This window comes from Pseudomonas sp. ABC1 (genome assembly GCF_013395055.1).
Taxonomy (GTDB): Bacteria; Pseudomonadota; Gammaproteobacteria; order Pseudomonadales; family Pseudomonadaceae; genus Stutzerimonas.
The window spans coordinates 1,779,218-2,701,963 of sequence record NZ_CP058349.1 but is presented as its reverse complement, the minus strand read 5'-3'; the positions used below and the strand labels follow the sequence as shown (position 1 = coordinate 2,701,963).

Sequence of the window (922,746 nt, the reverse complement as noted above, 5' to 3'; positions counted from 1 at the left end):
GCTGCCGGCCTGTGCCCGGTAGTTGCGGTCGAACAGATCCTCCAGTGAAATCTTCCCAGCCGCTATATCGGCCTCGAACCGCTCGGCGACCTGTTGCGCGCCTTGACGCGCCAGGTCGTAAAAGAACTGGTGGTAGTCGTCGAGCTGGACCTCGGCCAACTGCTCGCTGACCGTCTCCGCCTGGCTGACCAGTTGCTCCGCCGCACGTTCGAGGCGCTGGGTCTGCTCCTCGCTCTCGCCGGTGTCGGCACGCAACTGGTCGAGCGCCACGAACAGACTGGTCAGTCGTTCATGGCTGCTGGAGGTGCCGGTAGCGATCTGTCCGACCTGCGCCTCTACATCACCCGCCAACTCGGCGATGCCACTCAGTTGCTCGCCCGTGCCGGAAATCTGCGCGGCAGCCTCATCGAGTTCCTGCGCCTGCTGCTGGATATAGCTGACCACCGCTTCGCCCTGCTGGCGAATATCGGTCACCATGCGCCCGACTTCTTCCGTCGCGCTGGACGTACGTGCCGCCAGGTTGCGCACCTCGTCGGCCACCACGGCGAAACCGCGCCCGGCTTCTCCGGCCCGAGCGGCTTCGATGGCGGCATTCAGCGCCAGCAGGTTGGTCTGGCTGGCGATCGACTGGATCACATCCGTGATCTGGCGAATTTCCTCGGTACGCGCCGACAAGCCGTCAACCAGCCCGCGACTGGCCTCGGTCTGCTCGCTCAACTGCTGCATGCGCCCGATGGCCTGCTGCAAGGCCTGGCGCCCGGTATCGCTGCTGGCCCGCACCGACTCGGCGGCCTGCAAGGCCTCGCGGGCACGCTCGGCGCTGTCCTGGCCGGTCGCCGCGATGGCATGCGCACCTTCGGCGATTTCACCGACCGCACCGCGCTGCGAATGCAGTCGGGAAGCCAGTTGCTCGACACTGAACGCCACCCGCGCCGACGCCAGCGCGTTTTCGCAGGTATGCCGGGACAGGCGCTTGCTCAGGTCACCGAAGCCCTGGTCGACGGCGACAGGCGCCTCATCGACGGCCTTCGAGCGCAGCAGCCAGGGCCACAGCGCCAGCACCACCACGACGGCGACCTGCACGGCAACCGGGGGCTGCAACCACTGCACAGCGCACAGCAGGCCGATCAGGGCCAGGACATGCAACAGAAACATGACAGGGTGAATACGAAAGGCGGGACGCATAGCGGCGACCTCTTGTTGTTTTTGTTGGACAGGCTCCCCTATTTACCAGATACCGCCCTGCAAGAGACAGCCTTCCTTGGTAGCAGAAGGCCATAAACACAACACACGGTGCATCAGCCTCATATCCAGCCATATTCCGCCATGGACAGTGGCTCGCCATCCCCCACGATGAAGTGATCGAGCAGGCGTATATCCACATACTCCAGCGCTTCTTTCAGCCGCCGGGTCAGTTGGCGGTCGGCCAGGCTCGGCTCGGTGATACCGGAGGGGTGGTTGTGCGCAAGAATGATGGCCGCGGCATTCCAGGCCAGGGCGCGCTTGATCACCTGCCTGGGGTAGACGCTGGCACTGTCGACGGTGCCCTGAAACAGGGCCTCGAACGTGAGCACCCGGTGCTTGGCGTCGAGGAACAGGCAACCGAACTGTTCGTGGGGCTCGTGGCGCAGGCGCGCCTTGAGGAAATCGCGCACGGCCTGCGGACTTTCCAGCGCGGAGTCACGCTGCATGCGTTCGGCAAGGTGGCGCCGGGACATTTCCAGCACCGCCTGCAACTGCGCGAACTTGGCCTGGCCAAGACCAAGGTGGCCACAGAACGCGTGCAGGTCGGCTTCGAGCAATGGTCGCAGGCCGCCGAAGTCATTGAGCAGGTAGCGCGCCAGGTCCACCGCGCTCTTGCCGGCCACGCCGGTGCGCAGGAAGATCGCCAGCAGTTCGCCGTCGGAGAGGGCCGCCGGCCCATACTTGAGCAGCTTCTCCCGGGGTCGCTCGTCGGCCGGCCAGTCGCGAATACTCATCTCACCTCCTTGTGCCTGCCCCTACGCTCGGCAGCATCGGGGGGGAAACCGGCAGCCGAACAGTGCCAGGGCAGGTTCACCTGCATGGTCATCCTTCTCCCCCAACCCTCTCCCGCAGGCGGGTGAGGGGGTACTTCAATACGCATGCGCGCCTCATTGGTGCGCTGGGCGCTGTGCTATCTTATCGGCCTTTTTCAGGCTGCATGCTCGGTGAATCCGTGCGTCAGTTCACACTTCCAACAAGGCAGGTCTATGCAACGGTTGTATCGCAAGCGCATTGTCCTTGGGGTCGGTGGCGGTATCGCCGCCTACAAGAGCGCGGAACTGGTGCGCCGCCTGCGTGACCAGGGCGCCGAAGTCCGCGTGGTGATGACCCAGGGCGGGCGCGAATTCATCACCCCGCTGACACTCCAGGCCCTGTCCGGGCACCCGGTCCACCTCGACCTGCTCGACCCGGCGGCCGAAGCGGCCATGGGCCATATCGAACTGGCGCGCTGGGCCGACCTGATACTGATCGCCCCGGCCACCGCCGACCTGATCGCGCGCCTGGCCCAAGGCATCGCCAACGACCTGCTAACCACCCTGGTACTGGCCACCAACGCGCCGGTCGCCCTGGCGCCAGCCATGAACCAGGCCATGTGGGCAGACCCGGCAACCCAGGCCAACTGCGCCCGCCTGACCGAACGCGGCCTGCGCCTGCTGGGTCCGGCAGCAGGCAGCCAGGCCTGTGGCGATGTCGGCCTGGGGCGAATGCTGGAGCCGACCGAACTGGCGCAGGCCGCCGCCGACAGCTTCGAAAATGGCCTGCTGACCGGCCGCCACCTGCTGATCACCGCCGGGCCGACCCAGGAAAACATCGACCCGGTGCGCTACATCACCAACCACAGCTCGGGCCGCATGGGCTTCGCCCTGGCTGAAGCGGCGGCCGAGGCCGGTGCCCGCGTGACCCTGGTGGCCGGGCCGGTGTTCCTGCCGACACCCGAGCGCGTGCAACGTATCGATGTCGTCAGTGCCCGCGACATGCTCGCGGCCTGCGAAGCGGCGATGCCCTGCGACCTGCTGATCGCCGCCGCCGCCGTCGCCGACTACCGTCCCGAAGTGGTCGCCCCGCACAAGCTGAAGAAAGACCCCAGTACCGGCGATGGCCTGCTGCTGCAAATGGTGCGCAACCCGGACATCCTCGCCACCCTGGCCAGTCGTCCGGATCGCCCATTCAGCGTCGGTTTCGCCGCCGAGACCGAGAACCTGCTGGCCTACGCCACGCGCAAGCTGAACGACAAGAACCTCGACCTGATCATCGCCAACGATGTCGCCAACCCCAGCATCGGCTTCAACAGCGAAGAGAACGCGGTCACCGTGATCGACCGCCAACGTCATGAAACCCGCTTCGGCCAAGCCAGCAAGGGGCATATCGCCCGCCAGCTCGTGGCCTTTATCGCCGAGCGCTTCAATCGTCCCGAACACACTACTCCCCAGGCCTGAACATGCATCGACTCCAAGCCCGCATCCTCGACCCTCGCCTCGGCCAGGACTTTCCCCTGCCGCAATACGCCACCAGCGGCTCCGCCGGGCTGGACCTGCGCGCCATGTTGCAGCAGGACACGGTGATCCGACCCGGCGAGACCCTGCTGATCCCCACGGGCCTGTCGATCCATATCGCCGACCCAGGCCTGGCCGCACTGGTGCTGCCGCGCTCCGGCCTGGGCCACAAGCACGGCATCGTGCTCGGCAACCTGGTCGGGCTGATCGACTCGGACTACCAGGGCGAACTGATGGTGTCCTGCTGGAACCGAGGCCAGGGCGATTTCACCATCACCGTGGGCGAGCGCATTGCGCAACTGGTGCTGGTGCCAGTGATCCAGGCCCAGTTCGAGCTGGTCGAGCAGTTCGACGATTCCGAACGTGGTGCCGGTGGCTTCGGCCACTCCGGTCGCCAGTAACACGTGTAGGGTGCGCCACGCGCACCAGCGCCCCATGCGACCAACCCGGTGCGCACAGCGCACCCTACAACCGCAGCAGGTCCGCCTCACCGCACCAGGAGCGAAACAGCATGAGCAACAGTGTCACCCCGCACCTTCCGGCCACGATTTTCCGTGCCTATGACATCCGCGGCGTGGTCGGCGACACGCTGACCCACGAAACCGCCTACTGGGTCGGGCGTGCGGTCGGCGCGGAAAGCCTGGCCAAGGGCGAAGCCAACGTCGCCGTGGGCCGCGATGGACGCCTGTCCGGGCCGGAGCTGATCGGCCACCTGATCCGCGGCCTGGTCGACAGCGGTTGCAACGTCAGCGATGTCGGCATGGTGCCGACGCCGGCGCTCTACTACGCCGCCAATATCCTCGCCGGCAAGTCCGGGGTGATGCTCACCGGTAGCCACAATCCGCCGGACTACAACGGCTTCAAGATCATCGTCGCCGGTGACACCCTGGCCAACGAGCAGATCCAGGCTCTGCGCCAGCGCATCGAAAACAATGACCTGAGCCAGGGCCAGGGCAGCGTCGAGCAGGTCGATGTGCTGCAACGCTATTTCGAACGGATCACCGGCGATATCAAGCTGGCTCGCCCACTGAAGGTGGTGGTCGACTGCGGCAACGGCGTGGCGGGCGTCATCGCACCGCAACTGATCGAAGCCCTCGGCGTGCAGGTGATTCCGCTGTTCTGCGACGTGGACGGCAACTTCCCCAACCACCACCCCGATCCCGGCAAGCCGGAAAACCTGGTCGACCTGATTGCCAAGGTCAAGGAAGAGCAGGCCGACCTGGGCCTGGCCTTCGATGGTGACGCGGACCGTGTCGGTGTGGTGACCAATACCGGCAGTATCGTGTTCCCCGATCATCTGCTGATGCTGTTCGCCCAGGACGTGCTGTCGCGTAACCCGGGCGCCGATGTCATTTTCGACGTCAAGTGCACGCGCCGCCTGATCCCGCTGATCAAGGCGCATGGTGGCCAGCCGATGATGTGGAAGACCGGCCACTCGCTGATCAAGAAGAAAATGAAGGAAACCGGTGCGCTGCTGGCCGGCGAAATGAGCGGGCACATCTTCTTCAAGGAGCGCTGGTTCGGTTTCGACGACGGCATCTACAGCGCCGCGCGCCTGCTGGAAATCCTCAGCCACGACCCGCGCGATGCCGAACAGGTATTCGCCAGCTTCCCGAGCGACCTTTCCACACCGGAAATCAACATCACGGTGACAGAGGAAAGCAAATTCACCATCATTGATGCACTGCAACGCAACGCCCAGTGGGGCGAGGCCGACCTGACCACCCTCGACGGCGTGCGGGTCGACTACCCCAACGGCTGGGGCCTGGTGCGCGCCTCCAATACCACGCCGGTGCTGGTGCTGCGCTTCGAGGCCGAGAGCGATGACGAACTTCGACGCATCCAGGATGTGTTCCGCAGCCAGTTGCGCAGCGTAGCCCCCGATCTCAATCTGCCGTTCTGACTATTCCACCGCCTGCCACGGAGTCCCCATGAGCCTCAGCCGAGAAGTCGCAACCCAATTCGCCCAGGTGCTGTCCGAGGCGTTGCCCTATATCCGTCGCTTCGTCGGCAAGACGCTGGTGATCAAGTACGGCGGCAACGCGATGGAAAGCGAAGAACTGAAGATCGGCTTCGCCCGCGACATCGTGCTGATGAAAGCGGTCGGCATCAACCCGGTGGTGGTGCACGGCGGCGGCCCGCAGATCGGTGACCTGCTCAAGCGCCTGAACATCGAGAGCCACTTCATAGACGGCATGCGGGTCACCGACAGCCAGACCATGGATGTGGTGGAGATGGTCCTGGGTGGCCAGGTCAACAAGAGCATCGTCAGCCTGATCAACCAGCATGGCGGCAGCGCCATCGGCCTGACCGGCAAGGATGCCAACCTGATTCGTGCGAAGAAGCTGCGTGCCACACGCAAGACGCCGGAAATGACCCAGCCGGAAATCATCGACATCGGCCATGTCGGCGAAGTCACCGGGATCAACACCGACCTGCTCAATCGCCTGGTCAACGGCAACTTCATCCCGGTCATCGCACCGATCGGCGTCGGTGCCGATGGCGAGACCTACAACATCAACGCCGACCTGGTGGCGGGCAAGGTGGCCGAGGCGCTGAAGGCCGAGAAACTGATGCTGCTGACCAACATCGCCGGCCTGATGGACAAGCAAGGCAAGGTACTGACCGGACTGAGTACCGCCCAGGTCGACGCGCTGATCGAAGACGGCACCATCTATGGCGGCATGCTGCCGAAGATCCGTTGCGCCCTGGATGCGGTACAGGAAGGGGTGACCAGCGCCCACATCATCGACGGGCGCGTGCCCAACGCGGTGCTGCTGGAGATCTTCACCGACATCGGCGTCGGCACCAAGATCACCAACGTCAGCTCTTGATGCCGTCGTTCAACCGATGAAAAAGGGAGAGCCTCGGCTCTCCCTTTTTCGTGTCACTCCAGGCCGCGGAAAGAAGGCAGTAGCGCCGGGATGCCCGGGAACATGCCAATGGCGGCCATCACGCCACACAGGATGACGAAGACCAGCAGCGGGATGACCCAGCGATCGGTGTGGCTCAGGCCACGGCCTCGTTCCTTGTCTCCAACCAGGCCCAGGTTATCCAGCAGCACAGTCAGCGACCAGCCGAAGACCGGATTGACCAGCGCGGACGAGAAAATCACGATTGCAGCCGACTGCGAGGTCTTGCCCTCGCGCGTCATCTGCATGCCGGCCTCGAGCAGAGGCAGGAAGACACCGACCATCAAGGCAACACTCAACACGGGTGGCCAGATGGCAAGGTCCATCGGGTAACCCAGCAGAGCCGCCAGGATGCAGAGCACGCCGGTCAGGATGGCTCCTGCCGGGATCGGACGCTTGGCAATCGCCGCCGGGACCATGTAAGTCCCCCAGGACGATGCCAGGTTGCCCCCACCCAGGGATGTACCGACGACCTGGCGCACGGCGGCGACGCACATGGTGTCGTCGATGTTCATCAGTACCTTCTTTGCCTTCGGCGGATAATTCAGTTCCTGAAACACCCTGTGCCCCAGGAAATCCGGCGACCACATGGCGATGGCCAGCACGGCAAAAGGCGCAACCGCCACGAAGTGGTGGAACTCTGGCAACCCCAGTTTCCAGCCGGTGTCCTCGCCCCACCAGTAGGCCGGATTGAGGTTGGGCACGCCGGGCTCCGTAGAGAATTCGAACGGTGCTCCCAACGCAAAAGCAATGCAGGCCGCAAGCAGAGCCCCCAGCGGAATGGCCAGCCAGCGCATACGGATATGCTCCAGGTAGGCATACATGACAATGGTCGCGAAGATCACGATGAAGGCGATGTATGCCTTGTCGAACGTCTCGGCCCAGGCCAGCAGGCTCTGGATCTGCGATGTCATGCCGATGAAACCAAGGAAGAGCAGCAAGCCACCGCACACACCATCACTGGTCAGGCGCGCCAGCAGGCTCCCGCCACGAAAGACGCCCAAGGTGAAGCCCAGCACGCCGACCATTATGCCCAGCGCCATGGGATGACCACCGGAAGCGACAATCAGGGGAATCAAGGGAATCAGCGGCCCATGCGTTCCCGCCAGGTTGGCAGAGGGATTCAAAAAGCCGGAAAAAAGCAGTACGAAGAGAACGGCGGCAATCAGCATTTCATAGCGAGCGTTCTCGATGACGAACTCGCTGGAAAGCCCCAACGGCCCGGCGAATGCCGCCACGACAGCCGCCACCATGACGATCTTGCCAATAGTGGCCGCCATTGCGGGGACCCAGTCCTCTACCTCGAAACGATAGTCACGCCAAGGCAAATTGGGTCGCCAGCGTCTGGGCGCCATGATCTCCAGTTCATGATCAAGATAGGCAGCACGGGATTCGAATGCCTGTCTTGGCTTGTGCAATGACTGGTAGGTTTCTCTGGATTCACTCATGGCGCTTCGTCGCTCGATATAAAATCCGACGAAGATACAGGGTTATCGCGACCTTCGGACCGATACCTTGAAACTATTGATCTAGAGCCTTTCCATCTGTTATTGAGAAAGCGAAGCGATTCGACTTGTCAGGCAAACAAGCGAGAGTGACAGGCATCGCTGCAACACGATGCCCGGGCGAATACCAGTCAGATCCCGTACTGAGTACGGTAGGCCTCGACGGCTGGCAAGTGACGCTTCAACTCGGCATCCTCGGACAGGTACTGCAGCACCTGCGACAGCGAGACGATGCTGACCACCGGCATCCCGTAGTCACGCTCGACTTCCTGGATCGCCGACAGTTCGCCCTGGCCCCGCTCCTGGCGGTTCAAGGCGATCAACACGCCCGCCGCCTGGGCCTGCTGGCCCTGGATGATCTGCATCACTTCACGAATCGCCGTACCGGCCGTGATCACGTCATCGATGATCAGCACCCGCCCTTGCAGCGGCGCACCGACCAGGGAGCCGCCTTCGCCATGGTCCTTGGCTTCCTTGCGGTTGAAGCACCAGGGCAGGTCGCGCCCATGCTGCTCGGCCAGCGCCACGGCGGTGGCCGCCGCCAGAGGAATACCCTTGTAGGCCGGGCCGAACAGCACGTCGAAATCGATCTTGCTGTCGACGATGGCCGACGCGTAGAAACGCCCCAACTGCGCCAGGGCCGCACCGCTGTTGAACAGCCCGGCGTTGAAGAAATACGGACTGGTACGCCCCGACTTGAGAGTGAACTCACCAAAGCGCAACACGCCACGCTCGATGGCAAAACGGATGAATTCGCGCTGATACGCCTGCATGAAACGATTTCCCGGAAGTCTTGAATAGAGCTTTTAGCTAATTGCCAAGTGCTTGAGTTATCATACACGCACGTGTTTCTAGGGGCCATTTATGCGGATTATCAGCGTCAACGTGAATGGCATTCAGGCGGCGGTACAGCGGGGGTTGCTCAGCTGGCTGCAGGCTCAGAATGCCGATGTCATCTGTCTGCAGGATACCCGCGTCTCCGGCCTGGAACTCGATGATCCAGCCTATCAACTGGACGGTTATTTCCTCTACGCCTGCGATGCCGAGATCCCGGAGCAAGGGGGCGTCGCGCTGTATTCCAGGCTGCAACCCAAGGCCATCATCACCGGGCTGGGTTTCGAAACGGCGGATCGCTACGGTCGCTACCTGCAAGCGGACTTCGACAAGGTGAGCATCGCCACCCTGCTGATGCCTTCCGGGCATGGCGGTGACGAAAACCTGAACCAGAAGTTCAAGTTCATGGACGACTTCGGCCACTACCTGGACAAGCAGCGCCGCAAGCGCCGCGAATACATCTACTGCGGTTCCCTGTACGTGGCGCACCAGAAGCTGGATGTGAAGAACTGGCGCGAATGCCAGCAGGAGCCTGGCTTCCTGGCTCCAGAGCGCGCCTGGCTGGACGAGGTTTTCGGCACCATGGGCTATGTCGATGCCCTGCGCGAAGTGAACCGCGAAGGTGATCTCTACAGTTGGTGGGCGGACAGCGAGCAGGCCCAACTGCTCAACCTGGGCTGGCGCCTCGACTACCAGATATTGACCCCCGGCATGCGCCGCTGTGTGCGCAATGCACGCCTGCCCAGCCAGCCGCGCTTCTCCCAGCACGCCCCGATGATCGTCGACTACGACTGGACCCTGAGCATCTAGGGTCCAGCGAACGACGGCCCCGTCAATCCGGCGCCTTGATCAGCCGCCAGCAGAACGGATAACGGTAGGCGACTCCCTCGTTGGCCTTGATACCGGCGATCACCCCCAGAATGATCGCACCGATGATGACGATCCCGGCCAGGATAAAACCGATCACCACCAGCATCAGCAACAGGCTGACGGCCAGCGCGATGGCCACGGTGATCTGGAAGTTCATCGCCTCACGCCCCTGCTCCTCGATGAACGGATGCTGGTCCTTCTTGATCTGCCAGACGATCAGCGGCCCGAACAGATTACCGAAGGGGAAGACGAACCCCAGTGCCGCCGAGAAGTGGCAGAACATCGCCCACTGCCGGGTCTGGTGATCGAGTGGCTGCCGCTCCTGTTCGTTCATGTTCATGCTCTCCATTCGCTTATCCGTGGCCAGGACCAGATCAGGCCTGGTGGTCGTCATCCGACGCGAACTCCACCCGGTTCCGCCCATTGGCCTTGGCCTTGTAGAGTGCTTCGTCGGCCCGCGCCAGGATGTGTTTGATATCGCCATCGAACATGGCGATGCCGATGCTCATGGTGACGAATATACGCGCTCCGTCCACTTCGACAGCGCTCTGCTCGAGCCGGTTGCGCAGGCGCTCGGCCAGCATCGATGCCCCGGCTCTCCCGGTCGACGGCAGCAACACGGCGAACTCCTCCCCGCCGAGCCGACCGACCGTATCGCTCGCACGCAAGACTTCCCGCAGGATACGCGCCAGGTACACCAGCACCTGATCGCCCGCGGCATGCCCGAAGCTGTCGTTGACGCGCTTGAAGTGGTCCAGGTCGAGCATCAGCAGGGCACCGACGTCCTCCCCTCGGGTCGGCTGCCCCAGCGCCAACTGCATCCGTGACATAAAGGCGTTGCGATTGGCCAGCCCGGTCAAGGGGTCGGTCATGGCCATGCGTTCGAGGTCCTGCTCCCAGCGGCGACGCTCGGTGATGTCGTGGAAGATGCGCAGGTGCCCGACATGCCCGGCCCGATGCTGGACCGGAATCACGACAACTCGCAAGGTACGCCCGTCATCCAGCGCCACGTCAGCGTCCGCCTCGCCGGAAGGCCGCGACTGGAGGTCGAAGGGCAGCAGCGCCTCCAGACTGGAACCGGGCTGCCCGACCAATGCCTCTGGCGAGACGTCCAGCCCGAACATATCCAGCAGCACCTGGTTGGCCAGCAGGATATGACCGGTTTCGTCCTCGACCAGCACCCCACCCGGAAAATGCTCGATGACCGCCTGCAGCCGCACACGCACGGCAGACAGTGCCAACTCGGCCTCGCGCCGCTCGGTGACATCGACCATGGTCCAGATCACATCGCCGTCCGCGCGCCCCGGCTCCAGCAAGGCGCCCTGGATCGAGAACCAGCGCTTCTGCCCCTGGGCATCGCGCAAGGGGTATTCGACCTGCACCTTGCCGTTGTCACGAAGCATTCCGTAGATCGTGTGAAAGGCCTCATAACTCGCATCATCACCGTGGATCACGCGGAAATTCTGGCCATTGAGCGAAGCACCGCTGGCGGAGAAACGATCGACCGCACGCTGGTTGGCCAGGCGAATAAAGCGGTCACTGGAGGCCAGGAAGATCTCGGCGGCATTATTATCGAAGAGCGCACTGAGCATGTTCCGCTGGGTCACGCTCTGCGTGATGTCCAGTTGCACGCCAGCCATCCGCCGGGGCTTGCCCTCTTCGTCACGCTCAATGACCTTCGCCCGCCCAGCCGTGTGCAGGTAAACGCCATTGCTGTGACGCAAGCGGCATTCGCACTCGAAAATATCGCTATCGCCCGCCACATGCAGGCGCATCGCCTCGATCACCGCCGGCAGGTCGTCCGGATGCGCCAGTTCCTCGAATACCTGAAAGCTGCGCTGCTCGGTGCCAGTCGGCAACCCCAGCATCCTCAGCAACCGAACATCGAGGGTGACGTCACAACTCGCGAAGTCCAGCTCCCAGGAGCCCATTCCGCCGCCTTCCAACGCCAGCCCCAGGCGTTTCTCGCTTTCACTGAGCAAACCGCGCTCCTCTCGCAAACGCACGAAGAGAACGGCGATACCCAGGCTGGTCAGCAGCACGAGCAGTGTGCCGGCCAGACTGCCCCACAGGGTCGCGTCGACCTGGGCACGTACATCGCGCAACGCACGTTCACGGTCCAGACCGATGCTGACCACCAACGGGTACGCATCCAGGCGACGCCAGGCATAGTCACGCTCGATGCCATCGATGTCGGAGGTATAGCGATACTGACCGTCGCGCATGCTCGGGTCCCGGGTGAAGTCGCGCATCTGGTAGGCGAGGGTATTCATCACGCGATTCTGGAAGCTGGAGCGCGCCAGGTAACTGCCGTCGTCACGGAACAGGATCGCGACATCCTTGCTCTCGGTGAACACCAGTCGGAAATAGTCCGAGATGTAATCAGGGGAAACCGACACCACCAGTGCACCGTCGAACTCGCCCTGCCGGTACAAGGGGTACGACAGCTGGATGGTCCAGCGCCCGGAAAGCCGCCCCAGCAAGGGACGACTGATGAACAGGGCCGCGGGTCGGCCACTGGCATGCACCTTGAAGTGCTCGCGATCGGCGATGGAAACCTTCGCGCCATCCGGTGCGCCCAGCGAAGAATAAACGATGTCGCCCTGGCGATCGGCCACGGCGATCTGGGCGATGCTGCCCTTGGGGAAGATATCCAGGGCATTGCTCACCGACAGCCGGAAATAGCCCATTTCACCGGTCTGGTATTTGGTCCCAAGACTGCGGACCAGGTATTCAAGACCTGACATCAGGGTGCTCACCTGGGAGGTCAGCGCATCCGACATCTGCGCGGCCCGCAGGCGCGTCTGCTCTTCCGCATAGTTCAACTGAACACGGAACGAGTGCAGCAGGAATCCCCAGTAGAGCAGGCAGGCCAGCAGCACCAGGAGCAACGACAGGAGTACACGAGAAGAAAAACTGCGCAAGGCTGGCACTCGGCATCACCTGGAAATGTGCGTCGGAGTGGGCACGACAAGCATGCGCCAATAGATGCCGCGCCCCGAAGGGGGCACGGCGGGTATGGCATTTACGCCTGCAAGGCCGCCTGCTGAATGGCGAACAGCTCTTGCAGGCCTTTGTCCGCCAGCGCCAGCATGGCGTTGAACTGCTCGCCAGTGAACGGTGCACCCTCCGCGGTTCCCTGGACTTCGATAAAGCCGCCCGCGTTGGTCATGACCACGTTGAGATCGGTTTCCGCCGCGGAGTCTTCCAGATAATCCAGGTCCAGCACCGGCTCACCCTGGTAGATACCGACGGACACAGCGCCGACCATCTGCTTCAGCGGCTCGCCCTTGAGCCCGCCGCGCTTCTTCAACGCGGCCAGGGCGTCGACCAGCGCGACCATGGCGCCAGTGATCGATGCAGTGCGCGTGCCGCCGTCGGCCTGGATCACATCGCAGTCGATGTAGATGGTGTTCTCGCCCAGCTTGCTCATGTCCAGCGCGGCGCGCAGCGAACGGCCGATCAGGCGCTGGATTTCCAGGGTGCGGCCGCCCTGCTTGCCACGGCTCGCCTCGCGCTGGGTACGCTCGCCGGTGGCGCGTGGCAGCATGCCGTATTCGGCGGTCAGCCAGCCTTGTCCTTGCCCCTTGAGAAAACGCGGCACGCCATTCTCGACGCTGGCGGTGCAGATGACCTTGGTGTCGCCAAACTCGACCAGAACCGATCCTTCGGCATGCTTGGTGTAGTGACGGGTGATACGGATCGATCGCAGTTGGTCGGCAACACGGCCACTGGGTCGTTTCATTGGGTAATCCTGTTTCTGATGGGGGCTCGGGGCATTATATAGAGGCTGTCCGGCAATAGGTGGCGCGGCTACCCTGTGTAACAACTCAAATCGCCCACGGAAGCGCCGCGCGATCCTCTATAATCGCGCCCTTTACCCGGAGCGCCACCGATGACCCTGCCCAGCCTGCGCCTAAAAGCCAATGCCGACCGACGCCTGCGTGCAGGCCACCTGTGGGTCTACAGCAACGAAGTGGACACCGCCAGCACCCCCCTGGGCGGTTTTGCCGCCGGCGACCAGGCGATCCTCGAAACCGCGACGGGCAAGCCCCTGGGCATCGTCGGCCTGAGCCCGAACAACCTGATCTGCGCCCGCCTGCTGTCGCGCGACGTCGAGCACCCGCTGAGCAAGTCGCTGCTGGTGCATCGCCTGCAAGTGGCCCTGTCGCTGCGCGAGCGCCTGTTCGACAAGCCGTGCTACCGCCTCGTCTACGGTGACTCCGACCTGCTGCCGGGGCTGGTGGTCGACCGCTTCTTCGACACCCTGGTGGTGCAACTCAACTCGGCCACCATGGAGCGCAACCGGGAAGCGCTGATCGAGGCGCTGATCAAGGTCCTCAAGCCCAGCGGCATCTTCTTCAAGAACGACACCAGCGCCCGCGACGCGGAAGGGCTGGAGCGGCAGACCGAGGTCGTGCACGGCTCAGTGGCCGAATGGGTCGCGCTGGAAGAGAACGGCGTGCGCTTCGAAGCTCCGGTCATCGCCGGCCAGAAGACCGGCTGGTTCTATGACCACCGCATGAACCGCGCGCGCCTGGCGCCCTACGTGCAAGGCAAACGCGTACTCGACCTGTTCAGCTACATCGGTGGCTGGGGTGTGCAGGCCGCCGTGTTCGGCGCCAGCGAAGTGATGTGCGTGGATGCGTCCGCCCTTGCGCTGGACGGCGTCGAGCGCAATGCCGCGCTCAACGGCGTGGCGGAGAAAGTCACCTGTGTCGAAGGCGATGTGTTCGCAGCGCTGCGCGAACTCAAGGCCAACCAGGAACGCTTCGACGTGGTGATCGCCGACCCACCCGCGTTCATCAAACGCAAGAAAGACCTGAAGAATGGCGAAGCGGCCTACCGCCGCCTGAACGAGCACGCCATGCGCATGCTCGGCAAGGACGGCATCCTGGTCAGCGCCTCCTGCTCGATGCACCTGCCCGAAGACGATCTGCAGAACATCCTGCTCTCCAGCGCACGCCATCTGGACCGCAATATCCAGTTGCTGGAGCGCGGCGGTCAGGGCCCGGACCACCCGGTACACCCGGCCATCGCCGAGACGCGCTATATCAAGAGCCTGACCTGCAGACTGCTGCCCAGTTGAGCCTGCGTCCCTGTCACCGACCGCAGAACCAGGCCGGTGACAGGGGCGAACATGCAACCATGGTCGATGCCACTACAAATAATTCCCATTTGCCATCAGAATCCACGGACGCAAACACTCTCCGGAACCCCCTGTCGTGTCCGTCCCCAGCGAAGAACGCCTGCATCTGTTCCTGCGCCACAGGTGCGAACTGATCAACTACGCCAACGCCCTGCTCCATTCCCGGGAAACCGCCGAGGATCTGGTGCAGGAGGCCTGGCTCAAATTCGAGCGGCATTCACTGGAAGAGGTGCAGCAACCAACCGGCTACCTGTTTAGAATGGTGCGCAATCTGGCGCTGGACCATTTGCGCAGCCAACAGACGGAACAACGCTGGCTTTGCCCGCTGGAGAACGCAGAGGATGCCGTCTCCGACGCACCGGACCCGGCCAGTGCCGCACAGCAGAGCAGCTCTCTGGAGCGCCTCGAAAGCGTACTGGACACACTCGATGCAGATGCCCGCACCGCCTTCGAGATGCACCGTTTCGGCGGCTATACCCTGCAGCAGATCGCGAGCCACCTGGGTATATCGTCCAGCTCGGCCCACCGTCTGGTTCACTCAACACTGCAACGCTGCCTGCATGCACTCAAGGAGCATGGCTGATCGATGTCCGACTCACGTGAACGAGCCGAGATGCAGGCTCTCGACTGGCAGATGCGCCTGCACCAGTCGCCCCGTAACCCGCTGCTGCGCCTGCGCCATCGCCATTGGCTGGCGGCGCACCCACTGCACAAGGAGAGCTGGGACGCGGTCCACGCCATGTGGCAATTGACTGGCGAGCTGCAACCGGCAACCCGCCGCCACTGGCCCGGCAGGGGCTTGCGCACGCGCCCACTGGCCATGGCCAGCGCCGCCTGCGTCATGCTCGCGGTATTCGTCACATGGCTGGCTCTGCCCAGCCACACGCCAGGCGAAGCCCTGTCGAGCGCGGATGGCAGCCGCATCTGGTCCATCGCCGAGACACGCCTGGAGCGCCATATCGATGCGGACCGGCGCCAGGTGATCCTGCACAAGGGAGCCGCCTTCTTCGAGGTAGCACCCGACAGTTCGCGCCCCTTCACGGTGACGGCCTCAGGTATCGAGGTGCGCGTCGTGGGCACCGCCTTCGCCGTGGAATTGCAGGACAACCGCGTGCAAGTCGCCGTCGAGCATGGCCGGGTGCGGGTCGGCAGTGGCGGCAGCCACTGGCAGGAACTCGGGCCGGGGCAGATGCTCACGGTCGATCCTCAACACCTTCAGGAAGCCCGCCCTGCCGACATCATCGGGCCGATCGCACCCTGGCGGGACAACCTCCTGGTGGCCCGTAACGAAACCATCGACAGCCTGGTCACCAAAGTCGCCGCGGCCCACACCGGTTTCGTCTGGCTGCGCGACAGCACCCTCGGCCAACAGCGCGTGACCGGGCTCTACGACCTGAACCAACCCGAGCAGGCATTGGCCTCCATGGTGCGCCCGCACGGCGGCCAGGTGCGTCATGTCTGGCCCAACCTGCTGCTGATCGACACGAAAAAACACTGACGCGAAAAAAACCTGGGAAAAAAATCCGCACGCTCCGTCTTCCCCATGACATGCGAATGCATCTCATCCAGACAGGAAGAAAAGCGTGCACAATAATTTATCTGCCAAACGCCTCCACAGACTCGCCCTCGCTATCGGCCTGGCCTTCGCCGCGCCCTCCGTCCTCATGGCCGATGCCACGGACAACGTCTACCTGGAGCAACGTCACAGCTTCAACATCGCCCCACAACCTCTGCCGGAAGCCCTGCTGTCCTTCACCCAGCAGGCCGGCCTGCGCCTGAGTTTCGACAGCGGGCTGATCCCGGACGGTACGCCGTCACATGGCCTGCATGGCGAGATGAGCGTGCAGAGCGCCCTGACGCACCTGCTGGCCGGCCTCAACATCACCTGGGAACGCCAGGACGATGGCTCGCTGATGCTGCTGCCCGGCCCGGACCAGGCCAAGAGCGTGCTGCTGCAGAACACCCTGGTGGTCGACGAGGGCAGCCTGCCACAGGGCACCACCCGCTATGACCGCGAACATCTGCAAAGCATGCCCATCCGCCAGGGACAGATCGCCGAAGCCCTGCGCCAGCACCCGGCCGTCGCCTTCGACAAGAACTCGATGAGCAGCAAGACGCCGGCCGACCTGTCCGCCGAGAACGTCTCCATCAACGGCGCCAAGTACTGGGACAACCGCTTCTCGGTCGACGGCGTGAGCATGAACAACGACATCAACCCCGGCGGCAAGAAAACCCCGGCCAACTCCTCGTTCACCGACCTGCCGGCCAACACCAGCCAGGGCATGAACCTGGACGTTTCGCTGCTGCAATCGCTGGATGTCTACGACAGCAACGTGCCTGCCGAATACGGCGGCTTCACCGGTGGCGTAATCGACGCCCAGACCCGCCAGCCCAAGCGCGAACTGTCCGGCAGCCTGTCGATGAGCATCACCAAGGACAGCTGGACCGAGTACCACATCGACGACCGCTACCGCGACGACTTCTATGACTCCGGCGATGCTGACGGAAACGCCGATATCCAGCCGAAATTCCGTACGCTGACCTACCGCGCCACCCTCGAAGGCCACCCGACCGACAACATCGGCCTGATCGGCAGCGTGGTACGCCGCCAGTCGGACATCTTCGACAAGAACATCTATGCCCGCGAACAGGCCAACAACGGCGTCAGCGCGCCGACCCGCACCGACCTCTCGCAGACGGTCGACAACCTGTTCCTGAAAGGCGTCTGGCAGGTCAACGACCGCCTGACCCTGGGCAGCACCCTGAACTACGCGCCGCAGGAAGCCGAACACTTCAACATCAACACCCTCGACGGTGCCTTCGAAATGGAATCCGGCGGCCTGCAGACGATCTTCAATGCCGACTGGCAAGGCGACTGGGGTGTCTGGCACCACGTCCTCTCCTGGTCCGAGCTGGAGCAGTCGCGGCAGAACGGCGCCGACTACTTCAAGGCCTGGTACTACTCGGCGGACAAGAACTGGGCCGACCCCACTCAGCGCTGGAACGCCGCCATGGAGGGCACCTACGGCAATATCGAACAGACGCAGAAACGCCTCGGCTACGACCTCAAGCTCGACCTGCAAGCGTTCCAGATCGCAGCCACACAGCATAACGTCAAGCTCGGCGTAAGCCTGGACCGCACCAAGGCCAGCTATGGCCGCGACAAGGAGTACATCCAGGCCAACGGTGTCGACCTGATCGCCACCGGCACCTGCACCACCGCCAGCGGCCAGGTCGACAGCGAGTACTGCTCCACCTCGCCAGTACTGGCCAATACCTTCAGCGCATGGCCCAGCGGCCAGGGGCAGATGTTCCGCCGCCTGTACTACTACGTACCGGGTGAGATCGAAGTCGAGCAGGACTCCTGGGCCGCTTTCGTCGATGACAGCATCCAGTGGCGCAACCTCAATGTCCGGGCCGGCCTGCGCACCGAGCGCAACGACTTCGCCAACGACCTCAACCTCGCGCCACGCCTGGCGCTGACCTGGGACGTGCTGGGCAACGGCAACACCCGCTTGATCGCCGGCGCCAACCGCTACTACGGCCGCGACATCTTCGATATCCGCCTGCGCGAAGGCCGCGAAGGGCTGCGCTACTACTCGCTGCGCAACACCTCGACGCTGGAGTTCGGCGACCGTGTACTGGCGGCCAAGAACACCACCGACCTGTCCGACCTCAAGACACCCTACGACGACGAGTTGACCCTGGGCGTGGAGCAAGTGTTCTTCGACACGCTGTTCTCGCTGCGCTACGTGCATCGCAACGGCGAAGACCAGCTCCACCGCCGCCCGGTGAGCAACAACGGCAGCCGCCCGGACCTGGCCACCACCTACTACGAGTACACCAACGACGGCAGCACCGACAGCCGCCACTACTACCTGACCATCACCCCACTGCGCACCCTCAGCCTCTACGGGACGCACACCGACGGCTCGCTGTCGTTCAGCTGGAGTGACATCGAATCGTCCAACCGCTCCTACGACGACGACTTCGACGAAACCCTGGTGCTCTACAAAGGCAAGCCGATGAGGACCTACGAGATCCCGGTGGACAACTTCACCCGGCCCTGGTCCGCACGCCTGGTCACCAGCACACGGATTCCCGCCCTCAACCTGACCCTCGGCAACTTCCTCAACTGGCGCGACGGCTACTCCCAGGTCATCCGCAACGGTCGCACGCCCTACCAGGGTCAGAACATCTACAACTACGTGGAAAAGGACATCGGCTCGGCGCTGACCTGGGACGCGCGCGTCGGCTGGGAACTGCCGCTGGGAAAAACCGAGGCCGCATTCGTCAATCTCGATGTGGGCAACCTGCTCAACCGCCGCAACACCATCGGCAGCAGCAGTTCCACCAGCCTCACCGCCGAGATCGACTATGAACTGGGGCGCAACTACACCCTGGAAGTGGGCTACCGCTTCTGATGCCTGACCAAGGAGTCATCGTGAAACTCTTCACCTTCTGCACGCTGGGCCTCGCCCTGGCGCTGGCCGGCTGCGCCAGCAACCCCGACCGCCAGCTCGCCGAGCGGCTGGCGACCCTGCCGGCCACCGCCGGTCATGAACAGGCCAACTCGCCGGTCGCCCTGCCCATCGACGAACTGCGCCTGAACAGCCAAGCGCCAGACCGTATCGCCGTGCGCCAGGGGCCGTCGGGCGCCACCTTCCAGGACTTCGAGAACGTGCTGATCGAGCTGCGCCTGCCGCACGACGACAGTGGCCAACCGGCCATGCGCTCGCTCTCCTACCACGTCAGCCAGTCGCTGCTGGACCAGTGCAACCAGGTCTGCGGCCTGAAGATCGCTGCCGGCCAGGGCGTACCCGGCCAGTTCGTCACCTTCAATTGCGAGGGCACCCTCCTCAACCTGCGCGACTACTACCCGAGCCAGGGCAAGGAAGGCTTCTCCCTCAGCCGCGATCGCGTCAACCTGCTGGTCGGCGACCGGCCCGCCTGGTTGCAGCGCAGTATCGACAGCAACGGCCAGGGCGCTACCTTCCTGGCCTGGCAAGGCGCCGACAGGGGCTACGCACTGTTCAGCGCCTCAGCCACGGACGGCATCGCCAGCCGCCTGCTGGAACTGGCCAACTCCCTGAATGCCGGGGCACAGCCATGAGAGCGCTGCATGTGGCCCTCGCCGGCCTGCTGAGCCTGGTCGCCAGTGCGCTCCAGGCTTCGCCGCTGGTCGACACCGCCTGGCTGGAAGCCCACCTGCATGACGACAAGGTCAAGATCCTCGAAGTCAGCGTGGTGCCGGAGCAGTTCGACTTCGGCCATATCCCCGGCGCGCACAACCTGGACTGGCACACCGATCTGGTCGATCCGCTGCGCCGCGACATCGCCAGCCGCGACGCACTGCAAGCCTTGCTGCGCAAGGCCGGCATCTCCCAGGGCGACACCCTGGTGCTCTACGGCGACAACCACAACTGGTTCGCCGCCTGGGGCATCTGGGTGCTGGACGCCTATGGCCTCGACGCGGTGAAGCTGCTCGACGGTGGGCGGGTCAAATGGGAGGCCGAAGGCCGTCCGCTGACCCGGGCACCCTCCACTGCCAAACCTGGCAACCTGACCCTGGCACCGCTCTCCGAGCGGCACCGGGCACGGCTGGCGGATGTCGTCGCCATCGCCGAGGAAAAGGCGCCCGGCAAGCTGGTGGATATCCGCTCGGAAGCTGAATACCTGGGCCAGGTGATCGCACCGCCCGGCTCCACGGAACTGTCGATGCGCGCCGGGCACGTGCCGGGGGCGGTCAACGTGCCCTGGAGCCAACTGGTGAACGCGGACGGCACCTTCAAGCCGGTCGATGAACTGCGGCGTATCTACCAGGCCGTCGGCGTCGATGGCAGTACACCGGTGGTCACCTACTGCCGCATCGGCGAGCGCTCCAGTCACAGCTGGTTCGCCCTGGCCAAGTTGCTCGGCTACCCGACGCTCAACTACGACGGCTCCTGGACCGAATACGGCAACGCCGTCGGTGTACCCATCGACAACCCGTCCGGGCAGGTCTGGCGCGGCTTGTAAGCAGCCGGAAGTCATGTGCACTGCGGGGGCGTGTGTCTAAATCAGCGCGCCCTCTTGCAGACGACCGGGCAAGGCCCGAAGCTGGCGGTTTTCATGGACAGAGGACACGCCGCCCATGCTCGCAGCATCGCCCCTGAGCAGCGACATACTCCTGCACCTCGCCCTGGCGGCCCTGATCGGCGCCTGTATCGGCCTGGAACGCCAATGGCGACATCGCCTCACCGGCATGACCACCAATTCGCTGGTGGCCCTCGGCGCGGCGACCTTCACCAGCCTGTCGCTGCTGGTCGACGGCGACAGCAGCCCGACCCGCGTGGCCGCCCAGGTGGTCTCGGGCATCGGCTTCCTCGGTGCCGGGGTGATCCTGCGCGACGGGCTTTCGGTGCGCGGCCTGAGCACTGCCGCCACACTCTGGTGCTCAGCGGCGGTCGGCACCCTGGCGGGCGCCGGCCATGGCCTGCTGGCCATCCAGGTTGGCGGGTTGATCCTGCTGACCAACCTGATCCTCCATCCGCTGGCCAACCTGATCAACCGGCACACCCTGCACGCCTCGCCGGGCGAGCAGTTCTACCGTGTCGACCTGACCTGCAAGTCGAACGACGAAGCGCATATCCGCAGCCTGCTGCTCAAAGGCATCGGCCACCGCAAGCTGCGCCTGCAATACCTGGAAAGCCACGCGTTGGACGGCAGCGGCCTGGTCGAAGTCAGCGCCACGGTATTCAGCCTGCGCCGCGAGGATGAGCTACTGGAACAACTGGTGGGCCGCCTGAGCCTGGAACCGAGCATCACCGCCGCCGGCTGGCGGGCCGAGCATTCGCCAGGCTGATACGGAATGAAAACCTGGGCGGCTCATGCAGCGAGCCGCCCAGGTGTTCGCTGCGTCACTCCCCCGGTCGGAGGCTCGCCTTACCGATCCTCAGTATCGGATAACGCAGCGGTTCCAGGCTGAAACGCCCCTCGCGCAGGTGCTCGAGCAACTCCTGAGACGAGAGCCGCCCCAGGCCATCCATCATGCTCAAACGCCGCCAGCGGCCATCCGCCCCTCGAGCGAACAACGCCCCCTGAGGCCGCTCATCGGTTGCATCGACCGAAAGCACCTCATCCTGGCCATCGCCATCCAGGTCCAGCGCCATCAGGAAACATCCGGGGCGCTGGCACTTCCACGACAGGTTTCGCTCTTCCAGTAGCGCCTCGGCTCCTGGCACGGGCTCCCCCAGCCATTCGGCGGTCGCCTTTCTTGGCGCTGGCGGCTTACGCAGCGAGATCAGCCCTTGCAACGCCTCGGGCGCGTCTTGCGGATTTTCCATCAACGTCTTGAGCGCCTGGTAGCGTCGTTGCCCCGGTTCGCCGAGACGCAGGCGCAACTGTTCGAGCGAACCTTCATTCCCCCGTCCATCGAGCAGCCGCTGGTACTGGTTGGCGGCACTGAACTCCAGCGGGCTGAGCAAAGGCGTTTGCGACAACGCCATCAGGGCGGCGCTGAACAAGGCCAGCGGCGGGTTGCTGGCCACCAGCGAACCCAGCCAAGGCTGCGTTCGCCGCAGTGTCGCGATGGCCAGCGCCAAGGCGTGCAAGGCACACACCAGGGTAATCAGCACGGCGAAGAAGCGCTCGACTGTCAGCCCATACTGGTCGATCCGCAGCCACAGGGCATACCCGGCCAGGCCAGCCAGCACGGGTAAACCGAGCAGCCCCAGGCAAATGACCCCGTGCAGCCACCTCGGGTAACGGCTCTCCTGGCGGCCATCCTGAAAGACACCGTTGACCAACAGGACCTGCGCCAGCAACAACGACAACAGGATCGCCGTGGCGCTGCCCGTCTGCCAGAGCGGCTGCAAGCCAGTAAGCGGCAGGCTGAGCAGAAACAGCAGGATGATCAGCGAACTCAACGGCAGCAGCAGACGGCACAGGCCCAGCAATACCGAGCGCAGCGCGTCGATGACCTGGACACGCTCCAGACCGATCCGCAGGCCCAGGGCGAAGACCATCGGGATGCTCAGGCTGACGAACATCCTATTGAGGAACAGGCGCTTGAAAAGGTCGATCCCGAGCATGGCGAACAGCGTGCTCCACAGCCATATCAACAGCCAGAACGCCCCCACCAGCAACCCGGCCAGAAGCAGCATCAGGGCATTGTTCCAGGCATGACCGTAGAGCGCGTGGTAATCGAAACGCCAGCCTTGGCGGGTCGTCCAGGCCTGCACGAAGGGGCACAGCGTATACAGCAGCAGCCCCAACATCAGTGCACTGGCAAAACCGAACCCATAGGGCGCGTCAAATCCCCAGCGCCGGTTGAACTGCCAGACGAACCAGCCCGCCAAGGCCGCGAACAACAGGGCAGAGCCCAGCACCGGCAGCCAACTGCGGGCCTGGCGCAGACGCCCCCAGAGCAACTGCATCTGCAACCCGCCCACCAGTGCCGCCGCACACGCAGCGTAGAGCAGGGTCCGCCCGCCAGCGGACTCGACAAATCGGGCCGAGAGGAGAAACAACAGCTCCCCCTGGACCAGGCCAATGGCCAGATAGGCCCAGGGCGATCGGGAAATGCTCATGACGTGGACGCCTCCGCAAATAGGATTGCGTCTTATAAACCTTCGGCGGTAGTCACGAAAGACCAGCGCTAAAATCGCCCTCGCCTTTCCCCTCCAGCCCGCGCGGCGTAGAATCGGCCCATTCCTCGCCAGGCATCCTCCGGCAGGCTCGTGAGCCAGGCCCGGGCGGACGGTGATCCCGTACCGCCCCACGCCCACTTCCGGACGCGGCCATAGACCGCCGACCCGCTCACCCGACATATAAACGCTCATTACCTGATTAGCCGCAGGACATCGAACATGCCCGACTATCGCTCGAAAACCTCCACCCATGGCCGCAACATGGCCGGTGCCCGCGCACTCTGGCGTGCCACCGGGATGAAGGATGAAGACTTCAAGAAGCCGATCATCGCCATCGCCAACTCCTTCACCCAGTTCGTGCCTGGCCACGTCCACCTGAAGGACATGGGCCAACTGGTCGCCCGTGAAGTCGAGAGAGCCGGCGGCGTGGCCAAGGAGTTCAACACCATCGCCGTGGACGATGGCATCGCCATGGGCCACGACGGCATGCTCTATTCGCTGCCGAGCCGCGAGATCATCGCCGACTCCGTCGAGTACATGGTCAACGCCCACTGCGCCGACGCCATCGTCTGCATCTCCAACTGCGACAAGATCACCCCCGGCATGCTGATGGCCGCCCTGCGCCTGAACATCCCGGTGGTGTTCGTCTCTGGCGGCCCGATGGAAGCCGGCAAGACCAAGCTCGCCAGCCACGGCCTGGACCTGGTCGATGCCATGGTGATCGCCGCCGACGATGCGGCCAGTGATGAGAAGGTCGCCGAATACGAGCGCAGCGCCTGCCCGACCTGCGGCTCATGCTCCGGCATGTTCACCGCCAACTCGATGAACTGCCTGACCGAGGCCCTCGGCCTGGCCCTGCCCGGCAACGGCTCGACCCTCGCCACCCACAGTGACCGCGAGCAACTGTTCCTGCGTGCCGGCCGCCTGGCCGTGGAGCTGTGCCAGCGTTACTACGGCGAAGGCGACGAGTCGGTCCTGCCGCGTAACGTCGCCAGCCGCAAGGCATTCGAGAACGCCATGACCCTGGACATCGCCATGGGTGGCTCGACCAACACCATCCTGCACCTGCTGGCCGCCGCCCAGGAGGCCGAGGTCGACTTCGACCTGCGCGCCATCGACGCGCTGTCGCGCAAGGTGCCGCAACTGTGCAAGGTCGCGCCGAACATCCAGAAGTACCACATGGAAGACGTGCACCGCGCCGGTGGCATCTTCTCCATCCTCGGCGAGCTGGCCCGTGGCGGCCTGCTGCACACCGACCTGCCGACCGTGCACAGCTCGAGCATGGCCGCTGCCATCGCCCAGTGGGACATCACCCAGACCGACGACGAAGCCGTGCACACCTTCTTCAAGGCAGGCCCGGCCGGCATCCCGACCCAGACCGCGTTCAGCCAGAGCACCCGCTGGCCGAGCCTGGACGATGACCGTGAGCACGGCTGCATCCGCTCGGTCGAGCATGCCTACTCGCAGGAAGGCGGCCTGGCCGTGCTGTACGGCAACATCGCCCTGGACGGTTGCGTGGTGAAAACCGCCGGCGTCGACGAATCGATCCTGGTGTTCGAGGGCAATGCCCGCATCTTCGAAAGCCAGGACAGCTCGGTGAAGAGCATCCTCAATGACGAGATCAAGGCCGGCGACATCGTCATCATCCGCTACGAAGGCCCCAAAGGCGGCCCGGGCATGCAGGAAATGCTCTACCCCACCAGCTACCTGAAGTCCAAGGGCCTGGGCAAGCAGTGCGCACTGCTCACCGACGGTCGCTTCTCCGGCGGTACTTCCGGCCTGTCCATCGGCCACGCCTCGCCGGAAGCAGCTGCCGGGGGTGCCATCGGCCTGGTCCGCGACGGCGACAAGGTGCTGATCGACATCCCCAACCGCAGCATCAACCTGCTGGTATCGGACGAGGAGCTGGCCTCTCGCCGCGCCGAGCAGGACAAACTGGGCTGGAAGCCCGTCGCACCGCGTGCGCGCAAGGTCTCGACAGCCCTCAAGGCCTATGCCCTGCTGGCGACCAGCGCCGACAAGGGTGCGGTACGCAACAAGGCCTTGCTGGACGGCTGACCCCGGAGGGGGCTGCGGCAGCGGCAACGACAATCTTCTTGAGCAAGCGAACGGAGTGCATGAATGAGTGGTTTCCAGGCAAGCGAGCAACAACTTCCCCTGCTCTACAGCCTGGCAACCCTCTCAGACCAAACCAGGTCCGCTCTGCTCAAGCGGTTGCGTACCCTGCAGTGCCGCACCGACAGCGGTCGCCTGCTCGATGCCGACAGCCTCGCCCAGCAACTGGAGACCCTGCACAAGCAAGGCCTCATCCTGAAACTGCCGCCGCCGCAGAAACAGACCGGTGACCGCTACCGGCTGACCCCGAACCTTCGCTGTACCGTCCTGCTGCACCTGCGCCAGTCGCGGATCCTCGACAGTTGGCTGGAGCGTCTGGACGCCACACTCCCGCCGCAAGCCTGGAATGGACCGAGCCTCGAGCACCTGCACTGGGGCATATGGAGCGGCCTGCTGCGTGACGATGCGCATGCCGTCGACAACTGCCTGGGCGCCCTGAGCACCATGCTCGACCTCGACCAGTGCAACCAGGCCCATCCCTTGGGCCTGCTGCTCTCAAGCGAGCAAGGCTGGAGGCTCTACGAAACCCTCGACCAGCCCCTGCGCATGCTGCTGCTGGAAACCTGCCTGTTCTGGCACAACCAGTGCCCTGGGGAGGCGACGAAGGTCTACGAACTTGCCCTGCAACAGCCCGAACCCTCGCCACTGCTGCGCCAGCAAATCACCCAGCAGGCGCTCTACCGTGGCGACTGGGCCGCCTTCGAACGCTATGGCGCCGACTGCATTCTGCTGCCGTTGCTGCAACCCCTGCTGCAGGGCGACTCGCAACGGTCCCTGGAATGCCTGCAGGAGTGGATGGCGGCCGTGCGCAAGCAGACACGCAAGCGCAAGGTCGAGCAGCCCAGCCCGATCAATGTCCTGCACGCCCTGGCACTGATCGGCCAGGGCGACCGCTACACGGAACTGAAGCAACTGGCTCGCCAGGAGTCGAAGGGCTTTTCCGCGCCCTGCTTCCGTATCCTCGACCACATGCTCAACCAGGCCGCCAACGGCCATCAGCCCTACGACATCCATCCGCCGGCAGAACTGCCGGGCCTCGAAGGGCTGCTGAGCGCCCTGTGCCTGTACTGGCAGGACAGTGCCAACGCCAATGGCAGCAACTGGTGCAAGCACCTGCAACAGCACCGCGAGCAGCTCTCGGCCAAGGGCTACCACTGGCTGGCCGCCGAGTACGATGCCCTGATCGCGCGCCAGTTCGGCCTGCCCCGCCAGTTGCCGGACCTGCACCGTGAACAGGGCCTGACGCCCCTGCTGGAACTGCACCAGCGCAAGGAGTCCTGGCAGTACGCACTCGAAGCCCTCGGGCGCCTCAAGGCCGCACCCGCCAATGCCAGCGCTGCCGCAACGCCGCGCCAGGCACGGCTGATCTGGCTGCTCGACCTCGATCACTACTACCAGAGCCTGGAACCACGCGAACAGCGCCTCGGTGTACGCGGACAGTGGAGCAAGGGCAAGGCCGTGGCGCTCAAGCGGCTGCGCGATGAAACCGACAGCCTGGACTTCCTGCAGGAACAGGATCGCCAGGTCGCCCAACTGATCCAGGCCAGCAGCGCCTACTACGGCGGCACCCACTACGAACTGCCCGTGGGGCCGGCCCTGTTGCGCCTGATCGGCCACTCGGCGCTGTTCCGTCGCGATGCCCCGGACGTCCGTATCGACCTGGTCGCCGGCCAGCCCAGCCTGAACCTGCGGGCCGAGCAGGATGGCATCCACCTGCGGCTCGAACCAGAAGGCATCGAACAGGCCAGCGACCACTTCATCCAGTGGGAAACCCCGACACGCCTGCAGATTTACCCGGTCACCCGCGAACTGCGGCAGATTGCCGATATCGTCGGCGAGGGCCTGCGCGTTCCAAGCGCGGCCAAGGGCCAACTGGTGGACGCCGTCAGCGCCATCGCACCCTTGCTGCCGATCCACTCGGACCTGCCTGGCCTGGCTGGCAGCGTCGAGGAAATCGCCGCCGACACACGCCTCTATGCCCACCTGCTGCCCCTGGCCGAAGGCCTGCGCCTGCAACTGCTGGTGCGCCCCTTGGCCGAGGGCGGCTGGTTCCGCCCTGGGCATGGCAGTGAACGCCTGCTGGGCGAGGTCGAAGGCCGTACCGTGCAAGCGGTGCGCGACCTGAAGAGCGAACACCACACACTGCAACAGACACTCGACGCCTGCCCCGGCCTGGCCCGGGCCGACAGCGATGGCCAGGAATGGCACCTGGAGCAGCCGCAGGACGCCCTGCAAGTGCTCAGCGAATTGCAGGCGCTGGATGGCGAGCGCCTGCAATGCGTCTGGCCCGAAGGCGAACGTATGCGCCTCAAGGGCCGCAGCGGCCTCCAGCAGTTGAGGCTCGGCCTCAAGCAGCAGGGCGACTGGTTCCAGTTGCAGGGCAGCATCACCCTGGATGACGGCAAGGTGCTGCAACTGCGGCAATTGCTGGAACTGTTGCAGGCCAGCCCCGGCCGCTTCCTGAAAATCGGCGAGAACGACTGGCTGAGCATCGGCGACAGCCTGCGCAAGCGTCTCGACGAACTGGCCCACCTGGCCGAACGGGTCAGCGATGACGGCCTGCGCCTGAGCCCGCTGACCGCACCCATGCTGGCATCGCTGGCGGATGAAGTCGGTGAATTCAAGGCCGGTGCCGACTGGCAGGCCCACCTCGACCGCCTCGAATCCCTGCGTCACTACCAGCCGCAATTGCCCAGCACCCTGCAAGCCGAGCTGCGCGACTACCAGCAGGAAGGTTTCACCTGGCTGGCGCGCCTGGCGCAATGGGGTGTCGGAGCCTGCCTGGCCGACGACATGGGCCTGGGCAAGACCGTGCAGACCCTCGCCCTGCTGCTGCACCGCGCCACGCTGGGGCCGCAACTGGTCGTTGCCCCGACCTCCGTGGCGCTCAACTGGAAAGCCGAAAGCAACCGCTTCGCACCCACCCTGCAACTGCGCGACTACCAGCGCCAGCGCAGCCTCGACGCCCTCGGCCCGCGCGACCTGGTGATCGTCAGCTACGGCCTGTTGCAGCAGGACAGCGAAGCCTTCGCCACGATCCGCTGGAGCAGCGTGGTCCTGGACGAAGCCCAGGCGATCAAGAATGCACAGAGCAAACGCTCCCAGGCCGCCATGGCGCTACAGGCGGACTTCCGTCTAGTCGCCACCGGCACGCCACTGGAGAACCACCTGGGCGAACTGTGGAACCTGTTCCGCTTCATCAATCCCGGTCTGCTCGGCAGCCAGGACAGCTTCGCCCAGCGCTTCGCCAACCCCATCGAAAACGGCGAAGCCGGCGCCCGGCGGGCATTGAGGCAACTGATCCAGCCATTCATCCTGCGTCGCCTGAAAAGCCAGGTGCTGGACGAACTGCCGGCCCGCACCGAGATCACCTACAAGGTGCCGCTGTCCGACGACGAGAGCTACCAATACGAAGCCTTGCGCCAGCAGGCGGTGGACAAGCTCGCCAACACCGGCGAGAAAGATGGCCAGGCGCTCCAGGTGCTGGCGGAGATCACCCGCCTGCGCCGTTTCTGCTGCCACCCGTCACTGGTGCTGCCCGGCTCGGCATTGCTCGGCAGCAAGCTGCGGGCCTTCCAGCAGATCGTCACGGAGTTGCTGGACAACCGCCACAAGGCGCTGGTGTTCAGCCAGTTCGTCGACCACCTGGCCATCGTCCGCGAATGGCTCGACCGGCAAGGTATCGCCTACCAGTACCTCGACGGCGGCACGCCGCCCAAGGCGCGCCAAGCGGCGGTGGAGGCCTTCCAGTCCGGCGAGGGCGAAGTCTTCCTGATCAGCCTCAAGGCCGGCGGCAGCGGCCTCAACCTGACCGCCGCCGACTACGTCATCCACCTCGACCCCTGGTGGAACCCGGCGGTGGAAGACCAGGCCAGCGACCGCGCCCACCGCATGGGCCAGCAGCGCCCGGTGACCATCTACCGACTGGTCACCGAGAACACCATCGAAGAACAGATCGTCGCCCTGCACGGCCGCAAGCGCGACCTCGCCGACAGCCTGCTGGACGGCGGCGACATGAGCGGCAAGCTGGATGCGGATGCGTTGTTGCAGTTGCTCAGGGGGCAATGAGGGTATTCAGGGAGAGCTACGGCTTCAATAGAGCAAAGCCCCACCGCAACGATGGGGCTTTGTGGCACGGCATCAACCTAGGCGACATACCAGGTATCGGCAAGGGCAGGCGGCGGCACCCACTCCTGTAAAAGATCGAAATGCGCCTGTTCGAATTCGTCGATGATAGTGCTCATAGGCTTCTGGTAAGCCGAAGCATTCGTGTAGTTCGGCACGATCAACTCACTGAAACTCAGCCCCAAGTCTCCATCCTGATAGTCGCGCACGACTACATCGGCAATTGAGGTATTCCAATCTTCATCGAGGAAACGAGCGGATATGTTCAGGTCAGAATCTGAAAGACTATAGCGGATAATAAACTCCCTACCCAGGCTACTATCCAGAACCGGCCAAACACCGCTGAGCGACGGCATGTAGTTCATGGGGTTGGGTTGAACAGGGTGAAAATAAGCCGCCTGCCCCTCCAGCAATGGGACGGACTGCCCAGTTACACCCTGCACTTGGGCTCGTAACAAAACGCCTCCACCTAATACGATCAGCTTTTCAGAGTCACCTACCGGTATACGCATGACCAACCGATCGGTTTCGTCCGCATCGCCAATGATATTACTTCCCACACCGACGACAAAAGTATCAGCGCCATCGCCGCCCCATAACGTATTATTGCCAGACCGACCATCCAGAATATTGTCTCGGTCATTACCGACCAGAACATCATCAAGCGCTGAACCAATAATATTGTCGACCCCGTTTATATACAGAGTGCCACTTTGTGCCTGGTCCATCCTTAACCACCCATCCGCCCCCAGCCCTAGATTGATGCCGGACTGGTAATCGGAAAGATCAAGGGTATTGCTATATGCCCCTCCCGCCACCAGATCAATCATGACATCCGTTTCCAACTGGAGGGGGTAGGAAATTTTCAACCAATCTGACAAGGACGTCCCACTCAAAGCCTCCATGGAATAAATAAAGGCTTGATCTTCTGAATTTGTTACCGAATCAACCCAATTAATGACATAGTGCCAACTGCTTGGCTCTCCAGATTCACTGTTCGCCATGGTGATATGCAAGCCTGCCTCAAAGTCACCATAACTCAGGTAATCGTTGAACTGCGACCCGATAATATTCCGTGCGCCGCCCACATACAGTACAGCACTCTCACCCTCCTCTTGCTCCTTTTCCAATTGAAGAGCTATCCAGCCATTATTGGATACATTCAGGCTTACCCCTGTCTGATACCCCAAGAAGTCCAATGTATTTCCATAGTCACCTTGCCCAGCCAAGTCCACCATGATATCGACATTCGAGCGGACCGGTCTGGAGACGCTCAACCAATCCGATTCGGACGAGGCCTCCAGATATTCGACGGAATAAACAAACGCTTTTTCCTTTGAAGCAGGTGATGAGCCCAGATGGTTGACTGAAAACCGCCAGGTGTACAAGGCTTCAGCGTCATCCAGCCGGTCCAGGGAGATAAACAAGGCATGAGGGGTGTCGCTGTTGGAAAAGAACAGCCTGTCGTATCCTGAGCCGCCATCGATCAATGCAGCACCTGATGATTCGGCATAAGGCGGGATATATATAATGTCGTCACCGTTACCGGCATGGATAATAAAGCTCTCTTTCGCATCAGGCCAATAGTCATCTATTACATCATCACCCAAAGTCCCGACCTTTACGTCCAACTCCCGACTCAAATAAGCCACAGCACCCACAAAAGGTAATAAGCCACCTGCCTCAAAGGCATGCCCAGGCTCCAGCGCATAGATGCGAGAGACGTAATCATTGGTTGCCTGAACAAGATCGTCGTGATCTTTATCGAGGGCCGACAGTGACCTCCACCAGGAAGCAAACTGCTCTGCGGGGTTAAGTTGCTCAACCGTCTGCAAATTAGCTTTTAACGTCGCAAACAGATCATAACTGCCTTCGTACTGCTTTGTTATCCTCGGCAGACCTGGACCGCTTCCAACATTGATAGTTGCCTCTACCTGCTCCTTATCCAGCAACCACTCATTGAAGAACCGCTTATAACCCAAGAATGGGAAAAGCAGTGTACCCGCCCAGCCAGTATAATCGCCTTCAGGATAGTACTCTGGGTGCTGAAAAACCATCCGCACAGACTCACCACCATCCACAGCGCCAATACCTTCGATCGAGGGAAGGCGACCCGCATTCTGGAGTATCCGTTCAACCAGTGTAATACCAATAGCATTGGATGCACCATTGACCAAACCTTCTCCAATTCTCTCACCAAAACGCAGAAAATACTGATTAGCCGTGTAGTTGTGAATATAGGTAGCAAAGACTCCCTCGCCCTGATTTACATCCCTAGCGCCAACCATCCAAGTATAAACCTTAAGATACTCTGATTCTTCACCCGCTTCAGGCTCCGGCATAAAACTCAACAGCTTGTCATATAGAGGCTGCGCCAGACCAGGCTCAGAGGAAGATAGGCTATATTTTTCCTTGACACCCACCAACATCCGAGCCAACTCATTTCTCTGAGAGAGAGTCAGAGTAAAATCCGAATATCCGTATTCATAATTCCGTAGAGTACTCATTACCGATCATCCCTATCTTCGCTGGACTTCCATTTATAGTCAGCCACTACCGACGCCTCTATCTGCGTGCGCAGCATTCTGTCGAACTCGACAACGTCTTCCAGAGGCATTCGATCCGTTGAGAAGCGATACACCAGATTGACGGTGGGTAATACCTTGTAATCCACACTGCAAACGACGCCTCTGGGAATGTCCGGCAAACATTCCACAACAAAAGCTTGATTAAAAGGTATCGCATAGGCCTTTGAGGCCGACCGGTACCAGCCAACCTGGTCGCGATCAGGGTGCTCCGAGTTCTTGTTCGGCAAACATCCCTGCAACCCATTGTCCAGCCCCACGCGCCGGGGAAAACGGGGGTCATCACAAACGGACGCATAGTAGTCACCCTGGAACAGCCCATAAAAATCGGGTTCAGCCCGAATCAGGCGAAGCTCCCGAAGCGACGCGGCGGATGGCGTCTTGCGGTCACTCAGCCAGGCGCTGAAAGAAAAATCGATGATCAGGCTCTGCTGCGCCAGCGGGTTACCCGCGCAGCCCAACGGCTGGCTGGCATCTGGCGGCGAGGGCAGCGGGCTGTCCGCGTACGGAGCATGGGTGATGTTCAAGGTACGGATCGGCACACGCAGTACCGTTTCGCCCAGGGAAAGATAAGCTTTGCCCTCCGGGTCCGGATCAGGGCATTTCTCCGGCTCGAACACCATGGCCAACGCGGGCTGGGCCAACAGGACGAAAAGCAACACCAGGAATGATCCTGAGAGTCCCACAATCTTCCGCCATATCCATGGAGACAACGCCTGCCTCTGTAAGGACCTTAGGGTAAGACCCAAATCACCGTATCCGTAACGTCGTAAAGTACTCATTGCAGACCCTCCTGATCTTCGTTGAGCCTCCATTTATAGTCGGGCACCACCGACGCCTCGATTTGCGCGCGTAACATCCTGTCGAACTCGACAACGTCTTCCAGTGGCATACGATCCGTTGAGAAGCGATACACCAGATTGACGGTGGGTAATACCTTGTAATCCACACTGCAAACGACGCCTCTTGGAATATCCGGAGAGCAGCCCATGACAAAGGTTTGTCCAAAAGGCATCACATAATCCTGTGGATCCAATCGATACCTGCCAACCTCGTCACGATCAGGGTGCTCCGGGTTCTTGTTCGGCAAGCACCCCTGCAGCCCATTGCCCAGCCTTACGCGCCGGGGAAAGAGGTCACAGCCAGACACATAGAAGCTTCCTTGGGACAGACCATAAAAATCGGGTTCAGCCCGAATCAGGCGAAACTCCCGGAGCGACGCGGCGGATGGCGTCTTGCGGTCACTCAGCCAGGCGCTGAAAGAAAAATCGATGATCAGGCTCTGCTGCGCCAGCGGGTTACCCACGCAGCCCAACGGCTGGCTGGCATCTGGCGGCGAGGGCAGCGGGCTGTCCGCGTACGGAGCATGGGGGATGTTCAAGGTACGGATCGGCACACGCAGTACCGTTTCGCCCAGGGAAAGATAAGCCTTGCCCTCAGGGTCCGGATCAGGGCATTTCTCCGGCTCGAACTCCATGGCCAACGCGGGCTGGGCCAACAGGACAAAAAGCAACACCAGGAATGATCCTGAGAGTCCCACAATCTTCCTCCATATCCATGGAGACAACGCCTGCCTCTGTAAGGCCTTTAGGGTAAGACCCAAATCACCGTATCCGTAACGTCGTAAAGTACTCATTGCAGACCCTCCTTATCTTCGTTGAACTTCCATTTATAGTCAGCCACCACCGACGCCTCGATTTGCGCGCGCAGCATCCTGTCGAACTCGACAACGTCTTCCAGTGGCATACGATCCGTTGAGAAGCGATACACCAGATTGACGGTGGGTAATACCTTGTAATCCACACTGCAAACTACTCCCTGAGGAATGTCCGGCATGCACTCCACGATAAAAGTCTGGCCGTAGGGCATTGCATAGTTCTGAGTATCAATCCGGTATGTGCCGGACTCGTCACGATCCGGGCGCTCGGGATCCTTGTTTGGCAAACATCCGTACAAGCCATTGCTCAATCTTTCACGTCTAGGAAGTCGATCACAGCCGGGGTTATATGAGGGCCTCTGGGAGATCCCATAGAAATCGGGTTCAGCCCGAATCAGGCGAAACTCCCGAAGCGACGCGGCGGATGGCGTCTTGCGGTCACTCAGCCAGGCGCTGAAAGAAAAATCGATGATCAGGCTCTGCTGCGCCAGCGGGTTACCCGCGCAGCCCAACGGCTGGCTGGCATCTGGCGGCGAGGGCAGTGGACTGTCCGCGTACGGAGCATGGGTGATGTTCAAGGTACGGATCGGCACACGCAGTACCGTTTCGCCCAGGGAAAGATAAGCCTTGCCCTCAGGGTCCGGATCAGGGCATTTCTCCGGCTCGAACTCCATGGCCAACGCGGGCTGGGCCAGCAGGACGAAGATCAATGGCAGAAATGACAGTGATTGCGGCATGGCTTTTCTCCCTATCCATGGATATCCAACACAGGTGTACTACAAGAGCAAAAATACAAAAACGAGAATTATTCAAAATAAAAATAATCGTAAACATCTCAAGGCCGGATATGGCATCTCCTCCGAATCCCGTTGACGGAAAAGATTCGAAACATTCTGAAGCCTGCCGTCTATCACGGCACGTTGACGGCGGGACGGCAGCCTCTCTAGTCTTCGCCGCGTAACGCCGGGCCCCTCTGACGGCTGCCGCCGCCATGTCGGAGTTACAGTCTGTATAACTTCGACTGAAGGAGGGGCCTGATGAACGCCCTAGAAACGTTTTTCCTCGCTGAATTCATGGGCACGGCCGCCTGGCTGTGGCTGTCCTTTCTGGTACTGGTCTTTTCCCTGCTGGCGTTCGATCTCGGTGTACTGCACCGCGACAGCAAGCCCATCGGCGTCAAGGAAAGCCTGATGCTCTCCGCCGGCTACATCACTGCCGGCCTGCTGTTCTCGATCTGGGTCTGGTATCAGAAAGGCGGTGACTCCAGCCTCGACTACCTGACCGGCTTCCTGATCGAGAAATCCCTGTCCATCGACAACGTCTTCGTCATGGCGCTGATCTTCAGCTTCCTCGGCATTCCCCGCGAGCATCAACACAAGGTGCTGTTCTGGGGCATCCTCGGGGTGATCGTGCTGCGTGCGCTGATGATCGGCCTGGGTGCGGTGCTGATCCACCGCTTCGAGTGGATTCTCTATGTGTTCGGCGTGTTCCTGGTGGTCACCGGCGTACGCATGCTGTTCGCCAAGGTCGATGACGAACCAGACCTAGCCAACAATTTCCTCGTCCAGTTCCTGCGCACGCACCTGCGCGTCACCGACCGCCTGCATGGCCAGCGCTTCTTCGTGCGCCAGCCGAACCGCCACGGTAAGACCGTGCTCTGGGCCACGCCCCTGCTGCTGGCGCTGATCCTGATCGAGTGTGCCGACGTGGTGTTCGCGGTGGACAGTGTCCCGGCGATCTTCTCCATCACCCAGGACCCGTTCATCATCTACACCTCGAACATCTTCGCCATCCTCGGCCTGCGCGCGCTGTACTTCGCCCTGGCCGCGCTGATCCATCGCTTCGCCTACCTCAAGTACGCACTGGCGCTGGTGCTGGTGTTCATCGGCGGCAAGATTTTCCTGGTCGGCATCATCGGCAAGATTCCCGCCGGCATCTCGCTCGGCGTGACACTGGCGCTGCTGGCCGGTGGGGTGCTGCTGTCGCTGTGGAAGACACGCAACGAAGCCACTGCGCCTGTACAGGCACACGACGAGAAGTGACCGAACAAAGATAAGCAGTGCGCTCACACGAGCTGCCCGCTTCGAGCCATCGCACACGAACGGAACCGACCCGCTTCTCAAACGTCTGGCCTGGCGAAATGCTCGGCAAGTTCAGCCAGGTCCCGTTCGCCCAATTGTCCGGCCAGGTAGCGCAACTGCAGCCACGCGAGCAGGTACCCATGCCGGGCATCCGCCAGATCACGGCGAGCGTTGTAAAGCTGTGCCTGGGCATCGAGCACATCGAGGTTGACCCGCTCGCCACCCAGTACGCTTTTACGGGTGGCTTCGACCAGGGTGGCGGCGGACGCCTCGGCCATCTGGTAAGCGCGAATCTTGGCCTGGGCGCTGCGGCACAGGTTGTATTGGCGGCGCAATTCGTTGAGCGTGCCGGCGCTCTGGGCGTCCAGTTCATGACTGGCCTGCTCGAACTGACGGGCGGCCTGGCGCCGACTGGCACTGTTGGCACCCCCGGCGAACAGCGGGAGGTTGAGCTGGATACCAATGGAGTCGGTGTCGTAACGCTGGTTGTAGCTGCTTTCCGAATCGGAGCGGGTCAAGCGGCTGCTCGCGACCAGACTGAGACTGGGCATGTGGTTGGCGCGAGCCTGTTCGACCTGCTGCTCGGCCACGCTCAAGGCATGGCGCTGCGCGGCCAGCTCGGCATTGCTGGCCAGTGCAAGGTCGCGCCAGGCCTCGAACCCCTGCGGGTGCAGCGGAGGGAATCGTGGTGCCGCGAGCAATGGTGTCAGATCCTCGAGCAGCAAGGGCTCGCCAATGATCGCCTGCAATTCGCGCAAGGCGATGTCCAGCGCATCGTTCGCCTCGATCTCCTGAGCCAGTGACAGGTCATGGCGAGCCTGGGTTTCGAGCAAGTCGGTACGGGTGCCTTCGCCGCCTTCGAACAAGCGGCGATTGAGCTGCAGACGCTCGGTGTAGGCACTGCGCTGGGCCTGCGCCAGGGCGATGCGCTCCCCCGCCAGCAACGCCTCGCTGTAAGCCTGGAACAGGCGCACCATCAACTCCTGCCCGCGTCCACGCAGGCGCTCGTCGGCCAGCAGCGCACGGGCCTCGCCCTGACGGTAACGGGTCCAGGCGGCATAGTCGAACAACGGCTGTTGCAGGCTGACCACCGAAGCGTAGCTGCGATAGTCGCGCTGATTGGTGACCTCACCGGTCAACCCCTGCTGAGTGACTTCCGACTCGTTGCGGGAGTTGGTATAGCGGTAGTCCAGCCGTGGCAGCAGCGCGGCACGGCCAATGGCGCGGTGCTCCTGACCTGCCTGATGCTCGCTGATCGCGGCCTGCAAGGTCGGATCATTGCGCAGTGCCAGGGCATAGGCATCGAGCAGGCCGAGCGCGTGGGATGGAAAGCTGAGGCAGCACAGGGCCGCGAATGCAACGGCCTCAAGACAGGGGCGCATGCTCACTCCTCCGCCAATGCCAGGTGGGTACGGTCCAGCAATGGCTTGAACAGGTAGTTGAGCAGAGAGCGCTCACCCGTTCGCACAAAGGCCTCTACCGGCATACCGGGGCGGATATCCAGCCCTGCCAATTGCTGCATACCTGCATCGCTGACACGACTGCGTACAAGGTAATAAGGCTCCCCGGTCTGTTCGTCGAGCAGGCGGTCGGCCGAAACCAGGGTGACTTCACCGATCACTCTTGGTGTCTTGCTCTGGTTGAAGGCAGAGAACATAAGCTCCACTTCCAGCCCCGGACGGAGTTTGTCCACCAACTCAACCGGCGCACGGGCATCGACCAGCAATGATGCACCGGCGGGAACGATTTCCATCAATTGCTGGCCTGGCGCAATCACCCCACCCTCGGTGAACACACTCAGCCCGACCACCGTACCGCTGGCGGGCGACTGCACCTGGGTATTGAGCAATTCGAACTCGGCGCTGCGCAGACGATTGGCCAGGTCCTCGGCATTCAATTGGGTATCGGCCAGTTGCTGACGCACGTCCTTGTGGTATTCCTCCTGGCGCTGGCCACTGCGCAGGCGCAACTCCAGCGCCTGACGTTGCAACTGGCCGATATCCCCCTGCCCCTCGGCAATGGCGCCGTTGAGCTGGGCATACAGGCGCTCCTGATCGAGCAGACGGTTGCGCGCGATATAGCCTTCCCGGGCCAGGCTACGCAGGCTCTCCAACTGCTCGCGAAGGGTATCGCGCTGCTCCTGCTGGTAGTTCATGGACGCACGCAGCCCCCGCAGTCGCGCCTCGACACCGGCAAGGTTTTCCGCCAGTGCATCCAGTTCCAGGCGCAACGCCTGGCGACGGCTGTGCAGCAGTTGCCGTTGCAATGCCAGTGCGGTGGCCACCCAGGGCTCGCTCGTGCGGCCCAGTAATGCCTCGGCAAAGGCGATGTTTTCCAGTCCGTCGCGCTCGGTAATCAGCCTCGCCTCACTGGCACGGGCAGCAACGTACTGGGCCTGGAGCGACTCGTGCTGGGCGCGTGCCAGGGTCGCGTCGACCTGCACCAGCACCTGTCCGGCCCTTACCTGCTCGCCATCGCGCACGAGGATGCGCTCGATCACCCCACCACTGGGGTGCTGCACCGCCTGGCGACTGCCCGCCACCACCACGCTGCCAGAGACCGGCACCCCCTTGTCCAGCGGTGCCAGTGCGGCCCAGGCGATGAAACCACCAAAGCCGGCCAATACCAGCCAACGCCCCAGACGGGCATGACGACGCTCATCGAACGGCAGCACGCTGGCTGATGGAGAAACTGCTGAAGAACTGCTCTGCATGGAAATATCCCGGTGCATGGATACATTTTCGCGCCCCTCTCCCGAGGGAGCGGAACCGCTTCTGCTCCCCACTCCCGCTTGCGGGAGTGGGGCTGGATGAGAGGGAAATCAGGCCTTCGGCGTGCCGTAACTCATGTTCAAACTCGGCGCGACTCGCAACTGGGCCGCTGTCGTTGCGGGTGCCGGGCGGGCTGCCTGCTGCAAATCCTGTAATACGCGCGCTGCCGGGCCGAAGGCCTGCATCTGCCCTCCGCGCAGTACCAGCAGTTTGTCCGCGCCACTCAACAGGGCAGGTTTGTGAGTGATCAGTACCAACGTGCACTTGTGCCGCTTGAGCTGCTCGATAGCAGCCAACAGAGCCTTTTCCCCTTCTTCGTCGAGGTTGGAATTGGGCTCGTCGAGTACGATCAACGCCGGTAGCCCATAGAGCGCACGGGCAAGGCCGACACGCTGCTTCTGCCCACCAGACAGCCCGCTGCCGCCCTCGCCCAGCGGCGTGTCATACCCCTGTGGCAGACGCAGAATCAGTTCATGGACACCCGCAAGCTGCGCGGCGGCAACCACCTGCTCGGCATCCACCTCGGCAAAGCGAGCGATATTTTCCGCGATGCTGCCCGCGAACAATTGCACATCCTGCGGCAGATAGCCGATATGGGCACCAAGCAGCCGCTTGTCCCACTGTTGCAGATCGGCACCGTCCAGACGCACCGTGCCGGCCAGGGCCGGCTGCGTCGCGACCAGCAGGCGTGCCAGTGTGGATTTGCCACAACCGGACGGCCCGATCACGCCCAGTACCTCACCAGGCTCCAGGGCAAAGCCGATACTGCTCAGCACGGGGGTACGTCCACCGGGGGCGGTCGCCACCAGGCGCTCGACCTGCAGCCGTCCCTGCGGCGTCGGCAGCGCCATGCCCGCATCACGTTCAGGGCATTGCGCAAGCAACCCGGCCAGTCGCTCATACGCCTGGCGCGCCGAGGCCCATTGTTTCCAGGCGCCGATCACACCATCCAACGGCCCAAGCACGCGGCCCACCAGAATCGAGCCCGCGATCATCATCCCCGGCGTGATCTCCCCGGAGATCGCCAGCAGCGCCCCCAGCCCCAGCATCAACGATTGCAGGCCAAGGCGTACGCCCTTGGACCAGGCGCTGACGGCAGCAGTCTTTTCACTGGCCTGGTTCTGCAAGGATAGGAACTCGACATGCTCGCCCAGCCAGCGGGCACGCAGGTTGCCCAACATCCCCATTGCCTCGATCACTTCAGCATTGCGCAGGTTGGCCGTGGCCCGCTGCGTGGCACGGATCGACACCTTCCCGGCCTCTGCCAGCGGCGCACGTGAAACACGCTGATTGAGCCAGGCCAGCCCCATGAGCAACACCGCGCCAGCCAGGGCCAGCAGGCCCAGCCAGGGGTGGAAGAGAAAAATCACCGCCAGGTAGATCGGGAACCAGGGCGCGTCGAAAAAAGCGAACAACGCATTGCCCGTGGCGAACTGGCGCAGCGTGGTCAGGTCATTCAGCGATTGCCCGGCCGCCAGACTGCCGCTTTTCAGATTGGCCTCGAAGGCAGCCGTGTAGACACGCTGGTTCAGGCGCATATCCATCTGCGCGCCCAGGCGAATCACCACCAGGCTGCGAACCCACTCCAACGCGCCCATGAAGGCGAACAGGCCGACCACCATCAGCGTCAGCATGGCCAGGGTCATCTGATTGCCTGAGGCCAGCACCCGGTCGTACACCTGCAGCATGTAGATAGCCGGCGCCAGCATCAGCAGGTTGATGATCGCGCTGAACAACCCGACACCATAGAAGCTGCCTTTATAGGCAGACAGGGCACCCAGGATTTCATTGGAGGGGCTACGTGCTGTCATGGCATGAATTTCCTGATGGCGGAAATCGATCCGCCACGACGATATGGATGAGCCCTCCCACTTGGAGAGTGTCCCGCACGAAGCAATGTGCTTTTGTCAGAGGCACCGCCGACCTTGGCGATGCAGCTCCCCGCACGTTCGCTCGTAGTCCGGATGGCACCCAGGCTACGTTTCTCGAGCACAAGCTTGTTCATTGATTTCGGGCTCGCCGGGCATACGGGCACCCAAAACCCAAATCATGAAAATGAGAATTACTAACCTGCAACTTCGACGCAAATACCAGCCTTTTCCGCCGTTTTTCTTTGGACATGATTGACCTGCCGATGCAGAAGCGAGAGGATTTGCGAGCCCGACACAACCCTTGTCCGCTAAAACACAGGTTGTGCCGGGTATCTCAGAGGCGGGTAAAAGAGCGATCTTTTATCCGCTTTTTATTGCCTGCGATCAGGCAGCCAGCGCGAGGTCGTCGACGTATTCCTGGACACCAACCAGCGCGGCATCGGCAGATTGCACGCCGACGCTGAGAGCCGCATCGAGGTCATAGCCCTGGGCTACCAGGAAGTCCTGCAGTGCTTCGCCATCGCCTTGCATCAGGCTGTAGATGATGTTGTGCAGTTCGTTGTCCGGTTGCGGCTGACCATTCACGGTCCCATTCCCCAGTACGGACGACAGATTGTCGAAGGTGATCCAGCTCTGCGAGGTGCTCCAGACCGAACCGCTGTCATTCAGGCCGCTGCCCACTTCGATGGTATTCAGATCGCCATAGAAGGTATGGGTCGGATTGTCGAACAGGGTGTAGTGCAACTCACCGCCCGTCGCTGCCGAGGCCACGAAAGCCGCGCCAGAACCGGTATTGGACTCCAGCCCGAACTGAGTGCCGTTCTTCGGCCCCAGCAGCCAGCCGGTGTTGCCATTGAAGGAGTCGAACAGATCCCAGGGACTGAAGCCCATGTTGCTGCTCAGGTAAGAGAAATAGTCACTCAGGGAAACGACACCATCGTTGTTGTGGTCGCCGACGTCAGTGAAAAAGGCGCTATCGACCGTTACGGTAATGCTCATGGTATTTCCTCTCTTGCTTACAGTGATCTGCCAAAGGCAGGGTTGTGGCAGCAGGGCACCAGCCCCACTCCCAGATCTAGAACGAGTACTCGAAAGCCGCCGTTACCGTGCGCCCTGGTGCAGGGAAGGTATTGGTACCGGTCAGTGCCTGGTGCGGCAGGAAGTACTGGCGATCCTCGATATTGTGGATATTCAGCATCAGCTTGAAGTCGTCCACAGGACGCAGGCTGGCATAGGCGTCATAAATTTCGGCTCCAAGATAGGAATTCGACACGACCCGCCCTTGGGAGTCTTCCGGCTGGTCGCCAAACGCCAGCACGCCGAACCCCAACTCCAGACGCCGCTGGAACAGGCGCACGCCAAGGTCGGCACGCAGCTTGTCCTGGGAGATCAGCGGAGCGTAGAACGTGCCACCGCAAAGCTTCGGGCTCGCAGCCATTGCTCGATTGACGGCATTCGTATTCGGGTACTGGTCCCTCGGGTAGAGCCAGGGGTTGAAGCACTGGTCGCCTTCGTCGGTCTCGACCCTGGAGGCGACCACCCTGGCGAACCAGCCACCGGCGTCATAGTCCACTTTCAGCTCCACACCTTCGATCGTCACCGGGTCCAGCCGGTTGACGAAGGCCGCCCGCCCCAGGCCGCCCACACGGGTATCGCCTGGCATCGAGGTACCGATGTGCATGACCATCCAGTTATCGATGTGGTTGTTGTATTTCGCGACTTCGATATTGAGCCGGTCCTCCTGGGTCAGCAGGCCCTCCCAGTGGGTACGAAAACCGAATTCGTAACTGCGTGAACGCTCGGGTTCCAGGTACAGGTTCGGGTGCATGCCCATACCGATCCCACCAGGGCTCATACCGGTGATCAGCACCTCGGTCACCGCTGGCGGACGCCAGCCTTTACCCGCGCTGGCGAACAGCTCCAGCCAGTTCCAGGGACGGTATTGCACGCCAAAGGTTGGCGACCAGGCACCCGCACTGGTCTTGGCATCGAAGTGGATCGGATCGCCAGCACTCGGGAATTGCCCACCAAGGGATTTGTCGAGGATCACATCACCCTGCAAGCGGTAATGGTCGTAGCGTATACCGGCGCTCAGGGTGACCTGATCCAGCACGTCCCAACGCCCATTGAGGAAGATGCCCGACAACAGTCGCTCCCCCTCGGGCGTCAAACTGGTCTTCAACTTGCCCAGCGCGCCTTCGGAGCCTTGCGGCTTGACCTCGTCCCGTGTCACCTCCAGGCCGTAGTTCAACGCCAGTTCTCGTTCGAAGACACTCAACAGAGCCTGGTTCTGCAGGGTGTAGCCCCAGGTAATGGTGCGGTAGAAATTCTGCTTGTCGTAGCAGGACTTGCCGCTCAACTGTTCGTAGTTGACCGGGTTGAGGGCACACATGGCGATCCCGGTCGCACTCAGGTCGGCAGCACGCGGTTGCCACTGCTCCTTTTCAGTATCGACCCGATAGAGCGACGAGGTGATATTCCAGAGCGGATCGTCGGGTTGCCACTGATACTTCAGCGCAATGTTCTCGACCGTGATTTCGTCGGCCGAACGCAAGTACCAGTCATGGTCGGTGACGTCATAGCCACTGATAAAGTTTCTGACCGGCTCGACGAAGTTGTAGTCGAAGGTGGTCTGCATATAGCTCAGGCCGAGACGGTGGGCGTCGTCGATATTCCAGTTGATCTTGAACAGATTGGAGTCACCTCTTTGTCCAGAACCCTGGCTATTCAGGATATTGGGGAAGTGCATAACAGCCGGTAGCCCTGGCTGGTAATACGGATGACTGGGATCAAGCGCCCATGGCTGGGCATACTCGACTTCAGTCAGTTTTTCCTTGACGTAAATATTCTGGCCATTCTGAGTACCACTCCATCGAACATAGGAATAATCCCCATGTTTGCCTGCCTTGTAGTCATCCGTATCCGTCTGGCTGACGCCAACGAGGAAATCCAGCGTTTCTCCCATTTTCAGCGCAGCCACCAGACTGCCCTTGAAGTCGATCCCGTTGTCGTAGCGGGTAATGCCCGTCAACCCACGAAGACGAACGCCATATTCCTTGCCTTCCTTGATGATGTCGTCGGCGTCCAGCGTCCTGAAATCGGCGATCCCGCCAATCACACCGGCGCCGCCCATACCGGATGAAGGCCCCTTGGCAATGTTCACCGAGCTCAGGAACTCGGTGTCCACGTACATCTCGCCATTACGGGATTGGTAGCCACTTTCCTGATAGTTCTGGCGCATGCCATCGATCGACATATTGACCCGACCGAAATCCTGGATGCCGCGGATATTCACCGAGACAGACGGATCCTGGTAGTTCGAGGCGGTGTATACCGAACTCTCCCCCTGGAGAATATCGAGAGCGCCACGGGCGGCACTGCGGTCCATCTTTTCGCGATCGACGACACTGGTCGATTGCGCACCCGCAGGGGCAATGGCCGCCGAAGCGCCACTGACATTGATGTCATGCAGGTGCAGGGTCTGTTCGGACTCCTGGTGCCGCATCAGGGTGACCTGATGGGTCCCATCGAACCTGTAGCCAACAGGCGACGTACCGAGCAAACGCCGCAGCCCGTCGTCTAGCCCGTAGTGGCCGTGCAGCGCCTGGCCCTGAAGGCCCTGCAGACGCTCACTGTCGAAAAACACCTGTACCCCGGCTTGCTCGGCAAACACCAGCGCTGCACGATCCAATGGCTGTGCGGGTATGTCGAAGGCAATCTGCGGGTTGGCGATACCCTGCCGGGTCGGCGCAACGCCCTGCTCCGCAATGGCCAGGGCACTGCCAAACGCCAGCGACATTCCCAGCACGGCTCTCTGGGCAAGGCGCCCGGGCATATCGGCGTGACGCATCGTGTAGCGGTGTTTCATTGACTGCTGCCTCGTGTCTGCGTTGTGTCGTTCTTATGGTTAAGCGGAATGCTTTCCATTAACGACACGCGAGTCAGCGAGAGTCGGTAAAGATTTTTGAATTATTTTCCAGGGCGCCTGGAAACGTCCTCGGGCGGGCTCAGCGGAGCAGGCTGATGCGGGCCAGGTCCAGGCGTTTGAGGTGCAGCTCTCGTGTCAGGGTCTCCAACGCCGAGTCCAACGAGTCGAGCCGGAATACCCCGCTGACTTCACGCTCAGCCAGAGCCTGGCCGTGAATGAGGATATAACCAGGCCGGTAACGGTTGATCTGCTCGATCGCCTGCGCCAAAGGCACACGTTCGAAGATCAGCAGGCCACGCTGCCAACTGGTGGCGCGCTGCAGGTCGAGGTGCAACGGCGTCAGTGCGGCGCTGTCGTAATGCACGCTGTCGCCAGCCTCCAGGCGCTGATGACGGCCGGCCGCATCGACCTGCACGGCATGTTCGAGGACTCCGCTCCAGGCGCTGTCACGACTTTCCCGGCTGACCACGAAGCGAGTACCGAGCGCCCTGCTCGCCCCCCCTGCGGCACTGACGACAAAAGGTCGATGGGGGTCGGCTGCCACCTGGAAGACTGCCGTCCCCGCGAGCAACTCGATACGTCGCTGCGTCTCATTGAAATCGAGACGGATCGCCGAGTCGCTATCGAGGCTGACTTCACTGCCGTCCGCCAGGGTCAGATGGCGAACCTCACCACCGTGTGTGTAGTGGTCGGCCTGCCATTGCACCCACAGGCTTTCACGTTGCAGGCCCAGCCCGCCCAGCAGCAGGAACAGGCAGGCGGCAGCGGCCCAAATGCGCTTGCGGGGCGCTCTGCGCAAGGGGCGGGAAGTGTTCGGTCGCTGACGCATGGCGGGCATCGCCTTGCCTGGCAAGGCGCCCAGCGCGTCCCAGGTCTGGCGGGCGAACGCCAGCGCCTCGGCATGCCGGGGATCACACTCCAACCACGCTTGCAGATCTCGCTGTTGCCCCGCGGTCAGGGTCGTACCGCTCAGGCGCACAGCCCATTCGGCAGCGGTCTCGCGGATTCTGCGCGCCTGCGCATCATGGCTAGTCACCGGTATTCTCGTTCTCGTTATTCAGGCTGGTCGCGAACATGGCGTCGCGTCATTACTTGCATAGACACTTGGGACCTGCACCGACAGTAATTCGGCTTCATGGATGCTCATCCACATCGAGCAGACGCTCCATCACATGGGCCAGTGCCATGGCCAGATGCTTCTGCACTGTGCTGTCGGAGACCTCCAGCATCCTGGCGACCTGAGTATAGGTAAGACCTTCTATGCGGTTGAGTCTGAATATCTCACGCGTGCGCGGAGGCAGCTCGTCCATTGCCCGTTGCAGACGTTCAACACGCTGGCGTGCGGCAACGACATCCTCCAGGGCCCGGTCATTCGATTCGACCTCGGCCAGTTGCTCGTCTGACGCCAAGTCGGTCTTGTGGCAGCGCTGCTGGCGATGGTGGTTGATCAGCAGGTTCTGGGCCGTGCGATAAAGATAGGCGGGGACGTTCTCGATGCGCTCGCCGTGCTTCTGCTCGGCCAGGCGCAGAAAACTCTCCTGGGTGAGATCAGCGGCCAGTTGTGGGTCACGGCTCTTGCGCAACAGGAAACCCTGCAAGTCCTTGGCATGCTTCTGGAACAGACCCTTGATATCCAAATCCGACAAGCGCGAGTCCTGGGGTTGTGAATGTGAGGCGCAATCCAGGCGATGCCAAGCAACCGGCACCGACCAGGTTGGCTGGCGATTCTGCGATAGAATCGCATTTGCATACAAGACAAGCCCACCCCACCCTGCACACAACCCGCCATGAAACGCCAGGCGCCGACAGCCGCGTTCCCATGGCGGCGGGTGCAATTTTTTTCACTACACGCACGCTTGTCGCTTGAAGCCGACCTCATGCCCCCCCATATTGTGCCGACTGTCGTGTGAAGGAATTCGAACTTGAGCGATCTTTTCCCCGGGCGTCTGGCGTTGTTGGCCGAGCCATCCAACCTGGCGCTTCTCGGCCAGTGCCTGCACGGTATCGAGCGCGAGTGCCTGCGCGTCGACCAGCAGGGCGAGCTGGCACTGACCCCGCACCCCAAGGCGCTGGGTTCGGCACTGACGCATCCACGCATCACCACGGACTATTCGGAGTCGCTGCTCGAGTTCATCACGCCGACGGCCGTGGATCCCCAGGCGACTCTGGACGAACTGGACGCCGTGCATCGCTTCACCTATTCGCGCCTGGGCAACGAATACCTCTGGAGCCATTCGATGCCTTGCCCGCTGCCGGAGGAGGAACGGATTCCCATTGCCGAATACGGCAGCTCGAACATCGGCCAGCTCAAGCACGTCTACCGCCGCGGCCTGGCCGTGCGCTACGGCAGGACCATGCAGTGCATCGCCGGTATCCACTACAACTTCTCGCTGCCGGAGCGCCTGTGGTCGGTGTTGCAGGCCGCAGAAGGCGATACCCGGTCGCTGCAGGACTATCAGTCGGCCCGCTACATTTCGCTGATCCGCAATTTCCGCCGCTACAGCTGGCTGCTGATGTACCTGTTCGGCGCATCGCCGGCACTGGACACCGGCTTCCTGCGGGGGCGTGAACATCAACTGGAACAGCTCGACGCGGACACCCTCTACCTGCCCTGGGCGACCAGCTTGCGGATGAGCGACCTGGGTTACCAGAACAACGCGCAGTCCGGCCTGACCCCCTGCTACGACGCCCTGCACAGCTACACCGAAAGCCTGCGCCAGGCCGTGTCCACGCCTTACCCGCCCTATGCAGCGCTGGGCACCCACGATGCGGACGGGCGCTGGCAGCAGCTCAATACCAATGTGTTGCAGATCGAAAACGAGTACTACTCGAACATCCGCCCCAAGCGCGTCACCTACAGTGGTGAGCGGCCGATCCAGGCGCTGATGGCGCGTGGCGTGCAGTACGTCGAGGTGCGCTGCCTGGATATCAACCCCTTCCTGCCGCTGGGCATCGACATCGACGAAGCCCGTTTCCTCGATGCCTTCCTGCTCTACTGCGCGCTACAGGAAAGCCCGTGCCTGGTAGAAGGCGAGTGCGGCGCGAGTGCCGCCAATTTCCTCTCCGTGGTCAAGGAAGGCCGCAAGCCAGGCCTTCAACTGCAGCGCCGTGGCCAATCGGTTGGCTTGCAGGACTGGGCGCGGGAACTGCTGGAGGCCATCGGTCAGGCTGCCGGCCCGTTCGATGCCAGCCTGGGCGGCGACGCCTATGTACGCGCGCTGCAGGTGCAGCAGGCCAAGGTGGAAGACCCTTCACTGACCCCCTCGGCCCAGGTACTGGCGTGCCTGCGTGACGGCGGCGAGAGCTTCCGCGCGTTCTCCCTGCGCCAGAGTCGCCTGCATGCCGAGCATTTCCGTGCAGAGCCTCTGCCCGAAGATATGACGCGTGCATTCGATGAGGATGCCAGGCGCTCGTTGGAAGAGCAGGCCGCGCTGGAGCGGGACGAAAGTGGTGATTTCGACAGCTTCGTCGCGGCTTATCAGGCGAGTCTGGTGGGTATCAGCGTCTGACCGGCACTGCCTGCGTTACATATTGAACCCGGCGTTCAGAAGCGCTCGTCAAGGATCGCCGGCAAGGTGATTTCCTTGACGAAGCTGGACGCGGACAGACTCAGCGCCATGCGCGCCACCTGCACCACGTCATGCAGCGGAATCAACTCGCCGCCACCACGCTGTTCGGCCTCTGCGCGGGGAACGGACAAGTCATCGTCGGTATTCAGGTAGCCCAGGTTGAGGCAGGTCACCCCCAGCTTCTGCTGCCGATACCCTTCGCGCAACGCATCGGCGATACCGCGCAAGGCGAACTTGGACGCCCCGAAGGTCACCTCCGGACGACCGCTTTGCGGCAGGCCTGAGGTCGAGCCGGTCAGCAGGATGCGCGGAGCGGCGCTCTGCAACAGCAGCGGCAGCAGGCGCTTGATCAGCAGGATGGTCGCGGTGATGTTGCAGTCGACGATATCGCGCACCTGTCGATCCGAATCGCCGAGGAACGCATAGGCCGGGTCGAAAGCCGCCGCTTCCCAAATGCCCAGGTTGTAGACCAGCACATCCAATCCATGCTCGACCACCTGCTGTTCGATATGGGACACCGACGTTTCTAAGGCAAGGTCCGCCTCGATCCACTCGACCTGCACACCCTCTCTTGCCACCCAAGCCGTTGGCCGGCGCCGGGAAACGCCTATCAGCGTATCTCCCGCATCACCCAGCCCGTCGATCAGTGCCTTGCCCAGGCCTTTGCTTGCCCCCACGACCATGATTCTCATCGTTGCCGCCCACCGCCTATGGAAAGAACGGGATAGGAACAAAAAACACCGAGGCAATCAACGACACACCTCCCCGCGAACGACAGGCCACGCACAGAACCGATGCAATGCCGGAATGTCGAAAAACAAGCCAGTTCATTGAATCGCTCGAAACACTGCCGTCCAGGGCGGCATCTGCTTCGAACATGACCCGTCAGGGAAGCAAACAAGCCCGGCCACTCCAACACCGCAATGTCGGAGCACGGCAGCTCGGAGCAGGCTCGAAAGGGAGGCACGTCGTTATGGAATGGCTGGGTATCCGATTCCTCGAACAGATACCGGACTCCGGCTGGCAGATGCTGGGCCATGGCAGCCATGACCCCTGGTTGCTGGTCCTGGCCTACCTGGTGGCGGTGGCCGGCAGCCTCGGCACACTGGTGATCGTCGAGCATCAGCGGCAACTGGCGCACCCCGGTTTGCGCCGACTCTGGTGGGCCGTCGGCAGCCTGTGCCTGGCGGGCGGCGTCTGGTCGATGCACTTCATCAGCATGCTGGCGATGCGGGCACCGGTCGCGATCAGCTACGACCTCTCCACGACGCTACTGTCCCTGCTGGTAGCCTTCGCCGCCGCGCTGCTGGCGCTCTACTGGATGGGGCGCAGCGGCAATGCGCCCGTGCACCGCCTGCTGGCCGCACTCTTCATCGGCCTGGGCATCGCGGCCATGCACTACAGCGGCATGGCCGCAATGCGCTCGGTGGCGGTCGCGTATTACTCGCCGGGCCTGTTCGCCCTGTCCATCTTCGTCGCCGTGGCGGCCAGCCTCGCGGCCCTGCTGCTGGCCGAACTCATCTCCAGCGGAACGTCACAGGGCAAACGCTTTCTGGCGGTGGCGGCGCTGCTGATGGGCGCGGCGGTGACCTCCATGCATTTCATCGGCATGTCCGCCCTGCACCTGGTCGCCCCCGAGGGCCGCGAGCCGTTCCTGCAACATGGCACCAACAGCCAGGCCTTGGCCCTGGTCATCGGCGGTGTCACGTTCGCCATCATTCTGTTCAGCCTGATGACCGCCTGGGCGAACCGCAAACTCGACGAAAAAGACCGTGACCTGCGGCGCGTCAACCGGCTGCTGGAGCAACTCGACCGCACCCAGTCCTCCCTCGAACAGGCCGCCTACTTCGACCCGCTGACCAACCTGTTGAATCGACGCGGCTTCAACCGCGCCTTCTCCGCCCTGCTGGCCAGGAGCAGCGAGCACGAAACCATGGCAGTGATGTTCCTCGACATGGACCACTTCAAGCGGATCAACGACAGCCTCGGCCATGACGCGGGCGACCAGATGCTGCGGATCGTCGCCGGAAGGTTGCAGGCGACCCTGCGCGAAAACGACCTGATCGCGCGCCTGGGCGGCGACGAGTTCTGCGTCGTCGCCCAGGTGGACCAGGAAGAGGCGGCCAAAGCGCTCGCCCAGCGCCTGCTCAAGCACATGCAGGAACCCATGGCGCTGGGCGATCGGCGCCTGGTGGTCACCACCAGTGTCGGCATCAGCCTCTACCCGCACGATGGCACCTGCGCCGAAGAACTCCTGAAGAACGCCGACCTGGCCCTCTACCAATCCAAGGCTGGCGGGCGCAATGGCGCGCACTTCTTCGACCCGCAACTGAAGCAGAAAGCCTCGATCGACCTGCAACTGGAGGAAGGCTTGCGCCAGGCCTTGCAACAGGGTGAGGAACTGGAGCTGTTCTACCAGCCCATCCTCGGCCTGCAGAGCGGGCGACTGGTCAAGCTGGAAGGCCTGATCCGCTGGCACCATGCGCAACATGGCCTGCTGACGCCCGAGCACTTCATCCCGGTGGCCGAAGCCAACGGCTTCATCGACCTGCTGGACGAATGGGTGATGCGCCAGGTCCATATGGACATGCAGCGGCTCGACCAGGCCGGGCACACGGGGCTGTACGTTTCGCTCAACTGCTCCGCCCTCAACCTGGGCAGCGGCAACCTGCCCCAGCGTATCGAAGAGGTCATCGGCAGCGACCAGGCGCTCAGGCAGCGCATGGAGCTGGAGGTCACCGAAAGCGCGCTGCTGAGCGACATCGGCAATGCCATCGAACAGTTGAAACGTATCCGCGCCACGGGCGTGCGGGTTTCCATCGATGACTTCGGCACCGGCTACTCTTCCCTGGCCTACCTCAAGCGGTTGCCGCTGGACACGCTCAAGATAGACCGCAGCTTCATACAGGACCTGGCCTCCTGCTCGCAGAGCCGGGAAATCGTCCGGGCGATCATCGGCATGGCCCACGCTTTACGGATCGAAGTCGTCGCCGAGGGCGTGGAGCATGAGGATCAGTTGAACATCCTGCACGAGGCCTCCTGCGATCAGGTCCAGGGCTTCCTGTTCGGCAGGCCGATGCCACTGGCCGAGGTGCTGGAGAAATTCCCGCCCAACGCCCACCCCCTGGAAGCATTCGGCTGGCCGCCGGCCGTCACATCGGACATGCTTGGGACACACACCTGACCGACACGACGGCCCGAGACCTCCATGCTAGAACTCGACTCCACCCTGGCGCAGCACATCGTCGAGCGCGCCATGGCCATCCTGCCGCACAACGTCAACGTGATGGATGCCCAGGGCATGATCATCGGCAGCGGCGACCCCAGCCGCCTGCACACGCGCCATGAAGGCGCGCAACTGGTGCTGGCCAACCGGCGCGTAGTGGAAATCGACGAGCAGGCGGCGGCCTGCCTGCGCGGGGTCAAGCCGGGCGTCAACCTGCCGCTGCGCCACGCGGAGCAATTGATCGGCGTACTCGGCATCACCGGGGCACCGGACGTGGTGCGCCATTACGCGGAACTGGTGCGCATGGCCGCCGAGATGCTGGTCGAACACCGGGTGTTGCAGACCGAACGGCACTGGCAACGCCACCAGCAGGAAACCTGGCTTCGCCACCTGCTCGACCCGCAACAGACGCTCGCCGCCCTGCAAGCGGAAATAGAACGCCTGGGGCTGAACCTGGGCTGGCCACGGCAGATATGCCTGCTGCGCCTGACCGATTCGGGCGACCCACTGTCGCGCCAGACACGCCTGCTCGACGCACTCGCCGGCAAGGGCGAACACCTGCTGGCCCCCCTGGGGCGCTACGAAGTGCTCTGGTGCCGGCCCTACAGCGCCAGCCGCGACGACCAGGCCTGGCTGGCGCTGGCGGACGAACGCGAATGGGGCGTGCGCTCGCTGGCCTTGAGCGACCCCCTGAACAGCCTGGACGAACTGCGCCAGGCCAGCCTGGTGCTGCGCGACCTGCAAGCCTATGGCCAGGCACGCTTCCCCGAGCGCCGCCTGCTGCCCTTGCACGAGCTGCGCCTGCCAACGCTGCTGCATGCCCAGCGCCACAGCTGGTTGCTGCGTGGCTGGCTGGCGCCCCTGCAGCGGGTACTGGCCCAGGACACCCAGGGCAATCTGCGGGAAACCCTCGACGCCTGGTGTGCCCATGACGGGCAGATCCAGGCCTGCGCCCACGCGCTCGGCATCCACCGCAACACGCTGCGCTATCGCCTGGAGCGTATCGGCGAACTCAGCGGCCTCGACCTCAGCCGCATGGACCAGCGCCTGCAACTCTCGCTTGGCCTGGGACTGCTGGGCAGTGACGGCCCACCGCTCTCGTAGACGCAACGCAGGATTTTAATGCTTTGTACCCTCTCCCCCGGCCCCTCTCCCATGTATGGGAGAGGGGAGAAAATACCCACCCCACGGAGTTGTGCAAAAGAACAAACATAATCCGACGAAACGCAATATTTAAGTGCATCCGCACAAGGTTCAGGCAGGCCGTGTTGAGCCACAATGCCTCGCCTTTCAGCATTCACAACCGGACATGATGTCCGGCCATACAATAAAGAGGAGTCTGGCCATGGGCCTTGTCTTGATACTGGTGGCGTTGATCGTATTCATCGTGCTGTCCACCACCCGGTTGAAGCTGCACCCCTTTCTCTCCCTGCTCGCAGCGGCGATCATCGCCGGTTTCGCCTACCAACTGCCTGCCGGCGAGATTCTCAAGATCGTCAGCACCGGCTTTGGCGGCATCCTCGGTTACATCGGTATCGTCATCACCCTGGGAACGATCATCGGCATCATCCTGGAGCGTAGCGGTGCGGCCATCACCATGGCTGAAACAGTGATTCGCCTGCTGGGCCAGCGCTTCCCGACACTGACCATGTCGATCATCGGTTACCTGGTGTCGATCCCGGTGTTCTGCGACTCCGGCTACGTCATCCTCAACTCGCTGAAGAATGCACTGGCCGCCCGCATGAAAGTCTCGGTCGTGGCCATGAGCGTGGCGCTGGCTACCGGCCTGTATGCGACCCACACATTCGTGCCGCCAACACCTGGGCCGATTGCTGCCGCCGGCAACCTGGGGCTCGACGGCTCCCTGGGGCTGGTCATTCTGGTTGGGTTGCTTGTATCGGCGGTCACCGCACTGGCCGGCATGTTCTGGGCCAATCGTTTCCTGCGCCAGAACGACCGCGACCTGCTCGATGAGGCCCCTAGCGAGCTACTGAGCGAGGCCGTTGATTTCGAAGCGCTCAAGGCCCGCTATGGAAAACTGCCCAGTGCATTCCAGGCCTTCGCACCGATCTTCGTCCCTATCGCACTGATCTGCCTTGGCTCCATTGCCGTGTTTCCCAGCAAACCGCTCGGCGACGGGCTGCTCTTTGCTCTGCTGAACTTCCTGGGGCAACCGGTCGCAGCCTTGCTGGTAGGCCTGGCCCTTGCCTGCACGCTGCTCAAGAGCGACGACAAGCGCCAGGAGTTTCATAACCATGTCGCCGAAGGCCTGGTTGCGGCGGCACCGATCCTGTTGATCACGGGTGCTGGCGGTGCCTTCGGCGCCATCCTCAAGGCCACCCCCCTGGGCGACTACCTGGGCAGCACGCTGTCGGCACTGGGCATCGGCCTGTTCATGCCATTCGTTGTGGCCGCAGCATTGAAGAGTGCTCAGGGCTCGACCACCGTCGCACTGGTCACCACCTCGGCACTGGTCGCACCGCTGCTCGGCCAGCTGGGCCTGGACAGTGAAATGGGCCGGGTACTCACTGTCATGGCCATTGGCGCCGGGGCGATGACCGTGTCCCATGCCAACGATAGTTTCTTCTGGGTCGTCACCCAGTTCAGCCGCATGAAGGTCACCACGGCGTACCGCGCACAGACCATGGCCACCCTGGTCCAGGGCGTGGTCGGCATCATCACCGTCTGGCTGCTCAGCCTGGTCCTGCTGTAATCCGCTCCATTGGCGCGGCCGCCTCGTGCGGCCCGCCGTTTCAGAGGTCATCGTCATGAAAATCGTCATCGCCCCCGACTCCTTCAAGGAGAGCCTCAGCGCGCCCGACGTGGCCGCCGCCATCGCCCGAGGCTGGCAGCAGGTCTACCCTGAGGCCGAATGCCTGCTACGCCCGATGGCCGACGGCGGGGAAGGCACGGTGGATGCCGTGCTGGCGGCTGTGGGCGGCGAGCGCCGTGAATGCCAGGTCCACGGCCCGCTGGGCGATACGGTCACGGCTCACTGGGGCTGGCTGGACAACGGCACCGCCGTCATCGAGATGGCCGCCGCCAGCGGCCTGCACCTCGTGCCTCGGGCGCAGCGCGACGTACGCCGCGCCAGCAGCCAGGGCACTGGCGAACTGATCATGCAGGCGCTGGATGCCGGTGCCCGCCGGATCATTCTCGGCCTCGGCGGCAGCGCCACCAACGACGCCGGAACCGGGCTGCTGAAAGCCCTCGGCATACGCTTTCTGGATAAACAGGGCCATGAATTGCCTCCCGGCGGAGCGGCCCTGGCCCAACTCGATCAGCTCGACCTGAGCGGCCTCGACGTGCGCCTGCTGTCGGCGCAGATCGAAGTGGCGGCGGATGTCGATAATCCTCTGTGCGGCGCACGCGGCGCCTCGGCGATCTTCGGGCCACAGAAAGGCGCGACGCCGGAGCAGGTCGCCGAGCTGGACGATGCGCTCCGGCACTTCGCCCAGGTCGTCGCCTCGACGCTGGGCGAGAACCATGCAAGCTTCCCTGGCGCCGGCGCCGCGGGCGGGCTGGGTTTTGCCGCACGGACCTTCCTCAAGGCAGGCTTTCGCCCAGGGATCGAGCTGGTGGCCGAACTGTCGGCGCTGGCGGATGCCGTGGACGGCGCCGATCTGGTGATCACCGGCGAAGGCCGCATGGATGCGCAGACGCTGCATGGCAAGACACCCATCGGCGTGGCACGGATCGCACGCAAGGCCGGTGTCCCCGTCATTGCCCTGTCCGGCAGCCTTGGCGATGACTACCAGGCACTTTACAAGGCCGGTATCGAAGCCGCTTTCAGCCTGGTGCCCGGCCCGCTCAGCCTGGAGCAGGCGATGAGCGATGCGGCAACCGAGCTGCAGGCGCGATCCTGCGATATCGCCCGGTTATGGCGGGTGGCGCGGCAGGTCTGAGAACCTGTTCACGATCTGCTACGCGTCGGCCCTGCTGCGTTAAAAACAGGCTCGGACTGCTCATTTACAACCCGTAAACTCCGCGTCCTCGCCTGTTTCTGCCTTGCAGTGCTCTAGCTCGCGAGATCGTGAACAGGTTCTGAAGCACCCACGGCAACGGCCAATACCGTTCAACTCCTGAGCGGAACCTCGACCTTATCCGTCGCCACCGCCACCTGGTTGCGCCCGCCGCGTTTGGCCAGGTAGAGCCCCTCGTCCGCCCGAGACACCAGGCTCATGGGCTGCAGATTCAGGACAGGCCTGACAGTGGCGATGCCGATGCTGACACTGATGGCAGAGCCGGGCGTCGGCAACTCATGGGGAATGCCCATCGCCTCCACCGTGCGGCGCACCTTCTCGGCCTGCAGGCGCGCACCGCCGGCGGTGGTGCCCGGCATGACCACGGCGAACTCCTCGCCGCCGTAACGCGCCACCAGATCGGACGCACGGGTGCAACTGACGCTCAGCGCCTCGCCAACCCGGCGCAAGACCTCATCGCCGGCAACATGGCCATGCTGGTCGTTGTAGGCCTTGAAATAGTCCACGTCGATCATCAGCAGCGACAGTTCGCTCTGGTCGCGCAGCGCCCGGCTCCACTCGATCTCCAGGTATTCGTCGAAATAGCGCCGGTTGGCGAGCCCGGTCAGGCCATCGGACTTGATCAGCCGTTGCAGGACCAGATTGGTTTCGAGCAACTGCTGCTGGCTCTCGCGCAGGGCGCGGTAGGCCTCGTCGCGCTGCTGCAGGGTAAGGTAGGAGTTGGAGTGGTAGCGGATGCGCGCCAGCAACTCGATCACATCCGGCAGCTTGACCAGGTAATCGTTGGCCCCGTGGGCAAAGGCCATACTCTTGACCTGTGCGTCCTCCTTGCTCGACAGGACGATGATCGGTACATCATGCAGCCCCGGCGCGGCGCGGTATTGCTTGAGCAGATCGAGCCCATCCACACCGGGCATGATCAGGTCCTGCAGGATCACCGTGGGTTTGATCTGCTGCGCGACGCTCAACGCCTGCTGCGGGTCCGAACAGAAGTGGAAATCGATGTCGCACGCACCACTCAACGCTCGTCGGACAGCCTCACCGATCATTGCCTGGTCATCGACCAGCAGTACCATCATCGAACAATCGGACAGATTGCACGGATGGCTTGGATTCTCTGTAGGCTGCGACATAGTGCTCTCCGTCATCTTCATCTCGTTCATCCGACGGCAGCCATGCCGTCTGTAGCGCTCATTGACTCAAGCGTTCGATCAATCGTGTCGCGATCCGGTCCAGCGGCAGAACCTCCACCGCCGCCCCCAGCGCCACCGCTGCCTTGGGCATGCCATAGACGGCACAACTGGCCTCGTCCTGGGCGATGGTGTGAAAGCCGCGTTCGCGCATGAGCTTCAAGCCCCGGGCGCCATCGCGCCCCATACCCGTCAGCAGAACCCCCGTGGCCTCTCCTTGCCAGTGCATCGCCACACTTTCGAAGAAGACATCGATAGATGGACGGTAAACCTGGTTGATCGGTTCCGGGCGATACACCAGACGCCCATCCGAGGAGAGGTACAGGTGGTTGTTGGTACCGGCCAGCAACACCTCGCCCGGCAGCAAGGTTTCGCCTTCGCGGGCCAGGCGTACGGGTATCTGCGACTCGCTGCCCAGCCATTGCGCCATGCCGGCGGCGAAGACCTCGTCGACGTGCTGCACCAGCACGATGGCGGCAGGAAAATTCGCCGGCAGTTGCTTCAACAGTTCTACCAACGAAGCCGGCCCTCCCGCCGACGCACCGATGGCCACCAGCCGTTTACCGCGACCATCAGAGTGACGCCGAGGGATCGAGGTCACATTCCGCGCCACGCGGTGCCCGATCATCCAGGTGATGTTGTGAATCTTGCGCCGCACGATGGCGGCATCCAGCACCTGTTGCGGCCCCAGGGAAGGCGCCGCGACCACGTCCAGCGCGCCATGCCCCATGGCATCGAACACCTGGGTCATGTTGCGCTCGACATCGGAAGTGACGACCAGGATGGCGCAGGGGGTATCGCGCATGATCAGCCGCGTCGCCTCCACGCCGCCCATGCCGGGCATCAGCATGTCCATCAACAGCAGGTCCGGCAGGTCTTCGCGGCAGCGCCGCACGGCCTCTTCGCCGTTCTCGGCCACCCAGGTCAACTGGTACTCCGGCTCGGCGGCCAGTGCCCGGCGCAGCGCTTCGACCGCCAGTGGCATGTCGTTGGCAATCGCGATCTTCATTCCTGCCCCCCGCCGATCAAAGTCTGCACAGCATCCAGCAAGGCCTCGTCATGGAAGCTCGCCTTGGCCAGGTAATAATCAGCGCCCGCCTCCAGGCCACGCCGGCGGTCTTCTTCGCGGTCCTTGTAGGACACCACCATCACCGGCAACGAGCGGAGCTTCGGATCCTGCCGCACCAGGGTGACCAGCTCGATACCGTCCATGCGCGGCATGTCGATATCCGTGATCAGCAGGTCGAAATGCTCCGCGCGCAAGGCATTCCAGCCGTCCATGCCATCGACGGCCACCGCCACCTGGTAGCCGCGTCCGAGCAGCAGCTTGCGCTCCAGTTCGCGCACGGTCAGCGAGTCGTCGACGACCAGCACCCGCTTGCGGGCGACCTGGCGCTCGCCCGCGAGGTGGTCGATTCGCTCCAGATGCCCGTCGCCGAGCAGCTTGCCGACCGAGTTGAGCACGTCATCGACGTCGAGGATCAACACCGGCGTACCGTCGTGCAGGAGCGCGCCGCCCGCGACATCCCGGATCTTGCCCAGGCGCGGGTCGAGGGGCATCAGCACCAGGGTGAATTCGCCGAGGAAGGCTTCCACCGCCAGGCCGTGGAAACGCTCCCGGTCGCGAATCAACACGATCGGGATGCTGTCGTCCTCGCCTTTCGTCTCCGGGCATTGCAGCAACTGGGCGGCCGACAGCAATCCGACATGCTCCCCCTCCAGCCAGAAGTGCTGGCGGCCTTCGAGTTGCACGATATCGCTGCGCTGCAAACGCAGCATCCGCTCGATCTGCGCCAGCGGAAAGGCATAGGCCTCACCGCCGATACTGACCACCAGGGCGCGCACCACCGACATGGTCAGGGGCAGTTCGACATGGAAACGACTGCCCTCTCCCGGGACCTGTTGCAGCCTCACGTTGCCGCGCATCCGCCGCACTTCGTGCTGCACCACGTCGAGCCCGACACCGCGCCCGGACACTTCGGTGACCTGCCGGTTCATGCTGAACCCCGGCAGGAACAGGAACGCCAGCAACTCCTCCTCGCTCATCCGCTCGACCTGCTCGGCCGAGGCGAAGTTGCGCGCCACCACGGCCTGGCGAACACGCTCCAGGTCGACGCCGGCACCATCGTCGCCGATCTCCAGAACCAGCATGCCCGCCTGGTGCCTGGCACGCAGCAATACTCGCCCTTCTTCTGGCTTGCCTTTCTGGACTCGCACATCGGGCGATTCGATACCGTGGTCAACGGCATTGCGCAACAGGTGCGTCAACGGCGCCTCCAGGCGTTCGAGGACATCCCGGTCGACCTGGGTGTTCTCGCCCTCGACGTCGAGGCGCACCTGCTTGCCCAGGGAGCGCCCGAGGTCGCGCAGCATGCGCGCCTGGCCCGCCAGCACATCGGCAAACGGCCGCATGCGCGAGGCCAGGGCCAGGTCATGCAGTTGCTGCGTGCGCTGGCCGCCACGCCAGGCGAAGTCGTCGAACAGCGCCTGGTGCTCCTGCAACTGGTGCTGGCATTCGAGCAACTGGTTACGGCCTTCATCCAGCAAGGTCTGCAACACGCCATCGGCATTACCGAGCGCCTGCTCACGCAGGGATTCGAGGGTGCGGCGCAACGACTCCTGCTGGCGCTTGAGGCGCAGCAGCGAATCGCCCAGGGGCTTCATGCGCTGGAACTCCACCAGCGACTTGCCGGACAGGTCGATCAAGTGGTCGAAACGCTCGGCCGACACCCTCAGGACTCGGGAGCGCTCTTCGGTCGACACCTCGGCGACCGGTGCGGCGCTGGCTGCTCGCGGCTGCTCCGGCTCGACGGACAGGGCGATGGATGCGGCCATGAGCGGCGCCGGCGCCCCCCCCTGCAGCATCTGCAAACGGGCGGTGAGCGTGTCGGTCTGTGCCCCGATGTCGGCATCCGGCTGGGCCTGCCCGATCCGCAGGAGCAGGTCGGAGCCTTGCAGCAGCGCATCGATATGGTCGGGCGACAGGCATAACCGGCCTTCCTGGGCGGCGACGAGCAAGTCCTCCATCGCATGTGCGACCTGCACGCCCAGCTCCAGCCCGACGATCCGCGCCGCGCCCTTGAGCGAGTGCGCCGCCCGCATGCAGGCTTCGAGCTCGGCGGCATTGGTCGAGTCGCGTTCCAGCACCAGCAGGCCGGTGTCCAGCACCTGCTTCTGGGCTTCGGCCTCCATGCGGAACAGGTCCAGCAGCGAAGCATCGCGCATCTGATCCGGGGTCATACAAGGCTCCTGATCATGTCCTGCATCACCTGCGCCTCATCCAGCACGGTGATACTCCGCGTATGCCATTGCGTGACACCCGCGGTAAAACGGCTGATGGTGCGGGCATCGTCATGGCTCGCCGCGGTTATCTGCGCGAGCGGAATCCGCTGGATACCACTGACCTCATCCACCGGGGCGACCAGCGGACCGTCATCGGTTTCAAGAATGAGCATCCGGGGCGTGATGCGCCGCTCGGAACGCGAAGTCTCCGATGCAATGCCCAGCAGTGCGCCCAGTGACAGGCACGCGACCAGGGTGCCGCGCACATTGGTCACGCCCAGCAAGCCCTGGCTCGAACGGTGCGGCAACACATGGATCGGCGAGACCGGCATCACTTCGGCCAGGCAGCGCGTGGCGATGGCCAGCCATTCGTCGCCGAGGCGGAAGATCAGCAATGAACGCTGCTCGCCTTCATCCTCATGAGTATCGCCTTCGCCGTAGCTGTCGCCATCGCGCTCCAGGCTGCATCCGTACTGGTCGAGCAGGGCGATGGCCGCTGCGCCATAGACCTTGCAGTTGCGGCAGTGGATATGCCGCTCCAGCTCCGGGCAGTGCTTGTCGCCGAACACGCCGATACGGTTCCAGCAGTCATTGATCTGCGCCGACGGCAATGGAAGGACGGAGTCAGTCACGGTCGCCTACCTCCTGATGCGCGGCGCGCTTGTAGAGCCGCTGAGCACCGGCAAGATCGCCCTGTGCTTCAAGGTGAGCGGCCAGATGGGTCAAGGCCTCCGAGTGGCGCGGGTCGAGGTAGATCGCCTTCCTGTAATAACTGCGGGCCTGCTCGTCCTGCGACTCGACATCGCTGAGCAGGCCCAGCCAGTAGAACCCTTCGGCGCAAGGCCCGTGCGCCTGCATATGCTGCTCGCACTGCTGCCGGGCCTCGGCGCTGCGCCCGGCATTGGCCAGTTCGGCGACGCTGTGCCAGGTACTCGTATCCGGCACCTGGGCCGGGCGCGGCGTCGGTGGCGGTACGACGGCGGCGCTGATCCGCACCGGTGCTGGCCGGCTGGGTACGGGAAGCGGGCGCGGCGCCACAACCGGGGGCGTATACCGGGCCTTGCGCACGCCCGTCGCCACCGTAGCCGGCCTGGCAGGTGCGAAGCGGAAGGCGAAGGTCTGTGGGTAACCGAGGGCCTGCATGCCATTCTGGCTGGCCAGGCTCGCCTCGGCCGGGCCGATGAAAAGCGTGCCATCCGGCTGCAACTGGCGCTTGAGCGACTCAAGGACACGCAGTTGGGTCGCACGGTCGAAATAGATCAACAGATTGCGGCAAAAGATGAAGTCATAGGGCGCATCGTTGGCGAACAGGTTGCCATCCAGCAGATTTCCACAGCGCAGGCGCACACAATCCTTGACCCGCTCCGCCAGGGCGAAACCACCTGGCTGCGGGCTGAAGAAACGCTCGCGGAACGCCAGCGACTCGCCGCGAAACGAGTTGCGCCCATACAGCCCTCGCCGCGCCAGTGCGATGACCCGGTCGCTGACATCGAGTGCATCGATCTGGAAATGCTCGGGGGCGAAGCCCGCGTCGAGCAATGCCATGGCGATCGAATAGGGTTCCTCGCCGCTGGAGCACGGCAGGCTGATCAAGCGCAACGCCCGCGCGCCGCGCAATTGCGCATGACGCTCCTGAGCCAGGCGAGCCAGCGCCTGGAAGGACTCGGGATAGCGAAAGAACCAGGTCTCGGGCACGACCACCGCCTCGACCAGGGCCTGCTGTTCCTTGGGCGAACCACTCAGGTGCGTCCAGTAATCCTCCATCACAGGCTTGTCATTGGCCGTCATCCGCTGCCGTATGGCGCGCTCGATGACACTGCGGCCGACCGACTCGGCATCCAGCCCGATACGGGATTTGAGCAGGCGCTCGATGTGCTCGATCATCTCGTCGCCCCCTGTTCCGCAGGCTGGAACAGCAGCGCACGCAGGGCATCATCAAGCAGCGAAGCCACCTCTATACGCTGGATCAGCCCTTGGGCGCTCGGCTGCACCGGCCCCAGGTACGCGGCCTGCCCGCCCTCCAGACCGCTCGCCTGGAACGCATCCGGGGACAGGCGCAGCGTGTCGGTGGCGTGTTCGAGGATCAACCCCAGCACCGGAGACGCCTCACCCAGCCGCCCATCGAAACGCACCAGCACCAGGCGTGTACTGTTGCGCACATGGGCCGGTCGTTTGAGCACGCGCTGGCTCATGTCGAGCACAGGGATCACCCGGCGACGGTGCTCGAAGACTCCCGCCACCCACGGCGGCGCCTCGGGCACCTGCTTCAGGCGGCGTAATGGCAAGACCTCGACCACTTCATGCACGTCGAGCGCATAGCGGTCCTCGCCAAGCTGGAAGAGCAAGTACAGCCCGCCCGCGACGGACGTAGTGGAAGTACCGGCGCTGGACATAGGTCAGACCTTGAAGCGGCTGACGCCAACGCGCAGGTTATTGGCCACCTGGTTCAACTCGTCGATTGCCGCCCCGGCCTGGCGCAACGAATCCACGGTCTGGCTGCTCGCCTCGCCCAGTTGTACCAGCGCCTGGTTGATCTGCTCGGCGCCGGTGGACTGTGCCTGCATGCCTTCGTTGACCATCTGGATGCGCGGCGCCAGTGCCTGGACCTGCTGGATGATCTGCGTCAGCTGGTCACCCATCTGCGCCATTTCCCCGATGCCACGCCGCACCTCTTCGGAGAACTTGTCCATGCCCATCACCCCGGCGGACACCGCCGACTGGATCTCGCGCACCATCTGCTCGATATCGTAGGTGGCCACCGCCGTCTGGTCGGCCAGGCGCCGCACCTCCACCGCCACCACGGCGAAGCCCTTGCCATATTCGCCGGCTTTCTCGGCCTCGATGGCGGCATTCAGCGACAGCAGGTTGGTCTGGTCGGCCACTTTGACGATGGTGGTGACCACATGATTGATGTTGCCGGCCTTCTCGTTGAGGATCGACAGCTTGCCGTTGACCACATCGGCGGCGCCCATGACCTGGTGCATGATCTCTTCCATACGCGCCAGCCCCAGTTGCCCGGTGCCGGCCAGTACGGAGGTCTGCTCGGCGTTGTCGGACACCTCGCTCATGGTGCGCACCAGATCCCGCGAGGTCGCGGCGATCTCCCGGGACGTCGCGCCGATTTCAGTGGTGGTGGCGGCCGTCTCGGTGGCGGTGGCCTGCTGCTCGCGTGAGGTCGCGGCGATCTCGGTGACCGATGTGGTCATCTGCACGGAAGAGCGCTGTGCATGCCCGACCAATGTCTTCAGCTCGGCCACCATGCTGTTGAAGCCCACTTCGATGGCATTGAATTCGTCACGGCGCTGCATATCCAGACGCACGGACAGGTCGCCGCTTTCCAGCGTCTTGAGCGTATTGACGACCGTATCCACCGGGTGCGTGATCGCCCGCAGCAGCAACCAGCCACACACGCCCGCCACCGCGATGGCCAGCAGAATGGCGACCAGCAGGCCATCTTCCAGGCTGCGCACGGCATCGGCGATCTCATCCGACGCCGTATCGGACAGTGCACGATTGAACTCCGTCAGTTCGATCAGCAGGCTCTGCCCTTTCTCCCACTCGGGAGACACCTTCTCCAGGCCGGCCTGCCGGACCTGCTGCAACTGACTGGCGCGCAGTTCATCGAACAATTGGCCATGCTGCGCCAGGTAGCGCTGCTGTTGCTGCTTGAACGCCTCGACACGCGTCCGCTCGTGGTCATCGTGGGTCGTTCGTTCATAGCTCGCCAGCAACTCGTCGATGGCCTGCTCGGTGGCCACGAAACGCTCCCGGTATTGCTGCACCTGCGCGTCGCCTTCGCCGCCCGACGCCAGCAACAGCGCACGTGTATCGAGCATGTGCTGGGCCCAGGCCGCCTGCAACTTGCTGACGTAGTAAGCACCGGGGACCGACTCGTTACGCATCCCCTCCACCTCGGCTTCAATCTTGGCCAGACGCAGATGGGAAGCCCCCGCGAGCAGTATCAGGATGGCGATGACCAGCGTGAAACTGGCGATGATTCGGTTGCGTACGGTCAGGTTCATCATATCTCTCACGCTCGGACTGGCCCGGCTTGGATGCTCGATTACAGCATAGCGGCACAATGCCGTGCAGGGTACGGGCAGAGATTTATCCCCAACTACCCTGTCGGGACGGACAAGCCCCAGGTACCGCGCATTCTCTGGATGCAAAAATGTTGTAGCCCCATGGAGAGGCCACACATAATCCCCGCCGCCAGGCTGGCAAGGCACATGCGTCTCATCACCCACTGCTGGCCAGTTCTACCTCTCACACAAGGACCGTCCAATGCTTCGACGTCTCGCCCTCTTCGCCCTCCTGCTGACACTGGCTGCCTGCGCCAATGGCCGGAAAGTCGACTATGCCCATGCCTACCCGGAGGTACCACGGACCTTCAGCAAAGTGGTCGAAGTCCAGGTCATCGACGAGCGTCCCTATGTCGTCTCAGGCAACAAGAAAGGCTCTTTCGTCGGGCTGACACGTGGCAGCTACTACATTCCCTACGACGTCAACACGCGCTCGGGCGAGCCTCTGTCCAAGGAACTGCAACAATCGCTGCTGGGTGGTTTCGAACGCAAAGGCATAAAGGCCCAGGCCGCCAGTGACAAGGTCGCACATGCATCGTCCGCAGAAGCCAGGCTGTTGAGCGTTCGCGTACGCGAGTGGAAAAGCGAGCGTTTCGTGGGGGTCGTACTGACCCACGCAGTCACCGTGGAAGTATTCAATGCCCAGGGCCAGCGCCTGGCATCGGTCCCACTGCAAGGGTCGAACAATGTCTATAACTTCACCACCTCGGGCCAGAACATCCTGAGCGAAGTGCTGGCAGCCGAGCCCATACAACTGGCACTCGACGGAAAACTCGTCGAACCGGTAGAAGCCGCCACAACCGAGTCCGGCCCGGTAAGCCGCGATCCGATCCCTCTGTTCACACCGACGATTACGCGGGATGGGGTGTTCTGAGGCATCCCTGCAAGCACGGATGCCTGAGATGGCAGACGGTCGTGAAAACCGGCCATCACCGATGGCCGTTATTTGACAGAAACGTAAACGGGGGTTACTCCGCTACCAGAGCCCCCACCTGCCAGGGCTGACGCATTGAGGCCTGAGAGCAACGCCTGGCAGGAAGCAAACAGACTTATTGCCCCACCAGCCGGCTCCGCGGGGAAGTGAATCCGCTCTGCTTCCCTTACTCGGCAAGGTACTTACGCACCCGCTCATCCTTGAACAGCGCAACGACCCCGTCTGCAATCGAACCACTGAGGTCCTGCGCAACGCCCGCTCCGGTCGAGTGATTGACGGTAATGTCGAACTGCTCGCCATTTCCCAGAAGCGTCGTATAGGTCATCGTGCCCTTCCAGAAGAAAGCAATGTAATTGCTGTTCAAATGGGTGACTTTCAGGCTGATGGACTTCTCACCACCACCCTGCTTGATCTCACCATGCCGTTCCAGCTCTAAACGGGCCTGCTCGACCATTGTCTGAGTTATTTTTTGATAATCCGACTGCAACTTGATCCCGCTGTAGGAGTGAATGATCGTCGGCTCTTGCGATTCCTGAATATTCTTCACACTCACATTTCCGGAAACTGGAAAGTCTGTAATCTTCGACTCGGCCAGAGGAAAGATTGGCGGATCGAACTGCTTGGTGCCGCAGCCCACGAGAAACAGCAGCAAAGAAACAACTGTCAACCTGAAAAACATAACCCCTCCAAAGGGACTGAATAAGAAGTGACAGGATAACAAAAGCAGAAGCAACCCCACAGCACCAATAAAGCACTGCCCGGCAAAGGTGCATTCCCCAAGAAAGGACAACGCTGCCAATACTGGCTTATAAAATAAAACGAAAACAGCATTAATACTTAAAATGGAAGCTTGCTAAATCTTCCTGACTAGGCGCAACAATCCCCCACTTATCACGACGACAACCGAAAGACACTCGCAACACAAACACATGACATCAACGGATGCGCTTACCGACAAGCTCCCCCGTAGCAGCATCTTCCAACCATATATCAATTCGATTGAGGCCGATGTATTTTGTACGCGCCATGACTTTTTGACCTGCCTTACCCTCGAACTCAAAGTCAGCATACATGAAGTGGCGAGGCAAGACGTATTTCAGCTGCACACTGTGTCCCCCCGGCTGCAACATAGCTTGTTGAGGCGAGTTATTCTTATAGAAATATGTCGAAAAAGGTATATCTCCCACCTTCTTTCCGTCAACCCGTATTATATTCAACTTCGCTTGGAAGCTTATATAACTACGTTGCGCTTGCTCAATATAGCTTTCCGTTTCAAGGACCGTATATCTAGACTCATCAAGTACATCCACCGAGCCCAAATTAGAATATGCAGGCATTTCCGCGCACCCGCACAGACACAATATGGCAACTGAAAGAACCATGGAAATTTTGCTCATCCCAACCTCTTGATTTTATATTTAAGCATCAAAAATTTTTTACTTTTAAACAACCCGCAAAATCACAGCCAACCCGACTTTAATAGATGTCCTTTGAAAAACTCTACCCAAGCAACCTACAGAGCTGCGACCACACGACTATGAAATAATAAAATCCACTCTTTTTTCAAAAATCTATTTAGCCCCACAGTTCCACCCACAACCTGAATCACCTTTTTCCGCCTAGCCTCATGCAGGATTTTTTAAACCATCAAACCAACATGGTTTGATAAAACTCTGGAGCACTTCAAATCACGAAACTTACCCATCCCTTTCAAGGAAACTAAAATCAAGATTATCTTAACAGTTATCAGCACTCCGAGCCAAGACTCATTAATAGCAACTAGAATACTTTCACAAAAGCCAAACTCTCCATACCCCCATCAACCAAACCAAACCAAATAATCCGCAACAAAAAGCGACAAAAGCCCCAAAACATCCACCAACGGAGCCCATCATTTACACGTCCATTAATAGCACCAGATACAGCCTCAGAAACAACCGAACCATCTACTACTCCAGAAAAATCTTTAACGAAAACAGGTAATGCATCACTAAGATTCCTCCCAACAGCGGCCCCAACCATGGCATTTTCGCATCAGCTCCTTTTACCTGGCCGCCAATGTAAGCGTCACAAACATCAATAGACTCTGCAACAAATAAACCTTTCCATTGATTCAAGCCACCTAAAACCTCTGCAACTGTGACATCAATAGAGAAAATGACGATATCCCCGAGACTCTCGCCCAAAAATATCCACTAGACACTACGCCAGGAGTTTGGACGGAGCAAAACTAAACAGAAGGATATCCTGAGAAAAAGAACATTGAGCAATATACAAAAAACGCTCCCCACCCCATGAGAAACCTAAGAACTGGGTGAGCATCAACTTTTATAGCCCCCCCAGGAGCTATATTTATTTCTCTACCACTCAGGTATGAAAAGAAACCTTGACCAAATAATAATTGCACAACCGCAACACTATAAAATTCATTCCACTGCCCCCAAAATTTATATAAATTTAATAGCGACATCGAAAACATGGCGCATAAAATGTAAAATCTCAACTTATGCATAACAAAAAATATCACAGCCCATCTCTTCCATTTTCAACTATGACCTTCCAAGCTCCCGACACAGACAACGCATTTGACATTTTACCTGCCATGTCAGCAGACAACCCTCTAGACTTAGCATAAGCTTCAAAACCTAGCCCCAGCGCAACCTCTGTAGCAGCCCCACTAATATCTTCTTTTAAATATCCAGAAACCAAACCAAGAGGAACTGCAATATTAGCCAGGGCGGAAGAAACACCCACTGGAGACACCACCGCACCGGCAGTCAAAAGAAAGCCAACATCATCAAGTGCTTTCGCATCAGCGGCTTTAATCCAACGCAAAGTATTTACATCTGAAAAATCAATATTCGCACCACTAGCCAAGCACTCTGATGATGCACAAGGATTAAACCTAGGGGTATAAGCAACACCTTCCACTACAACAGGAACTCGGTATCCACCCCTTTCGTCCAAAGCATATCCAGTCAGCCTATCTCGATCATGAGTACTTTTCGGCGTACTGTCTGGGAGACTAACGCCCAATGAGCGACTATCCCACGCATAACCCTTGGTATTTTCCGCAACATAACGGATCGCATCTACAGAGGCCTCTGGCAATAGTTGGATAGCGCTTTTGCCATCTCCACTTGCCACCCATTCGCCACCTGTATCGTAAATACCGTCTACGGTAGCCACCATGTCTGTATTGGCATAGATGCCCTCTTCAGGAATGCTGGAGCGCCTGAGAGCGTCCTCCATTTCTTCAGCGGTAAATTTGCCTTCGCTTTGTTCAGCCAGCTTCCGGGCCAATGCCTTCTCATCCGGATGCAACTGCCGGTTATACGCCGTCGCATTCTTCGCCAGCTCCGCTGCCTTTGCCGGATCGCCGCCAGTTACCGTCGCCGCCGCTACACCGATCAGTTGCGATACAGTGAGCTCAAGCTGCTTGTCGCCCTTGATGACCCCCGCAAGCTTCTCGACCAGCAGTTCGTTGGCCCCTCCAGCCAGTGCCCCAGTCTTGAAGTCGCCACCGGTCGCCTCGCTGAGCAACCCACCGACCACCGCATGCAGTGCGATTTTCTCCGGGCTACCATCCGCCCAATCGATCCCCTCTACCAACTTACCGCTGGCGAAATCACCAACAGCATTGAACACACCGGCCTGCAACAGGTGTTGCACCTGCCCGGTCAGCGCGGTTTGCAGGTTGTCACCCAGGCTGCCACCTTGCACCGCCGTTTGTGCCACGGCCTGTACCGCACCCTGGGCTCCGAGGTACGAGCCAAACTTGGCAATGTCGCCTGCCTTGCTCAAGTCAAAGCCCTTGGTCACCTTGTTGACGTTGTCACCCGTCACACCGAAGGCTTCGTCCAGTACACCCGAGGTGAAGCCCGCAGTGATCGCCGAAGTGGCATAGCCTTTCAACGCATCACTGGAGGTTACGTCCTTGAGTACCGCGCCCAAGTTGCCACGGTTGTTTACCACGCTGACGGCGGCGTTGGTCGAGGCGCTAGTTGCAACAGCACCCGCTACAGCCCCAGCCGTACCGCTTCCTGCGGCGGCTGCAGCCATTGGCCCAACCACCGCTGCCATGACAATAGCAATAATCAGTTGCGCTGCGACACCCAGCCCCGAACTGCTGTACTTGAAGCTGTCGTGGATTTCCTTCACTTGGTGCCAATCCACGTCGCCGCGCTGTTCCATTTCCTTCAACCACGCCAGTTGCGGATCAGCCTGCACCATCGCCTCGATGGTCTGGCTTACTGTCTGCTGGTTGACATCCTTTATATCAATCCTCAGACCTTCCACGGCCTGGATCACCAGTGCGCCCTGGGCAACAAGTTCACTCTGTACCAAGGTCTCGTCGGTCGTGCCCTTACCTTTGTCTGACCGCCATACCATGCTGCTTTTGCTTTTCTCGTGACTTTCCTGCTCCAGGTCCTTCACACCTTCAAAGGTGATCTCGCCACCACTGGAAAGGGTAAGGTCTTCATCACTGGTCAGTTTCGTCGCCTGGTAGGTCTGGTCACCACCGCTGACCAGTTTCAGGTCTCCGCCCGTGGTGATCTCGCTGCCGACATGGGTGATGTCGGTACTTTCATCCCGGCGGAAGCTCTTGCTGCCGAAACTGCCCTTTTTCTTCTTCTCGTACAGCGAGTAGTCGTAGTCCTGGGCTGCCAGCAGGCTCAGGTCCTCACCCGCCACCAGGTAGGCCTCGTCGTTGGCCGCCACCTTGCTGGATACCAGGGTCAGGTCGCGAGCCGCGACAATGTCCACGCTACCGCCAGCCATGATTTCCGTCGCTTGCTGGCTCACATGGTCTTCCTGAAGCGTGACCTTCTTGACCTTGCTGTAGCTGTGCGTCTCGTCCGCCGCCGAGGCCAGCAATACGTCGCGACCGGCCGCCAGGGCGATATCGCCGCCGGCCTCGACACGGCTGGCAACCACGCTCAGGTCGCGCCCCGTGCCGATCTCGATATCCCGACCGGCACTGATCTCACCGCCCAGTTGGGTGGTGCGCTCGTTCAGGAAGCTGCTGCCACGGGACTGCTCGAAACGCTCCTCCACCGAAGTCAGGGCTACATCGCGCCCGGCGCTGATGGACAGGTCGCCACGGCTGTCGAGTACACCGCCGAGGTTGGCCACGTCGCGGCCTGCCAGCAGCTCCAGGCTGTTGCCAGCCTCGATACGCGCAGCACTGTCGACGAAGCTGTCCAGGCGATAACTGCTGCCGTTGCGCACTTCGTTCAGGGTGACGCTGCGCTCGTTGAGGATGTCGCCTTCCGTCGCGGTCAGGCTGACGTCGCGCCCGGCGATGATGCCACCCTGGGTGTTGCGGATGCTGTCTTCGGCCAGCAGCTCCAGGCGGTTGCCTGCCTCGATCAAACCGCTGTTGGCGATATTGGCCGCACTGGCACTGAGGTCGCCGCTGGCGCGCAGGGTGCCCTGGTTGAGCAGATCACCGCCGCTGATCAGGGTCACGTCGCGGCCCTGGATCAACGCGCCATTGGGTGCCAGGCGACCTTCAGCCTGGGCCAGGTAGAGCACCGGCACCAGCACTCGCTCGCCGTTCACCTCGTACTCTTCCAGCCAGACGATGTCATGGGTCAGCGCCGCCACCTGCTCGGCGGACAGGGTCACACCGAGGGACAGGCCGAGGGCGTCCTTGCTGGCGATGGCGTTGTCCATCAGGTAACGGAACATCGCTTCGTCGCTGGTCAGCCCTTCGAGGAAGCGCTGGCCGGTGCGCGCGACAATCGCCTCGCGCACCAGGCGCTGCTCGTAGAGGCCGTCGCCCAAGCGCTTCTGCGCCTGGTCAGGGTCGTAGCCAAGGTTGCCCAGCAGGTAATCCGAACTCATGAACTGCTTGAGGTCGGTGAGGGCCGGGTTGGTCTCGATCAGGTATTTGTGGGCAGGCGCGGCAACAGGTGCCGCGCCAGGTGTCGTGGCGTTACCCGTAGAGCGCTCTGGAGCCGGAATAGAAGTGCCCGGACCAATGTCAGCCTGGCTGATATCGACCTGACCTGTGGGTTTCGCTGTGACATTGGCACCCTCCGTCACGCTCACTGCCACGGATGCAGAAGGTGCCGGAGCCGTGCTGACGATGGTGCCTGGCGGCACTTGAACGGGCGCCTGCTCACCTCCTCGGACACCTGCAGTGGCACCCGGCTCTTGCGCAGAGACAGCCTGGGGATTTACCGGACCTGGCGACGTACCACCGATACCCTCGCTCAGATCGACTGCGACCGCCGAAGAAGCGCCTGGCGCACCGACAGCGACAGTGCTGCCCTGCTGCTGTTGGGTTGCCGTGCGCCCGCTGGTCTGTGTTTCGGGCGTGGCCGACGAGAGGGCGTCATCCAACTCTATCGAGGGCACCTGACGGCCTGGCAGTTCGGCTGACGGACGACTCTCCAGGGCAAGGTCGCCACCGTTACCCAAGGTGCCGCCAGTAAGCTGGATATCACTGCCTTGGCGTCCGGAATGATCGCCCACCTGACCGTCGAGCCGAAGCAGCGGGCCACTGGATAGATCACTTCCACCCAACTGCACGGTACTGGCCTCGGCCGAGGGCTTGTCGCCAGGCTGCCGCACGAGGCTACCCAAACCATCAAGGGACGCGAGTTGCCCGGCGGCGGCACTCACCGCACGGGCCTGGGCGCTGGCGCCCTGCTGACGATCCGCGACAAGCAGGCCCTGGCTACTGACGGCCAGATCCTGACGCTCGCCGACACGTATTTCGCTGGCCTGCTCCTGGATACCGGCGCTCTGTCGTTGCGCCTGGCTGACACTGGAGGAAGACAGGCTCCAGCCTTGCTGCGTGGCGGCCTGCTGTACCTGTGCAGTGCTGCCAGACTGGCCGCTGAGGCGGAAGAGGCCATTCTGTCCGGTGGGCAGGGTAAAGCCGGGCAGGGTCAGGGGGTTGACCTGTTGTTGGGAGAGGTCGGGGGGGAGTTGGGAGTTGAGGGTAACGACAGTTGTATTTTCCTCTACGACACTATCAATAAATTGTGCTTGTCCTTTTTGGTATATATCCCCATAACTGATAACACCATTATTCAGCTCATCTGAAGCACTTATTTTTATATCCCCAGAGGCCTGTATAACAGAAGACACCGAAACACCATCAGAGCCATACTGCCAAGTATCGGAAGTTAGCAAAAACCTATCAGGGTGATCTTGATTGAAACGCCAAGGTAGAACCCCAAGATCATCCGGATCATAAGAGGCCATCCCAGGGTTCCAGACATATAAATATTGCCTGCCACTTTCTTTATCAACATAAGATCGCCACACCCCGCCAATCCACTCACTCGGCATAGAGGCATCAGCCCGAACCAGGCGACCACCATTTACAACATATATATGACTATCCGCATCATTATAATTTTTATAATTATATTGCCTTAGCTCATTACTTGCGAACGCATTGGCAGTGCCATCCTTTATCCAACCACTATAATAGACTCTGACCCTAACACTTTCACCTACTGAAGCGCCTCTATTAATAAAAGAAGCCGAAGATATATTTATATCCCCGCGCGCTGAAACATAGCTACCAAAATTCTCAAAATCACCAGAAACCACATCAAGCCCACCGCCCGCATAAATATAAGATGACGGCGAGTCAACCAACACTTCAGACTCATAAACCTCCCTCAAGTAATAATCAACCGTATAATGTTTGCTTCCCATATATGTATTGTCATTAAATATAAACCCAGAAACCAATTTATTACCCAACAAAAACTCATCCTTAGCATTAAGGAATTTTTCAACACGAAAACTCATACCCTCTGCACTCTCTATAGTAGCTGAGCGATTTTCAAACAACGATGCAGATTCCCCCTGAGCATTTCTCGATAAACCAATCCCCCCCAAGCTATAAACATCCGCATACCTATTGATAAAGGTATCCACATACAGCCCCATATCTTCACCACTGAAGATCAGGCCGTTTTCGTTAAGCAGGTTGGGGGCATATAGCGCCAGGGTGCCGGAGCCGCCCAGGGTGCCGTGGTTGTTCAGGGTGGCGGCACGCAGTTGCAGGTCGCCCGCCGAGGTGAGGCGACCGTGGTTCTGCAGCAGCGTGCTGCCGGTGATACGGGTCAGGCCACCGCCGCTGATACGTGCGGCCTCAGGCAGCTCGATGGTGTCAGCAGCAAGGGTCAGATCACCCAGGCTGGTCAACTGGCCAGAACCGGTATAGCTACCGCTCAGGTCGATATCCAGCAGGCCATCGCTGGCCAGCAGGCCGTCGTTGATCCAGTTGGCGCCTTTGCCGACCAGGCTGTCGCGGGCCAGCAATTGCCCCGTCGCGCCCTGGCTGAAGGTGCCGATATCCAGGGTCAGGCGCCCGGCCTGCAGGATGTTGTCGTTATGCCAGGTATCGGCGGTAAGGGTCAGGCCACCCAGGCTGACGATCTCACCACCGCCTTCGGCCAGGCGGGACAGGTCGAGCACGAACTCGCCACTACCGGCATGGCGCAATGCTCCACCCTGGTTACCCAAGCCGCCGATGGCCAGGCTCAGCCCGTGGTTGGCGCTTTCCAGCACACCGGCGCGGTTATCGAGCAGGCCCGAGATGGTCAGATGGGTATCGCCCTGCGTGCCCAGGGCGCGCAATTGCCCGCCCTGGTTATCCAGGCTTGCAGCACGAATACCCAGGCCAGCGCTGCTTTCCACCACCCCCTGGGCATTGAACAACGCACCCAGCAGGTCGAAGTCGATACCATCGGCCCCAATTACCCCAGAGCGGTTGTCGAGGTTGCCGGCACTCAGTGACAAGGCGCCCTGGGCCAACAGGGTGCCAGACTGGTTGTCGATATCGGCGGCGGTCAACGTGGCCAGGCCGCCCCAGGCACTGATGCGTCCATGGGTATTGCTGAGATTGCCAGTGGCACTCAGGTCGAGCTGCCGACCTTCGATCAGGCCGGACTCAGTGGTACTGGCCCCCTCGTTACGCAACCAGCCACCCAGCCGGGCCTGCACCCAGCCAGACAGGCTGGCCAGCACACCGGCGCGATTGTCGAGATTGCCCGCTTGCAGGGATACAGAGCCTTCGTTGCTCAGCAATTTACCAGCGTTGTTGAGCACGGTGCCGTCGAGGCGAATATCCAGACCCGAGGTTCCACGGATCTCGCCGCTCTGGTTGTCCAGCTCGGCGGCCTCGAGGTCGACACGCCCGGTGCGGCTGTAGATAAGACCGTCGCCCACGTTGCTCACCAGCCCGGTGAGGGCGAGGCCGAGATTGCCAGCGGCCCCCAGGGTGCCGCTGGATGAGTTATCCAGGCGGGTACCCGACAGGCTCAGGTCAGCCTGACTGGCCAGGGTGCCACCACGGTTATCCAGTGCACCGAGGCTCTGGATGCTCAATGCCCCCGTACTGGCCAGGGTGCCAAGCTGGTTGTTCAGACCATTCGCCAGCACCAGGTTGGTCGCACCACCACTGCTGAACTTACCGGACGCGTTGTCCAGTGACGCCGCCTCCAGGCTCAGGTCGCCGCTGGCGAACAGAAGACCGGAGCGGTTATCCAACCGTTGCGCGGCAATATCGACGGCGCCCTGGGCGTCGATCTGCCCGTTGTGGTTGCTCAGGAGTGTGTCGACCTGCGCGTCCAGCCCAGCACCACTGGAGAGGATGCCGCTGTCGCTGTTGTCGAGAGACGCGGCACGGATGTCCAGGCCGGTCTTGCCAACCAGCGCACCCTCACCGCTGTTGAGCAAGCCGCCGCTGAGCCTGACCAGCAGTCTGCCATCGCGACTGGAAAGCGTGCCGAGATGACGGTTGTCCAGGCTGACACCCGCCAGGCTCAGGCCGAGTAGCCCGGAGAGCAGGCCGGCCTGATTGTTCAGACTGCCGGCCGTCACATCGAGGCGACCGTTGCCGATCAAGCGACCGCCCCGGTTATCGATGGTGCTGGCGGCCAGTTCGAAGCCTTGGCGACTGGAGATTTCGCCGTCACGGTTATCCAGGCTGCCAAGGTTGGCCAGGCGCAAGGAGCCAGCGGCCAACAGTTGTCCACCCTGGTTGCTCAGAGTGCCTTGGCGCAGATCGAGATCGACCTTGGCCTCGCCCAGCAGGCGTCCGCCGTCCAGCACCAGGCCTCCCAGTTCCAGGCGCATATCGCCCTTCGCCGAGACTTCGCCAGCATCGCTGCTGTTCAGAGATGCGATGTTGATCAGCAACTCGCCCTGGCTGTTGAGCAACCCTCCGGCACTGTTGTCGATGGTGCCGCCCCGAATGTCGAGCAGGCTGCTGGCCAGCAGGTAGCCACCCCGATTGTCCAGGGCGCCGCTGTTCAGGCGCAGGGCGCTGCCGGCCTGCAGCACGCCGGCCAGGCGGTTGTCGAGCGTACCCGTTACGTCAAGATCGAGGCTCTCCCGTCCAAGCAGGCTGCCTGCCTGGTTGTTCAGCGTGGCGGAACGAACATCCAGGCCGCTGCCGGCCAACAGGCCCGCGCGGTTGTCCAGGTGTCGCTGGATACGCAGGGTCAGCGCCTGATTGCTCAGCAGTTTGCCGCCGCTGTTATCCAGGCTCTGCGCCGCCAGGGTGAACGCCTGCTGGCTGGAGATTTCACCACCCTTGTTGCTCAGCGCACCGATATTCGTCAGCAACAAGGCGCCGGGCGCATTGAGCAGGGCGTTGTCGTTGTTCAGCGCCCCACCGGCCAGGTCCAGGCTCAGGCCGCTATTACTGAACAGCTCGCCATCGGTCTGATCCAGACCGGTCAGACGGGCTGTCATTTGCCCACTGCTGGCGATACGCCCACTGCGGTTGATGGTCTGGCCAGCAGTCAGCGTCAGGCTGTCGGCGCTGGTCAATCGGCCCTGGGTGTTGTCGATCGCACCGGAGCGTACCTGGGCCGCCTGCTTCGCCGACAGGTTGCCCTGGCGGTTGTCCAGGCTGGCGCTGTGCAACAGCAAGCCGGCGTCGGTGACAATGCTGCCGCCCTGGTTGAGCAAGGCGCCACTGAAAACGCCTTGCAGGTCGCCAGCACTGGAGAGGTTGCCCGCTGTGTTGTCGAGGCGACTGGCGCTCAGGCTCAGGGTACCTTCGCTGCTGAGCAAACCGCACTGGTTGAGCAGGCTGCCATCGCGTTCGGCGCTGCCCTGGACCGCCGCCAGTGCGACGATCAGAGACGTGTCGCTGGCCAGTGTGCCGCCCTGGTTGTCCAGCCATGCCCCGTCCAGTCGCAGGCTGTCGCGGCCATACAGCAGTCCTTTGTCCTGATTGAGTACACGCCCGAACGTCAGTTGCAGGTGCCGGGCCAGCAGGGTGCCGTTGCTGCCGTTGTCCAGGCGCTGCCCGGTCAAGCGGGCCTGGCCTTGAGTGGATATCTCGCCCTGGCGGTTGTCGATGTCATCGACGTCCAGCTCAAGATCCGCATTGGCCGCCAGCAGGCCCTGGCGGTTATCCAGCACGTGCCCTGCCAGGTACAGACGCCCCTGGGAAATCAGTTCGCCCTGTTGCTGCACCAGTGTGGCGACCCGCGCCTGCAGGTCGCCCTTGCTCGCGAGCAGACCACGACTGTTGTCCAGGCTGTCGGCCTGTAGAGACAGATCACCCTCGGCAATCAGCTCGCCCGCATTGTTGTTGAGCGCCTCGGCCACATTCAGTTCGAGCCTGCCACGGCTGCGAATCAGCGCCCCGGCGCTGTTATCCAGATTCTTCGCTGTCAGAACCAGGCCATCAGCGCTGATCGCACCCGAGGCATTGTCCAGGGTGCCTGCGACGACCAGTCCCAACGCTCCGGCGCTGACCAGCTTTCCACCGCTGTTGGCCAGACTTTCAGCCGCCAGGGTGAAACCTTGCTGGCTGGAGATTTCACCGCCCTTGTTGCTGACGGCACCGATGTTACTCAGCAGCAAGGCGCCGGGCGCATTGAGCAGGGCGTTATCGTTATTCAACGCGCCACCGGCCAGGTCCAGGCTCAGCGACGTGTTGCTGAACAGTTCACCGTTGGCCTGGTTCAGGCCCGCCAGCCTGGAGACCAGTGATCCACCGCTGGCGATACGCCCCGAAGCATTGGTGACCTGGCCGGCGCTCAGGACCAGCCCAGCAGTGCTGGTCAGACGGCCTTGGGTATTGTCGAACGAACCGGTACGCACCTCGGCGTCCTGCTTCGCCGACAGGTTGCCCTGGCGGTTGTCCAGGCTCGCACTGTGCAATAGCAGTCCGGCATCGGTGACGATACGACCACTCTGGTTGAGTAATGCCCCACCCAGTACCGCTTGTAGCTCACCCGCGCTGGACAGGTTGCCCGAGGTGTTATCGAGGCGACTGGCCGTCAGGCTCAAGGTGCCTTCGCTGCTGAGCAGGCCCTCGGCGTTGAGCAGCCGACCGTCCAGCTCGGCATTGCCCTGGATGGCCGCCAAGGCGATGACCAGGGACTCGTCACTGGCCAGGGTACCGCCCTGGTTGTCCAGGCTTGCACCCTCCAGGTGCAAGCCCTTTGCACCATGCAGCAGGCCTTTGTTCTGGTTGAGGACACGCTCGACGGTCAATTGCAGATGGCTGGCCAGCAGGCGACCGGCCTGCCCGTTGTCCAACCGTGCACCGACGAGGCGGGCATTGGCCTGGGTGGAGATTTCACCGCCACGGTTGTCGACGGTTGCCACGCGCAGTTCGAGGTCGCCATTGGCTGCCAGCAGGCTGCCTCGGTTGTCCAGGCTGTCGCCCGTGAGCGCCAGTGAGCCGACCGCGATCAGTTCGCCACCTTGCTGGTCGAGGGTACCAACGGTCGCCAGCAGGTTGCCCCGACTGACGATACGGCCCTGCCCGTTGCCCAGGCTGGCCGCCTGGATATCCAGGCCCTGGGCCGAAACCAGGCCCTTGAGATTGTCCAGATGCCGTTGCACACGCAGGGTCAGTGCCTGGTTGCTCAGCAGCTTGCCGCCGCTGTTATCCAGGCTCTGCGCTGCCAGGGTGAATGCCTGCTGGCTGGAGATTTCTCCGCCTTTATTACTTACCGCGCCGATATTCGTCAGCAGCAAGGCGCCGGGTGCGTTGAGCAGGGCGTTGTCGTTGTTCAGCTCACCGCCCGCCAGATCCAGGCTCAGGGCTGCGTTGCTGAACAGCTCGCCGCCCGCCTGGCTCAGCCCCTTGAGGTTGACCGTCAATTGCCCACCACTGGCAATGCGGCCGCCGGTGTTGTGGGTCTGTCCGGCTGTCAGGTCCAGGCTGCCGGCACTGGTCAGGCGCCCCTGGGCGTTGTCGAACGCACCAGTACGCACTTGAATGCCCTGCTGGGCCGACAGGTTGCCCTGGCGGTTATCCAGGCGAGTGCTGTTCAGTAGCAGCTTGGCATCGGTGACGATGCTGCCACCCTGGTTGAGCACTGCATCACCCGCGATAAGATGCAGATCACCCGCGCTGGACAGGCTGCCGGCACTGTTGTCGAGCAGCCCCGTGCTCAGGCTCAGAGTCCCCTCACTGCTGAGCAGACCGGCCTGGTTGAGCAGCCGCCCATCCAGTTCGGCATTGCCCGGAATAGCCATCAACGTGATGGCCAGGGATTTATCACTGGCCAGGGTGCCGCCCAGGTTGTCCAGCCGCGCACCGTCCAGGCGCAGGCTGTCACGCCCCTGCAGCAGCCCCTGGTTGACCACGCGCGCCACGGTCAGACGCAGGTGCCGGGCCAGCAGCAGGCCTTCCTCGCCATTGTCCAGGCGCAGGCCTTCCATACGCACCTCGGCCTGGCTGGAAATCTCGCCGCCCTGGTTGTCGATAGCGGTTACAGCCAGCTCGATATCGCCATTGGCCGCCAGCAGGCTGCCGCGATTGTCCAGGCGTTCGCCCGTCAGGAGCAGATCGCCCGTGGCGACGAATTCGCCACCTTGTTGTTCGAGCGTGCCAATGGCCGCCAGCAGGTTGCCCTGGCTGGTGATGCGACCCTGCCCATTGCCCAGGCTGGACGCCTGGACATCCAGGCCCCGCGCAGAAACCAGGCCCTTCAGGTTGTTCAGGTGTTGTTGCACGCGCAGGGTCAGCGCCTGGTTGCTCAGCAGCTTGCCGCCGCTGTTGTCCAGGCTCTGCGCCGCCAGCGTAAAGGCCTTCTGGCTGGAAATTTCGCCGCCTTTGTTGCTCACCGCGCCGATGTTCGTCAGCAGCAAGGCGCCAGGAGCATTGAGCAGGCCGTCGTCGTTGTTCAGCGCGCCACCCGCCAGGTCCAGGCTCAGGGCACTGTTGCTGAACAGTTCACCGCCCGCCTGGCTCAGACCCTTGAGGTTGGCCGTCAGGTGACCATTGCTGGCGATACGGCCACCGGCATTGCCGACCTGTCCCGCCTCGATACGCAACGTGCCGGTACTGACCAGTTGCCCCTGGCCGTTATCGAACGCCCCTGTCGTCAGGCGCACATCGGCCTGGCTCTCGATCAGGCCACGGGTGTTATCCAGGCTACCAGCCTCCACACTCAGCCCGGCGGCACTGAACACTTCACCACGCTGGTTGAGCAGCAAGCCACCGGCTGCGACACGCAGATCGCCTTCGCTGGCGATACGACCGCCGGCATTGCCAATGCTTGCAGCACTCAGGCTCAGCAGACCATCACTGAGCAGACGGCCTTGGGCGTTATCCAGATGTCCGCTCGATCCATCCGCCGCGGCCAACTGGATATCGAGGCGTTCATCGCTGGCCAGCGTGCCGCCGCGGTTATCCAGGTATGCCCCTTTCAGGCTGGAAGAGTCCCAGCCATAGATCAGGCCACCGCTCTGGTTGAGAATGCGTTGGCCGGTCAGTTGCAGGTGCGCGGCGAGCAATTCGCCGCCGCTGTTATCCAGTCGCTCGCTGACGATGGCCGCGTTCGCCTGGCTGGAGATTTCACCTGCCCGGTTGTCGATGATGCTTACCTCGACATCGAGGTCGCCATTGGCTGCCAGTACGCCGTCCCGGTTATCCAGTCGGCTGCCGCGTAACCTCAGCGCGCCTTCGGCGACCAGCTCACCGTCCTGCTGGTCAACCGTGTCGATGGCCGCGAGCAGATCACCACGGCTGACGACTCGCCCCTGCGTATTGGCCAGGCTGGCCGCCGTGATCTCCAGACCCTGGGCCGAAACCAGGCCTTTGAGATTGTTCAGATGCTGCTGAATCCGCAGGGTCAGTGCCTGGTTGCTCAGTAGCTTTCCGCTACTGTTGTCCAGACTCTGCGCCGCCAGGGTGAAGGCCTGCTGGCTGGAGATTTCGCCGCCTTGGTTACTCACCGCACCGATGTTCGTCAGCAGCAAGGCACCGGGAGCATTGATCAAAGCGTTGTCGTTGTTCAGAACGCCACCTGCCAGGTCCAGGCTCAGGGCGGTGTTGCTGAACAGCCGTCCACCGGGCTGTTGCAGGCTGGTCAAACGGGCCGTCAGTTGGCCATTGCTGGCGATACGCCCTGCACTGTTGTCGACCTCGGTCGCTATCAGCGTGAGGCTATCGGTACTGACGAGCTGACCGAGGCCGTTGTCGAAAGCACCTGTCTCGATATCTGCTGCGCCCTGGCTCTCGATCACGCCCTGACGGTTGCTCAACGCCACGCTGCGCAGGAGCAGCCGTGCGCCGCCGCTGATACGCCCGGCCTGGTTGTCCAGCTTGCCACGTGTCTCGATCGACAGGTCGCCCGCACTGGAAAGACTTCCGTCACGGTTATCGAGCCTGTCGGCGACGAGTGCGAGCGTGCCCTCGCTGCTCAGCAACCCGCCGCTATTCGACAGAATCCCATCCAGCCCGCTCGTGTTGCTCGCCAGGCCGATATCCAGGTGACGATCGCTAGCGATGGTGCCGCCCTCGTTCTGTAACCGAACCCCTCGCAAGCGTGTCGAATCCCAACCATGGATCAGGCCTCCGGCCTGGTTGAGAATGCGCTCGGCGGTCAGTTGCAGATTCGCGGCCAGCAGTTCGCCGCCGCTGTTATCGAGCTGTTCGCTGGTGATCGTCGTGCCGGCCTGGCTGGATAGTTCTCCGCCACGATTGTCGATGGCGGTGACGACCAGTTCGATATCGCCATTGGCTGCCAGCAGGCCGCCACGGTTATCCAGCTTGGCGCTGCGCAACGTCAGCGCGCCTTCGGCGACCAGCTCACCATTCTGTTGGTCGACCATATCGATGGCGGCAAGCAGGTTGCTACGGCTGGCGACGCGACCTTCGGTGTTGGCCAGGCTGGCTGCCTGGATATCCAGCCCTTGAGCGGAAACCAGCCCCTTGAGGTTGCTCAGGTGCTGCTGGATACGCAGGGTCAGTGCCTGATTGCTCAGTAGCTTGCCGCTACTGTTATCCAGGCTTTTGGCTGCCAGGGTGAACGCCTGCTGGCTGGAGATTTCGCCGCCTTTATTACTTACCGCGCCGATATTCGTCAGCAGCAAGGCGCCGGGGGCATTGAGCAGGGCGTTGTCGTTGTTCAGCACACCGCCCGCCAGGTCCAGGCTCAGGGCCGTGCCACTGGCCAAGCTACCACCCTGCTGGTTCAAGCCGGTCAGGCGTGCCGTCAGTTGACCACTGCTGACCAGGGTGCCGTCGGTGTTGTCGACCTGGCCAGCGCTCAGCGTCAGGGTGTCCGTACTGACCAGACGCCCTGCGCTGTTATCGAAGGCGCCCGTGCCGATGTCCGCGCCTTTGCGGCTTTCGATACGTCCGCCCCGGTTATCCAGGCCGGCGCTGCGCAGCAGCAAGGTGCTGTCGCTGGAAACCGTTCCGCCTTGGTTGAGCAGCGCACCGTTGCTCTGGAGCGTCGAAGCGCCAGCGCTGGACAGCACTCCCGCGCTGTTGTCGATACGCCCCGCCGACAGGTTCAGACGACCTGCGCTGTCGATCAGGCCGCCTACGTTGTTCAATTCACCCGTCAGGGCGATGGCCAGTTGGCTACCCGCGCTCAGGGTTCCGTTCACGTTATCCAGTTGGCTGCCATTGAGTTGGGTACTCTGGAGCGCCTGGATCAGGCCTTTCTGACCGTTGGAAATACGCTTGGCAGTCAATTGCAGATTCGCGGCCAGCAGTGCTCCGCCGCTGTTATCGAGCTGTTCGCTGGTGATCGTCGTACCGGCCTGGCTGGATAGTTCTCCGCCACGATTGTCGATAGCGGTGACGACCAGTTCGATATCGCCATTGGCCGCCAGCAGGCCGCCACGGTTATCCAGTACGGAGCCGCGCAACGTCAGCGCGCCCTCGGCGATCAGCTCACCATTCTGCTGGTCAACCGTATCGATAGCAGCAAGCAGGTTGCTACGGCTGGCGACACGACCTTCGGTGTTGGTCAGGCTGGCGGCCGTGACATTCAGGCCTTTAGCGGAAACCAGACCCTTGAGGTTGCTCAGGTGCTGCTGGATACGCAGGGTCAGTGCCTGGTTGCTCAGCAGCTTGCCGCCGCTGTTATCCAGGCTCTGGGCCACCAGGGTGAAGGCCTGCTGGCTGGAGATTTCACCACCCTGGTTGCTCACCGCGCCGATATTCGTCAGCAGCAAGGCGCCGGGGGCATTGAGCAGGGCGTTGTCGTTGTTCAGTGCACCGCCTGCCAGGTCCAGGCTCAACGCCGTGCCACTGGTCAGGCTTCCGCCCTGTTGATTCAAGCCGGTCAGGCGTGCCGTCAGTTGGCCGCTGCTGGCCAGGGTGCCGTCGGTGTTATCGACCTGGCTGGCGCTCAGCGTCAGAGTGTCCGTACTGACCAGACGCCCTGCGCTGTTATCAAAGACGCCGGTGCCGACGTCCGCGCCTTTGCGGCTTTCGATACGTCCGCCCTGGTTGTCCAGGCTGGCGCTGCGCAGCAGCAAGGTGCTGTCGCTGGAAACCGTTCCGCCCTGGTTGAGCAGCGCACCGTTGCTCTGGAGCGTCGAAGCGCCAGCGCTGGACAGCACTCCCGCGCTGTTGTCGATACGCCCCGCCGACAGGTTCAGACGACCTGCGCTGTCGATCAGGCCGCTCGCGTTGTTCAGTTCACCCGCCAGGGCGATGGCCAGTTGGCTACCCGCGCTCAGGGTTCCGTCCACGTTATCCAGTTGGCTGCCATTGAACTGGGCATTCTGGAGCGCCTGGATCAGGCCTTTCTGACCGTTGGAAATACGCTCGACAGTCAATTGCAGATTCGCGGCCAGCAGTTCGCCGCTGCTGTTATCGAGCTGTTCGCTGGTGATTGTCGTACCGGCCTGGCTGGAAAGCTCTCCGCCACGGTTATCGATGGTCGTGACGGCCAGTTCGATATCGCCATTGGCCGCCAGCAGGCCGCCACGGTTATCCAGTACGGAGCCGCGCAACGTCAGCTCGCCTTCGGCGACCAGCTCACCATTCTGCTGGTCGACCGTATCGATGACGGCAAGCAGGTTGCTACGGCTGGCGACGCGACCTTCGGTGTTGGCCAGGCTGGCAGCAGTGATATTCAGGCCTTGAGCGGAAACCAGGCCCTTGAGGTTGGTCAGGTGTTGCTGGATACGCAGGGTCAGTACCTGGTTGCTAAGCAGCTTGCCGCCGCCGTTATCCAGGCTCTGGGCTGCCAGGGTGAAGGCCTGCTGGCTGGAGATTTCGCCGCCTTTGTTGCTCACCGTGCCGATGTTCGTCAGCAGCAAGGCACTGGGAGCATTGATCAAAGCGTTGTCGTTGTTCAGAACGCCGCCAGCCAGATCCAGGCTCAGGGCCGTGCTGCTGAACAGCTCACCCCCGGCCTGATTCAGGCCCGTCAGGCTGGCGGTCAGTTGACCGTCACTGGCAATTCGCCCGAGCGTGTTATCGACCTGGCCGGCCGCCAGGCTCAGACGCCCCTCGCTGTCGATCAAACCCTTGGCATTGTTCAACTCACCGCCAAGCGCGATGTTCAGCAAGCTGCCCGCACTCAGGGTTCCGCCTGCGTTATCCAACTGGAGGCCTTTGAGTTGGGCACTCTGGAGTGCCTGGATCAGGCCCTGTTGGCCATTGAGAATACGATCAGCAGTCAGGCTCAGGTTGTTCGACAACAGTTGCCCGCCGGCACGGTTGTCCAGCGAGCCGCCGGTAAGCGAGGCATCCGTCTGGCTGGAAATCCTTCCGCCACGGTTATCGATGGTCGTGACGGCCAGTTCGATATCGCCATTGGCCGCCAGCAGGCCGCCACGGTTATCCAGCTTGGCACCGCGCAACGTCAGCGCGCCTTCGGCGACCAGATCACCATTCTGCTGGTCAACCGTATCGATAGCAGCAAGCAGGTTGCTACGGCTGGCGACACGACCTTCGGTGTTGGTCAGGCTGGCGGCCGTGACATTCAGGCCTTTAGCGGAAACCAGACCCTTGAGGTTGCTCAGGTGCTGCTGGATACGCAGGGTCAGTGCCTGGTTGCTCAGCAGCTTGCCGCCGCTGTTATCCAGGCTCTGGGCCACCAGGGTGAAGGCCTGCTGGCTGGAGATTTCACCACCCTGGTTGCTCACCGCGCCGATATTCGTCAGCAGCAAGGCGCCGGGGGCATTGAGCAGGGCGTTGTCGTTGTTCAGTGCACCGCCTGCCAGGTCCAGGCTCAACGCCGTGCCACTGGTCAGGCTTCCGCCCTGTTGATTCAAGCCGGTCAGGCGTGCCGTCAGTTGGCCGCTGCTGGCCAGGGTGCCGTCGGTGTTATCGACCTGGCTGGCGCTCAGCGTCAGAGTGTCCGTACTGACCAGACGCCCTGCGCTGTTATCAAAGACGCCGGTGCCGACGTCCGCGCCTTTGCGGCTTTCGATACGTCCGCCCTGGTTGTCCAGGCTGGCGCTGCGCAGCAGCAAGGTGCTGTCGCTGGAAACCGTGCCGCCCTGGTTGAGCAGCGCACCGCTGCTCTGGAGCGTCGAAGCGCCAGCGCTGGACAGCGTTCCCGCGCTGTTGTCGATACGACCCGCCGACAGGTTCAAGTGACCTGCGCTGTCGATCAGGCCGCTCGCGTTGTTCAGCTCACCCGACAGGGTGACGGCCAGTTGACTACCCGCGCTCAGGGTTCCGTCCACGTTATCCAGTTGGCTGCCATTGAGCTGGGCATTCTGGAGTGCCTGGATAAGCCCCCGCTGGCCATTGAGAATACGGGCGGCGGTCAGGCTCAGGTTGTTCGACAACAGTTGCCCGCCTTCGCGGTTATCCACTGACTGGCTGGAAATACGCGTATTCGCCCGGCTGGAAACCTCTCCTCCGCGATTGTCGATGTCGGACAGGTTCAGTTCCAGATCACCATTGGCTGCCAGCAGGCCACCACGGTTATCCAGGCGATTGCCGCTCAGCATCAGTCGACCTTCGGCCAGCAGTTCACCGTCGCGCTGATCCAGTGTCTCGATGGTCGCGATCAAGTCGCTGCGACTGGCTACCCGACCTTGGCTATTGAGCAGACTGGTTGCAGTGATATCCAGCCCTTGAGCGGAAACCAGGCCCTTGAGGTTGTTCAGGTGCTGTTGCACTCGCAAGGTCAGCGCCTGGTTGCTCAGCAGCTTGCCGCCGCTGTTATCCAGGCTTTGTGCTGCCAGGGTGAAGGCCTGCTGGCTGGAAATTTCACCGCCCTGGTTGCTCACCGCGCCGATATTCTTCAGCAGCAAGGCGCCGGGCGCATTGAGCAGGGCGTTGTCGTTGTTCAGTGCCCCACCGGCCAGATCCAGGCTCAGAGTCGTGCCGCTGGTCAGGCTACCGCCCTGCTGATCCAGCCCTTGCAGGCTGGCCGTCAGGGCGCCGTTGCTGGCAATACGCCCCTCACGGTTGCTTACCGGTCCCGCGACAAGACGCAACTCTCCTGCGGCGAGCAATTCGCCCTGGCTGTTGTCCAGGCTCTCGGTCTTCACATCCAGGCGCTGGCTGGATGCGATCTGCCCCTGACGATTGTCGGCCTGCCCCACCACATCGAGCGTCACTGTTCGCTCTGCCAGAACCTGGCCCTGGCGGTTGTCCAGTGTCGTAGCACGGACGCTGACATCCTTGCCGGCACTGACGCTGCCACTGCGGTTGTCGAGTCCAGCACTCACAGTGATATGAAGGTTTTCAGTGGAATCCAGGGAACCGCTGTTACGCAGGGACCGCGCGTCGATGCGCAGGTCGTCCTGCGTATCGATACGCCCCTCGTTGACTACAGCCCCGCCGCTCAAGGCAATAGAGCCTTCAGCCGTCAGGGCCTGCTGGTTGTTGAGCGATCCGGAACCGTGGATATTGGCCTGCCCTGCCACCTTGACGTCGCCCGCTAGTTCGACATCCTGCGCCATGACGTTCAAGTCGCGCTGGACATCGACCTGCCCCAGGCGCAGGCGACCACTGCTGTCGATATGGATATCACCGGCACTGGCCGCCATCCGCCCGTCCAGCTTGACCCCGACGCCCGCCTCGGTCCCGACCAGGCGGATGGCGCCGGCGTACATACCACCCAGCGCGGAGCTGTCGATGGCCAACAGGGGTTTATCGGCGTCCGTTGTCTGCTTGGCGGTGGCGGACAGCGTCTCGGCATCCACCTGGTTGCGCCCGGTAACGACATTCAGCTCGTTGGCATGCAGTTCGGCATTCAGTCGTGCGCTGCGTGTGATCAGGTCGAAACGGTCGATATTGGAGGCGTTGAGGCCGGCACCGTCGATGGAGATGTGTCCACCGTCCACATCGAAACGCTCGAGCTGTCCATTTTCGATCACCGGCTTGCCGGTTGTGAGCGTGGCATGGGGGGTATTGATAAAGCCGCAACCATCACAGGTAATCCCATGCGGGTTGGCGACGATCACCGCCGCCGACTGCCCGGCCACTTCGGTATAACCCTTGAGCTGGCTGGGGTTGCTGCCCGTCACTTCATTGAGGATCAACCCTGCGGCCTTGCCGTTCAGATTCGAGTTGCCGAGGATGATGCCGCCGAGCTGGGTGTTCTGGGTCCTGTCCGTCGCGTTGTTGAGGATCAGGCCCTGTTGGCCGACGTTGTATTCATTGAACTGATTGTGCGACAAGCCATTGGCGTTAGGCGCCGCGATGTTGACCACCGGCACACCATTGCCGGCCTGGGTCAGCGTGGCGGAGTTGCCCAGGGCGACAGAGACTTCGGCAGCAGCGCCAACGATCGGGTTGAGGAATAGAACCCCGATCAGGACAGAGGCGATGTTCTGAAAAAGCGAGCTACGAACGTCCATGTAGCAACTCCAAAAAACGAATCAGAAAAACAGGTCGACGCGAAAATGCACGGGCCTTTCCCGCTGCGCGAAGGCATCGGGGCGCTCCAGGGAATGGGCCAGGGTCAGGCTGACGGCCATGTGCTCGCCGCGTAGCGAAAACTCTGCGGCGTTGCCGCTGACACGCCCATGCTGTCCCGTGTTGTACGCAGTGCCCTTGATCGCTCCACGGTCATAGGCCAGCAGCAATCCATACTCGCGCACGAAAGGTCGTAGCGCTTCCCAGGTCACCGGATGCCGCCAGCGAACCTGGTTGCGCCAGTAATACCCACTGTCGCCACTCAGCGACTGCTCCTTGAAACCACGCACCGAGGACAGCCCGCCCAGGCTGATTCGCTGCGGGCTGTAGAGCACGTCTTCGCTGCGCTGTGCGTTGAACAGGCTGTCGACGCTCAAGGACTGGCCAAGGAAGGAAAACGGTTGCAGGTAGCTGAGGGTCAGGCTGTATTTGTTGTAGCGCGAGACCGGCTGCGAGCCTCTGGCACGCTCGTTGCGCTGGGCATCCAGCGCGCCGATACCGCGCTGCCAGCCCAGGTCCATGTTGACGAAGGCGTTCTTCACCCGGCGGCCATGGTTGAAACCCAGCTGTAATTCCGTAAGGCGATTGCTGGAGCCTTGCAACAGGCTGTTCTCGATGTAGTTGCGGGTGCGCAAGTGTGCCAACCCGAGATTCATCGCCGACTTGCCCAGGCTGTCGCGATGCAGGACACGCTCGACGCGCAACTGATGCTGCTTGCTTTCACCGTCGCTCTCGAACAGCTGCCCACTGCTTTCCACACGCGTGCGGTAGTAGCTCTGGTTGTAGGAGTAGTCGAGCCGCCACCAGCCATAGGGAATGCTGTAGGTGGCCGACTGGCTGGCCGAATGTCGCCAGGTATCAGTGACGGCATCGCCCGATCCGCGCAGCCCGAACTGGTCGGCAAGCCCCAGCGGGCTGTCCCATTCAAGCCCCAGCGCCAACTGCTGCTCTCCTGTGCTGCGCTGGCCCTCGTTGTGTCGACTCAGCGACACGCGCCAGGGCTTCATTGGCTCGCCGGACAGGCGCACGCGGCTGCCGCCCACTTGCGTCCCCGGCACCAGATCGAGCTGCGCAGGACGAGACGGCAGGCGTCCCAACTGATCGACCAACTGCTCCAGCTCCCGCAAATTCAGATAGCCGTCGGCATGCCCGGGAAAGGCCATGGCCAGTTCACGCTGGCTGGCCAGGGCGGAAGAGTCGAGGCCCTCCAGGCGTCCCTCGACGACCTGCAGCGTCAACTCGCCGGAACTCAAGTCCTGTTCGGCCAGGTAGGCCCGCGACGTCACATAACCATGATCGAGGTAGTACTGCGTGACGATTTTCAGCAATTCGTTGAGCTGGGCAATGCCCAGACAGCGCCCCTCGAAAGGCGCCACCAGCGCACGCTGCTGCGCTGCGTCCAGCAGGTTGGCGCCCTGCAGATGAATCCGCTGGATCGGGTAGCAGCTATCATCAGCGGGGGTCGCTGGCGGCGGAGAATCAGAGCGACCGCCAGGCAGTTGCTGCAACTCCTTGAGCCGCTGCTGCTGTTGCTCCAGCAACCGCTCCTGCCGCTCGCGAATCCAGTCGAGATCCCCCGGGGAAGGGTCGGCGCAGAAGGCGCCCATGGATATCAAGAAAAGAGCGATGCACGGCAACAGCCGTATGAGAACACCATCCATTGGTGACACTGATCCATGTGTGAAAAACGAATATGACGCCTGAGAATCATTCCATAATAGATAGCAAATAGCCACACCCGAAGCAGGACATCCATGTACAGGCGCACGACGGCCCAGTAGTCACAAGCGATACGGCAGCGCATCTGCCTCAGCAGCCGACATGGCAATCCCGCTTGCGCAGCGCCCTGGTATCGCTATAGATTCCTGCGGTTCACCACACAGGAATCAAGGATGATGCCCAGTACACGCAACAATTCCGTCCGCAAACTGGCACGGCAGGAACGCACAAACCGGTTTGCATTACAGCCACTCCAGCAAAGCCTGGCCCTGTGCCTGACACTCTGCAGCTTGGCGCCGTCAGCCCTTCATGCCGCAACGAACCGCGACGACCCCAGGCAAGTGGTCAGCGATCCGCCGCGCCTGGAATTACGCAGTACCGATACCGCCGAGCCACCACTGCTGGGCGCTGAGCAGGCCGCAGGGGAAGACACGGGACCGCGGGAGGCTTATGTCGACCTCAACGTCACCTACACCGAAGGCACCCTGCGCAACCCGGCCAGCCCCAACCGCTATGACACCGTGAAGCTGCGCAGCTACCAGGGCACCGGAATAGACCCCGACGTGCCGTTCATCTCTCCGATGCTGGAAACCCGCCCGGGCGACACCCTGCGTATCAACCTGAACAACCAGCTACCGGACGACCCCACCTGCACGACACCGCCAGGTGGCATCAACGACCCGCACTGTTTCAACGGCACCAACCTGCATACCCACGGCCTCTGGATCAGCCCGTCCGGCAACAGCGACAATGTGCTCCTCTCCATCGAGCCTCAGGTCAGCTTCCAGTACGAATACAACATTCCCGCCGACCATCCCGCGGGCACCTTCTGGTATCACACCCACCTGCACGGCTCCACCGCGCTCCAGGTTTCCAGCGGCATGGCCGGGGCACTGGTCATTCGTGGGGATCGCCAGCCGACACTGGCGCGCACCGGCGACCTGGATACCCTGCTGAAACCATCCGACGAGCAGCCCTTCAAGGAGCGCGTACTGGTCCTGCAACAGATCCAGTACGCCTGCCGCCACAAGGACGGCAAGATCAAGACCAATGCCGACGGCACTTACCGTTGCGACAAGGGCGATGTCGGCGAGATCGACAACTATGACCTGTTCGGCCCCGGACAATGGGCCGCTTCCGGGCGCTATACCAGCATCAACGGGCGCGTCCTGCCCTTCTTCGAAGACGCACAAGCCGGCAACGTCGAGCGCTGGCGGGTGATCCACGGCGGCGTTCGCGACACGGTCAACCTGCAATTCCGCAAGCTCCGCCCCGGGGCCGGCAGCGCGCAGAACCTCAGCGCCGCCGAGCAGGACAGTTTCATCGCGCAGAACTGCTCAGCCCCACCACTGCCCCAGCACCTGGTCGCCGCCGATGGCCTGACGCTGAAACAGACGCTTCGCCAGGAGCAGACGATCTACCAGCCCGGCTATCGCTGGGACAGCCTGATGGTATTTCCCGAAGCGGGCACCTACTGCGTGATCGATGCGGCCGCGCCGGCTACGGCCTCCGTTGACCGTCCGGCACCGTCCCGGCAACTGCTGGGCCTGGTCAGGGTCGCCGAAGGGCGGTCGGTGCAAGGCAACATCAGTAAGTATCTGGTGAACGAGCTGAGCATCGCCGCAGAGCGGAACATCCTCAACAGGGAAGTCCGCGACACAGTCATCCGCGACTTGCGCGACGGCCTGCGTCTCAGCCGCTTCGTACCGCATGCCGACATTGAAGACAACGAAGTGACCGGCACCCAAGAGCTGTCGTTCAACATCACGAAGCAAGGGGAAGCCTTCAACTTCCTGGTCGATGGCGAACCCTTCAAGCCAGGTCGCATAGATCGGACGCTCCCCCTCGGCGGCGTGGATGAGTGGACGCTGCGCTCCGATGCCGTCAGCCACCCGTTCCATATCCATGTGAATCCCTTCCAGGTCGTCAGGATTCTCGATCCGAACGGGCGGGATGTCAGCGAAGTCGGCGCAATCGATGACGCGGGCGGCACGCCGGACCCGCAATACCCAAGCCTCAAGGGCGTATGGAAGGACACGCTCTGGGTGAAGAACCTGGCCGACTTCGGCACACCGCCCGAGTATTACACCGTGGTGGTACGCACACGCTATCAACGCTACATCGGCGATTTCGTGCTGCACTGCCACATCCTCGACCATGAGGACCAGGGCATGATGCAACTCATCCGTGTCGCTCTGCCCGACGCCAAAGGCAAGCCCGCCACGGGGCATCATCACTGATGGCAACTTCCAGGGTGATGAAACAACCGCTTCGTCACCCTGGAGACCGCAGAGCTACACTCTGGCCGGCAGACGGCGGGCGCGCCTCACTTGCCGAACGACGCCAGCCCCTTGAGGAAGTTGCGCAGCAGTTGGTCACCGCAGGCACGGTAATTACTGTGCCCGGCCTTTCTGAACAGTGCGCTCAGCTCGGGCTTGGATACCGGAAAATCCACCGACCGCAGAATGTCGTGCAAGTCGTCCTCTTTCAGTTCGAACGCCACGCGCAGCTTCTTCAGCACCATGTTGTTGGTAACCGGCAGTTCGATGGGCAATCCGGCGCGACGCTCGTCACGGCCACGCTTGAAGACCACCAGGCCATCGAGGAAGTGCGCCATGACCTTGTCCTTGCAAACTACATAGCCTTCTTCATCGTCCCGCTTCAGGTAAGCGGCCACTTCCGCCTCGCTCACGTCGAGCCCACCCAGCGCGGTGATCTCGACGATACCGCGCTCATTCACATTCAGCACATAGCGCAGGCTGCGCAGCACATCGTTGTTCAGCATGAAAGGTTCTCTGTCTCGAATCTCTATCAATGAAAAAGGCGCCCCGGAGGGCGCCTTTTGTCTGCAACGGCGAATCAGACCTTGGCTTTCTTGGCAGCGCGGGTGCGCTCGCCTTCGTCGAGGATCTTCTTGCGCAGACGGATCGACTTCGGCGTCACTTCGCACAGTTCGTCGTCCTGGATGAACTCCAGGGCCTGTTCCAGTGTGAAACGAACCGGCGGCACCAGGGCGATGGTTTCGTCCTTGCCCGAAGCGCGCATGTTGTCGAGCTTCTTGCCTTTGGTGGGGTTGACGCCCAGGTCGTTGTCGCGGCTGTTCAGGCCGACGATCTGACCGTTGTAGATTTCCTGGCCGTGCTCGACGAACAGCTTGCCGCGCGCCTGCAGGGTCTCCAGGGAGTAGGTCAGCGCCTTGCCGGTATCGATCGACACCAGTACGCCGTTCTGACGGCCGGACATGGCACCCGGCTTGACGGTGTCGTAACGGTCGAAGATCGAGGTCAGGATGCCCGCGCCGTTGGTCAGGGTCAGGAACTGGTTACGGAAGCCGATCAGGCCACGCGCCGGGATGTTGTACTCCAGGCGCACACGGCCCTTGCCGTCCGGCGACATGTTGGTCAGGTCGCCCTTGCGCAGGCCGATCTCTTCCATGACCTTGCCCTGGGACTCCTCGGGGATGTCGATGGTGACGTTCTCGAACGGCTCCTGCTTCACGCCGTCGACTTCACGAATGATCACTTCCGGACGGCCGACGCCCATTTCGAAGCCTTCGCGGCGCATGGTTTCGATCAGTACCGACAGGTGCAGTTCGCCACGGCCGGAGACCTTGAACTTGTCGGCGCTGTCGCCTTCTTCGACACGCAGGGCAACGTTGTACAGCAGCTCCTTGTCCAGGCGCTCCTTGATGTTGCGGCTGGTGACGAACTTGCCTTCCTTGCCGCAGAACGGCGAGTCGTTGACCTGGAAGGTCATGGAAACGGTCGGCTCGTCGACGGTCAGCGGCTTCATCGCTTCGACGTTGTTGATGTCGCACAGGGTGTCGGAGATGAACAGCTGGTCCATGCCGCTGACGCAGACGATGTCGCCGGCGGTGGCTTCTTCGACGTCCACGCGGTGCAGGCCGTGGTGGCCCATCAGCTTGAGGATACGGCCGTTACGTTTCTTGCCGTCGACGTCGATGGCGACGACCGGCGTGTTCGGCTTGACCTTGCCACGGGCGATACGGCCAACACCGATAATGCCGAGGAAGCTGTTGTAGTCCAGGGCGGAGATCTGCATCTGGAACGGGCCGTCGAGGTCGACGGTCGGCGCCGGTACGTGGTCGACGATGGCCTGGTACAGCGGAGTCAGGTCTTCGGCCATATCCGTGTGGTCGAGGCCGGCGATGCCGTTCAGGGCGCTGGCGTAGACGACCTGGAAGTCGAGTTGCTCGTCGGTGGCGCCGAGGTTGTCGAACAGGTCGAAGATCTGGTCCATGACCCAGTCAGGACGCGCGCCCGGACGGTCGATCTTGTTGATCACGACGATCGGACGCAGGCCGGCTTCGAAGGCCTTCTTGGTCACGAAGCGGGTTTGCGGCATCGGACCGTCCTGGGCATCGACTACCAGCAGTACGGAGTCGACCATCGACATGACGCGCTCGACTTCACCACCGAAGTCGGCGTGGCCGGGGGTGTCGACGATGTTGATGCGGTAGTCGTTCCATTTGATGGCGGTGTTCTTGGCCAGAATGGTGATGCCGCGCTCTTTTTCCTGGTCGTTGCTGTCCATCACGCGCTCGTCGTTGAGCTCGTTACGTTCCAGGGTGCCGGACTGACGCAGCAGGGCATCGACGAGGGTGGTCTTGCCATGGTCGACGTGGGCGATGATGGCGATGTTACGGAGATTTTCGATCACGATTGAGGAATCCTAGGTAAAAGCGGGAAGCTGAAAGCTGGAAATCAGAAACAAACGGAACAGTCGGGAGGATGCCGTCGACGAATGACGATGCTGTTGCTGGGACGGTTGCTCATGGCTTCCCGCTTCCGGCTTCCAGCGTCCGACTCGCAGGTCTGTAGACCCGCACGTTGGTATGCCCCTCGCACAGCAGATGATGGGCATGCAGGCGACTCATGACACCTTTGTCGCAATACAGAAGGTACTGGCGGTTTTCGTCCAGTTCCTTGAAACGGTTGTTCACGGCATAGAAGGGTAGCGTACGGACTTCGATGCCCTCGATCAGCAGCGGTTCGTCCTCGCTCTGATCGGGGTGGCGGATATCGACCACCACCTGTCCGGCCAGTACTTCGCCGACTTCCTCGACCTGGACATCCCGGCTCAGCTCATCAATCACATGGTCGATGGAAATGCGCCGCGCATTTTCCAGCGCGCGCTCCAGAATATCCATGTCGAAGCGCGCTTCTTCTTTCTCGATGCGATAACCGCGCGCCTTGGTAGTCGGGTTGACCGAGATCACACCGCAATACTCCGGCATGTTCTTGGCGAACTCGGCCGTACCGATTTCATGGGCGGTATCGATGATGTCCTGCTTGTGGCTGGCGATCAGCGGGCGCATCACCAGCATGTCGGTGGCCGAGTCGATTACCGAGAGGTTGGTCAGGGTCTGGCTGGAAACCTGCGACAAGGCCTCGCCAGTCACCAGCGCGTCGATGCTCAGGCGCTGTGCGACCCGGGCGGCGGCGCGCAGCATCATGCGCTTGAGCACCACGCCCATCTGGCTGTTGTCGACCTTCTGCAGAATCTCGCCGAGCACTTCTTCGAAGGGCACGCTGATGAACAGCACACGGTGCGAGCTGCCGTACTTCTTCCACAGGTAGTGAGCGACTTCCATCACGCCCAGTTCATGGGCACGGCCCCCGAGATTGAAGAAGCAGAAGTGGGTCATCAACCCACGGCGCATCATCTGGTAGGCGGCCACCGTCGAATCGAAACCACCGGACATCAGCACCAGCGACTGCTCCAGCGCTCCCAGCGGATAACCGCCCAGGCCATCGTGCTGGCTGTGTATGACAAACAGGCGCTGGTCGCGGATTTCCATGCGCACTTCGACTTGCGGCCGCTTCAGCTCGATGCCGGCGGCGGCGCATTGCGCCCGCAGGCGGCTGCCGACATGCCGCTCGACGTCCATCGAGCTGAACGGGTGCTTCTTGCCGATACGCTTGCAACGCACGGCAAAGACCTTGCCCGGCAGCAGGTCGGCGTAGTGTGCGGCGCACTTCTCGACGATGTCGTCGAGATCCCCGAGGGGATATTCATGCACCTCGAGGAAATGCGTGATACCTGGCGTGCAACTCAGGCGCTGGCGAATCTGATCGAGCAGCGCAGGGTCCTGCACCGTGGTTTCCAGTTCGATATTGTCCCAGACGCCTTGCAGGCGCACGTCGGGATCGAGGTCACGCAATACGGCACGGATGTTCTTCGTCAACTGACGAATGAACGCCTTGCGCACCGGCGTGCTCTTGATGGTGATTTCCGGGAAAACCTTGACGATCAGCTTCATGGATTGCAGCGTGGGTGCCAGGGGGCGAAAAGAGGGGCGCGGAGTATAGCGGAAACTGATCAAGCCTTGATCGTTTTTTCGCACACCCACGCATCTGGCCGACGACAGACTGCGGCGCCATGCCGAGGCCAAGCCACGTTTTTTACATTACAATCCCTCGTTTTTCGCCACGATCCAAAGAGGTAGCCCAATGGCTCACAGCATGACCGCCTTCGCCCGCGCCGAACTGGCCAGCCCGCATGGCACCCTCGGCTGGGAGATCCGTTCGGTCAACCATCGCTACCTGGAACCACACTTGCGCCTGCCGGAGGCCTTCCGCGACCTCGAGAACGCGGTGCGCGATGCCCTGCGCAAAGGCCTGTCTCGCGGCAAGGTGGAATGCACCCTGCGCTTCAGCGATGCCGACAACGGCAAGCGCCTGCAGATCGACAGCGATCGCGCCCGGCAACTGGTCGAAGCGGCCCAAGAGGTCTCGGCCCTGATGCAGAACCCGGCGCCACTCAATCCGCTGGAAGTGCTGGCCTGGCCGGGCGTGCTGGTGGCGGATGCCGCCGACCCGCAAGCGTTGAACCAGCAGGCCCTGCAACTGTTCCACGAAGCGCTTGCGCAACTGCGCGAAGGCCGCAGCCGTGAAGGCGAGGCGCTCTCCCAGCTACTCAACGAGCGCCTGGACAGCATCGACGATGAAGTCGCCACATTGCGCGAGCTGATTCCGCAGATGCTCACGGTCCAGCGCCAGAAGATCCTCGACCGTTGCGCCGAGATGCAGGCCGAAGTCGACCCGCAGCGGCTGGAGCAGGAACTGGTCCTGCTGGCACAGAAAAGTGACGTCGCTGAAGAGCTGGATCGCCTGAACACCCATGTCCGGGAAGTCCGCCGTGTCCTGAAAAGCACGGAAGCCTCCGGCCGGCGCCTCGACTTCCTGATGCAGGAACTCAACCGCGAAGCCAACACCCTGGGCTCCAAGGCCTTCGACCCACGCAGCACCCAGGCGGCGGTCAACCTCAAGGTGTTGATCGAACAGATGCGCGAGCAAGTCCAGAACATCGAATGACCGGCCCCCGCGGCCCCTACCGGAAAGCCTCCATGACCGTGACAACCGGCACCCTCTACATCATTTCCGCCCCGTCCGGGGCCGGCAAGACCAGCCTGGTCAAGGCCCTGCTCGACGCACAGCCCCAGGTTCGCGTTTCGGTGTCCCATACCACGCGCCCGGCCCGGCCCGGCGAGGTGGATGGCGTCAACTATCACTTCGTCAGCCGCGAGGACTTCATCGAGCGTCTGGGCCGCGACGAATTCCTCGAACATGCGGAAGTCTTCGGCAACCTCTACGGCACCTCCCAGCGCTGGCTGGAGGAAACCCTGAAGGAAGGCTACGACCTGATCCTGGAAATCGACTGGCAGGGCGCCCAGCAGGTACGCAAACAAATGCCCCTCGCCCGCTCGATCTTCATCCTGCCCCCCACCCAGGAGGCCCTGCGCCAGCGCCTGACCAACCGTGGCCAGGACAGCGACGACGTCATCGATGGCCGCATGCGCGAAGCCGTCAGCGAAATGAGCCACTACGTCGAGTACGACTACCTGGTGATCAACGACGACTTCGCCCACGCGCTGGGCGACCTGCAGGCGATCTTTCGCGCCAGCCAGCTACGCCAGGGCCCGCAGCAGAAGCGCCACACTCAGCTGCTGAGCGAGTTGTTGGCCTAGGCCGAAGCGCGCTGGACGGTGCCGAAAGCCCGTCGAGCGTGCGTTTCGCAGCCTGCCGCCTGACGCTTCCAGCGACTTTTTCTTTCAATAAGGCTGGCGTTTTTCTAGACTACCCAGTCTGCTCGCCCATCCGGGCATGCCATTGCTACTGAACCACGAGGAACACCATGGCCCGCGTTACCGTTGAAGATTGCCTGGACAATGTCGACAACCGCTTCGAGCTGGTGATGCTGGCCACCAAGCGTGCCCGTCAACTGGCCACCGGCGGCAAAGAGCCCAAGGTAGCCTGGGAAAACGACAAGCCCACCGTTGTCGCCCTGCGCGAGATCGCTTCCGGGCTGGTCGACTACGACGTAATCGCTCAGGACGACATCGTCGACGATGAACCGCTGTTCATCCAGTACGAGGACGAGTCCAACGAGGCGATCTGATCCATCTGACCGGCCGAGGCGCTGATGCAGCGCCGTTGCGGCAAGGAGTTCTGCATTGCCCGCCATAGACGTACTTGCCGAACGCCTGTCGAGCTACCTGGCCACCGAACAGGTCAACCAGATCCGCCGCGCCTACTTCTATGCCGAGCAGGCCCATGACGGCCAGCGTCGACGCAGCGGCGAAGCCTACGTTACACACCCCCTCGCGGTAGCCAACATCCTTGCCGACATGCACATGGACCATCAGAGCCTGATGGCCGCCATGCTGCATGACGTCATCGAGGACACCGGCATTCCCAAGGACGCGCTGGCCAACCAGTTCGGCGAGACCGTCGCCGAACTGGTCGATGGCGTCAGCAAGCTGACCCAGATGAAGTTCGAGACCAAGGCCGAGGCCCAGGCCGAGAACTTCCAGAAGATGGCCATGGCCATGGCCCGCGACATCCGCGTGATCCTGGTCAAGCTGGCCGACCGCCTGCACAACATGCGCACCCTCGATGCCATGCCGCACGAGAAGAGCCGGCGCATCGCCAAGGAAACCCTGGAAATCTACGCCCCCATCGCCAACCGGCTGGGCATGCACAACATGCGCGTGGAGTTCGAGGACCTGGGCTTCAAGGCCATGCACCCGATGCGCTCCGAACGCATCCGCGCCGCCGTGCGTCGCGCCCGCGGCAACCGCAACGAGATCGTCGAGAAGATCGAGCAGTCGCTGATCAACTGCCTGCACAACGAAGGCATGGAAGGCGACGTAAAAGGCCGGGAAAAGCACCTCTACAGCATCTACAAGAAGATGCGCGGCAAGCGCAAAGCCTTCAACGAGATCATGGATGTCTACGCCTTCCGCATCGTGGTCGACAAGGTAGATACCTGCTACCGCGTGCTCGGCGTCGTGCACAGCCTCTACAAGCCGCTGCCCGGTCGTTTCAAGGACTACATCGCGATTCCCAAGGCCAACGGCTACCAGTCGCTGCACACCACGCTGTTCGGCATGCACGGCGTGCCCATCGAGATCCAGATCCGCACCCGCGAAATGGAAGAGATGGCCAACAACGGCATCGCCGCCCACTGGCTGTACAAGTCCAACGAGGGCGAGCCGGTACAGAACAGCCATGCGCGTGCACGGCAATGGGTCAAGGGCGTGCTGGAAATGCAGCAACGCGCCGGCAACTCACTGGAATTCATCGAGAGCGTGAAGATCGACCTCTTCCCCGACGAGGTCTACGTCTTCACGCCCAAGGGCGGCATCATGGAGCTGCCGAAAGGCTCCACCGCCGTCGACTTCGCCTACGCGGTGCACACCGATGTCGGCAACACCTGCATCGCCTGCCGGGTCAACCGTCGCCTGGCGCCGCTCTCGCAGCCCCTGGAAAGCGGCTCCACAGTGGAGATCGTCACCGCACCCGGCGCACGCCCCAACCCGGCCTGGCTCAACTTCGTGGTCAGTGGCAAGGCACGCACACACATCCGCCATGCGCTCAAGCAGCAACGCCGCTCGGAGTCGATCAACCTTGGCGAACGCCTGCTGCACAAAGTGCTCGCCGGTTTCGAAACGCCGCTGGAAAACATTCCCGACGAACGCATCCGGCAGGTGCTGGACGAATACCACATGGAGGTCTTCGAAGACCTGCTGGAGGACATCGGCCTCGGCAACCGCATGGCCTACGTGATCGCCCGGCGCCTGATCGCCAGCGAGGAAGAAGAGAGCCCGTCCGCCGAAGGCCCACTGGCGATTCGCGGCACCGAAGGCCTGGTACTCAATTACGCCAAGTGCTGCACGCCGATTCCTGGCGACCCCATCGTCGGCTACTTGTCGGCGGGCAAAGGCATGGTGGTTCACCTGGAGAGTTGCCGGAACATCAGCGAAGTCCGCAACAACCCGGACAAATGCATCCAGCTGTCCTGGTCGAAGGACGTCGCCGGCGAGTTCAATGTCGAGCTGCGCATCGAGCTGGAACACCAGCGCGGCCTGATCGCCCTGCTGGCCGGCAGCGTCAATGCCGCCGACGGCAATATCGAGAAGATCGGCATGGACGAACGCGATGGCCGCATCAGCGTCGTGCAACTGGTGGTCAGCGTGCATGACCGCGTACACCTGGCCAACGTCATCAAGAAACTGCGCACCATCAAGGGCGTCACCCGCATCACGCGGGTCAAAGCTTGAAGCAATCGCAAGCCGCCTTTACCAAGGAGAATTTCATGAGCAAGAGCGTCATCCACACCGACAAGGCCCCTGCCGCCATCGGCACCTACTCCCAGGCGATCAAGGCCGGCAATACTGTCTACCTGTCCGGCCAGATTCCTCTCGACCCGGCCAGCATGACCCTGGTGGAAGGCTTCGAAGCCCAGACCGTGCAAGTCTTCGAAAACCTCAAGGCAGTGGCCGAGGCAGCAGGCGGCTCGCTAAAGGACATCGTCAAGCTGAACATCTTCCTCACCGACCTGGGCAACTTCGCCACCGTCAACGAAGTCATGGGGCGCTACTTCCAGCAGCCCTACCCGGCCCGTGCAGCCATCGGCATCGCCGCGCTGCCCAAGGATGCCCAGGTGGAAATGGACGCGATTCTGGTCCTGGAATAACCCGGCACCGCAGGAGCGGCCCTAGCCGCTCCTACTCGATCACCACCAGCCGATCAGGCAACTCGTTGCGCGGCTCGGTCAGCGGCACATGCCGGCGCAGCAACTCCCCGCACGACTCGATGCAACCGAGAAAACCGGCCAGTGTCCGCCCCGCCTTCACCTCGGCAGTGAACGCTTCGATGATCGAAGCCCAGGCTGCATCATCGATCCGGCTGGAGATCCCCTGGTCGACCAGGATTTCTACATAGCGCTCGGCCTCCGACACGAAAATCAGCATGCCGGTACCGGCCTGGGTGTGGTGCAGCTCCCGCTCGAAGAACTGCCGCCGCGCCAGATTGCCGGCCCGCCAGTGGCGCACCGCACGCGGGATCAAGCGCGATGTCAGCGCCGGAATGCGCAGCACGAAGGCCAGCACGATAAAGCTCGACCACTGCACCAACAGCAGTTCCCAGGCTGCCAGCCCGGAAAAGAACAGCAGCCCGCCCGGCAAGAGCATGGCCAGCAGCCCGGCCCAGAGCAGCGCGATATACCGGTAATCGTCGGCCCGCGCCGCCAGCACCGTGACCAGTTCGGCATCGGTGTCCTGCTCGATACGCTCGATCAGGTCGGCGACCTGTTGTTGTTCCGCTTGCGTCAGAAGAGTCATCGCACATCCACCGTAGAGTCACCAGCCACCGGAGGCACCGCCGCCGCCAAAACCACCGCCGCCACCTCCAAAGCCGCCACCGCCGCCAAAACCTCCACGGCCACCGCCACTCAGACCGCCGAGCAACGCTCCCAGCAAGGCCGCATTGCCACGCCCACGGCGCCCACCGCCGCCGCCACGACCATTGAGGAAGAGAATCACCGCCAGCATCAGGAAGAACAGCAGGATGCCACGCGCATCGGGTTCTTCACTCGCGACCCCACCGGCCTGCTCCGGCACGCTCAGCGGGTCGCCACCGAGTACTTGCACGATGGCGGCGGCACCTTCCTCGATACCACGGGCAAAGTCGCCCTGACGGAAGGCCGGTACCATGATGGCGTTGATGATCAGAGAAGACTGCGCATCGGTCAGGCGATCTTCTAGACCATAACCCACCTCGATGCGGATACGCCGCTCATCGCGGGCCACGATCAGCAGGGCGCCATTGTCCTTGCCCTGCTGACCGATGCCCCAGTGCCGCCCGAGGGCGACGCCGAAATCCTCGATGGAGCGCCCTTGCAGCTCAGGCACAGTCACCACCACGACCTGCTCGCCACTGAGCTGCTCGTGAGCGGTGAGCATCTCAACCAGACGCGCACGGGTCGGCGCATCGAGCAGGGCAGCCTGGTCCACCACCCGCCCGGTCAACTCAGGCAGGGGCTGGGCCGACAGTGGGCCAACCCAACACGCCAGCAGCAGGCCAAGCGCGAGGAGGACTCTCATCAGAATTTCACTTGCGGCGCCTGGTCGGCGTTCTCGCTGGTCGCCTCGAAGTTGTTGCGCACTTGCAGATCGCTATACATCAGCGTGTGCCAGATACGGCCAGGGAAGGTACGAATCTCGGTGTTGTAGCGCTCGACCGAGGCAATGAAATCGCGGCGCGCCACGGCGATGCGGTTCTCGGTACCTTCGAGCTGCGACTGCAAGGCCAGGAAGTTCTGGTTGGCCTTGAGGTCAGGGTAACGCTCGGCCACCACCATCAGGCGGCTCAGGGCGCTGCTCAACTGGCCCTGGGCCTGCTGGAAGCGCTGCATCTGCTGCGGGTCATCCAGGGTGCTGGCATCGACCTGGATCGATGTGGCCTTGGCTCGCGCCTCGATCACTGCGCTCAGGGTTTCCCGCTCGTGGGCGGCATAGCCCTTGACCGTTTCCACCAGGTTCGGGATCAGGTCGGCGCGACGCTGGTACTGGTTCTCGACCTGCGACCAGGCGGATTTGACCTGCTCGTCATAGGTGGGAATGTTGTTGATCCCGCAGCCGGCCAACATCCAGGAAAACAGGACGACGGCCATAACTTGTCCGATGTGACGAAAGAAGGTTGCGCGCATGGTGCATTTCCAGTGACAGGAGATAGAGCCCATAAGAATAGCGCAGCAGGGCAAGAGTTCATCTCTCACCCGGCAGCATCTGTAGGGATACCTCACGCCACCCCCTCTCCCGCCTGCGGGAGAGGGCTGGGGAGAGGGCGAAACGTTTCCCCCGCATCATCAGCCACCCAGCAATGTGGACAGACAGCCCTCTCCGCACCAAAAGAAGGCCTAACCACTCACCTTCCGCACCATAAAGGGGCAAATATCCTCCCGCTCTTGCCGATAGACGGCCAAATCCCCACGCAAAGCCCGATTCGCACGCAGTACAAGACCATTTCCAGGCACTGGCATATAATTTGCTCCCTTGTGAGGCAGGTCGCCTTCGCGGAACATCGCCGCCCGGCTTCACCCCTGATTAGGAAGCAACCTGTCCCGCTTCCACCACTTGGAGAACACCATGTCGAAGTCGCTTCAACTGATCAAAGACCATGACGTGAAGTGGATTGATCTGCGCTTCACCGATACCAAAGGCAAACAGCAGCACGTCACCATGCCTGCGCGCGAAGCCGAAGACGAAGACTTCTTCGAAAGCGGCAAGATGTTCGACGGCTCGTCCATCGCGGGCTGGAAAGGCATCGAGGCTTCCGACATGATCCTGCTGCCGGACGACAGCACCGCCGTGCTCGATCCGTTCACCGAAGAGCCGACGCTGATCCTGGTCTGCGACATCATCGAGCCTTCCACCATGCAGGGCTACGATCGCGACCCACGCGCCATCGCCCGCCGCGCCGAGGAATACCTCAAGTCCACCGGCATCGGCGACACCGCCTTCGTTGGCCCGGAGCCTGAGTTCTTCATCTTCGACGAAGTGAAGTTCAAGTCCGACATTTCCGGCTCGATGTTCAAGATTTTCTCCGAGCAGGCTTCCTGGAACACCGACGCCGACTTCGAAACCGGCAACAAAGGTCACCGTCCGGGCGTCAAAGGCGGCTATTTCCCGCTGCCGCCCGTCGACCACGACCATGAAATCCGTACCGCCATGTGCAACGCACTGGAAGAGTTCGGCCTGAAAGTCGAAGTGCACCACCACGAAGTCGCCACCGCCGGCCAGAACGAAATCGGCGTTGCCTTCAACACCCTGGTGGCCAAGGCCGACGAAGTACAGACCCTGAAGTACGTCGTGCACAACGTCGCCGATGCCTACGGCAGGACCGCTACCTTCATGCCGAAGCCGCTGTACGGCGACAACGGTTCGGGCATGCACGTCCACATCTCCATCGCCAAAGACGGCAAGAACACCTTCTCCGGTGAAGGCTATGCCGGCCTGTCCGATACCGCCCTGTACTTCATCGGCGGCATCATCAAGCACGGCAAGGCGCTGAACGGCTTCACCAACCCGTCGACCAACTCCTACAAGCGTCTGGTTCCGGGCTTCGAGGCTCCGGTCATGCTGGCTTACTCGGCTCGCAACCGCTCCGCCTCGATCCGCATCCCTTACGTCAACAGCCCGAAAGCCCGCCGCATCGAAGCGCGCTTCCCGGACCCGGCAGCCAACCCCTACCTGGCGTTCGCTGCACTGCTGATGGCCGGCCTGGACGGTATCCAGAACAAAATCCACCCTGGCGATGCCGCCGACAAGAACCTGTATGACCTGCCGCCGGAAGAGGCCAAGGAAATCCCGCAGGTCTGCGGCAGCCTGAAAGAAGCGCTGGAAGCCCTCGATGCGGGCCGCAGCTTCCTGACCAAGGGCGGCGTGTTCAGCGATGACTTCATCGACGCCTACATCGCCCTGAAGAGCGAAGAAGAGATCAAGGTCCGCACCTTCGTTCACCCGCTGGAATACGACCTGTACTACAGCGTCTGATACCTGCGAGCGCGACATGAGGCCACCTTCGGGTGGCCTTTTCATTTCCGGCCCGTAATAGGGCAGCGTGCAGCGAGGCAGGCATGCCCCGGTACGATTACGGTGCATGCCTGCACGACTCGCTTGCCATCGAAGCGCCACGTCCTGGCACTTTCATCCGCGCGCCCTTTCAGCGTGCGCGCATTGCACTATATTGGTGCAATATCCCATGCAATCACCTGGAGACAGGGAGCAGAAGCCCGAAACACCGCCATTACGGAAAGTGGTTTGCTTCTTGCATTTGATGCCGGACATACAGGACGCGACCGCCATGATCAACGAAGCCCTGCAACGCCTGCTGATCGAGAACCTGACCACCGCCACACTGCTGCTGGACTCCAGGCTGCGCCTGGTATACATGAACCCGGCCGCGGAAATGCTGCTGGCGGTCAGTGGTCAGCGCAGCCATGGCCAGTTCATCAGCGAGCTGTTCACCGAGTCGCCGGAAGCCCTGACCGCCTTGCGCCAGGCCGTCGAGCGGGCACACCCGTTCACCAAGCGCGAAGCCACGCTGACCTCGGCCACCGGCCAGGCGCTGACCGTCGATTACGCGGTCACGCCGATCCTCAATCGCCAGGACACCATGCTGCTGCTGGAAGTCCATCCTCGCGACCGCCTGCTGCGCATCAGCAAGGAGGAGGCACAGCTTTCCACCCAGGAAACCACCAAGATGCTGGTGCGCGGCCTGGCCCATGAAATCAAGAATCCGCTGGGCGGCATTCGCGGCGCGGCGCAACTACTGGCCCGCGAGCTGCCGGATGAACACCTGCACGACTACACCGCAGTCATCATCGAAGAGGCCGACCGCCTGCGTAACCTGGTCGACCGCATGCTCGGCTCGAACAAGCTGCCATCGCTGTCGATGACCAATATCCACGAGGTGCTGGAGCACGTCGCCAGCCTGCTGGATGCCGAATCCCAGGGGCGCCTGGTACTGACCCGCGACTACGACCCGAGCATCCCGGAAGTGCTGATGGATCGCGAACAGATGATCCAGGCCGTACTCAACATCATGCGCAACGCCATGCAGGCACTGGCCGGCCAGGTCGAACTGGGGCTGGGGCGGCTGACCCTGCGCACCCGCACCCTGCGCCAGTTCACCATCGGCCATACCCGGCACCGCCTGGTGGCGCGTATCGAGATCGTCGACAACGGCCCGGGCATTCCGCTGGAACTACAGAACACGCTTTTCTACCCAATGGTCAGTGGCCGTCCCGATGGGACCGGGCTGGGCCTGGCCATCACCCAGAACATCGTCAGCCAGCACCAGGGCCTGATCGAATGTGAAAGCCACCCGGGCTACACCGCTTTCTCGATCTTCCTGCCGCTGGAACTGGACAAAGGAGCAACGCCCTCATGAGCCATAGCGAAACCGTCTGGATCGTCGACGACGACCGCTCCATCCGCTGGGTACTGGAGAAAGCGCTGCAACAGGAAGGCATCACCACCCACAGCTTCGAAAGCACCAGCGGCGTGCTCAGCCGCCTGGCACGCGAGCAGCCGGACGCGATCATCTCCGATATCCGCATGCCGGGGCCGAGCGGCCTCGACCTGCTGGCACAGATCCGCGAGCGTTACCCGCGCCTGCCGGTGATCATCATGACCGCCCATTCGGACCTCGACAGCGCGGTGGCGTCCTATCAGGGCGGCGCGTTCGAGTACCTGCCCAAGCCTTTCGACGTCGACGAAGCCGTCTCGCTGGTCAAGCGCGCCTGCCTGCACGCTCTGGAGCAACAAAGTCAGGCGCCAGTGATCGAACAGCCGCGTACACCGGAGATCATCGGCGAAGCACCCGCCATGCAGGAGGTGTTCCGCGCCATCGGTCGGCTGTCCCACTCCAATATCACCGTACTGATCAACGGCGAGTCCGGCACCGGCAAGGAGTTGGTGGCCCACGCCCTGCACCGCCACAGCCCGCGCGCGGCGGCACCGTTCATCGCCCTGAACATGGCGGCCATCCCCAAGGACCTGATGGAGTCGGAGCTGTTCGGCCATGAAAAAGGCGCCTTCACCGGGGCCGCCAACCAGCGCCGGGGCCGCTTCGAGCAGGCCGACGGCGGCACCTTGTTTCTCGACGAGATCGGCGACATGCCCGCCGACACTCAGACCCGCCTGCTGCGGGTCCTGGCCGACGGCGAGTTCTACCGGGTCGGCGGCCATACGCCTGTGCGGGTCGACGTGCGCATCATCGCCGCCACCCACCAGAACCTGGAAACCCTGGTGCAGGCTGGCAAGTTTCGTGAAGACCTGTTCCACCGTCTCAACGTCATCCGTATCCATATCCCGCGCCTGGCCGATCGTCGCGAAGACATCCCCGCGCTGGCCCGCCACTTCCTCGCCAGCGCCGCCCAGGAACTGTCCGTGGAGCCCAAGCTGCTCAAGTCGGAAACCGAGGAATACCTGCGCAACCTCGGCTGGCCCGGCAACGTGCGGCAACTGGAGAATACCTGCCGCTGGATCACCGTCATGGCCTCGGGCCGTGAAGTGCACATCGACGACCTGCCACCGGAACTGCTGCACCAGAGCAGCGAGACCCAGCCCTCGGGCAACTGGGAGCAGGGATTGCGCAGCTGGGCGGACCAGGCACTGACCCGTGGCCAGTCCAGCCTGCTTGATGAAGCCGTGCCAGCCTTCGAACGCATCATGATCGAGACCGCCCTCAAGCACACCGCAGGACGCCGCCGCGACGCCGCCCAGTTGCTGGGCTGGGGGCGCAACACCCTGACCCGCAAGATCAAGGAACTGGGCATGGGTGGCGATGATGACGAAGGCGACGAGGCGTAGGTAAAGCCTGCGCCCAGGCAATACGGTATAAACACGATGTTCGAACAATCATCGTGAGGTCTTCATGTCATTCCCGCCGGAAGAACGCCAGGCGCTACTGGCTGTAAAAGGCGTCGGCCCTACCGTGGTCACGCGCCTGGAGCAGATGGGTTTTTCGTCACTGCTGGAACTGAGCCAGGCCAGTGCCCTGGACATCGTCAGTCAGGCTTCCGCCATCGTCGGTTCTACCTGCTGGAAGAACAGCCCTCAGGCGCGCGCTGCCATCCAGGCGGCAATCGACCTGGCCCAGTCGTGTCAGCGGGCCTAGGGGCACATGAGCATAGGTATCTACCGCGTCATCCTCCCCCATGAAAGCGAGTACCCCGAACCGATCACCTTCGTCATGGGTGCGCCCCTGGCTGTTGGGGAGCGATACACCGGACCGGAAGGCTGGGATGACTGGTACTTCTGCACGACGCCAGGGCAACAGGGCGGCTGGGTTCCCGTACAGATCATCGAAGGCCTCGCCAGCGAGGCACCATTTGCCCGCGAGGACTATACGGCGCGGGAACTGGACGTGCGCAAAGGCGATACGCTGCTCGGACTGCGTATATTGAATGGCTGGCTCTGGTGCAGGCCGGTCGAGGGCACCGAGCATGGCTGGGTGCCACTGGCGAATCTTCAGGAGGTAGCCTGAGGGATGAACGCTATGCCACCGCCCACCGTTGCCTGAGTGAATAGCAGGCACGGGCAAGCTCACCCGCCTACCCGTACGTCCAGTCGCCAGCCTCGCTTATCCGACTCACCCAGCCAATCGACCTGCAAGGCATGCAGCGCGGTCAGGCGCAGTTGCAGCGTCTGGCCGGAGACCTGCAAACGCCAACTGACACGGCCAGCGGGGCTGTCCAGATACCCACTGGCCGGTTGCCCCATGGCAGCAATGGCGAGCACGAAACCACCCTCGACAGGCAGTTCCTGCACCTCCGGCTCCTCATCGAACCAAAGCTGCAACCCGGCGCCCACGGGCTCAACTTCCAGTAAATGGACCTCATCCGACTGCTGGGTCACGCGCCCGATCATCATCCCGACCATGACCCCGAGCAGCACCAGCGAGGCAAAAAAGCGTCGGCGCAAACGCGGCCTTGGGTCTTCCAGCGTAGAATGCTCGCCGTTTTCAGTTTCGGTGCCGCGCATGTTCCATGTGATCCTTTTCCAGCCGGAGATTCCGCCCAATACCGGCAACATTATCAGGCTCTGCGCCAATACCGGTTGCAGCCTGCACCTGATCGAGCCGCTGGGCTTCGAGCTGGACGACAAGCGCCTTCGCCGTGCCGGGCTGGATTATCACGAATACGCCTCCGTACAGCGCCATGCCGACCTGCAGAGCTGCCTGGATAAACTCGGCCAACCGCGCCTGTTCGCCTTCACCACCAAGGGCTCGCAGCCCTTCCACGAAATAACCTTCCAGCCAGGCGATGCCTTTCTGTTCGGCCCGGAAAGCCGCGGCCTGCCCGAAGACATACGCGAAGCACTGCCCAGTGGGCAACGCTTGCGCCTGCCGATGAAACCCGGCAATCGCAGCCTGAACCTGTCCAACAGTGTGGCGGTCGCAGTATTCGAAGCTTGGCGCCAGCAAGGCTTCGCCCTGTCTTGAAGACAGGAATTGTTCACCCTTCTGCTACAAGGAAACACCATGCGCAGTCTCTTCCTCGCGGCGACCCTGCTGTTCGCCGCGCCCTCGATGGCCAGCGACTTCGAAGAAAGCCCAGCGGTTGCCGCGATCTTCGCGCAAGCCGGCGTCACCGGCACCTTCGCCCTTTACGATGCATCCACCCAACGACTCACTGGTGTCGACGCCCAGCGTGCCACGACCCGCTATATCCCCGCCTCGACCTTCAAGATCGCCAACAGCCTGATCGGCCTCTCCAGCGGCGCGGTCGCCAGTGTCGATGAAGTCCTGCCCTACGGTGGCCAGCCGCAGCCCTTCAAGGCCTGGGAACAAGACATGGGCCTGCGCGATGCCATTCGCGCCTCCAACGTACCGATCTACCAGGAACTGGCACGACGCATCGGCCAGCAACGCATGCAGGAAGGCGTCCGCGCCCTGGGCTACGGCAACCAGACCATCGGCACCCAGGTGGACAACTTCTGGCTGGTAGGCCCCTTGAAGATCAGCGCAGTCGAACAGACGCACCTGCTCGCACGCCTGGCCCGGGGCGAATTGCCGTTCCCCGCGCAGGCCCAGGCCCAGGTACGGGAGATCGTGCGCCTGGAGTCGGGCGAGGGCTGGACGCTTTACGGCAAGACCGGCTGGAACGATAGTGACCAGCCGAACATCGGCTGGTGGGTCGGCTGGGTGGAGCAAGGCGAACGCCTCTACAGCTTCGCCCTGAACATCGACATGCCCGACCCGGTAACCGCCCTGCCCAAGCGCCTCGAAATCGGCAAGGCCAGCCTGCGCGCACTCGGCCTGCTCGACAGCGGCACTCAAGCTGGAAAGGCCGTGCGTTGAAAATCGCCATGCCTTCCCCCATATCCCACACATTCGGGCAGTGCCTGCCCCGCTGAGCGGAGATTCCCCCTTGACCACCATCGTTTCAGTTCGCCGCAACGGCAAAGTCGTCATGGGCGGCGACGGCCAGGTTTCCCTGGGCAACACCGTGATGAAAGGCAACGCCCGGAAGGTCCGCCGTCTCTACCACGGCCAGGTACTGGCCGGCTTCGCCGGCGCCACCGCCGATGCCTTCACCCTGTTCGAGCGCTTCGAAGGGCAACTGGAGAAACACCAGGGCCACCTGGTACGTGCCGCCGTGGAACTGGCCAAGGACTGGCGCACCGACCGCTCCCTGAGTCGCCTGGAAGCCATGCTGGCGGTGGCCAACAAAGACGCTTCGCTGATCATCACCGGCAACGGCGACGTGGTGCAGCCCGAGGACGACCTGATCGCCATGGGCTCCGGCGGCGGTTTCGCCCAGGCCGCGGCGCGCGCGCTGCTGCTCAAGGCAGACGCCGGACTGAGCGCCCACGAAATTGCCGAAACGGCATTGAACATTGCCGGCAGCATCTGTGTCTTCACCAATCAGAACCTGACTATCGAAGAGCTGGACAGCGAGGTTTGAGCACCCCATCACGGTCTCGCCCCGCCAGATCGTGAACAATCGCCCCGCACGCCCGGCCCTGGAGTACCTGCATGTCCATGACACCCCGCGAGATCGTCCACGAACTCAACCGCCACATCATCGGCCAGGATGACGCCAAGCGCGCCGTGGCCATCGCCCTGCGCAACCGCTGGCGGCGCATGCAGCTCGCCCCCGAACTGCGCCCGGAGGTCACACCGAAGAACATCCTGATGATCGGCCCGACCGGCGTCGGCAAGACCGAGATCGCCCGGCGCCTGGCACGCCTGGCCAATGCGCCGTTCATCAAGGTCGAGGCGACCAAGTTCACCGAGGTCGGCTACGTCGGCCGCGATGTCGAATCGATCATCCGCGACCTGGCCGATGCCGCGCTGAAAATGCTGCGCGAACAGGAAGTGCAGAAGATGCGCCACCGCGCCGAGGACGCCGCCGAAGAGCGCATCCTCGATGCCCTGCTGCCCGGCGCCCGCCCCACCGGCTTCGGCGAGGAAGCAGCAACGCCGACCGACTCGAACACTCGCCAGTTGTTCCGCAAGCGCCTGCGCGAAGGCCAGCTCGACGACAAGGAAATCGACATCGAGGTCGCCGAGACACCAGCAGGCGTGGAGATCATGTCGCCGCCCGGCATGGAGGAAATGACCAGCCAGTTGCAGAACCTGTTCTCCAACATGGGCAAGGGCAAGAAGAAGAGCCGCAAACTGAAGATCAAGGATGCGCTCAAGCTGGTGCGTGACGAGGAAGCCGCACGCCTGGTCAACGAGGAAGAACTCAAGGCCCGCGCCCTGGAGGCGGTGGAGCAGAACGGCATCGTCTTCATCGACGAAATCGACAAGGTGGCCAAGCGCGGCAACACCGGTGGCGCCGACGTGTCCCGTGAAGGCGTACAGCGCGACCTGTTGCCGCTGATCGAGGGCAGCACGGTCAACACCAAGCTGGGCATGGTCAAGACCGACCATATCCTCTTCATCGCCTCGGGCGCCTTCCACCTGTCCAAACCCAGCGACCTGGTGCCTGAGTTGCAGGGGCGTCTGCCGATCCGCGTCGAACTCAAGGCGCTGAGCCCGCAGGACTTCGAGCGTATCCTGACCGAGCCGCACGCCTCGTTGACCGAGCAGTACCGCGAGCTGCTGAAGACCGAGGGCCTGCACATCGAGTTTGCCGAGGACGGCATCAAGCGCATCGCCGAGATCGCCTGGCAGGTCAACGAGAAGACCGAGAACATCGGTGCCCGCCGTCTGCACACCCTGCTGGAGCGTCTGCTGGAAGAGGTGTCCTTCAGCGCCGCCGACCTCGCCGGCCAGCAGAACGGTGAAGCCATCCGCATCGACCTGGCCTACGTCAACAGCCACCTCGGTGAACTGGCACAGGACGAAGACCTGTCGCGCTATATCCTCTAAACCGCTGGTCGCCATGGGCTGAACGCTGGACGGGACATCGATTTCCGTTCAGCCTTCAGCCTTCTGCGCTCTTTTCGGCATCCATTTCATGCGTATTCCCTCCGCCATCAAGCTGCACAAGGCTTCGAAGACCCTGGAACTGCAATACGGCCAGGACCGCTACCACCTGGGTGCCGAATTCCTGCGCGTGCATTCGCCCTCGGCGGAAGTCCAGGGACACGGCAACCCGGTGCTGCAATACGGCAAGCAGAACGTCGCCCTGACCGGTCTGGAGCCAGCGGGCAACTATGCCTTGAAGCTGATCTTCGACGACGGCCACGACAGCGGCCTCTACAGCTGGGACTACCTGTACGAACTGGCCACCCGCCAGGAAAGCCTGTGGGCCGACTACCTCGCCGAACTGGAGCGCGCCGGGCGCTCACGCGATCCGGACGAGTCAGTGGTACGGTTGATGCTCTGACGGCTGGGAGCGTCAAAGGCGGTGGGCATGACGATCACACGTCATGCCTCGGCGAATACGGCGTCCATCTGCTCCACGAACAGCACACGCTCGGCCCATAACTCCAGTTCATCCCGGCCGGCACCGTGCAACCGTTCCCGAATCGCCTCCGGCAATGGGCCAAACTTCAGGCCTAATTGCTTCTCCAGCAAGGCGATACGCCCCTCATCCCGGCCAGTTTCCCTGCCTTCTGCACGGGCGGCACGGAGTTCGCTGAGTTCGTCACGCAACGCGCGTTCGCGGACGAACGCCAGGCGCCGTGCTTCGGCATCGTCGGACAGTTGCTGGAGTTCTTCCAGGGCCTGTCGTACAGGTGGGTGCTGGATACCTTGCATGACGCTCTCCTCCTGCCAGTGTTCGAAATAGGCAACCCAGTCTGCCAAGGCTCCGTTGAGCGAACATCCCAGGCGATCGGCCTTGGGCAGCTCGATCAAGTGCAAGTGTAGCCCGTCGATCCTGACGTGTGGATGCAGGCGATCGCGCAGTTCGAAATGCCAGTGGGCTTGCGCTTCGGGGAATGACTCGAAATCCATCAGGTGGATGCCAACCACCGGTTTCAGGTCACTGTAGTCATCGCCCTTGTGCAATTGCTGGCCGAGGGTGCGGGCCAGGTAGTAGAGGCTGCGCAAGCTGTAGTCTGCATGGCGGCGCACCTGCATCTCGATGTTGTAGCGGTGACCTTGCGGGTCGCGGGCGAGGATATCCAATACGATGAATTTGCCATGCAACTCGCCGGGCTCGATGTTCGGATTGAGGATTTCCAATACTTCGATGGGGGGCGCGGCACTGCGCACGGCGTTGATCAGGTCCGCCAATATCTCCGGCGCCCCCACGAAGAGCCGCTTGAAGACGAAGTCGTTCTTGGGATCGAGTAGGGCTGTCATGGCAGTGTCCCTGCTGCAGTGGGCCGTTCGAACCTAAGTGGCAAGCAGGGACGGGGCAAATGGAAAAGTCCGGAAACGAGAACTGCATCACGCTATGCACGAGCATTTCGGAACAATTACCCAAAAGTTAATAATCACCCGCCCTGCTTGATTGATGGCACCCGAGCCGACTTTCTAAAGTGCGCTCCACATAGCGGAAACAGTGGAGTCGTCATGACAACAACAATATCCCCACCGCCGCAATGGTCGCGGCGCCGTGCCGAGAAAGCACGACGGATCGATCAGGTACGCGCGCTCGCCGATGGTGTGGTCCTGCCCAGTGACAGGATCGTCGCCGCACTCGAAGCCCTGATCGCCCCCGGTGATCGTGTGGTACTGGAAGGCAATAACCAGAAACAGGCGGACTTCCTCTCCCGCTCTCTGGCCAAGGTCGATCCGCAGCGCCTGCACGATCTGCACATGATCATGCCCAGCGTCAGTCGCGCCGAACACCTCGACCTGTTCGAGCGTGGCATCGCGCGTAAGCTCGACTTCTCCTTCGCCGGTCCGCAGAGCCTGCGCATCAGCCAGTTGCTGGAAGACGGGCAATTGGAAGTCGGCGCCATCCATACCTATATCGAACTCTATTCGCGGCTGCTGGTGGACCTCATCCCCAACGTCGCGCTGGTCGCCGGCTTCCAGGCCGACCGCCACGGCAACATCTACACCGGGCCAAGTACCGAGGACACCCCGGCACTGGTCGAGCCGACCGCCTTCAGTGACGGCATCGTCATCTTCCAGGTCAACGAGATCGTCGACGAACTGCCCCGCGTGGACATTCCGGCCTCCTGGGTGGACTTCGTGGTGGTGGCGGACAAGCCCTTCTACATCGAGCCGCTGTTCACCCGCGACCCGCGCCACATCAAGCCGGTGCACGTACTGATGGCGATGATGGCGATCCGTGGCATCTACGAAAAGCACAACGTGCAGTCGCTCAACCACGGCATCGGCTTCAACACCGCCGCCATCGAGCTGATCCTGCCGACCTACGGCGAGAAGCTCGGGCTCAAGGGCAAGATCTGCCGCAACTGGACCCTCAACCCGCACCCGACGCTGATTCCCGCCATCGAGACCGGCTGGGTCGAGAGCGTGCACTGTTTCGGCACCGAGCTGGGCATGGAGGACTACATTGCCCAGCGCCCGGACGTGTTCTTCACCGGCCGCGACGGCTCGATGCGCTCCAACCGCATGATGTGCCAGTTGGCTGGGCAATACGCGGTGGACCTGTTCATCGGCGCCACCCTGCAAGTGGACGGCGATGGCCACTCCTCCACCGTCACCCGTGGCCGCCTGGCCGGCTTCGGTGGCGCACCGAACATGGGCCATGACCCACGCGGCCGTCGCCACAGCACCCCAGCCTGGCTGGACATGGCCACACCAGGTGGCGAAGGCCCCGTGACCCTGCTGGAGCGCGGCAAGAAGCTGGTGGTGCAGATGGTCGAAACCTACCAGGAAGGCGGCAAACCCACCTTCGTCGAACGCCTCGACGCGGTCGACGTGGCGAAGAAGGCCGGCATGCCGCTGGCGCCGATCATGATCTACGGCGACGACGTCACCCACCTGCTGACCGAGGAAGGCATCGCCTACCTGTACAAGGCCCGCTCGCTGGAAGAGCGCCAGGCGATGATCGCCGCGGTTGCCGGTATCACCAGCATCGGTCAGCGCCACGATCCGAAGGACACCGCACGCATGCGCCGCGAGGGTCTGATCGCGCTGCCGGAAGACCTCGGCATTCGCCGCACCGATGCCAGCCGCGAACTGCTGGCGGCGAAAAGCATCGCCGAACTGGTCGAGTGGTCCGGTGGCCTCTACAACCCGCCAGGCAAATTCAGGAGTTGGTGATGAGCGCACTGATCGCAACCCTCCCCACTGACGGGCCAACGTCTCGTCCGCGCCTGAGAACCCAGGCCTCGCCCAGCCTGGCTGAACGCCTGGCCGACCTCGCCGTGCAGGCATTGCTCGACGAGGCCAACCTGTCGCCCAAGCCCGGACTGGTCGACCGGCGCGGCAGCGGGGCGCACGACGACCTGCACCTGGCGCTGATGATCGACTCGGCACATTCACTGTGGCCGACCTTCCGGGCCATGGCCGAGGCGGCGCAGCAACACACCGCTCTGGACAGCGCCCTGCGGGCTACCGTGGGCCGGCTCGGTCGCGAAGGCGAAACCCGTATGCTGGGCGTGACCGGCGGCGTGAATACACACCGAGGGGCGATCTGGGCCCTGGGGCTGTTGAGCAGTGCCGCCGCCATACGCCCCGATGACCTTGAACCCACCGCCGTCGCTGCACGGGCCGCAACACTGGCAAGGCTGGATGATCCCGCGCTGCCCGTGCGACAGGGCAGCCATGGCGCCGAAGTACGGCGCCGCTACGGTGTCCCCGGCGCACGCGAACAGGCTCAGCAAGGCTTTCCCGCCGTTATCCAGCACGGCCTGGTGCAACTGCGCCGCAGCCGTGCCAATGCGGCGGGTGAGCAGAACGCCCAGCTTGATGCCCTGCTGGCGATCATGACCACCTTGCCCGACACCTGCGTGCTGCACCGCGCCGGCATGGCCGGCCTGAACAGCATGCAACAAGGCGCGCGCAAAGTGCTGCAGGCCGGTGGCTGCGCACAACTGGCCGGCCGTCGCCAACTGCGCGAACTGGAGCGCGACATGCTGGCGCTGCGCGCCTCCCCTGGCGGTGCCGCCGACCTGCTGGCCGCCACCCTTTTTCTCGACCGCCTGGCACAGATGCCGGCGCAGACTGGGAGATCGTGAACATGGAAACCCTGTCCTTCGTCTTTCCCGCTGGCGAACCGGCCAAGGCACGCGCCCTGGTTGGCTGCGTCGGCTCCGGCGACCTCGAAGCCCTGCTCGAACCGGGCGAGAACGGCAGCCTGAAAATACAGGTGGTGACTTCGGTGAACGGCAGCGCCTCGCGCTGGCAACAACTCTTCGAGCGTATGTTCGAAGAGCAGCGTCCACCGGCGCTGAACATCGATATCCATGACTTCGGCGCCACGCCAGGCGTGGTACGCCTGCGCCTGGAACAAGGGCTGGAGGAGATCGGCCATGACCAATAACAGCGCCCTGCTGCAACGCCGCAGCTTCGTCGAACTGGGCGCGCGCCAGCGAATCCAGGCACTGCTGGACAGCGGCAGCTTCCGCGAACTGCTCGATCCGTTCCAACGCATCATGTCGCCCTGGCTCGCAGCCCAGGGCGTGGTGCCCCAGGCTGACGACGGCGTGGTCATCGCCAAAGGCACCCTGGACGGCAAGCCTGCCGTGGTCGCCGCCATCGAAGGCAACTTCCAGGGCGGCAGCATGGGCGAAGTGGGCGCGGCGAAGATCGCCGGGGCACTGGAGCTGGCAGTGGAAGACAACCGCCAGGGCATTCCGACCCTCGCCATCCTGCTGCTGGAAACCGGTGGCGTACGCCTGCAGGAGGCCAACCTCGGGTTGGCTGCCATCGCAGAGATCCACTCGGCCATTGTCGAGTTGCGCCAGTACCAGCCGGTCATCGGCCTGATCGCCGGCAGCGTCGGCTGCTTCGGCGGCATGGGCATCGCCGCCGGACTGTGCAGTTATCTGGTGGTCACCCGCGAAGCCCGCCTGGGCCTGAACGGGCCACAGGTGATCGAACAGGAGGCCGGCGTCGAGGAATACGACTCGCGCGACCGCCCCTTCATCTGGAGCCTGACCGGTGGCGAGCAACGCTACGCCAGCGGCCTGGCCGACCGTTATGTCGACGACGACGTACAGGCGATCCACGACGAGCTGAGCGAACTGCTGCGCCAGGGCAAGCCCGCGCTGGAACGCAGCCGTCGCCATGCCTGGTACCTCGAACGCCTGCAAGCCATCGATACATCCACCCAGGCCGACGGCGCCGGCGTCAGGCTGGCCTATCAAGGAGCGCGCCCATGAGCACACAGCAACAGCAACGCGGTCTCAACTGGTTCCAGGCACTGGCCGGGCAAGCACCCTGCATCGAAGGCCTGCCCGCTTCGCTGCGGGTCGCCGACAGCACCCTGGACGGCCAGCCGGTGCGCTACCTGGCGGTGGTACCCGATGCCGAGAACCCGTTTCCACGGGCACGCAATGGCGAAACCGGCCTGCTGGAAGGCTGGGGCCTGGGCAAGGCTGTGGATCAGGCCATCGAAGCCGATGCCAGCGGCTCGCAGAAACGCGCCCTGATCGCCATCGTCGACGTCCCGAGCCAAGCCTATGGCCGCCGCGAGGAAGCCTTCGGCATCCACCAGTCCCTGGCAGGCGCCGTTGATGCTTACGCCCGGGCGCGCCAGGCGGGCCACCCGGTCATCGCCCTGCTGGTCGGCAAGGCCATGTCCGGCGCCTTTCTCGCCCACGGCTACCAGGCCAACCGCATGATCGCCCTGCGCGACCCGGCGGTGATGGTGCATGCCATGGGCAAGGAGTCGGCGGCGCGCATCACCTTGCGCAGCGTCGAAGCCCTGGAGGAGCTGGCGCGGCAGATCCCGCCGATGGCCTATGACATCGACAGCTACGCCTCGCTCGGACTGCTCTGGCGCATCCTCGATGTACGCCAGCCAGGGGCCGCCGATCTGGAACTGGTGCGCAAGACACTGGCCCAGGCACTGGACGATATCTATCACCACACACGGGACCTCTCCAGCCGCCTGAACGCTGCCAACCGCGCATCGTCGCGCCTGGTGCGCGAGCGCCTGCGCGAGCAGTGGTAGCGCCATGTACCGCCCGCACGATCTGCTCTGGGGGTGTCATGCCCGGCACCTGCCGGAAGATGCGCCCGCCTGGTGTCGCACGGTGCTGGAAACAGCACCACCGGTCGTCGTGCGGCGCGCTCCCGCTCGCGACGGCCTGGTCGCCGTAGGCCTGCGGGGTAACAGTCGCGGCGAACGCCTGGCATTCTGGATGCCCCTGGCGGATATCTCGCGTAGCCTGATGCCGGAGCAACTACGAGCCTGCGGCGATCGCCCGCGTGACTTGCCGGTGTGGCATGCGGCACGCCTGGCGCGGACAGTCCTCGACCGTATCGGGCTGGCCTGGGGCATTACCGGCAGCGCCGCCTTCGAACTGGCCAGCGGGCAGGTCGTCACCCATACCGGCAGCGACCTCGACCTGCTGCTGCGCACCGAACGACGCCTGCCACGCACCGTCGCGCAAACACTGCTACAGAGCCTGCGCAATACCGCCTGCCGCATCGACGTGCAATTGCAGACCCCCGCTGGCGGCGTGGCCCTGGCGGAATGGGCCGGGCAGGCGGGCCGGGTCATGATCAAGACCTGCGAAGGGCCAAGACTGAGCACCGACCCCTGGGAGGATTGCCCATGAGTACCCTGTTCGCGTTTCCCGGCCAGGGCGCGCAACGTGAAGGCATGTTGCGCGACCTGCCACATGACTTTCTCGACCATTGCAGCGCCGTGCTGGGCGAGCCGGTCGAACGGCTGGACAACGCCGAGGCCCTGCGCTCGACCCGAGCCGTGCAACTCTGCCTGCTGATCGCCGGTGTCTGCGCGGCACAACGCCTGGAACAGGCTGGCGTGCTGGAAGGTTACGCGGCCGGGCTGTCGATCGGCGCCTATGCCGCTGCCGTCGCGGCAGGCAGCCTGAACTTCGATGACGCACTGCGCCTGGTCGCATTGCGCGGACAGTTGATGCACGACGCCCACCCCACCGGATATGGCATGACCGCCATCCTCGGAATGGAAATCGGCGATCTCGAACCCCTGCTGGAACAGGCACGTGAGCGTGGCCAGGAAATCTACCTGGGCAACGTCAATGCGCCCCGACAACTGGTCGTGTCCGGCGAGGAACAGGCCATGCGCGAGCTTGGCGAAGCCGCGCGCCAGAAGGGAGCCTCCGGTGTACGACGCCTGGCCGTCAGCACCCCGTCGCACTGCCCGCTGCTGGAAAAGGCTGCCGAGGAGCTGGCACGGGCCTTCGACAGCATCACCCTGCGCCCACCCCGGCTGCGTTACCTGAGTGGCAGCAACGCGCGCGCCCTCGACAAACCCGAAGCCATCCGCAGCGATCTGCTCTACAACATGTGCCGCCCCATCGACTGGGCCGGTACGGTGCGCAGTGCCTATGAGCGCGGTGTACGTCTGCAGGTCGAGTTGCCGCCAGGCGCGGTACTCACAGGCCTGGCTCGCCAGACCTTCATCGAAGGGCGCCTGGTCGCCTTCGAAGGCACCCGCCTGGACAGCCTGCTGGCCTTGCTGCGCGAGGAGCAGGATCGCTAGGTGTCATGACCACACGATGCAAGGCATAAGACAGCGGCGCACGTCTGGCGAGTTTTCTGGTCCAACCCTTCACACTCAATCAAGGGAGGCCACACCCATGTCGCTACTCAGCCGCAAACCCACCACCCGTGACGAGATCGAGCGGGAAATCCAGAACCTGACCAGCGCGCTGGAAGAGCTTGGGCACGACGCTGCACATGAGTCGCGCAAGCACTTGGACGGCCTGCGTTCGCGCCTCCAGTCGCTCTGGCAGGAGCACAATCTGGATGAGCATTGTGCCGAACTGTCGCGCAAGACCCGCCAGGTCGGACGCGCGACCAAGGACTGCGCCCGCGAACATCCGGTGGCCACCGTGGCCCTGGTGGCCGGCGCCGTGGCCCTGGTCGGCTACCTGGCCAGCCGCCGTTAAGACCTGTCCAAGTCCTCACGAAGCCGAACCGCCGTAGGGTGCGCCATGCGCACCGCTTTCACCGCCCAGGTGCGCACCCTACACGCCGGTAGTCACTACCGTCACGACCGACGCAAGCGCCGAGCGGCATCCAGCAGCAGGCGCTCGCTGTCATCCCATCCCAGGCAGCCATCGGTTATGGAAACCCCATAGCGCAATTGCCCGGACAGCGGCTGGCAACCCTCGAACAGATGACTTTCCAGCATCACCGCGCGCAGGGCGTCCTGCCCCGCCAGGCGCTGTTGCAGCACACTCTCGAATACCTGGGGCTGGCGCGCCGGGTCCTTGCCGCTGTTGGCATGGCTGCAATCGACCATGATGCCGGCCTCGATCCCCTGCTTGCGCATACGCGCCAGCGCCTCGGCAACGGATGCGGCGTCGTAGTTCGGCCCTTGCTGGCCGCCACGCAGCACCAGGTGCGTGTCCAGATTGCCGGCAGTTTCGATTAGCGCCGGCCGGCCATTGTCGTCGACACCCAGGTGCCGGTGCGGGTGGGCCGCACTGCGCATCGCATCGCAGGCGATGGCGACACTGCCATCGGTGCCATTCTTGAAGCCCACCGGCAATGCCAGGCCGCTGACCATTTCCCGGTGTACCTGCGACTCGCTGGTGCGCGCACCGATGGCCGCCCAGCTCAACAGGTCGTCGAAGTAACCGGCCGCCAGTGGATTCAACAACTCGCTGGCCAACGACAGGCCGCTGTCGAGGATGTCCAGCATCAGCCGCCGTGACAGCGCCAGGCCCTCGGCCATGTCCCCACTGCCATCCAGGTGCGGATCGTAGAGCAAGCCCTTCCAGCCGATGGTGGTGCGGGGTTTTTCCACATAGGCGCGCATCACCAGCAGCAGTTCATCCTCGACCCGCCCGGCCAGACGAGCCAGACGCTCGGCGTATTCCAGGGCACTGTCGCGGTCATGCAGCGAGCAGGGGCCAATCACCACCAGCAGGCGCGGGTCATCGCCACGGATGATCGCGCGGGCGGCATCACGGGCCTCATGCACACGGCGTACGCTGGCGATCGCGGGCGCCAGGCGCTGGCGCAGTTCGGTGGGAGCAGGAAGGGGCAGGCTGACACGTCGGTCTTCGGCACTGACAGGGCATTGCGGCAATGGGGCGGAAACGGCATTCATTCTGATAGTCCTCGGCAGGCGCGGTTCTGTTCCGCGCCCGCCACTAACCTAGTGATCGATTGGGTTCGAGTGGGCGGCAAGCCTGGGTAAATCGCCAGAAGGTGCGGTAGGCAGGGCGGTAGGCAGCGTGGTGTGCGTACATGGTCGAATCCTCTGTTTGCGTGTTCAGCGGGTAAAAAACAAAACCCCCGATCGGGTTGCCGACCGGGGGTTCTGGGAACGTGTCTGGCGGCGGCCCTGGATACGGGGCGCCTGCTCGGGGTATCAGGCGCTCATGCGGCTAAACCAATACCCATAAAAGAAACCACGACCAGCCGCGCGCACGGACACCGCCGAGGTATCGGGGCGAGACATGCAAAGGGCGTTGGACATGGCGATTCTCCTGTGACTGCGAGGCAACTTACCGCATTGGCCAGCACGCTTCAAGCTTGCCAAGCGACCTTTTACTGCAACACAATGCGAAGAATTATCATTTTATAGATGCCTTCATGATGTCTGCACCGCTCCTGCTCAGGCAACGGATTCGCACGCTCTACAGCGAACACCATTGCTGGTTGTCGGGCTGGTTGCGGCGCAAGCTTGGCTGCCCGCATGCGGCGGCGGATGCCTCCCACGATACCTTCCTCAAGCTGCTCGCCTTCGAGGAATTGCCCACGCTACGCGAACCACGTGCCTACCTGCTGGTGACCGCCAACCGTCTGTTGATCAACCAGTACCGCCGCCGCCGTGTCGAGGAAGAAACCCTGCGCAGCATGGCAATCCTGCTGGAAGACCAGGATCAAGCAGGACCGGAGCACCTGTATGCGACCCGCCACCTGCTGGAGCGGGTGTTGCTGATGCTCTGCGAAGAACTGGACGAGAAACCACGCCGAGCCTTCCTCATGGCCCGGGTCGACGGCTTGTCCTATGCACAGATCGCGGAACAGCTCGGCGTCTCGACCAGCAGCGTCAAGCAGTACCTGGCCAAGGCCCTGGCCCACTGCCACGCCCGCCTCCTGCCGGAGGCATCGAGCGATGTCTGAGCTGGACCGTATCCGTGAAGAGGCCGCCACCTGGCTGGTGCGTCTGGGCGATGAACAATCGGCCGAAACCCAGGACGCGTGCCACACCTGGCGCCAGGCGGACCCACGCCACGAGCAGGTATACCGTCAGATGGAAATGCTCTGGAACGGCTTGCCCCCTTCGACACCGACAAGACCGGGCAAGCGCATCGCGACCTCGCTTGCCGTCCTCGCGGTGTTGCTGGCCGGCGCCTATACCGTGCAGCCCGCGCACTGGCTGGCCGACCAGCGCACGGTCCTCGGCGAGGTGCGCCAGATTACCCTGGAGGATGGCAGCCGGATCACCCTGGACAGCCGCTCCGCCATCAATATCCACTACGACGAGCGGGAGCGGCGTATCGAGTTGCTGCGGGGCGAGCTGTTGGCCGAAGTCCGCCCCGACCCACAAGCCCGGCCGTTCCGGGTGGTCAGCCGGGACGGAACGGCACAGGCACTGGGTACTCGCTATCTGGTCCGCCAGGAGACGGACAGCAGCCTGGCCCAGGTGCTGGAGTCGAAGATACGGGTCAGCCCGGAGCGGGATCCACAGCAGGCCGTGACCGTCGAGCAAGGCCAGCGCCTGCGCTTCGACCGCGAGCGCCCAGGCCGGCTGGAAGCCGCCGAGAGCGATGCGGATGCCTGGACCCGGCATCGCCTGGTCTTCCGCGATGTCCCTCTGACCGAAGTGCTGGAAAGCCTGGAGCGCTATCGTCCCGGCTGGTTGAGCGTCGATACGCAAGCCATCGCCACCTTGCGCTTCACTGGCGTCCTGCCCAGCAATGATACCGATGCCGCCCTGCAGACCCTGGAGCGCAGCCTGCCGATCCGCGTCCGTACGCTCACACCCTGGCTGGTACGCGTTTCTCGCTGATCGCGAAAAAAATCAGGCATCGACTGCCCGTTTCACGCCCAGCCCGGTCACTCCACATGAACACCTTTTTCATTGTGGAGCCTCCATGACCTACCCCCGTCTACTGCGCCTCGGCGCCCTGGCATTCGCCCTGCAGTTGGCCACTCCGGCGCTGGCGGATGATGCGCTGTTCGAACTGAATCAGCCCAGCCTGCCCCTCGACCGTGCCCTGACCGAACTGGCCGCACGCACCGGCGACATCATCGGGGCCGACGCCAGCCTCCTGTCAGGTCACCATGCGCCTTCGCTGAAGGGCCGCTACAGCACCGGCCAGGCGCTGCAGCAGCTTCTGCGGGACAGCGGCCTGTACGCGATCCCGATCGGAGAAGGCCGCTGGAGCATCCAGCCGTTGAGCGCACCCGGCAGCGCCATGGAGCTGGGTGCGACCAGTATCACCGGCCAGGGCCTGCAAGGCCTGTCGACCACGGAGGGCACCGGCTCCTACACCAGTGGCTCGAGCAACAGCGCGACCAAACTGAACCTGTCACTGCGCGAAACGCCACAGTCGATCAGCGTGATGACCCGCCAGCGCATCGAAGACCAGAACCTCAGTCAGTTGACGGACGTCATCCGCCAGACGCCGGGCCTGAGCGTCAGCGCCAACGCAGGCGGCGGGAGCAGCTTCAACAGCATCTATTCCCGGGGCTTCACCGTCGAGAACTTCCAGGTCGATGGCGAGCGCCTGCTCAACAGCGGCTACAGCGGCATATTCCAGAGCGCGGACATGGTGCTCTATGACCGCGTGGAAGTGATTCGCGGCGCCACCGGCCTGATGAGCGGAGCCGGTCTCCCTGGTGCGACGGTGAACATGGTCCGCAAGCGCCCGACAGATACGTTCAAGGGCAGCGTCAACCTCAAGGCCGGCTCCTGGGATCACCAACGCGGCGAAGTGGATGTGGGCGGACCGCTGAACGCGAGTGGCAGCGTGCGGGCACGCCTGGTCGGCGCATACCAGGAAAACGATTCATTCGTCGAACGCCTGCACGAACGCAAGAAAATCCTCTACGGCCTGCTCGAAGCCGACCTGACGCCGGGCACACTGCTGACGGTCGGTGCCGACATACAGCACCATGACGCCAACGAGCACGCCCAGATGGGCCTGCCGTTGTTCAACAAGGACGGTAGCCAGGCCCGCTGGTCACGCTCGGACTCAGCTGCCGCGTCCTGGGCCTACTCCAACCGCCATTTCGTCTCGGCCTTCAGCTCGCTCGAACAGCGCCTGTCGGAGAACTGGAAAGCCAAGCTGACCCTGAACCGGGCACGCTACGACTACGACGAGATGCTCGGCTTCGCCAATGGCGGCAGCGTGGACCCTGCCACCGGACAAGGCGTGACCCTGTATATCGGCCAGTGGCAGGCCAAGCCTGTGCAGACCGGACTGGACCTGAACGTCAACGGCTCCTTCGAGTGGTTCGGGCGCGAACACGATGCGGTGTTCGGTTACTCGCATCAGCGCACACGCTACAAATCCAACGGCTACCCGTTGTGGTACTACGCCGGCTGGGTCACCACCATCGATAACATCTACCAGTGGGATGGAAAGACACCCGGCCAACCGGTGATCCCGGCCACCAGCCGTACCAGCCAGCAGGAAACCCACAGCGCCGGCTACGCCAGCGTGCGCCTGCGCGCCACCGACGACCTCTCGGTGATCCTCGGCGCCCGTGTCAGCGACTGGAAAGACCGCGCCGACCGCACCAACCTGGTCAACGGTGCCGTCACCCATACCCGCCGCGGTGAGACAGGCGTCCTCACGCCCTACATCGGCCTGGTGCAGGACCTCGACGAACACTGGTCGGTGTACGCCAGCTACACCAGCATCTTCAAGCCACAAAGCCGGCGTACGCTGGAGGGCAGCTACATCGACCCTCTGGAAGGCGTCAGCTACGAAATCGGCAGCAAGGCCGCCTTCCTCGATGACCGCCTCAACCTCGCCATAGCGCTCTACCAGATAGAACAGGACAACCTGGCCGTCTCCCTCGTCGGACAGTCCGCCCCTGATGGCAGCCAGGCCTACCGATCCGAGTCGGGCACCAAGACCCGTGGCCTCGAACTGGAGCTGTCAGGTGAGCTGACAACGAACTGGCAGGCCAGCGCCAGTTTCAGTCGCAATATCGTGCAGGACAGCAAGGGCAAGGCACTCAACACCAATATCCCGCAGAACACCCTGAAGCTGTTCACTCGCTATGAACTGCGCGGCATCGGCAATGGCCTGACTGTCGGCGGCGGGGTCAATTGGCAGAGTGAAATCTTCAATGAAAACGCCGGACCGGCCCGCGTACGCTTCAGCCAGGAAGACTATGCCGTGGTGGATGCGTTCGCCCGCTACCCGCTGACCTCGCAACTGACGGCAACGCTGAATCTGAACAACCTGCTGGACGAGAAGTACTATGCCAGCACTGGCTCCAGCTATTACGGCACGCCGCGTAATGCCACGCTCGGCTTGCGCATGGAATTCTGAGGACCAGGCCTTCAAGCGCCTCTGGCCGGGCGAATATAGAGGGGGAGGCGTGACGACCTGCCCCTCTTCTCCAATGCCCCATTCTCTGCAGCAGGTACCCATATCCCCTGACAGGAGATACCCAGCCTGTCAGGCCGGACGTTGGGCGTAGGTCGGGATATCGCTTGTGCAGTCGTACCACTCAGCCTTGTCGGCGTGGAATATCTGCATCTGCGGTTTGGCCGGCAAGGGTGTGTCCAGGGTGCCGATGCGCAGCCGGAGGATGTCCGGTGGACCCACGCGCCTGCTGTAGAGCGGCGACGCGCAGGTGCCGCAGAAGTAGCGCAGCACACCGGGCGAGGACTCGAAGCTGCGCAGACTGCCATCGCGATCCTGCAGGCTCAGCGCCTCGGCATCGACCTGCGCCGCAGCAAGAAAGGCACTGCCATTGGCCTTGCGGCAACGCGAACAGTGACAGAAGGCGACCGGCCCCAGCTCACCATCGACATGGTAGGTGATGGAGCCGCACAGACAACTGCCTCGATGCATGATCGTTCTCCGGATAAATGCGTCGGCACAGCGGAATCGCTACACTGCGCCGACCATTTTAGAGCGACGGGCTACAGGCGGAAACGCCCCAGCAGCACCTGCAACTGCCCGCCCAGGCGAGCCAGTTCGACCGACGAAGCGGCCGTCTCTTCGCTGGCTGCGGCGGACTGCTCGGCGACATCGCGCACGTTCAGCACGCTGCGATTGATTTCCTCAGCCACCGAACTCTGCTGTTCGGCAGCCGTGGCGATCTGCTGGTTCATGGCCTGGATCTGCGACACCGTCCGGGTGATCGCATTCAGCTCGTCGCCGGCATTGCGCGCCAGGCCGACGGTCTCACCGGCCATGCGGCGACTGCCTTCCATCATCACCACGGCTTGCTGCGAACCCTGTTGCAGGCTACCGATCAGCTCTTCGATTTCCGCCGTCGACTGCTGGGTACGACTGGCCAGCCCACGCACCTCGTCGGCGACCACGGCGAAACCACGCCCGGCTTCACCGGCACGCGCGGCCTCGATGGCGGCATTGAGCGCCAGCAGGTTGGTCTGCCCGGCGATCTCGTTGATCACTGTCAGTACGCTGCCGATGCGCTCGCTCTCCTTCGACAGCACGTTCACTGCCTCGGCGGAACGGTCGATTTCCTCGGACAACCCGCCCATCTGGCGCACCGCCTGGCTGACCACCGCACTGCCCTTGACCGCCTGCTCGTCGGCCAGACGCGCCGCGTTAGAGGCCTCTTCGGCATTGCGCGCGACCTCCTGCACGGTTGCAGCCATTTCGTTCATTGCCGTAGCGACCTGATCGGTCTCCACCTTCTGGCTGTTGACCCCGGCGCTGGTCTGCTCGGTGACCGCCGACAGCTCTTCCGCCGCCGCCGACAACTGTGTCGTGACCTCGCCCACCTGGGACAGCACCTCGCGCAGGCTGCCGCGCGCCTGCGACAGCGCGCCCAGCAACTGCCCGAACTCATCGTCCCGCGCCTCGACCGGCACATCGCTCAAGTCGCCCTCACCGACACGCCGGGCAATGCCCACCGCCTGGGCCAGAGGCTGGGTGACCTGGCGCGTCATCAACCAACTCACCAACGCACCGAACAGCAGCGCGCCCAACGCCAGGCCGATCGTCAGCAGACGTTTGCCGTCGGTTTCCTCCAGTTGGCGCTGCATCTGGCGTTCCTTGATTGCATTGGCGGCACCGAAGGACAGGTCGAAGTCCTCGGCCATCTGCTGCCGCAGCGACTCGCGCGCCTCGGCAGTCGCGGCCAGTTGCCGTACCAGCGTCAGGTAAACGCCCATCTGCTGTGTGGAGCGGTCCAGCAAGGCACGTTCCGCACTGCTCAAGCGTGGCGACAGGCCTTCGGCCAGCCCGGTGAACACCTGATAGCCCTCTTCGACCCGCGCCAGGTTGGCCGCGGTTTCGTCGATCAGCAGGGCACGTACACGGAAGCGGATCTCACGCAGGCTGCGATTGAAGGCCGAGACCTGTACGGCCGTGGCCGCCAGTTCCGGCTCGATATACGCCTGCAAGAGTCGCTGGCTGTAGGACTGATCCAGCTCGTCCGACGCGGCCAGGGAATCGTTCGCACTGGCGGTCCAGGACGCGCGAATATCCTGCCGGGTCTTCAATACGGCCAGCAGTTGCTCGAAATGCTCCTGGTACTGCCCCATCTCGCGGAAGGCTGTGTTGAAGTGTTCGGCGTCGTACTGCCCGGAGAACAGTGCCTTCTCACGCTCAGCTGTCGCCTTGAAGCGCGCCATACTGGCTAAAAGCTCATCGGCATGGCGTTGCTCGGACGTCTGCTCGAAGCGTACCCGCGAATAGCGGATGTCATTGGCATCGTTGACCATCGCGGTCAGCACATCGAGCTTGTGGCTGCGCTCGCTCAGCACGCTCAGGGTGGAAATGCCTGTCCAGGCCATGATGACCGTCAAGAGCAGGACTGCGGCATACCCTGCCGACAGCTTCAGACCTACCGGTATATTCTTCATTACATCCCCCAACACCGCCGTGGCGGCCCTTGTTGTTCTTATGTCATGGCTGGGTTATCGGCCAGGAGTCGCATCACTCTAGGAGCAGCGACCCTCGCACCGCAATCGCCGCGCAGTATTTTTAACTATCGTTCATATGGCCAGCAGGTTGCTGCTGGGTGATACAGTGGATATTGCCGCCACCCAGCAGGATTTCACGTCCCGGCAACATGACCACTTCACGCTCGGGGAACAGCCCCTGCAGCATCCGCCGCGCAGGCTCATCGCAAGGATCGCCGAATGCCGGTGCGATGATGCCGCCATTGACGATCAGGAAATTCACATAGGAACCCGCCAGCAGAGTGGCCGGATCGCGAGGCTGGGTTCCGGGTACCGACAGCACGCTGGCGCATTCATCGCGCGTCGCATACAGCGGCCCGGGAATCGGCATGCGATGTACCGTCAGGGCGCGCCCCTTGGCATCGGTCTGGGCCTGCAACACCGCCAGGGCCGCCCGGCAGCGCTCGTGGTTGGGATTGCGCCGGTCATCGGTCCAGGCCAGCAGGACTTCCCCCGGCCGCACGAAGCAACAGAAGTTGTCCACATGGCCATCGGTCTCGTCGTTGTAGAGGCCGTGGGGCAGCCAGATCACCTTGTCCACCGCCAGGTGATCGCGCAGCACCTGCTCGATGCCTTCCCGGTCGAGGTGTGGATTGCGATTGGGATTGAGCAGGCATTCCTCGGTGGTGATCAGCGTCCCCTCGCCATCGACATGGATGGCACCGCCCTCCAGCACGAAACCGTCCGTGCGATAGCGCCGGCAACGCTCGATGGCGAGCACCTTGCGCGCCACCTGGTCATCGTTCTGCCAGGGCGCATACAGCCCACCGTCATGCCCTCCCCAGGCATTGAAGGTCCAGTCGATACCCCGCACCTCACCGCTGGCGTTGCGCACGAAGGTCGGGCCGGTATCCCGTGCCCAGGCATCGTCGTTGCTGATTTCCACGACACGGATGGAAGGGTGATCGAGCTGTGCGCAGGCCTGTTCGTACTGCTGTGCCGAGGCGCCGACGGTGACCGGCTCGAAGCGTGCGATGGCACGTGCCACCGCGGCGAAGGCGACCTGCGCCGGGCGTGCCTGCGAGCGCCAGTTGTCCGGCCGCTCGGGCCAGATCATCCAGACCTGCCGTTGCGGCTCCCATTCGGCAGGCATGCGAAAGCCATCGGCGCGAGGTGTGCTCATCAGCATGTTCAGGACTCCAGCGAACCGTCGAGGGTCTTGATCGGCCCATAAAGGTTCGGACGCCGGTCACGGAACACGCCCCAGGCGCTGCGCGTGTGCTCCAGCGCATCGAGGTCGAAGGCCTGCACCAGAATGCCCTCCTCGGTCTCGCTCAGTTCGGCGACCTTGGCACCGAACTGATCGGCAATGAAGGACGAGCCATAGAAGGTGATGTCGTAACCGTCCTGCTCTTCACGACCGATGCGATTGCTGGCGATCAGCGGGATCAGGTTGGCGCCGGCGTGGCCCTGCTGCACCCGCTGCCAGTGATCGCGCGAGGTGATGCTGGCATCGTGCGGCTCGCTGCCAATGGCGGTCGGGTAGAACAGCAGCTCGGCGCCGAGCAGCGCCATGCTGCGGGCGGTCTCGGGGAACCACTGGTCCCAGCAGATGCCGACGCCGATTCTGGCGTAGCGGGTGTTCCACACCTTGAAACCGGTGTCGCCAGGATTGAAGTAATACTTCTCGTGGTAGCCGGGGCCGTCCGGAATATGGCTCTTGCGGTAGATACCCAGGTTGCGGCCATCGGCGTCGATGATGACGATGCTGTTGAAGCGCGCCCGCCCGGCCAGCTCGAAGAAGCTGATCGGCAGCACCACCTGCAACTCCTTGGCCAGCGCCTGGAAGTGCGCAATGGCCGGGTTCTCGTCCACCGGCGTGGCCAGTTGCAGGTAGTCCGGATTGGGCTTCTGGCAGAAATAGGGGGTCTCGAACAGCTCTTGAATCAGGATGATCTGCGCGCCCTGGGCGGCGGCCTCACGCACCAGTTTCTCGGCCGTGGCGATATTGGCCTGGCGATCCCACGAACAGGCCATCTGGGTGGCGGCGACGGTAACGATACGGGGCATGGCGATCCTCTTGGCGGCAAGCGGTGGAACGGATATCGAAAGACGACGAAAGCCCGATCCTACGAAAATACCGCAGGCCGTGATAGGGGCAGGCCTCGGGCCATCCCCACGTCTTCGTACGTAATGTTTTGTTAATGGGGTGCGGAATTTTCCGGCCTCATCCGTCTTTCAGGGTAGAGACACAGCATTACCAGCGTGTTTACCCCAGCCACACAGGACGGTGGCTTACCGACAGGGACGTCATCCGTTCGCCAGACGCCCTTTTCTCTCGCAGCTTCCAGCCCCTTGCCCAGGCGATGCTGGCGCGAGCCTTTTGACATCGAGCTTCCCCTGCGAGCGCCGACAGGATGATAATGCAACAGCTTATCATTGATATCGCCGTCGACAGGAACCGAGATGTCAGAGTCCGCCCCAGGCAAACCCGATGTCGAACGCCTCTACCTCGAACACCATCGCTGGCTGCATGGTTGGCTGCGTAGCCGGCTGAACAGCGCCGACGATGCCGCCGACCTGGCCCAGGACACCTTCCTGCGGGTGCTGCGCAAGCGCCAGCAAAGCGCCATCGGCGAGCCGCGCGCCTACCTGCGCACCATCGCCCGGGGGCTGATGATCGACCTCTGGCGCCACCGCGATATCGAGCGCGCCTGGCTGGAGACTCTGGCCCAGGCTCCCGAGCAACTGGCGCCGTCCGCCGAGACCAGCCTGCTGATCATCGAGACCCTGGTCGAGATCGACCGCATGCTCGACGGTCTCCGGCCGCCCGTGCGCCAGGCCTTCCTGCTGGCGCAACTGGAGGGCATGAGTTGCCCGAAGATCGCCGCGCAGATGGGTATCTCGCTGGCCACGGTCGAGCGCCATATCGCCCTGGCGCTGCGCCACTGCTACCGCCTGGCGTTCGAGCAATAGCCATGGCCGACACCGCACTGCCTGCCTTGCCCGGCGACGTCATCGACCAGGCCATCGACTGGGCGATCCGCCTCACCTACAACCAGGCCGACGCCGAGACCCACGCCGCCTTCGCCGAGTGGCTCGCCCTGCGCGACGAACACCGCCTGGCCTGGCAACGCATCCAGACCCTCGGCGGGCGCTTCGCCGGCCTGCCGCCGGAGCTGGCCCGGCAAACCCTGGCCCGGCTGCCCGAAGCGCGCCTGCAACGGCGCCAGGTATTCCGGCTGCTGGGGCTGTTCGCCGCCGTTGGCGCTGGCGCCTGGGGCGCTCGCGAGACAACACCCTGGCAGCGCCTGGTCGCCGACTACAGCACCCGCACCGGCGAGCATCGGCACTGGCGCCTGGACGACGGCAGCCGTCTCGACCTCAACACCGACAGCGCCGTGGCGCTGCGCTTCGATGCGGGGCAACGGCTGGTGGTGCTGCTGCGTGGCGAACTGCACCTGCACAGCGGCCCGGACAACGGCAGCCCGCACCCACGGCCACTGCGCGTCAGCACCCGCGACGGCCTGCTGGAGGCGCTCGGCACACGCTTCTCGGTACGCCTCGACGAACATGCCAGCCTGCTGGGCGTGAGCGAAGGCGCGGTACGCCTGCAACCCCAGGGCGGCGGTAGCACGGCCATCGCCCAGGCGGGAGAAAGCTGGCGCCTGGACAGCATCCAGGCTCGCCGCCTGGACACCCCGGCCCCCAGCGCCAGTTGGCGCGATGGCCTGCTGCTGGCCCGCGGGCAACCACTGGCCGAACTCCTTGCCGAACTGAACCGTTACCGCCATGGCCACCTTGGTTGCGACCCGGCCATCGCCAGCCTGCCGATCAGCGGCAACTTCCAGCTCGACGACATCGACGCCACCCTGCGCTTCATCGCCCAGGCCCACGGCCTGCAACTGCACCGCGTGACGCGCTACTGGGTACGCCTGAGCGCGGCCTGAAGGCCCCGCCTCATACGCCCCGGAAGATAAGAAGATCTATCGCACGCAAATGAGGGGATTTTCATATTCGCCCGGCATGCCTCGGTAACACTCCGATAACTGCCAACGGGAACCCACCTGTGAACACTCGAAAACCTTCCGCCGCACAGCCTGCCGCACTGAAAACGGCGATTCGCCATGCCCTGTTGTGCCTGAGCCTGGGGCTCACCGTGCTGCCCCATGCACAGGCCGCCGAAGACAAGGCCGTCCAGCTCGACATCGCCGCCGGTAGCCTGGATGCGGTGCTGAGCCAGTTCAGCCGCAGCAGCGGCCTGAACATCGCGTTCGACCGGGCCGACCTCGCTGGCAAGAACAGCCCCGGCCTGCACGGCAGCTACAGCACAGCGGAAGCCCTGGCCAGGCTGCTCTCGGGCAGCGGACTGCAGGCCGTTCCCCTGTCGGGCGGTGGATATCGTTTGATCGAACGCAGCAACAATGAAAGCGCCCTGGCGCTGGAGGCGACCAGCATCAGTGCCCAGGGACTGAGGCGCAGCGCTGCCACGGAAGGCACAGGCGCCTACACCACCGGTGAAGTGCAGTCGGCAACCAAGCTGCCCCTGTCGCTCAAGGAGACACCGCAATCGGTGACCGTCATGACACGTCAGCGCATGGATGACCAGCACCTGTCCAGCATCACGGATGTGCTGAACCAGACGCCGGGTATCACCATGTCGCAGGATGGTGGAGAACGTTTCAACATCTATTCCCGCGGCAGTGCCATCAACAATTACCAATTCGACGGCGTCAACACCAGCCAGCAGAACGAGACCCGCAATATGCCCAGCACACTGCTGGACATGGCCCTGTATGACCGCATCGAAATCGTCCGTGGCGCGACCGGACTGATGACCGGCGCGGGGGAGCCCGGGGGGGTGGTCAACCTGATCCGCAAGAAACCCACTCACGAGTTCAAGTCCTACATCAAGGCCAGCATCGGCTCCTGGGACAACTACCGTAGCGAAGCAGACGTATCCGGCCCCCTGACCGAGACCGGCAATGTGCGCGGACGTTTGGTGGTGGCCAAGCAGGACAATCACTCGTACATGGACTGGTACGACCAGAAGCGGGAGATCCTCTATGGGGTCGTCGAGGCGGACCTGAGCGAAACCACCCTCGTGCGCTTCGGCGTCGATTACCAGAAGTACAGGTCGGCCGGTTCGCCAGGCGTTCCGCTGCTGTTCACCAGTGGCAAGCAGACGGACTTCTCACGCTCCACCACGTCTGGTGCCCGGTGGATGTATGACGACATCGAGACGATGAACTACACCGCCACGCTGGAACAGCAACTGGCCGATGACTGGATGCTCAAGGTCGCCACCAACTACATGGACGTCGACCGTGACGCCGACCTGGGCTGGTACCGCAGCACCTCTGGCGTCTCCTACCTGAACGAAGCCACCGGTGTGGCCAGTGCCGAACGGGCGAAGATCTCCGCAGAGCAGCTCCAGCGAGGCGTGGATGTGAACCTGCAAGGCACCTATGAACTGCTGGGGCGCAACCACGACCTGGTCGTCGGGTACAACTACTCGGACTACGAGAACAACCATGACTCACTGAGCGGCGGCAACACCAACTTCAACTTCTACACATGGGACAACTACCTGGCACGCGATAGCTATCGCCCCTCGGTGCTGCTGGATATCACGACCCGGCAAAGCGGGTACTTCGTGGCGAATCGCTTCAACCTCACTGACGAACTGCACCTGCTGCTGGGCGCCAGGGTGTCGAACTACAGCTACGACTACAGCTTCACTTCGCGTATCAGCGGCCTCAACACACCCCGCAAGATGCGTGAAACGGGTGAGGTCACGCCTTACACCGGCCTGGTGTACGACCTGACGCCGGAACAGTCCGTCTACGCCAGCTATACCGATATCTTCCAGCCACAGTCCTCTCAGGACAAAGATGGCCAGGTACTCGCCCCGGTGATCGGCAAGAACTACGAAATGGGCTGGAAAGGCGAGTTCTACAATGGCCGCCTGAATACCAGCGCGGCTGTATTCGTGGTGGAGCGGGACAACTTCGCGGAACTGGACCCTGGCCAGATAACGCCGTCAGGCACATCGGCCTACCGGGCAGTCGACGGGGCAAAGACCAAAGGATTCGACCTTGAAGTTGCAGGCGAGATCGCTCCGGGCTGGAACGTGCAGACCGGGTACAGCCATGCCCGTACCGAAAACGCCAACGGGGTACGCCTGAACACCCAGTTGCCCATGGACACCTTCCGTCTGTGGACAAGCTACCGGCTACCGAACGCGTGGGAAAAACTCACCGTGGGAGGAGGTGTCAGCTGGGATTCGAGCAAATCGCTGACATTCCCCAATATCAACAACGCCAAGGTCAAGGACGACGATTACGCGATTGCCAGCCTGATGGCTCGCTATCAGATCAACCAGCAGCTGGCCGCAACCGTAAACCTGAACAATCTGTTCGATGAAAAATATTACACCGGCATGGCCGGCAGCTACGGCCACTATGGCGCGCCACGCAATGCAACCCTAGACCTCCGCTACGACTTCTAGGCAAACCCTGCGAGCCAACGTCACTCACCCTCCGGATAAGCGATTCTGGCCCGCGAAGAAGTCATCGCGGCGCCCGGCCTCAGCAAGCCTTTCCGGCCCTGGGGCCTGCTTCCTTCCCAACACCCCGCCCCAGTCGGTTGATCCACAGCGACGCAAGGATCACTGCACCGCCCAGGGCCAGGCGCGGCAGGTCTGCATCGCGGTTCCAGATCAGCAGGTTGACCAGCAACCCCGCCGGCACATGCAGCTCATTGAGCACCGCCAGCGTGCCGGCATCCACCCGCACGCTGCCCTTGACCCACCAGAACATGCCCAGCGCGGTGGCGAACAGCCCCATCCACAGCAGCACGCCCCACTGCACCAGGGTGTGCGGCAGCTTGTCGGGGTTGCCGAACAGCAGGAAGGACGGCACCACCAGCACCATCGCCCCAAGGAAGAAATGCCCGAAGAAGCGGTGCAACGGCTGCTCCACCGGGTAGCGCGCCAGCAGCTGGCGACACAGCACTTGGCCGGCGGCGAAGGTGATATTGGCCAGTTGCAGCAGCAGGAAGCCGATCAGGTATTCGCCCTCCAGCCGCTCGAAGCGGATGATCACCCCGCCGCCCACGGCCACCAGCGCCGCCAGCAGCGACCAGGGGTTGAAGCGCCGCGCCAGGGCATCGTCGAGGAGGGTCACGTAGATCGGCGTCAGCACCGTGAACAGCAGCACTTCCGGCACCGTCAGCACCGTGAAGCTGCGGTACAGGCACAGGTAGGTCACGCCGAACTGCAACGCCCCCGCCAGCCAGAAACCCGCCAGCAGCCGCAATGGCAGGCCGCGCCAGAGGGTAAAGGGCAGGAACACCAAAGCAGCCACCGCCACCCGCGCCAGCACGGCGAAATCACTGTCCACCTGCCCCGCCAGGTATTCGCCGATCAGGCTGAAGGAAAACGCCCAGAGCAGGGTAACGAGCAACAAATAGCGCATGGCGCGGCGAACTCCCGGAATACGACAGCCGCGCATCATAGCGCGCTTGAGCGCGGGCAATCCTGTAAAACCCCGGCTTGGTTGGGAATCGAGCGGTGCCTGTTGGGGAGTCTCTTGCAACCGGGTTGGCAAGTGAGTTTGTACTTGTGCATAGAGGCGATTGCGTTGCCCTGAGGTTCGCGGCGTTGCGAGCTCGGTCAACCCCTCTACGAAACACGCATGAACCCATCCATGGGGCTCTTCGTCGGCGTCCCTGCCGACGAAGGTTTCTCCGAGGGGTTGACCGAGCTCGCGGCAAATACCGAAGTGGCCATGGGAAAAAGCATCACATCAGAACAACACCACTCGTCGTTCCCGCGAAGGCGGGAACCCAGGTGCGCAGACTTATGGTCAACGCGCTTTTCTATAGACACCGCTGAAGACGGCTGTGGAATGCCAGGCCCCGTCCCGCCACCTGGCATTCGCACAGAAGCGCCGCTCCTGAGGCCAAGCCGTACGGCTGATTGGCCAGGGACAACGTTGCCAATCCAGCCTCAACCTTCAGATAACGCAATCCCTTTCCAACACCGACTACCTATAAAGACGGTTGAGCCCCGAAAAACCCGCACCTGCTTCATGGGAATTTGCATTCCTTACACTTTCCCGCGCCTTTTCAGCATGAGCGCTTGCCTGACGTTGCCCTTCATGTTTTGATTCCGCGCATTAAATTTCGAACCGAAACTTTTCTATGTCGAAACGCAACACCGCGCAACGCCGCCACACCATCCTCGCCTTGCTCGCCGAGCAGGGCGAGGTCAGCGTGGATGAGCTGTCGCGGCGTTTCGACACCTCCGAGGTGACCATCCGCAAGGATCTCACCGCCCTAGAGAAGAATGGCCTGCTGCTGCGCCGCTACGGTGGCGCGGTGCCCTTGCCGCAGGAACTGATCGGCGACGACAGCCAGCCGGTGTCGAAATACAAGCAGGCCATCGCCCGGGCCGGTGTAGCGCGCATTCGCGAGCATGCGCGGATCATCATCGACAGCGGCACCACCACCGCGGCGATGATCCCGTTGCTGGGGCACCAGCCCGGCCTGGTGGTGATGACCAACTCGCTGAACGTCGCCAACGCCCTGCGCGAAATCGAACACGAGCCGGTGCTGCTGATGACCGGTGGCACCTGGGACCCGCACTCGGAGTCCTTCCAGGGCCAGGTCGCCGAGCAGGTGTTGCGCTCCTACGACTTCGACCAGTTGTTCATCGGCGCCGATGGCATCGACCTGGCGCGTGGCACCACCACCTTCAATGAACTGCTCGGCCTTTCGCGGGTCATGGCGGAGGTCGCCCGGGAAGTGGTGGTGATGGTCGAGAGCGACAAGATCGGCCGACGCATTCCCAACCTGGAGTTGCCCTGGGGCAGCATCCACACTTTGATTACCGACGAGCGCCTCGACGACGAGGCCCGTGAACAGATAACGGCGCGCGGCATCCTGCTGATCTGCGCGACCGTGGAACCCTCCTGAGGAGAACAGCATGTGCGGAATCGTAGGCGCGGTCGCCGAACGTAATGTCACCCCGATCCTGATCGAAGGCCTCAAGCGCCTGGAATACCGTGGCTACGACAGCGCCGGCGTGGCCCTGATCGACGCGGCCCAGCAACTGCACCGCAGCCGTCGCGCCGGCAAGGTCGCCGAGCTGGAGGCCGCCCTCGCCGCCGAGCCCCTGGCCGGCCGCCTGGGCATCGCCCACACGCGCTGGGCCACCCATGGCGCGCCGACCGAGACCAATGCGCACCCTCACTTCTCAGGCAGCGAACTGGCGGTGGTGCACAACGGCATCATCGAGAACCACGAAGCCCTGCGCGAGCAGTTGAAAGCCAAGGGCTACGTCTTCACCTCGCAGACCGACACCGAAGTCATCGTCCACCTGCTGGCGGAAAAACTGAAAACCACCGACGACCTGGGCGACGCTCTCAAGCAGGCGGTCAAGGAACTGCATGGCGCCTACGGCCTGGCCGTGATCAGCACACGCCAGCCGGATCGCCTGCTCGCCGCCCGCAGCGGCAGCCCGCTGGTGATCGGCCTGGGCCTGGGCGAGAACTTCCTGGCCTCCGACCAGTTGGCGCTGCGCCAGGTCACCGACCGCTTCGTCTACCTGGAAGAAGGCGACATCGCCGAAATCCGCCGTGACCGCCTGAGCATCTGGGATGTCGACGGCAAGCGCGTCGAGCGTGAGCAGGTGCAGTACCACGAAGGCGCCGAGGCGGCGGACAAGGGCGAATACCGCCACTTCATGCTCAAGGAAATCCACGAGCAGCCCAAGGTCGTGCAACGCACCCTGGAAAGCCGCCTGGCCGACGACCACGTGCTGGTGCAGGCCTTCGGCCCGCAGGCGGCCGAGCTGTTCGCACGGGTGCGCAACGTGCAGATCGTCGCCTGCGGCACCAGCTACCACGCGGGCATGGTGGCCCGTTACTGGCTGGAAGACCTGGCCGGCATCCCCTGCCAGATAGAGGTGGCCAGCGAATTCCGCTACCGCAAGGTGGTGGTGCAGCCCGACACCCTGTTCGTCACCATCTCCCAGTCCGGCGAGACTGCCGACACCCTGGCCGCCCTGCGCAATGCCAAGGCCGCCGGCGGCTACCTGGCCAGCCTGGCGATCTGCAACGTCGGCACCAGCTCACTGGTGCGCGAATCCGACCTGACCCTGCTGACCCTGGCCGGCCCGGAAATCGGCGTGGCCTCGACCAAGGCCTTCACCACGCAACTGGTCGGCCTGCTGCTGCTGACCCTGGCCCTCGGCCAGGTGCGCGGGCAACTGGACGCCGAACTGCGCGCCGAACTGGTGGAAGAACTGCGCCGCCTGCCGACCCGACTGGGCGAGGCGCTGGCGATGGAGCGCACCATCGAGAAAGTCTCCGAGCTGTTCGCCGAGAAGCACCACACGCTGTTCCTCGGCCGTGGCGCGCAGTACCCGGTGGCGATGGAAGGCGCACTCAAGCTCAAGGAAATCTCCTACATCCACGCCGAAGCCTACCCGGCCGGCGAACTCAAGCACGGCCCGCTGGCCCTGGTGGACGCCGACATGCCGGTGGTCACCGTAGCGCCGAACAACGAGTTGCTGGAGAAGCTCAAGTCCAACCTGCAGGAAGTCCGCGCGCGTGGCGGCGAACTGATCGTCTTCGCCGACGAACAGGCGGCCCTAGACAACGGCGCAGGCACCCACGTGGTGAGCATGCCGCATATCCACGACATCCTCGCGCCGATCCTCTACACCCTGCCGCTGCAACTGCTGTCCTACTACGTGGCCGTTCTGCGCGGCACCGACGTCGACCAGCCGCGCAACCTGGCCAAGAGCGTAACGGTGGAGTGAGAGCAGAAACGGGAATGCAACAAGTGTGGGATGCAAATAAAGTTTCATCCGTACAAATAAAGTATCATCCTTATAAATAAAGTTTCATCCTAAGCCTGCGTCCGCTATGTTGAGGTCATCGACACAGCGGGTGCAGGCTTTCTCATGTCTGGAACATTCAAGGGTCTGACTCAGGCTCAGATTGACAGAAGGCTCAAGGACGGGCGTGGCCAAGGCCAGGGATCGGACCACAAGCCGTTCATCTACACCAGAGATGTATCCTCGCTGGGGTGCTCCCACCGGCTGCCAGGTAGCAAGACCCGACGTCTGCACCATCTTCTATCCGATCTTGAACTGGCTATCTTCCTGACCTTGGATCGGTCTCCCCATGTCACCGATATCCGTGAACAGTTCCCGATGCGGGTCGAAGATACGGTGCGCATCGCAGAGGAGCTTGGCCTGCCTCACGGGCGTTACCAGGGCACTCCGCAGGTACTGACCAGCGACTTCCTAGTGGATTTCGAAGATCCTCAGCGCCCGAGGGTGGCGATTCAAGCCAAGTACAGTGCCGACCTGCAGAAGCCTGAAGTTATCGAGAGGCTTGAGCTTGAAAGGCGCTACTGGCAGGAAAAAGATATTCCCTGGAGCATTGTCACGGAGCGCGAGGTATCCAGGGTGGCATTTGCCAATATCCAATGGCTCTATCCTGCCCATGCTGAAGACGACATCTCTCAGGACGATCTAGGCCATTACCAGCAGCTGTTTTTGTTCGAGTTTCAGCGCTACCCGGATCTGAAGCTGACCGCTATTGCTCAAGCACTGGATACCTCCGGCCAGCTGGAGGCTGGTCAGGCGCTCTATTGGCTACGTCAGTTGCTGGCCCGGCACTACTTCCTTTTCGATCTAGACATCCCTTACCGGGAGCTGAAGCCGAAAGACCTGGTTGCCAGCGTTCATCAACTGAATCAGGAACTGAGCAGTGTTTCCCGTTAATCAGGTGTTCCGGATGGGGGAACTGCGAAAGCGCCTGCTCTGGTCCGGTACCGAGCAGGCCATCTGGATCGATATCGATTCGGACACGGCGTTACCCGAATCGATATTGATTGCAGAGCTGGAGCGTCTGCTCATGGAGAGGGAACTGGAGAGCATTGCCGATCCCTTCGAGGAGACAGTCCTACGGGAGGTAGAGGAAGGTTCCCCTGACCAGCAGAAGCGTGATGAAGCCTGGGCAATGCTGGCGAATTTTGTGCACGATCCCCTGCTTTTCATGCGGCGTCCCAGGGGGCTCATTATCCGAGGCATCATGGAGCGCCATAGCGTTACCAATCAGACGGTGTACAGGTTGCTGAGGCGCTACTGGCAGCGGGGCATGTGCAGGAACGCCCTCTTGCCGGACTATGTCAACTCCGGCGCCCGTGGCAAGCGCCGAACGCCGAGCCAGGCCAAGCTGGGCAGACCCAGGGTGGTGAGGGAGGGGCAAGGGAGCAATGTCACGCCTGACATCGAGCGAATTTTTCGCCGGGTCATCGAGGAGCGTTTGCTCAAGGAAAAGCATCCATCCATTCCTGATGCCTACGCCTCCGGGCTGAACCTGCTCCGTGCCGTTCTACCGGGGCTGCCAACCACCGAGCTGCCTACATTGGGGCAGTTCCGTTACTTCTATGCGCGCGAATATCACTTCACCGACACCTTGCCGCGAAGGATGTCCGCAGTAGATTTTGCCAAGGACTACCGGCCGCTCAGCAGCACATCGACGACCGAGACATTGGGTCCCGGATACCGTTACCAGATAGATGCCACCATCGCCGATATCTACCTGGTTTCAGAACATGATTGCAGCCTTATCGTCGGCAGGCCTGTCGTTTACATGGTGATCGACGTGTTCAGCCGCATGGTGGTCGGTATGTACGTCGGATTCGAGGGACCGTCCTGGATAAGCGCCATGGTGGCATTAGCCAACACGGTCGCTGACAAGGTCGAGTATTGTCGCCAGTATGATGTGGAGATCGATGCTAGCGACTGGCCGGTCAAAGGTTTGCCGGATGTGGTGCTGGCCGATAAGGGCGAACTGAACGGCACCAAGGTGGATGCATTTTCGCAAGCCTTCGGCGTTCGCATCGAGAACGCACCGGCCAGACGCGGGGATGCCAAGGGCATAGTTGAGCGCTATTTCCGGACGGTGCAGGAGCGTTTCAAGCCCTATGCCAGCGGAGTGGTTGAGGACACCACTAGCCGGAAGCGGGGTGGTCACGACTACAGGCTTGATGCCAGTCTGACCTTGCCCGAATTCACGAAGCTCATCATCGCCGGCATCCTCTATCACAACAACTTCCATACCTTGAGCAAATACGACAGGGCTGCAGGGATGCCGGGCGACCTGCCGGCCATCCCGGTCACTCTGTGGAACTGGGGCCTTGCCAACCTGACTGGCCGGTTACGGACTGCTCCTGAGGAACTGGTGCGGATCAATCTATTGCCCCATGAATCGGCCACGGTTTCGGAGTTGGGAATCAGACTATTTGGCTGCTTTTACACCTGTCAGGAGGCACTCAGGGAGGGCTGGTTCCACCGTGGCCAGGGGCGCCGGCCGACAGGGGTAACGGTCGCATATGATCCGCGTAGCGCCGACCACATCTACCTGCGGCCGTCTAATAGTCTCAAGGATTACTGGGTTTGCGATCTTGCCGACCGCAGTAGACGCTTCAGGGGGATGACCTTCTGGGATATCTGGTTGCTGTCCAGAGCGGAACGGCGTAGCGATACCAACGCGGCAGCGGAAGCTTTGGCTGAGAGAGGCAATCTTCTTAAGCGGATCGAGTCCGTCGTGGCTCAGGCCGAGGATGCCAGCCCGATCAAAAAGGGTATGAGCACGAAGGATCTGGGAACCCAGATCCGCGAGAACAAGCAGCAGGAAAAACGCCAGGAACGTCAGAAAACAGCATTCAAACCGGGTAAAGCACAGCAGGAAAAGCCTGCCGAAGTGATCCCGCTGCGGGGTGAGAAGCAGGAAGATTATGCCTACCCAGGTTTCAGTGACCTGATATTCAAGGAGGAAGAGGATGACTGAAGAGTTCAAGTGCGGAGTCATTCCTCTGGCGCGTTACCAAGAGCAGCAGCTTCCCGAGTATCAGGACAATCCGCTCATCAGCGCATTGCCCCCGATTCCAGATCTGCAGGAGGTGGTTGGTCTATTGCAGCAGCTTCCCGGTTTCGATCCGCAGGAGGTGCTTCTGGATGGTCGGCTGAGGGCGCATGCCATTGCCCGCCTGTTGCACGGTTTCTTCCAGCCGCTGAGCCATCACTTGGAGCTGGAGAGCAAGATCAGTCTGATGATTCGTCAGGGCTACATCGGTCGGAATCCGGCCAGCGGTGCTTGGTATGCGCACCTGCAGAATGGCTATCGCCGTGTCGAAGAGGAGGATTTAGATGCGGCGGTGTATCAGAGTGTCTCCTCTACAGCCAATAGCCTGTCGCTGTTCGGCTGCTCCGGTTGCGGCAAGACACGCACGTTGGAGCGGATTCTGGGCATGTATCCCAAAGCCCTTCATCACCCTGATTACAACATTACCCAACTGGTCTACCTGAAGATCGACTGCCCAATTGACGGTGACTTGGATGAGCTGTGCCTGAGCTTCTTCAACGAAGTAGACAAGATCCTGGGTACCCACTATAGCCGTAGCCACGGACGCAAGAAGCTGGGTACTAAACGTCTGCTGGCATCCATGTGCCAGGTGGCCAATCTGCACGCGCTCGGAGTGCTGATCATCGACGAGGTTCAGAACCTCAACGAGGCACGCTCCGGTGGTGCCGAAAAAATGCACAATTTCTTCGTGTCGCTGGTGAACACCATCGGTGTTCCGATCATTCAGGTCGGCACCCACCGAGCCAGCAAGTTCTTCCAGCGCACGTTCCGGGCTGCTCGGCGGGTCTCCGGGTTGGGCAGCATCCGCTGGGACAGGTTGCCTCGGGACGAGCATTGGAAGCGTTTGTTGAAGCGGCTCTGGAAGTACCAGTGGCTGCGAAATGCAGCGCCGCTGGATGACGAACTAGAGGCGACGATGTACGACCTCACTCAGGGGGTCATGGATATCGTCATCAAGCTGTTCGCGCTGGCGCAGATCCGGGCGATAGTGACAGGTGTCGAGTGCATCAAGCCGCTGTTGCTGCGCAGGGTTTTCGAGGACGAGTTCAAACCGGTCCATCCGATGCTGGCGGCCTTGCGGAGCGGTAGGCCCGAACTGATCGCCAAATATGACGACCTGCTGATGCCAGAGATCGAGGGACGGTTGCTGACCCTGACGCGCTCTCTGGATAGCGTCGTCCAACCGAAACCGCCGGCCCCTCCGGTTGATGACAAGGCCAAGCAGCTGGCCATTCTGCTCGATGGTATGGAAATCCCGAGGGACATCGCCATTCCCATGGCCGATAAATTGTTGGCGGAGTATCCGGACATCCCGCTGGCGGCCCTGATTCACAAGGCCACGGCCTACCTCGTGCAGGACGTTCCCAAGAGGCCCGGCATTTCCAGAGTTAAGCGGACGGAGTGGGGGTGCCTATCCGAGGAGGATCTGCGCCGACGTTATGCCGATGGGCCTGAAAGCGAGGCCTATGACAGATTCAAGCAGGCTGGCTTGATCCTCGATCTACGGCCTCTGCTGAAGGCAAGCTGACATGTACTTCCCCAGGCTCTACCCGGATGAACTGCTTTACAGCGGTATTGCCCGGTGCCGGGCACATCTGGGGATCGGCAACCACAAGACTTTGCTGCACATGCTGTTCGGTGACAGCAAGGTTGCCGCGATCACCGATCTGCCCACACACCTGACTGCGTTGGCGAACAGCACGGGCTTGGATGCGGAAGGCATGATCCTGAATCACACGCTGTTCCCGCTCTATGCCCCTTTCATTCCGCAGGAGCGCCGTACCGATCTTTTTCAGGCCATGCTTGCTCCCGATCGGTCGACGATTGGTCTGTCAGGGGCCTCGACGGCCTTGGTCAAGTGGCCCGATTGGCTGCGTTACTGCCCGATTTGCTTTGAAGATATGGCTGCACGCTACGGTGAACCCTACTGGCGCCGTAGCTGGCAGATTCAAGGTATAGATGCTTGTCCCGAGCATGGTTGCCAGCTCCTGAACTCACCTATCCCGTTCCGCCGAGCACAGCGTCATGAGTTTCATCCAGCCTCTCCACGGTTTCTGCCCCGTGATCTTCGTGTGTGTCTCCCAAGCGAAGAGGCTATCAGGCTGGCCAAGGCTGCTATGCAGCTGCTGGCGCTCGGAGAGATGCAGTCGCCTGGCTACGGACGCTGGACCAACCTGTACCGGTACTTGGCTACAGAGTGCGGTGCCAGGCGCGGCAGGCAGGTCAGGGCTGAAGTCATCTGGGAGAAGATCCAGACATCCCATTGCAGGGATTGGCTTGCTGCGAACGGTCTGCTGACATCCGAAGAGCCTCCACCTTGGCTGTTGGCGATGTTCAGAAAGCATCGCAAGGCATTCAGTGCGCTGCAGCATTTGATCGTCTGGACCAGCCTGTGCCCTGGCCAGCATGCTGGCGAACTAATCAGCGAGGCGCAGACCCGCCAGGTCGGCCTTGCCTCCGACCGGTTAGTACAGCTGCTCCCTGCTGAGTTTGAGCAAAAGCAGCAGTACCGAGCCATTTGGCTGCAAGCACTGGCGAATCACGGTGGCGCCAAGGCTGCCAGGCAAGACGGCGTGGGGGCATGTTACGCCTGGCTCTATCGTCATGACCGCCACTGGCTGATGGCTGCTAACCAAGCCAGGCAGCGCCGACAGGGCAACAACAGCCACATTGACTGGCGAGCGCGTGACAGAAGGTTGGTGCGCCTGCTGATTCGGATTGGCAGAGGTAGCGAAGAAGACCTTGGCCTTCCGCGCATGAGTCGCAACTGGTTCCTACAGCAGCTACCCCACCGGGCATCAGTCGAGCACCGTCTCGATCAACTGCCTCTGTGCCGTACCTTCCTGAATCGCTACTCCGAGTCCGTCGGCGAGTATCAGGTCCGTCGCCTGACTACCGCGATACTGGAGGATATACAGACAGGCATAACGTCCAAGCGCTGGGAGCTTGAAAAGCGTTGTGGATTGGAAAAAAGCAGGGTGGCACCACTGACCACTGCGTTCATTCGATTGATAGGAAGATGGATTGAATAGGACAGTATTTCGTCAGATCCCGAACGGATCCAAGTTGCTGGGCGTTGGAAGTTTTTCCAGAGCCCCGATTCCTGCAGCCGAGTGGCGTTTGGCGGCTCTCTTTGAGCGTAACGGTCAGTTGCGGTTGCGGCGATTCGCACAGGAGATGTCGTGTGTCTTGGCCGTTGGTCGAGAGTTTCCTGGCGAAGAGGGCGCTCCTTATCGCTCCAGAGGTTTCAAGAAGACGGTGGTGCTTCCTGCAACAGATACCTGGCAGGAAAGGTCGTTGGGTGAGAGCCCGCGTCTGGCCAGAAGGCTTGCTGCAAATCCTGAGATATCTGTGCAGCGATGCTTTGTGTTCGACGTCGATGGGCTGACCGTCTGGTTACCGAAATTTGAGCTGGCGCGAAAAATGTTCTTTCACGCGGCCTTCCTCGTACGTGCAGCCTTCGTACCGAATGGCTTGGATATGGCCTTCACGCTCTACAGAGAGGGGGATGTTGTTCATATCCATACGCCCCCGAAGACAGGTGCGCCAAGTCAGCTTCTCAAAATCAAGGCATACCGAGACCATTTCAGTTGGTTGCTGCTGAATCAGGATGTGAAACGATCCTTCGAATCAATCTGGCAAAGCCTCAACCAAGGGCAAGAGCGGGCACCGCAAGATCCGGCGTATGCCAGGTGGCAGTTCGACTTTCAGGCACCCCCTTCCCTCGCGGGTACTTCCATGGATGTACGAGGTCCCTTTGATCCGGAAAGCAACGAATTGCTGGTCTGGGAGATTGAAACGCTTCAGGGGCTCCGGTTTGGCCATCGCGGTGATATTTTTTTCCATCACCCTGCGCTCAAGTTACCCGTCAAGGGGGAAAAAGCAGGCTGTGTATCTGTGCCATCAAGAGCTGAAGACGTGGAGGTGGATGTTGACGAAGAGCCTACGGCAGCCAGAGAGCAGAGGTTGATTCATCTACCCGTCGAGGGCTTCACGTTTGATGCTCAGCTGCACACCAAGATTGCCTACAACGGGGAGCGTGCCAACGGTCATGGCAAGAAGGTTGATGACGAGCAATGCCCGAACAAAGAAAGCCAACTCTTTGGCGTGGCTAATCCGTTGAGCGGTGGCAGCATCGCGTCAGGAGAGTTCCAGCAATTGGGCGATGGCACAGGTGATGGGGACGAGCATGAACGGCTTGCGGATCGTTTCTCACTGCTCCGAGATATTCTTGAGCAAATCACCCAAGGGTCAAGAGTCGCGTTGGTATCGCTGGAGGTGAGGCCTCTGCCGCCCGTTCCACGCTGCAGTTACCACATGATCGATCACGAAAATCCACGCTGTTATTTGCTTGCCAAGTTCAAGCTGAAAAACGGTGATCAACGCTACCTTCTGGAAATAGATACCTCAGACAACCGGAAAACCATGTCGACGCGGGTCATGGGTTTCAAAGCAGGTGTTGAGGCAGGGAAATGCATAGACAGGATCTTGAGGGAAACAGTGAAAGCCTCGTTGCGCTGGCCTAGTTCTATGACGAAGTACTGTGAGCCTTTGCACTCCGTACATCACCCGAAAGAAAGCTCATCTGGTACCGAGCGTACCCGGCTGTTTGATTGGAAGCAGCGGATACGCGAGGCCCTGAGCTGAGGCCAAAATGATCCATAAGTTGGCTCTAATGAGGTTGAGCATGAGCCATGCTTTAATCGGGCAAGCCAAGGATTGCATGCCAGGCTTGGTCGGGATTCGGTATCCTCTATACCTTTGGTCACGGGAAAGACGCAGCATGGTGTGCTCTGAAAGCAACCGCTTGGGCGTCAACCGTGCTGATCGGCACAAGGACACCGATTTTGAGCGATTCAAGCATCACCCTCAGCCAGCTGGAGAGCCATCTCTGGGAGTCCGCCAACATCCTGCGTGGCCCGGTGGACGCGGCTGACTTCAAGACCTACATCTTCCCGCTGCTCTTCTTCAAGCGCATCTGTGATGTCTGGGACGAGGAATACGCCGAGATCGTCGAGGAGAGCGGCGACGCCGAGCTGGCACTGTTCCCCGAGTCACACCGCTTCCAGATCCCCGAGTTCTGCCACTGGGAGGACGTTCGGGAGAAGTCGATCAACGTCGGCTCGGCCCTGCAGTGGGCCATGCGCGCCATCGAGCGCGCCAATCCCGACACCCTCTACGGTGTGTTCGGCGATGCCCAGTGGACCAACAAGGAGCGCCTCTCGGATGCGCTGCTGAAAGACCTGATCGAACACTTCTCGCGCCTGCCCCTGGGTAACCGCAACGTGGCATCCGACGTGCTGGGGGATGCCTACGAATACCTGATCAAGAAGTTCGCTGACGCCACTAACAAGAAGGCTGGCGAGTTCTATACCCCACGCAGCGTGGTGCGCCTGATGATCGAGATGCTCGATCCGAAAGAAGGCGAAACCATCTACGACCCTGCCTGTGGTACGGGCGGCATGCTGCTGGCAGCTGTACAGCACGTGAAGGAGCAGCACGGCGACGTCAAACGCTTGTGGGGCAAGCTCTACGGTCAGGAAAAGAACCTGGCCACCTCTGCCATCGCCCGGATGAACCTGTTCCTGCATGGCATCGAGGACTTCCAGATCGTTCGCGGTGACACCCTGCGTAATCCGGCATTCTACGATGTCGACCGCCTGGCCACCTTCGACTGCGTGATTGCCAACCCGCCGTTCTCGCTGGAGAAGTGGGGGGAAGAACTGTGGGGGAGCGATCCCTTTGGGCGCAACTTCGCAGGTGTTCCTCCGTCCGGTTCCGGCGACTTCGCCTGGGTTCAGCACATGGTCAAGTCCATGGCCAAGGGCAACGGGCGCATGGCTGTGGTACTGCCGCAGGGGGCTCTGTTCCGCAAGGGGGTAGAAGGAACCATCCGCCAGAAGTTGCTGGAATTGGATCTGATCGAAGGCGTCATCGGCCTGGCACCGAACCTCTTCTACGGCACCGGCCTGGCCGCGTGCATCTTATTGTTGCGCCTGCGCAAGCCCGAGGCCAAGAAACGCAAGGTGATGATTGCAGATGCCTCGCGCCTGTTCCGCCGCGGCCGGGCGCAAAACTTCCTAGAGCTCGAACACGCCAAGCAGATTCAGGGTTGGTACGAGCAGTTCGTCGATGTACCCGACGCCGTGCGGATTGTCGACCTTGACGAGATCAAGGCCGAAGACTGGACGCTGAATATCTCGCGCTATGTGCTTCCGCCACTGCAGGAGGATATCCCGCCGCTGCCGGAAGCGATTGCCGCCTTCAAGGAGGCGCTTAACCGTTGCCGCGAGGCGGAAGAGCGGCTCGCGCAGGTCATGACTGAAGGAGGATGGTTGCCATGAGTTCAGACCGCCCCTTCAAAGACAACAAGATCATCACTGAAGAAATGGCGAACGTTGCGCGTATGCGATTGAAGGAAAAGTTTGCCCAAATGGAGCAAGAGAAGCCAGGCAGCCCTAAGCGCATCACCCAACAGGAACTGGAAAGCTACCTCTGGGGCGCCGCAGTCCTGCTGCGCGGCCTCATCGATGCCGGCGACTACAAGCAGTTCATCTTCCCGCTGCTGTTCTTCAAGCGCGTCTCCGACGTGTGGGACGAGGAATACCAGTCCGCCCTGCAGGAGTCGGATGGTGACCTGTCCTACGCCGAGTTCGCCGAGAACCATCGTTTCCAGATCCCGGCCGGCGCGCACTGGCGCGATGTCCGCCAGGTGCCGATGAACGTCGGCATGGCCATCCAGAAAGCCATGCGTGACATCGAAGCGGCCAACCCGGAGCTGCTCGACGGCATCTTCGGCGATGCCGCCTGGACGAACCGCGAGCGCCTGCCCGATGAAACCCTCAAGGACCTGATCGAGCACTTCTCGACCCAGACCCTCTCGGTCGCCAACGTACCCGAGGATGAGCTGGGCAACGCCTACGAGTACCTGATCAAGAAGTTTGCCGACGACTCCGGCCACACCGCCGCCGAGTTCTACACCAATCGCACCGTCGTGCATCTGATGACCCAGTTGCTCAAGCCCCAGGCCGGCGAGTCGATCTACGACCCCACCTGCGGCACCGGCGGCATGTTGATCTCCGCGCTCGACGAGGTGAAGCGCTCCGGGGGCGAGTACCGCACACTCAAACTCTACGGTCAGGAACGCAACCTGATCACCTCGTCCATCGCCCGGATGAACCTGTTCCTGCACGGCGTCGAGGACTTCCAGATCATTCGTGGCGACACCCTCGCCGAGCCCAAGCACATTGCCGGCGACCGCCTGCGCAAGTTCGACGTGATCCTGGCCAACCCGCCGTACTCGATCAAGCAATGGAACCGCACGGCTTGGGAGCAGGATGCCTGGGGGCGCAACTTCCTTGGCACGCCGCCGCAGGGACGGGCGGACTATGCCTTCCAGCAGCACATCCTCGCCAGTCTCAGCGACAAGGGCCGCAGTGCGGCGCTGTGGCCGCATGGAGTGCTGTTCCGCAACGAAGAGCAGTCGATGCGCGCCAAGATGGTCGAGCAGGACTGGGTCGAGGGCGTCATTGGCCTGGGGCCAAACCTGTTCTACAACTCGCCGATGGAGTCCTGCATCCTGATCTGCAACCGGCACAAGCCTGCCGAGCGCAAGGGTAAGGTGCTGTTCATCGATGCCGTCAACGAGGTGACCCGCGAGCGGGCGCAGAGCTTCCTCAAGCCCGAGCAGCAGAAGCGCATCCTCGATGCCTGGCTGGCGTTTGCCGACGAGCCGGGCTTTGCCCGCGCGGTCACCCTGGACGACCTCGCCGGCAACGGCTTCAACCTGTCCATCCCGCTCTACGTGAAGCGCCAGAGCAGCAGCGCCTCGGCAGGCCAGCAGGCACAGAGCCTGCAGGACGCCTGGGCCAGCTGGCAGGACAGCGGCCGAGCGTTCTGGCTGCAGATGGATGAACTGGTGGAAACGCTGGATGGGCTGATCGCGCAGGAGAGAGCCGATGCGTAGCGCCGTCGAACTGCTGGACGAGCTTAATGCGGTGGACGAGTCCGCGCGCATCGAGGCCAAGCGTGCCAGCGACATCGGCAAGTCGGTTATGGAGACGGTGATCGCCTTCGCCAATGAACCCGGTCTGGACGGTGGCTACCTGCTGCTGGGCGTGGACTGGTCGCTCAACGATAAGGGCGATACCGTTTACCGGCCTGTGGGCTTCCTCGATCCGGACAAGGTTCAGCGTAATCTCGCCAGCCAGTGTGCCAGCATGCTCAACGTCACGCTGCGCCCGGAAATGCAGCTGGAACAGGTGGATGGCAAGACGCTGCTGGTGGTGTATGTGCCTGAGGCCGACGTCACCCACAAACCCATCTACAAGAAAGCCACGGGCTTGCCGGGGGGCGCCTACCGCCGTATCGGCTCTAGTGACCAGCGCTGCGTGGATGAAGACCTGTGGGTGTTGCGCGGGGAAAGCCAGCCCCTGCATGGCCCAGATTCCAGCGTGCTGTCCGATGCCCGGCTGGATGACTTCGACCCTTCCGCCATTGCCGCCTACCGGCGTGACCGCGCCCGCATCAATCCCCAGGCCGAGGAGCTGGCCTATGGCGACGAGGACATGCTCGAAGCTCTGGGTGCTGTGCGGCGTATGGAGGGAGCGCTGCAGCCGACGTTGGCCGGCATCGTGCTTTTCGGCAAGCCTCTGGCCTTGCGCCGGTTGCTGCCCATGGTGCGCATCGACTACATCCGTGTGCCTGGCACCGAGTGGGTGGAAGACCCGGAAAACCGCTTCCAGTCCATCGACATCCGCAAGCCGCTGCTGCTGGCGTTGCCGCAGGCCGAAGCCAGCATCATCGACGAGTTGCCTAAGGGCTTTCGCCTGCCGGAGGGCCAGTTGCAGAGCGTTCAGGAGCCCATCCTGCCGCGCAAGGTGATCCGCGAGGCGCTGGCCAATGCGGCCATGCACCGCAACTACACCCTGCACAGTCCGACGCAGATCATCCGTTACAGCAACCGCATCGAGATCCGCAACGTCGGCTACTCCCTCAAGGAGCCGGCACAGCTGGGCTTACCCGGTTCACGCCTGCGCAATCCGGCCATCGCGGCGGTGCTGCATGACCTGCACCTGGCCGAGGCCAAGGGCACCGGCATTCGCGCCATGCGGCGGCTGGCGGCTGATGCCGGCCTGCCGCTGCCAGAGTTTCACTCTGATCGCCAAGCCAATGAGTTCAGGCTCACCCTGTTCCTGCACAATCTGCTGACGGAAGAAGACCACACTTGGCTGCGCAACTATGCCGGCAGCAATCTGGGGCCCGATGAGGCCAAGGTACTGATCTATGTGCGGGCCACCGGGGCGGTGGACAACACCGCCTGCCGGGATTTCTGCGGCTCGGATACCCTGACCGCCAGCCAGGTGCTGCGCCGGCTGCGCGACCGTGGCCTGCTGCTCAAGCAGGGGGCGGGTAGCCGCACCTACTACGTGCTGAATTCGGCGGAGCACGCACCTCTGCCAGAAACCGTGCAGCCTGAGCTGCCCCTGGGAATCCCCACAAGCCTAGCGGAGGATGTGGGGATTTCGCTGAATCCCCACAAGCTCGACTCAGGATCCCCACAAGCTCTTGTGGGGATTTCTGCGGAACTGCGGCAACGCATCCAGGTCGCGGGCCAGAAACCGCGTAAGGCCACGGTGCGCGAGCTGCTGCGCGAGCTGTGTGCGCTGCGCCCCTATACCGCCCAGGATCTGTCGCAGATCCTCGGGCGCAAGGACTCCCGCGAACTCACACGCACGCACCTCAAGCCCATGCGCGAGGCCGGCATACTGACGCTGCTGTATCCGGAAAGCGAAAAACACCCCCACCAGGCCTACCGGACGGTGAGAGAAGACAAGGAGCAGGATGCCAATGCCTGAGCAGAACAAGACCCTGAAACCCGGCTGGCGTCGGGTGAAGTTTGGCGATGTGGTGCGACTGTCCAAGGCGCGCAGCCAAGACCCGCTGGCCGATGGCTTCGAGCGTTACCTGGGCCTGGAGCATCTGGAGCCCGGCGATCTGCGTATCCGCAGCTGGGGCAATGTGGCCGATGGCGTCACCTTCACCAACGTCTTCAAGCCCGGCCAGGTGCTGTTCGGCAAGCGCCGCGCCTACCAGCGCAAGGTCGCCGTCGCGGAGTTCGCGGGCGTGTGCTCGGGCGACATCTACGTGCTGGAGAGCAAGGATGCGAGCGTACTGCTGCCGGAGTTGCTGCCGTTTATTTGCCAGACTGATGCCTTCTTCGAACATGCTGTGGGCACCTCGGCGGGGTCGTTGAGTCCGCGTACCAATTGGACGAGCTTGGCGGATTTTGAGTTCAACTTGCCGCTGATGGATGAACAACATCGGATTGTCACGCTTCTCGACTCTATTGAGGAATGCTTGATTTCTTTCGCGGAAGCTGACCTCGCGACAAGAACACTAGAAAACTCACATCTTGAGGATGTATTGGCTTCGGTGTCGGTTGAACGTGTCATTGCGGTCGAAAAACTGGTGCCGCATGGGCCAAAGAATGGAGTCTCTCCGAAAGCAAATGCAGACGAGCGAGGATACCCAACACTCAGCATCGGCGCCGTAAGGGACGGGCGCATAGTGGCAGAGGGCAACACTAAGTACGCAGAGATATCCGAAGCTGAAGCTGCTGCGTTTGAGCTGAAGACGAACGACGTGCTTGTTGTCCGTGGAAACGGGAACAAGCTGCTCGTAGGCAAGAGTGGTCTTGTCGATGCGGTTCCCAAAGGTTGCTTTTATCCAGATCTGCTTATTCGGCTCAAATTTGATAAGGCGATCATCCGGCCCGAGTTTGCAGTTTTACAGTGGAACAGCCAGAGCACACACAATCGTCTGATCTCACGTGCAAAATCCACAAATGGGATCTGGAAGATTAACGGTGCAGATATTCGCCAACACGAGCTCAAGGTTCCAGAAGTAGAAGAGCAGGATGCTCTGCTGGTTGAGATGAGAGCAATTCGAGCCGCTCGCAAGGAAATATCTACCCGCAAGACGGAGGCTCAGAAGTTAAAACAGCATGCGCTCAGGTCGATTGAGAGTGGGGGCGCAAATGGCATTTAACGAATCCAACACAGTTGAAGCCTACGTCCGCGATCTACTCGCTGGCCCGCTCAAGCCCGCCAAGCCGGGTAGCCTCCAGGAGACCGCAGCACCCTACGGTATCGGCAGCAAGGGTATCGGCTGGAGCCATGTCGCTCCTGCCGAGGTGCCGCGCCAGATCCAGGAAGTGCTGGTCGAGCCCTGGCTGCGCGCCGCGCTGATCCGCCTGAACCCGGAGATCGCCGAGCAGCCCGACCGCGCCGACGAGGTGCTCTACAAGCTGCGCGCCATCGTGCTGTCGGTACGCTCGGATGGCCTAATCCGCGCCAACGAGGAAATGACCGCCTGGATGCGCGGCGAACGCTCCATGCCGTTCGGCCTGAACAACGAGCATGTGCCGGTACGTCTGATCGACTTCGCTACGCCCGAGCAGAACCAGTACGTGGTGACCCAGCAGTTCGTCTACCGCGCCGGAGCCACCGAGCGCCGCGCCGATCTGGTGCTGCTGGTCAACGGCCTGCCACTGGTACTGATCGAGGCCAAGACGCCGACCCGCAAGGCGGTCAGCTGGGTGGACGGCGCCCTGCAGGTGCATGACGACTACGAGAAGTTCGTCCCCGAGCTGTTCGTCTGCAACGTGTTCTCGGTGGCCACCGAGGGCAAGGAATACCACTACGGCTCCATCGGCCTGCCAGTGAAGGACTGGGGCCCCTGGCATCTGGATGGCGAAGGCAGCGATGCCCTGCAGCATCCACTGAAGAGCCTGCAGCGCGCCGCCGAGAGCATGCTGCGCCCCCATGTGGTGCTCGATATCCTCGCCAGCTTCACCCTGTTCGCCACTGACAAGAAGCAGCGCCGGATCAAGATCATCTGCCGCTACCAGCAGTACGAGGCGGCCAACCGGATCGTTGAGCGGGTGCTGGCCGGCTACCCGAAGAAGGGCCTGATCTGGCACTTCCAAGGCTCGGGCAAGTCGTTGCTGATGGTGTTCGCCGCGCAGAAGCTGCGCATGCACCCGCTGCTGAAGAACCCCACGGTGCTGATCGTGGTTGATCGCATCGACCTAGACAGCCAGATCACCGGCACCTTCGCTGCGGCCGACATTCCCAACCTGGAAAAGGCCGACTCCCGCGACAAGCTGCAGCAACTGCTCGCGCAGGACGTACGTAAGATCATCATCACCACCATCTTCAAGTTCGGTGAGGCCGATGGTGCGCTGAACCCGCGCAGCAACATCATCGCCCTGGTGGACGAGGCGCACCGGACCCAGGAGGGCGATCTGGGTCGCAAGATGCGCGAGGCACTGCCCAATGCCTTCCTGTTCGGCCTGACCGGCACGCCGATCAACCGCACCGACCGCAACACCTTCTACACCTTCGGCGCTGACGAGGACGAGAAGGGCTACATGAGCCGCTACGGCTTCGAGGAGTCGATCCGCGACGGCGCCACGTTGCAGCTGCACTTCGAGCCGCGCTTGGTGGATCTGCACATCGACAAGGCCGCCATCGATGCCGCTTATGCCGAGATGACCGGCAGCCTGTCCGATCTGGATAAGGACAACCTCGCCAAGACCGCCGCCAAGATGGCGGTGCTGGTGAAGACGCCGGAGCGTATTCGCCGAATCTGCGAGGACATCGTCCAGCACTTCCAGAGCAAGGTGGAGCCGAACGGTTTCAAGGGGCAGATCGTCACCTTCGACCGGGAGTCCTGCCTGCTGTTCAAGACCGAGCTGGACAAGCTGCTGCCGCCCGAGGCCAGCGAGATCGTCATGTCGGTACAGGCCGCCGACAAGAAGGAGCATCCTGAGTACGCTGCCTACGACCGTTCGCGTGACGAGGAGGAGCGGCTGTTGGATCGCTTCCGCGACGCCAACGACCCGCTGAAGCTGATCATCGTCACTGCCAAGCTGCTCACCGGCTTCGATGCGCCGATCCTGCAGGCGATGTACTTGGACAAGCCGCTGCGCGACCATACCTTGCTGCAGGCGATCTGCCGGGTGAACCGCACCTACTCGGAGCAGAAGACCCACGGCCTGATCGTCGACTACCTGGGCATCTTCGACGACGTGGCCGCCGCCCTGGAGTTCGATGACCAGAGCGTCAAACAGGTGGTCAGCAACATCCAAGAGCTGAAGGACAAGCTGCCCGAGGTCATGCAGAAGTGCCTGGCCTTCTTCCCCGGCGTGGACCGCACCCAAGAAGGCTACGAGGGGCTGATCGCTGCCCAGCAGTGCCTGCCCAACAACGAAGTGCGCGACAACTTCGCCGCCGAGTACAGCCTGCTCAACAAGATCTGGGAAGCACTGTCGCCCGATCCTCTGCTGGGAGCCTATGCCGTCGACTACAAGTGGCTGAGCCAGGTGTACCAATCGGTGCAGCCCTCCAGCGGCCACGGCAAGCTGATCTGGCACTCGCTGGGCGCCAAGACCATCGAGCTCATCCACCAGAACGTGCATGTCGATGCCGTGCGCGACGATCTGGACACCCTGATCCTGGATGCCGACCTGCTGGAGGCAGTGCTGTCCAATCCCGAGCCGAAGAAGGCCAAGGAAATCGAGATCAAGGTTGCCAGGCGACTACGCAAGCACCTTGGCAATCCCAAGTTCAAGAAGCTCTCCGAGCGCCTGGACGCACTGCGCGACCGCTTCGAGTCCGGGGTGCTCAACAGTGTCGAGTTCCTCAAGCAGCTGCTTGAGATCGCCAAGGAGGTGCTGCAGGCCGAGAAGGAAGTGCCGCCCGAGGAGGACGAAGATCGCGGCAAGGCAGCTCTCAGCGAGCTGTTCAACGAAGTCAAGACGGCGGAAACGCCGATCATCGTCGAGCGGGTGGTGGCAGACATCGACGAGATCGTCCGCTTGGTTCGCTTCCCCGGCTGGCAGGACACCCTGGCCGGCGAGCGGGAGGTGAAGAAGGCCCTGCGCAAAGCCCTGTTCAAGTACCGTCTGCACCAGGATGAGGAGCTGTTCGAGAAGGCCTACAGCTATATTCGGCAGTACTACTGAGTGTCTGCTCCACTGCTGTGCTTAGATGCGCCCTGCCGTGGGTGTTCCTGAGCTCCAGGATCGACTAGCTATGTAACTCCGACACTGGGGGCAGGAGAGAGGCTGGATCGCAGCTCAGTAGGCTGGCAATGCGGTACAGCTTCTCGACGGTGATGTTTACTTCACCACGCTCGATGCGCCCCATGTAGCTACGGTCGATGCTACAGGCCAGTGCGAGTGCATCCTGAGAAAGCCGGCAGGCCTTTCTCTGCGTACGGATGCGTCCCCCCAACGCTTTCGCCAACTGATCCATAACCGCCTCAACTCCACTTGAGGCGGCAATATCCTGCGTTTGCGGACGCATAGACCACGGACTATAATCCGCATTTTTCCGCTAAGACCCATCGGGTACCCGCATGAAACCTGCCTCGTTCATCTTCGACAGGCGGCTGTATGAGCTGCTTCAGGAAGAGGGGCGCACCCAGTTCACGACCTGTGAATTGCGGGATGCCTATGCCAAGCGCCTGGAAGGCATGACCTTTCGTCTCGGCGATGTGCGCCGCTATGTGTACGAGCAGGTCCGTCGCCTGCTCCGCGCAGGTTGGCTCTTGCCTGATGAAGAGCGCCGCTCACGGGGACAGGTCTACCACCTGCAATCGCTCCCTGAGAACCTGCAACTGGAGCTGGTCGATGGTGGGTTCGAAAACAGCTTCAAGGCCGTGCGCAAGCCGGAGCCGCCAGTCCCTGAGCACGGAAGTGTGCCGCCTAATCCTTCATCCAATGCAGAACAGCATCTAGACGTTCTTCTCAAGGAGATCCGGCTCGACTTCTTGTCGGCGATGGGGGAGGCCGAGCGTTACAAGCTGCTCATCGACGATATGCCGCATCTGCGCAATAAGGTTGAAGCCGAGTACCTCGAAGCCAGAGATCGAAGTTCACGTCTGTTGGGCCACCTCCGCGCCGTCGAGAAGACGCTCAAGACGCTTGCCTCGGCGCGATGACCTCCTCCCTGAGAGACTGGCAGCGCCGCTGCATCGATACGGCGTTGGAACACTTTCTTTCCACGCCGCATTTCTTCTGCCAGGCAACGCCGGCCGCTGGCAAGACGCGTATGGCCGCAGAGCTGGCCTACCGCCTGCTGGAGCAAGACAGGGTCGATCTGGTGCTCTGCTTCGCGCCATCGTGCCAGGTCGTCGAGGGCTTCCGCTCTACATTTACGGCGGTACTCGGTAAGCGTCTGGATGGTCTGCTCGGCGCGGTGGGGGCCGCGTACACCTATCAGGCAATGGATTACCGGGACGAGGGATTCTGGCGACTCCTCGATGATTACCGCGTGTTCGCGATCTTCGATGAGATCCACCACTGCGCCGGCCATGATCCACTGCTGAGCAACGCCTGGGGACAGCAGATCCTACAACGGGTACAAGATCGCGCGGCCTTCACCCTTGCTCTTTCTGGTACGCCATGGCGCTCTGACGACCGGGCGATTGCTCTGGCCCGTTACTCGACACCCGAAGGGCACCTGATTTGCGATTATCGCTATGGCCTGAAAGAAGCTATTGCTGACGGGGTCTGCCGCTCGCCCCGGATCGTCCTCCTCGACAACCAGAAGGTACAGCTCACTGAGGAGCTGGAGACCGAGAGCACCGTCAGGCTGTTTCCAAGCATCGCCCAACTATTGGGGGAATCCCCCGTCACTTTTGAAGAACTGCTGCGCCATGACGAGGTGATCGATCAACTGCTCGGCTTGGGTTGTGCCAAGCTGGATGAGCTTCGCCAGACCAAGCCGGATGCTGCTGGTCTGGTAGTTGCCACCGATATTGAGCACGCCCAGCAGATTGCCCTGGCGTTGGAAGCCAGAGGGGAAGGCTGCCGAGTAGTGACCAACCGGACTCCGGACGCTCAGCAGGTGATCAATGCATTCAGACACAGCGACTGCCGCTGGATCGTCGCCGTGGGGATGATCAGTGAGGGGACGGACATTCCCCGCCTGCAGGTGTGCTGCTATCTCAGCCGCATCCGTACCGAGTTGCACTATCGACAAGTGTTGGGGCGGGTGCTGCGGCGCATGGGCGAGCCTGACGATCAGGCATGGCTGTTCATGCTGGCTGAGCCTACGCTGCGGCGCTTCGCTGAGCGCATTGCTGATGATCTTCCGGATGACTTGGCGGTTCTGAGCCAAGTGCAGATGCCTGCCGACTCGATTAGCTCGATGGCTGATGGGGGGCGGGCTGGCAGCGATGTCTATGGTCGAAGTGGCGGTGAAGCTGGACAGCCTCCAGAGGTCCGTGTGGCAGGTGGCTACTCGCTAGGGAATTTTTCTGCCGAGCCGAGTTATCAGGTCAGTTTCTCTCAGCACTACCGGCAACTGCTGTTGGCCTGTTTCTGATGGTCGAGAGCTGTCTGTCCTGCTCCGTAGTCTAGGTGGGGGCTCACCTGCTCTTGCTGCTTTTCTGGAGAAATGCATTGGGTGGTGGCAATATGCAATCTGAGTAAGGGTGACTCAAAGCGCTCTCGGTGATGCACAAGGACGTATATTTGAAGATTGATAACTACTACTGCGCCACCGACGACGGCCTTTACGTTTATCTCCCAGTGCGTTTCTACGAACTGACGCTGAAGCACCGGCTGCTTGAGCAGTTAGGTGGTTTCTCCCACTTGCTATTGGATGCGCTGACCCTGTTACCTGAGCAGGGAATAGATTGGGTACTAGAACTCACCGGGCTCAGCCTGCAACAACTACAGCCTATTCTCAATCGCCTAGATGGGCTTGGGTTGGTGAATGGGGGGCAGTTGAGCCAACGGGGAGAAAAGCTAACCGCTTGGAAAGGCCTGTTGCATGGCCAGACCCGCCACGTTTGGCTGGACGGCCACCACAAAAGCCATTCCTTTTGTGGTGACGACTCCTTGAATGTGGTGGAACTGGGCGAAGACGCCTCGTTTGTCATAAGACGCTGGCATCAGGGCAATGGTAAGCCGCGAAGTTGGTCTTGCTTGGATTGGAACGAAGACTGCGAACGCCAGAAAAACCGCATCCTGCGCTCGCCGGATGAATATTTGGGGGTAGTGTTCGAGACTTTCCGGAACTGTTTCATCGGCACCGGCTTCAATGTCCATGAGTGGGAACTCAATGTCCGATATGTATCGGGCATGCCAGAGCTTTCTGCGCTGGAGGTTCAGCTAGACCCCGCCTGCCTAGGATCCGGTGCCGCTTATGATTTTGTAGTATCTAGCCCGGTGCTTTGTATGGACACCCGTTATCGCTTACCCGATGGGGCGCCTATCGAACTACGTGATCTACAGCCTGAAGACCAGCGTCGTGCTTTGAGCTTTGGCCGTGCCGCTGAGGACACTGGGCTTTTGCTCGATACGCCGGATAGCTTCTGGATCTGGCCGGAAGTGGATGAACCAGACCGCCAGCAGGCCGTTAACTTTCTATTTCAAAACGTTGCTGTATCAGCCTCCCAAAATGAAGCACTCTTCAATCGAGATCACCACTTGGTAGACCTCTGGCAGAGTGTCGGGTTTGACTGGTCTGCCGTAGAGGGCAGCCTGCAAGAAGTAGAGGGTCTTCACCGCATCAAGGGCGACACATGAAAGCCATCGACATGTTTGCTAACGTCGTCGGGCAGGTGATGGAGGACGGGCACGTTCAGAAATACGGTGCCATATTGCTAACCCGTGGCGTTTCAGGGCTGGGTAAGCTCAATCCCACAGTCGTTTGGGTGGATGCAACAGTGGCGGTCATCGAGGCCGCTGGATCTTACTTCCGCTACTGCGCTGCACGCGAAGTCACCGAACAGCTGCGCGAATACAACCGTATGCTGGAAGCCACTCTGGCCCAAGATCTGCAACTGGGAGAGCTAGAGATCAAAGCAATAGGCAAGGAGCGAAAGGGGCGGTTGGCACACATTGAGCGCACGCTAGGGACTACCCGTCGTCAAATTTTGCTCAGTCAAAAGAAAGTTCGCAAGCAACTCTCTCTATTGAAACACATGCATACCCTCTTACAAGAAGAGCGCCTTCAGTCGGGGAGCTTCCAAGAGTTGATTGGTCTGCAAGTCTGCCTCGACAGCTGCATTGATGCCACCCTAGCTCTGCTGCTTAACTCTAACGGAGAATAGACATGAAAGCACCGACTAAATCCCCTGCGAAGAAACCGACCGTTAAGAAGCCTACCTCCAAGAAGGGGGATTCCGGCTTCAATTCTAATCAAGCGCTCGAGCTAGCCAACACCTCAGTGGATGCCATGAGGTCCTACACCGATTATAGGAAAGAGACCGAAGTAACCAAGCGTGCCCAGATTGATGGCCAGAAACAAATCATTCTTGGCGAACAGAATCTGGAAAAGGCGCGCATGGAGCATAGCGCACGCTTGGTCGAGTTAGATAACTCCGATAAGGACAGCCTCCGTCGCCATGAAGAAGCCATGGCAAAACTAGCCCGCAAGGAACGTGAGTTGGATCAAAAGCAAACACTGCAGGATCGTGTTCTTGCCCAGTTGGAGGCCAAAGAGCTCACTGCTGAGGAAGCTGCACTTTTGCTGTACGGAGCTCAGGAATAATCCATGGCCTTCCCTTTCGTTGTAGCTGCGGGGCTCGTAGTTCTAGCTAGTGCCAAGGTCGTCAGTTGGATCTACAACGTCAAGACTGAGCAAGAGCAGAGCAAGCAGCGTGACGAAATAAAGCGCTCGGATGAAATTCGCGCTCGGGCCCGTGCCGCGAGTCAGCGACAGAAAGTCGAGCGTCTGATGCTGTTGCGGCAGATGGGGGAGGAGCATTCTCAGTTCTTACTCGAATCCATACGAGAGCATCGCCTAGCTGTGGCGGGCGTGCCTGCTGAACTGGATGGGCTGGAGCGTATGATCTGCCAGGAGGTGGCTGATAAGACGTCCAGTCCGTATCGAAAATCTGCTCTTCGCCGTGAATACGCCCGCATCGAAGACGCAATTGTGCGCATGCGAGAATACCAGCGCTACCTCGACCAGCAGGAAGATCAGATACGGTCTTTGCTGAAAAAGCTGGCTTTCGAGGATCTCCTGAAGCTGGATACCGCCGAGCCCTTGCTACCTGTGGACTGGCTCTACCCCGGCAAGCTGGTACTGGTGTCCATGGATGAACTAGGCCAGCCCCTGCCGCGCTTCAACCATCGTATTTCCTTCGGCCAAGACGACACCGCCCAGAAAACCTTGGCCCTGCGTTACGGTGATGACATTCCAGTGCTCGTCAAGTCCGCCCACAAGCGCTACGAAGGCCTGTTCTACGGCTGCGTGGCTCGGGGGGCGTTGTATTACCACCACATCATGCCAGGCGAGCCGATTGAGTTTGTGGTAGAGCGCATCGCTGGCCCCAATGCCATAGGTACCTTTTACGAGGGGGTCGTGCGCGGCTGCCTACCTATTGGACAGCTTAAGCACCCCGGCGTGCGCCTACTATGCGGTCAGAAGATCCTCGTCTACCCGACTGCTTATGACCTGTGCTTGAGCAGAAACCCCTTCGATGAGAAGAGCCGAGCAATCGAGGTAAGCGAATTCAACTACCAAGCTCGGGGTATTCAGAGTTACCAGCAGCTTTACCTAGACGTGGACGAACGCCTGCTCGAGAACATCTCTGATGCGCGCTTCTACGACACTGAGGAACCTTGGACACTTCTGGGTTACAGCAGCACAACTGGGGTGATTTCCTTAGCCAAGGCCTCGGTGCAGCTAGGGTGTGTGATGCGCGATGACGGGGAAATGCTTGAGGTCCGGACGGTCACTCAGACTGGTACTTTGCAGATCGGGTTGGACACACCCTTCCGCTTCACACTTATCGCCCGGCGTTTGGCAAGGGCCGAGCAGGTGGGCTGGGTCTACGGCGTGCAGGAGTTCCTGCGCTTCTGCGCCCAGGCCGCTCTAGACATGAATGATTCTCCGGAGAGGTTGGCCCAGAGCCGTTTCTACCAGCGCTGGGAGCAGGTCATTGCCTACCAGCGCAGTCGAGAGGAGAACCTCTCGCTAGAGTACCCTCTAGAACTTGCCGAGCGAGGGGAGGGTATCCTCGCCCTGCAGCGCAATCGACTGCCCTTGGAAGTCCGGGAGCAGTTTGATCTCGTATCTGACAAGCTGCGCGAGGTGTTGTCTGAAAACAATACCCTCAATCCCGATTACTGTGTCCGTTTGCAACATTGGGACGCCAAGCGTAGCGACTATATCCCGTCCTTGCGTTTCGACCGACGTAACCGGCCGCTCTACACCCGGCAGAAAGATAGCATCGGCATTGAAGGCAATTTCTCGCTGCTGGATAACGACGCCCAGATGTTACGCCTGCTGGTAAGCGTACCAAGTGCCTCCCTGAAGCGGCAGAGCCAGGCGCTGGACGACTTCTTCCAGGATCGCTTGGTCAATCCGGCACTGAAGAACATCCTGCTTGCCCCGGAACACTATCTGCCCGAGCAGGAGGAGCGTAGCGCGCCCATCGCTTGGGCTAACACCTTGGACGACAGCCAGAAGCGCGTGGTGGAGCTTGCTCTCAGGGAGAGCAACATTGCTCTTATTCAAGGGCCGCCGGGCGCAGGCAAAACTACCGCCATTGTGGAAATGCTCTACCAACTGTTCTGCCAGAGGCCCAACCGTCGCGTGCTGGTGGTCTCCCAACAGAACACCGCCGTGGACAACGCCTTGGGTAAGTTCCTAGACAAGCACGGCAACAGTTTGGAGCAGCCCATTCAAGCGATCCGCATCGGCAATCCGGAAAAGATGAGTTCGGCCATTCAGCCCTTGGGCTTCGACCGTCAGCACGCCGACTTCCTCGCTGAACTCGATGCGCGGGCTATAGAGGCAGCGGTGCGCCTGCCTGAAGCTGAAAGCAACCTTTGCCATGTCTGGCGTGCCACCCTCAAGCAGGCGACCCAATCCCGCGCTGGGCAGGACGAGTTCTTCATTACGCTGCTGGCTGACCGCAATTTGGTGGGCGCCACTTGTGTCGGACTGGCCACCAACAAGGGCGGCATTGACCAGTTGCAGTTCGACGTAGCCATTATCGATGAGGCTGGACGCGCTACGGTGCCGGAAATCCTCATTCCCATTTTGCGCTCCAGAAAAGTCATTCTGGTAGGCGACCACTATCAGCTACCTCCCAGTATCGCGCCATTGCTGCGTGAAGACGAAGCCACCGAGGCGCTGGGTTTTTTGCGAGAAAACTTCCTCAGTGGAAGCTTTTTTGAGCTCATGTTTGAACGCCTGCCGGCCGAGTGTCGGGAAGTCCTCGACAAACAGTACCGTATGGCGCCGCCCATCGGTGATTTGGTGGCGAACCTGTTCTACAGCCGTGAAGGCCGGCGCACGCTGTTCAACGGCCACCTAGACAGTCATTTTGAAAAGAGCTATCTGCTCGACGAAAGTATTTACTGGGTGGACGTGAAAGGACGACAGCAACAGCCCCGCAACAGCATGAGCAAAGAGAATGTCCGCGAGGCTGAAGAAATTACCGACTTCCTAGTTAAGCTGGCTGACAAGGTAAATCGGCCTACCTCCGTGGCTGTCATAACCCCATACGGCGCCCAGAAAGAGCGTGTACGCAGGCTGCTACGTCAGATCGGTTGGCAGAATGGCATGCTCGGTTCGCTGAGCATCGAAGTAGATACTGTTGATGCATTCCAAGGCAGTGAGGCGGACGTTGTTTGCTACTCCACCGTGCGCACTGAAGGTGGACTCAACTTCATCCTAGATCGTAAACGCCTTAACGTCGCGTGCTCTCGTGCCAAGCTGCACCTGCTCTTCTTTGGTGATAGTCATTATCTGAGTAGTTGGCGTGCCAAGGGCGAAAATGGCTTCAATCTGTTCCCGGAGATAATGAAGCACGCTAGTACTGCAAAGGTGGGGTTCATGAAGGATCATCTGAAGGCATCCATGTCGGAGGCGGACTGCTCTGTCCGCCCTGCTATGGCCGATCAGGAGTGATCAAGTGCAGTAGGGATGAAACTTTATTTTCACTCTATTTGGCGTTTCCAGAGGCTGGCCGAAAACGAGGATGATACTTTAGCGTCTCTGGTCTCTCTCCCTGTGAAAACTGGCTGATGCAGTTGGTCACGTATTTTTCACTCAATCAATTGATTCTTAAGATATTTTTTGGCTTTGCTGGCTCAGCTGCCTCTCCACTAATGTTTTCATTAGGATGAAACTTTATTTTCATCCCACAACAAGAACTGTAGCGCCGTGCATCCTGTCTGCACGCGCTACCGGGTGCCCCGGCAGGCATGGTATTAAATGGCCATGCCGGTACATTTGAAGCGCGGAAGGAGCCCGAGGCTCTGCCCGCTCGCCTCGCTTCGGCGCCCGATTCCTGTCGTTATCTTTCCGTTTGTGCGACGCCTATGACGACCACTGTCATCCTCGGCATGCTCTGCGTGCACCTGCTGTGTTTTGCAGTGATGTTCCTGCTGATCAGCCTGCGGCTGAACCGCAAGAAAATGGGCACGGAAGCCTTTGCCCTCGGCAATCTCATGCTGGGGCTTGCATACATCCTGCAACTGCTTGGCGGCCCCGCGAACTGGAGCCTGATGAGTGTCATCAACCACACGCTGACACTCGGCGCCCCTACCGCCTACGTCCTGGGCGCCATGCGCTTTTTCGGTCGTCCCACGCCCCTGTTGCGCCCATTGCTCGCATTGGCGGGCAGCCACACGGTGGCACAGATACTGGTGCAGTCGTGGCTCGGATCGGAAGCCCGCCATGCGCTGCTGGCGGGATCGTGCGCGCTGCTGTTCCTGTCCATGCTGGTGGCCGCGCTCCTGGGCTTGAGGTCTTTCGCCCGGGATCTGCGCGTCGAAATGCTTGTCTTCGCCCTGCTGATCCTTGGCATCTTCATTCTGAACGCCGTGAAGTTCGCGATGATTCTCGGCAGCGGACTGGCGGCGCTCGATATGGGCAGCGGCTTCCAGAAAATCTTCTACCTCTACATGTCGTTCCTCGCGACCGTACTGCCGCCTTGCGTGGTCTGGCTGATACTGCGCCGCCTCACGGATGAACTGCATGACCTCGCGGCCCATGACCCGCTCACCCACTTGCTGAACCGGCGTGGGCTGACGGATGCGCTGAACGCACATTTCCGCTCGCGCACGGCCGGGCCTGCACACCTGCTGATCGTCGACATCGACCGCTTCAAGTGGATCAACGACACCCATGGCCACAGCGTGGGCGACCTCGTCCTGTGCCGTGTGGCCGCAACGCTCAAGGCCAACGCCCGACAGGGCGACCTGATCTGCAGGCTGGGCGGGGAAGAGTTCGTGATCATCGCCCTGGACACGGACCGGGCCGGCGTCATGCAACTGGCCGAGCGTACCCGCGCGGCAATCGAACACTGCGAAGTGGCTGACGCCCGCCTGAACCAACCGATCCGCTGCACGGCAACCATCGGTGGCTCCGATCAATTCACCGGCCCGCATGCGTTCGACGAAGCGTTGCAGCAAGCGGATGCCGCGCTGTACCGGGGCAAGACCTCAGGTCGCAACCGTGTCGAGTGGGCGTAGTCGAGTGCAAGAGGAAACGCCTGCCTGCCAGGCATAGCCCGGCAGTGATCCGCGACACAGCGGACGAACGCGCTTCATAGCTGCCGAACCAGCGCCGCCACAACGATGCCCGCCGTGATCGCGGGCAGCGGCTTGCGCAACGTCAGCATGACCAGCGCGGTGGTCGCCAGTGCCAGGCGCGCGCCGTTGTCGCCGGTGACGGCCAGGGGCGCGAGCAGGGCCACCAGCACGGAGCCGGACATGGCCCCGATGAACTGCTGCATACGCCGGCCGATGGGCACGAACGCCATGACGAAAATGCCGCCCCAGCGTGTCGCCAGGGTGACCAGCGCCATGACCAGGATGATGACCAGTGTGCCGAAACCGCCGGTTTCAATGTTCACGTTCTTGCTCCATCCACACGGCGCCGAGGATGCCGCCGGCCAGGGCCCCGACGACCACATGGCTGTTCTCGGGCAGATACCGGTAGGCCAGCAGCGAAGCCCCGGCGGCGACCGCCCAGATCACCAACACGCGCAGGTCCTTCTTGCCGCCGACCACCATGGCCAGCAGGAAGCAGCCCATCACCATGTCCAGCCCCAGGCTCACCGGGTCATGCACGGCGTTGCCGAAGTACAGCCCCATCCCGCTACCGACCAGCCAGGCCACCCACAATGCCACGCCACCGCCCAGCAGCAGCCCCAGGCCCGGCTCGCCGCGCCCGAACGCCTGCATGGCCATCGCCCAGTTGGCATCCGAGGCGACCAGCATCACGCCATAGCGCTTTGCCGGTGGGAGGTCTCGCAACCACGGGTACAGGGTCGCGCCCATCAGCAGGTGCCGCGCATTGATGGCGAACACCGTGATGGCCAGGGGGATGAGCGGCACCTGCGTCCCCCACAGGTCGAGCGCGGCGAACTGCGAGGCGCCGGCGAACACCAGGGCACTCATCAGGAGGATCGAAGAGTCGTCCAACCCGGTCTGCGCCGCAGCGATGCCAAAGGCAACGCCGAAGACGATGACGAACAGGGAAATAGGCAACAGTTGCTTGAAACCAAGCCAGACATCACTGAACTCCAGTCTGGAGGGGGACTTCTCGGCGGGGGACAAAAACCTTCTCCTTGATGGGCATCGCCGTCATGTCCGGATGGAGACTGGGCGAATCACCAGAGCGGACAGCGAACAGGGGGGGGGCGAATTCTACTCGCCTCACTCCAGTGCACGCAGAAAATGCATCGTTTTCTACCCTCTCCCCAGCCCTCTCCCGCACGCGGGAGAGGGGGTAAAAGTGGTGGTGCTATCCGCGACAGTACTCATGCGGTTGCACTGCATCGCCTTCACGCTTGTCATTTGATCAACACGCACATGAAAGCCTGATGAAATCGCCTGATCGCCAAGCGGCGGGAAAGGCTCTGCAAAACGACAAAAACCGTCTGAAATCATCGTCCTAGAGCCATCCTGTGTGGACGAAAAAGCTCACCGCTTTGGTGCGCGCACGAAAAATCGCCCGATTACGGGGCGACCGCGCGCCTCATCCGACAGCCCCGCTGCCTTCGCCAGAAATACCTGCAAGCCAGACGCCACAAAGCATCCAGCGGTCTTTTCGCAAGACTGGCACAGCCGTTGCTCTGGCAGGTTCGAACTCTAAATTCAGCAAAGTCTTGAAACAGCTTTGCTGGCGTCCGAACCGGAGAAGTATTCATGCGCGTTTCGAGTCTCACCCTGAGTGTCGCCCTTGGCATGCTGGCCACCGTACCGGCCTTTGCCGAAGAACCTTTCGTCCCGGAAAAGCTGACCGTCGAAGCAAAGATCAAGCCCGGCCCCAACCTGTTCGTGGTCGACTCGAACTGGGCAGGCTCCAGCAACATCAGCGTGCTGTCGGGCGACGACCTGTCAACCAAGGGCAATTTCAGCGTCGGCCTGACCGGTCAGTTCGTGCTCTCCAGCGACCACAAGACCGCCTATGCGGCTTCCGCCTACGCCAAACGCATCGTCTACGGGGAAACCGAGGCCGTGCTGCACGAGTTCGACGTGGACACCCTGTCGATCAAGCGTGAAATCGCCGTGTCGCCGAAGTTCGCCCAGGTCGCGCCGTCGTTCAACTCGCTGCAGATTTCCGCCGACGACCGCTATGTCTTCGTGCAGAACGCCACCCCGGCCGCCTCCGTTTCGGTGGTGGACCTGAAGGCCGGCAAGCAGATCGCCGAAGTCCCGACCCCTGGCTGCTGGGGCCTCTACCCGGCACTGGAAGGCGCACGCTTCAGTTCGCTGTGCGGCGACGGCACCATCGCCAGCTACAGCGTCAACGAAGACGGCAGCTTCTCCAAGCCGGTGAAGAGCAAGAAAATCTTCGACGTGGACAGCGACCCGCTGTTCCTCCAGGCCCAACGCGCCGGCAAGGAACTGCTGTTCACCTCCTACAACGGCAACCTCTACCGCGTCTCCGACAAGGCCGCCGAAGCCAAGCTGGTAGAGAAGTTCTCCTACACCGAGGGCACGGAAGGCTGGGCACCGGGTGGCTTCCAGTTGATGGCCTACAACAAGGCCAACAACGTGCTGTTCGTCGCCATGCACCCCGATGCCGAGGACGGTAGCCACAAGAACCCTGCCGAGGAAGTCTGGGCCGTCGACCTGAAGGCCAAGAAAGTCCTCTACCGCTCGCTGGTGGAAGGCCCGGTATCGCTGTTCGTCAGCGCCGGCAAGACGCCCGTACTGTTCGCCCTGAACGACGAAGAAGGCGAAGTGGTGCGCTACGAAGTCGATCCGCAGGCGAAATTCGCCGCCAAGCCGACCGGCAAGGCCGAGTCCCTGGGCGATTTCGCCGTCCTGCTGCAACTGGGTGAGTGACATGTTCGGCGACCTGATGAGCATGGCGGCGGCGGCAGGCACCACCTTTCTGGTGCTGCTGTTCCTGCGCGCGGTCTGGCACAAGCTGGCGGACTTCGACCGCTTCACCGGCTTCGTCGCCGACTACAGCCTGCTGCCTGCCGGCTGGGTGTACGGCGCGGCGCGGCTGCTGGTCGGCCTGGAACTGGCAAGCATCGCGTTGCTGCTGGTGCCGCCGCTGAATCGCCTGGGTGCGGCGCTGGCCCTGGCGCTGCTGGCCGGCTACGCCCTGGCCATGGGCATCAACCTGTGGCGTGGGCATACCCGCATCGACTGCGGCTGCGGCGGCCCGGCCCAGCACCTGTCGCCCGCATTGCTGCTGCGCAACGCCCTGCTGGCGCTGTTCGCGCTGCCGGTACTGCTGGCGGGCATCACACCCGTCACGCCGTTCGCGGCACTGGCGGCCATCGTCGGCGGCGCGCTGCTGTGGCTGGTCTACAACGTCGCCGAACAACTGCTGGCCAACGCCGGGCATATCCAACTGGCCCGGCAAAGCCCCGGCAATACTCACTGAATCAATGGAATAAACAACGATGATGACCCATTCACTCGTATTCGCCGTCGCGGTCCTGACCGTGCTGGTACTGGGGCTGATCGTGGTGGTGTTCGCCCTCGCGCGCCAGATCGGCATTCTCTTCGAACGGGTGACCCCGGTCGGCGCCATGATCAACGACAGCGGCCCGAAAGTCGGCGAGACCAGCCCGGCCTTCACCCTGCAGAGCCTCAACGGCGGCAACGACGTCGCCTTCGGCATGCAGCGCCCGCGCAGCACCCTGGTGTTCTTCCTGTCGCCGACCTGCCCGATCTGCAAGAAGCTGCTGCCGACCCTCAAGTCGATCCGCAGCGCCGAAGGCAACTGGCTGGACGTGGTTCTGGCCAGCGACGGCGACCCGGTCCGCCACCGCGCCTTCATCGAGCAGGCCGACCTGGCCGAGTTCCCCTACGTGCTGTCGCAGGAACTGGGCACCACCTACCGCATCGCCCGCCTGCCCTTCGCGGTGCTGATGGATGCCGATGGCATCGTCCGCGCCAAGGGCCTGATCAATAGCCGGGAGCAGCTGGAAAGCCTGTTCAACGCCACCGAGACGGGGTTCGCCTCGATCCAAGACTACGTGGCCCGCGCGACGCCCGCCTCCCTGAAATCTCACTGAGTAGAGAGAAATCCCATGTTCGATATCTTCAGCAAACTCCTCACTGCCCTGGACAAGACCGCCGAATCCGGCGCGCGCCAGAGCGCCCGCCGCATCGGCCGCCGCAGCTTCATCGCCAAGACTGGCGTGGTGCTGGCCGGCACCGCGCTGATGCCGGTGCTGCCGTTCGACCGCTCGCTGGGCGGCGCCGCCTTCGCCGGCGAAGGCAGCAGCGAGACCGACTGCGACTACTGGCGCTACTGTGCCCTGGACGGCAATCTGTGCAACACCTCCGGCGGCAGCACCACCTCCTGCCCGCCAGGCTCGGAAGCGTCCAAGGTGGCCTGGGTCGGCACCTGCTCCAACCCCAACGACGGCAAGGACTACCTGGTTTCCTACAACGACTGCTGCGGCAAGGCGACCGTCGCCAACTCCACCTTCTGCTTCCGCAGCGAAGGCGAGCGCCCCGGCTACCGCATGGGCCTGCACAACGACATCAACTGGTGCATGGCCAATACCAACAAGGGCTACCACTGCACGGTGGCGATGCTGGTGGGGCTGGCGGATGAGTGATTTGCGTACCTTCGGGCGCTCGCTGCTGGCAGCGCTCGCCGTCGCTTCGGCCATCCCGGCATTCGCCGACGATGGCCAGGCGCTGTTCGTGCAGAACTGCTCAAGTTGTCACGGCACGGACGCCGAAGGTATCGAAGGACTGGCACCGCCGCTGCACAACCCGGAACTGTGGCAGGCGCTCGGCGACAACAGCGCCCGCTACATCGCCGGGGTGATGACCGGCGGCCTGAGCGGCACCATCAGTGCCAAGGGGCTGGATTACTTCGGCCTGGTTATGCCGCCACAGAGCCATATCGACAGCGCCGACCTGCAACGCATCGCCCGCTATGTGATCGCCCTCAACGAAGCCGCCGCCGCGCCTGACCAGGCGCTGATCGACCAGTTGAAGGCCGCACCACTGGCGCACAAGGCGCTGCGCGATATTCGCAAGGGGAACTGACATGCTGCGAGCCACGCTGGCGTCACTGGCCTTGCTCGGGCTGATGAGCGTGAGCGCCGTACAAGCGGGCGAACGCTCGCCCAAAGCCAACTACCTGTTGCGCTGCTCCGGCTGCCACGCCCTGGACGGCACGGGCACCGAGATCGGCGGCGTACCGGCGTTTCCCGGCTTCATCAGCACCTTGCTGGACGATCCACAGGGGCGCCTGTACCTGATGCATGTGCCCGGCGTGGTCGCCTCCAGCCTCAGCGACAAGGAAATCGCCGAGGTGATGAACTACATTGAGCAACGCTGGGGCGACCCGGCCTTGCAGGCGAAACCGTTCACCATCGCGGAAGTCGGGCAACTGCGCGCCACCGAAGTGGCCGACCTGGTGGCGTTCCGCCGCGAGGTGATCCGCCGTCTGGAAGCGGAAGGCAAACCGGTAGCACCCTATCCCTGGCCGTAGCTGGCGGCAGGCAGGGAGCACTGTCATCCATCCGCTAACCGTAGCCCCGCGCACCTGGGTCCCCGCCTACGCGGGGACGACGGTGGTGGGGGCGCGATAGTGCTCCAACCTGACGATGGGTATTCCCAATACACCATCATTCCCGCGTAGGCGGGAATCCATACGCTGGCCGCAGCACCCTGCTCTTCACTTGAAACTGACAAAAATGTAATCCCCCCCTCAGTCTGCTGTCAGGCGGCAACCGCTAGAGTCCGGCCTCCTGTCAGACGGATCGAGCCAAATGCGCAGCAAAACCTCCAGACGGACCTTCGTCAAAGGCATGGCCGCCGGCGGCCTGCTTGGCGGCCTCGGCCTGTGGCGTCCACCGGTGTGGGCGCTGACCAGCCCCGGCCAGCCCACCCAGCTCAGCGGCAACGACTTCGACCTGTGGGTCGGCGAAACCCAGGTCAACCTGACCGGCACGCCGGTCACCGCCACCACCCTCAACGGCAGCCTGCCCGGCCCGCTGCTGCGCTGGCGCGAAGGCGACAGCGTGACCCTGCGCGTGCACAACCGCCTGGCCGAGGACACCGCCATCCACTGGCACGGCATCCTGCTGCCCTCCAACATGGACGGCGTGCCCGGCTTCAGCTTCGACGGCATCGAGCCGGGTGGCACCCATGTCTACCGTTTCAAGGTGCGCCAGAGCGGCACCTACTGGTACCACAGCCACTCCGGCTTCCAGGAACTGACCGGGGTCTACGCGCCGCTGATCATCGACCCGCTCGAACCCGAGCCCTTCCGCTACGACCGCGACTACGTGGTGATGCTCAGCGACTGGAGCGACCAGCACCCGGCACGCATCCTCGCCAGGCTGAAGAAGCAATCGGACTACTACAACCCGGCCCGCCGCACCCTCGGCGACTTCATCGAAGACGCCGGACGCGACGGCCTGGGCGCGACCCTCAAGGATCGCTGGGCCTGGGCGCGGATGCGCATGACGCCCACCGACATCGCCGACGTCGGCGGCGGCGCCTACACCTACCTGCTCAACGGCCAGGCGCCCGACACGCCCTGGAGCGGCCTGTTCGCCCCTGGCGAACGCATTCGCCTGCGCCTGATCAATGCCGCCGGCATGAGCTACTTCGACTTCCGCATCCCCGGCCTGAAACTGACCGTGGTCGCCGCCGACGGCCAGTACGTCGAGCCGGTGGAGGTCGACGAGCTGCGCCTGGGCGTGGCGGAAACCTACGATGTGCTGGTCGAGCCCGGCGACCAGGCGGCCTACAGCCTGTTCGCCCAGAGCATGGACCGCAGCGGCTTCGCCTGCGGCACCTTGGCCCTGCGCGAGGGCCTGCGGGCACCACTGCCGGCACTGGACCCTCGCCCGTTGCTGGGCATGGCCGACATGGGCCACGGCGGCGAACATGGCGGGCACGGCCCGGGCGCCCATGACCACGCGGCGATGGGCCACGCCGGCCATGGCACGGCCAGCCAGGCCCACCCCGCCAGCGAACACGGCAATCCATTGGTGGACATGCAAACCCTGGCGCCGACCGCCAAGCTGGACGACCCCGGCCTCGGCCTGCGCGACAACGGCCGCCGCGTGCTGACCTACGCCGACCTGCGCAGCCGCTTCCCCGACCCGGACGGACGCGAGCCAGGTCGCACCCTGGAACTGCACTTGACCGGGCACATGGAACGCTTCGCCTGGTCGTTCGATGGCATCCCCTTCGCCGACGCCGAGCCGATCCGACTCCAGTACGGCGAGCGCGTGCGCATCGTGCTGGTCAACGACACCATGATGCACCACCCCATCCACCTGCACGGGCTCTGGAGCGACCTGGAGGACGAACACGGCGAGTTTCGCGTGCGCAAGCACACCATCGACATGCCGCCCGGTTCGCGCCGCAGCTTCCGCGTCACCGCCGACGCCCTGGGCCGCTGGGCCTTCCATTGCCACCTGCTGATGCACATGGACCTCGGCATGTTCCGTGAAGTCCGTGTGGAAGAATAAGGAAACGCCCATGCATCGCCCGACCCACTCAGCACTGCTCGGTCTGCTGTTCGGCTCCCTGGCCAGCCTGCCGCTGGCCGCCGCCGAAGAGCACGACCACGCGGCCCATGCCCACCACGACCAGCACGGCCACGGCAGCCATGCCGCGCATGATGAGCATGCCGGACATGCCCAGCACACGGCACCGGCAGCGCACGAACATGGCCATGAGCATTCCGCTCACGAGGCACCCGGCTCATCCCACGAGCATTCTGCGCCGCCCTCGACACACGGCAGCCACCATCAGGAAACACAGACTCACGTCCCTCCCGTGACCGACGCCGACCGGGCCGCGGCCTTTCCGCAGTTGCGCGCGCACTCGATGCATAGCGGCTCTCTCAACGGCCAGTTGCTGGTCGATCAGTTGGAGTGGCAGGACGCCGACGCGGGCAGCACCCTGGCCTGGGACATCGGCGGCTGGTTCGGCGGCGATGTCGACCGCCTATGGCTGCGCAGCGAAGGCGAGCGCATCACCGGCAAGACTGACCACGCCGAGCTCCAGGCACTCTGGGGCCATGCTGTCGGCCCCTGGTGGGAAAGCGTGCTAGGCCTGCGCCAGGACTTCAAACCCGGCTCGGCCCAGACCTGGGCCGCCTTCGGCCTCCAGGGCACACCGCTCTACGGCCTGGAAACCGAAGCCACCACCTTCCTCGGCGAAGGCGGCCAGAGCGCCCTGCGCCTGGGCGCCGAATACGACCTGCTGCTGACCCAGCGCCTGGTCCTGCAACCCAGCGCCGAAGCCAACCTGTATGGCCGCACCGACGAGCGCCGCGAGATCGGCTCAGGCTTCAGCGACCTGCAACTCGGCCTGCGCCTGCGCTATGAAATCCGCCGCGAATTCGCGCCCTACATCGGCGTCGACTGGCAACGCCACTACGGCAACAGCGCCGACCTGCGCCGCGCCCACGGCGAGGACGCCGAGGAAGCACGGCTGGTGCTCGGGGTGCGCTTCTGGTTCTGAGCCACCCCTTGAGCCCCTCGCTCCGGTCAGCCCCCGCGTCGCTTTTTCTCACTGTCGGTAGCCTGTAGCTCACCGCTGTCGTTATCCTCCAGTCTCGACCGAACGACGAGACCGCGCGTGACTTCATCCAGCCTGCCCACCCTCAGCGACCTCGACCGCCTCTGGCTGACCGAAGCCATCCGGCTGCGCGAGGAACATGCCGGCCCCCTGGACGATGCCGAGGCCAACCGCCAGGCGCGTGCCGGGCATGACGCCCTGGAAATCCGTATCGAGGCCCGCGCCCTCTGGCTGGCGCGCCGCGACGGCCTGCTGGACGCGGCCCGGCGCTGGCGCCAGGGCTCCTGGCTGGCGGCGCTGGGCCTGGCCCTGCTGGCGTTGCTCAGCGGCGCCCTGCTGGCCTGGGCCGCCCTGGGCGACGGGCAGCGCCCGGTCAATGTCTTCTGGGCACTGGGCAGCCTGCTCGGCCTCAATCTGCTGACGCTGCTCGGCTGGGCGCTGGGGCTGTTCTTCAGCCGCAATGGCGGCGGTGCCCTGGGCAACCTGTGGTTGTGGCTGAGCGAGAAGCTGGCCCGCGATGCCCGCGCCGTGCAACTGGCCCCGGCCCTGCTCAGCCTGCTGCAACAGCGCCGCCTCGGCCGCTGGGTGCTGGGCATCGGCGTACATGGCCTGTGGTCGCTGGCCATGGGCAGCGCGCTGCTGACCTTGCTGGCGCTGCTCGCCACGCGTCGCTACGGCTTCATCTGGGAAACCACCATACTCGGCGAACAGGCCTTCGTCGGCCTGACCCAGGCGCTCGGCGCACTGCCCGCCCTGCTCGGCCTGCAACTGCCGGACCTGCAACAGATCCGCGCCAGCGGCCTGCCCGGCGGCGATCTGGACGGCGCGCGCCAGGCCTGGGCGCAGTGGCTGGTCGGGGTACTGCTGATCTACGGCCTGCTGCCACGCCTGGCGCTGCTGCTGTTCTGCCTGTGGCGCTGGAAACAGGACCGTGGCCAGTTGCGCCTGGACCTGCAACTGCCCGGCTACCGCCTGTTGCGCGAGCGTCTGCAACCCGCCAGCGAACGCCTGGGTGTCAGCGACGATGCCCCGGCGGCGCTGCACAGCCCACAGGCGGGCCTGCTTGGCGAGAACGGCAGTGGCGCGGTACTGGTGGCCGTCGAGCTGGACCCATCGCGAAGCTGGCCACCCAGGATGGCCGGAACCATCGCCGACGCCGGCATCCTCGACAGTCGCGAACAGCGCCAGCGGCTGCTCGACCAGTTGACCCGCTTCCCGCCGGAACGCCTGGTCATCGCCTGCGATCCCCTGCGCTCGCCGGATCGAGGCACCCTGGCCTTGCTCGGCGAACTGTCGCGCGGCGCTGCCGCCACGCGCGTCTGGCTGTTGCAAGCCCCGTCCGGCCAGGCCCTCGACAGCCAGCGCCTGGAGGACTGGCACCAGGCACTGGACGCCCTGCCGCTGCCCCATGCCGACACGGCCCCCCTGCAATGGCTGGAGACAGGCCATGACTGATGCGCACAAACCGCTGAAACTCGCCGTGGTCGGTCACACCAACGTCGGCAAGACTTCGCTGCTGCGCACCCTGACGCGGGATGTCGGTTTCGGCGAAGTCTCCCATCGCCCCAGCACCACCCGCCATGTCGAGGGTGCGCGACTGTCGGTGGACGGCCAACCGCTGCTGGAGCTGTACGACACCCCCGGCCTGGAAGACGCCATCGCCCTGCTGGAATTGCTGGAGCGTCTGGAACGCCCCGGCGAACGCCTCGACGGCCCAGCGCGCACCGCCCGCTTCCTCGATGGCAGCGAGGCGCGCCAGCGCTTCGAACAGGAAGCCAAGGTGCTGCGTCAGTTGCTCGCCTCGGATGCCGGGCTCTATGTGATCGACGCCCGCGAGCCGGTGCTGGCCAAGTACCGCGATGAGTTGCAGATACTGGCCGGCTGCGGCAAGCCGCTGCTGCCGGTGCTCAACTTCGTCGCCCTGCCGGGGCATCGTGAGGAAGAGTGGCGCGAAGCACTGGCCCGTATCGGCCTGCATGCGCTGGTGCGCTTCGACAGCGTGGCCCCGCCGCTGGACGGCGAGCGCCGTCTCTACGAGAGCCTGGCACTGCTGCTGGAAAACGCCCGGCCGCAGTTGCAACGGCTGATCGACGACCATGAAGCCCAGGCAGCCCTGCGCCAGCAGGAGGGCCAGCGGCTGGTCGCTGAGCTGCTGGTGGATGTCGCCGCCTGTCGCCGCAGCGTCGCCGCCCACCCGGAGCTGGAACGCCGCGCCATCGAGGAACTACATGAAGCGGTGCGCCAGCGCGAGCAACGCTGCGTGGAAGCCCTGCTACGCCTGTATGCCTTCCGCCCACAGGACGCCGCCGCAGGCGAGCTACCGCTGCTGGACGGGCGCTGGGGCAACGACCTGTTCAACCCGGAAACCCTCAAGCAGTTGGGTGTGACGATCGGCGGCGGCATGGCCGCCGGCGCTGCCACCGGGGCCGGCATCGACCTGCTGGTCGGCGGCCTGACCCTGGGTGCCGCCACCCTGCTCGGCGCCATCGCCGGTGGCGGCGCACAGACCGCCCGTCACTATGGCGGGCGCCTGCTGGGCAAACTCAAGGGCCAGCGCGAACTGACCGTGGACGACGGCATCCTGCGCCTGCTGGCGCTGCGCCAACGGCAACTGCTCGCGGCCCTGGCGCTGCGCGGCCACGCAGCACAACAGACGATCCAGTTGCAGCGCCCCCAGGACGATGGCTGGCGGCAAGGCAAGCTGCCGGAGGCGCTGGGCCGGGCACGTGCGCATCCGCAGTGGTCGGGGCTCAATACGGGCAGCCGCCTGGATCAACGGGAACGGCTGGAGGCCATCGACGAACTGAAATCGACACTGGCAGCAACGCCTCGATGAAACAACCCGCCGTCTATCTGTTGGCCAGCCAACCGAACGGCACCCTCTACACCGGTGTTACCTCCGACCTGATCCAGAGGATCTGGCAGCACCGGGAAGGCCTGGTAGAAGGTTTCACCCGTCGCCATGGCGTGAAGACACTGGTCTGGTATGAGCAGCATGAAAGCATGACCAGCGCCATTGCCCGTGAAAAGGCCATCAAGAAATGGAACCGCGCCTGGAAACTGCGCCTGATCGAAAGCACCAATCCACAGTGGCTGGATTTGTGGCAACAGATCATCGGCGAGGCATAGGCAGCCCAGCGGTGCAACGGCTATCGCATGGATTCCCGCCTACGCGGGAATGACAAGGAGCCGAGGTGCGCGTATCGACAGGTCGGAATACCATCGCCCCACCTCCGTCGTCCCCGCGAAGGCGGGGACCCAGGTACGCGGTACAGCGGCAACCGTATGGATTTCCACCTGTTCGGGAATGACGAGGAGTCGAGGTGCGCGTATCGACAGGTCAGAAAACCATCGCAACCACACTTCCGTCGTCCCCGCGAAGGCGGGGACCCAGGTGCACGGTGCGTGCGGTAACCCTATGGACTCCCGCCTGCGCGGGAGTGACGAGGAAACAGGAAACGCTTACCCACTGACCGAAAAACCATCACAGCCCATCAGGGCTGGAAGGAACCGCGATCACGCCTCGCCCTTGCCCTGTACCTCTTCCTTCATCCGCGCCAGGCCCAGGTGGCGAACGTCGGTGCCACGGACCAGGTAGATCACCAGTTCGGAGATATTGCGCGCGTGGTCGCCGATGCGTTCCAGCGAGCGCAGTACCCAGATCACGTTGAGTACGCGGGAGATCGCGCGCGGGTCCTCCATCATGTAGGTGACCAACTCGCGCAGGGCGGTCTTGTACTCGCGGTCGATGTTCTTGTCGTACTGCGCCACCGACAACGCCAGGTCGGCATCGAAACGGGCGAAGGCATCCAGTGCCTCCTGAACCATCTTGCGCACCTGATCGCCGATGTGGCGAACCTCGACATAACCGCGCGGCGACTCGCCTTCCTCGCACAACTGGATGGCACGGCGGGCGATCTTGGTGGCTTCGTCGCCGATACGTTCCAGATCGATCACCGACTTGGAAACGCTGATGATCAAGCGCAGGTCGGAGGCCGCCGGCTGACGACGGGCGAGGATGCGCACGCATTCCTCGTCGATGTTGCGCTCCATCTGGTTGATCTGCTCATCGACCTCGCGCACCTGCTGGGCCAGGCCGGAGTCGGCCTCGATCAGCGCGGTGACGGCATCGTTGACCTGTTTTTCCACCAGGCCGCCCATCGCCAGCAGGTGGCTGCGGACCTCTTCCAGCTCGGCATTGAACTGCTGGGAAATATGTTGGGTATGGCTGTCTTTGTTCATCACATTCGCTCCACGAAAAGGCAGGTAGGGTGCGCGATGCGCACCGGCTATCTGGTGCGCATCGCGCACCCCACGGGGTCCACTAGCCGTAGCGCCCGGTGATGTAGTCTTCGGTCTGCTTCTTGGCCGGGTTGGTGAACAAGGTGTCGGTGTCGCCGTACTCGATCAGCTTGCCCATGTACATGAAGGCGGTGTAGTCCGAGACGCGCGCCGCTTGCTGCATGTTGTGGGTCACGATGACGATGGTGTACTTGGACTTCAACTCGTAGATCAACTCTTCGACCTTCAGCGAGCTGATCGGGTCCAGCGCCGAGCTGGGTTCGTCGAGCAGCAGCACTTCCGGCTGTACGGCGATGGTGCGCGCGATCACCAGGCGCTGCTGCTGACCACCGGACAGGCCGAGCGCCGACTCGTGCAGGCGATCCTTGACCTCGTCCCACAGCGCTGCACCCTTGAGCGCCCATTCGACGGCTTCGTCGAGCACGCGCTTCTGCTTGATGCCCTGGATGCGCAGGCCGTAGATGACGTTCTCGTAGATGCTCTTGGGGAACGGGTTGGGCTTCTGGAACACCATACCGACGCGGCGGCGCAGGTCAGCGACATCCTCGCCCTTGCGGTAGATGTTGTGGCCGTCGAGGTTGATGGCGCCTTCGATGCGGCAGCCGTCCACCAGGTCGTTCATGCGATTGAAGCAGCGCAGCAGGGTCGACTTGCCGCAACCGGACGGACCGATGAAGGCCGTCACGCGCTGTTTCGGGATATTCATGCTGACGTCGTACAGCGCCTGCTTCTGGCCGTAGAACAGACTCAGGCCGGGGACTTCGATGGCCACGGTTTCGCTGGCCAGGTCGAGGGTGCGCTTGTCGCGGCCCAGGGCGGAAATGTCGATGCCGTGGGTATGGGCTTCATGTTGCATAAAATCACTCCGATTCAAGCTTTAAGCCTGAAGCTTGAAACCGGAAGCCACTGCGTGCTTCCAGCTTCCGGCTTCCAGCTCGATCAATGATCCAGCGCCTTGTATTTCTCGCGCAGGTGGTTACGGATGTAGATGGCACTGAAGTTGAGCAGGGCGATCACCAGGACCAGCAGCAGGGCGGTGGCGTAGACCAGCGGACGCGCTGCCTCGACGTTCGGGCTCTGGAAGCCGACATCATAGATGTGGAAGCCCAGGTGCATGATCTTCTGGTCCAGGTGCAGGTAGGGGTAGTTGCCGTTCAGCGGCAGCGCCGGCGCCAGCTTGACCACACCCACCAGCATCAGCGGCGCCACCTCACCGGCGGCGCGCGCCACCGCCAGGATCAGGCCGGTCATCATCGCCGGGCTGGCCATTGGCAGCACCACCTTCCACAGCGTTTCCGACTTGGTCGCGCCCAGGGCCAGGGAGCCTTCGCGGATCATCCGCGGAATGCGTGCCAGACCTTCCTCGGTGGCGACGATCACCACCGGCAGGGTGAGGATCGCCAGGGTCAGCGAGGCCCACATCAGGCCCGGCGTACCGAAGGTCGGCGCTGGCGCCGCCTCGGGGAAGAACAGGCGGTCGATGGAGCCGCCCAGCACGTAGACGAAGAAACCCAGGCCAAACACGCCGTAGACGATCGAAGGCACACCCGCCAGGTTGTTCACCGCGATGCGGATCACCCGGGTGAGGAAGCCCTGCTTGGCGTACTCGCGCAGGTAGACCGCCGCGATCACGCCGAACGGGGTGACGATCACCGCCATGATCAGGGTCATCAGCACGGTGCCGAAGATCGCCGGGAAGATACCGCCCTCGGTGTTGGCTTCACGCGGCTCGTCGCTGACGAACTCCCACAGCTTGGCGAAGTAGAAACCGAACTTCTGCGGCAGCGACATGGCGTTGGGCTGGAACGCCCGCACCACCTTGCCCAGACTGACTTCAAGCGCGTGCCCGTCAGCGGTGCGCACGGTCATGCTATCGCGGTTGAAGGTCTGGTAGAGCGCCGTCAGTTCGGCTTCCAGCACCTTGTACTCGGCGTGCCAGGCATCGCGCTCGGCGTCCAGCTCGGCCTGGACGATGGCGTCGAGACGACCGTCCAGCTCCAGTTTGCGGGTCTTCAGGCGCAGGCGTTCGAGTCCGTGGTTGATACGGCCGATGTCGACCTTCTCCAGGTGAACGATCTTGGCGTGCAGGTCGTCGACCCGGGCGATACGTTTCTGCAGCTCGGCCCAGGCGCCTTCGCCTTCGGCCACCAGCTTGCCGTCTTCCTTGATATTCACCAGGAAGCCGTAGAAGTTACCCCACTCACGGCGCTCGACCGCGATCAGGTCCTTCGGTGTGCGTGAGTTGCTCAGCCATTCGCCGACCACCCAGGTGAAGTCGGCGCCGTAGACCTCGCGGTTGCCCACCTTGAGCAGCTCGCGGGTCATGAACTCGCCACCCTCGGCATTCACCGGCAGGCCAGAAGCGGCCAGCCGCGCACGCGGCACCTCCTCCAGTTGCACCACCTCGCCGGCCAGCAGGCGCGGCTCGCTGCCCGGCACCTTGTAGTCGGAGACGATCACGTCGGCCGGCCAGAAGTGGCCAAGACCGCGCACGGCGATCACCGCCAGCAAGCCGATGGTCATGATCACGGCGATGGACACCGCGCCCGCGTTCATCCAGATCCACGGCGAACCGCTTTTGAACCAGTTTTTCAGGGAATCCTGTTTCACGGATTTACACCTTTGTTCGAAATCTTCCGGCGGCCATCACTGGCCGAATTCTTCGGGCAATTACAGGCTCGCATACTTGCCACGCAGTCGCTGACGGATCAGTTCGGCCAGGGTGTTCATCACGAAGGTGAACATCAGCAGCACCAGCGCGGCGAGGAACAGCACGCGGTAGTGGCTGCTGCCCACTTCCGACTCGGGCATTTCCACCGCCACGTTGGCCGCCAGGGTACGCAGCCCCTGGAAGATGTTGGCCTCCATGATCGGCGTGTTGCCGGTGGCCATCAGCACGATCATGGTCTCGCCCACCGCACGGCCCATGCCGATCATCAGCGCCGAGAAGATGCCCGGGCTGGCAGTGAGGATCACCACGCGGATCATGGTCTGCCATGGCGTGGCACCCAGGGCCAGGGAGCCCAGGGTCAGGCTCTTGGGCACGCTGAACACGGCATCCTCGGCGATCGAGTAGATGGTCGGGATCACCGCGAAGCCCATGGCCAGGCCGACCACCAGGGCGTTGCGCTGGTCGAAGGGGATGCCCATGTCGTTGGTCAGCCACAGGCGCATGTCGCCACCGAAGAACCAGTTCTCCAGGTGCCCACTGATCGCCAGCGAGCCGTAGCCGACCAGCAATACCACCGGAATCAGCAGCGCCGCTTCCCAGCCTTCGGGAACGCGCAGGCGCAGGCTTTCCGGCAGGCGGCTCCAGCCATAGGCGGCGGCGATGATGCCCACCGGCATCAACAGCAACAGGCTGAAGATACCCGGCAGGTGGCTTTCGAGGAACGGCGCGAGGAACAGGCCGGCGAAGAAGCCGAGGATCACCGTCGGCAGCGCCTCCATCAGCTCGATCACTGGCTTGACCTTGCTGCGCAGGCGCGGCGCCATGAAGTAAGCGGTGTAGATGGCCGCGCAGATCGCCAGCGGGGCCGCCAGCAGCATGGCGTAGAAGGCGGCCTTGAGCGTACCGAAGGCCAGTGGCGCCAGGCTCAGCTTGGGTTCGAAGTCAGTGTTGGCGGAGGTCGACTGCCAGACGTAGTCAGGCTCGGCATAGCTCTCGTACCAGACCTTGCCCCACAACGCGCTCCAGGAAATTTCCGGGTGCGGGTTGTCGATCACCTGGCCTTGCAGCTTGCCGCCGCTTTCCACCAGCAGGCGGTTGGCGCGCGGCGACAGGGCGGCGATGGCCGAACCCTCGGCGACCGACTCCTTGAGCAGGGTGCGGTGCGCAGTGCTGTGGAAGATACCGATGGTGCCGCTGGCATCCAGTGCCAGGAAGCCCTTGCGGCGCTCTTCCGGAAGAATCTGGGTGACCGGGCTGTTGCCCAGGCTGAAGTTGCGCACATTGCGCAGCTCGGACTTGCCGTCCTCGTCGCGCACCATGAACCACTGGCCGATGCCGCCCTTGGAGTCGCCGACCAGCAGCGAGATACCGCCCAGCAGCGACGTCACGCTGGTCACTTCGGCCTGACCGCTGGCCAGTTTGTAGCGACCGTTCAGTTGTTTCTGGCGCAGGTCGAAGACATCCGCGCTGGCCTGCCCGCTGATCGCGTACAGCCACATTTGCCGGGGGTCGACCAGCAATGCCTTGATCGGCTCGGCCATCTGCGGCAGGGCCACATCGCTCTGCTCCTGGCTGCTCTCGCCAGTCAGCAGGTTTTCCGTGCTGGAGATGCGCACGGCGTGCAGCTGATTGCCAGTGGACGCCGCCAGCAGCAAGGTCGAACCATTCTGGCTGACCGCCACATGCTCCAGCGGACGCCCCTGCTCATCGAGGCTGACCGGCTGGCCACCGAAGGGGTAAGTCACCTGCGGCGAAATCAGGCGTTTGTTGTCCGGGTAGCTGACCTTGTAGTGGTGCTCCAGCACCAGCGCCTGGCCATTGCTCAGGCCCAGCACCACGCGGCGGCTGCCGGGCACGTCCTGGCCGATGGAGACCACCTGGCTGCCTTCCGGCAAGGGCAGTGCCACCGTCGAGACGAGGTTGCCGGAGTCGACATCAAAGAACTGGATACGACCATCACGCCCAAGGCGCAAGGCCACCTGGTTCTGCTCCTCCATCGCCAGCAACAGCGGCTCGCCCGCTTCAGCCAGCCAGGCGGGTTGCCGGGCGTCCTGAGGCTCCAGGCTCGCGCCCTGGAACATCGGCACGACCACGCTCGCCAGGTAGAAGAAGATCAGGGTGATGGCGGCCAACACGGCCAGTCCACCAATGGAGACATACCAGCGCGCCAAGTGATCCTTGAGGGCGCGCAGGCGGCGCTTGCGCTGCAGGGCCGGGGTGTTGAAGTCCAGCCGTTGCAATTTCGAATGAGCGGTCATGGCGTTATTTCATTCCTGCCAGGGTGGGCCGTGCGGCCCTCCGGGATACTGTCCGAAAACCGCCCACGCACCATCGCACGGGCACAGGGCGGCTCCGGCCAAAGCCTATAGCGGCTGTATGACAAATAAATTACAAGGCACTGAAACGAAGACGCCCGCCAACGCGATTGCGTGGCGGGCGCCGGGGCACGGCTCAGACGATCACAGACCCAGGTCTTTCATCGCCTTGTCGACCACTTTCTTCGGCAGCGGGATGTAACCATCCTTGACCACCACATCCTGGCCTTGCTTGGACAGGACCAGCTTGACGAACTCGGCGTCCAGCGGGCTCAGCGGCTTGTTCGGCGCCTTGTTGACATAGACGTAGAAGAAGCGGGCCAGCGGGAACTTGCCAGCCAGTGCGTTCTCTTCGCTGGCTTCGAAAGCCTCACCACCCTTGGACAGCGGTACGGCGCGAACGCTGGAGGTGCGGTAGCCGATACCCGAGTAACCGATGGCGTTCAGGGTGCTGGAGATCGACTGCACCACGGAAGCCGAACCCGGCTGCTCGTTGACGTTGGACTTGAAGTCACCTTTACACAGGGCTTCTTCCTTGAAGTAACCGTAGGTACCGGATACCGAGTTGCGACCGAACAGTTGGATCGGCTTGGCCGCCCACTCGCCAGTCAGGCCCAGGTCGCCCCAGGTCTTGAGGTCCTTGGCGCCACCGCACAGGCGGGTGCTGGAGAAGATCGCGTCGACCTGCTCGATGTCCAGGCTCTTGATCGGGTTGTCCTTGTGCACGAACACCGCCAGGGCGTCGATCGCCACCGGGACGGCGGTCGGCTTGTAGCCATACTTCTCTTCGAAGGCCTGGATCTCGTTGTCCTTCATCGGGCGGCTCATCGGCCCCATGTTGGCAGTGCCTTCAGTCAGGGCGGGCGGCGCGGTGGACGAACCGGCGGCCTGAATCTGGATATTGACGTTCGGGTAGCTGCGCTTGAACTCTTCGGCCCACAGGGTCATCAGGTTGGCCAGCGAGTCGGAACCGACGCTGGAGAGGTTGCCTGATACGCCGGAGGTCTTCTCGTAGTTGTGCAGGGCAGGATCGACCGCCGCAACAGCGCTGGCGGCAGTGCCTACACCAGCGGCAACGAAGGTCAGGGCCGCCATCAAACGATTCAGTTTCATACCTTGCTCCTGGCAGGGATGTACTTGGGAAGTGTTGGTGGAACGGTGGCCAGTATCGAGAGGCCATGTGAACACTCTATGAATCGAATGTGACAATCTGGTTACGACTGCGAACCCAGGCCGACACCCACCCGCTTGGGTAATTGCAAAAGCCGGTCATCTGCGCCAGTCTCCTCGCACTACTCGCCAGCCCCGCTAGCACACGGGTTTGCGCCACGAAAAATCGCCATGAGCGATTTCCGACGTGGCGACAGCGACGGCCCGAAGGGTCGCTGCCAGGGAAGGCGGGCCACAAAAACAATTACGCGCCGAGTCGACGATGAAAGATTACGAACAGGAAGACCCGATCCCGCAGGGCGACCTCGCCCTGCAAATCACCGCACTGCCACGGGAAACCAACGGCTTCGGCGACATCTATGGCGGCTGGCTGGTCGCACAGATGGACCTGGCCGGCACCGCCATGGCCAGCCGGGTGGCGGCGGGACGGGTGGCGACGGTTTCCATCGACCGCATGGCCTTCATGGTGCCGGTGGCGGTGGGCGCGCAACTGTCCTTCTATACCCAGACGCTGGAAGTGGGCCGCAGCTCGATCCAGATCCTGGTCGAGGTCTGGAGCGAAGACCCGTTGTCGCTGGAGTGGCGCAAGGTGACGGAAGCGGTGTTCGTGTTCGTCGCCATTGATGGCAGTGGCCGCACCCGTCCCCTGCCGCGCCGCTGATCGCCATGGTCGCCTTGCTGTTGGCCCTGTGGCCGCTGTTCGCCCTGATCGTCGCTGGTTACCTGCTGCGTCGCGCCGACTTTCCCAACGAAGCCTTCTGGCCCGGTGCCGAGCGGCTCAATTATTTCGTCCTGTTCCCGGCGCTGCTGCTGAGCAACCTGGCCAGCGCACCGCTGGACAACCCGGCCCTGCCGCGCCTGGCACTGGCCGTGGTGCTGGGCCTGGGTCTGCTGTGGCTGGCATTGTTGCTGGCGCGCAGGCTGTTCGGCTGGCCGGCGGCACGCTTCGGTGCCATTGCCCAGGGCGTGCTGCGCTTCAACACCTACCTCGGCCTCGCGGCGCTGGGCAGCCTGTATGGCACGGAGGGCCTGGCCCTGGCGGCGCTGATGCTGGCGCTGATGATCCCTATCGTCAACGCCATGTCGGTCTGGGCGCTGCTGGCAGAGCGTGACGTCAGTGCCCGCAGCTTGTTGCTGCCGATCCTGAAGAACCCGCTGATCCTCGCCTGCCTGGCAGGCGCGGCGATCAACCTGTCCGGCCTCGGCCTGCCTGGCGGCAGCGAACGCCTGCTGGCCCTGCTCGCTGCCGCCAGCCTGCCGCTGGGGCTGCTCAGCGTCGGCGCGGCGCTGCAACCCCGGCAGTTGCGCGGCGAAGTACCGGCCCTCGGCTGGAACTGCGCCCTGCGCCTGCTGGCCGCGCCGGCCCTGGCCTACGGTGTGGCGTATCTGCTGGCACTGCCACCGCTGGAAAGCACGGTGCTGGTGCTGTTCTTCGCCTTGCCCACCGCGCCCACCGCCTATGTACTGACACGCCAGCTCGGCGGCGACAGCCAGTTGATGGCCGGCATCATCACCCTGCAAACCCTGCTGGCGGCGCTGAGCCTGCCATTGGTGCTGATCCTTCTGTCGTAGGGTGCGCCACGCGCACCGGGGCCGGAGAAACCGGTGCACGCGGCGCACCCTGCGGCGATACAGGGAGTTGATGCGCACCTTTTCCTCCGCGAAATGCATAACGATATAACGCAATCGCCCTGGAAAAGCGTGCGATCCCCGGATCAAAACCCGCCACTTTCGGTTAATCTCGACGTTTCCCTGCCTTGCTCAACAGGACGCCAGATGACCGCACCAACCCCGCTCCTCGTCACCCGCAAATGGCCCGCGCAACACCCTGAACGCCTCCAGCTCTACTCCCTGCCGACACCCAACGGGGTCAAGGTCTCGATCATGCTCGAAGAGATCGGCCTGCCCTACGAGGCACACAAGGTCAGCTTCGACACCCAGGACCAGTTCACCCCGGAGTTCCTCTCGGTCAGTCCGAACAACAAGATCCCGGCAATCCTCGACCCCAACGGTCCGGACGGCCAGCCGCTGGCGTTGTTCGAATCCGGCGCGATCCTCATCTACCTGGCGGAAAAGAGCGGCCAACTGCTGCCGCAGGACCCGGCCGCACGCTACCAGGCGCTGCAATGGCTGATGTTCCAGATGGGCGGGATCGGACCGATGTTCGGCCAGCTCGGCTTCTTCCATAAGTTCGCCGGCAAGGCCATCGAGGACAAACGTCCGCGCGACCGCTATATCGCCGAATCCAACCGCCTGCTCGGCGTGCTGGACCACCAACTGGAAGGTCGCGAGTGGGTGCTGGGCAGCGACTACAGCATCGCCGATATCGCCATATTCCCCTGGGTGCGCAACCTGGTCGGCTTCTACGAAGCCGGCGAACTGGTGGGCTTCGACGCCTTCGCCAACGTACGCCGCGCCCTCGATGCCTTCCTCGCCCGCCCGGCGGTGGAACGCGGTTTGAAAGTACCCAGCTGACAGACAGCGGGCATTCCACACGGCCATGCAGCACCACGTCGACCGAAAACCTGCACAGCACGAGGTCGAACATGGCCGTTACCCTTGCCCAACCTGCCCCAGGGCAGAACCAGGAGTTTCAATGAGCACTCGTCACCCCGAACACCCGATCAACCCGCTGTTCGCCGAACGCTGGTCGCCCCGCGCCTTCACTGGCGAGCCGATCACCCGCCAGCAGCTCGACAACCTGCTGGAAGCGGCACGCTGGGCACCCTCGGCGTACAACGCACAGCCCTGGCGCTTCCTCTATGCGCTACGCGGTAGCGCCGAATGGGACACCTTCCTCGACCTGCTGCTGCCCTTCAACCAGCGCTGGGCCGCCAATGCCTCGGCGTTGCTGTTCGTGCTGTCCAAGCGCACCTTCGTCGCCCCCGGCAAGGATCAGCCGGCGCCGTTCCCCAGCCACGCCTTCGACACCGGTGCAGCCTGGGCCAACCTGGCCAACCAGGCGGCCCATGACGGACTGGTCAGCCATGGCATGGGCGGCTTCGACGCCGCACGGGCGCGCATCGCCCTGGAAGTACCGGAGGAGTACGAGTTCCAGGCCGCCGTCGCCATCGGCCACCTGGCCAGCCCAGAGACCCTGCCGGAAGACCTGCAGAAACGCGAACAGCCCAGCCAGCGCGAGCCCCTGCACAAGCTGGCCGCCGAAGGGCGCTTCAGCGACAGCATCCGCTGATGTCACTCCGCTAAAGTCTTCTACAAGGCGACACGGAAGGCTGGCGGCAGAGATGAAGCCCCCTTGCCTGCGAGGGGGCTCATTGCAGTCCAAGCCCGTCGCACGGCTGCCGTCGGCTTACGGGCAACTTTCCACATGCGCGTAACGGTCCTGCCGGACGCCGCTCAGGTCGACCATGGTCCGGTACAACTGGGCCGGCGACACCGGCTTGTGCAACAGGGGCACGCCGCTGTCGTGGGCTTCACGCAGGCGCTCGGGCGCGGTGTCGCCGGTGATGATCAGGGCCGGCAGCTCACGGCCTGCGGCCTCGCGTGCACGGGCGATGACTTCGGCACCCGTCAGGTGTTCGCGCAGGCGGTAGTCGCTGACCAGCAGTTGCACCGACCACTCCCCGACCTCCGCCAGCGCCTCGTCCAGCCCTTCCACTGTGCGGCAGTCGCAGCCCCATTCCGCCAGCAGTTGCAGCATGCCCATGCGCAAGCTGGCATCGTCCTCGATCACCAGCACCCGCAGGCCCTGCAACAACCCGCTGGGCAATGCCGGGCCGCCCATCAGGTCGCGGACATCCTCGCTGAAATCGGAGCGGGCCAGCGGCAGCAGGACGCGGAAGATACTGCCCCGCCCCGGCTCCGACACCAGGCTCAGGCCATGCCCGAGGGAGCGCACCAGGCCATCGGTGATCGCCAGGCCAAGCCCCAGACCCTTGAGCCGGTCGCGCTCCGGATTACCCAACTGGTGGAACTCGCGGAAGATCTCGCGCTGCTGCCGGGCGTCGATCCCGATACCGGTATCGATCACTTCGATCGACACCCGCTCGCCCCGCTTGCGGCAGGCGACCAGTAAGCCACCGGTCTCGGTATAGCGGATCGCATTGGTGATCAGATTGCGCAGTATCCGCTCCAGCAAGGCCGGATCGGAGTTCACCGCCAGGTGGGTCTCGCGGCTGCGGTAGACGATGCCCTTGGCATCGGCCAGCCCGCCCAGCTCATTGGCCAGCTTGTTGAGCAACGGCTGCAACTGGAAGACGCAACGGCGCGGCGTGATCACCCCGGCTTCGATACGGGAGAAATCCAGCAGGGTATTGAGCATCTCCGCCGAGGCCTGGCTGGCGACACGGGCATTGTTGAGGACTTTATGCTGGTCATCCGACAGGTCGCTGCGCGCCAGCACCTCGAGGAAAAGCTCCTGGGCATGCACCGGCTGGCGCAAGTCATGGCTGGCCGCCGCGAGGAATTTCGACTTGGCCAGGTTGGCTTCTTCGGCCTTGATACGCGCCTGCTCGGCCTGCTCGGAAACGCCGCGCAAGCGTTCGACCAGCTCGAGGTTCTCGAAGCGCAGGGCGATGGAGCGGCGCGAAGCGCGCTGTGCCAGCAAGGCCTGGCCAACCTGCCCCGCAACATAGAGCGCACAGCCCAGGGCCAGCATGCGGAAGGTAGGGTCGCCGATCACCCACAGCTTGCTGTTGATGGTCAGCAGCAGCATGGACTGCATGCTGAAATACAGGGGAAACACCGGGGCCAGCAATGACACGGCATTGCTGCCGACGCCCGCGAGGGACGCCATCACCAGCAACTGCTCCGGCAACGACGCCTGCCCCATCGCGATCCAGGCCAGCAAGCCCCAGGCCAGGCCCTCGAACGCCTTGATGACGCCCATGTGCACGATCAGGCGCAAGGCGTTGTCCTGCTCCACGCCACGCCGCAGCGCCCAGCGTGCATACCCCACGCACAGCAAGCGCCCGGCAACGACCATCGCGAGCCAGCCCAGCAGTCGGGTATGCCGCTCGTTGTCGTACAGCACCATCACCAGCAGGAGTGCCAGGGTGACCCCCAGGTAGAGGGAGTTCTTCATGCCGAGGAACACCAGGCGCACCTGCTCGACCCGGATGTTGCGCTCCAGGTCGGCCTCCCGCTCCAGTGCGCTCAATTGATCAGTCTCAGGCGCCGCGCCACGAAGGCCGCTTCCGAACGGCTGGACACCTGCAAGGTCGCCAGCATGGCCTGCACATGCCCGCGCACGGTGTTCTCCGAAAGGCTGAGGCGCCGCCCGATCATCTTGTTCGACAACCCCTGGCACAGCAGGTCGAGGACTTCGCACTGCCGGGGCGTCAAGCGTATGCCTTCCGAAGCCGCACCAGGCGCAAAGGCCTCGCTGTCGCCGGCCAGCACCCGGCTGACCAGTTCGAGCATACGACCCGGCGTTTCTGCCTTGCAGATAAAGCCATGCGCGCCCCTGGCCAGGGCTTCGCTCGCCACCTGGGACTCCAGGGCGGCCGACACCACCACCACCTTCGCCAGGGGCCACTTCTGCATGAGCAGCGCGATGCCGTCCAGGCCGTTGAGCCCGTCGAGCTGCACGTCGAGCAGTATCAGATCGAGCGACTCGTTGCCGCACTGCAAGGCCTCTTCCAGCGAAGCGGCCTCCGACAGTTCCATGGAGCCCAGGCCAGCGGATAGCACCATGCCGATTCCGGAACGGAACAGGGCGTGATCGTCGATAAGAAGCAGATGAATAGTCATGCCCGCTATTCAATAGCCTCCACCCGCGTCAGGCAAGAGACCAGTCCAAAAGGACTAGCGAAAAGCCCCGTGCGATGGCTATCGCACGGGGCTTTGGTTACCTCATGAGGCGCGTTGGCGCGATCAGAACGCGGTACGCAGACTGACCGACAGGTTGCGCGGTTCACCGTAGACGGCACCGGCATAGAAGCCGTAGTTGGTGAAGTAGCGTTTATCGAGCAGGTTGTTGGCGTTCAGGCTGACGCTGGTCGCGTCGGTCACGTCGTATTTGGCCATGGCGTTCCAGATGGCGTAGCCGGACCAGTTGACCGCGGTAGAGCCGGTGCTCTGGCCATTGGTCGGGATGCCCGCCGGGCTCGACAAGGCGCGGATGTTGCTCTGCGCATTGACGCCAGCGCCCAGGGTCAGGCGGTTCAGCTCGCCCGGCAGACGGTAGGTGCTCGACAGCTTGAACAGGTGCGACGGATCGCTGCGGCCATCCGAATCGACACGGCGGAAGTGCAGGTAGGTGTAGCCGCCATAGACGTTCCAGTCCGGTGTCAGGGCGCCCGCCACTTCGATGTCGATACCGTCGGTTTCCACGCCGGTACCGGCCTTGTAGGCGTCGGTGCCGGTTGGCGTGACGTTGCCGACATCCAGCACGGCCTTGTTGTCCTGCTGGGTGCGGAAGTAGGCGACCTGGGCATTCAACGAACCGTCGAACCATTCACCCTTGATCCCGCCCTCGTAGCTCTTGCCGACGATGGGCTCGACCCGGTTGCCGCTGGTGGTCAGCTGGGTCTGCGGGGTGAACACGTCGGTGTAGCTGGCATAGACCGAGTAGTTGTCGTTCAGGTCGTAGACGATACCGGCATAGGGCGTGACGACGCCGTTTTCCTGCTGGCTGCTGTGTACGGCGGCCACCGTGCGGCTGGTGACGCGGTAGTCGCTGGTACGCAGGCCGACGATCACCGACAGCGGGTCGGTAATGCTCAGGCGGGTGGCCGCATAGAGCCCTTGCAGGCGCGTGGTGGTTTTCGAATGACGACCGGAGCGGGTCATGCTCATGTAGAAATTGTCATCGACCCCATTGTGCCAGTCGCTGATCGGCAGGCCGTTCAGGCGGTACATGCAGCCTGCGGAGGCGATCTCGGTCCCCAGCCCGTCGCTCATCACGCAGTTGTACTCTGGCGCCCAGGCCACCGTACGGTTGTCGCTGTAGCCGAACATCGCCTCGTGGGTACGGCCAAGCAGTTGGAACGGCCCGCTGAGGTCGATCTGCGCCCCCTGCTGAGTGGTGTCGGAGGCGTCGCCCAGCGCGTTGAGGACAGCACCGCTGCCGTCCTGCTGCCAGTAGCCGCCGTAGAGGCCACGACGCACCTGGTTGACCTTGGCCACCGCCAGTTTGTTGCGGGCCTCGGTCACGCCATGGGTCAGGCGGGCATTCAGTTCCCAGTCGTTGTCGAAGCGGTGCTCCAGGGAGGCGAACGCCGTTTGCGTCTCGGCGGCGGAATGGCTCCAGCTGGGCGCCAGGTTGGTGCTGCGGGACACCTTGGCCTTGCTGCCATCGGCGAACCAGACCGGGATATTCGCACCCCAGCCGCTGCCGATGACCTTGTTGTATTCGTAGGCGTAGCCGGCACCCAGGGTGGTGGCATCGCTCAGGTCGAACTCGAAGGTGGCCAGTGCGCCACGGCTGCGCGAGGACTCCTGGTCACGGAACGAGCGGGCATCTTCCTGGGTCACGACGAAGCGCGAGCGCAGGCGGCCATCTTCGCTCAGCGGCAGGTTCAGGTCGGCACCCAGGCGGCGCTTGTCCCAGCTGCCGTAGGTGGCGTAGGCACTGCCGCCGAAGGTTCGGCCAGCGCGCTTGCGGCGCAGGTCGACGGTGGCCGATGGATCGCCCGTGCCGCCAAGCAGGCCGTTGGCACCACGCACGATGTCGATGCGCTCGTAGAGATCGAGGTTCATGGCATTACCGCCACCGCCGAAACCGGTGGCACCGGGAAATTGCACGCCGTCGATCTTCCAGTTGCTCACGGCATAACCACGGGCGCGGTAGTTGGTGCGCACCCCGACTTCCAGTTTACTGGCGGTGATACCCGGCGTAGCGGCCAGCGCTTCTTCGATATTGGTGATCTGCCGGTCGGTCATCTGCTCGCGGGTGAGTGTGGTGACCGTCTGCGGTGTCTGCCGAGGACTGAGGCGCAACCCCGTGGCGCTGCCCGTGCGCTTGACCGTATAACCGACCTGTTCGGCGGCTTCGGTTGGCTCGCTCAACGCGCTGTCTTCGACGTTGATCGCGCCGATATTGAGTGTAGTCTCGCGCTCATCCGTCGCAGCATGGACAGGCCCGGCCAGCAGGCCACTGAAGCCCATGGCCATGAGTACGGCAGCGTGTTTGCGTCGAAAAGCCCGGGGCAGAGATGCACTCGGTGCGTGGGCAGGAAGGCAGATTGGCAACATTGATAGTTTTTCTCATTTGTTGATGATTCTGATAGATTTTATGGTTTGTTTCCTTGAGCAATAGCAGCCGCTTGTACGGGTATGTAATGGAAGGTAATGAGGGCATCGCCAAGCCATTGGCCCTGGAAACCCTGCTGGTGGTCGACGACGACGATGAAATCCGCGAACTGCTGTGCGCCTACCTGAGCGACGCGGGTTATCGCGTGCTCGCGGCAGCGGACGGCGAACAGATGTGGCGCTGCCTCGAACGCCACAAGGTGCACCTGTTGATCCTCGACCTGATGCTGCCGGGCGAAGACGGCCTCAGCCTCTGCCGGCAACTGCAAAGCCTGCGGGGGCCGGGCGTGATCATGCTGTCGGCGAAAGGCTCGCCACTCGACCGCATCATCGGCTTGGAGGTCGGTGCGGACGACTACCTCGGCAAACCCTTCGAGCCCAGGGAACTGCTGGCCCGGATCAAGGCTGTGCTGCGCCGGGCCGAGCGCCAGGAGGACGCGCTCCAGCCGGAATGCCAGGACACTTCGCTGGAGTTCGCCGGCTACCGGCTCGACCATCGCAAGCGCATATTGACCCTGCCCGACGGGCAACAGCGGAGCCTGCCACGCTCGGACTACCGCGTATTGCGCGACCTGCTGGCAGCGCCGGAACAGATACTGTCGCGCGGGCAACTGACGCAGAGCGTGTTCGGCCGGGATCACCTGCCGGACGACCGCTCCGTGGACATGTGCGTCAGCCGTCTTCGCCAGCACCTCAAGCGGGTGCCGGGCAATGCGGTGAGCATCCTCACCATCCGTAACGAGGGCTACCTGCTGAGCATTCAGGATGAAGATCGCTAAGGCGGTCTGCCGGCGGCTCAGGCCACTCTGGCCGCGCACCCTGTTCGCCCAGGTGCTGGTGATCATGGTCGGCGGCACCCTGGCGGTGCAGTTGCTTTCCAGCAGCATCTGGTTCGACGTACGCTTCGCCCAGGTACTCGAAACCCCGGTCCGCCTGATGGCCAGCCGTGCGGCGCCCCTGGCGGCGCAGGACGCCTGCCTGCCCGGAGAGTCCTCTCCCTCACCCACCCGCTATATCACGCGCTGCCTGGAAAACCGGCCACTCACGCCGGAACAGGACGAGCGCGTGCGCCACCGGATCGAACTGCTGCTGTACCAGGCCCTCGCCTACGAGCTGGGCTACGAGCGACCGGTGCATGTCATCGACTTCGCCCTCAACGACGAACTCGGTCGCGACATCGTCTGGGACAGCCTGTTCGGGCTGCGCATTGCCCATGCCCATGTGCACTTCGCCCTGCCCCTGGCGGACGGGCACTGGCTCGAAGTGGAAGGCCAGGAGTTGCAAGGCTGGAGCGGAGAGTCAGCCTGGATACTGATCTCGGACTACCTGCTGCGGGTCTATGCGCTGCGCATTCTTGCGGTGCTTGGCATTTGCCTGCTGGCGGTGCGCCTGTGCCTGAACCCGTTGAAACGCCTGAGCGAAGCCGCGCAGGGCCTGGGGCGCAACCTGGAACAACCCCCCTTGCCATTGAGCGGGCCACTTGAGGTGCGCCAGGCGGCCCAGGCCTTCAACACCATGCAACAGCGCCTGATCGGTATGCTCGACGACCAGTCTTATTTCATGGCGGCGGTCTCCCACGACCTGCGCACGCCGCTGACTCGCATGCGCCTGCGCATCGAGCGCATCGCGGACGAGCAGCAGCGTGAGCGGTTGCGACAGAACATCGCGGAGATGGAGGGCATGATCGCCCAGGTGCTGGACTACCTGCGCTGTGCCGAAGACCAGCGCACACAGCCTGTCGATTTCGATGCGTTGCTGGCGAGCGTGTGTACGGAGCTGGCACAGGACGATGAACCGCTGCCGGTCACCGGCCAGGCCGGGATGGTCGAAGGCAATCCACTGATGCTGCAACGCTGCCTGCAGAACCTGCTGACCAACGCCCTGCGCTATGCCCGGACGATCAGCCTGTGCCTGGAAACGGACGACGACAGCGTGACCCTGCATATCGAGGACCGAGGCCCCGGCATCGACGAGCAACGCCTGGTGTCGATCACCGAGCCCTTCGTGCGCGGCGAGGAATCGCGCAACCCGCAGTCCGGCGGCTACGGCCTGGGACTGAGTATCGCCAAGCGCGTCGCCCAGGGCCATGGCGGCCAGTTGATACTGCACAACCGGATCGGAGGCGGGCTATGCGCCAGCCTGACACTGGCGCGTCACCCGCCACACCCTGAAACCTGACACGATCCAGGCCAGGGCGCTCGCACACCCTGGCCTGGATCGCGCAGCTCAGCGGCAGGAGCGCTTCAGGGCGAAAGGCCCGTCGCCCAGCAAGGCCAGCGCCAGTGCGGCCAGGGTCAGGAAGATCGGGTATTCCCAGCCGCCGTTGGGGTTGGTGAAGCCCCAGCCATTGCCGAAATGCACGGTGGAAGCGCCGAACAGTTGCACCACGGCGATGGCGGCGATCCAGCGGGCGTAGACACCGAGCAGCAGCAACGCGCCCCCGACGATCTCGAAAGCGATCACCGGGTAGGCGAGAAAGCCCGGAAAGCCGACGGACTCGAAGAAGCCGGCGGTGCCAGCCGGGGTGAACACCAGCAGCTTGGTCAGGCCGTGGGCGAGGAACATGACGCCCAGCGCAACGCGCAGGACCAGGGCGGCGTAGGGAGCGGTACGGGTGTCGATCATGGTGTTTCTCCTTGGGTGAAGCCTATGGCTCGGCGAGCCATGGATTTGGACCTGCCTCGCGGCAGAATGCTCGGGCTCATGGCAGGTTCAGGTTGTCGCATGCGCCGAACAGGTAGGCGTCCATCGACAGCACGCCATGTTCGATACCGCCATCCAGCACCCGCAGTGCATCGTCGGCGCGGCGTGCGCCCTGCGCCACCAACAGCGGCAGGAAGTGTTCCTCGCTCGGATGGGCACGTTCGGCCTCTGGCGCACGCTGGCGGTACTCGACCAGCGCCTGGCTGTCGTCCGCCTGCAAGGCCTGGCGAATCCAGTGGGTGAAGTCGCGGACATAGCCGACCTCATCGCCCTGCTGGCGGAACTCGTAGAGGTTGTGGGTCAGGCTGCCGGAGGCGACGATCAACACGCCTTCGTCGCGCAGCGGCGCCAGGGCCTGGCCGAGACGCAGCGCGCCCGCGGTGTCCAGCGGATACGGCAGCGACACCTGGAACACCGGTACGTGTGCTTCGGGCAGCAGGTGCAGCAACGGCACCCAGGCGCCATGGTCGAGGCCTCGGCGCTCGTCCAGGCCGCTCGCCCAGCCCGCCGCACGTAGCAGTTCGACGGTGCGCGCCGCCAGGGCCGGATGGCCGGCGACCGGGTATTGCAGCTCGTACAACGCCTGCGGAAAACCCCCGAAGTCATGGATGGTTTCCGGTTGCGCGCTGGCGGTCACGGCCACGCCGCCACGGGTCATCCAGTGCGGCGACAGCACCAGTACCGCCTCGATGCCGCTCAGTTGCCGTCCGAGTTTGCCCAGCAACGGTCCGGCCAGGCCAGGCTCGATGGCAAAAGTCGGCGCGCCATGGGAGACGAACAGTACGGGAAGCGTTGTCATGGTGACCTCCAGCGCCGCCAGCCGGCGCGATTGCAAAGGTGATGTGGTTCAGCGGCGGATCCAGGTCGGGGCGATCTGCGTCCCCAGCCCGGCGCCGTAGCGCAAGTAAATGTTCAAGCCACCCAGCGGCTCCAGGTAACGCGCATTGCGCAGTTCGCCCGCATCGATGGTGCCGAAGCCCATGCTCTCGGCCAGTGCCTTGGCGGTCTGCCGCGCACGCTCGCTGTCACTGGCGAGGAACACCGGGGCAACCTGCCCACCGGGGAACTTCGGCCCCTGGAGCAGGACTTCGGCAAACAGGGTGTTGAAGCCCTTGACCAGCTCGATACCCGGCACCGCCTTGACGATTTCCTCGGCGGACGAGGTGTTGTGCCCGATGGCCAACCCCATGTAGTCCGCCGTCAGCGGGTTGGTGATATCGATCACCACCTTGCCGCGCACATCGCCCAGGGATTTCAGCGCATCGATGGCATCGGCGTGGCCGGTGGCCAGGACGATCACCTGGTTGCTGCCCAGGGCCTGGGCCACCGGTGCGGCGCTCACGCCCTTGTGGGCGGCGGCCAGTTCCTCGGCCTGCTCCAGTTCACGACCGGTGACAGTGACCCGGTGGCCCGCCTTGCTCAGGCAGGTGACGAAGGCCGAGCCCATGTTTCCAGTGCCGATGACCGTGATGTTCATGCTGAAGTCCTCTTGGGATGTGCTTGTTATGTGGCTTAGTTTATTGACTCGATTTTTTGGATAAACCACCATTCAAGAGAATCACTGTTCCGATAATCGAGACTATCCATGAACCGAACCCTTGAGATGGAAGTGTTCACCGCCGTGGTCGAGGCTGGTAGCTTCGTCGGCGCGGCGGAGGGGCTGAAAATGTCCAAGGCCGCCGTCTCGCGCCATGTCGATGCGCTCGAACAGCGCCTCGGCGTGCGCCTTCTGCAACGTACCACGCGCCGCCTGTCGCTGACCGAGGAGGGCCGTACTTTCCACCAGCGCGCACGGGACATCCTGGCCAGCCTGAACGATGCCGAGGCCGAGGTGAGTTCAGGCAATCAGGAGCCTAGCGGGGTCATCCGTATCAATGCGCCACTGAGTTTCGGCGTGCAGCACCTGGCGCCGCTGTGGGGGGCCTTCATGGAGAGCTGCCCGAGGGTCGAGCTGGACATCAGCCTCAACGACCGCGTGGTCGACCTGGTGGACGAGGGCTACGACCTGGCGATCCGTATCGCCACGCTCAACAGTTCATCGCTGGTCAGCCGCCGCCTGGCCACCACCCGCATGCGCCTGTGCGCGGCCCCCGGCTACCTGGCACGGCATGGCACGCCCCGCCACCCGAACGAACTCGCCGGGCACCGGGTAATCGCCTACAGCAACTGGGCCGGGCGCGATGAATGGCGCTTCGAAAGCCCACAAGGCAGTGCCAGCGTGCGCACCCGCGCCTGTGTCCACAGCAACAATGGCGACACCTGCCGCGCCATTGCCCTGGGCGGCGGCGGCATCCTGCTGCAACCGGACTTCCTGATCGCCGACGACCTGCGCAGCGGCACGCTGTTGGAGCTGATGCCGGAATACCGCTCGCAGGAGCTGGGCATCTACGCGGTCTACCCGACCCGCAAGCAACTGCCGCTGAAGGTGCGGAGGCTGGTGGCCTTCCTCGGTGAAGCGTTCGAGGGCGTGTCCTGGGACGTGTGAGCCAGCCTCTGGCGACAGGCCCAGGTGAGCGGACTAGTCGTCCTGGGCCGGGTCAAGCCCTGGGAACAGCACCTCGGTGAAACCGAACTTGCCGAAATCCTCGATGCGCGAGGGGTACAAGCGACCGATCAGGTGGTCGCACTCATGCTGCACCACCCGCGCATGGAAACCCTCGGCCTCGCGTTCGATGGGCTGCCCCTGCGGATCGACACCGCTGTAGCGGATATGCCGGTAGCGCGGCACCAGGCCACGCAGCCCCGGCACCGACAGGCAACCTTCCCAGCCGTCATCGCGAGCCTGTGAAAGCGGCGTAATCAGCGGGTTGAGCAGGATGGTACGCGGCACCGCCGGTGCATCCGGGTAGCGCTCGCTGCGCTCGAAACCGAACACCACCAATTGCAGGTCGACGCCGATCTGCGGCGCCGCCAGCCCCACGCCACCGGCGGCCTGCATGGTGTCGAACATGTCCTCCAGCAGCGCCTGCAATCGAGGACTGCCGAACCAGTCCTCGGGCACCGGCTGGGCCACCCGCAACAGGCGCTCGTCACCCATTTTCAGGATTTCACGAATCATGGCGCTCTCCTGTGATCCGGCTGCATAGTCCATAAGGAAATAAGCATCTAACAAGATCAACGATATAGGAATGAAATACCCGTGGTAGGGTGCCATTCCGGCCCCTCACTGGAAATCCCCTCCATGCGCAGACACGCTTTTACCGGAGCCCTGGCACTGGCGCTCCTCGGCTTCAATGGCACGGTATCCGCAACCGACGAAAGCCTGCAACGGAACATCGACGGCGACTGGCGTTCGGCGGAAAACCGCGCCCGTGATGACTGGCGACACCCGGCGCAGACGCTGGCGTTCTTCGGCGTCCGTCACGATCAGCGCGTGATCGAGATCACACCCGGCAACGGCTGGTACAGCGAGATCCTCGCACCCTGGCTGAAACCGCAAGGCCAGTATGTCGCCGCCGTGCACGACCCGGCCGATGGCGAATACTTCCGCAAGAGTGCCGAAAGCCTCAAGGCCAAGTACGCGGCAGACCCCGAGCGCTACGGCAAGGTCGAGTGGCTGGAGTTCAAGCCCGCTGCACCGGTGTTCGGCGCACCCGCGTCCGCCGATGTGGTGCTGACCTTCCGCAACGTGCACAACTGGACCCAGGCCGGTAACGCGCCAGCCTATTTCCGTGCCTTCCACGCTGTGCTCAAGCCCGGCGGCGTGCTCGGCGTGGTGGATCACCGTGCCCGCGAGGGCGCCAGCGCCGAGGAGAGTGAAAAGAACGGCTACCTGCCGACCGAGGCGGTTATCCGCCTGGCCACGGACGCGGGCTTCAAGCTGGACGCCCGCAGCGAGATCAACGCCAACCCCCGGGACACCAAGGACCATGCGGGCGGCGTCTGGTCCCTGCCGCCGGTCCTGCGCCATGGCGACCAGGACCGCGCCCGCTACCAGGCCATCGGCGAATCGGACCGTTTCACCCTGCGCTTCGTCAAACCCTGAAACCCAGCGCCCTCAGCGGCTGGTCAGGCCGATCAGGGTATCGGCGACCCCCTTGGTGCGGCGCGAGGTATCGGCGGTCGAGCCGCTGGAGGCCTGCAAGCTGTCGAGCAGGTCGGTCAGCGCCGCAACATCGCCCGACTGGGTTTCGATATGCGCGGCCACCAGGCGGATGGCCTCGGCGAGCTGATCGATGTCGCTGCCGATTTCCTCGGCGTTCTGCCGGGTCTTCTCCGCCAGTTGCCGCACTTCGTCGGCCACCACCGCGAAGCCGCGCCCCATCTCGCCCGCCCGTGCCGCCTCGATGGCGGCGTTCAGCGCCAGCAGGTTGGTCTGCCCGGCGATCTGCTGGATCACCTGCACCACCGACTGGATACGCTGGCTCGACTGCGCCAGGTCGCGGGCACTGCCGACCACCTGTTCGGCCTTGCTCACCAGTTGCCGTACCGAGCCGTCGGCCTGCTCGATCACCTCGCTCTGGTGGCCGATATTGCCGGTCAGGTCGTCCATCGACTGGTGCAGGTCGTGGGCGCAGTTGCGCAGTTCGCCGTCGACCAGTTCCTGTTGGCGCTGGGCATCGTTGAGCACCTGCCCCAGGTCGGCCAGGCCGTGGAAGACCGGGCGAATGCCCTCGTCCAGCCCGCTGACGTCGAGGCTGCTGCTGAAATCGCGGGACTTGAACTGCTCGATCTGGCGGATCACCACCTGGCTCAGCCCGGTCAGTTTCTTGATCTGCCGACGCAGGAAAAACGCCTTGAACTCGCCATGGTAGGCGACGAAGTTGTCGGTGTAGGCATCGCGGAACTCATCCTTGGGGCCGACCTGGAAGAAGAACACCGCCGTCAGTGTCTGGTTGAGGTTCAAGCCGAGGATTTCGCCAAAGGTGGAAAAGCCGCTGACCGGGATGCCCTGGAACACATCGTCCATGCCCGCCAGTTCACGCTGGTTGTTCAAGCGCCGCAGGATGCAGTCGTTGAGCATCCCGACCAGCGGCCGGCCCTGCTTGTGCTGCATGAAGCGCTGGAAGTCCCGGCGAGTGGACTCGATCAGTGGCGTGCGCTTGACCATCACCAGCTCTTCGCCGGAGGCCACGTCGCAGAACAGGTGCACCCGCTCGTTGGCCTGGTCGATACGGGCGATGGAACGCACGAACAACTCATCGCCAACGCGGATGGCGAAGGAGTAATCGGCCAGCCGTGCATCCAGCTCGTGGGCCGCGCAGCCGAATTTGTCGCACAGCGCCGCCACCATCGAACGGACGTTGCCCTGCGGGTCGACCACCTGGCTGATATAGCGGTCCTCCAGCGAGGCGCTGAGTACGCTGAGGCTGAAGGAAGTCGGCTCGAAGTTCTGGCTCTTGAACACACCGAAACGCACATCGGCGGCGCATTTCAGGAACACCACCTGCGCATGGTTTTCATAGCGGCGCTTGCCGTCATGGATGCTGGTGGTGACGAAGTCCAGCTTGCCGCCCGCAGAGCCACCGACGAACAGGCAGGGGAAGCGCCCCGATTCGTAGAGTGCTTCCATGAAGAACGACTCCGAGGCACTGAGGCCGTCGAAGCTGACGTAGGCCAGGGTGTCGCGGTAATCGATGGGCATCGCCACCGACAGCCGCTTGATGGTTTCCGTCAGGCGGGCGATCCGTTCGGCCAGCGAGCGGCGCGCGCCCTGGCCACGGATGTCCTGGCTCTCCAGCGGCACCATGACCACTTCGGCGGCCGCGATCACACTGGCATCGAACAGTTGCAGGACGACACGGTCCCACTGCCCGTTCGTGTCGCAATAGAGCTTGCTGGCCTCGCTGGACAGTTCCCCCGCCGTGCTGCTCAGGCTGATCGCCGCCTGTGGAAAGCGCTGGCTCAATTGGCGCGCTACCGCGTCGATGTCCACATGGGGCGAGACGAAGCCGCAGATATAGGTCGGCGCCAGCTTCACGCTCGCCAGCGTCTGCGCCAACTGCCCCTGGGAACAAACCAGATTCGCTACACCGGCACCGGCGCCACGTCCGGATCGATGGCGGGAAAACGAGAACATGGGTGACGCTCCTTTTCATATCGAGGCATGCGCGGGCAACCGGCCGCCGGTGTCAGGCAAGACCCTACTCCATCGCGACAGCGCCAGCACTCCTTCCATGGTACAGGGCGGCTACTCCGGCTTCAGCTGCGCCACATCAAAAGGCCATCAATCCCTCACCGAATACATGGTTGATAGTATCAACCTTTTCAATTAAGTTGACTCTATCAACCAGAAAGAGTGCAGCATGCATACCCGTTACCTGGCCGATCCGCTGCAACAGCTGACCCACGCCTATCGCTCCCACATGCGCCGCGCCATCCAGCAGGCCGGGATCGCCCTGCCCATCACTCACGTACGAACCCTGAAACTCATCAGCCATACCCACGATTGCACCGCACAGAACCTGGTACAGCAGATGCGGCGCGACAAGGCGCAGATCACCCGGGTGCTCAACGAACTGCTCGCCGGGGGACTGATCGCCAAACAGGACAACCCACAAGACCGCCGCAGCCAGCTCCTGCACCTCAGCGCCCAGGGCGAAGCCCTGATGCAGCGGTTGCAGGTACTGGAAAGCGAAGCGGCACACCGCATGAGCCAAGGCCTGACGAACGAACAGCTGGAAACCTTCATCCAACTCGCCCGGCAGATGGCGAACAACCTGAACACATGACGAGGTCACCATGTCCAGACCCGCACCGCGCACCCTGCACGTCAACGCAACGCAACGCATCACCCCCAACATGCTGCGCGTCACCCTGGGTGGCGCCGGCCCCGAGCACTTCCCGGCCGACCAGGAAAGCGCCTACATCAAGCTGATCTTCCCGCAGGCCGACAACCCACGCGGGCTGATGCGCACCTACACCGTGCGCCAGCAGCGAGCCGATGAGTTCGACGTGGACTTCGTCCTGCACGAGGACGGCGGCCCGGCCTCGACCTGGGCAAGCCAGGCCAGGCCTGGCGACTCGATCCTGATCGGCGGCCCCGGCCCGAAGAAACTGGTCGACTTCAACGCCGACTGGTTCCTGCTGGTCGGCGACATGACCGCCCTGCCGGCCCTGAGCGTGAACATCGAGCAATTGCCGCCGGACGCCCGTGGCCACGCGGTGATCGAAGTCATCGACAAGGCCGATATCCAGGCCCTGCGCCACCCGTCCGGCCTGGCCATCCATTGGCTGGTCAATCCGCATCCGGGCGAGGACAGCCGCCTGCTGGCCGAACATGTGCGCCAGCTCGAATGGCTGCCGGGGCGCGTCAGCGTCTGGGCCGCCTGTGAATTCAGTGCCATGCGCGAGTTGCGTCGTCACTTCAAGGAAGAGCGCCAGGTCGAACGCGGCGACCTGTACATCTCCAGCTACTGGAAGCACGGCAGCAGCGAAGACCAGCACAAGCAGATCAAGAGCCAGGACGCGGAGCGGGAAGGCTGAGGGCAGTTGCACGGTAAACGCAACGCAGAGCAGTCCATCGACACGCAGCAGGCCGTGAGCAGCGTCTAACGTTTCCTGTTGAAGCGAAATCCACGGTAACCGCCCAGCAAGAGGGGCAAGGTCGCGAGCAGCAGCAGCGCCTTGTCCCAGGCACCGTCCACGACCAGCATCATGACGATGCCGAACGCGCTCAGGAGCGCAAGCAGCACCACCAGGTACAAACGATTCCACAGCCGCATGAGCAGGCTCCTAGTTGATTTTCCTGCGCTTCGCCCACCACAGCCAGGCGCCGTTCAGGGTGATGAACAGGGTCAGCAGCGTGCACAAGGCCCAGAGGATTTTCAGCGGCAGGCCACCGTAATCGCCGAAGTGCAGCGGCTGGGACAGCAGGATCGCTTTCAGGTAGACCGGCAGTTGCATGAGCCTGGCCACGTCGAAGCTGTGCGCATCGACCAGGGCAAGCTGCAGCATCTTCTCGTCGAACCCATGGCCACCCTGCAACAGCACCAGGTAATGCCGAGGTGTCGAGTACTCCGAGCCAGGGAAAAGCACCGTGGTGGGATTCCAGCCCTCGGCCGCCTCGGCGGCAGCGGCATAGACCCGGTCAAGGTCCGGCGCGGCCAGCAGGGGAGCCGGACTTTCCTGCGGGTATTGCTGCCGCAGGGCATCGAGCTCAGTCAATTGCCAGACACCGATCGCCACCGTGCCGAACCCCAGCAGGACACCCGTCAGGGTGACGATGAAGGCCCAGCCGAGCACGACCGAGCCGATCAGGTTGTGCAGGTCGAGCTGGAACAGCCGCTTGCCCTTGCTGGTGCGGATGATGCCGAACAGGAACTTCTTTATATAAGGGGCATACACCACCACCCCCGACACCAGCGACAGCAGCACCAGCAGGGCGATGAGCGCACCGATCAGCTCGCCGATGGTGCCCAGGAACCACTGCGCATGCAGTTCGAGAAGAAATCCCATCAGCGTTTCATCGAAGGCAGGCTGCTCGACCAGTTTCGCCTGGGCGATGTCGGCGTACACCCAGCGGGCCTGTTGGAAGCTGTCACCGTCCTTGAGCAGCCCCAGCAGCACCAACCCGGGGAAATGCTCCGCATCCAGCGTGGCGCTCTGCACACGCTCCCCGGGGTGTGCCCGTTCGGCCACGGCGATCGACTCCATCAGTGGCCGTGGCGCTTGCCCCCCTGACTGGACAGCCTGGGGAGCCGAGCCCGCAAGATGCTCGATCTCCTCATGGAAGATCAGCACCACCCCCGTCACACAGAGAATGGCGAACGGCAATGCGACGAACAGGCTGATCCAGCGATGGATCCACAGGTTCGCCCGATACCAGCGGGAGTGGGTTTTCTTTTCCTGTATGCGCAAACGCGGGCCTTCCCAGCAAACCAGTCATGAATCGGTAAAAGCAAAAGGCTGCCATGGCCTGCATGGCAGCCTTGCACTGACCCGGCAGGTCAGAATTGGTATTTCACACTGAGTTCGGCATTGCGCGGCTCCTGCCAGTAGAGCTGCAGGCCGTCCTCGGTGGGCGCGAAGTATTTCTTGTCCAGGGCGTTCTTGATGTTGAGCTGCGCCGACCAGTTGTCGTCCACCTGGTAGCGGGCCATCAGGTCCACGATCGCATAAGACTCCTGCTCCAGCTTCGGCACCCCCAGCGCCTTCGCCATGGACTGATGGACCCAGACCTTGCTCTGCCAGCGCACACCGCCGCCGACGGTCAGGGCATTCAGGGCACCAGGCAAGCGGTAGCTGGTGAAGGTGGTGAGTTGCCGGCGCGGAATCAGCGAGTTGACGTCATTGCCCTTGGCATCCCGTGCCTTGAACTGGCTGTAACCGGCATAGACCTGCCAGTTGTCCGTGATTTCGCCGGCGATCTCCGCCTCATAGCCCTTGCTGACCACCCCGTCGATGCTCTTGTAGGCCTGCCGGGTCGGATCGTCCGGGGCCTGGCCGATGGACTGCGCCACATTGTCCTGCTCCATCCGGTAGACGGACAGGCTGGCGCTCAGGCGGTCGTCGAAGAACATGCCCTTGAGGCCCGCCTCGTAGGTATTGCCCTCGATAGGCGCTAGCAACTTGTTGCCAATGTCCCGGTAGTTCTGCGGCTGGAAGATGCTGGTGTAGCTGGCATAGGCGGAAACCTGGCGGGTCAGGTCGAGCACCAGACCGACATAAGGCACCACTTCATCATTGGATTCGAAGCTGTTGGCGGATGTCTTGATATCGTCGACCTGATAGTCGATCAGGCGCCCGCCGACGATCAGCTTGAGCGGATCGGCCAACTCGATGCGGCTGGCCGCATAGAAGGCTTCCTGGGTGATCTCGTGCTTCTTGTTGTTGCGCCGGAACCAGTACTCCGGCTCTGCGACATGGCCGTTGAACTCGCGAAAACCGGGAATATCGTCGGGATGTATGCTGCCCGGCCGGCTATCCGCGGTGAAACGCTCCTTGGAGCGATCGTAACCGAACGCGACTTCATGGTTTCGACCGAGCAACTGGAAGCTTCCATCGACCTGCAGGTTGACATCGTTCTTGACGTTCTCGACGTAGTAGATGCCTGCATAGCCGGCAACGAAGGACTTGTAGACGAAGCCAGGGAACGCATAGTAGATGCCGGACTTGCCGCTCTCCGGGTCCACCGGATAGCTGTACAGCATGGCGATCTTTGCCTCCGACTCGCGCTCGCCACGGGTGTAGCGCGCCCGCGCCTTCCAGTTGTCGTTGAAGCGATGCTCGGCCTCGACGAACCAGTTGCTGTATTCGCTATTCCAGTATGTCCAGTCTGGCGAGACGCCCTGGCTGCGCTTGGTCTTCAGGGCAACGACTTCGCTGTAGTCGCCATTCATGGTCCAGGCTGGCAGCCCGCCCCATGTCGGGCCATTGGTGTCGTCCTTCTGCAGGGAATACCCGACGGAAAGCAGGGTGCTGTCGCCAATGTCCTGCTCCAGCGTGCCGTAGAACACATCCTTGCGGCTTTCCAGGTAGTCGACATGGCTGTCCTCCTGGTCATGGTCCAGCACCAATCGGCCACGCGTACCGCCACTCGGGCTGAGCGGCGCACTGACGTCTAGGCTGGCACCATAATGCGACCAGCTTCCCCCCTCCACCGATACGCTGCCCTTGAGCTCCTTGCTGTCCGCTCGCTTGCGCACCATGTTGATCACCGCGGACGGGTTGCCCACGCCGGTCATCAGGCCGTCGGAGCCGCGCAGCACTTCGACACGGTCATAGATCGACGTGCCGTTCAGGATCTCGCCGGCGCTCCACTGCTCGTCGATGGTCGTGGGCACCCCATCGATCAGGTAGTTCTCGATCTTGAAACCGCGGGAAAACATGCTGCCACGGTTGCTCTCGTAGCGGCTGATCGACAGCCCTGGCGTGTGCTCTACGACATCGATCAGGTTGTCGATCTTTTTGTCATCCAGCATCTGCCGGGTAATCACACTGACGGACTGCGGCGTCTCGCGCAGGGAGGCATTGAAGGGCAATGCCGTAGTGCCGGTGCTGCTACCGTAGCTGCCTGAATACTCGGTAGTCGCACTCTGTGTCCTCCTGGCGCTGACCGCCAGGTCGGGCAACTGGATTCCCTTCTCCCCCTGCGCCTGCTCAACCATCGACATCAACACATACACACCATTGCCCTGGGCGACCGCATGCAGGCGGGTATTGACCAGCAATTGCGCCAGTCCCTGCTCCACGCTGTAGCCACCCTTCAGACCAGGTGATACCAGGCCGTCGGTCAGGTCAGGGGAGAACTGCAGGGTAATCCCGGCTTCGGCGGCGAAGCGGGTCAGGGCCTGGCTCAGGCTCCCGGCCTGGATGCTGTAGCTGACCACTTCGCCAGCGGCCAGGGCGACACCCGGCAAGCCGGCCAATGGCGCGCCCAGGAGGCCGAGCAGCAGGGCCTGGCGGACCTGCCGGGACAGGGGATGGTGTTGACGTGTCATGGGCTGGCAATCCTTATTGGTGGTTGGATTTCCATGACAAGGACTGACGAGTCCGAAAAAGGTGACAGGAATTATTAGCGTTTGCGAAAAATAGTTGTCCGCTACGACCGGGAAGCAACATGCACCCAGTAGCGCGTGCGATAACTCACCTGCACCGGCAGGGTCGCGGGCAGGGCGGCGAGGATCGCGTCGGTACTGTCGAGCTGGAAAGTGCCGCTGATACGCAAGCCGGCCACCTGTGGGTCGTAGCGCAGCAGGCCCGGGCGGTAGCGATCGAGTTCGGCCAGGAACGCCGCCAGCGGCATCGACTCGACCGTCAGTTGCCCACGCTGCCAACCGATGGTCTGCTCGCTGGCCACCGACAGGCTTCCTCGCCCATCACGGCGAAACAGCCACTGCTCGCCCGCCGGAACCGTTCGCCCCTCGCCTACCTGTGGCTCGACCCGCACCGTGCCCTCGAACACCGCCAGGCGTGTTTCACCTGGCAACTGGCGCACGCCAAAGCGGGTGCCCAGCGCCTGCATACGCCCCTCGGCAGTCTGCACGCGCAGCGGTCGATGAACCGGATGACCACGGTCGGCACCGCTGGTAACGAGGATTTCCCCCCGGTGCAGTTGGATCAGCCGTTGCTCGTCATCGAAATGCAGGTCGACGGCGCTGTCGGTATTGAGCTCCAGCAAGCTGCCATCGACCAGTTCGATACGCCGCCGCTCACCGACAGCGGTGCGATGACCCGCCATCCACTGGTTCCAGGGCAAGTGCTGGTAGGACAGGTAACCGGCTGGCGCCAGCGCCGCGAGAATCAGCAGCTTCTTCAGCCCCTGGCGTCGCGCACGGTTGAAGCTGGCCATACCCACGGCGGGCGGCAGCACGCCCAGGCGCTCCTGCACACGGGTCACGCGCTGCCAGGCCTGTTCGTTCTCGGGCTTGGCGGAGCGCCATTTCTGGCAATCGGCATGGTCCTGCGAGTCGGCCTCGCCGCTGTGCAGCAGCATCATCCAGTGCGCCGCCTGGCGCGCGACATCGCGAGTAATCGGGTTCGGCTGGCCCTGCATGATCAATCCACGAACAGGATGCAGGCCTCGAAGGCACTGGCCATGTAGCGCTTGACCGTGCGCTCGCTGATGCCCTGCCGCTTGGCGATCTGTGCATAGGTCAGGCCCTCGAGCTGAGACAGCAGGAAGACTTCGCGCACCACGGGCTTGAGGCTGTCGAGCAAGGCATCCAGCTCGAACAGCGCCTCGCGTATGAGCAGTTGCTCCTCGGCAGAGATCGCATGGGCTTCCGGTAGCCGCGCCAGACTATCGAGGTAGGCCTGCTCCAAGGACTGACGGCGGAAGTGGTCATACACCAGGCGCCGACCGATGGTGGCGAGGTAGGCACGCGGCTCCTGCACGGGAGGCAGACTCCCCTCGCGGCGCTGCTGGCGGAGAATTCGCAGGAAGGCATCCTGGGCGACATCGGCCGCCTGGCTGCGGCAACCCAACCGGCGATAGAGCCAGTGGTTCAGCCAGCCATTGTGCTCACGGTATAGCTGGCCCAGCGGGTCACTGCCCATTGCACCGCCCTCTGCCTGTCGAAGTGCGCGAAGATAGCTGATAACCATTATCATATCAACGACCGATCGGCCGCATGCGCCAGGGTGCGTACTGGTGAATAATGCAGGCCCGTACAGCCGCCCCACACCGCATCTGGAGCCCCCATGTCCACACCTGGCGACATCCGGCGCAGTGACTATCACTACCGCCAGCCCATCACCACACGCTGGCAGGACAACGACCTCCACGGCCACGTCAGCAACGCCGCCTACTACGGCTTCTTCGACAGCGCGGTGAACACGTACCTGATCGAGCACGGCGGCCTGGACATCCATGACGGCGAGGTCGTGGCGTTCATGGTCAGTTCGTCCTGCGACTATTTTTCCTCGCTGTCCTTCCCGGATGTCGTCGACGTGGCCCTGCGCGTCAGCAAGCTCGCCAGCAGCTCGGTGGAATACGAACTGGCGGTGTTCCGCAGCACGGAAGAAACCCCTGCCGCCCTTGGCCGCTTCGTGCACGTCTTCGTCGACCGCACGAGCAACCAGCCGGCGACCATACCGCCCAGGTTGCGCCAGGCACTGGAAAACATCCGCTCACAGCAGGAACCGCCGTCCGGCGTGGCGGGCTGAACTCCCGCTTTATTGCCCACTCTCAATATCCGGATACGTCCGGAGAAACGAACATGCGAAAAAGCATCCTGACCCTGCTGGTCCTGGCCGGCGCTCCGCTGGCCACGGTCCAGGCCGATGGCCTGCTGCGCGACATCCTGTCGTCGGGCGCCACCACCGGCTCCACCTACCTGACCTTCAAGGACAACAAGCAAGTCGTCGCCACCCGTGAAGACGCCAGTACCTTCGTCGCCAGCGGCGGAGCCATTCGCGGCCCTTACCTGGAGGCACGACTGCGCCAGTTGCGCGACGAGCACCCGCACCTGCAGGCCACCGATCTGGAACTGGCCAGCGCCCTGCTGGGCCAATCGCAATAACCCACTCGAACGAGAGGAGGCAATCCCATGAAGAAAAGCGCATCCGCCGTCTGGAGCGGTGGCCTGAAAGAGGGCAAGGGCACTATCAGCACCGAAAGCGGCGCCCTGCAGGACAACCCCTACGGCTTCAACACCCGCTTCGAAGACCAGCCGGGTACCAATCCCGAGGAACTGATCGGCGCGGCCCATGCGGGCTGTTTCACCATGGCGATTTCCGGACAACTGGGAAAAGCCGGATTTACCGCCGAACGCCTGCAAACCCGGGCAGTCGTGACACTGGACAAGGATGACGGCGGCTTCACCATCACGAAGGTGCAACTGAGCCTGGAAGCCCGCATCCCCGGCATCGACGATGCGCAGTTCCAGCGCATCGCCGCAGATGCCAAGACCGGCTGCCCGGTCTCACGGCTGCTCAATGCCGAGATCAGCCTGGACGCTCGTCTGCTCGCCTGAACGAACGACGCCGAACCTCATTGCGAGGTTCGGCGTCGACACACAGCGGATCGCGAACAGGTTCTCAGCCACGAATGGCGTAGATGTCCTTCTCGTTGCTTTCCGCGTAGTCATACAGACGCTTCAGGTAAGCCTTCTGCTGCGTCCAGACCTTCTTCGCCACTGGATCGGCGTTGGCGGACGCTTCCACCACTTCCGTCGCGACCTCCTTGAGGCGCACCAGCACTTCGTCAGGCAGGCGACGCACATCGACGCCTTCGGACTTGAGCTGTTCCATGGCTTCCATGTTCTTGGCGTTGTAGTCGTCGAGCATGTCGCCATTCACGGCACGCGCGGCTGCACGCACGATGGCCTGCAGATCAGGCGGCAGGGTTTCCCAGGCCTTGAGGTTGATGTCCAGCTCGAACTGCACGCTCGGCTCCTGCCAGCCCGGGGTGTAGTAGTACTTGGCAGCCTTGTGCAGGCCCAGCGCCAGGTCGTTGTAGGCACCGATCCACTCGGTGGCGTCGATGGCGCCGGTCTGCAATGCGGTGAAGATCTCACCGGCCGGCATGTTGACCACGGTCCCGCCCATCTTGGTCAGCACTTCGCCGCCCAGACCCGGTGTCCGCATCTTCAGGCCACGGAAGTCATCGACCGACCTGATTTCCTTGTTGAACCAGCCAGCGGTCTGCACGCCGGTGTTGCCGCAGGCCAGCGGCAGGATGCCGAACGGCTTGTAGGCCTCTTCCCACAACTGGATGCCGCCGCCATGGTGCAGCCAGGCATTCATCTCCGCCGCATTGGGGCCGAAGGGCAGTGCACAGAAGAATTGCGCCGCCGGCACCTTGCCCTTCCAGTAATAGGGCGCACCGTGGCCCAGTTCCGCCGTACCGCGCGAGACCGCGTCGAACACTTCCAGCGGCGGCACCAGCTCACCACCGGCATAGACCTTGACCGTCAGGCGCCCGCCGCTCATCTCGTTGACCAGCTTGGCGAAGTTCTCGGCGCCGACGCCAACGCCAGGGAAGTTCTTCGGCCAGGAGGTGACCATCTTCCAGTGGAATTTCTGCTGTTCCGCAGCCGTTCCCCCAGCGGCGGCCTGATCCTTTTCCTTGCAACCAACCAGCGCGGTTGCAGCCAGGCCTACGCCTGCTGCGGCAATAATATGACGACGTTTCATGTGCTGTTGTCCTTGTTATTGTTCATTCGGCGGGCGCTGCGCAAGGCAGACACGCAGCTTCTTTTTCAGTGATCGCGGGGTGGCAACCTCACGCCTCTGGAGCACGACAACCGACCGTTCGGCGATAACCAACCCACTATGACCGGCTCATCTACATTAGAGACTCGAGCCTCTCAAGCCTAGTTCACGAAACTAAAGTCGTAAGCCAATTGCTGTACGGCCAACGGTCTGCCTAGAATCGACCGTTTGCCGATTCAACCCGAACCAATAACAAAGGACTGCCAGATGTCCACGAAAGCCCCGCCCTTGCTGCGCATCGCCAGCGCCATCGATTGTATCAACGCCCGCTTCGGACAGCTCTGCTCATGGTTCACGGTCTTTCTCGTGCTCGGCACGGCGGTCGTCGTCCTGCTGCGCTACGGCCTGAACATCGGTGCCATCGCCCTGCAGGAAAGCGTGATGTACGCCCACGCGCTGGTCTTCATGGGGGCCGCCGCCTGGACCCTGCAACGTGGTGGTCATGTGCGCGTGGACATCTTCTACCAGAAGTTTTCGCCGCGTCGGCAAGCCGTCGTCGAGCTGCTTGGACACCTGTTCTTCCTGCTGCCGGTGTGCCTGTTCCTGGCCTGGAACAGCTGGGACTACGTCGCCAATTCCTGGTCCACCCTGGAAGGCTCGAACGAATCGGGCGGGCTGAAGTTCGTCTACCTGCAAAAAAGCATCATCCTGATCCTGGTCTTCGGACTGGCCGCCCAGGCCCTGTCCGACCTGATCAAGATCGCCTACCAGTTCAGCGGCCGCCTGCCGTTCCCGGAGGTACAACATGGCTGAAGTCATGGCGGTACTGTTGTTCGTCAGCATCTGCCTGGCGCTGATGGGCGGCTACCCGGTGGCCTTTACGCTGGGCGGGATGTCACTGCTGTTCGCCGGGGTCGGTATCCTCACCGGCACCTTCGATGGTGGCTACCTGCATGCCCTGCCGAATCGCCTGTTCGGCATCATGAACAACCAGACCATGCTGGCGGTGCCGCTGTTCGTGTTCATGGGCGTGATGCTGGAAAAATCACGGGTCGCGGAAGACCTGCTGGAATCAATGGCACGCCTGTTCGGCGGTATACGTGGAGGCCTGGCGATATCGGTGTGCCTGGTCGGTGCGCTGCTCGCCGCCAGTACCGGCATCGTCGGCGCGACCGTGGTAACCATGGGGCTGCTGGCCCTGCCGACCATGCTGCGCCGAGGCTACGACCCAGCCGTCTCCACTGGAACTCTGGCGGCTACAGGCACCCTCGGCCAGATCATCCCACCGTCAATCGTGCTGGTACTGCTGGGTGACGTGATGTCCAGCGCCTACCAACAAGCTCAACTGCGCATGGGCGTGTTTTCACCCAAGACCGTCTCGGTCGGCGACTTGTTCATGGGTGCACTCATACCCGGCCTGCTGCTGATCCTGTTGTACGTCACCTACCTGATCGCCGTGGCCTTCCTGCAGCCGAAGAAACTGCCCGTGGTGCCCAAGGAAGAACTGGGCGAGGTTCAATGGGGCAAGCTGCTCGGTGCGTTGCTGCCGCCACTGCTGCTGATCGTCGCGGTACTCGGATCGATCCTCGCCGGCTTTGCCACGCCCACCGAAGCCGCCGCCATCGGCGCGGTCGGTGCGACATTGCTGGCCCTGACGCGTGGACAACTGACCCTGCCACAACTGCGCGACGTCGCCAACGGCACCACCTCGATCACCTGCATGGTGTTCCTGATCCTGATCGGCGCCTCGCTGTTCTCCCTGGTCTTCCGTGGCTTCGGCGGCGAACACCTGATCGAGGAAGTCTTCCAGCAGTTGCCGGGCGGCGTGCTGGGTGCCTTCTTCCTGGTGATGCTGGTGATCTTCCTGCTGGGCTTCATCCTCGACTTCATCGAGATCATCTTCGTCGTGGTTCCTATCGTCGGCCCCGTATTGCTGGTCATGGGACTGGACCCGATCTGGCTGGGGGTAATGATCGCACTCAACCTGCAAACGTCTTTCCTCACTCCGCCCCTGGGCTTCTCACTGTTCTATCTGCGAGGTGTCACACCCCGCACGGTGTCAACCATCACCATGTACAAGGGCGTGATCCCCTTCATCGGTATCCAGATCTCCATGCTGGTGATCGCCTACTTCTGGCCCAGCCTGATCACTTGGCTGCCAGAGCAGGTCTATGGCCGGTAGCATGTGAGCGAACACCTGCAACGCTTCCAGGCCCTCGATGCTTTCCTGCTGGAACATCAGGGCCTGTGGCGCCCAAAGCCCTTCACGAACCTGCGCTTACCCTGGGAACAGGAACACCCTGAACTGGCGAAGCAGTTGCGCCAGCTCAGCCTGGAAGATGCCGAGCGGAGCGAACTCCAGGAAGCACTGCCCGCGCCGTTCCCCGAACTGGCGCAGCAGGCGCAACGGCTGTCCCGGCTCCAGCCCCTGCCCGACCAGCCGCTCCCACCGGTCACAGCCCGTGCCAGCGCGCATGTCCCTGGGCGCAAGTGGCAACAGATACAGGCCTTTTCCAGCTCGTTGCGGTTCACCCGCAAGCCCGGACACTGGCTGGACTGGTGCTCCGGCAAAGGGCATCTGGGGCGGCTACTGGCCCTGGATGGCACGCCCCTGACCTGCCTGGAATGGGATGCGGCGCTGGTCGAGGAAGGGCGCCAGCTCAGTCAGCGGGCGGGTATCCGGGCAGAGCATCGTCAGCAGGATGTCATGGCAGAGGTCCACGATGGCCTGCACGCCTCGTACACACCCGTCGCCCTGCACGCCTGTGGCGATCTGCACGTCCGGCTATTGCAGGTCGCCATCGCAGAGGGATGCACTCAACTGGCGCTGGCACCTTGCTGCTACAACCGCATCGCCAGCGACCAGTACCAGCCCCTGTCACAAGCAGGACAGCGCTCGAGGCTGCACCTGAGCAAGGACGACCTGGGGCTGCCGCTGAGCGAAACCGTCACCGCAGGCGCCCGCGAACGTCGCCAGCGCGACCAGTCGATGGCCTGGCGACTGGGCTTCGACCTGTACCAGCGCCTGGCGCGCCAGAGCGACGACTACCTGCCAACGCCATCACTGCCCAGCGCCTGGCTGCACAAACCGTTCGAGCGCTATGTCCGCGACCTGGCGCAATTGAAGGCACTGCCCGAACCCACGCCACAGGATTGGCAGTCACTGGAGCAGGCCGGCTGGGAGCGACTGGCCCAGGTGCGTAACCTCGAACGGTTGCGCAACCTGTTCCGGCGTCCGCTGGAACTCTGGCTGGCACTCGATCGCGTCCTGCTGCTGGAGGAACACGGCTACCGGACCCGCCTGGGCACCTTCTGTACCGACAGTCTGACCCCACGCAACCTGCTGCTGCTCGCAGAGCGCTGATCCTGCCCGCTCAATCGCGGTAGATATCCGCCCGGCTCCAGGGCAGCTCCAGCGAGTCATCGGCCCGTGGTTTGCCAGCAAGAATCTGATGCAGGTTGACCCAGCCACGGCTGAAGCCATAGGCGCAGCCTGCCAGATAGACACGCCAGATACGCAACGCACGCTCAGGCACCAGGCGGCGAGCCTCCTCCAGACGCTCGTCCAGGCGCTGGCTCCACAGTGACAGCGTACGGGCGTAATGCGGGCGCAGGCTTTCCACATCCACCACTTCCAGCCCCGACTCACTGATGTCCGCACAGATATTCACCAGATGCGGCAGCTCGCCATGGGGAAACACGAAGCGCCCGATAAAGGCTCCCGCCCCATGCCCCACCGGTCGACCATCCAGGTGCCGCGCGGTGATGCCATGGTTGAGCACCAGCCCGCCCGGGCGCACGGCGCCGTACAACCGCTGGCAATACAACGGCAGGTTGGCATGGCCGACATGCTCGAACATGCCGACGCTGACCACTTTGTCGAACCGCTCGTCCTGCGGCAGATCACGATAGTCGAGCAGTTCCAGCCGAACACGGTCCTGCAACCCCGCGTCGATCACCCGTTGCCGCCCCAGCGTCAACTGCGCCTGGCTAAGGGTGATACCGAAGACCTCGACACCGAACTCCCGCGCAGCAAAACGCGCCAGCCCGCCCCAACCGCAACCGACATCCAGCAACCGCTCGCCAGGTTTGAGGCGCAGCTTGCGGCACAGGTGGCGCAACTTGGCCTGCTGCGCCTGTTCCAGCGACTCCCGGCCGCTCTCGAAATAGGCACAGGAATAGACCATCTCCGGGTCGAGCCAGAGCCGGTAGAAATCGTTGGAAAGGTCGTAGTGGTAGGAAATCGCTTCGGCATCCGTGGCACGGTCGTGCGCGGAAGAACCCGGCGTGCCACGCATGTCGTCGCCCAGCGCCCGGGTCAGGCGATCGCCCACCCGCATGACCTCTTCGAGCGGACCGTCCAGATCCAGCCGCCCCTCGACATAAGCGGCCCCCAAACGATCGAGGCTGGGATGCTGCAACTCATCCAGCAATACCGGGTCATGCAGCGTCAGGGTCACCGTGGGCGAGGCAGAAAGGTCGAAGCTGCGCCCGTCCCACAGGCGCAAACGCAGTGGCAAGCCAACTGCGCGCAACATCGGAAGCAGTGCCGCCAACATGGGCCGATCTCCTTTGTCCCTGACAAGAAAAAGGTAGACCAGATAAGCGAATTGTCAGCCTATCGCGGCAATTGCCTTCCGATAGGCTGACTGACGGCGGAGTTACTCAGGACTCAGAAGTCGTATCGTACTTTCGCAGCGAAGGTATCGGCATCGAAACCGCTCTTGCCGGTATGGTCGTAGCTCACGCCCAGCGTCATCGCCCCCAGGTGGTAAGCGAGCCCCGCCGACGCTTCATAGCTGTTGCGCACCGGGCTCGCGCCACTGGTGACGAACGGTGTGCCGCCGACCAGGAAGGTCGATGTACTGCGGCTGCTGTCCGCCGCGAAGTCGTGGTACGCCATCAAACGCAGTTGAGGCTCCAGACGACCCTGTGCCAGCGGATAATCGGCCGCAACCCTGAAACCGGCACCGAGCTCGGCAACCTCATAGCGTTGGCTATCGACCTGCAATGCGGCAGAGGAACCCTTTTCACGGTAGCCATCGATATCGACCTGACTATAGCGAGCGGCCAGGCGCGGTTCGAGCACCACGCGCTCGCTCATGCGATAGGCATAACCGCCAACAAGGCTCATGCCCAGCGACTGGCTGTCGTAGTCAGACTTGGCGAGAGTGCCCGCGATCTGACGCCGGCCCTGGTTATCGTTCAGTCCATAGGTGAGCGCGGCATCGGCAAACCAGGGCCCCTGTTCGAAACCACCATAGAGCGAGAACGTATGGCTTTCGATTTCGGTACGGCTGCTGCTATTGCTGCCATTGACGTCCGTGTCGATGTAGCCATAGGCCAGGCCGAGTGTCAGTCGATCGTCCAGCTTGCCATCGGCACCGATGGCGATGCCCCGGCTATAGGCGTTGTAACCGGCGATACCATCACGGCGTCCCTGGTCGCTCTCGCCATACAGCGCTTGTGTCCAGACACCCGAGCGGCTGAGTCCATCACCAGACGAAAGCCCCCGGCGCAAACTGGCGGTACGGTTACCGGCGGCAGTATTGATGGCCTGAAGGCCTCTTTGCGCAGCATCACGGACAGCGGCCTGGGTATCCGGGGCCAGTTCGGCAGCCAGCCTGGCGAGCCTGGCCTGGTCGGCATTCGCGAACGCCTGGAACAGCACCGGATCGCTCTGCTCCAGTTGGCCCAACACGCCCCCGAAGGATTTGAGGGCATTGCCGGCATTCACGGAGCCACCATTGCCAGCCACGATATCCTCGATCTCGGTCCCACTGCGCAGTGAAACCGTGGCCGTCACCTGATCGTTTTCGCTGCCATAGGTGTCGACCCGCAGCAGCGCCGAACTGCTGACCACGCTCAGGCCCTGGTCATCCAGAGTCCCTGCCTTGGCCAGAATGTACTGACTGCCCGAGGGGCTGAAGTCCTCGCCCTGGGCCGCCAGTCGGATGAGGGAACCTTCATCGAATTCCAGGGTGCCGGACACTTCCAGCACGGCCCTGTTGGTGTCGGTGGCATTGCTCAGGGTCATGCCGAGAGACGAGAGACCCGCCAGGTTCAGGTTGCCGTCGATAAGGGTATGGGCCTGCTCGAGTTCCAGGTGGCCGACAACGCCAGCATAGCTATCACCGATATCGATCCATCCGCCATCCTTGATACGGATGTTGGCGCCAGCTTGCGTGCTGTCGGTGCCCGAGAAAGCCACATCACCCATGATATTGATACTGACCAGATCGATCAGGTTGCCTTCGATACGGCCACTGTTCCAATCGAGGTAGATACGCTCGCCATTTTCAAGATAGCTGGCATCGATGGCGTTGGCCTGGGAGATGATATCGCCGTTGTTTTCGATCACCAGGGAAGCATTGTCTCTCCCCAGCCCGTTCGGATCGAAAGCGATCGCATCATCGACTGACTGGATCAGGCCATTGTTGAGAATACCTGGGCCTTCTCCGGTAAAGATTACGCCATCGACCAGAATAGCGATGGACTCCTCATCATGACCGATGATGCTGCCGTTATTAACCAACTGTTTGAGTCTCGTGGGTCCAAGCCACTCAAGCGAGCCACTGTTCTGGAAACCTTGATAAAGATCGATAGCGAAGCCATCACCCACCACCTCAATGGTACCGTCATTTATCAGGCGCCCCTCCAACGCTGCACCCTGCAGACTTATACCGTTACTATTCAAGCCTACAGCCCGGATCGTAGCCCCGGCCTCGTTAAGGATATCCCCGCCGATGGCGCTATCACGTATGTGGACAGCAGAAACCGTGTCGGCAATCGGATCGTCCAAACCCTGAGCCTCGATAAGACCAGAATTGATCAGGCTACCGACCAGATAGGTATCACGGCGGATATCCAAAGCACTGACGTTTAACCCAGTGATACCGATGCTGCCTTGATTATGCAGATTGCCCGCTATGGTGCTGTTCTGGATGGACAGGACACCGCTCGATCCGCTGCCCTGGACCGTCAGATTACCCTGGTTGACCAGGCTGCCCTGGATACCCACCTGCTCGATCTTCAACGCTTGGCTGCCATTACCCTGAACCGAAATATCGCCCTTGTTCAGCAGATCACCACCCACACTGCTGAGCACGGTGTTATCGCCAAATACCTCCTCGAAAACGACCCCATTGCCTGCGGCATTCTCGATCGCGGCATCCAGGACCAACTCTTGTGCGACGGATACATTGGTGAGGCGCACCGCGTCGGAGGCACTGCCATTGAAAGCACCCACGATCTCCAGGCTGTCGGTATACGCCAAGTTTTCCGACAACAGGCCGCTGTCAGTCAGTTGAACGGTCTGCGCCAGAGCAGGTAATGCCGTTCCGGTAACAGCGAGGGCGAGCAGGGTCTTGCGAAAACCAGAGGGGATCATCGAGCCTTCCTTGAATGACAGTAATTGGCCGCATGAACGGCAGCCGAGAGATGATAAAGAAGGAGTGTCTTTTTGCCAGAACTCAATCGACAGATATTCTCATTTCCCGACAATCCCTACGTGAACCTTGACCGGTATCAAAGACTCGTCAGCACGCAGACACGCCCCAAAAACGAAGAAACCCGGGCAAGCCCGGGTTTCTTGTGCACTGGCAGCGAATCAGCCGTTCTGGCGGATACCGGCAACCAGCCAGGGCTGGTTCTCGCCTTGCAGGCGCTCCATGCGCCAGCTTTCGCTGAAGGCTTCGCCCTGATCGAAGCGGGAGTTCTTCGACACACCGGAGAAGGTCAGGGTGGCAACCGTCTTGTCCGGGTTGTCGTCGACGCCTTCAAGCTGGATTTCCAGGCCATCGATATAGGTGGACTGGTAGCCGTCGCCCAGTTCGGCCCGCTCACGCTTGAGGAAGTCGAACATCTGCGGGGTGACGAACTCGGCGATCTTGTCCATCTCGTTGGCATCCCAGTGCTGTTGCAGGGACAGGAAGTGCTCACGGGCCGCCGAAACGAAGCTCTGCTCGTTGAACCAGGCCGGGGCGTTGATCGCCGGCGCGGCACTGGCGACAGGTGCTGCGCTGCCACCGAAGATCGACACTTGCGGTGCAGCTTCGCGTTGCAGCGGCGCATGACCGGCAACGACGGGTTGCTGCTGGCGACGACGTGCCGCCAGGAAGCGGAAGAGCAGGAAGGCGATACCGCCGAAAATCAGGATATCCATGAACTGGATACCTTCGAAACCTTCGCCCATGAACATCGAGGCCAGCAGGCCACCGGCGGCAAGGCCTGCCAGCGGGCCCAGCCAGCGGGATGCACCGCCCGCAGCGGCGGCACCGGCGGCGGCAGGCGCAGCGGCTTTGCTGGCATTGGTCGGTTGCGCCTGGCGCGTCTGGTGGCTCGGGGCAGAGCCGAAGCTCTTGCCACCGCCCATGCGGCGGGCTTCGGCGTCGATGCTGAACGTCAGGCCGACGCACAGGGAGAGGGCCATGAAAAGGCTGAGCACACGTTGCATTTGGAGTATTCCGCTTGTTTTAGTGGATGTACGCGCGCCATGTTGCCCAGCGCAGGCCTATCGCGCCACTGCTAAATGTTTCGGGTTATTCCGAAGAGTAGCGCGCCTTGGGCGTCGCCATCGGCAGCGGGCCATCGCCGATCGGACGGAACTCACCCTTGGCGGCGTCGTAGGCTTTGATTTCGCAGCTTTCGATATCGTAGACCCAGCCATGGATGAACAACTGTCCGCTGGCCAGGCGCGCGGCCACGGAAGGATGGGTGCGCAGGTGGTCGAGCTGCGCCAGGACGTTTTCCTCGGTGAGGATACCCAGGGTGTTGTGGTCGGCACAGCCGCAGTTTTCCGCGACCACGGTCTTGGCCACTTCGGAATGGCGCAGCCAGGCCTTGACCGTCGGCATGCTCTCCAGCTCCACCGGGTTGAGCACGGCCTTCATCGCGCCACAGTCCGAGTGGCCGCAAACGATGATGTGATGCACGCCGAGGGCCATCACGGCGAATTCGATGGCCGTCGAGACGCCGCCGTTCATCTGCCCGTAGGGCGGTACCACGTTGCCGACGTTGCGGGTCACGAAAAGGTCGCCGGGCGAGCTGTTCGTGATCAGTTCGGGGATGATGCGCGAGTCGGCGCACGTGATGAACATGGCACGCGGGGTCTGCTCATGGGCGAGCTTCTTGAACAGTTCGCGTTGCGCCGGAAAGACATCTTCGCGGAAGCGTTTCACACCCGTGACGATATGCTGGAGGGCGACATCGGCACTTTCCGTCTGGCTGTTTTTCTTGCTCATTCTGCTGTTCTCGTCAGGTCTGGTTCACGCACGCTTAGATGGACAGCGTAAGGCGCCGATGGGTCACAGTTTTTTTTCAGCGGTCGGCGAGTTCATCGAGCAACCAGGCGGCCAACCGTTCGGCACGTGGATCGCTGTGCCGGGCCGGTACCCACAGCGCGAGCCGCGCACGGCTGTCGACGAAGCCCCAGGGCGCCTCCAGCCGTCCGGAGGCCAGGTCGTCCGCCACCAGTTGCCGAGGCGCGATGGCGACCCCAAGTCCCGCCACCGCGGCTTCCAGCAAATAGTAGAGGTGCTCGAACCCCTGGCCGAAACGCAGGTTATCCGGTGCCAGGCCAACCCGCGCCGCCCATTGCGGCCAGGCCTGTGGCCGCGAGCCGGTATGCAGCAGCGCTTCGTTCAGCAGCGCATCAGGCGCGGTATCGCACAAACGCGGGTAATTGGCATAGCGAGGGCTCAGCACCGGACCGATGGACTCGCTGGCCAGCTCGTAGACGCGCACCTCCGGTGGCCAGGGTGGCTCCGCGAACAGCAGGGTGGCATGGGCACCGGAGGTCAGCGGCTGCAACTCCCCCTGGCTGCTGGACAACTGCAGGCGCAAGTCCGGCAGGTCGCGGTTGATCCGGCTCAGGCGTGGGATCAGCCAGCGCGCCAGCAGGCTGCCAGGGCAATCGAGGACGAAGGGCGCATCCAGTGGCTGATGCCGCAGTTCACCACAGACCGCCTGCAAGCGCTGGAAACTGTCGCCGGCCACGTCGCGCAGGCGCAGCCCGGCATCCGTGAGTTTTACGCCGCGCCCGTCACGCACCAGCAGGGCCACGCCCAGTTCTTCCTCGAGCAATCGCACCTGCCGGCTGATCGCACCGTGGGTCACATGCAGCTCTTCGCCAGCCTTGCCGATGCTGAGCAGGCGGGCAGCAGCCTCAAAGGCACGCAAGGCATTCAGGGAGGGCAGATCACGGCTCATGGAATAAGTGAGATTTCCTGACAGGTCACGGCAATCTAATCGCTTTTCCCCCTGGTCGCCAGCGGTAGAATGGCGACACCGCGCTGCCACCAGCGCCACCGGATTGCAAGGAACCCACCATGACCACACTGCGCAACGGCCCCGACACCACCGGCCTGTTCGGCTCGTTCGGCGGCCAGTACGTCGCCGAGACACTGATGCCGCTGATCCTCGACCTGGCCGCCGAATACGAGAAGGCCAAGGACGACCCTGCCTTCCTCGAAGATCTGGCGTATTTCCAGCGCGACTACGTCGGCCGCCCCAGCCCGCTGTATTTCGCCGAGCGCCTGACCGAACACTGCGGTGGCGCGAAGATCTACCTCAAGCGCGAAGAGCTGAACCACACCGGCGCGCACAAGATCAACAACTGCATCGGCCAGATCCTGCTGGCCCGGCGCATGGGCAAGAAACGCATCATCGCCGAGACCGGCGCCGGCATGCACGGCGTGGCCACCGCCACCGTGGCCGCGCGCTTCGGCCTGCAATGCGTGATCTACATGGGCACCACCGATATCGACCGCCAGCAGGCCAACGTCTTCCGCATGAAGCTGCTGGGCGCCGAGGTGATCCCGGTCACCGCCGGTACCGGCACACTGAAAGATGCGATGAACGAAGCCCTGCGCGACTGGGTGACCAACGTCGACAGCACCTTCTACCTGATCGGCACCGTCGCCGGCCCGCACCCGTACCCGGCCATGGTGCGCGACTTCCAGGCGGTGATCGGCAAGGAAACCCGCGAGCAGTTGCAGGAGAAGGAAGGCCGCCTGCCGGATTCCCTGGTCGCCTGCATCGGCGGTGGCTCCAATGCCATGGGCCTGTTCCACCCGTTCCTCGACGAGACGAGCGTGAGGATCGTCGGCGTGGAAGCCGCCGGCCACGGCATCGAAACCGGCAAGCATGCCGCCAGCCTCAACGGCGGCGTACCCGGCGTGCTGCACGGCAACCGCACCTTCCTGTTGCAGGACGAGGACGGGCAGATCATCGACGCCCACTCGATCTCGGCCGGCCTCGACTACCCCGGCATCGGCCCGGAACACGCCTGGCTGCATGACATCGGCCGTGTCGAGTACACCTCGATCACCGATAACGAAGCCCTCGCCGCCTTCCACCAGTGCTGCCGCCTGGAAGGCATCATCCCCGCGCTGGAGTCTTCCCACGCGCTGGCCGAGGTCTTCAAACGCGCCCCGACGCTACCGAAGGACCACATTATGGTGGTCAACCTGTCCGGCCGTGGCGACAAGGACATGCAGACCGTGATGCACCACCTCGACCTGTCCAAGGCGGAGACCAACTGATGAGCCGTTTGCAGAGCCGCTTCGACGAACTGAAGCAACAGAACCGCGCCGCCCTGGTGACCTTCATCACCGCTGGCGATCCGAACTACGACGCCTCCCTGAGCATCCTCAAGGGCTTGCCCGCGGCGGGTGCCGACGTGATCGAGCTGGGCATGCCGTTCACCGACCCGATGGCCGACGGCCCGGCGATCCAACTGGCCAATATCCGCGCCCTCGGCAACGGCCAGAACCTGGTGAAAACCCTGCAGATGGTGCGCGAGTTCCGCCAGGACGAGCAGACCACACCGATCGTGCTGATGGGCTACTTCAATCCGATCCACAAGTACGGCGTGGCGCGCTTCGTCGCCGACGCGAAAGCCGCTGGCGTGGATGGCCTGATCGTCGTCGACCTGCCGCCGGAACATAACGCCGACCTGTGCGAGCCCGCCCAGGCCGCTGGCATCGACTTTATCCGCCTGACCACACCGACCACCGACGATGCGCGCCTGCCCAAGGTGCTGGCGAACAGTTCGGGCTTCGTCTACTACGTCTCGGTGGCCGGCGTTACCGGTTCCGGCAGCGCCACGCTGGAGCATGTGGAACAGGCGGTGGCACGCCTGCGCCGCCACACCGGGCTGCCGGTCAGCATCGGCTTCGGTATCCGCACCCCGGAACACGCAGCGACCATCGCCCGTTTGGCCGATGGCGTGGTGGTGGGCTCGGCGCTGATCGACCAGATCGCCAAGGCGGGCAACGACCAGCAAGCCATCGACGGCGTGCTCGGCCTGTGCGCAGAACTGGCTAACGGCGTGCGCAACGCACGCTGAGAACGGCAGCGCTCGCGGTAAGCCTCAAGTCACAGAGCTCGAGGCCTACCGCAGCCATCATGTTGCCTGTGTAGGGTGCGCCGCGCGCACCTGGACAGAAGCACTGCGCACCCTACAACGTCACGTTGCGCACGCCCCAACGCATTACTGGAACAGCACCACCGTCTTCTGCAACGTGATCCACATGCCCCAGAGCATCGGGATCCCCACCAGCAACCAGGTGAGGATCACCAGTGGCCGGCTCGCAGGGTTAGCCGTCCACTCCAGTTCGGCACAGGCGGGAACTGTCTTTTCGCCTTGCGAACGCAACTCGGCCAGTTCCGCCTCGCCCATGAAATGCTTCGCCGCCACCGGGCGCACCAGGGCATTGCAGATGAATCCCAGCACCAGCAATCCGGCCAGGATATAGAGGGTGATGTCGTAGGCCGCGGCCTTCTCCACACCGATTGCCAACTGGTACTCACGCAGGTAGTTGACCAGCACCGGGCCGAGCACACCGGCCACCGCCCAGGCGGTCAGCAGCCGCCCATGGATGGCGCCGACCATCTGCGTACCGAACAGGTCCGCCAGGTAGGCCGGCACCGTGGCGAAACCACCGCCGTACATCGACAGGATGATGCAGAACGCCAGTACGAACAGCGCCAGGCTGCCCCACTGGCCGAGCAAGGGCACGGCGGCATACAGGGCGAAGCCCAGGCCGAAGAAGACGAAATAGGTGGCCTTGCGACCGATGATGTCCGAGCAGGAGGCCCAGAAGAACCGCCCGCCGATGTTGAACAGGCTGAGCAACCCGGTAAAACCGGCGGCGATCACCGCGATCTCGGCCAGTTGCGCCTTGTCGAGTTGGTTGAAGGACAGTTCGAGGCCGATCAGGCGCCCGGCGAACACTTCCTGCAACAGCGGCGAGGCCATGCCGATGATGCCGATACCCGCCGACACGTTCAGGCACAGCACTGCCCAGATCAGCCAGAACTGCGGGGTTTTCCAGGCCGTGTTCACATGCACGTGGCCGCGGGTGATCATCGCATTGTCGGCCTTGGCCTGGGGCACCACCCAGCCTTCTGGCTTCCAGCCAACCGGTGGCACGCGGTAGCCCAGGGCGCCGCCAATCATGAACACCAGGTAGATCAGCGCCATCACCACGAAGCTCTGCCAGACGCCAACGCTCTGCGCCGTGGAGAAATGCTCCATCAGCAACGCCGCCAGGGGCGCACCGACCATCGCCCCGCCGCCAAAGCCCATGATCGCCATGCCGGTGGCCATGCCGCGCTTGTCCGGGAACCACTTGATCAACGTAGAGACCGGCGAGATATAACCCAGCCCCAGACCGATACCGCCGATCACCCCGGAGCCAAGCCAGAGCAGCCACAACTGGTGCAGATGGATGCCCAGTGCCGAGATCAGCAGGCCGCCGCACCAGCACAGCGTGGACACCAGGCCGGCCTTGCGCGGCCCGACCCGCTCCACCCAGCCACCCCAGGCCGCCGCCGAGCAACCGAGGAAGACGAAGAACAGTGTGTAGATCCAGCCGAGCATGGAGATCGGCCAATCGCACTGGCTGGAGAACAGTTGCTCGAAGAAACCGATTTCGGGCGCACAGGCGACCGCCTTGTCGATGCCGATGGCCTGGGACAGCGGAATCCAGAACACCGAAAAGCCATAGGCCATGCCGATGCACAGGTGGATGGCCAGTGCTGCCGGCGGCACCAGCCAGCGGTTGAAGCCAGGTTTGGCGGTGATCCGCTCTTTCGACAGGAAAGCGGGCTTCACAGCACAATCTTCCAACACACGTGAATCAGGCATGACGCTGTCTCATCTGTATGGCTTGGCGGTCGCCAGAAAAGGGCGCAGATAATGTCGGCCCTTGGCTTGCAACGCAAGGTGCGGCCTTTGCACAAGCGCCATACCTGCCCTGCCGCCACGCGCCAAAGCGGCAAGCCAGCGCCTCGAGCCTGTAGACTGCGGTCGCTTCTACTCACAAACGGACTGCCACCATGCCCCGCTGTTTCTGGTGTACCGACGACCCTCTGTATATCGCCTACCATGACCACGAGTGGGGCGTGCCCTTGCGCGAGCCACGGGCGCTGTTCGAACTGTTGCTGCTGGAAGGCTTCCAGGCGGGTTTGTCCTGGATCACCATCCTGAAGAAGCGCGAACGCTACCGGCAGGTGCTGTGGAACTTCGACCCGGAACGTCTGGCGCGCATGAGCGACGACGAGATCGAAGAGCGGATGCAGGACCCCGGCATCATCCGCAACCGGCTCAAGCTCAAGGCGGCCCGGCAGAATGCCCGTGCCTGGCTGGCTCAGGATGACCCAGCCGCCCTGCTGTGGTCGTTCGTCGGCGGCAGCCCTGTCATCAACCACTGGCAGGGACGCGGCGAGATCCCCGTCACCACGGCGCAGGCCGAAGCCATGAGCAAGGCCTTGAAGAAAGCCGGCTTCACCTTCGTCGGCCCGACCATCTGCTACGCCTTCATGCAGGCCAGCGGCATGGTGATGGACCACACCACCGACTGCGACCGCTATCCTGGGCTCGGCCCGTCCTCCCATCGGGATACCAGATAACCACCCTCTCCCCAGCCCTCTCCCGCAAGCGGGAGAGGGGGCAGAAGCCATGGAAATCCGTGTGATCTGCTCATATGAGCAAGCACCACGGTCTTCATACGATTGCCCTGGTCACCCCACAGGGGTTAACGCCCCAGCCGACCGGCTGGTTACAATGCACCTTTTTCGGGTCCGGAAACATTCCTGTGGAAAAGCTCAAAGGTGTACTGGGCGTCGGTTTTCTGCGTCTGCTGGCCGCGCTGCCATGGCCGCTGGTGCAAAAGAGCGGGTCGCTGATCGGCTGGCTGATGTGGAAGCTGCCTAACCGCTCCCGCGAAGTGGCCCGTATCAATCTGCGCCACTGTTTCCCCGAGCTGAGCGACGCCGAACTGGAGCGACTGCTGGGCAAAAGCCTGCGCGGCATCGGCAAGGCCCTGGCGGAAAGCGCCTGTGCCTGGATCTGGCCTGCCGAGAAGTCCCTGGCGCTGGTCAAGGAAGTCCAAGGGTTGGAAGTGCTCGAACAGGCCCTGGCGTCCGGCAAGGGCGTGGTCGGTATCACCAGCCACCTCGGCAACTGGGAAGTGCTCAACCACTTCTACTGCTCACAGTGCAAACCGATCATTTTCTACCGTCCGCCCAAGTTGCAGGCCCTCGATGAGCTGTTGCAGAAGCAGCGCGTGCAGTTGGGCAACCGGGTCGCACCCTCGACCAAGGAAGGGATTCTCAGCGTTATCAAGGAAGTCCGCCGGGGTGGATCGGTGGGCATTCCCGCCGACCCCGAGCCCAGCCTGTCCAGTGGCGAGTTCGTGCCCTTCCTCGGCACCCAGGCACTGACCAGCAAGTTCGTACATGGCATGCTCAAGGGCGGCAAGGCGCAAGGGGTGTTCCTGCACGCCCTGCGGCTGGAGGATGGCAGCGGCTTCCGCGTGATCCTCGAAGCCGCGCCAGAGGGCATGTACAGCGAGGATGCACGCACCAGCGCAGCGGCCATGAGCGAGGTGGTGGCGCGCTATGTACGCCAGTACCCGGACCAGTACATGTGGACCATGAAGCGCTTCAAGAAACGCCCGGAAGGGGAAAAGCGCTGGTATTGAGACGATGGGCAGGAGCGGCCTGGCTAACCGTCAGACCTTCTGGCCACGCTCTATGACGACCCGCAATGGCTGCCCCTGGGATTCGGCATACGCGCAGACATCGGTCATCAGCTCTATCCAGATCGCCAGATCGTCTTCGTCCACTGAGGATGAGCGGTCGATCGAGAATCGCCAGATGGAGGGGCCTTCCAACACGTCCGCATGATTCAGGAGCAGGTCGTAGACCGCATCCCAATTCTCACCAAAGTAATCCGGGAAGTTGAACGCCTCCCTCAGCCTGGACATCAGTGTCTGCTTGTCCAGCCGGCCATTTTCATCCAGCGCGATGGCCTGCGCATCGAATGCGCCATGGTCATTCCAGACAATACTCACAGGCCCGTCGGTCAATGCCGTCATCTCAGTGCCCCCTGATGCGGACGAAGGAGCGGTAGTGGTCTTGCGTGTAGTAGAACTCTACCGGCGGGTTTCCGCCGGTCACCACACGACGCGGCCCTCGGTGCGACAACCCCGGCGTATCGACCGTGTACTCCCGGTAATAGCCTCTCGGCCTTGCCGGCAATAGCTTTTCACGGTTACTGAAGGTGATGCCATCGCGCGGGTAGGGATAAGGCCCGCCACGCCTGATTCGCTCCAGCGTCTTGTACAACTCCTGCTGTTGAGCGGTCGCCGGGGCGGTTTCGACGGGAGCGGAATACCGCGATGACGGGGCCGTACCGCTGCGCCCCTGCGGTTCGTATGAGCCCTGTGCCGATGCAGAAAGCTGGGTGTGGTAGGGAGCGGTGGTGTTCCCCGGCTGCGAATCAGGGCTGTTCTTCAGCCAGAACAAGAAACAGGCTGTCGCAGCCAGAATTAACAGGGGTACTCTCATCCCGCTCTCCGATATCCATCCCTGGTGATAACGCTTGTGTGCATCGATGCATCCATCCTGGCGCGCAGCGAGCAGGCCAGGAGGTTACCCTGAGCATGTACCGATCTAGCTGATCGCTTCCTCACGCACCTGCTGCAGCGCACGGCTGCGGCGCTTCTCGGCACGGCGGGTGATGTACCAGGCCAGGAAAGTGAACAACGAGATCACCAGCAGAATCAGGCTGGCCACGGCGTTGATCTCCGGCTTCACGCCCAGGCGCACCGCCGAGAAGATTTCCATCGGCAACGTGGTCGAGCCTGGGCCGGAGACGAAGCTGGCCAGCACCAGGTCATCCAGCGACAGCGCGAACGACAGCATGCCGCCCGCCACCAGCGATGGCGCGATCATCGGCATGGTGATGACGAAGAACACCTTCCACGGCCGCGCGCCCAGGTCCATCGCGGCTTCCTCGATGGACTGGTCCAGCTCGCGCAGGCGCGCCATCACGATCACTGCGACATAGGCCGAGCAGAAGGTGGTGTGGGCGATCCAGATAGTGACGATCCCCCGCTGGGCCGGCCAGCCGACCAGTTGCGCCATCGCAACGAACAGCAGCAGCAGCGACAGACCGGTGATCACTTCCGGCATCACCAGCGGTGCGGTGACCAGGCCGCCGAACAGCGTGCGCCCACGGAACACCGGGATGCGCGTCAGCACGAAGGCCGCCATGGTGCCCAGCGCCACCGCCGCAATTGAGCTGTACAGCGCCACCTCCAGCGAGCGCATCACCGCCCCCATCAACTGGGTGTTGTCCAGCAGGCCGGTGTACCACTTGACCGACCAGCCGCCCCAGACCGTCACCAGCCGCGAGCCGTTGAACGAGTAGATGACCAGAATCACCATCGGCAGGTAGATGAACAGCAGGCCGAGCGCCAGGATCAGGTTGGAAAAGCTGTAGCGCTTCATAGCTTGCCCTCCAGCTCTTTCGCCTGGTTACGATTGAAGAGAATGATCGGTATCAACAGGATCGCCAGCATCACCACCGCCAGCGCGGACGCCACCGGCCAGTCGCGGTTGTTGAAGAACTCCTGCCACAGCACCTTGCCGATCATCAGCGTCTCGGGCCCGCCGAGCAGTTCGGGGATGACGAACTCACCCACCACCGGGATGAACACCAGCATGCAGCCGGCGATGATGCCGCTGCGCGAAAGCGGCACGGTGATCTTCCAGAAGCTGGTGAAACGGCGGGCGCCCAGGTCGGCGGCGGCTTCCAGCAGGCTCATGTCGTGCTTTACCAGATTGGCGTAGAGCGGCAGGATCATGAACGGCAGGTAGGAATAGACCACGCCGATGTAGACCGCCAGGTCGGTATTGAGGATCTGCAACGGTTGGTCGATCAGGCCGATGCTCATCAGCGTGCTGTTGAGCAGGCCGTTGTTGCTGAGGATGCCCATCCAGGCGTAGACGCGGATCAGGATCGCGGTCCAGGTCGGCATCATGATCAGCAGCAGCAGGACGGTCTGGATGTCCTTGCGCGCCCGGGCGATGGCGTAGGCCATCGGGTAGCCGATCAGCAGGCACAGCAGCGTGGAAAAGAAGGCGATCTTCAGCGAGCCCAGGTAGGCGGCCAGGTACAGCTCGTCCTCGCTGAGGAAGATGTAGTTGCCGAGGTTGATCAGGATCTGCAACTGCTGATCGGCGTAGCTGACCACCTCGGTATAAGGCGGGATCGCCACGTCCGCTTCGGAGAAGCTGATCTTCAGCACGATGGCGAACGGCAGCAGGAAGAACAGCATCAGCCACAGAAAGGGGATGCCGATGACCAGCCGGCGCCCCTTGTTCAGCGCTACCCGCTTCATGCCTGCAGCACCACGCCGCTGTCGCCCAGCCAGTAGAGGTAGACCTGTTCTTCCCAGGTCGGCCACTTCACATGGCGCTCGGCGTTGGCGACGAAGGCTTGCAGCAACAGGCCGGATTCCAGGCGGATGTAATAGACCGAGTGGCCGCCCAGGTAGGCGATGTCATGCACGGTGCCCATCACCCAGTTGTACTCTTCATGCTCGAGCTCGGGCTTTTCCAGGCTCATCAGCAGCTTTTCCGGGCGCAGGGCGAAGGTCACGCGCTTGTCTTCGGCGCGGGTGCTGATGCCGTGGCCGATATAGATCGGTCGCTCCAGTTGCGGACAGGCGATCACCGCATGGTCTTCCAGGTCTTCGATCAGCTCGCCGTCGAACAGGTTGACGTTGCCGATGAACTCGCAGACCAGGCGGTTGGCCGGGGTTTCGTAGATGTCCATCGGGCTGCCGACCTGGGCGATCCAGCCCAGGTGCATGATGGCGATGCGCTCGGCCATGGTCATGGCCTCTTCCTGGTCATGGGTGACCATCACGCAGGTCACGCCGACCCGCTCGATGATCTCCACCAGCTCCAGTTGCATCTGCGAACGCAGCTTCTTGTCCAGCGCGCCCATCGGCTCGTCGAGCAACAACAGTTTGGGACGCTTGGCCAACGAGCGCGCCAGGGCCACGCGCTGGCGCTGGCCACCGGACAACTGGTGTGGCAGGCGCTTGGCGTACTGGCTCATCTGCACCAGGCGCAGCATCTCGGCCACGCGCTCGGCGATCTCGTCCTTGGGCAGGTTGTCCTGCTTGAGGCCGAAGGCGATGTTCTGCTCGACACTCATGTGCGGGAACAGCGCATAGGACTGGAACATCATGTTGATCGGCCGCTCGTAGGGCGGCAGGTCGGTGATGTCCTGGCCATCCAGGTAGATGCGCCCTTCGCTCGGCCGCTCGAAACCGGCGAGCATGCGCAGCAGCGTCGACTTGCCAGAGCCCGAGCCACCGAGCAGGGCGAATATCTCGCCCTGGTGGATATTCAGGGAAACCTCGTCGACCGCCACGGTTTCGTCGAACTTCTTCGTGACGCGGTCGATTTTCAGCAGCACCTGCCGGCTTTTGCTTTCGCCCGAAAGGGCTTTCTTGTAGGCGCTGGAGGCTACGGCCATGCGCGAACTCCCGGATTCAGAGGTAATGGAACGGCCATGGCCGCAGGGTCTTCGAATTCTGGCGCTGAATGCGCCGACCGGCCAGCCGGCTAAGGCTTCGGCCAGTGAAAATGCAAAGGCGCCAGCAGCAAGTGAATGCCGACAAGCGCCTGTTCATCACGATGGTGTTCGGGGCCATGCCCCACAAAACCCATGGCTACGACGCACCTTTATTCAGGCGCGTCACCCTGGCTCATATCAGGGCGCCAGCGACATTAGCAGCCGCTGACGACAACCCTGTTTCAGTTCGACCCTCAACGACCCGATTTGATCTTGGTCCAGCTACGGGTGATGGCACGCTGGGTCTTGGCCGCCAGGTCGGGGAAGGTATAGAGCTTCTGCAGCACGGCCTGGCTCGGGTAGATGCCCGGGTCGCTGCTGATGCTCTTGTCGATCAGCGGAGTCGCCGCAGCATTGGCGCTGGGGAACTGCACGTAGTCGACGATGGGCGCCATGACTTCCGGACGCAGCAGGTAGTTGAGGAAGACATGGGCATTCTCGACGTTCTTGGCGTCGGCAGGGATAGCCAGCATGTCGAAGAAGCTGCCAGCGCCTTCCTTGGGAATCTTGTAGCCCACGGTCACGCCGTTCTTGGCTTCTTCGGCACGGGACTTGGCCTGGTAGATATCGCCGGAATAGCCGATAGCCACGCAGATATTGCCGTTGGCCAGATCTGAGATGTACTTGGACGAATGGAAGTAGGCCACGTTCGGGCGGATCTGCATGAACAGGTCCTCGGCCTTCTTCAGCTCGGCGCTGTCACCGCTGTCTGGCGGCAAACCCAGGTAATGCAGGGCGGCCGGCAGGATTTCGGTGGGCGAATCGAGGAAGGCCACGCCGCAGGACTTGAGCTTCTCGATATTCTCGGGTTTGAACACCAGGTCCCAGGAGTCGACGGGGGCGTTCTCGCCCAGTACCGCCTTGACCTTGTCGACGTTGTAGCCGATGCCGATGGTGCCCCACATATAAGGGATCGAATAGGCATTGCCCGGATCGCTCGGCTCCAGCGCCTTGAGCAGATCCTTGTCGAGGTTTTCCCAGTTGCTCAGCTTCGAGCGGTCCAGTTTCTGGAATACGCCGGCCTTGATCTGCTTGGCCAGGAAGGGGTTGGAGGGCACGACGATGTCATAACCCGAAGCACCGGCCAACAGCTTGGCCTCCAGCACTTCATTGCTGTCGAACACGTCGTAGACCACCTTGATGCCGGTCTCCTTGGTGAAGTTCTCCAGCGTGTCCTCGGCGATGTAGTCGGACCAGTTATAGACGTGCAGAACCTTGTCTTTGGCCTGCGCGACCCCGGCGACAGCACCGACGAGTGTCAAGGCAAGGAGGGTCTTGGCAAAGGGTTTCATCAGTGCAACTCCTGTCGTTGATAGCGTTTTTTCAGGGCAAGATCAGGCTTCTGTCCGTCTGGTCCGGGACGTTTTCCCGCGGACCTGGAAAACCCGCGCAGTCTGGCAACTTCGTCACCATTTTTAAACACCTGGCACAGTTCTGGAGACAATTTTTCACCTGGCCCGAACACAATTGTTTTAGCAAATAGGGTGCCGGAAAGCGTGCCGGCCGCCAGGGCAGTCAACCTGGCCCAGAACACGGGGCAAAAAGCCTCCACGGGCCTTGCGCCCGCAGGCCTGTCAGCCGGTCTATCGACACTCTGATATTCGGCAAAGCCCCGCGGACAGCCCCGTTTCCACGACCGACGCAACCCTGCGCACCAAAACAGTGCAAAATCACACCGAAAGCAGCAGGAATTCGCGCTCCCAGGAACTGATCACCCGGTTGTAGTTCTCCTGCTCCGTGCGCTTGACCGCCACATAGCCCTGGATGAATTTCGGGCTCAGGTAGCGGTGCAGCGCCTGGCAGCTCTCCATGCGCTCCAGCGCGGCCTCCAGAGTGAACGGCAAGCGCAGGTTGCGGCGCTCGTAGCCACGGCCCTTGACCGGCGCACTCGGCTCGATGCCCTCGGTCATGCCGATATAGCCACACAGCAGGCTGGCCGCGATGGCCAGGTAGGGGTTGGCATCCGCACCGGCCAGGCGGTTCTCCACCCGCCGGTTGTCCGGCGACGAATCCGGCACGCGCAGGCCCACGGTGCGGTTCTCCTCGCCCCACTCGACGTTGACCGGCGCCGAGGTGTCGGGCAGGAAACGGCGGAACGAATTGACGTTGGGCGCAAACATCGGCAGCAGCTCGGGGATGAACTTCTGCAGGCCGCCGACATGGTCGAGGAACAGCTGGCTCATGCCGCCCTGCTCGTCCGAGAAGACATTGCGCCCACTGGCCACATCGATGACGCTCTGGTGCAAGTGCATGGCGCTGCCCGGCTCGCCGGTCATCGGCTTGGCCATGAAGGTGGCGGCGACATTGTGCTTGAGCGCCGCCTCGCGCATGGTCCGCTTGAACACCAGAATCTGGTCGGCCAGGTGCAGCGCCTCGCCATGACGGAAGTTGATTTCCATCTGCGCGGTGCCTTCCTCATGGATCAGCGTGTCCAGGTCCAGCCCCTGGGTCTCGCACCAGTCGTACATGTCTTCGAAGAGCGGGTCGAACTCGTTGGCGGCGTCGATGGAAAACGACTGGCGCCCGGTTTCCTGTCGACCGGAGCGACCGATCGGCGCCTGCAGCGGCAGGTCCGGGTCTTCGCAGCGCTTGGTCAGGTAGAACTCCATCTCTGGCGCCACGATGGGCTGCCAGCCACGGTCGGCGTAGAGCGCCAGCACCTTCTTCAGTACGTTGCGCGGCGACAGCTCGATGGGATTGCCCTGCTTGTCGTAGCTGTCGTGGATCACCAGCGCAGTCGGCTCGATGGCCCAGGGCACGCTATAGACGGCATTCGGGTCGGGGCGGCAGATCATGTCGATGTCCGCCGGGTCGAGCAGTTGGTAATAAACCTCGTCGGCGATGTAGTCGCCAGTCACAGTCTGCAGCAGGACGCTCTCCGGCAGGCGCATGCCCTTCTCGCCGAGGAACTTGCTGGTCGGCGAAATCTTGCCGCGAGCGATCCCGGTGAGGTCGCTGATGACGCATTCCACTTCAGTGATCTTGTGGTCCTTGAGCCAGCCCGTGAGCTGGTCGAGCTTGTTCGACATGGTGGCCTCTATTGGCTGGAACGGAAGTGTTCAGCGTTGTTCTGCGTGCAAACGGCAGGCGTCGGCGAAGCCCCGGAACAGGGCCAGATAATGCGGGACCGCCTGCACGTTCCACTCTGGGTGCCACTGTACGCCGAGCGCGAAGGTGCGTGCGGACTCGACGGAAATGGCTTCGATCAATCCATCCGGCGCCCGCGCTTCGACCCGCAACCCCTCGCCCAGGCGGTCGATACCCTGGCTGTGCAGCGAATTGACCTGGCAGCGCTGCGCCACGCCCAGGCGCTCCAGCAGGCCTCCCGGTTCCGGCAGCAGGTCGTGGCTGAAACCGTACTGCACCGACAACGGTGCATCGGGGTCTTCGCGATGGTCGAGGTAGCCGGGCAGTTCATGCACCTTCTGGTGCAGGCTGCCGCCGAACGCCACGTTCATCTCCTGGAAGCCACGGCAGATACCGAAGACCGGGATACCGGCGTCCACCGCCGCGCGGATCAGGGGCAGGGTCAGGTCGTCGCGCGCGCGGTCATGCAGCGTGCCTGGCGCACTGTCCGGCCCCCGGTAGTGCAGCGGCTCCACATTGGACGGCGAGCCGGTGAACAACAGTCCATCGACCATCGCCAGCAGGTCTTCCAGCCGCAGCGATTCCAGGGTCGGAATCACCAGCGGCAACCCCTCCAGCGCAGCGGCGCGCAGGTACTTGTCGCCAGCGATATGGAAGTCGTGATCGTCGAGCTTGCGGCTACAGGCGGATACACCGATCAGGGGTGAGCGAGTCATGGGATAACCACCTTCCTTGCAGTGTCTGCGATGAGATTAGTCCTGTTCATTTTTCCGGACAACCGTCCGTTGACCCTGGCCGAAGCACCTTCGTTCACCCTCCTGATATCGCTCCAGAATGGCCCGCAATGCCCGATTTCAGGGCGCCGGTGGCGCTATTGACAGTCGCGGGGCTTTTCGATTGACTCACAGTCAAGTCGCGGAATGATCATATTTTCAACAAGAAAGGTACTTCGCCATGTCACCGCCGCCACGTGCCATTCAGCTCAATGAAGCCAACGCCTTTCTCAAGGAACACCCCGAGGTCCTCTACATCGACCTGCTGATCGCCGACATGAACGGCGTGGTGCGCGGCAAGCGAATCGAGCGCGCCAGTCTGCACAAGGTTTATGAAGCCGGTATTAATCTGCCCGCATCGCTGTTCGCCCTCGACATCAACGGCAGCACCGTGGAAAGCACCGGCCTGGGCATGGATATCGGCGACTCCGACCGTATCTGCTTCCCGATCCCCAACACCCTGGCCAAGGAACCCTGGCAGCGCCGCCCTACCGCGCAACTGCTGATGACCATGCACGAACGCGATGGCGCACCGTTCTTCGCCGATCCACGGGAAGTGCTGCGCAAGGTCGTGAGCCAGTTCGACGAACTGGGGCTGACCATCTGCTCGGCCTTCGAGCTGGAGTTCTACCTGATCGACCAGGAGAACGTGAACGGACGTCCGCAGCCACCGCGCTCGCCGATCTCCGGCAAGCGCCCGCAATCGACCCAGGTCTACCTGATCGACGACCTCGACGAGTACGTCGACTGCCTGCAGGACATCCTCGAAGGCGCCAAGGAACAGGCCATCCCGGCCGATGCCATCGTCAAGGAAAGCGCCCCGGCGCAGTTCGAAGTCAACCTGCACCACGTCCCCGACCCGCTCAAGGCCTGCGACTACGCGGTGCTGCTCAAGCGCCTGATCAAGAACATCGCCTACGACCATGAAATGGACACCACCTTCATGGCCAAGCCCTACCCCGGCCAGGCCGGCAACGGGCTGCATGTGCACATCTCGATCCTCGACAAGCAGGGCAAGAACATCTTCGCCTGCGAGAATCCCCTGGAAAGCCAGACGCTCCGCCACGCCATCGGCGGCCTGCAGGAAACCATGGCTGCCTCGATGGCCTTCCTCTGTCCCAACGTCAACTCGTACCGCCGCTTCGGCGCACAGTTCTATGTGCCCAACGCGCCATCCTGGGGGCTGGACAACCGCACCGTGGCCTTGCGCGTACCGACTGACAGCGACGACGCGGTGCGCATCGAGCATCGGGTCGCCGGCGCCGACGCCAACCCCTATCTGTTGATGGCCTCGGTACTGGCCGGCATCCACCATGGCCTGGTCAACCGGATCGAACCGAACCAGCCAACCGAAGGCAACGCCTACGAACAGGTCGAGCCCAGCCTGCCGACCAACCTGCGCGACGCCCTGCGGGTACTCGACGACAGCGAAGTCATGGCGCGCTATATCAGCCCCGACTACATCGACATCTTCGTGGCGTGCAAGGAGAGCGAGCTGGCCGAATTCGAGCATTCGATTTCCGACCTGGAGTACAACTGGTACCTGCATACGGTCTAGCGACGACGACACTCCGCCTGCTCGAATGCCCGCCGGGTGCTCCGGGCGCATGCAACGCAGCGAAGGACTCGCCATGAAGCGATTGCACAAGATCCTGCATATCGAGGACGACCCGTCCATCCAGGCCGTGGTCAGGGTTGCCCTGGAAGTGGTGGGTGGCTACGAGGTACTGACCTGCTCGACCGGCCCGGAGGCTCTGGACCGCGTCACCGAATTCGCCCCCGACCTCATCCTGCTCGACGTGATGATGCCCGCGATGGGTGGTCCGGAAACCCTGGCGCTGCTGCACGAGCATGTGGGCCTGCAAGAAACGCCCATCGCCTTCATGACCGCCAAGGCCCAGAACGACGAGATCGAACACCTGCTCGGCCTGGGCGCCTGCGATGTCATCGTCAAACCCTTCGACCCCATGCAGTTGCCCGCCCGCCTCCAGAGCGCCTGGGAACGCGGGCAGTCGCCACAGCCTACAGCTTGATCCAGGTCGCCTTCAGTTCGGTGTACTTGTCGAAGGCATGCAGGGACTTGTCGCGGCCATTGCCGGACTGCTTGAAGCCGCCGAACGGCGCGGTCATGTCACCACCATCGTACTGATTGACCCAGACACTGCCCGCCCGCAACGCTTTAGCCGTCAGCAAGGCCTTGGACAGGTCGGCCGTCCACACTGCGGCTGCCAGGCCATAGAGCGTGTCGTTGGCGATCTCGACAGCCTGCTCCGGCGTATCGAAACTGATCACCGACAGTACGGGCCCGAAGATTTCCTCGCGGGCGATCTTCATCGCATTGCTCACCCCGCTGAAAATGGTCGGCTCCACGTACAGCCCGCCGGTGTCCTCCAGCGTACGCCTGCCGCCTAGCAACAGGCTGGCACCGTCAGCGTGACCAGCCTCGATATAGGACAGCACCGTATTCAACTGCTGGGTATCCACCAGGGCGCCGACGTTGGTCGCCGGGTCCAGCGGATTACCAGGCTTCCAGCCCTTGAGGGCATCCACCAGCAGCGGCAGGAATCGCTCGCGGATGGAGCTCTCCACCAACAAACGCGAACCGGCAGTACAGACCTCGCCCTGGTTGAAAGCAATCGCGCTGGCGGCAGCCTCGGCGGCCTGTTGCAGATCAGGCGCATCGGCGAAGACGATGTTCGGGCTCTTTCCTCCCGCCTCCAGCCAGACCCGCTTCATGTTCGACTCGCCGGCATAGACCATCAATTGCTTGGCCACCCGGGTGGAGCCGGTGAAGACCAGGGTGTCGACGTCCATGTGCAGCGCCAACGCCTTGCCCACGGTGTGCCCATAGCCCGGCAGCACATTGAGTACGCCAGCCGGAATGCCGGCCTCGATGGCCAGGCGTGCGATGCGGATGGCCGTCAGGGGCGACTTCTCGGAGGGCTTGAGGATTACCGAATTGCCGGTCGCCAGCGCCGGACCGAGCTTCCAGCAGGCCATCATCAACGGAAAATTCCACGGCACGATGGCCGCCACCACGCCCACCGGTTCGCGGGTCACCAGACCCAGTTGGTCATGGGGCGTCGGCGCCACCTCATCGTAAACCTTGTCGATCGCCTCGCCGCTCCAGCGCAAGGCGCGCGCCGCACCGGGAATATCCACCGCCAGGGCATCGCGGATCGGCTTGCCCATGTCCAGGGTTTCCAGCAGCGCCAGCTCCTCGCGGTGCGCCTCCAGCAGATCGGCGAAGCGAATCATCACCGCCTTGCGCCGGGCAGGCGCCAGCCGCGACCAGCTTCCCGCTGCGAACGCGGCGCGGGCACTGGCCACGGCACACTCGGCATCCTGCGTATCGCAACTGGCAACCTGCGCCAGTACACGACCGTCGATGGGACTGATGCAGTCGAAGCGCTCATTCGTCAAAGCGTCGACATAATCGCCCTGGATGAAGGCGCGCCCTTCGATATCCAGCGCTCGGGCACGTTGCTGCCAGTCGGACAGGGTCAGATCGGTCATGGCATATCCTCTCGCTCAGTGAACAGGGCTTTGCCGGTAACACTAAACCAGGGGCCTCGCCTTTCCAATCCTTGTGCCATGAACGAAAAAACCCGCCACGGTGGGCGGGTTTTTCCATCAAGGGCCGAAAATCAATTACTTGATTTTCGCTTCCTTGTAGATCACATGCTTGCGCACGACGGGATCGTACTTCTTGATTTCGATCTTGTCGGGCGTAGTACGCTTGTTCTTGTCGGTGGTGTAGAAGTGGCCGGTACCGGCGCTGGACACCAAACGGATCAGATCACGCATGATAAATCTCCTTAAACCTTCTCGCCGCGAGCGCGGATTTCAGCCAGAACGGCGTCGATACCACGCTTGTCGATGACGCGCATGCCCTTGGCGCTCAGGCGCAGACGGACGAAGCGGTTCTCGGACTCGACCCAGAAGCGGTGATGCTGCAGGTTCGGCAGGAAACGACGACGGGTTTTGTTGTTTGCGTGGGAAATGTTGTTCCCGGTTACCGGACCCTTACCGGTAACTTGACAGACTCTCGACATGCCTCAGCCCTCTAAACCACATGCACAACCCGGCATGGGTTGGCCGCTTGAATTCTCGTAAAGATTGGTGTTTTCCACCGTGTTTCGTGGGGGTCTTACCGACGATGCGACAAGCGGGAAAACCGGGCCCCCAGAACAGAGCGGCGTTTTATACCAGAAACCCCACCCTCCAACAAGAACAAATTCAAGTTCTTCGCACCATTCTCTGCTACGCGAGCCCGCGGAATCACTCAGCCTCGGGGCACCCGCTGCAGGACCGACGCATCGACGCGCAACAGACGCACCACACGCTCGCTTTCCAGGGACATCGCTGACTCGGTGGCCGGCAATTCCAGCAACAATCGCGTCAGGTTGAGCACCAGCGCCTCCCGGGAAAACACACCGCCGCCCAGGGAGTAATAGGCGGCAATCACCTGCCGCAACCCCAGGGGCAACCGCCACTGCGCCCGCAACGCCGAACCGAAGCCCGCCGCCCGCTCGCGCAAGGCCTGCTGCAGTTCCTCCTCGGCGAGCGCCTGCCCACTGTCCAGCCAATCCTGCAGGCTGCGCAACAAGGCCAGTTCGCCAATGTTCTGCAACAGCCCGGCGGTGTAGCACAGCTCCGCATCCAGCTTCATCTGGCGTGCCAGCCAGTACGCCAGGTCGGCGGTGTGCTGCGCCTGCTCACAGAACCCCAGGGCCAAGGCCGCCAGGCGCTCGTCCTGCAAACGCGCATTGCGCTGCACGGCCGTTTCCAGCGCCAGGTTGAGCGAACGCTTGACGCCGAGCCGCGCCAGGGCCTGGGACAGCGTCTGGCAAGGCGCGCCCTGGTGCTGGGCGGCGCTGTTGGACTGGCTGATCAGCCGCGCCGTGATCTGCGGATCGCGCCGGAACACTGCCTCAAGGTCAGTCAGGTTCTGCTCGGTGGCCTTCAGGCAGCGCTCCAGCACCTCGTGAACCGCCTGCATCATCGGCGCGCCACGGGCGCTCTTGCGCATGCGCTCGAGGAACTCGGACAAGCCCCCAGCCGGTATCGCCGAAGTTGCCTGCGGTGTGCCAGCGCGCGGCAGCAGGCTATCCAGACGCTGGCGCAGGTTATCCAGGTCGACCGGCTTGGCCAGGTAGGCCGTGGGCGCCAGCGGCAGGACCGTACGAATATGCTCGGCGGAAGTGCGATCACTGATCAGGATGCATGCCAGCCGCTGTGTCGGCCCATGACGGCGCAACTGCCGCAACAGCCCTGGTCCATCGAGGCCATTCAACTCCCCGTCGGCAACCAGCAGGAGCGGAGCCTGCCGCTGGCAGGCCTTGAGGGCTCGCAAACCATCGTTGACCTGCACGACTTTCATGCCCGGCCGCAGCGCCTGCACCAGTTGGCACAACCTGTCGGCCCTCCAGGGCTCGCTGAACGCAATCAGGACATAAGATGAAATCGGCAAGGCACACTCACAGCGTTGTTGATCGTCGCACTCGGGCATTATCGACCAAGTCTGCCGCCAGCGTGCAGCTTTAATGGCAAGGGACGGCAAAGCACCGGACGCAGCCAACCGATTCCAGGCCCGAAACGAGCCATCCAGTGCTGCAACGCCAATGGACGCCCACGAACGACATGCGTATGATTGCGCCCCGCAACGCACTCGTAGCTCAGCTGGATAGAGTACTGCCCTCCGAAGGCAGGGGTCGTGGGTTCGAATCCCGCCGAGTGCGCCATCTCCTTTCCCTTGTTTCTCAAGGGGTTAGCGCTTCAGACAGAAACCTGTCCTAGTCCTGAAAGTCGTTTTTGCCACAAATTTGCCACACTTGAATGTGGCGGGAATGGTAGGAATGGCAACAATCAGGAATCGCGGCGAGTATCAGTGGGAAGTGCAGATCCGCCGTAAGGGCTATCCAGCCCAGCGCAAGACCTTCGAAACCAAAGCCGACGCCCAAGCCTGGGCACGCATGATCGAAAGTGAAATGGACCGTGGCGTCTTCGTCTCCCGAGCCGAAGCGGAGCGCACGCTGTTCAGCGAGCTCATCGATCGCTACATCGGCGAGGTTGCTCCCAAGCACAAGGGCGCCTATTCGGAAATCAAACGCCTCGAAGCCCTCAAGCGGCACCCGTTGGCCAGTCGCATTGTCGCCACCCTCACATCTTCTGATTTCGCGCGCTACCGGGATGAACGTCTGAAGATCCGTAAGGGCAACACGGTCAAGCGCGAGCTCGCGCTGTTTCAATGCGTGCTTGAAGTTGCTCGGCGCGAGTGGGGCATTCACCTGGCCGACAACCCTGTCCGGATGGTCAGCCGGCCCAGCTACAACGACGAGCGTTCCCGCCGTCTGGCACCGGATGAAGAGACGTATCTGCTGGGCGCTTTCGAATACTACGAACGGCGTGAAGACGGCACCTTTGCGGATGGTTCGCACAATCCCTGGATTCGCCCGATCGTCCAGCTCGCATTAGAGACAGCCATGCGCCGAGGCGAGCTATTCGAACTGCGCTGGAAGCATGTCAGCCTGGAGCGGCGAACGGCTCATCTTCCCGCAACGAAGAATGGCTTTCCTCGATCGCTGCCGCTTACGCCGAAGGCAGTCGAGCTCCTTCGCAGCCTCCCAAGGTCGCTCTGCGGTCGGGTATTTCCAACCACCCCAGATGCCCTCAAGAAGGCTTTCGTGCGTGGGTTAGTACGGGCGCGGGCACGTTATCTGGATGATTGCGAGAAGGAGGCTGCAACGCCTCAGGAAGACTTCCTGCTTGATCTGCGTTTCCATGACCTTCGCCACGAAGCCACCTGTCGTTTGGCGACCAAGCTGCCGAACCTAATCGAGCTTGCCAGCGTGACCGGGCATCGTGAGGTCAACATGCTCAAGCGTTACTACAACATCACAGCGGAAGAGCTGGCCGCCAAACTAGCCTGACCGTTAGATCTCGAGCCCCAGGGAGTGCGCAAGCTCCCTGGACTCACTGCTCCGCTCCACAGCCCTCTTTGCAACCAGCAAGTCTTCATGGCGTTGCTGCTCGAAGGTTTGGAAAAAGCTCGCGGCAATCAACTCTCGGGGTAGCGATTCGGGCGGCTGCCCCTTTTTCAGCCTACGTATCAGCTGACGTGCCGTTATTTGAGCCGCCTCCAATTGGAGAGTGCGAAAGAACAGGTCGCGCGCAACCCACATACGAAACCAGTTGTTTGCGATCGCCAAAAAAATCATGCGCCGATAAGTCGGCCAGGTCATGCGAGTTTCGCCACTCATGTAGCGCCGTAAGACCCTGCCGTCATGCGAGCTACGGATTCCAGAAATTTCCTGCTCGGACATCAAACGCTCCAGAGCCACCATCGACAGCCCTGAGGACTGCAACAATCCGCTGAGTAAATAGACCGCTAATCGTTGCGGAGCACGTAAGGCAAAATTTTTCCGCCCCTCTTCGAGATGCATGCGTATCTCTCGAATCACGAGATCGGTTGCTTCGTCATCGGTGAGTTCGGAATCGGTGTGCATGTATCGATTCTTTAGCTAACTCCCGCTCATGTCAAAAAGCTGTCCTAGGTAGCTCGGCTTCCTCTGGCGAAAACTGAATACATCGAAATGCAGCCAGGCGAAAGAAATCATGAGCGTCGATTACGAAACCATCCAGAAAATCCAAAAACTTGGCGACGATGTGCTGATCGGAGTTGTTGAGGTGGCGGCGTTGACCGGCTTCAGCATCCTCACTGTTCGGCAACGAAAGTTGCCGGGCCTTGACCCTGTACCGGGCTTGTCTCGTCTCCGCTGGCGGCTGGGTGATTTGAGGCAGTGGATGCGCGGTGGCCCTAAGAGCAAGACAGCCATAGATACTGCCGCCACTGTGAACGATCCATCTCGGCCGGTCGGGCGACCTACCAAGAAGTCGCAGGTGGAGGGGCGGAAATGACTCAGGATATTCAGGCCCCGGAACCGTCCGGAGTAGGGCCCCCAAACGGGGATATGAAGTTTGATCCCCATTGGTTCCATGTCTTCAAGTCCATGGTGGACAACGATCTCAGAACCCTCGGCCCATACGCTTTTGCCGTGTATTGCGTGATCAAGTCGCATTGCAGGCTCGAAAGTGGCTTGGCTGAGCCAGGTATCGAGACAATTGCTAAGAAAGCGGGAATTAGCGCCAGGCAGGTGATGCGCGAGCTGAAAACGCTTCAGGAGCATGGCTACGTTAAAAAGATCCGGGTAAGCACAACGGCTATCGCCTGCAAGAGCGCCTTTCCGTGTTCGACCCACTGGGCGAGAAAAAAGCAGTGGTCAAGCTGGAGTATCAGCCGGCCAAGATTCAAGAGCTGGTGAGGGAGCTCAAAGAGATGCTGCGCACCCAGCAGTTCGCGGGAACCAGCATTCACATCGAGAAGCTGCAAGTCATTCAGTGTGAGAACAACATCGACATCCAGGTTGGCGGACGGGAAGCACTACAGCAGTTGTCCCAGAGCAGCCCGAGTTTGCACCGCATACTCCTGTCGATCGGGAAGGCAATGAATAGGCCCGAATGCGACTAACTCATGTGACTGCCTGTCACCTGTCTGTGAGTCAGGTCAGAGGGTAGTTCAGGTGACTACCTGGCAGGGGAAACATCTGTACAGGTGCCGGAGAGTCACCCAAACAAGAAGAGAAATTTAAAGATGCGTACGAGCCCACCGGCCCGGTCGGAGATGTATGTCTGCCTTCTGCCGCCAATGCAGAGCCTTGCCGTCAGCAGGCAGATCTACTTGCTGGGTTTGTAGAGTACGGGTGGATCATATCGGCGCCGCTTAGGCGTGCCCTCTCGTTTCCGCATCGCCTCGCGGAGTCTCTCAGCATCAGCTTCGATAACCTCGGGCGGGGCCTCCCTGAGAATTTGGAGCAGACGTTCACGATTCAGCCGCTTGGTTTCCAAGATCTCTTCGAAGCTGCTGTCAGCTTCACGGGGCTGGCGCATCGAAGCATTCCTCAGGAGTAGCTTGCTTGAACACTAACATCCCTCCCAAAACTGTGCAGCGCAAAGGCCCAAAATCGTTCCTCGATTCATTCCCAGAAACGTTCCGCAAATCGTTCCCGTTGATATGTCTGAGGGCTCGTTCGCGCCTACACCAATCTGTTTAATTTTCTGTGTGGAATATATCTGCAATCTTGATTCGCTTTTTTCTCAAACTGTTCACCGGATTATCCACGCAAGCGGGGGATATACGCTGGACAAGGTAGGGGTTGCTATACCGCCGTAAACGGCGAAATAGCAATCGGTCGGCTGCAGTCGTTGCACTCCCTTCCCGACCTACCACCCTGCTCAGGGCAAGCCCCGAGACCCCAAAAGCGCAGCCAATTTAGAGCCTGCCTGAGATCCCATGCAGGGCCAAAATTTCGTGCTCTGTAAGGCCATGCCGCTGGTGGTTTAACCCTTCCTCTGAACACAGAGTCTGATGCTCCAAGTCCTGCTGAATAAGCAACCTTTCCAACAGGATAATCTCGCCCGTCAGCTCCATCCGGCAAAGCTCCGCCGGACTGTTGAGCGCCCAGCGATCAAGAATCTGCCAAGCTCGCGCATGGAAGGACGGAGAATGCCGGACAGCCTCTATCGTGTCGCCCGTCAGCACGGTGGTGGCGAGAGAGAGTGGGGGGTTGTTGCTCAGCATGTGGATCTCCTTCTTGAAGGATTGTTGACTGTCGGCTTATGCGCCGAGCAAAGCGGCCAACCTGGCTTCGGTGGCAAGCACCTCGGTTGGTTTCAGTACAAGGCTGAATACCGGGAGCCGAGGGTTGCGGGTCAGCACCTCAAGTCGGTGGTTACGCTTCCCGGCCGGCACAATGCGCCAAGAGCTGATCTCATCCAGTTGGAAGAAATGCCCTTTGCCATCGATGGGGTAGGCCAGCAGCCTGCGTGCTGCTCCATCAATGCCGAGGTAGGCATCGCTCATTTTCGCGAATACCTCGACCTGTGGTCTGAAGCCTTGAGCCTGGAACCCTGCGGCCAGCCGTTTGAGCTTGCTGGCATAGCGTTGATCGCCCCACCAGAACAGCCAAACACCGCCGACGAAATACAAGACCAAAGCCCAGAATAACCAGCGCACAGCCGGGTCAGCGCCGCTGCTGATTCCCAGGAAGAACGCTAGGTTGAACCCACACAGCACCAGGACAATCAGCAAGAGCGCCCCGATCGGTATGCACCCGATAGCCCACAGCGTTCGCAACAGCTCCCACATCGATCTCATCATTCGCTCCAGCATCAATGGATGAAGCGAAATTATCTGAAAATCAGATATCTTAAAAGCAGATATAGCTTGGCAAGCCGCCCCCTACAGACACGCGGCAATGACCAAGGCTATCTACAGACCCGAATACGAGGTTTTTCTTCAACATCTTAAGCGGCTGCGCATTGAGTCCGGATTGACGCAAGCCCAGTGCTCTGAGGCCCTTGGGCGACCACAATCCTTCATGAGTGACGTCGAGCGGGGAGTGAGAAGGTTGGATATCGTGCAACTGCGCGATCTATGCCTAGTGTTAGGAACCGACCTAGCTAGCTTTTCCAAGGCATACGAACTGGCACTCACATCCGATAGCTTGGGCACCTAACGCCACCTAAATGACAGAGGGAACATGATGGCCAAAATGTGGATGATTCGTGGCGAATCCGGTCGGCTGTATGACGACTTTCGGGAGCGAGGTGTTGCAGCTATTGGCTGGTCACAACTGGCGGCCGTAGCCAAGCCAAATATGTCGCGCAAGGAAATTACCCAGCTGTATCAGCAGATAGAGCCGAACATCAAGCTCGGAACCGCCATTTCCGGTGCCTCTCAGGTCTGGCGTTTCATAAATGAAATTCAATCAGGTGATTGGGTGGTGACTTATTCACCTGCCAACCGCACTTACCTGGTCGGTAAGGTTACAGGCGGCTATGAACATCACCCAGAGCTGGCTGACATCGGTATGTCGCTGATCCGCCCGGTTCAGTGGCAAAATCAGGAAGTCGACCGTGACAGCCTGAGCACCGCAAGCAAGAACAGCCTAGGCTCTACTCTCACCGTGTTCGTAGTGCCTGATTTTGCCCTGCAGGAGTTATCAGCCATAGCAAATGGAGCTAGCACTCTCCTGAAACCAACAGTTGATGTAGAGGATGCCGACGGCGACCCTCTAGCAGGAATGGCAGTCCTAGCTTTTGAGCGCATCAAAGATCTAATCAACTCACTCACCTGGGAGGAGATGCAGGATCTAGTGGCAGGTCTGTTGCGCGCGATGGGTTATAAAACTCTGGTTTCCCCTGCTGGACCAGACCGTGGCAAAGACATTATTGCTTCGCCAGATGGTTTTGGTTTCGAGAACCCGCGCATCATTGTTGAGGTCAAGCACCGAAAGGAACAGATGGGTAGTCAGCAAATCCGTAGCTTTCTTGGCGGCCGACACAAGGATGATCGTGGCCTCTATGTAAGCACCGGGGGGTTCACCAAGGACGCTTATTACGAGGCTGATCGAGCAAGTATACCTCTGACTCTATGGACTCTAGATAACGTAGCCCGAGCGCTAATAGATAATTACGAACTTGCTGACTCTGCAACTAAAAGACTAGTTCCCTTGAAGCATACTTATTTTCCAATATAAATAAGACACACCCGTGCTGCGGCATACTTTCAATTCACATATGGTTTTACTGGAAAATACACCTGCTTATTTAACTGCTTCCTAAATCGCACCAATAAAACTTATTGTACGAGATTAAATTTTGCGAATTCCACTGTATGAAGGGCTTGAAAGCTCTTACGAAGACATTGTATATCAGTTTCTAAGAAGAGCTCTAGAGGATAAAAATCATACCATTAGAGTAAAAAGATCAGGATATCCAGAAATTGATACAATAGTTCCCTCCGCAGCATCTGGGAAATTAGGTAAGGGCGCTAGCGATGCTTATATATTCAGAGAGGCAAGCCCTAGCGGACTTTGTGGACTCATCGAACTAGAGTCAACAGGAAAATTACAGGCTGGAATAGCGCAAATAAGAAAATATGCAGCCGGATTTTTCGAAAAATCACTAAGTGCCGCACAGAAACAAACTGTTAACTCGATCACTGAGCGCAATCTAAAGCTATTTGTCTTTGACGGGAGATCTATCTATCTGTCTACCTTTAGCTTAGATTCCGGGAAAGAGACCATTCTTATAAATGGCCAAAGCATAGATAGTAGCAATGAAATCTCTTTAAATAATCAGTTGATTTCCTTATTCCCTCGTGCTTCGCGGAAAGCGAAGATAAACGAAGACGAGCTAATAAAGCTAACGGCAAAGATTATTAGAGGCCATGAGAAGCTGCAACGAAACAAAGCACTACTAATGACGTTATTGGCTTCGATCTATGGGGCTACAAATGAGAGCACTTATCATCACGCACTGGAAGCCATAAAATCCTCGCAGTTCGACTACGATGTAAAGCTTTATCAGACTTACAAAGACTTCCTAATTGAAATAACAGAAGATAATGACAAGGAAAAAATTAAACAACTATACGAAAAAGTAGCGATATATCTATATGACCTATCCAAAGACCAAGGGATGGACTTGTATGGGTTCATATATGAAGAACTTGCCAGCAAGGAAAGTAAAAAAGAGCAAGGCGAATATTACACTCCAAGGCACACTATCAGGCCCGTGCTAAAATCTGTTTTCGAAAACTACTTGGCCTGGGATGCAAGCGAGCTAAATAAAAAAATTGTTCTTGACCCATTTTGCGGGTCTGGCGGCTTTCTCTATGAATATATAGAAATAATTAGGAAAAAATTCAATTTAAGCGACTCATTAATAGATGAGATCGCAGGAAAAAGCCTTTGGGGATTCGATAAAAGTAATGTACTCGGAGCCTATCTTAATCTTTTTCTCGCCGGGGATGGCTCAGCAAATGTTTACAGAGTAAGAACATCAATAAATTGGAGAAAATATTTTGTCTACAAGGACGAGAAAAACAAACTCAGCCGGTTGAATGATACAAAAGCAATAAAATTTCATCTAAAGCAAAATCTGGCCGACATTAATCGCCATCTCAAAATGCTTGCTGGAGTTGATGTCCAGATTTCCGAGCATGACATTGACGAATTTATTGAGCACGATAGTCCAGTAGATGCTTTCGCAATGAAGAAAGCAGGTTTAACATCCTGCAACAAAGATGAGCGCTATCTCGGAAATGTAGATCTTCTCATCACAAACGTCCCCTATGGGAGTGTCACTGAAAAACGTGAGCAATTCATTGAGTCAGGGCAGCCTGCGTATGGCGCTTCGTTAGAATCCAATGCCCTCAGGGAATGCATAGATTATCTGAAGCCAGCCGTAAAAAAAGGGAAGTATATCCAGCATGCCGGCGGTGTGTGTATCGCCATTGTCCCTGACTCGGTTTTAGAAAACCCAACTGACAAACCCATACGCGATTATTTAATTTCTAGATGTGAAATTCTTTCTATAGTAAGCCTGCCGCCTTTTACTTTTGCTCCATACGCTATGGAAAAGACCTACGTCCTCATCTTTCAAAAACTGGCCCCTGAAGATTTTGGTTATTACCGAGAGCTCGGCGAATGTTTTATGTACGACTCGATTTGTGACGGAAAGGCAAATTCAGTAAATAGGTACAAGACTGATCATGTTGCCAATTTTGAAATAAATGACTACAAGGGTAATAAAAGAATCGTAGAGGCTTATATCCATAACGATTTTGACCCGTTCTTTGAAAGTCTTGAGCCTAGCTCATATTCTTATCTCTCAAAGCTCGAGTGGGCCTGGAGGAAAGATTTTTCAAACTACAACCCTAACTGGGATCAAGAGAGGGTTTCTGAAGTCTGGGATAAGGGCGGATGGAGAGTACTGCCAGGCAAAAAATGGGGCTATTTCCCCCTAAAAAGATTCAAGCAGCTTATTCAGAAGGAAATTAAATCTAAAACACTTTATCGCAAGATTCATAGCTATCTTGAGAGTCAAGGGATAGACAAGCAAGCTTTCTGTGACGACTATGAGTTTTATAGAAATAAACTTATCGGCGATGTCGAGTTATCCGCAGCAGAGCACGAAAAGCTACACGCAGCGCAGCTCGCTTTATTAGATGTAGAAGCTGAATCTGTCACTCTTTACGAAAATCAAGAGATTGAAGATGTAGACCTAAACCCTGCATCTCATAGATATCTGGGAGTTAAAAAAGAGTCCTACAATTTTGAAAACCACTTAGAGCTAGTTCTAAATAGAACTTACGCATCTCTTGATAGAATAATAGATGAATTTTGCCACGACTTCTCTTCAGCATTTATGCCAGTGAGGCTCGGAACGGAGTTCGAGGTCATCCAGGGCACACAATTCTCTAAAGTCGACGCCTATAAAAATCCAGGTAACGTAGCTGTTTTTACAGCAGCTACCGATGGACCAGCTTATTTCGTTAGCGAAAAAATATCGGGAAAAGTCAAAGTCAACGGACCGTCATTAATATGGAGCCGAAAGGGCGCGAAGGCAGGTACAGTCCAAAAATATAATGAAAAAGACGAGTCGGGAAACTATCTTCCTTTTTTCATATCGGACGTATCTGGCACTATTAAGCCAAAGCCAGAAAAAGTTGATAGCTATGATCTTGATTTCCTTCTGGTGTATTTCTCCGGATTACTAAAAAATGAGCGCACATCAAATTCCAATAATGCCCAGGTAAATAAGAGTAAAATTGAGAATTTAATGATATTTCTGCCCAGCCTTGAAACCCAAATGAAAATCGGAGATTTAGTCCGAGCTACTGGCCACCGCTAATGCACGCGATAATGTAAATACGCAGGGTCAGACGGAGTTCTTTGCCACAAATTTGCCACACTCGCCCCGCTAACTGGGGCGAAAACGCGCCAATCATGGCGACCATAACCCTTTGATTTTCCAGCTAATCCGCGCTAACGTATTGATTCTAAACGTCGGCTTTTAGGACTCCGAAGGCAGGGGTCGTGGGTTCGAATCCCGCCGAGTGCGCCATCTTCTATCCCTTGGTTCTCAAGGGATCAGCGCTCAAGACAAGCATCTGCAAGCCCTGAAAGCCGTTCTGCCCACGACGCTCCTGCATTTTCGAAACAGGCAGCCTTCATCCCGACATTCGTGCCTCCAAACCGCACGCATTCGCTCAGACACCTGGCTAAAGGATCGTTCAAGGCTGCCGCTAAGTTGAGTGCAATGACTCTCCCCCGTAGCAATTGCATCAATTCTGCCTTCTTGCCCTGCATCAGGCAGACAGTTTGATAACACAGCGCACCAGGACTCAGGGAGAGGCGCGAATAGAGATTTTTCCATGAATAACATGCCAATATTCAATTCATACACTGTCGCAGATCATAAATCAGGCGAAGTGTGGCGAATAACCAAGCCTACGGAATACAACCCAGATAATGTAACAAAACAGAGTGACGCGAGTGAGCAGATAGAAGCAGGCAACCATGTACATATCAGCCAGCAGGCATTCGATAAATACAAGGATTATGCCGAATCTCTACAAACGATCAATACAAACGGTAGCAAGCCCGTAATTTCTGACGGCGTTCGTATCCATGACCCCAATGCACTTAGCGAGAAAGAAAGCGAAGCGTTACTGAATAGCCTCAATGAAGACCCGACTATTAAAATGTATCGGGAAATAGCCGAACGCTTTCAGCTCATAGATATAGCAACCATTGAATTACGTACAACCACAGAGAAACTAGAGCAGACCTATAACACCTTGATGGAACAAGTCGGTCGACAACGCCCAGATCTCAAGAACAAGTCCTTTGGCTTCAGCGTCAGCGCCGAAGGACGTATCGTCCTCCAGAGGACCGGTAGTTTGAGCACCGAACAAATTGACTATCTAGATAAAGCATTTAATGGTTCAAGCACCTTAGTCAAGCAAGCAATCAATGTCGCCGAGGCTCAGATCGCTTTGACAAAGGCTGAGGGGTGGAATAAAGGCTTTATCTTCAATCGTGACAACTACACAAACACCATTGATCTTGGGGCCGACCTTTCATACAGGCGCGAGTCCAAAGCCCTTCCTCGTGGTACGGGCCAGATCCCGACGGCCCCTGTGAAGATCGAGAACTACTGGCGAACACAATTGATCAGTAATGGCGAAATAGACCCTGCCCTGGGGAATAAACCAATTAACAATTGACGTGCACCTGACCAACGCTGGTCGAATCAGCCACTACGGGGTGGTCGATAACTGAAAACGTTCAGTATTGTCACAGCGTCCCACGCTACGACGCCGAACCAGACGAGAAGCGCAGGATGCCGGCGTGGTTCTATGACTGGAAGGCCGCGCCACCTTATGACGAAGACCTGCACGGTGATGTGCGCACGCAAATCGCGGCAGTGCTGGCGGCGTCGGAGTGAGTAAGCCGGGCGCCAGATCGGTGTTTTCCGTTATCCCTCGATAAAGCCCGCCCGGATGCTATTCACATAAGGAACGGGGGAACGCAATCAGTCCCCTCGCACCTGTGGAGAGAGGGAAAGCCGATAGTTTTGCTGGGGTTTCGGCCCTCTCCCCCAGCCCCTCTCCCGTAAACGGGAGAGGGGAGTAGGCGCGGACTACTTTGAGTGAACAGCATTACTCTCCGGGCAGTTTTATCGTTCCTGGCGCCACCGCATCCCGGCTTCCACCCGGCAAATAAAAAGGCCGCAGGGCGAACCCGGCGGCCTTTTCGTACATCGCGACGGTTTACTTGCTGTAGACCATCACGCCGTTCTCACCTTCGACGAAGCCGCGTACCGGCCGGATCTGCGCATCGCTGAGCAGACCCGTAGCGAATACCTGCTCCGTCGGCGTGCGCTGGACCAGGGTCGGTTGCAACAGCGCCTCCATGAAGCGGCGGCTTTCCGCCAGGCTACCGCCAATCACACGGGCACCCAGGTCGACCCGCGAGGAGTCGTTCAGGTCGCCCATGAGTTCCTTGATCAGCGCGCTGTTGCCGTTCTGCGAGGAAAGCGAGACTTCCCAGGCCCGTACGTTCGCCACGCCCGGCAGGTTATCGAGGATCAGCGGCGCCACGAACACCACCTTGCCACCACCCGGATTGCTGGAGGTCTGAACCTCGGCGACGGTCAGGGTGTTGGCGGCCTTGTAGCTAACCTGGCCGTTGCCGGCGTGGGTCGCGCTGCTGGCGGCCATGATGATGCTGCCGGAGCTGTCGAGGCTGACGTTACCACTGCCACTGGTGCCGATATCAGCGTCCTGGCGGATGTTGCCCGCCGTCAGCACGATATTGCCGCCACCGGTGTTCTCGATGTCGCCATCCAGGCCCAGGTCGCCCGCGGCGGTCAGGACGATATCGCCCTGGCTGGCGGTCAACGCGGTGCCTGATTGCGAGGACAGGCTGAGCTCGCCATTCGACAGGCTGTTCAGGCGAATACCACCGTTACCGCCAACGGCCGCCAGGCTTTCCACGTTCACGTCGAGGGCGTTGCCGCTCTGGCCGACACCGCGCGCAGCGAGCAGGTCGAGGCGCTGGGCATTGATGTTGCTGGCGGTATTGCCATTGGCATCGAGGATCGCGCCATCGAGTGTCTGCAGGCGCACACTGTGGCCCTGGGCATCGATCTGCCCCACGGCGAGGTTGCCGCTGTTGCTGACGACCTGCACGTTGCCGTTGGCAGTGCTGGCATCCAGGCGATCCAGACCATCCTGTTCCTGGATGAAGATATCGCCCGCTCCACTGACCACCGCGTCGAGGCTGGTCGCCTGGGTCTGCAGGGCACCACTGCTACCGATACCCGTGCTGGCCGCCAGGTTAAGGCCTCCGGCACGGACCTTGGTGCTCTGGTCGCCATCGTCGAGCAGTTGGCCGTTGTCCGCCGTCAGGCTGACCGAGCCACTGCCGCTGACCTCACCGATGACCGCATCACCGTCGAGAACGGTTACATCGACGTTGCCGTTGCCGGTGGTGACACGCTCCAGGGTCACAGCCTGGGACTGCTCCAGGATGATATCGCCGGCCACGCTGCTGGCGTCGAGGGTATTGCCCGTGACACTGAGCGCCCCTTGCGTACCATTGCCGATGCCGCTGGCGGCCTCGAGCTGGATACGATCACCGGTGATGCCGCCGACAGGTAACGAGAACAGAGACAGCAGACGACCGAACAAACCTGGACGCTGCGTGACGATGTCTTCACCCGACTGCAGCAGCACATCGCCCGTGCCGGCATCCACGTGGCCTACGCCGATCTGCCCAGCAGCTGTCACTTCGATGTCGCCGCCATCCGTGATCAGGCTGGTCAGGGTGATGGCGTCCGTCTCATCCAGTTTCAACGACGAACCCGCACCACTGACCGAAACGCTGGCGGTGTCGACTTCCGTGCGCAGGTCGACGCCCGTCGTGGCGTTGACATAGAGGTCGCCGCCCTTGACCAGACCGTTCGCCAGCGTGCTGACATTACCGCTCGACACCAGGTTGATCTGCTCGCCTTCGAGCTGGTCGATCTCGATATCGCCGGCCGTGAGCTGGATGCTGCCGTTGGTCGCACTGACGTTATCCAACACGATATCGTCGGCTTCATCGACGATGATCGAGCCATTGACCGTGCTCGCCGTCAGGTTGTCGATGTCGCTGCGCAGGGCGTTCGTCAGGCTACCGATGCCCTCGCCCGCGCTGGCGACCAGCCCTTTGGCGCTGACGTTGTAGTCTGCATCGCCATGCACGTCGATACGACCGTCGCGAGCGCTCAGGGCGACATTGCCGTCCATCGTATAGAGCTCGTCGATCAGCAGGTCGCCGCCCGCCGCATACTCGATATTGCCCTGGCCGACAGCGACCAAGGCGCCATCGCTCATGCTCAGGTCACCCTCGGCACTGACGCTCACATCGCCCTCGGCAACAGACAGGGTACCGCTCTGCTGCACATCCCCATCGGCCTCGACCGTGATGTCGCCGGTCTGGGTGGACAGGTTCGTCAGGCTGGCGTCGCCGCCCGCGCTGTAGGCGATATCGCCAGTACCGTCGATGCGTGTATTCGCCAGCATGACCAGATCAGCGCCAGCATCGACCGTGATGTTGCCATTGCCGGTGTTCAGCAGGGCGTTCTGGATCAGGTCGCCGCCGGCGGACAGCAGCAGGTTGCCGGTGCCGGTGGTGATCCGTTGCAGGCTGGCGTCCCCCACTGCCGAGTAGGTGACATTGCCGGTGCCGTCGATGCGTGTATCGGCGTTCATCAGCAGATCTGCGCCTGAGCTGACCGTGATGTTGCCACTGCCAGTGTTCAGCAGGGCGTTCTGGGTCAGGTCGCCATCGGCGGACAGCAACAGGTTGCCGGTGCCGGTGGTGATCTGTTGCAGGCGTGCGTCACCCACTGCCGAGTAGGTGACATTGCCGGTGCCGTCGATGCGTGTATCGGCGTTCATCAGCAGATCGGCGCCCGAGCTGACCGTGATATTGCCACTGCCGGTGTTCAGCAGGGCGTTCTGGGTCAGGTCGCCATCGGCGGACAGCAACAGGTTGCCGGTGCCAGTGGTGATCTGTTGCAGGCTGGCGTTGCCCTCTGCCGAGTAGGTGACATTGCCGGTGCCGTCGATGCGTGTATCGGCGCTCATCAGCAGATCGGCTCCAGCAATCACGCTGATGTTGCCGTTACCGGTGTTCACCAGGGCATTCTGGGTCAGGTCGCCCGCGGCCTGGAGCAAGATGCTGCCATCGACGCTCTGGACCGTCGCGTCCTGCAGCAAGTTGCCGCCCGCCATGACAGCGATATCGCCGTTACCCGTGACAGGCGCGCCCTGGGCAATGCTGACATCACCCTCCACGGCAACCAGCATTATCTGGCCACTGCCGCTGTTGTCGACCGCCTCGTCGACGGTCAGGTCGCCCTCCAGGGTGCCGACGAGAATGTTGCCGCCCTGGGTGTTCAGGCCGAGGATGGCCGGGTTGCCCAGGTTGGGCGTCACGCCGCCGATGGTCAGGCCGCCATCGAGGTCGGCGACCAGGATACCCCCCGTACCGCCGCTGGCTTCGAGACGATCGACGCGGACAGCCAGCCCCTTTCTCTGGCCGATACCGCTGCCGGCGCTCATGGCCAGGTTGGCGGCATCGATGTTGCTGGCCTCGTCGTCACGCACGCTATTGATCGCCTGGCCAGCGATCAGGGTCACGGTGTCTACGTCGGTCCCCGTGGTCAGCGCACCCAGGTTCAGGTCGCCGCCCGTGGTGACGGTCACGTTGCCGTGATCGGTTTCCAGCAGGCCGATGGTCAGGTCGTCGACTTCGGCCAGGTTGACCTCGCCGCTGGCGGTGACGTTGACGGTGTTGACCTGAGTGTCCAGCGCGCGGGTAGCGTTGCTGCCAACGGCACCGACGCTGCCTGTCGCCTGGATGTTCAGGGTATCGGCGATGATCAGGGTTGCGTTGTCCTGATCGTCCTCCACCGCGCCTGCGACATGCAGGTCGATCTGGCCCGTACCGGCGTCCAGGCTGCCGACCACGACCGCGCCACCGGCATTGAGGTCGATGTCGCCACTGGCGGTGCGGAGGTTGCGCGCAGTCACGGCATTCGCTTCGCGAAGCGTGATGTCACCGGCGTCGGTGACTTCGACATCGAGGGTATCCACCTCGGTGTCCAGGTCGATGGAGCCGGCGGCGCTCGCCACCAGGGTGCCACCCTGCACGTTACGCTCGACGGTGTTGCCATCGATGATTGAGCCGCCGGTGCTGGTCAGGCTCACGGTGTGGGTGTGGGTGCTGTCCTTGACCAGTTGGTCGATTTGCAGCGAACCGTCGGTGGTCACGCTGATATCGCCTGCGCCGGTGATGCCTTTGACAGCACCCTGGCTGCCGATGGTCAGCAGGGCGCCGCCATTGGCGTTGACAATGGCTACGCCGCCGTTGCCGGCGTCGGCCGCCAGGCGGTCGGTCTGGGTGTTGACGGCCTGGTTGGCACCGATGCCGTTGCCAGCGACCAGCAGCATGTCCGGCGAGAACAGGGTGCCGCCCTGACCCAGGATGGCGTTGCCGGCGTTCAGGCCGATGAAGGTATCGCTGACCACATCACCGACCACACCGATGTTGCCGGTGGCCGAGGCGACAATCTTCTCGCCGCTGGCGACACTGATATCACCCAGGCCGAGATTACCGGTGGAGTCCAGGTACAGGCTCGAATCGAGGGCAGCGCCATTGTTGATGTTCAGGCGGTTGGCGGTGATACCCAGCGGCTTGTCGGCGGAACTGTCGATCTGCTGGTTCAGGTTGTAGGCAGCCACGGCCTGCCTGCGCACTTGCAGGGCAGCATCGCGGGCGGTGTTGGCCTTGAATACAGCGAGGTCGGCGGCAGCCTTGGAGGTCGCGGTGGTGTCGCGGATCGCCGTGGTGGTGGCCAGGTTGGTCGCGGCGGTGTAGATGGCGGCGTTGGCCACGTCCAGGGTGTTGTTCAGTTCGACCAGTTGGTCCTGCTCCGGCGCCAGGCTGTAGCGCTCGTAGCTGTCCAGCGCCAGGGAAGCGGCGGACATCACCAGGTCGACCACGGCGAAGGCCGCATCGGCACCGGCGTCACCGGAGAACGGGATGGCCTGCGCCGCACCTGCGATCACTGCCGCAGCGTTACGCACCACGGTGGCAGCGTTGAGGGCAGTGTTCAGGCCGTCGGCGACCTTCGACATGCTGTCCACTTTGTTCGACTGGTTGTTCGCGGCGATTTCGGCCAGGCGCTGGGTCAGCTCGGCCAGGCTGTTCTGCAGGGTGGCGGAGGTGACCAGCGCCTCATAGTCCTTGAGCTGCTGGATCAGTATGTTCAGTTGCAGCAGCTTGGCAGCTGCCTCGGCATCGCGCGCCGAGTATTCGGCGATGGCGGTGTCGCGGGTCAGCTCGGCGGTGTACTCGCTCGGCGTGCTGGCGGTCAGGCTGACAACGTTGCCGCGAATGTTCTGCGCGGTGCCGTTGCCGTCGAGGATCACGCCGCCGGCCGAGGCCACGGTGACGTTGCCGGTAGTGCCGGCATCGAGCATGCCGATGGTGATGTTCGACTGCGCCTGCAGGGTGATGTTGCCGCCGTCGGTCTTCAGGTTGCCGGCGATGATCACGCCGTCATAGCCCGGGACTTCGACACTGGATTTGGAGGTCGCGATCAGGGTGATGCTGCCGCCACCCGGCAAGTAGATGGTGTCGTTCTGGTTGAGGAAGACGATGTTGCCCGAGGTCGCCTTCAACACCAGCGAACCGCCATCCATGGTGATGGTGCCGCCGCTGTTGTCGAGGATGGTGATGGCAGTGGCGACGATGTTGATCGCGCTGGTGCCCTTGCCGGTCAGCGAGCTGGCGTCGACGGCCACGGCGCCGGCGTTGGTCGCAGTGACGCCACCGGTACCGCCAGCGGCGGAGAGGAAGCTGACGTCCAGAGCGAGATCGCCCTGCTGGCCGATGCCGTTCGGCGCGCTGATGTCCAGCGAGCGGGCGACAACGTTGGCGCTGGCAGTGCTGGTGCGGCCGTCTTCGATGCTGCCACCGGCGGCGATCTTGACGTTGTTGCCACCGGCATTGACGTTGCCCAGCTTGATGCTGCCGTCAGCCTGGATCTGGATGTCGCTGCCGGTGCCGCCGCTGGTGATCTGTTTCAGGGAAATCAGGTTGCCGCTGGCCTGGCGGGCGTAGATGCCGCCGTTGGCTGCATCGATCACCAGCTCGTCGACCTGGATCTCGATGGCATCGCCGCTGGTGCCAAACGACTTCACCGCGGCGCTCAGGCCACTGGTGATGAAGTTGGCCGCCGAGCCGTTGCCGTCGGTGACGTTGCCGGACACCTTGAAGTCGATGGTGCCGCTGGCCTGCAGTTGGCCGACCACGGTGTCGCCCGAGTTCTGGAAGGCGATCTTGCCGTTGCTGGCGAGGACGTCCAGCAGGGTGATGGCGCCGATGTTGGAGAAGTTGACGTCGCCGTTGGTGGCGGTCAGGTTCACCGCGCCCGCGACCTTGCTGGACAGGGCCTTGGTGGCGCTGCCGATCGAAGCGGCGGTGACGTTCAGGGAACCTGCGGAAATCACCGTGCCCGGTGCGCTGGCAGCCGCGGTCACGGCGCCGCCGGCGGTCAGGTTGACTGCGGCCTTGGCGTTGACCGAGTTCACTTCCAGGTTGCCGCTCTGGTTGATGCTGACGGCACCGTTGGTCGAGGTGGCGTTCGCGGTCAGGGCCAGGTCGGTCGAGGTGTTGGCGACGTTGGCGATGCCGTTGCGGCTGGTCAGGGTCAGCTCGCTGGCCTGGGTCTGCAACGCGGTGCCGACGGCGCCGATGCTGCCCGAGGCGTCGAGGGTCAGGTCCTTGGCGACCACGCTGCCGCTACCCTGGGTAATGTCACCGGCGGCGGTCAGGGAGACGCTCTTGTCGCTACCGGCATCGATGCCGCTGAGCTTGAGGCCCGCAGCGGTGTTGCTGAAAGACACGTCCATGGCCTGCAGGCGGGTCAGCGCCAGGCCATTGGTGTTGCGGCTGTAGGTCAGCGCGCCGCCACTGAAGGCGACGTTGGTGTCACCGTTCGGCGTGGTCACCGAGAGCGCTTCCAGGGCCTTGTCGTTAGTGGCGTAGACGCCGGCCTGGGCCGCGGTGGTGGTGGCGGTCAGGGTGTCGACGCTGGTGCCCAGCTTCTTCGCCGAGGTGGCGATACCGGACTTGGCGGTGGCGATCAGGTCCTTGGCGGTGACGTTGGTGGTCGAGCCGCTGGCGGAGATGATGCTGCCGTTGCCGGCGGTCAAGGTTACCGCTGCGCCGGCGGCGGTGATGCTGCCGACGGTGAGATTGCCCTGGGTCGCGCCGAGCACCACGTCGTTGTTCGCACCGGCAGCGGTAATGGTGCCGACGGTCAGGCCGTTGCTCTCATTCACATACACGCCGCCATCGCTGGCGCTGGCGTTGAGGGTGTTGCTCTGGGTGCTCAGGGCCTGTGAGGCATCGCCAACCGCGCCACCGGCAGACAGGTTGATGGTGCGACCGACCAGCGAGGTACCCGCCTGGGCAGCCAGGATGCTGCCGGTGTCGGAGGCGACGGTCAGGCTGTTGGTGGCCGATACGGTGCCGGTGACGATGACGCCTTCGCTGGCACTGACCTTGACGTTCCGGGTGCCGGTGCTGCCGTTGCTCAGGGTGATCGAGCCGCTGCTGTCCACCGCGCCGGAGACCGTGGTCTGACCGCCAACGGTGATCTGCTCGCGAGCAATCACGTCGCCGAGGATCAGCGCACCGTCGTTGTCGACGTTGATACCGCCGTTCTGGGTCGAGGCGGAAAGCACGCCGACCTGGGTGTTGACCGCGGTGCTGTCGGTACCGACAGCACCGTCGGCGACCAGCTTGGCCGAGTAACCGGTGACGTTGGCCTTGCTGGTGTCGGCGGACGTGATGCTGCCGTTCTGCGCGGTGATCACCACACTGCCGCCCGCGGCCGGGGTACCGGCCTTGACTTCGCCCAACGCGACGCCGCCGCTGACGTCGGTGACCAGCACGTTGCCGCTCTGCGAGGTGGCATTGAGCACATCGGCATCGACCTGAACCGCGCCCGCTTCCGAACCGATCGAGGCGCCTTCGTCCTTCACGGTCAGGTTCAGGGTAGTAGCACGGGTCGAGCTGTTGCTGCCGGTGGTGATGGTCTTGCCGGCCGTCAGGCTGGCGGTGGTGGTTGCCGCGGTGGCGACGCCCTTGACGGTGCCATTCTGGACGATGTCGCCCGCGTCGATGGTCAGTTCGGTGGCTTCGATGATGCCGCTGTTGTTGACTACCGAGCTCATCAGGCCGCTGGCCGCATTGCCCTGCAGGAGCACGGTCTGGGCAGTGACGGTACCGCTGTTCTTGACGCCTTCCAGGTCGCTGCCGGTGGCCGCGGCCAGGGAATCGCCGGTGACGCTGAAGTTGATCAGGTTGCTGCCTTGCAGGTTGACCGTGAAGCGGTCACCGGCGGCCATGGTCACGCGACCGACGTTGGCGATCACGAAGCCGGAGTTGTCGACTTTCGGCGCGACCAGGTAGACGAAGCCACCAGCGCCGCTGGTGATGGTGCCCTGGTTGGCGATGCTTGCCAGGTCCTTGCCCGCAACCTGGCTGAACTCGAGCTGGCCGCCACTGAGGAAACTGGAGTCGGTGACATCGAAGGTAGTGGCCAGCAGGCCTGCCACGTCGATCTGTGAACCGGCACCGAAGACGATGCCGTTGGGGTTGATCAGGAAGATGTTGCCGTTGGCCTGCAGAGCGCCCTGAATGTTCGAGACCTGGCTGCCGAGCACCCGGTTCAGGGTGATCGAGTCGTTACCGGCACTCTGGGCGAAACGCACCAGCTCACCGGCGTCGATGCTGAAGTCGGTCCAGTTGATGATGCCTTTCTGCAGGGCCTGGGTGATCACCAGTTCGTTGTTGTTCATCGAGCCGATGGTGATGCCGCCACTGACGACGGTGCCGCCGGTCGGGGCTGCCAATGCTACCGAGCTGCTGGCGCCGATCACGGAAACCGAGACCGCCTTGATGAAGCTCTGTGTACCTTTCTTCTTGCGGGACATGAATACTTACCTGTGCGAATTGGGTGTGGTTTCCGTGGCTCAGAAGCGATAGCGGGCCTGGGCGTAGATGTAAGTGCTGTCCTCGGTCTTCTCGCTGAGGGGCACACCGAAGTCCACGCGCAGGTCGACGCTGTCGATGGGCCGCGCCAGCAGGCCGATGGCGGCGCCGCTGAGGTCCTGGTGGTCGTCCTGGCCGACCAGCGTGTCCTTCAGCCAGACCTGGCCGTGATCGATACGCGCGGTGGCCTGGTAGCGGTCGCTGTCCTTGAACAGCGAGTAGCGACCTTCCAGGCTGGCGGTGAAACCGTGGTCGCCCGACCAGGTCGATGGCGCATGGCCGGCCACCGAGTTGAAACCACCCACGCCCCACTGCTCGCTGGACACCAGCGAATCCAGCGAGTACTGGCCCGCGATGCGCGGAATGACCAGGAAGCGCGGGGTGATCTGTTGCAGGCGGGCGATGTCGAAGGTGAACTTGGTGAACTGGTTATCCGCCTTGGCGGCGGCGCGGCTGGACATCAGCGAATCGTTGTCCATGCCGCCCAGGGCTTCGCCCAGGCCGTAGTGCAGGCCCGCGGTGGCCAGGGTACGGCCATAGAGGTCGGAGTTGTCCAGGGTCAGGCCGAAGCGCAGCTTGCGAATCTGGTCTTCGGCGGTACGGATACCGAGGATGCTCTGCTCCAGGTCCTGCGACTCCAGCCAGGCCTCGGCGGTGATGATGCTGCGCGACGAGCGCACGAAGTCCTGGGAAACGCCCATGCCCCAGCTCTGGTTGTCACCTTCGATTTCCAGCACGCGATAGGTGTTGCCGACGTCGACGTTACCCTTCGAGAAGTAGGCGCGCGCCTTGGTGCCACGGGCATTGAGCGGCAGGCTGTAGTCGACGTAGCCGTACCACAGGTCGCCGTCGCCCAGGGAGGTCAGGGCCAGCACATTGGCCTCGTCGCCGTGGCCGGTGAGGTTGGCGAACTTGAGGCTCGGCATCAGGCGGTACTCGCCGGTGTCCTCGCTGCCGTAGTTGTTGGCCTCCAGCGCGCCCTGGATGCGCGCCGCCTCGGTGACGTCCACCACCAGGTCGGTGGAGCCGGTCTGCTCGCCCGGTTGCAGGGTCGAGCTGACTTCGATGCCGGACAGGCGGTTCAGGTGGGTCAGTGCCCGCTCCACCTCTTCGAGCGTGAATGGCTCGTCCGGGTGCACGCCGCCGGCTTCGAGGGCGTCGATCACCTGGCGCTCGGAGAAGCGCTTGGCCCCGGTGACCTGCACCCGACCCAGCCAGCCTTCGAGCACGACCAGTTCGAGGGTTTTGCCATTGGCGAATGTCTGGTCAGGCACGACCACCTTGACCAGCTTGTAGCCCGCCGCGTGGTAATGGGCCGTGACCTTGCCGGCCAGTGCCTTCATCTCGGCCAGGTTCATCGGACGGCCGAGGTCGGCGGCGATCAGCGCATCGAGCTGTTCGGCGCTGAAGGTGCGGTTGCCGCTGAAAGCGACCTGATTGACCAACACTCGACCCTCGCTCGCCTGGGCGCTGCTGGTCGGGTGAGTGGTGTCGGCCGCCATGGCCACGTTGGCCGTCATCACGGCAAGACCGAGGGCGCACAGAAGCGCCTTCGCCGGTACATGGGAATAGGACATGGGAACCTTGCTGTCAGTGGGTTGCGAGGGAAAGGTGGGTAGTGCGAAGCGAGGAAACGGCGGGGCCGGAACCACGCCAGGGCCTTGCGGCCAGATTCAGTGGGCACTCCGACACGAGAGTCATCATGGCGAGTCGATCCTTGTCAGGATGGCGGGGATCAGGCCGCTGCTCGCAGCCTGGAGACAGGTGATCCCGCCATGGATTAATGGCTTATAGCCACCAATCTACTGAACTTTTCCAAAACGCCACTGAGCGAATCTGAGCGATAACCTACTTCGGTGGTGGGATTTGAATATCCACATCGCACACTCGCCACACCTCTGCCATCCTTGTGCCCAGGCATCGAATAGAATGGCCGGGAATCGCCCGAACCCAGTCTTAAATGGCTGTATTCACCAAATTCATCACCTGGGAGGTCATGTCGTGGAAGAAGTCATCGAACGCTTGCGAGAGCTGAACGAGTCGGTACCCGTACCGCTGGAATTGCCGGATGACGAACTGCTGGTGGAGATCGAGGAGCAGTTGCTGATCAACCTGCCCTTCGAGCTGCGGGAGTTCCTGTTGCAGGTCAGCGATGTCGTGTATGGCCGGCTGGAGCCGGTGACCGCAACCGATCCGCAATCCCACACTTTCCTGCCGGAAGTGGCGGCCAACGCCTGGGACGACGGCGTGCCCCGCGACCTCGTGCCGATCTGTCAGGATGGCCAGGATTATTATGTGGTCGACCTGGAAGGCCAGGTGACATTATGGGACGGTGCCAGCGGCGAACTGACGGACGAGTCGTGGGATTCGGTCTGGCACTGGGCCAGGGACGTCTGGCTGGAAAGCTGATCGCACGGCCAAGGTCTATCCCATGCTGACACTGGAAAACCTCTTCATCTTCATGCTGCTCGGTGGCGTTGCCGCCTGGCTGTGGCATTCCCATGGCATTCGCGAACGCGCGCTGGCAGCGGTACGCCAGTACTGCAAACGCCAGGATATCGAGTGGCTGGATGAAAACGTGGCGTTCCGCCGTCTGGCCCTGGTCCACGACCGCAAGGGCCGGCGACGCCTGGCGCGCCTCTACGGCTTCGAGTTCACCGTCACCGGCGAACGCCGCCACCAGGGCTGCATCACCATGTTCGGCCCGCATCCCGGCCATATCGAACTGGAAGCCCATCCATTCGACGCCGAGGCCGAAGCGGAGCCACCAGCCAACGTCATCCAGCTGGATGAATGGCGTCGTTCACGCGACTGAGAACGGCCACCCAGCCGCAGGGGACCAGGGATCGTGAACAGCACAGACGCCTACGACGAACTGGTATCGCTCATCTACGAATTCGTGCTGGATGAAGGCGCCTGGCCCCGCCTGCTCGAACGGCTCGCACTGGCCACGGGCCGCCGCGAAGCCACCCTGCTGTTCTGGAGCGACCACCCCGGCCAGGCGCCCCGGATAGGCACCATCAGCCTGTGCAGCCCGGAACTGCAACACGACTATGACCGCCACTACAGCCTCATCGACCCCACGCAACGCTTCATGACGGGCCGCCAGGTCGGTAACTGGTATCACGACACCCGGGAATACGGCGTTGCCAGCATGGCCCGCGATCCTTTCTACCAGGAGTGCCTTCGCCCGCATGGACTACGGTCGACCTCCAGCCTCAAGCTCCATGAACATGGAGGTGCCGGGGCCTACCTGTCGCTGCTGTCGGCCCTCGATACGGCGGCACCCAGCCTGCAACAGCAGAACCTGCTGGAACGGCTCTCGCCCCACCTGATACAGGCCGCCCGCATGAGCGACAGCATCCAGCGCATGGCACTCGGCGTGGCACAACGGGACCTGCTGCTGCGCCAGGATCGGACGCCGTTGTGGCTGGTCGATGCCAGGGGCTGCGTCGAGTTCTGCAACCCCAGCGCGGAAGCACGGATGGGGGACGTCACCTTCCCCTTGCGCATGCAGCAGGGCCGGCTCATCGCTGACACCCTACCGAGCCTGCCCGCGCTGTTGCGTGCGGCCTGTGGCAAAACGGGTGCGAGCCAGGCCGGCTGGCTGCGCCTGCCGAGCGGCGAAGAGGAACTGCTGGTCACACCGGTCAAGGCGGAAAGCCACCTGAACCTGCGGCACCAGCATCCACTGGCGCTGGTGGCGCTGCTGGAAAACCGGCCGCGCCTGGAGCTTATCGGCGAACTGTTCCAGCTCACCCCCGCCGAGAGCCGGCTCGCCAGCCTGGTCGCCAGGAGCTACAGCCCGGAACACTGCGCGCGGCGGTTGGATATCTCCATCAACACGGTGCGCAGCCAACTGAGCGCGCTGTTCCGCAAGACCGGCACGGAGCGGCAAAGCGAGCTGGTCGCACTGATCACACGGCTGGGCTGAGCCGTGAACCTGCATGACGCGCACTATGACGAACTGCTGCGGCTCACCTACGCCTGTGTGCTGGACCGTTCGACCTGGCACCCGCTGCTCGAACGCCTCGGCGAAGCCTGCGGACATCAGCGCGGCATCCTGCTGGCCTGGGATGCCCGGCAACCCCATGCGCAGATCGCTCTCTTCCACCAGGCGGAGGCGGATGCCGTCGCGGCATACAGCGATTACTTCCACAGGCTGGACCCGACCGGCCCCGCGATGAAAGACCGCGCCCCCGGCGCCTGGTACCACGACGACCAGGAACTGGGGAGCGAACGGATACGCCTGAGCCCCTATTACCAGGAGTTCAAACGCCCCTACGGCATGCGCGGGGTGTCCTGCCTGAAACTGCAAGACGATGCGCGGCACAGCGCCTACCTGTCACTGCTGACGAACCACGATGCCCGCTCCCCGCACGAAGAACAACGCGCCCTCCTGGCCAGGGTGACGCCACACCTGATGCGCGCGGCGCGCATGGCCAACGTCGTGGAAAGCCTGGAGCTGCACCTGCTGACCCAGCAACGAGTGCAGAACGAACACAGGGCAGCACTCTGGCTGGTGAACGCCGAAGGGTATGTGGTGTTCTGCAATGGCGCCGCCGAGCGCCAACTGGCAACGCCCAATACCCCGTTGCTACAACGCAACGACCGGCTCGCCCTGACTCACCCCGGCCAATCGCTGGCGCCGCTGCTACAACGGGCCTGTGGCCGTGCAGGGCCGCCACGGGCCGGCTGGATGCGCCTGCCTGGCCCCCTGTCCGTCGAGCTGCTGGTCACACCGGTACAGGCCGAAACGCACTTCAACCTGCTGTCGCAGCAACCACTGGCCCTGGTGACACTGCTGGTGCCCGGCCCTCGCGCGGAACTGCTGTCCGGAATGTTCGGCTTCACCCCCGCCGAATGCCGGCTCGCCAGCCTGCTCGCACGCGGCCTGAGCCCGGAAGCCTGTGGCCGCTCGCTCGGGGTTTCGATCAATACGGTGCGCAGTCAGTTACGCGCGCTGCTCGCCAAGACCGGTACCACCCGTCAGGCGGAACTGGTCAGGGTGCTGGTGCGCCTGCAATGAACGGCGCCGCACAGGCGCCTATCAGTCGAGGCGGCAGGCGGCCAGGCCCTGCCCCAGCGCATCGACATCCTGCGGCACATCGAAGATCAGTTCGAGCCGGGAGTCCTTGCGCCATTCCGAGGCGCGCCAGTGCAAAGCCTCGCCATCGAGGGCATTCGCCGACTGCCAGTGATCGGGTCCCTGCATGACCAGCTTGGCCCGCCGCCAGCCCAGCTCCGCCAGCCAGCCCTGCACCCTGGCCAGGTCGAAGCGCTGGCTCGGGTGCCAACGCCAGCCAATGCTCCAGCCCTCCGCCTGTGCCTGGTGCTGGCAGATCGGCTGGGTCGGGTCCAGCCACAGGCTCGCCAATGGCAGCGGCCCCGCGCTCGCGGGCGGGAGCGAGGGCGAACGCGCCAGCGCATGGCTGGCAATGCCTGGCAGGCGTTCAAGGGGCAATTCGCCCTGGCACACCCAGGCGATCGGCAGTGCCGGCAACCGCTCGGCGAGTTGTGCCCGCTGGAGCGCCGTCAGCCGCTCGGACTTGTTCAGCACCAGCAACCCCGTTTTTGCCAACAGTGCCTCCGGGTACGCCGGCAGCCCCAGCCCGTCGGCCAACGCGGTCGCGTCCAATACCAGCACGCAGGGTTGCAGGGCCAGCACCTCATGCCAGGGCTGGCCGGCCAACTGCCCCAGCAGTTCGTGCGGATGCCCCAGCCCGGATGGCTCGATGAACAGGCGATCCGGCCTGGCCTTGCGCAACAACCGGTTCAACGCGACCTGGAACGGCACCCCGTTTACGCAGCACAGGCAGCCACCGGCCACCTCGGCGAAACTCACGTCATCCGCTGTCCCGCTCAGCAGCGCGGCATCCAACCCGACCAGACCGAACTCATTGATCAGGATCGCCCAGCGCTCGCCTTCCGGTTTCTGCGCCAGCAGGGCACGCAGCAGGCTGGTCTTGCCGGCCCCGAGAGGACCCGCGATCAAATGGGTGGGAATGGCGCTCAGCATGAATGGCCCTCTACGAAAATCGCCGGGAAGAATGCCATAATCCGGGCCTTCGCCCCTGCCCGATGAGGCTCCCATGCGCCTGTTGATCCTGACCCTGCTACTGGCGGCCTCCGGCCAGGCCCTCGCCGAAGCCTGCCTGATCATCCCCCAGGAAACCGCCGCGAACGCAGGCATCTGCCAGCAGAATCGCAGCGTACCCCCACACATCTTCCGCGCCGGCTTCTGCCAGCCGCGCATCAACGGGCGCAAGGCCACGGTCAGCTTCACCGAACAGTGCCCGGCCGGGGCCGTCGCCACCTGCCGCAACGCCCAGACACCGGGCACGCTGTACCGCCAGGACATACATTACTACGGCTCGCAGCATGCGCTGGCGGCACTCAAGAACACCTGCGAACGGCGCAATGGGGGCGTCTGGCTGGGCGAGTAAGCGGCCCCGCCAATATGAAAAAGTCGCGCATGGGTGCGGGTTTTCACCCACTCATCCGTCTCTATATATGAGAACGCGCTTCTCGGAGCCTGCTCACCCCCTGTAAACCATTCGACGAGGAATCAGTACATGACGCCGTTCAATAGCCTGCGCGCCGCCCTGGGACTGGGCGCACTGCTCGCCCTGCCCATGGCGCAAGCCGACTACCTGTGGCTCGAGCGCAATGCCGGGCAACCCGCGAAGGCCTATCTCAGCGAGTTCCAACCTGGCGAGCACCTTGACCTGAGCAAGCTGCTGGAGCCGGCCGTGCGACTGGCCGAAGGCAAGGGCGAAGTGCCCCGCGTCGAAGCGAACGCTTACCTGATCGGCACCCCGGTGACAGGCGACCTGCGCCTCCAGGCCAAGCTGCCGGAAGGCGACAACCTGGTGATTTACGAAGCCAAGGAAGGCCGCAGCGAAACCAAGGCGGTGAACGATCTGGAACTAGTGCCGACCACACCCAACGGCAACACCTTCAAGCTGCACTGGAAAGGCAGCGTGGTCTCTGCTTCGCAGGTCAATGTCTACACCTCGGAGCAGTGGAACCGCACCCTCAAGCCCGCCCAGGATGGCAGCGTGACCCTCGATCCATCCTTCCCCGCGCGCTACGTGCTGGAAGTCACCGCCCAGATCAACGGCGCGGTGACGCTCGAAGGCAAGCGCTACGAGAGCGTGGTGCATGTCGCCACGCTGTCCTTCGACGTACCGCGCTGACATGCCTGACGGCGGGCCCGCGCCCGCCGCTCAACGCCAGTTGTAGAGTTCCTTCTCCGACAGCGCATGCATGGCCGTCGCCTGTTTCTGGAAGGCCTGCATCGACGCCCAGATACGTCCGTTCAGTTCGCTCTGCGCCGCCAGCTCATCGAGCACCAGCGCAGACTCGCGCTGCATGGCCGCCAGCACTTCGTCGGGGAAGCGCTTCAGCTCGACGCCCTGCTCCTTCAACTGCTGCAACGCCTGGGCGTTGTGGTAGACGTAGTCGTCGAGCATGTCCTGGTTGGTCGCACGGGTGGCTTCGGTGAGGATCGCCTGCAAGTCGGCGGGCAGGCTGTCGAACGCCTGCTGGTTGACCAGCAACTCGATCACCGCCTGGGGCTCCTGCCAACCGGGGAAATAGTAGTAACGGGCAGCCTTGTGCAGGCCGAAGGCCAGGTCGTTGTAGGGACTGACCCAGTCGGTGGCGTCGATGGCACCGGTCTGCAAGGCAGTGAAGACTTCGCCGCCAGGCAGGTTGACACTGATCGCGCCAAGGCGGCTGAACACTTCGCCACCCAGGCCAGGTGTGCGGATTTTCAGCCCCTGCAAATCGGCCAGGCCGTTGATTTCCTTGTTGAACCAGCCACCCATCTGCATGCCGGAATTGCCCGCCGCCATCGGCTTCACGCCGAACGGTGCGTAGGCTTCTTCCCAGAGCTTGAGGCCATCGCCCTTGCTCAGCCAGGCATTCATTTCCAGGGTCGACAGGCCGAACGGCACCGAGGTGAAGAACTGTGCGGTCGGTACCTTGCCCTTCCAGTAGTAGGACGCGCCGTGCCCCAGCTCCGCCGTGCCACGGGACACCGTATCGAACACTTCCATGGCCGGCACCAGTTCACCGGCAGCATAGACCTTGATGGTCAGGCGTCCACCGCTCATGGCGGTGACACGCTCGGCCAGGCGTTCGGCGGAGGTGCCGAGGCCGGGGTAGTTCTTCGGCCAGGCGGTGACCATCTTCCAGTGGTAGGCCTTGGCCGGCTCGCTGGCCGCCGGGGACTCCGCTGCCACGGCAGCCTCTTCCTTGCAGCCTGACAACATGACGGCGGAGCACAGCGCCAGCGCGGCGCCGAACAGGTTACGGCGTTTCATCGACTCGTTTCTCTCTAGGGAAATTACAATGCCTGCAGCTTGGCGTAGCTCAACATCAGCCACTTGCTGCCTTCGCTCTCGAAATTGACCTGCACCCGGGCCTGGGCGCCCGAGCCTTCGAAATTGAGGATGGTGCCCTCGCCGAACAGCGAGTGACTGACCCGCTGACCCAGGCTGAACGGCGTGTCCGGCACACTGGCGCCAGCGAACATCGAACTGCCGCCACTGTTGCCACGGGAGCCGCCATAGGAACGGCTGACGCTGTTGTTCAGGCGAACCTCGCGGATCAGCTCGGCGGGAATCTCGCGGACGAAGCGCGACACCTTGTTGTAGGTCTCGCTGCCGTACAGGCGGCGGGTCTCGGCGTAGGTGATGGTCAACTGGCGCATCGCCCGGGTGATACCGACATAGGCCAGGCGCCGCTCTTCTTCCAGGCGCCCCGGTTCTTCCAGGCTCATCTTGTGCGGGAACAACCCTTCTTCCATGCCGACCAGGAACACCTGCGGGAACTCCAGCCCCTTGGCGCTGTGCAGGGTCATCAGTTGCACGCTGTCCTCATGCTCGCCAGCCTGCTGCTCGCCGGCTTCCAGCGAAGCATGATCGAGGAAGGCCGCCAGTGGTGTCTGCGGCTCGTCCTCTTCACTCTCGTCGCTGTAGTTGTCGAACGCGCGGGCGGCGGACACCAGTTCCTCGAGGTTCTCCACCCGAGCCTGGGCCTTCTCGCCCTTTTCCTCGCGGTGGTAGGCCAGCAGGCCGGACTGCTCGATGACACGCTGCGCCATGTTGTGCAGTTGCAGGCCCTCGACCTGCAAGGCCAGGCTGTCGATCAGCTCGACGAAGCCGTTCAGCGCACTGGCGGCGCGCCCGGACACACGCTTGAGACCGACCGCCTGGTGCAGCGCGGTCCACAGCGAAACCTGCTCGTCACGCGCCAGTTGCCGCAGCGTCTCGACGGTCTTTTCACCGATGCCACGCGCCGGTACGTTGATCACCCGCTCCAGCGCCGCGTCGTTGTGACGGGTCTGGATCAAGCGCAGGTAGGCCATGGCGTTCTTGATCTCGGCGCGCTCGAAGAAGCGCTGGCCGCCGTAGATACGATAAGGAACGCGCTCGCGCAGCAGGGCTTCCTCCAGCACCCGCGACTGGGCGTTGGAGCGGTAGAGAATGGCGATCTCGCTGCGCGCCAGCCCGGTCTTCAGCGCTGACTCGATGCACTCCACCACATAACGTGCTTCATCGTGCTCGTTGAAGGCGGCGTACAGGCTGAGGGGGTCGCCATCGCCGACATCGGTGCGCAGTTCCTTGCCCAGGCGGCCCTGGTTGTTGGCGATCAGCGCATTGGCGGCGTTGAGGATGTTCGCCGTGGAGCGATAATTCTGCTCCAGGCGGATGATCTCGGCATCGGCGAAGTCGCGGTCGAACTGCTGGATGTTCTCGATCTTCGCCCCACGCCAGCCATAGATCGACTGGTCGTCGTCGCCCACCACCATCAGGCTCTCGCCGCCCAGGGCGAGGAAACGCAGCCAGGCATACTGCACGGCGTTGGTGTCCTGGAACTCGTCGACCAGGATATGCCGGAAGCGCTTCTGGTAATGCTTGAGCAGCCCGTCGTTGTCGCGCCACAGGTCCAGCGCACGCAACAGCAACTCGGCGAAGTCGATGACACCGGCACGCGCGCAGGCCGCCTCGTAGGCTTCGTAGATACTGCGCATGGTGCTCAGGAACAGGTCGCCGCTGGCCTGGATGCCCTGGGGACGGATGCCTTCGTCCTTCTGCCCGTTGATGAACCACTGCGCCTGTTTGGCGGGCCAGCGCTTGTCGTCCAGGCCCAGCTCGCGGATCACCCGCTTGACCAGCCGCTGCTGGTCGTCGGAGTCGAGGATCTGGAAGTTCTCGGCCAGCTTCGCTTCCTGCCAGTGCGCCCTCAGCAGACGGTGCGCCAGGCCGTGGAAAGTGCCCACCCACATGCCCGCCGGGTTGCTCCCCAGCACATCCTCGATGCGATGGCGCATCTCGGCGGCGGCCTTGTTGGTGAAGGTCACCGACAGGATGCTGTGCGCCGGAATACCCAGGTGCTGGATCAGGAAGGCAATACGGTGCACCAGCACACGGGTCTTGCCGGAGCCGGCACCGGCCAATACCAGTTGATGACCAGGCGGCGTGGTGACCGCATGGTGCTGGGCGGGGTTCAGGGTCGAGAGTCGCTGGTCGAGGTCGTTTTGCATCGCGGCATTCTAGCTGGAAACGCCCGAATCTGTCCGTTGCGCAACGCAGTGATACCCTCGACCCATGGCATACCCACCCAACGGCGAGTTGACAGGCGGGGCTCGGTCAGCCAGTTTCCCCCTTCCAAAAAACTTCGCCAATCGCCGTTCGGCCTGAACGCTGGACAAGTACAAGAAAAGACGATGACTGATCAAGCCCGCTCCCCGCATACGGCAGACCGGGTCGGCCAGGAAGACGCCGACACGAGCGCAGCGCAGGACAAAGGGAAGGATTCGCAGAACGCACGCACCCGCCTGGCGGCGGCCGCTTTCGAGGTGGCCGACGAAGGCATCCTGATTCTCGACGCCAGCTACCGGGTACTCGAACTCAACGAGGCGTTCTGTCGGCTGTCAGGCTATTCGCGGCCGGACATCGTTGGCCGGGACATCATGGAGCTGGCCTCCTCGCCCGACCTGCGCGAGCAGTTCCTGGCCATCCACGAAGCACTGCGGCAAGAGGGCTGCTGGCAGGGCGAACTGGTCGAGGCACGCAAGGACGGCCAGCTCTATCCCCAGTGGGTGCGTTTGCGCGTGACGCGCGACGAACAGGGCGAGATCGCCAATATCATTGCCTTCATCTCCGACGTCAGCCAGCGCCACCAGGTCGAGGAACGCCTGCGCTACCTGACCCACTACGACGAACTGACCGGGCTGGCCAACCGCAGCCAGTTGCTGGAGCAGTTACAGGAAGCCTGCCTGCATATCCGCCCCGGCAGCAGCCTGACGCTGCTGTATATCGACCTCGACCGTTTCAAGATCCTCAATGACAGCCTTGGCCACGAAGTCGCGGACCGCCTGCTGTACGAGATATCGCGTCGTCTGGTGCAAACAGTGCCCAACGCCGAAGCCATCGCCCGCCTGTCGGGGGACGAGTTCGCCATTCTGCTCGACACCCACCAGAGCCTGTCGAGCCTGAGCCAGATCGGCAGCAAGCTGCTGTCGAAGATTCGCAAGCCGATCCTCATCGAAAACCGCGAGCTGGTGATCAGCGCCTCCATCGGCATCAGCCTGATGCCCGAGCACGCCCGCGACCCTTCCGCCCTGCTGCGCCGGGCGAATATCGCCATGCAACAGGCCAAGCACCTGGGCGGCAACACCCTGCAATTCTTCACCGACGGCCTGCGCGCCTCCAGCCTGGAAAAGCTGCAGATGGAGCATGAGCTGCGCAAGGCCATCAGCAGCGAACAGCTGGAGGTTTTCTACCAGCCGCGCCTGGACCTGCACAGCAAGCGCATCGAAGCCGTCGAGGCGCTGGTGCGCTGGCGGCACCCCGAGCGGGGCCTGATCGCGCCAGGGCAGTTCATCGACCTGGCTGAAGAAACCGGACTGATCATTCCGCTGGGCGAGCAGGTGTTGCGCCAGGCCTGCCAGCAGGCACACCAGTGGAGGCAAGCGGGCGAGGTCGACCTGCGTGTATCGGTCAACCTGTCGGTCAAGCAGTTGCGCCAGGGGAATTTCGTCAGCCTGGTGCGCCAGGTGCTCGAGGAAACCGGCCTGCCCCCCGAGCGCCTGGAACTGGAACTGACCGAAAGTCAGTTGCTGGACGACATCGACAACGCCATCAACATCTGCCGCCAGTTGCGCACCCTCGGCGTGCAACTGGCCATCGACGACTTCGGCACCGGCTACTCCTCCCTGAGCTACCTCAAGCGCTTCCCGGTCAACTACGTCAAGATCGACCGCTCGTTCATCAGCGAACTCGACCTCACGCCGGAAGGCGCGGCCATCGCCCAGGCGATCATCGCCATGGTTCATGCGCTGGGCCTGAAGGTCGTCGCCGAGGGCGTCGAGACCCAGGCGCAGATGGACTTTCTCACCGAACAAGGCTGCGACGAAGTACAGGGCTACCTGCTGTGCAAACCCGTGGAAGCGCCAAAGCTACTGGCGTTCATCAAGAGCCTTCACTGAGCAGGTGATCGACCAGCCTCCGTGCGTGCAGCGCCAGCTCCGCCCTCGGCCTGACGCACAGGAACAGTTGGCGATCCGCCCAGGCATCGGACAGGGCCAGCGTAACGATCGGCAGATCACGGACGCACCGCTGTGCCACGACCCTCGGCACAATCGCAATACCGACGCCCTGCGCCACCAGCGCACAGACCGCATCGAAATTGCCCAGGTGGATGCGGTAGTCGAGGGCCAGCCCGAGACGCCTCGCCTGCTGCGCCACCAGCACCTGCAACGCACTGTCCTCGCCCAGGCCGACGAACGACTCGGCCCCGACCTCGGCCAGGAACACTTCGCGTCGCACCGCCAGTGCATGACCCTTGTGCACGATCAGCGACAGAGGGTCGTGGCGAAAGGCGAAGCACTCGAAATCATCCAGGTCAACGGCATCGGAAACGATCCCCATGTCGCATTCGCCACTGCGTAGCGCCTCGGCGATCAGCGGGCTGGAGCGCTCCTGAAGGGCGACCGAAACCGATGGATGCCGCAGCAGGAAACCACCCAGCAACGGCGGCAGGTACTCAGACAACGCGACCGTATTGCACCACAGCCGCACATGGCCCTTGAGGCCCTCGCCGTACTGGGCCAGGTCGCCGCGCATTCGCTCGACCTGCGCCGACACCAGCCGCGCATGGTGCAGCAGGGTCTGGCCAGCCGGCGTGACCGCCACGCCACGGTGGCCACGCGACAGGAGGGCAACCCCCAGCACGCGCTCCATGCCCCGGATACGCTCGCTGGCCGAGGCCAGGGTCATGTGCGAACGCTGCGCGCCCGCCGTGATACTGCCGGCCTCATGGACATTCAGGAACAGCTGCAGGTCGGTCAGATCGAAACGCATGGGAACCTCCTTGGATAGCCAGGGCAACCTATCATGCCTCAGGCACTCCCTGAGTCTGACTACAGGAATTCCCGCTTTTCTCACGGCTGCCACGGCAACAGAATCCAGCCAGTCCTCCACACGGGTTCCTGTCCATGCCCTTGATCGAAAGCCTCTCCCCGACCCTGCTGCTGACGCTGGTCGGCGTGTTCGTCCTCGCCGGGCTGGTGAAGGGCGTGGTCGGGCTCGGCCTGCCGACCATCGCCATGGCTCTGCTGGCCCTGTGGATGACGCCCGCCCAGGCGGCGGCCTTGCTGATCGCGCCGTCGCTGCTCACCAATGTCTGGCAGGCACGCCCCTGGCAACGCCTGCCCGCCCTGCTGAAACGGCTCGCCGGCATGCAACTGGGCGTCTGCATCGGAACACTGAGCGGCGCCCTGCTGCTGGGCGCGCCCACCGGCGACTGGGCGCAGATACTGCTCGGGCTGGTGCTGATCGCCTATGCGCTGTGGGGCCTGTTCGGCAAAGCGAAGCAGTTGTCTCCCACCCGGGAGCGCCAGCTTGGCGGCGTGGTGGGCGTGCTGACCGGCCTGGTGACGGCGGCCACCGGGGTCTTCGTGGTGCCAGCGGTGCCTTACCTGCAAGCCCTGGGCCTGAGCCGCGACGAGCTGATCCAGGCCATGGGCATTTCCTTCAGCGTCTCCACCCTGACCCTGGCCGCCGGGCTATGGCTCAACCAGAGCTACGCCAGCAGCGAAGCGGGGCTTTCCCTGCTGATGCTCATTCCGGCGCTGCTGGGCATGCAACTCGGGCAGTACCTGCGCAATCGGCTCTCGCCCACGCTGTTCCGCCGCTGCTTCTTCGGCAGCCTGATCCTGCTCGGCCTCTACCTGGCGTCGGAACTGCTCGCTTGAACAGGGTACGAACCAGCAAGGCCGGCTGATCCTCGCGCGTGTCCACGCAGGATGCTCTCCTGCCAGTGGGAGAACGCAGGGGGAGAGGGAAAAAGCCTCATGTGTCGGTTAGGATACATAGCCGACATGCTCCGGATACCCACAACCCCGAGCATGGTGCCCGGTAGCCGGAAACCCCTCCACCCTTCGCAAATGGAGCCTGCCTCCAGTGCACGCCTCTACCGCCCACGCGCCACGCCCACGCACGACCCGCGCCCTGATCGTCGACGACAACCGGGAACTGCGCGAATTGCTCAGCGACTACCTGATCCGCTTCAACATCGACAGCGAAGCCGTCGGCGATGGCGCCGGCATGCGACGCGCCATGGCGCAGGCGCATTTCGACGTGATCATCCTCGACCTCATGCTGCCCGGCGAAGACGGCCTGTGCCTGTGCCGCGAACTGCGCGCCAGCTCGGGCATTCCGATCCTGATGCTCACCGCCCGATGCGAGCCGACCGACCGCATCATCGGCCTGGAACTGGGGGCCGATGACTACATGGCCAAGCCCTTCGAACCGCGCGAACTGGTGGCGCGCATCCAGAGCATCCTGCGCCGGGTGCGCGATGGCCGCGAGGTGGCGCGCGACGAACCGCCGAACCTGCTGCATTTCGCCGGCTGGACGCTGCACAGCGCATTGCGCCAGTTGCAATCGGCCAGCGGCCTGGTGGTGCCGCTGTCGAACGCCGAGTTTCGCCTGCTCTGGGCCTTCATCGAACGACCACGCAGGGTACTCAGCCGCGAGTTGCTGCTGGACGCCGCGCGCGGGCGCTCCATCGAGGCCTTCGACCGCAGTATCGACCTGCTCGTCTCACGCCTGCGCCAGAAGCTCGACGACGACCCGCGCAACCCTGCGCTGATCAAGACGGTGCGTGGCGAAGGTTACCTGTTCGATGTCGCCGAGATCCGCTGATGCGCCGCACTGACAGCCTGTTCGCCCGCCTGTTCGGCGTCTTCCTGATCGCCATCCTGCTGGCCCATGCCCTGGCCTTCGCCTGGCTGACCCACTACGGCGACCACCCGCCGCCACCGCCACCCCACCTTGAAATCGACGCTGGCGACATGCTGCCGCCGGCCCCTCCGCCGCCACCGCATTTCAGGATCGACGGCCCGCTGATCGTGCTCGGCTTCCAGCTGCTCACCCTGCTGGTCGCCGCCTGGTATGGCGCCCGACTGCTCAGCCGGCCGATCCGCCACCTGGCAGAGGGTGCCGAACACCTCGCCGAAGACCTGGACTGCCCGCCCATGATCGAGAAAGGCCCGCGCGAAACCCGCCTGGCGGCCAATGCCTTCAACCGCATGCAGCAGCGCATCCGTGACCAGGTGCAGCAGCGCACACGCATGCTGGCGGCCGTCTCGCACGACCTGCGTACGCCGCTGGCACGCCTCAAGCTGCGCCTGGAGCAGATACCCGACGAACCCTTGCGGGAGCGCATGGACCAGGACCTCGGCGAGATGATCGAGATGCTCGACGCCACGCTGCGTTACCTGCGCCAGCAACGCAGCAATGAAGCGCCACAGCGCCTCGACGTGCAGGCAATGGTGGAGGCGATGGCCGAGGACGCCCTGGAGAACGACGCCAGGGTCAGCGTACAGGGCCAGTGCCGGCCGCTGCTGGCTCAGCCGCTGTCGTTGCGCTCCTGCGTCAGCAATCTGCTGGAGAATGCACTGCGCTACGCCGGGCATGCCGAGATAGAACTGCGCGACAGCGATGATGCGGTCGAGGTGCGCATCATCGACCATGGGCCAGGCATCGAGGAAAGCCAGCGCGAGGCAGTGTTCGAAGCCTTCTTCCGTCTCGACGCCTCGCGCAACCGCAGCTTCGGCGGTGTCGGCCTGGGCCTGACCATCGCCCGCGAAGCGGCGCGCCGCCAGGGGGGCGACATAACCCTGGCAGACACCCCCGGCGGCGGCCTGACCGCCATACTCAGGCTGCCGCGCCAGCCCGGTATCAACGACGATACAAAACCCAAATAGCTGCGATACACACCCAGCCCATTCTGGCAGCACCGGAGAAACCCCTCCGGCATGCCAGACAGGGGAGTGACGCTCATGATCAGTGGTGTCAGTGGGTACTCGGGCTATAGCTATGCCTCGACGTACACCAGCGCCCAACGCAGCACAGCCAGCAGTGGCAGCGAAAGCGCTGGGGCGACCAAGGAAATACAGGAAAAACTGTTCAGCCTGCTGGACAGCGACGGTGATGGCAACATCACCGCGGACGAGCTTTCCAGTGCGCTGAGTTCGGCCTCCGGCAGCGAAGAAAGCAGCTCGGTGATCGACATCGACGAACTGCTCGGCCAGCTCGACGCAAACGGCGACGGTAGCCTCGACAGCGACGAGTTCGCCGCCCTGGCACCTCCACCGCCACCACCGCCGCCTGGCGGGGGCATCAGCACCGAAGAGCTTTTCAGCCAGTTGGATGCTGACGAGGATGGCAGCCTGAACACCGAAGAGCTGTCGGCCCTGTTCGGTACGGGCAGCACTGACGGCAGCAGCCTGCTCGAAGCCCTGGACGAGGACTCGGACGGTAGCGTCAACATGGAAGAACTGAGTGCGCTGACACCGCCCCCGCCTCCACCACCGGGGCCGCAGGCAGCGTCGGATAGCGAGAGCGAAGAGCTGTTCTCCACGCTGGACGCGAACGGTGACGGCAGCATCAGCCAGGATGAACTGAGCAGCCTGTTCAGCGCGAATACAGACTCAAGCAGCAGCGATACACAGGAAGCCTTCACCGCCCTGTTCGCCAAGCTGGTCGAGCAGTATCAGAGCAATGTCAGCTTCCAGAACAGCGTCGGCAGCCAGCTCAACCTGACCGCTTGAGTGCGGCAGGGAAGCCGGAGCGTGGGGGCGCACCGGCCGCGTGGGCCATGAGTGGACGCTGAAGCACCTCTCAACCGCGAGTGGTGCTGCCACCGTCCAGCTCGCGCATCAGCAGCGCGTATTGCAAGTCGACATCGTCCGGCACCGGCATGTACAGGGTATGGCCATCGCCCGGCGCCACCTCGACCCGCTCGCCTTTGCGGTTCTCCAGCGCCTCCAGGCGCAGGTTGAGGTTGCCCTGGGGCGTCATCAGCTCCAGGCGGTCGCCGACCGCGAAGCGGTTCTTCACCTTGACCTCGGCCAGGCCGTTGCGACGCTCGCCGGTCAGTTCACCGACGAACTGCTGGCGCTCGGACAGCGAGAAACCGCGCTCGTAGTTCTGGTATTCATCGTGCACATGGCGGCGCAGGAAGCCCTCGGTGTAGCCGCGGTGGGCCAGGGACTCCAAGGTGTCCATCAGCGACTTGTCGAAGGGTCGACCGGCCAGCGCATCGTCGATGGCCTTGCGGTACACCTGGGCGGTACGCGCCACGTAGTAGTGGGACTTGGTGCGGCCTTCGATCTTCAGCGAATGCACGCCCATCTGCACCAGACGCTCGACGTGCTGCACGGCGCGCAGGTCCTTGGAGTTCATGATGTAGGTGCCGTGCTCATCCTCGAAGGCAGACATGAACTCGCCAGGGCGATTCAGCTCTTCCAGCAGCACCACCTGGTCGGTCGGCGCACCGACGCCCAGCGTCGGCTCCACCGGCTGCACGGGAATCGGCTCATGAACGTGCACGATATCCCCGACTTCGTTCTCTTTCGCCTCGTGAGTCTTGTACTCCCAACGGCAGGCGTTGGTGCAGGTGCCCTGGTTCGGGTCGCGCTTGTTGATATAGCCGGACAACAGGCAACGCCCGGAATAGGCCATGCACAGCGCGCCATGGACGAAGACTTCCAGCTCCATGCCCGGCACCTGCTCGCGGATCTCGCCGATCTCCTCCAGCGACAGCTCGCGGGACAGGATCGCCCGGGTCAGCCCCTGCTCGTGCCAGAACTTCACGCTGGCCCAGTTGACCGCGTTGGCCTGCACCGAGAGGTGGATATTCATCTGCGGAAAATGCTGGCGAACCAGCATGATCAGGCCGGGATCGGACATGATCAGCGCATCCGGCCCCATCGCCACCACCGGCTCCAGGTCCTTGATGAAGGTCCTCAGCTTGGCGTTGTGCGGCGCGATGTTGACCACCACGTAGAACTGCTTGCCCAGCGCGTGGGCCTCGTCGATGCCAAGCTTTAGGTTGGCATGGTCGAACTCGTTGTTGCGCACCCGCAGGCTGTAGCGTGGCTGCCCGGCATACACCGCGTCGGCGCCATAGGCGAAGGCATAACGCATGGATTTGAGGGTGCCGGCGGGGGACAACAGTTCGGTGCGCATGGTCGTAACGAGGTCAGGAAACGAGAAGGGGCGCGATTCTAGCAGCCTGCCACGCCAATCGCGCTATGTGCGGCCGTTGTACGCACCTCGCTTGCCCAGCCCCGGGAATAGCGTGCGACCATCGCCTGGCTCCCGCCGGCCCAATCTCGCAGGCCTGTGATTTCAGGGCCGCTCGACTGCGCATCGCGATGCCCGACCAGCCCCGCGGTCAATACCGAGGTGTCCTTGGGAAAAAGCTCAACCCGTCGTTCCCGCGTAGGCGGGAACCCAGGTGCGCAGGCTTATGGCCAACGCGCTTTTTCTACAGTCACCAGCGCAGACGGCTCTACGCCTGCCGATCACGCCGCGGCGATCACACCCTTGTGGTTCTCCGGCTCGATCAACGCACGGTGCAGGGCGATGATCGCTGCCTCGTAGTCATCCTCGTTGACCACGCACTGCATCTCCACCTGGCGGATCGACTGGTGCAGCGCCTGGATGCTGATGCCAGCCTCAGCCAGTGCGGCGGCGGTCTTGGCCAGGATGCCCTTGACCTTCATGTGCGAGCCGATGGCCGAGACGATGGCGATGTTGTGCACGGTGACTTCGGCACTCGGGTACTGCTCCTCGATCAGCCGCGCGGCACGGTTGATCAGCTTGCGCGAGCCGGACAGGAAGTAGGTGATGCTGTTGGCATCGGAGTCCTTGTTCACCAGGTAGAGCTTGAGCTTCTTCAGCATTCGGGTGATTTCGATGTCGTAGGCCAGGTCGCCGAGCATGTCCTGGTCGAACACCTCGATGCCGAAAACGTCCTTGCGCCCGGCGATGATCTCCACGCAGGGCCGCTCGCTGCGGTAAGACTGGCTGATCAGCGTACCGCCATGCTCCGGCTCGAAGGCATTCTTGATGCGCAACTCGATGCCGGCGCGGCGCAGGGTCTTGGCCGCGCGCGGGTGGATCGCTTCCATGCCGAGGTTGGACAACTGGTCGGCCACGTCGTAGTTGGTACGGCCGATGGTCACCACCTTGTCGGCACCGACCAGGTTCGGGTCGGCGCTGCTGAGGTGGAACTCCTTGTGGATGATCGCTTCGTGGGCGCCGGTGGCGGCGGCGATCTGGGCGAAGGTGATCTCGCTGTAGCCACGGTCGAAGGTGTTCATCAGGCCTTCGCTGCAATGGGTGTAGCCAGTGGCGACCACCAGCTCGCGCTTGAAGTCGAAGTCCTCGAAGCTCTCGCGCACCATTTCCTCGAACGGCAGCGGCGAGTCGCGGTGCCAGCCGGTCAGGTCGGCCATGCGCGCATTCACACCGCGCTGCTGCAATGCCAACACCGAGTTGTAGGCACTGTGGGCTTCACCGATGGAGGCGAGCATCTCGCGCACCTTCATCAGGTGCTCGCTCAACTGGAAGTGCCCATAGGCACACAGGCGCTGCAGGCTGAGCATGCAATCGCGGGCGTCGTCGATACGGGTGTTGATGAAATCGTCGGCGGCCTTCTGCTCGGGCGCATCGCCGAACAGTTCGGCGTTCTTCTCCAGCATCAGCCGGCGCACCGTTTCCAGGGTCTCGCACCAGGCGCTTTCGTTGTGCGCCTCGGCGAAGCGCTGGTAGACGCCCGGCTCGCCGGTCTTCTTGTGCTCCAGCAGCAGGTTGGTCATGCCACTGTAGGCCGACACCACGAAAATACGCCGGTAAAGCTCGGCGCCCTGGCGCTGGCCGATCAGGATATTGTCGAGGACCTCCTCGAAGCGGCTCATGGAAGTGCCGCCGATTTTTTCTACTGTATGCATCGAGATTCAACGTCCCGTCATGGGTGTGTTCCATCCCCGGGGAAACGCCCCGAGGATGTTTCGGATTTAGGGCCTGTTCCCGTTTTCATGCACGACTGCGCGGCCCGGCGCCAATTCGTGCGCCATTATCTACATGCGGGGGTAGATAGAACAGGGCCAAGCTGCAAGCCGGGAATCGCTTTCGCTGCCGGCTCGCAGCTCATGGCTGCCTACAGCGGATAGACGCCGTCCGCGTCATGCACTTCCTGGCCATTCAGCGGTGGATTGAAGACGCAGGCCATCTTCATTTCCGTGGTACCGCGCAGCAGGTGTTCATCGTGCTGGTCGAGGATATAGAGCGTGCCGGGGCGGATCGGGTAGACCTTGCCGTCGGCCAGGGTCTCGATCTCGCCTTCGCCGCTGATGCAATACACCGACTCCAAGTGGTTGCGGTACCAGATGTGCGTCTCGGTGCCGGCATAGATAGTGGTGATATGGAAGGAGAAGCCCATGTTGTCGTCCTTCAACAACATCCGCGTACTCTCCCAGTTCTCGCTGACGACACGGCGCTCGCTGCGCTCGGCCTCGGCCAGGGTTCTTACGATCATGTTCGGCTCCTCAGGATGCTTGCTCGGCGGACTGGCTGGACAACACGGCGGCGAACGCCTTGTCGAGAATGCCCAACGCCTTGTCGATCTGCTCTTCGCTGATCACCAGCGGGCACAGGCACTTGACCACCTCGCCATGGGGGCCGCTGGTCTCGATCACCAGGCCATTGTCGAAGGCATGCCGACAGATGGCCGAGGCGACCTCACCATCCGCGCAGCGAATGCCGAGCATCATGCCGCGCCCCTTGACCGCTAACGAATCCGGCCCATGGCGGCGCACGATGCGCGCCATGCCCTCGGCAATGCGCTTGCCCTTGGCGCGCACGCTGCGGGCGAAGGCGTCGTCGCGCCAGAAGTGTTCCAAGGCCGCAGCGGCAGTGACGAAGGCATGGTTGTTGCCCCGGAAGGTGCCGTTGTGTTCGCCGGGTTGCCACTGGTCCAGCTCCTTGCGCAGCAGCACCATGGCGAAGGGCACGCCGAAGCCACTGAGGGACTTGGACAGGGTGATCATGTCCGGCTGGACGCCCATTTCCTCGAAGCTGAAGAAGCTGCCGGTACGCCCGCAACCGGCCTGGATATCGTCGACGATCAGCAGCATTTCGTGTTTGCGGCAGAGCTGCTGCAACTTGCGCATCCACTCGGCTGAAGCAGCATTCAGGCCGCCCTCGCCCTGCAGCACCTCGACGATCACCGCCGCCGGCTTGTCGATACCGCTGCTCGGGTCGGCCAGCAGCTTGTCGATCATGCCGATGGTGTCGGCCTTTTCGCCGAAATAGTTGGCGTACGGCATGCGGCTGACATCGCTCAGCGCAGTACCGGCCGCGCCACGGTGATGCTGGTTGCCGGTGGCTGCCAGCGCGCCGATGCTGCAACCGTGGAAGCCGTTGGTGAAGCTGATCACATTACTGCGCCCGGTGACCTTGCGTGCCAGCTTCAGCGCCGCTTCCACCGCGTTGGTGCCGGTGGGGCCGGTGAACTGCATCAGGTAGTCGCCCATGCCGCGCGGTTCGAGGATCAGCCGGTTGAAGGTTTCAAGGAAACGCTCCTTGGCCTCGGAATACATATCCAGGCCATGGGCCAGGCCATCACCGGCAATGTAGTCGAGCAACGCCTGCTTGAGCACCGGGTGGTTGTGCCCGTAGTTGAGCGTGCCAGCACCGGCCAGGAAGTCGATGTAATGCTTGCCGTCACGGGTAATCAGCTCGGCGCCCCGCGCCTGCTTGAAGACCACGGGGAAGGACCGGCAATAACTGCGGACCGAGGACTCGTTCAACTCGAAAACATTCATGTCTGCTCCTTGATATCTGACGGTGGCGACGATGGGACCGGCGCGATAGAGCACCTCGTCCTCATGGCGACCGTCGAAATGTGCGGCCCGGGAGAACAGCACGCGGGTCTGGCAATCAATGCCGAGCCGCGCGAAGGCCTTCCTGAACAGGGCCTGGGATGCGCCGTTGTCCGGCGAGATGGTGGTTTCCAGGTAACGCACACCTTGCTCGGCGCAGCGCTCGACCAGTGCCAGCAACATGCACAGTGCCAGGCCCTGGCCACGCATGCAGGCATCGACAGCGACCTGCCAGACAAACAGCGTGTCTGGACGGGAAGGCGGGCGGTAACCGGAAATGAAGCCGACCAGTTGCCCCTGGGCATCTTCGGCGGCAATGGAGGTATCGGAGAAATCGGTGCACTGCAGCAGGTTGCAGTAGACCGAATTGACATCCAGCGGCTGACAGCGAGCGACCAGATGATGGAGGTTGTAACCATCGCCGTCGTTGGGCCGACGGAGTGTTACTTTGCAGAAACTCAAAACAAATCCTTGTGGGTAGTTGATTGAATTCCTTTACAGGCAAACATAGATCGACACATGTAACAACCCGCTTTCCGGATGAAACACTCCGTATCAGCGGGATATTCGACAAGAACTTCGAAAGTCCTGCAGCGCCATGCCGGCGTGCTTCAAAGCGTATGTTAGACAGCACCGTGAGCGTTGAAAATGAAGGATTTTCCGGACAGTTCAGGGCACTTTCACTAGACCCCGGCTATTCCTCCACAGCCCCTGTTGCAGAAGGCCTGAACAACTTTCTACACGTGTCCGGATATGGCCGGAAGAATACGACCAGGTTGCCGGACATATCGCCATGGAATATTCACACATATATAGCGGAGACGAACCGAAGAGCGTGGCGTCATTTCACCGATAAAAATCAACCGATGAACGGTAGTCTGGCAATTCGTAACAAAACGTAATTCACGACTGAACCCGCATTACCCGTCCGACGCCATATCATCGCCAGCGACTGGACCGACAACGTACTCGGCTCCAGGAGGTGTTTGCCGGCATCCGTTCGACAGGAGGCCGCTCAAGGCCACCAGTCATGCCCACGCCGATCCAGTAGCTGCCGGGCCAGCTCCGGGCCGTCGATACCGGCGGGATAAGGCCGGGGCTTGCGGTAGTGGCCCTGCCAGCCCTTGAGGATCGGATCGACCCAGCGCCAGGCCGCCTCGACCTCGTCGCGGCGCATGAACAGCGTCGAGTCGCCCTCGATCACGTCCAGCAGCAACCGCTCGTAGGCATCCCAGCGCCGCGCCTGGCGGAAGGCCTTGGCCAGATTCAGGTCCAGTTCCACCGGCTCCAGTTGCATGCCCTTGCCCGGCGCCTTGGCCATCAGGTGCAGGCTGATGCTTTCCTCGGGCTGCAGGCTGATCACCAGGCGGTTGCACTGCTCCTCCTCGAACAGCAGGTGCGGCACCGGCTTGAAGGTGATGACGATCTCCGAACGCTTGCGTGCCATGCGCTTGCCGGTGCGCAGGTAGAAGGGCACGCCGGCCCAGCGCCAGTTGTCGATCTCCGCCTGCACCGCGACGAAGGTTTCGGTATCGCTGTCGTTATCTACATTTTTCTCGAAGTAGTACGCCTGCACGTCCTGCCCGCCGACCTTGCCAGCGCCGTACTGGCCGCGCACGGTCTTGTCCTGCACGTCAAGGCCGGCGATGGGCTTGAGCGCCTCCAGCACCTTGACCTTCTCGTTGCGCACCGCCTCGGCGTCGAAGCGCACCGGCGCCTCCATCGCCACCAGGCAAAGCAGTTGCAGCAGGTGGTTCTGCAGCATGTCGCGCATCGCACCGGCGTTGTCGTAGTAGCTGCCACGGTTCTCCACGCCGAGGGTTTCCGCCACGGTGATCTGCACATGCTCGATATGTCCGGCGCGCCAGACCGGCTCGAACAGCGCATTGGCGAAGCGCAGCGCCATCAGGTTCTGCACGGTCTCCTTGCCCAGGTAATGGTCGATACGATAGATGCGCGGCTCGGCGAACACCTGGCCGATGGCGGCGTTGATCGCCAACGCCGACTCCAGCGAATGACCGATGGGCTTCTCCAGCACGATGCGCGCCTGCTCGTCAGCCAGACCAGCGGTTTGCAGGTTGCTGGCGATCGGTTCGAACAGGTCCGGGGCGGTGGCCAGGTAGTACACCCGCACGCGCTTGCGATCATCGCCCAGGTGACGCGCCAGGCGGGTGAACTCGCCGCGCTGCGAGGCATCCATGGCAAAGTAGTCCAGGCGCTGGGCGAAGCCTTGCCAGACCTCCTTCTGGAAGTCCGCCCGCGCCACCTGCGCCCGACAGTGACGCTCGGCCAGCGCCAGGTAAGCCTCGCGTGTGAGGCTGCGGCGCGCCAGCGCCAGGATGCGCACGTCAGCATGCAGTCGCCCATCACGGTGCAAGTGATAGAGCGCCGGAATCAGCTTGTGCAGTGCCAGGTCGCCGGTACCACCAAACACCAGCATGTCGCAGGAAAAAGCCACGGTATCCCTCCAGAGCCATCGAACGCCGACACCCTGACACAAGCCTGAGCGCTATCCAAGCACAGGCGGGTGGGCGTTCGGGTGTTTCTTGTAGTATAACTACAGGCCCACTACAACCACCCTGGCCAGACAACCGGGCCAGCACGCCGAAAAGCGAGCCGCTATCGTGAATCTGCTGCAACACATCGCCCAATCGAGACCTTCTCTGCGCAAGTCGGAGCTGAAGGTGGCTGACCATGTCCTGCTCGACCCGACGGCGGTGATGCACAGCTCGATGGCTGATCTCGCCCACAGCGTCGGCGTCAGCGAGCCAACCATCGTGCGCTTCTGTCGCGCCATCGGTTGCCTGGGCTTCCAGGACCTCAAGTTGAAGCTGGCGCAGAGCCTGGCTGCCGGTGCCAGCTTCGGCCAGTTCGCCATCAGCGAGAACGATGCAGTATCCGACTTCAGCCTGAAGATTTTCGACACCACCCTGCACACGCTGATCGAGGTGCGCGAACACCTCGATCCGGTAGCGCTGCAACGCGCCATCACCGCCATGGCCAATGCCGAGCGGGTGGAGTTCTATGGCTTCGGCGCGTCCGGCGCGGTCGCCACCGATGCCCAGCACAAATTCTTCCGCCTGCTGCTGTCTGCCGCGGCCTATTCCGACCCGCATATGCAGGCAATGTCGGCGGTCACGCTGAAACCCACGGACGTGGCGATCTGCATTTCCCAGTCCGGGCGCTCCAAGGACCTGCTGATCACCGCCAACGTGGTGCGTGAGAGTGGTGCCACCCTGGTCACCTTATGCCCGAGCCAGACGCCGCTGGCGGACCTGGCCACCGTGCACCTGGCCATCGACGTGCAGGAAGACACCGAGATCTACACCCCGCTGACCTCGCGTATCGCCCACCTGGTGGTGATCGACGTGCTGGCCATGGGCGTCGCCATGGCCCGCGGCCCAGACCTGGTCAACCACCTGAAAAGCGTCAAACGCAGCCTGCGCAGCCTGAGACTGTCGCCGAAGACGGTGAAATCTCAGGAAGACTGATACAGCGACGCGGGTGGACAGGCGGTACTACACAACCTTCGCCCTTCCACCGTCGTGCCCGCGAAGGCGCACTAGTGTCGGTATGCCTTTTGCCTAACCCACGATACGGTAGCCTTGCGCTCATCGTTCCTGTGCAAATGCCAGGTGGTGGGGCGGGGCACGCGTGAATACATCCCTGTAGCTCTTCGCCGCCATCCCTGGCGACGAAGGCCCCGTCCCACCACCTGGCATCCGCACAGCCATCTTCTGCGGCGACTGTAGGAAGAAGCCCTCCGGCCTTGGCCTTGCGCACCTAGGCTCCCGCCTACGCGGGAGCGACGGAGTTGTGGCTTTTTCCCATGGTCACTTCGATATTTGCCGCGAGCCCGACCAGCCCCTCGTAGCAACCTTCGTCGGCAGGGACGCCGACGAAGAGCCCCATGGATGGGTTCATGCGTGTTGCGTAGAGGGGCTGGTCGGGCTCGCGACACGCGGTCATGAGAACGAACAGCCCTGAACGCGATATTGAGTCGGCAGAGCAAGCCTCAAACCGTACATCCAAGCTTCATAAACCTTGCAGCCCTCAGAGGCAAAATACGTACCGGACAGTAGTGCGCCTTCGCGGGAATGACGGGGGCTGTAGGCTGAGAGCTGTTTTTCTTATGGCCACTTCGGTATTGACTGCCAACAGTCCCACCGCAGCCCGAGGTGAGACGCTGATGATCCTGCGATTGGTACCACCACGAAGAACTGCCCGCACCTGAAAGGCGCATAAGACCTTCAGATGCTGCATTCGCGAGAAAGCCTTCAGCCCTTGATCAACGCCTTGACCTCGGCAATACGCGCATCGAGGGTGGCGCGGTCAGCGCTGCGCAGGGTGGCGTGGCCGACCTTGCGCCCAGTCTTGAAGGCCTTGCCGTAGTGGTGCAGGTGGCAATCGGCGATGGCGATTACCTTGTCCACCGACGGCACTTCGCCGATGAAGTTGAGCATGGCGCTCTCGCCCAGCTTGGCGGTGGAACCCAGTGGCAGGCCGGCGACGGCGCGCAGGTGGTTCTCGAACTGGCTGCACTCGGCGCCTTCGATGGTCCAGTGGCCGGAGTTGTGTACGCGCGGGGCGATTTCATTGGCTTTCAGCCCGCCATCCACTTCGAAGAATTCGAAGGCCAGCACGCCGGCATAGTCCAGCCGCTCCAGCACCCGCCCGACATAGTCCTCGGCCAGTGCCTGCAACGGATGGCTTCTGCTGGCCACGGACAGGGCGAGGATGCCGCTGTCGTGGGTGTTGTGCACCAGCGGATAGAAGCGCGTCTCGCCGTCGCGGGCGCGCACGGCGATCAGCGAGACTTCGCCGCTGAAGGGCACGAAGCCTTCGAGGATGCACGGCACGCTGCCCAGCTCGGCGAAGGCGCCGGTCACGTCCTCGGGCTGGCGCAGGACCTTCTGGCCCTTGCCGTCATAGCCCAGGGTGCGGGTCTTCATCACCGCCGGCAGGCCAATGGCGGCCACGGCGGCGTCCAGGTCGGCCTGGGACTGGATATCGGCGAACTCGGGCGTGGGGATGCCCAGTTCGCGGAACATGGACTTCTCGAACCAGCGGTCGCGCGCGATGCGCAAGGACTCGGCGCTCGGGTAGACCGGCACGAACTGCGAGAGAAAGGCGACGGTTTCCGCCGGCACGCTCTCGAATTCGAAGGTGACCAGATCGACTTCATCGGCCAGTTGGCGCAGGTGTTCCTGATCGCCGTAATCGGCCCGGATATGCTCGCCCAGCGCCTGGGCACAGGCGTCGGGCGCTGGGTCGAGGAAGGCGAAGTCCATGCCCAGCGGGGTGCCAGCCAGGGCCAGCATGCGGCCCAGTTGGCCGCCACCGATTACACCGATCTTCATCTGTCAGGCCTCACGCGGGTCCGGGTTGTTGAGCACGGTTTCCGTCTGTTCGGTACGGAACTGCTTGAGCGCGGCGTGGAACTGCGGGTGCTGGTGGCCGAGGATGCTGGCGGCCAGCAGCGCGGCATTCACCGCACCCGCCTTGCCGATGGCCAGGGTGGCGACCGGGATACCGGCAGGCATCTGCACGATGGACAGCAGCGAATCCACACCCGAGAGCATCGACGACTGCACCGGTACGCCGAGTACCGGCAGGTGGGTCTTGGCCGCGCACATGCCTGGCAGGTGGGCAGCACCGCCGGCACCGGCGATGATCACCTGGATACCGCGTTCCTCGGCCTGTTCGGCGTACTGGAACAGCAGGTCAGGAGTACGGTGGGCAGAGACCACCTTGACCTCGAAGGGGATGCCGAGCTTTTCCAGCATGTCCGCCGTGTGGCTGAGGGTGCTCCAATCGGACTTGGAACCCATGATCACGCCAACCAGTGCGCTCATCGTCGTGCCTCTCGTCGTGGCGCGAGTCGCGCCTGCGAATGTAAACGGCGCCGGCTGGCGCCTTCGAAAAAGTCAGGGCGCCAGCCGGCGCATCCGGCTTCCGCATTCGCCCCGTACATGGGTGGCGGCGCAGAAACCAGCGAGCCACGCAGGATGGCGTGGCTCGTCATAGCGGCAAACCAGCGCGGGGCCGGTTCGAAGGCGCGGCATTATACCGGAAAGGGCGCCCATGCGCGCTGTATGGCAACGGCTCCATCGGAGGGATGGATAGCGCACACCAGGTACCGTCTTGACGAGGACGACTGAATACTTGAGTGGTTTGACACCCAACACCTTTATGTAAACGCCTTATCCATCATTTAAAGCTGCAAACTCTGCCAGCCAACCTGCTAGGATTTCGCCCCTGTGCCGCCGACGGGCGGCATCACGACTCTGGCCGAGACACAGGATAGCGATGCAATCGACCCCAGGAAGCCTGCATGTGCAGACCGATGCGCAGCCCGCCACGCTGCGTATCGCTGGCGACTGGACGCTCGAGCACTACACCGCGCTCAAGCGGGCGGTAGCACAGGACGGCCTTCGTATCGGCGAAGACTGGCGCATCGACCTGGACACCCTCGGCGAGCTGGACACCGCCGGCGCCGGCCTGCTGGTGGAGTTGCTCGGCCAACAGCGCATCGCCACCCTCGACTCCTGGGCTGCCGGCCTGCCGACGGCCCGCGCGGCGCTGCTGCGCACACTGGCTGCTGCCATGCAGGCACCGGAAGCCAGCGAGACGCCGCCACCGTTCGCCATCACCGAAGTGCTGGCACACATCGGCCAGACCATGGAAAAGGTCTGGCAGCAGCAGCGCGACCTGCTCGGCTTCATCGGCCTGACCCTGCAAACGCTGCTCACCAGCCTGCCACGCCCGCGGCGCTGGCGGACCACCTCGCTGGTGGCACATATCGAACAGACCGGGCTGGACGCCATTCCCATCGTGGCACTGCTGACCTTCCTGGTCGGCGCGGTGGTGGCCTTCCTCGGCGCCACGGTGCTGCAGGAGTTCGGCGCCAGCGTCTACACCGTCAACCTGGTGGCCTTCTCCTTCCTGCGCGAATTCGGTGTGCTGCTCGCCGCCATTCTGCTCGCCGGCCGCACCGCCAGCGCCTTCGCCGCGCAGATCGGCTCGATGAAGGCCAACGAGGAGATCGACGCTATCCGCACACTTGGCCTCAGCCCGATCGAGTTGCTGGTGCTGCCACGGGTGCTGGCGATGCTGATCACCCTGCCAATCCTGACCTTCATCGGTATGCTCAGCGGTATCCTCGGCGGCCTGGCGGTGTGCGCCCTGGCGCTGGATATTTCGCCGGCGATGTTCTTCGGCATCCTGCAACGCGACATCACCGTCAGCCATTTCCTGGTCGGCATCGGCAAGGCGCCGGTGTTCGCCTTCCTCATCGCGGTGATCGGCTGCCAGGAAGGCTTCAAGGTTTCCGGTAGCGCCCAATCGGTCGGCGAGCACACCACCTCCAGCGTGGTGCAGTCGATCTTCATGGTGATCCTGCTGGATGCCATCGCCGCGCTGTTCTTCATGGAGATGGGCTGGTGACGGGCAACGACGCAGTGATCCAGGTGCGCGGGCTGGTCAACCGCTTCGGGCGGCAGACCGTGCACGACAATCTCGACCTGGATATCCGCCAGGGAGAAATCCTCGGCGTGGTCGGCGGTTCGGGCACCGGCAAGTCGGTGCTGCTGCGCAGCATCGTCGGCCTGCGCCGGCCCAATGCCGGGCAGATCCGCGTGTTCGGCCAGGACCTGGGCAGCCTCAACGAGCGCCAGCGCTCGCAGGTGGAGCGGCGCTTCGGCGTGCTGTTCCAGCGCGGCGCCCTGTTCAGTTCGCTGAACCTGCAAGAGAACGTCGCCCTGTCGCTGATCGAACACGCCGGCCTCAAGCGCGCCGACGCCGAACACCTGGCGCGACAGAAGCTGGCCCTGGCCGGCCTGCCGCCGAATGCCGCCACCAAATACCCGGACGAGCTGTCCGGCGGCATGGTCAAGCGCGCCGCACTGGCCCGGGCGCTGGCGCTGGACCCTGAAGTGCTGTTCCTCGACGAGCCGACCGCCGGCCTCGACCCGATCGGCGCCGCCGCCTTCGACCAGTTGATCCTGACCCTGCGCGACGCGCTGGGTTTCGCCGTGTTCCTGGTGACCCACGACCTCGACACCCTCTACACCATCTGCGACCGGGTCGCCGTGCTGTCGCAGAAGCGCGTGCTGGTAGCCGATCGCCTCGACGTGGTAGAGGCGACCGACGATCCCTGGATTCGCGATTACTTCCACGGCCCCCGTGGCCGCGCGGCGCAACAGGCCGCCGCTGTGCAGGAGAAATGAGATGGAAACCCGTGCCCATCATGTGCTGATAGGTCTGTTCACCGTGATCGCGGTGGGCTGCGCCCTGCTGTTCGCCCTGTGGCTGGGCAAGTCCAGCATGGACCGCGAGTACCAGTACTACGAAGTGAGCTTCAACCGCGATGTCAGCGGCCTGTCCAGCGGCAGCCCGGTGGAGTACAGCGGCATCAAGGTCGGTGACGTGGAACAGCTGTGGCTGGAGCCGGATGACCCGAGCAAGGTGCGCGCCCGCATCCGCATCTACGGCGGTACACCGATCAAGAAAGACACCGGCGCGCGCCTGGCGCTGGCCAATATCACCGGCAGCATGGTCATCCAGCTGCATGGCGGCAGTTCGGCCAGCCCGTTGCTCAAGGGCGAGCGCAACAATCCGCCGGTGATCATCGCCGACCCGTCGCCCCTGAGCGCGCTGCTGGAAAACGGCCAGGACCTGCTGAGCAACATCAACAACCTGCTGGGCAGCGCCAACCAGTTCTTCTCGGCGGAGAACGCCAGCAATATCAGCCAGACCCTGGCGCACCTCGAGCAGAGCACGCGCGTGCTGTCCGAGCAGAAGGGCGATATCGCCCAGACCCTGCAACAGTTCAACCAGTTGGGCCAGCAGACCGGCGCGGCACTGGAGGAAATCACCCTCCTGGCACGTAACACCAATGGCCTGCTCGACCAGCAGGGCCGTACGGTGCTGGACAACGCCAGCCAGTCGCTGCAATCGCTGGAGCGCGTCACCGGACGCCTGGACACCCTGCTGGCGAACAACCAGGACGCGCTGGACAACGGCCTGCAAGGCTTCAACAACATGGGTCCGGCCATCAACGAACTGCGCACCACCCTGGGCGCCCTGCGCCGGGTCACCCAGCGCCTGGAAGACAACCCGGGCGCCTTCCTGCTCGGACGCGAACAGATTCAGGAGTTCAAGCCATGAAAGCCTTCCTGCCCGGATTGATACTCGTGGCGACGCTGCTGTCGGCCTGTTCGGTACTGCCGGACGCCGAGCCGATCAGCCTGTACGTACTGCCCGAAAGCACTCTCGACGGCGGCAGCCGGCAAGCGCCGCTGAAACAAGCCCTGCGCGTTGCCACACCGGAGGCCAACCGACTGCTTTCCAGCGCCCGGATCGCCGTGGTGCCGCAGGACAACCAGGTCAGCGCCTACCAGGGCGCACGCTGGGCCGATGCGGTACCGACGCTGCTGCGTGATCGGCTGGTGGAAAATCTCCAGCGCGATGGCCGCTTCCCGGTGGTCAGCCATGAAGATGCCGGCCTGCACACCGACCTGGAACTGGTCAGCGACCTGCGCGCCTTCCAGAGCGAATACGTCGATGGCAAGCCCCAGGTACGCATCCGCCTGGATGCCCACCTGGTACAGGCCAGCAACCAACGCATTCTCGCCACCCGCCAGTTCGAAGTCCGCCAGCCCAGCGAAGGCAAACGCCTGGACGCGGTCGTCGTCAGCTTCGGCGAAGCCAGCGACGCGCTGTCCCGCCAGTTGCTCGACTGGCTCTACGAGCAAGCCCGCCTGAACGGCAAACCCTGACCGTAGGCACCCGTTGGGTTATCCCGGTGCGCGTGGCGCACCCTAGGGTGATGCCAATTCCCGGATTTTCCAGATATTCAAAGGAACCAGATCTCCATGCGCATACTCGTCACCGGCGGTGCCGGCTTCATCGGCTCGGCGCTGATTCGCCACCTGATCCGCGACACCCGGCACGAAGTGCTCAACCTGGACAAACTGACCTACGCCGGCAACCTCGAATCGCTGGGCAGCATCGAGAACGACCCGCGCTACCGCTTCCTGCAGGCCGACATCGCCGACCGCCAGGCGGTCGACCGTGTCCTGGCGGAGTTCCAGCCTGACGCCATCATGCACCTGGCCGCTGAATCCCACGTCGACCGTTCCATCGACGGCCCCGCCGCGTTCATCGAAACCAACATCGTCGGCACCTACCAGTTGCTGGAGGCCACCCGCGCCTACTGGAGCGGCCTGCCGGAGGAGCGGCGCGAGGCGTTCCGCTTCCACCACATCTCCACCGACGAGGTGTATGGCGACCTGCACGGCGTGGACGACCTGTTCCTGGAAAGCACGCCCTACGCACCCAGCTCGCCCTACTCGGCCAGCAAGGCGGCCTCCGATCACCTGGTGCGCGCCTGGCAGCGTACCTATGGCCTGCCGACCCTGGTGACCAACTGCTCGAACAACTACGGCCCCTACCACTTCCCGGAAAAGCTCATCCCGCTGGTCATCCTCAATGCACTGGAAGGCAAGCCGCTGCCGGTCTATGGCGACGGCTCGCAGATCCGCGACTGGCTGTTCGTCGAAGACCACGCCCGGGCACTGCTGGAGGTGGTGACGCGCGGCAAGGTGGGCGAGACCTACAACATCGGCGGGCACAACGAGCAAAAGAATATCGACGTGGTGCGCGGCATCTGCGCCCTGCTCGAAGAGCTGGCGCCAGGCAAGCCGGCCGGTATCGAGCGTTATGACGCGCTGATCACCTTCGTCAAGGACCGCCCCGGCCACGACCAGCGCTACGCCATCGACGCCGGCAAGATCGAGCGCGAACTGGGCTGGGTACCACGCGAAACCTTCCACAGCGGCCTGCGCAAGACCGTGCAGTGGTATCTGGACAACCTCGACTGGTGCCGCCATGTGCAGGACGGCAGCTATCAACGCGAGCGCCTGGGCGCGGTGGAGACACATCAATGAAAGGCATCCTGCTGGCAGGCGGCTCCGGCACCCGCCTGCACCCCATCACCCTTGGCGTATCCAAGCAATTGCTGCCGATCTACGACAAGCCGATGGCCTACTACCCGATCTCGGTACTGATGCTCGCCGGTATTCGCGACATCCTGATCATCTCCACGCCCCATGACCTGCCGCAATACCGCAACCTGCTGGGCGACGGCAGCCAGTTCGGCGTCAACTTCAGCTATGCCGAACAACCCTCGCCGGACGGGCTGGCCCAGGCCTTCCTGATCGGTGAGGACTTCATCGGTGACGACTCGGTGTGCCTGATCCTCGGCGACAACATCTTCCACGGCCAGCACTTCACCGAGAAACTGCAACGGGCCGCCGCCAACGAGAAGGGCGCGACCGTGTTCGGCTACTGGGTCAAGGACCCGGAACGCTTCGGCGTGGTGGACTTCGACGATGCCGGCAAGGCCCGTTCCATCGAGGAAAAACCCGCACAGCCGAAGTCCAGCTATGCGGTGACCGGCCTGTATTTCTACGACAACGACGTGATCGAGATCGCCAAGTCGATCAAGCCCTCGCCACGCGGCGAGCTGGAGATCACCGACGTCAACAATGCCTACCTCAAGCGCGGCGACCTGCGCGTCGAGCGTTTCGGTCGAGGCTTCGCCTGGCTCGACACCGGCACCCACGACAGCCTGCTGGAAGCCTCGCAATACGTACAGACCATCGAGCACCGCCAGGGCCTGAAGGTGGCCTGCCTGGAGGAGATCGCCTACCAGAACGGCTGGATCGACCATGCACAACTGCTCAGCCACGCCAAGGCGCTGGGCAAGACCGGCTACGGGCAGTACCTGTTCAAGCTGGCAGGGGAGCAACAATGAACGTCGTGGCCACCGCCATCCCTGAAGTGCTCATCCTCGAACCTCGCGTATTCGGCGATGAACGTGGCTTCTTCTATGAAAGCTACAACGCCGCCGCCTTCGAGCAGGCCACCGGCCTGAGCCGCACCTTCGTCCAGGACAACCACTCGAAGTCCGCCCGTGGCGTGCTGCGCGGCCTGCATTACCAGATCCGCCAGCCCCAGGGAAAATTGGTGCGCGTCGTCGCCGGCGAAGTGTTCGACGTCGCGGTCGATCTGCGCCGTGGCTCGGACACCTTCGGCCGTTGGGTCGGCGTCCACCTGAGCGCGGCCAACCAGCGCCAGCTCTGGGTGCCGGAAGGCTTCGCGCATGGTTTCGTGGTACTCAGCGAGAGCGCCGAGTTCCTCTACAAGACCACCGACTACTACGCCCCCGAGCATGAGCGCTGCCTGCGCTGGAACGACCCACAACTGGGCATCGACTGGCCGTTGCAAGGCCAGCCGCAGTTGTCGGCCAAGGACCAGGTCGGCCTGCCGCTGAGCGAGGCCGAGCTGTTCCAATGAAGATCCTGATCACCGGCCGCAGCGGACAGGTCTCGCGGGAACTGCAACGGGCACTGGCGCCAGCGGGCGAAATCCATGCGTGGGGCCAGGAGACGCTGGACCTGAGCGACCCGCAGCGTATCCGCCAGCAGGTGGCGGCGCTCAAACCCGACCTGATCATCAACGCCGCCGCCCATACCGCCGTGGATGCCGCCGAGCAGCAGCGTGAGCTGGCCTTCGCCATCAATGCCGAAGGGCCACGGGTACTCGCCGAAGAAGCGGCGCGCCTCGGTGTGCCGCTGGTCCACTACTCCACCGACTACGTCTTCGACGGGCGCAAGCACAGCCCCTACGACGAACAGGACGAAACCAATCCCCTGAACGTCTATGGAGCCAGCAAGCTGGCTGGCGAGCGTGCCATCCAGGCGGTCGGCGGACAGCACCTGATCCTGCGCACCAGTTGGGTCTATGCGCGGCACGGCAAGAACTTCCTGCTGACCATGCAGCGCCTGATGCAGGAGCGCGACAGCCTGTCGGTGGTGGACGACCAGATCGGCGCACCGACCTGGGCCGGCACCATCGCCGACACCACCGCCCACTGGGTGGATGCCTGGCGAAATGGCCGGCCGACGCCATTCGGCCTGTTCCACCTGACCTCGACCGGGGAAACCTCCTGGTACGGATTCGCCCAGGCAATCGCCGAGCGTTTGCAGGCCGAAGGCAAGCTGCGCGCACAGCTGACGCCGATTCCGTCGAAGGACTACCCGACACCCGCCGAGCGCCCACAGTATTCGCGGCTGGACTGTTCGTTGCTGCAACGCAGTTGGGGTATCCGCCTGCCGGAGTGGCAGGAAGCGCTGGACCAGTGCCTGCAAGCGCCGTAGGCCGCCGCTCTACGAGCGGCCCAGCGCCTGGCGCAGCTTGCGTTCTATTTCGTCGTCGCGGAACGGCTTCTGCACGATGATCGTGCCTTCCGCCCGCAAGGCACCCAGCTCGGCATAGCCACTGATGAACACGATGGGCAGCGCCGGATAGCGCTGCCGCACGATTTCGGCCAGCTCGGCGCCGCTCATCCCTGGCATGGCGAAGTCCGCCAGCAACAGGTCGACCTGCCCGTCGATGCAGGCCAGGGCAGCAGAGCCGCTGTGGGTTTCCCGTACCCGGTAACCCAGGTTGCGCAACATCGCCGCCGTGACTTCGCGCACCCTGGCGTCATCGTCCACCAGCAGGATGGTGCTACTGCATTCATCGCCCTGCTGTCGCGGCGCACTTGGAGCCACCGGCACGCGCGCGGGCAGCGGCCCCTTCATACGCGGCAGATAGACCTTCACGGTGGTCCCCTGCCCCAGTTCGGTGGCGATCCGCACACCGCCCCCGGACTGCTTGGCGAAACCGAAGACCTGGGCCAGCCCCAACCCGGAACCGCGCCCGACCTCCTTGGTGGTGAAGAACGGCTCGAAGGCCCTGGCCCGCACTTCGTCGCTCATGCCACTGCCGGAGTCCACCACCGACAGCACCACATAGTCGCCAGGCTCCGGCTCCTCGGCCCGCAAGGGCGGACTTTCGACTCGCTCGTTGCTGGTCAGCAGACGCAGCCGGCCACCGACCACCATGGCATCACGGGCATTGATCGCCAGGTTGAGGATGATCAGCTCGGTCTGGGTCGGGTCGATCAGCGCTGGCCAGAGTCCGGGGGCCACGCAGGTTTCGATCAGGATGCTGCCGCCCAGCGTGCTTTGCAGCAGGGCCAGCATCTCACTCAGGGTGTCGTTCAGGTTGACCGTTTCCGGCACCAGCCGCTGCCGCCGGGAGAATGCCAGCAGCTGCGTGGTGAGCTTGGCGCCTCGCTCCCCCGCTTCGCGAATGTTCTGCAGCCGCGCCTGGCTTTTCTCCAGCGACCCGCGCTCCAGGTCCCGGGCGAGAAAGCTGGTACTGGTCAGGATGACCGTCAGCAGGTTGTTGAAGTCATGGGCGACGCCTGCGGTCAGTTGCCCGACGGCTTCCAGCCGCTGCATCTGTTGCAGGGTCGCCTCGACCCGCTCGCGCTCCTCGATCTGCTCCAGCAGACGCTGGTTGGTGGTCGCCAGCGCCTCCATCACCCCCCGCTCGCTGGTGATGTCGCGGGCCACGCCATACAGCAGGCCGGCATCCGGCACCACGGTCCATGACAGCCAGTGGTACTCGCCCTGCGCGTCGCGCATGCGGCTGACGAAACGCTGGCTGATCTGCCCACGGGCAAGACCCTCGATCTCGCAGAGGATGGCGGTCTGGTCATCCGGATGGATCAGGTCGAGCAAGGGCCGGTTGAGCAAGGCCTCCGGGGCATAGCCCAAGGTGGCGGTCCAGGCCGGGTTGATGTTGATCGGGCAGGTATCCAGGCGCATCACGCACAGCAGGTCGCGCGACAGCTCCCAGGTCCGGTCGCGCTCGCGGGTCCGCCGCTCGACCCGTTCGCCCAATCGGTCATTGAGCTTCTGCAAGGCCTCGGAGGCCAGCTTTTCACGGGTGATGTCCTGCAACACCCCGGTGAAGCGCACGCACTCACCCGCTTCGAAGAACGCCCGGCCACGGCTCGACAACCAGCGCAACCCGCCATCCTCGAGCCGTATGCGGTACTCGGCATGGTATTCGTGGCCTTCGCCCTGCAGGGCACGGTCGATCTTGTGTCGCAGCATCGCCAGGTCTTCGTTCAGGCAACGTTGCAGGAAGTAATCGAAATCCACCGGCGCCTCGGACGACAGTTCGTACAAGGCCCGGCAGCGCTCGTCCCACAGCAACCGACCGCTCTGCGGCAGGTAATCCCACATACCCAGGCGGGCCGCATCGATCGCCAGTTGCGCGCGCAGTTCGACTTCCTGCAAAGCCGCCTCGGCACGTTGGCGCTGGCGGCGCTCGTGCTGCTCGGCCAGTGCACGGGTCACAGCCTTGGGCAGAAAATCCAGGTTCTGCTTGAGCACGTAATCGACCGCCCCACGCCGTACCACTTCCACCGCATGCTGTTCGCCCAGCACGCCGGACAGGAAGATCAGCGGCGTCTTCGGTGCCAGGCGCTGAGCGACTTCCAGCGCCTGGGTCCCGGAGGAGCCGGGCAGCAGGTAATCGCAGATGATCAGGTCGAAGCTGCCCTGTTGCAGCTCGCGCTCCGCGCCACGGTGGTCGTGCACCAGCGTCGTACGCACATCCAGGCCATGACGCTCGAGCATCAGCAGGGCCAGCTCGGCGTCGTGGCGGCTGTCCTCGACCAACAGCAGGGAAAAGGATTTCAAAGGCATGGGTGGCGGGTCCTGGAGAACAACGGCGGCATTCCGTCAGCGGCCGGTATCACCCGACTCCGACCTGCGGCGCAACCGCAACGAACCGGGAGGCGGCTCGTTGAGAATGGCCCAGAACACGCCAAGATCGGCAATGGCCGTGACGAATGCCTTGAATTCGACCGGCTTGACCACGTAGGCGTTCACCCCCAGTTCGTAGGCGCAATGCAAGTCGACCTCCTCTCGCGAGGACGTCAGCATCACCACCGGGGTACTGCGCAATCCGGGGTTCTCGCGTACCTGCCGCAGAACCTCCAGGCCATCGATCCTCGGCAACTTGAGGTCCAGCAACAACACGGCCGGATTGCCCGCCGGGCGTCCGGCATGCTCGCCCCGCCGCAGCAGGTAATCGAGCGCTTCGACGCCATCGCGCATGACGATGACTTCGTTGGCCAACTGGCTGCGCTCCAGCGCCACCAGGGTCAGCTCCAGGTCGCGCGGATTGTCCTCGACCAGAAGAATGGGTTTGAGCATATGCATTCGGTCCCGACTCAGAGTCCCTGCCTTGGGTCCGGCAGTGTGAAATAGAAAGTGGCGCCCTCGCCCAGCACAGCCTGTGCCCAGACGCGGCCATCATGACGCTCGATGATACGACGGACATTGGCCAGACCGATGCCCGTCCCTTCGAAATCTTCCATACGGTGCAGGCGCTGGAAGACGTTGAACAGTTTGTCGGCATATTGCATGTCGAAGCCGACCCCATTGTCACGGACGAACACCTGCACGCAACCGGCCTTGCGCTCGGCACCGATCTCGATGATCGCAGGGCTGCGGCCACGGCTGTATTTCAGCGCATTGGACAGCAGGTTGCGCAACACCTGGTGCAGGTACACGTCATCGGCATACACCACCGGCAACTTGCCGATGCGCCAGTCGACCTCGCGTCCTTCGGCCTCCGGCTGCATCTCATGCAGGACCGCGTCCAGCAGGCTCTGCATGTCCACCGATGCCGGGTGCAAGGCCGCCCGTCCCATCTGCGAAAAACTCAGCAGGCTATCGACCAGGCTGCCAGCGAAACGGGCGGCCTCGGTGATGTTGCCGATGAAACGCTGGCCGCGCTCGCTCAGGCGCTCGCCTTCAAAGTCTTCCAGCAGCTCGGCGTAGCCGGCGATATGCCGCAACGGTGCGCGCAAGTCGTGGGACACGCTGTAGGAGAAGGCCTCCAGCTCCTTGTTGCTCTTGCTCAGGTCGCTGGCCAACTGCGCCATTTCCTCGGCCTTGCGCAACACGATGCCCAGTATCGCGTTGCGCAGTTCGAGCACCGCTTGAAGTTCGCGGGGGTGCCAGGGCGCACTGTAGCCCCGCCGGACTTCCTGCCACTGCTCGAAGCTGTGGCGAGGGTCGAGCGCACCCTGGGCGCCAACGACCTTTTCCGGCTTGCCGGCCCAGTTCACCGTACGCACGCTCTCGCGCTTGAACCAGATCAGGTAGTGCGGGTGGATTTGCGAGACGGACACCGCCAGCAGGCCGGCCACCGACTCGGCCAGCCCGGGCAACTCGGGAATGTCCCGTGCGACATTGTCGCTATGGAACGGCTCGCTGGCACTGCGTCCGGCCAGCCAGTAGGCCAGCGACTCGACCTGCGCATCCGCCGGGACATGCCCGAACGACAGGCAGCCACCGGCATCGACGATGGCCGCACCATCGGCGGCCATGAAATCCAGCAGGGTCTGCGATTGCTCCCGCAAGCCCTGGTGCACGCTGTCGCGGTCAGCCATGGCCGACAACAGCTGAAAGATATAGTGACGCAGCGACAGCAGGTGCTCGGTCCTGGCGCGGGACTCCCGGCTTTCGATCTGCAGCGACAGCATGCGCACCAGCAGCTCGCAGGCGCTGCGTGCCTGCGGCGTTACCCTGCGCGGCTGCGCATGATGACAGGAGATCAATCCCCACAGCCTGCCGCCCACCACGATGGAGATCGACATGGACGCCAGCGTGCCCATGTTGCGCATGTATTGCAGGTGCACCGGCGACACGCTGCGCAGGGCGGCCTGGCTCAAGTCCAGCGGCTGTGCGGTCCTGGGATTCAGGGCAGGCACCAGCGGCGAGGGGCGGTAGTTGGCATCGACGATCAGTCGGACGCGGTTAGCGCAGTAGAGCGCCCGCGCCTGCGCCGGAATATCCGAGGCGGGAAAGTGCAGGCCAAGGTAGCTCGGGTAGTCCGCATCGGCCAGTTCGGCCAGTACCCGGCCATTGCCATCGTCGTCGAAGTCATACGCCTTGACCCGCCCGAAGCCGGTCAGGCGCTTGATTTCCCCAATGGCCAGCCGGCATAGCTGCTGGATATCCGCGGCATCCTGCAATTGCCCGATGAAGGTCGCCAGCGTCGGATGGAGATCGCCATTGGCCTGTCTCGCGCCCTCGACTTCTTCGAACTCGACGATCGCCACGTCCCCGGCAAAATGGGCCATGGCCACCACATCCCGCACCTCGCCCGCCCTCGGCAGACGCAGGACGCCCAGTTGCCAGGGCGTCCGCTCTTCGCGATCCGCCCTGGACACGGCATGCGCCAGGGCCGCACCGCCCTCGAACAGATCGGCCAGCGCCGCCCCGGCCAGGCTGTCGGCGGGGGCGCCCAGCCAGTCGATGACATTCTCGCTGGCCTGGAGAACCTCCAGTGAAAGGCTGTCCAGCACCAGCAGGAAGCCGTGGGGCTGGATACTGCCAGGGATATGGATCGGCTCCCTGGCACAGTTCTCGATGGCGGTAGCCAGTGCTTCGGCCTCGCCGAGGGGAGCCTGGCTGTCTCGTTCACTCAAGTTGCTGTCCTCGCTGAAGTCCGTACCAGAGCCTGTATGCCTCACAGGAAAGACCTGCACACACCTTACCGATTTAGAAATGAACAGGCGAATCGGCTGGCCTATACGTTATCCTGTAGCACTTTCATTCTTCAGGTAGCTCATCGTGCGTTCCTTGATCACTTTGCTATGCCTGCTGGCCGCCACCCAGGTGCGCGCCGACGTGCAGGTACTGACCAGCATCAAACCCCTGCAACTGATTGCAGCCGCCGTCCTGGGCGATACCGGCCAGCCGGACGTGCTGCTGCCGCCAGGCGCCTCACCACATCACTACGCCCTGCGCCCTTCCGATATCCGACGTCTGCGCGACGCCGACCTGCTGTACTGGATCGGCCCGGACATGGAGAACTTCCTCGCCAGGCCGCTGGCCAGCCGTGACGGCCAGAGCCTGGCGCTGCAGACCCTGCCAGGGCTGCACCTGCGCCATTACGGCGATGAGCATGAGCATGAGCATGAGCATGAGCACAGCCATGATCACGGCCACGACGAAACCGGCCAGCACGATCATGAACACCGCCCCGGCTCGCTGGATGCCCACCTCTGGCTGCAACCGGCCAACGCCCGCGTCATCGCCCAGCGCATCGCCAACGACCTCGCCAACCTGGACGCCACCAACGCGCAACGCTACCGGGACAACGCCAAGGCCTTCTCCGCGCGCCTGGACGGCCTCGACCAGAGCCTGCGGGGCCGCTTGTCTTCCCTGGCCGGCAAGCCTTACTTCGTCTTCCATGACACCTACGGTTATTTCGAAAGCGCCTACGGCCTGGACCATACCGGCGTCTTCAGCGTCAGCGCCGACGTGCAACCGGGTGCCCGCCATGTGGCGCAAATGCGCGAGCAACTGAAACAGGCCGGGCCGAGCTGCATCTTCAGCGAACCACCCCTGCAACCGCGCCTGGCCCAGACCCTGAGTGCCGATCTGCCGGTGAAACTGGCCGAGCTGGATGCCCTGGGAGCCGACATCCCGGTATCCGCCACGGGCTATGAGCAACTGCTGAAAGGCCTGGCGGACGCGCTGGAAAACTGCCTGAAATAACCCGGCATGCGATGACGGGGAATCCGCTTGCGGGTGGTCCCTCTTGCCGAAGAAGTGAATGAGAAATATTCTCTGCATCCTCTTCGACGCTCCCCGTCACCTCCCGCACATGGGCCAGGCATGCCAGCCAACGATCCGCCACCGATAGAGACGCTGTACGCGAACCATCATTCGTGGCTGAGAGCCTGGCTGGCACGACGGCTCGGCTGTTCGCAGGAAGCCGACGATATTTCACAGGACAGCTTCCTGCGCCTGCTGCTAAAACCCCGCCACTTCGCCAGTGACAGCGACGCGCGCGCCTTCCTTTGCACCGTGGCACGCGGCCTGTCCATCGACCGCTGGCGGCGGCGCAACATCGAGCGGGCCTGGCTGGAAACCCTGGCGATGCAGCCGGAAACCTTCGCCATTTCCGCCGAACGGCAAGCGATACTGACCGAGGCCCTCTACGAGATCGACACCCTGCTGCGCAGCCTGCCGGCAAAGGCTCGCACGGTGTTCCTGCTCGCGCAGATCCACGGCTACGGCTACCGCGAGATCGCTGCCCGACTCGATATCTCGGAGCGCATGGTGAAGAAATACATGGCCCGCGCCATGCTGCAATGCGCTCTGCTGGAAGCTGGCCCATCCGACGCGGCGGACGCCTGAAGATGACAACGCCCCACTACCGGCACCTCAAGCAGGCCGCCGACTGGTATGCACAACTGAGCGATGACAGTGTCGACGACGCGCAACGCAACGCCTGGCGCCACTGGCTGGAGGAAGACCCGGCACATCGCCAGGCCTGGAGCGTGGTGGAAAAGGTCGGTGCACGCTTCGAACCGTTCCGCGAGGAGCCCCATCGCGAACCGGCCTATGATGCCCTGCGCACAATGGACAGCGTGCAAACCAGCCGACGCCGCGCCTTGCTCTCGATCAGCGTACTGGCCGTTGCCGGCCTCGGCGGCTGGCGTGCACTGCGCGACACGCCACTGGCCGAACGCCTGACAGCCCTGACCACCGAATACGCCACCGGCACCGGTGAACGCCGCGAACTGAGCCTGCCCGACGGCAGCCGGGCCTGGCTGAACACCCTTTCTGCCCTCGACACCCACTATGGCCCCCGGCAACGCCTGCTGCGCCTGCACAGCGGCGAACTGCTGCTGGAAGCGAGCGGCGATCCGCGCGGGCCGTTGCGCGTGACGACCCGTCACGGCGAGGTCAGCGGGGCGAATGCCACTTTCGGCCTGTGCCACCAGTCGGACGGCCTCTGCGTCAGTGTATTCGCCGGCAGCGTGGAGCTCGCCACTACTGGCGGACGAGCCAGGCTGGAGCAGGGTCAGCAATCGACCCTCTCCGCCCATGGCGCGCTCGGACCGTTGCAACCGGTGGAAGCCGCCCGACGCTCCTGGAGTCAGGGTGTGTACATCGCCGAAGGCGTATCGCTGCAGCGCTTCGTCGAGGAACTGGGGCGCCATCGCCACGGCTACCTGGGCTGCAGCCCGGAGGTCGCCGCCTTGCGTGTGGTCGGCAGCTTCCCCCTGACGGACACCGAGCGCGCCCTGGACATGCTGCCGAAAGCCCTGCCGGTGCGTATCCAGCGCATCCTGCCCTGGTGGGTCACCATCGAAACGGCCTGATGGCCATCGGGGGCACCGAACGTTGCCGGGAGCAGGTTCCCTTTTTATGGCGCTCGTTCGGTGTAGGGGAAAACGACTGTGCTTTCCCACGGAGAACAAGCATGAGCACCCGCATATCCTTCCCCTTGCGCACGCTGGCACTGACAACCTCACTGGTCTGTGGCGCCCTGCTGCACAGCCCGGCCAGCCTCGCCGACAGTGCTCGCCACTATGCCATCGGCGCCGGCACGCTGACTGCGCAACTGGCGCAGTTCGCCGAACAGGCCGGCATCGTGCTGGTCGGCGATGCAAGCCTGACCGACAGCCGCCGCGGCCCAGCCCTGAACGGCGACTACGACACCGACAGCGGCTTGCAGAAACTGCTGGCTGGGCATGGATTGAACGCCCAGCGCCAGGCCGATGGCAGCTATGTACTGGTCGCCGCCAACAGCCTGGAACTGAACTCCACCTACATCGAATCCAGCCGCCGCAGCGCCTACCAGCCTCCGGCCAGCACCTCGATCAGCCGTGACGGCGCCAGCACACTGGAGACGGCGCAAGCGATCAACGTGGTACCCGAGCAGGTATTGCGCGACCAGCAACCGCGCAACCTGGACGACGCCCTGAACAACATCAGCGGCATCACCCAGACCAACACCCTTGGCAGCACCCAGGACGCCGTGCTGAAGCGCGGTTTCGGCGACAACCGCGACGGCTCGATCATGCGCGACGGCCTGCCCTCGATCCTCGGCCGCAACCTCGGCCCCACCGCCGAGCGCGTCGAAGTGCTCAAGGGCCCGGCTTCGCTGCTCTATGGCATCCAGGAACCGGGCGGTGTGGTCAACGTTGTGAGCAAGAAGCCGCAACTGCAGCAGCGCAACGAAATCACCGTGCGCACCTCGGCCTATGCCCACGGCAAGCAGGGTGCGGGCGGCACCCTGGACAGCACCGGCGCCCTGAGCGACAGCGGCCTGGCCTACCGGCTGATCCTCGACCACGACGACAGCCAGTACTGGCGCGAATTCGGCCAGTACCGCCAGACCCTGGTGGCGCCGTCCCTGGCCTGGTACGGCGAAGCGACCAGCGTCACCCTGAGCTACGAGCACCGCGAGTTCGAGACGCCGTTCGACCGTGGCACCGCCATCGACTCACGCACCAACAAGCCCCTCGACGCGCCCTATACGCGCCGCCTGGACGAACCCTTCAACATCACCGAAGGCCGCTCCGACCTGTGGCGCTTCGCCGTCGAGCACCAGCTCAACGACGCCTGGAAGGCCAATTTCGCCTATGGCTGGAGCCGTGAGACCTATGACGACGACCAGGCACGGGTCACCGGCATCAATGCCGACGGCACCGTCGCCCGCCGTATCGACGGCACCCATGGCGCGATCAGCAGCGACAGCTTCGCCACTACCAGCCTGCTCGGCGACCTCGAACTCGGCGGTTTGCGCCACGAACTGGTGTTCGGCATCGACAGCGAGAAGCGCAAGATTTTTCGCGCCGACCTGATCCGTGGCGGCAACAGCGTGCTGAACCCCTACCAGCCGGTCTACGGCACCGTGCAACCCTCGGATTTATTAAACCTCTCGCAGAGCGACCAGACTGACCTGCTGCGCACCGACTCCCTCTTCCTGCAGGACTCCTGGCACCTGGACGAACACTGGATCATCGTCGCCGGCGGCCGCTACATGGTCTACGACCAGTACGCCGGACGTGGCCGCCCCTTCACCGCCAACACCAACCTCAACGGCCAGACCTGGGTGCCGCGCGCCGGCGTGGTCTACAAGATCAACCCGCAGGCTTCGCTGTACGCCAGCTACAGCGAGTCGCTGAAACCGAATTCAACCATCGCGCCCCAGGCCGGCAACAGCGTGATCGGCTCATCCACCGCGCCCGAGGAAGGCAAGTCCTGGGAGATCGGCGGCAAGCTGGAGATTCCCGAGCGGCTCACCGCCATCCTGGCGCTGTTCGACATCGACAAGCGCAACGTGATGGTCACCGACAAGGACAGCGCCGGCAACGATATCCGTCGCACCGCCGGCGAAGTCCACTCCCGCGGCCTGGAACTGGACGTCAGCGGCCAGCTCACCGAGCGCTGGAGCCTGATCGGCAGCTATGCCTGGATCGACGGCGAAGTCACCAAGGACCCGGCGTACAAGGGCAATCGCCTGCAGAACGTGGCCAGGAACAGTGCCTCGCTGGCGCTGGTCTACGACGCCGGCACGCTGTTCGGTGGCGACGGCCTGCGCCTGGGCGCCAGTGCCCGCTATGTCGGCGAGCGCAGCGGCGATTCGGAGAACAGCTTCGACCTGCCGTCCTACACCGTGGCCGACACCTTCGTCAGCTACGACACCCAGGTCGGCGAACATGACCTCGGCCTGCAACTGAACGTGAAGAACCTGTTCGACCGCCAGTACTACCCCTCGGCGGCCAACCGCAACTACGTGTCGATGGGCGACCCGCGCCAGGTGCAGCTGTCAGCCACGCTGGGATTCTGAACGCCTCATAAACCAAGGCGACCGCAGGATGCGCCGGGCGCCGAGGTTTCCGGCCAAGGTGCGCACGGCGCACCCTACCGGCTGGCAGCGAAGAACTCACGGGTATAGGGCTGTTCGGCGATGCCGGCGCGCACCTGGTCGGCGCTGAGCGCCTCGATGATGCGGCCCTGGTGCATCAGCCCCAGGTGCCTGCACAGGTGGGCGACCACCGCCAGGTCGTGGCTGACCAGCAGGTAGCCGAGGTTGCGTTCGCGCAGCAGGCGCTTCAGCAGGTTGAGCACCTCGGCCTGCACCGAGACGTCCAGCGCCGAGGTCGGCTCGTCGAGCAGCAGCAGTTCCGGTTGCAGGATCAGTGCACGGGCGATGGCCACCCGCTGGCGCTGGCCGCCGGAGAGTTCATGGGGATAACGGAAGCAAAAAGCCGCGCCCAGACCCACTTCGTCGAGGATCGCCAGCACCCGCCGCTGCACGTCGCCGATGCGGTGGATGACCAGCGGTTCGCTCAGCGCCTGCTCCACGGTCTTGCGCGGGTGCAGCGAGGCGTAGGGGTCCTGGAACACCATCTGCACCCGCCGCGCCAGCGCCTTGCCGCGCAGTTCGCCCAGCGGCTGGCCCTCCAGCCGAGCGCTACCGCTGTAGCCATGCAGGCCCGCCAGGGCACGCAGGATGCTCGACTTGCCACAGCCGGACTCGCCGATCAGCCCGTAGGCGGCGCCACGCTCGATCTGGAAGGACACGCCCTTGACCACCGCATGGCCGCCATAGGCGATCTCCAGGTTCTCCACCTCCAGCAAGCGGCTCATGGCTGTTCCTCCAGCGGCAACAGCCACTGCGGCGTGCGCTGCGGCACTGGCAGCAGGTCCTGCGGATGTTCCAGGCTCGGGCGACTGGCCAGCAGGGCGCGGGTATAGGGATGACGCGCCTGGTGCAACTGGCTGGCTGGCAACTGCTCGACCACGCGCCCGGCGTACATCACCAGGATGCGGTCGCAGAACCCCGCCACCAGATCGAGGTCGTGACTGATCAGCAGCAGGCTGGAGCCCTGGCGTTGCAGCAGTTCATCGAGGATGCTCAGGATCTGCCGGCGTACGGTGACATCCAGCGCCGAGGTCGGCTCGTCGGCGATGATCAGCTCCGGTTCGGTGATCAGCATCATGGCGATCATGATGCGCTGCCCCATGCCGCCGGAGACTTCATGCGGGTACAGCCGGTAGACCCGCTCGGGGTCGCGGATATGCACCGCCTCCAGCATCGCCAGGCTACGCTGGCGCGCCTCGCCCCTGGCCTGGGGATGGTGCAGGCGCCAGGTCTCGGCGATCTGCTCGCCGACGCGCATCAGCGGGTTGAGGGAGAATTTCGGGTCCTGCAGGATCATCGAGATACGCCGCCCACGAATCGCCTGCATCTGCCGTTCGCTGGCGGCCAGCAGGTCGGTGCCGGCGAAGTCCAGCCGCCTGGCGCTGACCGAGCCGCCACGGGCGGTGATCTTCAGCAGGGCGCGGGCGGTCTGCGACTTGCCCGAGCCGGACTCGCCGACGATGCCGAGCTTCTCGCCGCGCGCCAGTTGGAAGCTGACACCGCGCACTGCGTGATTGATGCCACGCGCACCGCTGAAATGGATGTTCAGGTCCTGTACGTCGAGCAGCTCAGTCATGGCGTGGGTCCAGGGCGTCGCGCAAACCGTCGCCGAACAGGTTGAAGGCGAGGCTGGCGAAGAGGATCGCGCAGCCCGGTGCGGCCGCCACCCACCAGGCGGTCAGGCCGTATTCGCGGCCACTGGCGAGCATCGCCCCCCATTCCGGGCTGGGCGGCTGCGCGCCGAGGCCGAGGAAACCCAGGCCAGCGGCGGCGAGGATGATCGCCGCCATGTTCAGCGTCACCCGCACCACCACCGACGGCAGGCACATCGGCACGATATGGCGGACGATCAGCCGCAGGTGCGAAGCGCCAAGCAGCCGCGCCGCGGCAATGTAGTCGGCCTTGCGGATGCTCAGGGTTTCCGCCCGCGCCAGACGGGCGATAGGCGGCCAGGCGGCAAGGGAGATGGCCAGCACCGCGTTCTCGATGCCCGCCCCCAGCGCGGCGGAAAACGCCAGTGCCAGGATCAGTCCGGGGAAGGCCAGGAACACGTCGACCACGCGCATCAGCACACGGTCGGTCCAGCCGCCGAAATAACCGGCGGCAACCCCGATCAGCAAACCGACCGGTGCCACGATCAGCGCGCAGAGCACGGCAATGTAGAGCGTCAGCCGGGTGCCGTGGATCAGCCGCGCGAGGATGTCCCGCCCCAGTTCGTCGGTACCCAGCCAGTAGTGCGCCGAGGGCGCCTGCAGGGTGCGGCCGAGGTCCTGGGCGTTGTAGTCGCCCGGTGCCAGCCAGGGCGCCAGCAGCGCCACCAGCAACAGCGCCAGCAGGATCAGCGAGCCGGCCAACGCCGACCGGTTGCCGGCAAAGCGCCGCAGCCCCAGGGCGGCCTGGCGGCGGCGTGCCTGCCAGATGGAGTGTGCAATCGACTCGGATGCCATGCGCGTTTCTCAATGTGCCCGCGAACGCGGGTCCAGCAATTGGTAGAGCCAGTCGCACAGCTGGTTGAGGGCGACGAAGATCACCCCCACCAGCAGCGTGCAACCCACCACCGCATTCATGTCGCCGGCCATCAGTGCATTGGTCATGTAGCGGCCGAAACCGGGCCAGGCGAATACCGTCTCGATCAGCACCGCGCCTTCCAGCAGGAAGGCATAGGACAGCGCCACCACCGTGATCACCTGCACGGCGATATTGGGGAAGGCGTGCAGCCACAGGGTGCGTGTCCAGGACAGCCCCTTGACCCGCGCGGTGACGATGTATTCCTGCTGCAACTGCTCCAGCATGAAGCTGCGGGTCATGCGGCTGATATAGGCGAAGGCGCCCAGGCCGAGGATCGACGCCGGCAGCACCAGATGCGCCCAGGCATTGCGCCAGACTTGCCACTCACCCTGCCAGAGCGCGTCCAGCAGCACGAAGCCGGTGACGTTTTCGTAGTTCCACTGGTAGGCGAAATCCAGCCGGCCCGGCCCGCCGACCCAGCCGAGGGCGGCGTAGAACAGCGCCAGTGCCATCAGCCCGAGCCAGAAGCCCGGCGCCGAGTAGCACAACAGGCCGACGATACGCACGGCGTGGTCGAGCGGGCCGTTGCGCTTGGCCGCCGCCAGCACACCGAGGGGAATGCCCAGGCCGGTGCCGATCAGCATCGCCACCGTGGCCAGCTCCAGGGTGGCCGGGAACACCCGGGCGATATCGCTCAGCACCGGCTGGCCGGACACCAGCGAGTTGCCGAAGTCCAGCCGCAGCAGGTCCAGCAGGTAATGGCCGAACTGCACCGGCAGCGAGCGGTCCAGGCCGAGCTGGCTGTGCAGCGCAGCGTAGGCCTCCGGAGAGGCGCTTTCACCGAGCACCGCCAGCACCGGGTCGATCGGCAGCAGGCGGCCGATGCAGAAGGTCAGCGCCGCCAGGCCGAGCAGGGTGACGGCGATGGACAGCAGGCCGCTGGCCAGGCTGCGCAGTTTCATTGGTCGCCTCCAGTGCCCTGGGCGCGTTTGTCGACATCGGCGTAATAGGTGCGCGAACCGTTCCAGCGCCAGTCCAGCAGGCGCTGGTGCAGGGCCGCCACCTGGTTGAGCTGGAACAGGTAGGCGAACGGGCCTTCCTGCATCTGCTGGCGTTGCAGGCGCTGGTAGCGTTCGATGCGCTTCGCCTCGTCCGGTTCCAGCAGAGCCGCCTCGACCTCGCGGTTGGCTTCGGCGGAGTAGTAGCTGGCGAACACCGTCGGCATCGCACCGGTGGCCTTGCGCGGCGTCGGGTCGGGGTTGAACACCAGCCGCGAAGCCATGCCGTGGGCGTCAGGAATATTGCTGTCGAGGCTGTGCAGGCTCAGTTCGAACTGGTTGGCGAAGATGCGCGTGAACAACTGGCCGTTGGTCATGCGCTCCAGGCTCAGCTTGATCCCGAGCTGCGCGGCGTTGTGTTGCAGGTGCTGGGCGATGGGCGCCGAGTACAGCGGCGTGCCGTACAGCAACCTCAGCTCGAAGCCATCGCCATGACCGGCCTCGGCCAGCAGTTGCCGGGCCTTGTCCAGGTCGAGCCGGAACGGCTGGCCCTGCTCCGCGTCCAGTGCGCCGAAGGAACCCAGCGGCACGAAGCTGGCGCGCGGTACGCCGTTGTAGCGCATCACCGAATCGGCCAGCGCCTGGTAGTCGAACAGGTAGCGCAGCGCCAGCCGCACCTTGGCGTTGCCGAGGATCGGGTGGTCGTTATTGATATCGAGGAAGTAGATCTGCGGCCGCTCCACCGCCTCGATACGCACCTGCGGATTGCCTTCCAGCGCGCCCAGGTCCTCGGCGTTGAGGTTGCGCGCCACATCGACGTCGCCACGCTCCAGCAACAGGCGCTGGGTCGCCGACTCGGCGACGTGGCGCAGGATCACACGCTCCAGCCGCGCCTCGCGCCAGTGTCCGGGGTTGCGCTCCAGCACGGCCACTTCGCCAGCATTCCACTCGCGCAGGCGGTACGGACCGACGCAGGCGCTGTTGCGCCCGAGCCAGCGGTTGCCGAGGTCGCCGTCCTGCTGGTGAGCCAGCAGCGTCTGCCGATCCAGCAGGCTGGACAGGCGGTGGGCGCCGATGGCCTGCATGATCACCGACTGCGGGTAGGGACGGTCCAGCTCAAGCACCAGGGTGCGCTCGTCGACCGCGCGGATGCGCTGCTCGGCGTCCTCCAGGCGGAAGCCGTATTCGCGCAGCGCGTTGGCGCCGGCCATGTTCAGTTGCAGGTTGCGACGGATCGACCAGGCCAGGTCTTCGGCAGTGGCCAACCGGCCATCGGCGAAGCGCAGGTCGGGACGCAGGTGAAAGGTCAGCCGGCGCCGGTCGTCGGACTGCTCCCAGCGCTCGGCCAGCCCCGGCAGCAACCGTGTGGCGTCGGCGGGATCGGGAATCACCAGGGTATCGCAGAGGTTGGCGACCACCTCGTTGGAGACGATGTCGCTGCTGCGTGCAGGGTCGAAGGTGTTGATCGAGTCGATGTTCCAGGCGATCACCAGCACATTGTCCGGCGTGCCCAGCGAACCGCCACAGGCGGCCAGCCCCAGGCCGAAACCCAGCGCCAGCGGCGTGCGCAATGCCCGTCTGGGCGACAGCCCGCGCACGAGCCCCGAGAGTCTTGCGATCATTGTTTTCGCTCTCATCAGGAGCAGCAGCGGGCCAGGGTCGCCTCCAGGCGGCGGTCGGGCATCGCATGACGGCGCAAGGCGCTCGCTGTCTGCTCGACATAATCTCGCGTCGAACCGAAGTGTCCGCGGGCATTGGCCAGCACCTGGCGCAACACCGGATCGGGCAGGTTGCCAGCGAAGCTGGGCGTCTGCCGCCGCAGGACAAAGGCCAGGGCATTGACCTGGCTGCCATCGTCGAGCCGGCAGTTTAACCATTTCGGCTGGTAGGACGCATCCGGCATTTCCCGCTGCCACAAGGCCTGCAGGTGGCAGTCCAGGCCATCCTCGGCCAGCCGGTAAGCGAAACCGTTGCAGGAGCCGCCCCGGTCCAGGCCGAACACCAGCCCCGGCTGCTCCGGCGTGCCGCGATGGCTGTGCGACCACAGGTAGAGCCCCCGGTGGTAGCCATGCAGACGCGCGCGGCGTACTTCCAGCGACGGGCATTCGGGACGCCAGATCAGCGAACCGTAGGCGAACAACCAGAATGGCCGGTCGCCGCACTGCTGGCGCATCTCCTCCATCGACACCCGCATCTGCTCGGCGCTGAGCCGGGGGCTGGGCACTGGAGTCGGGTAGTCGAAGGGGGAGATGGCCTGGTTCATGGTCCTGTCACTGCCTGTTCAGGTGGATCACCAGCTGTAGCTGACCTTGCCGTAGTAGAAGGCGCCGCTGTAGCCGTAGGGGGAGAAGGTGCTGTACTTGAGGTTGCTGCCGGAGCTGTTCTCCTGATAGAGCTTTTCCGGGTACTGGTCGGTGACGTTGTCGCCACCTACGGTGAACAACCAGTTGCCAACGCTGTAGTCCAGCGCCAGGTCCAGTATCCAGGTCGCGGAAAACGTCTGGTCGCGGTTGCTTGTGACGTTCTGGTAGCTGGTGAACTCGCCGTAGCGCACCAGATTGCTGCGCACCGTCCAATCACCGATACGCAGATCGTTACCGAAGGTCAGCTTGTGCTCGGGAGTGGTATCACCCAGCAGCCCCAGTCTCTCCCGGCGCTCCACCAGCGAGGTGCTGGATAACCCCAACGTGCCCAGGATGGCCGGGGCCTGCTGGGTATCGGTCACTTTGGTGTGGGTGTAGTTGTAGCCAAGGGTGCTGTTCCAGCGCACACCGTTGTCGAACTGGTAGCGGTAACTGGCCACAAGGTCGAGACCAGTGGTGCGGGTGTCAGCAGCGTTGGTGAAGTAACGCACGCTGCCATAGTTGGCATTCGTGATGCCATTGTTGGCCAGGTAGGCCTGTGCCGCACTGTTGAGCGAAAGATTGGAAGACAGGGTGATGCGATCACGCACATCGATACGGTAGACGTCAGCACTGATCTGCAAATCATCCAGTGGGCGCAACACCAGGCCCAGGCTGTAGTTGCGCGACTTCTCGGCTTCCAGGTCCTTGGCGCCAAGCAGGCGCGCCGCCGCGTTATCCACCGGCAGGGTTCCCGCATCGACGATCTGGCCATTGATCAATTGCGTGGAGGTATTGGTGAAATGCTGCTGGGCCAGGGATGGCGCCCGGAAACCGGTGGAGATGCTGCCGCGCAGCGCCACCCGTGGCGTGAAGTCGAAGCGACCGGCCAGGGCGCCACTGAGGTTGGAGCCGAAGTCACTGTAGTCCTCGCGGCGCAAGGCGAAAGACACGCCGAAACGATCGGTCAGGTTGGTCTCCAGGTCCAGGTACTGGGCCAGGTTATGCCGTGTCCAGTCACCAGAGTCGGAGTCACGGAAGCCAGACAGGCCAGAGGCGCCAAAACCATAGTAGGACTGCCAGTCACCCGCTTCGATCTCGTAGCCTTGGTGCAGGTACTCGGCGCCAAAAGCCACCGACAGCGGGTAAGGCAACCAGGACAGCTCGAAATCGCGGGAAATATCCAGATTGACCAGTTTCTGTTCGTTGGTCAGGGTGCCGTTGTCGAAACTCAGAGGGGTCGAACCGGTATCCAGCCAGAGCGAACGGTTCAGGGTACGGGTACTGACTTCGTGCTTGTTGCGGCCATAGCTGGCAGACAGGTCGTAGTGCCAGTCACCTGCCAGGTCTCCACGCAGGCCAGTGCTAAACGAAGTGTCCTGCAGATCACCCTTGATCAGCGGCAGGAAGCCGTTCGGGTAGATGGCCGCTACGTTACCGGTATTGCCTGCGTCATTGTCACGCCGGAAGAAGGCTGCGGACTCGCCACGAGTCTTGCGATAACCACCAAAAGCGTAGAGTTCATGCCCTCCAAACTGATAGGCACCATTGAGGAACAGTTTGCCATTTTCGCTGGATGGCTCTCCCTGGCGAAACGTGCGTTGGCCGAAAGTGCCGGAAGTGCTGCTGCGCAAGTCCGGACCGGCACGATTGGTGTAGTCGTTATCGCTGCCTTCGGCCGACAGATTGAGCCAGCCTGACTCACCCAGCGCGATCCCGGTGTTGCCACTCAACTGACGCTGAGCGCCATCACCCTTGGTGTATTTGCCGTATTTCCCTCCTACCGAACCACCGCTGGCGTCGCTTTTGAGGATCACGTTGATGACCCCGGCAATCGCATCCGAGCCGTAGCGAGCCGAGGCTCCGTCGCGCAGCACTTCGATACGCTCGACAGCTGAGACAGGAATGCCATTGAGGTCGGCAGGGGCACTGCCACGACCGACGGCACCACCCAGGTTGACGAAAGCACTGGTATGGCGGCGCTTACCATTGACCAGCACCAGCACTTGATCCGGCGACAAACCACGTAGTTGAGCGGGACGGGCGAACTCAGCACCGTCCACCAGAGACGGGCGAGGGAAATTGATCGATGGAACCAGCCGCGCCAACACCGTACCCAGGTCATCGGCCCCACTACTGCTCAGACTTTCGCCACTGATGATATCGATGGGCGACAGCGACGAAGATGCGGTGCGCTCCTGCGAGCGAGTCCCCGTGACGATCACCTGCTCCAGGCGCGGTGCCGAAGCGCCATCCGCTGTGGCGGCCTGCACGTCGGCGGGCAGGCTCCAGACGCCCCCGAGCGCTATCGCCAGGGCCAGCAGGGAGGGTTTGAAGTGGGTGTTGGCGGTGTTCATTGTGCTTCTCCAGCAGAGTCTCAATGCGGGAAATGCACGGCATAGGTAGCGAACGGCGTGGTGGAGCCAGTCACTACGGGCCTCCGATGCATGCGTGATCCCTTGTGAGGAGTTACTCTGCCGGAAGCCGGAAAGAATTAAAAAGAATAGATAACTAGATAGATATATCTATTGGAAATATAAGATCACAACGCGAAAGGCAGCGACGGAGCCATGCCCTGGCGTGACGCAAGCCTTGCCTGGAACTCCTGCGGGTCCTTGACCAGTACGTCGCGCCCTTCGAACGAGCGGGCGGCGATCAGCCGCGATAGCCAGAAGCGCACACAGGCAATGCGCAGCATGGCTGGCCACAACTCGGCTTCGGCCAGCGTGAACGGGCGCAGCGCCGCATAGGCGCTCAACAGCGCCTTGCTCCGCGCTTCATCCAGCTTGCCATCGGCGTGGGAGCACCAGTCGTTCACGGTGATGGCCAGGTCGTAGAGCATCGGGCCAGAACAGGCGTTGTAGAAGTCGATCACCCCGGCCAGATGCGGACCTTCGAACAGCACGTTGTCGCGGAACAGGTCGGCATGCAGGTTGGCCTTGGGCAGCGCCTCGATACGCAGGCGCAGTGCGGTGGCTTCTTCCAGCACAGCTTCCAGCAGAAGGCGCGGCCCGGCGGGCAAATGCGCCACCTGCAAGGCACCTTGTGCCAACAGCCAACCCAGGTCACGGTCACTCGGGTGTTCGATCAACGGACCACGACTGGCCAGGTGCATACGCGCCAGCCAGTGGCCGACTTCCTGGCAGTGGTGTGGATTGGCGACGTCGACATGCCGCCCCGGCAGGCGCGGCTGCAGCAACGCCGGCTTGCCCGCCAGTTGGCGCAGGGCGTTGCCATCGGCATCGCGCAAGACGTAGGGCACCGCCAGCCCGGCGGCCTGCAGCACGTCCAGCAGGTCGATGACGAAGGGCAGGTCGCCCTGCTCGCCCCGTTCGACCAGGGTCAGGACGAACTCGCCCCGTTCCAGGCTGACGAAGAAGTTGCTGTTCTCGGTGCCAGCGGCAATGCCCTGGAAATCACGCAGCCGCCCCAGCCCGTAAGGCGCGAGGAACGCCTCCAGCTGCGTGCGCTCCAGCGAGGTGAAGACCGACACCGGCGCTTACCAGCTGAAGATTTTCCAGGACGGGATCAGCATGTCCGGCTGGTCGGCACGCACGAAGTTGCCATCGTTGCCATCGGCCCGTACCAGGAAGTAGGGCTTGCCGTTCTTCGGCGTGATCTTCACCGCATAGAGGATGCCGTTGAGACGGTACTCTTCCACCGTACGGTCGCCGTCCTGGCGGATGGTCACATCAGGGTCGCCACCGACCGGCTCTTCGGCAAAACCGGCAAGCGGCACGCACGCCAGCAGACTGGCCAGCATCAGGTGTTTGATTGCGCGCATGATAACCTTGTCCCTTTATCGTCAATGGTCCCGGCATTCTAGCGCCGGCGACGCCGAAAAGGTTATCCCGCTCATGAGCCAAGCGCCCCTCGTCCTGGTGGACGGTTCGTCCTACCTGTACCGTGCCTTCCACGCCCTGCCGCCGCTGACCACCTCGACCGGCAATCCCACCGGCGCGGTCAAGGGCGTGCTGAACATGCTGCTGTCGCTTCGCCGCCAGTACCCGGACAGCCCCTTCGCGGTGGTGTTCGACGCCAAGGGCGGCACCTTCCGCGATGAGCTTTACGCCGACTACAAGGCCAACCGCCCGGCAATGCCGGACGACCTGCGCAGCCAGATCGAACCGCTGCACGCCTGCGTGCGCGCCCTCGGCCTGCCGCTGCTGTGCATCGAAGGGGTCGAGGCCGATGACGTCATCGGCACCCTGGCGCGCCAGAGCGCCGGACGCCAGCGCGACGTGGTGATTTCCACAGGCGACAAGGACATGGCGCAGTTGGTCTGCCCGCACGTCACCCTGGTCAACACCATGACCGGCAGCGTCTACGACATCGAAGGGGTGAAGAACAAGTTCGGTGTCGGCCCCGAGCTGATCATCGACTTCCTCGCGCTGATGGGCGACAAGGTGGACAACATCCCCGGCGTCCCTGGCGTCGGCGAGAAGACCGCCGGCGGTCTGCTCACCGGTATTCCCGGTGGCCTCAAGGGCCTCTACGACAACCTCGACCAGGTCGCCACGCTGTCGATACGCGGCGCCAAGAGCCTGGCCGCCAAGCTCGAGGAACACCGCGATGCCGCCTTCCTTTCCTACGAACTGGCGACCATCAAGCTCGATGTCCCACTGGATGTGCAGGCCGAAGACCTCTACCCCGGCGAGCCGCAGCACGAGGCGCTGATCGACCTGTACCGCGAGCTGGAATTCAAGAACTGGCTCGACGACCTGCTGCGTGAAGCACGCCAGGCCGAGAGCGCCACCAGCGACGCCGACGAGCCGGCTCTCCCCCAGGCCGAAGCCCACTACGACACCGTGCTGGCCCAGGAAGATTTCGACGCCTGGCTGAAACGCCTCGACGCCGCACCGCACTTCGCCTTCGACACCGAGACCACCAGCGTCGACGCGCAGAAGGCCGAGCTGGTCGGCCTGTCATTCGCCGTCGAGGAAGGCGCGGCGGCCTATGTGCCGCTGGCGCATACCTACATGGGCGTACCTGCGCAGCTCGACCGCGACGCAGTGCTGACGGCGCTCAAGCCGCTGCTGGAAGACCCGGCCAAGGCCAAGATCTGCCAGCACGGCAAGTACGACATGAACGTGCTGATGCACTACGGCATCGAACTGCGCGGCCTGGCCTGGGACACCATGCTCGAATCCTACGTGCTGGACGCCACCGCCACCCGCCACGACATGGACAGCCTGGCCCTCAAGTACCTCGGCCAGAGCACCATCCGCTTCGAGGACATCGCCGGCAAGGGCGCCAAGCAGCTGACCTTCGACCAGATCGCCATCGAACAGGCCGGACCCTATGCCGCCGAAGATGCCGACATCACCCTGCGCCTGCACCACAACCTGCACCAGCGATTGGCAGCCACTCCGTCCCTGCTCGACGTGCTGGAGCGCATCGAGATGCCGCTGGTACCGGTGCTGGCGCGCATCGAACGCAATGGCGCACTGGTCGACGCCCATCTACTCGGCCAGCAGAGCATCGAACTGGGCGACAAAATGGTCGAACTGGAGCGCAAGGCCTTCGAACTGGCCGGCGAAGAATTCAACCTCGGCTCCCCCAAGCAGCTCGGCGCCATCCTCTATGAAAAACTCGGCCTGCCGGTGCTGAAGAAAACCGCCAAGGGCCAGGCCTCCACCGCCGAGGAAGTCCTGGCCGAACTGGCCGAACGTGACTACCCGCTGCCCAAGGTGATCATGCAATACCGCTCCCTGAGCAAGCTCAAGAGCACCTATACCGACAAGTTGCCGCAACAGATCAACCCGCGCACCGGACGTATCCACACCAGCTACCACCAGGCGGTGACCGCCACCGGGCGGCTGTCCTCCAGTGATCCGAACCTGCAGAACATCCCGATCCGCACCCCCGAGGGCCGGCGCATCCGCCAGGCTTTCGTCGCGCAAAAAGGCTACAAGCTGCTGGCGGCGGACTACTCGCAGATCGAACTGCGCATCATGGCCCACCTGGCCCGCGACGAAGGCCTGCTGAGCGCCTTCCGCGACGGCCTGGACGTGCACCGTGCGACCGCCGCCGAAGTCTTCGGCGTGCCCCTGGAGGACGTCACCAGCGACCAGCGCCGCAGCGCCAAGGCGATCAACTTCGGCCTGATCTACGGCATGAGCGCCTTCGGCCTGGCCAAGCAGATCGGCGTCAACCGCCCCGAGGCGCAGGCCTATATCGACCGCTACTTCGCACGCTACCCAGGCGTGCTCGACTACATGGAGCGCACCCGCGCCCAGGCTGCCGAGCAGGGCTATGTCGAAACGCTGTTCGGCCGGCGCCTGTACCTGCCGGAAATCCACTCGAAGAACGCCGTAATGCGCAAGGCCGCCGAACGCACGGCGATCAACGCGCCGATGCAGGGCACCGCGGCGGACATCATCAAGCGCGCCATGGTCAGCGTGGACACCTGGCTGCAAAACAGCGGCCTGGATGCGCGGATCATCCTGCAGGTGCACGATGAACTGGTGCTGGAAGTGCATGAAAGCCTCGTCGAGCAGGTGCGCGCCGAACTCGCCCCACGGATGCAGCAGGCCGCCGAACTGGCGGTGCCGCTGCTGGTGGAAAGCGGCGTCGGCGACAACTGGGACGAGGCGCACTGAACATCGCCATGCCGTACGCGCCCGCACAACGGCAGTAACCTGGAGGTCATGACGCCTGGCTTGCCCTGGCGTCCATGATCGACGGGATTGACGCGCTCCCTCCGGCCAATAAAATAAGAAGCATTCTTGAATGACCGGACAGCCGCCCACCCTGGGCTCCAGCAGCGCCGGCCTGCCGGAGATCCAACGTGCGCGGTCCCACTCCCTGCAACGACCCCATCGGCGAGCTCTACGTCGAGCACCACGGATGGCTACAGACCTGGCTGCGCAGGAAACTCGGCTGCCCGCAGCAGGCCGCCGACCTCTCCCACGACACTTTCCTCAAGCTGCTGGCACGCCCCTGCCAACCCGACGAGCCACGCGCCTACCTGCTGACCATCGCCCGCCGGCTGGTCTTCGACAGCTGGCGCCGGCGCGACCTGGAGCGTGCCTGGCTGGCGGCCCTGGAAACCATGCCAGAGGCCCTCGCCCCCTCCGAAGAGGAGCGCGCCATCGTGCTGGAAACCCTGCTCGCCATCGACGACCTGCTCGACGGCCTGTCGACCAAGGCCCGCCAGGCCTTCCTGATGAGCCAGCTCGACCACATGACCTACGCGCAGATCGCCGAACGCCTCGGGGTGTCCGCGAGCCGCGTACGCCAGTACATGACCCAGGCCCTGGCGCGCTGCTATGAAGCCCTCTGAGCCGCACCAGGCGCCCGACTCGGCGCGCGACCCGATCGCCCGCCAGGCCATCGACTGGCTGGTGCTGCTCGACTCCGGCGAAGCATGCGACGCCGACCGGCTGGCCTTCGCCGGCTGGCGCCGTGCCGATCCCCGCCACGAGGCCGCCGCCGCACGGCTGGAACAGGCGCTCGGGCTGTTCTGCGGGCTACCCGACACCCAGGCATTGCGCCAGGGCGCACAGCAAGCGCTGCTGGCCCACCCGACCAGTCGACGCCGGCTCCTGCGCAATACTCTGGGACTCGGGCTGATCGCCACACTGGGCGGCGGCATCGTTGTGCAGCGGCATTATCCGGCGTCCTATTTCATCGCCGACCATGCCACGGGAACCGGCGAACGGCGCAACGTCACGCTACCCGATGGCAGCCGCCTGTGGCTCAACGCCCGCAGCGCCGTGGACGTCGCCTTCGGGCACGACAGCCGCAGCCTGCGACTGCGTCAGGGCGAACTGATCGTCGAGGTCGCCGACGACAGCCGTGCTTTCCAGGTCCACTGCAACCATGGCTCGGTAGAGGCGCCAGGCGGTCGTTTCCTCATGCGCCTCGACACCGATGCGACCCTGGTGGCAGTCCTGCGCGCATCAGTGCGTATCGAAACCGCCCTGGGTGTCGCCGCGCCCCTGGCCGAAGGCGGCAGTGCCCGTTTCGACCGCCACGGCGTCCAGTTGCAGAATCTGCTGCCGTCCGCCGCCAGCGCCTGGGAAAACGGCTTTATCGAGGTACACGACCGCCCTCTAGGCGAGGTGGTGGCGGCACTGCGCCCCTACCGCACCGGTCTGCTGCGTATTTCAGAGCAGGCGGCAAGAGTGCGCGTTACCGGCAGTTTCCCGCTGGACGACAGCGACCGCACGCTGGACGCCCTGGCCGAGCGCCTGCCCATCACCCTCCAGCGCCTGACCGGCTACTGGGTCAGCATCGAACACGCGTAAGCGTTGCCGGAATAAAAAATCCCGGCCGCCCCTGTCACTTTTCTCCGCTCGTCGCACATAGCAGGTGAACCCCCAGTCACTCCATTCGCCATCTGCGGAGAACATTCCATGCGCATACCACGATCCAGTCGCCGTCCACTGGCACTGGCCATCACCCTGGGCACCCTGTTCGGCGGGCCGCTCGCGGCCACATCCCTCCTGGCCAGTACAGCGCCCACCTACCAGTACGACCTACCGAGCGGCCCGCTGGATGCGAGCCTGACCCGCATCGCCCGCCAGGCCGGCCAGGTGATCATCGTCGAACCGGGGCTGGTCGACGGTCTGCGCGCCCCGAGGGTCAGCGGCGAACTCACCCTGGAACAGGCCTTCGCCCAGGCGCTGTCCGGCAGCGGGCTGGTGCTTGCCAGGAGCGCCAGCGGCACACTCGGTGTCCAGCCGGCAAGCCATGACGATGCACTGGCGCTGAGCCCGCTCACCGTCAACGCCTTGGGCGTGAACACCACCACGGAAGGCTCAGGCTCCTACACCTCGGCGGCGGTCAATATCGGCAAGGGTGAACAGGCGGTACGCGACATTCCGCAGGCCGTCTCGGTGATCACCCGGCAGAAGATGGACGACCAGGGCATCACCGACATCCGCCAGGCCCTGCTCAGTGCCCCGGGCGTCACCATGGTGTCGAATGAGCCAGGTGGACATTTCTATTCGCGCGGCTTCTTCATCCAGAGCTACCAGTTCGACGGTGTACCGCTGGAGCGCCAGCTCTATGCGCGCGGCTCGGCCTTCAACAGCGACATGGCGCTCTACGACCGGGTGGAGATCATGCGCGGCCCACAGGGGCTGTTCGAGGGCGAAGGCGACCCATCCGGCTCGGTGAACCTGGTGCGCAAGCGCCCGACACGGGACAACCAGGTGATCCTCACCGGCAAGGCCGGCTCCTGGGATCGTTACGGCCTGCAGGCCGACGTGGCCGGGCCGCTCGACAGCAACGGCGCCATCCGTGGTCGCCTGGTGGCAAACCAGGAAACGGCGGACTCCTTCCGCGACCACATGGACTCCAAGACCCGCACCCTCTATGCCGCGCTCGACTTCGACCTCGGTTCAGCCACCACCCTGGGCGTCGGTTTCAGCCGCGAGAAACCCGAAAGCGCGCTCGACTGGACCGGACTGCCCAGCTATGCCAACGGCAGCATGCCCGACTACCAGCGCTCGACCAATCTCAGCACGCCCTGGAGCTACGCAGAAAAGACCCAGGACACCTGGTACCTGGACCTCACCCATGCCTTCAACGAGGACTGGAAGCTCAAGGCCTCGCTGGTCGATACCCGCGAAGCCAACGAGATCAAGTACCTGCTGCGCTCCGGGCGCCTCGGCCCACCCAGCACCCTGCGCGGCGATGTCTACTATTTCGACATGTTCTCGAAGAACCGGGGCGCCGACGTGCACCTGACCGGCAACACCGAACTGTTCGGGCGCAAGCTCGCGCTGACCGCCGGTGGTAACTACTCGCACCAGCGCAGCAGCGACCTCTGGGGCTGGATACGCAGCATCGACACCGCCTACTCCAGCCCGAGCCAGCCCAGCAGCGCACCGGAACCGAGCGCCGCACAGATCCTCGCCACCAACCGCATGGACGATGGCTATCGCTCCGACAAGAAAGGCCTCTACGCCATGGGCCGCTACGAACTCTACGGCCCGCTGTCGCTGACCCTTGGTGCCCGCCTGTCGTCCTACGAACAGACCTATGTCTCGGATGGCATCTGGGGCTACTCGGAAAGCACCGCCAAGGAGAGCCGCAAGGTGACGCCATTCGCGGCGCTGACCTACAGGTTGGGAGAGCAGTGGTCGATCCACGGCAGCTATGCGGAAATCTTCAAGCCGCAGACCCAGCGCAACGTCGACGGCAACTTCCTCAGCCCGGTCACCGGCAGCAACTACGAGCTCGGCCTGAAGGGCGAGCTGCTGGGCGGCCGAGTGAATACCTCGTTCGCCCTGTTCCGCACCGAGCAGGAAGGCGTCGCCTTCGAGGATGGCAGTGTCGACCAGACCATCGCCGACATCCGCTGCGGCGGCACCTGCTACCGGGATACCGCCCAGGTGCTGAGCCAGGGCTTCGAAGCCGAAGTGACCGGCGAAGTCCTGCGGGACCTGCAACTCTCCGCTTCCTACACCTACACCGGCACCCGCTATCGCGGACAGGACACACCTTCGGTCGGCTACGACATCTCCGCCAACACCGGACTTCCCCGGCATGTCCTGCGCATCTGGGGCGATTACCGGCTACCCGCCGACTGGCAGCGCTGGTCCGTCGGCACCGGCCTGAGCAGCCAGAGCGGCTCCTCCAGCTTCGGCTACTACGACCGCTACCAGGGCGGCTACACCCTGCTGGATGCGCGGGTCGCCTACCGCTTCAGCGACAACCTCTCGGCCGCCCTGAACGTCGACAACCTGACGGACAAGAAGTATTTCAGCTCCATCAGCTACGACCACAACTTCTATGGCGCACCGCGATCCTTCCTGCTGACGCTGCAATACCGGCTGTAGACCGCATCCGGCAAGGCCCCGGAAACTTTCACGGATTTTTTTCACGACCGAGTGAACTATCCGAACGAGGCCAGGGTCTGATTTTGCGAAGGGCCTGAAACCCTTCGATGCTCCTTGTTGTGTTAAGTGTTGGCAGATCTCTGGACCTAGTGGTCCGGATTTGAACCTCGAACTTTCCCCTCCCCCAATGAAGTTCGAGGTTTTTTTTGCCCGCAGAAAAGTGCCCGCGAACACGCCTCCAGACAAACACCCCAGCCGACGAAGATTGCTCCGAAGCACTGGCCAGGCGAGAGCCCAGATCCTCCCACAGGCACAACCACGCTCGACCACCGGCTGCGCGAAGGTGTAGGAAAGCATGCAGCTCAGAGTTGCAGACCACCGCTGGCCTTGTGCAACGCCCTCAATTGCCCGGTGATTCGCTGCAGATTCTCATCGATGGCCTGTAGCTCCAGCCGGCGCGCCTCGCCCAGCAGGTGCTGGACTTCCTGGTCCAGTTGCTCGCTGAGCTGGTTCAAACGCGCCTGGCGCTGCTCGCTTTCCCGTTGCAGGCCCTGCCACTCGCCAGGTTGGGGCAAACCATAGCCGGGGCCGTCGAGCAGTTCCGCCGGACGGCTCAGGTAACCGCTGCTGGCGAGGATTTCCTGCAAGGCACGGTCAGCCTTGTCCAGGGACGAGTCGCCTCCGGCACGCCCGCCCAGGTAGCGCTTCTTCAATTCCTCCTGCGCCATCAGCAACTGCCGCCGCTGGGCGGCCTGTTCCACCAGCAGCAACGCGGCATTGCTGCGCAGGTCGGCGTCGGCGAACCAGCCCCGCCGCTCATGCGCCGGCAGCGCCAGCCAGTCCTCCACCGTCGCCTGGGGCAGCCCCAGGCGCTGCCGGAGGATGTCGAACATGGCCTGGTAGCGCTCACGGTAGGAATCGAAGCGATAGCCCAGGCGCAAGGCTTCGGCAGGGTCGTCGAGCACACGGGCATCGGCCAGACCGCGACCGATCAGCAGCCGCAGCAAACCACTGGGCAGGATACTGTCCAGCGCCTGCAGGCTCGGCTCGGCGGTGCCGCTGCGCAGCAGCTTGAGGGTTTCCACCGCGCAGTTGTTGGACAGAAAGTAATAGTCGCCATCGTAGCCCCAGTGCACCTCGGCGCTGCGCTCCAGCAGGCCGTCGATCTGCCCGCGCGACAGTTTCAGCGGCACCGAGGCCAGACCGCGCAGTTCCACCTTGGTGTACTCGTCGATCACCTGGCCGAGCGGCAGCACGAACAGACGCGACGGGTAGACGCCGGTCAGGCCGTCCCAGCTGGAAATCTGCACATCGCCGACGAAGGCGCGGAAGGACAGCACCAGATGGTGCTCCAGATCGAGCCGGCACGCCTCGCCACGTTCGCGCCCCGGTGCGCAGATCACCAGACGCAGCATGCTGTGGCCCCAGCGGCTCATCCACTGCTGGTTGGCTTCGGCGAACAGGTAGTCCACCTGGTACACCCGCTCCGGGTCCAGTTCCAGCAGCGGCGTCCTGCCGAAGTCGCGCCCGGCGTTGAGGATCGGGTAGCCGTCGGCGCACGCCTGTCGGGCCGGCGGCTGCCAGCCGAAGTGTTCACTGAAATAGCGGTACAGCGAAGGCCGGCGGCAGGCATAGCCAGGATCGAGCAGGAAGTATTCGAGATTGACCGCGACGAACTCCCTGGGGCTGCTGGTTTCGTAAGGGTCCGGGCTGCGCACCGACAGGGCGTTGCGCCACTCGCGCTCACCACGGGTACCAACCCGCTGCGGCCAGCCCGCCAGGTCGAGCAGGCGCGGATCGTCGCTCAGGGTGAAGCGCCGTGCCGTCTGGCCCCGGCAACCGGCTGGCAGGCCAACGACGCCCAGGCTACCCGCCAACTGCTGGCAGTGGCCGAGCTGGCTACGCTGTGCATCGGACCAGAGCCGGGCACGGTCATAGCGATGGGCGACTTCATGCACCACGGTGGCCAGCAGTTCCTGGCGCAGGGTGCCATGGCTGCGCCCGGTGCGTTGCGTCCTGGCCGAACCGTCGACCAGCGCCGGCAGCAAGCGACGATTCAGGGCGATCCGGTCCAGGCTGGCATGGCCGTAAGTCTGCTCCGCCATGTCGTCGCGCCACTCGACGCGCAAGTCCCGCCCCAAACGCGTCCGTAGCACAGGCGGCAGCGCAGTCAGCGCTTCATCCAGCAGTTGCCGGGACGCCTCACGCTGGCTGGCCGACAACCCTTTCTCATGCAGGACGAGCCGCAGCTCGGCCTTGATCGGCAGGCCCCAGGCAAGCAGTGCCAGCAGCCCGACGCAGCGCCACCTCACAGGGCGAGGATGGCTTCCGCCAGTTCCAGGTCACTGGCGGCACGGGCTTGCGGGAACTGGCCGCGCAGGCTGTCGAACGCTGCCTCCAGGCGCACACCGTGAATCCCGCCTTCGCTGGCGACGAAACCGGCGGCTTCGTCACGGGCTTCGAGCACCACTTTCATGTCGCGGATCGAGGTGGTGGTGTCCGAGGTGAAGTTCAGGCTGCGATCCAGCGCCCGTACCAGGATGTTGCTGGTGGCCACCAGCGTCTGCGCATGGCTGCCGAGGGAGAAGGACAACAGGCCCGCCGTCAGGCCGGCGATGAGGGTCTTGTGCATCTGGGTATCTCGGGGAAAAGGGACTATTGGACGAGAATCGCGGCGGCCAGTTCCAGGTCATCATCCGGCAATTCGGCCATGTTCTGACGCAGGTGATCGAAGGCGGCCTGCAGGTAGGCGCTGCGCACCCCACCGTCAGTGGCGATGAAATGGGCGGCATCGTCACGGGCAGCGATGACCCGCTTGGACTCGAACGGCGTACTGGTCAGCTTGCTGGTGACATAGCTGCTGCGCACCAGCCCGGCACTCAGGGTATCCAGGGCATGCGCAGGAAAGGAGGCCAGCAGGCAGGCTGCGAGCGGTACAAGGAAAAATCTCATGGGCAATCGGTACCGGAAGCGGCCGCCCGTGAACACGGGTGGCCGTACGTTCGTCACAGGGCCAGGATGGCTTGCGCCAGTTGCAGGTCGCTGGCTTGCAGGCCTGGCATCTGGCCGCGGATGTGCTGCAGGGCAGCCTCCAGATGCGAGCCGCGCTGCGTGCCGTCGCTGCCGATGAAGTGAGCAGCATCGTCGCGCGCCGCTTGCACGATCTTGCTGTCGCCGATGGAGGATGTCAGGTCGGATGTGCCTTCGGCGCTGTTGGTCAGGCCGCCCAGGACCAGGTCGGTGGTGGCGGTGAAACTCGCCGCATGGACGCTACCCGCCATCAACAGGGTGGATGTGCACAGGGAAACAAGCAGGGCATTGCGCATGGCTGGACTCCGGAACGATGGCCGGCCCGTGTGGCCGGTAACGAAAACCGAAGGATAAGCGCGGTAGAGCGGGCTGTGAAGCACGGCGGGTGCCGCGAAAGACGCGGAAACACACCGCCGTACCCGTACGGATGCGGCGGTGTGCATGGCGGGTGGGCGATCAGTCGACGGCCTTGACCATGTCCTCCAGCACTTTCTTGGCATCGCCGAAGACCATCATGGTCTTGTCCATATAGAACAATTCATTGTCCAGCCCCGCATACCCGCTGGCCATGGAGCGCTTGTTGACGATGATGGTCCGCGCCTTGTACGCCTCGAGGATCGGCATACCGGCGATCGAGGAAGTGGGATCGTTCTTGGCTGCCGGGTTGACCACGTCGTTGGCGCCCAGCACCAGCACCACGTCGGCCTGGCCGAACTCGGCGTTGATGTCGTCCATCTCGAACACCTGCTCGTAGGGCACCTCGGCCTCGGCCAGAAGCACGTTCATATGTCCCGGCATGCGCCCGGCCACCGGGTGGATGGCGTATTTCACGCTGATACCACGGTGGCCCAGCTTCTCTGCCAGCTCCATCAGGGCATGCTGGGCACGCGCCACCGCCAGGCCGTAGCCGGGCACGATGATCACGCTGTCGGCATTGCTCAGCAGGAAGGCCGCGTCGTCCGACGAACCGGACCTGACCGGACGCTGCTCCTGGCCCGCCACCGCCGGACCGGCATCCGCCGCACCGCCGAAGCCACCAAGGATGACGTTGAAGAACGAGCGGTTCATCGCCTTGCACATGATGTAGGAGAGGATCGCGCCGCTGGAACCGACCAGCGAACCCGCCACGATCAGCATCGAGTTGTTCAGCGAGAAACCGATACCCGCCGCGGCCCAGCCGGAATAGCTGTTGAGCATCGACACCACCACCGGCATGTCGGCACCGCCGATGGGGATGATGATCAGCACACCGATGATGAACGCCAGCAGGACCAGCACGGCGAAGGCCGTGACATCGCCGGTCAGGGTGTAGACCAGCCCCAGGGCGACGATCACCAGCCCGACCAGCAGGTTGAACAGATGCTGCCCGGCGAACTGCACCGGCGCCCCCTGGAACAGACGGAATTTGTACTTGCCCGACAGCTTGCCGAAGGCGATCACCGAACCGGAGAAGGTGATGGCACCGATGGCCGCGCCGAGGAACAGCTCCAGGCGGTTGCCCGCGGGAATCGGCGTGCCGGCGCTGACGACGATGCCCAGCGACTGCGGCTCGACCACCGCGGCAACCGCGATGAAGACCGCCGCCAGGCCGATCATGCTGTGCATGAAGGCGACCAGCTCGGGCATCTTGGTCATTTCCACCCGGCGTGCCATCAGCGTGCCGAGGCTGCCGCCGACTAGCAGGGCGACGACGACGTAGGCGATACCGGTCGTCGCCAGCTCCGACCCGAGCTTGAAGATAAGCCCGACGGTGGTCAGCACGGCGATGCCCATGCCGATCATGCCGAAGGCGTTGCCGCGCCGCGACGTGGTCGGGTGCGACAGCCCCTTGAGGGCCTGGATGAAGCACACCGAGGCACTCAGGTAGAGCAGGGTGATCAGGTTCATGCTCATGTCATTGCTTCTCCACTGGGGCCTTCGCGGCCTTCTTCTTGAACATCTCCAGCATGCGCCGGGTCACCAGGAAACCACCGAACACGTTCACCGCCGCCAGCGCCACGGCCAGGGTGCCCATGGTCTTGCCCAGCGGGGTGACAGTCAGCGCGGCAGCCAGCATGGCGCCGACGATGACGATGGCGGAAATGGCGTTGGTCACCGCCATCAGCGGCGTATGCAGCGCCGGGGTGACGTTCCAGACCACGTGGTAGCCGACGTAGATCGCCAGCACGAAGATGATCAGGTTGTAGATACCGTCCGAAATCAGGTCCATGTCTTGTGCTCCTCAGGCGTTCTTGCGCACGACCTGCCCGTCGCGGCACATCAGGCAGGCCGCGACGATGTCGTCTTCGAGATCGATGTGGAAACGGCCATCCGCGTCGATGACCAGCTTCAGGAAATCCAGCAGGTTGCGCGCATACAGCGCCGAGGCATCCGCCGCCACCAGCGCCGGCAGGTTGCCGTGGCCGACCAGCGTCACGCCATGGCGCACCGCCACACGGTCCAGCTCGGTGAGCGGGCAGTTGCCGCCCTTGGCGGCCGCCAGGTCGACGACGACCGAACCGGGCTTCATCTGCGCCACCGTGTCCTCGCGCAACAGCGTTGGCGCCTTGCGCCCCGGAATCAGCGCCGTGGTGATGATGATGTCGGCCTGCTTGGCACGCTCGTGCACCGCACTGGCCTGGCGCGCCATCCAGGAGGCGGGCATCGGCCGGGCGTAGCCACCGACACCTTCGGCGCACTCGCGCTCCTCGTCGGTTTCGAACGGCACCTCGACGAACTTCGCTCCCAGCGATTCGATCTGCTCCTTGACCGCAGGCCGCACATCGGACGCCTCGATCACCGCGCCCATGCGCCGTGCCGTGGCAATCGCCTGCAAACCTGCGACCCCGGCGCCCAGCACCAGCACACGGGCGGCCTTCACCGTACCGGCGGCGGTCATCAGCATCGGCATGAAGCGCGGGTAGTGGTCGGCAGCCAGCATCACGGCTTTGTAGCCGGCAATATTGGCCTGGGACGACAGCACGTCCAGGCTCTGCGCCCGCGAAGTGCGCGGGGCGGCTTCCAGAGCGAAGGCGCTGATGCCCCGCTCGGCCATGCGCGCCAGGTTGGCATCATCGAAGGGGTCGAGCATGCCAACCAGCACGCTGCCGGGTTTCATGTGCGCCAATTCCTCCGCACTCGGCGCCACCACCTTCAGCACCAGTTCGGCGGCAAAGGCTTCGGCGGCACCCGCGATACGCGCACCAGCAGCTTCGTAGTCGCGATCAGGCACGCTGGCCGCGACACCCGCACCTTGCTGCACGGTGACCTGATGCCCCTGGGCGATCAGCTTTTTGATGGTTTCCGGGGTGGCAGCGACCCTGGTCTCACCAGCATGGCTTTCAAGAGGTACACCGATGTGCATGTTTCTTGTTCTCCTGCGTGAATCGGCTGTTTCGTTCACCCACGTTCCCAATCCTGGCTAGCAGAGCGGCCAGGTCGCCTGGGCATTAACGGGAAGACTGGGGCGCGGCATTTTGCAGACTGAACGATTTTGCATCAATGGTTTTAATCGTGAACGATAAATATAGATACAGTCATACACTGACCTTCTATCCGTGACCAGACTGCATTGGATGCAGAGCGATGCAACTTAAGGCGCGCACGACCACCCTCCTTTGGTAGGGAGGACGGATGCCTGACGACCAAAGGCTGGGAGAGAACAGTACGAAAGGGGGAGAAGGAGGACGCCACCCTGGAAGGGCCAGGAGAGCAGAGGTAACGGCTTAACGTATGGATACGATCATGACTGCGACCGATGCGGATCGGCTCGCGGGCAAGCGCGCTGCTGCGGCACTTGCCCTGTCGGAAGAGGGTTCAATCAGTTATTGCACTGCTGGGCCAGCGCACGCAGGGAGGCCTCGGCTTCGAGCACGCGGTTCACGGCCTCCTCGGCTTTTTCACGGGTCAGTCCCAGCCGATCGAACAGCGCTTGTGGGATTTCCTCCTGCACGCCATCGTGGGAGCCATGCTGGCGCAGCAGGCTCGTCGCCAGGCACACCAGGTTGGCATAGGCTGCGTGTTCGCCTTCATAGTGCGGGTCGAGCTGGAAGCGCAGTGCCGTGCAGAGTTCTTCCGGCATGCTCCAGTAGCGCACCAGCCAGGCACCGATCTGCTCCCGCGTGATCCCCAGCAGGTGCTGTTCGACATGGCTGTGGGACAGGTGCGGGTTGGCCTCCAGGTGGCGGCAGATCAGCGAAAAGTGCGGCGGGAACACATAGGCGAGCACCAGGTAGCCGAAGTTGTGCAACAGCCCGGCCAGGTAACTCAGGCCGATTTCCGGGCGGTGCGCGCGCGGGATCGCCCTGGTCAGCCCTTCGATGACCGCCGCGGTATAGATCGCCTGCTGCCAGTAGGGCTTGGCCTGCTGCGGCTGGTCCTTGGGCAGGCTCAAGGTCTTGCCCAGTGCCAGGCCCAACGCCAGGTTGATCACCAGGTCGAACCCCAGCACCCGCACGATGGCATCCTCGACCGAGCGAATCTTGCCCGGCGCCGCATAGTAGGGCGATGCCGCCCAACTGATGACCTGGGCGGCGAGTGCCGGATCGGTCTCCACCACGCCAGTGATGTCGTCGATCGTCGCCTCGGGGCTGACGCGCAGCTTGATGACCTTCTGCGCGGTCTGCGCCAGTGGCGGTATCTCGATGGTTTCCTCCAGGCGCTGGCGGATACGGCGCGCCGTGAAGGACTGCACCGCCCTGGCGATCTGCGCCCGGTCATCGGCGGGGCGGTCGAGGTTGGGGCGAATGCTTTCCAGCGGCACGGCGAAACGCCCGGCGCTGGCCTTGCTCAACAGGCTGCGGAAAACCTCGATACTCACTTCAAGCAACAGCCCCGGCTCACCGGACTCGAGCAAAAGCGACGGCTGCCCCAGCAGTTTTTCTTCGTATATGCAGGGCGAGCTGGTAATGGCCGGCAGGCTCGGCAGCACATGCAGCTTGTGCCGGTCGAGCATGCGCTCCAGTTGCGCCTGCTTGACCACCGCCAGTTGCCGTCCGGTCAGCTCTTCCAGGCGGGCCAGGTCGAGCAGGTGATCACGCGGATAAAGCACCAGCACCGCACCGATGACATCGTCCAGCAGGACGGCCTGGACCCGCTGCGCCAGAGCGAACCCGTTGCGCTCCTGGCGAACCCGGTAGGGCAGATCCAGGGTCTGCAGCAGTTGCGCTATCAACGGAGGAAGTGCAGGAGCAGAGGCGGTACCGATAGCTAGATTCATGAGTGGATCCATTTGAGCCATGCCCTGCAGTATAGCCAGCGACCTGCCGTGGCAAAGCATAGAGACGACAAAGTATCAGACCTGGCCATATTGCTGGCCATGCCGCAGCCAGCGGGCCAGCAACGGACTGACGTTCTGCGGCCAGCGCTCCAGTAGCGTCTGGGCCGCGTCGCGCACCGCGGGCAACAGGTCGGCATCACGCATCAGGTCGGCTACCTTGAACTGCAGCAGGCCGGTCTGGCGAACACCGAGCATTTCGCCCGGGCCACGCAGTTCCAGATCCTTCTCGGCGATCAGGAAACCATCACAGGTCTCCCGCATGATCCCTAGCCGCTCCCGTCCAATCTGCGACAGCGGCGGATGATAGAGCAGCACACAATGACTGGCGGCACTGCCCCGCCCGACCCGACCACGCAACTGGTGAAGCTGTGCCAATCCCAGGCGCTCCGGATTCTCGATGATCATCAGGCTGGCATTCGGCACGTCCACGCCCACTTCGATCACCGTGGTGGCGACCAGCAGTTGCAAGTCTCCTGCCTTGAACGCCTGCATCACGGCAGCTTTTTCCACCGGCTTCATGCGGCCATGAATCAATCCTACGCGCAAGCCGCCCAATGCGGCGCTGAGATCGGCATAGGTACTCTCGGCGGCCTGGCAGGTCATTTCCTCGGACTCTTCGATCAGGGTGCAGACCCAGTAGGCCTGCCGCCCCTGCTCACAGGCCAGGCGCACCCGCTCGACGACCTCCAGCCGCCGGCTGTCGGCGACCAGCAGCGTATTCACCGGCGTACGCCCCGGCGGCAGTTCGTCGAGGATGGAAGTGTCCAGGTCGGCATAGGCACTCATGGCCAGGGTCCGGGGGATCGGCGTGGCCGTCATGATCAGTTGGTGCGGGCAGAGCAGCCCATCGATGCCCTTGCTGCGCAGCGCCAGACGCTGCTGCACGCCAAAGCGGTGCTGCTCATCGATCACCACCAGCGCCAGGCATTTGAAGCGCACTTCATCCTGGAACAGAGCATGGGTACCCACCACCATCGGGGCGCCAGCCGCGATTCGCTCCAGTGCAGACGCGCGCGCCTTGCCCTTGAGCTTTCCAGCCAGCCAGGCGACCTCGATACCCAGCGGGCTCAGCCATTTATCGAAGTTGATGAAATGCTGCTCGGCCAGTATCTCGGTCGGCGCCATCAGCGCCACCTGATAACCCGCTTCGAGCGCCTGCAAGGCGGCCAGGGCCGCTACCACGGTCTTGCCCGCGCCCACATCGCCCTGGACCAGCCGCAACATCGGCTCGGGCTGGGCCAGGTCATAGGCAATTTCCGCGGCGACCCGCTTCTGCGCGCCCGTCGGCTGGAAACCCAGGCTATCCAGAAACGCCTGCGGCAGGCGCCGGGCAGCAGGCAACGCAGGGGCCTGCTGGGAGCGCACGCTTTCGCGCAGGCGCTGCAATGACAGTTGATGGGTCAGCAGTTCCTCGAATGCCAGCCGATGCTGAGCCCAGTGCCGGCCCTCGGCCAGCTCCAGTTGATCGGCATCCGGCGGGGGGCGGTGCAGGTAGCGAATGGCCTGGTCGAGGGCACCCAGGCGGTACTCTGTCGCCAGCTCCGTGGGTAGCCAGTCAGGCAGGCTGTGTGGACCGAGCCGCACCAACGCCTGCTGGCTGAGGTTGCGCAGGCGCTGCTGGGTCAAACCTTCGGTGGTGGGGTAGATCGGCGTCAGCGTCTGCTCCACGGCCGGGCTCTCGTCGCCCTGCAAAGCGCGATACTCCGGGTGATAGATTTCCAGCCCGGTCGCACCCGGACGAACCTCGCCATAGCAGCGAAGCTGGCTACCGCGCTTCATGCCCTCTTTCTGCGCCTGGCTGAAATGGAAGAAGCGCAGGCTCAAGGTGCCGCTGCCATCCTGCAGGCGGACCAACAGGCTCCGGCGACGCCCCATGACCACATCGGCACCGGCCACGATACCTTCGACCACGGCATCCTGCCCCGGGCGCAAGGCACCAATCGGCGTGATGCGGGTACGGTCCTGATAACGCAGGGGCAGGTGGAACAGCACATCCTGCAGGGTTTCCAGGCCGACCCGCGCCAGCTTCTCGGCCAGCGCCGCACCTACGCCCTTGAGCGTCGTAACAGGAATGTCGGCCAATGCAGTCATCGGCTCAACCGTTCTCCGTGCCCTTGTTCACCGAACAGAGGCGGATCGAGTCGGCCAAAATCTCGATGGCCTTCGGACGCGGGAAGCTGACGCGCCAGGCAATCGCAACGGTACGGAACGGCGCTGGCGAGGTGAACGGTCTGACGTCCAGAACGCCAGGGGCATAGTGGTGGCTGTCCACGGCGGACAGCGGCAATACCGATACACCCAACCCGGAAGCGACCATATGACGGATGGTCTCCAGCGAGCTGGCCTCCACTGTGGTGTGGCTGACCGCCTCACCCTTGCGAGTAGTCGGGCAGGATTCCAGCACCTGATCACGGAAGCAGTGCCCTTCGCCGAGCAGCAACAGGCTGCGGTCGTTGAGCAACTCGGGATCGATACTTTCGCGGGCCGTCCACGGGTGCCCGGCCGGCATCAGCACATAGAACGGTTCGTCATACAGGGTTCGTGTAACGACATCGGCTTCCTGGAACGGCAAGGCGATGATGATGGCGTCGAGTTCGCCCGTGCGCAGCTTGTCACGCAGCACATGGGTGAAGTTTTCCTCGATATACAGCGGCATGTCCGGGGCGACCCGGTGCAACTGCGGAATCAGGTGGGGAAAGATATACGGGCCGACCGTATAGATCGCACCAACCTTCAAGGGCGCGGCCAGCTGATTCTTGCCGACCTGGGCCAGTTCACGAATGCTCTGGGCCTGCTCCAGCACTTTTTGCGCCTGGGTGACGATGCCTTCACCGACCGGGGTCAGCCGCACCGCGCTTTTGGTGCGCTCGAAAATCAGAATGCCAAGCTCGTCTTCAAGCTTCTTCACACCGACCGACAAGGTCGGCTGGCTGACATGACAGCGCTCTGCCGCCCGCCCGAAGTGTTGTTCCTGGGCGAGGGTGACGATGTAGCGGAGTTCGGTGAGGGTCATAGCCAATATCCATTGAGATACAGCTAAGCATAGCGGCAGTCTTCCAGAGAAACCAAGCGGGCGGGTTGTGCAGGGGATGCACAACCCGCCAGGGCATTACCGCCGTCCCCGCTCCAGGGAGTAGACGAAGGGTGCCAGGACTTCCAGCGTACCGTTCTTCAACAGCTCCTCGGGAGGAGCCGGCAAAGGCTGGGCGCGGCGGATCATCTGCTCGGTCGCCCGATTCAGGGATGCGCTGCCGGAATTACCGACCAGCTCGTAGGACAGCACGTTGCCCTTGGCATCGACCACGAAACGCAGCCTGACCACACCTTCCTGCCCTCGACGACGCGCATCATCCGGATAGCGCTTGTAGCGATTCAGGTGCGCCAGCAGACGGCTCTGCCAGGTTGGCTCGGAGTTCGAGGTGATGGGCGCGCTTTCGCCCTGCTCGGTCGTCGCCAGGTGATCGTCGAAACGGTCGGAACTGGGCTGCGACTGCGAAACCTCGGTGGGCTCCTGCTCCTGCGGTTGCTCCGGCTCGATCTCCTTCTTGGGCTCCGGCTTGACCTCTGGGCGAGGTTTGGGCGGCTCCTTCTTCGGCTTTGGCTTGGGCGGCGGCGGCACAGCGATCTTCGGCTTGGGCGCCTCGGCCAGCTTGGGCAGGGGTTCGGGCTCAGGCTCTATGATGGGCTCTGGCGGCTTGACCGGCTTGGGTGGAGTCGGCGGCGCAGGCTTCGGAGCCGCAGGCAACGGCGCCAGCTCGATCATCATGGCCAGAGGTGGCATTTCCACCTCGATGACTTCCGGCTTCCAGTAGAGCGACCAGAGCGCCAGGCCGATATGCAGCCCCAATACCAGCACGAGGCTGCCAGCCCACATGGACAGTTTATAGGGCTGATTACTCATGGCGCGCCGACCGTCTCCAGGCCTACCAGGCCAATCTTCAGGTAACCGGCTGCTCGCAGCCCATCCATGACTTCCATCAGGTGGCCGTACTGCAGCGCGGTGTCACCACGGACGAAGATCGTCTGGTCCTTGTCACCCTTGGTCTGGGCATCGAGTACGCTGCCCATGGTAGCCAGCGTCACTTCATCGTTGCCAAGGAACAGGCTGTTGTCTTCCTTGATGCTCAGATAAAGCGGCTGGTCCGGACGCGGAGCCGGCTTCGCGGTAGAGGCCGGCAGGTCGAGCTTCACATCCACGGTCGCCAACGGAGCGGCGACCATGAAGATGATCAGCAGCACCAGCATCACGTCGATGAACGGCGTTACGTTGATCTCATGGGCTTCGGAAAGGTCGTCCTCAGCCCCTTCTTTCAAATGCATGCCCATGCTCAGACCACCTTGGAAACGTGTGGGTGCGCACTCTGCTCAGCGGGAGATTGGTGGTCCAGGTCACGGCTGACCAGCAGCAGTACCTGGGCCGACGCATCGGCGACCTGCGCCTTGTAGCCGGAGATAGAGCGGGCGAATACGTTGTAGATGACCACGGCGGGGATCGCTGCCACCAGGCCCAGCGCGGTGGCCAACAGCGCTTCGGCGATACCGGGTGCCACGACGGCCAGGTTGGTGGTCTGGGATTTGGCGATGCCGATGAAGCTGTTCATGATCCCCCACACGGTACCGAACAGACCGACGAATGGAGCCGTCGAACCGATGGTCGCCAGCACGCCAGTCCCCTGGCTCATGCTGCGACCACTGGCGGCGACAAGACGCTCGAGGCGGAAACTGACGCGCTCCTTGATGGCATCCTTGTCGGTGCTCTTGGAGGAAAGGTTCAGCTCTTCCTGGGCATCTTCGATCAGCAGTGTGCTGAAACTGTTCTGGGCACGCGCCTGGTCGGCAGCCTGCTTGAGTGTGCTGACGCGCTTCAGGGCACCGACTTCGCCGCGCAGACGGCGCTTGGCACGAATAAGTTCGAGGCCTTTGGCGACCCAGATGGTCCAGGTAATGATCGAGGCGATGACCAGACCGATCATCACGGCTTTGACGACGATATCCGCGCCTTGGTACATGCCCCACGGGGAAAGGTCATGGGCGAAGCCGGCGGAGAGTTCATCTTCTGCCAGGGCCTCTTCAGCTTCAGAGGTGCCGGTTTCGTCAAGAGCCTCGCCATCGACGTCCGCAGCACCCTCGACAGTGCCCTCGCCATTCTGCGCGGCAGCGACGCTACCTGCGGCAAGCGGATCAACCGCTGGCGCTTCACCAGAGGAAGCGGCAGGTGCCTCATTGGCGGCAGGTGCGGCAACCGGCGTCGTTTCATCGGCCTGACTTGCGGGCACGAGTGACAGCGTAAGCAGAACAGCCACGAACATGCGCAGAGCTGCGCTATTGAACGGGGCGCGGGAGAAGATCGATTTCATGCGGGCCACACCTGATCTGAGCGGGACGGACAGTGGCTCGAATAGGATTCGACGAGCCAGAGCAAGCGGTAATTATCGCAAATAGTTATCGTTCATTAAAGGAATAAAATTAATTTTCCTTCACGAAGTCATTAGCGTACCTGAACAGGGGGTGGGAAATCAGCCAGAATCGCAGCACGAACCACTCCCATGCACCTTATGAAGCCCTGACTACAGCGCCGTTACAGCGCTCCGCGAACCTCGTTCGCAAATAGGGATAGGGCACCCGCCACATATCCATTAAGATGCGCCCGCCGGTTTCCACCAGGAATTAATAGGGAATCCATGGTGGCCTGACGGCCTGGCGTCATCCTTGCAATTGCAAGCACGCCCGGTCACAGCCATCGAATGGAACTGCCCCCGCAACTGTAGGCACTTGGCATCACTGCGAAATATGTCACTGGAGCATGCTCCGGGAAGGCTGTGGTGATGCAATGAAGCGCCAGTCAGGAGACCTGCCGGCACGAATCGAACTGACCGGCGGGGTGTCCGGGAGGGAGAGCCTTGGCCGGCGCTGGACCTGGCACGCACACCCGTGATCCGTCCCGTCCGCCTTGAACCCTTCTCCTTGCGCCTGCCGGAATACCGCCATCCGCTCGCCTGGAGAACCCCATGCTGCTATCCCGTCTCGTCCTCGCCGGCGCCGTGCTTGGCCACTGCGCCTCGGCACTGGCCGCCACGCCGACCCAGTACCCGCTGAACATCGAGAACTGCGGCCACACCCTGACCTTCAGCGCCGCTCCCGAGCGGGCCGTGACCATCGGCCAGGCCGGCACGGAAATTTTCTATGCACTGGACCTTGGTAATCGCCTGGCAGGCACCTCGCTCTGGTTCAACGATGTGAAGCCGGCCTACAAGGCGCAGAACGACAAAGTCGAGCGCCTGGCCGACAACGACCCGAGCTTCGAATCGGTGATCGCCAAGCGCCCCGGCCTGGTGCCGGTGCAGTTCGAATGGATGGTCGGCGAACAGGGCGTGGTCGGCACTCGCGAGCAGTTCCATGAGCTGAATGTGCCCACCTATATCCTGCCCTCCGATTGTGAAGGCAAGGACAACCTGACCGGCGCCGACGGCACGCGCCTGCAGCCGTTCAGCATGGACTCGATCTACAAGAGCGTCGAACAGCTGTCGACCATCTTTGACGTGCGTGACCGCGGCGATGCCTTGGTCGCCAACCTCAAGCAGCGCCTGGACGACGCCCGCCACAGTGTCGAACAACGCAAGCTCGGCGATGTTTCCGCCGTGTTCTGGTTCTCCAGCGCCGACCTCGATATCGACCCCTACGTCGCGGGCCGCAAAGGCACGCCCGACCTCATGCTGAAGACGCTGGGACTGCGCAATGTCATCGAATCCGACGAAGAGTGGCCGACCGTCGGTTGGGAAACCATCGCCAAGGCCAACCCGACCGTCCTGGTGATCGCCCGCATGGACCGCCGCCGCTTCCCGGCCGATGACTACCTGAAGAAACTGGAATTCCTCAAGAGCGACCCGGTCACCCGGCACATGGATGCAGTGAAGAACGACCGCATCGTGATTCTCGACGCCAACGACATGCAGGCCTCGATCGGCACCATCGACGGTATCGAGCAACTGGCCAAGGCCATCGGCGAGCTCGACCTGTCCAAATGACCCTTGCTCCCCTGCTGCGCCACTGCCTGCTGCACACCCTCTGGGTGTCGGCACTGTTGCTGGTGGTGGTGATCGGTGGCGTCGCCATCGGTGAAACCAGCATCCCGCCGGCAGTGGTGTTCCAGGTGCTGGGCAACAAGCTGCTGGGCATGGGCTTCGTCCTCGACCCGATCGACGAGGGCATCGTCTGGAACTATCGCCTGACCCGCACCCTGGTGGCCGCCAGTTGTGGCGCAGGCCTGGCGATCTCCGGCGTGGTGCTGCAGGCACTGCTGCGCAACCCGCTGGCGGACCCTTACCTGCTGGGCATCTCCGCCGGCGCCTCGACCGGCGCGGTACTGGTGGCGATCATCGGCATCGGGGCGGGCGCGGTGTCGCTGTCACTGGGCGCCTTCATCGGCTCCATCGCCGCCTTCGCACTGGTCGCCATGCTGGCGCGAGCAGCCGGACGCGGCGCTCTGAGCGGCAATGCACAGATCATCCTGGCCGGTATCGCCGGCTCGCAATTGTTCAACGCCCTGACCGCCTTCCTGATCGCCAAGTCGGCCAACTCCGAACAGGCACGCGGCATCATGTTCTGGCTGCTGGGCAACCTCAGCGGCGTGCGCTGGCATGACGTGACCCTGGCCCTGCCGGTGGCGCTGGCCTGTACCCTCGTCTGCATCTGGCACGCTCGTGCGCTGGATGCCTTCACCTTCGGCAGCGACTCGGCGGCGGCCCTCGGCGTGCCGGTGCGCCGGGTACAGGCCTTGCTGATCGCCATCGCCGCACTGGCGACGGCGGTGATGGTGTCCATCGTCGGCGCGATCGGTTTCGTCGGGCTGGTGATTCCCCATGCCGCACGCCTGCTGACAGGCGCTCGCCACGCACGCCTGGTGCCAATCAGCGCCCTCGCCGGGGCGGTGTTCCTGGTCGGCGCGGACGTGATCGCACGCACCGCGATCAAGGGCCAGGTACTGCCGATCGGTGTGATCACAGCGTTGATCGGCGCACCGATCTTCGCGCTGATCCTGATCCGGGGGCGCTCGGCATGAGCCAGGACGACATCCTCCTCGAATGCCGCGAGCTGGGCTGGCGCGTCAAAGGCACGCCGATCATCCAGGGCATTTCCCTGGCGCTGCGACGCGGTGAAACCCTGGGCCTGATCGGTCCGAACGGCTCGGGCAAGTCGACTCTGCTCAAGGTGCTTGCCGGCCTGCGCACGCCCAGTGCCGGCGAGTTGTACCTGCAAGGCCAGCCCATGACGCGCCTGCCACGGCGCCAGGTCGCCCAGCGCCTGGCGTTCGTCGAACAGCACGCGGAAACCGCCGAGTCGATCTGCGTGCGCGACGCCGTGGAACTGGGCCGGACACCCTGGCTGTCGGCACTGCAGCCCTGGTCCGCGGAGGATTCGTCCATCGTCGCCGAGGCCCTGGCGGCGGTCGGCATGGGCCATATGCGTGATCGCGTATGGAACACCCTGTCCGGTGGCGAGCGCCAGCGCGTGCACATCGCCCGCGCCCTGGCGCAGCAACCCGAACTGCTGCTGCTCGACGAGCCGACCAACCACCTCGATATCCAGCACCAGATCGCCATCCTCGGCCTGGTGCACCAGTTGCCGGTGACCGCCCTGATCGCCCTGCACGACCTCAACCAGGCTCTCGGCTGCGACCGCGTCGGGGTGATGGCGGGCGGTCGCCTGGTGGCCCTCGGCGCACCGGAAGAGGTGCTGACCCCCGACTGCCTGCGCCAGGTATTCGGGGTCGAGGCGCGCTACCTGACCGACCCCTATGACGGCAGCCGCGTCATTCGTTTCCAACCCCTCACTGCCCCTCGGAGTGCATAGAAGACATGCGTACCCCCCTGAGACACGCCGCCCTGTTCGGCGCCCTCGCCCTGGCCTGCGTACCGGCCTGGGCCGAAGTCCATGAAGTGAAGATGCTCAACCGTGGCGCCAGCGGGGCCATGGTCTACGAACCGGAATACCTGGTGGTCGCACCGGGCGACAGCGTGAAATTCATCGCCAGCCACAGCACCCACAACGCCGCCAGCATCCCCGGCTTCCACCCGGAGGGCGCGGCGACCTTCAAGGGCCGGATCAACGAAGAGATCGAAGTGACGCTGGAGCAGCCGGGCTTCTACGGCATCCAGTGCATCCCGCACTACGCCATGGGCATGGTGATGCTGATCCAGGTCGGCGAACCGGGCCTGGATCAACTGGCGGTGCCTGCCGGCCTGCCGAACCGCGCCGCCGAGCGCTTCGCCAGGATCGTCGAGCAGGCGAAGGCGGCTACAGGTATTTGAGCCAGGCGATGTCACGGCGCCGCGCCTTGAGCGCGGCGAACCAGCGCACCGGCGGGTAGAGCGCGACGGACAAGAGGATGCTGCACAGCCAGATGGCGAGCATCGAGTCGAAACCGAAGTAGCTGCCCTGGTTCAGGCCCCAGATCGCCACGCAGGCCAGGTAGAGAAACTTCAGCACATAGAGGTGCAACAGGTAGAAGAACATCGGCGCGCCGCCGAACACCCCGAGTACCCGCACCGCCCGCTGCGATTGCAGGCGCTCGAAGGCATGCAGGAGCAACAGGCCAAGGCCCAGCGTCAGTGCGATGAACAGCAGCGAAGGTGGGTACTTGGTGATGTTGAAGAAGCTCATCAGGGTCTGCAGGGCGTTTTCACCGACGATCCAGGGTTTCTCGCCATAGCCGTTGACCAGACGCAGCGCGACGAAGCCCGCCAGCACGGCGAAACCCGCGCCCAGCAGAAGACGCTGACGTCGCGGGGCGCTGGCACTGCGGGCGAACCAGGGGCCCGCCGCGTAGCCGAGGGCGATGACGCCGATCCACGGCAGCAGCGGGTAGGACGTGCGCAGGCGCAGGGCGTCGGAAACCTCGATCCAGCCCCGGTCATGCAGCACGGCCCAGGGAATGTGCAGCGCTGATTCGACCGGGAAGTGCACGCCGTCGAGCAGGTTGTGCCCGGCGACGATCAGCAGGCCGAGGACGGCGAGCAGCGGGCGGGGCAACCAGACCAGCGCGGACAGCGCCAGCATGCTCAGGCCGATGGCCCAGATCACCTGCAGGTAGATGACGCTGGGCGGGAACTGGAAGGTCCAGGCGAAGTTGACCAGGGTCAGCTCCAGCAGGACCAGGAACAGCCCGCGCTTGAACAGGAACGCCGAGGCCTGGGCCGCGCCCTGGTACTTCTCGGCGTAGAGGAAGGCAGACAGGCCGGTAAGGAAGACGAAGACCGGCGCGCACAGGTGCGCCAGAGTCCGGCTGAAGAACAGGAAGGGATCGGTCTGTGCCACGTCCATCGGGTCGCCGACCTGCATGTGCAGGTAGAAGGTTTCGCGCACGTGGTCGAGCAACATGAAAAGAATCACCAGCCCTCTCAATGCGTCGATGGAGAGCAGCCGGGTAGTGGGGGCGTTGGTCATGGAGTCAGGATCGGAAGGCAATAAAGATATGAAATACTATATCAATACAAAACACGACAACAACCGGTACACGTCCTGCGAGCCCACACCTGATGGCCATGAACCGTACGCCACGGGCACTGCATACGCACAACATTGACTCGCCTTACACAACAGGAATGAACAAATAATGAGAAATAAACGATTCATCAGCACCGGAATGGCCCTCTGCCTGGCCCCCTTCCTGTCCACCGCCCAGGCCGGCACCCAGCAACAGGCCAACGGTTTCACCGAGGATGCGCGCTGGAGCCTGTTCAACCGGCTGCTCTACGAACAACGCGACTACAAGCACGGCGGCCGTAGCAACGGTGCACGCAATGCCCTGGTGCCACGTGCCCAGCGCAACGGCATGGCCGAGGAATTCGGCTATGGCCTGATGGGCCAGTTCGAGTCGGGTTTCACCCAGGGCACCGTGGGGGTTGGTGTGGATGCCCACCTGTACCTGGCGCAGAAACTCGATGGCGGTGGCGGTCGGGCCGGCAAGATCCGCCACCTGCCGGTGGACAATGACGGCCATGACCAGAATGATGTGGCGCGCGGTGGCGCGGCGATCAAGGCGCAGCTGTCCTCGACCCTGCTGCGTTACGGCGAGCAGCGCGTGAAAACGCCGATCTTCTCCTCATCCGACAGCCGCCTGCTGCCGGAAACCCACACAGGCTGGTACCTCAACAGCCGCGAATTCAGCGCCCTCAACCTGCACGCCGGGCACTTCACCGGCTCGGCGGACCGCAACTCACGCAGCAACAACAACCGCCTGGTGGTGAACTACGCCAATCCGTCGATGAAACTGGGCAACGCCTTCAGCTTCGTCGGCGGCAGCTACAGCGGCCTGCCCGGCCTGAGCCTGACGGCCTACACCGGGGAATTCGAGAACACCTGGCGCAGCCACTACCTCGGCGGCTACTACAGTCACGCACTGGCCGAAGGCCGCGGCCTGAGCGCCGAATGGCACCTGTACCGCAGCACCGATACCGGCCGCCAACTCGCCGGCGACGTGGACAACACCACCGGCAGCCTGCTGCTCGGCTACCAGCACGGCCACCACAAATTCGGCCTTGGCTACCAGAAGGTCGACGGCGACACGCCCTTCGACTACGTCACCCGTGGTGCCATCTGGATTTCCAACGCCTCCCAACTCTCCGACTTCAACGCCCCCAACGAAGCCTCCTGGCAACTGCGCTACGACTACGACCTGGCGGGCCTGGGCATCCAGGGCCTGACCTTCGGCGCCGCCTACACCCGCGGCAGCGGCATCGACGGCAGCAAGGTCGACCCGACCGGCAGCTACGCCTGGCTGGGCTACGGCGAGAACGGCAAGCACTGGGAACGCGACCTCAACCTGCGCTACACGGTGCAGGAAGGTGCCGCCAAGGGCCTGGTGCTGTTCCTGCGCCACAGCATGCACCGTGGCGACCGCGCCCAGGCCGAGATCGACGCCGACCAGATCCGCCTGGCGGTCGAGTATCCGTTGGCGGGAGGGTTCTGAGAACCTGTTCACGATCTCGCGAGCTAGAGGACTGCAAGGCAAAAACAGGCGAGAAACGTAGCGTAGCGGAGTAACAGCCGCAGGCTGGCCCACAGGGTGAGCAAAGCGAATCAAGCGGAGTTTACGAGTTGTAAATGAGCATTCCGAGTCTGTTTTTAACGCAGCAGTACCGACGCGCAGCAGATCGTGAACAGGTTCTGAGAACGGCGGCAGGCTACAAGCAAGAGGCGGATTCCCCGTAGACTAACCCCGCAACGGCTTGCAGCCTGCGACCGCTACTCGCTTCCAACCTGCACGGACTCCACGAATGACAGCTCCCGTTCTGATGATCGCCGGCTGCGGCGACCTGGGCCTGCGCCTGGCCGCCCAGCCACACCTGGCGGATTGGCGTATCCATGGCCTGCGCCGCGATACGACGGCACTGCCTGCCACGATCCTGCCAGTGCCCGGCGACTTCACCCAGCCAGTCTGTCCCTCTGCCTGGCCAACAGGCCGTATCGACTACCTGATCTACAGCGCCTCCCCCGCGCAACGCAACGAAGAGGGCTACCGCCTTGCCTACGTCGAAGGGTTGCGCAACGTGCTGGCCTGGCTGGCACAGCACGGCCAGCGGCCACGGCGGTTGCTGTTCGTGTCCAGTGTCGGCGTCTATGGGCAGCGTGATGGCGAATGGGTCGACGAGCGCTCGCCAACGGAGCCCGACGGCTACACCGGCCAGGTGATGCTCGAAGCCGAACGCCTGGCGCTGGCCAGCGGCCTGCCGGCTACCCTGGTGCGCCTGGCGGGCCTCTACCATCCCTCGCGGCCCTGGCTGCAGAACCAGGTGCGCGCCGGCATGCAGGCACAGCAGGAACCGCCGCAATACAGCAACCGCATCCATCGCGACGACGCGGCGGCGCTGCTGGCCAGCCTGCTGCTGGCGGACCGGGCCGGAACCCCGTTGGAAGACTGCTACCTCGGGGTCGACGACGAACCGGCGCCCCTGCATGAAGTGGTCGATTGGCTGCGCCAGCGCCTGGGCATCGCCGCACCGGCAGGCCCAGCCATCGAGCGCCGCTCCGGCAGCAAACGCTGCAGCAATGCCCGCGCCAGGGCACTGGACTGGGCACCTCGATACCCGAGCTACCGCGAAGGCTACGCCGACACACCGACGTAAAACGAACGAACCCTGCCCCGCCTGTGCGGTCCATCTTCTGTGAACCAATCAGGAGATATCACCATGGGATTCATCGGAACCATCGTCGTCGGCCTCATCGTCGGTCTTATCGCCCGTTTCATCAAACCCGGCGATGACAGCATGGGCTGGATCATGACCATCCTGCTCGGTATCGGCGGCTCGCTGCTCGCCGGCTACGGTGGCGAGGCACTGGGCATCTATGCGGCGGGCGAAGGCGCAGGCTTCATCGGCTCGGTCGTCGGTGCAGTCATCCTGCTGTTGATATATGGTGCGGTCAGCAAACGCAAATGACCCCGCCGGGCCGCTCCCGGCGGCCCACTTTTCTCACCTGAAGCCCCTCCATGCGTCCGATCCTGCTGTCGCTCCTGCTGTTCTGTACCTCCCTGCATGCGGCGCAAGCCGAACTCGACTGGCTGGAGCTGATGCCGGAAGAGGACCGCCTGGCACTGGAGAACATGCCGGAAATCGAACACGACTCAATGGAAGACTTCGGCTTCAGCGACCAGGGCGGACTCAAGCAAAGCAGCGGATTGCCCGACGTGATGTACTCGGCCAAGACCGTGCCGGCGCTGGACGGCAAGACCATCCGCCTCGGCGGCTACCCGGTGCCGCTGGAGAGCGACGCCAAAGGCCGCAGCACCGAATTCTTCCTGGTGCCCTACCCCGGCGCCTGCATCCACGTGCCGCCACCACCACCCAACCAGATCGTGCTGGTGCGCTACCCCAAGGGCATCCAGCTGGACGATATCTACGCACCACTCTGGATCGAAGGCCCCTTGCGGGTGGAAAAGGTCAGCAACGACCTGGCCGACGCCGCCTACGCGCTGGAAGCCACGGAAGTGCGGCTGGTCGAAGAGGAAGACCTCTGACACCCTCTCTTATGGGGACCATGTACACCTGTAGGGTGCGCCATGCGCGCCGAGGACTGCCCGTGCGCGCGGCGCACCCTACGATGCTCAGGCCTGGAGTTCCCGTTTCACCTGGGCTTCCAGTTCGCCCTTGAGGGCCGGTTCGAGCTTCAACTGGCGCGCCAGTTCGTCGAGGTAGGCACGCTCCATGAAGTGCTCCTCGTCGACCATCAGCACGCTGGCCACGTACATTTCCGCCGCCAGCTCCGGCGTGCTCGCCGCGCGCGCCACGTCCGCAGGGTCCAGCGGCTTGTTCAGTTCGGCATCCAGCCAGCGCTGCACCTCGGCGTCGCCGGTCAGCTTGCTGAATTCGCCCTCGATCAACTCACGCTCGCGGGCATCGATATGCCCGTCGGCCTTGGCCGCCGCCACCAGTGCCTTGAGGATGCCCTGGCTGTGCAGTTCCACCTCGGGCGCCGGCAGGCGGTCCAGGGTGCGCGGCTCGCCCTGGGGCGCACCAGCCTGTTGCGCCTGCCAGTTGCCATAGGCCTTGTAGGCGATCACGCCAAGGGCCGCCAGGCCCCCATAGACCGCCACCTTGCCGCCGATCTTGCGCGCACGTTTGTTGCCCAGCAGCAGGCCCAGCGCCGTGCCGCCGCCGACGCCCTTGAGCAGGCTGCCCAGGTCGCCGCCTTTGCCGGCGTCATTTCCGCCGCCCTTGCCCAGCAAGCCGCCAAGCGCTCCACCGAGGCCGGAGGACGCACCACCGGCGGTATTCTTCTGCAGCAACTCCTGGCCGGATTTCAGCAACTGGTCGAGCAGGCCACGCGTATTCATGGAAAATCTCCGAAGCGTTCAAGGATGAAACCCAGGTGTCATCGCATCGTTCCGCAGGGTGCGCCGCGTGTACCTGGATGATCGACACAGGTGGCACTGGTGCGCACGGCGCACCCTACGGGAACCCGCCGTTGACACGACACTGGCGAATCTACTGTGAGGCCGGGCGACTGTCGTTTACATATTGCGTCAGGATATTGCCCGGCATGCGGTTCGCCATGGGCACGGGGCGAGCCCCGTACACCCGGAGATAGACCGCCTGCGAGGCGGCAATGTTCAGCGTCGAAACGAGCGACACGTCACTCGATCCGATAGTGGAAGGTATTGCGCACGTTCGGCACCGGCACCGCCTGGCCATCGACCAGCCGAGGCTGGTAGCGAAAGCTCCTGGCCGCCGCCAGTGACGGGCGCACGAACAACGGATGACAATCTTCGAGAGCCTCGGGGTCCTGTACGCGGCCACGCACATCGACCGTATAGGCGACCGTGCAGGCGCCTTCGAGGCGCTGGTCCAGGGCGCGCTGCGGGTAGGCCGGGGCCTTCTTGCTGAGTGGCTGGTAGCGACGGCTGTCGGCGGCCCGCGCACGTTCGGCGGCCAGGGCGGCTTCGTGTTCGGCGGCCTGGCGGGCGGCAAGCTCCGCCTGGCGGCGCGCCTCCTGTTCCTCGGCCAATCTCTGGCGCTCCTGCTGCACCCGTTGTTCCTGGCGCCGGTGCTCGGCCTCCTGTTCGCGCCGCTGCGCTTCACGCTCGCGCTCGGCGCGCTTGAAGGCCAACTCTGCCTGGTCGGGGCGGACCACCGGCGGCGGGGTTTCTTCCACCCGGGGCTTGGGCGGCTCGACTTGCTCCACGGGCTCCACGACAGGCTCTACCAGCGGTTCAGGCACAGGCGTAGGCGGTAGACTGACCAACGCGGTCTCCACCGTCATTGCCAGCGGCGGTTCCGGCAACGGCGGCGCCAGGCCACGCAGCAGCACCAGCGCCAGCAGGCCATGCAACGCCAGCACCAGCCCGGCAGCCCCCAGACGACCACGCCAGGGCCGTTGCCCGCCTGCCGGCATCAGCACTGCGTTCATGGTTGCGGCGCCTCGGTCACCAGGCCGATGCGGCTGATGCCACCGCGCTGCAACGCGGCGATACCGGCCAGCACCGCCGCATAGTCGGCACCCTGGTCGGCGCGGACGTAAACCTGGGTATCGGCCCGCTCGGCGACCAGCGCCAGCAGGCTGTCGCGCATGGCATCCAGGTCAACCGCCTGGTCGCTCTGGCTGCCCACCGCCAGCTCCGGGCCGACGTTCCAGTAATAATCACCCTCGGCAGTCACCGAGAGCGTCACCAGTTGCTGCTCGCCGGGCGACGGCAACGCCTCGGCAGCGACCTTGGGCAGCTCCAGGCTGACGCCCTGCACCAGCATCGGCGCGGTGACCATGAAGATCACCAGCAACACCAGCATCACGTCGATGTAGGGCACCACGTTCATTTCCGCCTTGGGCGCATGCTTGCGCGGCGATCTGACCAGCATGATCGGCTCCTCAGGCGACAGCGGCGATGGTTACGCCAGCGCTGTGCAGGCGCCGGTGCAGGCGCGCCTGCAATTCGTTGGCGAAACTGTAGTAGCGCCCGGCCAGGACCTGGCCACGGGCGGCGAAACGGTTGTAGGCCATCACCGCCGGTATCGCCGCGAACAGGCCGATGGCGGTGGCGATCAGCGCCTCGGCGATGCCCGGTGCGACGGTGGAAAGGGTCACCTGCTGCACCTGTGACAGCCCCAGGAAGGCATTCATGATGCCCCAGACGGTGCCGAACAGGCCGACGTAAGGGCTGACCGAGCCGACCGTGGCCAGCAACGGCAGGCCGCGCTCCAGGCGCTCCTCCTGCTCGGCAATGGCCACGTACAGGTTGCGCTCGACCCCTTCGAGCACCGCCTCGGGGGCGATGCCGGGCTGGCGCTGCAACTGGCCGAAGGCCTGGTAGCCGCTCTGGAAGATCCGCTGCAGGGCTGCCTCGTCCGGCAGTTCGCGGCCCTTGTCGCCCTGGTACAACTGCGCCAGGTCGAGGTCGCCACTGCTGCGAAAGCGTTGCAGGAAGGCCTCCAACTGCCGCTCACCACGGCGCAGGGCAACGCTGCGGCGGACGATCAGGTACCAACTGACCATCGAGGCCAGCACCAACACCAGCATGACTGCCTGCACCACCGGGCTGGCATCGCTGACCAGGCCCCAGACCGTCATCTGTTCTGTCACATGTTGCATGGAAAACTCCTGTGGGCGCGCGAGGCGCCGCTGATCGAATGACATGTTCCATGTGGAACGTACCGCCACACTCAGTGGCGACTGTGACTTCGCGTATCTGGGTCCCCGCCTGCGCGGGGACGGCGGTGGGGCGGCGATGGCGTTCCACCTGTCCGCCCCGCAACCTCAACTCCCCGTCATTCCCGCGAAGGCGGGAATCCATGCGGTGGCCGCAACACCGCGCACCTGGGTCCCCGCCTACGCGGGGACGACGGTGGGGCGGCGATGGCATTCCAGTTGAACGACCCGCAATCTCCAACTCCCGTCATTCCCGCGTAGGCGGGAATCCAGGCGATCTCCGCAGCAACGCTGCTCCCTCCCGCCTTACTCCAGCCCGAGTGCCTCGGCCACGGCGGCCCAGGGCAGGTATTTGTAGTTCTGTGCGGTCTCCGGCATGCGTTTACGGCCGTCCTGCACCACCAGCAGGCCCTGGCTCCAGGGGCCGCCGAGGTTGGCCGAGGTGACGTCCAGGCCATCGGTCTCGGAGGCGCCGTCGATCCCGCGCGCGGCGTTCAGGCCGATACGGAAGGCGCCGCGCAGCCGGTAAGGCGCCTGGGCCTCGACCACCACGTAGCTGTCGTTGCCCTGACTGGAGATCACCAGGTAGTCCCTGTCCTTGCCGGCGTACAGGCCCAGGCCCTCGATATCGTCCTTGACCAGCCCACCCACCGCGATCACCTGCTCAAGCGTGGCCGGCGCGTCCTCGCGGGCGTCCAGCGCCCAGACCGCAACGTCCTCCTCGCCGACGAAAAGGCGCTCGTTGCGGTCGTCGGCCACGCAACCCTCGGGCTGGCTGGCGGTACGGAAACTGCGCACCAGTTCGCCGCGCACCTCGCCGGAAGCACCGTCGAGGCGGTATTGCAGGAAGCGCCCGTCTTTGTCGTTGGCGATCGCATAGAGCGCGCCCTGGCGACTCTTGAACATGCACAGGCCGTAGATATCGTCCAGCGGCGTGGCAATCTGCCCCAGTTCGCTGAGCACGCCGCTGGCCGGCTCGATGGCGAACAGGTGCAGGCTGTTGCGGTCGCGGTTGCTGGCAACCGCCAGGTCGACGGTACGCTCGCCCAGGCGCAAGCCCTTGCGCACGTCGACGTTGTTCATGCGCCCCACACGCAGGTCCTGCAGTTGCTTGCCAGCCAGGTCGTAGACCAGCAGGCCGCCCTTCTTGTCGGTGCCCAGCACCCGGCTGCGGGCCGGATCACGCTCGTCGACCCAGATCGCCGGATCATCGGCGGCATCACCCAGGCTCGGCACCGGATCGGTCTGCACCTGGGCTGGCAACACCGGCAGCGCAGCTACAGCCTTCGGCGCCTGCGGCTGCCAGGCGAGCGTGCCACGGTGGCTGCCGGCCTCATCCACCAGCAGCAACTCCAGGCCCTGGCGGCCATTGCGGGCGCTGATCTGCTCCGGCTCGTCCAGCCCTTGCAGCGGCAGTGTGGCCACCGGCTTCCAGTCCTCGCCGGCGGCCTGGTAGAGGTGCAACGCCGGTACCTGTGGGTCCAGCACCAGCAGGCCGCCGGGCACCAGCGCCATGCCGGCGGCAGCTTCGGCAAGGCCACCGAACGGCTGGCGGATATCCACCGGCGTGCGCCACAACGGCGCCTCGGCGGCGGCCGCATAGCGCCACAGGCCGACCTCTTCCTCATTCACATAGAGCGAACCACTGTGGTCGTCGACCTGGCAGAAGCCGCTCTGCGGCGGCAGGCTCAGGCCACGCACCCGTAGTGGCTCGGCCAATGGCCGTTCATCCACAGCCACCAGCCACTGTTCGCCCTGTCCCTCTTCGCCGAGCAGGAAGGCGAATTCGTTGCGCGCCTCGTCGCGGTACAGGCACACGCCTTCCAGCGCCTGGCCCATGCCGGGAATGTAGCGCGGCGTGCTCCAGCGATGCTGCGCGTCCAGTGCCAGCAGCACCGCCTGCTGGCGCTTCTTGTCGAGGGTCGCCACCAGCAGGCCATGCTCGCCGGAGCGGTGGTCGAGGCCTTCGTAGCGGCCTTCGAGCAGGCTCAGCGTGTTGCCCTTGGCATCCAGTACATGCAGGCCACGGGCGTCGATGCGCAGTCGGTCGGCGCCCGGCCAGAAGCGGTCGTCCGCCAGCCACTGGGCATTTTCCAGCCCCTTGGGCGACTCCAGCGGCGTCAGGTGAGGGGCCACGGGCGCCGCCATGGCCATCTGGGCAATGGTCATACCGACCAGAATGCCCAACAACTTGTTTCCATTCATTCGATCAACCTTGTTCAATATCCAGGGATGCCCAATCAGCAGGGTGCGCCGTGCGCACCACGGAGATAGCAGCATTACCGGCGCGCATGGCGCACCCTACGGAGCACGTACCGGCACTCAGAAGTGCGTCAGGGTCAGGCCGAGGGTGTAGGTCGGGCCGTATTCCTCGTACTGGGCGTTGTAGCCGCGGCGGCCGGTGTAGACGTAGTAGGACTCGTCGGTGATGTTCTGCGCCTCGAAGGTCAGTTGCAGTTCCGGGGTGATGAACCAGCCGGCCTTGAAATCGACGAACAACTGGCTATCGGCATAGAGGTCGTGGGCCTTGTCGTCGATGGCCGCCACTTCGGCCAGGTAGGACGATTTGTAGTTGGCCGCCAGGCGCAGGTTGAAGCGCGAGTTCTCCCAACCGAGCATCAGGTTGCCGACCGTATCGGACTGGTTCGGCAGGTCGATACGGCGCTTCAGCCCCTGCCCTTCGATATCCGCCCGCGATTGGCTGAAGGTGGCGTTGGCCCCCACCAGCACGCCGTTCCAGGGCGCCGGCAGCCAGTCGAATTTCTGCGAGTAACCCAACTCCAGGCCGTACAGCTTGGCGCTGTCGCCGTTCTCGAAGGTCAGCGCCTCATCGAACGCCGCCCACTCGCCGACGCCGGCCAGGTCGGTGTTGTAGATGAAGTTGTCGATGTCCTTGTAGAACACATAGGCCGAGAGCACGCCGGCACGGCCCATGTAATGCTCGATGCCAAGGTCCAGATTGCTCGACTCCAGCGGCTTGAGGTGCGGATTGCCGAAGGATGCCTCTGCATCGCCGACGTCGATGACGAAGCCCGGCGCCAGTTCGCCGAAGGTCGGGCGCACCACGCTGTTGGTCCAGGCCGCGCGCAACTGGGTGTCGGCGCCGAGCTGGTAGCGCAGATGCAGGCCAGGCAACCAGTGGTCGTAGCGGTTGTCGCTCTTGGTGGTCTCGAAGGCACCGTCACGCAGGCCGGTGCCCTTGGCCTGGAACTCGGTGCGCTCGTAGCGCAGGCCGGCGATGATGCGCAGGTCGTCGAGGTCCAGGGTGTTCATCAGGTAGGCAGCGTCGATGTCTTCGTTCATCTTGAAGTCATTGATGCGCGACTCTTCCTCGTCGTAATAGTCCGCCCGGTTCAGGCCGCTGATCAGGGCCTTGATGCCGCTGTGGCTGATGCCGTTGCCGAGGCGGCCCAGGCCATAGTCCAGGGTGCCGCTTTGCAGGCCGCTGAGATCGACGCCATTGAAATCGTCGTAGACCCAGATGTCGCTGTCGTTGGTCTTCTCGCGGCGGCTCAGCTTGCCGCCGAACTTGACCTGGGAAGCATGGCCGCGCAGGTCGTAGTCGCGGGCCAGGTCCAGACGGATGTTCTTCTCCTGGTCGCGGGTGTCGCTCTTCTCCACCTCGATCTCGTCCAGCTCGAAGGACGCCGGATCGTAGAAATCCTCGCCGGCCACCAGGCGCGGCTTGCGATTGCCGGAGAAACCGACACCCGTGAAGTCGCCGACGAACTTGGCGCCGGCGATACCGCCCGGGTCCTTCTCGCTGGAACGGCTGTAGCCAGCCTGGCCGCTCAGGGTCCACGGGCCGATGAAGCGTTCGCCACCCAGCACGTAGGACTGGATCTCCTGGGTTTCCTCGCGGGCCTTCAGCTCGCGCCAGCCTTCCGCATCGCCGCGCTCGCCAGAGGCTTGCGCATCGTCGAACTCCAGGCCGGCGGCGTTGCGCGCCTCGCTGTCCTTGAACTTGCTGTAGAGGGTGCGCAGGTAATAGCTGGACAGGTCGTCCGGGCGGTAGTCGAAGTTCAGGCCCAAGCCGAGGCGCTCACGGGTGATGACGTAGTCGCGCTGCTCCAGTTCCTCCAGCCGTGCACCGTTGTCGAAGTCCCAGGCGCCGCCGGTCTCGACGTTGTCCGAGCCGAACTTGCGCTTCTGCCAGCTCAGCGCGGCGGCCACGCCGAAGTTGTCCACACCGTCGCCAAGGCTGAAGCGGTTGCTGAAGCCGCCGGAGAATTTCGGGCTGGTCTTGTCCACCAGGTCGTTGTAGCCCGCCTCGCCACTGAGGCTGTAGAACAGGCCGTCGTGATCGAAGGCCGACAGGCTTTCCACCTCGATGGTGCCGCCCAGGGAGTTGGCGTCCATGTCCGGGGTCAGGGTCTTGATCACCGACAGCGACTGCACCAGCTCGGACGGCAACACGTCCAGCGCCACCGCGCGGCGGTCGCTTTCCGGTGCCGGCACCAGGGTGCCGTTGATGGTCACACTGTTCAGGTCCGGCCCCAGGCCACGCACGCTGACGAAGCGCCCCTCGCCCTGGTCGCGCTCCACCGACAGGCCGGGAATGCGTTGCAGCGCCTCGGCGGCGTTATCGTCCGGCAACTGCCCGACCGCATCGGCATGCACCACGCTGCTGACGTTGTCGGAATTGCGTTGCGCCCGCAACGCCTGGTCGACGCTGGCCGCCTGGCCGATCACCTCGACGTGCTCCAGTTGCAGCGTGTCATCCTGCTGCGCGTCCGCCGCCATGGCCGGCGCCACGGCGGCGATGGCCAGCGCCAGCAGGCTGATACGGAACCCCATAGGGCGTGATGCTCGGCAGTACACGGTCATGTCGCTGTCTCCCCTCGAACGGTCGGTCCGGCAAATCGGCCGGGAATGGCAGCGGACGGTAGGAGGGCGATATGGCAATTCCGTGACGGCCTGCCGGGAGCGACGGCCAAAGCGGGTATTTTCAGCGAAGATCGCTGGGTTTTTGAGCCGATATGACCCCCTTTGGCAGTGGCCGGCGATAAGCTGCAAGCGGCAGATACAGCATCCAGGGCCACTCCCGTCGGGCTTCTGAACGTGCGGCCTGAAGCTTTTCGCTGCCTTTTTCCCTGAGCCAAATCGACCCCGCGCCTGTCACCGAACCGTCATCCGCCTTTGTTTCCTTGACTGCCATTCGCACCCTCGCCAAGGAATCCACCGCATGCATCACCGCACCCTGCTCGCCGGCCTGATCGCCGCCTGCCTGTTCAGCCACAGCCTGTCCGCCGCCACCCCGGAACTGCCGCGCACGCCGGGCCTGCCTTACCAGGTCAGCGGTCTGGCGGACCGTATCGTGCTGACGCCAGGCGCCGACCCGTCCCGGCAGATGGCTATCAGCTACCGCACCGACGCCCGCCAGACCGTCAGCGAAATCCAGCTCGCCCCCGCCCTGGACGGCCCACTGCTGGCCCAACGCGCCAGGACCCTCACCGGCGAAACGCCCCGCACACTGCGCAGCGAGAACGGCGACGCCCGCTATCACCATGTCCGCCTGGATGACCTGCAGCCCGACCAGGCCTACGTCTACCGGGTAAAAGGCCATGACGGCTGGAGCGAGTGGTTGCAGTTCCGCACCGCCCAGGCCGGCTTCGCGCCGTTCCGCTTCATCTACCTGGGCGACGTGCAGAACGACATCCTCGCCCTCGCTTCGCGCACCGTGCGCCAGGCCCTGCAGAACACCGCCAACCCGGCGCTGGTGGTGCATGCCGGCGACCTGGTGTCGCAACGTGACGACCTCGCCCATGACGACGAATGGGGCGAATGGAGCCAGGCCGGCGGCTTCCACTACGCCCAGGTCCCGCAACTGCCGGCGGTGGGTAACCACGAATACGTCGACCACCTCGACGACCAGGGTCACGAAACCCGCCTGCTCGGCCCGCACTGGCCGCTGCAGTTCGCCCTGCCGCGCAACGGCGCCGAGGGCGCCGCCGAGACCAGCTACCGGGTCGACTACCAGGGCGTGCGCTTCATCGTCCTCGACGGCACCTCGGCCCTCGACCTCGGCACCCTGGAGCGTCAAGGCCGCTGGCTGGACACCCAGCTCGCAGGCAGCGAGGCGCGCTGGAACATCGTGGTGGTGCACCAACCGTTGTTCACCTGCGCCCGCCCCGAAGACAGCGAGCCACTGAAACAGGCCTGGAAACCCATCCTCGACCGCCACGACGTGGACCTGGTGCTGCAAGGCCACGACCACTGCTACAGCCGCCTCAGCCACCCCGCTGGCCAGGCGCAGGCCAGCCAGCGCCGCCAGGCCGGCGAACCCCAGCAGGGCCCGGTGTACCTGGTGTCGGTGGCAGGCTCGAAGATGTACGGCCTCAACGACCGCGCCGCCGACCAGCCGGACCGCAGCGCCGAAGACACTCAGCTCTACCAGACCGTGGAAGTCACCGCCGAACGCCTGGAAGTGCGCAGCTACACCGTCGGCGGGCATCTCTACGATGCCTTCGACCTGGTGCGCCAAGACGGTCACAAGTACCTGCGCCAGCCCGCGCTGGAACTGCTGCCGCCGCGCACCTGCGAAGGCAATCAAGGACCGGACGGCCTGCCCTGTAGCGCACGCGACAAGTAAGCGACCGTCATCTGCGGGTCATCGGCAGCGTGCATGCTCATGGCCCGACACCCACAACCCCCGAGGGCGACGCTGCGCCCAGACGCCTGAAGCCCAGCGCCCCGGAGAGCTCCAGCGATGAAATCCTTCCTGCGCCTGCACCTGTTCACCCTGCTCGGCCTGGTGCTGGCCGCCAACCTGGGGCTGCACATCTACCTGGCTGCCGGACAGATCAAACCCTGGGCCGCGATCAAGTGGCTGGACGTGCTCGGCGAAGGCGGCTCGATGCTGATCTGGCTGGTCTGGCTGATCATGCTATTGCGCGCCCGCCCCGCCGGACGGGTGACGCGCCTGCTGGCCCTCGGCCTGTGCTGCATCACCTTCTCCTGGTGGATGGACGTCCTCGACGAATTCATCCGGTTGCCCGATGACGCGCTCTGGGACAACTGGCTGGAGAACGCGCCGATGCCCATCGGCCTGCTGCTGATGACCGTCGGCATCTACCACCTGCACCAGGAACAACAGGCCATCAGCGCACAGATGAGCAAGCGCGAGCGGCTGTTTCGCGAACACCGGCTGTTCGACCGCCTGACGCCGCTGGGCAGCGCCCAGTACCTGCGCCAGCAATTGCAGATGGCGCTGGAGCAGAGCGAGCGGGACAACCTACCGCTGTCGCTGGTGGCCATCGACCTGGACGACTTCGACGCCATCAACCAGCGCTACGGCCAGGCCGAGGGCGACCAGGTATTGCAGGCGGTGGCGCAGGTGCTGCTGCTCAACCTGCGCCCGCAGGACCTGCTGTGCCGGCTGGCCGGCGACCGCTTCATCGCCCTGCTGCCGGCGACCGGCGAGCGCCAGGCGCAGCAACTCGCCGACGAGCTGCAACAGGCGGTCGCCAGCCTGGCGCACAAGAGCCAGCGCCACGGCGAACGCCTGCACCTGCAGGCCAGCGTGGCGGTGGCAATGGCCCTGGAAGAAGCGCCGGAGCAACTGCTCAAGCGCCTCAACCTGGCGCTGGCCCAGGCCAAACAGCGCTTCCAGCGCTGTGCATGAGAAGGGAGAACGCAGCATGTGGTACGAATGCGACAGCCGTTTCATCCCCGCCCACGACCAGCCTGCCGGGCTGATCGATCTGGCGTTGTCGCGGGGCATCGACAGCCATCGCCTGCTGCGCGGCTGCGGCCTGTTCTACGAGGACATCGCCAGCGGCCAGGCGCTCATCAGCCCCCTGCAATACCTGCAATTGATCGCCAATGCCCAGCGCCTGCTGGGCGACGACGACCTGAGCTTCCTCTACGGCCAGCGCCTGCTGCCCGGCCACTACGGCGAGGCCAGCCTGGCCTTGCAGCAATCCACCGACCTGCTGCAGGCGCTGGAACACCTGTGCGCCAGCCACGCGCTGCTCAGTCCGCTGCTGCGCCCTTGCCTGTTGCTGGACGAACACAACCTCTACCTCTACTGGCTGGACAGTTGCGGCGCCGGCCCGCAGTTGCGCTTCCTGCTGGAAGCCTGCCAGACCGCGATCCTGGCCCTGTCGCGGCAACTGTCCGGACAGCGCCTGCCATGGCGCCTGCAATTCGCCCACGCCGAGCCGACGCATGTGGAGCAATACTGGGTGCACCTGGGCGAGGACGTACGCTTCTCCAGCCAGTTGACGCTGATGAGCCTGCCCCGGCAGTACCTGCACCAACCCTGCCCCGGCGCCTCGGCCACCGCCCAGCAGGTCAGCGCCCAGCGCTGCCGGCAGCGCCTGGAGCAACTGGGTTGGCAGGACAGCTTTCTCGACCGCCTCTACGACCACTTGCGGGAACACATCCGCCAGCCGCTGAACCTGGAACGGGTCGCCGCCACCTTCGGCATGAGCCCGGCTTCTTTCAAACGCAAGTTGCAGAAGCACGGCAGCCACTTCCAGGAACAGCTCGACCGGGTGCGCAAGCACCAGGCGCTGTACCTGTACCAGATCAAGGGTTACACCAACGAGGAAGTGGCCCAGCACCTGTGCTTCAACGACACCACCAACCTGCGGCGTTCGTTCAAGCGCTGGACCGGCCTGGCGCCCAGTGGCCTGGGGCGGGGGTTCGGCTGAAGGGACACATGCGGGGCGAGCGCGGCGAGAGCCATCTGTGCTCGACCCCGACGGGTATCGGCGCGTTGCGCCTCAACCCGTCAGCGACTCAGGGTCACTGCGACGCCCACTCCAGGAAGGTCTTGCGGCTGTCTTCGCCCAGCAGCAGCCAGATCTGCTGCAGGGTGGTCAGCACCGCTTCGTCATGGGGCAGGGTGCGGGAGGCAACATCAGCGCTGCTGGCCGTAGGCGCTACGCGCGGTGCCGGGCGGAGTTCTTCCAGCGGCGCGACCGCCGCTTCGTCCGCAACCGGCACACCGCCGCCACTGCCGAGCAGCTGGGTGAGCAGCGACACCTGGGCACCGCCCGCCTCGGTGGCTACACGCTCGCCGGTACGGGTGTTCGAGGCCCAGCCAGTGAAGCGGGTTTTCAGCTCACGGGCTTGCAGCAGGTTTTCCGGCTCGTCGAACTCCAGCTTCCACAGGTCTCCGGCCTGGCCCTTGACGTGGAAGGTCGCGCTCTTGCTGCGCACGATCTCGTGGCTCAGGCCACCGTCGATGTCGAAGCCGTTCTTGTAGTAGGTATTGATGCGGTATTCGCCGGGCTTCAGGTGCAGTTCGCGGCTGCCGTTGCCAAGCATGCGGTTCGCAGCGGGTGCGGGCTGGCCATTGATGTTCAGCACTTCCAGCGTTTGCGGCAGCTCGACGCGGACCACCTGGGCCGGCGGCAGGTCATTGCCGGAGTACAGCTTGACAGGGGCCTGCTGGGCACAGGCGCTCAGCAGACCAGCGACAGCAATGAAAAGCAGGCGATGCATGGGGGATATCCTTGAGGAACACGGAAGAAATAGAGCACTGAATACCGGAGCCGGTATCAGTGAATGCCCAGCGAGTCTATGAACGAGGTATTTCATTTTGATGACCGAATGGGCATGAAAAAGCGGACCCGAAGGTCCGCTTTTTCGATACTGCTCGACTGATCGAAAAGGATCAGAAGTCGTAGCGCAGGCCTACCGACAGACCGCTGGAATCTTTGCCGAGGGCATCGACACCGCTGGCGCGGTTGGCGCTGCGGCCTTCCCTGTAGGGCGTCAGGTTGACGTTGTCGTCGTTGGAAACGACTGCGTAGTTGGCATAGACGCGCACGGCCTTGTCCAGCTTGTGCTCGACACCGACGACCCACATGTCGCTGTCATAGTTCTTGGCATCGACGTCGCGGGTGAACCAGGTCGCTTTCAGCGCAGTGTTCGGGCCAACCGCGAACTCACCACCCAGGCCATAGACGTTGGCAGTGTTCTGATCCTGCACGGCCTTGGTGGCGTTACGACCTTCGTAATCGACCGTCTGGTAGAAGCCGACCAGCTTCAGTTCCTTGGTCAGTTTGTAGGCCAGGGCCAGGCGTACGCCGTCACGCTTGCCGCGCGAAGCGTCTTCGTCGACCTTCTCGTAAGCCAGGGCACCTTCGAAAGCGCCAGCAACGTAGTTCACCGATGCGCTGACGGAGCTGTCGTCATCGTTGGCAGCGGCGTTGCTGTTGGTCGTGCCTTCGTGCAGCGAGTAGGCCAGGTTACCGGTGAAACCGTTGAAGTTAGGCGTGGTGTACTGGATGGTGTTGTCGTAACGCTCATCGAAGCGAGCATCGCCAGCACGGGTCAGGTTACGGATATCACCGACCTGATCGCCGAACAGGTTGGCCGGGCCACGGGCGACTTTGAACGGGCTGTCGAAACGACCGACCTGCACGGCACCGAAGTTGCCGGAAAGACCGACGAAGGTGTCACGGGTGCTGAAGGTATCGCTGCTGCTGCCTTGGCTGTTGAAGCGAATTTCCTGCTCGATCTGGAAGAAGGCTTTCAGGTTCGGGTTGATCTCATGATCACCCTTGAAGCCCAGACGCGAGGAGTTACTGGACAGGTTTGTTTCCGAGTATTTGGCGCCGTCGTCCAGATAGTCCACGGAAACATGGGCACGACCGTAGATGCTAACGTCAGCCATAGAGACTGCTGGAATGGTGGCCGCCAAAGCAGTCATGGCGAAGCCGGCACAGTATTTGCGAATCATGCAATTCCCCTGTCAGGTCTAAATATTGGCAACACGGCACAGGATGCCTGTCGTGTTGCGCTGCAGACTGGCAGCGGAATATTTCTGTCTTGCGTATGAAATATAAAATATTTATGACGGCGGAACTTTTAAAGCCCGCTCAAGCAAGCTTTGCCAAGCTTATATCGTCCACTTTTCGCCACGAACTGCGGCATAGACTGCAGTAACGATCAGCACCGCCCAGTCCACGCTCAGAGCGCGACATTTCAACCATAGACTCACTCTATATATGAAGAGCCAATACTGGCCGCTGCCTGGCTCTCTTCCAGGCCGTGACCGCACGAAAAGGGCGATCGGGCTTGGCAGCCATCGGCCAGAAAGCCACCCCATCTACGCTCGGTACAACCTCAGGAAATCGCTTGCCCAATGCCTGTGGGCAGCCGCTTTTCTACGCCTCACCCGGCTCCAGCAGCACATCCAGGCTGGCACCCTCGAAGATCGCCTCGGCCCATGCGGCGATCTGCTCCACGCTTGCCTCCTCGACACGCTGGACAGCCCAATCAGGCAGGGTGCCAAAGCGCTTGCCCAGAAGGCGTTGCAGCAGGGCGGCCTGTGATTTTCGGCCTTGCTCCAACCCCTTCGCCATACCTTCCTGCACCCAGTGCTCAGCCCAGGTTTCCGTACGCTCCGCCAACATGGTGCTCACCTCCGTCAGGTCGCTCAATGGTGAAATCCGGCCATTCGATGCCCGCCGCCGGATCAGGTCGATGATCCACCGGGTGATATTGCGGCGCAAGGGCGTCTGGTCATCCAGGGTCAGCCAACCGCGCAGTTCATCGACGATCACCCTCAACGCTTGCGGTGTCTGTGCCTGCTCCAGGCGCATCAGCATCGCCACCAGGTTTTGCCGGCCATTCAGCTCGCTGTCCGGGTACTGGTTTTCGTCGATCAGCAGGTAGTCGAACCCTGGCTGAAATACCTGCAGGCCAGGAGGCGCGGGGTGGCATACGTCGCTTAGCCGGGTGGAGTGTCGCCAGGGGCGCAAGCCGTTGTAGAGCACCAGCGGCAATACCGGTGGCAAGCGCCCGTCACGGGTCAACTGCCCCTGTTTTTCCAGTTGCTGCCAGAACAGCCCGACATAGGTCAGCAGCCGCAAGGCCATGAAGCGATCCGGCGTGGACTGGAATTCCAGCAGCAGGTACAGATAGACCCAATCGTCTTTCCCCAAGCGGAGGCGCCACACCATATCCTCGCAGCGCCCCTGCATGTCCTCGCTGACGTAATGCCCGTTGAGCATCTGCAGGCTGTCGAAATCCACCTGCCCCACCCACGCCTGCGGCACGAAGCCCAGCAGCAGGTCGCGCACGAACTCGGGGTTGGAGAACAGCAACTTGTAGCCGGCGTCGTAAGGCTGGGCCATTTCTCGGTCCCGTGTATCTGGCACACAGGACGAATGCTGCCCGTTCGGGCCAATGAGTGCTGTGAAGCCGTTCACAGTTTTCAAATCGAACAATGCCGGGAGCGCGGCGTTTTCAATTGAAATGTGACGTACTTGGCAACGTTGGCCGACCTGCCTTGACACTAATCTTTGCGTCCGTATTCTGGCGGCTCGGAGCGTGAAAACTCCACAAGGTGGGCGAAACCGCACCCCGGAAGTATTTGCGGTTTCTTTTTGCCTGAAATCCGGGATATATGGTCGGGAGGCCCAACAAATACAACACCTGCATGCAGGAAATAGTTGGGGCAGTGCCTTGTGCTGTTTTCACCCTCCTGACCGCCATTTCAAATGGATTAATTCGCAACGTGAAAATTGCACAAGGAACCGCTCATGAAAAACCGCAAGCTCAAAGTCCGTCCCGGTTTCTACGACTACCAGTATTCAGCCGAACGCCGCCGACACGAACCCCATAAGACCCCGCCCGCAGTGCCCTTTATCCTGCTCAAAGGCTATTGGCTGGAAAAGGCAAACTTCCTGATCGATAAACCGATCAAGGTCGAAGTTCGAGAAAACAAGTTGGTATTAACGGTCGAGGCAACCTGAAAATCGAGTGCATATTCATATGCGCTTCAACCAAGAACAAGCCTGATCTTTCACCCCGCTCAACCCATTCGTAGGATGGGTTGAGCGTAGCGATACCCATCTATACCCTGCCTACGAACTGCATTGTGTCCCGTACGGGGTAACACTCTCATACGCTCCCTCTTGTCCGGTGAATTTTTCACGAATCTCCGCCGCTTTTTCACGAAGCTTATCTACATCCGCTTGCTGTCCACCCGCCTGTTCAAGGGCATATGCATAGTCTTCAATGACCCTGGCATTGCCCAGCTGATTCGTTATTTTCTTATCAGGATTTTCTTCTTGGTATTTCGTGAATTCCTGCAAAGCAAGGGTGAAATAACCAACGGCTTTGTCGTACTGCTTTCTGACGACACTCATTCTTCCAAGCTCGCCGAGAGACTCATGAGACGGGCCTCCGACCTTGGTATCAATATTCTTGGCCACGGTCATCGCGAACTCTGCATCTTTCCAGTCACATACAACGCCCGCAGCACGCCCATACTCATACCAGAAAATGGCGCGCTGTTCTGGAGGCGCACCACTTGCCGTGGACTTGTCGATAACCACCCGCATCAACTGCTTGTATGTAAGCCATTTTTCTTCCTGCAATGCCATGTAGGCATGCCTGTATACTTCGGCGTAATCGCCCTGGGCCGGCTGCCGGACAACATTGGCACAACTTGAAACAAGCAGCGCCACGGTTATAAGCAAGAAAATTCTTTTCATTAATTCAGACTCACTGCTACGGGGTTCGGTGCGTAGGATGTTTGATCGAAGCGCCTCCCATTCTGGATCGCTGCCAAGAAACATCGTCGTTATGTAAACCATCCCAGCTTCCAGTATCCAGGATTTCCAGCCTTACCTCATTACCGAAGTCCATTGTCAAACTACAACACGCTTGATGCGCGCCTCATCCTTGACGAGCGCATTCAGCTCACAAAGTCTTTTAAGGCTGATCTGGAACTGGCCATTACTGGGCGGCTTTTTACCCATGAACTGTGCCCATATGCACTCACCCGGGCCATTGTAGATTTCAGTGAAACCGCCATCTTTGTCTATTTTCAGAACCAATGCATGTTCTGGCGACGACCTGAAGGCCACACTCGCGCCTTGCGTTGCCTTGATCTCGATTCGTTTCCCATCCTTGATCGCATCGTGCCCCTTGGTCGACGCGGTAAGCAATTGCAAGCCGTAATGATGTGCGGCCAGGGCTTCCCCGATACTGCCAACCATATGCCCGTCGGGCGTGAAATGCCTTCCTTCGAACATGGCTTCCAGCTCAGAAACCAGGCTATAGATCTGCTTGATGATTTCGGGGAAACGTGACGAGTCCATAGTGTTTTCTAGTCCTTGGAATGACTGAGGCGACGAAAAAAGCACCGCAGGGAAAATGACCTCGTCCAGTATCACCTCACTCACCCTCCATCTATATATATTCCAAAATATTATTAATTCTTGATTATCTATTCGAAATAGCATGCATCCATGCGATGTCCGCTGACGAACAGTTTTGCAGGTGTTCGCCAGCCAACAGCCGTTCAACAAGGTGCTGACCATCCAGCAGGCCGAGGGGCAAAGCCTCCAGGCCGTAAAGCGGGTACAGGCCATGGGGGCTGGCGGTTGCGGGCGCTTTTCGGGTGGGTGGAACGGCTCTTGCTCTGTGGCTGTACCACCCGCAACACCTATCAGGAATCGACAATGACCACTCCCATCAGACTCGTCGCCATTTCCGGAGGCGCCTGGCGTCCCTCGCGCACCCTGGCGCTGGTCGATACCCAACGCCTACGCAAGACGGCCTGACGAGAGGGCGCCCCATGAGCGTACAGGCGCTAGCCAACCAACCCAGCTCCCTGCAGATCGCCCAGCGACTGGCCCGGGAGTTCGCCCAGACCGCCGCCGAGCGCGATGCCGAGGCGCTGCTGCAACGGGCCTTCCAGAAGCTGTTCGACGAGCAGGCCGGCGACCTGCACGTGAAGGTGGAGAACGCCCTGCTGCGCGCCGCCTACCGTTTCTGCCACTGCAATCAGGTGCACACCGCCAACCTGCTGGGCCTGAGCCGCAATATCACGCGCACGCGGCTGATCAAGATCGGCGAGCTGGAGGTCAACCGCCGCCGCTCGGAAAACGGCGCACGGGCCGAGCGCATCGTGCAGCTATCCATATAAGAGTGCCGGCGAGCGCTGGCGCGCCTCTCCGGTTTCACCGCCTTTGCGTTGCTCCCTTCACCGCAACGAGGAAAACATCATGAGTCTGGACATTTTCTGGTTCCTGCCCACCTCGGGCGACACCCGCTACCTGGGCAAATCCGACAGCGGCCGCCCGGCCAGCAACGCCTATATGCGACAGATCGCCGTGGCCGCCGAGAACCTCGGCTACGACGGCCTGCTGATCCCCACCGGCAGCAGTTGCCTGGACCCCTGGGTGACCGCCGCCAGCCTGATCGCGGAGACCCGCCGCATCAAGCTGCTGGTGGCGCTGCGCACCTCGCTGGGCAACCCGACCGCCACTGCGCGCCAGGCGGCGACCCTGGACGAAGCCACCGGCGGCCGCCTGCTGCTCAACGTGGTACCGGGCGGCGACGCCACCGAGCTGGCCGCCGACGGCATCTTCCTCGCCCACGACGAGCGCTACGAAGCCGCCGACGAGTTCCTCGACGTCTGGCGCCGGGTGCTGCAGGGCGAAAAGGTCGACTACGACGGCAAGCACCTCAAAGTGAAGGGCGCGCAGAACTTCTTCGAGCCGGTGCAGAAACCCTACCCGCCGCTGTATTTCGGTGGTTCCTCCGAGGCCGCGCATGAGCTGGCGGCCAAGCACGTGGACGCCTACCTGACCTGGGGCGAACCGCCGGCGGCGGTGGCCGAGAAGATCGCCGACGTGCGCGAGCGGGCGAAGAAATACGGCCGTACGGTGCGCTTCGGCGTGCGCCTGCACGTCATCGTGCGCGAGACCAACGAGAAGGCCTGGGCCGCCGCCGAGGAACTGATCAGCCACCTGGACGACGAGACCATCGCCGCCGCCCAAGCCAACTACGCCAGCATGGATTCGGTTGGCCAGCGGCGCATGGCCGAGCTGCACGGCGGCCGTCGCGACAAGCTGGAAGTCGCGCCCAACCTGTGGGCCGGCGTCGGCCTGGTGCGCGGCGGTGCCGGCACCGCGCTGGTGGGCGACCCGCAGACCGTCGCCGCCCGCTTGCAGGAATATGCCGACCTCGGCGTCGACAGCTTCGTGCTGTCCGGCTACCCGCACCTGGAGGAAGCCTATCGCTTCGCCGAACTGGTGTTCCCGCTGCTGCCGGGCAAGCGCAAGGTTACCGTCGACGAGGTATTGACCGGCGGCGCCTTCGACGTGCGCGCGACCAAGGGCGAAGGCAAGGGAGCCCAGGCATGAGCGTCATCGACTTGGCTTCAAGGACGAGGTGCTGGAGAAATTCTTCGCCGGCAACGCCAGGCGCCTGTTCGGCCTGTGATGAACGGCCAGGCTCGGGCGAGGTAGCGCCTCCTGGGCCTGCTCTGTGAATGGGGGCCCACAACAAGATGGAGTATTCACACGCGAGAATGGTCAGAGGTATCGTCTGCCGGCTGAACCTGCGTAACCCCACTCGAAGGCAGATACACCTTTGACACTCGCCCCATACCCATGACCAAGGAACCGATTATGAGCAAGGTCCACACCGTCGCCGTACTCGTTGGCAGCCTGCGCAAGGAGTCGATCAACCGCAAGATCGCCAAGGCCCTGGCCGAGCTGGCACCCGCTTCGCTGAAGCTGCAGATCGTCGAGATCCGCGACCTGCCGTTGTATGACGAAGACATCGACAACGACGCGCCTCCCGCCGCCTACGATGCATTCCGCACGGCCCTCAAGGGCGCCGACGCCTACCTGTTCGTGACCCCGGAATACAACCGCTCGATCCCCGGCCCGCTGAAGAACGCCGTCGACGTGGCGTCGCGGCCTTATGGCCAGAGCGCTTTCGGCCATGGCAAGCCGGGCGCCGTGATCAGCGCATCCCAGGGTGCCATCGGCGGCTTTGGTGCCAACCACCAGTTGCGCCAGGCGCTGGTCTTTCTCGACGTTCCGCTGTTGCAACAACCCGAGGGCTACCTGGGTGGCGCTGGCAGTTTCTTCGACGCAAACGGCACGCTGAGCGATAGCGTCAAACCCTTCCTGCAGAAATTCATCGACGCTTTCGCCGCCTGGGTCGAGCTGAACACCAAGGGCTGACCGGCTCTCTCGCCCGATTCTGTGGCTGCATTCGGCGGGCGGACCGCCGGATGCGTTCAGGACCCAAAGCTATCAATGTCAGATAGCGGTGCCGGTGCCCGGTGTTATGGCGCAGCGTTCGCCCTGCACCCTTGCAACCGCAGCGGCGGCGCTCCCAGCAAGGCTTGCAAGCCATCGGCCAGGGTGCCGCGCCAGACGGCATAGTCGTGGCCGCCGGCGAACTCCTGATAGGCCACCGGGTAGTCTTTATCGCACAGCACTTGCCGCAGGGTACGGGTGCTGCCGAGGATGCCCTGGGCATCCGCCTGCTCCAGCAATCCCGCATCCAGGTAGAAACGCAGCGGCAAGCGGGGCATTTCGCGCAGTTGCCGGGTCAACCATTGCGCTTCGCCTTTCGGCCCCCACCAGAAGGAGCCGGACTGGCTCAAGACGGCGCCGAAATGCTGCGGGTAGAGAAAGGCCGCGCAGGCGGCGGCCAGACCGCCATAGCTGGAGCCGGCAAGGATGCGTTTACCGGGCCGGTCGCTCAGGCGGTGGCGGGCTTCGAGCCAGGGCAGCAGCTCGTGGGCCAGGGCATCCGCGAACAGCGGGTTGCACGCCAGGTCCCGCTGGCGCGAGTCCCTGCTCGGGTTGCTCAGCATGACCGCCAGCAGCGGCGGTATCTTGCCGGCGGCGATCAGGTTGTCGAGTATGGCTGCGGTCGGCACCTGGGCAGTGTAGGCATGCTCATCGAACAGGATCAGCAATGGATAGGCGCGCTCGGCCTGGTAGCCGGGTGGCGTATAGAGCGTAAGCGGGCGCGAGTTGCCCAGTATCTCGCTGCGCCAGTGCAGCCGCTGGCTATGGCCCGCCTGCCCGGTCGTGGCGGGTTGCAGCCAGGGTTGCGCCACGGCACCGGGCAGTTCCAGCAGCGACACCGCTTGCAGCGGTTCGCCATCGGCCTGGCGCTCGTACAGCGGCGGGGTCGGGTTGAGCGGATCAGGACGGGCCTGCGCATGCATCAACTGACGGATACGTTCCCGGGGCAGCCCGTCGAACGCAGGCAGGTCGCTGGCGAAGCGGTAGCTGGCACGCAGTCCGGCGGGCACTTCCAGGCTCAGGTAACGGATGCCGGCCACCCCGAGTTCTTCGAGACGCCGGGTGTTGACGCCCGGCGCCGGCCACAACAGGCGCGTATCGCCCTCCCCCGGCGCGGCGCGCCAGACGAAAGTGATGCGCCAGTCTCCATTCGCCAGACGCTCGCGCAGGGGGAAACGCTGCTCGCCGAAGAAGCGCTCCAGCGCTTGTGGCGAGGCGTCTTCGCGCAGTTGCTGCAGGGGCTGCGCCAACTGCGCCTGGGCGCCGCCGACCAGCGCAAGGAGCAACAGCCCGGTTCGCCAGGGCGCCATCAGAAGTTGACCGACAGCGAAGCGTAGATGCGGCGGCGCTCTTCGTTGAAGTCGGCCGAGACATCGCGCTCCACGGTCTTGTCGAAGGCGTTCAACAGACCGGTACCGACCGTCACGTCATCGCTCAGGCGGTAGCGCAGGCCCAGGTCGAACAGGGTGTAGGCCTCCTTGCGTACCTGGCTGCGGGTGCTCACGCTGGTCAGTTGGGTGCCGGTGTAACGGGCGCTGGCGTTGAGCTCCAGGCGGTTGCTGGCGGCCCAGTCGAGGTTCAGGTTGGCGCTGTGGCGCGGGCGGTAGATCATCGGCGTCGGTGCGCTGTCGCTGAGGTTCCGGGCATCCAGGTAGCTGTAGTTCAGGCGTGCGCGCCAGTCGCTGCCGAAGTCCTTGTGCAGGCTCAGCTCGCCGCCCTGGGTGCGTACCTTGTCGAGGTTCTGGTAGGCGAACACGGGCCGGCCATCGGGCAGGAAACCGACGAAGTTGCCGTAGCTCGGCGCCAGGGTGACGTCGCGGGTGCGGCTTTCGATGTCGATCATGTTGCGCAGGTCGTTACGGTAGACGGTCAGCGAACCGCCCCAGCCGGGGTACTCCAGCATGAAGGCGATTTCCTTGCTGTTGCTGGTTTCCGGCTTGAGGTTTTCCGAACCGATGATGTAGCAGCCGTTGGTCAGGCTGCCGCAGGAGGCCGAGCCCCAGTTGGGGCTGTTCTGCAGCAGCGTCGGGGCGCGGAAGGCCCTGGCCCAGCCGCTCTTGATGGTCAGGTGGTCGCCATGCTGCCAGACCAGGTAGGCGCGCGGGCTGTTGTGCCCGCCGAAGTTCTCGTGGTGGTCGTAGCGGTTGCCGAGGGTCAGGCGCAGGTCCTGCAGCAGCGGGAAGTCGTAGTCGACGAACAGCGCTGACGTGTCCACCGAGGTGGTCGGGTCCTGTCCGTAGGTGCTGCTGCCGGGCAGGCCCGCCAGGTTGGTGTCGTCATCCAGTTCTTCGCGCTTCCATTCGCCGCCCAGGCGCAGGTTGGTCTGCCACAGCGGCAGTGCCAGGCGACCCTGGGCAATGTAGGTATTGGCTTCGTTGGGGTTGTTCTGGCCGCTGACGGTGCCGTCCAGGTTGCGCGTTTCGTCGGCCTGCAGGCTGAACTCGCTGCTGCCGAAGGCGTACTCGCCCTTGTGCGTCAGGGCGTAGGCCTCGCGGCGCAGCACGAAGTCGTCGTGGTTGCGCCGCGAGTTGTCGACGTTCAGCGCCAGCTCGTTGGCTTCGTCGACGAACCAGGTCAGCTCGCCATTGGCCGAATTATTGCGATTGGCCGGAAAACCACTCTGGCCGCTGCCGTTGACCTCGCGGTCGGCCTGGCGGCGATCGGCGGCGGCGGACAGCTTGAGCAGCAGCCGCTCCGGCACCAGCGGGCCGCTGAGGGAGGCGCTGGTCTTCCAGGCATCGCCCGCATCGCGGTCCTGCTGGGCGATGGCGGTGCTGCTGAAGTTGCCGCGCCAGGTCGACGAGGCCTTCTTGGTGATGATGTTGATCACCCCGCCGATGGCATCGGAGCCGTACAGCGACGACATCGGTCCGCGCACCACTTCGACCCGCTCGATCAGCTCGGGCGCGATCCAGCCGGTGTCGTAGTCGTTGCCGCGGAAAGAGGCGGAGGTCGAGTTGACCCGACGGCCATCGACCAGCATCAGCGTGTAGGCCTGGTCGAACCCGCGTAGCTGGACGCCGGGGACGGTATTGCCGGAGCGGCTCAGGGTGACACCTTCGACGCGGCCCAGCAGGTCGGCCAGGTCGAGGATCGGCCGGCGTGCGATCTCTTCGGCATCGATGACGGTGATGCTGGCCGGCGCTTCGCGCAGGGTCTGTTCGGTCGCGCTGGCGGTCACCACGGTCGAGCCGAGTTCGAGCCCGTCCCGGGCCTGGGCAAGGGTGGCGCCACACAGCAGGCAGCCGAGGATACCGGTACGCAGAAGGAAGGACGGTGCTTGGGGATACGACATGGATGTTGGCCTTGTTAGCGAAGGGACGCGTCTGTGCGCGTTAGCGAATGTGTCTCAAATAATAATAATCCTCATTTTATTTGCAGGCCTTTGCGCCAGCATGGAAAAATCTTTGCCTGAGATCGCCTTTCCGGGTCCCCGCCGATGCTGCCGCTGTCTTCCAACCTGATCACCGTCGCCGACATGTACCGACGCAAGACCGAGCGCCTGGGCGGCCCGCCGAGTTTCGACCGGGAGCTGGCGCAGGACGAGGCGGTGCTGCAAGGCGAGTTGCGCACCCACACCCTGGCCAGCGGCCTGATCATTCACCTGGCACGGGTGCGTGACCTGCAGGACATGGGCAGCCACAACCTGTTGCAGCCGGGCATCAAGGCGACCTTCCTGCTGGACGGCCAGACTCGCCTCGCCTATGGCCGCAACGATTACCTGCTGGACAGCCGCAAGGCGCCGGCGGTGCTGCTGGGGCTGGCCGAGGAAGATCGCTTCAGCCGTGCCTGGAGCCGCCAGCGACACGAGGCCAAGGTGTGCCTGACACTGTCCGAACAATGGCTGGAACGCCTGGCGCTGAGTGGTGAAAGCGCCGGCTGGCTGGCACGCTTTCGCCGCGAGCACCTGAGCGAGTGCCCCTGGACGCCTTCAGCCAGCGCGCTGGAGATGGCCCGCCAACTGCTCCTGGCGCCACAACTGGACGCCGGTCTGCTCGACCTCTACCTGGAGAGCCGCTGCCTGCCGATCGTCTTCGAACTGCTCGAACGCATCACTGGCACACAGGCCCGACCAACGGCCCTGTCGACCCGCCAGCGCCAGCGCGTCGAACGCCTGCGGCAGTTCCTCGACAGCGGCGAGGCCGACGGCCTGGGCCTGCAACGCATCGCCGCGCACAACGGCTTCAACGTGATCGACATGCAGCGCCTGTTCAGCCAGGCCCAGGGCACCACGGTGTTCGCCTACATGAAGGAGCGGCGCATGCAGATGGCCCGCCGCGCCCTGCTCGAAGACGGCCTGTCGGTGGCGCTAGCGGCGGAGGTAGCCGGCTTCGGCAACCCGGCCAACTTCGCCACGGCGTTCAAGCGGCGCTTTGGCGTCAGTCCGTCGAAGCTGCGACCATAGGAACCGGGCCTCTCAACGCCTCGCAAAGGCCGCGTTCAAGCAGGCCATGACCTGAGGTTTTCAAGCCGTTATCGGTCTTCAGAGCTTGAAGCGCGAGACCAGCGCACTCAACGCCACCGCCAGGCTCGACAGCTCCTGGCTGGCCGCGCTGGTCTGGTTGGCACCGGCAGCCGTCTGCTGTGACAGATCGCGAATGTTCACCAGGTTGCGATCCACTTCCCGCGCCACCTGTGCCTGCTCTTCGGAGGCGCTGGCAATCACCAGGTTACGTTCGTTGATGGTGGTGATCGCCGCCCCGATGCGCTCCAGCGCTTCCCCCGCCAACCGGGCCATGTCCAGCGTCTGGCGAGCCCTGGTGGTGCTGTTCTGCATGGCCTGCATGCTGCGTTCTGCGCCGCCCTGGATGGTGCCGATCATCTGTTCGATCTCTTGGGTCGATTGCTGGGTCCTGTGGGCCAGTGCGCGGACCTCATCCGCCACCACGGCGAATCCGCGCCCCGCTTCGCCGGCACGCGCGGCTTCGATGGCAGCGTTGAGGGCCAGCAGGTTGGTCTGATCGGCGATGGAGCGGATCACATCGAGCACCTGACTGATGTCGTGCACATTGTTCGCCAGTTGCTCCACTTCACCGGCCGTACCGGCCACGTCATCGGCCAATTGACGAATGGACTCCACTGTCTGTGAAACCTGCTGACGGCCGGCCTGGGTATCACGGTCCGTTTCCCTGGAGGCTTCCGAGGTATTGACGGCGTTCTGCGCGACTTCCTCTACGGCGGTGGTCATTTCGTTGACTGCGGTAGCAGCCTGTTCCAGCTCGTCGTTCTGCTGGTGCAGGCCACGGCTGGAATCCTCGGTCACCGCATGCAGTTCTTCGGAAGCGGAAGCCAGTTGGGAGGTCGAGTCGACGATATGGTGCAAGGCATCACGCAGGCTGTTCTGCATGGTCTGCATCGCGTGCAGCAGACGTGCCGGCTCGTCTTGGCCCTGCACGGCTATTTCACGGGTCAGGTCGCCATCGGCGATGCGCTCGGCCACCTGCACGGCGTCGGCCAGCGGGCGGGTGATGCTACGGGTCAGGAGTACAGCGATGAGGCCGATCAGAGCCAGGATCAGCACGAGCGTTCCGATCACCATCGCGAAGGCATCGTCGAACGCATCGCTGCTGGCCTGGGCTGCCTGTGTCGCCTGGGTCGCATTGAAACGGTTCAATGCGGCAATCGCGACCGCAAGGCCATCGGCATACTCAGCCAGTGGCCCATTGATCAGCTCGAGGGCTTTGGGCATGTCGTCTCGCCCCACCGCACCGACGATCTGCTGCTGCAGACCAAGGTAGCGTGTGAGTTCACCCTGGAAACGCTCGAAGAGCTGTCGGTCTTCGTCGAACACGATCGTTTGTTGATATTCCGCGAGTTGCTGCGGCAGGTTCTGCACCAGGCCATCGATGACCCGCAGAAGCTGCTGGCGCGCGCCGATGTCGCTCAACAAGGCACTGCGCAAGGTCAGGGCCCGAACCCGGGACAGGCTGTGTTCCACTTTGCTCAACGCCATCAGCCCGGGTAGCAGTTCTTCCCGTATCGCATCGGACGATTGATCCATATAGCCCATGCGATTCAGCGAGAAAACGCCAAGTCCGAGGGTCAGCAAAGCAAGGAGGGCGAACGCGAGGCCAGCACGTTTCCCGATGGTGATATTTCTCAAGGGCCATTCTCCAGAGTGAATGATGACGGTGTGCCATTATTCTAACGCCAGAAAAATGCCGTATTTCTGAAATAAATTGAAATTAATGAATTTTCTGATTTGGCTCAAACAATCGACGTAGAGCGGTTGCACGCCAGGCAAAGGCATTGGGCAACGTGGAGACGGCCATATACCAAGCTCATCGGACTCAGGTTGCGGCAGGGCATATGTCGTAATTGACCAGTAGTGAACAGCAAACCAGCACTTTGTGTTATCAGACGCGTTGGCAGCCGCCTCAATTACAAGCTATCTATATGATTAATAAGGAAAAATAAGTTGGCATAGTTCTCGAATAGAGCCCTTCAGCGCCGACAGCCACCTGAATATCCTCAAGCGCAACTTCTACTGGAGCAACGACTTCCGCAACGGCGACTTCGCCGTCAACCCGAACAACGGCGAGCGCCAGAGCCGCCAGGCCGAATGGGCGCACGGAGTGCGTCGGCAACGAAGCGCGCGAACCAGATGCCGCGCCCCGTGCTGGGCGCAGCATTCAGGCGGTCCTCGACGAAGGCGAAGTCCCTGCGCAGAGCCTGGGTCAGGTTGGAGTCGGCGCTGGCCAACTCGATCAGCAGGCGTACCAGTTTCTCCAGCCACCATATTCGGCCGAGACACGCACCGCGCCGAAACCAGCCCACACCCCGCGAGCCGCCTGTGTTACCAATCACCAACGCCCCGGCTTGCCGCTATAATCGCCGGCATTTTCGTCGAGCCAGCGGGCCGTGCCATGACCGATTTCCTCAAGCGTCCTTCCCTGACCCCCATTCCCGTCGAGCAACCCTTGCGCGGTCGGCTGACCCTGCCCGGCTCCAAGTCGATCACCAACCGCGCCCTGTTGCTGGCGGCGCTGGCCAAGGGCAGCAGTCGCCTCAGCGGCGCCCTCAAGAGCGCCGATACCCACTGGATGGCCGAGGCGCTGCGGGCCATGGGCGTGGTGGTGGAAGAGCCGGACGACAGCACCTTCGTCGTGCACAGCCAGGGTCGCCTGCAAACACCGGACGCGCCGCTGTTCCTCGGCAATGCCGGGACCGCGATGCGCTTTCTCACGGCGGCCCTGGCCAACAACGAGGGCCGGGTGGTGGTCGATGGCGACGAACACATGCGCAAGCGCCCCATCGAGCCGCTGGTGCAGGCCCTGCGCGCCCTCGGGCTGGATATTGCCGCCAGTAACGGTTGCCCGCCCGTGACCATCACGGGCCAGGGTCGCCTCAAGGGTGGCCGGATGGAGATCGATGGTGGCCTGTCCAGCCAGTATGTCTCGGCGCTGCTGATGGTCGCGGCCTGTGCCGAAGGGCCGTGCGAGGTGGCACTGCTGGGCAGTGAGATCGGCGCGCGTGGCTATATCGACCTGACCCTGGCGGCGATGCGTGCCTTCGGCGCCGAAGTGGAGCAAGTAGACGACGCCACCTGGCGCGTGCAGCCCACCGGCTACCGGGCGCGGGATTTCGCCATCGAGCCGGATGCCTCCGCCGCCACCTACCTGTGGGCCGCCGAGGCACTGACCGGCGGCGCCATCGACCTGGGCATGCCAGCCGCCGACTTCACCCAGCCCGACGCGCGGGCCAAGGCGGTGATCGACAGTTTCCCGGACATGCCGGCGGTGATCGACGGCGCACAGATGCAGGACGCCATCCCGACCCTGGCGGTGCTGGCCGCCTTCAACCGCACTCCGGTGCGTTTCACAGGCATCGCCAACCTGCGGGTCAAGGAGTGCGACCGGGTCGCGGCGCTGGCCACCGAACTGTCGCGCATTCGCACAGGCCTGGGTGTGGAGGAGGGCGACGACCTGCTGGTGGCTTCCGATCCAGGCCTGGCCGGGCAGCACCTGCCGGCGCGTATCGCGACCTATGCCGACCACCGCATCGCCATGAGCTTCGCGCTGGCGGCGTTGAAGATCGACGGGCTGGAAATCCTCGACCCGGCCTGCGTGAGCAAGACCTATCCGGGCTACTGGCAAGCCCTGGCGGAGCTGGGCGTACGCTATCGCTGAGCCGCGGTGCCATGGGCGGGGAGTAGCCTGCCCCCTGGCCTGAGGCCAGACGGTGACCGCCACGGCTGCGAAGCGCTTGCTTGCAGCCGTGGCGGTGCTTGAGGGTCAGATGCGGAAGCGGCTGATGACTTGTTGCAGTTCGTTGCCAAGTCGTGCCAGTTCGACACTGGAAGCTGCGGTTTCTTCGCTGGCGGCGGCGCTCTGCTCGGAAATGTCGCGCACGTTGATCACGCTGCGATTGATCTCCTCGGCCACCGCGCTCTGCTCTTCGGCAGCCGTGGCGATCTGCTGGTTCATCGACTGGATGCTCGACACCGACTGCGTGATGCTCTCCAGTGCCCGCCCGGCTTCGCGCGCCAGCTCGGCGGTTTCGTGGGTCAGTTCACGGTTCTTTTCCATCAGTGCCGCGGACTGCTGAGTACCGTTTTGCAGGCTGCCGATCAGGCCTTCGATTTCCTCGGTGGACTTCTGCGTGCGTTGGGCCAGGCCCCGCACTTCGTCGGCGACCACGGCGAACCCGCGACCGGCCTCGCCGGCGCGGGCCGCTTCGATGGCGGCGTTCAGCGCCAGCAGGTTGGTCTGCTCGGCAACGGTCTTGATCACGTCGAGTACTCCGCCGATCTTGTCGCTTTCCTGCTTGAGTTGCAGCACGGTGCTGGCGGACTGCTCCACTTCTTCGGCCAGGTGGTTCATCTGTGTGACCGCCTTGCGCACCACGCGCTCGCCCTGCTGGGCATCCAGGTCGGCCTGACGGGCGATGTTCGAGGCATCCTCGGCATTGCGCGCGACTTCGTGCACGGTGGCCGCCATCTCGTTCATGGCAGTGGCCACCTGATCGGTCTCGACCTTCTGGCTGTTGACCCCGGCGCTGGTCTGCTCGGTCACTGCCGACAGTTGCTCGGCGGCACTGGCGATCTGCGTGGTGCTGTCGCTGATGTGCCCGATCAGCTCGCGCAGGCTCAGGGTCATGCCCTGTACGCCTTGTTGCAGGCGACCGATTTCGTCCTTGCGCGTGGTCAGCAAGTCACGTGTCAGGTCGCCCGAGGCGATATGCCCGACCGCCACCAGGGTCTGCTGCAGTGGCTGGGTGATACGCCGGGTGATGATCACGGCGGCCAGTACCCCGATGATCAGGGCGACCAACGAACTGGCGATCAGCAGCACATAGGATGAGGAAGCCTCGCTGTCGCGTTTTTCCAGTTGGCTTTCCTGCAGGTTGCGCGATATCCGCAGGATCTGCTCGACATGCCCGAGCAGAGCCTGACGCTCCTTCTGCAAGGCTTCGGTGTCGGCCTGGAAGCGGGCAAAGTCCGCGATGTAGTTGTTGATGGCCGTGGTCAGCGCCTGCTGCCCAGACGTATCGGAAATATTCAGCGCGGCAGCGGCAGCGCCGGCCTTTTCAGCGGCGGCTTTGGATGGCGCCAGCAGGCTCGCGTCTTCGCGGAGGATGTAATTGAGGGTTTGCAGGCGAGCCTGCAGGTAAGCGCCGGTAAAGCGTGAAACGGCCAGCAGCTGTTGTGCCCGCGCATCGACGTCCGCCTGCTTGCCGATGCTTTCCTCTATGCGCTGGGTGGCCTGGGTCGCATCGGCGGCATTCTTGAGGAAGCTCTGGTGCACCTGGTCACGGTGATGGCGAGTTACCGCCAGTTGCTCGAAGGATTTCCGATAGGCCCGGACGAGCTGTTCGAAATCTCTGAGCTGCTTCAACTCTCGCGGATCGCTCAGGTGCGAGGACAGCGTGTCCTCTTTTTGCTGCATGAGGTCCAGCAACCGCTCTACGGCTATTTGGTTATCCTGGTTCGGTACCTGGGTGTAGTTCAGGCGGGCGATCAGCAGGTCCTTGCTCAGTTCATTCAGTTCCTGGATGGACTGCAACTTGTCCCCACGCTCGATCAGTGCGCCAGTGGAGAACGTCCCCACGAGGGAGATTCCCGTGGTCAGCAGCAGTACAAGGCCAAAGCCGACCGCGAGCTTGGTTCCCGCGCTCAGGTCATCGAACAATCTAAACATGGAGGGCTTCCTGGTTCATGGGGCAGGGGAGGTTTTGGATTATCGGCCTGAAACAGGCGATCTAGAGGGATTCTAAGATTCAATTGACGTTTAATGTCACTTGTGTTGACGCAAAATAACAATTCCCTTGCCCGCGCATGGGATAAGGCGGCTCCCGGCCCACCCCCGTCCATACACCCCGCAGACGCCATGCGACCTTCACGACACCCAGGGCAAAGCTACCGCGCATGCGGGTTTGCCGTTGCATCGGGTATACTCCCCGGCTTTCCGTCGCAGCCCCCACAGGTGAATTTTTCGTGAGCCAGACTACGCCTGCCGTGCGCACCTTCCAGGATCTGATCCTCGCCCTGCAAAGCTACTGGGCCGAACAAGGGTGCGTAGTCCTGCAGCCCTATGACATGGAAATGGGTGCCGGCACCTTCCACACCGCCACCTTCCTGCGCGCCATCGGTCCCGAGACCTGGAACGCCGCCTACGTCCAGCCCTCGCGCCGCCCGGCGGACGGCCGCTACGGCGAGAATCCCAACCGCCTGCAGCACTATTACCAGTTCCAGGTGGTGCTCAAGCCCAACCCCGAGAACATCCAGGACCTCTACCTGGAGTCGCTGCGCCGCATCGGCGTGGACACCACCGTGCATGACGTGCGCTTCGTCGAGGACAACTGGGAGTCGCCGACCCTGGGTGCCTGGGGCCTGGGCTGGGAAGTCTGGCTGAATGGCATGGAAGTGACGCAGTTCACCTACTTCCAGCAGGTCGGCGGCGTCGAGTGCTACCCGGTCACCGGCGAGATCACCTATGGCCTGGAGCGCCTGGCCATGTACCTGCAGGGCGTCGACTCGGTCTACGACCTGGTCTGGGCGGACGGCCCGTTCGGCACCGTGACCTACGGCGACGTGTTCCACCAGAACGAGGTGGAACAGTCCACCTACAACTTCGAACACGCCAATGTGCCGAAACTGTTCGAACTGTTCGATTTCTACGAGGGCGAAGCCAACCGGCTGATCGAACTCGAACTGCCGCTGCCCGCCTACGAAATGGTGGTCAAGGCTTCCCATACCTTCAACCTGCTCGACGCCCGCCGCGCCATCTCGGTGACCGAACGCCAGCGCTACATCCTGCGCGTGCGCAGCCTGGCCCGCGCCATCGCGCAGAGCTACCTGAACGCCCGTGCCCGCCTGGGCTTCCCGATGGCGCCCGCCGACCTGCGTGACGAAGTACTGGCCAAACTGGAGGCAGCACAATGAGTGCACTGGATTTTCTGGTCGAACTGGGCACCGAGGAACTGCCACCCAAGGCCCTGCCGAAACTGGCCGAAGCCTTCCTCGCCGGTATCGAGAAAGGCCTCAAGGATGCCGGCCTGAGCCACGGCCAGACCCGCGTCTACGCCGCGCCGCGCCGCCTGGCGGTGTTCGTCGGCAACCTCGCCAGCGAGCAGCCCGACCGTAGCGTCAGCCTCGATGGCCCGCCAGTGCAGGCCGCCTTCGATGCAGACGGCGAGCCGACCCAGGCCGCCCTCGGCTTCGCCCGCAAATGCGGCGTGGACCTGGCGGAAATCGACCGCAGCGGCGCCAAGCTCAAGTTCAACCGCACCATCCCCGGCCAGCCGGCCAGCGAACTGCTGCCGCAGATCGTCAGCGCGTCGCTGGGCGACCTGCCGATTCCCAAGCGCATGCGCTGGGCCGCGCGCAAGGAAGAATTCGTACGCCCGACGCAGTGGCTGGTAATGCTGTTCGGCGACGAGGTGATCGACTGCGAGATCCTCGCCCAGCGCGCCGGTCGCGAGTCCCGCGGACACCGCTTCCACAGCCCGGCGCCGGTGCGTATCAGCCAGCCGTCCAGCTACCTGGAAGACCTGCGTGGCGCCCGCGTCATCGCCGACTTCGCCGAGCGCCGCGAACTGATCGCGCGCCGCGTCGAGCAACTGGCGGGCGAGCAGAACGGCCGGGCCATCGTACCGCCGGCGCTGCTCGACGAAGTCACCGCCCTGGTGGAATGGCCGGTGCCGCTGGTCTGCTCGTTCGAGGAACGTTTCCTCGACGTGCCGCAGGAAGCGCTGATCGCCACCATGCAGGACAACCAGAAGTACTTCTGCCTGCTGGACGACGCCGGCAAGCTGCTGCCGCGCTTCATCACCGTGGCCAATATCGAGAGTCTCGACCCGCAGCAGATCGTCGCCGGTAACGAGAAGGTGGTGCGCCCACGCCTGACCGACGCCGAATTCTTCTTCAAGCAGGACAAGAAGCAGACCCTGGAAAGCTTCAACGAGCGCTTGCAGAACGTGGTCTTCCAGGCCCAGCTCGGCAGCGTCTACGACAAGGCCGTGCGCGTTTCCCGCCTCGCGGCCTTCATTGCCGAAAGCCTCGGCGGCAACGTGCAGTACGCTGCCCGCGCCGGCCTGCTGAGCAAATGCGACCTGGCCACCGAGATGGTCGGCGAATTCCCGGAGATGCAAGGCATCGCCGGCTACTACTACGCCCTCGAAGGCGGCGAGCCGGAAGAACTGGCCCTGGCCCTGAACGAGCAGTACATGCCCCGTGGCGCCGGTGCCGAACTGCCCTCGACGCAGACCGGCGCGATCCTGGCGATCGCCGACAAGCTCGACACCCTGGTCGGCATCTTCGGCATCGGCATGCTGCCCACCGGTAGCAAGGACCCCTACGCACTGCGCCGCGCCGCGCTGGGCATCCTGCGCATCCTGATCGAGAAGCAGCAGGACCTGGACCTGGTCAAGGCGGTGGACTTCGCCCTGGCACAGTACGCCGGCAAGGTCAGCGCCAAGGGCGTTGCCGCACAGGTGCTGGAATTCATCTTCGACCGCCTGCGCGCCCGCTACGAGGACGAAGGCGTGGAAGTCGCCTCCTACCTGTCGGTGCGCGCCGTGCAGCCCGCCTCGGCGCTGGACTTCGACCAGCGCGTGCAGGCCGTGCAGGCTTTCCGCTCGCTGCCGGAAGCCGAGGCCCTGGCCGCCGCCAACAAGCGTGTCTCGAACCTGCTGAGCAAGGCCCAGGAGGCCCTGCCGGAAACGGTCGAGCCGCGCTACTTCGACAACGCCACCGAGTTCTCGCTGTACTCGGCGATCCAGCAGGCCGAACAGGCCGTGCAACCGCTGGCGGCGGCTCGCCAGTACAAGGAAGCGCTGGAGCGCCTGGCGCACCTGCGTGGCCCGGTGGATGCCTTCTTCGAAGCGGTGCTGGTGAACGCCGAGGATGCCTCGGTGCGCGCCAACCGCTATGCGTTGCTGGCCCGCCTGCGCGACCTGTTCCTGGGCGTTGCCGATATCTCCGTGCTTGGCTAAGTCATTGAAACTGATAGTCCTCGACCGCGACGGAGTCATCAATGAAGACTCCGACGCCTACGTCAAATCGGTGGATGAGTGGATTCCGATCCCGGGTTCGCTGCACGCCATCGCACGCTTGTACCAGGCGGGCTGGACGGTTGCCGTGGCGACCAACCAGTCCGGCCTGGCACGCGGCATGTTCGATGCCGATGCGCTGGACGCCATGCACCGCAAGATGCAAAGCCTCACGGCGGAGCAGGGCGGGCATATCGAGCTGGTCGTCCATTGCCCCCACGGTCCGGAAGACCACTGCGATTGCCGCAAGCCGCTGCCTGGCCTGTTCCGCACCATCGCCGGACACTTCCACCTGGCCGACCTGGCTGGCGTACCGGTGGTCGGCGATAGCCTGCGCGACCTGCAAGCCGGTGTTTCACTGGGTTGCATTCCCTATCTGGTCAGGACCGGAAAGGGCGAGAAGACCCTGAAAAACCCACTGCCCACGGGCACACAGGTTTTCCCCGACCTGTCGGCGGTCGCCGATCATCTACTCGGAACCCCTTGATGAACGTTCTGTACCCTGCACGCGTTGTGCTGTTCTACGTCCTGCTGTCGCTGTCGGCGCTGGTCTGGTGCCTGATCAGCCTGGTCTGCGCGCCCTTCATGTCCTTCCGTACGCGCTACCGCTTCGTGGTGCGCGCCTGGTGCCGCAATGCCGTCTGGCTGGCCAGCAGCCTGGTCGGCCTGCGCTACGAGGTCAGCGGCCAGGAGAACATCCCCGAGCGCCCCTGCGTCATCCTCGCCAAGCACCAGAGCACCTGGGAGACCTTCTTTCTCTCGGGCTACTTCGAGCCGCTGACCCAGGTGCTCAAGCGCGAGCTGCTGTTCATCCCCTTCTTCGGCTGGGCGATCATGCTGCTCCGGCCGATCGCCATCGATCGCTCGAACCCCAAGGCGGCGCTGCGCCAGGTGGCCAAGCAGGGTGACGAGCGCCTGCGCCAGGGCACCTGGGTACTGATCTTCCCGGAAGGCACGCGGACCCCGGTCGGCCAGCCGGCGCGGTTCTCCCGCAGCGGCGCGGCGATCGCCGCCAACGCCGGACTGCCGGTACTGCCGGTGGCGCACAATGCCGGTGTATTCTGGCCGCGCACCGGCTGGAGCAAGCGCCCCGGCACCATAAAGGTCGTCATCGGCCCTGCGATGTATGCAAAAGAAGAGGGTGGTTCCCGCGCCATCGCCGAACTCAATCAGCGTGCCGAGGATTGGGTCAATGCCGAAGTCTCCAGGCTGGAAAGCCAGGCCACTTCGGGCAGTTGAACGAGTCCGCGGATTCGTGGGCACCGACCAGTGGTGATGTCGACATGCAACAGATAACCAACGAGGACCTCGCCCAGGAATGGACGAGCCTGGTCGAGCGTTTCTCGCCCGAGGCAGCCCTGGTCCTGCAGGAAACGGCAGCGGAGCAGAGCGCCGACCTGGCCAAGCATTTCTATGCCTACATGCTCGGCGACACGCACTCGGCCAGCTTCCTCTCCCATGATCAGGTCAAGACGCGTCTGAGCAAGTCCATGCAGCAATGGGTGGTGACGGTATTCACCCCGCTCGCACAGATCAACGACCTGCGCACGGTCATCGACCTGCAACGCAAGATCGGCGAAGTGCATGCGCGCATCGAGCTGCCAGTCAGCCTGGTGCTGCGCGGCTCGCGGGTCCTCAAGGGGCGCCTGCGCCATCTGCTGACCCTGCGCGGCCTGAGCGATGCGCTCTACCGCGAGGCGATCTGCCTGGGCAGCGATATCATCGACCTGGCCATCGAGATCATCTGCTTCGCCTTTTCCCAGTCCCATGACCGCAACTCCCGCGCGGAAGAAGCCTATCGGCTGTTCTCCGTGTCGCAGAACATCGGTACGGAAAAGGAACGCCAGCGCGGAGCCCTGCTCGACTGGGAAAACCAGTTGATGTTCGACCTGGCCATGGGCAACGGCGGCGACAGCCTGCCCAAGCTGGCCGGCTCGGAGTTCGGCCTGTGGTTTCGCCACAAGGCATCCCACGCCTTCCAGAGTTCGCCGGAAAGCGACAGCATCCTCGACTACATCGAACAGGTCGACAAGGCTCTGCGGAGTATCCCCGACACCCCGCAAGCAGGTGGCGACCATGGCCTGAGCGTACTGCGGGAAATCCGCCAGCAGACCCGCGCCATCAAGTTCCTGCTCGACAGTCTGTTCGAACAGGCCAATGACCTGGAGGCGGGCAGGGACGTGCTCACGCGCCTGCTCAACCGCAAGTTCCTGCCGGTGGTGATGAGCAAGGAAATCCTCTACAGCCGCCAGTCCGGCAATACCTTCGGCGTGCTGGCCATCGATGTCGATCACTTCAAGTCGATCAACGACCGCCATGGCCATGACGCCGGCGATGCCGTGCTGCAGCAGGTCGCCACCCTGCTGGCCGGCAACACCCGTGGCGGCGACTATGCGTTCCGCCTGGGCGGGGAAGAGTTTCTCGTGGTGCTGGTGGACATCAATCCGGACAAGGCCATCATCGCCGCCGAGAAACTGCGCGAGAGCGTGGCCCAGGAGCGCTTCAAACTGCCCCAGGGCGGCGACCTGAAAGTCACCATCAGCATCGGCATGGCCGTTCACAACGGCCACCCGGACTACGAAAAACTGCTGCAACAGGCCGACAAGGCGCTGTACGAAGCCAAGGAAACCGGACGCAACCGCTGCGTACTTTATCGGTAGTCGAAGGCACACCACCGATAATCCGTCCCAACGAAAAGGGGCCTCATGATGAGGCCCCTTTTACATTCCGCTCGGTCAGTCCGGCGCGGAAGTCCGGATCAGGTGGTCGAAGGCACTCAGGGAGGCCTTGGCGCCTTCACCGACGGCGATGACGATCTGCTTGTAGGGCACGGTGGTCACGTCGCCTGCCGCGAACACGCCCGGGATGCTGGTCTGGCCCTTGGCATCGACCACGATCTCGCCGAAGCGCGACAGCTCCAGCGTGCCCTTGAGCCATTCGCTGTTGGGCAGCAGGCCGATCTGCACGAAGATGCCTTCCAGTTCCAGCTCGTGCAGCGCCTCGGAAGTGCGGTCCTTGTAGATCAGGCCGTTGACCTTCTGGCCATCGCCCTTGACCTCGGTGGTCTGCGCCTGTTTCAGCACCGTGACGTTGGGCAGGCTGTGCAGCTTGCGTTGCAGCACTGCATCGGCCTTCAGGCTGTCGCCATACTCCAGCAGCGTGACGTGGGCCACGATACCGGCCAGGTCGATGGCCGCCTCGACACCCGAGTTGCCACCGCCAATCACCGCCACACGCTTGCCCTTGAACAGCGGGCCGTCGCAGTGCGGGCAGTAGGCCACACCACGTCCACGGTATTCCTGCTCACCCGGTACGTTCATCTCCCTCCAGCGGGCGCCGGTGGCGAGGATCAGCGTCTTCGCCTTGAGCGAGGCACCATTCTCCAGTTTCACTTCGTGCAGCCCGTTGTCACCACTGGCAGGGATCAGCGCGGCGGCGCGTTGCAGGTTCATGATGTCCACGTCATAGGCCCGCACATGCTCTTCCAGGGCGCGCGCCAGTTTCGGTCCTTCGGTTTCCTGCACGGAAATGAAGTTCTCGATGGCCATGGTGTCCAGCACCTGGCCGCCGAAGCGCTCGGCGGCGACACCGGTGCGGATACCCTTGCGCGCAGCATAGATAGCCGCTGCGGCGCCGGCAGGCCCACCACCGACCACCAGCACGTCGAAGGCCTCCTTCGCACCGATCTTCTCGGCATCGCGGGCAGCGGCGCCGGTATCCAGCTTGGCGAGGATTTCCGCCTCGCCCATGCGGCCCTGGCCGAACAGCTCGCCGTTCAGGTAGATGCTCGGCACCGACATGATCTGGCGACGCTCGACTTCATCCTGGAACAGCGCACCGTCGATGGCGACGTGGCGGATGTTCGGGTTCAGCACGGCCATCAGGTTCAGCGCCTGGACCACGTCCGGGCAGTTCTGGCAGGACAGCGAGAAGTAGGTCTCGAAGTTGAACTCGCCCTGCAGCCCCTTGATCTGCTCGATCACATCGGCCTCCAGCTTCGGCGGATGGCCGCCGACCTGCAGCAGCGCCAGCACCAGCGAGGTGAACTCGTGACCCATGGGGATGCCGGCGAAGCGCAGGCTGATATCGCCATTGGGACGGTTCAGGGCGAAGGAGGGGCGGCGCTCGTCGCTGCCGTCGGTCTTCAGCGTGATCTTGTCGGTCAGGCTGACGATATCCTGCAACAGCGCCAGCATTTCCTGGGATTTCTCGCCATCCTCCAGGGAGGCGACGATTTCGAACGGCTGGGTGACGCGTTCCAGGTAGGCTTTCAACTGGGTCTTGAGATTGGCATCCAACATGGCGGCTCGGTCCTCTCGTACACATTCGGAAGGGTGGAAATCAATGAGGGCCACCTTACGTCAAACCGGTCCATTCTCTAAATTGCTTAAACCATTCGAGATGATTGCTTTTGCCTATGAACGATTTCCATCATACCCAGCCCTGAGCCAGGCCACCGGCTGTAAACCTTAAGGAAAAATAATCTATCTCCGAAGTCGCGGCCCGCATGGCCCCTCGAGGATTCCATCCCGTTTCAGGGGTGCAAAGCCACTCTGAACGCATCGACCCTATTCAGTGAAACGCATTATCATTTCCGAAAATGCCCTCGCTCCCTGGCAGATCGATGTTCGAAGAACTCTTCATGGCACAACGCGGCGTTCTGCTGCGCACCTTGCAGCGCATGGTCGGCAACCGCAGCACGGCGGAAGACCTGCTGCAGGAAACCTACCTGCGCGTGGCGGCAGTGGTTGCGGAGCGCCCTCTCGAGCACATGGCACCGTTCATCTTCCAGACGGCCCGTAACCTGGCGCTGGACCATTTGCGCAGCCGCCAACGTCAGGCCCGCCTCATACGGGACGATGTGACGGAAGAACTGCTGGAACAGGTTCCGGCCGAGAGCGCCTCGCCCCAGGACATCCTGGAGAACCAGCAACTGCTGGCCCAGTTGGACAAGGCCCTGGCCGGTCTCAGCCCACGCCAGCAAGAGGCGTTCATGCTCAATCGCCTGTATGGCTGGAGCTATGCTGAAATAGCCGACCATCTGGCAGTGTCCCTGAGCACCGTGCAGAAAGACCTGAAGCTGGCCATGGCGCTCTGTGTGACGACCTACGCCAAACTCGAACGACATTGACCGTGAACATGCCCGAAGAAAACCTTCCCTCGCCAGAAACCCCCATGGAGCAGGCACTGGACTGGATGATTCGCCTGGAAAGCGGCGAGGCATTCGACCATGACGCCTTTCGCCGCTGGCTGGATGAGTCCGCCGAGCACACGCAAGCCTTCGCTCTGGCCGAGCGCGCCTGGGGCTCGCAACTGGTGGGCGCCGCCGCCGAACTGACCCGGCAGCGCCTGCCTGCCATCAGCACCCACCCTGTGCGGCAAAAACGCCGCTGGAGGCACTGGGCCGTCGCCGCGAGCCTGGCACTGGCGGTCTGCGCAGGGTTGCTGGGTGACCTGCCAACGCGCCTGCAAGCGGACTGGGTGACTGGACGGGGCGAGCAGCAGCAGTTGCAGCTGGAAGATGGCTCGCGGGTGCTACTGGGAAGTGGCAGTGCGTTCGCCACGGCCTTCGACGATGCCTCGCGTAAAACCCGCCTGCTGAAGGGCGAGGCCTATTTCGAAGTGGCTGGGGGGCAGCCCCGGCCTTTTCTGATCGATGCGGGAGAAGCGCAGGTGCGTGTGGTGGGCACGGCCTTCGGCGTGCGCCATCTGGATGGAAAAGCCCGTGTCAGCGTACGTAGCGGCATCGTCGAAGTCAGCGATGAACTGGGCCACAGCCGCCGGCTCGGGGCAGGGGAACAAGTCGACATCGACACGGGGGGGCTGGGCGTGACACACAAGGTCGACACCGACCTGGCGCTGGCCTGGACACGTGGCCGCCTGGTATTCGAGGAAAGCCCCCTCGGTGATGTGGTCGCCGAACTGCGCCGCCACTACCCCGGCCTGATTCTCATGGCCGATGCGCAGTTGGCTGGCGAACTGATCAGTGGCAACTATCGCCTGGATCAACCGGAAAACACGTTGCACAGCCTGGCCGAACTGACCCAGGCAAGGCTTTCGCGCTTCCCTGGCGGGTTCTGGATGCACCGCTAGAAAGTTTTCCAAAGATTTTTTACGCGATCCCGTGGGATCGTTCGTTTCGTCCCTGGCTTACGACTCATTCTCATTAAAAGTCGCGACAGGAGACGACATGAATCTGCCATTCGAACGCGGCCCTCTCAAGCATCCCCTGGCAATGGCGATCATGCTCGGGTTGACCCCGCTCATCGCCACCGCCCCGGTGCAAGCGGACGCGTTGCAGACCAGCAATGCGCCATCCCGGCTGCACCGATTCGATATCCCGGCCCAGCCATTGACCAGCGCGTTGAACCGGTTCATCGAGGTCACCGGCTGGGAAATCGGCATGCCCGCCGTACTGGTCCGCGACAAGCAATCCTCGCCCCTGCAAGGCCAGATGACGGCCGAGCAAGCCTTGCGGCAGCTGCTACAGGGAACCGACCTCGATTATCGACACGTGCAAGAGGGCAGCGTTCTGCTGGAGCCCGCCAGTGCAGGGCAGGGCGCCATCGATCTCGGCAGCATCAGCGTCGATGGCCAGCAAGCCAGTGGTGATTGGGTCTACCAGGCACCACGCTCGGTGAATGTCATCGACCGCGAACAGATCAATCGCAAACCGCCCCGCCATGCCGCCGACATGCTTGAGGAAACCTCTGGTGTATACACCGCCGTCAACCAGCGCGACCCAGGCCTTTCGGTGAATATCCGGGGCATACAGGATTACGGCCGGGTCAACATGAACATCGATGGCATGCGCCAGAACTTCAGCGTCAATGGCCATCAGCAGCGTAACGGCGTGATGTTCATCGACCCCGAGTTCATCCGTAACATCGAAATCGAAAAAGGCACCCAGGCAGGCATGGGCGGGGCCGGTGTGCTTGGCGGCATCGCCAGTTTCAATACGCTCCAGGCCAGCGACTTCCTCGAAGACGGCAAGGAATTCGGCGGGCATCTCCGGGCCGGGCACGGTATCGGCGAGCTGGGCAACGGCACTTATTTCAACGGCAGCGCGGTATTCGCCTTCGGCAACGAGATCGGCGACCTGCTGTTCGGCGTCAGCGAGCGGCATTTCGGCGATTACCGGGCGGGAACGCGTGACAGGGACAACCTGGGCACCAACATCCGCCTGCGTGCATTTTTTCCACAGGCCTGGGACAACTGGCTGGAGTCCGAGGTGGGAGAAATGGGGAGCGTTACCCGCTCCCGCCTGTTGAAAGTCGGTCTCAATCTGCCAGAGGATCAACGCCTGCAGCTCAGCTACATGGAGATTGATACTGACAGCAAGAACGCCTGGACCTGGCATGCCAGTGACTATCAGAGCTTCTACTATCAACGCTCCCAAGCCAGCGATATCAAGGCCCGCAATGTCGCCCTGGACTACAGCTACACGCCGGACGACGACCTGATTGACCTCAAGGCCAAGCTGTACTTCGTAACCACCCGTGAGGATCGCTGGAATGCCGGCAGTACTGCGTCGATAGGCAGCGGCAACTGGTATCCCGACTACGACGATCGCTACCAGACCGACACGTGGGGCGTGCAACTGGACAACACCTCGCGTTTCCAACTGAGCGAGAACGGCCAACTGACTGCCAACTACGGCAGCGAGATCTACCAGGATACCTTCCGCCCGAAAACCAATCGCACGGCTGCGACCTACGAGACGGTTTTGCCCTATATCGTCGGAGCAACGCCAAAAGGCGAGCGCACCATGGCCAGCCTGTTCGGTAATTTGCAGTACGAGTACGACGACTGGCTGACCCTGGATGCAGGCCTGCGCTATGACCGCTACCGCTTGAAAGGCATGACCGGACTGACCGTATGGATGGCGCCGCGCACGCAATATGTCAGTGGTACGCCTTATGCCCCAACGGCACTGGTCTACGATGTGGATCAACAGGAGGGCCGTTTCTCGCCGACGCTAGGCATCGCCATCAAGCCGGGGCTGGATTGGTTGCAGCTCTATACCCGCTGGGGCGAAGGCTGGCGGCCACCAGCGGTGACCGAGGCCTTCATGTCCGGACGCCCCCACGGCGGCGGCGGTGCCGAGTCGGTCTACCCCAACCCGTTCCTCAAGCCGGAGCGTTCGCATAACTGGGAGGCAGGCTTCAACATCTTCAAGGAATCGCTGTTGGTGAATGGCGACCGCTTCGGCGCCAAGGTCGCCTACTTCGATACGCGCATCGATGACTTCTCTTACATGGACATCAACGTCGACGTACCGGGCCTGACTGCGGCAAACACCTCGATGGGGCGCAGCGCCTACCAGAACAACCTGGAAGAAACACGCTTTCGCGGCGTCGAATACAGCCTTGATTACGATGCCGGGCGATTCTATGGCAACCTCAGCTACACCCATATGATCGGCAGTAACGAGTTCTGCTCCAATCAGTTCTACATGGGTGGTGCAGACCAACGCGTTCAGGTCGGTACGGCGATCGTCCCTGGGCGCCCTCGCCCGGTACCGGTCTACAACAATGTGCCCAACGACGTGCTGAACAACTTCGTCCAGTGCGGACAGATCATGGGCAGTGCCAGCTACATGCCGGCGGACCGTGGCTCGCTGACCCTGGGCATGCGCTTCTTCGACAACACCCTGGATGTCGGGGCACGTCTACGCTACAGCGAAGGCAATGGCGCCAACCTCGACAACCAGACCTATTCCCAGATCGACCAGGCCTTGTGGCCGCAATACGAGGTCTACGACCTCTATGCCAGCTACTGGATGACCTCCAGCCTGAACCTGGCCCTTTCCATGGAAAACGTCACCGACCAGGCCTACTTCGTGGCCATGGGCGATGCCAACAACCTGTCCCTGGCCCGTGGCCGCACCCTGACCGGGATGCTCGAATATCGATTCTGATCACAGGCCTTCACCAATGGTGCAAGAGGGCGGACTCCGACAGCCGCTCTCCCGCTCGCCAGCCCTCTAGAAGCGATACTCCAGCGCGCCCTGGACCGTACGACCACGGCCCAGGGTGTAGGAAACGGAATCACCGTAGTTGACGATATAGGCCCGGTTACCCACGTTCTCCACCGAGGCACTGAGTTTCAACTGGCTGCTCAGGCGGTAGGAGGCATACAGGTCGACCAGCGTGTATTCGGGCCAGTCAGCCACATAGAAATCCCCGTTCCCACCTGAACTGTTGACCGTGGAGTCGTCCTGATGCCCACGGTTGTAGCGCACGATAAGCCCCGCATCCAAGCGCTGATCGAACCAGCGACTACCGAGGGTCAGCGAACCACGATCCCCTGGCAGATAGGCGGCGGAACCGAACAGGGTGTTGTAATCACAACGAACAAAACCATTCCACTCCGAGTTGCCAGCGTAGTAGTTGTTGGTGCCACTGGCGTTTGGCTCACTCTCCCGCACGATGACACCCCCCATCCAGGCCGGCATGCTGCAAGAGCTGTTGCTGCCAACCATGCGGGTGTAACTCAACGCGCCATAGATGCGCTCGGCGTCATAATCAAGCTGGAACTCCAGGCCTCGAAAGCGCATGGCCAGCAGGTTGTTGACATAGGCGGCATTGCCGGAACTGGCAGTGAACACACCGGGTTTTACCCGATCGATCTCCAGATTGATGTAGTTGTCCACGCGGGTATCGAACCACGCCAGCTTGGCTCCAAGGCGATCGTTATTGGTCAGCAACCCATCGAACTGAACGTTCACCCCCGTTTCCCAACTGCGTGAATGCTCGCTGTCCAGCCAGGGATTCGGGTACTGCGTGGAACTGGAGTGAGCGCTACCGGTGGTCAGGGTCTCGGTCAATGCCGGTGGACGCCAGGACTTGCCATAGCTGGTGAACAGTTGCAGCCACTCGACGCCCGGCTTGACTGCAAGCGCGAAGGTCGGCGAGAAGCGCCCCTCCTTGGCGTCCACGTCCCAGGGTGTCCAGGCCCTGACGGTCGGACAGCCGGTCAACCGCCGGGCGACGCAAGGGTTTTCCTGGGTATACGGGAAGGTGACGATTTCCATCCCGGTATCGCCCCGCAAGCGGTAGCGGTCATAACGCAGGCCACCCTCCAGCGTCAGCCAGCCATCGTGTTCATAGCTCAAGCGGGAGAAGAGGCTGGCCATGCTGCGATTGCCGCCCGGCGTGACATTCACCACCTGGGTGCGGCTGGAGTCGCTGGTCGCCTTGTCGTAGAAGAACTCCAGCCCGTAGTCGACATCCAGTTGCCGCTGCGGAGTCAGTTGCAGGTAGCTGTGGTTCTGCAGTTGGAAACCGTAGGTGCGGACCCGGGTTTGCGTCTGGTAGCTGTTATCCACCGAAGCGCTGGTACGGTAAGTGTCGGAGTCATCGTCGGTGTCGACGTAATACAGCTTGGCCTTCAGGTCCAGCCAGGCGGAATCCTCGGGCGACAGGCTGTAGTCCAGGGCCAGGCTGCTGGAGTCGGTGTCACTGAATCCGGAGCTTTTCCAGCCCAGTTCGGTAATGTCGCCAACCTGCGTGATCATGCTCGGGTTGGGCGACTTGGTCGAAGTCGACAGGTAGCTGAACTGTACTCGCTGCTGTTGTGGCAGGTTGATGCCCGCCTTCAGGAGGTGGGAGCGCATGGTATAGCCGGAATCGGTGACCTGGCTGTTCTTGAGGTTCTTCTGGGCCTGTGCCGTGTTCTCCGGCGTGCCTACCGCCGTGCGAATGTCGCCGATATTGCCCAGGTTACCAGGCCAGTAGTCCCCCATATGGCGTTCACTCGCCGCCAGCAGGATATCTCCGATCTCGTTGCCAACCGCGAAGGCGCCACTGCCGATGAAGTGAGTACCGTTGTCGCCACCGCCCAACTTCAGCTTGCCGCCGATTTCCTTGCCCGGCTCCAGAAACTCGTCAGCCGTCAGGGTACCGAACGTGGCAATGCCGCCAATGGCTCCAGCACCGCCCATCGCGCTCGAAGGGCCTTTGTCGATGACCACGCTCGATATCAGCTCGGGATCGATATACATCTGCCCGTTGCGCTGGCCATGGCCGCTCTTCTGGAAGTTCTGGCGCATGCCATCGATGTTCATGTTGACCCGGCCATAGTCCTGGATACCACGAATGTTCACCGACAGCGCCGGGTCCTGCTGGCTGACCGAGGAGTAGACACCGGCAGTCTGCTCCAGCATGTCCGCCGCATGGCGAGCGGGGCGGTCGTCCAGTTGCTTGCGGTCGATCTCGCTGACCGAACGGGGCTGGCCATAGACCCATTGGCCAGCCTCCAGTCCGTTACCAATACCGTGCACAGTCGTGGCATCCAACTGCAACGCGCTTGAACTCTCGACCGACGCCGGCTCCAGGGTGATCACCTGCCGGGCATTGTCCTGCCGGAAGACCAGGCCGGTACCTTGCAGCAGGGTTTGCAGTGCCTGCCAGGCCGGCATGTCTCCCTCGACAGCCGAAGAAACCCGATCGTTGGCCAGGGCGGCCGGGTAGGCCAGCTCCTGCCCTGTGACATGGACGAAGGCATTCAGGGCCTGGGTCAATGGCTGTGCGGCGATGGCGAAGCTGTACTGTGCAGCCGGCTCTGCCGCGTAAGCGCTGGCCATAGCCGAGCAACTCAACGCCAGGGCCAGCAGGCACGGCCTGAAAGGGAATGATCTTGACTGGATAGTGAAATGGGCAGACATCTTTCCTCCAATGGGCAAGGCCCTGGCTCACCACCTGACGGCAATGAGAATTGTTTTCTTCGGAGAACAAGACGACGCCCGCAAAAAAGCGCGTAAAACTTTAATCAGCCCAGCAATATCACCCAGGGCCCCAGGTTGCGCAGACGAATACCGAGAATCTCGGCCAGGGACGCAAGCACCCGCTGTGGATCATCCATCCGGTAGTTGCCGCTGACCGGCAGGTCCAGCACATCGTCATCGAGCGGAACGATCAATCCCGAGTAGTAGTAGCCAAGCTCGTCCAGGACCTCTCTCAGCGGCTGATTCTCGAAGGACAGGCGTCCATCGACCCAGGCAAAATCGGATGCTGACGTGGGCAGGCGCCGCAAGGCGCCGTCAGGGCCGATGGAAAGTGCTTGCCCTGCCAGTAAATGCTCGAAATGGCCGGCGGCATTTTCCACCTCCACATGACCTTCACGCACACTGACCTGCAGCCGGCCCTCGCGGTAGCGGACATTGAACGCCGTACCCAGCACCCGCACTCTCTCCTTTCCAACCCTCAACACGAATGGACGCCCGGCATCCCGGGCCACATCGAAGAAAGCCTCTCCCTTCGTCAGGCGTGCATCGCGTACCGACGGGGACAAGTGCGCAGCGAGGCCGCTCTGGGTATTGAGAAGGACCTTGGTACCGTCTGCCAGGCGCACCTCCTCCCGCTTGCCGACCCCCGCCCAGGTGTCGGATTGCCAGCGCAGGGGCAGGTCGCTCTGCCATAGCCCACCGATAACCAGCAAGAGGCTTGCAGCCAGCCCCATCATCCCCTTGCGCCAATGCGGACGAGCCCGGGGCCGTCGTGGCAGATGGCTGATACCTCCGGCAGCCAGCAGTAGGTGTGCAACCTCGGCGACTTCTCCGCCTTGCCAGGTATCACTGGCCAGATGGAAGGCTTGCGCATGGGCATCGGATTGCTCGAGCCACTGGCTGAAACACGCCAGTTCGGCGTCATCGATGGTGGGATCGTCCAGGCGAATCGTCCAGGCGATGGCGGCCTGCAGGATAGGTTCGGGAATAGCGCTGTCGTTCATCGGTTGGTCATGTCTGTCCGAAGCACTCATCGGGTGCTCCTTGTCGTTTTCTCACGGGCCAGGATCGCCACACAGATAGCACTGGCCAGCTTCAATTCCTTCTGCACGGTACTCGGGGACACGCCAAGGTGGTCGGCAATCTCCTGGTAGCGCCAGCCCTGTGCACGGCTGAGGATGAATATCTCCCGCTGCCGCTCCGTCAGTTGCTCCAATGCCTTCTGCAGCTTAGCGATCAATTGTCGCCTGGCCAGGACGTCGGACAGCTCGGGATCATTTGCCGGCACTTCCTTCAGGCTGACCTCGCTGACATCATCGACCAGTACACGGGACTTGCGCCGGACACTGCGCAGGTGGTCCAGCGCCAGGTTGCGGGCCGTCTGGTACAGGAACGACTCCACGAACTCCACACGCCGCTCACGCATGGCCTGCAGGACACGGATATAAGCCTCCTGGGCCAACTCCTCGGCGATTGCCCGATTACCCACCAGCCGCTGCAAGGTCTGCAGCAGCAGTTGGCGGTGCTTCAGGTAGATACGTTCCAGGGGCAACTGAGTCGGCACCCGTCAGGCTCCAGGGCAGGGATGGAGGCGCGATGCTAAATCCTCATCAATACAAACGATAGTCATCCTTGTTAAAGAAATACTCAGGGAACTAGCGAAGTCGCTACCAACCCGCATCGATACTGGCCGCTCAGGGGTAACACGCGAACATTAAATAAAAGTAATACTCTCGCCATGGCAACTTCCACACAGTCCTGACTATGCCCGTTACGGTCTGGAGTTCTTCTACAACATGGCCACCAGCTAGATTTCAGTCAGAACCTTGAGTACCACTCTGGCAAATATCGCCGACAGCCTTTTCTACACCCTTGGGCGGGGCAGAACGGCACAGGCTGCTATCGAGTACCGCTTCTGAACAACACCGGCTTGTCATCAATGACGAGGCTAACACCGGCATCGCGGCAGTTTCTTGCCGTGCCGGTGCGAACAAGTTTTTTTACTCAATCCGGTTGGCTGATTCGTCTTCTATTGGAGATGGACCCATCGCCACCGACTGATACGAGAACACCTGCATGACTGCCCAGCAACCTTCACCGTCTCACACGCTTCGATCGCAACGCCTCAATGCGCTGACCCACGAGCCGCACAGCCGCCTCGACAACCAGGTCAAGAACCACGATCCCTTCGCCAGCACCGAGCGTTTCGCTCGTTTCGTCGCGGCCCAGTACCTGTTCCAGTACGACCTGGAAAAGCTCTACGCCGACAAAGACCTCGCGGCCCTTGTCCCGGGACTGGAAAAGCGCTGCCGTGTCGAACAGACGCGCCTGGACCTGGCCGATCTCGGGCACCCGGTACCAGAGGGCGACGAAAGCATTCGCACACGCAAAATGGACGTCAGCGAAGCACTGGCCTGGTTGTTCGTTTCCGAAGGTTCCAAGCTCGGTGCGGCGTTCCTGCTCAAGCGCATGCCGGCACTGGGCCTGAGCGAAAGCTTCGGTGCGCGCCACCTCGGCGAGCCAGAAGGAGGGCGGGCTCAAGGCTGGAAAACCTTCGTCGCCGCGCTGGATGACATCGTGCTGAGCACCGAACAGGAGCGTTTGGCCGAAGCTGCGGCAAGCGCTGCATTCGAGCGCTTCACCGTTCACCTGGAACGCTGCTTTGCCTGATACGCCGCCCACCCGGCCACACCCTGGACGACTGCGCTGGCTATGGTTGATCGTCGCTTACCTGAGCATCGGTCTGGCCATGCTGGGCGTGGTTCTTCCAGGGTTGCCCACCACCGAATTCGTGCTGCTGGCGGCCTGGGCTGCCTCGCGCAGCTCGCCACGCCTCAGTGCCTGGCTGGAGAATCATCGGTTGTTTGGCCCTCTGCTGGTCAACTGGCGCGATGGCGGCATCATCACTCGCAAGACCAAACTGGCCTCTGCACTGAGCATGCTCATCGCTCTGCTGATCATGCTGCTGACCGTCGACCACCGTCCTTCCATCCTGTTTGCGGCACTCGGCATGGCCTGTGGCGCTGCCTGGATCTGGTCACGCCCAGAACACAGGACGTCATCGAAGCGCTCTGACGAGCCCCAGGCGTCTCTCGGCGAAACACCACTTCCCTCGAAATCCCGTCCCTGAAAAGACGAATGGGGCATTCCCTTATGGAAATGCCCCATTCGTAATCGTGCACCCTTCATGGGCCATGCCGCATCAGAAGTCCAGGTTGGACACCGCCAGTGCGTTGGCTTCGATGAAGTCGCGCCGAGGCTCGACCGCATCGCCCATCAGGGTATTGAAGATCTGGTCGGCGCCGATGGCATCCTCGATGGTCACCTTGAGCATGCGACGGACTTCCGGGTCCATGGTGGTTTCCCACAACTGGTCCGGGTTCATCTCGCCCAACCCCTTGTAGCGCTGGATGCTGTGGCGCTTGGTGCTCTCGCCCATCAGCCAGTCCAATGCTTCCTTGAAGCTCTTCACCGGTTTCTTGCGCTCGCCACGCTGGACGTAGGCATTCTCTTCCAGCAGGTTGTTCAGCGCTTCGGCCAGACGCACCACCGTGCGGTAGTCGTTGCTGGAAAAGAAATCCCGGTTGAAGGTGACATAGTTGGAAACCCCATGGGAAACCAGCTCCACCACCGGCAGCCAGATGTGCCGCTCGGTGTCTTCACGCAGGCTCACCTTGTAGCTGAGGCCGGACTTCTCCGAGGTTTTCAGACGGATGTCCAGTTGGTCGACCCACCCTTGCATGGCCTCACGCTGGGCCAGTTGCTCGACCGACACCGCGGGCAGATAGAGGAAGTGCTCGGTGATGTCCTGCGGGTAGAGCCGTGACAGGCGTTGCAGCGTCTTGATCACTGCACGGTAGTCGTTGACCAGCTTCTCCAGCGCCGCGCCCGACAGGCCCGGAGCGCTCTCGTTGACGTGCAGGCTGGCATCTTCCAGCGCCGAGGCGGTCATGTATTCTTCCATGGCCTCGTCGTCCTTGATGTACTGCTCCTGCTTGCCTTTCTTGACCTTGTACAGCGGCGGCTGGGCGATATAGATGTAGCCGCGCTCGATCAGCTCCGGCATCTGCCGGAAGAAGAAGGTCAGCAACAGGGTACGAATGTGCGAACCGTCGACGTCAGCATCGGTCATGATGATGATGTTGTGGTAGCGCAGTTTATCGATGTTGTATTCCTCGCGACCGATCCCGCAACCCAGCGCGGTGATCAGGGTACCGACCTCCTGGGAGGACAGCATCTTGTCGAAACGCGCCTTCTCGACGTTGAGGATCTTGCCCTTGAGCGGCAGGATCGCCTGGGTCTTGCGGTTACGTCCCTGCTTGGCAGAGCCGCCCGCGGAGTCCCCTTCCACGATGTAGAGTTCGGACAGCGCCGGGTCTTTTTCCTGGCAGTCAGCCAGTTTTCCAGGCAGCCCGGCGATATCCAGGGCACCCTTGCGACGCGTCATTTCACGTGCCTTGCGTGCCGCTTCACGGGCACGGGCAGCGTCGATCATCTTGCCGACCACGGCCTTGGCTTCGTTGGGGTTTTCCAGCAGGAAGTCAGCGAAGTACTTGCCCATTTCCTGCTCGACAGCGGTCTTCACTTCGGAAGAGACCAACTTGTCCTTGGTCTGCGAGCTGAACTTCGGGTCTGGCACCTTGACCGAAATGATCGCCGTCAGGCCTTCTCGGGCATCGTCGCCCGTGGTCGCGATCTTGTGCTTCTTGGCCAGGCCTTCCTGCTCGATATAGTGGTTCAGGTTGCGCGTGAGCGCCGAACGGAAGCCAGCCAGGTGCGTACCACCATCCCGTTGCGGAATGTTGTTGGTGAAGCACAGCAGGTTCTCGTTGAAGCTGTCATTCCACTGCAGGGCGACTTCCACACCCACGCCATCGTCACGTTGCACATTGAAGTGGAACACGTTGTTGACGGTGGTCTTGTTGGTATTCAGGTATTCCACGAAGGCACGCAAACCACCTTCGTACTTGAACAATTCTTCCTTGGCCGTGCGCTCGTCGCGCAGCAGGATGCCAACGCCGGAATTGAGGAACGACAGCTCGCGCAGGCGCTTGGCCAGGATGTCCCAGCTGAAATGGATGTTGGCGAACGTCTCGGGCGAAGGCTTGAAGTGAATCTGCGTACCAGACGTGTCCGTATCGCCAACCGGAGCCAAGGGAGCCCTGGGCACACCATGCTCATAGACCTGCTCCCAGACCTTGCCCTCACGGCGAATGGTCAGTTGCAGCTCGGACGACAGGGCATTCACCACGGATACACCCACGCCGTGCAGACCGCCGGAAACCTTGTAGGAGTTATCGTCGAACTTCCCGCCGGCATGCAGCACGGTCATGATCACTTCGGCAGCGGAAACACCTTCTTCCTTGTGGATATCCACGGGAATGCCACGACCGTTGTCACGAACGGTGATCGACTCGTCGGTATGAATGGTGATGCTGATATCACTGCAATGGCCGGCCAGTGCTTCGTCGATCGAGTTATCGACGACCTCGAACACCATATGGTGCAGGCCCGAACCATCGTCGGTATCACCGATATACATACCGGGGCGTTTGCGTACGGCATCCAGTCCCTTGAGGACCTTGATACTGGAGGAATCGTACGTGTGAACTTCGCTCATGCCTTCGCTCCCAAAGGGTCGTGGACCTGGATGATATTTCCATGTTCCACGTGAAACATTGAGACTGGCGTATCTTCCAGCCAGCCGTCCTGCAATAACTTCGAATCCACGCAGGTTATGAAAACCTGACATTCAAGCTGCTCGAGTAATGAGCACAGTGCCTGTCGGTGCTGTTCATCCAGCTCCGATGGCAGATCATCCACCAGGTAGACACATTGGCCACGACGTGCGGCGCTGACCAGATGCCCCTGGGCAATTCTCAAGGCGCAGACCACCAGCTTCTGCTGACCTCGCGACAATATATCCACAGCACTATGGTGTCCGATGCGCAAACGCAGATCAGCCCGCTGCGGTCCGGCCTGGGTATAGCCCAAAGCCCGGTCACGCTCGAAGGAGGCCGTCAGGACATCCGCCAGAGGGCGCTCCTTGTCCCAGCCCCGGTAGTAACTCAGGGTCAAGCCATCGAGTTCGAGCAATGCCTTCAGCACCTGCTCGAAAACCGGTTTCAACGCCTGGATATAAGCCCTGCGGTACTCATCCATTTCATCGCTGGCCAGGCTCAATTCATGATCCCAAGCCAAGCGAGAAGCAACGTCAAGTGTACCATGACGCAGCCACGAGTTCCTTTGCCGCAGGGCCTGCTGCATCCGCTGCCACGCCTTGATGAAGCGAGGTTCCACGTGGAACACACCCCAGTCGAGAAACTGCCGACGCAGCTTTGGCGAGCCTTCCAGCAGTCGAAAACTATCCGGGTTGATCAATTGCAGCGGCAGTGCCTCGGCCAGTTCGGCCGCCGAACGGACATTGTTGCCATCGATACGAATGCGCACATCGCCGGAGCGATCACGGGAAATACCCAGCGCAGAGTGCCCGACCTGTCCGAACACGGTGCAGGAAGGTTGCTCATGGGTAATCAGCGGTGTCAGCTTGTGACTGCGAAAGGAGCGGGCCATGCCCAGCAGGTAGATGGCTTCCAGCAGGCTGGTCTTGCCGCTGCCATTGTCGCCGTAGAGGATGTTGATGCGAGAGGAGGGGGTCAAGGTCACCGGCTGCAAGTTACGCAAACCGGTGACGGACAGACGGCTGAGCGCCATGCAGAACGATTACAGGCGCATCGGCATGACGACATAGGCCGAGTTATCGTTATCGAACTCCTGGACCAGCGCACTGCTGTTGGAGTCAGAGAGCAGTAGACGTACTTTCTCGCTGTTGATCACACCCAACACGTCCAGCAGGTAGCTGACGTTGAAACCGATCTCCAGCGAAGCACCGGCATAATCAACCGCCACTTCTTCCTCGGCCTCTTCCTGCTCCGGGTTGTTGGCCTGGATTTTCAGCAAGCCATTTTCCAGTTGCAGGCGAATGCCACGGTATTTTTCGTTGGAGAGGATCGCAGTGCGGCTGAACGCTTCACGCAGTGCCTGGCGATCGCCAACCACCAGCTTGTCGCCACCACGCGGCAATACGCGCTCGTAATCAGGGAACTTGCCATCCACCAGCTTGGAGGTGAAGGTGAACTCTCCCGTGGTCGCACGGATATGATGCTGGCCCAGCACGATACCGACTTCAGCATCCTGGTCGGTCAGCAGACGCGCCAGTTCGAGGATGCCCTTGCGCGGTACGATGACCTGGTGCTTTTCAACCTGCTCGATACCTTCGGCCTGCATCGAACACATGGCCAGACGGTGACCATCGGTAGCGACGGCACGCAGTTGACCACTGGAGACTTCGACCAGCATGCCGTTCAGGTAGTAGCGGACATCCTGCTGCGCCATGGCGAAGCTGGTGCCCTCGATGATGCGTCGCACCTTGTGCTGGGGAACGCTGAAATTCAGGGAGCCAGGGCCTTCCTCCACAGTCGGGAAGTCGTTGGCTGGCAGAGTCGACAGAGTGAAGCGGCTGCGACCGGACTTGATGATGATCTTCTGCTCTTCCAGGCGAACGCTGATGACGGCATCGTTCGGCAGGCTCTTGCAGATATCCATCAGCTTGCGCGCGGGGACAGTGATTTCACCCGGCTCGGCGGCATCCTCCAGGGACACACGCCCGACCAGTTCCACTTCCAGGTCGGTGCCGGTCAGGGACAACTGTTGCCCTTCTACGACCAGCAGCACATTGGAAAGAACCGGCAGCGTCTGCCGGCGTTCGACGACACCGGCAACCAGTTGCAGAGGTTTCAACAAGGCTTCGCGCTGAATGGTGAAATGCATGGTCTGATCCCTTGCCTGTTAAATGGGTGCTCTATTCAAGTTGTCAGTGTACGTAGCAAATTCTTGTAATCTTCCCGAATATCCGCATCTATTTCGCGGAGTTCGGCAATTTTACGACAAGCATGCAGAACCGTCGTATGGTCCCGGCCACCGAAGGCATCGCCGATCTCGGGAAGACTGTGGTTGGTCAGTTCCTTGGACAGCGCCATGGCGACCTGACGCGGCCTCGCGACTGAACGCGAGCGGCGCTTTGACAACAGATCGGCAATCTTGATCTTGTAGTACTCGGCGACCGTGCGCTGGATATTGTCGATGCTGACCAGTTTGTCCTGCAATGCCAACAAATCCTTGAGCGACTCGCGGATCAGCTCGATGGTGATGTCGCGCCCCATGAAATGGGCGTGGGCGATCACCCGCTTGAGTGCCCCCTCGAGCTCACGCACGTTGGAGCGAATACGCTGGGCAATAAAGAAGGCTGCATCATGGGGCAGCTCGATCTTCGCCTGGTCGGCCTTTTTCATCAGGATCGCGACTCGGGTCTCCAGTTCAGGCGGTTCAACGGCCACCGTCAGTCCCCAGCCGAAGCGCGATTTGAGCCGCTCTTCCAGGCCGTCGATTTCCTTGGGATAGCGATCGCTGGTGAGAATCACCTGCTGGCCACCTTCGAGCAGCGCGTTGAAGGTGTGGAAAAACTCCTCCTGGGAGCGCTCCTTCTTGGCGAAGAACTGGATATCGTCGATCAGCAATGCGTCGACCGAGCGGTAGAAACGCTTGAATTCGTTGATGGCGTTGAGCTGCAACGCCTTGACCATGTCCGCGACGAAGCGCTCCGAATGCAGGTAGACCACTTTGGCATTGGGGTTCTTCTTCAACAGATGGTTGCCCACCGCATGCATCAAGTGGGTCTTGCCCAGGCCAACGCCGCCATACAGGAACAGAGGGTTGTAGCCATGCTTGGGATTATCGGCGACCTGCCAGGCGGCTGCGCGGGCCAGTTGGTTCGACTTGCCTTCGACGAAATTCTCGAACGTGAAGGTACGGTTGAGGTAACTGGTGTGCTTGAGTCCACCTTCTACCTGCACCGTGCGCTCGACAGCGGCCTTGGGCGCCGGAGCGGGCTCCTCTTGAACACTGACAGTCTCGGCGACACTGGTTGCGACAGCGGCCACGACAGGAGCAAGAGCAGGAGCAACGGGGGCTGGTGAGCGTGCAGCCTGGACACCTGCAGCACGTTTGCTGCCGATCAGCAGGGACAGAGCAGGGGCCAGCCCGCTCTCTCCGCGCTCGGACAGCAGCTCGAGCAAGCGGGTGAGGTATTTCTCATTGACCCAGTCGAGCACGAAGCGATTGGGTGCATAGACCCGCAACTCGTCGGCATCACCCTCGACCTGCAGTGGACGAATCCATGTGTTGAATTGTTGCGCCGGCAGCTCATCGCGCAGGAGTTCTACGCATTGCTGCCAAAGTTCCACCGACACGGACGCTCCTATCGACTCTGGGCCTGGCCTGAAAACGACCGACATTGTATCCATGCCCGACACGGTTATCCACAAATCCCCTGAGACCCGTCCAACTTGCAGGAAGATTTTTCGGCGTGTACTGAAAATATCCCTTCATTCCAACCCGCCTGGGGCTCAGGAACACTGTTGATAAGTCAGGCTGAAGGCTCTGCAAAAGCCTGTGAAGAAAACGCCTATATCACCATCTGTGGATAAAATGGCAATCCACCCACAGGCTGTCCCCCTACATTCCACCAGAAGAACACGGCTTTCCAACCGGGTTTCTTTTCGCTGATAGCCTCGTCAACAAAGGCCCGCATAGGTTTATCCACAGATATTCTTCTGCTAATACATAAAAGCTGTATCAGAAAAGACTTTAAATTCTTTTCTTCTATTCATATCTACCCGAAGCCTCATGGACGAAGGTGAAACATCGCGCTGGTTGGAAATTGACCTGACCCTTCGGCTTCTCTACAATCGCCGGTCTCTTTAAGCGCGGGCCATTCCGGCTCGAGTGGATTACCAGGTAAACGCATCATGAAACGCACTTTCCAACCCAGCACCATCAAGCGCGCTCGCACCCATGGCTTCCGTGCCCGTATGGCCACCAAGAACGGTCGCGCTGTTCTGTCCCGCCGTCGTGCCAAAGGCCGTAAGCGTCTGACCGTCTGATCATTGCGGAACCGGTGGTGAGTCGGGACTTCGGTCGGGACAAGCGTCTGCTGACCCCAAGCCAATTCAAATCAGTCTTCGACTCCCCTTCCGCGAAACTGCCGGGCAGGAGTGTCCTGTTGCTGGCTCGCAGGAACGACCTGCAGCGACCCCGACTGGGGTTGGTCATCGGCAAGAAGAGCGTAAAGCTCTCGGTCGAACGCAACAGAATCAAACGGCAGATACGTGAAACCTTCCGCCTGCAACAGACAGGCCTGGTCGGTTGGGATGTAGTGATCATCGCGCGCAAGGGATTGGCCGACATGGACAACCCCGAGCTTTCCCGACAGTTCAACAAGTTCTGGAAACGCTTGTCACGCGATCGCTCTGCGAATCCCGAAGAGTGACCTCATGCGCAAACTGGCTCTAATCCCCATCCGGATCTACCAGTACGCTATCAGTCCTATGATGGCGAGCCATTGTCGCTTCTATCCCAGTTGCTCCTGTTATGCCTATGAGGCCATCGAGACACACGGTGTCATTCGTGGTGGCTGGCTGACCGTACGTAGGCTCGCTCGGTGTCATCCATGGCATCCCGGCGGCTACGATCCTGTGCCTTCTCATAAAACTTCCAATTCATCTTCGACGGCCAAGTAACCATGGATATCAAACGCTCGATTCTGCTCGTTGCTCTGGCAGTCGTTTCCTACCTGATGGTTCTGCAGTGGAACCAGGACTACGGGCAGGCGGCATTGCCTGCGGAAACGACCCAGCTCCGTCCAGCCGACACAGACAACTCCCTGCCACAAACGCCTGTTGCCAATACCCAGCAACAAGGTGACCTGCCTTCGGTTCCGGGGCAGCAAGTGGCTGACGAACTGCCTGTCGGTTCGACTGCAGCGAATGATGCGCTGATTCGTGTCAAGACCGACGTCCTGGACGTGGCCATCGATCCTCGCGGCGGCGATATCGTCGACCTGCGACTCCCCCAATACCCACGTCGCCAGGATCGTCCCGACGTACCGTTCCAGCTGTTCGAACGCAGTGCCGAGCGCCTGTACGAAGCACAAAGCGGTCTGATCGGCGATGGTCCGGACCAGGCAGCCGCAGGACGCCCGCTCTACAGCACGGCCAAGAGCAGCTACGTACTGGCCGACGGCGAGCAGCAACTGGTCGTCGACCTGACCTACAGCGCCGATGGCGTCAGCTACACCAAGCGTTTCGTCTTCGAACGCGGTGAGTACGTTCTGGACGTGCGCTACCTGATCGACAACCAGAGCGACAAGACCTGGAACGGTTACCTGTTCGGTCAGCTCAAGCGCGACAGCAGCGGCGACCCGTCCTCCAGCACCGCCACCGGCACCGCCACTTACCTGGGTGCCGCATTGTGGACAGCGGAAGAGCCCTACAAGAAAGTGTCGATGAAAGACATCGACAAACAGGACGAAAAGCGCCGCGAAGGCAATCCCAATGCCTGGCTCAAGGAAACAGTGCAAGGTGGCTGGGTCGCCTGGCTGCAACACTATTTCGTCACCGCCTGGATTCCTGCGAAGGATGGCACCCACCAGGTACAGACACGCAAGGACAACCAGGGCAACTACATCATCGGTTTCACCGGTCCGGCCGTGACCGTTGCCGCCGGCGCCCAAGGCGAAACCGGTGCCAAGCTCTATGCCGGTCCGAAGATCCAGGACAAGCTCGAATCCCTGTCCGAGGGACTGCGCCTGACCGTCGACTACGGCATGCTGTGGTTCCTCGCCCAGCCGATCTTCTGGCTGCTGGAAGTGATCCATGGCCTGTTGGGCAACTGGGGCTGGTCGATCATCGCCCTGACCGTGGTTATCAAGCTGATCTTCTTCCCGCTCTCGGCGGCCAGCTACAAGTCGATGGCGCGCATGCGTGCCGTTGCGCCGAAGATGCAGGCGCTCAAGGAACAGTTCGGCGATGACCGCCAGAAGATGTCCCAGGCGATGATGGAGCTGTACAAGAAGGAGCGGATCAACCCGTTGGGTGGTTGCCTGCCGATCCTCGTGCAGATGCCCGTGTTCCTGTCCCTCTACTGGGTACTGCTGGAAAGCGTCGAGATGCGCCAGGCGCCCTGGCTGCTGTGGATAACCGACCTGTCGATCAAGGATCCGTTCTTCATCCTGCCGATCATCATGGGCGTCAGCATGTTCATCCAGCAGCAGCTCAACCCCACGCCGCCCGATCCGATGCAGGCTCGCGTGATGAAGCTGCTGCCGATCATCTTCACCTTCTTCTTCCTGTGGTTCCCGGCAGGTCTGGTGCTGTACTGGGTGGTCAACAACATCCTGTCCATCGCACAGCAGTGGTACATTACCCGCAAGATCGAGCGGGCTGCCCAGGCGGCCTGATCGGGTAGATCACTGAACAATCCCAAAACGCCCCTGCCCAGGGGCGTTTTGCTATAGGGGAAAAAGCATGTCCACAGTCACCGAGACCATCGCCGCGATTGCCACCGCTCCCGGTCGTGGAGGGGTGGGCATCGTGCGGGTATCCGGCACACGCGCCCGCTCGATCGCCATCACCCTGACAGGCCGCGAGCCTGTGGCGCGTCATGCCCATTACGGTCCCTTCCACTCCAACGAGGGCGATGTCCTCGACGAAGGCCTGATGCTGTTCTTCGCCGGGCCCCACTCGTTCACCGGAGAGGATGTGCTGGAGCTACAGGGACATGGTGGCCCGGTGGTGCTGGACATGCTGCTGCACCGTTGCATCGAACTGGGCGCCCGCCTGGCCCGACCAGGTGAATTCAGCGAACGTGCCTTCCTCAACGACAAACTGGACCTGGCCCAGGCAGAGGCGATCGCCGACCTGATCGAAGCCAGTTCCACCCAGGCTGCACTGAATGCCGTGCGCTCCTTGCAAGGGGAGTTTTCCCGGCGTGTGCATGAGCTGACGGAAGAGCTGATACGCCTGCGGATCTATGTCGAGGCGGCCATCGACTTTCCCGAAGAGGAAATCGACTTCCTTGCCGATGGCCACGTGTTGCAGCTCTTGCATGGCGTACGCGAGTCGCTGGGTAGCGTACAACGCGAAGCTGGCCAGGGCGCCCTGCTGCGCGACGGGATGAACGTGGTGATCGCCGGTCGACCGAATGCTGGTAAATCCAGCCTGTTGAACGCCCTGGCAGGCCGCGAAACCGCCATCGTCACCGATATTGCCGGCACCACCCGGGACGTGTTGCGTGAACATATCCACATCGATGGCATGCCGCTGCATGTCATCGACACCGCGGGCCTGCGCGACACCAGCGATCAGGTAGAGAAGATCGGCGTGCAGCGTGCTTTGCAGGCTATCCAGCAGGCTGACCGCATTCTGCTGGTGATCGATGCCTGTGCCGACGGGGAACATGGCCAGCAGGCACTGTGGGAAGAGTTTCCCGATGTGCGTCCCGACGCCTCCAGGGTCACCCTCATCCGCAACAAGAGCGACCTTTCCGGCGAGCCGACAGGCTTGCAGCAACAACCCGATGGCCAAGCCACAATCAGGCTCTCGGCCCGTTCGGGAGACGGCATCGAGCTGCTGCGCGAGCACCTCAAGCAATGCATGGGTTATCAACAGACGGCTGAAAGTGGTTTCAGCGCCCGCCGCCGCCACCTCGATGCATTACGCCAGGCAGCCAGCCACCTCGAACATGGCCACACCCAACTGACCCAGGCCGGCGCCGGCGAACTGCTGGCTGAAGACTTGCGTCTGGCCCAACAGGCGCTGGGCGAAATCACCGGAGCCTTCAGTTCCGATGACCTGCTGGGGCGCATCTTCTCGAGTTTCTGCATCGGCAAGTGACAGTCCTGCCGAGCAACAATCAGCTCGGCTCTGGAATGGACTGACTCAGCAGTGGTGCCGCCCAGTCGATGAAACGCCGTACCCGTGGCGATAGCAGGCGAGAGTGGGGGTAGACCAGCTGGATGGGGACATCCGGCAGTTCGAAATGCGCTAACACGCGGGTCAGTCGGCCATCAGCCAGAGCTTCGGCGACCTGGTAATGCAGCAGGCGCGCAACGCCTATCCCCTGCTCGCAGGCCAGCCTCACGGCCTGCACCTGATTGGATACCAGCCGGGGAGTGACCTCCACAGTGATCGGAGACTGCTCCCGCAGGAACTCCCAACGCCTTCCATGACCGGAAAAGACGATGCAGTCCGTTCTCGCCAGGTCATCAGGGGAGGACAGCTCGCCCGTGCGCTCCAGAAAACCGGGGCTGGCACAGGTGACATGACGGGTCTTGCCCACCGGTCGGGCGATCATCGACGAGTCTGGCAGGTGGCCGATTCGGACCGCCAGATCGAGCCCTTCCTCCAGAAGGTCAACCGTTCGATCGAGCAAGGTCAGTTCGATACGCAGTGCAGGGTCGATGCCCAGGAAGCGGTTCACCAGGGGCACCACATGCAGATGGCCGAACGCTACGGGCGCGGTCATTCGCACGATCCCGCCCGGCCGATGGGAGCGGGCATCGAACGCCTGCTCGATGACCTCGAACTCGGCCAGGATGCGCTGGCACCAGGCCAGGTACTCGCTGCCCTCGTCTGTCAGTGCAAGGCGTCGGGTCGTCCGGTTGAGCAGGCGTACGCCCAGATGTTTCTCCAGTGCCGCGAGGGTACGCACGACAGCCGCCGGCGATTGACCGAGCTTAGTAGCGGCAGCACTCAGGCTTCCCGCATCGACGATGGCGACGAAAGTCGTCATGGCTTTGAGTCGGTCCATCCAGGCTCCTTATCTGTGCATAGAACGCAATGCTGTTGTCAGCCGTGCGGCATTGGTCGCGAGTCTATCCGGGGCGAGACTGTCCGCTATCGACAACGATTGCAAGGCAGCGCAGATGCAACAGACAGCACCAGCCGTGATGGATGACATCCACACCAATCCATCACGCATCCTCGCCTACGATCACATAGGCATACGTGTCAGCGACCGGCAGCGGGCCCTGGCGTTCTACACCAGCCTGGGCTTCAGGGAAAACATCAGCTTCCCGGGCCTTGAAGCCAACGAGATGCTGAGTTCCGACGGTGTGCGGATCAACCTGATCTTCAATGGCGCACGCCAACCAGGGAGCCATAACGTCCTGCTGGATGCTCCGATCAAGTTGCCCGGCATGACTCATCCGGCCTTCGTCGTGGATGACCTGGAATGCTTGCAGGCCTGGCTGCAAGCGCGGGGCATCCGCATCACCGAAGGACCGAAAGCGATAGGTCCGCGCCGAATAGCGCTTTTCATCCGCGATCCGGATGGCAATGTCCTCGAATTCAATCAATTGATAGACAACATAGACAATAAGGAGAAGCCCCATGAAGCTCTATGATCTCGAACTGTCCGGTAACTGCTACAAGGTCAGGCTGTTCGCCGCCCTGGCCCATATCGACCTGGAGTTGGTCGCCGTCGACTTCCTGGCGGGAGAACACAAGCAGGCACCTCTGAGCGACCTCAACCCGTGGATGGAATTACCGATCCTGGTCGATGGCGAGCGGATACTGCGCGATTCCCAGGCCATTCTGGTGTACCTGGCGGGACAGTATGGTGGGGCGGCCTGGTGGCCGCAGGAAGCCTCTCTCCAGGCCGAAATCGTCCAGTGGTTGTCCACTGCCGCCAATGAAATCCAGAACGGCCCGTGTGCTGCACGCCTGGTGGACAAGTTCGGCTACACCCTGGACAAGGCCACTGCATTGGCGCGCTCCAGCCGTATCCTCGGCTTGCTGGAAAACCATCTGCAACGGCATGACTGGCTCGCCCTTTCGAGGCCGACGATTGCCGATTGTGCGGTGTATCCGTATGTAGTCCTGGCACCGGAAGGTGCAGTGGATATTTCGCCCTATCCACACATAGGCCTCTGGATCGAGCGCATCAAGGCACTGCCTGGCTACCTGGCCATGCCAGGCAGCTGAGTATTGGAGATACCAGGGCCGGACTGATGATGATCGTCCGGCCTGAGCTTTGTGGAAAAGTCCCCTTGAGCCAGGTAGATAACCCTGTCGAAAACTCGTGCCCGAAGGCGCCTGTGCATAACACACTTGTTTATGCACAGCTTCTCGACGGGAATGCCACCGGAAAGCCGCAGTCAGGGCACAGACTTATCATTCTCTGAAAGACCTTCTGTACAAGGCCTCAGGTTACTTATCCACAGAAAAGCCGCTGACCATACATAATCATAAAAATAAGCTTTGAATAAATTCTTTCTTATTTTTCTATGTTCACTTTCCCCACTCCGCTGACCGCCAGGCCGTCTGGTCACTTTTTGTCCATGGCCCTTCTTTAGTCGCAGGCAAGTCCCTATACTTCCGCTCCCGATAAAAAGCCCGAGGTGTGTGGTGGATTTCCCTTCCCGTTTTGACGTGATCGTGATCGGCGGTGGTCATGCCGGTACCGAGGCAGCATTGGCCGCTGCGCGCATGGGCGTGAAAACACTGCTGCTCTCGCACAACGTCGAAACACTCGGGCAAATGAGCTGCAACCCTGCAATTGGTGGCATTGGCAAAAGCCACCTGGTCAAGGAAATCGATGCACTCGGTGGTGCCATGGCAGTGGCAACCGACAAGGGTGGAATCCAGTTCCGCACCTTGAACAGCCGCAAAGGCCCGGCCGTTCGTGCGACCCGTGCCCAGGCTGATCGCATTCTCTACAAGGCCGCCGTACGGGAAATCCTGGAAAACCAGCCCAACCTGTGGATATTCCAGCAAGCCGCTGACGACCTGATCGTCGAGCAGGACCAGGTCAGAGGTGTAGTTACCCAGATGGGACTGCGCTTTCTCGCCGATTCCGTGGTATTGACCACAGGCACCTTCCTCGGCGGACTTATCCACATCGGCTTGCAGAACTACTCCGGTGGACGTGCTGGCGACCCACCGTCCATCGCCCTGGCCAAGCGTTTGCGTGAGCTGCAACTGCGTGTCGGACGCTTGAAGACCGGGACACCGCCGCGAATCGATGGTCGCTCGGTGGATTTCTCGGCAATGACCGAGCAACCAGGCGATACACCGATCCCGGTGATGTCGTTCCTCGGTTCGAAAGAACAGCATCCACAGCAAGTCAGTTGCTGGATCACCCATACCAACGCGCGCACCCACGAGATCATCGCTTCGAACCTGGATCGCTCACCGATGTACTCCGGGGTGATCGAGGGCATCGGCCCGCGTTATTGCCCGTCGATCGAAGACAAGATCCACCGCTTCGCCGACAAGGACAGCCATCAGGTATTCATCGAACCCGAGGGCCTGACCACCCACGAGCTGTACCCGAACGGGATTTCCACCTCGTTGCCCTTCGATGTGCAACTGCAGATCGTGCAGAGCATCCGGGGAATGGAGAACGCCCATATCGTGCGTCCGGGCTATGCCATCGAGTACGACTTCTTCGACCCACGCGATTTGAAATACAGTCTGGAAACCAAGGCCATCCAGGGGCTGTTCTTCGCCGGGCAGATCAACGGCACCACCGGTTACGAAGAAGCCGGCGCCCAGGGCCTGCTGGCAGGCTGCAATGCCGCGCTGCGAGCCCAGGGCCGGGAAGCCTGGTGTCCACGTCGCGATGAGGCTTACATCGGTGTACTGGTGGACGACCTGATCACCCTGGGAACCCAGGAGCCGTACCGCATGTTCACCTCGCGGGCGGAATACCGCTTGATCCTGCGCGAGGACAATGCCGATCTGCGCCTGACCGAGAAGGGCCGGGAGTTGGGCCTTGTGGACGATGTGCGCTGGGCGGCTTTCGAACGCAAGCGCGAAGGCATTGCACTCGAAGAACAACGCCTGAAAAGCACCTGGGTGCAGCCGAACACAGCGCAGGGCGATGCGATTGCCACACGGTTTGGTACGCCGCTGAGCCATGAATACAGCCTGCAGAACCTGCTGTCGCGGCCTGAAATCGACTATGCCGCGCTGATCGAGTTGACCGGTACTGGAGCGGAAGATCCGCAGGTCGCCGAGCAGGTGGAAATCCGCAGCAAGTACGCCGGCTACATCGACCGCCAGCAGGACGAAATCGCCAGGCTGCGGGCCAGCGAGAATGTCCGCCTGCCGGAGGATATCGACTATGCCGCGATCAGCGGGCTGTCCAAGGAAATCCAGCACAAGCTGAGCAGCGCACGACCGGAAACCCTCGGGCAGGCTTCACGCGTGCCTGGCGTGACACCGGCCGCCGTCTCCCTGCTGCTGGTCAATCTGAAGAAGCGTGGTGTCGCACAGTTGCAAAGTCTATGAGTAGCGTGACCGAACGACATGCCCTGGAACTGTCGCAGGGCGCGGAGCAGCTTGGCGTTGCCCTGGACGATGGGCAGAAAGAGCGCCTGCTCGGCTACCTGGCCCTGTTGATCAAGTGGAACAAGGCCTACAACCTGACGGCGGTGCGCAACCCCGACGAGATGGTATCGCGGCATCTGCTCGATAGCCTCAGTGTCGTCGAGTACGTTCGCGCCGCCGGGGACAATATCCTGGATGTCGGCAGTGGTGGCGGAATGCCCGGCATTCCCCTGGCGATCCTGTTTCCACAACGGCGCTTCACGCTGTTGGACTCGAACGGCAAGAAGACGCGCTTTCTCACCCAGGTCAAACTGGAGCTGAAACTCGCCAATCTGGAAGTTATCCACAGTCGTGTCGAATCCTTCCGTCCGGAACAGCCGTTCAGCGGGATCACCTCCCGGGCATTCAGCTCACTGCACGATTTCACCGAGTGGACCCGTCACCTCGGGGATGTAGATACCCAGTGGCTGGCCATGAAGGGCGTTCATCCGAGCGATGAACTGCAGGCCCTGCCGGCTGATTTCAATCTGCAAGCCTGCCACCTGCTGCAGGTTCCAGGTTGCCAAGGGCAGCGCCATCTGTTGATACTGCGCCGCACTTGCGAATCGGACAGGCACTGAACGCCATGGGCAAAGTAATCGCCATCGCCAACCAAAAAGGCGGTGTCGCCAAGACCACCACTTGCATCAACCTGGCCGCCTCGCTGGTGGCCACCCGTCGTCATGTGCTGCTGATCGACCTTGATCCACAGGGCAATGCGACGACCGGCAGTGGTGTGGATAAGTTGCACCTGGAGCACTCGATCTACGATGTGCTGATCGGCGAATGCAACCTGATCGATGCGATGCAGTATTCGGAACATGGCGGTTATCAACTGTTGCCCGCCAACCGCGACCTGACGGCTGCGGAAGTCGAACTGCTCAAGCTGCCTGCCCGTGAGCATCGGTTGCGAGAAGCCCTGGCGGCGGTGCGCGACAACTACGACTACATCCTGATCGATTGCCCGCCGTCGCTGTCGATGCTGACGGTCAACGCCCTGACCGCGGCGGATGGCGTGATCATCCCCATGCAGTGCGAATACTATGCCCTGGAAGGGCTGAGCGACCTGATGAGTTCGATCCAGCGCATCAGCCAGGCACTCAATCCGGCGCTGAAGATCGAGGGACTGCTGCGCACCATGTACGACCCGCGCAGCAGCCTGACCAACGATGTATCCGAGCAGCTCCGCGAACATTTCGGCGACAAGCTCTACGACACCGTGATTCCGCGCAACATACGGCTGGCCGAAGCGCCGAGCCATGGCATGCCGGCCCTGGTGTACGACAAGCAGTCGAAAGGCGCACTGGCTTACCTGGCGCTGGCAGGCGAACTGTCACGCCGACAACGCAGCGAGGCCCGCAAGGCCCGCGCATAAGGAATTTTCATGGCAACCAAGAAACGAGGTCTGGGACGCGGACTGGATGCCCTGCTAGGGGGAAATGCGGTCGCAAGCCTGCAGGAAGATGCTCGCAAGGCCGATGGCCGCGAGCTGCAGCAACTGCCGCTGGAACTGGTGCAGCGTGGCAAGTACCAGCCGCGCCGCGACATGGACCCCGAGGCGCTGGAAGAGCTGGCACAGTCGATCAAGGCCCAGGGCGTGATGCAGCCCATCGTGGTGCGTCCGATCGGCGCCGGGCGTTTCGAGATCATCGCGGGTGAGCGGCGCTGGCGTGCCAGCCAGTTGGCCGGGCTGGACAAGGTCCCGGCGCTGGTGCGCGAAGTGCCCGACGAGGCGGCCATTGCCATGGCGCTGATCGAGAACATCCAGCGTGAGGACCTCAACCCGATCGAAGAGGCGCAAGCGTTGCAGCGCCTGCAGCAGGAATTCCAGCTGACCCAGCAGCAAGTGGCCGATGCCGTGGGCAAGTCGCGCGTCACTATCAGCAACCTGCTGCGCCTGATCGGCCTGCCGGAAGAGATCAAGACACTGTTGTCCCATGGTGATCTGGAAATGGGTCATGCGCGGGCTTTGCTGGGCCTGCCACTGGAAAGGCAGGTGGAAGGGGCGCGTCATGTTGTCGCACGTGCGCTGACCGTGCGGCAGACCGAAGCCCTGGTCCGCCAGTGGCTGAGCGACAAGCCGCAGCAGAAGGAGCAGGTTGCCAGCGATCCTGACATCGTACGGCTGGAACAGCGATTGGCTGAGCGTTTGGGCTCTCCCGTGCAGATTCGCCATGGCCGCAAGGGGAAGGGGACGCTGGTGATCAGCTACGCTTCCCTGGATGAGTTGCAAGGTGTACTGGCACACATCCGCTGAAACAAAAAACCATGTAGCCGTCCTGGCAAATTACTACCGGAAGGTTGAACCAGGGTTGGGCTGCTCCTATACTCGCCGCGCTTTTTTGACTGCGGTGAAAACACTGCGCAGTGATGGATACACGGTGAAAATACGCAACAGAACACCTCTCCATCGCTTGCCTGTTTTCCGTGTGATACGGATGCAGATGCTGGCCACCGTGGTGGCGGCGATTCTGGCCGGTCTGTCGTTTGATTTGACGGCTGGTTACTCGGTCCTGCTGGGCGGATCGATTGCACTGTTGGCGAACGTGTATTTCGCATACAAGGCCTTTCGTTATTTTGGCGCACGTTCGACCGGGGCGATCATCCAGTCCTTCTGGTCTGGGGAAATGGGGAAACAGATTCTTGCAGCAGCGTTGTTTGCGCTGGTGTTCGTTGGAGTGAGGCCTCTTGAGCCGCTTGCTCTTTTTGCCGGCTATCTGCTGGTTCTGGGTGTGGGCGCAGGTGCACTCCTGCTGAAAAATAATCCGAAGCATTGAGCATTTGAGGCATCTATGGCGAGTACCCCGGCTGAATATATCCAGCATCACCTGCAAAACCTGACCTATGGCAAGCTGCCTGCGGGTTACGAGCGTGCGGATGGCACCGTCCTCGACCAGGCTACCTGGACCATCGCCCAGACCGGCCTCGAGGCTCGCGAGATGGGCTTCATGGCGGTTCACCTGGACACCCTGGGTTGGTCGCTGTTCATGGGCCTGATCTTCATACTGGTCTTCAGTGCCGCCGCCAGGGCTGCCACCGCCGGTGTTCCGGGCAAGCTGCAGAACTTCGTCGAGATGTGCGTCGACTTCGTCGAAGGCGTGGTCAAGGACACCTTCCACGGCCGCAACACCCTGATCGCTCCCCTGGCCCTGACCATCTTCGTCTGGGTGTTCCTGATGAACAGCCTGAAGTGGATCCCGGTCGACTACATCCCGGGCATCGCCAGCCTGCTCGGCCTGCCGGCGTTCAAGATCGTGCCCACCGCCGATCCGAACGGCACCTTCGGCCTGTCCCTCGGCGTATTCATCCTGATCCTGTTCTACAGCATCAAGGTCAAGGGCATCGGCGGCTTCACCAAGGAATTGTCGTTCACACCGTTCAACCACTGGACGCTGGTTCCGTTCAACCTGTTCCTCGAGATACTCGGTCTGCTGACCAAGCCGCTGAGCCTGGCCCTGCGTCTGTTCGGCAACATGTATGCCGGTGAGGTGGTCTTCATCCTCATCGCTCTGCTGCCGTTCTACGTGCAGTGGACCCTGAATGTGCCTTGGGCGATCTTCCATATCCTGGTGATTCCGCTGCAGGCCTTCATCTTCATGGTATTGACGGTGGTGTACCTCAGCTCTGCCCATGAAGAACATCACTGAAAACGCATCAACGCACTAACCTAAAACCCTAAACCCCCCTTAGCTTCAGGAGCTTTACATGGAACTCGTCTACATCGCTGCCGCCATCATGATCGGTCTGGGTGCCCTGGGCACCGGTATCGGCTTCGCCCTGCTGGGTGGCAAGCTGCTGGAATCCACCGCTCGTCAACCCGAGCTGGCTCCTCAGCTGCAAACCAAGACCTTCCTGATGGCTGGTCTGCTCGACGCCGTACCGATGATCGGTGTTGGTATCGCGATGTACCTCATCTTCGTTGTCGCTGCCTAAGCATTTTCCGGTTCCTGATGGGGTTCGCCTGGCGAGCCCCGTTGCCGTGGAATTGACAACCGCGTCGAACGAGATAGCACGAGGTAAATCGCTGTGAACATTAACTTGACGCTGTTCGGTCAAACGTTCGCCTTCGCTATTTTCGTCTGGTTCTGCATGAAGTTCGTATGGCCGCCTATTACCAAGGCCATGCAGGAACGCCAGAAGAAAATCGCTGAAGGGCTGGACGCCGCAGGCCGTGCGCAGCAAGACCTGAAACTGGCTCAGGAGAAGGTGACCAACACCCTCCGTGAGACCAAGGGGCAAGCTGCCCAGATCCTTGAGCAGGCTAACAAGCAGGCTAACGCGATCGTTGAAGAAGCCAAGCAACAGGCACGTGCCGAAGGCGAGCGACTGGTCGCCGGCGCCCGCGCAGAAATCGAACAGGAAGTGAATCGTGCCAAGGATCAGCTTCGCTCTCAGGTAGCGGCTCTGGCCGTACTGGGTGCCGAGAAGATTCTGGAATCCCAGGTGGATGCCAAGGCGCACAATGATCTGGTCGAAAAACTGGCCTCCCAACTCTAAGCGAGGCAAGCGATGATCAATACCCAGACGCTTGCCCGGCCTTACGCGAAAGCCGCTTTCGAGTTCGCCAGCGCCGGCGGCCAGACCGAATCCTGGTCTGGCATGCTGAACCTGGCTGCGATCGCCGTTGAAGTCCCGGAAGTCGCCGAACTGCTGAAAAACCCGCGTCTGACCAGTGAAGCAAAGGTCAGGACGCTGGTAGACGCATTCGGCGACTCCACCGATGAAGCGTTCCGCAATTTCGTCAATACGCTGGGTGAATATGATCGCCTGGCTGTGTTGCCGACCATTCGGACGCTGTTCGAGGAACTCAAGGCCGAGGCCGACAAGACAATCGACGTCGAGGTGCAGACGGCTTTCGAGCTGAGCGCCGAGCAACTCCAAACTTTGGCTGCCGCCCTGTCGAAGCGGCTAGATCGTACCGTCAACCCCCAGCAGGTCGTTAACCCTGCTCTTATCGGCGGCTTGGTTATCCGCGCCGGTGACGTGGTTGTCGACGGTTCGGTCCGCGGCAAACTGAGCCAGTTGGCCGAATCGTTGAAATCCTGATTTGAGGGTCATGGCATGCAGCAACTGAATCCTTCCGAGATTAGTGAAATCATCAAGCAGCGTATCGCCAAGAGCGATGTGTCTGCTCAAGCCCGTAATGAGGGCACCATCGTCAGCGTTTCCGACGGCATCGTTCGCATCTACGGCCTGGCCGATGTGATGTACGGCGAAATGATCGAATTCCCTGGCGGCATCTACGGTATGGCACTGAACCTGGAGCAGGACTCCGTCGGTGCCGTGGTCCTGGGCAGCTACCAGGGTCTGACCGAAGGCATGAGCGCCAAGTGCACTGGCCGCGTCCTGGAAGTACCGGTCGGTCCGGAACTGCTGGGTCGTGTGGTCGATGCCCTGGGCAACCCCGTCGACGGCAAGGGCCCGGTAAACGCCCAGGCCACCGACGCGGTGGAAAAAGTCGCGCCTGGCGTGATCTGGCGTAAGTCGGTCGACCAGCCGGTACAGACCGGCTACAAGTCGGTCGATGCCATGATCCCGGTCGGCCGTGGCCAGCGCGAGCTGATCATCGGTGACCGTCAGATCGGCAAGACCGCTCTGGCCATCGACGCCATCATCAACCAGAAAGACAGTGGCATCCGTTGCGTCTACGTGGCCATCGGTCAGAAGCAGTCGACCATCGCCAACGTGGTTCGCAAGCTGGAAGAACACGGCGCCCTGGCTAACACTATCGTCGTCGCTGCCTCGGCTTCCGAGTCCGCTGCCCTGCAATACCTGGCGCCGTATGCCGGTTGCACCATGGGTGAGTACTTCCGCGACCGCGGCGAAGACGCACTGATCGTTTATGACGATCTGTCCAAGCAAGCCGTTGCCTATCGCCAGATCTCCCTGCTGCTGCGCCGTCCGCCAGGACGTGAAGCCTACCCGGGCGACGTGTTCTATCTCCACAGCCGTCTGCTGGAGCGCGCTTCCCGCGTTTCCGAAGAGTACGTCGAGAAGTTCACCAATGGCGCCGTGACTGGCAAGACCGGTTCCCTGACCGCTCTGCCGATCATCGAAACCCAGGCTGGCGACGTTTCCGCGTTCGTTCCGACCAACGTGATCTCGATCACCGACGGTCAGATCTTCCTGGAATCGGCCATGTTCAACTCGGGTATCCGTCCGGCCGTCAACGCCGGTATCTCGGTATCCCGCGTGGGTGGTGCCGCTCAGACCAAGATCATCAAGAAGCTGTCCGGTGGTATTCGTACCGCGCTGGCCCAGTACCGTGAACTGGCGGCTTTCGCCCAGTTCGCTTCCGATCTGGACGAAGCGACCCGCAAGCAGCTGGAGCATGGTCAGCGCGTCACCGAGCTGATGAAGCAGAAGCAGTATGCGCCGATGTCCATCGCCGAAATGGCCGTGTCCCTGTATGCCGCCGAGCGTGGCTTCCTGCAGGACATCGAAGTGGCCAAGGTCGGTGCCTTCGAGCAGGCGTTGATCGCCTACTTCCAGCACGAGCATGCCGCTCTGCTGGCGAAGATCAACGAAAAGGGCGACTTCAACGACGAAATCGACGCTGGCATCAAGTCCGGTATCGAGTCGTTCAAGGCCACCCAAACCTGGTAAGCCGCAGCGGGAACCGCAAGGTTCCCGCCTGCTTAACCCGATAGGTGTCAAATGGCAGGCGCAAAAGAGATTCGCAGCAAGATTGCGAGCATCAAAAGCACGCAGAAGATCACCAGCGCCATGGAGAAAGTGGCGGTCAGCAAGATGCGCAAGGCACAACAGCGCATGGCTGCCAGCCGTCCCTACGCGGAGCGGATCCGTCAGGTGATTGGCCATTTGGCCAATACCAACCCGGAATACCGCCATCCCTTCATGGTCGAGCGCCCGGTCAAGCGTGTCGGATACATCATCGTATCGTCCGACCGTGGCCTGTGCGGTGGCTTGAACATCAACCTGTTCAAGGCCCTGATCAAGAACATGAAGCAGTGGCACGACAGCAATGTCGAAGCCGACCTGTGCGTGATCGGTAACAAGGGCGCGAGCTTCTTCCGCAGTTTCGGCGGCAATGTGGTCGCGGCAATCAGCCAACTGGGCGAAGCCCCGTCGGTGAATGACCTGGTCGGTAGCGTCAAGGTCATGCTGGATGCCTTCGACCAGGGGCGTATCGATCGCCTTTACCTGGTGTCGAACAAGTTCATCAACACCATGGTGCAGAAGCCCAGCATCGATCAGTTGCTGCCTCTGGCCGCAGGTGAAGACGATCAGACCGCGCCGAAGGGCCAGTGGGACTACTTGTACGAGCCGGACCCGCAACGACTGCTGGACGCACTGCTGGTGCGCTACATCGAGTCGCAGGTCTACCAGGCAGTGGTCGAGAACGGCGCTGCCGAGCAGGCGGCCCGCATGATCGCGATGAAGAACGCGACCGACAACGCCGGCGATCTCATCAAGGATCTGCAACTGGTGTACAACAAGGCCCGTCAGGCTGCGATCACGCAGGAAATTTCGGAAATCGTCGGCGGCGCTGCCGCGGTTTAAGAACGGTTCAAATATTCAGAGGAACCAAACATGAGTAGCGGACGTATCGTTCAAATCATCGGCGCCGTTATCGACGTGGAATTTCCGCGCGATCTGGTGCCGAACGTCTATGACGCCCTGAAAGTCAGCGGCGCCGAGACCACCCTGGAAGTCCAGCAGCAGCTGGGCGACGGCATCGTCCGTACCATCGCCATGGGTTCGACCGAAGGCCTCAAGCGTGGCCTGGACGTCAGCAACACTGGCGCTGCCATCTCCGTACCGGTTGGCACTGCCACCCTGGGCCGGATCATGGACGTACTGGGCAACCCAATCGACGAAGCCGGTCCGATCGGTGAAGAAGAGCGTTGGGGCATCCACCGCGCTGCGCCGAGCTATGCCGAACAGGCTGGCGGCAACGACCTGCTGGAAACCGGCATCAAGGTCATCGACCTGGTCTGCCCGTTCGCCAAGGGCGGTAAAGTCGGTCTGTTCGGTGGTGCCGGTGTCGGCAAGACCGTCAACATGATGGAACTGATCCGCAACATCGCCATGGAACACAGCGGTTACTCCGTGTTCGCTGGCGTGGGCGAGCGTACTCGTGAAGGTAACGACTTCTATCACGAGATGAAGGACTCCAACGTTCTGGACAAGGTCGCCCTGGTCTATGGCCAGATGAACGAGCCACCAGGAAACCGTCTGCGTGTGGCACTGACCGGCCTGACCATGGCCGAGAAGTTCCGTGACGAAGGCCGTGACGTTCTGCTGTTCGTCGACAACATCTACCGCTACACCCTGGCCGGTACCGAAGTGTCCGCGCTGCTGGGTCGTATGCCGTCCGCAGTGGGCTACCAGCCGACCCTGGCCGAGGAAATGGGCGTTCTGCAAGAGCGCATCACCTCCACCAAGAACGGCTCGATCACCTCGGTACAAGCCGTATACGTACCTGCGGATGACTTGACCGACCCGAGCCCGGCGACCACCTTCGCCCACTTGGACGCCACCGTGGTTCTGTCCCGCGACATCGCCTCCCTGGGTATCTACCCGGCGGTCGATCCGCTCGACTCCACCTCGCGTCAGCTGGACCCGCTGGTGATCGGCCAGGAGCACTACGACACCGCTCGTGGCGTTCAGTACGTCCTGCAGCGTTACAAGGAACTGAAGGACATCATCGCGATCCTCGGTATGGACGAGCTGTCGGAATCCGACAAGCAGCTGGTATCCCGTGCCCGTAAGATCCAGCGCTTCCTGTCCCAGCCGTTCTTCGTGGCCGAAGTCTTCACCGGTTCGCCAGGCAAGTACGTTCCGCTGAAAGAAACCATCCGTGGTTTCGCCGGCATCCTCAACGGTGACTACGATCACCTGCCGGAGCAGGCGTTCTACATGGTCGGCGGTATCGACGAAGCCATCGAGAAAGCTGCAAAACTGTAACTGGTGCGCCCGTTCGCGGGCGCCGATCCGGGCCTGGCGGCGCATGAGCGCCCGTCGGGGCCGACTACCGAGGCAATACTATGGCTATGACAGTCCACTGTGACATCGTCAGTGCGGAAGAAGAGCTGTTCTCGGGACTGGTGGAAATGGTCGTTGCCCATGGTCATCTGGGTGACCTGGGTATTCTGCCAGGCCACGCGCCATTGCTGACCGATCTCAAGCCGGGTCCCGTGCGTGTGATCAAGCAGGGTGGTGAGGAAGAGATCTTCTATATTTCCGGTGGCTTCATCGAAGTCCAGCCGAATATGGTCAAGGTCCTGGCCGATACTGCTACACGTGCCAAGGATCTCGACGAAGCCGCTGCACAGGCTGCCGTCAAGGCCGCCGAGAAGGCGCTCAATGAAAAGGGTGCGGAATTCGACTACGGCTCCGCCGCAGCTCGTCTGGCCGAAGCCGCTGCGCAACTGCGCACCATCGAGCACCTGCGCAAGAAGTACGGCCGCGGCTGATCGCCCGTCCGTTTCACCTTGCACGAGTAAAAGGGTAGCCTTGGCTACCCTTTTTCTTTTTCAGAAACCGTACAGGATCGTTTCCATGTCCCTCGATATCGTCATCCTCGCCGCCGGCCAGGGCACCCGCATGCGCTCCAGCCTGCCGAAGGTACTGCACCCGGTTGCGGGCAAGTCCATGCTCGGCCATGTGATCGATACGGCTCGCCAGTTGCAGCCACGGGGCATCCATGTGGTGATTGGCCATGGCGCCGACAGCGTACGCGAGCGTCTGGCGGCGGATGACCTGAACTTCGTGCTGCAGGCCGAACAACTGGGAACCGGCCATGCCGTGGCCCAGGCCCTGCCGGCACTGACGGCCGAGCGCGTGCTGATCCTCTACGGCGATGTTCCGCTGATCGAGCAACCCACGCTGGAGCGCCTGTTGCAGAAAGTGGGTGGCGAGCAGCTTGCCCTGCTGACGGTGGAACTGGATGACCCGACCGGCTATGGCCGCATCGTGCGTGACGAGTCCGGCGTGGTCACGGCCATCGTCGAACACAAGGACGCCACGGCCGAGCAGCGGCTGATCCGCGAGGGCAACACCGGCATCCTGGCGGTTCCGGGCAATCGGCTGGGCGACTGGCTGGGTCGTCTGTCCAACAGCAATGCCCAGGGCGAGTACTACCTCACCGACGTCATCGCCATGGCGGTGGGGGACGGTCTGGTGGTGGCCACCGAGAAGGCCGAGGATGCGATGGAAGTGCAGGGCGCCAATGACCGCATCCAGCTCTCGCAACTGGAAGGCCACTACCAGCAACGCCTGGCCAATCGCCTGATGGCACAAGGGGTTACGCTGATCGATCCCTACCGCTTCGACGTACGCGGCGATGTTAGCGTCGGGCGTGACGTGACCATCGATATCAACGTGATCCTCGAAGGGCGTGTAGTGATAGAGGATGACGTGCAGATCGGGCCTAACTGCGTGATCAAGGACAGCACCCTGCGCAAAGGCGCGATCATCAAGGCCAACAGTCATCTGGAAGGTGCCGAGGTCGGCGAGGGTGCGGACTGCGGTCCTTTCGCCCGCCTGCGTCCCGGCACCGTGCTGGGGGCCAAGGCCCATGTCGGTAACTTCGTCGAACTGAAGAACGCGGTATTGGGCGAGGGTGCCAAGGCTGGCCACCTGAGCTACCTGGGCGATGCCGAAGTGGGTGCGCGCAGCAATATCGGCGCTGGCACCATCACCTGCAACTATGACGGTGCCAACAAGCACCGCACCGTGTTGGGGGAAGATGTCTTCATCGGTTCCAACAGTTCGCTGGTAGCGCCACTGGTCCTGGGCAGTGGTTCGACCACTGGCGCTGGCTCCACCATCACCGAGGATGTGCCGGCCGATGGCCTGGCGCTGGGTCGTGGTCGTCAGCGCAATATCGAAGGCTGGCAGCGTCCGACCAAGTCCGGCAAAAAGAGCTGAATTCACGATAACGTGACGCTGCATGCGGGTGCGCCGTGCGCACCTGAACGCTCTGATGCGCCTCACCGTGCAGGGGCGGAAGGTGGGCGATAGAGAGGGAAAGGAAATATGTTCGGTGTGACGGACTACGGTGCCTTCGTGGCGGCTTTCATCCTTCTGCTGGCCATCCCGGGGCCGGGAAACCTGGCGCTGATCCTGTCCACCAGCAAGGGCGGGATTCTCGGTGGATTGGCCTCGACCCTGGGCATCATCCTCGGCGACCAGGTGCTGATGTGGCTGGCGGTGGCAGGTGTCGCCGCACTGCTCAAGGCCTATCCGGCGGCCTTCCACCTGGTGCAATGGCTGGGCGCGGCCTACCTGATCTGGTTGGGCCTGCGCATGCTGCTGGCCAAACCCGGGGCGGCGCCGACACTGAACATCAAGGCTCGCCACTACCTGCGTCAGGCGCTGATCATCACCCTGTTCAATCCCAAGGCCATCGTGTTCTACATGGCCTTCTTCCCGCTGTTCATCGACCCGGTGCGCCACCAGGGTATGCAGACTTTCGCCTTCCTGGCGGCGACCATTGCCGTACTCACGTTTCTCTATGGTCTGGTGGTGGTGCTGAGTGCCCACTTCCTGGCGGAACGCATGCGGGCCAATCCACGTATCTCGCGATTGCTGGAAAAGCTGGCAGGGCTGTGCCTGGTCGGATTCGGGATCAAGCTGACCCTGAATTGACGATTTTATGTAGAAGAGGCGCTTGGGGCGTCTCTCCGTACACTGTTGTTATTTATCTTGAAAGCGTGGTTCCACGTGGAACTTCAGCGTTCTTTCAGGTCATTCACTCGCGTCATAACCCTCGGCCAGGTACTGATCCTTCAACCGTGCATAGTTGTCCGCGCTGTAGCTGAAGAAGGCCCGTTCCTTGTCGCTCAGCGGGCGGGCCTGTTTGACCGGGCTGCCGACGTAGAGGTAACCACTTTCCAGGCGTTTGCCGGGGGGCACCAGGCTGCCGGCGCCGATCATCACTTCGTCCTCGACCACCGCGCCGTCCAGCACGATGCTGCCCATGCCGACCAGCACCCGGTTGCCCAGGGTGCAGCCATGCAGGGTGACCTTGTGGCCCACGGTGACTTCGTCGCCGATGGTCAGGGGGAAACCGTCGGTATTGAAGGCGCTGGCATGGGTTATGTGCAGCACACTGCCGTCCTGGATATTGCTGCGGGCACCGATGCGGATGCGGTGGATATCGCCGCGAATCACTGTCAGCGGCCAGACCGAGCTGTCTGCGCCGAGTTCGACATCGCCCAGTACCACGGCCGATGCATCGACGAATGCGCCGTCACCCAGCTTAGGGGTGATGCCTCGAAAACTGCGAATTGTCACCTTTGTCTCCTCCCAGGCTGCGCGAAAGGCCGATTGTATTTAAGATGATGGCCTGCCGGCTGGACCTACATCCTAGCAGGCTGTTGAAAACTACCGGTGTGCCTTCGCCAGTGTTTTCAGTGGCTGCTACATCCCAAGGTCGCAGTTTCTTGCCATTCATTCCGTTGGGTGCCTGACGTGAGCCTGAACAATCCTCTCCTGCAACGCTTCGACCTGCCGCCGTATTCCGAGATTCGCCCGGAGCACGTCGAGCCAGCGGTCGATAGCATTCTCAGTGACAACCGCGCTGCCTTGCAGGCGCTGTTGCAGCGTCCGGCGGCGAGCCTGGACTGGAACACCCTGGTGGTTGGCCTTGACGAGTTGAACGAGCGCTTGGCGCGGGCCTGGAGTCCGGTCAGCCACCTGAACGCCGTCTGCAACAGCCAGGAACTGCGCAGCGCCTATGAGGCCTGCCTGCCCAAGCTGTCGGCCTACTACACCGAACTGGGGCAGAACCGTGGGCTGTTCGAGGCCTACCAGGCCCTGAGCCAGAGCCCCGAGGCCGCGGGTTTCGATGTGGCGCAGCAGACCATCATCGAGCATGCGCTGCGTGACTTCCGACTGTCCGGTATCGACCTGCCTGAGGCCGAGCAGCAGCGCTTCGGCGAGATCCAGATGAAGCTGGCGGAACTGGCCAGCCGTTTCTCCAACCAGTTGCTCGATGCCACCCAGGCCTGGAGCAAGCACGTCACCGATGAAGCGCAATTGGCCGGCATCACCGATTCGGCCAGGGCGCAGATGCAACAGGCGGCACAGGCCAAGGGCCTTGAGGGCTGGCTTATCACCCTGGAGTTTCCCAGCTACTACGCAGTGATGACCTATGCCGACGACCGCGCCCTGCGCGAGGAAGTCTATGCCGCCTACAGTACGCGGGCGTCCGACCAGGGGCCGAATGCCGGTGAGTTCGACAATGGTCCGGTGATGGAGCAGTTACTCGATCTGCGCCAGGAACTGGCCAGGCTGCTGGGCTTCGGCAGTTATTCCGAATTGTCGCTGGCGACCAAGATGGCCGACTCCACCGACCAGGTGCTGGGTTTCCTGCGCGACCTGGCGGTGCGCAGCAAGCCGTTCGCCGAGCAGGACCTTGCCGAACTGCGGGCGTTCGTCGCCGAGCATGGCGTGGATGACCTGCAAAGCTGGGATGTCGGCTACTACTCGGAAAAACTGCGTCAGCAACGCTATGACCTGAACCAGGAAGCACTGCGCGCCTGGTTTCCGATCGACAAGGTGCTGTCGGGACTGTTCGCCATCGTGCAACGCTTGTATGGCATAGAGATCCACGAGCTGGAAGGTTTCGATGGCTGGCACCCGGATGTGCGATTGTTCGAAATTCGTGAAAACGGTGCGCATGTAGGGCGCTTCTTCTTTGATCTCTACGCCCGTGCCAACAAGCGCGGCGGTGCCTGGATGGACGGTGCCCGCGACAAGCGCCGCGATGCCGAAGGCAAGCTGGTCAGCCCGGTGGCCAACCTGGTGTGCAACTTCACCCCGGCGGTGGGCGAGCGGCCGGCGCTGCTGACCCATGACGAAGTCACCACGCTGTTCCATGAGTTCGGTCACGGCCTGCACCACCTGCTGACCCAGATCGAACACGCTGGCGCCTCGGGTATCAATGGCGTGGCCTGGGACGCGGTCGAACTGCCCAGCCAGTTCATGGAGAACTGGTGCTGGGAGCCGGAAGGCCTGGCGCTGATCTCCGGCCACTACCAGACCGGCGAGGCGCTGCCCCAGGCGCAACTGGAGAAGATGCTGGCAGCGAAGAACTTCCAGTCCGGGCTGATGATGGTGCGGCAACTGGAGTTCTCGCTGTTCGACTTCGAGCTGCATGCCAGTCATGGCGATGGGCGCAGCGTGCTGGAGGTGCTCGAAGCCATTCGCAACGAGGTTTCGGTGCTGCGTCCGCCGGCCTACAACCGCTTCCCCAACAGCTTCGCGCACATCTTTGCGGGCGGTTACGCAGCGGGTTACTACAGCTACAAGTGGGCCGAGGTGCTGTCTGCCGATGCTTTCTCGAAATTCGAGGAAGAGGGCGTGTTCAATGCCGATACCGGCCGCGCCTTCCGCCAGGCGATCCTGGCCCGTGGTGGGTCGCAGGAGCCGATGGTGTTGTTCGTCGATTTCCGTGGCCGCGAGCCTTCCACCGATGCCTTGCTACGCCACCTGGGGCTGAGCGGAGAAGCGGCATGAGCGAAGCACCGGTGGTCACGTCCAAGCGTTTCATCGCCGGTGCGGTGTGCCCGGCGTGCAGTGCGACGGATTGCATCCGCATGTGGAACGTGGATGGTGTACCGCACCGCGAATGCGTCGAGTGCGGCTACAGCGATACCCTGGATGAGCGTGGCAACTCGGTGCCACGCGAGCTGCCGACCCGGGTCAATATCAGCGCGCTGAAGCCCAAGGCTCCCGATCCTGCGGTGCAGACGGTGCAGTTCTTCCCCAATCCACGCTTGAAGAAACCCTAGGCGCCGAGCGTTTGTGCGTGAGCGTCATGGCTCGCTGGCCAAGCTGTTCCGTCGATAAGGGAAGGGGGCGGTATGTGGCACCTGGTGTGTGGCGATGCAGCGGTGGAAGGCGTGTCCTTCGTTCTCGGAGCTGAAGGCGCGCGGTCAGCCTTGCGGGTCTTGCGCGATGACCTGGCGGTCGGGCCTCTGCACGATACAGACCTGCCGCCCTGTCGTGTGCGGGCCGAGTTCTGGCGTACCGTCTGGCCTGCCGGGATGCCGCCGTTGCCGAAGCTCGATGAGTCCCTGAGCGAGGATGCGCAATGGCTGGCCGGTCTGCCCCGGCAAGAACGTTCGGTAACCGTCTGGCATGGCGACAGCGCTTCCGAGCAATTGCTGCTGGCGCGTGTGGCGGAGGTGCTGCTCGACTCGGACACCGCCCTGTGGGAAGTGGCCTGCGGCACCGGCGACAGTTCGGTTGGCAGGCGCCGGGCGGTGTCCATGCATGAGCCACAGGCCTTGGTTGCCCTCTATCGGTCTCGTCGGGTCACTGCTGAGCGCCAGCGCATATTGGCCGGGCAGTGGCGCCAGGCCGTGCAGGAGAACGCCTGGGTCCGACGCTGGCAGGACGCGGCTTTCCATGGCGAGGACTTCACCCGCATCGATGCGCAGTTGCTGGCTGCGATCCAACCACACTGGCATCCCCTGGCCCAGGCCATGGCCGATGTCATGAAAGGCTGCGATGGTTTCTTCGCCACGGACATGCTGCTGTTCTGGCGCGCCAGGGTCCTGGCAGGAGAAAGCCTTATCGAGGCGCAAGGCCAGGCTGGCGAAGGTTATGCCGGCTGGTGCGTTCGGCGGGTGAACAAAACTTAATGTACTAATTTCTCATATGAGAATATCTTTCGTTAAGTGTGGGGCGTCACCTCGAGGGGAGGTGATCGCACACGGACGGGGGATATTCGTCATGACGGTACAACAGCCGATAACGCCGGAGCTTCAGGGGGTTCCGGAAACCATGCTGATGACGGTCTGGAACCGTTCACGTCATTCACAGGGAGGCGATGCCTTGCTGGATGATCCTCTTGGCGAGGGGCTGGTGCGGCGTTTGAACTACGACTTCCGTGGCCATTTCGGCAAGCCCCATCCCGCCCATGCCATTCGCTCCCGCTATGCCGACGAACGGGTTCGGGATTTCCTCAAGCGTCACCCTTCAGGTGCGGTGGTCGCCTTGGGGGAAGGCCTGGAGACCCAGTTCTGGCGCGTCGACAATGGCCGTGTCGACTGGTACTCCGTGGACTTGCCGGAGTCCATCGCCATCCGCCGTCGGCTACTGCCCGAGTCCTCGCGCAATTACCTGGTCGAGTGTTCGGCGCTGGACCATGCCTGGCTGGAGCGGATCGTCAGCGAGCAGAGCGGCCCGGTCTTCATCAGTGCCGCAGGGCTTTTCATGTATTTCGAGGAGCAGCAGGTGCTGGCGCTGTTGAAAGCCATCGTCGCGCGCCTGGGGCAGGGCGAGTTGTTCTTCGATACCATCCCGCCATGGTTTTCCCGCAAGACGCTCAAGGGCTGGCAGCCGACGCCACGCTATACGGCGCCGCCGATGCCCTGGGGCATCGAGCTGGGGGAGTTGCCGGCATTCATCGCCCAGGTCGAGGGCCTTCGGCTGCGTGAGTGCCTGACCTACGCCGAGCCCTGGCCGCGTTATATGCCCATCCTGTCGCTGCTGTCGCGTATTCGTTGGCTCAAGAACCGACTGGCGCCAGGGCTGGTGCATGCGGTCTTCGAACGCCATACGGATTGAGTCGTTTCAGGAGAAAAAGGGCCGGAGTATTAGTCGACCGGGGCAACTCAGGGTAGATTGTCGGGTCGCTAGCGAGGGGACGCCTGGTTCCCTGTGATTTCGTTTCTCCTGGATGAATATGTATGGCCCGTCCCCGTCTCTTGCCCGATAACTTCACATTGACGCTGATCGCCGTGGTTGGCATCGCTTCGCTGCTGCCCTGTTCCGGGCAGACCGCGGTGGCGTTCGGCTGGATCACCAACCTGGCGATCGGACTGCTGTTCTTCCTGCATGGCGCCAAGCTGTCGCGCGACGCGATCATCGCCGGTGCCGGCCACTGGCGCCTGCACCTGCTGGTGTTCTCTTGCACCTTCATCCTGTTCCCGCTGCTTGGCCTGTTGCTCAAGCCTGTATTGGCACCCTTGGTGGGGACCGAGCTGTACCTGGGCATCCTCTATCTCTGTGCGCTGCCTGCCACGGTGCAGTCGGCGATCGCCTTCACATCGCTGGCTCGCGGCAATATTCCGGCGGCCATCTGCAGCGCAGCGGCCTCCAGCCTGATCGGCATCTTCCTGACGCCGCTGCTGGTATTGCTGCTGATGGGGGCACAGGGCGAGGGCAGCTCGACGCTGGATGCGGTGGGCAAGATCGTCGTGCAATTGCTGTTGCCGTTCATCGCCGGGCAAATCATGCGGCGCTGGATCGGTGGCTGGGTGCAGCGCAACCGAAATTGGCTCAGGTACGTCGACCAGGGGTCGATCCTGCTGGTGGTCTATACCGCGTTCAGTGAAGCGGTGATCGAAGGCATCTGGCAGCAATTGCCGCTGTCGACCCTGGCGGCATTGCTGTTCGCCTGTACGCTGCTGCTGGCCCTGGCTCTGCTCATCACGTCCTGGCTGGGCAAGCGCCTGGGGTTTTCCCTGGAAGATCGCATCACCATTCTTTTCTGCGGCTCCAAGAAAAGCCTGGCCACCGGGGTGCCCATGGCCCAGGTGTTGTTCGCGGGCGGGGGCATCGGCCTGATTATCCTGCCGGTGATGCTGTTCCACCAGATTCAGTTGATGGTTTGCGCGGTGCTGGCGCAGCGCTATGCGCAGAGGCCCGAACAGCCCTGAGCACCTGTTCTGAGTCGCATCGCGATTTCGTGACGGCTTCCTCAATGGTAATTTTCATGATCTGATACTGTTTTTATATACAGTATCGGAGCATGGCCTTGGACAGTATTTCTACGCCGCGAGGCCGTGGTACGGCCTGCAACCCTTCCAACCGGTTCGCGCCTACCCATGGCGAGCGTTTCGATGATGGCTGGCAGCAGGACGTCCCGGCCTGCCAGGCCACTGAGGTGCGCTTCGAGCAGGCCCGCTCGGTGATCAGCCATAATCGCTCCCCGGATGTCGGTTTCGACCGTTCGGTGAACCCCTACCGTGGCTGTGAGCACGGTTGTATTTATTGCTTCGCAAGACCGTCCCATGCGTATTGGGACCTCTCGCCAGGGCTCGATTTCGAAACCCGCCTGATCGCCAAGAGCAACCTGGCCGAGCGTCTGGAGGAAGAACTGAGCCGCCCCGGCTACCAGCCAAGCCCCATTGCGCTGGGTATCAACACCGATGCCTATCAGCCACTGGAGCGTGAACAGCGTCTGACCCGCCAGGCCCTGGAAGTGCTGCTGCGCTTTCGCCACCCCGTGCATCTGATCACCAAGAGTTCGTTGATACTGCGTGATCTCGACCTTCTGTCGGCCATGGCCGAGCAGCGCCTGGTGAGTGTGGCCGTCAGCCTCACGACTCTGGATAATCCGCTCAAATGCATCCTGGAGCCGCGCGCGGCTTCCCCGGCGGCGCGCTTGCGGGTCATCGAACGGCTGCATGAGGCCGGTGTACCGGTTGGTGTGATGTGCGCCCCCGTCATCCCGATGATCAACGACATGGAACTGGAGCATCTGCTGGAGGCTGCCCATGCGGCAGGAGCCGCCTCGGCGGGTTATATCCTGCTGCGCCTGCCCCATGAGGTGGCCGGGTTGTTCGAGGACTGGTTGAACAGGCACTTTCCCGAGCGAGCCGGGCATGTGATGAGCCTGATAAGGCAGTCGCGGGGTGGCCAGGTGTATGACAGCCGCTTCGGCAGTCGTATGCGTGGCGAGGGTGTGTTCGCCGAGTTACTGGCCCAGCGTTTTCGCCTGGCCTGCAAACGCCTGGCTTTTTCGCGTCGCGACGAGGCCTGGGCGCTGGATAGCAGCCGTTTCTCTCCACCGGGGCAGCAGTTGAATCTGTTCTGAACGGAGGGTGTCAATGATGGAAATATTTATTGGCTGGATAAAGGTTGGCCAGTTATTGTAGATTGAATTGCAAATTCCATATTAGCTAAAAGTAACAGAGGAAGTCATTATGGATCGGGACAGTCACATGGTAGATGACGAGCGCTTCGCAAAGGCCGCCGAACTATTGTTGGCCGTCACGGGGGAGCCCGAAGAGCCGGCCCATCTGCAGGAACTCATTGACTGGGTGAAGGCCGATGTACGCAACAAAGCCGCTTTCGAGGAACTGGAGCGGGTATGGCAAGTCACTGGAGACGTTTTGCAACGCGAACCAGGGCTTGCACATGAAGACACCGTACGCTGAGCGCTGCACGGCCCGGGTTGCGCTAGAGCATGCGCTGATCGCGTTACCCAAGGATATGTCCCAGGTATTTCTGTTGCGCACACGGGAGCGATTGTCGATAGAGCAGATCGCGCTGTCCCTGAGTATTCCTTCCTCCGAAGTGGAGCGGCGCCTGGTCGAGGCGATGACGTTCATCCGTCATTTACAGGCCTGATGCAGAGGCTTTTCATGCCGTGACAACAGGACGCATGCGGCAATGGGGACCTGAAAATTCGGCGCTGCATGCCGGTTGATGCTGTTCATTGCGCCTCAGGTCGATCACTATCCGGCTTTCCAAATGTTCGAGATTCGAGACGGGGCATGACACGCATCCAGAAAACGGTTTTCATCTCTCTGGCCCTGGTCGCACTGATCGTCGGCCTGGCCTTGTCCAGGGTATTCGACCGACCCGCCGATCTCGATCCGGCGCGGCTGGTCGAGGCCGGTATCGTGTTGTTGCCGCAAGCGCGAACGCTGCCGGAACTGTCCCTGATCAACCAGGATGGTGAGGCGGTCCAGGTCGATCAACTGACCGGACGCTGGAGCCTGTTGTTTTTCGGCTACACCTTCTGCCCGGATATCTGCCCGACGACCCTGGTCGACCTGCGTCGCGTCAAGGAGATGCTGCCGGTAGAACTCGCCGAGCGGTTGCAGCCGATACTGGTGAGCGTCGACCCGCAGCGGGACACGCCGGAGCAGCTCAAGCAGTACCTGAGCTACTTCAAGTCCGGCTTCCAGGGGCTGACCGGTCCCCTGGCCGATATCCAGAAGCTGGCCAACTCGGTCGGCATTCCCTTCATCCCGGCCGATGGCAAGAGTGAGAACTACACGGTGGACCACAGCGGCAACCTGGCCATCATCGGGCCGGACGGTCGCCAGCGGGGTTTCATCCGTGGGCCTTTGAAGGTCGAGCAACTGGCCGAACAGTTGCAGCCGTTGATTCGTTAACAGGCCGTTGAAAAACGTAGCCGAAGCCGCCAGCGCAAGGCAAAAATAGGCGAGAAAGCGCAGTTTACGAGTGGTAAATGAGCATTTCGAGCCTGTTTTTAACGCAGCGATGGCAATGCAGGTAGTTTTTCAACGGCCTGTTAAGGCTGGAGCCGGCACCAAGTGCGTAGTCAATCGCTACCTGTGAGGGAGTGGCACGTACCTGGGCAACGGGCATAATGAGAAAAGCGTATGAGAATCTGCTGTGTTGCTGACACGTATCAAAGCAGGCGAAACCCGTTGATGGTCGGATGAACCGGTCGAGAAACAAGGCGAAGGCGGGTGACAGATAAAGCCCCATCGTCGTATGTGAAGCCGAGCGAGAGAGATTCGGCGACTGTTATCGATTCACCCACAACAAACCCTTAGGAGTTGCCATGATTCGTAAAGTACTCGTTGCATCCGTTCTGGCTATGGCCGCTGTCCCTGCATTCGCCGCCGATTGCTCTGTGACCGTTACCGGTACCGACCAGATGACCTGGGACGTCAAGAACATCGATGTCAGCAAGAGCTGCAAGGAATTCACCGTCAACCTGAAACATGCCGGCACCATGCCCAAGCAGGTCATGGGTCACAACTGGGTACTGACCAAAGCGGGCGACTTCCAGCCGGTCTCCGCCGAGGGCATGGCCCAGGGCCTGGACAAGAACTACGTCAATGACGCCGACGCTCGTGTCCTGGCGCACACCAAAGTGATCGGCGGTGGCGAGAGCGACAGCGTTACCTTCGACGTTGCCAAGCTGGCTGCTGGCGAAGAATACGCCTTCTTCTGCTCCTTCCCGGGCCACTTCTCCATCATGCGCGGCACCCTGAAACTGGTTGACTGATCCCCAAGGATTTCGCCAGTAACAAGAATCCCCGTTCTTCGTCAGAAGGCGGGGATTTTTCATGTCCGGGTCAAGTGTGTCCTCACGGCTTTAGCCTGGCGCGTTCCAGTCACAGAAGCAGCCCACGGCCAGCGCCCGTGTGGCCTGGACGTCACGCCCCTGCAACAGGGCACTGATGATCGGCTCTATGAAACTGTTGCTCGCATTGCAGACTGCGCCCTCACTGTAGGGGCCGAAGTAGCCGAGCTGGCCGTCGTTGTTCCAGATGGCCACGGCCGGGCTGGCTGGCAGTTCGGCTGAGCCGGGCAGCCCTTGCAGCGGCTTCAGGCCCGACAACTGGGGTGACAGGCTGCCCTGGGTGCCAGGCTTCTGTATCACGTAGAAGTCGACGCCTTTGTCCGCGTAGTGCGCGAGCAGCTCGGCCAGGTGCTGCTGGTTGCCGACATTGCACGGGCAGGCCGGGTCCCAGAAATGCACGACGCGGACAGGGCCGGGGCCGGCGATCGCGTCGGGCAGTGCCAGCGCCTCACCGGAGAATATCTCGGTACGTTGGTCGAAAGGGCGCAGGTAGCGTGCCTGATACCACTGGTAGGCGAGCAACATGGCGATGGCCCAGACCAGGCAGGCCAGGCCGATGAAAAGATATTTGTTGCGCGTGGACATGGTATTACCCGCAGTCATGCTGGCGGTCTTCGAAAGGATGCAGCGTCGGCGCGCCCGTTGGAGCGTGTCGATGAGCGTCAGCTTGCCATGTCATGCCTTAAAGCTGAATATCGGCCCGCCTGTATCGGAAAGAAAAGACCCATGCCCGAACGAATCCAGCCCGATCTCTTGCGTGACAGCCTGCCTGTTCTGGAGCAGGCGGGCGAGTTGTCGCCATTGGCCCGCCAGTACCAGGCGTATTACGGCCTTGAGCAGCCCGCCGTGCAGAGCCGTTTGTGGCGTTTCGCCGTTGCGCAGTACCAACTGGTCGCCCAGGCCTGGTGGCCGGAACAGCCACGGGGCACGTTGGTGATCCTGCATGGCTACTACGACCATATGGGCCTTTATCGCCATGTTCTCGAATGGGGGTTGGCGATGGGCTTCGCCGTGCTGGCCTGCGACCTGCCGGGGCATGGCCTGTCCAGTGGGGCGCGGGCCAGCATCAACGAATTCGATGAGTACCAGGCCGTGCTGGATGGCTTGCTGGCGCAGGCGGCCCTGCTGGACTTGCCGCAACCCTGGCACTTGCTCGGGCAGAGTACCGGAGGGGCAATCGTGCTGGATCGCCTGCTCAGCCGGCCGGAGCAACGGGTATCCGGGGAAAGCATCCTGCTGGCGCCGCTGGTCAGGCCGCGCGCCTGGCGCTGGTCGCGGCTGAGCTATGCGATGTTGCGGCATTTCGTGGAAAAGATACCGCGTACCTTCAGCGAAAATTCCGGTGATGCGGATTTTCTCGCGTTCGTGCAACGCAGCGATCCGCTACAGCCGAATGTCCTGCCCACGGCCTGGGTCGGCGCGCTGGCGCGCTGGATTCCACGTATCGAAGCGGCGACTGCGAGCAGCCACAGCCCGATCATCGTGCAGGGCGAGGCGGACATGACCGTCGACTGGCGCCACAACCTGCCGGTGCTACAGAGCAAGTTCAATGCGCCGCAGATCCTCAGCCTGCCTGATGCGCGCCATCACCTGGCCAATGAGCATGAAGCGCTGCGTCGTCGGTATTTCGCGTTCCTCAGCGAGCGGCTGGGGCGCTAGTCGCACGCACGTATCCACTATCGGTCCGCGAGGTAGGGTGCGCCGCGCGCACCTGCAGTGCTGGCACGTGCAGACCCTTGTCGTTTTGCAGTAGATTGCCCCGTTCGCTTCGTTGCTACAGGCTCTCCATGTCTTCGGTCTTCAATGTCGTATTGCCGGTTTTCGCACTGATCCTGCTGGGTTTCGTCTGCAGCCGGACGGGCCGTCTCGGGCCTGCCGCCGCGTCGGAACTGAACCGCTTCGTGGTCTGGCTCGGGTTGCCGGCGCTGTTGTTCAGCATCACCGCCAACGCCAGTTGGAAAGAGGTGTGGCAGCCGGGGTTTATCGCGGCGTTCAGCATCGGGTGCCTGGGGGTATTCGCCTTTACCCTGGTCTACCGCCTGTTGCAGCGCCAGTCCCTGGTGGATGCGAGCCTGGACGGCCTGGGGGCGGCCTATGCCAACACGGGCTACGTCGGCTTTCCGTTGTGCCTGCTGATCCTGGGGCAGGAGGCCTTGCTGCCGGCGCTGGTGGCGTCGCTGGTGGTGGTCTGCGTGCTGTTTGCGATTGCCCTGGCTTGCGTCGAGGTCGGCCTGCACAGCGGCGGGCGCATACGGGATATGCTGTCGACGGTCGTGGGATCGCTGCTACGCAATCCCCTGGTCATCGCGCCAGTGCTGGGCAGTGCCTGGGCCGCGGGTGGCCTGGCATTGCCCACGGGGGTCAATACGTCGCTGGAGCTGCTCGGCGCTGCCGCCGCACCCTGTGCGCTGGTTTCGCTGGGGTTGTTCCTGGCGCGTCCGCAGCCTTCGGTCCGTGTCACGGGGGTGTGGCCGCTGGTGTTCCTGAAGCTCTTTGTCCAGCCCGTGCTGACCTGGTACCTGGCCGCTCGGGTGTTCGCGTTGCCCGAGCTTTGGGTACAGGCCGCGTTACTGTTGAGCGCGTTGCCGACCGGGACGGGGCCGTTCATGCTGGCCGAGCTGCATGGCCGGGAAGCGGCCCGCGTGTCGCGTGTGGTGTTGTTCTCCACGCTGGGCTCGCTGATTACCTTGTCGTTCTGGCTGCTGTTGCTAGGGCTGTAGAGTAGCCTCCCGCCGGTCAGGGCGCGGTTTTCAATGCTGCGCGAAGGGCCTGCAAGGTGGCCTGGTAGTAGGCTTTGCCAGCCTCTGACTGGGCGAAGTCGACGTATTCCTGCAACTCGGCGTCGGACAACTCGCGATAGACGTACAGCAGCGTATTGTCGATATCAGCCTCCACCTGTTGCGTCAGGCGTTGCCGCTGGCTTTCCAGCAGGCCTTGTGTCTGGCCACCGCCCAGCAGCCCCGGCATCATCTGGCTCAGGCTGTCGGCCGCGACGCCCGCCAGCGCCAGGCTGACTTCCGCCGCGCCCTGGCTGGCGGGAATCGCCTGGGCCAGGTGGCGTATCAGCAACTGCCGGTTGCTGCCGGCCTCCATGCGTGGCAACCCGTTGGCATGCCGGTTCAACTGGTCACGGCGGGTCGCCAGCACTTCGGCCTGGACGATCTTGCGGCCAAGCTCCGATTCGAAGAACGCCAGGGCCGGTTGCGCATCGGGCAGGTTCTGGCGCAGCGCCGCCTGTGCCCTGCTGTCCATGGCCGAGGGTTCGAAGCGCTGGTTGCTGTTGTTGACCAGTGCCTGGAAAACTGCCGGCGGCAGCGTGTCCTTGTAGCGCTGCTGCACGCTGTTGAGGGTTTCGCTGAAGTGCTGGCGCTGCTCGGGCCAACCGGCCGCCGCATAGAGCGTGGCGTGGGTATCGGCCAGGGTGGGCAGGCTGAAGGCCAGCAGGAGGAAAGTGAAGAGCGTGCGCATGACGAATCCTGTATGGGGGGTGGGTTATTTTCGTGGTGCGGGTGCTTGTTTGTCGATATGGCAGGTTAGACTCCAGCCTATTCTCAGGAGCGACGTCCTTGCCATTCACCTCGATCATCGATGAGCTGTCCAACCGGGGCTTTGCGCTGCAAAAAGACTTCCTTCGCGAAGATATGACCCACGATCTTGTCCTTGAGTGCCGCCGTCGGGAGCGCGAAGGTTCGCTCACACCCGCAGGCATCGGCAGGGGCGAGGGGGTGGCGGTGATGGAAGGGATTCGCGGGGATCAGATCGACTGGCTCGACCCCGGCCAGGCCGCCATCAGCGATCGTTACCTGGCGACCATGGATGAACTCCGGCAGGCCTTGAACCAGGCGTTCTTCCTCGGCCTCGAGGAGTTCGAATGCCACTTCGCCCTGTACCCGCCGGGGGCGTTCTACAAGCCTCACCTCGACCGCTTTCGTGACGATGACAGCCGTACCGTCACGGCAGTGCTCTATCTGAACCACGACTGGCAGCCGGAGCACGGCGGTGAGATGCGCATGCACCTCGCCCAGGGCCCTCTGGATGTGGCGCCGCTGGCCGGTAGCCTGGTGGTGTTCATGTCTGGCGAGGTCCTCCATGAAGTGCTGCCGACCTCGGTCGACCGGCTGGCCCTGACCGGTTGGTTCCGGCGGCGCGCCATCCAGCCGTTCTGATCCCTCGTCTGGCGTTTCTCCCGCCCATGAACAAAAAGACCCGGCCAAGGCCGGGTCTTTTTGTTCCAGTGTCGCGTCTTACATACCCAGCCAGTTCGGCAGGGCCAGGGAGACGAACGGCACATAGGTGACCAACACCAGGAACGCCAGCATCACCAGTACCCACGGCGCCACGGCGACGATGGTACGTGTCAACGGCATGCCGGTGACCGCTGAGGTGACGAACAGGTTGAGTCCTGTTGGTGGCGTGATCAGGCCGATTTCCATGTTCACCACCATGATGATGCCCAGGTGGATCGGGTCGATGCCCAGTTGCATGGCGATCGGGAACAGGATCGGCGCCAGGATCAGGATGATCGCCGACGGCTCCATGAAGGTACCGGCGACCAGCAGCACGATGTTCACTACCAGCAGGAATTCGATCGGGGTGAAGCCCTGCTCGACGACCCAGGCGGTGATGGACTGCGGGATCTGCTCAGTGGTCAGGACGTGGGCGAACAGCATGGCGTTGGCGATGATGAACATCAGCACCACGCTCAGTTTGCCAGCCTCGACGAATACCTTCGGGCATTCGCGGATGGTCATGTCCTTGTAGATGAAGATCGCCACGAAGGCCGCGTAGACAGCGGCTACGGCAGCGGCTTCGGTCGGGGTGAACATGCCCGAGTAGATACCACCGAGGATGATGACGATCAGCAGCAGGCCCCAGATCGCCTTGCGCCCGGCTTCGAGTATTTCCTTGAAGGACGCACGCGGCAGCGACGGCATGTTCTTGATGCGGGCGATGATGTAGATGGCCACCATCAACACCAGGCACAGCAGCAGGCCCGGAACCACACCTGCCATGAATAGCTTGCCGACCGAGGTTTCGGTGGCGGTGGCGTAGACCACCATGACGATCGATGGCGGGATCAGGATGCCCAGGGTACCGGCGTTACAGACGATACCAGCGGCGAACTCCTGCTTGTAGCCGGAGCGCACCATACCGGCGATTACGATCGAGCCGACCGCAGCCACCGTGGCAGGCGAAGAGCCGCACAACGCGGCGAACAGCGTACAGGCCAGAATGGCTGCGATAGCCAGGCCACCCTTGATGTGGCCGACGCAGGCGTTGGCGAAGTCGATCAGGCGGCGGGCCACGCCACCGGTGGTCATGAAGGCACCGGACAGCAGGAAGAACGGAATCGCCAGCAGCGTGTAGTGCTCGCTGGTCTCGAACAGCTTGATCGCCAGCGAACGTACGGAGTCGTTGCTGAAGAACAGGATGGTCATTGCCCCGGACAGACCCAGGGAGATCGCCACCGGGATGCCGATGAACATCAGCACGAACAGGGCGATGAAGAGAAACGCGATGGTCATTGTTTTTGCTCCGCGGTAGCGCCCTGATCAGCCAGTTTCAGTGCATCGTCAGCCTCGCTGTGCAGGCCCAGGCCATATTGTTTGCCTTGCAGCACGCGGATGAAGATTTGCAGGAAGCGCACGAACATCAGGGCAAAACCGATGGGCACGATCATCACGATATGCCACTGCTGGATGCCGAAACGGTCGAGGTCCTCGGCGCCGATGCCGGCGGAGAACAGCGTGGCCACCCATTGCTCGCTGGAGTAGGCCATCAGCGCGGTATAGCCCAGGCAGACGATCAGGGCGACGATGGCGACGAGGCGTTGCACGTCGCGGCTGAACTGGCGGACCAGCAGGTCCACGCCGATGTGCGCGCCGATGCGTACACCCCAGGCCAGACCGACGAAGATCAGCCAGCCGAACATGGCCTTGGTCAAGGCCACGCTCCAGGTCATTTCCTGGGCGAGGAACAGGATGCCGTCACCGATGGCGAAGAACAGATCTTCGCCGAACGGCATGGAGTCGCCCAGGGAATAGAAAACGGTATAGAGGTTGTTGAACACCACATAGGAGAAGGTGATCAGCGTCATGCCGCCCAGCAGGAAGGCGACCAGCCATTCCTCCAGGTTGTTCCAGACGCGGGAGATAGCATGCATGGATAATCTCCAGTGAAGCCGGGTTTGGGATTGGTACGAAAAGCCGCCAGGTTCATTCGAGCGTAGATGCTTTTCGTACAGATCCGAGTGGAAAGACCCGTTATCCGGGGTTTGATGAACGAGGAGACCAGCCGATGCCGTCGAGGGCAGCGGCTGGTCTCTCCAGCGGAGTCGTTAGCCTGGAAGGCTCCTGGCTCCGACTCAGTTGGCCTGGTTGCTGGCTTCGGCAGCCTTGATCAGGTCAGCACCGATTTCCTTCTCGAACTTCTTCCATACCGGGCGCATCGCGTTACGCCATTCTTCACGCTGCTCGGGCGTCAGGGTGATGATCTCGGTGGTGCCTGCTTCCAGGATGCGCTTCTTGTCGGCCTGGTTCAGTTCTTCGGCCTGGCGGTTCACTTCGACCGAAACCTCGTTGAGGATGGCGCTCAGCTCGGTGCGGATGTCTTCCGGCAGACCGTCCCAGAACTTGGTGTTGGTGATGACCATGTAGTCCAGCAGGCCGTGGTTGGACTCGGTGATGTACTTCTGCACTTCGTGCATTTTCTGGCTGTAGATGTTCGAGTAGGGGTTCTCGGCACCGTTTACCACGCCAGTCTGCAGGCCTTGGTAGACCTCGGCGAAGCTCATTTTGCGCGGTGCGGCGCGCAGCGCCTTGAACTGCTCGTCGAGTACGGCGGAAGCCTGTACGCGGAACTTCAGGCCACGGGCGTCTTTCGGCTCACGCAGGGCCTTGTTGGCGGACAGTTGCTTGAGGCCGTTGTGCCAGTAGCCCAGGCCGGTGATGCCTTTGCTTTCCATGGAGGTCAGCAGCGACTGGCCTTCTGGGCTCTTCTGGAAACGGTCGACCGCGTCGATGTTGTCGAACAGGAACGGCAGGTCGAAGATCTGGATGCCCTTGGAGTAATGCTCGAACTTGGCCAGCGAGGGGGCAATGATCTGCACGTCGCCCAGCAGCAGCGCTTCCATTTCCTTGCCGTCGCCGAACAGCGAGGAGTTCGGGTAGACCTGGACGTTCACTTTGCCGGCCAGACGCTCTTCGACGAGCTTCTTGAACAGCACGGCGCCCTGGCCTTTCGGCGTGTGCTCGGCGACCACGTGGGAGAACTTGATGGTGATCGGCTCGGCCGCCTGGGCCATGCCGGCGATGCTCAGCGATAGGGCGCAAGCGAGCGCCTTGGCAGTCATTTTGAACATTATCGTGTTCCTCTTGTTGGGTGTGAGGCGCCTTCGAGGCGACTCGGCAGTGAACGGATAGCTGACCCCGAATATCGGAATGATGGCCGCTGTGCTCCGATCAGGCTGATCCCTAGAGCAATGCCTATGCCAAATGGCGAGGGCTTAGACTTTCGTCGAAGACGATAGGTAGTGTTTTTATAGGCTGGCTACAAAATCGCTCTGGAATGCGCCCTGGTGCCTTGGCGGAATCAGGGAGAAGCCTCCTTTTCCGGCGACTGATTGGCGGATTTCCGCCAATCAGTCGTTTTCGGGCGGCGAGCTTCCGCCATGTTCGTTGAAGTTGAGTCCGTGCTTGCGCAGTTTGTCGTGCAGGGTCTTGCGTGGCAGGCCCAGGGATTCGGCGACGCTGCGCAAGGAGCCATGGGGGCGGGCCAGTTCCGCGGCGATCAGGCTGCGCTCGAAGGCTTCCACCTGGCGGGCCAGGTTGCCGGCACTCTCTTGTAGCGCCTCGGCAGGCTCTCCTACCGCGTCATCCAGGCCGAGGTCCAGGCCGAGGGCGAAGCGTTCCGCCGTGTTTTGCAGTTCGCGGACGTTGCCTGGCCAGTTGTGCAACAGCAACTGGGCCCGATGCTCCGGGCGCAGCTCGCGGTTCGCCAGGCCGTGGCGCTCCGCCGCCGCCTCGCTGAAATGCTGGAACAGCACCAGGGTGTCGTCATTGCGCTCGCGCAGCGGCGGTATGCGCAGCGGCGCGACGTTCAGCCGGTAATAGAGGTCGGCGCGGAAGCGGCCCTGGTCCGCCGCCTGGCGCAGGTCCTCCTTGGTCGCGGCGATCACGCGGATATCCAGCGGGATCAGCAGGTTGCCGCCGAGGCGCTCGACCACGCGCTCTTGCAGCATGCGCAGCAGCTTGACCTGCACCTCCAGGCTCATGCTCTCGATCTCGTCGAGGAACAACGTGCCGCCATTGGCGAATTCGAACTTGCCGATGCGGCGCTTCTGCGCGCCGGTGAACGCCCCCGGCTCATGGCCGAACAGCTCGCTCTCCACCACCGATTCGGCCAGTGCGCCGGCATTGATGGCGACGAACGGGCCGTTGCGCCGGCTCGACAGGTCGTGCAGCGCGCGCGCCACCACCTCCTTGCCGGCGCCGGTTTCGCCGAGGATGAGTACGTCGGCCTGGGTTCCGGCCAGTGCGCCGATCTGCTCGCGCAGGCGCTGCATGCCGGTGGACTGGCCCAGCAGGCGGGCGGACAACTGCTGCCGGTCCGCCAGCGCCAGGCGCAGGCTGCGGTTGTCCAGCACCAGTTTGCGCAGGGCCAGGGCACGGCGCACGCTCTCCAGCAGCGCATCGCTGGGGAAGGGTTTTTCCAGGAAGTCATAGGCGCCGGCGCGCATGGCCTGCACCGCCAGCTGGATATCGCCATGGCCGGTGATCAGCAGCACCGGCAGTTCGCTGTCGCGGGCCTGCAATTGTTCCAGCAGGTGCATGCCGTCGATGCCGGCCATGCGGATGTCGCTGACCACCACACCCGGCCAGTCCGCCGGCAGGCTGCCGTCCAGGCCGCGCGCGTCGCCCAGGCTGACCACCTTCAGTCCGGCGAGGTCGAGGGTCTGGCTCAGGGCCTTGCGCAGGTGTGGGTCATCGTCGATCAGCACGACCTGGGTCTGGTTGTCGATCGGGCTGTCGCTCATTGCAGATAATCCTCGGTGGGAAAGGCCGTTGCCGGTTGCGCCAGACGCAGCCGCAGGGTCAGTTGGGCGCCGCCTTCGGGGTGGTTGGAGAACTCCAGTTCGCCATCCAGCGCACGCACCAGGGTATCGCAGATCGCCAGGCCGAGGCCGAGGCCCTGGGCGCTGGTCTTGGTGGTGAAGAAAGGCTCGCGGGCGCGGGCGATGGCTTCGCTGCTGAAGCCGGGGCCGTTGTCGCGCAGGACCAGCCGCACGCCGTCGTCCACCTGGCCGGCGCTGAGCCAGATACGCCGTGGCAATGGCCGTTCGCCGAGGGCATCGAGGGCATTGGCCAGCAGGTTGGAGAGGATCTGCCGCAGGCGGGTTTCTCCGGCCTGCACCCAGAGCGTGGCCTCGGGCAGGTCGCGGATCAGTTCGACGCCCATCGACTGGCGGCGCTTGGCCAGCAGCGCCAGGGCATCGTCGATGGCCGGTTGCAGCGCCACCCGCTCCGGTGCATGACGATCGCGGCGGGCGAAGGCGCGCAGGTGGGCGATGATCGAGGCCATGCGTGCGGTCAGCTCGCTGATGCGTTGCAGGTTGTCGCGGGCCTCGTCGTTGCGCTGGTGGTCGAGCAGTACGCCGGCGTTGTCGGCATAGCTGCGGATCGCCGCCAGTGGCTGGTTCAGTTCATGGCTGATGCTGGCGGACATGGTGCCCAGCGCCGAGAGCTTGCCGGCCTGCACCAGCTCGTCCTGGGCGCGCACCAGCTCCTGCTGGGTGTGTTCGCGTTCCAGCACTTCCGTTTTCAGGCGGCTGTTGAGGGACTCCAGGTCGCGGGTGCGCTCCTGCACCCGCTGTTCCAGTTGCTGGCGCGCCTGGGCATCGAGGTTGAGCCGTTCGATGAAGTGCCGCCGACGCTGCATCAGCAGCCCCAGCCACAGCAGCAACGCCAGCAGGGTGGCGCCGCCGATGGCGACCGCCGTGCGCACGGGGCGCTCGACCATGGACATCGGCGCAAGGATGCGCACGGTCCAGTCGATCTCGCGCAACTCGTGGCTCTGGATCAGCCAGCGGTTGATGTCCAGCGTCAGGTCCTGCGGTGACAGGGTCGGGTAGGGCTGGTTGAAGGCGATCTGCTCGCGCTCGTCGAAGTCCAGCGCACGGCTGGCGCGAAACCGCCACGCATCCTGCGAGGTAAGGATCACGACACCGAAGTTGTCGGTCACCAGGAGTCGTTCCGGTGTGTTGCCCCAGAGCCGTTCGGTGTGGTCGAGGTCCACCTTGACCACCAGCACGCCGAGGATGCGCTCGCCGTCGCGCACCGCCGAGCCGAAGTAGTAGCCACGCTTGCCGGAGGTGTTGCCGAGGCCGAAGAAGCGCCCCAGCTTGCCTTCCAGGGCTTCGATGAAATAGGGCCGGAAGGAGAAGTTGCGGCCCACGAAACTGTCGTATTCGGCCCAGTTGGAAGAGGCCAGCGCGTAGCCTTCGGTGTCCATCAGGTAGATGACGTCGGCGCCGGTTTCCTTGCGCAGTTCGTTCAGGCGGCGGTTGGCCTGGTCCAGGGTCTGCGGGTCGTCGGCCTGGTAGAGCGCGGCGCGGATCGTCGGCAGCTCGCCGAGAATGCGGGGCATGACTTCATAGCGGCGCAGTGTGCCGAGCAGGTTGGCGACGTAGAGGTCGAGGGTCTGGCGGTTCTGCTCGGTCAGCTCGTTGACGTAGTAACGCTCGGCCAGCCGTTGCACGGGCCAGAGCAACGGTGCCAGCAGCAGTGCGAGCAACGCCAGGTTGCGCCAGCGGGGGCGCCTGGAAATGGGTGTGTGCGTCAGGGTCATGCCGGTGCGCCTATGGGACGGCGCCATTATGCACGCAGCGGTGGGGATAACCGAAATGGCCCTGGCGGAACGCGGACGGGCGCCGCAGCGCGACACCCGTCCTGCCAGTGCGTCAGAAGTCGCCGCGCAGCGTCACGACATAGCTGCGGGGTTCGCCGAACAGGTTGACCCGGTCCAGGCCATCCGCCGACATGTAGTACTTGCGGTCGAACAGGTTTTCCCCGGTCAGGCTGACCTGCCAGTGCGGGTCGAGTTTCCAGGCGACCCGGGCATCCCAGATCGCACGGCCCGAAGCACCGTATTTGCGACCGGTCGAGGTTTCGTTCTCATAACGCGATTGCGCGGAAACGCCGCCGCCCACGGTGAGGCGTTCCAGGCTCCCGGGAACGATATAGCTGGTCGACAGGCGCGCCAGGTGCTTGGGCGTTTCGCTGGACACCGGGCCGCCGCTGTTCTGGCGTGTCATGTTGAAGGTGTAGCCACCCATGACTTGCAGGCCTGGCAGCAGTTCGCCGCTGGCCTCCACATCGAAGCCCTTGCTGCGCTGGATGGAGCCGTTGTTGTAGCAGGTGCCGTAGGCGTCGTTGCCGGTGCAGCGGATACCTGCCGCGTAGGCCTCGTCATCCGCCTGGGAGACGTCTTCCTGCTTCACGTAGAACAGTGCGAGGGCGAGGTTCAGGCGCTTGTCGAACAGTTCGCCCTTGACGCCGGTTTCATAGCTGGCGCCGATGGCGGGCTTGAGCGGCGAGCCACCGATATCGCGGTAGCGGCTCTGTGGCAGGAAAATGTCCGAGTAGCTGGCGTACCAGGACCAGTTCTGGTCGAGGTCGTAGATCAGGCCGGCAAACGGCGTGAACTGGCCGCTTTCCTTGGTGGTGTAGTCGCCAGCGCCGATCTTGTACTTGAAGTCGTAGTTGTACCAGCTGACGCGCGCACCGAGCACCAGGCTCAGCGGTTCGGACAGGCGCAGGCGCGTATTGGCATAGATGCCAGACTGTTCGTCGACCAGGTCGGTGACGGAGGTCCAGGCCGGTCGGGCCGGCTTGGCGAAGGCATGGTGATCGACGTCGAAGATGTTCACCGGTACGCGGTCGGCACTGGAGAAGAAGATGTCGGCCATCTTGTCCGTCACGTTCTGGCGGGACCAGTTGGCGCCCAGGACCAGTTGATGGGTCAGGCCGAAGGCGTCGAAGTTGCCTTCGAAGTGGGTGTCCGCGCCGATGCTTTTCACGTCAAGGTGACGGAATTGCACGCCGCGGAATGTCGAGCCCGCATGAGTGACCGGGTCGAGAGGCCCGCGCGCATAGGCGATGGCCTGTTTGAAGCCACCGTCCGAGTAGGTCAGCGAGGTCTTGTTGCTCCAGGTGTCGTTGAAGCGGTGCTCGACCTCGGCGAAGGCTTCGTTCATGCGGGTTTCATGGCTGTTCCAGTCCTGCACCAGGGCGGTGGAGCGCGAGATGTTCGGCGCCGTGCCATCGCTGTAGCGCGGCAGGCCGAAGATCGAATAGCCGTTGATCTTGCCGGTCTGGCGACGCAGGCTCAGGGTCAGCGTGGTGTCGCTGCCAAGGTCCGCTTCGACGATGCCGTACAGCAGCGGCGTCCGGGATTTCTTCTCGTCCAGGTAGGAGCCTTTGTCTTCGTAGGCGGTGACCAGGCGTCCACGCAGGGTGCCCGCGTCATTCAGGCTACCGCTGCCATCCAGGTCGAGCCGGTAGTTGTCCCAGGAGCCGGCGCGGGCGGTGATGGAGAATTGCGGGGTCGCCGTCGGGCGCTTGCGCACCAGGTTCACCGCGCCACCGGGGTTGCCGGCACCGACCAGCAGGCCGGCCGCGCCACGCAGCACTTCGACACGGTCGTAGATCGCCGTGTCCGGCGGCAGCCAGCCAGTCACGGTGTAGGCCTGCCCCGGGACGCCGTCCATCAGGTAGCTGCTTTCATCGAGCACGAAGCCGCGTGACTGGAACACGTGGGCGCCGAAGTTGCGTTGGCCGAAGGTGATGCCGGGTGTCTTGGCCATGACCTGTTCCAGGCTGGTCAGGTTCTTTTCATCCATGAGCTTGCGGGTCATGACGCTGACCGACTGCGGGATTTCCCTGAGTGTCTGGGTGCTTTTGCCGATGCTGACGGCGCGCGCCGCATAGGAGCCGCTGCCCTCGCTGGTCGCGCCCAGCAGCAGGCCGCTGTTGATGCTGGTGGCGCCCAGCTCCAGGGCACTGCCGCCGCTGCTGGCGGGCTGGACGCTGAAGTTGCCGCTGCCGGTGACGCGCAGTTCCAGATCGCTGCCGTCCAGTGCGCGTTGCAGGGCCTGGAGGGGCGAGAAGTTGCCGCGAATGGCCGGGGCCTGCTTGCCTTGCACCAGGGCCGGGTCGAGGGCGATGACCTGGCCGGTCTGGCGTGCGATGGCGTTCAGGGTATTGGCCAGGCTGTCGGCCGGCAGGTTGAATGCGACGGCCTGCTGGCGGACTTCCGCCGCATCGGTGGCATGGGCGGTGGGGCCGAGCAGGGCCAGTGATAGGGCGATGGCGAGGGGCCAGGGCTTGTGCATGAAGCTCTCCTGTTATGCGTGCTTTCAGGAGATAGGTGAAATGAGAAATGAAAACCGGACACGGATGGGAATGTTTTTTCTGCGCACGCCGCAGAGGCTTTCCTGCCGGGTTGCTTCAGCCCGTCGGCCTTTCTTCGGGTCTGAGCGTCAAGACCTGCACACCGTCTCGCGTCACGGCCACCGTGTGCTCGAATTGGGCGGACAACGTCCCGTCCAGTGTGACGACAGTCCAGCCATCCCCTTTGGTGCGGACGGCGTCACGTCCCTGGTTGATCATTGGCTCGATGGTGAACACCATGCCTTCGCGCAATAGCAGCCCGGTCCTGGGGCGGCCCCAATGCAGCACCTCGGGTGGTTCGTGCATTTCACGACCAATGCCATGCCCGCAATACTCCCGCACGACGGAGTAGCCGTTTTGTCGGGCGTGGCGCTCGATGGCATGGCCTATATCGCCAAGCCGGTTGCCTGGGCGAACGGCGTTGATGCCTTTCCACATGGCTTCGTAGGTCACCTGCACAAGCCGCGTTGCCGGCAAGGACACTTCGCCGATGAGGTACGTCTTGCTGGAATCGGCGATGAACCCATTCTTTTCCAGCGTGATGTCGAAGTTGACGATGTCTCCGTTCTGCAGGATTTCCGTGGCAGATGGGACACCGTGGCAAACGACGTTGTTACGCGAGGCGTTCAGGGCATAGGCGAATCCATACTGCCCCTTGCTCGCCGGGCGTGCCTTGAGTTCGTTCACGATGAAGTGCTCAGCCATGTCGTTGACTTGCAGGGTCGACATGCCGATCAGGTTCAACCGATCCAGGTAGCCGAACACGCTCGCCAGCAGTCGTCCCGACTCTGCCAGCAGTGCGATTTCCTCCGGGCGCTTGGTCATCTCAAAGCGCCCTGACAGCCTGGGCTTCGACGCCAGCGGCCCGAAGCTCCTGCACGACGACTTCATTGAAGGTCAGCGTCGGATTCATTTCACACAGCATGCCGACCTTGATCCAGAAGGCCGCCTGCGCGTTGATGGATCGACACGTCACGGCACTCGCCTTGCGTATCTGGTCGTGCAGGTCGTCGTCGATGTTCACAATGCCCATGTCAATCTCGAATATATGGAATGTATATGAATCGTATATTCGTCTCGATGGCTATGCAAGGCGCTTTCTCCGGAACGAACGACCCAAATGGAAGGAGGCCGTAAACCTACCCTCGAAGCTTTCCGCTCAGGCGCGAGGGCTGATCAGGGTGATCCAGGGGCCGTAGTGTTCGATGCGGATCGGCAGCGTTTCGGCCAGGGCCAGCAGGGTGCGATCGCTGTCGTCCAGCGGGAACACGCCTTGTACACGCAAGGGGCGGACACGTGGGTCGACCCGGATCAGCCCGTGGCGGTAGGGGCGCAGCGATGCGATGACGGACTCCAGCGTTTCGTCCAGCACGCTGAGTCGACCTTGCAGCCAGTCGGCACGGTAGTTCTGCTCCGGCAGCGTCTCGATGCTGCCAGGGCGCAGCAGCGCCGCGTGGTCCTGGCGTAGTTCCAGGGCCTGGCCGCTGGTATTGCTGATGTGCACGGCATGCTGCAACACCACCACGCGGGTGGCGCCTGCCTCCTGGCGCACCAGGAAGCGGGTTCCCAGCGCCCGTGTCTCGCCCTCGGCGGTCAGTACGCGCAGGGGGCGTGCCGGATCGGCGGCGGCCTGCACCACCAGCTCTCCGTGGCGCAGGTGCAATAGCCGTTGCCGGGGGGTGAAGTCCACGTCGACGGCGCTGGCGGCATTGAGAAACAGACGGCTGCCGTCGGTCAGCGTGACGTTGCGCCGCTCGCCGGTGGCGCTGCTGTAGTCGGCCAGCAACGCCTGGCCAGGGCGACTGCCCGCCGCCAGCCACAGGCCGCCGCCAACCAGGCCCACACCGGCGAGGGCCTGTAACAGGTTGCGCCGCGAGGTGTGGGGGCGCAGCAGCACGGCGCGGGCGTCTTCGCCCTGGCCATGGCGGCGCAGGGTGTCGTAAGGCGACCCCAGGCGTTGCTGGAGGTGTTGCCAGGCCTCGGCATGGGCCGGGCTGGCGGCCAGCCAGGTTTCGAGTCCCGCCAGGGTTTCGGCGTCCGCCGAGCCTGAACGCAGTAACACCATCCACTCGATGGCCTGTTCGGCAGCGGTATCGAGCGTCACTGCGCCGGTTCCGCCAGGTAGCACTGGCGCAATGCCTGGGTCATGTAACGACCTACGGTGCGTTCGGAAACGTCCAGGCGCTGTGCGATCTCACGGTAGCTGAGGCCATCGAGCTGGCTGTAGAGAAAGGCCTGCTTGACCACGCGCGGCAGGCCGCAGAGGCTGCGGTCGATGCTGAGCAGCGCTTCGAGCAGCAGCGCGGTTTCTTCCGGCGAAGGGGCGAGTGCCTCGGGAAGCAGGGCAAGGCGTTCCAGGTAGGCCTGTTCGAGCTTCCAGCGGCGCTGGCGGTCGAAGATCAGCCGGCGGGCGATGGTGGAGAGGTAGGCCCGCGGCTGTTCGATGCTGTCCGGGTCGACGCGTGAGGCCAGCAGTTGGCAAAAGGCTTCCGCGGCGGTGTCTTCGGCATCCGCGCGATTGTTCAGACGGCGCTGTACATGCTGCAGCAGCCATCGGTGATGGTCGCTGAAGAAGAAGCCCAGTTTGCTGGGGGCGGTTCTGGACACGGTGTCACTCTGATATGGAAACCGTTCTCATTCTATAGCGCTGATGGAAGCGCAGGCAATTGCACACTCTGCGATGAACCGGGCCTGTGGGCATCCATCGGCTCTTGCGCACAGGCCGTTTGCAAACCAGGGCCATCCGCCTACAATCGCGATCAATTCTTATCCTTATCGGGCCAGGCCCGGGAGAATCCGGGTGTCCAGCTCTCCGCCTCCTTCATCGCGGCAACGCCTCGACAGCCTCTACCGCGATCATCATGGCTGGCTACAAGGCTGGTTGCGCAAGCGCCTGGGCGACCGCGAGCAGGCGGCGGATATCAGCCATGACACCTTCCTGCGCCTGCTGGCGAGCCGGCGCATGCCCGAGCATGGCGAAGGGCGCCGCTTCCTGGCGCAGATCGCGCGCAACCTGGTCATCGACCAATGGCGCCGGCAGCGCATCGAGCAGGCCTACCTCGACACCCTGGCGGCCCAGCCGGAAGCGCACAGCCCGTCGCTGGAAACCCGCGCCCTGGTCATCGAAACCCTGATGCAGATCGACGCCATGCTCGATGGCATGCCGGCCCGGGTGCGCGAGGCTTTCCTGCTCTCGCAGTTCGAGGGGCTGACGTATCCACAGATCGCCGAGCGTCTGCAGGTCAGCATCAGTTCGGTGCAGAAGTACATGCTGCGCGCCATCGCCGCCTGCTATCAGGTGCTCTACGCCGAATGAAAGCTGCCGACGCGCCCATTGCCCCCGCCATCGTCGAGCAGGCCAGCCACTGGCTGATGCTGCAATGGGGCGGCGAACTGGACGACGAGCAGCGCCAGCGTTTCATCGACTGGCAGGCGGCCGATCCCGAGCACGTGCGTGCCTGGCGGCGCCTGGAACACTTGCAGGGCACCCTGGCGGGTGTTCCCGCCCATACCGCCAGCGCGGTGTTGCGCGAGCAGCCCGATGCCCGCCGGCGGCAGACCCTGAAACTGCTCAGCCTGCTGCTGGTCGCGGGCGGCAGCGGCTATCTGGCGCATGCGCAACTGCCCTGGCGCGAGGCCATGGCCGACCTGCGCAGCGGCACGGGCGAGCGTCTGCAACGCACGCTGGCCGATGGCAGCCGCCTCAGCCTCAACAGCGGCAGTGCGGTGAATATCCGCTACAGCGAGCGCGAGCGGCGCATCCAGTTGCTCACGGGCCAATTGCTGCTCGACAGTGGTCGGGATGCCGCCGGGCGTCCATTGATCGTGGAAACGGCGGCGGGCGAGATTCAGGCCCTGGGCACCCGTTTCTCCGTGTATGAAGTCGACGGCGGTAGTCAGGTCGAACTCTACGAGGGCGAACTGGAGCTGCGTCCCCGACACGCCGCGCCGTCGCGCCTGCTGGCAGGCCAGCGCCGCTGGTTTTCTGCCGATCACAACGCGGCGGTTGGCCAGGCCGACCCGAACGCCGCTGCCTGGAGCGAGGGCAAGCTGATCGCCGAGCGCATGCCGCTGGGCGACTTTCTCCAGGAGCTGTCACGCCATCGCCCGGGTGTACTGCGCTGCGATCCTGCGGTTGCCGATCTGCCATTGACCGGAGTCTTCCCTCTGGCTGACACCGACCGTGTGCTGGTCGCCTTGCAGCAGTCACTGCCGGTCGAGGTGCATCGCCTGACGCGCTATTGGGTGACCGTGAAACAGCGGTGAGCACCAAGCCGCAAATCTCTGAAGGTGCACCGCCCGCGGTCACTTGCGGCTTGAAGCGTGCCGCTAAAAACTTTTTCAAAAGCCATTGTCGGTTTTGCCGGCTCGCGCGGGATTCCTCTTGAAACCAACCAAGAAGCATTCTTAAGAGGATATCCAGAATGCCGCACCTGCCCGTCTTACACCGCTCCACATTGAGCCTTTCGATTACCCGCGCACTGTTCGCCGGCCTGCTCGCGGCCAGCCCGTTGCTGGCTGCGACCGTCCAGGCACAACCGGCGAGTGCCGAACAGAACCGTAGTTATGCCATTCCCGCCGGCAACCTCGACCAGGCGCTCAACCGCTTCGCCAGCGAGGCGGGCATTCTGCTGTCGGTGGACTCGCGCCTGACGGCGGGCAAGCGCAGTCCCGGCCTCAGCGGCACTTATCCCGTGGGCGAAGGGCTGGCGCGCCTTCTGGCCGGTACCGGTCTGCAAGCGATCAATACCGGCGGTAACTATGCGCTGGAGGTGGCGGTGGACAATGTCGATGCATTGGAGCTTGGGGCGACCAATGTCACAGGCATGCAGCTTGGGGTGACTACTGAGGGAACCGGTAGCTATGCGACTGGAGCAACGGCCGTGGGCAGCAAGATTGCCAGTGGCGTTCGTGAGGTGCCGCATAGTGTTTCAGTGATCACACGCCAGCGTATCGAGGATCAGAACCTCAGTAGCCTGACTGATGTCATGAGCAAAATGACCGGCGTTTCGCTACAGAAAGGCGGTGTTTCCCAGGCTGCCATGGGCAATGAGAGCAATTTTTTCTCACGTGGATTTGCTGTCTCCAACACGACGATCGACGGTGGGGCGCCGCTGACAACGTCCATTGCCGGTTTCGGGTCGCTCAGCCAACTGGATATGGCCCAGTATGACCATGTCGAATTCCTGCGGGGCGTGGATGGCCTGTACTCCAGCAGCGGCGATCCGGGTGGCACCGTAAATCTGGTACGCAAACGTGCCCAGCGGGAAAAGCAACTGACGTTTTCCACTTCGGCCGGAAGTTGGGACAACTACCGCACGGAGTTCGACCTGACTGGACCGTTGGTCGATAGTGGCGATATCCGCGCTCGGATCGGCATGGCCTACCAGGACAGCAAGTCGTTCATCGATTACGTCGATACGCAAAACACGCTGACCTATGGTTCGCTGGAGTTCGACCTCGATGCAGACACTACCCTGACCGTAGGCGGTAGTTTGCAGGACAACGATGGTGTTCCCTACTTCGCCGGCCTGCCACGCTATACCAATGGTGATGACCTGAAGCTATCCCGCCATACCGCTTATACTGCGGACTGGAACACCGTGCGGGAGAAGACGACTCAACTCTACGCCAAGCTCGAACACAACCTGAATGCCGACTGGTCCCTGGTCACCGACCTTTCCTATGTCGATATCGACCGCGATTCAGTCGGTCTTTATTTCTTTGGTGGCGTCGACCCACTTACTGGCACAGGCCCAACCTGGCACCAGTTCCCTAACAAGGGCGGTAGCATACGCAAGACCGTCAATAGCTACGTCAAGGGTGGTTTTGATGCGTTCGATCTGCACCACGACCTGTTGGTGGGCGTCGATTACACCAACACCGTGGGTACTGTGGTCCAGCGTACAGGCCTTCGAGGGCTGCCGCTGGACCTGAGTGGCAAGAATCCACCGCAGGACCAGGGCAGTACCTACACCAAGAAACAGGAACTGCCCGAGATTCGTCGTTCGGCCTATGGAATGGTCCGTCTGGCACTGTCCGAGGACTTGAAGTTCATTTTGGGTGGTCGTGCCTCTGACTACAGCTACCAGAACAAACAGGACTTCGCCAACTCCGCGTCAACCCGCCCTGGAACAAAACACGAACGTGGCGTTTTCACTCCTTACGCTGGCCTGACCTATGACCTGAACGGCGAGTGGACGGCTTACACCAGCTATGCCGAGACCTTCACGCCACAGGCGGGATTTACCGACTCGAACGGTGTCCAGATCGACCCTGCCACGTCGAAAAACTACGAGTTTGGGGTCAAGGGCCAACTGTTTGACGGGCGGATGAATACTTCCTTTGCCCTCTATCGCATGGAGCAGGAGAAGGCCGCTGTCTATGACGAGAATGGTATCAACAGTGGGCCGCCCGAAGCGGATGCCACTTGCTGCTATTTCAATGCAGGCCAAGTGATCAGCAAAGGTTTCGATGCAGAAGTCAGCGGAGAGGTTGTTAGAGGCCTGCAACTGATGGCCGGCTATACCTACAACCACCTTACTGCCAAGGATGCCGATGAAGGACGGAGTACCTTCGAGGGCGTTACGCCCAAGCATCTATTGAAGGTCTGGGGTACTTACCAGCTGCCAGGGGAGTTGCGTGACTGGAAACTCGGCCTGGGCGTTACTACCCAGAGTGATACGTCCAAAACGGGGTCCGTTACGCCTTACAACCCGGCCACAGGTCAGTTCAACGGAGATCCTGTCGACTACAAGTTCATGCAATCAGGCTACACGCTCTGGAGTGCAAGCCTCGATTACCTGATTGACAAGAACTGGTCGGCTACGCTGAATGCCAACAATCTTTTCGATAAGAAGTATTACTCGACGGTGGGTACATCGGCGTACAACAATTTCTATGGTGATCCGCGTAATTTCATGTTGACGATACGCAGCAAGTTCTAATCCAGCATGAAAATAAGGTACAGCTCTTAGAGTCTGTTCACGGTCTGCTGCGCGCTGGCCCCGTGGCGTTAGAAACGGCTCGCAGAACTGCTGGCGGGCAGTGTATTTCAGGGTGACCGGAGGGCGAGCGATCGAGTCATGCTCATTTACCACTCGTAGACTGTGCTTGATTCGCTGCGCTCACCCTGACGGACCAGCCTTCGGTTGTTACTTCGCTGCGGTACGTTTCTCGCCTGTTTCGGGCTGTCGTCGACTTCACCATTCCCAATGCTCCGCTGCCAGAAGTAGAATTGCGACGAGTTCTTATTATTAAGCTCGTTGCAGGAGCCGGGATGTCCATTGCGCCCCCAGATACATCGAGCCACGCCCAGCTGGACGCGCTCTACCGCGAGCATCATCGCTGGCTGAACGGTTGGCTGCGTCAGCGTTTGGGGGATCGCGAGCAGGCGGCCGATATCAGCCATGACACCTTCGTCCGGTTGATCGCCGGGACCTTGGTCCAGCCCTTGCGCGAGCCGCGCAGCTTCCTCGCCACGGTGGCCAAGCGGGTGATGGTCGACCACCTGCGTCGGCGCAGCCTGGAGCAGGCTTACCTGGAGGCCGTGGCCCTCGAACCCGAACTGGCGGCCTGTTCGCCGGAAGAACGCCTGCTGATGCTGGAAACCCTGTTGCAACTCGATGCGATGCTCGACGGCCTCGGCCCCAAGGTGCGCCAGGCTTTTTTGCTGGCGCAACTGGATGGCCTGGGCTATGCCGAGATCGCCAGGCGCCTTGGGGTTTCGGTCAGTTCGGTGACCAAGTACATGGCCAAGGCCACCGAACAGTGCCTGCTGTTCGCCCTGGACGCCCAAGGGTGAATCTTCCGGCCCAGCGCCAGGCCCTGCGCGATGCCGCCCAGTGGCACGCACGCCTTGGCGCCGCGCCGGATTGCGCCCGGACCCGTGAGCAATGGCAGGCCTGGTATGGGCACGCAGACATCCATCAATGGGCCTGGCAGCGGCTGGAACTCTTGCAGAGCGAGTTGCAGGGCCTGCCCGGGCCGTTGGCGCGGCGCGCCCTGGGCCGTGGCGTCGCGCAGCCGATGCGGCGCACGGTCCTCAAGGGGCTGGTGCTGGGCCTGGGCGTTTCCGGGCTGGCCTGGAGCGGGTATCGGCAGGCGCCCGTCTGGCTTGCCGACCTGCGCACCCGCACCGGCGAGCGCCGCAGCCTGGTCCTGTCGGACGGCACTCGCCTTACGCTGAATACCGCCAGTGCCGTGGATATCCGTTTCGATGCCGGGCAGCGGCTGCTCGTCCTGCGGGCCGGCGAGATCCTGGTCGAAACGGGCAAGGACCCCCGGCCCTTCAAGGTGCGTAGCGCCCATGGCGAGATGCGCGCTCTGGGCACGCGCTTCAGTGTGCGGCAGTTCGCCGATCACACCGCGCTCGATGTCCAGCAGCATGCCGTTGCCGTGCGCAATGCGCCCGATGCTGCCGAAGTGCGGGTCGATGCCGGCATGGGCCTCGATTTTGCTGATGGTCCTCTGCCTGCGCCACGGCTCTCCGATCCGAGCCATGGCGCCTGGAGCCAGGGGCGCCTGGTGATCGACGACTGGCGCCTGGACCGTGTGCTGGCCGAGTTGCAACGCTATCGGCCAGGTTTCATCGAGTGTGCTGACGAGGTTGCCGGCCTGCGTCTGTCCGGCGCCTACCCGCTGGACGACACCGACCGTGCTCTCGCCGCCATCGTCCAGGCGCTGCCGGTGCGTGTCGAGATGCGTACACGTTATTGGGTGCGCGTCCGCCCGCGTGTTTGAAAATATTTTTCATTTCCCATTGTCGATTTGCAGGCGCCCGTTCGACCTCTCCTGAAAACAGCCAACAAGGCCTTTGCAGGAGCCAACCATGACACGCACTCCATCCTCGCAGCCTCTTGCGAGAACGCCGCTCGCGGCCGCCATTCTCGGCGTCACCCTGGCGCTGCCGCTGGGACTTATCGCGCCGCTGCTCGGCCATGATGGCCAGGCGCATGCCGAAACGCGCATGCAGACCTACTCGATACCCGCAGGTGCGCTGGGTTCGGCACTGGCTCGCTTCGCCAATGAGGCAGGTGTGGTGCTCTCTTTCGATGCGGCGCTGACCAATGGCAGGCAAAGCCCGGGCCTGCAGGGCCGCTACAGCGTCGAGCAAGGTTTCTCGCGCCTGCTGGCGGGGACTGGGCTGCAAGCGCTGGCCGGCCAGGGGGGCAACTTCAGCCTGGTGCCCGCAGTCGAGGCCGGTGAGGCGCTGGAGCTTTCTTCGGTGGCCATTTCAGGCAAGGTGCAGGGTGCGACGACCGAGGGTACGGGCTCATACACCACGGGGGCCGTGAGCATCGGCAAGTCTGTGCAATCGCTGCGCGAGACGCCGCAATCGGTCACCGTCATGACGCGCCAGGTGATGGACGACAAGAACCTGAATACCCTGGACCAGGTGCTCTCCAAGACGCCAGGTCTGTCCTTCACTCAGCGTAACTTCGGTTCCCATCGATATCAGTCGCGTGGCTTCGATATCGACGACGAAGCCTACATGATGGACGGTATTCCCGGTCAGGCCTACAACATGACCGGCTGGATGCCCACTGACATGGCCATTTATGACCGTGTCGAGGTCCTGCGTGGAGCGGCGGGTCTGCTGGTGGGCGCCGGTGGTCCGGGCGGTGCGATCAACCTGGTGCGCAAACGGCCAACCGCGGAGCCGCAATTCTCCATCACCACGCGGGCCGGCTCCTGGGATAACTACCGCCTGGATCTGGATGGCAGCAGCCGACTCAATGATGCGGGTACGCTGCGCGGGCGTTTCGTTGCCGCCTATGAAGACAAAGGCTCCTACCTGGACGGGCTGGATGCGAAAACCCCTCTGCTGTACGGCATCGTCGAGGCGGACCTGACGGATGACACCACCCTGACCCTGAGCGTGCGGCGTCAACGAACCGAGATCAGGGGCTATACCATTTTCAACCTGCCCCGCTACAGCAATGGTCAGTCGCTGGATATTTCCCGCTCCACGTCATTGACCCAGGACTGGAACAAGCATGAGACCGAGCTCGATGAGGTGTTCACCGAGCTTGCCCATCGCCTCAACGATGACTGGACCCTCAAGACCTCGCTGACTCACTCCGAAGGCGGCTTCGACCAGGCGCTGGCCTATGCGCGTGGTGCGGTCAATCCGGTCACCCAGGCCGGCTCTACGTTCCGCAGTGTCGAATTTCGCAACACCAGCGCCAACAGTTCCGGCATAGACAGTTTTCTGGAAGGCCGCTTCGATGCATTCGGGCGTAGCCACCAGGTGACGGTGGGGGCCAACTGGTCGAAGCAGGAAATCACCGAGAAGCGAGCACCGGTATCGATCAATGTGCCGATCGACATCTTCGATGTGGACCGTCATGCCTTCGCCAAGCCGGCCCGTCCGGCCTGGTCGGTGATCAGCGACTACGTAGATACGCGGGCAGGTGTCTACGCCAATACCCGCCTGCGTCTGTCCGAGCCATTGAGCCTGGTGCTCGGTGCGCGTGTCAGTTGGTACAAGTACGACTTCGACAATCGCTTCGGCAGTGGTGACTACGTGGCCCGGCAGCATCGGCAGGTCACGCCCTTTGCCGGCCTGATCTACGACATCGACCAGAACTGGTCCTGGTATGCCAGCTATGCCGATATCTTCAAACCGCAAAGCAACCAGCGCAATGTCGGGGGCTCCTTTCTCGATCCGGCCGTCGGTACGAACTACGAAACCGGAATCAAGGGTGAATTGCTCGACAAGCGGCTGAATCTTTCCCTCGCGCTGTTCTACATCAAGCGCGAGGATGTTTCTGTCGAGGACAAGGCCAATTCAGGCCAGTGCCTGAGCAACGACACCTGGGGAACCTGCTATATCAACGGTGGCATCCAGCGCAGCAAGGGGTTCGATGTGGAGGCCAGCGGTGAAGTACTGCCAGGCCTGGAAGTGTTGGCGGGCTACACCTACAACATGACCAGCAGCGCTGGCAACGCAGCCATGACCATCGATACGCCGAAGCATCTCGCCCGGGTCAGCACCAGCTATACCCTGCCTGGAAACTGGAGCCGCCTGACGCTGGGTGCTGGGGTTTCCGCGCAGTCCGGCTATGTGAACGAAACGACCCTGGGTGACGAGTACGGCTCTCCCGGTCGCGCCATCCTGGATGCGCGCGCCTCCTGGAAGCTCGACGAGCACTGGAAAGTCAGCCTGACCGGGGAGAACCTGACGGACCGCAAGTATTACGCGACTGCCGTTGGAACCGACCGTGGCAATATCTTCGGCGATCCGCGTTCCTACATGCTGACCCTGCGTGGGGACTTCTGATTCGAACCTGGATGAGCGGGCAGGCATGCCCGCTGTTTTGCGCCTCGCTCAGCCATACTGCCCCGCCGGCTCCTGCACGGAGGCCGGTGGGTCGATGACGATGCGGCTGCGCAGCCACTGGGCGAAGCCGGCTTCGTCGATGGAGCCTTCGGCCAGGCCGAGCATCGCGGCATATTTCTCTTCATCGCTGGCAACCAGCTTGCAATCATTGAGCTGCAAAAAAACACGGTAGCAAACATGTGCTGTGCGTTTGTTGCCATCGAGGAATGGGTGGTTGCGAGCCAGGCCATACGCCAGGCTTGCCGCCAGGTCAGCCAGATCCGGTGGTGGTTCGCCATAGGCATGGAACTGCTGCGGGCGTGCCAGGGCAGAGTCCAGCAGTCCCTCATCGCGTGTGCCGTTGGCACCGCCATGCTCGGCCAGTTGACGCTCATGAATAGCCAACGCCAGCTGTTTACTGACCCAGATGATCATCGCTAAACCCTCACTGCGCCAGTTTGTGCAGGACTTGCCGGTCTTCACGCATGATCTGTTCGGCCACGGCCATCTGCTCGGCCAGGGTCGGATCGAATGGGGTGAGCTTGATGCCGTCGGGGGTTTCCAGCACATACAGCTCGTCGCCTTTTTCCAGGCGCAGGCGAGCGAGGATTTCCTTGGGCAGGATGACGCCGGCAGAGTTGCCGATGGCGCTGATCTTGAGTTTCATTACAGCCTCCGGAGATTGTTATAACGGATGGTATAACTCAATCTCGGACGCCTGCAAATGACTTTTCCTGGCGGGCCAGCTTGAAGCCAGAAGCCATGTTCCGTGCCACGACCGAAGATCACGGTACGGACACCTTCCCACACTCCAGGCTTCCAGCTCTTCTCTCCTTACGGTGCCTGCAATTCCTTGTTGCTGCCATCGTCATCGATAGCCGGCTCGTTCGTGGCGGCGGGAGCGGACACGGCCTGTTCGCTGTCGGCATCCGGCACGTTCAGGTAGGGCAGTTGCAGGGCCTGGCTGGTCTTCCAGCGAATTTCGTTGGTCAGCGTCGCGCTGTCGTTGATGTTGCGTCCGTAGGACGGGACGATTTCCTTCAGGCGCGCTTCCCAGCCGGCGGCCATCTGTTGCGGGAAGACCTTGGCCAGCACGTTCAGCATGATCGGTGGCGAGGTGGACGCACCGGGCGAGGCGCCCAGCAGGGCGGCGATGGTGCCGTCCGCGTCGCTGACGATTTCCGTACCGAATTGCAGGATCATGCCTTGCTGCGGGTCGCGCTTGATCACCTGGACACGTTGGCCGGCGGTCACCAGTTTCCAGTCTTCCGGCTTGGCGTTGGGGAAGTACTTGAGCAGTTCGGCATGGCGGTCCGCATCGCTCAGGGCCGCCTGTTGCACCAGGTATTTGACCAGGTCCAGGTTCTCGCTGCCGACGCGCAGCATGCCGCCGAAGTTGTTGTGCGTGACCGAGGAGAACAGGTCGAACCAGGAGCCATCCTTGAGGAACTTGGTGCTCTGCAGTGCGAAGGGTCCGAACAGCACCACGGGCTTGCCGTCGAGTTTGCGCGCATCCAGGTGCGGTACGGACATCGGCGGCGAGCCGGCCTCGGCCTTGCCGTAGGCTTTCACATCATGGCGTTCGGCGATGGCGGGTGCCTCGAAGGCGAGGAACTGGCCGCCGACCGGGAAGCCCGCATAGTCGCGGGACTCGGGGATACCGGACAGTTGCAGCAGTTTCAGCGAAGCGCCGCCGGCGCCGATGAAGACGAAGCGCGACTTGATGGTGCGCTCCTTGCCCGTGCCGATATCGAGTACGGTGACGCTCCAGGTCTTGTCCTCGTTCTGGTGCAGGGCCGTCACCTCATGGCTCAGCTCCAGGTGGAAGTTCTCGCTCTTTTGCAGTGCCTGGGTGAGCTGGTTGGTGATCACGCCGAAGTTGACGTCGGTGCCCAGCGGCATAAAGGTGGCAGCCACCTTCTGCGCCGGATCGCGGCCTTCCATCAGCAGCGGCGCCCACTGGCGAATCTGCTCCGGGTCCTCGGAGAACTGCATGCCATAGAACATCGGGTTCTTCACCAGCGCGGCATGGCGCTTGCGCAGGTACTCGATGTTCTCGTCGCCCCAGACGAAGCTCATGTGCGGCGTCGGGTTGATGAAGTCGGACGGCTTGGGCAGACGGCCCTGTTCGACCTGGTGCGCCCAGAACTGGCGCGAGATTTCGAATTGTTCGACGATCCCGACCGCGCGCTTGGTCTCGATGGAGCCATCCGCCAGTTCGGGGGTGTAATTCATTTCGGCATACCCGGAGTGCCCGGTGCCGGCGTTGTTCCAGCCGTTCGAACTCTCTTGTGCGACGCCGTCCTGGCGCTCGAACAGATGCAGGTTCCAGCTTGGTTCCAGCTCCTGCAGATAGGTCGCCAGGGTCACGCTCATGATGCCGCCACCGATCAGCACCACGTCCACCGGCTGTTCGTTCTCTGCGGGGGGCACGCTGCGCTGGTACAGCGGCCAGTAGAGGAAGAGTGTCAGTGCCACCGCCAGTGACACACTTATTCCAAGCAAGGCTTTAATGATCTTTTTCATGATATCCGTGCGGTTTCCGCGATTTTTTAGTGAGCGATAAGATCGTAACAAATGATGGCGACAAAAGTTCCATTTACAGGCGCATACGTTTTCCATTAGCGCGGCCTGCGCAGGGCGAATATGCGCTGTCATGGAATCGTCATGGCCTGCTCCTAAGGTCAGCGGCTCGCAGCCTTGGAGTCCGCCATGCACGATCAAGAATCGACCGACCTCGAACGCATCGCCAGCCTGTCCCGCCGTGGTTTCATCGGCATGGGCGCCCTGGGTGCCGCCGCTTTCTTCCTGGGTGGCTTGCCGCTGGGGAGTGCCCATGCCGGCGCCGTTCGCAGTCGCCTGCTGGGATTCGACAATCTTCCTGCTTCCACACGCGATGCTGTCGTTCTGCCGGAGGGCTATCAGTCCCGCGTACTGATCAGTTGGGGCCAGCCGCTGGCTGAAGACGGTCCGGCCTTCCGTCATGACGGTGGCAACAGCGCCGTCGAGCAGTTGCAGCAGTTCGGCGACAACAACGACGGCATGAGTTTCTTCCCCTGGCCGGGCGACGCGGACCGGGCGCTGATGGCGATCAACAACGAATACGTGAACTACCAGTACCTGCTGGCCCATGGCGGCTTGCCGCAATCGGCGGAGGATGTGCTCAAGGCGCAATCAGCCGAAGGGGTGACGGTCATCGAGGTGCGGCGCCAGCAGGGCGAGTGGTGCTTCGTGCCGGGCTCCAGCTACAACCGGCGCATCCACGGCAATACACCGATCGGTGTCAGCGGGCCGGCGCGCGGGCATGCGCTATTGCGTACCGCTGCCGATCCGCAGGGTATCGAAGTGCTGGGCACCTTCCAGAACTGCTCCAGCGGGCAGACGCCCTGGGGCACCTACCTGACCTGTGAGGAAAATTTCACCGACTGTTTCGGCAGCGGCGATCCACAACTGTCGCTGGATGCCGACCAGAAGCGCTACAGCGTCACCCATGCCAGCCAAGGCAACGACTGGCACCGCTTCGACCCGCGATTCGATATTGCGCAGCATCCGAACGAGCTCAACCGGCACGGCTGGATTGTCGAGATCGACCCGTTCGACCCGCAGTCCCGTCCGCTCAAACGCACCGCCCTGGGGCGCTTCAAGCATGAGAACGCGGCGCTCGCCACCAGTCGCGATGGCCGGGTGGTGGTCTACATGGGCGACGACGAGCGGGGCGAGTTCATCTACAAGTTCGTCAGTCGCGACCGTCTGCAACCCGGCGATGCCCGCGCCAACCGCGATATTCTCGACCACGGCACGCTCTACGTGGCCAGCTTCGATGCCGGTGATGGCGACCGCGACCAGCCAAAGGGCCGTGGTCGCTGGATCGAGCTGCGCCATGGGCGCAACGGCCTGACCGAAGACAACGGCTTCACCAGCCAGGCCGATGTGCTGATCCGCGCCCGCCAGGCCGGTAGCCAGGTCGGTGCCACGCGCATGGACCGTCCGGAGTGGATCGCGGTCAGCCCGCACGACGGGCAGGTCTATTGCACCCTGACCAACAACAGCAAGCGCGGCGAAGATGGCCAACCGGTCGCCGGGCCGAATCCGCGTGCGAACAACCTCTACGGGCAGATCCTGCGCTGGCGCGAGGATGCTGACGATGCGGCGGCATTGGCGTTCGACTGGGACCTGTTCATCATCGCCGGCAATCCCGTGGCGCACCCTGGCAGCGCGAATGCCGGTTCGCGCCAGATCAATGCCGCCAATATGTTCAACAGCCCGGACGGGCTGGGTTTCGACCGCGATGGGCGGCTGTGGGTGCTGACCGATGGTAAGTACAGCAACAGCGGCGACTACGTGGGGATGGGCAATAACCAGATGCTCTGCGCCGACCCCGAGAGCGGCGAGATTCGCCGCTTCATGGTCGGGCCAGTGGGCTGCGAGGTCACCGGCCTGGCTTTCGCGCCGGACTACCGGACGCTGTTCGTCGGCATCCAGCATCCCGGCGAGGAGGGCGGTTCCGGCTTTCCCGACCATGTGCCCGGCGGGCGTCCACGCTCCTCGGTGATGGCGATCACAAGGACGGATGGTGGAATCATCGGCGCTTGAGCGCTTGCGCAGCCGCGGCTCGCCCACGAACGGCAGCCACCGGCCCCACAAGCCAGTGAAAGGGTAATAGAATAACGGCCTTCTCCTTCGGAGCGCGCTGTCATGCTCAAACCTTATACCGCCAGGACGCCGTTGGCCTGTACGCCGCACGACCACTCCCATTGCGTCAACGATGCGCTGGCCAATGCCGAGGCGGTCTGCGCACGCCAGGGGGTACGCCTGACCGCGTTGCGCAAGCGCGTGCTGGAACTGGTCTGGGACAGCCACAAGCCGCTCGGTGCCTACGACATTCTGGCGGTGCTGAGCGAGCAGGACGGCCGCCGCGCCGCGCCGCCGACGGTCTACCGGGCACTGGATTTCCTGCAGGACAACGGCCTGGTGCACCGTATCGCCTCGCTCAACGCCTTCATCGGCTGTAGCCATCCCGAGCATCCGCACCAGGGGCAGTTCCTGATCTGCCGTAACTGCCATACCGCCATCGAGCTGGAGCAGCCTGCGATCGCCGAAGCCATCGTCGGTGCGGCGAAGGCGGTCGGCTTTGCCGTCGAGGGCCAGACGGTCGAGGTGGTCGGACTCTGCACGGCCTGTCAGGCGGCGGCATGAGCGACCTGCTGATTCGCCTCGAAGGGGTCGGTGTGCGTTTCGGCGCGCAAGCGGTGCTCGATGGCGCGAACCTCAAGGTTTCGCGGGGTGAGATCGTCACCCTGATCGGCCCCAATGGCGCCGGCAAGACCACGTTGGTTCGCAGCGTACTCGGGCTGCTCAAGCCGGACAGTGGTGAGGTCTGGCGCAAGCCCCGGCTGCGCATCGGCTATATGCCGCAGAAGCTGCACGTGGACGCCACCCTGCCGCTGTCGGTGCTGCGCTTCCTGCGCCTGGTGCCGAAGGTGGATCGGGCACGGGCGCTGGCGGCGCTGGCGGAGGTCGGTGCGGAGCATGTGATCGACAGCCCGTTGCAACGGGTCTCCGGCGGCGAGTTGCAGCGCGTGCTGCTGGCCCGCGCCCTGCTGCGCGAGCCGGAACTGCTGGTACTGGACGAGCCGGTGCAGGGGGTGGACGTCGCCGGCCAGGCCGAGCTGTACCGGCTGATCGGGCAATTGCGCGAACGCTATGGTTGCGGTGTGCTGATGGTGTCCCACGACCTGCACCTGGTGATGAGCGCCACCGACCAGGTGGTCTGCCTGAACCGCCATGTCTGCTGTTCCGGCCATCCGGAGCAGGTCAGCAACGACCCGGCCTTCATCGAGCTGTTCGGCCAGGATGCGCGCAGCCTGGCGATCTATCACCACCACCATGACCACAGCCACGATCTGCAGGGCGAGGTCGTACCGGGCCTGAGCATCCACGGCCCGGTCAAGCCGCACGTCCATGGAGATGGCTGCAAACATGCCTGATTTTCTGCTCAATGCCTTGCTCGCGGGCCTCGCCCTGGCACTGGTGGCCGGGCCGCTCGGCTCCTTCGTGGTCTGGCGGCGCATGGCCTATTTTGGCGACACCCTGTCCCATGCCGCGCTGTTCGGCGTTGCCCTCGGGCTGATGCTGGACATCAGCCCGACCCTGGCGGTCACCGTCGGTTGTGTGCTGCTGGCAGTGCTGCTGGTGACCCTGCAACAGCGCCAGCCGCTGGCGTCCGACACGCTGCTCGGCATCCTCGCCCACAGCACCCTGTCACTGGGGCTGGTGACCCTGAGTTTCATGCACGACGTGCGTATCGACCTGATGGGCTACCTGTTCGGTGACCTGCTGGCCGTGGGGCCGGTCGACCTGGCCTGGATTCTCGGCGGCAGCGCCTTGGTGCTGCTGATCCTCGTGCCGTTGTGGCGGCCGCTGCTGGCGATCACCGTGCACGAGGAACTGGCACGGGTCGAAGGCTTGCCGGTGGCGGCCATCCGCCTGGCGCTGATGCTGCTGATCGCGGTGGTGATCGCCGTGGCGATGAAGATCGTCGGCGTGCTGCTGATCACCTCCCTGCTGATCATTCCCGCCGCCGCCGCGCAACGCCATGCGCGCACGCCGGAGCAGATGGCGCTGGGCGCCAGCCTGCTGGGGATCGTCGCCGTCTGTGCCGGCCTGGCATTGTCCTGGTACCAGGACACCCCGGCCGGCCCGTCCATCGTGGTCAGCGCGGCGGCGCTGTTCCTGCTCAGCTTCGCTGCGCCACGGCGGCAGGCGGCTTGAGGCTGTACACGCCTTTGCCCCCTCTCCCGTTTACGGGAGAGGGCTGGGGATAGGGGCTTCTCGCAATTCCCCAGACGGCCTGCCCCGGCACGAGCAAGGCCTGAGTGTAATGAGTAGAATGCCGCCTTTGTGCCGACGCACCCACAAGGTTCGCACGTGATCGAATTCCAGCAAGTCCACAAGACCTATCGTGCCGATGGCCGGGAAATCCCGGCCTTGCATGCCACCGACCTGCGCATCGAAGAAGGCGAGGTGTTCGGCCTGATCGGCCATTCCGGCGCGGGCAAGAGCACCCTGCTGCGGCTGATCAACCGCCTGGAGGAGCCCTCCGGCGGGCGTATCCTGGTTGGCGACGAAGACGTCACCGCCCTCGATGCGACGGGTCTGCGGCGCTTTCGCCAGCGTGTGGGCATGATCTTCCAGCACTTCAACCTGCTGGCTTCGAAGACCGTGGCCGACAACATTGCCATGCCCCTGCACCTCTCGGGTGCCTGGCCGCGCGAGGCGATCGAACGGCGGGTCGCCGAGTTGCTGGAGCGCGTCGGTTTGCGCGAGCAGGCGCGCAAGTACCCGGCGCAGCTTTCCGGCGGACAGAAGCAGCGCGTTGGTATTGCCCGCGCCCTGGCCACCGGGCCGGATCTGCTGCTGTGCGACGAGGCGACCAGCGCCCTCGACCCGCAGACCACAGCCCAGGTGCTGCGCCTGCTGGCCGAGATCAACCGCGAATTGAAACTGACCATCGTGCTGATCACCCACGAGATGGACGTGATCCGTCGCGTCTGCGACCGGGTCGCGGTGATGGACGGCGGCCGCATCGTCGAGCAGGGCACGGTGGCCGATGTGTTCCTGCACCCACGACACCCGACCACCCAGCGCTTCGTGCTGGAGGACGAACAGGTCGATGAGCACGAGCAACTGGCGGATTTCGCCCAGGTGCCGGGGCGCATCCTGCGGCTGACCTTCCGTGGCGAAGCCACCTACGCGCCGCTGCTGGGACGCGTGGCACGCGAGACGGGCGTCGACTACAGCATCCTGTCCGGGCGTATCGACCGCATCAAGGACACCCCTTATGGCCAGCTCACCCTGTCGCTGGTGGGCGGCGACCTGATCGCCGCCGTGGCGCGCCTGGAAGCCGCCGACGTACATGTGGAGGTACTGCGTTGATGGATGCTTTCTTCGTCAATGTCGACTGGTTCGAAATCTGGCTGGCGACCCTGGACACCTTGCTGATGCTTGGCGGCTCGCTGCTGTTCACCGTGTTGCTGGGGCTGCCGCTGGGGGTTCTGCTGTTTCTCTGCGGCCCACGGCAGTTGTTCGAGCACCGCGCGTTCTATGGTGTGCTGTCGTTGCTGGTCAACGTATTGCGCTCGTTGCCTTTCATCATCCTGCTGATCGTGATGATCCCGCTGACCGTGGAGTTGGTCGGCACCTCATTGGGCGTGGCAGGTGCCATCCCGCCGCTGGTGGTCGGCGCTGCACCGCTTTTCGCACGGTTGGTGGAGACTGCGCTACGTGAGGTGGACCGTGGCATCATCGAGGCGACCCAGGCCATGGGGGCCAGTACCCGGCAGATCATCTTCGATGCGCTGCTGCCCGAGTCGCGGCCAGGCATCATCGCCGCTGTCACGATGACAGCCATCACCCTGGTGGCCTACACCGCGATGGCCGGCGTGGTCGGCGCTGGAGGCCTGGGTGACCTGGCGATCCGCTTCGGCTACCAGCGTTTCCAGACCGACGTGATGGTGGTCACGGTGGTCCTGCTGCTGGTGCTGGTGCAGATTCTGCAAACCCTGGGCGACAAGTTGGTGGTACATTTTTCCCGCAAGTGACATTTCAGGGCGAGCGTACGATCGCACCCCGCTCAGCACTTCACCTCGCCCAACTTTCAAGGAATCGAACGATGAAAAAGATTTTTGCGGCCCTGGCCGTAGCCGTTGCATTCAACGCCCAGGCGGCGGAAACCGTGACCGTCGCAGCCACCGCCGTGCCCCATGCGCAAATCCTCGAGTTCATCAAGCCGGCGCTGGCCGAGCAGGGCGTCGACCTGCAGGTGAAGGTCTTCACCGACTATGTGCAGCCCAACGTGCAGGTGTCCGAGAAGCGCCTGGACGCCAACTACTTCCAGCACCAGCCCTACCTGGATGAGTTCAACCGTACCCGCAACACCGAACTGGTCAGCGTCACCGGCGTGCATATCGAACCGTTCGGCGCCTATTCCACCAAGCACAAGAGCCTCGACGCGCTGCCCAAGGGCGCCAGCGTGGCGATCCCCAACGACGCCACCAACGGCGGTCGCGCCCTGCTGCTGTTGCAGAAGGCCGGCCTGATCACCCTGAAGCCGGAGGCCGGCATCACCGCCACGCCGCGTGACATCGCCGAGAACCCGAAAGGCCTGAAGATCCGCGAACTGGAAGCTGCCACCCTGCCGCGCGTGGTGAACCAGGTGGACCTGGCGCTGATCAACACCAACTATGCGCTGGAAGCCAAGCTCAACCCGACCCAGGATGCGCTGATCCTCGAAGGCAGCGACTCGCCCTATGTGAACATCCTGGTCGCGCGCCCGGACAACAAGGACTCCGAAGCCCTGCAGAAGGTCGCCAAGGCCCTGCACAGCGATGCCCTGGTGCAGTTCATTGAAGAGAAGTACAAGGGTTCGGTCGTACCGGTGAAGTAAGAGGCTCTCACTATCCCTCGACGTCCGTGCCTAAAAGCCCGCGTTTATCGCGGGCTTTTGCTATCCGCCGTTCCAGGTTCAATCCATCCTATGGGCTAGAACTCCCCACGCAGGCTGACGGTAAAGTTGCGTGGCTCGCCGACATGACTATAGAAGTAGTTGTCCGAGATGTTCGAGTAGTACTTCTTGTCGAACACATTGTTCATGTTCAACTGGGTCGACCAGTGCCCGTCGATCCTGTAGGCAAGCATCGCATTCCAGATGGCGTAACTGCCCTGTACCGGATTCAATCGGGTCGTGCTGTTCGTCTTCTGTTCGCTGCGGAAGTTGACGCCTGCGCCTACGCGCCATTTTCCCTGGTCGCCTGGTAGCTGGTAATCGGACCAGAGGCGGAGCACATGCCGGGGACCATAGTCGAACGGTTTTCCTTCCAGGGCTTTATCGGTGTCCTGCAAGTATCGGTTCCGGTTGTAGGTGTAACCGGCACTGACTTGCAGTCCCTGGGTCAGCTTGCCATGGGCTTCCAGTTCGAAGCCTTCGCTTCTCACTTTCCCGGCGGCACGTGAGCAATACCAGCCATCGCACACCATGGGCGCATCGTAGTCCGTGACAGCACGGTCTTTCTGGTCCACGCGGTAGATGGCCAGAGAAGTGTTGAGGTCTCCATCGAAATGCTCGCCTTTCACTCCTGTTTCATAGGCAATGCCGGTCATGGGCGGCAGTATCCTGAACTGGGCATCGGTCGAAGTCTGGGGGCTGAATATTTCCGTATAACTGGCATACGCCGACCACTGAGGCGTCAAGGCGTACACCAGTCCGGCATAGGGCGTGAACTCGCCATTTTCTTCCAGGGACGAGCGCGATGTGCTGGCAGCATTCAATATGGTCGTCTCCGAGTCGAACGCGTACCAACTCACCCGTGCGCCCAGGTTGAGGGTGAGTTTGTCTGTCAGGTGGCTGCGTAGCATGCCGTACAGGCCGCGTTGTTCTGTATCGGTATCCTGCTCGAGGATCGCGGTCGGGGTCGACTGTTCAAGGCGTGGCGGATTGTGTCTCGGATCGAAGACGTTATAGGTGGCGTAGCCCCAGTACTGGCTATAGCCGTCGTCCCGTTCCTGTCTGGAATAGTTGCCGCCCAGGACCAGATCGTGGGCGAGGCCGAACAATTGCAGGTTTCCTGTAAGGTTCATGTCCAGGCCGTGGCTTTTTGCCGAGTCCGAATAATCGAAGCCTGGCCCGCTGACGGTGTTGCCGCCCAGGGCCACCAGTCCATTCGCGTGGGACTCGATGGCGTCATAGCTCTCCTGGATGAAAACGGCCGTGCTCTTGAAGCTCCAGTCGGCATTCAACCTGTGTTCAAGGTCGATGAAGGTCTGCTTTTCACGGCGAGTTGCCTCGTTCCAGCCCGGGGAGAGATAGGCCGATCTGGATAGACCCAGTGAACGGCCATCCGCGTAGCGGGGCACTCCGCTATACAAGGCGCTGTTGCCATTCAGGCGGGCATACGAGAACCCCAGGCCAATCACCGTATTGGGTGAAACATCGAGATCGAGGGCCGCATAGGCATTGGCGTCCTTGTCCCATACCGAATCGAGGAAGGAATGCCCATCCTGGTAATCGACGACTATCCGGGAGCGTAAGGTGCCCGTTTCGTTCAAGGGGCCTCCGGTATCGATACGCGTGCCGTAGGTATCCCAGGAGCCTGCGCGTGCTTCCAGACTGAGCGCGTTGTCAGCCAACCCTCTCTTGCGTACCAGGTTCACCGATCCTGCCGGATGTCCGGCACCTTCGAGCAGCCCTGATGCGCCACGCAGGACCTCTATCCGATCAAGGTGGACGGCGCTTGCGGACAGTGAATTCCCCCAATTGTGATAGCGCAACATGGGAACACCGTCGTACTGAAGCGACTCTGTCAGGTAGCCACGAGCATAGATGTCACTGCCTCCGTTCGGGCGCCGGATCAATACGATACCCGGTGTATTGGCCAGTGCCTCTGTGACGGTATCCAGCCGCTGGTCATCCAGTCGCTTGCGTGTCATGACGGTAACGGACTGTGGAATCTCCTTGAGGGACCTTGCGCCCTTCATGATGCTGGCCGCCGTGGATGCATAAGAGCCACTGCCTTCGCTCATGAGCCGAGGAGTCGCTGAGCTGTCGATACGGGTCGCATCCAGCTCCACCGGCCCGCTGCCCTCCTGCAGCTTGCGCAGGGTCAGGGTCTTTTCGTCGACGAACTGGAAGCCGTAGCCGCTGCCTTGCAGTAGCCGTTGCAGCGCCTGGCTGGGTGGGAAACTGCCGTTCAGGGGGTTGCCGTCGAGGCCGGCGACGTCGTCGGAGGTGAACAGGATGCGCAGCCCGGCCTGGTCAGCGAAGCGGGTCAGGGCGCTGTCCAGCGGCTGGGCGGGGATATCGAAGCGTGCTGGCTGTTCTGCCGCCAGGGCAGGCAGAGTGCAGCCGAGCAGGGTGGCGAAGGCGATGGCGCGGCGCAATGAGCGGGTGGGTTGGTCGTGCATGGTTGGCCCTGTCTTGTGCGGGTTGGCGATGGCGCGATAAATACGAATACTTCGCGCTTCATGCCTACGACGAAACAGCCTGGTCGACCTTGCCGTGGCGGATCGAAAATTTTTCAGGCGCCAGCGGTGAACTCGCTGATCAGGGTTTAGGACGGATCAGCGTCAGCAGTGGCAGGCGGGTGATGCTCAGTGGCTGAGTCTGCTCCAGGGTGCGCAGCGCGGCTTGCGGGTCGTCCAGCTCGAATACGCCGCTGATGCGCAACCCGCGCAATGCGTCATCGGTGAGGTGGAGCTTGCCGGGCAGGTGGCGCTCCAGTTCGGCCAGTACCTCGCCCAGCGGGCGGCGGTTGAAGATCAGTTTGCCGCGTTGCCAGGCGGTGCTGTCCTGAGCGTCCACCTGGCGCAATGCGCCCAGGGGTTGTCCAGCCTGGTAGGTCACGCCCTGTCCGGCGACCAGCCGTACGGCCGTCTGCTTGCCCGAGGTCACTTCGACGATGCCTTCGCTCACCACCACGTCGGTGTGTCGAGCGTGCAGGTCAACGTCGAAACGCGTACCCACGGCGCGCACGCTGCCATCCCCGGCCTGCACGATGAAGGGGCGGGTGGCGTCCTTGGCCACGTCGAACAACGCCTCTCCCTTGAGCAACCGGACCGTGCGGCTGCCCGGGGAATAGTCGATGGCGACGGCGGAAGCACTGTTCAGCCAGAGCTGGCTGCCGTCCTGCAAGTGCAGTTGGCGGCGCTCGCCAACGGTGGTGACGTGGTCGGCCCGCAGTGTCACCAGTGGGTCGAGCAGAGCGCCACCGACGACTACGATGGCCAGCGATGCCGCCAGGGCCACTGTGAGCAGGCGGCGGCGTGTTCGGCGTGGCGCCGGTGGGACGAAGTGCCTGGCTGCTTCGGTTTGTGGAAGGTCGTCCCACAGGGACTGGGCGCCCTGTGCGGCTGCCCGGTGGGCGTCGCTGAGTTGGCTCCAGTGCGCGAAGGCCTGCCGGTCAGCCGCCGTGGCGCGGCCCGAGTGCAGGTGCACCAGGCGCTCGATGGCCTGGTCTTCGAGTGTCGCCTGCTCCTGTGTCAGATGCTCGCTCACTGGCTGTCCCTCTGCCGACGCCAGGCATGGCAATGGCGCATGGCCTGGACGATGTACTTGCCCACCATGCTTTCGGAGACGCCGAGGCGCGTAGCGATCTGGGTATGGGTCAGCCCTTCCAGCCGGTTGAGCAGCAGCGCCAGGCGGGCATTGGCGGGCAACTGGTCGAGAGCGGCATCCAGTTGTGCCAGGCTCTGGCTGGCGGCCAGGGCACTTTCTGGGCCTGAGCAGGGATCGTGGATATCCGCCGCCTCCAGCTCATCGGCGTGCAGGCCGGCCAGGCGCCGCTCTTTGCGCAGGTGGTCGATGGCCAGGTTGCCGGCGACGCGGAAGACATAGGCGCGCGGCTCATCGATCGGTGTGCCGGGCTGCAGGCGGGCCAGGCGCAGGTAGGCGTCCTGGGCGACATCCGCCGCACACTCCACATCGCCCAGGCGGCGGGCGAGGAAGCGCAGGAGGTCATCGTAATGCTCCTGGAAGCTTGCCAGCAGATCGGCTGAGTCGCTACGGGACATGATCCTGCCTTGTCGTGCCTGCCCGCTCGGGCGATAGGCGCGCAAGACTACATCAATCGAGAAACGTTATCAGCAGGATCAGCTTGCAGCTCAAAGCTCGTATTCCACATCGTCCCGGTCGCTGAGTACCGACAGGTCCAGCGGGCGCATGGCGCCCATCCACATCGGGTAGTCGCGGTGGTCGCGCAGGTCGTTGCCGGTGATCGGGTGGATCAGGATGGTCAGGCCCTGGCGGTTGAGCATCAGCCATGGGATCACCTGGGCGAACAGCTCGGCACGGAAGGCCAGTTGGCAGCTCCAGTCGGGGTGCGGCCCGACCGGCTGCTGGTGGACGCGGCCCATGCGCAGCGGGAACTGCCGTGCCGCTTCCTCGCACAGGCTGCGCGCCTGCTCGAGGCTGTCGGCGTCGAAGTAGACATGGGCATGGTAGCCCCGTACACGCACGTCCATCGTCATCCCTCCATCAGTTGCCGACGCAGTTCAGCCAGTACCGGCGTGCTGTCCGGACGCACGCCGCGCCAGAGCTGGAACGCCTCGGCGGCCTGGCCGACCAGCATGCCCAGGCCGTCCAGGGTCGTGGCGGCGCCTTGCTCGGCGGCCCAGCGATTGAAGGCGGTCGCCTCCTTGGCGTACATCATGTCGTAGCAGACGCTGTGGCCAGGTCGGATCACGTCGCGGGCGATGGCCGGCAGCTCGCCGCCGAGGCTGGCCGAGGTGCCGTTGATGATCAGGTCGAACGGTGCCTGTAATTCATCGAAACCGCTGGCCGACACCTCGCCCAGGCTGGCGAAGGCTTCGGCCAGTTCCTCGGCCTTGGCGTGTGTGCGGTTGGCGATCACCAGACGGCCTGGGCGCTGTGCCAGCAAGGGCTCCAACACGCCGCGCACCGCGCCACCGGCACCCAGTAGCAGTACGCTCTGGCCTTCGATGGCGACACGGTTGTCCAGCAGGTCGGCGACCAGCCCGGCGCCGTCGGTGTTGTCGCCGAGCAGGCGGCCGTCGTCGAGTTTCTTCAGGGTGTTCACCGCGCCGGCACGGCGGGCGCGCTCGCTCAGCTGGTCGGCCAGGCGGTAGGCCTGCTCCTTGAATGGCACCGTGACGTTGGCGCCCAGGCCCTGGCGGAAGAAGTCGCGGGCGAAGCCGGCGAAGTCGTCCAGTGGCGCCAGCAGCGCCTCGTAGCTGAGCGACTGGTCGGTCTGCGCGGCGAACAGGCGGTGGATCTGCGGGGACTTGCTGTGCCCGATGGGGTTGCCGAAGACGCCGTAACGGTCCATCACAGGCCCGCCTCGCCGAGCCAGTCACGCTCCTGCAGGAAGTACTCGGTCAGCCGTGCCTCGGGCGTGCCTGGCTCGGCCTTCCAGTCGTAGCCCCAGCGCACGATGGGCGGCAGCGACATCAGGATGGACTCGGTGCGTCCACCCGATTGCAGGCCGAACAAGGTGCCACGGTCGTAGACCAGGTTGTATTCCACGTAGCGCCCACGGCGGAACGCCTGGAATTCGCGCTGCGCTTCGTCGAAGGGTGTCGACTTGCGTCGCTGGATGATCGGCAGATAAGCCTCCAGGTAGGCATCGCCGATGGCGCGCAGGAAGGCGAAGCTGGTGTCGAAGTCCCACTGGTTGAGGTCGTCGAAGAACAGCCCGCCGACGCCGCGCGGCTCGTTGCGGTGCTTGAGATGGAAGTAGCGGTCGCACCATTCCTTGAAGCGCGGGTAGACATCGGCGCCGAAGGGCGCACAGGCCGCGCGGGCGACCTGGTGCCAGTGCACGCAGTCTTCTTCGACGCCGTAGTAGGGCGTCAGGTCGAAGCCGCCGCCGAACCACCAGACCGGCTCTTCTCCCTCCTTCTCGGCGCTGAAGAAGCGCACGTTGGCGTGGGAAGTGGGCACATGCGGGTTTTCCGGGTGGATCACCAACGACACGCCGAGCGCCTGGAAGCCGCGTCCGGCCAGTTCCGGCCGATGGGCGCTGGCCGAGGGCGGTAGCCCGGCACCGAACACATGGGAGAAATTCACCCCGCCTTTCTCGACCAATGCGCCGTTCTCGATCACCCGCGTCCGCCCGCCGCCGCCGCCAGGGCGCTGCCAGGCATCCTCGATGAAGCGCGCGCGACCGTCCTCGGCCTCCAGAGCGGCGCAGATGCGGTCCTGCAGGTCGAGCAGGTAGGTCTTGATGGATTCGATACGGTCGTTCACTCAGGTCACCTTGGTCGGCCGGCGGGTGCGATTTTCAGGCGGCAAGCATAACATCCAGCCTGGTTTCCCTGGCTGGGCCAGGCCCGCGAGAACATTCTTGATAAGGAGTCGATATGGCAACGCGTATCCAGTTCAGCCGGCATGGCGGTCCCGAGGTTCTCGAACAGGTCGATGTAGACCCGCTGGCGCCCGCGCCGGGCGAGGTGCTGGTGCGCAACCACGCGGTCGGCCTGAACTTCATCGACACCTATTTCCGTGACGGTCTGTATGCGCCGCCCAGCCTGCCGTCCGGCCTGGGTACCGAAGCCGCCGGGGTGATCGAGGCGATCGGCGAAGGTGTCAGCGGCTGGCAGCCCGGGGACCGCGTTGCCTATGCCACCGGCCCGCTCGGCGCCTATGGCGAGTACCACACCCTGCCGGCGCGGCACCTGGTCAGGCTGCCCGAGGCCATTGGTTTCGAACAGGCGGCGGCGGTGATGCTCAAGGGCCTGACCGTGCACTACCTGCTGCGCCAGACCCAGCGTCTCGAAGCCGGCCAGACCGTGCTGTTCCATGCCGCCGCCGGTGGTGTCGGCTCCATCGCCTGCCAGTGGGCGAGGGCGCTGGGGGTGCGGCTGATCGGTGTGGTCGGTTCAGCGGAAAAGGCCGCGCGGGCGCAAGCACTGGGGGCCTGGGCGACCATCGACAGCAGCCGCGAGGACGTGGTGCAGCGCGTGCTTGAGCTGACCGAGGGGCGCAAGTGCCCGGTGGTCTACGACTCGGTGGGCAAGGACACCTGGGAGACCTCGCTGGATTGCGTGGCGCCGCGTGGCCTGTTGGTCAGCTTCGGCAATGCCTCGGGGGCGGTCACTGGCGTCAACCTGGGCATCCTTGCGCAGAAGGGGTCGCTGTTCGTCACCCGGCCGACCCTGGCCAGCTACGCCGACAGCCCTGCGCACCTGCAAGCCATGGCCGACGAACTGTTCGAACTGATCGCCAGTGGTGCCATCGAGGTCGAGATCGGCCAGCGCTTCCCCCTGACCGAGGCCGCCGAGGCCCAGCGCCGCCTGTCGGCACGGCAGACCACCGGTTCGACGGTCCTGCTGCCCTGACTCGGGGGGCTTGCGGCCTGCCGCCGCGGCTGCGATGGGGGTGTTGCACTTTCCGCTGGTTTGGGTGACCTTTATCAGGCAATTCACTAATAGAGGGATTTTTTATGTCGAATAGTCATATCTATAAGAAAATCGAGATTGTCGGCTCTTCGCCCAACAGCGTCGACGAAGCGATCCAGAACGCCATCAGCGAAGCCGGCCGCAGCCACCAGAACCTCGACTGGTTCGAGGTCGGGGAAATTCGTGGGCATATCGAGCAGGGCAAGGTGGCGCACTTCCAGGTCACCGTGAAAATCGGCTTTCGCCTGAGCGACGGTTGAGCCCACCGTAGGGTGCGCCATGCGCACCGATGCACCGCGCGTTGGTGCGCACGGCGCACCCTACCGGGCGCTTACCGCCGCAGCCCGGCGACGATCTCGAAGGCGCGGTGGCGGTCTGTGGTTTCGTAGAAGTCGCAGGTGAAGATCAGCTCGTCAGCCCCTGTCTGCTCCAGCAGGACCTCCAGGCGTGCGCGGATCTTCTCCGGGCCGCCGATCAAGGCCATCCCGAGGAAGTTGCCCACCGCATCCTGTTCGTGGGGTAGCCACAGGCCCTGCATGCTGTTCACCGGAGGGCGCAGCAGCAGGCTCTGGCCGCGTACCAGCGCCAGGATGCGCTGGTAGGCCGAGGTGGCCAGGTACTCGGCGCGTTCGTCGCTGTCGGCGGCCAGCAGCGGCACGCCGAGCATCACATAGGGCTTGTCCAGCACGGCGGAGGGCTGGAAGTTCTCGCGGTACAGGCGGATCGCGTCATGCATGAAGCGTGGCGCGAAGTGCGAGGCGAAGGCATAGGGCAGGCCCTTGGCCGCCGCCAGTTGCGCGCTGAACAGGCTCGATCCCAGCAACCAGATCGGCACCTGGCTGTCGACGCCGGGCATGGCGATCACCTGCTGTTGCGCCTGGCGCGGTCCGAGCAGCGCCTGCAATTCCTCGACGTCCGCCGGGAAATCATCGGCGCTGCCCAGACGGTCGCGGCGCAGTGCGCGGGCGGTGAACTGGTCGGCGCCGGGAGCGCGGCCAAGGCCCAGGTCGATCCGCCCCGGATACAGCGCTTCCAGGGTGCCGAACTGTTCGGCGATCACCAGTGGCGCATGGTTGGGCAACATGATCCCGCCCGAGCCGAGGCGGATGCGCTCGGTGCCGGCAGCCAGGTAGCCGATCAGCACGGCGGTGGCGGAACTGGCGATGCCATCCATGTTGTGGTGCTCTGCCACCCACAGGCGCTCGAACCCGAGGGACTCGACATGCCGCGCCAGGGCCAGGGCGTTGTACAGGGCCTGGCGCGCGTTGCCGTCATCGCGCACGGGCGCCAGCTCCAGCGCGGAAAAACGGACCTGCTCAAGATTGCTCATGCTCTCCTCCTCGGAAGATGGTGCGTGTATCGCTAGATACAGCGGGTGGCCTCGGCTTTTGCCAGCTCCTTGCCCTGTTCGTCACGCAACCAGCCCTGGGGCTGGAAGCCTAGGGAGCGGGCTTCGAAGACATAGCGCCGGCCAGCCTGGAATGCGTCGTAGCGTACCAGTAGCGTGCAGCGCAGGTACTGGCTGTCGCCGAACAGGCTCGTGCCACCGCCGCCGCTGACCTCGAAATCGTAGCGCGCTTCCAGGCGGTGGGCGCCCGGTGTGACCTGGAAGTAGCGGCCATCGGCCGTGCGCACGCCGTCCAGCCGGTCGGCCATGAAGATATCCGTGACCTGGCCGCGCAGATCGACCCAGGCCATGCCGGGGTCGGCCTCGGGCAGGGGGCTGGCACAACCGGTCAGCAGCAGGCAGGCGAGCAAGGCGCGCAACATGGTTTACCCTCGCAGGGCGTTTTTCGTCGGAACCACACAATGCCATATCCGCCATATCCGCTCATGCGCCTGACACGCTTCTGCCTGCCGTCGCTGTTCATTCTGCTGGCCGGCTGCTCCAGTTATTACGGCCAGTTGGCCACGGGGCAGCTCGAACTGCTGCGCCAGCGCCAGCCGGTCGCCACGCTGGTGGACGACCCAGGCACCGCCCCGGCATTGCGTGAGCGCCTGGCCAATGCACAAGAGGCGCGCCGCTTCGCCAGCGAGCGGCTGGCGCTGCCGGACAACGGCAGCTACCGCCAGTACGCCGACCTTGGTCGCCCTTATGTGGTGTGGAACCTGTTCGCCACCCCGGAGTTCTCGGTGGAGCCGCTGACGCGCTGCTTTCCGATCGCCGGATGCGTCGCCTACCAGGGTTACTACCGCCAGGGCGCTGCGCGGGGTCGTGCCGCCATGTTGCGGCAGCAGGGCTTCGATACCCATGTGGCCGGGGTCGAGGCCTATTCGACGCTGGGTTGGTTCGACGACCCGCTGCTCAACACCATGTTGCGGCGCAACGACGAGCAACTGGCCGGGTTGATCTTCCACGAGTTGGCGCACCAGCGCCTGTATGTCCGTGACGACACCACCTTCAACGAGTCCTATGCCAGCTTCGTCGAACAGCAGGGGCTGCATGAGTGGCGGCAGCAGCAGGGATTACCGGAACACGACCAGGCCGCCCGCGAGGCCTCCCGCCAGGTGATCGAGTTGCTGCTGGACAGCCGGGAGCGCCTGCGCAGGCTCTACGCCCAGCCCCATGACGAAACCCGCATGCGCCAACTGAAACAGACCGAGTTCGACCGCCTGCGCACGGCCTACCGACATCTGCGCGAGCATCAGGAGCAGCCTTTGCCGGGGCTCGACCGCTGGTTCCAGCAGCCGCTGAACAATGCCACGCTGCTGCCCTTCGGCCTGTACGACCGCTGGGTGGCGGCATTCGCCCGAATATTCGAGCAGTCCCGGGGCGATTGGCGGGAATTTCACCAACGGGTGGAATCCCTGGCGGCAATGCCACTCGAACAGAGGAACGGGCGGTTACGGGAACTGCTCGCAACGGATTTGCAAGGAGAACGACCATGACACGCTGGACCTGCACCCTGCTACTGACCCTGGCCACCACGTCCGCTTTCGCCGCCCCCAAGCCCTGCGAGGAACTCAAGGCGGAGATCGAAGCGAAGATCCAGGCCAATGGCGTCCCCAGCTACACCCTCGAGATCGTCGACAACGCCGACGTCGGCGACCAGGGGATGGTGGTCGGTAGCTGCGATGGCGGTACGCGCAAGATCATCTATCAGCGCAATGACTGAGGTTGCAGGCGACAAGCAACCTTGACCAGTGACACCCGGCAGCATGCGAGACGCCGGGTATCACCCGCTCTATCGGGATGGGCGGTCAGGTCAATAGCTGTACTTCAGGGAGAACATGAAGTTGCGTGGAGCCCCATGAAGTCCGTAGGCGTATACGTACGAGTAGTACTCCTTGTCGAACACGTTATTCAGGTTGACTGAGCCGGACAGGTTGTCCGTGATCGCGTAGCGCGCCATCAGATTGACCAGCGCATAACTCTCTTGCCAGTACTGATCCTCGCCAATCCGGCTTTGCCAGTTCACCCCCCCGCCTACGGTGAGCTTGCTCAGTGCGCCAGGCAAACGGTAGGTCGTGAACGTCTTCAGGTTATGTCGGGGCAGGCGCGAGAGGATGCGGTTGTTGTCCTTGTCAGTGGTCACGCTATAGGAATAGCCGCTGGTGAGTTGCCAGCCTTCGGCCAGTTCACCGTTGAGCTCCAGTTCCACCCCCTTGGTCGTGGCGGCGTCCGAAACGTCGTATATGAGTGTGTCGTTATTCCAGATAGCCAGGTTTTCCTGTTCGTTCTTGAACACGGACAGGCTGGACGTCAGGCGGCCATCCTTGAAACTGGCCTTGATACCGGCCTCGTAGCTGGTGCCTTCCTCAGGCTCCAGCGGTGTGCCGTTGTATTCGATGACGTAGTCCTCCTGCGGCTGGAAGATCTTGGTGTAACTGGCATAGAGCGACCAGGTGTCGTCCAGGGTCTGCACGATGCCCACATAGGGAATGAATACCCCGCTTTCCCGGCTGCGGACGTCGGCGGCCCCCGGATATTCCATGATGCGCCGCCAGTCGATGACGCGGCCGCCGAGCAGGAGGTCGGTACTGTCGGTCAGTTGGAAGCGGGAGCTCGCAAAGGCGCTGTACTGGAATTCATTGCGCACGTTGTTCCCGTAGTCGATGAAGTCGGGCTTGGGCATGGCGCCAATATCGAGGAAGTTGGGAATATTCCTGTCGTAGCTGGGAGACAGGCCATATGCGGGGCCTTTGGCCCACAGGTCGGACAGTGTGACGCCGCTGATCAGTTCATGCTCTCGCCCGAACAGAGAGAACGCCCCCGTGGCGTAGGCATCCAGGCTGAGTTGCTCTGAATTGCTTATCCAGCGGCCCGGCCAGAGGGTTGCCCCGGTGCCGGTTGCCTGGTCGATCGAGCCCCTGATATTCGTGAGGAGTGCATCGTATTCATTCTGGGTGTAGTTGAGCTCGACCTTTCCACTCCAGCTTGAGCCAAGCTGCTGTTCGAGAGAGACGAAGGCGTTGTTCAGTTCCTGGTCGTAATGGTTCCACTTCGGCCATTTATAGTCGGATGCGCCAAAGCCGACTTTTTGTCCGTTACTGAAGAACAACGGCGTAGCCCTGAACTGCGAGTTGCTGTCCCGCGTCAGGTGGCTGAAGCCCAGGGTCAGCAGGGTGGTGTCGCTCAGGTCGATTTCGCTGATGCCGTACAGAACGAAAGACTCCTGCTCGTAACGATCGACCCACGCATGCTGATGCTTGTAGTCGACGACCAGGCGGCCCCGAATGTTGCCGCTTTCGTTGAGGGGGCCGGACACATCCATGCCACTTCCATAGCGTTCCCAGTTGCCCGCTTCGGCGGTGAAGCCGACCTGCGGGTCGTAGGTGGGGCGCTTGCGAATCAGGTTGACCGTCGCCGATGGCGTACCCAGCCCGCTCATCATGCCGGTCGCGCCCCGTACGACCTCGACGCGGTCATAGATGGCGGTGCTGTGCAGGTCATTGCTCAGCAGGGAAGACGTGGGCACTCCGTCGATCTGGAAGTTATTGATGATGGAGCCGCGTGCCATGAAGTCGGGGCTGTCGGCGCCGACGCTGGCGTTCTGCACGATGACACCCGCCGTGGCGCCCAGTACGTCGATCATATTGTCGAGCTTCTGGTCGTCCATGCGCTGGCGGGTCAGCACGGTGACCGATTGCGGTGTTTCCTGGGGCGACAGGTTGAGGCGCGTGGCACTGCTGGCGGACCAGGTGGTGTAGGAGCCGGTGCCCTCGGTGGTGGAGCCGGGGGCCTTGCCGGAAATGGCCGTGGCATCCAGTTGCAGGGTCTGTGCGGTACTGGAGGCTTTATCGAGCTGTAACTGGTAGCTGCCATCGGCCTGCCGTGTGGCGCGCAAGCCGGTATTGGCGAGTATGCGCGCCAGGCCGTCTTCCACGCTGTACTGCCCGTTCAGCCCCGGGCTGCTTTTCCCCGTGGTCAGGGCCGAGTTGGCGGAGAGGGGAATACCGGCCTGGCGACCGAACTGCCCAAGCACCTGGTCCAGGCTGCCCGACGGCACCGAGAAATGTGGGTGTGCCGCTTGTTCCGCGGCGATTGCCGGCAGTGGCAGGGCCAGTGGGCCGAGGCCGATACCGGCCAGCAGGGCCAGGCGGGTGCCGCGTATAGCGCGGGCGAGGGGGCTGGGGGTGTGTCTCATGGCAGGGTCCATCGTGTCGTGGTTGGCAGGCCTGCCGGCCAGGGGTGGCGACAGGATTTCCCCATAGGCCAATCGAGAATGAGAAACCTGCCGCCTGGCGATAAATATTTTCTCTGGTGCCCCTCGAACCCGGGCGATCGACACGCGTGGCTCGCTGCTTGCGGCTGCTGTTTCAGGCATGCCGGGGCGTGATAGTGACCCAGTAGCGGCTGCGGCTGCGAATACCGACCGGCAGGCTGCGTTGCAGCATGGCGAGGATGCGGTCGGTGTCGTCCAGCGGGTAGCTGCCGGTCAGGCGCAGTTCCGCCACGGCGGGGTCGCAGCGCAGGATGCCGGGGCGATAGCGCGACAGTTCGGCGATGAAGTCCCCCAGGCGCATGCGTTCGGCGACGATCAGCCCCTCGATCCAGGCGTTGTCGCTGTCGCGGGCCGGCTGGCGCGGCTGGATATCGCCGGCGAGGATGCGCACCTGCCAGCCCGCGTCGATGATCTGCGTCGGGCCACCGTGGCGTGGCGTGACTTCGACCTGGGCATCGCTGACCCGCAGCAGGCTGCCGCTGGCAGCATCGTCGTGGCGTACGCTGAAGTGCGTGCCCAGGGGGCGCAGCAACGCATCGGTGGTGGTCAGCAGCAAGGGGCGCGGGTCGCTGGCGCTGCGGATATCCACTTCCCCATGGCGCAACCACAGGTGCCGGTGCTGGGTGTTGTAGTCGATATCCAGCGCACTGCGGGTGTTGAGCCAGAGCTGCGTACCGTCGGCCAGGCGCAGTTCGCGCCGCTCGCCGGTGGCGGTGTGCTGGTCGGCCAGGGTCGACTGCAACCACTGGCTGCTGCCGACTTGCCAACTGGCGCCGCCGAGCAGGCCGAGGCCGACGATACCCTTGAGTACCTGGCGCCTTCCCGTTGGCTGGTAGGGCGCGGCCTGCAGCACCTGCCGCGCGTGCGCGTCGCCCAGCGTTGGGCGATGCCGTTCGAGGTGCTGGCCGATGCCGCCCATGCGCTGCCAGGCCAGTTCGTGCAGAGGGTCGGATTGCCGCCACTGCTGCAATGCCTCGTGCTGGCTGGCATTCATGCAGCCGGACTGCTCCTGCACCAGCCAGGCGATGGCCTGGTCGCGGATGTTCGCCGGCAGTTGGCTGGGGGCGCTCATTGCTCGTAGAGATGGCGGTAGCAGAGGGCGAAGGCCTTGCCCATGGCCTTCTGCACCTGATCGATGCTGAGGCCCAGGCGCTCGGCGATCTGCGGGTAGGTCAGGCCGTCGAACTGGGACAGCAGGAACACCTGGCGGATGCGTGGTGACAGGCCGTGCAGCAGGGCATCCAGTTCGACCAGTGTTTCGATCAGCAGGTAACGGTACTCGGGCGAAGGCTCCAGCGCTTCGGGGCGTGCGGCGAGCGCCTCGAGGTAGGCACGCTCGATGGCCTGGCGGCGCCAGCGATTGATCAGCAGGCTGTTGGCGATGGTGGCCAGGTAGGCCATCGGCTGTTGCAGGTCATGCACCGAACGGCGCGAACCCAGCAGGCGGGCGAAGGTGTCCTGGGCCAGGTCATCGGCATCGGCGGCCTCCGGCATGCGCTTGCGCAACCAGCCCTTGAGCCAGTCATTGTGTGCAAGGTACAGCCGTTCGATGTCGCGCTCGAAGGTGGGTTGCTCGTCCATCGGGTGCCGGGGTTTCAATGGATAACGGTTCTCAACAATAGATGAAAGTATCGCTGTCAGGCAATGAGCGCATGGTTCGGGGGATATGCGAAGGTGTCGGAGAGAAAAGGCTGGTAGCCTTGTGCGCGCCTTTGACAATCACAAGAACCGGGCCTGTATGACCACTCCCATGAAACCTTCGCAGTGCCTGTCGCTGACGGTACTGGCGATGTTCGCGTTCGCCGGCAACTCCCTGCTGTGCCGGGCTGCTCTGGATACCACCTCGATAGACCCTGCGACCTTCACCCTGGTGCGCCTGCTGGCCGGGGCGCTGATGCTGGAGGTCATTCTGCGGCTGGCGCGGCGACCGAGAAGCGCCGGGGTGGGGGATTGGCGGTCGGCGCTGGCGCTGTTCGGCTATGCCGCCGGGTTTTCCTGGGCCTATGTCGGGCTCGCCACGGCGACCGGAGCCCTGTTGCTGTTCGGAGCGGTGCAACTGAGCATGATCGGCTGGGCACTGTGGTGCGGCGAGCGGTTGCGGGCCTGGCAGTGGGGCGGTTTCGCCCTGGCGGTTGGCGGGCTGGTGGTCATGCTGCTGCCGGGTGTCGAAGCGCCTTCCTGGCAGGACGCCACGCTGATGCTGCTGGCGGGGGTGGCCTGGGCGGTCTATTCGATCCGTGGGCGGGGCGAGCCGGCGCCGTTGCTGGCCACTGCGCGCAACTTCTGGCGGGCCGGCCTGCTGGCGGCGTTGATGTGCCTGCCCTTCGTTGCGCGCCTGAGCCTGGATGCGACCGGGTTGCTCTACGCCGTCCTGGCCGGTGCCCTGGCTTCCGGCGTGGGCTATGCGATCTGGTATGGCGTGGTGCGGGAGCTGACCACCACCAGCGCCGCCAGTGTGCAACTGAGCGTACCGGTGATCAGCGCTCTGGGGGCGGTGGTGTTGCTGGGCGAGGCCCTGAGCGGGCGCCTGTTGCTCAGCTCGCTGGCGATTCTGGGTGGCGTGGCGCTGGTGATCCTGGCCGGGCGGCGGGTCCTTCCGGTGGTGAGATAGGCGCGCGCGGATTCAGTTTCCGTTCAGTCTCGCTGTCTATCCTGGCCCCATCTTCTCTCAAGCACTGGAGCCTTCCATGAAAAACACCACCCTTGCCCTGCTGGTCGCCCCGCTGATTTCCCTGAACGCCCTGGCAGCTGGCTACACCGGCCCGGGCAGCCAGCAGATCAACACCGTCAGTGCCGCGCTGGAAGCCAGCGACGAGAGCGCCGTGGTCCTGCAGGGTCGTATCGTCAAACGCATCAAGGATGAAAAGTACGACTTCACCGACGCCACCGGCACCATCCGCGTCGAGATCGACGACGAAGACTGGCCTGCCGCGACCATCGACGAGAACACCCAGGTCCGCCTGACCGGCGAAGTCGACCGCGACCTGCTCGGGCGCGAGATTGATGTCGACTATGTCGAAGTGATCAATCCGTAAGCAGCTGATACTGATGCAGGGTGCGCCGTGCGCACCTGTGCGGGGAGGTTGGTGCGCGAAGGCCGGTGCGCGCGGCGCACCCTACGGAGGGTTGGCTCGAAATGTCATTTCAGCGTAGCCGTCGCAGGGCCTGTTCCAGCGTCCGGGTCGCCTGTTCCATTTCCTCGGCGGTGTAGGCGGCGAAGCCCATGAAGAAGCCGGCCTGGCCCTGGCCGTCGGCGTGCATTTCCGACAGGCCCTGCAAGTCGATGCCGGCCCGCCGTGCGGCGGCGATGGCGTCCTGTTCGGCGATGTCGCAGATCAGCCGGCAGGGCATCTGCATGCCGCCCGCCGGCACCTTCGCCTCGACGAAATCCCCCAGGTGTCGGCGCACCAGGCGGGCCAGGGTGTCGCGGCGCTCGGCATAGACGGCACGCATGGCGCGCACGTGGGCACCGAAGTGGCCGCCTTCCATGAAGCGCGCCAGGGTCAGTTGCGGGATCGGCGCGCTGTGCCCGTCGAGCAGGGTGCGCGCCACTGTCATGGGTGCCACCAGTTGCGGCGGCAGCACCATGTAGCCGAGGCGCAGGCCGGGAAACAGCGATTTACTGAAGGTGCCGACATAGAGCGTGCGTTCATGGGCGTCCAGCCCCTGCACGCAGGCGGTCGGCCGTCCTGCGTAGTGGAATTCGCTGTCGTAGTCGTCCTCGATGATCCAGGCCTGTTCGCGGTTGGCCCATTCGACCAGCGCCAGCCGCCGCTCCAGTGACAGGGTTGCGCCCGTCGGGTACTGGTGCGAAGGGGTGAGGAACACCGCCCTGGCCGGTTGCGGCGAGGCTTGCAGCAGGTCCACCCGCAGGCCCTGGTCGTCCACTGGCACGGGCACGCACTCCAGTCCGGCGGCCTCGAAGGCGCGGCGTGCGCCGTGGTAGACCGGGTCCTCGATGAAAATCCGCTCGCCGGCATCCAGTAGCACATGGGCGCACAGGGTCATGGCCTGCTGCGAGCTGGTCAGTACCAGCACGCGCGCGGGCGTGGCGTGGGCGCCGCGTTCGAGGTTGACGTAGTCGGCGATCGCCTGGCGCAGTTGCGACATGCCCTGGGGATGGCTGTGCAGCAGCGCTTCGCTGCCGTGGGCCTTGAGCACCTGGCGTTGCAGGCGCTCCCAGGTCGCCAGGGGAAAGCCGCGGGTGTCCGGCACGCCAGGGGCGAATGGCCGGGGGGCGAGGAAGTCGCGCACGCCGCCCTGCTGGAACAGCGCCGTACCGCGTTGGCCGAGCACGGCCTGCGACACGCTGTGCGCCTTGCCTCGGCGCGCCTTGCCACGGCTGGCCATCGGCTGCGTGCGCTGTGACACGAAGCTGCCGCTGCCGATCCGCCGTTCGATGAATCCCTCCGCATGCAACTGCCCATAGGCCGTTTCCACCGTATCGCGGGAAACCCCCAGCGATTGTGCCAGGGCCCGCGAGGCCGGCAGCGGTCGTCCTACGCCAAGGGCGCCATCGAGGATCAACTGGCGGATGGCGCGCTGGATACGGGCGTGCAACGGCAGGCCTGCATGGGCCGGGTCGGCCAGCCAGGCTTTGACGGATTCGAGTTGCGAATGTTTGAACAATTGGCTGGTATCGCTTCGTTGAAGTGGATGGGAACAGCAGGCCATTTGCGCGCTATAAAAGCAAGCCTGGCGGCTGCTATCGCTTTCCTGTTTTCGACGGGAGAGACGCGTGGCCGTTGCCGCCGTCCTGTATCCAAGGGAGCCTGCCGATCATGTCCACACCCGCTTCACCCGCACCCTGGCGCCTGGCCGACCTCGTCCACCCGGTGGTGGCCGGGCTGGTCTCGGTCATCGTCAACTATGGCGGCACCTTCATCCTGGTGTTCCAGGCGGCGCAAGTGGCGGGGCTCGGGCCGGAGCTGACGGCGTCCTGGGTCTGGTCGGTGTCCATCGGGGTCGGTGTCAGCGGGTTGCTGCTCAGTTGGTTGGGGCGCGAGCCGATCATCACTGCCTGGTCGACGCCGGCGGCGGCCTTTCTCGTCACCGCCCTGGCGACGACGCCCTATGCCGAGGCGGTGGGCGCCTACCTGATCTCGGCCGCCGCGTTCGTGCTGCTCGGCCTGTCCGGCTGTTTCGACAAGGTCATCCGGCTGATCCCGCCCGGCGTGGCGGCGGGGTTGCTGGCCGGCATCCTGTTGCAGTTCGGCCTGGGGGCGTTCGCCGGCGTGAGCCTCGATCCGCTGCTGGCCGGTGCGCTGATCCTCGCCTATGTGCTGTTCAAGCGCCTCAGCGCCCGCTATGCGGTGGTCGGCGTGCTGCTGCTGGGGCTGGTCCTGCTGCTGGCGCAGGGGCGCTTCGATGTGTCCGGGCTGCGGCTGGAGCTGGCCGCGCCGGTCTTCACGATGCCGGCGTTTTCCTTCAACGCGCTGCTCAGCGTCGCCCTGCCGCTGTTCCTGATCACCCTGACCGGGCAATACATGCCGGGCATGCTGGTGCTGCGCAACGATGGCTTCAAGACCAGTGCCAACCCCATCGTCGCGGTCACCGGGCTCGGTTCCCTGCTGATGGCGCCGTTCGGCTCCCACGCCTTCAATATCGCCGCGATCACGGCGGCGATCTGCACTGGCCGCGAGGCGCACGAAGACCCTTCCCGGCGCTGGGTCGCGGGTATCGCGGCGGGCGTCTGCTACATCCTGGTGGGGCTGTTCGGCGTGACCCTGGCGGCGCTGTTCATGGCCTTGCCGGCCACCTTTATCGCCACCCTGGCGGGGTTGGCCCTGCTCGGCACGCTGGGCGGGAGCCTGGCCGCCGCGCTGGCCGATGCGCAGTCGCGCGAGGCCGGATTGATCACCTTCCTGGCAGCGGCGGCCAATATCACCCTGTTCGGCATTGGTGGGGCCTTCTGGGGGCTGTTGATCGGCCTGCTGGCCCATGCCGTGCTCAACGGGCGCTGGCCGCGCCGCGCAGTATCCGGCGAGGGGGCGAAATCATGAACCAAACGATGGATGCCATGGGCGCGACCGGCACCCTGCATGCGCAACATGGCCGCTATCCCAGGGCCGAGACGGTGGAGGATTTCCGCCGCAACCTGGCTGCCGTACACGCCCGTATCGAGGCGGCCTGCCAGCGCGTCGGGCGCGACCCCGCCGGGGTGCGCCTGCTGCCGGTGAGCAAGACCGTCGACGAGGCGCATATCCGCCTGTCCTACGCGGCGGGCTGCCGCCTGCTCGGCGAGAACAAGGTGCAGGAGGCCCATGGCAAATGGCAGGCCATGGGTGATCTGGAGGATCTGCGCTGGTCGGTCATCGGCCATCTGCAGACCAACAAGGCCAAGCTGGTGGCGCGCTTCGCCAGCGAGTTCCAGGCCCTCGACAGCCTGCGCCTGGCAGAGGCGCTGGAACGCCGCTTGCAGATCGAAGGGCGCGCATTGGACGTGTTCGTGCAGGTCAACACCTCGGGCGAGGCCAGCAAGTTCGGCCTGCCGCCCGGTGAGGTGGCGCCATTCCTGCGTGCCCTGGCGGCCTTTCCGGCGTTGCGCGTGCGCGGGCTGATGACCCTGGCGCTGTTCTCCAGCGAGGCCGAGCGGGTGCGCCGGTGCTTCATCCTGTTGCGTGAGTTGCGCGACCGGCTGCGCCAGGAGGCACCGGCGGGTATCGGCCTGGACGAACTGTCCATGGGTATGTCCGGCGATTTCGAGATCGCCATCGAGGAAGGCGCCAGCGTGGTGCGCGTAGGGCAGGCCATCTATGGCGCCCGTGCCCTGCCTGACAGCCACTACTGGCCCGATAGGGCCATCAACCCGGAGTCACCACGATGAAAACCGCACTCGCCATCCGCCACCTGCACTTCGAAGACCTCGGCACCCTGGCGCCGCTGCTGGAGGCCCGTGGCTACAGCGTCCGCTACCTGGATGCGACCCTGGACGACCTGCGCAGCCTGGATGCCCAGGCCGACGACCTGCTGGTGGTGTTGGGCGGGCCGATCGGCGCGTTCGACGAGGCGATCCACCCGTTCCTCGCCGACGAGCTGGCGCTGGTCCGGCGGCGTCTGCGCAGCCAGCGGCCGCTGCTGGGCATCTGCCTGGGGGCGCAATTGATCGCCCGTGTACTGGGCGCCGAGGTACGGCCCCAGGGCGTCAAGGAAATCGGCTTCGCCCCGCTGACGCTGACCGAGGAAGGCCAGGCCAGCGCCCTGGCCGCGCTGGGCGACACGCCGGTGCTGCACTGGCACGGCGACCGCTTCGAGATCCCGCCGGGAGCGGTGCGCCTGGCGGGGACGGCGGTCTGCGACAACCAGGCGTTTGCGCTGGGCAGCCAGGTGCTGGGGTTGCAATGCCACCTGGAGGCCGACCCTGCACGTATCGAACAGTGGCTGGTCGGCCATGCCTGCGAACTGGCCCAGGCCGCCCTCGACCCCCGCACCCTGCGCACCGAGGCCCAGGCGCTGGAGGCGGCCTTGCCCGACGCGGCCCGGGCGGTCTTCGGGCGCTGGCTCGACGCCCTCGTGTAACAGACCGAGCGGTCCGTGTTGACGAGCATCCAGCGCTGGCGCTGACACCGCGCACTTGGGTCCCCGCTTGTGCGGGGACGACGGATGAGGGTTGGCGATGGTGTTTCAGCCTGTTGGCAGGGCGCTCCTCGTCCCCCGTCATTCCCGCGCAGGCGGGAATCCATACGGTGGTCGAGACACCGCGCACCTGGGTCCCCGCTTGTGCGGGGACGACGGAGGAGGGTTGGCGATGGAGTTTCAGCCTGTTGGCAGGGCGCTCCTCGTCCCCCCCGTCATTCCCGCGCAGGCGGGAATCCATGCGGTGGGTGAGACGGCACGTACCTGGGGCCTGTCTCGTTTGTAAATACATACTTTCTTTCATATAGAAATAACCAATTCATTTTTTGGCTTGCAGCCCGCTTCACGAGGACATCTCCATGCAACACCCCAGCTCCCACCTGATGCAGACCTACCTGCGCCAGCCGGTTTCCTTCGTTCGTGGCCAGGGCGCGCGCCTGTGGGACGAACAGGGCGTCGAGTACCTCGACGCCATCGCCGGGGTGGCGGTGACCAACCTGGGGCATGCCCATCCGCGTATCGCCGAGGTCATCGCCGAGCAGGCCGGGCTGTTGCTGCACACCTCCAACCTGTTCGGCATTCCCTGGCAGGAGCGCCTGGGCGAGCGCCTGTGCGCGTTGGCCGGCATGCAGCGTGCGTTCTTTTGCAGTTCCGGGGCCGAGGCCAACGAGACCGCGCTGAAGCTGGCGCGGTTGCACGCCAACCGCCGTCAGGTGGCGCAGCCCCAGGTGCTGGTGATGGAGAACAGCTTCCACGGGCGCACCCTGGCGACCCTGGCCGCCACCGGCAACCCGGCGGTGCAGCGTGGTTTCGAGCCGCTGGTGCCGGGTTTCCTGCGGGTGCCTTATGACGATATCGCGGCGCTGCGCCGGGTTGCCGAGGACGCGCCCGGCATCGTCGCCGTGCTGATCGAGCCGGTGCAGGGCGAGGGCGGCGTGCGCGTCGCTTCGGCGGACTACCTGCGCGAACTGCGGGCCTTGTGCGACCGCCACGACTGGCTGCTGATGATCGACGAGGTGCAGGCCGGCATGGGCCGTACCGGCGCCTGGTTCGGCCACCAGCACGCGGGTATCGAGGCGGACGTCATCACCCTGGCCAAGGGCCTGGGCAACGGTTTCCCGATCGGCGCCTGCCTGGCGCGCGGGCAGGCCGCCGAGCTGTTTTCGCCCGGTCATCACGGCGCCACCTTCGGCGGTAATCCGCTGGCCTGCCGGGTCGGCTGTTGTGTGCTCGACCTGATGCACGAGGAAAACCTGCCCGAGCGCGCCGCCGCCCTCGGCCAGCGCCTGCTGCAGGGTCTTCGCCGCGAGCTGGCCGGGCACCCGCAGGTGGCCGCCATCCGTGGCCTCGGCCTGATGGTCGGGATCGAGCTGCGGCGACCCTGCGGCGAGCTGGTCGAGCGTGCCCTGCGCGAGCAGCGCCTGCTGATCAGCGTCACCCGCGACTACACCGTCCGTCTGCTGCCGGCGCTGGTCTGCGACGACGCGCAGATCGACGACATGGTGGCGCGATTGGCACGGCTGTTCGCCTCCGACTCGCCAACACAGCCGTAGGGTGCGCCGTGCGCACCGTTTTCATTGTCCAGGTGCGCGCTGCGCACCCTACCGATCAGGTTTCTTCTCCCCTCGACCGCACAGGAGCGCCCGAGCATGTATGACCCCAACCCGACCCTGGAGGCTTTCGACGCCGAGCTGGCGCAAGCGCTGCGTGACGAGGCCCTGCGCCAGGAGGACCACGCCGAGCTGATCGCCTCGGAGAACTACGCCAGCCCGCTGGTCATGGCCGTCCAGGATTCGGTCTTCACCAACAAGTACGCCGAGGGCTATCCGGGGCGGCGCTACTACAGCGGCTGCGAACACGTCGACGTGGCCGAGCGCCTGGCCATCGAGCGGGCCAAGGCGTTGTTCGACTGCGACTACGCTAATGTGCAGCCCCACGCCGGCGCCCAGGCCAATGCGGCGGTGTTCCTGGCGCTGACCCGCCCCGGCGACACGGTGATGGGCATGAACCTGGCCCAGGGCGGGCACCTGACCCACGGCAATCCGTCCAACTTCTCCGGCCGTCACTACCACATCGTGCCTTATGGCCTGGACCCGCGCAGCGGCCTGCTGGACTACGACGAGATGGAGCGCATCGCCGTGGAAACCCGGCCGAAGATGCTGATCGGCGGCTTCTCCGCCTATTCGCGGCACAAGGACTGGGCGCGCATGCGCGCCATCGCCGACAAGGTGGGCGCTATTTTCTGGGTGGACATGGCCCACGTGGCCGGCCTGGTCGCGGCAGGGGAATACCCCGATCCGCTGCCCCACGCCCATGTGGTCACCAGCACCACCCACAAGACCCTGCGCGGGCCGCGAGGCGGGCTGATCCTGGCCAAGGGGCAGGACGCCGAGTTCTACCGAAAGCTCGACTCCGCGGTCTTCCCCGGCATCCAGGGCGGCCCGCTGATGCACCAGGTGGCGGCCAAGGCAGTGGCCTTCAAGGAGGCGCTGCAACCCGGCTTCAAGACCTACCAGCGGCAGGTGCTGGCCAATGCCCGGGCGATGGCCGAGGTGTTGCGGCAGCGTGGCTACCCGGTGGTATCCGGCGGCACCGACAACCATATGATGCTGATCGACCTGTCCGCCCGGCCCTACACCGGCAAGGAGGCGGACGCCGCCCTCGGCGCCGCCTGCATCACGGCGAACAAGAACAGCGTGCCGAATGACCCGCGCTCGCCTTTCGTCACCTCGGGCTTGCGCATCGGCACCCCGGCAGTGACCACGCGAGGCTTCGGCGTCGCCGAATGCCAGCGCCTGGCGGGCTGGTTGTGCGACGTGCTGGATGCCCTGGAGCGTGGCGACCTGGAGCGGGTGACGCCGCAGGTACGCGAGCAGGTGGTGGCGCTGTGCCGGGCGTTTCCGGTGTATGCGCAGACGCGGACCTGGGCATAGCGCCTATTCGGCGCACCTCCCGGGCCCGCGCTGCGCACCGGCTTCTATCGCGACGACGTCTGGCGTTCCGTTGCCGGCCAGCCGCCGCCGAGGGCCTTGAACAGGGTCGCCAGGGCGATCTGGCGCTGGGTCTCGACCTCGATCAGTTCGGTCTGGCTGGTGAAGTCGCTGCGCTGGGCGTCCAGGTAGCGCAGGTGGTCGTCGACCCCGGCGCGGTAGCGCGCCCGCGACAGGCGCAGGGCCTGCTGGCTGCTTTGCGCCTGGGTGCGCAGGGCGTCCGCCTCGCGGCGCAGGGTGTCGGTCTGCGCCAGGGCGTCGGCGACTTCGCGGAAGGCCTCCTGCACGCTGCCTTCATAGGCGGCCACCGCCGAATCCCGGCGCACCTGGGCGAGGTCGAGACTGGAGCGATTACGGCCACCATCGAACAGCGGCAGGGTGATCTGCGGGGCGAAGCTCCAGGCGCGCTGGCCGCCGCTGAACAGGTCGGACAGCTCCGCGCTGGAACTGCCGAACAGGCCGGTCAGCGAGATACGCGGGAAAAACGTCGCCCGTGCCGCGCCGATACTGGCGTTGCGTGCCTTGAGGCGGTGTTCGGCGGCGCGGATGTCGGGGCGGTTGGCGAGCAGTTCGGACGGCGTGCCGGCAGCGATTTCCTGTACCAGCACAGTGCCCAGAGGAGCAGCCGCTGGCAGCGGTTGGCCATTGCCGACCAGCAGTTCCAGGGCGTTGCCGGCCTGGCGGAACTCGCGTTCGGTACGCTCCAGCGCGGCCCTGGCCTGGCCGACCAGGCCCCGCGCTTCCTCGTAGTCGAGGGCGCTGGCGGTGCCGGCGCGGCGGCGCTGGGCGATCAGCTCCAGGGACGCCTCGCGAGCCTGCAGGGTTTGCTCGGTCAGGTCGTGGCGGCGTTTGGCACCGTCGCGGCTCAGGTAGGCCTGGATGACTTCGGCGACTAGGCTGATCTGTGCGGCGCGGGCGGCTTCCTCGGTGGCCAGGTATTCCTCCAGCGCTGCCTCGGACAAATTGCGTACACGGCCGAACAGGTCCAGCTCGAAGGCGGTCAGGCCAAGCCCGGCCTGGTAGCTGCTCTGTACTTCGGAGCGACCACTGCTGCTCAGGTCGCCGGGCACCCGCTGGCGGCTGCCGTTGCCCTGGGCCTCCAGGCCCGGCAGGCGGTCGGCGCGTTGCACACGGTACTGCGCGCGCGCCGCTTCGACGTCGAGCAGGGTCTGGCGCAGGCTGCGGTTGCTGGCCAGGGCCTGTTCGACCAGGCCGCGCAACTGCGCATCGCTGACGAAGGCCTGCCAGTCCAGGGTGCTGGCGGTCGAGGCGCTGTCGGCGGCTTGTCCCGCCGTTTGCCACTGGGCGGGGATCGGCGCGTCGGGGCGCTGGTAGTGCGGTGCCAGCGAGCAGCCGGCGAGCAGCAGGGCGGCGGCCAGCGGGGCGAGCGCCCGCTGCATGGAATGGACGTTCATGGGAATCATGCCTCGTTGGCCTGGGTGTCGGGCGCCGGCTGGCGCGAGAAGCGCGACAGCACCCAGACGAAGAAGATCGGGACGAAGATCACGCCGAGCAGGGTCGCCGTCAGCATCCCGCCGATCACCCCGGTGCCGATGGCGCGCTGGCTGGCCGCGCCCGCGCCGCTGGCGATGGCCAGGGGCACCACGCCGAGGATGAACGCCAGCGAGGTCATGACGATGGGCCGGAAGCGCAGGCGCGCCGCCTGGATCGCCGCCTCGGCCAGCGAGTGGCCCTGCTCGCGCAGGCTCTTGGCGAACTCGACGATAAGGATGGCGTTCTTCGCCGCCAGGCCGATGATGGTGATCAGGCCGACCTTGAAGTAGACGTCGTTGGGCATGCCCAGCAACGTCACCGCGAGCACCGAACCGAGGGCGCCGATGGGCACGATCAGCATCACCGCGGCGGGGATCGACCAGCTCTCGTAGAGTGCCACCAGCAGCAGGAACACCACCAGGAACGACAGCCCCAGCAGCAGCGGCGCCTGGGCTCCGGCGGCCTTCTCCTGGTAGGACAGGCCGGTCCACTCGTAGCCGATGCCTTCCGGCAGTTCGCCGATGATCCTCTCCAGTTCGGCCATCGCCTCGCCGGTGCTGTGGCCGGGGGCGGCGTCGCCGGAGATCTTGAATGCCGGGTAGCCGTTGTAGCGCGAGATCTGCACCGCGCCGTTCTCCCAGGCGGTGCTGGCGAAGGCCGCCAGTGGCACCTGGTCGCCGCTGGCGTTGGGTACGTGCAGGCGCAGGATGGCTTCGGGGGTCATCCGCTCGCCGACGTCGGCCTGCACCACCACGCGCTGCAAGCGCCCGAGGTTGGTGAAGTCGGCGACGGTGGCCGAGCCATAGGCGCTGGAGATGGCGCTGCGGATGGTGGCGAAGTCCACGCCCAGCGCCCGCGCCTTGTCGCGGTCGATGTCCAGGCGCAGTTGCGGCGCGTCTTCCAGGCCTTCCATCATGGCGTAGAGGATCACCGGTGAGGTGTTGGCCTGGTAGAGCAACTGGTTGCGGGCGTCGAGCAGTGCCTCGCGGCCCAGGCCGCCACGGTCCTGCAGGCGCAGGGAGAAGCCGCTGGCGTTGCCCAGGCCGTCGATCGGCGGTGGGTCCACGGCCATCACCCGGGCTTCGGCGAGGCCGGCGAAGCGGGCGTTGAAGGCCGCCACTTCGGCACTGGCCGACAGGCTGGCGTCACGCTCGGACCAGTCCTTCAGCAGCGGGAAGCTGAGGCCGGCGTTCTGTCCGGTGCCGGAGAAACTGAAGCCCATGATCATGGTGGTGGACTGCGTCGCCTCGCGTTCGAGCAGGTAGTTCTCCAGCTTGCGCACCACTTTTTCGGTGCGTGCGTAGGTGGCGCCCGGCGGCAGTTGCACGTCGATGATGTAGTAGCCCTGGTCTTCGATCGGTACGAAGGATTCGGGCAGGCGCAGGTAGAAGAAGCCCAGCAGCGCCACGATCCCGACATAGATCAGCATGTAGCGCCCGCTACGCCGCAGCAGGCGCGAGTTGAGCAGGGTGAAGCGGTCGGTGAGGGTGGCGAAGCGGCGGTTGAACCAGCCGAAGAAGCCTTTCTTCTCGGCGTGGTGTTCCTTGTCCAGCGGCTTGAGCAGGGTGGCGCACAGCGCCGGGGTAAGGCTCAGGGCGAGGAAGCCGGAGAACAGGATGGACACCGCCAGTGACAGCGAGAACTGCTGGTAGATCGCGCCCACCGAGCCGCTCATGAAGGCCAGCGGCAGGAACACCGCCGACAGCACCAGGGTGATGCCGACGATGGCGCCGGACACCTGGCCCATGGCCTTGACCGTGGCGTCGCGCGGCGACAGCCCTTCCTCGGCCATGATCCGCTCGACGTTTTCCACCACCACGATGGCGTCGTCGACCAGGATGCCGATGGCCAGCACCATGCCGAACATGGTCATCATGTTGACCGAGAAGCCCAGCGCATACATCACTGCCAGGGTGCCGGCCAGGCACACCGGCACGACGATGCTGGGGATCAGCGTGTAACGCAGGTTCTGCAGGAACAGCAGCATCACCAGGAACACCAGCACCATGGCTTCGGCCAGGGTGTAGAGCACCTTCTGGATGGCGACATCGACGAAGCGCGAAGTGTCGTAGGGCACTGCGTACTGGATGTCGGCCGGGAAGCCGGCGGACAGCTCGGCCAGGCGCGCCTTGACCGCCTCGGCGGTCTGCAGCGCGTTGGCGCCGGGGCGCAGTTGCACGGCGGCGCCGACCGACTTCTTGGTGTCGTTGAGGATTTCGAAGTTGTAGTCCTGGCGGCCGATTTCCAGGCGCGCCACGTCGGCCAGGGTCACTCGCGAGCCGTCGGCATTGGTGCGCAGCAGGATGCGCCCGAATTCCTCGGGGCTGTCGAGCATGCCCTTGACGGCGATGGTGGCGGTCAGTTCCTGCTCGGCACTGCCGGGCCGGCTGCCGAAACTGCCGGCCGGCACCTGGGCGTTCTGCGCGGCGATGGCTGCGTTGACGTCGGCCACCGAGAGGCCGTAGCCGATCAGCTTCTGCGGGTCGATCCAGACGCGCATGGCCGCCTCGGCGCCGAAGAACTGCACCTTGCCGACACCGTCCACCCGGCGGATCTCGTTGTTGACGTTACGCGCGGCATAGTCGGCCAGGCCGACCACGTCCTTGTCGCTGTCGTCGCCCTTGTAGCTCAGGGTGTAGATCATCAGGAAGCCGGTGCTGGCCTGCTCGATCTCCAGGCCCTGCTGCAGGACTTCCGAGGGCAGCCGTGCCTCGGCCTTCTTGATGCGGTTCTGCACGTCCACCTGGGCCAGGTCCGGGTCAGTGCCGGGGGCGAAGGTGACGGTGATCTCGCCGATGCCGGCCGAACTGCTGGAGGAATCGTAGTAGAGCATTCCCTTGGCGCCGTTCAGCTCCTCCTCGATGACGCTGGTCACCGAGTCGACCACCGTGGCGGCGGAGGCGCCGGGGTAGGTGGCGTTGATGCTGATCTGCGGCGGCGCCACCACCGGGTACTGGGCCACCGGCAGCGACGGCATCGCCAGCAGGCCGGCGAGGGTGATGAAGATGGCGACCACCCAGGCGAAATTGGGGCGGTCGATGAAGAACTTGGGCATGGGATCGGTCCTCGCCGCAGGTCAGTCGTTCGCCGCAGGGGCGGCGGCAGAGGCGATGGCGACCTGGTCGCCGGGGTTGGCGCTGCCGCCGACGATCACCCGTTCGCCGGCTTGCAGGCCTTCGAGGATGTGCCAGTCGGCGCCGTACATCGCACCGGTGCGCACCGGGCGTGCCTGCACCACGTCGCCTTCGCCGACCACCAGCACCTGCGACTTGCCGTCGGTGGACAGGCGCACGGCGCGCTGCGGCACGAGGATGGCCTGTGGGTCGCTGCCCTGGGCGATGCGCACGCGCACGTACATGCCCGGCAACAGCAGGGCGTCCGGGTTGGCCAACTGGCCGCGCAGGGAGACCTGGCCGGTGCCACGGTCGACCGTGATGTCGGAGAACAGCAGGTGGCCGTCGCGGGTGTAGCGGGTGCCTTCGACGGACACGCTGATGGGGACGACCTGGCCGTTTTCCCCGGTCAGGCGACCCTCGGCGATGGCGTCGCGCAGGTTCAGCAGGTCGGCGACCGGCTGGCGGAAGTCGGCGTAGATCGGGTCGAGCTGCTGGATATTGGCCAGTGCGGTGGCTTCGTTCTGCCCGACTAGCGCGCCCTCGGTCGCCAGCGCGCGGCCGATGCGCCCGTCGATTGGTGCGGTGACGGTGGCGTAACCAAGATTCAGGCGTGCGGTTTCCACTTCAGCGGCGGCCGACTGGCGCGCGGCCTGGGCGCTTTTCAGCGCGGCCTGGGCGGTGTCGAAATCCTGCTGGCTGACCGCTTCGATCTCGACCAGCGGGGTATAGCGACGGACCACCGCCTGGGCGTCGTACAGCGTCGCCTCGGCCCTGGCCAGTTCGCCCTGGGCGCGGGACAGCGCTGCCTTGAAGGGCGCCGGGTCGATCTGGAACAGCACCTGGCCGGCCTTGACGTCGGCGCCTTCCTCGAAATACCGCTTGAGCAGGATGCCTGCCACCCGTGCCCGCACTTCGGCCACCCGCACGGGCTCGATGCGCCCCGGCAACTCGCTGGACAGCGTCAGCGGGCGTGCTTCGGTGGTGATCGTTTCGACCGTCGGCAACGGGGCGGCCGCGGGCGCGGCGTCCTGTGCCTGGCCGCAACCGGCAAGAAGTATCGCCAGGGCGATGGTGAGCAAGGGCAGCGGGCGTTTCATGATCGGTACCTTCGGTGGTGTACTCGCAAGGGTGCCGATGGTGTCTCAAGGGTCTAAATAAATCAACTTTGATTCATTTATTTTTGTTTTGGTTTTATAGATATATTTTTGTCGTATTTGGCTCACATTTGCGCTCATGAATGCAATATGGAAGCCGATATGTTTCAATCTCGAAGTATTTGAGACGTTCTGAAACGATGGTGGGTTGATATGGCGATTCTTGGCACGGAACAGGAAGACAACCGCATACTGGTGGCCCTGGCGTTGGCGCTGATCGACAACCCGCGCGCTTCGTTGCAGGAGTTGGCGAAGGCCATCGGCATCAGCAAGACCACCCTGTATCGCTTCTGCCGCACCCGCGAACAGTTGATCGAACGCCTGATGACCCACGGCGCCTTCGTGCTGGGCGAGGCCATCCGCACCGCAGAGCTGGACAGCGGCCCGCCGCTGGAAGCCCTGCGGCGCCTGATAGCCAATAACCTGGAGCACCGCGAGCTGACCTCCTTCCTGATGTACTTCTGGAAAGAGGGGCCGGAAAACCTCTGCGAAGACTCAGGCTGGGACGCTTCGCTGGACGCCTTCTTCCTGCGCGGCCAGCGCGAAGGCCTGTTCCGTATCGACATCCCGGCAGCGGCGCTGACGGAAATTCTGGTCAATATCATGATCGGCCTGAGCGATGCCGAGCGCCGTGGCCGCGTGGCCAGGGCTGGCCTGGCGGCGCTGATCGAGAGCGCCTTCCTGCAAGGCACCCTGGCCAGTTAGGCAATACCCGCGAAGAACCTGTTCACGATCTGCTGCGCGTCGGTCCTGCTGCGTTAAAAACAGGCTCGGAATGCTCATTTACAACTCGTAAACTCCGCTTCCTCGCCTGTTTTTGCCTTGCAGTCCTCTAGCTCGCGAGATCGTGAACAGGTTCCAAGGGTGAAATGAAAAAGCCCCGCCTGGAGAACCAGAGCGGGGCTTTTCGTTAATCGCGATGTGGCGGGTAGCGTCAGATGCGTGTCGCCACCACGGCGCAGAGCCCTTTCTCGACATCCATGTACTGGCTGCACAGGTGGTTGAGCGAGGTCACCAGCACCTGTTGTGGCGCGGACGACTGGAAGTCCACCGACATCATCACGCTGAGCATGGTGATGGTGACGATGGAGAACACAAACAGCTTGCGCGCCCACACACGGTCGTCGACCGCCTTGTAGCCCGACACGCCCATCCACAGCCAGTAGGCCCCGCTCAGCGCGGCGACAACGAAGTAGTTGTAGCCGGCGTAGCCGCTGATTGTCAGCATCAGGGTGGCGACGATGAACGCGGCGATGTACAGCACGATGTGCCGCTTGGCTGCCGAGATGCCCTTGATCACCGGTAGAACCGGGATGTTGGCCGCCTGGTAGTCGTTGAAGCGGAAGATCGCGATGGCATAGGAATGCGGCATCTGCCAGAGGCTGAAGATCAGCAGCAGGATCGCCGCGCCCATGTCGAACTCGTTGCTGACGGCGCAGTAGCCGACCACCGGCGGGGCAGCGCCCGACAGGCTGCCGACCAGAGTGCCGTAGACCGAGTGACGCTTCATCCACAGGCTGTAGATGCCGACATAGACGACGAAGCCCATCAGTACCAGCATCACCGACAGCAGGTTGGTGGCCAGGTAGAGCAGGGCGACGCCGGCGATGCCGAGGACGCAGGCGTAGACGATGGCGTGGGCTGGCGAGACCAGCCCCTTGACCATGACTCGGTTGCGGGTCCGCTCCATCTTCTGGTCGATGTCGCGATCAATGTAGTTGTTGAACACGCAACCCGATGCAATGACCAGCGACACGCCCAGCGCCGTTGCGATGAACAGCGCCAGGTCGATGTCACCCCGGGAAGCCAGGAAGAAGCCACCGGCCACGGAAATCAGGTTTCCGAAGACGATTCCGGGCTTCACCAGGAGCAGGTATCGCTTGAGCATTTGCTGCATTCTTCAGTTGATCATCATGTGGTAGTGCATGCTCCACATGACCCAGATCGACAGACCGACCAGGAGCACGATGATCAGCACGGTGAAGAGCATGGAAATGGTGTTCCAGCGTCCTTCCGAATCGGTGCTCATGTGCAGGAAGTACACCAGGTGTACGAGGATCTGCACGATACCGAACAGCACGACGGTGATCAGGGTGGCACCACGGCTCAGGTTCAGCAGGTCCGGGTACATGATCAGGGCGAACGGGATCACCGTGAGGATCACCGACAGGATGAAACCGGTCAGGTATTCCTTGGCGCTGCCGTGGCTTTCGCCAGCCGAATTGGTGTGTTCGTGAGCCATCACAGCACCCCCAGCAGGTAGACGACGGTAAATACGCAGATCCAGACCACATCGAGGAAGTGCCAGAACAGGCTGAGCAGGCCGATGCGGACCTTGTTGGTGTCGGTCAGGCCACGGCTGCTGACTTGCAGCATCAGCACGATCATCCACAGCAGGCCGGCGGTCACGTGCAGACCGTGGGTGCCGACCAGGGTGAAGAACGCCGACCAGTAGGCGCTGGTCTGCGGACCGGCACCTTCATGGATCAGGTGGTTGAACTCATACAGTTCGATGCTGAGGAAGATCGCACCGAACACGAAGGTGACACCCAGCCAGCGCAGTACCGCGCCCTTGTCGCCGCGGTAGGTGGCCAGCATCGCCATGCCGTAGGTGATACTGGAGAACAACAGGGCGAAGGTCTCGATCAGTACCAGGTGCAGGCCCGGGCCGAGCATTTCCTTCGCGGTGGGGCCACCGGCGAAGGCATTGCTCAGCACCGCGAAGGTGGCGAACAGGGTGGCGAAGATCAGCAGGTCGGTCATCAGGTAGACCCAGAAACCGAATAGCTTTATCCCGCTGGTGTCGTGGTGATGCTCATGGTCGTGACCATGAGCGTCGTGGTTGTGAGTAGTTTCGATAGAGGACATCGGTTATGCCTTTACGACTGCGTTGGCTTTGGCTTGTTGATGAGCCAGTTCGATACGGGCGATCTCGTCGGGCTGGACGTAGTAATCGATATCGTCGTCATAGGAACGCACGATGAAGCTGATTACCGCGCCGGCCAGGCCAACGATGGCCAGCCACCAGATATGCCAGATCATGGCGAAGCCGAAGGCCAGGCAGAACAGCGACACGATCAGGCCATTGCCGGTGTTCTTCGGCATGTGGATCGGCTCGTAGTGCTCGGGCACCGGCGCCAGTTCCACACCGGCTTTCTTGGCTTCGTGGAACGCGTCGATCTTGTCGGCGGTCGGGATCACGGCAAAGTTGTAGAACGGTGGCGGCGAGGACGTGGACCACTCCAGCGTACGGCCATCCCATGGGTCGCCGGTGACGTCGCGGTTCTCGTTGCGCTTGACGATACTGGCGAGGATCTGCACCACGGTGAAGATGATGCCGATACCGATCAGCACCGCACCGACCACGGCGACCTGCACCCAAGGGGTCCAGTCCGGGTTGTCGAAGTGGTTCAGGCGACGGGTCATGCCCATGAAGCCCAGTACGTACATCGGCATGAAGGCGAAGTAGAAGCCGACCAGCCAGCACCAGAAGGAGTAGGTGCCGAAACGGTCGATCAGCTTGAAGCCGAAGGCTTTCGGGAACCAGTAGGTGATACCCACCAGGTAACCGAACACGGCGCCGCCGATGATCACGTTATGGAAGTGCGCGATCAGGAACAGGCTGTTGTGCAGCACGAAGTCGGCTGCCGGAACGGCCAGCAGTACGCCGGTCATGCCGCCGATGGTGAAGGTGACCAGGAAGCCCAGCACCATCCAGGTCATCGAGTTCAGCTCGTAGCGGCCGCGGTAGATGGTGAACAGCCAGGTGAAGATCTTCACGCCGGTGGGGATGGCGATGATCGACGTCATGATGCCGAAGAAGGCGTTGACGTTGGCGCCGGAACCCATGGTGAAGAAGTGGTGCAGCCAGACCACGAAGGACAGGATACCGATCGCGGCGGTGGCCCAGACCATCGAGGTGTAGCCGAACAGCTTCTTGCGCGAGAAGGTGGCAACCACTTCGGAGAATACGCCGAACGCCGGCAGGATCAGGATGTACACCTCAGGGTGGCCCCAGATCCAGAACAGGTTGACGTACATCATCGGATTCCCACCCAGCTCATTGGTGAAGAAGTGGAAATCCAGGTAGCGGTCCATGGTCAGCATCGCCAGGGCGGCGGTCAGCGGAGGGAAGGCGCCGGCGATGATGATGCAGGTGATGAGGATGGTCCAAGTGAAGATCGGCATCTTCATCAGGGTCATGCCGGGGGCACGCATCTTCATGATGGTGGCGATGAAGTTGACGCCGGTCAGCGTCGTCCCCAGGCCCGAGAGCTGCATGCTCCAGATGTAGTAGTCCATCCCCACGCCGGGGCTGTATTCGATCCCCGATAGCGGCGGATAGGCGACCCAGCCGGTCTTGGCGAACTCGCCCAGGCCCAGCGACAGGTTGATCAGCACCGCGCCACCGACGAACAGCCAGAAGCTCAGGGAGTTCAGGTAGGGGAAGGCGACGTCGCGTGCGCCGATCTGCAGCGGCACGACGATGTTCATCAGGCCGGTGACCAGTGGCATCGCCACGAAGATCAGCATGATGATGCCGTGGGCGGTGAAGATCTGGTCGTAGTGTTCGGGCGGCAGGTAGCCCTGGTTGTCACCGTGGGCCATGGCCAGGTGGGTACGCATCATGATGGCGTCGGCGAAGCCGCGCACCAGCATGACCAGCGCGACGATGATGTACATCACGCCGATCTTCTTGTGGTCCACCGAGGTGAACCATTCTTTCCACAGGTAGCCCCACTTCTTGAAGTAGGTCAGCGCCGCGACCACCGACAGACCACCCAGGGCAATCGCTGCCAGGGTGATCATGACGATTGGCTCGTGATACGGCACCGCATCCAGAGTCAGTTTTCCAAGCATCTCTATTCCTCCGCGCCGGCTTCGCTGTGCGCAGTCGTACTTTCAGGTTCTTTCTTGTCCAGGCCGACGACGTACTGGCCGATCACCTTCTTGAACAGGTTCGGTTCGACTTGCCCGTAGTAGCGGATCGGGTAGATCGGGTAGCGGTGATTGACCATCTCGCCACGCTCGCCCAGTTGCTTGAAGGCGGCGAAGTCGAGGGTGTCCGAAGAGGCGCGGGCCTTTTCGATCCACTCGTCGAAAGCCTGGTCGCTGACCGAATGCGTGGTGAAACGCATGGCCGAGAAGCCGATACCGCTGTAGTTGCCCGATTGACCGAAGAACTCACCCTGCTCGTTGGCGATCAGGTTGAGCTGGGTACGCTGGCCACCCATGGCGTAGATCATGCCGCCCAGTTGCGGGATCGACAGGGTGTTCATGGTGGTGTCGGAGGTGATGTGGAACGTCACCGGCGTCTTCTCCGGAATCACCAGCTCGTTGACCATGGCCACGCCCTGTTCCGGGTAGATGAACAGCCACTTCCAGTCGAGCGAAACCACTTCGATCTGCAAGGCCGGCTTGTCGGACTCGAGGGGGCGATAGGGGTCGAGGGAGTGGGAGGTCTTCCAGATCAGCACCGCCAGGATGGCGACGATGATCAGCGGGACACCCCAGACGACCAGCTCGATCTTGTGCGAATGCGACCATTCGGGGGTGTAGCTGGCGTCCTTGTTGGTGGAGCGGTAACGCCAGCCGAACACGAAGGTCATGATGATCACGGGGATGACCACGATCAGCATCAGTCCGACAGCGATCAGGATCAGCTTGCCTTGCTCGGCGCCGACCTGGCCCTTGGAGTCGAACAGCGCCCAGTCACAACCGCTCAGGGCTGCCAGGGCGAACGTCATCAGGAGCAGGCGTAGATAGCGATGGCACTTCTCTTCTTTCATTTCACGACTCTTCAGCAAAGTGATGTCCCACACCCCGAACTCATGCATACCGCTTGCGCGGCATTCGCAGGAATGTTCGGTGAAAAAAGCCTGTCGAGGCCTGGAGACTGCACGCGAGTCAGCCTGAAAGCCTGTCGGGGTCATGCGAGGGGCAACATGATGATGACGAAAAGTCCTTGACGCAAATCAATCTCGGTTGATTCGACGAGGCCCGGAGCCCTTTGCGAGTGGCGTTCAGGTGGGGCTTGGCGCGTCAGAGATAGGCCAGTCGGGGCTTGCCCACCGCTCTGGGTCGAAGGGTGGGCTTTGCTGCGCAGGAAGTAGTGCGACAACATGCCGCACACTATGCGACGGAAGGATCATTCCCCCCAGGTGCAATAGCAGCCGACGGCCAGGTTGCTGGACAGCGTGAGCTTGCGCCCGGAGGTCAGCGCATCGAGTACCGGCTCGACGAAGCTGTTACTCGAGTTGCACACCAGGCCTTCGCTGTAGGGGCCGGCATAGGCCAGTTCGCCGTCCTTGTCCCAGATCGCCAGCGCGGGGCTGGCGGGCAATGCTTCCATGCCCTCGATACCGGGCAGCGGCTTCAGCAGACCTTGCAGGAACGGCGCGAGTTCGCCGCTGCTGCCCGGGCGCTGCACGCTGTAGAACTCGATGCCGGAAAAGCGATAGATACCGATCAGGTAGCGCAGGTGGGCATCGGGCTCACCGTTGCAGCGCTTGCAGGCCGGGTCCCAGAAGTGCACCACGCGGATCGGCCCCGGCCCGGCCAGCTCGGGCGGCAGGCGCAGGCTGTCGCCCTGGAAGAAGACTGCCTGTTCGCTGTAGGGCCGCAGGTAGGCTGCACCGGTACGCCACCAGATCAGCGTGATGGCCAGCAGGATCAGCAGGATCAGGGCGATGACCAGGTGCTTGAAGGTCAGTCGTTGCACGGCACGTCGCAGCAGGCTCATGGCTCACGTCCGAACTTGCGTTTGAACTGTTTCTCCATTTCCTTGCAACTGTCGCGGGTGAAGCTGCGCTCGGTGTCTTCGGCACGCTGCCAGCACAGCTCGATGGCCTGGCGCTCATTGGCCTCGGTCACTTCATCCTGCGGCTTGGTCATGATGTAGATGATCACGGTATAGACCAGCACGATAAAGGCGAGCCCGATCAGCAACAACCCGAGACAACCGCGCCGGCTGAGCGCCGGAGACCCGTCTTTTTCTCCCATGATCACCACCTCTTTGCACGAAGAGGCGGCAATCTAGCATTTTTGGCTGAGAATGATAGGCATCGCTTGCCTGGGCTGTCGGTTCACCCAGAGGCCATGAACCGTGAGCGATTTCACAAAACCATGAATTGTCCTGTGACCGGTTTCACAGATCCTGTTCGGTGCTGTTGTGCTGTCCATGGCGCGCTCACAGTCTGGCCCGCAAATGGATGGCGGCGACTGGTACGCGGCATGAACGAAGACCATGACTCACCCTGGAAAGAGGCCCTGGAAGTCTTCTTCCAGTCCTTCCTGCAACTGCTGTTTCCGGATATCGGCGGTCTGGTCGACTGGCGTCAGCCGGCGCTCTTTCTCGACAAGGAATTGCAGAAGATCACCGGTGATGCCGAAAGTGGTCGGCGTTATGTCGACAAATTGGCCAGGGTGCGGCTGCTGGATGGCGAAGAGCGCTGGGTGCTGGTGCATACCGAGGTGCAGGGTGAGCCTGAGCGCAATTTCGCCGAGCGCATGTACTGTTATTACAGCCGTATCCGCGAACGCTACCGGCAGGCGGTGATCAGCCTCGCGGTGCTGACCGACACCGATCCGGACTTCCGCCCCGAGCGCTTTTCCAGCCATTTTGCCGGCAGTGGCGTCACCTTCCGCTTCCGTACCTGCAAGCTGTTGGACTTCTATCCGCGAATGGAGCGCTTGCTGCACAGCGACAATCCGTTCGCCCTGCTGGTTGCGGCTCAGCTCACGGCCAAACTGACCCGCGACGGCAGGCAGCGCGCCGATAGCCTGATCGGTTTCTATCGGCTGGCCATTCACCAGCGCCTGGACCGGCAATTGATTGGTCGCCTGGTCATCTTCCTTGAGTGGATGGTGGCCTTGCCGGTCGAGGCGGGGGACTACTACGATGCATGCATCACCCAGCTACAGGAGGAGGCCATCATGCCTTACGTCAGTTCGTTCGAACGCAAGGCCCAGGCGAGGGGGTTCGAGCAGGGCATTGAGCAAGGGCTCGAAGAGGGGATGGTCCAAGGGCTCGAGCGCGGTACCCAGGCCATCCTGTTGAAGCAATTGACTCACCGTTTTGGTGAACTGGATGCTGCGACCCAGGCTCGCGTCCAGGCAGCAAAGACCCTGGAGCTGGAGCGCTGGGCGGAAAACATCCTCGAAGCCAGGACCCTCGATGAGGTGTTTGCCGGGCGCTGAGGCAATGCCGTCCATGGCGTTATCCGGTCAAGACAGAGTTTGTGTGCCTGCGGCTGTCTTCGGGCTGTTCAGCACCAGATCCGCGGCCTTTTCGCCAATCATGATGCAGGGGGCGTTGGTGTTGCCGCTGATCAGCGTGGGCATGATCGAGGCGTCGGCCACGCGCAGGTTGGACAGGCCACGTACCTTCAGCTCGGGTGTTACCACCGCGGCTTCGTCGCTGCCCATGCGGCAGGTGCCGACCGGGTGGAATACGGTGGCGGCGTAGTCGCGCAGGTGTGCCAGCAGTTGCTCGTCGCTCTGCACCTGCGGCCCCGGCAGCATTTCCTCGCCGCGAATGGCGTCGAACTCCGGCTGGGCGAGAATCCGCCGCGCCAGCTTGACGCCTTCCACCAGCACTCTGGCGTCGGCCTCGTCGTCGAGGAAATTGAAGTCGATGGACAGACTGCGCCCTTCGCCCAGGCGCACTTCGCCGATGCTTTTCGGCCGCAGCACGCAGGTGTGGATCGCGTAGCCATGGCCCCACTCGAACAGTCGGCCACGGTGGCTGCGATAGCCGGGCACGAAGTGCATCTGCACGTCCGGCAGCGTATCGGCCAGGGGCGTGCGGGCGAAGCCGCCGGCCTCGACGTAGTTGGTGGTCAGCCAGCCGGCCTTGCGTGCTAGGTACTGCAAGGGTGCGGCCAGTACCTTGGGCAGCGAGCCGAGGGAGAAGCCCAGTGACAGCGGGCTTTTCGAGCGTACGGTGACCAGCCCGTCGATATGGTCCTGCAGGTTCTTGCCGACGCCGGGCAGGTCGATTCGGCAAGCCACTCCTGCGGCTTCCAGCTCTGCTTTCGGGCCGATGCCGGACTTGAGCAGGATATGTGGCGAGCCCAGTGCGCCCGCGCAGAGGATGGTTTCGCCGGTGCAGTGCAGGGTGCGCCACTGGCCGGTCTGGCGCAGTTCCACACCGGTCACGCGCTCGCCGTCGAGCAGCAGCCGCTCCACCTCGCAGCAGGTCAGCACGGTCAGGTTGTCGCGCTGGCGTATCGGCGCGACGAAGGCGCGGTAGCTGGACAGCCGGCGCGCATCCTTCTGGGTGACGTTGTAGATGCCCGAGCCTTCCAGTGTGCCGCCGTTGAAGTCGTCGTTGCGAGGCAGGCCACTGCGCTCGGCGGCGCGAACGTAGCGCTCCGACAGCGGGTTGGGGTCGCGCGGCTTGTCCACCAGCAGCTCGCCCTGGGTGCCGTGGTACTGCAGCGACTGGCCGAGGCGGTTGCTTTCGGATTTCTTGAAGTAGGGCAGCACGTCGTTCCAGCCCCAGCCGGGGCAACCGGCGGCCTCCCAGCGGTCATAGTCGCTGGCGTCGCCACGGATGTAGATCATGCTGTTCATCGCGCTGGAGCCGCCGAGGGCCTTGCCGCGCGGGGTGTGCAGGCTGCGCCCGGCAAGGTGCTTCTGCGGCGCGGAGAAGTAGTTCCAACTGAACACCTTGCTCTTGTACAGGGTGATGGTGCCGGCCGGCACCTGCACGCGTGGGCTGGCGTCGCTGCCGCCGGCTTCGATCAGGCACACGCGCACGGCCGGGTCGGCGCTCAGGCGGTTGGCCAGCACGCAGCCGGCCGAGCCGGCGCCGATGATCAGGTAGTCGTAGCTGTCGCCGGCCATGTCAGTGCACCTCTTCCAGGTCGTCATGCAGCAGTTCGAGAATCTGCCGCTTCATGCGGATGAACTCGGGCTCCATGACCATTTCCAGGTTGCGTGGACGTTCGATGGGCACGTCGAGGATTTCCTTGATCCGCCCTGGCCGCGCGCCCATCACATAGATGCGGTCGGCGAGCAGGATGGCCTCGTCGATGTCGTGGGTGACGAACACCACGGTCTTCTTGCTGTTGCCCCAGACGCGCAGCAGCAACTGTTGCATCTGCAGGCGGGTCTGGCTGTCGAGGGCGCCGAAGGGCTCGTCCATCAGCAGGATCTGCGGGTCATTGGCCAGCGCGCGGGCGATCGCCACGCGCTGCATCATGCCGCCGGAGAGCTGCTTGGGATAATGCTCGGCGAATTTCTTCAGCCCCACTTCCTCGAGGTAGTACTCGACGATGGTGTTGATCTCGCTGGACTCCAGCCCGCGGCGCTTGAGGCCGAACTCGATGTTGCGGCGCACCGTCAGCCAGGGGAACAGGGTGTAGCCCTGGAACACCATGCCACGGTCGGCGCCCGGCCCTTCGACCTTCTCCCCGCCGACGTAGATGGCGCCGTCGCTTGGCTCGTTGAGGCCGGCAGTGAGGTAGAGCAGGCTCGACTTGCCGCAGCCGGACGGACCGACGATCACCGCGAACTGCTGGTCCGGCACCTCGAAGGACACGTTATCCAGCGCGGTGAAGGTCTCGCCCTTGGGCGACTGGTAGCGCAGGCAGACGTTGTCCACCTTGAGTCGTGCGGCGACTTCGGCGTACTCGCTGAGCGCCGGCATGATGTAGGGTTTCTTGGCTACTGCGCCCATGCGGCAATCCTCAGTCGAAGCAGACGGAACAGTTGATCGGTGATCAGCCCGAGCAGGCCGATGATGGCGATGGCGAGGAAGATCACATCCACCTGGAAGCCACGCATGGCCTTGAGGCTGATGTAGCCGAGGCCGCTGGAGGCTGCGACCAGTTCGGCCACCACCAGGTAGGTCCAGGCCCAGCCCATGGTCACCCGCAGGGTGTCGAGGATGCCTGGCAGCGAAGCCGGGCCGAGCACGTGGAAGATCACGTCGCGGCGCTTGGCGCCAAGGGTGTAGCTGGCGTTGAGCAGGTCTTTCGAGACGCCGCGCGACACGTCCGAGATCATCACCAGTTGCTGGAAGAACACACCGAAGATGATCACCGCCACGCGCTGCTCCAGGCCGATGCCGATCCACAGGATGAACAGCGGTACGAAGGAGGTCACCGGCAGGTAGCGGATGAAGTTGACCAGGGGTTCGAGAATGGCCTGGACGATGCGGAAGCTGCCCATCAGCAGGCCCAGCGGCACCGACACCAGCGCCGAGACGCCGAAGCCGATCAGTACCACTTCCAGGCTGGCCAGCACATGCTTGTCCAGCGTGCCGTCGGCGGCCAGGCGCTGGCCGGCGTCGAGCACCTGGCCGGGCGTCGGCAGGAACATCGAGGGGATTACCCCACCATAGGAAAGGCCGGCCCACAGGCCCAGCAGGGCGAGCCAGCCGGTCAGCCCCGCCAGCCACACCAGCGGCGCCGGCAGGCTGGCCTTGGGCGTCAGGCAGCGGCTCAGGAGCGAGTTGCGGCGAGTCATGCGTGTTGTCTCCGATTGCGATGCAAGGCGAACGGGTGACGAGCGTCCGTAGGGCGGGCTTGTGCGTACCGACAAGAGGCCAGTCGGTGCGCATGGCGCACCCTACGAACACCCTAAGAGGGAAGGGCCATCAGGGGGTGACGAAGCGCGTGTCGACCAGGTCCTCGTAGCTGACTGCAAGTTTCTTGCCCTGCAGGGCGCTCCAGGTCTCGTTGGCCAGTTCGATGATCGCGGCGATGTCGCCGGGCTTGCCGGGGGTGCCGAGCAGCTTCTCGCTCATGGCCTGGTCATAGAACTTCACGCCCTTGGCCGCTTCGGCCAGGTCCGCCGGGTTGGCGAGGTAGCCGCCGACACCCTTGGCCATGATCGCGTAGGCTTCCTGCGGGTGTTCGCGGGTGTACTGCACGGCGCGGTAGAGACCGTCGACCAGCGCCTTCACGTCCTCGGGTTGCTTCTCGATCACCTCGCAGTTGAGTGCCACCACGTCGACGATCACGCCAGGGGTCTGGCTGCTGTCGACCAGCACCTTGCCCTGGCCTTTCTGGCGCACCAGCGACAGGTTCGGTTCCCAGGTCACCGCCGCCGGTACGCGCCCGGCGATAAAGGCACTGGCGGCATCGTCGGCGGTCATGTTCTGCACGTTCAGGTCAGCCATGCTCATGCCGTTCTGCTTGAGCAGGTAGGACAGCCAGAACTGCGACACCGAACCTTCATTGACCGCGACGTTCTTGCCTTTCAGCTCCTTCAGGCTGGTGATGTCGTTGCCCACCAGCACGCCGTCGCCACCGTGGCTTTCGTCCAGTGCGGCGACTGCCTTGAAGCAGAAGTTGGGGCGGTACTTGAGGATTTCGTCGATGGTCGAGGCCGAGCCGGACAGCTTGCCCGAGGCTTGTGCGGCCATGTACATCGAGGCTTCCTCGATCACCGTGAACTCGACGTCCAGGCCTTTCTCCTTGAAGTAGCCAAGGTCGCGCGCCAGGTACAGGGTGCCGTAGCCCACCCAGGTGGTGTGGCCGATGGACAGCGTGCCGGCATTGGCGCCGCCAGCCAGGCCAAGGGCCAGGGATGCACAGGTGAGGGGGCGGAGCAGGGATCGAGCAGAGAACTTACGCATGGCGGACACTCCCGCAGTCGGTCGGTCAAGTGAGGGCTGGCAGAGGGCCTGCAAACCCGTGGCTGAACCGATAGTGGCGTAAGCGCAAAAACAGGAAAAACATTAAAAATGTCATCGGGACATACGAAAAAGCTCGCTTGCCGCGCCCCCTTGTGGGGCATTTCGCCGCATTACGGGGCATGCTCCGCAAGCACTCGGCAAGCCACCTGCCTGGCCGGGCTCGCAGCACCCGAAAACCGCTGCGCTCAGGCCCTTCGCGTGCTCCACGACGGGGCAGCAGACCGAACGCGCAGGCTCCTCGGCACCGCAGGCGGCAGGCCATGAAAAATATTGGCAGTGGTAATAGGAAGGGCAATTCCGGCGATTCAGGATGAATGGCGCAGGCGTTCAGTAGCCCGCACGTTGATAACGTGCCAGGCAAACGCTGCCTGCATCCATTCAGAGAAAATTCCGGAATAATAAGATATGAAAATAAATGTGAATTTTTTGTAAGAAATAAAAGCCTGAAAATAGCTGTAGAGCTTATTCTTGTTGAAGAGGTGGACAGAAAATATCTGCAAGGAAATCTGAAGATGATTACAGACAAGAATTTCCTGATGCCCATTTTGCCAGCGGAAATTCCAGACGATATTTTCGCCATGGCGTCTTCACTTCCCGAGCGGGGGGCATTTCTCGATGGCCGTCTGGCCCCTGCGACGCGTGCAGCATTGGCTTCGTTGCTGGAAGTCACCAACACCTATTACTCCAACCTGATTGAGGGCCAGTATTCATCCCCCGCTGATCTTCAGCAGGCCCTGAGTGTCCCCAAGCGTGAGCGCAAGCAACTGAACGAACTGGCCGCTCGGCAGATAAAGGTCCAGAAAATCATGGAGCGCTTTGTCGAAATGCTCCCCAGCGGCTCTCGTTGGAGTTGGATGCTGTCGCCCCAGTGCATCAGCATTTCTCACAAGGCCCTGTTCAGGGATATTCCGCAGGATCTATTGCAAATCGCCCATAGCGACAGGCGATTGATCCCCGGAAGGATTCGTAGCGAATCCGACGAGCAGGTCAGGGTTGGTCATCACTTGGCGCCGGATGCCGCAGTGGTCGAGCCGATGCTCAAGCTGATGCAGACATGGATCGCCCGGATCGAAGACCCACGTATGCGCCTGGTTGCCACCATGGCCTATCACCACAGGCTGGCCTGGGTGCATCCCTTCATGGATGGCAACGGGCGATTGGTAAGGCTGGTGACCCATCTGCAACTCAGGCACCTGGGCCTGCGTTCGAATCTCTGGTCGATTTCCCGTGGGTTGGCCCGGCGACAGCAGGATTATTACGCCTGTATGGCCAATGCCGATCGACCACGGGAAGGCGATCTGGATGGCAGGGGGCAACTGTCCCTCAAGCACTACATCGGCTTTATCCGATTCATGTTCGAGGTCTCCCTCGACCAGGTGGAGTACATGATCGACGCACTGGATACCCGCAAGCTCAGAAGCCGGATCGACAGATGCTTTATCAGCAACGAGCGCCTGCTGGAGCGCAAAGTCCGTCGCACCTCGGCGGCGGCGGTCCATGCGTTGTTGACCCAGGGCACGATGCCAAGGGCGACCTTCAAGACCTTCCTGGGCATCTCCGAACGCCTGGCGATAGAAGAGTTGAAGGTATTGCAAAGCCTGGGTCTGGTGCTCAGTGCCAGCCCCAAGGCCAGGGAGGTCTCGATCGGCTTGCCCGTCTGGTTCGCACAGGAGATTTTCCCGGATCTGCATCGACGCTTTGCTTGAGTAGCAGAGAGTTTGCGTCTGTTTCGGGTGCTTTCTGCAACAACTGTGTTGATAGCCAGCCCGGTTATTGAGAACCCCTGAGTCAGCCTCAGTGGCTACCGGCGGCAACACCTTTGTGGAGCTTGGCCAGCTCGCTCCATTCCTTGTCTTCGTAGAAGTTAATCCCGATGGGATACACCGGTTGACCTTGCAGGGCCTGGTTGAAGTTTTCCATGAACCGCTCGCGATCCGCGATGTGGAAAACGAACTCCTTCAGGTTGTTTCCTGTGACTGAATAGACGGGAAGGTAGAGCGTTCCCTCGCCTTCTATTTTTTCGAGGTGGTCTTCGAGTTGTATCAAGGATGCGTTGACCGCGTCTGAAGGCATGCCGCCATTTTCCGAGCCATCGTATTTCCATGACACGACGGTGAGCCAGGGCATTTGCTGGCGAATGTCCGGGGTGGGTGTTTCATTGATGAACTTGAATACCAGGGGATTTCCATTTGCCTGCCCCGTTGCGACAGACCAGGTGTACTCGGCTTGTGCCATGCAAGATGCTCCGAATATGAGTAATAACGCCAAAAGAATACGCATGAACGACTCAGGCCAATAACGGTGGTTGTGCGGGGCTTTATCGATGCTCCCGTGCCGCGCGGCAATGTGCCATAGAAGGGCGCGGCGGGGTACGACCACAGTATTAAGATTTCGGCGCTACGGTCTGTCGGTGAGAGGCTGAAGCATTGTGATGCAGGAGCGGTCAGGTCCGCTCCCGCGAGGTGGTGCGGATTACGACAACCCCGCCTGCCGATCCAGCTCGGCGCGCTGGAACGCCTGGAAGGCGGCATCCGGTTGCTGGGCGGTGATCATGGCGAGGAACGGGTCCTGGACTTCGGTGCGCACCTGGGCCAGGGCTTCGATGGCGGCGTGGCCGCAGAAGGGCACGTAGGCTTCGGCATAGCCGCCTTCGTGCACCAGCACCAGGCGGCCGTCGCACAGGCGGTCGGCGGCGTCCAGCAGCAGGGCGGTCATGGCGCGGAAGGATTCGCTGTGCAGTTGCATGCGTGCCAGCGGGTCCACTGCGTTGGCGTCGTAGCCGCAGGCGACGATGATCAATTGCGGGCGGAAGTCTTCCAGGCGCGGCAGGATCAACCGGTGCAGCGCGTACAGGTAGGCATCGTGTCCGGAGCCGGGGTACAGCGGCACGTTCAGGTTATAGCCCAGCCCGGCGCCCGTACCGCGCTCCTCGATGCTGCCGCTGTCCACCGGGAAGCAGCGGTCCTGGTGCAGTGACAGGGTGAGCACGTCGTCGCGTTCGTAGAAGATCGATTGGGTGCCGTTGCCGTGGTGCACGTCCCAGTCCAGCACGGCGATGCGCTCCAGGCCATGGCGCGCCCTGGCCGTTTCGACGGCGATGGCGATATTGGCCAGGTAGCAGAAGCCCAGGCCACGGTCGGCCAGGCAGTGGTGGCCTGGTGGCCGCGACAGGGCATAGGCGTTGTCCGCTTCGCCGCGCAGCACCGCGTCCACCGCGTCGATGGCCAGCCCGGCGGAAAGCCGGGCGATCTCGTAGCTGCCGGGGCCGACCGGCGCTTCCTCGCCCAGCTCGCCGTGGCCAGCGTCACTCATGGCCTGGAAGCGTTGCAGGTAGCTGGCCGGGTGCACCCGCAGAAGATCCTCCTGGCTGGCCAGCGGCGCGTTGCGCAAGCGCAATTGGCTGCTCAGCCCCGAGACATCCATCAGGTTCTTCAGGCGCCGCTTGCTCTCCGGCGATTCGGCATGGCCGGCGGCACTGGGCGGCTGCACCCAGCCCCCCACCGGCACGATCAGGCTGTGCAGCCCGGCGGCGTGCCAGAAGCAGCGTTCGTCGAAGAAGAAGGCGGTGCGTCTGCTCAATTGAAGGTTCCTTGCGCCTGATGGTGGGTTATACCGCGTCGTTGCGGCCCTCTCCCCGGCCCTCTCCCCTGAGGGGAGAGGGGAAATCGGGAGGAAGATGCGTTGCGGGCCATGCGGTTTGCAGAGGCCGACGTTTACAGTCGCCCCAGCTCTCTGGCCGTCTGGTCCACCGCCAGGCGGGTCTTGTCCACCAGTTCATCCAGTTCGGCATGGCTGGCGACCAGTGCCGGGGCCATGATCATGCGGCCCTGGGTGGAGCGGATGATCAGGCCGTTGTCGAAGCCGATGCAGCGGCAGCGCCAGGCGATCTCGTCCTCGTTGGCGAAGCGCTTGCGGGTAGCCTTGTCCTCGGCGAATTGCAGCGCGGCGACCAGGCCGACGCCCTGGATATCGCCGACCAGCGGGTGATCGGTGAAGACCTCGCGCAGCGCCTTCTGCAGGTAGGGACCGCTGTCCTGCCGGACACGCTCGATAATGCGCTCGTCGCGCAGCGCCTTGAGGTTGGCGATGGCCACGGCGGCGGCCACCGGGTGGCCGGAGTAGGTCAGGCCATGGGCGAACACACCGCCTTTCTCCACCAGTGCCTCGGCCATGCGCCTGGACAGCACCAGTCCGCCCATGGGGATATAGCCGCTGGTCAGCCCCTTGGCGATGGTCAGGGTGTCCGGCTGGAAGCCGAAATGCTGGTGGGCGAACCACTCCCCGGTACGGCCGAAGCCGCCGATCACCTCGTCGGCGCACAGCAGCACGTCGTACTGGCGGCAGATGCGCTGCACCTCGGCCCAGTAGCTGGCCGGCGGGAAGATCATGCCACCTGCACCCTGGAACGGCTCGGCGACGAAGGCGGCGACGTTCTCGGCGCCCAGTTCGAGGATCTTCGTTTCCAGTTCACGGGCGGCCTTGAGGCCGAAGGCCTCCTCGGACAGGTCGCCACCTTCGGCAAAATAGTAGGGTTCGCCGATATGGGCGAAGTCCGGCAGCATGCCGCCCATTTCATGCATGAAGCCCATGCCGCCCAGCGCGGTGCTGCCCAGGGTGGAGCCGTGGTAGCCGTTCCAGCGGCCGATCATGATCTTCTTCTGCGGCTTGCCGAGCACCTGCCAGTAGCGGCGCACGGTGCGGATCAGCGCCTCGTTGGCCTCGGAGCCGGAGTTGGTATAGATGGCGTGGCTGTAGTGGTCGGGCAGCAGGCTGAACAGCAGTTCGGACAGTTCGATCACCCGCGGGTGCGTGGTGTGGAAGAACAGGTTGTAGTAGGGCAGCTCTTCCAGTTGCCGGCTGGCGGCGGCATTCAGGTCGGCGCGGCCATAGCCCAGCGCGGTGCACCAGAGACCGGACATACCGTCCAGGTAGCGCTTGCCGTCGCTGTCCCAGAGGTTCAGGCCCTGGCCCTTGGCGATCACCAGTGCGCCTTTCTCGTTGAGCGCCTTCTGGTCGAGGAAGGCGTGGATGTGGTGCGCCGCATCCAGCGCCTGGTATTGCGAAGTGGTGTGGGGCAAGGCAGTCATTGCAACGTCTCCGCTGAAGCTGGGCGGTAGGGTGCGCTGTGCGCACCGTTCTCGGTCTGTTTGGGGAGCTATCCGGTGCGCGTGGCGCACCCTATGGACGCAACTGGAACCAGGTGGTTTTCAGTTGGCTGTATTTGTCGAAGGCGTGCAGCGACAGGTCGCGGCCAAAGCCCGACTGCTTGGTGCCGCCGAACGGCACGCAGGGGTCGAGGGCGTCCACGGTGTTCACCGACACGGTGCCGACGTTGAGGCTGCGTGCGACTCGGTGGGCACGGTTGAGGTCGTCGCTCCAGACCGAGGCGGCCAGGCCGTAGGGGCTGGCGTTGGCCAGGCGCAGCGCTTCTTCCTCGCTGTCGAAGACACTGACGGCCAGCACCGGGCCGAACACTTCCTCGTTGGCCAGGCGCATGTCCGGGGTGACGCCGGTGAAGATGGTCGGTTCGATGAAATTGTCCGAGCCGTTGACGCTCAGTTGCCGGCCACCGCAGGCACAACGGGCGCCCTGGGCTTCGGCCTCGCGGATAAAGGCCATGATGCGTTCGGTCTGTCGCGCCTCGACGATAGCGCCGGCGTGGCTGGTCGGGTCGAGTGGGTCGCCCGGCAGCCAGTCGCGGGCCTTGGCCACCAGGCGCTGGACGAACTCATCGTGGATCGAGCGCTCCAGCAGCAGCCGTGAGTTGGCCGAGCAGGTTTCGCCCTGGTTGAAGAAAATGCCGAAGGCGGCCTTTTCTACCGCCAGGTCGAGGTCCTGGCAATCGGCGAACACCAGGTTGGCGCTCTTGCCGCCGCACTCCAGCCAGACCTGCTTGAGGTTGGATTGCGCGGAATAGGCCATGAAGTACTTGCCCACCTCGGTGGAGCCGGTGAACGCCAGGCCATCCACGTCCGGGTGCAGGCCCAGTGCCTTGCCGGCCTGTTCGCCGAGGCCTGGCAGCACATTCAGCACGCCGGCGGGCAGGCCGGCTTCCAGCGCCAGTTCGGCCAGGCGCAGGGCGGAGAAGGGCGACTGCTCGGCGGGCTTGAGCAGTACCGAGTTGCCCACCGCCAGGGCCGGGGCGATTTTCCAGATGGCCATGTCCAACGGGTAGTTCCACGGCACCACCGCCGCGACCACGCCGAGCGGCTCGCGGGTGATGGTCGCCAGCACGTTCGGTGCGCTGGGGGCGACCTGGTCGTAGAGCTTGTCGATGCTCTCGGCGTACCAGCGCAGCACGCCGGCGGCGCCCGGTACGTCGATGTTCCAGGCATCCATCACCGGCTTGCCCATGCTTAGGGAGTCGAGCAGGGCCAGTTCGTCGCGGTGGGCGAGCAGCAGCTCGGCCAGGCGCAGCAGCACCTGCTGGCGCTCGCGGGGTGTGCGCTGTGCCCAGGTACCCGCCTCGAAGGCGCGCCGGGCCGATTGCACGGCCTGGTCGACATCGGCCTCGTCGCAGGCGGCGACCTGGGCCAGCACCTGCCCGGTGGCCGGGTTAGTCACGGCGAAGGTGGCGCCACGGATGGCCGCACGGTGTTCCCCGTCGATGATCGCCCGGTCGATAAGGCGCTGTTGCGCCGCGCGTTGCCGCCAATCGTTGAGTTCGTACACCCCTGTCCCCTTCTACCGTTCGCTGATCGTAGGAAGCCTGCCTCGCAACACCTGCCTTACGGCTGATATCGGGAGATGTGGCTCGAAGCGATGGTGGCGTAAGCCGGGGAATAGGAAAAATATTAAAAATGTCGCCGGGACATACGAAAAAGATGCTCACGCGCCGTGGCGTGGCGTGGGGAAGTGCGCCCACCGAGCCGGTGGGCGCACAGCGGGCATCAGAAGCCCAGGCTGAAGCTCACGCTGATGCCATGGTAGCGGCTGTCGCTGGACAGTTGTCCGTTGTAGCCGAGCCCCAGCTTGCCGTGCTCGCCGATGCCGACATCCAGCCCGGCCTCGACCACCGCCGCATTGCGGGCGATTGCCACGCCCTGGCTGCTGAACACCGCACCGCCCTCGATGAAGCGCAGGTCCGCATCCGGGCGGGTGTCGCCGAGTGCATGACGCCAGCCGAGGCTGCCGCGCGGGGTGAGGGTGGTGCCGTTGTCCAGGGTGAACGCCTTGCCGGCGCGCAGGCCCACGGTGGTGAAGGTGGTGTTCTGCTTGCTGCTGGTTTCCAGGCGTCCGTCGCCACCTTTCTCGCGGCCCTTGTCGCTGTCGTGGCGAACGTGGGCTACGCCGGCGAACGGTTCCAGTGCCACGCCTGCGGCTTCGACGGCATAGGCCACCTCACCGAACACCTGCGCCGTACCGGCCTTGTACTTGGCCTTCTGCTCGGCGTTGTAGCCGCCGGCGCTGACCTGGCGCTTGGTCTCGATGTCATGCCAGCTATAACCGGCACCCAGGCGGGCCGAGAAGGCGTCCTGCTGGTAGTTCAGGTAGCTGGCCAGGTGGTAGCTGTCGACCGAGGCATCGCCATGCCGCTGGGTTTTCAGGTCGGTGTTGCTGTAGCCCGCGGCGATACCGGCGCGCCATTGGTCGTTGAGGGCGTTGTCGTAGCCCAGCATGAAGCCGCTGAGGTCGCGGTCCACGCTGGCCGCGCCATGGCTGCCGTCATGATCGGCCCAGGCGCCTTGTACGCTCATCCAGCCCACACCCTGGCCCTGGCAGCCGGAACTGCTCTGCTGCTGGTTGCCGCTCGGCGCCAGCACACTGCGCGGGTCGTCGCCACAGTCGGCCTGGCGCATGCGGTCGGTCAGGCTGTTGCGCAGGTGGCGGGAGTCTTCCAGCAGGACGCTGGTGGTGCTGGCATGGATCTCGCCGGAGAGGCTGTCGAATGCGGCCACGGCGGACGCACGGTCGAGGCTGGTGATCTCGCTGCGCAGGCTGGTCGGTGCGCCGGACGACTCCAGGGCGGCGGCGGTGCGGCGCTGGTTGGCGGTTTCGGCGACATCGGCGAAGGCGACGGCGTTACGGCTGACCGACAGGGTCAGGTCGTTGGTGCCGTAGTCCAGTACGGTGTCGATGAATGCCAGGCCACTGTTGCCAAGGCTGTCGACGTTATCTTCGTCGAAGGTGCCGCTGATGCCTCCCGCCGCGGTGAGCAGGGTGTAGGTGGTGTCGCCGCTGTAGGGCGCGATGGCGAACACATTGAGTTTCCCGGCCAGGCTGGCGCTGCCGCCGACGTCCAGATGGCTGGTCGGCAGCGGCGTCAGGGCGATGCTCAGGGTGCCGTCGCTGGCGTTGGTGAAGTTGCCGGTGACGGTCAGGTTGCCGTTGGCGCCGGGTTGTACCGTGCCGTGGTTGGTCAGGCTGGCGACGCTGCCGGTGCCGGTCAGGCCGGCGCCACTGGCGACGATGACGTTCGCGTCGAGGGAGTCGCTGACGCTGGCAGCCAGGGCCATGGTGCGGGCGAATGTGGCAACCGAGGCGGTGGCCAGGGTCTGGCCCACCTGCAGTACGCCTTGCTCGACGGTGAAGTCACCGCTGAAACCGTGGCTGCCGGTCAGCAGCAGGGTGCCAGCGCCGCGTTTGAAGGCATCGCCGGCCCCGCTGAGGGTGCCGTCGAAGGTGCCGTCGACGGTTTGCAGGAACACCAGGTCGGCATTGTTGAGGATCGAGCCTTGCAGGCTGTCGGTGTTGCCCAGCAGTGTGCCGGCGCTGACCGTGGTGCCGCCGGTATAGGTGTTGGCGCCGTTCAGCACCAGTGTGCCGGTGTCGAGTTTCTCGATACCGCCCGTGCCGACCAGCGGGGCGTCGATATAGGCGGAAACACCGTTCTCTATGCGCAGGGCCGCGAGGCTGCCATCGCTGGCGTTGACCGCTTCCAGACTGTTGTTTTCGTCGCCGACGATCCGGTAGCCGCTGGTGAGGAACTGGATACCCGAGAACGCGCGCACACCATCGAGGGTGACGGTTCCCTGCTGGCCACTGAATACCGCGAACTGGTCACCCCAGTTGCTGGAGACACTGCCGCTGGAGTTGGTCCAGTTGGTGGTCGGTCCCCAGACGCCATCGCCGCCGCCGATGCTGCCATCGGGGTTGACCTGGGTGCCGTTCCAGAACTGGATGCCGGAGCCGACGACCAGGTTGATCTGGTTGGCGATGCTGGTCTGCAGTTCCAGTTGCGTGACGTCGATACCTGTCGGCAGGAGGCCGAGGTTCAGGCCGTTGTCGGTCAGGCTGCCGCCGTAGGTGAACAACTGGTAGACGCCGCTGGCGAAGCCGCCGGCATCGCTGATGTTCAGTGTGCCATCCAGCAGCAGGTTGCCGGCGATCTTGACGATGGCGATCGGTGCGTCCGGATTGCCCAGGTTGAAGTCGAGGTTGCTGCCGGAGGACAGGTTGAGGTTACCCACCGACAGCGGCGCAGTGGCGCTGCCCGCCACCAGCGTGGCGCCATCGGCGATATTCACTGTGCCCGAGAAGGTGCCGCCACCGCCGAGGCTGGCGCCGTTGGCGACCTGCACGCTGGTGCTGGCCAGTGTGCCGTTGTTGATCAGGCTGCCAGTGTTGACCAGGGTGCTGCCGGTGAAGCCGCTGTTACCCGTCAGTAACAGTTGGCCGCTGCCATTCTTGATCAGCGTGCCGGAGCCCGAGAGGGTGCCGGTGTAGCTACCGTTGGCGCTCTGGTCAAAGACCAGGGTGGCGTTGTTGACGATGGCGCCCTGCAGGCTGGTGGTGTTGCCGCTCACGCTGCCGGCGTTGAGGGTGGTACCGCCGATGTAGGTGTTGGTGCCGGTGAGGAGCAACGAGCCGGTGCCGTTCTTGACCAGGCTGCCGTTGCCGGTGATGGCGCCGTTCAGGGTGGTGTCCTGGACGCCGGCCAGGGTCAGTTGCGCATTCGTTCCCAGGTTGATGGCGTTGCCCAGCAGCAGCGTGCCGCTGCTGTCCAGCGTGCCGTTGCCGGTGACACTCAGGGCGCCAGTGCTAAGCGCGTTGTTGTTGCCCAGGGTCAGGGTGCCTGCGGTCAGCGTAGTACCGCCAGCGTAGGCGTTAACACCGTTGAGGGTCAGGTTGGCTGCGCCATTCTTGGTCAGGCCGCCTGCGCCACTGATCGTGCCGTTGAGGGTCAGGGCATTGCTGCCGCCCACCGCCATCGCGCCGTTGAGCACGACGTTGTTGGCCAGCGTCACCGAGGTGCTGCTGTCCAGGGTAGTGCCGGTGGCAGCGGTCAGGTTGCCGCTGCTCAGGGCCGCGTTGTTGCTGACCACCAGGGTGCCGCCGTTCAGCGCGGTACCGCCGGTGTAGCCGTTGGCGCCGGTGAGCACCAGGGTGCCGCCATCGGTCTTGGTCAGGGCACCCGCGCCATTGATCGCCACGCCGACGGTGGCGGTATTGCCGCTGTCGACACGGATGTTGGCGGTGCCCGTGGTCAGCAACTGGCCGCCCACGCCGCCGTTGAGGGTGTAGCCATCGGCGGCGAACTGCAGGCCGGTGATGTTCTGCGAGCCGTTGACGGTGATGGTGCCGCCAGTGCCCTGGAACACCGCGAAGGTGCTGTTCCAGTCCTGGTTGAGGCTGCCGTCGGCGCTGGTCCAGTTGGTGTTGGTGGCATCCCAGATGCCATAGCCGCCTTCGATGCTGCCGTTGCTGACAATCTGGCTGCCGTCCCAGAACAGGACGTTGTTCGGGCCACCCACCACCAGGTTGACCTGGTTGGCGACCGCAGTCTGCACGGTGACATCGCCGATCTGCACAGTGCCCGGCAGAGTGTTCACCACGAGGCCGTTGTCGGTCAGGGTGCCGGCGTAGTTCATCAGGCGATAGACACCGGCGCTGAAACCGCCAATGTTGGTTACGTTGAGCTGGCCGTCGAGGGTCACGTTGTTCGCGATATCGATCAGGGTCGGCTCGCCCGCCAGGGGCGCGCCCAGGGAAGCATTCAGGTTCGAGGTGTCGTTCAGCACCAGCGAGCCCACGCTCAGGGTGTCGCCGCTCCTCACGGTCAGGTTGCCGCCATCGGCGACAGTCACGGTGCCGCTCAGGCTACCGGTACCGGCCAGGTTGGTACCGTTGGCGACGGTCACGGTGCTGCTGGCCAGGCTGCCATTGACCACCAGGTTGCCGCCGCTGACGAGGGCGTCGCCGGTGTGGGTGTTGGTGCCCGTGAGAGTCAGGGTGCCCGTGCCGATCTTGTCCACCGTCCCGGTGCCGCTGAGGGTACCGGCGAAGGTGCCGCCATTGACGCTCAGGGTGTCGCCGGACTTGATGTTCACGTCACCACCGCCGATCAGTTGGCCGAGGGTGAGGCTGCCACCCAGGTCGAGGGTGGCGCCGGTGCTCAGGTTGAGCTGCGACGGGTTGCCGAGGGTGCCGGTGTTGCTGGTACGAAGGGTACCGGAGAGGATGTTGAGGATACCGGCGAAGGAGTTGACACCGCCAAGGGTCAGGTCGGCCGTGCCGCTCTTGTTCAGTGTGCCATTACCGCTGAGCACGCCGTTCAGGGTCAGGTCGTTGCTGCCTGCTACGGACAGCGTGCCACTGACATCGACGTCGTTGGCCAGGGTCAGCGCCGAGCTGGTGTCCAGCGTGGTGGCGCCGGTGATGCTGACGCCGCCGGTACCCAGCGCCAGCGCGTTGCCCAGGGTCAGGTCGCCGCTGTTGATGGTGGTGCCGCCGTTATAGGTGTTGGCGCCGTTCAGGGTCAGACGGGCAAGACCGTTCTTGGTCAGGCGCGCACCACCGCTGATCACGCCGTTGAGGGTCAGGTCGTTGCTGCCGGCCACGGTCAGGCCTGCGTTCATCTGAATCGCGTTGCCCAGGGCGAACACGCTGCTGGTGTCCAGCATCGAGGTGCCGCTGACGGTCAGTGCACCGCTGCCCAGCGCCGAGGCGTTGCCCAGGCTGAGGGTACCGGCCTGCAGGTCGACGCCGCCGGTGAAGCCGTTGACGCCATTCAGGGCCAGACGGCTGACGCCTTGCTTGACCAGGCGACCGGCGCCATTGACCAGGCCAGTGAGGGTCAGGTCGTTGCTGCCGAGGACGGTCAGGTTGCCGGCCACGTTGACGGTATTGCTCAGGCTCCGCGTATCGGTAGTGTCCAGGCTGGTGCCATTGGCAGCGTTCAGCGTGGCGCTGCCCAGGGCGCCGGTAGAAGCCAGAACCAGGGAGCCGGCGTTCAGCGCCAGTGGGCCGGTGAAGCTGTTGTTGCCGCCCAGGGTCAGGCGGCCCGCGCCGCCCTTGAGCAGGCTGCCGGTACCGCTGATGTTGCCGTCGAGGGTCATGTCGTTGCTGCCCGGCAGGGTCAACTGACCGGTGACAGCCATGTTGTTGGCCAGGGTCACGGCGGTGTTGCTGTCCAGCGTGGTGCCGGTGGAAGTGGTCAGGGTGCCGCTGCCCAGGGCGCTGTCGCTGCCGACCACCAGGGTACCGCCACTCAGGAGGGTGCCGCCGGTGTAGCCGTTGTTGCCGTTGAGCACCAGGGTGCCGGTGTCGACTTTCTGCAGGGTGCCGGAACCGTTCAGGTCGAGGTCCAGGGTCGCGGTGACATTCGGGTCCACACGCACGACGAAGTTGCCGTCGTTGCGGTTGGAGACGTCCAGCGAACCGTCGGTGCCGCTGACCAGCTGGTAGCCATCGGTCATGAACTGCATGCCGTTGACCGCCTGCTGACCATCGACGGTGACAGTGCCGGCGCTGCCCATGAACACGGCGAACTGGTTGTCCCAGCGGTCGTTGTTGTTGCCGTCCTGGGACGCCCAGTTGGTGTTGGTGTCACTCCACACGCCGGTACCGCCGCTGATCGCGCCGTCGGCGACGTTATCGGTGCCATCCCAGAACTGGATGACCAGGTTCTGCGAGTTGACGAGCAGGTTGACCTGGCCATAGACCGCCGTCTGCAGGGTCAGCTCGTTGGAGATCACGTTGCTCGGCAGCAGGCCGTAGTCGAGGATGTTGTTGACCAGGCTGCCGCTGTAGTCGAACAGGCGGTAGACGCCGTTGCCGAAGGCGCCGGCGTCGGTGATGTTGAGCACGCCGTCGAGGGTCAGGCTGCCGTTGACGTTGAACAACGCATTGTTGCCGGTCAGCGGCGAGCCGAGGGCGACGTCGATGTTGGCGTTCTGGTTGAGGATCGTGTTGCCCAGGGTCAGTTGCGTGCCGCTGGTGCCGGCGAGGTGGCCGCCATTGAGGATGGTGGTGGTGAGGTCGGTCGAACCGATACCGGTGAGGGTACCGCCGCTGTTGACCGTCACCGTCCTGACACCACCGTTGCCCAGGTTGGCGGTGCCATCGAGCCTCAATGTGCCGCCACTGACCACGAGGTTGGGGGTGTAGATCGAGCTGCCGCTGTAGGTCAGCACGCCCGTGCCGACCTTGTTCAACGTACCCTCGTTCCAGAGCGTGCCGTTGAACACGCTGTCGGTATTGCTACCGCCCACGGAGACAACGGTGCCATTGTTGATGTTGAGCAGGCCGGAACCGGTCACGCCGCCGAGACTGCTGTTACCGTTGATGTTCAGCGTGGTGCCGCTGCCCAGGTTGACGTTGGTCGGGTTGCCCAGCGCGTTGGCGCTGCCGGTGGTGATGATGCCGTTGGCGAGGCTGATGTTACCGGTGAAGGTATTGGTGCCTTGGACGTACCACTCCTCGATGCCGGTCTTGGTCAGATTGCCGCTGCCACTGAACAGGCCATACAGCTGCGACATCTGGTTGTTGACCACGATGGTGGTGTCACCATTCACGGTGAACGCGTTGGACATGATCCCCATGGCATTGAGATTCACGGTCGCGGTGCCGCTGGTGACCAGCGCTCCGGTACCCAAGGCATTGTTGTTGCCCAGTACCAGGGTGCCGCCACTCAACGCCACGCCACCGGTGAAGGTGTTGCCGCCGCCGCCGAGGGTCAGGGTGCCGGTACCGGACTTGACCAGTTGCCCCGCACCGCTGACGACGCCGGTGAGCGCCAGGTTGCTGGCCCCCGGCAGCGACAGGTTGGCATTCAGGGCAATGGCATTGGCCACTGTGACCGAAGGGCTACTGGCGATCAGGCTGGACGCACCGCCCACGGTCAGGTTGCCGATGCCCAGCGAAGCGTTGTTGCCCACCGACAGGGTGCCGGCATTGAGCGTGACGCCAGCGGCGAAATTGTTGCTGCCGTTCAGGGTCAGGGTACCCGCGCCGTTCTTGATCAGGCCGCCGCCTGCGCCGTTCAGTACGCCGTTCAGGGTCAGGTCGGAAGTGCCGCCGATGACCAGGTTACCGAGCACGCTGAAGTTGTTGGCCAGGGTCACTGCGGTGGAGCTGTCGATGCCAGCGTTGCCGGTGGTGATGTTGCCGGTACCGAAGGCGGTATTGCTGCCCAGGGTAGTGGTACCGCCGAGCAGGAAGGTGTTGCCGGTGTAGGTGTTGTTGCCGGTCAGGAGCAGGTTGCCGGTGCCGGTCTTGGCCAGGTTGCCGGTGCCGTCGATCACGCCGTTGAGCGCCAGGCTCTGGGCGCCGCTCAGGGTCAGGGTACCGAGCAGGTGCACGGCGTTGTTCAGGCTGGCGCTGACGGTGTTGTTGAAGATACCGCCCGCTGCGGTCAGGTCGCCGCTGCCCAGGCCGGTGGCCGAAGCCAGGATCAGGGTGCCGGCGTTCAGGCGCACGCCGCCGCTGAAGGTGTTGTTGCCGCCCAGGGTCAGCGAGGCCAGGCCGCTCTTGAGCAGGCTGCCGGTGCCGGTGATGTTGCCATTCACGGCAAGCCCGTAGGCGCCGGTGAAGGTCAAGGTGTTCGCACCCAGGGCGATGGCGTTGGCAATAGCCACGCCGGTGTTGTTCGCCGCGTCGAGGAAGGTCCCCGCCCCGGTGATGTTCAGCGCGCCACTGCCCAGCGCCGTGTTGTTGCCTAGCAGCAGGCTGCCATTGGCCAGGGTGGTGCCACCGCTGTAGCTGTTGGCGCCATTCAGGGTCAGGGTGCCCGCACCGCCTTTCAGCAGTCCGCCGGTACCGGCCACGCTGCCGTTCAGGGTGATGTCGTTGTTGTCACTGAGGGTCAGCAGCGCACCGAGGTTGATGGCGTTGGCCAGGCTGAAGGTGCCGGTGCCGGCCAGAGCGGAGGCGGTGCCGACATTCAGGGTGCCAGTGCCGATAGCGGCATCGCCGCCGACGGTCAGGGTGCCGCCGTTGAGGTTGGTCGGCCCGCTGTAGGTGTTGACGCCGAGCAGGGTCAGGTTGCCGGTGCCGTTCTTGGTCAGGCCACCCGCGCCGCCGACCAAGCCGAACAGGGTCAGGTCGGAATTGCCGATCAGGTTCAGGTTGCCGCCCAAGTTGAACGCGTTACCCAGCGAGGTGGTGCCCAGGGTGCCGAGGATCACGCCCTCGGCAGTGTTCAGAGTACCCATGCCCAGCGCGGAGTTGCTGCCGACCACCAGGGTACCGCCATTTAGGCTGGTGTCACCGGCGTTATCGTTGTTGCCGGTCAGGGTCAAGACGCTGGCGCCGTTCTTGACCAGGCCGCTCGTGCCGGAGACCACGCCGCTCAGGGTCAGGTTGTTGCTGCCGGCGATGTTCAGGACGCCGAGCAGGTTGATGGCGTTGCCGAGGCTGACGGCGGTGTTGCTATCCAAGGTGGCGCCGGCGCTCGCGTTGAGCGCTCCGCTGCCCAGGGCCGTGTTGCTGCCGACCACCAGGGTGCCACCGCCGAGGGTGGTACCGCCCTGGTAGCTGTTGTTGCCGTTGAGGACCAGGCGGCCATTGCCGGCCTTGGTCAGGCCGCCGGTGCCACTGACCACGCCATTCAGGGTCAGCTCGCTGGTACCCGGCAGCAGCAGCGCGCTGCCGAGGTTGAGGGTGTTGTTCAGCGCCAGCGGACCGCTGGCATCCAGGCTGGACGCACCGGTGACATTCAGCGCCCCGCTACCGAGTGCGGAAGCGTTGCCCAGCACCAGCGCGCCGCTGGCCAGGGTGGTACCGCCGGTGTAGGTGTTGACGCCATTCAGGGTGAGGCTGCCGATACCATTCTTGACCAGGCCACCCGCACCGCTGACGACGCCATTCAGGGTCAGGTCATTGCTGCCGCCGAAAGTCAGGGTCTGGCTCAGGTCGAAGGCATTGGCCAGGGCCAGCGCGGTGCTGGTGTCCAGGCTGGTGCCCGCGCCAGCGACATGCAGGGCGCCGGTACCGAGGGCGAGGTTGTTGCCCAGCAGCAGGCTGCCGGCATTCAGGGTGGTACCGCCGACATAGCCGTTGGCGCCGTTCAGGGTCAGCAGGTCCGGGCCATTCTTGACCAGGCTGCCGCCGTTGATCGTGCCATTCAGGGTCAGGGCATTGCTGCCGGCGAGGTTGAGCACGCCGAGGGTGGTGATGCCGTTGGCCAGAGTGATGGCGGTGTTGTTGTCCAGCGTGGTGGTGTTGGCGGCAGTCAGCGCGCCAGTGCCCAGCGCGGCGTCGTTACCCAGCACCAGCGTACCGCCGTTGAGCTGGGTGCCGCCGGTGTAGCTGTTGGCGCCATTGAGTACCAGGGTGCCAGTGTCGACCTTGTTCAGCAGCCCGCTGCCGGTCAGGCCGACGTTGACGGTTGCGGTTACGTTCGGGTCGACGCGGAAGATGGTGGTGCCGTTGTCATTGTTGAGCAGTTGCAGTTGGCCGGCGCCGTCGATGACGTAGCCGTCGGTGGCGAATTGCAGCCCGGTGATGGCCTGGGTGCCGCTGACCGTGACGGTGCCTGCCGTGCCCTGGAACACCGCGAACTTGCCGCTCCAGTCGCGGTTATCGATGCCGTTCACCGTGGTCCAGTTGCTGCCCAGTACATCCCAGGTGCCATTGCCACCCAGGATGGCGCCATCGTCATTGACGCTGCTGCCATCCCAGAACAGTACGGAGCCATTGGCGCCGCCGATCAGCAGGTTGACCTGGGTGTCGATGGCGGTTTGCAGTTGCAGGTCGGTCACGGTGACGCCGTCCGGCAGGGTGCCGAACACCAGACCGTTGTCGGTGAGTGCGCCGGTGTAGTCGATCAAACGATAGATACCGGCGCCGAAGCCGCCGATATCACTGACGTTCAGGGTGCCGTCGAGGGTCAGGTCGCCACCGACGTCGAGCAGTGCGTTGCCGCCACTGGATGGTGAGCCGAGGCCGACATCCAGGTTGGCCGCGTTGCTCAGGGTCAGCGAGCCAACGCTGAGCTTGCTGCCGCTGTTCAGCACCAGGTGGCCGCCGTCGACCACGCTGAGCGCGCCGCTCAGGCTACCGCCGCCGGTCAGGGTGCCGCCGTTGTTGACCGTCACCAGGCCGCTGGCCAGCGAGCCGCTGACCGTCAATACGCCTGCGTTGACCTGGGTGTTGCCGGTCAGGCTGCTGGTCCCGGCCAGCTCGATGTTGCCGGTGCCGACCTTGATCAGGACACCGGTACCCGCCAGGCCACCGCTGAAGAGACTGCTGGCATTGCCGGTGCCGACAGTGAGGTCGGTACCGCTGCCGAGGTTGACCGCCCCCGCGCCGCTCAGGCCGCCGATGGCGGCACTGGCCCCGAGGTTGAGGGCTGCGCCCGTGCCGACGTTGACGCCGGAGGTATTGCCCAGTGCGCCGGTTCCGACGGTGGTGACGCTGCCGGAAAGGATGTTCAGCGCACCGCTGAAGGTGTTGGCGCCAGCCAGGGTCAGGTCGGCCAGACCGATCTTGACCAGGCCGCCGGTGCCGCTGATCACGCCGCCGAGATTGAGGTTGTTGCTGCCGCCCAGGGTCAGGTCGGCATCCAGGGCGATGGCGTTGCCCAGGGCGAAGGCCGCGCTGTTGTCCAGGGTCGCGGCACCGGTCACGTTCAGTGCACCGTTGCTGATGGCGCCGGCATTGCCCAGGGTCAGCTTGCCAGCCGCGAGGGTGGTGCCGCCGGTGTAGACGTTGATGCCGTTCAGCGTCAGGTTGCCCGCACCGATCTTGACCAGGCCGGCGGTGCCGTCGATGACGCCGTTCAGGGTCAGGTCCGAGCCGCCTGCCAGCGCCAGGTTGGCATTCAGGGTGATGGCATTGCCCAGGGCGAACGGCGAGGTGTTGTTCAGGCTGGCCGCGCCGCCCACGGTCAGCTTGCCGTTGCCGATGGCTGCCGCATTGCCGAGGATCAGGGTGCCTGCGTTCAGGGTGGTGCCACCGCTGTAGAGATTGACGCCGGTGAGGGTCAGGTTGCCCAGGCCGTTCTTGACCAGGCTGCCGGTGCCTCCGAGTGCACCGCTCAGGGTCAGGTCGTTGCTGCCCGCCACGCTCAGCGCACTGCTCAGGTGGATCTGGTTGGCCAGGTTGACTGCGGTGCTGCTGTCCAGGCTGGCGTTGCCGGTGACATTCAGGGCACCGCTGCCGATGGACTGGCTGTTGCCGACTACTACCGTGCCGCCGACCAGGGTGGTGCCGCCGGTGTAGGTGTTGGCGCCGTTGAGGATCAGGCTGGCGTTGCCGTTCTTGGTCAGGCCGCCGGCTCCGGTGACCAGGCCGTTGAGGGTCAGGTTGGCCGTGCCGCCGATGAGGGTGTTGCCAGCCAGATTGACCTGGTTGGCGATGCTCACCGCCGTGTTGGCGTCCAGCGACGTGTTGGCCGCCGTGTTCAGCACGCCCTGGCCCAGCGCGGTGTTGCTGCCGAGGACGAGCAGGCCGGCGTTGAGGTTGGTGTTGCCCTGGTAGCTGTTGTTGCCATTGAGCACCAGGGTCGCGCCACCGGACTTGGTCACGCCACCGGTGCCGGTGATGTCGCCGGCCAGGGTCAGGTCGCGGCTGCCGAGCACGCCGAGGTTGCCGTTGAGGGTCAGCGCATTGCCGATGCTGGTGACTTTGTTGGCGTCCAGCGCGCCGCCATTGACGGTCACCGCGCCACTGCCGAGCGCAGTGTTGGAGCCGAGCATCAGGGTGCCGGCGTTCAGGGTGGTGCCACCGCTGAACGTGTTGGCGCCATTGAGCACCACGGTGCCAGTACCGCCCTTGGTCAGGCCGGCGGCGCCGTCGATGATGCCGTTGAAGGTCAGGTTGCCGCTGCCGTTGAGGGTCAGGCCGGCATTCAGGTGCACGGCGTTGACCAGCATCTGGTTGCCGATACTGGCAAGGCTGGCGGCGCTGGCGACGGTCAGGTCGCCGAAGCCCAGGGCGCCGCTCAGCAGGTTGCCGTTGGTGTCCAGCACGCTACTGCTGCCGAGGGTCAGGGTACCGGCGTTCAGGGTCGTGCCACCGGTAAAGGTATTGGCGCCGCTGAGCGTCAGGTTGCCGTTGCCGTTGCCGTTCTTGACCAGGCTGCCGCTGCCGTCGATGGCGCCTTGCAGGACTAGGTCGGTGCTGCCGGCGAGGGTCAGCGCGCCGTTCAGGCTGAGCGCATTGGCCAGGGTCAGCGCGCTGAGGGTGTCCAGGGTGGTGGCGTCTGCCGCGACCAGTGCGCCCTGCCCCAGTGCGCCAGCATTGCCGAGGACCAGCTTGCCGCTGTTGAGCAGCGTGCTGCCGGCGTAGTTGTTGGCGCCGGTGAGGATCAGGTCGGCGGCGCCGTTCTTGATCAGGCCGCCGGTACCGTTGAGCGTGCCACTGAGGGTCAGGGCATTGCTGCCGCCGAGGGTCAGGTTGGCGCCGAGGTTGACGGCGTTGGCCAGGTTGACCGCGGCAGTGCTGTCCAGGGTCGCGGCACCGGCCACGTTGAGCGCGCCGGTGCCCAGGGCCTGGTTGTTGCCCACCACCAGCCCGCCGGCGTTCAGGGTAGTCCCGCCCTGGTAGGTGTTCGCCTTGGTCAGGATCAGGGTCGCGGCACCGTTCTTGGTCAGGCCGCCTGCGCCTGCGACGATACCGTCCAGGACCAGGTTGGCACTGCCACCGATGCCGAGGTTGCCGGCGAGGTTGACGGCGTTGCTGATCGACACGGCAGTATTGGTGTCCAGGGTGGTGTTGGCTGCCGCGTTCAGGGCACCTGAGCCCAGGGCCGTATTGCTGCCCAACACGAGGATGCCGCCATTGAGGTTGGTAGCACCGCTGTAGTTGTTGGCACCGTTCAGGATCAGGCTGGCCCCGCCGGTCTTGGTCAGGCCACCGTCACCACTGACAGTGCCGTTCAGGGTCAGGTCGTTGCTGCCCAGCAGGTTGAGGTTGCCCCCGTTACCGAGGCTGAGGTTGTTGGCCAGGCTCAGCGCCGTGCTGGTGTCCAGCGAAGTGCCCGCCGCGGTGCTCAGGGTGCCGCTGCCGAGTGCGGTACCGGTGCCGAGTACCAGGCCACCCGCATTGAGGAGGGTGCCGCCAGCATAGGTGTTGGCACCGTTCAGGGTCAGGATGCCGGTGCCGTTCTTGGTCAGGCTGCTGGCACCGTCGATCACTCCGCCCAGAGTCAGGGCGTTGTTGCCGGCCAGGGTCAGTCCGGCGTTCAGGTGCACGGCGTTGTTCAGGGTCATTGCCGAAGTGGTGGCCAGGGTGGCGCCCCCGCCGACGGTCAGGTCGCCTGGACCGATCGCGCCGGCATTGCCCAGGGTCAGGGTACCGCCATTGAGGCTGGTGCCACCGCTGTAGGTGTTCACGCCGCTCAGGGTCAGGTTGGCCGCGCCGCCCTTGACCAGGCTGCCGGTGCCATCGATGACGCCTTGCAGCGTCATGTTGGACAACCCGCCAACCCTCATCGCGCCATTGAGGGTAATGGCGTTGGCGATGGCGACGGCGGAGAGCGCGTCGATCGTGCCGGTGTTGGCAATCAGGCTGCCCTGCCCCAGGGCGCCGGCGTTGCCGAGGTACAGGGTACCGGCGTTGAGGATGGTGTTGCCCTGGAAGGTGTTGGCAGCGGCCAGCTGGACGATGCTGCTGCCGTTCTTGATCAGGTTGCCGGTGCCACTGACGATGCCGCTCAGGCTCAGGTTGTTGGGGCCGTTGAGGGTCAGGGCGCCGTTGAGGTTGACCAGGTTGGTAAGCGTGACGCCCACACCCGTCGCGCCCAGGGTGGTACCGGCGGCGGTGGTCAGGGTTCCGCTACCCAGGGCGCCATTGTTGCCCACCAGCAAGGTGCCGCTGTTCAGGGCCACGCCGCCCTGGAAGGTGTTGTTGCCGCCAAGGGTCAGAGTGCCGGCGCCATTCTTGGTCAGCGCACCCGCGGCACCGCTGACGATCCCGCTGAGCGTGAGATCGCTGCTGCCGGCGACGGTAACGCTGCCGCCGAGGGTCACGGCATTGTTGAGGGTACGCACGCCAACGCTGTCCAGCGTGGTACCGGCGGCGGCAGTCAATACGCTGCTGACGCCACCGAGGGCGTTGTCGCTGCCGAGGATCAGTTTGCCAGCCTGCAGGCTGACGCCACCGAGAAAGGTGTTGCCACCGCTCAGGGTCAGGTCGGCAGCGCCTTGCTTGACCAGGCCGCCGGTGGTACCGCTGATGGCGCCGCTCAGGGTCGTGGCATTGTTGCCGGTCAGGGTCAGGGTGCGGGTGCCGAGAGCGATGTTGTTGTTCAGGGCGACGGCGGCGGTGGAGTCTAGGGTGGCGTTGGCGACGTTGGCGGTCAGGGTGCCCGTGCCCAGTGCGGTATTGCTGCCGACAGCCAGGGTGCCGCCCTGCAGGGTGACGCCCCCGCTGAAGGTGTTGGCGCCGCTCAAGGTCAGGGTGTTGCTGCCGGCCTTGACCAGGTTGCCGGTGCCACTGATCACGCCACCCAGGGTCAGGTTGTTGCTGCCGGTCAGGGTCAGCGCACCGCTGCTCAGGTTGACGCTGTTGTTGAGGATCTGCGCGCTGGCGGTGTCGAGTGCGGCGCCGCCGGACACACTTAGGGTACCGCTGCCGATCGCGCCGACGCTGCCGAGGATCAGCTTGCCGGCGGAAAGGTTGACGCCGCCGCTGAAGTTATTGGTGCCAGTGAGGGTGACGTCGCCGCTGCCGGTCTTGTGCAGAGCGCCGGCGCCGGTGATGTTACCGGACAGAGTCAGCGCATGGGTGTTGGCCAGGCTCAGTGCCGCGCTCAGGTTGATGGCATTGCTCAGGGTCATCGCAGCACTGGTTTGCAGGCTGGATGCGCCGGTCACCGAGAGGGTGCCGCTGCTCAGTGCTGCAGCACTGTCCAGGGTCAGGGTACCGCCCTCGAGGGTGGTGCCGCCGGTGAAGTTATTCGCGGCGTTGCTCAGGGTCAGGTTGCTGCTGCCGGTCTTGGTCAGCGCGCCGCTGCCGGTCAACAGGCCAGTGAGGTTGAGCGTACTGGTGGTGTCGGCGTCAACCGTCAGGCCACTGGCGCCGAGGGTAATGTTGTTGGCCAGCGACAACCCGGCAGCGCCGCCGGCGAGGATGCCGCCGTTGGCAGTAATGGCACCACTGCCGAAGGCAGCGCTGTCGTCGAAGGTCACCGTGCCGCCGTTCAACGCGACGCTGGTGGCTCCTGTCAGAAGGGCCCCCTGGACGGTCCAGTTGCCGCCGCTGACGTTCAGGTTGCTGAAGTTGACGAAGTTGGCACTCGATACGGTACCGTCGCCACCGCTGAGGGTATCCAGCAGGTTCAGCGTGTTGACACCTCCGGAGCCGCCATCCACCAGGCCGGCAGCGGCGAAGGCGATACTCAGGCCGGTGACCAGCAAGTTAGTGCCAACACCACCGCCCGCCTGCACCGAAGACCCGGTATAGGCGTTGAAGGTGTTGTTGCCACCGCCGGTGCCCATGGACAGGCTGCCGGTCAGCGTGCCGGCGTTGGTGAAGATGTTGCCAATGGTGTTGGCCTGGAAGGCGACCCGCCCGGTGATGGTCGCACCCGCGGCGTTGGTGAAGTCGACCCGGGAGCCGCCATAGACGGCAACGACCGGGGTATCCGGCGCAAGCAAGGTCAGGCCGAGCAGCGCCGTGGACCCGATGGTGCCGGTGTTGGTGATGGTGGTGCTGCCGGTGGCGCCATTGCGCACGGCCAGCGCCATACCGGTTAGTGCCTGCAGAGGCAGGCCCACGGCGAGCGTATCGCCCGTCCCCCTGAGAATCCCGCTGTTGGAGATATTGACGCTGCTGTTGTTGGCGTTGCCGATGGTGACGCCGGAGGTTGGCAGGCTAACCCGGCCGAGAAGCGATGGGTCGACCGTGCCGGCGTTGGTGAAGCTTACGGTGTTGCCCGTCAGGTTGACCGCCGTGGTCTGCCCCTGGCCCGGGCTGACCTGCGCGCCCGCCAGCACATTGACTGTGAGGTTGCTGGCTATCGCGGTGATACCGGAAGTGATCACGCCACTGCAGTTGGAGGTGCCGCCGTTCGCAAACGGATCACAGGTCGCCAGCGCCTCCTGCCCCCATAAAGTGGCAAGCATGCCAGCAGCCGCGAGACTGATCGCCAGTGGCAACGGAGCAAAACGAACGGCAAGATTTTTAGTGCGGCGTTTGGCTTGCATGGTTGTTCCTTCGATCGGGCTGCTACGGCGATAGGTCGTGTTTGCGAAGCGTTGGCCGGTGGTGGCGATTGCGCCTCGGCTACGGGGTGGATTACCGCCACAAATGCTTCTTCCAGCGTGCAGGGTATGCAAAGTGCCAGTACACATTCCATAGTCCATTTGGACTGGTCGACTGAACCGCCGAGATCGTCTGAAATAGGCACCTGCCGTTGACCTCGCCGGCGTATCCTCAAGGCCGCTCACCGGCGATATGCCGCGTCTGCTGCGGTCAGTGCATACTGCCGCGCAGCAGCCACCCACTTTCACTTTTGTACACTGCAAGCAAGGACCCAGATGAACGCACCTACCCTGATCGAAAGCGTCAGCGCCGACTCGCTGACCAACCTCTTGCAAGAGTCCGGCTACCGCGTCAACCGCGCCGAGCAGGGCGGTTCGGTACAACTGCTCAGCGCCAGCCAGGGTGTGGGCTATACCCTGCGTTTCGGCAACCCGGCCGCCACCGAGGGGCAGTACCTCGACTTCACCTTCAGTTGCGCGCTGCATATCCAGGGCGAACTGCCGGAGAACCTGGTCAACCAGTGGAACGCTTCGCGGCGTTTCTCCCGGCTCTCGGTGCAGGGCGGCTTCCTCGTGCTGGAGAAGGACGTGGTCGTGGCCGAAGGCGTCGGCGCCCGCTACCTGGCCGGCAGCCTGCTGCTGTGGGACCGTCTGCTGCAGGAGTTCATCGTCTATCTGCGCGACTATGGCCGCGACAACCTTTCCGCAGCGACCACGCCGGCCCAGGGCCAGCCAGGAAGTGACGCGTGAAGGGCAAGACACTCTGGCTTGGCGTTGGCGCCCTGGCCGTACTGGCCGCCGCCGTTTCCCTGACCCAGCGTCACGAACCGGTGTCGGCGGTAGCGGCCACCCTGCCTGCGGTGAAGGACGACACCCCGTCCCTGGCCCGCCTGGGCGACCAGCAGATCAGCACCCACGAACTGGAGGTGCTCTTTGCGCAGTTGCCGGAGCAGGTGCGTCAGCAACTGCGTGCCAACCGGCCGACGCTGGAAACCTGGATCCGCGCCCGCCTGGCGGAGAAGGCCCTGTACCAGCAGGCCGTGACCGAAGGCTGGTCACAGCGCCCCGAGGTGCAGGCGCAGACCCAGGCGGCCGTCGAGCAGATCGTGCTGCGCAGCTACCTGAACAATGTCTCCCAGGTGCCGGACGACTACCCGAGCGAGGATGATCTGCAACAGGCCTATGACAGCCAGAAGGCCGCGTTGCAGATACCGGCGGGCTATCGCCTGAGCCAGATCTTCCTGGCCGTCCCGGACAAGGAGTCGGAAGAGAGCGTACGCAAGCAGGCCCAGGCCCTGAGCAAGCGTGCACAAGCGGCCGGGGCGGACTTCGCCGAACTGGCGCGCACCTATTCGCAGGACTCGGGCAGCGCCGCACAGGGTGGCGATATCGGCCTGCAGCCCTTGGCCCAACTGCTGCCGGAAGTTCGCGGCGCAGTGCCCAAGCTCAAGGTCGGGGAAGTGAGTGCGCCCCTGCAAAGCCCCCTGGGGTTCCATATCGTCAAGCTGACCGAAACCCAGGCCGCGCGCGAGGCCAGCTTCTACGAAGTGCGTGAGCAACTGCGGCAGATACTCCGGACGCAACGTCAGGAGCAGGCGGCCAAGGCCTATGTCGATGGCATGCTCAACAACGCCACGCTGAGCATCGACGGCGCGGCCCTCAGCAAGCTCCTCGAAACGCCGCAGTGATGCAGCCCCAGCCAAGGCCCGGAATGCTCGGGCCCTGGCTGTTGGCACGCCCCGTCGGTGCACCAGGCACCGACGCATGGCGCCTTGCCGTGCACCATCGAGGGGCATCATGGCGACCAAGGCATTCAAACTCCCACACTGATCGATCCTGTCCAAACCCTCCCATCGCGTAGGGTGCGCCGCGCGCACCGTTTTTGCCGCCTGTTTGCTGCCTGGTGCGCATGGCGCACCCTACATGGCTTTATCGTTGCTATCGTCTGCGAATGAGACGCTATCGTGCGGATATCGATGCACGCATATAGGGCTTCGATACCCACCGCCAGGCACCAATTCGGACCGTTGTCAGCGGGTCGTGTACGGGTCTTGCAAGCGGTCGTCACTGCAAGGTGGCGCCCAGGACCGGTCGCGCCGCCGCACGCAATGTGCGCTCGCCGCCCCAGGCACAGGGGCATGGCCAGCGCCGGAACGATCGCCCGAGGTAGCCCGTGGCCGCTTACACCCTGCGTCAGCTCAAGTATTTCGTCACCACCGTCGAGTGCGGCAGCGTTGCCGAGGCATCGCGCAAGCTGTACATCGCCCAGCCGTCCATCTCCACCGCCGTGAAGGGGCTGGAGGAAAGTTTCGGCGTGCAACTGTTCATCCGCCACCACGCCCAGGGGGTCTCGCTGACCCCCGGTGGGGCGCGTTTCTACCGCAAGGCGCGGGAGTTGCTGCGTTTTGCCCACGAGTTCGAGCAGAACGCCCTGGCGGACAACGACGTGGTGGCCGGGCAGATCGACATCGGCTGCTTCGAAACGGTGGCGCCGCTCTACCTGCCACGGCTGATCGCCGGTTTCCACGAACGCTACCCGGGGGTGGAGATACGCCTGCAGGATGGCGAGCAGCAGGAGCTGGTGCAGGGGCTGACTACCGGGCGCTTCGACCTGGCGATCCTCTACAAGCACGACCTCGACGCCAGCATCGCCAGTGAGCCGCTGATGCCCGCGCAACGACCCTACGCGCTGCTGCCCGCTGGCCACCGCTTCGCCCGGCAGGCGCAGGTGTCGCTGCGCGAGCTGGTGCTGGAGCCGATGATCCTGCTCGGGGTGCTGCCGAGTCGCACCTACTTCGTCAGCATCTTCGAGGAACTGGGGCTCAGCCCGAACATCGTCTTCAGCTCGCCGTCCATCGAGATGGTGCGCGGCATGGTCGGCCAGGGGTTCGGCTTCTCGGTGCTGGTGACCCGCCCGCATGCGCAGACCACCTATGACGGCAAGCAGGTGGTCTGTGTGCCGATCAGCGACGCGGTCACCGGCTCCGGCCTGGTCGCGGCCTGGTTGCAACGGGCGCAGCTGACACGTCCGGCGCAGTTGTTCGTCGACTACTGCAAGGAGTGCCTGGCGCCGGAGTAGCCGCCCCAAGCCGCGTGCAACCTTCGCGGCTCCGCGCAACGCTTTGCTTGCCGCTTGCCGCTTGCCGCTTGCCGCTTGCCGCTTGCCGCTTGCCGCTTGCCCAAGCCACCTTTTCCCTTGCCAGCGACGACAAAAAACATAATTTCGCGAATGCCGGGCTCTGCCCAGAATGCGGCCAACACCGCCCGGCAGTCTCGAATCGAGCAGGGCGGCCACGCATCATCATTCGAGCAGGCACGCCATGAACGATCTCAAGCAGCACGCGGCCAGGACCGCAGGCATCACCGAAACAGACACCCTCGTCGTCGGCGCCGGTCAGGCCGGCGTGGCCATGAGCGAACACCTGAGCAAACTCGGCGTGCCGCACCTGGTGCTGGAGCGCAAGCGCATTGCCGAGCGCTGGCGCAGCGAGCGCTGGGATTCGCTGGTGGCCAACGGCCCGGCCTGGCACGACCGCTTCCCCGGCCTGGAATTCGATGACCTCGACCCCGACGCCTTCGCCTCGAAGGAGCGCATCGCCGACTACTTCGAAGCCTATGCCAGGCAATTCAACGCGCCGATCCGCACCGGCGTCGAAGTGCTCAAGGTCGAGCGCAATGTCGGGCGCCCCGGCTTTCGCGTGGAAACCTCCGACGGCGTGATCGAAGCCCGGCGCGTGGTGGCGGCCACCGGCCCGTTCCAGCGCCCGCTGATCCCGGCCATCGCCCCGGCGGATGCGCGCCTGACTCAGCTGCACTCGGTGGAATACCGCAACCCGCAGCAGTTGCCCGAAGGCGCCGTGCTGGTGGTGGGCGCCGGCTCCTCGGGGGTGCAGATCGCCGATGAGCTGAACCGCGCCGGGCGCAAGGTCTACCTGTCGGTCGGCCCCCACGACCGTCCGCCGCGCAGCTACCGCAACCGCGATTTCGTCTGGTGGCTGGGTGTGCTCGGGCTGTGGGACATGGAAACCGTGCAGCCGGGCAAGGAGCACGTCACTATCGCCGTCAGCGGCGCCCGGGGCGGCAACACCATCGACTTCCGCGAACTGGCGCAGCAGGGCATCACTCTGGTCGGCCTGACCAAGGCCTTCGCCGATGGCGTGGCGAGCTTCCAGCCGGACCTGGCCGACAACCTGGCGGCGGGCGACGAGAACTACCGCTCGCTGCTGGACGCCGCCGATGCCTACATCGCCCGCAACGGCCTCGACCTGCCGGAAGAGCCCGAAGCGCGCCGGACCTTCCCCGAGCCGGAGTGCGTCCGCCAGCCGATCCTCGACCTCGACCTGGCCGAGGCGGGCGTCACCACTGTCATCTGGGCCACCGGCTTTGCCGTGGACTTCGGCTGGCTGCCCGAGAGCGCCCTGGATGCCTGCGGCAAGCCCAGCCACCAGCGCGGTGTGTCCAGCGAGCCGGGGGTGTACTTCCTCGGCCTGCCGTGGCTGTCGCGGCGCGGGTCCACCTTTATCTGGGGTGTCTGGCACGACGCCAGGCACATCGCCGACCACATCGCCACGCAGCGCAAATACGGCGACTACCTCGACGCCACGCAGCGCGAGGCCGAAGCACCCGCACAGAACGCCACTCGCCAGGGAGCCCGCTGATGCCGACCCATACCCGTATCCGCATGTTCAACACCAAGGTCACCTACCCCAACCAGACCCTGGACAACGACCTCTGCCAGGCCGTGCGCGCCGGCAACACGGTCTATGTGCGCGGCCAGGTAGGCACCGACTTCGACGGCAACCTAGTCGGCCTCGGCGATCCGCGCGCCCAGGCCGAGCAGGCGATGAAGAACGTCAAGCAACTGCTGGAGGAGGCGGGCTCGGACCTGTCCCATATCGTCAAGACCACCACCTACATCATCGACCCGCGCTACCGCGAGCCGGTGTACCAGGAGGTCGGCAAGTGGCTGAAGGGCGTCTTCCCGATTTCCACCGGGCTGGTGATCAGCGCCCTGGCACAGCCGCAGTGGCTGATGGAAATCGACGTGATCGCGGTGATCCCCGAGTGACACGCGTCGAGTGCTTTTCGTAGGGTGCGCCATGCGCACCCCATCGCTGGTTTATCTGTCACGGGTGCGCATGGCGCACCCTACTTGAAGGAAAGCCCATGACCTTTTCCATCGTCGGCCGTTGCGCCGAAACCGGGCAACTGGGCATCGCCATCAGCTCGTCGAGCATCGCCGTGGGCGCCCGCTGCCCTTGGTTGCGCGCCGGCGTGGGTGCGGTGTCCACGCAGAACGTCACGCTGCCGGCGCTCGGCCCGCAGACCCTCGACCTGCTCGCCGCCGGCCAGACACCCGCCGAAGCACTGGACAACGCCCTGGCGCGTAATGGCTGGAGCCAGTACCGCCAGGTGGCGGTGCTCGACAGCCAGGGCAACACGGCACTGTTCAGCGGCAGCGAAGCCCTCGGCCTGCACCACGCCCGCGCCGGCGAGCAGTGCGTGGCGGCCGGCAATCTGCTGGCCGACAGCCGTGTGATCGACACCATGCTGGACGCCTTCGAGCAAGCCCCCGGCTGCCTGGCCGACCGCCTGCTGGCCGCCATGCACGCGGCCATGGCGCAGGGCGGCGAGGCCGGGCCGGTGCATTCGGCGGCGCTGCAAGTGGTGGGCGACCTGGTCTGGCCGATCATCGACCTGCGGATAGACTGGGCCGAGACCGATCCCATCGGCGAACTGGATGCCCTCTGGCGCGCCTACCAGCCGCAGATGGACGACTACATCGTGCGCGCCCTCGACCCGACCCAGGCGCCGCGCTACGGCGTACCGGGCGATGAGTGAAGAAACCCCGACAGCCCCAGGGAGCTGCCAGTCCATGCCCAGCCGCGACCTGCTCGCCGACCTGATCGCCTTCGACACCACCAGCCGCGCCTCCAACCTGCTGCTGATCGACTATGTGCGCGGCTACCTGGGGGGCCTGGGCATCGCCAGCGAGCTGCTGTTCAACGAGGACGGCAGCAAGGCCAACCTCTACGCACGCATCGGCCCGGACGGCCCGGGCGGGGTGATGCTGTCCGGCCACAGCGACGTGGTGCCGGTGGACGGCCAGGCCTGGACGCTGCCGCCCTTCGCGCTGAGTGAGCGCGACGGGCGTCTCTACGGGCGCGGCACGGCGGACATGAAGGGCTTTATCGCCTGCGTGCTGGCCAGCCTGCCGGCGTTTCTGCGCAAGCCGCTGCGCCTGCCGCTGCATATCGCCATCTCCTATGACGAGGAAGTCGGTTGCCTCGGCGTACGCAGCCTTGTCGAACACCTGCGCGCCAGCCCCGAGTGGCCGGCCATCTGCCTGATCGGCGAGCCCACCGGCATGCGCCCGGTGCTCGGCCACAAGGGCAAGCTGGCGATGCGCTGCGAGGTGCACGGCGCGGCCTGCCATTCGGCCTATGCGCCGCAAGGCGTCAACGCCATCGAGTACGCGGCGCGGCTGATTGGCCGGCTCGGCGAGATCGGCCAGCGCCTGGCTGTGCCAGAGCGCCAGGATGAGCGTTTCGACCCGCCGTTCTCCACCGTGCAGACCGGCGTCATCCAGGGCGGCAGCGCGCTGAATATCGTCCCCGCCGAATGCCGCTTCGACTTCGAGATGCGCGCCCTGCCGGGCGACGATCCGCAGACGGTGGCCGCCGAACTGCGCGACTACGCCGAGGACGAACTGCTGCCACGTATGCGCGCCGTCAGTGCGGCCAGCGACATCCGCTTCAGTGAATTGTCCGCCTATCCCGGCCTGTTCACCGACCCCGGCAGCGACGCCGCGCGCCTGCTGGCGCTGCTGTGTGGCCGTGACGATTTCTCCACCGTCGCCTTCGGCACCGAGGGCGGCCTGTTCGACGCCGCCGGTATCGCCACCGTGGTCTGCGGCCCCGGCAGCATGGAGCAGGGGCACAAGCCGGACGAGTTCGTCAGCCTGGAGCAACTGGCGGCCTGCGATGCCCTGCTGGCGCGGCTGGCCGAGTGGATGCAGGCGGATGCCTGAGCATGTCTCCCCTCTCCCATTCATGGGAGAGGGGCCGGGGGAGAGGGCTGGGGGGAAAGTGCCGCTGCGTCTGTCATCCTCTCCCCAGCCCTCTCCCGCAAGCGGGAGAGGGGGCTGAATGTCGTGCGTGACGGCATTTATGGATAGACTGCCGCGACCCTGACGATGGCCGTCCCCGCGTATGAGCAAGCACCGCACCCTGCTGTTTACCCTTCTGATTACCGTTTTCTGGTGCCTGGACGCCAGCGCCCGGTACAGCGTTGAAGCAGTGCCCAACCCCAGGCTCCAGGGCAATGACCAGTACGTCAGCGACCCGGACGGCCATCTCAGCGCGGGCGCCCGTGAACTGCTGAATGCCATCGGGGCGAAGATCGAGGCGGCCAATGGCAGCGAGTTCGCCATGGTGGTGGTCGACGACTACCAGGGAGCGAGCGATTTCGACTTTGCCCTCGACCTGTTCAGGCACTGGGGCATCGGCAAGCAGGGCAGCGACAACGGCCTGCTGCTGTTCCTCGCCATGGACCGGCGTGAGTACCGTTTCACCAGCGGCTATGGCGTGGAGGGCATTTTCCCCGACGCCCTGCTGCGGCAGATCGGCGAGCAATTCCTGGTGCCTTACCTGAAGAGCGGCGACACCGACAGGGCACTGCTGGTCACCGCGAAAGCCGTCGAGACGGTCTTCCTGTCGCCGGAGCATCGCCTCGAACTGAGCGACTTGCAGGCCTACCAGCCGTCGTTCTGGAGCCTGCATGGTCGGGCTCTGGAACAGAGCCTGGTGGTGATCGCGTTGTTTGCCGTCGCCTTTATCTGGATCAGCCTGGCCCGTCGCCGGGTGTTGCGCCAGCGCGGCATCCAGGCGAAGTCGTATGCCGGGCATCCGTTCGCCTACGCCTGCTTCGCCTTCCTGCTCCTGCTGTTCCTCAGCCTGTTCGTTTTCGTCTTCGTGTTCGACTCGCTGGAGCGGGTCTACCGGCTCGGCAACCTGCCGGGCTTTATCGGCGTGTTCTGCAGCCTGGTGCTGTTCTTTCACTTCTATGGTTGCCGCCAGTTCATCAAGACCCGCACCAAGGACCGCAAGACCAGCCTCGACATGCAGGTCGCGTTCGCCAGGTGGACACTGCTGCCGCTGCTGCTGGCGCCGCTTGCCTACAAGGCCTACTACGACCTTGTACGGCAGAGCCGCGACGCCCGTCGCCGCGCGGTGCCGCCCAGCGCGCCCGGCACCTGGGTGCGCCTGGACCGCGCCGCGCCCAAGGCGGAAAAACTGCGCTCGTACCTGACGGCGCAGCAGGTGCGCGAGGACCGGCTGGGGGCCCGCTCCTACGAAATCTGGCTGGACCAGGCCACCGGCCGCAAGCAGGTGATCGCTTTCGCGGGCGAGCATTCGCGGCGCTACTCGACCTGCCCGGGTTGTAACGGCCAGACCTTGCAGCGCCCGACCGTCAAGGTCATCAAGGCGGCCACCCGCAGTCGCAGCGGTATCGGCGAGCGCATCCAGGCATGCGCCTTCTGCAACTACAGCAAATCCTTCGGCCAGGTCACCCTCGCCCAGTTGGCGGACGAAAGCCGCTCCGGCTCGGGTGGTTCATCGGGTGGCGGTAGCTCTGGCGGCAGTTCAGGGGGTGGCTTTGGCGGCGGCTCCAGCGGCGGCGGCGGGGCCGGCGGGCGCTGGTGACGGGCCGCGCTGCGAAAAAAGCCCCTTGCCGACAAAGCGGAAGGGGCGAGGCACCCACTCGAACGGAGTTGTCCAGAACCCACGGGCATTGCCATGAATGTTGCCGGGATGGAAGTCGCGAACCTGTCCTGCCCGTGGTGAACCGATTCTAGGAAGCCCCGGCGCAGGCGACCAACTGCGACCTCCTGCCGCAGCCTGGCGGCTGCCCTGGATGCACCGGGCAGGCCATGGGGTCGCCGCCGCCTCATGCGGCGGGTTGTCGCGGTTGAGCGCTGTCACCTGCCTGCCTAGATTCCGTTCGTCGCGCTGGGGGCCGGCGTGACGCGGTCTCCCTGGCGCCAGGCCAACCCGACGAGACCCTGACGATGCTCCTGCCTCCCCGTGCACTGCTGCCCCTGGCCGTGACCCTGTCCATGCTCGCTCCCCTGGCCGCGCAGGCCGATGACCTGGAGCTGTCCGAGATCCATGTCCGCGACGCTGGCGACAGCGGCTACAAGGCCGGCAAGGCCAGCGTCGCCAGCAAGGTGGCGCTGACGCCACGTGAGATCCCCGAGTCGATCTCGGTGCTGACGCGCCAGCAGATGGACGACCAGAACATGGTCGGCATGGAGCAGGCGCTGCAGCAGGTCACCGGCGTCAATGTCATCGCCAACGACACCCTGAGCCACCAGTACTACGCCCGTGGCTATGCCTTGGGGGTGATGTACGACGGCATTCCCTCCTACAACGGCATGACGCCTTCGCACCACTTCGACCTGGCCCTATACGAGCGCATCGAGGTGCTGCGCGGCCCGGCCGGGCTGATGCGCGGTGTCGGCGAGCCGGGTGGTTCGGTCAACCTGGTGAAGAAGAAACCGCAGGAGCGCTTCGGCCTGTCCTGGAAGACCAGCGCCGGCTCCTGGGACAACTACCGGGCGGAAGCCGATGTCACCGGCCCGCTGAGCCAGGATGGCCGGCTGCGTGGCCGGCTGGTGATGGCCGGGCAGGCGCAGCGCTACTTCTACGAACAGACCGACAGCGACAAATGGCTCGGCATGGCCGCGCTGGACTACGACCTGGGCGCCGATACGCTGCTGTCGCTTTCCTACAGCCAGCAGGACCAGGAGGTCGTGGCGCCCTGGTCGGGCCTGCCGGCGTCTTCGGTGGCCGGCGCCGATGGCTACTTTCCGTTGCTGGATGTCTCCCGTTCCACCTTCAATGCGCCGGGCTGGGGTGGCATGCGCTACGACACCCGTGAGCTGGCCCTGGCCCTGGAGCATCGCCTCGGCAATGGCTGGGTGGCCCGCCTGGCGGCCAACCACCGCGTGCAGAACCTCTACTACAAGTACGCCTACACCTCCTCGGGGCTCGACCCGCTGACAGGGCGGATCGACTATTCCAGTTTCCGTGGCGACTACGATTACAGCCGCGACGGCCTCGACCTCTATGCCAGCGGACCATTCGAACTGCTGGGGCGCAGTCACCAGCTGACGCTCGGCGCCAATGCCGAGCGCTACAACAGCGAAGGCCGCTCCGGGCGCGGGCCAGGCTACAGCCAGACACTGTTCGACGATGTGCGGGGGCTGGCGGAGCCATTCATTGCCTACACCTCGGGCAGCGAGAACGAAACGACCCAGCATGGTTTCTACAGCCAGGCGCGCTTCAGCCTGGCGGAGCCGCTGACCCTGGTGCTGGGCGGTCGTACCACCGATTTTCGCAACGAGCGGCGCAACATTGCCCCCTCCGCGCCCACGGCCTGGACGCCGGGCGCCAAGGCCTCCGGCGAGTTCACGCCCTATGGCGGCCTGCTCTATGAGCTGAACCGGCATATCACCCTGTATGGCAGCTACACCGATATCTTCGTGCCGCAGACGCAATCGAAGGCGGATGGCGGCGTGCTCGACCCACGGATCGGCCGCCAGTACGAGGTGGGCGGCAAGAGCGCCTGGTTCGACGAACGGCTGGCCGTCTCGCTGGCCTGGTTCGACCTGCAGGACAAGAACCGCGCCTATGCCGACCCGGACTACCCCACGCAGAGCTTCTACCTCAATGCCGGCAGGGTGCAGAGCCGTGGCTGGGAAGTCGAAGTGGTCGGCCGCCCCCTGGCCGGGCTGGAGCTGATGGCCGGCTACACGCGCCTGACCACCCGCTACCTGAAGGACCGCAACAACGAAGGCCTGACCTACTCGATCCAGACCCCGAAGCACCAGTTCAAGCTATGGAGCCACTACGCCATCCAGGGCGGCGCACTGGATGGCCTCAGCCTGGGGCTCGGCGTACTGGCCAACAGCGCGGTGCAAAGCTCGCGAGGCTGGCGCGACGAGGTGGCCAACAGCGGTCATGCGGTGCTCAATGGCCGGATCGGCTACCGCATCGACGAGCACTACAGCATCGGCCTGAACGCCAACAACCTGCTGGACCGCAGGTACTACGCCAGCGTCGGCACGCCGAACATCTACAACTTCTACGGCGAGCCGCGCAACCTCGCCCTGACCCTCAGCGCGTCCTACTGATCCTGGCCGAGCAGCGCGGGCAGATGCTCGACCAGTGCCTCCACCCGCAGAGGGCCGCGCACGAAGCCCCGCTGCCGGCCCTCGGGGTCGATCAGCGCCAGGTGCCCGCTATGGTCGACCGTGTAGTACGGCTGCGTGGTGTCGCCGGGAATAAAGGACAGGCCGAGGGTGTTGGCGGCAGTTTGCACGACCTCCAGTTCACCGCGCAGGCCGATGAAATCCCGGTGGAAGTGGCTGACATAGCGTTGCAGCTGCTCGGCGCTGTCGCGCTGCGGATCGACGCTGACCATCACCACCCGCAGGCGCTCCCGCGCCTCTGGTGGTAGCCAGGTATAGAGCGCGCGCAACTCGCTGAGCGCGGTCGGGCAGATGTCCGGGCAGAAGGTGTAGCCGAACAGCATCAACGTCCATTTGCCCGAGAAGAACGCCGGTCCGAACGCCTGGCCATCGAGGCTGGTCAGCTCCGCCGGTGGCAGCTCGCGGGCTTCCGGCAGCAGGATGATGCCGGCTTCCAGCGCCCCCTGCGGGTCGAGCCCGGCGGGGCGTTGGCTCAGATTGAGCAGCAGTGCGGCCAGCAGCGCCAGCAGCATGAGTGGAATCGAATAGCGCAGATAACGCATGGGATGGCTCCTGGGGTGGTGTCGCGGGTTGTATCTGGAGAGGGGCAAGGGCGCACGGTCATTCGGGAATGCGCAGCCAGCGGCGGAAGCCGCCCAGCCCCGCGCCACTGAGCGGCGACCAGGCGAAATCGAAGCGGGCCGGGGGCAACACCTGGATCGCCTCGGCGGGCCCCGCGCCTTCGTGCTTCCACTCCACCAGCGTCATCGGGTAGGCGCTGCTGGCCAGCAGGATGCCCTGGGCGCTGCTGCCATCGTGGCTGGCCCAGCGTGCGGCGGCGGCGCACAGCAGGCTCTCGATCTGCTCGGCACCGACCTGCCGGGCGTATTCGGACTGCAGCAGCCAGCGGCAGACGCTGATATGGAAGGTCCAGTCCTGCACTGGCTGGCGCTGGTAGGCCCAGACCATGAAGCGGCGAAACAGCGCCAGCCCTTCCGGCGGGTCCAGCTTCAGCAATGCGGGGCAGGGGTCGAACAGCATGTGCCAGTAGGGCAGTAGGCCGGCGTCGAGCACGATGAACGAGCGGGCATTATTCGGGTAATCGGGAAACAGTGGTTCGCCGGCGATACGCGCGGCTTTCGGGCGGTATGAGCGCATGGGCGCATGCTCCTGGTGATGTCGGCCAGGTGGCCGGAACGGAACCGTCGGTGGTTCCGGTTGCAGGCATCAACCGAGGGCAGGGGGCGCGCGTGAGTGTGCGGCGGGGAAGCGCCGCTCCAGCGGGCAGGACCTGGCCGCCAGGGTGACGGGCGCGGCGGGTGCGGCGCCAAGGGCGAAGCCGCTCCAGTCGCGGTTGCCCAGCGCCGGGCTGTGGACGAGCAGGGAGCAGTAGCCGCAGGCATCCAGGTGCGTTGCCGCGGGCTCGGGCGTGGGCGACGCCGGGGCCTGTGCGTGGCCGTCATGGCAGGCCAGCTCGGCCAGCCATGACCAGTCCTGATGCTCGGCGCGCCACTGGGAAACCAGCGGCGCCAGGGCGATCAGGGCGAATGCCAGCAGGCCGAGGCAGGCGCCCAGCCGTCGTCTGCGCAGGGGCATCGACATCAGTGCGCGTGATGCCCGCCATGGCCGTTCTCGGCGGCGCCGGACGGCTTGGGCGCCTCCTTCTGCACGGCCACTTCCACCTGCACTTCACCGGCCTTCTCGAAGGTCAGGGTCAGCGGGAAGCGCTCCCCGGCCGAGGCCTGGCGCTTCAGGTTGAACAGCATCACGTGGTAGCCCATGGGCTCGAAGCGCACCTCGCCCCCGGCGGGGATGGCCACGTCGGTCACGTGCTGCATCTTCATCACGCCATCTGCATGCACATGTTCGTGCAGCTCGGCCTTGCCGGCCAGCGGCGTGCTGGCGCCGAGCAGGCGGTCGGCTTCGTTGCCGGTGTTGTGCACCACGAAATAGGCTGCCGAGGTCGGCGCCACTGGCGGCATCTCGCGCGACCACGGGTGCTCGATATGCAATGGGCCGGCAGCGTACTCGTGGGCCTGGGCCAGCAGGGCGGGTAGCAGAAGACCGAGGCCGAGCAATGCGTTCTTGAATGTCATGGAGGTCTCTCCTGGGTGGGAATGGAACTGTGATCGGAGCCAGGCACTGCGTCTGGCAGGGGCCTGTTTGGTATGCATGTGGGGCAGTAGAACCTTGCCTGTGTCCCCCTGTTTTGCGACAGGGCAGGTTGCGGTCCTTTCGCTCGCAAGAAGCGGGCGCCGGTTCAGGCCGTGAGAAAGGGGGAGGCTCGCGGATTGGCGGGGGCCACGCGTGGCGTGCGGGGTGCCTGTGCGGCGGAGCGGGCAGCGGGCGGGCGCTGTCGGCGGCCAGGCGCCCGAACAACCCGAAGAATGCGGCCAGGATGATGGCGCTGAAGGACGAACTCAGCACGCAGCTCTCACTGCTCAGGATCGGCGCGGCCAGGCCCATGTCGTCGGCACTGCCGCCTTGCAGGCTGCAATAGCCTGCGTCCAGGCCACTGAGTTGCAAACCCGCCACCTGCCCATGGCCGACCGCGCAGACGAGCGCGGCGAACAGGATGCTCGAATAGAGTACCCAGGCGATCAGGCTGCGGTCTTTGCGGATCAGCTTCATGGGGCGCGACTCTATCAGCTAAGCCACGGTGTGGGTATTGGACCTGACCGCGCAGGGGTCGCAGGGTGTGATGGGTATGCCGGACCTGCGGATGCCATGCTTGCGAACCAGGCAAGCGCGACTATCGTCCTGCCGTGGGCGCCAGGGGCAATCGCTAGAATGGCGCCTCCCTAACCCTCTAGTTACAGGTATTACCCATGTCGCGAGCCGTTCGTGTTGTGCGCACCCTTTCCCTTGGTCTGGCCTTGGCACTGGGTGCAGGGCAGGCGTCGGCCGCCGGGGCCCTGGCCATCGACAGCAACCAGGGCGACCAATATGGCTTTGCCTACAGCTACGCCGACTTCGGCCAGGCCCAGGCCCGTGCGCTGAACGAGTGCGGCGCGGGCTGCCAGGTCGTCCTGCAATTCGCCAATGAGTGCGCGGCCTATGCAGCGGACCAGGCCAGCGGTTCGAGCATCTATGGCTGGGCCACGGCATCCTCTTCGGGGGCTGCACAAGGCGGCGCCATTTCCCAGTGCCAGGCGCAGGGCGGCAGCAGCTGCACGGTGCGCGTCTGGGGATGCGAGGACTGATCGCGTCCGGCACAGAAGACAACACCTCTTCCGCTTCCGGCCAGAAGCAGATCGCTCTGGTTGGAAGACGGCTCTTTCTCGCTATATCGCGGCAACCGCAGCGGCCCTGGCGCGCCAGGCGGCCCCCAGCACCATCAACAGCCCCAGGCCGGCCATCGCCGCCCCCGCCAGGGAAATCGCCGGATAGCCCAGCCCGGCATTGATCACCGCGCCACCCAGCGCCGCGCCAATCGCATTGCCCAGGTTGAACGCGCCGATGTTCACCGCCGACGCCAGGTTGGGCGCGTCCTTGGCCGCTTCCATCACGCGCATCTGCAACGGCGGCACCAGGGCGAAGCTGGCGATACCCCAGATCAGGATCGACACAGCGGCCGGCAGCGGCCAGCGCATCAGCACGGCGAACGCCAGCAGCACCGCGATCAGCAGGCCCAGCGAGACGATCAGGGTGCGGTCGATCGAACGGTCCGCGGCCCTGCCGCCCCAGATATTGCCCAGGGTCAGGCCGATGCCGTACAGCATCAGCATGGCCGTGACAAAAGTTGTGGAGGCGTGTGTCTCGCTTTTGAGGATGGGTGCGATATAGGTGAACACGGTGAACATCGCACTCGAACCGACCACGGTCAGGGCCAGCGCCGCCAGCACCGGGCCACGGCCCAGCACACGGATTTCCGCCAGCACGCCATCGCTTTTCTGCAACGGCACGTCCGGCAGGGCGAACCACAGCGCGGCCATGGTCACCACGCCCAGGCCGGCGATCCCCCAGAACGCCGTGCGCCAGCCGAGCAGATCGCCGAACCAGGTGGCCAACGGCACGCCGCCGATGGTCGCCAGCGTCAGGCCCATGAACATCGCCGCCACGGCGCCGGCGCGCTTGTCCGGTGCCACCACGCTGGCGGCGACGATGGAGCCGACGCCGAAGAACGCGCCATGGTTGAGCGACGTCACCACCCGCGCCACCAGCAGGCTGTAGTAGTCGGTCGCCAGCGCCGACATCAGGTTGCCCAGGGTGAAGATGGCCATCAGCCCGATCAGCAGGTAGCGCCGGGGAATGCGGCCGGTGGTCAGGGTCATCAGCGGCGCGCCGAGCAGCACGCCGATGGCATAGGCGCTGACCAGCAGGCCCGCCGCCGGGATCGACACGCCGAGGTCGGCGGCGATGCCGGGCAACATGCCCATGGGGGCGAACTCGGTCACACCGATACCGAAGGCACCGATGGAGAGTGCGACGAGGGGAGGGTTGATACGCATGCAAGGCTCCTTATCTATGCCGCGAATGCTACGATCCGGTTTTTTCAGGCGCTAGCCCGCTTTAGCGACAAGCACCTTTGCGTGAGAGGCATAAATGGACGTCAACGGCAGGTCCGGGGAGATGGAAGTGTTCGCCCAGGTGGCGCAGGCCGGGAGCCTGTCGGCCGCTGCCCGGGCGCTGGGGCTGACGCCCTCGGCGGTCAGCCGCATCATCGCCCGCACCGAACAGCGCCTCGGCACCCGCCTGCTGTTGCGCACCACGCGCAAGATCACCCTGACCGCCGAGGGCGAGGCCTACCTGCGCGGCGCCCGGCGCATCCTCGCTGACATGGGCGAGGTGGAAGCCGCCATCGCCGACCAGGGCGTGCCGAAAGGCCGGCTGCGGGTCAGCGCTGCCCTCGGCCACGGTCGCCTGGCCATCGTGCCGCTGGTGGCAGCGTTCAGCGCCCGCTACCCGGATATCCTCGTCGACCTCTCCCTGGGCGACGAAGTGGTCGATATCCTCGGCGGCCAGGCCGATGTCGCGGTGCGTTTCGGCAACCTGCCCGACAGCCCCCTGAGCGCCCGCCGCATCGGCAGCACCGGCCAGGTGGTGGTGGCCGCTCCTAGCTATCTGCAACGCCACGGTACGCCACAGACGCCGGAAGACCTGCTGCGGTACAACTGCCTGCGCTTCAACTTCCGCCGCGCCGAACCCAACTGGCCCTTCGCCCGCGATGGCCGCGAGTTCTCCCTCAAGGTCAGTGGCAATATCCAGTGCAGCAGTGGCGAGGCCCTGGCGCAACTGGCCAGGGTCGGCGCCGGCATCGCCCGCATCGGCGCCTTCAGCGTGGCCGAGGACATACAGCGCGGCGACCTGCTGCCCCTGCTGGAAGCCTGGAACCCCGGCGACCAGGAGCCGATCCACGCCGTCTTCGTCGGCGGAGCGGCGATGCCGGCGCGGGTGCGGGTGTTCGTGGATTTCCTGGTGGAGCACCATCGGATATAGGGTGGTCTTGTGCGGCAGAAGTGGGGCGTGAGGTTGGGTGTAGGAGGTGAGCGAGTTATTCATTCGGCCTCTCGACCCTGTGTTGCGAGCCCGGCCAGCCCCTCTACGCAACACGCATGAATACGTCCCTGTAGCTCTACGCCGACATCCCTGTCGGCGAAGGTTGCTCCGAGGGGCTGGCCGGGCTCGCGGTCAATACCGAAGTGACCCAGGGGGAAAAGCTCACCCCGTCGCTCCCGCGCAGGCGGGAGTCTAGGTGCGCAAGGCTAAGGCCAGCGGGCTTCTTCCTACAGTCACCGCCGCAGACGGCTGTGCGGATGCCAGGAGCGATGAGCGCAAGGCCACCGTATCGTGGGCCAGGCAAAACCCGTACCGGACAGCAGTGCGCGCAGGCGGGAACCTAGGTGCGCGGACTCACGACCAACGAACTTCTCCTACAAACACCGCCGAAGACGGCTGGATGTCCAGAGCGGAAAGTGACGTTCTGGCTCAAGAGCGTGCATGACCTGGAAATGTGAACTGCTTGGCAGATTCCGGCGCTCGATATTGACTCTATTGGTTGTGCCCATATGCTGGCGGCTCGGAGCTTGATAACTCCTTTCAGGCGGGCAAAGCCGTAACCCGGAAACATTTACGGTTTCTTTCTGAAAGGTTCTCTGATGAAAAACCGCAAACTCAAAGTCCGTCCCGGCTTCTACGATTACCAATATTCCTCGGCACGCCGTCGAGAACAATATAAAGCCAGCCCCGCCGTCCCCTTTATCCTGCTGAAAGGCTACTGGCTGGAAAAAGCCAGCTTCCTGATCAATAAACCCGTTAATGTCGAGGTGCGAGAGGGGCAGTTGATATTGACGGTTGAAGGTAGCTAATTTCGGTAAAGAGGCTTTGCTTCATATGTTATAGTAATGAGGGCAGGTTTTGTACAGGAATGTAATCGAAAATCTGTCCTCTTTTTCTAAGTATTGTAAGTGTACTATTCCGGCCAAAAGAAGTCAGTCGGAGGTGTCTGCGAATCCTGAAGCAATTAACTTCTACTCTCGCAGCATCCCGCTAACCAGTATGCCTCTCTGTTTGTCTGTACTTGCTCGAAGTGAAAACTCGTGTGGATCTGTTCCGGGCAGCGTCTGCAAGGTTGTTGTACCATCTGGCAAAAATGTAGGATTCGGTCAATTCATAGCTTTTATACTGATGGACAGTGTGCATAAACTTGGGTATTTTTATTCCTTGGTCCACAGGAGAAAATTATGGCAGCGGGTGGTGCTGGTTCTGATGTGGCTTGTTGGGGCGCGTTAGTGTTAGCTGCAGCAGTGGCAGCTGGAGGGGCGGCTTGGAAAATACAGCTCGATAAAGTCTCTGAGAGGGACAAGCAAATTGCGGCCATGCGAGAGGCCAGTAGTTGGACTCTTCCAGAAACAATAAAAAATCTGAAGAATGCTAGCGCTGAAATTAACGCCTCACTAAAAAGTCGCGCTGATCAGCAGTTGCTTGAAGGGCGCGTTGCTGAGTTGCAACAGGAAAACAATACTCTTGATGAAAAGCTGAAGGTAGCGACTGTTGAACTTTCTGAGGCTAACAAAAAATATCTAAGACTGAAATCTAAACTTCAGGGTGCTGCGAAACAGCCCGTTACTGTTGAGCTGAGTGAAGGGCAGAGCGAAGACGTTATCCCAGGGTTGGCAGCGCTTGCCGTTGAGATTATCTATCCTCGATCTCGAGTAAAAGGGACTTTTAGTGGGCAGCCGTTTGAGGGGCGCGCGGGAGAGCGCTTGTCATATAAAGTGGCAGGCATGAATTGCACCGTGTTCATCAAGACTATTAGTCGCGACAACACCATTTTGTCTACAGCATGTGATGGTTAACTTTAATCAAGTGCTTAAGTGGGAAAAGACTTATTTGTTTTCGATTAACACACGCCGAGAAAATAAATCTGTCCCCTTTCCCATGACAGCGAAACAATGGCTACCCATATGAAACGGCAACAGGCCACAGTCCGAAGGGGGAGGCTTTTTATCTGCCGAGAGATACAAAACTTTTGCGCCCCCAGTTCAATCTTGGATTTCTTTGTTTCTGGAGGCGTTAAAATTTAGGACTCCAGTGGCCGGTGGTATGTCAGCAAAGAGGTGTGATGTTCCCTTGTATTGAAGGAAAAGCTGTCGCGCTTCTGCCTTTCTCGTAGCATCCTGCTCATTGAGAACATTACCGATGTGCATGAGAATCCACGAGCACAAATTAGCATCGCCCATTGCAATGCGGAGGTCAGTGCTGGTCACGACTTTCACGCTCCGAATATACCGAACTGTGGCGTCGAAAACCTCTTTGGAGGTCATATTCTCCATATGCCACATCTTGCCAGAGGCCATCAGCAGTCTTGCTTCTTCGTCCAAGCTGGAGAAGATGACGGCATCACCATGATCTTCGCTAGATGCCCAAACTTCGTGCGAGAGGATGTTCCTGAGCTCGTATAGGTCTTGGAATAGATGTTTCGCATAGTCAAATACGGAGAAAATAATTGGGTCAGCCTCACTGTATGGAAATGAACATAAGAAATCTATTCTCGCCTTGGGATTTGGGAATTTCTTCAGTATGTGCTTCGCCGCAAGAAGTTCAGCTCCGTGCGTTACGTAGATGATCTGCTGGATAAGACTCTGTAAAAATGTGCATGATGAGATTATGGAGGAACTTAGGTCCCGAAAGTCCCTTGGAATAACGGCACTTGTTCCCACTCGTCGAGAGAGGTTCGTACTCTCCGTTATCAGTTTGTAATATTTTGGCAATTTTCCATCTTCGCTATGATAAGAAGGCACAGATTTATTTTCTGCAGTATGGTGATGTGTTCAATAAATCTGTTCCCTTTTCAAACTATTGCCTAGGGCGATATAGCTATCAGGGAAATATCTGCTCTTTGCTGTCTCGATCAATGATGTAAGAGGAGACATTGATCTCCATCTGCTCACGCCCAGTGACTCCGGTAATCGATGTCGACGCAGACCATGTGGCGAGATAACGCTTGCCAGCCTCAAAGTTAAGCGCCGGCGCAACAAAACCACATTGACCACCGCCAGTCCTCAGCTTGTTCATCGACACCCAGCACCATTCCAGCGAATGCTGGCCTGGGGATAGGCGAAGGGCTTGGTAGCCTGAGTAATTCAGAATCGAGTGCTTGCCCGCCTCAGGGAGTTGCTTGCCATCCACGCGGATAGCCAGTAGCAAGCGATGGAAGGGGACGCCCAAATCCCGATACTGCGTTGTATCGAAATAGATGACGGGTGCATCCGTAGCGCCTTCGGACAAATCCAGGACCTGCATGGCAGGATCATCGACATTGCCTACATAGGACTTGTACTGATGGTTTGAGCAAGCCGACGTCATTAACAGAGCTACGGCAATTCCTAGCTGGCGAACATTCATTCTTCATCCTTGATCAGCATGAGGTGACGGATAGGCAGAGTAGAAAAATCTCGATCAGATCGAGGTATTCCTAAACGCATCCTCAAGTGGCCGCAGCTCATCGCTTCGTGGGCATGCGCCAGAAACGAAAAACCCGCCATTAAGACGGGTTTCAGTGGTTCCAGAGAGCTGACAGCCTTCTATGGGACCTAAAATGGTGCCGGCACCAAGAGTCGAACTCGGGACCTACTGATTACAAGTCAGTTGCTCTACCAGCTGAGCTATACCGGCTAAAAAGAGGCGCCATTATAGCGATTGGTTCGCGCCTGTAAACCTATTTCCATCAAGACGTTAGGCGGCCTCCGAGGCAGGGCGGCCGTGGTGGTGCGCGGCGCCCGCCCTGCTTGGGGCGGGGTCAGAACCGCATATGCAGTGCCAGCTCCAGGCTGCGGGGTTCGCCCAGGTAGTACTGGGTGTTGGACTGGTGGATAAAGCGCGCATAGACCTCGTCGGTCAGGTTGCGCAGGCGGGCGCTGAGTTCGGTGTGTTCGTCCAGGTCGTGGCGGACGAACAGGCCGTAGAGGGTGTAGGCGGGCACCCACATAGTGTTGGCGTTGTTCGCGTAGACCGAGGAGACGTAGCGGGCATCCGCGCCCAGTTGCCAGGCCGGGGCCAGGTCATAGGTGAGCCAGAGGTTGGCGGTGCGCTTAGGGACGTTCACCGGCATCTTGCCCTTGCGCGAGATCACCACGCCGCCGACGCTTTCGTTGAAGTCGTCGTACTCGGCCTTGAGCCAGGCGATATTGCCGCTGGCCAGCAACTGCGGGGTGATGGCGAAGGAGCTGGCCAGTTCGATGCCTTCGGAGGTCTGCTGGCCGGCCTGGATGGTGCCGTTGGCGTTGTTCGGGTCGGTGACCGGGAAGTCCTTGCGCACGATGCGGTAGGCGGCGAGGGTCGCGGCGCCGCGTCCGTCGAGGAAGTCCAGCTTGGCGCCGATCTCCAGTTGCCGCCCGGTGCCGAGCTTGAAGTCGCTGACCTGGGCGATGCTGGCGCTGGTCAGGGTGCCGCCGGGCGGTTCCGCCGAGGTGCTGTACTGGCTGTAGAGGCTGAGGCTGTCGTTCAACTCGTAGACCAGTCCGGCGCGCCCGGTGAGGGCGTCCCAGCGCCGCTCCAGGTGGTTGCCGCTGGCATGTTCGGTGACGTCGAAGTCGATATGGTCGTAGCGCAGGGCGCTGACCAGGGCCAGGCGCTCGCTCAGTGCCTGGCGGTTCTCGACGAACAGCGCGGTGGTGTCGGTGCGGGTACTGCGGCCTTTGCTGCGCGGCGCCGCCATGCCGGGGATGTCGAGGAAGCGGTCGGGTTCGAAGCGGCCCGGGGTGACGCTATCGAACAGCGCGGAGATCGACAGTGGGTAGTTGGTCTGGCTGTTGCGGTTGTAGTCGAGGCCGAAGGCCCAGTCGCTGGCGCGGCCGAGAAACGTGCCGGCGTGGGTCAGTTCGAGGCGGTTGCCGTTGACTTCCTGGTCGTGCCGCTGGCGATAGGCGCCCAGGCGTTCGACCGTCGTGTTGTCGGTGCTGTAGCGGTAGCGCTCCAGGTTGCGGTAATCGCGCTGGCCGTCGTAGTGGTAGAAGGTGTTGCGCAACTGGGTGCGTTCCCCAAGGCGGTAGTCGGTGATCGAGCGCAGCCAGCGCGTGCGCTGTTCGTAGCGCCCGTCCTCGACGTTGTAGTTGGAGAAGCGCTGGTGCCGGTCGATGCGCAGGCGGCCTTGCTGTGGGTTGAGCACCGGGGTGCCCCAGTAGGGGCTGTCTTCCTGTTCTTCGAGGTATTCGATGGCCAGGGTGTGGGACAGGCGCTCGCTCAGGTCGCTCAGTAGCGAGAAGGCCAGGTTGCCGGCGGTGCGTTCCTGGCGGTCGATGTAGCCGTTGCTGTCGTTGCGGCTGAAGTCCAGACGCGCATAGTGGCGTGGCCCGGGGCCCTGGTTGAGGGCGCGGTTGAAGCCGATGGCGGCTTCGCGGGTGTCATAGCGGGCGTAGCCGAGGCGCGCTTCGAGGTGTTCCTCGTCGCGGTTGGCGAGCTTGGTCACGAAGTTCAGGCTGCCGCCCACGGCCCCGCTGCCGTTGAGGAAGGACGAGGGGCCGCCGAGCAGTTCCACCCGGTCGTAGATCCAGGCGTCCACCGGGCGGGCGGAGCCGCCGTAGTGCAGGTTGACGCCATTGAACAACTGGCTGACCTGCGCGCCATTGAAGCCCCGGTAGGCGACATAGCCGCCCCAGCCCGGTGGGGCCGAGGCGTTGACGCCGGGCAGGGCGTTGGCCGCGTCCTGGAAGTTGCGGGCGCCGATGCGTTCCATCGTCGCGCGGTCGGCGACGCTGATGGAGGCCGGGTTTTCCCGGGCGGTCAGTTTCAGGCGTGAGCCGCTTTCGAGCGGCCGGTCCAGCGACAGGGCGGTGGCGGGTGGTTCGCTGGCTTTGGCGGAGACGGTGCTGTCGGGCAGGGTCAGGGCGTCCTGCGCCCAGGCGAGCGGGCTGCTGCCGACGAGCAGCGCCAGGGTGGCGATACGAATGGACATGGAAGGCTTCCAGAGCTTGTTCTGTTCGATAGGCCCGTGGCGGCCAGGCCTTGGTGGCCTGGTCGAGCGGGCGATTTTTCAGAGCACGGGAAGCGTCGCGGGTGGGGCGCGGGGTTGGGCGGGTGGCCAGGCGTGGCGCGCGGGCCGTGGGGCGATGCGCAGCGCCAGGGGTTGCGCTCGCCCCGTGGCCAGCAGGCCGAGCAGGCCGAAGAAGGCCGCCAGGATGATGGCGCTGAAGCTGGAGCTCATGGCACAGCCGCCACCGGTGGCGGGGCTGGGCGGGACGATGCCGGAGCCGTCGAGGTTGGCGCCGGCGCCGAAGTTGCCCTCGAACGAGCAGTACCGCCCGTCCATGCCGCTCAGTTGCAGGCCGGCCATCTGCCCATGGCCGAGCGCGCAGCCGAGCGCCGCGAACAGGACGCTGAAATACAGCATCCAGGCGGTCAGCGAGCGGTGTCTACGGGCCGGGTTCATGGGTTGTCTGGCGCAAGGGCGGTGGCGGAAAGGTAGCGGATACTAGCAATTCGATTGGAACGGTGCGTGGGGCATTGCGTCGTACCTGGCCGGGATGATGTCAGATTCTGTAATGATTTTCCCCTGGATGGTGCTGGGCGTGAGCGTATTCTGGCGCGGTCACAGGCCATAGAACCCCCTTGTATGGACGCTCTTTCGGAGCCTTGCAGTTGTCGATTCATCCCCGCTTCACGCTCTTGCCGTCTTCACCTCGCCTTGCCTGAGCCTCGCGCCACGGCCCGGCAGCCCCGCACCCTGTTCTTCTTTTCGCACCGTGCAGCCTTGAGCCACGACGCCTTTCGCGCGTCCGTGCCATGCTCGCTGTCGCCGTGCGTTTCTTCTGATCGTTTCGAGGTTTAATCATGGAATGGATGGCTGATCCAACGGCCTGGCTCGGGCTGTTGACGCTGATCGTCCTGGAAATCGTGCTGGGTATCGACAACCTGGTGTTCATCGCCATCCTGGCGGACAAGCTGCCACCGCACCAGCGCGACCGGGCGCGGGTCATCGGCCTGTCGCTGGCGCTGATCATGCGCCTTGGCCTGCTGGCCAGCCTGTCCTGGCTGGTGACCCTGACCGAGCCGTTGTTCGAGGTGTTCGGCAAGGCCTTCTCCGGCCGCGACCTGATCATGCTGTTCGGCGGCCTGTTCCTGCTGTTCAAGGCGACCATGGAGTTGCATGAGCGCCTGGAAGGGCACGTGGCGCGGGCCACGGGCAGCAAGACCTACGCGCTGTTCTGGCCGATCGTCGCGCAGATCGTGGTGCTGGACGCGGTGTTCTCGCTGGACGCGGTGATCACCGCCGTGGGCATGGTCGAGCACCTGGAGGTGATGATGATCGCCGTGGTGATCTCCATCGGCCTGATGATCGTCGCCAGCAAGCCGCTGACCGCCTTCGTCAATGCGCACCCGACGGTGATCATGCTGTGCCTGGGCTTCCTGATGATGATCGGCCTGAGCCTGACCGCCGATGGCCTGGGCTTCCATATTCCGAAGGGCTACCTGTACGCGGCGATCGGCTTCTCGATCCTGATCGAGGTGTTCAACCAGATCGCCCGCTGGCGCCGCAAGAAGAGCCTGCAGGGCGAACGGACGGTGCGCGAGCGCACCGCGCATGCGGTACTGCGTTTGCTCGGTGGGCGCCATGTCGGCGTCGACGAAGTGGGCGAGGATATCGCCGACATGGTCGAGGGCCAGGGGCTGGAGTCGGTATTCGACCGACGCGAGCGGGTGATGATCAGCGGTGTGCTGCAACTGGCCGAGCGCCCGGTGCGCAAGGTGATGACGGTACGCACCGATATCGACTTCATCGACCTGGCCGACAGCCCTGAGGACATCCACCAGGCTCTGTCCAATTCGCCGCACTCGCGCCTGCTGGTCATCCGTAACCGGCAGATCGACGAGCCGCTCGGCTATGTGCACAAGAAGGAAATCTTCAAGGCGCTGCTGGCCGGCGACCAGCCGAACCTGGAGAGCCTGGTGCGCACCACCATCAACCTGCCCGAGAGCTGTTCGGTGCTTAACGCGCTGGAACTGATGCGCAGCGCGTCCACCCACACCGGTTTCGTGGTGGATGAGTTCGGCGGGCTGACCGGCATGGTGACCATGACCGATATCCTTGAGTCCATCGCTGGCGAGTTGCCGGATGCCAGTGAAATCGACGGCCCGGATGTGACTGCGCTGGAGGGCGGCTACCTGGTCAGCGGCGCCCTGAACCTCAACCTGCTGCGCGAGCGCGTGGGCTTGCAGGTACGACCGACCGAGGATTACCAGACCTTGGCGGGGTTCGTCATGAGCCTGCTCGACCGCTTGCCGGCCAAGGGCGACCAACTGACGTTCGAGGGCTGGAGCCTGACCGTCGACGAGGTGCAGGAGCGCCGGGTGACGCGGGTCTTGCTGCAGCCTGCCGAGGTGTCAGCGTAGGATTTCTCCGCTGCGCAGGTCGCGGATGGTGCTGGGCTTGCGCCGTCCGCCCAGCGCGCCGTTGAGGATGGCGTCGAGCTGGCGCGGGAAATACTGCTCGATCTTCAGGCGCGAACGTGCTGCGGGGCGACCTGCCGGGTTGGCAGAGGTGGAGACCAGCGGCCCGGTGAGGGCGCACAGGCGCGCTGCCAGCGGGTGGTCGGTAACGCGCAGGGCGACGCTGTCGTGGCGCCCGGTGATCCACTGCGGCAGCCGATCCCGGTGCGGCACCAGCCAGGTATGCGGGCCCGGCCAGGTGCTGGCCAGGCGGTCGATCCAGCGCTCCGGCAGGTCGTCCAGCAGAAAGTCGAACTGCCCCATGTGGGCGGCGATCAGGATCAAACCCTTGTCCATCGGGCGTTCCTTGAGCGCCAGCAGGCGCAGCACCGCGTCTTCGTCCCACGGGTCGCAGCCCAGCCCCCAGACGGCTTCGGTGGGGTAGGCGATGACGCCGCCGGTGTATACCGCACGGGCGGCCTGTTGCACCTGCCAATTGCTGCTCATGGATGCCTCTGCCGTGATCGGGCGGTGGTCGGAGGGGGGCGTAGTCTAGCAGTTGTGCCACCGATACCCGTCAAGGTCCGTGGGGCTGTCAGGGGGGCGCGTTACGCGTAAAAGCCTTCGACAAAAGCGCTGGAGGCTGTGCGGGCAGGCCGTATGCGCAAGAGCCTGTGGATGCGCTTGTTGGCGATCAAGCGTTTTTCAGGGCTCCCGTTCTCATGCCGGAGCCCTCCATACGGCGGCCTTAGCCTTTCCCGCCATGCCCTTCGAACACTTGCCCCAACTGCTTGGCAAACAATACACGCTCGGTCCAGACGGTCAGCTCGGCTTCATCGGCGTTTTGCAGGCGCTGTTCGAGAACGTCGGGAAGTGCGCCGAACTTGAGTTGTAGCAGATGGCGCAGGGTGTCGGCGCGGCCTTCGATCTTTCCTTCGATTTTCCCCTCGGCCTTGCCTGCCAGGCGTCCCCTGGCTTCGGCTTCCGCCTTTTCCGTCACCTCATCATGCAACGCGCGCTCACGCACGAAGGCCAGGCGCCGGGCCTCGTCATCGTCGGACAGCGTTTGCAAGTACTCGCGGGCCTTCTTGATCGCCGGGCGTTCGATGCTTTGCATGAGGGTGTCCTCCTGCCAGTGCTTCAAATAGAGAATCCAGTCTGCCAGAGCGCTTCCACCTTGTGAATGAAGGCGGTCGGCCTTGGGCAGTTCGATCAGGTGCAGTTGCAGGCTGCGGTCCAACCGTACCTGCGGCCGTTGTCGGTCACGCAGTTCGAAGGCCCAGCAGGCCTGCTGTTCCTCAAACAGGTCGAAGTCCATCAGATGGATGCCGATCACCGGCTGTATCTGTTGGTAGCCATCGCCCACCTGTAATTGCCGGCCCAGGTTGCGTGCCAAGTAGTAGAGGCTGCGTGAAGGCCAGCCGGCGTGGTTACGGGTCTGCATCTCGATATTGAACAGTTGCCCGGTCTGGTCGCGGGCGAGGATGTCCAGCACGATGAATTTGCCGGTCAGTTCCTCCGGGGCGATCTGCGGGTTGAGCACCTGCAGCTCGACGATGGGCGGCTCGTCGCTGCGCACGGCGTTGATCAGGTCGGCCAACAGCTCCGGTGCCTCGGCGAACAGGCGCTTGAAGATGACATCGAGCTTGGGGTCGAGCAGGGGTAGTCCGGGCACGGCGGGCATTCTTGTCGGTGACGGATGCCCGGACTGTATCGAGTCTTGCCAGGCAAGACCGTGAAGCCGTTCACAAATGTAGGAAGTCTGATGGCTGGGATGCCACGCAGCCTGATCCTGATATCTGTTTGGGAAAGAGGCCGGGCCTCGATCCAGTCTGCCGGTGATGTCCTCTCGCAAAGGGGCTCCGTAGACCGGTGGCAGCCTGTTAAGGCGCACCCTTCTATAGTCTTCGTATCGTCCATTGCCCCTGTTCGCAGGCGGCCTGGCCGGAGATTTCCAGCTCGGTCAGTTCGGCCAGTACGTCGCTCAGTGGCCGAGCCAACTGGATGGACAGGGTTTCGGCGCTGGCCGGTGCGGCGGCCAGTTGCCGTAGCAATGGGCTTTGCCGGAGCACGCCTGAGGTCGTCGGGACGACCTGTTGCCAGCCACGCAGGCCTTCGAGGATGTCTCCCACCGTTTCCACCAGTGTGGCGCCCTGGCGGATCAGATGGTGGCAGCCGCGGGCACCGGGGTGATGGATGGAGCCAGGCACGGCATAGACCTCTCGACCCTGTTCGGCGGCCAGGCGGGCGGTGATCAACGAACCGCTGGAGGGGCTGGCCTCGACCACCAGCACGCCCAAGGCCATGCCGCTGATCAGCCGGTTGCGCCGGGGGAAGTTGGCGGCGAGCGGCTGGCAATCCAATGGCAATTCGGAGAGCAGGGCGCCGCCGCCGTCGATGATGCGCTGAGCCAGCTTCCGGTGGCGTTGCGGATAGATGCATTGCAGGCCGGTGCCCAGTACCGCCACCGTACGTCCCCCGACATCCAGCGCCCCCTGGTGGGCCGCGCCGTCGATACCGAGGGCCAGGCCGCTGCCGATGACGAAGCCGGCGCTGGCCAGGCTGCGGGAGAACGCGGTGGCGATATCCAGGCCGTAGTGCGAGGCACGGCGGCTGCCGACCATGGCCAGTTGTGGGCGCTGCAGCAGCTCGGGAGCGCCTGCGACGAACAGTACGGGAGGGGCATCGTCCAGTTCGGCCAGTAGATCGGGGTAGGCCTGGGTGTCTCGCATGATCAGGTGGTGACCGGGGCGTTCGGACCAGGCCAGTGCCGCTGCCGCCCGATCACGTATCTCTGCGGTTCGCCGGGCCTGCGCGCAGGCGTCCGGTAGCCCGAGTGCGCGCCAGGCACTGGCCGGTGCGCTCAGGGCGGAGGAGGCGTCGGGGAAGGCTTCGAGCAGCCGGTGCAGCCGCCGTGGCCCCAGCTCCGGCAACAGGTGCAGGCGCAGGCGTGCTTCGAGTTCTGCGGGAGACATGCGGACATCCTTGTTCGCAGTGACGGGTCAGGGGTTGCGCACCTTGTCGCCTGTCGACGGCGGTTGTGAGGTTTGCAGAACCAGGCCGTGGCTGAGCTTCTCGTGAGTGTCGAACACCATAAGCAGGCCGGTGCGTTCGTCGGGTAGTTTCACCCATTCGCCGGTGAGCGGGTCGCGCGAGCGTTCGCCCGTCTTGTAGATCGCCAGGATATGCCCGGGCGCCAGGCCCTCGCGGCTGCCCCGGTTCAACGTGACGATTTCCTGTTGGCCAGCCTGCGGCGTGTCGATGATCTGCCCCTCGACCAGGTGCGCGGGCTCGCCAGGGATGAGAGTGCCTCCGGACGCAGCGGTCTCGGCGGGGAGCAGGCGGTCGCCGAGGCGTACTTCCTGGGTAGCGCTGGTCAGGCGCAGGGTGGCGATGTCGGCCTCGATGCGTTTGACCTCGGCGTTGCCGATATCGGTGACGCCGATCCCGAGTACTTCCTGGCTCACCGGGTCGACGTAGGTCTTGCTCTCGCGCACCACGTCATAGTGCGTCTGGGCCGTGTCGAAGCGGCCACGGCCGTGGATGCGCTCATCCTTGCCGGCCAGGGTGCGCTCGTCGTTGCCGGCGACGACATAGGGGGCAACGGTCAAGGGGGCGAGGTCGTCGAGGATGCGCTGACCCGGGAGGGCGGCCTGGGTGGGCTGTCGAGGCAGGTCGGGTATGGGCTGAGGGGGCGCTGTTTCGGTGGCTGTCAGCGACAGGCGCGGCTGGCCGTCGATGAGCGTCAGCTCGAGACGGTCGCCGACGTGAAGCGCCTGGGGGGCGTCGGACAGCCAGAGCGCCGGCCATTCCCAGGGTTCGTCGAGGAAGCGCGTGGCGATGTCCCAGAGGGTATCGCTTTCGGTCACCGTGTACGACTGCGGGTGATCCTCCCGGAGCGCCGTCTGCGCCTGTGCCAGGCCGCTGATGGCCAGGAGCAGCAGGACGAGTAGTGATTTCCTCATTGTGGTGAATCCCTTTATGATGTGCGCTCTTTGAGCCAGGCCCGTAGCCCAGTCGCGAGGCATCTTAGCAGCGCTTTTCCAATCCACTCCATGAACTGCATCACACTACGCATATGGCGATCCTGACTATCCTGGAATTTCCCGATCCACGCCTGCGCACCATCGCCAAGCCGGTGGAGGTGGTGGACGATGGCATCCGCCAACTGATCGACGACATGTTCGAGACCATGTACGACGCGCCGGGCATCGGCCTGGCGGCGACCCAGGTCAATGTGCACAAGCGCGTGGTGGTGATGGACCTGTCCGAGGACAAGAGCGAGCCGCTGGTGTTCATCAATCCCGCGTTCGAATACCTGACCGAGGAAATGGGCCAGTACCAGGAAGGCTGCCTGTCGGTACCGGGTTTCTACGAGAACGTCGACCGCCCGCAGAAGGTGCGCATCACGGCGCTGGACCGCGACGGCAATCCGTTCGAAATGCTCGCCGAAGGGCTGCTGGCGGTGTGCATCCAGCACGAGTGCGATCACCTCAACGGCAAGTTGTTCGTCGATTACCTCTCCACGCTCAAGCGCGACCGGATCAAGAAGAAACTGGAAAAGCTGCATCGCCAGCAGGCTTGAACCATGACCTCGGAAAGGCCTGCAGTGCAGGCCTTTTCTTATTTCAGGGAATCCCCCATGCGCATCGTTTTCGCCGGTACCCCCGAATTCGCCGCCCAGCACCTGCAGGCCCTGCTCGACGCAGGGCGCAATGTGGTGGCGGTCTACACCCAGCCGGACCGTCCCGCCGGACGCGGGCAGAAGCTGGCACCCAGCCCGGTCAAGCAACTGGCGCTGGCCCAAGACCTGCCGGTGTTGCAGCCGCCGACCTTGCGCGATGCCGGGGCGCAGGCCGAGTTGGCGGCGCTGGAGGCGGATCTGATGGTGGTGGTCGCCTACGGGCTGATCCTGCCGCAGGTGGTGCTGGATACGCCGCGCCTGGGTTGCATCAACAGCCATGCCTCGCTGCTGCCGCGCTGGCGCGGTGCGGCGCCGATCCAGCGGGCGATCCAGGCCGGTGACGGCGAGTCCGGCGTGACGGTGATGCGTATGGAGGCCGGGCTGGATACCGGCCCGATGCTGCTCAAGGTGAGCACGCCGATCACTGCCGAGGACACTGGCGGCAGTCTGCACGACCGCCTGGCGACACTCGGCTCGGGCGCGGTGGTCGAGGCGGTGGCGGCGCTTGAAGCGGGTAGCCTGGTCGGCGAGGTGCAGGACGATGCCCTGGCCACCTATGCGCACAAGCTGAACAAGGACGAGGCGCGCATCGACTGGAGCCGCCCGGCGGCCGAGCTGGAACGGCTGGTGCGGGCCTTCCATCCGTGGCCGATCTGCCATAGCAGCCTGAATGGTGAGGTGGTGAAGGTGCATGCCGCGCTGCCGAGCAGCGGCGCCGGGGCACCGGGGACCATCCTCGCCGCCAGCCGCGACGGCCTGACGGTGGCCTGCGGTGAAGGCGCCCTGCTGCTGACGCGACTGCAACTGCCGGGCGGTAAGGCGCTGGGTTTCGCCGACCTGTTCAATAGCCGCCGCGAGCAGTTCGCCCCCGGCCTGGTACTGGGCGTATGAACCCGCGCCTGGCGGCGGCCCGTGCCCTGGTGCCGGTGCTGACGGGCAAGGCTTCGCTGGGCGGCAGCCTGCCGGCGTTGCTCGAGCGGGTCGAGGCGCGCGATCGAGCGCTGGTGCAGGACCTGGCGTTCGGCACGGCGCGCTGGTACTTCCGCCTGAGCGGCCTGGCGGCGAGGCTGTTGCAGAAGCCGTTCAAGGCGGCGGACCGCGATGTCGAGGCGTTGCTGCTGGTCGGCCTCTACCAATTGTTCTACACGCGCATCCCGGCCCATGCCGCCATCGGCGAGACGGCGGGCTGTGCCGACAAGCTGAAGAAGCCCTGGGCCAAAGGCCTGATCAATGCGGTGCTGCGCAGCGCACAACGCGAGGGCGAGGCCCTGTGGCCGGAGCTGGAACATGACCCGGTGATCCGCGTCGCCCATCCGCGCTGGTTGCAGAAGGCCCTCAAGGCCAACTGGCCCGAGCAGTGGGAGGCGGTTTGCGCGGCCAATAACGCCCATCCGCCGATGATCCTGCGGGTCAACCGCCGACAAGGTGGCCGCGATGCCTACCTTGATGAATTGAGAGGCATCGGGATCGCTGCCGAAGCCTGCGCGTTCAGCGAAGATGGCCTGCGCCTGCACGAAGCCTGCGATGTGCGGCAACTGCCCGGTTTCGCCGAAGGTCGCGTCAGCGTGCAGGACGAGGCGGCACAACTGGCCGCCGGCCTGCTCGACCTGGCGCCAGGACAGCGGGTGCTGGACGCCTGCTGCGCACCGGGCGGCAAGACCTGCCACCTGCTGGAGCGCGAGCCGGGGCTGGCCGAAGTGGTCGCCCTCGACCTGGAGCCAGGCCGCCTGGCGCGGGTGCGGGAGAATCTCCAGCGCTTGCAGCTCGATGCCCGCCTGATCGCCGAGGATGCCCGCGCCGTCGCCCGTTGGTGGGATGGCAAGCCGTTCCAGCGCATCCTGCTGGACGCGCCCTGTTCCGCCACCGGCGTGATCCGTCGCCACCCGGATATCAAGCTGACGCGCCAGGCCGAGGATATCGCCGCGCTGTCTGTGTTGCAGGGTGAGATGCTCGACGCCCTGTGGCCGACCCTGGAGGTCGGCGGCGTGCTGCTGTACGCCACCTGTTCGGTGATGCCGGAGGAGAACCGCGAGGCGATCGGCGCCTTCCTGGCGCGTACGCCAGGTGTCCGCGAGCTGGACCTGGGCGGTAGCTTCGGCGTGCCGCAGGCGCACGGCCGGCAACTGTTGCCGCAGCCAGAGGGGCATGATGGCTTCTACTATGCGAAGCTGGTCAAGATTGCCGCCAGCCGCGGCTGAGAGGAACTGAGTCCATGAAAATCATCATTCTCGGGGCTGGCCAGGTCGGCGGCACGCTGGCCGAGCACCTGGCCAGCGAGGCCAATGACATCACCGTGGTCGACACCGACGGCGACCGCCTGCGCGACCTGGGTGACCGCCTCGATATCCGCACCATCCAGGGGCGCGGTTCCTTTCCTTCGGTGCTGCGCCAGGCTGGCGCCGACGATGCCGACATGCTGGTGGCGGTGACCAACAGCGACGAAACCAACATGGTCGCCTGCCAGGTGGCCTACAGCCTGTTCCACACGCCGACCAAGATCGCCCGGGTGCGCGAGTCGGTGTACCTGATGCGTCCCGACCTGTTCGGCAACGAGGCGATCCCGGTGGACGTGCTGATCAGCCCGGAACAGGTGGTGACCAACTACATCAAGCGCCTGATCGAGCACCCCGGCTCGCTGCAGGTGATCGACTTCGCCGCCGGCAAGGCGCAACTGGTGGCGGTGCGCGCCTACTACGGCGGGCCGCTGGTGGGGCAGGAACTGCAACAGATCCGCAAGCACATGCCCAACGTCGATACGCGGGTGGCGGCGATCTTCCGCCGCAACCAGCCGATCCTGCCCAAGGGCGACACGGTGATCGAGGCCGACGACGAGGTCTTCTTCATCGCCGCCAAGGCCGATATCCGCGCGGTAATGGGCGAGATGCGCCGCCTCGACGACAACTACCGGCGCATCGTCATCGCCGGCGGCGGGCATATCGGCGAGCGCCTGGCCGAGGCCATCGAGCACCGCTACCAGGTGAAGATCATCGAGGCCAACCCGGCCCGCTGCCGCTACCTGTCGGACACCCTCGACAACACCATCATCCTCCAGGGCAGCTCGTCCGACCGCGACCTGCTGATCGAGGAAAACATCAACGATGCCGACGTATTCCTCGCGCTGACCAACGACGACGAGGCCAATATCATGTCCTCGCTGCTGGCCAAGCGCCTGGGCGCGCGCAAGGTGATGTGCATCATCAACAACCCGGCCTATGTCGACCTGGTGCAGGGCGGTGAGATCGACATCGCCATCAGCCCTCAATTGGCGACCATCGGCACCCTGCTGACCCACGTGCGCCGGGGCGATATCGTCAGCGCCCACTCGCTGCGCCGGGGTGCCGCCGAGGCCATCGAAGTGGTGGCCCACGGCGACTCCCGTTCGAGCAAGGTGGTGGGCCGCGCCATCGAGAAGATCGGCCTGCCACCAGGAACCACCATCGGCGCGGTGATCCGTGATGAGCAGGTACTGATCGCCCATGACGACACCGTGATCGAGTCCGGCGACCATGTGATCCTGTTCCTGGTGGACAAGAAGCATATCCGCGATGTGGAGCGGTTGTTCCAGGCCGGGCTGACGTTCTTCTGAGCCATTTCACTTGAAGGAGGCCGTCATGCTGGAATCGCTGGAAAAGATGCTCGCCAAGGGCATGGATAACGCCATGCTGCGCTTTGGCCTGGGCAAGGGCTACCTGGATGCCGGCGATGCGACACGCGCCGCCGAACACCTGCGCCGCTGCGTCGAGCAGGACTCCGGCTATTCCGCCGCCTGGAAACTGCTCGGCAAGGCCTTGCAGGCCGAAGGCGACCTGGCGGGCGCCAGGGACGCCTGGAACCAGGGCCTGCAAGCCGCCGAAGCGAAGGGCGACAAGCAGGCGTTCAAGGAGATGACGGTGTTCCTGCGCAAGCTGGAGCGGCAGACGCCCGCGCAGTGAGGGCAGCAGGGTTATTGCTCGGTGCTGCGGGTGGCCAGATCGGCAAGAAACGCCTCGACTTCGGCGGCTCCTGTCTCGTCGGGATAATCAATTCTCTGGAGAGGGCATACCCCAAGGTCATGCCCATTCGGAGCCGGCAGTGCTGGCTTGTTAGTCAAGCGTCGGTCCCGTAGGAGAGAGCGTGCAGATCATCTACCTTCTTCTTTGCATTGCTGGAACGGCTTTGCCTCTGTCCCAGTTTGTTCCATGGCTCTCTGCACAGGGCCTCAACGTGCCGTTACTGTTGCAGCAGGCTACTTCAGGCCATATCGCGGCATTCGCCTGGGCGGATGTGTTCGTTTCGGGCGTTGTGGTGGCTGTATTCGTCATTGTGGAAAGCCGCAGGCTGGCAATGCGTCGAGTATGGTTGCCGCTGTCCTGCCTGATGGTTGGTCCTTCATTGGCATTGCCGCTCTTTCTTTTCCTGCGGGAACGCCATCTTGCGGTATCGGGGTCATGATCATTCATGAAAGGCAGCGTCGTTCGGCCATCGAGTGGTTTCCCATCGTCATCGATTCGAAGGTAAGTGGTGGGTGGGTTTACGAAGCGTTTTCGGAGGGGAAATGAAAGGCAGTTGTTTGTGTGGTGCGGTTGAGTACGAAATCGACTCGATTGATATGCCTATCGGGCATTGTCACTGTAAGACGTGCCGTAAGGCTCATGCCGCCCTGGCCTGCTCAAGCGCCGGAGTACAACGAATGAATTTTCGTTGGTTGAAAGGCCTGGACAGGCTTTCCACCTTTGAGTCATCGCCAGGTAAGTTGAGGCATTTCTGTTCGGTTTGTGGCTCTCATCTGGTGGCCGAACGGCCTGTTCAAACACATGTAATTGTCCGTGTGGCAACGCTTGATGACGATCCGGACGTCATTCCACAAGCACACATCTGGACCTCTCATGATGTTCCATGGCTTGAATATGAAGGCGTTCCGGCATACCCGGAATGGCAACCCGGGCGCGCGTGAGAACCCTGAGGAATGTTCAAGCATCCCGCTGTGCAGCGCTTGGGGTGCTGCAATCATCACTAAAGAGTGTTTTATGGAAACCCAAGAACTGCACCGGGGTCGCCTGATCGACCATATTCAACTGGTAGTGCAAGACCTTTCTGCCAGCCAGGACTTCTACACCGCTATTCTTGCTGCTCTCAACGTCCCGATGGGCGGTACGGGTGATGGGTATTTCTGGGCGGATGAGCTGTTCGTGACCGCCGTTGACAGCCCTTCGGCGCTGGGGGTGTTGACCGGGCGTCACCACCTGGCATTCCAGGCACAAGACCGCACGATGGTCGACAATTTCTACCAGGCCGCACTCGCGCATGGTGGCAAGGACAATGGTGCTCCTGGGGAGCGCGTCTACCATCCTGGCTACTACGCGGCCTTCGTTGTCGATCCAGATGGCAATAATATTGAGGCGGTCTATCACGGAGAAGCGATGCGAAGTTCGGCCTCCGTGTCGATTACCTTCTGAATCCGCGTGAGTGGATGCGCTTTTCGTAATGGCGGTGGCTATCCGGTCCGGGATGAGATGGGCGGGCGCAACCGGCGCAAGGCCGGTGCGCATACCATGCAGGGGGCTTATAACCGATCGAAGCGATACGGCGTCGGGTCGACCAGCGGTGGCTGCCCCGTGACGAGGTCAGCCGCCAGTTGTCCGGCGGCGGGGGCTGTGCCGAAGCCGTGACCGGAAAAACCGGTGGCCAGGGTCAGGCCGGGCAGTTGCGCGACGGGGCCGATCACCGGGTTGGAGTCCGGTGTGACGTCGATCACTCCGGCCCAGGCTTCTTCGATCTCGGCCTGGGCGAAGGCGGGCCAGGCTGCCTTGAGGTTGTTCATGGCCTCGGTGTTGAGGGCCGGATTGGCTTTGGGGTCCAGGGTGCGGACGTGCTCGAAGGGCGTGACGCTGTCGGCACTCCAGCGCCGGGACAGTTTCAGGTCGTCGAAGGAGTAGCGTCCCAGGCCAATGCGCAGGCTGTCGCGGCCGGCCTTCAACTGGCCCAGGTAGCGCATGCCGATCAGGGCATGGTCCAGGGTCAGGGGCGCGTCCAGCGCCCCGCGCTGGGTGATGACGAAGCCACCATCCTGATGTTTGCGGAAGGAAAAGTCCGGCGCACCCACGGCGATTTCCGTCGGCCCCTGCATGGGGCGCGTGCGCAGTACGGAGCAGATCAGCGGCAGGGTCGGCAAGGCGATGCTGAGGTTGCCTAGGAAGCGCCGGGACCACAGGCCGCCGGCCAGCAGTACCTGTTCGCAACGGATCTCGCCCCTTTCCGTGACCACGCCGCTGACCTTGCCGCCGCTGGTGGAGAGGGTGCGCACTGCGCAGTGCTCGACGATGACGGCGCCCTTGGCCAGTGCCGCCCTGGCGATGGCGCTGGCGGCGAGGCTGGGTTCGGCACGGCCGTCCGAGGGTGTGTGGATGCCGCCGAGCCACTGACCCTTGCCGCCCGGCACCAGGTCGTCGATGTCCTTCGCGCCGAGCAGGCGGGAGTCCAGGTCGAGGTGGGCGACGGATTTCAGCCAGTTCTCGTGCATGGCCATCTGGGCTTCGTTGCGGGCGATGAACATGATGCCCGCTTGGCGGTAGCCCACGTCACTGCCGGTGCGCTCGGGCAGTTCGCTCCAGAGGCGGTCGGCGGCCCTGGCCAGTGGAATGTCTTCGGCCAGGCGGCTGGTCTTGCGTGCCCAGCCCAGGTTGCGCGAAGACTGCTCTCCGGCGAGCCGGCCCTTCTCCAGCAGGACCACCGGGATGTTGCGTTCGGCCAGCGTCAGCGCCGCCGTCAGGCCGACGATGCCGCCGCCGATGATGACGACGGTGGTGGCGTTGGGAATGTGGGTGGAGGTTTCCACGGGTGTGGTGCGCGGTGCCATGGGGCGTTTCCTCGAGTCGCGTCCGGTTCAGGGCGCCAGGGTGATTTTCCGTACCTCGGCCTGGGCGGCGCCCCGGTAGGCGGTGACTTCCAGCTCGACCTTGTAGGTGGTCGAGCCGAGGGGCGGACAGGTGACGGTGGTGGCCGGGTCGACGCCACGGAATTTCTCGCCGATGAAGTCCATGACGGCGGGTACGTCGGCCGGGTCCTGGATGAATACCCGCGAGAAGACCACGTCGGCCAGGCTGGCATCGACGGCTTTCAGGGCGTTCTCGATATTGTCGAAGACCTGGCGCGTCTGCTCGATCAGGTCTTCCGGGATTTGCCTGGTCTGCGGGTTGCGCCCGGCGGTATTGGAAACGTAGATCCAGTTGTCCACGGCGACGATGCGCGAGTAGCTGGCTTTTTCTTCGAGGATGGAACCGGTCTTTACCTTGGTGATGACGGTCATGGCGTTTGCCTCCAGGCAATGGCGTGGCGGGCATGCCGGATGCGCGGCATGCCGGGGGAGCGGTCAGCGCAGTGCGGGGGTTTCCCAGAGGTTCAGGCTGACGCCGATGCCGCGCTGCACGGCGTTGCGATAGATCATGGTGCCCCAGGCGACGTCCTCGACCGGCATGCCGCCGACGGACATGATGATGATCTCCTCGTCGTTCTGGCGGCCCGGCGCCTCGCCGGCGACGATCTTGCCGATGTCTTCCAGTTGTTCGGGTTGCAGCGTGCCGGCGGCGATCATGTCCATGAAGTACACGCCGATGATCGGGATGTACTGGTGGGCGGGCTTGGGTACTTCCTCGTACCAGGCATGGTAGAGGCCGGTGTTGTCGAGGACTTTGCGCACGTCCGCCCGCTCCATGCCTTCGTCGATCTGGCAGAGGGCGGGCATGGCGAGGAAGGCGCCGGGCTTGACCCATTCGCGACGGACGATGGGGTAGCTCGACGGGTCGCCGACCTCGCCGGAGTTGCAGTAGGTGACGATATCCGAGTCGCGCACCACCGCTTCGAGGCTGTCCACCTCGATGATGCGGGTGACCTGCGGGTAGTGTTCGTTGACCCAGCTCTTGAACTCGTCGAGGCTCTTGCGCCCGCGCCCCTTGACCTTGATGGTGTCGATGCCGGGACAGGCGGCGATGAAGGCGGCCACCGAGGTACGTCCCATGACGCCGGGGCCGACCAGGCCGATGACCCGCGAGTCCTTGCGCGCCAGGTAGCGCGCGCCGACGCCGGGCACGGCGCCGGTGCGGTAGGCCGACAGTAGGTTCGCCGACATATAGGCCAGCGGGGCGCCGGTGTCGGCATCGCTGAGGGTGAACATCAGCACCGAGCGGGGCAGCCCCCTTTCGCGGTTGGCGATATTGGAGCCGTACCACTTCACGCCTGCGGTATGGAAGTTGCCGCCGAGGTAGGCCGGCATCGCCATCATGCGCCGGTCCGCGGTAGGCCTGGGCATCTTGGGAAAGGGGGAGTCGGCCGGGAAGGTGATCATGGCGCCGTGGGAGTCGTTGTTCGGCCCGGCCATGCGGTAGTCGCCGTGGTAGAGCAGGCCGAACATTTCCTCCATGGTGTCGACGCAGGACGGCATGTCCGTCACGCCGGCGCGGATCATGTCGGGTTCGGAAAGGTAGATGAAGTCGATATGGGTGGACATTCTGTCGTCAGCCTTGGGTTCGATCATCCGTTCCGGCTGCGCCGGCCCGTGCCGACGAAACCGCGAACAGGGTCATTTCTTCAGTAGGTGATGCACACCGATTTGCTTTCGGTGAAGCCTTCGATCGCGGCGCGACCGAATTCGCGGCCCATGCCCGACTGCTTGTAGCCGCCGAAGGGCAGGTTGGGGTCCAGGGGAACGTGGTTGTTGACCCAGACGGTGCCCGCTTCGATGCGCGGGATCAGGTCCATCACGCGACCGAGGTCGTTGCTCCAGATACTGGCGGCCAGCCCATAGTGGCTGTCGTTGGCCATTGCCAGCGCCTGCTCCAGGTCGTCGTAGGGCAGTACCGACAGCACTGGCCCGAAGATTTCTTCCCGTGCACTGGTCATGCCCTGCTCGACATTGCCCAGTACGGTGGGTTGCACGAAGTAGCCGGGCAGGTCGGGTTTGTCGCCACCGGTGCAGAATTGCGCGCCCTCGCGGCGGGCGATGTCCAGGTAGCGCAGCACACTGTCCTGCTGCTTGCGCGAGACCAGGGCGTTGATCTGCGCCTGGGGGTCCATCCCGGCGCCGACCTTGAGGTCAGCCACCGCCGTGCTCAGGGCTTCGAGGAAGTCCTTGTAGCGGCTGCGTTGCACATACAGGCGCGAGGCCGCAGCGCAGACCTGGCCCTGGTTGAGCAGACCGCCGCCGATGGCGCCAGCCACGGCTTTTTCGATGTCGGCATCGTCGAGCACCAGCATCGGGTTCTTGCCGCCCAGCTCCAGGGTGAAGCGGGTCATGTTGTCCAGCGCGGCGATGCCGACCTGTTTGCCCACCGGGGTGGAGCCAGTGAAGGACACCTTGTTCACCAACGGGTGCGCGACCAGCGCGGCACCCGCTTCCGAGCCCTTGCCGACCAGCACGTTGAACACTCCGGCGGGGATGCCGGCCTCGATCGCCAGTTCGGCCAGGCGCAACACGGTCAGCGGGGTCTCGTCGGCCGGCTTGATGATGACGGTGCAGCCGCTGGCCAGCGCCGGCATGACCTTCCAGATGGCGATCATCAGCGGGAAGTTCCACGGCACGATACCTGCCACCACGCCGACCGGCTCGCGCCGGGTGTAGGCATTGAAGCGTGCGCCGGCCGGGACCGGGATGGACACGTCGAGGGTCTGGCCTTCGATCTTGGTGGTCCAGCCGGCCATGTAGCGCATGTAGCTGACGGAGGCGCCCACTTCCACGGCGCGGGCCAGGTGGATGGATTTGCCCTGGTTGAGGGTTTCCAGTTGGGCCAGTTCCTCGCCATGGGCCTCGACCACGTCGGCGAAGCGCAGCAGGATGCGTTCCCTTTCGGCAGGGCTCAGGCCGCTCCAGACGCCGCTCTTGAATGCGCGGCGGGAGGACTGGACGATGGCCTCTACTTGTTCCGGGTCGGCTTGCAGGGTGCTGGACAGCACGCTGTCGCGGGCCGGGTTGTGGATATCGCGCCGCGCGCCGGTGGAGGGTTGTTGCCGACCATCGATGAAGGAGCTGTGGGTTCGGGCGATGAAGGCTTCGACGCTGGGCAGCGTTTCGATCAGGGCAGTCGTCATGGGCGGGTTCCTGTCTATGACACGATGCGATAGGCCGGTGAGCCTAGAGCAGTGCAATTCCACCTGCTTGACTCTGCCTGCCAGGCATTCTTGACTCGGCAGGCCGTCGGCCTATAGGCGACAGCCTGCCGGCTTGCATCAGAACGGCATGATCACGGTGAACTGGCTGTAGACGTTGGTGCCGTTGCCGCCGACCTGGTTGCCGCCGCTGTTCTCGTCCTTCTTCGGTTGGAACAGGCCGACCAGCGGGCTGAGGATCAGGTGGTCACTGACCGCCCATTCGACGTACAGGTCCAGCTCGCGGGCATCGAGGTTCAGGGCGTTGCGCGTGTGCAGGGTATTGAAGTCGAAGTAGAGCGCGCCGAGGGTGAGGTTTTCCCGTGGGCTGAGCTTGAGGGCGAGGTGATGGACATCGTTGTTGGTGTTGAATGGCCCCGAGTAGTTGGCGGCCACTTCGCCCTGGAACCAGGTGCCGTAGCCGCGGTTGAAGCCGTTGAACAGCGAGTCCCAGTCTTTCGAGTAGCGGCTGTAGCGGTAGGTCAGGTTCGGTGACCAGGGCAGTTCGGCGAAGGTGTAGCCGGCCTCGGCGTACCAGGCGTTCTCGCTGCCGGCGTCCTTGTCCTGCCAGGCGTATTCGAAGGCGAAGTTGGCGTTTTCCACGCCGGCGTCACCCGCACCGCGCAGGCTGTAGACGTTCATGCCGTCACGCTCTTTCTGGAAGGCGCTGGCGTAGTCATCGTCCACGCCCAGGCCGTGCAGCCAGGTGAAACCGAGGGTTCCGGGCGCGGCGCTGTACTCCAGGGTGGCTGCGGCCATTTCGGTCATGGCCTGGGCGCGGTTGTCGGACTTGAACCAGAGCAGGCTGCCGTGCAGGCCGTCTTCGCCACCGATGCGCAGCATGGCGGTGCGGTCGAAGGCATGGCGGGCCGCCAGCCAGTAGCCGCCGCCACGGTTGAGTTCACCACCGGCCACACCCTTGCCGAAGTTGAGGCCGTCGTCATTGATGATGAAACCGTCGCCCAGGGTGATGACCTGGCGACCGAAGGAGAAGTCCAGGCCATCCTCGCCCAGCACGGGGATCAGGTTGCCCGAGCGCCAGCCCAGGTAGGCTTCCTCGATCTTGGTGGTGCGCTCGCTGCCGTCGGTTACGCCGGATGCGTCGCCATCGCCCCAGGTGCCGGAGCTGGTCCAGTTGAGTTTGCCGTAGGCTGTGCCGACAGCGCCCAGCCGCTGGTCGCCGCTCAGGCCATACTGGATCTGCGCTTCGCGCCAGCTCGAGCCGCCGGGCGTGCCGTCGTAGTTCTTGCGGCTGTTGAACCATCCGTAGAGCATCAGCAGGTCGGCGTTCAGGTGGGTGTCTTCGTCGGCATAAAGCTCGTAGGCCGTTGCGGACTGGCTGGCGAACAGCGTGGCGAGGCTCAGGCCGAGGACTGGCAGCAGTCTTTTCGAGCAGGTTGCGTGGGGCATGGTGTGGATTCTCCCTGTGGGTGTCGTGGCGTGCCCGGCGATCGTTCGTTCTTGTCCGGGACTGCGCCCCGTGGGGCGTGGAGCCATTAGTGGCATCGGCTCCAGGGCAAGTCTTGCCGCTGTCTGCCAGCGTTCTTGATCTCTGCGGACAGTGGCAGTCAGCAACAAGATGGCCGGCAGACTGGAGCAAGACGCTGTATTCGGGGGCGGCGCACAGTGAGGGTGTTCCGGTGGCCTGCCTGGCCTCCGGCGATGTGGAGCCGCTGAGGGAGACACGCCTGTGGGGAGGCGCCTCGTGGCAGCCGATAGAACCTGAACTCGCTTCCGAGGTCCTCGAAGATGTCGATCGACAAGCAACTTGCAGAGCACTTGAACAGGGGCACGGTGGGGTTTCCCACGGCGCTCGCCAGCACCATCGGGCTGATCATGGCCAGCCCGGTGATCCTGACCGCCACCATGGGTTTCGGCATCGGTGGTGGCGCATTCGCCCTGGCGATGGTGATCGCCATGCTGATGATGCTGGCGCAATCCACCACCTTCGCCGAGGCGGCTTCGATCCTGCCGACCACCGGTTCGGTGTATGACTACATTTCCTGTGGCATGGGGCGCTTCTTCGCCATCACCGGTACCTTGTCCGCCTACCTGATCGTGCATGTGTTCGCCGGCACCGCCGAGACCATCCTGGCCGGTGTGATGGCGCTGGTGAACTTCGAACACCTCAATACCCTGGCCGAGAACGCGGGGGGCTCCTGGTTGCTCGGGGTCGCCTTCGTCTTGATCTTCGGCGTACTGAATGCCTTCGGTATCAGTGTCTTCAGCAAGGCCGAGGTGGTGCTGACCTTCGTCATGTGGACCACCCTGACGATCTTTGGTATCGCCGGGCTGGTCGCCGCGCCTGCCGTGGAGTTGCAAGGGCTGTTCGGTGAGTCACTGGTCGGTACGGACCTGCTCACGGTCCTGTCGCTGGTGGGTATGGCCATGTTCATGTTCGTCGGCTGCGAGTTCGTCACGCCGCTGGCACCGGACCTCAAGCGTTCGGCCTGGGTGCTGCCGCGCGCCATGGCGGTTGGCCTGCTGGGCGTCGGCTCCTGCATGTTCATCTATGGCGCGGCGATGAAGCGCCAGGTGGAGAACGTGCTGCTTGATGCTGAGGCCGGCGTGCACTTGCTGGATACGCCGATGGCGATCCCGCAGTTCGCCCAGCAGGTCATGGGGGATATCGGGCCGATCTGGCTGGGCATCGGCTTCCTGTTCGCCGGTGCCGCCACCATCAATACGTTGATGGCCGGTGTGCCGCGCATCCTTTACGGAATGGCGGTGGACGGTGCCTTGCCGAAGGTATTCGCCTACCTGCATCCACGCTTCAAGACGCCGCTGGTGTGCATTGCCGTGGTGGCTGCGATTCCCTGCCTGCATGCCTGGTGGCTGGGGGGCGATGCCGACAACATGCTGCCGCTGATTCTGGCTGCGGTCTGTGCCTGGGGCACGGCGTACCTGCTGGTGACACTGTCGGTGGTGATCCTGCGTTTTCGCCGCCCGGATCTGCCTCGGGCCTACAAGTCGCCGTTGTTCCCGTTGCCGCAGATCGTTTCGTCGGCCGGCATCCTGTTGGGCATGTGGTTCATCGCTCCACCCGGAATGGCCCCGAGCGAGGTCTACGTGCCGTTCGCCAGCATGCTGGGGCTGACCGCCTGCTATGCGCTGTTCTGGACGCTGGTCGTGCAGCGCACCAATCCATTCCGCCCGGTGCCGGTGGAAGAAATACTGTCGAAGGAGTTCAGCCATGAGCCCGGCATCCATCCCGAAGAGCGTGTGGGGCATGTTGCAAAGGCTGTCTGAATGGCTCAGGCGTGAGCGCCTCCCGGCGGGGTACCGGCCGGGCGTCACCCTCACCCATGTCGGTCGCAACCTGGCGGGGGCCGGGTTGCACTTCGAGCCGCTCGAACACCGGCGCGGGCGTTTCCTGTCCGATGACCTGGCGTTCGAGGCCTGCGAGCGCACCCAGTCGCAGTTGCTCATGCACCTGGTCTTCACTGAGTTCAGCCTGGAGCTGCCTGCCGTCGCAGAGGGGCCGTTGCGCCTGGAGCTGTTCCACCGTGGCGCCTGGCGGCGTACCGGGGTCGGCTGCAAGGGGCCGGACGATGCGGCACGGCAGTTGGGGCAAGCATTGCTGACAGACGACGCGCTGCGGCAAGCCCTGTTGCCGCTGGACTTCAAGCGCCTGCTGATCGAGCGGTCGGGGCAGCGCTGGTGTGTCAGGCTGGAGCACATGGGCGGCAGCGAGGTGGTGAACCGCGTACCGGCCTTTCGCCGTTACATACGGATCGATGGTTCACAGCGTGCGTTACTGCTGGCCACACTGACGCATCTCCAGCGTCTGCTGGGCGGGCGCTGAACGCCTGTCCAGGCGGCATCTCTCCATTCGCGGGTGATCCTGGCATCGAACCTGCTAGACAAGGTCCGAGCCAGTCCTTGTTGCGCCAATATAGTTAACGTGTTAACTATTTGCCGACAAGAATAAGATCACCTTCGGAGGTGGACATGAATGTTCAGCAACTTGCCCGGAACAACCTGGAATCCTGGACTTCCGCCATGCAGGCCATCTGCGGACGGTTCCATACCCAGATGGCGTTCAACCGCAGCCTGTTCATCGGCGAGGTGGATACACGGCGCCACGCCGGCATCATGATGGCGCACCTGCGCACCAATGCGGGGCTGATTTCCCGCGCAGGAAGGCAGGCGGACCTGGAGGACGACCAGAGCTGTTTCCTGGTCAGCCAGCGCAGCGGCTTCTCGCAGATCAGCCAGAACGGCGAAACGATCCAGCTCGCACCGGGCGACTTGTTGCTGATGGATTCGGTCGGCTCCTGCGACATCATGCCGTTCGGCCTGATCGAACACGCTTCGCTGTCACTGCCGCGCCAGGCGGTCGCCAGGGTGATGAAGAACCGTGACAGCCATTTCGGCAAGATTTCCACGCACAAGACCAGCGGCCGCGCCCTGCACCTGCTGATGGACCAGCTATGTCGTGCCGAGGATGGCCGGGACGAGGCGGGCGAGGCCGATGCCTTGCAAGCCGCGCTGATTTCACTGCTGGGCTGCGCCCTGGATAATGGCCAGGACGAAGGTTCCGCGAGCGCGGCCCTGCACAGTGGCAACCTGCGTGGCTACGTGCAGAAGATCATCGACGAATCCCTGACCCAACCGGGGCTGACGCCGGTCAGCCTGGCGGAGCGCCTGAACATCTCCGTGCGCCATCTCTATCGCTTGTTCGAGGAGCAGGAGGACAGCGTCTGCCGCTATATCCAGCGCACTCGCCTCAAGCGCAGCGCCGAAGACCTGGCCAACCCGTGCCTGCGCAGCGAGTCGATTACCTCCATCGCCTACAAGTGGGGCTTCACCGATTCGGCCCACTTCAGCCGCGCCTTCAAGAAACAGTTCGAGCTGCCACCCAAGGACTACCGCGCCAACGCGCTGGAAGGGATGCGGGCCAGGGTCGGGTAAGGCCTGCGGCGAAGCGCCTAAGGCCGCTCCGTAACTGAGCTGGCCAGCCAGCAGGTGGCCAGTGCCAGCAGGCCACAGAGGGCCATGACCAGGGGCAGTTGCAGTGGCCCCTCGGCGGACAGGCTCACCAGGTAGCCGATGATGGCGGCCAGCAGGTAGTGCAGCACGCCCATCAGAGCGGAGGCCACGCCGACCTGTTGCCCCGCAGCGTTCATGGTCAGAGCGGTCACATTGCCGAATACCAGCCCCAGCGCACCGATGCCCAGCGCCAGCAGACTGGCGTAGAGCGCCAGCGAGGGCGCATGGCGTATCACGACCAGTGCCAGCAGTGCTCCGCCCAGGGTATGCAGCACGACGCCCAGCAGCATCACGCGCTGGATCTGCATGCCTGCTTTCAGCAGCCTGTTACTCAGATAGCCACCGACGACCAGGGCCAGCGAGTTGGCGGCGAACAGGTAGCTGAACTGCTCCGGACTGAGGCTGAAATGGCGGGTGAAGACGAAGGCGGACGCGCTGATATAGGCGAAGAAGGAGCCGAGGATAATGCCGCCGATCAGGGTATTGAGCATGAAGGCTGGGCTGCGTGCCTGCCGGGTATAGGCGCGCAGGATGCTCATGGCCTGGAGTGGCAGGCGGTTCTCCGGGGGCAGCGAGTCGGGGATTGAGCGGGCGCTCCAGATCAGGCAGATCAGGCCGACACCGCACAGTACCCAGAAGATCAGCCGCCAGCCGCCGTGATCGAGCAGATAGCTGCCCAACAGCGGCGCGACGATGGGCGCGATCATCATCACCTGCATCAGCAATGAGAAAATCCTCGACGATTCGCTCAGGTTGCAGAGGTCCGCCACGATGGCGCGCGGTGCGACCAGTCCGGCGGCGGCGCCGAGCGCCTGCAGGAAGCGCGCTCCCAGCAGCCATTCGACCGAGGGTGCGAGGGCCGCGAGCCATGAGCCGAGAATGAAAATGCATACGCCGGCCAGCAATGGCAGGCGCCGCCCGAAGCGGTCCAGCAACGGGCCGTAGAGCCCCTGGCCAACCGCCAGGCCGACCAGAAAGACCGAGAAGGTCTGCTGAATGCGCCCGGCTTCTACGCCGAAGTCGATGGCCAGCGCAGGCATGCTGGGCAGGTACATGTCGATGGCCATCACATCCAGCGCGGTGAGCGCGGCCAGCAGGATCACCAATGGCAGGCCGATGCTGCCCGCCGAGTGCGCAGGGATACGGCTCATGCGGCAGCCACCGGACGCACCACAGGCGTGCTCGCGTCGGGGATGGGCAGGCCGCTGTCGCTGTCGGCGACCAGAGGAGAAGGGCGGTTCATACGGCATTCGCTCTGCTGAAAAATACGAGCGCGGCATTCTATTCGTTCAGCCTACCGACCGGTAGGTCTTGTCGTTCCTTACTGCCAATCATTACTATTCGGCCTTTCCGCCAGGTCTGGCCGCGCGTGTCTGCGAGCCATCCGGCGATTCCCGTGGGCAATGCCGCCCCATGGGCGAGAGAGGAGAGGGCGTGAATGTTCGAGACGCAATCCGTGGTGACCACCCCCGAGGCCGATCGCCTGGTCAGGCGGTTGTGCAAGCACTGGGGACACAAGTTCAGCGTGCGCACCGATGAGCGCGGTGGGTATATCGACTTCGGCGATGCGTGCTGCGAGTTGGTGGCGACGGATGCGGCCCTGACCATCACCCTGCGTTACCAGAAAGAGCAGGCGTCGCCGCTGGAGACGGTGGTCGCCGAGCATTTGCAGCGGTTCGTTTCCGCCGGGCAGACCCTGGAATTCACCTGGCAGCAGCGCGCGCCAGGAGGTCAGGCATGAGCCGTCGACTGTTGACGCTGCTGGCATTGCTGGCGGTACTCGTTCTGGTATGGGGCGTGGGCGGACGCTTTCTGGCGAACGATCTGAGCGGCGAGGCGCCCGCCGTGGAAGCTGCCGAGCAGCAACTCGTCCGGCATGCCCAGGGCGAAACGGCCGTGCCCTTGCACCCCGCCAGGGTGGGGGTATTCGACCTGGGTGCGCTGGATATCCTGGATGCCCTGGGCGTCGATGCTTACGGGGTGGCCGGTGATGACTTCCCCGAGTACCTGGCCCGCTATCGCGACGCGCGTTATGTGAGGCTGGGTACGCTCTTCGAGCCGGATTACGAGGCCGTGCACCGCGCCGCGCCGGACCTGGTGATCACCGGCGGGCGTTCGAGCGCCCGCTACGCACCCTTGGCGCAGATGGTGCCGACGATCGACATGCCCGCCGACGATGCCCACCCGGTGGCGCAGACACTGGCCAACCTGCAACTGCTGGCGAAGGTCTTCGACCGTGAAGCGCGCGCGCAGGCACTGGCGATCGAGGTCACCGAGGCGGTCGAGGCGTTGCGTGCGAAGACCGCCGACCGGGGGCGTGGCCTCATCGTGCTGGTTTCCGGTGGCAAACTCAGTGCCTATGGTCCGGGCTCGCGTTTCGGCGTGCTGCACACGGACTTCGGCGTACCGGTCGCCGCCGAGGGGCTGACGGTGTCCCTGCATGGCGAGGCCATCGGTTCGGAGTTCATCCTCAAGACCAACCCTGACTGGCTCTTCGTCATCGACCGCGATGCCGCCATCGGCCAGGCGGGCGCCGCCCGTCAGGTGCTGGACAACCCCCTGGTGCGGCAGACCACGGCCTGGCGCACGGGCCAGGTGATGTACCTGGAGCCGGTCAACTGGTATCTGGTCGGGGGTGGTGTCCAGGCACTGCAAGCGATGATCCGCCAGGTCGACGAGGGTTATGAGCGGGCACGCTGAGGCCGCAACGCAGCCCCTGCTTCGGCGTATCGAGCCGCAAGACCGTTGGCGCCTCGTGCTGGCGTTGGCCGGGGTGCTGGCGCTGGCTTCGCTCAGCCTCTTCATCGGTGTCGGCGAGGTGTCCCTCGCGGCGCTGCTGCGCGGTGGCGAAGAGGCCCAGGCGGCCCTGTTGCTGTCCACCAGCCGGCTCCCGCGTACCCTGTCGCTGGTGCTGGCCGGCGCGGCGCTGAGCATTGCCGGGCTGGTGATGCAGATGATCGCGCGCAACCGCTTCGTCGAGCCATCGACGGCGGGCACGGTCGAGTCGGCCAGTTTCGGCATCCTCGTCTCTACGCTGCTGCTGCCGGGCCTGCCGGTTATCGGCAAGATGCTGGTCGCGGCGGGCTGTGCCCTGATCGGCACCTTGCTGTTCCTGCAAGTGCTGCGGCGGGTCGCCTGGCATTCGATCCTGGTGGTCCCGCTGGTCGGCCTGATGCTGGGCGGCGTGATCGACTCGGTGACGGTGTTCCTGGCCTACCGCTACGAGCTGCTGCAGTCGCTCGCGGCGTGGAATACCGGGGATTTCTCCAGCGTGTTGCAGGGCCGCTACGAACTGCTGTGGATCGCCTTCGCCCTGGCGTCGGCGGCCTACCTGATCGCCGACCGGCTGACTGTGGTTGGCCTGGGCGAAGCGATCGCGACCAGCCTTGGCGTGAACCATCGGCGGGTGGTGGCGCTGGGCTTGCTGGTGGTGGCGATGATCACCGCCGTTACGGTGACGACGGTCGGCATGATCCCCTTCCTCGGCTTGATCGTGCCCAACCTGGTCAGCATGGCCGTTGGCGACAATGCGCGGCGCAGCATTCCCTGGGTGGCGATTGCCGGTGCGGGTTTCGTGCTGCTGTGCGACATGGCGGGACGCCTGGTGCGCTATCCCTACGAGATTCCGGCGGGAACCATTGCCGGTGTGATCGGTTGTGCCGTGTTCCTGTTCCTGCTGTTGCGGCCGGGGGCTCGCCATGGTTGACCACGTCGAGGTGGCACGGGCCGCCAGGGCTTCGTCGCTGCGCCTGCGGATGTGCGTGCTGGGTTTGCTGGCATGCCTGTGCATCGGGCTGTTCATGTTGATCGGGGTGCAGGGCGACTGGGGTTTCGTCCTGCCGCTGCGGGCGCGCAAGGTCCTCACGCTGCTGCTGGTCGGCTATGCCATCGCGGTGTCCACGGTGCTGTTCCAGACGGTCACCGAGAACCGCATCCTGACCCCGGCGGTGATGGGCTTCGATGCGTTCTATGTGCTGATCCAGAGCACACTGATCTTCCTGCTCGGCAGTCACTGGATGAGTGTGGTCGATCCCCGGCTGATGTTCGCTGTCCAGGTCCTGCTCATGGTGGGATTCTCCGGCATGCTGTACTGGCTGCTGTTCAGCGGCAGCCGGCGCAGCCTGCACCTGCTGGTGCTGACCGGGGTGGTGCTGGGGGTGCTGTTCCGCAGCCTGGCTTCGTTCATCCAGCGCTTGATCAACCCCAGCGAATACGCCTTCCTGCAGGACCGTTTCTTCGCCAGTTTCAACAACCCCGACCAGTCGTTGCTGGCGCTGGCGCTGCTGATCGTGGTCGCGGTGTCCCTGTGGGGCGTGCGCTGGCTGCATGCCTGCGATGTGCTGACGCTGGGGCGCGACACGGCGATCGGCCTGGGCGTCGAGCATGCGCGCACGGTCATTCGCCTGCTGGTGGTGATCGCGGTCCTGACCTCGGTCGCCACCGCGCTGGTCGGCCCGGTGACCTTTTTCGGCCTGCTGGTCTCGCACCTGGCCTATCGCCTGTTGCCGACCCACCGCCACGCGCTGCTGTTGCCGAGCGCCGCGCTGATTGGCGTCATCTGCCTGCTGGGCGGGCAAATGCTGCTCGAACAGGCCTTCGCCTTCGATACCAACCTGCGGGTCATCATCGACTTCCTCGGCGGGATCACCTTCATCCTTCTTCTCATGCGCGGGGGCGCCCGATGATCGAAACCCGGAATCTCTGCAAGGACTATGGCGGCCAGGTTGTCGTCGATGACGTGACCCTGCAACTGCCCAGGGGTGGGCTGGTGTCGATCATCGGGCCCAATGGCGCCGGCAAGTCGAGCCTGTTGTCGATGATCAGCCGCCTGCTGCCGATAAGCAGCGGCGCAGCCTATGTGGATGGCCTGGACGTGGCGCGCACACCTGGCGATCAATTGGCCAGGCGGTTGTCGATCCTGCGTCAGGACAACCACATCGTGTCCCGCCTGACGGTGCGCGAACTGGTCGGTTTTGGCCGTTACCCGCATACGCAAGGGCGGCTGTCGGCAGATGACCTGGCCTGTGTCGAGCGCGCCATCGGCTACCTCAATCTGCAACCGTTCAGCGAGCGCTTTCTCGACGAACTTTCCGGCGGCCAGCGCCAGCGGGCCTTCGTGGCCATGGTGCTGTGCCAGGACACGGACTATGTGCTGCTGGACGAGCCGCTGAACAACCTGGACATGCCACATGCGGTGGCGATGATGCGCCAGTTGCGCCAGGCTGCCGATGAGCTGGGCAAGACAGTGGTCATGGTGCTGCACGACATCAATTTCGCCTCCTGCTACTGCGACCATATCGTCGCCATGCGCGAGGGGCGGGTCGTGGCCCAGGGCTCGCCAGCGGAGATCATGCGCACGGATGTGCTGCGGACCGTCTATGACATGGAGATTGCTGTCCATGAGATAGACGGCGAGCGCATCGGGGTCTATTTCAGGGGCTGAGAGCGTGCTCAGTCCTGGGTCGCCTGGGTTTCCGGCAGTGTGGCGCCGCCGTCGACGATGATGGTCTGCCCGGTGATATAGGCAGCAGCCTCCGAGGCCAGGAACAGCATGGCGCTGGCGATGTCCTGCGGTTCGCCCAGCCGTCCCAGCGGCACGCCCCTGGCGATATCGCTGGAGAGCGTTGCGTCGCCCAGGTTGCCCATGGCCGGGGTGCGGATCATGCCCGGTTCCACACCGTTGACCCGCACCCCGAGGCTGGCCAGTTCCAGTGCCGCGCTGCGGATGAAGCCGTTGACGCCGGCCTTGGACGCCGCGTAGTGGCTGAGGCCGGGGAAGGCCACCCGGGGGCCGGTGACCGACGAAGTGACCAGCACGTTGCCGCCTCCCTGGCGGCGGAACAGCGGCAAGGCCGCCTGGGTGAGCCAGAAGGGTGCGGCCAGGTTCACCGCCAGGGTGCGTTCGAGCAGCGCCGGGGTGATGTCGGCGAAGGGTGTCAGCGGAAAATAACCCGCGTTGTGCACCAGCACGTCGAGGCGTTGCAGGCCCGCGACCAGCGCCAGGATCGCCTCGGGGTCGGCCAGGTCGATGGCCGTTTCGCTTACCTTGAGCCCTTGTGTGCGCAGTTCGCTGGCCAGTGCTTCGGCACGCTCGCTTTGCAGGTCGGCGATCAGCACCTGGGCACCGGCCCTGGCGAAACCTTCGACGATGGCCTGGCCGATGCCCTGGGCGCCGCCGGTGACCAGCACCTGCTGGCCATGGAAGTCGAATTGCGGATTCATGCGTTGTTCTCCATGCGGCCGTAGGCCAGGGTGGGGACATCGACGATGCTTGATCCGCCGTCGGCGACCAGGGTCGCGCCAGTGATGATCGAAGCCTCGGCGCTGATCAGGAAACGGCAGACGCTGGCGATCTCTTCGGCCGTTGCCGGGCGACGCAAGGGCACGTCGGCGGTGACGCGGGCGTAGGCGTGGTCGAGGTCGTCGCCGTAATGCGCCATCAAGGGCTGCATCTCGGCATCGGCCATCGGCGTGCGCACCCAGCCGGGGCATACACAGTTGACCCGCACGCCCTGCGGGCCGTAGTCCCGCGCCAGCGAGCGGGTGAGGCCGAGCAGGGCATGCTTGGCGGTGGTATAGCCGCAGACCTCGGGACCGGCCGCCAAAGAGGCGATGGAGCCGAGCAGGACGATGCTGCCGCGCCGCGGGATAAGCAGCGGCAGGCAGGCGCGGGCGCTGTGGAAGGCGCTGTCCAGGTTGCTGCGCATGGCGGCGGCCCAGCTGTCGTCACTGGTGTCGGTGGCGTTGCCCAGGCCGTGGCCGCCAGCGCAGGCCAGCAGCGCATCAATAGCGCCGGAGCGTTCGCGGATGATCGCGGTGAAGCGGGACCAGGTGGCGCTGTCGGCGGCATCGCCCGCCAGCACCAGCCCGCCAGTGTCTTCGGCGACCCGTTGCAGTGCGTCCTGGCGGCGGCCGATCAGTATCAGGTCGGCTCCCTCTGCGGCCAGGCGCCGGGCGCAGGCCTCGCCGATACCCGTTCCGGCACCGGTGATGACGATAGTCTCAGGCATCGCCGTACTCCGTGCGGTTGAGCAGGTCGCAGTAGGACGACACCGGGAAGTTGGACAAGGTGTCGAAGCCATCGCTGGCATAGCCGAAGATCTTGCCATCGCTGCGATGCTGCTGCAGATCGATCATCACCAGGCCCAGGGTCGGCACGATTTTCTCGCGCCAGACGAACAGGTACAGGGCGTCGGTGATCTTGTAGTAGTGGCAGCGGTCGGTGTCGCACAGGCCCTTCTCCACACCCTGCAGGCACTGCCAACTGTAGTAGTCGGGGTTGAGGTAGATGTGTTCGTAGACCTCGGTCGGGCTGTAGCGGTAGCGGTTGCGCACGCCGACCAGCTCGCTGCTCGGCGCGTGCGGGCAAGCGCCGGGTTGCCAGGGCTGGTCGAGGCTGCCGTGCAGGAAGCGAGCTTCGACGCTGGTCAGCGCCTTGCCCGCCAGGGCGCGCGAGTACAGCCCTTCGCGGGTTTCTTCAGCGCTTGGCAGGCTGCCGATCACAGCGGTGAAGGATTGCGTGAGGGTGTCGAGCACCAGGCTGATCGACCAGGCCTGGCCACCTTCGTGCTTGATGAAGTCGATCAGGTAGATACCGGGCCGCACCGATGTGGCGCGATAGGGCGCGCTACCCGTGGAGTGGCCGTCGGCGGCGTGCCAGTGCAGCTGTTCGGCGTCGAAGCGGTGCTCGATATGCCAGCCGTTCTCGAAATGCAGGTCGAAACGCCGGCCCGCCAGTTCGGCCAGGTTGGGCAGGATGAACGCCTCGGGGGCGAAGCCTTCGGCGAGGGCGCCTACGGTGATCCAGTCGGAGGTCGTGCTCATGGGTGGGACTCGTTGCAGTGGAGGAGCCCGCATGGTCACGCGCTGTCTGCAAGGGCGCCATCGACCGGATGGTTGAGCTTGCAGCAGCGGGCAAGCGCCATGGCAGCGAGGGACAAGCCGTGACGCCGCTGCTCGGCCTAAATGGGGAGGTCGTCGCAGGAGTCCCGATATGTTCAAACGCTGGTTCGCCAAATCGCTTCCCACCGCGCCGGCGGTGGAACCGCAGGTATTGCCCCCAGAGCCTGTGCCGGAGGTAACCGAGACGCCGGGGCAGTGGTTGCAGGCCCGCCTGTTCGCCTTTCTGGCGGCGCTTTCCGGAGCGGTGGCCACGAGCTTGCACAGCGCCACCCAGGCGTGCGTCGAGATCAACCAGCGCGCGCAACGGATGCAGCGGGCCTTGCAGGACTCGGCCCGGCACATGGCGGACAGCAATGCCCTGGCGCTGTCCGTGCAGCAGGCCCTGGGCGAGCGGTTGCGCCTGGTGGAGAGCGACCTGCAAGGAAGGATCGACGAACTGTCCGGGCAGGTCAGTGGCAAGTCGGACGATGTCATCCGGGTGCTGGGCGAGATCGGCGACATCGCCCGGCAGGTCAACCTGCTGGCGCTCAACGCGGCCATCGAGGCGGCGCGCGCGGGCGACTCCGGGCGTGGTTTCGCGGTGGTCGCCGACGAGGTGCGCAAGTTGGCCCAGCGCACCCTGCTGAGCGCCCAGGACGCGACGGCGCGCATGGACCTGAGCGAGCTGCAGGCACGCATGCATGAAGTCTCCAGCCACAGCCGCGAAGGGTTCGCCCAGTTGCTGGCGTCGACCAATGCCTCGCTGGAGCGAATGAACGGTTTGTTCGAAACGGTCAGTGCCGAAGTGGACAGCTTGCAGCAGACCAACCGCGTGGTGCTGGAAAGCGCCGGGCAATTGCAGGGGCGGTTGGAGCGATTGGCGGGCCTGGGGCGGCGGGCCACCGACCTGGGCGAAGCGGCGGCGCATGGCTGCGAGGGTGCCGGGTCGCCCGCGCCAGCACTCGAACGCTTGTTGCGCCAGCAGGGTCTGCCGTTGCAACGGGACTACGACCGGCTGGCGGATATCCTGCAACGCAAGCGTATTCGAATCGCCATCGAGCCGGCGTTCATCGGCCTCTCGTTCCGCCGGCGGGCCGGGGAGCCTCTGCAAGGGCTGGATGCCGACTATGCCCGCGCCTTCGCCAAGTGGCTCGGGGTGGAGCTGGAGTTCGTCGAGCAGGGATGGGAAGAGTGCCTGAGTGCCCTGGCATTCGGCCGAGCCCCTGGCGAAGCGCCCGCCGATCTGATCTGGAGCGCCCTGCCGGCGTCGCCGGCATTTCCTGGCCTGGCCTTTTCCCTGCCCTACAGCAGTTGCCCGTTGATCCTGGCGCGCCGCCGTGGCGACACGGCTATCCGCAGCCTTGGCGACCTGCAGGGCAAGGTGCTCGGTTGCGGCAACGACCCGCAGGCGCTGCAGGTGCTCGAGCAACTGGGGGTGCGCTGGGCGGCGAACCGCCAGGTGGCGGGCGGGCGCATCGAACTGGCCAACCTGATCGCGTTCTCCGATCAGAGCCGGATCCACGATGGTCTGGCCGAGGGCATCGTCGATGCGTTCGCGGTGGAGCGGCCTATCTACCACTGGGCCTGCACGGATACGCAGAGCCCCTGGCATGGGCGCCTGGAGATCCTGCCAGTCCACCTGGGCGAGCAACGCTGGTGCTACAGCGCCGGTGTGGCGGCGCGGGGCGAAAACGCCAGCCTGCTGGAGCAGGTGGACGCCTTCGTGCACGCGTTTCGCGACAGTCCGCAGCGTGCTGCGATCGAGCGGCGCTGGCAGGGCGTCGTGAGTGCATTGGAGGACGCGCCGCTGCCGGCCGGCGTGCCGGGTACGGTGGCCCTGCTGGCGAGCCGCAGTGGGCAGGAGCGTTCTGGTACGGACGCGTAGGCGGCATTCGTCGCCTGCCTCCTGGCAGCCGCCAAGGCGCAGGTGCGGGCGGGATATTGCAAATGCAAATCCATCCTAATAACCTACCGACCGTTAGGTAGCGATTTTCTTTCGCCTTCGCCTATCCCGCCACCACTGTCCAACCCGCCACATACAAGGTCCGTCTTCTATGCACTCTCGTGACACGCTCAACCTGCCCATGAGCCTGATCGCCCTGGCGCTGCTGGTGGGCGCCGCCACCCAGGCCGGCGCCGATACGACCCATGATGTCGAACTGGAATCGCTCCAGGTCATCGGCACCGCCGAGGAGCAGATCAAACAGTCCCTCGGTGTTTCCGTCATCAACAGCAGCGACATCGAGCGCGCGCCGCCGGTCAACGATCTTTCCGACATCCTGCGGCGGCAACCGGGGGTCAACCTGACCGGTAACAGCGCCTCCGGCATGCGTGGCAACAACCGCCAGATCGACATCCGTGGCATGGGGCCGGAAAACACGCTGATCCTCATCGATGGGCGCCCGGTCACGTCGCGCAACGCGGTTCGCTATGGCTGGGGCGGCGACCGCGACACCCGTGGCGATACCAACTGGGTGCCGGCCGAGCAGGTCGAGCGGATCGAGGTGCTGCGTGGCCCGGCGGCGGCCCGCTATGGCTCGGGGGCGATGGGCGGCGTGGTGAATATCATCACCAAGGCCCCTTCGACGCAAAAGGCCACAGGCTCCATGACGCTGTATACCAACCAGCCGGAAGACCGCAAGGAAGGCACCACCGACCGTGCCAACTTCAGCCTGGCGGGCCCCTTGAGCGAAACGCTCTCCGGCCGCGTATACGGTAGTTTCAACCGTGCCAAGGCCGATGCGCGCGATATCAATACCCGCCATATCGACCCGGTGGAGGGCCGCAGTGGCGCCCTCGAGCCCGGCCTGAACACCGCCGGACGCGAAGGGGTGGTCAACAAGGACGTCAGTGGCCTACTGTCCTGGCAGCCTGACGCATGGAACACCGTCGATCTGGACCTGAGTTTCTCGCGCCAGGGCAACCGTTTCGCCGGGGACTCGCCGTTCTACCTGGACGATGCCATCGAGGACATGTATGGCCGCGAGACCAACATCACCTATCGCCAGGCCTTCGCGGTCACTCACCGTGGCAGCTATGACTGGGGCGACACGCAGCTTGGCCTGAGCCATGACGTGACCCGCAACAAGCGCCAGCGCGAGGGCCTGACCGGGCGTGTCGAGGGGGCGCCTGCGGCGGGTGACGACAGCATTGCCGGGGTATTCGACACCTCGCGGTTGAAGAACACCCGGCTGCATGGGCAGGTCGACGTGCCGTTTCCGATCGCAGGTTTCGATCAGGTGCTGACGGCTGGCCTGGAGGTCAATCGCGAGCACCTCAATGACCCCGGCGGCATGCGCCAGAGCATCGACCCCAACGGCAGCGGCGGCGGTGTCCTGGAGGGCGGCTCATCGACCAGTGCAAGCCTCGACAGCCAGGCGGTCTATGTGGAAAGCAACATTGCCGCAACCCGTGACCTGACGCTGACGCCCGGCCTGCGTTTCGATCACAACGGCACCTTCGGCAGCAACTGGAGCCCCAGTCTCAACGCCGAGTACCGGCTGGCGCAGGCCTGGACCCTCAAGGGCGGTATCGCCCGCGCCTACAAAGCACCCAACCTCTACCAGTCGACCGAGAGCTACCTGTTGTCGAGCCGGGGCAATGGTTGCTGGCGCGGTGCGGGCGGCACCGGGAACAGTTGCTTCCTGGAAGGCAATGAAAACCTGAAGGCGGAAACCAGCGTCAACAAGGAGATCGGCATCGCCTACGACCCGGGCTCCTGGCGCAGCAGCCTGACGTACTTCCGCAATGATTACCGCAACAAGGTGGATGCCGGCACGACGGCGATCCGCGTGGTCAACAACCAGGATGTCTATCGCTGGGAGAACACCGGCAAGGCTCTGGTGCAAGGGCTGGAAGGCAATATCTTCCTGCCGCTGGGAACCTCGCTCGAATGGAACACCAACCTGACCTACATGATCGACTCCGAGAAGCGCTCAGGGCCGTTCAAGGGCGAGCCGCTGAGTATCATCCCCGAGTTCACGGTGAACTCGACGCTCGACTGGTTCTTCGACGATCGCCTGTCGTTCCAGGCCCTCGCCACCTGGTACGGCAAGCAGACGCCGCCGAAGCTGGCGCAGACCGGCAGCACCATCGCCACCCAGGACGAAGTGGACCCCTATGCCATTTTCGGCCTGAGCGCAGGCTACAAGGTCAGTGACAACCTGGGGCTGCGGGCCGGGGTCAGCAACCTGTTCGACAAGCGCCTGTACCGCAAGGGCAATGCTGAAAACGTCGGCGCGCAGACCTACAACGAGCGTGGACGGTCCTTCTTCGCCAGCGTGACGACGTCGTTCTGACTGGCGCCGTGCGGGGCGCTCATCGTCCCGCACGGAAAACCTGGCCGTGTTATTCGCGGCGTTTCGAATGCGTAGCCCGACTGCCCACGTCCAGTGGGCCTGATCGGTTGGCATGGCCGGTCCCCTGCCATAATATCCCCCTATTTCAAGGGGCTTGGCATGACCGCCATACGGTTACAGGAAGCAGCGCTGGCGCGCTTCGCCATACAGGGTTTCGATGCCACCTCGATGTCGGAAATCGCTTCGGATGTCGGTATCAAGAAACCCTCCATCTACGCGCACTTTCGCAACAAGGATGAGCTTTATCTCAGCCTCATCCCTCTCCTGATCAATGCCGAACTGGAACACGCCAGGCGCAGCCTGCAAGGTGGCGAACAGGTGCTTGCGCACCTGCATGAGCACTTGCGCGGTATTCGCCAGCGTTACGAGGGCTCTCACCATGTGGCGTTCTGGGTCAAGGCCTTGCTGGCGCCGCCGCTGCATATCTACGACGTGGTGATGGAGCCGATGCATGTGTTCATGGACGAACTGGAAGCCATCATTCGCGAGGCCATCGAGGACTCACCGCTGGCCGGGCGATTGTCGGCGGCCACCCTGGCCATTGCCTACATGGCCATGATCGATGCGCTGCACAGCGAGCTGGTGTATGGCGGCGTAGCCAAATACGAACGGCGCCTAGATGCCTTGTGGCAGGTCTTCGAAGCGGCCTTGAAGGGCTGACGTACGCGGTTTCGGGGTCATCAGAGGAACAGCCGCGCGACCAGTTCGGTACGGTTGCCGGCGCCGCTCTTGCGCAGCAGGTTGAGCAGGTGGGTCTTGACCGTTGGCAGGCCGATGCCGAGGGTTCGGGCAATCGCCTTGTTGGCGGTGCCATCACGCAGCAGCAGGGCGATCTGCCGTTCGCGCGCGGTCAGGCCATCCAGGCGGCTGGCAGGCTCGGGCGCGCTGCCCTGCAAGGCCAGTTGCAGCAGGCCGAGCAAGGGTTGCAGGCGTTGTAGCTCCTGGCGGCTGAACGGTGCCTGGCCATCGCGGCGGATCAGCGACAGGCCGGCGACCGGGCGCTCGGCAACCTTGGCGATCACTTCCACCACATCCACTACCTGATGCTGGCGCAGGAAGCGCTGGTACTGGCGGTTCTCGCCCGGATCGTGCAGGGCCAGTCCCTCGCGCAGCGGGATCACGGCCATGCCGGTTGCCAGGCAGGTACGCGGCTGCAGTGGATCGAGGTGGCGATAATGCTGGAGGTAGCTGTGGTGCATCGGTGCCTGCATGCCGTGCAACTGGAAGTCGCAGGCTTGCAGCCGTTCATCGATGCGATAGAACGCTGCGCAGGCGCTGGGCACCTGTTGGCTGAACGCGTGCAGGCAGTGCCGGGCGAGTGTCGGATGATGCATGGCGGCCTCCAAAACGGGCGGGCCGGAGCCCGCCAAGGGAGCGTGGATGGAGCCTTGACCTGTAATCCGCGCTCGAAGCCTGCTGGATCCTGCGGTGTGGCTGGTCGTTCAGACCACCGCGTAGTAGTGCTTGATAAAGCTGTCGCTGGTGATGTCCCAGAGCACCGGGGTGCCTTTTTCGACGTACCAGGTGTCGCCGGCTTTCAACTGGTGGCTGAGCCCGGTGGACTCGTCGGTGAGACGCAGTTCGCCACTCAGCACCGTGGCCTGCTCGCTGAACGGGTAGACCATGCGGAACTTGCCTTTGGTGGTGCCGAAGTAACCGGCGCTGACCGGGTCGGTCGGGCCGCCGCTGGTCATCCGGCCGAAGGCCTTGACCTCGCCTTCGAGGATTTCCGAGCCAAGGTCGGCCACGGTGCCCCAGGCATCCAGTTGCGCCAGGGTGATACGGGTGTCGATGACGGTAAGGGTCATGGGTGTTCTCCTGAGTGGACGGGGTTAGCGGCGGCCGTTCCAGTAGCCGGAAAGCTGGTGCCAGGTCTTGCCGCCGGTGAGTAGCAGGGGTCGCAGATGGTCCTTGCCGATGATGCTGCTGCGCCTGACTGAACTGATCAGGTCGTAGCGCGCGGAGCCTTCGCTCATGCCTTCGGCCAGCACCTTGCAGATGATGTGGCTGGGGGTGACGCCGAAACCGGAGTAGCCCTGCACGAAGAAGGCATTGGGACGGCCGGGCAGGCTGCCGATCTGTGGGAACAGGTTGGCGCTGCAAGCCATCGGGCCGCCCCAGCCGAGGTCGATCTTCACGTCCTTGAGGTAGGGGAAGATTTTCAGCATCAGGTTGCGGTTCCAGGCCTTGAGGTCCTGGGGAATGTGCTCGATGAACGAGGTGGCGGCGCCGAACAGCAGGCGGTTCTCGTTGGTCACGCGGTAGTAGTCGATGACCGGGCGAATGTCGCTGTAGGCGCCACGGATCGGGCTGATGCGCTGGATCAGTTCGTCCGGCAGCGGCTCGGTCATCATCTGGAAGGCATAGGTGTTGATGGTGCTGTGGTGCAGTTCCGGCTCCAGCTTGTTGAGGAAACTGTCGCAGGCCCACAGCAATTTGCTGGCCTTGACCGAGCCCTTGCCGGTACGCACGGTGATGCGTTCGCCGTATTTCACTTCCAGTGCCGGGCTGTATTCGAAGATCTTCACCCCGTAGCTGGCCAATGCCTTGGCTTCGCCGAGCAACAGGTTGAGCGAGTGCACGTGCCCGCCGCCCATGTGCAGCAGGGCGCTGCTGTAGGCATCGGAGCCGATGATCTGCTTGACCTCGGAGCCGCCGAGGAAGCGGATCTCATGCTTCGATCCGAGCGATTTGAATTCCCTCTCCCAGGCGCGCAGGGTCTTTTCCTGGCGGGCGTTGAAGCCCATGTAGCCGTAGCCGTGGCAGAAATCGGCATCGATGCCGTACTTGGCGATGCGGTCCTTGATGATGTCGGCGCCCATGTCGCTGATCTCGAAGATCTGCCGCAGGCCGTCTTCGCCGACGTCCTTGCGGATTTTCTCCAGGTCGTGGCCGATACCGGCCATGATCTGCCCGCCGTTGCGCCCGGTGCCACCGAAACCGAGGTAGCGGCCCTCCAGCACGACGATGTTGGTGATGCCTTTCTCGGCCAACTCCAGTGCGGTGTTGATGCCGGAGAAGCCGCCACCGATGACGACCACATCCGCCTCCAGATCTTCACGCAGGGCAGGGAAGCTCAGGTCGTACTTCTTGGTGGCGGTGTAGTAGGTGGGCGTCTCGATATTGATCATGGCTGGAACTCTCACCGAGCAATGTGGAACGGTGTGCGAGCAGGCGGAGCCTGCTGGACGTCGTCATTAAGTGCGTTAGCGACCTGTATTGTCTTGACCAGCACTGTCCGCTGGCTTGACCTGGGCTGCCAGCGGCGGGCGCGTACCCGCTGGCAGCCGCTGCAGCGATGGCTCAGGCGATCCCCAGGCACAGGTACTTCTGTTCGATATAGTCGTCGATGCCGTACTTCGAGCCCTCGCGACCAAGGCCGGATTGCTTGATGCCGCCGAACGGCGCGACCTCGGTGGAGATCAGCCCTTCGTTGATGCCGACCATGCCGTACTCCAGCGCCTCACCGACGCGCCAGGCGCGGCCCAGGTCGCGGGTGTAGAGGTAGGAGGCAAGGCCGAATTCGGTGTCGTTGGCCATGGCGATGGCCTCGGCTTCCGTGTCGAAACGGAAGATCGGCGCCAGCGGGCCGAAGGTTTCGTCGCGGGCCACCAGCATCTCCGGCGTCACCTCGCCGAGCACGGTCGGCTCGAAGAAGCTGCCGCCGAGGGCATGGGGCTTGCCACCGGCCAGCACCACGGCGCCTTTGCCGACGGCGTCATCGATATGCTCCTGGATCTTGGCCACGGCCTTGGCGTTGATCAGCGGACCTTGCTGGGCGCTGTCGTCGGTCGCGGGGGCGACACGCAAGGCGTTGACCGCCGCTACCAGGCGCTGGCTGAACGCCTCGTAGACGCCGCTCTGCACCAGCAGGCGGTTGGTGCAGACACAGGTCTGCCCGCTGTTGCGGAACTTGGAGCCGATGGCGCCCTGCACGGCAGCATCCAGGTCGGCATCGTCGAACACGATGAAGGGCGCGTTGCCGCCCAGTTCCAGGCTGACTTTCTTGATGCTGTCCGCGCACTGTGCCATCAGCAGCTTGCCGATGCCGGTGGAGCCTGTGAAGGACAGCTTCTGCACGTCCGGGTTGCCGGTCAGCTCGCCGCCAATGGCCCGCGAGTTGTTGCCGGGGACGATGTTCAGCACGCCGGCCGGGATACCCGCGCGTTCGCCGAGCACCGCCAGGGCCAGGGCCGACAGTGGCGTTTCCGACGCGGGCTTGAGCACCACGGTGCAGCCGGCGGCCAGGGCCGGGCCGACCTTGCGGGTGATCATGGCGTTGGGGAAGTTCCACGGGGTAATGGCCGCGACCACGCCGATGGCCTGCTTGATCACCACCAGGCGCCGGCCCTGCTTGTCATGCGGGATGACGTCTCCGTAGACGCGCTTGGCTTCCTCGGCGAACCACTCGATGAAGCTGGCGCCGTAGGCGATCTCGCCACGGCTTTCGGCCAGCGGCTTGCCCTGCTCCCAACTGAGCAGGCGGGCCAGGTCTTCCTGGTTTTCCATGATCAGGTTGAACCAGGTGCGCAGGATGGCGCTGCGCTCCTTGGCGGTCTTTTCGCGCCAGGCGGGCAGGGCGGCATTGGCGGCGGCGATGGCGCGGGCGGTTTCCGCCTGGCCGACGGAGGCCACTTCGGCGATCAGCTCGCCATTGGCCGGGTTGGTCACGGCGAAGCGTGCTTCGTTGTCGGCCTCGACCCATTGGCCGTCGATATAGGCCTGTTCGCGCAGCAGGTTCAGATCGGTGAGTTTCATGTCGTTCTCTTGTTCGGAATCAGTAGACGCCGCCACCGCTGGTGGTCGGCGCGGGGGCATCCTTGAACGCCGATGCCAGGGTTTGCAGGCCGCGCATCAGCACCGTGGTGTCGACGCCGACGGCGACGAACCTGGCGCCCAGCTCGATATAACGACGGGCCAGGGTCTGGTCGGTGCTGAGGATGCCCGCGGCCTTGCCCGCCTGGCCGATGCGCACGATGGCGTCTTCGATGGCGGCCTGTACGTCCGGGTGGCCGGGGTTGCCGCGATGGCCCATGGCGGCGCTGAGGTCGGCCGGGCCGATGAACACGCCATCGACGCCATCGACCGCGACGATTTCATCCAGCCTGGCCAGCCCGTCGAGGTTCTCGATCTGCACCAGCAGGCACATCTGCGCGTCGGCCTGGTCCAGGTAGCCGGGGATGCTGTTCCAGCGTGAGGCGCGGGCCAGGGCGCTGCCGACACCACGCACGCCACTCGGCGGGTAGTGGATGGCGCGCACCAGTGCACGGGCCTGTTCGGCGCTTTCCACCATCGGCACCAGCAGTGTCTGCGCGCCGATGTCGAGGATTTGCTTGATCAGCGCGGTATCGCCGATCACCGGGCGGATCACCGGTTGGCTGCCCCCTGCTTCTCTGGAGTAGGGCGCTACTGCCTGCAACTGGCCGAGCAGGCCGCGCAGGTCATTCGGTGCGTGCTCGCCGTCGATCAGCAACCAGTCGAAGCCGGCGTTGGCCGCCAGCTCGGCACAGTACGGATCGGCCAGGCCGAGCCACAGGCCGATCTGTGCCTCACCCGATTGCAGGCGTTGCTTGAAGGTATTGATGGGCATGTCCATGGAACTCTCCGCGCGGCTCAGACGAAGCGGCAGGCGATGCTGCCGAGCGAGTCGTAATCGACATGGAAGGTGTCGCCAGGGCGTGCCGCCACCGGGCGAGTGAAAGAGCCGCCGAGGATGACCTGGCCGGCTTCCAGGGTGACGCCGTAGGGCGCCAGCTTGTTGGCCAGCCAGGCCACGCCCTTGGCCGGGTGGTTGAGCACAGCGGCGGACACCCCGGACTCCTCGATCACACCGTTGCGGTAGAGCACCGCCGGCACCTTGCGCAGGTCGACTTCACTCGGTCGTACGGCGCGACCGCCCATTACCACGCCGGCGTTGGCGGCGTTGTCCGAGATGGTGTCGAACACCTTGCGCGTGGCTTGGGTCTGCGGGTCGACCTGCTGGATACGGGCGTCGATGATTTCCAGTGCCGGGATCACCCATTCGGTCGCTTCCAGCACGTCGAAGACCGTGCAACCGGGCCCTCGCAGCGGCTTGCCGAGGATGAATGCCAGCTCCACTTCCACGCGTGGCACGATGAAGCGCTCGAAGGGGATGTCGCTGCCTTCGTCGAAGAACATGTCGTCGAGCAGGGCGCCGTAGTCCGGCTCGGTGATGTTCGACGACACCTGCATGGCCCGCGAGGTCAGGCCGATCTTGTGGCCGACCAGCTTGCGTCCGCCCTCGATCTTGCGTGCCACCCAGGCGCGCTGGATGGCGTAGGCGTCCTCGATGGTGATCTGCGGGTGTTCCAGGGAGAACTGGCGCACCTGCTGGCGTGAACGTTCGGCGCTGTCGAGGCGTTCGGCAGCGTGTTGGACGAGGGTGGCATCGAGCATGGATAGGGTTCCTCAGGCGTTCTGCCGGGCAAGGAAGGCGTGAACGTTGTTCTGTTTGTAGTTGAGCGTGTCGTGCAACTCGCTCATCTCGAAGGAAATGGCCAACAGGCGGCGGGCTTGCAGATCGGCGAAGTGTGCGGTGATCAGGGCGAACAGGCCGTCGGCGACCTGCTTGCGGGTTTCCAGGTCGCGTCCGGCACCGACCTTGAGGGTGATGTGGACAAAGGCGTAGTCGTGCTGGCCGTCGGCCATGCGCCAGGTGTCCAGGCGCAGGCCCCGGCTGCGGATACCGCCGAGCGGGAACACGCCGCTGGCGCCCAGGTAGCCATGGACCTGCTCGAACAGCTCGGGCAGGCGGGCTTCGGACTCGATGTTGTCGGTGTATTCGACGATGAAGTGCGGCATGAAAGGCCTCCTGTACGGGCCGCCAGCGGGCGGCCCGCAACGACTCAGAGCGGGAATACGGCGTTAATCTGGCCGGTGCCGGAGCTGGGGAAGACATCGGTGAGAATCTCCGCCTTGCCCTGGTACTGGTCCCAGCCGAGAGCGCCGAGCAGCATGGCGGTGTCGTGCATGCCACCCTCGCCGAAGCAGTACTCGGCGTATTCCGGCAGCATGGCGCAGAAGTCGGCCCATTCGGCGTTGCGCCACATTTCCACCACGCGCTTGTCCACCTGGCGGTCGAACTCGCGGGTGTAGGCGTTGAGCTTGTCCTGGGCGATGCGGTCCCAGGCAAAACGGTGGGACAGCGAGCCGCTGGCGAGCAGCGCGACGGTGCCGTCGTAGCGCTCGATGGCCTGGCGCAGGCCTTCGCCGAAGCGGCGACTGTCTTCCAGTTCATGGGAGGTACAGAACGCTGACACCGAAACCACTTTGAAGCTCTGGTCTTCGTTCATGTAGCGCATCGGTACCAGGGTGCCGTATTCCAGTTCCAGGCTGGCGATGTTGTGCGCCTGCACGCGGACGTCGAATTTGGCGATCTCTTCCGCCATCAGTGCCCCCAGCTCGGGGTTGCCGGGGTACTCGAAGGGCATGTCGCGAATGAAGTGGGGCAACTCGTTGCTGGTGTAGATGCCCTTGAAGTGTGCGCCGCAGTTGATGTGGAAGGCGCTGTTGACCAGCCAGTGGCTGTCGAACACGACGATGGTGTCGACGCCGAGTTCGCGGCAGCGGCGGCCGATTTCCTTGTGGCCGTCGATCGCCGCCTGGCGGCAACCCTGGTGTGGGCCGGGCAATTCGGACAGGTACATGGATGGAACGTGTGTGACTTTGGCAGCCAGAGCGAGTGTGCCCATGACAGTTCTCCTTGTAAGGCGGCCGCTGGGAGCGGTACGCGAATTGTTATGACTGTTTACACGCCGGCCTGGATGGCGCCCCCTCGCCGCGCCTGTATGGCACGGACGGGGAGCGCTCGCTGGGTTGGCCTACAGACCCCAGCGCGGGATGTGGTGGCTGCCCATGGAAATGCAGACGTTCTTGATCTCGGCGAACACTTCGAAGCTGTATTCGCCGCCTTCACGGCCGGTACCCGAGCCTTTCACGCCGCCGAACGGCTGGCGCAGGTCGCGCACGTTCTGGCTGTTGATGAACACCATGCCGGCCTCGATGCCACGCGCCAGGCGATGTGCCTTGCCGATGTCCTGGGTCCAGATGTAGGAGGCCAGGCCGTACTCGGTGTCGTTGGCCAGGCGCAGGGCTTCGGCTTCGTCCTTGAACTTGATCAGGCACACCACCGGGCCGAAGATTTCTTCCTGGGCGATGCGCATGCGGTTGTCGACGTCGGCGAACACGGTCGGCTGGATGAACTGCCCCCTGGCCAGGTGTGCCGGCAGGCCTGCCGGACGCTCCAGACCGCCAGCGACCAGATTGGCGCCTTCTTCGATGCCGATCCTGATGTAGCCGGTGACCTTGTCGTAGTGCGCCTGGGTGATCATCGAGCCGACCTGGGTCTTCGGGTCGGTCGGGTCGCCGACGATCAGGCGTTTGGCACGGGCGGCGAACTCGGCGACGAACTGGTCGTAGACGGTTTCCTGGATGAAGATGCGGCTGCCGGCGGTGCAGCGTTCGCCGTTCAGCGAGAAGATGGTGAACAGTGCGGCGTCGAGGGCACGATCCAGGTCGGCGTCGTCGAAGATCACCACCGGGCTCTTGCCACCCAGCTCCATCGAGTATTTCTTCAGGCCGGCGGTCTGCATGATCTTGCGGCCGGTGGCGGTGCCACCGGTGAAAGAGATCGCGCGCACGTCCGGGTGACGCACCAGGGCATCGCCCGCGGTGGCGCCATAGCCTTGCACCACGTTCAGCACGCCCTCGGGGATGCCGGCTTCCAGTGCCAGGCGGCCGAGTTCGTTGGCGGTCAGTGGCGACAGTTCGCTCATCTTCAAGACCGCGGTGTTGCCCAGGGCCAGGCACGGCGCGGTCTTCCAGGTGGCGGTCATGAACGGCACGTTCCACGGCGACACCAGCCCACACACGCCGACCGGCTGGTACAGGGTGTAGTTGAGCATCTGGTCGTCGACCGGGTAGCTGTGGCCATCCATGCGCGTGCAGACCTCGGCGAAGAAGTCGAAGTTGTGCGAGGCGCGCGGGATCAGCACGTTCCTGGTCTGGTGGATCGGCAGGCCGGTGTCGAGGGTTTCCAGCTCGGCCAGTTTCGGTACGTTCTGGTCGATCAGTTCACCCAGCTTGCGCATCAGCCTGGCGCGTTCCTTGGCCGGGGTGTTGGACCACTTGGGGAAGGCGGCCTTGGCGGCGGCGACAGCCTGGTCGATCTCGTCGGTGCCGCCGCTGGCGACCTCGCCGATGACTTCGGCGGTGGCCGGGTTGTAGTTGGTGAAAGTCTCTTTGCTCTCGACTTCCTTGCCGTTGATCCAGTGCTTGATCATGTCGGTTCTTCTCTTGTCTTGTTTAGCCGCGAGCGGCAAAGAATTCGGTTTCGCTGACGATGCGGTTGGCCAGGCGGCCAACGCCTTCCACCTCCACCACCACTTCGTCGCCCGGCACCACGTCGGCCAGGCCTTCCGGCGTGCCGGTGGCGATCATGTCGCCCGGCTGCAGGGTCATGAAGCTGGAGAAGTATTCGATCAGGTAGGGGATGTCGAAGATCATGTCGGCGGTTGTGCCGTCCTGTTTCAGCTCACCGTTGATCCAGGTGCGCAGCCTGAGCTTCGACGGATCCGGCACGTCTGCGGCATCGACGATCCACGGGCCGACCGGTGTGGTGGCGTCGCGGTTCTTCACCCGCAGGTTGGGGCGGTAGTAGTTTTCCAGGTAGTCGCGGATGGCGTAGTCGTTGCAGACGGTGTAGCCGGCCAGGTAGTCCAGCGCGTCCTCGCGCTTGACGTTGCGCGCCGGCTTGCCGATCACCGCCACCAGTTCGCACTCGTAGTGCATGTACTTGACGTTGTCCGGGCGCCAGGTCACCTGGTTGTGGCCGGTGTAGGTGCCGGGCGACTTGATGAAGGCCAGTGGTTCGGTCGGTGCCTTGAACGCCAGCTCGGCGGCGTGATCGGCGTAGTTCAGGCCGAGGGCGAACATGCTGCCCTGGGCCGGTGGCAGCCATTCCACGTCCTGCTCGGCGAGCAGGCGGCCGTCGGCCAGGCGCACGGCGTTGCCGTCTTCGACGGTGACGGCGAAGGTTTCGCCCTGATAGCGGATACGCGCGTGTTTCATCAGGCTTCCTCCGCCACGATGTGATTGGTCAGGCGGCCAAGGCCGTCGATCTCCACCACCACTTCGTCGCCCGGCTGCACGTCGACGCGGCCTTCCGGCGTTCCGGTGATGAGTACGTCGCCCTTGTGCAGGGTCATGAACTCGCTCAGTTCGGCGATCAACTGGCCGATGCCGCGCACCAGGTTCGCCGTGGTGTTCTGCTGGCGCACTTCGCCGTTGACCAGCAGGCGCAGCTCCAGCCTGCCGGGTTCGGGCACTGCATCGACAGGCACCACTTCGTCGCCGATGGCACAGAAACCGTCGCGGCACTTGGCCTTGACCGCCGGGCGGTAGTAGCTGTCTTCCGGCAGGCTGAACTCATTCACCAGCACATAGCCGGCCACATGCTCCAGCGCCCTCTCGGCACTGACGCGGCTGGCATCGCTACCGATCACCACGCCGAGCGCAGGGCCGGGTTGCAGGCGTTCGCCACTGGGAGCGATGACCGCCTGGCCATTGCCGTTGCGGGTGTTGGAGGTCTTGATGAACAGCACCGGTTTGACCGGCGGCTTCTGGTAGGGCGGCTGGCCGAACTCGTCGAGGCGACCTGCCAGCAGCCCTTGGTAGTTCAGGGCGACGCCGAACAGGCTGCCGGTGGCCAGTTCGCTGGCATTGAGGGGCATGGTCTACTCCTGGGTGGTGACAGCTGCACCTGGACATCGGTCGTGTGCAGTCAGTCGCGTTATCGTTAACATGAAAACTTTTATAGTTAATATATTAATCATCGTCAAGGCATGCGCGCCTGGAGGCCATGCCTGCCTGCTGCTATTTAAGCGGTCAGCCGCGGGTTGTGATTGTCTTCTCCTGCCAGGGACTTGATTGCCCATGACACGCCTGGGTGAATTCCCGAGGCCTTCGAAAGATTGGTTAAACTGTTCACTTCCATGACCTTGCGGGCTTTCGAAACATGTCCAACACCAGACCCTCCCTGACCCTCACGCTGTTGCAGGCCCGAGAAGCCGCCATGGCGTTCTTCCGCCCGCTGCTCAACCAGCACGGGCTGACCGAGCAGCAGTGGCGGATCGTGCGCATCCTGCGCCAGCAGGGCGAACTGGAAAGCCATCAACTGGCGCGCCAGGCCTGCATTCTCAAACCGAGCATGACCGGCGTGCTGGGGCGGCTGGAGCGCGATGGCCTGGTGCGCCGCTGGAAGTCGCCCCAAGACCAGCGGCGGGTGTACGTCAACCTGACCGAGAAGGGGCAGCAGTGCTTCGTCTCCATGAGCGACGGGATGGAGAGCAACTACCAGAAGATCCAGGCGCAGTTCGGCGAAGAGAAGCTGCAGCAACTGCTTGGGCTGCTCAATGAACTGAAACAGGTCAAGCCCTGAGTACCTGTTCACGATCTGCTACGCGTCGGCCCTACTGCGTTAAAAACAGGCTCGGAATGCTCATTTACAACTCGTAAACTCCGCTTCCTCGCCTGTTTTTGCCTTGTAGTGCTCTAGCTCGCGAGATCGTGAACAGGTTCTGAGAGCGCGAGAGCCGGAGGGGTATCCATGCGTGAGGTGCAAGCCATCCCCAACATCGACATCGGCCAGGTCTACGACCAGCGCTATGCCGATGCCGACGTGCACTACGAGGCGCTGGGCAAGCTGGCCGATTTCTTCGGCCGCAACATGCCGGTGCACCGGCACGACCGGTTCTTCCAGATTCATTACGTCAAGAGTGGTGCGGTACGGGTCTACCTGGACGACCAGCAGTATCACCGCGAGGGGCCGCTGTTCTTCCTGACGCCGCCGACCATTCCCCATGCCTTCGTCACCGAGGCGGACAGCGATGGCCATGTGCTGACCGTGCGCCAGCAATGGGTCTGGCCGTTGCTGGAGGCCGACCAGGGCCTTGCCGACGGGCCGCGCATCGGTGCGGTCTGCGTGGCGTTCGATGATCTGGACGAGCGCTTTGCTGGCGACATCCTCCGCGTCGACCAGTGTTTCGATGCATTGCGTGACGAGTTCACCGCCAATCGCCCGGGCCGTTCATCGTGCCTGGAAGCGCTGACGCGGCTGCTCCTGATCAGCCTGCTGCGCTTATCGAGCCGTTCGCTGACGGCACAGCCGACACGGCGCAACGACCTGCATTTCTTTCACCATTTCAACGCACTGATCGAACGGCATTACGCCGAGCATTGGTCGCTGGGCATTTATGCCGAGCGCCTTGGGGTCACCGAAGCGCGCCTCAACGATATCTGCCGACGCATCGCCGGCCTGCCGTCCAAGCGCCTGGTGCACGAGCGGCTGATGCAGGAGGCCCGGCGCCTGTTGCTGTTCTCCGGGTGCACGGCCAACGAAATCAGCTATCGCCTGGGTTTCACCGATCCGGCTTATTTCAGCCGTTTCTTCCATCGCAATGCGGGGATGGCGCCGGGCGAGTATCGCCAGCGACATCTGGCCGAGAAGGAGGATGCCTGGCGCTGAACAGGGCCTGGCTCTGGCTTGACAGTGGATGATAAAAATTAATTTATTAACGAATAGCGTGAAGCCGTACAGGCTTACCGGCCCGCCATACATGCAGCGTACGGCCTGCAAGCTGTCGTTGGCCACCTTCTCCTGACCCTGCGTTCCCCGGAGTTCTTATGCCGCCCATTGCCAGGCCCCAGAGCCTGATTGTCCTGCTCGCCGCGTTGGTGGCGTTCGGTCCGTTGTCGATCGACATGTACCTGCCGAGCTTGCCGAGCATCGGTCGCGACCTCGATGCCGGCGAGGCGCAGGTGCAGATGACCATCAGCCTGTTCCTCGGCGGCCTCTGCCTGGGCATGCTGTTCTATGGCCCGCTGTCGGACCGCTTCGGCAGGCGCCGATTGCTGCTCGGCGGTATCGTCCTGTACCTGGTGGCCAGCCTTGGCTGCGCGCTGGCCGATGATGTCGGACAACTGCAATTCTGGCGCTTGCTGCAGGCATTGGGCGGGGCGGCGGCCTCGGTACTGGCACGGGCCATCGTGCGTGACCTGTTCCCCCTGGGGGATGCGGCCAGGGTCTTGTCGCTGATGCATCTGGTGACGATGCTGGCGACCCTGGTTGCCCCCTTGCTTGGCGGTTACCTGATGCACCTGGCTGCTTGGCGCTCGCAGTTCCTGCTGTTGCTGGGATTCGCCGCAATCTGCCTGCTGGCGGTGGCCTGGAAGATTCCCGAAACCCATCCGCCCAGTGCCCGTGGCGCCTCCCTGGGGCAGGCGTTCCGTGCCTATGGGCGAATGGCCAGGGAGCCGCTGGCGCTGGGCTATACCCTCTGCATGGGGGCGTGCTTTGGCGGTATGTTCGCTTTCATCAGCGCTTCGCCGTTTATTTACATCGAGCATTTCGGGGTGTCGCCGATGGGCTACGCCTGGCTGTTCGCGCTGAATATCCTCGGCATTATCGTGGTGACGTTGCTCAATGCACGCCTGGTCGTGGAGCTGGCGCCGCAGCGCATACTGGCGGGGGCTACCTGGGTCATCGCGACGGCGGGAGGGGTGCTCGCACTGGTGGGGCTGTCCGGCTGGGGCGGTTTACCCATGCTGGTGGTGGCCGTGCTCGGCTACATCAGCTTCACCGGCATGATCGGCGCCAACTGCCTGGCCTGCCTGCTCGCGGCCTATCCGCAGCAGGCTGGTGCGGCGGCGGGGCTGGCGGTGGCCATGCAGTTCGGCCTGGGCATGCTGGGCAGTGCGTTGGTCAGTGCCCTGCACGACGGGACGCCCCTGCCGATGTGCCTGGTGCTGGCCGGTGCCGGCGGCCTCAGCCTGCTGGCGTGTCGCGTGGCGCTACGCCGGTTCTGATGGGTCAGGGCCGTTGCTGCCATCGTGCCTGGGCACAGTAGAGCAGCAGTACGCCGGCGGCGATCGCCAGGGCCAGCGGTGCACCCAGGCGGGCTGCGATCAGCCCGGCGAGCAGCCCGCCGATGGCGTCGAAGCCGAAGCGCAGCGAGGTGTACAGCGCCACCGCACGGCCACGCAGATGCTCTGGTGCGGCACTCTGCAGGATGATGTTGGTGCCGACGTTGTTGACGGTGACGCCGAAACCGAGCACGGCCATGGCCAGCAACGACAACGGCAGGTAGCGGCTGAACGCGAACAGCGGCAGGGTCAGTCCACAGGCCAGCGCCGACCAGGCAATCAGCCGGGGCAGCTTCTCTGCGGTGCGCTGGTTCGCCAGTAACAGGGTCGCCAGCAGCGAGCCGAGGCCCGCAGCGCCCCACAGCCAGCCCAGGGTGGAGGCATCGCCGGCGAAGATATCGCGGGCGAACACCGGCAATAGCACCACATAGCTGGATGCCGTCAGGTTGACGGCCATCACGCCGAGCATCAGTCGCCGAATGCCGGCATCGCCGAGGGCGTAGGCCAGTCCCTCGCCGAAGATCGTGCGAAAGGAGCCGCTGGCCCTGGGTGTCGGGGCCATGCGCATCAGCAGCAGGCCCGCCACCAGCCCCAGGTACGACAGCGCATTGAGCGTGAAACAGATCGCTTCGCCGACCAGCCCCAGCAGCAGGCCGGCCAGGGGTGGGCCGATGAAGCGCGACAGGGTGAACAGCATGGCGTTCAGTGCCAGGGCATTGGGCAGGTCCTGGCGGTCGCCGACGAACTGGCTGAGCAGGGATTGGCGCAGCGGGGTGTCGATGGCATTGAGCACGCCCAGCAGCGAGGCCATGGCGAGGATCAGCTCCGGCCCCATGTGGCCAGCGGCGGTGAGCAGTGCCAGCGCCACGGCCTGCACGCCGAGCAGGGTCTCGATGACGATCAGCAGGCGGCGCTTGTCGTGCCGGTCGATCCAGGCACCGGCGACAGGGCCGAGCAGGAGTTGTGGCAACAGCGCGGCGAAGGTCGTGGCACCGAGCAACGCGGCCGAGTCGGTGAGGCGGTAGATCAACCAGGCCAGGGCCACCTGTTGTACCCAGGTGCCCAGGGTGGAAAGCGCATGCCCTGCGAAATACAGGCGGAAGTTGCGGTGGCGCAGCGCACGCAGGGCATCGGGCCAGGTCGTCATGTTCGGGCGGCGATCAGGATGAGGGAGGACGCATGCTAATGCCTTGGCGTATTCATTAACAGATTAATGTTATTCGGCCTTCCCGCCTGTTCGCGAACGCTGTGCGCACCTGTGGCGACTCCCGCTGTATCGGCCATGAAAAGTGCAAGTTTGTCTCTGTTTCGTACATTTTTGCTGTCGATGCCCCTCTGCATAATCGCCTCGCTATCCCGGAAATACAGGTTTCCCGGCGTCTGGGTGCCTGGTTGCTCCAGGACGAATCCCGAGGCGACAACCCCGCAAGACCAACAATAAACAGGGCATGACAATGAAAAATCCAAACCCTCTGCTAGAGGCACTGCAAGACATCCTTCCGGCCATTGCCGGCAACGCCGATGAGGCCGAGCGCCTGCGCAAGGTGCCGGAGGCGAATATTGCCCTGCTCAAGGGTATCGGTATGCACCGCGCCTTCCAGCCCATGGCTTATGGCGGCCTGGAAGTTTCCCTGCCGCAATTCGCCGATTGCGTCGCCGCCCTGGCCGGTGCCTGTGGCGGCACCGCTTGGGCCTTCAGTCTGCTGTGTACCCACAGCCACCAACTGGCGATGTTTCCCCAGCGTTTGCAGGACGAGGTATGGGGCGAGAACCCCGATGCCACGGCCAGCAGCAGCATCGCGCCCTTCGGTCGGGTCGAGGAGGTCGAGGGCGGCGTCATCTTCAATGGCGAGATGGGCTGGAGCAGCGGTTGCGACCATGCGCAGTGGGCGATCGTAGGCTGCAACCGCATCGGCGCGCAGGGCGAGAAGGTCTACAGCTTCGCCGTGCTGCCGCGTAGCGACTATGAGATCCGCGACGACTGGTACGCCGTCGGCATGCGTGGCAGCGGCTCCAAGACGCTGGTCATCAAGGACGTGTTCGTTCCCGAGTACCGTATCCAGGCGGCCAGGGACATGATGGAAGGCCGCTCCGCCGGTTTTGGCCTGTACCCGGACAGCAAGATCTTCCATACCCCGTACCGTCCTTACTTCGCCAGCGGTTTTGCTGCCATCAGCCTGGGTATCGCCGAGCGCATGCTGGAGGCGTTCAAGGAGAAGACCCGCAACCGCGTGCGCGCCTACACCGGTGCCAGCGTCGGCACCGCCACCCCGGCGCTGATGCGGCTGGCCGAGTCCACCCACCAGGTCGCCGCCGCTCGTGCCCTGCTGGAGAAGACCTGGCAGGAGCATGCTGAATACGGCGAGCGGCAGCAGTATCCGACACGCACGACCCTGGCCTTCTGGCGCACCAACCAGGCCTATGCGGTGAAGATGTGCATCGAGGCGGTGGACCGGTTGTTCAGTGCGGCAGGCGCCACCAGTTGGTTCGAGGGCAACGAGATACAGCGGCTGTTCCGCGATTCGCACATGACCGGCGCCCACGCCTACACCGACTATGACGTCTGCGCGCAGATCCTCGGCCGCGAGCTGATGGGGCTGGAGCCGGACCCGAGCATGGTCTAGCCGCCGCGAGTCGTACCTGCTCATGACCTTCTACCGAATGACCTGCCCCGCGTAGGGTGCGCCATGCGCACCCTGTTCTCGGTCAGGTGCGCATGGCGCACCCTACGGGGTCTTGGTTTGGAGAGCGTGAACGGGTTTTCACCTGGATACCGCCGGACCGCGAGTGCCCGGCGACGGAGAACAAGAATGACTAGCCATACCGAAGCGGGCCTGGACCCGCGTGCCTTTCGTCGTGCCCTGGGCAATTTCGCCACGGGCGTCACTGTCATGACCGCCGCCAGTGGCGAGCAGCGGGTCGGTGTCACCGCCAACAGCTTCAACTCGGTCTCACTCGAACCGGCCCTGGTGCTGTGGAGCATCGACAAGCGCTCCTCCAGCCATGGTGTGTTCGAGCAGGCCAGCCATTTCGCGGTGAATATACTGGCTGCCGACCAGATCGACCTGTCCAACCGCTTCGCCCGCAGTCGGGACGACAAGTTCGCCGACGTGGTCTGCGAGACGGGGCTGGGAGGTGCGCCATTGCTCAGCGATTGCGCGGCGCGTTTCCAGTGCGAGCGCTACCAGCAGATCGACGGCGGCGACCACTGGATACTGCTGGGGCGGGTGGTGGCCTTCGACGACCTGGGTCGTGCGCCGCTGCTCTACCATCAGGGCGCCTACTGCGCGGTGCTGCCGCATCCGCACCTGACGGCGGAGGCCTTGGGCAACGCTTCGCCCAGTGCCTTCCAGGGGCGGCTTAGCGATAACTTCTATTACCTGATGACCCAGGCCGTGCGCGCCTACCAGGCGGACTACCAGCCACGTCAGTTGGCCAGCGGCCTGCGCACCAGCGAAGCGCGGTTGCTGCTGGTGTTGTCCAGCGATGCCGGTCTGGCCTTGCCCGCCTTGCAGCGCCTGGTGGCGATGCCGCTGCGGGAGATCGAAGTGTCGCTCGATGTGCTGCGGCGCAAAGGGCTGCTGGACGAGCATGGCCAGGGCGGCTATTGCCTGACCGCGCTGGGTGGCGAGCAGGCCGAGCGCCTCTGGCGGATCGCCGAAGAACAGCAGCAGCGGGTGTTTGCCCGTTTCGACGCGTCGCAACTGGCAGCCTTCCAGGCCGTGCTGGCGGAGGTGGCCGGGCTAGGCTGATTGCCGGGCGGCGCTATTTGGGTTGCAGAGTATGTGCCTCGATGGCCAGCGTCAGTTCGTGACTCGCGCCTGGTTCCAGCCGCACCGCATCGTCCAGCACGTTCGCCGTCTCGATGCAGAGCATGCGTTGCCAGGCGTCGTCGGCGAACTGCGACAGGCGGCGGGACTTGTCGACCCAGGGGTTCCACAGCACCGCCGAGCGTGAGCCACTGGCGTGCAGTTCGATGCGGCGTTGCCAGGTTGGGTCGGTCAGCGTCAGGCGTTGTGGCAGGTCGAGGTAGATGCGGTCAGTCTCGCCGTCGAAGTGCAGGTCGCCTGATTGTTCGCGCGGCTGCCAGTCTTCCAGGGTCTCGATATAGGGTTTGCCGTCGAGGCCCTGCACCGAGACCTGGTGGATATCGCTGATGGCGAAGTAGCTGTGCAGTGCCTGGCTCAGGGTGATCGGTGTGTCGCCCAGGTTGTGGCTGGTCAGGCGCAGGTGCAGGGCATCGTCGAGACGGACGTGCAGGTGCAGTTGCAGCTCGGGGCACTCTGTCAGCGGCGGGCAGCCGAAGTCGAGCAGGGCGGCGCCCTGTTCCACGGTCTGGCGCTCCAGTGTCCAGAGCAGGCTGCGCACCAGGCCATGGGCCGGCGCGGGCTGTGGGTGCACGTGCTGGACGGCCTCGGGGTTGCGTGCCAGGTCGCCGAACCAGGGCCAGCACACCGGGATGCCGCCACGCACCGGTTGCCCGCTTTCGAAGGCGGCCTGCTCGCTGAGCCAGATGATTGGCGGCTCGTCGCCTTGCCGGTACTCGAGCACCTGGGCGCCCTGTTCGGCGATCAGCAGCAGGCTGTCGCCATGGCGTATCTCCCAGCAGGCGAGCTGACCGCGGGTGACGGGCTGGATGCTGACCGGCATCTCAGCGCCCCGGCTGGCAGGCGTCGACCCGCAGCCAGCGTTCGATCAGCTTGAAGCCCTGCATCAGCACGAAGGCGATCAGCAGGTAGATGATGCCGGCGGTGAGGAACATTTCCTCGTGCAGGTAGTTGCGTGCGGCGAGCTTGCGCGCGGTGCCGGTCAGTTCCAGCAGGGTGACGGTGCTGGCCAGGGCGCTGGCCTTGAGCATCAGGATCACTTCGTTGCTGTAGGCCGGCAGGCCGATGCGCACCGCCCGTGGCAGGGTGATGTGCCAGAGGGTCTGGCTGCGCGACATGCCCAGTGCCCGCGCCGCTTCGATTTCCCCGGACGGTACGTTCTGCAGGGCGCCACGCAGGATTTCCGCGATATAGGCGGCGGTGTGCAGGGTCATGGTGATGATCGCGCACCAGTACGGATCGCGCAGGTAGGGCCAGAACATGCTCTGGCGTACCGCTTCGAACTGCGACAGGCCGTAGTAGACCAGGAACAGTTGCACCAGCAGTGGCGTGCCACGGAAGAAGAAGATGTAGCTGTAGGGCAATGCGCGCACCGTCAGGTGGCGCGACGAACGGGCGATGCCCAACGGCAGGGCGAGAATCAGCCCGGCGATGACGGAGATGCCGACCAGTTGCAGGGTCAGCCAGGCGCCGTCGAGAAAGTTCGGCAGCCAGCGAACGAAGAAGTCCGGCAGCCAGCCAATGAAAACGTCCCAGGTCATGCTGCGCTCCTGGTGAAGCCGCGGCTGGCGCGTTTTTCAAGGAAATACATACCGATCATGGCGAAGACGGTCAGCCCCAGGTAGATGAACGCGGCGGTGATGTAGAAGGTGAAGGGTTCCTTGCTGGCGGTCACGGCGATCTGCGCATTGCGCATGACTTCTTCCAGGCCGATCACCGACACCAGGGCGGTGTCCTTCATCAGGATCATGAACAGGTTGCCCAGCCCTGGCAGCGCCAGGCGCCACATCTGCGGCAGGATCAGGCGAAAGAAAATGTGCCGGCGACTCAGGCCCAGCGCCAGTCCGGCTTCGCGGTGGCCCTTGGGGATCGCCAGCAGCGCGCCACGGAACACTTCGGTGGCGTAGGCGCCGAAGCACAGGCCGAGGGCGATGGTGCCTGCGACGAAGGGGCTGAGGGCAAGGTCGTCGATGCCGAAGAGTTCGCCGATACCGCGTACCAGGCCGATGGTGCCGAGGTAGATCAGCAGTACCCAGAGCAGTTCGGGAATGCCGCGTACGATGGTCGAATAGGTGCCGCCTATCCAGCGCAGGCTGCTGTAGGGCGAGGTTTTGGCGAGTGCACCACAGAGGCCGAGCACCAGGCCGAGGGCCAGGGATGCAAGCGCCAGTTGAATGGTGACCCAGGTGCCGGCGAGCAGCGCCGGACCGAATCCGTGCAAGTCAGGAATCATGAGGGCTCGAAGACCGCCACCCGGTGTGGGCCGGGTGGCGGTTCAGACAGGTCAGTAGATGTCGAACGGGAAGTACTTGTCGTTGATTTTCTTGTAGGTGCCGTCGGCGATGATCTCGGCCAGGGCCTTGTTCAGGCGCTCGCGCAGGGCGTCGTTGTTCTTGCGCACGGCGATGGCGATCTTGTCGTCTTCGAAGACCGGCTTGCCCTTGAGTTCGAAGTCCTTGGCGGTGTCGCTCTTGAGCCATTCCCACTGCACGAAGGTGTCGGCCAGGATGCCGTCGACACGACCGGTGGCCAGGTCAAGGTAGGCGTTTTCCTGAGTGTCGTAGAGCTTGATGTCGACCACGCCGTCGAGGTTGTCTTCCAGCCAGGTGCCGGCGATGGTGGAGCGCTGGGCGCCGATCACCTTGCCTTTCAGGTAGCCCTTGTCGGTCTTGAAATCCACCGACTTCGGTGCGACGAACTGCAGCTTGTTGGTGTAGTAGTGGTCGGTGAAGGCGACGGCCTGGCGACGCTCCTCGGTGTCCGACATGGAGGCGGCGAGTAAATCGAACTTGCCGGCGTTGAGGGCCGGGATGATGCCGTCCCAGTCGGAGATGACCACTTCGCACTCGGCTTTGAGCTTTTCGCAGAGCGCGTGGGCGATGTCCAGGTCGAAGCCGACGGCCTTGCCGCTGGCGTCGATCAGGTTGAAGGGCGGGTAGGCGCCTTCGGTGCCGATGCGCAGCTTCTCGGCGGCAAAGGACTGGCTGGCGATGAGCAGGGAAGCGGCGGCGCCGAGCAGGATCTTCTTATAGCTTTTCATGTGGGGTAGCTCCATTAGCGATGGCTGGACATGAATTGTTGGCAGCGTACCGAACGGGGATTGTCGAAAATCTGGGCGGGTGTGCCCTGTTCCTCGACCAGCCCCTGATGGAGGAAGACCACTTCACTGGACACCTGTTTGGCGAAGTTCAGTTCGTGGGTCACCAGCAGCATGGTGCGGCCTTCTTCGGCAAGCGAGCGAATCACAGCAAGCACTTCTTGTACCATTTCCGGATCGAGGGCGGAGGTCGGCTCGTCGAACAGGATGACCTTGGGCTGCATGGCCAGGGTGCGGGCGATGGCGGCGCGCTGTTGCTGGCCACCGGATAACTGGTTGGGGTAGGCGTGGCGCTTGTCGGCGATACCGACCTTGGCCAGCAGTGCCTCGGCGGCCTCGATGGCTTCGGCCTTGCTCTGGCCCAGTACGCGGCGCGGCGCTTCGATGATGTTGTCGAGCACGCTCATGTGCGGCCAGAGGTTGAAATTCTGGAAGACGAAACCGAGCTTGCTGCGCATGCGGTTGATCTGTGCGGCGTCGGCTGCAACCAGTTCGCCGTTTTTCTCGCGCTTGAGCTTGAGTGCTTCGCCGGCCAGGAGAATTTCGCCTTCGTGGGGATTTTCCAGCAGGTTGATGCAGCGCAGGAAGGTGGACTTGCCCGAGCCGGACGAGCCGAGGATGGAGATCACGTCACCATCGCGCGCGGTCAGGGAGACGCCCTTGAGCACTTCGAGGTCGCCGTAGCGCTTGTGCAGGTTGCGGATTTCCAGAGCGGGTATGGCCTCGGCCATGGGGGTACCTCATCGATCAGGCCAAAAGAAATGGCGGACCTTTCTGCTGTTTTTATGACTGGCCACTGCCTCGCCATCCTGGCGAGGCGCAAACCTAGCATGCGCGAAGGCATGCGCCAAGCATGGATAATGTCACCCGAAAGGGCGGAAAGAGCGCGGAAAGACCGTGGCACAGCGGAACGGCGCGCAATAGATGTGCCGGTCATCGCGCGTTCACGGGCTCCGCCGGTCTCGACGGCGCCCTTCTTACGGGGGAGCGTCCGGCGCATGAGGCTGGTGTATCCTTTTACATCCTGCTACCCAACCGAAAGACCTGGCTCGGGAGAGAGACATGCAGAGCTTGTTCGCGGAAATAAAGCCTTACGCACGGCATGAGCTGGCGGTAGAAGCGCCCCATGTCCTGTATGTCGACGAGAGCGGCATGCCCGATGGCTTGCCCGTGCTGTTCGTGCATGGCGGGCCGGGCGGCGGTTGCGATGCGTCGAGCCGGCGCTTCTTCGACCCGACCCTGTACCGCATCGTCACCTTCGACCAGCGCGGCTGCGGTCGTTCGACGCCGCACGCCAGCCTGGAGAACAACACCACCGCGCACCTGATCGCCGACATGGAGCGCATCCGCGAGCACCTTGGCATCGAGCAGTGGGTGCTGTTTGGCGGTTCCTGGGGTTCCACCCTGTCGCTGGCCTATGCCCAGGCCCATCCCGAGCGCGTCCTGGGGCTGGTACTGCGCGGTATCTTCTTGTGTCGGCCACAGGAGTTCCAGTGGTTCTACCAGGAAGGCGCCAGTCGTCTGTTCCCCGACTACTGGGAGGACTACCTGGCGCCGATCCCCGAGGAGGAGCGCGGCAACCTGATGCAGGCGTTCTACCAGCGCCTGACCGGCAGCGACCAGATCGCCCAGTTGCACGCCGCCAAGGCCTGGTCCGGCTGGGAGGGCCGCACGGCGACCCTGCGGCCCAACCCGCAACTGGTCGACAGCTTCACCGATGCCCATAAGGCGTTGTCGATGGCGCGCATCGAGTGTCACTACTTCGTCAATGATGCCTTTCTCGAAACAGGCCAGTTGCTGCGCGACATGCCGAAGATCGCCCACCTGCCGGGCATCATCGTGCATGGCCGCTATGACGTCATCTGCCCGCTGGACAACGCCTGGGCACTGCACCAGGCCTGGCCGGGCAGCGAGTTGCAGATCATCCGCGACGCCGGTCACTCCGCATCCGAGCCGGGCATCACCGATGCGCTGGTACGCGCGACCCAGGACATGGCGCAACGCCTTCTCGACCTGCCGCTGAAGGACGCCTGATGAAAGGGCTGATACAGCGTGTGCGGCAGGCGCGGGTCGAGGTCGATGGCGAGGTTGTCGGCGCCATCGATCAGGGGCTGCTGGTGTTGGTGGGCGTCGAGCGTGAAGACGACCCGGCCAGGGCCGACAAGCTGCTGCACAAGCTGCTCAATTACCGGGTGTTCAGTGACGATCAGGGGCGCATGAACCTGTCGTTGAAGGACATTGGCGGAGGCTTGCTGCTGGTGTCGCAATTCACCCTGGCAGCCGACACCCGCAGCGGCCTGCGCCCGAGCTTTTCGAGCGCGGCCCCGCCAGCGCTGGGTGAGGCGCTCTATGACTACCTTGTCGCACAGGCCCGCAGTCAGCATGCGGCGGTTGCCTGCGGACGGTTTGGTGCGAACATGCAGGTGCACCTGGTCAACGACGGCCCGGTGACCTTCCTGCTGGAAAGCTAGCATCACATACCGGTAGGGTGCGCTGTGCACCAGCGACAGCGATGTCGATCGTTCAGGTGCGCGCGGCGCACCCTACACACGGCCAACGCTGCGCTTCAGAACGGCCGTTCCAGCTTCAGGCTGACCGAATTGCGCTCGTGGGAGTAGAGCCAGTCGACGTTGCTGTCCACCCTGTTGTACTTGACGGTCAGGCTGGGCGTGATGCCGTACACGGCCAGGCGCTGGGCGTTCAGGATAAAGGTGTAGCCCTGCTCGTCGTCCTCGCGCCGTGCCTCCAGCAGGGCGTTGTAGAGGTCATGGCTCCGGCGGCGATAGGAGGCGAACAGAATGGCGCTGAAGCCGGACTCGAACTCCTTGGCCAACCCCAGCCGCAGGCCTTTCTGCAGGTAGGCGTTGGTCTTGTCCTCGCTGTTGCGGTCGGTGATATCCAGGCCACCGAACAGTGTCCAGCCCCTGGGCAGCGACTGCCAGAGGGTGACGTAAAGCGAGCTGGCGCCGCCGTCGTTGTGGGCATAGTCCTCCTGGCGGTATTTCATGTCCTTGTAATCGCCCTCCAGCTTGAGCATGCGAGTGGGCGACAGGTAGTACTGCCATTCGCCACGGACACCCCAGGCGCCATACATGGCGGCGTTGCCGTATGTGTTGAACTCGAAGGAGGGCGCCAGGGAGTACTGGCTGCGAGCGTTCTGGTAGCTGTAGCCGACATGGCTGATGAGCGTGCTTTCGTTGTAGGGCTTATGGTCCTTGTAGGACTGGCCGTAGATCAGCGAGCGCATGAACAGTCCGTGGTGCCCCTGCAGGGCGATGCGCTTGTTCAGCGTGCCTTCGAAATCCAGCCCGGTGGCCGAGATGGCCTCGGGTAACTTGCGTTCCAGCCGAAAGGTGCCTTCGTCGGTGATGAATTCGAACACCTGGCGGGCTTCCGACGACAGGTTGATGTTGTCACTCCAGGTCGGCCCGATGGCGATGGAGCCTTGCCAGGCTTCGCGCCGGTCCAGCGCTTCGATGAAACTGTCGACGCTGCGGCTGACGCCCATGGCGCGCGCGTCGGAGGGATCGAAGCGTGCATGGATGTGCTGGAAGGCATCGTAGGATTCGCGGTCCTTGCGGTTTTCGAACAGGACGCGGGCCAGCTCCAGTTGCCCTGGCAGGAAGTCGCCTTGCAGGGTCAGCAGGTGGCGGTAGTGCTCTTCTGCCTGTTTCAGGTCGCCCGTCACGCGTGCCAGCCCGCCCCGGGCATAGGCCGCCAGCATCGGGTCGTAGCCAGGCAGCGCGACATAGGCGTCGAGAAAGTGCGCCACCAGCGGCCACTGTTGATGCCGGATGGACAGGTAGAGGGCGCTGCCCAGATCATCCAGGTTGTTGCCGACACTGTAGGTCTGGCCGTCGATGGTCAGGGTCGACAGCTGGGTGGGCGGTTGGATCTCGTCACCAAGCAAGGCCTTTTCCTGTTGGCTGGCGCGATGCTCGATGCTCTGGTTCAGGCGCAGGTGGGTGTCTTGGTCAGCCTGCGACAGGCAGGGCAGCAACAGCGCCAGAGCGATGGGCACGAGGTGGCGACGCAGAGTCGAATACGCGTGTTTCATGGTCGAAAGGAGCCTTGCAGGCAGACCTGTGTCGGCCGCCTGGCATCGTTATGGAGCGGGCCCTCCCCCTGATCAGGATGCAGCGGTTTACCGGGAGCCAACGGCTACCGGTATCCGCGTCTGCAGGGGGGATGGGACTATGCCTGTCCTGTCACTTGACCACGCCGCCGAAGGCGGTGTCGTACTGGCGCAGGGTCGTCGGGAACTTGATGAACCCGGCCAGACTTTCCTGGTTGTTGAAGAAGCGTCCATTGACGACACCGTCATACGCCACCATATAGCCGGACACATAGGCGAATGCCTTGGTTGCCCCGCTGGTTCCACTGGTGATGCTGCCATCGGTGTTGATATTGGCGGTACCGATATTGATGGCGTAGCTGAAGGTCGGTGTATACAGGTTGCCGGTCATCTTCTTGGTGGTGAAGTCCGCGGTGAACTCACCAATCATCAGTCCCTGGGACTGATAGTTGCTGATAGCGCGCATATCGTATTTGACCGTGCCGGTCTTGGTCAGCGATGTGTCGCCATCGCGGCCTATGTAGTAGACGGTATGATTTCCAGTGGCGACATTGTTGTTACTGGTCCATTCGCCGAAAAAGACGTCCTGGCCGGAAACTTGGGCGAAGTTGAAGTATCCGATTGGGTGTGGGGAGCCTGCCGGTGTAAGGGTCGTGAGTTTAGAGATAGGGCCTGAAGACAGTGTTGTTGTGCTGCCTAGAGTCTGAAGGCTGGTGAAGCTGACTTTGTCTGCCAGGCTTAACGCTATTGTACTGACACCTACCCCTGGACCAGTGCCTGTGTGTGGTCCTGCTACGACAGTGGTTGAGCCAACTTCCATATTGTTATTGTAACTCTCTCCCCCGATAGTCGCGGCATTGCCAATGTTTGGCATGGTAAGTAATGCAATAATTCCAAATGTGGACTTGTATGATTTCATGGTTTTTGCTTCCTATGCTTAAGTTGGCTTGGCTTTCTAGTTAGAATTCTATTGCTGTTCCGATTCGTACTGATCTCCCCGGGGCCGCTACGAGTGATCGACTTAAAGGGTCTATGTAGTAGGTGTTTAGCAAGTTGTTGGCTGCTAACTCTAGTCTTATGCTTTCGGATATTTTGTAGTCTATGTAGGTATCGTATATTGTGGTGCTTCTCCATTGGAATGGGATGTTAGAAAAGGCATTGCCTTGCGCGGACGCGAGCTCTGATGTTTTGTGGTAATTATTGTAGTTTTGTTTGTGGTAGTAGGTCGTTTTTACTCCTAGCTCAAGCCTGTTTTCCAGGAATCTCTTTCCTATTAGCCAGGTTGCAGAGTATTTGGGGACGGACTGAGTGATTAAGTACCCTCGAGGAAATCCGTTGTCTACGCAATCTGGTACCGATCCGCTTGTAGGGTCGGCTAATATGGCAAAGCTCTCGTCACAAGATTTATTTTTTATTGTTTTTGTGATGCCGAGTTCTGTGAATAGTGTGTCGCTATCGTATCGGCTCTCTAGTTCAATACCTTGGATTTCGTGTCTGTCCATGTTGTTCAGGTTTAAGTTGGTGTCGCGCTCTATCATGTTCTTTGTTTTGTGATGATAGTATCCGATTTTTATATCGAGCTTTTTGTTGTTTTTTAATCGATAGCTTATGTCGCTTATGTAGGAAATTTCGTAATCGTAAGTGTGTTCTGGTTTTAGGTGTTTTATATGGGGATCTATGTTGGTGGAGAATCCGTAAGTGCTCTCGAACATGCTGGGGTATCGTAAGGCTTGACTATGCCTGAAATATACTCGGCTATGCTGAGATAGCTCGAACGTTAGGCTGTAGGACGGTACCCAGCCGTAGCCTTTCTGCTTGTGAGCATTCGCAGGCACTTGAGTTTCACCCACAAGTCCGCCTACCACGCATGTTTGCTGCTGGCTATCTATGATAAGTTCTAAACCATCGAGTGAACCATTGATGCAAGGGTTGCCTGCGCGGTCGTAGCGCCCAGTGCCATCGTGGTACCAGATTTGGTTATGTTGAACATCCACTGTTTCCGATCTTGGCAGGGAGCTTTTTATTTCATCTATGGCAGTCTGTTTCTGCTCGTCGGTAAACCCGAGCATATCCCAGAACCAACTGACACTCCCAATTGCTGAGTCAAGCTTTCCTTGCCACTCTTGTTCAGATAACGACCTTGTTTCCCGAGTCGCATAAGAGACACGCCGCCCAACAAACAGTGATTTTGTCAGCTGGTTGCCCATTTTCTGCTGCTGGTGCAAATAATCGTCAAAGGCCCAATAGGATGAATAACGCCCGCCAATTTCGATCGTCAGAGGTGCGATAGGGCGCCAGTTGAAGTTGTAATTAAGTTCGTATTCTTCACGCGTTCCAGCATGGGGCAATGCGAAGGCATTGCCCGTTGCATCGTTTGCACGGTCATTGGAGTCCATTTTTTCGTGCTGGAAGCTGCCGCCCAAAGTGAGGTCGAGGGTATCGAGCAGCAGCAGGCGGTTACTCAGGGTCAGCCCATAACGATCATTGCTGGCATTGGCTATCGCCGAGTCCCAGAGGATGGGATCACTCTCCGTTGCCGCATTGGGAAAGCCTCCACGGGTGTAGGTGTCGCTGTGGGTGCGGGTCATCCAGAGGTTCGCGTGAAGGTCCAGCCAGGGGTTGTCGCTGGGTTCGAGGCGGTATTCCAGATTGTAGGCCTGGCTCTGCACATGGCTCAGGGGCCATTGGACGTGTCCTTTGTTATTCGCGTACTCCAGCCGTGACGGCATTATCTCGCCGTACAGGGCGGATGTATCGCGAATGCCCAGGCGCAGGTCCTGCTCGTCGCTCAGTATCAGGCGTCCCTTGAGCAGCCAGGATTCCATCCTGTTGGAGGTGTTCAGCACTTCCTGACCGGGCTTCCAGTACAGGGCCATGCTGGTGGCATAGCTGTCCGTTGGACGGTCCGGGTCGGTGACCGGGTGCGAGTAGAAGCCGGCCTTGCGCTTGCCGGCATAGTGGTTGCCTTTTTCCCTGAAGGCATAGGCGCCGAGCAGTTCGAAGCGTTCCTGCCGGGTACCCAGGGCGAGGCGGTAGGCCTGGTCGTTGCCGGAGAGCAGGTCATTCTGGCCTGAGGTCCGCGGCGTGACGCGCAGGCTGGGGTCGTTCCAGGGGGCGCTGGGCGATTCGCCCGGTTGCAGGAAGCCAGGGATAGTCCGATAGTCCTGGCCGCTCAGCAGGGTTGGTGGATTGGCCTTTGCCGCGTTATTGGCGTATTCGACGCGCAATTCGCCGCCGCTGGTGCGGTCGGGGCTCAGGATATCGTCGACCTCCAGCGTACGGGCGACGACTGCGCCGCCCACGCCGCTGCGAACGTCCCTTTCCAGGCTCGGCCCCTTGATGACCTGGATGCTGCTCAGCAGGTTGGGGTCGATGTAGTTTCTGTTGTTGGCGCCGTTGTAGCCGCGGTAGGCAGTCAGCGCCTGCTCGGTGCCGTCGATGGTCAGGGGGACGCGGCCCGGTCCCTGGATACCCCGGATATTCGGGTCGATCGCTCCGCTGTTGCGTGGGTCGCCGCTGTAGACATTGAGCATGCCCTTGAACACGTCCGCCGGCGCCGAACCCTTGTTGCGTTCTATCTGCCGTTTGTCGATATAGACGCTGGAGTAATTCCGGTCATAGACCGCGTTGTGCCCATCTTCATGGCGCTGCAGCGCTGGGTCGTAGTCGGCCTCGATGGCCAGTGGCATAAGGGCGAGCCGCTCCTTCTCCGAGACATCGCTTGGCGTGATGATCTGGATGACCGGCCGCTCGGGGCCTCCCGACAGGGAGTACTGGATACCCCGCCCGGACAACAGCCGCCGCAATGCCTCTTCGAGCCTCATCCTGCCGGTGATGGGGTTGCCGGTCAGCCCGCGAAGACCGGCCGTGCTCATGTAGATTTCCACGTCGGCCTGTTGGGCCAGCTGTATCAAGGCGCTGTCGAGTGACTGGGCCGGGATGTTGAAATCATGCAGGGCGGTTGGCGCGGGCGGGTCGGCTTTTGCGGTGAGGAAAGGGGCAAGCAGGAGGACGAGCGTAATGAGTGCAGGCAGCAGTGTGCTCATGCCCGAGCCTCTACGATCTGGATGGATGCCTGTCCTGTTCGACTGCCTCAACGCCCGCATCCTCCCCTGGATGATTCAAACCCGTGACTTCATTTCCAGTAGGAATGCTTCTCAAGCCGGAATATGTCGGATTTGAATATCAAAACTCTAATTCATGCTTTGTCGCGTTGAAAGAGAGCGGGTGTTTCCGGACGCGGTTTAGGGTCTTTTCAGGATGAATGGAGGGTGGATGGACGGATTCTGCGGTTGGTTGGTCCGACCGCCAATGGAACACGTCGTCACTTTTAGTGTGCGTCCAGGCTTATTCGAGAAATAGGGGTGGCGAGAGCGGTGGTGTTGGCAGGTGTTCCAGCAGGTATTTTCCGAGTGCTTGCAGGACCGGGTGCTGGCTCTGTTGCTCGGGCCAGACGAAGTAATAGCTGTCGCCGGTGCTGACGGCATTGGCAACGGGCATCACCAGTTGGCCACTGTCCAGCTCTCGGGTGACCAGGCCCAGGTCGCCGATGGAAATGCCATGCCCCTGGGCGGCGGCGTTGATGCCCAGCTCCAGGGTGTCGAACAGCGGTCCGGCATGGCAGCGGCTGGTGTCGGTGATGCCCTGGCGGCGCAGCCAGCGAATCCAGTCGCGACGGTCGCGGGAGCTGTGGATCAGGTCGCTGGCCAGCAGCCGGTCCAGGCTCCATTCGCCCGTCCCGCGCACGGCCGGGGTGCAGACGGGCACCAGCCACTCCCTGAACAGCGCCTGTGCCTGCCAGCCTGGTGGAAAGGCTCCATCGCTCAGGAGCAGGGCACAGTCGAACGGTTCGCTACGAAAATCGACATGGTCCTCGTCCATCCAGACGCTGGCCAGTTGCACCCGCTTGTCCGGGTGTTCGGCATGGAATCGGCCGAGGAGGGGCAGTAGCCAGCGCATGCTCAGGGTCGATGGCGCCTTCAGGCGCAGGCTGCCGCGCTGCTGTACGGTCGCGGCGCAGGCCGCTTCGATCAGGCTGAAACCCCGCTCCAGCTCCTGCGCCAGGTTGCGTCCGGCCAGTGTGAGTTCCAGTCGCGTGCCGTGCCGAATGAAGAGCGGGCAGTCGAAGTGCCGCTCCAGGGTTTTCACATGACGGCTGATGGCGCTCTGGGTCAGGCACAACTGATGGGCTGCCAGGGTGAAGGAGCCATGCCGGGCGGCGGACTCGAAGGCACGCAGTGCATAGAGGGGTGGCAGGCTGGACGGCGGCATGCGGTGTTTACCATGAGTAAAAGTCATCCGTGGTCGGCAATATTTCCATTACCGCGTAATGGGCCGCAAGGGAATAATCCGCGCTTTCTGATGCACCGGTGATCCGACATGCTGTATCTGGCCTTTGCTGCTTCCGTGGCGCTGCTGATCGCCTCTCCAGGGCCGGTGGCCATGCTGGTCATGCATGATGCCCGCCATGGCTGGCCACTGCGCACCATCGCCGGTGGGGTTGTCGCCGCACTGCTGCTGATGACGCTGGCCCTGTTGGCCGTGCACCTGGCACTGGATATCGAGGCAACGTTGCTGGAGTGGGGGCAGGTGTGCGGTGGGCTGTACCTGTTGTGGCTGGGATGGCAGAGCAGCGCTTCCGAGCCCTCGCGTACGCATGATTCGGAGTCATCGGTTGGTGGTCGTTTCCGCCGAGCCTTGGCGGTGGGTTTGTCGAACCCGAAGGACATTCTGTTCTTCCTGGCATTCCTGCCGGGCTTCGTTCGGCCAGACACACCACTGCTGCCACAAGCCTTGTTGCTGATGACGATCTGGGCGCTGCTCGATATCGCCATCATGTCCGCCTATGGCACGTTCGCGCACCGCTGGTTGCGCTCATCGCGCGGGTTGGCGCTGCTGCCGCGTTACTGCCTGGCAGGCATGGGGCTGGTGTCGTTGTTCATGGGGGCCAGCGCTCTCTGGACTGGCGCGGGTGTACGGTAGTTCGCGGTTGAGGGCGCGCCTAGAACAGCCGTGCCAGCAGTGCCGTGACGGCGGTTTCCACCCGCAGGATGCGCTCGCCCAGTTGCACCGGTGTCAGGCCCGCTTCGGCCAGCTTGTCCACTTCATAGGGAATCCAGCCGCCTTCCGGGCCGATGGCCAGGGTCACGGGTTGTTCCAGGGCGCGTGGACAGGCGCGGTAGTCGCCAGGGTGGGCGACCAGGCCGAGGCTGTCGGCGGCCAGTTGCGGCAGGCGATCCTCGACGAAGGGCTTGAAGCGTTTCTCGATGATGACGTCTGGCAGCCGTGTGTCGCGCGCCTGTTCCAGTCCGAGGATCAGTTGCTCGCGGACTTCCTCGGGGTTCAGGAACGGGGTCTGCCAGAAGCTCTTTTCCACCCGATAGCTGTTGAGCAGCACCAGCCTGGGCACACCCATGCTGGCCACCGTCTGCAGGATACGTTTGAGCATCTTTGGCCTGGGTAGTGCCAGCAGCAGGGTGATCGGCAGTTTGTCCGGAGGCGGCTGGTCGAGCTGTAGCTGGAGTTCCGCTTCCTCGGTATCCAGGCGCAGCAGCCGTGCCTGGCCCATCAGGCCATCGATACGGCCGACGCGCAGGCTGTCGCCGCTCTGTGCCTGATGCACCTCATGCAGATGCACCAGGCGCCGGCCACGTACGAGGGCGCGGTCGGCAGCGATGAAGTCGCTGTCTTCCAGCAGCAGCAGGTTCAAGACAGCGGAGCGGGCGGCTGAGTGCCGCTGTGGTCGTCTTCCGCCTGGTCTTCGTCGTCATACTCGCCACGGCGCTTGCGGATCAGGCTGCCGGCCAGGATGCCCAGCTCGAACAGCAGCCACATGGGCACTGCCAGCAGGGTCTGGGAGAAGATGTCCGGCGGCGTCAGCACCATGCCGACGACGAAGCAGCCGATGATCACGTAGGGGCGGATCTTGCGCAGGTAGACGACATCGACCACGCCGATCCAGATCAGCAACACCACCGCCACCGGGATCTCGAAGGCGACGCCGAAGGCGAAGAACAGCGTCATGACGAAATCGAGGTAGCTGGCGATGTCGGTCATCATCGACACCCCTTCCGGCGTCACGCTGGCGAAGAAGTGGAAGATGATCGGGAACACCAGGAAGTAGGCGAAGGCCATGCCGGCGTAGAACAGCAGGATGCTGGAAACCAGCAACGGGATGGCGATGCGCCGCTCGTGCTTGTACAGCCCCGGTGCGATAAAGCCCCAGATCTGGTGCAGGATGACCGGCATGGCGAGGAATAGCGCCACCACCATGGTCAGCTTGAACGGGGTGAGGAAGGGCGATGCCACGTCGGTGGCGATCATCGTGGTGCCTTCCGGCAGGTACTGGCGCAGTGGCGCCGAGACCAGGGTGTAGATGTCCTGGGCGAAATAGAACAGCCCGGCGAAGATCAGGAAGATGGCGGCGACGCAACGCAGCAGGCGTGTGCGCAGCTCGGCGAGGTGCGAGACCAGGGGCATTTCCTGGTCATTGTCGGTGTGCTGTTCGCTCATGGGGCTCTGGGTGGTTGCGGCGTTTCGGTGGCGTTCGCGGTAGCGACCGGGTGCGCGGCGGCATCGGTTGCCGTGGGTTCGGTCTGGGGCTCGGCAGGCTTGACGCTCGCCTGCGGGTCGAGCGCGGAGGCGGTCACTTCCGGTGAGCTTTCTGTCGGCTTGACCGGGGCCAGCGGGTTGAGCGAGTCGATACCCTGCTTGAGCTCGCGCTCCAGCGAAAGGATGTTCTCGTTGTGCAACTGCCGGCGAATCTCGTCGGCACCCAGCTCGCGCTCCATGTCCTGCTTGATGCTGTTGAAGCTGCGCTTCAGGCGGCCGATCCACAGGCCGGCGGTGCGGGCGGCCCCCGGCAGCCGATCAGGGCCGAGCACCAGCAGGGCGATCAGGCCGATCAGCAGTATTTCACCGAAGCTGATTCCGAACATGGGTCAGTCCTTGCGCGCCGGCTCTTCGACTTTCTGCGCCTGGGCATCGATGGTGTGCGGCTGCTGGGCGTCGAGCGGCTGCTCGCGTTTTTCCGGCGCGGCCTGGGCGGTAGCGTTATCGGCGCCTTCGTCGGTGTTCATCGCCTTGCGGAAGCCCTTGATCGACTCACCGAGGTCCGAGCCAAGGTTCTTCAGCTTCTTGGTACCGAATACCAGCACCACGACCACCAGCAGGACGGCCCAGTGTTTCCAGTCAAAAATACCCATTGTGCGAATTCTCCAGGTTATTGGTCGGATTGGCCGCGGGCGGCCTTCTCCGCATGGCCGGACAGGCCGAAGCGGCGTTCCAGTTCAGCGAGGACCGCGCGTGGGTGCTGGCCGAGGGCGGCGAGCATGACCATGCTGTGAAACCACAGGTCGGCGGTTTCGTAGATCAGGTCACTGCTGTCGCCGCTGGTGGCGGCATCCTTGGCGGCGAGAATGGTCTCGACCGACTCCTCGCCGACCTTCTCCAGAATCTTGTTCAGCCCCTTGTGATAGAGGCTGGCCACGTAGGAGGAGTCTGCCGCCGCGCCCTTGCGGGACTCCAGCACTTCGGCCAGGCGGTCGAGGGTGTCACTCATGTTTGTGCTCCGCGTAGATGGCGTGCGGGTCCTTGAGGACCGGATCGACGATGTTCCACTCGCCATTCTCGAAGACGCGGTAGAAGCAACTTTCGCGCCCGGTATGGCAGGCGATGCCGCCCAGTTGCTCGACCTGCAGCACGATCACGTCGGCATCGCAGTCCAGGCGCAGTTCATGCAGCTTCTGTACATGGCCGGACTCTTCGCCCTTGCGCCAGAGTTTGCCGCGTGAACGCGACCAGTAGATGGCGCGTTGTTCCCGGGCGGTCAGCTCCAGGGATTCGCGGTTCATCCAGGCCATCATCAGGATGCGGCCCGTCTTGTGGTCCTGGGCGATCGCCGGCACCAGGCCGTCTTCGTTCCAGTTGATCTGTTCCAGCCAGCTCATGGGTTCCTCCAGTCGGTGGCGCAAGTGTGCCAGTCCTGCCGGGCGCTGGCTATCGGCGTACGACGATGAAAGTCCCCGCCGCCAGCATCAGCCAGGCCGGCCATAGCGCCAGGTTGCCCAGGTCGTCGAGGGCGCCCGCCAGCAGCAGTGCACCAGCAGCCAGCAGGGCTGCACCGGTCAGGCGCAGCGGCCAGCCGTGCTGGCGTTCGCGCCAGGGCACGGGGGCGTTGTGGGTGTGCGGGTTGGAGAGGCGTTCGAGCAGGTCGCGGCTCATGCTGGCCAGGTGTGGCAATTGTTCGATCTGCGACTGCACGTTCTTCAGCACCTGGCGCGGGCTCATGCGCTGGCGCATCCAGCGTTCCAGATACGGCTGGCCGGTGGTCCACAGGTCCAGCTCCGGGTATAGCTCGCGGCCCAGGCCCTCGATGTTGAGCAGGGTCTTTTGCAGCAGTACCAGTTGCGGCTGCACTTCCATGTTGAAGCGGCGTGCGACCTGGAACAGGCGCACCAGCAACTGGCCGAAGGAGATGTCTTTCAGCGGTTTCTCGAAGATCGGCTCGCAGACGGTGCGGATCGCCGCCTCGAATTCGTTGACCTTGGTCTGCGCCGGTACCCAGCCGGAGTCGATGTGCAATTGCGCGACCTTGCGGTAGTCGCGCTTGAAGAAGGCCATCAGGTTGCGCGCCAGGTAGTCCTGGTCTTCCGGGGTCAGGCTGCCGACGATGCCGCAGTCCACCGCGATGTATTGCGGGTTCCAGGGCTGTTCGCGGCTGACGAAGATATTGCCGGGGTGCATGTCGGCGTGAAAGAAACTGTCGCGGAACACCTGGGTGAAGAAGATTTCCACGCCGCGCTCGGCCAGTGCGCGCATGTCGGTTTTCTGCGCTGCCAGTGCCGCCATGTCGGTGACCGGGATGCCGTAGATGCGCTCCATCACCAGCACCTGGGGACGGCAATAGTCCCAATGCACCTGAGGCACGTAGAGCAGGTCCGAGCCTTCGAAGTTGCGCTTGAGCTGGCTGGAGTTGGCCGCTTCGCGCAGCAGATCGAGTTCGTCGTAGATGGTGCGGGCGTAGTCTTCCACCACCTCGATCAGGTGCAGGCGACGGGCCTCGATGGAGGCGCGTTCGGCGCTGCGGGCCAGCAGCAACAGCCAGGCAATGTCTTGCTGGATGACGGGCCGCAGGTTCGGCCGGATCACCTTGACCACCACTTCCTCGCCGCTGTGCAGGCGTGCCGCGTGCACCTGGGCGACCGAGGCGGAGGCCAGCGGCTGTTCTTCGAAGCGGGCGAACAACTGGCCGACCGGCGCGCCGAGTTGCTGTTCGATCAGGGCTTTGGCACGAGCCGGATCGAACGGAGGGACCTTGTCTTGCAGCAGCGCCAGTTCGTCGGCTATGTCTGCCGGTAGCAGGTCGCGGCGGGTCGAGAGCAACTGGCCGAACTTGATGAAGATCGGCCCGAGGCCTTCCAGCGCCAGGCGCAAGCGCGTACCACGGTTCAGTTCGCTGGGGCGGCGCGGCAGCCAGCGCCAGGGCAGCAGGTAGCTGCTTGCCCGCAGCCACCAGGGCATGGGCAGGTCGAGGATGATGTCATCCAGGCGGTAGCGAATTACCACCAGCAGGATGCGCAACAGACGACGGAGAGCGGCGAACAGCTTCATGCGTGGGGTTCTGTGTTCAGGTTGCGGTGGATGCGCTCGACCCGGGCATCGAGCCGGTCGAGGGCAAGCTTCAGTTCGTCCAACTGGTTGAAACGGCTTTCGGCTTCATTGCGCCCGACCAGGGTGCGCGACTCTTCGGCCAGGTACTCGGCCAGGCTCCGTTGCAGGCTGGCGAGGCTGTCTCCGGCCCAGGTCGCCTGGCTGCGCAGGCCGCTGCCGATGAATTGCGCGGCGAGCGGACCGATCCACTGGCTGAGCGGGTATTCCCAGTCGAGTTCGAGGTCCTGGAGGATGGCCGAGAGGCTCAGCAGCAGGCCGCTGTCACCCTCGAGGGTGACATCCGGCCCGTGCAGGACGGCATTCTTGTCCCGCTCCAGGGCCAGTTTCAGCAGGCTGGCGGTGGGGGCGATCAAGCGGCAGTCGGCGGGTGCTTCCCAGTGTTCGGCGAGGCGCAGCCCCTGGGCATCGGCCAGCAGGAACAGTGTCCAGCCCGGTGACGAGGCTCGTACCTCGATCACTTTGCCGGCCAGCCTGGCCAGGCGTGGCAGGGCCGTCGCGTCCAGGCGCAGGGCCTGCTCGATGACGCGCTCGGCGCTGGCCAGCAGGGCGCTGCGCAACATCAGGGCTTGATGCCCCGGTGCAGGGCGACGATGCCGCCGGTCATGTTGTGGTAGGTGACGTTCTCGAAACCGGCCTCGTGCATCATGCCCTTGAGGGTTTCCTGGTCCGGGTGCATGCGGATCGACTCGGCCAGGTAGCGATAGCTCTCGGCGTCCTTGGTCACCAATTTGCCGATCAGCGGCATGACATTGAACGAGTAGGTGTCGTAGGCCTTGGACAGCAGGGCGCTGGACGGTTTGGAGAACTCCAGCACCAGCAGCCGGCCACCGGGCTTGAGCACACGCAGCATGGAACGGATGGCCTCATCCTTGTGCGTCACGTTGCGCAGGCCGAAAGCGATGGTCACCACGTCGAAGTGGTTGTCCGGGAAGGGCAGTTTCTCGGCGTCGGCCTGGACGAACTCGATATTGCCGGCCACGCCCTTGTCCAGCAGGCGGTCACGCCCAACCTTGAGCATCGAGGCATTGATATCGGCCAGTACCACCTGGCCGGTAGGCCCGACGATGCGCGAGAACTGCCGCGCCAGGTCGCCGGTACCGCCCGCGATATCCAGTATGCGGTTGCCATGACGGGCACCGGACAGCTCGATGGTGAAGCGCTTCCACAGTCGGTGCATGCCGCCGGAAAGCAGGTCGTTCATCAGGTCGTATTTGGCTGCGACGGAGTGGAATACCTCGGCCACTCTCTCCGCCTTGCGGCTTTCCGGCACGCTCTGGTAGCCGAAGTGAGTGGTGGGTTCTGCGTCGTGTTCTTTGCGGGGATCGGTCATGTCACTGTCGCCGGAAGAATGTCGCGGCATTCTAAACCGAAAAGCCCCGACAGACCCCAAGGCATTTGTACGCAGGCCCGGTGTGTCCGGCGGTTCCGCGATGGAGCGGTGCTCGGGCCTGTGTTCAGGCTGGTGCGAATATGTCTTCCAGCGTCTCGGCGAAAAGGATGCGCTCGGACCATTGCTCCAGCTCACTGGCGCTGGCCGCCTGCAATCGTTGCTGTGCAGGTGTCGGCAAAGCGCCGAATTTCAGGTTCAGCTGTTTAGTCAGGATGGCTCTGCCGCCCTCCATCCGTGCGCCGTCCATGTAGAAGGCTTCGTCCAGCAGCGCACGCTCGCGGGCCAGGGCGCGGTAGCGCTCTTCGGTGTCATTGGAGAGGCCCTGGAGTCTTTCCAGGGCATCTTTCACCGGGGGATGCTGAATGTCCTGCATGACGCTGTCCTCCTGCCAGTGTTCGAAATAGCTGATCCAGTCAGCCAGGCCTGTCGCTCCAGTCGCTGCCTGGCGGGCGGCCTTGGGCAGCTCGATCAGGTGCAAGTGTAGCCCTTCGAGCGAGACGCCAGGGTATTCCCGGTCACGCAAGTTGAAGTGCCAATGGGCCTGTGCTTCGGGGAGCAGTTCGAAATCCATCAAAACCTGTTCACGATCTGCTGCGCGTCGGCCCTGCTGCGTTAAAAACAGGCTCAAAATGCTCATTTACCGTTTGTAAACTGCGCTTTTTCGCCTGTTTTTGCCTTGCAGGACTCTAGCTCGCGAGATCGTGAACAGGTTCTCCGGTGGATACCGATCACCGGTTTCAGGCTGCTGTAGTGCTCGCCTCTGCTCAGTTGCTGGCCCAGTGTGCGGGCGAGGTAGTAGAGGCTGCGCAGGCCATAGCCGGCATGACGGCGTACCTGCATTTCGACATCGTAGAGTTGGCCCTGCGAATCGCGGGCCAGCAGGTCGAGGACGATGAACTTGCCATGCAGATCCTCCGGTGCGATGTGCGGGTTGAGTATCTCCACCACGGCGATTGGCGCCTCATCGCTATCGCTACGTATGCAGTTGATCAGGTCGGTCAGCAGGTCCGGTGCGGAGGCGAACAGTCTCTTGAAGACGAAGTCGTTCTTCGGGTCGAGCAGCGACGTGCCGGGCACGGCAGGCATCCTTGGTCGGTTGTGAGGGGGGGAACTCTACCGCTCGGGGTGCCGGGAAACCGTGAAGCCGTTCTCGAATCGGGAAATCGGTGCCTGGTACGGCAGGCTGCAGCCAGGAGCCGGTTTATGCATTGCGCATTCATGGCTTCCAGGTTGCAGCGTGCCGCTTATGGTGTTGCGGCGGATAGCGGGTCAGAGGCTCAGGTCGAGCACCACGCGGCCGTTGATCTGGCCCTTGTGCATGCGGCCGAAGATGTCGTTGATGTTTTCCAGCCGGTCGCTGCTGACGGTCGCCTTGACCTTGCCTTCGCCGGCGAAGTCCAGGGCTTCCTGCAGGTCGAGGCGGGTACCGACGATGGAGCCACGTACCGTAGTGCCGTTGAGCACCATGTCGAAGATCGACAGCGAGAACTCGCCTGGCGGCAGGCCGTTGAGGGCGATGGTGCCGCCACGGCGGGTCATGCCCATGGCCTGCTGGAAGGCGATGGGTGAGACGGCGGTGACCAGTGCGCCGTGGGCGCCGCCGATCTGCTGCTTCAGGTAGGCGGCCGGGTCGGTGTTGCGGGCGTTGACCACCACTTCGGCGCCCAGGCGGGTGGCCAGTTCCAGTTTGTCGTCGTCGACGTCTACCGCTGCCACGTTCAGGCCCATGGCCTTGGCGTATTGCACGGCCACGTGGCCGAGGCCGCCGATACCGGAGATCACCACCCATTGGCCGGGGCGGGTGTCGGTCATCTTCAGGCCCTTGTAGACGGTGACGCCGGCGCAGAGGATCGGCGCGATCTCGATGAAGTCGACGTTGTCCGGCAACCGCCCGACGTAGCCGGCGTCAGCCAGGGCGTATTCGGCGAAGCCGCCGTTGACCGAGTAGCCACCGTTCTGCTGGCTCTCGCAGAGGGTTTCCCAGCCGCCCAGACAGTGCTCGCAATGGCCGCAGGCGGAGTACAGCCAGGGAATGCCGACACGGTCGCCTTCCTTGACGTGGGTAACCCCGCTGCCGACCGCCACCACATGGCCGACGCCTTCGTGGCCGGGGATGAAGGGAGGGTTTGGCTTGACCGGCCAGTCGCCTTCGACGGCGTGCAGGTCGGTGTGGCAGACGCCGCAGGCGGCGATCTTGACCAGTAGTTCGCCCGGTCCTGGGCGAGGGATCGGCACTTCCTCTATCTGCAGTGGTGCTCCGAATTTCCGTAGTACCGCGGCTTTCATGGTGGTTTCCATGTGACGACTCCTATGGTTTGGTTCGAGAGTGTGTCCGACAGGCCTTGGCCCGAGCAGGTACTATAAACGCGATTCAGTCGTGTCTGCAGGCTTTTGCACGTATTGGGCAGTATGGCGCAAAGCCTGTTGCAGAATGGCTGTACGTATCGTCGCAGAGCGGTTGAGGGAAGTTCGGCGATGAGGCGGGAGGTGGGGAAGGGAGAGGCAGGGCCGCCGCCATGACGGCGGCCCTGTGGGGCATCAGAAGTTGTAGGTGACGCCGGCCTGCAGGCTGCGACTCTTCATGATGTAGTCGTAGGACACGGCGGTGTCGTCGCGCTTGCTGTTGGTCAGGTTGGTGATGCCCAGCGACAGTTCGGTGTCACGCAGTCCCGAATAGACCAGGCCGAGGTCGACCGTGTCGTAGCCGGATGAGCGTTCGCCGGTGCGCACGTACTGGCGCCCGGTGTACTGGTAGGCGAGGAAGGTCGACAGGTCGTTGCGTGGGTGCCAGTCCAGGCGACTGTTGAAGGTGCGCTTGGGCGTGAGGGTCAGTTCCTTGTCGGTTTCCCGGTCACGGGCATCCAGCACGGTCAGGTCCGCGCTGAGGCTGAGGCTGTCGTTCAGGTCGCGCCAGAGCGACATTTCCACGCCCCGCACGCGCGCTTCGTTGACGTTGCGATAGGTCAGGCGGGCACCGACCTGATTGTTCCAGGTGTCGGCCAGGATCATGTCCTCGATGTCGTTGTTGAACAGCGTCACGCCGCCGCCCCAGGCGTTGCCCTGGTAGAGCGTGGCGATTTCGTAGCTGGTGGCTGTTTCCGGGGTCAGGTTGGCATTGCCGGCCAGGCTGCACTTGGCACGGCAACTGGAAATGACGTAGTCGGGGTCGGACTGGGCGATGGTCGGCGCCTTGAACGCCTTGGAGACGCCGCCCTTAATCACCCAGTTTTGGGTGAGGTGATAGTTGAGGTAGGCGCGTGGACTGACCTTGTTGCCGTAGTGCTGGTGGTCGTCGAGGCGTGCGCCGAGGGTCAGGCTGAGGTCGCCGAGGGCGATTTCGTCCTGGGCATAGAGTGCGCTCTGGTGCACATCGACAGCGCCATTGGCGAGGTTCATGCCGTTGTCCAGGTAAGTGGTGCGGTATTCACCGCCGAAAGTCAGCGTATGCCGGCCGAGGTAGGCGGTGCCCTGGGCGTCGAAGGTCTGGTTGAGTTGTTCGATGTCGACTACGCGCAGGTTCAACTCGGAGTCGTCGCGCAGTTCGGAGCGCTCCAGGTAGTAGCGCACGCGGGTATCGAAATCCTGCCAGCGGGCGTTATGCCCGAGGCCGAAGGCGACCCGCTCCATCTCCTGGATATTGCGTGGCGTGGTTTTGTTGTTGTTCCAGTCGGCGGTGCGTTTGTCACGGCTGACGGAGAGGTCCGCGTCGATGTCCTGGCTATCGCTGAGCAGCCATTTCAGGTTGCCCAGCATGCCGACCTTGCCGCGCTCTTCCAGTGCATCCGAGTTGCGATTGACGCTCTCGCCGGTCTGCCAGGCGGAGCGGCGTATGCCTTCAAGGGAGACATTGCCGAGCAGCTTGCCATCGACCAGGGGGCCGCCCAGGTAGACGCCGGTCTTGCTGGTGTCGCCGCCCTTGCCCTCGGTCGGTGCGTCGAATTGCAGGCTGGCCGAGCCTTCGAAGGCATCTCCCGGCTGGCGCAGGATGACGTTGACCACGCCGCCCAGGGCATCGGCGCCATACAGCGACGACATGGCGCCGCGGATCACTTCGATGCGTTCGATGGCGGCGACCGGGATCGAGGACAGGTCGAAGTCGTTGGCATAGGCGGCGGTCAGTGCGTCGCGCGAGTTGACGCGGCGGCCGTTGACCAGCAGCAGGGTGTACTCGGCGTTCATGCCGCGGATCTTGATTTCATTGCGGCCATAGGTCGAACGCGCATTGATGTGCACGCCCGGCACCCGCTTGAGGATGTCGGAGAGGTCGTTGACCGGCTGGTCCTTGAACTGCTCGCGGGAGATCACGGTGACGCTGGCCGGGGCGCTCAGCTCGGTCTTTTCGGTCTGGCTGGCGGTGATCACCAGGTTGGAGTCGAGGACCATCCTGCCACCCGAGGGGGCGGCCACGGCGCTGCCGCAGAACAGCGTGATGGCGGCGGCGATCAGGGAGATGCGGTGTCTGGGAATGCTGTGCATGGGGCTTCCGAAGTGTGCAGTGTTGGGAGCGGCAACCGGACGGTTGCAGAACAGGCGTAATGAGGGAAAATGGCAGGCGTTTATAAAAGGAATTCTCATTCGCTTGTTTGTCGCAAATTTTGCCATGGGGGTTTTTGGCAAAGGTTTGCCCAAACAAGTAAAAGCTTTGATTCCACCAGTTTCGTCCCGCCAGGGAAGCGCGTGTGCGAGGGCATTTCACAGGCAAGCCATGCGACTGATGGCCTGGAGATACGATGAGCAGTGATGTCCGCCTGGTTCGCCAGTCACAGCTGGCCAGCCAGATCAGCCCGCGCCTGCAGGTAGTCAGGCGTGAAGCCGACATGGATGACCGCATGTTCGAGGGGCGCCTCGAATGGGTGTGCTTGCGCGAGGGGTTGTTCCTGCATTACTCCGATTGCCTGGAGCTCAACACCTTCCGCACCCACGCGCAGATACGCCCGTGCCTGAATGTGGTGCTGTTCCTCGAAGGCAATTGCTCGGTGCAGTACGGCTCGCAGCGTTTCGATTTCGGTCCCAGGCGCTGCAATAGCGGGCGCCTGCATAATGAAGTGGTGGCGGTCGCCCTGGCCGAGCCGGACCTGTTCGTGCGCGACTCGCGGCGTGGCGCCCATGTGCGCAAGGTGGTGGTGAGCCTGGCGCCGGAGTGGTTCGAGAGCGGTGGGTTGAGCGGCCTGGGCGGTTATCAGGAGGTGCTGGCGTTCAGTCGCCGGCACCTGGCCAATCTGGCCTGGAAGCCGTCGACCCGCCTGCTGGCGATGGCGGAGCAGATGCTTGGCTTGTCCTGCTACAACGGCCTGCTCGACCGTTTGCACCTGGAGAGTCGCAGCCTGGAGATCGCCGCCGAGGTGCTGGCGGTCATCGGCCAGCGTCAGGGTGATTCGGCCCGTGCGCTACGGCCCTGCGAGCAGTTGCGCATTCGCCGTGTGGTCGAGTTGCTGGACAGTGAGCCGGGCAGCCAGTGGACATTGGAGGCGATCGCGCGGGAGGTGGGTGTCAATGCCAATACCCTGCAAGTGCAGTTCAAGGCAGCACAGGGCATGACCATTTTCGAATACCTGCGCGGGCGCAAACTGCGCCTGGCGCGCGATGCGCTGGAGCGGCAGGACGTCAGCGTGGCACAGGCCGCCTGGCTGGCCGGCTACAGCAGTGCGGCGAACTTCGCCACGGCCTTCAAGCGCCAGTTCGGGCTGTCGCCGCGCCAGGTCCGCACCCGTCTGTAGCGGTAGCGGGCCGGGTGATCCCGGCCCGTTTCTACAGGGTCAGGCGTCGATTTCCACCAGCACTTCGCCGGGGGTGACGCGATCGCCCTTGGCCACGTGCACGGCCTTGACGGTGCCGGCGATGGGCGCCTGGACTTCGCTTTCCATCTTCATTGCCTCGGTGACCAGCACCGGTTGGCCCGCCTTGACGGTGTCGCCGACCTGGACCAGCACGTCGACGATGTTGCCCGGCATGCTGGTGCTGACGTCGCCCGGCGCGCTGGCCTGCTTGCGCTTGTCACCGGCACCGCCGACGAAGTCGTTGAGCGGCTCGACCACCACTTCTTCCGGCACGCCGTCGATGGAGATGTAGAAGTTGCGTTTGCCCTCTCCCTTGACGCCGACGCCGGTGATATCGACCCGGTAGCTCTCGCCGTGCACGTCGATGACGAACTCGGTCGCCACGCCCTGGCCGCTGGCCCCCTGGGATTGGCCGTCGGGGATGGGCAGCAGCGCTTCCGGAACCAGGGTGCCGGCCTCACGCTCTTCGAGGAACTTGCGCCCGATGTCGGGGAACATGGCGTAGGTCAGTACGTCCTCTTCCGATGTGGCCAGGCCGCCGATTTCCGCGCGCAGCTTGTCCAGTTCCGGCGGGATCAGGTCGGCCGGGCGCACGTCGATGATTTCCTCACCGCCAATGGCCTGCAGTTGCAGTTTCTTGTCGATGGTGCCCGGCGCCTTGCCGTAGCGGCCCTGCAAGTAGTACTTCACCTCATTGGTGATGGTCTTGTAGCGCTCGCCGGCGAGCACGTTGAACACCGCCTGGGTGCCGACGATCTGCGAAGTGGGGGTGACCAGCGGTGGGAAGCCGAGGTCTTCGCGCACCCGTGGGATTTCGGCGAACACTTCGTTGATGCGGTTCAGCGCGCCCTGTTCCTTCAACTGGTTGGCCAGGTTGGACATCATGCCGCCCGGCACCTGGTTGACCTGCACGCGGGTGTCCACGGAGGTGAATTCGCTTTCGAACTGGTGGTACTTCTTGCGGATGGCATAGAAGTACAGGCCGATCTCCTGGATCAGTTCCAGGTCCAGGCCGGTGTCGTATTCGGTGCCGCGCAGCGCCGCGACCATCGACTCGGTGCCGGGATGGCTGGTGCCCCAGGCGAAGCTGGAAATGGCCGTGTCGATGTGCCCGGCGCCATTCTCGATGGCCTTGAGCTGGCACATGCTGGCGACGCCGGCGGTGTCGTGGGAGTGGATGAACACCGGCAGGCCGATTTCCGCCTTCAGCGCGCGCACCAGGTCGCCGGTGGCGTAGGGGGTGAGCAGGCCGGCCATGTCCTTGATGGCGATGGAGTCGACACCCAGGTCGCGCATGGTCCGCGCCTGCTCCACAAAGGCTTCGATGGTGTGCACCGGGCTGGTGGTGTAGCAGATGGTGCCCTGGGCGTGCTTGCCGCTCTTCTTCACCGCGCGGATGGCGGTTTCCAGGTTACGCACGTCGTTCATGGCGTCGAAGATGCGGAACACATCGATGCCGTTCTCGGCGGCCTTGGCGACGAAGGCTTCCACCACGTCGTCGCTGTAGTGACGGTAGCCGAGCAGGTTCTGCCCGCGCAGCAGCATTTGCAGGCGGGTATTGGGCAGGGCTGCGCGCAGCTTGCGCAGGCGCTCCCACGGGTCTTCCTTGAGGAAGCGCACGCAGGCGTCGAAGGTGGCGCCGCCCCAGACTTCCAGCGACCAGTAGCCGACCTTGTCGAGCTTTTCGCAGATCGGCAGCATGTCTTCCAGGCGCATGCGGGTGGCGATCAGCGACTGGTGGGCGTCGCGCAGGATAGTGTCGGTGACGTGGATTTTCTTGCTCATCAAATCTCTCCTCTGCAGCTGCAAGCTCCAAGCTTCAAGCCACAAGAAGAAGCACAGACGCTCTCACTTGTAGCTTTTGGCTTGTAGCTTGCCGCTGCGTTATAGGCCGGCATGCGCGGCGATGGCGACGGCGATGGCCAGGGCCAGTTCGCCCGGCTTGCGTTTGATCGAGTAGTTCAGCAGTTGCGGGTGTTCGTCAACGAAGCTGGTGTTGAAGCGCCCGCTGCGGAAATCCGGATCGGCCAGGATCTGCTGGTAATAGGTGGCCGTGGTCTTGACCCCTTGCACGCGCATGTCGTCCAGCGCGCGGGAGCCCCGTGCCAGGGCTTCTTCCCAGGTCAGCGCCCAGACCACCAGCTTCAGGCACATGGAGTCGTAGTAGGGCGGAATGGTGTAGCCGGTGTAGATCGCCGTGTCGGTGCGCACGCCGGGGCCGCCGGGGGCGTAGTAGCGGGTGATCTTGCCGAAGCAGGGCAGGAAATTGTTGCGCGGGTCTTCGGCATTGATGCGGAACTGCAACGAGTAGCCACGGTACTGGATGTCTTCCTGTTTGACCGACAGCTCCAGACCGGAGGCGATACGGATCTGCTCGCGGACGATATCGATGCCGGTGATTTCCTCGGTGATGGTGTGTTCCACCTGCACCCGGGTGTTCATCTCCATGAAGTACACCTCGCCATCGGCGAGCAGGAACTCCACGGTGCCGGCGTTCTCGTAGCCCACTGCCTTGGCCGCACGCACCGCCAGGTCGCCGACGTAGGCGCGCTGTTCGGGGGTGAGCTGCGGGCTGGGGGCGATCTCGATGAGCTTCTGGTTGCGGCGCTGGATCGAGCAGTCACGCTCGAACAGGTGAACGGTATTGCCGAAGCTGTCGGCCAGTATCTGGGCTTCGATGTGCTTGGGATTGACGATGCATTTTTCCAGGAACACTTCGGCGGAGCCGAATGCCTTGGTCGCCTCGGAAATCACCCGTGGGTAGGCCTGTTCCAGTTCATCGCGGCTGTTGCAGCGCCGGATACCACGGCCGCCGCCGCCGGACGTGGCCTTGAGCATCACCGGGTAGCCGATGCGGTCGCCTTCGCGCAGCGCTTCGGCGAGGTCGGCGACGTTGCCTTCGGTGCCGGGGGTGACCGGTACGCCGGCCTTGATCATGCTGCGGCGTGCTTCGGTCTTGTCGCCCATGCGGCGGATCACTTCGGCGGACGGCCCGACGAAGCGGATGCCGCGCTCGGCGCAGATTTCCGCCAGCTCGGCGTTCTCGGAGAGGAATCCATAGCCGGGGTGCAGGGCGTCGCAACCGGTTTCCACCGCCAGGTTGACCAGCTTGCGCGGGTTCAGGTAGCCGGCCAGCGGGTCTTCACCGATGAAATGGGCTTCGTCGGCACGCTTGACGTGCAGGGCGTGGCGGTCTGCTTCGGAGTAGACGGCCACCGAGCGGACGTTCATCTCGGCGCAGGCACGCACGATACGAACGGCGATCTCTCCTCGGTTGGCGATCAGCAGCTTCTTGATCACGTTGTTGTCCTCGGATCAGTGAGCAGGTGACCCATGGATCGGGTCGGTGGTTCATGCGCCGGGTCGGCGTAAGGTTTTTTACCCTACTCCTGCTGGGGTGATTATCGAAAATGAATAATTGTTTGATTATGGATAAGTAAAAACTTATATATTCGCGCGAGCCGCGTGCCAAAAGGCCTCTGGCGCTCCGGGAAAGGGGGAGAGCAATGCGAAAAAGCCTGATGCGCATCACGTTGCGGCAGTTGCAGGTGTTTCGTGCGGTGTGCGAGAGCCGCTCCTACAGCCGTGCCGCCGAGGAGATGGCGCTGACCCAGCCGGCGGTCAGCCTGCAGATACGTCAACTGGAGGAGTTGATCGGCCAGCCGCTGTTCGAGTACGTGGCCAAGAAGCTCTACCTGACCGAGGCTGCCGAAGCCTTGCTGCGGGCCAGCGGGGATATCTTCGACCGCCTGGAAAACCTGGATATGCAGCTATCGGACTTGCAGGGCTCGCTACAGGGGCAGCTCGACCTGTGCGTGGAGTCCAGTGCGAAGTATTTCATTCCTCACCTGTTCGCCGCGTTTCGTCGCAAATACCCCGATGTCAGCCTCAATCTGGCAGTGGTCAACCATGCCCAGGCGGTGCGACGCTTGAGTCTGAGCCGCGACGACCTGCTGATCATGAGCCAGGTGCCGCAGGACATGGCGCTGGATTTCATGCCGTTCCTCAACAACCCGATCGTGGCCGTTGCGCCGCCGGGGCACCCGCTGTGCGCCAGGGCTGAACTGAGCCTGCAGGACCTGACGCCCTTTCCCTTGCTGGTGCGCGAGAAGGGCTCGGGCACGCGCCGCGCCTGCGAAGAGTATTGCCACCAGCAGCGGGCGCATTTCCCTCAGGTGCTGGAGATCGGCTCCCTGGATGCCCAGCGCGAGGCCGCGCTGGCTGGGCTCGGGCTGGCGCTGTTGCCCCGTCACTCGGTGTATCTGGAGCTGCGCCATGGCCTGCTGTGCGAACTGCCGGTCGCCGAGTTGCCATTGCTGCGTAGCTGGTGCGTCGTGCATGCGCGGGGCAAGCGCCTGAGCCCGGTGGCCCAGGCATTCTTCGGCTTCATCCGTGAGGAGCGGGCGCAGATCGGCGCGCTGGCTACGCGCTTTGCCGGTACGGCTCCCTCGCCGGAGGCAGGCATTCCATTGTGAAGAGATCGCCGAAGTCGCTGATCTCGCGGCTCAGGCGCTGCCGTTCGCAATAATCCTCGATGGCGCGGCGAAACTGCATGCGCTGCAGGTCTTCCTGCTGGCGGCGGGTGCGGCGGTCATGGGCGAATGTATGGGCTTGGCTGGTGGTCATGACGTGTTCTCCACAATGAAGAGCCTTCAATGTGGCGGCGGGGTATGACCGGTTGATGACAGGTTCTTTGCAGATCGGCGCGGCAATGCTGATCTTCGCTGCCGTTCGTCGCAAACCACCGGGTCAGACGGCTTTTCCAAGAACGGGGGCGCGGTCTTTACAGGCTGCTGTTGTCGAGTGGTATCGCGGTCATGACGTCAAAAATTTCTCCAGGCAATTTTTTGAGAGTAAATTGCAGCCTCTGGTAAGCCATGGCGTACATGAGGGGCCATGGTTTTTCACCTTCTCTTCATTTTCGAGTCTATTTCCAGTGAATATCCGTACGTCTTTGGCTGGCCTGTTGTTGTGCTGTGTGGCCGCAGCGTCTCCCGTTTCCATGGCGGCGCCCGCGCCGGTAACCCAGGAGCTGGCTTCCTCCAGCGCGCTGCTGGTGGACCTGAACAGTGGCAAGGTGCTCTACGCGAGCCAACCTGACCTGGTGGTGCCGATCGCTTCGGTAACCAAACTGATGACCGCGATGGTGGCGCTGGATGCCAAGCTGCCCCTCGATGAGCGCCTGCCGATCACCATCCGCGATGCCAAGGAGATGAAGGGCGTGTTCTCGCGGGTACGCATTGGCAGCGAGATCAGCCGCCGCGAGATGCTGATGCTGACATTGATGTCCTCCGAGAACCGTGCGGCGGCCAGCCTGGCCCACCATTACCCGGGTGGCTACGACGCCTTTATCGAGGCCATGAACGCCAAGGCGCGGGTGCTGGGCATGAGCCAGACGCGCTATGTAGAGCCGACCGGGCTGTCCAGTCGCAACGTTTCCACCGCCAATGACCTGGTCCGGTTGCTGCGGGCCTCGCGGCAATACCCGCTGCTGGAGCAACTCAGTACTTCCGACGACAAGACCGTAGCCTTCCGCAAGCCCAACTACACATTGGGTTTTCGCAACACCAATGGCCTGGTGCGCAAGGCCGGCTGGGATATCCAGTTGACCAAGACCGGTTTCACCAACGATGCCGGCCATTGCCTGGTGATGCGTACGGTCATGGACGGTAAGCCGGTGGCGTTCGTGGTACTGGATGCCTTTGGCAAGTACACCCATATGGCCGATGCCAGCCGCCTGAAGAAATGGCTGGAAAGCGGCAAGGCCACGCCGGTGGCCGCAGCGGCCCTGAGCTACAAGAAGCAGCGGCAGGCACTGCGGGCGCAACAAATGAGTGCTTCGGCTGGCAAGCTCGCGCAGTGACGGCGTGGTGTACGGCGAGGGGATTGTGCGAGTGCGCGGGTTGGCGCATTAATTGCCTGTCATGAGCCGTACCGCCGCATATTTTTCTTGATCTAAGCAGGTTTTTAGTTATTCACTAAAGAACTTATAACCTGTTCGTGATTGGCCGTGTATCGGCCAAGCGGCGTTGAACACGATTTCCCCATGCAGGTGCCGGAAGACGGCTCGACCATCAGCGATCCGTCTGGCCGAGCAGGATGTATGGGTATGCCGGCCCTGTCCGATGTGTTGCCTTTTCCACTTGAGGCGCCTTGAAAACCACGTGCCAGATGCCGGGTCACCGCGCCGCGCATGACCGCCAGAGGAAACCTGATGGAACACAATATCTCGCTTATCACCACTCTGGCCGGGGGCTTCGGCCTGGCGCTGATCTTCGGCTTCATCGCCGAGAAGCTGAAGTTGCCGGCGCTGATCGGCTACCTCTGTGCCGGCATCCTGCTGGGCCCGTCGACACCGGGTTTCGTCGCTGACATCGAGCTGGCTTCGCAGCTTTCCGAGATCGGCGTGATGCTGCTGATGTTCGGCGTCGGCCTGCACTTTTCCCTGAACGACCTGCTGGCGGTGAAGAAGATCGCCGTGCCCGGTGCCGTGGTGCAGATGGGGCTGGCGACCGTGCTGGGCCTGGGTATCGCCATGTGGTGGGGCTGGAGCTTCGGCGCGGGGCTGATCTTCGGACTTTCATTGTCCTGCGCCAGTACCGTGGTACTGCTCAAGGCGCTGGAATCGCGTGGCATCCTCGACTCGATGAATGGCCGTATCGCGGTCGGCTGGCTGGTGGTGGAAGACCTGGCGACCGTACTGGTGCTGGTCCTGCTGCCGCCGCTGGCCGGCGTGCTGGGCGGCACTGTGCAGCCGGAGGCCGCCGCGCATCCGTTGTGGTACACCCTGGGCAAGACGCTGTTGCTGGTGGCCGGTTTCATCGTGGTGATGCTGGTCGCGGGACGGCGCGTGCTGCCCTGGTTGCTGCTGCAGGTGGCCAAGACCGGCTCGCGCGAGCTGTTCACCCTGTCGGTGATCGCCGCCGCCATCAGCATCGCCTACGGCGCAGCCGCGTTGTTCCAGGTGTCCTTCGCGCTGGGGGCGTTCTTCGCCGGCATGGTGATGCGTGAGTCCGACCTCAGCCACCGCGCCGCCGAGGAATCCCTGCCGCTGCGTGATGCTTTCGCGGTGCTGTTCTTCGTCTCGGTCGGCATGCTGTTCGATCCCATGGTGCTGGTCGAGGAGCCGCTCCATGTGCTGGCGGTGGTCGGCATCATCGTGGTCGGCAAGACTGTGGCGGCGGCCGTGCTGGTGCTGGCGCTGCGCTATCCGCTGAATACCGCCCTGACCGTGGCGGCGAGTCTGGCGCAGATCGGCGAGTTCTCCTTCATCCTTGCCGGCCTGGGGCTGGCGCTGGGGCTGATGCCGCAGGAAGGCCTCAGCCTTGTACTGGCCGGCGCGCTAATTTCCATCGCGCTCAACCCGGCGGTATTCGGCCTGATCAAACCCTTCAAGGAGCTGGCGCTGCGCCGTTCCGCCTTCGCACGCAAACTGGAGCAGCGCGAAGACCACCTGGCCGTGCTGCCGATGAGCACCGAGCGCAAGTACCTGGAAGGCCAGGTCGTGGTGGTCGGTTATGGCCGTGTCGGCCGTCGTATCACCCGTACCCTGAGCGAGCGCAACATTCCCTTCGTGGTGGTCGAGCAGAACCGCGAGCGGGTGGAGCAGATTCGTGCCGAGGGCATCCCGGCGGTCAGTGGTGATTCGGCTGCGCCGGAAACCTTGATCCAGGCGCACATCGCCGATGCGGCGATGCTGGTGATCGCGACGCCCGATCCGATGAACGTGCTGCCCATGGTGGAAATCGCGCGGACGCTGAACCCGGATATCGAAGTGGTCATTCGTACCCACAGTCCTGATGCGGTGGAAATCTTCCGCAAGGAAGGCCTGGGCCAGGTGTTCTTCGACGAAGAGGAACTGGCGCGCGGTATGAAGGCGCACATCCTGTCTAAATTCGCCCCCGCCGAGGACGAGCCGCAACCGAATGGCCACGGTCATCACGGTTCGGCGGCCTGATCTCTATTAGGTATATGCCACGCGGTTGTGGCCTTGCCGTTGGATGCCCGTCGTTACTCTGAGGCGTAACGACGGTCCGTCGAGTCTCAGATCCAGCCCAGCCAGCGCCACCAGGTGGCGGCGAACAGCAGCATCAGCAGGTAGCCGGCCAGGGTCAGCCAGATACCGGTGCGCAGGAACTGCTTCGAGGTGAAGGTATCGGTGGCGATGCACACCATGTTCTGCGGCGCGTTGATCGGCAGCAGGAAGCCGAAGCTCATGACGAAGCCCAGCAGCATGCTCATGCCCAGCGGCTTGATATCGCCGCCCAGGTGCTGCAGCAGCGCGATCATGATCGGCAACATGGCCGAGGTCAGTGCGGTGGCGCTGGCAAAGCCCAGGTGGATGAGGATCAGGAACAGCCCGAGCACCGCGAACACCCAGAACGGCGACATGCCTTCCATGCCCAGGTGCGTCACCATCAGCTTGGCCAGCCAGCCGCCGGCGCCCGTGGCGAGCACGGCGGTGCCGAGGCTGATACCCACGCCGAAGACGATCACCGTGCCCCATGGGATGCGCGACTGCGCTTCTTTCCAGCCCATCACGCCGATGCCGGGCAGCATCAGCAGCGCCAGGCCGACCATGGTGGTGGAAGCAGTATCGAAGCTGTGCAGCTTGCCTTCGGTGGCCCAGAACGCCAGCAGGGTCAGGCTGATGGCCAGCAGGCGACGTTCGTTGCCGGTCATCGGGCCGAGTTCCGACAGCGCCTTGCGCACCGCTTCCTTGCCGCCTTCGATGCGGTCGGTTTCCGGCGGCATGACCTTGAGGATCACCCAGTAGAGGATGCCGGACATCACCAGGCTCCAGGGCGCCCCGGCGATCAGCCAGTCCATCCAGGTCACCGACTCGCCGAGCAGCTTCTGCATGAAGCCGACGCTCAGCAGGTTCTGCGCCGCCGAGGTCTGGATGCCGACGTTCCAGATGCTGGTGGCCTGGGCCACCAGGATCATGATGCCGCCGGCGAAGGCCGAGCGCTTGTCGACGCCGAAGGCGGCGATGATGCCCATCATGATCGGCACCAGGCAGGCGACCCGCGCCGTGGCGCTGGGCACGATGAAGCTGAGCAGGATGGTCACCACGGTGGCGCCGATCAGCACCCGGTGGGTGCTGGCGCCGACCTTGGACAGGGTGGCGAGGGCGATGCGCTTGTCCAGGCCGGTATGGGTCATGGCGGCGGCGATGAACAGCGCCGAGGCCACCAGCGCCAGGGCCGAGTTGGCGAAACCGGCCAGGCCCATGGCAAGGGCGTCCTTGGTGCCGATCAACTGGGTCGGATCGGCGATCTTCGGTGCGCTGCCGAGCAGGAACGCCATCAGCGCCATGATGATGATGGCACTGACTTCATAGGACACCGACTCGCTGATCCAGACGATCACCGCGAAGGCGAGGATCGCCAGCATGCGCTGGCCGGCCACTGGCAGATCGTTCTGCTCCGGCAGCAGCAGGATGGCAACCGCCGCCAGCAGGCCGACCAGCAGCCCCCAGGGCAGGCGCAGAGCAAGGGGTTTGACAGTTGTATTCATGGGTATGGCTCACGCAGGGCAAAAACTGACTCTAGCTCGTTATCGGGCCTGCACCATTGAGGCAGGTCAGCCATGAACCGCTCTGGCCTGCACCTTGGCGCCTTCCGGACGCTAGCCGAAGTAGATGATAGACGTATGAAGCCGGCTGTTCTTTCCTGCCTGGTGCGGATTCGTTCGGGGGGCTGTGCGTGCTGCAAGCAGTGGCAGGGGGAATGTGCCGTGCAATGGGCCGAACGCGGAGCTACATCACCGCGCAACGGTAGGTGGGTTGAGACGCCTGGTGGAGATACCCATCGACCTGTGATGGGTATCTCATGGCGATCAGACCTGCAGGTTCGGCTCGTCAGAGGATCGCGTCAAGGTGGCGGCTGCTGACAGGCCAAGCCCGCGTGGCCTCGTCAGAACCTGTAAGTGGCCGAGACCTGGAAGTTGCGTGGTGCGCCGTAAAAGGTTGTTGGCCAAGTGCTGATGTTCTGTCCAATGCTCTGGTAATACTTCTCGTCGAGAAGGTTGTTCAGTGCGAAGCGCAAATCCAGATGCTCAGAGGCTTTGTATGTGGTGATCAGGTCGATGACGCTGTAGTCCTCTTGTTCTACTTTCCAATTCTGTCCGGACGTCGTTCCTTCGTTGTAAACGGCGCTTTGATAATAGAAGCTCGCACCGACGCGCCAGCGGTTCAGTGCATTTGGCAGGTTATACATGGATGTAGCCTTGAACTGGTGGCGCGGGATGTCCGTATCGAACAGTTTTCCCTCGTTGGCAGTATTGGCATCTTTTTTATATTTCGCTTCAGCGAAGGCGTACCCAGCGGCAAGTTGCCAGGCTGGCGTGATGGCACCATTGAGTTCTATCTCGATGCCTTTGCTGCGGACCTTTCCTGCGGGCTCGTAGCATGTCGAGCTTGGGTAGACGTTGCACGTCGTGGGGTCATCCACTTCGCTGGAGCGGTTCTCCTGATCGATCAGAAATATCGCGATGCTGGCGTTCAGTGCGCCATCGAAGTATTCCCCTTTTATACCGACTTCGTAGTTCTTTCCTTCGATGGGGTCAATAAGCTGGCCACTGGTGTTCCGGTTGGACTGGGGCTGGAATATGTCCGTGTAGCTGGTATAGAGCGTATGGTTCTGATCCAGGTCGTAGAGAAGTCCGGCGTAGCGAGTAAGGTGTCGTGTCTCCTTGGCCTCGGTGATACTGATGTCGCCTTTCCAGTTGTAGAGATATTGGTAGTCATACCAATCGAGGCGTGTGCCCACTATCAGCTTCAGTTGATCGTTGAGGGTAAAACGCCCAGTGGCATAGAGGCCTTCCTGGGTCATGTCGCGGATGTCCATGAAGTCGTAGAGATTCACACTTGGCTTGGCCCAGGAGCCTGGATCGAACGAGTGGGGGTCGATGTCGGTTGCCACGGCGGTCGTCCCTGATCCGTGAGTATCGTAATCATTTTCTCTGTAGCTGTAGCCCAGTACGATTTCATGTGTCCTGTTTAACAGTTGGAAAGGACCATTGAGATAAATGTCGTAGCTGCTTTGGGTATCCTTGTACTGGCCACCTGATACGTTATAGCGGAGTGAGCCAAGGTTGTTGGCACGTCGTGCTGGATAGCCACCATAGTAATTCAGACTTGACCAACTCCTATTACCTGATACGCGCAAAGCCCAATCATTATCGAATCTGTATTGCAGTTCCAGATGCAATGTGTCCATCTCCTTGTCCCAGTATTCCCAGTTCGCCAGGAACGACGTCGATCTTGACAGATGAAGGTCACCTCCATTCACCGCGGTAGGTAATCCGCCTCCCCAGGCAACATTGTTGTTTTCGTTCTGATGGTTGTAACTCAAGGTCAGGGTTGTCGAATCGCTTATTTCCGCCTCGCCAATGGCATAGAACAGGCTGTGTTCCTTGCTGAGTTCGTCCTGGAATGAGTTACCGTCCTGATAGCTGGCAACGGCTCGGCCGCGCAACTTGCCGTTTTCAATGAGCGGTCCGGAAACATCGAGTTCACTGCGGTAATTGTCCCAACTTCCTGCGCTCAGGTTTATCGAAGACTGGAACTCGGCAGTCGGACGTTTACGTACAAGGTTTATTGCCGCAGAGGGGTTTCCAGTGCCCTGAATGAGGCCGTTGGCACCACGAACGATTTCTACACGGTCATACATGGCCAGATTGGCAGGGCTGATGGTATCGGTTGAATTCAGATCGATGGGTAAACCGTCATACATGATGTTGTCGACCGGGAAACCTCTGGCGTAGAGGTTGTAACGTTCCGCGCCGTTTTTCTGCATGTTCAGGCCGGGCGTTTTCATGGCGGCATCATTGATGGTGGATAGCCCTTGATCTTCGATCTGTTGTCTGGTGACGACGCTGACCGACTGTGGCGTTTCCCTGATCGACAGGTTCATCTTGGTCGCGGTGCTGGTGACGCCAGTGGTATAGCTGCCCGTACCTTCTGTCGTCGCGCTATTTCTCAACGACGAGCCGGTGATGCTGGTTGCCTCCAGCGTCATTGCCTTGTCGCGCACGATCAGGGTGAAGCTGCCGCTACCCAGTTCGACCGCTTGCAGGTTGCTGCCGCCCAGCAATTGTTGCAGGCCCTGTAGCACGCCGTGATTGCCTTGCAGGCCCGGGCTGCGCTGCTGGCTGGCGGCGCCGGGCTGGAAGGAGATGCTGCTGCCGGTGATGCTGGAGAAGCGTGCGATGGCCGCCTCCAGCGGGCCGGCGGGGATGTCGAAGTGGTACTGGGCGCTACTGTCCTGCGCCCAGGCGGAAGTGGTCAGGCTTGTGCCGAGGACAGTGACGCTCAGGGCGCCGATCAGGGCGAGGTGGATGGCGGCGGGCAGGCGCCGTTTGCTGGGGCTGTGGGCGTTCATGGATTCTCCAGGGGCCGGTTGGCGTTCTGGGCGCTGTATGCGCCTCTGACTACCAAGTCGAACGAGAATCGAAATCGACAACGCCCGGACCAACTATTTTCTGCCAGGCGGTGTTCATCGCCTTGCCGATTGCCTGGGTGCGGCTTCCACCCGGGTCCAGTAGCGACTGAAGCGGCGGACACGGATCGGCAGGGTGTGGCTCAGGTTGTCGAGCACGGTGTCGCTGTCCGCCAGCTGGAAGGCACCGGAAATCCTCAGGCCAGCCACGTCCGACGCATAACCCAGGTAGCCGGGGCGATGGCGCGACAACTCGTCGAGGAAGTCACCCAGGCGCCAGTCGCTGGCGATCAGTTGACCGTGTGTCCAGGCGTCGCTGTGGGCTGGAAGGGTTTCGACGGGCCGGGTGCCCTGGCGGTCGAAGTGCAGGCGCTGGCCGGCTTCGACGCGCATGGTGTGCTCGCTGTCGAGCGGGCGTGCTTCGACCGCATGCTGCAACACATCCAGGGTGGTCCGGCCATCTTCGCTGCGCACCAGGAAGCGCGTGCCCAGGGCGCGCAGCGTGCCCTGCGGGGTCTGCACGATAAAGGGGCGGCCCGCCGGGTCCGTGGCGGTTTCAACGCAGATTTCTCCGCTGTGCAAGTACAGCTCGCGCAGGCTGGCGCTGTAGCGCAGGTCCAGGGCGCTGGCGCTGTTCAGTTGCAGCAGGCTGCCATCTTCCAGGCGGCGTTGCAGGCGTTGGCCCACGTCGGTGTGCAGGTCGGCCAGGCGGCGTTGTATGGGCGAACTGTACAGGCCCAGGCTGGCGACACCGCCGGTGGTCAACAGCAAGGCCAGGACCTTGAGGGTGGCGCGGCGTTTTTCGCGGGCGTTGTCGAGGGCCGGGCGGGCCAGCGCTGGGGGCAGGTTGCCCAGCTTGGCCTGCAGCTTTTCCACGCGCGCCCAGGCCTGCCGGTGCCGTGGGTCGCTGAGCAGCCAGTGTTCGTGTGCCTCGCGAACCTGCGGGTCGGCGGGCTGCAGATAGAGATCCACATACCATTGCGCGGCGCTTTCCAGGGTTTCCAGGTCGGCGGCCATGTCAGTCTTCGACCAGCAGCAGGCAGCGGGCCATGGCGCGCACGAAGTGCTTGCGCACGGTGTTGGTGGAAATGCCCAGGTGCTGGCCGATGCCGACGAGGCTCATGCCGTCGAGCTGGGCCATGAGGAATATCTCGCGTCCGCGTGGCCCGAGTTCGTCGAGCATGCTGTCGATTTCCAGCAGTGTCTCGATGACCAGGCTGTGGGCTTCCGGCGAAGGCTGGAGCGCTTCCGGGCGACTGGCCAGGGCTTCCAGGTAGGCCTGCTCCAGTGCCCGCCGCCGGAATCGGTCGATCAGCAGGCTGCGGGCGATACTCGACAGGTAGGCGCGAGGCTCGCGCAATTCGCTGGCCTTGCGTCGCAGCAATACCTGCAGGAAGGTGTCGTGGGTCAGGTCCGCCGACTGCTCCGAACAGTCCAGGCGCTTGCGTATCCAGCCCCGTAGCCAGTCGTTGTGCTGTTCGTAGAGCTGGTGGAGGGCTCGCTGTTGCGAGGGATCGGACTGGGGCATGGGGCTCTGGGTCTGGCGATTCAATGATAATTAATATCACTGGCAGGCCTGGCCAGCAACTGAGCCTGTCTGTGGCTTGGAGTCCCCTGGTGAAGGCTCTTCATGGCTCGATCGCCAGGAAATCCCGTCATCCATGCGGCGGTGATCGCAATACCGTGCACCTGGGTCCCCGCCTTCGCGGGGACGGCGGCGGTGAAGTTACGATGGTGTTTCGGCGTTGGTAAGTGCTCTCCGTCTCCCGTCATTCCCGCGAAGGCGGGAATCCATGCGGTGGTGATCGCAATACCGGGGGCGACGTGTACATGATGCAGCGGTCGAGCGACTACATCATGTGGGGACCTTCAGTCCTGCCGTTTCAGTGTCTTGACCCCGTCGGCGGTGCCGAGCAGCAGCAGGTCGGCCGGGCGGGCTGCGAACAGGCCGTTGCAGACTACGCCGACGATGGCGTTGATCTGCGCTTCCAGCTCTGGCGCGAAGCCGATCGACAGGTTGTGCACGTCGAGGATGACGTTGCCATTGTCGGTCACCACGCCTTCGCGATAGACCGGGTCGCCGCCCAGTTTCACCAGTTGCCGGGCGACATGGCTGCGGGCCATGGGGATGACTTCCACCGGTAGCGCAAAGGCGCCGAGGCGTTCGACCAGCTTGCTGCCATCGGCGATGCAGATGAAGGTTTTGGCCACGGCGGCGACGATTTTCTCGCGGGTCAGCGCGGCACCGCCGCCCTTGATCAGTTCCAGGTGGGCGTTGGCCTCGTCGGCGCCGTCGACGTAGAACTCCAGTTCGCTCACCGAGTTCAGGTCGTAGACCGGGATGCCGTGTTTTTTCAGGCGCTGCGCCGTCGCTTCGGAACTGGCCACCGCACCGTCGAAGAAGCCCTTGTGCTGTGCCAGCAGGTCGATGAAGAAGTTGGCGGTCGAGCCGGTGCCGACGCCGACGATGCTCTTGTCATTCAGCAGCGGGCGGATATGGTCGACGGCGGCCTGGGCGACGGCCTGCTTGAGCTGGTCCTGGGTCATGGTGTGTCCGGTCAGGGGGATTTTGTCGGCGATTATAACCCCTGGCAGGCGTTTCATTGCGTCGCTGGTCCTGCTGTTTGCCGCGGAGTAGACTCGACGGCTTTCCGTGATTCGCCAAGACCCAGCCAATGCTCGAGAACTACGTCAAGAAAATCCTCACGTCCCGCGTCTATGACGTGGCCGAGGAAACCCCCCTGCAACCTGCCCGCCAATTGTCCGAGCGCCTGGGCAACCAGATTCTGCTCAAGCGCGAAGACCTGCAGCCGGTGTTCTCCTTCAAGATTCGCGGTGCTTACAACAAGCTGGCGCAATTGACTGCCGAAGAGCGGGCGCGGGGCATTGTCACGGCGTCGGCCGGCAACCATGCCCAGGGTGTTGCCCTGGCTGCGAAGCATCTCGGCATCAAGGCGACCATCGTCATGCCGCGCACCACGCCAGAGCTCAAGGTCCAGGGCGTGCGGGCACGGGGCGGCAAGGCCGTGCTGCATGGCGACGCCTTCCCCGAGGCGCTGGCGCATTCGTTGAAGCTGGTCGAAGAGAAGGGCTACGCCTATATCCACCCTTATGATGACCCCGACGTGATCGCCGGCCAGGGCACGGTGGCGATGGAGATCCTGCGCCAGCATCAGGGGCCGATCGACGCGATTTTCGTGCCGGTGGGCGGTGGTGGCCTGGTGGCGGGCATCGCCGCCTACGTCAAATACCTGCATCCGGAAACCCGGGTGATCGGGGTCGAGCCGGACGACTCCAACTGCCTGCAAGTGGCGCTGGCCAACGGCGAGCGGACCGTGCTGGAGCAGGTCGGCCTGTTCGCCGACGGGGTCGCCGTGGCGCAGATCGGCGAGCATACGTTCGAAGTCTGTCGCCGTTACGTCGATGAGGTGATCACGGTCAGTACCGACGAAATCTGCGCGGCGATCAAGGATATCTACGACGACACCCGCTCGATCACCGAGCCTGCCGGCGCGCTGGCCGTTGCCGGTATCAAGAAGTACGTGGCACGCGATGCCGTGCAGGGCCAGGTGCTGGTGGGCATCGACTCCGGGGCCAATATCAATTTCGATCGCCTGCGCCATGTCGCGGAGCGTTCCGAGCTGGGCGAGCGGCGCGAAGCGATCATCGCCGTGACCATCGCCGAGCAGCCCGGCAGCTTCAAGGCGTTCTGCGAGGCCATCGGCAAGCGGCAGATCACCGAGTTCAACTATCGCTACCACAGCGGCAAGGAGGCGAGCATCTTCGTTGGCGTGCAGACGCACCCGGAGAACGACCCGCGCGAAGCCTTGCTGGACAGCCTGCGGGAGCAGGGTTTTCCGGTACTCGACCTGACCGACAACGAGCTGGCCAAGCTGCATATCCGTCACATGGTGGGTGGGCATACGGCGCAGGTGAGCGATGAGCGGGTACTGCGTTTCGAGTTCCCGGAGCGCCCCGGTGCCTTGTTCAACTTCCTCAACAAGCTGGGCGGGCGCTGGAACATTTCCATGTTCCACTACCGCAACCACGGGGCGGCGGATGGTCGCGTAGTGGCGGGTCTGCAGGTGCCGGAAGACGAGCTGCCCCTGCTGACGGCGGCACTGGAAAAGATTGGTTACCGCTATTGGGATGAAACCGACAATCCAGCCTATAAGCTGTTCCTCGGTTAACCCTGCGATCACCCGGAGCGAATATGGAATATTACCTGGCAATCAGGATCTTTCACGGCATTGCTGGAGTCCTGCTGGCCCTGGGCGTGATCGCCCATATCCTGATGTTCTGGAAGGCGGTGCGTCGTGACGAGCCGGAGCTTCTGCAACGTCGCTTGCGGCGTACCCGGCTGGCCTCGTTGCCGGCGATGACGCTGGTGGCACTGGCGCTGCCGTTCAGTGGCTGGTGGATGGCGCACCTGGCGGGCTGGCCACTGGGGCAGCTCTGGCTGCTGCTGAGCAACCTGCTGTTCGTCCTGCTGATTCCGCTGGTGCTGTTGCTGGTGGGGCGCTTGAACGCCTGGGAGGCGCTGGGTACGGCTGTCGTACCGGCAGCCCTGCCGCGCACAACGACCCTTTATGCGGTGCTGATCGTACTGGTGTTGCTGGCGATCATGGGGCTGATGGGCGCCAAGCCGCTCTGATTGGAGGCTTCAACAGACTGCAAGAAAGAGCCCTGCAGGGCTTTTCTTGCAGGTTGCGCATCAGCGCAGGCTGATCACCTTCCAGCCGCGGCTGCGTGCCTCGGCTTCCAGCTTGGGATCGGGGTCGACCGCGACAGGGTGGCTGACACGGCCGAGCAGCGGCAGGTCGTTCCAGGAGTCGCTGTAGAAGTGACTGCCTTCGAGGTCATGCCCGTTTTCTTCCAGCCAGCGCTCCAGCCGGGTGACTTTTCCCGCCTGGAAGCAGGGGATGTCCGTCGCCCGCCCGGTGTAGCGGCCATCCCGTACTTCGCATTCGGTGGCCAGCAGAGTATCGACGCCCAGGCGAGCGGCGATGGGGCCGGTGATGAAGCGGTTGGTGGCCGTGATGATGACGACCTTGTCGCCCGCGTCCCGATGCTGGCGCAGCAGTGCCTCGCCCTGGGGCAGGATGATCGGCTCGATGCAGTCGCGCATGAAATCTCGGTGCCATGCGTCGAGCTGGTCGGGTTCGCTGCGCCCGAGGATTTCCTGGCAGAAGTTCTGGTAGGCCAGTACGTCCAGGCGTCCGGCCAGGTAATCCTGGTAGAAGGCATCGTTGCGGGCGCGGTATGCATCGGCATCGACGATACCGCGACGGCACAGGTAGTCGCCCCAGGCGTGGTCGCTGTCGCCGGCCAGAAGGGTATTGTCGAGATCGAATAGTGCCAGGTGCACGGCGGACTCCTCAGGTTGCATGGCGAAAGGGCGCAGCATAGCCGAAAGCCCTGCGCCGTTGCCGTTTCCAGGCAGCGCGCTTTCGGCTGGCGGCCTTTTTGTGGAACAATGCTGCGATATGCGTTCTTGAGGTTTTCTGCCGTGATCGACTCCGATGGTTTCCGCCCGAATGTCGGCATCATCCTGGCCAACGATGCCGGGCAGTTGCTCTGGGCGCGGAGGATAAATCAGGATGCCTGGCAGTTCCCGCAGGGGGGGATCAACACCCGCGAGACGCCCGAGGAAGCGCTGTTTCGCGAGCTCAACGAAGAAGTCGGGCTCGATCCGCAGGATGTGAAAGTACTTGCCTGCACACGGGGCTGGTTACGTTATCGTCTGCCGCAGCGGTTGGTGCGCACCCACAGCCAGCCGTTGTGCATCGGACAGAAACAGAAGTGGTTTCTGCTGCGTCTGCTCTGCGATGATCGACGGGTTCGCATGGACCTGACCGGCAAACCCGAGTTCGATGACTGGCGCTGGGTGAGTTACTGGTATCCGCTGGGGCAGGTCGTTACCTTCAAGCGCGAGGTCTATCGTCGCGCCTTAAAAGAATTGGCCCCGCGCATCTGAGGCGCGGGACGGACGGGAGAAAGCCCCTGAGCATGCTCGGCACGCTACGCAAGATTGTCCAGGAAGTGAATGCCGCCCCAGACCTGAAGGCGGCATTGGGCATCATTGTGCTGAGGGTCAAGGAGGCCATGGGCAGCCAGGTCTGCTCGGTCTATCTGCTCGATCCCGAGTCCGGGCGCTTCGTCCTGATGGCCACCGAGGGCTTGAACAAGCGGGCCATCGGCAAGGTCAGCATGGCGCCCAACGAAGGTCTGGTCGGTCTGGTCAGTACCCGCGAGGAGCCGCTCAACCTGGAGCATGCCTCGGAACACCCGCGCTACCGCTACTTCGCCGAGACCGGTGAGGAGCGCTATGCCTCCTTCCTCGGTGCGCCGATCATCCACCACCGCCGTGTCATGGGCGTGTTGGTCATCCAGCAGAAGGAGCGTCGCCAGTTCGACGAGGGTGAGGAGGCCTTCCTCGTCACCATGAGTGCGCAACTGGCAGGCGTGATCGCACACGCCGAGGCGACCGGTTCGATCCGAGGCCTCGGGCGTGAAGGCAAGGGCATCCAGGAGACGCGTTTCCTGGGTATCGCCGGTGCGCCGGGGGCCGCTATCGGTACGGCGCTGGTGGTATTGCCACCGGCTGACCTGGACGTGGTGCCGGACAAGTCGGTGGAGAATATCGACGCCGAGCTGGCCCTGTTCTCCGCCGCGCTCGATGCCGTACGCGCTGACATGCGTGCATTGTCCGAGCGCCTGGCCGGGCAGATGCGCAAGGAAGAGCGGGCGCTGTTCGATGTCTACCTGATGATGCTCGACGACTCCGCGCTGGCGGGCGAGGTGGTCAAGGTCATCCGCACCGGCCAGTGGGCGCAGGGCGCCCTGCGTCGGGTGGTGAGCGGGCACGTCAGGCGTTTTGAATTGATGGACGACGCCTACCTGCGCGAGCGGGCATCCGATGTGCGGGATATCGGCCGGCGTCTGCTGGCGTACCTGCAACAGGCTCACCAGCAGACCCTGACCTACCCCGACAACACCATCCTGGTCAGCGAGGAACTGACGCCGGCCATGCTCGGCGAAGTGCCAGAAGGCAAGCTGGCCGGCATGGTTTCGGTGTTGGGATCGAGCAACTCGCACGTGGCCATCCTGGCGCGGGCCATGGGTATTCCCACGGTGATGGGGGCGGTCGACCTGCCGTATTCCAAGGTCGATGGCATCGACTTGATCATCGACGGTACCCGTGGCGAGATCATCACCAACCCCGGCAAGGTGCTACGCAAGAAATATGCGACGGTCATCGAGCAGGACCGCGAGCTGGCGCGTGGCCTGGATGTGCTGCGCGAGCTGCCTTGCGAGACCACCGATGGCCAGCGTATCCCGCTGTGGGTCAACACCGGTCTGCTGGCCGATGTGGTGCGGGCGCAGGAGCGGGGCGCCGAAGGCGTCGGCCTGTATCGCACGGAAGTGCCCTTCATGATCAAGGAGCGCTTCCCCAGCGAGAAGGAGCAACTGGCGATCTATCGCGAGCAGTTGCAGGCCTTCCATCCTTTGCCGGTGACCATGCGCAGCCTGGATATCGGGGGCGACAAGGCCCTGCCGTACTTCCCCATCCAGGAGGAAAACCCCTTCCTCGGCTGGCGCGGTATCCGCGTGACCCTGGATCATCCGGAGATCTTCCTGTTGCAGACGCGGGCCATGCTCAAGTCCAGCGAGGGTCTCAACAACCTGCGCATCCTGCTGCCGATGATTTCCGGTACGCGCGAGCTGGAAGAGGCGCTGCACCTGATCCAGCGCGCCTGGAACGAAGTGCGTGACGAAGGCACCGATGTGCGCATGCCGCCCATCGGCGTAATGATCGAAGTGCCGGCGGCGGTCTACCAGACGCGCGAGCTGGCGCGCATGGTGGATTTCATCTCGGTCGGCTCCAACGACCTGACGCAATACCTGCTGGCGGTGGATCGCAACAACCCACGGGTCGCCGACCTGTACGACTACCTGCACCCGGCGGTGCTGGAGGCGTTGCAGCGGGTGGTCACCGATGCGCATGCCGAAGGCCGTCCGGTGAGCATCTGTGGCGAAATGGCCGGCGATCCGGCGGCGGCATTGCTGCTGCTGGCGATGGGCTTCGACAGCCTGTCGATGAACGCCACCAACCTGCCCAGGGTCAAGTGGATGGTGCGTCAGGTCAGCTCCCAGGTGGCTCGCGACCTGCTGGAGCAGGTCATGCAACTGGAAAGCCCGCAGGCGATACGCAGCCTGGTGCAGGAGACCCTGCGCGGCCTCGGTCTGGATCGTCTGATCAATCCGTCCGCTGCTGTCTGACTACTTGGTCATTGCATAAAGGGGATGGGGCTTGCGTCTTTTGCCCTCTCCCCGGCCCTCTCCCGCAAGCGGGAGAGGGGGTAGAAATATGCACCTATCTAGGTTGCATGCGATCTGACTATCTTTTCACGGCCCGTCCGCGTGCTTTTCGTTACCATGTGCGCTTGCGTCTGCCGCCCCATGGTGGCTGGCCAGTCGCCATTTGTTTTGCTTGCCTAGGAGAACTCAATGCTGCCTTACCCGCAGATCGATCCAGTCGCGCTGTCCCTGGGACCGCTGCAGATTCACTGGTATGGCCTGATGTACCTGGTCGGCATCGGAGGCGCCTGGTTCCTGGCTGCGCGGCGGTTGCAGGCATTCGATCCGAGCTGGAGCCGGGAGAAGCTTTCCGATCTGGTGTTCTGGGTCGCCATGGGCGTGATCGTCGGCGGGCGTCTCGGCTATGTACTGTTCTACGACCTGAGCGCCTACCTGAACGACCCCAGCCTGATCCTGCAGGTGTGGAAGGGCGGCATGTCCTTCCATGGCGGTTTGCTGGGCGTGCTGCTGTGCACCTGGATCTTCGCCAAACGCAACGGCAAGGGTTTCTTCCAACTGATGGACTTCATCGCGCCGCTGGTGCCCATTGGCCTGGGTGCCGGGCGTATCGGCAACTTCATCAATGCCGAGCTCTGGGGCAAGGCCAGCGATGTGTCCTGGGCCATGGTGTTCCCGACCGATCCGCAGCAGTTGGCGCGCCATCCCTCGCAGCTCTACCAGTTCGCGCTGGAGGGCGTCGCGCTGTTCGCCATCCTCTGGTTCTACTCGCGCAAGCCGCGTCCGACGATGGCGGTGTCCGGCCTGTTTGGTGTCTGCTACGGGGTTTTCCGCTTTATCGTGGAGTTCGTGCGGGTGCCGGATGCCCAGCTCGGCTACCTGGCCTGGAACTGGCTGACCATGGGGCAAGTGCTGTGCCTGCCGATGATCCTGGGCGGGCTGGCGTTGATGATCTACGCCTATCGCCGTGATGCGGCCCTGGGAGGTGCACGGTGAAGCAGTATCTCGACCTGATGCGCCATGTGCGCGAGCATGGCACCTTCAAGAGCGACCGCACCGGCACCGGCACCTACAGCGTGTTCGGCCACCAGATGCGCTTCGACCTGGCCGACGGTTTTCCCCTGGTGACGACCAAGAAGTGCCACTTGCGCTCAATCATCCACGAACTGCTGTGGTTCCTGCAGGGCGACACCAATATCAAGTACCTGAAGGACAATGGCGTACGGATCTGGGACGAGTGGGCCGATGAGAGCGGCGACCTCGGGCCGGTCTACGGTTACCAGTGGCGTAGCTGGCCGGCGCCGAACGGCGAGTCCATCGACCAGATCGGTAAACTGATCGAAATGATCCGCAGCAATCCGGATTCGCGCCGTCTGATCGTCTCGGCCTGGAACCCGGCGCTGGTCGAACAGATGGCGCTGCCGCCCTGCCATGCGCTGTTCCAGTTCTATGTGGCGGACGGGCGCATCAGTTGCCAGCTCTACCAGCGTTCGGCGGATATCTTCCTCGGCGTGCCGTTCAACATCGCCAGCTACGCCTTGCTGACCATGATGGTGGCGCAGGTGTGCGGGTTGCAGCCGGGCGAGTTCATCTGGACCGGGGGCGATTGTCATCTGTATGCCAACCACCTGGAGCAGGCTGACCTGCAGCTGTCGCGCGAGCCGCTGCCGCTGCCGCGCATGCGCTTGAACCCGTCTGTCGGTGAGTTGCTGGATTTTCGTTTCGAGGACTTCGAGTTGCTCGACTATCAGGCGCACCCGCATATTCCGGCGCCTGTCGCGGTCTGAGACTGACCCTGTGCCTGTACTGGCCAGGTACAGCCTGGTCAGTACTTTGGTCGCTCACGCGCACCGTCATCGTTGTGTCATAGTTCTCGCGTAGGATAGGACGACGGGATATTACGGGAGTAAGTCGCATGCGCCGGGTGGTGTTCAATCAGAAGGGTGGTGTCGGCAAGTCCAGCATTACCTGCAACCTGGCGGCTGTCAGCGCCTCCCAGGGCTATCGCACATTGCTGGTGGACCTGGATGCACAAGCCAACTCCACGCACTACCTGACCGGGTTGACGGGCAACGATATTCCCGTGGGGATCGCGGATTTCTTCAAGCTGATCCTCTCTTCCAGTCCGGCGGCCAAGAAGGCGCGCCCGACCATTCATGAAACCGCCATCGAAAACCTGCACCTGATCACCGCCTCGCCGGAATTGGCCGACCTGCAGCCCAAGCTCGAGGCCAAACACAAGATCAACAAGCTGCGCAAACTGCTCGAAGGCCTCTCTGAGGAGTACGAGCGCATCTATATCGATACGCCGCCAGCGCTGAATTTCTACACGGTTTCCGCCTTGATCGCGGCGGATCGCTGCCTGATACCCTTCGACTGCGACACCTTCTCCCGGCAGGCACTGTACGGGCTGCTGGAGGAGATCGAGGAGATCAAGGAAGACCACAACGAAGACCTTCAAGTCGAAGGCATCGTGGTCAATCAGTTCCAGCCGCGTGCGGCGTTGCCGCAGCAGATGATCGACGAGCTGGTGGCCGAGGGCCTGCCGGTGTTGCCGGTGCACCTCATGAGTTCGGTGCGCATGCGTGAGTCGCACCAGGCCTGCATGCCGCTGGTGGTGTTCGATCCGAAGCACAAGCTGACCCAGCAGTTCGTCGAGCTGCACGACCTGCTGGAAGAGGCTTCCTGAGGTTCAGCTTTCGCTCGCGGTTTCGCTTGGCGACAAGGCGGCGGCTTCGACGCTGTCGTCCGGCTTGCGGAAGACGTAGAACAGATTGGGTTCACTGACCACATAGATTGCACCATCGCTACCCATGGCCACCCCTTCCGCCTGGGGGATGGAGTTTTTCAGGCCGTGCTGGCCCATCAGCAGCGACAGGGTGCCGAGCGGCTTGCCCTGGCGGTCCAGTTCCAGCAAGACCCGCGATTCGTCCGACAGGGCCAGCAGGTGCCCGGTGCGTTCGATGAACTGCAGGCTGGAAAGGTCGCGCATCAGCAGGCGGCGGTCGCGCATATCGTCCAGCTCCAGGCTCAGCGCGTCATGGAAGGGGCCGCCCGCGTACCCCTGCACTTCGATGATGCGCATCGGGTCGCGCTCCTGACCGACGAACAGACGCTTGCCGGCGATATCGTAGGCCAGTCCCTCGAAGCCTTTGTTGCCGACGTTGCCGTCGCTCAGGTCGAGCATCGGCAGGCGGGAGACATCCAGCTTCAGGGTGTCGTCCTCAAGCGTGACCTTGACCAGCTTCTGACGACGCTCATCGGCGATCACATAGCGGTTCGGCCCGACGTACTCGACCGCTTCGGGGTCTTCCAGGCCGTCCAGGGGAATGCGCCGCAGCACGTCTCCGTACAGCGAGAGCTCGATCAGTTCGGGATTGCGGTTGGTGACGGTGAACAGGCTGTTGCGGTCCGGGTCGAAGGTCAGCGCCGAGACCTGGTCGATGCCTTCCAGGTGGTGGCCTTCGATGACCACCCGATAGTCCGCCAGACGGATGGAGTCTTCCGCCAGCGGCGCGATGCTCTGGCGTGCGCCCAGCCACACGCGTTCGAAGGCGCGGTGCTGCTGCCCCATGTAGATCCCGGCGGTCGCCAGGGCAGTGACCACGGCCAGCAAGCCCACACGTACAACGGTAAAACGCATGTTCCAGGCACTCCCGTACAGATAGGCGGCCAGCATAGTACGGGAAGATGAACCCAGTCTTAATGGATTTCGTTATCGACTTGGTTCACCGGAGAAAGGCGTGCTGCCTGGGGCGGCCTGGCTGCAATGTGCTCTGCCAGGCCGCCCCAGGCCATTGCTGTCAGCGAGCCTGGGTTTCCACGCGCGAGTGGCCGACCAGTTCCAGCACGATATGATCGCCGGATTGCAGTGGGCCGACGCCAGCGGGTGTGCCGGTGGAGATCACGTCACCCGGTTGCAGGCTGAAATGGCCGGCGATGTGCTGGACCAGTGCGAGGATCGGGTTGAGCATGTCGCGGCTGTTGCCGTCCTGGCGCACTTCGCCGTTGATGCTCAGACGGATGCCGATGTCGTTCAGATCGTCGATGGCGTCGCCAGAGACGAAAGGTGCCAGCACATAGGCGCCGTCGAAGGATTTCGCCAGCTCCCAGGGATAGCCCTTTTCCTTCAGGTTGGCCTGGACGTCGCGCAGGGTCAGGTCGAGGGAGGGGGCGAAGCCGGAAATGGCATCCAGCACTTCTTCGGCAGAGGGTTTGTGCGACAACGGCTTGCCGATCAATACGGCGATTTCCGCTTCGTAGTGGACGGTGCCGCGATCCTGCGGAATGGCGAAGCCGCCTTCGCTGCCCACGGTGCAACTGCCTGGCTTGATGAACAGCAGGGGTTCGCTCGGAACCGGGTTGTTCAACTCCTTGGCATGCTCGGCGTAGTTGCGGCCCACGCAGACCACCTTGCCCAGAGGGTAGTGGATCGGTGTGCCATCGACGTACTGGTGCTGGTAGCTCATCTGCGGATCTCCACGGTGGCGGTTTCTTATACGGCAAATATCTTGCCGGGGTTCATGATGCCGTTCGGGTCGAAGGTGGTCTTGATCGCCTTCATGTAGGCGATCTCGGCTTCGGAGCGGCTGTAGCCCAGGTAGTCGCGCTTGGTCATGCCGACGCCGTGCTCGGCGGAAATCGAGCCGTTGTACTTCTGCACGGTCTCGAAGACCCATTTGTTGACCTTGGCGCAACGGGCGAAGAAGGTGTCCTTGTCCAGGTCATCGGGCTTGAGGATGTTCAGGTGCAGGTTGCCGTCGCCGATGTGACCGAACCAGACCACTTCCAGATCAGGGTAGTTTTCCTCGACGATGGCGTCGATATCGCTCAGGAAGGCCGGGACTTTCGAGACTGTGACCGAGATGTCGTTCTTGTAGGGCGTCCAGTGCGAGATGGTCTCGGAGATGTACTCGCGCAGCTTCCACAGGTTCTGCAATTGTTGCTCGCTCTGGCTCATCACGCCGTCGAGCACCCAACCCTGCTCCACGCAATGCTCGAACAGTGCGAGGGCGTTTTCCGCGATTTCCTCGCTGGTGGCTTCGAACTCCAGCAGGGCATAGAAGGGGCATTCGCTTTCGAACGGCGCCGGTACGTCGCCGCGCGCCAGGACCTTGGCCAGCGCCTTGTCGGAGAAGAACTCGAAGGCGGTCAGGTCCAGCTTGCCCTGGAAAGCGTGCAGCACCGGCATGATCGACTCGAAGTCGGCGGTGCCGAGCACCATTGCGGTCAGGTTCTTCGGCTGGCGCTCCAGGCGCATGGTGGCCTCGACCACGAAGCCCAGGGTGCCTTCGGCACCGATGAAGAGCTGGCGCAGGTCGTAGCCGGTGGCGTTCTTGATCAGGTCCTTGTTCAGCTCCAGTACGTCGCCCTTGCCGGTGACGACTTTCAGGCCGGCGACCCAGTTACGGGTCATGCCGTAGCGAATGACCTTGATTCCGCCGGCATTGGTGCCGATGTTCCCGCCAATCTGGCTGGAGCCCGCAGACGCGAAGTCCACCGGGTAATACAGCCCCTGTTCCTCGGCGTAGTGCTGCAGCTGCGCGGTTACCACGCCCGGCTGGCAGACCACGGTGCGGTCGTAGGGGTTGAAGTCGAGAATCCGGTTCATGTAGTCGAAGGACACCACGACCTCGCCGTTGGCCGCCACGGCCGCCGCCGACAGACCGGTCCGGCCGCCCGAGGGCACCAGTGCGACCTTGTGTGCGTTGGCCCAGCGGACGATGGCCTGTACCTGCTCGATGGTGCGCGGGAACACGATGGCGCTGGGAGCAGGTGCGAAATGCTTGGTCCAGTCCTTGCCATAGGTTTCCAGGTCGGCGGCATCTGTCAGCACCTTGCCTGGGTCGACCAGGGTTCTCAGCTCATCGATCAGGGCAGCATCGGTCATCGGCGGAACTCTCATGAAATTCATTGTCACCCTGAGCAGGCTTCAGCTCGGGGATGGGGCGTTTCGGGGGCGCGTATGCTAGCATACGCGCCCTCTTGACACGTGCCCGGCAGACTTCCCGACACCGTATGCATTCGGTCCGGCCAGCCTTCGCTGAACACTTCTGTTTCTTCGGCCCAAAGGTTTCATGCAGATGAGCAAGACTTCTCTCGACAAGAGCAAGATCAAATTCCTTCTTCTCGAAGGTGTCCACCAGAATGCCCTGGACACGCTGAAGGCTGCTGGCTACAGCAATATCGAGTACCTCAAGACCGCCCTCTCCGGCGATGAGCTCAAGGAAAAGATCGCCGATGCGCACTTCATCGGTATTCGCTCGCGCACCCAACTGACCGAGGAAGTCTTCGAGTGTGCCAAGAAGCTGGTCGCTGTTGGCTGCTTCTGCATCGGTACCAACCAGGTCAACCTGAGCGCCGCCCGCGAGCGTGGGATCGCCGTGTTCAATGCACCTTATTCCAATACCCGCTCGGTGGCGGAACTGGTGCTGGCCGAGGCCATCCTGCTGCTGCGCGGCATTCCGGAGAAGAATGCTTCCTGCCATCGCGGTGGCTGGATCAAGTCGGCGGCCAACTCGTTCGAGATCCGTGGCAAGAAGCTGGGGATCGTCGGCTACGGCTCCATCGGCACCCAGTTGTCGGTGCTGGCCGAAGCGCTGGGGATGCAGGTGTTCTTCTATGACGTCGTCACCAAACTGCCGCTGGGCAATGCGCAGCAGATCGGTAGCCTGCACGAGTTGCTGGGCCTGTGCGACATCGTTTCCCTGCATGTGCCGGAGCTGCCATCCACCCAGTGGATGATCGGCGAAAAGGAAATCCGTGCCATGAAGCAGGGTGGCATCCTGATCAACGCCGCGCGCGGCACTGTGGTCGAACTGGATCACCTGGCCGATGCGATCAAGGAAGAGCGCCTGATCGGCGCCGCCATCGATGTCTTCCCGGTCGAGCCGAAGTCCAATGACGAAGAGTTCGTCAGCCCGCTGCGAGGCCTGGATCGTGTGATCCTGACGCCGCACATCGGTGGTTCGACCGCCGAAGCTCAGGCCAACATCGGCCTGGAAGTGGCCGAGAAACTGGTCAAGTACAGCGACAACGGCACTTCGGTTTCCTCGGTCAATTTCCCTGAAGTGGCCTTGCCGTCGCACCAGGGCAAGCACCGCCTGCTGCATATCCACCGCAACATCCCGGGTGTGATGAGCGAGATCAACAAGGTCTTCGCGGATAACGGCATCAACATTTCCGGGCAGTTCCTGCAGACCAGCGAGTCGGTCGGCTATGTGGTGATCGATGTCGATGCCGCCTACTCCGATCTGGCCCTGGAGAAACTGCAGCAGGTCAACGGCACCATCCGTAGCCGCGTACTGTTCTGATCGACCGTCCGCGCCATGACGCAAGGGAGGCTTCGGCCTCCCTTCGTCGTTTCTGGTCGAGGGCCAGGTCGCGCGGGCTCCGGCCTGTATCTTTGCCCATGAGCGAGGGCACGACACCATGAGCGCGCTGCTGGGACTGTTCCTTTCCGCCTTCATTGCCGCGACCCTGCTGCCGTTGCAGTCGGAGACCGTGCTGGTCGCGCTGCTGTTGGGCGGGAATTTCTCGCCATGGACGCTGCTGGCCGTGGCCACCCTGGGCAATGTGCTGGGCTCGTGTGTCAACTGGGCGTTGGGGCGGTCGGTCGAGCGCTGGCGGCAGCGGCGCTGGTTTCCCGCCAGCGAGCAGCAACTGGAACGTGCGCGGCGGGCCTATCGGCGTTACGGGCGCTGGTCCCTGCTGCTGAGCTGGATGCCGGTGATCGGCGATCCCCTGACGCTGGTGGCGGGTGTGCTGCGCGAGCCCTGGTGGAGCTTCCTGCTGCTGGTCACCCTGGCCAAGGGGCTGCGTTACCTGGTGCTGGTGGCGGCGACCCTGGGTTGGCAAGGCTGGGGAATGTGACAGTTCTTGTCCTGGAGCAAAACGCTATCATGCAGGATTCTTAAGATAGCCCGCTCTGATCGTTTCCAGCGGGGCAAGGAGATCTGCATGTTTACCCCAGGCCAACTCACCCTCCAGTACCTGCCATTGCTGCCAGGCGAGGTCGCTTACGATCTCGCGTTGGCGTATGAGGTTCGTCGGGACGCGCACGGTGAAACCGTCGTGCATTTCGATATGTCTGGGGAAATCGCCGGCAAGCGTTTCCAGGAGACCTTCGAGTTGCCGCGCGACCTGGCCTACAACTTCGCCAGCAACGCCACGCGCATCGCCATCAAGCACGGCCTGCCGCACTCGGCGGTGCACCCGGTCCGTTCGCACCGCCAGTACGACCTGATGTTCGCCGACCTCCGGCAGAAGCTGAATGCGCAGCCGGGCGAGCCGATCCGTCTGCAATACCTCTGAGATACGTCATGCAGGGTGCGCGAGGCACACCCTGCATGATCCTCAGAATGCGATGCTGGTGGACAGGCTGAGCGTCCGTGGCGCACCGAGGGAGAAGGCGCTCCATTGGGAGACGCCGGACCAGTAGTTGCGATTGAACGCGTTCTGCAGGTTGGCGCGGAAGGTCACCTGCTGGTCGCCGATGTCCGTGACGTAGCGGGCGCCGAAGTCGAAGCGGGTCCAGGCTGGCAGGTGGGCCGAGTTCGCCTGGTCGATGTACTGCTTGCCGACATGGATGATGCCTGCGGTCGGGGTGAAGCCGGCCAGCCAGGGCGTATCCCATTCCACGCCGAGCTTGGCCTGCAGCCTCGGCGCGCCGACGGCCTGGTTGCCTTCGTTGGCCGTATTGCCGGTTCTGGTCAGTTCGGCATCCAGCAGTGTCACGCCACTCAACAGCCGCAGTCCGGCGCTGGCCTCGCCTTGCACGTTCAGCTCGATACCGCGATTGCGCTGTTCGGCGCCGGCGCGGTAGACCGTACCGTCGAGCTGGCCGCTGGGCTTGGTGATCTGGAAGGCGCTGATGCTGGCGTTCAGGTTGCGGTAGTCGACCTTGAAACCGACCTCGTACTGCTCGGACTCGTAGGGTGCCAGGGTCTCGCCCGCGTTGCTTGCCGTGGAAGGGGCCACGTCACCTTTGCTCAGGCCTTCGATGTAGCTGGCATAGAGCATGGTGTTGGGCGTTGGGCGGAAGATCAGGCCGGCCGAGGGCGTCAGCGCCCGGTCGCTGTAGGGCGTGCCGCGCACCCGGGTCACGCGGTCCCAGTTGTCCGAAGTGACGCGTTGCTGGCGCAGACCGAGTATCAGTTGTACCCGCTCGTCGAGGACGGACAGGGTGTCGGCCAGGGCGACGCCGGACAGTTCGGTCTCCGAGACCCGTGGTGCGGAGCCGGCCGAGGCGGGCGTTTGTTCCGGGTAGTAGACCGGGTCGTAGATATTGCTCTGCAGGGTGACGCCATTGTTCAGGCTCAGGTAGTTGGTGACCTGGAACTGGCTGGCCTGCACCGAGAGTTCGTGCTTGATCGCCGCAGTGTCGAAGCGGGTGCGAAAGCCCAGGCTGGCGGTATCGCGTTCGACCTCGAAGCGGGCGTCGCGCTGGGTCGAGCTGATGTCTCCGGCGGCGTTGGTGATCGACAGCAACTGGTCGTAGGAACGGTCCACACGGGAGAAGCCGTTGCCGACGTTGGCGAAGACTTCGAAATCATCGTGCAACTGGTATTCCATGCCCAGCAGCAGCGAGCGGTCGTCCATCTCCGACCAGCCCCACTTCTGCGTCGGGTTGGTTTCCCCGTCAGGCGCGCCCGGCACCTTGAGGCCGCTGGCCAGGCTGTAGACCCGCGAGGGCGCGTCCCATTTCTCGTTCTGCACGATGGCATCCAGTGTCGCCGTCAGGCGTTCGCCACGGTAGTCGAGCGCCAGGGAGCCGACCGACAGTTCGCGGTGCTGGTTGTCGATGCCGGTGTCGCCCTGTTCATGGGCCGCGTTCACGCGGATGCCGAAGCGCTTGTCGGCACCGAAGCGCTGGCCGACGTCGATGTGCCCGCCCACCGAGGATTCGCCGCTGTAGCTGCCGGTCAGCTCCAGCAGGCCGGCATCGGGCGCACGTTTGGGCACGATGTTGATCACGCCGCCCACGCCGCTGTCGGGGGACATGCCGTAGAGCAGGCCGCTGGCGCCCTTGAACACTTCGATGCGCTCGGCGTACTGGGTGAAGACACGGTAGTTGGGCGCCACGCCATAGACGCCGTCGAAGGTCATTTCCCCGACATTGCCCTCGGCATAGGGGAAGCCGCGCACCGCGTAGGAGTCGACCATGCCGCCGGTCTGGCTGATCGACACCGAGGCGTCATAAGCCAGCGCGTCGGCGACGGTGACTGCGCGCTGGTTCTTCAGGAAGCGCTCGGTGTAGCTGGAGATGCTGAACGGCAGGTCCATGGTGTCCTTGTTGCCCAGCAGGCCGGCCCGGCCGCCACGTGCCTGCAAGCCACCCGGCAGTTCGTCGACCAGGGCGGAGGCATTGGGCGCGAGGCCGGTGATGCTGGTCGTGCCCAGGTCCAGCGAACCGCTGCCGGGCGTCACCAGTACGTAGCGGCGTTCCCCGGTCTTCTGCACCTGCAGGTCGCTGCCTTGCAGGAGATGGGCGAACCCCTGCTCCAGGCTGTAGTTGCCATGCAGTCCGTTGGACTGCTGGTTGCCGGTCTGTTCGGAGCCGAAGGTAAGCATCACCCCGCTGGCGGCGGCGAACTGGCTGAGCACGGTGCCCAGTGGGCCGGCCGGAATGTCGTAGTGGCTGGTTTCGCTCTGGGCCTGGGCCGGCAGGGCGCCCAGCAGTGCCGGCCCGCCCAGGCTCAGGGCCAGTGCGGCCAGGCGGATGGCGCGAAGCAGAGGGGTGGTTTGCATCATGGAATGGGGCTCCTTCGGAGATGAGTCTGGGTGGCGCTCAGGCCGTGGACCCATGGAGAGCCGAACGAGAATTGAAATCTGTTACCCCTGGAGCAGAAAAATTTTCAGCCGCCCGGCAACGCCTCGATCCGCGCCCAATAGCGCGAGAAGCGCCGCACCTCGACCGGCAGCGAAGCTTGCAGATTGGCCAGCACGGCATCGCTGTCGTCGAGCAGGAAGGCCCCGGAAACCCGCAGCCCGGCGACTGCTTCGGCACAGCCGAGATAGCCTGGGCGGTAGCGCGACAGTTCCTCGATGAAATCCCCCAGGCGCCAGTCGATCACCACCAGCAGGCCACGGGTCCAGGCCGAGGCATCGTCGGGAGCAGCCTGCAAGGTGCCGAGGCGTTCAGCGCTGAAGGTCATCTGCTGGCCCGCTTCCAGCCGCTGTACCTGCCCGGGTGCCAGCCTTGGCCGTACCTCGACGGCGTGCTGCTCGACCGCGACCCGGGTCAGTCCATCCTGCTGGCGCACGCTGAAACGGGTGCCGAGCGCCAGTGTCTCGCCTTGTGCGGTCTGGACCTTGAAGGGGCGCGGGTCGTGAGCGGTTTCGACGAAGATTTCCCCGGCGAGCAGATGCACCAGGCGCTGGCCCGCGTCGAAGCGGATATTCACTCGGGTCTCGGTGTTGAGTTCGAGCCGGCTGCCGTCGGCGAGGGTCAGGCTCAGGCGCTGACCGACGGCGGTGGAATGGTCGACGCTCAGCGGCGACAGGCGGTAACCCTGCCAGCCAAGGGTGCCGAGCCCGGCGAACAGCGCCAGCCCCTTGAGCAGGCTGCGCCGCCGTTGCCCGGCCTGTTCGAGGGCGGGCAGGGCCAGCTCGGCAGGCACGCCGTGCATGCGCCGTTGCAGGCGCTCCAGGCGTTGCCAGGCTTCGGCGTGGCGTGGGTCGGCTTCCAGCCAGGTTTGCCAGGCGGCCTGGTCGGTGGCATCGGCCTGACTGTCATGCAGGCGCACGTGCCATTCGACCGCCTGCCCCAGCGCGTTGCGCATCAGGCGTCGTCCAGCAGCAGGCAATGCATCAGGGCGCGGGCCAGGTGCTTGCGCACTGTGCTGACCGAAACCCCCAGGCGTTCGGCCGTGCGCTCGTAGCTCAGGCCTTCCAGTTGCACGGCAAGGAAGATGCCACGGGTGCGTGCCCCCAGCCCGTCTAGCATATGGTCGATGGCGACCAGGGTGTCGAGCAGCACGACACGCTCTTCGGCCGAGATGGCATGGTGTTCCGGGTGGCTGGCCAGGGCTTCCAGGTAAGCCTGTTGCAGATGGCGGCGGCGGTAATGATCGATGACCAGGCCCCGGGCGATGGTCGCCAGGTAATGGCGCGGTTCGCGCAGGGCTTCGCCGCTGCGGGAGGACAATACGCGCAGGAAGGTGTCCTGGGCCAGGTCGGCGGCATCTTCGGAGTCGTTCAGGCGTCGCCGCAACCAGCCTTTCAGCCAGGGATGGTGCTCGCTGTAGAGTTTGTCCACGCTGTCGGGTGCTGGCTTTTCAGTCGGATGGGCGGTATGCACGTCTTGCTCCGGCGCTGGCCAGTGATGCGAATGTCTCTCAGTCTATGTTGTGGCGAGGACGGTTTTCAAGGCATCCGCCGGAGCAGGCGGTCGTCGCAGGAGCGGCCTTGGCCGTGAAGGCTCTGCCGGGGCGTTCATTGGCAAGCCCGCTCTGCGTCCGGATAGGGAGGTGTGGGCGATCAGAGGCCGCTCTGTGCCTTGACCGCGTCTTCGTGCAGGGACTCGTTCAGTTGATCCACGACGATCGCCCAGGCGGCATCGCTCTTGATCTGCTCGCCGAGGAACTGGCGCTGGGCATCGTTCCAGTAGGGGGCCTCGGTAATGCTGATGTCCGTGGACAGCTGGTGGGTCTTGATGAATTGCGCAATGGCCGCCTCGTCGGCCTCCAGGCCGAGTTGCAGGAACAGATTGGTCATGCGCGGGATGGCGTTGCTCATGGGTTACCTCCGGTCGGTGTTCGAATACTCCATGGATGGTCCATTCAATACCACAATAGGTTCCATCCTTCACCTTTCCACGGGCCTTCCAGCCACGCGGAGTCCTTTGGTGCATCACAACCGCGACGACCCGAAAGGCGGTCGAAAAAAAAAGGGTGGACTCCGGCTGGAGGCCACCCCAAAAGGCAGATGACAACGTGCTAGATGGCCGGGCCCATCACATATTCCGGCAGGAAGGTGGCGATATCCGGGAACAGGCACATGATGAAGATCGCCAGTGCCATCACCAGGACGTACGGCAGTGCGCCCCAGAGGATTTCCCGGGTCGGGATGTTCGGTGCGATACCGTTGATGACGAACAGGTTCAGGCCCACCGGCGGCGTGATCAGGCCGATCTCCATGTTGATGGTCAGGATCACCGCGAACCAGTAGGGGTCGAAGCCGGCCTGGGTGACGATGGGGAACAGCAGCGGTGCGGTCATCACGATCACGGCGACCGGCGGCAGGAACAGCCCGGCGACCAGCAGGAACACGTTGATCAGGCCCATCAGTACCCAGCGGTTCACTTCCAGGCTGGCGATCACCTCGGCCACCGACTGGGTGATGTACAGCGAGGACAGGGCGAAGGCGAAGAGCTCCGCCGAGGCCATGATCATCATGATCATGATGCTTTCACGCATGCCTGCACCGAAGATGCCGCTCAGGCTGCGCACCTTGAACAGGCGGTAGACCAGCACCACCACCACCAGCGTCATCATGGCACCCGCGCCGGCTGCTTCCGACGGCGTGGCGACGCCGCCATAGAGCACATAGAGAATGGCGATGATGATCAGGATCAGTGGCAGCACTTTGGGCAGTACCGACAGCTTGTCCCGCAGGCTGTAGTAGACGCCGGTGCCGCTGAACTTGAAGCCCTTGCGCTTGGCGTCGATCACCGCCCAGCACATGAACATGACGGTCAGCATCAGACCGGGCATTACACCGGCCAGGAACAGGCGGCCGATGGAGGTCTCGGTGGCGATACCGTAGACAATCATGGTCACCGATGGCGGCAGCAGGATGCCCAGGGTGCCGCCAGCGGCGATTGAGCCGGTGGCCACCGAGGCCGGGTAGCCACGGTTGATCATCTCCGGGATACCCATCTTGCCGATGGCGGCACAGGTCGCCGGGCTGGAGCCGGTCATGCCGGAGAACACCGCGCAGGCGCCGATGTTGGACAGCACCAGGCCACCGGGGATTTTGTACATCCAGCGGTCGAGGGCGCGATAGAGGTCGGCCCCGGCCGGTGTGCCGGCGACGAAGGCGCCCATCAGCACGAACATCGGGATGGAAACGAAAGCCAGGTTGCCGATACCGGCGAACATGGTCTCGGCGACGATGCCGATGACGTCGAAGCCCATCGCCAGGAATAGGCCGCCCATGGCCGCGAGGCCGAGGGCGAAGGCGATAGGCATGCCTGTACCGAGGAACAGAAGCAGGGCGGTGATCAGCAATATGCCAGCCATGGTTGGGCTCATAGTGCTTCTCCTCTTGTTTTGATCAGCTTGAGGATTTCCACCAGGTACTGCAGGCACAGCAGGCAGAAACCCGCCGCCATGGGAGCAGCCGGTATCCACAGTGGAATCGCGGCGATGGTCGGAGTGGTCCAGCCACCTTCCCAGGCCTCATGGACGTAGATGAGACTGCTGATGCTCATCAGCACGCAGAACAGTATTCCCAGCAGTGAACCGACCAGCTTCAGCCAGCGGCGGCTATTGCTGGAAAGCATCAGCTCCAGCACATCGACACCCACATGGCCTTTTTTCATCAGCACATACGGTGCGCCGATGAAGATCGCCGCAGTGGCCGCGAACACCACCACCTCTGTCTGCCAGATGGTGGGGGCCTTGAAGACATAGCGCATGAAGATCATCTGGCACATGACGGCCATTGCCGTGATCAGCAGGATGACCGCGCTGACGCCACCCACGCGAGAGAGCGTCTCGATGGCGAGAATGAAGCGTCTGGACATAGGAACTCCTTGAAACCTTGTCACCCTGTGGGGGTGCTATAGGGAGCGGGCAGGACCGGTGTGGAGGCGGCCCCGCCCTGGCAATCATTGAACCGCGAGGGCCTTGTCCAGCAGTTCCTTGCCACCTTTGACACGTTCGGAGAACACCTTGTAGGCGGAGTTGCGGGCGATCTCCATCCAGGCGTCATGCTGCTCCTTGCTCAGCGTGACCACCTCAACGCCAGCCTTGGTGAAAATATCCTTCATGCGCTGCTCGCCTTTGGGACCCTCTTCGGCGAAATAAGCCTCGGCCTTGCGGGCACCACGCAGCAGGGCCTCCTGCTGTGCCTCGTTGAGGCGTTCGAAGGATTTCTTGGAGATCAGCACCGGCTCGTACATGAACCACAGGGCGTTATCTCCCGGGGCGGTCATGCACTTGACCTGCTCGTACAGGCGGTAGGACACGAAGCTGTCGTTGGAGGTGTTGGCGGCGTCCAGTACGCCCGTCTGCATCCCGGTGTAGATTTCCGAGGACGGCATCGAGGAGATCGACGCGCCGGCGCTGGCCAGCATCTGCTCGAAGGCCGGACCGGCGGCGCGGATCACCTGGCCCTTGATGGTTTCAGGGTCAGTGATGCAACTGCTCTTTGAGGCGAAGCCACCGGCCAGCCAGGCGTCGGCCAGGATGATCGCGCCATTCTTTTCGGCAATGGCGTGGATTTCCTTGATGAAGTCGGACTGGTTGAGGCGCTGGGCGTGCTCGTAGTTGTGCACCAGGCCCGGCATCAGGGTGGCGGAGAACTGCGGTACGCGGCCCGAGGCGTAGTCCAGCGGCAGGGCGGTCATGTCGAGCTGGCCGCGCGTCATCGCGCCCCACTGCTCGTTGGCCTTGTACAGCGAGGACGCGGGGAATATCTGCAGTTTCAGGCCGACGTTGGCCTCTTCCACTTCGCGGGCAATGATCTGCACCATTTCATCACGGGGGTCGCCGGAATTACCGGGGAACTGGTGCGAAACGCGCAGGGTGGTCTGGGCGAGCGTGGTGGCGCTGGCGGCAAGCAGCATGGCTGCTGCGGAGTAACGGAGCAGAGGGTGCATGGGCATTCTCCTGGGTAGACACATCAGAACCGCGCCAGGCGGTTCATAGTTGTTTTTATTAACGGGTCACCGGGTATTTCTTGTTATTGCACGAGCAAGAGCGGCCGGGCTGAGTCTCACGTTGGCCACTGTTCCTGGTTCATCGCTGGCCCGCTCAAGCGCGGGCCATGTTGTCGTTTCCTCTCTCTGGTGGGTGTGGAACGCCGGTCACTGCCTCAAGGCTTGAGTTCGGGCGTCGGTGCGGTAGTGATGCCGAGGTGTTGCGCGATACGTGAGGCAGCGGCCAGCAGCAGGTCGTCGTGTCCTGGGCGTGCGGCCAACTGCAGGCCAATGGGTAGCCCGTCCTGGCCGAAGCCGATGGGCAGGTTGATGCTCGGGATGCCGAGGGCTGTCCATGCGCGGCACAGCAAGGGGTCGCCGGTCGACTCTCGGGTGGGCGCTTCGGTCAGTGTCGAAGGGCTCAGGATGAGGTGCGCATCACCGAAAATCAGATCTGGATCGTTCTTGACGCGCTCGATGGTAGTCCGTGCGGCCGCTTCATTACGAGGGTCTGCCTGGGCCACCTGGTCCAGGTAGCGGCTCAGGACCTGCGAGATGTCCGCCGCATGGTCACGGCGTTCACGGGCCAGGTTGGCCAGTACTTCGCCTCCCATGAGCGCCTGCTGGGCGGTGGTCAACTCGCCGAACAGGGTGTTGTACGGCGATTCGTGGACCCCGAACGACGTGCTCTCGGCAGCCAGACGCTGTGCGGCGGCCTCGACGTGCGCACGGATGTCCGGGGTGATGTCCGACCACCATGGGGTGCGCATGAAGGCGATGTTCAGGCTCACCGGAAGCGCTGTCGGGTGGGCTGGGCGCTCGCTTCTTACCGCATCGAAAACGGTCTGGATGTCTTCGATGCGGCGGGCCATCAGGCCCACGGTGTCGAGGGACGGGCTGATCGTCTTGACGCCATCCGCCGGCAGGGCATCGAAGCTGGGCTTGAAGCCGAAGATTCCACAGAACGCGGCCGGGCGAATGACCGAGCCGGCAGTCTGCGTGCCCAGGGCGACCGGCACCACGCCAGCGGCCACGGCGGCGGCCGAACCGGACGATGAGCCGCCCGGTGTGCGATCCAGCTTCCACGGATTGCGGGTCTTGGGCGGGTTGAACAGGGCGAACTCGGTCGTCACGGTCTTGCCGAAGGGCACGGCCCCGGCCTGCCGCAGACGGCTCACGATGAGCGCATCCTTGGCCGGGCGGTGGTTCGCGTAGATCGGCGAGCCGTAGGTCGCGGGTGCATCGGCGGTATCGATCAGGTCCTTGATGCCTATGACCAGTCCGGCCAGCGGCGCGGCGTCGGTGCGCTGGTCCTGGAAGCGTGCCTCCTCGCGGGCACGCTCTTCATCGAACCACTGGAAGGCCTGGATGCGCTCTTCGGTCTGGTGGAACCGCTCGATGCATGCTTCGACGGCCTGTTGGCTGGAGCGGGTATCGGGCGATGTGTTCGTAGAGGCTGACATGGTGTGACCTCAGATAGTGAAGGGGGCGATCAGGATGGCGATGCTCAGCACGGCTGTGCCGATCAGGAAAGCCACCACGGTGAATCCCATGACCTGGCGCACGTTGAGCCGCGCGATGGCGAGCACAGGCAGCAGCCAGAAGGGTTGGATCATGTTGGCCACGGCCTCGCCGAATGCGACGGCCATCGACATCAGGCCCATGTAGGCATCGCTGGTCTGGCCGATCGCCAGGGCGGACTGCACGGCGATGGGACCTTGTACACCCCAGTGTCCGCCGCCCGAGGGTACGAAGAGCGAAATCACGATGGAGGCGAGGAAGGTGAGGAACGGCAGCGTGTACTCGTTGGCGCCGGTCACCAGTGCGGAGGACAGGATTTCTTCCAGCGCCTGGCCGCCTTCCATGGGCAGGTAAGCGAGCAGCCCCATGATGCCGCCGTACAGCGGGTATTGCAGGATCAGCGGGCCGGCGGTCTTGGCCGACTCGACGAAGGCTTTGATGAAACGGATCGGCGTCCAGTGCAGCAGGGCCCCCGTCACGGTGAACAGCATGATCATCGAAGAGATGTTCAGCGTGAAATCGCTACGGACGAAGTAATAGATACCGGCCGCGAAGAACAGCACGTTCAGGATCCAGAGGTTTTCGAGCTTCTCGGCGAATGTCTTGGGCTCGGTCTTCGGCAAGTCCTTCTCGATATCGGCGAACACCGCAGGATCGGGTGCGAGCGAATGTTGTGGCTCCATGCGCCAGATGGTGATGCCGAGGATGAAGATCAGTGCCACGACCGGGATCCAGCTATAAGGCTGGAAGATCGTGAGGCTGAAGGGAACGGTCATGCCGGTCAGTTGGTAAATGACGTTGATCGGGCTGTTCGGGTCGGTGTTGGCCAGGGCGATGGAGCTGGAAAGACCCTGGGTCCAGAGCAGGTAGCCCATGTAGCCGGAGGCGATGAGGTAGCCGAAGTGGACATTGGGCAGACGCTTGGCGACCTGCCGGGCGACCAGTGCGCCAGCGACCAGGCCCAGGCCCCAGTTGAGCAGGCAGAAGAAGGCGCCGATGGAGAAGCACAGCAATGCGCCTTCCACCTGGGTACGTGGATAGGAGGCCAGCCGGATGATGGCGCGCTTTAGCGGTGGCGCTTCGGCCAGGGTATAGCCCGTCACCAGGATCAGGATCATTTGCAGGGCGAAGGTAAAGATGCTCTTGGGTCCCCAGACCCCTTTGTACCAGGCATCAACCATTCCGCCTGGAGTCGCTCCGTCGACAAAGAGCGTGATCATGCCCACGACGGCAATCGTCAGGATGATCGCGAACAGGTAAGGATCCGGCATAAACCGTTCTACGTAGCGTACGCAGATATTGGTGAAGCGGGTCAGTAGGTTCGGCTTGTGCGCACTTTGGGCGATATCGACGTTGCTCATGATGTTCTTTTGCCTCCCTTGAGATGGTTATCTGCCTGGTCGTCGGCGTGGAGCCGCAGGCTGGGGGGCGTTCGATGGGAGCCGAGCGATTGAGGGGTCGCGCTGGAGTGCGCACGAGTATCCATTGCTGCTTGATACATGGCGGTGTGTCCTTGAGGTTGTTTTTATTCTTGTTGCTGATTCTCAAGGTAGAGATTGTGGTCGAGTGGGATCAATAAAGGCTGCGATGGCTTAGTTACGTTAAAGTTAACGATGGGTGGGAGTGCATGCATTCAAGGGCTGGAGGCGGCTCCCTGTGCCTCCGACAGACGGCGATCAGGCCGGTTTGCTGCTGCGATGCGCGGACTGGTACATCCGGCACTCGGCCACCAGCGCCAGCAGGTTGGGATCACGCTCCTTGGCCTTGAGGAAGATCACACCGATCTGCTGTTGCAGGCGGTAGCGGGCCTGCAGGGGAATCAGCCGGATACGGTTCTCGTAGACCGCCGCGATACGCCCCGGCAGCAAGGCATAGCCGACTCCCGAGCTGACCATGCTCAGCAGGGTGAAGATATCGTTCACCTGCATCGCCACCTTCGGTTCGAAACCGGCCTGCTGGAACACCCTTTGGCTGTCGCGGTGGGTCGCGAAGCCCTGGCCGAGGGTGATGAAAGTCGAGTCGCACAGCTCGGCCAGGTCCACTTCCTGCTCGCCGCTGAAGGGCGAATCGACCGGCACGGCGAGGAACATGTCATCGGAGAACAGCGGCAGGTGCTCGCAGTCGCTGTCGTTGATGTTGTCGTCCAGGGAAATCAGGATGGCGTCCAGCTCCATGTTTTTCAGGCGATAGAACAGGTCGACGTTGGAGCCCAGGGTCAGGTCGATATTCAGCTCGCTGCGGCGCAGCTTGAGGCCCATGATCAACTGCGGAACGGTGCGCACGGTCAGCGAGTAGAGCGCGCCGAGTTTGAAGCGTTCGGCGGAGAAGCCTGCGGCTTCGCGGGTCAGGCGCACGCTTTCGAGCACGTCGCGTACCAGTTTCTGTGCGCGCTCCTCCAGTACGAGGGCGCTCTCCAGCGGAATCAGGTTGCGCCCCTCGTGCTTGAACAGCGGGCAGCGCAGTGCGCTTTCCAGCGAATGGATGGCGCGGTGCACGCTGACATTGCTGGTTTCCAGCTCGCTGGCCGCCCGCGCCAGGTTGCCGGTGCGCATGAAGGCGAGGAATATTTCCAGTTTCTTCAGGGTCAGCTCGTCGTCGATCAGCATGGCGTACCTCATCGGCAAGGCGCCCGACTATAGCAAAGCCTGTCGACACCGCACGCGTGCATGAGACCTTGTTATAGTGCGCGCCTTTTTCTTGCCGGGAGAGCCGAAATGGCCAGGATCGTCGTCGAACGCAGCCATGCCCTGGGGCGCGATGCAGCACGGGACAAGGCACAGCAACTGGCCGAACGCCTGCGTGCCGAATACGGCGTGGATTACCAGTGGCGGGGCGATGTGCTGGAAGTCCGCCGCAGCGGGGCCGATGGGTGTATCGAGGTCGGCGAGGGTAACGTCCGTGTGCAACTCAACCTGGGTTTGATGCTGTCGGCGATGGGTGGAAGCATCCAGGGCCAGATCGAGAAGGCCCTGGACAAGGTGTTGCAGGCGTAGGGTCTCGTGCGCCGAAACGTCAACAGCCTCTAGGTCACTGGTCGCGTTCGACGGCGAAGCCAGCCCAGCTCTGGCGCGTCGGCATCACTTCCAGGCGGTTGATGTTGATGTGCGCCGGCAGCGTGGCGACGTAGAAGATCTGCTCGGCAATATCTTCCGCGCTCAGTGGGATGGTGCCCTGGTAAAGCGCGTCCGAGGCGCTCTGGTCGCCCTTGGTGCGCACCAGCGTGAACTCGGTTTCCGCCATGCCGGGGGCGATGTCGGTGACGCGCACGCCAGTGCCGGCCAGGTCGCAGCGCAGGTTGTAGCTGAACTGTTTGACGAAGGCCTTGCTGGCGCCATACACGTGGCTGCCGCGATAGGGCCATTGCCCGGCAATGGAGCCGATGTTGATGATGCTGGTGCCCTCGCCACGTTTGATCAGGGACGGCAGCAAAGTGTGAGTGACGTTCACCAGGCCCTTGATGTTGGTGTCGATCATGGTGTGCCAGTCGTTCAGGTCGACCTGCTGGGCCGGCTCCGGTGCCAGTGCCAGGCCGGCGTTATTGACCAGGCAGTCGATGCCGCGAAAGCCTTCCGGCAGGGCGGCGACCATCGCCTTGACCGCTTCGGCATCGCGCACATCGAGGGTGGCGATATGCACCGGCACCCGTGCCTGCAACTCTTGCTTGAGTGCCTGCAGACGGTCTTCGCGGCGGCCGCTGAGTACCAGCGACCAGCCCGCCTGGGCGAAGCGCCGGGCGCTGGCCTGGCCAAAGCCGGAGGTGGCGCCGGTGATGAAGGCAATCTTGCTGTTCATGTTTCCCTCGATGTCGGTAACGGTGAAACGGAGCCGAAGCGTTGCAGCTGCATTTCCTGCAGGCGGCTCAGGGTACGCCGGAACGGGAACTCCAGGTAACCCTCGCGGTAGAGTTCTGTGAGCGGAACCTGTGCTTCCAGATAGAGTGGGACCTGCCGGTCGTAGCATTCGTCGACCAGGGCGATGAAGCGCCGCACACCGTTGTCGTTGACCGACAGCGCCGGCAACTGGCGGTCGCCGGCGGCCACGCGCTCGACGCCGTCCTCGGTGCCACGGGCAATGCGCCCTTCGCGTTGCGGGCTGCCCAATGCAGGTATTTCCCCCAGCAGGATGGCCGGGAAACGGTCACACAGGGCGATATAGTCCATCGCGGAAAAGGGCTGCTCGCACAGCTCGGTGTAGCGGCACCAGAGGACGTTCTCCCCGCGCCTCACCACCGAGAGTTGGCGATGGCCCAGCGGCAATGCCGCGTCGCTACCGGGCTGCTGGTCATTCAACTGGGCGAAGACTTCGCCGAGTGCGCTGGGCTGGCCTGCTTGCCGTGTCCAGAAGCGCTGGTGCGCACGGCCCGGGTGCAGGCGGTGGTCCTGGCCGCCATCGACCGTGACCACCTGGGTGAAGCGCTCCAGTGCGTCCACCGCCGGCAGGAAACGCTCCCTGTTGTAGCCCTCGGCGTAGAGCTGCCGGGGCGGTTGGTTGGACGTCGCGACCAGCACCACGCCCTGTTCGAACATGGCCTGTAGCAGTCGCCCGAGCAGCATGGCATCGCCGATGTCGCTGACGAACAGTTCGTCGAAGCAGAGTACCCGGGTCTCCTCGGCCAGTTCCCGGGCCAGCGCCAGCAGCGGGTCGGCGGTGCCGGTGAGCTGGAACAGGCGGCGATGCACCCAGTGCATGAAATGGTGAAAGTGCTGGCGCCGCGAAGGCACCAGCAGGCTGCGCTGGAAGCTGTCCATCAGCCAGGTCTTGCCACGCCCGACCGGCCCCCACAGGTAGACGCCTGTTGTCGCCCGTGGCGGCGTGTCATGCAGTGCGTCATGGCACGCCTGCAAAGCCTGGGCGGCCTGATGCTGGGCTTCGTCCGGATGGAAGTCGTCCTGCTCGATGGCAGTTCGGTAGGCCGCCAGGGGTGGCAGGCCGATGTTCGTTCTCATTTGGCTGTATTGCCACCTTGGGCTGCTAGAGTGGTGTCAGGGTCTGTTGACGTTTCGACGCAAGCCGCGTTGTTGCGAGAAATGGCCCCCGGTTAGGCGCAGGACGCAGGCAATGGTCACTCCCTTGTCAAGTCCTGCAACGACAGCGGGGGCCATTTCTCGCACAACCCGGAGGGCCGAGCCAGTTTTTACACGAGGCTGCGTTACTCGATGGCTCATTTGGCCCACCAAACTTCGCATCTCGCGCCTTGCCTCGTGTAAAAACTGGCATCGGCGCGGTCGCGTCGAAACGTCAACAGACCCTAGGCTCAACTTCAGGACGAGGATCGCATGAACCTGTCGCTGCTCAACCGTTATGCCTTTTTCGCGTTCTGCGTGCTCTTCACGCTGGCCAGTCTGGCGTTCTTAGATCAGGGCTGGTTCTGGCCCGCCACCGCGTTGACCGGGCTGCTCAGCCTGGTCGGTGTCATCGACCTGTTGCAGACCCGGCGCGCAGTGCGGCGCAATTACCCGATCCTGGGCAATATCCGCTACCTGTTCGAGAGCATCCGCCCGGAAATCCGCCAATACCTGATCGAAGGCGACGACGACCGCCTGCCATTCTCCCGCGCCCAGCGCTCGCTGGTCTACGCCAGGGCCAAGAACGAAGGCGCCGACAAACCCTTCGGCACCCTGAGCGACGTGTACCTCAGCGGGTTCGAATTCATCAGCCATTCCATGTGCCCGGCGCCGGTGGCCGACCCTGCCGGCTTTCGCGTAGAGATCGGCGGGCCGCAGTGCAGCCAGCCGTATTCCGCTTCGTTGTTCAATGTCTCCGCCATGAGCTTCGGTTCGCTCAGTGCCAATGCCATCCGCTCCCTCAACCAGGGCGCCAGGCTGGGCAACTTCTACCATGACACCGGCGAGGGCAGCATCAGCGCCTATCACCGTGAGGCGGGCGGCGACCTGGTCTGGGAACTGGGCAGCGGCTACTTCGGTTGCCGCACCGCCGATGGCCGTTTCGATCCGGAGCGCTTCGCCGCCCAGGCCCGCCAGCCCCAGGTGAAGATGATCGAAATCAAGCTGAGCCAGGGTGCCAAGCCGGGCCACGGTGGCATCCTGCCGAAGCACAAGATCACGGCGGAAATCGCCCAGACCCGTGGCGTCAGCATGGACGAGGATTGCGTCTCGCCCGCCAGCCACAGCGCCTTCTCCACGCCCATAGAGCTGTTGCAGTTCATCGAGCGCCTGCGTGCGCTGTCCGGTGGCAAACCGGTCGGCTTCAAGCTCTGCCTCGGGCACCCCTGGGAGTTCATGGGGGTGGCCAAGGCCATGCTGAAGACCGGCATCCTGCCCGACTTCATCGTCATCGACGGCAAGGAGGGCGGCACCGGCGCCGCGCCTCAGGAGTTCACCGACCACCTCGGTGTGCCGTTGCGCGAGGGCCTGCTGTTCGTGCACAACACCCTGGTGGGCATCAACCTGCGGGACAAGATCAAGCTGGGCGCCAGCGGCAAGATCATCAGCGCCTTCGACATCGCCTGCGTGCTGGCCATCGGTGCCGACTGGGCCAACTCCGCGCGGGGCTTCATGTTTGCCATCGGCTGCATCCAGTCGCAGTCGTGCCACACCAACAAATGCCCGACCGGTGTCGCCACCCAGGACCCGTTGCGCCAGCGCGCCCTGGTGGTCGAGGACAAGGCGCAGCGGGTCTACAACTTCCACCGCAACACCCTCAAGGCACTGGCCGAGATGCTTGCCGCCGCCGGTCTGCAGCACCCGTCGCAGATCGATGCCCGGCACCTGGTGCAGCGCCTGTCGGCCAACGAGATCAAGCTGTTCTCGCAGCAGCACGTCTTCCTCGAACCGGGAGAGCTGCTGAGCGGCCGGATCGAGGGCGAGTTCTACGAACGCATGTGGCGCATGGCCCGCGCCGAAGGCTTCGAGCCGGCGCCGGCCTGATGCCTGGCGCGGCTTCAGGCGGGTTCGGCACAGCCGGGCAGTCCATGTAGACTCTCGGGACCGAGGCGCCTGCCAGGCGCCGTGAAAAGGATCTGCTGCATGCATCTGGATGCCACGACCGGATGGTTTCATGGGGTCTGTCATTGCCCATCGCCCAATTTCAACCAGCGCCCGGCGGGGGAGGTTTCCCTGTTGGTGATCCACAATATCAGCCTGCCGCCGGGCTGCTTTGGTACCGGCAAGGTGCAGGCGTTCTTCAGCAATCGCCTGTCGCCGGACGAGCATCCGTTCTATGAAACGATCAAGGAACTGCGCGTGTCGGCACATTTCCTCATCGAGCGTGATGGTGTCGTCACCCAGTTCGTCTCCTGTCTGGAGCGGGCCTGGCATGCTGGTGTGTCGAGCTTCGATGGGCGGGAGGCGTGCAACGACTTCTCCATCGGCATCGAGCTGGAGGGGACCGATGAGGCGCCGTTCAGCGAGGCGCAATATGACGTGCTGATCGAGCTGGCGAAGGCGTTGCAGGTGCAGTTCCCTGCCATCACGCCCGAACGGGTCTGTGGGCATAGCGATATCGCACCGGGGCGCAAGACCGACCCTGGGCCGGCCTTCGACTGGTCGCGCCTGGAGCGGGCCGGGATTGCCCGGCGTAACGATGATCATGGCAAAGGGAGGACATGATGAGTTTTCTGGTAGTGATGCTGGCCCTGTTGATCGAGAAGCTCACCGGCTGGCGCGAGCGTATTCAACAGGACGGTCCCTGGCTCGGTGCCCTGCGGCGTATCGAGGCCAATCCGCGTCTGGCGGCATCGCCCTGGCTGGCGCTGCTTTTGCTGGTGGGGGTGCCAGGCCTGTTGCTGGGTGGCTTGTTACTGGCGCTGGCACCACTGGCCTATGGCTGGCTGAGTCTGCCGTTGCATGTGTTGGTGCTGCTCTATGCCATGGGCCGAGGGCATGCCAAGCGAGAGCTGGGGCCGTTCCGCGATGCCTGGCGGCGCGGCGATCAGGAGGCCGCGGCGCTGGTCGCCGAGCGTGACCTGGGGGTGAGCGGGGAAACACCGGCCCGACTGCTGGAGGCTGTACAGGGCTACCTGTTGTGGAAGGGCTACCAGGGCTTTTTCGCGGTGCTCTTCTGGTACCTGCTGCTGGGGCCGGTTGCCGCGCTGGTCTATCGCTTGCTGGTGCTGCTGGTCGAGCATTCGCAACAGGCGCCCTGGCGCGAGCGGGCCGAACGCATACTGCATGCTTTCGACTGGTTGGCGGTCAGGGCTTTGCTGGCGAGTTTCGCGCTGGTCGGCAACTTCGTCGAAGTCAGCCGCGCCAGCCTGCACGAAATCCTGGGTTGGGACACACCGGCGCGGCAACTGCTGGCCGAGGTCGCGCCGAAGGCCGCCGATCTGCCCGAAGCACGCGATGACGAAGCCGGCAACGCCCGCCTGGATACGCTGGCCGAACTGCTGGTGCGCAGCCGGTTGCTCTGGTACGCCGCCATCGCGGTCTGGACGATCTGGGGCTGAGAACCTGTTCACGATCTGCTACGCGTCGGTCCTGCTGCGTTAAAAACAGGCTCGGAATGCTCATTTACAACTCGTAAACTCCGCTTCCTCGCCTGTTTTTGCCTTGCAGTCCTCTAGCTCGCGAGATCGTGAACAGGTTCTAAGGCGCCGCTTATGCCTTGTCGGCTGCGGCGGCTTCTCCCAGCTCGCGGGTCAGCAGACCTGCATCGACTACGTGGCACTGGCTGGCGTTCTGGCCTGACCAGAGCGGTGTAAAACCATCCATCCCCAGGCTTTCCGCCCGGGCGCGTAGCGGTGTGATGGCATTGCCGGCCAACGGGAAGGCCGGGGCTTCCGGCAGGGGGCCGATTTCCTCGATCAGGCGGTTGACGATGCCGCGCGCGGGCCGGCCGGTGAAGGCGCAGGTGACGACCGTATGCCGTGCCCGCGGACTGAGCAGCGCCTTGCGGTGCAGTTCGCTGGCCAGGCTCTGCGTCGAGGTGAGGTAGGCGGTACCGACTTGTACGCCTGCCGCACCCAGTAGCCTCGCGGCCCTGGCCGTGCGGGCATCGACGATGCCCCCGGCCGCGATCACCGGAACGTCCAGCGCATCGGCCAACTGCGGCAGCAGGGCGAAGGTGCCGAGCTGGCTGGACAGGTCGGTCTCCAGGAACATGCCACGGTGCCCGCCCGCTTCCAGGCCCTGGGCGATCACCGCATCCACGCCATGTTCTTGCAGCCACAGCCCTTCGGCCAGCGTGGTGGCGCTGGCGATGACTTTCGCGCCGCTGCGGCGCACGCGCTCCAGCAGTTCCGGTGCGGGCAGGCCGAAGTGAAAACTGACCACCGCTGGCCGGTGCTTCTCGACGACTGCCGCCATGGCCGAATCGAAGGGCTGGCGACTGGGGCCGCTGGCGATCTGTGCCGGGTCCACCGCTAGCTCCCGATAGAACGGCGCCAGGCGCTCGCGCCAGTGCTGCTCTCGGGCATCATCGATCGACGGTGGCTGGTGACAGAAGAAATTGACGTTGCAGGGGAGCTCCGTCAGTGCCCGGTAGGCGCTCAGTTCGGCGTCGAGCCGGGCTGCGTCGAGCATCCCGGCGGGAATTGCGCCCAGCCCGCCCGCCTGGCTGACGGCCACGGCCAGGCGATGATCCTGGGCACCGGCCATGGGCGCCTGGAGGATGGGGTAGCGGATGTCGAAGAGGTTTTCGAGCGTCATAGCTGTGCTCCTGTCGGGAGGCGGCGAGGAATCGAACAGGTCCAGAACCAGGCCCAGAGCAGCGCCGCGACACCGAGCATGAAGCTTTGCGTCAGGCTGCCGCCCTGGCCGATCCACAGCCCGGCCAGCCAGGGGCCGGCCAGTTGCGTGCCGCCATAGAGGGCGATCAGCGCCGCCGAGAGGCGTGGTCCCTGATGAGGTTGCAGGGTCCGGCCCAGGCGCTGGGTCAGCAGGACACTGCCGATGAAGGTACCTCCGACCAGTACGGCACAGAGCGTGATGCCGACCACACCGGGCCAGAGCAGCGGTGCGGCGGTGCCGATGGCCTGGAGGATATAGGTGGCGATCAGTGCGCGGCGGTCGCCGTGGCGGGCGCCCAAGGCGTTCCACAGTGGTGTCGAGAGCAGGCAGGCGAGGGCGGCCCATTGCCAGGCGCCGGTGATCAGGCTGTGTCCGGCGGGCAGTTGCTGTTGCGCCAGGGTCGGCAGGAAGGTCATGGGCAGGATATAGCCCAGGCCGGCCCCGGCGTAGGCCAGGAACAGCCGGCTGCTGGTGCTATCGAACAGACGTCCATGAGTTGCGTGCGGCCCTGGCGTATCAGCGGTATGCAGGTGCAGGCGTCGCAGCAGGCAGATGCTCAGCACGGCCAGCGGTAGCGCGACGATCGCCATGGGCCACCAGCGTTGTGCGCCGTGTAATTGGTTGGCCGGGGCGTCCGCCAGCCAGCCGGTCAGCAGCAGGCCTGCCGCGAAGCCCAGGTAGACCAGGCCGCTGAGGTGCGCGCTCTTGCGTTGTGCAAGCCATTCGAGGACCAGGGCCGGTGCCAGGACGAACACCAGGCCGTTGCTGATGCCATTGAGCAGGCGCAGCACCAGCAAGGCTTCGTAATTCTGGGTGAAGCCCTGCGCCACGGTGATCAGGGTGTTGGCCAGCAGGCTGAGCGGCACCGCCAGGTGCAGCCGGGCGGGCGTGTAGAGTGCCACCGCCGCGAGCGCGCCGGCCAGGTAGCCGACGTAGTTCCAGGTGGCCAGGTGGGCGCCTTGTTGCAGGTCGAACAGTCCGTCGGCGAGAAAGTAGGGCAGCAGCGGCGTGTAGGCAAAGCGTCCGATGGCATGCGCCACCACCAGGGCGGTGGTGCCACCGAGCAGAGCCAACAGGATCGAGCGTGAGATCATGCTTGTCACTCTTCTTGTTGTTGTCTGCCGGCAGACTACTGCTTGCCAGGTGTGGACTGCGAGTGAAAAATACTGACCTGTTCTTTCACTTTGAGTGAGGTGTCCCGATGTCGGCCTGGGAGCGCCTGAATCCACAGTTGCTGCGGCATTTCCTGGCGATCAGCCGGTGCGGATCGCTGACATCGGCAGCCGATCAATTGCATTGCGTGCCCTCGAATGTCTCCGCACGCCTGCGTCAGCTCGAAGGTCAGCTGGGGGCACGGCTGTTCCAGCGCCAGGCCCAGCGCTTGCGCCTGACGCCGGCCGGTGAGCGCCTGCTGCCCTACGCCGAGCAACTCGACCGGCTGTGCCAGCAGGCCTGGCGCAGTGTGCAGGACGATCTCTGGTCGGGGACGCTACGCCTCGGTGCGATGGAAACCTGCGCGGCGGTGCGCCTGCCGGAGGTGCTGGCGACGTTCCACCGGGATGCTCCTCGCGTGCAAATGCATCTGGAGACCGGCACCAGCAGCGATCTGCTTGAAGATGTCCTGGCCGGGCGGCTGGATGCCGCGCTGATTGGCGGTCCTTATCAGCACCCGGCGTTGCGCACCGAAGCCATCTGGCCGGAGCGCCTGGCCCTGGTGCTGGCCCTCGGCGTGCAACCGAAGCAGGCATTGGCGAAGCCGGTCACGCTGATTGGTTTCCCGGGTGGTTGCCATTACCAGCAACGCCTGGAGCGTTGGAGCGAGGCGCAGCAACTGCGGGTGGTCGCACGCCAGAGCTATGGATCGCTGGATGCGATCTTCGCCAGCGTTGCCGCCGGTATGGGCATCGGCATGCTGCCGTTGTTCCTGCGCCATAGCCACCCGCGTGGCGCGCTGGTGGAGTGGCAGGAACTGCCGGTCGAGCTGGCCGACGCGCCAACCCTTCTGGTGCGCCGCCAGGATGCCGTGGAGCATCCGGCGCTGGAGCACCTGCTCGAACTGCTGCGTGCCCGGCGCGGCAGCAACGGCTAAACTGCGCGGCCTTCGAGGAGCCTGTCCCTATGAACTATCGCCATGCCTTCCATGCCGGCAACCATGCCGACGTGCTCAAGCACCTTGTGCTGACCCGCCTGTTCGCCATGCTGGCGCGCAAGGACGCACCCTACGCTTACCTCGACAGCCATGCCGGTGTCGGCCTCTACGACCTGGCCGGCGACCAGGCCAATCGCACCGGGGAGTGGCTGCAAGGTATCGGCAGGCTGTGGCAGGCCGAAGACCTGCCGGCGGTGTTCGCGGACTATCTGGGTGCGATACGCCAGCTCAATACCGAGGGCGAATTGCGTTACTACCCCGGCTCGCCCGAGCTGGCGCGGCAACTGAGCCGCCCGCAGGATCGCCTGCACCTCAATGAAAAACACCCTGAGGACGGGCAACTGCTCAAGGACAACATGGCCGGCGACCGCCGCGTCGCGGTGCATCGTGGTGAAGGCTGGCATGTGCCCCGCGCACTGCTGCCGACCGAAGAGAAGCGTGTGGTCATGCTGATCGACCCGCCCTTCGAGCAGGCCGACGAACTGAGCCGTTGTGCCACGGCCCTGGAGGAAGCCATCGGGCGCATGCGTCAGGCCATCGTGGTGATCTGGTACCCGATCAAGTCGGAACGCCAGCTCAAGCGTTTCTACCAGGACCTGGCCCGCAGTGGCGCGCCCAAACTGCTGCGCGCCGAGCTCTATGTGCACCCCGCCGATGACGCCACGCGGCTGAACGGCTCGGGCCTGGCCATCAGCAACCCGCCCTGGGGGCTGGAGGACACCCTGCGCGAGGTGCTTCCCTGGCTGGCCGAACACCTGGCCCAGAGCCAGGGCGACTGGCGCCTGGACTGGTTGATCGAAGAGAACTGAGGCGCCGGCAAGCTACACGCGGCAAGTCGATAGGGGGTGCCCTGCGGTTGCCCGCAGGGACGAACGTAAGCCGCCTCTACACCCTGAACTGATTGATCAACCTGCGCTGTTGCTCGGCCAGTTGCGTCAGTTCACGGCTGGCCTGGCTGGCTTCGTCAGCGCCACCGGCAACCTCCGCTGCGACCTGGCCGATGGTGGTGACGTTGCGGTTGATGTCCTCGGCGACCGCGCTCTGCTCCTCGGCGGCACTGGCGATCTGCGTGTTCATGTCGTTGATCACGGACACCGCCTGGGTGATCGCCTCCAGCACCTGGGCCGCGTCGGTGGCCTGGCGCACGCTGTCGTTGGTGCGCTCCTGGCTGTGTTCCATGACCTGCACCACATCGCGCGTGCCGTTCTGCAACTGCTCGATCATGGTCTGAATTTCCGAGGTCGCCTGCTGCGTCTTCTGCGCCAGGTTGCGCACCTCGTCGGCCACCACCGCGAAGCCTCGGCCCTGCTCCCCGGCACGAGCCGCCTCGATGGCCGCGTTGAGCGCCAGCAGGTTGGTCTGCTCGGCGATGGCGCGGATGGAGGTGAGGATGGCGTTGATGTTCTCGCTGTCACGCGCCAGCGCCTGCACCACACCGACGGCGCGGGTGATTTCGCTGGCCAGTGCACTGATGGAGTCCGATGTGCTCTGCACCACGCGCTTGCCATCGTTGGCCGAGGCATCGGCATGGTTGGCCGCTTCGGCGGCGTGCGCGGCATTGCGCGCAACGTCCTGGGCGGTAGCGCTCATTTCCTGCACGGCAGTGGCGACCTGGTCGATCTCGGCCATCTGCTTCTGCACGCCCTGGTTGGTACGGATGGCGATGTGCGCGGTGTGTTCCGACGAGTCGCTGACTTGCTGCACGGAGCCGACCACATCGCGGATCATCGCTTGCAGCTTGTCGAGGAAGGTATTGAAGCCCCTGGCGATCTGCCCCAGTTCGTCGGGGCGGTCGACCTGCAGGCGCTTGGTCAGGTCGCCGTCGCCCCGTGCGATATCGTCGAGCATGGCCACCATCTGCCGCAGCGGGCGGGCGATGCCGTAGCCGACGAACCAGATGACCAGCAGGCCTGCGCCAGCGATCAGCAAGCCGACCAGGGTCATGCCGGCGATGTCGGTGTCGTGCTGGCTGCGCAGGGTGTTTTGCAGCGCATGCAGCTCGGCATAGACAGCGCTCTCCGGCAGTTGCATGACCAGTGTCCAGCGCGTCTGGGTATCGCCGATGGTGAAGGGCAGCAGCAGTTGCAGCAGGCCGCTGTCCTTGTCGCTGGAGAAATGTGGCTGGCCGCTTTGCAGGCGGCTCAGGTCACCCAGCTTGGGCAGGATCTGGGCGCTCGGCTCGCCGAGCTTGGAGGCATCCGCCGTATAGGCGACCAGGCGGCCATTGCTGGAGATCAGCGCCATGTTGCCGGCACCTTCGTAGAGCTGCCGATTGGCCTGGCCCAGCAGCTCCTGGATGAAGTCGACGGCGAGGTCGGCGCCGACGATGCCACGGAACTTGCCACCCACCAGCACCGGGACGTTGAAGGACGCCATCATGACCGTCTTGCCGCCCATCTCGTAGGGCGCGGGGTCGACGATGCAGGTCTTGCCGGTTTCCCTCGGGCACAGGTAGTACTCGCCGGCACGTACGCCAGTGGGTAGCAGCTTCTGGTTCTCCATGTCCGAGCCCAGTGGCTCCACCACCGGCTTTCCGTTCGCGTCGCGGAACCACCAGGGCATGAAACGCCCGGTTTCGTCATAACCGTTGGCGGTCTGCCCGGCGTAGGAGGCGTCGTCGTTATCGAAGGCGTTGGGCTCCCAGGCGATATAGGCGTCGATCAGCTTGGGGTTCTGCACCACGACGTTGCGCAGCATGGCCGAGAGGTCCTCGCGGCCACTGGCGATTCCCGGGGTGGCGGAGGCGTTGTCATCGCCGACCAGGGCGTTGATATGCGCCAGGTTCTGCGCGACACCCAGCGGAAACTCCAGCTCGCGCTGGATTTCGCTGACCTCGCGCTGGGCCAGGGTGACCAGGCGTTGCTCCAGTGTCTGTTCGAGCAGGGCGCGTGTGCTGTCCTGGACCACTTCCTGGGTGCGCGTGCCCGAAAACAGTGCATAGAGCACCAGTGCGATGACAACAGCCAGGACACTGGCGCCGGCCAGGGCCGCAACCGAAAACTGAATGGACTTGAAGCGCATGGGAGCTCCGGATTATCAGGACGTACCGGTTTATCGGTCGATGGCGATCAAAGCATTAGGGGGCTTGTCGGCGTTCTTTTGGGGGACCGCAGCCTGGTATATCAGACTTCGCTGAATGGCTCTATGCCAGCATTAACCGTGCCGTATCCTTTTACCAGGCAGTCGTTTGCAACGCTGGTTTCCATGCGCTGGCTTCTGCTAGGGTCCGTCCCCGTTGTATTCGTATTTCCGGATTCGCCAGGGATTGGGCCGCCGGCATCCTCTCCCTGTTCTGGAACACTTTTCCCCGATCACACATGAGGCATGCCATGCGCGACATCTTTTTCTTCGACACGATGATCACCCCGAAAATCATCACCTTCATCTACTGGCTCGGTCTGCTGGGCGTACTGCTGGGCGGTCTGGGTGCGATGTTCAGCGACAGCTTCTTCACCGGCCTCGGTGTGCTGGTGTTCGGGGCGATCGGTACGCGCATCTGGTGTGAGCTGCTGATCGTGCTGTTCAAGATCAACGAGAACCTGCAAAAGATCGCCAACCGCGAGTGATGGACGCATGGCCACCACCTTGGTGGCCATCGGGCGGGCTGCTATGCTCGCCGCCATGACTACTCGACTCCCCCTCAGCCTGATCCTGGCGGTCGCCGACAACGGTGTGATCGGGCGTGACAACGCCATGCCCTGGCACCTGCCAGCGGAACTCCAGTACTTCAAACGCATGACCCTCGGCAAGCCCGTGCTCATGGGCCGCAAGACCTGGGACTCCCTCGGTCGCCCATTGCCGGGCCGCCTCAACCTGGTCATCAGTCGCCAGCCCGGCCTGAGCCTGCAAGGTGCCGAATGCTTCGGCAGCCTGGAGGCAGCGTTGCCACGTGCCGAAGCCTGGGCGCTGGAGCAGGGCGCCAGTGAATTGATGGTGATCGGCGGTGCGCAACTGTTCGCCGACGCGCTGCCCAGCGCCAAACGTTTGTACCTCACGCGCGTGGCGCTGGAGCCGGAGGGCGATGTGTTCCTGCCGGAGTGGCGCGACGAGCGCTGGCGGCTTGTGTCCCGTGAGGAGCATGCCGCCGAGGAAGGCCGTCCGGCCTATGCTTGCGAGGTGTGGGAGCGCGACTGATGTAGGGTGCGCTGTGCGCACCTGTGTGGATCAGGGGCGCATGGCACCGCCGGTGACAGTCGTCAGGCTTTCGTCTGGGGCAGGAACCAGTTCAGCAGCAGTGCACAGATACCGCCGGTGGCGACTCCCGAGTTGAGTACGTCGCGCAGCGCGCCCGGCATATGCTCGAGGAACTCCGGCACCTGGGTCACGCCCAGTCCGAGCGCCAGCGACACTGCGATGATCAGCAGGGCGCGGCGGTCCAGCTCGATGCCGGCGAGGATATTGATGCCCGCCGCCGCCACCGCACCGAACATCACCATTGCCGCACCACCCAGGACCGGCTCCGGCACGGCCTGGATCACCCCGGCGACACCGGGGAACAGCCCCAGCACGATCAGCATGACGGCAATCCACAGGCCGATATGGCGGCTGGCGACGCCGGTCAACTGGATGACCCCGTTGTTCTGTGCGAACACCGAGCTGGGAAACGTGTTGAGTACACCGGCCAGCAGCGAATTGACGCCATTGACCAGCACGCCGCCCTTGATGCGTTGCATCCACTGCGGGCCTTCCACCGGCTGGCGGGAAATCTTGCTGGTGGCGGTGATGTCGCCGATCGCCTCCAGCGACGTCACCAGGTAGATCACCAGCATTGGAATGAACAGTGCCCAGGAGAAACCCAGGCCGAAATGCAGCGGCGTCGGCACCTGGAACAGTGGCGCCTCGTGCATGCCGGTGAAGTCCAGCCGTCCCAGCCAGGCCGCCAGTCCATAACCGACGCCCAGGGCGATGACGATGGCGCAACTGCGCACCCACACCAACGGGATTCGGTTGAGCAGGACGATCAGCCCCAGCACCGTGCCGGACAGCAACAGGTTCTCGCCATTGGCGAAGGTGCCTTGTGCCATCGCGCCGTAGCCGCCGCCCATGCTGATCAGGCCTACCTTGATCAGCGTCAGGCCGATCATCAGCACCACGATACCGGTCACCAGCGGGGTGATCAGTCGCTTGACGAAGGGCAGCACCCGCGACACGCCGATCTCGATGAAGGAGCCGGCGATCACCACACCGAAGATCGCCGCCATCACCGCTTCCACAGGCGTACCCTGGCTGACCATCAGGCTACCGCCCGCGATCAGCGGGCCGACGAAATTGAAACTGGTGCCCTGCACGATCAGCAGTCCTGCACCCAATGGCCCGAAGCGTCGGCATTGCACATAGGTGGCGATACCGGACACCACCAGCGACATCGACACGATCATGTTGGTATCGCGGGCAGACACGCCAAGCGCCTGGCAGATCAACAGCCCCGGCGTGACGATGGGGACGATGATCGCCAGCAGATGCTGCAGCGCGGCCAGCAGGGCGATCCACGGCCTTGGCCGGTCTTCCAGGCCATAGACCAGTTCGCCGGGCCGGGTATCGGTTGAAGTTGGCTGCGTCATCGGCAGGCTCCGGAAAAAGAGCGCAATTCTACGGAGGCTTGGCGTCTACCGCGAGTGCCAGGCTGCTGGAAACTCACAGAGAGGCCGTGGGAGTCGAGCAATACCTGTGGCGTAGAGGCCTCTGGTAGGTAATCGAATCAGGACTGGCGGAAAGGGCAAATCACAGGCAACAAAAAACCGGCTCAGAGGCCGGTTTTTTGGGGCTTTCAGGAAGTTTTGGCACCACCTGAAAAGAATCAGTGGTGCCCAGGGACGGAATCGAACCGCCGACACGGGGATTTTCAATCCCCTGCTCTACCGACTGAGCTACCTGGGCAACGGGGCGCTATTAGACGGATTTGGCTTTCGGCTGTCAAGCGTGATTCGGAAAAAATTTAGTCAGAACGGGTATTTAGGGTGCGTTCCGCTCATTCGCTGGGCGGAACGTAGCCTTCGGCCTGGGCGTATTCTTCGCCGGAGAGGAATTTGTCCATTTCTTCCTGGAGGAATTTGCGGTCGTCGGCGTTCATCATGTTCAGGCGGCGTTCGTTGATCAGCATGGTCTGGTGCTTCTGCCAGTCTTCCCAGGCTTTCTTCGAGACGTTGTTGTAGATGTCCTCGCCTTTCGCGCCCGGGTAGGGCGGACGCTCCAGGGCGGGCAGTTCTTCTTTGTATTTGCGGCAGTGGACGGTACGGGTCACGCGAATTCTCCTGCGTTCAGTTCTGCGGCGGCGCGCTTGAGCAGTTTTTTCACCGGCGCGGCCAGGCCCAGGCGCGGCGGAGTGGCGAGGTTATACCAGAGCCAGTCGGCCTCGGCCATGTTCGTGCCGTCCTGTTCGACCTCGACCAGCCAGGGTTCGATATCCAGCTGGAAGTGGCTGAAGGTGTGGACGAGCCCAGGCAGTGCGCGGCGTTCGCCGAGTGTCAGGGCGTGACGTTTGGCGAGCTCGCTGACGCCTTGCAGGTCGTCGAGTTCCGGCAGGCTCCAGAGGCCGCCCCAGAGGCCACTGGAGGGCCGGCGATAGAGCAGGATGGCGCCTTCGGCATTGGCCAGCAGCGGCATCAGGGTGCGCTTGCGCGGCAGGGTTTTGCGCGGCTTGGGAATCGGGTAGCGGCTTTCCAGGCCGAGCAGGTGCGCCTGGCAGCCGGGCTCCAGTGGGCAGATCAGGCAACTGGGCTTGCTGCGGGTACAGAGGGTGGCGCCCAGGTCCATCATGGCCTGGGTGTAGTGGTTGACGCGCGCCTGGGGCGTCAGTCGCTCTGCGACTTGCCACAACTGGCGTGCCACTGCCGGTTCGCCAGGATAGCCCTCCTGGGCGACGTAGCGCGCCAGTACGCGCTTTACGTTGCCATCGAGGATCGGTGCACGCAGGCCCATGCTCAGGCTGGCGATGGCGCCAGCGGTGGAGCGACCGATGCCGGGCAGCGCGGTCAGCGCCTCGACGTCGCGGGGGAATTCGCCACCGTGTTCGGCCATGACGATGCGTGCGGTCTTCTGCAGGTTGCGTGCACGGGTGTAGTAGCCGAGGCCGGTCCACAGGTGCAGCACTTCGTCTTCATCCGCCTCGGCCAGGGCGCGCACGTTCGGCAGTGCCGCCATGAAGCGGTCGAAGTAGCCGAGCACGGTGTTGACCTGGGTCTGTTGCAGCATGATTTCCGAGACCCAGACGCGGTAGGGCGTGATGCCTTGTTGCCAGGGCAGGTCCTTGCGGCCGTGCTGGTCGTACCAGTCCAGCACGGCGCTGGAGAATTGCTCGGGGCTCATCGTTTGAACAGGCCCTTGAGCGCGTCGCGGAGTTCCGGACTGACCTTGTCGCCGAGTTTTTCCTCGATCTTCTGGTTGAGTTTGTCGCCGGCCAGTTTGGCGGCGATCTTGCCCAGGCCGTCCTTGTCAAAGCGGCAGGCCTTGGCGCCCAGTTCCAGCGGCCCACGGCATTGCAGCGGCCATTCGAGTCCGACGTAGCGCTGGTTGACCTGGCAGGCGGGGTCGGGCATGGCGCTCTTGTCGCCTTCGATGACCAGGCCGATGCGGTAGTCGAGGGCGAGCACGCGCAGGTCCAGGTCGCCCTTGCCGCGCACGTCGAGGCCGGGGATGTTGACGTTCAGGTCGGGATTGCTGGCGACGCCATTGCGGATGTCCAGGTTGCCTTTGAGGGCGCGGAATGGCGTGTCCTGGCTGCGCGGATCGCTGCTCAACGATTTGCGGTTGAGGCTGGCGATGGCGCGGCACAGTTGCTGCTCCAGGTTGGCCTCGACCAGCACGCCGTTGTCGACCGCCATGGCCAGCTTGCCGTTGAGGTTGTCGATCCAGGCACGTTGGCTGTTGCCCTGGGTGGTCAGGTCGCCCTGCAGGTTGAGCAGGCCGCGCATCGGCAACTGCTGGCCCTGGCTTTGCAACAGGCGCTCGAGGGGAATGCGGCTGATGGCCGGGCTCAGGCTCAGTTGTGGCAGTGCCGGGCGCAGGTCGAGGCTGGCCTTGGCGTCGATACGGCCGTTGTAGAGTTCGCTGCGCAGTTCATCGAGGCGGGTCAGGCCGCCCTGGCTGGTGGCCTTGATCTGTACCTTGGCGAAGGGCAGTTGGCGCAGGGTGAGGCTGTCCAGTGTCAGTGCGAGGCGGGCATCGAGGTTGCGCAGGGCATCGATGGGCAGCACGCGTTCTTCGCTCCAGGCATGTTGCGTGGGCTTGTCCGGCAGCGGCGTGGTGCCGGCGCTACCGGCGGCGCGTACGGTGTCGTTGACTTGCTGCTGGCGTGCCGCACTGCCGGCCTTGCTGGCTTCGCTGGTGGGCGGCAGGTAGCGGTCGAGGTCGAGGGTGTCGCCCTTGAGTTCGACCAGCAGGGCCTGGCGCTTGAGGTCGCGGATGCCGAGGCGGCCATTGAAGGTACTGCCGTCGAGCTGCAGTTTCAGGTCTTCGAGGATCAGGCTGTTGTCGGTTCCGGTCAGGCGGGTGACCAGTTCGGCCTTGCCCAGCGCCTTGCTATCAGCCATGGCGGGCAGCGTCTGGCCGATGCCTTCGAGGAATTCGCGCAGGCTGAATTCGGCGATGGAGACGGCGCCATCCAGGCGTGGTTTGCCTTGCAGGTCGGTGATTTGCAGTTCACCCAGGCCGCGCAACTGGTTGGCGGTGAACTTGAGTCCCTTCCATTCGGCGGTCTGTGCCTGCAGGTCTGCCAACAACTGGCCCTGGGTACTGAAGGCGAGGGTCTTGCCCTGCAATGGCTCGCCGGAGGTTTCCCCGGAGAGGCGCAGGTCTTCGAGTTGGTAGCGCTGTTGGCGGGTGTCGAACGACAGCTTGCCTTGCAGTTCGGTGCGGGCGCGCATCACCGGCTTATTGCTGCCGAAGAAGGCGCTGAGGTTGACCGGGATGGCGCTGCCTTCGCGGATGGCGCCGGTCTTCAGTTCGATGCCTTCGGCGCTGAGCTGCTGGCCGCTGCGGGCATCGTGATAGCTGATGCGGGCATCGCTCACGTTGAGGCTGTCGATATCCAGCTTGAGTGCCTTGGCTGGCGTACTGGGGGTATTCGCGGTGGGCGTGTCCGAGGAGGCTGGTGCTTCTTCTGCAGTGGCGGTGGCGACAGTCTCATCGCGCTGTACGGGCTGGCCGATGCCTTGCCAGTTGCCCTGGCCTTTCTCGTTGATGTTCAGCGTCAGGTTCAGGCCGTTGATGGTGATGTCGCTCATTTCCACTTCGCGCCGCAGCAACGGCAGTACGCGCACCGAGAGGCCCAGCATGCGCAGTTCGGCGAGGGTCTGCTCGGGCGTGCGGCTGCTGGCGAGGGTGGTGTCGTGCAATTCCAGGCCCAGCCAGGGGAACAGGCTCCAGCCGATATCGCCATTGATGGCCAGTTCCAGCCCGGCCTTGTCGCGGGCGAGCTGACGGATCTGTTCCTTGTAGTCGTTGGGGTCGAACAGGTGGGTCAGGGCGAAGCCTAGAGCCACGAGGACCAGCAGCAGACCGAATACGAACAGCCCCAGTATTTTGCCGAATGCTTTCATGGGTGCTTCCTAGAGTGGTGCCAGTGTCAGTTGCATGCGCGTGGCCAGGGCCTGGGTTTCCAGCTGGTCGAGCGGTGCGCAGAGCCGCAGGGGTTTACCGGTTTCAGCAGCGTGACGCCGAGCTTCCTCGATGATCCGCCGGCCCACGCCACGCTGGCGTGTGATGCTGCGCACGCACAGGTGTGACAAGCGCCAGCCGCTTTCGTCCTCTTGCAGCATGGCGGCACCGAGCAGTCGGTCATTGAAGCGCCCGGCGATCAGATGGCCGCTGGCCAGGGCGCTTTCGATCAGGCTGTCGGCATCGGCGTAGGGGGGCAGCAGCCAGTCGGGAGCGTCCTGGTAGATGCGTGACAGGTCGAGGCGATCCTGCTCGCTGGGGGCGCTGACGGTTTCTACATGGACGGGCATGGCCTGGCTCCGCGATACGGGCCGGCCAGTGTAAACCCGGTGGATGCTCGCCGGTAGCCGCTTGCAGCCGGGCCGGCCTATAATGCCGGCCTTTTCCCGTTCGATTGTGTGGAGCTGGTGATGGCCGAACGTACGGCATTCGTCGAGCGCAATACCCTGGAGACCCAGGTCAAGGCGTCGATCAACCTGGATGGCACCGGTAAGGCGCAGTTCGCCATCGGCGTGCCCTTCCTTGAGCACATGCTCGACCAGATCGCCCGCCACGGGCTGATCGACCTGGATGTCGAGTGCAAGGGCGATCTGCATATCGACGACCACCACACCGTGGAAGATGTCGGTATCACCCTCGGCCAGGCGTTCGCCAAGGCGGTCGGCGACAAGAAGGGTATGACTCGCTACGGTCACAGCTATGTGCCGCTGGACGAAGCGCTGTCGCGGGTGGTGATCGACTTTTCCGGCCGTCCCGGCCTGGTGATGAACGTGCCTTACACTCGCGCCACCGTCGGCGGTTTCGACGTGGACCTGTTCCAGGAGTTCTTCCAAGGCTTCGTCAACCATGCCCAGGTCACGCTGCACATCGACAACCTGCGCGGCATCAATACCCACCACCAGATCGAGACGGTATTCAAGGCGTTCGGCCGTGCCCTGCGCATGGCGCTGGAGCTGGACCCGCGCATGGCCGGGCAGATGCCTTCCACCAAAGGTTGCCTGTAAATGCAGACTGTCGCCGTTATCGACTATGGCATGGGCAACCTGCATTCGGTGGCCAAGGCGCTGGAGCACGTCGGCGCCGGTCGTGTGCTGGTCAGCAGCGATACCCAGGTGATCCGCGAGGCCGACCGTGTGGTGTTCCCCGGTGTCGGTGCGATCCGCGATTGCATGGCAGAGATTCGTCGACTCGGTTTCGATGACCTGGTGCGCGAGGTCAGCCAGGATCGTCCCTTCCTCGGCATCTGTGTCGGCATGCAAGCGCTGATGGAGCACAGCGAGGAGAACGACGGGGTCGATGGCATCGGCCTGTTCCCTGGGCGGGTGCGTTTCTTTGGCCAGGACCTTGTCGAGGAGGGCGAGCGCCTGAAGGTGCCGCACATGGGTTGGAACGAGGTGCGCCAGAGCATCGACCACCCGCTGTGGCACAGCATTCCCGACCTGGCGCGTTTCTATTTCGTGCACAGCTACTACATCGAGGCGGGTAATCCGCGCCAGGTAGTCGGTCGTGGCCATTACGGCAAGGAGTTCGCCGCGGCGCTGGCCGAAGGGCCGCGTTTCGCCGTGCAGTTCCACCCGGAGAAAAGCCATTCCCATGGCCTGCAACTGCTGCAGAACTTCGCCGCCTGGGATGGTCGCTGGTAATGGCGAGGGCCAGGAACAAGGCGCCGGTCCTGACGCTGACGCCCGCCCAGGAAAGCGAGGCGACCGACAGGATCAAGCGCTTCATGGCCGAGCGTTTCGAGCTGGATATCGGCAGCTTCGAAGCCGCCGAGGTGCTTGAGCTGTTCGCGTGCGAGATCGCTCCGCATTACTACAACCGGGCGATCTCCGATGTGCAGGTGCACCTTAAAGACCGCTTCGAGAGCATCGAGAGCGACCTCTGGGCGATGGAAAAAAGCAACTGACGGCCCCGGGCCGCAAGACAAACGAATACGCACGCTGGTAGCTCGACGCTTGCCGCGTTTTTGACGAAGGAAACCCTATGCTGATCATCCCTGCGATCGACCTCAAAGACGGCGCCTGCGTGCGTTTGCGCCAAGGCCTGATGGACGATGCCACGGTCTTTTCCGATGACCCGGTGGCGATGGCCGCCAAGTGGGTCGAGGGCGGCTGCCGCCGTCTGCATCTGGTCGACCTCAACGGTGCCTTCGAAGGCCAGCCGGTCAACGGTGAGGTCGTGACCGCCATCGCCCGGCGTTATCCGAACCTGCCGATCCAGATCGGTGGCGGTATCCGCTCGCTGGAAACCATCGAGCACTATGTGAAGGCTGGCGTCAGCTACGTGATCATCGGCACCAAGGCGGTCAAGCAGCCTGAGTTCGTCGGTGAGGCCTGCCGTGCCTTCCCCGGCAAGGTGATCGTTGGCCTGGATGCCAAGGACGGTTTCGTCGCCACCGATGGCTGGGCGCAAGTGAGTACCGTGCAGGTCATCGACCTGGCCAAGCGTTTCGAGGCCGATGGCGTGTCCGCCATCGTCTACACCGATATCGCCAAGGACGGCATGATGCAGGGCTGCAACGTCGAAGCCACCGCTGCCCTGGCCAACGCCACGCGTATCCCGGTGATCGCTTCCGGCGGTATCCACAACCTGGGCGATATCCAGGCACTGCTGGATGCCCGTGCCCCCGGCATCATCGGCGCCATCACTGGCCGTGCCATCTACGAAGGCACGCTGGATGTGGCGCAAGCGCAGGTTCTCTGCGACAACTTCAAGGGCTGAGGCCGGCTGGGTCGACCGCATGGCGGCGTAACCCATCAATGGCGTTATCCGTTGGCGCAACGATGGGTATCGCTGCGCTCAACCCATCCTACGGAAGCACTGCTATGGCTCTGGCTAAACGCATCATCCCCTGCCTCGACGTCGACAATGGCCGTGTGGTCAAGGGCGTCAAGTTCGAGAATATCCGCGACGCCGGCGACCCGGTGGAAGTCGCCCGGCGCTACGATGAGCAGGGCGCCGACGAGATCACCTTCCTCGACATCACCGCCAGTGTCGATGGGCGCGATACCACCCTGCACACCGTCGAGCGCATGGCCAGCCAGGTGTTCATTCCGCTGACTGTCGGTGGAGGCGTGCGTACTGTGCAGGACATCCGCAACCTGCTGAATGCCGGCGCGGACAAGGTGTCGATCAACACGGCGGCGGTGTTCAATCCCGAGTTCGTCGGCGAAGCGGCGCAGCGGTTCGGTTCGCAATGCATTGTGGTCGCCATCGACGCCAAGAAGGTTTCTGCACCTGGCGAGACGCCGCGTTGGGAAATCTTCACCCACGGCGGACGCAAGCCGACGGGTCTGGATGCGGTGGCCTGGGCGCGCAAGATGCAGGAGCTGGGTGCCGGCGAAATATTGCTGACCAGCATGGACCAGGATGGCGTCAAGAGCGGTTATGACCTGGGTGTGACCCGTGCCATCAGCGAGACGGTGAGCATTCCGGTGATCGCCTCTGGCGGTGTCGGCAACCTGCAGCACCTGGCCGACGGCATCCTCGAAGGCAAGGCCGACGCGGTGCTGGCGGCAAGCATCTTCCACTTCGGCGAGTACACCGTGCCCGAGGCCAAGGCTTACATGGCCAGCCGCGGCATCGTCATGCGCTGAGTGCGGTCATCGGCTCTGGTGTTGCGGTACGAGTCAAATGCTGGTGGGGTGTAGGGCACGCCAACAATAGGCGTGCAGCTTGTTCAGATGCCCCTCGGGCGTCCGACAATCGCGTCGCTCAATCCGTCTTGCCCGGTGAAAAGACGTCTTCGATCCGGTTGGCAAACAGAATCCGCTCTGTCCACAACTCCAGTTCATCTTCCGCAGCCTGTTCCAGGCGCTGCTCCAGTGTCGCGGACAATGCGCCGAACTTGAGTGTCAGTTGCTTGCGCAAGGTGCTGATGCGACCTTCGCCTAGACCTTGCTCCAGGCCTTGCAGCAACCCCTGCTGGCGGCCTTGCTCGGTGTAGCGCTCAATGAAACCACTCATGCCACGTTCCTCCGTGGTGTATTGGCGTTCGAAATCCGCCCGTTCATTATTGGTCAGCCTGGCATAGATGTCGATGAAGTCCAGGTACTTGAGCTGCCGGTCGGGGTTCTGCTCCAGGGTGAGCAAACCGCGTACCGCGCTGGCATAGATGGCCAGTTTGAGTTCGGGTGGCCAGTGCATATTGGGCAGGTTCAGACGGGCGACCAGGTTGTCGCTTTCCAGATAGCGGGCCCCCTGCATGTCCGGCAACACGGCGCGGATATAGCGAAAGTGCAGGTAGTCATGGAGCTCGTTGCCCAAAACCAGATGGGCCTCCTGGCGATTGGCCTTGAGAAAGATCACCACCGGCACCACGCGCCGGGTGTCCATCAGTTCGGCTATTTCCAGGCAGTAGCGAGCCAGTTTATGGATGGAGAACTGCCGTGGCTCGGTCTGTTGCTCGATAACGAACAGCAGGGCTTCGCGCCGACCGTCCGGCCACTCCAGTAGCAGGGGAATGTCCAGCTCCAGAAAGCGGTCACTGAGGCGATCCTTCAGTTGCTCTTCGCGGATGGGTGTGAAGCGCGTCGAGGTATCCAGGTGCACGGCTTCTTGCGGTGCGAACAGCTGCAAGGCCTGCAATGGGTAGTCGAGGATCAGATTCTTGAAGTTCTGGTCATGGCTGACCGGGCCGGATATGTCCGTATCGTCTGGCATGGCGACTTCCTGTCGAGAAGTCGCCAGCATAGCCAGTGCTGCCCAGCCGCCAAGCCGAATGGTTCAGCAGTGTGGGCAGTGTCACGAAATTGCAGTGTCGAGTTGGATGCGACGGGTACCGCTGCGCTCGCCCCATCGCATCTGGTGCGATATCAGCGGTAGACCAGGCCGCCGTCGATCAGCGGCGACTGGCCGGTCATGTAGTCGGCGTCCGGGCCGGCCAGGTAGGAGACGAAGCCTGCCACGTCCTCGGGCGTTTGTGCCCGTCCCAGTGCGATGCCTTCGACGTACTTCTTGTAGGTCGCGCCCACCGGTGCGCCGGTGATATCGGCCATGCGCTGGTCGATGTCGACCCACATGTCGGTGCCGACCACGCCGGGGCAGTAGGCGTTGACGGTGATGCCGTCGCTGGCCAGTTCCTTGGCCGCCGCCTGGGTCAGGGCGCGTACGGCAAACTTGGTGGAGGAATACACGCCGAGCAGGGCGAAGCCGTCATGGCCGGCGATGGACGAGGCGTTGATGATCTTGCCGGGTTTCTTCAGAGCCTTGAGCTTCTTGGCGGCAGCCTGGATGCCCCACAGCACGCCCTGTACGTTGATCGCCTGGATGCGCTCGACCTCCGCTGGTGTCACCTCCAGCAGCGAGGCGACCTGGGAAATACCGGCGTTGTTGACGATGATGTCGAAGCCGCCCAGCTCGCGCTCGGCATGGTCAACGGCGGCGAACACCTGATCCTGCTTCGATACGTCAGCCACGAAGGTGGTGGCCTTGCGGCCCAGTGCGCGGATTTCCTCGGCGACTGCCTGGATGCCATCCGGCTTGACGTCGACCAGCGAGACATCGGCGCCATCCTTCGCCAGGCGCAGTGCGATGGCCTTGCCGATACCCTGTCCGGCGCCGGTAACCAGTACGACCTTGTTGGTGAGGCTCATGAATCATCTCCTGTGGGCTCATGTGATGACTGGATAGTGCCACGCTTTTTGGTCGTTTATATGGCACCAGAGCAATGAAAAGGTCGGTTCGAGCGTTCTAGGACGGGTTTCATGAGTGCCGTAGCGTGGTCAGCTGGCTTCGAGGTCGCGCCAGGTCAGGTAGACTCGCAGGTCGAACTCGAGCTGGTGGTAGTCGGGCAGCATGTGGCAGCAGAGCTGGTAGAAGGCCTTGTTGTGGTCGGCCTCACGCAAGTGTGCCAGCTCGTGCACCACGATCATCCTGAGGAATTCGGGTGCGGCGTCCTTGAACAGGGCGGCCACGCGGATTTCCTTCTTTGCCTTGAGCTTGCCGCCCTGCACGCGGGAGATCGCGGTGTGCAGGCCGAGGGCGCGGTGGGTCAGGTCGAGGCGGTTGTCGAACAGGACCTTGTCGATGCCCGGTGCGCTTTTCAGGTGGCGCTGTTTCAGCTCCGTCACATAGCCATAGAGCGCCCGGTCGTTCTGTATCGTGTGACGCTCGGGGTAGCGTTGTTGCAGGTATTCGCCCAGGCGTTGCCTGGCGATCAACTGACGCACCTGTTCCTGTAACTGTTCCGGGTAGGCTGCCAGGTATTTCAGGTCGCTCATCGTGGCGTCCTGTATAGCCCGTCCTTGCCATGGGCTGGCATGGCGCGGTTGGCGCGCAGGGCGATCATCTGCTCGATGTCGATCCAGTCGATGCCCTGTTCCTTCAGGCGCGGCAGTTCGCGTTCGAGTACGGCCAGGGTGGCGGCATGCGGATGGCCGATGACCACCGCCGTACCTTGCTTGCGCGCCAGTGCGATGGCGGCGCGCAGGCGCTCGGCGATGGCTTCTGGCGCCTGGTCGTTGTCCAGGAAGATATCCCGCGACAGGCTGGCGAGGCCGATCTCCTGTGCCGCGGCGGCGGCGCTGGTACGCGGGCTGGTGCGGCTGTCGAGAAAGAACAGGTGGCGCCGTTGCAAGTCCCGCATCAGCCAGCCCATGGCCTGTTGCTGCTCGGTCATGCGGCTGCCCATATGATTGTTGATGCCGCGCACATGGGGCACGGCTCGCAAGGCGGCATCCAGGCGTTGCTGCAATTGCTCGCGGGAGAGTTCGGGTCGCCAGGCGTAGGGGCCGCCCGCCGGGGCCATCGGCAGGTGCAGGATGACGGTCTTGCCGGCGGCCTCAGCCTGCCGTGCCAGGCTGGCGGCGTGGGGCGTGTCGGGCATGATCGCCAGCACCACCGGGCCAGGCAGTGCCAGCACACGCTGGTCGCGCTGCGGGTGCTGGCCAAGGTCGTCGATCACCAGCGTCAGCCGAGGCTGAGTACCCTGGGCGAGCGCCGACACTGCGCAGAGTGAAGCCAGCAGCAGTACGGCGAGGCGCATCGGCGACATCTATTGCCCGCGAGTGAGGTTGAGCCCTTTGAGCAGATTGAGCGCCTGGTTGAGTTGGTAGTCGTCGTCCTGCGGGCGTGGTGTCGTGTCGCTGGTGCCTTTGCGGCTGCCACTGGGGCGATCGGCCCCGCCGTTGCCATTGCCCAGGTGTCCGGCCAGGTCGGCCTCGCGGAAACCTTCGCCACCTTGCTCGCGGGTGACCTTGGCGCGTGCCACTTCGATGTCCGGCTCGATGCCCTGGGCCTGGATCGAACGGCCGCTCGGGGTGTAGTACAGCGCAGTGGTCAGTTTCAGGGCGCGGTCGTTGTTCAACGGCAGCACTGTCTGCACCGAACCCTTGCCGAAGCTGTCGGTGCCCATCAGCACGGCGCGCTTCTGGTCTTGCAGGGCGCCTGCGACGATTTCCGAGGCCGAGGCGCTGCCGCCATTGATCAGTACCACCAGCGGGATGCCTTCGCTGGCATCGGCCGGGTCGGCGGAGAAGCGCAGCTCGGAATTGGGAATGCGGCCCTTGGTGTAGACGATCAGGCCCTTGGTCAGGAAGTGGTCGGCGACTTCCACGGCGGCTTGCAGAACACCACCTGGGTTGTTGCGCAGGTCCAGCACCAGGCCGCTGAGTTTCTTGCCACCGTTGTCTTTCTTGAGCCGCGCCAAGGCCTTGCCGATCTCGTCGCCGGTGTTGATCTGGAACTGGGTGATGCGCAGGTAACCGTAGCCATCTTCCAGCAACTGGCTCTTGACGCTGCGGACCTTGATCACGGCGCGCTTGAGCTTGACCTCGAACGGCGTGCCGCCATCACGTACCAGCGACAGGGTGATGCTGCTGCCTGGCTTGCCGCGCATCTTCGACACGGCATCGAGCATCGACAGGCCCTTGGTTGGCTGGCCGTCGATCTTGACGATCAGGTCGCCGGCTTCGATGCCTGCCTTGGATGCTGGGGTGTCGTCGATGGGGGAGACGACCTTGATGAAACCGTCCTCGACACCGACCTCGATGCCCAGTCCGCCAAATTCACCGCTGGTGCTTTCCTGCAACTCGGCGAAGGCTTCCGGCTCCAGGTAGGCGGAGTGTGGGTCGAGGTTGCTGAGCATGCCCTTGATGGCGTTTTCCAGCAGGGTCTTGTCATCCACCGGCTCGACATAGGCCGCCTTGATGCGGTCCATCACTTCGGCGAAGGTGCGCAGTTCGTCCAGCGGCAGCGGTGCCTTGCCGGTCGCTCCGGCGACGCTCGGGTCTGGCGTCAGTTCGACTGGGGACGGCTGGGCCCAGCTGCCCTGCGTGCCCAGAGCGAGAGCCAGGGCGAGCATGGAAGGTTGAACGAAACGGCGCGGATGCAGCATGTCGAACTCCAGTAGTGAGAGGCGCACTATCCTTGGGCGCGGCACCATTGTGCGGGGTCGCTCGGGCGCCCCTGCTGGCGAATGGCGAAGTACAGCGCGGCCGTGTCCTGGCCGCCACTGTTTCCAACGGTCGCGATGGGGTCGCCGGCCTTGACGATATCGCCGGCATTGCGCAGCAGGCTCTGGTTATGGCCATAGAGGCTCAGGTAGCCATTGCCGTGATCGAGGATCACCAGCAGGCCAGAACCGCGCAGCCAGTCGGCGAACACCACGCGCCCGCCATGTACCGCGCGGACCTGAGTGCCTGCCGACGCGCCGATCAGCACCCCATCCCATTTGGTTCGAGCGTCGCCGCCGCGAGGAGTGCCGTAACGGGCGACCAAACGCCCATCGACCGGCCAGGGCAGCTTGCCCTTGCCCTGGGCGAACGGGCCGCCGAAATTGCTGCCGGCGCTCGATACAAGGGGGCCGCTGGACGTGCCGCCAGTCGGGCGCCGGGATTCCTGCTCGCGCGCCAGGGCGAGTGCCCGCTGCCGAGCTTCTTCGGCTTCGCGTGCCTGGCGGGCGAGGGTTTCTTCGATGGTCTTGAGCACGCGCTGGAATTGCGCCTGCTCCTGTTGGCGGGCCTGTAGCTTCTGTTCGCGGTTTCTGTGGTCGCGGCTCAGGCTGGCAAGTACTTGCTGGCGCTCCTGGCGCACCTTGGCCAACTGGGTGCGGCGCTGTATCAGACCATCCTGTTGTTCCGCCAGGCTGCTGCGCTGGGTTTCGATGCTCGACTCGACGTTATTCAACTGACGCAGGGTTTCGTTGACGGCGTCGAGCTGCTCGAAGCGGGCCTTGTTCAGGTAGTCGTAGTAGGTCAGGGTGCGGCTGAATTTTTCGGGGTTCTGCTGGTTCAGCAGCAGTTTCAGGTATTCCTGGCGACCGCTCTGGTAGGCGGCGCGCGCCTGGATCGCGATCAATCGTTGCTGTTCGAGCCTGGCGCCTTCGAGGGTGGTCTTCTCCTCGTTCAGGCGTTGTAGCTCCGCTTCGCTGCGGTCGATTTCCTGTTGCAGGTCATCGACCTGTTTTTCCAGTTGGCCCATCTCGCTTTCGGTGGCCTTCAACTGTTTCTGGGCGGCCGACTTCTCTTGCTCGATCCGTTGCAGCAGCTTTTGCAGCTCGGCGACGTCCTTGCGTGCCGCTTCGATCTGTTGGCGGGTTTCGGCGCGCTCGTCGGCCACGGCAGTACCGAACATGCAGAAAAGCGTGAGCAGAAGGGCTGTGCGAGTCATGGGGCGGGCGTTACCGGCAAGACGGGGAGACAGGCGCTAGTATGCCTAAAAAGCAGCTGCAAGCGGCAAGAAAGCGCCCGTGTTTGACGAGGCGCTTTCTTGCCGATCCTAATCGGGCTTGCAGCCTGTCGTTTATTGCAGCTCGACGATCGAGGTCCCCGTCATTTCCTTGGGAATCGGCATGCCCAGCAGGGTCAGCAGGGTCGGCGCCACGTCAGCCAGCACGCCGCCTTCACGGATACGCAGGTTGCGCTTGCCAATGTAGATGAAGGGGACGGGCTCGCAGGTGTGTGCGGTGTGTGCCTGGCCGGTGCACTCGTCTTCCATTTTCTCGACATTGCCGTGATCGGCGGTCAGCAGGGCTTCGCCACCGACCTTGGCCAACGCCTCGGTGATGCGGCCCACGCATTGGTCCAGGCACTCCACCGCAGCCACTGCCGCTGCGAATACGCCGGTATGGCCGACCATGTCGCCGTTGGCGTAGTTGACGATGATCACGTCATAACGCTGCTGTTCGATGGCTTCGACGATACGGTCGGTGACTTGCGGCGCGTTCATCTGTGGTTGCAGGTCATAGGTGGCGACGTTCGGCGATGGGATGAGGATGCGCTCCTCGCCCTCGAAGGGGTCTTCGCGGCCACCGGAAAAGAAGAAGGTGACGTGGGCGTATTTCTCGGTTTCGGCGATGCGCAACTGGGTCTTGCCGTTGTTGGCCAGGTATTCGCCGAGCACGTTGGTCAGCGGTTCCGGCTTGAAGGCACTGGGGGCGTCGATGCTGGTGGCGTACTGGGTCAGCATGACGTAGTCGGACAGTTGCGGTACGCGCTTGCGCTCGAAGCCGTTGAAGCCGTCTTCGACGAAGGCGCGGCTCAGTTCGCGGGCGCGGTCGGCGCGGAAGTTCATGAACACCACGGCGTCGCCATCTTCGACGTGCACGGCTTCGCCAATGCGCGTGGCCTTGACGAATTCGTCGCTTTCGTCGCGTGCGTAGGCGGCTTGCAGGCCTTCCTGGGCGGTGGCGGCGCTGAACTGCGCTGTGCTGTCGACGATCAGCTCGTAGGCCTGCTGCACCCGGTCCCAGCGGTTGTCGCGGTCCATGGCGAAGTAGCGACCGATCAGGCTGGCGATGCGGCCACGTCCCAGGCGTGCGAAGGTGGCGTCAAGCAGTTCGATGGAGCCCTGGGCGCTGCGCGGCGGCGTATCGCGGCCGTCGAGGAAGGCGTGCAGGTAGATTTTCTCGGCGCCACGGCGGGCGGCCAGTTCGGCCATCGCCGCCAGGTGGTCCTGGTGACTGTGTACACCGCCGTCGGAGAGCAGGCCGAGGATGTGCACGGCCTTGCCGGCGCTGACGGCCTTGTCCACTGCGCCGGCGAGGGCGGGGTTCTCGAAGAAGTCGCCGTCACGGATGGATTTGGTCACGCGGGTGAAGTCCTGGTACACCACGCGCCCGGCGCCCAGGTTCATGTGGCCGACCTCGGAGTTGCCCATCTGTCCGTCCGGCAGGCCGACGTCCATCCCGCTGCCGGAGATCAGACCATGCGGCTGGGTGGCCAGCAGGTGGTCGTAGACCGGCGTATTAGCGGAATGAATCGCATTGTAATCGGGGCTGTCGCTGTGCCCGAAGCCATCGAGAATGATCAGTACCAGGGGTTTGGGCGCAGCGGGCATGGTCTGGCTCCTTGCGAGGGGTCCGGAAAAAAGGTGCCCAGTCTACTGACTGTCCGCCTTAACGTCACTGTCCGCCAGGGTTCAGCCCGCTGTGGGGGCTGTGTATACTGGCCCGCATTTTATTTTCCGAGTAGCCGTCGATGTTCGCAAACCTGATTGAATTCGTGTCCAACCACTATGTGCTCAGCTCGTTGTTCATCGTGCTGCTGGCGCTGTTGCTGCTCAATGAAACCCGCAAGGGTGGCAAGAACCTGAGCAGCCGTGAGTTGACCACACTGGTCAATGGCGGCCAGGGCGTGGTGCTGGATGTGCGCGCCAAGAAGGAGTTCGATGCCGGGCATATCGTCGATGCGCTGAACATTCCTTATGACAAGCTGGCCAGCCGCACCAAGGAGCTGGAGAAGCACAAGGGCAAGACCATTGTCGTGGTCGATGCCGTGGGCCAGCACTCCGGCACCGTCTGCCGCGAGTTGAAGAAGGCCGGCTTCGATGTGGGTCGACTGGCGGGTGGCATTGCCAGCTGGCGCGGCGACAACCTGCCGGTGGTCAAGTAAGCATGGCCGAGGTCGTCATCTATAGCTCCGCATGGTGCCCCTATTGCATTCGGGCCAAGGCGTTGCTCGACAGCAAGGGCGTGGCCTACGAGGAAATCTCCGTGGATGGCAAGCCTGACGTGCGGGCCGAGATGGCCAGCAAGGCGGGCCGTTCCTCGGTGCCGCAAATCTGGATAGGCGACCGTCATGTCGGTGGTTGCGATGAACTTCATGCTCTCGAGCGGGCTGGTCGACTGGACGAACTGCTCGGGGCCTGATCTGCCTGTCGGCGCTGAGCATGGCCTCTGGCGCCGTGCCTGTCGGTCGACGTATACCAACACTGTTGTGCACACAGGAAGGCGTCAAGATGACTGAACAAACCAATGGTGCTGCAGCCCAGGGCGAAGCAGCCGCTCAATTCTCCCTGCAGCGTATCTACGTCAAGGACCTGTCCTTCGAGGCGCCGAAAAGCCCCGAGATCTTCCGTCAGGAATGGCAGCCGAACGTTTCCCTGGACCTCAATACCCGGCAGAAAACCCTGTCCGAAGACTTCTTCGAAGTGGTACTGACCCTGTCGGTCACCGTGAAGACGGGTGAGGACGTGGCTTTCATCGCCGAAGTGCAGCAGGCCGGTATCTTCCTGATCAAAGGTCTGGAAGCACAGTCCATGAGCCACACGCTGGGTGCCTTCTGCCCGAATATCCTGTTCCCTTACGCGCGTGAGGCTCTGGATAACCTGGTGACCCGTGGTTCCTTCCCGGCCCTTATGCTGGCGCCGGTCAACTTCGACGCGCTCTATGCCCAGGAGCTGGCACGCCTGCAGCAGGCTGGCGAAGCTGCCAGCCAGTCGCAACACTGAGTGCCGGTCGCATGGGGCGCCGGTCATGCCGAGCCCCGTGCGCGGGTTTACGATCTTGAGGAATGTCGCCTTGAAACCCTTGCTCCTGTTGTTGATTGCCCTTCTTTCCGCTCCGGCCATCGCCGCCGAGCAGGCTGCCGAGGTACCCAAGACCATTTACTTCAGCCTCTTTCCCGCGCTGGTGGGTAACTATGGTTCGGGCGAGCGTCTGCGTTTCTACAAGGCCGATGTTTCCTTGCGGGTCACCGATGCGGCCGCCGAGGAGCGCGTCAAGCACCACGAACCTTTGATTCGCAATCAGCTGGTTCTGCTTTTCTCTCAGCAGACCGAGGAAAGCATGCAAAGCGTGGAGGCCAAGGAAGCGCTGCGTCTTGAAGCCTTGCGCCAAGTCCAGTCCGTATTGGCTCAGGAAGAGGGGCGGCCCCTGGTCAGCGACTTGCTGTTCAATAATTTGATCGTCCAGTAGCAAGCTCGACGATCCGTTGCCATTGCCCGGCAGTCACGGGCATCACCGATAGGCGACTGCCTTTCTTGAGCAAGGGCATCTCGCTCAGCGCGTCTTCTTCCCTCAGGCGTGCCAGCGGTATGACCTGTGGGAAACACTCCACGAATTCGACATCGACCGCGCTCCAGGGGTTTGCCTGGGGTGTCGCCCTGGCGTCGTGATAAGGGCTCTGCGGGTCAATGGCCGTCGGGTCGGGGTAGGCACTGGCGGCGATCCGGGCGATTCCGGCTGCGCCTGGCAGTGCACAGCTCGAGTGGTAGAAAAGGAACAGGTCACCTTCCTGCATGTCGCGCAGGTAGTTGCGTGCCTGGTAGTTGCGTACGCCGTCCCAGCGGGCGCGTCGGTCTTTTTCGAGTGCCTCGATGGAAAGCTCGTCGGGTTCGGATTTCATCAGCCAGAAATACATAGGTTGCTCTCGGTCAGTCATTCGCCAATCGAGTGGCGCCAGGAATTGAACTGTTTGCGTAGATGGAAGAGAATCATGGATGATTCCAAAAGGCTATCACTGTCTTGTCTGGTCATTGTCCGGTGGTGTTGCGCTGCTTCCGGCATTGGTTTGCAAGTATGCCAACGATAGGGGGTGGTCGCTCGTGACAGTCGTGAGCGCCGCCGGCGACGGGAGATGGAAATTCGTGAAGCGTAAGCCGGATATCATTTGGGTGCTGTTGCTCATCTTCGGGCTGGGACTGGTGACGACGAGCTATTCCCAAGGCTTGTGGGAACGTAAAGGGGCTGAGGCGGGCAGTGTGGCGCCATCGTCAACTGTTCCGCTCAGGTAGCGCTGTACCAGGCCTGGTCGCTCACCGTGGCGTGCAAGGGGATGTCCCAGGCTTCCAGTGGCAGGTGGTCGACCTTCTGGCATTCATGCGCCAGTCCTAGCAGCATTGGTCTGCCGTTGCGCTGGTGTTTGCCGGCGAGGCAGCGGTCATAGAAACCTCCACCCATGCCCAGGCGGCCACCGCGTTCGTCGAAGCCCACCAGCGGTAGCAGCAACAGGTCCAGCGTCCAGACTTTTCGCCTCCGCGCAGGGTTGTAGCGCGGCTCGGCAATCCGGAAACGGTTCGATCCCAATGGCTCGCCCGCCCGAAAGGGCTGGAAATCCATGCGTGTGCGAGGCCAGCGGCGCAGTACCGGCAGGTACGTGGATTTGCCGCGTCGTTGTGCCGCGAGCATCAGGAGGGTCGGGTCGATTTCCCCGTCATTGGGCAGGTAGAGAGCGATATGCCGCGCCCGTCGAAAGGTCGGGTGCTGTGCCAGCTGTCGGTAGAGTGCGAGTGAAGCGCGACGTTGTTCGCGCAGGGGAAGGGCGCGACGCGCCTTGCGAAGCGTCTGGCGCAGGGCTTTTCGAGAAAGGCCATTCGCTTCGATCAAGAGAAAAGACTCCCCAGCATGCCGCTGCTCGCGTAGGCCCTTGAACCCGAGAGTTCAAGGTGGCGACTACAGCAGACCTTAAGGCTTTCCGTCGAGCGGACATGCACACCGGTCTTGCACATAGCCTCCATTGTGTTGCTTATCGGGAGAGGGTCATCGCAAGCTGGCGTACATGCCAGGGAGCTGCCGGCAGTATAACGCAATACACCCATCAGGGCGTGTTGCCGGAAGAATTCGCGTCGTCGGAGAGTGCATCGTCGACGCGGTCGAGCAGGCTCTTCACCTGTTCCCGTGCGTTGCTGCTTTCGCGCTGGTGCTTGTGCAGCAGTTCGTGGGTGATGTTGAGGGCCGCCATGACCGCCACCCGGTCGGCGCCTATGACTTTGCCGCTGCTGCGGATCTCGCGCATCTTGCGGTCCAGGTAGCGTGCGGCGCTCTCCAGGTTGTCGCGCTCCTCGCTTGGACAGGCGATGCAGTACTGCTTGTCCATAATCTGCACGTCAACGGTATTGGGCTGTGTCATGTGTCCTGCTCCAGGGATTTCAGGCGGGAGATCATCGCTTCGACCTTCAACCGGGCTGTTTCGTTCTTTTCAATCAGATGAGCGCGCTCTTCGCGCCATGCCTGCTCGTTGGCTTGCAGGCGCTGGTTGTCGCCCTTGAGCTGTTCGACACGTTGGATGAGTTGTTCGAGCTTGCGGGTCAGCAGTTGCAGTTCTGCAGTGTCCATCGTGGGGCACCTGTGCGGCGGGGCTGTGGCTTCGATGGTCTAGCGCTGTGCGCCAGTGCTAGGATACCGGCCCTTCATTCTAGTCATTGCGCCCCTGTGCGCCTAGCCGCCATGTCAATTGAAAATTCCGCTTACGCCGCTTTCGCCACGCTTCTGGCTGGCTGTCCCCATCCTGCTTCACCGGCAGAATTGCATGGCCTCCTGCTGGGGCGCAGTTGTGCCGGTGCCGGCTTCGAGCATGCCAGTTGGCTGACGGATGCGACGGACCTGCTGGGCGAGATCGCCGACGAAAAGGTACGCCAGGCACTGATCGGCTTGCAGGAGATGGTCAAGGGCGAGCTGACCGGTGCGGATATCGCCGTGGTCCTGCTGTTGCCCAGTGATGACTCGCCGCTGGCCGACCGTGCCCTGGCGCTGGGGCAGTGGTGCCAGGGCTTTCTGGCCGGCTTCGGGCTGGCCGCCGGTGATCGCGCCCTGAGCGCCGAAGCCATGGAAGTCCTGCAGGACATGTCGGCCATTGCCCAGGTGCAGGGCGGGCTGGAAGAGTCCGAGGACGGCGAGAACGATTACATGGAAGTGGCCGAATACCTGCGCGTTGCGCCGCTTCTGTTGTTCAGCGAGTGTGCCGGACCGGCTGTCACGCCGACCGCCAAGCCATCCCTGCATTGAGAGGCGAGCTGCGATGACCCGTATTCCGAAGTCCGAGTTCGCGCGTCGGCGCAAGGCGCTGATGGAGCAGATGGAACCCAACAGCATCGCCATCCTGCCGGCTGCGCCCGCGCACATCCGCAACCGCGATGTCGAGCATGCCTACCGCCAGGACAGCGACTTCCAGTACCTCTCGGGTTTCCCCGAGCCGGAAGCGGTAATCGCCTTGATCCCTGGGCGCGAGCATGGCGAATACGTTCTTTTCTGCCGCGAACGCGACCCCCAGCGCGAGCTGTGGGACGGCCTGCGTGCCGGACAGGAGGGTGCCATCGAGCGCTTTGGCGCGGATGACGCCTTCCCCATCGAGGACATCAACGACATCCTGCCAGGGCTGATCGAAGGGCGTTCGCGGGTCTATTACGCCATCGGCAGCAATCAGGAGTTCGACCTGCAACTGATGGACTGGGTCAATGCGATCCGCTCCAAGGCGCGTCAGGGTGCCCAGCCGCCGAACGAGTTCGTTGCCCTCGACCACCTGCTGCACGACATGCGCCTGTATAAATCGGCAAACGAAGTGAAGGTCATGCGCGCCGCTGCCGAGATTTCCGCGCGTGCGCATATCCGGGCGATGCAGGCCAGCCACCCGGGGCTGTCCGAGTACCACCTGGAGGCCGAGCTGGATTACGAGTTCCGCAAGAGTGGCGCGCGTCTGGCCGCCTACAGCTCCATTGTCGGCGCCGGGCGCAATGCCTGCATCCTGCACTACACCGAGAACGATGCACCGTTGAAGGATGGCGACCTGGTGCTGATCGACGCAGGGTGTGAGCTGGATTGCTATGCCAGTGACATTACCCGCACGTTCCCGGTCAATGGGCGCTTTTCGCCGGAACAGAAGGCCATCTACGAACTGGTGCTCAAGGCCAACGAGGAGGCGATCCGCCAGGTCGGGCCGGGGCGGCACTGGAACGAAGCCCACGAATCCACGGTGCGTGTCATTACCGAAGGGTTGGTGGAACTCGGCCTGCTCAAGGGTGAGGTCGATGAACTGATCGCCAGCGACGCCTACAAACCCTTCTACATGCACCGCGCCGGCCACTGGCTGGGGCTGGATGTGCATGACGTCGGCGACTACAAGGTCGGCGGCGAATGGCGGGTGCTGGAGCCGGGCATGGTGCTGACCATCGAGCCGGGCATCTATATCGCTCCGGACAATACCGAGGTGGCGAAGAAGTGGCGGGGCATCGGCGTGCGCGTCGAGGATGACGTGGTGGTGACCCGCAACGGCTGCGAAGTCCTGACCGGCGGTGTACCCAAGCGGGTCGACGAGATCGAGGCCCTGATGGCGGAGCGTCTCGGCTGATGACCCGCCTGGCGATCATCGGCGGCGGGATGGTCGGCGCCAGCCTGGCGCTGGCGTTGCAGGCTGGTGCCCGGCAGCGGGGCTGGACTCTGCACCTGATCGAGCCGTTCGCGCCCGGCGAGCACTACCAGCCAAGCTATGACGCCCGCTCCACGGCGCTGTCCTACGGTGCGCGGCTGATCTATGAGCGCCTGGGCGTCTGGTCGGCGATTGCCGAGCGGGCGGAGCCGATCCGCCAGGTGCATGTCTCCGAACGCGGTCGCTTCGGCAATACGCGTCTGCACGCCGAGCATGAACGGGTGCCTGCACTCGGTTATGTGGTGGAGAACGCCTGGCTCGGCCACTGCCTCTGGCAGGCGCTGGACCCTGATTGCGTGCAGGTACTCTGCCCGGCGCAGGTGCAATCGATGGAGGCTGTCGAGGGCGGCTATCGACTGGTGCTGGAGCGCCAAGGTCAGCTTGAGTGCTCGCTGGCCGTATTGGCCGATGGCGGGCGTTCGGGGCTGCGCGAGCAACTGGGGATCGGCGTGCGGCGCAGTACATACGGGCAGACGGCGTTGATCGCCAACGTGACGCCCGGCAAATCCCATGCGGGCATTGCTTTCGAACGTTTCACCGAGGATGGCCCCCTGGCGCTGCTGCCGCTGCAGGACAACCGCTGTGCGCTGGTCTGGTCGCGATCACCCGAGGATGCAGAACGCCTGGCCGGGTTGCCGCAGGCAGCGTTCCTCGATGAGTTGCAGCAGGCGTTCGGCTACCGCCTGGGTGGTTTCCGCCAGGTTGGCGCTCGGCACCTGTATCCACTGGAGCTGGTCGAGGCCGAGGAGCAGGTACGCAACGGTCTGGTGGTCCTGGGCAATGCCGCGCACAGCCTGCATCCGATTGCCGGGCAGGGCTACAACCTGTCGTTGCGGGACGCCTGGGCCCTGGCTGAGACGCTGCTGCACAGTGCGTCCACGCCTGGCGCACTGAGCGTCCTGCAGCGGTTTCACCTGCGTCAGGCGCGCGACCAGTGGTTGACGGTGGGTTTCTCCGATCATCTGACGCGGCTGTTCGGCGATTCGGCCTGGGGCCTGGGTGTTGCCCGCAGCCTGGCGTTGTCCGGGCTCGACCTGCTGCCACCGGCCAAGCATGAATTCGCCCGGCTGGCGATGGGCCTGGGCGTACGCCGTGCGCTGACACATGAAGGGGAGAATGGGCAATGAAAGCGGACCTGATCGTCGTCGGTGCCGGCATGGTCGGCACCACGCTGGCGCTGGCGCTGGAGGACAGCGGCCTGCGCATCCTGCTGGTCGACGGTGGTCCGTTGCAGCCGAGCGGGCTTACGCCGCAGGCGCCTTTCGAGCCGCGTGTCAGTGCCTTGTCGGCGGCCAGCCAGCGCATTCTCGCCCGCCTCGGCGCCTGGGAGTCGATCGTGGCGCGGCGTGTCAGTCCCTACACCGATATGCGCGTCTGGGACGGTTCCGGCACCGGAGCGGTGCATTTCTCCGCGACTGCGGTGCATGCCGAGGTGCTGGGGCATATCGTCGAGAACAGTCTGGTGCAGGATGGCCTGCTCGAAGCTGTGCGCAGGCGTGGCGAGATCGAGTTGCTGGGGGACGCGCGGGTCGAGCGCCTGCAACGCAGCGGCCTGGACTGGCAACTGAGCCTGGCCGATGGACGCGTGCTGGAGGCGCCCCTGGTGGTCGCCGCCGACGGTGCCAACTCGGTGTTGCGGCGCCTGGCCGGCTTCGCCACCCGCGAATGGGATTACCTGCACCACGCCATCGTCACCAGCGTGCGCTGTCGCGATGAACACCAGGCCACGGCCTGGCAGCGTTTCACCGACGAAGGTCCGCTGGCCTTCCTGCCGTTGCGCCGGGGCGATGATCGGCATTGGTGCTCCATCGTCTGGTCGGTCACCGAGGCGCGTGCCCGTCATCTGATGGCGCTCGACGATACGGCTTTCCGCGCAACACTAGGTCGTGACTTCGAGCAGCGACTTGGCGAGGTGCTGGAGGCCGACCCGCGCTTGTGCATTCCCCTGCGTCAGCGTCATGCCGTGCGCTACGTGCAGCAGGGGCTGGCGTTGATCGGTGATGCCGCGCACACCATCCATCCGCTGGCCGGGCAGGGCGTCAATCTCGGTCTGCTGGATGCCGCGGTGCTGGCCGAGGTGCTGCAAGCCGCGCAAGCGCGGGGCGAGCCACTGGACAGCGAGCAGGTGCTGAGCCGTTACGAGCGTCGCCGCATGCCGCATAACCTGGCGATGATGGCGGCCATGGAGGGCTTTGAGCGCCTGTTCCAGGCCGATCCCCTGCCGTTGCGCTGGTTGCGTAATGCCGGCCTCAAGGGTGTTGACAGCCTTGACCATGCAAAGGCCCTGTTCGTGCGTCAGGCCCTGGGGCTGAGTGGTGACCTGCCGGTGTTGGCGCAGCCCTGAACCCTCGATGCAGTGCCAGGGGGGGTGTTCCCTCTCCCCAACCCTCTCCCGCACACGGGAGAGGGGGCAAATCGAGTGTCTGCATGTGATGGCCCAGCTTGCCGATCAGCAGGGCTTTATCTGACAATGCAAGTCATTGTCATTTGTGATGTGCCTCCCCATGCCCCATTCCGATTCGCAGGCCCTGCAATCGCTCTACCGGGAACACCACCCCTGGTTGCAGGGCTGGCTGCGTAGCCGCCTGGGCAACTCGGCGGATGCCGCCGACCTGGCGCAAGACACCTTCCTGCGCGTCCTGCGTGCGCGTAATGCCGCCAGTATCCGCGAGCCGCGCACCTACCTGAGTGCCATCGCACGGGCGCTGACCATCGACAAATTCCGTCGCCAGGATATCGAGCGAGCCTACCTGGGCGTGCTGACCGAGCGGGACGAGCCGTTGGACATTTCCCCCGAGCAGCGCTTGCAGATCCTGCAGACGCTGACCGCCATCGATCTCATGCTCGATACGCTGGGGCGGCGTACCCGCGACATCTTCCTGGCCGTGCAACTGGAGGGGCTGGGCTATGCCGAAGTCGGCGAGCGAGTCGGGGTTTCCGTGACCACTGTAAAGAAGCACATGATCCGCGCCATGACCCACTGCCTGATGCTGGTCGAGGACTGAATGGCCGACCTCGAACGCAAGACCCTCGAAGCCGCTGCCACCTGGTATGTGCAATTCGATACCGGCGCGGTGGACGAAGCGGAGCGCCGCGCCTGGCAGGAGTGGCTACAGCGCGATCCGGCCCACGCCAGGGCCTGGGCGCGAGTGGAGAAGTTACAACGGCAATTCGGCAGCCTGCCGGGCGAGGTTGCGCTGCCGACCCTGGCGGGAGTGCAGGCGCGTCGGCGCGCTGTGCTCAAGATCGTCGCCTTGCTGCTGACCGGCACGGCGGGTGCCCTCAGCTTTCGCGAACTGGCGCCTTATGAGAGCTGGCTGGCCGAGCAACGCACCGGCACCGGGCAGCGGCGCCAGTTGCGTCTGGAGGACGGCAGCCAGCTCGATATCAATACCGCCAGTGCCGTGGATATCCACTTCGATAGTCAGGTGCGCCGCCTGCACCTGCACCAGGGAGAGATCCTCGTTACCACTGCGCGTGATACCGGACAGAGGGCATTCGTCGTGGACACGACCCAAGGGCGTATCCACGTGCAGGACGCCTGTTTCAGTGTGCGCTGCGAGGGCAACCAGACGCGTGTTGGCGTTTTTCGCAGTGCCGGTGCGGTATCGATCCAGCCCGTGCACCGTCCCGATGCGCCCCTGCGGCTGGAGGCCGGGCAGGCCGTGAGCTTCAGTGATGCGCTGATCGGATCGCCCCTGCCGCTGGCGCAAGGCAGCGATGCCTGGACGCGCGGCATGCTCAGTGTGGTCGACTGGCGCCTGGAGGACTTCACCCGCGAGTTGTCGCGCTACCGCCCCGGCTATCTGGGTTGCGATCCCGCTGTGTCCAGCCTGCGCCTGTCCGGCGCCTTCTCGGTCGAGCAGACCGATACCGTGCTGGAAAACCTCGCGCTCTCGCTGCCCGTCAGGGTGCGCTTTCTGACACGTTACTGGGCCAGGATCGAGCCAGCGTCCAGAGTTGGATAAGTCCATGGGATGGATTGAGCGAAGCGATATCCATCGGGTCCACACAGTGATGGATATCGGGGCAATGCTCCTCGCCCCGTCCAGCGGCGATAAATTCTTTTCGGTCAGGGGTTGCTGATTTCTATTCTCGTTCGGCCAGGCAGGTAAGCAGTCTTCAGTGCTGCCCTTCCACTCCTGCCAATGAAGGAACTTCCAATGTCCTGCCCATCCCATCGTCCAGCCAGCAAGCCGCTGGCACGTGCCGTCCGCCTGGCCCTGTTCGGCTTGAGCCTGGCGTCTGCACCTGCGTTACTGGCATTGCCTGTCGCTGTCCAGGCGCAGACACAATCCGCTGTCTACCAGATCGCCGCCGGCCCGCTCGGCAGCGTGCTCAGCCAGTTCGCCACGGCCGCTGGTGTGACGTTGTCGTTCGCCTCCAACCAGACTGAAGGCCTGGTTTCTCAGGGGCTGCAAGGGCGCTACAGCGTCGATGAGGGGCTGGCCCGTCTGCTCGAGGGCAGTGGCTTGCAGGCACAGCGCCAGGGCAATGGCGGTTATGTACTGCTCGACGGCAGTCATCAGCTCGAGCTGGGCGCAACCCGGATTACCAGTGCCCGGGCTCGTCGCGAGGCGGCCGAAGATCGCGGTTCGCTCGAGTTCCAGAGCACCCTCGTGACCGCCACGCGAACGCCGAGAAGCATTGCCGAGATCGCCGGGGCGGTGCAGATCATCGATCAGCAGCAGATCGCTCAGCAGGCCGCCTCGGGGCGCAAGATCAGTGACGTCCTGGCGCAGCTGGTGCCTTCCCTGGCGCCCAGCAGCGGTACCACCAGCAACTATGGCCAGACGATGCGTGGGCGCAACGTACTCATCATGATCGATGGCGTCTCCCAGACCGGTTCGCGGGATGCCTCGCGGCAGTTGAACAGCATCAGTCCGAGCCTGATCGAGCGTGTCGAAGTGTTGTCCGGTGCGACCAGCATTTATGGCTCGGGGGCGACCGGAGGGGTGATCAACATCATCACCCGCCGGGCCGATGCCGCCACACCGTTGAGTTTCGAAACCCGTGCGGGCGTGACTACGGGTGACCAGTTCCGTGGTGACGGACTGGCCTACGAGCTGGGCCAGACCGTCTCGTTTGCCCGTGACGATGTGGATGGTTTTCTGGGCGCCAATGTCACCCGCCGAGGGTTGCAGTTCGATGGCGATGGCAAACGCATCGGCACCGAGCCCTACCAGACCAGCCGGCAGGACACCGACACACTGGACCTCAATAGCCGAGTGAACGTGCGCCTGGATGAAAACCAGTCGCTCAGCCTGGGCGTGCAGTACTACAAGGAAGATCAGAACACCGATTACGCCCCGGACTACGGTCCCGGCTACTCTGCCGCCACCGGGCCGCAGTCCTATGAGGGAGTCAAGGGCCTGAAGCTCAGCGACCAGCCCTTCACCAAGCGCTATGCACTCAATACGCAGTACCAGAACCTGGATGTCTTCGGACAGGTACTGAACCTGGAGGCTTACTATCGCAAGGAGCAACTGCGCTTCTTCCCCGTCTACAGTGGCACCGCCTTCGCCAATCAGTCCGAGTCCGACATCGACATTGCCGGGCTGCGCTCGACCATCCAGTCGGACCTCGTCATTGGCGGACGCACGCTGGCGCTCACCTACGGCGCAGACTACGACTACGAGAAAGACCGCCTGGACTACGATCTGCTGCGCGCCTCCGATGTCGGTAGGCACTACGAGGACACCGGGAAGCGCTTTGGCGGCGGACCCGATACCACGATCCAGAGTGTGGGTGGCTTCCTGCAGGGCGAGTACGGCCTGACCGACCGGCTGAGTCTGCAGGCTGGCCTGCGCTACCAGTACATTCGCGCGGATGCCGACGCCTACATCCCTTCACGCCAGGCACAGCGGGCTGCGCAAGGCCAGAGTGCCGACCTCACACCGGTAGCCAGCGATTCTACCGATGCGGACAAGGTACTGTTCAACCTGGGCGCGGTGTACAAGCTGACCGATGACCAGCAAGTGTTCGCCAATTTCTCCCAGGGCTTCAGCTTCCCCGATGTGCAACGCATGTTGCGCGATGTCGGGACCATCAGCGTGTCCGAGGCGAACATCGAGCCGATCACCGTCAATAACTACGAGTTGGGCTGGCGTTGGCTGGATCCGCGCGGCATGGAGCTGGGCCTGACCGGTTTCTACAACACCTCGGACAAAGTGGTGCAGTTCAACGCCGACCGCTCGGCCAACCTGGCGGATACCGACCAGCGTGTCTATGGCGCCGAACTCACGGCCAGTTACCCGATTGCCGATGTGTTCAGTGTCGGCGGCACCCTGGCCTATACCCGCGGCCAGTTCAAGGATGCGGCGGGCAAGTGGCGCGAGCTCAACGCCTACCAGATCTCCCCGGGCAAGGCGACGCTGTTTGCCGAATGGGACAGCCTGCAAGGCTATGGCGCGCGGGTTCAATTACTGGCGGTACAAGGCACCGACAAGGCCTACAAGGATGGGTTGAAGGCCGTCACCGATGCCAATGTGCAGCCCAATACCGCCGCCGACATAAACGGCTATGCCGTCATGGACGTGCTGGCGCATGTGTCGGCGTTCGAAGGGCGACTGGATTTCGGCGTGTACAACGCGCTGAACCGGCAATACCGCACGGTCTACAGCCAGCAGTCCGCAGTCACCTTTGCGCCGGTATCGAGTATCTACGCACAGGGCAGGACCTACGCGCTCAGCTACACCATCAATTACTGATGGCCGCGCCACACATGGCTCTCACGCGCTGTGTGTGGCGCGATTCCGGGCAAGCGGATACGTCCGTCCCCATCCTGCTGACGGCATTGCACATTGCAGCTAGTCTTGAGTGGCCATGTCCATTCAGGAGAAATGCGATGTCCGGAAAATTCCATCTGAAGAAAGCCCAGAACGGGCAGTTTCATTTCAACCTGCTGGCCAGCAACGGCCAGGTGATCCTCACCAGCGAGCAATACAAGGCTCACGCTTCTGCGCTCAACGGTATCGATTCGGTGCGGCGCAATGCCGTGCGTGAGGGGGCTTTTGAAATCAAAACGTCGAGCAACGACAAGCAGTACTTCGTCTTGAAGGCGACCAATGGCCAGGTGGTCGGGCAGAGCCAGATGTATGCCAGTGCCGCCAGTTGCAACGCCGGCGTCGAGTCGGTGAAGAAGAATGCACCCGAAGCCGCGCTGCTGGACGAAAGCGGCTCCTGATACTCCACTGATCCAGGTGTCCTTGGGGGTTGCTGCCGTTGTACGACGGCGCAGTCCCTAGGGCGCCACGAGGATGTCGCAGGGTGGCTGCTCCAGTACCTCGCGGCTCAGGCTGCCTAGCAGGGCGCTGCTCATTTCCTCGCGTCGGCTCGTGCCCATCGCCAGCACATCTGGTCGCTGCTGCTCGATAACCTGTTCCAGGCGCCTGCTTCTTTCGCCGGCTACCAGGCTGTGGCTCAGGTTCGGGCCGTGAGTGGGCCAGGTTTGCTGGAGGTCGGCGAGCAACTGTTCGAACAGGCTCAGTTGAAGTGCCTGTTCGTCATCGTCGACTGCTTCTATCTCGGCTTTTTCATGGATATGCAGAGCGTGCAGGTGCGCGTCCTCGGGCAGTAGATTGCGTGCAGCCTGCATGGCCCGGCTGGCGGCGCCGGAAAAGTCCAGGGCGGCCAGGGCGCGCGAGTAGGGCGATGTGTCGTCGCGTACCGCCAGCAGCAGGGGAATATCGCTGCCAAGAAGGATGCGCTCCAGCGTCGTGCCGGCGAAGCCCCTGGGCGATTGGCGATGATGGCGCCCCAGAACCAGGAGGCTTGCCTCCAGCCCGTGCGCCAGGGTCAGCACTTCTTCCACGGGGTTGCCGTGCCTGATCCAGCAGTTCTGGATGTCTGGTGCGAGTGCCGCCAGGCGCTCTTGCAGGCCCTGCCTGGCATCTCCCTCATCGGTCTGCGCGCTCGCGACATGCACAAGGTGCAGGCTGGATGACGTCTGGCGTGCCAGTTGCACGGCCCGGCGCAAGGCGATATCTGCTTCGTGGCTCAGGTCGTGGGCGACGAGAATAGGCTGGACCATGGCGGCCTCGTGGGTCTGTGATCGCCGGGTAGTATGCCGCCAGCGGGTGCGCTTGTCCTCCGTGGAGGTGTCGGGTCGCCGTTGCCGAAGTGGCTTGGAGCGGCTCGCTGGGGTCGGGTTGCGGCGTTTTGCCATAACGCTTTATTTCGGCGTGCCCATGCCGATATGCTGGCGGCATTGGAGCAGGAGTGTTTGATGAGCAAGGTCAGTGTGTTGGTGGTGGATGATGCCCCGTTCATCCGTGATCTGGTGAAGAAGGGACTTCGCAGCCAGTTTCCGGGGATTGTTCTCGAAGATGCGGTGGATGGCCGCAAGGCACAGCAACTGCTGATGCGCGAGCGTTTCGACCTGGTGCTCTGCGACTGGGAAATGCCTGAAATGTCGGGCCTGGAGCTGCTGACCTGGTGCCGTGCGCACGAAACCCTGAAGTCCATCCCGTTCATCATGGTGACCAGCCGGGGAGACAAGGAGAATGTGGTGCAGGCCATCCAGTCGGGCGTTTCCGACTTCATCGGCAAGCCGTTCACCAACGAGCAACTGACCACCAAGGTGCGCAAGGCGCTGAGCCGTGCGGGCAAGCTGGATGCCCTGGCGGCGAGCGCACCGGTGAGAAATGTCATCACGGGTACGGGGAACGACTCCCTGGCAGCCCTGACCGGTGGCCGCGCGGACGTCAAAGTGGCCCCACCTGCCGCTCCGGCGGCATCTCAGGCACCTGCGCTGGGGCTACCTTCACCAGCGCCTGCCGCGAGTGCTGCGCCGAAAGCGGGTTCTGCCTCCGCGGGTCGTGGACAGGGGCAATTGCGCCTGTCCTGCGGGACGATGGCGTGTGTCATCAAGGGCCTGAGCTTGAAAGAGGCGGCGCTGGTCGTGCGCCGTGGGGAGGCTCTGCCACAGGTTCTGGAGAGCGCGGTGCTCGATCTGGAGCAGGGGGAGGGTGGTGAGGTCGCACGCCTCAATGGCTACCTGCATGCCGTGGCCGCACTGGAGCCCAAGCCCGATAGCGACTGGTTGCAACTGACGTTCCGCTTCGTCGACCGCGATCCTCAGAAGCTCGACTACCTGTCCCGCCTGATTGCCAGGGGCACGGCGCAGAAGCACTTTTCCCCCGGCGCCTAGCGGCGGCGCAGCACACCCTGTGGGCACAGGGTGTGCGTATGGCCACAGGGGCCTCAGTCTTCCTCGGCAGGCTCTTCTTCTGCTTCCAGCAGGCCCAGCCATTGGGCCAGCACCAATTGTGCCTCTTCCACGCCCTGGCGCTTGGGTGCGGAGAACAGTTGGATGCTCGCGTCCGTTCCCCATTGACGATGAATATCGCGGCTGATGCTCAGCAGCGCGGTCTTGGCCGCGCCGAAAGCCAGCTTGTCCGCTTTGGTCAGCAGGATGTGCAGCGGCATTCCACTGGCACTGGCCCAGTCCAGCATCATCCGGTCGAATTCGGTCAGCGGGTGGCGAATGTCCATCATCAGGAAGACACCGACCAGGCTTTCACGGCTCCCCAGATAGGCCTCCAGGTGGCGCTGCCAGTGCTGCTTGAGCGGGATAGGCACCTTGGCGTAGCCATAGCCGGGCAGGTCGACCAGGCGCCGTTCCTCATCCAGTCGGAAGAAGTTCAGCAATTGCGTACGCCCCGGCGTTTTCGAGGTGCGGGCCAGGTTGGCGTGAGTCAGGGTGTTCAGTGCGCTGGACTTGCCTGCGTTGGAACGGCCGGCAAAGGCGACCTCCATGCCCTCGTCCGCTGGGCACTGGTCGACCTTGGCGGCGCTGATCATGAATGAGGCCTGTTGGCACAGGCCGAGTATCGGATTTTTCGGGAGCATGGTCGTTCCGGTGAGTGTGCAGGGGGTGCGGCAATGGTTCATTTCCGTTTCAGGGACGCCAGTATATAATGCCGCAAATTTTGTGTGCGCTTTGGTCTGGAAGGCAGGCGAACCGGGAGTCTTCAATCGGTTTTGCATGTCTGCCGTGGTACTGACCCGAGATGGTACGCCCTATAACGAGTGCCGCCGCAGCCTGTGCTGTTCGCGGCCCAAAAAGATTTCTAACAACCCTTTAGCCGTAGTTGGATGAGCTGATGAACAAAGTACTCGTGAGTCTGCTGTTGACCCTTGGCATCACCGGTATGGCCCATGCGGCTGGAGATGCGCAAGCCGGTCAAGGCAAGGTAGCCGTGTGTGGTGCCTGCCATGGTGCCGATGGTAACAGCCCCCTGCCTAATTTCCCCAAACTGGCTGGCCAGGGCGAGAAGTACCTGCTCAAGCAACTCAAGGATATCAAGGCCGGTAGTTCGCCGACAGCCGCTCCGGGTACCGGTCGCAAGATCCTGGAAATGACCGCGATGCTGGATTCCTACAATGACCAGGACCTGGCAGATATCGCGGCTTACTTCGCCAGCCAGAACGTGACGGTTGGTTTCGCCGATCCTGCTCTGGTCGAGCATGGCGAGCGCCTGTTCCGTGGCGGCAAGCTGGAACTCGGCATGCCCGCCTGTACCGGTTGCCACGCACCCAACGGTGTCGGTATCGAAGCTGCTGCCTATCCGCATCTGGGTGGCCAGCACGCGACTTACACGATCAAGCAATTGACCGATTTCCGCGAAGGCAACCGCACCAACGATGGCGACGCACAGATCATGCGCACCATCGCTGCGAAGCTGAGCAACAAGGACATCGAAGCACTGGCCAGCTACATCCAGGGCCTGCACTGATAGCCTGATTTGCGGTCATAAAAGGCGGTCCGGAGTTTCCGGGCCGCCTTTTGCATTTCAGGCCCCATTAAATTTGGTGGCCGCTTCTCAAAGGGGTAGTCAGGCGAAGCGTTTTCATTCAGCCTGTCGCCCCATGTAGAGCGCTTTGAACAGTCAATGGAGTCATACATGCGAAAATTCATTCTCGGTGCCTTCCTGGCCAGCACCAGCCTTTTCGGCCTGCCTGCGTATTCGGCGGATTTCCAGGCTGGAAAGGAATACGTCGAGCTGAGCAGCCCGGTGGCTGTCGCCGAGCCGGGCAAGATAGAAGTCGTCGAGCTGTTCTGGTACGGCTGCCCGCACTGCTATCAGTTCGAGCCGGTGATCAACCCCTGGATCGAAAAGCTGCCTGAGGATGTCGACTTCAAGCGCATCCCTGCCATGTTCGGTGGTGTATGGAACCTGCACGGCCAACTGTTCATCACCCTGGAGACGATGGGTGTCGAACACTCCGTGCACAATGCGGTTTTTTCCGCCCTGCACAATGAAGGCAAGAAGCTGGCGACCCCTGATGACATGGCCGACTTCCTGGCCGGACATGGCGTCGACAAGGCGACTTTCCTCAAGACCTACAACTCCTTCGGCGTGAAAAGCCGTGTCGAGAAGGCCAAGAAGCTGGGTATGGCCTACCAGATCACTGGCGTCCCGGTGATGGTGGTCAATGGCAAGTACCGTTTTGACCTGGGGTCGTCCGGCAGCGCCGAGCGTACGCTCGAGGTCGCGGATTTCCTGATCGAGAAAGAGCGCGCCAGTCGGTAAATCACCATGTTGCGCCGCTGGAGCACCGCGCGTACGGCCAATGCTCGTCGCCCCCATGTCATTCCCGAGTGCCTGGACGGGAATGGTCTGCCTTGCGACGGGCGGTTGCGGCTATTGAGCTTCAATATCCAGGTCGGGATCAGCACCGAGCGCTATCACCATTACCTCACCCGTAGCTGGCAGCATCTGCTGCCACATGCCGGTCGCTCGGGTAATCTGCAGCGCATTGGCGAGTTGCTGGGCGACTACGACCTGGTCGCCTTGCAGGAAGCCGACGGCGGCAGCCTGCGTTCGGGCTATGTGAACCAGGTCGAGCACCTGGCCCAGCTTGGTGCATTTCCCTACTGGTATCAGCAGCTCAACCGCAACCTCGGACGCTTCGCGCAGCACAGCAATGGTGTCCTGAGCCGTCTCGAGCCCGTTGTGCTGGAGGATCATCCCCTGCCAGGGCCTTCTGGTCGGGGCGCGATCCTGCTTCGCTTTGGCGAGGGTGAGAACGCACTGGTCGTGGTGGTGATGCACCTGGCCCTTGGCGGTCGAGTGAGGACGCGGCAGTTGGCCTATATCCGTGAGCTGATCTCGGGTTACCGCCATCAGGTGCTGATGGGGGACATGAATACCCATGCCCGCGATCTTCTGGAACATTCTCCACTGCGTGACATGGGGCTGTTGGCGCCACAGGTGCACGCGACCTTTCCCAGTTGGCGTCCGCAGCGCTGTCTCGACCATATCCTGATCAGTCCGGAGCTGACGCTGGAACGTGTCGATGTCCTGCCTCACCCGATTTCCGACCACCTCCCTGTCGCCGTAGAGATCCGCCTGCCGGGTGCTCAGCATGGTGACGCATTTCCTGCTCGCATGGATGTAGCCGAATGAGTGAAGAGGCGCAGCGCTGGAAGGCTAAATACCTACAGCATATTGAACAGCAGGAAGTCCTTGAGGCCCGTTGGGAGTCGCGTCTCGACTTGTTGCGGCGCAGCCTCGTGCGTAGCAGCCTGGCTGTCGAGGGTGCAGACCCGGCGGTCGAGCAGTGCATGCGAGAAATGCGTGAGCTGCTGCGCGACGGTGACCTGGATGAGGGCCTGAGCGGGCTGGTGCCTCGACTCGAGAAAGCGGTACTGGACTCCGAGCGGCACCGCCAGACGCGGATCGCCTCTTTGGTCGAGTCGTTGCAGAGACTGGCCAACCAGTTGCTGGCCCAGCAGGTGCCCGCGACGGTACGCAAACCGCTCAAGCAGTTCGTGCGCCGCCTGGACCAGCACAGCGTACAGTCGCGGACCCTGCCGGCGCTGTTGAACGAGTTGAGCCTGCTGCAAGGCCAGGCTTTGCAGCAGGCTGACGACACGCCAGTACGCGGTAGCTTTATCCAGCGCCTGTTCGGCAGGGGTGGGGTTGAGCCACCGTTGCTCGATCAGCCACTGCCGGAGACCGAGGGTTCTGAAGTTCGGCAGGTGCTGCAAGAGGCTCCTGAAGCCCCTGAGCGAGATGCTCTGGAGCAGGATGCCGCGCCCGTGGCCATTGCAGTCGTTGCGGAAGGCGAGGCGAAGGGCGATGTGTCGCCAGCACCACAACCAGCCCGCACCCTGTCGGCCGAAGCCGAAGCCGAAGCCGAAGCCGAAGCCGAGCAGCAAGCGGCCGGTGATGGCGAGTACCTGCTCCCTGCCATGCCTGACCAGGCCTATAGCGTGGTTGCCGAGCATGTGGAGTCGACCCTTATCGGCCTGCTCGATGAATTGCCGCTACCGGACTACCACCAGGCCCAGGCGCAGGCCTTGCGCGAGCGTATCCAGAAAGGGCTGAACTGGTATGAGTTGGCACCGGTACTGGATGACCTGGCGGTGTTGGCCATCGCTGTCAGCGACCAGGGGCAGCGTGAGTTCGAGAGTTACCTGCAATTGCTCAACGATCGCCTGCTCAGCATGCAGGACAGCCTGGGCGCGGCCCGTCAGGGGCATGAACACAACCAGACGGCGGCACAGGCGCTCGATCAGGAGCTGCGCCAGCACGTTGGTGACTTGCATGACAGCATGCAGCAGGCCGCAGACCTTTCCAGCCTCAAGCAAATGGTCGTGTCGCGCCTGGATGGCTTGCTGGACACCGTCGACAATTACCAGCGCCAGCGTAACGAGAACGAGCAGAGGATGAGCGAGCGCCTGCATATGCTGGTTGGGCGAATCGCCAGTTTGGAGGAGGCCACGGAAGGGTTGCGCGAGCACCTCGAAGAGCAACGCCTGAAGGCATTGCGGGACACCCTGACCGGTTTGCCCAATCGTGCCGCCTGGGGTGAGCGCCTGGAACTGGAAGTCGAACGTTGGCAGCGTTATGGCCGGCCTCTGCAATTGGCCGTGCTGGATGTGGATCACTTCAAGCGCGTCAATGACAACTACGGCCATCTGGCGGGTGACCGTGTGCTGAAGATTATCGCCAGCGAGTTGCAGAAGCGTCTGCGCAAGACCGATTTCATCGCTCGCTTCGGTGGCGAGGAGTTCACGCTGTTGCTGCCCGAGACCGTGGCGGAGGATGCCGCCCGCCTGCTGGACTCCTTGCGCGAAGGGATAGGTGCGTGCCCGTTCCATTTCAAGGGCGAGCGTGTACAGATAACGCTGTCTGCCGGATTCAGTAGTTTCCAGTCGGGCGATACGCCGGACAAGGTATTCGACCGGGCCGACGATGCACTTTACAAAGCCAAGGATGCCGGGCGTGACCGCATCGAGCAGGGGTAGAAGGTGACGGTTTCGATCGTTAGAGGGCTGGCGCTCGCACTGTGCGCGGTACTGATGGCTGGTTGCGCTTCTTCGGGGTTGAAAATCGAACGGCAGCATGTGGCGCTCGGCCAAGACAGCCGCGTGCAGTATATCGTCGTGCATTACACGTCAACCGACCTGCCTCGATCCCTGGAAATTCTGACCCGTGAGCAGGTGAGCAGCCACTACCTGATCGGTGAGTCGCCTGCGACCATCTATCAACTGGTCGATGAAAGCCGACGTGCCTGGCATGCCGGCGATAGCCAGTGGCAAGGGCGCACCTGGCTCAACTCCAGCACCATTGGCATCGAACTGGTCAACCAGGGTTATGTGGAGGATGCGCAGGGCGTACGCCGCTGGCTGCCCTACAAGGATGAGCAGATCGATGCCCTGATCGCCCTGCTCAAGGACATCATGCACCGGCATGGCCTCAAGCCTGGGGCGGTGATCGGGCACAGCGATATCGCGCCGCAGCGCAAGGTCGACCCTGGTCCGCTGTTCCCCTGGAAGCGGTTGGCCGATGCGGGGCTGTTGCCCTGGCCGGACGAGCGAGCGGTAGACACCTTGCGGGCGGTGTATGTGGCCAATCTGCCGAGCGTTGCCTGGTTTCAGGATGCCTTGGCTGGCGTCGGTTATTCGGTGCCTCGCCATGGTCTGCTGGACGAGCAGACACGCAATGTCATCGCGGCATTCCAGATGAAGTATCGGCAATCACTCTACGATGGCGAGCCCGATGCACAGACTGCGGCCTTGCTGGCTGTGGTCAGCGGCAATCAGCCATAGGGGCAACCTTGTGCCGGTATGGCGAGTGGGTCATGTCGGCAGCGAGACGTAGAAGAGGGTGCCGTGCCCCGTGCGTGAGTGCACGCTGATCCTGCCACCGTGCAGTTGTGCTATCTCCTTGCACAGGGCCAGGCCCAGGCCCGCACCGCCCCTGCGCCTGCCGATCTGTACGAAGGGTTCGAAGATGCGGGCCTGCTGGCTGTAGGGGATGCCTTCGCCGCTGTCCTCGACACTGATGGTGATCTGTTCCCCGTGGTGGCGTGCCATCAGTTTCACTTCGCCCCCGCGAGCGGTATGGCGTATGGCGTTGCTCAGCAGGTTATCCAGCAATCGGTCCATCTGCTGCAGGTCAATCATCAGTTCTGGCAGCGTGTCGGCCAGGTCGAGATTGATCTCGATATCCCCTGCTTGCGCTGCCGACAGGAAGCGCTGGCGGGCGTCCGACAGTAGCTTGCCGATATCGCCAGGCTGGAGGTCCAGCTTCTGCTGACCGCTCTGGTAGCGGGAAAAGTTGAGGAGGTCGTTGATCAGCCTTATCAGGCGCTGCATTTCTTCGTGAACGGTGTCGAACAGGTCCGATTCCCTGCTGCCTGGCGGGTGCTGTGTGCGCTCGCGCAGCAAACTGAACGCCATTTGCATGCCCGTCACCGGCGTGCGCAGTTCATGGGAGGCGCGCAGGACGAATTCGTTGCGCACCCGTTCGAAGTTGCGTTGGTCGGTGACATCGTGCAGCACCATCACGGCGCCGCTGACATGCCCATCGTTGTGACTGACGGGGCTCATGCGCCATGCCAGCAGCCGGCGCTCGCCATCGGCTTCGATGACCAGGTCGTCAGGCGGTGCGATCAGCGGTTTATCGCCGAGTACACGTTGTACCGCCTCATCCAGTTGCGAATGGCCGAGCACCTGCCCCAGGCGCGAGCCGAGGTAGCCGGGGTCGAGGGCCAGTTGCCGCTGGGCGACGGGGTTTGCGTGTTCCAGGTTGCCCTGGCGATCGATGATCAGCAGCCCGTCGTCGATGCTGTCGAGCAATGCCTGCAAGCGCTGCTGGCCATCGAGCAAGGCTTGCACGTTGGTCTGCTTGAAGCGGTCCATGGCCGCGGCCATGAGGCCGAAGCGGCGAATCAGGGCGGCCAGTTCGGAGATGGGCGACATGGGCAGGCGCAGGTCGAAGTTGCCTTTGCCGATCTGGTCGGCTGCCTTCGCCAGGCGTTCTATCGGTGTCCCGAAATGGCGGGCGAAGCTGTGTGCGGTGATGAAACCGACCAGCAGGACAGCGACACCGGTCAGCCCCAGCAGGCCAGCCAGCAGTATGGCCCGCTCCTGGCTGTTCACCTGCATGGCGCGTATCTGGGTGTGGGCGTCATCCTGCATGCCCACCATCAGTTGCCGTAGTTGCAGGAAAGACTGGCCCAATGGCCCTCCTTCCGAGGAACCCCAGGTGGGCTCCTGGAACGCTTCCAGACTGTCGCTGAACTCGTCGTAGGTGTCGCTTATGCGCTGGTATGACTGGCGCTCCTCAGGAGAGCGGCTATGGACCATGGCTTGGCCCAGGATCTCCTTGAAGGTCTCACGGGCGTTCTTCAGGGCCGTGTTGTCCAGTGAGTCGTCCAGCAGGATGACGATGTGGTTGGAGAGCGACTGACGCAACTCCTGGTTGATCTCGATCGTGTTGAGGTCGGCACCTGCCAGGTGTTCCTGGTTCCTGGCCATCTGCATGACACTGAACAGCGCAAGCAGCAGGCCGCACAAGGCCACGGTCATCAGTGCCGAAAATCCGAGAAACAGCCGTGTCCTCAGCGTCATCTGGTATTTCATAGGCCGTACTGCTTGCGTTTCCGGTACAGCGTCGAGGCGTCGATCCCCAGTGTCCTGGCAGCCTGGTCAAGGGTGTCGCTGTTGCTCAGGACGCCGGCTATGTGAGCTTTCTCCAGTTCCTCCAGGCTGAGCTGTTCGCCAATACGCGGTGCATTGCTGGATATCTGTTCGCCCAGGCCGAGGTGGCTGATTTCGATCATCGGTTGTGGGCATATGATGCTGGCGCGCTCGATCACATTGCGCAGTTCGCGCACGTTGCCGGGCCAGCGATAGCCGCGCAATGCCGCAATCGCTGTTTCGCTGAAGCCGCGGGCAGGCCGTCCATAGCTCTTGACGAACTGGGCGAGGAAGCGTTCCGCCAGTGCCATGATGTCTTCCGGGCGTTCGCGCATTGGCGGCAGGGTCAGTGTGATGACGTTGAGGCGGTAGAGCAGGTCTTCACGGAAGCGGCCTTCGCGCACCATTTCATCCAGGTTGAGGTTGGTGGCGGCGAGGATGCGGACATCCGCACGGCGGGTCACGGGGTCGCCAATGCGCTCGTATTCCTTGTCCTGGATGAAGCGCAGAAGCTTGGGCTGCAAGGGGAGGGGGAAGTCCCCGATCTCATCGAGGAACAAGGTGCCACCGTCTGCCTGGTTGACGCGACCGAGGGTACTTTCCGATGCGCCAGTGAAGGCGCCCCGGTTATGCCCGAACAGTTCGCTTTCCATCAGCTCGGCTGAAAGGGAGGGGCAGTTGATGGTGATGAAGTCTTTCCTGGAGCGTCGGCTCCAGGTGTGGATGGCGCGCGCCAGTTCGCCCTTGCCTGTGCCGGATTCGCCCAGGATGAGGATGTTGGCATCGGTGTCGGCCACCTGCCGGGCTGTCTCCAGCACGTTCATCATGGCTGGGCTGTATGAGCCCAGGCTGTCGCTGGGCTTTTGCATTTCCCCTTCGAGGGCTTCCAGGCGTGCCGCCATCTGGCGCATTTCCAGTTGCTTGGCGGCGGCCATGCGCAGTTGCTCGGGGCTGCAGGGTTTGACCAGGTAGTCCGCTGCACCGGCCTGCATCGCATCGACCGCGGTATCGATGGCCGAGTGCGCTGTCACGATCACCACGCGCATCCAGGGCGCTGTCAGGCGCATCTGTTGCAGTACGTCGAGGCCGTTGTCCTCTCCCAGTCGCAGGTCAAGGAAGCACAAGTCGAATACCTGGCGCTGGAGGATCGCCTCCGCCTGTGCCGCGCTGGAGGCGGTGACGACGTTGTAGCCCCTGTCTTCCAGGCAATAGCGGAACGTGCGCAGGATGGCCGTTTCGTCATCCACGAGCAGAATGCGTCCACTGATCTCCGGGGTTTGCTGCATGACGGCTCCTGTCTGGGTAAGGCGATAGTGCAATTCAAGTTGGCATTCTGGCGACTTCTCCGGGCGCTGTCTGTGAAGTCCGTCACCAATCGTGCTTTCTTTGGGTGGCATGTCGCGGGCGCGTTATCGGGGGAGTGCTGCCGGCATTAGTCTATGAAAACTCATGCAAGTTGCACGGAAAGCAGCTCTGACGGTTATTTTCAGCTGTTCATTCCTGGCCATGAATGTCTGGCAACTATCTGATTTGAATGGTTTTCCACCCAAGGCCCGGTATCTGCGACGGAGGTCGGCAAGCTGGTTTGCCTGGGCATTGTCGTGCAAAAAGCCCGGAGTCCCGAGGGCGCTCATGCAAATTGAATTGAAAGTCATCAGGTTTGTTTTTCTATCTATTTGATTTTCAAGCGATTTTATTTTTTCAAAGACTGGCATGCAGGCTGCAACGGTTAAGCCCACGTAAAGAAGAATGATCGCCAGCCACAGGAGTGCCCGAGCATGAAACGAGTCATCCTTGCGTCGATTGCAAATTCCGGATTTCTGGCCGCATCCGTATTCGCCTTGCTGGTCACAGGGTCCGGGCTTTCGTATGAGGCCGTACAGCAGGCGTCGGTGGAACGAATTCAGTCGCCTGGCGCTCAATCACTACAGGAGCCACAGGCCAAGCGGGTACCCGTGAACTATCAGTCGAGCCAGAGCGAACAGCGCTGGGTGTTCTGATCCGGGCACGATTGGGTGATCAGGGATGTTCGCCAGGAAGGCCGTACACAGGTGAACTCAATGAAAAGAAGAGGAATGACATCATGCTGAGCTGGGCCGTTACTTTCCTGATCATCGCCATCATCGCCGCTGTACTGGGCTTTGGCGGCATCGCTGGCACCGCTGCGGGGATCGCGAAGATTCTGTTCGTTATCTTCCTGGTGCTGTTTGTCGTATCGCTAATCTTTGGGCGGGGCCGCGGTCCCCGCGTATAAACGCGGTGCACGCCGCCTTTCGGGGCGGCTGCCTGCCGCGCGCTCCTCTTGGTCGCCGACCGCTTTGCGCCTAGAATCCCCAGCCCTTTGCTCTGTAGCTGCGAGCCCGGCATGTTCGACCATACCCAGCGTTTCATTTTCGAAGACACCGATGTCCGTGGTGACATAGCCACCCTGGAGGAAAGCTACCAGCATGTGCTGGCCAAGCATTCCTATCCCGAGCCTGTGGCGCAGCTCCTGGGCGAGCTGCTGGCCGCCGCCGCCCTGCTGGTCGGCACGCTCAAATTCGATGGGCTGTTGATTCTCCAGGCCCGCTCCAGTGGCGCGGTGCCGCTGCTGATGGTCGAGTGTTCCAGCCAGCGCGAAATTCGCGCGATTGCCCGCTACGACGCCGCGCAGGTGGCTGCCGACGCCGGCCTGGCGCAATTGATGCCCGATGGTGTGCTGGCCATGACGGTCGACCCGGTCAAGGGGCAGCGCTACCAAGGCATCGTCCCGCTGGACGGCGTCGACCTGGGCGCCTGCCTGTCCTCTTATTTTGCCAACTCCGAACAGTTGCCTACCCGCGTCTGGCTGAGGGCCGACGGCCGCCGTGCCGCCGGTCTGTTGTTACAGCAATTGCCGCCTGACCGCATCCGGGATACGGAGGAGCGCATCGCCAGTTGGCAGCATGTGACGACCCTGGCCGACACCCTAAAGGCCGAGGAAATGCTCGGGTTGGATGCGGAGACGCAACTGCACCGCCTGTACCACGAAGAGTCAGTGCGCTTGTTCGAGCCTCGTCCGATCGAGTTTCGTTGCAGTTGCTCGCGTGAGCGTTCGGCCAATGCCCTGATCAGCCTCGGGCGCGAAGATGCCGAGCAGTTGCTGGCTGAGCAGGGCGGTACGGTGAGCGTCGATTGCCAATTCTGCAACCAGAGCCAGGTATTCGATGCCACCGATATCGCCCAGTTGTTCTCCGGCGGTGGCAGCCAGGCGCCTTCGGATACCGTTCACTGATCGCATGCCCCTCCCCATGGCCTGAGCCAGAGCCTCCCGTTGAGGTTTTTTCGCGAGCGCGATGAAACCTCAACAGCGGTCGAGATTTCTGGCATAATCCGGCGCCTGCTTTTTCGATGTAGCGCGCAAACGGGTCCGCTACAACTCAGCTATGGAGGAATCGGCCTGGAGCCGACGGGGAACCACACACATGACACAAGTCACTCACGCCGTGTACACCGATGTCAGCGCCGCGCAACTGGTCGAAGAGGCCATCAGGCGCGGTGAGGGCCAACTGGCCGCCAATGGCGCGCTTGTCGTGAAGACCGGTCATCGCACCGGCCGTTCCCCGGCCGATCGCTTCATCGTCGAAGAGTCGGGCACCCAGTCCGACATCGCCTGGGGGCCGATCAACCGTCCGTTCCCGGCCGACCGTTTCGATGCCCTGTGGCAGCGCGTAGAAGCCTTCAACGCGGCCCAGGATCATTTCGTTTCCCACGTTCATGTCGGCTCCTCCGAAGCCCACTACCTGCCGGTACGCATGACCACCGCGACGGCCTGGCAGAACCTGTTCGGCCAGGCGCTGTTCATCAACCCCGCGCAGTACAACCCGGCGGGCAAGGATGAGTGGCAGGTGCTCAACGTCGCCAATTTCGAGTGCGTTCCCGAGCGCGATGGCACCAACTCCGATGGCTGCGTGATCATCAACTTCGCGCAGAAGAAAGTCCTGATCGCCGGCATGCGCTATGCGGGTGAGATGAAGAAAGCCATGTTCTCCGTGCAGAACTTCCTGCTGCCGGAAGCCGACGTGCTGCCGATGCACTGCGCCGCCAACATCGGCGAAGAAGGCGACGTGACGCTGTTCTTCGGTCTGTCGGGCACGGGCAAGACCACCCTGTCCGCCGACGAGTCGCGTTTCCTGATCGGCGATGACGAGCACGGCTGGGGCACTGGCGTGGTGTTCAACATCGAAGGTGGTTGCTATGCCAAGTGCATCGACCTGTCCGAGAAGAACGAGCCGGTGATTTGGAAGGCCATCAAATTCGGCAGCGTGCTGGAGAACGTGGTGCTGGACGACCAGCATGCCCCGGACTACGCCGACGACAGCCTGACCCAGAATAGCCGCGCCGCCTATCCGCTGGAGCACGTCGAGAAGCGCTCCGAGAAGAACCTCGGTGGCGAGCCGAACGCGGTGATCTTCCTCACCTGCGACCTGACCGGCGTACTGCCTCCGGTGTCCATCCTCAACAACGAGCAGGCGGCCTACCACTTCCTGTCCGGCTACACTGCGCTGGTCGGTTCCACCGAGATGGGGTCGGGTAGCGGTATCAAGTCGACCTTCTCCACCTGCTTCGGCGCGCCGTTCTTCCCGCGTCCGGCTGGCGTTTATGCCGAGCTGCTGATCAAGCGTATCCAGGCGTTCGGCTCCAAGGTCTATCTGGTCAACACCGGCTGGACGGGTGGTGGCTACGGCGTCGGCAAGCGTTTCAACATTCCGACTACCCGTGCCGTGATCGCAGCCATCCAGAGCGGTGCGCTGATCGGTGCCGAGACCGAACACCTGCCGATCATCAACCTGGACGTGCCGAAGGCTGTTCCGGGCGTCGAGCCCGTGCTGCTCAACCCGCGCAACACCTGGGCCGACGGCAATGCCTACGACGAGGCCGCCAAAGGCCTTGCCGGGCTGTTCATTGAGAACTTCAAGAAGTTCGATGTCTCCGATGCGATCAAGGCTGCCGGCCCGCAACTCTGAGTCTCAGCTTTATCGAAAGCCGCCTTCGGGCGGCTTTTTCGTTTGTGCATGACCGTATCGAAAAAGATGATGGGAGCTATCGACCGGAGCGGCTGGATTACTGCATGGGCGGCTTTTAGCATGGCGCCACTTTTGAATGATGGAGAACCGCCAGATGCACGTTGAAGATGCAATTCGTAATCGCCGCGCTGTAAAGGTCTATGACCCCGACTTCCAGCTCGACCGCGAGGCGCGGAACGAACTGTTCCAATTGGCTCGCCTGGCGCCCACGGCATTCAACCTGCAACACGTGCGCTTCGTCGATGTCACCGATCCGCAACTGCGCGCCCGGATTCGCGAAGCCGGCTGGGACCAGGCGCAGATGACCGATGCGACGATGCTGGTGATCGTTTGCGCCCAGGTCGACAGTTGGGCACTCAACGCCGAGCGGGTATGGGACGGTGCGCCCGAGGAGGTCCAGGCCTATATGGCGGGTGCCATCGATGGCTATTACCGCGGCAAGCCTGAAACCCAGCGGGATGAAGCCATGCGCAGTTGCGGCCTGGTGGCGCAGACCCTGATGCTGGCGGCCCAGGGCAAGGGGCTGGATTCGGGGCCGATGATCGGTTTTGACTTCGAGGCGGTTGGCAAGCTGATCAATCTGCCGGAGAACCACGTCATCGGCCTGATGGTGGCAATCGGCAAGCGCGTGCAGGAGCCCAAGCCGCGCGTCGGCAAGCTGGAGCTGGACGATGTCGTGATCGTCGACAGGTTCTGAGTCCACGGCCTTATATGGACGTTCTAGCCCCGGTCTGCGGATTCGGGGCGATTTTCATTCCTGTTGAGCGATTTTTGCGTCTTTGCTGCCAAGGAACGAATCAGGCTATCTGCTATCACAGATAAACAGAGGCCAGGGACCGCGCGCTCGTTCGGGCACATCACCCTGCTTCGATTCGAATATTTCCGCCGCCAGGGATTGCCGCCATGTTCGACCGCCGCCTGAAACTCGAGAATGCCGCTCTACAGCAGGAAATCGCTGAACTCCGCCAGGTGAGGGAAGCCATGGAAAGCGAGCTGATCGCTTTTTCCATCGATACCCAGGGACGGGTAGAGTCAGCCAACGAGCGGTTCCTGCAAGCCATGCAGTACGAACGGCATGAGCTGGTCGGACGTTCGCTGGATGATGTGATTCCCGAATATGTCCGCCAACTTGACTGCTATCGCCGGTTGAAGACGGCCATCGCCAACGGCGCGCATGTCAGCGATCACTACCGCTTCCTGCGTCGGGATGGCCGCGAGATCTGGCTGCGGGCTGTCTGGCAACCACTCAAGGACAACGCTGGCCAGGTGTCCCGCGCGGTCTGTTTCGCCAGCGATGTGACCGAGGCGGTCGAGCTTGCGAAGGAGAACGAAGGGCTGATCAAGGCGCTGCTGCGCTCCACCGCCGTCATCGAATTCAATCTCAAGGGGGAAGTGCTGACGGCCAACGAGCGCTTCCTGCAAGCGATGGGCTACAGGCTCGAGGATATCCAGGGGCGGCACCACAGCCTGTTCTGCGACCCGGCCGAGGTCGCCTCGCCGAGCTATCAGGCATTCTGGGCGCGCTTGAACAAGGGCGAGTATGTTGCGGACCGCTTCAAGCGCGTGGCCCACAACGGCTCGCCAATCTGGCTGGAGGCCTCCTACAACCCGGTCCTCAATACCCGTGACGAGCTTTACAAGGTGGTGAAGTTCGCCATCGTGGTCACCGATCAGGTGCAGCGCGAGATGGAGGTCAGCGAGGCTGCCGAGATCGCCTACAGCACGTCCCTGCAGACGGATGAAACGTCCCGGCGCGGTGCCCAGGTGACGCAGGATACGGTCAGCGTCATGCACCGGATCGCCGAACAGGTGCAGGATGCTTCCCTCGGCATCGAGGACCTGGGCAAGCAGTCGCTGCTGATCAGCTCCATCGTGCAGACCATCGGCGGCATTGCCCAGCAGACCAACCTGCTGGCGCTGAATGCCGCCATCGAGGCCGCCAGGGCCGGTGAGCAGGGGCGCGGGTTCGCGGTGGTCGCCGATGAAGTGCGGCAACTGGCCGGTCGCACCAGCTCCGCCACCGACGAGATCATCGAAGTCGTGCAACGTAACCAGCAACTGGCCCAGGCCGCCGTCGACAGCATGGCCCAGAGCAAGTCCCAGGTGGAGCTGGGGCTGCAACTGGCCAACCAGGCTGGTGCGGTGATCCTGGAAATCCAGGATGGCGCCCAGCATGTGGTGGGCGCGGTCAGCCGTTTTGCCAACCGCTTGCAGGGGTGAGCCCCGTCAGAGGATCGCGTCGGTTTCCCCGGAGGTGTTTTCGATCTGCAGGCGCTGCGGGCTGGAGAGGTTGATGCCGGCGGCGCGCAGGTCCTTGAGGATATCGAACAGCAGGGCGCTCTTGGTCGAGCTGACGCTGCGCGGGCTGGCCACGTAGCCGGTCGTGCTGAGGACGATGCCGGTCGGCGTCAACTGGCTGAACGAGACGGAGGGCGCCGGGGTTTCGAGCATGTTGGGCTGGCGTCGGAACGCATCCAGCAGCAGGTCGCGCACCTGTTCCGGGTCGATGTCCAGTGGGAGGGTCAGGGCGATGCTGACCACACCCTGGGCGCCGCTCATGGTGACGTTGCGCACGTTCTGGGAGATCAACTGCGAGTTGGGGACGATCACCGTCGAACGGTCGCTCAACTGGATTTCCGTGGCGCGCACGTTGATGCGGCGGATGTCGCCCTCGACACCGCTGATACTGACCAGGTCGCCGACCTTGACCGGCCGCTCGGTCAGCAGGATCAGCCCGGAGATGAAGTTCTTGACGATCTCCTGCAAGCCAAAGCCGATGCCTACCGACAGAGCGCTGACGATCCACGCCAGCTTGCTCCATTGCACCCCCAGTGCCGCCAGGGTGACGAGGATCAGCGCGACATAACCGATGTTGCTCGCCAGCGTCACTACCGAGCTGCGGATACCGGTATCCAGCGAGGTCTTGGGCAGGAAGTCACGCTCCAGCCAGCGCTTGGCGGTACGCAGTACGTAGATGCCCACCAGCAGGCACAGCAGTGCGTTGAAGATATGCGCGGGGACGATGTCCAGTTGCCCCCAGCCGTCGCCGCCCAGCAGCTCGATGAAACGCTGCAGCAGTGACAGCGGCGTGGTGTCGCCGAAGGCGCCATTGAGGATCGCGACCAGCGCCAGCAGCACCAGCACGCAGCGGCACAGTGCGCCCAGCAGGCTGGCGGCCTGAGCCAGGTGTCGGTCGTCCAGGTTGAGGCTCTGCTTGAGCAGGCGTCCGCCGCTGTTTTCCGGCGAGAAAAGGGCGTCGATGGCGTCGATGCACAGGCGGCTGAGCAGGTAGAAACAGGACAGTACGATGGCGGCCCAGATCAGTTCGTAGGCCATGAAGTGGGCGAGCTGGATATAGCCGGCTAGCAAGGCCAGCAGGATCGTCACCGCCACCAGGCCGGAGCCCATGTGCAGCAGCCCGGCCAGGGTCGAGCGGGCTTCGGGGGCCGTGCCGGCGGCGCTGAGCTGGCGGCGTACCTGATTGGTGCGCAAGACCATGGCCAGCACGACCACGGCGATGGACAGGGCCGACAGGCCGCTCAGCAGGGTGCTGTAGCGAATGCCTGCGCCGATTGTCGGGTGCGTGCGCTCGAGGATGCCGAACAGCAGCACGATGCCCGCCAGCAGCGGCGGAAAGGGCTTGAGCGTCAGTGCGACCGCATCGTCCATGGCTGGCAGGCGCCAGGATGGTCGATCATTGGCCAGCAGGGCGCGTCCGATGCCCGCGATCAGGGCGCTGAACAGCGTCATTTCAATCAGGTGGTCGCTCAGCGCCGCGACCGGCGAGCCGGCAGCGGCATGCCGGAACAGCGCCAGCGAGAGCAGCGTGACGGCGACGAAGGCGACCAGGAAGGTATCCAGCGAACTGGCGAATGCGAGCGCGCTGCGGCGCAGGCGCCCCAGTGGCAGCCAATGGATGCAGCCCCAGGCCAGGCCCCGGTCGAGCAGCCCGCGTCCGTACCAGCCGATCAGTAGGGCCAAGGTCAGGTACAGCGCCGAAAGCGGCCAGTTGGCCCAGGCCTGGGCGAGCACGTCGCGCAATTGCTGGGCAAAGCCTGCGATCAGGTTGGCATCTTCGCTGGGCGGAGAGAACAGCGGGGCCCAGAAGGTGGTGCCGAGCAGGCTGCCGTTGTTCATCGCCAGTTGGGTTTTCAACAGCCCCCGGCGCAGCTCGATGATCTGCGCCACCAGGGCGCTGGCGCCATTCTGTACTGCCAGGACCTGTTCGTTGCGCGCCTGCAGGGCGGCCATCTGGCGGTTCAACTGGTCACGCTGCTGGCTGACCTGTTCGGTTTCCTGGAGGGCGTCGGGATCGGGTTTCGGGCCGAGCACGTCGAGCTGGGTTTGCAGTGGAGCCTGTTCGGCCTGTAGCAGGTCGAGCAGTTCGCGGGCGTTGCGCCCCAGCTCCAGTGCCTGCCTCTTGAGTTCGCCCAGGCGCGCATCATCGGTGTCACCGGAAACGGCCTGCTTCAATTGGTCCAGCCGCTCTTGCAGGACGAGTGCGTGGGCCGCCACGGCCTGTGCGTCGAATGGCTGGGCGCCGGCTTGTTCGTCCTGTTCCTGTGCCCAGGCGCCCAGGGACAGGACGAGCAGGCAGAGGGGTAGGCAGTGGCACAAGTAGCGGCGCAAGAGACGGGATGCACGACTGATCATCGAGGAAGCCTTCCGGGCGGTGATTCATGGGCGATTGTGGGCCGAGCGGCATGGGCGCTCAAGTTGCCACAGGAGAAAAGACCCGTTTGCCCTGCAGGCGTTCGCCCTGCCGATTCGTTCAGGGCAGGTTCAGGGCGGATTCAGGCGGTGTTCAGGGCTGGCCGGGCAGTATGGCGGCGTGAACATTTCGTCCGCCTGCAAAGGAGTTTCATCCATGAACAAACTGCACACACTAGCCCTGGCCACCACCCTCGGCGTTTTCAGCCTGACTGCCAATGCCGCGGAAAACTTCGCCGGCGCCACCTGGGGCAAGACCTCGGTCAACATCGACCGCTCTTCCAGCCTCAAGCAGAGCGCGGCCAACCCGGACTTCGACAATGCCATCCACAAGAGCGGCACCTGGGGCATCCGTGCCGGCCAGAACACCGAGCAGGGTCGCTACTACGCCACTTACGAGAACGTCTCGGACAATTACGCCAACACCTACAAGCTGCGTCAGCAGAACCTGATCGGCAGCTACGACGCCTTCCTGCCGCTGACCGACAGCACGCGCCTGTTCGGTGGCGGCAGCCTGGGCCTGACCAAGCTGGAGCAGGAGTCCAAGGGCTACAGTCGCGACAGCGATATCGGCTATCTGGTCGGCCTGCAGGCCGGTATCCTGCAGGACGTCGGCGACAATGCCTCGGTCGAGGCGGGTTACCGTTACCTGCGCAGCAATGCCGGCACCGAAGTGGCGCCGCACGGTGAGCGCAAGATCGGCTCCATCGACGTGCACAGCAGCAAGCAGTTGTACCTGGGCGTCAACTATCGCTTCTGATGGTCGAACCCCAGAACCGCCGTAGGGTGCGCCGTGCGCACCCGCTTCTGCGCGCTGTACAAATGCCACTATCGATGGCGATTGCATGAATGATTGCCTGGCCCCGCCTTCGCGGGGATGACGGAGGGCGTAATGCACGTTTGCCCACAACCCCGTCATTCCCGCGAAGGCGGGAATCCATGCAATAGCCGTAGCGCCGCTTACCTTGCCGGCAAGCGCTATCAGGCACGTTGAAAGGCATGGTTCCTACAGGGAGTACCTTATGAAAGTGCTGGTGGTGGAAGACGAGGCGCTGTTGCGCCACCACTTGCAGACCCGCCTCAGCGAGAGCGGGCATATTGTCGATGCGGTGGCCAACGCCGAGGAGGCGCTGTACCGCAGCCAGGAATACCACCATGATCTGGCGGTGGTCGACCTGGGGTTGCCGGGTATCAGCGGGCTCGACCTGATCCGCCAGTTGCGCAGCCAGGGGCGAGACTTCCCCATCCTGATCCTCACCGCCAGGGGCAACTGGCAGGACAAGGTCGAGGGCCTGGCCAGTGGTGCCGACGACTATGTGGTCAAGCCGTTCCAGTTCGAGGAACTGGAAGCGCGCCTGAATGCCCTGTTGCGTCGTTCCTGTGGTTTCACCCAGGCCAGTATCGAGGCCGGGTCGCTGCGCCTGGACCTCAACCGCAAGCAGGCCACCGGCAACGGCCAGCCATTGGCGCTGACGGCCTACGAATACCGCATCCTCGAATACCTGATGCGCCACCAGCAGCAGGTGGTGGCCAAGGAGCGCCTGATGGAGCAGCTCTACCCTGACGATGGCGAGCGTGACCCGAATGTCATTGAGGTACTGGTGGGGCGCCTGCGGCGCAAGCTGGAGGCTCAGTGCGGGATGAAGCCCATCGAGACGGTGCGTGGGCTGGGTTATCTGTTCACCGAGGCGTGCCGGTGAGGCGCTGGCCCCTCGGCAATCTTTCGCTGCGGTCGCGCCTGATGCTGGGGGCCGCGACCTTGGCGATCCTGTTCATGTTGGCACTGCTGCCGGTGATGCAGACCGCCTTCAGCCATACCTTCGAGCGGATCATCGAGCAGCGCCTGGCGGCCGACGCCAATACCCTGATCAGCGTCGCGCACCTGGAGGATGGCCGGTTGCAGATGCCCGAGCGCCTGCCCGACGAAGAATTCAACCTGCCGGATGCCAAGCTGCTGGGCTATATCCATGACCATGAAGGGCGCCTGCTCTGGCAGTCACGCTCCTCGGAAGACGAAAGCATCGACTACCGTCCGCGCTACGAGGGGGGCGTGACCGAGTTCCTGAAAATACGCGATGCCGAGGGGCTGGAGTATTTCGTCTATGACGTCGAGCTGCACCTGCCCGGTGATGCCCGGCGTGCCTACAGCTTCATCACCATGCAGCCGAGCAGCGAATACCAGAGCCTGTTCGCCGAGTTTCGTCGGCAACTCTACCTGTGGTTGGGCGGTGGCCTGCTGGTGCTGTGGGTCTTGCTCTGGCTGGGGCTGACCTGGGGCTTTCGCTCGCTCAAACGCCTCAGTCGCGAGCTGGACCAGATCGAGTCGGGCCGTTTGCAAAGCCTGAGCGACCGCCACCCGCAGGAATTGCTGCGGCTGACCCGTTCGCTCAACCGGCTGCTGGAGAGTGAGCAGCGCCAGCGCCAGCACTACCGCAATTCGCTGGGCGACCTGGCCCACAGCCTGAAGACCCCGCTGGCGGTGTTGCAAGGGCTGGGGGAACAGATGCGCGGGCAACCGCACAACCGTGAGCAGGCGCAGGTCATGCGGGCGCAAATCGAGCGCATGAGCCAGCAGATCGGCTACCAGTTGCAGCGGGCCAGCCTGGGCAAGAGCGGCCTGGTGCGCCATCAGGTCGAGTTGCGTCCGCTACTGGAAAGCCTGTGCAGCACGCTGGACAAGGTCTATCAGGACAAGCGGGTGCGGGTGAACCTCGACGTCCCGCAGGGCTGTCGGGTGCCGATGGAGCAGGGCGCGCTGATGGAACTGCTGGGCAACCTGCTGGAGAACGCCTATCGGCTGTGCCTGCATGAGGTGCGCGTCCGCGTGCAGGTTGGCGACGACTGGCTGATCTGCGTCGAGGACGATGGCCCAGGCGTGCCGCCCGACCAGCGCGAACGCATCATCCAGCGCGGCGAGCGGCTGGACACCCAGCATCCGGGGCAAGGCATCGGCCTTTCGGTGGTCAAGGACATCCTCGACAGCTACGGCGGCGAACTCAGCCTGGACGATTCCGATCTGGGCGGCGCGGCCTTTCATGTACGTTTGCGCGACGATTGAGGGACAGCAGGTCGTAGGATGGGGCGAGCGTAGCGACACCCATCGTTTTACGGGTTATCAAGACCGTAATGATGGGTATCACCTTCGGTTCGACCAATCCTACGGAAACAGTTGCAGGGGTTGCTGCTCCAGCGCCTGGCGCTGCTGGCTGAGTATCTGAATTTGTTCACGCCAGTAATGTTCACTGCCGAACCAGGGAAAGCTGGCCGGGAATGCCGGATCGTCCCAGCGCCGTGCCAGCCAGGCGCTGTAGTGCAGCATACGCAGGGTGCGCAGGCCCTCGATCAGCGCCAGCTCGCGTGGGTTGAAATCATGGAATTCACCATAGCCTTCCAGCAGTTCGGCCAATTGCGCGGTGCGCTCATGGCGCTCGCCGCTGAGCATCATCCACAGGTCCTGGACGGCTGGGCCGCTGCGGCAGTCGTCGAGGTCGACCAGGTACATGGCATCGTCGCGCACCAGGATATTGCCTGGGTGGCAGTCGCCATGCAGGCGGATGGTCTGGTGAGGCGTGGCGGCGAACAGCGCGTCGACCCGTGCCAGCAGGTCCTGGGCGAGCGCACGGTAGTCCGCGAGCAGCGCGCCGGGAATGAATCCGCCCTCCAAAAGGGTCGCCAGCGCGTCGTGGCCGAACAATTGCGGAGTCAGTCGCTCCCGATGGGCGAACGGATGGCTGGCGCCGACCGCATGCAGGCGCCCGAGCAATTGCCCTAGTCGGTACAACTGGTCGGCATCGCCGGGTTCCGGGGCGCGGCCACCGCGACGAGGAAACAACGCGAAGCGGAAGCCGGCGTGTTCGAACAGGGTCCGGCCATCCCGTTGCAGCGGCGCCACCACGGGGATATCGCGATCCGCCAGTTCCTGGCTGAACTGGTGTTCCTCGAGGATCGCCGCATCGCTCCAGCGTTGTGGGCGATAGAACTTGGCCACCAGCGGCGTCTCGTCCTCGATCCCGACCTGATAGACACGGTTCTCGTAGCTGTTGAGGGCCAGCACCCGGGCATCGCTGAGGTAACCGAGGCTTTCCACGGCATCGAGGACCAGGTCCGGGCTGAGGGCGTCGAAAGGATGGGACATGGGCTGTTTCCTGGAAAGGGCAGCGACACGCTACAAGCTTCGCCATGCAAGTGAAAGCCCGGACGTGTTCAGCCTGGCTTCTGCCCAGGGGACCGGCGTGCGTGCCAGGCAATAGACGTCCACCCGGCTGGCGCCATGGCGCTTGAGCAGGCGTGCCAGGGCCTGGGCGGTGGCGCCGGTGGTCAGCACGTCATCGACCAGCGCCAGGTGTCCTTGCCGTATGGCGTGATCGGGGGCCAGGGCGAAGGCGCCGAGCAGGTTGCGTCGGCGGGTGCGGGCATCCAGTTGCTGTTGGGGTGGTGTATCGCGGGTACGCGATAGCAGGGTGTCGAGGACGGGGATACCCAATGCCTGGCCCAGCCAGTTCGCCAGCATCTGTGCCTGGTTGAAGCCCCGCTGGCGCAGGCGCCGACGCGACAGGGGCACTGGCAGCAGCGCCGTCGGGCGAGGCTGGTCGGCCTCGAACTGTCGTCGCAAATGTTCCGTCAGCAGGCCTGCCAGCAGACGGCCCATGGGCCAGCGCGCCTGGTATTTGAAGCCGCTGACCAGGCCATCCAGCGGGAACTCGAACGACCAGGGCGCCACGACGCGGTCATAGGCGGGCGGCCGTTTCAGGCACTGGCCGCAGGTCAGCCCCGTGCCTGGCAGCGGCAGGGCGCAGACCGTGCAACCGCCTTGCAGCCAGGGCAGGTCAGCCGCGCAGGCTGGGCAGATGTCTTCGGCATTACCAGTGGCGCTGCTGCATAACAGGCATTTGTGTTCAATAATCGTCCAGTTGTAAACCATGGTTCCATCCTTGGTTGACATGAGGGCCGGGCTTGTTGACCATTGCGCATCCGTGCCGGCTTTCCCGCTACTACAAAAGGAACGCGCCCATGAGCGCCACTGCTTTCGATCTTCGCCATGACTGGAGCCTCGCCGAGGTTCGCGCACTCTTCGAGCAACCCTTCAACGACCTGCTGTTCCTGGCGCAGACGGTACATCGCCGGCATTTCGATGCCAATCGCGTACAGGTTTCCACCCTGCTGTCGATCAAGACCGGCGCCTGCCCCGAGGACTGCAAGTACTGCCCGCAGTCCGGCCACTACAACACCGGGCTGGACAAGCAGAAGCTGATGGAAGTGCAGAAGGTGCTGGAGGCGGCCGCCGAGGCCAAGGCCATCGGTTCCACGCGCTTCTGCATGGGCGCGGCCTGGAAGCACCCCTCGGCGAAAGACATGCCCTATGTGCTGAAGATGGTCGAAGGGGTCAAGGCGCTCGGCCTGGAAACCTGCATGACCCTCGGGCGCCTGACCCAGGAGCAGACCCAGTCACTGGCCGCCGCGGGTCTGGACTACTACAACCACAACCTCGACACCTCGCCGGAGTTCTACGGCAACATCATCACCACCCGCACCTATTCCGAGCGCCTGCAGACCCTCGCCTACGTGCGCGACGCCGGCATGAAGATCTGTTCCGGCGGCATCCTCGGCATGGGTGAGTCGCTGGACGACCGCGCCGGGCTGCTGATCCAGTTGGCCAACCTGCCGGAGCACCCGGAATCGGTGCCGATCAACATGCTGGTCAAGGTCGAGGGTACGCCCCTGGCCGCCGAAGAGGACGTCGATCCCTTCGACTTCATCCGCATGCTGGCGGTGGCCCGGGTCATGATGCCGAAGTCTCACGTGCGGCTGTCCGCCGGGCGCGAGGCGATGAACGAGCAGATGCAGGCGCTGGCCTTCATGGCCGGTGCCAACTCGATCTTCTACGGCGAAAAGCTGCTGACCACCGGCAACCCGCAGGCCGATCGCGACATGGCGCTGTTCCGTCGCCTCGGCATCAAGCCGGAGGAACGTCAGGACCACGCCGACGAAGTGCACCAGGCCGCCATCGAGCAGGCACTGATCGAACAGCGCGATTCGCGGCTGTTCTACAACGCCGCCTCAGCCTGAGCGGGTTTGCAGTGGCTGGATGATGTGTCATCCAGCCACTGTCGGACCTGACCCTTTCGCAGGGTGGATGACCCGTTTGCGGTCACCCACCGGATCTCGGTGTTCATCATGAGTTTCGATCTCGCCGCTCGCCTCGCCGAGCGCCAGGCCGCCGACCTATTTCGCCAGCGCCCGCTGTTGCAGAGCCCGCAAGGGCCGCAGGTGCAGGTCGATGGCGAAGCGCTGCTGGCATTCTGTTCCAACGACTACCTTGGCCTGGCCAACCACCCGCAGGTGATCCAGGCCATGGCTGAGGGCGCGCAGCGCTGGGGTGTCGGCGGTGGCGCCTCGCACCTGGTGATTGGCCATTCCACACCGCACCATGAGCTGGAGCTGGCACTGGCCGAGTTCACCGGGCGTCCGCGGGCGTTGCTGTTCTCCACCGGCTACATGGCCAACCTGGCCGCCGTCACCGCGCTGGTCGGGCAGGGCGACACGGTCTTGCAGGACCGCCTCAACCACGCCTCGTTGCTGGATGCCGGGTTGCTGTCGGGGGCGCGTTTCGCCCGCTACCTGCACAACGATGCCGCGAGCCTGGCTTCGCGCCTGGGCAAGGCCAGCGGCGACACCCTGGTGGTGACCGATGGCGTGTTCAGCATGGACGGCGACCTGGCCGACCTGCCGGCGCTGTGTGCAACCGCCAGGGCGCATGGGGCCTGGGTGATGGTCGACGATGCGCACGGTTTCGGCACCCTGGGCGCCACGGGCGGCGGTATCGTCGAGCAGTTCGGGCTGTCTCTGGAGGACGTGCCGGTGCTGGTCGGTACCCTGGGCAAGGCATTCGGTACGGGCGGTGCCTTTGTCGCTGGCAGTGAAGAGCTGATCGAAACGCTGATCCAGTTCTCCCGGCCCTATATCTACACCACCAGCCAGTCGCCAGCGTTGGCCTGCGCCACCCTGGCCAGCCTGCGTCTGTTGCGCGAGGAGGGCTGGCGGCGTGAGCATCTGCACATGCTGATTGAGCGTTTCCGCGAGGGCGCGCAGCGTATCGGGTTGCCGTTGATGGACAGCCCGACGCCGATCCAGCCGATCCTGGTCGGCAGCAGTGGGCGTGCCTTGCGCCTGGCGCGCTATCTGCGTGCGCATGGTCTACTGGTCGGCGCGATCCGCCCGCCGACAGTGCCGCAGGGTACCGCGCGTCTGCGCGTGACGCTGAGCGCGGCGCATGACGAGTCTCAGGTGGAGCGATTGCTGGACGCCCTGGCCGACGGTTGGGAAGCGCTGGGGAATGACGGCGATGACTGAGGTGCTGGCGCTGCTGCCAGGCTGGTCCTGCTCGCCTGCCGCGTTGCAGGGGCTGGCTGACTGCCTGCGCCCGGGGTTGTCGGTACGGCTGGAGGCGCTGCCGTTGTCGGCCAACCCCGGTGACTGGCTGGATGAGCTGGATGAGCGCCTGCCCCTGGATGGCTGGTTGTGCGGCTGGTCCCTCGGCGGGATGCTGGCAACGCAACTGGCAGCGCGTCGGGGCGAGCGCTGTGCGGGGTTGATCACTCTGGCCAGCAATGCCTGTTTCCGGCAGCGCGAGGATTGGTCCGAGGCCATGCCATTGGCGACTTTCGCGGCCTTTCGTGAGGGCTTCCAGCAGGACCCGACCGGCACCTTGAAACGCTTTACGCTGCTGTGTGGCCGGGGCGGCGCCGAGCCTCGGCAGACTGCCCAACGATTGCACGCCATGCAGAGCGGCTGGTCGTCCGAAGCGCTCCAGGCTGGGCTTCACGTGCTGGACGAACTGGATGGCCGCGCCGCATTGCTGCAGTACCAGGGGTCGCAACTGCACCTGTTTGGCGTGGACGATGCGCTGGTCCCGCACGGCTGCGCGGCCAGGCTGGAGGCTTTGCTGCCGAAGGCGCAGGTCGAAACGATTGCCGCGACGGGGCATGCCCTGCCGCTGGAAGCCCCGGAACTGCTGGCCGAGCGCATGCGTGCCTTTATCCTTGGGCGTCGGCCAGGGCAGTCGGGTGGAGCATGAAAAAGCCATCAGTTCTAGGCGTACGCTCATCCCGTCGTCCCCGCGCAGGCGGGGACCCAGGTGCGCGGTGTCATGGCTATCGCATGGATTCCCGCCTGCGCGGGAATGACGGTGTTTTCTACATACATTGCGCCAGCATTGAGTTTGCGACGGATGACTCAGGGTTTTGGCCATCAGCCCGAGAGACACACACCGTGCCGATTTCACCTCGTCGTCCCCGCGCAGGCGGGGACCCAGGTGCGCGGTGTCATGGCTATCGCATGGATTCCCGCCTACGCGGGAATGACGGTGTTTTCTATATGCATTGCGCCAGCATTGCGCTTGCAACTGATGCTCCAGGGTTCTGGCCATGATGCCGGACAAGCACGCGGTGGCGGCCTCGTTCTCCCGGGCCGCCGCCAGCTACGACAGCGTGGCTGGCTTACAGCGTGAGATCGGCCATACCCTGCTGGAGCGTTTGCCCATGGATGCCCGGGTCGAGCGCTGGCTGGATCTGGGTTGTGGCACCGGCTATTTCTCCCGTGAGCTGGCCCGGTGCTGGCCGGATGCCGAGGGTGTGGCGCTGGACCTGGCGGAGGGCATGTTGCGTCACGCCCGGCCATTAGGTGGCGCCGAGTGCTTTATTGCGGGCGATGCCGAGGCGTTGCCGCTGATGGATGCCCGCTTCGACCTGCTGTTCTCCAGCCTGGCGCTGCAATGGTGCGAGGATTTCGGCCAGGCGCTGCGCGAGGCAAAGCGCGTGCTGCGCCCTGGTGGACTGCTGGCCTTCAGCAGCCTGTGCGACGGCACCCTGGCGGAGCTGCGCGACAGCTGGCGTGAGGTCGATGGCCATGCCCATGTCAATCGTTTCCGCTCGCCGCAGGACTACCAACTGCTCTGCGATAACAGCGGCCTGCAGGTGGAAAGCCTATGGGTCAGTCCATTGACCGTGCATTTCCCCGACCTGGCCAGCCTGACCCATGCGCTCAAGGCACTGGGCGCACATAACCTCAACCCTGGTCGCCCAGGTGGGCTGACCGGGCGTGCGCGTTTGCGTGCGCTGGTCCAAGCCTATGAGCGTTGGCGCCAGCCCGAAGGGTTGCCGGCCACTTATCAGGTGATTTATGGAGTGCTGCGTAAATGAAGGCGTTCTTCGTCACCGGTACTGACACCGATGCTGGCAAGACCAGCGTTGCCTGCGCCTTGCTGCATAAGGCACGGCAGGCCGGGCTGTCCACGGCGGCGGTCAAACCAGTGGCTTCTGGATGTGTACGCACAGAAGCTGGCTTGCGTAACGCCGATGCTCTGGCCCTGCAGGCCGAGTGCAGCCTGGCGCTGCCCTATGAGGTTGTGAACCCCTTCGCCTTCTCACCGGCCATCGCTCCGCACCTGGCCGCCGAGGAAGCCGAGGTGAGCCTGGGCGTCGACGAACTGACTATCTCGGTGCGCTCGGTATTGGCGCAGGGCGCCGACTTTACCCTGGTGGAAGGAGCTGGTGGTTGGCGGGTGCCGCTCAATGCCACCGAGAACCTGTCCGACCTGGCGCTGGCGCTTGGCTTGCCGGTGATCCTGGTGGTCGGCGTGCGGCTGGGCTGCATCAACCATGCGCTGCTCAGCGCTGAGGCGATCCTGGCCGATGGGCTGCCACTGGCAGGGTGGGTGGCCAATGTGGTCGATCCGCATGCCGCGCGGCTGGCGCAGAATATCGAGACACTGGCTGCGCGTTTGCCCGCGCCGTGCCTTGGCCAGGTGCCTTGGTCGCAACCGCCCGCTCCAGCCGCGTTGGCTCGTTATCTGGACCTGGCGACGTTGATACAGACTCCAAGCAGAACTTGCAGCTAGCGCCATTATGGCTTCTACTTGTCACAGGCCTGTCCCGCAGGCCTATCGCGGTGCGATTCCGTTTCGGAGGTGATCCATGCAAATCAACAGCAGTCTTCTGAGCGCAGGCCTGAGTCTCTATCAGAGCGGCCAGCAGCGTGTCGACGACGCTGGCGCGGCCATCGCCTCCAACTCCCTGCCGGTGGCGGGCAACTCGCAGGTCGTTTCCGAACTGACCGAGCAGATGATCGAGTTGAAGGTCGGCGAGCATGCCGCACAGGTTGGCGCCCGAGTGATCCGCAGCGCCGACGAAGTACTGGGCACCCTGATCGACACCCAGGCCTGAATACCCCCGGCAGTCACACCGGCTGTCCTTTCCGTAGGGTGCGCCGTGCGCACCGCCTCACCGCTCGGCTGCGCCGGCCACCTCTAGTCTCAGATCGACTTGCCCATCTTCGCCATCAGCTCAAGCATCCCCGGATCGTTCTGCAGCCGCTCGCGCATCTGCTGGTGCAGGGACTCGCTGCTGTTCAGGTCGAGGATCGTCGCCTGGTAGTGCGCCTCCAGCCCCTCTATGCCATTGCTGGCTAGCAGCGCCTGGTAATGCCCATCGATCCGCCTGCTGTATTCGGCCCGTTCTTCATCCGTGGCGGCTGCCGCCTGCGGATAGCGTTCAGCGAACCAGTTGCCACTGGAGCCGGTCTGGTTGGATAGCTCGAAACCGTAGTCCGCCATCCATTTGGGGATCTGGTACATCTCTACGGGGTATTCCCCGCTCGACGTGCTCGATGTACTGGCCACTGTCGAGGCCTCTGCGCTGGCGGCCTCCCGGGCTGCGTCTGAAATGCTGACACGGTCGGCCTGGGTTTGCGCATTGCCGGTGACAGAGTCGGACTGAGTGGACTGCGCCGTGTTCACATTATTGAACTGACGTGTATAGGCGACACTCGCGGTCGAATAGGCGTTACCGATATACATGGCTATCTTCCTTTACCCTTTCCCCACGCTTCAGCAAGAAGTGGGCCATGGTCTTGAGGCATGGGGGAAAGCCCGTATATCGCGCTTCACCAGGGTTGGTCTTGCCACGATGGCTCACCTGAGGGGGCAACCAGCGGCAATCCCTTGCCGACCGGCAGGCAAGGGCGGCAATGACTGCCACATGACCTGCCTCAGCTCCGATAATCCCCCAGGGACGCACAGCCACAGAACAGATGTCGGTCGCCATGGGCGTTGTCCACCCGGTTTACCGTCGGCCAGTATTTGTGGGCGCGGGTGAAGGTGGTCGGGGTGACGGCTTCGGCGATGCTGTAGGGGCGTGTCCACGGCGCGGTGATATCGGCCAGGGTGTGCGGGGCGTGCACCAGCGGATTGTTGTCCGCCGGCCAGTCGCCGCGTTCGACCCGGGCGATCTCCTCGCGGATGCCCAGCATCGCCTCGACGAAGCGCTCCAGTTCCTCCAACGATTCGCTCTCGGTCGGTTCGATCATCAGGGTGCCGGGCACCGGGAAGGACATGGTCGGCGCGTGGAAGCCGTAGTCGATCAGGCGCTTGGCCACGTCTTCCTCGTCGATGCCGCTGCTGGCCTTGAGCGGGCGCAGGTCGATGATGCATTCGTGGGCGACCCGTCCGGCATTGCCGCTGTAGAGAATCGGGTAGGCCGCGCCCAGGCGCAGGGCCAGGTAGTTGGCGTTGAGTACCGCGACTTCCGTGGCGGTGCGCAGTTGCGGCCCCATCATGGCGATGTACATCCAACTGATCGGCAGGATGCCAGCGCTGCCCCAGGGTGCAGCGCTGACTGCGCCGTTGCGCGGGTCCGGGCCTTCCAGTTCGACCACCGGGTGATTGGCGACGAACGGCGCCAGGTGCGTCTTGACGCCGATCGGTCCCATGCCCGGCCCGCCGCCGCCATGGGGGATGCAGAAGGTCTTGTGCAGGTTCATGTGCGAGACGTCCGCGCCGAGGTCCGCCGGGCGCGCCAGGCCGACCAGCGCATTGAGGTTGGCGCCGTCCATATAGACCTGTCCACCGAGCGCATGAACCTGCGCGCAGATCTCGCGGATGCCCGCCTCGTAGACGCCGTGGGTCGAAGGGTAGGTGACCATCAGGCAGGCCAGATGCTCGCCGGCCTGCTCGGCCTTGCTCGCCAGGTCGGCGCGGTCGATGTTGCCGGCGCGGTCGCACTCGACCACCACCACCCGCAGCCCGGCCATCTGTGCCGAGGCCGGGTTGGTGCCATGGGCGGAAGCCGGGATCAGGCAGATGTCGCGCTGCCCCTCGCCACGACTGGCGTGGTAGGCGCGGATCGCCAGCAGCCCGGCGTACTCGCCCTGGGCGCCCGAGTTGGGTTGCAGGCTGACACTGTCGAAGCCGCTGATAGCACACAACCAGCGTTGCAGTTCGTCGATCAGCAGGTGGTAGCCACGCGCCTGTTCGCCGGGGGCGAAGGGGTGCAGGTCAGCGAATGCTGGCCAGGTGATCGGCAGCATTTCGCTGCTGGCGTTGAGCTTCATGGTGCAAGAGCCCAGCGGGATCATTGCCTGGTTCAGCGCCAGATCCTTGCTCTCCAATTGCTTGAGGTAGCGCAACATGCGCGTCTCGCTGTGGTGGCGGTTGAACACCGGGTGGACAAGGAACGGGCTGTTGCGTTGCAGGGCTGCAGGAATGCCCAGGTCGTCGCACTCGGCGTCCAGCGTGGCGATGTCCAGGCCGTGGTCGGCACCGAGGAAGATCGCCAGCAACTGTTCGACGGTTCGTTCGTCGCTGGTTTCATCCAGGCTCAAGCCCAGTCGGCCACGGCCAAGGATGCGCAGGTTGATGCGGGCGGCGTGGGCGCTGTCGAGGATCGCCGCCTGGGCACCGCCGACCTCCAGGGTCAGGGTGTCGAAGAAGTGCTGGTTGAGGCGGCGAATGCCACCTTGTTCGAGCGCGTGGGCCAGCAGCGCGGTCAGTCTCTGCACGCGCCGGGCGATGCGTTGCAGACCCTGCGGGCCATGGTAGACGGCATAGAAGGCGGCGATATTGGCCAGCAGCACCTGGGCGGTGCAGATGTTCGAGTTGGCCTTCTCGCGACGGATATGTTGCTCGCGGGTCTGCAACGCCATGCGCAGCGCCGGGTTGCCCCGGGCATCCCGCGACACGCCGATCAGCCGCCCCGGCAGCGAGCGCTTGTAGGACTCGCGGCAGGCGAAGTAGGCCGCATGGGGGCCGCCGTAGCCCATTGGCACGCCGAAGCGCTGGCTCGAACCGAGCACCACGTCGGCGCCCAGTTCGCCGGGCGGCGTCAGCAGCACCAGTGCCAGCAGGTCGGCAGCGACGCAGGCGAGCGCCTGGCGTTGGTGCAGGGCGTCGATGTACGGGCGCAGGTCGTGGATTTCGCCGTGGGTGTCCGGGTATTGCAGCAATGCGCCGAACACTTCCTGCTCGACCAGGCGTTCCAGCGGTCCGCACACCAGTTCGATGCCCAGGCCTTCGGCACGGGTCCGCACCACCGAGAGTGTTTGCGGATGACAGTTCTCGTCGACGAAAAAGCGCCGGCTCGGGTTCTTCGCCACCCGCCGCGCCAGGCTCATGGCTTCCGCCGCCGCCGTGGCTTCGTCCAGCAGTGACGCGTTGGCCAATTCCAGGCCGGTCAGGTCGCAGGTCATCTGCTGGAAGTTGAGCAGCGCCTCCAGCCGCCCCTGCGCCAGCTCCGGCTGGTAGGGCGTATAGGCGGTGTACCAGCCGGGGTTTTCCAGCACGTTACGCAGGATCACCGTTGGCGTGACGGTGCCGTGGTAGCCCATGCCGATCAGGCTGGTCCACACCTGGTTCTGCTCGGCATAGCTCCTCAGGCGCCGTAGCGCGGCCTGTTCGTCCAGCGCAGGTGGCAACTCCAGCGGCGCGTCCAGGCGTATCTCCGGCGGCAGCGCCTGTTCGATCAGCGCCTCACGGCTGTCCAGCCCCAGCGCCGCCAGCATGGTCCGCTGCTCGGCGTCGTCTGGGCCGATATGGCGCTGGAGAAAGGCTTCGGGCTGTTGCAGGCGGATGGCTCGGGACATGGCACGGCTCCAGTGGCGAAAGCGTCGGTGCTTTCAGTGTGGCGCAGGGGGTGGGCTTGTCCATAGACCGATCATTACGGCAGGTGTGCGGCGTGCGTGGGGGCGAGTGGGGAAAGTTCTGCAGCCTGGGTGAAAGGCCGGGGTATCCCCCCGGCCACGCTTATATCGCCTTACTCATCGAACTCGACGAAGTCGGCTTTGCGGATCATCGCGTTGATGCCTTTGGTGCGGTCGACCACCTGGGAAACCTGGAAGTCGGTGGCGGCGCTGAGGTAGGCGTAGGCCAGGGCTTCGTCGATGCCGTACTGCTCTTGCAGGAAGCGGATCGCCTCGCGGGTGGATTTCTTCATGGCCTCGTCGAGGTCTTCATCCAGGCCCAGGGTGACCCAGAACTCATCCGTTTCGCCCATGGGCTGGGCCAGCTTGCTCCCTGGAATATCCTTGCCGCCGCTTTTCAGCAGGGACAGGCGGAGGGTTGCGCGGGCCGAGCCTTCGAGGGCGGTCAGGGCGACTTCGCCATCGCCCTGGACGAAGTGTCCGTCACCGGTATAGAACAGCGCGCCGGGAACCTGGACCGGGAAGTAGGCGACGGTGCCGGCGCCCAGGTCGTTCACGTCGATATTGCCGCCGTAGTGGGCCGGTGGGACCGAATGCACTGGCTGGTCGGTGTCGGCGGCCACGCCCATGATGCCCATGAAGGGTGCGAGCGGGAAACGGATCTTCTTGCCGTTGCCGGCATCCAGTACCCCGACATAACCCTCTTTGCCCGGTTCGATGGGGGTGAAGACCGAGACATTGCCGTAGCGCTCGGGGTGTTTGGCGCTGGCATCGGCCTGGGCGGGTTTTCGCGGCAGTTCGCCGGGCAGGGCGCCCTTGCCGTGGCGGTTGGAGATCACGCCATAGGGGACGCGAGGCTCCACCGCGATGATCTCGACCTTCAGCACATCCCCTGGCTTGGCGCCCTCAATGGCGATGGGGCCGGTGACCACGTGGGGGCCGTCCTTGGAAAAGTCGTGGGCGCGATCCGATGCCGTCAGCTCCACGGCTTCCTTCAATACATGCTCGGGTTTCACGCCTTTCGAGCCGAAGTAGGCGAGTGGGTCGCGTCCCTGGTCTTCGAGGACCCCTTCATGGGAGATGGTGTCCACGGTCACGACGCTGCCCGAGGCAACCGTCAGGACAGGCTTGGCGGTGCGGTTCGGCAGGTAACCCCAGGTGACGTTCTCCAGCGACGACGGCACATAGAAATTGCCGGCATATTTGCCTTGTTCGAGTTTCGTCACCGAGGGGGAAAGGCGTTCGAGTATTTCGAACTGTTGGGATTCGGCATGGACCGCGAGGGCCAGGGGCAGGAGCGAGACGGCCAGCAGCGAGTGGGGCAGTAGACGCATGGGCATTCCTTCTTGAAGTTGTCGTCAGGGATCAGTCAAGGCTATGCAGGACAGTCCGGCAAGGTGCAGACAACATTCGTGCCATCCAGGCATGGGCGGCGATGAGGCGTAGATAGAGGACCATGCGCCCAGCTCGATGAGCGCCATTGCCTTTCTCGGTGTCCAGAACGGATGCGGATGCACTGATATGGTGCGTAATGCTTCGGGCGTTCAGGTGCTTGGAAGGGCCAGGGAGGCAGGGTATGCAGGGCTGTGCCCTGTGTGATGGCAAAAAGATATTGCGTGTGCGGTGATGGACGATGGTCATGCTTCGTTGTGGTTCAGCCCGCCTCTGGGCGAGGCGGGCCGTTTTCCACTCAGCCGATACTCATCAGACTGGCATTGCCCCCCGCGGCGGCGGTGTTGACGCTGACGGCGCGTTCGATCAGCAGGCGTTCCAGGGCGATGTCGGTTTCGCCACGGGACAGGCCCTGGACGCCGACGATCGGGCCGTTGCGGCTGGCGATCTGTTTGCACAGGGCGCGCAGCTGGTCGGAGTCGCCGTGGTGCAGGACGGCGTCGAAAGCCACGTCGTCCTTGCTCCAGTCGGCTACCAGTTGGATATGCACCTGGACTGGCGCCGGCAGCTGGGTGGCGAGTTTTTCCGTCAGTTCGTCGCGTGGCCACAGGGCGTTGCCGCCGACCGCCAGCACCGCTGCCAGTTGCGCGAGCAGGTCCTGCTCGCTGTCGGCCAGGCCCAGTACCCGTTCACGCGGATGCAGGCTGTAGCTGTTGCGCTCGCCGGTCGGGCCGCGCAGTTGCAGCTCGATGCCGCTGGCCGCTTGCGCGGCGAAGCGCTGGCAGAGTTCATCCAGTTCCTGGCGCTGGTTGCCGCGCGTCCATTCGGCGAGGGCCTGCAGGGCCGGGCGTTGGACGTTGGCGCGTTGCTGCTCGAAGGCGTCGCTGTCGATGGCGGACAGGGTGCGGGTGACCGATTCGTGCGGGCGGCTGCCTAGCAGGCGGTACATATACAGCGGGCCACCGGCTTTCGGGCCGGTGCCGGACAGGCCTTCGCCACCGAACGGCTGCACGCCGACCACGGCACCGACGATGTTGCGGTTGACGTAGATGTTGCCGGCATGGGCGCTGCCAACGACCTGGGCGATGGTTTCGTCGATACGCGTGTGCACGCCGAGGGTCAGGCCGTAGCCGGTGGCGTTGATCTGTTCGATCAGTGCACCGAGGTCCTTGCGTTGGTAGCGCACCACATGCAGCACCGGGCCGAACACTTCGCGTTGCAGTTCGTCGAGGCTTTCCAGTTCGATCAGGGTCGGTGTGACGAAGGTGCCGTGGCGGCATTCGTCGGCCTCGGCGCGGGCCACCTGGTAGATATGCCGGCCCTTGGCGCGCATGGCCTGGATATGGCGCTCGATACCTGCCTTGGCTTCGGCGTCGATCACCGGGCCGATGTCCACGCTGAGTTTGTCCGGGTTGCCCAGGCGGCATTCGGCCATGGCGCCCTTGAGCATCTCGATGATGCGCTCGGCGGCGTCCTGCTGCACGCACAGCACGCGCAACGCCGAGCAGCGCTGGCCGGCGCTGTCGAAGGCAGAGGCGACGATGTCGGTGACCACCTGCTCGGCCAGTGCCGAGGAGTCGACGATCATCGCGTTCTGCCCGCCGGTCTCGGCGATCAGCGGGATCGGTCGGCCCTGGGCGTCGAGGCGACCGGCAACGCTGCGCGCAAGAATCTTCGCCACTTCGGTGGAGCCGGTGAACATCACGCCCTTGACCCGCTCGTCGGCGACCAGGCGGGCGCCAACGGTTTCTCCGTCACCCGGCAGCAATTGGACAGCGCCCGCCGGGATGCCTGCCTCCAGCAGCAGGCGTACGGCCTGCGCGGCGACCAGTGGGGTCTGTTCGGCAGGCTTGGCCAGCACGCTGTTGCCTGCGGCGAGTGCTGCGGCCACCTGACCGGTGAAGATCGCCAGCGGGAAGTTCCACGGGCTGATGCACACCACCGGGCCCAGCGGGCGGTGGCTGTCGTTACCGAAGCCGCGCGCCTGGGCGGCGTAGTAGCGCAGGAAGTCGACCGCTTCGCGCACTTCGGCGATGGCGTTGGCGAAGGTCTTGCCGGCTTCGCGCACCAGCAGGCCGATCAATGGCTGTATCTGCGCCTCCATCAGCTCAGCGGCGCGCTCCAGGGCGGCGCCGCGCTCGTCGGCGGGGGTCGCCTGCCAGATGGGCGCACAGTTGAGGGCGTATTGCAGGGCGTCGTCGACATCCTGGGTGCTGGCCTGGCTGACCTGGCCGACGACATCGCGACGGTCCGCCGGGTTGGGCAGCGGGCTGGCGGCACCGGGTGTGGTCGGCTTGGCCAGGATCGGTTCGGCGCGCCAGTCGGCATGGCTGGTGCCCAGCAGGGCGCTGGACAAGGAGCCGAGGCGATGCTCGTTGGACAGGTCGATACCGCTGGAATTGCTGCGGGCATCGCCGTAGAGGTCGCGTGGCAACGGGATACGCGGATGCGCACGGCCCAGGGTGCCTTCCTCGATGGCCAGGGTTTCCACCTGGGCGACCGGGTCGGCGATCAGTTCGTCGATGGACACCGACTGGTCGGCGATGCGGTTGACGAAAGAGGTGTTGGCACCGTTCTCCAGCAGGCGACGCACCAGGTAGGCGAGCAGCGTTTCATGGCTGCCGACCGGCGCGTAGATGCGGCACGGACGGTTCAGCTTGCCATCGGCGACCTTGCCGACCACCTGTTCGTAGAGCGGCTCGCCCATGCCGTGCAGGCACTGGAATTCGTACTGGCCGGGGTAGTAGTTCTGCCCGGCCAACTGGTAGATGGTGGCCAGGGTGTGGGCGTTGTGGGTGGCGAACTGCGGGTAGATCACCTCGGGCACCGCCAGCAGCTTGCGTGCGCAGGCGATGTAGGAGACGTCGGTGTGCACCTTGCGGGTGTAGACCGGGTAGCCCTCCAGGCCGTCGATCTGCGCGCGCTTGATCTCGCTGTCCCAGTAGGCGCCCTTGACCAGGCGGATCATCAGGCGGTGGCGGCTGCGGCGGGCCAGGTCGATGAGGCTGTCGATGACGAACGGGCAGCGCTTCTGGTAGGCCTGGATGACGAAACCGATACCGTTCCAGCCGGCCAGTTGCGGTTCGAAGCAGAGACGTTCGAGCAGGTCCAGCGACAGCTCCAGGCGGTCGGCTTCCTCGGCGTCGATGTTCAGGCCGATGTCGTACTGCCTGGCCAGCAGCGTCAGGTCGCGCAGGCGCGGGTAGAGTTCGTCCATCACGCGCTCGTACTGGGCGCGGCTATAGCGCGGGTGCAGGGCCGAGAGCTTGATCGAGATGCCGGGGCCTTCGTAGATGCCACGGCCGTTGGAGGCCTTGCCGATGGCGTGGATGGCCTGCTCGTAGGAGGCCAGGTAGCGCTGGGCATCATGTTCGGTCAGCGCGGCTTCGCCGAGCATGTCGTAGGAGTAGCGGAAGCCCTTGGTTTCCAGCGAGCGTGCGTTGGCCAGGGCTTCGGCGATGCTCTCGCCGGTGACGAACTGCTCGCCCATCAGGCGCATGGCCATGTCCACGCCCTTGCGGATCAACGGCTCGCCGCTCTTGCCGATGACGCGGTTGAGAGAGCTGGAAAGCCCCGCTTCGTTATGGGTGGAAACCAGCTTGCCGGTCAGCAGCAGGCCCCAGGTGGCGGCGTTGACGAACAGCGAAGGGCTGTTGCCTAGGTGCGGCTGCCAGTTGCCGTGGCTGATCTTGTCGCGGATCAGCGCGTCGCGGGTGCCTTTGTCGGGGATGCGCAGCAGGGCTTCGGCCAGGCACATCAGGGCGACGCCTTCCTGGGACGACAGGGAAAACTCCTGCAGCAGCCCTTGGACGATACCGGCACGGCCGCTGGCCGCTTTCTGGTTGCGCAGGGTGCTGGCGATGCGGTGTGCCAGGGTGTGGCTGGCCTTGGCCTGCTCGGCCGGCAGGCGCGCTTGCTCCAGCAGCATCGACACGGCCTCTTCTTCCGGGCGGCGGTAGGCGCTGGTGATGGCGGCGCGCAGTACCGATTGCGGCAGGACGTTCTCGGCGAATTCGAGGAACGGCTGCAGGGCCGGCTCGCTGAGGGTTTCCAGCGCGTCGCTGTCACCTTCGGCCAGGCGCTCGGCGACGCCTTGCAGTTCGGCCAGGGTGGCACCGCTCTCCAGGGTTTCCAGGTAGGTGTAGATCGCCTGCTTGATCAGCCAGTGCGGGGTGCGGTCGATGGTCTTGGCTGCCTGCTTGAGGCGCTCGCGGGTCGCTTCGTCGAGCTTGACCCCAAGGGTGGTGGTTGTAGCCATGTGGAAATCCTCTTGTACAGGCGCGGCCATCGAAGGCGGTGGCGGAACGGCGCAAAGGTATAGCTGTAATCAATTGGGTGCAACTAGGTGCAACCTTAAAATTTCGGGTAATTGGTCTAATGGATTGCTCTATCGCTATAAATGCACCCTTGTGGTGCGTTTGTGTTGAACCTGCACCGAATGGGCGCCGTATTGACGTGAAGTTGAGGTAATCGACCGTGAGTGCAACTTTTTCATTGTGTTGGGTTGCACCTTGTTGCGATCTTTGAATAGGATTCGCTCTCGCGGTGCAACCTGGCGATGTCCGCGAGTCTGTCTCTGAAAATGATTCCTGCGGCATTGGCATGGGTGTGTTGCCCGCCGCTTTCTGCCGAACGAGCCGGGCCTGGCCTGCCTCTTACATTGACCAATAACAACCATGAGGGGCTTTCATGAGCGCCAATACACCCACCCTGATCACGTTCGTGGTCTACATCCTGGCGATGGTGCTGATCGGCTTCGTTGCCTACCGCGCCACCAATAACTTCTCCGACTATATCCTCGGTGGTCGCAGCCTCGGCAGTTTCGTCACGGCGCTGTCGGCCGGCGCCTCCGACATGAGCGGCTGGCTGCTGATGGGCCTGCCGGGCGCGATCTTCGTCTCCGGGCTGTCCGAAAGCTGGATCGCCATCGGCCTGATCATCGGCGCCTGGCTCAACTGGCTGTTCGTCGCCGGACGGCTGCGGGTGCAGACCGAGCACAACCATAACGCGTTGACCCTGCCGGACTATTTCACCCACCGTTTCGAGGATGGCAGCAAGCTGCTGCGCATCTTCTCGGCGCTGGTGATCTTGGTGTTCTTCACCATCTACAGCGCGTCCGGCGTGGTGGCTGGCGCCCGTCTGTTCGAAGGCACTTTCGGCATTCCCTACGGCATCGCACTGTGGGTGGGGGCTGCGGCGACCATCGCTTATGTATTTATCGGCGGCTTCCTGGCCGTGAGCTGGACCGATACGGTGCAGGCGACGCTGATGATCTTTGCGCTGCTGATCACGCCCGTCTTCGTCATCCTGGCGCTGGGTGACTTCGGCACCGCCCTGGCCACCATCGAGGCGCAATCGGCGTCGAACTTCGACATGTTCAAGGGGCTGGGCTTCGTCGCGGTCGTATCGCTACTGGGCTGGGGATTGGGTTATTTCGGCCAGCCGCACATCCTGGTGCGCTTCATGGCGGCCAGCTCGGTAAAGGCGATCCCGGCAGCACGCCGTATCGGCATGACCTGGATGATCCTGTGCCTGGCGGGCGCGGTGGCGGTTGGTTTCTTTGGCATCGCTTATTTCGCCAACAACCCTGAGCTGGCAGGCCCGGTCAACGAGAATGGCGAGCGGGTATTTATCGAGCTGACCAAGATCCTGTTCAACCCCTGGGTCGCCGGTATCATCCTGTCGGCCATCCTGGCAGCGGTGATGAGTACCCTGAGTTGCCAGTTGCTGGTCTGTTCCAGCGCCTTGACCGAAGACTTCTACAAGGCCTTCCTGCGCAAGAATGCTTCGCAGCGCGAGCAGGTATGGGTCGGTCGGGTGATGGTGCTGCTGGTGGCGGTGGTCGCCATCCTCCTGGCCGCCAACCCCGAGAGCAAGGTGCTGGGGCTGGTGTCCTACGCCTGGGCCGGTTTCGGCGCGGCGTTCGGGCCGGTGGTGCTGTTCTCGCTGCTGTGGAAGCGCACCACGCGCAATGGCGCGCTGACCGGCATGCTGGTCGGTGCGGTGACGGTCATCGTCTGGAAGAACCTGCTGGGCCACCTCGGCCTGTACGAGATCATCCCGGGCTTCCTGTTCGCCAGCATCGCCATCGTCGTGGTCAGCCTGCTCGGCAAGCAGCCTTCGGCGACGATCCAGCAGCGCTTCGATGAGGCAGAGAAGGAATACCGGGACGCGCACATCTGATCGCACCGGCATCATCCGCCACATGAAGAGGCCCGGAGCATTTCCGGGCCTCTTTGCGTGGGCTGGCTGTTAAGCTGGCGAGCCGCCGATCAGGAGTCCGTTATGAGTACCGCGAAAGACCCACTGCATGGTGTCACCCTGCAGGCCATCCTCACCGAACTGCAGGAGCGACTGGGTTGGGACGGCCTGGCCCAGCGTATCGATATCCGTTGCTTCAAGAACGATCCGAGCATCAAGTCGAGCCTGACCTTTCTGCGCAAAACGCCCTGGGCGCGGGAAAAGGTCGAAGCGCTTTACCTGACGATCAAGCGCCAGGGCCTGCAGCGTGTTTCCTGATCAGGCGTCGTCGCTGGCGGTGCGGTAGCCATCGGCGTCCAGCAGGTTCTGCAGTTCGCTGCTGTCGCTGGGCTTGAGGCGGTAGAACCAGGCGCCGTAGGGTTCGGCATTGACTACTTCGGGAGCGTCGGCCAGTTGTTCGTTGATGGCGATCACTTCGCCGGAGACCGGGGCATAGATGTCCGAGGCGGCCTTGACCGACTCCACCACGCCTGCCTGCTGGCCGGCGGCCAGGTGCTGGCCGACCTGCGGCAGTTCGACATAGACCACGTCGCCCAGTGCTTCCTGGGCGTGATCGGAGATGCCGACGCTCACGCTGCCGTCGGCTTCCAGGCGTGCCCACTCGTGGCTGGCGGCGTAACGCAGTTCGCTGGGGATATCGCTCATGGGGGTATTTCCTCGTGGGCAGTCGTTTTGTCGGGGGAATTTACACCAGTACCTTGCCGTGGCGCACGAACGTCGGTTTCACCACGCGCACCGGGTACCATTTGCCGCGAATTTCAACTTCGGCGCGCTCCGCCGTCAGTGCCGGCACTCGGGCGAGGGCGATGGACTTGCCCAGGGTCGGCGAGAAGCTGCCGCTGGTGATCTCGCCGTCGCCGAAGCCGTTGACGCGCACGACCTGATGGGCGCGCAGCACGCCGCGTTCCTCCAGTACCAGGCCGACCAGGCGCGGCGGGCTTTGCAGGGCGTATTTCTGCCGCTCCAGCGCCTCGCGGCCGATGAAGGCGCGCTCCTCAGGCTCCCAGGCCACGGTCCAGCCCATGTTGGCCGAGAGCGGCGAGACGGACTCGTCCATGTCCTGGCCGTAGAGGTTCAGCCCGGCTTCCAGGCGCAGGGTGTCTCGGGCGCCGAGACCGATGGGGGAGATGCCGGCGCCGACCAGTTCGCCGAAGAAATCCGCGACTTCCTCGGCCGGCAGGATGATCTCGATGCCGTCCTCGCCACTGTAGCCGGTACGGGCGACGAACCAGGCGCCTTCACGCCGGCCACTGAAGGGCTTGAGGCCCAGGATCAGTTCGGAGAAGCCCGGCGGCACCAGTTCCGCGGCCTTGGCCCGGGCATGCGGGCCCTGGATCGCGAGGATGGCCAGGTCGGCCTGGTCGATGATCTCCACCGCGAAGCCTTCGGCCTGCTGGCGCATCCAGGCGAGGTCCTTGTCGCGGGTGCTGGCGTTGATCACCAGGCGGTAGTCGTCTCCGGTGAAGTAGACGATCAGGTCGTCGAGGACGCCGCCCTGCTCGTTGAGCATGGCGCTGTAGAGGGCGCGGCCGGGCTCGTCGAGGCGGGCCACGTCGTTGGCCAGCAGGCGCCGCAGGTAGTCGCCGGCCTGCGGGCCGACCACGTCGATGACGTTCATGTGGGAAACGTCGAACACGCCACAGTCGCGTCTCACCTGGTGATGCTCTTCAACCTGCGAGCCGTAGTGCAGCGGCATGTCCCAGCCGCCGAAATCGACCATCTTGGCACCCAGTGCAAGGTGCTGATTGTAGAGCGGTGTACGCTTACCCATGGGTTTCTCCTTCCGGGCCGGCACCCCGTGGGGCGCCTGATGGAGCCATTTCCCAGGTGGGAACGGCTCTTGTTCGATGGCGCGCATTGTAGCGGCAAGGGTGTTACAGGTCACGGAGCCAGGGGTCGCTACCCTGTGTAAGCCTTCCGCCATATTCTGTAATCGAGCCAGCAGGCTGCGTTATCCAGGCGTTCCCGGCGCCTGGTGTTCATTTGCCCGCCGAGCGGCGAATCAGCAGGATCACCGGCAGCAGTCCGACCAGCACCAGGGTCAGCGCTGGCAGCGAGGCGCGTGCCCACTCGCCTTCGCTGGTCATCTCGAAGATGCGCACGGCCAGGGTGTCCCAGCCGAAAGGGCGCATCAGCAGGGTGGCCGGCATTTCCTTGAGGACGTCGACGAAAACCAGCAGGGCCGCGCTCAGCGTGCCTGGCACCAGCAGCGGCAGATAGACGCGCAGGAACAGTGCCATGCCGCCGACGCCAAGGCTGCGCGAGGCTTGCGGCAGCGAGGGGCGGATGCGCGCCAGGGCGTTTTCCAGCGGACCGAAGGCCACGGCCATGAAGCGGATCAGGTAGGCCACCAGCAGGGCGGCCAGGCTGCCCACCAGCAAGGGTTTGCCGGCCCCGCCGAACCAACTGGACACAGGGATCACCAGGTGCCGGTCGAGGTAACTGAAGGCCAGCATGATCGACACCGCCAGCACCGAGCCGGGCAGCGCGTAGCCCAGGTTCGCCAGCCCGACGCTGCTGCGGATCGTACGCGACGTTGCCTGGCGCCGGGCGAACGCCAGCAGCAGCGCCAGGGTTACCGTCAGCAGCGCGGCCATACCGCCAAGGTAGAGGGTGTGCAGGATCAGCGCGACATAGCGCTCGTCCAGGTCGAAGCGTCCGCGCTGCCAGAGCCAGGCTAGCAGTTGCAGCACGGGAATGACGAAAGCGCAGGCGAAGACCAGCAGGCACCAGGCGCTGGCGGCGAAGGCCTTGAAACCGCTCAATGGGTAGAGGGCGCCGCTTCGTGCGCGCTCATTGGCCGGGCGCACGGCGCCCCTGGCGCGGCGTTCGCCGTAGAGCACCAGCATCACCGCGAGCAGCAGCAGGCTGGCCAGTTGGGTGGCGCTGGTCAGGCTGAAAAAGCCGTACCAGGTCTTGTAGATGGCGGTGGTGAAGGTGTCGAAATTGAACACCGAAACCGCGCCGAAGTCGGCCAGGGTTTCCATCAGCGCCAGGGCCAGACCTGCGCCGATGGCGGGCCAGGCCATGGGCAGCGCCACGCGCCAGAAGGCTTGCCAGGGTGTCTGGCCGAGTATCCGTGCCGCTTCCATCAGCCCCTTGCCCTGGGCGATGAAGGCCGAGCGCGCGAGCAGGTAGACGTAGGGGTAGAACACCAGCACCAGCACCAGGATCACGCCTCCGGTGGAGCGTACCCGGGGGAAGCGCAGGCCGCTGCCGAACCATTCCCGCGCCAGGCTCTGCACCGGCCCGGAGAAATCCAGCAAGCCGATGAAGACGAACGCCAGCACATAGGCCGGGATGGCGAAGGGCAGCATCAGCGCCCAGTCCAGCCAGCGCCGGCCGGGGAATTCGCAAAGTGCGGTAAGCCAGGCGAGGCTGACGCCGAGCAGCGTCACGCCGATGGCCACCCCGATCACCAGTGTCAGTGTATTGCCCAGCAGGCGCGTCATCTGGGTTTCCCACAGGTGCTGCCAGATTTCCGGGTCGATGTCGTGCCAACTGAAGGCCAGTACCGTCAGCGGCAGCAATACCAGGGCAGCGATGGCGAATGTGATGGGATACCAGCGGTACTGGGTGGGATGGGACACGCAAGACCTCGACGACGGGCAGAAAAACGCCCCGACGGAGCGGGGCGTCATGGCGCAAGCTTCAAGCCACAGGCTTCAAGCTGCAAGCGAAAAAACGTCCGGGCGCTGTACGCAGCAGAGAGAGCGGCGCCGGTCGTTCAGGTGTGCACCCTACGCTTGCGGCATGCCGTCAGTTCCAGCCGACCCGGTCCATCAGGCGAATGGCTTCGGCCTGGCGCTTGCCGGCGATTTCCACCGGAATGGTGTCGGCCTTGAACTCGCCCCAACTGGCGACTTCGGCGGAAGGCTTGACGTTCGGGTTGGCCGGGAACTCCTTGTTGCCGTCGGCGAAGATGCTCTGCGCCTCGGGGGTGGTCATCCACTCCACCAGCTTCTGTGCGGCTTCCGGGTGCGGCGCGTACTTGGTCAGGCCGATGCCCGACAGGTTGACGTGCACGCCACGGTCCTGCTGGTTCGGCCAGAACAGCTTGGCGCGCAGGTTCGGGTTCTGCTGGTGCAGGCGCCCGTAGTAGTAGGTGTTGACGATGCCGACGTCGCACTGGCCGGCGTCCACCGCGAGGATCACCGCGTTGTCATCGGCGAACACGTCGGTCGCCAGGTTGTTCATCCAGCCCTTGAGGATTTCCTCGGTTTTCTCGGGGCCGTGGGTTTCCAGCAGGGTGGCGGTCAGCGACTGGTTGTAGACCTTCTTGCTGGTGCGCAGGCACAGGCGGCCTTCCCAGTTCTCGTCGGCCAGCGCCTCGTAGGTGCTCAGTTCGCCCGGCTCGACGCGCTCCGGCGAGTAGACGATGGTGCGCGCGCGCAGCGACAAACCAGTCCAGGCGCCGGTGGAGGAGCGGTATTGCGGCGGAATGTCGGCTTCGACGATGCTCGACTTCAGCGGTTGCAGGATGCCCATCTGCTCGGCACGCCAGAGGTTGCCGCCGTCCACGGTGATCAGCAGGTCGGCCGGCGTGTTCTCGCCTTCGGCCTTGATCCTGGCCATCAGCGGGGCTTCGTTGTCGGTGATGAATTTCACCTTGACCCCGGTCTTCTTGGTGTAGGCATCGAAAACCGGCTTGATCAGCTCATCGATCCGCGAGGAGTAGACGACGACCTCGTCGGCCGCCTGCGCCGCACCGGCCAGGGTCGACAGGGAGAATGCTGCCAATAGCCATTTGCTTGCCCGCATGGGAAACGCCTCTGGTATGAAAACGGAAGTGCGATGGTAGTGAGTCTCATCTTCCAGTTCAACGCGGCATTGCCCATGGCGGTTACCGGATATTGCGTCCAGCCAGGGCGGGTGGGCCGTGGGGCCTGTGCTTGTTGATATGCATCAAGGTAAACGCTTTACGCTCTTGTTCGCCAAACGACGTAGAGGCAAACTGCCATCAGTTTCGTTCAAACGAAAGACGCTTTAGCGCTCGGGGCATATGGACCTGATAGATAAGGCACCTTCCGGCTCCTTCCATGGCAGGCCGGACGGTGCCTTTTTTGTGGGCTGTCATCTTTTGCAGCCACCAGGCAGGCCATGATCGGTGCGGTGTCGAAAGTTGCCTGAGGGCAGCGCTTGGCGTCCACCCCATCTTCGGTATTTCGCTATTGACCACCATTGGCCAACGAGAAAGCGATGACTGACTCTTCGAACAGACACACGGCACCTTGCCTGGTGCTGGTGACGGGCCTCCCCGAATGCGTCGAGCATCTGCGCGAGCGGCTGGGCATGCTCGACCTGGGCTTCGACGTCATCGTCAATCCGCCCGGACACTTCACCCACGAGGCCTTGAGCGAAGCCATGCAGATGCGGGCGGCGCTGGTCCATACCGTTCAGGTGCTGGAGCGCACGCGGGGTTCTTTCAAGTCCAGGGAGTTGGGACTGCTGCGGCGCAAATTGCTCGGTTTGCTGGAAGTGACCGGCGAACCCGCGCGCCAGCAGGACGAATCCCGGCGCGACCGAGTGAGCGGCCCCTGCAACCCCCTACCGGAATGATCGCCCCCGATGCGAACCAACCTGCCCGTCAGCGGCCATGAAGTGAGCGTGAGCGAGACGGACAACATCCTCTCGACCACCGACCTGAAAGGCCGCATCACCTACGCCAACGACGACTTCATCCGTATTTCCGGCTTCACGCAGGAGGAGCTGCTCGGGCAGCCGCACAATGTCGTGCGTCACCCCGACATGCCTGCCGAGGCGTTCGCCGACCTGTGGAACAGCATGCGCGAGCGTCGTAGCTGGATGGGGTTGGTGAAAAATCGCTGCAAGAACGGCGATCACTACTGGGTCCGTGCCTATGTGACGCCCGTGAGCCGGGACGGTCAGGTGGTGGAGTACCAGTCGGTGCGCACGCGGCCCGAGCCGGCGCAGGTGCGGGCAGCCGAAGCGCTGTATGCGCGGCTGCGCTCGGGGCGTCTGCCGCGATCCCTGACGGCTCGGCCTTTGGGCATCGGCGCGCGGGCCGCGCTGTTGTGTGTTGCCAATGTCGCTGTCGTTGGCCTGCTGGGCGTGCTGGCAGGCCAGCTGAGCTGGAGCGCCGCCCTGGTCATGACGCTGGCGGCCGGCCTGGGGATGGCGGCCTGTCTGCGCTCGCTGTTCACGCCACTGCGGCGTCTGGCCGGACGGGCGCGGCGTGTCGGCGACAATCCGGTGGGGCAACTGGTGTTCAGCGGGCGCCGCGACGAACTGGGGCAGATCGCGCTGGCCATGGACATGCTCGAAGCCGAGGCGGGTGCGGTCGTCGGGCGTATCGCCGACTCGTCCCGGCAGCTCAGCCGGCATGCCTGTGAGTTGAGCCAGGCGCTGGAGGAAAGCAACAGGAGCGCGGCGCGCCAGCAGCAGGAAACCGAGCGTGTCGCCACCGCCATCGAGCAGATGGCTGCCAGCGTGCAGGAGGTGGCGGCCAATGCCCAGCTCACCGCGCAGAGCACGCTCGCCGCCGACCAGGAAGCCGCCAGCGGCCGGCTGCGGGTTGGCGATACCGAGCAGAGCATCGTGCGCCTGTCGGATGAGATACAGCTCACCGCCGAGGCCATCCAGCGACTGGATGAACACAGCCAGGACATCAGCCGGGTGCTGGAGGTGATCAGCGACATCGCCGGGCAGACCAACCTGCTGGCATTGAACGCCGCCATCGAAGCGGCCCGAGCCGGCGAGCAGGGACGAGGTTTTGCCGTGGTCGCCGACGAGGTGCGCGGTCTGGCTTCGCGTACCCAGCGTTCGACGGCGGATATCCAGGCGATGGTCAGCACCTTGCAGAATGGCGCCCGGCAGGCAGTGGAAATGATGCAGCGCAGTCGCAGCCAGGCGCAGGACAGCGTCAGCCACGCCGGCGATGCCGAGCAGTCATTGCATTGCATCAACCAGCGGGTGCGCGAAATCAGCGACATGAGCAGCCAGATCGCACAGGCGGTGGAAGAGCAGAGCAGCGTCAGCGAGGACATCAGCCAGAGCGTGTCGAGCATCCGCGACAGTTCGGAACAGCACCTTGCCGCCAGCCAGGAAAGCCGCAGCCATGCCACCGGGGTGGCAGAGCTGGCGGAGGGGCTGCAGGAGCTGGCGCAGCAGTTCTGGCAGCGCCGGCGTACCTGATCCGACTCAGCCGAAGAACCAGTAGCAGACGCCGATCGAGGCGACCACGCCGGCGAAGTCCGCCAGCAGCGCGCAGCCGACCGCGTGGCGGGCGCGCTGGATACCGACCGCGCCGAAGTACACGGCCAGCACGTAGAAGGTGGTCTCGGTGCTGCCCTGCACGGTGGCTGCCACCAGTGCCGGGAAGCTGTCCACGCCGTGGGTCTGCATGGTCTCGATCAGCATCGCCCGTGCGCCGCTGCCGGAGAACGGCTTGACCAGCGCAGTGGGCAGCGCCTCGACGAAGCGGCTGTCCCAGCCCAGCGCCTCGACCAGCCAGCGGATACCGTCCAGGCCGAACTCCAGCGCCCCGGAGGCGCGCAGCACGCCGACCGCGCAGAGCATCGCCACCAGGTACGGCAGCAGGCTCTTGGCGACATCGAAACCTTCCTTGGCGCCTTCCACGAAGCTTTCGTAGACCGGCACCTTGCGCAGTGCCCCGACGCCGACGAAGGTCAGGATCAGGCCGAACAGCGTCAGGTTGCCCAGCAACGACGACAGTTGCGCCAGCGCCGCCGCCGACAGGCTGGCCAGCAACGCCATGAAGGCGCCCAGCAGCAGGGCGCCGGGGATCAGGTAGGCGAGCACCACCGGGTCCCACAGGTGCAGGCGCTGCACCAGCGCCACCGACAGCAGCCCGGCCAGGGACGAGGCGGAGGTGGCCAGCAGGATCGGCAGAAACACCAGGGTCGGGTCTTCCGCGCCCTGTTGCACGCGGTACATGAAGATCGACACCGGCAGCAGGGTCAGCGACGAGGCGTTGAGCACCAGGAACAGGATCTGTGCATTGCTGGCGGTGGTGCTGCTCGGGTTGAGGTCCTGCAAGGCGCGCATGGCCTTCAGGCCGATGGGCGTGGCGGCGTTGTCCAGGCCCAGGCCGTTGGCGGCGAAGTTCAGGGTGATCAGCCCCAGCGCCGGGTGTCCCGGCGGCACCTCGGGCATCAGGCGATGGAACAGCGGCCCCAGCAGGCGGGCCAGCAGGTCGACCAGACCGGCCTTCTCGGCGATACGCAGGAAGCCCAGCCAGAGTGTCAGGGTGCCGAACAGCAGCACCATCACTTCCACCGACAGGCGAGCCATGGCGAACAGGCTTTCCACCAGTGCGGCGAACACCTGGGGGTCGCCGCCGATCAGCCAGCGCGACAGCGCCGCCACCGCAGCGATCAGGAAAAAGCCCAGCCAGAGGCCGTTGAGCATGGGGTCTACCTCGGAGTCCGTGGAGCGGAGCGAAAGCCGCGATGATAAAGGTCCCGGGCGGGGAGGGCCATGCTGGCGATGTTTGGGTTTTTTGCTGACACACGCGGCAGAGGGCGGGTCCAGTCACTGCATCTGGAGTGTCGTCTGTATGCCAATCGCTCGCGTTGCCAGATCCCTCTGCATATGCGTCGTCCGCCATGCGGGGTCGTCTTCCACCTCGGTGATGCGAAAGCCCTGCCGCTCCCAGAAGGCGATGGCACCGGGCAGGAAGGGGTGGGTGTGCAGGTAGAGCATCTGTACCTGATCGGTGCTGGCGTGCGCCTCCAGCGCCTGGTACAGCCTGGCGGCCAGGCCGGTGCGGCGGTAGGCGGGGAGGACGAACAGGCGGACGATTTCCACCACGCGCAGGCCGGGGTAGGGGTGGTTCGGGAAGCGTCGGTCGTAGGGCAGATAGCCGATGCAGGCGACGATGCGCGTGCCGTCGCGGGCGACCAGGAAGCGGCCGCCCTGTGCGGGTGTGTAGTGCCGCGGGAAATCTTCCAGATCGGCGGGTATGGGGCGGTCGTGCAGCTTGGGAAACAGTTCGGCCCGTGCTTGCAGGATGAACGCCAGGGTTTCGGCGACCTGATGTGGGGGGATGTCGGTGATTTCGATCATCTGTCGAACCTGGGTGGACGCCAATCGCATGAAGTCGTTATTCCCTCTCCCCGGCCCTCTCCCGCAAGCGGGAGAGGGGGTAAAAGCTACCCCAGCAGGCTCAGTTCCCGTGCGCGGCTCATGGCCTGGGTGCGGCTGGTGACGTTGAGTTTGCCGTAGATGTTCTTCAGGTGCCATTTCACGGTTTCCGTGGAGATGTCCAGGCTGCGGGCGATTTCCTTGTTCGATTGGCCTTCGGCGATCAGCCGCAGTGCCTGGCTCTCCCGTTCGCTGAGGCCGAGGCGGGTGGCGGGTGAGTGAAGGCGTGAGGGCTCGTCGCCGGCGGGATGGTTCTCCAGCAGGTGCGCCAGGGTGGCGGTGGCTTCGTGGCGTGCCGGGAGTTTTTTCTGCAGGCAGGTGAGCAGGGGCAGCAGGTCGTCGCCGGCATCCAGCAGGCTGCGCTGGAGGCGTTGCTGGCTGGCCAGTTGCAGGACCGGTTGCAGGGTCGCGCAGGCCTTGTCGGTCTCGCCGGCCTGCCACAGTGCTTGCGCCCAGAGTACGCGCAGGCGTGCGGCGGCGAGGCGGTCGTGGCGGTTTTCCTGTTCGGCGACCAGGCGCCCCAGCAGTTTGCCGGCCTGCGCGCCCTGGCCGCTGGCCAGTGCCAGGCGGCAGCGGCTGACGGCCGCATGCTGGGCGATGGCGCGCTGGCAAGGGTGCGGGCTGTCGACCTGCGCCTGTGGTGCCAGCCGTTCGAGCTGTTGCTGCAATTGCTCGGCGCCCGGCCGGTCGTTGCGCAGCAGGCGCAGTCGTACCTGCTCGGCCAGCAGCAGCGCCTGCAAGCGCTGCCAGCGGCGCGCGATGGCCAGTTGCTGGGCGTGCTCCAGCAGGTGTTCCGCCTGCTGCGGGGCACCGTCGCGCAGGGCCTTGCGCGCCAGGCTGACGTAGCAGCGGCGCAGGCCGTCGGGTGGGCTGAAACGGTCGATCTGGTCGAGCTTGTCCGCCAGCAGGTGGTCGAGCAGGTCGTCTTCACCGCGTTCATAGGCGATTTCCGCCAGCAGCGGCGCGAGGGTGGCGCCGCTGCTGGACTGCGGGCCGGTGTAGCGCTCGGCTTGCAGCAACGCCTGGCGCGCGTGCTGTTCGGCCTCGTCGAGGTCGCCCTGGCACAGGTGGCTCTGGGCGATGATGAAGGCGCGGTAGACCGAGACGAACAGGTTGTCCAGCGGGGCGTCCGGGCTGGGCATGTGCCGTTGCACCGCCAGTGCGTCGGCATAGCGTTGGTCGACCACATGGCAGTAGCTGAGGATGTTGCACACCAGCCCGTCGACCCAGGTGTCGCCACAGGGCACTTCCTGCAACAGCGGCTCGACCATGGCCAGGCTGTCGGGGATGTTTTCGGCGAACGCCTCGCAGATGGCGCGCACCACCCGCAGCTTGACCCAGGTGCTGCGGCGCAGGCCGGAGCGGTGGTCGGCCACCAGTTGGTCGAGGTTGTCGAGCAGTTGGCGTGATTCGTCGAAGCGGAAGTAGTGCGCCAGTGCCCAGGCCAGGTTGAGTTGCAGGTCGATGCGCGAAGGGTCGAGGCTGAGTGGCAGGTGGTGCATCCAGTGCACCAGGGTGCCGATGTCACCTTCCTCGGCCAGCGATTGCGCGCTTGCGCCATCCTGCCCAGGACTGCCGACCGGCTTGCCCGCCGCCAGCGCGTGACGCACCGCCTCGGCCCACAGGCGCTGTTCGACGAACCAGCCACTGGCGCGTTCGTGCAGTTGCTTGATGTCGATCTCGGCGCAGCGGCGCAATCGGCTGCCGAGGGTTTCCCTCAGCAACGGGTGGTAGCGGAACCACGCGCCATGCTCGTCGAGGGCGGACAGGAACAGGTTGCGCTGCTCGATCCACTCCAGCATGGCCTCGCCGTCGTCGCGGCCGGTGACGGCGTTGCACAAGCCCGCGTGCAGGCGTCCGAGGATGGAGGTGCGCAGCAGGAAATCGAAGACCTCGACCGGCAGTGGATCGAACACCACTTCCTTGAGGTAGCGGGTGATGGCGCGGGTGCCGCCGCGCAGGTTGTCGATCAGTTGTCCGGGGTCGTCGCGCAGGCCGGGCGACAGCGAGGCGATCTTCATCCCGGCGATCCAGCCTTCGGTCAGCGACAGCAGGCGCTGGGTGTCCTGGCCGCTGAGGGGGACGGCGACCGTCTCGTTGAAGTAGCCGCGCGCCTCTTCGAGGGTGAAGCGCAGGTCCTGGTCGCCGACCTCCACCAACTGGTCCTGGGCCTGCAGACGGCTCAGTGCCAGGCGCGGACGGAAGCGGCTGCCGATGATCAGGTGCAGTGCCGGCGGCGCATGGGCGAGCAGGTGGCCGAGGGCGTCGTGGACGCCACGGTCGTCGATGACATGGAAGTCGTCGATGATCAGGAACAGGTCGTGGGGGCAGTCGTGCAACTGGTTGATCAGCTCGGTGAGCAGTTGCTGCGGGCTGGTGGGCGTGTGCTCCTCCAGGCGCTGCCAGAAGTCGGCGTCCCAGCCCTGGTAGAGCGGGCGCAAGGCGTGCAGCAGGTAGGGCAGGAACTGCCAGGGGTTGTCGTCGTCCTCGTCGAGGCTGAGCCAGGCGACGCTTTCGCCCTGTTCGGCCAGGCAATGGTGCCACTGCGCCAATAGAGTGGTCTTGCCGAAGCCGGCGCCCGCGCTGACCAGCGCCAGGCGCCGCAGGCGTACCCGGTCGAGCTGTTCGAGCAGGCGCGGGCGTTGCAGCAGCACGCCGGGGGAACGCGGCGGGACGAACTTGGTGAGAATCAGCGGCAAGCCCCGGGTCAGGCGCAAGGGCCCCGATGCCAGGGGTGCTGATTGGGGACGTGTCGGGTGCGGGCGCTTCATCCGCGTCTGGCCCTCTGCTTTTTTGGCTTGTTCTTGTTGTATCCCAGTGCCGGGTGGGTTGCCAGGGGCGTGCCGCGCTAGAGCGGTCGAACCTGCCTATGCACTGATCTGGCGCATAAGAATATACCCACCCGCCGCGCATCAGCCCCCCCATCCGGGTGGTTTCGCCGACTTCGGGTATGCCCGTACCGTTTTCGTGGGTAAGGCGCGATTCGCCACTCGCCAGCCCGGCGAAAGGCTCCCGCCAGTCCAATCAGATCGAGGACGGTTAGATGACGCTAAGCAAACAACAATTGCTGCAAGCCTACCGGAAGATGCGCGAAATCCGTGCATTCGAGGAGCGCCTGCACCAGGAAAACACCAGCGGCGATATTCCCGGATTCATTCACCTGTACACCGGTGAGGAGGCGATCGCGGTCGGGGTCTGCGAGAACCTGACGGACTCCGACTACATCGGTTCCACCCACCGTGGCCACGGCCACTGCATCGCCAAGGGCTGCGATATCCACGGCATGATGGCCGAGATCTTCGGCAAGGACAGCGGCTTGTGCCGGGGCAAGGGCGGCTCGATGCACATCGCCGACCTGTCCAAGGGCATGCTCGGCGCCAATGCCATCGTCGGCGGTGCGCCACCCCTGGCCATCGGCGCCGCGCTGACCGCCAAGACGCTGAAGACCGGCGGTGTCGGCGTGTCCTTCACCGGCGACGGCGGCTCCAACCAGGGCCTGGTATTCGAGGCCATCAATATGGCGGTGGTGCTGCAACTGCCGGCCGTCTTCATCTTCGAGAACAACGGCTACGGCGAGGCCACCGGGCATGACTACGCGGTTGGCGGGCGTGACATCGCCAAGCGTGCCGCCGGCTTCGGCCTGCCGGCGGTGACGGTCGACGGCACCGATTTCTTCGCCGTCTACGAAGCCACCGCCGAGGCGGTCAAGCGCGCCCGTGAAGGCGGCGGCCCGAGCGTGATCGAGGCCAAGGCCTTCCGCTGGCACGGTCACTTCGAAGGCGACCCGGCGCTGTACCGCGCCGAGGGTGAGGTGCAACGCCTGCGTGAGCAGCACGACCCGCTGAAAATCTTCGCGGCCAAGGTCAAGAAACAGATCACCCAGAAAGAACTGGCGGCGATCGACGCAGAGGTCGAGGCGCAGGTCGACGACGCCGTGGCGCAAGCCCGTGCCGCCGCCTACCCGGCCCCGGAAAGCCTGCTGACCGACGTCTACGTGTCCTATTGAGGGTGATAACAACATGGCTATAAAAACCTATCGTGAAGCGGTCAAGGAAGCCCTGGCCCAGGAAATGGAACGCGACGAGCGCGTGGTGCTGATCGGCGAAGACCTGCGTGGCGGCCACGGCGGCAATGCCCCGGAAGAAGCCCGTGTGGAAGCGTTCGGCGGCGTGCTCGGGGTGACCAAGGGCTTGTGGACGCAGTTCGGTTCCGACCGTGTGATCGACACGCCGATCACCGAGTCGGCGATCATCGGCATGGCCGCTGGCGCCGCGGCCACCGGCCTGCGCCCGGTGGCCGAACTGATGTTCATGGACTTCTTCGGCGTCAGCCACGACGCGCTGTACAACCAGGCGGCCAAGTTCCGCTATATGTTCGGCGGCAAGGCCAAGGCGCCACTGGTGATGCGCGGCATGATCGGCGCCGGCTTCTCGGCGGCGGCGCAGCACTCGCAGTCGCCCTACAACATCTTCGCCACCACGCCGGGGTTGAAGGTGGTGGTGCCGTCCACGCCCTACGACGTCAAGGGCCTGCTGATCCAGTCGATCCGCGACGACGATCCGGTGGTGTTCTGCGAACACAAGATGCTCTACGACCTCAAGGGCGAGGTGCCGGAAGGCATCTACACCATCCCGCTGGGGGTGGCCAACTACACCCGCGAAGGCGAGGACGTGACCATCATTGCCCTGTCGGCGATGGTGCACAAAGCCAACCAGGTGGCCGACAAACTGGCCAAGGAAGGCATCTCGGTGGAAGTGGTCGACCCGCGCACCATTTCGCCGCTGGACGAGGAGGGCATCCTCGAGTCGGTGGCCTCCACCGGTCGCGTAGTGATCGTCGACGAATCGGCGGCGCGCTTCGGCTTCGCCCATGACGTGGCGGCGCTGATCGCCTCCCAGGCGTTCCACTTCCTCAAGGCGCCGGTGGCCCTGGTCACGCCGCCACACACCCCGGTGCCGTTCTCGCCGGCCCTGGAAAAACTCTGGATTCCCAGTGTCGAGCGCATCGAGGCCGCTGTCCGCCAAGTGCTGGAGGATTGAGCCATGAGCGATATCAAGACGCTTGAAATGCCCAAGTGGGGCCTTTCCATGGAGGAAGGCACGCTCTCGCAATGGCACGTCCAAGTGGGCGACAGTTTTGCCAAGGGCCAGGAAATCTGCGAGATCGAGACCAGCAAGATTTCCAACGTGTTCGAAGCGCCGTTCGCCGGTACCCTGCGCCGGGTGATCGCCCACCAGGGCGATACCTTGCCGGTGGGGGCGGTGCTGGCGCTGGTGGCCGAGGCGTCGGTCAGCGACGCTGAACTGGATGCTTTCGCCGCCAGCCTGGGTGCGGCGGCGCCAGCGGCTCCCTCGGCGCAACCTGCCGAGGCGCCGGTCGCCGTGGCGAGCGCCCCGGCACCTGCTCCCGTTGCCAGTGCGGCTCCTCCGGTCGCGGCGGTGCCTGCCGCTCCAGTCAAACCGGCGACCCCAGCGGGCCAGACCCAGGTGCCGGCCAGCTTGCAAGGCAGCACCGATGCCGCCCAGGTCAAGGCCACGCCCCATGCTTTGCGCCAGGCCGAGCGCCTCGGTGTCGATCTGGGCAAGGTCAGCGGCAGTGGCCGCGAAGGCCGAGTCTCGGTGGCTGACCTGGAGCGTGCCATCGTTGCCGCCGGTGGCCGTGTCGCAGCGCCCGCCTTGCCGACGCGCTCCGGCAAGGCACCGCGCTCGCTCGCCGATGACAGCCAGGTGCCTGCCACACCGCTGGCGCGCCGGCTGGCCGCCCAACTGGGCATCAACCTGCACGATTGCCGCGCCAGTGGTTCGCGTGGCCGGGTGAGCCGTGACGACGTGCAGGCCGCTGCGCTGCTGCGCGACGGGCCGCAACGGGTCGAGGTTGTCGCTGCCGAAGCCGCGGCGCCGGTCTTCGAGAACCTGCCGATGTCCGGCATGCGCCGCGCCATTGCTGCGCGTCTGCAGGAGTCCAAGCGCAACTCGCCGCACTTCCGCCTGACCGTCGACCTCGACCTGGAGCGCCTGCTGGCGCTGCGCCAGGAGATCAACGCCGGTGTGCCCAGCGTCAAGGTCTCGGTCAACGACCTGCTGGTCAAGGCCTGTGCCCAGGCGCTGGTGGCCGTGCCGGATGTCAACGTGCAGTTCGATGAGGCCAGCCAGAGCATTCGCCGTTTCACCGATGCCGATATCTCGGTGGCGGTGGCGCTGCCGACCGGGCTGATCACGCCGATCGTGCGGGGGGCCAACCGAAAGTCGGTCAGCGAGGTGTCGCGGGAAATCCACGCGCTGGTGACCAAGGCCAAGGCCGGCACGCTCAAGCCCGAGGAGTTCCAGGGCGGTACCTTCAGCATTTCCAACCTGGGCATGCTCGGCGTGCGCCAGTTCGACGCCATCATCAACCCGCCGCAGGGCGCGATCCTCGCGGTCGGCGCCGGCGAGGCGCGGGCGGTGGTGCGTGATGGACAGATCGTGGCGCGCCAGCAACTGACGGTGTCGCTGTCCTGTGACCACCGGGTGATCGACGGGGCGCTGGGCGCGGTCTTCCTCAAGGAACTCAAGCGCCTGGTGGAAACGCCGAGCCTGATGCTGGTCTAGGAGCCGTGCCATGAGCGAGCAATACGATGTACTGGTGATCGGCGGTGGGCCGGGCGGCTATGTCGCCGCCATCCGCGCCGGCCAGCTCGGCCTGCGCACCGCGCTGGTGGAGAAGCAGCACCTGGGCGGCATCTGCCTGAACTGGGGCTGCATTCCGACCAAGGCGCTGCTGCATGGCGCCGAGGTGGCACACAGCATCGCCCATGCCGGCGAGCTGGGTTTCAGCGTCGGTGAGGTGAACTTCGATCTGCACAAGCTGGTGCAGTTCAGCCGCTCGGTGTCACAGCGGCTGACCAGCGGGGTCGAGTATCTGTTGAAGAAAAATGGTGTGACGGTGATCGACGGCACCGCGCGCCTGAGTGGCAAGGGCCAGGTGGTGGTGCTCGACGCCGAGGGTGGCGAGCGCGACTACCGGGCCGACCACGTGATCCTCGCTACCGGTGCCCGGCCGCGTCCGCTGCCGGGCATCGAACCGGACGGCGAGCGCATCTGGACCTACTTCGAGGCGCTGTTGCCCAAGCGCCTGCCGAAGTCCCTGCTGATCATCGGTTCGGGTGCCATCGGCGTCGAGTTCGCCAGCCTCTACAACGACCTCGGCAGCGAGGTGACGCTGGTGGAGCTGGCCGGGCAGATCCTGCCGGTGGAGGATGCCGAGGTGTCGGCGGTGGTGCGCAAGTCGTTCGAGCGGCGCGGTGTCCGCGTGCACACCCAGACCCAGGTCACTGCGGTGCAGGTCACTGCTGACGGTGTGCGCTGCACGCTGCGCAGCGCCAGTGGCGAGCAGGTGCTGGAGGTCGAGCATGTGCTGTCGGCGGCGGGTGTGGAGCCCAATGTCGAAGGGCTCGGGCTGGAGGCACTGGGTGTGGAGCTGGAGCGCGGCTTTATCAAGATCGACCAGGCCTGCCGCACCAATGTCTTCGGCCTCTATGCCATCGGCGACGTGGCCGGGCCGCCGTGCCTGGCGCACAAGGCCAGCCATGAAGGGGTGATCTGCGTCGAGTCGCTGGCCGGCGTCGAGGGTGTGCATGGGCTGGATCGTAGCCATGTGCCGGGCTGCACCTATGCCAGGCCGCAGGTCGCCAGCCTGGGCCTGACCGAAGCCGCGGCGCGGGCCAGCGGTCGCCCCTTGAAGATCGGCAAGTTCGCCTACCAGGGCAACGGCAAGGCCCTGGCCAGCGACGAGCCGGAGGGCTTCGTCAAGACGATCTTCGATGCCGAGACCGGCGAGTTGCTGGGGGCGCACATGGTCGGTGCCCAGGTCACCGAGCAGATCCAGGGCTTCGGTATCGCCCATGCGCTGGAAGCCACGGACGAAAGCCTGCTGTCGGTGATCTTCGCCCACCCGACCCTGTCGGAGGCGATGCACGAGTCGGTCCTTGCCGCCAACGGCCGGGCGCTGCACCAGTAAAAGGCCATGCGCTCAGGGTGCGCCAGGCATGGCACACCCTGAGCGCTCGGTAGCCTGGTCAGTGGGGGCTGGCCGGTCCTTCGCCAGGGGCCGCATGGAACTCCACGAACAGCCGCACGGCGCCACGCGGCTCGACGAAGTGCAGCACCTGCGGCGCGACGATCCCCGGCTGGCCGGGCACCAGCACGACATCCAGGCCCCAGTCGGCCACGCAATAGCGCAGCTCGCCTTCGAGGACGTGGATCAGTGCCCAGACGCCGGGCTTGGTCGCGTGGTCCTTGCGCAGGGCGGCCGGCAGGCTCTGTTCGTCGAAGTCGGCCGTGCGCCGGTAGGCGCGGACATCCTCTGGCAATCGCGTGGGGTAAGCGCGTGCATCAGGCTCGCTCATGCTGTTTTCCTGGCTGGGCGGTGGCGGTGGTGCCGACATGGCCATGGTGCTGCTCGTAGTGTCGCCAGAGGTTGGCGGCGATACGCTGGGCCAGGGCGTCGGCCTCGGTGCGCAGTGCCGTATTGCTCAACTCGGCAGTGGTCAGTTGGAACAGTCCCAGCCAGCGCTGGAACAGTGCCTCGCTGAGACCATGCAGCGCCATGTGCTTGGGCATCGGCGCGCCGCCGAAGCGCTTGGTGCCGAGCAGCAGCGCCGACCAGAAGTCGCACAACTGGTCCAGGTGCGCAGGCCAGTCGCCGACGTGCCCGTCGAAGATCGGCCCCAGCACCTCGTCTGCCCGCACCCGGGCGTAGAAGGCTTCGACCAGCGCGCGGATTTCCGCTTCGGTGCACAGGGCGGGCGGCGATTCCGGGTGACTCATGGGTGCTCTCCGATCAGAAGGAATAGTTCAGCCCGGCGCTCAGGCTGCGTCCGCTGCCGCTGAGGAAGGTCGGCTGGCTGGCATCGGCACGGTTGCGGATGACGAAGGTGCTGGCGTAGGTCTTGTCCGTCAGGTTATCCCCTTGCAGGTAGACCGAGAAACCTTCGCGCACCTGATAGTCCAGCTTCAATCCCCACAGGGCATAGGCGTCCTGATAGTTGTTGCGGGTGTTGGCGTGGTCGGTGGGCGAGTCCTGCGGTACCCAGCGCAGGTTCGGGCCGAAGCGCAGGGGGCCGCTGCGCAGCAGCAGTTCGCCGTTCAGCAGGTGGCGCGGGACACCGGCGATGCGGTTGCCGGAATACTCGCCGCCCTGGAAGCGGAAGTCGCTGAAGGTCCAGCTCATGCGCCAGTCCAGTGCGGTCTCGCCGTCCAGCAGCAGTGCCGGCAGCGGCTGGCTGCCGTTCAGCCCGGCCTCGATGCCACGGTGACGGGTACGCGAAGCGTAGTTGTAGGTGCCGACTTTCACCCCCAGGCTGTCGGTGGTGGAGATCAGTTCATCGTCGATACGGCTCTGGTAGACCGACAGCGCCCAGTCCAGTCCGCCATTGGCCAGCAGCGAGCCATTGCCGCCCAGTTCCAGGGTGGTGCCGCGCTGAACGTCCAGCTTGACCAGGTCGCTGCTGGCGGACGCCGGGTTGTTCGCCGCCACCGTCGATGTGACGATTTCCCAGAATGTCGGGGCTTCGTGGCTGCGGCTGAGGTTGGCGTACAGGCGCACCTGCGGCGAGGGCGTCCAGACCAGGCCGACCTTGGGTGTCGTGTAGTTCCACTGCTGGTCGAGCCGTTGCCGGGAACTCTGGCCCTGGCTCGGCTGGCGGAGGTTGCCCGCATCGCGGCTGACCTGGCTCCATTTCAGTTCGGTGACCAGCAGCCACTGGCTGGCGAGGTGCCAGTCCAGCCCCAGTTGCAGGTCGAGGTTGCGCGCTTGCAGGTCCAGCGTGGCGAACGGTGTCGCACTGTAGCGCGAGCCATTCTGCGGGTTGTTGGCGTACAGCTTGCGGTCCATGTCGCTCTGCGACCAGGAACTGGCGAGGCGGTAGTCGAAGTGCTCGGCGCGCCCCTGCAATTGCCACTGGGCGCCGACAGTGTCGGTGTCGGTGACGGTGTGGCTGAGCGGGTCGACGAAGGTGTCGTCGGTGTTCTGCGCATAGATGCCGAAGGTCTGGTTCAGTTGCTCGTCGCCCCAGCGGCTGCGGTTGGCGATGCGCAGTTGCTCGGTTTCGCGGTGCGGGTCGCGGCGGTAGATGTTCAGCAGGTTGTCCTGGGGCGTGGTGCCGTCGCCCAGTACGCTACGCGGCTCGGATTTCAGGCGGGCCTTGGTGATGACGTTGGGAATGTTGAACTTGAGCGTGCCCCAGTTGAGGTAGGTGCGGTTGTCGAAGTCCTCGCCGCGACGGAAGCCGAAGTTGCTCTGCAGCAGGGTGCGGCGTGAGTTCGAGTGATGGCGGTAGCCGTCGTAGCTGTCGTTGCTCAGGCTGACCCGGGCATCCAGGTCGCCCTGTTGCAGGCCGCCGGCCAGTTGCTGGCCGTAGCGGCCGAAGCTGCCGCCCTCCAGGCGCAGGTGGGCGCGCTCGTCGGCGCCGGTCAGCGACTGGAAGTCCAGCTCGCCGCCGAGGCTGGTGGCACCGGGCGAGCCGGCATTGGCGCCACGGCGGACGCTGATGTGGGACGCGTTGCGCGGTTCCAGCAGGCTGATGACGAAGGAGCCGTCCGCCTCGTTCAGCGGCAGGCCGTCCTGCAACAGCAGGACGCCGCGGTTGACCGGGTTGCTCTGGATGCCCGAGCCACGGATGTTCAGGCGTGGCTGGTCGGTACCGCCGAAGAACTCCTGGATCACCACGCCCGGCTGGTAGTCCAGCGCGTCGCGCAGGCTGGCCAGGCGCGTTTCCTGCTGCGGCTCGCTGAGGTTGGTGCCGCCCGGCACCCGCGCCAGGCGTTCGCGTACCTGGCTGGCCGATGGCGTCAGCGAGGTGCTGCTGGCCTGGCCCTTGATGTCGAGCGGGCTCAGTTCGGTCGGTTCGGCGGCCTGGGCCGCGAGCGGCAGGCTGGCCAGCAGCAACAGCCAGGGCATGCGGCGGGAGGGGGGCAACGGACGGTACGGCATGCGGATCTCCAGAGAGACAAAGGGGTGGACATCACCCGTGCGAGAGGAATTTCCATCGGTCATGGCGTCGGCGGGTGAGCGCCAGGGCCAGGGTTTTGCAACGAATCGGTCGAGTCGCGGGAGCGGCAGGCCAGTGGATTTCGGGCGTCGTTTCATGAGCAGTCGGGCTCCATGGCGACCAGTCGCGCTTGCAGGCACTGGGCGAGGTGCCGTCGCGCGTCGTCGTCGGATGCCTCGTCCAACCCCAGGTGCTGGGCGCGGCCCTGGTGCAGCAACAGGCATTGGTCGGCCAGCTCCACCACTTCATGGGGCTGGTGGCTGACGCAGAGCAAGGCCGCGCCGCTGTCGCGCAGGTAGGTCCGGCACAGCTCGATCAGGTTGTTGCGCAGTGCCGGGTCGAGGGCGGAGAAGGGTTCGTCCAGCATCAGCAGGTCCGCCTGCACGGCGAAAGCACGCGCCAGGGCGGCCCGTTGCGCCATGCCGCCCGAGAGCTGTCCTGGCCAGAGGTTGGCTGCTGCCGACAGGCCGGTACGTGCCAGCCATCGTTCGGCGTTCTGCCGGGCCTGGTGAGGCGCTTGGCCGGCGGCCTGCAGGGCGATCAGCAGGTTGTCGAGCACTGTCTGCCAGGGCAGCAGGCGAGGCTCCTGGAAGACCAGCACCGGCCTGGCGAAGGTGTTGCGGCATTCGCCCTGCAAGGGCGCGAGCAGCCCGGCGGCGACCTTGAGCAGGGTGCTCTTGCCGCTGCCGCTGGGGCCGAGGATGCCCAGGCGTTGGCCAGGGCTCAGGCGCAGGTCGAGCGCCTCTACCACCGGCGTGCGCCCATGGCCGAGGCTCGCGTGTCTTAGCTCAAGCATGGCCGTTCTCCTGCCAGGCGCAGAGACGCCGCTGGATCGGTTGCAGCAGGGCGAACTCCAGCAGTGCCACCCACAGCAGTACCAGCAAGGCCCAGGCATAGATGCCGGCGTTGTCGAGGATGCTGCGGGCATTGGCCAGAGCGTAGCCGACGCCGTCCTCGGCACCGAGCAACTCGGCCATGACGATCAGCCTTACACCGCCGCACGTGGCGATCAGCAGCGCCGACGAGAGCGGCGCAGCCAGCGCGGGTACATACAGATGACGCAGGCGCTGCCAGGCCGAGAGGCGATAGACCGTCACCATTTCCGTGAGGTTGCGGTCGACCAGCAACATGCCCTTGACCGTGTTCACGTACATGCCCGGTGCCAGCATCAGGATGCTGATGAACACCACCATGCGCGTGCCCAGACCGAACCAGAGCATAGCCAGCACCACGACCACCACCGGTGGGATCGCCATCAGCAGCCAGCGCAACGGTTCGAGCAGGCCGCGCAGGCGCGCATCCAGCCCGGCCAGCACGCCCAGGCTGAAGCCCAGCAGGCAACCCAGGCTGACGCCGGTGGCGATTCGCCCGAGGGTGGTCCAGGCCTGTTGGCGGGCCTGGGCATCGGTCGCCAGGCGTAGCAGCGCTTGCAGCGTTTCCAGCGGTGTCGCCATCAGCAGCGGGCTGCTGTGGCTCGCCAGGTACTGCCAACCGAGCAGCAGCGCCAGGACGCCGACGACGGCCCAGCCAGGCGCGGTGCGCCGCCGGGACGGGATAGGGCGCTGGCTCATGGTCCGTACAGTCCATCATCCGGCAACTGTCCGCCGATCAGCTCGGGTGACTGCCGCAGCAGGCGCGCATACAGGGCCTGCAGCTGCGGGCGGAAGTCCCGCGCGGAATGCAGGTCCAGGTCCACCGTGCCAATCGCTTCCTCCAGCGCCTCGACCGGCATGTGCGGCCAGTGGCGGTGCGCCAGTTCGGCACAGGCCCGGGGTTGTTGCGCACACCAGCGCGCCGACTGCGCATAGGCGTCGGCCACATGGGTATTCAGTTCGCTGTCATCGGCGACGTTACGGCTGGCCATCAACCCGGCGATCGGCAGTTGCGCGGCGTCGGGGAAGACCTGCGCCCAGGCCTGCTCCAGGCTCTGCACGCGGTACAGCGGTGCGCCGCCCTGCTGCCGGTTGCGTTGCAGCAACAGAGAGGCGGCCGGCTCGACCAGCAGGATGTGCTCGGCCTGTTTTGCCTGCATCAGGGCAATCGCGTCCGGGCCGCTGCGCAGGGCGCGGAAGTGGATGTCCTTGCCTGCTTCGAGCCGCAGCTCGCCGAGCACTTCGTTCAGCAGCAGGCCGGGAAACTCGCGCTGGATCGGCGACAGCACCGTCTCGCCGCGCAGGTCGGCGAAGCCCTTGACCTTTGGATCGCGGCTGATCAGCCAGACCACGTTCCACACCGAGGTGTTCAGCAGCCTGACCGGCTCCCCACGGTTGCGCAGCAGCGCCGGCAGGATTACCGGCGCCGCGCTGTAGTCGATCTGGCCTTGCAGCAGGAGGGCGCGCAACTGGTCCGGGCCGTCCCACTGGCGGAACTCGACGTGTTCGGCGTAGGCGTCCAGCGCCCCGCTATCCAGCATGTGCAACAGCGGCAGGCTGAAGATCGCGTTCGGGCCGGCCAGGCGGATCGTCTCGACTTTCTTCGTTGGTGCGGCTTGCGCCGACAGGCAGGCGAAGGCTGAAAGAAGTAGGCAGGAAAGCCAGATACGGGTGCGAGGCATGGGCGTCTTCTTCGCAGGATGAATGGGTTTTCATTACAGATGCGAATCATTCCACGTTTGTCGGAATTGCCCCATGACATTTGTTAAGACCGGCAGCCGAACCTGCGAGGCTGTGCCGCAGGTGGATCGTTGGCGGGCTTGCACACGCGTTGGCCGGGCCTTTCGGAGGTCGTGTATTGCCGATCATGGGGATGAGAAATATCCTTGATCGACAACTCCTCTCGATAGCGCAGGCCTGCCCCATGACGAACGCCAAGGTGCCGCTGGCATACAGGCAGGCCGACAGCCTGCTGGCCGCCCATCCCCTGTTCGAGTCGATGCCGGAGCCGGTCAGGACGGCGCTGCTGGCGGATGCGGTACTGAAACACTCGGCGGCGGGTGTTTTCCTGTTCCGCGAGGGCGAGCCGGCCCACCACTATCTATTGATCGAGAGCGGCCAGGTCGAGGTGCTGCGCTTCAACATGGATGGGGACGAGCGGGTGTTCAGCCAGTTTGGTCGGGGACAACTGGTCGCCGATGCGGCGATGTTCATGCCCCATGGGCGCTATCCGATGAACGCCCGCACCACCCAGGAGACGCGCTACTGGCGTTTGAGCCAGCAGGCGTTGCTGGATGCCTGTGAGCGTTTTCCGCAACTGTCGCTGCGGTTGTTGCAGTCCCTCAGCCATCGGCTCTATCGGCGCATCAACGAGGTCGAGTGGATGACCAGCAGCTCGGCGGCCCAGCGGTTGGCGGCCTACCTGTTGCTGCAATACCAGCAGCAGGGCGCCGCCATCGAACTGCCCTTGAGCCAGCGGCAGCTGGCGGCCAACCTCGGCATTCGTGCCGAGTCCCTGAGCCGGCTGTTCTCCGACTGGCAGCAGCATGGCTACGTCAAGGGTCGCCAGCGGCATTGGCAGTTGCTGGAGTTGCAGCACATTACCCAGTTGGCGGACGGGGCGCAGCGGTCGTTCTGATTGGCGAATCGATTCAGGCAATTGCATGACGTTTTTCTTCCCTCTCCCTGGCCCTCTCCCGCAAGCGGGAGAGGGGGGCAGAAGCGTGCGGAATGAAGAGAGTCATGCGATTACCTTGGGGGACGGTTGGAGAAGCTGGACGCTCATTCCCGCTTTCCTCTACCGTAGAGCCCTTCTTCACCCACGCAGACCGATCATGAACTTCGCCAGTCCCCGTCCACTGTTCTTTCTCGCTTTCCTCGCCTGCCTGCTGATCATGGTGGCCGCGCTCTATCTGGAGCATGTCGTCGGGCTGGCGCCTTGCCCGCTGTGCATCGTGCAGCGCATCTGCGTGATCGGTTTCGGCCTGGCCTGCCTGGCGGCCGCGATCCACGATCCGGCGCGGACCGGGCGTCGGATCTACAGTGCTATCGCCCTGCTGTTCGCCTTGGCGGGGGGCGCCACGGCGGCTCGTCAGGTCTGGTTGCAGAGCGTGCCGGCCGACCAGTTGCCCAGTTGCCTGCCCAGTCTCGAATACATGATGGAGGCGCTGCCGTTCCAGGACATTGTCCGCCTGGTGCTGCACGGCACCGCCGAGTGCGCCGAAGTGAGCTGGACGCTGCTGGGCATGAGCATCCCCGAGTGGAGCCTGCTGGCGTTCGTCGGCATGCTGGTGTTCGCTGTCTGGCAGGCCGTCCGCCCGGGGCGTTGAGGGAAACATCTGGCTTCTACAAGCGTCTCGGGCCATGATGGACGGACGGTATCGATGATAGTCATACCCAATTGAACGCTGCCGTCCATGCCGCTCATCCGCACGGATTCCATGGCGCCCATGTGCCCACGAACGAGGTGAATACACATGCTGGAAAGCTGCCGTAATGCCCAGGAGCGCTGGGGAGGCGTCCATCTGCTGATCGATCGCTGGTTGCAGGAGCGCCATGAACTGGTGCAGGTCTATGCCGACCTGCAACGGGCGCAGGCGACTACGAAGGAAAGCCGGCAGCGTTTCTGCCAACTGCTGCTCGACTATGTTTCCGCGGGCCATTTCGGTGTCTACGAGCAACTGGTCAGGGAAGCCGAAGCCTTTGGCAATCATCAGGGGATCGAGCTGGCGACACGCATCTACCCGCGTTTGCAGGCAATCACCGAGCATGCGCTGGCGTTCAACGACCAGTGCGAGCGAGCCGCGGAAGATGCCGCACTGGTCGATGAATTGCACCAGATCGGGCAACTGCTGCACGAGCGTTTCGAACTGGAAGACTGCTTGATCGAAGTGCTGCATACCGCACACCGCCAGGTGCCCGAAACGGTCTGACTACTTCGCTCTCTTGGCGAGTGGCGGGGAGCGGTCTAGTATGGCCGCACCCCAATCGCCAGGAGGCGCATTCATGTCTTCGAAGAAGCAATCGCTCACCACCCCGCTGCACCTTCTGCAGCAGCTCTCCCGCAGTCTGATCGACCATCTGGAAAAGGCTTGCGAGAAAGCCCGGGAAGAGGCCGAGCAAATCCTCGCCAAGCTGGAAAAGCAGCGTGGCAAGGCCCAGGAAAAACTGCTCAAGGCGCGTACCCAGCTCGACGAAGCGGCTTCTGCCGGCAAGGCCAAGGCGCAGGCCAAGGCGCGAGCGCGTATCGGTGAACTGGAAGACCTGCTGGCGCTGCTGCAGACCCGCCAGGGCGAAACCCTGACCTATATCTCCAAGCTCAAGCAGGATGCCGAGCACAGCCTCAAGCTGGCGTTGGGTGTTGCGGATGTCGAGCGTGCCGCCAGTCAGGCGCTGGAGCAGGGTGTGGCGCCCAAGGCGACCAGTCGCCGTCGTACGCCGGCCGCCAGCAAACCCGCTGCTGCGGCCAAGGCTCCTGCTGCCAAACCGGCTGCCGCCGCCAAGCCTGTCGCTAAACCCGCTGCCAAGCCTGCTGCTGCCAAACCTGCCGCCAAGCCAGCGGCCAAGCGCCCCGTTGCCAGCAAACCGGCAGCGTCCACCGCTCCAGCGGCGAAGAAGCCTGCCACTCCGGCCGCCAAGCCCGCACTCGCCAGCACTGCCAGCAAACCAGCGGCGCGTCGTCCTGCGGCCCGCAAGCCGGCTGCCAAGCCCGCTCAGAAGCCTGCCAGCTCGGAGTGAGTCGCTTGGGCGGCGGCGCGCAGTCGTTGCGTGTCGTCGTCCGTGGGCAGGTAATGTTCCAGCCATGTCTCGGCCTGCCGCTCGGCTGGCCAGGCATGGCTGAGCGCCTCCAGGCGCTGTAGCGCCATTCGCTCCGCATCCAGTTCCAACGCCTTGAGCCGCTCGCGCAGGTCGTGCAGGCCGTCGTCGCGCTGCGCTGCCGCACGCCAGGCCATGCGCAGTTGCCGCAGTGGTTGGGTGATCTCTCGCTGCCAGTCGCCGATGCGCGCCTGCAGGCTTTCCAGGCGCTGCGCGCTGAAGGCGACCCGGCGTGTTTCCAGCCAGCAGCAGCACAGCAGCAGGCAGACATCCAGTCCATGTTCCCGCTGTAGTCGCAGGCAGGTGTCCTGGATACCGGGCTTTACATAGCAATGCAGGGCGAAAGGCCAGAGAGCGGGGTTGTGCATGACGATTTTTTCTCGCTGAGCGCAATGGCGCGCTGGACGAACTGATAAACTCCGCCGCCATTATGATCCGACTATTGAATCTCTCTCTACAGCGTGGTCCCCAGCGTTTGCTGGATGGCGCCGAGCTGACCCTGCACCCTGGCCACAAGGCCGGTCTGATCGGCGCCAATGGTGCCGGCAAATCCACGCTGTTCTCCCTGCTGCGCGGTGAGTTGGTCGCCGATGGTGGCGACTGCCAGATACCGCCGCAGTGGCGCATCGCGCATATGCGCCAGGAGATCGAAACGCTGGAGCGCGTTGCCGTGGACTACGTGCTCGATGGCGACGCCGAACTGCGGCGTATCCAGCGCGATTTGCAGGTCGCCGAGCAGGCCCACGACGGCACCGCGCTGGCGCGCCTGCATGCCGAGTTCGAGCAGGCCGATGGCTACAGCGCCGATGCCCGCGCGCGCAAGCTGCTCGCCGGGCTGGGTTTCGCCAGCGAGCAGATGGACCTTGCGGTCGGTAGCTTCTCGGGTGGCTGGCGCATGCGGCTGAACCTGGCCCAGGCGCTGATGTGCCCGTCCGACCTGTTGCTGCTCGACGAGCCGACCAACCACCTCGACCTGGATGCCATCCTCTGGCTGGAGGACTGGCTCAAGGCTTATACCGGCACGCTGCTGCTGATTTCCCACGACCGTGACTTCCTCGATGCGGTGGTCGAGCACGTGGTGCACCTGGAGCAGCGCAAGCTGACGCTCTATCGCGGTGGCTATTCGGCTTTCGAGCGCACCCGCGCCGAGCGCCTGGCGCAGCAACAGCAGGCGTTCGAGAAGCAGCAGGCGCAGCGTGCGCACATGGAAAGCTTCATCCGCCGCTTCAAGGCCAAGGCGACCAAGGCGCGCCAGGCCCAGAGCCGTATCAAGGCGCTGGAAAAGCTCGAAGAGCTGGCGCCGGCGCACATCGACTCGCCGTTCGACTTCAGCTTCCGCGAGGCGGACAAGGTGTCCAGCCCGCTGCTCGACCTGGCCGAAGGGCAACTGGGCTATGGCGACAAGCGCGTGCTGGACAAGGTCAAGCTGCAACTGGTGCCAGGTGCACGCATTGGCCTGCTCGGGCCGAACGGCGCGGGCAAGTCGACCCTGATCAAGACCCTGGCCGGTGAGCTGGAGCCGCTCGGTGGCCGCTTGCAGCGTGGGGAAAACCTCGCTATCGGCTATTTCGCCCAGCACCAGCTGGACGCCCTCGACCCTTCCGCCAGCCCGTTGCTGCACCTGCAACGGATCGCGCCGGGCGAGCGCGAGCAGACCTTGCGGGACTTCCTCGGCGGGTTCGATTTCCGGGGCGAGCGTTGCGACGAGCCAATGCTGAACTTCTCCGGTGGCGAGAAGGCGCGCCTGGCCCTGGCGCTGATTGCCTGGAACAAGCCCAACCTGCTGCTGCTCGATGAACCGACCAACCACCTCGATCTGGAAATGCGCCTGGCGCTGACCCTGGCGTTGCAGGATTTCGAGGGTGCGGTACTGGTGGTTTCCCACGACCGGCATCTGCTCAAGAGCACCACCGACGAGTTTCTGCTGGTGGCCGATGGACGCGTCGTCGAGTTCGACGGCGACTTGCAGGACTATTCCCGCTGGCTGCTGGAGTTCCGCTCACGCCAGCAACCGGCGAGCGCGAGCGTGGACGGTGGCGAGCGGACCGACAAGCGCGCCCAACGCCAGGCCGCCGCCGCGTTGCGCCAGCAACTGGCGCCGCACAAACGCCAGGCCGAGAAGCTGGAGAAGGAGTTGGGTACGCTTCAGGAGCGCCTGGCCGGACTGGAAGTGCAACTGGCCGACAATGCGCTGTATGAGCCGGCGCGCAAGGATGACCTGCGCACCCTGCTGGCCGAGCAGTCCAGCCTCAAGGCTCGCGAAGCCGACCTCGAAGAGCGCTGGCTCGAGGTCCTGGAGACACTCGAGCAGCTACAGGCAGACTTGGAGAATGCTTCGTGAAAGAGCAACTGATGTTGCTGATGGATGAGTGGAGCGCGCAACTTGCGCTGGGCCTGCAGGTGCTGCTGATCCTGCTGGTGGCGTATGTCCTGCAACGTGTGTTGACCCGTGGTGTGACACGCCTCTCGGAGCGCTACCGGCTGCCGCCGGAGCTGATCCTGCCGGTGCGGGGCGGTATCCGCTGGTTCATCATGGGCGGTGCGCTGATCATGGTGCTGGAGCGCTTCGGCGTATCGGCGACGGTGTTGTGGACGGCTTTTTCCGGCTTCGTCGCGGTGGCGGCCATCGCTTTCTTCGCGATCTGGAGCGTATTGTCCAATCTGTTGTGCGCGATACTGATCCTGACTGTCGGCCCCTTCCGCCTGGGCGACGTGGTGGAGATCGTCGAAGCGTTCGACAAGCCCATTGTCAAAGGGCGCGTGATTGCAATAAATCTGCTTTATACAACCCTCGAGGAAAGCCCCGAGAGTGGCACCGGCGCTATCGTGCAGGTGCCCAACAGCCTGTTCTTCCAGAAAGCCGTCCGCCGCTGGCGGGGCACTGAAGTGCAGTTTCTCAACAACACACCCAACGAGAAGTAACCCGACATGGAATGGCTCAGCAACCCGGAAATCTGGGTCGCGTTTCTGACCCTGACCGCCTTGGAAATCGTCCTCGGCATCGACAACATCATCTTCATCTCCATCTTGGTCAGCCGCTTGCCCAAGCACCAGCAGGCCAAGGGGCGCTTCTTCGGGCTGTCCCTGGCGATGGGCACGCGCATCCTGCTGCTGCTCTCAATCGCCTGGGTGATGCGCCTGACCAACGATCTGTTCAGCGTTTTCGGCGAAGGGGTTTCCGGGCGTGACCTGATCCTGTTCTTCGGCGGCCTGTTCCTGCTGTTCAAGAGCACCCTGGAGATCTGGCACAGCGTCGAGGGCGAGGAAGAGGAAGCGAGCGGACCGGGCGGTGCGGCCAAGGCCGGCTTCCTGAGCGTGATCCTGCAGATCGCGGTGATCGACATCATCTTCTCGCTGGACTCGGTGATCACCGCCGTCGGCCTGGTGCAGAACGTACCGGTGATGATCGCCGCCATCATCATCGCGGTGATCGTGATGATGATGGCCGCTGGCACCATCAGCGACTTTATCGAGAAGCACCCGACGCTGAAGATCCTCGCGCTGTCGTTCCTGATCGTGGTGGGTACGTTGCTGATCGCCGAAGCCTTCGACGTACACGTGCCGAAAGGCTACGTCTACTTCGCCATGGCCTTCTCGCTGGGTGTGGAAGCCTTGAACATCCGCATGCGCAAGGCATTGAAGCGCAACCTCAAGGATCCGGTGAAGCTGGGCAAGGACCTGCCGGACTGAGGGCGGAAAAACCGGTGCGCCTGGCGCACCCTACGGTGACTGGAGGGGGAGGCGCATATGGCATTCGAAACCTGGCTGGCATTCTTCGTGGCCTGCTGGGCCATCAGCCTGTCGCCGGGTGCGGGTGCCATCGCGTCGATGTCTTGTGGGCTGCACTATGGCTTTTGGCGGGGTTACTGGAACGCCATTGGCCTGCAACTTGGCCTGGTCCTGCAGATCGCCGTGGTGGCGGCGGGGCTCGGGGCAGTGCTGGCGACGTCGTCGCTGGCGTTCAGCCTGATCAAGTGGTTTGGCGTGGCTTATCTGGTGTGGCTGGCGATCCGTCAGTGGCAAGCGCCAGTGATGACGCTGGACAGCGATGCGCAGCGACTGATCGGCCGGCCATTGAGCCTGCTGTTGCGTGGCTTTCTGGTGAATGCCAGCAACCCCAAGGCCATCGTCTTCATCCTGGCGGTGTTGCCGCAGTTCCTCGATCCACGGCAAGCGCTGCTGGAGCAGTACCTGGCGATGGGAGTGACCATGGTGATGGTCGACCTGATCGTCATGGCCGGCTACACCGGGCTGGCCTCACGGGTCCTGCGGCTGCTGCGCAGCCCACGCCAGCAGCGCCTGATGAACCGCACCTTCGCCGGGCTGTTCGTCGGCGCCGCCGCACTGCTGGCCAGCATCCGCCGCGCCGCGGCGTGAGTGTCCGTTGGGTGCGCGGTGCGCACCCGGCCGATTCTACGATTGCTCGCTTTCCGCTTCCTGGGTCAGTTCCAGCACCCGGTCCACCAGTTTGTAGATGCCCGAAGCCGCTTCGCTGATGGATTGCGCCAGCATATAGGCCGGGGTGGTGACCAGTTTGTGTTCGGGGTCTTCGACGATGTCGCTGACTTCGCAGGCTTCGTGCTGGGCGCCCAGCTCGCGCACGGCTTCGGCTGCCGGGTCTTCGTCGCTGCCCAGGGTGCAGATCACGCCTTTGCCGAAGATGTGCGGGGCCAGGGTCGGCGCGATGCAGATCAGGCCGATCGGCTTGCCGGCGGCGGCGAAGGCCTTGGCCACGGCCAGGACGTCCGGCTGCACGCTGGCCTTGGCGCCTTCGAAGGCGAAGTTGGAGAGATTCTTCGCCGCGCCGAAGCCGCCAGGGATGATCAGGGCATCGAAGTCCTGTGCACGGGCTTCGCTCAGCGGCTTGATGTTGCCGCGTGCCAGGCGGGCGGCCTCGACCAGCACGTTACGGCTTTCCGCTGTTGGCTCGCCGGTCAGGTGGTTGACCACGTGGTGCTGGGGAATGTCGGGGGCGAAGCACTGGGCCTTGGCGCCACGCTGGTCGATACGCAGCAGGGTGGAGACGCTTTCGTAGATTTCCGACCCATCGTAGACGCCACAACCAGACAGAATGACGGCGACTTTCTTGTTCATCTTGGTGCTCCTGAGCGACTCGGGTAATGAAAGGATGCTACCTAAGCCTGTATAGACACGCCATAAGTCCATTTTGCGCGGGACATTGACATGGGTGCTGGTCGAGCGCGGCGGGCTGGTCGACAATGGTCGGGTTGCCTGGCCTCGATAGCGTGCGCTGTCATGAATCCGTCATGTGTCAGGCTTATAACCGCTAAGTAGCCCGTATTGCGGGCCAGGAGTCTGTCGTGAGTTTCGTTCCTGCCAACCGGCTGTTCCCCGCCACCCGTCTGCGTCGCAATCGCCGTGACGATTTTTCCCGTCGCCTGGTACGGGAAAATCGCCTGACGGTGGATGACCTGATCCTGCCGGTGTTCATCCTGGAAGGCGAGAATCGTCGTGTGCCGGTGGCGTCCATGCCGGGTGTCGAGCGCCTGTCCATCGACCAGTTGCTGGTCGAGGCCGGGGAGTTGGTGGAGCTGGGCGTGCCGGCAGTGGTGCTGTTCCCCTATATCGAGGCCGACCGCAAGTCCCTGGATGCCGCCGAGGCGTGGAATCCGGACGGGCTGGTGCAGCGGGCGATCCGCGCACTGCGCGAGCGTTTCCCCGAACTGGGCGTGATCACCGACGTGGCGCTGGACCCCTACACCACCCATGGCCAGGACGGCATCATCGATGACGAAGGCTACGTGCTCAACGACATCACCATCGATGCACTGGTCCGCCAGGCGCTGTCCCATGCCGAGGCCGGTGCCCAGGTGGTGTCGCCGTCGGACATGATGGATGGCCGTATCCAGGCGATCCGCGAGGCGCTGGAAGTGGCCGAGCACGTCAATGTGCGGATCATGGCCTATTCCGCCAAGTACGCCAGTGCCTACTACGGCCCGTTCCGCGATGCGGTCGGCTCCTCGGCGAACCTGGGCAAGGGCAACAAATTCACCTACCAGATGGACCCGGCCAACGGCGACGAAGCCCTGCACGAAGTGGGCGCGGACCTGGCCGAAGGCGCGGACATGGTGATGGTCAAGCCGGGCATGCCCTACTTGGACGTGCTGTGGCGCGTGAAGGACGCCTTCAAGGTGCCGACCTTCGTTTATCAGGTCAGTGGCGAGTACGCGATGCACCAGGCAGCCATCCAGAACGGCTGGCTGAGCGACGCGGTGATCCTCGAATCCCTGACCGCCTTCAAACGTGCGGGTGCCGATGGCATCCTGACCTATTTCGCCAAGCAGGCGGCACAACAACTGAAAAACGGGCAGTGAGCCCGATGAGGCGATGCAATGACGAACCAAGGACTCAGTGACACGCAACTGCTCGAAGCCAGCCAGCAGGAGCAAGCCGTGCCGGAGCCGGAAGAGCAGCGCGTGGAACCGGAGGTTCAGCCGGAGGAGGTGCCCGCACCCGCTCCGGTGGCAGTGAATCTGGATGACAGCAGTCTTTACATCCACCGTGAACTGTCGCAGATGCAGTTCAATATCCGTGTGCTGGAGCAGGCTCTGGATGAGTCCTATCCGCTGCTCGAACGGCTGAAGTTCCTGCTGATCTTCTCCAGCAACCTCGACGAGTTCTTCGAGATCCGCGTGGCCGGGTTGAAGAAGCAGGTCACCTTCGCCCGCGAACTGGCCGGGGCCGATGGCCTGCAGCCGCACCAGGCGCTGGCGCGGATTTCCGAAGTGGCCCACGAGCAGATCGGACGGCAGTACGCGATCCTCAACGACATCCTGCTGCCGGAGTTGGCCAAGCACCAGATCCGCTTCATTCGCCGGCGCAACTGGACGACCAAGATCAAGACCTGGGTGCGCCGCTACTTCCGGGAGGAGGTCGCACCGATCATCACGCCGATCGGCCTCGACCCGACGCACCCGTTCCCGTTGCTGGTGAACAAGACGCTGAACTTCATCGTCGAGCTGGAGGGCGTGGACGCCTTTGGTCGCGACTCCGGCCTGGCGATCCTGCCGGCACCGCGCATGCTGCCGCGCGTCATCCGCATTCCGGAGGAAGTGGGCGGTCCGGGGGCCAACTACGTATTCCTGTCGTCGATGATCCACGCCCATGCCGATGACCTGTTCCACGGCATGAAGGTCAACGGTTGCTACCAGTTCCGCCTGACGCGCAACGCCGACCTGTCGGTAGACACCGAGGACGTCGAAGACCTCGCGCGCGCCCTGCGTGGCGAGCTGATCTCGCGCCGCTATGGCGACGCGGTGCGCCTGGAGGTGGCCGATACTTGCCCGCAGCATCTGTCCGACTTCCTGCTCAAGCAGTTCAACCTGACGGAAGGCGAGCTGTATCGCGTCAACGGCCCGGTCAACCTGACGCGCCTGTTCAGCATCACCGGGCTGGACAGCCACCCGGAGTTGCAATACACGCCGTTCACCCCGGTGATCCCGAAGTTGCTGCAGAACAGCGGCAATATCTTCAGCGTCATCAACAAGCAGGATGTGCTGCTGTTGCATCCCTACGAGTCTTTCACGCCGGTGGTCGACTTGCTGCGCGAGGCCGCCAAGGACCCCAACGTCTTGGCCATTCGCCAGACGCTGTACCGTTCGGGCGCCAACTCGGAGATCGTCGATGCGCTGGTGGAAGCGGCGCGTAGCGGCAAGGAAGTCACCGTGGTGATCGAGCTGCGGGCGCGCTTCGACGAGGAGTCCAACCTGCAACTGGCCAGCCGCCTGCAACAGGCCGGCGCGGTGGTGATCTACGGCGTGGTCGGCTACAAGACCCACGCCAAGATGATGCTGATCCTGCGCCGCGAGAACGGCGAGCTGAACCGCTATGTGCACCTGGGCACCGGCAACTACCACGCCGGCAATGCCAAGCTGTACACCGACTACAGCCTGCTGACCTCCGACGATGCGCTCTGCGAGGACGTGTCCAAGTTGTTCAGCCAGTTGATCGGCATGGGCAAGACCATGCGCATGAAGAAGCTGCTGCATTCGCCGTTCACGCTGAAGAAGACCCTGCTCGACCTGATCGCGCAGGAAACCCAGCACGCCAGCGAAGGCAAGCCGGCGCACATCATGCTCAAGGTCAACTCGTTGACCGATCCGAAGATGATCCGGGCGCTGTACAAGGCCAGCCAGAACGGCGTGAAGATCGACCTGATCGTGCGCGGCATGTGCTGCCTGCGGCCGGGTATCGTCGGGGTGTCGCACAACATCCAGGTGCGTTCGATCATCGGCCGCTTCCTTGAGCACAGCCGGGTCTTCTACTTCTACAACGACGGCGACGAGAAGCTGTTCCTCTCCAGTGCCGACTGGATGGAGCGCAACCTCGATCGTCGCGTGGAAACCTGCTTCCCGCTGGAAGGCAAGAAGCTGGTGCTGCGGGTCAAGAAGGAGCTGGAAGGCTTCCTCACCGACAACACCCAGAGCTGGGTGCTGCAACCTGACGGCAGCTACCTGCGCAGCACGCCGACCGGCAACCAGAACCCGCGTAACGTTCAGACGGCCCTGCTGGAGCGGCTGACCAGCCAGGTCAAGCACTGACAGCAAGCCCCCGGACCTTGCAATGAGGTCTGGGGATGCTGTTGCGGTAAACGTCTGAGTCGGTAGGGTGCGCTGTGCGCACCTGAAATCGATGCTGAGGCCCTTGGTGCGCATGGCGCACCCTACAACCATGAAACGCTAGAAGCGTGTGCGCACCTGCTTCGGGCTGATGCCGAAGGTGCGTTTGAACGCCGTGGAGAAGTTGGCCGCGCTGTTGTAGCCGGCCAGCCAGGCGGCCTGGCCGATGCTGGCGCCCTGGTGTTCCAGTGCGTCACGGGCCTGTTGCAGTTTGCTCAGTCGCTGGTACTCGAACAAGGACATGCCCTGGCTGGCCTGGAACTGGCGGTGCAGGGTGCTGGTGCTGCAACCGATCTCGCGGGCGATCTGCTCCAGTGACCAGCCATCGGCCTGGCCGCTGTGCAGCAGCTCCAGGGTCCTGCGGATGCGCGCGTGTTCGTGGGCATGCAGGCTGGTGGGGATGCGTGCGGGCTGGTGGGTCAACTGGCTGAGCGCCTCGTTGGCGATTTCCAGGGCGCGGCTTTCCAGATAGAGGTTGTGCAGCAGGCGATTGCTGCTGGCGACCGGATGCAGCGTCTGTTCGGCCAGTGCCAGCAGACGCGCCGATGGCGTCCAGCGATGCACGCTGAGGCTTTGCCGGTCGATGCCGACCAGCTCGCGCAGGGATTCATGCCCATCGAAACCGCCTGATTCGAACCACTCTGGTGACAGGCTGATGGACACCTTGCGGATATGCTGCCCGCGCCTGGCCTGGCGCGAGAACAGCGCCGGTTCGTTCAGTGCGATGGTGATCCCTTCGCTGCGGGGCTTGCCGGCCTTGCGTGGTACGCCGAAGGTGAAGGCGCGATCATCGAAGCGGACATCGCTCTGCCCGTCGAGGAACAGAATGAAGTTCAGGTGCGGGTTGACCTTCACCTGGGTGGAGAAATTGTGCAGCTCCACACAGTCTGAGCAGTGCAGCGACAAGCCGCTGCGCAGCTTCTGCCAGCTCAGGTGGCCCTGGAACAGCCGGTCCTGGCTTGGCTCCCGTTCCACAAGGTGAATGGCGTCTCCGACCAGGTTCGACAACTCTCCAGTCCTGACGATATGGCCATGGCTGCCCATGTCGACCTCCCTCCGGTCGGATGATGTTTGCGCAAACAACAAATCCCGAAACGCAAAATTTCTGCCGTAACGGTCGTGACAGACTACACCCCGATTTTTATTGATACAAATCATTCGCATTATTGCTTGTCGATTTCCTGATTGGAGATCGCATATCGGGGGAGGCCCACCATGTACGCGAATCTGTACCGGCAGCACCTGCTGAATCCATTGGCCCTGGCCGTTTTCCTGGCCTGTCCGGGGTTGGCGCTGGCCGAAGACGCGCCGCTCGAGCTGGACGTGACCGAAGTGCTCGGCACCGCCCAGGAAGAACTCAAGCAGGCACTGGGCGTGTCCATCATCACCAGTGAGGACATCCGCAAGGGTGGGGCGGTCAACGATATCGCCGACATCATCCGCAAGCAGCCCGGCGTCAACCTGACTGGCAACAGCGGTTCGGGCGCGCGGGGCAACAACCGTCAGATCGACATCCGTGGCATGGGACCGGAGAACACCCTGATCCTCATCGACGGCAAGCCGGTCAGCTCGCGCAATGCGGTGCGTTATGGCTGGCGTGGCGAGCGCGACACCCGTGGTGACACCAACTGGGTGCCGGCCGAGCAGATCGAACGTATCGAAGTGCTGCGTGGCCCGGCGGCTGCGCGCTATGGCTCGGGCTCGATGGGCGGTGTGGTGAACATCATCACCAAGGGGCCGGGCAAGGAGCACCATGGCAACGCCACGGTCTACATGAACATGCCGGAACACAGCGAAGAAGGCGCGACCCGTCGCTTCAACTTCGGCCTCAACGGTCCGCTGACCGACACCGTGTCCTACCGTGTCTACGGCAACCTGAACAAGACCGATGCCGACGACGAGGACATCAACACCGGGCACACCATCGGCAATTTCATCACCGCCGGGCGTGAAGGGGTGCGCAACCGTGATATCAACGGCATGCTCTCCTGGCAACTGGCCCCGTCGCAGGTCATCGAACTGGAGGCCGGCTACAGCCGCCAGGGCAATATCTACGCGGGCGACTCGATGAATAACGCTTCCGCGGCGTCCTTGCTGGCCTTCCGCACACCCTGGATCGGTCGTGAAACCAATACGATGTACCGCCAGAACTATGCGCTGACCCACCGTGGCGATTGGGACTTCGGTTCCACGCTCAGCTACGTGCAGTACGAGCGCACCCGCAACAATCGCCTCAAGGAAGGTCTGGCCGGCGGGCCGGAAGGCAGCATCAACAGCACTGAGTTCGGCAGCATCGAACTGCAGAGCACCACGGTGCACAGTGAGGTCAACCTGCCGCTGTCCGGTGCGCTGGAACAGGTGCTGACCCTCGGCGCCGAGTGGGTCAACCAGGAAATGGAAGACCCGCTATCCAACACCCAGACGACCTCCGAGGCCGGCTCCATCGGCGGTCTTGCCGACACCGGGCGTAGCACCAAGACGTCCGCCCGTATCGCCTCGCTGTTCGTCGAGGACAATATCGAGCTGCGCCCAGGCACCATCCTGACCCCGGGCCTGCGCTTCGACCATCACAGCAAGGCAGGCAGCAACTGGAGCCCATCGCTCAACCTGTCCCAGTCGCTGGGCAGCGACTTCACCCTGAAGGCCGGTATCGCCCGCGCCTACAAGGCGCCGAACCTGTACCAGATGAACGCCGACTACCTGCTGTACAGCCGCGGCCAGGGCTGCTGGGGCGCCGGTGGCAGTTGCTACCTGGTGGGCAACGAGAAGCTGGACGCCGAGACCAGCGTCAACAAGGAGCTGGGTATCGAGTTCGCGCGGGATGGCTGGGTCGCGGGCCTGACCTACTTCCGCAACGACTACAAGAACAAGATCGAAGCAGGGCATGGGGCCATTGGCCTCGCCACTGGCGGGACCAACCCTGCGTATGCCAACGCCGACGTCTTCCAGTGGGAGAACGTGCCCAAGGCTGTGGTGGAGGGTTTCGAAGGCAGCCTCAACATTCCCCTGGCCGCAAGCCTGGATTGGCACACCAACTTCACCTACATGCTGCAATCGAAGAACAAGGAAACCGGCGAGCCGCTGTCGGTGATCCCCGAGTACACCGTCAACTCGAACCTCGACTGGCAGGTCAGTGATCCGCTGTCGCTGCAAGCCACCGTGACCTGGTATGGCCGCCAGGAGCCGGGTCGCTACAGTTACCAGGGTGCCGTGCTGACCGGTGATGCGCGCCGTTCGGTATCGCCTTACGCCTTGGTCGGCCTGAGCGGCAGCTATGAACTGACCAAGCACCTGAGCATTGGCGCTGGCGTGAGCAACCTGTTCGACAAGCGCCTCTATCGCGAAGGTAATGCCGTGGCGGCGGGTGCCTACACCTACAATGAGCCGGGTCGTACCTTCTATACCAGCATCAGCACGTCGTTCTGATCGAGATGGTCGGCGTAGGGTGCGCTGCGTGCACCAGGGGCTCTCACTCCGGTGCGCATAGCGCACCCTGTGTCAGACGTTGAGTCTGTCTCCGCCCGGCCTTGGCCGGGCGGACGTATTTTCGGGAGAGTGGATGAACGCCTGGATTCATGTCCTGTCGCTGTTGCTGCTGCCAATGCTTGCGCTGGCGCAGCCCGACCTGTCCCGCCCGGTGGGCGAAACCATCGCTGAGCGTGGCTCGCAGTATTACCGCTTCGAGCGCTTCACGCTGGATTCCGCCGACGGCCTTCGACACTACCGGGTCGACCTCGCGGTGCCGCGCAAGCCTGCGCCCCCCGCGGGTTACCCGGTGGCCTGGCTGCTCGACGGCAACGCCGCCCTGGCCGAGTTGCGCGAGGACTGGCTGGGCGAACTGGCGACGGGCGATGCGCCGTTGCTGGTGATGGTTGGCTACGACACTGAGCTGCGCTTCGATGTGGCAGCGCGAACCTATGACTACACACCGGCCCCGCAAGGCCAGGTTGGCCCATTGCTCGAAGACGATGTGCGCCATCGACCTGCTGGCGGCGCGGCGGTTTTCCGTGCCCTGCTCGAACACGAAATCCGCCCCAGGGTCGCGGCCCGTCATGCGCTGGACAGCGCTCGCCAGACGATCTGGGGGCATTCCTATGGCGGGCTGTTCGTGCTCGACAGCCTGTTCGGCAATCCGGGAGACTACCGCCACTATGTAGCCGCCAGTCCGGCGCTCTGGTGGCATGACGGCCTGCTGCTGGACACCGAGCGCCGTTATCGCGAACGGGCCGGACATCCACCTGCGAGTCTGCTGATCCTGCGTGGCGCGGTCGAGCGTGCCGGTGGTCCGTCCGCCGATCCACGCCTGCTGGCGGCGCGCAGGCAGGCCCAGGCTGCCGTGCCGGGCGATGCCGCCGCGCAGATGGCCCGTCGCCTGGCGAAACTGCCGGGGTTGGCGGTGACGTACCGCGAATACGCCGGGCAGGGGCATGGCGATATGTTGCCGCTGTCGCTGCACCAGGCGTTGCGCCTGGCTGCCGGTTTGAATGAACGATAGAAACGAAAGGAGAAGGTCGTGCCGAAAGTATTGTTATCGCTGCTGCTGATGGTCCTGCTGCTGCCGGCCCATGCCGAGCAAACCCGCACCCTGACCGACGTCGCGGGGCGCCAGGTGCAGGTGCCGCTGAATGTCGAGCGCATCGTGCTGGGCGAGGGCCGTTACCTGACCACCCTGGCGATGTTCGACCGCGAGGATCCGGTGCGCCGTGTGGTCGGTATGTTCGGCGAGCTGGAGCGCCTGGACCCGGCCACCTATGCCCAGTACGTCGAGCGTTTCCCGCAGATCGACAAGGTGCCGCGTGTCGGGCGTTCCAACGAGGACTCCTTCAGCATCGAGCAGACCATCGCGCTGCGTCCGCAGGTGGCGTTGTTCGGCCTCGAAGGCCACGGCCCGAGCCCGCAATCGCAAGAGGTGCTGGAGCGTTTGCAGGCGGCGGGTATCACCGTGGTGTTCGTCGACTTCCGCAAGAACCCGCTGCAGAACACCACCCGCAGTATCCAGGTGCTCGGTGAACTACTGGGGCGCAGTGACGTGGCCGACGACTTCGTCGCGTTCTACCAGGCGGAAATGGCCAAGGTCAGCGCCGCCGTGGCGCGCAGCAAGACCCGCCCCATGGTGTTTCTCGAAAGCCGCGTGGGCCTGAACGACGAGTGCTGCGAGAGCATCGCCCACGGGCTGTTCGCCGACTACGTCGAGGCGGCGGGCGGGCGTAACCTGGCGCAGGAGAAGATCCCCGGCACCAGCGGCATGCTCAGCATGGAGTACCTGTTGCAGGCGCAGCCCGAGGTGTATATCGCCACGGCAATCGGCGCGGTCGGCCACCAGGGCGACCAGCCCGGTCGTGTGGTACTGGGTGTCGGCGCGGATGAACAGGTCGCGCGCGCTTCGCTGAAGCATGTGCTCGGGCGTCCGGGCTTCTCCGGCCTGACTGCGGTCGAGCAGGGCCGCGTCCATGCCATCTGGCACCACTTCTATAACTCGCCGTTCAATGTCGCGGCAGTGCAGGCCATCGCCTCCTGGCTGCACCCGCAGGAGATGCACGATATCGACCCGCAGCGGACCCTGGCCGAGCTGTACCAGCGCTTCCAGCCGGTGCCGCTGCACGGTGCCTACTGGGTCGACCTGAATGACTGACCGCCTGGCCCGCGACTACCGGCGCTTCCTGCGCCGGCGCCTGTTCCTGCTGTTGTCGTTGCTGGCGGCGATTCTCGCCAGCCTGGTGTTCGATGTGGTCAATGGCCCTTCGACGATGGGCCTGGCCGATGTGCTGCGCGGTCTACTCGATCCTGCCGCGCTGAGCCTGGGCGAGTCGGTGATCCTCTGGGACGTGCGCCTGCCTTATGCGGCGATGGCACTGGTGGTCGGGGCTTCGCTCGGCCTGGCCGGTGCGGAAATGCAGACGGCGCTGAACAATCCGCTGGCCAGCCCGTTCACCCTGGGGGTGTCGGCGGCGGCGACGCTGGGCGCTTCGCTGGTGATCGTCTTCAACCTGTACCTGCCGGGGTTGCCGCATACCTACAGCATTCCTTTAGGCGCCTTCGCCTGCGCGGCAGGCTCGATCATGCTGATCCAGTTGCTGTTGCGCAGCTACGGCAACGGCGTGGAGACCGTGGTGCTGTTCGGCATCGCCATGGTCTTCGCGCTGGAGGCGCTGGTGGCTCTGATCCAGTTCATGGCCGACAGCGATACCTTGCAGCAGGTGGTGTTCTGGACCTTCGGCAGCCTGGGCCGCGCGACCTGGGACAAGGTCGCCATCGTTGCCGTGGTGCTTGCCTTGTGCCTGCCATTCTCCCTGCGCCGTGCCTGGGCCATGACCACCCTGCGGGCTGGCGAGGACCAGGCGCGCAGCGCCGGGATCGCCGTCGACCGTCTGCGCATGGTCGTGCTGTTGCGGGTCAGCCTGCTGGCGGCGGTGGCGGTGGCTTTCGTCGGCACCATCAGCTTCGTCGGCCTGGTCGCGCCGCATATCGCCCGACTGCTGCTGGGCGAGGACCATCGCTTCTACCTGCCGGGCAGCGCCCTGGTCGGCGCGCTGATGCTGTCGCTGGCGTCGATCGCCAGCAAGGCGCTGATTCCGGGCTTGGTGATACCGGTCGGCATCGTCACGGCGCTGGTCGGTATTCCGCTGTTCATGGGGCTGATCCTCAGCCAGAGGAGGCGCCGATGAGCGGCTTGCGGGTGAATGGCCTGACGGCCGGCTATGGCCGTCGCCATATCCTGCGTGACCTGAGCCTGCCGCTCTTGCCGAGCGGTTCGCTGGTGGCGCTGGTCGGCGCCAATGGCGTCGGCAAATCGACCCTGCTCAGGGCGCTGGCGGGCTTGCAGCCGGCCACCGGGCATATCGAACTGGATGGCCAGGACATTTCCCGCCACAGCGCCGCGCAGCGTGCCGGTCGGGTCGCCTATCTACCGCAGACATTGCCCCAGGGCAGTTCGCTGCTGGCCTATGAAACCGTGCTGGCGGCGAACCGTGCCGTGCCTTCGGGCGTGGCGCCAGAGGCGCTGCAACAGGCCATCGCCGAGCTGTTCGCGGTGCTCGACCTGGAGCCACTGGCCATGCGCCGGCTCGACGAGTTGTCCGGTGGCCAGCGGCAGATGGTCGGCCTGGCCCAGGTGCTGGTGCGACGGCCTCAACTGTTGCTGCTCGACGAGCCGACCAGCGCCCTCGACCTGCGCTGGCAGCTCAAGGTACTGGAGACCGTGCGCCAGATCACCCGGGAGCAGGGTTCGGTCGCGCTGCTGGCCATCCATGACATCAACCTGGCGCTGCGCTTCTGCGACCAACTGGTGCTGCTCGGTGAAGGTGGCCTGTTGGCCGCTGGTTGCCCGCAGCAGGTGCTCGACAGCGAATTGCTGCGCCGCGCCTATGGCATCGAGGGGCGCGTCGAGCGCTGCTCGCAAGGTTTCAGCCTGGTGCTGGCTGATCGTGCCCTGCCCATTCCACAACGAGAGAACCCTGCATGATCCATCTGCATGGCGGTGCCGTGACCGCCTCGGCTTCCCTGTACATGACCAAGCTGTGCAAGCATTTTCGCCACAAGATCAGCGTCGAGTTCGACGAGCGGCAGGCTTGTGCCGAGTTCCCCTACGGGCGTTGCCTGATGTATGCCGAAGCGGACCGGCTGCGTTTCGACTGCCAGGCGCAGGATGCCGAAGCCCTGGCCCGCATGCGGGCGGTACTGGACGACCATCTGCCGCGCTTCGCACGGCAGGAGGGGTTGGTCATCCAGTGGCAGGAGTGATCGGTAGGATGGAGTGAGTTGATGGGGATCGCTTCGCTCGCCCCATCCTACGGCTCTCAGCGTATCTTCAGGTTGAAGTCGATCCGCTGCAGCCAGTCGGCTTCGGCCTGGAAGTCGGCCTGGGTCAGCGGGTTGGCCTCCAGCCAGCCTTCCGGGAAGCGCACTTCGAGGCTCTGCTCGCCCGCCTTCAGGCGAACCACCGGCATGTCCTGGTCGCTGCGAATATGGTGGAAGAGGATGGCGAAGCGCAGCAGCACGCTCAGGCGCAGCAGGCGTGTGCCTTCGTCTTCGAACTCGGCGAACTTGTCCTTCGGAATGTTGCGCCGATGCCCGCGCACCAGCAGTGCCAGCATCATCTGGTCACGGCGCGAGAAGCCCGGCAGGTCGGAGTGTTCGATCAGGTAGGCGCCGTGCTTGTGGTACTGGTAGTGGGCGATGTCCAGCCCTACCTCATGGATGCGGGCCGCCCAGGCCAGCAGCTCGCGGTGGCCTTCGTCGAGCTTCCAGTCATCGGCCACCTGGTCGAAGGCTTCCAGCGCCTTGCCCTCGACCCGCGCCGCCTGTTCGGCATCGACGTGGTAGCGCTCCATGAGAAAGCTCAGGGTGCGGTCACGGACGTCTTCCTGATGCTGGCGGCCCAGCAGGTCATAGAGCACGCCTTCGCGCAGCGCGCCTTCGGAGTGGCTCATGCTGGAGAGGTCCAGCGCATCGAAGATGGCCTCGAGAATGGCCAGCCCGGCGGGGAAGACACTGCGCCGGTCGGGCTTGACGCCTTCGAGGTCGATCTTTTCCACGTCGCTCAGCTTCAGCACCTTGTGCTTGAGCCAGGTGAGGCCTGCGCGCGTGACCTCGCCATTGCTGTGCCCGCCGCCCTTGATCGCCAGGCCGACGGCGCGAATGGTGCCGGAGGCGCCGATCGCTTCCTGCCAGCCAAGGCGGTGCAGGCCCTGTTCGATGCCCATCAGTTCCAGACGTGCGGCGGTGTATGCCTGGGCATAGCGCGCGGCGGTGATCTTGCCGTCGCGGAAGTAGCGTTGGGTGAAGCTGACACAGCCCATCTGCAGGCTCTCGCGCAGGTGGGAGTCGAACACTTCGCCGATGATGAACTCGGTACTGCCGCCGCCGATGTCGACCACCAGGCGCTTGCCGGGGGCACAAGGGAAGGTGTGGGCCACGCCGAGGTAGATCAGGCGTGCTTCTTCGCGCCCGGAGATCACTTCGATCTGGTGGTTGAGAATGTCTTCGGCGCGGCGGATGAACTCTGCGCGGTTGCGCGCTTCGCGCAAGGCGTTGGTGCCGACTACACGCACGGCGCCTTCGGGCAGGTGGTTGACCAGTTGCGCGAAGCGTCGCAGGCAGTCGAGGCCGCGCTGCATGGCGTTTTCGTCGAGGTTGCGCTGTTCGTCCAGGCCGGCGGCCAACTGCACTTTCTCGCCCAGTCGTTCGAGAATGCGCATCTCGCCGTTGCTGGTGCGGGCCAGCACCATGTGGAAACTGTTGGAGCCCAGGTCGAGGGCTGCAATCAATGGGTGTGATTCGGGGGAACTGTGGCGCATGAGCTTCTCTCGGTGCAATACATCGTCATCCTGACACGATCACCCGCATCCGCCAACGCGTTCGGCTCTGCCGTTCCACGCGCCTGGCTCGGCGCGGGTCAAGGCGTCGGTCGATGCTATTACAGTGATATTGCAAAAAGGTTTCAGCCGCTCTGCCATGAGCGCCGACCCGATAGTCTGTGTCTCTGGAGACCATTGCGAGGCTATATGGCCTGGCGCTTTCGATCCTGGCGCGAGAGGGATATGATGTCGCCCACTTTCAAGTTCCGATCTGGAGAGCATCCATGAGCGACTACATCAACAACGTCACTGACAGCAGTTTCGAGCAGGACGTACTCCAGGCCGCCGGCCCCGTTCTGGTCGACTACTGGGCCGAGTGGTGCGGCCCGTGCAAAATGATTGCGCCGATCCTCGACGAAGTCGCCAAGGACTATCAGGGCAAACTGACGGTCTGCAAGCTGAACATCGACGAGAACCAGGAAACTCCGCCGAAGTACGGCGTGCGTGGTATCCCGACCCTGATGCTGTTCAAGAACGGCAGCGTCGAAGCGACCAAGGTCGGCGCCCTGTCCAAATCCCAGCTTGCTGCCTTTCTGGACAGCAACATCTGAGATCCGCCGCTAAAGCCCTTGCGTCTGCCAGGGGCTTTTGGTGAGGATGTCTAGACGCACTGTGATGTGCGTGCTAGATTCCGCTCCGCGACGCTCCATCTTGCCCGTCGCTTCTCGCATGCCGCAGCCTCCCTCATTGCACGACGACCCGTTCGTATTCTGCTCGCGGCCGACAAAGCCCAACGTCTTTACATCCTTCCTGATCATCTCTCTATGAATCTGACCGAACTCAAGCAAAAGCCCATCACTGACCTGCTGGAAATGGTCGAACAGATGGGCATCGAAAACATGGCCCGTTCGCGCAAGCAGGATGTGATTTTTGCCCTGCTGAAAAAGCACGCGAAAAGTGGTGAGGAAATCTCCGGGGATGGCGTTCTGGAGATTCTCCAGGACGGTTTCGGCTTCCTGCGCTCCGCAGATTCTTCCTACCTGGCCGGCCCGGACGACATCTATGTTTCGCCCAGCCAGATCCGCCGTTTCAACCTGCGTACCGGTGACACCATCGTCGGCAAGATCCGTCCGCCGAAGGAAGGCGAGCGTTATTTCGCCCTGCTCAAGGTCGACTCGATCAACTACGACCGTCCGGAAAACGCCAAGAACAAGATCCTGTTCGAAAACCTGACGCCGCTGTTCCCGAACAAGCGCCTGGTGATGGAAGCCGGTAACGGTTCCACCGAGGACTTGACCGGTCGCGTCATCGACCTGGCCTCGCCCATCGGCAAGGGCCAGCGTGGCCTGATCGTCGCGCCGCCGAAGGCGGGCAAGACCATCATGCTGCAGAACATCGCGGCGAATATCACGCGCAACAACCCCGAGTGCCACCTGATCGTCCTGCTGATCGACGAGCGCCCGGAAGAAGTGACCGAGATGCAGCGCACTGTGCGCGGCGAAGTGGTCGCCTCCACCTTCGACGAGCCGCCGACCCGCCACGTGCAAGTGGCCGAGATGGTCATCGAGAAGGCCAAGCGCCTGGTCGAGCACAAGAAGGATGTGGTCATCCTGCTCGACTCCATCACCCGCCTGGCGCGTGCCTACAACACCGTGATCCCGAGCTCCGGCAAGGTGCTGACCGGTGGTGTCGACGCCCATGCCCTGGAGAAGCCCAAGCGTTTCTTCGGTGCCGCCCGTAACATCGAGGAAGGCGGTTCGCTGACCATCATCGCCACCGCGCTGGTCGAGACCGGTTCGAAGATGGACGAGGTGATCTACGAAGAGTTCAAGGGCACCGGTAACATGGAGCTGCAACTGGACCGTCGTATCGCCGAGAAGCGTGTGTTCCCGGCCATCAACATCAACCGTTCCGGCACCCGCCGCGAAGAGTTGCTGACCGCCGAAGACGAGCTGCAGCGCATGTGGATCCTGCGCAAGCTGCTGCACCCGATGGACGAGATCGCCGCCATCGAGTTCCTCCTCGACAAGCTGAAAGACACCAAGACCAACGACGAATTCTTCATGTCGATGAAAAGGAAATAAGCGGCAGGCTACAGGTGGCAGGCTTCAGGCTGAAAGCCGCTCTGCTTGCCGCCTGCAGCTTGTAGCCTGGAGCCTGCAGCCTTGAACTATTCCGATCTCCGCGACTTCATCCGCGCCCTCGAGCAGCGCGGCGAACTGAAGCGTATCCAGACGCCGGTATCGCCGGTGCTGGAAATGACCGAAATCTGCGACCGGACCCTGCGCAAGAAGGGCCCGGCCTTGCTGTTCGAGAACCCGGTCGGCTTCGACATGCCGGTGCTGGGCAACCTGTTCGGCACGCCCGAGCGGGTCGCGCTGGGCATGGGCGCCGATGACGTCTCCGCCCTGCGCGAGATCGGCAAGTTGTTGGCGATGCTCAAGGAGCCGGAGCCGCCCAAGGGGCTCAAGGACGCTTGGTCCAAGCTGCCGATCTACCGCAAGGTGCTGTCCATGGCGCCCAAGGTGCGCAAGGACGCGATCTGCCAGGAAGTGATCATCGAAGGTGACGACGTCGATCTCGGTCAACTGCCGGTGCAGACCTGCTGGCCGGGCGATGCCGCGCCGCTGATCACCTGGGGGCTGACCGTCACCCGGGGTCCGAACAAGGAGCGGCAGAACCTCGGCATCTACCGCCAGCAGGTGATCGGCCGCAACAAGGTCATCATGCGCTGGCTCAGCCACCGTGGTGGCGCCCTGGATTTCCGCGAGTGGTGCGAGAAGTACCCCGACCGCCCTTATCCGGTGGCCGTGGCGCTGGGTGCCGACCCGGCGACCATCCTCGGTGCGGTTACGCCGGTCCCCGACAGCCTGTCCGAGTACGCCTTCGCCGGCCTGCTGCGCGGCAACCGCAGTGAGCTGGTCAAGTGCATCGGCAGCGACCTGCAGGTGCCGGCTGGCGCCGAGATTATCCTCGAAGGCCACATCTATCCGGGCGAGATGGCCGATGAAGGGCCGTATGGCGACCACACGGGTTATTACAACGAGGTGGACCGCTTCCCGGTGTTCACCGTCGAACGTATCACCCGTCGCCGCGATGCGATCTACCACAGCACCTACACCGGTCGTCCGCCGGATGAGCCAGCCGTTCTCGGCGTGGCGCTGAACGAAGTCTTCGTGCCGATCCTGCAGAAGCAGTTTCCGGAGATCACTGACTTCTACCTGCCGCCGGAAGGCTGTTCCTACCGCATGGCGGTGGTGACCATGAAGAAGCAGTATCCCGGCCATGCCAAGCGCGTGATGCTGGGCGTCTGGTCGTTCCTGCGACAGTTCATGTACACCAAGTTCGTCATCGTCACCGACGACGACATCAACGCCCGCGACTGGAACGACGTGATCTGGGCCATCACCACGCGCATGGATCCCAAGCGCGACACGGTGATGATCGACAACACGCCGATCGACTACCTCGACTTCGCCTCGCCGGTGTCCGGCCTGGGTTCGAAGATGGGGCTGGATGCGACACACAAGTGGCCGGGGGAAACCAGCCGCGAGTGGGGCCGCGCCATCGTCAAGGACCCCGCCGTGACGGCGCGGGTCGACGAATTGTGGCCGCAACTGGGGCTGGACTGAGAGCCAGCTCGCATAATCGAATCCCCGGCATCGACCGGGGGCTTTTTGTGGTTTGCCGTGTCCGGCGCCACCCAGCGGGCCAACGCCGGCGTGATGCCTGCATGGCCCCTGGCAATTTGTCTTGATGTGACGTGCAGATGAAAGTGACCTTGCAGCCTTGCGGCGCGGTGCTGGAGGTGCGCCCCGGCGAGCCCTTGCTCGATGCCGCCCGACGTCTTGGCTATGAATGCCCCCACGGTTGCCGGAATGGCAACTGCCATGTCTGCGAAGCCTTGCTGGTCGAGGGCCGTGTGCAGCAACAGGGTGTCGTCCTCGACCATGGCGAATTCTTCGCCTGCATGGCAGTGCCCCTGGAGGATTGCGTCGTACTCTGGGATGGCGTGCTGGCGCCTGGCGAGTTGCCGGTGCGCGAGCTCGGCTGCCAGGTGCTGGCCTGTGATGACCTGGGTGGCGATGTGTTCCGTCTGCGCCTGCTGGCACCTGCCGGCAAGCCGCCGCGTTACCACGCCGGGCAATACCTGCTGATCAAGCGTGAGGACGGTGCGGAGTCGGCCTTTTCCCTGGCCTCGGCGCCAGGGCAGGGGCGCGAACTGGAGGTGCATGTGCTGGCACGGGAAGCTTCGGCCACCGACCTGCTGGCCTTCCTGCGGCGCGAAGGCGTGGCCCGCGTGCGCATGCCGTTTGGCGACACGCACCTGGCCGAATTGCCCGACGGGCCGCTGGTGTTGATCGCCGCCGGCACCGGTGTGGCACAGATGCACAGCCTGATCGAACACTGCCGGCACAGCGGCTTTGCCCATCCGGTGCACCTGTACTGGGGGGCACGCACGCCGGAGGATTTCTACCAGCTACCGCATTGGGACGAATGGCGCGAGGTGCCCGGGCTGGTCGTGCACCAGGTGGTCAGTGAGTCGTGTGGCTGGGGCGGGCGTTGCGGGCTGCTGCACGAGGCGGTATGCGAAGACTTCCCCGACCTGTCACGGCTGCATGTCTACGCCAGCGGCTCTCCAGCGATGGTCTACGGCACGCTGGATGCGCTGGTGGAGGCGGGCATGGACGCGCACCAGATGCGCGCCGATGTCTTCGCCTACGCGCCACGATAAACCGCCGCTGGACGTTCGAGGCTGGATGCAGGCGCGTCCAGCCTCGGGCTCAGTTCTGCCGCTGCTGGGGCAGCAGGTTGCTGTAGCCATCCTTCGCCAGTGACTGCTGGGCCTTGCTCATCTGCTCACGACTGGAGAAGGGGCCGACCAGTACGCGGTACCAGGTTTCGCCCCGCACGGTGCCGCTTTCCACCCGCACGTTGTGCCCGTGCATGAGAATTTCCGCACGGACTTGCTCGGCATCGCCCTGTTTGCGGAACGAGCCGGCCTGCAGGAAGAGTTGTGTGGTCGTGGCCTTGGCGATCACCGGTGGCGGTGGCGGCGGGACTTCGCCCTTGAGCGCGGCCTCGGCGCGGGCGGCGTCTATCTTCGCCGCTTCTGCTGGTGTCACCGGCTTGGTGGCTGGCTCGACCGGCTTCTCCGCCTCGGGTGGCAGGATGACTTCCGACTCCGGCAGCAGCGTATAGAAGTCGTACTTGGGCTTGGCCTGGGGCTCCGAGCGGCTCGTCGAGGGTTTGGGCGCCTCGGTCTTGCGGGCTTCCTCCCGGGGACGCTTGACCTCGTCACCGGCGGGATCGAGGTTCATCAGGAACATCACGAACCCGCCGATCAGCAGGCCGCACAGCAGCCATACCCAGCCGGGCACGGGCTTCTTCTGCGGCGCCTGGTAACGGCTGGCGCCGCGCTTGGGTGCGGGTTTCTTCCTGGCGGCCACTTACATACGCTCCAAGGTTTCCAGGCCCAGCAGCTCCAGGCCCTGGCGCAGGGTCCGGCCCGTCAGTGCGGCCAGGCGCAGGCGGCTCTGGCGGGTTTCCGGGTCTTCGGCGGCGAGTACCGGGCAGTGCTCGTAGAAGCTGGAGAACAGGCCCGCGAGGTCATACAGGTAGGCGCACAGCAGGTGCGGCACGCCTTTCTCGCCAACGCCGTTCAGCACTTCGCCGAACTGCGCCAGCTTGGCCGCCAGGGCCTGCTCCTGCTCGGCCTGCAGAACGATGCGACCTTCCAGCGGAGCATCGAGGTTGCTGTCGAGCTTGCGGAAGATGCTCGCCACGCGGGTGTAGGCGTACAGCAGGTAGGGCGCGGTGTTGCCCTCGAAGCTGAGCATCTGTTCGAAGTTGAAGCTGTAGTCGCTGGTGCGGTGCTTGCTGAGGTCGGCGTACTTCACCGCGCCGATGCCGACGGCATGGGCGATCTGGCGCAGTTCGGCCTCGTCCAGCGCCGGGTTCTTGCCCTTGACCAGGGCGTAGGCGCGTTGCTCGGCTTCGTCGAGCAGGTCGATCAGCTTCACGGTGCCGCCGTCACGGGTCTTGAATGGGCGCCCATCGGCACCGTTCATGGTGCCGAAGCCCATGTGCTCCAGTTGCATGCCGTCATGCACGAAGCCTGCGCGGCGGGCCACTTCGAAGGCCATCTGGAAGTGCAGGGCCTGGCGCTGGTCGACGAAATACAGCGCGCGGTCGGCCTTGAGTTCCTGGCTGCGGTAGCGCATGGCCGCCAGGTCGGTGGTGGCATAGAGGTAGCCGCCGCCAGCCTTCTGCACGATCACCGGCAGCGGTTTGCCTTCGGCATTCTGGTATTCGTCGAGGAACACGCACTGGGCGCCATCGTCCTCGGTCAGCAGGCCTTTCTCGCGCAGCGCCTGGACGATGCCCGGCAGCGCGGCGTTGTAGGCGCTTTCGCCCTTGACGTCGGCCATGCCCAGGTTGACGCCGAGGCGGTCGTAGACCTTCTGGCAATGGGACAGGGAGATATCGTTGAAGCGCTGCCAGAGTTTCAGGCACTGCTCGTCGCCTGCTTGCAGGCGCACCACCAGCTCGCGGGCACGGTCGGCGAACTCGGGCGAGTCGTCGAAGCGTTTCTTGGCTGCGCGGTAGAAGCCTTCGAGGTCCGACAGCTCGCTTTCCGCAGCGGCGGGATTTTCCTCCATGAAGGCCAGCAGCATGCCGAACTGGGTGCCCCAGTCGCCGACGTGGTTCTGCCGGATCACCTCGTCGCCGAGGAACGCCAGCACGCGCGCCACGCCATCGCCGATGATGGTCGAGCGCAGGTGGCCGACGTGCATCTCCTTGGCCAGGTTGGGCGAGGACAGGTCGACGATCACGCGCTGATGGGCGTTGGCCTTGCGTACGCCAAGCCGGGCGTCGGCCAGCGCGCTTTCAAGGCGCTCGGCCAGGGCATCGCTGTTCTGGAAGAAGTTTAGAAAGCCCGGCCCGGCGATTTCCACCTTGCTGACTTCAGCGGACGGCGGCAGGGCGGAGATCAGCTTCTCCGCGAGGTCGCGAGGCTTCTGCCCGGCGGGTTTGGCCAGCATCAGCGCGATGTTGCTGGCGAAGTCCCCGTGGGTCTTGTCCTTGGTGTTCTCCACCTGGATGGCCGGCGTCAGCCCGGCGGGCAGCACACCTTCGGCACTCAGACGGTCGAGGGCTTGCTGGATCAGATGGCGAATACTGTCTTTCATGGTCTGCTCGGGCCGTCCGGAGGCATTGGTCGAAAACTGCGCATTATAGAAGCAGCGGCAAGCCGCAGGCCATCACTTGTAGGGTGTGCCGTGCGCACCAATGGCGTCTGCAGCCGGTGCGCGCGGCGCACCCTAGGGGTGTAGGAGCCGGCGGAGCACTCAAAACAGGTCGATCGGGTCCACATCCAGCGACCAGCGCACACTGCGCCCGCCCGGCAGTTGCTCCATACACGGCAGCAGCGTGCCCAGCAATTGGTGCAGGGCTGGTCGGGTGTTGCTTTGCAGCAGCAGTTGCGCCCGGTAGCGCCCGGCCCTGCGCTCCATGGGCGCGGGAACCGGCCCGAGCAGTTCGATGCCGTTCAGGCCCAGTTCGTTCAGCAGGTGCTCGGCCTGCTGGCAGGCCTCATCGAGAAAACCCTCCGCCTGGCCGGGCTTGTGCGCCTCGGCGCGCAGCAGGGCCAGGTGGCAGAACGGTGGCAGGCCTGCTGCGCGACGCTCGGACAAGGCCTGTTCGGCGAAGGCGAAGTAGCCCTGTTCGGTCAGTTGCACCAGCAGCGGGTGGTCGGCCATGTGGCTCTGGATGATGACCTTGCCCGGCTCGCCGGCGCGTCCGGCACGTCCGGCGACCTGCACGATCAGTTGCGCCATGCGCTCGCTGGCGCGGAAGTCGGCGGAGAACAGGCCACCGTCCGCATCGAGGATCGCCACCAGGGTGACCCGTGGAAAGTGGTGCCCCTTGGCGAGCATCTGGGTGCCGACCAGCAGGCAGGGCTCGCCCCGGTTGATGGTGCCCAGCAGCTTCTCCATCGAGCCCTTGCGCGCCGTGCTGTCACGGTCGATGCGCAGCACCGGGAAGTCGGGATAGAGGGTGTTCAGGCGCTCCTCGGCGCGCTCGGTGCCGGCGCCCACCGGGCGCAGGTCGACCTTGCCGCAGTCCGGGCATTGCAGCGGCTGGCGCTGCACATGGCCGCAGTGGTGGCAGCGCAGCTCGCCGTGGCGCTGGTGCAGGGTCATGCGCGCATCGCAGCGCTGGCACTGGCTGGTCCAGCCGCAATCGTGGCAGAGCAGGGTCGGTGCGAAGCCGCGACGGTTGAGGAACACCAGCACCTGCTGGCCGGCCTGCAGGGTCTGGGCGATGGCCTGTTGCAGCGGGCCGGAGATGCCCGCGTCGAGCGGACGGCTCTTCACGTCCAGGCGCAGGAAGCGCGGTGCGCTGGCGCCGCCGGCGCGCTGGGTCAGCTTGAGCAGCGCATAGCGTCCGGCGTGGGCGTTGTGCAGGCTTTCCAGTGATGGCGTGGCCGAGCCGAGCAGGATCGGCACCTGCTCCTGGCGGGCCCGCACCAGGGCCAGGTCGCGGGCGTGGTAACGCAGGCCTTCCTGCTGTTTGTAGGAGGCGTCGTGTTCTTCATCGAGGATGATCAGGCCGGGCGATTTCAGCGGGGTGAACAGCGCCGAGCGGGTGCCGATGACGATATCCACCTCACCGTCGCGGGCCGCCAGCCAGATGTCCAGGCGCTCGCGGTCGCTGACATTGGAGTGCAGCAGGGCGATGCGCGCATTGAAGCGCCGCTCGAAGCGCGCCAGGGTCTGCGGCCCGAGGTTGATCTCGGGGATCAGCACCAGCGCCTGCTTGCCCGCTTCCAGCACGGTCTGGATCAGTTGCAGGTAGACCTCGGTCTTGCCGCTGCCGGTGATGCCCGCCAGCAGGAACGGGTGGAAGCTGCCGAGACTGGCGCGTACCGCCTCGCAGGCGATGCGTTGTTCGTCGTTGAGCGTCAGCGGCGGTTGCAGCAGCCAACTGCCGTGGTGAGGCTTGGGCGCCGCATGGCAGCGGCGCGTCTCGATGCGCAGCAGCCCTTTCTCCAGCAGCAGCTCCAGGCTGCTGCGGTTCAATTGCAGTTTGCTCAGCAGTCCCTGGGGGACGCCGTGGGTGTGCTGGGCAATGGCCTTGAGCGCATCGCGCTGGCGGGGCGCACGCGCCAGGCGCGGGTCGTCGAGGCTGGCGCCTTCGTTCAGGTGCCAGACCTGTTCCTGGCGTGCTTCGGCGGGATCGCCCTGGCGCAGCAGCACCGGCAGCGCCCAGCTCAGGGTGTCGCCGAGGCTGTGCTGGTAGTAGCGCGCGGCCCACTGGCAGAGCTTGAACAGGCTGTCCGGGAGTGCCGGCTGGTGATCGAGCAGTTCCGAGGCTGGCTTCAATTTTTCAGGTGGGACGTCGCTGTACTCGCTGAGCTCGGCGAGGATACCGATCACTTCGCGACGTCCGAATGGCACCCGCAGGCGCACGCCGGGGCGCAGGGCCGCGACCGGCACGCCAGCGGGGGGCAGGTAGTCGAACAGTCGGCGTAGCGGCGAAGGCAGGGCCAGGCGCAGTATCGGTCCGGGCACGGGCGGATCCTTGTGTGGTGCTTCGGGCGGTGGCGCAGTATCGCGTAAAAAGCCGTGTGGCCCTATCCGACGATGCGGTGGCGCAGCATAGCTGAACGAGCGCTGAATGAACCTCGCATTGTGCTGGCGGCCTTGCGTACAGATGGATAGGGTCGCGGCGCCTCGTGCCGTGCGGGGCATATCCGTCATTGCCGAACCCGCATGTCCATGCGTTGGAGTTTCCGTGTCCGCTTTTTCTCCCCAGGCGCGCTGGCGCGTCAAGTCGCTGTTGTTCTGCCATGTCGCCGCCCTCGTCCTGATGGCCAGTTGGGTGTGGGCGCCGGGCCGCGCGGTCTGGGACGCAATGGATGCCGCCGTCTTCCACCTGCTGAACGGCTCCCTCGGGCACCTGGCCCTGTGGGACTGGCTCTGGGCGCTGACCAGCACCCGCGTCTTCGACATCCTGGTGGGGGCCGTGCTGCTGGTGCTGCTGATCCATACCGGCGCGGTGTTCGATGAACGGCAGGTACGCCCCGCGCTGTTCACCTTCCTCGCACTGCTGTCGGTGCTGCTGGTCATCCGCGTGCTGTTCGACCGCATGGCGGTACCGATGGGCTGGCAGCATGTCAGCCCATCGCTGGCATTCGAGGATGCCTATCACCTGAGCGATCACTTCCCGCTGCTGGAGCGGGTCTTCGAACTCAAGGACCGTTCCCGTCGCAGCTTCCCTGGCGATCATGCCTCGGTGCTGTTGTTGTGGGGGCTGTTCATGGCGCTGTTCACCCAGGGCCGCTGGCGCGCGCTGGTGCTGGGGTTGGCGACGTTGTTCATGCTGCCGCGCCTGGTGGCGGGTGCGCACTGGCTGAGCGACGACCTGGTCGGCGGGCTGGTGATCGCCGTGCTGGCGCTGGGTTGGGGCTATTGCACGCCACTGGGGTCGCAGATCGCCAGGTTGCTGGCGTTCCTGGCGCAGCCTTTCCTCTACCTGGGGGCGCAGCTTCCGTGGCTGCGGCGCCTGGCGTTGTTCCGCCAGCCGCCGTTGTAGGACGCGCCGGAAGGGTTATTGCGCGCCGTCGTGGAACTGGTGGAGCTGGCGGCGCTGTTTCTTGGTCGGGCGGCCGTCGGTCTGCACGCCGAGGGCGCCCGCCTTGCGCAGGGCGGCGGCTTCTTCGCGACACGCCAGGCTGGCGGCGGTTTCCTGGTAGAGCGCCTGGGCCTGCGGGGCGCCCTGGCGGATGGCCGAAAGGGCGAGGATGACGACGGTGCGTTCATCGAAACCGTTGCGGACCATCAGTTCGTCGCCGACCTTCGGCTCGCGCGAGGGCTTGCAGCGCTCGCCCCGGCAGTGAACCTTGCCACCTTCGATGGCTGCCTTGGCCAGCGCGCGGGTCTTGAAGAACCGTGCGGCCCACAGCCATTTGTCCAGGCGGACCTTGTCCTCTTCGCTCATGCATCGTGCTCCCGCTGTCGAGACGCGAAAGCATACGGCCATTCCGTGGGTGATGGTACGGCCTGGCGGGGCAATCCTGCCGCCTGCGCAGGCAGGTCGGCGAGCCGTCGATAGTCTCGGCTGAAGTGATGTTGTATTGCCATGAGTCAAGAAACCACCCGGCGACTTTCCTTAGGGTCTGCTGCCGTTTCATTCGTGGTCGCGCTCTGGCGCAGGGACGCAGGTAGCGTCCATCCCCTCGTCACGTTCGGGCGTGATAATCGGGGCTGGATCTTGCAGAAATGCACCTTGTTGTGAAATTGGAACGAGCAGTTCAAATACATATAATCGATTTCATTTTCAAGGCCAGCTACCAATGAGAGAGCAGCGAATATGAAGGGCCAGATCGTGCTGACCGGGCGCGAGGTCAGGCTTGGTGACAATGAGCAGATCATCAGCAAGACGGACCTGAAAGGGCGCATCATCTACGCCAACCGTGCGTTCATGCGCATTTCCGATTTCGCCGAGCCGGACCTGCTGGGCATCCAGCACAATATCGTCCGTCACCCGGAGATGCCGCGCGGCGTGTTCCACCTCATGTGGGAAACCCTCAAGTCCGGGCAGGAGTTCTTCGGTTTCATCAAGAACCTGACGTCCAACGGCGACCATTACTGGGTCTTCGCCAACGTCACGCCGGACCGCGAGCCGGGCGGCGAGGTGGTGGGGTATTTCTCCGTGCGGCGCCGGCCTTCGGCCAAGGGCGTGGCGACGATTCAGGCGCTGTACGCCGGCATGCTGGCCGTCGAGCGGTCCGCTGGAGCGGCCCGTGCCATCGACGCTTCCCGCGCGCACCTGGCGGAACGCCTGGGCGGGCAATCCTACGAACGTTTCGTGCTTGCCCAGCAACTGGGTTGAGGAGCGCACCATGCAGCACAATGTGGACCCCGGCCAGCATCACCTCAGCCGGCACTCGCTGTTCCTCGCCCGGCGCTTCGCCGTTGCCTGCGCGATCTTCTGGATTTCCATCGTCGCGCTGGCCGTGATCGAGAGTCTGCGCAGCGGCTTCAGTTACCTGCACATCGTATTTCCCGTGGCGACAGCCGTGTTCGCGCTGTTCACGCTGCACCAGTTCCGCCGCCCGCTGGAAACCCTGCGGGTCATGCGCCAGGTGCTCCATGAAGGGCGCCAGGGTCGGCTGCACCAGCGTGTCACGCGCACGGCCAAGCTGGGCGAAGTCGGCCTGGTGGCCTGGGAACTGAACGAAATGTTCGACCTGGTGGAAACCTACTTCAAGGAGGTCAACACCTGCTTCGCCCGCGCGGCCAGGGGCGAATACCATCGCCGTGCGCTGGACGGCGCCATGCCGGGGCAGTTCGCCGACTCGTTGCAGCGCATCAACGAAGCCTTGCAGGCGATGGAGGACAACGCCTACTACATCGCGCGCAACCGCCTGGGTTCCGGTATGCACGGGCTCAACATGAGCAAGCTGCTCGGCAACCTGCAAGGCAACCAGGCCGATCTCAGTGCGGTGAGCCGGGAAATGGACGAGGTCACGCGGATCGCCGACGACAACCTCTCCGCTGCCCAGGAGAGCCGGCAGACCACGGAAGCCATCGGCATTTCGCTGGAAGGCATCGGCGAGCGCATGGCGGAAATGCGCCTTGCCGCCGAGGAACTGGGGGATGCCAGCCGCCATATCGACCGGACCATCCTGATCATCGCGGAGATTTCCGACCAGACCAACCTGCTGGCGTTGAACGCGGCCATCGAGGCGGCGCGGGCCGGCGAGCACGGGCGTGGTTTCGCCGTGGTGGCCGATGAAGTGCGCAAGCTGGCCGAACGCACCAAGAGCGCGGCGACCGAGGTCGGCACCATCATCGAGAGCCTGCGGGCGCGGGTCGGGGTGATGATCGAGCAGACCGGCCAGGCCAGCGAGGTGTCGGTCACCGCCGCCGGGCAGGTCACCGAATTCCGCGCGCGCTTCCTGCGCTTTGCCGAATCGACCGAGTTCACGCTGGGGTTGCTGGCGCGGGCCAAGGACCTGTCCGACGCCTCGCTGGCCAAGCTCGACCATGTGCTCTACATGCAGAACGCCTACACCGCGATCGAGACCAACGGTGACGGCGATGCGGCTTCGGTGGCGCGCCAGGATGCGCAGGCGTCCGAGTTGGGCCGCTGGTATTACGAGGGCACCGGACGGGCACGCTTCGCCGGCACCGACGCCTTCCGGCGCATGGCCAAGCCGAACGAGCAGGTGCATGAGCGAGTGCATGAAGTGCTGGTCCTGCTGGGGCAGGACTGGGAGAACGATCCCAAGGTCTGCGAACGCATGATGAATGCGATGCGCGAAGCGGAAATGGCCAGTTCCGAGGTGCTCGGGTCCATCGACGCGATGGTCGGCGAGCGCCACCGTGCGAGCGATTCCATGGCGGCCAGGGCGCGTACCACGGTGGACCGATAGACCGGGCCGCGCTGGTTTCGGGCTGGCGCAAAGCACCGGGCTTCTTTCCCGCGCTACCGGGGGCTGTCCTCTCGCTCCGGGCTTTTTGCCTGGACGTGGGCGGAGCAGTCCGCATACGCGGCGTAAACGGGGCGGGGCTGTGAGAAACCGAAGCTGCCACGCTGGGTTTTCTTGGCCTGGTACATGGCCTGGTCGGCATGCCGCAACAGGCTGGGCAAGTCGTCGCCATCGTCCGGGTACAGGCTGATGCCGATGCTGGCGCTGGGTGACAGCGACTGGCCGCTGATCGTCAGCGGCTGGCCGATCGCTTCCAGCAGCCGTTCGGCGGTGTCGGCCGCCTGTTGGTCGGAGGTCTGGTCGAGCAGGGCGATGAACTCATCGCCTGACAGGCGTGCCAGGGTGTCGGTTTCGCGCAGGCTTGCCCGCAGGCGCTGGGCGACGGCACACAGCAGGTCGTCGCCGGCGGCATGGCCGAGGGCGTCGTTGACCTGCTTGAAATGATCGAGGTCGATGAACAGCACCGCCAGGGTCTTCGAGCTGTTGCGTGCGCCGGTCAGCAGCGTGCTGGCGCGCAGGTTGAGCTGGGTGCGGTTGGGCAGTTCGGTCAGGGGGTCGTAGAACGCCAGTTGCCGGATGTGTGACTGTGCCTGCGCACGCTCCAGGGTCAGGCGTGCCAGGTGCGTACAAAGGCCCAGCAGGTGCGTGTGGAACGGACTTTCTTGCGCCAGCGGCGGCAGGAAGCCAAGCAGCAGTTCGTGGCACTCCCTGTGCAGGTCGATCTGGCGGACCTGGGTGCCGGCCGGTACTGCCAGGCTGGCCAGGTCGAGCAGGCCCTGCGGCCATGCCTGTGTCTGGCGGGTGTGCGAGGTGCCGAGCGTTTCGCTGTTCAGCCGTGTCAGCGCCTGTTGCTGCCGAGGTGCCAGGCCGGCACTCGCCAGGAGTTCGAGGTGCATGCCGGGCTCGCGGCGAACGACCGCCAGGGCCAGGTCGGGCGCCAGGTGATGGGCTTCGTGGCACAGCAGTTCGAGGGTCTGCTCCGGCTCGGCTTCCTGCAACAGCGCGTCCATCACCTTCAGTTGCAGTACTTCGTACATCTTGGCCTGGGTGATTTCGGTGAGCACGGCCACGCCGTGCTGGAAGTTACCTTGTGGATCATGCAGGCCATTGACCACCAGCGCGCACCAGAGGGGACGACCACGGCTGTCGCTGAGCAGGATGTCCTGTTGCAGGCCGTGTTCCAGCGACGGGCGCAGGCTCTCGGCTTGGTCCGGCTGCGGCGATGCGGCCAGCAGGCTGTCGAGGAAGTCTTCACCGAGGTGATCGTCGGCCTGCCAGCCGAGCAGCCGGGTGCAGCCCTGGTTGAGGTAGCGGATGCATTGGCGCTCATCGAAGATGATGACGGCGTTGCCGGTTTCATGGGTCGCCAGGGACAGCAGGCGCCATTCCTCGCGCATCTGGCGCTGTTCGGTCACGTCCCGCAGCACGGCGCTGTAGAGCACCTGGCCGGCGACCTCGATGCGTGAGATGGACATCAGTGCCCAGCGCCGTTCACCGTCCTGGCGGGTCACCGGCACTTCGCGGCTGGTGCCGACGATGCGGTTGAGGCCGGTTTCGCGGTTGGCCTGGATATAGCCGTCGTGCTGTTCGCGCAGTTCCAGCGGCACCAGCATGCTGACGTTGTGCCCCAGTACCTGCTCCCTCGGGTAGCCCCACAGGCGTTCGGCGGCGGCGTTGAAGTGGCTGATGCGATTGTGCGCATCGATGGCGACCACGGCGTCGACACTCTGCTCGATGCCCTGTTCGAGCATTTGCCGATGGATATCCTCACTGCCGCTCTCACGGTGCCAGTGTTTGCGTCCGTCAGCCATGGGAGCGCTGCATGTGGAAAACGATGGCGCCGCAGTCGCCGTTGGCGAGGGTGATGGTGCCTTGCCGGTCGGTGGGCGTGACCCTGCGCGCGTGCTGCGCGAAGTCCACCCCATCGTGCGTGATGGGCTGATGGTTGCGCATGCTTTCCCTTGATGCGCGGCGGGCGTGTCGAGCCGACTTGACGCATCTGCCGATGTATCGCCACGCCGATGCCGCTAGAATTGTCCGTTGCCCGAATTCAGCGGGACGCAGCCCGTGTACTGTGTCGCACCGGCCGGCTTGCCTGGGAAACTGTCTTGCAGTGGCCCCAGGCAATGATCGAATGCCCGCAGTCGTTGCCTGAATCATTGGTGGCATGTGCTTGAGCGTGTCGCAGGGTACGAAATAAATAAACGCGGTTCAATAAATAAATTCGCATATCCGAGACTTTCAAACAATTCGCGAATTTATTCTCTAGCGCGGGACGATAAAATGACTGACAGCAAAACGCTCGAGGAATGTGCCGAAACACCCGACTCATCTGAGTCAAGTGGTGTTCTTTATGGTTTCTCCGAACGCCTCAGGCTGGCCATCGGTTCGAATAGCTTGCGTGGATTTTCTCGCGAATGCAAACTATCGGAAGCAACGCTGCGTAGTTATCTGTCGGGCGAGACCTACCCGACACTCGATCGACTGGAACAGATCGCGGAGGCTGCAGGCATGTCACCCATCACGCTTGCCTTTGGCAGTAATCAGGATGAAGGCGCCAATGACGATATCCCCAGCCAGGAACTGCTCGGCTGGGCTTGTCTGTTCATCATGGCCAACGATGCGGCGGGTGCCCGTTCCGCTGCGGAGGTCGGCCAGCAGTGCTGGCGCATTGCCAAGGGGTTGGCCGAGAACGGTGAGGGCCATGAGTTGGCCAGGGTGATCATCGACGTGGGGCGCGCCCAGCTTGCGCGCCTGCAACCTGCGCCGGGCGAGGATTGATCCCGAATGACGGCTGTCTTTCTCTGATGGGAGGCGGGCCGGGGGAGAGGCGTCCGGTGTTTGTTGCCCTCTCCCTAGCCCTCTCCCGCGCGCGGGAGAGGGGGCAAATAGCGGGCTACCGTTCCTAGGCATGGTCGCCTGGTCACATTGGCCGGGTTACAATCGCGGGCAATGGTGCCGGCCTGGCTGGCCCTGCATTCGCTTACCCCTTCGCTCCTGAGTTTTCCCCGTACGCTGGAAGCGTCCTCGCAGTGTGTCTCGTCCGTTGCCGAGGCGCGCCGCCGTGGCAATCGCTCGTGGGCGGCAAAGAAAGGATGTTTCGTACATGACGCAGACACACACGCACCGCTGGCGCTTCTTCCGTGCCGGTGGTTTTGATCAGGTGCAACTGGAGTCCCCGGCCGATCTGGCCGCACTGCGCGGGCTGGACCAGAAGCTCTGGGCCAGCCTGGCCTGTCCGGTCAGCAACCTGGAGCTGGACCGGCGCATGCTGGACTACATCGACCTGAACCGGGACGGCCGCATTCGCGCACCGGAAATCCTCGATGCGGTGGACTGGACCCTGGCGCGTCTGGTCGACCCCGAGGTGCTGTTCCAGGCGGGGCCGCTGCGCCTGCAATCGCTGACCGATGATGCCGAAGGGGTACGGTTGCGGCTGGCAGCCCAGCGTCTGCTCGATGTACTGGGGCGTCCCACGGACGACTGCCTGACCCTGGCCGATACCGACGACCTGGCGCTGCTGTTCCCGCCGCATGAATACAACGGCGATGGCCTGGTGCCGGCGACCCTGACCGAGGATGAAGGATTGCAGGCCGCCATTGCCGACATCATTGCCTGTCAGGGTGCGGAGACCGACCGCAGCGGCGAGGCAGCGATCGGCGAGGAGCAGATCGCTGCCTTCTTCGAGCAGGCGCGGCAACTTCACGATTGGCAGGCGCACGCAGCGGAGCAGGGGCTGGAGGTCTTCGGCGAAGGCACCGGGGCCGCGGTCGAGGCACTGAGCGCGGTGCGCGGCAAGGTCGACGATTATTTCAACCGTGTCGCCATGGCTGAGTTCGATCCGCGCGCGCAGGTGCTGATGAATCCCCATGAGGAAGAACTGGTGCGCCTGGCTTCACTGTCCCTGGCCGATGCCGACGAGCTGGCCGGGCTGCCGCTGGCAGTGGTCCAGCACGGCGACCGGTTGCCACTGGAGAAGGGCCTCAACCCGGCCTGGCAGAGCGCCGTCGATGCGCTGCGCGAGCGGGTGGTGAAGCCGATCTACGGCGAGCAGGACAGCCTGACGCTCGCGCAATGGCGTCATCTGGTCGCGCTGTGCGGCGACTACCTGGCCTGGCAGGCCGAGGCGCCGCAGACCGCGATCGCCGGGGTGCTGGAGCGAGAGCGCATCCTCGAACTGGTGGAGCAGGGTGTCGAGGCCCGGTTGCTGGCGCTGGTCGAGCAGGACAAGGCAGTGGGCGAGGCCGCCGATGGCCTGGTCGAGCTGGACAAGCTGATCCGCCTGCGCCATGGACTGCTGCGGCTGTTGCGTAACTTCGTGTCGTTCCAGAGCTTTTATTCACGCCAGGACAAGGCGGTATTTCAGGCGGGCACCCTTTACATCGAGGGCAAGAGCTGTGACCTGGTGGTGGAAGTCGCTGACATCGAGGCGCATGCCAAGGTGGCGGCCGCCAGTGATTGCTTCCTGCTCTATTGCGCCTGCACGCGCCGTGGTGAGCCGGTGCGCGGCCGGGAAACCCTGAATATCGTGGTGGCGGTGACCGCCGGCACCGAAGGCGACCTGCAGGCCGGGCGTCACGGGTTGTTCTATGACCGTGATGGTAACGACTGGGACGCCACCGTGGTCAAGCTGGTGCAGAACGCCATCAGCATCCGTGAAGCCTTCTGGTCGCCGTACCGGCGTATTTCCGGCCTGGTTTCCGAGCAGGTGCAGAAGCTGGCCACCAGCCGTGATGCCGACATGGTCAGCAAGACCGCCGGCTCCCTCGGCGACAGCGCCGGCACGGCCCCGGCGGCGACACCGGCCGCCTTCGATATTGCCCGGTTCGCCGGTATCTTCGCTGCCATCGGCCTGGCCATCGGTGCACTGGGCACGGCCCTGGCGGCAGTGGTCACCGGCATTCTGTCGCTGGCCTGGTGGCAGGTTCCGTTGCTGTTGCTCGGCGTGCTGCTGGCGATTTCCGGGCCGTCCATGCTGCTGGCCTGGTTCAAGCTGCGCCGCCGCAGCCTGGGGCCGATCCTCGACGGCAACGGCTGGGCGGTGAATGCCCAGGCGCGTATCAGCATTCCGTTCGGCACCGAGCTCACCCAGATGGCGGTCTTGCCGCCGGACAGCGGTCGTGCGCTGCGCGATCCCTATGCCGAGAAGCCACGGCTATGGCCCTGGGTGCTGGCGCTGCTGTTGGTGGTAGGCGTGGGGTATTACGCCTGGAGTACAGGCGTGTTCAAGCAGGACGTGACCGAGTCGGTCGCGCCTGTCGAGGTGCCGGCGGCGCCTGCTGAGTAGGCCCTTGATTCCGCGTAGGAGGAATCGGCGAGTTTGTCGCAATGGCCTGCTAGACTTCGCGCAAAACCCAGAGGCATGACCGTTGAAAAGCCATTCTCTGATCGGCCTGCGCGAGTGGGTCGCACTGCCGGACCTGGGTGTCGTCGGGCTGCGTGCCAAGATCGACACCGGGGCGCGTACCTCGGCTCTGCATGCCACCGATATCGTCGAATTCGAGCGTGATGGCGAGCGCTGGGTGCGCTTCGATGCGCACCTCGGCACGCTGGTACGGCGGCGCCATCGTTGCGAGGCCCAGGTGCTCACGCGCAAGACCATCCGCAGTTCCAACGGCCACACCCAGGTCCGCTATGTGGTGCGTACCCGCCTGGCGCTGGGGCATCATGTGTGGCCGGTGGAGTTTACCCTGACCTGCCGCAAGCACATGCGCTACCGGTTGCTGCTAGGCTCCCTGGCACTGAGCGATGGGCAATGGCTGATCGACCCATCCCGCAAATACCTACAGAAAAAACCCCAGACCCTCACTCTTCCCGGTGCCCAATGAAAATCGCCGTGCTGTCGCGCAATCCGCGCCTGTATTCCACTCGTCGCCTGGTCGAAGCCGGCCAGCAACGAGGACACGAAGTCCAGGTGATCGATACCCTGCGTGCCTATATGAACATCGCCAGCCACAAGCCGCAGATTCACTACCGGGGGCGACCGCTGGAAGGGTTCGATGCGGTGATCCCGCGCATCGGCGCTTCGGTGACCTTCTATGGCTGCGCGGTGTTGCGTCAGTTCGAGATGATGGGGGTGTTCCCGCTCAACGAGTCGGTGGCCATCGCCCGTTCGCGGGACAAGCTGCGTGCTCTGCAATTGTTGTCGCGACGTGGTATCGGCCTGCCGGTGACCGGCTTCGCGCATTCGCCGGATGACATTCCCGACCTGATCGAGATGGTCAACGGCGCGCCCCTGGTGATCAAGGTGCTGGAAGGCACCCAGGGCATCGGCGTGGTGCTGTGCGAAACAGAGAAGGCCGCCGAGTCGGTGATCGAGGCCTTCATGGGCCTGAAGCAGGACATCATGGTGCAGGAGTACATCCGCGAGGCCGGTGGTGCGGACATCCGCTGCTTCGTGGTCGGGGACAAGGTGATCGCCTCGATGAAGCGTCAGGCCAAGCCTGGTGAGTTCCGTTCCAACCTGCACCGGGGCGGCAGTGCCAGCCTGATCAAGATCACCCCGGAGGAACGCATGACGGCGATCCGCGCGGCCAAGGTGATGGGGCTGTCGGTGGCCGGTGTGGATATCCTGCGCTCCAACCACGGGCCGCTGGTGATGGAGGTCAACTCGTCGCCAGGCCTGGCCGGTATCGAGGAAACCACCGGCAAGGATGTTGCCGGGCTGATCATCGAACACCTGGAGAAGAACGCCGGCCCCAACCTGACGCGGACACGCGGCAAGGGCTGAGAACCCTGTCATTGCCGGGGCGTGACGCCCTGGCTTTTGCCCCCTCTCCCGCTTGCGGGAGAGGGCTGGGGAGAGGGCTGAAGAGGCAAGAACCCTTTCCCATGAATGGGCGAGAGGATCGCTACTGGCCGCCAGTCTCGCTGTCGCGTCCGGCATCCCGTGGCAGCAGCAGGCCGAGGGGCAGGCTGACGCGGGCTTCCAGGCCGCCGCCCTTGCGGTTACGCAGTTCGACGATGCCGCCATGCTGCGAGGCGATGCGCTTGACGATGGCCAGACCGAGGCCAGTGCCCTGGCCGCCGCGCGCACGGTCGCCGCGGATGAAGGGGTTGAAGATCTCGCCGATTTCCTCCGGGGCGATGCCGGTGCCACGGTCCAGCACGCTGAGCACCACGTAGGGCGCATGCTGGTCGCCGGACAGGTAGGCGGCCACCTCCACACCGTTGCCGCCGTAGCGCAGGGCGTTCTCGATCAGGTTGGTCAACAGGCGCTTGATCGACACGCGGCGCAGGGAGAACACCGGCATCGGTTGCAGGCACAGGCGCACGTTTTCCTGTTGCTGGTTGTAGGGCGCGACCACTTCGCGGATCAGTTCGGTGAGGTCGGTGTTTTCCGCCTGTTCGTCGCGGCCATCGCGGATAAAGGCAAGAAACTGGTCGAGGATGGCGTTCATGTCCTCGACGTCGCGGATCATGTCTTCGGTCAGCTCGGCATCGCTGGACATCAGCTCCAGTGACAGCCGCAGGCGTGTCAGCGGCGTGCGCAAGTCGTGGGAGACGCCGGCCAGCATCAGCTCGCGTTCACGTCCGGCCTGCTGCACATCCTCGGCCATCTGGTTGAAGGCCCGGTACAGCTCGGTCATTTCGCTCGGGGTATCGCTGACCGGCAGGCGTACGTGGCGGCCCTGGCCGATCTGCCGGGCGGCGTAGATCAGGCGTTTGAGCGGCAGGTTGAGCTGGCTGACGAAGATCCAGGCGGCGGCAGTGGAGAGCAGCCCGATGCCGAGGAACCAGCCGAGCACGCTCCAGATACGCTGGCCGCGCAGCGGATAGGCATAGAGCGGCACCTGCACCCAACTGCTGCCCAGGGTCGGTGCCTGCACCCAGATCGCCGGCGACGGGTGGATTCGCACCCTGACCTGGGTGTCCTCGCCCAGTTCGGCCTGCATCTGGCGCTGGAAGATTTCCGAGTAGGGCCAGTGATACTCGTCCGGCGGTACGTCCCGCTCGGCCACCTGGCGCAGGCTGGCCGCCTTGCCGATATGGCTGCGCGTCGCCTCGTCCGCCGCCCAGTAGGCACGTAGGGTCAGGGCCGCGCCGTGGCTGTACTGGCGATCGACCAGTACATCCTCGTTGGCCATCAGGTAGACCAGCGTCAGCACCTTGGAGAAGAGTACGACGATCAGCACCATCCACAGGGTGCGGGCGAAGAAGCTCTGCGGGAACCAGACAGGTGTTTTCATAGATCGAACGTCGACAAGAGCGCTAGAGCCTGCAGGCTGGATGGAAAGGCGCCATCGTTCAGCCTCTGGCTTTCGGCGCTGTCATCGGCTTCATTATTTGCTGCCGTCCGGCACGAAGACGTAACCGACGCCCCAGACCGTCTGGATATAGCGCGGTTTGGACGGGTCCGGCTCGATCAGGCGGCGCAGGCGGGAAATCTGCACGTCGATGGAGCGCTCCAGCGCATCCCACTCGCGACCACGGGCCAGGTTCATCAGCTTGTCGCGGGTCAGCGGCTCGCGGGCATGCTGCACCAGTGCCTTGAGCACGGCGAACTCGCCGGTGGTGAGCATGTGGATCTCGTCGCCCTTCTTCAACTCGCGGGTGGCGAGGAACAACTGGTAGTCGCCGAAGGTGACGGTTTCGTCCTCGCTGCCGGGGGCACCGGGCACCACCGGCGCCTGGCGGCGCAGCACGGCACGGATGCGCGCCAGCAGCTCGCGTGGGTTGAAGGGTTTGGCCAGGTAGTCGTCGGCGCCTTGTTCCAGGCCCTGGATACGACTGGCTTCGTCGCCCTTGGCGGTGAGCATGATGATCGGCACCTGGTTGTTCGACTCGCGCAGGCGGCGGCAGGCGGACAGGCCGTCCTCGCCAGGCATCATCAGGTCGAGTACCACCAGTTGGAACAGCTCACGGGCCAGCAGGCGGTCCATCTGTTCGGCGCTTTCCACCGTCCGCACGCGATAGCCCTGTTCGGCGAGGAAACGCTCGAGCAGGCGCCTGAGTCGGGCATCGTCATCGACGATAAGGATTTTTTCGCCTTCGCTGGCTTGCGCAGTGCTACTCATGGCAACTCCCGGAATGATGGTGACGCATTATGGCCCAGGCATCTGACTCGCATGGTCGGCCATTGTTAGCAGATTTTTCCCGGGATGGCAGCGCCGGCCCTCTCCCCAGCCCTCTCCCGCAAGCGGGAGAGGGGGCAAATGCGATTGCCTGCCTTGCGGGTGGCAGGTCATTGCCCTGTGCTTATAATGCCGGCCTTTCGCGCAGGCCCGGCCTGCTTGGTTTGACTGACCCAGGTAGATTCATGGACAGCATCAACTCCCGCATTGCCGAAGAACTGGGCGTACGCCCGCAACAGGTGGCCGCCGCCGTGGCCCTGCTCGACGAAGGCTCGACCGTGCCCTTCATCGCCCGTTACCGCAAGGAAGTCACCGGCAGCCTCGACGACACCCAGTTGCGCAACCTGGAAGAGCGCCTGCGCTACCTGCGCGAGCTGGACGAGCGCCGTGCGTCGATCCTCGCCAGCATCGAAGAGCAGGGCAAACTGACGCCCGAACTCAAGCGTGAGATCAACCTGGCCGACACCAAGACGCGCCTGGAAGACCTCTACCTGCCTTACAAGCAGAAGCGCCGCACCAAGGGCCAGATCGCCCTGGAAGCCGGACTCGGCGAACTGGCCGATGCGTTGTTCGCCGACCCGACCCTGGTACCGGAAAGCGAAGCCGAGCGTTTCGTCGATGCCGAGAAAGGCTTCGCTGACGTCAAGGCGGTGCTGGAAGGCGCCAAGTACATCCTTATGGAGCGCTTCGCCGAGGACGCCGAACTGCTGACGCGCCTGCGCAGTTTCATCAAGGACCACGCCACCCTGAGCGCCCGCCTGGTGCCGGGCAAGGAGCAGGAGGGCGCCAAGTTCAGCGATTACTTCGAACATGATGAGCCGCTCAAGAGCGCGCCGTCGCACCGTGCCCTGGCGATCTTCCGCGGGCGCAACGAAGGCGTGCTGTCCGCCAGCCTCAAGGTTGGCGATGAGCTGCCGGGCACCGCGCACCCGGCGGAAGGCATGATCGCCGAGCGCTTCGGCATCCAGCAGCAAGGCCGTGCCGCCGACAAGTGGCTGGCCGAGGTGGTGCGCTGGACCTGGAAGGTCAAGCTATACACCCACCTGGAAACCGACCTGTTCGGCGAGCTGCGCGACACGGCCGAGGACGAAGCGATCAGTGTCTTCGCCCGTAACCTGCACGACCTGCTGCTGGCGGCTCCGGCCGGCCCGCGCGCCACCCTTGGCCTCGACCCCGGCCTGCGCACCGGCTGCAAGGTGGCCGTGGTGGACGCCACCGGCAAGCTGCTGGACACCGCCACGGTCTACCCGCATGCGCCGCGCAACGACTGGGACGGCACCCTGGCGGTACTGGCGAAGCTGTGCGCGAAGCACGCGGTGGACCTGATCGCCATCGGCAACGGCACCGCCAGCCGCGAGACCGACAAGCTGGCCGCCGAGCTGATCCGCAAGGTGCCAGGCCTGAAGCTGACCAAGATCATGGTCAGCGAGGCTGGCGCTTCGGTCTATTCCGCCTCGGAACTGGCCGCCCGTGAATTCCCCGAGCTGGACGTTTCGCTGCGTGGCGCGGTGTCCATCGCCCGCCGCTTGCAGGACCCGCTGGCCGAACTGGTGAAGATCGAGCCGAAGGCCATCGGCGTCGGCCAGTACCAGCACGATGTGTCCCAGATGAAGCTGGCGCGCTCGCTGGATGCGGTGGTGGAGGACTGTGTGAACGCCGTCGGCGTCGACGTGAACATGGCGTCCGCCGCGCTGCTGGCGCGCATCTCCGGCCTGAACGGCACCCTGGCGCAGAATATCGTGCAGTTCCGCGACGCCAACGGCGCCTTCAAGTCCCGCAGCGACCTGAAGAAGGTGCCGCGCCTGGGCGAGAAAACTTTCGAACAGGCCGCCGGCTTCCTGCGTGTGATGAACGGCGACAACCCGCTGGACGCCTCGGCGGTACACCCGGAAACCTACCCGCTGGTGCAGCGCATCGCCGCCGATACCGGCCGCGATATCCGCTCGCTGATCGGCGATGCCGGTTTCCTCAAGCGCCTCGATCCGAAGCAATTCACCGACGAGCGCTTCGGCCAGGTGACGGTGGTGGACATCATCCAGGAACTGGAAAAACCCGCCCGTGACCCGCGCCCCGAATTCAAGACCGCCGAGTTCCAGGAAGGCGTGGAAACCCTCAAGGACCTCACCCTGGGCATGGTGCTGGAAGGCGTGGTGACCAACGTCACCAACTTCGGTGCCTTCGTCGACATCGGCGTGCACCAGGATGGTTTGGTGCACATCTCCGCGCTGTCGGAGAAGTTCGTCAAGGACCCCTACGAAGTGGTCAAGGCCGGCGATATCGTCAAGGTCAAGGTCATGGAAGTGGACATCCCGCGCAACCGCATCGCCCTATCCATGCGTATGGGCGATACCCCCGGCGAGAAGATCGAAGGCGCCCCACGTTCCGGCAAGGGCAACGCCCCGCGCGGCGAACGCAAGCCCGCCACGGCCCAGCCCCAGGCCAAAACCCCGGTGAACAACCCGATGGCTTCGCTGTTCGCCAATGCCAAGCAATTGAGGAAGTGAGGTTGCCCAGCAGAGGGGCTGCCGTGAGGCAGGCCCTTCTGCTGGGTGGGGGAGGCGGTGTTGGCCCTTCTCATGCCGTCGAGGCCGGTATTCGCGCGACTTCCGGGCGGATGTGTCGCCTGGGTTGAGCGCTGCGATACCCATCGAGCGAATGCCTTGGGTATCGCAGCCCCTGCGTCAGCTAAAGGCTGCGAGCAGGTTGGTTAGAAAAACCGCACCACCTGCGCCCACACCCGCGGGCTGCGGTCGACGTCGCTCTGCGGGTCATCGTTACCCAGCTTCCACGCCGCTACGGCGTTGACCTGCCAGCCGTACGCGGCCCAGCGTGCGCCTACGCCCGCCGCCGACAGACTGCGGTGGTTCTCGCCCGTGCTCCAGGTGTCCTTGTTCAGGCGCACCTCGCCGTGGTCGGCGAAGGTGCTGAGTTGCCAGGCATCGGTCAGCGCGTAGCGCAGTTCCAGGTTGGCTAGCCAACCCTGGTCGCCGGATGCTTCGCCCTGCGGATAGGCCCGCACGCCATAGGCGCCACCGAGGCTGATCTTCTCCGAACTGTCCAGGTTACCGTCGGCCCACTGGCCTTGCAGTTGGCCGTACAGGCTGAAGCGCTCGCTCAGGCGTTGCAGGCGTACCAGGCTCGGGTTGATCTTGTGGAAGCGGCCCTGGGTGCCTGCCGTCTGCTTATCGATGGTCTGATTCAGCGCCCCGTCGATATTCAGGCTGCCCTGGCTCCAGGCCAGGGCGAAGCTGTTTACACCGCCGCCGAACAGGTTGTCGCGGCTGTTGCCGTTGAGGGTGGCGATGACCACGCGCGAGCGCTTGTCGCTCTTGCTGGTGAACAGGTCGATGTCGTCCTTCAGGCGCTTGTCGTCGAATTGCAGTTGCGCATAGAGGGAGAAATCCCGGCTGCGCAGCAGCGGCTGGCTCGCGAACAGGCTGGTGATGCGTGCATTGCCGTGGGCCTTGAGGTCATCGAAGTCCTTGGCCAGTTCGTAGTCCATGTCCGAGTAGGCCACTCCGAGCTGGGTGGCCCAGGGGCCGATCGGCAACTGGTAGGCGATGCGGCCGTACTGCTGGTCTTCATCCGAGCCCATTGCGCGCACGGACAGGCGATCGCCGAGGCCCAGCGGGCTGTTGAGGTTGAGCGTGCCACCCAGGCGGTACTCGCCGGTGAAGCGGTTGCCGTAGTTGTCGGCGTCGACCGAGCCGGACAGCAGCGGGCCGGGTTGCACGTCCACCAGCAGGTCGGTGGCGCCGACCGATGCACCTGGCTTGAGGGTGGACTTCACCTCCACCCCGGGCGTGTCGGACAGCAACAGCAGGCTGCGTTCCAGCGACTCGGCGCGTACCGCATCGCCCGGCTTGAGCGCCGCGAGCGGTGCCAGAGCCGCACCTGAAACCCGCGAAGTGTTGTTCAGGCCCACCTCGCCGTAGCGACCTTCCATCACGGCGATCTGCACCACGCCACCGTCGATTTCCTGCGCGGGGATATAGGCCCGTGCCAGCGGGTAGCCGAGTTCGCGGTAGGCACGGGTGATGCGGTTGGCACCGGCCTGCAATTCACCGAGGGAAACCGTACGGCCTTGCAGGTCGCCCAGCAGGGACAACAGCGCGTCGCTGGCGATGACGCTGTTGCCCTGCAGGGTGAAGCTGTTGACTTGCAGACTCGGCCCGCCAGCTTTCGCCTCGGTCGAGGGCGCATCGGGCAGGTTCAGTTCCAGGCGCTGCTTGCCGGGCAATTGCAGCGGGCGTTGGTCGATGGTCTGTTGCGACTGGCCGGCGTCCGGCAGGGTAGCCGCCATTATCGACAGCGACAGCAGGGAAAGGGTGCCGCCAATCAAGGGATAAACGAAACGCATGGATCAGATTCCTTCAGGCAGGCGGATGCCGTGGTTGATGACTTGCAGGTTCAGGCGATCATCGAGCGGGTTGGTGATCAGCATGTCCTGAGTCAGGTCAGGTTGCTGCCTGGCCCCGGTCGAGCCGGTTTGGCCATTCGAGGCCTGTACGCCGAGATAGGACGGGGTGTTGCTGAGGCTGTTTCCAGCGGGGCGGATGATGGCGCGGCGAACAATATCGACGTCACGGGTCACTGCTGCGAGGTAAGGCAGAACAATGGCATAACCAGGGTTGCTGGCGTCTACACCCGGTAATGTCCAGAGGGTGGTATCCCAGCCCGCGTAAGTGCTGGGATCGCTCAGCTCGTCCCAGGTTTTGTCGCTGCCATCATCATTGCCAGTGAATACACCTGCGTTCACGCCGCCATTGTTGATCGCGTTGCCAGCAGCATCGGTGGTGGCGTAGAAGCTGGCGCTGATGCTGCCAAGATCATTGAACCCGACCAGCCCGCCGACGTTGTTGGTTCCTGTGACGCTGCCAACGGCATAAGTGTTGCCGATGCCGCCGTCGTTGTAGCCGACCAGCCCGCCGACGTAGCTGTCGCCCGTAACGCTGCCGACGGCGTAGGCGTTGTTGATGCTGCTACGGATGCTGTAGTTGTCACCGACCAGTCCTCCGACGTAGCTGTTGCCCGTGACGCTGCCGGTGGCATAGGCGTTGCTGATACTGCTGGTACTGCCCCCGACCAGCCCACCGACGCTTGCCTGGCCAGCCACACTGCCGGTGGCATAGGCGTCTGTGATGTCCCCCTGGCCGTGCCACCCAACCAACCCGCCGACAGATTTGCCAATAGCGCTACCGGTAACGTTACCCGAGGCATAAGCTGAGGTGATGCTGCTGCCGTCGTTGTGCCCGAGCAGCCCACCGACGTTCTGGGTGCCCTCAACATTGCCCGTGGCATAGGCGTCAGTGATATCACCGCTGCTAAAACCCGCCAGCCCGCCGACGTTGTTGCCGGAGCCGTTGACGCTACCGGTGGCATAGGCGTTGCTGATGGTGCCCAGGTTCCACGCGACTAGCCCGCCGACGTTATTGCCGGAGCCGTTGACGCTACCGGTGGCATAGGCGTTGCTGATAATGCTGATACTGCCCCCGACCAGCCCGCCGACGTAGCTGTTGCCCGTGACGCTGCCGGTGGCATAGGTGTTGCTGATGGTGCCTTGGCCGACCCCGGCCAGCCCGCCGACGTAGATGTTGCCCGTGACGCTGCCGCCCACCAGGCCGATATTGCGGATTGTACTGCCGATGGCGGTGACGCCGAACAAGCCGACGTAGTTCTCGCTGCCACGGTTGATGGTGAGATTGCTGAGGGTATGGCCGAGGCCGTCGAGTCGTCCGGTGAAGTTGTTCGTATAATTCCCCACCGGTTGCCAGTTGGTGATGCTGGCCAGGTCGATATTGCTGCCCACGGCATAGTTGCCGGCCAGGTTGTTGTTCATGTCCTGCAGCGCCGCGGCATCGTTGACTACGGTGTAGCTGATCACACTGCCGGTCGAGCCTTTCCGGGTGCTGAAGTTGTTGCCGCTTTGCAGGTTGATCGGCGCATTGATGCTGTAGTCCGCCGTGCCGCCGTCGGTGCTGGCCTGGCCATACTCCAAGGCGACCTTGCCGCTGGCATGTTCGGCGGTGATGGCCGCGTTGATCGTGATGTTGTTATGGGCACTCAGCGTCAGTGTGGTGCCGGCATTCCAGGTCACGGCGGCGTTGACGTGGATATCTCCGGCTTCGCTGCCGGTGGCAACGGTTTGCAAGGTGACATCGGTGTTCGCCAGGTTGCTGGAGAGCGTGCTGGCACCGATGCCGCTGGCGGTCTGGGCGGTACTGCCCGCGCTGACAGTGAAGTCGGTCGGGTCGATCAGCCAGGTGCCGGTCTTGCCGTCCGCCGCCTTGGTGGTGACTTTGGCGCTGTCGGCCACTTTGACGTGGGCACCGCTTGTTTCGATAAAGCCGCCATCGCCGCCGTTGGGCGCGCTGGCATCCAGGGTGCCGGCCACTTGCACGGTGCCGCCGTCGAAGCTGCCGAGCAGGACGATCTTGCCGTCCTTCTCACCGAGGGTTTGCGCCTCGATCACACCGGTGTTGTTGATCACGGTCTTGAGCAACGCGTCTCCGGCGTTGGCGGTGAGCAGCACCTGGCCGCCATCGGCCTTGATCAACTGGTGGTTTTCCACCAGGGCATCGACCACGGCTTCATCGACCTGCACGTTGAGCAGGCCGTCGCCGGCGAAGTCCAGCGTCACTGCGTTGCCCGCTGCGAGGGCTACCGTGCCCTGGTTGGCGACGATCACGCCGTTGTTGCTCACCGTGCCGCCGAGCAGGGCGATGCTGCCGCCGTCCGCCGCACGGATGCTGCCGTTGTTGGTCACGTTGGCGTTGCCGCCGTTGCCCTTGAACTGGTGGTTGCCGGCCTCGAAGTCGTCGTTGGCGATATCCAGCGTGGAGGCCACCAGGCCGCCGACATTGACGCTGGCCCCCTGGCCGAACAGCACGCCGTTGGGGTTGACCAGGAACACCTGGCCGTTGGCTTCCAGGGTGCCCATGATCTTCGAACCGTCGGCGCCGAGCACGCGGTTGAGGGCGATCGAATCACTGCCGGGCTGGTTGAAGGTCACCTTGTTGCCGGTGCCGATATCGAAGGACTGCCAGTCGATGGCGAGCTTGTTGCTGCCCTGGTCGATGACCATCTGGTTGGCATTCGGCGTACCGATCTGGCCGCTGCCGGAGACCACCGTACCGCCGGTGGGCAGGTCGGCGGCCAGGGCCGGGACGCTCAGCAGCAGTGCCGCGGCGGCGACTACCGCCCCCGAGCCTTTGCCACGCCGGCGGGCATGTTCGTCGGCGATGCTCCAGGCACCGAGGCAAGGGTTCCAAACGAGGGCGTAGATGCGGTTCATGTGCGGTTCCCTATGGCAGGCACAGTCGTGGACGGGGTGACCCCGTAACAGGTTCTATCCAGGCATGAGCCCGGGCGTCTGGTTTGAGTGGCGATGTAGCGTTACCAGCCCTGGCTCAACTCAACGTCTGCAGAGGCGACCGGTTGGCGGGCTGCTCTGACCGGGAGGCTGCTACAGGTGTTTGGCAGGGCATCGGTGATGGTGTCGGAGATATGGAAAGCCAAGGCTCCTGGTGGCCATTCGCCACGGCAAATTACTCTGCGCAGTGCCGGACAGCCATAGTCCATTTGGACTGGTCAGCCTGGGCGGTCAAGCCAGCGCTGCTGCTCTGGTTCTAACCCGCTCCAGGCCTTTTCTGCGCGGCTACCCCAGGAGATTGCAGGGTCTCGAGAGGTGCCTTGCTGACGGCGTGCCTATGTATTTCGTGAGCCGCTGTCAGTTGGCATTCAGGATGCGCCAGCTTGCATCACGCTTGAACAGCGAGCTGTTATCCGACGGGTGTGCAAACAGGTTGTAGCCCTGGTGCCGCAGGAAGCGGTTCTGGAAGGCAACGGATTTGAACGAGGCAAAGCCTGCTCCGGGGCTGTCAAGCGCCGGGACGGACAGGAACTGGGACTTTGCATCGTTTGCGGATGTGCCGCTGAAGCTGACCGGGTATCCGGAGTTGCGGTCGTCTACCGTCAGGTACTTGTTGGAACCGTCGCGGAAGGCTACAGCGACTCTGCCGTCAGCGAGAGTCACATGTTCAACTGTAAGTATGGGTTTGGCGGCATTGGACTCATAAACCTGAATCCGGCCACGATTATTGTCCGTATTGTTGTTGAACAGATAAAAACCACGCGAGGTGGATGTTTCACACGCAGCATTGTTGACCGAGCAGGACTGGAGTGCAGTGCTGGCTGGTATTTCTGGCGTGGCGGAGGCGCTGGCAACATCATTGCCGGCTTGTGCTTTTGCAGCGGAGCTGGATTGCGGAATGCCATTGACCAGTGAGCCGCCGGATACACGGAAGAACTGGCCCGATACGTTCTGGCAGGTGTCCATGAAGGATGCGCCGGCCAGTACCGAGTTCGGATCCAGGCGATTGCCTTCAAGGCAGCGCTGGCCATTCGATGCGCTGTTATCGTCAGCGTATTCGTTGCGCAGGCGGAAATACTCGCCGTTATTGTCGGTGGTGTGCCAGTACTGGCCGGTATATGCCCCGCAAGTAGTCAGGTAGGCGGCCCCACCGTTGTGATGATCCTCCATCACGCCACGCGCGCCTTCCAGGCATTTGCCCGGTGCATCAACCGAGGCAAGTTGGAATGTGTTGGCTTTTTTGCCGCCGCTTACGGCAATTGCCCGCCAGCGTGGCGCCTTGGCTGTGGCGCAGTCTGTTTGCGAGGCGATGCCTTCGGGTGTGCCGCCGTCAAAGCACTTGCCTTCCTTTTCGAGGAACATGGTTACCAGTTTGAAGGAGCCATCGGCCTGAGCCTGGGCGGACACGGGCATCGAGAAAGGAATGACGACCGCCAGTGCGAGCCCGCCCAGCAGGCTGCTCTTGAATGAAAGGTTATGCATTGATTGAGTCTCTGTGCAGGGGGTTATATGGAGATGCAGTTGTTGTGAGTGCTGCTGTGTGGCGCGATATAAACGATGCAGATACAACGGATCGTTATGGGTGAAATGGACTGCTTGTTTCGGCGCTATTGGTTTCTTTGTCGTAAGTGCAGGCGATAAAGCGAGTGCCCGGCTCGTTGCGATCTTCAAACTTTACAAGTGCGAAGCCGAAGTTATCGGAGCCAAACGGGTCGACCTGGATTTCTTTGATGTTCATGGACGGTGTACCGGCGCGAGAAGCCTCCAGGCACTTCAACTCTACATCACGGCGGAACTCGTCCCAGGCATCATCGCTTGAGGAGAAAGCGCTGCCAGAGTTGAATACAAGGCATGGCAACAATATAAAGGCGTACTGTTTTTTGTTGATCATGGTGTGAAGGCTTCCAGCGGAAATAAAACGAAGTTTCCGCTTCCGTTAGTTCAAGTAAATGACCGCCGCCTCTACGGCTGGGCACACCGATGCCATAGCATTCACTGCAGCACGTTTAATGCTGGCAACAAGACGCTTTGTTTTCACTTTATGGGTGATGCCAAAATGGCATGACGGACTTTATGTCGAATGAATACTATTGCCTATAGTCCATTTGGACTGGTCGCCTGCCGCGATAACTGTCGAGCAGGCGCAACGGCGCCTTCTGCGTGTGGCTGGCGGTAGAGTCGAAAAGGTACGGCAGGTTTGTCGGGCAGACGACCGATTGCCGGCCTGCGGTTTCCATGTCCTGGGGATCGAATCGGCAGGGCGGGCTTGAGTCGTACACCCAGGCTTGTGGCCCGGGCTGCGGATGTCTCTACCGATCGATCATGGCGTCATTTCTGCGCAGAGGATTCGTCCACGCGCGCACGGCGCATCCAGTCTTCCATCTGTTCGGGGGCAAGGGGGCGGGAGAACAGGTAGCCCTGGGCGATCTTGTAGCCTTGCTGTTCGAGCAAGGTGCGCTGGGCTTCGTTTTCCACGCCTTCGGCGACCACGGTCATCTTCAGGCTTTCGCCGATGTGGATGACGGCATGGGTCAGCGCCAGGGCGGCCTCGTCATGTTCCATGTCGTGGACGAAGCTTCTGTCCAGCTTCAACTCGTTGAGTGGCAGGCGCCGCAGGTAGCCCAGGCTGGAATAGCCGGTGCCGAAGTCGTCCATGGCGAGCCCGATGCCTTGCGCATGGACTTCGTTGAGGGTGCGCAGGGTGCTGGGGTTGGTGTCCAGCAGGACGCTTTCGGTGATCTCCAGGGTCAGGTCCTGGGGCGCCAGGGCGTGTTCGGCCAGGGTGGCGTTGATCTGCTGGGTCAGCTCCAGGTTGTGGAAGTTGGTGGGCGACAGGTTGACCGAGATGGAAGGGATGTCCAGGCCCGCCTTGCGCCAGGCCGCGAGTTGGCGGCAGCTCTCCTCCAGTGCCCATTGCCCGAGCTGGCCGATCAGTCCGCACTCCTCGGCCAGGGGGATGAAGCGCATGGGCGAAATATTGCCGAAGGTCGGGTGGCGCCAACGCGCCAGTGCCTCGATGCCGTGCAGGCGTCCGTCCTTGAGGTTGATCTGCGGCTGGTAATGCAGTGTCAGGGTGCGTTGCTGCAAGGCTTCGCGCAGGGCGGTTTCGAGTGCCAGGCGCTCCTGCGCCAACTGGTTCATTTCATCGCTGAAGAAACTGAAGTGGCTGCGCCCGTTGGTCTTGGCCTGGTACATGGCCAGGTCGGCGCGGTGCAGCAGGGTTTCCATGTCGGTGCCGTTTTCCGGGTACTGGCTGATGCCGATGCTGGCGGAAGGCATCAGGCTGACTCCGGCGATCTGGCAGGGCTGCGAAAGCAGGCCGAGCAGCCGTTCGACGGTGTTGGTCGCCTGTTCGGTGGTGCAGGGGTTGAGCAGCACGACGAATTCGTCGCCGGACAGCCGCCCGACGATATCGCCGCCGCGCATCTGCTCGCGCAGGCGCTGGGCGATCATGCCGAGCAGTTCGTCGCCGGCGGGGTGGCCGAGGGAGTCGTTGACCTGCTTGAAGCGGTCCAGGTCGATGAACAGCACCACCAGGCTTTCGCTCTTGCGCTTGGCGCTGGCGATCGCCTGTTCGGCCTGGGCCAGCAGCAGGCTGCGATTGGGCAGGCCGGTCAGGCTGTCGTAGAACGCCAGTTGGCGGATGCGCAGGCGCGCGCTTTCGCGCTCCAGGGCCAGGCTGCAGAGGTGGATGCTCATGTCCACCAGGCGCTTGTGGAGGTCGTCCGGGCTGCGGCTTTCGCGGTAGTAGAAGGCGAAAGTGCCGATGACCCGGCCGTCGCTGCTGGGGATGGGTGTCGACCAGCAGGCGCGCAGGCCCAGCGGCAGGGCCAGGGATTTGTACTCGCTCCAGAGCGGGTCGCTGGAGATGTCGCGCACCAGTACCGGTTCGTTGCGGAAGGCGGCCGTACCGCATGATCCGACGCAAGGGCCGCTATGCACGCCATCGAGTGCGTTGGAGTAGCTTTCCGGCAGGCTGGGCGAGGCCAGTGGCCGTAGGAAGCCTTCCTCATCGACCTGCAGGATGGAGGCAATGACTTCGGGGGCGATCCGCTCGACTTCGCGGCAGATCAGCAGCATCACCTCGCTCAGCGACGCCTCACGGGCCATGGCTTCCAGCACTTTGTGCTGGAGCATTTCGCGCATTTTGGTGGCGGTGATGTCGGTCAACACCGTGATGCAGTAGCTCAGACGCTGCTGTTCATCGAAGATCGGGCTGGCACTGAGCGAACACCACAGCGGGTGGTTGAACTTGTTCAGGATCATTTCTTCGCTGTGGTAGCTCTTGCCCTCCAGCAGGCCGGCGCGAATCTGCTCGAAGGCGTCATCGTCGGCATGGGGCAGGTTGAAGATCTGCTCGATGGGGTGGCCGAGCAGGTCGGCTGGCTGGTAGCCGAAGAGTTGCGTCAGCGCCTGGTTGGTGTAGACCACCTCGCCGTGGCGGTCGGTCATGATCAGGGCGCTGGAGGCCTTGTCCGCGCTCAGAGCCAGGCGCTGGATATATTCCCTCTGCTGCTGCTCGTGTTCGATGCGGGCGGTGACGTCGCTGGCGAACTTGACGATCTTGAGCAGGGCGCCGCTGTCGTCATGGATCGGGTTGTAGCTCGCTTCGAGCCAGACGCAACGGCCATCGGCGGCGATACGCTGGTACAGCCCGGTGGAGAAGTGGCCGTTCAGCAGGGTGTTCCAGAAGCTGCGGTAGTCCTCGGACTGTGCATGGCTGTCGATGCAGAAGCTCTGGTGGGCGCGTTGCAGTATCTCTTCCTCGCTGTAGCCGAAGATGTCGAGGTAGTTGCGGTTGGCGCGCAATACCTGGCCGTCGGGCGAGAACTCGATGATCGCCATGGAGCGGTCGAGGGCCGTCAGCAGGGCGTATTGTTCGTCGGTGTGCAGTGCTGCGAGGGACATGCGGGAGCTTCCTGTTCTCGTATGCGCGACAGACAGGGTCGCGCGTGCCGCTTTGGGGACAAGTGTCGAGTACCGAGATGCAATTGCGCCCAAGAAAGGGATGTCGTCGGGACGGCCGGTGATGAATCACCCGGCGGGCTTCGAGCCGTGGAGCGCGAAGCCTTGGTGGATCAATGATTGCAAGCGGCCAGCATTATTCTGAGCGCGCAGGAAGCCGTCAAGATAGCCCCCTGGCAACACATTGGTCGCGCTTCAGGAGGAATATTCGTTGGCGAAGCGGCTGACTGCCTGCACCACCGACTGGGCGCCTTCCTGGATCTGCTCGATGACCGCTCCCGCCTCGGTGGACAGCGACAGCGCCTGCTCGGCCTGGGCCTTGCTCTGGTTGATGGTCGAGACGGCATTGGCGGTGAGGTTCTGGTTTTCCTTGATGACCTCGATGATGTCCTGGGCCGCCAGCGTCGTGCGCGAGGCCAACTGGCGGACTTCGTCGGCCACCACGGCGAAGCCGCGTCCCTGGTCGCCTGCGCGGGCCGCTTCGATGGCCGCGTTGAGGGCCAGCAGGTTGGTCTGCCCGGCGATGTCGCCGATGGTCTTGATGATGCTGGCGATGAGTTGGCCCTGTTGGTCCAGTGCCTCGATGGAGTCGCAGGCTTGCTGCATGCGGTCGGTCAACTGGCGTACGACCTGCAGCGTCTGTTCGACGATCAGTGTGCCTTGCTGGGCGTGGTGGTCCGTGTGCTGGGAGGTGCTGTGGGCGATCCTGGCCGCTTCGCCCACCGAGGTCTCTCGGTTCACCTGGTCGGTGACCACGGTGGCGAACTTGACGACCTTGTAGAGCTTGCCGTGGACGTCCGACACCGGGTTGTAGGACGCCTCCAGCCATACGTCGCGGCCCATGCTGTCGACGCGACGGAAGCGGTTGCTGACGAAGTGTCCGGCCCGCAACTGGCCCCAGAAATCCTTGTAGGCCTGGCTGTGTACATCTTCCGGCGAGCAGAACAGGCTGTGGTGCTTGCCCTTGATCTGGTCGAGGCGGTAGCCCATTGCCTCTAGGAAGCGGTCATTGGCGGTGATGACGTTGCCATCCATGGAGAACTCGATGACTGCCGTCGAGCGCAGCAGGGCCTTCATCATATTCTCGTTTTCCAGCGAGGCCTCGATGGTGCGGGTCACGTTGTTACCGTGGAGGTAGAAGGATTCCACGCTGCCGTCGGCGTTGTGCACGGGCACGATAACGACCCGCAGCCAGGCCTCGTGGCCGTCCTTGCGTAGCAGGCGCAGCGCGCCGCTGAAGCTCTGGCCCTTTTTCAGCGCGTCGTCGATGCGTCGGTGGTGTGGGTCGCCGAGGGCATGCTTCGGCACGAAGTCATTCAGGTGGCGACCTTCCACATCGGCCGGCTCGTATTGCAGCTCCTGGCGGAAGACCGGGCCGATCCGCAGGAAGCGTCCGTTCGAATCGAAATGCGCGGATATCTGTTCGTCATCCAGACGGCGTATCGCCTCTGTGTAGAGCGCGAGGGACTGCTTGAGGCGAGCGTTTTCTGCTTTATAGCGATTGAACAACATGGTCGCCTCTCCGGAGGAATGACTGTCGAAGGTCATCGGCAGCGTGAGCGGAGTCTGAAGTCGGATCGTACGGGGTCAGAGCATACGTCAGGTGGCAGGTGCTGCCGCGGGTCCTGGTGCCTTTGGTGACGAGACCCGACGATCGGTTCGTGCGGGGGCTGACGGGCCGTCCGTCCCCGCACGATCACTGCTACGGAGTCTTTACCCGCACTTGCTGTCGCCGCAGTTGAGGCAGGTCAGGCAGCCATCCATCTGCACCAGCGCCGTGGTGTTGCACTTGCCACACAGGGCGGCGCCCGGTGGGTAGCCGGAGTCCTGGCTGGCACTGTCCGCCTTCAGTTCGGCCTTCTTTTGTTCGATGAAGGCTTTCTGGTGCTCGTCCAGGCGTTCGGACTCGATCAGGCCGATCTTGCGCAGGTGGGTCTCGATCACGTCGCCGATCTCGGCCACCAGCGAGGGCATGAACTTGCCGCCTTTCTTGAAGTAGCCGCCCTTGGGGTCGAACACGGCTTTCAGTTCCTCGGCGAGGAACGTGCAGTCGCCGCCCTTGCGGAACACTGCCGAGGCGATGCGGGTGAGGGCGACGATCCACTGGAAGTGGTCCATGTTCTTCGAGTTGATGAAGATCTCGAACGGGTGGCGCTGCTCGTGCTCGGTGCCCTGGTTGAGCACGAGGTCGTTGATGGTGACGTACAGCGCGTGTTCGGACAGCGGCGTCTTGATCTTGTAGGTCGAGCCTTCCAGCGCCTCGGGGCGCTGGACCTTCTCGTGCATCAGCTCGAGTTCCGGCTCTGGCGTGGCGGCGACGACCTCGGCCTGCTCCGGCTTGACCACTTCGTAGCCGACGATCTTGCTGTCGATGCGGATTTTCTTGTTGCTCATCGGCGCGTCCTCAGAATTTTCCGTAATAGCCTTCTTTGAGGGCATCGAACAGGTTGGCGGCGCTGTGGATTTCGCCGTCGTATTCGATTTCCTCGTTACCCTTGGCCTCGACGAGGCTGCCGTCGGCCAAGGCGAAACGGTAGGTGGTGGCGGCCAGGTCGGCCTCCTTGACCAGTACGCCCTGGAACGCCTCGGGGTTGAAACGGAAGGTGGTGCAGCCCTTCAGGCCCTGCTGGTGGGCGTAGACGTAGATGTCCTTGAACGACTCGTAGGGGTAGTCGCTGGGCACGTTGGCGGTTTTCGAGATGGAGCTGTCGACCCACTTCTGCGCCGCCGCCTGGATATCCACGTGCTGCTTCGGCGTGATGTCGTCGGCGGTGATGAAGTAGTCCGGCAGGCCGTTGCCGGGGGCGGCCTCGGGGTCGATGAAGTGCCGGTAGGCGAGCAGCTCGGAGGAGTAGACGTCGACCTTTTCCTTGGACTTCTTGCCTTCGCGGATGACGTTGCGGAAGTAGTGGTGGGCGAAGCTCGGCTCGATGCCGTTGCTGGTGTTGTTGGCCAGTGACAGGGAAATGGTGCCGGTTGGCGCGATGGAACTGTGGTGGCTGAAGCGGCTGCCAGTCTCGGCCAGTTGCTCGATCAATTGCGGCGCGACCTCACCGATGCGCTGCATATAGCGCGAGTACCTGGCCCAGAGCACGCGGCCCTTGACCGTATCGCCGGGCTTGATGCCGTCCACGGCCATTTCCGGGCGCTTGGCGAGCATTTCCGCGGTGACGACGAAGTCTTCGTCCATCAGCGGTGCGGCGCCTTTCTCCCGTGCCAGTTCCAGTCCGGCTTCCCAGCCGACCACGGCCATCTGCTTGGCCACTTCTTCGGTGAAGACCAGCGATTGTGCATCGCCGTATTGCATCTTGAGCATGGTCAGGGTCGAGCCCAGGCCGAGGAAGCCCATGCCGTGGCGACGCTTGCGCTGGATTTCGCGGCGCTGCTGTTCCAGCGGCAGGCCGTTGATCTCCACCACGTTGTCCAGCATGCGGGTGAAGATGCGCACCACGTCCTTGTACTCGTCCCAGTCGAAACGCGCGCGGTCGGTGAAGGGATCGCGCACGAACTGGGTCAGGTTGATCGAGCCGAGCAGGCAGGCGCCATAGGGCGGCAGCGGTTGCTCGCCGCAGGGGTTGGTGGCACGGATGTCCTCGCAGAACCAGTTGTTGTTCATCTCGTTGACGCGGTCGATGAGGATGAAGCCCGGCTCGGCGAAGTCGTAGGTGGAGGACATGATCATGTCCCACAGGCGCTGGGCCTTGATCACCTTGTACACACGGCAGGCGGTCAGGCCCTGGTCGTTGGTGATGTAGGGGCCTTTCTGCGGCCAGTCGCGCCAGATCACCTGGCTGGCGTCGGTGGTGTCGATGCCGTCTTCCTCGACTTCCTTCTGGCTCAGCGGGAAGGCCAGCGGCCAGTCCGCGTTGGCCTGCACGGCGGTCATGAACTCGTCGGTGATCAGCAGGCTGAGGTTGAACTGGCGCAGGCGGCCGTCTTCGCGCTTGGCGCGGATGAAGTCGGCGACGTCCGGGTGGCCGACGTCGAAGGTGGCCATCTGTGCGCCCCGGCGCCCACCGGCGGAAGACACGGTGAAGCACATCTTGTCGTAGATATCCATGAACGACAGCGGCCCCGAGGTGTACGAGCCCGCCCCGGAGACATAGGCCCCGCGCGGGCGCAGGGTGGAGAATTCGTAGCCGATGCCGCAACCGGCCTTGAGCGTCAGCCCGGCCTCGTGGACCTTCTCGAGGATGTCGTCCATGGAGTCGGCGACGATGCCGGAGACGGTGCAGTTGATGGTACTGGTGGCGGGCTTGTGTTCCTGGGCGCCGGCATTGGAGGTGATGCGCCCGGCGGGGATGGCGCCACGGCGCAGCGCCCAGAGGAATTTCTCGCCCCACAGCTTGCGCAGTTCAGGTGTCTGCTCGACTTCAGCAAGGGCCTTGGCGACGCGCTGGAAGCTGTCGTCGATGGTCTGGTCGATGACCCGTCCATCCTTGGCCTTGAGGCGGTACTTCTTGTCCCAGATGTCCATCGACGCATCCTGGATCGGGATGTCGGCGACGGCCTTGCTGATGGATCGTACCTTCGCTGCTTGGGTCATTGCAGGGAGCCTCCTGGTTCAAGGGCGGGGTATGCCTTGTGCGCGGATATGGGGCGGGCGGCGCCTTTTTGCACAAGATGTTGTATCGAGTGGCGGATACTAGCCCATATGTAGGGTTAGTCCAAGATGATAGTGGTTCTTGTCGACAGGCGTGATGTCGCATGCGCGAGGAACCGCGACGGCGCCGTTGCAGCGCCGTCGCCTGTCGCGATCAGTCTTCGGACAACTGGGGCTTCTGCTTGAGCACCTTGGCCAGGATGATCTTCGGCCCGCGCATTTTCTTGATCACGATGTGCAGGCCTTCGACCTCCAGCACTTCGTTTTTCTCCGGCACGCGCTTGAGGCTTTCGTAGACCAGTCCGCCCAGGGTGTCGGCCTCGATATGGTCGAGGTCGACGTGCAGGATGCGCTCCAGCTTGAACAGCGGAGTGTCGCCGCGCACCAGCAGTTTGCCCGGCTGGTAGGCAAGGATGCTGTGGTCGGTCTTGTGGTGTTCGTCCTGGATATCGCCCACCAGCACTTCCAGCACGTCTTCCATGGTGAGGAAGCCGACCACCTTGTGATCGCCTTCCTCGACCAGTACGAAGTGCGCGCCGCCCTGGCGGAACTGTTCGAGCAGTTCGTTCAGCGGCATGCTGCGCGAGACGCGCTCCAGCGGGCGCAGCAGGTCGGCGAGGACGAAGTCCTCGGCCTGCAGGCCATCCTCGGCCAGCGCCAGCAGCAGGTCCTTGATGTGCAGCAGCCCGATGAACTCGTTCTGCTCGTGGTCGTAGACCGGATAGCGGCTGTATTTGTGGCGGCGGATGATGGTGAGGATATCGGCCAGGGAGGCATCGCTGTCGATCTGCAGCAGGTCTTCGCGGGAGTTGGCCCAGTCGGAGACTTCCAGCTCGCTCATCTCCACCGCCGAGGCCAGCACCCGGATGTCCTGGTTGCCCGGGTCCAGCGTGCGGTTGGAGTGCAGGATCAGCTTGAGTTCGTCACGGCTGTAGTGGTGCTCGTTCTGGCTGCCCGGCTCGCCCTGGCCGGCAATGCGCAGGATGGCGTTGGCGCTGGCGTTGAGCAGGTAGATGGCCGGGTACATCAGCCAGTAGAACAGGTACAGCGGTACGGCCGTCCACAGCGACAGCAACTCGGGCTTGCGGATCGCCCAGGACTTGGGCGCCAGTTCACCGACGACGATGTGCAGGTAGGAAATGATGAAGAACGCGGTGAAGAAGGCGAAGGCGTGGATCAGCGCCTGGGACTCGATGCCCAGCGCCGCCATCAACGGCTCCAGCAGGTGGGCGAAGGCCGGCTCGCCGACCCAGCCCAGCCCCAGCGAGGCCAGGGTGATGCCGAGCTGGCAGGCCGACAGGTAGGCATCCAGTTGGTTGTGCACTTTGCGCAGGATATGCCCGCGCCAGCCATGCTCGTCGGCGATTGCTTCCACCTTGGTGGCGCGCAGCTTGACCATGGCGAACTCGGCGGCGACGAAGAAGCCGTTGAGCAGCACCAGGAACAGGGCAAAGAAAATCAGGCCGACATCGGCGAAATAGGAGGGTGAAACGCTACTAGAGGAAGGGTCCATGAGGGTACTGGGTAAACCAATGAGGGCGACAGAATGGGGCTGATGTCAGGATATTTCAAGCGTCAGGCGGTGCACCGGGCGTTATGGCGACTCCGTCCGGCTGGCCGCTTCACGCCTTGACCACCTGCGCCGCCTGGAAGTGGCAGGTGAAGGTGCTGCCCTTGCCGGGAGCGCTGTCGATGTCCAGGCGCCCCATATGGCGCAGCAGCACATGCTTGACGATGGCCAGGCCCAGGCCGGTGCCGCCGGTGGTGCTGGCGCGGCTGGAGTCGACGCGGTAGAAGCGTTCGGTCAGGCGCGGCAGGTGGCGCCGGTCGATGCCGATCCCCGAGTCCTGCACGCAGAGCCTGGCGCCCTGTTCGTTGCCGGACCAGCGAATGTGGATGTCGCCGCCCTCGGGCGTGTATTTCACCGCATTGAACACCAGGTTGGAGAAGGCGCTGCGCAGTTCGCTCTCGCTGCCGCGCAACTGGATATGGCTGTCGGCCTCCAGCGAGATGTTGTGGCGTTTTTCCGCCGACAGGGCCAGGGCGTCGCTCTTGATCGACCTCAGCAACTGGTCGACGGCCACCGGGCTGTTGGCCGATGGATGGGTGGTGGTCTCCAGCTTGGCCAGCAGCAACAGGTCGCTGATCAGGTGCTGCATGCGGCCCGCCTGCTGGTCCATCTGTTGCAGCGCCCGTTGCCAGCGCGCGGGCTGCTCGGCGCTGTTTTCCAGCAGGGTTTCCAGGTAGCCGGCGATCACCGTCAACGGTGTGCGCAGCTCATGGGAGAGGTTGGCGACGAAGTCCTTGCGCATCTGTTCAAGGTGGTGCAACCGGGTGATGTCGCGCACGAGGAACATGTGCTCGCTGTTGCCGTAGCGAGTGATGTTGACTTGCAGGTAGATGCGGTCATTGACCGGGGAGACGATCTCCAGGGCCTCGTCGTATTGCCCGCGCTCGAAGTATTCCTTGAATGCCGGGTGGCGCACCACGTTGGTGATCGGGTGCCCGGTGTCCTGCTGGCGCTTGAGCCCGAGCAGGTTGCTGGCGGCGATGTTCCACCATTCCAGGTTGCCCTGGCTGTCGAGCATGATCACGCCGTCCTTCAGCGCGGCGGTGGAGTCCTGTACGCGGTCGATGACGGCCTGTAGCTGTTTGCGCTGGCGCAGCTCGCGGCGCTGCAACTGATAGAGGCTGTCGAAGACCTCGGCCCATATCCCGTGGCTGTCCGGCGGCGGGGCGTCGGGGTTCTGCTTCATCCAGTCGAGCAGGCGCAGCAACTGGCGCAGCGTCCAGCCCAGGTAGCCGCCCAGGCCGAGGACCAGTGCCCAGGCGAGTTCGCCGGACACCAGGCCAAGCACCAGGCAGCCGAGCAGGATCAACAGCAGCCGGCGTACCAGGTCACCGCGCCAGTCTTGATTCACGGTACAGGCCCCTTGGATTCAGTTCTTGACCGAGAAACGATAGCCCGTACCACGAACCGTCTGCACCAGGTTCTCGTAGCTTTCGCCGAGGGCCTTGCGCAGGCGCCGGATGTGCACGTCCACGGTGCGCTCCTCGACATACACATTGCCGCCCCAGACCTGGTCGAGCAGTTGCCCGCGGGTGTAGGCGCGTTCCTGGTGCGTCATGAAGAATTGCAGCAGACGGTATTCGGTCGGGCCCATCTCGGCCGGCTTGCCGTCGATGGTGACGCGGTGGCTGACCGGATCGAGCAGCAACCCGCCGATCTCGATGGGTGTTTCGCTGTCGTTCGGCGCGGCGCGGCGCAGTACGGCCTTGAGGCGCGCCACCAGCTCGCGGGGCGAGAAAGGCTTGGTGATGTAGTCGTCGGCACCGACTTCCAGGCCCTGGATCTTGTTGTCCTCTTCGTCCTTGGCGGTGAGCATGATGATCGGCGTGTTGGCGGTCATCTCGTCGCGCTTCAGGCGGCGGGCCAGCTCGATGCCCGACGTGCCGGGCAGCATCCAGTCGAGCAGGATCAGGTCGGGCCTGCGGTCGACGATCAGGGCGTGCGCCTGTTGCGTGTTGTCCGCTTCCAGGCATTCGTAGCCCGCCATCTCCAGCGCTACCACGATCATCTCGCGTATGGGCGCTTCGTCATCGACGATGAGGATGCTCTTGCCGTTCATGGTCCGTTCTCTGTCGTTGCTGTCGCTCGGCATTAGATAACGGAATTATTGCAGCCATGTGACATTCAGACGGATGCGCGCAGGCCGTAGTCGAGCAGCGTGCCGACCAGGATCGCCAGACCGGCCCAGTGGTTGTGCAGGAAGGCCCGGAAGCACTTCAGCGGCTCGCGCTGGCGCGTACTGTGGAATTCCCAGGCGAAGCACAGCGCCGCCACGGCGAGGCCGAGCCAGAACCACAGGCCCAGGCCGAAGCGCACGCTGGCCAGTGCCAGGCACAGCAGGGTCATGCCTTGCAGGCTGGCGATGATGACGCGATCGGCGTCGCCGAAGAGGATGGCGGTAGATTTCAGGCCGATCTTCAGGTCGTCCTCGCGGTCGGCCATGGCGTAGTAGGAGTCATAGGCCACTGTCCACAGCACGTTGGCCAGGTACAGCAGCCAGGCTGCGGCGGGCAGGCTGCCGGTCTCGGCGGTGAAGGCCATGAGGATGCCCCAGGAGTAGGCGGCGCCCAGTACCACCTGCGGGTAATAGGTGTAGCGCTTCATGAAGGGGTAGAGCGCCGCCACCGCCAGGGCGCCGAATGACAGCCAGATAGTGGTGGCGTTGGTCAGCAGCACCAACAGGAAGCTGGCGCCGATCAGTACGGCGAAGAGTATCCAGGCCTCGCGCACGCGCACCTTGCCGGTGGCCAGCGGGCGGGCCTTGGTGCGCTCGACGTGGCCATCGAAATTGCGGTCGGCGAAGTCGTTGATCACGCAACCGGCGGAACGCATCAGGATCACGCCGAGGCTGAAAATGAATACATGCCCGATAGCCGGTGCGCCGTCGCCGGCGATCCACAGGGCCACCAGTGTCGGCCACATCAGCAGGAAGACGCCGATGGGCTTGTCCAGCCGTACCAGTTGGATGAAGTCCCAGGCTCGCGGATGCAGGCGGTTGCTCGATTGCAGGAGTTTCAGGTACACGCCGATGGTCTCCGGATGCTCAGTGGCTGTTCACCCTGGCTGCGCGCCAGAGCTCGGGAAGGAAGATTTCTGCGACCAGCACGCCCAGTTCGCCACGACGAAAGCAGGAGCGGCGGGCCCAGAGGCCGTCTTCTCGTACCTGCCCGGGCAACCAGTCGGCGGGATAGCGGCAGGTTTCCAGCTCGCCCCGGTCGAAGGCCTGGTCGCTGAACAGCAGTTCGCCGAGGGAGCGGCTGCCCAGGCGCTCCAGGTCCAGGCCCGAATGCTCCAGGGCGCTGCGCAAGGCCACGCTGCGGGCGAATACCCAGGGTTGCCGGTGGCCACGCAGGTAGACCTCGCGGACCCAGCCGATGCTGCCGGGCGCCCCGCCAAGGGCGGTGCATTCATCGTGGCGCAGGGGCTGCCAGCCTTCGTCCAGGGGCTGCACGTCGAAGTGGCCATCGCTCTGTGCGGTCAGGCGGCGGGTCAGGGAGCCTTGGTCGAACAGCCAGTCATGCAGGTCGGGGGCGAGGGGATGGGGTTGTCGCGTGGCGCTGAGCCAGTCGGGAGTATCGGACACGGGCATCATCGGGCATGGCAGGAACACCGGCGGAGTCTAGCACGGGCAGTCGGCGCCGCTGGTGGTTGCCCTGCACCGATACCTTGCACGCTGGTGTGCGATGGTGCAGCCGTTGCCATTCGATGCTTGGGCGTTTTGCCTGAAAGCCTTGTGTGGCGTGACTTTCGTGGAATTGGCGCATCCTTTGCTACGTTCTGCGACGTGGGGATGAGTCGCGTCTGACATTGTGATGCTGCACTCGATACACAGGAGTTTCACCAAGGCGAGCTAGGGTTCCGGTCCACTGCGTGTGGATGGCTGGTCCGAGAGTTTTCCGGCCTCATGGAGGGGGTCACACGGCGGGATAAAAGCCCGGGAGACGCGAAGTCATCCCGGTTTTTTATTTTTCCGTAGGAGTACCGCCATGATGTCCAGAGTATTACTGCACAAGACCCTGCTATGCCTCGGGCTGGGCGTTTTCAGCAGCCTGCTTCCGTTTACATCGCACGCCGTGGAAAAGATCCGCCTGGCCAGCTCCATCTGGCCCGGTTACGCCCCGCTGTATGTCGCCGACAAGCTCGACCTGTACAAGGCTCAGGGGGTGAAGGTCGAACTGCAGTTCTTCAGCGACCCCGGCCTGATCGTTCCCGCCCTGGCCAGCAAGGCCGTGGATGGCGCGACCCTGACCTACGATCAGGTGATCGGCGCGGTGGCCAAGGGCCACAAGTACAAGGTGGTTATGCCTATCGACTACTCCAACGGCGGCGATGCCGTGGTCGCGGCAAAAGGCATTACCAGTATCCGCGAGCTGGCGGGCCAGAAGGTTGGCTATGCGCCGTTGTCTCCGCCCGAGTTCCTGCTCAGCCATGCGCTGAAAAGCAATGGCATGAGCGAGAAGGACATCCAGTCCGTCAACATCAACCCTGATGCAGTTCCCGGCGCTATGGCCTCGGGCAGCCTGGCTGCCGGGGTGACATGGGAACCCAACGTGTCCCGCATCGTGGCCATGGGCGGTGGCGAGCGTTACCACGTGCTCTATTCATCCAAGGACGCGCCAGGGCTGATCACCGACGTACTGGTGTTCGACGAGGCGCAGGTCACCAAGCGCGCCAAGGCTATCGAGGCACTGATCAAGGGCTACCTGGCCGGGCTGGAGTACATGCACAGCCATCCTCAGGAGGCCGCCGCCATCGTTGGCGAGGTGCTGGGAGTAAGCACGGAGGAAGCGGCCGAGCAGATGCAGGGCGTCTACAACATGCCACTGGCGGAAATGGGGCTCAATTTCGAGGAAAGCGAAGCCACCACTTCCTTCTACGGCAGCGGCAAGGTGATCGCGGAGTTGATGCTCAATAGCGGCCAGATACCGGCAGTGCCGGATATCGGCAGCACCTTCGACTCCCGTTTCATCGATGCCCTGACCCAATAAGTCGCCAGGAGGACTGTCATGGCCCTGTTTCGATACCCCGATGGCACGCTGCCCAATACCCTGGCGATGGGGTACGCGGTACTGACCTATGGCGGCGGCCTGGCGCTGCTGCTGTCGCCCCATCTGGCGCTGAACCTGCTGGGCACGCTGTTGCTGGCCCACGGCATGATCATCGCCGCATTCCTGATCCACGAGTTCGCCCATGGCACGATCTTCGCCAGTGCGGTGACCAACGAGCGGGTCGGTGAGTTCTTCGGCTGGTTGACGGGGTCCTGCTACCAGGACTTCCAGACCATGCGCAAGAAACACATGCGCCATCACGTGGACAATGCCGATGTCATCAGCTTCGATCCGCGCAGCTTCCTGCTGCGTCGGCCGCGCTGGGTGCAGAAGCTGGTGCTGGCACTGGAGTGGGCGCACATCCCGGCGGTGGACCTGATGATCCACTACATGGTCATGCTGATGCCGTTCTTCAGCGAAGAGCCCAGTCACCGCGCCCGACGCGGCAAGGTGCTGACGCTGTTCGTCGTGCGCAGCGCCCTGTTCGCGCTGCTCGGCTGGCTGTCGCCCCTGGCCCTGGTGCTCTATGCGCTGGCCTGGATGCTGATGGTCTGTGTACTGCGGCTGGCCGATATGCACCAGCACACCTACGAGGTCGTCGAGCAACTGATCGAGGGCAAGCTGGAGCTGCCGCACAAGGGCGACCGTGACTACGAGCAGGGCAATACATTCAGCAACCTGGTCTCCAGTCGCTGGCCGGCGCTCAACCTGCTGTTCCTGAACTTCACTTATCACAATGCGCATCACGACAAGCCTGTGGCCCCCTGGTATCGGTTGCCTGCCCTGCATGCGCAATTGTTCGGCGAGGATTATGCGCAGGTCATCCCGATGCGCGAGTTGATCGGCAACTACCACCGTTACCGTACGCACCGTGTCTTCAGCGAGGACTACGGCAGCCTGCAGGACGGGCCGCAGCGCACCGAGCGTTTCTATGGCGCGGTGGGGCTTTCCTTCCTGGCCGTGTTGTGAGGGGGTGGGCATGAGCACTGAGGCAGATTGCAAGGCCGTTCCCGAGCGCTATCGCGGTGTCTGGCAGCGCACGCTGCTGCGTACCGCCGATGGCCTGGAGGACCGTACGACCCCCGTATTCTGGGTTCAGACCGACGTGCTGCATGGCGACCTGCGCATCCCCCAGGCGCCAGCGCCGGACTGGCGCTCGCGTAGCGACATCGTGGCCTTTGCCGGTATTACCCGGGTCGTGGGCGAGCGCTGCCAATGGCACCGGCTGCTGGACTACCAGCCACCCGGTCCGGCGGATATCGGCACCATGCGTTTCGTCGACGACGATGAAGTGCACGAGACCGCCCTGGATGGCAGCTACCTTGAAATCTGGCAGCGCCTGCCCGATTCGCGCGGCGGGCACCAGGCGCTATGGCTGGTGGCGGAGGGTCGCCAGGCATGCCTGTTGCGGGCTGGCGACTGGTTTCTGTTCGCGGCAGAGCGCTCCGGCGTGCTGGCGGGCGGCGGCCCGTTGAGCGAACAACTGGCGCGGCTGGACGAGGCCGGGCGCGACGCTTTGCTGGACTGCGAGTTTTCCTTTGGGCGTATCCAGGGCGGTGGTTCGCCCTGGAGCATCCTTCTCTCCAGCCTGCCTGGCCGTGTTGGCCAGGTGTTGCTGGAAGGATGCGGTGAAGACCTGCCGAGCATCGGGGGCGCGCGGCTGGCCGGGCTGGGGGCGCAGCCACCGGTCAGCGGTTGGACGCTGGCCCCCTTGCCGTCGCTGGCGCTGGAGGCGGGCGTATGACTGGAGGCGAGCGTATGAATAGTGTCACTGCGCATGCTGTCACGGTGCTGCCGCGCCACCGCTGGTGGCGTATCCGTGGTGAGCTGTCCTCGCGGCAAGTGGGCTGGCTGGCCGTCTGCGGGCTCAGCATTCCGCTGCTGTTGTGGTGGTTGTGTACCAGTGTGCTGGGGTTGTCCGATCCCCTGTTCATGCCAACCCCCGAGGCGGTACTCGCACGTATCGGGCACTGGGCGCTGGAAGGCACATTGCTGACGGATGCCGCCATCAGTGTCTACCGGGTCATGGCGGGCTTCGGCCTGGCCGCGCTGTTCGCGTTGCCATTGGGCCTTTACCTGGGCACCTACAAGCCGGTGCAAGCGCTGCTCGAACCGCTGCTGGATTTCATCCGCTACATGCCGGCGGTGGCTTTCATTCCGCTGATCATGCTGTGGGTCGGGATCGACGAAGGCTCGAAGGTGCTGATCATTTTCATCGGCACGTTCTTCCAGATGACGCTGATGGTGGCCGAGGACGTGCGCCGGGTGCCGATGGCGCAGATCGAGGCCGCCCAGACCATGGGCGCCAACCGTGGGGAAATCATCCAGTGGGTGATCTGGCGCTCGGCGGGGCCGGCTCTCTGGGACACCCTGCGCATTACCTGTGGCTGGGCATGGACCTACCTGGTGGTGGCGGAACTGGTCGCGGCCAGTTCCGGCCTGGGCTACGCCATCCTGCGCGCCCAGCGCTACATGCAGATCGACACGATCTTCGCCGGCATCTTGCTGATCGGCTTGATCGGCCTGTTGACCGACCAGTTGTTTCGCTGGGTCGGGCGTCGCGCTTTCCACTGGCAGAAGAGGTGAGTCATGGCCGCACCCATCAATATCAAGGGGCTGGGCAAGTCGTTCCAGGGGCGAGGGAAGAGCATCGAGGCCTTGCGTGGCATCGACCTGGACATCCGCGATAACGAGTTCGTGACCTTCGTCGGTGCCTCCGGCTGCGGCAAGTCGACCCTGCTGCGCATCATCGCCGGGCTGGAAAGCCACAGCAGCGGGCAATTGCTCCTGGGTGGGCAGCCGCTTACCGGTCCTGGCCGAGAGCGGGCCATGGTGTTCCAGCATTACAGCCTCTATCCCTGGCTGACCGTGATGCAGAACATCAAGTTTTCGCGCCGCCTCAAGGTGGTTTCCGACACCGTGCGACACGATGGCGACATCGAGACGGCGGATGGCCGGGCCTGGGCACTGCTTGGCCTGATGGGGCTGGAGCCTTTTGCCGATGCGTACCCCAGCCAGCTTTCCGGCGGTATGCAGCAGCGTGTGGCGATTGCCAGGGCGCTGATGGGCAAGCCGGACATCCTGCTGATGGACGAGCCTTTCGGCGCGCTGGATGCCCAGACCCGCGAGGTCATGCACGACCTGATCCGCCACGTGCACCGGCTGGAGAAGAGCACGATCGTTTTCGTCACCCATGACGTGGACGAGGCGATCTACCTGGGCACGCGCATCGTGCTGATGGCCCCGCGCCCAGGCCGGATCGACAGTCAGTATGAGGTGCCGCTGCCTGCCGAACGGCATCAGGACATGAAGCTTTCCGCGGATTTCCTGGCGCTCAAACGCGAGATTCTTGGCCGTATCCGTGAGACCTCGGGTATGCGCTCGGAGTTGGACATGTTGCAGAAACTGGGTTCCGGGCCGCAGGTATGAGCGGTTCGGGCGACTCGGAAACATCAGTCCGGCCTGGCGGGCCGGTAGAGGGGCAGTGATGAGCAAGTGGCAATGTATCGTGTGCGGTTTTATCTACGACGAGGCGCTTGGTCTGCCGGATGAGGGCATCGCCGCCGGCACGCGCTGGGAGGACGTCCCGCAGGACTGGCTGTGCCCTGATTGTGGCGTCGGCAAGGACGACTTCGAAATGATCCGGCTGGACTGAGGGGGCGTTGGATGAGCGACCCTCTGGTGATTGTCGGTACAGGGCTGGCTGGCTATACCCTGGCGCGCGAGTTCCGCAAACGGGACCAGACGACGCCGCTGCTCCTGATCAGTGCCGACGACGGCGAGTGCTATTCGAAGCCGATGCTTTCCACGGGCTTTGGCAAGGGCAAGGATGCCGACGCCATGGTCACCGCCAGTGCGCAGCGAATGGCTGAGCAACTGGCGGCCGAGGTCCGTACCCGCACCCAGGTCACACGCCTGGAACCGCAGGCCAGGCGTATCTGGCTCGGCGACGAGGCGATCTCCTATCGCGACCTGGTCCTGGCCCTGGGGGCTGAGCCGGTCCGGGCTTCGCTCGGTGGTGATGGCAGCGATGCGATTTTCACGGTGAACGACCTGGCGGACTACCGTCGTTTGCAACAGGCCATTCGTGGCCCTTCGCGCATTCTGATCATGGGGGCGGGGCTGATTGGCTGCGAGTTTGCCAACGACCTGGCGCTGTCCGGGCATCGTGTCGAGGTGGTGTCGCCTGCACGCCAGATCATGCCCGGCCTGTTGCCGGGCGAGGTGGCGAGTGCCGTGCAGGGCGCCCTGGAGCGCACGGGCGTGCTGTTCCACTGCGGTGCGGTGGTGGAGCATCTGCAACGCCAGAGTGGTGAGCGGCTGGCGCGCCTGTCCGATGGCCGTACCCTGGCTTGCGACATTGTCCTCAGTGCCGTGGGCCTGCGCCCACGTACGGCATTGGCGCAGGCGGCGGGGTTGTCGGTGGCCCGAGGCGTCGTGGTTGACCGCTGGCTGCGTACCTCGCAGCCGAATATCCACGCATTGGGCGACTGTGCCGAGGTGGACGGGCACAGCCTGCTTTACGTCATGCCGCTGATGGCCGCTGCGCGTGCGCTGGCCAGCACCCTGGCGGGCGAGCCGAGCGCGGTGCGCTACGGGGTGATGCCGGTGACGGTGAAGACGCCCGCCTGCGCCCTGGTCGTCGCGCCCCCTGCCGCAGCGGCGGCGGGGCATTGGCAGGTCACGGGAAACGGCGATGATATCCGCGCGCTGTACCTCGACGATGGCGGTCTGCTGCTTGGCTATGCCTTGTGCGGCCAGGCAACGCAGGCACGGCAGGCGTTGACCCCGCTGCTGCCGCCGCTCATGGCGGATTGACCGGATTATCTTCGACCAAGGGATTAGACGCCGCTCACGAAGCGGCCTGGCTGCGTTTTTGGGCTGGCGCGACCGTGAGTGTCGTGCCATTCTCAGGACGTCTGCGGCGGTCAACGCCCGTCGTAGCGCCTTAAATGCTGCTGTTTGCCAGCAGTGGACACAACAACAAGAATGTCTCAGAGGCTATCCATCCATGCGTAAACCGGAACTCGCGGCGGTCATCGCCGAAAAGGCCGATTTGAACAAAGATCAGGCCAACCGTGTCCTGAACTCCATCCTCGATGAAATCACCCAGGCCCTGGGCCGCAAGGACAGTGTGACCCTGGTCGGTTTCGGCACCTTCGTGCAGCGTCACCGTGGCGCCCGCACTGGCAAGAACCCCCAGACCGGCGAGCCGGTGACCATCAAGGCGAGCAATACCGTAGCCTTCAAGCCAGGCAAGCTGCTCAAGGACGCCATCGGCTGAAGCGTTGTGCCCGGAGCCGGTAGCCGATTTCAACGGTCTGCCCGCTCCGGGCCTTTGAATTGGGGAGGGTTGGTATGAAGTTCCGTTTTCTGCTCTGGGCGCTGGGGCTGTTGCTGGCCAGAGCCAGCCGCAATAACCCGGAGATGCAGCAGGAGCTGGCGGGCAAGGACCTGAGCTTCGATCTCTATACGCTCGACGGCAAGGTGGCACGTCATTTCACCGTCAAGGCGCAGCGTATCAGCAGCCGTTCCGGCCGTGGCGACGATCCTGCGTTTTCCCTGGGGTTTCGCGATGCATCCTACGGTTTCGCTACCTTGCAGGCGAAGAACAAGCAACTGGCCTTCATGCAGGGCATCCAGGACCAGCACATCAAGGTCAACGGCAATCCGGCGCTGGTGCTGTGGTTCCAGGGATTGACGCGCTACTTGAAGAAACGCTGAAACCGGACGCAAGGTCCGGTTCCTGTATCGCTTGCCTCGTGCTTATGCACCTTGTTTCGAGGACAGGATCAACAGCAGCGCCTGGGCATGTTCAGCCGCATCGCGGCCAAGGCTGGTCAGGTAGCCACCATCGGTTTGCGTCGTCAGGCCTTTCTCATACAACCGCTGTGCGGCGTCGATCAGATGGGACGATGCGTCCTTGTGGATCTTCAGGCCCTCCTGGGCGCTATCCAGGTTGAACAGGCCGAGGATTTCCAGTTCGGCGGTTCTTTCGGGGGTGTAGGCCATGTGTTTTCCTTTCCTTCGTTCTTGTGTGTTCGGGCCAGAATACGCTTTTTTCAGGCGTCGTGCGGTTCGGGTAGATCAGGCAGATTGCGCAGCAATTCTTCGTAGCGGGCGCCATCGAAAGGGCGCTGCTTTTCGAGCATATGGTTGATTTCATCGGCCAGCGCCAGTGCCATCAGGTGCAGGCTCTCTTCGCGCTCGTACCCCACCAGCGTGAGCTTGTTGAGCACGGCTCGCACGGCGGGTGGCTCATCAGCTTCCAGTTGATTTTCAATGGCCTGGATCAGTGTGTCCTGGGCGAACTGTTCTTCATCGTCGTGCGTGTTCATCGGGTATTCCGTGCGGTGCGTTGCCAGGAGTCTGGCACAGATGGCCGGGGCTGGGCAGCCACCCGCTTCTGGGGTACAAGGAGTCTCCCCGACGATGACGGATGTCCTCCATGCTGAAGCTGCACGGTTTCGCCCTGAGCAATTACTACAACATGGTCAAGCTGGCGCTGCTGGAGAAAGCCCTGCCGTTCGAGGAGGTCAATGTACTGACGACGCCTCCTGCCGGTTTCAAGGCCATCAGCCCGCGCCGCAAGGTGCCGATACTGGAGACGCCACAGGGATTCCTCACGGAAACCGCGGCGATCCTCGAGTACCTGGAGGACAGCCAGGGTGGCCAGCCACTCCTGCCGGACAACGCGTTCGAGCGTGCGCAGGTACGCTCCCTGGCGCGCACCATCGAGCTTTATCTGGAACTGCCAGCACGCAGTTGTTACCCGGAGGCCTTCTTCGGCGGTACTGTCGCGGATGCCATCAAGGATGTCGCCCGGATCGAGCTGCCGGCGGGTATCGCGGCGCTCAGGCGCCAGGCGCGCTTTGCGCCTTTCGTGGCGGGCGAGCAGTTCACGCTGGCGGACATTTACCTGCTCTACAGCCTGCCACTGGCGGCGCATGTGGCGCATAAGCTGTTCGGTCTCGACCTGTTGCAGGAGCTGCCCGAGGCCCGGGCGTTGTTGCAGCGCCTGGGCGAGAACCCCAACGTGCAGCGTATCGCCGCCGAGCGCGACGCATCACGGGAGGCCACCGTGGCCCTTATGAAGGCCAGGCTCGCCCGCTGAGGTCCGTCCGGCCCTCAGCTCTGGGCAAGGCGCTGCAGGGCTTCGCCTGTCAGGCGATAGCCGACCCATTCGTCCTGGGGGCGGGCGCCGAGTGACTGGTAGAAGTCGATGGCGGGCTGGTTCCAGTCCAGTACCGACCATTCGAAGCGTCCACAGCCTTCGCTTACTGCCAGCCGTGCCAGGTATTGCAGGGTCGCCTTGCCCGCGCCACTGCCGCGTGATTCTGGCGAGATGTAGAGGTCTTCCAGGTACAGCCCCTTGCAGCCGAGCCAGGTCGAGTAGTTGTAGAAGTACACCGCGTAGCCGATGGGCTGGCCGTCCTGCTCGACGATCAGCGCGTTGGCCGGACCGTCCTCGGCGAACAGCGTGGCCTGCAGGCCGGCCACATCGGTCTTCACTTCATGTTCGGCTTTTTCGTAGATCGCCAGGTCGGTGATGAAGCGCAGGATCAGGGCGGCATCGGCGGAAGTAGCGGGGCGGATCGAGAGGGGCATGGCGGCTCCGTCGGGATGGTGCGCCGGACACCCAGGCATCGGAGACGTCCGGCGCGGCGTTACAGGTCGAGGGTGCTACGCGGGCCGGGAGGCCCGCGTCGAACCACAGGTCAGCGTGCCGCCAGCAGTTCGTGGCCACGGGCCACGGCCAGGCGCACCTGGGCGGGTGCGGTGCCGCCGATATGGTTGCGGGCGTTCACCGAACCTTCCAGGGTCAGGACGGCGAAGACGTCGTCGCCGATCTGGTCGCTGAAGCGGCGCAGTTCGTCCAGGCTCATCTCGGCCAGGTCCTTGCCGCTTTCCACACCGTATTTCACCGCGTGGCCGACGATCTCGTGGCAGTCGCGGAACGGCAAGCCCTTGCGCACCAGGTAGTCGGCCAGGTCGGTGGCGGTGGAGAAGCCGCGCAGTGCCGCCTCGCGCATGATTTCGCGCCGGGGCTTGATCGCCGGCACCATGTCGGCGAAGGCACGCAGGCTGTCGCGCAGGGTGTCGGCGGCGTCGAACAGCGGCTCCTTGTCTTCCTGGTTGTCCTTGTTGTAGGCCAGCGGCTGGCCTTTCATCAGGGTCAGCAGGCCGCTCAGGTGGCCGAACACGCGACCAGACTTGCCGCGTACCAGCTCCGGCACGTCGGGGTTCTTCTTCTGCGGCATGATCGAGGAACCGGTGCAGAAGCGGTCGGGCAGGTCGATGAACTGGAACTGCGCGCTGGTCCACAGCACCAGCTCTTCGGAGAAGCGCGACAGGTGCATCATCGCCAGTGCGGCGGCGGCGCAGAATTCGATGGCGAAGTCGCGGTCGGAAACGCCGTCCAGCGAGTTGCCGGAAATCGCTTCGAAACCCAGCAGTTCGCAGGTGATCTCGCGCTGGATCGGGTAGGTGGTGCCGGCCAGCGCGGCGCTGCCCAGGGGCATGCGGTTGGTGCGCTTGCGGCAGTCGACCAGGCGCTCGTAGTCACGGCTGAGCATTTCGAACCAGGCCAGCAGGTGGTGGCCGAAGGTCACGGGCTGGGCGGTCTGCAGGTGGGTGAAGCCCGGCATGATGGTGTCGGCCTCGGCTTGCGCCAGGCCCAGCAGGCCCTGCTGCAGGCGGGTGATTTCGGCGAGGATGGTGTCGATCTCGTCGCGCAGCCACAGGCGGATGTCGGTGGCCACCTGGTCGTTGCGCGAGCGGCCGGTGTGCAGTTTTTTGCCGACCACGCCGATGCGGTCGGTCAGACGCGCCTCGATGTTCATGTGCACGTCTTCCAGGTCGATGCGCCAGTCGAAGCTGCCGGCCTCGATTTCCGCCTGGATGTCCTTCAGGTTGGCGATGATGCTGTCGCGCTCGGCATCGGTCAGCACGCCTGCTTTGGCCAACATGGTGGCGTGGGCGATGGAGCCCATGATGTCGTGGCGGTAGAGGCGCTTGTCGAACTCGACGGAGGCGGTGAATCGGGCGACGAAGGCGTCGACGGGCTCGCTGAAACGGCCGCCCCAGGACTGGTTGGTCTTGTCGGTGCTCATGAATGCGCTCGCTGCAATCGGGATACGGGAAAACAGGGCGGCGATGATAGCAGGGTTGGCATGGCGTCGGTGCCCGTCGCGATGGGGCATCAGGCAGTGCATAAAGCTTTTTCCCATCTCCCCAGCCCTCTCCCGCAAGCGGGAGAGGGGGCAAATCGAAGATCGTCATGCAATGACCTTGGATGGGCCATTGGCGTGGCGCAAATCCAGGCGTGCGCACTCGATGCATGGGCGCGGGCACTTTTGGGGCGGAATGCGAGTCTCACTCTGGAACGCCGCTGAAGGCGTCATTTACCTGTCTACGCTATCGTTATGCGTGACAAATGCAGGAAGCCTGATCCATATGAATGTCCTGATTGTCGACGATGAGCCACTGGCGCGTGAGCGCCTGAGCCGCCTGTTGGGCACCCTCGACGGTTACCGGGTGCTGGAGCCGGGAGCTGGCAATGGCGAGCAGGCCCTTGCCCTGATCGATGAGCTGCGCCCGGATATTTTATTTCTCGATGTGCGTCTGTCCGGCCTGGATGGCTTGCAGGTCGCCGGTCGCCTGTGCGAGCGCGATGCGCCGCCCGCGGTGGTGTTCTGTATCGAGCACGATGATGTCGCCATCGATGCCTTCCGCGCCTCTGGCGTCACCTATCTGGAGCGGCCAATAGAGCGCGAGGCCCTGGCCAATGCCGTGAGGCGCGCCGAACGCCTGACCCGCAGCCAGTTGGCGGCCTTGACCCGACCTGCCGCCGTGTCCGGTTTCGGGCCGCGCACCCATATCAGCGCCCGCACCCGCAAGGGCATGGAGTTGATCCCCCTGGGGCAGGTGCTGTACTTCATCGCGGATCACAAGTACGTCACCTTGCGCCATGAGGGGGGCGAGGTCCTGCTGGATGAGCCGTTGAAGTCGCTGGAGGATGAGTTCGGCGAGCGCTTCGTGCGTATCCACCGCAACGCGCTGGTATTGCGCAGTCGTATCGAGCGCTTGCAGCGTACGCCGCTCGGGCACTTCCAGTTGTATCTGGGCGGGTTGGAGAGCGAGCCGCTGACAGTCAGCCGCAGGCATGTGGCGGGTGTTCGCAAGCTGATGGGCTGACATCGGCCGATGGTCGATGCAGTCCATGGTTGTTGGCAGTGGCGACACAGCACTAGAATCGCCGGGTAGACAGACAGGGATAGGTGTTTTCGTGCGTTCTCCAAGCTTGCTGGGCTGCCTTCTGGTTGCCATTTCCGGGTGTTCTTCGATTGACCAGGCGCCCGTCCAGGGAACGTCCGCTCCTGCATCCGCGACACCGTCGGTCGAGTCGGCCCTGCTTTCCGGTGCGGCTCCTGCCGCCGAGCGCGCCGTCCCCCAACCCGTTACCCCTGCCGCGCCGCCGGCCAGCCCGCAGCCGTTGCTTGCAGCGCCAGAGCCAGTGATCCAGGCCGGGCAATGCTGGGTCTATGCCCAGGTCAAGCCAAAGCCGGTGCAGAGCACCCTTGAGGTGGTGGTCAAGGATTCGGTCAACCGCATCACCGTCACGCCTGCCGAGTTGCAGAATGGTCTGACCCAGGTGGTCACCCGTGAGGGAACCCGGACTTACCGCATCGAGCCGCCGACCTATAAGCAGGTGACCGAGCGTGTCGAGGTGCGACCGGAGATCAAGCGCTATACGGTGGTGCCCGCCGTCTATGAGGAGCACCAGCAGACCGTGACCCTGGAAGAGGCCAAGACGGTGCTCGACCCTTGCCGCACGGCTGGAACCCGTTATGCCCGCGAGTCCGGTGTGATGGCTTTCTGCGCCAGGGAAGTGCCCGCTGTGACACGCACGCTCAAGACGCAGGTGCTGGTCGCTGCGGAAAGCGTGCGTGAAGATATCGAACCTGCGGTGTACGAAACCGTGACGCGCTGGGTGGTGGACACGCCGGCCCAGGCGGTCGAGGTGTTGCTCGAACCCGAACTGGCGCAGTTGAAGGTCGAGCAACTGGTGCGACCCGTGCAGGCCAGCCAGGTCGTCTTGCCGGAGAAGACCCAGCGCATGGAGGTCACCCGCTTCGAAGGCGAGGCGCGCATCGTTTCGCGCCAGGCAGTCTGCGATGCGGACATCGACGAAGGCATGGTGCGCCGGCTGCAGTCGGTACTGGCCCAGCGCGGCTTTGCGCCTGGTCGTATCGACGGGCTGCTGGGGCGCCGTACCCTGGCGGCCCTGATGCAGTTCCAGGAAAACAGCGGCCTGGCCGTTGGCGCCCTGACCCTGGAAAGCGTGGCCGCCCTCGGTATCGATTGATCCAGCCGCTACAGCTGGATGCTGCTTCGCCCTTCTATCCGCGCCGGCAGGCGCGGGATCGACCCCACCAATGGCAATTGCAGCACCGGGACGATGGGCGCAGTACGGTAGTCTTCGACGCTGTAGCCGACACAGACGGTCAACCTGCGTCGATCCGCATCGAACTGGCCATAGGTGCCCTGTGAGCAGGGGCCGTACCAGCGCTTGAGCCATGAGCGCTGGAAGGTACTTGAGATGTGGGCTTCGATCTTCTCTTCATGCCCTGGCGCGACCGCGATAGCCGAGCGTGCCGCTTCGGCGGCCATGTGCTGGAAGGTCAGCATCAGCAGCAACGGAACGCTGTAGGCGATGACGCTGTAGAGCACGCCGAAGAACACGCCGAACAGGACGACGAATTCGATAGCGGTGGCGCCTCGCTGGCGTCGCGTCGAGGCGTTCATATCAGCAACCTCGCGTTGCCGCATTCCAGGTGTTGCAGGTGCACGTCGATGACGCCCAGGCGAATGCCGAGCAGATCGACGAGCAGCTCTGTGAGGATGTTGCCGACTTTATCAAGGATGGGTGTCAGGAGGTTGGCCAGCAGTTCTACCACCAGGGTAACTGCGCCACTGATTGGGCCGCTGTTGCTACCTTGTTCTTTTACCAGCTCCGCTTCGATCAAGGCAACGCAACGATCGCTGGTGACTGTCCAGTAGCCCAGGCCCGTTGTGGTACAGCCATTACCCGTCAGTGCGCCCACTATATTACCGAGTACTCCGCCTACTAGGCCTAATACTCCCTCTAATAAATTCCCCAACACCCCAGAGCTCCCCGGCGGGAACGTCCCAGTAAGATTCTCTTCTACTTTTTTCATGCGCTTTTCATGGCATTTGGCTGTGGTGAGTCCATTACACGTCTCTGAAGCCGTTTTATCCCAAAGACTTCGAGCAACTAAATTGGCTGTGTTAGCAGGCGGTGAGCTTTGCTCCAGCAGTAAAGAGGCCAAGGTAGGTAGCAGGTTTTTCACCGTTGTACCCAGCGCCAGCGGATTACTCAGGCTACCGATTTCATCCTCGGCCAGCTCCAGCGGATTTTCCTGATTGGGAGCGGAGGGGATTGCGAGCACGTCGAGAATGACGGGCGGACCGCTCAGGCCCAGCAGATTCAAGCCCAGTAGCTTTACATCCAGATAGTCATGGCTGGTCATATAGTCCGTGCAGGCGTTTTTCTTGCTGAACAATTCGTTCTCGTCCGGTACGCCGCCCATGCAGATCTGCGCGAGGGTGCCACTGACTTCGATCTCGGCATGCTCCTGGCCTTCATGGTAACGCTCAGGCGTACACATATCGGTCAGTTCGCCCTTGGCCGAAACCAGGTCGATGACCAGTGGAATGTCGATGCGTACGCCCAAGGCGCTCAGCAGGTTGCCCAGCAGGCCCGCGCCCTGGCTCTTGATTTCCAGGAAGGTGCGCAACTGAGCGGTATAGGCGGTGGTACCGATGCCGCCGATACCAATGGACGGCGGCTCGATCAGGCCGACTTTCAGGCGGGTGGTGGCCAGCCCGAGCAAGTTGAGACTCAGGTCGGTTTCCAGGGCATGTCGGCTGGTGGCCACGCCGATGGCGCTGGTCAGCAGCGAGAGGACATCGACCTGCGCACCCAGCGCGGGTGCGGCAGGGGCTGATGGTGAGTTGTCGGCACCCCGCAAGGCCGCGAAGATTCCGGGCGTGCCATCGTCCTGGCGCAGCAGCGGCACTTCCAGTTGACCGATATTGCCCAGGCCGAGGCTGGCTTGCAGGCTGTTCAGCAGGGTGGCATTCAGGCCCAGCAGGTCGCTGCGGTCCGCCGCCCTGAGGCTGGCGTCGAGAATCTCGCCCAGGGTTAGTTTACGGGTGTCGAGCAGTTGATCCAGACCTCCCAGGGTCAGGTCCGTGGCCAGCGGAATACCCAGCTCTTCCAGCAGCCCGCCGGGGGTGATGGAAACATCCGCGAGGCCGTTGTAGCCGACCAGGCTGGTGTCATCCAGGTTCAAGCCCAGGCCGTTTAGCGTGGGCCCCAGCAACGATCCGGCCGGGTTGACCGTGACGAGCCGGGTGCCGACCGTGAATACCGCCAGCGGCTCGTTCTTCCCGGCCACGGCTCGAGCCTGGAGTTGTACCTGGTCGCCACCCTCGCAGGCCCCCAGCATGCAGCCAGCCCTGAAGACGAGACTGGCAGGGACGGGTTTGCGCAGGGTGACGAGAACCGTGCGGCTGTCGACATCGACGGCGCCGATCCGTGTGATGCCGTCTTCTACGCGCGTCTGGATGCATTCGGTCGTGGTGTTCGACGCGTCCAGCCCGTGGCGGCTGGCGGCTTCCCGTGCATACGAGACCGCAGTACCGTCGGTGCAGAGCCCCCCTCGGGATACCGCTTCCAGGGCTGCCATGTCCGCCGCGCGTTGCAGGGCGCGCTGCTCCATGTACAGGCGGCCGCTGTCCACCACCAGGGCCAGGCACATGAGGGCCATCAGCAGTGCCACCGCCGCCATGATGGAAAAGGCGCCCTGTTGTTTCCGCGGGCTTGTGTGATGTCCGTTCATCCTGGAACTCCCTGGGCACTCAGTGGCCGATGCGTATCTCGGAGCGACCAGTCAGGGTCTCCGGCAGTTGCGGAAAGCGCCAGCCGAAGACCTGCATGGGGGCGATGATGGTTTCCGGGGTGTTGTGCGAGATGCACACGCTCAAGGCGGTGACGCCCTCGTTGGCATGGTGCGTGATTCGGGTGTAACGGCTTTCGCCCTGGCACTTGTCTCGCCATGCCGCAGGGCGCGCGCCGAGCCAGGAGTGGGAGATGACATCGCCGACCACATACTCGATACGGTCGTTGTAATCGACCGTACCCGAGGGTATCTGCATCGCGGCCCTGACGGCATTGGCCGATATCTCGTTGTAGCTGGACAGCAGAACGAGTGGGATGACATAGCCGACCATGCCGTAGACCAGCATGAAAAAGACCATGAAGAGTGCTGCGAACTCGATGGCCGCCGTGCCGCGTTGCGAGCGTCGCCAGCCTGTACGCCTGGACATGCCATGCCCTCCGCCGGTCTGGGTGTTCAGACCAATCTTTGCAAATTATGACGCGCGTTCATTCAATGTGCCTTGGCCTATATTTGGATGTGGCTTGAAAGTTGTAAATAGTCATATATGAATAGCTGGAAGTGACTGGTTTATTGATGTGCGGGTAAATAAATGCCCGTTAGAAGTTAAGCATTAGTCGTAAGGGAATATTGTTGCTCTTGTTTGCCTTTGCTTATATGGCCGCATGGAAACAGGTGCGGTCATGGCACTGTCCATGGGTGTGCAAGGCACATTTATGGATATATGTACTGACGGCATCTGGCGTCTCGCCATCTGTCGCCGAGTAGGAGTTCTGGCGTCTGGCAGGCGTTAATTGATCAATCGATCGTTCTGCTGTTCGATGCCAGGAGTCTGAAATGGAAAATGCACTTGGAAATATAGTCGTCGTTGCCAAGGCGACAGGAAAAACGACCGAATTGCCCTTCGGTAATATTCGCCTTGGTTCGGCCAGTATTATCAAGATTCCTGTTTCACCTGCTGATATCGTTTCTTCGCGCCGTTCCGGCAATGACCTCGTACTTGAGTTGAAATCCGGCCAGCCCGTCATCGTCAGGGATTTCTTCGTCGTCAATGGAGAGTTGCGCAGCGATGTCGTCTTCGAGGATGAAACCGGCGCGCTCTGGTGGGGACAGTACGATCCGGCCTTCTCCGGCTTCAATCTCACGCAAATCTCCAGCCTCGATGACCTACTGTTGCTGGCGCAGGCGGGCAGCGCCATTCCCGAGTGGCTGATCTTTGGCCTTGGCCTGCTGGGTGTGGGCGCCGCCATTGCGTTGAGTGACAGTGGCGGCGGCAGCAGTCGGCGAGGCGGTAGCGTCGGAGACAGCGATTCAGACTCGGACAGTGACTCCGATAGCGACAGTGATTCGGACTCGGACAGCGACTCTGACAGTGACAGCGATTCAGACTCGGACAGTGACTCCGATAGCGACAGTGATTCGGACTCGGACAGCGACTCCGACAGTGACAGCGATTCAGACTCGGACAGTGACTCCGATAGCGACAGTGATTCGGACTCGGACAGCGACTCCGACAGTGACAGCGATTCAGACTCGGACAGTGACTCCGATAGCGACAGTGATTCGGACTCGGACAGCGACTCCGATAGCGACAGTGATTCGGACTCGGACAGCGACTCCGATAGCGACAGTGATTCGGACTCGGACAGCGACTCCGATAGCGACAGCGATTCGGACTCGGACAGTGACTCCGATAGCGACAGTGATTCGGATTCGGACAGCGACTCCGACAGTGACAGCGATTCGGACTCGGACAGCGACTCCGACAGCGACAGTGATTCGGACTCCGACAGTGACAGCGATTCAGACTCGGACAGCGACGCCGAGACTGGCCTGATCACCACGGTGCAGGGGGTCGTTGGCGGGCTGACGGATCAGACCCTGCTGTCGCCGGTAACCGACCTGGTCAATACCCTGGTCGATCCCAATAGCGGAACCCTGAGCGGCCTGACCGGGATTCTGGAGAGCCTGACGACCCAGACGGGTGGGTTGGGCGCCCTGAATGAGTTGGTCACGGGGCTGGCGGGTGCGGATGATGGTGCCTTGACGCCGCTGGTGAATGCGCTCAACGGCATCCTACAAGGCCTGGAAGCCAATACCCCGCTGACGCCACTGGTGAATGGGCTGCTGGGAGAGAATGGCCTGATTACTGGTTTGAAAGACCAGTTGCAGAATCTTCTGCAAGGCACCTTGCCGGGTGGCAGCGGCGGATCGGGTACCGGCTTGGTGTCGACGGTGCAGACGCTGGTGAACAACCTGACCAGCGATACAGCTGCCGCGCCGCTGAGTGACCTGGTCAATGCACTGGTCGATCCGGACAGCGGCGCGCTGAGCGGCTTGACCAGCATTCTGGAAAGCCTGACCAGCCCGGGTGTTGGTGGCCTGGGTGCGCTGACCGAGCTGATCGATGGCCTGGTGATCGTTGATGATGGTGCGCTGACGCCACTGGTGAGCGCGCTCAACGGCATCCTGCAAGGCCTGGAAGCCGATACCCCACTGACGCCGCTGGTGACTGGTCTGCTGGGCGCCAACGGTCTGCTGGCGAACCTGCAAGGTCAGTTGCAAGGCTTGCTGCCGAGTCTGCTGCCGGGCGGTAGCGGCGGATCGGGCACCGGCTTGGTGTCGACGGTGCAGTCGCTGGTGAACAACCTGAGCAGCGAAACGGCTGCCGCGCCGCTGAGCGATCTGGTCAATGCACTGGTCGATCCGGATAGCGGCGCGCTGAGTGGCTTGACCAGCATTCTGGAAAGCCTGACCAGCCCGGGTGTTGGTGGCCTGGGTGCGCTGACCGAGCTGATCGATGGCCTAGTGATCGTTGATGATGGTGCGCTGACGCCACTGGTGAGCGCACTCAATGGCATCCTGCAAGGCCTGGAGGCCGATACCCCACTGACGCCACTGGTGACTGGTCTGCTGGGCGACAATGGTCTGTTGGCGAACCTGCAAGGTCAGCTGCAAGGCTTGCTGCCGAGCCTGCTGCCGGGTGGCAGCGGCGGATCGGGCACCGGTTTGGTGTCGACGGTGCAGTCGCTGGTGAACAACCTGACCAGCGAAACGGCTGCCGCGCCGCTGAGCGATCTGGTCAATGCACTGGTCGATCCGGACAGCGGCGCGCTGAGTGGCTTGACCAGCATTCTGGAAAGCCTGACCAGCCCGGGTGTTGGTGGCCTGGGTGCGCTGACCGAGCTGATCGATGGCCTGGTGATCGTTGATGATGGTGCGCTGACGCCACTGGTGAGCGCGCTCAACGGCATCCTGCAAGGCCTGGAAGCCGATACCCCACTGACGCCGCTGGTGACTGGTCTGCTGGGCGCCAACGGTCTGCTGGCGAACCTGCAAGGTCAGTTGCAAGGCTTGCTGCCGAGTCTGCTGCCGGGCGGTAGCGGCGGATCGGGCACCGGCTTGGTGTCGACGGTGCAGTCGCTGGTGAACAACCTGAGCAGCGAAACGGCTGCCGCGCCGCTGAGCGATCTGGTCAATGCACTGGTCGATCCGGACAGTGGTGCGCTGAGTGGCCTGACCAGCACTCTGGAAAGTCTGACCAGCACGGATGGTGGTGGCCTGGGTGCGCTGACCGAACTGATCGATGGGCTGAGCATTGCCGATGACGGTGCACTGACGCCGCTGGTGACGGCACTGAACGGCATCCTGCAAGGCCTGGAAGCCGATACCCCACTGACGCCGCTGGTGACTGGTCTGCTGGGCGACAACGGTCTGTTGGCGAACCTGCAAGTTCAGTTGCAAGGCTTGCTGCCGAGTCTGCTGCCGGGCGGTAGCGGCGGATCGGGCACCGGCTTGGTGTCGACGGTGCAGTCGCTGGTGAACAACCTGAGCAGCGAAACGGCTGCCGCGCCGCTGAGCGATCTGGTCAATGCACTGGTCGATCCGGACAGCGGTACGCTGAGTGGCCTGACCAGTATTCTGGAAAGCCTGACCAGCCCAGGGGTTGGTGGCCTGGGAGCGTTGACCGAACTGATCGATGGACTGGTGATCGCCGATGACGGTGAGCTGACTCCGTTGGTGAGTGCGCTCAACAGCATTGCTCAGGGCCTGAGCAACTCCACGCCAATCGACGACTTGCTCAACAACCTGCTGGGCACGGGAGGAGCGATTGCCAATCTGCTCGGCAATGGTGGCCTGGGTGATCTGCTGGGCGGCTTGCTTCCCGGCGGCTCGGCCACTGGCGGGCTGCCGACGCTGGGCTTCCTGACCGGCAACCTGTTGCTTTCTCTGGACGAGGGACTTGAGCTGAATGGCTTGCTGGCAACACCGCTGGGCGGGCTGAGCAATAGTCTGGTCATCAGTCTCAACGGCGTGCTGGAGCCTTTGGTCGGTGCTTCCTTCACTGTGGGGGCCGAGGGGTATGTGGACCCGGAAGGCCTGCTTGTGACGGGCGTGCTGGAGGAGGTCGGCAGCCTGTTGGCGCCGGTCATCGATAACTTGCTGAGTCTTCCGGTGCTGGCGAGCGGAACATTGGCGACAGGAGCCGATGGGCTGGATGACATCGGTGATGTCGTTTCCGGCCTGAGCCTGCAACTGCTGAATGCGGGTGTGCTGGCGGGCGCCCCGGTCGTTGGCTCACTGCTGGAAACGTTGCTGGATACGCTGGGTGGGCTTACCGATCTGGTGGACGGACTTATCGGTGGATTGATTCCGGACCTGCCGATCTTCGGTGGCGGCGGCCTGTTCGGCACGCAACTTTTCTCCCTGGACCTCGGTCTGTCTAGTGAAGACGATGCGTCGCAGGCGCAGCCGGATGAGTTGAGCCTGACGCTGGACCAGTTGTTCTCCACGGAGTCGCTGGGAGTGGTGCTGGATACCGGAGAAGTCATCGAACTGGCTTCTTCCCTGATCGTCGATACGCCGCTGGTCGAGCCGCTGGATGCCCTGCTGCATCTTGGCAGCCGGCCGGAAGAGGATGAGCAGGGGGCATCCACCGCACTGGTGTGAGGCTGACTGCCGCGCAGCTACTGAACAGGCCGCCACCCGCATATCGGTGGCGGCTCCCAGGGAGTCGGGTATGGGCAGGAATATATCCAGGATGGTGAGTCGCGTGCGCGGTACTGACAGGTCATCGAGCAACACCGCGATGGCAGGGCCGATGCGGCTTCGACGGCCTGTCGGGAAATGGGCCAGGAGCATGCCGCTCCTGGCCTTCTTGCTGTCTGGCATGGCACTGCCGTTGTACGTCCAAGGCGAGCCTGACGATTCGTCGATCATTAGCCCGGCCGCCCTGGATAGCCGGCTTTCCAGCCAGTTGCCCGGTTTTACTTTCGCCCCTCAGGAGGATGATCGGTCGAGCCTGGCCCCGGCCATGCTGGACATCGGCATGGCGGTGGAGCGTGCGGTGCAGTGGCACCCGGCGATCGCCGAGGCGGTGGGCAGCCTGTTGATGCAGGGTGAGCAGATCAACGTCGAGCGGGCACGTTATTACCCACAGGTCAGTGGTGGTTTCCAGGCGGGCTACGACAGTGCCTATGAAGGCAATGGCTTCAGCCCTTCCTTCGTGCTTTCCGCATCCCAGATGCTCTATGACTTCGGCAAGGTGTCCAGCGCCGTGCGTTCGGCCGAGTCGGGCATGCTGGAGCAGCAGGCCAATGTACTGCTGAGCATCGACCAGGTGACCTACGAGGTAGGCCAGGCGCTGCTGGAGGTCCAGCGCTACCAGAACCTCCTGCGGATCGCCGACGAACAGGCGGGCGGCCTGGAGACGGTCGCTGACCTGGCCCGGGACCGCAGCGCCAAGGGCGCCAGCTCCCGTTCGGATGTGGTGCAGAGCGAGGCGCGGGTCAGCGGGGCGCGCTCCCTGCAATTGCAATACCAGGCGCAACTGGAGCGCTGGCGAGGCTCACTGGCCAACCAACTGGGTTGGCCGGCTGTCATGGCCGTGTCCGATGCCTTCCCCGATGCCATCGACGATTACTGCGCTGCGGAGCCCTCCGCGACGCAACTGGTTCCGAGCCTGCTGGCGGCCCAGGCGCAGCGCAGCCAGGCGATGGCACGGTTGCAGAGTGCGCGCGCCCAGTCGTTGCCGACCATCTCCCTCGATCCGTCGCTGACCCACTATCTGAACGACAACCACACCACCAGCAACAACAGTGACCGAACCCGGCATGGCATCTTCCTCAACGTGAACATGCCGCTGTACCAGGGCGGCGCACTGTCCGCCCAGAAGCGCGCCGCCAGCCACGCCCTGGAGTCGGCGGACGCGGCATTGCGCAATGCCAGCCTGCAGTCGCGCAAGAACCTGCAAGAGGCGCGCAGCCAGACCTTCAGCCTGCGTGGCAACCTCAAGGTGCTGCAGAATCGCTATGCGCTCAGCGAGCAGACCCGCGACCTCTACTACCAGCAATACCTGCAACTGGGCACGCGGCCCTTGCTCGACCTGCTCAACTCCGAGCAGGAGATCCACCAATCCCGTTTCGACTGGCAGAACATCCTGTCCGATCTGCGCCAGTTGCAACTGACCTGTCTCTACAACAGTGGCGCCCTGCGCAGCGCCTTCGGCCTGGATGGCCGGCGCATCCAGGGTGTGGAGGTACGGCCATGAACGCGCTGGAACAGGAGCCGGACGTCGAAGAGCGCCCGGCAGGCAACCAGGATGCCTGGGTCGAGGCGATCATCGCGGTGGCTCGCCACTATCGACTGGACTGTTCGGAGGAAAACCTGCGTCTGGCGGCCCGCTGGAATATCGCCTCCGGGGCCGATGCCTGCCGGACCCTGGTGGCACGACAGGCCGGGCTGGGGCTGCGTTTCACCTCGCTGGACGCAGGGAGCCTGTCTGCCTGGCGCCTGCCCATGGTGGTGGAAATGACCGATGGCCAGGTCGGGGTGCTGGAGTCGCTGGACGCCGAGGGAACGGTCGGCCTGCGCCTGGTGGGCGACCAGGGCTTGCCGACCTCACTGCCCAGGGCCGAGTTTCTCGCCGGGGTGCGGCGTGCCGCCATCCTGCGCCCGCTGGGCGGTCGGCGCGACAGCCGGGTGGACGGTTATATCGAGGCATACCGCAAGCACTGGTTGTGGCGCATCGTGTTGCGCGACCTGCGGCCCTATGGGCATGTCATGCTGGCTTCGCTGCTGATCAACGCCCTGGGCCTGGCGGGCGTGATCTTCTCCATGCAGGTCTACGACCGGGTGATTCCCGCCGAATCGATGCCGACCCTGTACGTGTTGTTCAGCGGTGTGCTGCTGGCGGCGCTGTTCGCTTTCGTCATGCGCCAGACGCGCAACCATGTCACGGACATTCTCGGCAAACGAGCGGACATGCGGGTGTCGGACAGGGTCTTCGGCCACGCCATACGCCTGCGTAACTCGGCGCGTCCGCGCTCCACGGGCAGCTTCATCTCGCAACTGCGCGAACTGGAGCAGGTGCGCGAGCTGATCACCTCCAGCACCGTCGGCGCGGTGGCCGACCTGCCGTTCTTCCTGCTGTTCCTGCTGGTGTTCTGGCTGATCGCACCGGCGCTGGCATGGATTCCGCTGGCCGCTGTGGTGCTGATGCTGTTGCCCGGACTGCTGGCACAGCGGGCGTTGGGCCAGCGGGCCCAGGCTTCGATGCGTGAATCGTCGCTGCGCAACGCCTTGCTGGTGGAGACGGTGCAGGGCCTGGAAGACATCAAGGCCATGCAGGCCGAGGACCGTATCCAGCAGCAGTGGAACCACTACAACGCCGAGACGGCCCACTCGGGCATGGCCATGAAGCGCCTGGTGCATGGCCTGAACAACTGGAGCCAGACCATCCAGGGCACGGTGTTCGCCGTGGTGGTGCTGTTCGGGGCGCCCCTGGTGATGGCCGGCGACATGACCACCGGCTCGCTGGTGGCCGCCAGCATCCTGTCCTCGCGGATGCTGGCACCGCTCGGGCAACTGACCCAGGTGCTCAACCGCTGGCAGCAGGCGCGGGTGGCGATCCGCAGCCTGGACAACATCATGCAGTTGCCGCTGGACCGCCCCGAGGCCGGCAGCGGTGTGCAGCGCCCGGTCCTGCGCGGGGACTATCTGTTCAAGGACGCCAGCTTCCGCTACAGCCCGGATGCGCCCGCGCTGGCCTTGCAGGTGGCGAAGCTGGAGATTCGCGCCGGTGAGCGGATCGCCGTGCTCGGGCGCAACGGTGCGGGCAAGTCGAGCCTGTTGCAGGCATTGGCGGGTGGCATCGACCTGGTCGACGGCAGCCTGCGCCTGGACGGCATCGCCATGCCGCACCTGGACCCGGCCGACGTGCGCCGCGATGTCGGCCTGCTGACGCAGAATGCCCGGCTGTTCCACGGCAGCCTGCGCGACAACCTGACCCTGGGCGCGCCCCTCGCCAGCGATGAGGCGATCGTCGAGGCGCTGGGCATGAGCGGTGCCGCCGATTTTCTCGCGCGCTTGCCGCAGGGGCTCGAATACCCGGTGATGGAAGGTGGCGTGGGGCTGTCCGGCGGCCAGCGGCAATCCCTGTTGCTGGCCCGCCTGCTGCTGCGCCAGCCGAACATCCTGTTGCTGGATGAGCCGACGGCCTCCCTGGACGACAACACCGAGCAGCAATTCCTCGACCGCCTGGGCGACTGGATCGGCGGGCGCACCCTGGTGGTTGCCACGCACCGGCTGGCGGTGCTGCGCCTGGTCGAGCGGGTGATCGTGGTCGAGTCCGGGCGTATTCTGTTGGATGCGCCGAAGGAGCAGGCCATCGCCCGCCTGTCACGCACGACGCCCCTGGCAGAGCGGAGCAAGGCATGAGCAGATCACCCTCACCGTCCTGGAGCGCGATGATGGAGCTGGAGGAATTGCACGGCGTGGATGACACGCGCCTGTCCGGCTCGTTGCGCATCATCCTGCTGTGTGTGGCGGCCCTGGCGGCCTTCGTCCTCTGGGCCTGGTTCGCCGAGCTGGACGAGGTCTCCACCGGCACCGGCAAGGTGATTCCCAGTTCCCGCGAGCAAGTGGTGCAGACGCTGGAAGGCGGCATCCTCGCCGAGCTGCGGGTGGCCGAAGGGGATATCGTCGAGGCCGGCCAGGTGCTGGCGCGCCTCGACCCGACCCTGACCGAGTCCACCGTCGGCGAGAGCGCCGCCCGCCAGCGCGCCGCCATGGCCAGCCTGGCACGCCTGCAGGCCGAGGTGAACCAGTCGGCGCTGGCCTTCCCGGAAGCGCTGCACGCCTTTCCCGCGCTGATCGCGGCCGAGACACGGCTGTACCAGAGCCGTCGCAAGCGCCTGGACGAATCGCTGTCGGGCCTCCATCAGTCGCTGTCGCTGGTGCGCCGAGAGCTGGCGATCACCGAGTCTCTGGCCGCTGGCGGTGCCGCCAGTAACGTGGAAGTGCTACGCCTGCGGCGCCAGCAGTCCGAGCTACAACTCAAGGCGGTGGAGCTGCGCTCGCAGTACGTGGTGCAGGCGCGGGAGGAAATGGCCAAGGCCAGTGCCGAGGTCGATACGCTGGACTCGGTGCTCAAAGGGCGCTCCGACTCGCTGCAACGCCTGACCCACCGCTCGCCGGTGCGCGGCATCGTCAAGGACATCGCCATCACCACCATCGGCGGTGTCATTGCTCCGAACGGGCAGTTGATGCAGATCGTGCCGCTGGACGAGCGGTTGCTGATCGAGGCACGCATTTCCCCGCGCGACATCGCCTTCATCCATCCGCAACAGAAGGCGCTGGTGAAGATCACCGCCTATGACTACGCCATCTACGGCGGGCTGGAGGGGCAGGTGGTGACGATCTCGCCGGACACCATCCAGGACGAGGTCAAGCCGGACAACTTCTACTACCGGGTGTATATCCGCACCCAGAGCGACTACCTGGAAAACAGCGCCGGCAAGCGTTTTTCCATCGTGCCGGGGATGATTTCCAGCGTCGACATCAAGACCGGGCAGAAGACCGTCATGGATTATCTGATCAAGCCGTTCAACCGGGGCCGCGAGGCCCTGCGCGAGCGCTGATAGCGTCTGGCGGGACAAGGAGCGTACATGTCGTTGAGTGACCTGCTGGCCAGGGTTCGGCCATTGCTGGACGGTATCGAGGTGCAGTCGCCGCACTGCACGCTGTTCTTCAGTGCCAGCGACGGTACGCAGCGAGCCCATGTGCAGATCGTCAGGGCGGCGGACCTGGGGCAGGCCTGGGCCGTGGGTACAGCGCGGCTGCGACGTTGGCAGCGGCAGAGCGGCGTGCGGCCTGTGTGGCTGCGGGTGGATCGGGTCGACCAGGTGCGCGAGTGGAGCTGGGCACAGCTGGAGGCCTGCCTGCGCACGACCAAGCGCAATTACCTGAGGTACGGCCTGGCCCTGACGGAAGATTTTTCCATCGCTCTGCTGGAAGAGGAACTCGGCGCCAATGCCCTGCTGTACGACAACCGTTTCGAGCATGCCGTGGCCAATGACGCCAACCTCGCTCGCTATGCCAAGCAGCGCTTTGGTCGGGCACTGTCCTGGCCGCAACGGGCGGACGAGCCGATCTGGACCTTCACCACCCGCGCCGTGTTCGCTGATGCCCGTTGCGTCCACCTTATCGAGCACCAGGGGCCGTACGCCGGCTACCGCCAGGTGCCGGACTGGGGCGAGCGCCTGGTACGGGCCCTGATCGACAGCGCCACGGACTACCTGGCGCGCCAGGTCACGGCCAGCGGTGCCTATGACTATGGCTGGTTTCCCTGTTTCGACCGGCCCATCCCGACCTACAACGCCTTGCGCCACGCCAGCTCCACCTATGCCTTGCTGGAGGGCTGGGAGCTGGAGCGTCTGCCGGCGCAGTTGCAGGCCATCGAGCGGGCACTGGATTACCTGCAACGTCGCCTGATCCATCCCCATGTACTGGCGGACGGCAGCCAGGCGGCGTTCCTGCGCGACACCGGCGACGAGATCAAGCTGGGCGGCAACGCGGTCAGCATCCTGGCACTGGTGAAGTACACCGAACTGACCGGCAACCGGCGCTACCTGCCGCTGATGGAGGCGCTGGCCCGGGGCATCCTGTTCATGCAGAAGCCGGACAGCGGTGCATTCGTGCATGTGCTCGATTGCCCCGGACTGTCCGTCAAGGAAGAGACGCGCATCATCTATTACGACGGCGAGGCCGCGTTCGCCCTGGTCCGGCTCTATGGCCTGACCCAGGACGAGCGCTGGCTGGCGGCGGTCGAACGGGCCTTCGACCATTTCATCGCTGCCCGCCACTGGCAGGCCCACGACCATTGGCTGGGCTATTGCGTGAACGAGCTGACACGCTATCGGCCACGCGCGCGCTATTACCGTTTCGGCCTGGACAATGTGCGCGATCACCTGGGGTTCGTGCTCGAACGCATCACCACCTACCCGACGCTGCTGGAGCTGATGATGGCGGCGCGGAGCATGATCGAGCGTATCCAGGGCGACCCGCAGATGGTCCACCTGCTGGATGGCTTCGACCTGAAAACCTTCCAGCGAGCGCTGGAGCATCGGGCGCGCTACCTGCTCAACGGTTTCTTCTGGCCGGAGCTGGCGATGTTCTTCCAGAACCCTGGGCGAATCGTCGGCAGTTGCTTCATTCGCCATCACAGCTACCGGGTGCGCATCGACGATGTCGAGCACTACCTGTCCGGCTACGTGGCCTACTGGAAATACCTGGGGCAAGCGGACACTGGGCGGGCGTTGGCGGATGCCCCTGTGGCAGACGCTTCTGTGCCCGAAGGAGAGGATCGCCACTGCTATTTCTGCAATGAGGATTTCGGTACGCGCCTGACCGGCATCGAGCGCTCTGCGCTCAAGCGCGCCAATCTGTTCGTGAAGCACCTGGGGATCGTGCCCAGGGTCCTCAGCCTCAAGCTCAATCTGTCGGTGATGGAGAACTGGGCGCACTACCAGCGCATTGGTTGGGTGGATGAGCGGGTGGCGTTGTTCAACCTCTACGAAGACCTCCTGCGGATAGCCGAAGGCGAAGGCCTGCCACCGGCCACGTTGCCCTGGCAGCCAGGCTGGACGCAGCAAGCGGTGGCGCAGCGCGCGCACCTGCGTGTGCATGACGAGCAGGGGCGGCTGCTGATGTATGTGGTCTGGCGTGATGAGAACCGGCAGCGACTGGCCTATATCAACCACTTCGCCCAGGGCAAGAAGATCCGCCGCGACCACTTCAATCGCTTTGGGCAACTGGCGCTTTCACAGCAGCTCGATGAGCAGGGTCGTGTGGTGCGCGAGGATGGTTTCACGCCACAGGGGCGTGTGCGTCTGATTCGGTTCTGGCAGGCGCAGAGTGGCAGCCTCACGCGCATCCTGTTGCTCAACGAAGATGGCTTGCCCCATGCGAGTTTCGATGCTGAAGACGGTCTTGCCGGCTGGTGGCTGACGCGCCTGGTCGCCACGCAGGACAATGTATTCCTGATCGACAAACACCGTGCCTGGTATCGGCCCCTGTGCGAATTGAAGCGGCAGCGGCGGCAACGTCTGGTGTCCATCATCCACAGTTGCCATATAGGCGCGGGGCAGGATGACCTGTTGACCGGGCGGCTAAACGGCCATTACCGCGCCGCCCTGACCGGTCAGGACGTGGATGCCTGTGTGGTGCTGACCGCGCAGCAGCGCGATGACCTGCGGCTGCGCTTTCCCCAGGCCTCCTATGCGTTGAAGGCGATTCCCCACCTCGGCGAACGGGTGGCACGGGTGGACTTCCATTCGCGTGATCCCGACCTGCTGGTGGCCTTCGTGCGCCTGGCGGTGGAAAAACGCATCGAGGACATGCTGCAGATCATGGTCAGGTTGCTGCAACGGCATCCGGGCAAGCGCTTGCATATCTATGGCGAAGGCGATCAACGTCAGGCGATCAAGGCGCAGATCGATGCATTGGGTTTGCAGGGGCAGGTCAGATTGATGGGGTACGTCGAGAACGTCGGGGACATCCTCGATCGGGCGAGTTTCTCCCTGCTCACCAGCCGCCGCGAGGCGTTCTCCCTGGCGGTTCAGGAAAGCCTGAACCACGGCTGCCCGGTGCTGGCTTATGACATTCCCTACGGGCCGGCGAGCATGATCGAGCACGGGCGCAATGGGTTATTGATTGCCGATGGGGATATCGAAGTGGCTGCCCAAATGTTGGGTGAGGTCATTTCCGCGCCAGAACGGTTGCAGACCATGTCACAGGAAGCTTATGAACGGGGTTGTATCGATGAAAACCGTATATTGGAAAGTTGGCGTGAAGTCATCACGTGCTATTGATTTTGGTGGCGTAATTAATTAATGGCTATAACGCCAGGCTGGTTTTCGCTCAGCGTGTTTCTTATTCGTCGATAATACGTAGGATGGGTTGAGCCGAAGGTGATACCAATCATTGCGGTCTTGATAACCCGTTAAATGATGGGTGTCGCTACGCTCGACCCATCCTGCGTATTTTTGATTACGCTGAGGCCGCGCTTAAGTCCGTGCTGATTTTCTCGAATATCTCTTTTACATCAGTTCCTATCGCTGCTGCGGCTGCGATAATTACTACGGCAATAAGTCCCGCAATAATCCCATACTCAATAGCCGAAGCCCCGTCCTCGCGCTTCAGAAACAGCCTGCTTTTTATATAGCACAGCGTAATGAGATCTTTCATGGCGTACGTCCTTGAGGGTATCTGTCGAGTCTTGATTGTTGGCCATTAAATGTAACGCGTAAATAGTATTATCCGACTATATCCAAGTGCATATATGGACGGTTCTGCACGATGAAGTAGCATCGTGTTGCCAGTGCCGCTGGGGCCGTGAACGACCGGCCAGGTTGGCTGTCGGTATCCTTGGGCGCGTCATGCGCACCAGGCAGGCCTGGAAGTTTTCCGGTGATGCGGGCTGGATATGCAGGGAGAGCAGTCTTATGAGTGGTCGCGCCAATCTTTTCCTTTCTCTGGTGCTGTTCGTGGCAGCCCTGTTCGCGGGTTATTGGGGGCTTGCGCTGAGCCGCGTACCCGCGCCGGAAGACCGTCTTCCCGCCAGTACTGAAACCACCATGCCGTCGTTCGAGCAGGTGCGTGAACGTGTCGAGCAGGAGCAGCGCAAACCTGTCGTCGTGTTCGTCCGAGGCATTCGTCCTCATGTGGCGCTGGTGGCGGAAGACCTCGCCATCGAGCAATTGCGCATCGTGCCCGTGGGCAGTTTCTCCACCGTCGAGGAACTGGTCGGGCGCAGTGTCTGGTTTGATATTCCCGCCGGAACCCTGGCCCACGGCAGCCACTTCGAACAGGGCGGCCCGCTGTCGCGGATGATCCGTCCCAATGAGCGTGCCCTGGCGATTGCCGTGGACGAGGTGATCGGCGTGGGAGGTCATGTGACCCCCGGCGATTATGTCGACCTGCTGCTCTATGCCAAGAAAACCGATGACAACCCCGAGCAGACCGCCCAGGTGGTGGTGCCTGGCCTGCGTGTACTCAGCTACGGCAAGGCGCTGGGCACCTCCCTCGACGGTAAGCCGGTGCAACCGGTGGTGGACGAGGCCGAGAAGGGCAAGGAGGCCGCGACCGCTCGCCGGGATGCGCCGCGCACGGTGGTGCTGGCGGTGCCCGAGGTGCTGGTGACGCGCTTTATGCTGGCCTCGGGGGCGGGCACGTTGCGCCTGGCCGTGCGCAGTGCCGACGAACAACTGTTGGCCAAACACTATGCGGGCGCACCCACCGCCAGGGACGTGGATGAAATGGCCCGGCAACTGATTCGCTTCGAAAAGTTGGCGGCGCGCCCCGTTGCCCGCCCGGCTCCCTCGAAGTCTGCGGCAGCGCCTGCACGTTCCAATGCGATCGAGGTGCACCGAGGCGCCGAGGTTTCCCGGCAGAACTTCTGAACGAAGGACCGATCATGAGCGAGATAAGCCGTATGTCACGCATGGGATGGCTGTTGGCGGGGTGCTGTGCACTGGTTGGGGTGGCCCAGGCTGCGCCGCCGCCGGGCTGTGCGGGGTTGCAGGCCGAGGCGGCGACCCTGGAGATCGCCCAGGGCATGCAGCAGGAACTGCGCCTACCGGTGCCGATCAAGCGGCTGGCGGTGGGCGATCCGGCGGTGGCGGACGTCAACCTGACCAGCCGTGACGCTTTCCTGCTGGTCGGTCGGCAGGGCGGGGTGACCAACCTGAGCATCTGGACCGACTGCTCCAGCGTGCCACGCCAGAGCATGGTGTTCGTACGCGGGGCGGCGGTGCAGGCACTGGCCAATCCGCCCCAGCTCCAGCGCTATGAGTCACTGCCCAGCCAGGTGCAGGCCGATGTGCGTTTTGTCGAGGTCAGTCGGACCAAGGTCAAAGAGGTTGGCATTCGTCTGTTTGGCACCTCTTCGAATAACTTCCTGTTTGGCTCCCCTGGCAGTAATACGCTGCCCTCCGTTCCTGTCGGTGGGATTGGTGGCGTCACGACTTCTACGCCGCTGGTCGAGAGCGGTTTTAATATTCTTTTTGGTGGTGGCAGTCGTCAGTTCCTCATGGCCCTGAACGCTTTGGAGGGCAGCGGCTTCGCCTATACCCTGGCGCGTCCGAGCCTGGTGGCCCTCAGTGGCCAGACCGCCAGCTTCCTGGCCGGGGGCGAAGTACCGATCCCGGTGCCGAGTACCGGTAGCGATACCATCAGCATCGAATACAAGGAATTCGGTGTCCGCCTGAGCCTGACACCGACGGTGATCGACCGGGGACGCATCACCCTGAAAGTGGCGCCCGAGGTCAGCGAGCTGGATTACACCAACGGTGTGGTGATCCAGGGCATCACGGTGCCAGCGTTGCTGGTTCGGCGTACCGACACCACCGTGTCCCTGGCCGATGGGGAGAGCTTCGTCATCGGTGGGCTGATCAACACCCGCAACCAGTCGGTGGTGGAGAAGCTGCCGGGGCTGGGCAGCGTTCCGGTGCTGGGGGCGCTGTTCCGCTCTTCGAGCATCCAGCGCGAGGACAAGGAGCTGCTGATGATCGTCACGCCCCACCTGGTCCAGCCGCTGGCCGCAGATGCCACCCTGCCGGAGTTGCCCGGTGAGGCGCTACGCCGCTATGACCCTAACGCGTTCAAGCTGCTGTTCCTCGAGGACGGTCGTTTCGACCGCTTCAACGGGCTGTCCCAATGAGTGGGGGTGTGGAGATGGACGACACCTTTCTTGTCGCGGTACGCCCGGAGACGGAAATCGACTGGCTGCAGGAGGCCCTGACGGCCCAGGGGCAATTGCTGCGGGCGGGGCAGGACCTGGATGAGTTGCTGGGCTTGCTGGATGTCACCCCGGCGCGGCTGGTGTTCGTGGAGATTTCCTTCGAGCAGAGCACGTCCCAGTGCTCGCTGATCGAGGGCTTGCTGGAGGCGCGCCCGCTGGTCTCGGTGGTGGCCATCGGCGACGGTTTCGACAATCAACTGGTGATTGGCGCGATGCGCGCCGGCGCTCGCGACTTCATTTCCTACGGTCTGCGCGGCAGTGAGATCGGCGGGCTGGTCCGGCGCTTGTGCCAACGCCTGCCAGCCCTGCCGGAACGGCGCGGACAAGGGCGCATCAGCCTGTTCTACAGCGCCGATGCCGATGCCGATGCGGGGCTGATCGTCAGTCAGGTGGCACATGCCGTGGCGCTGTGCGGTCGGCCGACGCTGCTGGTGGACATCGGCATGCCGCCCGGCGAGGGGCTGCAATCGCTGGGGGTGGAGGCGACCTTCAGCTTCGGCGATGCCTTGCGCAATATCCGCAGGCTGGACGCCGGCCTGATCGAAAGCGCCTTCGCCCGCCATCCCACAGGCCTGCGCCTGCTCGGGCTGGTGGCTGCCGATGGGCCGATCGCCCAGTACGGTTCGGCGGAACTCTACCTGCTGCTGGGCGTGCTGCGGCAGAACTTCGCCCAGGTCATCATCAACCTGTGCGGGCAGCCGCCGAGCGATGCGGTGCGCACCTTGCTGATCAACTCGCAGAAGCTCTACTGGTATGCGGACCAGAGCGTGTCGGGCTGCCGGCGCAACCTGGAGCAGATTCGCCACTGGCAGGAGCGCGGCGTGAATCTGGAAGCGGCGCAACTGGTGGTTGACCGCTACCTCGACAACGTGGCGCCGGACGCCCAGTCGCTGCTGCACACCTTCGAACTGCAATGCGTGCACGCGTTGCCCCAGGAAAGCGAACTGCGCCTGGCCGCGCGCAACCAGGGGCAGGCGCTGGCCGAGCGGGCGCCGCGAAATGCCCTGAGCCGGGCACTGGGGCGCCTGGCCCTGGGCGTGGCGGAAGGGTGCGAGGGCTGTCGCCAGGGCGCGACGGTGATGCAGCGTCTGTTCGAGAGGATGCGCGGATGAACGGGGCGGGTGTCGGGCCGGCCACGGGCAATGAGGCCCTGGCACTGAAGTCGGCGTTGCACCGGCACATCATCGAGGCGCTGGAGGACGAGAGCGAGAACCTGCTGGAAAGCCCCAGGCCGCTGTTGAGCCGCTTCGTCGCGGACAAGTGCGGGGAGTACATCAGGCGCCGGCAACTGGCGATATCGCGCTACGAGGTCGACCAACTGACCGAGGAACTGGTCGACGAACTGACCGGTTTCGGCCCGCTGGAGGTGCTGCTGCGGGACGCGAGCGTGACGGAGATCCTCGTCAACGGCCCGCTGAACATCTTTATCGAGCGAGCCGGCGTGCTGCACCAGAGTGGCTTGCGCTTCATGGATGACAGCCACTTGCTGCGGGTTATCCAGCGCATCCTGGCGCCGCTCGGGCGGCGGCTGGACGAATCGTCGCCGATGGTCGATGCGCGCTTGCCCGATGGCAGCCGGGTGAATGCGGTGATTCCGCCGGTGGCGCTGGACGGCCCTTGCCTGTCGGTGCGCAAGTTCCGCAAGGACATGCACAAGGGCGCCGACCTGCTGGCCTCGCGCTCCCTCAGTGTGGAGATGCTGGATTTTCTCGAATTCGCCGTGCAGCGGCGCAGCAACATTCTGGTCAGCGGCGGCACGGGCACCGGCAAGACCACCTTGCTGAACCTGCTGAGCCAGTTCATTTCGCCCCGTGAGCGTATCGTCACCATCGAGGACACCGCCGAACTGCAACTGGGGCATGCCCATGTGGTGCGCCTGGAAACACGCCCGCCGAACGCCGATGGCCACGGCGAAGTGACGGCGCGCGCCCTGGTGCGCAATGCCCTGCGCATGCGCCCGGACCGCATCATCCTGGGCGAGATTCGCGGTGTGGAAGTGCTCGACGTGCTGGCGGCGATGAACACCGGGCACGACGGCTCCATGAGTACCCTGCATGCCAACAGCGCCCAGGATGCCCTGCTGCGGCTGGAGAGCCTGGTGGGCATGTCCGGCATCCAGGTACCCGAGCGCACCATGCGCCAGACCATCTGCGCCGCCATCGACATGGTGGTGCAATTGACCCGGCTGGCCGATGGCCGCCGTTGTGTCAGCGAGATTCTCGAAGTGGTCGATGTGCGCGAGGGCATCTTCGTCACCAACACCCTGTTCCGCCTGGACCGGCGCAACCAGAACCTGTTCCTGCGCGAGGCGGCGAACCCTGCGAGCGAGAAGCTGCGCGGCGAGCATGCGGGAGGCATCCGATGACGCCGCTGCTCGGGTTGCTGGCCCTGGTGCTGCTGGCCTGGGCGCTGCTGCTGTGGCGCCGTGGCCGTCGCCAGGTGGCGTCCGTGCAGATGCTGGGGCGCTTGCAGGAGTCCGACCCCGAGCGGCGCACGCTGCGCTTCCCCTGGTTGCAGCGTGAACTGCTGCGGGCCGGGCTGGATATGCAGAGCCTCAGTGTACGGCTCGTGCCGTTCTTCCTGTTGGCGGTGCTGGCGTTGAGCGCACTGTTGGGAAACTGGCCGTTGTTCATCCTGATCCTGCTACTGGCGCCGGTATTGCTGCGGATCTGGCTGACACTGCGGTACCGCCGGCGCCTGCAGCGGATGGTCGAGCAGTTGCCGACGCTGCTCGACCAGGTGATACGCAGCCTGAAATCCGGACGTACCCTGGCCGATGGCTTGCTGACAGCCATGCAGGACAGCACCGAACCGATGCGCTCGGCCTTCGCACGGACATCGCGCAACGTGCTGCGGGGCATGCCGCTGGAGGAGGCCATGGATGATTTCGCCGATCTCTACGAGCGTGACGAGCTGCGCATCCTGGCGCTGGGCGTGCGAGTCAACCAGCGTTATGGCGGCAACGCCAGCGACCTGCTGGCGAGCCTGATCGTGCTGATTCGCGACCGCGAGAAGGGCTCCAGGCAGTTGCGTGCGCTGACCGGGGAGACCCGCATCACCGCCTACCTGCTCGGCGCTTTGCCAGTCGCCCTGGCCTGCTACATCTTCCTCACCAATCCGGCGTTCATCCTCGGTATGTGGAACGACCCCTCCGGGCAATGGGTGCTGATGTTCTCGGCTTTGTTCCAGGTCGTCGGCAGCCTGTTGCTGTGGCGCATGATGAGGAGCATCGCATGAACCCCCTGTTGCTCTGCTCCCTGCTGTTGCTCTGCGCTTCCTTCCTGCTGGCGCGCAGCTACCTGCGCGAGCGGATACAGATGCGGCAGGTCAGTCAGCGCATCGGTCAGAGCGGTGTGCGTGGTGCTGCACAGGGCAATGCCGTGTTGCGCGATTTGCAGGGCGGCGTACTGCTGGCCAGGGTCGGTCGGCTGGACGGAGATACCCGGCAACTGCTCGACCGCCTGGGCTGGCGCCGTCCGGGCCAGCGCATGCTGTTCAGTGCCGTGCAACTGGGGTTCCCGGTATTGCTGGCGTTGCTGGTGATCATCGTCCAGTGGCTGTCAGTCGGGCACCACCCGCAGGCCTGGATGGCGATCCTGTTCGCGCTGGGGCTCGGCTACCTGCTACCCAAGCGCTGGCTGGTGCGTGCCGTGGCCAGCCGTCAGCAGCGCCTGGCGCTGGATGTGTCGACGATGCTGCCGGTGTTGCGCATTCTCTTCGAAGTGGGCATGACGGTGGAGCAGGCCCTGCGTGTGCTGGTGCAGGAAAGTGCGCGGATCGTCCCGGAACTGTCGACGGAGTTGCGCCAGGTCCTGACGCGGGTGGATGCCGGACTCGAACTGGGCGACGAATTGCACCAGGCCGCGCAATTGCTGGATGTGCCCGAGGTGACGGACAGCTTCGCCATCCTCGAGCAACTGATCCACCAGGGTGGCGGGGCGATGGCGTCCCTGCAGGCGATGAAGTCGATCCTCGACGATCGACGCATGACCAGCTTGCAGGAGCGGGTCTCGAAGATGTCGGCGAAGATGTCGATGGTCATGATGCTGTTTCTGTTTCCGGCTTTGCTGATGGTCCTGGCGGGGCCGGGGTTCATCGCAATCATCCGGGCATTGGGGAGTATGGGATGAAGCACATGATGATGTTTTTCCTGATCGTGGCGGTGCTGGGCGGTTGTGCCCGGGTGCCGAAGACGGAGTGGGACGACAAGCGCGCGGTCAGGCATCCGCCCGCCTGCGTGCCGATGACCCGTGAACAGGAACTGGCGATCAACCTGTCCCAGGACATGATCGACAGCGGCAAGCTGCATGCGGCCTACGCCAACCTGGACCTGCTGCCGCGTGACTTGCCCGAGGCCCGGCTGCGCAAGGCCAGGGTGTTGCGCCTGCTTGGTCGTCCCGAGGCCGAAGAGCAATTCAATGGGCTGTTGCGTACCTGCCTGGTTGCGGAAGGCCGGCATGGCCTCGGGCAACTGGCGCTGGCCGCCGGCGACGCGGACCTGGCGATGCGTCACCTGCGCACCGCCGTGCTGCTCGACCCGGTGGACGATGCCAAGCGCAACGACCTGGGGGTCGCCTACCTGCGCTTGCGTGACCTGCCCAGGGCCAGCTTCGAACTGCGTACCGCGATGGAGCTGAACGAAGGCAGCAACCATGCGGCACAGAACTACGTCACCCTGTTGCTCTACAGCAATGACTGGGAGCGCGCTCGCGAGCTGGTAGCGCGTTTCGCCATCACCCCCGAGCAGTTCGCCCGTGCCGAGCAACGAGCCAAGTCCCTGCGCGACGCCGATGTGCCGGCCCAGGCGCCGGTTGCACCTGCCGTCGCCAGGGCCGCAACGTCTGCACCTGCACCTGCCGCGGTCGTCAGTCCGCCGCAAAGCACCACGCGGGTCGTGCCGCGCAGTATTCCGGTCTTCGCACCGGTCACGACCTCGCCCCTGCTGCGCAATCCGGACACCACGGACGCCCTGCGCCCTGCCAATGTCGGCGTGCCCGCAACCCCTGCGCCGGCCGCCAGTGCGGCGCTGCCTGCCGTGCCTTCGCCTTCCGCGGCGTCCTACATGCTGCGTGCCCCGGCCAGCACGCCGCTCAAAGCGCGGGTCGCAGCGGCAGCGCCGGTTGCTCAGCCAGCGCCGGTAGCCCAGCCCGTGCCGGCGGCTGTGCCGAGGGCCGTTCCTGCCCGTATTCCGCATGTTCCGGAGCCCGTCGTCGATGAGCGCCTGGCGGTGGCCGAGGAGGTCGTTGCACAAGAAGGCGTGCAGCGGATCAGGACGGCAGCGGGTAACCGGGTCGTGCCTCCGGGGGCGGTGCCCATCATTCGCGCCGGGCAGTAGCCGGCGCTGCGAACAGACAGGAGATCTTGCCCATGAACGCGATCCTGATACTGCTGGCAGCCATGCTGGCTGCCCCGGCCAATGCCGAAGAACCGCGCCATAGCGTCCTGATCCCCGCGCAATCGAAGGTGCCCACGGAGGTCTGGTTACGCTTGCAACGCGAAGGGATGGCGGCTTCCCGGCAACCGCAGCAATTGACGCCCGCGGAAAAGGAACTGGCCGCGCAACGCTGGCTGGACAGTTTCAAGCACGAGATTCCCGAGATGTTCGAGCAGGACATGGCCGGTCGCAGTCAGCGCGGCCAGTGAGCATGGCGCCTATGGGTATTCCCTTGGCGCCAGCGCCAGGGCCAGCTGGGTACGGTTCTGCAGGCGGGTGATGCGCAGTATCTGCGACACATAGAGTTTGACGGTGTTTTCGCTCAGGCTCAGCTCGTGGGATATCTGGTAGTTGCTCAAGCCCTTGGCGATCAGACGGGCCACTTCGAACTGGCGCGGTGACAGCTTGGCCAGTGGCGAGGCTTCGTCGATATTGGCTGGGCGCGGCGCGTGCTCGGGCGGTTGCCCGGGTTTTCGTACCTGGCTGATGTCCTGATAGACCTCTTCCAGCGAGGAACTGATGCTCTGCAAGCGCTTGAATATGGTGTCCAGGCCCACGGCTTCGCGGCGTTGCTCGATGACTTCGCACAGGCGCCGGATGCTGGCCAGGGTCGCATCGAGGTCCAGGGGTTTGGACAGGTAGTCGGATACGCCATTCTGCAAGGCCAGGATGATGTCCTGCTTGTCGGACTGACCGGAGAGCAGGATGGTCTCGAAGATGCGTTTGTCGGCAGAGGCGCGCAGGTGGGCGATCATTTCGATACCGGTCATGCCCGGCATGTAGAGGTCGCTGAGAACGATGTTGATCTCGCTGTCTTCATGAAAGCGCTGGATGGCTTCCTGGGGCGAGCTGCAGGTCACGCAGGGCAGTGAATGGTCGGAGAGGAACTCCTCCAGTTCCTCCAGAATCAACGGCTCATTGTCGACGATCAGTAGTTTGTACGAGCCACGGCTTTCCATAGTGGGTTTCATCTGTCGTCCCTTTTTACATGCGCAAGGTCGCGGCGTTTTCAATTGTCGGATGACTTCGAGTGCCGTCTAGTCTGACCCTGGCGCTTCGCAGGGGTTTCTTTCGGGATTAATTACTTTGTGCCATCACGAGCTGGAAGAGCAGCAGGCCCGTGAGCACGAACGGGGCGTAGGGCATGTAGAGCGGATCGCTCTTCACTGTGGGACTGCTGCGCCGCAGGCACGGGCCGAGCAGTGCCACGATCACCATGCCCAGGGCGGCGAGCAGCGCGCTGAACAGTACATGAGCGGGTGAGCTGGCGAGGCCCAGCACGGCCATCAGCTTGACGTCGCCGGCCCCCATCCGCCCCAGGGCATACCCCGGCAAGGTCAGCAGCAGCGCGACCAGCAGGGCCAGGAACGCCTGTCCGACACTGGCACCGACCAGACTCTGCCCGGTCGCGATGAGCCAGGTGGAGGCGACCGCCAGCCCGGCGAGGATCAGCGCGTTGGGAATGCGTCGCCCGCGCAGGTCGGTCCAGGCGCACAAGGCCAGCCAGGTGATCAGTAGTGCCATGCTCGCTCCTTGAATAATGGCTTTCTGCCATTTTTTGGACACATCTATATCTATCGACTATTGAATAAGGGGTATTTAGCGACTTTCTGACGAATGGCCTTTGTCAAGCATTTGGCTTGCTGGCTAACTGACATGAGAAACACAGGAGTGGTTCGTTCTGGAGTTGTTCGCTTGGCGCAAGGGAGGTGTGACATGAGGGAGTGGTTGAAATCCCGTACGCTCGCGACAGAGCGAAAGGAACATGGCACGCATGGCATCCTCGTTTCTCGGGCGGGGGGCGTGGACCAGCAGGATGCGCTGGGAATGGTCGCCACTGCCGATGGTTATCTGCCACAGCTTCTGGACGTGTTCGATCATACGCAGCGGCTACAGGACCTGGAGGGCATGCTGCAATTGCTGTCCCGGGTCAGCGATGTCGCCATGCGCCTGCGTGCCAGCGACACGCAAGGGCACCCGCCACTACTCGAAGAATTCCTCGGTGCGTTGACGGCGCGTCTCGGCCTGGCCTGGTCGGCCCTGCTGCTGGAGCAGGAGGGGCGCTGGGTGTCGGTGCAGGCTTTCGGGATCGCCTCGACGCTGTTGCTCGAAGAGCGTTTCGCCTTGCGCCTGGGCGAGTATGCCGAGCGTGGCCTGGCGGGCATGCAGCGGCTGCCGGTGGAGCATTTGCACGAGCCCGTCTGGGGCGTTCCCTATCAGGAGCAGGGGCGCGTCCAGGCCTGGCTGTTGTGCGCCGGTACGCCAGGCCGGCCCCTGGCCGAACTGCCGCAAGCGTTATGGAATCAGGTCTGTGCCTCGCTGGCCGCACCCGTGTTGCAACAGCGGCGGGAGGAGGAGGCGCAACGCACGGTAGCGCGCCACGATGTGTTGCAACGTGTGTTCGGCAGCGGTTGGCTGGACTACCAGATCGATGCCGGGCGCTGGGCCTTGGCCCCGGCGCTGCGTGACGCGCTGGGGCTGTGCGGTGACGACGGGAACTGGCTCGAGCGCATCCATCCGGCGGATCGCGATGCTTTCCAGGCCAATCTGGACGATGCCGAGCAGGGCAAGGCGTTCAGTACCGCGCTGCGGCTCTGCGTGGAGGGCAAGTGCCGCTGGTTTCGTATCGATGCGGAAGTGCTGGGGCGCGGCCATGGGCGGCGGATCGTCGGTTTTGCCCTCGACATCCAGCACGTCAAGGAACAGGAGGCGTTGGCCAGTTCGGCCCATGCGCGCCTGGAGAGCCTGATCGACAGTGCGCCGGCGATCATCTATGTACAACGCTACGAGCAGGGCGGCCTGAGCCTGGAGTTCAGCAGCGCCAGCCTGACCGCCGTGCTGGGCTGGCGGCATGAGCAACTCTATGGAAAGAGTCTGCTGGCGTTCGTCCACCCGGAAGACCGCGATACCTTCAAGCGCGGCAACCGGCGGTTGTTGCGCGAAGGCAAGATCAGCCACCACTACCGGCTTCGCGACAGCCAGGGTCACTACCACTGGATGCTGGATGAAGTGACGTTGCTGCGCGATGACCTGGGGGTGCCGGTGGAAACGGTCGGCATCCTGCTGGATGTGAGCGAGATCCGGCAGACGGTCGACCTGCTGCGCAAGAGTGAGGAGCGCTATCGGGCGCTGGTCGAGGACTCGCCGGCGATGATCTGCCGCTACAGCCCGGACCTGCGACTGTCATATGCCAACCGACCGCTGCTCGATCACCTGCAACGCCGGGACCTGTCACCCGACGGCCTCGACCTGCGGGACTTCATGACCGCGGAGCAGACCGAGGCCTTGCAGACCCGCATGGCGAGCCTTTCTCCGCAGCAACCGATGGCGATGCTGGAGGTGTGCATGCAACTGCCTGGATATGAGAACGCCTGGTGGCTATGGGCCGTGCGGGGCAGTTTCGACGAGCAGGGCGAACTGCTCGAAGTGCAAGCCGTCGGTCGCGACGACACCGAGCTGCACAAGTCGCGTCAGTTGCTCTACCAGAGCGCGAAGATGGCCACGCTGGGCGAGATGGCCACGGGGATCGCCCATGAGATCAGCCAGCCGCTGAATGTGATACGCATCGCCTTGAGCAACCTGATCCGTCGCGCCGAAGAGGCCCGCCTGACCGATGAGTACCTCGGCGACAAACTGGCGCGGCTGGATGAGCAGGTCCAGCGGGCGACCCGTATCGTCGACCACATGCGTGTCTTCGGACGCCGCTCGGAGACCGATTGCCAGTTGTTCCAGCCGGCCAAGGCCATCGATGGCGCGCTTTCCCTGGTGTGTCCGGGGCTCGCCGGACATGGCATACAGTGGAATTGCCAGTTGGACGAACTGCCGCAGGTCAGTGGGCATCCGGACCGGTTGGAGCAGGTGTTGATCAACCTGCTGGTCAATGCCCGCGACGCACTGGTGTCGGCACGTGTCGCGACCCCCTTGATCAGCATCCGCGCCGCCGTGCATGACCAGCATCTGCTGATAGAAGTCGAAGACAACGCCGGTGGCGTGGAGGCCGCGCTGATGGAGCGTATCTTCGAGCCGTTCTTCACCACCAAGGCGGTTGGCCAGGGGACCGGGCTGGGCCTTTCCGTGAGCTACGGCATCATGCAGCAGATGGGCGGGGAACTGAGCGTCAGCAACCGGCATGACGGGGCCTGCTTCACGGTTTCGTTGCCGATCATAGAGTGAATGGCTTGTAGGCCTTTGCCCCCTCTCCCGCGAGCGGGAGAGGGCCGGGGAGAGGGTAAGCGGCTTCATACGATTGCCCCTCCGCCGCTGGCCTTGTGCCGCTGTCGCTGCCGTCGTGTCTGTTATCATCCCCGGCAGTCCGTTCGCTGGAAGGCCCCGATGTCCCGTCATATCCGTATTGCCACCCGAAAAAGCGCATTGGCCCTGTGGCAGGCCGAATACGTCAAGGCACGCCTGGAGGCTGCGCACCCCGACGTGACCGTCAGCCTGGTGCCGATGGTCAGCCGAGGCGACAAGCTGCTGGATGCGCCGCTGGCGAAAATCGGCGGCAAGGGGTTGTTCGTCAAGGAGCTGGAAACCGCCCTGCTGGAAGGCGAGGCCGATATCGCCGTGCACTCCATGAAGGACGTGCCGATGGACTTCCCCGAGGGCCTGGGGCTGTACTGCATCTGCGAGCGCGAAGACCCGCGTGATGCGTTCGTCTCCAACCGCTACGAAAGCCTGGATGACCTGCCGCAAGGCAGCGTGGTCGGCACCTCCAGCCTGCGGCGCCAGGCGCAGTTGCTGGCGCGTCGCCCGGACCTGGAAATCCGCTTCCTGCGTGGCAACGTCAATACGCGACTGGCCAAGCTCGACGCCGGCGAATACGACGCCATCATCCTCGCCGCCGCCGGTCTGATCCGCCTTGGATTCGGCGAGCGCATCCGCTCCAGCATCAGTGCCGAGGAAAGTCTGCCTGCGGGTGGGCAGGGCGCGGTCGGCATCGAGTGCCGCAGCGCCGACACTGAATTGCATGCCCTGCTGGCCTGCCTGGATCACGAGCCGACCGCCGTGCGTGTGACGGCCGAGCGGGCGATGAACAAACACCTCAATGGCGGCTGCCAGGTGCCCATCGCCTGTTATGCGGTGATCGAGCAGGAGCAATTGTGGCTGCGCGGCCTGGTTGGCCAGCCGGACGGTCGTTTGCTGCTGCGTGCCGAGCAGCGTGCGCCGTTGGAAGAGGCCGAAGCGCTGGGCATTCGCGTCGCTGAGGCCTTGCTGGCCCAAGGAGCGGGCGAGATTCTGCAAGCGGTCTACGGCGAGGCCGGTCAGGCGTGAGCGGATGGCGCCTGTTGATCACTCGGCCCGAGGCCGATGGGGCGCTGCTGGGTGAGGTACTGAACGCGCAGGGCATTCACAGCAGCAGCTTGCCGCTGCTGGCCATCGAGGCCCTGCCGGAAACGCCCGAGCAGCGCGCCTTGCTGCTCGACCTGGATCGCTACTGCGCCGTGGTGGTGGTCAGCAAGCCCGCGGCGCGCCTGGGGCTGGAGCGGCTGGATCGCTATTGGCCGCAGCCGCCCCACGGGCAGCGCTGGTTCAGCGTCGGTGCGGCGACCGGCGAGATCCTGCGCGAATACGGCCTGGACACCTGCTGGCCGGTGGGGGCGGACGACAGTGAGGCCTTGCTGGCCTTGCCAGAACTCGACGAGGCCCTGGCGCAACCGACACCGAAGGTCTTGATTCTGCGTGGCGAGGGCGGCCGGACGTTCTTCGCCGACACCTTGCGCGCGCGGGGTGTCGAGGTGGACAGTGTCGCGCTCTATCGACGTTTCGTGCCCGATTACCACCCCACTGCGCTGGTCGAGCGCGTTCGCTCGGAACGGCTGAATGCGCTGGTGGTCAGCAGTGGGGAAGGGTTGCACGCGTTGCGCGTGCTGGCGGGCGATGACTGGCACTGGTTGCGGGAACTTGTCCTGTTCGTGCCCAGCCCGAGGGTCGCCGAGTTGGCGCGTCAGATGGAGGCCCTGAACGTAGTGGATTGCCGTGGTGCCGGAACCACGGCCTTGCTGGCAGCGTTGCGGGATACGCCCGTACCTGCTTCTTGATGCAAAGGATGGAAACGTGAGCGAAGCTGATCTGCATAAAGACTCCGAGCAACCCAAGGCGCTGCCTGGGCAATCTGCACCCGACGCGGCGAAGCCTTCCGGGCCTCCCGCCAGCGGGCGTTCTCTGGCCGCGTTGGCACTGCTGGTGGGGCTGGCGGGTAGCGCCCTGGGTGGTTACAGCCTGTGGCAGATCCAGCAATCCGCTGCCCAGGAGCGCCAGGGGCTGCAAGCGTTGCAGGAGACCCAGACGCAACTCGGGCAACTGAGCGACAACGCCCAGCGCCTGCAAGGGCGGTTGGCGCCTCTGGAGCGGCTGCCGTCGGCCGACGAGCTGGAAGAGCGCCGCCGCCTGCTGGCCAGTGTGCAGAGCGAACAGCAACACCTGGCCGGGCGTGTCGAGCAGGTGCTGGGCAGCAGTCGCGAGGCTTGGCGGCTGGCCGAGGCCGAGCACCTGTTGCGCATGGCGATGCTGCGCCTGTCGGCCATGCAGGACGTCAACAGCGCCGTAGCCCTCTTGCATGAGGCCGACCTGATCCTGCAGAAGCAGGATGATCCTGCCGCCTACGGTGTTCGCCAGAAGCTACTGGAAGGGCTGGAAGCCTTGCGCAGCCTGCCTGAGCTGGACCGTACCGGGCTGTTCCTGCAATTGGGCGCCCTGCGTGGCCAGACCGCGCAGTTGAATACCCTGTTGCCCGAGTTCCAGACTGGGGAAGCCTTGCCTGAAGTGGCCGGGCAGAGTCGCTGGGAACGCTGGCTGAACGAGCTGACCCGTTATGTGCGGATCGACTTCGATGCCAACGACAACATCAAGCCGCTGCTGGCGGGCCAGAGTCTGGCGCAAGTACGTCTGGCGCTGGCACTGGCCATCGAACAGGCCCAGTGGGCCGTGCTCAATGGCAATACCGAGGTCTACCGCCAATCCCTGCACCAGGCGGTGGAGTTGATCGGCCACTATTTCAGCGAGGAAAACGGCCAGAGCCGTGGCTTGCGCGACCGTTTGCAGGCCCTGATCGAGCGCCAGGTCCAGGTGACGCTGCCGGACCTGGCGCCGGCGTTGCAAGCGTTGCAGGCCTATGTGGACAAGCGCGAGACGTCCGAACTCGAACCCGCTGAAGACGCTGCCCCGGCCGAGGCCGGGAAGGAGGGGGCCGCGACATGAAAAAGCGTCCATTCCTCAAGACCCGACTGGCCCTTGGGCTGCTGCTGGTCGTCGCCCTGCTGGGGTTTCTCGGTTGGGCGATCAGCCAGGGCAGCGGCTATGTACTGATCACCTACGACCGTTTCCGTTATGAGTCGAGCTTCTGGGTCTTCCTCGGCCTGCTGGCCGGCCTCTGGCTGCTGGCGGTGCTCGTCCACTGGGCACTGGGGCTGCTTGGTGCTTCCGGCTCCTGGGTGAACCCGTGGTCGCGCCGGCATCGCCAGCGGCGCGTGGCCAAGGCGTCGCAGAAAGGCCTGCGCGAGCTGGCGGAAGGGCAGTGGCAACAGGCTCTGGGGCATCTGCGCCTGGCGGCGGAGCATGACCGACAGCCGCTGGTGCACTTCCTCGGCGCGGCCCGTGCCGCCAACGAACTGGGCGAATACCAGCAGAGCGACGCCTTGCTCGGTAGCGCCCTCGACCGTGAACCACAGGCGGCCCTGGCGATTGGCTTGACCCAGGCCCAGTTGCAGATTGCCCGTGGCGACTATGTGCCTGCCCGCGACTCCCTGACCGCACTGCACAGCGAATACCCGCGTCACCACCATGTGCTGCTGCTGTTGCAGCAACTCTATGTGCAATTGCAGGACTGGCCCGCCCTGTGCCGTTTGCTGCCGGAACTGAGCAAACTGCATGTCTTGTCGCCGGCGCGTCAGCTCGAACTGGAGAAGCTGGCCTGGACCGCGTCCCTCGGGCAGGCGGCTCAGGAAGGGCTAGAGACCCTGCAGCAGCGCTGGCAGGCACTGCCCCGAGGATTGCGCGATGAGCCGGCGGTGGTGCGTGCCTATGCCGATGGCCTGTGCCTGCTGAGCGAGCAGGAAAAGGCCGAGGAGGTACTGGCAACGGCGCTCAAGCGCCAGTACGACGACCGGCTGGTCGAAAGCTATGGCCGGGTACGTGGCCGCGATCCGGTTCGCCAGCTGGCACTGGCCGAAGCCTGGCTCAAGGCCCGCCCGGAGAACCCGACGTTGCTGCTTGCCCTGGGCCGCCTGAGCCTGCGCAACGAGTTGTGGGGCAAGGCCAGGGATTACCTCGAAGCCAGCCTGCGCCTGGAGCATCGCCCCGACACCTGTGCCGACCTGGCGCGTTTGCTGGCCCAGTTGGGCGACGCCGAGCGCAGCAATCGCCTGTTCCACGAGGGGCTTGGCCTGATCGAGGCGGGTCGCAAGGACTGAGGCCGGCAGTCACCGCCGACTGGGGTGTTCGGTTCTTTGTGGGTATCCGCCGCTGCCACAGTGGCTGATACGCCGGTTTGACCAGCGCCGGGTCACGGTTTGCCGAGCAGGCAGATTCAAGCCAGGCGCCGCCATGGCGCCCGGCTGAATCAGCCACTAAAAAGACCGAACGTCACATACTTTCCCGATATAACGCCGCTTCCGCGCTGGATCAGCCGGCGGAGCCTGTACGCTCTGCCGGCTGCGACGTAAGATGCCGCCTCCGTGAAGTCAGCCATACCAGAATAAAACCATGTCCTTGCCCAAGCACCATTTGGAACTGCTCAGTCCTGCGCGGGATACCGCCATTGCCCGCGAAGCCATCCTGCATGGCGCCGATGCCGTGTATATCGGCGGCCCCGGTTTTGGTGCCCGGCACAACGCCAGCAACAGCGTGGAAGATATCGCCGGGCTGGTGGAGTTCGCCCACCTGTTCCATGCCAGGGTGTTCGTCACCCTGAACACCATCCTCCACGACGACGAACTGGAGGCGGCGCGCACGCTGATCTGGCAGCTCTACGAGGTGGGCGTCGATGCGCTGATCGTGCAGGACATGGGCGTCATGGAGCTGGATATTCCACCCATCGAGCTGCATGCCAGTACCCAGACCGACATCCGCACGCTGGACAAGGCGCGCTTCCTGTCGCAGGCGGGGTTTTCCCAGTTGGTCCTGGCGCGTGAGCTGGACCTGCGGCAGATCGACGAGATCAGCCGCAATGTCGATGCGACCATCGAGTTCTTCATCCATGGTGCGCTCTGCGTGGCGTTTTCCGGCCAGTGCAATATTTCCCACGCGCAGACCGGGCGCAGTGCCAACCGTGGCGACTGCTCCCAGGCCTGCCGGCTGCCCTACACCCTGAAGGACGACCAGGGACGGGTGGTGGCCTACGACAAGCACCTGCTGTCGATGAAGGACAACAACCAGAGCGCCAACCTGCGCGCGCTGATCGACGCCGGGGTGCGCTCGTTCAAGATCGAAGGCCGCTACAAGGACATGAGTTATGTGAAGAACATCACCGCGTCCTATCGCCAGCAGCTCGACGAAATCCTCACCGAGCGCCCCGAGCTGGCGCGAGCCTCCAGTGGGCGTACCGAGCATTTCTTCATCCCCGATGCGGACAAGACCTTCCACCGTGGCAGCACCGACTACTTCGTCAGTGAGCGCAAGATCGACATCGGCGCCTTCGAGTCGCCCAAGTTCGTCGGCCTGGCGGTGGGCGAAGTGCTGGGGGTTGGCAAGAACGACCTGTTGGTGCAGAGCCGCGAGCGCCTGAACAATGGCGATGGCCTGAACGTGCTGGTCAAGCGCGAGGTCGTCGGCTTCCGCGCCAATACCGTGGAGCAACTGGCGACCTTCGAGGACGAGGGTGTCGAGCAGTGGCAATACCGCGTGTTGCCCAACGAGATGCCGCCACAACTGCGCCAGTTGCGTCCGCACCATGTCCTCAACCGCAACCTGGACCACGACTGGCAGCAGGCGCTGCTCAAGACGTCCGCCGAGCGGCGCATCGCGCTGGACTGGCAGGTGAGCCTGGACGAGGCGCGTATCGGCCTGCGTGTCACCAGTGAGGAAGGCATCAGTGTCGCCCTGGAACTGGCGGGGCCGTTCGGCCAGGCCAAGGACCCGCAGCAGGCACGCAGCCAGTTGCAGGACACCCTGGGTAAGCTGGGCACCACCTGTTATTTCGCCAGGGCGACCGAGATCGTGGGGGCGGCGATGCCGTTCGTGCCCAACTCGCAGCTCAAGGCCTTGCGCCGCGATGCCGTCGATGCGCTGACCCAGGCGCGCCTGGCCGCCCACCCGCGTGGCGCGCGCAAGCCGGTCAGCGTGCCGCCGCCGGTCTATCCCGAGTCGCACCTGAGCTTCCTGGCCAACGTCTATAACCAGAAGGCACGGGCGTTCTATCACCGTTTTGGCGTGCAACTGATCGACGCGGCCTACGAGGCCCATGAGGAGGCGGGCGACGTGCCGGTGATGATCACCAAGCACTGCCTGCGTTTCTCCTTCAACCTGTGCCCCAAGCAGGCCAAGGGCGTGACCGGCGTGCGCACCAAAGTGGCACCGATGCAGTTGATCCACCAGGACGAAGTGTTGACGCTGAAGTTCGACTGCAAGCCGTGCGAGATGCACGTCATCGGCCGCATGAAGACGCATATCTTCAACCAACCGTTGCTAGGCAGCGGTGCGGGCGAAGTCGGCTTCATCAGCCCCGAGGACCTGCTCAAGACCATCAAGCGCAAACCGGATGGCGCATCGCCCAAGGCCAGGGGCTGAATGGCTTGTGAGGCCGACCTCGTTGGTCTGGCGTTCGCACAGGAGTGATGAACACAAGGCGGCGTGTCGTGGGCGGGCAAAAGGCATCCCGGACGGTCGGGCGCGTAGACGAATCGTCCCGCTCGCCGTAGCCGGATGGCGGGTGTCTTTGCGATACTTGAGTCCTGCCGGCATCCGTCAAAAGTCGTAGTGCCCGTGTCTCCGATACGGGGCGCGTCCATGATGGGGTTTCGGCAGGCCAGGCGCCCACAAGGCTCCCGGTCACTAACGCACACCACGGCAGTCGTGTCGCGTTATTTTCCTCGTAGCGCCCTCGGGCGCCCTTGGCGACCTACCCGGTCGCCTCCGGATTTCCCCTGAACCTGGCTCGCGAGATCGTGAGCCGGTTCTGATGCCGCCCATGGCGGCGGTCACCTTGCGCTGAACCACTTTCCAGGCTCCCGGTCGATAGGGAAGTGGTTTTCCGCAGCGAGTTTCCAAGGGAGAGGAATATGGACTTAATACGCATCATCATCGCCATTCTGTTACCGCCGCTGGGTGTGTTCCTGCAGGTGGGTTTCGCCGGGGCCTTCTGGCTGAACATCCTGCTGACCCTGCTGGGCTACATCCCCGGTATCGTGCATGCGGTGTGGATCATCGCCCGCCGCTGACCGCTTCGCAGGCCCGCGTGGCCTGTCCGGAACCCCGCGCAAGTCGTGCTTTCGCGGGGTTTTTCTATTTAGCCAGGGCGTGACTGTGTAAAGTCCCTGAATCTCACATGCATGACCGAGCAAGGAACGAGGATGACTGACGCCTTTATCGACCCCTTCCAGTTCAAGCGTATCCTGCGGCGCAACGTACTGGTGCCGTTGGGCTTCGGTGCGTTCAGCGCGATATTTTTCAGTGCCACCGTCTATTACCTGTTGGCGCTGAACGCCTGGGTGGCGCAGTCGATACAGGGCGTGGCTGTCGCCAACGAAACCTACAAGCTGATGATCGACCAGGAAACCGGCATGCGCGGCTTCCTGATCGCAGGGGAAGAGCCGTTTCTCGATCCGTATGTCCGAGGGGCGGCCAGGGTCGAGAATGGGCTGCAGACACTGAGGGAATATGCCGATGGCAAGCCGGTGCAGTTGCGGCGTATCGAGCAGATCGAGCTGACCTACCGGCAATGGTTGCCCTATTCGCAGCAGGTGATCGAGCTGCGTCGGCAGGGCGGCGATATCGCTGAGTATGTCCGCGAGGCGCGCGGCAAGGAGATGATCGACCGCATTCGCAACGAGTTCAATGCGTTCATCACCGAAGAGCGCCAGGTGCGCATTGAGCGCACGCAGACGGCTGAACGCACGACCTGGCTGTTGATCGGCGCCTTCCTGCTGTTCAGTCTGGGTTTCAGTGGTGTGCTGGTTTTCCTGGCGCGGCGCGACCTGATGGCGCTGTCCGACGGTTATGAAGAAAGCCTCGAACAGCAGCGTACCCATGCGCGCAGGCTGGAGCGCGAGGGCTGGCTGCGCAGTGGCCAGACCCAGCTCAGTGAAACGGTGATCGGCGAGCAGAGCCTGGAAACCCTGGGGCAAGGCGTGCTGGGTTTTCTGGCGCGCTATCTGGACGTGAGCGTCGGTGCCTTGTATGCGTTGCAGGATGGCCGTCTGCATCGAGTGGCCGAGTTCGCCTACGACGCACCGCAAAAGGCTTGCCGGGCCGAACTGGAACTGGGCGAAGGGCTGGTTGGACAAGTCGCGCTGGAGCGCCGACTGCGTGTGCTGGACGACCTGCCGGGCGATTACCTGCGGGTCAGCTCGGCGCTGGGCAGTGCCGCGCCGAGCTCGGTGCTGATCCTGCCGGTGCACAGCGGCGGTGCCCTGAATGCGGTGCTGGAGATCGGTTTCCTGCGTCCGGCGCGGGAGCAGGACGCCGAGTTGCTGGAGCGCATCGCGGAGAGCCTGGGCGCGGCGATCGAGTCGGCCCGCTACCGCCAGCGTTTGCAGCAGGCCCTGTCCGGTACGCAGCAACTGAACGAAGAATTGCAGGTGCAGCAGGAAGAGCTGCGGGCCGCCAACGAAGAGCTGGAGGCGCAGTCGGGTGTCCTGCGCGAGTCCCAGCAGCACCTCGAGGAACAGCAGGCCGAACTGGAGCAGAGCAACGAGCAACTGGCCGAGCAGGCGCTGGAGCTGGAGCGTCAGCGCGACCAGGTGAATGACCGCAATACGCGCCTGCAGCACGTCCAGCAGTTGCTGGAGCAGCGCGCCGAGGAGTTGCAGCGGGCCAGCCGCTACAAGTCGGAATTCCTCGCCAACATGTCCCACGAGCTGCGCACACCGCTCAACAGCTCACTGATCCTGGCCAAGCTGCTGGCGGACAACCCCCAGGGCAACCTGACTGAAGACCAGGAGCAATACGCACGCTCGATCTACAGCGCCGGCAACGACCTGCTGACCTTGATCAACGACATCCTCGACATCGCCAAGGTCGAGGCCGGCAAGATGGAGGTGCGGCCTGAACTGATGATCCTCTCGCGGGTGCTGGACAGCCTGCGGAACCTGTTCATGCCGCAGGCGGTGGAGAAGGCCCTGCAATTCTCCATCGAGTATGGCGAAGGGTTGCCGGCCAGCCTGTACGCCGATCGCCAGCGCCTGGAGCAGATTCTCAAGAACCTGCTCTCCAACGCATTCAAGTTTACCGAGAAGGGCTTCGTCAGCCTGCGGGTGGAGCGTCGCGACGACGGCATGCTGGCGTTCTGCGTGCGCGACTCCGGCATCGGCATCGCCGAGGACGAGCAGCAGGCGGTCTTCGAAGCCTTCCGCCAGGCCGATGGCACCACCAACCGGCGCTATGGCGGCACTGGCCTGGGGCTGTCGATCTCCCGTGAGTTGTCGCAACTGCTCGGCGGCTCGCTCGATGTCCAGAGCGAGCCGGGCGTGGGCAGTACCTTCACGCTGCTGCTGCCGGAGAACCATGATGATGTGCCGGCCGCTCCCAGGTTGCCGCAGGTGCGGGCCGAGAGCGTGGCGCCCGTGATCAGCGCGCCGGTGCCTGTTGTGCCGGTGGAGCGCTTGCCGGATGACCGCCAGGCCTACCCGTTCAAGGAGCGTAGCGTGCTGGTGATCGAGGACGAGCCTCAGTTCGCCTGCATTCTGCGTGACCTGGCCCATGAGCTGGGCTACAGCTGCCTGCTGGAGCAGAGTGCCGATGCCGGTTTCGAGACGGCCGTGCACTACCAGCCCGACGCGATCCTGCTGGATATGCGCCTGCCCGACCATTCCGGCCTGACCGTGCTGGAGCGGCTCAAGGAAACACCGGAGACGCGGCACATCCCCGTACACATCGTCTCCGTGGAGGACCGCAAGGAGGCCGCGCTGCAAATGGGCGCCATCGGCTATGCGATGAAGCCGGCCACCCGTGAGGAACTGCGAGACGTCTTCCTCAGCCTGGAGACGCGGCTGGCGCAGAAGGTCAAACGCATCCTGCTGGTCGAGGACGATGCCTTGCAGCGCGCCAGCATTTCGCGGCTGATCGAGGACGAAGATGTCGAGATCACTGCCGTGGCGTTCGGGCGCCAGGCGCTGGAGTTGCTGCGCGATACGGTCTTCGACTGCATGATCATCGACCTCAAACTGCCCGACATGGATGGCAGCCAGTTGCTGGAACGCATGGCCGGTGAGGACATCTGCTCCTTCCCGCCGGTGATCGTCTACACCGGGCGCAACCTGAGCCGTGACGAAGAGGCGGCGCTGATGAAGTACTCGCGCTCGATCATCATCAAGGGTGCCCGTTCGCCGGAACGCCTGCTGGACGAGGTCACGCTGTTCCTGCACAAGGTCGAGTCGGACATGCCGCCGGAGCGGCGCAAGATGCTCAAGAGCGCCCGCAGCCGCGAGAAGACCTTCGAAGGCCGCACGATCCTGGTGGTGGACGACGACGTGCGCAACGTCTTCGCCCTCACCAGCGCGCTGGAGCAGAAGGGCGCGCTGGTGGAAATCGCCCGTAACGGCCATGAGGCCATCGCCCGACTGCATGAGGTCGAGAACATCGACCTGGTGCTGATGGACATCATGATGCCGGAGATGGACGGCTTCACCGCCATGCGCGAGATTCGCAAGGAGGCTCGCTTCGAGCGCCTGCCGATCATCGCCGTGACTGCCAAGGCGATGAAGGACGATCAGGACCGCTGCCTGGCTGCTGGCGCCAACGACTACCTGGCCAAGCCCATCGAGCTGGACCGGCTGTTCTCGCTGATCCGTGTCTGGATGCCGAAAGTGGAGTTGTTCTGAAATGCCCGAGCGTAGCCTCGATATCGAAGTCCGGCTGTTGATCGAGGCGATCTACCTCAAGTACGGCCATGATTTTCGTGACTACTCCGGCGCTTCGCTCAAGCGTCGCGTGCTGCTGGCGCAACGGCAGTTGCAGTGCGCGAGCATTTCCGAGTTGCAGCAGCGGATTCTCTATGACGAGGCGACCTTCATGGAGCTGTTGCAGTACCTCACCATCCCGGTCAGCGAGATGTTCCGCGACCCCGGCTACTACCGCGCGCTGCGCGAGCAAGTGGTGCCGGTGCTGCACACCTACCCGTCGCTGAAGATCTGGATCGCCGGTTGCAGCACCGGCGAGGAAGTCTATTCCATGGCCATCCTGCTCAAGGAGGAAGGGCTGCTGGAGCGCTCGATCCTGTATGCCACGGATATCAATCCACGCTCGCTGGAGCGCGCCCGGCAGGGCATTTTCCCGATCGACAACCTGCGCCGCTACAGCGAGAACTACCAGCGCGCCGGTGGGCGGGGCAGTCTTTCGGACTACTACGTGGCGGCCTATGACTCGGCCATCATGGACAAGTCGTTGCGCCAGAAAGTGACCTTCGCCGATCACAGCCTGGCCACTGACAGCGTGTTCGCCGAGACCCAGTTGATTTCGTGCCGCAATGTGCTGATCTATTTCAACAAGGCCTTGCAGGACCGCGCGTTCTCGCTGTTTCGCGAGTCGCTGTGCCACCGTGGCTTCCTTGGCCTGGGCAGCAAGGAGACGCTGGAGTTTTCCAGCCAGGGGCCTTACTTCGAGGCCTTCGACAAGCAGGAACGGATATTCCGTCGCTTATGAGCATTCGAGACTCCGTGCAGGGCCGAGCGATCGACGCCGTCGTGATCGGCACCTCCGCCGGTGGCCTGCATGCCCTGAGCGAGGTGCTACGCGGTTTGCCTGACGACTATCGCCGGCCGGTGCTGGTGGTCCAGCACATTCCGGATGGGCGTCCGACTCAGTTGGCGCAGATTTTCCAGAACAAGACCCGGCTGAAGGCCAAGGAGGCCGACGACAAGGAGGCGCTGGCCAACGGCTGGCTGTACTTCGCGGCCCCCGGTTACCACCTGCTGGTCGAGCGGGATTTCAGCCTGGCGCTGAGCCAGGAGGAGCCGGTGTGTTTTTCCCGGCCCTCCATCGACGTGTTGTTCGAGTCAGCCGCCGATGCCTGGGGCGAGCGTCTGGCTGGCGTGTTGCTCACCGGTGCCAGCGAGGATGGCGCGCGTGGGTTGGAATGCATTCACCGCGCGGGTGGCCTGACCATCGTCCAGCGCCCCGAAGAGGCCGAGATGGATATCATGCCGAGGGCGGCCCTGAAGCGTTTCGAACCCGACCATATCTTATCCTTGTGCGATATCCATCGACTGCTGTGCGAGTTGGAGTGACAGATGCCCGATCAAACCGATGAAGCCAACCTGCTGGTCGTCGACGATGTCCCGGAAAATCTTCAGGCCCTGAAGGCGCTGTTGCAGGCACCGGGGATGCGCGTGTTCTTCGCCAGCTCCGGCGAGCAGGCGCTGGAGCTGCTGCTGGCCCATGAGTTCGCACTGGCCATACTCGACGTGCAGATGCCCGGCATGGATGGCTTCCAGTTGGCCGAGCTGATGCGTGGCACCGAGCGCACCAAGCAGATCCCCATCGTTTTCGTCAGTGCCGCCGGGCGTGAGCTGAACTACGCCTTCAAGGGCTATGAAAGCGGTGCCGTGGACTTCATGCACAAGCCGCTGGACACTCACGCGGTGCGTAGCAAGGTCAGTGTCTTCGTTGACCTCTACCGCAACCGCAAGCGGCTGGCACGGCAGGTCGATGCGTTGCGCAAGAGTCGCCTGGAGCAGGAGCTGCTGCTCGACGAGTTGCGCAATACCAAGAGCGAGTTGGAGCATGCGGTGCGCATGCGCGATGACTTCATGTCGATCGTCTCGCACGAACTGAAGACGCCGCTCAATACGCTGATTCTCGAAGTCCAGTTGCGCAAGCTGCAATTGCAGCGCGGCAACCTGGCGGCGTTCGGCGAGGAGCGGCTGGGGCAGATGGTGGACAAGGACGAGCGCCAGATCCATAGCCTGATCCGTTTGATCGACGACATGCTCGATGTTTCGCGCATCCGCACCGGCAAGCTGTCGATCCGTCCGTCGAGCTTCGACCTGACCCAACTGGTGGCCAACGTGCTGGAGAGCTTTGGGGCGCAGATGGAAAGCAGCGGCTGCGAGCTGCACTTCGACTCCTGCGGCGCGCTGTTCGGGCACTGGGATGAGTTCCGTATCGAGCAGGTGCTGGCCAACCTGCTGACCAACGCCATGCGCTATGGCGCGGGCAAACCGGTCCAGGTGAGCGTGCGGCTGCTGGAGGGCGGAGAGGCGTGCATCGCGGTGCGCGACCAGGGTGTCGGTATCGAGGACAAGAACCTGCAACGCATCTTCTGCCAGTTCGAGCGTGTCGAAGGCGCTGGCACCAGTGCCGGCCTCGGGCTGGGGCTATTCATCTCCGAGCAGATCGTCAAGGCCCATGGTGGACAGTTGCTGGTGGAGAGCGAGCAGGGGCGCGGCTCGTTGTTCAGCCTGATCCTGCCGACCAATGCCATGGATTGAGTTTTCGCCCGCGCATCGCAAGCCCGGCCAGCCCCTCTACGCAACACGCATGAATACATCCCTGTAGCTCTACGCCGACATCCCTGTCGGCGAAGGTTGCTCCGAGGGGCTGGCCGGGCTCGCGGCAAATACCGAGGTGATCATGGGAAAGCCCCGACTCCGTCGCTCCCGCGAAGGCGGGAGCCTAGGTGCGCAGGTTTACGGCCTACGAGTTTCTTCCAGCAGACACCACCTCAGCGGTGGCCCCGAGCCCGTGGCGCTGCGGTCCACGCCTGAGCCGTATAGGGCAGTGGTAGTGGTACGCAACTCGGGGAATGTGGTTTGATCAGTTCCGCCCAACCTGTGGAAAGAGCGCAATGATTCCGTCGAACGAGTTGATCCTGTTTTGTGGTGCGGCCCTGCTCATGGTGCTGACGCCGGGACCGAACATGATCTATCTGATCTCCCGGTCCATCTGCCAGGGCACGGGGGCCGGTGTCATATCGCTCCTCGGCATTGTCGCCGGGTTTCTCGTGCACATGTTCGCGGCTGCCATCGGCCTGACGGCCCTCTTCGTTGCCATTCCTTTCGCATACGAGGCACTCAAGTGGATCGGGGCGGCCTACCTGCTCTACCTGGCGTGGCAGGCCGTCAGGCCCGGTGCGCGCTCACCTTTCGAGGCGCGTGACCTGCCTGTCGATCCACCGGGGAAACTGTTCCTGATGGGGTTCGTCACCAACCTGCTCAACCCCAAGATCGCGGTCTTCTACCTGTCGATCTTTCCCCAGTTCGTATCACCAGAACACGGTTCGGTATTGGCCCAGAGTGTTCAATTGGGGCTCACGCAGATTGCCATCAGCTTTGCCGTGAACCTGTGCATTGCGCTGTCCGCGGCCAGGTTGGCCATGTGGTTCGCCCGCAGCCCGCGCTGGCTGGCGGCACAACGCTATGTCATGGGGACGGTGCTGGCCGGCATGGCGGTGCGCCTGGTGACCGAGCCGCGCAGGGCCATCTGAGCGCGATGAGCATTTGCCCTCGCTCAGGCGCTGAAGCGGGCCACCAGCGCATGCAGTGAGCGGGCGGTCTGGGTCAGGGCCTGGCCGACCCGGGAGGACTCTCCGGAAATGTCGGCGTTGCGCTCCGAGGCCTGGGCGATATTGCTGATCTGGCGTGAGATCGCTTCGGAGACACAGGCCTGCTGCTCGGCGGCCGAGGCCATTTGCTGGGCCATGTTGTTGATGTGCTCGACGGCCTGGTCGATGCCTTGCAGGGCTTGCTGAGTCGAGATGACCTGCTCCAGCCCGGCCGATGCCGCGCTGCTGCCGGCGCGGGCGATGACCACGGCTTCCTGGGCGCGCTGGCGGAGCGAGTCGATGATCTGTTCGATGACGCTGGTCGACTCCTGGGTCTTGCGTGCCAGGGCCCGCACTTCGTCCGCCACCACGGCGAAACCACGTCCTTGCTCGCCCGCCCGGGCCGCTTCGATCGCGGCGTTGAGGGCCAGCAGGTTGGTCTGCTCCGCCACCGCGCGGATCATGTTGGCGGCCTGCTGGATCGACTGGGTTTCCTCCGCCAGGGCTTCGACCGAGATGCTGACACCTTGCACCGTCCCTGTCAGGCGCTCGATGACTTCACGTGTTTTGAGGGCGTCCTGGGCGCCACCGCTGGACAGGTCCGCCACCTGGCGGGCACGTTCGGCGGTCTGCTGGACGTGATTGGCGACTTCACCGATGGACGCGGCCATTTCGTGCATGGCGGTCGCGGCCATGTCCGCCTCGATCCGCATGGCTTGCAGGGAGCTTTCCGCCTGGGCGGTCAGTTCGTCGCTCTGTCCCGCCAAGTGGGTGGTCTGGTCGGCATAGTCCTTCAGGCGGCTCAGGGCAGTGCGGTTCTTGGCGCGTTCGCTGATCAGCAGCATCTTCAACTGCGCCGGGAAGCCTTGCAGTTCGGTGTAGGTACAGGCCGCCACTTCGCCTTCGTGCAGGTTCTCGTTGCCGCGGATGGCCCGCAAGGTGCGCTGCAAGCGCCATTCGCCGAGCAACTGGGCCAGGCCCAGCGCGATCAGGGCCAGCACGATGCTGGTGCCGGGTGATACGTGGAAGTGCGTCAGCAGGATGGCGAGGGTGGCCAGCAGGGAGAAGCCCAGGACACCTGCCATGCCCAGCATGCGACGTGGCAGTGCCAGTGCCTGTCGGCCGGCACTGATGCGTGAGTAGAGCGCATCGGCGCGGGCGATCTGTTCGGGTTCGGCGCTGACCCGGACCGACTCGTAGCCGATCAGCTCGCCTTTTTCGGAAATCGGTGTGACGTAGGCGCTGACCCAGTAGTGGTCGCCATTCTTGCAGCGATTCTTGACGATGCCCATCCAGCTTCGTCCCGCTTTCAGGCATTCCCACATCTGCTGGAAGACCGCTGCGGGCATGTCCGGGTGGCGAACGATATTGTGGGCGCTGCCGATCAGCTCGTCGCGGCTGAAGCCGCTGATCTCGACGAAGGCGTCGTTGCAGTAGGTGATCCGTCCCTTGACGTCGGTCGCGGTGATCAGACGTTGTTCTGCCGGGAAGCGGCGTTCCTGCTGGGTAACGGGAAGATTCCTTTTCATTGTGTGGCCTCGCGAGGTCAGTCGGCACTCCATCAGGAGGATAGATAGCATTTGTGCCTCTATCGTTCCGTGGGCGCACACAATGAGTGTGGGAATTTACGCGGCTCCGCGCCAAGGCCCTGTCCAGAGCGCGGAGCCTGGGTTCAGACCTTGAAGTAGCTGGCCTCGCGGCGCAGCAACTGGGCCAGTTCCGCCAGGTGGGCGGAGGCCGTGGAGGTTTCCCTGGCCTGGGTGTTGACTTCGCGGATGCCGGTGTTGAGTAGGTCGACGGTAAGGTTCAGTTCGTCGATCACCGTGCTCTGCTCTTCGGTGGCCGTGGCGATCTGCTGGTTGAGGCCCAGGATTTCATCGGCCGAGCTGGCGGTCATCTGGAAGCTGTGGGTCGATTGCTGCGAGCTTTCCATGCCCTGCTGGGTGAAGGTGCGGCAGTGGTGCATATGGTCCAGGGCTTCCTGGGCGGCATTGCGGAACAGCACGATCTTCTCGCGAATGGTGCCCGCGGCGCTCTGCGAATTGCCGGCCAGCGAGCGGACTTCATCGGCGACCACGGCGAAGCCACGGCCATGTTCCCCGGCGCGGGCGGCCTCGATGGCGGCATTGAGCGCGAGCAGGTTGGTCTGGTCGGCGATACCGGTGATGATCATGAGCACTTCGTCGATTTCCACGGTGCGCGCGTTGAGCTGCGCCACGATGTCCTCGGACTGGATCACCTGCCGGGTCAGCTCGGCCATGGTGGCCTGCTCGGTTTCGACGATGCCGCGACCCTCGGTGACTTCTTTCACGGCCCGTTCGGCTTTCTCCGATGCGTTGGCGGTATTGCTCGCGACCTCATGGATGGCGTAGCTCATTTCCTCCAGGGCGGTGGCCACGCTCATGGTCATGTCGCCTTGTTGCGTCGATTGTTCGAGCAGGGTCGCACTGCTGTGCTTGAGTTGCTCCGAGGCGGCGAAGAGTTGCCCGGTGGAGTCGCTCATGCTGGCGATCAGCGTGCGGAAACGGTCGATCATGCCGTTGAGCGCCTGGCCGGCCGTGGCGACTTCGTCCTTGCCGTGGACCTGGGCCTTGAGGGTCAGGTCGCCGGTCTGCTGGATACGCGAAACGACTTCCATGATGTGCTTGAGCGGGCGCACCACTGTGCGCTGGCAGAAGCTCCAGGCCAGCACCATGCCCAGCAGGATGGCGCCGAGGGAGAGCAGGGCCAGCATCCATTGCAGGTGATTGAGGCGCTGGAAGACTTCGTCCTGTTCGGCGGTGACGCCGAGCTTCCACTGGGTGCCTGGCACCTGCTGGTAGCCGACGACGTAGTGCTGCTCGGCTTCGTCCAGGCGGCTGATGCCCTGCCGGCTCACCTGCATCTCGCGGTAGGCCTGCGATGCGGTATCGGCGCCGGCGGCGGCCGGCTTGTACTGCTCCAGCACTCGCTGGCGATTGCGGTCGGCAATCAGGGCGCCATCCTGGTTGAGAATGAAGGCGTAGCCCTGCTTGCCGAAGCCCAGGTCGTCGGTGATTTCGCTGAGCAGGCTGGCATCCATGCGTGCGATGAGCAGGCCGTTGATCTGGCCATTGCCGTGGTCGCGCAGAGGGGTCGCGAGCATGATCACCGGCAGGTTGACCGCACGGCTGATCACCACGTCCGACAGGCTGCTTTCGCCCTGGAAGCCCCGGCGGATGTAGTCGCGGTCCGAGAGGTCGGCAGTGCTGCCGTCGGGGTAGTGGGCGACGCCTTTCAGGTCTACCCAGCCCATGCCCATGTAGTCCAGGCGCTTCGTCGCGGTTTGCAGGTAGTGCAGGGCCTCGTCGTCGAGGCTTTGCAGGCTGGGATGCTGGGCGACTTCGGAGAGGGTAGCGAGCCGGGTATCCATGCGCGCGCGGACGATCTTGCCGGCATCGGTGGCCATGCTTTGCAGCGCCTGCTCGACCTGCTCGTTAACGGCCATGGTGGCCTGGTAGACGGCGGTGATGCCGAGGCTGCCGGAGCTCAGCAGCAGGACCGCAAGGAAGGTCAGCAGCAGTTTGCCGCCGATACTGGTAGGGCTGAACAAGGACATATGCACGTTGCCGTTTCTTTTGTTGTGATTGATCGCTGGATGGTGACGCATTGCGCGTAATGGCTTTTTGATGGCGATCAAGGGAGGAACGGCAATTCTGCAATGTGGCTATCGCTGTTGCAGGCGCGCATCACGCCTTGTGGACAGCGTAGCGCTGGTGTTCCCAGCGCTCAGGGGGGGAGCTGGCGCTCAGTAGAGCGCCTGGTAGAGACGGCGACGGTATTGCGTCACCAGCGGGTGGTCATTGCCCAGCAACTCGAAAATCTGCAACAGCGTTTTATGTGGCAAGCCGTCGGCATAGGTGCGGTTGCGCACGAACAGCTTGAGCAGTGCGTCCAGGGCTGTTTCGTATTGCTGGCGGGCCAGTTGGTGGATGGCCAACTGGTAGGAGGCCTCGTCGTCGTTGGCGTCCTGTGCCAGGCGCGACTTGAGGTCGGCTGCCTCAGGCAGGTCGACCACTTGCCGCAGGAACGTCAGTTGGGCGCGGGCGGCGGAGAGCGCCTGCTTGTGCGCGTCACCCTGTACCGCGTTGAGGACGGTTTCCGCCTCCGCCAGTTCGCCACGCTCTGCCAGGCAGCGGGCATAGAGGATCAGGGCGGGTGGGTTTTCGCTGTTCTCGCCGAGGAGTGTCTTGAGCAGGGCTTCCGATTCAGCGATACGGCCTTCGCTGAACAGGGCCGTCGCGCTTTCCAGCGGGTCGGCGGGCGCGGCGGTCGGTGCGGGCACATGGGGTTCGAGCATCGCACGAATCTGCGACTCGGGTTGTGCGCCTGCGAAGCCATCGACCGGCTGGCCATCCTTGAACAGCACCACGGTCGGCAGGCTGCGAATGCCGAAGCGGGCAACGACTTCCTGCTCGATATCGCAGTTGACCTTGGCCAGCAGCAGCTCGCCCCGGTATTCCTCCGTGATCTTTGCCAGCAGTGGCATCAGTGCCTTGCAGGGCGCGCACCAGTCGGCCCAGAAGTCCACCAGTACCGGCTTGTGGAACGAGTTCTCGATGACGAGCTGGTCGAAGCTGGCATCGGTGACATCGAAGATCGGAGAGGGCTGGCTCATCGTTGTTCTCGACAGTGGCTATGGGGCGATGCTTGCGCGCAGTGAACGCGAGGTCGCGCAAGGTGGTGGGCCGACGGTGTGGCGCCAGGGCAGGCAGGCTACAGGTGGGCTTGTCGATGGTAAATGGGGACGGCCGCATGATGAAACAAGGGCGGGCTTTACCCTACCTTTACCCAGCATGGCTGTTTGACGCGGTATCGAGTTGGCTACTCTGCGTTTCCGTTCATTCGAGGAGCGATGGTTCGTGGATAGGCCGTATTTCTTTCATCCCCTGTGGTTGGTTTCCGTTCTGGCAGGCCTGGTGCTGCTATCAGGGTGTTCCGGTCGTGGCGAGGCCAAGCGGCCCGAACCCGTCGAGCAGGTCAGGCAGCACCTGGTGTCGGCTTACCAGCCGCAGAGGCATGCCATCGAGAGTCGGCAGGCGACCTGGCGGATTGGCGAGCAGTCGGTACAGGTGGAGTGGCTGTCGCCGCTGAACGAGCAGGGTCAGCCGCTGCCATTGGTGATCTATCTGCCTGGGCTGGGAGAGTCTGCGAACGCTGGCGAGGCCTGGCGCAGTGCCTGGGCCGAGGCGGGGTATGCGGTATTGTCCGTGCAATCGACCGCCTATGACCGTTCGCTCTTGTCCTCCCCTCTGGCGCTGGCCGGCAATTTTCGCGAGCTGGCCCGCAAGAGTTTCAGCGAGCCGGCCCTGGCCGAGCGCATACGTTTGCTGGAGTTGACCCTGGAGCAGGTGCGTTCGCGTGCCGCTGGCGGGGATCGGCTGTTTGCCGCTATCGACTGGCAGCGCGTCGCCCTGGCGGGGTTCGATCTGGGGGCGCAGACCGTGACGGCATGGTTGTCCGGCGAGCATGCACTGCGCCCGCAGGCTGTGATCCTGCTGAGCCCTTATGTCGCGCCCGGCGAGAAGGATGAGGCCTTCGCGTCGATTTCAGTGCCGCTCCTGGCCATGACCGGGCCACAGGACGAGGACCCGTTCAACTGGGTCGACTCCTTTCGGCAGCGGCAGAAGCTCTGGACTGCCGTGCCGGTGGCGGGCAGTTATCAGCTGACGTTGGCCAATGCCACGCACAAGACGCTGTCCGGCACGGGCGTCCTGCAGCCACCCGTGGAATGGGATGAGGTGGCCGCACCGGGGCGTGACCGCGAGCGTAAGGGCAGTGGTGAACGGCCCAGCGGTGGCCCGGGTGGTGCCGGCGGGCCTGGTGGTCCGGGTGGTGGTCGCCCCGAGGGCGGCATGGGCGGCGGCAAGGGGCCAGGCGCGCGTCCAGGGCGTGCTCCCGAGACCGTCGGGAGCTTCCGTGAGCCGCCACAGGACTACAAGCAGATCGCGGCCATCCAGGCGTTCAGCCTTGCGTTTCTCGATGCCCGGCTGGCGCGGCGGGCGGCGGCGGAGAACTGGTTGCAGCGGGAGGCCCAGGACTGGCTTGGTGAGGCGGGGCAGTTGGAGGAGCGTCTCGTGCTGCCGGCGGTGGTTCGCGAAAGCCATTGATAGCGTGTTCTCGCAGGTAAGGCAGGAGTACCTGCCATTCCGGATGTTGGGCATAGGCGACAAGGCGCAGGGTCGCCTTGTCGCTCAGGCTTGCCTGGCGCTGCCATTCAGGGTTTTGCAGCGCCTGCCAGTCTTCCGGGAGGCGTATCCGCCTGACGCCGGGTAGCCCCAGAGCTTCTAGCCAGGTGGCGAAGTTGCGTTCGCGGGCCAGGGCCTGGCCGTTCAGCAGCGTCTGTACTTTTCGGCTGCCAAAACCGGGTATCCCTTGCAGGCGTTGTGGGTCGAGTTCCAGCCAGGCCAGCAGGTCGGGCAACAGGCCCGCATCCAGCAGGCTGGCCCAGGTGCCTGGGCCGACGCCGGGGAGGTCCAGTCCCTGCTTGCCGCCCAGCCACTGCAAGCGTGCCAGGAATTGCTGGCGGCAGCCGGGTGTCGGTCGCCAGCAGCTCGATTCGTGGAAGTCCTCTGGGTTCGGCACCTGTATCGAGGGGCGCGGGTTGCCGCGCCAGATGACGTGCTCCAGGTGGGGAATGGCCTGCCCGGACAGCTTGATCGAGACCTGGTCGCCGGGGCGTATGTCCAGTTTTTGCCATTGCTGCAGCGAGCCAAGGCTGACCCGGCCGATACGACGGTCATCGAGCAGTACCGGCTCCAGTTGCAGTCGAGGGGTGATGCGGCCTGTCCTGCCGATCCTGAATTCGACCCTGCGCACCTCGGCCAATACCGCGCGTGGCGGGTACTTCCAGGCCACGGCCCAGGCAGGAGGGCTGGCCTGCCAGCGTTGTGCCGGGGGCCGTTTACCCTGGCGCAGCACCACGCCATCGCTGGCAAACGGCAGGGGCGAGCGATACCACTGCTGGCGTTGACTGCCCGCCTGTTCCGCGTTGAGCAATGGCCTGGTGAACGGCTGTGTATCGAAACCCATGTGGCCCAGGCCTTCCAGGCGTTCCAGCATCGATTCCGGGCCATCTGGCCAGTCCCAGACGAACAGCCCGATGCGCTCCAGTGCCTCGTCGGGCAGGTGGCGGCTGGCCATGGCACCGGCGACCCTGGCGCGTGCGCCCATGCCACCGCAGTCGGCCTGGATATGGTCGTCGAGTCGCCAGTACAGCTCGCCCTGCAGGACGGTCAATGGCTGACGCAACGGCAGGCTTTGCGGGATGGCGGATAGTCGGCGGGCATGTCGGGTCCAGTCCTGCCCGGAGCGTCCGTCGCCCCGGCTGATCGCCTGTTGCAGTTGGCCGGCACGGTAGACCAGGGTAACGGCGACGCCATCGACCTTGGGCTGTATCCACAGGTCGCCCTCGCGGCGTGCGATCCAGCGTGCGACCTGTGAATCGCTGGCGAGCTTGTCCAGGCCCGTCTGGGCGACCGGGTGGGCCAATGGGCCGGCATGTCGCACACCGGTGGTGGCTGGACGAATGCCGGGAAAGCACGCCCGCCAGTCCTCCAGTCGTGCCTGGGCCTGGTCGTAGAGGTCGTCGTCGATCAGGGGCTGGCCCTGCTGGTAGGCGTGCTCCCAGGTTTGCAGTTGCCGCTGGAGCGTGGCGATTGCATCGTTCGCCTGTGCCGGCGGCCAGCTCGGGCAGGCTGCCTGGGCCAGTAGAGGCAGCCAGCAAAGCCAGGGGATGAGGTGTTTCATGGTGAGCGTCCCTGCTCGTCGTTGGGCAAGGCGATTGTGCGGTTCGTATCACCCGCTGTCCGTGAACCCGTTCACGGATTCTGTAATTCGCGTCGTTGGGCCCCGCGCGGGTCGCTTTTCTCTACAATCACCGGTCCAGCATGTTGCAGGGGCAGAAACGTGTCTTCCGTCATTTCCATCGAACAGCTTCGCAAGACCTACGCATCGGGGCAGCCCGCCCTCAAGGGCATCGACCTGGAGATCCGCCGGGGTGAGATCTTCGCCCTGCTCGGGCCCAACGGCGCTGGCAAGACCACGCTGATCAGCATCATCTGTGGCATCGTCAATCCGGGGTCGGGACGGGTCTCGGTGGATGGCCACGATATCCTCAAGGACTATCGCGCCGCACGCGCCTGCATCGGCCTGGTGCCGCAGGAGCTGTTCAACGAGGGCTTCGAGAGCGTCCTGTCGACGGTGAAGTTCAGCCGTGGCCTGTTCGGCAAGCCGCCGGCGCCGGAGTACCTGGAGAAGCTGCTGCGCGACCTGTCGCTGTGGGACAAGCGCAATGCGCGCATCAATGAACTGTCCGGCGGCATGAAGCGCCGGGTGATGATCGCCAAGGCGCTGTCCCACGAGCCGAGCATCCTGTTCCTCGACGAGCCCACCGCCGGCGTCGACGTGGAGCTGCGCCGCGATATGTGGAACATGGTGCGTGGCCTGCGCGAGCGCGGCGTGACCATCATCCTCACCACCCATTACATCGAGGAAGCCGAGGAGATGGCCGACCGCATCGGTGTCATCCGCAAGGGCGAGATCATCCTGGTGGAAGACAAGACGACGCTGATGCGCCAGCTCGGCAAGAAGCAACTGCGCCTGCAACTGCGGCAGCAACTGGCGGCGATTCCCGAGGCGTTGTCCGCGTATTCGCTGGCACTGGCGGACGATGGCCATGAGCTGGTGTTCAGCTTCGACGCCCAGCGCGAGAGCAGCGGCATCGCCGAACTGTTGCGGACACTGGACGAGCAGGGCATCGAATTCAAGGACCTGCAGTCGCAGGAGAGCTCGCTGGAAGAAATCTTCGTCAACCTGGTGAGGGACGCGGCATGAATTTCTACGCGATTCGCGCCATTTACCTGTTCGAACTGGCGCGTACCTGGCGCACGCTGCTGCAGAGCATCGCCACCCCGGTGATCTCTACCTCGCTGTATTTCGTGGTGTTCGGCTCGGCCATCGGTTCGCGCATGGCCGAGATGGGCGGTGTCGGCTATGCCGCGTTCATCGTGCCAGGACTGATCATGATGATGCTGCTGACCGAGAGCATCTCCAATGCGTCGTTCGGCATCTACATGCCGCGCTATTCCGGGACCATCTATGAGGTGCTGTCGGCGCCGGTGTCGCACCTGGAGATCGTCATCGGCTATGTCGGCGCGGCGGCCACCAAGTCGATCATCCTCGGGCTGATCATCCTGGCCACGGCGCGGGTGTTCGTCGACTTCCAGATCGCCCATCCGCTGGTGATGCTGCTGTTCCTGGTGCTGACCGCGCTGACCTTCAGCCTGTTCGGCTTCATCATCGGCATCTGGGCCGATGGCTGGGAGAAGCTGCAGATCGTGCCGTCGCTGATCGTCATGCCGCTGGCATTCCTCGGTGGCAGTTTCTACTCCATCGAGATGCTGCCGCCGCTGTGGCAGAAGATCACCCTGCTCAACCCGGTGGTCTACCTGATCAGCGGCTTCCGCTGGAGCTTTTTCGGCGAGTCGGACGTGAACGTGGCGGTCAGCCTGGGTATGACCCTGGGCTTCATGCTGCTCTGCCTGCTGGTGATCGGCTGGATCTTCCGTACCGGCTACCGGCTCAAGAGTTAACCCGGCCCTGTGGCCACCTCAATCGCGCAGGTGGCCCAGTGGCAGTTCGGTGCTGGAAATGATCTGCTGCAGCACGAAGCTGGAGCGCACGCTGGAAACGCCCTCGATGCGGGTCAGCGTGCCCAGTAGCAGTTTCTGGTAGTGCTCCATGTCGGGGACCACCACCTTGAGCTGGTAATCCGCATCCATCCCGGTGACCAGGCAGCATTCCAGCACTTCGGGACAGCGGCGGATTTCTTCCTGGAAATGCTCGAAGCGTTCCGGGGTGTGGCGGTCCATGCCGATCAGCACATAGGCGGTCAGGCTCAGCCCGAGGTGCTTGCGGTCGAGCAGGGCGACCTGGCGGCTGATATAACCGTCGTCTTCCAGTTGCTTGACGCGCCGCGAGCAGGGCGATGGCGAGAGGCCGATACGTTCGGCCAACTCCTGATTGGAGATTCTTGCGTCGTGTTGCAGGGCTTCGAGAATCTTCAGGTCATAGCGGTCGAGCTTGCTCATTTTCATGCCCTTTATTCAGTGGTTTGCGTATGCGTGGAATATTCTTCTGAATTATTGCGCATAAAGTCGGTATTCGTGCAATAAAAGCAATCCTCTATCGCCCCTCGGGGCGTAAGCTTTACCTCGACTTCAGCCACGGACGTTCTGGCGCGGGCCTTATCGGGCCTTGCAGCTCCGCAGGTCTTACCGAGACCTCCGGCCCGGGTATCTGGTGCTTACAAGGCGCTACGAGAAGGTTTCGCTACCCGCGAATGACGAATCGAAAAAGACCATGCCCGGGCATGGTCTTTTTTTTTGCGTCGAGAATGCTTGTGCAAGCATTCAGCCTTCGACAGGGTCCGCATGCACCAATACCTGGGCCTTCGGATAGTCCTGGCGGATGGCCGCTTCGGCCTGTTCGCACAGGGCGTGTGCCTCGGACAGGGGCAGTGTGCCGGGCAGCTCCAAGTGCAATTGGACGAACCAGTGGTTGCCGGAAGCCCGTGTGCGCAGGTCGTGGCAGCCGAGTACGCCGGGGATCGCCAGTACCCGCTGCAGCATGTGCGTGCTCACGGGTTCGGGCAGCTCGGTGTCCATCAGGGTGGTGACGGATTCGCGGGCGATGCTGACGGCGCTCCAGAGGATGTACAGCGCGATCGCCAGGCCGAAGATGGCATCCAGATGCTCCCAACCCAGGCTGGCGAGGATCAGCGCCAACAGGATGCCGCCATTGAGTAACAGGTCGGAGCGGTAGTGCAGGGCGTCGGCGCGGATCGCGTTGGAGCCGGTCAGTCGAATGACATGGCGCTGGTAAAGCAACAGGGCGGCGGTCATGGCCAGGGACAGGAGCATCACTGCGATACCCAGTGCATGGGCACCGAGGGGCGCTGGATGGCGCAACTGGTCGATGCCCTGGATGCCGACCAGAATCGCGCTGACGCCGATGAACGCCGCCTGCCCCAGGCCCGCCAGGGCTTCGGCCTTGCCATGCCCGTAGCGGTGATCGTCGTCCGCTGGACGCAGTGCATAGTGCACGGCCAGCAGGTTGAGCAGTGAGGCTGCGCCATCCAGCAGTGAGTCGGTCAGACCGGCCAGCAGGCTGACCGAGCCGCTGTACCACCAGGCGACCGCCTTGCACAGCGCCAGCAGCAGGGCCGTCGCCAACGCCGCGCGGGTGGCGCGGCGCAGCAGAAGCGCATAGCGCTGTGAGTCCTGCATGTTCAGGCTGCGCGGACGAGGCCCAGGCTGGCAAGTTGCTCCAGGCTGCCCTGCTGCTGGATCAGGCGTGGGTCGTCTAGCGGCAGGCTGTGGCCGGTTTCGCGCTCGATGATGGCTTTCAGGCGCGCCATGTCGACCTTGCCGTCGGCACCGATGGCATCCTGCAGTGTTTCCGGCGCAAGGCTGTACTGGTTGTCCGGCAGGTAGATGGCGCCGGTGGCGAAGTCGATGCCGAAGGCCAGCAGGCCGGGGATGACGTAGAACAGCAGACCGATGGCGTTGAACGCGGCGATGGCCGGGTCGATGCGGCCGTCGATCTGGCCCCGGCGATCCGGATAGAACAGGGTGCCGCAAGCGGTCAGCTGGCTGACCAGGGTGGCAATGAGGACGCCGCTGACGAGGCGAGAGCGCATGGGCATGGAGGTCTCCTGATGGTTTGATTCCGCGCGCTCTACTATAAGCCAAAGCCAAATTCCCGCGCGCGATTTACAGGACGGGTCAGTAGAATCCACCGTCCGTTTCCCCTTGGCTGCCCGAGATCCCGTATGACCCCTCTGCCCATCGATGCCGCCCTGCCGGCCTTGCGTGCTGCCTTGCTCGACCGTGACGAAGCGGTGTTGCAGGCGCCGCCGGGGGCCGGCAAGACCACGCGGGTGCCGCTGGCCCTGTTGCAGGAGGCCTGGCTGGGTGGGCAGAGCATTCTCATGCTGCAACCGCGCCGGGTGGCGGCGCGCGCGGCGGCGGAGCGCATGGCGGGTGAGTTGGGCGAGCAGGTCGGGGAAACCGTCGGCTACCGTATCCGCCTGGACAGCCGGGTCGGGCCGAGCACGCGCATCGAAGTGGTGACCGAAGGCATCCTGGCGCGACGCCTGCAGGACGACCCGGCACTGGAGGGTGTGGGCCTGGTGATCTTCGACGAGTTCCACCTGCGCAACCTCGACTCCGACCTGGCGCTGGCGTTGAGCCTCAGTGGGCGCGAGCTGCTGCGGGACGAGCAGCCGCTGAAGGTGTTGCTGATGTCCGCGACCCTGGAGGGCGAACGCTTGTCGCGCCTGCTCGACGATGCGCCGGTGGTGACCAGCGAAGGGCGCATGTTTCCGGTGGATATCCGCTGGGGGCAGCCCTGGCGGCCAGGGGATTTCATCGAGCCGGCGGTGGTGCGTGCCTGCCTGGAGGCGCTCGACGAGCAGGGTGGCAGCATCCTGGTGTTCCTGCCGGGGCTGGCGGAGATTCGTCGCGTGCACCAGCAACTGGCTGAGGTGCTGGGCGAGCGGCCCGACCTGCTGCTCTGCCCCCTGCATGGCGAGCTGGAACTGAATGCCCAGCGCGCCGCCATCGAGCCGGCCCCGGTGGGCAAGCGCAAGCTGGTGCTGGCGACCAATATCGCCGAAACCAGCCTGACCATCGACGGCGTGCGCGTGGTGATCGATGCCGGGCTGGAGCGGGTGCCGCGTTTCGACCCCGGTACCGGCATGACACGGCTGGACACCCAGCGCATCTCACGCGCCAGCGCCGAGCAGCGCGCCGGCCGGGCTGGACGGCTGGAGCCGGGCGTCTGCTACCGCTTGTGGTCGCAGGCCCAGCATGAACAACTGCCGGCCTATTCCGCCGCCGAGGTGCTGCAGGCGGACCTGGCCGGGCTGGCCTTGCAACTGGCGCGCTGGGGGATGTCGCCCGAGCAGTTGAAATGGCTCGACTCGCCGCCCGCCGCCGCGTTCGCCCAGGCCCGTGAGCTGTTGCGGCGCCTGGGCGCGTTGAAGGCCGATGGTGGCCTGAGCCCCCATGGAAAAGCCATGGCCGTGTTGCCGGCCCATCCACGGATCGGGCACCTGTTGCTGCGTGGGCAGGCGCTGGGCCTGGGGGCAATGGCCTGCGATGTGGCGGCCTTGCTGGGTGAGCGCGACATCCTGCGTGGCGCGGGCGCGGATGTGCACAGCCGCCTGGCGCTGCTCGAGGGCGGGGCACGCCTGCCTCGGCAGGCACAGGCGGCCGTGCAGCGGGTGAAGCAACTGGCCAGGCAATACCGGGGCTACCTGCGTGAGCGGCCGGCCACGCCGGTGGACGATCCGGCGCACCCGCGCTGGCTGGGTTGCCTGCTGGCCCTGGCCTATCCGGACCGCGTCGCGTGCCAGCGCCGCGCCGGCGGCGCCGAGTACCGCCTGGCCAATGGACGGGCAGCGTTGTTCGGCGAGGTCGATGCACTGATGAAGCATCCGTGGCTGGTGGTCGCTGATCTGGGCAGTCGCCAGGGGCAGCGCGAGGAGCGCATCTACCTGGCTTGCGACCTCGATGCGGGCCTGTTCGACAGCGTGCTGGCCGAGCAGGTGACACTGCTGGACGCCCTCGACTGGGACGAGCGCGAAGGCGTGCTGCGCGCCGAGCGTCAGCGCAAGGTCGGTGAGCTGGTCCTCGCCCGCGAGCCCTTGCCGGGGCTCGACGCCACGGCCCGTGCCAGTGCGCTGCTGGGCGTGGTGCGGCGCAAAGGGTTGGAGCTGTTGCCCTGGACGCCGGAACTGCGGCAGTTCCAGGCGCGCGTGGCGCTGCTGCGCGGGCTCGACCTGCAGCGCGACGGGCAGAGCCCGTGGCCGGACCTGGGCGATGCGGCCCTGCTCGATACCCTGGAAGAATGGTTGCAACCCTACCTGGATAACGTCAGCCGCCTGAGCCACTTCGGCCAGCTCGACCTCGCCGCCATCCTGCGCAATGCCTTGCCATGGCCACTGCCGCAGCAACTCGACGACCTGGCGCCGACCCATGTCCAGGTGCCGTCCGGCTCGTCGATCCGGCTGGACTACAGCGAGGCGCCGCCGGTGCTGGCGGTGCGTCTGCAGGAACTGTTCGGCATGGCCGTCACGCCACGTATCGCCGCCGGCCGCCAGCCACTCAAGCTGCACCTGCTGTCGCCGGCGCGGCGCCCGGTGCAGGTCACTCAGGACCTGGCGAGCTTCTGGGCCAACACCTATGCCGAGGTGAAGAAGGATTTGAAGGGGCGCTACCCCAAGCACTACTGGCCCGACGACCCGCTGGTCGCCGAGCCTACGGCAAGGGCCAGGCCGCGCGGGCGCTAGGCAGCGGCAGGCGGATGTCCTGGTTGTCCTGGCTCAGGCGCTCGTAGGCCCTGTCCAGGGCGTCGCGCAGCCCCAGGCTGTCGTGGCTGCGGCGGGAAATGATGAAGCGGATCGGCACGTCCTGCAGGGCGAGGTGCGGCAGCATGTCCATGCCGGCCTTGCGCACGGCTTCCTGCATGGGCGATTGATAGCCCAGTACGTAGTCGGCGCGGCGGTGCATCAGCATCTGCAGGGCCGATTCGTGGGTGCCGGTGCGGCGTAGTTGCAGGGCCATGTCCGCGTTGTCGAACAGCGCCGCCAGGTCCTGCGAGTAGCTGTAGCCACCGAGCACGATCAGTTCCTTGCCGACCAGGTCTTCGGGAATCCTCGGCGGGCGGGTGTCGGGGCGAAAGTACAGGTTGATGCGGGTCTGTCCGAGGATGTTGCGACTTTCCAGCGTGTGCTCGACGAGCCCCGGCTTGCCGGCAGCGCCGACCCAGAGGTCGATGTTGCCTTCGATCAGGTCACGATAGAGCCGGGCGCTGGCGAGCTGCCGGTAGACGGCGCGGTAGCCTGCCTCCTTGAGTACCTGGCGGGTCAGGTCGATGACCGGGCCGTGCACGAAGCCTTCGGCGTCGGTGTAGATCTCCGGCGGAAAGTCGTAGTAGCCGACCACCAGCTCGGGGCTCGCCGGCGCCGCCTGGGCGGTGGCCGTCGAAAGGCAGAGCAGCAACGAGATCAGCAGGCGCAGGGTGTTGGTCAAGGTCGAAACAGCCGTCGGTGGGGTGGCGAAAAACAGCAGGGATAAAGCCTTGCCGAGCGGGCCGCGTCAAGCTCGACCATGGAAACCTTGTGAATGCCGCCTCGGCATCCGACAAGGCCTTCACTATACTGACCGGCCACTGCGTCCCCTGATTCTGGAGCCCGTAATGCCGAACAAAGGACTGCTTCTGGCCATTGTCCTGTGCCTGCTCACTGCCTGTGACTCTTCGCAGGACTCCGTCACCGCTGCCCGTACCGCGCCTGTCGCCACTGAGCAGCGCCCGGCGCAACCCGCCATGGATCGTGCGGCGCTGGCCGAGCGTCATGCCGGTCGGCCACTCGAAGTGGTCGATGTTTCCGAGATTCAGCTGGACGGCGCCAGTGCGCTGTCGGTGACCTTCTCCGTGCCTCTGGACCCGGACCAGTCCTTCGCCAAGCGCCTGCACCTGGTCGATGCCAAGGACGGCAAGGTCGATGGTGCCTGGGAGCTGACCGACAGTCTCACCGAGCTGCGCCTGCGTCACCTGGAGCCGCAGCGCAAGCTGGTGTTGACCATCGATGCCGGCCTGCGTGGCATCAATGACGCCAAGCTGGCCGCCGAGCATGTCAGCCGCTTCGAAACCCGCGACCTGCAGGCCAGCGTCGGCTTCGCCAGCCGCGGCTCGCTGTTGCCGACGCGCCTGGCCGAGGGCCTGCCGGTGATCGCTCTGAACGTCGACAAGGTCAACGTCGAGTTCTTCCGCATCAAGCCCGAGGCCTTGCCGAAGTTTCTCTCGCGCTGGGGCCGCAGCAGTAGCCTCGATACCTGGGAGTCGCAGCAACTGCTGCCGATGGCCGATCTGGTCTATGGCGGGCGCTTCGACCTCAAGCCGGCGCGCAACACCCGTGAAACCCTGTTGCTGCCCATCGCCGGCCTGGAGCCGTTCAAGCAGGCTGGCGTGTACCTGGCGGTGATGCGCGAGGCCGGCAGCTACAGCTATTCGCAGCCGGCAACCCTGTTCAGCCTGAGCGATATCGGGCTGTCGGCCCACCGTTACCGTGACCGCCTGGATGTGTTTACCCAGGCGCTGGAGGGCGGCAAGGCGCAGTCCGGGGTGGCGCTGGAACTGCTCGATGGCGACGGTGCGCTGCTCGCCGAGGGCAAGACCGACGGCAAGGGCCATGCGCAATTGCCGTTGCCGGCCAAGGCCGAGTTGCTGCTGGCCAGGCAGGATGAGCAGACCAGCCTGTTGCGCCTGAATGCACCGGCACTGGACCTGGCCGAGTTCGATATCGCCGGGCCCAAGGCCCACCCGTTGCAGTTCTTCGTGTTCGGCCCGCGCGACCTCTATCGTCCTGGCGAAACCGTGCCGCTCAACGCGCTGCTGCGCGATGCCGACGGCAAGGCGGTGAATGCGCAGCCGGTGAGCGTCGAGGTGCGCCGCCCGGATGAGCAGGTCAGCCGCAAGTTCGTCTGGAACGCCGACGATTCCGGCCTGTATCAATACCAGCTGCAATTGGCCGAGGAGGCGCCGACCGGGCGCTGGCAACTGCTGTTCGACCTGGGCGATGGCAGTCCGCAGTTGTACGAATTCCTCGTCGAAGACTTCCTGCCCGAGCGCCTGGCGCTGGAACTCAAGGGCCGCGATGAGCCTTACGCACCGGGCGACACCGCCGAATTCGCCGTGACCGGTCGCTACCTCTACGGCGCCCCGGCTGCCGGCAATCGCCTGAGTGGCCAGCTCTACGTGCGCCCGCTGCGCGAGGCGGTGGCGAAGCTGCCGGGGTATCAGTTCGGCGACATCACCGAGGCAGACCTGACCCAGGACCAGGAACTCGATGAAGTCAGCCTGGACGACCAGGGCCAAGCCGTATTGCGTCCGGAAAACCGCTGGGGCGATGCGCGCTCGCCGCTGCGCCTGATTCTCCAGGCCAGCCTGCAGGAGTCCGGTGGCCGGCCGATCACCCGCCGCATCGTGCAGCCAGTGTGGCCCGCCGAGCGTCTGCCGGGGCTGCGTGGCCTGTTCGACGGCGAGGAGGTCGACGCCGACAGCCTGGCCGAGTTCGAGTTGCTGGTCGCCGATGCCGCGGGCAACAAGCTGGCGGCCGACAACCTGCAAGTCCGTCTGATCCGTGAGCGCCGCGACTACTTCTGGAGCTTCTCCGATGGCGAAGGCTGGCGGCACAACTACACCGAGAAGTTTCTTACCCTGAGTGACGAGCCGCTGCGCATCGAAGCCGGTGGCACCGCGAAGGTCAGTTTCCCGGTGGAGTGGGGGCCGTACCGTGTCGAGGTGATCGACCAGGATACCGGGCGCCTCAGCAGCCTGCGCTTCTGGGCGGGCTACCGCTGGCAGGACAATGCCGAGGGCGGCGCGGTGCGCCCCGATCAGGTCAAGCTGGCGCTGGACAGACCGGCCTATGCCGCAGGCGATGTGGCCAGGATCACCGTCACTCCGCCAACCGCTGGCAACGGCTATCTGCTGGTGGAATCCAGTGAGGGGCCGCTGTGGTGGCAGGCGATCAGCGTTCCGGCCGAGGGCAAGACCTTCGAGCTGCCCATCGACAAGAAATGGGCGCAGCATGACCTCTACCTCAGCGCGCTGGTGATTCGCCCCGGCGAGCGCAAGGCACAGGTCACCCCCAAGCGCGCCGTCGGCCTGCTGCACCTGCCGCTGGAGCGGGCGCCGCGCAAGCTGGCGCTGAGCCTGGATGCGCCGGAGAAGGTGCGGCCGAAGCAACCGCTCAAGGTCAGGGTCAATGCGCGCAATGCCGATGGCAGCGTGCCCGAGCAGGTGCACGTGCTGGTGGCAGCGGTGGATGTGGGCATCCTCAATATCACCCGTTACGCCACGCCCGATCCTTTCGCCAACTTCTTCGGGCGCAAGGCCTATGGCGCCGATCAACTGGATATCTACGGGCAACTGATCGAAGGCCAGGGCCGTGTGGCCAGCCTGGCCTTCGGTGGTGACGCCGGCCTCGCTGCCGGTGGCAAGCGCCCGGACACCAGCGTGCTGATCGTGGCCCTGCAAAGCGATGCGCTGAAGCTGGATGACAAGGGCGAAGGCGAAGTCAGCCTGGATATCCCCGACTTCAACGGCGAGCTGCGCCTGATGGCCCAGGCCTGGACCGACGAGCGCTACGGCATGGCCGAAGCCAAGACCCTGGTCGCCGCGCCACTGGTGGCCGAACTGTCGATGCCGCGCTTCCTCGCCGGTGGCGACGAAACCACGCTGGCGCTGGACCTGACCAACCTGTCCGGTGCCGAGCAGCGGCTGAAGGTGCAGGTCAACGTAGAAGGCCAGTTACGCCTGCTGGACAGCAGCCAGGCACCTGTCCAACTGAACGATGGCCAGCGCACCACACTGCGTATCCCGGTGCGGGCCGAGGGCGGGCTGGGGCAAGGGCGCATCCAGGTCGAGGTGTCCGGGCTGGCCCTGCCGGGCGAGGAGTTTGGTGCGTTCAGCCGTGAATGGACGCTGGGCGTTCGCCCGGCCTACCCGGCGCAGTTGCAGCACTTTCGCAGCGTACTCAAGGACGCGGCCTGGAGCCTGCCGGCGGGTAGCCTGAGCGCTTTCGAACCCGCAGGGCTGGAAGCGGTGCTGGCGCTGTCCAGCCGCCCGCCGCTGAACCTGGGTGAGCAGATTCGTGCGCTCAAGGCCTATCCCTATGGCTGTCTGGAACAGACTGCGAGTGGCTTGTACCCGTCGCTGTATGCCGACGCCGCCAGCCTGAAGAAACTCGGGCTCGAAGGCGAGCCGGACGAGCAGCGCCGCAAGAGTATCGAGCTGGGTATCGAGCGTCTGCTCGGCATGCAGCGCCATAACGGTGGTTTCGGCCTGTGGAGTGCCGAGGGCGAGGAAGAATACTGGCTGACCGCCTATGTGACCGATTTCCTCCTGCGCGCCCGTGAGCAGGGCTTCGCCATCCCCCCCGAGGCGCTGAAAAAGGCCACCGACCGCTTGCTGCGCTACGTGCAGCAGAGCAGCCTGATCGAAGCCAGCTACAGCGAGGATGTCGGTCACACCCGTTTCGCCGTGCAGGCCTATGCCGGTTACGTGCTGGCGCGCAGCCAGCAGGCACCCTTGGGCACCTTGCGCAGCCTGCTCGAGCGCAGTGGCGAGGCACGTTCCGGCCTGCCGCTGGTGCAACTGGCGGCAGCGCTGAAACTGATGGGCGATGCTCCGCGTGCCGAGCAGGCGCTGGCGCAGGGGCTGATCCAGGCGCGTAATGCCGATCACTGGATGGCGGATTACGGCAGCCCGCTGCGTGACCAGGCGCTGATTCTTGCCGTACTGGAGGAGCACGATCTGGCCGCTGGTCAGCGCGAGCAGCGCTTGTTCAACCTGGCCGATGAGCTGGCCGGACAACGCTGGCTGTCGACCCAGGAACGCAATGCGCTGTTCCTCGCGGGGCGCGGCATGCTGATCAAGCCGGAGCAGGCCTGGCGTGCGCAACTGGCCAGTGGCGCCTTCCAGTTCGAGCTGAGCGATCAGCAGCCGAGCATCAAGCTGGAGCGTGCCGAGTTGGCCGAGCCGCTGACCGTCGGCAATGCCGGTGATACGGCGCTGTACCAGCAATTGACGCTGTCCGGGTATCCATCACAGGCGCCACACGCCGGTGGCGAGAACCTCGGCATCAAGCGCGAGTACCTGGACATGGACGGCTACCCGCTCGACCTGCAGCGCCTGGACAGCGGTGACCTGGTGCTGGTGCACCTGGTGGTGCATGCCAAGCAGCGCGTGCCGGATGCGCTGGTGGTGGACCTGCTGCCAGCGGGCCTGGAACTGGAGAACCAGAACCTGGCCCAGAGTGCGGCGAGCCTCGACAACGCCAGCAGCAAGGTCAAGGAATGGCACGCTGCCATGCAGAACGCGCAGATCAAGCATCAGGAGTTCCGGGGTGACCGCTACGTGGCCGCAGTGGATGTCGAAGGCTACGGCGCCACGCACCTGCTGTACCTGGCGCGTGCCGTGACACCGGGCAGCTACCGTGTGCCGCCACCCCACGTCGAGTCCATGTACCGGCCGAGCTGGCAGGCGCTGGGCAGTGCGCCGGAGGGGATGGTGGTGAGGGGGCGGTAGTCGCGTAAAGGCGCCCTCTCCCCAACCCTCTCCCATAAATGGGAGAGGGAGCTGAACGCATTTGCTCCCCTCTCCCGCTTGCGGGAGAGGGGCCGGGGGAGAGGGCAAGGGTTCAAGGAGGAACCATGACACTACTCGATAACGCCAAGCGCCTGCGCCGCGACATGACCGACGCCGAGCAGCGGCTCTGGTACTACCTGCGTGGCCACCGCTTTCTTGGCCTGAAGTTCAAACGGCAGAAACCCATTGGCCCTTACATTGTCGACTTCATCTGCATGGAACGCTGGCTGGTCATCGAGCTGGACGGTGGCCAGCATCAGCAGAGCGAGGCAGATAAAATACGTGACCGCTATCTGGCGAGCCGAGGCTACCGCGTGCTGCGTTTCTGGAATCATGAGGCTCTACTGGAAACGGAGGCTGTTCTTGAGCGGATTCACCAAGCTGTTCGTCCTGCCGAGTAGGTGCTGCTCCGGTGATTCAGGGCAGATGTCAGCATGACCGAAGCTGTACGCCGAACGGCTCCCCTCTCCCGCTTGCGGGAGAGGGGCTGGGGGAGAGGGAGGCGCTGGCTCCTTCTCCTCCTGTTTCCCCCACTCCTGCTCTGGCTCGCCGACCTGCTATTCCCACTGCCGCTGCCCGAGGATGACCAGGCCCGGGTGGTGCTGGCCGAGGACGGTACGCCGCTGTGGCGTTTCGCCGACCGCGACGGCGTGTGGCGTTACCCGGTGCAGCCCGACGAAGTCTCGCCCTATTACCTGGATGCGCTGCTGACCTACGAGGATCGCTGGTTCCGCCAGCACCCCGGTGTCAACCCGCTGGCCCTGGCGCGTGCGGCCTGGCAGAACGCCAGTGGCGGGCGCGTGGTTTCCGGCGGTAGTACCCTGTCGATGCAGGTGGCGCGTCTGCTCGATCCGCATGCCCGTGACCTGCCGGGCAAGCTCAAGCAACTGTGGCGTACGGCTCAGTTGGAGTGGCACCTGTCCAAGGATGAAATCCTCGCGCTCTACCTCAACCGTGCGCCCTTCGGCGGCACCCTCGAAGGGGTGGCTGCCGCCAGCTGGAGCTACCTGGGCAAGCCGCCGAGCCAACTGACCCGTGCCGAAGCGGCCCTGTTCGCCGTGCTGCCCCAGGCGCCGAGCCGCTTGCGTCCGGATCGTCATCCCGAACGGGCACGGGCGGCACGGGACAAGGTGCTGCGGCGCCTCGGCGAGTTCGCCGTATGGCCGGAGGCACTGATCGCAGAGGCGCTGGAGGAACCGGTGTTCCTGGCGCCACGGCGTGAGCCGAGTCTGGCGCCATTGCTGGCGCGTCGCCTGAACCGAGCAGGCAGTCCGGCGCTGATCCACACCACCCTGGATGCCGGCCTGCAGTTGCGCCTGGAGGACCTGCTGATGGGCTGGCGCGCACGCCTGCCCGAGCGCACCTCGGCGGCGATCCTGGTGGTGGAGCACGAAAGCATGGCTGTGCGCGCCTATCTGGGCTCGGTGGATATCCGCGACACGGCGCGCTTCGGCCATGTCGACATGGTGCGCGCGCTGCGTTCGCCCGGTTCGACGCTCAAGCCGTTCCTCTATGGCATGGCGCTGGATGCCGGGCTGATCCATTCCGAGTCGTTGCTGCAGGACGTGCCACGGCATTACGGCGACTATCGCCCCGGTAACTTCTCCAGCGGTTTCATCGGCCCGGTGTCGGCCAGCGAAGCGCTGGCCACGTCGCTCAACCTGCCGGCCGTGCAGTTGCTCGAAGCCTACGGGCCGAAGCGTTTTGCCGGTGAACTGCGTGGCGTCGGCCTGCCGATCCATCTGCCGGCGCTGGCCGAACCCAACCTGGCGCTGATTCTCGGTGGTGGAGGTGCTCGCCTGGAGTCGCTGGTCACTGGCTACAGTGCCTTCGCTCGGGCGGGGCTGGCTGCGCGTCCGCGCCTGCAACCGGATGAGCAACTGCGGGAGCGGCGCCTGTTGTCGCCCGGTGCGGCCTGGATCGTGCGCAGGATTCTGTCGGGGCAGGCGCGTCCGGATCGCGACCCGCGTGCCTACCTGGTGCAGCGTCCGAGCCTGGCCTGGAAGACCGGCACCAGCTATGGCTTTCGTGATGCCTGGGCCATCGGTGTCGGCCCACGGCACCTGATCGGCGTGTGGATCGGTCGTCCCGACGGTACGCCGGTGCCGGGGCAGTTCGGCCTGGCTTCGGCGGCGCCCTTGCTGTTGCAGGTGCATGACCTGCTGGCCAATCGAGATCGCCAGCGCGGTATCGCGGCACCGGCCGACCCGCAGCCCGCCGAGGTCGGCGTGGCGGCAATCTGCTGGCCGCTGGGTTTGCCGATGAGTCCTGACGACCCGAACTGCCGGCGCCTGCGCTTCGCCTGGACGTTGGAGGGCACCACGCCCCCGACACTGCTGGCAGCCGACCAGCCGCTGGGCAGTGGCTTGCGCGAAACCTTCTGGGTCAATGCCCAGGGGCGGCGTGTCGCGCCGGGTTGCGTGGGGGCCGAGATGCGTGAGCTGATCCTGTGGCCGGCTCCTCTGGAACCCTGGCTGTCCCGGCGTGAACGGCGCCAGGCACGCTTGCCTGCGGTGGATGCCAACTGCGCCCCGACGTTGCCGGCGCAGGCCGCGCCGCTGTCGATTGTCGGCGTGAGGCAGGGGGATCGTCTGCGCAGCCTGTCGAACAGTGCCGAGCCGCTGCGCCTGGATCTTTCGACACTGGGCGGCAGCGGCCGGCGCTGGTGGTTCGTCGATGGGCAACCGCTGGGGGAGAGCGAGGCCGATGCAACCTTCAGCCATGCCTTCGCGGCGGGCCGGCACCAGCTCAGCGTGCTCGATGAAGGTGGGCAGACGGTGAGCCTGGAGTTCAGTGTCGAAAGTCCTTAGAACCTGTTTACGATCTGCTGCGCGTCGGATAGCGCTTGCCAACAAGACCGATAGCGCTAGCGCGATCGCATGGATTCCCGCCTGCGCGGGAATGACGAGGTTGGGGGGCGTGATGGTCTTATTCGTCGTTCCTGCGAAGTCGGGGCCCAGTGCTCAAGTCAGGCACGCTTTGCCCCCTCTCCCGCTTGCGGGAGAGGGCTGGGGAGAGGGCGCTTGCCGGTACGCGGTCCGGATTTCGACTACAAGACCGGGGGTGACAAGGCTCGGCACTCGTATGGATAATCCTGTCGTCTTCCCCGTTCTGCGTACCAGAGAGCAGTCCATGAGCGATAAGCATCCATCCAGTCCCCAGCATGTCGAAGTGACTCGGCGCGAACCGTGCTTTCGCGGTTTCTATCGCCTCGATCGCGTGCACCTGCGGCACCAGTTGTTCAACGGGGACATGGGCCGGGAGATCAGTCGTGAGCTGTTCATCCGCCACGATGCGGTCTGCGTACTGCCCTATGACGCCGTGCGCGACCGGGTGGTGCTGATCGAGCAGTTCCGCATCGGCGCACTGGAAAAGAGCGCCAACCCCTGGTTGATCGAACTGGTGGCCGGGCTGATCGACAAGGACGAGCACCCCGAAGACGTTGCCCACCGCGAGGCGCTCGAAGAGGCCAACCTGGCGCTGGCCGAACTCTGGCCGGTGGCGCGCTATTTCCCCTCGCCGGGCGGCAGCGACGAGTATGTCCACCTCTACCTGGGGCGTTGCGACAGCGAAGGGGCGGGCGGGGTGTTCGGGCTGGAAGAGGAGGGCGAGGATATCCGCGTACACGTCTGGCCATTGCAGCAGGCCTTGCAGGCGGTGCGCGACGGCCGCATCGACAATGCCGCCAGCATCATTGCCCTGCAATGGCTGGCGCTCAACCGCGATGACGTGCGCAGGCGCTGGTCATGACCGCCGTTCGCGAGCGCTACCGGGTCGATCTTTCCGAGTTGCAGGCCACCTGCGAGGCCAACTATGCGCGGCTGTCGCGCTTCCTGCCGGAGATGCGCAGCCAGTGCGGCGTCCGCCGCGTGGCCCTGAGCCAGGGCGACCTGCTGACCGGCGTAATGGTGCTGGAGGTGGTCGAGGTCTGCCCCTACACCAGCATGGTGCAGCTCAGCCAGGAGCATTGCCTGCCCTGGCTGCCGGTGCCGCGCCTGACGCTGCGGGTCTACCACGACGCACGCATGGCCGAGGTGGTCGGCGCCGAGCATGCGCGGCATTTCCGGGGCATCTACAGCTACCCCAATGCCCAGATGCACCAGCCCGACGAGAAGATCCAGCTCAACCTGTTCCTCGGCCAGTGGCTGGCCCATGCCCAGGCCTTCGGCCACGAGCCGGAAGTGGCGACCGCAGGGTTCGACACATGACGCCGGGTACTGAGCGTGACCCACTGCTACTGGTGCAACTGACCGACAACCACCTGTTCGCCGAGCCGGACGGCTGCCTGCTGGGGTTGCCCACGCTGGACAGCCTGCGGGCGGTGGTGGACCAGGTCTTGCGCGAGCAGCCGCGTATCGACCTGCTGCTGGCGACCGGCGACCTGTCCCAGGACGGCTCGGAGCAGTCCTACCGGCACCTGTGCGAGCAGCATGCGCGCATCGACGCGCCCGTGCGCTGGTGCGCCGGCAACCATGACGAAGGCGAGGCGATGGCCCGTGTCGCCAGCGCGCAGATGCTGCAGCCGGTCACCGACCTGGGCGCCTGGCGCATCATCCTGCTGGACAGTTCCGTGCCCGGTTCGGTGTTCGGCCATCTGCCGGACGAGCGCCTGGCCTGGCTGGAGCAGGCATTGCAGGCGGCGGAAGGGCGGCACTGCCTGGTCGCACTGCACCATCACCCGGTCGCCATCGGCAGCCAGTGGATGGATGGCATCGGGCTGCGCAACGGCGATGCCCTGATGGCCTTGCTGGCGCGCCATGAAGCGGT

General features: G+C 63.6%; 773 protein-coding genes, 3 tRNA genes, 1 other RNA gene, 15 pseudogenes and 2 riboswitches (2 of these 794 only partly in view). Of the genes and pseudogenes, 417 read left to right on the top strand and 375 right to left on the bottom strand.

Annotated features, from left to right (window positions below; all coding sequences use genetic code 11):
• Window positions 1-1,155, bottom strand: the 5' portion of a protein-coding gene (locus HW090_RS11785; protein ID WP_373416396.1) for a methyl-accepting chemotaxis protein. 375 nt of this gene lie to the left of the window's left edge; the window shows 1,155 of its 1,530 coding nt (coding positions 1-1,155); its start codon is at window positions 1,153-1,155; its stop codon lies off the left edge, out of view.
• A 149-nt stretch (window positions 1,156-1,304) separates the two neighbouring features.
• Window positions 1,305-1,979 carry a DNA repair protein RadC gene (gene radC / locus HW090_RS11780; protein ID WP_179113719.1) on the bottom strand — a complete coding sequence of 225 codons (675 nt, stop codon included), beginning with the start codon at window positions 1,977-1,979 and terminating at the stop codon, window positions 1,305-1,307.
• A 252-nt stretch (window positions 1,980-2,231) separates the two neighbouring features.
• On the opposite strand from radC, the gene coaBC reads away from it, so the two are divergent.
• The 4 genes and pseudogenes from coaBC to argB all read left to right on the top strand — a co-directional run bounded on the left by coaBC (window position 2,232) and on the right by argB (window position 6,352).
• The gene (gene coaBC / locus HW090_RS11775; RefSeq protein WP_179113718.1) at window positions 2,232-3,461 is read left to right on the top strand and encodes a bifunctional phosphopantothenoylcysteine decarboxylase/phosphopantothenate--cysteine ligase CoaBC; all 1,230 of its coding nucleotides are present in this window, start codon (window positions 2,232-2,234) and stop codon (window positions 3,459-3,461) included.
• 2 nt (window positions 3,462-3,463) lie between these two features.
• A complete protein-coding gene (gene dut / locus HW090_RS11770; RefSeq protein ID WP_179113717.1) occupies window positions 3,464-3,919 on the top strand; it encodes a dUTP diphosphatase in 456 nt (151 codons plus the stop codon).
• A 128-nt stretch (window positions 3,920-4,047) separates the two neighbouring features.
• A pseudogene (locus HW090_RS11765) lies at window positions 4,048-5,421 on the top strand (phosphomannomutase/phosphoglucomutase); the annotation flags it as partial.
• Between the two features lie 28 nt (window positions 5,422-5,449).
• On the top strand, window positions 5,450-6,352 hold the full coding sequence (gene argB / locus HW090_RS11760) for an acetylglutamate kinase (RefSeq protein WP_179113715.1): 903 nt from the start codon (window positions 5,450-5,452) through the stop codon (window positions 6,350-6,352).
• Window positions 6,353-6,405: 53 nt separating this feature from the next.
• On the opposite strand, the gene HW090_RS11755 is transcribed toward argB, so the two are convergent.
• Window positions 6,406-7,878: a DUF3360 family protein gene (locus HW090_RS11755; protein WP_179113714.1), complete on the bottom strand. Its 1,473-nt coding sequence runs from the start codon at window positions 7,876-7,878 to the stop codon at window positions 6,406-6,408.
• A 188-nt stretch (window positions 7,879-8,066) separates the two neighbouring features.
• Entirely contained in the window at window positions 8,067-8,708 is a 642-nt protein-coding gene (gene pyrE, locus HW090_RS11750) for an orotate phosphoribosyltransferase (protein WP_179113713.1), read from the bottom strand.
• A 91-nt stretch (window positions 8,709-8,799) separates the two neighbouring features.
• Here pyrE and HW090_RS11745 point away from each other — a divergent pair, with 91 nt between their 5' ends.
• Window positions 8,800-9,579 carry an exodeoxyribonuclease III gene (locus HW090_RS11745; protein WP_179113712.1) on the top strand — a complete coding sequence of 260 codons (780 nt, stop codon included), beginning with the start codon at window positions 8,800-8,802 and terminating at the stop codon, window positions 9,577-9,579.
• Between the two features lie 22 nt (window positions 9,580-9,601).
• On the opposite strand, the gene HW090_RS11740 is transcribed toward HW090_RS11745, so the two are convergent.
• The 3 genes from HW090_RS11740 to rph form a co-directional block, all read right to left on the bottom strand.
• Window positions 9,602-9,979 carry a DUF4870 domain-containing protein gene (locus HW090_RS11740; protein ID WP_179113711.1) on the bottom strand — a complete coding sequence of 126 codons (378 nt, stop codon included), beginning with the start codon at window positions 9,977-9,979 and terminating at the stop codon, window positions 9,602-9,604.
• A gap of 34 nt (window positions 9,980-10,013) precedes the next feature.
• Entirely contained in the window at window positions 10,014-12,572 is a 2,559-nt protein-coding gene (locus HW090_RS11735; RefSeq protein WP_179113710.1) for a diguanylate cyclase, read from the bottom strand.
• Window positions 12,573-12,664: 92 nt separating this feature from the next.
• Window positions 12,665-13,384, bottom strand: a complete 720-nt coding sequence (gene rph, locus HW090_RS11730; RefSeq protein ID WP_179113709.1) for a ribonuclease PH — start codon at window positions 13,382-13,384, stop codon at window positions 12,665-12,667.
• 150 nt (window positions 13,385-13,534) lie between these two features.
• On the opposite strand from rph, the gene HW090_RS11725 reads away from it, so the two are divergent.
• The 7 genes from HW090_RS11725 (at window position 13,535) to HW090_RS11695 (ending at window position 21,632) form a co-directional block, all read left to right on the top strand.
• On the top strand, window positions 13,535-14,728 hold the full coding sequence (locus HW090_RS11725; protein WP_179113708.1) for a class I SAM-dependent rRNA methyltransferase: 1,194 nt from the start codon (window positions 13,535-13,537) through the stop codon (window positions 14,726-14,728).
• A 136-nt stretch (window positions 14,729-14,864) separates the two neighbouring features.
• Window positions 14,865-15,371 carry an RNA polymerase sigma factor gene (locus HW090_RS11720; protein ID WP_179113707.1) on the top strand — a complete coding sequence of 169 codons (507 nt, stop codon included), beginning with the start codon at window positions 14,865-14,867 and terminating at the stop codon, window positions 15,369-15,371.
• A gap of 3 nt (window positions 15,372-15,374) precedes the next feature.
• The gene (locus HW090_RS11715) at window positions 15,375-16,286 is read left to right on the top strand and encodes a FecR domain-containing protein (RefSeq protein ID WP_179113706.1); all 912 of its coding nucleotides are present in this window, start codon (window positions 15,375-15,377) and stop codon (window positions 16,284-16,286) included.
• Window positions 16,287-16,371: 85 nt separating this feature from the next.
• Window positions 16,372-19,212 carry a TonB-dependent receptor gene (locus tag HW090_RS11710; RefSeq protein ID WP_179113705.1) on the top strand — a complete coding sequence of 947 codons (2,841 nt, stop codon included), beginning with the start codon at window positions 16,372-16,374 and terminating at the stop codon, window positions 19,210-19,212.
• Between the two features lie 20 nt (window positions 19,213-19,232).
• Complete coding sequence (locus tag HW090_RS11705; protein WP_179113704.1) at window positions 19,233-19,901, top strand: hypothetical protein; 669 nt, start codon at window positions 19,233-19,235, stop codon at window positions 19,899-19,901.
• Window positions 19,898-20,806, top strand: coding sequence for a sulfurtransferase (locus tag HW090_RS11700; RefSeq protein WP_179113703.1), 909 nt, complete (start codon window positions 19,898-19,900; stop codon window positions 20,804-20,806). Before HW090_RS11705 ends, HW090_RS11700 begins: the two co-directional genes overlap by 4 nt.
• Before the next feature lie 133 nt (window positions 20,807-20,939).
• Window positions 20,940-21,632 (top strand): MgtC/SapB family protein, encoded by a 693-nt coding sequence (locus tag HW090_RS11695; protein ID WP_218673578.1) that lies wholly within the window; start codon window positions 20,940-20,942, stop codon window positions 21,630-21,632.
• A 55-nt stretch (window positions 21,633-21,687) separates the two neighbouring features.
• Here the strand turns inward: HW090_RS11695 and HW090_RS11690 are convergent, their stop codons facing one another.
• The gene (locus HW090_RS11690) at window positions 21,688-23,358 is read right to left on the bottom strand and encodes a DUF4153 domain-containing protein (protein WP_179113701.1); all 1,671 of its coding nucleotides are present in this window, start codon (window positions 23,356-23,358) and stop codon (window positions 21,688-21,690) included.
• Window positions 23,359-23,637: 279 nt separating this feature from the next.
• Here HW090_RS11690 and ilvD point away from each other — a divergent pair, with 279 nt between their 5' ends.
• Together ilvD and HW090_RS11680 are read left to right on the top strand one after the other, a co-directional pair.
• The gene (gene ilvD / locus HW090_RS11685) at window positions 23,638-25,476 is read left to right on the top strand and encodes a dihydroxy-acid dehydratase (protein ID WP_179113700.1); all 1,839 of its coding nucleotides are present in this window, start codon (window positions 23,638-23,640) and stop codon (window positions 25,474-25,476) included.
• Window positions 25,477-25,539: 63 nt separating this feature from the next.
• Window positions 25,540-29,601, top strand: a complete 4,062-nt coding sequence (locus HW090_RS11680; RefSeq protein WP_179113699.1) for a DEAD/DEAH box helicase — start codon at window positions 25,540-25,542, stop codon at window positions 29,599-29,601.
• Between the two features lie 77 nt (window positions 29,602-29,678).
• Here HW090_RS11680 and HW090_RS11675 read toward each other — a convergent pair whose 3' ends face one another.
• The 4 genes from HW090_RS11675 to HW090_RS11660 all read right to left on the bottom strand — a co-directional run bounded on the left by HW090_RS11675 (window position 29,679) and on the right by HW090_RS11660 (window position 34,637).
• A complete protein-coding gene (locus HW090_RS11675; protein WP_179113698.1) occupies window positions 29,679-32,165 on the bottom strand; it encodes a hypothetical protein in 2,487 nt (828 codons plus the stop codon).
• Window positions 32,165-32,905: a hypothetical protein gene (locus HW090_RS11670; RefSeq protein ID WP_179113697.1), complete on the bottom strand. Its 741-nt coding sequence runs from the start codon at window positions 32,903-32,905 to the stop codon at window positions 32,165-32,167. Before HW090_RS11670 ends, HW090_RS11675 begins: the two co-directional genes overlap by 1 nt.
• A gap of 116 nt (window positions 32,906-33,021) precedes the next feature.
• A complete protein-coding gene (locus HW090_RS11665; RefSeq protein ID WP_179113696.1) occupies window positions 33,022-33,879 on the bottom strand; it encodes a hypothetical protein in 858 nt (285 codons plus the stop codon).
• Window positions 33,876-34,637, bottom strand: coding sequence for a hypothetical protein (locus tag HW090_RS11660; protein WP_179113695.1), 762 nt, complete (start codon window positions 34,635-34,637; stop codon window positions 33,876-33,878). Before HW090_RS11660 ends, HW090_RS11665 begins: the two co-directional genes overlap by 4 nt.
• Before the next feature lie 300 nt (window positions 34,638-34,937).
• Between HW090_RS11660 and HW090_RS11655 the strand changes: the two genes are divergently transcribed.
• Window positions 34,938-35,942, top strand: a complete 1,005-nt coding sequence (locus HW090_RS11655) for a TerC family protein (RefSeq protein WP_179113694.1) — start codon at window positions 34,938-34,940, stop codon at window positions 35,940-35,942.
• Between the two features lie 77 nt (window positions 35,943-36,019).
• Here HW090_RS11655 and HW090_RS11650 read toward each other — a convergent pair whose 3' ends face one another.
• The 7 genes from HW090_RS11650 to HW090_RS11620 form a co-directional block, all read right to left on the bottom strand.
• Window positions 36,020-37,363, bottom strand: coding sequence for a TolC family outer membrane protein (locus tag HW090_RS11650; protein ID WP_179113693.1), 1,344 nt, complete (start codon window positions 37,361-37,363; stop codon window positions 36,020-36,022).
• 2 nt (window positions 37,364-37,365) lie between these two features.
• On the bottom strand, window positions 37,366-38,694 hold the full coding sequence (locus HW090_RS11645; RefSeq protein WP_256930661.1) for an HlyD family type I secretion periplasmic adaptor subunit: 1,329 nt from the start codon (window positions 38,692-38,694) through the stop codon (window positions 37,366-37,368).
• Between the two features lie 108 nt (window positions 38,695-38,802).
• On the bottom strand, window positions 38,803-40,563 hold the full coding sequence (locus HW090_RS11640) for a type I secretion system permease/ATPase (protein ID WP_179113691.1): 1,761 nt from the start codon (window positions 40,561-40,563) through the stop codon (window positions 38,803-38,805).
• Window positions 40,564-41,007: 444 nt separating this feature from the next.
• A complete protein-coding gene (locus HW090_RS11635; RefSeq protein WP_179113690.1) occupies window positions 41,008-41,622 on the bottom strand; it encodes a heme acquisition protein HasA in 615 nt (204 codons plus the stop codon).
• Window positions 41,623-41,698: 76 nt separating this feature from the next.
• On the bottom strand, window positions 41,699-44,491 hold the full coding sequence (locus tag HW090_RS11630) for a TonB-dependent receptor (RefSeq protein WP_179113689.1): 2,793 nt from the start codon (window positions 44,489-44,491) through the stop codon (window positions 41,699-41,701).
• 139 nt (window positions 44,492-44,630) lie between these two features.
• Window positions 44,631-45,587: a FecR domain-containing protein gene (locus tag HW090_RS11625; RefSeq protein ID WP_179113688.1), complete on the bottom strand. Its 957-nt coding sequence runs from the start codon at window positions 45,585-45,587 to the stop codon at window positions 44,631-44,633.
• Window positions 45,588-45,684: 97 nt separating this feature from the next.
• The gene (locus HW090_RS11620; RefSeq protein WP_179113687.1) at window positions 45,685-46,197 is read right to left on the bottom strand and encodes an RNA polymerase sigma factor; all 513 of its coding nucleotides are present in this window, start codon (window positions 46,195-46,197) and stop codon (window positions 45,685-45,687) included.
• A 276-nt stretch (window positions 46,198-46,473) separates the two neighbouring features.
• Here HW090_RS11620 and gshA point away from each other — a divergent pair, with 276 nt between their 5' ends.
• The gene (gene gshA, locus HW090_RS11615; RefSeq protein ID WP_179113686.1) at window positions 46,474-48,060 is read left to right on the top strand and encodes a glutamate--cysteine ligase; all 1,587 of its coding nucleotides are present in this window, start codon (window positions 46,474-46,476) and stop codon (window positions 48,058-48,060) included.
• Between the two features lie 35 nt (window positions 48,061-48,095).
• On the opposite strand, the gene HW090_RS11610 is transcribed toward gshA, so the two are convergent.
• The gene (locus HW090_RS11610; protein WP_179113685.1) at window positions 48,096-48,812 is read right to left on the bottom strand and encodes an SDR family oxidoreductase; all 717 of its coding nucleotides are present in this window, start codon (window positions 48,810-48,812) and stop codon (window positions 48,096-48,098) included.
• A gap of 281 nt (window positions 48,813-49,093) precedes the next feature.
• Here HW090_RS11610 and HW090_RS11605 point away from each other — a divergent pair, with 281 nt between their 5' ends.
• From HW090_RS11605 to HW090_RS11590, 4 genes are all read left to right on the top strand, one after another.
• Window positions 49,094-51,304, top strand: a complete 2,211-nt coding sequence (locus HW090_RS11605; RefSeq protein WP_179113684.1) for a bifunctional diguanylate cyclase/phosphodiesterase — start codon at window positions 49,094-49,096, stop codon at window positions 51,302-51,304.
• Window positions 51,305-51,328: 24 nt separating this feature from the next.
• Window positions 51,329-52,450, top strand: a complete 1,122-nt coding sequence (locus HW090_RS11600; RefSeq protein ID WP_179113683.1) for a sugar diacid recognition domain-containing protein — start codon at window positions 51,329-51,331, stop codon at window positions 52,448-52,450.
• A gap of 241 nt (window positions 52,451-52,691) precedes the next feature.
• Window positions 52,692-54,059: a GntP family permease gene (locus HW090_RS11595; protein WP_179113682.1), complete on the top strand. Its 1,368-nt coding sequence runs from the start codon at window positions 52,692-52,694 to the stop codon at window positions 54,057-54,059.
• 55 nt (window positions 54,060-54,114) lie between these two features.
• Window positions 54,115-55,251, top strand: coding sequence for a glycerate kinase (locus HW090_RS11590; RefSeq protein WP_179113681.1), 1,137 nt, complete (start codon window positions 54,115-54,117; stop codon window positions 55,249-55,251).
• A gap of 170 nt (window positions 55,252-55,421) precedes the next feature.
• Here HW090_RS11590 and HW090_RS11585 read toward each other — a convergent pair whose 3' ends face one another.
• From HW090_RS11585 to HW090_RS11555, 7 genes are read right to left on the bottom strand one after another with little or no spacing between them, the layout of a single operon-like run.
• Window positions 55,422-56,462, bottom strand: coding sequence for a PleD family two-component system response regulator (locus HW090_RS11585; RefSeq protein WP_179113680.1), 1,041 nt, complete (start codon window positions 56,460-56,462; stop codon window positions 55,422-55,424).
• 58 nt (window positions 56,463-56,520) lie between these two features.
• The gene (locus tag HW090_RS11580; protein ID WP_179113679.1) at window positions 56,521-57,528 is read right to left on the bottom strand and encodes a chemotaxis response regulator protein-glutamate methylesterase; all 1,008 of its coding nucleotides are present in this window, start codon (window positions 57,526-57,528) and stop codon (window positions 56,521-56,523) included.
• Window positions 57,525-59,759 (bottom strand): hybrid sensor histidine kinase/response regulator, encoded by a 2,235-nt coding sequence (locus HW090_RS11575; protein ID WP_179113678.1) that lies wholly within the window; start codon window positions 59,757-59,759, stop codon window positions 57,525-57,527. Before HW090_RS11575 ends, HW090_RS11580 begins: the two co-directional genes overlap by 4 nt.
• Window positions 59,756-60,433: a chemotaxis protein CheW gene (locus HW090_RS11570; RefSeq protein WP_179113677.1), complete on the bottom strand. Its 678-nt coding sequence runs from the start codon at window positions 60,431-60,433 to the stop codon at window positions 59,756-59,758. Before HW090_RS11570 ends, HW090_RS11575 begins: the two co-directional genes overlap by 4 nt.
• On the bottom strand, window positions 60,426-61,685 hold the full coding sequence (locus tag HW090_RS11565) for a protein-glutamate O-methyltransferase CheR (RefSeq protein WP_179113676.1): 1,260 nt from the start codon (window positions 61,683-61,685) through the stop codon (window positions 60,426-60,428). Before HW090_RS11565 ends, HW090_RS11570 begins: the two co-directional genes overlap by 8 nt.
• Window positions 61,682-62,194 carry a chemotaxis protein CheW gene (locus tag HW090_RS11560; RefSeq protein ID WP_179113675.1) on the bottom strand — a complete coding sequence of 171 codons (513 nt, stop codon included), beginning with the start codon at window positions 62,192-62,194 and terminating at the stop codon, window positions 61,682-61,684. The genes HW090_RS11565 and HW090_RS11560 overlap by 4 nt, the downstream gene beginning before the upstream one ends.
• 3 nt (window positions 62,195-62,197) lie before the next feature.
• Entirely contained in the window at window positions 62,198-63,826 is a 1,629-nt protein-coding gene (locus HW090_RS11555; RefSeq protein ID WP_179113674.1) for a methyl-accepting chemotaxis protein, read from the bottom strand.
• 259 nt (window positions 63,827-64,085) lie between these two features.
• On the opposite strand from HW090_RS11555, the gene HW090_RS11550 reads away from it, so the two are divergent.
• Window positions 64,086-64,757 (top strand): hypothetical protein, encoded by a 672-nt coding sequence (locus tag HW090_RS11550; protein ID WP_179113673.1) that lies wholly within the window; start codon window positions 64,086-64,088, stop codon window positions 64,755-64,757.
• Between the two features lie 226 nt (window positions 64,758-64,983).
• Here the strand turns inward: HW090_RS11550 and HW090_RS11545 are convergent, their stop codons facing one another.
• The 5 genes from HW090_RS11545 to HW090_RS11525 form a co-directional block, all read right to left on the bottom strand.
• Window positions 64,984-65,496 (bottom strand): hypothetical protein, encoded by a 513-nt coding sequence (locus HW090_RS11545; protein WP_179113672.1) that lies wholly within the window; start codon window positions 65,494-65,496, stop codon window positions 64,984-64,986.
• 256 nt (window positions 65,497-65,752) lie between these two features.
• Window positions 65,753-66,214: a hypothetical protein gene (locus HW090_RS11540; RefSeq protein WP_179113671.1), complete on the bottom strand. Its 462-nt coding sequence runs from the start codon at window positions 66,212-66,214 to the stop codon at window positions 65,753-65,755.
• 552 nt (window positions 66,215-66,766) lie between these two features.
• The gene (locus tag HW090_RS11535; protein WP_179113670.1) at window positions 66,767-67,003 is read right to left on the bottom strand and encodes a hypothetical protein; all 237 of its coding nucleotides are present in this window, start codon (window positions 67,001-67,003) and stop codon (window positions 66,767-66,769) included.
• 337 nt (window positions 67,004-67,340) lie between these two features.
• Window positions 67,341-86,846, bottom strand: coding sequence for a filamentous hemagglutinin N-terminal domain-containing protein (locus HW090_RS11530; RefSeq protein ID WP_179113669.1), 19,506 nt, complete (start codon window positions 86,844-86,846; stop codon window positions 67,341-67,343).
• Between the two features lie 21 nt (window positions 86,847-86,867).
• A complete protein-coding gene (locus HW090_RS11525; RefSeq protein WP_306299173.1) occupies window positions 86,868-88,511 on the bottom strand; it encodes a ShlB/FhaC/HecB family hemolysin secretion/activation protein in 1,644 nt (547 codons plus the stop codon).
• A 285-nt stretch (window positions 88,512-88,796) separates the two neighbouring features.
• Here HW090_RS11525 and HW090_RS11520 point away from each other — a divergent pair, with 285 nt between their 5' ends.
• Entirely contained in the window at window positions 88,797-90,863 is a 2,067-nt protein-coding gene (locus tag HW090_RS11520) for a multicopper oxidase family protein (RefSeq protein ID WP_218673534.1), read from the top strand.
• A gap of 86 nt (window positions 90,864-90,949) precedes the next feature.
• Here HW090_RS11520 and HW090_RS11515 read toward each other — a convergent pair whose 3' ends face one another.
• The 3 genes from HW090_RS11515 to thiI form a co-directional block, all read right to left on the bottom strand.
• Window positions 90,950-91,408 (bottom strand): DUF1456 family protein, encoded by a 459-nt coding sequence (locus HW090_RS11515; protein WP_179113667.1) that lies wholly within the window; start codon window positions 91,406-91,408, stop codon window positions 90,950-90,952.
• Between the two features lie 74 nt (window positions 91,409-91,482).
• The gene (gene typA / locus HW090_RS11510; protein ID WP_179113666.1) at window positions 91,483-93,303 is read right to left on the bottom strand and encodes a translational GTPase TypA; all 1,821 of its coding nucleotides are present in this window, start codon (window positions 93,301-93,303) and stop codon (window positions 91,483-91,485) included.
• A 112-nt stretch (window positions 93,304-93,415) separates the two neighbouring features.
• The gene (gene thiI, locus HW090_RS11505) at window positions 93,416-94,906 is read right to left on the bottom strand and encodes a tRNA uracil 4-sulfurtransferase ThiI (protein WP_179113665.1); all 1,491 of its coding nucleotides are present in this window, start codon (window positions 94,904-94,906) and stop codon (window positions 93,416-93,418) included.
• A gap of 190 nt (window positions 94,907-95,096) precedes the next feature.
• On the opposite strand from thiI, the gene HW090_RS11500 reads away from it, so the two are divergent.
• From HW090_RS11500 to HW090_RS11480, 5 genes are all read left to right on the top strand, one after another.
• Complete coding sequence (locus tag HW090_RS11500) at window positions 95,097-95,960, top strand: YicC/YloC family endoribonuclease (RefSeq protein ID WP_179113664.1); 864 nt, start codon at window positions 95,097-95,099, stop codon at window positions 95,958-95,960.
• Window positions 95,961-95,992: 32 nt separating this feature from the next.
• Window positions 95,993-96,613 carry a guanylate kinase gene (gene gmk, locus HW090_RS11495; RefSeq protein WP_179113663.1) on the top strand — a complete coding sequence of 207 codons (621 nt, stop codon included), beginning with the start codon at window positions 95,993-95,995 and terminating at the stop codon, window positions 96,611-96,613.
• A 167-nt stretch (window positions 96,614-96,780) separates the two neighbouring features.
• On the top strand, window positions 96,781-97,044 hold the full coding sequence (gene rpoZ, locus HW090_RS11490; protein WP_179113662.1) for a DNA-directed RNA polymerase subunit omega: 264 nt from the start codon (window positions 96,781-96,783) through the stop codon (window positions 97,042-97,044).
• 55 nt (window positions 97,045-97,099) lie between these two features.
• Window positions 97,100-99,208 carry a bifunctional GTP diphosphokinase/guanosine-3',5'-bis pyrophosphate 3'-pyrophosphohydrolase gene (gene spoT / locus HW090_RS11485; protein WP_179113661.1) on the top strand — a complete coding sequence of 703 codons (2,109 nt, stop codon included), beginning with the start codon at window positions 97,100-97,102 and terminating at the stop codon, window positions 99,206-99,208.
• A gap of 35 nt (window positions 99,209-99,243) precedes the next feature.
• Window positions 99,244-99,624 carry a RidA family protein gene (locus HW090_RS11480; RefSeq protein ID WP_179113660.1) on the top strand — a complete coding sequence of 127 codons (381 nt, stop codon included), beginning with the start codon at window positions 99,244-99,246 and terminating at the stop codon, window positions 99,622-99,624.
• Between the two features lie 31 nt (window positions 99,625-99,655).
• Here HW090_RS11480 and HW090_RS11475 read toward each other — a convergent pair whose 3' ends face one another.
• Genes HW090_RS11475 through HW090_RS11465 form a run of 3 tightly spaced genes read right to left on the bottom strand, consistent with a single transcriptional unit; the run spans window position 99,656 to window position 101,637 of the window.
• Window positions 99,656-100,270: a TPM domain-containing protein gene (locus HW090_RS11475; protein WP_179113659.1), complete on the bottom strand. Its 615-nt coding sequence runs from the start codon at window positions 100,268-100,270 to the stop codon at window positions 99,656-99,658.
• 18 nt (window positions 100,271-100,288) lie between these two features.
• A complete protein-coding gene (locus tag HW090_RS11470; RefSeq protein WP_179113658.1) occupies window positions 100,289-101,032 on the bottom strand; it encodes a YgcG family protein in 744 nt (247 codons plus the stop codon).
• A complete protein-coding gene (locus tag HW090_RS11465; protein ID WP_179113657.1) occupies window positions 101,032-101,637 on the bottom strand; it encodes a LemA family protein in 606 nt (201 codons plus the stop codon). Before HW090_RS11465 ends, HW090_RS11470 begins: the two co-directional genes overlap by 1 nt.
• 439 nt (window positions 101,638-102,076) lie before the next feature.
• On the opposite strand from HW090_RS11465, the gene glnA reads away from it, so the two are divergent.
• From glnA to HW090_RS11440, 5 genes are all read left to right on the top strand, one after another.
• Complete coding sequence (gene glnA, locus HW090_RS11460; protein ID WP_179113656.1) at window positions 102,077-103,483, top strand: glutamate--ammonia ligase; 1,407 nt, start codon at window positions 102,077-102,079, stop codon at window positions 103,481-103,483.
• A gap of 310 nt (window positions 103,484-103,793) precedes the next feature.
• Window positions 103,794-104,882 (top strand): nitrogen regulation protein NR(II), encoded by a 1,089-nt coding sequence (glnL, locus tag HW090_RS11455; RefSeq protein WP_179113655.1) that lies wholly within the window; start codon window positions 103,794-103,796, stop codon window positions 104,880-104,882.
• The gene (gene ntrC / locus HW090_RS11450; RefSeq protein ID WP_179113654.1) at window positions 104,879-106,306 is read left to right on the top strand and encodes a nitrogen regulation protein NR(I); all 1,428 of its coding nucleotides are present in this window, start codon (window positions 104,879-104,881) and stop codon (window positions 106,304-106,306) included. The genes glnL and ntrC overlap by 4 nt, the downstream gene beginning before the upstream one ends.
• Window positions 106,307-106,370: 64 nt before the next feature.
• Window positions 106,371-106,613, top strand: a complete 243-nt coding sequence (locus tag HW090_RS11445) for a helix-hairpin-helix domain-containing protein (protein WP_179113653.1) — start codon at window positions 106,371-106,373, stop codon at window positions 106,611-106,613.
• A 6-nt stretch (window positions 106,614-106,619) separates the two neighbouring features.
• Window positions 106,620-106,982 carry a hypothetical protein gene (locus tag HW090_RS11440; RefSeq protein WP_179113652.1) on the top strand — a complete coding sequence of 121 codons (363 nt, stop codon included), beginning with the start codon at window positions 106,620-106,622 and terminating at the stop codon, window positions 106,980-106,982.
• A gap of 59 nt (window positions 106,983-107,041) precedes the next feature.
• Here the strand turns inward: HW090_RS11440 and HW090_RS11435 are convergent, their stop codons facing one another.
• Window positions 107,042-107,479, bottom strand: coding sequence for a hypothetical protein (locus tag HW090_RS11435; RefSeq protein WP_179113651.1), 438 nt, complete (start codon window positions 107,477-107,479; stop codon window positions 107,042-107,044).
• Between HW090_RS11435 and trmL the strand changes: the two genes are divergently transcribed.
• The 5 genes from trmL to HW090_RS11410 all read left to right on the top strand — a co-directional run bounded on the left by trmL (window position 107,478) and on the right by HW090_RS11410 (window position 111,279).
• Window positions 107,478-107,939 carry a tRNA (uridine(34)/cytosine(34)/5-carboxymethylaminomethyluridine(34)-2'-O)-methyltransferase TrmL gene (trmL, locus tag HW090_RS11430; RefSeq protein ID WP_179113650.1) on the top strand — a complete coding sequence of 154 codons (462 nt, stop codon included), beginning with the start codon at window positions 107,478-107,480 and terminating at the stop codon, window positions 107,937-107,939. The two genes, HW090_RS11435 and trmL, sit on opposite strands and share 2 nt — an antisense overlap.
• A 39-nt stretch (window positions 107,940-107,978) precedes the next feature.
• Complete coding sequence (blaOXA, locus tag HW090_RS11425; RefSeq protein WP_179113649.1) at window positions 107,979-108,797, top strand: class D beta-lactamase; 819 nt, start codon at window positions 107,979-107,981, stop codon at window positions 108,795-108,797.
• A 70-nt stretch (window positions 108,798-108,867) separates the two neighbouring features.
• On the top strand, window positions 108,868-109,404 hold the full coding sequence (hslV, locus tag HW090_RS11420; protein ID WP_179113648.1) for an ATP-dependent protease subunit HslV: 537 nt from the start codon (window positions 108,868-108,870) through the stop codon (window positions 109,402-109,404).
• Window positions 109,405-109,475: 71 nt separating this feature from the next.
• Window positions 109,476-110,819: an ATP-dependent protease ATPase subunit HslU gene (gene hslU, locus HW090_RS11415; protein ID WP_179113647.1), complete on the top strand. Its 1,344-nt coding sequence runs from the start codon at window positions 109,476-109,478 to the stop codon at window positions 110,817-110,819.
• Between the two features lie 88 nt (window positions 110,820-110,907).
• Window positions 110,908-111,279 (top strand): gamma-butyrobetaine hydroxylase-like domain-containing protein, encoded by a 372-nt coding sequence (locus HW090_RS11410; protein ID WP_179113646.1) that lies wholly within the window; start codon window positions 110,908-110,910, stop codon window positions 111,277-111,279.
• A 41-nt stretch (window positions 111,280-111,320) separates the two neighbouring features.
• Here the strand turns inward: HW090_RS11410 and HW090_RS11405 are convergent, their stop codons facing one another.
• Window positions 111,321-112,202 (bottom strand): Rpn family recombination-promoting nuclease/putative transposase, encoded by an 882-nt coding sequence (locus HW090_RS11405; protein ID WP_179113645.1) that lies wholly within the window; start codon window positions 112,200-112,202, stop codon window positions 111,321-111,323.
• Between the two features lie 213 nt (window positions 112,203-112,415).
• Between HW090_RS11405 and mdcA the strand changes: the two genes are divergently transcribed.
• The 8 genes from mdcA to HW090_RS11365 all read left to right on the top strand — a co-directional run bounded on the left by mdcA (window position 112,416) and on the right by HW090_RS11365 (window position 118,870).
• The gene (mdcA, locus tag HW090_RS11400) at window positions 112,416-114,083 is read left to right on the top strand and encodes a malonate decarboxylase subunit alpha (RefSeq protein ID WP_179113644.1); all 1,668 of its coding nucleotides are present in this window, start codon (window positions 112,416-112,418) and stop codon (window positions 114,081-114,083) included.
• The gene (locus tag HW090_RS11395) at window positions 114,083-115,000 is read left to right on the top strand and encodes a triphosphoribosyl-dephospho-CoA synthase (protein WP_179113643.1); all 918 of its coding nucleotides are present in this window, start codon (window positions 114,083-114,085) and stop codon (window positions 114,998-115,000) included. Before mdcA ends, HW090_RS11395 begins: the two co-directional genes overlap by 1 nt.
• 2 nt (window positions 115,001-115,002) lie before the next feature.
• A complete protein-coding gene (locus tag HW090_RS11390) occupies window positions 115,003-115,305 on the top strand; it encodes a malonate decarboxylase subunit delta (RefSeq protein WP_179113642.1) in 303 nt (100 codons plus the stop codon).
• The gene (locus HW090_RS11385) at window positions 115,295-116,146 is read left to right on the top strand and encodes a biotin-independent malonate decarboxylase subunit beta (protein ID WP_179113641.1); all 852 of its coding nucleotides are present in this window, start codon (window positions 115,295-115,297) and stop codon (window positions 116,144-116,146) included. Before HW090_RS11390 ends, HW090_RS11385 begins: the two co-directional genes overlap by 11 nt.
• Entirely contained in the window at window positions 116,143-116,940 is a 798-nt protein-coding gene (gene mdcE, locus HW090_RS11380) for a biotin-independent malonate decarboxylase subunit gamma (protein ID WP_179113640.1), read from the top strand. The genes HW090_RS11385 and mdcE overlap by 4 nt, the downstream gene beginning before the upstream one ends.
• A 4-nt stretch (window positions 116,941-116,944) precedes the next feature.
• The gene (locus HW090_RS11375; protein ID WP_179113639.1) at window positions 116,945-117,550 is read left to right on the top strand and encodes a malonate decarboxylase holo-ACP synthase; all 606 of its coding nucleotides are present in this window, start codon (window positions 116,945-116,947) and stop codon (window positions 117,548-117,550) included.
• Complete coding sequence (mdcH, locus tag HW090_RS11370; protein WP_179113638.1) at window positions 117,547-118,461, top strand: malonate decarboxylase subunit epsilon; 915 nt, start codon at window positions 117,547-117,549, stop codon at window positions 118,459-118,461. The genes HW090_RS11375 and mdcH overlap by 4 nt, the downstream gene beginning before the upstream one ends.
• A gap of 97 nt (window positions 118,462-118,558) precedes the next feature.
• Complete coding sequence (locus tag HW090_RS11365) at window positions 118,559-118,870, top strand: YqjD family protein (RefSeq protein WP_179113637.1); 312 nt, start codon at window positions 118,559-118,561, stop codon at window positions 118,868-118,870.
• A gap of 101 nt (window positions 118,871-118,971) precedes the next feature.
• Here the strand turns inward: HW090_RS11365 and HW090_RS11360 are convergent, their stop codons facing one another.
• Window positions 118,972-120,039 (bottom strand): 3-deoxy-7-phosphoheptulonate synthase, encoded by a 1,068-nt coding sequence (locus HW090_RS11360; protein WP_179113636.1) that lies wholly within the window; start codon window positions 120,037-120,039, stop codon window positions 118,972-118,974.
• 491 nt (window positions 120,040-120,530) lie between these two features.
• Between HW090_RS11360 and HW090_RS11355 the strand changes: the two genes are divergently transcribed.
• From HW090_RS11355 to HW090_RS11345, 3 genes are all read left to right on the top strand, one after another.
• Window positions 120,531-121,061, top strand: a complete 531-nt coding sequence (locus tag HW090_RS11355; RefSeq protein ID WP_218673533.1) for a sigma-70 family RNA polymerase sigma factor — start codon at window positions 120,531-120,533, stop codon at window positions 121,059-121,061.
• Window positions 121,054-121,950, top strand: coding sequence for a FecR family protein (locus HW090_RS11350; RefSeq protein ID WP_179113634.1), 897 nt, complete (start codon window positions 121,054-121,056; stop codon window positions 121,948-121,950). Before HW090_RS11355 ends, HW090_RS11350 begins: the two co-directional genes overlap by 8 nt.
• Before the next feature lie 85 nt (window positions 121,951-122,035).
• Window positions 122,036-124,450: a TonB-dependent receptor gene (locus HW090_RS11345; protein ID WP_179113633.1), complete on the top strand. Its 2,415-nt coding sequence runs from the start codon at window positions 122,036-122,038 to the stop codon at window positions 124,448-124,450.
• Between the two features lie 129 nt (window positions 124,451-124,579).
• On the opposite strand, the gene HW090_RS11340 is transcribed toward HW090_RS11345, so the two are convergent.
• From HW090_RS11340 to aguB, 5 genes and pseudogenes are all read right to left on the bottom strand, one after another.
• Window positions 124,580-124,978, bottom strand: a complete 399-nt coding sequence (locus HW090_RS11340; RefSeq protein WP_179113632.1) for a GFA family protein — start codon at window positions 124,976-124,978, stop codon at window positions 124,580-124,582.
• A gap of 71 nt (window positions 124,979-125,049) precedes the next feature.
• Window positions 125,050-125,754, bottom strand: a complete 705-nt coding sequence (locus tag HW090_RS18180; RefSeq protein WP_373416395.1) for a methyl-accepting chemotaxis protein — start codon at window positions 125,752-125,754, stop codon at window positions 125,050-125,052.
• Window positions 125,755-125,952: 198 nt separating this feature from the next.
• Window positions 125,953-126,825: pseudogene (locus tag HW090_RS18175) on the bottom strand (methyl-accepting chemotaxis protein); the annotation flags it as partial.
• Between the two features lie 262 nt (window positions 126,826-127,087).
• Window positions 127,088-128,194 carry an agmatine deiminase gene (gene aguA / locus HW090_RS11330; RefSeq protein WP_373416347.1) on the bottom strand — a complete coding sequence of 369 codons (1,107 nt, stop codon included), beginning with the start codon at window positions 128,192-128,194 and terminating at the stop codon, window positions 127,088-127,090.
• 2 nt (window positions 128,195-128,196) lie between these two features.
• Window positions 128,197-129,075 (bottom strand): N-carbamoylputrescine amidase, encoded by an 879-nt coding sequence (gene aguB / locus HW090_RS11325; protein ID WP_179113630.1) that lies wholly within the window; start codon window positions 129,073-129,075, stop codon window positions 128,197-128,199.
• A 396-nt stretch (window positions 129,076-129,471) separates the two neighbouring features.
• On the opposite strand from aguB, the gene HW090_RS11320 reads away from it, so the two are divergent.
• The 3 genes from HW090_RS11320 to HW090_RS11310 all read left to right on the top strand — a co-directional run bounded on the left by HW090_RS11320 (window position 129,472) and on the right by HW090_RS11310 (window position 133,516).
• Entirely contained in the window at window positions 129,472-129,981 is a 510-nt protein-coding gene (locus HW090_RS11320) for a sigma-70 family RNA polymerase sigma factor (protein WP_179113629.1), read from the top strand.
• Between the two features lie 2 nt (window positions 129,982-129,983).
• Window positions 129,984-130,955: a FecR domain-containing protein gene (locus HW090_RS11315; RefSeq protein ID WP_179113628.1), complete on the top strand. Its 972-nt coding sequence runs from the start codon at window positions 129,984-129,986 to the stop codon at window positions 130,953-130,955.
• A 119-nt stretch (window positions 130,956-131,074) separates the two neighbouring features.
• A complete protein-coding gene (locus HW090_RS11310; RefSeq protein ID WP_179113627.1) occupies window positions 131,075-133,516 on the top strand; it encodes a TonB-dependent siderophore receptor in 2,442 nt (813 codons plus the stop codon).
• 79 nt (window positions 133,517-133,595) lie between these two features.
• On the opposite strand, the gene HW090_RS11305 is transcribed toward HW090_RS11310, so the two are convergent.
• Window positions 133,596-134,483: a carboxylate/amino acid/amine transporter gene (locus HW090_RS11305; RefSeq protein ID WP_179113626.1), complete on the bottom strand. Its 888-nt coding sequence runs from the start codon at window positions 134,481-134,483 to the stop codon at window positions 133,596-133,598.
• A gap of 727 nt (window positions 134,484-135,210) precedes the next feature.
• Here HW090_RS11305 and HW090_RS11300 point away from each other — a divergent pair.
• The 12 genes from HW090_RS11300 (at window position 135,211) to HW090_RS11245 (ending at window position 154,983) form a co-directional block, all read left to right on the top strand.
• Window positions 135,211-135,984, top strand: coding sequence for a DeoR/GlpR family DNA-binding transcription regulator (locus HW090_RS11300; RefSeq protein ID WP_179113625.1), 774 nt, complete (start codon window positions 135,211-135,213; stop codon window positions 135,982-135,984).
• A 10-nt stretch (window positions 135,985-135,994) separates the two neighbouring features.
• Window positions 135,995-137,833 carry a glutamine--fructose-6-phosphate transaminase (isomerizing) gene (gene glmS / locus HW090_RS11295; RefSeq protein WP_179113624.1) on the top strand — a complete coding sequence of 613 codons (1,839 nt, stop codon included), beginning with the start codon at window positions 135,995-135,997 and terminating at the stop codon, window positions 137,831-137,833.
• 144 nt (window positions 137,834-137,977) lie between these two features.
• Window positions 137,978-138,805: a TnsA endonuclease N-terminal domain-containing protein gene (locus tag HW090_RS11290; RefSeq protein WP_179113623.1), complete on the top strand. Its 828-nt coding sequence runs from the start codon at window positions 137,978-137,980 to the stop codon at window positions 138,803-138,805.
• Window positions 138,806-138,818: 13 nt separating this feature from the next.
• Window positions 138,819-140,879: a Mu transposase C-terminal domain-containing protein gene (locus HW090_RS11285; protein WP_179113622.1), complete on the top strand. Its 2,061-nt coding sequence runs from the start codon at window positions 138,819-138,821 to the stop codon at window positions 140,877-140,879.
• Entirely contained in the window at window positions 140,872-142,482 is a 1,611-nt protein-coding gene (locus HW090_RS11280; RefSeq protein WP_179113621.1) for an ATP-binding protein, read from the top strand. The genes HW090_RS11285 and HW090_RS11280 overlap by 8 nt, the downstream gene beginning before the upstream one ends.
• A gap of 1 nt (window position 142,483) precedes the next feature.
• On the top strand, window positions 142,484-143,986 hold the full coding sequence (locus HW090_RS11275) for a TnsD family Tn7-like transposition protein (RefSeq protein WP_179113620.1): 1,503 nt from the start codon (window positions 142,484-142,486) through the stop codon (window positions 143,984-143,986).
• Entirely contained in the window at window positions 143,979-145,601 is a 1,623-nt protein-coding gene (locus HW090_RS11270; RefSeq protein WP_179113619.1) for a Tn7-like element transposition protein TnsE, read from the top strand. The genes HW090_RS11275 and HW090_RS11270 overlap by 8 nt, the downstream gene beginning before the upstream one ends.
• Before the next feature lie 200 nt (window positions 145,602-145,801).
• Window positions 145,802-147,298 (top strand): class I SAM-dependent DNA methyltransferase, encoded by a 1,497-nt coding sequence (locus HW090_RS11265; protein ID WP_179113618.1) that lies wholly within the window; start codon window positions 145,802-145,804, stop codon window positions 147,296-147,298.
• A gap of 89 nt (window positions 147,299-147,387) precedes the next feature.
• Complete coding sequence (locus HW090_RS11260; protein ID WP_218673577.1) at window positions 147,388-148,920, top strand: class I SAM-dependent DNA methyltransferase; 1,533 nt, start codon at window positions 147,388-147,390, stop codon at window positions 148,918-148,920.
• On the top strand, window positions 148,913-150,811 hold the full coding sequence (locus HW090_RS11255; RefSeq protein ID WP_179113616.1) for an ATP-binding protein: 1,899 nt from the start codon (window positions 148,913-148,915) through the stop codon (window positions 150,809-150,811). The genes HW090_RS11260 and HW090_RS11255 overlap by 8 nt, the downstream gene beginning before the upstream one ends.
• On the top strand, window positions 150,804-152,003 hold the full coding sequence (locus HW090_RS11250) for a restriction endonuclease subunit S (RefSeq protein ID WP_179113615.1): 1,200 nt from the start codon (window positions 150,804-150,806) through the stop codon (window positions 152,001-152,003). Before HW090_RS11255 ends, HW090_RS11250 begins: the two co-directional genes overlap by 8 nt.
• Window positions 151,993-154,983: a type I restriction endonuclease subunit R gene (locus tag HW090_RS11245; RefSeq protein WP_179113614.1), complete on the top strand. Its 2,991-nt coding sequence runs from the start codon at window positions 151,993-151,995 to the stop codon at window positions 154,981-154,983. Before HW090_RS11250 ends, HW090_RS11245 begins: the two co-directional genes overlap by 11 nt.
• A 64-nt stretch (window positions 154,984-155,047) precedes the next feature.
• Here the strand turns inward: HW090_RS11245 and HW090_RS11240 are convergent, their stop codons facing one another.
• Window positions 155,048-155,275 carry a helix-turn-helix domain-containing protein gene (locus tag HW090_RS11240; protein WP_179113613.1) on the bottom strand — a complete coding sequence of 76 codons (228 nt, stop codon included), beginning with the start codon at window positions 155,273-155,275 and terminating at the stop codon, window positions 155,048-155,050.
• Between the two features lie 103 nt (window positions 155,276-155,378).
• On the opposite strand from HW090_RS11240, the gene HW090_RS11235 reads away from it, so the two are divergent.
• The 7 genes from HW090_RS11235 to HW090_RS11205 all read left to right on the top strand — a co-directional run bounded on the left by HW090_RS11235 (window position 155,379) and on the right by HW090_RS11205 (window position 164,469).
• On the top strand, window positions 155,379-155,963 hold the full coding sequence (locus HW090_RS11235) for a hypothetical protein (RefSeq protein ID WP_179113612.1): 585 nt from the start codon (window positions 155,379-155,381) through the stop codon (window positions 155,961-155,963).
• Window positions 155,960-157,351 carry a DEAD/DEAH box helicase gene (locus tag HW090_RS11230; protein ID WP_179113611.1) on the top strand — a complete coding sequence of 464 codons (1,392 nt, stop codon included), beginning with the start codon at window positions 155,960-155,962 and terminating at the stop codon, window positions 157,349-157,351. The genes HW090_RS11235 and HW090_RS11230 overlap by 4 nt, the downstream gene beginning before the upstream one ends.
• Before the next feature lie 149 nt (window positions 157,352-157,500).
• Window positions 157,501-158,559: a hypothetical protein gene (locus tag HW090_RS11225; protein ID WP_179113610.1), complete on the top strand. Its 1,059-nt coding sequence runs from the start codon at window positions 157,501-157,503 to the stop codon at window positions 158,557-158,559.
• Entirely contained in the window at window positions 158,556-159,086 is a 531-nt protein-coding gene (locus HW090_RS11220; RefSeq protein WP_179113609.1) for a hypothetical protein, read from the top strand. Before HW090_RS11225 ends, HW090_RS11220 begins: the two co-directional genes overlap by 4 nt.
• A gap of 2 nt (window positions 159,087-159,088) precedes the next feature.
• A complete protein-coding gene (locus tag HW090_RS11215) occupies window positions 159,089-159,526 on the top strand; it encodes a hypothetical protein (protein WP_179113608.1) in 438 nt (145 codons plus the stop codon).
• A 3-nt stretch (window positions 159,527-159,529) separates the two neighbouring features.
• A complete protein-coding gene (locus tag HW090_RS11210) occupies window positions 159,530-162,901 on the top strand; it encodes a DEAD/DEAH box helicase (RefSeq protein ID WP_179113607.1) in 3,372 nt (1,123 codons plus the stop codon).
• A 413-nt stretch (window positions 162,902-163,314) separates the two neighbouring features.
• The gene (locus HW090_RS11205) at window positions 163,315-164,469 is read left to right on the top strand and encodes a GGDEF domain-containing protein (protein ID WP_179113606.1); all 1,155 of its coding nucleotides are present in this window, start codon (window positions 163,315-163,317) and stop codon (window positions 164,467-164,469) included.
• A 74-nt stretch (window positions 164,470-164,543) separates the two neighbouring features.
• Here the strand turns inward: HW090_RS11205 and HW090_RS11200 are convergent, their stop codons facing one another.
• Both HW090_RS11200 and HW090_RS11195 read right to left on the bottom strand, forming a co-directional pair.
• A complete protein-coding gene (locus tag HW090_RS11200) occupies window positions 164,544-164,852 on the bottom strand; it encodes an AzlD family protein (RefSeq protein ID WP_179113605.1) in 309 nt (102 codons plus the stop codon).
• Window positions 164,842-165,558: an AzlC family ABC transporter permease gene (locus HW090_RS11195; protein ID WP_179113604.1), complete on the bottom strand. Its 717-nt coding sequence runs from the start codon at window positions 165,556-165,558 to the stop codon at window positions 164,842-164,844. Before HW090_RS11195 ends, HW090_RS11200 begins: the two co-directional genes overlap by 11 nt.
• 591 nt (window positions 165,559-166,149) lie before the next feature.
• Here HW090_RS11195 and HW090_RS11190 point away from each other — a divergent pair.
• The 11 genes from HW090_RS11190 to HW090_RS11140 all read left to right on the top strand — a co-directional run bounded on the left by HW090_RS11190 (window position 166,150) and on the right by HW090_RS11140 (window position 176,106).
• A complete protein-coding gene (locus HW090_RS11190; RefSeq protein ID WP_179113603.1) occupies window positions 166,150-167,295 on the top strand; it encodes an amine dehydrogenase large subunit in 1,146 nt (381 codons plus the stop codon).
• A 1-nt stretch (window position 167,296) separates the two neighbouring features.
• Window positions 167,297-167,848: a MauE/DoxX family redox-associated membrane protein gene (locus HW090_RS11185; protein WP_179113602.1), complete on the top strand. Its 552-nt coding sequence runs from the start codon at window positions 167,297-167,299 to the stop codon at window positions 167,846-167,848.
• A 19-nt stretch (window positions 167,849-167,867) separates the two neighbouring features.
• A complete protein-coding gene (gene mauD, locus HW090_RS11180) occupies window positions 167,868-168,485 on the top strand; it encodes a methylamine dehydrogenase accessory protein MauD (RefSeq protein ID WP_256930660.1) in 618 nt (205 codons plus the stop codon).
• A 15-nt stretch (window positions 168,486-168,500) separates the two neighbouring features.
• The gene (locus tag HW090_RS11175; protein ID WP_179113601.1) at window positions 168,501-169,037 is read left to right on the top strand and encodes a methylamine dehydrogenase light chain; all 537 of its coding nucleotides are present in this window, start codon (window positions 168,501-168,503) and stop codon (window positions 169,035-169,037) included.
• A complete protein-coding gene (locus HW090_RS11170) occupies window positions 169,030-169,476 on the top strand; it encodes a cytochrome c (RefSeq protein ID WP_179113600.1) in 447 nt (148 codons plus the stop codon). Before HW090_RS11175 ends, HW090_RS11170 begins: the two co-directional genes overlap by 8 nt.
• A gap of 1 nt (window position 169,477) precedes the next feature.
• Complete coding sequence (locus tag HW090_RS11165) at window positions 169,478-169,924, top strand: hypothetical protein (protein WP_179113599.1); 447 nt, start codon at window positions 169,478-169,480, stop codon at window positions 169,922-169,924.
• A 280-nt stretch (window positions 169,925-170,204) separates the two neighbouring features.
• Window positions 170,205-171,920, top strand: coding sequence for a copper resistance system multicopper oxidase (locus HW090_RS11160; protein ID WP_179113598.1), 1,716 nt, complete (start codon window positions 170,205-170,207; stop codon window positions 171,918-171,920).
• A 10-nt stretch (window positions 171,921-171,930) separates the two neighbouring features.
• Complete coding sequence (locus HW090_RS11155; RefSeq protein WP_179113597.1) at window positions 171,931-172,920, top strand: copper resistance protein B; 990 nt, start codon at window positions 171,931-171,933, stop codon at window positions 172,918-172,920.
• A 117-nt stretch (window positions 172,921-173,037) separates the two neighbouring features.
• The gene (locus tag HW090_RS11150) at window positions 173,038-174,432 is read left to right on the top strand and encodes a DUF2868 domain-containing protein (protein ID WP_256930659.1); all 1,395 of its coding nucleotides are present in this window, start codon (window positions 173,038-173,040) and stop codon (window positions 174,430-174,432) included.
• Window positions 174,425-175,813: a GTPase/DUF3482 domain-containing protein gene (locus HW090_RS11145; protein WP_179113596.1), complete on the top strand. Its 1,389-nt coding sequence runs from the start codon at window positions 174,425-174,427 to the stop codon at window positions 175,811-175,813. Before HW090_RS11150 ends, HW090_RS11145 begins: the two co-directional genes overlap by 8 nt.
• Window positions 175,810-176,106 carry a GIY-YIG nuclease family protein gene (locus HW090_RS11140; protein ID WP_179113595.1) on the top strand — a complete coding sequence of 99 codons (297 nt, stop codon included), beginning with the start codon at window positions 175,810-175,812 and terminating at the stop codon, window positions 176,104-176,106. The genes HW090_RS11145 and HW090_RS11140 overlap by 4 nt, the downstream gene beginning before the upstream one ends.
• Window positions 176,107-176,493: 387 nt before the next feature.
• On the opposite strand, the gene phoU is transcribed toward HW090_RS11140, so the two are convergent.
• The 5 genes from phoU to HW090_RS11115 form a co-directional block, all read right to left on the bottom strand.
• The gene (gene phoU / locus HW090_RS11135; RefSeq protein ID WP_179113594.1) at window positions 176,494-177,222 is read right to left on the bottom strand and encodes a phosphate signaling complex protein PhoU; all 729 of its coding nucleotides are present in this window, start codon (window positions 177,220-177,222) and stop codon (window positions 176,494-176,496) included.
• Window positions 177,223-177,301: 79 nt separating this feature from the next.
• Window positions 177,302-178,135, bottom strand: coding sequence for a phosphate ABC transporter ATP-binding protein PstB (gene pstB / locus HW090_RS11130; RefSeq protein WP_179113593.1), 834 nt, complete (start codon window positions 178,133-178,135; stop codon window positions 177,302-177,304).
• 83 nt (window positions 178,136-178,218) lie between these two features.
• Complete coding sequence (pstA, locus tag HW090_RS11125) at window positions 178,219-179,835, bottom strand: phosphate ABC transporter permease PstA (protein ID WP_179114897.1); 1,617 nt, start codon at window positions 179,833-179,835, stop codon at window positions 178,219-178,221.
• Between the two features lie 114 nt (window positions 179,836-179,949).
• Window positions 179,950-182,208, bottom strand: a complete 2,259-nt coding sequence (locus HW090_RS11120; protein WP_179113592.1) for an ABC transporter permease subunit — start codon at window positions 182,206-182,208, stop codon at window positions 179,950-179,952.
• A 201-nt stretch (window positions 182,209-182,409) separates the two neighbouring features.
• Window positions 182,410-183,378 (bottom strand): PstS family phosphate ABC transporter substrate-binding protein, encoded by a 969-nt coding sequence (locus HW090_RS11115; protein ID WP_179113591.1) that lies wholly within the window; start codon window positions 183,376-183,378, stop codon window positions 182,410-182,412.
• 319 nt (window positions 183,379-183,697) lie between these two features.
• Between HW090_RS11115 and HW090_RS11110 the strand changes: the two genes are divergently transcribed.
• The 4 genes from HW090_RS11110 (at window position 183,698) to HW090_RS11095 (ending at window position 186,628) form a co-directional block, all read left to right on the top strand.
• On the top strand, window positions 183,698-184,096 hold the full coding sequence (locus HW090_RS11110; protein WP_179113590.1) for an acyl-CoA thioesterase: 399 nt from the start codon (window positions 183,698-183,700) through the stop codon (window positions 184,094-184,096).
• Window positions 184,097-184,101: 5 nt separating this feature from the next.
• On the top strand, window positions 184,102-185,007 hold the full coding sequence (locus HW090_RS11105; RefSeq protein WP_179113589.1) for an AEC family transporter: 906 nt from the start codon (window positions 184,102-184,104) through the stop codon (window positions 185,005-185,007).
• A 204-nt stretch (window positions 185,008-185,211) separates the two neighbouring features.
• Window positions 185,212-185,910: a glutathione S-transferase N-terminal domain-containing protein gene (locus HW090_RS11100; RefSeq protein ID WP_179113588.1), complete on the top strand. Its 699-nt coding sequence runs from the start codon at window positions 185,212-185,214 to the stop codon at window positions 185,908-185,910.
• Window positions 185,911-186,031: 121 nt separating this feature from the next.
• Complete coding sequence (locus HW090_RS11095; protein ID WP_179113587.1) at window positions 186,032-186,628, top strand: nitroreductase family protein; 597 nt, start codon at window positions 186,032-186,034, stop codon at window positions 186,626-186,628.
• Window positions 186,629-186,745: 117 nt separating this feature from the next.
• Here HW090_RS11095 and HW090_RS11090 read toward each other — a convergent pair whose 3' ends face one another.
• From HW090_RS11090 to HW090_RS11080, 3 genes are all read right to left on the bottom strand, one after another.
• Window positions 186,746-188,554 carry a hybrid sensor histidine kinase/response regulator gene (locus tag HW090_RS11090; protein ID WP_218673532.1) on the bottom strand — a complete coding sequence of 603 codons (1,809 nt, stop codon included), beginning with the start codon at window positions 188,552-188,554 and terminating at the stop codon, window positions 186,746-186,748.
• Window positions 188,551-189,147 carry a response regulator transcription factor gene (locus HW090_RS11085; RefSeq protein WP_179113586.1) on the bottom strand — a complete coding sequence of 199 codons (597 nt, stop codon included), beginning with the start codon at window positions 189,145-189,147 and terminating at the stop codon, window positions 188,551-188,553. The genes HW090_RS11090 and HW090_RS11085 overlap by 4 nt, the downstream gene beginning before the upstream one ends.
• 123 nt (window positions 189,148-189,270) lie before the next feature.
• Complete coding sequence (locus tag HW090_RS11080) at window positions 189,271-191,511, bottom strand: TonB-dependent siderophore receptor (RefSeq protein ID WP_179113585.1); 2,241 nt, start codon at window positions 191,509-191,511, stop codon at window positions 189,271-189,273.
• 167 nt (window positions 191,512-191,678) lie between these two features.
• On the opposite strand from HW090_RS11080, the gene HW090_RS11075 reads away from it, so the two are divergent.
• The gene (locus HW090_RS11075) at window positions 191,679-192,428 is read left to right on the top strand and encodes a response regulator (protein WP_179114895.1); all 750 of its coding nucleotides are present in this window, start codon (window positions 191,679-191,681) and stop codon (window positions 192,426-192,428) included.
• Window positions 192,415-193,827: an ATP-binding protein gene (locus HW090_RS11070; protein WP_179113584.1), complete on the top strand. Its 1,413-nt coding sequence runs from the start codon at window positions 192,415-192,417 to the stop codon at window positions 193,825-193,827. Before HW090_RS11075 ends, HW090_RS11070 begins: the two co-directional genes overlap by 14 nt.
• Window positions 193,828-193,875: 48 nt before the next feature.
• On the opposite strand, the gene HW090_RS11065 is transcribed toward HW090_RS11070, so the two are convergent.
• The 3 genes from HW090_RS11065 to HW090_RS11055 all read right to left on the bottom strand — a co-directional run bounded on the left by HW090_RS11065 (window position 193,876) and on the right by HW090_RS11055 (window position 195,829).
• On the bottom strand, window positions 193,876-194,274 hold the full coding sequence (locus HW090_RS11065) for a DoxX family protein (RefSeq protein WP_179113583.1): 399 nt from the start codon (window positions 194,272-194,274) through the stop codon (window positions 193,876-193,878).
• A 76-nt stretch (window positions 194,275-194,350) separates the two neighbouring features.
• Window positions 194,351-195,151, bottom strand: coding sequence for a dioxygenase (locus HW090_RS11060; protein ID WP_179113582.1), 801 nt, complete (start codon window positions 195,149-195,151; stop codon window positions 194,351-194,353).
• A 48-nt stretch (window positions 195,152-195,199) separates the two neighbouring features.
• Window positions 195,200-195,829, bottom strand: a complete 630-nt coding sequence (locus HW090_RS11055) for an NADPH-dependent F420 reductase (RefSeq protein WP_179113581.1) — start codon at window positions 195,827-195,829, stop codon at window positions 195,200-195,202.
• A 108-nt stretch (window positions 195,830-195,937) separates the two neighbouring features.
• On the opposite strand from HW090_RS11055, the gene HW090_RS11050 reads away from it, so the two are divergent.
• Entirely contained in the window at window positions 195,938-196,837 is a 900-nt protein-coding gene (locus HW090_RS11050; protein WP_179113580.1) for a LysR family transcriptional regulator, read from the top strand.
• Window positions 196,838-196,870: 33 nt separating this feature from the next.
• Here the strand turns inward: HW090_RS11050 and def (HW090_RS11045) are convergent, their stop codons facing one another.
• Window positions 196,871-197,410: a peptide deformylase gene (gene def / locus HW090_RS11045; protein ID WP_179113579.1), complete on the bottom strand. Its 540-nt coding sequence runs from the start codon at window positions 197,408-197,410 to the stop codon at window positions 196,871-196,873.
• A gap of 123 nt (window positions 197,411-197,533) precedes the next feature.
• Here def (HW090_RS11045) and HW090_RS11040 point away from each other — a divergent pair, with 123 nt between their 5' ends.
• Window positions 197,534-198,337 (top strand): class I SAM-dependent methyltransferase, encoded by an 804-nt coding sequence (locus HW090_RS11040; protein WP_179113578.1) that lies wholly within the window; start codon window positions 197,534-197,536, stop codon window positions 198,335-198,337.
• Window positions 198,338-198,349: 12 nt separating this feature from the next.
• On the opposite strand, the gene HW090_RS18020 is transcribed toward HW090_RS11040, so the two are convergent.
• The gene (locus HW090_RS18020) at window positions 198,350-200,371 is read right to left on the bottom strand and encodes a methyl-accepting chemotaxis protein (RefSeq protein ID WP_179113577.1); all 2,022 of its coding nucleotides are present in this window, start codon (window positions 200,369-200,371) and stop codon (window positions 198,350-198,352) included.
• A gap of 226 nt (window positions 200,372-200,597) precedes the next feature.
• Between HW090_RS18020 and HW090_RS11030 the strand changes: the two genes are divergently transcribed.
• Both HW090_RS11030 and HW090_RS11025 read left to right on the top strand, forming a co-directional pair.
• Window positions 200,598-201,023: a MarR family winged helix-turn-helix transcriptional regulator gene (locus tag HW090_RS11030; RefSeq protein ID WP_179113576.1), complete on the top strand. Its 426-nt coding sequence runs from the start codon at window positions 200,598-200,600 to the stop codon at window positions 201,021-201,023.
• 10 nt (window positions 201,024-201,033) lie between these two features.
• On the top strand, window positions 201,034-201,777 hold the full coding sequence (locus HW090_RS11025) for a siderophore-interacting protein (RefSeq protein ID WP_179113575.1): 744 nt from the start codon (window positions 201,034-201,036) through the stop codon (window positions 201,775-201,777).
• 65 nt (window positions 201,778-201,842) lie between these two features.
• On the opposite strand, the gene HW090_RS11020 is transcribed toward HW090_RS11025, so the two are convergent.
• From HW090_RS11020 to HW090_RS11000, 5 genes are all read right to left on the bottom strand, one after another.
• Window positions 201,843-202,016, bottom strand: a complete 174-nt coding sequence (locus HW090_RS11020) for a hypothetical protein (RefSeq protein WP_179113574.1) — start codon at window positions 202,014-202,016, stop codon at window positions 201,843-201,845.
• Window positions 202,017-202,026: 10 nt separating this feature from the next.
• Window positions 202,027-203,151, bottom strand: coding sequence for a PepSY domain-containing protein (locus tag HW090_RS11015; RefSeq protein WP_179113573.1), 1,125 nt, complete (start codon window positions 203,149-203,151; stop codon window positions 202,027-202,029).
• 89 nt (window positions 203,152-203,240) lie between these two features.
• Window positions 203,241-205,733 (bottom strand): TonB-dependent receptor, encoded by a 2,493-nt coding sequence (locus HW090_RS11010; RefSeq protein WP_179113572.1) that lies wholly within the window; start codon window positions 205,731-205,733, stop codon window positions 203,241-203,243.
• A gap of 101 nt (window positions 205,734-205,834) precedes the next feature.
• Complete coding sequence (locus HW090_RS11005; protein WP_179113571.1) at window positions 205,835-206,788, bottom strand: FecR domain-containing protein; 954 nt, start codon at window positions 206,786-206,788, stop codon at window positions 205,835-205,837.
• A 2-nt stretch (window positions 206,789-206,790) separates the two neighbouring features.
• Window positions 206,791-207,291: a sigma-70 family RNA polymerase sigma factor gene (locus HW090_RS11000; protein WP_179113570.1), complete on the bottom strand. Its 501-nt coding sequence runs from the start codon at window positions 207,289-207,291 to the stop codon at window positions 206,791-206,793.
• A gap of 144 nt (window positions 207,292-207,435) precedes the next feature.
• Here HW090_RS11000 and HW090_RS10995 point away from each other — a divergent pair, with 144 nt between their 5' ends.
• The 3 genes from HW090_RS10995 to HW090_RS10985 are packed head-to-tail and all read left to right on the top strand — an operon-like array spanning window position 207,436 to window position 208,709.
• A complete protein-coding gene (locus HW090_RS10995) occupies window positions 207,436-207,900 on the top strand; it encodes a thioesterase family protein (protein WP_179113569.1) in 465 nt (154 codons plus the stop codon).
• A 53-nt stretch (window positions 207,901-207,953) separates the two neighbouring features.
• Complete coding sequence (locus tag HW090_RS10990; protein ID WP_179113568.1) at window positions 207,954-208,256, top strand: DUF2388 domain-containing protein; 303 nt, start codon at window positions 207,954-207,956, stop codon at window positions 208,254-208,256.
• Between the two features lie 27 nt (window positions 208,257-208,283).
• Window positions 208,284-208,709 carry an OsmC family protein gene (locus tag HW090_RS10985; protein WP_179113567.1) on the top strand — a complete coding sequence of 142 codons (426 nt, stop codon included), beginning with the start codon at window positions 208,284-208,286 and terminating at the stop codon, window positions 208,707-208,709.
• Between the two features lie 64 nt (window positions 208,710-208,773).
• Here HW090_RS10985 and HW090_RS10980 read toward each other — a convergent pair whose 3' ends face one another.
• Complete coding sequence (locus HW090_RS10980; protein ID WP_179113566.1) at window positions 208,774-209,871, bottom strand: TRAP transporter substrate-binding protein; 1,098 nt, start codon at window positions 209,869-209,871, stop codon at window positions 208,774-208,776.
• Between the two features lie 285 nt (window positions 209,872-210,156).
• On the opposite strand from HW090_RS10980, the gene HW090_RS10975 reads away from it, so the two are divergent.
• The 3 genes from HW090_RS10975 to HW090_RS10965 are packed head-to-tail and all read left to right on the top strand — an operon-like array spanning window position 210,157 to window position 213,253.
• A complete protein-coding gene (locus HW090_RS10975; RefSeq protein ID WP_179113565.1) occupies window positions 210,157-210,702 on the top strand; it encodes a TRAP transporter small permease subunit in 546 nt (181 codons plus the stop codon).
• Entirely contained in the window at window positions 210,695-212,071 is a 1,377-nt protein-coding gene (locus tag HW090_RS10970) for a TRAP transporter large permease subunit (RefSeq protein WP_179113564.1), read from the top strand. The genes HW090_RS10975 and HW090_RS10970 overlap by 8 nt, the downstream gene beginning before the upstream one ends.
• Before the next feature lie 3 nt (window positions 212,072-212,074).
• Window positions 212,075-213,253, top strand: a complete 1,179-nt coding sequence (locus HW090_RS10965) for a methyltransferase (RefSeq protein WP_179113563.1) — start codon at window positions 212,075-212,077, stop codon at window positions 213,251-213,253.
• 10 nt (window positions 213,254-213,263) lie between these two features.
• On the opposite strand, the gene cfaB is transcribed toward HW090_RS10965, so the two are convergent.
• The 5 genes from cfaB to HW090_RS10940 all read right to left on the bottom strand — a co-directional run bounded on the left by cfaB (window position 213,264) and on the right by HW090_RS10940 (window position 220,098).
• Complete coding sequence (gene cfaB, locus HW090_RS10960; RefSeq protein ID WP_179113562.1) at window positions 213,264-214,448, bottom strand: C17 cyclopropane fatty acid synthase CfaB; 1,185 nt, start codon at window positions 214,446-214,448, stop codon at window positions 213,264-213,266.
• A 113-nt stretch (window positions 214,449-214,561) separates the two neighbouring features.
• Window positions 214,562-217,279 (bottom strand): autotransporter outer membrane beta-barrel domain-containing protein, encoded by a 2,718-nt coding sequence (locus HW090_RS10955; protein ID WP_179113561.1) that lies wholly within the window; start codon window positions 217,277-217,279, stop codon window positions 214,562-214,564.
• A 219-nt stretch (window positions 217,280-217,498) separates the two neighbouring features.
• A complete protein-coding gene (locus HW090_RS10950) occupies window positions 217,499-218,344 on the bottom strand; it encodes a Tim44 domain-containing protein (protein ID WP_179113560.1) in 846 nt (281 codons plus the stop codon).
• An 85-nt stretch (window positions 218,345-218,429) separates the two neighbouring features.
• Complete coding sequence (locus HW090_RS10945) at window positions 218,430-219,131, bottom strand: carbonic anhydrase (RefSeq protein ID WP_179113559.1); 702 nt, start codon at window positions 219,129-219,131, stop codon at window positions 218,430-218,432.
• A gap of 76 nt (window positions 219,132-219,207) precedes the next feature.
• Complete coding sequence (locus HW090_RS10940) at window positions 219,208-220,098, bottom strand: LysR family transcriptional regulator (RefSeq protein ID WP_179113558.1); 891 nt, start codon at window positions 220,096-220,098, stop codon at window positions 219,208-219,210.
• 119 nt (window positions 220,099-220,217) lie between these two features.
• On the opposite strand from HW090_RS10940, the gene trpB reads away from it, so the two are divergent.
• Both trpB and trpA read left to right on the top strand, forming a co-directional pair.
• A complete protein-coding gene (trpB, locus tag HW090_RS10935) occupies window positions 220,218-221,432 on the top strand; it encodes a tryptophan synthase subunit beta (protein ID WP_179113557.1) in 1,215 nt (404 codons plus the stop codon).
• The gene (gene trpA, locus HW090_RS10930) at window positions 221,432-222,238 is read left to right on the top strand and encodes a tryptophan synthase subunit alpha (protein WP_179113556.1); all 807 of its coding nucleotides are present in this window, start codon (window positions 221,432-221,434) and stop codon (window positions 222,236-222,238) included. Before trpB ends, trpA begins: the two co-directional genes overlap by 1 nt.
• A gap of 144 nt (window positions 222,239-222,382) precedes the next feature.
• Here the strand turns inward: trpA and HW090_RS10925 are convergent, their stop codons facing one another.
• A complete protein-coding gene (locus HW090_RS10925) occupies window positions 222,383-224,041 on the bottom strand; it encodes an OFA family MFS transporter (RefSeq protein WP_179113555.1) in 1,659 nt (552 codons plus the stop codon).
• Between the two features lie 191 nt (window positions 224,042-224,232).
• Between HW090_RS10925 and HW090_RS10920 the strand changes: the two genes are divergently transcribed.
• On the top strand, window positions 224,233-224,805 hold the full coding sequence (locus HW090_RS10920) for a DNA-3-methyladenine glycosylase I (RefSeq protein WP_179113554.1): 573 nt from the start codon (window positions 224,233-224,235) through the stop codon (window positions 224,803-224,805).
• A 185-nt stretch (window positions 224,806-224,990) separates the two neighbouring features.
• Entirely contained in the window at window positions 224,991-225,878 is an 888-nt protein-coding gene (locus HW090_RS10915; protein WP_179113553.1) for a lysophospholipid acyltransferase, read from the top strand.
• Between the two features lie 30 nt (window positions 225,879-225,908).
• On the opposite strand, the gene HW090_RS10910 is transcribed toward HW090_RS10915, so the two are convergent.
• The 9 genes from HW090_RS10910 to HW090_RS10870 all read right to left on the bottom strand — a co-directional run bounded on the left by HW090_RS10910 (window position 225,909) and on the right by HW090_RS10870 (window position 233,634).
• Window positions 225,909-226,274: a barstar family protein gene (locus HW090_RS10910; protein WP_179113552.1), complete on the bottom strand. Its 366-nt coding sequence runs from the start codon at window positions 226,272-226,274 to the stop codon at window positions 225,909-225,911.
• Between the two features lies 1 nt (window position 226,275).
• A complete protein-coding gene (locus HW090_RS10905; RefSeq protein ID WP_179113551.1) occupies window positions 226,276-226,746 on the bottom strand; it encodes a ribonuclease domain-containing protein in 471 nt (156 codons plus the stop codon).
• A gap of 105 nt (window positions 226,747-226,851) precedes the next feature.
• The gene (locus HW090_RS10900; RefSeq protein WP_179113550.1) at window positions 226,852-227,691 is read right to left on the bottom strand and encodes an ABC transporter permease subunit; all 840 of its coding nucleotides are present in this window, start codon (window positions 227,689-227,691) and stop codon (window positions 226,852-226,854) included.
• Window positions 227,688-228,584: an ABC transporter permease subunit gene (locus tag HW090_RS10895; RefSeq protein WP_179113549.1), complete on the bottom strand. Its 897-nt coding sequence runs from the start codon at window positions 228,582-228,584 to the stop codon at window positions 227,688-227,690. Before HW090_RS10895 ends, HW090_RS10900 begins: the two co-directional genes overlap by 4 nt.
• On the bottom strand, window positions 228,581-229,732 hold the full coding sequence (locus HW090_RS10890) for an ABC transporter ATP-binding protein (protein ID WP_179113548.1): 1,152 nt from the start codon (window positions 229,730-229,732) through the stop codon (window positions 228,581-228,583). The genes HW090_RS10895 and HW090_RS10890 overlap by 4 nt, the downstream gene beginning before the upstream one ends.
• A 293-nt stretch (window positions 229,733-230,025) precedes the next feature.
• Window positions 230,026-231,126, bottom strand: coding sequence for a polyamine ABC transporter substrate-binding protein (locus tag HW090_RS10885; RefSeq protein WP_179114894.1), 1,101 nt, complete (start codon window positions 231,124-231,126; stop codon window positions 230,026-230,028).
• Window positions 231,123-231,365, bottom strand: coding sequence for a hypothetical protein (locus HW090_RS10880; protein WP_179113547.1), 243 nt, complete (start codon window positions 231,363-231,365; stop codon window positions 231,123-231,125). The genes HW090_RS10885 and HW090_RS10880 overlap by 4 nt, the downstream gene beginning before the upstream one ends.
• Window positions 231,366-231,501: 136 nt before the next feature.
• Complete coding sequence (locus tag HW090_RS10875) at window positions 231,502-232,860, bottom strand: glutamine synthetase family protein (protein ID WP_179113546.1); 1,359 nt, start codon at window positions 232,858-232,860, stop codon at window positions 231,502-231,504.
• Window positions 232,861-232,890: 30 nt separating this feature from the next.
• Window positions 232,891-233,634, bottom strand: coding sequence for a gamma-glutamyl-gamma-aminobutyrate hydrolase family protein (locus tag HW090_RS10870; RefSeq protein ID WP_179113545.1), 744 nt, complete (start codon window positions 233,632-233,634; stop codon window positions 232,891-232,893).
• 238 nt (window positions 233,635-233,872) lie between these two features.
• Between HW090_RS10870 and HW090_RS10865 the strand changes: the two genes are divergently transcribed.
• Together HW090_RS10865 and HW090_RS10860 are read left to right on the top strand one after the other, a co-directional pair.
• The gene (locus tag HW090_RS10865) at window positions 233,873-235,249 is read left to right on the top strand and encodes a glutamine synthetase family protein (protein WP_179113544.1); all 1,377 of its coding nucleotides are present in this window, start codon (window positions 233,873-233,875) and stop codon (window positions 235,247-235,249) included.
• A 73-nt stretch (window positions 235,250-235,322) separates the two neighbouring features.
• Window positions 235,323-235,724, top strand: a complete 402-nt coding sequence (locus HW090_RS10860) for a response regulator (RefSeq protein ID WP_179113543.1) — start codon at window positions 235,323-235,325, stop codon at window positions 235,722-235,724.
• Here HW090_RS10860 and HW090_RS10855 read toward each other — a convergent pair.
• The 4 genes from HW090_RS10855 to HW090_RS10840 form a co-directional block, all read right to left on the bottom strand.
• Window positions 235,714-237,207, bottom strand: coding sequence for an aldehyde dehydrogenase (locus tag HW090_RS10855; protein WP_179113542.1), 1,494 nt, complete (start codon window positions 237,205-237,207; stop codon window positions 235,714-235,716). The two genes, HW090_RS10860 and HW090_RS10855, sit on opposite strands and share 11 nt — an antisense overlap.
• Before the next feature lie 135 nt (window positions 237,208-237,342).
• The gene (gene rpmG, locus HW090_RS10850) at window positions 237,343-237,498 is read right to left on the bottom strand and encodes a 50S ribosomal protein L33 (protein WP_014854577.1); all 156 of its coding nucleotides are present in this window, start codon (window positions 237,496-237,498) and stop codon (window positions 237,343-237,345) included.
• Window positions 237,499-237,509: 11 nt separating this feature from the next.
• Complete coding sequence (rpmB, locus tag HW090_RS10845) at window positions 237,510-237,746, bottom strand: 50S ribosomal protein L28 (RefSeq protein ID WP_131182958.1); 237 nt, start codon at window positions 237,744-237,746, stop codon at window positions 237,510-237,512.
• A gap of 230 nt (window positions 237,747-237,976) precedes the next feature.
• Window positions 237,977-239,164 (bottom strand): HDOD domain-containing protein, encoded by a 1,188-nt coding sequence (locus tag HW090_RS10840; RefSeq protein WP_179113541.1) that lies wholly within the window; start codon window positions 239,162-239,164, stop codon window positions 237,977-237,979.
• A 194-nt stretch (window positions 239,165-239,358) separates the two neighbouring features.
• On the opposite strand from HW090_RS10840, the gene HW090_RS10835 reads away from it, so the two are divergent.
• Window positions 239,359-239,435: transfer RNA gene (locus tag HW090_RS10835), tRNA-Arg, on the top strand.
• A gap of 114 nt (window positions 239,436-239,549) precedes the next feature.
• Window positions 239,550-240,623, top strand: a complete 1,074-nt coding sequence (locus HW090_RS10830) for a site-specific integrase (protein ID WP_179113540.1) — start codon at window positions 239,550-239,552, stop codon at window positions 240,621-240,623.
• A 3-nt stretch (window positions 240,624-240,626) separates the two neighbouring features.
• Here the strand turns inward: HW090_RS10830 and HW090_RS10825 are convergent, their stop codons facing one another.
• Window positions 240,627-241,199 (bottom strand): hypothetical protein, encoded by a 573-nt coding sequence (locus tag HW090_RS10825; RefSeq protein ID WP_179113539.1) that lies wholly within the window; start codon window positions 241,197-241,199, stop codon window positions 240,627-240,629.
• A gap of 109 nt (window positions 241,200-241,308) precedes the next feature.
• Between HW090_RS10825 and HW090_RS10820 the strand changes: the two genes are divergently transcribed.
• From HW090_RS10820 to HW090_RS10810, 3 genes are read left to right on the top strand one after another with little or no spacing between them, the layout of a single operon-like run.
• Window positions 241,309-241,611 carry a hypothetical protein gene (locus HW090_RS10820; RefSeq protein ID WP_179113538.1) on the top strand — a complete coding sequence of 101 codons (303 nt, stop codon included), beginning with the start codon at window positions 241,309-241,311 and terminating at the stop codon, window positions 241,609-241,611.
• Window positions 241,608-242,015 carry a helix-turn-helix domain-containing protein gene (locus tag HW090_RS18170; protein ID WP_179113537.1) on the top strand — a complete coding sequence of 136 codons (408 nt, stop codon included), beginning with the start codon at window positions 241,608-241,610 and terminating at the stop codon, window positions 242,013-242,015. The genes HW090_RS10820 and HW090_RS18170 overlap by 4 nt, the downstream gene beginning before the upstream one ends.
• Window positions 241,940-242,221, top strand: coding sequence for a hypothetical protein (locus tag HW090_RS10810; protein WP_179113536.1), 282 nt, complete (start codon window positions 241,940-241,942; stop codon window positions 242,219-242,221). The genes HW090_RS18170 and HW090_RS10810 overlap by 76 nt, the downstream gene beginning before the upstream one ends.
• 801 nt (window positions 242,222-243,022) lie before the next feature.
• On the opposite strand, the gene HW090_RS10805 is transcribed toward HW090_RS10810, so the two are convergent.
• Together HW090_RS10805 and HW090_RS10800 are read right to left on the bottom strand one after the other, a co-directional pair.
• Window positions 243,023-243,331: a hypothetical protein gene (locus HW090_RS10805; protein WP_179113535.1), complete on the bottom strand. Its 309-nt coding sequence runs from the start codon at window positions 243,329-243,331 to the stop codon at window positions 243,023-243,025.
• 36 nt (window positions 243,332-243,367) lie between these two features.
• Complete coding sequence (locus HW090_RS10800) at window positions 243,368-243,898, bottom strand: hypothetical protein (protein ID WP_256930658.1); 531 nt, start codon at window positions 243,896-243,898, stop codon at window positions 243,368-243,370.
• Between the two features lie 109 nt (window positions 243,899-244,007).
• On the opposite strand from HW090_RS10800, the gene HW090_RS10795 reads away from it, so the two are divergent.
• The 4 genes from HW090_RS10795 (at window position 244,008) to HW090_RS10780 (ending at window position 249,829) form a co-directional block, all read left to right on the top strand.
• On the top strand, window positions 244,008-244,268 hold the full coding sequence (locus HW090_RS10795) for a helix-turn-helix domain-containing protein (protein WP_179113534.1): 261 nt from the start codon (window positions 244,008-244,010) through the stop codon (window positions 244,266-244,268).
• Between the two features lie 27 nt (window positions 244,269-244,295).
• Window positions 244,296-245,291: a restriction endonuclease gene (locus HW090_RS10790; RefSeq protein WP_179114892.1), complete on the top strand. Its 996-nt coding sequence runs from the start codon at window positions 244,296-244,298 to the stop codon at window positions 245,289-245,291.
• Window positions 245,292-245,412: 121 nt separating this feature from the next.
• Window positions 245,413-248,451 (top strand): N-6 DNA methylase, encoded by a 3,039-nt coding sequence (locus HW090_RS10785; protein WP_179113533.1) that lies wholly within the window; start codon window positions 245,413-245,415, stop codon window positions 248,449-248,451.
• Window positions 248,452-248,974: 523 nt separating this feature from the next.
• The gene (locus tag HW090_RS10780) at window positions 248,975-249,829 is read left to right on the top strand and encodes a hypothetical protein (protein ID WP_179113532.1); all 855 of its coding nucleotides are present in this window, start codon (window positions 248,975-248,977) and stop codon (window positions 249,827-249,829) included.
• Between the two features lie 546 nt (window positions 249,830-250,375).
• Here HW090_RS10780 and HW090_RS10775 read toward each other — a convergent pair.
• Both HW090_RS10775 and HW090_RS10770 read right to left on the bottom strand, forming a co-directional pair.
• Window positions 250,376-259,165: a filamentous hemagglutinin N-terminal domain-containing protein gene (locus HW090_RS10775; protein WP_179113531.1), complete on the bottom strand. Its 8,790-nt coding sequence runs from the start codon at window positions 259,163-259,165 to the stop codon at window positions 250,376-250,378.
• Window positions 259,166-259,204: 39 nt separating this feature from the next.
• On the bottom strand, window positions 259,205-260,800 hold the full coding sequence (locus HW090_RS10770) for a ShlB/FhaC/HecB family hemolysin secretion/activation protein (protein ID WP_179113530.1): 1,596 nt from the start codon (window positions 260,798-260,800) through the stop codon (window positions 259,205-259,207).
• Between the two features lie 424 nt (window positions 260,801-261,224).
• On the opposite strand from HW090_RS10770, the gene HW090_RS10765 reads away from it, so the two are divergent.
• The 4 genes from HW090_RS10765 to HW090_RS10750 are packed head-to-tail and all read left to right on the top strand — an operon-like array spanning window position 261,225 to window position 264,252.
• The gene (locus tag HW090_RS10765; protein WP_179113529.1) at window positions 261,225-261,632 is read left to right on the top strand and encodes an SMI1/KNR4 family protein; all 408 of its coding nucleotides are present in this window, start codon (window positions 261,225-261,227) and stop codon (window positions 261,630-261,632) included.
• Between the two features lie 22 nt (window positions 261,633-261,654).
• Window positions 261,655-262,038 (top strand): DUF3301 domain-containing protein, encoded by a 384-nt coding sequence (locus HW090_RS10760; protein ID WP_179113528.1) that lies wholly within the window; start codon window positions 261,655-261,657, stop codon window positions 262,036-262,038.
• 33 nt (window positions 262,039-262,071) lie between these two features.
• The gene (locus tag HW090_RS10755) at window positions 262,072-263,157 is read left to right on the top strand and encodes a helix-turn-helix transcriptional regulator (protein WP_256930657.1); all 1,086 of its coding nucleotides are present in this window, start codon (window positions 262,072-262,074) and stop codon (window positions 263,155-263,157) included.
• Window positions 263,158-263,160: 3 nt separating this feature from the next.
• Window positions 263,161-264,252 (top strand): helix-turn-helix transcriptional regulator, encoded by a 1,092-nt coding sequence (locus tag HW090_RS10750; RefSeq protein WP_179113527.1) that lies wholly within the window; start codon window positions 263,161-263,163, stop codon window positions 264,250-264,252.
• Between the two features lie 21 nt (window positions 264,253-264,273).
• Here the strand turns inward: HW090_RS10750 and HW090_RS10745 are convergent, their stop codons facing one another.
• A complete protein-coding gene (locus HW090_RS10745) occupies window positions 264,274-265,242 on the bottom strand; it encodes a GTP-binding protein (RefSeq protein WP_179113526.1) in 969 nt (322 codons plus the stop codon).
• A gap of 73 nt (window positions 265,243-265,315) precedes the next feature.
• Between HW090_RS10745 and HW090_RS10740 the strand changes: the two genes are divergently transcribed.
• A complete protein-coding gene (locus HW090_RS10740; protein WP_179113525.1) occupies window positions 265,316-265,669 on the top strand; it encodes an NADH:ubiquinone oxidoreductase in 354 nt (117 codons plus the stop codon).
• 129 nt (window positions 265,670-265,798) lie between these two features.
• A complete protein-coding gene (locus HW090_RS10735) occupies window positions 265,799-266,422 on the top strand; it encodes a hypothetical protein (RefSeq protein WP_179113524.1) in 624 nt (207 codons plus the stop codon).
• A gap of 30 nt (window positions 266,423-266,452) precedes the next feature.
• On the opposite strand, the gene HW090_RS10730 is transcribed toward HW090_RS10735, so the two are convergent.
• Both HW090_RS10730 and uvrD read right to left on the bottom strand, forming a co-directional pair.
• Window positions 266,453-267,553, bottom strand: a complete 1,101-nt coding sequence (locus HW090_RS10730) for a TRAP transporter substrate-binding protein (protein WP_179113523.1) — start codon at window positions 267,551-267,553, stop codon at window positions 266,453-266,455.
• Between the two features lie 23 nt (window positions 267,554-267,576).
• Complete coding sequence (uvrD, locus tag HW090_RS10725) at window positions 267,577-269,778, bottom strand: DNA helicase II (RefSeq protein ID WP_179113522.1); 2,202 nt, start codon at window positions 269,776-269,778, stop codon at window positions 267,577-267,579.
• Between the two features lie 276 nt (window positions 269,779-270,054).
• On the opposite strand from uvrD, the pseudogene HW090_RS10720 reads away from it, so the two are divergent.
• Window positions 270,055-271,725: pseudogene (locus HW090_RS10720) on the top strand (putative bifunctional diguanylate cyclase/phosphodiesterase); the annotation flags it as partial.
• Here HW090_RS10720 and HW090_RS10715 read toward each other — a convergent pair.
• Window positions 271,709-272,599 (bottom strand): LysR substrate-binding domain-containing protein, encoded by an 891-nt coding sequence (locus HW090_RS10715; RefSeq protein ID WP_179113520.1) that lies wholly within the window; start codon window positions 272,597-272,599, stop codon window positions 271,709-271,711. The pseudogene HW090_RS10720 and the gene HW090_RS10715 sit on opposite strands and share 17 nt — an antisense overlap.
• A 134-nt stretch (window positions 272,600-272,733) precedes the next feature.
• Here HW090_RS10715 and HW090_RS10710 point away from each other — a divergent pair, with 134 nt between their 5' ends.
• From HW090_RS10710 to xopAW, 4 genes are all read left to right on the top strand, one after another.
• Window positions 272,734-273,492, top strand: coding sequence for a sulfite exporter TauE/SafE family protein (locus HW090_RS10710; RefSeq protein ID WP_179113519.1), 759 nt, complete (start codon window positions 272,734-272,736; stop codon window positions 273,490-273,492).
• Between the two features lie 208 nt (window positions 273,493-273,700).
• Window positions 273,701-274,444 (top strand): response regulator, encoded by a 744-nt coding sequence (locus HW090_RS10705; protein WP_179113518.1) that lies wholly within the window; start codon window positions 273,701-273,703, stop codon window positions 274,442-274,444.
• Window positions 274,441-275,508, top strand: a complete 1,068-nt coding sequence (locus tag HW090_RS10700; protein WP_179114890.1) for an ATP-binding protein — start codon at window positions 274,441-274,443, stop codon at window positions 275,506-275,508. Before HW090_RS10705 ends, HW090_RS10700 begins: the two co-directional genes overlap by 4 nt.
• 75 nt (window positions 275,509-275,583) lie before the next feature.
• A complete protein-coding gene (xopAW, locus tag HW090_RS10695) occupies window positions 275,584-276,354 on the top strand; it encodes a XopAW family type III secretion system calcium-binding effector (RefSeq protein ID WP_179113517.1) in 771 nt (256 codons plus the stop codon).
• 70 nt (window positions 276,355-276,424) lie between these two features.
• Here xopAW and yegQ read toward each other — a convergent pair whose 3' ends face one another.
• The 6 genes and pseudogenes from yegQ to zwf form a co-directional block, all read right to left on the bottom strand.
• Complete coding sequence (gene yegQ / locus HW090_RS10690) at window positions 276,425-277,774, bottom strand: tRNA 5-hydroxyuridine modification protein YegQ (protein ID WP_179113516.1); 1,350 nt, start codon at window positions 277,772-277,774, stop codon at window positions 276,425-276,427.
• 338 nt (window positions 277,775-278,112) lie between these two features.
• Entirely contained in the window at window positions 278,113-279,543 is a 1,431-nt protein-coding gene (locus HW090_RS10685; RefSeq protein WP_179113515.1) for an aspartate kinase, read from the bottom strand.
• Between the two features lie 209 nt (window positions 279,544-279,752).
• Window positions 279,753-280,130, bottom strand: coding sequence for an ectoine synthase (locus HW090_RS10680; protein ID WP_179113514.1), 378 nt, complete (start codon window positions 280,128-280,130; stop codon window positions 279,753-279,755).
• Window positions 280,131-280,140: 10 nt separating this feature from the next.
• On the bottom strand, window positions 280,141-281,418 hold the full coding sequence (gene ectB, locus HW090_RS10675; RefSeq protein ID WP_256930803.1) for a diaminobutyrate--2-oxoglutarate transaminase: 1,278 nt from the start codon (window positions 281,416-281,418) through the stop codon (window positions 280,141-280,143).
• Between the two features lie 90 nt (window positions 281,419-281,508).
• Window positions 281,509-281,937 (bottom strand): annotated as a pseudogene (gene ectA, locus HW090_RS17910) (diaminobutyrate acetyltransferase); the annotation flags it as partial.
• Window positions 281,938-282,490: 553 nt separating this feature from the next.
• The gene (gene zwf / locus HW090_RS10670; protein WP_218673576.1) at window positions 282,491-283,915 is read right to left on the bottom strand and encodes a glucose-6-phosphate dehydrogenase; all 1,425 of its coding nucleotides are present in this window, start codon (window positions 283,913-283,915) and stop codon (window positions 282,491-282,493) included.
• A 184-nt stretch (window positions 283,916-284,099) separates the two neighbouring features.
• Between zwf and hexR the strand changes: the two genes are divergently transcribed.
• Complete coding sequence (gene hexR / locus HW090_RS10665) at window positions 284,100-284,966, top strand: transcriptional regulator HexR (RefSeq protein WP_179113511.1); 867 nt, start codon at window positions 284,100-284,102, stop codon at window positions 284,964-284,966.
• Between the two features lie 786 nt (window positions 284,967-285,752).
• Here hexR and HW090_RS10660 read toward each other — a convergent pair.
• Complete coding sequence (locus HW090_RS10660; RefSeq protein WP_179113510.1) at window positions 285,753-286,835, bottom strand: 5-(carboxyamino)imidazole ribonucleotide synthase; 1,083 nt, start codon at window positions 286,833-286,835, stop codon at window positions 285,753-285,755.
• Window positions 286,836-286,838: 3 nt separating this feature from the next.
• The gene (purE, locus tag HW090_RS10655; RefSeq protein ID WP_179113509.1) at window positions 286,839-287,330 is read right to left on the bottom strand and encodes a 5-(carboxyamino)imidazole ribonucleotide mutase; all 492 of its coding nucleotides are present in this window, start codon (window positions 287,328-287,330) and stop codon (window positions 286,839-286,841) included.
• 454 nt (window positions 287,331-287,784) lie between these two features.
• On the opposite strand from purE, the gene HW090_RS10650 reads away from it, so the two are divergent.
• The 8 genes from HW090_RS10650 (at window position 287,785) to rfbD (ending at window position 294,698) form a co-directional block, all read left to right on the top strand.
• The gene (locus HW090_RS10650; protein ID WP_179113508.1) at window positions 287,785-288,921 is read left to right on the top strand and encodes an ABC transporter permease; all 1,137 of its coding nucleotides are present in this window, start codon (window positions 287,785-287,787) and stop codon (window positions 288,919-288,921) included.
• Window positions 288,918-289,703, top strand: coding sequence for an ABC transporter ATP-binding protein (locus HW090_RS10645; RefSeq protein WP_179113507.1), 786 nt, complete (start codon window positions 288,918-288,920; stop codon window positions 289,701-289,703). The genes HW090_RS10650 and HW090_RS10645 overlap by 4 nt, the downstream gene beginning before the upstream one ends.
• A 1-nt stretch (window position 289,704) precedes the next feature.
• Window positions 289,705-290,643 (top strand): MlaD family protein, encoded by a 939-nt coding sequence (locus tag HW090_RS10640; RefSeq protein ID WP_179113506.1) that lies wholly within the window; start codon window positions 289,705-289,707, stop codon window positions 290,641-290,643.
• A complete protein-coding gene (locus tag HW090_RS10635) occupies window positions 290,640-291,254 on the top strand; it encodes an ABC-type transport auxiliary lipoprotein family protein (RefSeq protein ID WP_179113505.1) in 615 nt (204 codons plus the stop codon). The genes HW090_RS10640 and HW090_RS10635 overlap by 4 nt, the downstream gene beginning before the upstream one ends.
• 96 nt (window positions 291,255-291,350) lie before the next feature.
• Window positions 291,351-292,424, top strand: a complete 1,074-nt coding sequence (gene rfbB, locus HW090_RS10630) for a dTDP-glucose 4,6-dehydratase (protein WP_179113504.1) — start codon at window positions 291,351-291,353, stop codon at window positions 292,422-292,424.
• Complete coding sequence (gene rfbA, locus HW090_RS10625; RefSeq protein ID WP_179113503.1) at window positions 292,421-293,293, top strand: glucose-1-phosphate thymidylyltransferase RfbA; 873 nt, start codon at window positions 292,421-292,423, stop codon at window positions 293,291-293,293. The genes rfbB and rfbA overlap by 4 nt, the downstream gene beginning before the upstream one ends.
• Window positions 293,290-293,835 carry a dTDP-4-dehydrorhamnose 3,5-epimerase gene (gene rfbC, locus HW090_RS10620; protein ID WP_179113502.1) on the top strand — a complete coding sequence of 182 codons (546 nt, stop codon included), beginning with the start codon at window positions 293,290-293,292 and terminating at the stop codon, window positions 293,833-293,835. Before rfbA ends, rfbC begins: the two co-directional genes overlap by 4 nt.
• Window positions 293,832-294,698 (top strand): dTDP-4-dehydrorhamnose reductase, encoded by an 867-nt coding sequence (gene rfbD, locus HW090_RS10615; RefSeq protein WP_179113501.1) that lies wholly within the window; start codon window positions 293,832-293,834, stop codon window positions 294,696-294,698. Before rfbC ends, rfbD begins: the two co-directional genes overlap by 4 nt.
• 9 nt (window positions 294,699-294,707) lie before the next feature.
• Here the strand turns inward: rfbD and HW090_RS10610 are convergent, their stop codons facing one another.
• The 3 genes from HW090_RS10610 to HW090_RS10600 are packed head-to-tail and all read right to left on the bottom strand — an operon-like array spanning window position 294,708 to window position 299,884.
• Entirely contained in the window at window positions 294,708-297,086 is a 2,379-nt protein-coding gene (locus tag HW090_RS10610) for a response regulator (RefSeq protein WP_179113500.1), read from the bottom strand.
• Window positions 297,087-297,122: 36 nt separating this feature from the next.
• A complete protein-coding gene (locus HW090_RS10605; protein WP_179113499.1) occupies window positions 297,123-297,599 on the bottom strand; it encodes a response regulator in 477 nt (158 codons plus the stop codon).
• 17 nt (window positions 297,600-297,616) lie between these two features.
• Window positions 297,617-299,884 carry an ATP-binding protein gene (locus tag HW090_RS10600; RefSeq protein ID WP_179113498.1) on the bottom strand — a complete coding sequence of 756 codons (2,268 nt, stop codon included), beginning with the start codon at window positions 299,882-299,884 and terminating at the stop codon, window positions 297,617-297,619.
• A gap of 145 nt (window positions 299,885-300,029) precedes the next feature.
• On the opposite strand from HW090_RS10600, the gene znuA reads away from it, so the two are divergent.
• The 4 genes from znuA (at window position 300,030) to HW090_RS10580 (ending at window position 305,052) form a co-directional block, all read left to right on the top strand.
• Entirely contained in the window at window positions 300,030-300,959 is a 930-nt protein-coding gene (gene znuA, locus HW090_RS10595) for a zinc ABC transporter substrate-binding protein ZnuA (protein WP_179113497.1), read from the top strand.
• Window positions 300,960-301,079: 120 nt separating this feature from the next.
• Complete coding sequence (locus HW090_RS10590; protein WP_179113496.1) at window positions 301,080-301,604, top strand: sigma-70 family RNA polymerase sigma factor; 525 nt, start codon at window positions 301,080-301,082, stop codon at window positions 301,602-301,604.
• Between the two features lie 2 nt (window positions 301,605-301,606).
• Entirely contained in the window at window positions 301,607-302,575 is a 969-nt protein-coding gene (locus HW090_RS10585) for a FecR domain-containing protein (protein ID WP_179113495.1), read from the top strand.
• A 101-nt stretch (window positions 302,576-302,676) separates the two neighbouring features.
• Window positions 302,677-305,052, top strand: a complete 2,376-nt coding sequence (locus HW090_RS10580) for a TonB-dependent receptor (RefSeq protein ID WP_179113494.1) — start codon at window positions 302,677-302,679, stop codon at window positions 305,050-305,052.
• A 74-nt stretch (window positions 305,053-305,126) separates the two neighbouring features.
• Here HW090_RS10580 and HW090_RS10575 read toward each other — a convergent pair whose 3' ends face one another.
• The 9 genes from HW090_RS10575 to HW090_RS10535 form a co-directional block, all read right to left on the bottom strand.
• The gene (locus tag HW090_RS10575; protein ID WP_179113493.1) at window positions 305,127-305,855 is read right to left on the bottom strand and encodes an ABC transporter ATP-binding protein; all 729 of its coding nucleotides are present in this window, start codon (window positions 305,853-305,855) and stop codon (window positions 305,127-305,129) included.
• Entirely contained in the window at window positions 305,852-306,706 is an 855-nt protein-coding gene (locus HW090_RS10570; RefSeq protein ID WP_179113492.1) for an ABC transporter ATP-binding protein, read from the bottom strand. The genes HW090_RS10575 and HW090_RS10570 overlap by 4 nt, the downstream gene beginning before the upstream one ends.
• Complete coding sequence (locus HW090_RS10565; protein ID WP_179113491.1) at window positions 306,699-307,577, bottom strand: ABC transporter permease; 879 nt, start codon at window positions 307,575-307,577, stop codon at window positions 306,699-306,701. Before HW090_RS10565 ends, HW090_RS10570 begins: the two co-directional genes overlap by 8 nt.
• A 9-nt stretch (window positions 307,578-307,586) precedes the next feature.
• The gene (locus HW090_RS10560; RefSeq protein WP_373416394.1) at window positions 307,587-308,594 is read right to left on the bottom strand and encodes an ABC transporter permease; all 1,008 of its coding nucleotides are present in this window, start codon (window positions 308,592-308,594) and stop codon (window positions 307,587-307,589) included.
• A 2-nt stretch (window positions 308,595-308,596) separates the two neighbouring features.
• Window positions 308,597-310,258, bottom strand: a complete 1,662-nt coding sequence (locus HW090_RS10555) for an ABC transporter substrate-binding protein (RefSeq protein ID WP_179113489.1) — start codon at window positions 310,256-310,258, stop codon at window positions 308,597-308,599.
• A 14-nt stretch (window positions 310,259-310,272) separates the two neighbouring features.
• Window positions 310,273-310,899 (bottom strand): gamma-glutamylcyclotransferase, encoded by a 627-nt coding sequence (locus tag HW090_RS10550; RefSeq protein WP_179113488.1) that lies wholly within the window; start codon window positions 310,897-310,899, stop codon window positions 310,273-310,275.
• A 27-nt stretch (window positions 310,900-310,926) separates the two neighbouring features.
• A complete protein-coding gene (locus tag HW090_RS10545; protein WP_179113487.1) occupies window positions 310,927-313,335 on the bottom strand; it encodes a TonB-dependent siderophore receptor in 2,409 nt (802 codons plus the stop codon).
• Window positions 313,336-313,520: 185 nt separating this feature from the next.
• Entirely contained in the window at window positions 313,521-314,471 is a 951-nt protein-coding gene (locus HW090_RS10540; RefSeq protein WP_179113486.1) for a homoserine kinase, read from the bottom strand.
• Between the two features lie 6 nt (window positions 314,472-314,477).
• Window positions 314,478-314,762: a DUF2782 domain-containing protein gene (locus HW090_RS10535; RefSeq protein ID WP_179113485.1), complete on the bottom strand. Its 285-nt coding sequence runs from the start codon at window positions 314,760-314,762 to the stop codon at window positions 314,478-314,480.
• Between the two features lie 73 nt (window positions 314,763-314,835).
• Here HW090_RS10535 and polA point away from each other — a divergent pair, with 73 nt between their 5' ends.
• The 4 genes from polA (at window position 314,836) to HW090_RS10515 (ending at window position 321,771) form a co-directional block, all read left to right on the top strand.
• A complete protein-coding gene (polA, locus tag HW090_RS10530) occupies window positions 314,836-317,580 on the top strand; it encodes a DNA polymerase I (protein WP_179113484.1) in 2,745 nt (914 codons plus the stop codon).
• A 188-nt stretch (window positions 317,581-317,768) separates the two neighbouring features.
• The gene (locus HW090_RS10525; RefSeq protein ID WP_179113483.1) at window positions 317,769-318,263 is read left to right on the top strand and encodes a sigma-70 family RNA polymerase sigma factor; all 495 of its coding nucleotides are present in this window, start codon (window positions 317,769-317,771) and stop codon (window positions 318,261-318,263) included.
• Window positions 318,250-319,230, top strand: a complete 981-nt coding sequence (locus HW090_RS10520; protein WP_179113482.1) for a FecR family protein — start codon at window positions 318,250-318,252, stop codon at window positions 319,228-319,230. Before HW090_RS10525 ends, HW090_RS10520 begins: the two co-directional genes overlap by 14 nt.
• A 108-nt stretch (window positions 319,231-319,338) precedes the next feature.
• Complete coding sequence (locus tag HW090_RS10515) at window positions 319,339-321,771, top strand: TonB-dependent receptor (protein ID WP_179113481.1); 2,433 nt, start codon at window positions 319,339-319,341, stop codon at window positions 321,769-321,771.
• 362 nt (window positions 321,772-322,133) lie between these two features.
• Here the strand turns inward: HW090_RS10515 and HW090_RS10510 are convergent, their stop codons facing one another.
• The 13 genes from HW090_RS10510 to exbB form a co-directional block, all read right to left on the bottom strand.
• Window positions 322,134-324,083 (bottom strand): DUF4105 domain-containing protein, encoded by a 1,950-nt coding sequence (locus tag HW090_RS10510; RefSeq protein ID WP_179113480.1) that lies wholly within the window; start codon window positions 324,081-324,083, stop codon window positions 322,134-322,136.
• The gene (locus tag HW090_RS10505) at window positions 324,080-324,403 is read right to left on the bottom strand and encodes a DUF2388 domain-containing protein (RefSeq protein ID WP_179113479.1); all 324 of its coding nucleotides are present in this window, start codon (window positions 324,401-324,403) and stop codon (window positions 324,080-324,082) included. The genes HW090_RS10510 and HW090_RS10505 overlap by 4 nt, the downstream gene beginning before the upstream one ends.
• A 23-nt stretch (window positions 324,404-324,426) precedes the next feature.
• Window positions 324,427-324,723: a DUF2388 domain-containing protein gene (locus HW090_RS10500; protein ID WP_179113478.1), complete on the bottom strand. Its 297-nt coding sequence runs from the start codon at window positions 324,721-324,723 to the stop codon at window positions 324,427-324,429.
• 53 nt (window positions 324,724-324,776) lie between these two features.
• Window positions 324,777-325,097, bottom strand: a complete 321-nt coding sequence (locus HW090_RS10495) for a DUF2388 domain-containing protein (RefSeq protein WP_179113477.1) — start codon at window positions 325,095-325,097, stop codon at window positions 324,777-324,779.
• A gap of 160 nt (window positions 325,098-325,257) precedes the next feature.
• Window positions 325,258-326,694: an NAD(P)(+) transhydrogenase (Re/Si-specific) subunit beta gene (locus HW090_RS10490; protein ID WP_179113476.1), complete on the bottom strand. Its 1,437-nt coding sequence runs from the start codon at window positions 326,692-326,694 to the stop codon at window positions 325,258-325,260.
• Between the two features lies 1 nt (window position 326,695).
• Window positions 326,696-327,010, bottom strand: coding sequence for an NAD(P) transhydrogenase subunit alpha (locus HW090_RS10485; protein ID WP_179113475.1), 315 nt, complete (start codon window positions 327,008-327,010; stop codon window positions 326,696-326,698).
• A gap of 12 nt (window positions 327,011-327,022) precedes the next feature.
• Entirely contained in the window at window positions 327,023-328,144 is a 1,122-nt protein-coding gene (locus HW090_RS10480; RefSeq protein WP_179113474.1) for a Re/Si-specific NAD(P)(+) transhydrogenase subunit alpha, read from the bottom strand.
• A 456-nt stretch (window positions 328,145-328,600) separates the two neighbouring features.
• Window positions 328,601-329,998, bottom strand: a complete 1,398-nt coding sequence (locus HW090_RS10475) for an HDOD domain-containing protein (protein WP_179113473.1) — start codon at window positions 329,996-329,998, stop codon at window positions 328,601-328,603.
• Window positions 329,999-330,073: 75 nt separating this feature from the next.
• Window positions 330,074-332,149: an ATP-dependent DNA helicase RecG gene (recG, locus tag HW090_RS10470; RefSeq protein WP_179113472.1), complete on the bottom strand. Its 2,076-nt coding sequence runs from the start codon at window positions 332,147-332,149 to the stop codon at window positions 330,074-330,076.
• Between the two features lie 4 nt (window positions 332,150-332,153).
• Window positions 332,154-333,071, bottom strand: a complete 918-nt coding sequence (locus HW090_RS10465) for a hydrogen peroxide-inducible genes activator (protein ID WP_179113471.1) — start codon at window positions 333,069-333,071, stop codon at window positions 332,154-332,156.
• Window positions 333,072-333,167: 96 nt separating this feature from the next.
• Window positions 333,168-333,959, bottom strand: coding sequence for an energy transducer TonB (locus tag HW090_RS10460; RefSeq protein ID WP_179113470.1), 792 nt, complete (start codon window positions 333,957-333,959; stop codon window positions 333,168-333,170).
• Complete coding sequence (exbD, locus tag HW090_RS10455) at window positions 333,956-334,384, bottom strand: TonB system transport protein ExbD (protein WP_179113469.1); 429 nt, start codon at window positions 334,382-334,384, stop codon at window positions 333,956-333,958. The genes HW090_RS10460 and exbD overlap by 4 nt, the downstream gene beginning before the upstream one ends.
• Window positions 334,385-334,386: 2 nt before the next feature.
• The gene (gene exbB / locus HW090_RS10450) at window positions 334,387-335,415 is read right to left on the bottom strand and encodes a tonB-system energizer ExbB (RefSeq protein ID WP_179113468.1); all 1,029 of its coding nucleotides are present in this window, start codon (window positions 335,413-335,415) and stop codon (window positions 334,387-334,389) included.
• Between the two features lie 277 nt (window positions 335,416-335,692).
• A riboswitch (cobalamin riboswitch) is annotated at window positions 335,693-335,932 on the top strand.
• Window positions 335,933-336,066: 134 nt separating this feature from the next.
• On the opposite strand from exbB, the gene HW090_RS10445 reads away from it, so the two are divergent.
• The 4 genes from HW090_RS10445 to HW090_RS10430 are packed head-to-tail and all read left to right on the top strand — an operon-like array spanning window position 336,067 to window position 339,366.
• Window positions 336,067-337,083: an ABC transporter substrate-binding protein gene (locus HW090_RS10445; protein WP_179113467.1), complete on the top strand. Its 1,017-nt coding sequence runs from the start codon at window positions 336,067-336,069 to the stop codon at window positions 337,081-337,083.
• Window positions 337,080-338,117 carry an iron ABC transporter permease gene (locus HW090_RS10440; RefSeq protein WP_179113466.1) on the top strand — a complete coding sequence of 346 codons (1,038 nt, stop codon included), beginning with the start codon at window positions 337,080-337,082 and terminating at the stop codon, window positions 338,115-338,117. The genes HW090_RS10445 and HW090_RS10440 overlap by 4 nt, the downstream gene beginning before the upstream one ends.
• Window positions 338,114-338,908: an ABC transporter ATP-binding protein gene (locus HW090_RS10435; RefSeq protein ID WP_179113465.1), complete on the top strand. Its 795-nt coding sequence runs from the start codon at window positions 338,114-338,116 to the stop codon at window positions 338,906-338,908. Before HW090_RS10440 ends, HW090_RS10435 begins: the two co-directional genes overlap by 4 nt.
• Window positions 338,909-338,913: 5 nt before the next feature.
• Window positions 338,914-339,366, top strand: coding sequence for a pseudoazurin (locus HW090_RS10430; RefSeq protein ID WP_179113464.1), 453 nt, complete (start codon window positions 338,914-338,916; stop codon window positions 339,364-339,366).
• Here HW090_RS10430 and HW090_RS10425 read toward each other — a convergent pair.
• Window positions 339,353-340,501, bottom strand: coding sequence for a DUF1624 domain-containing protein (locus HW090_RS10425; RefSeq protein ID WP_179113463.1), 1,149 nt, complete (start codon window positions 340,499-340,501; stop codon window positions 339,353-339,355). The genes HW090_RS10430 and HW090_RS10425 overlap by 14 nt on opposite strands.
• Before the next feature lie 199 nt (window positions 340,502-340,700).
• Here HW090_RS10425 and HW090_RS10420 point away from each other — a divergent pair, with 199 nt between their 5' ends.
• The 4 genes from HW090_RS10420 to HW090_RS10405 all read left to right on the top strand — a co-directional run bounded on the left by HW090_RS10420 (window position 340,701) and on the right by HW090_RS10405 (window position 344,072).
• Window positions 340,701-342,026 (top strand): OprD family porin, encoded by a 1,326-nt coding sequence (locus HW090_RS10420; RefSeq protein WP_179114889.1) that lies wholly within the window; start codon window positions 340,701-340,703, stop codon window positions 342,024-342,026.
• Window positions 342,027-342,333: 307 nt separating this feature from the next.
• Window positions 342,334-343,182 (top strand): NAD-dependent epimerase/dehydratase family protein, encoded by an 849-nt coding sequence (locus HW090_RS10415; RefSeq protein WP_179113462.1) that lies wholly within the window; start codon window positions 342,334-342,336, stop codon window positions 343,180-343,182.
• A 63-nt stretch (window positions 343,183-343,245) separates the two neighbouring features.
• Entirely contained in the window at window positions 343,246-343,494 is a 249-nt protein-coding gene (locus HW090_RS10410) for a GlsB/YeaQ/YmgE family stress response membrane protein (protein ID WP_179113461.1), read from the top strand.
• Between the two features lie 50 nt (window positions 343,495-343,544).
• Complete coding sequence (locus HW090_RS10405; RefSeq protein WP_179113460.1) at window positions 343,545-344,072, top strand: DUF3299 domain-containing protein; 528 nt, start codon at window positions 343,545-343,547, stop codon at window positions 344,070-344,072.
• Between the two features lie 87 nt (window positions 344,073-344,159).
• Here HW090_RS10405 and HW090_RS10400 read toward each other — a convergent pair whose 3' ends face one another.
• The 7 genes from HW090_RS10400 to HW090_RS10370 form a co-directional block, all read right to left on the bottom strand.
• Window positions 344,160-344,888 carry a tellurite resistance TerB family protein gene (locus HW090_RS10400; protein WP_179113459.1) on the bottom strand — a complete coding sequence of 243 codons (729 nt, stop codon included), beginning with the start codon at window positions 344,886-344,888 and terminating at the stop codon, window positions 344,160-344,162.
• A 299-nt stretch (window positions 344,889-345,187) separates the two neighbouring features.
• A complete protein-coding gene (locus HW090_RS10395) occupies window positions 345,188-345,961 on the bottom strand; it encodes an energy transducer TonB (protein WP_179113458.1) in 774 nt (257 codons plus the stop codon).
• Window positions 345,958-346,407 carry an ExbD/TolR family protein gene (locus HW090_RS10390; protein ID WP_179113457.1) on the bottom strand — a complete coding sequence of 150 codons (450 nt, stop codon included), beginning with the start codon at window positions 346,405-346,407 and terminating at the stop codon, window positions 345,958-345,960. Before HW090_RS10390 ends, HW090_RS10395 begins: the two co-directional genes overlap by 4 nt.
• A 10-nt stretch (window positions 346,408-346,417) precedes the next feature.
• Window positions 346,418-347,137: a protein TolQ gene (tolQ, locus tag HW090_RS10385; RefSeq protein ID WP_179113456.1), complete on the bottom strand. Its 720-nt coding sequence runs from the start codon at window positions 347,135-347,137 to the stop codon at window positions 346,418-346,420.
• A 363-nt stretch (window positions 347,138-347,500) separates the two neighbouring features.
• Window positions 347,501-349,399: a phytase gene (locus HW090_RS10380; protein ID WP_179113455.1), complete on the bottom strand. Its 1,899-nt coding sequence runs from the start codon at window positions 349,397-349,399 to the stop codon at window positions 347,501-347,503.
• A gap of 117 nt (window positions 349,400-349,516) precedes the next feature.
• On the bottom strand, window positions 349,517-352,021 hold the full coding sequence (locus HW090_RS10375; protein WP_179113454.1) for a TonB-dependent receptor: 2,505 nt from the start codon (window positions 352,019-352,021) through the stop codon (window positions 349,517-349,519).
• A gap of 121 nt (window positions 352,022-352,142) precedes the next feature.
• Window positions 352,143-352,352 (bottom strand): hypothetical protein, encoded by a 210-nt coding sequence (locus HW090_RS10370; protein ID WP_179113453.1) that lies wholly within the window; start codon window positions 352,350-352,352, stop codon window positions 352,143-352,145.
• Window positions 352,353-352,379: 27 nt separating this feature from the next.
• On the opposite strand from HW090_RS10370, the gene HW090_RS10365 reads away from it, so the two are divergent.
• The 3 genes from HW090_RS10365 to HW090_RS10355 all read left to right on the top strand — a co-directional run bounded on the left by HW090_RS10365 (window position 352,380) and on the right by HW090_RS10355 (window position 355,851).
• Complete coding sequence (locus tag HW090_RS10365; protein ID WP_179113452.1) at window positions 352,380-353,786, top strand: metallophosphoesterase family protein; 1,407 nt, start codon at window positions 352,380-352,382, stop codon at window positions 353,784-353,786.
• 117 nt (window positions 353,787-353,903) lie between these two features.
• Window positions 353,904-354,818, top strand: a complete 915-nt coding sequence (locus HW090_RS10360) for a GGDEF domain-containing protein (RefSeq protein ID WP_179113451.1) — start codon at window positions 353,904-353,906, stop codon at window positions 354,816-354,818.
• A gap of 16 nt (window positions 354,819-354,834) precedes the next feature.
• Complete coding sequence (locus HW090_RS10355; RefSeq protein ID WP_179113450.1) at window positions 354,835-355,851, top strand: AraC family transcriptional regulator; 1,017 nt, start codon at window positions 354,835-354,837, stop codon at window positions 355,849-355,851.
• Window positions 355,852-355,945: 94 nt separating this feature from the next.
• Here HW090_RS10355 and HW090_RS10350 read toward each other — a convergent pair whose 3' ends face one another.
• From HW090_RS10350 to HW090_RS10340, 3 genes are all read right to left on the bottom strand, one after another.
• On the bottom strand, window positions 355,946-356,647 hold the full coding sequence (locus HW090_RS10350) for a DUF2057 family protein (RefSeq protein WP_179113449.1): 702 nt from the start codon (window positions 356,645-356,647) through the stop codon (window positions 355,946-355,948).
• A 172-nt stretch (window positions 356,648-356,819) separates the two neighbouring features.
• Window positions 356,820-357,824, bottom strand: a complete 1,005-nt coding sequence (locus HW090_RS10345) for a porin (protein ID WP_256930656.1) — start codon at window positions 357,822-357,824, stop codon at window positions 356,820-356,822.
• A 493-nt stretch (window positions 357,825-358,317) separates the two neighbouring features.
• The gene (locus HW090_RS10340; RefSeq protein WP_179113448.1) at window positions 358,318-359,289 is read right to left on the bottom strand and encodes an Rpn family recombination-promoting nuclease/putative transposase; all 972 of its coding nucleotides are present in this window, start codon (window positions 359,287-359,289) and stop codon (window positions 358,318-358,320) included.
• A gap of 408 nt (window positions 359,290-359,697) precedes the next feature.
• Here HW090_RS10340 and HW090_RS10335 point away from each other — a divergent pair, with 408 nt between their 5' ends.
• Window positions 359,698-359,910 carry a SymE family type I addiction module toxin gene (locus HW090_RS10335; RefSeq protein WP_179113447.1) on the top strand — a complete coding sequence of 71 codons (213 nt, stop codon included), beginning with the start codon at window positions 359,698-359,700 and terminating at the stop codon, window positions 359,908-359,910.
• Between the two features lie 111 nt (window positions 359,911-360,021).
• Here HW090_RS10335 and HW090_RS10330 read toward each other — a convergent pair whose 3' ends face one another.
• Entirely contained in the window at window positions 360,022-360,756 is a 735-nt protein-coding gene (locus HW090_RS10330) for a hypothetical protein (RefSeq protein ID WP_179113446.1), read from the bottom strand.
• Window positions 360,757-360,810: 54 nt separating this feature from the next.
• Window positions 360,811-361,347, bottom strand: a complete 537-nt coding sequence (locus HW090_RS10325) for a hypothetical protein (protein WP_218673531.1) — start codon at window positions 361,345-361,347, stop codon at window positions 360,811-360,813.
• A 479-nt stretch (window positions 361,348-361,826) separates the two neighbouring features.
• On the opposite strand from HW090_RS10325, the pseudogene HW090_RS10320 reads away from it, so the two are divergent.
• The 3 genes and pseudogenes from HW090_RS10320 to HW090_RS10310 form a co-directional block, all read left to right on the top strand.
• Window positions 361,827-362,093 (top strand): annotated as a pseudogene (locus HW090_RS10320) (sigma-54-dependent Fis family transcriptional regulator); the annotation flags it as partial.
• Between the two features lie 79 nt (window positions 362,094-362,172).
• Complete coding sequence (gene ssuD / locus HW090_RS10315; protein WP_179113445.1) at window positions 362,173-363,315, top strand: FMNH2-dependent alkanesulfonate monooxygenase; 1,143 nt, start codon at window positions 362,173-362,175, stop codon at window positions 363,313-363,315.
• A gap of 267 nt (window positions 363,316-363,582) precedes the next feature.
• Window positions 363,583-364,146, top strand: coding sequence for an NADPH-dependent FMN reductase (locus tag HW090_RS10310; protein WP_179113444.1), 564 nt, complete (start codon window positions 363,583-363,585; stop codon window positions 364,144-364,146).
• 104 nt (window positions 364,147-364,250) lie between these two features.
• Here the strand turns inward: HW090_RS10310 and fes are convergent, their stop codons facing one another.
• Together fes and HW090_RS10300 are read right to left on the bottom strand one after the other, a co-directional pair.
• Window positions 364,251-365,534 (bottom strand): enterochelin esterase, encoded by a 1,284-nt coding sequence (gene fes / locus HW090_RS10305; protein ID WP_179113443.1) that lies wholly within the window; start codon window positions 365,532-365,534, stop codon window positions 364,251-364,253.
• Window positions 365,534-367,519, bottom strand: a complete 1,986-nt coding sequence (locus HW090_RS10300; protein ID WP_179113442.1) for a TonB-dependent receptor domain-containing protein — start codon at window positions 367,517-367,519, stop codon at window positions 365,534-365,536. The genes fes and HW090_RS10300 overlap by 1 nt, the downstream gene beginning before the upstream one ends.
• 144 nt (window positions 367,520-367,663) lie before the next feature.
• On the opposite strand from HW090_RS10300, the gene HW090_RS10295 reads away from it, so the two are divergent.
• Window positions 367,664-368,629: an AraC family transcriptional regulator gene (locus HW090_RS10295; protein WP_179113441.1), complete on the top strand. Its 966-nt coding sequence runs from the start codon at window positions 367,664-367,666 to the stop codon at window positions 368,627-368,629.
• A 78-nt stretch (window positions 368,630-368,707) separates the two neighbouring features.
• Here HW090_RS10295 and HW090_RS10290 read toward each other — a convergent pair whose 3' ends face one another.
• Window positions 368,708-370,327: a methyl-accepting chemotaxis protein gene (locus HW090_RS10290; RefSeq protein WP_256930655.1), complete on the bottom strand. Its 1,620-nt coding sequence runs from the start codon at window positions 370,325-370,327 to the stop codon at window positions 368,708-368,710.
• 482 nt (window positions 370,328-370,809) lie between these two features.
• Window positions 370,810-370,997, bottom strand: a pseudogene (locus HW090_RS10285) (monooxygenase); the annotation flags it as partial.
• Window positions 370,998-371,090: 93 nt separating this feature from the next.
• Between HW090_RS10285 and HW090_RS10280 the strand changes: the two are divergent.
• A complete protein-coding gene (locus HW090_RS10280) occupies window positions 371,091-372,353 on the top strand; it encodes a 3-phosphoshikimate 1-carboxyvinyltransferase (RefSeq protein ID WP_179113440.1) in 1,263 nt (420 codons plus the stop codon).
• Between the two features lie 105 nt (window positions 372,354-372,458).
• On the opposite strand, the gene HW090_RS10275 is transcribed toward HW090_RS10280, so the two are convergent.
• Complete coding sequence (locus HW090_RS10275; protein ID WP_179113439.1) at window positions 372,459-374,363, bottom strand: methyl-accepting chemotaxis protein; 1,905 nt, start codon at window positions 374,361-374,363, stop codon at window positions 372,459-372,461.
• Window positions 374,364-374,659: 296 nt separating this feature from the next.
• Between HW090_RS10275 and glyQ the strand changes: the two genes are divergently transcribed.
• From glyQ to HW090_RS10250, 5 genes are read left to right on the top strand one after another with little or no spacing between them, the layout of a single operon-like run.
• Window positions 374,660-375,607, top strand: a complete 948-nt coding sequence (glyQ, locus tag HW090_RS10270) for a glycine--tRNA ligase subunit alpha (protein WP_179113438.1) — start codon at window positions 374,660-374,662, stop codon at window positions 375,605-375,607.
• Window positions 375,604-377,658: a glycine--tRNA ligase subunit beta gene (gene glyS / locus HW090_RS10265; RefSeq protein ID WP_179113437.1), complete on the top strand. Its 2,055-nt coding sequence runs from the start codon at window positions 375,604-375,606 to the stop codon at window positions 377,656-377,658. The genes glyQ and glyS overlap by 4 nt, the downstream gene beginning before the upstream one ends.
• A 4-nt stretch (window positions 377,659-377,662) precedes the next feature.
• Window positions 377,663-378,202, top strand: a complete 540-nt coding sequence (gene gmhB / locus HW090_RS10260) for a D-glycero-beta-D-manno-heptose 1,7-bisphosphate 7-phosphatase (protein ID WP_179113436.1) — start codon at window positions 377,663-377,665, stop codon at window positions 378,200-378,202.
• Window positions 378,202-378,954 (top strand): 1-acyl-sn-glycerol-3-phosphate acyltransferase, encoded by a 753-nt coding sequence (locus tag HW090_RS10255; RefSeq protein ID WP_179113435.1) that lies wholly within the window; start codon window positions 378,202-378,204, stop codon window positions 378,952-378,954. Before gmhB ends, HW090_RS10255 begins: the two co-directional genes overlap by 1 nt.
• Window positions 378,955-378,998: 44 nt before the next feature.
• Window positions 378,999-380,375: a diguanylate cyclase gene (locus HW090_RS10250; protein ID WP_179113434.1), complete on the top strand. Its 1,377-nt coding sequence runs from the start codon at window positions 378,999-379,001 to the stop codon at window positions 380,373-380,375.
• A 75-nt stretch (window positions 380,376-380,450) separates the two neighbouring features.
• On the opposite strand, the gene ahpF is transcribed toward HW090_RS10250, so the two are convergent.
• Entirely contained in the window at window positions 380,451-382,016 is a 1,566-nt protein-coding gene (gene ahpF / locus HW090_RS10245; protein ID WP_179113433.1) for an alkyl hydroperoxide reductase subunit F, read from the bottom strand.
• 323 nt (window positions 382,017-382,339) lie between these two features.
• Here ahpF and HW090_RS10240 point away from each other — a divergent pair, with 323 nt between their 5' ends.
• The 3 genes from HW090_RS10240 (at window position 382,340) to HW090_RS10230 (ending at window position 386,635) form a co-directional block, all read left to right on the top strand.
• Window positions 382,340-382,846, top strand: coding sequence for an RNA polymerase sigma factor (locus tag HW090_RS10240; protein ID WP_256930654.1), 507 nt, complete (start codon window positions 382,340-382,342; stop codon window positions 382,844-382,846).
• 8 nt (window positions 382,847-382,854) lie between these two features.
• A complete protein-coding gene (locus HW090_RS10235; protein ID WP_179113431.1) occupies window positions 382,855-383,808 on the top strand; it encodes a FecR family protein in 954 nt (317 codons plus the stop codon).
• A 97-nt stretch (window positions 383,809-383,905) separates the two neighbouring features.
• Window positions 383,906-386,635, top strand: a complete 2,730-nt coding sequence (locus HW090_RS10230) for a TonB-dependent receptor (protein WP_256930653.1) — start codon at window positions 383,906-383,908, stop codon at window positions 386,633-386,635.
• Window positions 386,636-386,701: 66 nt separating this feature from the next.
• Here HW090_RS10230 and HW090_RS10225 read toward each other — a convergent pair whose 3' ends face one another.
• From HW090_RS10225 to HW090_RS10215, 3 genes are all read right to left on the bottom strand, one after another.
• Window positions 386,702-389,302: a TonB-dependent receptor gene (locus HW090_RS10225; protein WP_179113430.1), complete on the bottom strand. Its 2,601-nt coding sequence runs from the start codon at window positions 389,300-389,302 to the stop codon at window positions 386,702-386,704.
• A gap of 185 nt (window positions 389,303-389,487) precedes the next feature.
• Entirely contained in the window at window positions 389,488-390,477 is a 990-nt protein-coding gene (locus HW090_RS10220; protein WP_179113429.1) for a FecR family protein, read from the bottom strand.
• Window positions 390,474-391,007, bottom strand: coding sequence for an RNA polymerase sigma factor (locus HW090_RS10215; RefSeq protein WP_256930652.1), 534 nt, complete (start codon window positions 391,005-391,007; stop codon window positions 390,474-390,476). The genes HW090_RS10220 and HW090_RS10215 overlap by 4 nt, the downstream gene beginning before the upstream one ends.
• A gap of 512 nt (window positions 391,008-391,519) precedes the next feature.
• On the opposite strand from HW090_RS10215, the gene HW090_RS10210 reads away from it, so the two are divergent.
• Entirely contained in the window at window positions 391,520-392,113 is a 594-nt protein-coding gene (locus tag HW090_RS10210) for a biliverdin-producing heme oxygenase (protein WP_179113428.1), read from the top strand.
• Complete coding sequence (locus HW090_RS10205; protein WP_256930651.1) at window positions 392,106-392,573, top strand: YbaN family protein; 468 nt, start codon at window positions 392,106-392,108, stop codon at window positions 392,571-392,573. The genes HW090_RS10210 and HW090_RS10205 overlap by 8 nt, the downstream gene beginning before the upstream one ends.
• Before the next feature lie 72 nt (window positions 392,574-392,645).
• On the opposite strand, the gene gyrB is transcribed toward HW090_RS10205, so the two are convergent.
• The 4 genes from gyrB to dnaA are packed head-to-tail and all read right to left on the bottom strand — an operon-like array spanning window position 392,646 to window position 398,751.
• A complete protein-coding gene (gene gyrB, locus HW090_RS10200; protein ID WP_179113427.1) occupies window positions 392,646-395,063 on the bottom strand; it encodes a DNA topoisomerase (ATP-hydrolyzing) subunit B in 2,418 nt (805 codons plus the stop codon).
• Window positions 395,060-396,157, bottom strand: a complete 1,098-nt coding sequence (gene recF, locus HW090_RS10195; protein ID WP_179113426.1) for a DNA replication/repair protein RecF — start codon at window positions 396,155-396,157, stop codon at window positions 395,060-395,062. The genes gyrB and recF overlap by 4 nt, the downstream gene beginning before the upstream one ends.
• A gap of 9 nt (window positions 396,158-396,166) precedes the next feature.
• Window positions 396,167-397,273 (bottom strand): DNA polymerase III subunit beta, encoded by a 1,107-nt coding sequence (gene dnaN, locus HW090_RS10190; protein WP_179113425.1) that lies wholly within the window; start codon window positions 397,271-397,273, stop codon window positions 396,167-396,169.
• Between the two features lie 35 nt (window positions 397,274-397,308).
• Entirely contained in the window at window positions 397,309-398,751 is a 1,443-nt protein-coding gene (gene dnaA / locus HW090_RS10185; protein ID WP_179113424.1) for a chromosomal replication initiator protein DnaA, read from the bottom strand.
• A gap of 558 nt (window positions 398,752-399,309) precedes the next feature.
• On the opposite strand from dnaA, the gene rpmH reads away from it, so the two are divergent.
• The 5 genes from rpmH (at window position 399,310) to mnmE (ending at window position 403,233) form a co-directional block, all read left to right on the top strand.
• On the top strand, window positions 399,310-399,444 hold the full coding sequence (gene rpmH, locus HW090_RS10180) for a 50S ribosomal protein L34 (RefSeq protein WP_003246698.1): 135 nt from the start codon (window positions 399,310-399,312) through the stop codon (window positions 399,442-399,444).
• Between the two features lie 17 nt (window positions 399,445-399,461).
• Entirely contained in the window at window positions 399,462-399,830 is a 369-nt protein-coding gene (rnpA, locus tag HW090_RS10175) for a ribonuclease P protein component (RefSeq protein ID WP_179113423.1), read from the top strand.
• Window positions 399,831-399,834: 4 nt separating this feature from the next.
• Window positions 399,835-400,080, top strand: a complete 246-nt coding sequence (yidD, locus tag HW090_RS10170) for a membrane protein insertion efficiency factor YidD (protein ID WP_179113422.1) — start codon at window positions 399,835-399,837, stop codon at window positions 400,078-400,080.
• 2 nt (window positions 400,081-400,082) lie between these two features.
• Window positions 400,083-401,798, top strand: a complete 1,716-nt coding sequence (yidC, locus tag HW090_RS10165; RefSeq protein ID WP_179113421.1) for a membrane protein insertase YidC — start codon at window positions 400,083-400,085, stop codon at window positions 401,796-401,798.
• A gap of 67 nt (window positions 401,799-401,865) precedes the next feature.
• Entirely contained in the window at window positions 401,866-403,233 is a 1,368-nt protein-coding gene (gene mnmE / locus HW090_RS10160; protein ID WP_179113420.1) for a tRNA uridine-5-carboxymethylaminomethyl(34) synthesis GTPase MnmE, read from the top strand.
• 19 nt (window positions 403,234-403,252) lie between these two features.
• On the opposite strand, the gene HW090_RS10155 is transcribed toward mnmE, so the two are convergent.
• A complete protein-coding gene (locus tag HW090_RS10155) occupies window positions 403,253-404,149 on the bottom strand; it encodes a LysR family transcriptional regulator (protein ID WP_179113419.1) in 897 nt (298 codons plus the stop codon).
• Between the two features lie 115 nt (window positions 404,150-404,264).
• Here HW090_RS10155 and HW090_RS10150 point away from each other — a divergent pair, with 115 nt between their 5' ends.
• The 17 genes from HW090_RS10150 (at window position 404,265) to HW090_RS10070 (ending at window position 419,328) form a co-directional block, all read left to right on the top strand.
• The gene (locus HW090_RS10150) at window positions 404,265-404,744 is read left to right on the top strand and encodes a VOC family protein (protein WP_256930650.1); all 480 of its coding nucleotides are present in this window, start codon (window positions 404,265-404,267) and stop codon (window positions 404,742-404,744) included.
• Entirely contained in the window at window positions 404,731-405,324 is a 594-nt protein-coding gene (locus HW090_RS10145) for a glutathione S-transferase family protein (protein ID WP_179113418.1), read from the top strand. Before HW090_RS10150 ends, HW090_RS10145 begins: the two co-directional genes overlap by 14 nt.
• A 423-nt stretch (window positions 405,325-405,747) precedes the next feature.
• Window positions 405,748-407,634: a tRNA uridine-5-carboxymethylaminomethyl(34) synthesis enzyme MnmG gene (gene mnmG, locus HW090_RS10140; RefSeq protein WP_179113417.1), complete on the top strand. Its 1,887-nt coding sequence runs from the start codon at window positions 405,748-405,750 to the stop codon at window positions 407,632-407,634.
• The gene (rsmG, locus tag HW090_RS10135) at window positions 407,631-408,293 is read left to right on the top strand and encodes a 16S rRNA (guanine(527)-N(7))-methyltransferase RsmG (protein ID WP_179113416.1); all 663 of its coding nucleotides are present in this window, start codon (window positions 407,631-407,633) and stop codon (window positions 408,291-408,293) included. Before mnmG ends, rsmG begins: the two co-directional genes overlap by 4 nt.
• Window positions 408,294-408,298: 5 nt before the next feature.
• Window positions 408,299-409,087: a ParA family protein gene (locus tag HW090_RS10130; protein WP_179113415.1), complete on the top strand. Its 789-nt coding sequence runs from the start codon at window positions 408,299-408,301 to the stop codon at window positions 409,085-409,087.
• Between the two features lie 9 nt (window positions 409,088-409,096).
• The gene (locus tag HW090_RS10125) at window positions 409,097-409,969 is read left to right on the top strand and encodes a ParB/RepB/Spo0J family partition protein (RefSeq protein ID WP_179113414.1); all 873 of its coding nucleotides are present in this window, start codon (window positions 409,097-409,099) and stop codon (window positions 409,967-409,969) included.
• Between the two features lie 124 nt (window positions 409,970-410,093).
• Window positions 410,094-410,489, top strand: a complete 396-nt coding sequence (locus tag HW090_RS10120; protein WP_256930801.1) for a F0F1 ATP synthase subunit I — start codon at window positions 410,094-410,096, stop codon at window positions 410,487-410,489.
• Between the two features lie 15 nt (window positions 410,490-410,504).
• Window positions 410,505-411,359, top strand: coding sequence for a F0F1 ATP synthase subunit A (atpB, locus tag HW090_RS10115; protein WP_179113413.1), 855 nt, complete (start codon window positions 410,505-410,507; stop codon window positions 411,357-411,359).
• Window positions 411,360-411,417: 58 nt separating this feature from the next.
• Window positions 411,418-411,645 (top strand): F0F1 ATP synthase subunit C, encoded by a 228-nt coding sequence (atpE, locus tag HW090_RS10110; protein ID WP_093985463.1) that lies wholly within the window; start codon window positions 411,418-411,420, stop codon window positions 411,643-411,645.
• Window positions 411,646-411,738: 93 nt separating this feature from the next.
• The gene (locus tag HW090_RS10105) at window positions 411,739-412,209 is read left to right on the top strand and encodes a F0F1 ATP synthase subunit B (protein ID WP_179113412.1); all 471 of its coding nucleotides are present in this window, start codon (window positions 411,739-411,741) and stop codon (window positions 412,207-412,209) included.
• Window positions 412,210-412,221: 12 nt separating this feature from the next.
• Window positions 412,222-412,758 carry a F0F1 ATP synthase subunit delta gene (locus HW090_RS10100; RefSeq protein WP_179113411.1) on the top strand — a complete coding sequence of 179 codons (537 nt, stop codon included), beginning with the start codon at window positions 412,222-412,224 and terminating at the stop codon, window positions 412,756-412,758.
• A gap of 15 nt (window positions 412,759-412,773) precedes the next feature.
• Window positions 412,774-414,318, top strand: a complete 1,545-nt coding sequence (atpA, locus tag HW090_RS10095) for a F0F1 ATP synthase subunit alpha (protein ID WP_179113410.1) — start codon at window positions 412,774-412,776, stop codon at window positions 414,316-414,318.
• A 51-nt stretch (window positions 414,319-414,369) separates the two neighbouring features.
• A complete protein-coding gene (atpG, locus tag HW090_RS10090) occupies window positions 414,370-415,236 on the top strand; it encodes a F0F1 ATP synthase subunit gamma (protein WP_179113409.1) in 867 nt (288 codons plus the stop codon).
• Between the two features lie 30 nt (window positions 415,237-415,266).
• On the top strand, window positions 415,267-416,643 hold the full coding sequence (gene atpD / locus HW090_RS10085) for a F0F1 ATP synthase subunit beta (RefSeq protein WP_179113408.1): 1,377 nt from the start codon (window positions 415,267-415,269) through the stop codon (window positions 416,641-416,643).
• Window positions 416,644-416,723: 80 nt separating this feature from the next.
• Window positions 416,724-417,152 carry a F0F1 ATP synthase subunit epsilon gene (locus HW090_RS10080; protein WP_179113407.1) on the top strand — a complete coding sequence of 143 codons (429 nt, stop codon included), beginning with the start codon at window positions 416,724-416,726 and terminating at the stop codon, window positions 417,150-417,152.
• 85 nt (window positions 417,153-417,237) lie between these two features.
• A complete protein-coding gene (glmU, locus tag HW090_RS10075) occupies window positions 417,238-418,608 on the top strand; it encodes a bifunctional UDP-N-acetylglucosamine diphosphorylase/glucosamine-1-phosphate N-acetyltransferase GlmU (RefSeq protein ID WP_179113406.1) in 1,371 nt (456 codons plus the stop codon).
• A gap of 108 nt (window positions 418,609-418,716) precedes the next feature.
• Complete coding sequence (locus tag HW090_RS10070) at window positions 418,717-419,328, top strand: LysE family transporter (RefSeq protein ID WP_179113405.1); 612 nt, start codon at window positions 418,717-418,719, stop codon at window positions 419,326-419,328.
• A gap of 99 nt (window positions 419,329-419,427) precedes the next feature.
• Here HW090_RS10070 and HW090_RS10065 read toward each other — a convergent pair whose 3' ends face one another.
• The gene (locus HW090_RS10065; protein WP_179113404.1) at window positions 419,428-419,976 is read right to left on the bottom strand and encodes a gamma carbonic anhydrase family protein; all 549 of its coding nucleotides are present in this window, start codon (window positions 419,974-419,976) and stop codon (window positions 419,428-419,430) included.
• 177 nt (window positions 419,977-420,153) lie between these two features.
• Here HW090_RS10065 and prlC point away from each other — a divergent pair, with 177 nt between their 5' ends.
• From prlC to azu, 10 genes are all read left to right on the top strand, one after another.
• Entirely contained in the window at window positions 420,154-422,202 is a 2,049-nt protein-coding gene (prlC, locus tag HW090_RS10060) for an oligopeptidase A (RefSeq protein WP_179113403.1), read from the top strand.
• Entirely contained in the window at window positions 422,199-422,477 is a 279-nt protein-coding gene (locus tag HW090_RS10055; RefSeq protein WP_179113402.1) for a YheV family putative zinc ribbon protein, read from the top strand. The genes prlC and HW090_RS10055 overlap by 4 nt, the downstream gene beginning before the upstream one ends.
• Before the next feature lie 72 nt (window positions 422,478-422,549).
• Window positions 422,550-423,332, top strand: a complete 783-nt coding sequence (locus HW090_RS10050) for a DUF1835 domain-containing protein (RefSeq protein WP_179113401.1) — start codon at window positions 422,550-422,552, stop codon at window positions 423,330-423,332.
• A 91-nt stretch (window positions 423,333-423,423) separates the two neighbouring features.
• On the top strand, window positions 423,424-424,260 hold the full coding sequence (locus HW090_RS10045; protein WP_179113400.1) for a class I SAM-dependent methyltransferase: 837 nt from the start codon (window positions 423,424-423,426) through the stop codon (window positions 424,258-424,260).
• A 122-nt stretch (window positions 424,261-424,382) separates the two neighbouring features.
• The gene (locus HW090_RS10040) at window positions 424,383-425,354 is read left to right on the top strand and encodes a bile acid:sodium symporter family protein (RefSeq protein ID WP_179113399.1); all 972 of its coding nucleotides are present in this window, start codon (window positions 424,383-424,385) and stop codon (window positions 425,352-425,354) included.
• Window positions 425,355-425,452: 98 nt separating this feature from the next.
• Window positions 425,453-426,514, top strand: a complete 1,062-nt coding sequence (locus tag HW090_RS10035) for a PA0069 family radical SAM protein (protein WP_373416346.1) — start codon at window positions 425,453-425,455, stop codon at window positions 426,512-426,514.
• Window positions 426,515-426,641: 127 nt separating this feature from the next.
• Window positions 426,642-426,857, top strand: a complete 216-nt coding sequence (locus tag HW090_RS10030; protein WP_179113397.1) for a hypothetical protein — start codon at window positions 426,642-426,644, stop codon at window positions 426,855-426,857.
• The gene (locus HW090_RS10025) at window positions 426,838-427,050 is read left to right on the top strand and encodes a sigma factor-like helix-turn-helix DNA-binding protein (RefSeq protein ID WP_179113396.1); all 213 of its coding nucleotides are present in this window, start codon (window positions 426,838-426,840) and stop codon (window positions 427,048-427,050) included. Before HW090_RS10030 ends, HW090_RS10025 begins: the two co-directional genes overlap by 20 nt.
• 146 nt (window positions 427,051-427,196) lie before the next feature.
• A complete protein-coding gene (locus HW090_RS10020; protein WP_179113395.1) occupies window positions 427,197-427,823 on the top strand; it encodes an SCO family protein in 627 nt (208 codons plus the stop codon).
• 416 nt (window positions 427,824-428,239) lie between these two features.
• A complete protein-coding gene (azu, locus tag HW090_RS10015) occupies window positions 428,240-428,689 on the top strand; it encodes an azurin (RefSeq protein ID WP_179113394.1) in 450 nt (149 codons plus the stop codon).
• A gap of 90 nt (window positions 428,690-428,779) precedes the next feature.
• Here azu and HW090_RS10010 read toward each other — a convergent pair whose 3' ends face one another.
• Complete coding sequence (locus HW090_RS10010) at window positions 428,780-429,370, bottom strand: DUF6436 domain-containing protein (RefSeq protein ID WP_373416345.1); 591 nt, start codon at window positions 429,368-429,370, stop codon at window positions 428,780-428,782.
• Window positions 429,371-429,493: 123 nt separating this feature from the next.
• Between HW090_RS10010 and HW090_RS10005 the strand changes: the two genes are divergently transcribed.
• Both HW090_RS10005 and HW090_RS10000 read left to right on the top strand, forming a co-directional pair.
• Window positions 429,494-430,426, top strand: a complete 933-nt coding sequence (locus HW090_RS10005; RefSeq protein WP_179113393.1) for an alpha/beta hydrolase — start codon at window positions 429,494-429,496, stop codon at window positions 430,424-430,426.
• A gap of 128 nt (window positions 430,427-430,554) precedes the next feature.
• Window positions 430,555-431,487 carry an AEC family transporter gene (locus HW090_RS10000; protein WP_179113392.1) on the top strand — a complete coding sequence of 311 codons (933 nt, stop codon included), beginning with the start codon at window positions 430,555-430,557 and terminating at the stop codon, window positions 431,485-431,487.
• 16 nt (window positions 431,488-431,503) lie between these two features.
• Here the strand turns inward: HW090_RS10000 and HW090_RS09995 are convergent, their stop codons facing one another.
• The gene (locus HW090_RS09995) at window positions 431,504-432,235 is read right to left on the bottom strand and encodes a DUF2059 domain-containing protein (RefSeq protein WP_179113391.1); all 732 of its coding nucleotides are present in this window, start codon (window positions 432,233-432,235) and stop codon (window positions 431,504-431,506) included.
• 98 nt (window positions 432,236-432,333) lie between these two features.
• Between HW090_RS09995 and HW090_RS09990 the strand changes: the two genes are divergently transcribed.
• A complete protein-coding gene (locus HW090_RS09990; RefSeq protein WP_256930647.1) occupies window positions 432,334-432,933 on the top strand; it encodes a 2OG-Fe(II) oxygenase in 600 nt (199 codons plus the stop codon).
• Between the two features lie 78 nt (window positions 432,934-433,011).
• Here HW090_RS09990 and dctM read toward each other — a convergent pair whose 3' ends face one another.
• From dctM to HW090_RS09940, 10 genes are all read right to left on the bottom strand, one after another.
• Window positions 433,012-434,292: a C4-dicarboxylate TRAP transporter large permease protein DctM gene (gene dctM, locus HW090_RS09985; protein WP_179113390.1), complete on the bottom strand. Its 1,281-nt coding sequence runs from the start codon at window positions 434,290-434,292 to the stop codon at window positions 433,012-433,014.
• A complete protein-coding gene (locus HW090_RS09980; RefSeq protein ID WP_179113389.1) occupies window positions 434,289-434,930 on the bottom strand; it encodes a TRAP transporter small permease in 642 nt (213 codons plus the stop codon). Before HW090_RS09980 ends, dctM begins: the two co-directional genes overlap by 4 nt.
• A gap of 201 nt (window positions 434,931-435,131) precedes the next feature.
• The gene (gene dctP / locus HW090_RS09975) at window positions 435,132-436,127 is read right to left on the bottom strand and encodes a C4-dicarboxylate TRAP substrate-binding protein DctP (RefSeq protein WP_179113388.1); all 996 of its coding nucleotides are present in this window, start codon (window positions 436,125-436,127) and stop codon (window positions 435,132-435,134) included.
• 279 nt (window positions 436,128-436,406) lie between these two features.
• Entirely contained in the window at window positions 436,407-437,801 is a 1,395-nt protein-coding gene (locus HW090_RS09970) for a sigma-54 dependent transcriptional regulator (RefSeq protein WP_179113387.1), read from the bottom strand.
• Complete coding sequence (locus HW090_RS09965) at window positions 437,798-439,612, bottom strand: ATP-binding protein (RefSeq protein ID WP_179113386.1); 1,815 nt, start codon at window positions 439,610-439,612, stop codon at window positions 437,798-437,800. Before HW090_RS09965 ends, HW090_RS09970 begins: the two co-directional genes overlap by 4 nt.
• Before the next feature lie 112 nt (window positions 439,613-439,724).
• The gene (locus tag HW090_RS09960) at window positions 439,725-442,157 is read right to left on the bottom strand and encodes a TonB-dependent siderophore receptor (protein ID WP_179113385.1); all 2,433 of its coding nucleotides are present in this window, start codon (window positions 442,155-442,157) and stop codon (window positions 439,725-439,727) included.
• 115 nt (window positions 442,158-442,272) lie between these two features.
• A complete protein-coding gene (gene map / locus HW090_RS09955) occupies window positions 442,273-443,040 on the bottom strand; it encodes a type I methionyl aminopeptidase (protein WP_179113384.1) in 768 nt (255 codons plus the stop codon).
• 1 nt (window position 443,041) lies between these two features.
• Complete coding sequence (locus tag HW090_RS09950) at window positions 443,042-443,248, bottom strand: ParD-like family protein (protein ID WP_179113383.1); 207 nt, start codon at window positions 443,246-443,248, stop codon at window positions 443,042-443,044.
• 126 nt (window positions 443,249-443,374) lie between these two features.
• The gene (locus HW090_RS09945; RefSeq protein ID WP_179114878.1) at window positions 443,375-444,280 is read right to left on the bottom strand and encodes a FecR domain-containing protein; all 906 of its coding nucleotides are present in this window, start codon (window positions 444,278-444,280) and stop codon (window positions 443,375-443,377) included.
• A 35-nt stretch (window positions 444,281-444,315) separates the two neighbouring features.
• The gene (locus HW090_RS09940) at window positions 444,316-444,822 is read right to left on the bottom strand and encodes a sigma-70 family RNA polymerase sigma factor (protein WP_179113382.1); all 507 of its coding nucleotides are present in this window, start codon (window positions 444,820-444,822) and stop codon (window positions 444,316-444,318) included.
• Between the two features lie 193 nt (window positions 444,823-445,015).
• On the opposite strand from HW090_RS09940, the gene HW090_RS09935 reads away from it, so the two are divergent.
• The 6 genes from HW090_RS09935 to HW090_RS09910 all read left to right on the top strand — a co-directional run bounded on the left by HW090_RS09935 (window position 445,016) and on the right by HW090_RS09910 (window position 453,499).
• Window positions 445,016-445,531 (top strand): sigma-70 family RNA polymerase sigma factor, encoded by a 516-nt coding sequence (locus tag HW090_RS09935; protein ID WP_256930646.1) that lies wholly within the window; start codon window positions 445,016-445,018, stop codon window positions 445,529-445,531.
• Window positions 445,528-446,481: a FecR domain-containing protein gene (locus tag HW090_RS09930; RefSeq protein WP_179113380.1), complete on the top strand. Its 954-nt coding sequence runs from the start codon at window positions 445,528-445,530 to the stop codon at window positions 446,479-446,481. Before HW090_RS09935 ends, HW090_RS09930 begins: the two co-directional genes overlap by 4 nt.
• A gap of 158 nt (window positions 446,482-446,639) precedes the next feature.
• A complete protein-coding gene (locus HW090_RS09925) occupies window positions 446,640-449,162 on the top strand; it encodes a TonB-dependent receptor (protein WP_179113379.1) in 2,523 nt (840 codons plus the stop codon).
• A 332-nt stretch (window positions 449,163-449,494) separates the two neighbouring features.
• Window positions 449,495-450,019 carry a sigma-70 family RNA polymerase sigma factor gene (locus HW090_RS09920; RefSeq protein ID WP_179113378.1) on the top strand — a complete coding sequence of 175 codons (525 nt, stop codon included), beginning with the start codon at window positions 449,495-449,497 and terminating at the stop codon, window positions 450,017-450,019.
• The gene (locus HW090_RS09915) at window positions 450,016-450,957 is read left to right on the top strand and encodes a FecR domain-containing protein (RefSeq protein WP_179113377.1); all 942 of its coding nucleotides are present in this window, start codon (window positions 450,016-450,018) and stop codon (window positions 450,955-450,957) included. Before HW090_RS09920 ends, HW090_RS09915 begins: the two co-directional genes overlap by 4 nt.
• Before the next feature lie 88 nt (window positions 450,958-451,045).
• Window positions 451,046-453,499 (top strand): TonB-dependent receptor, encoded by a 2,454-nt coding sequence (locus tag HW090_RS09910; protein ID WP_179113376.1) that lies wholly within the window; start codon window positions 451,046-451,048, stop codon window positions 453,497-453,499.
• A gap of 48 nt (window positions 453,500-453,547) precedes the next feature.
• Here the strand turns inward: HW090_RS09910 and HW090_RS09905 are convergent, their stop codons facing one another.
• From HW090_RS09905 to mqo, 3 genes are all read right to left on the bottom strand, one after another.
• Window positions 453,548-453,973 (bottom strand): type II toxin-antitoxin system death-on-curing family toxin, encoded by a 426-nt coding sequence (locus HW090_RS09905; protein WP_179113375.1) that lies wholly within the window; start codon window positions 453,971-453,973, stop codon window positions 453,548-453,550.
• A gap of 10 nt (window positions 453,974-453,983) precedes the next feature.
• On the bottom strand, window positions 453,984-454,205 hold the full coding sequence (locus HW090_RS09900) for an AbrB/MazE/SpoVT family DNA-binding domain-containing protein (protein WP_179113374.1): 222 nt from the start codon (window positions 454,203-454,205) through the stop codon (window positions 453,984-453,986).
• Window positions 454,206-454,372: 167 nt separating this feature from the next.
• The gene (gene mqo, locus HW090_RS09895; protein ID WP_373416393.1) at window positions 454,373-456,067 is read right to left on the bottom strand and encodes a malate dehydrogenase (quinone); all 1,695 of its coding nucleotides are present in this window, start codon (window positions 456,065-456,067) and stop codon (window positions 454,373-454,375) included.
• 183 nt (window positions 456,068-456,250) lie between these two features.
• Between mqo and HW090_RS09890 the strand changes: the two genes are divergently transcribed.
• From HW090_RS09890 to HW090_RS09860, 7 genes are all read left to right on the top strand, one after another.
• Window positions 456,251-458,131 (top strand): PhoX family phosphatase, encoded by a 1,881-nt coding sequence (locus tag HW090_RS09890; protein WP_179113372.1) that lies wholly within the window; start codon window positions 456,251-456,253, stop codon window positions 458,129-458,131.
• Window positions 458,132-458,233: 102 nt separating this feature from the next.
• The gene (zur, locus tag HW090_RS09885) at window positions 458,234-458,734 is read left to right on the top strand and encodes a zinc uptake transcriptional repressor Zur (RefSeq protein ID WP_179113371.1); all 501 of its coding nucleotides are present in this window, start codon (window positions 458,234-458,236) and stop codon (window positions 458,732-458,734) included.
• A complete protein-coding gene (znuC, locus tag HW090_RS09880) occupies window positions 458,731-459,525 on the top strand; it encodes a zinc ABC transporter ATP-binding protein ZnuC (protein ID WP_179113370.1) in 795 nt (264 codons plus the stop codon). Before zur ends, znuC begins: the two co-directional genes overlap by 4 nt.
• Window positions 459,518-460,309, top strand: coding sequence for a zinc ABC transporter permease subunit ZnuB (gene znuB / locus HW090_RS09875; protein ID WP_179113369.1), 792 nt, complete (start codon window positions 459,518-459,520; stop codon window positions 460,307-460,309). The genes znuC and znuB overlap by 8 nt, the downstream gene beginning before the upstream one ends.
• A gap of 156 nt (window positions 460,310-460,465) precedes the next feature.
• On the top strand, window positions 460,466-461,473 hold the full coding sequence (locus HW090_RS09870) for a methionine ABC transporter ATP-binding protein (RefSeq protein WP_179113368.1): 1,008 nt from the start codon (window positions 460,466-460,468) through the stop codon (window positions 461,471-461,473).
• On the top strand, window positions 461,473-462,138 hold the full coding sequence (locus HW090_RS09865; protein ID WP_179113367.1) for a methionine ABC transporter permease: 666 nt from the start codon (window positions 461,473-461,475) through the stop codon (window positions 462,136-462,138). The genes HW090_RS09870 and HW090_RS09865 overlap by 1 nt, the downstream gene beginning before the upstream one ends.
• Window positions 462,139-462,209: 71 nt before the next feature.
• Window positions 462,210-462,983 (top strand): MetQ/NlpA family ABC transporter substrate-binding protein, encoded by a 774-nt coding sequence (locus tag HW090_RS09860; RefSeq protein WP_179113366.1) that lies wholly within the window; start codon window positions 462,210-462,212, stop codon window positions 462,981-462,983.
• 95 nt (window positions 462,984-463,078) lie between these two features.
• Here the strand turns inward: HW090_RS09860 and HW090_RS09855 are convergent, their stop codons facing one another.
• The 6 genes from HW090_RS09855 to hemF all read right to left on the bottom strand — a co-directional run bounded on the left by HW090_RS09855 (window position 463,079) and on the right by hemF (window position 469,295).
• Window positions 463,079-465,496 (bottom strand): TonB-dependent receptor, encoded by a 2,418-nt coding sequence (locus tag HW090_RS09855; RefSeq protein WP_179113365.1) that lies wholly within the window; start codon window positions 465,494-465,496, stop codon window positions 463,079-463,081.
• Window positions 465,497-465,635: 139 nt separating this feature from the next.
• Complete coding sequence (locus tag HW090_RS09850; protein WP_256930645.1) at window positions 465,636-466,586, bottom strand: FecR family protein; 951 nt, start codon at window positions 466,584-466,586, stop codon at window positions 465,636-465,638.
• Window positions 466,583-467,101: a sigma-70 family RNA polymerase sigma factor gene (locus HW090_RS09845; protein ID WP_179113364.1), complete on the bottom strand. Its 519-nt coding sequence runs from the start codon at window positions 467,099-467,101 to the stop codon at window positions 466,583-466,585. The genes HW090_RS09850 and HW090_RS09845 overlap by 4 nt, the downstream gene beginning before the upstream one ends.
• Window positions 467,102-467,191: 90 nt before the next feature.
• Window positions 467,192-467,557, bottom strand: coding sequence for a DOPA 4,5-dioxygenase family protein (locus tag HW090_RS09840; protein WP_179113363.1), 366 nt, complete (start codon window positions 467,555-467,557; stop codon window positions 467,192-467,194).
• Window positions 467,554-468,375 (bottom strand): shikimate dehydrogenase, encoded by an 822-nt coding sequence (gene aroE / locus HW090_RS09835; RefSeq protein WP_179113362.1) that lies wholly within the window; start codon window positions 468,373-468,375, stop codon window positions 467,554-467,556. The genes HW090_RS09840 and aroE overlap by 4 nt, the downstream gene beginning before the upstream one ends.
• Window positions 468,375-469,295 (bottom strand): oxygen-dependent coproporphyrinogen oxidase, encoded by a 921-nt coding sequence (hemF, locus tag HW090_RS09830; protein ID WP_179113361.1) that lies wholly within the window; start codon window positions 469,293-469,295, stop codon window positions 468,375-468,377. Before hemF ends, aroE begins: the two co-directional genes overlap by 1 nt.
• A gap of 113 nt (window positions 469,296-469,408) precedes the next feature.
• Here hemF and HW090_RS09825 point away from each other — a divergent pair, with 113 nt between their 5' ends.
• Together HW090_RS09825 and HW090_RS09820 are read left to right on the top strand one after the other, a co-directional pair.
• The gene (locus tag HW090_RS09825) at window positions 469,409-470,386 is read left to right on the top strand and encodes an NADPH:quinone reductase (protein ID WP_179113360.1); all 978 of its coding nucleotides are present in this window, start codon (window positions 469,409-469,411) and stop codon (window positions 470,384-470,386) included.
• A 104-nt stretch (window positions 470,387-470,490) separates the two neighbouring features.
• Window positions 470,491-470,706: a dodecin gene (locus tag HW090_RS09820; protein WP_179113359.1), complete on the top strand. Its 216-nt coding sequence runs from the start codon at window positions 470,491-470,493 to the stop codon at window positions 470,704-470,706.
• 71 nt (window positions 470,707-470,777) lie between these two features.
• Here HW090_RS09820 and HW090_RS09815 read toward each other — a convergent pair whose 3' ends face one another.
• On the bottom strand, window positions 470,778-471,776 hold the full coding sequence (locus HW090_RS09815) for an LLM class flavin-dependent oxidoreductase (protein ID WP_179113358.1): 999 nt from the start codon (window positions 471,774-471,776) through the stop codon (window positions 470,778-470,780).
• Window positions 471,777-471,808: 32 nt separating this feature from the next.
• Window positions 471,809-472,216, bottom strand: a complete 408-nt coding sequence (locus tag HW090_RS09810; protein ID WP_179113357.1) for a hypothetical protein — start codon at window positions 472,214-472,216, stop codon at window positions 471,809-471,811.
• Between the two features lie 39 nt (window positions 472,217-472,255).
• Between HW090_RS09810 and HW090_RS09805 the strand changes: the two genes are divergently transcribed.
• Both HW090_RS09805 and HW090_RS09800 read left to right on the top strand, forming a co-directional pair.
• On the top strand, window positions 472,256-473,335 hold the full coding sequence (locus HW090_RS09805) for an aminopeptidase (protein WP_179113356.1): 1,080 nt from the start codon (window positions 472,256-472,258) through the stop codon (window positions 473,333-473,335).
• Entirely contained in the window at window positions 473,332-473,562 is a 231-nt protein-coding gene (locus HW090_RS09800; protein WP_179113355.1) for a DUF1161 domain-containing protein, read from the top strand. The genes HW090_RS09805 and HW090_RS09800 overlap by 4 nt, the downstream gene beginning before the upstream one ends.
• A gap of 90 nt (window positions 473,563-473,652) precedes the next feature.
• Here the strand turns inward: HW090_RS09800 and HW090_RS09795 are convergent, their stop codons facing one another.
• From HW090_RS09795 to HW090_RS09785, 3 genes are all read right to left on the bottom strand, one after another.
• On the bottom strand, window positions 473,653-476,034 hold the full coding sequence (locus HW090_RS09795; protein ID WP_256930643.1) for a TonB-dependent receptor: 2,382 nt from the start codon (window positions 476,032-476,034) through the stop codon (window positions 473,653-473,655).
• A gap of 172 nt (window positions 476,035-476,206) precedes the next feature.
• Window positions 476,207-477,184 carry a FecR domain-containing protein gene (locus HW090_RS09790; protein WP_179113353.1) on the bottom strand — a complete coding sequence of 326 codons (978 nt, stop codon included), beginning with the start codon at window positions 477,182-477,184 and terminating at the stop codon, window positions 476,207-476,209.
• Window positions 477,181-477,693 (bottom strand): sigma-70 family RNA polymerase sigma factor, encoded by a 513-nt coding sequence (locus tag HW090_RS09785; protein ID WP_179113352.1) that lies wholly within the window; start codon window positions 477,691-477,693, stop codon window positions 477,181-477,183. Before HW090_RS09785 ends, HW090_RS09790 begins: the two co-directional genes overlap by 4 nt.
• A 169-nt stretch (window positions 477,694-477,862) precedes the next feature.
• Here HW090_RS09785 and HW090_RS09780 point away from each other — a divergent pair, with 169 nt between their 5' ends.
• A complete protein-coding gene (locus HW090_RS09780; RefSeq protein ID WP_179113351.1) occupies window positions 477,863-478,723 on the top strand; it encodes a DMT family transporter in 861 nt (286 codons plus the stop codon).
• A 76-nt stretch (window positions 478,724-478,799) separates the two neighbouring features.
• The gene (locus HW090_RS09775; RefSeq protein ID WP_179113350.1) at window positions 478,800-479,147 is read left to right on the top strand and encodes a YgiW/YdeI family stress tolerance OB fold protein; all 348 of its coding nucleotides are present in this window, start codon (window positions 478,800-478,802) and stop codon (window positions 479,145-479,147) included.
• Window positions 479,148-479,256: 109 nt separating this feature from the next.
• On the opposite strand, the gene HW090_RS09770 is transcribed toward HW090_RS09775, so the two are convergent.
• Window positions 479,257-480,741 carry a PLP-dependent aminotransferase family protein gene (locus tag HW090_RS09770; protein WP_179113349.1) on the bottom strand — a complete coding sequence of 495 codons (1,485 nt, stop codon included), beginning with the start codon at window positions 480,739-480,741 and terminating at the stop codon, window positions 479,257-479,259.
• Window positions 480,742-480,893: 152 nt separating this feature from the next.
• Between HW090_RS09770 and HW090_RS09765 the strand changes: the two genes are divergently transcribed.
• The 5 genes from HW090_RS09765 (at window position 480,894) to glyA (ending at window position 486,620) form a co-directional block, all read left to right on the top strand.
• Window positions 480,894-482,114 carry a benzoate/H(+) symporter BenE family transporter gene (locus HW090_RS09765; protein ID WP_179113348.1) on the top strand — a complete coding sequence of 407 codons (1,221 nt, stop codon included), beginning with the start codon at window positions 480,894-480,896 and terminating at the stop codon, window positions 482,112-482,114.
• Window positions 482,111-482,938, top strand: coding sequence for a YggS family pyridoxal phosphate-dependent enzyme (locus HW090_RS09760; protein ID WP_256930642.1), 828 nt, complete (start codon window positions 482,111-482,113; stop codon window positions 482,936-482,938). The genes HW090_RS09765 and HW090_RS09760 overlap by 4 nt, the downstream gene beginning before the upstream one ends.
• Complete coding sequence (locus HW090_RS09755; protein ID WP_179113347.1) at window positions 482,935-483,630, top strand: glutamine amidotransferase; 696 nt, start codon at window positions 482,935-482,937, stop codon at window positions 483,628-483,630. The genes HW090_RS09760 and HW090_RS09755 overlap by 4 nt, the downstream gene beginning before the upstream one ends.
• A gap of 416 nt (window positions 483,631-484,046) precedes the next feature.
• Window positions 484,047-485,240: an aspartate aminotransferase family protein gene (locus tag HW090_RS09750; protein ID WP_179113346.1), complete on the top strand. Its 1,194-nt coding sequence runs from the start codon at window positions 484,047-484,049 to the stop codon at window positions 485,238-485,240.
• A gap of 96 nt (window positions 485,241-485,336) precedes the next feature.
• Window positions 485,337-486,620 carry a serine hydroxymethyltransferase gene (glyA, locus tag HW090_RS09745; RefSeq protein WP_179113345.1) on the top strand — a complete coding sequence of 428 codons (1,284 nt, stop codon included), beginning with the start codon at window positions 485,337-485,339 and terminating at the stop codon, window positions 486,618-486,620.
• 44 nt (window positions 486,621-486,664) lie between these two features.
• On the opposite strand, the gene HW090_RS09740 is transcribed toward glyA, so the two are convergent.
• From HW090_RS09740 to HW090_RS09730, 3 genes are read right to left on the bottom strand one after another with little or no spacing between them, the layout of a single operon-like run.
• Window positions 486,665-488,092: an efflux transporter outer membrane subunit gene (locus HW090_RS09740; RefSeq protein WP_179113344.1), complete on the bottom strand. Its 1,428-nt coding sequence runs from the start codon at window positions 488,090-488,092 to the stop codon at window positions 486,665-486,667.
• 5 nt (window positions 488,093-488,097) lie between these two features.
• Window positions 488,098-491,226 (bottom strand): multidrug efflux RND transporter permease subunit, encoded by a 3,129-nt coding sequence (locus HW090_RS09735; RefSeq protein ID WP_179113343.1) that lies wholly within the window; start codon window positions 491,224-491,226, stop codon window positions 488,098-488,100.
• 21 nt (window positions 491,227-491,247) lie between these two features.
• Entirely contained in the window at window positions 491,248-492,384 is a 1,137-nt protein-coding gene (locus HW090_RS09730) for an efflux RND transporter periplasmic adaptor subunit (protein WP_179113342.1), read from the bottom strand.
• A 210-nt stretch (window positions 492,385-492,594) separates the two neighbouring features.
• On the opposite strand from HW090_RS09730, the gene HW090_RS09725 reads away from it, so the two are divergent.
• Window positions 492,595-493,146 carry a winged helix-turn-helix transcriptional regulator gene (locus HW090_RS09725; RefSeq protein ID WP_218673530.1) on the top strand — a complete coding sequence of 184 codons (552 nt, stop codon included), beginning with the start codon at window positions 492,595-492,597 and terminating at the stop codon, window positions 493,144-493,146.
• A gap of 229 nt (window positions 493,147-493,375) precedes the next feature.
• Here the strand turns inward: HW090_RS09725 and cyoE are convergent, their stop codons facing one another.
• The 7 genes from cyoE to HW090_RS09690 all read right to left on the bottom strand — a co-directional run bounded on the left by cyoE (window position 493,376) and on the right by HW090_RS09690 (window position 499,443).
• Window positions 493,376-494,329, bottom strand: coding sequence for a heme o synthase (gene cyoE, locus HW090_RS09720; protein ID WP_179113341.1), 954 nt, complete (start codon window positions 494,327-494,329; stop codon window positions 493,376-493,378).
• A 12-nt stretch (window positions 494,330-494,341) separates the two neighbouring features.
• Window positions 494,342-494,683 (bottom strand): cytochrome o ubiquinol oxidase subunit IV, encoded by a 342-nt coding sequence (cyoD, locus tag HW090_RS09715; protein ID WP_179113340.1) that lies wholly within the window; start codon window positions 494,681-494,683, stop codon window positions 494,342-494,344.
• Entirely contained in the window at window positions 494,683-495,309 is a 627-nt protein-coding gene (gene cyoC, locus HW090_RS09710) for a cytochrome o ubiquinol oxidase subunit III (protein WP_179113339.1), read from the bottom strand. The genes cyoD and cyoC overlap by 1 nt, the downstream gene beginning before the upstream one ends.
• A gap of 3 nt (window positions 495,310-495,312) precedes the next feature.
• Complete coding sequence (gene cyoB, locus HW090_RS09705; protein WP_179113338.1) at window positions 495,313-497,301, bottom strand: cytochrome o ubiquinol oxidase subunit I; 1,989 nt, start codon at window positions 497,299-497,301, stop codon at window positions 495,313-495,315.
• A gap of 2 nt (window positions 497,302-497,303) precedes the next feature.
• Entirely contained in the window at window positions 497,304-498,230 is a 927-nt protein-coding gene (cyoA, locus tag HW090_RS09700; RefSeq protein ID WP_179113337.1) for a ubiquinol oxidase subunit II, read from the bottom strand.
• Window positions 498,231-498,589: 359 nt separating this feature from the next.
• On the bottom strand, window positions 498,590-499,183 hold the full coding sequence (locus tag HW090_RS09695; RefSeq protein WP_179113336.1) for a DUF6436 domain-containing protein: 594 nt from the start codon (window positions 499,181-499,183) through the stop codon (window positions 498,590-498,592).
• The gene (locus tag HW090_RS09690; protein WP_179113335.1) at window positions 499,180-499,443 is read right to left on the bottom strand and encodes a hypothetical protein; all 264 of its coding nucleotides are present in this window, start codon (window positions 499,441-499,443) and stop codon (window positions 499,180-499,182) included. The genes HW090_RS09695 and HW090_RS09690 overlap by 4 nt, the downstream gene beginning before the upstream one ends.
• A 231-nt stretch (window positions 499,444-499,674) precedes the next feature.
• Here HW090_RS09690 and HW090_RS09685 point away from each other — a divergent pair, with 231 nt between their 5' ends.
• Complete coding sequence (locus HW090_RS09685; protein WP_179113334.1) at window positions 499,675-500,640, top strand: DUF4351 domain-containing protein; 966 nt, start codon at window positions 499,675-499,677, stop codon at window positions 500,638-500,640.
• 27 nt (window positions 500,641-500,667) lie between these two features.
• Here HW090_RS09685 and HW090_RS09680 read toward each other — a convergent pair whose 3' ends face one another.
• The 4 genes from HW090_RS09680 to HW090_RS09665 form a co-directional block, all read right to left on the bottom strand.
• The gene (locus HW090_RS09680) at window positions 500,668-502,290 is read right to left on the bottom strand and encodes a GMC family oxidoreductase (RefSeq protein WP_179113333.1); all 1,623 of its coding nucleotides are present in this window, start codon (window positions 502,288-502,290) and stop codon (window positions 500,668-500,670) included.
• Between the two features lies 1 nt (window position 502,291).
• Window positions 502,292-503,125, bottom strand: coding sequence for an ABC transporter ATP-binding protein (locus HW090_RS09675; RefSeq protein WP_179113332.1), 834 nt, complete (start codon window positions 503,123-503,125; stop codon window positions 502,292-502,294).
• Window positions 503,113-503,916, bottom strand: coding sequence for an ABC transporter permease (locus tag HW090_RS09670; RefSeq protein WP_179113331.1), 804 nt, complete (start codon window positions 503,914-503,916; stop codon window positions 503,113-503,115). The genes HW090_RS09675 and HW090_RS09670 overlap by 13 nt, the downstream gene beginning before the upstream one ends.
• 130 nt (window positions 503,917-504,046) lie before the next feature.
• Window positions 504,047-505,030 (bottom strand): ABC transporter substrate-binding protein, encoded by a 984-nt coding sequence (locus tag HW090_RS09665; protein WP_179113330.1) that lies wholly within the window; start codon window positions 505,028-505,030, stop codon window positions 504,047-504,049.
• 374 nt (window positions 505,031-505,404) lie between these two features.
• On the opposite strand from HW090_RS09665, the gene HW090_RS09660 reads away from it, so the two are divergent.
• Window positions 505,405-506,796: a Fic family protein gene (locus HW090_RS09660; protein ID WP_256930641.1), complete on the top strand. Its 1,392-nt coding sequence runs from the start codon at window positions 505,405-505,407 to the stop codon at window positions 506,794-506,796.
• An 88-nt stretch (window positions 506,797-506,884) separates the two neighbouring features.
• Here HW090_RS09660 and HW090_RS09655 read toward each other — a convergent pair whose 3' ends face one another.
• The 5 genes from HW090_RS09655 to HW090_RS09635 form a co-directional block, all read right to left on the bottom strand.
• Window positions 506,885-507,325, bottom strand: a complete 441-nt coding sequence (locus tag HW090_RS09655; protein ID WP_179113329.1) for a DUF695 domain-containing protein — start codon at window positions 507,323-507,325, stop codon at window positions 506,885-506,887.
• A 237-nt stretch (window positions 507,326-507,562) separates the two neighbouring features.
• Complete coding sequence (locus tag HW090_RS09650; RefSeq protein WP_179113328.1) at window positions 507,563-508,669, bottom strand: class II histone deacetylase; 1,107 nt, start codon at window positions 508,667-508,669, stop codon at window positions 507,563-507,565.
• A 134-nt stretch (window positions 508,670-508,803) separates the two neighbouring features.
• The gene (locus HW090_RS09645; protein ID WP_179113327.1) at window positions 508,804-510,177 is read right to left on the bottom strand and encodes an aspartate aminotransferase family protein; all 1,374 of its coding nucleotides are present in this window, start codon (window positions 510,175-510,177) and stop codon (window positions 508,804-508,806) included.
• 91 nt (window positions 510,178-510,268) lie between these two features.
• The gene (locus HW090_RS09640; RefSeq protein ID WP_179113326.1) at window positions 510,269-511,762 is read right to left on the bottom strand and encodes an aldehyde dehydrogenase; all 1,494 of its coding nucleotides are present in this window, start codon (window positions 511,760-511,762) and stop codon (window positions 510,269-510,271) included.
• Window positions 511,763-511,980: 218 nt separating this feature from the next.
• Window positions 511,981-528,402, bottom strand: a complete 16,422-nt coding sequence (locus HW090_RS09635) for an autotransporter-associated beta strand repeat-containing protein (protein WP_256930640.1) — start codon at window positions 528,400-528,402, stop codon at window positions 511,981-511,983.
• A gap of 333 nt (window positions 528,403-528,735) precedes the next feature.
• Here HW090_RS09635 and HW090_RS09630 point away from each other — a divergent pair, with 333 nt between their 5' ends.
• From HW090_RS09630 to HW090_RS09590, 9 genes are all read left to right on the top strand, one after another.
• Window positions 528,736-529,209: a YbjN domain-containing protein gene (locus HW090_RS09630; RefSeq protein WP_179113325.1), complete on the top strand. Its 474-nt coding sequence runs from the start codon at window positions 528,736-528,738 to the stop codon at window positions 529,207-529,209.
• Entirely contained in the window at window positions 529,206-530,147 is a 942-nt protein-coding gene (locus HW090_RS09625) for a peptidylprolyl isomerase (RefSeq protein WP_179113324.1), read from the top strand. The genes HW090_RS09630 and HW090_RS09625 overlap by 4 nt, the downstream gene beginning before the upstream one ends.
• Before the next feature lie 485 nt (window positions 530,148-530,632).
• A complete protein-coding gene (locus tag HW090_RS09620; RefSeq protein WP_179113323.1) occupies window positions 530,633-531,538 on the top strand; it encodes a LysR substrate-binding domain-containing protein in 906 nt (301 codons plus the stop codon).
• 241 nt (window positions 531,539-531,779) lie between these two features.
• Window positions 531,780-533,117, top strand: a complete 1,338-nt coding sequence (locus tag HW090_RS09615) for an NAD(P)/FAD-dependent oxidoreductase (RefSeq protein WP_179113322.1) — start codon at window positions 531,780-531,782, stop codon at window positions 533,115-533,117.
• Window positions 533,117-533,527, top strand: a complete 411-nt coding sequence (locus tag HW090_RS09610; protein ID WP_179113321.1) for a RidA family protein — start codon at window positions 533,117-533,119, stop codon at window positions 533,525-533,527. The genes HW090_RS09615 and HW090_RS09610 overlap by 1 nt, the downstream gene beginning before the upstream one ends.
• Window positions 533,528-533,625: 98 nt before the next feature.
• Window positions 533,626-534,300 carry a DUF1028 domain-containing protein gene (locus tag HW090_RS09605; RefSeq protein WP_179113320.1) on the top strand — a complete coding sequence of 225 codons (675 nt, stop codon included), beginning with the start codon at window positions 533,626-533,628 and terminating at the stop codon, window positions 534,298-534,300.
• Between the two features lie 34 nt (window positions 534,301-534,334).
• On the top strand, window positions 534,335-535,489 hold the full coding sequence (gene argE, locus HW090_RS09600; protein ID WP_179113319.1) for an acetylornithine deacetylase: 1,155 nt from the start codon (window positions 534,335-534,337) through the stop codon (window positions 535,487-535,489).
• Between the two features lie 181 nt (window positions 535,490-535,670).
• Window positions 535,671-537,164 (top strand): YgcG family protein, encoded by a 1,494-nt coding sequence (locus HW090_RS18015; RefSeq protein ID WP_179113318.1) that lies wholly within the window; start codon window positions 535,671-535,673, stop codon window positions 537,162-537,164.
• 365 nt (window positions 537,165-537,529) lie between these two features.
• A complete protein-coding gene (locus HW090_RS09590) occupies window positions 537,530-539,656 on the top strand; it encodes a TonB-dependent siderophore receptor (RefSeq protein WP_179113317.1) in 2,127 nt (708 codons plus the stop codon).
• Here HW090_RS09590 and HW090_RS09585 read toward each other — a convergent pair.
• The 4 genes from HW090_RS09585 to HW090_RS09570 all read right to left on the bottom strand — a co-directional run bounded on the left by HW090_RS09585 (window position 539,650) and on the right by HW090_RS09570 (window position 541,809).
• Window positions 539,650-540,276, bottom strand: a complete 627-nt coding sequence (locus HW090_RS09585) for an SCO family protein (RefSeq protein WP_179113316.1) — start codon at window positions 540,274-540,276, stop codon at window positions 539,650-539,652. The genes HW090_RS09590 and HW090_RS09585 overlap by 7 nt on opposite strands.
• Window positions 540,277-540,334: 58 nt before the next feature.
• Window positions 540,335-540,871 (bottom strand): putative natural product biosynthesis protein, encoded by a 537-nt coding sequence (locus HW090_RS09580; RefSeq protein ID WP_179113315.1) that lies wholly within the window; start codon window positions 540,869-540,871, stop codon window positions 540,335-540,337.
• Window positions 540,872-540,940: 69 nt separating this feature from the next.
• On the bottom strand, window positions 540,941-541,315 hold the full coding sequence (locus HW090_RS09575; protein ID WP_179113314.1) for a DUF2946 family protein: 375 nt from the start codon (window positions 541,313-541,315) through the stop codon (window positions 540,941-540,943).
• Complete coding sequence (locus HW090_RS09570) at window positions 541,315-541,809, bottom strand: copper chaperone PCu(A)C (protein ID WP_179113313.1); 495 nt, start codon at window positions 541,807-541,809, stop codon at window positions 541,315-541,317. Before HW090_RS09570 ends, HW090_RS09575 begins: the two co-directional genes overlap by 1 nt.
• A 732-nt stretch (window positions 541,810-542,541) precedes the next feature.
• Between HW090_RS09570 and HW090_RS09565 the strand changes: the two genes are divergently transcribed.
• The gene (locus HW090_RS09565) at window positions 542,542-542,916 is read left to right on the top strand and encodes a DUF4189 domain-containing protein (RefSeq protein ID WP_179113312.1); all 375 of its coding nucleotides are present in this window, start codon (window positions 542,542-542,544) and stop codon (window positions 542,914-542,916) included.
• Between the two features lie 81 nt (window positions 542,917-542,997).
• Here HW090_RS09565 and HW090_RS09560 read toward each other — a convergent pair whose 3' ends face one another.
• On the bottom strand, window positions 542,998-544,164 hold the full coding sequence (locus HW090_RS09560) for an MFS transporter (protein WP_179113311.1): 1,167 nt from the start codon (window positions 544,162-544,164) through the stop codon (window positions 542,998-543,000).
• 94 nt (window positions 544,165-544,258) lie between these two features.
• Here HW090_RS09560 and HW090_RS09555 point away from each other — a divergent pair, with 94 nt between their 5' ends.
• The 3 genes from HW090_RS09555 to HW090_RS09545 all read left to right on the top strand — a co-directional run bounded on the left by HW090_RS09555 (window position 544,259) and on the right by HW090_RS09545 (window position 547,011).
• Entirely contained in the window at window positions 544,259-545,152 is an 894-nt protein-coding gene (locus HW090_RS09555) for a LysR family transcriptional regulator (RefSeq protein WP_179113310.1), read from the top strand.
• Between the two features lie 659 nt (window positions 545,153-545,811).
• A complete protein-coding gene (locus HW090_RS09550; protein ID WP_179113309.1) occupies window positions 545,812-546,021 on the top strand; it encodes a SymE family type I addiction module toxin in 210 nt (69 codons plus the stop codon).
• 375 nt (window positions 546,022-546,396) lie between these two features.
• The gene (locus HW090_RS09545; RefSeq protein ID WP_179113308.1) at window positions 546,397-547,011 is read left to right on the top strand and encodes a hypothetical protein; all 615 of its coding nucleotides are present in this window, start codon (window positions 546,397-546,399) and stop codon (window positions 547,009-547,011) included.
• 186 nt (window positions 547,012-547,197) lie between these two features.
• On the opposite strand, the gene HW090_RS09540 is transcribed toward HW090_RS09545, so the two are convergent.
• From HW090_RS09540 to HW090_RS09520, 5 genes are all read right to left on the bottom strand, one after another.
• Window positions 547,198-547,926 (bottom strand): hypothetical protein, encoded by a 729-nt coding sequence (locus tag HW090_RS09540; RefSeq protein WP_179113307.1) that lies wholly within the window; start codon window positions 547,924-547,926, stop codon window positions 547,198-547,200.
• Between the two features lie 109 nt (window positions 547,927-548,035).
• Window positions 548,036-548,560 carry a hypothetical protein gene (locus HW090_RS09535; protein WP_179113306.1) on the bottom strand — a complete coding sequence of 175 codons (525 nt, stop codon included), beginning with the start codon at window positions 548,558-548,560 and terminating at the stop codon, window positions 548,036-548,038.
• Window positions 548,561-548,754: 194 nt separating this feature from the next.
• Window positions 548,755-548,830, bottom strand: a tRNA-Thr gene (locus tag HW090_RS09530).
• Between the two features lie 124 nt (window positions 548,831-548,954).
• Window positions 548,955-551,108 (bottom strand): TonB-dependent siderophore receptor, encoded by a 2,154-nt coding sequence (locus HW090_RS09525; protein WP_179113305.1) that lies wholly within the window; start codon window positions 551,106-551,108, stop codon window positions 548,955-548,957.
• A 78-nt stretch (window positions 551,109-551,186) separates the two neighbouring features.
• Window positions 551,187-551,582, bottom strand: a complete 396-nt coding sequence (locus HW090_RS09520; protein ID WP_179113304.1) for a DUF2946 family protein — start codon at window positions 551,580-551,582, stop codon at window positions 551,187-551,189.
• Window positions 551,583-551,983: 401 nt separating this feature from the next.
• Between HW090_RS09520 and HW090_RS09515 the strand changes: the two genes are divergently transcribed.
• On the top strand, window positions 551,984-553,543 hold the full coding sequence (locus HW090_RS09515) for a TerC family protein (RefSeq protein ID WP_179113303.1): 1,560 nt from the start codon (window positions 551,984-551,986) through the stop codon (window positions 553,541-553,543).
• On the opposite strand, the gene HW090_RS09510 is transcribed toward HW090_RS09515, so the two are convergent.
• From HW090_RS09510 to HW090_RS09495, 4 genes are all read right to left on the bottom strand, one after another.
• Window positions 553,535-554,086 (bottom strand): L-threonylcarbamoyladenylate synthase, encoded by a 552-nt coding sequence (locus HW090_RS09510; protein WP_179113302.1) that lies wholly within the window; start codon window positions 554,084-554,086, stop codon window positions 553,535-553,537. The two genes, HW090_RS09515 and HW090_RS09510, sit on opposite strands and share 9 nt — an antisense overlap.
• Window positions 554,087-554,327: 241 nt before the next feature.
• On the bottom strand, window positions 554,328-555,254 hold the full coding sequence (locus tag HW090_RS09505; RefSeq protein WP_179113301.1) for an Rpn family recombination-promoting nuclease/putative transposase: 927 nt from the start codon (window positions 555,252-555,254) through the stop codon (window positions 554,328-554,330).
• 223 nt (window positions 555,255-555,477) lie between these two features.
• A complete protein-coding gene (dprA, locus tag HW090_RS09500; protein WP_179113300.1) occupies window positions 555,478-556,554 on the bottom strand; it encodes a DNA-processing protein DprA in 1,077 nt (358 codons plus the stop codon).
• Between the two features lie 27 nt (window positions 556,555-556,581).
• Entirely contained in the window at window positions 556,582-557,544 is a 963-nt protein-coding gene (locus HW090_RS09495) for a LysM peptidoglycan-binding domain-containing protein (RefSeq protein ID WP_179113299.1), read from the bottom strand.
• Window positions 557,545-557,657: 113 nt separating this feature from the next.
• Here HW090_RS09495 and def (HW090_RS09490) point away from each other — a divergent pair, with 113 nt between their 5' ends.
• From def (HW090_RS09490) to HW090_RS09455, 8 genes are all read left to right on the top strand, one after another.
• Window positions 557,658-558,164: a peptide deformylase gene (def, locus tag HW090_RS09490; RefSeq protein ID WP_179113298.1), complete on the top strand. Its 507-nt coding sequence runs from the start codon at window positions 557,658-557,660 to the stop codon at window positions 558,162-558,164.
• A 57-nt stretch (window positions 558,165-558,221) separates the two neighbouring features.
• Window positions 558,222-559,154, top strand: a complete 933-nt coding sequence (gene fmt / locus HW090_RS09485) for a methionyl-tRNA formyltransferase (protein WP_179113297.1) — start codon at window positions 558,222-558,224, stop codon at window positions 559,152-559,154.
• Window positions 559,151-560,461 carry a 16S rRNA (cytosine(967)-C(5))-methyltransferase RsmB gene (gene rsmB / locus HW090_RS09480; RefSeq protein ID WP_179113296.1) on the top strand — a complete coding sequence of 437 codons (1,311 nt, stop codon included), beginning with the start codon at window positions 559,151-559,153 and terminating at the stop codon, window positions 560,459-560,461. Before fmt ends, rsmB begins: the two co-directional genes overlap by 4 nt.
• Before the next feature lie 14 nt (window positions 560,462-560,475).
• Window positions 560,476-561,849 (top strand): Trk system potassium transporter TrkA, encoded by a 1,374-nt coding sequence (gene trkA / locus HW090_RS09475; protein ID WP_179113295.1) that lies wholly within the window; start codon window positions 560,476-560,478, stop codon window positions 561,847-561,849.
• A 25-nt stretch (window positions 561,850-561,874) separates the two neighbouring features.
• Window positions 561,875-562,195 (top strand): tetratricopeptide repeat protein, encoded by a 321-nt coding sequence (locus tag HW090_RS09470; RefSeq protein WP_179113294.1) that lies wholly within the window; start codon window positions 561,875-561,877, stop codon window positions 562,193-562,195.
• Window positions 562,196-562,376: 181 nt separating this feature from the next.
• Window positions 562,377-562,694: a DUF2834 domain-containing protein gene (locus HW090_RS09465; protein WP_179113293.1), complete on the top strand. Its 318-nt coding sequence runs from the start codon at window positions 562,377-562,379 to the stop codon at window positions 562,692-562,694.
• A gap of 103 nt (window positions 562,695-562,797) precedes the next feature.
• Window positions 562,798-563,196 carry a GFA family protein gene (locus tag HW090_RS09460; protein WP_179113292.1) on the top strand — a complete coding sequence of 133 codons (399 nt, stop codon included), beginning with the start codon at window positions 562,798-562,800 and terminating at the stop codon, window positions 563,194-563,196.
• Window positions 563,129-563,698: a VOC family protein gene (locus HW090_RS09455; RefSeq protein WP_256930639.1), complete on the top strand. Its 570-nt coding sequence runs from the start codon at window positions 563,129-563,131 to the stop codon at window positions 563,696-563,698. The genes HW090_RS09460 and HW090_RS09455 overlap by 68 nt, the downstream gene beginning before the upstream one ends.
• A gap of 107 nt (window positions 563,699-563,805) precedes the next feature.
• Here the strand turns inward: HW090_RS09455 and HW090_RS09450 are convergent, their stop codons facing one another.
• From HW090_RS09450 to HW090_RS09430, 5 genes are all read right to left on the bottom strand, one after another.
• The gene (locus tag HW090_RS09450) at window positions 563,806-565,098 is read right to left on the bottom strand and encodes an FAD-binding oxidoreductase (protein WP_179113291.1); all 1,293 of its coding nucleotides are present in this window, start codon (window positions 565,096-565,098) and stop codon (window positions 563,806-563,808) included.
• A 27-nt stretch (window positions 565,099-565,125) separates the two neighbouring features.
• A complete protein-coding gene (locus HW090_RS09445; RefSeq protein WP_179113290.1) occupies window positions 565,126-565,548 on the bottom strand; it encodes a RidA family protein in 423 nt (140 codons plus the stop codon).
• 63 nt (window positions 565,549-565,611) lie between these two features.
• Complete coding sequence (locus HW090_RS09440) at window positions 565,612-566,745, bottom strand: tyramine oxidase subunit B (RefSeq protein WP_179113289.1); 1,134 nt, start codon at window positions 566,743-566,745, stop codon at window positions 565,612-565,614.
• A gap of 80 nt (window positions 566,746-566,825) precedes the next feature.
• Window positions 566,826-568,322, bottom strand: a complete 1,497-nt coding sequence (locus HW090_RS09435; RefSeq protein ID WP_179113288.1) for an aldehyde dehydrogenase family protein — start codon at window positions 568,320-568,322, stop codon at window positions 566,826-566,828.
• 138 nt (window positions 568,323-568,460) lie between these two features.
• Entirely contained in the window at window positions 568,461-569,789 is a 1,329-nt protein-coding gene (locus HW090_RS09430) for an alginate export family protein (RefSeq protein ID WP_179113287.1), read from the bottom strand.
• A gap of 339 nt (window positions 569,790-570,128) precedes the next feature.
• Between HW090_RS09430 and HW090_RS09425 the strand changes: the two genes are divergently transcribed.
• From HW090_RS09425 to feaR, 3 genes are all read left to right on the top strand, one after another.
• Entirely contained in the window at window positions 570,129-571,628 is a 1,500-nt protein-coding gene (locus HW090_RS09425; RefSeq protein ID WP_179113286.1) for an APC family permease, read from the top strand.
• On the top strand, window positions 571,573-572,184 hold the full coding sequence (locus HW090_RS09420) for a DUF3156 family protein (protein WP_256930638.1): 612 nt from the start codon (window positions 571,573-571,575) through the stop codon (window positions 572,182-572,184). The genes HW090_RS09425 and HW090_RS09420 overlap by 56 nt, the downstream gene beginning before the upstream one ends.
• Before the next feature lie 146 nt (window positions 572,185-572,330).
• Window positions 572,331-573,293, top strand: coding sequence for a transcriptional regulator FeaR (gene feaR / locus HW090_RS09415; RefSeq protein ID WP_179113285.1), 963 nt, complete (start codon window positions 572,331-572,333; stop codon window positions 573,291-573,293).
• A 17-nt stretch (window positions 573,294-573,310) separates the two neighbouring features.
• On the opposite strand, the gene HW090_RS09410 is transcribed toward feaR, so the two are convergent.
• Window positions 573,311-574,522: a multidrug effflux MFS transporter gene (locus tag HW090_RS09410; protein WP_179113284.1), complete on the bottom strand. Its 1,212-nt coding sequence runs from the start codon at window positions 574,520-574,522 to the stop codon at window positions 573,311-573,313.
• A gap of 287 nt (window positions 574,523-574,809) precedes the next feature.
• Here HW090_RS09410 and HW090_RS09405 point away from each other — a divergent pair, with 287 nt between their 5' ends.
• The 5 genes from HW090_RS09405 to HW090_RS09385 are packed head-to-tail and all read left to right on the top strand — an operon-like array spanning window position 574,810 to window position 578,814.
• On the top strand, window positions 574,810-575,112 hold the full coding sequence (locus tag HW090_RS09405) for a DUF2218 domain-containing protein (RefSeq protein WP_179113283.1): 303 nt from the start codon (window positions 574,810-574,812) through the stop codon (window positions 575,110-575,112).
• Complete coding sequence (locus tag HW090_RS09400; RefSeq protein WP_179113282.1) at window positions 575,109-576,071, top strand: siderophore ABC transporter substrate-binding protein; 963 nt, start codon at window positions 575,109-575,111, stop codon at window positions 576,069-576,071. The genes HW090_RS09405 and HW090_RS09400 overlap by 4 nt, the downstream gene beginning before the upstream one ends.
• A complete protein-coding gene (locus HW090_RS09395; RefSeq protein WP_179113281.1) occupies window positions 576,055-577,077 on the top strand; it encodes an ABC transporter permease in 1,023 nt (340 codons plus the stop codon). The genes HW090_RS09400 and HW090_RS09395 overlap by 17 nt, the downstream gene beginning before the upstream one ends.
• A complete protein-coding gene (locus HW090_RS09390) occupies window positions 577,070-578,056 on the top strand; it encodes an iron chelate uptake ABC transporter family permease subunit (RefSeq protein WP_179113280.1) in 987 nt (328 codons plus the stop codon). Before HW090_RS09395 ends, HW090_RS09390 begins: the two co-directional genes overlap by 8 nt.
• The gene (locus HW090_RS09385) at window positions 578,053-578,814 is read left to right on the top strand and encodes an ABC transporter ATP-binding protein (RefSeq protein WP_179113279.1); all 762 of its coding nucleotides are present in this window, start codon (window positions 578,053-578,055) and stop codon (window positions 578,812-578,814) included. Before HW090_RS09390 ends, HW090_RS09385 begins: the two co-directional genes overlap by 4 nt.
• 8 nt (window positions 578,815-578,822) lie before the next feature.
• Here the strand turns inward: HW090_RS09385 and HW090_RS09380 are convergent, their stop codons facing one another.
• The 3 genes from HW090_RS09380 to HW090_RS09370 are packed head-to-tail and all read right to left on the bottom strand — an operon-like array spanning window position 578,823 to window position 581,195.
• Window positions 578,823-579,593 carry an SDR family oxidoreductase gene (locus HW090_RS09380; protein ID WP_179113278.1) on the bottom strand — a complete coding sequence of 257 codons (771 nt, stop codon included), beginning with the start codon at window positions 579,591-579,593 and terminating at the stop codon, window positions 578,823-578,825.
• Complete coding sequence (locus tag HW090_RS09375) at window positions 579,590-580,381, bottom strand: SDR family NAD(P)-dependent oxidoreductase (RefSeq protein WP_179113277.1); 792 nt, start codon at window positions 580,379-580,381, stop codon at window positions 579,590-579,592. Before HW090_RS09375 ends, HW090_RS09380 begins: the two co-directional genes overlap by 4 nt.
• Window positions 580,374-581,195: a molybdenum cofactor biosynthesis F family protein gene (locus tag HW090_RS09370; protein WP_179113276.1), complete on the bottom strand. Its 822-nt coding sequence runs from the start codon at window positions 581,193-581,195 to the stop codon at window positions 580,374-580,376. Before HW090_RS09370 ends, HW090_RS09375 begins: the two co-directional genes overlap by 8 nt.
• Before the next feature lie 568 nt (window positions 581,196-581,763).
• Here HW090_RS09370 and HW090_RS18165 point away from each other — a divergent pair.
• The 4 genes and pseudogenes from HW090_RS18165 to HW090_RS09355 form a co-directional block, all read left to right on the top strand.
• Window positions 581,764-582,066 (top strand): annotated as a pseudogene (locus tag HW090_RS18165) (methyl-accepting chemotaxis protein); the annotation flags it as partial.
• On the top strand, window positions 582,058-583,137 hold the full coding sequence (locus tag HW090_RS18160; RefSeq protein ID WP_256930800.1) for a transporter substrate-binding domain-containing protein: 1,080 nt from the start codon (window positions 582,058-582,060) through the stop codon (window positions 583,135-583,137). The pseudogene HW090_RS18165 and the gene HW090_RS18160, both read left to right, overlap by 9 nt.
• A gap of 169 nt (window positions 583,138-583,306) precedes the next feature.
• Window positions 583,307-585,550 carry a FepA family TonB-dependent siderophore receptor gene (locus tag HW090_RS09360; protein WP_179113274.1) on the top strand — a complete coding sequence of 748 codons (2,244 nt, stop codon included), beginning with the start codon at window positions 583,307-583,309 and terminating at the stop codon, window positions 585,548-585,550.
• A gap of 159 nt (window positions 585,551-585,709) precedes the next feature.
• A complete protein-coding gene (locus HW090_RS09355) occupies window positions 585,710-586,270 on the top strand; it encodes a TetR/AcrR family transcriptional regulator (protein WP_179113273.1) in 561 nt (186 codons plus the stop codon).
• Between the two features lie 20 nt (window positions 586,271-586,290).
• Here HW090_RS09355 and HW090_RS09350 read toward each other — a convergent pair whose 3' ends face one another.
• From HW090_RS09350 to HW090_RS09300, 11 genes are all read right to left on the bottom strand, one after another.
• The gene (locus tag HW090_RS09350) at window positions 586,291-586,944 is read right to left on the bottom strand and encodes a helix-turn-helix transcriptional regulator (RefSeq protein ID WP_179113272.1); all 654 of its coding nucleotides are present in this window, start codon (window positions 586,942-586,944) and stop codon (window positions 586,291-586,293) included.
• A gap of 108 nt (window positions 586,945-587,052) precedes the next feature.
• Window positions 587,053-587,418 (bottom strand): cupin domain-containing protein, encoded by a 366-nt coding sequence (locus tag HW090_RS09345; RefSeq protein ID WP_179113271.1) that lies wholly within the window; start codon window positions 587,416-587,418, stop codon window positions 587,053-587,055.
• Window positions 587,419-587,442: 24 nt separating this feature from the next.
• Window positions 587,443-588,741: an FAD-binding oxidoreductase gene (locus HW090_RS09340; RefSeq protein ID WP_179113270.1), complete on the bottom strand. Its 1,299-nt coding sequence runs from the start codon at window positions 588,739-588,741 to the stop codon at window positions 587,443-587,445.
• Window positions 588,742-588,913: 172 nt separating this feature from the next.
• Window positions 588,914-590,368 (bottom strand): NAD-dependent succinate-semialdehyde dehydrogenase, encoded by a 1,455-nt coding sequence (locus tag HW090_RS09335; RefSeq protein WP_179113269.1) that lies wholly within the window; start codon window positions 590,366-590,368, stop codon window positions 588,914-588,916.
• Between the two features lie 19 nt (window positions 590,369-590,387).
• Window positions 590,388-591,206, bottom strand: a complete 819-nt coding sequence (gene hpaI, locus HW090_RS09330; RefSeq protein WP_179113268.1) for a 4-hydroxy-2-oxoheptanedioate aldolase — start codon at window positions 591,204-591,206, stop codon at window positions 590,388-590,390.
• 17 nt (window positions 591,207-591,223) lie between these two features.
• Window positions 591,224-592,027 carry a 2-oxo-hept-4-ene-1,7-dioate hydratase gene (gene hpaH / locus HW090_RS09325; protein ID WP_179113267.1) on the bottom strand — a complete coding sequence of 268 codons (804 nt, stop codon included), beginning with the start codon at window positions 592,025-592,027 and terminating at the stop codon, window positions 591,224-591,226.
• A 12-nt stretch (window positions 592,028-592,039) separates the two neighbouring features.
• Window positions 592,040-592,432: a 5-carboxymethyl-2-hydroxymuconate Delta-isomerase gene (locus HW090_RS09320; RefSeq protein ID WP_179113266.1), complete on the bottom strand. Its 393-nt coding sequence runs from the start codon at window positions 592,430-592,432 to the stop codon at window positions 592,040-592,042.
• Window positions 592,433-592,476: 44 nt separating this feature from the next.
• A complete protein-coding gene (hpaD, locus tag HW090_RS09315; RefSeq protein WP_179113265.1) occupies window positions 592,477-593,322 on the bottom strand; it encodes a 3,4-dihydroxyphenylacetate 2,3-dioxygenase in 846 nt (281 codons plus the stop codon).
• 129 nt (window positions 593,323-593,451) lie between these two features.
• Entirely contained in the window at window positions 593,452-594,912 is a 1,461-nt protein-coding gene (gene hpaE, locus HW090_RS09310) for a 5-carboxymethyl-2-hydroxymuconate semialdehyde dehydrogenase (RefSeq protein WP_179113264.1), read from the bottom strand.
• 22 nt (window positions 594,913-594,934) lie between these two features.
• Window positions 594,935-595,699: a fumarylacetoacetate hydrolase family protein gene (locus tag HW090_RS09305; protein ID WP_179113263.1), complete on the bottom strand. Its 765-nt coding sequence runs from the start codon at window positions 595,697-595,699 to the stop codon at window positions 594,935-594,937.
• Complete coding sequence (locus tag HW090_RS09300) at window positions 595,699-596,361, bottom strand: fumarylacetoacetate hydrolase family protein (RefSeq protein WP_179113262.1); 663 nt, start codon at window positions 596,359-596,361, stop codon at window positions 595,699-595,701. The genes HW090_RS09305 and HW090_RS09300 overlap by 1 nt, the downstream gene beginning before the upstream one ends.
• Before the next feature lie 284 nt (window positions 596,362-596,645).
• Between HW090_RS09300 and hpaR the strand changes: the two genes are divergently transcribed.
• The 3 genes from hpaR to HW090_RS09285 all read left to right on the top strand — a co-directional run bounded on the left by hpaR (window position 596,646) and on the right by HW090_RS09285 (window position 599,494).
• Window positions 596,646-597,068 (top strand): homoprotocatechuate degradation operon regulator HpaR, encoded by a 423-nt coding sequence (hpaR, locus tag HW090_RS09295; RefSeq protein ID WP_179113261.1) that lies wholly within the window; start codon window positions 596,646-596,648, stop codon window positions 597,066-597,068.
• Between the two features lie 168 nt (window positions 597,069-597,236).
• Window positions 597,237-598,154, top strand: coding sequence for a 4-hydroxyphenylacetate catabolism regulatory protein HpaA (gene hpaA, locus HW090_RS09290; RefSeq protein WP_179113260.1), 918 nt, complete (start codon window positions 597,237-597,239; stop codon window positions 598,152-598,154).
• A gap of 158 nt (window positions 598,155-598,312) precedes the next feature.
• The gene (locus tag HW090_RS09285) at window positions 598,313-599,494 is read left to right on the top strand and encodes a Bcr/CflA family multidrug efflux MFS transporter (protein WP_179113259.1); all 1,182 of its coding nucleotides are present in this window, start codon (window positions 598,313-598,315) and stop codon (window positions 599,492-599,494) included.
• A gap of 4 nt (window positions 599,495-599,498) precedes the next feature.
• Here the strand turns inward: HW090_RS09285 and HW090_RS09280 are convergent, their stop codons facing one another.
• Entirely contained in the window at window positions 599,499-600,698 is a 1,200-nt protein-coding gene (locus HW090_RS09280; RefSeq protein WP_179113258.1) for an MFS transporter, read from the bottom strand.
• Between the two features lie 307 nt (window positions 600,699-601,005).
• On the opposite strand from HW090_RS09280, the gene HW090_RS09275 reads away from it, so the two are divergent.
• Together HW090_RS09275 and HW090_RS09270 are read left to right on the top strand one after the other, a co-directional pair.
• On the top strand, window positions 601,006-602,175 hold the full coding sequence (locus HW090_RS09275) for a p-hydroxyphenylacetate 3-hydroxylase oxygenase component (RefSeq protein WP_179113257.1): 1,170 nt from the start codon (window positions 601,006-601,008) through the stop codon (window positions 602,173-602,175).
• Between the two features lie 186 nt (window positions 602,176-602,361).
• Window positions 602,362-603,303, top strand: a complete 942-nt coding sequence (locus tag HW090_RS09270; protein WP_179113256.1) for a p-hydroxyphenylacetate 3-hydroxylase reductase component — start codon at window positions 602,362-602,364, stop codon at window positions 603,301-603,303.
• A gap of 13 nt (window positions 603,304-603,316) precedes the next feature.
• Here the strand turns inward: HW090_RS09270 and HW090_RS09265 are convergent, their stop codons facing one another.
• Genes HW090_RS09265 through HW090_RS09245 form a run of 5 tightly spaced genes read right to left on the bottom strand, consistent with a single transcriptional unit; the run spans window position 603,317 to window position 607,206 of the window.
• On the bottom strand, window positions 603,317-604,201 hold the full coding sequence (locus tag HW090_RS09265; protein WP_179113255.1) for a D-hexose-6-phosphate mutarotase: 885 nt from the start codon (window positions 604,199-604,201) through the stop codon (window positions 603,317-603,319).
• 1 nt (window position 604,202) lies between these two features.
• The gene (locus HW090_RS09260; protein WP_179113254.1) at window positions 604,203-604,919 is read right to left on the bottom strand and encodes an ABC transporter permease; all 717 of its coding nucleotides are present in this window, start codon (window positions 604,917-604,919) and stop codon (window positions 604,203-604,205) included.
• On the bottom strand, window positions 604,916-605,611 hold the full coding sequence (locus tag HW090_RS09255; protein ID WP_179113253.1) for an ABC transporter permease: 696 nt from the start codon (window positions 605,609-605,611) through the stop codon (window positions 604,916-604,918). Before HW090_RS09255 ends, HW090_RS09260 begins: the two co-directional genes overlap by 4 nt.
• Before the next feature lie 51 nt (window positions 605,612-605,662).
• Window positions 605,663-606,418 carry an ABC transporter substrate-binding protein gene (locus HW090_RS09250; protein WP_179113252.1) on the bottom strand — a complete coding sequence of 252 codons (756 nt, stop codon included), beginning with the start codon at window positions 606,416-606,418 and terminating at the stop codon, window positions 605,663-605,665.
• Between the two features lie 14 nt (window positions 606,419-606,432).
• Window positions 606,433-607,206, bottom strand: coding sequence for an ABC transporter ATP-binding protein (locus HW090_RS09245; RefSeq protein WP_179113251.1), 774 nt, complete (start codon window positions 607,204-607,206; stop codon window positions 606,433-606,435).
• 331 nt (window positions 607,207-607,537) lie between these two features.
• Between HW090_RS09245 and pip the strand changes: the two genes are divergently transcribed.
• The gene (pip, locus tag HW090_RS09240) at window positions 607,538-608,509 is read left to right on the top strand and encodes a prolyl aminopeptidase (protein ID WP_179113250.1); all 972 of its coding nucleotides are present in this window, start codon (window positions 607,538-607,540) and stop codon (window positions 608,507-608,509) included.
• Window positions 608,509-608,946: a D-aminoacyl-tRNA deacylase gene (gene dtd / locus HW090_RS09235; RefSeq protein ID WP_179113249.1), complete on the top strand. Its 438-nt coding sequence runs from the start codon at window positions 608,509-608,511 to the stop codon at window positions 608,944-608,946. The genes pip and dtd overlap by 1 nt, the downstream gene beginning before the upstream one ends.
• A gap of 95 nt (window positions 608,947-609,041) precedes the next feature.
• Here dtd and HW090_RS09230 read toward each other — a convergent pair whose 3' ends face one another.
• The 4 genes from HW090_RS09230 to HW090_RS09215 form a co-directional block, all read right to left on the bottom strand.
• Window positions 609,042-610,532, bottom strand: coding sequence for a surface lipoprotein assembly modifier (locus HW090_RS09230; protein WP_179113248.1), 1,491 nt, complete (start codon window positions 610,530-610,532; stop codon window positions 609,042-609,044).
• 151 nt (window positions 610,533-610,683) lie between these two features.
• On the bottom strand, window positions 610,684-611,469 hold the full coding sequence (locus tag HW090_RS09225; protein WP_179113247.1) for a Slam-dependent surface lipoprotein: 786 nt from the start codon (window positions 611,467-611,469) through the stop codon (window positions 610,684-610,686).
• 40 nt (window positions 611,470-611,509) lie between these two features.
• The gene (locus HW090_RS09220; protein ID WP_179113246.1) at window positions 611,510-614,596 is read right to left on the bottom strand and encodes a TonB-dependent receptor; all 3,087 of its coding nucleotides are present in this window, start codon (window positions 614,594-614,596) and stop codon (window positions 611,510-611,512) included.
• Window positions 614,597-614,897: 301 nt separating this feature from the next.
• On the bottom strand, window positions 614,898-615,821 hold the full coding sequence (locus HW090_RS09215; protein ID WP_179113245.1) for a LysR substrate-binding domain-containing protein: 924 nt from the start codon (window positions 615,819-615,821) through the stop codon (window positions 614,898-614,900).
• 108 nt (window positions 615,822-615,929) lie between these two features.
• On the opposite strand from HW090_RS09215, the gene HW090_RS09210 reads away from it, so the two are divergent.
• Window positions 615,930-616,532 carry a LysE family translocator gene (locus tag HW090_RS09210; protein ID WP_179113244.1) on the top strand — a complete coding sequence of 201 codons (603 nt, stop codon included), beginning with the start codon at window positions 615,930-615,932 and terminating at the stop codon, window positions 616,530-616,532.
• 19 nt (window positions 616,533-616,551) lie between these two features.
• On the opposite strand, the gene HW090_RS09205 is transcribed toward HW090_RS09210, so the two are convergent.
• The 13 genes from HW090_RS09205 to HW090_RS09145 form a co-directional block, all read right to left on the bottom strand.
• Window positions 616,552-617,259: a 16S rRNA (uracil(1498)-N(3))-methyltransferase gene (locus tag HW090_RS09205; protein ID WP_179113243.1), complete on the bottom strand. Its 708-nt coding sequence runs from the start codon at window positions 617,257-617,259 to the stop codon at window positions 616,552-616,554.
• Window positions 617,256-618,062: a twin-arginine translocase subunit TatC gene (tatC, locus tag HW090_RS09200; RefSeq protein WP_179113242.1), complete on the bottom strand. Its 807-nt coding sequence runs from the start codon at window positions 618,060-618,062 to the stop codon at window positions 617,256-617,258. The genes HW090_RS09205 and tatC overlap by 4 nt, the downstream gene beginning before the upstream one ends.
• Window positions 618,059-618,487: a Sec-independent protein translocase protein TatB gene (gene tatB, locus HW090_RS09195; protein WP_179113241.1), complete on the bottom strand. Its 429-nt coding sequence runs from the start codon at window positions 618,485-618,487 to the stop codon at window positions 618,059-618,061. Before tatB ends, tatC begins: the two co-directional genes overlap by 4 nt.
• 3 nt (window positions 618,488-618,490) lie before the next feature.
• Window positions 618,491-618,754, bottom strand: coding sequence for a twin-arginine translocase TatA/TatE family subunit (locus tag HW090_RS09190; protein WP_179113240.1), 264 nt, complete (start codon window positions 618,752-618,754; stop codon window positions 618,491-618,493).
• 17 nt (window positions 618,755-618,771) lie between these two features.
• Entirely contained in the window at window positions 618,772-619,110 is a 339-nt protein-coding gene (locus HW090_RS09185) for a phosphoribosyl-ATP diphosphatase (protein ID WP_179113239.1), read from the bottom strand.
• Window positions 619,103-619,498 (bottom strand): phosphoribosyl-AMP cyclohydrolase, encoded by a 396-nt coding sequence (gene hisI, locus HW090_RS09180; RefSeq protein ID WP_179113238.1) that lies wholly within the window; start codon window positions 619,496-619,498, stop codon window positions 619,103-619,105. Before hisI ends, HW090_RS09185 begins: the two co-directional genes overlap by 8 nt.
• A gap of 49 nt (window positions 619,499-619,547) precedes the next feature.
• Window positions 619,548-621,161, bottom strand: coding sequence for a ubiquinone biosynthesis regulatory protein kinase UbiB (gene ubiB / locus HW090_RS09175; protein WP_179113237.1), 1,614 nt, complete (start codon window positions 621,159-621,161; stop codon window positions 619,548-619,550).
• The gene (locus HW090_RS09170; RefSeq protein ID WP_179113236.1) at window positions 621,158-621,781 is read right to left on the bottom strand and encodes an SCP2 domain-containing protein; all 624 of its coding nucleotides are present in this window, start codon (window positions 621,779-621,781) and stop codon (window positions 621,158-621,160) included. Before HW090_RS09170 ends, ubiB begins: the two co-directional genes overlap by 4 nt.
• Entirely contained in the window at window positions 621,781-622,551 is a 771-nt protein-coding gene (gene ubiE / locus HW090_RS09165) for a bifunctional demethylmenaquinone methyltransferase/2-methoxy-6-polyprenyl-1,4-benzoquinol methylase UbiE (RefSeq protein ID WP_179113235.1), read from the bottom strand. The genes HW090_RS09170 and ubiE overlap by 1 nt, the downstream gene beginning before the upstream one ends.
• A 124-nt stretch (window positions 622,552-622,675) precedes the next feature.
• Entirely contained in the window at window positions 622,676-623,182 is a 507-nt protein-coding gene (locus HW090_RS09160; protein ID WP_179113234.1) for a PD-(D/E)XK nuclease family transposase, read from the bottom strand.
• Window positions 623,183-623,244: 62 nt separating this feature from the next.
• Window positions 623,245-623,688 carry an Rpn family recombination-promoting nuclease/putative transposase gene (locus HW090_RS09155; protein ID WP_179113233.1) on the bottom strand — a complete coding sequence of 148 codons (444 nt, stop codon included), beginning with the start codon at window positions 623,686-623,688 and terminating at the stop codon, window positions 623,245-623,247.
• A gap of 192 nt (window positions 623,689-623,880) precedes the next feature.
• Window positions 623,881-624,909 carry an alcohol dehydrogenase AdhP gene (gene adhP, locus HW090_RS09150; RefSeq protein ID WP_179113232.1) on the bottom strand — a complete coding sequence of 343 codons (1,029 nt, stop codon included), beginning with the start codon at window positions 624,907-624,909 and terminating at the stop codon, window positions 623,881-623,883.
• 240 nt (window positions 624,910-625,149) lie between these two features.
• Window positions 625,150-627,087, bottom strand: a complete 1,938-nt coding sequence (locus HW090_RS09145; RefSeq protein ID WP_179113231.1) for a TonB-dependent receptor domain-containing protein — start codon at window positions 627,085-627,087, stop codon at window positions 625,150-625,152.
• 254 nt (window positions 627,088-627,341) lie between these two features.
• Here HW090_RS09145 and HW090_RS09140 point away from each other — a divergent pair, with 254 nt between their 5' ends.
• Entirely contained in the window at window positions 627,342-628,328 is a 987-nt protein-coding gene (locus HW090_RS09140; RefSeq protein WP_179113230.1) for an AraC family transcriptional regulator, read from the top strand.
• Between the two features lie 39 nt (window positions 628,329-628,367).
• On the opposite strand, the gene oadA is transcribed toward HW090_RS09140, so the two are convergent.
• A complete protein-coding gene (gene oadA / locus HW090_RS09135) occupies window positions 628,368-630,173 on the bottom strand; it encodes a sodium-extruding oxaloacetate decarboxylase subunit alpha (RefSeq protein WP_179113229.1) in 1,806 nt (601 codons plus the stop codon).
• Between the two features lie 99 nt (window positions 630,174-630,272).
• Window positions 630,273-631,688, bottom strand: a complete 1,416-nt coding sequence (locus HW090_RS09130; RefSeq protein WP_179113228.1) for an acetyl-CoA carboxylase biotin carboxylase subunit — start codon at window positions 631,686-631,688, stop codon at window positions 630,273-630,275.
• A 206-nt stretch (window positions 631,689-631,894) separates the two neighbouring features.
• Here HW090_RS09130 and HW090_RS09125 point away from each other — a divergent pair, with 206 nt between their 5' ends.
• Window positions 631,895-632,863 carry a LysR family transcriptional regulator gene (locus HW090_RS09125; RefSeq protein WP_179113227.1) on the top strand — a complete coding sequence of 323 codons (969 nt, stop codon included), beginning with the start codon at window positions 631,895-631,897 and terminating at the stop codon, window positions 632,861-632,863.
• On the opposite strand, the gene HW090_RS09120 is transcribed toward HW090_RS09125, so the two are convergent.
• On the bottom strand, window positions 632,811-633,014 hold the full coding sequence (locus HW090_RS09120; RefSeq protein ID WP_179113226.1) for a PA3496 family putative envelope integrity protein: 204 nt from the start codon (window positions 633,012-633,014) through the stop codon (window positions 632,811-632,813). The two genes, HW090_RS09125 and HW090_RS09120, sit on opposite strands and share 53 nt — an antisense overlap.
• Window positions 633,015-633,324: 310 nt before the next feature.
• Between HW090_RS09120 and pbpG the strand changes: the two genes are divergently transcribed.
• Together pbpG and ybaL are read left to right on the top strand one after the other, a co-directional pair.
• Window positions 633,325-634,251, top strand: a complete 927-nt coding sequence (gene pbpG / locus HW090_RS09115; protein WP_179113225.1) for a D-alanyl-D-alanine endopeptidase — start codon at window positions 633,325-633,327, stop codon at window positions 634,249-634,251.
• Window positions 634,252-634,602: 351 nt separating this feature from the next.
• The gene (ybaL, locus tag HW090_RS09110) at window positions 634,603-636,345 is read left to right on the top strand and encodes a YbaL family putative K(+) efflux transporter (protein WP_179113224.1); all 1,743 of its coding nucleotides are present in this window, start codon (window positions 634,603-634,605) and stop codon (window positions 636,343-636,345) included.
• 86 nt (window positions 636,346-636,431) lie between these two features.
• On the opposite strand, the gene HW090_RS09105 is transcribed toward ybaL, so the two are convergent.
• The 5 genes from HW090_RS09105 to rpiA form a co-directional block, all read right to left on the bottom strand.
• Window positions 636,432-637,907, bottom strand: a complete 1,476-nt coding sequence (locus HW090_RS09105; protein ID WP_179113223.1) for a DASS family sodium-coupled anion symporter — start codon at window positions 637,905-637,907, stop codon at window positions 636,432-636,434.
• Window positions 637,908-638,305: 398 nt separating this feature from the next.
• Entirely contained in the window at window positions 638,306-640,774 is a 2,469-nt protein-coding gene (locus tag HW090_RS09100; protein WP_179113222.1) for a TonB-dependent siderophore receptor, read from the bottom strand.
• A gap of 114 nt (window positions 640,775-640,888) precedes the next feature.
• Window positions 640,889-641,848, bottom strand: coding sequence for a FecR domain-containing protein (locus HW090_RS09095; RefSeq protein ID WP_179113221.1), 960 nt, complete (start codon window positions 641,846-641,848; stop codon window positions 640,889-640,891).
• Between the two features lies 1 nt (window position 641,849).
• Window positions 641,850-642,359 (bottom strand): sigma-70 family RNA polymerase sigma factor, encoded by a 510-nt coding sequence (locus tag HW090_RS09090; protein ID WP_179113220.1) that lies wholly within the window; start codon window positions 642,357-642,359, stop codon window positions 641,850-641,852.
• A gap of 341 nt (window positions 642,360-642,700) precedes the next feature.
• A complete protein-coding gene (gene rpiA / locus HW090_RS09085) occupies window positions 642,701-643,378 on the bottom strand; it encodes a ribose-5-phosphate isomerase RpiA (RefSeq protein WP_179114870.1) in 678 nt (225 codons plus the stop codon).
• Between the two features lie 128 nt (window positions 643,379-643,506).
• On the opposite strand from rpiA, the gene ilvA reads away from it, so the two are divergent.
• Entirely contained in the window at window positions 643,507-645,021 is a 1,515-nt protein-coding gene (gene ilvA, locus HW090_RS09080) for a threonine ammonia-lyase, biosynthetic (RefSeq protein WP_179113219.1), read from the top strand.
• A 23-nt stretch (window positions 645,022-645,044) separates the two neighbouring features.
• Window positions 645,045-645,485 (top strand): DUF2269 family protein, encoded by a 441-nt coding sequence (locus tag HW090_RS09075; RefSeq protein WP_179113218.1) that lies wholly within the window; start codon window positions 645,045-645,047, stop codon window positions 645,483-645,485.
• 60 nt (window positions 645,486-645,545) lie between these two features.
• Here the strand turns inward: HW090_RS09075 and HW090_RS09070 are convergent, their stop codons facing one another.
• Window positions 645,546-646,199 (bottom strand): HAD family phosphatase, encoded by a 654-nt coding sequence (locus HW090_RS09070; protein ID WP_179113217.1) that lies wholly within the window; start codon window positions 646,197-646,199, stop codon window positions 645,546-645,548.
• 141 nt (window positions 646,200-646,340) lie between these two features.
• Here HW090_RS09070 and HW090_RS09065 point away from each other — a divergent pair, with 141 nt between their 5' ends.
• The 5 genes from HW090_RS09065 to HW090_RS09045 all read left to right on the top strand — a co-directional run bounded on the left by HW090_RS09065 (window position 646,341) and on the right by HW090_RS09045 (window position 651,839).
• Window positions 646,341-646,808 (top strand): RNA pyrophosphohydrolase, encoded by a 468-nt coding sequence (locus tag HW090_RS09065; protein ID WP_179113216.1) that lies wholly within the window; start codon window positions 646,341-646,343, stop codon window positions 646,806-646,808.
• Window positions 646,809-646,840: 32 nt separating this feature from the next.
• Entirely contained in the window at window positions 646,841-649,114 is a 2,274-nt protein-coding gene (gene ptsP, locus HW090_RS09060; protein ID WP_179113215.1) for a phosphoenolpyruvate--protein phosphotransferase, read from the top strand.
• A gap of 228 nt (window positions 649,115-649,342) precedes the next feature.
• On the top strand, window positions 649,343-650,146 hold the full coding sequence (gene lgt, locus HW090_RS09055) for a prolipoprotein diacylglyceryl transferase (RefSeq protein WP_179113214.1): 804 nt from the start codon (window positions 649,343-649,345) through the stop codon (window positions 650,144-650,146).
• The gene (locus tag HW090_RS09050) at window positions 650,143-650,937 is read left to right on the top strand and encodes a thymidylate synthase (protein ID WP_179113213.1); all 795 of its coding nucleotides are present in this window, start codon (window positions 650,143-650,145) and stop codon (window positions 650,935-650,937) included. The genes lgt and HW090_RS09050 overlap by 4 nt, the downstream gene beginning before the upstream one ends.
• A gap of 128 nt (window positions 650,938-651,065) precedes the next feature.
• Window positions 651,066-651,839, top strand: a complete 774-nt coding sequence (locus HW090_RS09045) for a ParA family protein (protein ID WP_179113212.1) — start codon at window positions 651,066-651,068, stop codon at window positions 651,837-651,839.
• Window positions 651,840-651,842: 3 nt separating this feature from the next.
• Here HW090_RS09045 and HW090_RS09040 read toward each other — a convergent pair whose 3' ends face one another.
• From HW090_RS09040 to HW090_RS09030, 3 genes are all read right to left on the bottom strand, one after another.
• Window positions 651,843-652,793 (bottom strand): SdiA-regulated domain-containing protein, encoded by a 951-nt coding sequence (locus tag HW090_RS09040; RefSeq protein ID WP_179113211.1) that lies wholly within the window; start codon window positions 652,791-652,793, stop codon window positions 651,843-651,845.
• Window positions 652,794-652,953: 160 nt separating this feature from the next.
• On the bottom strand, window positions 652,954-653,619 hold the full coding sequence (locus tag HW090_RS09035) for a fumarylacetoacetate hydrolase family protein (protein ID WP_179113210.1): 666 nt from the start codon (window positions 653,617-653,619) through the stop codon (window positions 652,954-652,956).
• A gap of 26 nt (window positions 653,620-653,645) precedes the next feature.
• A complete protein-coding gene (locus HW090_RS09030) occupies window positions 653,646-655,040 on the bottom strand; it encodes an FAD-binding oxidoreductase (RefSeq protein ID WP_179113209.1) in 1,395 nt (464 codons plus the stop codon).
• A gap of 193 nt (window positions 655,041-655,233) precedes the next feature.
• On the opposite strand from HW090_RS09030, the gene serA reads away from it, so the two are divergent.
• The 3 genes from serA to HW090_RS09015 all read left to right on the top strand — a co-directional run bounded on the left by serA (window position 655,234) and on the right by HW090_RS09015 (window position 657,463).
• On the top strand, window positions 655,234-656,463 hold the full coding sequence (gene serA / locus HW090_RS09025; RefSeq protein ID WP_179113208.1) for a phosphoglycerate dehydrogenase: 1,230 nt from the start codon (window positions 655,234-655,236) through the stop codon (window positions 656,461-656,463).
• 118 nt (window positions 656,464-656,581) lie between these two features.
• Window positions 656,582-657,022 carry a YqaA family protein gene (locus tag HW090_RS09020; RefSeq protein ID WP_179113207.1) on the top strand — a complete coding sequence of 147 codons (441 nt, stop codon included), beginning with the start codon at window positions 656,582-656,584 and terminating at the stop codon, window positions 657,020-657,022.
• An 87-nt stretch (window positions 657,023-657,109) separates the two neighbouring features.
• Complete coding sequence (locus HW090_RS09015) at window positions 657,110-657,463, top strand: DUF5064 family protein (protein ID WP_179113206.1); 354 nt, start codon at window positions 657,110-657,112, stop codon at window positions 657,461-657,463.
• A gap of 42 nt (window positions 657,464-657,505) precedes the next feature.
• Here HW090_RS09015 and HW090_RS09010 read toward each other — a convergent pair whose 3' ends face one another.
• From HW090_RS09010 to HW090_RS08965, 10 genes are all read right to left on the bottom strand, one after another.
• Entirely contained in the window at window positions 657,506-659,902 is a 2,397-nt protein-coding gene (locus HW090_RS09010) for a TonB-dependent receptor (RefSeq protein WP_179113205.1), read from the bottom strand.
• Between the two features lie 104 nt (window positions 659,903-660,006).
• On the bottom strand, window positions 660,007-660,933 hold the full coding sequence (locus HW090_RS09005) for a FecR domain-containing protein (RefSeq protein WP_179113204.1): 927 nt from the start codon (window positions 660,931-660,933) through the stop codon (window positions 660,007-660,009).
• A complete protein-coding gene (locus HW090_RS09000; protein ID WP_179113203.1) occupies window positions 660,933-661,451 on the bottom strand; it encodes a sigma-70 family RNA polymerase sigma factor in 519 nt (172 codons plus the stop codon). The genes HW090_RS09005 and HW090_RS09000 overlap by 1 nt, the downstream gene beginning before the upstream one ends.
• Window positions 661,452-661,630: 179 nt before the next feature.
• Window positions 661,631-661,888, bottom strand: a complete 258-nt coding sequence (locus HW090_RS08995; protein WP_179113202.1) for a DUF2789 domain-containing protein — start codon at window positions 661,886-661,888, stop codon at window positions 661,631-661,633.
• A gap of 200 nt (window positions 661,889-662,088) precedes the next feature.
• On the bottom strand, window positions 662,089-663,393 hold the full coding sequence (locus HW090_RS08990; protein ID WP_256930636.1) for a TRAP transporter large permease: 1,305 nt from the start codon (window positions 663,391-663,393) through the stop codon (window positions 662,089-662,091).
• Between the two features lie 8 nt (window positions 663,394-663,401).
• On the bottom strand, window positions 663,402-663,899 hold the full coding sequence (locus tag HW090_RS08985) for a TRAP transporter small permease subunit (RefSeq protein ID WP_179113200.1): 498 nt from the start codon (window positions 663,897-663,899) through the stop codon (window positions 663,402-663,404).
• Between the two features lie 84 nt (window positions 663,900-663,983).
• Window positions 663,984-664,976 carry a TRAP transporter substrate-binding protein DctP gene (gene dctP / locus HW090_RS08980; protein ID WP_179113199.1) on the bottom strand — a complete coding sequence of 331 codons (993 nt, stop codon included), beginning with the start codon at window positions 664,974-664,976 and terminating at the stop codon, window positions 663,984-663,986.
• A 215-nt stretch (window positions 664,977-665,191) separates the two neighbouring features.
• A complete protein-coding gene (locus HW090_RS08975; protein WP_179113198.1) occupies window positions 665,192-666,478 on the bottom strand; it encodes an amidase in 1,287 nt (428 codons plus the stop codon).
• A 9-nt stretch (window positions 666,479-666,487) separates the two neighbouring features.
• The gene (locus tag HW090_RS08970) at window positions 666,488-667,897 is read right to left on the bottom strand and encodes a short-chain fatty acid transporter (protein ID WP_179113197.1); all 1,410 of its coding nucleotides are present in this window, start codon (window positions 667,895-667,897) and stop codon (window positions 666,488-666,490) included.
• 315 nt (window positions 667,898-668,212) lie between these two features.
• Entirely contained in the window at window positions 668,213-669,142 is a 930-nt protein-coding gene (locus tag HW090_RS08965) for a LysR substrate-binding domain-containing protein (protein ID WP_179113196.1), read from the bottom strand.
• A gap of 108 nt (window positions 669,143-669,250) precedes the next feature.
• Between HW090_RS08965 and HW090_RS08960 the strand changes: the two genes are divergently transcribed.
• Window positions 669,251-669,529 (top strand): polyhydroxyalkanoic acid system family protein, encoded by a 279-nt coding sequence (locus tag HW090_RS08960; protein ID WP_179113195.1) that lies wholly within the window; start codon window positions 669,251-669,253, stop codon window positions 669,527-669,529.
• A gap of 34 nt (window positions 669,530-669,563) precedes the next feature.
• Here the strand turns inward: HW090_RS08960 and HW090_RS08955 are convergent, their stop codons facing one another.
• Both HW090_RS08955 and zapE read right to left on the bottom strand, forming a co-directional pair.
• Window positions 669,564-670,328, bottom strand: coding sequence for an SDR family oxidoreductase (locus HW090_RS08955; RefSeq protein ID WP_179113194.1), 765 nt, complete (start codon window positions 670,326-670,328; stop codon window positions 669,564-669,566).
• A complete protein-coding gene (gene zapE, locus HW090_RS08950; RefSeq protein ID WP_179113193.1) occupies window positions 670,325-671,482 on the bottom strand; it encodes a cell division protein ZapE in 1,158 nt (385 codons plus the stop codon). Before zapE ends, HW090_RS08955 begins: the two co-directional genes overlap by 4 nt.
• A 330-nt stretch (window positions 671,483-671,812) precedes the next feature.
• Here zapE and HW090_RS08945 point away from each other — a divergent pair, with 330 nt between their 5' ends.
• The 3 genes from HW090_RS08945 to ampE all read left to right on the top strand — a co-directional run bounded on the left by HW090_RS08945 (window position 671,813) and on the right by ampE (window position 674,940).
• Window positions 671,813-673,423, top strand: a complete 1,611-nt coding sequence (locus HW090_RS08945; protein WP_179113192.1) for an FMN-binding glutamate synthase family protein — start codon at window positions 671,813-671,815, stop codon at window positions 673,421-673,423.
• A gap of 99 nt (window positions 673,424-673,522) precedes the next feature.
• A complete protein-coding gene (ampD, locus tag HW090_RS08940; RefSeq protein ID WP_179113191.1) occupies window positions 673,523-674,104 on the top strand; it encodes a 1,6-anhydro-N-acetylmuramyl-L-alanine amidase AmpD in 582 nt (193 codons plus the stop codon).
• Window positions 674,104-674,940 (top strand): regulatory signaling modulator protein AmpE, encoded by an 837-nt coding sequence (ampE, locus tag HW090_RS08935; RefSeq protein WP_179113190.1) that lies wholly within the window; start codon window positions 674,104-674,106, stop codon window positions 674,938-674,940. The genes ampD and ampE overlap by 1 nt, the downstream gene beginning before the upstream one ends.
• 151 nt (window positions 674,941-675,091) lie before the next feature.
• Here the strand turns inward: ampE and HW090_RS08930 are convergent, their stop codons facing one another.
• Both HW090_RS08930 and HW090_RS08925 read right to left on the bottom strand, forming a co-directional pair.
• Window positions 675,092-676,141, bottom strand: coding sequence for a nitronate monooxygenase family protein (locus HW090_RS08930; protein WP_179113189.1), 1,050 nt, complete (start codon window positions 676,139-676,141; stop codon window positions 675,092-675,094).
• Window positions 676,138-677,316, bottom strand: coding sequence for a YbfB/YjiJ family MFS transporter (locus HW090_RS08925; RefSeq protein ID WP_179113188.1), 1,179 nt, complete (start codon window positions 677,314-677,316; stop codon window positions 676,138-676,140). The genes HW090_RS08930 and HW090_RS08925 overlap by 4 nt, the downstream gene beginning before the upstream one ends.
• 107 nt (window positions 677,317-677,423) lie before the next feature.
• On the opposite strand from HW090_RS08925, the gene HW090_RS08920 reads away from it, so the two are divergent.
• Both HW090_RS08920 and HW090_RS08915 read left to right on the top strand, forming a co-directional pair.
• The gene (locus HW090_RS08920; protein WP_179113187.1) at window positions 677,424-678,311 is read left to right on the top strand and encodes a LysR family transcriptional regulator; all 888 of its coding nucleotides are present in this window, start codon (window positions 677,424-677,426) and stop codon (window positions 678,309-678,311) included.
• Window positions 678,312-678,340: 29 nt separating this feature from the next.
• A complete protein-coding gene (locus tag HW090_RS08915) occupies window positions 678,341-679,180 on the top strand; it encodes a 23S rRNA (adenine(2030)-N(6))-methyltransferase RlmJ (RefSeq protein ID WP_179113186.1) in 840 nt (279 codons plus the stop codon).
• Between the two features lie 76 nt (window positions 679,181-679,256).
• Here HW090_RS08915 and HW090_RS08910 read toward each other — a convergent pair whose 3' ends face one another.
• Window positions 679,257-681,392 carry a methyl-accepting chemotaxis protein gene (locus HW090_RS08910; RefSeq protein WP_179113185.1) on the bottom strand — a complete coding sequence of 712 codons (2,136 nt, stop codon included), beginning with the start codon at window positions 681,390-681,392 and terminating at the stop codon, window positions 679,257-679,259.
• Between the two features lie 308 nt (window positions 681,393-681,700).
• On the opposite strand from HW090_RS08910, the gene HW090_RS08905 reads away from it, so the two are divergent.
• Complete coding sequence (locus HW090_RS08905) at window positions 681,701-681,937, top strand: DUF4282 domain-containing protein (RefSeq protein ID WP_179113184.1); 237 nt, start codon at window positions 681,701-681,703, stop codon at window positions 681,935-681,937.
• A 43-nt stretch (window positions 681,938-681,980) separates the two neighbouring features.
• A complete protein-coding gene (locus tag HW090_RS08900; protein WP_179114869.1) occupies window positions 681,981-682,505 on the top strand; it encodes a dihydrofolate reductase in 525 nt (174 codons plus the stop codon).
• Window positions 682,506-682,567: 62 nt separating this feature from the next.
• Here HW090_RS08900 and HW090_RS08895 read toward each other — a convergent pair whose 3' ends face one another.
• From HW090_RS08895 to HW090_RS08870, 6 genes are all read right to left on the bottom strand, one after another.
• Window positions 682,568-683,932, bottom strand: a complete 1,365-nt coding sequence (locus HW090_RS08895; protein WP_179113183.1) for a nucleobase:cation symporter-2 family protein — start codon at window positions 683,930-683,932, stop codon at window positions 682,568-682,570.
• Between the two features lie 240 nt (window positions 683,933-684,172).
• Window positions 684,173-684,248, bottom strand: a tRNA-Phe gene (locus tag HW090_RS08890).
• 91 nt (window positions 684,249-684,339) lie between these two features.
• Window positions 684,340-684,612, bottom strand: a complete 273-nt coding sequence (locus tag HW090_RS08885) for an oxidative damage protection protein (RefSeq protein WP_179113182.1) — start codon at window positions 684,610-684,612, stop codon at window positions 684,340-684,342.
• Window positions 684,609-685,676, bottom strand: coding sequence for an A/G-specific adenine glycosylase (mutY, locus tag HW090_RS08880; protein WP_179113181.1), 1,068 nt, complete (start codon window positions 685,674-685,676; stop codon window positions 684,609-684,611). Before mutY ends, HW090_RS08885 begins: the two co-directional genes overlap by 4 nt.
• Window positions 685,673-687,907, bottom strand: coding sequence for an AsmA family protein (locus HW090_RS08875; protein WP_179113180.1), 2,235 nt, complete (start codon window positions 687,905-687,907; stop codon window positions 685,673-685,675). The genes mutY and HW090_RS08875 overlap by 4 nt, the downstream gene beginning before the upstream one ends.
• Window positions 687,908-687,916: 9 nt before the next feature.
• Entirely contained in the window at window positions 687,917-688,315 is a 399-nt protein-coding gene (locus tag HW090_RS08870) for an acetyl-CoA sensor PanZ family protein (protein WP_179113179.1), read from the bottom strand.
• A 120-nt stretch (window positions 688,316-688,435) separates the two neighbouring features.
• On the opposite strand from HW090_RS08870, the gene hisB reads away from it, so the two are divergent.
• From hisB to hisF, 5 genes are all read left to right on the top strand, one after another.
• Window positions 688,436-689,029, top strand: coding sequence for an imidazoleglycerol-phosphate dehydratase HisB (hisB, locus tag HW090_RS08865; protein WP_179113178.1), 594 nt, complete (start codon window positions 688,436-688,438; stop codon window positions 689,027-689,029).
• Window positions 689,030-689,668 (top strand): imidazole glycerol phosphate synthase subunit HisH, encoded by a 639-nt coding sequence (gene hisH, locus HW090_RS08860; protein ID WP_179113177.1) that lies wholly within the window; start codon window positions 689,030-689,032, stop codon window positions 689,666-689,668.
• Complete coding sequence (locus tag HW090_RS08855; RefSeq protein ID WP_179113176.1) at window positions 689,668-689,931, top strand: DUF2164 domain-containing protein; 264 nt, start codon at window positions 689,668-689,670, stop codon at window positions 689,929-689,931. The genes hisH and HW090_RS08855 overlap by 1 nt, the downstream gene beginning before the upstream one ends.
• 77 nt (window positions 689,932-690,008) lie before the next feature.
• On the top strand, window positions 690,009-690,746 hold the full coding sequence (gene hisA / locus HW090_RS08850; RefSeq protein ID WP_179113175.1) for a 1-(5-phosphoribosyl)-5-[(5-phosphoribosylamino)methylideneamino]imidazole-4-carboxamide isomerase: 738 nt from the start codon (window positions 690,009-690,011) through the stop codon (window positions 690,744-690,746).
• Window positions 690,747-690,850: 104 nt separating this feature from the next.
• Window positions 690,851-691,621: an imidazole glycerol phosphate synthase subunit HisF gene (hisF, locus tag HW090_RS08845; RefSeq protein WP_179113174.1), complete on the top strand. Its 771-nt coding sequence runs from the start codon at window positions 690,851-690,853 to the stop codon at window positions 691,619-691,621.
• A 118-nt stretch (window positions 691,622-691,739) separates the two neighbouring features.
• Here the strand turns inward: hisF and HW090_RS08840 are convergent, their stop codons facing one another.
• From HW090_RS08840 to gpmI, 7 genes are all read right to left on the bottom strand, one after another.
• Complete coding sequence (locus HW090_RS08840) at window positions 691,740-692,687, bottom strand: hypothetical protein (RefSeq protein ID WP_179113173.1); 948 nt, start codon at window positions 692,685-692,687, stop codon at window positions 691,740-691,742.
• A gap of 152 nt (window positions 692,688-692,839) precedes the next feature.
• Window positions 692,840-693,619, bottom strand: a complete 780-nt coding sequence (locus tag HW090_RS08835; RefSeq protein ID WP_179113172.1) for an acetoin reductase — start codon at window positions 693,617-693,619, stop codon at window positions 692,840-692,842.
• A 129-nt stretch (window positions 693,620-693,748) separates the two neighbouring features.
• Complete coding sequence (locus tag HW090_RS08830) at window positions 693,749-694,246, bottom strand: M48 family metallopeptidase (RefSeq protein ID WP_179113171.1); 498 nt, start codon at window positions 694,244-694,246, stop codon at window positions 693,749-693,751.
• Window positions 694,243-695,010, bottom strand: a complete 768-nt coding sequence (locus HW090_RS08825; protein WP_179113170.1) for a divergent polysaccharide deacetylase family protein — start codon at window positions 695,008-695,010, stop codon at window positions 694,243-694,245. Before HW090_RS08825 ends, HW090_RS08830 begins: the two co-directional genes overlap by 4 nt.
• Window positions 695,011-695,019: 9 nt before the next feature.
• On the bottom strand, window positions 695,020-696,360 hold the full coding sequence (locus tag HW090_RS08820; RefSeq protein ID WP_179113169.1) for a S41 family peptidase: 1,341 nt from the start codon (window positions 696,358-696,360) through the stop codon (window positions 695,020-695,022).
• Window positions 696,361-696,386: 26 nt separating this feature from the next.
• Complete coding sequence (locus HW090_RS08815) at window positions 696,387-697,634, bottom strand: murein hydrolase activator EnvC (protein WP_179113168.1); 1,248 nt, start codon at window positions 697,632-697,634, stop codon at window positions 696,387-696,389.
• Between the two features lie 132 nt (window positions 697,635-697,766).
• Window positions 697,767-699,302, bottom strand: coding sequence for a 2,3-bisphosphoglycerate-independent phosphoglycerate mutase (gpmI, locus tag HW090_RS08810; protein ID WP_179113167.1), 1,536 nt, complete (start codon window positions 699,300-699,302; stop codon window positions 697,767-697,769).
• A 140-nt stretch (window positions 699,303-699,442) separates the two neighbouring features.
• Between gpmI and HW090_RS08805 the strand changes: the two genes are divergently transcribed.
• From HW090_RS08805 to HW090_RS08790, 4 genes are all read left to right on the top strand, one after another.
• Complete coding sequence (locus HW090_RS08805; protein WP_179113166.1) at window positions 699,443-699,856, top strand: rhodanese-like domain-containing protein; 414 nt, start codon at window positions 699,443-699,445, stop codon at window positions 699,854-699,856.
• Between the two features lie 2 nt (window positions 699,857-699,858).
• Window positions 699,859-700,113, top strand: a complete 255-nt coding sequence (gene grxC, locus HW090_RS08800) for a glutaredoxin 3 (RefSeq protein ID WP_179113165.1) — start codon at window positions 699,859-699,861, stop codon at window positions 700,111-700,113.
• Window positions 700,114-700,202: 89 nt separating this feature from the next.
• On the top strand, window positions 700,203-700,694 hold the full coding sequence (gene secB, locus HW090_RS08795) for a protein-export chaperone SecB (protein WP_179113164.1): 492 nt from the start codon (window positions 700,203-700,205) through the stop codon (window positions 700,692-700,694).
• Between the two features lie 25 nt (window positions 700,695-700,719).
• Window positions 700,720-701,160 carry a flagellar basal body-associated FliL family protein gene (locus HW090_RS08790; RefSeq protein ID WP_179113163.1) on the top strand — a complete coding sequence of 147 codons (441 nt, stop codon included), beginning with the start codon at window positions 700,720-700,722 and terminating at the stop codon, window positions 701,158-701,160.
• On the opposite strand, the gene HW090_RS08785 is transcribed toward HW090_RS08790, so the two are convergent.
• From HW090_RS08785 to HW090_RS08765, 5 genes are all read right to left on the bottom strand, one after another.
• Window positions 701,138-701,605, bottom strand: coding sequence for an EVE domain-containing protein (locus HW090_RS08785; RefSeq protein WP_179113162.1), 468 nt, complete (start codon window positions 701,603-701,605; stop codon window positions 701,138-701,140). The two genes, HW090_RS08790 and HW090_RS08785, sit on opposite strands and share 23 nt — an antisense overlap.
• 365 nt (window positions 701,606-701,970) lie before the next feature.
• Window positions 701,971-702,570, bottom strand: coding sequence for a 5-formyltetrahydrofolate cyclo-ligase (locus HW090_RS08780; protein ID WP_179113161.1), 600 nt, complete (start codon window positions 702,568-702,570; stop codon window positions 701,971-701,973).
• Window positions 702,571-702,576: 6 nt separating this feature from the next.
• Window positions 702,577-702,755, bottom strand: a non-coding RNA gene (ssrS, locus tag HW090_RS08775) — 6S RNA.
• Between the two features lie 26 nt (window positions 702,756-702,781).
• A complete protein-coding gene (locus HW090_RS08770; protein WP_179113160.1) occupies window positions 702,782-703,093 on the bottom strand; it encodes a cell division protein ZapA in 312 nt (103 codons plus the stop codon).
• Window positions 703,090-703,299 carry a TIGR02449 family protein gene (locus HW090_RS08765; protein ID WP_179113159.1) on the bottom strand — a complete coding sequence of 70 codons (210 nt, stop codon included), beginning with the start codon at window positions 703,297-703,299 and terminating at the stop codon, window positions 703,090-703,092. The genes HW090_RS08770 and HW090_RS08765 overlap by 4 nt, the downstream gene beginning before the upstream one ends.
• 111 nt (window positions 703,300-703,410) lie before the next feature.
• Here HW090_RS08765 and HW090_RS08760 point away from each other — a divergent pair, with 111 nt between their 5' ends.
• The 8 genes from HW090_RS08760 (at window position 703,411) to HW090_RS08720 (ending at window position 712,571) form a co-directional block, all read left to right on the top strand.
• A complete protein-coding gene (locus HW090_RS08760; RefSeq protein WP_179113158.1) occupies window positions 703,411-703,968 on the top strand; it encodes a YecA family protein in 558 nt (185 codons plus the stop codon).
• A gap of 13 nt (window positions 703,969-703,981) precedes the next feature.
• A complete protein-coding gene (gene pepP, locus HW090_RS08755; protein ID WP_179113157.1) occupies window positions 703,982-705,307 on the top strand; it encodes a Xaa-Pro aminopeptidase in 1,326 nt (441 codons plus the stop codon).
• Window positions 705,307-706,512 (top strand): 2-octaprenyl-6-methoxyphenyl hydroxylase, encoded by a 1,206-nt coding sequence (gene ubiH / locus HW090_RS08750; RefSeq protein ID WP_179113156.1) that lies wholly within the window; start codon window positions 705,307-705,309, stop codon window positions 706,510-706,512. The genes pepP and ubiH overlap by 1 nt, the downstream gene beginning before the upstream one ends.
• Complete coding sequence (locus HW090_RS08745; RefSeq protein ID WP_179113155.1) at window positions 706,509-707,729, top strand: 2-octaprenyl-3-methyl-6-methoxy-1,4-benzoquinol hydroxylase; 1,221 nt, start codon at window positions 706,509-706,511, stop codon at window positions 707,727-707,729. The genes ubiH and HW090_RS08745 overlap by 4 nt, the downstream gene beginning before the upstream one ends.
• A 160-nt stretch (window positions 707,730-707,889) precedes the next feature.
• Complete coding sequence (locus tag HW090_RS08740) at window positions 707,890-708,390, top strand: sigma-70 family RNA polymerase sigma factor (RefSeq protein WP_179113154.1); 501 nt, start codon at window positions 707,890-707,892, stop codon at window positions 708,388-708,390.
• Window positions 708,391-709,353 (top strand): FecR domain-containing protein, encoded by a 963-nt coding sequence (locus HW090_RS08735; RefSeq protein ID WP_179113153.1) that lies wholly within the window; start codon window positions 708,391-708,393, stop codon window positions 709,351-709,353.
• A gap of 195 nt (window positions 709,354-709,548) precedes the next feature.
• Window positions 709,549-712,095 carry a TonB-dependent receptor gene (locus tag HW090_RS08725; RefSeq protein ID WP_256930773.1) on the top strand — a complete coding sequence of 849 codons (2,547 nt, stop codon included), beginning with the start codon at window positions 709,549-709,551 and terminating at the stop codon, window positions 712,093-712,095.
• Window positions 712,096-712,232: 137 nt separating this feature from the next.
• A complete protein-coding gene (locus HW090_RS08720) occupies window positions 712,233-712,571 on the top strand; it encodes a YegP family protein (RefSeq protein WP_179113152.1) in 339 nt (112 codons plus the stop codon).
• Between the two features lie 57 nt (window positions 712,572-712,628).
• On the opposite strand, the gene HW090_RS08715 is transcribed toward HW090_RS08720, so the two are convergent.
• Window positions 712,629-713,417, bottom strand: coding sequence for a universal stress protein (locus HW090_RS08715; RefSeq protein WP_179113151.1), 789 nt, complete (start codon window positions 713,415-713,417; stop codon window positions 712,629-712,631).
• Between the two features lie 195 nt (window positions 713,418-713,612).
• On the opposite strand from HW090_RS08715, the gene HW090_RS08710 reads away from it, so the two are divergent.
• Window positions 713,613-714,536, top strand: coding sequence for a response regulator (locus HW090_RS08710; protein WP_179113150.1), 924 nt, complete (start codon window positions 713,613-713,615; stop codon window positions 714,534-714,536).
• A gap of 53 nt (window positions 714,537-714,589) precedes the next feature.
• On the opposite strand, the gene yihA is transcribed toward HW090_RS08710, so the two are convergent.
• Entirely contained in the window at window positions 714,590-715,237 is a 648-nt protein-coding gene (yihA, locus tag HW090_RS08705; protein ID WP_179113149.1) for a ribosome biogenesis GTP-binding protein YihA/YsxC, read from the bottom strand.
• Window positions 715,238-715,491: 254 nt separating this feature from the next.
• On the opposite strand from yihA, the gene HW090_RS08700 reads away from it, so the two are divergent.
• From HW090_RS08700 to HW090_RS08680, 5 genes are all read left to right on the top strand, one after another.
• On the top strand, window positions 715,492-716,124 hold the full coding sequence (locus HW090_RS08700) for a cytochrome c (RefSeq protein WP_179113148.1): 633 nt from the start codon (window positions 715,492-715,494) through the stop codon (window positions 716,122-716,124).
• Between the two features lie 168 nt (window positions 716,125-716,292).
• Window positions 716,293-716,922, top strand: coding sequence for a thiol:disulfide interchange protein DsbA/DsbL (locus HW090_RS08695; protein WP_179113147.1), 630 nt, complete (start codon window positions 716,293-716,295; stop codon window positions 716,920-716,922).
• A gap of 6 nt (window positions 716,923-716,928) precedes the next feature.
• Window positions 716,929-717,798, top strand: coding sequence for an endonuclease/exonuclease/phosphatase family protein (locus HW090_RS08690; protein WP_179113146.1), 870 nt, complete (start codon window positions 716,929-716,931; stop codon window positions 717,796-717,798).
• Window positions 717,795-719,645: a GGDEF domain-containing protein gene (locus HW090_RS08685; protein ID WP_179113145.1), complete on the top strand. Its 1,851-nt coding sequence runs from the start codon at window positions 717,795-717,797 to the stop codon at window positions 719,643-719,645. Before HW090_RS08690 ends, HW090_RS08685 begins: the two co-directional genes overlap by 4 nt.
• 54 nt (window positions 719,646-719,699) lie before the next feature.
• Window positions 719,700-720,449 carry an N-acetylmuramoyl-L-alanine amidase gene (locus tag HW090_RS08680; RefSeq protein WP_179114867.1) on the top strand — a complete coding sequence of 250 codons (750 nt, stop codon included), beginning with the start codon at window positions 719,700-719,702 and terminating at the stop codon, window positions 720,447-720,449.
• Between the two features lie 30 nt (window positions 720,450-720,479).
• Here HW090_RS08680 and HW090_RS08675 read toward each other — a convergent pair whose 3' ends face one another.
• Window positions 720,480-722,267, bottom strand: coding sequence for an ATP-binding protein (locus tag HW090_RS08675; RefSeq protein ID WP_179113144.1), 1,788 nt, complete (start codon window positions 722,265-722,267; stop codon window positions 720,480-720,482).
• Window positions 722,264-723,610 (bottom strand): sigma-54-dependent response regulator transcription factor AlgB, encoded by a 1,347-nt coding sequence (gene algB / locus HW090_RS08670; RefSeq protein ID WP_179113143.1) that lies wholly within the window; start codon window positions 723,608-723,610, stop codon window positions 722,264-722,266. The genes HW090_RS08675 and algB overlap by 4 nt, the downstream gene beginning before the upstream one ends.
• A gap of 492 nt (window positions 723,611-724,102) precedes the next feature.
• Between algB and HW090_RS08665 the strand changes: the two genes are divergently transcribed.
• The 7 genes and pseudogenes from HW090_RS08665 to HW090_RS18150 all read left to right on the top strand — a co-directional run bounded on the left by HW090_RS08665 (window position 724,103) and on the right by HW090_RS18150 (window position 729,589).
• Window positions 724,103-724,324 (top strand): hypothetical protein, encoded by a 222-nt coding sequence (locus tag HW090_RS08665; protein ID WP_179113142.1) that lies wholly within the window; start codon window positions 724,103-724,105, stop codon window positions 724,322-724,324.
• Between the two features lie 83 nt (window positions 724,325-724,407).
• Window positions 724,408-724,578, top strand: coding sequence for a DUF1328 domain-containing protein (locus HW090_RS08660; protein WP_179113141.1), 171 nt, complete (start codon window positions 724,408-724,410; stop codon window positions 724,576-724,578).
• 111 nt (window positions 724,579-724,689) lie between these two features.
• A complete protein-coding gene (gene hslO, locus HW090_RS08655) occupies window positions 724,690-725,577 on the top strand; it encodes an Hsp33 family molecular chaperone HslO (RefSeq protein ID WP_179113140.1) in 888 nt (295 codons plus the stop codon).
• 190 nt (window positions 725,578-725,767) lie between these two features.
• Window positions 725,768-727,309 carry a phosphoenolpyruvate carboxykinase gene (locus tag HW090_RS08650; protein ID WP_179113139.1) on the top strand — a complete coding sequence of 514 codons (1,542 nt, stop codon included), beginning with the start codon at window positions 725,768-725,770 and terminating at the stop codon, window positions 727,307-727,309.
• Between the two features lie 154 nt (window positions 727,310-727,463).
• The gene (locus HW090_RS08645; protein ID WP_179113138.1) at window positions 727,464-728,066 is read left to right on the top strand and encodes a nitroreductase family protein; all 603 of its coding nucleotides are present in this window, start codon (window positions 727,464-727,466) and stop codon (window positions 728,064-728,066) included.
• 206 nt (window positions 728,067-728,272) lie between these two features.
• A pseudogene (locus tag HW090_RS18155) lies at window positions 728,273-728,995 on the top strand (PAS domain-containing protein); the annotation flags it as partial.
• A 60-nt stretch (window positions 728,996-729,055) separates the two neighbouring features.
• On the top strand, window positions 729,056-729,589 hold the full coding sequence (locus HW090_RS18150) for a methyl-accepting chemotaxis protein (RefSeq protein ID WP_373416392.1): 534 nt from the start codon (window positions 729,056-729,058) through the stop codon (window positions 729,587-729,589).
• Window positions 729,590-729,595: 6 nt separating this feature from the next.
• Here the strand turns inward: HW090_RS18150 and HW090_RS08635 are convergent, their stop codons facing one another.
• On the bottom strand, window positions 729,596-732,022 hold the full coding sequence (locus tag HW090_RS08635; RefSeq protein ID WP_179113136.1) for a DUF3772 domain-containing protein: 2,427 nt from the start codon (window positions 732,020-732,022) through the stop codon (window positions 729,596-729,598).
• A 214-nt stretch (window positions 732,023-732,236) separates the two neighbouring features.
• Between HW090_RS08635 and HW090_RS08630 the strand changes: the two genes are divergently transcribed.
• From HW090_RS08630 to HW090_RS08620, 3 genes are all read left to right on the top strand, one after another.
• A complete protein-coding gene (locus tag HW090_RS08630; RefSeq protein ID WP_179113135.1) occupies window positions 732,237-732,839 on the top strand; it encodes an outer membrane protein in 603 nt (200 codons plus the stop codon).
• Between the two features lie 262 nt (window positions 732,840-733,101).
• Window positions 733,102-733,779 (top strand): response regulator, encoded by a 678-nt coding sequence (locus tag HW090_RS08625; protein ID WP_179113134.1) that lies wholly within the window; start codon window positions 733,102-733,104, stop codon window positions 733,777-733,779.
• A gap of 41 nt (window positions 733,780-733,820) precedes the next feature.
• Window positions 733,821-735,137 carry an ATP-binding protein gene (locus HW090_RS08620; RefSeq protein ID WP_256930798.1) on the top strand — a complete coding sequence of 439 codons (1,317 nt, stop codon included), beginning with the start codon at window positions 733,821-733,823 and terminating at the stop codon, window positions 735,135-735,137.
• A gap of 99 nt (window positions 735,138-735,236) precedes the next feature.
• On the opposite strand, the gene HW090_RS08615 is transcribed toward HW090_RS08620, so the two are convergent.
• Window positions 735,237-736,214: a serine/threonine protein kinase gene (locus HW090_RS08615; protein WP_179113132.1), complete on the bottom strand. Its 978-nt coding sequence runs from the start codon at window positions 736,212-736,214 to the stop codon at window positions 735,237-735,239.
• Between the two features lie 30 nt (window positions 736,215-736,244).
• Window positions 736,245-737,000 carry a ComF family protein gene (locus tag HW090_RS08610; RefSeq protein WP_179113131.1) on the bottom strand — a complete coding sequence of 252 codons (756 nt, stop codon included), beginning with the start codon at window positions 736,998-737,000 and terminating at the stop codon, window positions 736,245-736,247.
• A gap of 89 nt (window positions 737,001-737,089) precedes the next feature.
• Here HW090_RS08610 and bioB point away from each other — a divergent pair, with 89 nt between their 5' ends.
• The 6 genes from bioB (at window position 737,090) to HW090_RS08580 (ending at window position 742,299) form a co-directional block, all read left to right on the top strand.
• Window positions 737,090-738,145: a biotin synthase BioB gene (gene bioB / locus HW090_RS08605; protein WP_179113130.1), complete on the top strand. Its 1,056-nt coding sequence runs from the start codon at window positions 737,090-737,092 to the stop codon at window positions 738,143-738,145.
• A gap of 108 nt (window positions 738,146-738,253) precedes the next feature.
• Complete coding sequence (gene bioF, locus HW090_RS08600) at window positions 738,254-739,429, top strand: 8-amino-7-oxononanoate synthase (protein WP_179113129.1); 1,176 nt, start codon at window positions 738,254-738,256, stop codon at window positions 739,427-739,429.
• Window positions 739,422-740,153 (top strand): alpha/beta fold hydrolase, encoded by a 732-nt coding sequence (locus HW090_RS08595; RefSeq protein ID WP_179113128.1) that lies wholly within the window; start codon window positions 739,422-739,424, stop codon window positions 740,151-740,153. The genes bioF and HW090_RS08595 overlap by 8 nt, the downstream gene beginning before the upstream one ends.
• A 349-nt stretch (window positions 740,154-740,502) precedes the next feature.
• Window positions 740,503-741,276, top strand: coding sequence for a malonyl-ACP O-methyltransferase BioC (gene bioC, locus HW090_RS08590; RefSeq protein WP_179113127.1), 774 nt, complete (start codon window positions 740,503-740,505; stop codon window positions 741,274-741,276).
• Window positions 741,273-741,974: a dethiobiotin synthase gene (gene bioD, locus HW090_RS08585; RefSeq protein ID WP_179113126.1), complete on the top strand. Its 702-nt coding sequence runs from the start codon at window positions 741,273-741,275 to the stop codon at window positions 741,972-741,974. The genes bioC and bioD overlap by 4 nt, the downstream gene beginning before the upstream one ends.
• Window positions 741,975-742,050: 76 nt before the next feature.
• Window positions 742,051-742,299 carry a hypothetical protein gene (locus HW090_RS08580; RefSeq protein ID WP_179113125.1) on the top strand — a complete coding sequence of 83 codons (249 nt, stop codon included), beginning with the start codon at window positions 742,051-742,053 and terminating at the stop codon, window positions 742,297-742,299.
• A gap of 89 nt (window positions 742,300-742,388) precedes the next feature.
• Here the strand turns inward: HW090_RS08580 and HW090_RS08575 are convergent, their stop codons facing one another.
• The 4 genes from HW090_RS08575 to putA all read right to left on the bottom strand — a co-directional run bounded on the left by HW090_RS08575 (window position 742,389) and on the right by putA (window position 751,697).
• Window positions 742,389-742,931: a hypothetical protein gene (locus HW090_RS08575; protein WP_179113124.1), complete on the bottom strand. Its 543-nt coding sequence runs from the start codon at window positions 742,929-742,931 to the stop codon at window positions 742,389-742,391.
• A 191-nt stretch (window positions 742,932-743,122) separates the two neighbouring features.
• Window positions 743,123-745,990: an aminomethyl-transferring glycine dehydrogenase gene (gene gcvP, locus HW090_RS08570; protein WP_179113123.1), complete on the bottom strand. Its 2,868-nt coding sequence runs from the start codon at window positions 745,988-745,990 to the stop codon at window positions 743,123-743,125.
• Window positions 745,991-746,160: 170 nt separating this feature from the next.
• The gene (locus HW090_RS08565) at window positions 746,161-747,381 is read right to left on the bottom strand and encodes an acetamidase/formamidase family protein (protein WP_256930771.1); all 1,221 of its coding nucleotides are present in this window, start codon (window positions 747,379-747,381) and stop codon (window positions 746,161-746,163) included.
• A gap of 356 nt (window positions 747,382-747,737) precedes the next feature.
• Window positions 747,738-751,697: a trifunctional transcriptional regulator/proline dehydrogenase/L-glutamate gamma-semialdehyde dehydrogenase gene (gene putA, locus HW090_RS08560; protein WP_179113121.1), complete on the bottom strand. Its 3,960-nt coding sequence runs from the start codon at window positions 751,695-751,697 to the stop codon at window positions 747,738-747,740.
• A 431-nt stretch (window positions 751,698-752,128) separates the two neighbouring features.
• Here putA and putP point away from each other — a divergent pair, with 431 nt between their 5' ends.
• A complete protein-coding gene (putP, locus tag HW090_RS08555; RefSeq protein ID WP_179113120.1) occupies window positions 752,129-753,622 on the top strand; it encodes a sodium/proline symporter PutP in 1,494 nt (497 codons plus the stop codon).
• A gap of 102 nt (window positions 753,623-753,724) precedes the next feature.
• Window positions 753,725-753,958: a VF530 family DNA-binding protein gene (locus HW090_RS08550; RefSeq protein ID WP_179113119.1), complete on the top strand. Its 234-nt coding sequence runs from the start codon at window positions 753,725-753,727 to the stop codon at window positions 753,956-753,958.
• On the opposite strand, the gene gcvH is transcribed toward HW090_RS08550, so the two are convergent.
• The 4 genes from gcvH to HW090_RS08530 form a co-directional block, all read right to left on the bottom strand.
• Window positions 753,959-754,345: a glycine cleavage system protein GcvH gene (gcvH, locus tag HW090_RS08545; RefSeq protein WP_179113118.1), complete on the bottom strand. Its 387-nt coding sequence runs from the start codon at window positions 754,343-754,345 to the stop codon at window positions 753,959-753,961.
• A gap of 40 nt (window positions 754,346-754,385) precedes the next feature.
• A complete protein-coding gene (gene gcvT / locus HW090_RS08540; protein ID WP_179113117.1) occupies window positions 754,386-755,471 on the bottom strand; it encodes a glycine cleavage system aminomethyltransferase GcvT in 1,086 nt (361 codons plus the stop codon).
• A 208-nt stretch (window positions 755,472-755,679) separates the two neighbouring features.
• Window positions 755,680-757,341 carry an ABC transporter permease gene (locus HW090_RS08535; protein WP_373416372.1) on the bottom strand — a complete coding sequence of 554 codons (1,662 nt, stop codon included), beginning with the start codon at window positions 757,339-757,341 and terminating at the stop codon, window positions 755,680-755,682.
• 118 nt (window positions 757,342-757,459) lie between these two features.
• On the bottom strand, window positions 757,460-758,461 hold the full coding sequence (locus tag HW090_RS08530; RefSeq protein WP_179113115.1) for an extracellular solute-binding protein: 1,002 nt from the start codon (window positions 758,459-758,461) through the stop codon (window positions 757,460-757,462).
• 438 nt (window positions 758,462-758,899) lie between these two features.
• Between HW090_RS08530 and HW090_RS18005 the strand changes: the two genes are divergently transcribed.
• The 3 genes and pseudogenes from HW090_RS18005 (at window position 758,900) to HW090_RS08520 (ending at window position 760,855) form a co-directional block, all read left to right on the top strand.
• Window positions 758,900-759,259: a hypothetical protein gene (locus HW090_RS18005; protein ID WP_179111545.1), complete on the top strand. Its 360-nt coding sequence runs from the start codon at window positions 758,900-758,902 to the stop codon at window positions 759,257-759,259.
• Between the two features lie 9 nt (window positions 759,260-759,268).
• Window positions 759,269-759,550, top strand: a pseudogene (locus HW090_RS18145) (PAS domain-containing protein); the annotation flags it as partial.
• Window positions 759,551-759,811: 261 nt separating this feature from the next.
• Window positions 759,812-760,855 (top strand): methyl-accepting chemotaxis protein, encoded by a 1,044-nt coding sequence (locus HW090_RS08520; RefSeq protein WP_373416391.1) that lies wholly within the window; start codon window positions 759,812-759,814, stop codon window positions 760,853-760,855.
• A 6-nt stretch (window positions 760,856-760,861) separates the two neighbouring features.
• On the opposite strand, the gene HW090_RS08515 is transcribed toward HW090_RS08520, so the two are convergent.
• From HW090_RS08515 to HW090_RS08505, 3 genes are all read right to left on the bottom strand, one after another.
• Window positions 760,862-762,091: a nucleoside recognition domain-containing protein gene (locus tag HW090_RS08515; protein WP_179113113.1), complete on the bottom strand. Its 1,230-nt coding sequence runs from the start codon at window positions 762,089-762,091 to the stop codon at window positions 760,862-760,864.
• 123 nt (window positions 762,092-762,214) lie between these two features.
• On the bottom strand, window positions 762,215-762,748 hold the full coding sequence (locus tag HW090_RS08510; RefSeq protein ID WP_179113112.1) for a GNAT family N-acetyltransferase: 534 nt from the start codon (window positions 762,746-762,748) through the stop codon (window positions 762,215-762,217).
• Between the two features lie 86 nt (window positions 762,749-762,834).
• Complete coding sequence (locus HW090_RS08505; protein WP_256930770.1) at window positions 762,835-765,543, bottom strand: LuxR C-terminal-related transcriptional regulator; 2,709 nt, start codon at window positions 765,541-765,543, stop codon at window positions 762,835-762,837.
• Between the two features lie 326 nt (window positions 765,544-765,869).
• Between HW090_RS08505 and HW090_RS08500 the strand changes: the two genes are divergently transcribed.
• The 4 genes from HW090_RS08500 to lpdA are packed head-to-tail and all read left to right on the top strand — an operon-like array spanning window position 765,870 to window position 770,821.
• Window positions 765,870-766,832 (top strand): thiamine pyrophosphate-dependent dehydrogenase E1 component subunit alpha, encoded by a 963-nt coding sequence (locus HW090_RS08500; RefSeq protein ID WP_179113110.1) that lies wholly within the window; start codon window positions 765,870-765,872, stop codon window positions 766,830-766,832.
• A 13-nt stretch (window positions 766,833-766,845) separates the two neighbouring features.
• Window positions 766,846-767,865: an alpha-ketoacid dehydrogenase subunit beta gene (locus HW090_RS08495; protein WP_179113109.1), complete on the top strand. Its 1,020-nt coding sequence runs from the start codon at window positions 766,846-766,848 to the stop codon at window positions 767,863-767,865.
• A gap of 3 nt (window positions 767,866-767,868) precedes the next feature.
• Window positions 767,869-769,413, top strand: coding sequence for a 2-oxo acid dehydrogenase subunit E2 (locus HW090_RS08490; protein WP_179113108.1), 1,545 nt, complete (start codon window positions 767,869-767,871; stop codon window positions 769,411-769,413).
• Window positions 769,414-769,423: 10 nt separating this feature from the next.
• Window positions 769,424-770,821, top strand: coding sequence for a dihydrolipoyl dehydrogenase (gene lpdA / locus HW090_RS08485; protein ID WP_179113107.1), 1,398 nt, complete (start codon window positions 769,424-769,426; stop codon window positions 770,819-770,821).
• 58 nt (window positions 770,822-770,879) lie between these two features.
• On the opposite strand, the gene HW090_RS08480 is transcribed toward lpdA, so the two are convergent.
• From HW090_RS08480 to HW090_RS08455, 6 genes are read right to left on the bottom strand one after another with little or no spacing between them, the layout of a single operon-like run.
• On the bottom strand, window positions 770,880-771,209 hold the full coding sequence (locus tag HW090_RS08480; protein WP_179113106.1) for a DUF1971 domain-containing protein: 330 nt from the start codon (window positions 771,207-771,209) through the stop codon (window positions 770,880-770,882).
• Complete coding sequence (locus HW090_RS08475) at window positions 771,196-771,630, bottom strand: group III truncated hemoglobin (RefSeq protein WP_179113105.1); 435 nt, start codon at window positions 771,628-771,630, stop codon at window positions 771,196-771,198. The genes HW090_RS08480 and HW090_RS08475 overlap by 14 nt, the downstream gene beginning before the upstream one ends.
• Window positions 771,631-771,643: 13 nt before the next feature.
• Window positions 771,644-773,950: a TonB-dependent receptor domain-containing protein gene (locus HW090_RS08470; protein ID WP_256930769.1), complete on the bottom strand. Its 2,307-nt coding sequence runs from the start codon at window positions 773,948-773,950 to the stop codon at window positions 771,644-771,646.
• Entirely contained in the window at window positions 773,947-774,648 is a 702-nt protein-coding gene (locus HW090_RS08465) for an ABC transporter ATP-binding protein (RefSeq protein WP_179113104.1), read from the bottom strand. The genes HW090_RS08470 and HW090_RS08465 overlap by 4 nt, the downstream gene beginning before the upstream one ends.
• Window positions 774,641-775,423 carry an ABC transporter permease gene (locus HW090_RS08460; RefSeq protein WP_179113103.1) on the bottom strand — a complete coding sequence of 261 codons (783 nt, stop codon included), beginning with the start codon at window positions 775,421-775,423 and terminating at the stop codon, window positions 774,641-774,643. The genes HW090_RS08465 and HW090_RS08460 overlap by 8 nt, the downstream gene beginning before the upstream one ends.
• On the bottom strand, window positions 775,420-776,406 hold the full coding sequence (locus HW090_RS08455) for an ABC transporter substrate-binding protein (RefSeq protein WP_179113102.1): 987 nt from the start codon (window positions 776,404-776,406) through the stop codon (window positions 775,420-775,422). The genes HW090_RS08460 and HW090_RS08455 overlap by 4 nt, the downstream gene beginning before the upstream one ends.
• A 242-nt stretch (window positions 776,407-776,648) precedes the next feature.
• On the opposite strand from HW090_RS08455, the gene HW090_RS08450 reads away from it, so the two are divergent.
• The 4 genes and pseudogenes from HW090_RS08450 to HW090_RS08435 form a co-directional block, all read left to right on the top strand.
• Window positions 776,649-777,362, top strand: coding sequence for a Crp/Fnr family transcriptional regulator (locus tag HW090_RS08450; protein WP_179113101.1), 714 nt, complete (start codon window positions 776,649-776,651; stop codon window positions 777,360-777,362).
• 196 nt (window positions 777,363-777,558) lie between these two features.
• Window positions 777,559-778,053 (top strand): disulfide bond formation protein B, encoded by a 495-nt coding sequence (locus HW090_RS08445; RefSeq protein ID WP_179113100.1) that lies wholly within the window; start codon window positions 777,559-777,561, stop codon window positions 778,051-778,053.
• Between the two features lie 147 nt (window positions 778,054-778,200).
• Window positions 778,201-778,656: a sigma D regulator gene (gene rsd, locus HW090_RS08440; RefSeq protein ID WP_179113099.1), complete on the top strand. Its 456-nt coding sequence runs from the start codon at window positions 778,201-778,203 to the stop codon at window positions 778,654-778,656.
• Window positions 778,657-778,729: 73 nt separating this feature from the next.
• Window positions 778,730-779,455 (top strand): annotated as a pseudogene (locus HW090_RS08435) (AlgP family protein); the annotation flags it as partial.
• Here the strand turns inward: HW090_RS08435 and HW090_RS08430 are convergent.
• Entirely contained in the window at window positions 779,437-779,907 is a 471-nt protein-coding gene (locus HW090_RS08430; RefSeq protein WP_179113097.1) for a TIGR02444 family protein, read from the bottom strand. The pseudogene HW090_RS08435 and the gene HW090_RS08430 sit on opposite strands and share 19 nt — an antisense overlap.
• 62 nt (window positions 779,908-779,969) lie before the next feature.
• Here HW090_RS08430 and HW090_RS08425 point away from each other — a divergent pair, with 62 nt between their 5' ends.
• Genes HW090_RS08425 through rhtB form a run of 4 tightly spaced genes read left to right on the top strand, consistent with a single transcriptional unit; the run spans window position 779,970 to window position 783,916 of the window.
• On the top strand, window positions 779,970-781,880 hold the full coding sequence (locus HW090_RS08425) for an ATP-binding cassette domain-containing protein (RefSeq protein WP_179113096.1): 1,911 nt from the start codon (window positions 779,970-779,972) through the stop codon (window positions 781,878-781,880).
• 11 nt (window positions 781,881-781,891) lie between these two features.
• A complete protein-coding gene (locus tag HW090_RS08420; RefSeq protein ID WP_373416390.1) occupies window positions 781,892-782,461 on the top strand; it encodes a mechanosensitive ion channel domain-containing protein in 570 nt (189 codons plus the stop codon).
• A gap of 6 nt (window positions 782,462-782,467) precedes the next feature.
• Entirely contained in the window at window positions 782,468-783,229 is a 762-nt protein-coding gene (locus HW090_RS08415) for a TerC family protein (protein ID WP_179113094.1), read from the top strand.
• A 57-nt stretch (window positions 783,230-783,286) separates the two neighbouring features.
• Window positions 783,287-783,916, top strand: a complete 630-nt coding sequence (gene rhtB, locus HW090_RS08410; protein WP_179113093.1) for a homoserine/homoserine lactone efflux protein — start codon at window positions 783,287-783,289, stop codon at window positions 783,914-783,916.
• Between the two features lie 36 nt (window positions 783,917-783,952).
• Here the strand turns inward: rhtB and elbB are convergent, their stop codons facing one another.
• Window positions 783,953-784,633, bottom strand: coding sequence for an isoprenoid biosynthesis glyoxalase ElbB (elbB, locus tag HW090_RS08405; protein ID WP_179113092.1), 681 nt, complete (start codon window positions 784,631-784,633; stop codon window positions 783,953-783,955).
• A gap of 227 nt (window positions 784,634-784,860) precedes the next feature.
• Between elbB and hemB the strand changes: the two genes are divergently transcribed.
• Window positions 784,861-785,874 (top strand): porphobilinogen synthase, encoded by a 1,014-nt coding sequence (gene hemB, locus HW090_RS08400; RefSeq protein WP_179113091.1) that lies wholly within the window; start codon window positions 784,861-784,863, stop codon window positions 785,872-785,874.
• Window positions 785,875-785,892: 18 nt separating this feature from the next.
• Complete coding sequence (ppk1, locus tag HW090_RS08395) at window positions 785,893-788,100, top strand: polyphosphate kinase 1 (protein WP_179113090.1); 2,208 nt, start codon at window positions 785,893-785,895, stop codon at window positions 788,098-788,100.
• A 138-nt stretch (window positions 788,101-788,238) separates the two neighbouring features.
• Here the strand turns inward: ppk1 and HW090_RS08390 are convergent, their stop codons facing one another.
• A complete protein-coding gene (locus HW090_RS08390; protein WP_179113089.1) occupies window positions 788,239-789,222 on the bottom strand; it encodes an AraC family transcriptional regulator in 984 nt (327 codons plus the stop codon).
• A gap of 171 nt (window positions 789,223-789,393) precedes the next feature.
• Between HW090_RS08390 and HW090_RS08385 the strand changes: the two genes are divergently transcribed.
• The 6 genes from HW090_RS08385 (at window position 789,394) to HW090_RS08360 (ending at window position 795,918) form a co-directional block, all read left to right on the top strand.
• Window positions 789,394-791,604 (top strand): TonB-dependent siderophore receptor, encoded by a 2,211-nt coding sequence (locus HW090_RS08385; protein WP_179113088.1) that lies wholly within the window; start codon window positions 789,394-789,396, stop codon window positions 791,602-791,604.
• 133 nt (window positions 791,605-791,737) lie between these two features.
• Window positions 791,738-792,673, top strand: coding sequence for an alpha/beta hydrolase (locus HW090_RS08380; protein WP_179113087.1), 936 nt, complete (start codon window positions 791,738-791,740; stop codon window positions 792,671-792,673).
• A gap of 18 nt (window positions 792,674-792,691) precedes the next feature.
• Window positions 792,692-793,810: an ABC transporter substrate-binding protein gene (locus tag HW090_RS08375; RefSeq protein WP_218673568.1), complete on the top strand. Its 1,119-nt coding sequence runs from the start codon at window positions 792,692-792,694 to the stop codon at window positions 793,808-793,810.
• Window positions 793,803-794,843 carry an iron ABC transporter permease gene (locus tag HW090_RS08370; RefSeq protein WP_179113086.1) on the top strand — a complete coding sequence of 347 codons (1,041 nt, stop codon included), beginning with the start codon at window positions 793,803-793,805 and terminating at the stop codon, window positions 794,841-794,843. Before HW090_RS08375 ends, HW090_RS08370 begins: the two co-directional genes overlap by 8 nt.
• Window positions 794,840-795,640, top strand: coding sequence for an ABC transporter ATP-binding protein (locus tag HW090_RS08365; RefSeq protein WP_179113085.1), 801 nt, complete (start codon window positions 794,840-794,842; stop codon window positions 795,638-795,640). Before HW090_RS08370 ends, HW090_RS08365 begins: the two co-directional genes overlap by 4 nt.
• Complete coding sequence (locus HW090_RS08360; RefSeq protein ID WP_179113084.1) at window positions 795,637-795,918, top strand: DUF2218 domain-containing protein; 282 nt, start codon at window positions 795,637-795,639, stop codon at window positions 795,916-795,918. The genes HW090_RS08365 and HW090_RS08360 overlap by 4 nt, the downstream gene beginning before the upstream one ends.
• Window positions 795,919-795,974: 56 nt before the next feature.
• Here the strand turns inward: HW090_RS08360 and ppx are convergent, their stop codons facing one another.
• On the bottom strand, window positions 795,975-797,474 hold the full coding sequence (ppx, locus tag HW090_RS08355; protein WP_179113083.1) for an exopolyphosphatase: 1,500 nt from the start codon (window positions 797,472-797,474) through the stop codon (window positions 795,975-795,977).
• Between the two features lie 284 nt (window positions 797,475-797,758).
• Here ppx and trxA (HW090_RS08350) point away from each other — a divergent pair, with 284 nt between their 5' ends.
• From trxA (HW090_RS08350) to HW090_RS08335, 4 genes are all read left to right on the top strand, one after another.
• Window positions 797,759-798,085, top strand: coding sequence for a thioredoxin TrxA (gene trxA / locus HW090_RS08350; protein ID WP_179113082.1), 327 nt, complete (start codon window positions 797,759-797,761; stop codon window positions 798,083-798,085).
• Window positions 798,086-798,298: 213 nt separating this feature from the next.
• Window positions 798,299-799,558 carry a transcription termination factor Rho gene (gene rho / locus HW090_RS08345; RefSeq protein ID WP_179113081.1) on the top strand — a complete coding sequence of 420 codons (1,260 nt, stop codon included), beginning with the start codon at window positions 798,299-798,301 and terminating at the stop codon, window positions 799,556-799,558.
• A gap of 81 nt (window positions 799,559-799,639) precedes the next feature.
• A complete protein-coding gene (ubiD, locus tag HW090_RS08340) occupies window positions 799,640-801,106 on the top strand; it encodes a 4-hydroxy-3-polyprenylbenzoate decarboxylase (protein WP_179113080.1) in 1,467 nt (488 codons plus the stop codon).
• Window positions 801,107-801,243: 137 nt separating this feature from the next.
• Window positions 801,244-802,209, top strand: a complete 966-nt coding sequence (locus HW090_RS08335) for a CDP-6-deoxy-delta-3,4-glucoseen reductase (RefSeq protein WP_179113079.1) — start codon at window positions 801,244-801,246, stop codon at window positions 802,207-802,209.
• A gap of 49 nt (window positions 802,210-802,258) precedes the next feature.
• On the opposite strand, the gene HW090_RS08330 is transcribed toward HW090_RS08335, so the two are convergent.
• The 3 genes from HW090_RS08330 to HW090_RS08320 form a co-directional block, all read right to left on the bottom strand.
• On the bottom strand, window positions 802,259-802,924 hold the full coding sequence (locus tag HW090_RS08330; RefSeq protein ID WP_179113078.1) for an SPOR domain-containing protein: 666 nt from the start codon (window positions 802,922-802,924) through the stop codon (window positions 802,259-802,261).
• Window positions 802,925-804,667: an arginine--tRNA ligase gene (gene argS, locus HW090_RS08325; RefSeq protein WP_179113077.1), complete on the bottom strand. Its 1,743-nt coding sequence runs from the start codon at window positions 804,665-804,667 to the stop codon at window positions 802,925-802,927.
• A gap of 159 nt (window positions 804,668-804,826) precedes the next feature.
• On the bottom strand, window positions 804,827-807,052 hold the full coding sequence (locus HW090_RS08320) for a primosomal protein N' (protein WP_179113076.1): 2,226 nt from the start codon (window positions 807,050-807,052) through the stop codon (window positions 804,827-804,829).
• Between the two features lie 223 nt (window positions 807,053-807,275).
• Here HW090_RS08320 and HW090_RS08315 point away from each other — a divergent pair, with 223 nt between their 5' ends.
• The gene (locus tag HW090_RS08315; protein ID WP_179113075.1) at window positions 807,276-808,076 is read left to right on the top strand and encodes a phosphatase PAP2 family protein; all 801 of its coding nucleotides are present in this window, start codon (window positions 807,276-807,278) and stop codon (window positions 808,074-808,076) included.
• 15 nt (window positions 808,077-808,091) lie between these two features.
• Here the strand turns inward: HW090_RS08315 and HW090_RS08310 are convergent, their stop codons facing one another.
• Window positions 808,092-808,481: an RNA-binding S4 domain-containing protein gene (locus tag HW090_RS08310; RefSeq protein WP_179113074.1), complete on the bottom strand. Its 390-nt coding sequence runs from the start codon at window positions 808,479-808,481 to the stop codon at window positions 808,092-808,094.
• 372 nt (window positions 808,482-808,853) lie between these two features.
• On the opposite strand from HW090_RS08310, the gene HW090_RS08305 reads away from it, so the two are divergent.
• The 3 genes and pseudogenes from HW090_RS08305 (at window position 808,854) to HW090_RS18135 (ending at window position 810,921) form a co-directional block, all read left to right on the top strand.
• Window positions 808,854-809,375, top strand: a complete 522-nt coding sequence (locus HW090_RS08305) for a PAS domain-containing protein (protein ID WP_179113073.1) — start codon at window positions 808,854-808,856, stop codon at window positions 809,373-809,375.
• A gap of 10 nt (window positions 809,376-809,385) precedes the next feature.
• A pseudogene (locus tag HW090_RS18140) lies at window positions 809,386-810,363 on the top strand (methyl-accepting chemotaxis protein); the annotation flags it as partial.
• Window positions 810,364-810,366: 3 nt separating this feature from the next.
• Window positions 810,367-810,921 carry a CZB domain-containing protein gene (locus HW090_RS18135; protein WP_373416389.1) on the top strand — a complete coding sequence of 185 codons (555 nt, stop codon included), beginning with the start codon at window positions 810,367-810,369 and terminating at the stop codon, window positions 810,919-810,921.
• A gap of 53 nt (window positions 810,922-810,974) precedes the next feature.
• Here HW090_RS18135 and HW090_RS08295 read toward each other — a convergent pair whose 3' ends face one another.
• Both HW090_RS08295 and HW090_RS08290 read right to left on the bottom strand, forming a co-directional pair.
• The gene (locus tag HW090_RS08295; protein ID WP_179113071.1) at window positions 810,975-812,789 is read right to left on the bottom strand and encodes a diguanylate cyclase domain-containing protein; all 1,815 of its coding nucleotides are present in this window, start codon (window positions 812,787-812,789) and stop codon (window positions 810,975-810,977) included.
• Entirely contained in the window at window positions 812,782-812,931 is a 150-nt protein-coding gene (locus HW090_RS08290) for a hypothetical protein (RefSeq protein WP_179113070.1), read from the bottom strand. Before HW090_RS08290 ends, HW090_RS08295 begins: the two co-directional genes overlap by 8 nt.
• Before the next feature lie 330 nt (window positions 812,932-813,261).
• On the opposite strand from HW090_RS08290, the gene HW090_RS17875 reads away from it, so the two are divergent.
• The 4 genes from HW090_RS17875 (at window position 813,262) to rimK (ending at window position 817,708) form a co-directional block, all read left to right on the top strand.
• Window positions 813,262-813,759 (top strand): helix-turn-helix domain-containing protein, encoded by a 498-nt coding sequence (locus tag HW090_RS17875; protein ID WP_256930768.1) that lies wholly within the window; start codon window positions 813,262-813,264, stop codon window positions 813,757-813,759.
• Window positions 813,760-814,084: 325 nt separating this feature from the next.
• Complete coding sequence (locus tag HW090_RS08280) at window positions 814,085-816,265, top strand: hypothetical protein (RefSeq protein ID WP_179113069.1); 2,181 nt, start codon at window positions 814,085-814,087, stop codon at window positions 816,263-816,265.
• 82 nt (window positions 816,266-816,347) lie between these two features.
• Window positions 816,348-816,806: an ATP-dependent zinc protease gene (locus HW090_RS08275; RefSeq protein WP_179113068.1), complete on the top strand. Its 459-nt coding sequence runs from the start codon at window positions 816,348-816,350 to the stop codon at window positions 816,804-816,806.
• The gene (gene rimK / locus HW090_RS08270) at window positions 816,803-817,708 is read left to right on the top strand and encodes a 30S ribosomal protein S6--L-glutamate ligase (protein ID WP_179113067.1); all 906 of its coding nucleotides are present in this window, start codon (window positions 816,803-816,805) and stop codon (window positions 817,706-817,708) included. Before HW090_RS08275 ends, rimK begins: the two co-directional genes overlap by 4 nt.
• 121 nt (window positions 817,709-817,829) lie before the next feature.
• Here rimK and HW090_RS08265 read toward each other — a convergent pair whose 3' ends face one another.
• Both HW090_RS08265 and ompR read right to left on the bottom strand, forming a co-directional pair.
• Window positions 817,830-819,167: an ATP-binding protein gene (locus tag HW090_RS08265; RefSeq protein WP_179113066.1), complete on the bottom strand. Its 1,338-nt coding sequence runs from the start codon at window positions 819,165-819,167 to the stop codon at window positions 817,830-817,832.
• A gap of 93 nt (window positions 819,168-819,260) precedes the next feature.
• Window positions 819,261-819,995, bottom strand: a complete 735-nt coding sequence (gene ompR / locus HW090_RS08260; RefSeq protein WP_131182685.1) for a two-component system response regulator OmpR — start codon at window positions 819,993-819,995, stop codon at window positions 819,261-819,263.
• A 242-nt stretch (window positions 819,996-820,237) separates the two neighbouring features.
• Here ompR and HW090_RS08255 point away from each other — a divergent pair, with 242 nt between their 5' ends.
• The gene (locus HW090_RS08255) at window positions 820,238-822,556 is read left to right on the top strand and encodes a Tex family protein (RefSeq protein WP_179113065.1); all 2,319 of its coding nucleotides are present in this window, start codon (window positions 820,238-820,240) and stop codon (window positions 822,554-822,556) included.
• A gap of 203 nt (window positions 822,557-822,759) precedes the next feature.
• Here HW090_RS08255 and HW090_RS08250 read toward each other — a convergent pair whose 3' ends face one another.
• The 14 genes and pseudogenes from HW090_RS08250 to HW090_RS08190 all read right to left on the bottom strand — a co-directional run bounded on the left by HW090_RS08250 (window position 822,760) and on the right by HW090_RS08190 (window position 842,151).
• The gene (locus HW090_RS08250) at window positions 822,760-824,412 is read right to left on the bottom strand and encodes a ShlB/FhaC/HecB family hemolysin secretion/activation protein (RefSeq protein WP_179113064.1); all 1,653 of its coding nucleotides are present in this window, start codon (window positions 824,410-824,412) and stop codon (window positions 822,760-822,762) included.
• A gap of 3 nt (window positions 824,413-824,415) precedes the next feature.
• Window positions 824,416-827,346, bottom strand: coding sequence for a GLUG motif-containing protein (locus HW090_RS08245; protein WP_179113063.1), 2,931 nt, complete (start codon window positions 827,344-827,346; stop codon window positions 824,416-824,418).
• A 435-nt stretch (window positions 827,347-827,781) separates the two neighbouring features.
• Window positions 827,782-828,906 carry an AbfB domain-containing protein gene (locus tag HW090_RS08240; protein ID WP_179113062.1) on the bottom strand — a complete coding sequence of 375 codons (1,125 nt, stop codon included), beginning with the start codon at window positions 828,904-828,906 and terminating at the stop codon, window positions 827,782-827,784.
• A 94-nt stretch (window positions 828,907-829,000) separates the two neighbouring features.
• Window positions 829,001-829,315: a hypothetical protein gene (locus HW090_RS08235; RefSeq protein WP_179113061.1), complete on the bottom strand. Its 315-nt coding sequence runs from the start codon at window positions 829,313-829,315 to the stop codon at window positions 829,001-829,003.
• A 437-nt stretch (window positions 829,316-829,752) separates the two neighbouring features.
• Entirely contained in the window at window positions 829,753-832,332 is a 2,580-nt protein-coding gene (locus HW090_RS08230; protein ID WP_179113060.1) for an EAL domain-containing protein, read from the bottom strand.
• Window positions 832,333-832,584: 252 nt separating this feature from the next.
• Window positions 832,585-833,016, bottom strand: a pseudogene (locus HW090_RS18130) (methyl-accepting chemotaxis protein); the annotation flags it as partial.
• 162 nt (window positions 833,017-833,178) lie between these two features.
• Window positions 833,179-833,901: pseudogene (locus tag HW090_RS18125) on the bottom strand (PAS domain-containing protein); the annotation flags it as partial.
• Between the two features lie 201 nt (window positions 833,902-834,102).
• Window positions 834,103-834,783 carry an NrdJb gene (locus HW090_RS08220; protein WP_179113059.1) on the bottom strand — a complete coding sequence of 227 codons (681 nt, stop codon included), beginning with the start codon at window positions 834,781-834,783 and terminating at the stop codon, window positions 834,103-834,105.
• Between the two features lie 10 nt (window positions 834,784-834,793).
• The gene (locus HW090_RS08215; protein WP_179113058.1) at window positions 834,794-836,935 is read right to left on the bottom strand and encodes an adenosylcobalamin-dependent ribonucleoside-diphosphate reductase; all 2,142 of its coding nucleotides are present in this window, start codon (window positions 836,933-836,935) and stop codon (window positions 834,794-834,796) included.
• Window positions 836,936-837,146: 211 nt separating this feature from the next.
• A complete protein-coding gene (locus HW090_RS08210; protein ID WP_179113057.1) occupies window positions 837,147-838,505 on the bottom strand; it encodes a hemolysin family protein in 1,359 nt (452 codons plus the stop codon).
• Between the two features lie 109 nt (window positions 838,506-838,614).
• The gene (gene phoR, locus HW090_RS08205; RefSeq protein WP_179113056.1) at window positions 838,615-839,913 is read right to left on the bottom strand and encodes a phosphate regulon sensor histidine kinase PhoR; all 1,299 of its coding nucleotides are present in this window, start codon (window positions 839,911-839,913) and stop codon (window positions 838,615-838,617) included.
• 18 nt (window positions 839,914-839,931) lie between these two features.
• Complete coding sequence (gene phoB / locus HW090_RS08200; RefSeq protein ID WP_179113055.1) at window positions 839,932-840,621, bottom strand: phosphate regulon transcriptional regulator PhoB; 690 nt, start codon at window positions 840,619-840,621, stop codon at window positions 839,932-839,934.
• Between the two features lie 65 nt (window positions 840,622-840,686).
• A complete protein-coding gene (gene ubiA / locus HW090_RS08195; protein WP_179113054.1) occupies window positions 840,687-841,586 on the bottom strand; it encodes a 4-hydroxybenzoate octaprenyltransferase in 900 nt (299 codons plus the stop codon).
• A gap of 19 nt (window positions 841,587-841,605) precedes the next feature.
• On the bottom strand, window positions 841,606-842,151 hold the full coding sequence (locus HW090_RS08190; protein WP_373416388.1) for a chorismate lyase: 546 nt from the start codon (window positions 842,149-842,151) through the stop codon (window positions 841,606-841,608).
• Between the two features lie 250 nt (window positions 842,152-842,401).
• Window positions 842,402-842,505: riboswitch (guanidine-I (ykkC/yxkD leader) on the top strand.
• A 46-nt stretch (window positions 842,506-842,551) separates the two neighbouring features.
• On the opposite strand from HW090_RS08190, the gene HW090_RS08185 reads away from it, so the two are divergent.
• From HW090_RS08185 to HW090_RS08145, 9 genes are all read left to right on the top strand, one after another.
• A complete protein-coding gene (locus tag HW090_RS08185) occupies window positions 842,552-843,550 on the top strand; it encodes an ABC transporter substrate-binding protein (protein ID WP_256930766.1) in 999 nt (332 codons plus the stop codon).
• An 18-nt stretch (window positions 843,551-843,568) separates the two neighbouring features.
• The gene (locus HW090_RS08180; protein ID WP_179113051.1) at window positions 843,569-844,579 is read left to right on the top strand and encodes a fatty acid desaturase; all 1,011 of its coding nucleotides are present in this window, start codon (window positions 843,569-843,571) and stop codon (window positions 844,577-844,579) included.
• Between the two features lie 10 nt (window positions 844,580-844,589).
• Entirely contained in the window at window positions 844,590-845,354 is a 765-nt protein-coding gene (locus HW090_RS08175) for a hypothetical protein (protein WP_179113050.1), read from the top strand.
• 14 nt (window positions 845,355-845,368) lie between these two features.
• Window positions 845,369-846,196 carry an ABC transporter permease gene (locus HW090_RS08170; RefSeq protein WP_256930765.1) on the top strand — a complete coding sequence of 276 codons (828 nt, stop codon included), beginning with the start codon at window positions 845,369-845,371 and terminating at the stop codon, window positions 846,194-846,196.
• A 3-nt stretch (window positions 846,197-846,199) separates the two neighbouring features.
• On the top strand, window positions 846,200-847,039 hold the full coding sequence (locus HW090_RS08165; RefSeq protein WP_179113048.1) for an ABC transporter ATP-binding protein: 840 nt from the start codon (window positions 846,200-846,202) through the stop codon (window positions 847,037-847,039).
• Between the two features lie 58 nt (window positions 847,040-847,097).
• Complete coding sequence (locus HW090_RS08160; protein ID WP_179113047.1) at window positions 847,098-847,265, top strand: rubredoxin; 168 nt, start codon at window positions 847,098-847,100, stop codon at window positions 847,263-847,265.
• A gap of 11 nt (window positions 847,266-847,276) precedes the next feature.
• On the top strand, window positions 847,277-848,428 hold the full coding sequence (locus HW090_RS08155; RefSeq protein ID WP_179113046.1) for an FAD-dependent oxidoreductase: 1,152 nt from the start codon (window positions 847,277-847,279) through the stop codon (window positions 848,426-848,428).
• Between the two features lie 193 nt (window positions 848,429-848,621).
• Window positions 848,622-848,894, top strand: a complete 273-nt coding sequence (locus HW090_RS08150; protein WP_179113045.1) for an HU family DNA-binding protein — start codon at window positions 848,622-848,624, stop codon at window positions 848,892-848,894.
• Between the two features lie 74 nt (window positions 848,895-848,968).
• Window positions 848,969-849,334 carry an SCP2 sterol-binding domain-containing protein gene (locus HW090_RS08145; RefSeq protein ID WP_179113044.1) on the top strand — a complete coding sequence of 122 codons (366 nt, stop codon included), beginning with the start codon at window positions 848,969-848,971 and terminating at the stop codon, window positions 849,332-849,334.
• A gap of 42 nt (window positions 849,335-849,376) precedes the next feature.
• On the opposite strand, the gene HW090_RS08140 is transcribed toward HW090_RS08145, so the two are convergent.
• Entirely contained in the window at window positions 849,377-849,622 is a 246-nt protein-coding gene (locus HW090_RS08140) for a TIGR02647 family protein (RefSeq protein ID WP_179113043.1), read from the bottom strand.
• A 50-nt stretch (window positions 849,623-849,672) separates the two neighbouring features.
• Window positions 849,673-849,948, bottom strand: a complete 276-nt coding sequence (locus tag HW090_RS08135; protein WP_179113042.1) for a DUF1841 family protein — start codon at window positions 849,946-849,948, stop codon at window positions 849,673-849,675.
• Between the two features lie 110 nt (window positions 849,949-850,058).
• Here HW090_RS08135 and HW090_RS08130 point away from each other — a divergent pair, with 110 nt between their 5' ends.
• A complete protein-coding gene (locus HW090_RS08130; RefSeq protein WP_179113041.1) occupies window positions 850,059-850,724 on the top strand; it encodes a glutathione S-transferase family protein in 666 nt (221 codons plus the stop codon).
• A gap of 14 nt (window positions 850,725-850,738) precedes the next feature.
• On the opposite strand, the gene HW090_RS08125 is transcribed toward HW090_RS08130, so the two are convergent.
• Window positions 850,739-851,218, bottom strand: coding sequence for a GNAT family N-acetyltransferase (locus HW090_RS08125; RefSeq protein WP_179113040.1), 480 nt, complete (start codon window positions 851,216-851,218; stop codon window positions 850,739-850,741).
• A gap of 110 nt (window positions 851,219-851,328) precedes the next feature.
• The gene (gene argH, locus HW090_RS08120; protein ID WP_179113039.1) at window positions 851,329-852,723 is read right to left on the bottom strand and encodes an argininosuccinate lyase; all 1,395 of its coding nucleotides are present in this window, start codon (window positions 852,721-852,723) and stop codon (window positions 851,329-851,331) included.
• 343 nt (window positions 852,724-853,066) lie between these two features.
• On the opposite strand from argH, the gene HW090_RS08115 reads away from it, so the two are divergent.
• Together HW090_RS08115 and HW090_RS08110 are read left to right on the top strand one after the other, a co-directional pair.
• Window positions 853,067-853,807 carry a LytTR family DNA-binding domain-containing protein gene (locus HW090_RS08115; RefSeq protein WP_179113038.1) on the top strand — a complete coding sequence of 247 codons (741 nt, stop codon included), beginning with the start codon at window positions 853,067-853,069 and terminating at the stop codon, window positions 853,805-853,807.
• A gap of 91 nt (window positions 853,808-853,898) precedes the next feature.
• Window positions 853,899-854,978: a peptidoglycan-binding protein gene (locus tag HW090_RS08110; protein WP_179113037.1), complete on the top strand. Its 1,080-nt coding sequence runs from the start codon at window positions 853,899-853,901 to the stop codon at window positions 854,976-854,978.
• Between the two features lie 8 nt (window positions 854,979-854,986).
• Here the strand turns inward: HW090_RS08110 and HW090_RS08105 are convergent, their stop codons facing one another.
• From HW090_RS08105 to HW090_RS08095, 3 genes are read right to left on the bottom strand one after another with little or no spacing between them, the layout of a single operon-like run.
• A complete protein-coding gene (locus HW090_RS08105; protein ID WP_179113036.1) occupies window positions 854,987-855,418 on the bottom strand; it encodes a TadE/TadG family type IV pilus assembly protein in 432 nt (143 codons plus the stop codon).
• The gene (locus tag HW090_RS08100; RefSeq protein WP_179113035.1) at window positions 855,415-857,538 is read right to left on the bottom strand and encodes a pilus assembly protein TadG-related protein; all 2,124 of its coding nucleotides are present in this window, start codon (window positions 857,536-857,538) and stop codon (window positions 855,415-855,417) included. The genes HW090_RS08105 and HW090_RS08100 overlap by 4 nt, the downstream gene beginning before the upstream one ends.
• 19 nt (window positions 857,539-857,557) lie before the next feature.
• Window positions 857,558-858,025, bottom strand: a complete 468-nt coding sequence (locus tag HW090_RS08095) for a TadE/TadG family type IV pilus assembly protein (RefSeq protein WP_179113034.1) — start codon at window positions 858,023-858,025, stop codon at window positions 857,558-857,560.
• 407 nt (window positions 858,026-858,432) lie between these two features.
• Here HW090_RS08095 and HW090_RS08090 point away from each other — a divergent pair, with 407 nt between their 5' ends.
• The 5 genes from HW090_RS08090 to HW090_RS08070 all read left to right on the top strand — a co-directional run bounded on the left by HW090_RS08090 (window position 858,433) and on the right by HW090_RS08070 (window position 870,746).
• Window positions 858,433-862,545, top strand: a complete 4,113-nt coding sequence (locus HW090_RS08090) for a BapA prefix-like domain-containing protein (RefSeq protein WP_179113033.1) — start codon at window positions 858,433-858,435, stop codon at window positions 862,543-862,545.
• Between the two features lie 190 nt (window positions 862,546-862,735).
• Window positions 862,736-864,145 (top strand): TolC family outer membrane protein, encoded by a 1,410-nt coding sequence (locus HW090_RS08085; RefSeq protein ID WP_179113032.1) that lies wholly within the window; start codon window positions 862,736-862,738, stop codon window positions 864,143-864,145.
• The gene (locus tag HW090_RS08080) at window positions 864,142-866,313 is read left to right on the top strand and encodes a type I secretion system permease/ATPase (protein WP_179113031.1); all 2,172 of its coding nucleotides are present in this window, start codon (window positions 864,142-864,144) and stop codon (window positions 866,311-866,313) included. Before HW090_RS08085 ends, HW090_RS08080 begins: the two co-directional genes overlap by 4 nt.
• Window positions 866,310-867,515, top strand: coding sequence for an HlyD family efflux transporter periplasmic adaptor subunit (locus tag HW090_RS08075; protein ID WP_218673567.1), 1,206 nt, complete (start codon window positions 866,310-866,312; stop codon window positions 867,513-867,515). The genes HW090_RS08080 and HW090_RS08075 overlap by 4 nt, the downstream gene beginning before the upstream one ends.
• 27 nt (window positions 867,516-867,542) lie before the next feature.
• Window positions 867,543-870,746 carry a glycosyltransferase gene (locus tag HW090_RS08070; RefSeq protein ID WP_179113030.1) on the top strand — a complete coding sequence of 1,068 codons (3,204 nt, stop codon included), beginning with the start codon at window positions 867,543-867,545 and terminating at the stop codon, window positions 870,744-870,746.
• 178 nt (window positions 870,747-870,924) lie between these two features.
• Here HW090_RS08070 and HW090_RS18000 read toward each other — a convergent pair whose 3' ends face one another.
• On the bottom strand, window positions 870,925-871,122 hold the full coding sequence (locus HW090_RS18000; RefSeq protein ID WP_179113029.1) for a Flp family type IVb pilin: 198 nt from the start codon (window positions 871,120-871,122) through the stop codon (window positions 870,925-870,927).
• A 257-nt stretch (window positions 871,123-871,379) separates the two neighbouring features.
• Between HW090_RS18000 and cpaB the strand changes: the two genes are divergently transcribed.
• Genes cpaB through HW090_RS08025 form a run of 8 tightly spaced genes read left to right on the top strand, consistent with a single transcriptional unit; the run spans window position 871,380 to window position 879,319 of the window.
• The gene (gene cpaB, locus HW090_RS08060; protein WP_179113028.1) at window positions 871,380-872,336 is read left to right on the top strand and encodes a Flp pilus assembly protein CpaB; all 957 of its coding nucleotides are present in this window, start codon (window positions 871,380-871,382) and stop codon (window positions 872,334-872,336) included.
• 14 nt (window positions 872,337-872,350) lie between these two features.
• Window positions 872,351-873,595, top strand: coding sequence for a type II and III secretion system protein family protein (locus HW090_RS08055; RefSeq protein ID WP_179113027.1), 1,245 nt, complete (start codon window positions 872,351-872,353; stop codon window positions 873,593-873,595).
• Window positions 873,596-873,609: 14 nt separating this feature from the next.
• On the top strand, window positions 873,610-874,788 hold the full coding sequence (locus HW090_RS08050; RefSeq protein WP_179113026.1) for a pilus assembly protein: 1,179 nt from the start codon (window positions 873,610-873,612) through the stop codon (window positions 874,786-874,788).
• Entirely contained in the window at window positions 874,785-876,041 is a 1,257-nt protein-coding gene (locus HW090_RS08045) for a CpaF family protein (RefSeq protein WP_179113025.1), read from the top strand. Before HW090_RS08050 ends, HW090_RS08045 begins: the two co-directional genes overlap by 4 nt.
• A complete protein-coding gene (locus HW090_RS08040; RefSeq protein ID WP_179113024.1) occupies window positions 876,038-876,913 on the top strand; it encodes a type II secretion system F family protein in 876 nt (291 codons plus the stop codon). Before HW090_RS08045 ends, HW090_RS08040 begins: the two co-directional genes overlap by 4 nt.
• Complete coding sequence (locus HW090_RS08035; RefSeq protein WP_179113023.1) at window positions 876,910-877,806, top strand: type II secretion system F family protein; 897 nt, start codon at window positions 876,910-876,912, stop codon at window positions 877,804-877,806. The genes HW090_RS08040 and HW090_RS08035 overlap by 4 nt, the downstream gene beginning before the upstream one ends.
• A gap of 5 nt (window positions 877,807-877,811) precedes the next feature.
• Complete coding sequence (locus HW090_RS08030) at window positions 877,812-879,011, top strand: tetratricopeptide repeat protein (RefSeq protein WP_179113022.1); 1,200 nt, start codon at window positions 877,812-877,814, stop codon at window positions 879,009-879,011.
• 32 nt (window positions 879,012-879,043) lie between these two features.
• Window positions 879,044-879,319 carry a DUF3613 domain-containing protein gene (locus HW090_RS08025; protein ID WP_179113021.1) on the top strand — a complete coding sequence of 92 codons (276 nt, stop codon included), beginning with the start codon at window positions 879,044-879,046 and terminating at the stop codon, window positions 879,317-879,319.
• A 9-nt stretch (window positions 879,320-879,328) separates the two neighbouring features.
• On the opposite strand, the gene HW090_RS08020 is transcribed toward HW090_RS08025, so the two are convergent.
• Window positions 879,329-880,081: a response regulator transcription factor gene (locus HW090_RS08020; protein ID WP_256930764.1), complete on the bottom strand. Its 753-nt coding sequence runs from the start codon at window positions 880,079-880,081 to the stop codon at window positions 879,329-879,331.
• A 106-nt stretch (window positions 880,082-880,187) separates the two neighbouring features.
• The gene (locus tag HW090_RS08015) at window positions 880,188-880,634 is read right to left on the bottom strand and encodes a prepilin peptidase (protein WP_179113020.1); all 447 of its coding nucleotides are present in this window, start codon (window positions 880,632-880,634) and stop codon (window positions 880,188-880,190) included.
• A 192-nt stretch (window positions 880,635-880,826) separates the two neighbouring features.
• On the opposite strand from HW090_RS08015, the gene HW090_RS08010 reads away from it, so the two are divergent.
• From HW090_RS08010 to HW090_RS07955, 12 genes are all read left to right on the top strand, one after another.
• The gene (locus HW090_RS08010; RefSeq protein WP_179113019.1) at window positions 880,827-883,283 is read left to right on the top strand and encodes a PAS domain-containing protein; all 2,457 of its coding nucleotides are present in this window, start codon (window positions 880,827-880,829) and stop codon (window positions 883,281-883,283) included.
• 159 nt (window positions 883,284-883,442) lie between these two features.
• The gene (gene hemC / locus HW090_RS08005; protein WP_179113018.1) at window positions 883,443-884,381 is read left to right on the top strand and encodes a hydroxymethylbilane synthase; all 939 of its coding nucleotides are present in this window, start codon (window positions 883,443-883,445) and stop codon (window positions 884,379-884,381) included.
• Window positions 884,378-885,148: a uroporphyrinogen-III synthase gene (locus HW090_RS08000; protein WP_179113017.1), complete on the top strand. Its 771-nt coding sequence runs from the start codon at window positions 884,378-884,380 to the stop codon at window positions 885,146-885,148. The genes hemC and HW090_RS08000 overlap by 4 nt, the downstream gene beginning before the upstream one ends.
• Before the next feature lie 16 nt (window positions 885,149-885,164).
• A complete protein-coding gene (locus HW090_RS07995; RefSeq protein WP_179113016.1) occupies window positions 885,165-886,307 on the top strand; it encodes a uroporphyrinogen-III C-methyltransferase in 1,143 nt (380 codons plus the stop codon).
• Window positions 886,304-887,518: a heme biosynthesis HemY N-terminal domain-containing protein gene (locus HW090_RS07990; RefSeq protein WP_179113015.1), complete on the top strand. Its 1,215-nt coding sequence runs from the start codon at window positions 886,304-886,306 to the stop codon at window positions 887,516-887,518. Before HW090_RS07995 ends, HW090_RS07990 begins: the two co-directional genes overlap by 4 nt.
• Window positions 887,519-887,810: 292 nt before the next feature.
• Window positions 887,811-889,832, top strand: a complete 2,022-nt coding sequence (locus HW090_RS07985) for a U32 family peptidase (protein WP_179113014.1) — start codon at window positions 887,811-887,813, stop codon at window positions 889,830-889,832.
• 491 nt (window positions 889,833-890,323) lie between these two features.
• Entirely contained in the window at window positions 890,324-890,482 is a 159-nt protein-coding gene (locus HW090_RS07980) for a YqaE/Pmp3 family membrane protein (protein ID WP_179113013.1), read from the top strand.
• Between the two features lie 132 nt (window positions 890,483-890,614).
• Window positions 890,615-894,082 (top strand): response regulator, encoded by a 3,468-nt coding sequence (locus tag HW090_RS07975; RefSeq protein WP_179113012.1) that lies wholly within the window; start codon window positions 890,615-890,617, stop codon window positions 894,080-894,082.
• Between the two features lies 1 nt (window position 894,083).
• Window positions 894,084-894,902, top strand: coding sequence for a protein-glutamate O-methyltransferase CheR (locus HW090_RS07970; protein WP_179113011.1), 819 nt, complete (start codon window positions 894,084-894,086; stop codon window positions 894,900-894,902).
• On the top strand, window positions 894,899-895,486 hold the full coding sequence (locus HW090_RS07965) for a chemotaxis protein CheB (protein WP_179113010.1): 588 nt from the start codon (window positions 894,899-894,901) through the stop codon (window positions 895,484-895,486). The genes HW090_RS07970 and HW090_RS07965 overlap by 4 nt, the downstream gene beginning before the upstream one ends.
• Window positions 895,487-895,489: 3 nt before the next feature.
• Window positions 895,490-896,689 (top strand): hybrid sensor histidine kinase/response regulator, encoded by a 1,200-nt coding sequence (locus HW090_RS07960; RefSeq protein WP_179113009.1) that lies wholly within the window; start codon window positions 895,490-895,492, stop codon window positions 896,687-896,689.
• Between the two features lie 356 nt (window positions 896,690-897,045).
• Window positions 897,046-897,684 (top strand): LysE family translocator, encoded by a 639-nt coding sequence (locus HW090_RS07955; protein ID WP_179113008.1) that lies wholly within the window; start codon window positions 897,046-897,048, stop codon window positions 897,682-897,684.
• A gap of 23 nt (window positions 897,685-897,707) precedes the next feature.
• Here the strand turns inward: HW090_RS07955 and HW090_RS07950 are convergent, their stop codons facing one another.
• From HW090_RS07950 to trxA (HW090_RS07940), 4 genes and pseudogenes are all read right to left on the bottom strand, one after another.
• Complete coding sequence (locus HW090_RS07950) at window positions 897,708-899,270, bottom strand: PAS domain-containing methyl-accepting chemotaxis protein (protein WP_179113007.1); 1,563 nt, start codon at window positions 899,268-899,270, stop codon at window positions 897,708-897,710.
• 143 nt (window positions 899,271-899,413) lie between these two features.
• The gene (locus HW090_RS18120) at window positions 899,414-900,118 is read right to left on the bottom strand and encodes a methyl-accepting chemotaxis protein (protein WP_373416387.1); all 705 of its coding nucleotides are present in this window, start codon (window positions 900,116-900,118) and stop codon (window positions 899,414-899,416) included.
• Between the two features lie 201 nt (window positions 900,119-900,319).
• A pseudogene (locus HW090_RS18115) lies at window positions 900,320-901,168 on the bottom strand (cache domain-containing protein); the annotation flags it as partial.
• A gap of 339 nt (window positions 901,169-901,507) precedes the next feature.
• On the bottom strand, window positions 901,508-902,377 hold the full coding sequence (gene trxA / locus HW090_RS07940) for a thioredoxin (protein WP_179113005.1): 870 nt from the start codon (window positions 902,375-902,377) through the stop codon (window positions 901,508-901,510).
• A 244-nt stretch (window positions 902,378-902,621) separates the two neighbouring features.
• Between trxA (HW090_RS07940) and HW090_RS17865 the strand changes: the two genes are divergently transcribed.
• Window positions 902,622-903,869: an alpha/beta hydrolase gene (locus HW090_RS17865; protein ID WP_256930763.1), complete on the top strand. Its 1,248-nt coding sequence runs from the start codon at window positions 902,622-902,624 to the stop codon at window positions 903,867-903,869.
• Here the strand turns inward: HW090_RS17865 and ligB are convergent.
• A pseudogene (gene ligB / locus HW090_RS07935) lies at window positions 903,859-905,508 on the bottom strand (NAD-dependent DNA ligase LigB); the annotation flags it as partial. The gene HW090_RS17865 and the pseudogene ligB overlap by 11 nt on opposite strands.
• A gap of 159 nt (window positions 905,509-905,667) precedes the next feature.
• Here ligB and HW090_RS07930 point away from each other — a divergent pair.
• Together HW090_RS07930 and HW090_RS07925 are read left to right on the top strand one after the other, a co-directional pair.
• Window positions 905,668-906,594, top strand: a complete 927-nt coding sequence (locus HW090_RS07930) for an ABC transporter ATP-binding protein (RefSeq protein WP_179113003.1) — start codon at window positions 905,668-905,670, stop codon at window positions 906,592-906,594.
• The gene (locus tag HW090_RS07925) at window positions 906,591-907,352 is read left to right on the top strand and encodes an ABC transporter permease (RefSeq protein ID WP_179113002.1); all 762 of its coding nucleotides are present in this window, start codon (window positions 906,591-906,593) and stop codon (window positions 907,350-907,352) included. Before HW090_RS07930 ends, HW090_RS07925 begins: the two co-directional genes overlap by 4 nt.
• An 18-nt stretch (window positions 907,353-907,370) precedes the next feature.
• Here the strand turns inward: HW090_RS07925 and HW090_RS07920 are convergent, their stop codons facing one another.
• The 3 genes from HW090_RS07920 to HW090_RS07910 form a co-directional block, all read right to left on the bottom strand.
• Entirely contained in the window at window positions 907,371-907,856 is a 486-nt protein-coding gene (locus HW090_RS07920) for an Lrp/AsnC family transcriptional regulator (protein WP_373416370.1), read from the bottom strand.
• Window positions 907,857-908,171: 315 nt separating this feature from the next.
• Window positions 908,172-909,047 (bottom strand): cation diffusion facilitator family transporter, encoded by an 876-nt coding sequence (locus HW090_RS07915; RefSeq protein ID WP_179113001.1) that lies wholly within the window; start codon window positions 909,045-909,047, stop codon window positions 908,172-908,174.
• 2 nt (window positions 909,048-909,049) lie between these two features.
• The gene (locus HW090_RS07910; RefSeq protein WP_179113000.1) at window positions 909,050-909,466 is read right to left on the bottom strand and encodes a polyribonucleotide nucleotidyltransferase; all 417 of its coding nucleotides are present in this window, start codon (window positions 909,464-909,466) and stop codon (window positions 909,050-909,052) included.
• Between the two features lie 126 nt (window positions 909,467-909,592).
• Here HW090_RS07910 and hrpB point away from each other — a divergent pair, with 126 nt between their 5' ends.
• Window positions 909,593-912,115: an ATP-dependent helicase HrpB gene (gene hrpB, locus HW090_RS07905; protein WP_179112999.1), complete on the top strand. Its 2,523-nt coding sequence runs from the start codon at window positions 909,593-909,595 to the stop codon at window positions 912,113-912,115.
• Here hrpB and HW090_RS07900 read toward each other — a convergent pair.
• A complete protein-coding gene (locus HW090_RS07900) occupies window positions 912,084-912,857 on the bottom strand; it encodes an ABC transporter substrate-binding protein (protein ID WP_256930762.1) in 774 nt (257 codons plus the stop codon). The genes hrpB and HW090_RS07900 overlap by 32 nt on opposite strands.
• Window positions 912,858-913,023: 166 nt before the next feature.
• Between HW090_RS07900 and HW090_RS07895 the strand changes: the two genes are divergently transcribed.
• The 6 genes from HW090_RS07895 to cpdA all read left to right on the top strand — a co-directional run.
• Entirely contained in the window at window positions 913,024-917,919 is a 4,896-nt protein-coding gene (locus HW090_RS07895; RefSeq protein ID WP_179112998.1) for an alpha-2-macroglobulin, read from the top strand.
• A gap of 125 nt (window positions 917,920-918,044) precedes the next feature.
• The gene (locus HW090_RS07890; protein WP_179112997.1) at window positions 918,045-918,380 is read left to right on the top strand and encodes an endonuclease domain-containing protein; all 336 of its coding nucleotides are present in this window, start codon (window positions 918,045-918,047) and stop codon (window positions 918,378-918,380) included.
• Window positions 918,381-918,413: 33 nt separating this feature from the next.
• The gene (gene pbpC / locus HW090_RS07885; protein WP_179112996.1) at window positions 918,414-920,789 is read left to right on the top strand and encodes a peptidoglycan glycosyltransferase PbpC; all 2,376 of its coding nucleotides are present in this window, start codon (window positions 918,414-918,416) and stop codon (window positions 920,787-920,789) included.
• 322 nt (window positions 920,790-921,111) lie between these two features.
• Window positions 921,112-921,729, top strand: a complete 618-nt coding sequence (locus HW090_RS07880; protein ID WP_179112995.1) for an NUDIX domain-containing protein — start codon at window positions 921,112-921,114, stop codon at window positions 921,727-921,729.
• Complete coding sequence (locus HW090_RS07875) at window positions 921,726-922,187, top strand: DUF1249 domain-containing protein (protein ID WP_179112994.1); 462 nt, start codon at window positions 921,726-921,728, stop codon at window positions 922,185-922,187. The genes HW090_RS07880 and HW090_RS07875 overlap by 4 nt, the downstream gene beginning before the upstream one ends.
• Window positions 922,184-922,746: the 5' portion of a 3',5'-cyclic-AMP phosphodiesterase gene (gene cpdA / locus HW090_RS07870; protein ID WP_179112993.1), read on the top strand. Its footprint extends 241 nt past the window's final position; only the first 563 of its 804 coding nucleotides appear in the window; it begins with the start codon at window positions 922,184-922,186; its stop codon lies beyond the right edge, outside the window. Before HW090_RS07875 ends, cpdA begins: the two co-directional genes overlap by 4 nt.

Bases quoted from the DNA above. Each gene is read 5' to 3' on its own strand.
- radC (WP_179113719.1), bottom strand. From the start codon at position 1,979: ATGAGTATTCGCGACTGGCCGGCCGACGAGCGACCCCGGGAGAAGCTG.
- coaBC (WP_179113718.1), top strand. From the start codon at position 2,232: ATGCAACGGTTGTATCGCAAGCGCATTGTCCTTGGGGTCGGTGGCGGT.
- dut (WP_179113717.1), top strand. From the start codon at position 3,464: ATGCATCGACTCCAAGCCCGCATCCTCGACCCTCGCCTCGGCCAGGAC.
- argB (WP_179113715.1), top strand. From the start codon at position 5,450: ATGAGCCTCAGCCGAGAAGTCGCAACCCAATTCGCCCAGGTGCTGTCC.
- HW090_RS11755 (WP_179113714.1), bottom strand. From the start codon at position 7,878: ATGAGTGAATCCAGAGAAACCTACCAGTCATTGCACAAGCCAAGACAG.
- pyrE (WP_179113713.1), bottom strand. From the start codon at position 8,708: ATGCAGGCGTATCAGCGCGAATTCATCCGTTTTGCCATCGAGCGTGGC.
- HW090_RS11745 (WP_179113712.1), top strand. From the start codon at position 8,800: ATGCGGATTATCAGCGTCAACGTGAATGGCATTCAGGCGGCGGTACAG.
- HW090_RS11740 (WP_179113711.1), bottom strand. From the start codon at position 9,979: ATGAACATGAACGAACAGGAGCGGCAGCCACTCGATCACCAGACCCGG.
- rph (WP_179113709.1), bottom strand. From the start codon at position 13,384: ATGAAACGACCCAGTGGCCGTGTTGCCGACCAACTGCGATCGATCCGT.
- HW090_RS11725 (WP_179113708.1), top strand. From the start codon at position 13,535: ATGACCCTGCCCAGCCTGCGCCTAAAAGCCAATGCCGACCGACGCCTG.
- HW090_RS11715 (WP_179113706.1), top strand. From the start codon at position 15,375: ATGTCCGACTCACGTGAACGAGCCGAGATGCAGGCTCTCGACTGGCAG.
- HW090_RS11700 (WP_179113703.1), top strand. From the start codon at position 19,898: ATGAGAGCGCTGCATGTGGCCCTCGCCGGCCTGCTGAGCCTGGTCGCC.
- HW090_RS11690 (WP_179113701.1), bottom strand. From the start codon at position 23,358: ATGAGCATTTCCCGATCGCCCTGGGCCTATCTGGCCATTGGCCTGGTC.
- ilvD (WP_179113700.1), top strand. From the start codon at position 23,638: ATGCCCGACTATCGCTCGAAAACCTCCACCCATGGCCGCAACATGGCC.
- HW090_RS11680 (WP_179113699.1), top strand. From the start codon at position 25,540: ATGAGTGGTTTCCAGGCAAGCGAGCAACAACTTCCCCTGCTCTACAGC.
- HW090_RS11675 (WP_179113698.1), bottom strand. From the start codon at position 32,165: ATGAGTACTCTACGGAATTATGAATACGGATATTCGGATTTTACTCTG.
- HW090_RS11665 (WP_179113696.1), bottom strand. From the start codon at position 33,879: ATGAGTACTTTACGACGTTACGGATACGGTGATTTGGGTCTTACCCTA.
- HW090_RS11660 (WP_179113695.1), bottom strand. From the start codon at position 34,637: ATGCCGCAATCACTGTCATTTCTGCCATTGATCTTCGTCCTGCTGGCC.
- HW090_RS11655 (WP_179113694.1), top strand. From the start codon at position 34,938: ATGAACGCCCTAGAAACGTTTTTCCTCGCTGAATTCATGGGCACGGCC.
- HW090_RS11650 (WP_179113693.1), bottom strand. From the start codon at position 37,363: ATGCGCCCCTGTCTTGAGGCCGTTGCATTCGCGGCCCTGTGCTGCCTC.
- HW090_RS11645 (WP_256930661.1), bottom strand. From the start codon at position 38,694: ATGCAGAGCAGTTCTTCAGCAGTTTCTCCATCAGCCAGCGTGCTGCCG.
- HW090_RS11640 (WP_179113691.1), bottom strand. From the start codon at position 40,563: ATGACAGCACGTAGCCCCTCCAATGAAATCCTGGGTGCCCTGTCTGCC.
- HW090_RS11635 (WP_179113690.1), bottom strand. From the start codon at position 41,622: ATGAGCATTACCGTAACGGTCGATAGCGCCTTTTTCACTGACGTCGGC.
- HW090_RS11630 (WP_179113689.1), bottom strand. From the start codon at position 44,491: ATGAAACACCGCTACACGATGCGTCACGCCGATATGCCCGGGCGCCTT.
- HW090_RS11610 (WP_179113685.1), bottom strand. From the start codon at position 48,812: ATGAGAATCATGGTCGTGGGGGCAAGCAAAGGCCTGGGCAAGGCACTG.
- HW090_RS11605 (WP_179113684.1), top strand. From the start codon at position 49,094: ATGGAATGGCTGGGTATCCGATTCCTCGAACAGATACCGGACTCCGGC.
- HW090_RS11600 (WP_179113683.1), top strand. From the start codon at position 51,329: ATGCTAGAACTCGACTCCACCCTGGCGCAGCACATCGTCGAGCGCGCC.
- HW090_RS11595 (WP_179113682.1), top strand. From the start codon at position 52,692: ATGGGCCTTGTCTTGATACTGGTGGCGTTGATCGTATTCATCGTGCTG.
- HW090_RS11590 (WP_179113681.1), top strand. From the start codon at position 54,115: ATGAAAATCGTCATCGCCCCCGACTCCTTCAAGGAGAGCCTCAGCGCG.
- HW090_RS11585 (WP_179113680.1), bottom strand. From the start codon at position 56,462: ATGTCGCAGCCTACAGAGAATCCAAGCCATCCGTGCAATCTGTCCGAT.
- HW090_RS11580 (WP_179113679.1), bottom strand. From the start codon at position 57,528: ATGAAGATCGCGATTGCCAACGACATGCCACTGGCGGTCGAAGCGCTG.
- HW090_RS11575 (WP_179113678.1), bottom strand. From the start codon at position 59,759: ATGACCCCGGATCAGATGCGCGATGCTTCGCTGCTGGACCTGTTCCGC.
- HW090_RS11565 (WP_179113676.1), bottom strand. From the start codon at position 61,685: ATGATCGAGCACATCGAGCGCCTGCTCAAATCCCGTATCGGGCTGGAT.
- HW090_RS11560 (WP_179113675.1), bottom strand. From the start codon at position 62,194: ATGTCCAGCGCCGGTACTTCCACTACGTCCGTCGCGGGCGGGCTGTAC.
- HW090_RS11555 (WP_179113674.1), bottom strand. From the start codon at position 63,826: ATGATGAACCTGACCGTACGCAACCGAATCATCGCCAGTTTCACGCTG.
- HW090_RS11550 (WP_179113673.1), top strand. From the start codon at position 64,086: ATGCTTCGACGTCTCGCCCTCTTCGCCCTCCTGCTGACACTGGCTGCC.
- HW090_RS11545 (WP_179113672.1), bottom strand. From the start codon at position 65,496: ATGTTTTTCAGGTTGACAGTTGTTTCTTTGCTGCTGTTTCTCGTGGGC.
- HW090_RS11540 (WP_179113671.1), bottom strand. From the start codon at position 66,214: ATGAGCAAAATTTCCATGGTTCTTTCAGTTGCCATATTGTGTCTGTGC.
- HW090_RS11530 (WP_179113669.1), bottom strand. From the start codon at position 86,846: ATGGACGTTCGTAGCTCGCTTTTTCAGAACATCGCCTCTGTCCTGATC.
- HW090_RS11525 (WP_306299173.1), bottom strand. From the start codon at position 88,511: ATGGGCGCCTTCTGCGCCGACCCTTCCCCGGGGGATCTCGACTGGATT.
- HW090_RS11520 (WP_218673534.1), top strand. From the start codon at position 88,797: ATGATGCCCAGTACACGCAACAATTCCGTCCGCAAACTGGCACGGCAG.
- HW090_RS11515 (WP_179113667.1), bottom strand. From the start codon at position 91,408: ATGCTGAACAACGATGTGCTGCGCAGCCTGCGCTATGTGCTGAATGTG.
- thiI (WP_179113665.1), bottom strand. From the start codon at position 94,906: ATGAAGCTGATCGTCAAGGTTTTCCCGGAAATCACCATCAAGAGCACG.
- HW090_RS11500 (WP_179113664.1), top strand. From the start codon at position 95,097: ATGGCTCACAGCATGACCGCCTTCGCCCGCGCCGAACTGGCCAGCCCG.
- gmk (WP_179113663.1), top strand. From the start codon at position 95,993: ATGACCGTGACAACCGGCACCCTCTACATCATTTCCGCCCCGTCCGGG.
- rpoZ (WP_179113662.1), top strand. From the start codon at position 96,781: ATGGCCCGCGTTACCGTTGAAGATTGCCTGGACAATGTCGACAACCGC.
- HW090_RS11480 (WP_179113660.1), top strand. From the start codon at position 99,244: ATGAGCAAGAGCGTCATCCACACCGACAAGGCCCCTGCCGCCATCGGC.
- HW090_RS11475 (WP_179113659.1), bottom strand. From the start codon at position 100,270: ATGACTCTTCTGACGCAAGCGGAACAACAACAGGTCGCCGACCTGATC.
- HW090_RS11470 (WP_179113658.1), bottom strand. From the start codon at position 101,032: ATGAGAGTCCTCCTCGCGCTTGGCCTGCTGCTGGCGTGTTGGGTTGGC.
- HW090_RS11465 (WP_179113657.1), bottom strand. From the start codon at position 101,637: ATGCGCGCAACCTTCTTTCGTCACATCGGACAAGTTATGGCCGTCGTC.
- glnA (WP_179113656.1), top strand. From the start codon at position 102,077: ATGTCGAAGTCGCTTCAACTGATCAAAGACCATGACGTGAAGTGGATT.
- glnL (WP_179113655.1), top strand. From the start codon at position 103,794: ATGATCAACGAAGCCCTGCAACGCCTGCTGATCGAGAACCTGACCACC.
- ntrC (WP_179113654.1), top strand. From the start codon at position 104,879: ATGAGCCATAGCGAAACCGTCTGGATCGTCGACGACGACCGCTCCATC.
- HW090_RS11445 (WP_179113653.1), top strand. From the start codon at position 106,371: ATGTCATTCCCGCCGGAAGAACGCCAGGCGCTACTGGCTGTAAAAGGC.
- HW090_RS11440 (WP_179113652.1), top strand. From the start codon at position 106,620: ATGAGCATAGGTATCTACCGCGTCATCCTCCCCCATGAAAGCGAGTAC.
- trmL (WP_179113650.1), top strand. From the start codon at position 107,478: ATGTTCCATGTGATCCTTTTCCAGCCGGAGATTCCGCCCAATACCGGC.
- HW090_RS11435 (WP_179113651.1), bottom strand. From the start codon at position 107,479: ATGCGCGGCACCGAAACTGAAAACGGCGAGCATTCTACGCTGGAAGAC.
- blaOXA (WP_179113649.1), top strand. From the start codon at position 107,979: ATGCGCAGTCTCTTCCTCGCGGCGACCCTGCTGTTCGCCGCGCCCTCG.
- hslU (WP_179113647.1), top strand. From the start codon at position 109,476: ATGTCCATGACACCCCGCGAGATCGTCCACGAACTCAACCGCCACATC.
- HW090_RS11410 (WP_179113646.1), top strand. From the start codon at position 110,908: ATGCGTATTCCCTCCGCCATCAAGCTGCACAAGGCTTCGAAGACCCTG.
- HW090_RS11405 (WP_179113645.1), bottom strand. From the start codon at position 112,202: ATGACAGCCCTACTCGATCCCAAGAACGACTTCGTCTTCAAGCGGCTC.
- mdcA (WP_179113644.1), top strand. From the start codon at position 112,416: ATGACAACAACAATATCCCCACCGCCGCAATGGTCGCGGCGCCGTGCC.
- HW090_RS11395 (WP_179113643.1), top strand. From the start codon at position 114,083: ATGAGCGCACTGATCGCAACCCTCCCCACTGACGGGCCAACGTCTCGT.
- HW090_RS11390 (WP_179113642.1), top strand. From the start codon at position 115,003: ATGGAAACCCTGTCCTTCGTCTTTCCCGCTGGCGAACCGGCCAAGGCA.
- HW090_RS11385 (WP_179113641.1), top strand. From the start codon at position 115,295: ATGACCAATAACAGCGCCCTGCTGCAACGCCGCAGCTTCGTCGAACTG.
- mdcE (WP_179113640.1), top strand. From the start codon at position 116,143: ATGAGCACACAGCAACAGCAACGCGGTCTCAACTGGTTCCAGGCACTG.
- HW090_RS11375 (WP_179113639.1), top strand. From the start codon at position 116,945: ATGTACCGCCCGCACGATCTGCTCTGGGGGTGTCATGCCCGGCACCTG.
- mdcH (WP_179113638.1), top strand. From the start codon at position 117,547: ATGAGTACCCTGTTCGCGTTTCCCGGCCAGGGCGCGCAACGTGAAGGC.
- HW090_RS11365 (WP_179113637.1), top strand. From the start codon at position 118,559: ATGTCGCTACTCAGCCGCAAACCCACCACCCGTGACGAGATCGAGCGG.
- HW090_RS11360 (WP_179113636.1), bottom strand. From the start codon at position 120,039: ATGAATGCCGTTTCCGCCCCATTGCCGCAATGCCCTGTCAGTGCCGAA.
- HW090_RS11355 (WP_218673533.1), top strand. From the start codon at position 120,531: ATGTCTGCACCGCTCCTGCTCAGGCAACGGATTCGCACGCTCTACAGC.
- HW090_RS11350 (WP_179113634.1), top strand. From the start codon at position 121,054: ATGTCTGAGCTGGACCGTATCCGTGAAGAGGCCGCCACCTGGCTGGTG.
- HW090_RS11345 (WP_179113633.1), top strand. From the start codon at position 122,036: ATGACCTACCCCCGTCTACTGCGCCTCGGCGCCCTGGCATTCGCCCTG.
- HW090_RS11340 (WP_179113632.1), bottom strand. From the start codon at position 124,978: ATGCATCGAGGCAGTTGTCTGTGCGGCTCCATCACCTACCATGTCGAT.
- HW090_RS18180 (WP_373416395.1), bottom strand. From the start codon at position 125,754: ATGGCTGCAACCGTGCAGGAGGTCGCGCGCAATGCCGAAGAGGCCTCT.
- aguA (WP_373416347.1), bottom strand. From the start codon at position 128,194: ATGCTGATGAGCACACCTCGCGCCGATGGCTTTCGCATGCCTGCCGAA.
- aguB (WP_179113630.1), bottom strand. From the start codon at position 129,075: ATGCCCCGTATCGTTACCGTCGCCGCCACCCAGATGGCCTGTTCGTGG.
- HW090_RS11320 (WP_179113629.1), top strand. From the start codon at position 129,472: ATGTCAGAGTCCGCCCCAGGCAAACCCGATGTCGAACGCCTCTACCTC.
- HW090_RS11315 (WP_179113628.1), top strand. From the start codon at position 129,984: ATGGCCGACACCGCACTGCCTGCCTTGCCCGGCGACGTCATCGACCAG.
- HW090_RS11305 (WP_179113626.1), bottom strand. From the start codon at position 134,483: ATGCGCTATTTGTTGCTCGTTACCCTGCTCTGGGCGTTTTCCTTCAGC.
- HW090_RS11300 (WP_179113625.1), top strand. From the start codon at position 135,211: ATGTCGAAACGCAACACCGCGCAACGCCGCCACACCATCCTCGCCTTG.
- glmS (WP_179113624.1), top strand. From the start codon at position 135,995: ATGTGCGGAATCGTAGGCGCGGTCGCCGAACGTAATGTCACCCCGATC.
- HW090_RS11290 (WP_179113623.1), top strand. From the start codon at position 137,978: ATGTCTGGAACATTCAAGGGTCTGACTCAGGCTCAGATTGACAGAAGG.
- HW090_RS11285 (WP_179113622.1), top strand. From the start codon at position 138,819: ATGGGGGAACTGCGAAAGCGCCTGCTCTGGTCCGGTACCGAGCAGGCC.
- HW090_RS11280 (WP_179113621.1), top strand. From the start codon at position 140,872: ATGACTGAAGAGTTCAAGTGCGGAGTCATTCCTCTGGCGCGTTACCAA.
- HW090_RS11275 (WP_179113620.1), top strand. From the start codon at position 142,484: ATGTACTTCCCCAGGCTCTACCCGGATGAACTGCTTTACAGCGGTATT.
- HW090_RS11260 (WP_218673577.1), top strand. From the start codon at position 147,388: ATGGAGCAAGAGAAGCCAGGCAGCCCTAAGCGCATCACCCAACAGGAA.
- HW090_RS11255 (WP_179113616.1), top strand. From the start codon at position 148,913: ATGCGTAGCGCCGTCGAACTGCTGGACGAGCTTAATGCGGTGGACGAG.
- HW090_RS11250 (WP_179113615.1), top strand. From the start codon at position 150,804: ATGCCTGAGCAGAACAAGACCCTGAAACCCGGCTGGCGTCGGGTGAAG.
- HW090_RS11245 (WP_179113614.1), top strand. From the start codon at position 151,993: ATGGCATTTAACGAATCCAACACAGTTGAAGCCTACGTCCGCGATCTA.
- HW090_RS11240 (WP_179113613.1), bottom strand. From the start codon at position 155,275: ATGGATCAGTTGGCGAAAGCGTTGGGGGGACGCATCCGTACGCAGAGA.
- HW090_RS11235 (WP_179113612.1), top strand. From the start codon at position 155,379: ATGAAACCTGCCTCGTTCATCTTCGACAGGCGGCTGTATGAGCTGCTT.
- HW090_RS11230 (WP_179113611.1), top strand. From the start codon at position 155,960: ATGACCTCCTCCCTGAGAGACTGGCAGCGCCGCTGCATCGATACGGCG.
- HW090_RS11220 (WP_179113609.1), top strand. From the start codon at position 158,556: ATGAAAGCCATCGACATGTTTGCTAACGTCGTCGGGCAGGTGATGGAG.
- HW090_RS11215 (WP_179113608.1), top strand. From the start codon at position 159,089: ATGAAAGCACCGACTAAATCCCCTGCGAAGAAACCGACCGTTAAGAAG.
- HW090_RS11210 (WP_179113607.1), top strand. From the start codon at position 159,530: ATGGCCTTCCCTTTCGTTGTAGCTGCGGGGCTCGTAGTTCTAGCTAGT.
- HW090_RS11205 (WP_179113606.1), top strand. From the start codon at position 163,315: ATGACGACCACTGTCATCCTCGGCATGCTCTGCGTGCACCTGCTGTGT.
- HW090_RS11190 (WP_179113603.1), top strand. From the start codon at position 166,150: ATGCGCGTTTCGAGTCTCACCCTGAGTGTCGCCCTTGGCATGCTGGCC.
- HW090_RS11185 (WP_179113602.1), top strand. From the start codon at position 167,297: ATGTTCGGCGACCTGATGAGCATGGCGGCGGCGGCAGGCACCACCTTT.
- mauD (WP_256930660.1), top strand. From the start codon at position 167,868: ATGATGACCCATTCACTCGTATTCGCCGTCGCGGTCCTGACCGTGCTG.
- HW090_RS11175 (WP_179113601.1), top strand. From the start codon at position 168,501: ATGTTCGATATCTTCAGCAAACTCCTCACTGCCCTGGACAAGACCGCC.
- HW090_RS11170 (WP_179113600.1), top strand. From the start codon at position 169,030: ATGAGTGATTTGCGTACCTTCGGGCGCTCGCTGCTGGCAGCGCTCGCC.
- HW090_RS11165 (WP_179113599.1), top strand. From the start codon at position 169,478: ATGCTGCGAGCCACGCTGGCGTCACTGGCCTTGCTCGGGCTGATGAGC.
- HW090_RS11160 (WP_179113598.1), top strand. From the start codon at position 170,205: ATGCGCAGCAAAACCTCCAGACGGACCTTCGTCAAAGGCATGGCCGCC.
- HW090_RS11155 (WP_179113597.1), top strand. From the start codon at position 171,931: ATGCATCGCCCGACCCACTCAGCACTGCTCGGTCTGCTGTTCGGCTCC.
- HW090_RS11145 (WP_179113596.1), top strand. From the start codon at position 174,425: ATGACTGATGCGCACAAACCGCTGAAACTCGCCGTGGTCGGTCACACC.
- HW090_RS11140 (WP_179113595.1), top strand. From the start codon at position 175,810: ATGAAACAACCCGCCGTCTATCTGTTGGCCAGCCAACCGAACGGCACC.
- pstB (WP_179113593.1), bottom strand. From the start codon at position 178,135: ATGCAACATGAAGCCCATACCCACGGCATCGACATTTCCGCCCTGGGC.
- pstA (WP_179114897.1), bottom strand. From the start codon at position 179,835: ATGAACGCGGGCGCGGTGTCCATCGCCGTGATCATGACCATCGGCTTG.
- HW090_RS11120 (WP_179113592.1), bottom strand. From the start codon at position 182,208: ATGACCGCTCATTCGAAATTGCAACGGCTGGACTTCAACACCCCGGCC.
- HW090_RS11115 (WP_179113591.1), bottom strand. From the start codon at position 183,378: ATGAAACTGAATCGTTTGATGGCGGCCCTGACCTTCGTTGCCGCTGGT.
- HW090_RS11110 (WP_179113590.1), top strand. From the start codon at position 183,698: ATGAAAGATTACGAACAGGAAGACCCGATCCCGCAGGGCGACCTCGCC.
- HW090_RS11105 (WP_179113589.1), top strand. From the start codon at position 184,102: ATGGTCGCCTTGCTGTTGGCCCTGTGGCCGCTGTTCGCCCTGATCGTC.
- HW090_RS11100 (WP_179113588.1), top strand. From the start codon at position 185,212: ATGACCGCACCAACCCCGCTCCTCGTCACCCGCAAATGGCCCGCGCAA.
- HW090_RS11095 (WP_179113587.1), top strand. From the start codon at position 186,032: ATGAGCACTCGTCACCCCGAACACCCGATCAACCCGCTGTTCGCCGAA.
- HW090_RS11085 (WP_179113586.1), bottom strand. From the start codon at position 189,147: ATGACTATTCATCTGCTTCTTATCGACGATCACGCCCTGTTCCGTTCC.
- HW090_RS11080 (WP_179113585.1), bottom strand. From the start codon at position 191,511: ATGGCCATGGGCTTCAGTGGCCTGCTGGCCGGGCCTGTCCATGCTGCG.
- HW090_RS11075 (WP_179114895.1), top strand. From the start codon at position 191,679: ATGGAAGGTAATGAGGGCATCGCCAAGCCATTGGCCCTGGAAACCCTG.
- HW090_RS11070 (WP_179113584.1), top strand. From the start codon at position 192,415: ATGAAGATCGCTAAGGCGGTCTGCCGGCGGCTCAGGCCACTCTGGCCG.
- HW090_RS11065 (WP_179113583.1), bottom strand. From the start codon at position 194,274: ATGATCGACACCCGTACCGCTCCCTACGCCGCCCTGGTCCTGCGCGTT.
- HW090_RS11060 (WP_179113582.1), bottom strand. From the start codon at position 195,151: ATGACAACGCTTCCCGTACTGTTCGTCTCCCATGGCGCGCCGACTTTT.
- HW090_RS11055 (WP_179113581.1), bottom strand. From the start codon at position 195,829: ATGAACATCACGGTCATCGGCACTGGAAACATGGGCTCGGCCTTCGTC.
- HW090_RS11050 (WP_179113580.1), top strand. From the start codon at position 195,938: ATGAACCGAACCCTTGAGATGGAAGTGTTCACCGCCGTGGTCGAGGCT.
- def (WP_179113579.1), bottom strand. From the start codon at position 197,410: ATGATTCGTGAAATCCTGAAAATGGGTGACGAGCGCCTGTTGCGGGTG.
- HW090_RS11040 (WP_179113578.1), top strand. From the start codon at position 197,534: ATGCGCAGACACGCTTTTACCGGAGCCCTGGCACTGGCGCTCCTCGGC.
- HW090_RS18020 (WP_179113577.1), bottom strand. From the start codon at position 200,371: ATGTTCTCGTTTTCCCGCCATCGATCCGGACGTGGCGCCGGTGCCGGT.
- HW090_RS11030 (WP_179113576.1), top strand. From the start codon at position 200,598: ATGCATACCCGTTACCTGGCCGATCCGCTGCAACAGCTGACCCACGCC.
- HW090_RS11025 (WP_179113575.1), top strand. From the start codon at position 201,034: ATGTCCAGACCCGCACCGCGCACCCTGCACGTCAACGCAACGCAACGC.
- HW090_RS11020 (WP_179113574.1), bottom strand. From the start codon at position 202,016: ATGCGGCTGTGGAATCGTTTGTACCTGGTGGTGCTGCTTGCGCTCCTG.
- HW090_RS11010 (WP_179113572.1), bottom strand. From the start codon at position 205,733: ATGACACGTCAACACCATCCCCTGTCCCGGCAGGTCCGCCAGGCCCTG.
- HW090_RS11005 (WP_179113571.1), bottom strand. From the start codon at position 206,788: ATGCAGGGCCAGCCGAACCCGATTACTCGCGATGTCGCGCGCCAGGCG.
- HW090_RS11000 (WP_179113570.1), bottom strand. From the start codon at position 207,291: ATGGGCAGTGACCCGCTGGGCCAGCTATACCGTGAGCACAATGGCTGG.
- HW090_RS10995 (WP_179113569.1), top strand. From the start codon at position 207,436: ATGTCCACACCTGGCGACATCCGGCGCAGTGACTATCACTACCGCCAG.
- HW090_RS10990 (WP_179113568.1), top strand. From the start codon at position 207,954: ATGCGAAAAAGCATCCTGACCCTGCTGGTCCTGGCCGGCGCTCCGCTG.
- HW090_RS10985 (WP_179113567.1), top strand. From the start codon at position 208,284: ATGAAGAAAAGCGCATCCGCCGTCTGGAGCGGTGGCCTGAAAGAGGGC.
- HW090_RS10980 (WP_179113566.1), bottom strand. From the start codon at position 209,871: ATGAAACGTCGTCATATTATTGCCGCAGCAGGCGTAGGCCTGGCTGCA.
- HW090_RS10975 (WP_179113565.1), top strand. From the start codon at position 210,157: ATGTCCACGAAAGCCCCGCCCTTGCTGCGCATCGCCAGCGCCATCGAT.
- HW090_RS10970 (WP_179113564.1), top strand. From the start codon at position 210,695: ATGGCTGAAGTCATGGCGGTACTGTTGTTCGTCAGCATCTGCCTGGCG.
- cfaB (WP_179113562.1), bottom strand. From the start codon at position 214,448: ATGTTGGCGGCACTGCTTCCGATGTTGCGCGCAGTTGGCTTGCCACTG.
- HW090_RS10955 (WP_179113561.1), bottom strand. From the start codon at position 217,279: ATGATCCCCTCTGGTTTTCGCAAGACCCTGCTCGCCCTCGCTGTTACC.
- HW090_RS10950 (WP_179113560.1), bottom strand. From the start codon at position 218,344: ATGCAACGTGTGCTCAGCCTTTTCATGGCCCTCTCCCTGTGCGTCGGC.
- HW090_RS10945 (WP_179113559.1), bottom strand. From the start codon at position 219,131: ATGAGCAAGAAAAACAGCCAGACGGAAAGTGCCGATGTCGCCCTCCAG.
- HW090_RS10940 (WP_179113558.1), bottom strand. From the start codon at position 220,098: ATGAGCCGTGATCTGCCCTCCCTGAATGCCTTGCGTGCCTTTGAGGCT.
- trpB (WP_179113557.1), top strand. From the start codon at position 220,218: ATGACCACACTGCGCAACGGCCCCGACACCACCGGCCTGTTCGGCTCG.
- trpA (WP_179113556.1), top strand. From the start codon at position 221,432: ATGAGCCGTTTGCAGAGCCGCTTCGACGAACTGAAGCAACAGAACCGC.
- HW090_RS10925 (WP_179113555.1), bottom strand. From the start codon at position 224,041: ATGCCTGATTCACGTGTGTTGGAAGATTGTGCTGTGAAGCCCGCTTTC.
- HW090_RS10920 (WP_179113554.1), top strand. From the start codon at position 224,233: ATGCCCCGCTGTTTCTGGTGTACCGACGACCCTCTGTATATCGCCTAC.
- HW090_RS10910 (WP_179113552.1), bottom strand. From the start codon at position 226,274: ATGACGGCATTGACCGACGGGCCTGTGAGTATTGTCTGGAATGACCAT.
- HW090_RS10905 (WP_179113551.1), bottom strand. From the start codon at position 226,746: ATGAGAGTACCCCTGTTAATTCTGGCTGCGACAGCCTGTTTCTTGTTC.
- HW090_RS10900 (WP_179113550.1), bottom strand. From the start codon at position 227,691: ATGAAGCGCTACAGCTTTTCCAACCTGATCCTGGCGCTCGGCCTGCTG.
- HW090_RS10895 (WP_179113549.1), bottom strand. From the start codon at position 228,584: ATGAAGCGGGTAGCGCTGAACAAGGGGCGCCGGCTGGTCATCGGCATC.
- HW090_RS10890 (WP_179113548.1), bottom strand. From the start codon at position 229,732: ATGGCCGTAGCCTCCAGCGCCTACAAGAAAGCCCTTTCGGGCGAAAGC.
- HW090_RS10875 (WP_179113546.1), bottom strand. From the start codon at position 232,860: ATGTCGAACAAGCTCGACCAGCTCACGGGCTGGCTCAAGGACCACAAG.
- HW090_RS10870 (WP_179113545.1), bottom strand. From the start codon at position 233,634: ATGACTCGCTCACCCCTGATCGGTGTATCCGCCTGTAGCCGCAAGCTC.
- HW090_RS10865 (WP_179113544.1), top strand. From the start codon at position 233,873: ATGTCACCGCCGCCACGTGCCATTCAGCTCAATGAAGCCAACGCCTTT.
- HW090_RS10860 (WP_179113543.1), top strand. From the start codon at position 235,323: ATGAAGCGATTGCACAAGATCCTGCATATCGAGGACGACCCGTCCATC.
- HW090_RS10855 (WP_179113542.1), bottom strand. From the start codon at position 237,207: ATGACCGATCTGACCCTGTCCGACTGGCAGCAACGTGCCCGAGCGCTG.
- rpmG (WP_014854577.1), bottom strand. From the start codon at position 237,498: ATGCGTGATCTGATCCGTTTGGTGTCCAGCGCCGGTACCGGCCACTTC.
- rpmB (WP_131182958.1), bottom strand. From the start codon at position 237,746: ATGTCGAGAGTCTGTCAAGTTACCGGTAAGGGTCCGGTAACCGGGAAC.
- HW090_RS10830 (WP_179113540.1), top strand. From the start codon at position 239,550: ATGGCAACAATCAGGAATCGCGGCGAGTATCAGTGGGAAGTGCAGATC.
- HW090_RS10825 (WP_179113539.1), bottom strand. From the start codon at position 241,199: ATGCACACCGATTCCGAACTCACCGATGACGAAGCAACCGATCTCGTG.
- HW090_RS10820 (WP_179113538.1), top strand. From the start codon at position 241,309: ATGAGCGTCGATTACGAAACCATCCAGAAAATCCAAAAACTTGGCGAC.
- HW090_RS18170 (WP_179113537.1), top strand. From the start codon at position 241,608: ATGACTCAGGATATTCAGGCCCCGGAACCGTCCGGAGTAGGGCCCCCA.
- HW090_RS10805 (WP_179113535.1), bottom strand. From the start codon at position 243,331: ATGCTGAGCAACAACCCCCCACTCTCTCTCGCCACCACCGTGCTGACG.
- HW090_RS10800 (WP_256930658.1), bottom strand. From the start codon at position 243,898: ATGTGGGAGCTGTTGCGAACGCTGTGGGCTATCGGGTGCATACCGATC.
- HW090_RS10795 (WP_179113534.1), top strand. From the start codon at position 244,008: ATGACCAAGGCTATCTACAGACCCGAATACGAGGTTTTTCTTCAACAT.
- HW090_RS10790 (WP_179114892.1), top strand. From the start codon at position 244,296: ATGGCCAAAATGTGGATGATTCGTGGCGAATCCGGTCGGCTGTATGAC.
- HW090_RS10780 (WP_179113532.1), top strand. From the start codon at position 248,975: ATGAATAACATGCCAATATTCAATTCATACACTGTCGCAGATCATAAA.
- HW090_RS10775 (WP_179113531.1), bottom strand. From the start codon at position 259,165: ATGTCCCGCAAGAAGAAAGGTACACAGAGCTTCATCAAGGCGGTCTCG.
- HW090_RS10770 (WP_179113530.1), bottom strand. From the start codon at position 260,800: ATGTCCTATTCCCATGTACCGGCGAAGGCGCTTCTGTGCGCCCTCGGT.
- HW090_RS10760 (WP_179113528.1), top strand. From the start codon at position 261,655: ATGCTGACACTGGAAAACCTCTTCATCTTCATGCTGCTCGGTGGCGTT.
- HW090_RS10745 (WP_179113526.1), bottom strand. From the start codon at position 265,242: ATGCTGAGCGCCATTCCCACCCATTTGATCGCGGGTCCTCTCGGGGCC.
- HW090_RS10740 (WP_179113525.1), top strand. From the start codon at position 265,316: ATGCGCCTGTTGATCCTGACCCTGCTACTGGCGGCCTCCGGCCAGGCC.
- HW090_RS10735 (WP_179113524.1), top strand. From the start codon at position 265,799: ATGACGCCGTTCAATAGCCTGCGCGCCGCCCTGGGACTGGGCGCACTG.
- HW090_RS10730 (WP_179113523.1), bottom strand. From the start codon at position 267,553: ATGAAACGCCGTAACCTGTTCGGCGCCGCGCTGGCGCTGTGCTCCGCC.
- uvrD (WP_179113522.1), bottom strand. From the start codon at position 269,778: ATGCAAAACGACCTCGACCAGCGACTCTCGACCCTGAACCCCGCCCAG.
- HW090_RS10715 (WP_179113520.1), bottom strand. From the start codon at position 272,599: ATGCGTTTCGATCTGACCGACCTGCAGCTGTTCCTGAATGTCCATGAG.
- HW090_RS10710 (WP_179113519.1), top strand. From the start codon at position 272,734: ATGCCCTTGATCGAAAGCCTCTCCCCGACCCTGCTGCTGACGCTGGTC.
- xopAW (WP_179113517.1), top strand. From the start codon at position 275,584: ATGATCAGTGGTGTCAGTGGGTACTCGGGCTATAGCTATGCCTCGACG.
- yegQ (WP_179113516.1), bottom strand. From the start codon at position 277,774: ATGCGCACCGAACTGTTGTCCCCCGCCGGCACCCTCAAATCCATGCGT.
- HW090_RS10685 (WP_179113515.1), bottom strand. From the start codon at position 279,543: ATGCATACAGTAGAAAAAATCGGCGGCACTTCCATGAGCCGCTTCGAG.
- HW090_RS10680 (WP_179113514.1), bottom strand. From the start codon at position 280,130: ATGATCGTAAGAACCCTGGCCGAGGCCGAGCGCAGCGAGCGCCGTGTC.
- ectB (WP_256930803.1), bottom strand. From the start codon at position 281,418: ATGAATGTTTTCGAGTTGAACGAGTCCTCGGTCCGCAGTTATTGCCGG.
- zwf (WP_218673576.1), bottom strand. From the start codon at position 283,915: ATGCTGGTGTTTGGTGGTACCGGCGACCTGGCACTGCACAAGCTGATT.
- HW090_RS10660 (WP_179113510.1), bottom strand. From the start codon at position 286,835: ATGAAGATCGGTGTAATCGGTGGCGGCCAACTGGGCCGCATGCTGGCC.
- purE (WP_179113509.1), bottom strand. From the start codon at position 287,330: ATGAGCGCACTGGTTGGCGTGATCATGGGTTCCAAGTCCGATTGGAGC.
- HW090_RS10650 (WP_179113508.1), top strand. From the start codon at position 287,785: ATGCAATCGACCCCAGGAAGCCTGCATGTGCAGACCGATGCGCAGCCC.
- HW090_RS10640 (WP_179113506.1), top strand. From the start codon at position 289,705: ATGGAAACCCGTGCCCATCATGTGCTGATAGGTCTGTTCACCGTGATC.
- HW090_RS10635 (WP_179113505.1), top strand. From the start codon at position 290,640: ATGAAAGCCTTCCTGCCCGGATTGATACTCGTGGCGACGCTGCTGTCG.
- rfbB (WP_179113504.1), top strand. From the start codon at position 291,351: ATGCGCATACTCGTCACCGGCGGTGCCGGCTTCATCGGCTCGGCGCTG.
- rfbA (WP_179113503.1), top strand. From the start codon at position 292,421: ATGAAAGGCATCCTGCTGGCAGGCGGCTCCGGCACCCGCCTGCACCCC.
- rfbC (WP_179113502.1), top strand. From the start codon at position 293,290: ATGAACGTCGTGGCCACCGCCATCCCTGAAGTGCTCATCCTCGAACCT.
- rfbD (WP_179113501.1), top strand. From the start codon at position 293,832: ATGAAGATCCTGATCACCGGCCGCAGCGGACAGGTCTCGCGGGAACTG.
- HW090_RS10610 (WP_179113500.1), bottom strand. From the start codon at position 297,086: ATGCCTTTGAAATCCTTTTCCCTGCTGTTGGTCGAGGACAGCCGCCAC.
- HW090_RS10605 (WP_179113499.1), bottom strand. From the start codon at position 297,599: ATGCTCAAACCCATTCTTCTGGTCGAGGACAATCCGCGCGACCTGGAG.
- HW090_RS10590 (WP_179113496.1), top strand. From the start codon at position 301,080: ATGCCAGCCAACGATCCGCCACCGATAGAGACGCTGTACGCGAACCAT.
- HW090_RS10585 (WP_179113495.1), top strand. From the start codon at position 301,607: ATGACAACGCCCCACTACCGGCACCTCAAGCAGGCCGCCGACTGGTAT.
- HW090_RS10580 (WP_179113494.1), top strand. From the start codon at position 302,677: ATGAGCACCCGCATATCCTTCCCCTTGCGCACGCTGGCACTGACAACC.
- HW090_RS10575 (WP_179113493.1), bottom strand. From the start codon at position 305,855: ATGAGCCGCTTGCTGGAGGTGGAGAACCTGGAGATCGCCTATGGCGGC.
- HW090_RS10570 (WP_179113492.1), bottom strand. From the start codon at position 306,706: ATGACTGAGCTGCTCGACGTACAGGACCTGAACATCCATTTCAGCGGT.
- HW090_RS10565 (WP_179113491.1), bottom strand. From the start codon at position 307,577: ATGGCATCCGAGTCGATTGCACACTCCATCTGGCAGGCACGCCGCCGC.
- HW090_RS10555 (WP_179113489.1), bottom strand. From the start codon at position 310,258: ATGATCGCAAGACTCTCGGGGCTCGTGCGCGGGCTGTCGCCCAGACGG.
- HW090_RS10550 (WP_179113488.1), bottom strand. From the start codon at position 310,899: ATGAACCAGGCCATCTCCCCCTTCGACTACCCGACTCCAGTGCCCAGC.
- HW090_RS10545 (WP_179113487.1), bottom strand. From the start codon at position 313,335: ATGAACACCGCCAACACCCACTTCAAACCCTCCCTGCTGGCCCTGGCG.
- HW090_RS10535 (WP_179113485.1), bottom strand. From the start codon at position 314,762: ATGCGCGCAATCAAACACCTGATGCTGGCCAGTCTGCTGGCGTGCGTG.
- polA (WP_179113484.1), top strand. From the start codon at position 314,836: ATGAGCCAAGCGCCCCTCGTCCTGGTGGACGGTTCGTCCTACCTGTAC.
- HW090_RS10520 (WP_179113482.1), top strand. From the start codon at position 318,250: ATGAAGCCCTCTGAGCCGCACCAGGCGCCCGACTCGGCGCGCGACCCG.
- HW090_RS10515 (WP_179113481.1), top strand. From the start codon at position 319,339: ATGCGCATACCACGATCCAGTCGCCGTCCACTGGCACTGGCCATCACC.
- HW090_RS10505 (WP_179113479.1), bottom strand. From the start codon at position 324,403: ATGCACAAGACCCTCATCGCCGGCCTGACGGCGGGCCTGTTGTCCTTC.
- HW090_RS10500 (WP_179113478.1), bottom strand. From the start codon at position 324,723: ATGAGATTTTTCCTTGTACCGCTCGCAGCCTGCCTGCTGGCCTCCTTT.
- HW090_RS10495 (WP_179113477.1), bottom strand. From the start codon at position 325,097: ATGCGCAATGCCCTGCTTGTTTCCCTGTGCACATCCACCCTGTTGATG.
- HW090_RS10490 (WP_179113476.1), bottom strand. From the start codon at position 326,694: ATGAGCATGAACCTGATCACCCTGCTCTACCTGAGTGCCTCGGTGTGC.
- HW090_RS10485 (WP_179113475.1), bottom strand. From the start codon at position 327,010: ATGGACCTGATTTCGGACGGTATCTACAACCTGATCATCTTCGTGCTG.
- HW090_RS10480 (WP_179113474.1), bottom strand. From the start codon at position 328,144: ATGCACATCGGTGTACCTCTTGAAAGCCATGCTGGTGAGACCAGGGTC.
- HW090_RS10475 (WP_179113473.1), bottom strand. From the start codon at position 329,998: ATGAATCTAGCTATCGGTACCGCCTCTGCTCCTGCACTTCCTCCGTTG.
- recG (WP_179113472.1), bottom strand. From the start codon at position 332,149: ATGACTGCATTGGCCGACATTCCTGTTACGACGCTCAAGGGCGTAGGT.
- HW090_RS10465 (WP_179113471.1), bottom strand. From the start codon at position 333,071: ATGACCCTCACCGAACTCCGCTACATCGTCACCCTCGCCCAGGAACAA.
- HW090_RS10460 (WP_179113470.1), bottom strand. From the start codon at position 333,959: ATGAGTAATCAGCCCTATAAACTGTCCATGTGGGCTGGCAGCCTCGTG.
- exbD (WP_179113469.1), bottom strand. From the start codon at position 334,384: ATGGGCATGCATTTGAAAGAAGGGGCTGAGGACGACCTTTCCGAAGCC.
- exbB (WP_179113468.1), bottom strand. From the start codon at position 335,415: ATGAAATCGATCTTCTCCCGCGCCCCGTTCAATAGCGCAGCTCTGCGC.
- HW090_RS10445 (WP_179113467.1), top strand. From the start codon at position 336,067: ATGCTGCTATCCCGTCTCGTCCTCGCCGGCGCCGTGCTTGGCCACTGC.
- HW090_RS10440 (WP_179113466.1), top strand. From the start codon at position 337,080: ATGACCCTTGCTCCCCTGCTGCGCCACTGCCTGCTGCACACCCTCTGG.
- HW090_RS10435 (WP_179113465.1), top strand. From the start codon at position 338,114: ATGAGCCAGGACGACATCCTCCTCGAATGCCGCGAGCTGGGCTGGCGC.
- HW090_RS10430 (WP_179113464.1), top strand. From the start codon at position 338,914: ATGCGTACCCCCCTGAGACACGCCGCCCTGTTCGGCGCCCTCGCCCTG.
- HW090_RS10425 (WP_179113463.1), bottom strand. From the start codon at position 340,501: ATGACCAACGCCCCCACTACCCGGCTGCTCTCCATCGACGCATTGAGA.
- HW090_RS10420 (WP_179114889.1), top strand. From the start codon at position 340,701: ATGGCCCTCTGCCTGGCCCCCTTCCTGTCCACCGCCCAGGCCGGCACC.
- HW090_RS10415 (WP_179113462.1), top strand. From the start codon at position 342,334: ATGACAGCTCCCGTTCTGATGATCGCCGGCTGCGGCGACCTGGGCCTG.
- HW090_RS10410 (WP_179113461.1), top strand. From the start codon at position 343,246: ATGGGATTCATCGGAACCATCGTCGTCGGCCTCATCGTCGGTCTTATC.
- HW090_RS10405 (WP_179113460.1), top strand. From the start codon at position 343,545: ATGCGTCCGATCCTGCTGTCGCTCCTGCTGTTCTGTACCTCCCTGCAT.
- HW090_RS10400 (WP_179113459.1), bottom strand. From the start codon at position 344,888: ATGAATACGCGTGGCCTGCTCGACCAGTTGCTGAAATCCGGCCAGGAG.
- HW090_RS10395 (WP_179113458.1), bottom strand. From the start codon at position 345,961: ATGAACGCAGTGCTGATGCCGGCAGGCGGGCAACGGCCCTGGCGTGGT.
- HW090_RS10390 (WP_179113457.1), bottom strand. From the start codon at position 346,407: ATGCTGGTCAGATCGCCGCGCAAGCATGCGCCCAAGGCGGAAATGAAC.
- tolQ (WP_179113456.1), bottom strand. From the start codon at position 347,137: ATGCAACATGTGACAGAACAGATGACGGTCTGGGGCCTGGTCAGCGAT.
- HW090_RS10380 (WP_179113455.1), bottom strand. From the start codon at position 349,399: ATGAATGGAAACAAGTTGTTGGGCATTCTGGTCGGTATGACCATTGCC.
- HW090_RS10375 (WP_179113454.1), bottom strand. From the start codon at position 352,021: ATGACCGTGTACTGCCGAGCATCACGCCCTATGGGGTTCCGTATCAGC.
- HW090_RS10370 (WP_179113453.1), bottom strand. From the start codon at position 352,352: ATGGCAGTCAAGGAAACAAAGGCGGATGACGGTTCGGTGACAGGCGCG.
- HW090_RS10365 (WP_179113452.1), top strand. From the start codon at position 352,380: ATGCATCACCGCACCCTGCTCGCCGGCCTGATCGCCGCCTGCCTGTTC.
- HW090_RS10360 (WP_179113451.1), top strand. From the start codon at position 353,904: ATGAAATCCTTCCTGCGCCTGCACCTGTTCACCCTGCTCGGCCTGGTG.
- HW090_RS10355 (WP_179113450.1), top strand. From the start codon at position 354,835: ATGTGGTACGAATGCGACAGCCGTTTCATCCCCGCCCACGACCAGCCT.
- HW090_RS10350 (WP_179113449.1), bottom strand. From the start codon at position 356,647: ATGCATCGCCTGCTTTTCATTGCTGTCGCTGGTCTGCTGAGCGCCTGT.
- HW090_RS10345 (WP_256930656.1), bottom strand. From the start codon at position 357,824: ATGGCTGACGTTAGCATCTACGGTCGTGCCCATGTTTCCGTGGACTAT.
- HW090_RS10340 (WP_179113448.1), bottom strand. From the start codon at position 359,289: ATGGCCCAGCCTTACGACGCCGGCTACAAGTTGCTGTTCTCCAACCCC.
- HW090_RS10335 (WP_179113447.1), top strand. From the start codon at position 359,698: ATGAAAAACCGCAAGCTCAAAGTCCGTCCCGGTTTCTACGACTACCAG.
- HW090_RS10330 (WP_179113446.1), bottom strand. From the start codon at position 360,756: ATGGTTTACATAACGACGATGTTTCTTGGCAGCGATCCAGAATGGGAG.
- ssuD (WP_179113445.1), top strand. From the start codon at position 362,173: ATGAGTCTGGACATTTTCTGGTTCCTGCCCACCTCGGGCGACACCCGC.
- HW090_RS10310 (WP_179113444.1), top strand. From the start codon at position 363,583: ATGAGCAAGGTCCACACCGTCGCCGTACTCGTTGGCAGCCTGCGCAAG.
- fes (WP_179113443.1), bottom strand. From the start codon at position 365,534: ATGGCGCCCTGGCGAACCGGGCTGTTGCTCCTTGCGCTGGTCGGCGGC.
- HW090_RS10300 (WP_179113442.1), bottom strand. From the start codon at position 367,519: ATGTCGTATCCCCAAGCACCGTCCTTCCTTCTGCGTACCGGTATCCTC.
- HW090_RS10295 (WP_179113441.1), top strand. From the start codon at position 367,664: ATGCTGCCGCTGTCTTCCAACCTGATCACCGTCGCCGACATGTACCGA.
- HW090_RS10280 (WP_179113440.1), top strand. From the start codon at position 371,091: ATGACCGATTTCCTCAAGCGTCCTTCCCTGACCCCCATTCCCGTCGAG.
- HW090_RS10275 (WP_179113439.1), bottom strand. From the start codon at position 374,363: ATGTTTAGATTGTTCGATGACCTGAGCGCGGGAACCAAGCTCGCGGTC.
- glyS (WP_179113437.1), top strand. From the start codon at position 375,604: ATGAGTGCACTGGATTTTCTGGTCGAACTGGGCACCGAGGAACTGCCA.
- HW090_RS10255 (WP_179113435.1), top strand. From the start codon at position 378,202: ATGAACGTTCTGTACCCTGCACGCGTTGTGCTGTTCTACGTCCTGCTG.
- HW090_RS10250 (WP_179113434.1), top strand. From the start codon at position 378,999: ATGCAACAGATAACCAACGAGGACCTCGCCCAGGAATGGACGAGCCTG.
- ahpF (WP_179113433.1), bottom strand. From the start codon at position 382,016: ATGTTGGATGCCAATCTCAAGACCCAGTTGAAAGCCTACCTGGAACGC.
- HW090_RS10240 (WP_256930654.1), top strand. From the start codon at position 382,340: ATGTTCGAAGAACTCTTCATGGCACAACGCGGCGTTCTGCTGCGCACC.
- HW090_RS10235 (WP_179113431.1), top strand. From the start codon at position 382,855: ATGCCCGAAGAAAACCTTCCCTCGCCAGAAACCCCCATGGAGCAGGCA.
- HW090_RS10230 (WP_256930653.1), top strand. From the start codon at position 383,906: ATGAATCTGCCATTCGAACGCGGCCCTCTCAAGCATCCCCTGGCAATG.
- HW090_RS10225 (WP_179113430.1), bottom strand. From the start codon at position 389,302: ATGGCCAGCGCTTACGCGGCAGAGCCGGCTGCACAGTACAGCTTCGCC.
- HW090_RS10220 (WP_179113429.1), bottom strand. From the start codon at position 390,477: ATGAGTGCTTCGGACAGACATGACCAACCGATGAACGACAGCGCTATT.
- HW090_RS10210 (WP_179113428.1), top strand. From the start codon at position 391,520: ATGACTGCCCAGCAACCTTCACCGTCTCACACGCTTCGATCGCAACGC.
- gyrB (WP_179113427.1), bottom strand. From the start codon at position 395,063: ATGAGCGAAGTTCACACGTACGATTCCTCCAGTATCAAGGTCCTCAAG.
- recF (WP_179113426.1), bottom strand. From the start codon at position 396,157: ATGGCGCTCAGCCGTCTGTCCGTCACCGGTTTGCGTAACTTGCAGCCG.
- dnaN (WP_179113425.1), bottom strand. From the start codon at position 397,273: ATGCATTTCACCATTCAGCGCGAAGCCTTGTTGAAACCTCTGCAACTG.
- rpmH (WP_003246698.1), top strand. From the start codon at position 399,310: ATGAAACGCACTTTCCAACCCAGCACCATCAAGCGCGCTCGCACCCAT.
- yidD (WP_179113422.1), top strand. From the start codon at position 399,835: ATGCGCAAACTGGCTCTAATCCCCATCCGGATCTACCAGTACGCTATC.
- yidC (WP_179113421.1), top strand. From the start codon at position 400,083: ATGGATATCAAACGCTCGATTCTGCTCGTTGCTCTGGCAGTCGTTTCC.
- mnmE (WP_179113420.1), top strand. From the start codon at position 401,866: ATGTCCACAGTCACCGAGACCATCGCCGCGATTGCCACCGCTCCCGGT.
- HW090_RS10155 (WP_179113419.1), bottom strand. From the start codon at position 404,149: ATGGACCGACTCAAAGCCATGACGACTTTCGTCGCCATCGTCGATGCG.
- HW090_RS10150 (WP_256930650.1), top strand. From the start codon at position 404,265: ATGCAACAGACAGCACCAGCCGTGATGGATGACATCCACACCAATCCA.
- HW090_RS10145 (WP_179113418.1), top strand. From the start codon at position 404,731: ATGAAGCTCTATGATCTCGAACTGTCCGGTAACTGCTACAAGGTCAGG.
- rsmG (WP_179113416.1), top strand. From the start codon at position 407,631: ATGAGTAGCGTGACCGAACGACATGCCCTGGAACTGTCGCAGGGCGCG.
- HW090_RS10130 (WP_179113415.1), top strand. From the start codon at position 408,299: ATGGGCAAAGTAATCGCCATCGCCAACCAAAAAGGCGGTGTCGCCAAG.
- HW090_RS10125 (WP_179113414.1), top strand. From the start codon at position 409,097: ATGGCAACCAAGAAACGAGGTCTGGGACGCGGACTGGATGCCCTGCTA.
- atpB (WP_179113413.1), top strand. From the start codon at position 410,505: ATGGCGAGTACCCCGGCTGAATATATCCAGCATCACCTGCAAAACCTG.
- atpE (WP_093985463.1), top strand. From the start codon at position 411,418: ATGGAACTCGTCTACATCGCTGCCGCCATCATGATCGGTCTGGGTGCC.
- HW090_RS10100 (WP_179113411.1), top strand. From the start codon at position 412,222: ATGATCAATACCCAGACGCTTGCCCGGCCTTACGCGAAAGCCGCTTTC.
- atpA (WP_179113410.1), top strand. From the start codon at position 412,774: ATGCAGCAACTGAATCCTTCCGAGATTAGTGAAATCATCAAGCAGCGT.
- atpG (WP_179113409.1), top strand. From the start codon at position 414,370: ATGGCAGGCGCAAAAGAGATTCGCAGCAAGATTGCGAGCATCAAAAGC.
- atpD (WP_179113408.1), top strand. From the start codon at position 415,267: ATGAGTAGCGGACGTATCGTTCAAATCATCGGCGCCGTTATCGACGTG.
- HW090_RS10080 (WP_179113407.1), top strand. From the start codon at position 416,724: ATGGCTATGACAGTCCACTGTGACATCGTCAGTGCGGAAGAAGAGCTG.
- glmU (WP_179113406.1), top strand. From the start codon at position 417,238: ATGTCCCTCGATATCGTCATCCTCGCCGCCGGCCAGGGCACCCGCATG.
- HW090_RS10070 (WP_179113405.1), top strand. From the start codon at position 418,717: ATGTTCGGTGTGACGGACTACGGTGCCTTCGTGGCGGCTTTCATCCTT.
- HW090_RS10055 (WP_179113402.1), top strand. From the start codon at position 422,199: ATGAGCGAAGCACCGGTGGTCACGTCCAAGCGTTTCATCGCCGGTGCG.
- HW090_RS10050 (WP_179113401.1), top strand. From the start codon at position 422,550: ATGTGGCACCTGGTGTGTGGCGATGCAGCGGTGGAAGGCGTGTCCTTC.
- HW090_RS10045 (WP_179113400.1), top strand. From the start codon at position 423,424: ATGACGGTACAACAGCCGATAACGCCGGAGCTTCAGGGGGTTCCGGAA.
- HW090_RS10040 (WP_179113399.1), top strand. From the start codon at position 424,383: ATGGCCCGTCCCCGTCTCTTGCCCGATAACTTCACATTGACGCTGATC.
- HW090_RS10030 (WP_179113397.1), top strand. From the start codon at position 426,642: ATGGTAGATGACGAGCGCTTCGCAAAGGCCGCCGAACTATTGTTGGCC.
- HW090_RS10025 (WP_179113396.1), top strand. From the start codon at position 426,838: ATGAAGACACCGTACGCTGAGCGCTGCACGGCCCGGGTTGCGCTAGAG.
- HW090_RS10020 (WP_179113395.1), top strand. From the start codon at position 427,197: ATGACACGCATCCAGAAAACGGTTTTCATCTCTCTGGCCCTGGTCGCA.
- azu (WP_179113394.1), top strand. From the start codon at position 428,240: ATGATTCGTAAAGTACTCGTTGCATCCGTTCTGGCTATGGCCGCTGTC.
- HW090_RS10010 (WP_373416345.1), bottom strand. From the start codon at position 429,370: ATGACTGCGGGTAATACCATGTCCACGCGCAACAAATATCTTTTCATC.
- HW090_RS10005 (WP_179113393.1), top strand. From the start codon at position 429,494: ATGCCCGAACGAATCCAGCCCGATCTCTTGCGTGACAGCCTGCCTGTT.
- HW090_RS10000 (WP_179113392.1), top strand. From the start codon at position 430,555: ATGTCTTCGGTCTTCAATGTCGTATTGCCGGTTTTCGCACTGATCCTG.
- HW090_RS09995 (WP_179113391.1), bottom strand. From the start codon at position 432,235: ATGCGCACGCTCTTCACTTTCCTCCTGCTGGCCTTCAGCCTGCCCACC.
- dctM (WP_179113390.1), bottom strand. From the start codon at position 434,292: ATGACCATCGCGTTTCTCTTCATCGCCCTGTTCGTGCTGATGTTCATC.
- HW090_RS09980 (WP_179113389.1), bottom strand. From the start codon at position 434,930: ATGCATGCTATCTCCCGCGTCTGGAACAACCTGGAGGAATGGCTGGTC.
- dctP (WP_179113388.1), bottom strand. From the start codon at position 436,127: ATGTTCAAAATGACTGCCAAGGCGCTCGCTTGCGCCCTATCGCTGAGC.
- HW090_RS09970 (WP_179113387.1), bottom strand. From the start codon at position 437,801: ATGAGCGACAGCCCGATCGACAACCAGACCCAGGTCGTGCTGATCGAC.
- HW090_RS09965 (WP_179113386.1), bottom strand. From the start codon at position 439,612: ATGACCCTGACGCACACACCCATTTCCAGGCGCCCCCGCTGGCGCAAC.
- HW090_RS09960 (WP_179113385.1), bottom strand. From the start codon at position 442,157: ATGCACAAGCCCTGGCCCCTCGCCATCGCCCTATCACTGGCCCTGCTC.
- map (WP_179113384.1), bottom strand. From the start codon at position 443,040: ATGACCAAGCGCCCGGAGGAAATCGCACTGCTGGCAGAGTCGGGACGA.
- HW090_RS09950 (WP_179113383.1), bottom strand. From the start codon at position 443,248: ATGGGCATTGTGAACATCGACGACGACCTGCACGACCAGATACGCAAG.
- HW090_RS09945 (WP_179114878.1), bottom strand. From the start codon at position 444,280: ATGGTGTTACTGCGTTCAGGCTCGGCGGACGCCGAAACCCTGGCGGGA.
- HW090_RS09930 (WP_179113380.1), top strand. From the start codon at position 445,528: ATGAAAGCTGCCGACGCGCCCATTGCCCCCGCCATCGTCGAGCAGGCC.
- HW090_RS09925 (WP_179113379.1), top strand. From the start codon at position 446,640: ATGCCGCACCTGCCCGTCTTACACCGCTCCACATTGAGCCTTTCGATT.
- HW090_RS09920 (WP_179113378.1), top strand. From the start codon at position 449,495: ATGTCCATTGCGCCCCCAGATACATCGAGCCACGCCCAGCTGGACGCG.
- HW090_RS09910 (WP_179113376.1), top strand. From the start codon at position 451,046: ATGACACGCACTCCATCCTCGCAGCCTCTTGCGAGAACGCCGCTCGCG.
- HW090_RS09905 (WP_179113375.1), bottom strand. From the start codon at position 453,973: ATGATCATCTGGGTCAGTAAACAGCTGGCGTTGGCTATTCATGAGCGT.
- HW090_RS09900 (WP_179113374.1), bottom strand. From the start codon at position 454,205: ATGAAACTCAAGATCAGCGCCATCGGCAACTCTGCCGGCGTCATCCTG.
- HW090_RS09890 (WP_179113372.1), top strand. From the start codon at position 456,251: ATGCACGATCAAGAATCGACCGACCTCGAACGCATCGCCAGCCTGTCC.
- zur (WP_179113371.1), top strand. From the start codon at position 458,234: ATGCTCAAACCTTATACCGCCAGGACGCCGTTGGCCTGTACGCCGCAC.
- znuC (WP_179113370.1), top strand. From the start codon at position 458,731: ATGAGCGACCTGCTGATTCGCCTCGAAGGGGTCGGTGTGCGTTTCGGC.
- znuB (WP_179113369.1), top strand. From the start codon at position 459,518: ATGCCTGATTTTCTGCTCAATGCCTTGCTCGCGGGCCTCGCCCTGGCA.
- HW090_RS09865 (WP_179113367.1), top strand. From the start codon at position 461,473: ATGGATGCTTTCTTCGTCAATGTCGACTGGTTCGAAATCTGGCTGGCG.
- HW090_RS09860 (WP_179113366.1), top strand. From the start codon at position 462,210: ATGAAAAAGATTTTTGCGGCCCTGGCCGTAGCCGTTGCATTCAACGCC.
- HW090_RS09855 (WP_179113365.1), bottom strand. From the start codon at position 465,496: ATGCACGACCAACCCACCCGCTCATTGCGCCGCGCCATCGCCTTCGCC.
- HW090_RS09845 (WP_179113364.1), bottom strand. From the start codon at position 467,101: ATGTCCCGTAGCGACTCAGCCGATCTGCTGGCAAGCTTCCAGGAGCAT.
- HW090_RS09840 (WP_179113363.1), bottom strand. From the start codon at position 467,557: ATGACGATGGACGTGCGTGTACGGGGCTACCATGCCCATGTCTACTTC.
- aroE (WP_179113362.1), bottom strand. From the start codon at position 468,375: ATGGACCGTTACGGCGTCTTCGGCAACCCCATCGGGCACAGCAAGTCC.
- HW090_RS09825 (WP_179113360.1), top strand. From the start codon at position 469,409: ATGGCAACGCGTATCCAGTTCAGCCGGCATGGCGGTCCCGAGGTTCTC.
- HW090_RS09820 (WP_179113359.1), top strand. From the start codon at position 470,491: ATGTCGAATAGTCATATCTATAAGAAAATCGAGATTGTCGGCTCTTCG.
- HW090_RS09815 (WP_179113358.1), bottom strand. From the start codon at position 471,776: ATGAGCAATCTTGAGCAGGTCCGTTTTTCCGCGCTGGAGCTGGCGCCC.
- HW090_RS09810 (WP_179113357.1), bottom strand. From the start codon at position 472,216: ATGTTGCGCGCCTTGCTCGCCTGCCTGCTGCTGACCGGTTGTGCCAGC.
- HW090_RS09805 (WP_179113356.1), top strand. From the start codon at position 472,256: ATGCCATATCCGCCATATCCGCTCATGCGCCTGACACGCTTCTGCCTG.
- HW090_RS09800 (WP_179113355.1), top strand. From the start codon at position 473,332: ATGACACGCTGGACCTGCACCCTGCTACTGACCCTGGCCACCACGTCC.
- HW090_RS09795 (WP_256930643.1), bottom strand. From the start codon at position 476,034: ATGAGACACACCCCCAGCCCCCTCGCCCGCGCTATACGCGGCACCCGC.
- HW090_RS09790 (WP_179113353.1), bottom strand. From the start codon at position 477,184: ATGAGCGCCCCCAGCCAACTGCCGGCGAACATCCGCGACCAGGCCATC.
- HW090_RS09785 (WP_179113352.1), bottom strand. From the start codon at position 477,693: ATGGACGAGCAACCCACCTTCGAGCGCGACATCGAACGGCTGTACCTT.
- HW090_RS09780 (WP_179113351.1), top strand. From the start codon at position 477,863: ATGAAACCTTCGCAGTGCCTGTCGCTGACGGTACTGGCGATGTTCGCG.
- HW090_RS09775 (WP_179113350.1), top strand. From the start codon at position 478,800: ATGAAAAACACCACCCTTGCCCTGCTGGTCGCCCCGCTGATTTCCCTG.
- HW090_RS09765 (WP_179113348.1), top strand. From the start codon at position 480,894: ATGTCCACACCCGCTTCACCCGCACCCTGGCGCCTGGCCGACCTCGTC.
- HW090_RS09760 (WP_256930642.1), top strand. From the start codon at position 482,111: ATGAACCAAACGATGGATGCCATGGGCGCGACCGGCACCCTGCATGCG.
- HW090_RS09755 (WP_179113347.1), top strand. From the start codon at position 482,935: ATGAAAACCGCACTCGCCATCCGCCACCTGCACTTCGAAGACCTCGGC.
- HW090_RS09750 (WP_179113346.1), top strand. From the start codon at position 484,047: ATGCAACACCCCAGCTCCCACCTGATGCAGACCTACCTGCGCCAGCCG.
- glyA (WP_179113345.1), top strand. From the start codon at position 485,337: ATGTATGACCCCAACCCGACCCTGGAGGCTTTCGACGCCGAGCTGGCG.
- HW090_RS09740 (WP_179113344.1), bottom strand. From the start codon at position 488,092: ATGAACGTCCATTCCATGCAGCGGGCGCTCGCCCCGCTGGCCGCCGCC.
- HW090_RS09735 (WP_179113343.1), bottom strand. From the start codon at position 491,226: ATGCCCAAGTTCTTCATCGACCGCCCCAATTTCGCCTGGGTGGTCGCC.
- HW090_RS09730 (WP_179113342.1), bottom strand. From the start codon at position 492,384: ATGAAACGCCCGCTGCCCTTGCTCACCATCGCCCTGGCGATACTTCTT.
- HW090_RS09725 (WP_218673530.1), top strand. From the start codon at position 492,595: ATGGCGATTCTTGGCACGGAACAGGAAGACAACCGCATACTGGTGGCC.
- cyoE (WP_179113341.1), bottom strand. From the start codon at position 494,329: ATGCTCAAGCGATACCTGCTCCTGGTGAAGCCCGGAATCGTCTTCGGA.
- cyoD (WP_179113340.1), bottom strand. From the start codon at position 494,683: ATGGCTCACGAACACACCAATTCGGCTGGCGAAAGCCACGGCAGCGCC.
- cyoC (WP_179113339.1), bottom strand. From the start codon at position 495,309: ATGTCCTCTATCGAAACTACTCACAACCACGACGCTCATGGTCACGAC.
- cyoB (WP_179113338.1), bottom strand. From the start codon at position 497,301: ATGCTTGGAAAACTGACTCTGGATGCGGTGCCGTATCACGAGCCAATC.
- cyoA (WP_179113337.1), bottom strand. From the start codon at position 498,230: ATGAAAGAAGAGAAGTGCCATCGCTATCTACGCCTGCTCCTGATGACG.
- HW090_RS09695 (WP_179113336.1), bottom strand. From the start codon at position 499,183: ATGAGCCTGCTGCGACGTGCCGTGCAACGACTGACCTTCAAGCACCTG.
- HW090_RS09690 (WP_179113335.1), bottom strand. From the start codon at position 499,443: ATGGGAGAAAAAGACGGGTCTCCGGCGCTCAGCCGGCGCGGTTGTCTC.
- HW090_RS09685 (WP_179113334.1), top strand. From the start codon at position 499,675: ATGAACGAAGACCATGACTCACCCTGGAAAGAGGCCCTGGAAGTCTTC.
- HW090_RS09680 (WP_179113333.1), bottom strand. From the start codon at position 502,290: ATGGCCGGCGACAGCTACGACTACCTGATCATCGGCGCCGGCTCGGCC.
- HW090_RS09675 (WP_179113332.1), bottom strand. From the start codon at position 503,125: ATGGGCGCAGTAGCCAAGAAACCCTACATCATGCCGGCGCTCAGCGAG.
- HW090_RS09670 (WP_179113331.1), bottom strand. From the start codon at position 503,916: ATGACTCGCCGCAACTCGCTCCTGAGCCGCTGCCTGACGCCCAAGGCC.
- HW090_RS09665 (WP_179113330.1), bottom strand. From the start codon at position 505,030: ATGCGTAAGTTCTCTGCTCGATCCCTGCTCCGCCCCCTCACCTGTGCA.
- HW090_RS09660 (WP_256930641.1), top strand. From the start codon at position 505,405: ATGGCGCAGGCGTTCAGTAGCCCGCACGTTGATAACGTGCCAGGCAAA.
- HW090_RS09655 (WP_179113329.1), bottom strand. From the start codon at position 507,325: ATGGCACAAGCCGAGTACACCTGGTCTGTCGCAACGGGGCAGGCAAAT.
- HW090_RS09645 (WP_179113327.1), bottom strand. From the start codon at position 510,177: ATGACTGCCTTGCCCCACACCACTTCGCAATACCAGGCGCTGGATGCG.
- HW090_RS09635 (WP_256930640.1), bottom strand. From the start codon at position 528,402: ATGCAAGCCAAACGCCGCACTAAAAATCTTGCCGTTCGTTTTGCTCCG.
- HW090_RS09630 (WP_179113325.1), top strand. From the start codon at position 528,736: ATGAACGCACCTACCCTGATCGAAAGCGTCAGCGCCGACTCGCTGACC.
- HW090_RS09615 (WP_179113322.1), top strand. From the start codon at position 531,780: ATGAACGATCTCAAGCAGCACGCGGCCAGGACCGCAGGCATCACCGAA.
- HW090_RS09610 (WP_179113321.1), top strand. From the start codon at position 533,117: ATGCCGACCCATACCCGTATCCGCATGTTCAACACCAAGGTCACCTAC.
- HW090_RS09605 (WP_179113320.1), top strand. From the start codon at position 533,626: ATGACCTTTTCCATCGTCGGCCGTTGCGCCGAAACCGGGCAACTGGGC.
- argE (WP_179113319.1), top strand. From the start codon at position 534,335: ATGCCCAGCCGCGACCTGCTCGCCGACCTGATCGCCTTCGACACCACC.
- HW090_RS18015 (WP_179113318.1), top strand. From the start codon at position 535,671: ATGAGCAAGCACCGCACCCTGCTGTTTACCCTTCTGATTACCGTTTTC.
- HW090_RS09590 (WP_179113317.1), top strand. From the start codon at position 537,530: ATGCTCCTGCCTCCCCGTGCACTGCTGCCCCTGGCCGTGACCCTGTCC.
- HW090_RS09585 (WP_179113316.1), bottom strand. From the start codon at position 540,276: ATGCGTTATCTGCGCTATTCGATTCCACTCATGCTGCTGGCGCTGCTG.
- HW090_RS09580 (WP_179113315.1), bottom strand. From the start codon at position 540,871: ATGCGCTCATACCGCCCGAAAGCCGCGCGTATCGCCGGCGAACCACTG.
- HW090_RS09575 (WP_179113314.1), bottom strand. From the start codon at position 541,315: ATGTCGATGCCCCTGCGCAGACGACGGCTGGGCGCCTGCCTCGGCCTG.
- HW090_RS09570 (WP_179113313.1), bottom strand. From the start codon at position 541,809: ATGACATTCAAGAACGCATTGCTCGGCCTCGGTCTTCTGCTACCCGCC.
- HW090_RS09565 (WP_179113312.1), top strand. From the start codon at position 542,542: ATGTCGCGAGCCGTTCGTGTTGTGCGCACCCTTTCCCTTGGTCTGGCC.
- HW090_RS09560 (WP_179113311.1), bottom strand. From the start codon at position 544,164: ATGCGTATCAACCCTCCCCTCGTCGCACTCTCCATCGGTGCCTTCGGT.
- HW090_RS09555 (WP_179113310.1), top strand. From the start codon at position 544,259: ATGGACGTCAACGGCAGGTCCGGGGAGATGGAAGTGTTCGCCCAGGTG.
- HW090_RS09550 (WP_179113309.1), top strand. From the start codon at position 545,812: ATGAAAAACCGCAAACTCAAAGTCCGTCCCGGCTTCTACGATTACCAA.
- HW090_RS09545 (WP_179113308.1), top strand. From the start codon at position 546,397: ATGGCAGCGGGTGGTGCTGGTTCTGATGTGGCTTGTTGGGGCGCGTTA.
- HW090_RS09535 (WP_179113306.1), bottom strand. From the start codon at position 548,560: ATGAATGTTCGCCAGCTAGGAATTGCCGTAGCTCTGTTAATGACGTCG.
- HW090_RS09525 (WP_179113305.1), bottom strand. From the start codon at position 551,108: ATGTCCATTCGTATCGCCACCCTGGCGCTGCTCGTCGGCAGCAGCCCG.
- HW090_RS09520 (WP_179113304.1), bottom strand. From the start codon at position 551,582: ATGAACCCGGCCCGTAGACACCGCTCGCTGACCGCCTGGATGCTGTAT.
- HW090_RS09515 (WP_179113303.1), top strand. From the start codon at position 551,984: ATGGAATGGATGGCTGATCCAACGGCCTGGCTCGGGCTGTTGACGCTG.
- HW090_RS09510 (WP_179113302.1), bottom strand. From the start codon at position 554,086: ATGAGCAGCAATTGGCAGGTGCAACAGGCCGCCCGTGCGGTATACACC.
- dprA (WP_179113300.1), bottom strand. From the start codon at position 556,554: ATGTCTCCCGCAGAACTCGAAGCACGCCTGCGCCTGCACCTGTTGCCG.
- HW090_RS09495 (WP_179113299.1), bottom strand. From the start codon at position 557,544: ATGAGGAAATCACTACTCGTCCTGCTGCTCCTGGCCATCAGCGGCCTG.
- def (WP_179113298.1), top strand. From the start codon at position 557,658: ATGGCGATCCTGACTATCCTGGAATTTCCCGATCCACGCCTGCGCACC.
- fmt (WP_179113297.1), top strand. From the start codon at position 558,222: ATGCGCATCGTTTTCGCCGGTACCCCCGAATTCGCCGCCCAGCACCTG.
- rsmB (WP_179113296.1), top strand. From the start codon at position 559,151: ATGAACCCGCGCCTGGCGGCGGCCCGTGCCCTGGTGCCGGTGCTGACG.
- trkA (WP_179113295.1), top strand. From the start codon at position 560,476: ATGAAAATCATCATTCTCGGGGCTGGCCAGGTCGGCGGCACGCTGGCC.
- HW090_RS09470 (WP_179113294.1), top strand. From the start codon at position 561,875: ATGCTGGAATCGCTGGAAAAGATGCTCGCCAAGGGCATGGATAACGCC.
- HW090_RS09460 (WP_179113292.1), top strand. From the start codon at position 562,798: ATGAAAGGCAGTTGTTTGTGTGGTGCGGTTGAGTACGAAATCGACTCG.
- HW090_RS09455 (WP_256930639.1), top strand. From the start codon at position 563,129: ATGATGTTCCATGGCTTGAATATGAAGGCGTTCCGGCATACCCGGAAT.
- HW090_RS09450 (WP_179113291.1), bottom strand. From the start codon at position 565,098: ATGGCACCGCGCACCACACCCGTGGAAACCTCCACCCACATTCCCAAC.
- HW090_RS09445 (WP_179113290.1), bottom strand. From the start codon at position 565,548: ATGACCGTCATCACCAAGGTAAAGACCGGTTCCATCCTCGAAGAAAAA.
- HW090_RS09440 (WP_179113289.1), bottom strand. From the start codon at position 566,745: ATGTCCACCCATATCGACTTCATCTACCTTTCCGAACCCGACATGATC.
- HW090_RS09435 (WP_179113288.1), bottom strand. From the start codon at position 568,322: ATGACGACTGCCCTGATCGAAACGCTGCCCAGCGTCGAAGCCTTCATC.
- HW090_RS09430 (WP_179113287.1), bottom strand. From the start codon at position 569,789: ATGCCCCACGCAACCTGCTCGAAAAGACTGCTGCCAGTCCTCGGCCTG.
- HW090_RS09425 (WP_179113286.1), top strand. From the start codon at position 570,129: ATGTCGATCGACAAGCAACTTGCAGAGCACTTGAACAGGGGCACGGTG.
- HW090_RS09420 (WP_256930638.1), top strand. From the start codon at position 571,573: ATGAGCCCGGCATCCATCCCGAAGAGCGTGTGGGGCATGTTGCAAAGG.
- feaR (WP_179113285.1), top strand. From the start codon at position 572,331: ATGAATGTTCAGCAACTTGCCCGGAACAACCTGGAATCCTGGACTTCC.
- HW090_RS09410 (WP_179113284.1), bottom strand. From the start codon at position 574,522: ATGAGCCGTATCCCTGCGCACTCGGCGGGCAGCATCGGCCTGCCATTG.
- HW090_RS09405 (WP_179113283.1), top strand. From the start codon at position 574,810: ATGTTCGAGACGCAATCCGTGGTGACCACCCCCGAGGCCGATCGCCTG.
- HW090_RS09400 (WP_179113282.1), top strand. From the start codon at position 575,109: ATGAGCCGTCGACTGTTGACGCTGCTGGCATTGCTGGCGGTACTCGTT.
- HW090_RS09395 (WP_179113281.1), top strand. From the start codon at position 576,055: ATGAGCGGGCACGCTGAGGCCGCAACGCAGCCCCTGCTTCGGCGTATC.
- HW090_RS09390 (WP_179113280.1), top strand. From the start codon at position 577,070: ATGGTTGACCACGTCGAGGTGGCACGGGCCGCCAGGGCTTCGTCGCTG.
- HW090_RS09385 (WP_179113279.1), top strand. From the start codon at position 578,053: ATGATCGAAACCCGGAATCTCTGCAAGGACTATGGCGGCCAGGTTGTC.
- HW090_RS09380 (WP_179113278.1), bottom strand. From the start codon at position 579,593: ATGAATCCGCAATTCGACTTCCATGGCCAGCAGGTGCTGGTCACCGGC.
- HW090_RS09375 (WP_179113277.1), bottom strand. From the start codon at position 580,381: ATGCCTGAGACTATCGTCATCACCGGTGCCGGAACGGGTATCGGCGAG.
- HW090_RS09370 (WP_179113276.1), bottom strand. From the start codon at position 581,195: ATGAGCACGACCTCCGACTGGATCACCGTAGGCGCCCTCGCCGAAGGC.
- HW090_RS09360 (WP_179113274.1), top strand. From the start codon at position 583,307: ATGCACTCTCGTGACACGCTCAACCTGCCCATGAGCCTGATCGCCCTG.
- HW090_RS09355 (WP_179113273.1), top strand. From the start codon at position 585,710: ATGACCGCCATACGGTTACAGGAAGCAGCGCTGGCGCGCTTCGCCATA.
- HW090_RS09350 (WP_179113272.1), bottom strand. From the start codon at position 586,944: ATGCATCATCCGACACTCGCCCGGCACTGCCTGCACGCGTTCAGCCAA.
- HW090_RS09345 (WP_179113271.1), bottom strand. From the start codon at position 587,418: ATGACCCTTACCGTCATCGACACCCGTATCACCCTGGCGCAACTGGAT.
- HW090_RS09340 (WP_179113270.1), bottom strand. From the start codon at position 588,741: ATGATCAATATCGAGACGCCCACCTACTACACCGCCACCAAGAAGTAC.
- HW090_RS09335 (WP_179113269.1), bottom strand. From the start codon at position 590,368: ATGAAACTCACCGATCTGAACCTGCTGCGCGAACAGGCCTATATCGAC.
- hpaI (WP_179113268.1), bottom strand. From the start codon at position 591,206: ATGGACATGCCCATCAATACCTTCAAGCAACGCCTGCAATCGGGTGAG.
- hpaH (WP_179113267.1), bottom strand. From the start codon at position 592,027: ATGCTCGATGCCACCCTCGTCCAACACGCTGCCGAACGCCTCGACAGC.
- HW090_RS09320 (WP_179113266.1), bottom strand. From the start codon at position 592,432: ATGCCGCACTTCATCGTCGAATACACCGACAACATCGAGTCCGAAGCC.
- hpaD (WP_179113265.1), bottom strand. From the start codon at position 593,322: ATGGGCACACTCGCTCTGGCTGCCAAAGTCACACACGTTCCATCCATG.
- hpaE (WP_179113264.1), bottom strand. From the start codon at position 594,912: ATGATCAAGCACTGGATCAACGGCAAGGAAGTCGAGAGCAAAGAGACT.
- HW090_RS09305 (WP_179113263.1), bottom strand. From the start codon at position 595,699: ATGAAACACGCGCGTATCCGCTATCAGGGCGAAACCTTCGCCGTCACC.
- HW090_RS09300 (WP_179113262.1), bottom strand. From the start codon at position 596,361: ATGCCCCTCAATGCCAGCGAACTGGCCACCGGCAGCCTGTTCGGCGTC.
- hpaR (WP_179113261.1), top strand. From the start codon at position 596,646: ATGTCCAACACCAGACCCTCCCTGACCCTCACGCTGTTGCAGGCCCGA.
- hpaA (WP_179113260.1), top strand. From the start codon at position 597,237: ATGCGTGAGGTGCAAGCCATCCCCAACATCGACATCGGCCAGGTCTAC.
- HW090_RS09285 (WP_179113259.1), top strand. From the start codon at position 598,313: ATGCCGCCCATTGCCAGGCCCCAGAGCCTGATTGTCCTGCTCGCCGCG.
- HW090_RS09280 (WP_179113258.1), bottom strand. From the start codon at position 600,698: ATGACGACCTGGCCCGATGCCCTGCGTGCGCTGCGCCACCGCAACTTC.
- HW090_RS09275 (WP_179113257.1), top strand. From the start codon at position 601,006: ATGAAAAATCCAAACCCTCTGCTAGAGGCACTGCAAGACATCCTTCCG.
- HW090_RS09270 (WP_179113256.1), top strand. From the start codon at position 602,362: ATGACTAGCCATACCGAAGCGGGCCTGGACCCGCGTGCCTTTCGTCGT.
- HW090_RS09265 (WP_179113255.1), bottom strand. From the start codon at position 604,201: ATGCCGGTCAGCATCCAGCCCGTCACCCGCGGTCAGCTCGCCTGCTGG.
- HW090_RS09260 (WP_179113254.1), bottom strand. From the start codon at position 604,919: ATGACCTGGGACGTTTTCATTGGCTGGCTGCCGGACTTCTTCGTTCGC.
- HW090_RS09255 (WP_179113253.1), bottom strand. From the start codon at position 605,611: ATGATTCCTGACTTGCACGGATTCGGTCCGGCGCTGCTCGCCGGCACC.
- HW090_RS09250 (WP_179113252.1), bottom strand. From the start codon at position 606,418: ATGAAAAGCTATAAGAAGATCCTGCTCGGCGCCGCCGCTTCCCTGCTC.
- HW090_RS09245 (WP_179113251.1), bottom strand. From the start codon at position 607,206: ATGGCCGAGGCCATACCCGCTCTGGAAATCCGCAACCTGCACAAGCGC.
- pip (WP_179113250.1), top strand. From the start codon at position 607,538: ATGCAGAGCTTGTTCGCGGAAATAAAGCCTTACGCACGGCATGAGCTG.
- dtd (WP_179113249.1), top strand. From the start codon at position 608,509: ATGAAAGGGCTGATACAGCGTGTGCGGCAGGCGCGGGTCGAGGTCGAT.
- HW090_RS09230 (WP_179113248.1), bottom strand. From the start codon at position 610,532: ATGAAACACGCGTATTCGACTCTGCGTCGCCACCTCGTGCCCATCGCT.
- HW090_RS09225 (WP_179113247.1), bottom strand. From the start codon at position 611,469: ATGAAATCATACAAGTCCACATTTGGAATTATTGCATTACTTACCATG.
- HW090_RS09220 (WP_179113246.1), bottom strand. From the start codon at position 614,596: ATGAGCACACTGCTGCCTGCACTCATTACGCTCGTCCTCCTGCTTGCC.
- HW090_RS09215 (WP_179113245.1), bottom strand. From the start codon at position 615,821: ATGCCGCCGTCCAGCCTGCCACCCCTCTATGCACTGCGTGCCTTCGAG.
- HW090_RS09210 (WP_179113244.1), top strand. From the start codon at position 615,930: ATGCTGTATCTGGCCTTTGCTGCTTCCGTGGCGCTGCTGATCGCCTCT.
- tatC (WP_179113242.1), bottom strand. From the start codon at position 618,062: ATGAGCGAACAGCACACCGACAATGACCAGGAAATGCCCCTGGTCTCG.
- tatB (WP_179113241.1), bottom strand. From the start codon at position 618,487: ATGTTCGGAATCAGCTTCGGTGAAATACTGCTGATCGGCCTGATCGCC.
- HW090_RS09190 (WP_179113240.1), bottom strand. From the start codon at position 618,754: ATGGGTATTTTTGACTGGAAACACTGGGCCGTCCTGCTGGTGGTCGTG.
- HW090_RS09185 (WP_179113239.1), bottom strand. From the start codon at position 619,110: ATGAGTGACACCCTCGACCGCCTGGCCGAAGTGCTGGAGTCCCGCAAG.
- hisI (WP_179113238.1), bottom strand. From the start codon at position 619,498: ATGAGCTGGCTGGAACAGATCAACTGGAACGAAGACGGCCTGGTGCCG.
- ubiB (WP_179113237.1), bottom strand. From the start codon at position 621,161: ATGAAGCTGTTCGCCGCTCTCCGTCGTCTGTTGCGCATCCTGCTGGTG.
- HW090_RS09170 (WP_179113236.1), bottom strand. From the start codon at position 621,781: ATGTTGCGCAGCGCCCTGCTGGCCAGCGCCGAGCGCGTCATCGAGCAG.
- ubiE (WP_179113235.1), bottom strand. From the start codon at position 622,551: ATGACCGATCCCCGCAAAGAACACGACGCAGAACCCACCACTCACTTC.
- HW090_RS09160 (WP_179113234.1), bottom strand. From the start codon at position 623,182: ATGGATTTCGAACTGCTCCCCGAAGCACAGGCCCATTGGCACTTCAAC.
- adhP (WP_179113232.1), bottom strand. From the start codon at position 624,909: ATGGAAACCACCATGAAAGCCGCGGTACTACGGAAATTCGGAGCACCA.
- HW090_RS09145 (WP_179113231.1), bottom strand. From the start codon at position 627,087: ATGCACAGCATTCCCAGACACCGCATCTCCCTGATCGCCGCCGCCATC.
- HW090_RS09140 (WP_179113230.1), top strand. From the start codon at position 627,342: ATGAGCAGTGATGTCCGCCTGGTTCGCCAGTCACAGCTGGCCAGCCAG.
- oadA (WP_179113229.1), bottom strand. From the start codon at position 630,173: ATGAGCAAGAAAATCCACGTCACCGACACTATCCTGCGCGACGCCCAC.
- HW090_RS09125 (WP_179113227.1), top strand. From the start codon at position 631,895: ATGCGAAAAAGCCTGATGCGCATCACGTTGCGGCAGTTGCAGGTGTTT.
- HW090_RS09120 (WP_179113226.1), bottom strand. From the start codon at position 633,014: ATGACCACCAGCCAAGCCCATACATTCGCCCATGACCGCCGCACCCGC.
- ybaL (WP_179113224.1), top strand. From the start codon at position 634,603: ATGGAACACAATATCTCGCTTATCACCACTCTGGCCGGGGGCTTCGGC.
- HW090_RS09105 (WP_179113223.1), bottom strand. From the start codon at position 637,907: ATGAATACAACTGTCAAACCCCTTGCTCTGCGCCTGCCCTGGGGGCTG.
- HW090_RS09100 (WP_179113222.1), bottom strand. From the start codon at position 640,774: ATGAACGCCCACAGCCCCAGCAAACGGCGCCTGCCCGCCGCCATCCAC.
- HW090_RS09095 (WP_179113221.1), bottom strand. From the start codon at position 641,848: ATGGCCGCCGACCTGGAAACCCTGGAAAGCGCCGCGCAATGGTATGTG.
- HW090_RS09090 (WP_179113220.1), bottom strand. From the start codon at position 642,359: ATGCCCCAGTCCGATCCCTCGCAACAGCGAGCCCTCCACCAGCTCTAC.
- rpiA (WP_179114870.1), bottom strand. From the start codon at position 643,378: ATGACCCAGGACCAGCTCAAGCAGGCCGTCGCCCAGGCCGCCGTCGAC.
- ilvA (WP_179113219.1), top strand. From the start codon at position 643,507: ATGCTCGAGAACTACGTCAAGAAAATCCTCACGTCCCGCGTCTATGAC.
- HW090_RS09075 (WP_179113218.1), top strand. From the start codon at position 645,045: ATGGAATATTACCTGGCAATCAGGATCTTTCACGGCATTGCTGGAGTC.
- ptsP (WP_179113215.1), top strand. From the start codon at position 646,841: ATGCTCGGCACGCTACGCAAGATTGTCCAGGAAGTGAATGCCGCCCCA.
- lgt (WP_179113214.1), top strand. From the start codon at position 649,343: ATGCTGCCTTACCCGCAGATCGATCCAGTCGCGCTGTCCCTGGGACCG.
- HW090_RS09045 (WP_179113212.1), top strand. From the start codon at position 651,066: ATGCGCCGGGTGGTGTTCAATCAGAAGGGTGGTGTCGGCAAGTCCAGC.
- HW090_RS09040 (WP_179113211.1), bottom strand. From the start codon at position 652,793: ATGCGTTTTACCGTTGTACGTGTGGGCTTGCTGGCCGTGGTCACTGCC.
- HW090_RS09035 (WP_179113210.1), bottom strand. From the start codon at position 653,619: ATGAGCTACCAGCACCAGTACGTCGATGGCACACCGATCCACTACCCT.
- HW090_RS09030 (WP_179113209.1), bottom strand. From the start codon at position 655,040: ATGACCGATGCTGCCCTGATCGATGAGCTGAGAACCCTGGTCGACCCA.
- serA (WP_179113208.1), top strand. From the start codon at position 655,234: ATGAGCAAGACTTCTCTCGACAAGAGCAAGATCAAATTCCTTCTTCTC.
- HW090_RS09020 (WP_179113207.1), top strand. From the start codon at position 656,582: ATGAGCGCGCTGCTGGGACTGTTCCTTTCCGCCTTCATTGCCGCGACC.
- HW090_RS09015 (WP_179113206.1), top strand. From the start codon at position 657,110: ATGTTTACCCCAGGCCAACTCACCCTCCAGTACCTGCCATTGCTGCCA.
- HW090_RS09010 (WP_179113205.1), bottom strand. From the start codon at position 659,902: ATGATGCAAACCACCCCTCTGCTTCGCGCCATCCGCCTGGCCGCACTG.
- HW090_RS09005 (WP_179113204.1), bottom strand. From the start codon at position 660,933: ATGCGCAACGCGCTGGGGCAGGCGGTCGAATGGCACGTGCGCCTGCAT.
- HW090_RS08995 (WP_179113202.1), bottom strand. From the start codon at position 661,888: ATGAGCAACGCCATCCCGCGCATGACCAATCTGTTCCTGCAACTCGGC.
- HW090_RS08990 (WP_256930636.1), bottom strand. From the start codon at position 663,393: ATGGCTGGCATATTGCTGATCACCGCCCTGCTTCTGTTCCTCGGTACA.
- HW090_RS08985 (WP_179113200.1), bottom strand. From the start codon at position 663,899: ATGTCCAGACGCTTCATTCTCGCCATCGAGACGCTCTCTCGCGTGGGT.
- dctP (WP_179113199.1), bottom strand. From the start codon at position 664,976: ATGCACCCTCTGCTCCGTTACTCCGCAGCAGCCATGCTGCTTGCCGCC.
- HW090_RS08975 (WP_179113198.1), bottom strand. From the start codon at position 666,478: ATGTCAGCCTCTACGAACACATCGCCCGATACCCGCTCCAGCCAACAG.
- HW090_RS08970 (WP_179113197.1), bottom strand. From the start codon at position 667,897: ATGAGCAACGTCGATATCGCCCAAAGTGCGCACAAGCCGAACCTACTG.
- HW090_RS08965 (WP_179113196.1), bottom strand. From the start codon at position 669,142: ATGCTGATCGACGACGAGCTGACCCTGAAGAAACTGGAAATATTCCTC.
- HW090_RS08960 (WP_179113195.1), top strand. From the start codon at position 669,251: ATGGCCAGGATCGTCGTCGAACGCAGCCATGCCCTGGGGCGCGATGCA.
- HW090_RS08955 (WP_179113194.1), bottom strand. From the start codon at position 670,328: ATGAACAGCAAGATTGCCTTCATCACCGGCGCCACCTCCGGCTTTGGC.
- zapE (WP_179113193.1), bottom strand. From the start codon at position 671,482: ATGAGAACGAACATCGGCCTGCCACCCCTGGCGGCCTACCGAACTGCC.
- HW090_RS08945 (WP_179113192.1), top strand. From the start codon at position 671,813: ATGAACCTGTCGCTGCTCAACCGTTATGCCTTTTTCGCGTTCTGCGTG.
- ampD (WP_179113191.1), top strand. From the start codon at position 673,523: ATGCATCTGGATGCCACGACCGGATGGTTTCATGGGGTCTGTCATTGC.
- ampE (WP_179113190.1), top strand. From the start codon at position 674,104: ATGAGTTTTCTGGTAGTGATGCTGGCCCTGTTGATCGAGAAGCTCACC.
- HW090_RS08930 (WP_179113189.1), bottom strand. From the start codon at position 676,141: ATGACGCTCGAAAACCTCTTCGACATCCGCTACCCCATCCTCCAGGCG.
- HW090_RS08925 (WP_179113188.1), bottom strand. From the start codon at position 677,316: ATGATCTCACGCTCGATCCTGTTGGCTCTGCTCGGTGGCACCACCGCC.
- HW090_RS08920 (WP_179113187.1), top strand. From the start codon at position 677,424: ATGTCGGCCTGGGAGCGCCTGAATCCACAGTTGCTGCGGCATTTCCTG.
- HW090_RS08915 (WP_179113186.1), top strand. From the start codon at position 678,341: ATGAACTATCGCCATGCCTTCCATGCCGGCAACCATGCCGACGTGCTC.
- HW090_RS08910 (WP_179113185.1), bottom strand. From the start codon at position 681,392: ATGCGCTTCAAGTCCATTCAGTTTTCGGTTGCGGCCCTGGCCGGCGCC.
- HW090_RS08905 (WP_179113184.1), top strand. From the start codon at position 681,701: ATGCGCGACATCTTTTTCTTCGACACGATGATCACCCCGAAAATCATC.
- HW090_RS08900 (WP_179114869.1), top strand. From the start codon at position 681,981: ATGCTCGCCGCCATGACTACTCGACTCCCCCTCAGCCTGATCCTGGCG.
- HW090_RS08895 (WP_179113183.1), bottom strand. From the start codon at position 683,932: ATGACGCAGCCAACTTCAACCGATACCCGGCCCGGCGAACTGGTCTAT.
- mutY (WP_179113181.1), bottom strand. From the start codon at position 685,676: ATGAGCCCCGAGCAATTCTCCAGCGCCGTGCTGGACTGGTACGACCAG.
- HW090_RS08875 (WP_179113180.1), bottom strand. From the start codon at position 687,907: ATGAAAGCATTCGGCAAAATACTGGGGCTGTTCGTATTCGGTCTGCTG.
- HW090_RS08870 (WP_179113179.1), bottom strand. From the start codon at position 688,315: ATGCCCGTCCATGTAGAAACCGTCAGCGCCCCCAGCGAGCAGGATCGC.
- hisB (WP_179113178.1), top strand. From the start codon at position 688,436: ATGGCCGAACGTACGGCATTCGTCGAGCGCAATACCCTGGAGACCCAG.
- hisH (WP_179113177.1), top strand. From the start codon at position 689,030: ATGCAGACTGTCGCCGTTATCGACTATGGCATGGGCAACCTGCATTCG.
- HW090_RS08855 (WP_179113176.1), top strand. From the start codon at position 689,668: ATGGCGAGGGCCAGGAACAAGGCGCCGGTCCTGACGCTGACGCCCGCC.
- hisA (WP_179113175.1), top strand. From the start codon at position 690,009: ATGCTGATCATCCCTGCGATCGACCTCAAAGACGGCGCCTGCGTGCGT.
- hisF (WP_179113174.1), top strand. From the start codon at position 690,851: ATGGCTCTGGCTAAACGCATCATCCCCTGCCTCGACGTCGACAATGGC.
- HW090_RS08840 (WP_179113173.1), bottom strand. From the start codon at position 692,687: ATGCCAGACGATACGGACATATCCGGCCCGGTCAGCCATGACCAGAAC.
- HW090_RS08835 (WP_179113172.1), bottom strand. From the start codon at position 693,619: ATGAGCCTCACCAACAAGGTCGTACTGGTTACCGGCGCCGGACAGGGT.
- HW090_RS08830 (WP_179113171.1), bottom strand. From the start codon at position 694,246: ATGAGCGACCTGAAATACCTGGCAGCCTACCCGGAACAGTTACAGGAA.
- HW090_RS08825 (WP_179113170.1), bottom strand. From the start codon at position 695,010: ATGCGCCTCGCCGTACTGCTGCTGGCTTCACTCTGCGCAGTGTCGGCG.
- HW090_RS08820 (WP_179113169.1), bottom strand. From the start codon at position 696,360: ATGCTGCATCCGCGCCGTTTCGTTCAACCTTCCATGCTCGCCCTGGCT.
- HW090_RS08815 (WP_179113168.1), bottom strand. From the start codon at position 697,634: ATGACTCGCACAGCCCTTCTGCTCACGCTTTTCTGCATGTTCGGTACT.
- gpmI (WP_179113167.1), bottom strand. From the start codon at position 699,302: ATGCCCGCTGCGCCCAAACCCCTGGTACTGATCATTCTCGATGGCTTC.
- HW090_RS08805 (WP_179113166.1), top strand. From the start codon at position 699,443: ATGTTCGCAAACCTGATTGAATTCGTGTCCAACCACTATGTGCTCAGC.
- grxC (WP_179113165.1), top strand. From the start codon at position 699,859: ATGGCCGAGGTCGTCATCTATAGCTCCGCATGGTGCCCCTATTGCATT.
- secB (WP_179113164.1), top strand. From the start codon at position 700,203: ATGACTGAACAAACCAATGGTGCTGCAGCCCAGGGCGAAGCAGCCGCT.
- HW090_RS08790 (WP_179113163.1), top strand. From the start codon at position 700,720: ATGCCGAGCCCCGTGCGCGGGTTTACGATCTTGAGGAATGTCGCCTTG.
- HW090_RS08785 (WP_179113162.1), bottom strand. From the start codon at position 701,605: ATGTATTTCTGGCTGATGAAATCCGAACCCGACGAGCTTTCCATCGAG.
- HW090_RS08770 (WP_179113160.1), bottom strand. From the start codon at position 703,093: ATGACACAGCCCAATACCGTTGACGTGCAGATTATGGACAAGCAGTAC.
- HW090_RS08765 (WP_179113159.1), bottom strand. From the start codon at position 703,299: ATGGACACTGCAGAACTGCAACTGCTGACCCGCAAGCTCGAACAACTC.
- HW090_RS08760 (WP_179113158.1), top strand. From the start codon at position 703,411: ATGTCAATTGAAAATTCCGCTTACGCCGCTTTCGCCACGCTTCTGGCT.
- pepP (WP_179113157.1), top strand. From the start codon at position 703,982: ATGACCCGTATTCCGAAGTCCGAGTTCGCGCGTCGGCGCAAGGCGCTG.
- ubiH (WP_179113156.1), top strand. From the start codon at position 705,307: ATGACCCGCCTGGCGATCATCGGCGGCGGGATGGTCGGCGCCAGCCTG.
- HW090_RS08745 (WP_179113155.1), top strand. From the start codon at position 706,509: ATGAAAGCGGACCTGATCGTCGTCGGTGCCGGCATGGTCGGCACCACG.
- HW090_RS08740 (WP_179113154.1), top strand. From the start codon at position 707,890: ATGCCCCATTCCGATTCGCAGGCCCTGCAATCGCTCTACCGGGAACAC.
- HW090_RS08735 (WP_179113153.1), top strand. From the start codon at position 708,391: ATGGCCGACCTCGAACGCAAGACCCTCGAAGCCGCTGCCACCTGGTAT.
- HW090_RS08725 (WP_256930773.1), top strand. From the start codon at position 709,549: ATGTCCTGCCCATCCCATCGTCCAGCCAGCAAGCCGCTGGCACGTGCC.
- HW090_RS08720 (WP_179113152.1), top strand. From the start codon at position 712,233: ATGTCCGGAAAATTCCATCTGAAGAAAGCCCAGAACGGGCAGTTTCAT.
- HW090_RS08715 (WP_179113151.1), bottom strand. From the start codon at position 713,417: ATGGTCCAGCCTATTCTCGTCGCCCACGACCTGAGCCACGAAGCAGAT.
- HW090_RS08710 (WP_179113150.1), top strand. From the start codon at position 713,613: ATGAGCAAGGTCAGTGTGTTGGTGGTGGATGATGCCCCGTTCATCCGT.
- yihA (WP_179113149.1), bottom strand. From the start codon at position 715,237: ATGCTCCCGAAAAATCCGATACTCGGCCTGTGCCAACAGGCCTCATTC.
- HW090_RS08700 (WP_179113148.1), top strand. From the start codon at position 715,492: ATGAACAAAGTACTCGTGAGTCTGCTGTTGACCCTTGGCATCACCGGT.
- HW090_RS08695 (WP_179113147.1), top strand. From the start codon at position 716,293: ATGCGAAAATTCATTCTCGGTGCCTTCCTGGCCAGCACCAGCCTTTTC.
- HW090_RS08690 (WP_179113146.1), top strand. From the start codon at position 716,929: ATGTTGCGCCGCTGGAGCACCGCGCGTACGGCCAATGCTCGTCGCCCC.
- HW090_RS08685 (WP_179113145.1), top strand. From the start codon at position 717,795: ATGAGTGAAGAGGCGCAGCGCTGGAAGGCTAAATACCTACAGCATATT.
- HW090_RS08680 (WP_179114867.1), top strand. From the start codon at position 719,700: ATGGCTGGTTGCGCTTCTTCGGGGTTGAAAATCGAACGGCAGCATGTG.
- HW090_RS08675 (WP_179113144.1), bottom strand. From the start codon at position 722,267: ATGAAATACCAGATGACGCTGAGGACACGGCTGTTTCTCGGATTTTCG.
- algB (WP_179113143.1), bottom strand. From the start codon at position 723,610: ATGCAGCAAACCCCGGAGATCAGTGGACGCATTCTGCTCGTGGATGAC.
- HW090_RS08665 (WP_179113142.1), top strand. From the start codon at position 724,103: ATGAAACGAGTCATCCTTGCGTCGATTGCAAATTCCGGATTTCTGGCC.
- HW090_RS08660 (WP_179113141.1), top strand. From the start codon at position 724,408: ATGCTGAGCTGGGCCGTTACTTTCCTGATCATCGCCATCATCGCCGCT.
- hslO (WP_179113140.1), top strand. From the start codon at position 724,690: ATGTTCGACCATACCCAGCGTTTCATTTTCGAAGACACCGATGTCCGT.
- HW090_RS08650 (WP_179113139.1), top strand. From the start codon at position 725,768: ATGACACAAGTCACTCACGCCGTGTACACCGATGTCAGCGCCGCGCAA.
- HW090_RS08645 (WP_179113138.1), top strand. From the start codon at position 727,464: ATGCACGTTGAAGATGCAATTCGTAATCGCCGCGCTGTAAAGGTCTAT.
- HW090_RS18150 (WP_373416392.1), top strand. From the start codon at position 729,056: ATGGAGGTCAGCGAGGCTGCCGAGATCGCCTACAGCACGTCCCTGCAG.
- HW090_RS08635 (WP_179113136.1), bottom strand. From the start codon at position 732,022: ATGATCAGTCGTGCATCCCGTCTCTTGCGCCGCTACTTGTGCCACTGC.
- HW090_RS08630 (WP_179113135.1), top strand. From the start codon at position 732,237: ATGAACAAACTGCACACACTAGCCCTGGCCACCACCCTCGGCGTTTTC.
- HW090_RS08625 (WP_179113134.1), top strand. From the start codon at position 733,102: ATGAAAGTGCTGGTGGTGGAAGACGAGGCGCTGTTGCGCCACCACTTG.
- HW090_RS08620 (WP_256930798.1), top strand. From the start codon at position 733,821: ATGCTGGGGGCCGCGACCTTGGCGATCCTGTTCATGTTGGCACTGCTG.
- HW090_RS08615 (WP_179113132.1), bottom strand. From the start codon at position 736,214: ATGTCCCATCCTTTCGACGCCCTCAGCCCGGACCTGGTCCTCGATGCC.
- HW090_RS08610 (WP_179113131.1), bottom strand. From the start codon at position 737,000: ATGGTTTACAACTGGACGATTATTGAACACAAATGCCTGTTATGCAGC.
- bioB (WP_179113130.1), top strand. From the start codon at position 737,090: ATGAGCGCCACTGCTTTCGATCTTCGCCATGACTGGAGCCTCGCCGAG.
- bioF (WP_179113129.1), top strand. From the start codon at position 738,254: ATGAGTTTCGATCTCGCCGCTCGCCTCGCCGAGCGCCAGGCCGCCGAC.
- HW090_RS08595 (WP_179113128.1), top strand. From the start codon at position 739,422: ATGACTGAGGTGCTGGCGCTGCTGCCAGGCTGGTCCTGCTCGCCTGCC.
- bioC (WP_179113127.1), top strand. From the start codon at position 740,503: ATGATGCCGGACAAGCACGCGGTGGCGGCCTCGTTCTCCCGGGCCGCC.
- bioD (WP_179113126.1), top strand. From the start codon at position 741,273: ATGAAGGCGTTCTTCGTCACCGGTACTGACACCGATGCTGGCAAGACC.
- HW090_RS08580 (WP_179113125.1), top strand. From the start codon at position 742,051: ATGCAAATCAACAGCAGTCTTCTGAGCGCAGGCCTGAGTCTCTATCAG.
- HW090_RS08575 (WP_179113124.1), bottom strand. From the start codon at position 742,931: ATGTATATCGGTAACGCCTATTCGACCGCGAGTGTCGCCTATACACGT.
- gcvP (WP_179113123.1), bottom strand. From the start codon at position 745,990: ATGTCCCGAGCCATCCGCCTGCAACAGCCCGAAGCCTTTCTCCAGCGC.
- HW090_RS08565 (WP_256930771.1), bottom strand. From the start codon at position 747,381: ATGCGTCTACTGCCCCACTCGCTGCTGGCCGTCTCGCTCCTGCCCCTG.
- putA (WP_179113121.1), bottom strand. From the start codon at position 751,697: ATGGCTACAACCACCACCCTTGGGGTCAAGCTCGACGAAGCGACCCGC.
- putP (WP_179113120.1), top strand. From the start codon at position 752,129: ATGAGCGCCAATACACCCACCCTGATCACGTTCGTGGTCTACATCCTG.
- HW090_RS08550 (WP_179113119.1), top strand. From the start codon at position 753,725: ATGAGTACCGCGAAAGACCCACTGCATGGTGTCACCCTGCAGGCCATC.
- gcvH (WP_179113118.1), bottom strand. From the start codon at position 754,345: ATGAGCGATATCCCCAGCGAACTGCGTTACGCCGCCAGCCACGAGTGG.
- gcvT (WP_179113117.1), bottom strand. From the start codon at position 755,471: ATGGGTAAGCGTACACCGCTCTACAATCAGCACCTTGCACTGGGTGCC.
- HW090_RS08535 (WP_373416372.1), bottom strand. From the start codon at position 757,341: ATGACGCCCCGCTCCGTCGGGGCGTTTTTCTGCCCGTCGTCGAGGTCT.
- HW090_RS08530 (WP_179113115.1), bottom strand. From the start codon at position 758,461: ATGCGGGCAAGCAAATGGCTATTGGCAGCATTCTCCCTGTCGACCCTG.
- HW090_RS18005 (WP_179111545.1), top strand. From the start codon at position 758,900: ATGACTGACTCTTCGAACAGACACACGGCACCTTGCCTGGTGCTGGTG.
- HW090_RS08520 (WP_373416391.1), top strand. From the start codon at position 759,812: ATGACGCTGGCGGCCGGCCTGGGGATGGCGGCCTGTCTGCGCTCGCTG.
- HW090_RS08515 (WP_179113113.1), bottom strand. From the start codon at position 762,091: ATGCTCAACGGCCTCTGGCTGGGCTTTTTCCTGATCGCTGCGGTGGCG.
- HW090_RS08510 (WP_179113112.1), bottom strand. From the start codon at position 762,748: ATGATCGAAATCACCGACATCCCCCCACATCAGGTCGCCGAAACCCTG.
- HW090_RS08500 (WP_179113110.1), top strand. From the start codon at position 765,870: ATGACGCTAAGCAAACAACAATTGCTGCAAGCCTACCGGAAGATGCGC.
- HW090_RS08495 (WP_179113109.1), top strand. From the start codon at position 766,846: ATGGCTATAAAAACCTATCGTGAAGCGGTCAAGGAAGCCCTGGCCCAG.
- HW090_RS08490 (WP_179113108.1), top strand. From the start codon at position 767,869: ATGAGCGATATCAAGACGCTTGAAATGCCCAAGTGGGGCCTTTCCATG.
- lpdA (WP_179113107.1), top strand. From the start codon at position 769,424: ATGAGCGAGCAATACGATGTACTGGTGATCGGCGGTGGGCCGGGCGGC.
- HW090_RS08480 (WP_179113106.1), bottom strand. From the start codon at position 771,209: ATGAGCGAGCCTGATGCACGCGCTTACCCCACGCGATTGCCAGAGGAT.
- HW090_RS08475 (WP_179113105.1), bottom strand. From the start codon at position 771,630: ATGAGTCACCCGGAATCGCCGCCCGCCCTGTGCACCGAAGCGGAAATC.
- HW090_RS08470 (WP_256930769.1), bottom strand. From the start codon at position 773,950: ATGAAACGACGCCCGAAATCCACTGGCCTGCCGCTCCCGCGACTCGAC.
- HW090_RS08465 (WP_179113104.1), bottom strand. From the start codon at position 774,648: ATGCTTGAGCTAAGACACGCGAGCCTCGGCCATGGGCGCACGCCGGTG.
- HW090_RS08460 (WP_179113103.1), bottom strand. From the start codon at position 775,423: ATGAGCCAGCGCCCTATCCCGTCCCGGCGGCGCACCGCGCCTGGCTGG.
- HW090_RS08455 (WP_179113102.1), bottom strand. From the start codon at position 776,406: ATGCCTCGCACCCGTATCTGGCTTTCCTGCCTACTTCTTTCAGCCTTC.
- HW090_RS08450 (WP_179113101.1), top strand. From the start codon at position 776,649: ATGACGAACGCCAAGGTGCCGCTGGCATACAGGCAGGCCGACAGCCTG.
- HW090_RS08445 (WP_179113100.1), top strand. From the start codon at position 777,559: ATGAACTTCGCCAGTCCCCGTCCACTGTTCTTTCTCGCTTTCCTCGCC.
- rsd (WP_179113099.1), top strand. From the start codon at position 778,201: ATGCTGGAAAGCTGCCGTAATGCCCAGGAGCGCTGGGGAGGCGTCCAT.
- HW090_RS08430 (WP_179113097.1), bottom strand. From the start codon at position 779,907: ATGCACAACCCCGCTCTCTGGCCTTTCGCCCTGCATTGCTATGTAAAG.
- HW090_RS08425 (WP_179113096.1), top strand. From the start codon at position 779,970: ATGATCCGACTATTGAATCTCTCTCTACAGCGTGGTCCCCAGCGTTTG.
- HW090_RS08420 (WP_373416390.1), top strand. From the start codon at position 781,892: ATGTTGCTGATGGATGAGTGGAGCGCGCAACTTGCGCTGGGCCTGCAG.
- HW090_RS08415 (WP_179113094.1), top strand. From the start codon at position 782,468: ATGGAATGGCTCAGCAACCCGGAAATCTGGGTCGCGTTTCTGACCCTG.
- rhtB (WP_179113093.1), top strand. From the start codon at position 783,287: ATGGCATTCGAAACCTGGCTGGCATTCTTCGTGGCCTGCTGGGCCATC.
- elbB (WP_179113092.1), bottom strand. From the start codon at position 784,633: ATGAACAAGAAAGTCGCCGTCATTCTGTCTGGTTGTGGCGTCTACGAT.
- ppk1 (WP_179113090.1), top strand. From the start codon at position 785,893: ATGACGAACCAAGGACTCAGTGACACGCAACTGCTCGAAGCCAGCCAG.
- HW090_RS08390 (WP_179113089.1), bottom strand. From the start codon at position 789,222: ATGGGCAGCCATGGCCATATCGTCAGGACTGGAGAGTTGTCGAACCTG.
- HW090_RS08385 (WP_179113088.1), top strand. From the start codon at position 789,394: ATGTACGCGAATCTGTACCGGCAGCACCTGCTGAATCCATTGGCCCTG.
- HW090_RS08380 (WP_179113087.1), top strand. From the start codon at position 791,738: ATGAACGCCTGGATTCATGTCCTGTCGCTGTTGCTGCTGCCAATGCTT.
- HW090_RS08370 (WP_179113086.1), top strand. From the start codon at position 793,803: ATGACTGACCGCCTGGCCCGCGACTACCGGCGCTTCCTGCGCCGGCGC.
- HW090_RS08365 (WP_179113085.1), top strand. From the start codon at position 794,840: ATGAGCGGCTTGCGGGTGAATGGCCTGACGGCCGGCTATGGCCGTCGC.
- HW090_RS08360 (WP_179113084.1), top strand. From the start codon at position 795,637: ATGATCCATCTGCATGGCGGTGCCGTGACCGCCTCGGCTTCCCTGTAC.
- ppx (WP_179113083.1), bottom strand. From the start codon at position 797,474: ATGCGCCACAGTTCCCCCGAATCACACCCATTGATTGCAGCCCTCGAC.
- trxA (WP_179113082.1), top strand. From the start codon at position 797,759: ATGAGCGACTACATCAACAACGTCACTGACAGCAGTTTCGAGCAGGAC.
- rho (WP_179113081.1), top strand. From the start codon at position 798,299: ATGAATCTGACCGAACTCAAGCAAAAGCCCATCACTGACCTGCTGGAA.
- HW090_RS08335 (WP_179113079.1), top strand. From the start codon at position 801,244: ATGAAAGTGACCTTGCAGCCTTGCGGCGCGGTGCTGGAGGTGCGCCCC.
- argS (WP_179113077.1), bottom strand. From the start codon at position 804,667: ATGAAAGACAGTATTCGCCATCTGATCCAGCAAGCCCTCGACCGTCTG.
- HW090_RS08310 (WP_179113074.1), bottom strand. From the start codon at position 808,481: ATGAGCGAAGAGGACAAGGTCCGCCTGGACAAATGGCTGTGGGCCGCA.
- HW090_RS08305 (WP_179113073.1), top strand. From the start codon at position 808,854: ATGAAGGGCCAGATCGTGCTGACCGGGCGCGAGGTCAGGCTTGGTGAC.
- HW090_RS18135 (WP_373416389.1), top strand. From the start codon at position 810,367: ATGATCGAGCAGACCGGCCAGGCCAGCGAGGTGTCGGTCACCGCCGCC.
- HW090_RS08295 (WP_179113071.1), bottom strand. From the start codon at position 812,789: ATGGCTGACGGACGCAAACACTGGCACCGTGAGAGCGGCAGTGAGGAT.
- HW090_RS08290 (WP_179113070.1), bottom strand. From the start codon at position 812,931: ATGCGCAACCATCAGCCCATCACGCACGATGGGGTGGACTTCGCGCAG.
- HW090_RS17875 (WP_256930768.1), top strand. From the start codon at position 813,262: ATGACTGACAGCAAAACGCTCGAGGAATGTGCCGAAACACCCGACTCA.
- HW090_RS08280 (WP_179113069.1), top strand. From the start codon at position 814,085: ATGACGCAGACACACACGCACCGCTGGCGCTTCTTCCGTGCCGGTGGT.
- rimK (WP_179113067.1), top strand. From the start codon at position 816,803: ATGAAAATCGCCGTGCTGTCGCGCAATCCGCGCCTGTATTCCACTCGT.
- HW090_RS08265 (WP_179113066.1), bottom strand. From the start codon at position 819,167: ATGAAAACACCTGTCTGGTTCCCGCAGAGCTTCTTCGCCCGCACCCTG.
- ompR (WP_131182685.1), bottom strand. From the start codon at position 819,995: ATGAGTAGCACTGCGCAAGCCAGCGAAGGCGAAAAAATCCTTATCGTC.
- HW090_RS08255 (WP_179113065.1), top strand. From the start codon at position 820,238: ATGGACAGCATCAACTCCCGCATTGCCGAAGAACTGGGCGTACGCCCG.
- HW090_RS08250 (WP_179113064.1), bottom strand. From the start codon at position 824,412: ATGCGTTTCGTTTATCCCTTGATTGGCGGCACCCTTTCCCTGCTGTCG.
- HW090_RS08245 (WP_179113063.1), bottom strand. From the start codon at position 827,346: ATGAACCGCATCTACGCCCTCGTTTGGAACCCTTGCCTCGGTGCCTGG.
- HW090_RS08240 (WP_179113062.1), bottom strand. From the start codon at position 828,906: ATGCATAACCTTTCATTCAAGAGCAGCCTGCTGGGCGGGCTCGCACTG.
- HW090_RS08235 (WP_179113061.1), bottom strand. From the start codon at position 829,315: ATGATCAACAAAAAACAGTACGCCTTTATATTGTTGCCATGCCTTGTA.
- HW090_RS08230 (WP_179113060.1), bottom strand. From the start codon at position 832,332: ATGTCCCTCGCAGCACTGCACACCGACGAACAATACGCCCTGCTGACG.
- HW090_RS08220 (WP_179113059.1), bottom strand. From the start codon at position 834,783: ATGAGCAACAAGAAAATCCGCATCGACAGCAAGATCGTCGGCTACGAA.
- HW090_RS08215 (WP_179113058.1), bottom strand. From the start codon at position 836,935: ATGACCCAAGCAGCGAAGGTACGATCCATCAGCAAGGCCGTCGCCGAC.
- HW090_RS08210 (WP_179113057.1), bottom strand. From the start codon at position 838,505: ATGGACCCTTCCTCTAGTAGCGTTTCACCCTCCTATTTCGCCGATGTC.
- phoB (WP_179113055.1), bottom strand. From the start codon at position 840,621: ATGAACGGCAAGAGCATCCTCATCGTCGATGACGAAGCGCCCATACGC.
- HW090_RS08190 (WP_373416388.1), bottom strand. From the start codon at position 842,151: ATGCCCGTGTCCGATACTCCCGACTGGCTCAGCGCCACGCGACAACCC.
- HW090_RS08185 (WP_256930766.1), top strand. From the start codon at position 842,552: ATGTCCAGAGTATTACTGCACAAGACCCTGCTATGCCTCGGGCTGGGC.
- HW090_RS08180 (WP_179113051.1), top strand. From the start codon at position 843,569: ATGGCCCTGTTTCGATACCCCGATGGCACGCTGCCCAATACCCTGGCG.
- HW090_RS08175 (WP_179113050.1), top strand. From the start codon at position 844,590: ATGAGCACTGAGGCAGATTGCAAGGCCGTTCCCGAGCGCTATCGCGGT.
- HW090_RS08170 (WP_256930765.1), top strand. From the start codon at position 845,369: ATGAATAGTGTCACTGCGCATGCTGTCACGGTGCTGCCGCGCCACCGC.
- HW090_RS08165 (WP_179113048.1), top strand. From the start codon at position 846,200: ATGGCCGCACCCATCAATATCAAGGGGCTGGGCAAGTCGTTCCAGGGG.
- HW090_RS08160 (WP_179113047.1), top strand. From the start codon at position 847,098: ATGAGCAAGTGGCAATGTATCGTGTGCGGTTTTATCTACGACGAGGCG.
- HW090_RS08155 (WP_179113046.1), top strand. From the start codon at position 847,277: ATGAGCGACCCTCTGGTGATTGTCGGTACAGGGCTGGCTGGCTATACC.
- HW090_RS08150 (WP_179113045.1), top strand. From the start codon at position 848,622: ATGCGTAAACCGGAACTCGCGGCGGTCATCGCCGAAAAGGCCGATTTG.
- HW090_RS08145 (WP_179113044.1), top strand. From the start codon at position 848,969: ATGAAGTTCCGTTTTCTGCTCTGGGCGCTGGGGCTGTTGCTGGCCAGA.
- HW090_RS08140 (WP_179113043.1), bottom strand. From the start codon at position 849,622: ATGGCCTACACCCCCGAAAGAACCGCCGAACTGGAAATCCTCGGCCTG.
- HW090_RS08135 (WP_179113042.1), bottom strand. From the start codon at position 849,948: ATGAACACGCACGACGATGAAGAACAGTTCGCCCAGGACACACTGATC.
- HW090_RS08130 (WP_179113041.1), top strand. From the start codon at position 850,059: ATGCTGAAGCTGCACGGTTTCGCCCTGAGCAATTACTACAACATGGTC.
- HW090_RS08125 (WP_179113040.1), bottom strand. From the start codon at position 851,218: ATGCCCCTCTCGATCCGCCCCGCTACTTCCGCCGATGCCGCCCTGATC.
- argH (WP_179113039.1), bottom strand. From the start codon at position 852,723: ATGAGCACCGACAAGACCAACCAGTCCTGGGGCGGCCGTTTCAGCGAG.
- HW090_RS08115 (WP_179113038.1), top strand. From the start codon at position 853,067: ATGAATGTCCTGATTGTCGACGATGAGCCACTGGCGCGTGAGCGCCTG.
- HW090_RS08105 (WP_179113036.1), bottom strand. From the start codon at position 855,418: ATGAACGCCTCGACGCGACGCCAGCGAGGCGCCACCGCTATCGAATTC.
- HW090_RS08100 (WP_179113035.1), bottom strand. From the start codon at position 857,538: ATGAACGGACATCACACAAGCCCGCGGAAACAACAGGGCGCCTTTTCC.
- HW090_RS08095 (WP_179113034.1), bottom strand. From the start codon at position 858,025: ATGTCCAGGCGTACAGGCTGGCGACGCTCGCAACGCGGCACGGCGGCC.
- HW090_RS08090 (WP_179113033.1), top strand. From the start codon at position 858,433: ATGGAAAATGCACTTGGAAATATAGTCGTCGTTGCCAAGGCGACAGGA.
- HW090_RS08085 (WP_179113032.1), top strand. From the start codon at position 862,736: ATGCCGCTCCTGGCCTTCTTGCTGTCTGGCATGGCACTGCCGTTGTAC.
- HW090_RS08080 (WP_179113031.1), top strand. From the start codon at position 864,142: ATGAACGCGCTGGAACAGGAGCCGGACGTCGAAGAGCGCCCGGCAGGC.
- HW090_RS08075 (WP_218673567.1), top strand. From the start codon at position 866,310: ATGAGCAGATCACCCTCACCGTCCTGGAGCGCGATGATGGAGCTGGAG.
- HW090_RS08070 (WP_179113030.1), top strand. From the start codon at position 867,543: ATGTCGTTGAGTGACCTGCTGGCCAGGGTTCGGCCATTGCTGGACGGT.
- HW090_RS18000 (WP_179113029.1), bottom strand. From the start codon at position 871,122: ATGAAAGATCTCATTACGCTGTGCTATATAAAAAGCAGGCTGTTTCTG.
- cpaB (WP_179113028.1), top strand. From the start codon at position 871,380: ATGAGTGGTCGCGCCAATCTTTTCCTTTCTCTGGTGCTGTTCGTGGCA.
- HW090_RS08055 (WP_179113027.1), top strand. From the start codon at position 872,351: ATGAGCGAGATAAGCCGTATGTCACGCATGGGATGGCTGTTGGCGGGG.
- HW090_RS08050 (WP_179113026.1), top strand. From the start codon at position 873,610: ATGGACGACACCTTTCTTGTCGCGGTACGCCCGGAGACGGAAATCGAC.
- HW090_RS08045 (WP_179113025.1), top strand. From the start codon at position 874,785: ATGAACGGGGCGGGTGTCGGGCCGGCCACGGGCAATGAGGCCCTGGCA.
- HW090_RS08040 (WP_179113024.1), top strand. From the start codon at position 876,038: ATGACGCCGCTGCTCGGGTTGCTGGCCCTGGTGCTGCTGGCCTGGGCG.
- HW090_RS08035 (WP_179113023.1), top strand. From the start codon at position 876,910: ATGAACCCCCTGTTGCTCTGCTCCCTGCTGTTGCTCTGCGCTTCCTTC.
- HW090_RS08030 (WP_179113022.1), top strand. From the start codon at position 877,812: ATGATGATGTTTTTCCTGATCGTGGCGGTGCTGGGCGGTTGTGCCCGG.
- HW090_RS08025 (WP_179113021.1), top strand. From the start codon at position 879,044: ATGAACGCGATCCTGATACTGCTGGCAGCCATGCTGGCTGCCCCGGCC.
- HW090_RS08020 (WP_256930764.1), bottom strand. From the start codon at position 880,081: ATGAAACCCACTATGGAAAGCCGTGGCTCGTACAAACTACTGATCGTC.
- HW090_RS08015 (WP_179113020.1), bottom strand. From the start codon at position 880,634: ATGGCACTACTGATCACCTGGCTGGCCTTGTGCGCCTGGACCGACCTG.
- HW090_RS08010 (WP_179113019.1), top strand. From the start codon at position 880,827: ATGAGGGAGTGGTTGAAATCCCGTACGCTCGCGACAGAGCGAAAGGAA.
- hemC (WP_179113018.1), top strand. From the start codon at position 883,443: ATGTCCCGTCATATCCGTATTGCCACCCGAAAAAGCGCATTGGCCCTG.
- HW090_RS07990 (WP_179113015.1), top strand. From the start codon at position 886,304: ATGAAAAAGCGTCCATTCCTCAAGACCCGACTGGCCCTTGGGCTGCTG.
- HW090_RS07985 (WP_179113014.1), top strand. From the start codon at position 887,811: ATGTCCTTGCCCAAGCACCATTTGGAACTGCTCAGTCCTGCGCGGGAT.
- HW090_RS07980 (WP_179113013.1), top strand. From the start codon at position 890,324: ATGGACTTAATACGCATCATCATCGCCATTCTGTTACCGCCGCTGGGT.
- HW090_RS07975 (WP_179113012.1), top strand. From the start codon at position 890,615: ATGACTGACGCCTTTATCGACCCCTTCCAGTTCAAGCGTATCCTGCGG.
- HW090_RS07970 (WP_179113011.1), top strand. From the start codon at position 894,084: ATGCCCGAGCGTAGCCTCGATATCGAAGTCCGGCTGTTGATCGAGGCG.
- HW090_RS07965 (WP_179113010.1), top strand. From the start codon at position 894,899: ATGAGCATTCGAGACTCCGTGCAGGGCCGAGCGATCGACGCCGTCGTG.
- HW090_RS07960 (WP_179113009.1), top strand. From the start codon at position 895,490: ATGCCCGATCAAACCGATGAAGCCAACCTGCTGGTCGTCGACGATGTC.
- HW090_RS07955 (WP_179113008.1), top strand. From the start codon at position 897,046: ATGATTCCGTCGAACGAGTTGATCCTGTTTTGTGGTGCGGCCCTGCTC.
- HW090_RS07950 (WP_179113007.1), bottom strand. From the start codon at position 899,270: ATGAAAAGGAATCTTCCCGTTACCCAGCAGGAACGCCGCTTCCCGGCA.
- HW090_RS18120 (WP_373416387.1), bottom strand. From the start codon at position 900,118: ATGAGCTACGCCATCCATGAGGTCGCGAGCAATACCGCCAACGCATCG.
- trxA (WP_179113005.1), bottom strand. From the start codon at position 902,377: ATGAGCCAGCCCTCTCCGATCTTCGATGTCACCGATGCCAGCTTCGAC.
- HW090_RS07925 (WP_179113002.1), top strand. From the start codon at position 906,591: ATGAATTTCTACGCGATTCGCGCCATTTACCTGTTCGAACTGGCGCGT.
- HW090_RS07920 (WP_373416370.1), bottom strand. From the start codon at position 907,856: ATGAAAATGAGCAAGCTCGACCGCTATGACCTGAAGATTCTCGAAGCC.
- HW090_RS07915 (WP_179113001.1), bottom strand. From the start codon at position 909,047: ATGCAGGACTCACAGCGCTATGCGCTTCTGCTGCGCCGCGCCACCCGC.
- HW090_RS07910 (WP_179113000.1), bottom strand. From the start codon at position 909,466: ATGCCCATGCGCTCTCGCCTCGTCAGCGGCGTCCTCATTGCCACCCTG.
- hrpB (WP_179112999.1), top strand. From the start codon at position 909,593: ATGACCCCTCTGCCCATCGATGCCGCCCTGCCGGCCTTGCGTGCTGCC.
- HW090_RS07895 (WP_179112998.1), top strand. From the start codon at position 913,024: ATGCCGAACAAAGGACTGCTTCTGGCCATTGTCCTGTGCCTGCTCACT.
- HW090_RS07890 (WP_179112997.1), top strand. From the start codon at position 918,045: ATGACACTACTCGATAACGCCAAGCGCCTGCGCCGCGACATGACCGAC.
- pbpC (WP_179112996.1), top strand. From the start codon at position 918,414: ATGACCGAAGCTGTACGCCGAACGGCTCCCCTCTCCCGCTTGCGGGAG.
- HW090_RS07880 (WP_179112995.1), top strand. From the start codon at position 921,112: ATGAGCGATAAGCATCCATCCAGTCCCCAGCATGTCGAAGTGACTCGG.
- HW090_RS07875 (WP_179112994.1), top strand. From the start codon at position 921,726: ATGACCGCCGTTCGCGAGCGCTACCGGGTCGATCTTTCCGAGTTGCAG.